Source organism: Burkholderia sp. IDO3 (assembly GCF_003366075.1).
Lineage (GTDB): Bacteria > Pseudomonadota > Gammaproteobacteria > Burkholderiales > Burkholderiaceae > Burkholderia > Burkholderia anthina.
Map to the genome: position 1 here is coordinate 1,595,722 of NZ_CP028962.1, position 922,746 is coordinate 2,518,467.

A 922,746-nucleotide genomic window follows, 5' to 3' on the forward strand; every position below is an offset into this window, starting at 1 on the left:
CGCGGCGATCGTCGAGGCGATGCCGATCACGCGCGGCTTCGACAAGCCGCGTCTCGGATTGCTGGTGCGCACGGTGCTGCTGTCCGACTGGTCCGAGGACAACCGGCGGCGGCCGGCCGTCACGCTGTTTCTGCGCGACCCCGATCGCAAGCCGCAAGGCGCGCAGGAAATCATCCGCAAGCTGTTCGACCTGACGCCCGCCGAGACGTCGCTCGCGCTGCTGCTGACCAACGGGCTCACGCTCGAGGAGGCGGCCGAGGAATCGGGAATCAGCAAGAACACCGCGCGCACGCATCTGCGTGCCATCTTCTCGAAGACGGGCGTGACGCGCCAGGCGACGCTCGTGCGGATCCTGCTCGGGAGCGTGGTGCCGCTCGGTTGAGCGCGGGCGGCGCGTCTTGCTCCGCCGCATCGGTATCGGGCGCATTCGTGCGCCGATACATCGACTGCGGTCGACGTGCATGCGGCGGCAGGGCGATCGCGGCATCGTGTCGGACAAGAGGCTCGCGCGGTGCGAGCCTCTTTCGCTTCAGACCTGATGCAACCGATGGCGGGTATCGGGTGTTTCGCGACGTCGCGCGCAGCGATGCCGCTTGTATCGTCACGACCCGCGCGTCGAACGATTCGCCCACGCCGACAATGCCGGCCATTGCGCGCAACCGCGCCGGATGAAGCCCGCGCCGGTGCGGATCACGATCGCGCCGATCGCGATCGCCGCGAGGTCGTCGAGACGGCCGAGGCCGACCCATGCGGCGCTCATCGCGAGCGCCGCGAGCAACGCCGACAGTGCATCAGTGCGCACATGCCAGCCGCTCGCTTCGAGCAGCGCGGAGCCGGTTTCGCGCGCCTTGCGCAGCATCCAGCGCGACAGCGCGGCCTTGCCGGTCAGCGTGAACACGATCAGCGCGAGCGTCATCGCGCCGGGTTGCACGACCGGCGGCGCGTCGAAGCGGTTCGACGCATGCCAGATCATCTGCACGCCTGTCGCGACGAGCAGTGCGCCGAGCCCCGCCAGCGCGAGCGGCTCGTACGTCGGGCGCCGCTCGGGCGGCAGCCGCGCGTCGAGCCGGCAGGCGACGAGGATCAGCGCGTCGGCCGCGAGATCGATCGCCGCGTGCGCGACGTCCGCGAGCAGGCCGGACGAATGCGCGGACCACGCCGCAGCAGCCTCGGCGGCGAGCAACAGCAGGTTGATCGCGAGACTGACGGCGAGGGCGCGGGACGTGGCCGCATAAACGTGGGGCGTGGCGCGCGACGTGCGCTGCATGGCGGATTCGTCTGTCGAAATCGTGGGACAGCCTCGAACGCTACCGGTCGACGATTGCAGGTACGTGACAGCGGCGGGATCGCCGGACCGGCCGGGACGCCACGATCGATCGAGGTCGCGCCGCGATACCGCCGATTGCGCGAACGCGAACGTGCCGTCGCATGGCATCGCGGTCGCAGCGCACGGGAACACACCGGGCGCGGCATTCCCGATGCGCGCATGCGCCGGCAACGAACACCCGGTTCGACCGGGCGCCCGTTGCCGCGCCGTTCATTTCAACAGCGCGAGCAGGTCGTCCAGCGATTGACGGCATGTCGCGGCGTCGGGCTTGTCGGCGCGCAGCGCGGCGAGTGCGCGGTCGATTGCCTTGTCGATCACGTGCCAGTCGGCCGCCGAACGCGGTTTCAGCGACGGCTCCGCATCGTCCCATTTCGTTTCGAGATCCTTGATGCGCGTTTTCGCGCCGGCCAGGTTGCCTGCATCGACGCGTTTCCTGGTGTCCGTCACGATGCTGCGGAACGCGGACAGGTCGCCGAGCTTCGAGGCGGTTGCCGCGGTTGCGGCATAGACGGACGGGGCGAAGAGCGTCGAAGCGGGGCCTGCGGCGAGTGCGGCGACGACGGCGACGAGCATCGGCTTTCGGGTGCGCATTTCAATTCCTTTGAGTAGTCGGACGGACGTGGACAACGGGGCAACGGAATACGGCGGTCATCGAACGCTCGCTTGCCGGTTGGCGAGCGTCGTGCAGGCGACCAGCAGCACGATCGACGTCAGGAACGCCGCGCTCGTCGTCGCGGTGCCGAGCCCGAGGCCGCCGTATTCGCGCGCCTGGGACAGGAAATCGCCGAGCGACGCGCCGAGCGGGCGCGTGAGGATGTAGGCGAGCCAGAACGCGAGCACGCGATTCGCGCCCATGCGCATCGCGACGGCTACCAGCGCGATCGCCGCGCCGAACGACACGATGCCGAGCCGGAATCCGAGGCCGAGCGCTTCGGTGGCGAGGTCGCCGGCGGCCGTGCCCAGCGCGAACGTCAGCAGGATCGCGGCCCAGTAGAACCCCTCGCGGCGCGTCGTCACGATGGTCTCGATCGACAACGTGTGCTCGCTGCGATACCAGAGCGCGAACAGCGCCGCGAGCGCGACGGCGAAGCACGCGGTGCTCGCGTACAGGCTGACGCCGAGCCCGTCGGTCAGTGCGTCGGTGATCTGCGTGCCGACGATGCTGACCAGCACCACGTTGAGCCAGTACAGCCACGGCACGCAGGCTTTCGCGCGGAACTGCAGCACGAGCGCGATGACGAGCAGCGACGCCATCAACGCGTCGGTGACCGGCACGCCGAGGCCGGCGCGCACGGCGAGATAGTCGGCGCCGGTTTCACCGACGGTCGTCGACAGGATCTTGATGATCCAGAAGACGGCAGTGACGGCAGGCACCTTGTTCAGCATGGACGTCGATACGGCGGGCGGGCGCGGATTCACGGATCGCTCCTTGAAGAGGCGCCGTCATCCGGGGCGGCGCGGGTCGAAGGCCTCGGTCGAGGACTGGGCGCCACTATGCGGGCTGGATTCTTAACGGATGCTTATCGGGGGCGGCGCGGGTCGGCGGCGAGTTGGAAGCGGGCGGAACGGCGGGGGCTGACCGGGAGCGGCTTGGGGTAGCCGGGGTGAGGAGACGGAATACGCCAACGGGGACAACGAAGGCGGCGAGCGACATTCGGAAGTCACGACGCTTACCTCAATAATCTCAACATTATAGAAATAATGTCAAAACCGAGAACCTGAATCATTGGATATTTGACGGTTTACGTTATATTATTTACGAAATCTCCACCGCAACCGACCATGTCCGACCTCGCCGCCGACGAATCCCGCCTGATCGCCGAAATCGACCGCCTCAAGGCCGCTTTCCCGAAAACCCGCGAGCTGTACCGCGAGGTCTGCGCATTGATGTTCTTCCGCTTCGGGATCACGCCCACCGCGAACCGCCTGTACCAGCTCGTGCGCAAGGGCAGCATGAGCACGCCGACAGCGGTGCTCGGCGAGTTTTGGGCCGAGTTGCGGGAAAAGAGCCGCGTTCGTATCGAGCATCCGGATTTGCCGGCCGACCTGCAGGCCGCCGCAGGCGAACTCGTCGCCGCGCTCTGGAATCGTTCGAGTGCCGACGCGGCCGCCGCGCTCGACGCATTGCGCGCCGAAGTCGAAGCCGAACGCGCCGCGGCAAAAGCGGAAGTCGCCGCATTGCAGGCCGAACTGGCGCGCACTGAAACCGCACTCGAACAGCGCACGTCCGCGCTGCTTGCCGCGCAGGTCAGGATTCAGGAGCTCGAGCAGGCGAGGGCCGCGGACGAAGTGTCACGCCGGGCGCAGCAGGCGGAAATCGAACGCCTGCAGGCCGACAACGCGGAAGGCGACCGCGCACTGGCCCAGGCGCGCGCGGATTTCAGCACGCAGCTCGATCGTCTTCGCGACGATGCGAACCGCGCCGAAGAGCGCCTGCGCGCATCGGAGCGGCGGGCGCTTCAGGAGATCGACCGCGAACGCGTCGCGGCGGCACGGCTGCAGAAGGAACTCGATGGCATGACCAGCCGCGCCGAACAGCGCGACCTCGCGTATCGAAACGATCTTGCCGCGCGCCAGGCGCAACTCGGCGACGCGCTGCACCGGTGCGGCGTGCTTCAGGGGCAGCTCGACGGCGCGCAGGCGACCAATGCGGTGTACGGCAAGGAACTCGACGCACTGCGGCGGGAAAGGGCGGCGCTGGCGCGACGCGCAGCGGTGCGCGGCACCCAGTCCAAGGCAGCCCCGACCGCACCCTGCGGCGACAAGCGCATGCGAGCGAAGAAGTCCACCGGCGAGACGTCGAACTGACGAACGCATCCACGAAGCGCGAGCCCGCGCTGACGCGCGCACGCCTTGGGCAGACAAGGCAGCCAGGGTGCGGGGCACCTGACTGCCGGCCCACTCTCTCAACTTGATCGGTACCGAGGCGGCAGCGGCGGCGCATCCGCCGGAATCGTCGCGCGCGGGATATCAGCCAACCCTGTGGCGAGCCGTTCGACTGCGCCTGCGCGCCGACGTCCGGCATCGTCCGCGTCGTGTGATGGATCTGCGGCGTCCCGCCCGGGAGGGGGCGCGATGAGGATCGACGTCAGGCGCTTCCCGTCGTACGCCGACGCGCCGTACGTCGAGCTGTTCCACAGCGTCCGCCGACGCGTGGCAGGGTCGTCGTTGCGACGCAAGCGGCCTGCCTGCCCGCTATCGAGCCGGATGAACGTGTCGTCCGTGCCGGTGCCGGCGACAGCCCGTTCGCACGGCTTCGCAACGATGGTAATCGTTTCGGATCGAGACTGGATTCGGTCCCACGATATGACATCGTGGAGCGGCTTGCATCGAATCTGCCCCTGCCTTCTGCCGCGAGACTCCCATGTTCAAGAAGCTCACCACCGTATTGCCCTCGTTGCGGCAATCGGAGCGCACGACAGCGACGCCGACCGCCGACCGCGCGCCGCCCAAGGTGGTCAGTCAGAAGACATCGCTGAACGTGCAGCCGTCGATTCCGCTCGTCGGGCTGCAAAAGCAAAAGCCTGCACCGGCGCTACGGCTTCCCGAGGCGACGGAGCCGGAAACCGACTGGAGCAAGGACGTGCACGCCGCGCTGGATGCGGTGATGCAACCCGACGTGACGCCTGTCACGTCGTCCGGTGGCTCGCGTCGCGCGGGATTCACCGTGCAGAAACAGCCGTCGACGCGCTCGAACGCGCCGCTCGATCCGGCGAAACCCAAGAGCCGCCCGATGAGCCGACCGCCGTCGATCGTCGACCTGGCGCGCAAGGACGACGCGTCCGGGACGTCGCACGTGCCGCCCGTCGTTGCTACGACGCTGCACGAAACGGAAACCGCGCCGACCACCAGGACGACGGAGGTTGTCGCAACCACCGACGCGGCCGAGACGGACCCGCACGCGGAACATACGGCGCGCCTTGCCCGCGTGTTCGACGAATTCTTCGGCGAGGCCGAGACACCGCCCGTCACATCCGCCCAATCGTCCTCCGAAGCGCCAGCGGGGAAGTCGTCCGCCAAGGACAAGCACGCGCCGTTGGTGGCGAACGTGTCGCACGAGAAGATCGCCGAACAACTCGCGGCGGTGCACGCGTCCAACAAGGACTTCCGGGCCATGCTGGCCAATCGCGACATGGAACCGATCCCCAACGGCGGAAAGGGCAACAACTGCTCGATCTACTCGCTGGTGCAGTGCGCGGCACCGGATCTCGACGATGCAGCGCTGCATCAGGTAGTGGGCGAGATTCGCGCCGAATTCGACGCGGCCCACACGGGCGAAGCGGGACAGATGCTGCTGCTCGACGCCAACGAGGGCGGGCACGGCAAGGCGCTCGTGTCGCTCGTGAACAAGAGATTCGGCGTCGACATGCAGGTGGGCGTGGTGCAGGCGGGCGTCAGTCCCGAGCATCCGGTCACGACGCTCGGTCAGTTCCACGGCGAGCGTCCGTCCGGGCAGGCGAGAGCGCTTCGGGTCGTCGTCTGGGATCAGCACCGGCATTTCGAAGCGGTCACCAGCACGGCCGGGCAGGCGGTCGTGACGGCGGAGCCGAAGCTCGCGACGTCGACGACCGGCAAGGGCACCGAGGTGTCGCCGGCGCGGAAGTCATCCACGCCGCCGCACGTGACGACCACACACTCGACGACGGTCGAATCGACGTCGCCGGTAACCGCCACCGTCACGAAACAGGCGTCGGGCGGCCTGGGCACGAGCAAAAGCGAAGGCAAAGTCAAAGGCAAAAGCGACGACGAGCCGCCCGGAAAAAGCCACGACGGAACGTCGCCCGCGTCAACGAAGACGACGACCGAGGCAGCGACGGCGCGCCCGCACGGCGTCGCGCTGACGAAGCTCGTGCCGAACCCGAGCTCGGGCGCGAAGATTTTTCGAAAGCTCGGCCGCTGGATGCGGGTCGACAACGAGAACGCCGTCCCGCAGTTGCTGAACCGGACCAAGCCGGAAGGCGGCATCGTGCAGGGCCTGTCGAAGGCGCACATGACGACCACGGCGCCGTCCGCGCTGCAACTGGCGCATGAAAGCGTGAACGCGGTCTATGCGGCGCAGGAGCTGGGTTCGTCCGCGATGCGCAAGAGCCGCTACCAGGCGATGCTGAAGCAGTGGCCGGCCACCGACGACGAACCGACAGTCAAGACGGGCGGCAGCGAAGTGCCGCTGTCGGAAATCGCCAGGCGCAAGGATTTCCAGTCGCGCTACGACCTGAAGGTCGCGATCCTGGGCCAACCCGAAGGCGCCGAGCGCGAGCAGATGCTCGACGTGCTGACGGGACGTTATATCGCCGAGGTACAGGGCAAGAACCGGGTGGTCCGGTCCGCGATCAAGACGACCATGTCCGTGGTGGGCGTCGGGGCCGGTGTCGGCCTGGCGGTCGGTACGCACGGTGTCGCGCCCGCGGCGCTGGCAGGCGGCGCGATCCTGTCGGGGCGCGACCTGCTCGACAATCGCAAGGCCGCACATTCGCTCAAGCAGCACTATCGCGACAAGAAGATGGATGCGATCGTCGATGGCGCGATGCAGCACCGGTTGAAGAACCAGCTCGAAGGCGAACCGGGCGACGATGAAAAGGCCAGTTGGGAAAACGTGCGCAAGGACGTCAGCCAGCAGCGCATCAAGCGTTTCCTGCCGATCAAGTACGACACGATCAACGAGAACAAGTCGACCGGCGAAAAGAAGCAGGAGGTCGACCTCGTGAAGAAGCACGCCGCCGCGCGCGTGGCCGGCGCGGTCGAGGAGAGCCACGGCCGGCACTCGCTGCAGGACGCCTACATGAAGAGCAGCGGCGTGAACAAGAAGGCGCTGAAGCAGTTCTACCGCGACGCGGTCGACGCCGACCGGCGGGAAGACGGCGGCAGCGACATCGCGGCGGCCTTGCAACTGATGCGCGACCTCGGGATGTCGAAGATGGAAGCGATTTCGCATCTGCGGACCGCGGCGGCCGGCAATCTGACGCGGCCGAAAATCGATGACGAGGATGAGAAGAAGCGGCTGAAGGAGCATCCGGATGCGATCGTGAGGGCGATGATGCAATCGCCGAGCGACCATCTCGAATCGGCGATCGGTTCGGCAATGGGCCGGCGCTAGTGAGTCGGCGCGCGAAAAGCGTTGTCAGGCAATTGACGACGATAGGTGAAGAAGCGCGCGATTATGGATGACTCGGTCATTATTTCCCTGTGCTGCGTATTAATCAGGTAATTATGACGAGCCATATTGCATTTCTAGCTTCGTATTTATGCGCGTCGATACGCACCGGTACGAATTTCGGATCGGACACTCCCCTATATTGGCCGCACGGGATGCAAGCCGGGTAAATACTTCCAATCCTAGACAGGAGTGTCTGACATGGCCTCGAATATCACCATCACCGTCAGTCCGTCGAATACCACGCCGACCGACTTCGGCAATTCCCAGGCCGGCGGCACATCGTCCGGCCAGCCTGCCAGCATCACGCTGGACGCCAGCTCGCTGGCCGCACTCCTGAAGCCTCAGGCCGGGGGCAACGGCGGGCTGGGCGGCGCCGGGCAGGGGCTGCACAACGTGAAGCTGAGCTCGGACAAGGGTACGGTGCAGGTGCAGATGGACAGCCAGGGCAACATCTACGACAAGAGCGGCAAGAGCATCGGCAAGCAGAATCAGGACGGTTCGATCACGTTCGACAGCGGCAAGAGCCCCGAGGCCGAGATCCTGGACACCGGCTCGACCAACGGCAAGCACCAGCCGCAAGGCCGCGACACGATCGACGCATCGGACGTGAGCGTGTCGGCGGGCGATCTGCGCGGCCCGAACGGCAACGGGAGCGGCGGCGATACCGGCGCGATTCCGGTGAATTACCAGCAGAACGGCAACCCGGACAGCGCGAACGGCGGCAACGGCACGCCCGGCGGCGAGAACCTCAACCTCGGGCTGGGCGCCTCGCCGACCGGCGGCCAGACCATCACGATCTCGCTGGGCGACGACGGCACGCCGCAGAACGGCGCTCTGCCGCAATCGAACGTCCCGGTGTCCACGGGCGGGGGCGTGAACGGGCTGGGCGGCGCCGGGCAGGGGCTTCACAACGTGAAGCTGAGCACGGACAAGGGCACGGTGCAGGTGCAGATGGACAGCCAGGGCAACATCTACGACAAGAGCGGCAAGAGCATCGGCAAGCAGAATCAGGACGGTTCGATCACGTTCGACAGCGGCAAGAGCACCGCAGCCGAGATCCTGAACACCGGGTCGACCAACGGCAAGCACCAGCCGGAAGGCCGCGACACGATCGACGCGTCGGACGTGAGCGTGTCGGCCGGCGACCTGCGCGGCAGCCAGGGCGAGGCGCAGGACGCGAAGAACGGCCGCGAGGTCGAGCAACTCAGCCAGCTCGGGCTCGGCCCGGTGGATCCGAACGGTCAGACGGTCACCGTCTGACGCAGGCTGGCGCGATCGGGCCGGCCGGGGAAGGGAGGCGGCCGGGCGGAACGTTCCTGGAGTCGCGGCGGGCGCGGTGCGCCCGGCCGCAGTGTATTCGCGAATGGCATGAGACGGCTCATACTGGATCGAAGCGAGGACGTGATGAAATTCGTCGCGTCCTTGACGGGGGAAGCGCGTTATCCCAATTACGACGATGCGATCGGCCTCGAGAAGGACGGCCGGCTCGTCGCCGGCGTGGTGTATCAGGCCTACAACGGCCCCAACGTGGCGATGCATTTCGCCGTCGCGGGCTCGCCGCACGTCATCACGCCCGGGTTCGTCTGCGCGGCGTTCCGCTTCCCGTTCATTCTGCTGCGCTGCAACCGGATCAGCGGCTATGTCCGCGCCGACAATCTCGCCGCGCAACAGCTCGACGAGAATCTCGGCTTTCGACGCGAAGGCGTGATTCGCGAAGGGGCGTCCGACCGCACCGACTTCATTCTCTACGGCATGCTGAAACACGAGTGTCGCTTTCTCGAAGGCCGTTACCTGAGAGCGATGAACCGCGACCTGGCGCAGCCGGAAATCGTGACGTCATGACGCGTGCAAACACTGCCTCGGCAGGTACACTTCATGAAAGAGTCAGCAGAATTCCATATAATCGAATTAATGAATTTTTATTGGGGCGGCATAAGAGGTTTAAATCGTGTTAATCCGTCCGGCGGTTATTTGTTTACGAATAAAGCTAAACGGATTCAATGCAGCTTTTCCGGAGGAAATGCGCGCCCTGGTATTTCATGCCGACGGGCCGATACGGGATTTTTCTGATGACGGGATTCGCCATATGCGCGAAGCATCGTCCTGACTTCACCTGATGTTTCTCACTCATGACCCGGGCAGGCCTGCCGGAGTTGTACGTTGCATCCATCGCATCCACCGTCGGCGACGCATCGTGTCCGTGTCGCGACAGTCGGGGCGTCCAGTTGCTGCAGTCGGAACCATGACATCGCTCCTCGCAAGACGCCGCCCGCCGGCCCGCATGGACGACGCATTTCCTGCCTGCTCATCCAGGAAGCGAGCTGATAATGAATCTTGCGGTTTTTTCCAAAGACATGGCGCGACGCGATGCAATTTGCAATCATCTCGCCGAAAACGGCATAGCCGTCGAACGGTTCGACGACGAAACGACCTTCGCCCGCGCGCTGACGCGCCGCGAATTCGATGCCATCCTCGTCAGCATGGAGCCCGGCATCGATCCGCAACATCCGGTGCTGGTTCATCGCGCATGCTATGGCGTGCAGCGCGCGCCGCTGATCGTGATCTGCTCGACGGCCGACAGCATGGACGCAGTGGACCTGCTGGACTACGAGTCGGACGAGATCGTGCTCGCGCCCGTCAACCTGCCGGAACTGCTGCTGCGCCTGCGGCTGACCAGCAAGCGCCTGCATTGCACGCGCAGCAGCGTGGACAAGGAGATCCTCGCGTGCGGCCCTTACCGGCTGGATCGTCATGCGTCGACGGTCAGCGTGGCGGGCGACGTGATCCGGCTCACGTCGCGCGAGTTCGCGATCGCGTGGATGCTGTTCTCGCAGCTCGACAAGTACGTCGGCCGGGCGGAGATCGCGCGGGCGGTGTGGGGCAGCCCGGAGGACATCGTCAGCCGTTCGCTCGAACAGCACATCTACAAACTGCGCAAGAAGCTGCACCTGAACGGCGTGCACGGCGCGTACCTGCGCACGATGTATGCCGTCGGGTATCGCATCTTCATCCAGCCTCCCGCACGCAGCGCCGCGCCGGTGCGGCAGCGCACGGCGATGCCCGTGCCCGCGTACGCCGATGACGGCGATGCGACGTTCGTCCGGCATGCGGCCGGCGGACGGTAACGCGCGATGCAACCACGTGCGACGACATCCCGATGCGGGGCCGGCCGTTTTTCGTGCCGCCAGTTCGTTGCGCGTACAACCATAGTCGCCGCGCCGCGGGCGAACACGGGCCGCCGTGGCGTCGCGGCCGCGCGCATTCGCCATCCTCGCGTGCTCGTCCTTTCCCATGTATTCGCACATTCCACCCGCTCGCTCAGGGGCTGAGGCCGCTCAGGCCGATGCCGCCGTCGGGCCCGACGGTGCGCCCGGGGCGGCCGCCGCGCGGGACGCGGCGCAGGCCGACGGCGGCGTCCTGCAGATCCTGCGCGCGCGCATCGGCGGCGGTGGCGCCGAGTTGAAGGGCGCCGCCGGCGGCGGGCCGCAACCGGGCAGGCCCGCGGGCACGGCGGCGGGCAGCGGTACGGCGCTGTCGCGCACCGTGTCGGGTGCGGCGAGCGGGCGCGGCGACGTGGCCGGGCTCTCGGCGTTCACCTCATCGGGCGCGGGGCCGGCTACGACGACGGGCCTGCTGCCGGGGCTCACCGGCAACGGGTCGACCGGCGACGACGCCACGTCGGGCATCCTGCGCGACGAGGGCGGGGCGACGGCCGAGCCGGAGCCGGCCGCGACTGCCGCAGCCGACGATGCGCTGCCGCTCGCGCCGGACCCGTTGCCCGGGGCGCTTCGTGCGCCCGGCGCCGGCAATGCGCCGGCATTGGCCGGGGCGCAGGAGAACCCGTTTGCGGCCAGCCCGGGAGAAGGCGTGCAGGGCGGCGACGTCGGTGCCGATGGCACGATGCGCGCGCCTTCGGACCCAGCACTGGCCGACACATGGGCCGATACACGGGCCGATACACGCGCCTTCGCCGGCATGACCGTGCCCGCGAATCCCCCCGCGGGTGCCGGAACCGCCGATGCCTCCGCGGCGAATGCCGCGCCCACGTCGCGCGATGCCGCATCGCCGGCTCCGACCGCCACGCCGGCAGTGACGACCACGACGATCGCCACCACGACGCGCCCGCCGAGCGCGTCGCCGATACCGGCCGGCCAGCGAGGGAGCGCCGTTGCGCCGCCGGCTCGCTCGACGCGGGACGTCATCGCCAATGCAGCGGGCACGGCCGGCCGCTACGCGAGCGCGACGGCCCGCCGTGCCGGCACGCTCGCGTCCGCCGCGGGACGCACGCTGGCCGAGCGCGGCGCCGCGCTCCCCGGCGTGCGCGCGCTCGAAGCCGGCCTCGCCGAACGCGGATGGATCGCCCGGCACGGCCGGTCGTCCGATGCGCCGGACGACATCGATACCGGCGTCGGCGCGGACACGAACGACCCGTCGTCGGTGGCATCGGGCAACGAAGCCGCGGGTGTGGTCAGCGTCGTGCGGTTCGCGGTGCAGGCGCGCGAATGGCTGGACGAGCGGCGCGCGCGCGCGCCGGCGCACGGCTGCCCGCATCGCCGCAGCCTGCGCTGCCGCTGGTATTGCCGAGCGGGATGCACGCGGCGCGGCGTTTGAGCGTGCACTGCTTTCTTCTTCCTCCACTTTCGAGACTTCCAGCTTCGACATGAGAATCGACACGATGCACGGCGCGGCGATCGCGCTGCTGGGCGGCATGCTGCTCGCGGGCTGCAGCGCGGCGTCGCAGTCCGCGGCGAACGGCGCGCCGGTGTTCCCCGATCCGGGCGCGGCCTGGGTGGCCGACGGCACCATCGTGAACCCGCGCGTGCTGCGGCAGATCGTGCCGGGGATCACCGAGAACCAGGTGTATCTACTGATCCACGAACCGCATTTCAGCGAGGGGACGTTCGGCGTACGTGCGTGGAACTACCTGATCCGGTTCCGGACCGGGCCCGGCAACGCCTTCGTGACGTGCCAGTACCAGGTGCAATTCGACGAACGCCGGTTGGTTCGGGCAACTTACTGGCGGAATCCGGGTTGCGCGGATTACGTCACGCCGGGCGCGCCGGCGGTGTCGACGTCGCCGGTCGAACTGCCGGCCCAGTAGTGCGCGGCGCCACCGGCCCGGCAGCGTGCGTCACAGCCACGCGTTGCCGCCGGTCGAATCGCGGAGCAGTTCGCGCAGCCAGGTGCCGGCGTCGGGCGCCGGCGCGGATGGAGAGGCGTACCGGGTCAGCACGTACAGGTGGCAATCGGCCATCGGCAGTTCGCGATTCGGCTGCGGTTCATGGCGCTTCAGCAGCGCCTCGCAACGAAAACCCAGACGTTCGATGCAGTCGCCGGCCGGGCCGCCGGTCACGCAATGCGCGTAGATCCGCTGCACGCCGCGCTGCGCGAGCAGCCAGCCGAGCAGTTCCTGCAGCGCCATCAGGCATGCGCGCCGCCGTCGCGTGCCGCCGCGCTTCGCGATCATGACCGACAGACGCACGCACGGCAGATCGGGCGTGAGTTCGATCACCGCCGCGAGTTGCCCGGTGGCGCGGCATTCGCATGCATAGCGGATCAGTGTCCCGTCGCGCCAGCCACGGCGCGCTTCGGCGATATACGCATGGGTTTGCGCGAGATCCCCGTGGCGCAGGATCGGCAGGTACTTCATCGTTTCCGCGTCGCCCAGCATCTGCTCGAAGAGCGCGGCGGCATCGTCGGGCACCAGCGGACGGAGAATCAGCCATTCGGTTTCGAAAGGAGTCAACGGAGGGAATCGCATGATGATCGCTCGTCATCGATCGGTCTTGTCAGTGTGCCTGACCGCGTGCGGCGCGGCGTGAATGCGCGAACCGGCAAACGCGTCACGGAATTTCTTCGCGCAGGCGTCGGCGGATTCGCCGCGCCGCGCGAGCGCGCGGGCGCGGCATGACATGCTGGCGGATGCGCGGCGCCGCGTGGCCGCCGTTCCCCGATGGAGAGATCGCATGCGCTTCGCTTTCGCAGGATTCGACCTGTTCCACGGCATGCTCGAGACGTTCGCGAGCGCCGGATGGAAGCCGGTGTCGCTGTTCAGCTTCGTCACCGACGGCCAGGTGAATTCGAATGCGGAGATCGTGTCGTACGCGACGCGTCACGGCCTGCCGCTGCAACTGTCGCGGATCGACGAGGCCGCGCTGCACGCGCTGCGCGCGCTCGACTGCGACGTGCTCGTCGTCGCCGGCTACGGCTGGCGGATACCGGACTGGACAACGTACGTGCGGCACGCGATCAATTTCCATCCGTCGCCGCTGCCCGACGCGCGCGGCCCGTATCCGCTGCTGCGCGCGATCCGCGACGGCCACCGCGAGTGGGGCGTGACCTGCCACCGGATCGCGCCCGCGTTCGACACCGGCGAGATCCTCGCGCAGGAGCGCTTCGCGCTCGCCGCCGACGAATGCCACGAAAGCCTGCAGCTCAAGGTGCAGATGGCCGGCTGCCGGCTCGCGCGGCAGGTCGCGCACGGCTTCGACGCGCTGTGGGCCGCGCGCACGCCGCAAACGGGCGGCAGCCACTGGCCGAAGCCGGCCGATGCCGACCGCACGCTCGATTTCACGCGGCCGGTGGACGACGTGATGACGTGCGTGCGGGCCAACGGGCTGCACGAGTGCATCGCCCACGTCGGCGGCAGCGTGCTCTACGTGCGGCGCGCGGTCGGCTGGCGCGAGCGGCATGCGTTCGCGCCGGGCGCGATCGCGCATGCGTATCGCCGCTGGACCGTCGTCGCGGTGCCGGACGGGTTCGTCGCGCTGCTCGAATGGAGCGCGCTGAGCCTGGCCCAGCGCGCCGATATCGGGCCATGATTCAAGCGGCGAGGGGTGGGACGCGGCGCGCGTGTGCGACGCGAATCGGCGCGTCACGGGGTCACGCCCGCAGCCAGAAGAATTCGCCGGACGCGATGCCTTCGAACATCTCGTCGCTCGACTCGATGATGTTCTGCCGCCAGTAGCGGCCGTGCTCGGCATAGTGCGCCAGCAGGTCCGCGAGATCCGCGCCGGTGAAGTCCGGCTCGAACGGCAGCCGCAGGATCAGGACGATGGAACCGGTGTCGGCGTCGATGCCGAGCTGGGCCTGGTCCTGCGCATAGATCAGCAGGTTGGCTTCCAGCATCAACCGGAAGATGTGCAGCGTGCGGCCCGCCGTGACGGTGCCGAAATGAAAGTTCGCGTAGAGCGCGTGTTCGTCTCGTTCGACGTGCTCGAGGCGCACCTCGAAGCCTTCGACCTCGACCGACCCCGTTTCCTGCACGTATTCGACATCGTGGAGGCCGACGACCGCACAGAACTGGGCGACGAGTTCGAGGTAGCGAGGATCGCTCATGAGCGTGAAGAAGGGCGGAAGCGGGGATGAGCGGAAGGGGCCGGCGCAACGGTGCCGGCAGGACGGAAACCCGCCCGGGCCGGCCCGTTGCGCCGACGAAGGAGCCGCAAGACGGCGTGCGGATCGCGTTACTGGTTCTTCGCGATGTCCTTGAGCGAACCCGTTGCCGAATTGGTGGCGTTGGCTGCCGCCGTCGCCGCATTCAGCTGTGCGTTGTTCGATGCCTGGGCGGTGGCTGCCGCCGAGCTCGCTTGCGTGATCGCGGTCTGTGCTGCCGTGGATTGTTCGATGCTGCTGACTGCTGCACCTGCACCTGCCAATGCGCCTGCCATGTTGTTTCTCCTTGAGAAATGACGAAAGGAACTGCGGTACTGCAATAAACCGTTCTCGCGCGACGATGGCCGCAACGGAACAGAACGGAAGCGAATGCCGTCAGGCTTGCCGGATCTGGTGGATCACGCGCGATGCCGCCAGCAGCCCGCGATACAGCGTCGCGCGGTTGCGGTTGTCGGTGTCGGAGCCGGGTGCGGCGTTGTTGATGTTTTCGGCGACCTCCACGAGCGCGCGCTGGATCTTCTCGATCGTCGGCGCGGCGGCCGGATCCCTGACGAGCGCGGAAAGGTTGTCGAACTGCTTGGCGTAAGGCGTGATGGGCTCGTACATGTCGCTGGTCCTGGTCGAGGTCGATGAAATTTCAGGAGTCCGGTGCAGCCGGACGGGGCGCCGCGTGCACCTGCTCGGCGCTGCGCGCGATCGTGCTGCCGTCGACGGAGGGCACGTCGGCGCCCGAAGCGACCGGCACGCCCGACGCCGGCGCCGGATCCGCCGGCGCCTCCGTCATGTAGATATGCTTGATGCCGTCGGGCGTCTGCGTGTACTGCACCGAGTCCGACGACACGATCTCCGAATACTGCCCGGCGGCCGGCGCTGCTGCCTGGCCGGGGTGCTCGTCCACCTGCACGTCGAACCGCCGGATGTTCGAATCGAGGTCCGCACGCACGCGCGTGACGGCCTTGTCGAGCGCGGCCTTGCTGTCGACGGTGCCCGTGATCGCGAACGCGCCGTTGCCGAGATACTTCACGCGCACGCCGGCGATGCCGAGCGAATCCTCGATGCTGTGGACCGCGTTCTGCGCGACGTCATAGCTCCGGACGATGTCCTTCGACGCGATCTTCGCCAGCGTCGAGCGCACCAGCTGATCGTCGGACAGGTTCGCGACCATGCCCGTCACGACGCTGGTGCCGCCGACCGTACGCACTTGCAGCTCGGTCATGTGGGCCGCCGCCAGTGCGTCCTGGATGCGCGTCGTCCGGTAGTCAGCGCCGTGCCGCAGCGCGGCCTCGCTGTCGGGCGCGGTGGTCAGCAGCACGACGGTGCCGGCGACGATGCCGACCGCGACGCATGCGACGAGCGCGCCGTAATAGCGGCGCCGCGTGCGCCGTTCGGCGTCGGCCTGCGCATCGGCCGGGCGGGTCAGCAACGTCGACAGCAGGTCGAGATCCGATGGCCATGGCGTATCGTCGGGGCCCACGCACAGGATCGTCTCGCCGAAGCGCATCGGCACGAAATCGACCAGGATCACCGTTTCGTCCTCGATCGCCGTCGCGGTTGCCGCGCCGTCGGCCTGCGCCGGCTCGCCGGCCGGCACGTCGACGCGCGTCGATGCGCGGACGACGCCCGACGGATCGACGTCGAGCGTCACGTCGGCGCCGGTCCAGTCGGTCAGCCGGATGTCCGCATCGGCGCCGCCATGAACCCGATGCTGACCCGGCGTGAGCTGCAACATCGCTCCCGCGTGGAATCCCGTCAGTATCCGTAGCTGTTTCATGAGCAAGGCGTTCAATCGATATCAGGTCCGTATGCCGAATTCGCGGTACGTGCGCGACGGGCGAAGATCGTCCGTCACGCTGTCAATGTAGAGGCTAAACCCGAGCGGCCGGCCCCGGATGCGAAGACTTCGCGTTTCGAACGAAGCATTCGCATGGCGACGCCGCGCTACGGCGTGCGGCGCAGCGCGCGCAGCGTATCCAGCGCGCACTCGCACTGGCGGGCGGTGCGCGGGCGGTCGAACTGGCGCAGCAACAGCCCGGCCAGCAGGTTGAAGTCGCGCGCCGCGTCCGGCAGCGGCGGGGCGCCGCCCGCCGCGTCGCGGCGCGGAGCCGGATGCGCGCGCAGCTTCTCGATATCGGCCTCGGGCAGCGCGACGCCGTCGCGCTGCATGCCCAGCCAGCGCGCCGACCACGCATGCACGCGCGCGGCGACGCCGGCGCCCGGCTGCGCGGCCAGCTCGCTTTGCAGCGCGAGCAGTTCGCGCGCGCATGCGTCGCGCAGCGCGTGCGGATCGAGGTCGCGATCGGGCGCGGGCAGCACCGGCGCCGGTGGCCGTGCGATCGCCGCCGCCGGCTGGCGGCGGCCACTCTTGAACGTGGCGGCGCGCGGCGGCGCGTCGTCCTGTTCGTCGTCCTGTTCGTCGCCCTGGCCGCCACGGCCGCCGCCGTGCCCGCCGTGGCGTTCGGGTTCGTCGCCTTGCACCTCGAATTCCGCCGGTTCCCCGGCCGCATCGGCGCCTTCCGCGCCGTCGGAGCCCACGGCGCCGCGCTTGCCGCGGGCCGGACGGCGCCGGCGCGCGAGCCGCGCGGCCATCTTCCTGGTGCGCTGCGCGTGCGCGGCGCTCTGCTGGCCCGGCGGGCCGCCGTGCGCGAAACGCGTGCCGCGATACAGCGTCGCGAATTGCCCGGCGGGCTTCGAACGCCGCGGTTTCGCCGATTTCTTGTGCGCGGCGACGGCCGCTTGCCGGGCGATCTCCGCGGCGTGCTGGGTAATCCGGGTCATGGCGGCCTCGCGTCAGGACGGAAATGCCGTGCGCATCATCTCGTTCGCGAAATGCAGGATCGCCGCGCACGACAGCGGCGCGGCGATCACCAGCACGATCGTCACGGCGATCAGCTTGATCGCGAACGGCAGCGCCTGATCCTGCAGCGACGTGATGGCCTGCACGAACGACACGGCGAGCCCGACCGCGGCGGCCGCGATCACGAACGGCAGCGACACGGTCAGGCACAGCAGCATGCCCTGGGTGGCGGCGTGAACCAGCGAATCGACGTCCATGATGGCGGCTCCGGTCCGGTTACTTGTAGGTCAGCACGAGCCCATGGACCAGCGCCGACCATCCATCCATCACGACGAACAGCAGCAGCTTGAACGGGATCGCGACGTTGGTCGGCGACACCTGGTTCAGCCCCATCGACAGCAGCACGTTGGCGATGATCAGGTCGATCACGATGAAGGTCACGTACAGCAGGAAGCCGATCTTGAACGCATCGGTGAGCTCGGTCAGCGTGAACGCCGGCGCGAGCACGATCAGGTCGGTTTCCTTCAGCGCCTGCGCTTCCTCCTTCGGCCACACGATCGACGCCGAGCGCATGAAGAAGCGCTTTTCGCGTTCCTGCGTGTGCTTGATGAGGAACTGGCGGAACGGCTCGCGCGCCGCGTCGGCCGCCTGGATCACGGCCTGCGACGATTGCGGCGAGATCGTCTGGCCGTTCAGCGTCTTCGCGGCCATCATGCCGATGGGCGCCATCACGTAGACCGACACCAGGATCGCGATGCCGTTCAGCACCATGTTGGGCGGCACCTGCTGCACGCCGAGCGCATTGCGCAGCAGGCCGAGCACGACGACCACCTTCGCATACGACGTCACGACCATCGCGACGAACGGCAACAGGCCGATCGCGACGACGATCAGCAGCAGGCCGGACAGGTCACTGTACTGAACCATGCTCGTGCGCCATGCGAAGAATGCGGATGCCCACGTGTTCGCCGATCCCCACCAGCTCGCCGTAGCCGATCACCTGGCCGTGCGCGACCAGCTTGAGCGTCAGGTCGGCGATCGCGGTCGGCAGCTCGATCACGTAGCCGGGCGCGAGCGACGACACCTCGTCGATCGTCAGCGCCACGGTATCGGCGACGAACTGCACGGGCAGCTCGAGTTCGCCCACTTCGACGGCACGTTCGGCTTCCGGCGCGTCCAGCCCGGCTTCCGCGGTGCCCAGGACGGTGCTTTCGGTCATCACGGGTTCCTTCAACAAAGTGATCGTTCGGGGTTGCAGCGCCACGGCGGCCTGGCAGTGCGCGAGGCCCGCGCTGCCCCAGGTCGCGAGCGCGACGGCTCGGGCAACGGCCGGCGAACCGTCGTCCGGCGCCGCGCTTGCGGCGTGCAGCCACGCGGCATCGAGCGACGGGGCGAGCGCGCGCATCAGGATGTCGCCGCCGCGCAGGCTCTGCAGCGTGTCGACCGACAGCGGTTTCGTACCGAGCACGAGGCTGCCGGGCACGCGCAGCGACGCGTCGAACCGCGCGAGCCTGGCCGTGCTGGCCAGGCAGCCGTCCAGCCACTCGATGCAGCGCCCGGGCAAGCGCACCCGCGCGTCGTGCCGCCGGTCGCGCAGCGTGAGCGACAGGGCGACGGTCACGCTGTCCGGACGCGGTGCGGGCCACGCGCCGCGCCTGACCGCGACGATCTGCACGTCTTTCAGGCCGAGCGTGTCGAGGCAGCGCAGCAGCGGCGTGCACAGCACGTTCGCCACGGCATTGCGCAGCGTGAGCTCCGGGCTCGTGCGGCGATCGGCGGCCTGCGCCTCGGACCACGCGCAGACCGCCAGCGCGGGGTAGCGTTCGAGATCGAGCAGCAGATGCGCGCTCACCGGGCCGGCCGGCGTGTCGACCCGCAATTCCGCGAACGCCGGATCGGCATAGTCCGGGGCGTGGGCCGCGAAGCCGCGGCGAAAATCGCGCACGCCGAGCGTGTCGCGCAGGAACACCGGCAAGCGTGCGTCGAACAGCCGGCGCGACGCGTGCGCGCTCGCCGCATCGAGCGGGGGCAGCGCGAACGGCGCGGCGACGGCGTCGCCGTCAGGCGTAATCGAATGACGAATCAGTTTCAACCCTTGCCAAGAAATGCCGCCGTTGGCCCGCGCAAGCGGCCCCTGCGCCGAGGCGATTCATGCGGGGCGCTCACCACACCGTGAGACGAACGGTTCGCGGCTGCCCCCATGCACGCAGCATCGCGTCGAGCTCGTGCTCGAGCGCGATGCTGTGGGCCAAGAGTAACTGCCGGGCTTCGCGATCCTGCGTATCGAACCGAAGCAGCAGGTCGAAATGCGAAAGCGACACCTGCAGTTCGGTGGCCGGCAGAATCCGGTCGTTCAGCACGACCTGCGCTTCCCACTGCCCGGCGGCCGCGACGGCGGGATCGCCGCAGAACGCCGCGACCTCGCGCGACAGCACGCCGAGCAGGCCGAGGTGATCGCGCCGCTCCTGTAGCGTGACCGATGCGATCGGCGTGGCGGCGCTCGCGATGCGCGCGGCGATCGCCTCGCATTCGGCGCGTTCGGCGGGGGTTGGCCACGTGTCCGGCGCGGGCGTGTCGCGCTCGTTCGAGATCAGCGGCACGTGCTCGTGCGGCGCGGGCGACGGATCGGGTTCGGCGCCGGCGTCGTCCGGCTCCCGCGACGCGGGCGGCGCATCGGATACCGGGCGCGCCACCGTGCGGCGCGCGGCCAGCAGCGCCGCGTAGTCGAAGCGGCGCGTGCCGCGCGCGGGCCCCGCGTCGTCCCGAGTCGGCAGCGGGGGCGCGTCGCGGCTGTCGATGCGGGTCACGGTGCGGCGTCAGATGGTGATGCGGCCGATCGGGCGCAGGTCGACGTGCTCGCCCAGCTCCTGGTACGAATACACGGCGAGCCAGCCGAGCTTCGCCTCGATCATCCGGCGCACGTAGCGGCGGATGTCCATCGACGTGACGAGCGCGACGCCGTCGGCCGGCTGCGGGCCGACGACGGCCTGGATCTTGTCGATCAGCAGGCCGATTTCGTCCGGCGCGAGCGCCAGGAAATTGCCGGTCGGGGTCTGCTTGATCGCCTGCCGGATGTGCTGCTCGATCGGCAGGTCGAGCAGCACGGCGGGCAGCGTGCGCTGGCCGCGCGTCGCGCGATGCGCGAGGAAGCGCGACAGGTCGCCCCGCACGTATTCCGTCAGCATCAGCATGTCCTTTTCCTTCGGCCCCCATGCGATGAGGCTTTCCATGATGGTCCGCACGTTGCGGATCGAGATCTGTTCCTCGAGCAGGCGCCGCAGCACGTCGGCGATCCGTTGCGGCGGCAGCACCTTCTGGACTTCCGCGACGAGCCCCGGGTGATCCTCGCCGAGCTGCTCCAGGATCCACTGCACCTCCTGGATGCCGAGGAACTGGGTCGCGTGGTGGCGCATCAGCGCGACCGACGCGTGCGCGATCACCTGCTCGGGGCCCCACGCCGGAATGCGCGGCGGCAGCTCGCGCGCATCGGCCCAGTGGGTCGGCCGGCCGCCGGGATCGATCGGCGGGCGCGGCTCGCTCTTCGCGATCAGCGCGTCGCGCTGCCGCGCGTCCTCGTCCGACAGCGGCGTGCCCGGCGCGACGCGTTCCGGTTCCGGCAGCATGACCCGGCCCGCCGGCAGCTCCGTCAGCAGATACGGCACGTCGTGAATCAGGATCTCCGCGTGCATTGCCGGCAGCGCCGCATGGGTCCACATCGTGATGCCGGGGAACGGCAGCCCCAGCTCCTCCTGCAGCCGCGCGCGCTCCGCGCCGAACGCATTGTCGAGGGTCGGCAAGGCCAGCCGCTGCATCAGGTCGGGTGCGACGCGCACGCCGATCGGGCACGCGAACTGCGGCGCGCGCGTCATGATCGCCGGCGTGTCGGCTTTCGCGCCGGAGCGCTGCATCGCCTGCAGCCCGTCTTGCGCGGGCCCCTGCTGCGGCTGCTTGCGATTCAGCTTGTACGCGATGAACGCGAGAAGCGCGGACAGCAGCAGGAACAGCGCGACCGGGAAGCCCGGCACCAGCGCGAAGCCGAGCAGCAGCAGCGCGGCGAAATACAGCGCGCGCGAACTCGAGCCGAGCTGGCGGCCGATTTCCTCGCCGAGCGAGCGGGGCTTGTGGTGCCGTTCGTCCGCCACCCGCGTGATCATCACGCCGGCCGCGACCGACAGCAGCAGCGACGGGATCTGCGACACCATCGCGTCGCCGACCGACAGCACCGAGAAGCGGTTCGCCGCCTCGCCGGCGGTCATCCCGTGATACGCGACGCCCACCGCGATGCCCGCGACGATGTTGATGGTCGTGATCAGCAGGCCGGCGATCGCGTCGCCTTTCACGAACTTCATCGCGCCGTCCATCCCGCCGTGCAGCTGGCTCTCGATCGCCAGCGTCGCGCGCCGGTGGCGGGCTTCCTCGGGGCTCAGCAGGTTCGCGCGCAGATCGGCGTCGATGCTCATCTGCTTGCCCGGCATCGCGTCGAGCGTGAAGCGCGCGCCGACCTCGGCCACCCGCTCCGAGCCTTTCGCGATCACGATGAACTGCACGGTCGTGATGATGATGAACACCACCAGCCCGACGACCAGGTTGCCGCCGACCACCAGCTTGCCGAAGCTGTCGATGATGTTGCCGGCCTCGGCGTGCAGCAGGATCGACTTGGTCGACGCGATGTTCAGCGACAGCCGGTAGAGCGTGGTGAACAGCAGCAGCGACGGGAACGCGGACAGCGACACGATGTCCGGCACGTACATCGTCACCATCAGCAGCGTGACGCTGATCGTGATGTTGATCGCGAGCAGGATGTCGATCAGCTCGGGCGGCAGCGGCAGGATCATCAGCGAGATGATCGCGGTGACCAGCAGCGCGATGCCGATTTCGCCGCCGGCCGGGATCTTGAGGGCCTTGAACATCGGAACGCTCAGAGATGGGGTGACGGGGAGGGCGACTCGGGCGGGCGGCTCGCGCCGATCGCGTCGACCCAGCGCAGGATCGCGGCGACCGTCTCGAACAGCGCTTCCGGCACCGGCTGGTCGAGCGTGACCTTGTACAGCGCCCGCGCGACGGGCGGGTTGCCGATGATCGGCACGCCGGCCTCGCGCGCGGCGCGGCGCAGCGACGCGGCGTCCGCGTCCATGCCCTTCGCGATCACGACGGGCAGCGGATGCTCGTCGGGCGCGTAGCGCACCGCGACCGCGAAGTGGGTCGGGTTGACCACCAGCACGTTGGCGAGGCCGATGCGCGGCTTCGGCGGCGTGGTCGCCAGCTCGCGCGCGAGGCGGCGGCGCTCGCCCTTGAGTTCGGGGCTGCCTTCCTGCTCCTTGTGCTCGCGCTTCACCTCGTCCTTGCTCATCTTCATCTTCTTGATGAACAGGAAGCCCTGCAGCCGGATGTCGATCGCGCCGACCAGCACGAAGATGCCCACCGAGATCGCGCCGAGCTTCGCCAGCATGTCCCAGAACATCAGCGACAGCCCGGCGAGCGGCTGGTAGATCGAACCGACCACCAGCGGGAACAGCCACTTGATCGACTGCCACATCACCCATGCGAGGATGATCGCCTTGACCACCATCTTCGCGCAGTCGATCAGGCTTTTCGCGGAAAAGATCCGCTTGATGCCGCTCGCCGGGTTGACCGTCTGCATGTTGGGCGTGACCGGCTTGGTGGCGATCCGGAAGCCCACTTGCGCGATCGAGCCGGCCGTGGACGCCAGCGCGGCCGCGAGCACGCACGGCACGACGAGCTTCAGCGCGGTGGCGCCGATCCTGAACAGGTCGGCGTGAATGTGCTCCAGCGAGTGATCCTGGCCGACGAACGACAGCGGGATCGACACGATCTCGTGCAGCCCGTCGCGAAACATCGGCACCGTCGCGACCAGCGCGATCAGCGCGCCGGCCATCGACAGCGCGTCGGAGAAGTCGCTGCTGCGCGCGGCCTCGCCGTCCTTGCGCGCGTCCTCGAGTTTCTTGTCGGTTGGCTGTTCGGTCTTTTCGTCGCTCATGGAAGGGCCCGCGGCGCAGTCTCGGCCGGATCGAATGGAAACTGGAAACGCACGCGCAGTCGCGCCGTTGCGACGACCTTAGCGCCCGCCGCACGCGGCCGGCGCGGGCGATGCGAAGTGGCGCGGCGCGGGCCGAAGCAAGCGGCCGGCGGCGATGCCGGGCGGGGCGCGCTTCGCCTCGTGCGCGCTGGCTTCGCATGGGCGGCAGGCGGGCGGGACGGAATTGCTATGGTCGAAGGCGTCGGGATGCATCCGGCAGCGCCGCCGTTCGCGGCGCGACCGGCCGGCCTGTTTCCACCCCATCGCAGGAGCGCGTTGCCATGACCGTAGACACGCCGGAGTACCTGAACTGCAGCCCGGAATTCATTGGCGGGCTCATCGAGACCGTCTCCGTGGCGCTGCTGGACAATTTCCCGAACACGCCCGTCGACCTGTTCGACATCGAACAGGCGATCGACGCGCTGCGGCTGCTGCGCCCGCGCGTGGTCGAGATCGACGCGCTGGACGGCCTGCTGCGCATGGCGAAGGGGCAGTGGCAGGAAGCGAACCAGATCCTGCTGCGGGTGATCGAGATGCGGCCGCAGTTCGGTTATGCGAAGGCGCTGCTCGCGTTCTCGCTGTCGTCGATGGGCGATCCGTCGTGGCGGCAGATCGCGACCGAGGCGCTCGCGGACGATCCGGACAACAAGGACACGCGCGCGCTGGTGCGGGCGCTCGAAGTGAAGGACGAGGTGGATCGCGCGATCCGCGAGCATCGTCCGGGCCAGCAGTTCGTTTCGCCCGCGTCGCTGGAAGAGGCCGGTGCGAGCGCCGACGAGCCGGCGAGCACCGTGCAGCACGACCCCGCGCAGGCGGCCGAGATATTCCAGGGCGGCGGCGCATTCCTGCGCGCGTAATTCAGGAGGAACCGACATGTCCATCGATCCCGTCAGCCAACTGGCGCCCGCAGCACTCGACGCCACGGCGGCGCCGGCCGCCGCGTCCGCCGATCACGCTCAGTTGGGCGACAAGTTCAAGGCCCTGATGGCGCGCGCGCCGATGGCGCCGCCCGAGCATGCGAACAGCCATCTGTCGTCCACGGTGTCGAAGGCCGTCGAGGCGCAGGACGCGCAGTTCCAGCGGACGATCGCCGATATCGGCAAGCTGTCCGACGACATCCCGGGGCTGTCGACGACGGAGATGACCAACCGCACCATCCACATGATGTTCGAGATGACCAGCATGCAGATGAACATGCAGGTCAAGATGAGTCTCGCGGAATCGTCGAAGTCGTCGGTCCAGACCCTGATGAAGAACCAATGAGCCCCGCGCTCCGCCGGCCGGCGGGGCGGGCGTCGCGAACGGCAGTGCTTGAAGGGCGGATGGCAACTCAATGAAGTCGAATCGTCGCTGGGCGCGCGTGGCGGTCGTCGCGCTTTGCATCGCCTTGCTCGGCGGATGCAAGAAGGAACTGTACGGCAGCCTCACCGAGCAGGATGCGAACGAGATGCTGGTCGCGCTGCTCGAACAGGGCGTGACCGCCAGCAAGGACAGCCCGGACGGCGGCAAGAACTGGACGCTCGACGTCGACGACGCACAGCTGGTGCGCGCGATGGAAGTGCTGCGCGCGCGCGGGCTGCCGCACAGCAAGTTCAACGATCTCGGCGAACTGTTCAAGAAGGACGGCCTCGTATCGACCCCGACCGAGGAGCGCGTGCGGTTCGTCTACGGCATCTCGCAGGAGCTGTCGTCCACCCTGTCGAAGATCGACGGCGTGCTGGTCGCGCGCGTGCAGATCGTGCTGCCGAACAACGATCCGCTCGCGCAGGACGTCAAGCCGTCGTCCGCCGCCGTGTTCATCAAGTACCGCCCCGACGCGGACATCAACACGCTGATCCCGCAGATCAAGACCCTCGTGATGCACAGCGTCGAAGGGCTGACCTACGACCACGTGAGCGTGACGACCGTCGCGGCCGATCCCGTCGAATTGTCGAAGCTCGCGCCGCCCGCGTCGAACCCGTGGTGGATGCTGGCGCTGGGCGTCGGCATCGTCGCCGTGCTGGCGGCCGCCGGCTTCGCCGCGTACCGGTTCGGCGCGAAGCGCGGCACGCCGGCGCTGCAGGGCTGGCTCGATGCGTTCGCCGGCCGGTTCCGGCCGGCCCGCAAGGAATCCTGAGCGATGACGGGGTTCGCCGCGCCTGCCGGGCTCGACGCCGGTGTGCCGGCCGTGCGTGTCGCCAGGGCGCTCGACTGTTACCGGAACAACGTGGATCGCGTCGCCGACTGGGTGCATCCGTCGTGGATCGCCGCGTCGCTCGGCGTGCCCGAGGCGCGGTTGAGCAACTGGCGCGCGCTGCTGGCGAACGTGCCGCCCGGCGTCGCCGCGCGCTGTTCGTGGGCGCTGGTGCGCACGCTCGGCGTGACGCCGCCGGGTTTCGCGGCATTGTCGCCGGGCGGTTTCACGCCGGTCGGCGCGATCGTCGCGTCGCAGCCGAACGCGTGCCTGCTCGACGTCGTGCCCGCCCCGCTGACGATGCGGATCTGGCGCATGCGCGCGCTGCTGCTGCGGCGCGGCGAGGTGCGGCGGTTGATCGATCGCCATGCGCAGAAGCGGCTCGCCGACTGGACCGGGCTCGACGTGGACGTGCTGATGAGCGGCCCCGGCACGGACAGCGCGAACGACGCGGCGCGGCTCGCCGCCGTCGCGATGCCGCCGCTCGCGTCGCTGGACGCGGACGCGCTCGCGATCGAAGGCATGCTGCTGGTGCTGCGCGACCTGAAGAGCGCGGACGGCCTGCCGTTTCCGTTGTCGCGGCTCGCGCTGCCCCGTTACGTCGAGGTGCCGGCATGGCTCAACGCATTGCCGACGCAGCATGACGAGGCGGGCACCGCCCGGCTGTTTCGTCGTCTGCCGGAATTGCTTCGGGAGTGGGCATGGTTATTTGGTTGAACAGCCGCCGGCTGAGCGCCGACGCGGGCGCTCGGGACGACCCCGACGGCCCGGCAGTGCGGTTCGGCGTGCACGGCGACGTGGTCCGGCGCGAGACGTTCGGCGATCTGCTGTCGATCGCGCACGCGTACGCGCAACTCGAAGCCGATCGGGCGCTCGTGCTGGCGCAGGCGCAGGACGAGGCCGCGGCGATCGTCGCGGCGGGCGAGGAGCAGGCCGAGCTGCTGCTGGACGCCGCGAGCGAAACCTACGAGACGGCCGCGAAGCGCGGCTACCGCGAAGGCTCGAACCGCGCGCTGACGGAATGGATGGAGCGGCTCGCCGATGCGACCGACGCGCAGAACCGCCTGCAGGTCCGCATGCGCGAGCGGCTGGCCGACATCATCGCGTCGGCGGTCGAGAGCATCGTGCACAGCATGGATCGCGAAGCGCTGTTCGCCCGCGCGCTGTCGACCGTCGACCGCATCATCGACAACTCCACCTACCTGCGCGTCGCGGTGAATCCGCAGGACTATGACGCGGCGCGCGCGGCGTTCGATCAGCTCGCGGCGAAATGGCGCGACCTCGGCCGGCCGATTCCGGTGTCGATCGTCGCCGACAAGCAGCTCGAGCCGGGCGCGTGTGTCTGCGAAACGGATTTCGGCTCGGTCGACGCGAGCCTGAAGACGCAGTTGCGCGCGATGCGCAGCGCCGTCGCGCGGGCGCTCAAGCGCTCGATATACCAGGATCAGGCCGATGCCGATGCCGACGCGGCGAGCGCGCCGGACGACGCGGACGACGACGCGGCTGAAAACGGCGACGCCGCCGCAGCCGAGGCATCGCGATGAAGGACGGCTGGTTCGACCGGACGCTCGGCTTCGAGCGCCTGACCGACGAGATCGAGCGCGAGATTCTCGCGCGGCCGGGCGTGCTGCGCACCGGCAAGGTGATCGAGGTGATCGGCACGCTCGTCAAGGTCGGTGGGCTCGACGTGTCGCTGGGCGAGCTGTGCGAGCTGCGCACGCCGGCCGGCGCGCTGCTGCAGCACGCGGAAGTGATCGGCTTCACGCGAGACTGCGCGCTGCTGTCGCCGTTCTCGCGGCTGACGGACATCTCGCGCTCGACCCAGGTGGTCGGGCTCGGCCGCTCGCTCGCCGTGAAGGTCGGCGACATGCTGCTCGGGCGCGTGATCGACAGCCTCGGCAACCCCGTCGACGGCGGCCCCGAGATCGAATCCGACACGCTGCAGCCGGTTTTCGCGTCGCCGCCGGAACCGATGAGCCGCCGCATGATCGACACGCCGATGGCAACCGGCGTGCGCGCGGTGGACGGCATGATGACGCTCGCGGAAGGGCAGCGGATGGGCATCTTCGCGCCGGCGGGCGTCGGCAAGAGCACGCTGCTCGGCATGTTCGCGCGCGGCACCGCTTGCGACATCAACGTGATCGCGCTGATCGGCGAACGCGGCCGCGAAGTGCGCGAGTTCGTCGAGCTGATCCTCGGGCCGGCCGGCATGGCGCGCTCGGTCGTCGTGTGCGCGACCTCCGACCGTTCGTCGATGGAGCGCGCGAAGGCCGCCTACGTGGCGACGGCGATCGCCGAGTATTTCCGCGATCGCGGCCTGCGCGTGCTGCTGATGATGGATTCGCTCACGCGCTTCGCGCGCGCCGGCCGGGAAATCGGCCTGGCCGCCGGCGAGCCGCCTGCGCGGCGCGGCTTCCCGCCGTCGATCTTCGCGGAGCTGCCGCGCCTGCTGGAGCGCGCGGGCATGGGCGCCACCGGCTCGATCACCGCGCTCTACACGGTGCTCGCCGAGGACGAGAGCGGCAACGACCCGATCGCGGAGGAAGTGCGCGGGATTCTCGACGGGCACATGATCCTGTCGCGCGAGATCGCCGCGCGCAACCAGTATCCGGCCATCGACGTGCTGGGCAGCCTGTCGCGCGTGATGTCGCAGGTGATGCCCGCGCGGTACGTCGACGCGGCCGCCCGCGTGCGGGCCTTGATGGCGAAGTACCGCGAGATCGAGATGCTGCTGCAGATCGGCGAATACAAGCCGGGGGCGAACGCCCTCGCCGACGAGGCGATCGCGCGGCACGACGCGATCAAGGCGTTCCTGTCGCAGCCCACCGACGAGATCGTCGCGCTGGCCGACACCGAGGCCGGGCTCCATGCGCTGACCGCCGGCTGATGGCGGACGCGAACCGCCAGCGGATCGCCGCGCTCGGGCATGCCAACGCGCGCCGCAAGCGCGCGATCGACGCGCTGCACGTCGAGCTGGCCGCGCGGCACGACGAACGCGCCGGGCTGCTTGCGCGCCGCGCGGCGAAGGTCGAGCAGATCGACGGCGAGACGCGGGTGATCGAAGGCTACCAGGCGCGCGTGTCGCGCATGACGGGCTGCAGCGACGGCTTCTCGATCGATGCGTTCAACCAGTGCGTGCGCTACATCGGCGTCGTGACCGACCGCAAGCGCGGGATGGTCGCGGAGCTGGCGCAGCTCGACGGCGAGATCGGCGGCGTCGAGCGCGAGATCGCGCGGCTCCAGCGCGAGATCGCCATCAATACGCAGCGCATCGACCAGTGCAGCGAACGGATCGCGGCGATCCGGCGGACGATCGAACTCGCCCGCGAGGACGCGCAGGACGAGGAAAACGAGGAAATCGCCACGTCCCGGTTCATCCGGGCGCGCGCGCGCCAGGGGTGATACCGGATGATCCAGACGCTTGAACCGATTGTCGATCTGCACGGCCTTTTCATCGGCTACCTGACGGTCACCTCCGTGTGCGCGCTGCGGCTGTTCGTGCTGATGTTCGTGTTTCCGCCGACCGCCGACGGCGTGATCCAGGGCACGGTGCGCAACGCGATCGCGATCGTGTTCAGCGCATACGTCGCCGTAGGCCAGCCGATCTCGTTCATCGAATCGCTGCACGGGTTGTTTCTCGCCGAAGTGGCGCTGCGCGAAGCCGCGATCGGGCTGGTGCTCGGCTACGCGGCGTCGACGGTGTTCTGGGTCGCGGAGAGCGTGGGCGTGTACATCGACGACCTGACCGGGCACAACAACATCCAGATCACCAACCCGGCCAGCCAGGAGCAGAGCACGCCGGTCGGCACGCTGCTGCAGCAGGTCGCGATCATGGCGTTCTGGGCGCTCGGCGGGATGACGTTCCTGCTCGGCACGCTGTACGAATCGTATAACTGGTGGCCGATCGCGAAAGGCGCGCCGATCGCCGGCGATATCGTGGAATCTTTCGTGCTCCAGCAGACGGACACGCTGATGCAATCGATCGCGAAGCTCGCCGCGCCGCTGCTGTTCATTCTGGTGCTGGTCGACGTCGCGTTCGGCTTCATCTCGAAATCGGCGTCGAAGCTGGACATCTCCAGCCTGAGCCAGCCGGTGAAGGCGGCGGTCGCGATCGCGATGCTGGCGATCTTCATCGGGCTGTTCGTCGACCAGGTGCACGGGCAGCTGGCACTGCATTCGCTCGAATCGCAATGGAATGGAATTTTCTCAAAGCACGGGAAAGCAAATTAATCCCCGGCTTACTAATTCATTTCAAACTCAAACTTTCTCAAAGATCCGGTAAAAATTAGATTAATTGAATTTCTGAATATTTCATTCCATTACCCTGTTCTCCAATGCGGCCCGACAAGCCCGTTCGCACTGGAGTCAGTCATGTTCTCGACACTGTATTTCCCGCTTGCCGCGTATTTGGGCACACCGGATTTCGCCTCGGGGCGGGAACGTTTTGGCGCAGTCCTTTTCAATGGCGACATCGGTGTCGCCCGACAGCTCGCCAGCCGCTGGGCCGACGAGGCCGATGCGCCGCGCAATACGCCGCACGCGCTGCAACTGCACGCCGACATGCAATTGCTGACCGGCGGCGACGTGGAAGCGGAGGAGGCCTATCGCGCCGCCCAGCGCCAGAGCAACGCGTCGCGCCAGGCGATGCGCGCGGAGTCCTGCCGCAACACCGCGTGGCAGGCGTTTTTCCGTTATCGCCTGAACACCGCGCTCGCCTGCTTCGGCCGTGCGGCGGACGAGGACGACATTCCGCTCGACCGCGTGATCGAGGTGCGGGTCGGCATCGTGTGCGTGCTCTACGAACTGGGGCGCGTAGCGGAGGCGATCGGCGAGCTGGACGAACTGCGCGCGCTGGCGCGCGACGCGTCGGCGCAGACGATGCCGGCCTGGCACGCGCTGCTCGCGGCGCTGAAGCTCGACATCGCGATGCAGTGCGCGCTGCGCTCGTCCGCGCCGCTGCAGGATCACGTCTACTGGCAGTCGGGCTCGATGCATGGCCGCTCCACGCGGGCGTCGCTGCACGCGTATCTGGACAGCGAAGAGAGCCGCGTCGACATCGCCTGCGTGCACATTCCGGTGCTGCGCGCCCGCATCGATTACCTGTGCCAGTTGCGCGAAGCAACCGGCGCCGACCGCAACGCGGTGGACGGGCTGCTGAAGCACGTGAACTGGGCGCGCGACCAGAACCTGCACGACTACCAGCGCACGCTGCGGCTCGAAATCGCGCTCGCGATGCTCGCGTGCGACGCCGCGCAGGCCGCGGACATGATCCTCGAGCCGCTGTACGGCGCCGCGCAGGCCGGCGTGGCCGGCCACCGGCAAATCGAATACCTGTATTGCGTGGCGAAAACCCGCCAGGCACAGGGGCGGCTGCAGGACGCGCAGCAGTTCTACAGCCGTTATGCGCTGACCTCGATGGAATGCCTGCGCGAAGCGCTGTCGGCGCGCGTGCCGTTTCTCGAACGCAAGATCCGCGAGACGTCGCAGCTCGACGACATCGGCGCGCGGCTGCCGGCCCGCTACCGGCGCGCGTACAGCTTCCTGCTCGAGAATCTCGAGCACGCCGACCTGTCGGTGCGCGACATCGCCGCGGAAGTCGGCGTGACCGAGCGGGCGCTGCAGAGCGCGTTCAAGAAATTCCTGAACATGTCCCCGACCGAGCTGATCCGCCGCCAGCGCATGGAGCGCATCCGCTCCGAGCTGGTGGACGGCTCGGCGTCCGACGGCGGGGTGCTCGCCACCGCGAGCCGCTGGGGCGTGCAAAACCGCTCGACGTTGATCAACGGCTATCGCAAGCAGTTCGACGAAGCGCCGTCGCACACGCTCGAACGATAACGAACCGATTTTTTTCTTCCGTGACGGGTGTGCGACAGCGATGAAATCGAAGGCGATATTTTGCACGGTGTGGGTGGCATGGGCGATCGGGATGAGCGCCGCGGGCGCCGCGCATGCGGACGTGGTGCGCTGGCGCAGCAGCGTCGCGCACGTGACGGCCGAAGGCAAGGACCTGAAGGACGTGCTGCGCGACCTGCTCGCGAGCCAGGGCGTGACCGCGTCGATTGCCGACAACGTCCAGGGCACCGTCACCGGTCGCTTCGACATGCCGCCGCAACGAATCCTGGACACGCTCGCCGCCACCTTCGGCTTCGTGTGGTTCTACGACGGCAGCGTGATGTCGATCAGCAATGCGAACGACGTCACGCGACAGATCGTCCGGCTCGACAACGCGTCGATCGGCGATCTCAACACGACGCTGCACGGCATGCGGCTCGACGACAAGCGCTATCCGCTCACCTACGACAGCAGTGCGCGCACGGTGATCATCAGCGGGCCGCCGCAGTACGTGCAGATGGTGGCCGGCGTGGCGAAGCATCTCGACGAGAACATGCAGCGCTCGAACGGCACGGTGGTGCGGGCGTTCAAGCTGAGCAGCGCATGGGCGGCCGACCACAAGGTCCAGCTCGACGGCAAGAACGTCGTCGTGCCGGGCGTGGCGACCGTCGTGTCGAATCTCTATCATCCGCAACAGGCCGGCGGGACGGGCGGCGGCGGCCCGACGCAGCCGGTCGGCGGCCTGCAGCGGCTGTCGCCGATGACCGATGCGAGCGGCGGCACCACGGGCGGCTCGCCGATCCCGCCGCTGCCGCCGGGCATGGCGGGCGGCGACGGCTCGACGCGTGGCCTGGTGAACAGCCTGCTCGGCGGCGGCCAGTCGGGCGGCGGCAAGAACGGCGCCCTGATGGATGCGACGCAGGGCGGCCCGGGCGGCGGCACGGCGGACCCGGGGGCGGGCGACCAGAGCCTGCCGGTCGTGGAAGCCGATCCGACGACCAACTCGGTGCTGATCCGCGACACGCCGCAGCGCATCGGGCTCTATGCGCCGCTGATCGAGAAGCTCGACGCGCGGCCCAACCTGATCGAGATCGAAGCGCACATCATCGAGATCGACGACGACCTGCTGCGGCAGATCGGCGTGGACTGGCGCGCGCACAACAGCCACGTCGACCTGCAGACCGGGGCCGGCACGCAACAGCAGAACGGCTACAACGGCAACATCAATCCGAACTTCGGCGTGACCACGCTGTCCGACGGCACCACGTCGGTCGCGGCCACGCCGGTCGGCGGGGCGATCACGGCGGTGCTCGGCAACGCGGGGCGCTATCTGCTCGCACGGATCACCGCGATGGAATCGACGTCGGAGGCGAAGATCGACTCCAGCCCGAAGGTGGCGACGCTCGACAACGTCGAGGCGGTGATGGACAACCGCACGCGCTTTTTCGTGCGCGTGCAGGGCTACACGTCGGGCGATCTCTATTCGGTGTCGACCGGCGTGTCGATGCGGGTGCTGCCGATGGTCGTGCAGGACACCAACGGCACGACCCGGATCAAGCTCGACGTGCACATCGAGGACGGCCAGCTGACCGGCGACCTGGTCGATACGCTGCCGGTGATCACGAGCAGCGAGATCAACACGCAGGCGTTCGTCGGGGAAGGGGAGAGCCTGCTGATCGCCGGCTACAGCACCGACAACGATTCGAACGGCGTCGCGCGCGTGCCGTGGGTGTCGAAGATCCCGGTGATCGGCGCACTGTTCAGGAATACCAACCGCTCGCACAAGCGCATGGAGCGCGTGTTCCTGCTGACGCCGCGCATCATTCATTTCTGACCGGCGCGCGGCGGCTCGACGCGCTGGCCGACGCGCGGCTCAGCGGCGAACCCTCGGCGCTTGCTTCGAGGGCGACGCGCCTATGAATCCGTATGCGGGCGAACGGCGGGCGGCGCCGTTCGCTCGCCGTCTTGCCGCGGCGCTTCGCGTCGCGTGCCGGCATTTCGTGTCGCGCGCCCCGTGCGCGGCGTCGCGGCATACAGTCGAAACGTGCCGGGGCCGGCCAGGTTCGGTCGGCGCACACGACGGCGACACGCGACGCGTCCGACCGCGTCGACTACCTGCGGACCACGGCAATCATGATCACCATCACGATTCAGGGCAGCGCTCCGACGACCCGGAGTGATCCGACCAGCGACGCGTCGTCGCCGGACAACCTGGGAACGCAACAGATCGCACAGATCATCCAGGCGCTGATGGCGGAGCTCAAGAACCTGCTGTCCGGGCAGGGCAACGACGATTCGTCGTCATCGCCGGTGGGCGGCGCCGGCAGTTCGCCTTCGCCGCTGGCCAACTACAATGCGCTGCCGCAGAACGATCCGTCGCAGTCGACCGGCCAGAACAACGGGCCTGCGTTGAACCTGCGGAGCGCGTCGCCGGCGAGCACCGGCAGCGGCGACCCGGGCAATCAGGTCAACCAGAACAACGGCCCGCAGTCGACCGGCCAAAGCACGTCGACGCTGCCCGCGAACACCGGCGGCAGCGCCGCGAACGCGATCGCGGACGATTTGCGCAGCCGCTACGGCCTGAACGACACGCAAATCGCGGGAGCGCTCGGCAACCTGAAACAGGAAAGCAACCTGGAGCCGGACGTCAACCAGGGCGGTGTCGAAGGCGGGCCGTCCGGCAATTTCGCGGACGACAACGCGAACGGCTGGGGGCTCGCGCAATGGGGCGGCTCACGCAAGCAGGGCGAGATCGCGTATGCGAACCAGCACCATCTCGACCCCGGCAGCCTCGACGCGAACATCGGCTTCATGAACCAGGAACTCGACGGCCCGTACAGCCAGACGATTTCGGACCTGAAGAACTCGACGAGCGTCGAACAGGCCACCCAGGTCTGGGACGCCGATTACGAGCAGGCGACCGATCCGCAGATGGGCAACCGGCTCCAGTACGCGCGGAACTTCGAAGACGAAGGGCTGTAAGGCCGCCAGCCGTGCGGCCGTGCGGCCGTGCGACCGGCGCGCCGGCCGCCGGTGTCGTGCGCCTCTCTCCCCGCCATTCCGGGCGGAATCTCCCGACACGATCGATGCAGCGCCGCCGGCGCCGCCGGGTCGCGGCGCGCGAGGCCGTGTGCGCAACCGCACGGGCCGATGCCGGACCATTGGGCGCGCGCCGGGGATCGGGTAAAGTGCCGCTCAATCCACCGGCTCGACGTTACTAGACGACCGGTCTAATCGTTGCTAAGATACGCCATCATGAATGCATCTTCAGGCGCGGAAGTTCGCCAGCACATCCTGAATATCGCGAAGCCGATCATGCTCCACAAGGGGTTTTCGGCCGTCGGTCTGAACGAGATTCTCGCTGCGGCGGGCATCCCGAAGGGCTCGTTCTACCATTACTTCGGCTCGAAAGAGGCGTTCGGCGAAGCGCTGCTCGAATCGTATTTCGAAGGCTATCTCGAGCATCTCGACAACCTGCTCCGGCATCAGGCCGGCACGGGCGCGCAGCGCCTGATGACGTACTGGGGCAACTGGCTGCACACGCAGTGCGCGGACGATCCGGAAGGCAAGTGCCTCGCGGTGAAGCTCGGCGCGGAGGTGTCGGATCTATCGGAAGCGATGCGCGCGGTCCTGCGGCGCGGCACCGGCCAGATCATCGAGCGGCTCGCGGGCGGGATCGAGGCCGGGCTGGCCGACGGTTCGCTGAGCGGCGTCGACGATCCGGCGCACACGGCCGCGATTCTTTACGAGCTGTGGCTCGGCGCAACGCTGCTGGAGAAGATTCACCGCAACCGCAAACCGCTCGAACGCGCGATGCGCGAAACGCGGCGGATGCTGAATCTGCCGCCGGTCGCGGATGACGAAGCACGGTCGTAACCCGGGCGCGCATTGCGCGCCTTGTTTTTGCCCGAAATCTAGACGACTGGTCTACTCAAATCGGGGTTTGACTGCTTTACCCGCGTGCCTGCGGCGGCGTCGGCGCGATTCACCGGCACTCCCGCAGGCATTTGCATCACGGTTGTCCAACGTTGATCCGATCGTGCACGTTGCACGTCCATTTCTTGACGAAGGTTCCCATGCCGCAAAGCAAGGCAGCAAACCGCAGAATCATCCTGAACGCGCGCCCGGTCGGTGCGCTCGCCACGAACGATTTCCGTACCGAAATGCGACCGGCTATGCGCCGTTCCTGAAAGCGAGGCGCGAGTGGGGCGCGCAGGGCAACGTGAAGGCGCTCGAGCACGTGATCCCCGATCTGGCCGATGCGCCGAATGCGCTGATCGGCTTGCTCGCCGGCAAGAATTTCGGCAAGGTCGTCGTGCGTGTGGGCCCGGACGAACTCGCCTGACACACACACCCGGCCGGCCATCGGCCCGCGTCACGTGGCGCGGGCCGATGGCGGCATTTCTGTATTTCCGCAGCATTTCCGTTTCGAAAAGGAGTGTAAACATGGCGCTTTACGTGATGGCCTCGATCTTCCCGAAACCCGAACATGCACCGGCCGTCGAGGCCGAATTGCGCAGCATGGTCCCGGCGTCCCGCGCCGAACCCGGCAACCGCCGCTACGACCTGTTCCGCGAACAGGACGGCTCGGCGGCGCTGCATCTGTTCGAGATCTACGACGACCAGGCGGCCTTCGACGCCCACCTCGCCAGCCCGTACTTCACCGCGTTTCGCATCAAGTCGGCCGACTGGTTCGCGGCGCCGCCCGTCATCAAGGTGCTGTCGGGCATCGACGCGGTCGAATGACCGACGCTGAACCATCGCCGCGGCTCGCTCCCACCCGGGCCGCGCGACAGTCGCCGCGCCATGCGCGGCGACGATGAACCCACGGCGCGCCGGCCGCGCCGCTTCCCCAATACACCGGCCCCGGAGGCTGAATGGTCACCCTCAACATCAACGGCGAAAACCGCACGGTCGACGCCCCCGACGACATGCCCCTGCTGTGGGTCCTGCGCGACGTCGTCGGCCTGACCGGCACGAAATTCGGCTGCGGGATCGCGCAATGCGGCGCGTGCACCGTGCATCTCGACGGCGTCGCCGCGCGCGCGTGCGTGCTGCCGGTCGCAGCCGTCGCAGGCCGCAGGATCACGACGATCGAGGCCGTCGGCGCGACGCCAGCCGGCCAGAAGGTGCAGGAGGCCTGGCGCGAGCTCGACGTCGTCCAGTGCGGTTACTGTCAGTCTGGGCAGGTGATGGCGGCCGCCGCGCTGATCGCATCGAACCCGAGCCCGAGCGACGCCGACATCGATGCGGCGATGGCCGGCAACATCTGCCGCTGCGGCACGTACAACCGGATTCGCGCGGCGGTCAAGCATGCCGCGAAGGGGGCGTGAGATGAAACAACCCTCACGTTCACTTTGTTCGCGCCGCCCCGAAGGGCCGGTCGGCGTCGTCGAGGCTGCGCTGCGGAGGCTGACATGTCACGTGGACTGATCGAAGCCGGCCGGGCCGGCGCAGGCCTGTCGCGCCGCGGGTTCCTCCGGTTCGGCGTATCGCTCGGCGCGGCCGCGGGCGGCGGCTTGCTGCTCGGCTTCAGCATGCCGGCAGCCGGCGATGACGCGCGGCGCTCGGTGATCGGCGGCGATGCCGACGAAAGCGCGCGCGCCGGCGTGTTCGCGCCGAACGCGTTCGTGCAGATCGACCGCGGCGGCAAGGTCACGCTGGTGATGCCGAAGGTGGAAATGGGCCAGGGCGTCTACACCGCGCTGCCGATGCTGATCGCCGAGGAACTCGAAGTGCCGCTGTCGAGCGTGACGCTCGACCACGCGCCGCCGAACGAGAAGCTGTTCCTCGATCCGCTGCTCGGCGGCCAGTTGACGGGCGGCTCGACGTCGGTGCGTTACGCGTGGGAACCGCTGCGCCGCGCAGGCGCGACCGCGCGCACGCTGCTGGTTGCGGCGGCGGCGAAGCAATGGCACGTCGATCCGGCCGCGTGCCGGGCCGAAAACGGCGAAGTGCGGCACCCGCCGAGCGGCCGGCGCGCGTCGTACGGCCAGCTCGCGGACGCCGCCGCGACGCTGCCGGTGCCGAAGGACGTCGCGCTGAAGAAGCCGGAAGACTTCACGCTGATCGGCAAGCCGGTGAAGCGGCTCGATTCGCCGGAGAAGGTCGACGGCACCGCGCAGTTCGGGCTCGACGTGCGCCTGCCCGGCATGCTGTACGCGGTGATCGTGAACAGCCCGGTGTTCGGCGGCACGGTCGCGAGCGTGGACGACACGGCCGCGAAGAAGATTCCCGGCGTGCGCCAGGTCGTGCGCGTCGACAACGCGGTCGCGGTGGTCGGCGATCACACGTGGGCCGCGAAGCGCGGCGCATCGGCGCTCGTCGTGAAGTGGAACGAGGGCGCGGGTGCGAAGGTGTCGACCCAGGATCTTTTCGCGGATCTCGCGCGGGCGGCGGCGAACGGCAAGGGCGCGGTCGCGCGCAAGGACGGCGACGTCGACCAGGCATTCGCGAACGCGAAGACGCGCGTCGACGCCGTCTACGAACAGCCGTTGCTCGCGCACGCGACGATGGAGCCGGTGAACTGCACGGTGCACGTGCGCGGCGACGGCTGCGAGGTCTGGCTCGGCACGCAGGTGCCGACACGTGTGCGCGATGTCGTACAGCGGCTCACGGGCCTCGCGCCGGAGCGGATCGTCGTGCACAACCACTTGCTCGGCGGCGGCTTCGGCCGTCGTCTCGAGACGGACATGGCTGCGCAGGCCGTGAAGGTCGGCAAGCAGGTCGATGCGCCCGTGAAGGTCGTGTGGACGCGCGAGGAAGACGTCCAGCACGACATGTACCGGCCGTGTTACTACGACAGGATCTCGGCGGGCCTCGACGCGAACGGCAAGCCGATCGCGTGGCAGCACCGGATCGTCGGCTCGTCGATCATGGCGCGTTTTGCGCCGCCGGCATTCCAGAACGGCATCGACCCCGATGCGGTCGAGGTGGCGGCCGAGCTGCCGTACGACCTGCCGAACCAGCTCGTCGACTACGTGCGCCAGGAGCCGCGCCACGTGCCGACCGCGTTCTGGCGCGGCGTCGGGCCGACGCGCGGCACGTTCGTCGTCGAAAGCTTCATCGACGAGCTGGCGGCACAGGCCAAGACCGACCCCGTCCAGTATCGCCGAGCGCTGCTCGACAAGACGCCGCGCGCGCGCAACGTGCTCGACGTCGCGACGAAGGCGGCCGGCTGGGGCACGCCGCTGCCGAAGGGGCAAGGGCGCGGGGTCTCCGTGATGCATGCGTTCGGCAGCTTCTTCTCGATCGTCATCGACGTCGCGGTGGAAGACGGCGAAGTGCAGGTCAAGCGTGCCGTGTGCGCGGTCGACTGCGGGATGGTCGTCAATCCGAACACGATCGAGGCGCAGGTGCAGGGCGGCATCATCTTCGGGATCACGGGCGCGCTGTATGGCGAGATCACGATCGAGGACGGCCGCGTCGTGCAGAGCAATTTCACCGACTACCGGATGATGCGCATCAACGAGACGCCGCCGATCGAGGTCCATCTCGTGAAGAGCGGCGAGGCGCCGGGCGGCATCGGCGAGCCGGGCACCGCCGCCACGGCGGCGGCATTGTCGAACGCGATCTTCGCGGCAACCGGCACGCGGCTGCGCAAGCTGCCGGTCGGCAGCCAGTTGAAGACGGCTTGAGGGGAGGACGAACCATGCTAAACCTCACCCTGAACCGTCCGAGCGGTTCGAATCGCCTGAATGGCGCCGCGCGCTCGCTCGGCGCATCGCTGCTCGCGCTGTCCGCGTTGACCACCGGCGCGGTGGCGCACGCCGCGCCAACGGCGCCGGCCGACAGCGCGCTCGTCGCGCGCGGCGCGTATCTCGCGAAAGCGGGCGATTGCGTCGCGTGCCACACCGCGCCGCGCGGCGTGCCGTTCGCCGGCGGGCTGAAGATGGTCACGCCGATGGGCGCGATCTACACGACCAACATCACGCCCGACCCGGACACGGGCATCGGCGGCTATACGGAGGCCGAGTTCGCGGGCGCGCTGCGCGCGGGCGTCGCGAAGGACGGCCATCGCCTGTATCCGGCGATGCCCTATCCGTCGTACGCGAAGCTGCGCGACGACGACGTGAAGGCGCTGTACGCGTACTTCATGCACGGCGTCGAGCCGGTGAAGCAGGCGAACCGGCCGTCCGACATTCCGTGGCCGCTGAACATGCGCTGGCCGCTCGCGCTGTGGAACGCGGTGTTCCTCGACACGACGCCATACGCCGACAAGCCGGCCAGGGACGCGATGTGGAACCGCGGCGCGTACCTGGTGCAGGGGCTCGGCCATTGCGGGTCGTGCCACACGCCGCGCGGCGTCGGCTTCCAGGAAAAGGCGCTCGACGAAGGCGGCGCGGCGTTCCTGTCGGGCGCGGCGATCGACGACTGGTTCGCGTCGAACCTGACCGGCGAGCACAATACGGGGCTCGGCCGCTGGAGCGACGCGGAGGTCGCGCAGTTCCTGAAGACCGGCGCGAACCGGCATGCGACGGCGTTCGGCTCGATGGTCGGCGTGATCAATCACAGCACGCAGGCGTTGACCGACGACGACCTGGCGGCGATTTCCCGGTATCTGAAATCGTTGCCGGCGGCCGGCGGCACGGGCGCGCCGCCTTACCGTTATGATCCGAAGGCGACGCAGGCCGCGCTGGTCCGGCCGGCGAACGATTCCGGCGCAAAGGTGTATAACGCTTACTGCCTGCATTGCCATGGCGCGGACGGCCGCGGCTACGCGCCGCTGCTCGCGCCGATTGCCGGCAATCCGAACGTGCTCGAGGCCGATGCGGCGTCGCTGATCAACGTGACGCTGAACGGCAGCGAGTCGCTCGTGATCGGTGGCGTACCGTCCGCGTACCCGATGCCGGCGTTCGCGAACGCGTTGAACGACCGGCAGATCGCCGACGTGCTGACGTTCATGCGCGCCGGCTGGAACAACGGCGCGCCGGCCGTGCAGGCGGCGGACGTCGCGAAACTCCGCAAGGCGACGGCGGCCACGCGTTAAGCGCGGCCGGACGTGGCGGATGACGACGGGCAGGCGTGCCGCGTGCCTGCCGTCGAACGTCGCCGGGTGCATCGCGCCCGGCGACGCAGCTCTTTCTGTCAACCCGCGCGCGGCCGTTCGCGGCAGCGCGCGTTTTATCGACGCAAAGTAGGGGTGTCTGGATGGCTAACGTGACTTATACCGATACGCAACTGTTGATCGACGGCGAGTGGGTCGACGCCGCGAGCGGCAAGACGATCGACGTCGTGAACCCGGCGACGGGCAAGGCGATCGGCAAGGTGGCCCACGCGGGCATCGCCGATCTCGATCGCGCGCTGGCTGCCGCGCAGCGCGGTTTCGAAGCATGGCGCAAGGTGCCGGCGCACGAGCGCGCGGCGACGATGCGCAAGGCGGCCGCACTGGTGCGCGAGCGCGCCGACGCGATCGCACAGCTGATGACGCAGGAGCAGGGCAAGCCGCTGACGGAAGCCCGTGTCGAAGTGCTGTCGGCCGCCGACATCATCGAATGGTTCGCGGACGAAGGCCGCCGCGTGTACGGCCGGATCGTGCCGCCGCGCAACCTCGGCGCGCAGCAGACCGTCGTGAAGGAGCCGGTCGGCCCGGTCGCGGCGTTCACGCCGTGGAATTTCCCGGTCAACCAGGTGGTGCGCAAGCTGAGCGCCGCGCTGGCGACCGGCTGTTCGTTCCTCGTGAAGGCGCCGGAAGAAACCCCGGCATCGCCGGCCGCGCTGCTGCGCGCATTCGTCGACGCGGGCGTGCCGGCGGGCGTGATCGGTCTCGTGTACGGCGACCCGGCTGAAATTTCGTCGTACCTGATTCCGCACCCGGTGATCCGCAAGGTGACGTTCACGGGTTCGACGCCGGTCGGCAAGCAGCTCGCCGCGCTCGCCGGTCAGCACATGAAGCGCGCGACGATGGAGCTGGGCGGCCACGCACCGGTGATCGTCGCCGAGGATGCGGATGTCGCGCTGGCGGTGAAGGCCGCCGGTGGCGCGAAGTTCCGCAACGCGGGCCAGGTGTGCATTTCGCCGACGCGTTTCCTCGTGCACAACAGCATCCGCGACGCGTTCACGCGCGCGCTGGTTCAGCATGCGGAGGGGCTGAAGGTCGGTAACGGTCTCGAGGAAGGCACGACGCTCGGCGCGCTGGCGAACCCGCGCCGACTGACTGCGATGGCGTCGGTCGTCGACAACGCGCGCAAGGTCGGCGCGAGCATCGAGACCGGCGGCGAACGGGTCGGCTCGGAAGGCAACTTCTTCGCACCGACCGTGATCTCGAACGTGCCGCTCGAAGCGGACGTGTTCAACAACGAGCCGTTCGGGCCGGTCGCCGCGATCCGCGGTTTCGACAAGCTCGAGGACGCGATCGCCGAAGCGAACCGTCTGCCGTTCGGGCTGGCCGGCTATGCGTTCACGCGTTCGTTCGCGAACGTGCATCTGCTCACGCAGCGTCTCGAAGTCGGAATGCTGTGGATCAACCAGCCCGCGACGCCGTGGCCGGAAATGCCGTTCGGCGGCGTGAAGGATTCGGGTTACGGATCGGAAGGCGGGCCGGAAGCGCTGGAGCCGTATCTCGTGACGAAGTCGGTGACGGTGATGGCGGTCTGACGATCGTTCGACCGCGTGCGTGCCGTAGCTAGCGCGGTGCGCGCGTCGCGTTGCCGGAGGCCGGGCGTTCTGCCCGGCCTTTTTTGCGTTCCGGACGGGATGGTTGCGTCCGCATCGTGCAGTGCCGTCGCGGCATCATCGCGGCTTGCGTTCGCACAGCGCGCGGGCGCAAGCCGCGTGATCCGGTGATGCCGTGATGCCCGGGTCGAGCGCGTCAACGATGCGCGGTCATGGCGGTCGTTCCAGTCGAGCACGGGACACACCGCACACGAAGGCGAATGCGCGACATATTGCCGTCCGTCGCGCCGCGGCACCGGCCGCGCCCGCCATTCAATGCCGGCTGCTGCCGCGATAGCTCTCCACTTCCGCGTCGTACGCCGCAAGAAACGCCTTGCCGAACACCGACGCGAAATCGTCTTCGATCGCGAACACCGTGTCGCGATGGGTCGCCGCGTAGCGATCCCACATCCTCGCCTTGTACAGCGCGGGCACGCGCTTCTCGTACCAGCGCATCGCATCGTCGCGCTCGCGCAGCCGTTGCGGCGAAAAGCGCGTCAGCAAGTCCATCAGCGCGGCGCGCATGCCCGCGACCATGCCGATCTGGTGCGCATGCAGATCCTGGAACGCATCGCTGACCGCACTCTGCGGCGACATGAAGCCCGGCAGCGGCAGGCCGAACATCTGGCGCAGCACGGCACCGCCGTCCGGCAGCAGCTTCAGCGGATTGTTCTCGCGATCGAGCAGCATCGTCATGTGCGCCTTCACCTCCCGCTTCAGGATGCTGCGCGACGACAGCAGCTCGACCGTGCCGTTCGCGAACAGCGCGAGCAACTGCCCCGCGATGTACAACTGCTCGGCCGACCACTGATGCGATTCGGCGGCCGTATCGAGCCCGGCGCCTTCGAAGAACGCGTTCAGCAGTTCATCGGGCGTCGGGATGCGGGGTGCCTGCGGCGCCGGCTCGTCGGCCGGCTGCGGCTCGGCGTGTGCCGCCGCCGGTTGCACGCGCACGTGCTGCGTCCACTCGGGCGCGTGGTCGGCCTGCGTCGCGGACGGCGCGTCGCGACCGGCATGGCCGCGTTCGGTCGATGACGCAGAATCCGGCGCACCGATCTCGGGCGACGACTGCGCGAACAGGTCGAGCGGGTCGATCGACAACTGATTCAGGTCGCGTTGCGATGGCGCCGCCGCTACAGCAGCGTGCGCGGCACGGCTTGCCGGTTGCGCCGCATCCCGGTGCGCCGTGCCGGACCGCGTGTCGGCGTCAACCGCCTTGCCGCGCGGAACCAGGCGTTCCTGCAACAGGCCCCACAGCCGGTTGCCGGCGCCTTTCTCGCCATGCGCGCGCGCGGCAGTCTCCGGCACCGCGCTCCGCAGGTCGCCGTTCGTACCGGAGGCGGCGGGCATGTCGACGACCGGCGCCGCGCGATCGTCGTCGCGCTCGGCTCTCAACACGTACGGCCCGATCCGGATGATGTCGCCGGTATTGAGCGCGCGCTCCTGCGCATAGCCGACCGGCTCGCGATTCACCTCGATCGTCGACACGCTGCTCAGGTTCTTCAGCAGGCACGCATCGTCGCCGACCTGCAGCAGCGCCTGCAGCCGGGAAATCTGCCGGGTGTCGTCGCGCAGCACGAGATGGTTGTCGGTCGCCCGGCCGATGGTGCCGCCGGGCGGGTGGAACACGACGGCGTCGTAGGAGTCGCTTTCGACCGGCTCGCCGGCATGTTCGATCACGATCAGTTGCATGTCATACGTCGCTCGATGAGGAAGCGCTCGCGGGGAAACCGGTTCGGTCAGGATGACGACGCATGTCTGCGGCGCGCGAATTCGAACGCGGGCCCCCAGATCGGATGCCCCTTCTCGGCGGGGGACAAGTCGAAGCGCGGGTTGAGGTCGAGAATCTTCGAGAACTCGGCGCGGCACTGCGTGATGCGGTTCGTCACGCAGTAGCTGAACGCGAGCAGTTTGTGCGCGGCGATCTGCGTGTCGGTGTCGGCCCCGTCGATCTCCTTCGCGCGGCTCAGGATCGCGATCGTGCGTCCGTAGTCGCCGGCGCCATAGGCGGCGCGCGCATTGTCGACCTCGGCGCGCGCCGCCGACTGCGTGGGGGACGTGCTGCACCCGCCGATTCCCAGCAACAAGGCGCCGAGAACAATCACGATCGATGAACGGCCTTTCATTTTGAAATGAAATATTTGCGTAATTGGAAGGTGACACACAAGCGCTGTTGGATTCTAGTGCCAATCATGCCACCGGTTTGCTTCGTTACTTTTTGTTTCATTTCGGGAATTGCGATGGAGTTAGCACTCAAATCGACTACGAATTTCTAGACTTGTTAATCCAGAAAATCGCTTCTATAGTTCGCTGTGCTTTTGGGATTCATCAGCTGTTTGCTCGGCGAGCGTCAATGACCGGAAAAACGGCCATCCGTTCGCGCAATGCAAACAGCCCGACACGACCCGCGAGGCGCTCGCCACCCGTCTCCGAAGGCCAGTGGGCTTGGGTTGCGCGCCCATACAGCAAGTATCCGTGCCATAGAACCGGGCCGCCGCGGCGAGCCGGTCGAATCAACACGTCTTCTAAAAATGACCGAAATCAATTCAATCCATCGTCATCTCCACAATTTCGACCCCGGCCCGTAATTGGAGATTTGACCCGGCTTTTTCAAGAATAAATTGCCGATTGCCATTTGAATGGAAGGATGTGCGAGTTACATAATTACCGGTCAATTAATTGTCCCCTTTTAGTCCCGATCTCCGATTTTGAACGCGAAAATCGGCGGGGGATTATTGGGCTGCGAGGGCGAGATATGCGATGGCGGTCGAGCGGGTTCATCGTATTGGGATGTGTATTGCTGTTGCCCGGGTGCGGCGCCACCGAGCGTGCCGCCGCGGTGCCGTATGCGATCACGGTCGACGTGGCGCCGGACGTCAATCCCGACCTCAACCGCAAGCCGTCGCCGATCGTGCTGAAGGTGTTCCAGCTGCGCGCGGTGTCGACGTTCAACGGCGCAGACTTCTTCTCGCTCCAGGACAAGCCCGAGAACATCCTCGGCGCGGACCTGCTCGGCACCGACCGCGTGATCCTGCGGCCGGGCGAGTCGCGCACGCTGCACTACCGCGGCAATGTCGAGGCCGGCGCGATCGGCGTGGTCGCCGAGTACCGCATGCTCGACAAGAACCGTTGGCGCCTGACGGTGCCGCTGCCGCGCGCGAAGCAGCTCAACGTATACAAGTTCTGGCAGACCTCGCCCGGCGAGTTGAAGCTGTCGATCGCGGTCAGGAACGGCGGTCTCGCGTTGAACGACGCGGGGGGGCGCCCATGACGGAACCGACGATGTCCGCGACGCCGGTCGCCGCACTGCGTCAGCGCGTGGTGTGGACCGAAGGGATGTTCCTGCGCCCGCAGCATTTCCAGCAGCTGGAGCGGCACTGGGAACGCTACGTCGCGCTGCGCTGCCTGCCGCTGCAGGGATTCTACTGGGGCTTCGACTCGCTCGAGATCGACCGTGAGCAGCTCGCGCTCGGCAAGGTCGCGCTGCGCGCGGCGGCCGGCGTGATGCGCGACGGGACGCCGTTCGACCTGTCGCATCCCGACGATCTCCCCGAACCGCTCGACGTGCCGGCCGATGTGAAGGACCAGCTGGTCGTGCTGGCGCTGCCGCTGTGGCGCGGCGGCGGCGAAGAGGTGTCGTTCGGCGCCGATCCGGGCAGCGGCGGCAACATGGACGCCGCGCGCTACGTCGTGCGCGAATACGAGGTGGCCGATGCGAACGCGGTCGCGCTCGGCCCCGCGCTGCTGCAGACGGGGCGCCTGAACGTCCGGCTGATGCTCGACACCGAGCTGACCGGCGACTGGCATGCGCTCGGCGTCGTGCGGATCGTCGAGCGGCGCACCGATGCGCGGCTGCTCGTCGACGACGGCTATATTCCGCCGCGCCTCGTCGCGCAGCGCGACGCCGCGTTGCTGGCGTACACGCGCGAACTGCACGGACTGCTCACGCAGCGCAGCGACGCGCTGGCCGAGCGCCTGTCGGAACCGGGGCGCGGCGGCGTGTCGGAAGTCGCGGATTTCCTGCTGCTGCAGCTCGTGAACCGCTATCTGGCGCTGACCTGGCATGCGCAGCAGGACGTCGCGACGCATCCGGAGGCGCTGTTCTGCGACTGGCTGAAGCTCGCCTGCGACCTCAGCACGTTCACGGCGGCCGGCCGGCGTCCGCAATCGCTCGCGGTCTACGTGCACGACGACCTGCGCACGAGCTTCGCCGAATTGATGACGGAGTTGCGCCGGTCGTTGTCGACGGTGCTGGAGCAAAACGCGATCCAGATCGAGCTGCGCGACGCGGGCAACGGCATCCGGGTCGCGACGCTCGCCGATCCCGCGCTGCGCGACACGGCCGGCTTCGTGCTCGCGGTGCGCGCGGACGTGCCGGCCGACAGCCTGCGTGCACGGTTCCCCGCGCAGGCGAAGCTCGGCCCGGTCGAACGGATCCGCGATCTGGTGCAGTTGCAGCTGCCGGGCATCGCGATGCGCCAGTTGCCTGTCGCGCCGCGGCAGATCCCGTACCACGCGGGTCATACCTATTTCGAGATCGACAAGGGCGGCGACCTGTGGAAGCAGCTGGCGCGCTCCGGCGGTCTTGCATTTCATTTCGCCGGCGAATTCCCGGGGCTCTCGATGGAGTTCTGGGCGATCCGCGGGTGAGGGCGGGGCAGCGCGATGAATTCTTCCTCCGATTCGATCTCCGCCGGCGCCGGCGGATTCGTGCCGCCGAATCCGGGCGGCACGCATCCGGCCGCCGCGGCCGGCGCGGCCGGGCCGACGGCGCAGCAGCCGCGGCCCGGCCGCTGGGCCGCGAGCGGCACGAATCCGCTCGTCGCGGCCGCGAACCCGCTGCTCAATCTCGTGCCGCAGATCCGTTCGACCGTCCATCATCCGAATCCGGCGTGGCTGCGCGAGCACCTCGTCGTCGAGATCCGCCAGTTCGAGGCGCGCGCGCAGGAAGCCGGCGTGCCGTCGGAGGCGATCATCGGCGCGCGCTATTGCCTGTGCACGGCGCTCGACGAAGCGGCCGCGCTGACGCCGTGGGGCGGCAGCGTGTGGTCGTCCCACAGCCTGCTCGTGTCGTTCCACAACGAAACCTGGGGCGGCGAGAAGTTCTTCCACCTGCTCGAACGCCTGTCCCAGCAGCCGCGCCAGCACCTCGACCTGCTGGAGCTGCTGTATTTCTGTCTCGCGCTCGGCTTCGAGGGCCGCTATCGGGTGCTCGACAACGGCCACGCGGAGCTCGACGCGCTGCGCCGCAAGCTGGCCCACACGATCCGGTCGGTTCGCGGCGAATTCGATCCCGCGCTGTCGCCGCACTGGCGCGACGTCGTCACGCGCGACGTGTCGCGCCGCTTCGTCGTGCCGCTGTGGGTGTGCGTGGCGCTCGCGCTGCTGATCGGGTTCGGCGTGTTCGTCGGGTTGCGCATCGCGCTGGCCGGACATTCGGATCAGTTGTTCGCGTCGATCGACGCGCTGCACGTGCCGAAGCTGCAGCCCGCGCAGGCGCCGCCGCGCCCGGCACCGGCGCCGCGCATCGCGAAATTCCTCGCGCCCGAGATCGCGGCCGGCCTCGTGTCGGTGCGCGACGGCGCCGATCGCAGCGTGATCGTGCTGCGCGGCGACGGGCTGTTCAAGTCCGGTTCGACGTCGGTGATCGATCGTTACGCGCCGGTGCTCGCGCGGGTCGCGGATGCGCTGAACCAGGTGCCCGGCAACGTGCGCGTGACCGGCTATACCGACGACACGCCGGTGCATACGGCACGCTTCGCGTCGAACTGGGATCTGTCGCGCGAACGCGCGGAGGCCGTGCGCAGCATGCTCGCCGCGCGCCTCGACCATCCGGAGCGGCTCGCGGCCGAGGGGCGCGGCACGCTCGATCCGGTCGCGCCGAACGATACGCCCGCGAACCGCGCGCTGAACCGGCGCGTCGAGATCACGCTGCTGCCGGCGCCCGGCAGCGCCGCCGTCGGCGCCACGCCGGGAGCGCATTGACATGAACCAGGCTGTCGCGCGTTTCGTCCGGCCGTTGCCGTCGCGGGAGATCTGGACCTTCGCCGGTCTCGTCGTGCTCGCCTGCTTCGTGTGGCTCGCCGGGCCGCTGTTCGCGTTCGCCGACGTCCGGCCGCTCGAGAGCGGCTGGGCGCGCGGCGTGACGATCGCGGCGCTGTTCGTCGCGTGGGGCGCACGCGTGGCGTGGCGAAGCTGGCGCGCGAGCCGCCTGAACGCCCAGTTGCTGAACCAGTTGCGCGAAGCCGCGCCCGGTCCGGCCATCGCCGACGATCCGGCGAAGGCGCAGCTCGACGAGTTGCGCAGCCGCTTCGACGAGGCCGCGACATTGCTGAAGAAAGTCCGCTTCGGGCAGGCCGATACCGCGCGCAAGGGGCTGGCGCACTGGTTCGACCGGATGTCGCGCCAGTATCTGTATCAGTTGCCGTGGTACGTGTTCATCGGTGCGCCGGGCTCGGGCAAGACGACCGCGCTGGTCAATTCGGGGCTCAGTTTTCCGCTCGCCGAGCAGTTCGGCCGGGCCGCAATTCGCGGCGTGGGCGGCACCCGGCACTGCGACTGGTGGTTCACGAACGACGCGGTGCTGATCGACACGGCCGGCCGCTATACGACGCACGAAGGCAACCGCGCGCTGGACGAAGCCGAGTGGAAGGGTTTCGTCGAGCTGCTGAAGAAGTACCGCACGCGCCAGCCGCTGAACGGCGCGATGCTGACGATCAGCGTCGCCGATCTGGTCGGCGCGTCGGAGGCCGAGCGTACGCAGCACGCGATGGTACTGCGCAAGCGGCTGCTCGAACTGCGCGCGCAGCTCGGCATCCGCTTCCCCGTCTACCTGCTCGTGACGAAGGCCGACCTGCTGGCCGGCTTCACCGAGTATTTCGGCGGCTTCGGCCGCGCGGAATGCGCGCAGGTGTGGGGCTTCACGTTCCCGCTCGCGCAGAGCGAGGCGCCAGGCTTCGACCTGCGCGCCGCGTTCGACCGCGAATACCGGCTGCTGCATCAGCGGCTGAACGACGGGCTGCCCGAGCTGCTCGCGACGCAGACCGATGCACGCCAGCGCGAGATGGCGTATCTGCTGCCGCAGCAGGTCGCCGATCTGCAGGACATGCTGGGCCAGTTCGTCGCCGAGGTGTTTTCCGTGTCGAGCTTCGAGCCGATGCCGATGCTGCGCGGCGTGTATCTGACGAGCGGCACGCAGGAAGGCACGGCGTTCGACCGCGTGATGAGCGGCATCAAGCGTTTCCTGAAGATCGAGGGCGTGCCGCCGGTCGCCCAGGTCGGCTCGACCGGGCGCAGCTTCTTCCTGAAGTCGCTGCTGCAGGAACACATCTTCCGCGAGGCCGCGCTCGCCGGCAGCGACCTGCGCTGGCATCAGAAACGGCGCGTGCTGCAGATCGCCGGCTACGCGCTGCTCGCGATCGTGTGCGTGGCGGTGCTGGCCGCGTGGCTGCGCAGCTACGCGAACAATCGCGCGTATCTCGACCGGATCGCGCAGCGCGTGCCGGCCGTCGATTCGCAGATCGCCGGCGCGACATTCTCCGATGCGTCCGATATCGCGCGGCTGCTGCCCGTGCTCGACGCGCTCGGCGGGCTCGCGAATGCCGGCGGCGTCGACCGCGCGCATCCGCCGCTCGCGTATCGCTGGGGGCTCTTTCAGGGCGAGAAGATCGACGAGGCCGTCGACGCCGTGTACCGGCGCGCGCTCGAGGACGTGCTGCTGCCGATCGCCGCGAGCCGGATGGAGGCCGCGCTGCGCGACGCGCGGCCGGACGAAACCGACTACGCGTATGCGGCGCTGAAGGCGTACCTGATGCTGTACGACAGCGCGCACTACGATCCCGCGTTCGTGCAGGCCGTCGTCGACCTGGAGATGGAGCGTTCGCTGCCGCCCGATTTCTCGCCGGCCGAACGCTCGGCGCTGCGCGCGCATCTCGCCGCGCTGTTCGGCAACCGGGTGGCGGTGTCGCCGTATCCGATGAACGAGCGGCTCGTGGCCGACGTGCGCGACCGGCTGCGGCAGGTGCCGTTTTCGCAGCGGCTGTACCGCCAGCTCACGCGCACGCTGCGGCCGGCAACGTCCGTGTTCGACTTCAGCGTCGCGCGCGCGGTCGGGCCGGATGCGTCGCTGGTGTTTCGCCGGCAGAGCGGCAAGCCGCTGTCGGAAGGCGTGCCGGGCCTGTATACGCGCAACGGCTATCGCAACGTATTCTCGCCGCGTCTCGCCAGCGAAGTCGACGCGTACGGGCGCGAAGAAGTGTGGGTGCTGAACCTCGGGCTGTCCGAGATTCCCGGGCCGAACGACGCCGGCGCGTGGGCGCGCGACATCCGCCAGCTGTACCTGAACGACTACCTGAAGATCTGGGACGACTATCTCGCCGACATCAAGCTGCAGCATACGGCGACGCTCGCGCAGAGCATCCAGGTCGCGCGTGCGCTGTCGGCGGCGGATTCGCCGCTCACACGGCTGATGGTTGCGCTCGCACGCGATACGGCGCTCGGCGATGCGCCGGGCGGTGCGCCCAATCTCGCGTCGCGCGCACAGGACAAGGTCGACGAGGCGCGCAACTCGTTGTCGCAGATCTTCGCCGGGCAGGGCGCGAGCGACGCGAATCCGTCCGCGGCGGCGCCCGCGAGCCCCGAGCAGGTGGTCGACAGTCACTTCGCCGGGCTGCGCGCGTTCGCGCCGGGCAGCGGCGACCAGGCGCAGGCGTTCGATGCGGTGCTGAAGTCGATCGACGCGCTCTATACGTACCTGACGGCCACCGATGACGCATTGCGCAGCGGCGCACAGCCGCCGCCGTCCGACGCGCCCGCGCGTCTGCGCGCCCAGGCCGGGCGGCTGCCCACGCCGTTCCGCGACGTGCTCGACGACCTGTCGAACGTCGCGAACGGCAGCGTCGCGACCGTCGAGCAGCGCAGCGTCGCCCAGCGGGCCGGCGCGAACGTCGGCGATTTCTGCCGGCAGGCGATCGCGGGCCGCTATCCGTTCGCGCGCGGCGCGTCGCGCGACGTCGCGCCGGCGGATTTTGCGCAGATGTTCGCGCCGGGCGGCCTGATGGACGATTTCTTCCAGAAGAACCTGCAGTCGATCGTCGATACGACGTCGCACCCGTGGCGTTTCGCGAACCGCAATGCGGATGCCGATCCGGCCGCGGCGGCGATGCTGTCGTCGTTCGAGAAGGCCGCGGTGATCCGCGACGTCTATTTCGGCGGCGGCGCGCGTACGGCGCAGCTGAAGGTGCAGATCCAGCCGCTCGAAATGGACCCGTCGATCACGGAGATGGTGCTCGACGTCGACGGCCAGATCGTCCGCTACGCGCACGGCCCGCTCGTGCAGAGCGCGGTGGACTGGCCGGGCCCGCGCGGCAGCAACCAGGTGCGGCTGCAGGTGTCGGGGCAAGCCGGCGCGAGCGACGGCTTCACCACCGACGGGCCGTGGGCGCTGCACCGGCTGTTCGACCGTGCGGCCGTGTCGGCCGGGCGCGGCTCGGACCAGATGATCGCCCGCTTCACGGTCGACGGCAAACCGCTCGTGCTGCAGGTGAATGCCGGCAGTGTCCGCAATCCGTTCAGGCTGCCCCAGATGGAGTCCTTTACATGCCCTCCGAAGCAATGAGCCGCATCCCGCCGCTCACGCGCGCCGACGGCGACGCCCCGGCCTGGTACGGAAAGATTCCCGGCGCCGGCGACTTCGTGAACAGCCGGCTGCCGCATGCGCTCGCGCTCTGGTGGGAACGCTGGCTTCAGCAGGGGATGGCCGCGATGCGCCAGCGCGGCCCGGACGAGATCGCGCGCCACTACACGGTCGCGCCGGTCTGGAATTTCCTGATCCCGGCGGGCGCCGGTGCGGCGTGCGTGCAGGCCGGCTGTCTCGCCCCGAGCTGCGATCGCGTCGGGCGCTACTACCCGGTGATCGTCACGCTGCCGATGCCGGCGGCCGACTACTGGAACGGGCTGCCGGATGCCGCCGACGCGTTCTACTGGCAGATCGGCCATGCACTGCTCGACGCGATCCGGCATGCGCGCGCGCCGGTCGATCTCGAGCAGACGCTCGATCGCGTGCGGCTCGCGGCGGGCGGCGCGCCGCCGGCGGAGCGCGTCGACGGCCTGCCGGCGCCGCTGCCGCAGCGGCCGGCGCTCGCCGCATGGCCCGGGCTGTCGGGCTATTTCGATCCGCACGGCGGGACGAGTTTCTGGTGGACCAATCGTGCCGACGGATCGCCGCTGCGCACGCATGCGCATACGGGCGCGCCCGACAACGCGCTGTTCCTGACGCTGTTCGGCGACGGCTGATGGCCGGCGCTCGACGGCAGGCAACGCGGGCAACACGGATGCGGTATCGCGAGGTAGACATGAAGGACCCTGTATCGAGAGACAACGAGCACGACACGGCGACCCGCGGCGACGCGCCGGAATTCACGGTGCGGCCGCTGCCGCTCGGTCATCGCCTGGGCGAGCTGCAGCTCGACGAGGTGCTGGGCATCGGCGGTTTCGGCATCGTCTATCGCGCTTTCGACCGCACGTTGCGGCGCGCGGTCGCGATCAAGGAGTACATGCCGTCGATGCTCGCGACGCGCGGCGGCGACTACACGGTGTCGCTGCGCTCCGAGCGGTTCGCGCAGGCGTTCGACGCGGGACGCGGCGCGTTCCTCAACGAGGCGCGCCTGCTGGCGCAATTCGACCACCCGGGGCTCGTCAAGGTGCTGCATTTCTGGGAGAGCCACGGCACCGCGTACATGGTGATGCCGTTCTACGAAGGGCGCACGCTCAAGCAACTGCTCGACAGCGGCATGCGGATGAGCGAGACGCAATTGCGCGGCATCGTCGGCGCGCTGCTCGGTGCGCTCGACACGCTGCATCGCGCGCAGTGCTTTCATCGCGACGTCGCGCTCGACAACGTGCTGATCCGCCCGAACGGCAGCGCGATCCTGCTCGACTTCGGCGCGGCGCGCAAACGGATCGGCGATCTCGTCGACGACGGCGCGATGATGATCAAGCCCGGCTACGCACCGATCGAGCAGTACACCGACGATCCCGCATTCAGCCAGGGGCCGTGGACGGATCTCTATGCACTCGGCGCGGTGATGCACGCGATGATCACCGGCGAACTGCCGCCGGCGGCCGTCGTGCGCAGCATCAAGGACACGTACCGGCCACTCGCGTCGCGCGAGTTGCCGGCCGGCGAGGTATACAGCCCGGCGTTTCTCGCGGCGATCGATCATGCGCTGCAGTTGCGGATCCCGGATCGGCCGGAGTCGGTCGCGGCGTTCGCGGCGGAACTCGGGTTGCGTGATCTCGACCGGACGGGCGGCGGGTATGGCGCGGCGGTTGTGACGCCGGCCGGGGATGCGGGGGACAGTGGGGAGGGGAAGGTGGCTGCCGGGGTTTCGGGGGCCGCTGCCGCTCTCACTCCCGCTGCCGCTGCCGCTGCCGCGACGAAGGCGTCGGCGTCGGTTGGTGAAGGCGGCACGGCGTCGGGCAACGCAACCGCTGATGTGCGAGGGGCGCAGCCTCAGCAGCCCGAAGGTCGGTCGAACACACCGGACACGCAGTCTGCCGCGGCCGATGCCGCTGGAGACAAGCCGGAAGACAGCGTGCCTTCGGCGGCGAAGACGGCTGCCGCTGTGGGAGCGGCAGCGGGCGCGCTATCCGCTTCGTCCGCTTCTTCGTCCGTAGCGCAAACGTCGCCGGCTTCCGCGAAAACAGCGCGCTCCGACGGACGTGAAGCCGAGGCGGAACGCGCACAGGACGCGCCGCGGGATGCACGGTCGGCTTCGAAGACCGAAGCGCACGACGACACCGGCATGCGATCGGCAAGCGCCGGGGCGGGCATCGGGCAGCGCGATGCAACGGATATCGGGAACCCGAGTGGAACGGTGGGGCCGATTGCTGGTGCTGCTGGTGCTGCTGGTGCTGCTGGTGCTGCTGGTGCTGCTGGTGCTGCTGGTGCATCCACGTCGACGTCCCCGGCGGGCGCATCGCTTCCGGCCGGCACGCCACGCCGCCCGTCGTTCACCCGGACGGGCAACCGGCGCATCCCGACCTACGTCGGTGGCGCGCTGGCGGTGCTGATCGTCGTCGGCATCGCCGCGACCTATCTGTCGCGCCCCGCGAAAGTCGAGAATGAACCGGAAGCCGGCGCAAGCCAGCCGCAAGCGGGCGCTGCGTCTTCGGCCGGTGCGTCGGACACGGCGCTCGCGCAGCACGGCCCGACGCCGATCGTCGTGCCGCCGTCGAGCCTGCCGGCCGGATCGTCCGCACAGGTGCCGCCGCCGTCGCTGGCCGCCACACCCGCCAGCACGCCCGCCGCCGTGGCGGCCGGCTCCGCGCCACAGGTTGCGACGACCGCCACGGACATCGCAGCCGCCACGCCACCGCAAGCCGGCTCCGGCTCGACGATTGCGCCGGCCGGCAGCCTCGATGCGTCCGAGCGCGTCGTCACTGTGCCGCCGTCGGAAGCCGCCGCGTCGCCGCCGACGGCACCGGTGCCAGCCCCGGCATCGCCATCGGACGCCGACACGGCGGTCGCCGCGGTCAACGCACAGGCCACCGAGCCGCGTCCCCCGAAACAGGAAACCGTCCAGGTGCGTTTCAACGTGCGTCCGTGGGGCGACGTGTACGTGAACGGCGCGCGGCGCGGCGCGAGCCCGCCGCTGCGCGCGGTGTCGCTGACGCCGGGCGTCTATCAGATCGAGATCCGCAACGGTTCCCTGCCGCCGTTGCACCGCACCGTGGCGATCGATTTCGGCAGCAAACCGATCAACATCGACTATGCATTCGAATGACGTCAGCCAGGCGGCGCTGGCCGCCGCCGTCGCGTCCTCGCCGTCGTCCGGCCTGTCGGCGACGCCGCGCGCCGACCTGATCGGCCGGCTGCTCGCGGAGGTCGCGCCCGATGCGCCGTGCGGGGCGAACCTCGAATACGACGCCGAGTTCATGCAGCTTCAGCAGCGGGCGACGCCGCGCGCCGAGCAGCAGTACGGCGACACCGTGATTCCGGCGGAAACGCCCGACTGGCGCGCGGTCGAGCGTCTCGCACTTGCGCTGAGCGAACGGACGAAGGACCTGCGCGTCGCCGCGTATCTCGCGCGCAGCTGGACCGAGCAGCACGGCATGCCCGGCTACGCGGACGGGCTCGCGGTCGTCGCGGGCTGGCTCGAGCGCTGGTGGGACGATCTTCATCCACGCCTCGACGCCGACGGCGAACCCGACCCGACACCGCGGATGACTGCGCTCGCCGATGTCGCCGGCGCGCACGAGTGCGCGCGCGCGGCACGGCGCCAGCCGCTGTTCGACGGCGGCCCGAGCGTGCGCGATGCCGAACGCGCGCTCGACGGCCGCGACGAAGCCGGCGGGCCGGCGGCAGGCGGCGTCGGCAGCCTGGTCGCCGCGCTGTCGACCGCGGGCGACGACGGCCGCGTGCCGGTCGATGTCGTGCGTGCCGCGCTGCGCGCACTGGACGCGATCCGCGCGCACGTGACCGACCGGCTCGGCAACGAATGGTCGCCGGATGCGAGCGATACGGAGAAGGCATTGCAACGGATCGCCCGTGAAGTGCCGGTGCACGAACCCGCGCCGGCGGCGCAGCAGCCGGCCGCACCGGACGGTTCGACGCCGGCGGCGCAGGCCGCATCGGCGCCGGCGGGGGTGCCGAACGGGCAGGCGTGGCGCGATGCCGAGGTCACGAGCCGAGACGACGTGCGCATCGGCCTCGACAAGATGTGCCGCTATTTCGAACTGCACGAGCCGAGCCACCCGGCGCCGCTGCTGCTGCGGCGCGCGCAGCGGCTGCTCGCGCTCGACTTCTACGAAATCATCCGGGATCTCGCTCCGGAGAGCCTGCCGAAGCTGGACCTGCTGAGCGGCGAGCGGAGCGAATGAGGCAGGCCGCCATGCGGCGGCGGCGTACACGCAATCTGATCGATGTGAAGGAGTGGACGATGACGGACAGAACCAGGGCGGCAGGCAGCGGACAGAAGTTCATCGCGCGCAATCGGGCGCCGCGCGTGCAGATCGAGTATGACGTCGAGACCTACGGCGCGGAGCGCAAGGTGCAGTTGCCGTTCGTGATGGGCGTCATCGCGGACCTGGCGGGCAAGCGCGCCGAACCGCTGCCGGACCTGCCGGAGCGCAAGTTCCTCGAGGTCGACATCGACAACTTCGACGAGCGGATGAAGTCGGTCGCGCCGCGCGTCGCGTTCCAGGTGCCGAACACGCTGACGGGCGAAGGGATGCTCAGCGTCGATCTGACGTTCGAGCAGATCGACGATTTCTCGCCGGCGGCGATCGCGCGCAACGTCGACGCGCTGCGCCGCCTCCTGGACGCGCGCACCGAGCTGTCGAACCTGCTGTCGTACATGGACGGCAAGCACGGCGCCGAGCAGCTGATCGAACGCGCGATCAACGACCCCGACCTGCTGAAGACGCTGGTGCGCGAGCCGCGCCCCGCCGCGCAGGGCGGCGACGCGACCCAACCGGAGGCCCGCGATGAATGATCCCGCCCAATCCCGTGCCGATGCACGCGACACGCTCGACACCCGCGGCGGTACAGCGTCGGCCACCGCGCCCGGCGAATTCGCCGCGCTGCTGCAGAAGGCGTTCAAGCCGAAGACGGCCGAGGCGCGCGAGTCGGTCGAGCGCGCGGTGAGCACGCTCGCGCAGCAGGCGCTCGAACACACGGTCGGCATGACGACCGACGCGTACGGCAGCGTGAAGCAGATCATCGCGGAGATCGACCGGAAGCTGTCCGAGCAGATCAACCAGATCCTGCATCACGACGAATTCCAGACGCTCGAAGGCGCGTGGCGTGGCCTGCATTACCTCGTTACGCATACCGAGACCGACGAACTGCTGAAGATCAAGGCGTTGCCGGCGTCGCGCAACGAGGTCGCGCGGATGCTCAAGCGCTACAAGGGTGTCGCGTGGGACCAGAGCCCGCTGTTCCGCAAGATTTACGAGGAGGAGTACGGGCAGTTCGGCGGCGAGCCGTTCGGCTGCCTCGTCGGCGACTTCTACTTCAATCACAGCCCGCCGGACGTCGAGATGCTCGGCGAGCTGTCGAAGATCGCGGCGGCCGCGCATGCGCCGTTCATCGCGGGCGCGTCGCCGGAGCTGATGCAGATGGATTCGTGGCAGGAGCTGTCGAATCCGCGCGATCTGACCAAGATCTTCCAGAACACCGAATACGCGGCCTGGCGCAGCCTGCGGCAGTCGGAGGATTCGCGCTACGTCGGCCTCGCGATGCCGCGCTTTCTCGCGCGGCTGCCGTATGGCGCACGCACCAATCCGGTCGACGAATTCGACTTCGAGGAAGACACCGACGCCGCGAACCACGACCGCTACACGTGGGCGAATTCCGCGTACGCGATGGCCGCGAACATCAATCGCTCGTTCAAGCTGTACGGCTGGTGTTCGTCGATTCGCGGCGTCGAATCGGGCGGGGCGGTCGAAGGGCTGCCGAGTCACACGTTCCCGACCGACGACGGCGGCGTCGACCAGAAATGCCCGACCGAGATCGCGATCAGCGACCGTCGCGAGGCCGAGCTCGCGAAGAACGGCTTCATGCCGTTCGTGCACCGGAAGAACTCGGATTTCGCGGCATTCATCGGCGCGCAGTCGCTGTACCAGCCGGCCGAGTATCACGACCCCGACGCGACCGCGAACGCGCGGCTGTCCGGCCGCCTGCCTTACCTGTTCGCGTGCTGCCGGTTCGCGCACTACCTGAAATGCATCGTGCGCGACAAGATCGGCTCGTTCCGCGAGCGCGACGACATGGAGCGCTGGCTGAACGACTGGATCATGAACTACGTCGATGGCGACCCCGTGAATTCGTCGCAGGAAACCAAGGCGCGCAAGCCGCTCGCGGCGGCACAGGTGGTCGTCGACGAGGTCGAGGACAACCCCGGCTACTACACGTCGAAATTTTTCCTGAGACCGCACTACCAACTCGAAGGGCTCACCGTGTCGCTGCGACTCATCTCGCGGCTGCCGTCCGCGAAGGCGGCGAACGAGTGAACGGCCATCGGCATTCGGGACCGCATTCAACCCGGCATTCAACCTGATTTCGCACCGAAACGGAGACGGCAATGGGCGTGGCAATGTTTATGAAGGTGGACGGCGTGACCGGCGAATCGGCGGACGCGCAGCACAAGGGCTGGACCGACATCGAATCGTTCACGTGGGGCGCGAGCCAGCCGGGCGCGATGGCGAGCGGCAGCGGCGGCAACGCGGGCAAGGCGAGCTTCAACGATCTCGTCGTGGCCGCATACATGGACAAGGGGGCGCCCGCGATCGTCAAGAACTGTGCGAGCGGCAAGCACTTGCCGAAGGTCGAGATCTCCGCGTGCAAGACCGGCGGCACCCAGGTCGAGTTCATGCGCGTGACGCTGCAGGAAGTGCTCGTCACGTCCGCGCAGGTCGCGGGCATCGATCCCGGCGACGCGGCCGACCGGCTGATGATGCACTACGGCTTTCAGGCCGCGAAGGTGAAGAAGCAGTACTGGCAGCAGAACGACAACGGCGGCAAGGGCGCCGAGGTGTCGGTCGGCTGGAACATCAAGGAAAACACCGAGATGTGACGGTGCATCGATGACGACGGACGACCCGCACACCCGCGACGGCCGGCACGGCGGCATGCGCGACCGGCTGCAGCCCGCGCTGCTCGACCGGCTGACCGACGACGCGCCGCAGCGCGTGACCGATCTGCCCGGCACGCAGTGGATCGACGCCGAGCGCCTGCGCGCGGCCGTGCTGCGCGATCTCGCGTGGCTGCTCAATACCCGCAACGCCGAGGACGGTTTCGTCGACTGGGCCGCGTTCGCGCACGCACAGGCGTCGGTGGTCAATTACGGGATGCGGCCGCTCGTCGGCAAGCCGATGTCGGGCGTCGAACGCATGTCGGTCGAGGCGTCGATCCGCGATGCGATCGTCCGCTTCGAGCCGCGCATCGCGCCCGACAGCGTCGAGGTGCACAGCATCGCCGATGCATCGGGCGCGCGCGCCGGCGAGCGGCGTCACAACGTGCTGCTGTTCGAGATTCGCGGCACGCTGTGGTCGATCCCGCATCCGGTCGAATTCGTGCTGCGCTCCGACCTCGATCTCGAGACGGGCGCGATGTCGCTGCAGTCGGCAACGGGAAGCTGACACGATGGATACACGCCTGCTCGACTACTACAACCGCGAACTCGCGTACCTGCGCGAACTCGGCGACGAATTCGCGCAGCAGTTCCCGAAGGTCGCCGCGCGGCTGCGGCTGCACGAATCGGGGCCGCCCGATCCGTACGTCGAACGCTTGCTCGAAGGCTTCAGCTTCCTCACCGCGCGCGTGCAGTTGAAGATGGACGCCGAGTTTCCGCGCTTCACGCAGGCATTGCTCGATGCGGTGTATCCCGGCTATCTCGCGCCGCTGCCGTCGATGGCGATCGTGCAGTTCGCGCCGATGCTCAACGAAGGCAGCCTCGCGCAAGGCTGGCGGCTGCCGGCCGGCACCGCGCTGCGCGCCCGCGCGGCCGCGTCCGAGCAGACCGCTTGCGAATTCCGCACCGCGCACGACCTGACGCTGTGGCCGCTCGAACTGACCGGCGCGACCGTGACCGGCGCGCCGTCGTGGCTGCCGCGCGGCGCCGTGCCGGCGCGCCAGGACGTGCGCGGCGCGCTGCGCATCCGGCTCAAGGCCCGCGGCGGCGCCAGGCTCTCGCAATTGCCGCTCGATCGGCTGACCTTTCATCTCGCGGGCCCCGAGCGCGACGCGCTGCATCTGCTGGAACTGATCGCCGCGCATGCGCTCGGCGTCGTCTGCCACGACCCGGGGCAGCCGCCGCGCTGGCTGCACACGCTCGATGCCGACGCGATCGTCCACGAGGGTTTCGATCCGGCGCAGGCCATCCTGCCCGACGACGGGCGCAGCTTTCACGGCTACCGGTTGCTGCGCGAGTATTTCGCGTTTCCGGCGCGCTTCCTGTTCTTCGGCATCGACGGGCTGCGTGCCGCACTCGCGCGCGCCACCGGCGACGAATGCGAGCTGACCGTGCTGCTCGACCGCCACGACGCGGCACTCGAGGCGGCCGTCGATGCGCGGCATCTGGCGCTGAACTGCACGCCGGCCGTGAACCTGTTCGCGCGTCGCGGCGACCGCATCCGGGTGCAGCCGGGCGCGCGCGAGCATCACGTCGTCGTCGACCGCAGCCGGCCGCTCGATCACGAGGTCTATGCGGTGCAGCGGCTCGCGAGCGAACAGCGCGACGACGGCCAGTCGCGCGAATTCCGGCCGTTTCATGCGTCGTTCGCGAGCGACGACGGCAACTACGGCGCGTACTACACGATGCGCCGCGAGCCTCGGCTGGTGTCCGCACAGGCGCGCGCGAACGGCACGCGCACCGGTTACGTCGGCAGCGAAACCTACGTGTCGCTCGTCGACAGCCAGTGCGCGCCGTACGACGAAACGATGCGCTACCTGGCCGTCGACACGCTGTGCACGAACCGCGACCTCGCGTTGCTGCTGCCGCCGGGCGACGCGAACGCGTTCACGCTGCGCATCTCCGCGCCCGTCGAGCGAGTCGTCGCGATTCGCGGCCCGTCGCGACCGCGCCCGCCCGTCGCCGATGCGCAGACGGCCTGGCGGCTCATTCGCCATCTCGGGCTCGCCCGGCAGACGCTGACCGATCTCGACGACGACGAGGGCGCGCATGCGCTGCGCGAACTGCTCGGCCTGCACGCCGACCCGGCCGACGCCGCGATGCGCCGGCAGATCGACGGCGTGCGACGCGTCGCGTTTTCGCCCGTGTTCCGGCGGCTGCCGGCGCTCGGGCCGCTGATGTTCGGGCGCGGCGTGCAGGTCGACGTGACCGTCGACGATCATGCGTTTTCCGGCGACAGTCCGTTCCTGCTCGGCGCGGTGCTCGAACAGTTCTTCGCGCGTCACGTGTCGATCAACGCGTTCGCCGAATGCGTGCTGACCAGCGCGCAGCGCGGCACGCTCGCGCACTGGCCGGCGCGGATCGGCAGGCGGCCGGCGATATGAAGCACGGCACGCCGCCCGGCGCGCAGCCGGTTACCGACACCGCACGCCGCGATGCGTGGTGGGCACGGCTGCGTGCCGCCCCGCATGGCTACGACTTGTTCGCGGCATTGCGCTGGCTCGACGCGCTGTCGCCTGGCCGCGTGCCGCTCGGCCATGCCGCGCGGCCGCGCGACGAACCGGTGCGGCTCGGTCAGCAGCCGTCGCTCGCGTTCGCGGCATCGATGCTGGCCGGCGTATCCGACGACGGCGACGGTGGCGTCGTGCGGCCGCGCATCGCGATCCACGGGTTCGGGTTGTTCGGACCGAACGGGCCGCTGCCGACCCACCTGACCGAATACGCGCACGAGCGCGCGGCCCAGCACGACGATCCGACCTTCGCCGCCTTCGCGGACCTGTTCCATCACCGGCTGATCCTGCTGTTCTACCGTGCGTGGGCCGACGCGCAGCCGACGGTGAGCCTCGATCGTCCGGGGCGCGCACGGTTCGACGCGTATGTCGCGAGCCTGATCGGGCGCGCGGCGCACGGCGACGAGCCGGCCGCGCCCGCCGCTGCCCGGCGCACGGCAGCCGACGCGCTCGCACCGCACGCGCTGTATTTCCATGCGAGCCATCTCGTGCGGCACACGCGCAACCCGGAAGGGCTCGTGCAGATCCTGCGCCAGCATTTCGGCGTCGACGCACGCATCGTCGAGCACGTGCCGCGCTGGGTCGCGATCGAACGGTCGCAACGCTGCACGATCCGTACGACGCGGCCGACCATGCGCGTCGGCGGCGTCGCGCTCGGCATCGCGGTGCGCGACGCGCAGTCGCATTTCCGGATCGTGCTCGGGCCGCTGTCGCTCGACGCGTACCGGCGCTTCCTGCCCGGCGGCCCGCACGCGCGTCAGCTCGCGCACTGGGTGCGCGAATACGTCGGCATCGAGTTCGACTGGGACGTGCAGCTCGAACTCGCGGCCGACGCGGTGCCGGCGATCGCGCTCGGCGCGGCGCAGGGCCTCGGCCGTACCGCGTGGCTCGGGCAGCGGCTGGATGCGGGGCCCGCGCGCGATCTCGTCGTCCGTTACGACGCACGCCGTGGCGACCTGCCGCGCACCGGCGCCGCCTTTCATCGCGAAACCGCCTAAACGGGAACCGTCATGTCCGATATCGGCCGCGTCAACCTGTTCGGAAAGCTCGATCCGCTTCTCTACGAGACGCTCGAGCAGGCCACCGGATTCTGCCGGCTGCGCGGCAATCCGTACGTGGAGCTCGCGCACTGGTTCAAGCAGCTCCTGCAGCGGCCCGACGGCGACCTGCAGCGCGTATTGCGCAGGTTCGAGATCGACGAGGCCGCCATCGACCGCGGGCTGGTGGCCGCGCTCGAGCGGCTGCCGCGCGGCGCGGGATCGGTGTCGGACCTGTCCGTGCACATCGACGACGCGGTCGAGCGCGCGTGGGTCTATGCCACGTTGAAATACGACGCGACGCGGATTCGCGGCGCGATCCTGCTGCTCGCGATCCTGAAGACGCCGCAGTTGCGCAACGTGTTGTATGCGATCGCGCGCGAGTTCGAACGCGTCGTGCCCGACTTGCTCGCCGACGAACTCGAATCGATCGTCGACGGCTCGCCGGAGGCGCCACCGGCCGCACATCCCGACGCGGGCTCGGGCGCGGGCGGCGGCGCCGCCGCAACGCGCGGCGTGCCGCCCGCGGAAGGTTCGGCCCTTGCGCGCTTCGCCGTCGACCTGACCGCGCGCGCGCGGGCCGGCGAGATCGACCCCGTCGTCGGGCGCGACGCCGAGATCCGCCAGATCGTCGACATCCTGCTGCGGCGCCGGCAGAACAACCCGCTGCTGGTCGGCGAGGCCGGCGTCGGCAAGACGGCCGTCGCGGAAGGCTTCGCGCTGCGGATCGCGGCCGGCGACGTGCCGCCGTCGCTGCGCGACGTTGCGCTGTATCTGCTCGATATCGGGCTGCTCCAGGCCGGCGCGAGCGTGAAGGGGGAATTCGAGAGCCGGCTGCGCGGCGTGATCGACGAAGCGATGTCGTCCGAGCAACCGGCGATCCTGTTCATCGACGAAGTCCATACGCTCGTCGGCGCAGGCGGGGCGGCCGGCACCGGCGACGCCGCGAACCTGCTGAAACCCGCGCTCGCGCGCGGCCTGCTGCGCACGATCGGCGCGACGACGTGGTCCGAGTACAAGCAGTACATCGAGAAGGACCCGGCGCTGACGCGGCGCTTCCAGCTCGTGCACGTGCTCGAACCCGAAGAGGCGGCCGCGGTGACGATGCTGCGCGGCCTCGCCGCGAAACTCGAAGCGCACCATCGCGTGCTCGTGCTCGACGACGCGCTGCAGGCCGCCGTGACGCTGTCGCACCGATATATTCCCGCGCGGCAGTTGCCGGACAAGGCGATCAGCCTGCTCGATACGGCTTGCGCGCGCGTCGCCGTCAGCCAGCACGCGGTGCCCGCGCCGATCGAGGACGCGCGGCGGCGCATCGACGGCCTGCGCGTCGAGCGCGAACGGGTCGGGCGCGAATGCGCGCTCGGCAGCGGCGACATCGCGCGGCGCGACGCGATCGATACCGGGCTTGCCGCCGTGCAGACGGAACTCGATCGGCTCGACATGCGCTGGCAGGCCGAGCGCGATGCGTTGACGGCGATCGTCGAATCTCGCGCGGCACTGCTCGACGACGATCCGTCGCACGAGCCTTCCGCCGCCGCACGCGCCGATGTTCAATCGCGCCTGGCCGCCGCGCAGCGGGCGCTGGCCGAGATACAGGGCGACGCACCGCTCGTGCTGCCCGCCGTCGACACGCATGCCGTTGCCGCCGTCGTCGCCGACTGGACCGGCATCCCGCTCGGCCGGATGGTGCGCGACGAGACACAGGCCGTGCTGAAGCTCGCCGAAACGCTCGGCGAACGCGTCGTCGGCCAGCGGCATGCGGTCGAACTGATCGCCGAACGGATCCAGACCGCGCGCGCGAAGCTCGACGACCCGACCAAGCCGCACGGCGTGTTCCTGCTGTGCGGGCCGTCCGGTGTCGGCAAAACCGAGACCGCGCTTGCGCTGGCCGACACGCTGTACGGCGGCGAGCGCAACGCGATCACGATCAACATGAGCGAGTTCCAGGAGGCGCACACGGTATCGACGCTGAAGGGCGCGCCGCCCGGCTACGTCGGCTACGGACAGGGCGGGGTGCTCACCGAGGCCGTGCGCCGGCGGCCGTACAGCGTCGTGCTGCTCGACGAGATCGAGAAGGCGCATCGCGACGTGCACGAGATTTTCTTCCAGGTGTTCGACAAGGGCTGGATGGAGGATGGCGAGGGGCGCGACATCGATTTCCGGCATACCGTGATCCTGCTGACCTCGAACGTCGGCGCCGATCGCGTGATGCAGCTGTGCCGCGATCCCGATCGCCTGCCCGACATGCAGACGCTCGCCGATGCGCTGCGCGCGCCGCTGCTCGACGTGTTCCCGGCCGCGCTGCTCGGCCGGCTGACCGTCGTGCCGTACTACCCGCTGACCGATGCGACGCTCGCGCGCATCGTCGAGCTGCAGTTGCGACGCTTCGAGAAGCGGATCGACCTGCATCACGGGATCCGGCTGCAGTGCTCCGACGCGGCGACCGCGCTGATCGTCGAGCGCTGCCGAACCATCGAATCCGGCGGCCGGATGGTCGACGCGATCCTCACGCATACCGTGATGCCGCGGATCGGCCGCGCGATCCTCGAGGCCACGCTCGAAGGGCGTGCGCTGACGTCGATCGAAGTGAATGCGGCCGACGGCGAATTCGCGTACCGGTTCGACGAGGAGGGAACAACGTGAATCGCGTATTCACACTCGACAGCCCGCACGGCGACGACCTGAAATTCCATACGCTCGACGGCAGCGACGAACTGGGCCGCCTGTTCGAATTCCGGATCGAGGCGCTGGCGGACAGCCATAGCCTGTCGCTGAAGGACATGCTCGGCAAGCCCGTGACCGTGCGGATCGAGCAGCAGGATCTGTCGACGCGCTACCTGAACGGGATCGTCGCGCGCGCGACGCTGGCCGGCCGGCGCGCCGAACGGCACTACGGCTACGAGCTGATCGTGCGGCCGTGGCTGTGGCTCGCGACGCGTCGCTCCGACTGCCGGATCTTCCAGAACCGCACCGTGCCCGACATCGTGCAGGAGGTGCTGGCGCCGTATGGCTTTCCGATCGAGAACAAGCTGACCGAATCCTATGTGCCGCGCCAGTACTGCGTGCAGTACAACGAAACCGATACGGCGTTCGTGTCGCGGCTGATGGAGTTCGAGGGCATCTATTTCTATTTCCGGCACGCGGCCGACAGTCACACGCTCGTGCTGTGCGATGCGATGTCGTCGCACGTCGCGTTGCCCGGCTACGAAACGATCCCGTACATCGCGCAGGATCGCACGGCAATCGCCGACGAGGAGCACATCGACGCGTGGCTGCCCGCGCAGGAGGTGAGCGTCGGCAAGCATCAGACCACCGACTACGACTACACGAAGCCGCGGGCCGATCTGTCGACGCAGAAGGTCGATCCGCGTGGCCACGATCACGACAGCTTCGCATCGTTCGAATGGCCCGGCGGGTATCGCGACGATGCGCCGGGTGCGCATTACAGCCGTGTGCGGCTCGAGGAACAGCAGGCCGAGCATGAGCGCGCGAGTGCCGAAACGGACGTGCGGGGGGCGGCGCCTGGATATCTGTTCACGCTCGAGCATTGTCCGCGCGCTGACCAGAATCGCGAGTATCTGATCGTGCGGTGCCAGTACCGGTTTCAGGAGAACGCGTATGCGAGCGATCAGGGCGCCGAGGCCGTCGTGCATCAGACGATGATGCTCGTGCAGCCGTCGAGTCTGCCTTACCGGTCGCTGCGAGAGACGCCGAGGCCGCGCACCAATGGGCCGCAGACGGCTACCGTGGTCGGGCCGCCGGGGGAGGAAATCTGGACCGACCAGTATGGGCGCGTGAAGCTGCAGTTTCGCTGGGACCGGTATGGGCAGAGCAACCAGGATTCGTCGTGCTGGGTGCGGGTGTCGAGTCCCTGGGCCGGCGGCGGGTTTGGGGGCGTGCAGATTCCACGGGTAGGCGACGAGGTCGTGGTCGATTTCCTCAATGGCGATCCGGACGAGCCGATCGTGACGGGGCGGGTTTTCAACGGCGAGAAGATGCCGCCGTGGGGGCTGCCGGGCAGTGCGACGCAGAGCGGGCTGTTGTCGCGATCGTCGCCGGGCGGAACGACCGAGCACGCGAACGCGTTCCGGTTCGAGGACAAGAAGGGCGCCGAGCAACTGTGGATGCATGCGGAAAGAAACTTCGATGCGGAGACGGAGGCCGATCACACGCTTTCTGTCGGGAACAATCACACGCATACGGTCGGGAACGACGAGACGATGCAGGTGAAGAACAACCGGCAACGCAGCGTCGGGCAGAACGAGACGGTGAATATCGGCAAGAGCCGGGTCGCGCAGATCGGGGTGGATGAGACGCATGCGGTTGGCGGGAACCGGACACGAACGGTCGGGAAGAAGGAGACCGTGACGATTGCGTCGGATCGTGAGGCGACGATCGGCGGCAGCCACACGGAGTCGGTCACGCATGCCAAGACCGAAACGATCGGCGAAGGCAAGACGCTGAATGTCGGACAGATGTATCAGACGACGTCGAAGGACATGAAGACGCTGGTGGCCTCGGCGCACACCGAAGAGATCGGCACGCGAACGTCGACGATCACGAATGCCCATACGCACACGGTCGGCGGCGAACACACCGTCAATGTCGGCGCGAACCATACGACGAACGTGCAGCATCAGGTGCTCGTCAACGCGGGCGACCAGCTTTCGCTCGTCTGCGGGATGTCCAGCATCGTGATGAAGAGCGACGGCACGATTGCGATCCAGGGCGTCAATGTCGCATCGATCGGCTCCGAGAGTCACAGCGTGCGCGGGACGAAGGTGACGTCATCGGCCACCGGCGAACACACCGTCGAAGGCACGATCCTGAAACTCAATCCGTGACGGAGGGCCGTACGAATGCAGCACTGGCAGCCGACCAATCCGGTGGAGCGCAGGTTCATGGATGCGCATTCGGACTGGATGAGTTTCGCGAAGAACAAGACCGCACGGTTGATGGTCTGGCATACCGATGAAGCGGACGCGCCGCTCGTGCGGCTGTACTTTCAGGCACAGGACGATACGTCGTGTGCGGTGAGAACGATGCGTGCGGCGTTCGCAAACCAGGCCGGCTATGCACAGGCGCTGACCGACGAACTGATTGCCTTTTACGATAGCCGCCGTGACGCATCTAGCACGCACGGGATACGCACCGACTGGCAGCCGCCGTTCTTCGAGGGTGGCGATCCGGTGCGATATATGCTGACGGTAGCAGCCAGTCTGATCGAGCATCACCCGGACGTGTTCCCCGCGCTGGTTTTCGTGCTCGAGCCAGCCCGCGTCGATGATGAAACCGCGTGGGTACGGTGGATCGATCGCCTGATGTCGACTCTCGTCGCGTCGCCGCGACTCGGCGAGCGTTTGCGCTTCGTCGTGCCCCGGACGAACATCGATCCGTTCGCACAATTGATTCAGCATCATCCGACTCTCGTCTGCATCGTGCATGGTCGATATTCGATGGCCAGCGTGCCGCGCGAACTGCTGGCCGAGTCGGGTGAGCGTGGCGCAAGCGGCGAATTCCGACGGCTTTTTGTCACGTTGAGCGAGACGATCGAAAACGGCAGTCCCGCCCGCCTCGAGGAACTCCGCGCCGCGGCGCTGAAGGTGGCCGAAGGCGAGAAGTGGTTCGACCAATGCGTCGTCGTGCACTTGATCGCAGGTGCGGCCTATTTGAAATGGCGTGATCGCGAGCATGCGATCGATGCGTACCGGCGTGCCGCCGGCAGCGGCATGCGCGCGGTCGAGGCAAGCCATCCAGCCGGACACAAGCTCGTCGCGAACGCCCTGTTTGGCGAGGCGAGCGTATATCTGACGCACAAGGATCATGCTCGAGCCGCCTATTGCTACGAGCAGGCGGCGGCTTCGACGACAGCCGCGCACGATGCACTGATGACCGTCGAGGCGTGGCGCATGAGCGCCGTGTGCTGGGAGCGGGCAGGGGAGCGGGAGCACGCGCTGGAAGCCGGCTTCAACGCGCTCGACGCCGGATTGATGCTCGATGACGCGACGCGCGTCAACAGCAACCTGCAGCTCGTCGTCGAATGGATGGTGTCGCAAGTCGGCGCGTTCGACCGGCACCGGGCCGCACTCAGCGAGAAAGTCGCCGCGTTGCGCGGCGGCCGGTGAACGGAGACGCCCATGGGATTGCCCGCGGTCAAACATCTGGATCCGGTCGTCGGCGTCGACTTGCATTCGGTATTGGTCGCACCCAGCCCGACACCCGTGTTTCTGCCGCATCCCCATGTCGGGTTCATGCTGGACTTGCGCGAGTACGTGAACGCCGCGCTGGGCGTCATCGGCGCAATCGCCTTCACGATCATCGAGGAAAAGGCGGTCGAGTATCTCCAGGATCATCCGGACGACGCGAAGAAACTCGACGACGCAGTCAACTCGGTCTCCAACGAAGCCAAAAAGCTGGCAAGCGATCCGACCGTCGCGCAGGCGCTGAAGGGTGCGGCAGTGGCCGCCGACATCGCGAATGCGGCAGGCGCCGGCGTCGGGATGGGCAGCATCGCAGGCAGGCCGATCTTCGTGAACGGAATGCTGCGCGCGACGGCCGGCACACACGCATTTCACGTGCCGTCGCTGCATTTTCCGCTGGGCGAATCGTTCGCGCCGCCCGACCCGGATCCGTCGAACGACGCGGAAGCGTACATGGGCAGCAAGACCGTGCTCGCGAACAACGATCCGATGGCCTTCCTGGCGCTGCCGGCGATGAGTTGCTGGGCGGTCGGGCTGGAGCCGCCGACGCACAACGGCGCACATACGAAGCGCGAGCATCTGTCGCTGCCGACGTCGTTCATGCTGCCGGTTCCGACCGGACGCCCCGTACTGGTGGGCGGGCCGCCGATCGTCAACATGGCTGCGCTGGCGAAGGGGTTGTTCAAGGCGTTTCGCGGATCGAAGTGGGCGAAGACGCTGGCGGACAAGCTGCATCTGAAGCCGGGGTTTCTCAAGTGCAAGGTGCTGGATGCAGAGCCTGTTGATTCGATTACCGGCGAGGTGATCGTCCAACAGCACGACTTCACGATCGCGGGACGGTTACCGCTTGTCTGGAACCGCTACTACGCCAGTCACGATATGCGGCAAGGGGTCATTGGCGTCGGCTGGCAAACACCCGCCGATATTCGACTCGAACTGATGCATCACATCGATGCGACCGGCGTTGCCGCATGCTTTCCGGATCGTGCGACGGCGTTCGATGCGCTGCCGGATGCCGCCGGTTGGCCTGCGCGCGTCTATGATTGGCAGTACGGATACGCGCTATATCAGCGAGACAGGTGGCTCGTCGTGAGAACGCGCGCAGGAATCGAATACGAGTTCGCATTGCCCGCGAACTGGCAGCGCACGATGGCGATGTCCGCGGGAGATGCCGTGTTGACGCTGCCCCTCGACAAGATGGCCGACCTCGACGGCAACGGCTGGGTGTTCGAACGTGGACCGGACGGCGCGCTCACGCGCTTGCTCGAGTGGATGCGTAACGGACCAAGTGGACGAGCGATCCGGTGTGAAGCGGCCATGGCAAGCAGCGTCCGGACGCACGCGAATTGGCTCACCGCGCTGATATTGATCGACGCCAACGGTAGCGCCCATCAGCTGGTCGGTTACGAACACGATCGCAACGGCAATATGGTCGCCGCGCTCGATGCCTTGGGCCAGCCGCATCGATTCGCTTACGCGGAAGGGCATCGGATGGTGTGCCACACGAGTGCCTCAGGCGTCTCGTTCTACTACGGTCATCGGCATCACGACGACGGAGTATGGCGTGTCGATCATGCGTGGGGCGACAAAGGGCTTTTCGATTACCGTTTCGACTACGATATCGCGCATCATGAGACGCGAATCACCGACTCCAGGGGACACGTAACCATCCTGCAGGCGAACGAGCGCGGCTTGCCCGTCGCGAGAATCGATTCTCTCGGAGGCGTAACGAGCTACGGGTACGATGGGCGACGGCGCACCAGCAAAAGCGTCGATCCCGCTGCACATGCCACCACATGGGAGTACGACACATGCGGCAATCTGCTGGCGAGTGCGCGGGCTGACGGGAGCATCGTGCGCGCGGCCTACGACAGGAATCAAAGGCCCGTGTCCATGACGCATTCGGGTGGACGGCAATGGCGGTACACATGGGATGAGTGCGGCAAGCTGATCGCCCAGACTTCACCTGCGGGGGCAAGCTCGCGATACGTTCATGATGCGCATGGGCAGTTGATATCGCATACGGATCCGCGTGGTGCGACGATGCACTTTTCCTACGACAACGACGGGAACCTGATCGAGGTCATCGATGCGCTTGGCCATCGCACGACGTATGCCTATGACGCACGAGCCAACCTCACGCGGAAAATCAACGCACTGAATCAGGTCAGCCGCTACGAATACGACCGTAACGGCAACCTGACGCGAGCGATCGAACCCGGGGAAAAGGAAATCCATTTCGGATATGACGCCGACGGCAACCTGACGCGCTATCGCGACCCCAACGGCCAGATTACGCAAATGGAATATTCCGCATTGGGCCAGATGTGCAAACGGCTTGCACCGGACGGGAGTCAAGTGGAGTATCGGTACGATACCGAGCAGCAGTTGATCGGGGTCGTCAATGAGCGCGGCGAACTGTATCAGCTCGTACGCGATCCTCTGGGACGCATAGTCGAAGAAACGGACTATTGGGGGCAAACGCGTCGTTACCGGTATGGCTCGGCGGGCGAGCTGCTTCACAGCATCGATCCGCTCGGGCAAACGATCGAATACGACTACGATCTATCCGGGCGCCTCGTCCACAAGCGAATGGCCGACTCGACGCGCGATAACAGCGTACGCATCGACCATTTTTCTTACAATCAGCATGGCGATCTGGTGCTCGCGCAAAATCCTTTCAGTCGGGTCGAATTCGAGTACGACGCAGACGGCAGGGTGATCGTGGAAAGCCAATTTGACGTAGAGCAGGGCAGCGCCTTCACGATTATCAGCGCATACGATATTTCAGGAAACCGAATCGAGCGCGCAACTCGGCTTGTTGCCGGCAGCGAGATCATCGAGCATGCCGTTCGCTATACGTACGACACGCTGAATGCGATGACGTCAGTCCAGATCGACGATGCCGCGCCGACCGTCATCGACCGGGATCCGCTCGGTCACGCTCGAACCGAGCACGTCGGGACCGGCTTGCAACGCGAACTGTCATATGAAGCCGACGGCCGCCTCGCCTCGCAGGCCCTGCTGATCTCGACCGGTAAGACCATGCTGTTCACAAGCGAGTACTTGTACGATTCGAACGGCGAACTGGTCGAAAAACGCGACGCGCGCGGCTATGCCGAGCACTTTCACTACGACCGGCTGGGCCGCCTTACCGGACATCTCGATCCTGCCGGACATCTCGGCCGTTTGATGCACGATCCCGCCGGCGATCTGCTGAAAACGCGAGTTCGCGAACGCCGCACCGTAGACGAAATGAATCCGGCGCTGACGGGGATCTGGGTGCGCGAGGGCACCTACGACGGACAGCACCACGAATACGACCGCGCAGGAAACCTGAGACGGCGGCACGACGCCAGGCAGGATTTGACACTGCGTTGGGATGCGACAGGACAACTGGAAGAGACGGTAGCCATACGACTCGACGTTCCGGGCGCTGCAGGCGGGCACGGCCGCATCCATACGCGCTACGAATACGATCCATTCGGACGACGCGTGCGCAAGATTGTGGATACGGAATCGGCGGGCGGCGAACATTCGATATCGCCGTCTCGCATCAGCCGTTTCTTCTGGGATCGCAATACGCTCGCGGGCGAATATGACTATACGACGGCCGTCGGAAGCGGCCGCAACCGTCAAACCGACAACGCGTCAATACCGATATTCGTGCCGGGATGCGCCCGTGAATGGGTGTATTACCCTGGAACATTCCGGCCGCATGCGACGATACATACCGAACTGGCGGAAAAAAAGGCATCGGAATCGGCCACACGTTCGCCGCCACGCCCCGGCGTACCGTATTTCTTCCAGAATGATCCGAACGGCGCGCCGGTGCGAATGCACGATTCCCAAGGCAACGTCGTTTGGGAGGCGTCTTATGGCCCGACAGGCGCCGCGACGGAAATCTCCGGGCTCCCGCAAGTCATGAAACAGCCCCTCAGGCTGCAGGGGCAATACTTCGACGATGAGTCGGGCCTGCATTACAACCGACATCGCTACTTTGATCCCGTAACCGGGAACTTCATCAGCCAGGATCCGATCGGCCTCAAAGGCGGGCGCAATCCGTACATGTACGCGCCCAATCCGTACTCGTGGATCGATCCGCACGGGACGGATTGCAAAAGCGAATTCAGAAAGTGGGCGCTGGACAAAATCTGGGCAGACGCCAACCATCCGTTGCGCTTTCTACTGGGAAAAGACGCCGCCGGAAACACCATCAAAGCCTTCACGCGTCCACCTTCGCGCAAGCATGAAGATCTCGTCGACTGGGCGCACGGGCCGACCATCGAAGCCGGGCACGTCACGAGCAAGCATTCCGGAGAGCCTGAACTCCTTGGCTTGCAGGACGCGTGGGAAAATCAGATGGACAATTGGTTCGGCGAACGGCACGGAGTCATCGTAACTCGCCACGGCCTTGTCGAAATTGGCGAAATCCCGGTCCATACGAGGACGGCGGAGGAATGGGAGCAATACGGATATTTGCCGTCGGGCACGGTAGCCAACGCACCCAAGAGCAATGGCTGGGCGCCGCCATGATTATCGCCATCCCTGTGGACTTCCTGATTTGATTTTACATAACGTGAATTATCAACCGAAACGTTTGTAGTGGCTAGATTGAAATGTCCGCTTTCGGGCCGCGTAAGCTGTTCGGCCGCCGGCGGGTGTCCGGCGCCGGAGGCTGCGATGGCTGCAACGGAGCGGATCACGATGACGATGCGCGAGCTGGACCGATTCAAGGTCATTCAGGACGTGGCGGACGGCAAGCTCAAGCCATGGCGTGCGGCCGAACGGCTGGAGTTGACGACCCGGCAGGTTCGCCGGCTGGTCGCTCAGCTGCGTGAGCACGGTCCGGCAGGTTTGGTGTCAGGACACCGAGCGAAGCCCGGCAACCGCCGCCTCGACCCGGGAGCCGCCGACCGGGCGCTGTCGATCATCCGGGATCGCTACGCCGATTTCGGGCCGACGCTGGCCTGCGAGAAGCTCTGGGAGTGCCACGGCATTCGGCTGGCCAAGGAAACGGTCAGGAAGCTGATGACGGACGCCGGGCTCTGGATTCCGCGCCGGCAACGACCGCCGAAAGTCTACCAGCCGCGAGCGCGCCGGGCCTGCCTGGGCGAACTGATCCAGATCGACGGCAGCGACCATCGATGGTTCGAGGACCGTGCGCCGGCCTGCACGCTGCTGGTGTATGTGGACGACGCGACGAGCCGGTTGATGATGCTGCACTTCACGCAGACCGAATCGACCTTCAGCTACTTCGAGGCAACGCGGACGTATATCGAACGCCATGGCAAGCCGGGAGCGTTCTACAGCGACAAGGCCAGCGTGTTCCGCAACGTGAAGCCGGGCAAGACTGGCAATCGCGTGACGCCGTTTGGCCGGGCGATGTACGAGCTGAACATCGACACGTTCTGCGCGAACAGCAGCTCGGCCAAGGGGCGCGTGGAGCGAGCGCACTTGACGTTGCAGGATCGATTGGTCAAGGAGATGCGATTGCGCGGCATCAACACGGTGGCCGACGCCAACGCTTACGCGCCCTCCTTCATGGCCACCTACAACACGCGCTTCGCGAAGCCGCCAAAGAGCGACTTCAATGCGCACCGGCCGTTGCGGGCCGACGAGAGTCTGGACCGGGCGCTGACGTGGCGCGAGCCGCGGAAAGTGACGAAGTCGCTCACGGTTCAGTACGACCGGGTGATGTATTTGCTGGACGACACGCCGGAGAACCGGAAGTTGATCGACCGTCAGATCGAGGTATGGGAGTACCCGGATGGGCGGATCGAGATTCGGGCTGACGATCGTGTGTTGCGCTGCAGGCAATACGACCGCCTGGCCGAAATCGATCAAGGTGCCGTCGTTGAGCACAAGCGTTTGAGCCATGTGCTACAGGTCGCCCAAGCGCTGCAGGCGCAACGCGATAACAGTCGAATCGGTAAAGCCCCGTCTCGAACGCATCGTGGCGACTCAACCCGGACCGACCGAAACGAACCCCAAGCGGGCAAAAAGAAGCAACGCGAGATCACGCAGGCCGACGTCGAGCATGTGATCGTGGAGCTGGCGCAACGTCGGCAAACCGCAAAGCCAGCGGGCAAACCTGGTCGTCGGTCTGCAAAAGCTGGAGAAACAAGCGTGAGCGCCCTGCCCGTTCAGGCGCCGACCTTCGACACTGCGTAACGGTCAAAACGAGGAAAAAGACGCAGCAAAACCAAGCTTAAAACCGGACATTTTTAAATGGCTGGAAGGTGGACATCTGAATCCGGGTATGACAACGGTTGTAGTAGCTTTTTAGAAATGTCGTGTCCTGGCTATTTACAGATGTCGTGTTTTTGACTGCTGGCACGCTGACCGATAGGCTCATCCAATTGATCAAAATTTATGCCTGACACCGATCATCGCCGCCGTCGTTTGGGCGCCCGGTTCGACCGGCTGCCCATACGCGACCGGCTGGTTCATCGCGCCTTTGTTGTTGACGTGCCCGACCTGCGCATAGATCTCAGTCCGGGCAGACAGACGATAGTCGGCGCCGACCGCGATTTCGGTCGAACTGCCCGCGTACGGCGCGGCATCGTTGCGGCTGCGCAAATAGTAAAGGCCGCTCGTGAGCGTGAGCGCCGCCGAGAGTCTATAGCCCAGCCCCGCGGAGAAAAGATCGTAGTTGGTTCGCTCCGCGTGGGCCGGATTCCTGGCATTCGCATAGGATGCCGACACGGATATGCCACCCAGCGTGGTATAGCGTGCGCCGACGTAGACAAATCGATTGTTGTCGACGCCGGTTTCCTGGGCGGGATTCACGCCAGGCACGACGCCATACGCAGCGGGATACGGATTCGTGTCGTGTCCGTTGTAATACGCAGCCGCGAACACCAGCCCGTAGCCTGCGTACTTCATCACGACCGATTCGCGCGTGCCGCCCTGAAAGTGGCCTGCAACACCGCCCGGCGCATACTCCGCCGCGAACGAAAACCCGCGATAAGCTGGCGACTGATATACCAGCGCATTGTCGTCGTAGACCGCCCCGATCTGCGCGTTCGTATTGGTGCCGGGCCAGCCCGCGGCCTGATTCAGTCCGAGCAGTGCCGTGAAGATGCTGCCGAAGTACTGCGCGCCGCGCACGTCGGTGGCTTCCATCGCCCTGAATAGCGGAACGATCTGGCGGCCGGCCGTCAGCGCGCCGAACGGCCCCGACAACCCAATGGCCGCGACCTGATTGAAGATCGCCGACTGCCCCGGCGTCGAGTTGATGCTCGATTTTCCCGTGCCGCTGCTAAACGACCCCTGTAGCTGGAACAGTGCGCGGTAGCCGCCACCCAGGTCCTCCGTTCCCTTGATCCCCCACCCGCTCGAATAGATGCCTGCATCCTGGAAGCGGAAGATCTTCCCGGTACCGCGCGCGTTCGTCGCGAGCGTCGCAGCGGAGGTGCTCTGATAGAGTATGCCGCTGTCAACGGCGCCATACAGCGTCACCGACGATTGCGCATGCGCCATACCGCCGAGCAGCGCCAGCGGCAGTGCCGCCATCGCGTACTTGTTCATCTCGTCTCCTCGTTCTGCGTTATCGGTCCGGTTCGTTGGCCGGCCATTTCTGATACGATTGCTTTATTGATTCGAATACCTAATCAATTGACGCGCGAGTGTCCGGCTCGCACTGGAACACCACCTTTTTATCAATGAGGCGCTGGATCTCGTCGGCGCGGAATCCGAAATCGCGCAGTACGGATTCCGTATCGGCGCCGACCCGAGGCGCTGCGCGCGACGCCACGTGCGAATGTCCGCCCAGCAGCACCGGCAAGCCGAGCGTGCGCGTCGTGCCGCCGCCCGGCGCGTCGACTTCCCGCACCATGCCGACCATGCGCGATTGTTCGTGCTCCAGCGCCTGCGCGATACTCTGAACCGGGCCGGCCGGTATGCCCATCCGATCGAACCGCGCGACCCAGTGATCGACGCTGGCGTCGGCGAGTACGGCGTTGATGAGGGTCTCCAACTCGCCGCGATGGCGGAGTCGTTGCTGGGGAGATTCGAAGCGGGAATCGGCCATCCACTCCGGATGCCCCAGCAGTTCCGTGATGCGCGCCCAGTTCGTCTGGTTGGCGCCGCCCACGGCGATGTCGCCGTCGGCGCATCGATATACCTGGTACGGCGCGATCAGCGGATGGGCCGTTCCCGATGGTTTGCCGACAGCGCCCGTCGCGAAGTACGCTGCCGCATACCAGTACAACTGCTGCAGCGACGCCTGCAGTAGCGAGGTGTCCACGCGCTGTCCGATGCCGGTCTTCAGCCGGTGCACATAGGCTGCCAGGATGCCGAAGGCGGCGAGAATGCCGGCGTTGACGTCCGCGATCGAGACACCTGGCTTGACGGGCGGGCGACCCGGCTCCCCGGTAACGCTGATCAACCCGCTGAACGCCTGCAGGATCAGATCGAAGCCGCCCCTGTCAGCAAGCGGACCTTGCCTGCCGTAGCCGGAGATCGCGCAGTAGATGAGCGCCGGATTGATTGCGCGCAACGTGTCATAGCCGAGATCGAGTCGCTCCATGACGCCGACCCGGAAGTTCTCGGTCACCACGTCGGCGCGCGCGATCAGCCGCAACAGAACGGCGCGACCATCGGTGCTCTTCAGATCGAGTCCGACCGAATGCTTCCCCCGGTTGAGCATCATGAACGACGGAGGTAGCCCGCCTTCGCTGCCGCGCCTATAGGAGCGCGCATCGTCGCCCGCGGGGAATTTCTCGATTTTGTAAACGTCGGCGCCCAGGTCGGCAAGCATCACGCCGCACGTGGGCCCGGCCATGATCTGCGCAAGCTCGATGACCTTCACGCCAGCAAGTGGCAAATGTCCGATCGGTTCCGTGTTTCGCATCATGATTACCCGTTACGCTCCCGTGAAAACCGGCGGCCGTTTGGCCGCCAGGGCCGCCAGACCTTCGGCGAAATCCGTCGACCGCATGCTGTCGAGACACTGCTCTCGTGCTGCCCGCTCGTCGTACTCGGCATTTGCCGCCGCGTTGATGATTCGCTTCATGCCTTGCACCGCCAGCGGTGCCAGCGCGCACAGCCGGTCGATGAGCGCCCTGCACTCGGCATCCAGTTCCGTTGCTTCGACGGCCTGCGTGAGGAAGCCGCAGGCGACGAGTTCGTGCGACGAAAACGTCTGCGCGGCGAGGAATGCACGCTTCGTTGCGTTCACGCCGACGCGGGACACCCAGCGCCGGATACCGCTTCCATAGAAATGCAGGCCCAGCCGCGCGGCCGGCACCGACATCCGGGTGTCGTGTGTGCCGATACGAAAATCGCATGCCAGCGCGAGATCGCTCGCCCCGCCGTACACTGCGCCGTTCACGCGCGCGATCGTCGCCGCGCGCATGCCTTCGATCGCATTCGCGACTTGCTCGAACGCGGTGTCGTCATCTGTGCGCGCAGCGTCGAACGCGCCAAGGTGGTAGCCGGACGAAAACGTGCTGGTTCCGCTGCCGGTCAGCATGACAACGCGCACTGCGCGATCGTCGTTCAGCATCGCAATGTGTTCGCGCAGCGTCGCGAGATCGCCGGGCTCCAGGCGGTTGTGAAAAGCGGGACGATTGAGCGTCAGCTCGGCCCGATCCGTGCCGTGATAGCTCAGGATCGGCGTCGTTCCGGCGTGGCGGATGCGTTCCGGGTCGTGTGTGTCGGTCATGATTCAGGTCCGGTCGATGGATGAAACGAAGCAGGCGTCATACGACGCAAGCTAGGCCAAGGTCTTCTTCACGCCGGCGAGCATCGCGCTGCCCGCGGCGCATGCGCATGCGGCCAGCACCAGCAGCCCGCCCGCCAGGCTGCCGGTCGCTTCGCGCATGAAGCCGAACATGACCGGCGCGACGAATCCGGAGCACACGCCGAGCGTGTTGATGAACGCGATGCCGCTGGCGGCAGCGCCCGCTCCCAGATACGACGTGGGAACCGGCCAGAACACCGGCACGACGCTCAACAGGCCGGCATACGCGACGGACAGCGCGCCCAGCGCGACGGGAATGGGCAGGCCGCGCGACGCCGCGACGACCAGCGCCGCTGCGCCGACGAACGCCGGGAGCGCGTAGTGCCAGCGTCGCTCCAGCTTCCGGTCGGAATGCCGCGACAGCAGGATCATGCTCACGAATGCCGCCGCCGATGGAATCGCCGCATACAGTCCGACGTGTAGCGCGCTCGTCACGCCGAAGGACTGAATGATCTGCGGCGTCCAGAAACCCAGCCCATACGCCGGCATCGTCGTCAGGAAATAGATGCCGGCCAGCCGGTACACGTAAGGGTCGCGCACTACCTCGCCGATGCCCCGGTGATGCCGTGCACCTTCGCTGCGATGCGCGGCAATCGCTTCTTCGAGTGTGGCCAGCTCCGCCCTGCTCAGCCATCCGGCGTCAGCCGGCTTGTCATCGATGCGCAGGAGTACGACGATGCCGAGCGCGATGCTCGGCACCCCCTCGACGATCAGCAGCCACTGCCAGCCTGCCAACCCCTGGGCGCCGTGCATGCCGTCCATCAGGAAACCCGCCAACGGACCTCCGAACACGCCCGCGAGCACGGCCGCCGACATGAAGATGCCGATCACGCGCCCGCGATATGCGACCGGCAGCCACGTGCTGAAGTAGTACACGACGCCGGGGAAGAAACCGGCCTCGCATGCGCCCAGCAGCAACCGCGCCAGGTAGAACTGGGCCGGCGTACGGACCAGCGCCGTGAGGACGGATACGAGCCCCCAGCCGACCATGATCCGGCACAGCGTTTTCCGTATGCCGATGCGCTGCAAGAGCAGCCCGCTGGGTACTTCGAAAATCATGTACGCAATGAAGAACAGCCCTGCGCCCAGCCCATAGACGGCATCGCCAAATCCGGGCATCGTCTTCATCTGGATTTGCGCGAAGCTGATGTTCAGCCGGTCGAGCTGGCAAAAGAGATACGCAACGAACAGCAGCGGGACGAGCCGGATCATCACCTTCCGGCACACGCGCGCCTCTTCGGCGCCGCCGTCGCGAGCTGATTGCTTGACGGCGGGCGATGCGTCCACCAGCGAACTATCCATCGATGTCTCCTTGTCTTGTGTTCTGCATCCTCAGGTCTGCCCGCAATGCACACGGCATCCATCCGGAGTTCGAAGCTTCATGTTGAAGCTGACAGGAGCGTAGTCGCGCTATACTCGGAACGACGAGAAATATCACATATGTGATTAGAAATCACACTCATGGAAAAGCAGGCATCAGTCAAATCCGCGCAGCGCGTGCTCGAATTGCTCGAGTACTTCGCCGATGTCCGGCGGCCGGCGAGCATCAAGGAAATCTGCCAGTCGCTCGGCTATCCTCAGTCGAGCACGTCGGTGCTGATGAAATCGCTCGTCGATCTGGGCTACTTCGACTACGAGCAGCGAACGCGCATGTACGTCCCGAACCTGAGGCTCGCTCTGTCGACGAGCTGGATCCAGGAGGAGATGTACAGCACGCAGAGTCTGTTGCGCCTGATGGGGGACGTGCAGCAACGCACCGGGCACGCCGTGATGATTGGCGCGCAAGACGGCGTGTTCGTGCGCTACCTGCACGTGCTGCAGGCCCATGACCGAAGCCGGTTCGCGCTCAAGTCCGGTGCATTGCGTCCGTTGTTCCGCAGCGCCGCCGGCAAGATGCTGCTGACGACGAAAACCGACCGCGAAATCGAGTTGCTGCTGCATCGGGCCAACGTCGTGGAGCAGGATGTGTCGCTACGGCTGGACCTCGCGACCGCGCGCGAGGAAATTGCGCGAGTTCGTCTGGATGGCTACTCGATGTCGCGAGGGACCGCCACGCCTGGTGGCGCTGCGCTGGCGGTGCTCCTGCCGGTGAGACGCGGCGCCCCGCAGATGACGCTGAGCATCGGCGGGCCCATTGCGGAGATTCGGCGCGACAAGGCATTCCTCCTGCGTACGCTCACCGAGCTTGTTTCCCCATTCCGGCAGGCGGTTGTTGCATAGTGCGAATGCACGATTTTCAGCAGGACGCAGACGTCCATCGATACGTTCTGCGCGAACGGCGGCACGGTGACCGACGCCAACGCTTACGCGCCCTCCTTCATCCCCATGTATAACGCGCGCTTCGCGAGGCCGCCGCGCATCGGCGTCAATGCGCACCGGCCACTACGAGACGACGCGAATCTGAACCAGGGCGATGGCCCGGCGTTAGCGAGGCGCCGCCATGGCAGGCGAGAACCCGCCACTCAACTCGCCCCGTAGATACTCCACCAGCGCGCGCACTGCGCTAGGCACGACCGGGCTGTAAGGGCGGATCGCGAAGATATGGTCTCCGAATGCGCCCGACGGACGCCACGCGCCGAGCAGCGGCACGAGATGGCCCGCGTCGATGTCGCGCTGTGCGCTGAAGTCCGGCAGCAACGCGATGCCGAGGCCGCCGAGCGCCGCCTCCCGCATCGCTTCGCTGTTGTTCGCCGCGAAACAGCCGCGCACGGGCACGCTCACGCGCGCGCGCCGCCGGTCGCGCGGCTCGAAGCTCCATGCGGTCGGTTCGTTGCCGCGCAAATAGCACAGGCAGTCGTGTTCGGCGAGCGCATTCGGATGCTCGGGCGTGCCGCGTCGCGCCAGATACTCGCGGCTCGCGACGAGCAGCGAGCGCGTCTCGCAAAGCTTCCACGCGACGTGCGTCTGCGGCGCGGTGGTCGTATGACGAATCGCGAGGTCGAAGCCTTCCTGCGACAGTGAAAACAGCCGGTCCGACAACTCCAGCTCGATGCGCACCCCCGGATACTGCTCGATGAAGGCCGGAAACAGCGGCACGATCTGCTGCCGGCCCAGCGCGACCGGCATGGTCACGCGCACGAGGCCGCGCGGCTCGCCGGCCAGATCCTTCACGCGCGCGAAGTTCATCTCGATGGTCTCGTAGGCCTCGCGCGTGCTGTCGACGAGCGTCTGCCCCGCTTCCGTGAGCCGCACGCTGCGCGTTGTCCGCCGTACGAGCGGCACGCCGGCGGCCCCCTCGAGATCGGCGATGCGCTGGCTCATGGCCGCCTTGCTGATGCCGAGCCGCTGCGCCGCGGCAGTAAAGCTCCCGGTCACGGCGAGCACCGTCAGGGAATGGATGTGCGGCCAAAGGGCTTGGGTATTTTGAGAATTCATCGTTCGATTATTCAGTATTCTGAACAGTGAATCAATTGTAGTGGGCTTCTCCCGCCGCCGTCATTTGCCTAGACTGGAGCCTTCTCAATCAGGACCACGGATCAGGAGACGACTTGATGACCACCGTTCCCGCCTTCACCTCGTCCGACGACGTCGGCCACTACATCAACGGCGCCCGGGTGCCGGGCGCAAGCGGCCGCTTCCAGGACGTATTCAATCCGGCAGCCGGCAAGGCCGCCCGCCGCGTCGCGCTCGCCGACGACAACGAGGTCGCCCAGGCGGTCGCTGCCGCACAAGCCGCCTTCCCGGCATGGTCCGAGACGCCGCCGATCCGTCGCGCGCGCGTCATGCACCGCTTCCTGCAACTGATGAACGAGCATCGCGACACGCTCGCCGCGATCATCACCGCCGAGCACGGCAAGGTGTTCTCCGACGCGCAGGGCGAAGTCGCGCGCGGCATCGACATCATCGAATTCGCCGCCGGCGTGCCGCAACTGCTCAAGGGCGACTTCACCGATCAGGTCAGCACCGGCATCGACAACTGGACGATGCGCCAGCCGCTGGGCGTCGTCGCGGGCATCACGCCGTTCAACTTCCCGTGCATGGTGCCGTGCTGGATGTTCCCGGTCGCACTCGCAACGGGCAACACGTTCGTGCTGAAGCCGAGCGAGCGCGATCCGTCGGCGGCACTGTTCATCGCCGATTTGCTGACCGAGGCGGGCCTGCCCAAAGGCGTCTTCAACGTCGTGCAGGGCGGCAAGAACGCGGTCGACGCGCTCATCGATCATCCGGACGTGCAAGCAGTCAGCTTCGTCGGCTCGACGCCGATCGCGCACTACGTACACCAGCGCGCATCGCAAAACGGCAAGCGCGCGCAGGCGCTCGGCGGTGCGAAGAACCATATGGTCGTGATGCCCGACGCGAACCTCGATCAAGCGGTCGACGGACTGATCGGCGCCGCCTACGGCTCGGCCGGCGAGCGCTGCATGGCGATCAGCGTCGCGGTGCTGGTCGGCGACATCGGCGATCGCATCGTCGAGAAGCTCGCAGAGCGCGCGAAATCGCTCGTCATCGGCGACGGCATGTCGCCGGAAGTCGAAATGGGCCCGATCGTCACGGGTGAGGCGCTGAAGCGGATCGAAGGCTACATCGATATCGGTGTGCAGGAAGGCGCGAAACTCGTCGTCGACGGCCGCGGCCTGAAGGTGCCCGGCCGCGAGGAAGGCTTCTTCACCGGCGGCACGCTGTTCGACAACGTGACGACCGATATGCGCATCTACAAGGAAGAAATCTTCGGGCCGGTGCTCGCATGCGTGCGCGTGAAGGATTTTGCCGAAGCCGTGAACCTGATCAATGCGCACGAGTTCGGCAACGGCGTCGCGTGCTATACGAGCGACGGCGGCATCGCGCGCGAATTTGCGCGCCGCATCCAGGTCGGCATGGTCGGCATCAACGTGCCGATTCCCGTTCCGATGGCGTGGCACGGGTTCGGCGGCTGGAAGAAGAGCCTGTTCGGCGACATGCATGCATACGGCGAAGAAGGCGTGCGCTTCTATACGAAGCAAAAGTCGATCATGCAGCGCTGGTCGTCGAGCATCGGCAAGGGGGCGGAATTCGCCATGCCGACCGCGAAATAAGCGCGGGGGCTTGGCGGGTTCTTCAACTGGCAATACCCGTGACGGGCCCTGCTCGTCGTCCTGAGCGGGCTCCGCCGCGAGCGTTTGAGTTCGGTGCGGCATCCGGATGGATGCCGCACTTTTTTGCGTGCCATCCGCCGCGGTAGAGCGCGACGGACTGCCGCAAACCATTTCGGCGCGACGGGCAGCACGCGCGCCGCTCCGCTGCTGGTTCGACTTACAGCGCCCGCACGATGCCGCCGTCGACGCGGATGTTCTGCCCGGTGATATAGCCGGCGCCTTCGGACAGCAGGAACGTCACCGTTTGCGCGATCTCCTGCGTCTTGCCGAAACGGCCCACCGGAATGCGGGCAACGATTTCGGGCGTTTCCGGCCAGCTGTCGATGAAGCCCGGCAGCACCGAATTGATGCGGATGTTGTCCTTCGCATAGCGATCCGCGTACAGGCGCGTGAAGGAGCTGAGCGCCGAGCGCAGCGCGGACGACACCGGCATGGCCTGCTCGGGCGCATCGGCCGCGAAGCTCGAAATATTGACCACCGCGCCGCCGCCCTGCTTCAGGAAAACCGGCGTCACGCGGCGCAGCACGCGCACGACGTTGAGCACGATCAGATCGAGCCCTTCGTGCCACTTGCTGTCTTCGAGTGAGAGCAAGTCGCCCTTCGGCGGATGCCCGGTGTTGTTGACGACCGCGTCGATGCGGCCGTACTTCGCGAGCGTCTCGTTGACGAAGCGCTCGATATCGGCGTCTTCGGTGACCGACCCCGCGATGCCCAACCCGCCGAGTTCCTTCGCCAGTTCGACGGCACTGCCGGACGGCGACATCAGCGCGACGCGATAGCCGTTGCTGGCGAGATCCCGCGCGATCGCGGCGCCCATGCCCTTGCCCGCCGCCGTCACTAAAGCCACTTTCTCTACAGTCATGCTGTTCTCCTGGATAGGTCGGCGATACGCCGTATTCGATCTCGATACATCAATCTATACGAGCACTCTAGGACTCTATAATGTAATTGTCGAACGATGATTTCTCCAGTCACCCTGTAGAATTTCTACTGCATGAAGGCTCTTTTGCGTACCCGCCGGTTTCCGCCGCTCAATGCGCTTCGCGCGTTCGAAGCGTCGGCGCGCCACCTCAATTTCCGGCTGGCCGCCGATGAACTCGGCGTGACCCAGGGCGCGGTCGCGCAGCAGGTCAGGCATCTGGAAGACGCCGTGGACGTTCAGCTCTTTCGGCGCTTGCCGCGAGGGCTCGCGCTGACCCGCGACGGGCTTGAGTATTTCTCGTCGGTTCAGCGCGCGCTGCAGATCATCTCCGACGCAACGGACGCGCTGGGCCGGCGCGCGACGATTCTTACCGTCAGCACGACGCCTTCGTTCGCGTCGAAGTGGTTGATTCCGAGATTGTCGGACTTCAGCCGGCTGCATCCCGACATCGAGGTGCGCGTCATCGCCGACGAACGGCTCGCGACGTTCAGGGCCGATGGCGTCGACATTGCGATTCGACTGTGCAAGCCGCCGTTCCCGCCCGGGTTGACCGGCGAGCTGCTGTTTCCGCTCGATATTTTCGCCGTCGGCAGCCCGAAATTGCTCGATGGCAATCCGCCGATCCGGAAGCCCGCCGACTTGTCGAAACACGCGCTGCTGCATGACGCCCACGATCTGTGGCCCGAATTCATCCGCAAGCTCGACGGAAACGTTCAGGCCGATCCGACCAAAGGGCCGCGGTTCAGCCAGACCCTGCTCGCCATCGACGCGGCAGTCGCGGGGCAAGGCATCGCGCTGACCAGCGAGCCGCTGGTCGAGCGCGATATCGCGGATGGCAGGCTGCGGCGCGTGTTCGATTTTTCTTTCCCGATGACGCTCGGGTTCTACGTTGTCTTTCCGCAGGCGAACGTGCATCCGGAAGCGCTCGAGGCCATGCGCGACTGGTTGTTTGCGCAGTATGGGGGCACCCGTTGATACGGCGGTTCAACGCGGGTAAAACGCTGCCGCGCAGGGGTTCCCTGCCCTGACTTTGATCGCCACTCGTTCGGCGATACGCTTGAGCCGTGCGGCAACAGGCGGCGACGCCACGGCCCCTGAGTGGCCCTGCGAACCAGTTGCCGAAAGCGTCATCTTGATCGATCCCGCCCGGTTCAGTGGGAAGCCCTTCCCGCGCTTGCCGGCAACATGCCTCGCGGCAATCCCCCGAAACGAAAGCACGCCACCATGCCTGCACCGCAGCGCCGCACGCCGATTCCGCGCGATTTTGCATAGGACCTTTCCTGTGCAGCGCCTTAATCGCCCGTCGCACGATCTCCAATAATGGCCGCTCGATCCGTCGGCCGAGCGCGCCGGCGCGACCCGTCGGCGATCGACGCCGGACCAACGATAAAAAATCCTATGCATTCCTATAAAACGAATCGACCCGCCCGCACCGCCGTGACGCACGCCGCCCGCCGCGGCCGGCTCGCATCGGGCAAGACCGCGGGGACGGTCATTGCCGCCTGCATCGTCCCGTTCATGCCCGGTATCGCACAGGCACAAAGCAGCGTCACGCTGTACGGCCTGATCGACACGTCGATCACCTACGCGACCAACCAGCGCACGCAAGGCGCCGGTTCGCCCGGCAGCGGCAGCGTCGCGATGACGAGCGGCGCATTGAACGCATCGCGCTGGGGGTTGCGCGGCCGCGAGGATCTCGGCGGCGGCACGGCCGCGGTCTTCGCGCTCGAAAGCGGTTTCTCGGGAACGACCGGCAAGCTGTCGCAGAAAGGCGTCGACCTGTTCGGCCGTCAGGCGTGGATCGGCGTCGGCTCGCGCGCGGCCGGCACGCTGACGTTCGGCCGCCAGTACGACGAGATCCTCGAGTTCGTGACGCCGCTCGGCGCGGCGGGCCCCGGCTGGGGCGGCAACCTCGCGGTGCACCCGTACGACAACGACGACTCGAACCGCAACCTGCGCATCAACAACGCGGTGAAGTACACGAGCCCGACCTATCGCGGGCTGACGTTCGGCGCGATGTTCGGGTTCTCGAACAAGGCCGGCGAGTTTTCGAACAACGCCGTCTGGAGCGCCGGGCTCGGCTATGCCAACGGGCCGGTGAAGCTCGGCGCCGGCTATCTGAAGATCAGCCGCGATCGCAACGCGCCGAACCCGGACGGTGCGCTCAGCACGGTCGACGGGTCCGCGACGATCACGGGCGGCAACCAGCAGATCTGGTCGGTTGCCGGGCGCTATATGTTCGGCCCGCACTCGGTCGGCGCCGCATGGTCGCACTCGACGACCGACGGCGTGACCGGCGTGCTGCAGGGCGGCGACATCACGCCGCTCAAGGGCGAATCGTTGGTTTTCGACAACTTCACGGTCGATGGCCGCTTCGTCGTTACGCCGGCGTTCAGCCTGGCCGCCGCGTACACGTACACGATGGGCCGTTTCGACAGCCGCGCGGGCCAGACGCGTCCGAAATGGAACCATGTCGTCGCGCAGGCCGACTACGCATTCTCGAAACGCACGGATGCGTATCTGGAAGGCGTCTATCAAAGCGTGAGCGGCGGCAACGGCAATCCGGCGTTCAACGCGACCGTCTGGACGATGACGCCTTCCGCCAACAGCAACCAGCTCGTCGTCGCGCTGGGATTGCGGCACAAGTTTTGACGGCGGCGTCGCTTCGCGCGCAAGGCCGTGTTTTAAGCCTCGCTTAATCGTCGCTGCCTACGCTGAAAGGGCCGCGCGCAGGCGCGGCCTTTTCGCTGCGATGCACGTTCGCCCCGAGCGCGAATCCGCATGCGCGAAGCCGGCAAGCCAACGTGACGCGCCCGCGATGCGGGCGCGGTGGCGCATGCTTGCCGTGCGCTGCGCGCACCCTGTGCGCGGCGCCTTTCGACGATGGCGGAGCCCGTCATGAACACGCCTTCCCTTCCGCTTGAACCCATCGACACGCATCGGCGCACGTTGCTCGTCGCGACGACCGTCACCGGCGGTATCGGCTGCATCGCGACCGCGATTCCGTTCATCGAGTCGATGTCGCCGCCGGCGAGCGCACTGGCGGCTGGCGCACCGGTCACGGTCGACATCGGCGGTCTGGCCGAAGGCGCGATGATGACGGTCGGCTGGCGCGGCAAACCGGTCTTCATCGTCAACCGGACGGCGGCGATGCTCGACGCCGTCACGAAAGCCACGCCGATGGTCGCGGATCCGGACACGCTGCATCCGTTCTCGATGCCGTTGCCCGACTACTGCCGCAACCCGTTCCGCGCGCGGGCCGACCGCCGTAATCTGCTGGTCGTTGTCGGCGTCTGCACGCATCTGGGCTGCACGCCGATTCCACGCTTCCAGCCGGGCGCGCAGCCGAACCTGCCCGACGACTGGCCCGGCGGGTTCCTGTGCCCGTGTCACGGCTCGACCTACGATCTCGCGGGGCGCGTGTTCCGCGACAAGCCCGCACCGCAGAACCTCGACGTACCGCGTTATCTGTTCACGTCGCACACCGGACTCGTGATCGGCCGGGACGAACACGGCGACGCGTAACGCGTAGCGAGCCCGGGCGCGGCCGCCGATCGTGCATCCGGCGCCGCTCGCGCGAGCAAGAACGCGTCCTGCGCGCCTCCGCTCGAAATAGACGGAGATACTGGTCACGCTGTGACATTTTTCCTAATCTAATTGCAGCGGCGCCGTCATTCGGCGTTCCGGCTACGACAATCTTTCATATGGCGCACCGTCGGCTTACGAAAGCGCTCGCGTCGCTGACGAAAAGCCGGCACTTTTGCGCCAGTCGCGGCCGGATACGTGACGTGGCCGTTTGCACGCACGACGCTTTCCACGCAGTCAACCGCAGGAGACGCACAATGAGCAAAACGAACCGATTTGCGGTCCTGGCAATCTTCGCACTGCTGGCAGGTTGCCACCACGCGGCGAAAACCCCCGAGAACGCCGGAATGACGCCCCCGCCTTCGAGCCAGGCGGTCGCCACGGTGACGGCCGACGATCTCGACAATCCGAACAGCCCGCTCGCGAAGCGCAGCGTCTATTTCGATTTCGACGACTACTCGGTGAAGCCGGAATACCAATCGCTGCTGCAGGCGCACGCGAACTACCTGCGCAGCCATCCGGCGCGCCACGTGCTGATCCAGGGCAACACCGACGAACGCGGCACGTCCGAATACAACCTCGCGCTCGGCGAACGCCGTTCGCAGGCCGTGATGAGCGCGCTCGAAACGCTGGGCGTGCCGGGCTCGCAGCTGGAGGCCGTCAGCCTCGGCAAGGAAAAGCCGGTCGCGCTCGGTCACGACGAAGCGTCGTGGGCGCAGAACCGCCGCGCCGATCTCGTCTATCGTTGACCGGATGCCGCCGCAACGGCGGCATCGTCGCAACGCGTCACCCGCAGCGCAGCGACATCGCCGGGGCGAACCGCCCGCCCCGGCCGTCTGCCGCTGCGCGATCCGGATGCGCGCGGGTTCGCGTCAGCTCGTCTGTTCCATGCGCGCCATCATCCCGGCCGTCTCGTCGCGGCCGAGCGCGCCGCGCAGCGCGAGCCCGTACACGATCACGCTCCACACCGATACGATCAGGATGTCCCAGCCGAAGTGCATGATGCCGAGGCCGCCGCCGATTCCGCCGAGCCACGACAGCAACCATAATCCGCCGAACCAGGGCAGCAGCCACGCAATGTGCTTCCAGCCGAAATCGTGCGCGCTGCGGCGCAGGATCGCGTGGTGGTAGATCGCATACGCGACGAAACCGATCGCGACGAGCGAGAACAGGAAGTTGTTGGTGCGAAAGCCGGTCCAGTAGATCACGAGATCGCTGCACACGAACGCGAGCGGCGCGAACAGGCCGGCACCGCGCATGCGGAACTGCCGCTCCATGTCGGGCAGGTTGCGGCGCAGGACCATCAGCGCGACGGGGCCGAGCCCGTAAGTGAGCACCGTGACCGACGTGATGTAGTTGACCATCTGCTGCCACGCCGGGAACGGCAGCAGGAACACGACGCCGAACGCCCACATCACGACCACCGACATCCACGGAATACGGTTGCCGTTCAGACGCGTCAGCGCGCGCGGGCCGGCTTCGAGCTCGCCCGCCGCGAACAGGATGCGCGAGCCGCCCGTCATGTACATCAGCCCGGTTCCGCCCGGCGACACGTACGCGTCGATGTAAAGCAGCGTCGCCATCCAGCCCAGCCCGAGCGTGGCGGCGAGGCCCGCGAACGGCCCGGTTTCGCCGGTGAAGCTCAGATGGTTCCAGCCGCGCGCGAGATCGGCCGGCGACAGCGCATAGATGAATGCGACCTGCAGCAGGATGTAAATCACGGCCGCGAGCAGCACCGCACCGATCACCGCGAGCGGGATGTTGCGGCGCGGATTGGCGCTCTCGCCGCCCAGATCGATCGCCGTGCGAAAGCCGAGATAGCTGAACACGATCCCGGCCGCCGGCAGCGCGGTGAACATGCCGGACAGGCTGTAGCTGTCGGGCGCGGCCTGCATCACGCCCCAGTGCGTGCTCGCGCCGAGCAGCCCGGCGATCGTGACGAGCGGCACGCCGATCTTCCACCACGTGATCGTCGAATTCACGTTCAGCAGCCAGCGCACGACCATCAGGTTCAGCAGCGCCATCACGCCGAGCAGCGCGGCGCACGTCGCGAAGCCGGTCGCGGTGAGCAGCCCTGCGCCGCCCGGGCGGATGAACCACGGCAGGTAGTTGTTCGCGTAGGTGACGATCGCTTCGGCTTCGACGGCCGGCACGGGCACGTATGCGAGAAACAGCAGCCAGCACCAGATGCGTCCCAGTCCTTCTCCGTGACTGGCGTGACTCATGTGAACGAGCGCGCCGCTACGTGGAAACAGCGCGGCCAGCTCGGCAAAACACAGTGCGATCAACAGGATGATGATCGCGCCGAGCACCCAGCTGCCGATGCTCAGCGGTCCGGCGATCCTCGATGCGTGATACGCGCCGAACAACCAGCCTGACCCGACCATGCTGGTCGTGCTGGCGAACAGCAAGCCGACGATGCCGGCATCGCGTCGTAGCTTGCCTTCGAGGTTGAGGCTTGAGGTCGTGCTCATGCGAGACTCCTTGCAAACGACCTCCCCCTGCATGATTGATTGATTTTTTGACCCGTTCGACGGCCGACGGACACGAGCCCCGCCGCGTGCGGGACCGGTTCGGAACAGGGCGGGAAGTGCCGCGGCCGGCGGCGAGATGCGGCGATCGATCCAGAACGGAGGCGTCGCGCGGGTATGGGCATTGCGGGGCGTCGGTCGCCGCACGTCGGATGGGACGGGCTGCGATCCGCTGGAGACGGGTCATCTCGTGATAGGACTATAGACCCGCGCCGCGCCGACTGCAAAAGTCGCGGATGCGATGCGGATCGCTATGCGGGGCCGTCATGCGCCGGCGCGCCGCTTTCCGCCCGCTTCGCGCGTTCGAGCCGCCGATGCAGCCAGTGCGACATCACCGCCGACGTGACGAACGAATCGAGTATGGCGACGCCGTCGATGCCGCCGATCTCGTCCATGCCCAGCAGGAAGGCCTTCAGCAGCGCATAGCCGGTCATCGCGCTCGCGCCGACGATCACCCCGAGCAGCACGAACCCGCGTCGCCGGATGCGCGTGCCGATCGCACCCATGATGCCGCCCGCAACGATCGCCGGCAGGACATAGCCGAACAGAAACGACGCGACGAAGATCAGCGGCACCATGCCCGCGCAGAGCGTCAGCGTGTCCCATTGCGGGCCATTGATCACGGACCACGCCACCAGCATCACGAGCGGCCATACGAGCGCGGCCACCAGCGGCGCACCGACGGCGAACGACACGCAGCCGAACACGACAGGCGCGGATGAACGTGACGATTTGCGCGGCGGGCGCTCGAACGTGGCACTCATGGTTTGTGTCGTCGGAATCTGAATGGCGGCGTGCCGGAGTGTACCAAGCCGGCACGGCGCGCATCAGATCCGGCCCCCGCGCGAGCCACGCGCGACGATAGGCAAAAAGCATGGAATAAACCGCCCGCCCGGAACGTCTCGTCATCGCGCGGTCGCACGACTCGAACGAACCCGCTCGTCTTGCGGCGTGCGCACTGCAAGGAGATTGAAATGAAATCGGCGAGATTGGCCGCGGTGGTGATTGCGGCGCTGGCGCTGCTGCTGTCGGCGGGATGTACGTCGCCGGGCGGCGGCGTTTCGCAAGGGCCCGGCATGAGCCGGTACGGCGGCGGCAGTTCGAGCGGCGGAGGTGGCGGCGGCTACTGAAGCGCCGCCGGGCAGGCGCGGACGGAGCGCCCCGCGCAAGCACGGCCGGCAACCGGCCGCATCGCGCGCGACGCCCCGCCCTTCGCGACGGCTCAACGCATGGCCTTCACGTCGGCCGGCGTGACGCTGGCGGGCTGGCCGCCCCACGTCGCGCGCAGGTAGTTCGCGAGCTGCGCGAGTTCGTCGTCGCTCAGCGTGTGCGCGAAACCCGGCATCGGCTGCAGGTTTTCGAGGCCGGCGAACTTCTGTTCGTCGATGCCGTCGAGCATCGCGACCAGCAGGTTGCGCGAGTCGGCCTGACGCAGCGTCGAATTGCCGTTCATCGGCACCGCGACGTGCGGCTTGCCTTCGCCGTTGAAGCCGTGACAGCCCGCGCACACCGCGAGATACACCGAGCGGCCGGCCGCGAGCTGCTGCGCGTCGGCCGACACCGGCTTCACCGGCTGCGGTGCCGGCGGCGTATCGCCGAGCAGGTACACGGACAGCGCGCGCAGGTCGCCTTGCGTCATGTACTGCGTGCTCAGGTGCACGACCGGATACATTTCGCCGAACGCCGAGCCTTGCGGCGCGATGCCGACGCCGAAGAACGTCTGCAGGTCGGTGCCCGTCCAGCCGCGCGCGGCAAGGCCGGCCGGTGTGATGTCCGGCGCGGCCACGCGGCCGAGCGCGGCGCCCGCGAACGGTTTCGCGCCGTCGAGCTGGCCCGTGAACGCGCGCGGCGTGTGGCATTCCGCGCAGTGGCCGAGCGCGCCCGCGAGATAGCGGCCGCGCTGCCAGTCGGCGGATTGCCCGCTCGACGCGTCGGGCAGGCTGTCTTTCAGGAACACCATGTCCCAGAACACCATGCCGAAGCGCAGGTTGTACGGGAACTTCAGATCGTGCTTGCGGTTTTCCTGCGCGACCGGCTTCACCGTCTGCAGGTACGCGTACATCGCGTCGGTATCGGCGCGCGTGAGCTGCCGGTACGACGTGTACGGCATCGACGGATACAGCCGCTTGCCCGGCGCCTTGCCGTCGTGCAGCGCGGCGTAGAACTCGTCCGCGCTCCAGTTGCCGATCCCGTGCGCCTTGTCGGGCGTGATGTTCGAGCCGTAGAACGTGCCGAACGGCGATTCGAGCGGTGCGCCGCCGGCGAACGGCGCGCCGTCCTTCGCGGTGTGGCACGCCGCGCAGTCGGCGGCTTTCACGAGATAGCGGCCGCGCGCGACCGGGTCGGCACCGGGCGCGCCGGACGCCGCGCTCGATACCGGTGCGTCATGGCCGCCGCAGGCGGCGAGCAGCAGCGCGCAGGCGGCCGCGATCGCGGGCAAGCCCGCGGCCCGCGCGACACGATGGGCGAATGTGCGTTTCATGCGGCGTCCTTCACGAGTCCCGGCGTCGTCAAAATCACGTCCTTCACGGCTTCGTAATAGCGGACGTAACCCGTGCAGCGGCAGAGGTGCGCGTTCAGCGCGTCGGTGATCGTGGGCTCGACGTCGGCCTTCGCGATCGGCTCGCGCTTCAGACGCTCGATCAGCACCGTCGCCGCGTTGACGAAGCCCGGCGTGCAATAGCCGCACTGGAAGCTGAAATGCTCGAGGAACTTCTGCTGGATCGGCGACAGCTCGACCACTTCACCGGCCTCGTTGCGCTTCGCGTGGCCTTCGATCGTGCGGATCGAGCGGCCGTGGAAGAAGTGCGCGCCGGTGATGCAGGTGCGCATTTCCTCGCTGGTGCCGTCCGGCTTGTCGACGATCACGACGCACGCGTGACAGATGCCCTGCCCGCAGCCGAGCCGCGAACCGGTGAGGCCCGCGTATTCGTGCAGGAACTCGATCATCATCAGCCCCTCGGGCACCTGCATCGGGCCGACGGACTTGCCGTTGATGTTCACCGACAGCGGCTTCTGCTGGAACCGGACGAGCGGACGCTCGACGGGTGCCGGCGCGGCAGCGGGTGCAGCGGGTGCGGATGCCGGAGCGGCCGAAGCCGCGTTCGGCGCGGCAGCGCCGGTCGCAGCCGCGCTGGCGCTCGCGGCCGACGCGGCGGTTTGGGCGGTCGTCATGCGAGCACCTCCTGAATCTTTTGCGGGGTCACCGGCAAATCGGTGAAACGATGGCCGATCGCGTGCGCGATGCCGTTCACGATCGCGCCGACGACGGGAATCATCACCACTTCGGCGACGCCCTTCGGCGGATCGGTCTCGGACAGCGGCGGCAGGATGTCGCCCGTCTGCGACCACACGGCGACGTCGGTCGCGCGCGGCAGCGGGTAGCGGTTGAAGTTCCACGTGCCGTTGCCGGGGCCGTCTTCGTAAAGCGGCAGGTACTCGTGCAGCGCGTGGCCGATGCCCATCGCGAGGCCGCCCTGCAACTGGCCCGACACGAGCTGCGGCGAAATCTGGTTGCCGCACTCCATGATCGAGTGATGCGTGAGCAGTTCGACCTTGCCGGTCGCTTCGTGCACGGCCAGCTCGACGAGCGTGCCGACCGCCGTGTAGTACGTGACGGCCGCGTTGTTGCGGCTCGTCGGCGGAATGAACACGCGCGTGCGGTCCAGCACGCGGTAACCGTTCGCGGTCGGCGCGAGCGTGCCGTGCATCGCGGTCGCGCCGGCCGGCGCGGCGGTGCCCGGGATCGGGCCAGCGTCGCCCGTCTTCGGCGCGCCGATGCGCAGCGACAGCGCGTCGATCGGCAGACGATCGACCGCGCCGCCCACGTCGAACTCGGCGTCGGTCCACTGCCAGCGGTTGAACACGTGCACGACGGCACCCGTCGGCAGGCCGAGCGCATGCGCCTGCTTCGCGAGCTGCTCGAACGTCAGCGGCTCGAGGCCGTCGGCGGTCAGCTTGCCGTCGACCCAGCGTGCGTCCTCGAAGCGGATCGTGTACGGCGCGGCCTGGCCGCCGCCGAGGCCGCGCGTCCAGATCGACATCGCGGCCGGCCACAGGCCGTAGCGGAACACCGCGCGTGCGGCTTCACGCGTGCTGTGCGTGAAGTAGTACGCGGAGTTCGTCGCGCTCGACGGCGACGCATAGCTCGGCGACCAGCGCGGATTCGCGCACAGGCGATCCTGGTCGGCCTGCGACATCAGGTACGGATCGCCGCTCGTCTCGACCGGCAGGTCCGGCCATTCGGTCACGGCGACGCGCACGTCCGTCGCCGGACGGCCGAGCCACTTCGCGACCGCGACGGCCTGCGACGTCGACATCCCGGTGCCGATCTCGGCAGCCGTGTGATGCAGCGACACCTTGCCGTTCTCGTCGAATTCGACCTTCGCGAACGACGCTTCCGCCCCCGTGCCGAAGTCCTTCTGCACGCACGCGAAACCGACGCCGTAGCGCTTGCCCGGGTTCGAGGCCTCGAACTCGGTCTTGCGCGCGACACGGTGCGTCCACAACGGATGCTGTTTCGCGCGCTCCAGCACTTCCGCGACGCGCAGCGCGCCGGCGGGAATCGCACCCTGGGTGTTCTTCATCCCCGAGCGCAGCGCGTTGCGCAGCCGGAAATCGATCGGGTCGAGATTCAGTTGCGCGGCGATTTCGTCGACCGCCATTTCGGTCGCGGCCATGCTCTGCAGCGTGCCGTAGCCGCGTGCCGAGCCGGCGTCGATCGCGCGCGACGCGATCGCGACCGATGCGAGGTCGCTCTTCGGGAAGTAGTAGATCGATTGCGCGGCCGTGGCGCCGACCATCGCCACCGACGGCGAGAAGTTCGAACGCCCGCCGCCGTTCGCCTCGAAGTCGCCCTTGAACGACTGCAGCAGGCCCGTGGTGCGATCGACCGCGATCCGGTAATGCATCTTGAACGCGTGACGCTTCAGCGACGTCTGGAACTGCTCGTAGCGGTCGTTCGCGAAACGCACCGGGCGGCCGTCCGCGTACAGCGCGCAGACGAGGCCGTAGAACGGCACGTTGCAGTGATCCTTCGAGCCGTAGCCGACCGTGTAGCACGGATGCACGAACAGCTTCTTCACCGGGAAGCGGCATGTCGCGACCATCGCGGCCGCGTTCTCCGCCACTTCGAGCGGCGACTGGGTCGGCACGACGAGGTGCATCGACTGCGTCGCGGCGTCGTACCAGCAGTTCGCGTTGTCGGGTTCGAGCGCGGCCGTATCGACCGACTGCGTGTTGTACTCGCGGTCGAACACGAGCCAGTCGGCCGACGGATGATCGAGTTCGGCGGCGATCCGGCCAGCGAGGAACATCCCCTGCTCGTCGAGCTTGCCGTGCTCCTTGCCGTCCGGCCAGACCGGCAGGTGCTTGCGCATCATGCTCGGGAAAATCGGCGCGTCCTTCAGGCTCGAATAGACATCGTCGTCGTAGGCCGTCTTGCCGCCGACCCGCACGTAGCGGAACGTGCCCCACGGATCGCGCTCGAGCGGGCCCGTGACCGCGCCGTAGCGGATCACGTCGTCGCGGAACTTGAGTGCGTTCTTCGCGAAACGGAAGCGCGCGAAGTCGTGGTAGATGAGGATCGCGACCGCATGGCCGAGATACGCGGGCGTCTTGCCGGCGGGCAACAGCATGTCGTCGCCGTAGAACGTCGGGAACGCGACGCCGTCGCGCGCGAGATCGTCGGCCGTGACCACGCGGTCGGGCTTGAGCGCGTCGCCGAGCAGCGACAGGTCGAAGCCTTCGTACGTGCGGTCCGCCTGCGCGACGCGCAGGATCAGCGCGTGCGACTGCTGCTGCGGCCAGTGCGGCATGTCGGCGGCGCGCACGTCGCGGGCGAACACTTTCGAGCCCGTAACCTTCGCGATGCCGTCGATGCGGAATTGGGGGACGCCGGTGACGCTATCCCATTTGACGGGGGTGAGGAGTTTTTCTTCGAAGAGCGCCGCGAATGCGCGGCTGCCGATGGGCGCGACGTAGACCGCGACGCCCGCCAGCACGCTGGCTTTCAGAAAACCCCGCCGTGACAGGCCGTGGTTTTTCATTGGGGGAACCTCCTGATGCGGCTCGGACGACGATCGGGTGTCGCGACGTTCGGAGCGGCGCGCATTCTGGCATTGTTTTAGATATATCGCCTATAGTATTTCTCGCATGAAATACTTATTGAATTTCTTATAACGGGATTCGGACGGGGCTGAGGCGCCCGGTCGCGGGGCGAAATTCGTGCGCGATTGCGTCGTGCCGGACGGGCCGCATCGATCGCGGCGGGTCATCGCGGACCATCGGCGCTCACGCGCGGCGCACGGGCAGGCCGGTCAGCGGCCGGCTACCCGATATCGTCCCGTTGGCAACGATCCTGCCCCCGCGCCGGCGAATGCGCAAGCCTTCCACGGGCGTGGTTTACGACTACTCGTCCAGGCTTGTGCAGGCACGCGCGGCTACGCCGCGCACCCCGTGTTTCATGATAATGTCGTGCGCATCCGGGGGGCCGGTCATCCCGCCACATACACGTGCGGGGCTGCCGGCCATGAATCGACATCGCGTCGAGGTCAAAATGCCATGGCAGTCAGGGCACGCATCCTGAACTCCGTTCTCGCCACGCCTCCCTGCGGCAACCACCGCGTGACGGCCGCGCTGCGTCCGTCGATGCTCGTGACGCTGTTCGAAGACGTCCGTCCGATGGCGCTGTCCGGCCTCGCGAGCGCATTCGTCGCGGCCATCGCACTGATCCGTCTGCATCAACTCTGGTGTTTCGTGTGGTTCGTCGTCGACGTCGGCCTGCTCGCCGCGCGGCTCGCGATCGCGCGTGCGTACGCGGCGCACCGCGACGCCGGCGACGATCGCGCCGAATACTGGGCGCGACGCTATGCGCCCGTGTCGCTCGCCGCCTGCTTCGTGCTCGGTCTCGGCGTGATGGGATGCGTGTCGGCGTCCGACCTGGAACTCGGCACGTTATCGGTGATGGTCGCCGGCGGCGTGTTCGGCGGAATCGCGTCGCGCAATTCGGCGCTGCCGCGGCTCGCGATGACGCAGGTGACGCTCGGCGTGGTGCCGATCGGCATCGGCGCGCTGCTGGTCACACGGCCCGGCGGGTGGCTGCTGCTGCCGCCGCTCGTGATCTATCTCGCGGCGATGCGCACGGTCGTCCAGCGCCATTACCGCGTGCTCGTTGCGCTGATCGCCGCGCGCCAGCGCAACGCGGAGCTCGTCGCCCGCTTCGACGCCGCGCTCACCTACATGCCGCACGGCCTGTGCATGATCGACGGAGAGCGCCGCGTGATCGTCGCCAACCGGCGTACCGCGCAGCTGTTCGGCTCGCCGCGCGAGATCATGCTCGACATGCCGCTGCCCGACGTCGTCGTGGCGCTCGGCACCAACGCCGTGACCGATCCGCGCGATGCCGGCCTCGCCGCGCGGTGCGCGATCTGGCTGGAGCGCGACGAACCCGCGCCGTTCGACATCGCGCTGGCCGACGGCCGCCAGCTCGAACTGACCCGCCACCGCGTGCCGGACGGCAATACGGTGATCATCGTCGAGGACGTCACCACGCGCCGCGAGACCGAGCAGCACATCCGGCACCTCGCGCGGCACGATGCGTTGACGGGGCTGCCGAACCGCCACGAGCTGCACGCCGAACTCAAACGGATGCTTGCACATCGGCCGCGCGGGCCGGGCCCCGTGCTCGCCGTCATGTATCTCGACCTCGACGGGTTCAAGGCGATCAACGACCGCTTCGGCCACCATGCCGGCGACGAGGTGCTCACGCAGGTCGCCGAGCGGCTCGGCAAGACGCTGCCGCCGGGCGACATCGCGGCGCGCGTCGGCGGCGACGAATTCATCGTCGCGCTCGACGACACGACGACGCACGCGTGTTCGCTTCTCGCCGCGCGCATCATCCGGCAGATCTCGGCGCCGTACGCGCTGTCGATCGGAGAGACGGTGAGCCTCGGGATCAGCATCGGCATCGCGCTCGACGACGACGGGCACGGATCTCCCGACGAACTGATCCGGCAAGCCGACAGCGCGCTGTACGACGCGAAGTCGGCCGGCAAGGGAATCTACCGTTTCTATTCGGCCGGCAGCCGGCGCGTCGCGCCCGTGGCGACGCGCTGAGCGCGTTCGTCCGCGGCGCTGCATCGCCGGTCCGCGCGTCAATTCAATTTCGAAACGCTTTGCGTGGTGCGACGCGTGCGCGCATGTTTCGCCGCAGCCTCGCGTGTCACGTGACGTGTTCCGTAACATCGCCGCGCGCCGTGCATCGCGTTCGCCGCAGAAGCCGGCACGATCGACGCGGCGGACGGAGTTTCATGGCTGGCACTTTTATTGCTCCTTCTCCTGGAAACAGGATGTCAGGGAGCCCGCACATGAATACCGTCGAAGTCCTCAGCCGCACCGAGCGTATCGATCAACTGGACGTGATCGACGGTGCATCGCTGATCCGGCGGCTCGTTTCGTCGCGCCGCCCGGCCGCTGCCCGCGAAACCGTTCGCGAAGCCGCGTGCGTCGACAACCCGCCGCTGACGCTATACGGTGCGTTTCGGCAGGGCGTTGCCGATTACGCGGCGCATCGCGCGAATCCGTATCGCGGCGGCAGTCGTTTCTGGGTGCTGTGGGAGGAAGGCCGTCTCGAAGCTGAAACGTCGGGCCGCTGACACGGCAACACGCGCCGGCCGCATGCCGGCAACGGGTTGCGCGAACCGGCGCGCGCCCTGGTCGCGATGCGCGCCGGCAGGCGTTTCAACGCTGCAACATCGCGTGCGACTGCCCGTGCCGCGTGCCGCGCGCTCACGCGCGGGCCGGCCGGCATCCGGTGCGCGCCAAGCGCCGCGCGGCGCTCTTTTCCCGATAAGATGGCAGCTTCCGTTCTTCGAACGACGCCGCCATGACCGCTTCCTCGCCACACCGAAATCCCATCCGCTGCGAAATCGACCTCGATGCACCGGGCAAGCATGCAGGCTATCTGCGGCTGCCGCACTCCGTGCATCGCTCCGCCTACGGCTGGCTGCCGATTCCGATCGCATCGATCCGCAACGGCGACGGCCCCGTCGCGCTCGTGATGGCCGGCAATCACGGCGACGAATACGAAGGCCAGATCATCGTGTCGCAACTGATGCGCGAGATCGACCCGGAGATGATCAGCGGGCAACTGATCCTGCTGCCGATGGCCAACTTCCCCGCGGCCGACGCGGGCCTGCGCGTGTCGCCGCTCGACGAGGGCAACCTGAACCGCAGCTTCCCCGGCGACCCGGCCGGCACGCCGACGCAGATGATCGCGCACTACATCGAGCATGCGCTGCTGTCGCGCGCGCAGTATCTGGTCGACCTGCATTCCGGCGGCAGCTCGCTGCTGTACCAGGGCGGCAACATGCTCGCGATCGACCCGCTCGACGACGACGAGGCGGCGAAGCTCAACGGGCTGCTCGTCGCCTTCGGGCTGCCGAACGCGCTGCTGCATGCGCCGAATCCCGTGCATTCGGCGTCGGCGGCGCGCCGGCAAGGCGCGATCTCGATCGTGACCGAACTGGGCGGCGCAGGCATGGCCGATCCGTCGCTGATCCGGCTCGGCCGCCACGGGCTGCTGCACTACCTCGGTTATATCGGCCTGCTGCACGGCGCGCTCGTGCCCGACGCGCCGCCGACCGTCACGCGCTTCCTGCGCGTCGACGGCGATCGTCACTTCGTCTACGCGTACGAACGCGGGCTGTATGAACCGCTCGTCGAACTCGGCGACCAGGTGAAGGCCGGACAGCCGGCCGCGTGGGTGCACTTCCCCGACACGCCGCTGCGTGAACCGGTGCTGCATCGCTTCAAGGGCGACGGCGAAGTGGTGTGCAAGCGCGTGCCCGCGCAGGTGCAGCGCGGGGATTGCCTGTTTCAGCTGGCGGAGGCGTCGACGCCGGCAAGGGTCATCCGGTAATGCATCCTGCAAGCGCCGTGCGCCGACGCCAGTGCGTATCGCAAGAACGCTGGCCGTCAGTCGGACGACCCCGGCGCCCGGATGCCGTCGACTGACCGCTCCTGGCCGCGAAGCGTCGCCGTCATATAGAATGGTGCGCTTTGCCCGTACTCCCATGTGGTTCAAGAATCTTCAGCTTCATCGTCTTCCCGCACCTTGGGCCGTCACCCCTGACCAGATGGAAAAATGGCTGGCGCCTCACGCGTTTCAGCCGGGCACCAGCATCGAAATGCAGCGCGCCGGATGGGCCTCGCCGCGTGACGACGGCGCGCTCGTGTATTCGATCAACCGGCAGATGCTGCTGCTGTTTCGTGCCGAAAAGAAGCTGCTGCCGGCGTCGGTCGTCAATCAGGTAACCAAAGCGCGCGCGCTTGAAGTCGAGGAGCAGCAAGGCTTCAAGGTCGGCCGAAAGCAACTGCGCGAACTCAAGGAGCAGGTCACCGACGAACTGCTGCCGCGCGCGTTCAGCATTCGCCGCGATACCCGCGTATGGATCGATACGGCAAACGGCTGGCTCGTCATCGATGCGGCTGCACAGGCGCTTGCCGACGACGTTCGCAGCCTCCTCGTCAAATCGATCGACGCGTTGCCGCTCGCCGGCGTTCACGTGGCCCGTTCGCCGGTGGCCGCGATGACGGACTGGCTGCTGTCCGGCGAGGCGCCGGGCGGCTTCACCGTGGACCAGGACGCCGAATTGCGCTCCACCGGCGAAGGCGGTGCCACGGTGCGATATGTCGGCCACGCGCTGGAAACGAACGACATGCGCCGGCACATCGAAGCCGGCAAACAATGCATGCGCCTCGCGATGACCTGGGATGACAGAATCTCGTTCGTGCTGACACCGTCGCTGACGATCAAGCGTGTCACGCCGCTCGACGTGATCAAGGAGGCCGCGGATCCCACCGCGCAAAACGACGATGAACGCTTCGATTCGGACGTCACGCTGATGACGGGGGAATTGGGGCGGATGCTGACCGATCTTGTCGATATCCTGGGTGGCGATCAGCACGACTCGACTCGTCAGGCAGCAGCCTGAACGCCGTCGTCGAGGATCATCGCCCCGCAACGGCGGGGCTTGACACCGACGCGACCATTCCCGAAGGTCCGCCGCCCCGGCGGCGGATCGCGGGCCACGCCCGTTCGCCGCACCCCACTCCCTCTGCAAGCCTTCTGACTCCCTTCGCGAAATCCTTATCGAAATTGCTTCGTTCGCCTTTGCCGGCCGCGCCGCTAACGTGTTCGAAACGGCGGCGGCCAGCCGAATGCATCGCGGGATGCGCAGCGGCCGCCGTCATCACGACAACCGCGTCGCGATAACGGAACAGACTGCCCGGGCCGTGTGCCCCGCGCCCGACAGGAACGTCCGCATCGCGCGCCCTTCGCGATGCCCATGGCCACGAACGACCGCATCATCGACACGACGCCGCTCGATGTCCGCGCCCAGCCGCTGATCGACGCGCTGATCGACGAATACGCGACCCGCTACGACGCCTACCGCCCCGACAGCCGCGCGTCCGCGCGCGACGAGCTGGCCCGCTATCCGGCCGAGCTGTTCGCGCCGCCCGAAGGCGCGTTCGTGCTGTTGCTGCGCGACGGCGAGACGATCGGCGGCGGCGCCTTCAAGCGCTACGACGCGCAGACCGCCGAACTCAAGCGCATCTGGACCCGCACGGACCTGCGCCGCCAGGGGCTCGCACGCGCGATCGTCGACGCGCTCGAGCTGCGCGCCGCGCAGCAGGGCTATCGGCGCGTGTACCTGACCACCGGCTTTCGCCAGCCCGAAGCGTGGGCGCTCTACGACCGCACCGGCTATACGCGGCTGTTCGATTCGTCGATCGACCCGGAAGCATATTTCCACCTGCGCTTCGGCAAGGATCTCGCCGATCCGTCCCGTACGTCGACGCTCGCCGACCTCTGGGCGCCGCTGCCCGAAGCGGCGCTGCCGCGCTGAGCGCATCGCGTCATCCCGCTCCGTACGACACGACAACACCAGGACGCCTTCATGCCACGAGCCGTACCTTTCATGCCGCGTGCGGTCCGCATGCTGGCCACTGCGCTGATCGGCCTGACCGCCATCGCCGCGGCCGCCGCCACGTTCGACCTGAGCCCCGAGCAACTCACCCGCCCGCGCGGCAAGGCCGATGCGGCCGTCGAGCGCGCGGTGCCGGCATCGTTCAAGTTCGCCGAAGCCGGCACGCTGACGATCGGCATCGCGCCGAGCCTGCCGCCGATCAGCACGTATGCGACCGACGCGCGCACCGTGGTCGGCTTCGACGCGGACGTCGGCCAGCTCGTATCCGACAGCCTCGGCCGCAAGCTGAAGATCGTGCCGCTCGCATGGGCCGACTGGCCGCTCGCGCTCGAGTCGGGAAAAGTCGACGCGGTGATCTCGAACGTCACCGTCACCGAGGAACGCAAGCAGAAGTTCGATTTCTCGACCTACCGCAAGGATCAGGTCGGCTTCTACGTGCGCAACGACAGCAAGATCCAGTCGATCCGCGAGCCGAAGGACGTCGCGGGGCTGCGCATCGTGACCGACGCCGGCACCAACCAGGAAAAGATCCTGCTCGCGTGGGACCGCGAGAACGTCGCGCGCGGCCTGAAGCCCGTGCAGATCCAGTACTACGACGATCAGGCGATGCGCATCGTCGCCGTGCAGTCGGGCCGCGCGGACGCGGTGTTCAGCGTGAATTCGGTGCTCGCGTACCAGAGCGCGCGGCAAGGCAAGACGCGGCTCGTCGGCGCGATCAGCGGCGGCTGGCCGCGCACGGCCGACATCGCGATCGCGACGCGCCGCGGCAGCGGGCTCGCCGATCCGCTGACCGTCGCGCTGAACGCGCAGATCAGGAGCGGCCGCTACCGGCAGGTGCTCGACCGCTGGAGCCTCGCGTCCGAAGCGATCGACCCGTCGCGCACGAACCCGCCGGGCTTGCCGAAGAGCTGAGCGCTTTCCCTTCCCGCTTGCTCAGGACCGTCGAACACCATGTCTGATTCGCTTTCATTGCTGGACAAGAGCCCGATCGCCTACGGCGCGAAGACCGCCGACGCGGCGCGGCTCGCGTCGGCCGAAGGGCTCGCCGGCGCGCCGCCGACCACCCCCGTGCAAACGGCCCTCGCGGCCGACCGTTCCCTTTCCCCCGACCATGACGCGTAACGCTCCCATGACAACCCGACGACCGATTCCCTTCGGCCTGATGCTGCAAGGCGCAGGCAGCCACATGAACGCGTGGCGGCACCCGAGCAACCCGCCGGACGCGAGCATCAATCTCGACTTCGCGATCGGCGTCGCGCGCAAGGCGGAAGCCGCCGGCATCGCGTTCGCGTTCGTCGCGGACGGCCTCTACATCAACGAGAAGTCGATCCCGCACTTCCTGAACCGCTTCGAGCCGCTGACCGTGCTGTCGGCGCTCGCGGTCGCGACGACGAAGATCGGCCTCGCCGGCACGATCTCGACGTCGTACAGCGAGCCGTTCACGGTCGCGCGCCAGCTCGCGTCGCTCGACACGATCAGCGGCGGGCGCGCGGGCTGGAACGTCGTGACGACGCCGCTCGAAGGCACCGCGAAGAATTTCGGCAAGGCGCATCCCGATCACGCGTTGCGCTACGAGATCGCCGACGAATACCTCGACGTCGTGCAGGGGCTGTGGGACAGCTGGGACGACGACGCATTCGTGCGCGATCGCGCGACCGGCCGCTTCTTCGATCGCGACAAGCTCCATACGCTCGACCATCAGGGCCGCTTCTTCCAGGTCGCGGGCCCGCTGAACATCCAGCGCTCGCCGCAGGGGCAGCCGGTGATCTTCCAGGCCGGCTCGTCCGACACCGGCATCGGGCTCGCGGGCAAATACGCGGACGCGGTGTTCACGCATTCGCCGTCGCTCGACGAAACGGCCGCGTTCACGCGGCGCGTGAAGCAAAGCGCGGTCGAGCACGGGCGGCAGCCCGGCGACGTGAAGATCTTCCCCGGCATCGGGCCGATCGTCGGCCGCACGGCGGCCGAAGCGGAGGACAAATACCAGGCGATCCGCAACCTGCTGACGATCGACGAGGCGCTCGCGTATCTGGGCCGCTATTTCGATCACCACGATTTCACGCAATACGCGCTCGATGCGCCGTTCCCGGCGCTCGGCGACATCGGCCGCAACAGCTTCCGCTCGACCACCGACCGGATCAAGGCCGACGCGAAGCGCCAGAACCTGACGCTGCGCGAGACGGCGCTCGCCGTCGCGACGCCGCGCCCGAACTTCATCGGCACGGCCGAGCACGTCGCCGACGCGCTGATCCGCTGGCACGATGCGGGCGCCGGCGACGGCTTCATCCTCGGCTTCGCGGTGCAGGCCCAGGGCGTCGACGATTTCATCGAACAGGTGATCCCGGTGCTCGAAGCGCGCGGCCGCTACAGCCGCGACTTGCCGGGCAGCACGCTGCGCGATCACCTCGGCCTGCCGCGCAAGGCGAGCCGTCATGCGGCGCGCAGCGCGGCGCAAAAACAGGACGACGCGGCCGAAACCCACGCCTGATGCCGCCGCGCCGCCTTGCGCGGCGCGCTCCCGACCGACTCGAGGACATTCACCGACATGAGCGACACGACCCACCTCGGCGGCGCAATGCCGCCGCTCTCCTCCCCCGGCGCGCGCGACGCCGGCACGCGCCTGCGCATCGTGCCGGCCCGCCACCGGTCCCGCACGGCCGGCACGGCGCTCGCGCTCGTGCTGATCGCGCTTGCGCTGTACTCGATCCTCGGCAATCCGCAATGGGGCTGGCCGGTGTTCGCCGAATGGTTCCTGTCGCCGCCGGTGCTGTCCGGGCTCGCGCGCACGCTGGTGCTGACGCTGCTCGGCGCGGTGTTCGGCTTCGCGCTCGGCGCGTTCGTCGCGCTGGCCCGGCTGTCGCGCTCGCGCCTGCTCGCCGCGAGCGCGTGGACCTTCGTCTGGCTGTTCCGGTCGATTCCGCTGATCGTGCTGCTGCTGATCCTGAACAACCTCGGCTACCTGTACGAACACGTGCGGCTCGGCGTGCCGTTCACCGACATCGTGTGGTTCGACACGCCGACCACCGACCTGATCAGCCCGTTTTTCGCGGCCGTGCTCGGCCTCACGCTGAACCACGCGGCGTTTTCCGCGGAAGTGATCCGCGGCGGCATTCTCGCGGTCGACCAGGGGCAGCTCGAAGCCGCGGCCGCACTCGGCCTGCCGCGCGGCCGCCAGACCTCGCGGATCGTGCTGCCGCAGGCGATGCGCGCGATCCTGCCGACCGCGTTCAACGACCTGATCACGCTCGCGAAAGGCACCTCGATGGTCTACGTGCTCGCGATGCCGGAGCTGTTCTACACGGTGCAGGTGATCTATCGCCGCAATCTCGACGTGATTCCGCTGCTGATGGTCGCGACCGTCTGGTATCTGATCATCCTGACCGTGCTGTCGGCGATCCAGGTGCAAGTCGAGCGCCACTATGCGCGCGGCGCGCTGCGCAACCCGCCGCCGTCGGCGCTGACGTTCGTGCTGGCGCGCGTCAGCGCGCTGTGGCGGCGTGCGTCGGCGGCCGTGCCGGCTCACGGCGATGCCGCCGACGCATCGGCGGCGCCGCCGTCGGCGCGCACTGGCGGCGAAGTCGCCGTGCACAACGTGTCGAAGCAGTTCGGCATGCAGCGCGTGCTCGACAACGTGTCGTTCGTCGCGCCGCGCGGCAGCGTCACGGTGATCGTCGGGCCGTCCGGCTCGGGCAAGTCGACGCTGCTGCGCACGATCAACCACCTCGAACGCGTCGACGACGGCTTCATCGACATCGACGGCGAGCTGATCGGCTATCGCCGCGACGGCGACGTGCTGCACGAGCTGAAGGAGCGCGACGTGCTGAAGCGGCGCACGGCGGTCGGCATGGTGTTCCAGAACTTCAACCTGTTCCCGCACCTGACGGTGCTCGAGAACCTGATCGAGGCGCCAATCGCGGTCGCCGGCGCGGCGCGCGATGCCGCCGAGCGCACCGCGCGCACGCTGCTCGCGCGCGTCGGGCTCGCGGACAAGGCCGATGCGTACCCGCGCCAGTTGTCCGGCGGCCAGCAACAGCGCGTCGCGATCGCGCGGGCGCTCGCGTTGCGGCCGAAGGTGCTGCTGTTCGACGAGCCGACGTCGGCGCTCGATCCGGAACTCGTGAACGAAGTGCTCGACGTGATCAAGGAACTCGCCCGCTCGGGCACCACGCTCGTGATCGTCACGCACGAGATCGGCTTCGCGCGCGAAGTCGCGGACAACGTGCTGTTCATGGAGCGCGGCCGCATCGTCGAGTCGGGGCCGCCCGCCATCGTGCTCGACGCCCCCGTCCATGCGCGCACGCGCGCATTCCTGTCGCGGGTGCTGTGATGCACGCCGCTCACGACTTCAGAGACCCCGCACGATGATCGACCGACGCCACTTCATGACCGCCGCGCTGGCCGCGGCTGCCGGCCTGCGCTGGCATGCGGCGGATGCCGCCGCCGCGACGGCGGACCTCGATCCGCGCCAGGCCGGCCGGATCCGCGCGTCCCGCGACGATGCGGCGATTCGCGCGGCCGGCGGCTACCGCTGGGTGCGCGACGGCGCGTTCACGGTCGCGATCGCACCGCATGCGCCGCCCGTATCGACTTACGCGACCGACGCGCGCACCGTGGTCGGCGCCGATCCCGACTATGCGCAACTGGTCGCCGATACCCTCGGCCGCACGCTCGTGCTGCTGCCGATCGCATGGGCCGACTGGCCGCTGGGCCTCACGTCAGGCAAGTACGACGCGGTGATCTCGAACGTCGGCGTGACCGAGAAGCGCAAGGAGAAATACGACTTCACGACCTACCGGCTCGGGCTGCATGGCTTCTACGTCCGAACGGCCAGCCCGATCGCGAAGATCGACGGGCCGAAGGACATCGCCGGCTTGCGCATCATCACGGGCGCCGGCACGAGCCAGGAGCACATCCTGCTCGAATGGAGCCGGCGCAACGTCGCGCAAGGGCTGAAGGCGACCGAACTGCTCTATTTCGACGACGATGCGGCGTCGCGCGTCGCGCTGCTGTCGGGCCGCGCCGATGCCGAGCTGAACCCGAACGCGTCGCTGGCGTACGAGGCCGCGCGCGACGGCAAGATCCGGCGGGTCGGCGTCGTCAACGCGGGCTGGCCGGCAACCGCGGATGTCGCGATCGCGACGCGCCGCGGCAGCGGGCTCGCGCCGGCGCTCACGCTCGCGACGAACGCGCTGATCGGCAACGGCCGCTACGGGCAGGCGCTCGCGCGCTGGGGGTTGCAGAGCGAGGCGATCGCGCGCGCGGAAACGAACCCGCCCGGGTTGCCGTCGTTCTGATGCGACGGGCCGAGTCACTGCCGTGACGACGCCCGAAACGACATCGCCCCGGCCCTCCGTCACGGAAATGCCGGGGCGAATCGCGGTAGCGGCTGCGTTCGTCTACGCAGTCACCGCCGCATCGTACCGGTCGAGCTCGGCAACGTGCGCGTGGATCGCCGGAATCAGCCTGCGCCCGTAATCGAGCGCATCGTCGAGCGGATCGAAGCCGCGAATCAGGAACGTCGACACGCCGAGCCGGTAGTACGCGCCGAGCGCCCGCGCGACCTGTTCGGGCGTGCCGACGAGCGCGGTCGAATTCCAGCGCGCGCCCGTCAGGTTCGCGACGCCCATCCATAACCGTTCGTCGAGCACGTCGCCCTGCGCGGCGGCGGCCATCAATCGCTGCGAACCCGCATTCTGCGGCGCATGGCCGTCGATCGGCTGGCCGTTCGCGAGCCGGGCCGCCCGCACGCGCTCGCGGATCGCCTCGGCCTTCTCCCATGCAGCGGCTTCGGTGTCCGCGACGATCGGGCGAAACGACACGCTGATGCGCGGCGCGCGTCCGAACGGCGCGGCAGCGGCACGCACGCGCGCGATCTGCTCGCGTACCGATGCGAGCGGTTCGCCCCACGTCATGTAGACGTCCGCGTGCTGCCCCGCGACGGCCAGCGCGGCCGGCGACGACCCGCCGAAGTAGATCGGCACGTGCGGACGCTGCGCGCCTTTCACGAGCGGCGACGCGCCGCGAATCCGGTAGAACTCGCCGTCGTGGTCGACCGGCGCGTCGGCCAACCAGATGCGTTTCAGCACGTCGAGATATTCGCCGGTACGGCGGTAGCGCGCGTCGTGCGGCACGAAGTCGCCGTCACGCTGCAGATCGGCGTCGTCGCCGCCCGATACGACGTTCAGCGCGAGCCGCCCGCCGCTGAATACGTCGAGCGTCGCGATCTGCCGCGCGGCGGCCGACGGCACGATCACGCCCGGCCGGTGCGCCAGCAGGATGCGGAGGCGTTCGGTCGCGGCGGCCGCGAACGATGCGACGACGAAGCCGTCCGCCGCGTTGCTGAAATGGCCGACCAGGATCTGGTCGAAGCCGGCCGTTTCGTGTGCGTGCGCGAAGCGCCGCACGTAGTCGGGCTGGACGGCAGCGCCGCCCGGTACGTCGACCTCCGCGCCGGGTGTCGCGGTGATCATGCCGATGATGTCGACGGGCATGTCGGAGTGTCCTTCTGGTTGTCGACCGGAAATGGCCGGAACAATGATCGGGATCGCGAACCCGCCGTGCGCCGCCTGCCGGCGCGGCACGGCGGCACGGTCACTGCGCGGCGGCCGTCTTTTGCGCCGGCGTCGCGAACGCGCCCGCATACGAGCGGTCGAGCAGCTTCGACGTGTCGTAAGCGGCCGGAATCACGCCGGCCTTGTGCAGGAAATCGGCTGTGTTCTGCGCGTCCTTCGCGGCCGTCTCGTCGACCGGGCCCACGCGCTGGTGCGCGTTGTCGAGCCAGCGGTACGCGACGTCGGGCTCGAGCTTCGCGCGCTTCGCCCACAGGTCCGCGTACTCGCGCGGGTGGCTGTCGACCCACTGACGCGCGGCAACCACGCGCTTCAGGAAATCCGTGATTTCCGCGCGCTTGCCCGTAGCCGCCTGCTCGTTCGCCGCGACGAAGCTCAGCGCGGGCATCAGCCCTTGCGCGGTCGTCACGGGCCGCGCGCCCTGCCGCAGCGCGAGCGTGCTGACGAACGGCTCCCACAGCGACACGGCATCGACCGAGCCGTTCGCGAGCGCATTGGTCGCGTCGATCGGCATCAGGTACGCGTACTTGACGGAATCCGCGCGCAGGCCCGCGTGTTCGAGCGCGCGCAGCACGAGCTGCTGGCTCCACGCGCCGCGCCAGACCGCGATGGTCTTGCCCTGCAGGTCGGCGACGGTGCGCACCGGCGAATGCTTCGGCACGAGGATCGCGACGCCGTCGAGGCTCTGCCGCGACACCGCGACGACCTTCACCGGCGCGCCGCGCGCGGCCAGCGTGAGCAGCGCGGAATCGCCGAGAAAGCCGAGGTCGATCGCGTTGCCGTTCAGGCTCTCGGCGACGGGCGCGGCGGCCTGGAAGTGTTTCCACTCGATCGTGTAAGGCAGGTCCTTCAGCACGCCGGACGCCTCCATCGACGCCTGGATGTTGAAGTAATTCTGTTCACCGACGCGCAGCGTGACGGTGTCTTTCGCGAGGCCCGGCTGCGCGGCAAGCGCGAGCAGGAGCGCCGTGACGATTCGGCTCAGCAACGTGATCTCCCCGGAGGTTGGCAGGCTGCCGCGCGACGGCGGCGCCCGGTTGTCCGCCGTGCACGATGGCCGGCGGACGGGATGGAACCGGTGAAGATACGTCGATCTTCATCATGAGACAAACGCAATATTCTGATATGCAAAGATGCAAATATTTTATGAAGTGCAGATCGCGGCAGAGGCCGTGAACTGCGCTTCGCGACGCGCCGCTCGAATGATTCCTCGATAGATATTTCGTACACGAAATAAATCCTGAACTATATTTCGCATACGAAATAACTGGCCGACCGAGGACCGTCATGACATCCGAACCCATCGAATTTGCCGCCGCCGACGGCTATCCGCTGCGCGGCACGCTGTGGTCGCCGGACGCCGCGCCGCGCGCGCTCGTGCTGATCCATCCGGCCACGGCCGTGCCGGAACGGTTGTACGCGGGCTTCGCGCGCTTCCTGACCGAGCGCGGGTTCGCGGCGCTGACCTACAACTATCGCGGCATCGGCGCATCGCGTCCCGCGCGCCTGAGCGCATTGCAGGCCCGGATGCGCGACTGGGTCGAGCTCGATGTCGGCGCCGCGATCGCATGGGCGCGGCAAGCGTACGACGGGCTGCCGCTCCTGGCCGTCGGCCATAGCGTCGGCGGGCATGCGATCGGGCTGTCGGCCGGCACCGCGCATCTGCGCGCGGCCGTGCTCGTCGCCGCGCACGCGGGCAGTACGCGGCTGATTTCGCGCGCGGCGGAGCGCCTGAAGGTGCGGCTGATCCTGCGCGTGCTCGGCCCGCTCGCGTCCGCGCTGCTCGGCTACGTGCCCGGCAAGCGGCTCGGGCTCGGCGAGGACTTGCCGGCCGGCGTGTTCCGCGAATGGAGCCGCTGGACCACGCTGCCGCGCTACTTCTTCGACGATCCGACGCTGGGCGCCGCGGAGCGTTTCGGGAAACAGCAGTTGCCGATCCTCGCGCTCGGCTTCGACGACGACCCGTGGGCGAACCCGCGCGCGATCGACCTGCTGGTAAGCTACCTGACCCGGGCGGCCGTCGAACGCCGCCAGATCGATCCGCACGCGGCAGGCAGCGGACCGGTCGGGCACATGGGTTTCTTCCGCAGCCGGCCCGGCACGGTGCTATGGCCCGGTGTCGCCGACTGGCTCGCGCAGGCGCTCGATGCGTCACGCGCCGCGGATCGCCCGCCCCTTTCCATTGCGACCGGGAACCGAGCTTGAGCGAAGACCGACGACTGTTTTTCCTGTTGAACATCGGCCAGCGGCGCGTGCAGCGCTGGGTCGACCGCCTGGCCGAGACCGATACGCGGGCGAGCGCCGCGCAGGCCGGCGTGCTGTTCTGTCTCGCGAAGCAGGACGGCGCGCTGATCGGCGAAGTCGGCGCGGCGCTGCAACTGGCGCCGTCCGCGATGACGGGGCTCGCGGACCGGATGGCGAAAGCCGGCTTGCTCGCGCGTCACGCGGATTCGGACGACGGGCGGGCAACGCGCCTGTTCCTGACCGACGCAGGCCACGCGGCGCTCAAGCGCGCCCGCGTGCTGCTGCGCGAACTCAACGGCAAGCTGTGCGACGGGTTTTCCGACGAGGAACTCGACGTCGTCGCGCGCTGGCTGCATGCGTTGCAGGACCGGTTTCCGGCGGAGCGCTGACGGACAATTCGTTGTGCGCGGTGCTGTCCGGCGGCGGTCGCGGCACATTGCGCCCCCGTCTGCATCCCGTTGATTTCCCGGGAAAAATGCAAAGCGCGGCGTCGCCCGATCCACGGCGTTCGCGTTACCCGGCAAGCCTCGCCGACACACGCTCCAGCACGCTCGCCCGCCGCCGCCCCGTCGTCCCGCCGGCATTGTCCGCCCCGGCCTCCATTTCACCGATCCGACAGAAACCCTACAGCGAGCCGCCGTTCTGCTTGGAATTTGAAATGATATAACATATCATTTCGCGTACTCGTCCGCCTCGAATGCCGTTCCTACCGGGTGGCCGGGCCTCGTCGAGTCATGTTCCAGCGGGTCATTGCGCGTCGCATACGCAACAATATATCGTATCCAGCGATGACCCGCATGCCTCGTTTTCCGATCCGATTCCAATCGATTCACCGACCATGCGCGACCTCCCTCGTCTACCGCTTCGCCCGCTCTCGCCCGTTTCGCTGATGCTCTTCGCCGCCGTCGCGCACGCGCAGACCGATACGACCACCCCGGCGAATCCGCCGGCGGCCACGACGCTCGCACCGATCTTCGTGACCGCGAACCCGCTCGGCGACACCGAACTGGTCGCGCCGACCACGCAACTGTCCGGCGACGCGCTCACGCGTCGCCAGGCCGACTCGCTCGGCGAAACGCTCAACGGCCTGCCCGGCGTGTCGACGACCACCTACGGGCCGATGGTCGGCCGCCCGATCATCCGCGGGATGGACGGCGACCGGATCCGGCTGCTGCAGAACGGCGTCGCGGCCTACGATGCGTCGTCGCTGTCGTACGACCATGCGGTGCCGCAGGATCCGCTGTCGATCGAGCGCGTCGAGATCGTGCGCGGGCCGGCCGCGCTGCTGTACGGCGGCAACGCGGTCGGCGGCGTCGTCAACACCATCGACAACCGGATTCCGCGCGAAGCGATCGAAGGCGTGACGGGTGCGCTCGACGCACGCTATGGCGGGGCGAATTCGGTTCGCGCAGGCGCCGCGCAGGTCGAGGGCGGCAGCGGCGGCTTCGCGTTCCACGTCGACGCGTTCGATCGCGAGGCGAGCAAGCTGCGGATTCCCGGCTATGCGCGCAGCAGCGGGCAGCGCGCGACCGACGGCCCCGACACGCCGCAGCCGTACGGCAACGTGCCGAACAGCGACGGCCGCGTGCACGGTGGCGCGGTCGGCGCGTCGTACACGTGGACGGACGGCTTCGCGGGCCTGTCGTACAGCGGCTACGAATCGAACTACGGTTCCGTCGCCGAGGACGACGTGCGGCTGCGGATGCGCCAGGAACGCCTCGCGTTCGCGTCCGAGGTGCGCAACCTGAGCGGGCCGTTCACGAAGCTGAAGTTCGACTTCGCGTACACCGACTACCGGCACAAGGAAGTCGACAACGGCGAGACGGCGACCACCTTCCGCAATCGCGGCTACGAGGCGCGCATCGAGGCGCAGCACCGCAAGATCGGCCCGTTCGAAGGCGCGATCGGCGTGCAGTTCGGCCAGAACACGTTCTCCGCGCTCGGCGACGAAATGCTCGTGCCGTCCACGCGCACCAGCAGCGTCGCGCTGTTCGGACTCGAGGAATGGCAGGTCAATTCGGCGCTGAAGCTGAGCTTCGGCGGACGCTTCGAGCACGTGACGGTCAACCCCGATCCGGCCGGCGTCGAGAAATTCGCGGGAGCGCAGCCGCGCGACTTCAATGCCGGCAGCGTATCGGCCGGCGCGCTGTTCTCGCTGACGCCGGTGTGGTCGGTCGCGGCGAACGTCGCGTACACGGAGCGCGCGCCAACCTTCTACGAGTTGTACTCGAACGGGCCGCACGACGCGACCGGCCAGTTCCTGATCGGCAACCCGAACGCATCGAAGGAAAAGGCCGTGTCGACCGACCTGTCGCTGCGCTATGCGAGCGGCCCGAACCGCGGCAGCGTCGGCGTGTTCTACAACCGCTTCTCGAACTACCTGACCGAGTACAACACGGGCCGCGTCGTCGACGACGACGGCGAACCGGTCGCACCCGGCACCGACGACGCGCTCAACGAAGCGATCTATCGCGGCGTGCGCGCCGAGTTCTACGGCGTCGAGCTGGACGGCAAATGGCGCGCGTTCTCGCGGCGCGGCCACACGGTCGACCTGGAACTCACCGCCGACTACACGCATGCGCGCAACGTCGATACCGGCCAGCCGCTGCCGCGCATCGCTCCGTTGCGCGCGACGCTCGCGGCCGACTACGGATACGGCCCGTTCGGCGCGCGCGCGCAGCTCACGCATGCGTGGTCGCAGCACCGGGTGCCCGATAACGACTTCTCGACGGACGGCTACACGTCGCTCGGCGTGATGCTGACGTACAAGTTCCGCATGCGCGCGACGCACTGGCTCGCGTACCTGCGCGGCGACAACCTGACGAACCAGGACATCCGCTACGCGACCTCGGTCGTGCGCGGCTTCGCGCCGGAAGGCGGCCGCAGCGTAATGGCCGGCCTGCGCACGACGTTCTGATCCGCCAAACCCTGCGGCGCGTGCCGCGGGCCTGTCCGGCGCCCGGGAAACCGGGCGCCGGTTTTCGTTTACCGGCATCGCCTGGTCCGCTGCCGCGCATCGACTCCGGCCCCGGCTTCTGCTCGAACGCGATTCGGCACCCGCAATACGAATCAGATAAATCGTCAATGCGGGTTATCGGCGTTCGGGAGTTCGCGCGAACTGGTCGGCGAAATCGTGGTGCCGAAACCAGCAACGGCCCCCTCACGCTGAACATCGCCGGACTCGCGCAGGCCGGCAAGCATGACGATGCGATCGCATAAATTGATTAGTAATGCAGTTGGATTCCCGCACAACTTGTTTAATCGATCGATGCGTACGCAACTTATATGCGCGAACGTGAAATCGCGATCGCACCGGCATTCGCCGATCGCGACACTGCCGCGCGCAAACAACTCTTGTCGGCGATCTGCCTGATCGTGATCGCGGTGGGTGGCGGCCCGTGTCTGACGCGCAAGATCACGGCACCGATCGGTACATCGCATTCGATCAAATCGACGCCATGCCGACGCGATTGCGCTCGACCCGACATGTGCACGAGCACGATCATTCACCCCGCCTGCAACGCCCCTGCCCCTTCGTCCGCGCCCTATGCACACGCTGCATTTGCAGCACTACGCAATTTCCGGTCCCGGCCGAAAAACGCGATGAGCAGCGACTGTCGCATCGCATTGGCCTGTCCGTTGATCCCGGTCATGCACTTTTAAATCAGCCGAATGACGAGTATGCTTAAAAAGCACCTCACGTTCGAACGGCGAATCGCATGCCCTGACTCCCGTCCGATCGTCTCGCGGCCCCGTCGCGCGTTTTGCGTCGATGGCGGCGTCCGCTTCGCGCCCTGGCCGCATGAATTCCCCAACCCTCGCAGGAGAACCGGTGAGCCGACTCGTCGTCGTATCCAATCGCATCGCAGATCCCCGTAAAGCCGCAGCCGGCGGGCTCGCCGTCGCCGTGAAGGACAGCCTGCAGGAATCGGGCGGCGTCTGGTTCGGATGGAGCGGCAGGCTACGTGGCGAAGGCGAGCATCCCGCGCACGGCGACGAGGTGCAGATCCAGAACGTCGGCGGCATTCACCTCGCGACGATCGATCTCGATCCGCAGGATTACGACGCGTATTACCTCGGCTACTCGAACAACGTGCTGTGGCCGGTGTTCCACTACCGGCTCGACCTCGCGCAGTTCGACCGGCGCTTCGCAGACGGCTACCGGCGCGTGAACCAGCTCTTCGCGCGCAAGCTGGGCACGCTGCTGCGCCCCGACGACACCATCTGGGTCCACGATTACCAGTTGATTCCGCTCGCGGCCGAACTGCGTGCGATGGGTTGCCGGAATCCGATCGGCTTCTTCCTGCACATTCCGATGCCGCCGCCGCCGATCATGGCCGCGATTCCGGAGCACGAATGGCTGATGCGTTCGCTGTTCGCGTACGACCTCGTCGGCTTCCAGACCGAATCCGACCTGCTGCACTTCGAGCACTACGTCGAAGCCGAAGCCGGCGCCGCACGATTGCCCGACGGCCGCCTGCGCGCGTTCGGCCGCACGCTGTCGGCCGGTGCGTTTCCGATCGGCATCAACGTCGACGAATTCGCGGCGCTCGCGGAGAATCGCGACGGCATCGACATGTTCGAGCGGATGCGCGACGAATACTCGCGACGCCAGTTGCTCGTCGGCGTGGACCGTCTCGACTACACGAAGGGGCTGCCGCAGCGCGTGCATGCGTTCCGCCAGTTGCTCGAGCAGTATCCGGAGAATCGCGATCGCGCAACGCTGATCCAGATCGCCGCGCCGAGCCGCGAGGATCTCGGCGCGTACGACGATCTGCGCCGCGAGATGGACAGCCTGTGCGGTGCGATCAACGGCGACTACGGCGAGCTCGAATGGATGCCGATGCGCTATATCCACCGCACGGTGGCGCGCAAGCGCCTGCCGGGTCTCTATCGCGCGAGCCGCGTCGCGCTCGTCACGCCGCTGCGCGACGGGATGAACCTGGTCGCGAAGGAATTTCTCGCCGCGCAGGACGAAACCGATCCGGGCGTGCTCGTGCTGTCGCGTTTCGCGGGCGCGGCCGAACAACTGAAGCCGGCGCTGCTCGTCAATCCGTACGACACGCAAGGCACCGCGCAGGCGATCCAGCGCGCGCTCACGATGCCGCTCGACGAGCGGCGCCAGCGTCATGACGCGCTGATGGCGATCGTGCGCAAGACCGACGTGCACTGGTGGCGCACCCGCTTTCTCGATGCACTCACGGAAGCGGCCGAAGTCGCCGCCGCGACCGAGTCCTGACGCGTCGCATCCTGCCGCACGGCTCACGCGCCGGTCGTCTCGCGGTCTAGGGCCCGTTCACGCTAATCGCGGGCCCCAGCACCGCGCCGTTCACGTCCTGCACCGTCACCGCGATCGGGATGCCGTCGCGCATGCTCTCGGTCACCGCGCAATACGCATCGAAGCGGTCGAGCACACGCGTTGCCGCCGCCAGATCGGCCCATGTCTTGCCGACCGACAACGTAACGGCCATCGCGCCGACGCGATGCGATCCTGACGGGCCGCGCGTCGCGCCGGGCGCGATCCGCGCTTCAGCGTTCGGGTTCGCGCGGCGTCCCGTACGCGACGAAATCGCGCTCGACTGCCGTTGCCTGATCCGGCGCATTTGCGTCGGTGGCTGACGCGCAATCGGCGGAAGCCGCGGAAGCCGCGGAAGCCGCGGAAGGTGCGGAAGGTGCGATACGTCCATCGATCAACGCCTGCAACGCGTCGCGTTCGAGCACTTCGCATTCGAGCAACCGTCGCGCGATCCGCTCCAGCGCATCGCGACGCGCGCCCAGCGTCGCCAGGACACGCGCATGCGCGTCGGTCAGCAGCGTATGCACTTCGTCGTCGATCATCCGTGCGGTGTGCTCGCTGCAGCGGCCGTCCCCCGCACGCCATCCGCCCGGCATGCCGGCGTGCCCGTCCCCGTCGTCGAACGTCGCGAGCCCGATCTTCTCGCTCATTCCGTACTGCATCACCATGTGACGCGCCATCGCGGTCGCCCGTTCGAGATCGTTCTGCGCGCCCGTCGACACGTCGCCGAACACGAGCTCTTCGGCCACACGCCCGCCGAGCAGCGCGTCGATGCGATCGAGCAGCTCGCTGCGGCGCAGGACGTAGCGATCCTCGGTCGGCACCTGCTGCGTGTAGCCGAGCGCCGCCACGCCGCGCGGAATGATCGACACCTTCTTCACCGGATCGCAATGCGCGCGGCTCTCCGCGACGAGCGCGTGACCGGCTTCGTGATACGCGATCGTCAGCTTCTCCTGCGCGTTCATCACGCGGCTCTTGCGCTCGAGCCCGGTGAGCGCGCGATCGATCGCCTCGTCGAAATCGTCCATCCCGATCGCCGGCTTGCCGAGTTCGGCCGCATGCAGTGCGGCCTCGTTGACGACGTTCGCGAGATCCGCGCCGACGAAACCCGGCGTACGCGACGCGAGCTCGCCGAGATCGACGTCGGTCGCGAGCTTCACGCGCTTCACGTGCACGCCGAGAATCTGGCGGCGGCCGTTCACGTCTGGCCGGTCGATCGCGATGTGCCGATCGAAGCGGCCCGGGCGCAAGAGCGCCGGATCGAGAATTTCCGGCCGGTTGGTCGCGGCCATGATGATCACGCCGGAGCCGGCCTGGAAGCCGTCCATCTCGACGAGCAACTGGTTGAGCGTCTGCTCGCGCTCGTCGTTGCCCGACATCGGCCCGACGCCGCGCACCTTGCCGAGCGCATCGAGCTCGTCGACGAACACGATGCACGGTGCCTTTTGCTGCGCCTGTTCGAACAAGTCGCGCACGCGAGCGGCGCCGACGCCGACGAACATCTCGACGAACGCGGAGCCGCTGATCGAGAAGAACGGTACGGCTGCCTCGCCGGCCACCGCGCGCGCGAGCAGCGTCTTGCCCGTGCCCGGCGCGCCGACGACGAGCACGCCCTTCGGGATCTTGCCGCCGAGCCGCTGGTAGCGATCGGGGTTGCGCAGGAACGCGACGAGCTGCTGCAACTCGGCCTTCGCTTCGTCGATACCGGCGATGTCGTCGAACGTGATGCCGGTTTCCTGCTGCACATACACGCGTGCGCGGCTCTTGCCCATCCCGGTGAAGTCCTGCAGCCCGCCGCGCTTGCGCAGCATCAGGTTCCAGATGAACACGAATGCGACGAGCGGCACCAGCCACGACGCGAGCGACGTGATCCAGCCGGTGTCGGACGCACCGTGATAACGGATGCCGGCGGCGGTCAGCGTATCGATCAGTTGCGGGTCGGTCACGCGATTGGTCGAGAAGCGCCACGGCGTGCCGGCGGATTTCACGGACTCGACCTCGGACGCCGGCAGCATCGGGCCGGCCTGCGGCATCTTCAACGTGCCCGAGATCGCGGTCGTGCCGATCTCGAGATCGTCGACGAGCCGTGCCGCGACGAGCCGGTGGAAATCGCTGTACGCGATCACCGTCGACGCCGGACGCAGCATCAGCAACTGCGCGGCGAACAGCACGAAGAAGCCTGCCGCGATCAGCAATCCTGCGTAGTCGAGTTTCCTGTCCATCGCATCGGGCCGGCTGCGTGCACCGTGCGGCGTGCTGGCGCGTGCTCGCGCGCCCGGCCGGCGCACGGCATCGGCAGCCCGGCGCGCACGGCATGCATCCGCGCCATCGTCGCCTCGTTTCGTCGCATGAATGACACCGCGGCGGCACCGTCGGCCGACGCCACCGGGCGACCTTCTCCAGGGCAACACCATGTGACGCGCCGCCCCTCATTCAAGTCTAGTTCGCGCACGCGCGTCGCGCAGCGTCCGACAAACACCTTTCATCGGCGCGGCCGGCCGCGTTATAGTCGCATTCGTGACATTTTTGTGACAACCGCATGGCGTGGCGCAATCGCCCATGCGGTTGTTGCGTCCCGTCTCGCGTCGCGGCAGGCTGTGCGACGCTGCCGCGCATCGAACGACAACCGCCCATTCGAGGAGCACACGACGTGAACGACACCCCCGATCGCCCCGACGACCTTCCCGTTGATCCCGAGCGCCGCCGCGTACTCGGCGGCCTCGCCGCGCTCGGCGCGGGCGTCGCGCTCGGCGGCTGCGAGACCGTGCCGGGCGGCGCGCCGCGCTCCGCCGCCGACCTGCGGCTCGACGAAGCGCTGCGCCGGCAGGTGCGCCACATCGTCGTGATCTATGCGGAGAATCGCAGTTTCGCGAACCTGTACGGCGATTTCCCGGGCGTGCGCTATCCGCTGAGCGACGTGCAGCCCGCGCATGCGCAGCAGCTCGATCGCGACGGCAAGACGCCGCTGCCGGTGCTGCCGAAGATCTGGGGCGGGCTCGTGCCGCAGGCGCAGGAAGTGGACGGCAAGCGCTACGCGATCGCCGAGCGCGACATCGACAAGCTGCCGAACGCGCCGTTCCGGCTCGCCGACACGCAAGGCCAGCCGCTGCCGAACGGCGTGATCACGCGCGACCTGTGGCACCGCTTCTACCAGAACCAGATGCAGATCGCGGGCGGGCGCAACGATCAGTTCGCCGCATGGGCCGATTCGGGCGGCCTCGTGATGGGCCACTACCGCAATTCGGCCGACACGCTGCGGCTGTGGAATCTCGCGCGGCAATACACGCTGTGCGACAACTTCTTCATGGCGGCCTTCGGCGGTTCGTGGCTCAACCACATGTTCCTGATTTCCGCGCAACCGCCGATCTATCCGGATGCGCACAAGCAACCGCATGCCGGGAAGCTGCTGTCGAAGGTCGACGGCGACGATCCGGCCGGCACGCGCCTGACGCTCGCCGCCGATTCGCCGGCGTCCGCGCTCGACGGTCCGCCGAAGTTCGCGGGCGACGGCCCGCTGACGCCCGACGGCTACGGCGTCAACACGATGGCGCCGCCGTACCAGCCGAGCTACGTGCCGCCGCCCGACCCGGGCAACGCCGCGTATGCGGACCCGTCGGATCACCGCGTGATCCCGCCGCAGGCCCATGCGACGATCGGCGATCGCCTGTCGGAAAAGAACGTCGACTGGGCGTGGTACAGCGGCGCGTGGCAGTACGCGCTCGACCACCGCGATACCGGCACCGTGCCTGATTTCCAGTACCACCATCAACCGTTCAACTACTTCGCGAACTACGCGCCGGGCACCGACGCGCGCCGCCGGTACCTGCGCGACGCGGGCCTCGGCGACGAACCGTCGACCAACCACTTCATCGCCGACATCGACGCGGGCCGCCTGCCGGCCGTCACGTTCTACAAGCCGCAGGGCAACCTGAACATGCACGCGGGCTACGCGGACGTCGAATCGGGCGATCGTCACATCGCGAACGTGATCGAGCACATCCGGCGCGGCCCGCAATGGGCGAACACCGTGATCGTGATGACGCACGACGAGAACGGCGGCTGGTGGGATCACGTCGCGCCGCCGGTCGGCGATCGCTGGGGCCCGGGCTCGCGGATTCCGGCGCTGGTGATCTCGCCGTTCGCGAAGAAGGGCCACGTCGATCACACGCTGTACGACACGAACTCGATCCTGCGCTTCATCAGCCGCGTGCACGGGCTCGCGCCGCTCGACGGCGTCGCCGCGCGCGACAAGGCGTTCGCGGCGCGCAACGCAACGCCGCCGGGCGACCTGACCAACGCGCTCGATCTCGCATGACGGCGCGATGACCGGCGGACGTCCGCGTGACGTCCGCATCGAACGACGACGCCCCGGCGCAACGCAATTGCCCGGGGCGTCGTTTTTTCCGGATGAACTACGCCGCGCTGCGCAACGCGTCGGTCAGCGCCTGCGCCGCGTGGCGGCCGGCCTGCCGTCCGAAGAACGTCGCGTCGGCCAGCGACAGCCCCGAGCTGTATCCGGCGCCCCAGCGCGGCAGCCCGCAGCTCGTGCGGCCGGCCGCATAGAGGCCCGCCACCGGCGTGCGCGTCGCGTCGAGCACCTGCCCGGTCGGCAGCGTATCGAGCCCGCCCAGCGTGAAATGCGGGTAGAACGCGTAGTCGATCCGGCAATCGAGCGCGACGAACGGCGGTTCGATCAGCGGCTTCAGCCATTTCTTCGCCTTGTGGAACAGCGGATCGACGCCTTCGGCCGCATGGCGGTTGTACACGTCGATGGTCGCCGTCAGCGTGCCGGCCGGCATCCGCAGATCGCGCTCGACTTCTTCCCAGGTCTCGCCCGCCGCCGCGATGCCGATCCGCGCGATGTCGGGCGGCGCCTGGTAGGTCGCCTGATCGACCAGCAGGTAGATCCGGTCGTCGGCCTGATGGAACGCATGATGACCGGTGCGGCCATGATAGCCGTCCTCGTTGATGAAACGCTGGCCGCGCGCGTTCACGAAGATCCCGTGGATCAGCGATTCGGGCGCGTAGAACGGCAGGCTGACGAAGCCCTGGTCCATGTGGATCGCCGCACCGCCCGCGCTCTGGCCGAGCAGGATGCCCGAACCGTCGTCGCCGGGGCTGCCGATCGGTTCGTTCGAGCGCAGCAGTTGCGGCGCGTGCCGGCGCACCATGTCGCGGTTCATCGCAAAGCCGCCGGCGCACAGGATCACCGCGCGGCGCGCGCGCACGAACGCCGTCTCGCCGTATGCGCGCAGTACGACGCCGCGCACCGCGCCGGCATCGTCGACGATCAGCGCGAGCGCCCGGGTGTCGTAGCGCGTCGCGACGCCGAGCGCCTGCACGCGCCCGGCCAGCACGCGCATCAGCATCTGGCCGCCGCCCCAGCCCGGCCATTGCGGCGTGTGGCCGCGCGGGCACGGCTTCGCGGCGTCGCAGAACGGCCACGCTTCCTCGCTGCCGGACCAGATCAGGCAGTCGTCGGTTTCCGGCTCGACGATCCGCTCGGGAATGAACGTGTTCTTGTACGTGAGGCCCTGTGCGACCAGCCAGTCGTGGTGCGCGAGGCTTTCATTCGCATAGACGCGCACCTTCGCTTCGTCGGCGTCGCGGCCGCCCGCGAGCATCAGGTAGCGATACAGGTCGTCGGTTTCGTCGACGAAGCCGGCCTGACGCTGCGCCGGCGTGCCGCCGCTGCCGCCGAGGTAGATCTCGCCGCCGGACAGCGCGCTCGTGCCGCCGTAGCTCGACGCGCGTTCGACGATCAGCGTGTCGGCGCCGGCGCTCGCGGCTTCGATCGCCGCGCATGCGCCGGCCGCGCCGAAGCCGACGATCACGACGTCGTGTTCGGCGTCCCAGCGATGCACGTCGCGGGCGTTCAGGGGGCGGGTCAGGGAATATTCGGATGACATGGGCGTGGATAGGCGTGAACGGAATGCGTGAAAGGCGATGGTCGGGGTGGCGGCTGGCCTGGCTGCGTCGCGGCCGGATGCGAACGTCACCGCGTCGTGGATGCCGATACGGGCGGTGCGGCGTCGTGAATGCGGGGCGGCGGCGCGACATCGCGCGGCGGCCGGGAATCGAATGACGAGAGACCGGATCGGCAATGCGATCCGGCCGATGCGCAACTCATGCCGCGATGGCCTTCGCGCAAGCCGTCCGCACGCCGCTGCACCGTGTCACAGCGGCGTCCTTCCGACACGGCGCACGGCCGCGCCGGCGTCACATGCCGCGCAATGCGGCGAAACCGAAGTGCGACGGCTCGATCGGCACGCAACCGGTCGGCAGGCCGTTCTGGTCGACCGAGCGGCATTGCAGGATGCCGGCCGCATACGGCGGCGACGGGACGCGATCGGCGCCGTATCGCGCCATCGCCATCGCAGCGAACGTGCCCATCGCCAATACGCACAGCTTGCGAGTCGTGAGTCTCATGATCGTCGTCCCCTTCGGTTGACCGCTCCCGCGGTTCGAATCCGGCTCGGTGGCAACCACACCGGATGACTGCACGGTAGCCAGCGCCGGGCCCGCAGCCATCGTCCGTTTCGACTAGGGGCAAACGCGAGGCAGGCGCCGGACGCGTTTTGCGGCGCAACATCGCGTGAGGTGGCTCGCCGAGTCGATTGGAAAAAGCATGAGCGACTGCCTTGCGTGACCGGCCGCGTCATCCTCCGGCGAATGCCGCATCACGCACGCCGCGCCGCAGCATCGGACGATGCGCGATCGCCGCTCCCGGTGTTTTCCCCGAGCCGCGCCCTGCTCCGTATGGACGATGAGGATCGATCGGTCCGATGCGAACCTGCGCATCGACGTCGCAATGCCGCCACGTCCGCATGCGCGGCGTGGCCGACTCTTTCCGTACATCCACGGGAGCACTGCATGACCGATTCGAATCCCCGCCACGCGCTGTACGAGCTGGCGTGCCGTTACGCGCAAGCCGTCGACCGGCGCGACTGGCCGCGCCTTGCCGCCCTCTTCACCGCCGACGCGCGGCTCGACGGCCCCGGTTTCCGCTTCGACGACCGCGATGTGATCGTCGCCGGCATGCGTGTGATCGAGCGTTACGAGACGACCCAGCATCACGTGCACAACCAGCTCGTCACGCTCGACGGCGGCGAGGCCGACGTCGAGACGTACGGCGTCGCGTGCCACGTCTATGTGCGCGACGGCGTGAAGCGCAAGCTCGACTGGGGGCTGCGCTATCGCGACCGCTGCGTGTTCGACGGCGCGGCGTGGCGCTTCGCCGCGCGCACGCTGCACGTCGACTGGTCGCAAGACCTGCCGCTGGAGGGCTGAACGATGCGCTCGTCACGCCCCCTCGCCGGCCGCACCGCGCTCGTCACGGGCGGCGCGGGCGGCATCGGCGCGGCCCGCGCGCAGGACGTGCGCCAGGCGCTCGAAGCAATGTCTGGGCGGCATCCGTTCATTTGATACGGCGCGCCTGCGCCGTCACCGGAGACACCATGAAAATCCTGATCATCGGCGGCACCGGCCTCATCGGCGGCCACGCGGCGCTGCACCTGCACGCGCAGGGCAACCACGTGACGCTCGCCGCGCGCAAACCGCCCGCACCGGGCAGCGCGCTCACGCAATTCGACGTGCTGCAGCGCGACTACGTGGCCGGCAACTTCACGCGCGACGATCTCGCGCCGTTCGATGCGATCGTGTTCGCGGCCGGCAACGACATTCGTCATCTGCCGCCGGGCACCGACGAAGCCGCGCACTGGGAACGCGCGAACGTCGAAGCGGTGCCGCGCTTCTTCGCGCTCGCGCGCGAGGCCGGCGTGAAGCGCGCGGTGCTGGTCGGCAGCTTCTATCCGCTGGTCGCGCCGGAGTTGGTCGACAGCGTGCCGTACGTGCGCTCGCGCCATCTCGCCGACGAACGCGTGCGCGCGCTCGGGTCGCCGTCGTTCGCGGTGTGCAGCGTCAATGCGCCGTTCGTGGTCGGGTCGGTGCCGGGGCTGCGCAACGAGATGTTCGCCGCATATACCCGCTACGCACAGGGCAAGATCGCCGGATTGCCGGTATACGGGCCAGCCGGCGGCAGCAACTTCATCTCGACGCAATCGCTGTCGGAAGCGATCCGGGGCGCGCTGCAACGCGGCGAAACCGGCAAGGCCTATCTCGTCGGCGACGAGAACCTGAGCTTCGCCGACTACTTCGCGGCGTTCTTCCGCGCGGCCGGCAATCCGCAGACGGTACCGTCGCTCGACCACGCGCATCCGCTGCTGCCGGACCTCGCGATCTATACGGGGCGCGGCAACGTCGTGTCGTACGAGCCCGATCCTGCCGATACCGCGCTGCTGCGCTACCGGCGCGGCGACGTGCAGCGCGCGGTGAACGAAGTGGTCGCGCATTGCGGCGCGTAGGCACACGGCGCGACACACGCGACACACGCGAAACGAAACAAGACGCGAAGCGTAAACGACGACGTCCCGCCGCCGGCGATGCATGCCGGCGGCGGGACGTTCGGGCGTTGACTGCGCGACCTCGTTGCGTCGATGCGGATCGTCAGCCGCCGATGCGCTGTTCGATCTTGTTCATCGTGTCGGTCAGCTCGGCGGGCAGACGCAGCTTCAGCGTGTCGAACAGCTTCGCGTGCAGCTTCAGCTCCTCGCGCCATTCGTCCGCGTTCATCGACGTCACCCAATCGAACTGCTCGCGCGTGAAGTCGAGCCCGTCCCAATGCAGGTCGTCATAGGCCGGCGACACGCCGAACGCATGCTCGCCGCCGCCGCCGTTGCCTTCGAGGCGATCGAGCATCCACTTCAGCACGCGCATGTTCTCGCCGAAGCCCGGCCACACGAACTTGCCGTTCGCGTCCTTGCGGAACCAGTTCACGCAGTAGATCTTCGGCAGCTTCGCGCCCGCGCCTTCGAGCTGCTTGCCGAGCTTCAGCCAGTGCGCGAAATAGTCGCTCACGTTGTAGCCGCAGAACGGCAGCATCGCGAACGGGTCGCGGCGCACGATGCCTTGCTGGCCGACGGCCGCGGCGGTCGTCTCCGAGCCCATCGTCGCGGCCATGTACACGCCTTCGACCCAGTCGCGCGCTTCGGTCACGAGCGGTACGGTCGTCGAGCGGCGGCCGCCGAAGATGAATGCATCGATCGGCACGCCGGCGGGGTTCTCCCATTCGCCGTCGATCGACGGGCATTGGGACGCCGGCGCGGTGAAGCGCGAGTTCGGATGCGCGGCCTTGCGGCCCGTCTCCTTGCCGATTTCAGGCGTCCACGGGTTGCCCTGCCAGTCGGTCAGCTTCGCGGGCGGCGTGTCGGTCAGCCCTTCCCACCACACGTCGCCGTCTTCCGTCAGCGCGACGTTCGTGAAGATCACGTTTTCCTTGAGCGTCGCGATCGCGTTCGGGTTGGTCTTCACACCGGTGCCCGGCGCGACGCCGAAGAAGCCGGCTTCCGGGTTGATCGCGTACAGGCGGCCGTCGCGGCCCGGCTTCAGCCACGCGATGTCGTCGCCGATCGTCGTGACCTTCCAGCCGTCGAAGCCCTGCGGCGGAATCAGCATCGCGAAGTTGGTCTTGCCGCACGCGGACGGGAATGCCGCCGCGACGTGATACTTCTTGCCGGCCGGCGACGTCACGCCGAGGATCAGCATGTGTTCGGCGAGCCAGCCCTGGTCGCGGCCCATCGTCGATGCGATGCGCAGCGCGAAGCACTTCTTGCCGAGCAGCGCGTTGCCGCCGTAGCCCGAGCCGAAGCTCCAGATCTCGCGCGTTTCGGGGAAGTGCACGATGTACTTCACCGGATTGCACGGCCACGGCACGTCCTTCTGCCCCGCTTCGAGCGGGTGGCCGACGCTGTGTACGCACGGCACGAACTCGCCGTCCTCGCCGAGCACGTCGTACACCTCGCGGCCCATGCGCGTCATGATCCGCATGTTCACCGCCACGTACGGACTGTCGGACAGCTCGACGCCGACGTGCGCGATCGGCGAGCCGAGCGGGCCCATCGAGAACGGCACGACGTACAGCGTGCGGCCGCGCATCGAGCCGCGGAACAGCCCGTTCAGCGTCTCGCGCATCTCGTCCGGCGCGATCCAGTTGTTGGTCGGGCCGACGTCGTCGGCCGACGGCGTGCAGATGAAGGTGCGGTCCTCGACACGCGCGACGTCCGACGGATCGGATTGCGCGAGATACGAGTTCGGGCGCTTCGCCGGGTTCAGGCGCGTGAGCGTGCCCTGATCGACCATCGCCTGGCAGAGTGCGTCGTTTTCTTCCTGCGAACCGTCGCACCACACGACGCGTTCGGGCTCCGTGAGCTCGGCGATGCGCGACACCCAGTCGATCAGCTTGCGATGTTTGACGAATGCCGGCGGAGCGATCAGCGGGCCGTGCGTTGCTTCGGCCGTAGTGTTTTGCGACATGGGAATGTCTCCAGATTATTGGGCGGGGATGGGGGGTGCGGGGCGAGCCCGCGAGATGAGGAATGCGATCGGAGCGCAGGATGCAGCGACGCGCAAGGCGGGACGCGCGAGCGGAGCGCGTGTCGATGCCGCGATGCGGGCGAGAGAATGTGATGTCTCGTATGAGCGTGCGAACGCGAGTTTCGCCATGCAAGCAACCTGCCGTACAACTCCATGCCGGCCAGCATACCATCGCCGTTATCGGGCGGGCGTTGCGTTGCAACAAGAAACAACCGTGACGCCCTGCCGGCATGACGCTTGCCGGCAGGTTCTTTTTACTGCGCGCACGCAGTCGCTTTGGGGACGAATCCGCCGGAACGTCCGCCCGGCAAGGGTTTCGCGAAGACGGAAAAAACCGCGCGACGCATTCGCGCGCGCGCACGCGAACCCGCTCGGCCCGAATTAGCGTTTTCGCTATTCAGGCAAACCCCGAATTAGGTTGCGTACACAAACATCCGGCATGAATGCGTTGTGTACGCTACCGCTCAAAACGGCGCGCCCGGCAATCCGGGGTAATACGCGCCCGCCGCCATCCCGCCGTCGACGGACAGTTCTGCGCCGTTGCAGTACGACGCCTCGTCGCTTGCGAGAAACAGCGTCGCGCGCGCGATTTCGTCAGGCAGGCCGACGCGCTGCAGCGGCACGTGCGTGTAGTGCTTGTTGACCTCGTCGAGCGGCGCGCCGGCCGGATTCGACATCGCGGTGTTCACGCCGCCCGGATGGATCGAACTCACGCGCACGCCCTGGTGCCCGAGTTCGAGCGCCGCAACCTTGGTGAGTCCGCGCACGCCCCACTTGCTCGATACGTACGCGGCCAGCGCGTTCACGCCGCGCAGCCCGTCCACCGACGAGATGTTGACGATCGACCCGCTCTTCTGCGCGATCATTCGCGGCGCGATCGTGCGGATGCCGACGAACGTGCCGACGAGATTGATCGACACCGCGCGCTCGAAATCGCGCTTCGACAACGCGGTGATCGCGCCGAACATCAGCACCGCCGCGTTGTTGACGAGCACGTCGATGCGGCCGAACTGCTCGACGGTCGCGTCGGCCACGCGTTGCCAGCCCGCTTCGTCGGCCACGTCGAGCCGCATGAAGCGCGCCGCGTCGCCGAGTTCGCGCGCGAGCGCTTCGCCTTGCGCGTCGAGCACGTCGCCGATCACGACGCGCGCGCCTTCCTCGACGAACAGCCGGCACGTCGCCGCCCCCATGCCGCGTGCGCCGCCCGTGACGATCGCCACCTTCCCTTCCAGTCGACCCATGTCGTCCTCTTCCCGATTGTTCCGATTGTTCCGATGCTTTCCGGTTCCGGCTTGCCGGCCGCGATGCCCGATGGCGCGCACGCGTGGCGGCCCGTGCCTGGCGATGCGCGCATCCCGCGCGCCGTCAGCCCCAGTACGCCTGCCCGCCGTCGAGCGGCAACGTCGCGCCCGTCAGATACGCGGCGTCGCGGCTCGCGAGCAACACGATCGCGCGCCCGATGTCCCGCTCGCAGTCGCCGACGCGGCCGAGCGGGATCGTGCGGAAGAACGCGGCGGCTTCGTCCGGGTTCGCATCGACCCAGCCCTTCAGCCCCGGCGACAGCGCATGCGGTGCGACCGCGTTCACGCGGATGCCGTCGGCGCCCCATTCGCAGGCGGCCGCCCGCGTGAGCGCGCGGATCGCTTCCTTGGTCGCCGCGTATGCGCCGTAACCGGACGTATCCCAGCGCACCGCGGCTGACGACGCGAAATTGACGATCACGCCATCGCCTTTCAGATGCGGATGACATGCGCGCATCATCCGCAGCGTCGCGATCGGCCCCGATTCGAGGCCCGCGAGAAAATCCGCGTCCGTCACGTCGAGCAGGCGGCCGAGCGGCACGATCTGCGCGTTGTTGATCAGGATCTGCACGCCGCGAAACCGCTCGACGACCGCATCGACGCACTGCGCGATTTGTTCGGCATCCATCACGTCGCAGACGAACGGCTCCGCAACGCCGCCGCGTGCGCGAATCGCCTCGCACGTCGCGACCAGCTTGTCGCGCGTGCGGCCGACCACGGCCACCGCCGCGCCTTCGGCCGCGAGCGCATGCGCGACGCCTTGTCCGACGCCTTGCCCCGCGCCCGTCACGAGCGCGACCTTGCCATCGAGATTGCCCATTGCGCGCGCCTTACGCCACGATCGCCGGATGCGCCTGCACGGGGCCGCCGAGCATGTCGCGATACGACGGCGGCTGCTTGCCGTCGAGATCCGCGATGCCGTACCGCAGCGCGGCTTCCGCGCCGACCAGCACCTGCCCCGACAGCGCCATGCGTTGCGGATCGGCGTGGATCGCCTGAATCACGCGGCCGGTGAATTCCGGGCTTTCGGCGACGAGCGAGAATTCCTTGTACAGATCGGGATGCTCGCGCCACACGCGCGTCGTGCGCTCGGTGCGCAGCGGGCCCATCCAGATCGACACGGCGGCCACGTCGAACGGTTTCAGGTCGACCGCCATGTCCTTCGCGAACTTGTCGACGCCGGACTTCTGCGCACCGTATGCCGCGCCGTGCATGTAGCAGCTCGCGCCGAACGACGACGTGAACGCGATCAGCCCGCTGCGGCGCTTCGCCATCAGCGGCGCCGCGTGCCAGCTCGCCACGTAGGCCGAGCGCAGCCCGACGTCGAGGATGTTCACGAGGTCAAGCGACTTCTCCCAGAACGGGCCGGGCAGGATCAGCTGATCGTGCAGATAGGTCGCGTTGTTGACGAGGATGTCGAGCTGCCCGCTTTCGCGTTCGACCCGTTCAAATAGCGCCTTCACCTGCGCGTCGTCCGCGTGGTCGCATGCGACCGCGATCCCGCGGCCGCCCAGCGCGTCGATCTCGCGCGCCGTCTCGTGGATCGTGCCGGGCAGCGGCGCATCGCCTTCGTGCTGCGAGCGGCCCGTCACGTAGACGGTCATGCCGGCCGCGCCGAGTGCGCGCGCGATGCCCTTGCCCGCGCCGCGCGACGCGCCCGTCACGACGGCGACCGGCGCCTCGTGGTTCTGTGTCATGTTCGATGTCTCCTGGGGAATGTTCTCAACCGACGCGAGCGGAGCGCGTCGTCACATCGCAGGCGGCTGCGCGCCGGCGAACAGCACGCCCGGCGCATCGCCTTCGTAGCGGGCGGACAGCGTCGACGTGACGACGCAGCGCGTGGCCGCGATCTTCCATTCGCCGTCGACCTTCCGGTATTCGTCGTCGTAGGTCGCGCCGAGCTGCGTGAGCGTGTGCGCGTGCGTATCGAGCATCTGGTAATGCAGCCCCCACGTGCCGCGTGCATGCGTGTCGTCGAGCACGGTGATGTCGGGGTTCACGCCGTGGTGCATCTCGACGATGTGCGGATGGCAGCCGAGCCGCTCGAACACGTCGACGAGCGCGTCGCGATGGTCGAACGTGCCGATCCGCCCGTAGTCGATGTGCACGGTGCCGGGCGCGAAACAGTCGCGCATGCCCCGCGGGTCCTTCCGGTCGCAGCACGTGAAGTAGCGGGCCTTCAGGCGGCGGATCGCATCGGCGTCCTCGAGCCTGCGCACGCGCGCTTCCATTCGTTCGATCGGGGTCATGCCGTCTCTCCTTGGTCTCGTGTGCGCGGATCGAAGCCGCGTCGACGCCACGTTACAGGCGCACGAAAGCGCGGCCATCACCTGTTTGGATGAATCCGGTGGTCTGTATCGGCATGCGCCGACGATGCCGTCGCCGCGTTCGTCCGAACAGACGATGTGACGCGGGCGGCTTCGTTCCTACCATCGAACGACACCACCACGAGATACGGCGATGGACGAGACAACCCGCACGCTCTTCGAATACGAGCAGATCCGGCAGTTGAAGTACCGGTATTTCCGCGCGATCGACACGCACGACTGGTCGCTGCTCGAACAATGCGTGACCGACGACTGCGAAGTGCGGCTGCAAGGCGGCCGCTATGCATACGACGGCCGCGACGCGTTCGTGTCGAGCCTGCGTGCGCTGATCGGCAAGCCGACCGTCCTGACGATGCATCACGGCCATCACCCCGAACTCACGCTGATATCGGCCGATCACGCATGCGGCGTGTGGTTTCTCGAGGATCACGCGATCAATCTAGAGGACAACTACCTGGTGCACGGCACCGCGTTCTACGACGACCAGTACGTGAAGCGCGACGGCATGTGGCGCATTCACGCGACGCGCCACGAGCGGCTGTTCGAAACCGTCACGTCGCCGATTCCGCCGTCGTTCACGTTGACCGAGAACCGCTTCGCACCGGGTGCGCGCGACGCGGCCGATTCCACCGTCAACGCGTCCTGAAACCCGGCGGCAGCGCCGCCGATCCCGTCATTCCCTCTGGAGCCGGAGCAATGGAGAAAGTCATTTACGTGTTGTGGCGCGATGCGCAGGTCGCGCCCGATCAGTGGAGCCGCAGCGTGCGCGCGCAACTCGCGGACACGCTGCTGTCGCTCGGCGCGCACGGCGTGCAGGCGAACGTCGCCGATGCCGACGTCGCGCCGGCCGCGGCGCTCAAGCAGACCAATACGCACCCGGGCATCGACGGCATCGTCGCGGTGTGGCTCGACAGCGCGAACCCGATGTTCCGCCAGCCGTTCGACGATGCGGTGCGCGCGGTCGTCCCGCACATGGCCGCGTATCTCGTCACCGAATCGCAGCCGATTCCGAACACGCGCTTTCCCGCGCGGCCCGGCGAACGCACGAGCGGCTTCTCGCAGCTTGCGTTCCTGAAGCGCCCGCCGCGACTCACGCACGAAGCGTGGCTCGACGTGTGGCATGGTCATCACACGCGCGTCGCGATCGATACGCAGGACAATTTCCAGTACGTGCAGAACGTGGTCGTGCGGGCGCTCACGCACGCGGCGCCCGGCTACGACGCGATCGTCGAGGAATGCTTCCCGGCCGCGGCGATGACCGATCCGCACGCGTTCTTCGATGCGGTCGGCGACGAGGAGAAATTCCAGCGCAACGTGGCGGAGATGATGGACAGCTGCGGACGCTTCATCGATTTCGACAAGATCGACGTGGTGCCGACGAGCCAGTATGTCGTGAAGGCGGTGCGCGGATAAAAAAAGCCAACCCGCAACGGGTTGGCTTTTCTGCTTCGGGTCCGACGGATATCAGAACTGGTTCATCGTGTTGTCCTTGCCCGCCGCCTTCAGCGCTGCTTCGCCGCTGAAGTATTCCTTGTGGTCGTCGCCGATATCCGAGCCGGACATGTTCTGGTGCTTGACGCACGCGATGCCCTGACGGATTTCCTTGCGCTGCACGCCGGCCACGTAGCCGAGCATGCCCTGGTCGCCGAAGTATTCCTTGGCCAGATTGTCGGTCGACAGCGCGGCCGTGTGGTACGTCGGCAGCGTGATCAGGTGGTGGAAGATGCCGGCTTCACGCGATGCGTCGGCCTGGAACGTGCGGATCTTGTCGTCGGCGATCTTCGCCAGCTCGGTTTCGTCGTACTCCACGCTCATCAGGCGTGCGCGGTCGTACGCCGACACGTCCTTGCCTTCGGCCTTCAGCGCATCGTAAGCCTGCTGACGGAAGTTCAGCGTCCAGTTGAACGACGGGCTGTTGTTGTACACCAGCTTCGCGTTCGGGATCACCTTGCGGATCTCGTTGACCATGCCGCCGATCTGCGCGATGTGCGGCTTTTCGGTTTCGATCCACAGCAGGTCGGCGCCGTTCTGCAGCGACGTGATGCAATCCAGCACGCAACGCGCTTCACCCGTGCCCGAGCGGAACTGGAACAGGTTGCTCGGCAGGCGCTTCGGACGCAGCAGCTTGCCGTCGCGCTTGATGACGACGTCACCGTTGCCGAGCTGGTCGGGCGACAGTTCTTCGCAGTCGAGGAACGCGTTGTACTGGTCGCCCAGGTCGCCCGGCGTGCTGGTCACGGCGATCTGCTTGGTCAGGCCGGCGCCGAGCGAATCGGTACGGGCGACGATGATGCCGTCGTCCACGCCCAGTTCGAGGAACGCGTAGCGGATCGCGCGGATCTTCGCGAGGAAGTCCTCGTGCGGCACCGTGACCTTGCCGTCCTGGTGGCCGCACTGCTTCTCGTCGGACACCTGGTTCTCGATCTGGATGCAGCATGCGCCTGCTTCGATGAACTGCTTGGCCAGCAGGTAGGTTGCTTCCGCGTTGCCGAAGCCGGCGTCGATGTCGGCGATGATCGGCACGACGTGCGTCACGTGGTTGTCGATCTTTTCCTGGATCGCGGCCCTGGCAGCGGCATCCTTGGCGGCGTCCAGCTCGCGGAACAGGCCGCCGAGCTCACGGGCGTCGGCCTGGCGCAGGAACGTGTACAGCTCGCGGATCAGCGCGCTGACCGAGGTCTTTTCGTGCATCGACTGATCCGGCAGCGGGCCGAACTCCGAGCGCAGCGCGGCGACCATCCAGCCCGACAGGTACAGGTAGCGGCGTTCGGTGCTGTTGAAGTGCTTCTTGATGGAGATCATCTTCTGCTGGCCGATGAAGCCGTGCCAGCAACCCAGCGACTGCGTGTACTTGGCCGGATCGGCATCGTACGCGGCCATGTCGGCGCGCATGATCTTCGCGGTGTACCTGGCAATGTCCAGGCCCGTCTTGAACTTGTTCTGGGCGCGCATGCGGGCAGCGGATTCCGGATTGATGGCATTCCACGCGCTGCCTTGCTTCTCCTTCAAACCAGCCACTGCCTTGATGTCGTCTTGATATTGGGACATGTCTATCTCCTGGGAACGAAGCGCATTTGAGTAAAGGGTTCAGCCTGCCCGCCCCGCGTGACGAAGCGAACTGCATGGACTTAATAGTAACGCCGCGCGGCGCGCTGTCCACCAACTCTTATATAAGACATAAGATATAAATTTCGCTTGTTTTTCAATGAGATAAGAACAGCATTTTGCGATGCAAAACAGGTTTTCAAGCGGCGGGAAGGCCGCGCGACGGGAATTCGACGCGCATTTCGCGATATGAAACGATCTTTCGGCAGTTGGTGGGAGGACACGTATCGCGATCCATGCTTGCGGCTTTTGCCATCGACATGACAAAACGTCTATACTTGGACAATCCATCGACAGCGCATTGCGATGCGCCGTCCCCCGCGTACCGCAATGCGCACCCGCCTGCCCGCAACGACATGAGCGACTACCCTGTTTTCGACGCGCTGTGCGCCCTGCTGAATACGTCCGGCGCGCGGTTCCGCGTGCTGGAACATCCGGCCGAAGGCAAATCCGACGTGATCGCCGCGATTCGCGGCACACGCCCCGAACAGGGCGCGAAGGCGATGCTCTGCACGTTCAAGGACGGCGGCGACGCCGCCGCGCTCGCGGTGATCCCCGGTCATCTGAAGATCGATTTCCGGAAAGTCGCCGGCGCGCTCGGCCGCCGCAAGGCGACGCTCGCGCCGCCCGAACTGGCGGCCGCCGTCACGCGCTGCGTGATGGGCGCGGTGCCGCCGTTCGTGTTCGACGCGAACGTGACGCTCGTCGTCGATCCCGCGCTGATCGAACACAACGACGAGATCGCATTCAACGCAGGCCGCCTCGACCGCTCCGTCGTGCTCGACGCGTCCGACTACGTGCGCATCGCCCGCCCGCTGCTGGCCGACATCACGCGGCCCGACGCCACCGACGCGCCCACGCGCCAGGCCAGCGCATGACCACGCCCCGCAAAACGTCGCAATCGGAACAGGCGTCGCTGATCGAACAGATGCAGCGCATCGCCGAAGGGCTCGGCGCGATGTTCGCGCCGTTCACCGAGGTCGTCGTGCACGACCTGCGCACGCCCGAGCACGCGATTCTCGCGATCCACAACAACCTGTCCGGCCGCGCGGTCGGCGATCCGGCGACCGAGCTCGGCCTGGCGCGCATCGCCGACGACGACTTCCCGCAGGTGCTCCCGAACTACGCAAACCGTTTCGCCGACGGCCGCACCGCGAAGAGCACGTCGATCGGGATCAAGGATTCGAACGGCCGCTACGTGGCCGCGCTGTGCCTGAACGCCGACGTCACGCTGTTCCGCGGCTTCCAGGGGATGCTGAACCAGTTCTGCAGCATGGAAGGCGAACCGGTCGCCGAGACGCTCGACCCGGCCGGCGCGGATGCGATCCGGCAGCGCATCGATGCGTTCGCGACGCGCCTCGCGACCACGCCGCGTGAACTGAAGACCGACCAGCGCCGCGAGCTGATGCAGATGCTGAAGACCGACGGCTTCCTCGAGGTGCGCCGCGCGATGGAAATCGTGTCGCAGCATCTCGGCGTCTCGCGCGCCACCGTCTACAACGATGCGAAATGATGCGAGGCGCATGCGCGCCCCGCTTACCTGTTGACCGACCCTTCCGACGAGCGACTCATGACCACTCCGACCCTCCCCACCTACGACGACGTCGCGGCCGCCGCGGCGCGGCTCGACGGCCACGCGCACCGCACGCCGGTGATGACGTCCCGCACGATCGACGAAGCGCTGGGCGCGCAGGTGTTCTTCAAGTGCGAGAACCTGCAGCGCATGGGCGCGTTCAAGTTCCGCGGCGCGTTCAACGCGCTGTCGCGCTTCGACGCGACGCAGCGCCGCAACGGCGTCGTCGCGTTCTCGTCGGGCAACCATGCGCAGGCGATTGCGCTGTCGGCGCGCATGCTCGGCATTCCGGCAACCATCGTGATGCCGCAGGACGCGCCGGCCGCGAAGATGGCCGCCACGCGCGGCTACGGCGGCAACGTGGTGACCTACGACCGCTATACCGAGGACCGCGAGCAGATCGGCCGCGCGCTCGCGGAGAAGCACGGGCTCACGCTGGTCCCGCCCTACGACCACGCGGACGTGATCGCGGGCCAGGGCACGGCGGCCAAGGAACTGTTCGACGAGGTCGGGCCGCTCGACGCGGTGTTCACGCCGCTCGGCGGCGGCGGCCTGCTGTCGGGCACGGCGCTCGCGACGCGCGCGCTGTCGCCGCATGCGAAGCTGTACGGCGTCGAGCCGGAAGCCGGCAACGACGGCCAGCAGTCGTTCCGCTCGGGGTCGATCGTGCATATCGACACGCCGCGCACGATCGCCGACGGCGCGCAGACGCAGCATCTCGGCAACCTGACGTTCCCGATCCTGCGGCGCGACGTCGACGACATCCTGACCGCGACCGATGCGGAACTGGTCGACTGCATGCGCTTTTTCGCGACCCGTATGAAGATTGTCGTGGAGCCGACCGGCTGCCTGTCGTTCGCGGCCGCACGCCGGATGAAGGACGAACTGCAAGGCAAGCGCGTGGGCATCGTGATCAGCGGCGGCAACGTCGATCTCGAGACATTCTGCGCGCTGGTATCCGCCGCCGCATGACCGCCGCGGCGCGCGGATGACGTCATGCAGCGTCCGTCATCCGTGCGACGGCGCCTTCACGTCGCGTTAAGTTTCGCGACCTAGACTCATTGCGTGATCCCGCAGTCAGTCGTGAAGAAGGAGTCGCCATGAACACGCACGCGATCGTCGCTGCCGCCCTCGCGGCCGCATCCCTCTCGGCGTTCGCTCAACCGGGCGTGACGTCATCCGGGTTTCCCGCTGTCTCGCCGCGCGACGACGTCGCGCGGCCCGCTCACCGTGCGCCCGCCGCGCTGCCGCACGCCGGCTTCGTGCTCGCGAAGATCGATCAGAACAATACGCCGCCCGATCGCGGCGGCGATCCGTCCGGCCGCACGCGCGGCAGCACGCATATGTAACGCCGTGTGGACCGGCCGCGTCGGCCGGCCTGCATCGCGACATCGCGACATCGCGGCATCGCCGCATCACAACGACGGCAGCGACGGATCGCGCGCGGCAAGGACGTCGGCGGTACGCCGCTGCAGCGCGCCGTCGATCGTCTCCGGCTGCGGAATCAGCCAATAGCGTCCGTCGCGAATGCCGTCGAACACCCGCGCGGCGAACGCGTCGGGCGTGAGTCCGTGCGCGTTCAGCATCGCGCGCATCGTGTCGACGAAGCCCTGCACTTCCGGCCGGTCGTGCGCGGCGCCGAACGGGTCGTTGAAGATGCCCGTCTGCACCGGCCCCGGCGCGAGCAGCGACACGCCGACCGGCGCGCCGAGCATCTTCAGCTCGCCGTACAGCGATTCGGTCAGCGCGACCACCGCGAACTTCGTCGCCGAATACGGCGACATCAGCGGGCTCGGCAGGAAGCCGCCCACCGACGCGGTATTCACGATGCGCGCCGGCACGTTGCGTTCCAGCATGCGCGGCACGAAGCTGCGGATGCCGTTCATCACGCCGTGCACGTTGATCGCGAAGCTGCGCTCGAACCGTTCCGGCGTGATTTCCCAACTGAAGCCGGTCGCCATCACGCCCGCGTTGTTGAACAGCAGGTCGACGCCGCCGAAGCGCCGCCACGCGGCGTCGGCCAGCGCGTCGACGGCTTGCGGCCGGCTGACGTCGGTCGGCACGCACAGCACGTCGGTATCGAGCGTCGCGGCAAAGGCGTCGAGCTTCTCCGGGTCGAGGTCGGCCAGCACGACGCGCATGCCGAGCGCGGCCGCGTGGCGCGCAAGCCCGCTGCCGATGCCGCTGGCCGCGCCGGTGATCACGGCGGTGCCGCCGTCGAAGCGAATCGGGTTCGTCATGTCAGCGTCCTGTCGGGTCGATGTGGGGATGGGCATACGCGGGAATCTCGGGCGGCGGCAACGGCGTGCGGCCGTCGAGCGAACGCACCGCGAGCCCCTGCGACAGCGGGAAATGCAGGCTGTGCGTGACGAGGCCCGTGCGCTCGCGCGCCGGCAGGCTGCACAGCGCCAGCGCGGTTTCCGCGAGGTACGCGACGTCCTCGGTCGGATAGCCTTCGGGGATATAGCGCGCCGCGCCCGGCGTGCGGATCGCGGTGCTCGGCGCGACCAGGTTCACCGCGATGCCGTCCGCTTCGAGTTCGGCCGCGAGCCCCTGCGTGAAGCGCGACAACGCGGCCTTGACCGCCGCATAGACGGTCGCGCCGCCCGCGCGCGCGAACTCGTCGAACGGCCGCAGCGGCGCGAGCGCGGTGACCGACCCGACGTTGACGATCCAGCCGGCGCCGCGTGCGCGCATCAGCGGAATCGCGGCCTGGGCCAGCGCGAACGGGATGCGCAGATAGTGTTCGATCGTCGTATCGAACATCGCCATCGGCATCGCGTCGACGCACGCGTAGTCGGCCACGCCCGCGTTGTTCACGAGGATGTCGAGGCCGCCGGCCGCCTGGGCCGCGCGCGCGACGAGCGCGTCGCGCTCGGCGGCATTCGACAGGTCGGCGGCCAGCGCGATCGCGCGGCCGCCCGCCTGCTCGATCAACGCGACCGTTTCGGTGAGCGTGCCGGCGGTCGTTGCCGATTGCGTGAGGCTGCGCGCCGTCACGACGACGGTCGCGCCTTCGGATGCGAGGCGCTGCGCGATCGCGCGGCCGATGCCGCGGCTCGCGCCCGTCACGAGCGCGCATTTGCCTGCGAGTCGTCCGGTTCTGGGGTCGGTCATGGTGTCTCCGGTGAAGGGGGGATTCGGTGCGAAGCGTTCGGTTTCAGTCCGCGATATCCGCAACATGCAGCACGAGCTTGGTTTTCGCGTCGCCCGTTTGAACGAGATCGAGCGCCCGCGCGGCCTGTTCGAGCGGAAAACGGTCGAAGCGCGGCACGCGCAACGCGCGCCGGCCGAGCCGTTCGGCGATCAGGCCGAGCGTCGCGCCGCTCGGCATCCGGCTGTAGGTCATCGCGGTGCGCAGGCCGCGCTGGCCGGCCTCGGCCGCCGTCGCGGCGAGCCGCTCCGCATCGCCGGGCGCGAGCGTCATGATGTTGACGAGCGTGCCGCCCGCCGCAAGCAGGTCGAGCGCGGCGGGCAGCGTGTCGCCGCCGACCGCGTCGAGCACGAGGTCGACGCCGCCCGGCGCCCATGCCCGCACGGCCGCGGCGATGTCCTGTTCGCGATAGTCGATGCCCTGCGCCGCGCCGAGCGATTCGACCGTCTCGCGATTGCGCGCCGAGCACGTCGCCGCGACGCGCGCGCCGGCCTGGGCGGCAAGCTGGATCGCAAACGTGCCGACCGCGCCCGCGCCGCCGTGAATGAGCACCGTCTGCCCGGCGCGCAGCCCGCCGTCGTCGAACAGGCCGGCCCATGCGGCCAGCGCGGGCGTCGGCGTGGCGGCCGCCTCCGCGAAGCCGACCGCGTCGGGCAGGCGCACGACCGAATCGTGGCGCACCGCGACGTATTCCGCATAGGCCCCCCAGCGCCCGGCGCCGACGTCGGTCTGCGCGAACACGCGCATCCCCGGCGCGAAGCCTTCGACACCGTCGCCGACCGCTTCGACCACGCCAGCGGCATCGAAGCCGATCACGAACGGGAACGCGATCCGCATGAACGCGCCGAGATAGCCTTCCCGGCATTTCCAGTCGGCGGGATTGACGCCCGCGTACGCGACGCGGATCAGCACGTCGCCGGGGCCCGGCTTCGGCACGGGAACGTCGGCCAGTCGCAGCGCGTCGGAATGGCCGACGCGGTCGATCAGCAAGGCTCGCATGGTGGTGTCTCCTGTATTGATAGGTCGCATGGATCGGGATCGGTCGCCGCGCGTCACGCCGCCGTCTCGGCCAGCAGGCTCGACGCGAGCGGACAGAACGCGTGCGAGATCGCATCGACGGTCCAGTCGGGGCTTTCCGCGTCGAACCGGCGATCGACCCAGCCCCAGTGATAGGGATGCAGCAGGTATTCGCCGAGCAGATCGCCGACGCGCGCGAATTCCTGTTGCCACACGTGCGTCCACGCGCCCGGCGTCACGATCCGGCTCAGCCGCCAGTTGCGGATGCCGGGCATGAACGCGGGCATGCGCAGCAGTTCGCGTTCGAGTGCGGCAACCTGCGTGTCGTCGGCCTGTGGCCGCACGCGCAGCATCAGCGTGCGCCAGACGCCGTCGCGCAGCGCCGGTTCGCGCAGGCCGCCGCCGATCGCCCGGCACGCGGCGCCGTCGATCCGCACGACGCCCGGCAGCCCGGCCAGCGCGGTGAAATCCGTCGCGCAATCGGTTGCCCGTTCGTCGCGCAGCACGTCGAGCGTGTAGTCGCCCGCGCCCCAGCATCCGTCGAGATTGCGCTCGAGCGACACGCGGGTGGCGCCGGGCAGCGCGTGCGCGGCATCGCGCAGCGCACGCTCGGTTGCGCCGGCATCGGCAGCGGCCGAAACGAATACCTGCGCCGTGTCATGCTGCATGGTCGACCTCCGTCAAGGCCGGCAGCGGCGCGTCGGCGTCCGTCATCACGTGGCGGCGGCGTGCGTCGCACAGCGCATCGACGGCCATCCAGAATGCGACCACGTCGGCATCGGTCAGCGCGCGCATCCGGTAGTACGCGGGCGCATCGGCAACCTGCCAGGTCAGCCACAGCGTGCTCGGCCGCCCCGGCACCGCGACGGGCGGCGACACCCAGCGCCCGGCCGCCGTCAGCCCGCGCGCCGCGTGGCCCGGCAAATAGCGGTCGCGCAGCAGGGCAAGCACGTCGGGAATGCGCTCGGGCGCGAGCGTGATTTCGTCTACGATCTGGATCATTCGCGGGTCGTCTCGGATGGTTCGTGGCGGGATGCGATGCCGGCCGCCTACGCCGTTCCGGCGAGGCCGGAAGCGGCCGGCGTGGGTAGCATTCTTGCGTGGCAACGTTGGATGAACCCCTACCGGGCCGATCACCGGCCCCTATCGTCGCGATCAGAACGGGAGACACATGAAACAGCGCGCATTGCCGGCACGCGGCCGCGTGCTGCCGGGCCTCGGCGCACGCCTGCTCGACGAACTGACGCGCAGCGGCGCGCCGTCGGCGCAACCGCACGCGATGCCCGCCGTCGGGGTTAGCGCGACGACGCCCGGCGGCTTCGTCGCGTTGTACCGCGACGCGATCGAACGGCTCGAGGCGCAGGTCGCGCGCGGCAACGGTCATCCGCCGATGCGCAAGCAGGAAGTCGACCTGATGTGCCGTTGCCTGCTCAGCTGTGCGACGCTCGCCGATGCGATCCGCTGCGCGGCCGAGTTCTGCGAGATGCTGACGCCGCGTGCCGGCATGCTGTCGCTCGCGGTGCGCGACGGCCGCGCGACGTTCCGGATGGATTCGCTGCGCCGCACCCGCAGCCCGGCCGCGTGTCTCGTCGACCTGACCGGCCTGTTCTGCTATCTGCAACTGTTCGGCTGGCTCATCGGGCAGCCGCTGCGGCCGGACGAAGTGTGGCTCGGCCATCCGCGCCGCGACGATGCGATGCCGCTGCTCGGGCTGTTCAATGCGCCGGTCGACGTCGGCCGCCAAACCTACGGCTTCGCGTTCGACGCGGCGCGGCTCGATGCGCGCGTGATCCGGCAGCCGGGCGAGCTCGACGCATTTCTCGTCGACTTTCCGTTTCGTCTGATCGATGCGGCACCGGCCGTCGTGTCATGGGCGCAGCAGGTGCGCGGCTTTCTCGACGCGGCGCTCGCGCGCGAGCAGGCGGTGCCGGCGCTCGCGGAACTGGCGACGTGGCTCGGCGTCAGCGACGCCACGCTACGGCGGCGGCTGGCGGCCGAAGGCAGCGGCTATCACGTGTTGCGCGAGCAATGCCTGGCCGACGTCGCGCGACGCTGCCTGCGCGAGTCGGACTGGCCGGTCGCGCGGATTGCCGCGCATCTCGGCTTCGGCGGCGAGGAAGCGTTCCGGCGGGCGTTCGTGCGCTGGACGGGTATGGCGCCGAGCCGGTTCCGGCGCACTTGCGCGGCTGCCGGCATGCCGTTTCATCAGACGTGAAGCCCGGTTCGAGTGCCTCAACAGAAAGGATTTCGAAAGAATCCGGCGAAGAGTGACGTTTTTTCGCATCCCCTTCGCACCGGCAATTGACGCGCCGGAGCGCTCGCCATTACGCTTGCGCGCTGATGGTTCCCGGGAACGGGATCAAAAGGGAACGCAGGAGAGGCAACGCCTCGAATCTGCGGCTGCCCCCGCAACTGTAAGCGGCGAATCCGCGCCACCGCATGCCACTGGGAAAACCGGGAAGGCCGGCGCGAATGACGACCCGCGAGCCAGGAGACCTGCCATCGACCCGAGGTCCAAGCAGCCGCACCGGGCGGGGTGTCCCGATGCGCCACGCGCCGCCTTTGGCGGTCGCTCGTTGCATGGACGGCCCGACCTCAGGACCCATCCGATGTCCCATCTTTCCGAATCCGCTTCCACGCCGGAAGCGTCGCGCCGACATGCCGCCGGCATGCGCGGCGTGTCCGCGCACGTCTGCCGCGTCGCCCTGCGCGACGCCCGGCCACGCTGTCCGGTCCCGCGATAAACCAACGAGAACGAGCGCGGTACTCGCCGCGCCCCGCTTACGCCCGCTGTACGCAACACCATCACGCTCGCTGCCTTATGAACCTCCGCCACCTCCTTGCCACGTCCGCCGCCACGGCGCTGCTCTCCCCGATCGCCCACGCCGCCGGCGACACGGCGATCACGCAGCCGCCGCAGACCACGGACGGCGCCGACCTGCCCACGATCAGCGTGACCGACACGCGCCATCTGCCCGAGTCGTTCGACCAGCGCTATGCCTCGACGCAGGTGCTCACGCGCACCGACCTCGACCGGCTGTCGCCGAGCGATCCGGGCATCACGCAGGCGCTCGCGACGCTGCCGGGCGTCACCGTCTCGCAGAACGGCGGCCCGGGCTCGTCCGCGTCGGTCAGCATCCGCGGCTCGTCGGCCAGCCAGGTCGCGGTGTTCATCGACGGCATCCGGATCGGCTCGCCGACCACCGGCATCGCGCCGTGGGCGGACCTGCCGACCGAGGCGTTCGAACGCGTCGAAGTGATTTCGGGGCCGGCCGCCGCGTCGTTCGGCGCGAACGCGATGGGTGGCGTCGTGCAGCTGTTCACGCGCCGCGCGGCCAACCAGCCGAACCAGACCACCGTGTCGTTCGGCGGCGGCTCGAACAAGACGTTCGACACCCAGCTGCGCACGTCGGGCACCGTGCCGTCGACCGGCCCGCTCGCGGCGCTCGGCGGCCTCACGTATTCGCTCGGGCTGCACGACTACAACACGGCCGGCATCGACGCGACGCGGCCCGTGTTGCCGTACCACGAGGACGGCCGCAATCCGTATCACGCGCAGGACCTCGATGCGCGCCTCGGCTACGCGCGCGATAACTGGTCGATCTCGACGTTCGCGCTGTATCACCGCTCCGACCTGTCCTATGACAACGCCGGCTATGCGGATCGCCAGCTCGATCACCAACTGACGACCGGCATCGCGTTCCATCTCGACCTCGCGCCCGACACCCAGTTCGACCAGTCGTTCGGTTATGCGAACGATCGCCAGTTCCTGTATGCGAGCGACCCGGCCATCCCGACCGACCAGATCAATTCGCAGCGCATCACCTCGTCGACGTCGCTGACCCATCAGGCGCGCGGCTTCCATCTGTTCGGCCTGCCGCTGTCGGGCGAGACGAAGCTCGCGTACGACTTCACGCGCGAACAGGCATTCCTGCCGATCGATATTCCGGACGGCGTACCAACGCGCAACGACTCCGCGTTCTCGCTGCATCAGTCGGCCACGCTCGGCAGCGTGACGATGTTCGTCGCGGGCCGTCATGAAATCATCGCCGGCCAGTCGGTGAACACCGGCAACGCGGCCCTGTCGTGGGCGATCACGCCGGTGTACACGGCGCGGGTGTCGTACGGCAACGCGTTCCGCCTGCCGGCCTTCAACGACCTGTACTACCCCGGCTACGGCAATCCGGACCTGAGCCCGGAGCGCAGCGATTCGATCGAGGCCGCGCTCGACGCGAACACGTCGTACGGCACGTTCACCGCCGCGATCTACGACACGCGGGTGCACAACCTGATCGCGTACAACCCCGCGACGTTCTCGCCGATGAACATCGGCCGCTCGCATATCCGCGGTATCGACCTGTCGTACAAGGGGACGATTGGCCGCTACACGCCGGTCAGCATCGCGATCGGCCTGCTGGACCCGCAGGACGAGACCAACGACAGCTGGCTCAACCGCCGGCCGCGCCAGACGGTCAGCGTGAGCGTCGACCACACGTGGGACGAACTGCACCTGCACGCGCTGAGCACGGGCGCGTCGCTGAACTACGGCGGCACGACGTTCGACGACCCGGTGAACACGACCTACCTGCCGTCGTACCTGACGGTGAACCTGCGCGCGTCGTACAGGATCAACGCGCACCTGACGGTATCGGCGACGCTGTCGAACCTGTTCGACCGCCAGTACATGACCGCGTACGGCTACAACACGCTCGGCCGCACCGCGTTCGGCAAGGTCAGCTACACGTTCTGACGCCCGGCTGCCCACGCATCGGCGTCCGCGATCGCGGGCGCCGATGCGGAGCCGTTCAGATGAATCGAATGCGTTCGCAGCGAACCGCAGTCGACCTTCACGCCCCCACGACACCGCGCACGCCCGCAATCAACTGGATCGCGCCGAACCCCGCGATCACGACGGCCGACACACGCGACAGCCCAAGCATGAACGCGCCGGACATCTTCGTGCGCAACGCGGCGGTCGCACCGCTCAGGCACAGCCACCACGCCGCGGAACCCGCGAACACGCCGGCGACCATCGGCGCGACGGTCATCCGCATCGCGCCTTCCCGCGCCGCCGACAGCGGCCCCAGCGCCGCGAAAATCCCGATGAACGACACGATCGTCATCGGGTTCGACAGCGTCAGGCCGAACGTCGTCAGGAAATCGCGCGGCACGGTAGCCGTGCGCGGCCCGTCGCGCTGCACGGCCGCCGCGGCCGGCGCCTGACGCGCGATCGACCACGCCAGCCACACGAGGAACGCGCCGCCGCCGATCTTCAGCGCGACGGTCAGCATCGGGAACGCCGTGGCGATGCCCGCGACACCGAGCGCGCCGAGCAGCCCGTAGATCGCATCTGCGCAGGCGGCCCCGATGCCGGTGGCGAATCCCGCGCGAAAACCGCGGGTCAGGCTGCGCTGGATGCACAGCATGCCGATCGGGCCGACCGGCACCGCGATCGACAAGCCGATCACGACGGACTTGATGAACAGCATGGCCGGCTCCTCGCGTCAGGCAATGGGATGTACCGGCATCGTAGGGAAAGTCCGATCGCCGCTGAAGACGGTTTTTAAGGAAAAATGGCTGTTCCACCTTAAAAACCCCGCCGCCATGGACGATCTGGACTGGAAGGTACTCGCGCTGCTGCAGGCCGACGGTCGCATCAGCTACACGGCGCTGGCACGCCAGGTTCACCTGTCGGTGCCGGCGGTGACGGAACGCGTGAAGCGCCTCGAATCGGCCGGCGTGATCGACGGCTACACGGCGCGGGTCGATCCGGCCGCGGCCGGCTACCCGGTGAGCGCGCTGATCGGCATCACGGTGCAGCAGCCCGCGAAGGCGAAATTCCTGAAGCTGCTGGAGACGATTCCCGAAGTGGTCGAGTGCCATCACGTGACCGGCGCGGATTCCTACGTGATGCGGTTCGTGGCCACGAGCATGGCGCACCTCGAACAGCTGATCGAACGCATCAACCTGTACGGCGAAACCCGCACGTCGATCGTGATGTCGACGCCGCTGCCGGCCCGCGGGCTCGCGCGCCCGGCGGCGGCGATCAAAGGCAGTCGGGGATGACAGGACACCCCGCGCTGCGCGATGCTGTGCAATGCCCCCTTGCACGAACCGGACAACCTGCCATGTCAGTCATCGGACTCGATCATTACAACCTGCGCGCCGATCGGGCGACGCTCGATACGCTGCGCGATTTCTACGTGAACGTCGTGGGCCTCGAACCCGGCTATCGGCCGCCGTTCCAGAGCAACGGCTACTGGCTCTACGCGGGGGCGCAAGCGATTCTCCACCTGTCGGAAGCGCGGCCCGGCGAAGTGCGGCCCGCGCACGTCGTCAATACGTTCGACCATATGGCGTTTTCCTGCGCGAACGCCGCCGACATGGAGCGGCGCCTCGGCGACGCGCAGGTCCGGTACGCGCGCCGGTACGTGCCGCTCACGCGCCAGCTTCAGATCTTTTTCAGCGATCCGGCCGGTAACGGCGTCGAATTGAATTTCGCCGAACCCGGCTGCGATGCCGGTGATGGACCGGATTAGCACGCATCGTTCGGACCGGCGATTCGTGCGCGCCGCAAGGGTATCGACGGCACGCCGCGCGCCGGCCGCGCGCGCTGACGATCAGTGCGGGTCCGTCACTTGCCGACCGCGCCGAGCAAGCCGCCGACGAGCGACGTGACCGGCGCGAGCGGATTGCTCGTGCCGCCCGACGTCGCCCCGCCGCCCGTACCGGCGCCGGGACCGTTGTGCACGGTTGCCGGTATCCCGCCGACCACGCTCGTCACCAGGCCCGAAATCGGCACGGCGCCGTTTGCGCCGTTCGGATTCACGAGACCGCCCACGTTGGTTACGGTATTGCCGACCGCCTGAACCAGTTGCCCGACATCGCCGACCACCGGCTGCGACGACGCGGCCGATACCTTCGTCCCGGCCGACGTAATCGCCCCGCCGACCTGCCCAAGCAGACCGGCGACCGGCTGGCCAAGGCCGCTCGCCGTGCCGACCTGTTGGGTCAGGCTGCCGGCCGTCGTCACGAGCGGCGTGATCGCCGACCCGGCCAACTGGGTCACCTGCCGCACCGGCCCCGACGACACGGCCGAGCTGACCGTCGCGCCCGCCGACTCCAGCCCGTGGGCTACCGTGTCGAGCAGGCCGCCAACCGGCGTCGTGATGGGCGCGAGCGGCGACAGCGGGCCCGCGCCGAGCGCTTTCACCGTCTCGCCAAGGCCCAGGACGGGATTGCTCGTCGCGCTGATGACGGTGCCGAGCCCGGTGACCGTCCTGCCAACCGGGTCCGGCGTGATGCCGATCTGGCTGATCCCCGAGCTCACCGCGTTCGCCGTGTCGCTGATGACCGAGCCCACGCCGGTGATCGTGGTGCCCGCCCCCCCGGTGACACTCTTGCCGACACCCGGCAGGCTCACCCCGCCGAGCGAGGTGCCGACGTCCATCACGGCCTGGCCGACCGTGCTGACGATGCCGTTCGTGCCGGGCGCGCCGCTTGTTCCGCTTGTTCCGCTTGTTCCGCTTGTTCCGCTTGTTCCGCTTGTTCCGCTTGTTCCGCTTGTTCCGCTTGTTCCGCTTGTTCCGCTTGTTCCGCTTGTTCCGCTTGTTCCGCTTGTTCCGCTTGTTCCGCTTGTTCCGCTTGTGCCACTCGTGCCGCTCGTGCCGCTCGTGCCGCTCGTGCCACTCGTCCCGCTCGTGCCGCTCGTGCCGCTCGTGCCACTCGTCCCGCTCGTGCCACTCGTGCCACTCGTGCCGCTCGTCCCACTCGTCCCGCTCGTCCCGCTCGTCCCGCTCGTCCCGCTCGTCCCGCTCGTCCCGCTCGTCCCGCTTGTGCCGCTTGTGCCGCTTGTGCCGCTTGTGCCGCTTGTGCCGCTTGTGCCGCTTGTGCCGCTTGTGCCGCTTGTGCCGCTTGTGCCGATGTTATTACCGGCCACGGCCGGCGCGGTGATGTCGCCGCCGCCGCACGCAGCCAGCGTACAAGCTACGGCGATCGCGGCAAGCGCAACGCCGGTTCTGGTGAAATGGTGGTGCATGGATGCCCCCGTCGGTTTTTCAGATCGATGCGTTCGACAAGCATCTCCCGTGCCACCCTGGCCGACATCGATGCAATCCCGCGATTGCGGTGCACGGGGCCCCGCCGGCGGCCGTCCTTGCGCGGGACGTGCGGCATGCGAGCCGAAATCCGCCGGTTCGGCCGGCCTCGCATCGCGCCCGACGTTCACGTAACACGAGGGCATGTTACGTAGCATCGGCACGAAACTCCGACGCCCCCTCCAATCGGGTCGAATCGAACGTCATAGGCCCGACGGTCATTCGCGTGACGAATCGGGGCAGCGCAATGTTCGCGCTCGCGAAAGCGTCGTCACGCCCGCGGCCTCCCCTGGCCACGTGACGGCCGCGTCGCCATCCCGTGCGCGGCGTCGATGCGTATCACTTCGGCATCGGTGCGGCATCCGGCCGCCGACATCTTCATGTCGCCCATGTGCATGTTCAACGTGCCGCCGGCCGCACAGGCCGGCATCGCAACGATCGTCATTGCACCGACGGCAGCGGCCGCAACGCACCGGATCTCCGTCGACAAGCTCCCGGACGAGCCGCGGATAAGTTCGTGACTCCCGGGGCCCGCACCTGCACCGCGGCATGAACGCCCCCGCTACACGAGCAGCGTCGCGACGGCCCACGTCATCAGCACGACACCCAGCGCGCGGCCGATACGCTCGCCGCCCGGCAGCACCTTTTCGGCGAGCACGAACAGCGACAACGCGACGATCCACACGACGTTCATCACGCCGCCGACGAACAGCAGCGCCATCAACAGCCAGCAACACCCGACGCAATACGCGCCGTGGCGCACGCCGAGCAGGAAACTGCCCGACACGCCGGGGCGCCAGTACGTAGTGAGAAAACGCACCGGCGACCGGCATTGCCGCAGGCATGCCTGTTTCAGCGGCGAGAACTGGTAGATGCCGGCCAGTGCGAGGACGAACGCCGACAGCGCGGCGCTCTTCGACCACAGCATCATCCCCGAGATCAGGCCGGCGGGCTGCAGCAGCATCTGAAGCACGGCCGCGCCGACCGAAAAAACGAGCCAGGCGGCCAGATAGCCGGCCAGCAAAAACGCCGACGTGAGCGCCAAACCGGCGCCCTGCGCACCGCGATGCCGCAGCACGCGCCGGTACAGCAGCACCAGCGGCGCGGCACCGGGCGTCATCATCGCGGTCATCATCACCCACCACATCAGGATCACGGTCGGCAGCGGCGGACCCATGGTGCCCATGGCGCCGGCGAGCCGATGCGGGAACAGCGCGACCGTCGTCATGTTCAGTGCCGACATGCCGGTTCCGGCGCCCGTCCACAGATAGGCCCAGCACGCGCCGACGAGCGCGGCCATGCCGAGCAGCATGACGACGCGCTCACGCCCGAGAAAATCGCCGACGAGGTTCATGCCATCGCGCGATGCCGGACGACCCCGTGATTGTTCAGGTGCAGTCGCGCGAACTGCGCATAGGTCCGCTCGAAGTCCAGTTCGATGTGGCCGTGCGAGTGGCCGGTGCCCGAGCCGATCTCGGCCAGCTCGTATTCGAAACCGCCCGGCAGGTCGATCCGCACGCGATGTTCGGCCCCCGTCACCGGATTGACGATCGGTTCGCCGACGACGTCGAGCACACCGTCCACGTGAATCTGGCCGCGCCGCGCATCGACATCGACGTCGAAATCGATCTTCGCGAAGATCGGATCGAATGCCTGTTCGAGCGTCGACGCAAACACCGAGAACATCGTCGCGAACGGATCGGTATCCTGACCGGTCATGATCTTCAGCACGGCATCGCACTGCGCCGGATCGGCGCGCTCGTCGACGATCGGCTGGCATTTGCCGTGGCCCTCGTGCACCGCGCCCGGCCACTTGAACACGACCGCGATCCTGACGCCGTCGAGCACCACGTCGCCGTAGTGGCCGCTGTCGATCGAAATCGCCCCCATCGCCTGGCAATGGCCGTTCGTCGGCAGCGCATTGAACTGGCACGGGCAACCATATGAGCAATTGCAGTTCATCAGCTCGGTTCCCTGAATCTCCCACGGCGTCATGGCGTCACCTCGCACGGTCGGCGATAGGTATCACGCTTCGAATCTAGTGCACCACACGGGGAAAGCAAGGCGCGCGCGTGGATGAGGGTACACGTGGGCAACGGTGTGCTTCGCTGCGCGCGATCTCGCGGCGCCGTCGCTCGCGATCGTGCAGGACAGGCCGGCGCCGGTGCGTACGCAGCAGGCGTGCCGTTATCCGGTTTTTTTCGGCGAACGCGCGACGGTGAACCATCCCATCACCGCACCCGCGACCCACGCGCAGGTCAGCATCAGGTCGAAGTCCATCATCCCTTCGAAATTCGCGCTGTTCTCGAAGCTGCAACGCTGACGGCCGAGGAATACGATGCAGCCGCTGACGACCCACTGGACATGCATGAATACGTGATAGACGGCGAAAGCCGACGTGATGATGGCGATGCGCAGGCGTATATTCGTTTTCATTCGGCGCCGGAGGCGGTAGGCTGGTCTGACGCCGATCTTATGACAACGATGCCGCATCAGGCAATCGATCGCACACGGATGCAACGAGCCCCATGTGCGGCATCGAATCGCCATCGGCATAAACCCCGAGAGAATCGATGACCGAACCTCACACGATCGCGCTGATCGTCGATCCGGAATGCGGCGAGCGGATTCGCGAAGTCGCCGCTGGCGTTCGGCACACGTGGGTCGTGACGAGCGACGTGAACGACGCGGTCGTCGAGCGGATCTGGCGCGAATCGCGCCTTGTACGCACGTTCGGCGCCGAAGGCGGTGTCACGAGGTTCGATCGCCACGGCGACGATCCGGCAAGCTGGTGCGATTCGATACTCGATGCGATCGAGGACCACCACGGCAGCCTTACCCGGCAGCACGGATACACGGCGCTCGATGTCCGTGGCGTCGCGCTTTCGGCCCGGCTTCGTTCGGCGCTCGTCGAATGCGGCTTTTCCGTCTTCACGCCGACGAACGAAGGCTTTGTCGCCGGCAAGTGACGACGTGCCCGCGCTTACGCTTCGTCGATCCGCGTGAGCGTCTTCAGACAATCCACCGCCAACTGCTGATACACCCGCGTACCGTTCGCCTTCGCGGCGATCTCCGCGTCGCTCAGCCGCCGCACCACGCGCCCCGGCACCCCCGCGAGCAGCACGCCCGCCGGCACGGCGTAGCCGGCCTTCACGAACGCACACGCTGCGACGATCGCCGTCGCGCCGATCGTCGCGCCGTCCATCACGACCGCGTTCATCCCGATCATCGTGTCCGGTTCGAGCGTCGCGCCGTGCACGATCGCGCCGTGGCCGACGTGGCTGTTCACGCCGAGCCGGCACGTCTCGCCGATGCCGACATGCAGCACGCAGCCGTCCTGCACGTTGCTGCCCGCCTCGACGACGATCGCGCCGAAATCGCCGCGCAGGCTCGCATGCGGGCCGATGTAGCAGCCCGCGCCGATCGTCACGTCGCCGATCACGACCGCGCTTGGATGCACGTACGCGGACGGATCGACGCGCGGACGCATCCCGTCGAAGTCGAACAGCGGCATCGTCAGAGCACCGCGGCCGCTTCGGGCACGAGCGCGAACAGGTCGCCGACGACACCGTAGTCGGCCACGCTGAAGATCGGCGCGTCCGGATCCTTGTTGATCGCGACGATCACCTTCGAATCCTTCATGCCGGCTAGGTGCTGAATCGCACCCGAGATGCCCACCGCGATGTACAACTGCGGCGCGACGATCTTGCCGGTCTGGCCCACCTGATAGTCGTTCGGCACGTAGCCCGCATCGACTGCCGCGCGCGAGGCGCCGAGTGCCGCCGACAGCTTGTCCGCCAGCGGCTCCAGCACCTTCGTGTAGTTCTCGCCGCTACCAAGGCCCCGGCCGCCCGACACGATGATGTTCGCGCTGGTGAGTTCCGGGCGGTCGAGCTTCGTCACTTCCCGGCTGATGAACTGCGATACGCGCGCATCGGCTGCCGCTTCGATCTTCTCGATGGCGGCGCTGCCGCCGTCCGCCGAAACCGGATCGAAACCCGTCGCGCGCACCGTGACGACCTTGACCGGATCGGTCGATTGCACCGTCGCGATCGCATTGCCCGCGTAAATCGGGCGCTCGAACGTATCGGCCGACACGACCGCCGTGATCTCGGAGATCTGCGCGACATCCAGCTTCGCGGCGATGCGCGGCGCGATGTTCTTGCCGTAGGCCGTCGCCGGCACAACGATGTGCGAATAGTTTGCCGCGATGGTCAGCACCGTCGCTTCGACGTTCTCGGCGAGGCCGTCCGCGAGCTGCGGCGCATCGGCGAGCAGCACCTTGGCGACACCCGTGATCTTCGCTGCCGCATCGGCTGCCGCCTGCGCGTGATGGCCGGCCACCAGCACGTGAATGTCGCCGCCGGCGAATTTGCCGACGTCGGCCGCCGCCGCCACCGTGTTCAGCGTCGCGGCCCTGATCGGCGAAGCGCCGCCCGCCGATGCCGCGTCGTGCTCGGCAATTACCAGAATCGTCATGTCCTTCCGCTCCCCTGTCACAGCACCTTGGCTTCGGTCTTCAGCTTCTCGACCAGCGTCTTCACGTCCGGCACCTTCACGCCGGCTGCGCGCTTCGGCGGCTCGTTCACCTTGAGCACCTTCAGACGCGGCGTCACGTCCACGCCGAGCGCATCGGGTTTGACGATTTCCAGCGGCTTCTTCTTCGCCTTCATGATGTTCGGCAGCGTGACATAGCGCGGCTCGTTCAGGCGCAGATCGGTGGTGACCACGGCCGGCAGCGTCAGCGACAGCGTTTCCGCACCCCCGTCGACTTCCCGTGCAACGGTTGCCTTACCGTCGGCAATCGTCACCTTCGATGCGAACGTCGCTTGCGGCAGGCCCGCCAGCGCGGCCAGCATCTGGCCGGTCTGGTTCGAATCGTCGTCGATCGCCTGCTTGCCGAGAATCACCAGTTGCGGCTGCTCCCTGTCGACCAGCGCCTTCAGCACCTTCGCGACGCCGAGCGGTTCCACGCCGTCGTTCGACTCGACGAGGATCGCGCGATCCGCACCGATCGCCAGCGCCGTGCGCAGCGTTTCCTGCGCCTGCGCGACACCGACCGACACGGCCACCACCTCCGTCACGACACCGGCCTCCTTCAGCCGCACGGCCTCTTCCACCGCGATTTCGTCGAACGGGTTCATCGACATCTTCACGTTCGCGATGTCGACGCCCGTGCGGTCGGACTTCACGCCGACCTTCACGTTGGCATCGACCACGCGCTTCACTGCCACGAGCACTTTCAACGGCCTGTCTCCTGTTTCGTTGCAACGGCCGCGGCGCGTCAGCGCGCGGTATACCCGCCGTCGATCACCAGCTCCGCACCCGTCACGTAGCGGCCCGCCGGCGACACGAGATACAGGATGCCGGCCGCGATGTCGCGCGGGCTGCCGATCTTCGCCATCGGCACGTGGGTCTGCATGTATTCGAACGCGCGGTCGGGGTCCTGGCCCATCTGGCGGAACGCGTCCTCGAGCATCGGCGTGCGGATGTAGCCGGGATGCACCGAGTTCGCGCGGATGTTCTTCGCCGCATACAGCATCGCGTCGACCTTCGCCATCATCCGCACGGCCGCTTTCGATGCGTGATACGCGGGCACGTCGGGGCCGCCGACGATCCCGTACATCGACGACAGGTTCACGATCGAGCCGCCGCCGGCCGCTTCGATGTGCGGAATCGCCGCGCGCGTGCACAGGAACACGCCGTTGACGTTCACGTCCTGCACGCGCTGCCATTGCGCGAGCGTGAGCTCGTGCGTCGGCACGTTGTGTCCTTCGATGCCCGCATTGTTCACGAGCACATCGAGGCGTCCGAAGCGCGCGACGATCTCGCCGAACACGCGCGACACGTCGGCCTCGTGCGTGACGTCGAGCGACCAGAACGCCGCCTGGCCGCCCTGTGCGCGAATCTCCCCGACGAGCGCTTCCGCCGGTTGCGACAGCACGTCGAGAATCGCGACGCTCGCGCCGGCCACGGCCAGCGTGCGGGCCGTTTCGGCACCGATGCCGCGCGCGCCGCCGGTGATCGCGGCCACCTTGCCGCGCAGGTCGAACAGTTCTTCGATGAGTTTCATCATGTCTCCGTGGATTCGGACGGGCCGGCCGCGTTCGGCGCCGTCCGTCAGGGGCAGCTCGTGTTATCGGACGTTTTTCGTCGCGAGGAAATCGATGCATTCCCGATTGAAATAGGCCGCGTGCTCCACCATGACCCAGTGGCCGCAGCGGTTCATCAGCACGACGCGCGCGTCGCGGCAGCGTTCGACGAACTTCAGCGCACCGCCGACCGGGTTGAAGCGGTCGTCCGTGCCCCAGAAGCCGAGCACCGGGCAGCGCAGGTCGGCGAGCGCGCCGGTCAGGTTCGGCACGCTCATCGTCGACAGCACTTCGGTCGGCTGCTCGACGCACACGTTCATCCGCTCGGCCACGAGCGCATCGGTGACGATCGCCGGATCGTGCACGAGCAGCGTCAGCAGTTCGCGCATGGTGTCGTCATTCATCTGGCGATTAGTGAAGAGCTTCACCATCCGCTGGATGCCTTCCATCCGGAAATACGTCTCGCGATCCTCGACGCCGCCCGGCGCCATCATGATCAGCCCGTCGACTGCGTCGGGATGGTCGAGTGCGTATTTCAGCGCGATCGCGCCGCCGAGCGAGTTGCCGAGCAGCACGGCCGGCCCGATGCCGAGCGCGGTGAGCTGCGCGTGCAGCGCGCCGACGAAGAAATCGAGCGTATAGGCGACGTCGGCCGGCTTCGACGACTGCCCGTAGCCCGGCAGGTCGACGACGATCGCGCGATGGCCGGCGGCCGCGAACGCGGCGTAGTTGTGCTTGAAATTGCTGAAACCGCTGGCGCCCGGGCCGCTGCCGTGGATGAACACCACCGGGCGGCCCTCGCCCGCCTCGAAATGGTGCAGGCGCAGGCCGCCCGGTACGTCGGTGAAGATGCCGGCCGGCGGCGTCGTGGGGGTCGTCATCGCGGGTTGTCTCCTTCGTCGGTCGATGGATGCCTGCCACGATGATTGCGCCGCCGGCGCCGGCCGGCATCATCCTTTCAGACTACGAAGCCGCGCGCGCTTCTTCCTATCATCGGCCCACCGAAACGGAGGCAGACGATGAACGGATTCGACTACAGCGGCAAGACGGTGCTCGTGACGGGCGGCACCAAGGGCATCGGGCGGCGCATCGCCGAGCGCTTTCTCATGGCGGGCGCGCGCGTGTTCGTCTGCGGGCGCGGCGCGCCCGCCACCCCGCCCGCGGCCGGCGGCCGCACGGCGACCTTCATCGCCGCCGACCTGCGCGACGTCGAACAGGTCGACGCGATGCTCGCCGCGATCCGCGCGGCGGCCGGCGGCCTCGACGTGCTCGTCAACAACGCGGGCGGCTCGCCGTTCGCACTCGCGGCCGATGCGTCGCCGCGCTTCACCGAATCGATCGTGCGGCTGAACCTGATCGCGCCGCTGCAGCTCGCGCAACGCGTGAACGCGATCATGCAGCCGCAGCCGCACGGCGGCGTGCTGCTGTTCATCGCCAGCGTCAGCGCCTCGCGGCCGTCGCCCGGCACCGCGGCCTACGGCGCCGCGAAGGCCGGCCTCGTCAATGCGGTCACGTCGCTCGCGGTCGAATGGGCGCCGCGCGTGCGCGTGTGCGCGATCAGCCCGAGTCTCGTGCAGACGGAATCCGCGACCGAAGGCCACTACGGCGACGACGATGCGCTGGATGCGATCCGCGCGACGATTCCGGCCGGGCGGCTCGCCACGCCCGACGACGTCGCGTCGGCGTGCCTGTTCCTCGCGTCGCCCGATGCGTCGTATGCATCCGGCGCGAACCTGCGGCTCGACGGCGGCGGCGAACGGCCGGCGTTTCTTTCGGCGGCGCGGACGGACGCGCGATAACACGCGCGGCGCGAGCGGCGCGAGTGGCATAAGCGTGCACCCGCGACATCATGCGAATCGTTTCCAGTCCTAGGGAAGTCATCTAGTTCATTTTGACGATTCCCTGCTACCGCGATCTCCCTACTCTGCCTCTCACGACAACCACAGTCGACCGTCGTCGATACCCCAGAGGAGACACCATGCATCAACGGATTTCGCGCCGTACCGACAAGCGGGCCACCGCCACGCTGTCGACGCTGGCCGCCGCGCTGCTGACGTGCGCCGTTCCCGACGCGCATGCCGGCAGCACGATCGACCTAGGCGCCGACACGACGCTGGACTACACGTTCACGCTCAGCTACGGGCTCGGCATGCGCACGCGTGCGCCGAGCGGCAATCTGCTGACGCCCGCGAACATCAACGGCGACGACGGCGACCGCAACTTCGCGAAGAACAAGCTGATCGAGAACCAGGTCAGCCTGCTCGGCGAAGTGAACCTGAAGCACGACGACTGGGGTGTGTTCGTCCGCGCGGACACGTTCTACGACCAGGCCTATCACCGCCCGAACTACAACGACGCGCCGGGCACAGTGAACCAGTCGGGGCAGTACAACAACTTCACGAGCGATGCGCGTTACTGGTCGGGCGGCCACACGACGCTGCTCGCCGCGTATGCGTACAACACCTTCCGCATCGGGCCGACGAGCCTGAACGTGAAGGTCGGCGACCAGGTGGTCGCATGGGGCGAAAGCCTGTTCTTCCCGAACATCGCGGGCGCGCAGGGGCCGTCCGACGCGACCAAGTCGTACATGGCGGGCGCCGAGGTGAAGGACATCCTGCTGCCGGTGCCGCAGATCTCGACGCAATGGCAGATCACGCCGAACTTCAGCGTGCTCGGCTACTACCAGTTCGCGTTCCAGCAGAACAGGCTGACCGCACCCGGCACGTACTGGAGCTATTCCGACGTCACGGGCCCCGGCGCGCAATTCATCATCGGCCCGGGCGGCATGCTGATTCCGCGCGGCCCCGACGAGAAGCCGAGCGCGAGCAACCAGTGGGGGATCGGCGCGCGCTTTCGCGTGCTCGGCGACACCGAGCTCGGCCTGTACTACCTGCACTACAACGACATGAACCCGAGCGTCGTCACGACCTACTTCCCGACGCTCCAGTACCAGCAAACCTATTTCAGCAACATCAAGCTGACCGGCGCGAGCTTCTCGACGCAGGTCGGCCCCGTGAACGTCGCGGGCGAAGTGTCGTACCGCCAGGGCGCGGCCGTGCTGGTCAACACGCCGACCGGCCCGCAGTCGACGCGCGCGAACGTGCTGCAGACCAACCTGTCCGGCATCTACTCGATCGGGCCGAGCTTCCTCGCGAACTCGCAGTCGCTGATCGGCGAACTGACGTACGTGCATGCGGGCAGCATCTCCGAGCTCGACGGCTCGACCACGCTCGCCAACTCGCGCAACGCGCTCGCGATGGAGATCGCGTGGACGCTCAGCTACAAGAACGTGTTCAACGGCTGGGATCTCGACGTGCCGCTGACCTACACGCACGACCTGACCGGCACGTCGCCGCTCGCGGGCGCGCTCGGCTCGCTGACGGGCCAGGGCGATCACCGCGTGACGGCCGGCGTGACCTTCACGCGGCTGAGCAACCTGCAGCTGTCGCTCGTCTACGCCAAGTTCCTCGGTTCGCCCAACCCGGTCACGCGTCCGCTGTCGGATCGCGACTACGTGCTCGCCACGGCGACCTACCACTTCTGAGCGGCCCGGCCGCTCGTCACTCAGCAAGAAGAGGATTTGTCATGAAACGAACTCGTCTCCCCCTCCTGCGCGCGACCGTGATGGCCGCGTGCGCGCTCGTCGCGACGGCATCGTTCCCGAAGGTCACGCCGGACGACCTGAAGGCGCTCGACGGCCCGCTCACGCCGATGGGCGCGGTACGCGCCGCGAGCAAGGACAGCGGCGTGCCGGAGTGGTCGGGCAAGTGGCTCGGCACGCCGCCCGACGTGCAGTACAAGCGCGGCGGCCGCTACCCCGATCCGTTCGCGAACGAGAAGCCGGTCGCGACGATCACCGCGGAGAACATGGCGCAGTATGCCGAGCACCTGACCGACGGCCAGAAGGCGATGTTCAAGCGCTATCCGGCGACGTTCAAGATCAACGTCTACCCGAGCCATCGCGACTTCCGCTACGCGGATTCGGTCTACAAGGACATCCGCGCGTATGCGCCCGACTCGACGATGACGGCCGACGCGAACGGGCTGACCAACGCGCCGCCGCAGGTGCCCTACCCGATTCCGAAGACGGCCGCCGAGCTGCTGTGGAACCAGCGCTTCTCGTCGGCGATCGGCACCGAGCAGGCGACCTACGACCAGGCGGTCGTGTATTCCGACGGCAACATCGCGTGGGGCAAGGTGCGCTACGACATCTACTCGCCGCGCAACGTCGGCAAGTACGACGTGAAGAGCGACCTGAACAACCGCACGTTCTACCGCAACGCGACGGAGCTGCCGCTGTCCGACCGCGGCTCGCTGATCGTCGGCTTCACGAACTGGGACAAGGCCGGCGCGGACAACTCGTCGCGCACGTGGATGTACAACCCCGGCACGCGGCGCGTGCGCCAGGCGCCGGAATACGGCTATGACCAGCCGCAGGGCCCGGGCGGCTTCCGCACCGTCGACGACGACCGCCTGTACAACGGCCCCGGCGACCGCTACGACTGGAAGATCGTCGGCAAGCGCGAGATCTACGTGCCGTACGACGACTACAAGGCCATGGACAGCGCGGTGAAGTACGCGGACCTGCTGACCAAGGGGCACGAGAATCCGGCGTACATCCGCTACGAGCTGCATCGCGTGTGGGTGCTGCAGGCGACGCTGAAGAGCGGCTATCGCCACCAGTATGCGAAGCGCGTGCTGTACATCGACGAGGATTCGTGGATGACGCTGCTCGCCGACAACTACGACGCGCGCGGCCAGCTGTGGCGCACCAACGTCGCGACGACGCTGTACGCGTATGACGCGAAGACGTTCTACCCGGGCGCCGTGTTCTTCCACGACCTGATCTCCGGCGCGTACATGGCCGACCGCCTGACCAACGAAGGGCCGATGCCGAAGCTCGACAGCAGCTCGCAGTTCACCGAGGCGTACTTCTCGCCGGACGCGATCCGCAGTTCGGGTAACTAAACGATCGGCGCGCCGGAGCCTCGCTCCGGCTCACAACGCCGCCCGATGCGGCGGCCTGTTCCATTCGAGGGCCCTACCATGTCCAACCGCTTGCACGCGACGCTCGGCGACGAGCTGTACGCCGCGTGGCATTCCCGCGCGCCGGTCGCGCCGCTGTCGGCGCGGCCACGCCGGCTGTCCCTCGACGATGCGTACCGGATCCAGCAACGCTTCATCGAACGCCGCGTCGAGCGCGGCGAATCGGTGGTCGGCAAGAAGATCGGCGTGACGAGCCAGGCCGTGCAGGACATGCTGAACGTGCGCCAGCCCGATTTCGGCATCCTGCTGTCCGGCATGCACTACGCGGCCGGCGAGGCGATCTCGATCGAATCTCTGATCGCGCCGCGCGCCGAAGGCGAGATCGCATTCATCCTGTCGCGCGACCTGCGCGGCCCCGGCATCGACCGCACCGACGTGATCGCCGCGACCGCCGCCGTCGCGCCCTGCTTCGAGATCGTCGATTCGCGCATCCGCGACTGGGCGATCCGCATCGAGGACACCGTCGCCGACAACGCATCGTGCGGCGTGTACGTGCTCGGCGACGCGCGCGTCGACCCGCGCACGCTCGACCTCGCCGCGTGCGAGATGACGATCGACAAGAACGGCGAGCGCGTCGCGCAAGGCCGCGGCGATGCCGCGCTCGGCCACCCCGCCGACGCGGTCGCGTGGCTCGCGAACACGTTAGCCGAATACGACGTGCCGCTGCTCGCCGGCGAGATCGTGCTGTCCGGCTCGCTCGCGAAACTGATTCCGGTCACGGCCGGCGACGCGCTGTCGATGCATATCGACGGCATCGGCGGCTGCGACGTCCGCTTTATCTAAAGGAACGAACCAGATGAAGAAAATCAAATGCGCACTGATCGGGCCGGGCAACATCGGCACCGACCTGCTGGTCAAGCTGCGCCGCTCGCCGGTGCTCGAACCCGTATGGATGGTCGGCGTCGATCCGGCGTCCGACGGCCTCGCGCGCGCGCGCGAATTCGGTCTGAAGACCACCGACCGCGGCGTCGACGGGCTGCTGCCGCACGTTGCCGACGACGAGATCCGCATCGCGTTCGACGCGACGTCGGCCTACGTGCATCGCGACAACTCCGACAAGCTCACCGCACTCGGCGTGAAGATGATCGACCTGACACCCGCGGCGATCGGGCCGTATTGCGTGCCGCCGGTGAACCTCGACGCGCACCTCGGCAGCGCGCAGATGAACGTGAACATGGTGACCTGCGGCGGCCAGGCGACGATCCCGATGGTGTATGCGGTGTCGCGCGTGCAGCCGGTCGCCTACGGCGAGATCGTCGCGACCGTGTCGTCGCGCTCGGTCGGCCCCGGCACGCGCAAGAACATCGACGAATTCACGCGCACGACGTCCGGCGCGATCGAACAGGTCGGCGGCGCGCGCAAGGGCAAGGCGATCATCGTGATCAACCCGGCCGAGCCGCCGCTGATCATGCGCGACACGATCCACTGCCTGACCGACGGCCCGCCCGACGTCGACGCGATCACCGCGTCGGTGCATGCGATGGTCAAGGAAGTGCAGCGCTACGTGCCGGGCTACACGCTGAAGAACGGCCCGGTGTTCGACGGCAATCGCGTGTCGGTCTTCATGGAAGTCGAGGGGCTCGGCGATTACCTGCCGAAATACGCGGGCAACCTCGACATCATGACCGCCGCCGCGGCCGCCACGGCCGAGCGTTTCGCCGAACAGATGCTGGCCGCGACGGCCGCCACCGCTTGAGTCGAGGAGTCACACGATGTCACTTGCAGGCAAGAAGATCACCGTCCACGACATGTCGTTGCGCGACGGCATGCATCCGAAGCGTCACCAGATCACGCTCGACCAGATGCGCGACATCGCGCGCGGGCTCGATGCGGCCGGCGTACCGCTGATCGAGGTCACGCACGGCGACGGGCTCGGCGGCGCTTCGGTCAACTACGGTTTTCCGGCGCATACCGACGAGGCGTACCTGAGCGCCGTGATTCCGGAGCTGAAGCAGGCGAAGGTGTCGGCACTGCTGCTGCCCGGCATCGGCACCGTCGAGCATCTGCGCATGGCGCACGCGCTCGGCGTCGGCACGATCCGCGTCGCAACGCACTGCACCGAGGCCGACGTGTCGGAACAGCACGTCGGTCTCGCGCGCACGCTCGGGCTCGATACGGTCGGCTTCCTGATGATGGCGCACATGTCGTCTCCCGAACAGCTCGTCGTGCAGGCGAAGCTGATGGAATCGTACGGCGCGAACTGCATCTACATCACCGACTCGGCCGGCCACATGCTGCCCGACGACGTGACCGCGCGAATCGGCCAGGTGCGCGCCGCGCTGAAGCCGGAGACGGAACTCGGCTTCCACGGCCACCACAACCTCGCGATGGGCGTGGCCAACTCGGTCGCGGCGGTCGCGGCCGGCGCGAACCGGATCGATGCGGCCGCGGCCGGCCTCGGCGCGGGCGCGGGCAATACGCCGATGGAAGTGTTCGTCGCGGTGTGCGACCGGATGGGGATCGAGACGGGCGTCGACGTGTTCGCGATCGCCGACGTCGCCGAGGATCTCGTCGTGCCAATCATGGACGCCCCGATCCGCCTCGACCGCGATGCGCTGACGCTCGGCTATGCGGGCGTCTACTCGTCGTTCCTGCTGTTCGCGAAGCGGGCCGAGGCGAAGTACGGGATTCCGGCGCGCGACATTCTCGTCGAACTGGGCCGGCAGCGGCTCGTCGGCGGGCAGGAGGACATGATCGAGGATGCGGCGCTGACGATGGTGCGCGCCCGGGAGGTGGCCGCCTGATCGTCCGGTCGATCGCCGGTCATGCGGGACGGGGCTCATGCCCCGTCTTTTTTATCGAAGAACGGTGATCGCACCGTACTGCGCTTGCGTCGCCGCCGGCTGGCGACGTGTGACTGGTGACGTGCGACTGGCGACACACCCTGCCGCGAGCCGTCGGCCGCTTACTTCCCGATCGTATTCACGGCACTCTTGAATGCGGTACCCGCGGTGAACTTGACGGTATTCACCGCCGCAATCCTGATTTCCTCTCCGGTCGACGGATTTCTGCCGATTCGGGCCGCGCGTTTCCCTTGCCTGAACGATCCGAAACCGACCAATTGAACGGCGTCGCCGGCCGCAACCGAGCCGACGATCGTATTGATGACCGCATCCACTGCCTCGGTGGCCGCGGCCCGGTTTAAACCGGTAGAAAAAACCACGGCGTCGACCAACCCTTGCTTGTTCATCAGTGTCTCCTGCGTCGAAGAAAAACCGGTATTCGCATTACCGGACTTGTTGTATTCGCGATGTCTTGCCGCACCTTGCACGGCGCGGCCCTGCAAGGCTGCCGCGCAATGGCGCGATGCGCGTCGTCCAGACGGACCGTGTGGCATCGATCGGGGCGGGTTTCTCAGGTATTGCTCGAGCGCGTCCAATCCGGAAAATGGTAAGTCTTCGCCCATACCGCAAACGCAAGAAATCCATCGCATAAACGATGTTGTATGAGCGTATACGCGGATATCGATCGGCATCACGACGCCCAATTCGAAGTTATACAACTTCGCGTATACGCATGATGCATTTCGTCCAATGGCTCATCAGAAACAACCTATTTACGATCCAGCATCGTTGTCATGAAACCATTCGAACGATGAAGTCGCGCGGTGCGATTCGACCGCAATCGCACGCGGCACCACCGCCCAATCGAGTCCCCCGTCTTACCCTCGGGCCATGCATCACGCGACGCCAGTCGGCCCGCCATCGATCAATACAGGAGACCCCATGAAGTCATTCGCTCGCCGTGCATCGCGCACGTCCGTCAAGCTGATCGCCGCAGCCGCCTGCGTGGCGGCCACCGCGCCCGTCTACGCGCAGTCGAGCGTGTCGCTCTACGGTCAGGTCGACGAATGGATCGGCGCGACCAAGTTTCCCGGCAGCGATCGCGCGTGGAACGTGGGCGGCGGCGGGATGTCGACGTCGTACTGGGGCATGCACGGCGCCGAGGATCTGGGCGGCGGCTACAAGGCGATCTTCACGCTGGAAAGCTTCTTCCGCGCGCAGAACGGCCAGTACGGCCGCTTCCAGGGCGACACGTTCTTCGCGCGCAACGCGTACGTCGGCATCGATTCGCCGTACGGCACGGTGACGGCGGGCCGTCTGACGACGCACCTGTTCCTGTCGACGATCCTGTTCAACCCGTTCTACGATTCGTACACCTTCTCGCCGATGGTGTATCACGTGTTCCTCGGTCTCGGCACGTATCCAACCTACCCGAGCGACCAGGGCGCGGTGGGCGATTCGGGCTGGAACAACGCGGTCGCGTATGCGTCGCCTTCGTTCGGTGGCCTGAACTTCGGCGCGATGTATGCGCTCGGCAACACCGCCGGCGACAACCGCTCGAAGAAATGGAGCGCGCAGTTCAACTACGCGAACGGCCCGTTCGCGGCAACGGCCGTCTACCAGTACGTGAACTTCAACAACGGCCCGCAGGATCTGAGCGCGCTGGTGGCCGGCATGAAGAGCCAGGGCATCGCGCTGGTCGGTGCAACCTACGACCTGAAGCTCGTGAAGCTGTTCGGCCAGTACATGTACACGAAGAACGACCAGGTCGCGGGCAGCTGGCACGTGAACACCGCGCAGGGCGGCGTGTCGGTGCCGCTCGGCGTCGGCAACGCGATGGCGTCGTACGCATACTCGCGCGACGCGGGCGGCCTCGACCAGACGCGCCAGACCTGGGCCGTCGGCTACGACTATCCGCTGTCCAAGCGCACGGACGTCTACGCGGCATACATGAACGACCACATCAGCGGCCTGTCGAGCGGCAACACGTTCGGCGCCGGCATCCGCGCGAAGTTCTGATCGCGGAAATGCCGTGTGCCGGCATCGCGGTTCCGGCAGCCGGATGACAAGATGCGGAGCATCGCGCTCCGCATTGTCATGTCGAAACGCCCGGAGGAAACGGCCGGACGCTTCGATGCACGCAGAACCGCCGCGACGGAATGTTGCCGCCGTCCACGACCCGCTCGGCGCCCGTTGCGTAGCTCGCGTCGTCGGACATCGGGAACTACGCCACGCGGCCGATTTTCACCGGATCGCCGAACCGGCCCGGCGTCGCCTGCACGGGCAACGCCAGCGCGCAGGTTCGCGTCGGGCACGGCGTCCCGGCGTGCTTCGGTCAGCGCGTCGATGCCGGTCCGGTCGGCAACGCGGCGCGCGTTGCGTCGGCAAGCGCGACGAATGCGTCGAGCCTGCCGCTCAGCACAACCATATGCCGCAGCAGTAACGCCGCCGCTACGCTGCGATGCCGTCCCTCGATCGAGGCGGCCCCGGCCGCTCCTTACGGCAAGCCTTCAGCAACGTCTGCGCAGGCGGGTCGAAGCCGATCTGAAACGCGCCCCGACGCATACGGGCATGCCGCTTGCGTGCCCGCTGCCCTCGCCCTGCTGACACCACGCTGGCAGCAGGCGGCGCTTAAGCTCGCAGGATCGCCCGTTCAGGAATGCCGCCCATGACCCCTACCGGAGCACTTTCCGCACTCGCCGGCCGTGTCGTCAAACGGCGCGGCGTGACCCTGCTGACGTTGTGCATCGCCGTGCTCGTCGCGCAGGTCGACACGGCCGTCGTCAATCTCGCGACGCGCGCGATCGGCACGTATTTCCATGCGGACGTCGGTGCGCTGCAATGGGTCGTCGACAGCTACAACCTCACGTACGCGGTGCTGCTGCTCACCGGCGGGCTGCTCGCCGATTTGCTGGGCCGGCGCCGCGTCTTCATGGCCGGCACGGCCGTGTTCACCGTCGCGTCGCTGCTGTGCGCGCTCGCGCCGTCGGTGTCCGTGCTGATCGGCGCACGCGCGCTGGCCGGCGTCGGCGCGGCGCTGCTGCTGCCGGCGTCGCTCGCGATCGTGCGGATCGTGTGGCGCGATCCGGTCGAGCGCGGCCGCGCGCTCGGCATCTGGGCCGCGTGCAACGGCGTCGCGATGGCGCTCGGGCCGACCCTCGGCGGCGTGCTGATCCGGCATTTCGGCTGGCGCAGCATCTTCTTCGTGGTCGTGCCGCTGAGCGTCGCGGCGATGCTGCTCGCGGTCCCGGCCGTGCCCGAGTCGTCCGATCCGCGCGGCCGGCATTTCGACGGCGGTGCACAGGTCACCGGCGCGCTCGCGCTCGGCACGCTCGCGTATGCGGCGATCGTGTTCCGCGATTCGCCGGTCACCAGTGCGGTCGCCGTCTGCGTCGCGATCGCGTCGTTCGCCGCCTTCATCACGATCGAACGGCGCCACGGCGACGCCGCGCTCGTGCCGCTCGACATCTTCCGGCTCGGCGCGTTTCGCGGCGCGATCGCGGCGACCACCGCCATGACGTTCGGGATGTACGGCGTGCTGTTCCTGCTGCCGCTGACGTGGCAGAGCACCGGCCGCCTCGATGCGACCGGCGCGGGCCTCGCGCTGCTGCCGATGGCGCTCGTGTTCGTCGCCGTGTCGCCGTGGTCGGGACGCTTGTCCGAGCGGGTCGGCACGCGCGTGACGACGGCCGGCGGTGTCGCCGTGATCGCGAGCGGGCTCGCGGTGATCGGTGCGTGGGCTGCGTCGCCGGGCCTGCTCGGCGCGGAAATCGGGCTTGCGTTGACGGGGCTCGGGATGGGAATCGCGACGGGGCCGCTGATGACGGTGGCCGTCGGCGCGGTGGACGCCGCACGCTCGGGCACTGCGAGCGCGCTCGTCAACGTCGCACGGATGACCGGCGCGACGCTCGGGATCGCGGTGCTCGGCACGCTGTTCGCGGCGATGCATGGCGGTGCGGCGGGGTTGCGCGCGGCGATGTTCGCCGGTGCGGCGGTGCAACTGGCGGGGGCAGCCGGAGCAGCGGTCAGCGCGCAGCACGCGCGGCAGCCGGTGTAAGGATGCGTTGCCCGCCACGCGAGGGGGTGGCGCGAACCATGTGCGTCAGTAGCGGTCGGCGATTTGCCGATTTGCCGATTTGCCGATTTGCCGATTTGCCGATTTGCCGATTTGCCGATTTGCCGATTTGCCGATTTGCCGTTTGCCGTTTGCCGATAGCCATCAAGCGTCACGCGCTAACCGCCATCCACCCGCCGCGTCAGCGATGCTTCCCGTGATGTCTGCGCCGCCGATGCACTTCCCGCGCCTGCAGCAGCGCCGGCATCAGTTCCTCGATGTACTGCCGCGCCTGCCCGCGCGTGACGACCTCGCTGAAACGCTGGTGGGCCTTGTCGTGGCCGACCAGCGCCGCATGCGCCTTCTTCAGGATGTGCAGGTACGCGATCAGGCTCGTGCCGTCGCGCACGGGCAGCGCATCGCGCGGATCCATCGCCGGCGTCGTGTTCATGATCCGATCCTCGCCGGGCAGTCGGTGCGGCAGGTAGCGGTGACGAGCGGCAACAGGTCGTTCGCGAGGCGATCGCGGTCGGTCAGCGGCGCGAGGCCGAACAGCCTGCCGAGCGTCGCGACCACCGAGCTGTGATCGTACGGCGTGTGATCGACCTGTCCGGCCGCGACCCACGGCGAAACGACGATCGCCGGCACGCGCACGCCGTACACGTCGAACCCGAAGCCGCTCGCGTTCAGCGTCGCGGCCGCGCCGTCGTTCGGCGGCGGCGCCGCGCCGGGCCTGACCGAATCGTAGAAGCCGCCGTGTTCGTCGTAGACGATCACGAGCAGGCTGCTGTCCCAGACCGGCGAATTGCGGATCGCGTCGTACACGCGTGCGGCGAGCCGGTCGCCGCCGGGCAAGCCGTCCATCGGATGATGCGAACTGCCGTTTTCATAGGTGCCGTGCACGATGTCGCCGTAGCCCGGTTCGATGAGCGTGTAGCGCGCGGTGTAGCCGGCCGCGAGATCGGCTTCGAAGTGCGCGAGATCGTCGACGTCGAAGAAGCTCACGCCCTTCAGCGATGCGACCTGCGGCACGTGGCCGAGCGGGTCGCCCGACTGGTCCTGGTAGATGCGCCAGTTGTCGTCGCCAAGCGCATCGAAGATCGAGCCCTTCGGATAGTGGAAGCCGTCGAGCGTATCCCATCCGGCCATTTCCTCCCTGGTCGGCGAATGGTCGAGCCCGACCGACGACGCACCGTGCAGGAAAAAGCGGTTCGGCCAGGTCGGCCCCGGCATCGACGCGTGCCAGCGGTCGCACAGCACGAACGCGTTCGCAAGCGCATACAGCGACGGCGCATGCGCGCGGATATCGGCGCCCTGCATGATCGTGCCCGCGTTGCCGGCCTGCGGCGGCGAGCCTTCGGAATGCGACGTCGCGTAGTTCGACACGAAGCCCGAGTTGTCGACGTCCGGATAGGGCTGCCCTTTGACGAACGGTACGCCCGCGCCGCAGAGCTGTTCGAGCACGTCCGTGAATTCATGGCACGGATCGGTCGGCATCTGGTCCGGCGCGCCGCCGCCGAACGGATAGACGATGCCGCCGTACGCATTGCTGTCGGCCGGCGACGCGGCCGTGATGCCGGCGATGCCCGACAGCGCGAACAGATGGTCGAACGAACGGTTCTCGAGCATCAGCACGAACACGTGCCGGATGCGGTCCCGAACCGCTGGTGCGGCGGAAACGGAAGAAGATGCGGGGGCTGCGTCTGCACTCATGGCGCCTCCTGGCGTCGCGCGACGAATGTCCGGCTCGGCACGATCGTCGGCCCGCTGAAAGCAACTGAACGGCTCGAAAGCCAGGCGCGCGGGCCGCGAATTGCCGACGAGTGTACGACCGCGCCGGCTCGCGCGTAAAGACGCGTGCGGTGCACCGTGAATGCATCGCGCCAGCCGTTGACTTTCGCCGGACGGCCCGATACGATCGAGCCACTTTCAAGACGCCCTCCCGGTCCGCCGGGAGGGCGTTTCGTTTTGGTTCCGCCAACCAAAAGGAAACCGCTTGAAATGCCGCTGATCACCCCCCTCGTCTCCCGCCCCGGCCTCGGCTACCTGCAACACGGCACGGGCCCCGAATGCGTGCTGGTCCTGCACGACTGGCTCGGCGACCATACGAACTACGCGGCGCTACTGCCGTATCTGGACGAAACGGCCTTCACGTACGTGTTCGCCGATCTGCGCGGCTACGGACGATCGATCCATCTGAGCGGCACCTGCACCATCGACGAAATCGCGACGGACTGCCTCGCACTCGCCGACCAGCTCGGCTGGCAACGTTTTCACGTCGTCGGCCATTCGATGACGGGCATGGCGACGCAACGCATCGCCGCCGACGCGCCGTCACGCATCAAGAGCGCGATCGCCGTGTGCCCGGTGTCGGCGGCCGGCAATCGCCTGAGCGACGACGCGCGCGCGTGCTTCGCGAGCACGACCGTCGACGACGATGCATTGCGCCGGCTCGTGCGGTTCGTGACGGGCGGGTTGTCGGCGCGCTGGGCCGAGCTGAAGCTGCGACAGAATCGCGAACGCGTGGCACCCGCGTGCCGGCTCGCGTATCTGGACATGCTGACCGGAACGGATTTCGTCGACGACATTCGCGGCCTCGACACACGCTATCTGGTGATCGTCGGCGACAAGGATCCGGGGCTCGACGAAGCGGCGATGCATGCGACGTTTCTCGCGTGGCACCCGAACGCAAGGCTGCTGACGATTCCGAATTGCGGGCACTACCCGATGCAGGAATGTCCGCCTTATTTCGCGACGATCGTGGAAGATTTCCTGCGGGACGCGGCCGCTTGAGCGTTGCACACGCACGGCAGCCGGAGAAGATGACCTTGGCCGCCGCGGCGTAACGACGCCGCCGGCGACCGACGAACGGTGCGAATCGCGCCGTGCGTCCGGTGTGTCCGGCCGCATGACGGGGCCGGACGGGTTGCGATCGGAGCCGCGTTGCGCGCCCGATCGTGACTGCTTAGCGACGCGGTTGCCCGGTGCGCGGCGGACGCGGCGAATTCGCGTCCTTGTGACGGAAGTTGATGCGGCCCTTCGTCAGGTCGTACACCGACAGTTCGAGCGTCACACGGTCACCCGCGAGAATGCGGATGTGGTTCTTGCGCATGCGGCCCGACGCATACGCGCCGACCACGACGCCGTTTTCCAGCGTGACACGGTATTTGCTGTCCGGCAGCACTTCGTCGACGATTCCGTCCAGTTCCAGCAGTTCTTCTTTTGCCAAACCAATTCCTCCAGACAAGGTGAATGACCGCGGCCGCGGCGAACTCACCGGCGCCGTGCCCGCAACGGGGTCGGCGGCCGGCAGGATGCCGGGTATCAATTCGTTCAGACGGGCGACAGGCCTGTCTTGCAATCGGAGCCCGGCGCGTTGCGGCGTTCGGGCGGTCAGTGGCGGCGGCGCGATGAGCACCGCGCATAGTCGGGACCGCGCCGCGTACGGCATGGCGACGGTCTACTCGGGTTGCAGCACGAGCCGCTGGCGATGCGGCGAGCGCATCGCGAGGGCGTTGAATCGCACGTCGTACGGACCTGCGATGGATGAGGGAAGCACACGACCGATGCATCGTGAATACCGCGATGCATCGGTCGTGTGCGTCGAAACGCGCAGGACACGGGCCAGGGCCGGTGCCCGCGCGACATCCGTCCGGCAGCGGCCGCCGATTGGCGACCGATGCCGATGCGGCTTACTGCGGCGTGATGTTCGACGCTTGCAGGCCCTTCGGGCCACGCTTCACTTCGTAGCTGACCTTCTGGCCTTCGGCCAGGGTCTTGAAACCCGTGCCACGGATTTCGGAGAAATGGGCGAACAGATCGTCGCCGCCGTTGTCCGGGGAGATGAAACCAAAGCCCTTGGTTTCGTTGAACCACTTGACGGTACCGGTATCCACAAATACTTCCTTAATACGAATGAATGAACTTGCGCCCACGACGGGCACAGAAAGAATCAAAGAGGGAGAGACCAACGACTGCCGCACGCCGTGCGGCCAATGATGAGCAATCGAGCTTCTTGAAGACTTCGGTCTAGGACACTACGCTGCGCCGGCCGATTCGTCAAGCCCTTTCGGTGCGGCGTTCGCGCACGGTATCGCGCGACGCCTTGCCTGGCGGGCGTTGGCGGCAATGGGGGGGCGTAACGTTACGCCCCCCTTTTTGCCCCGCCGCCGTTATTGCGGCTCGAACACGTGATGCAGCGGCGGCGGCGTCTCGCCGTCGCGAATCGTCATGTCGAACGCCTTGCGCGCGACGCTCGACGGCCGCACGTCGGCCGCGTCGAGGTAGAACTGCGAATACCAGTCGCGCATCTGGTACAGCGGCCCGTCGCCTTCGCACAGCAGCGGGTTGTCGATCCGCGTCTTGCTGTGCCAGATGTCGACGTCCTCGTAGAACGCGCGCTGCGCCTCCTTCACGTACGCGTTCGCGATCTCCAGGTTCTGCGCGTCGCTGAGCCCGGCGACCTTCTTCACGATCACCCCGTAGCGCAGCTCGAAGCTGTTCATGTCGATCGGCACGTGGCAGTTCAGCAGCACCGAATGGATCGGCTGCCCGTTGCTCTGCCCGGTCATCTGCGTGATGTGCACGGCCGGCCCGAAATACGTCGACAGCGCGGTCAGGCTGTCGCCGCCGAGCTTCTCGCTGCGGCCGACTATCAGCTGCGTCGCCTTGTGATCCTCGAACAGGTTCGCGAAATAGTCGATCGGCGCGTGGTGCACGGTCGCGAAGTGCGCGACATCCGAGATGTTGTCGACCAGTTCGCGGCAGTTGGCCTGGATCACCATCTTGTCGACGACCCAGTCCGACCATTCGTCGGAGAAGCACACGTCCAGGCGCGGAATCGCGACTTCCGGCGGCGGCGCATTGCCCTCGGGGTCGTTCCACACGAACAGCAGGTTGTTCTCCTCGCAGGTCGGCCATGCGCCGATGCGCGCCTTCGGCGGAATCCGCTTGCAGTACGGGATCGACGCGCACTGCCCTACGCCGCTCCATGCCCAGCCGTGGAACGGGCACACGAGGTTGTCGCCGTCGACCGTGCCGAGGCTCAGGTCGGCGCCCATGTGCGGACAATACGCGTCGACGACGCTGACCTTGCCGGTCGAATCGGCGAACGCGGCGAGCTTGCGGCCGAAGATGTTCAGCGTATGCGGCTTGCCGTCCTTGTAGTCGCGGGCGAGGCCGAGGCAGTGCCAGCCGCGCGCATAGCGCTGCGCGAGCGGCTGGGCTTCGATCTTGTAGGGGCGTGCGGACATTTCAGTTGACTCCTTTTGGGGGGACGCGCGGCGGCCCGCCGCGCACCGGGGGAACGGGGTAACGGGGATGGCGTCGCTCAGCGCACCGGATTGCCGGATTCGAGCGCGCGCGCCGGCTCGAGCGCGGACGCCGGCGCGGCCTGCTGCGGCATCGACTGAGGCTGCGACTGAGGCTGCGACACGCGGCACTCGGCACGCTCGACGCCGAGCCATGCGGCGAGCGCCGGCAGCAGGAACACCGCGCCGAACAGGTTCACGAGGAACATGAACGCGAGCAGCACGCCCATGTCGACCTGGAACTTCAGCGCGGAGAACGCCCACGTGCCGACGCCGATGAACATCGTGACGGCCGTGAACAGCGCCGCGGTGCCGCGCTGGCGCATCGCATCGGCGAACGCGTCGGGCAGCGTCGCGCCGTGGCGGATGTCGTGCTGCAGCCGCTCGTACAGGTAGATCCCGTAGTCGACGCCGACCCCGACGCCGAGCGTGATCACCGGCAGCGTCGCGACCTTCAGCCCGATGCCGAGCCGCGCCATCACCGCGTTGCACAGGATCGACACCAGCGTGAGCGGCACAATGATGCACAGCACCGCGCGCCACGAGCGGAACGTGAGCGCGCAGAGCAGCGCGATCGCGCCGAAGATCGACAGCAGCATCGCGATCTCCGCGTCGCCGACCGCCTCGTTGGTCGCGGCCATCACGCCGACGTTGCCGCCGGCGAGCCGGAACGCGACGTTCGGCGCCGGGTTCCCGGCCGCGTAGCGCCTGATCTCGTCGACGATGTGCGCGATGGTCGTGCCTTCGTGGTTCTGCGTGTAGATCAGCACCTGGATCGCCTTGCAGTTCGCGGTGTTCATCCCGTTGTCGGGGTCGAACGCGTTGGCGCCCTGCGTGAGCCCGTCGCTGGAGCGCGGCAGCGCGGCCCAGCGCGGATTGCCTTCGTTGAACGCGGCGATGAACACCTTGCCCTGCGACGCGACGCTCGTCACCGACTGCACGCCGGCCACGCCGCGCATGTTCATCTCGAACTTCTCGATCGCGCTCATCACCGGGTAATGCAGGCACGCATCGTCGAAGCCGGTCGTCTCGACGATCACCGACAGCACGTCGACGCCGATGTTGTACTGGTGCGTGATTGCCGCGTTGTCGACGTTGTAGCGCGAGTTCGCGCGCAGCTCCGGCGCGCCGGTACCGATGTCGCCGATCTCCAGCTTGCGCGATTCGAGCGCGCCGCAGGCCAGCAGCGCGAGCGCCACCGCGAACACGCCGAGCGCCGGCCCCGGCCGCGCGAACAGCGCGAAGCGCGACCACATCCGGCTGCCGCCGGCCGCCGCCGTGCGCTGCGCACGGGCCAGCGTGCCGCGCTCGAGGCGCGTGTACGACAGCAGGATCGGCAGGAACACCTTGTTGGTGACGATCATCAGCAGCACGCCGAGACACGCGGTGATGCCGAGCTCGCGCACGATGTCGATCCTGATCCGCATGATCACCATGAAGCCGAGCGCGTTGGTCAGCAGCGCGACCGTGCCCGGCACGAACAGCTTGCGGAACGCGTCGCGCGCGGCCTCGACCGACGTTGCGCCGCGCACCAGCGCCTGCTTCCACGCATTGGTCATCTGCACCGCGTGCGACACGCCGATCGAGAAGATCAGGAACGGCACCAGGATCGACATCGGATCGATGCCGAGCCCGAGCAGCGGCAGCGCGCCGAGCAGCCAGACGACCGGCAGCAGCGCGACGACGAGCGCCAGCACGGTGGTCTTGAGCGAGCGCGTATAGGCGAACAGCAGCGCGGCCGTCACGAGGAACGCGAGCGCGAAGAACGCCATCACGCCGGCGATGCCCGCCTCGACGTCGCCGACCAGCTTCGCGAAGCCGATGATGTTCACGTCGATGCCCTGCTTCGCGTACTTCGCGCGGATGTCCTCGAGCTGGCGCGCGACCGCGCTGTAGTCGAGCCGCTTGCCGGTGGCGGGATCGGTCTCGCGCAGCTCCGCGCGAATCAGCGCCGACTTCAGGTCGTTGCCGACGAGGCGGCCGATCTGCCCGGAACGCGCGACGTTGCGGCGCACCTTCGCGAGATCGTCCGGGTTCGCGCTGGAGAACTGGCCGGGCACGACCACGTCGCCGCGAAAGCCAGCCTCGGTCACCTCGGTGTAGTGGACGTTCGGCGTGAACAGCGAGAACACGCGCGAGCGGTTCACGCCGGGGATGAAGAACACGTCGTCGGTCGCATGACGCAGCGCGTCCATGAACGTCTGGTTGTAGATGTCGCCGCCGCCCTTCCAGCGCAGGCTGACGAGGATCGTGTTGGCGCCCGGAAACGCGCCCGCATAGCGCTCGAACACCTGCATGTACGGGTGCTGCATCGGGATCATCTTGTTGAAGCCCGGATCGAGCTTCAGGCGCGTCGCGGACAGGCCGAGCGCGAGCGTCGCCGCGACGCACAGCAGCATCAGCAGCCGGCGCCGCCGGATGATCGTGTCGGCGCAGCGCTCGACGAACGCGGCAAGGCGCGAGGCGGGCGCGGCTTCAGTGGGACGTGACAGGTCGTTCATGGCGTTCTCGAATCTGGGCTGACGATGCGGTCGATGCGAACCGGCGAAGCAATGCGAACGGAAACGGGCGGCCGCAAGCGCCGCCGCGTCCGGGCATCAGGACGGCGACGCGGCGAGCGGCGCGACGCCGGCCTCGCCGCCGAGCAGCAGCGCGCCGCGGCCCATGTCGAGCACGGCCGCGAGGCTCTGCACGCCGCCGAGCTTGCGCACGTCGAAGGTCAGGCCGCCGTCGCGCGACGCGACGATCGCGCCGCCCTGCCCGACCAGCACGAGTTCGCCGCTGGAAAGCTGGGTCGCGCCGAAGTACGACACCGGGACATGGCTGTCGACGTGCGTCCAGGTCGCGCCGCGATCGGTGCTGCGCAGCACGTTGCCGCGCATCCCGTACGCGACCCAGTCGCCGTTCGCGAGCATCAGCGCGCCGAACAGCGAACCGGCGTACGGCGACGGCAGCTTGTCCCAGGTGGCGCCGTTGTCGGTCGAGCGCAGCAGCGTGCCGCTCTCGCCGGCGATCAGCAGGTTGCCGTGGCCGTCGCCGACGACCGCATTCAGATGGCGGTCGCCCGCCGGCGTCTTCACCGTCTGCCACGTGAGCCCGGCATCGTCCGAACGCAGCAGCTGGCCGAAGCTGCCGGCCGCGAACAGCGGGCCGCCGGCTGTGCCCCACACGGACAGCAGCGGATCGGAATGCGCGGGGTCCAGGTGGACTTCGCGCCAGTGCAGGCCCGCGTCGTCGCTGCGCATGATCCGGCCGTCGTGGCCCACCGCGATCCCGAGCGTCGGCGTGATGAAGCTCACCTGCGTGAGCGTCGAGCCCTGGTCGGGCGTGACCGACGCCGGCCGCCACCGGCGGCCCGCATCGTCGCTGAGCAGGATCACGCCGCGCTCGCCGACCGCGACGATGCGCGTGCCGGCCCGCGCGAGCCCGTTGATCTGCAGCCGGTCCGCATGGATCGCGGTGACCGGGAACGCCGGCAGCGGCCGCGGCGAAAACGCGAACACCGCGGCGCCGAGCACGAGCGCCGACATCGCGAGTCCTGGCAAAGTACGTTTCATCGGTTGTCTCCTGTCTTCGCGCCGGCCCGGGCCGCGCCGACGCGCTCGCCCTGCCCGCTGCAAGTCTCCGGGCCGTCGGTCGTTGCCGCGGCCTCGAAGGGTCCCGAATGGAGGGCGGCCGAACCGGGTATTCGGCCCGGCCGCCGTCACCACTGTCGTTACGCGCCGACTTCGAACAGCGCGGCCGCGCCCATGCCGCCGCCGATGCACATCGTCACGACCGCATGCCGCACGCCGCGGCGCGCGCCTTCGAGCAGCGCGTGCATCGTCATCCGCGTGCCGGACATGCCGAACGGATGGCCGAGCGCGATCGCGCCGCCGTCGACGTTCAGCCGCGCGTCGGGAATGCCGAGCGTGTCGCGGCAATAGAGCGCCTGGCACGCGAACGCCTCGTTCAGCTCCCACAGCCCGACGTCGCGCACGGTCATCCCGAAACGCTCCAGCAGCTTCGGGATCGCGAACACCGGGCCGATGCCCATCTCGTCCGGCTCGCAGCCGGCCACGGCCAGGCCGCGGAACGTGCCGAGCGGCGTGAGCCCGCGGCGCACCGCCTCGGTGCGCGACATCACGACCACGGCCGCCGCGCCGTCCGACAGTTGCGACGCGTTGCCGGCCGTCACGAACTCGCCCTGCTCGACCACCTTGCCGCCGCTCCACGACGGCTTGAGCCCCGCGAGCCGCTCGGCCGTCGTATCGGCGCGCACGCCTTCGTCGCGGGCTGCGCGCACGTCCTCGTGGCCAGCCGGATTGCCTTCCTTGTCGAACAGCGCGCGGCGCACGTCGAGCGGCGCGATTTCCGCGTCGAAGCGGCCGGCCGCCTGTGCATCGGCCGTCCGCTGGTGGCTCTGCAGCGCGAACGCGTCCTGCGCCGCGCGCGAGATGCCGTAGCGGCGCGACACGATCTCGGCCGTTTCCATCATCGCCATGTAGGCCGCCGGCTGGTGATCGAGCACCGCCTGCGAACGCGCGCGATAGCCGTTCTTGTGCTTGTTCTGCGTGAGCGAGATCGATTCGACGCCGCCCGCGACGACGATCCGCGCGTCGCCCGCGCCGATGCCGCGCGCGGCGCTCGCGATCGACATCAGGCCCGACGAGCACATCCGGTCGATCGCCATGCCGGGCACCGATGCCGGCAGCCCCGCCGCGGCAGCCGACAGGCGGCCGATGTTGTAGCCCTGCGTGCCCTGCTGCGCGGCGCAGCCGATCAGCACGTCGTCGACGTCGGCCGGTGCGACGCCCGCGCGTTCGAGCGCGGTGCGCACGACGTGGCCGCCCAGCGCGGGCGCCTCGGTGTCGTTGAACATGCCGCGAAACGCCTTGCCGATCGGCGTGCGTGCGACGGAAACGATGACTGCGTCTTCCATGAGCTGACTCTCTGAATCGGAAACTAGAAGGTGTAGCGGCTGATCGTGTCGGCGACGCAGCCGGGTTTGGCCTCGCCTTCGATCTCGACGGTCACGCGGACCCACGCCTGCACGCCGCCGTCGAACGGCTCGACGCGCAGCAGCTCGCCGACGCCGCGCACGCGTGCGCCGACCTTCACCGGCGCCGGGAAGCGGATCCTGTCGCAGCCGTAGTTCACGCCGAGCCGCGCGCCGTCGATGCGCACGATCTGCGGCAGGAAATGGTTGACGAGCGACAGCGTCAGGTAGCCGTGCGCGATGCACGCGCCGAACGGGCCGTCCTTCGCGCGCACCGGGTCGACGTGCACCCACTGGTGATCGCCCGTCGCGTCGGCGAAGCCGTCGATGCGGATCTGGTCGATCGCGAGCCATGCGCTCGCGCCGAGCGTGTCGCCGACGGCCGCCGCGAGTTCGCCGGGATGCGCGAACACGCGGGGCGTCGCGCGCACGGGGTCGAGGGTCGTCGCCATCATGCGTGCTGGCTGCTGACCGACAGCACTTCGCCCGTCATGTACGACGCGTAATCGCTTGCAAGAAACACCATCACGTTCGCGACCTCCCAGACTTCGGCGGCGCGCCCGAAGGCTTCGCGCGACGCCAGTTGATTCAGCAAGTCGGCCGACGCCGACTTCTTCAGAAAATCGTGCATCGCGATGCTCGGCGCGACCGCATTGATGCGCACGCCGTACGGCGACGCTTCGAGCGCCGCGCAACGCGTGAGCGCCATCACGCCCGCCTTCGCCGCCGCGTAGTGCGCCTGTTCCGCCTGCGCGCGCCAGCCGAGCACCGATGCGTTGTTGACGATCGCGCCGTGGCCACGGGCCTGCATGTGCGGCAGCATCGCGCGCGTCATCCGGAACGTCCCGGTCAGGCTAATGTCGATCACCCGCGACCATTCGGCATCGTCCATTTCGACGATGCGCTTCGCCCCGCCGAGCCCGGCGTTGTTGATCAATACGTCGACGCCGTCGAGCTTGTGCTGCGCGTCGGCCACGAGCGCCTGCACGTCGTCCTCCACCGCGACGTTGCACAGGCGGCCGTAGATCTGCCGCAGCCCCGTTTCGGCGCGCAGCGTCGCCACCGCCTGTTCGAGACGCTTCTCGTGGATGTCGGAGATGAACAGCGCGCGGCAGCCTTCCTCCGCGCAACGGCGCGCGGCCGCGAAGCCGATGCCGGCGCCGGCGGCGGCCGTGATCAGCACCGATTTGCCGGCGAGCAGCTGGTGGCCCGGAACGTAGGCCGGGGCGTTCTGGATCTGGGGTTCGGTCATGCGTGTTGTCCTCGCGGTTCTCTCGGCATGCCGAGCCCGCGCTCGGCCATGATGTTGAGCTGGATTTCGTTGGTGCCGGCGTAGATCGTGTCCGCACGGGAGAACAGGAATACGCGCTGCAGATGGGTGAGCTTCTCGTCGGCCGGGTCGATCACGTTCGCGCGGGCCCCGAGCGCGTCCATCGCGAGCTGGCCGAGGTCGCGGTGCCAGTTCGACCAGAAGTACTTGTAGATCAGCGCCTCGCGGCGCAGCGGTGCGGTGGCGCCGCCGTTCGCGTCGCCCGCGCCCGACAGCATCCGCAGCGCGTTGTAGCGCATCACGCGCAGCCCGGCCCACGCGCGGCCGATCCGCTGGCGCAGCACCGGGTCGCGATCGGCGCCCGATTCGCGCGCGGCGTCGATCACCCATTCGAGTTCGCGCACGAACTGCATCTGCTGGCCGAGCGTCGACATGCCGCGCTCGAAACCGAGCAGCGTCATCGCGATCCGCCAGCCGTCGCCGGGTGCGCCAACCAGATCGCATGCTTGCGCGCGCGCGCCGTCGAAGAACACTTCGTTGAATTCGGCGCCGCCGTTGAGCTGCCTGATCGGGCGGATCTCGATGCCCGGCTGGTCGAGCGGCATCAGCAGGAACGACAGCCCCTTGTTGCCCTTTGACGCCGGATCGGTACGCGCCAGCACGAAGATCCAGTCGGAATCGTGCGCGAGCGACGTCCAGACCTTCTGGCCATGCACGCGCCACGCGCCGTCGGCATCCTGCCCGGCGCGCGTGCGCACGTTCGCGAGATCCGAACCCGCGCCCGGCTCCGAGTAGCCCTGGCACCAGAACTGCGTGCCCGCGAGAATCCCCGGCAGGAAGCGCGCGCGCTGATCGTCGGTGCCGCACGCGACGAGCGTCGGCCCGAGCAGCCCTTCGCCGATATGGCCCATCCGGCCGGGGCCGCCGGCGCGCGCGTATTCCTCGTGGAAAATCACTTGCTCGGCAACGGTGAAGCCGCGGCCGCCCGCGTCGGTCGGCCAGCCGAGGCCGGTCCAGCCGCCTTCGGCCAGCTCCCGCTCCCATGCCTTGCGCAGCGCGGGAAACGCTTCCTCGTCGCCGGGGCCGCCGCGGTACTTCAGGCACGCGAATTCGCCGGTCAGGTGCGATTGCACCCAGTCGGCGACTTCGTGCCGCAATTGCTGTTCGCGCGTTTCGCTGTTCATTGGCGTGCTCCGGTGCGCGCGGCGGACGGACGCGTGGCGATCGAAACCGACGGCGACGCCGACGCGGGCACCGCGTCGTGTTGCGACGTGCCGCCGTCGATCGCATGGCGTGCGATCCATTCGAGCAGTTGCGGCGTGCTGCCGAACTGCGCACCCGACGCCTGCGCGCGCTTGAAATAGAGATGCGGGTCGTATTCCCATGTGAAGCCGACGCCGCCGTGCAACTGGATCGCCTCCTGCGCGCAAAACGCATACGCGTCGTTGGCGGCGGCCTTCGCGGCCGCGACGTCGGCGCGCAGTGCGGCGCCGGGCGTGCTGCTGCCCGCTTCCGCGTCCCACGCATGCGCCGCGCCGAGCACGGCCGAACGTGCGGATTCGATCAGCACCATCATCTGTGCGCAGCGATGCTTGACCGCCTGGAACGACGCGATCGCGCGACCGAACTGCACGCGCTGGCCGGTGTAGTCGAGCGTCAGGTCGAGGCAGTGCTGTGCGCCGCCGATTTGTTCGGCGGCCAGCGCGAGCGCCGCGAACCAGGCAGCGCGATCGAGCAGCTGGGCGGCAGCGGCGCCGCTGGCGAACAACGCGTCGCGGCTCACGCGGGTTTCGTCGAACGCGACCCGCGCGATCGGCCGCGTCGCGTCGAGCGTGTCGAGCGGCGTGACGCTCAGGCCGGCCGCCGTCGCGACGTCGATCGCGAACAGCCCGATCGCCTGCCCTTCGTTCGCGATCCACGCCGGGATCAGCAGCAGGTCGGCGCGCGCGCCGTCGATCACCTGTTCGATCGCGCCCGACAGCGCGTAGCCGCCCGCCGCTTCTTCGGCAACGACCGGCAACTGCCCGGTGCCGGCCGGCAGCTCGAACGGCAATGCCAGCGTCGCGCTGCACGCGCCTTCGGCGATCTTCGCGAGCCAGGCGGTCGCAAGCGGCGTGTCGGCGCAGACCGCCAGCGCGGTCGCCGCGAGACACGCGGTCGACAAGTACGGCACGCACGCGATGCGCCGGCCGAGCTGCTCCATCAGCAGCGTCTGTTCAAGCGCGCCGAGCCCCATCCCGCCCGCTGCTTCGGGCAGCGACAGCGCATTCCAGCCGAGCTCGCCGGCCAGTGCGCGCCACAGCGCGTCGTCGCGACCGGCCGATTGCTCGATTGCGCGGCGCACGTCGGCGGACGCGCTGCGTTCGGCGAGCACGTCGGCCGCCGCGTCGCGGATCATCGCCTGTTCGTCGGTGAGCGCCAGATCCATGACTCAGCTCCCGTACACGCGCTGCGCGGGCCGCGCGTCGGCGAGCAGCCGCGCGACCGCCGGGCCGACGTCGGCCGGCGCCCAGCGCGCGCCGCGATCGACGCTCGGGCCGGTGCGCCAGCCTTCGGCCACCGCGATCATCCCGCCCGCGACCTCGAACACCTGGCCCGTCACGTCGGCCGACGCCGCGCTGCCGAGCCACACGACGAGCGGCGCGACGTTGGCCGGATCGAAATAGTCGAAGCCGCCGTTCTCGGGCTTCTTCATCATGTCGGCGAACACGCCTTCGGTCATCGACGTGCGCGCGGCCGGCGCGAGCGCGTTCACGCGCACGCCGTAGCGCTGCAGCTCAACCGCCTGCATCAGCGTGAGCGCGGCGATGCCGGCCTTCGCCGCGCCGTAGTTCGACTGGCCGATCGAGCCTTGCAGCCCGGCGCCGGAACTCGTGTTGACGATGCGCGCGTCGACCGGCTTGCCGGCCTTCGCCGCGTCGCGCCACACGCGCGCCAGCACGTTCGACAGGCAGAAGTGACCGCGCAGGTGCACGCGCATCACGTCGTCCCAGTCGGTCTCGCTCATGCTGGTGAACATCTTGTCGCGGCAGATGCCCGCGTTGTTCACGAGCACGTGGACGTCGCCGAATGCCGCGCGCGCCGCGTCGACGATCCGCTGCGCCGTTTCGACTCGCGTGATGTCGTCCGCATTGGCAAGCGCGCGGCCGCCGCGCCGCGCGATCTCGTCGCACACGGCCTGCGCGGCGTCGCGCCGGATGTCGTTGACGACGACCGACGCGCCTTCGGCCGCGAACGCGAGCGCATATTCGCGCCCGAGCCCGCCGCCCGCGCCGGTGATGATGACGGTGCGTTCGTGACAGATTCCCATGCTTGGCCTCCTGGATCGAGAGATCGTGAAAGTGACGCGCTCACAGGCGCTCGATGATCGTGACGTTCGCGAGACCGCCGCCTTCGCACATCGTCTGCAGTCCGTAGCGGCCGCCGGTACGCTCGAGTTCATGCAGCAGCGTCGTCATCAGCCGCGCGCCGGTCGCGCCGAGCGGATGGCCGAGCGCGATGCCGCCGCCGTTCGGATTGGTCTTCTCGTGCGGGAAGCGCGTGTCGGCGAGCCACGCCTGCGCGACCGACGCGAATGCCTCGTTCATCTCGACGACGTCGATCTGCGACCAGTCGAGGCCGGCCTTCTCGAGCGCGGCCTTGGTCGCCGGAATCGGTGCGGTCAGCATCCACAGCGGATCGTCGCCCAGCACGCTCAGGTGATGGATACGCGCGCGCGGCGTGAGGCCGTAGCGCTTCAATGCATCCTCCGACACGATCAGCAGCGCGGCGGCCGCATCGCAGGTCTGGCTCGCGACGGCAGCGGTCAGCGAGCCCCCCGGCGTCAGCGGTTCGAGCGTCGCCATCTTTTCCAGCGACGTGCCGGGGCGCGGCGTTTCATCGTGCAGCACGCCTTCGAGCGGCACGATTTCCCGCTTGAAATGCCCGGCCTCAATCGCCGCGAGCGCGCGGCGGTGGCTCTCCAGCGCATAGCGCTCCATCGCGTCGCGCGACAGGTTCCAGTGATCGGCAATGCGCTGCGCGGCGACGAACTGCGACACCGGCGCGTCGCCGAAGCGCGCGCGCCAGCCGGCGCTGCCCGAGAACGGGTCGGTGAAGCCGAGCGGCGCCGCGCAGGTCATCGCCGACGAGATCGGGATCTGCGTCATCGTCTGCACGCCGCCCGCGACGACGACGTCCTGCACGCCGCTCATCACGGCCTGCGCGGCGAAGTGCACCGCCTGCTGCGACGAGCCGCACTGGCGGTCGACCGTCACGCCCGGCACCTGCAGCGGCAGCCCCGCGGCAAGCCAGCAGGTGCGCGCGATGTTGCCCGCGAGCGGGCCGATCGTGTCGACGCAGCCGAACACCACGTCGTCGTAGTCATCGGCCGGGATCGCGTTGCGTTCGACGAGCGTCTTCAGCACGAAGCCGCCGAGGTCCGCCGCATGCACGTGCGCGAGCCCGCCCTTGCGGCGGCCTGTCGGCGTGCGCAGCGCGTCGACGATATAGGCTTGTTTCATCAGTTGGTTTCCTCGAAATCGAAGGTCTGCGCGGGGCCGATCGGCAACGCGTCGCCGAGGATCGCGTCGGCCACGCGGGCCCTGTGGAATGCGGTGTCGCCCCAGCTGCCGGACAGCGCCCAGATCCGCTTCATGAAGATCTGCAGATCGAGCTCCCACGTGTAGCCGATCGCGCCGTGCACCTGCATCGTGTGACGCGCGGCCAGTTGCGCGGCCGAGGTCGCCGCGAGTTTCGCGTGCGACACCAGCACGGCACGCTGCGGGTGATCGTCGGCGATCGCCTGCGCGGCGCGTGCCACCACCGGCCGCGCGAACTCGTAGCGGATCGCGACGTCGGCGAGCAGGTGCTTGAGCGCCTGGTACGAGCCGATCGCCTTGCCGAACTGCTTGCGCTGCGCGCTGTAGTCGATCGCGACGTCGAGCACGCGCTGCGTGAGACCGAGCAGCTGCGCCGCAACCTCGAACGCGCCGTGGTCGAGCGCGCGATCGAGCAGCGGCGCGGCTTCGTCGGCGCTCGCGATGCGGGTGGCCGCCGACGCTTCCCAGTCGAGCGTGAACAGGCGCCGCGACGGGTCGACGCTGTCGACCGCGCGCCACGCGCATTGCGCGGGATCGACGCGGTGCAGCTCGCCGCGGTGCTCGCACAGCAGCGTTTGCGCGACGTGCACGTCGGCCGCATACGGGTTCACCGGATGCACGAGCGCGACGCGCGCGCGCCCTTCGGCGATGTCGCGCAGCAGCGCGTCGCGCCAGCCGCTCGCAGGCAGCCGCGCGAGCACGCCGGCCGACACGAGCGCCGTTTCCAGCAACGGCTCGGGGCTGCCGAAGTAGCCGTAGGTCTGCGCGAGCAGCGCCCATTCGACTTCGGTCAGACCGAGGCCGCCGTGCGCTTCGGGCACCGACACGGCGGTCAGCCCCTGCGACGCGAACAGCGACCACAGCGCGTCGGAGCGGCCCGTCGGCGTGGCCCACAGCTCGCGGATCAGCTCGGGCGTCATCTCGGTCATCAGCAGGCGCTTCACGCTGTCCGCGAGCGCTTCCTGGTCTTCATCGAATACGAAATCCATACGATGTCCGTTCAGTGAGTGTCGCCGGCGCGCTTACGCGCGCGGCATGCCGAGCATCCGTTCGGCGACGATGTTGCGCTGGATCTCGTTGGTGCCCGCGTAGATCGGGCCGGCCTGCGCGAACAGGAAACCGTCGAGCCAGTGGCCGAGCGTGGCGTGCTGCGCGGCCGTCCGCGGGACGACCTCGCCGTGCGCGCCGAGGATGTCGAGCGCGGTCTGGTGCATCCGCAGGTCGAGTTCCGACCAGAACACCTTGTTGGTGCTCGACTCCGCGCCGATATGGCCGCCCTTGAGCAGCCGGCTCGCGGTCGCGTAGGTCGACAGCGCGTAGGCCTGTGCGTCCATCCACGCGGACACCACGCGCTCGCGCAGCGTCGGGTCGCGATCCGCGCTGTCGCGGTGCGCGAGATACAGGTCGCGCAGCGCCTGCGCGGTGCGCTGGAAGCGCGCGGGCGAACGCAGCATCAGCCCGCGCTCGAAGCCGGCCGTCGCCATCGCGACCTGCCAGCCCGCGCCTTCGGCCGCGAGGCGGTTCTCGACCGGCACGCGCACGTCGTCGAAGAAGATTTCCGCGAAACCCGTCTGCCCGTTCAACTGGCGGATCGGCCGCACCGTGATGCCCGGCGTCGACAGCGGCACCATCAGGAACGTGAGGCCGTGGTGACGCGACGATTCGGGGTCGCTCCTGAACAGCCCGAACAGCCAGTCGGCCCACACCGCGCGGGTCGACCAGATCTTCTGGCCGTTGAGCACGTATTCGTCGCCGATACGGATCGCGGTGGTGCGGATCGCGGCCATGTCCGAGCCCGCGTTCGGCTCCGACCAGCCCTGCGCCCACACGTGCTCGCCCGCCGCCATCGCGGGCAGGAAGCGCGCCTTCTGCGCATCGGTGCCGAAATCCATCAGCGTCGGCCCGAGCAGGAAGATGCCGTTCTGGTTCACGCGCATCGGTGCGTCCGCGCGCCAGTACTCTTCCTCGAAGATCAGCCACTCGATCAGGTCGCAGCCGCGCCCGCCCAGCTCGCGCGGCCACGTGACCATGCTCCAGCGGCCCGAGTGCAGCGTGCGCTCCCATTCGCGGTGCGCGGCGAAACCTTCTTCCGTATCGAAGCTCGGCAGCCGCTCGCGCGGCACGTGCGCGGCGAGCCATGCGCGGATTTCCGCGCGGAACGCCTGTTGCTGCGGTGTATAGGCGAGTTTCATTCGCGTGCCTCCTCGGCCTGCGCGTCGAACTGCGCGTCGCGCTTCTCGACGAACGCGGCACGCGCCTCCGTCGAGTCGTTCGTCATGTACGCCTGCAGCGTGAAACCCTGCTCCCAGCGGTACTTGTCCTCGAGATCGCCGTCCTCGACGCCGTTGAGCGCCTCCTTCGCGAGCCGCACCATCGCCGGGCTCTTCGCCGCGATCCTGCGGGCGATCGCGAGCGCCGCGTCGCGCAGCGCGTCGCGCGTCACGACCTGCTCGAGCGCGCCGAGCCGGTACGCTTCGGCCGCGTCGATCATCTCGCCGGTGAAGTACATCGCGCGCACCTTCTGCACGCCGAACAGCCGCTGCAGATGCGCGCCGCCGCCCATCGCGCCGCGGTCGATCTCGGGCACGCCGAAGCGCGCGCAATCGGCCGCGACGACGATGTCCGCCGCACCGCAGATGCCGATCCCGCCGCCGAGCACGAAACCGTGCACGGCCGCGATCACCGGCTTCGGGTTGCGGTGCACCGCGCGGAACGTCTCGTGGTTGCCGGCGTTGACCGGCACGATCCGCTCCGGATGCGCGGCCAGCTCCTTGATGTCGACGCCCGCGCAGAAACCGCGGCCTTCTCCGCGCACGACGATCACGCGCACGTCGTCATCGCTGCCGAGCGCGTCGAGCGCACGCGCGAGCGCATGCCAGCCTTGCGCGTCGAGCGCGTTCACGGGCGGATGGGCGATCACCAGTTCGGCGATGCCGTCGGCGCGCTCGATCCGGAACGGCATCGCGCCGCCCGGTTGATTGGATGCTGTCATCTCCAAAGCCTCCCTGTGATGTTTTTTACGCAGCCTGTGCCGCTGCCGCGCCGCGCAATGCGGCCAGCGCATCGAGCCGTTCGCCGGCTTCCGCGACGATCCGCGCGATCAGCGCGTCGCACGATTCGATCGCGCCGATCATCGCGGCCGCCTGGCCGCTCGGCAGCACGCCTTCGTCCGGACGCCCGTCGACGATCGCGCGCTGGATCAGGAACGGCGCGTTCGCGGCCATCAGCGTCTGGCTCGCCGTGTAGTCGTGCGAGCGCAGCGCCTTGATCGCGAGGCCGAGCATGTCCGTCGTGCCCAGCCCGTTCTGGCGGCGCCACGCGTCGGCAGTTTTCAGCGCGAACCACGTGCGACGCAGCGGGCCGAAGCGTTCGAGCTTCAGCAGATACGGGTTGTCGATCATCCGTTGCGGCAGCCCGTCGAGCGCGTCTGACACGCGGATGCGTGCCGGATCGCCAACCGCGACGTAGCGTTCGAGCGTCGCTCGCGGCACCGGCGATTCGGCGCTCATCAGGAAACGCGTGCCCATCGCGATGCCGGCCGCGCCGTAGGCCAGCGCGGCAGCCAGCCCGCGCCCGTCGAAGAAGCCGCCGGCCGCGACCACCGGCACCCGTACCGCGTCGAGCACCTTCGGCAGCAGCAGCGTGGTCGGCACCGAGCCCGTGTGGCCGCCGCCTTCCGCGCCCTGCACCGTCACGATGTCCGCGCCGAGCTCGACCGCCTTCGCCGCATGCTTCGGCGCGCCGACGGTCGGCATGCAGACGATGCCGGCGTCCTTGAAGCGGCGGATCGTCTTCGCGTCCGGCCCGCGGCCGTAGCTCACTGCACGCAGCTTGTGCTTGATCGCCAGTTCGACGACCTGCTGCGCGTTCTTCTGAAACATGTGGAAATTGATGCCGAACGGCTGGTCCGTCAGCGCCTTCACCTTCAGGATCTCGGCCTCGACCTGCTCGGGTTCGAGCGTCGCGCCCGCGAGGAAGCCGAAGCCGCCCGCGTTCGCGGTCGCCGCGACGAGCCGCGCGTCGGCCACCCAGCCCATCGCGGTCTGCACGATCGGGTAGCGGCAGCCGAGCAGGTCACACAGCGGCGTATGCAGCGGGCTGTGGAGCGGGCTTCGAAGCGTCGTGCTCATGCGGCGGCTCCGTTGACGGCGGCCGGTGCGGCTTCGCCCTGATTCTCGTCACCCGTCTTGCGCTGCGAGCTGGCCATCTTGCGCGCGTCGTACCCGCCGAGGCGGTCGCCGCTCACCAGTTCGTTGTGCGCATGCGCGAAGTGATGCCACGCGAATGCCGCGTCCATCGCCGCGCGCTTGCCCTGCAGTTCCTCGACGTGGTTCAACGCCTGCTTGGTCAGCGTGAGGCCGAGGCGCGGCATCGTCGCGATCTTCGCGGCGATCGCGTAGGTCGCGTCGCGCAGCCGCTCGCGCGGCACCACGCGGTTGACCATCCCCATTTGGTACGCGCGCTCGGCCGGCATCCGCTCGCCGAGAAACAGGAATTCCTTCGCGATGCGCGGGTTCAGCTCGTACGCATGCGCGAAATACTCGACGCCCGGAATCCCCATCCGCACGACCGGGTCGGCGAAGAACGCATCCTCCGACGCGACGATCAGGTCGCACACCCACGCGAGCATCAACCCGCCCGCGATGCACGCGCCATGCACCATCGCGATGGTCGGCTTCGGCAGATCGCGCCAGCGCCGGCACATCCCGAGATACACCTCCTGCTCGCGTGCGTAGAGGAATTCGCCGCCTTCCTTGTCGACGTGGTCGTACCACAGCGACGCGCGGTCGAACGACTCGTGGATGTCGCGGCCCGGCGTGCCGATGTCGTGGCCCGCCGAGAAATGCTTGCCGGCGCCCGCGAGCACGATCGCCTTCACCGCGTCGTCGTGCGCCGCGCGCCGGAACGCCGCGTCGAGCGCATAGGTCATCTTCGAGTTCTGCGCGTTGTGATACTCGGGACGGTTCATCGTGATCGTCGCGATGCCGTCCTCGACCGCGTAGTCGACGACACCGTCGCCGAACGTCATCTGGGTCGCTTCCATGTCGGACCTCATCCGCGGCGCGGCGCCGGGTTGTTGCGCACGATCGTCGCGCGCAGGTTGTGAGGGTCGAGCGCACGCACGATGCGCAGGTCTTCCGCGCCCGGTGCAGCCGTCGTGCCGAGTGCCGGATGCGCGACCAGCGGGAAGCCCGTCGCGTCCTGCACCTCGTCGAAGCTCACGCCCGGATGCAGCGAGCGCACGCGGATCGCGTGGTCCGGCCCGCCGAAATCCATCACGCACAGGTCGGTGACGATGCTGCGCAGGTCGACGAAGGTCTTCATCCCCGGCAGCCGGCGCGCCGGGTTGTAGCCGACCGTGCACACCATGTCGACTTCGCCTTCGACGAACGTGCGCTTGCCGTGACCGCTGACGAAGAACGAGTTCGCGTGGTTCGTCGAGTTGCCGGGAAAGCCGCGTGCGCCGAGCAGTTGGGTTTTCGGGCGCGCATAGTCGTCGCCGAGCCACGAGATGTTCGCCTGGCCGAAGCGGTCGATCTGCGTCGGCATCACGAGCGCATGGCGGCGGCCGTGCCACAGGCAGTCGAACACGCGTTCGTAGGTCATCCAGCCGCTCGCCTTCACGCGATAGCCGTCTGGACGGGCCCCAAGCGGAACCGGCTCCTCGACGAGATACGCTTCGCCGTCGGTCAGCATCAGCCCGTTGTTGTACGCGAGCCGCGCGAGGCCGGCCGCGAGCCGCGGGCCCGTGCCGATGCCGGTCGCCAGCACTTCGCCGTCGTCGCGCCAGAGTCGCGCGGACGCGACGATCATCAGTTCCGCGAGGGAATGGTCGAGAGATTCGCTCACAGGCGCTCCTTTACAGAATCGGCAACGGCAACGTCGTCACATGCGACAGCCCGCCGACGCCTTCGAGGTACCGGCGTTCGTCCTGGCCGACCACGTCGCGCAGGTACGCCGCCGTCTTCGCATCGTCTTCCGCGCTCGCGCAGTACGCGCGCAGGTGCGGCAGGTCCCAGCCGTAGGCCGGCCCGCACGAGGTCGGGTGCGCGCCGCCCGGCGCGTGCACCACGCCCGTGACGAGCGAGCGCTCGAACGGGTTGCGGCGCGCGGCGTCGAGGTCGTCGCTCGCGAGCGATGCGTCGACCGTTTCCGCGGACACGTAGCAGCGCTTCGCCGCGCGTGCCATCCACGCGTCGAAGAACGGATCGGGGCCGTCGATGCGCGTGTTGCCCATCCGGTCGGCCGCGTTCGCGTGCAGCAGCGCAACGTCGAGTTCGATCGCCGGCATCGCGAGCAGCGTCTCGCCGTCGTCGTACGGCGATTGCACCGTGCGCAATTGCGGCGCGTGATCGAGCAGCGCGGTGCCGAGCCCGGCGCGCGTCGGCAGGAACGGCAGGCGTGCGGCGGCCGCGCGCAGGCCAAGCTGGAGCATCCCTTCGTCGAGTTCCAGCACGTCGACGCGCCCCTGTTCGCGAGCCCGGCGGAAATGCGGTTCGAGCGGGATCACGTCGAGCGACACGAAGCCGAACACCGCCTTGCGTACCTTGCCGGCCGCGCACAGCAGGCCGATGTCGGCGCCGCCGTACGCGACGATCGTCAGGTCCGTCAGGTTCGAGCGCGCGATCTCGCGCACCAATGCCATCGGCTTGCGCCGCGGCCCCCATCCGCCGATGCCGATCGTCATGCCGTCGGCGAGTTGCGCGACCACGTCGCGCGCGGACATCGTCTTGTCGAGAGGTTTCATCGTCATCGTGCTGGCTTACCGGTATCCGATGCTGAAGTCGTGGCCCCACTGGCTCACCTGGGTGGCCTCGAACACGGCGTGCTTCGACCAGTCGACCGTGAGGCCGCCGAAGCCGTATTCGAGATCGAAGCCGCCGGGGGTCTTCATGTAGAACGAGATCATCTGGTCGTTGCAGTGCCGGCCGAGCGTCGCCGACAGCTTCACGTCGTGCGCGGCAACCCGGTCGAGCGCGCGGCCGACTTCGTCCATCGAGTCGACTTCGGCCATCACGTGCACGCAGCCCGACGGCACCGCCATCTCGAACAGCGCGAGGCTGTGATGGCGCGCGTTGCGGCAGTGCATGAAGTGGATGCGCTTTTCGGGTTCGGCGGGATCGGGCGTGAACTTCACGCGGTAGATGTCGGACAGATCGAAGCCCAGCACGCCGCGCACGAACGCGTCGGTCGCGTCGAACTGCGGCGCGGGCAGCACCGCGTGGCCCAGGCCCATGTCGCCGGTGACGAAACGCGCGACGCCCAGCGGCGACGCGAAGCGGCGAAAGTCGCAGCGCGGGCCCCAGTACAGCTCGTGCCGGTTGCCCGACGGGTCGGTGCACCACGCCATCGCCTGCACGCGGCGCAGCGCGGCTTCGTTGCGCGTGGCGCGCACCGCTTCGACGCCCGCCCGCTGCAGCGCAGCCAGCGCGGCGTCGAACGCGGCGCCGTCGGGCAATTCCCAGCCCGATGCGAAATAGCGGTCGGTCGCGCCGGGGACGATCACGTAGCGGAAATCGCGCTCGTCCATCTTCAGGTACAGCGCGCCGTCGGGCGCGTCGAGCGCCTGCATGCCCAGCACGTCTTCGGCGTAGCGGCGCCACGCATCGACGCGGGTCGCCTCGACGACGACGTAGCCGAGTGCACGGACATCGATCATGTCGGCCTCCTCCAGGTTCAGAATCCGTTGTTCGTGAAAGGATTCTGGCCGCTCGGGGATGGCGTCACATCGTCTGTTGGGACGAGAGGCGGAGGGGAATCGGCGCGGTGCCGGCGCGCGCGAAAGCCCGGCTGAGCGGGCTACGCGCGACGAAGAAAGCGGAAGGCGGCGGGAGGTTGCCGCGCCGCGGCAACCCGGATCAGTCGAAAGGGTTCAGCAGCCGGACGCCGGTGCGGGCGAAATCGTCGACATTACGCGTGACGACCGTGAGATCGTTGATCAGCGCGGTGGCCGCGATCAGTTTGTCGAGTTCGTGGGTCGGATCGGGCACGCGCAGATGGCCCCACGTCTGGCTGGTCTCGATATCGACCGGCAGGATGTTCGACGCATAGCCGGACAGGATCATCGCCATCCAGGCCTCGAGCGCCGACGCCTGCTGGTGATCGCCGCGATGACGGATCAGATCGACGCCGCGCCGAAGTTCGGCCACCGTGACGACCGACAGGTAAAGCGGGCTCGCGTCGGCCTCGGCCTGCCGGAAGAATGCGCGCACGCCGCGGTTGGTTCGCTTGCCCTTTCTGATCTCGCTGATGACGTTCGTATCAATCAAAAACACGCCTGACCTCGCCGGAATCCTGAACACGTTGGAAATCCGCGTCTTCGCCGACGTCCGGCATGCTCATCAGCACCTGCGCGAATGTCCGTCGCTTCGGCCGGCCGAGCGCATCGGCCAGGATGGCCCGATGTTCGGCCTCGGCGCTCCTGCCGTTGGCCGCAGCCTGCTCGCGCAGGCTCTGAACGATACTGTCATCCACGTTACGCACCAGAAGATTTGCCATGGGTCCCTCCCTCCAGATTGCTATCAATGATAGCGTTTCGACGGTGAATTGCAAGCATTGCTATCATCGTCGCGACCGGAAGGAAGACGGTGGTCGGCGTTGGCCGGCGGCAGCGGACGGCATGAATCCGCCACCCTTCCGCCGCCGGCCCGACGCATCGAACTGCTGTGACACAAGGTAAGCGGAATCGACGCGGCAAAAAAGACGGCCGAATGGCCATTCACTGGCGGGGGCGGCCGAGACACGCGCATAACGTCCGGCGCGCAGCGCAACCCCACCCGCGCAGCCCGTCCGACGGCCGAGCCCGCACCCGACCGTCGCACGGCTACGCCGTAACAGCACGCACGGCTCAGAACCGGTACGAGATCCCGATCTGCAGGACCGGATACCACCGATAGCGCGACATCATATGGTTCAGGTCGTCGAGACCGCTGGCGACCAGGACCTGGCTCTTCTGTGGGCCGGCCGCGGCAGCGAGCGCCGGCGACAGCGTGTACGAACATCGCGGGATCCCGTATGCGACGCCCAGGTCGGCGACGAACCCCAACCCTTTCGATGCCGGCCGGTGCCCGTAGCCGATCCCGAAGTACGGCATCACGTCCGGATAGCGCGCCTGCGCGACGGCGTACATGCCGGGCAGTGCCGGATACCTCTTGCCGGCGAACACGTAGGTGCCGTTGGTCGGCACCGATACGCCGGTGATTTCGTCGTTGTTGAAGCGCAATCCGAGCGTCGCGCGAAAGCCGCTGCCGCGCCACGGAAAGATATCCGCGTACAGGCCGCCTTGCCGCAGCTTGAGATCGTCCTGATAGCGGTTGCCGGCCACCGAAAAATCACGCGACAGGGTGATCGCATTGAAATCCGCGTGTGCACCCAGCATCGAATTGAAGCTCACGGCCGCGCCGACCCCCACCCCTTGCGTGCCGCCCTGCAGGTAGATTTCCTGCGCGTGTGCGCTGGCCGCGAACAATACCGCCAGCGCTGCCCATTGGTTCACTGTCATTTTCACGAGCGTCTCCCCGACTCGCGCCGGGCGCGTCGCCCCGCCGCGTGCGGTCCTTTCCCGTCACGCGTGACGCGTCCCCCGGCACGACACCTCGCAAGCAAGCTTGCTGTTTGACGGATCGAACGCACACTGCCCTTCGTGTCGCCGATACGACGCATCACGCGTCCGACGCGACGGGCGTCACCCCGCGGCCCGATCCGATCCCCGTAGTTTCGATGTCGTTGCGTGCCGCTCCCGCGATACGTTCTTCTGGCCAGTCGCGGGTGGTACGAGCGGCACCGACCTCATCGCAATGCCTGTGCCATGCGGCACGAACCCGTGCGGGGCGGGCCTCTGCGTCAAACATCTGCACTTATGCGTAATCGAACTGGAGGAAATGTTTCAGGCGCGCATCGTTTTTTCGGCGCTTCGTCGCCGCACACGTGATTGGGGACATCCCGCAGCGAACGCCGCAACGCACGCCAGGCAAGCATGCGAGGTCGTCAACAGCTCCGCATCGCGGCGGTGTGCGGACGGGCGAGATGGCATGCATCGGGCGAAACGTTTCATCGACGTGACGTTGCGCAGGGTCGCGCGCGAGCGGGATGTGTGATTGCCTCGCGCGGATCAGGGGGAATACGGAGGGCGATGGACGGGCGTCACGCGATATCGGTAAAGACCCGACATGGATGTGTTCGCAACGATCGCCGAGATCGCTAAGATCCGGTCGGTACGTCGCGGAGCGTGTCCGCCGATGCTGGCGGGAGCGTTGTGGCTGATTGCGTGGGCGGTCAAGTGTGGCGCAGGCACCCGGCGACCGGGTCGGCTGCCGGGTGCGTTTTCCTGGCTGGATTCACGCCATGACGACGCCACTCACCCCCGCCCCCCAACCACCACCCCGCCCACGATGATCGCCAGCACGAGCATCGACAGCACCGCATAAATCCAGTCGCGCTCGCGCAGAAAAATCCCCGTCAGCAACGCGACGCGCATCACCGGCAGCAGAATAAACAACGCGACGCCGGCTTTCGCGAGCGCATAGCCGTCACGGCCGAGCACGCCGGCATCCGCCACCGGCCACCCCGCACCGAGCAGCATCCCGGCCGCAATCAGCCCGCACGCGCACACCGTGCCGTACCGGAGCAGCATCGCAACCGCCCGGTCGCGACGCTCGACATCATTGACGGCGCGCGTCATGCGGCACCTCCCGGTGCGTGAACGCCGAGCGCGCTCACGCACATCTCGACCGCGAGCAGCAACAGCACGACGACGAAAAAGACGCGCAGCTTGTCGGCCGGCAAACGGATCAGCATCCGCGCGCCGACGATCGCGCCGATCACCGAGCCGAGCGCAATCGGCCCGGCAAGACGGATATCGATGTCGCCGCGCGTGAAATAGGCGCCCGCGCTCGCGGCGGCCGTCACGCCGATCATGAAATTCGACGTGGCCGACGACACCTTGATGGGCAGCCGCAGCACCGTGTCCATCGCCGGAATCTTCAGCACGCCGGAGCCGATCCCGAGCAACGCGGAAATCAGCCCCGCGCCGTACATCAGCGCCATGCCGAACGGCACGCGTCCGACCTGGTAGCCGATATCTCGGCCGGACACGGGATCGGGAAAGCTCGCATGCAGACGCAACGCGCTGGCCCAGCTCGCGGCATCGGGCGGCCCGTCGACGACCGCGTCGTGCCGCCGCGCCAGCATCTGCTTCGCGGACACCACGAGAATGATCGCGAACAGCGCATACAGGAACGAAGCCGGCACGCGGCCGATCAGCAGCACGCCGGTGAGCGCGCCGAGCGTCGTCGCGGTTTCGAGCACGACCGCGAGCCGGACGTTGATCAGCCGCTCCGACAGGAACGACGCGGCGCCGCTGCACGAGCACGCGATCACCGACACGATGCTCGCGCCGATCGCGGTCTGGATATCGACGCCGAACAGCAGCGTGAGCAACGGCACGACGAAGATGCCGCTCGCCATCCCGAGCACGCCGCCGAGCGCACTGGCGCCGAACGCGGCAACGAACAACCACCACGCGTGCATGACGGCGCGCCCGTTACGATCGCTCGCCCGCGCGGCGGCTCAGCCGCGTGACGAAACGGATGAGGTCGCCGCGGTAATAGAGCCTCTCGAAGTCGACCGGCCGGTGCGCGTGCGTATGCGACGTCCGTTCGATCAGGAAGACGGGACTGCCGGGCGCGATCGACAGCGCCTGCGCGACGTCCGCCGGTGCGGCGACGGCTTCGAGCCGGTATTCGGCGTCGACGAGCGGCACGTCGTAGCGCTCCTCGAGCAACGAGAAGATCGGCTCGGCTTCCAGATCGTGCGCGACGATCTTCTCGCCGAGCGCGCGCGGCAGGTAGGTTTCGTCGAACGAGACGGCGACGCCGTCGGCCAGGCGCACGCGCCGGATCCGCATCACGTCGGTGCCGGGCGGCAACGCGAGCTGCCGCGCGACGGCGGCATCGGCTTCGACGATGTGCCGATCGACGAGCCGCGCGCTCGGCGTGCGGCCTAGCGCGTGCATGTCCTCGACGAAGCCGGTCAGTTCGGTCAATTCCTGCGTGATCTTCGGCTCGGCGACGAACGTGCCCTTGCCGCGCCGGATTTCGACGAGACCGCGCGCGACGAGGTTTTCGATCGCCTTGCGCACGGTCGTGCGGCTGACGCCGAACCGCTCGATCAGCCGCTCCTCGGGCGGAAGCTGGCTGCCCGGCGCCAGCGTGCTGGCCGAGATTTCCGAGGCCAGTGCGGCCTCGACCTGCGTATAAAGCGGCGCATTGCCGAAATCGGAGTTCATGGAAGACATCATGACGTCATGATGTCGTGATGTCAACCGCCGATCGGGCCTCGATAGACGGGCTATAACCCGTACCCACCGGAGACATTCAACTGCTGCCCGGTGACGTAATTCGCGCGATCCGACGCGAGAAACACCGCCGCGCGCCCGATGTCGTGCGCCTTCCCCCAGCGCTTGAGCGCGAGCATCTTCTGCGTCTCGTCGATCCACGTCTGGTCGAACTGCCCCTGTTCCATCAACACCGGAAACATCCCGGCCTCGATCACACCAACCAGGATCGAGTTCGCGCGAATCTCGTAGCGGCCCTCCTCGCGCGCGAGCCCTTTCACGAGCGCCTCGTTCGCGGCCTTCGGCGCGACCGACAGCCCGTCGCGATCGGGCCAGCGCAGATGGCCGGCCGAGCCGAGCGTGACGAACGACCCGCCGCCCGATGCGCGCAGATGCGGCAGCGCCGCCTTCGCCGCATTGAAGAAACCGACCGTCTCGACCTCGATCGCACGGCGCCAGTCGTCGTGCGTCATGTCGCCGATATGGCGCTGGTTCACGAACGGGCCGGCCGCCCACACGATCGTGTGCACGCGGCGATGCGCTTCGATTGCGGCGGCGAGCGCCGCCTCGACCTGCGCGGGGTCGGTCACGTCCGCACGATGCGTGCTGACCGCGACGCCCTCGCCGCGAATGTCGCGCGCGACGCGCTCGGCGACGTCGGCCTTGCTGCGATAGCCGAGCGCGACCGGCACGCCGGCGCGCGCGAACTCGAGCGCCACACCCTGCCCGATCCCGCCGCTGCCGCCGAACACCAGCACCGCGCCCCGCGGAAATCCGTTGTCGTTCATCCGTTCCCCCCGTTGATGTGTCGCGGCGCCGTTCAGGCCGCCGCTTCGGTAATCGCACGCAGCCGGTACTTCAGCACCTTCCCGGCCGCGCTCGTCGGCAGTTGTTCGACGAACGTGAAGCGCCGCGGCACCTTGTAGTTCGCCATGTTGCGGCGTGCCCAGTCGTTCAGTTGCTCCGCGTCGGCATGCGCGCCGGGACGCAGCACGACGTACGCATGGCCGACCTCGCCGAGCCGCGTGTCGGGCACGCCGACCAGCGCGACCTGCGCGATCGCCGGATGCGCGGCGAGCAGCCGCTCGATCTCGGCCGGATAGCAGTTGAAGCCGCCGACGATGAACATGTCCTTGATCCGGTCGGTGATCTTCAGGTTGCCATGCGCGTCCACGCAGCCGAGGTCGCCGGTGTGCAGCCAGCCGTCCGCGTCGACAGTTTCGCGCGTCGCGTCGGGCTGGTTGAAGTAGCCGCGCATCACGTTGTAGCCGCGCACCCAGATCTCGCCGGTCTCGTCCGGGCCGAGCGCCGTGCCGCCGGGCCCGGCGATGCGCAGTTCGACGTCCGGCATCGGCCGGCCCGACGTATGGGCAACCGTCGCCGCATCGTCGCCATGACGGCACAGCGTCGCGAAGCCGCACGACTCGGTGAGCCCGTAGCCGGTCAGCACCGTCTCGAAGCCGAGCTCCGCGCGCATCCGCTCGATCAGGCTCGGCGCGATCGCGGCCGCGCCCGTCACCGCAATGCGCAGCGACGACAGGTCGCGCGTCGCACGATCGGGCGCATCGAGCAGCGCGTAGTACAGCGTCGGCGGCCCGGGCAGCACGGACACGCGCTCGTCGGCCACGCGCCGCAACACGTCGGCCGGCTCGAACACCAGATGCGGCAGCACGGTCGCGCCGCTCGACAGCGCGGCGAGCCAGCCGGCCTTGTAGCCGAACGTATGGAAGAACGGATTGACGATCAGGTAGCGGTCGTCGTGACGCACGCCGGCGATCGTCGCCCACGCCTGCGCGGCGCGCAGGTTCTGCCCGTGCGCGGTCATCACGCCTTTCGGGCGGCCGGTCGTGCCGGACGTGAACATCAGATCCATCACGGTGTCGGGCGTCACCCGCGCCTCGCGCTCGCGCACCGCGGCGATCGATATCGCCGCGCCGCGCGCGAGGAACGCGTTCCAGGTTTCGTCGTGCGTGCCGGACGGCGGCTCGCCGTCGAACACGACGACGCGCTCGAGCGTCGCGGGCCGATGCGGCGCGAGCATCGCCGGATAGGATTCGCCGAGGAACGTGCCGCAGCAGAACAGGAGCCGCGCACCGCCATCGTGCAGGATGCCGCCGACCTCCATGCCCTTCATCCGCGTGTTGACCGGCACGAGGATCGCGCCGACGGTATGGATCGCCAGCGCCGCGACGATCCATTCCGGCAGGTTCGGCGCCCACACCGCGACCCGGTCGCCGGCATCGATGCCGCTCGCGAGCAGCGCGCGCGCCGCTTCGAGGCGGGCGGCGTCGAGCTCCGCATAGGTGAGCCGGCCGTGCGCCGATTCGATCGCCGGATGCGCGCCGTGGCGCGCGGCAGCCCGTGCGATCAGCGCGGGCGTCGTCAGGATTTCGTTGTCCATCGTCATCAGAATCGCAACAGGGTTGCCGGGCACGCCGTCGGCATGCCGCGGCTCAATCGGGGAACACCACGCGCAGCGCGTCGCTCGCGGGCCGTGCGCAGCAGGCAAGCGTCCAGCCGGCCGCGATCTCGTCGTCGTCGAGCACGTGGTTGCCGTCGAGCGCCACCTCGCCGCGCTCGATTCGGCACATGCACGCGCCGCACTGCCCCATCCGGCAGGAATTCGGTGCGGGCACGCCGGCGCGCAGCATCGCGTCGAGCAGCGTTTCGCCGGGCGCGCTGTCGAACGTGAACGCGTCGCCGTCGAGCACCGTCTCGATCGCCGCGCCGTCACCGGGCTCGGCGGCCGCGGCCGACGAAGCCGACGCCGGCGCATCGGGCAGCGACGCGAAGCGCTCGACATGCACGCGCGAGCGCGGCAGCCCGAGGCCGAGCATCGCGGCAAGCGCGTTCTCCATGAACAGCGCGGGCCCGCAGATGAACGTCTCCTGCTGGCTGAACGGCCGCGCGAGCTCTTCGAGATGCCGCTGCTGCGGCACGCCCTGCACGCTGTCGAGCCAGTGGATCACGCGCAGCCGGCCCGGATGGCGATGCGCGAGCTGCTGCAGCTCGTCGCGGAAAATCACCGAGCGCTCGTCGCGGTTCGCATAGATCAGCGTCAGCATCCCGCGCCCGTGCACGAGCGCCGATTTCAGGATCGACAGCACCGGCGTGATGCCGCTGCCGCCCGCGAACAGCAGCAGGTCGCCGTCGAGCGTGCGCGGCGTGAATACGCCCGCCGGCGGCAGCACGTCGAGCACATCGCCCGCACGGATGCGGTCGCACAGCCAGTTCGACGCACGGCCGTCGCGCACGCGCTTGACGGTGATCTTCGGCGCGGCGTCGATGCCCGGCGCGCTCGACAACGAGTAACAGCGTGCGACGGCCGCATCCGCGCACGGCACGTTCAGCGTCAGGAACTGGCCGGGCCGGTACGCGAACGCGTCGCGCAACGCGGCAGGCACGTCGAACACGAACGAGCACGCGTCGTCGCTTTCGGCAATCACGTCGGCAACGGTCAGCCGGTGGAAACGGGAATCGATCGGGGTAGTGCTCATCGCCGGTTCCTCATGCCACGCCGGTATCGTGCCGGCCCGCTTCGCGCGCGGCGGCCTGCGCCGGATTCGACGCGAGCGCCGGCGCGATGCACGCGAATGCGTTCAGCACGTGCGCTGCCGCGCCGCCGATCCGCTGCACAAGCTCGCGCACGATCGTTGTGTCCGCATCGTTCTCGATGCCACGCTTCATGGTGCATGTCATGGGTCGCCTCTTTCCGGTGCGGTTAAACACGCGCCGCCGTCACGCGGCCACGCGGCTCGCGGGCGCGCCGGGCGTCGTGTACGCACCGTCGAGATAGACGAGCGGATCGACGTCGCCGGTCATCAGCACCTCGCGGATCCGGCCGATGAACACCGTATGCGTGCCGTATTCGAAGCGGCCGTCCTGCTCGCACACGAGGCTCGCCTGTGAGTCGTGCAGATACGGGACGCCGAGCGGCGACGTATGCCAATCGCCGGTCGTGAAGCGCGCCTCGCCCTTCAGGCGACCGCTGCAGTCGATCGCGATGCCTTCATGACGCGCGGACAGCACGTTCACGCAGAACGGCGCGCCCGCATCGAGCGGCGGATACAGCGACGCGCTGCGGTTGATGCAGATCAGCAGCGACGGCGGATCGGTCGACAGCGAATCGACCGCCGTCGCGGACATCGAGTAGCGCCGGCCGGCGTGCGCGCTGCTGATGACCGTGACGGAGCGCGCGAGGCGGCGCATCGCGAGCAGCATGTCGGTGCGCAGCGGATGGGTAGTGAGATCGCTCATCATTGGACTCCGTCAAGTTCAGTCGTGGACGGCCGGGCTGTCTGGCCGCCGGCGTCGGCCGCTTGCGCGGCCAGGTGGTCGGCGGCGATGAACCCGAAGGTCATCGCCGGACCGAGCGTCGAGCCCGCGCCGGGGTAGCTCGCGCCCATCACCGAGGCACTGGTGTTGCCGATCGCGTAGAGGCCGTCGATCGGCGCACCGTCGGCGCGCAGCACGCGCGCATGCGCGTCGGTGACCAGCCCGCCTTTCGTGCCGATGTCGCCCGCGTCGATCCGCACCGCGTAGAACGGCGCTTCGTCGACCGGCCCGAGGCACGGATTCGGCTGGTTTTTCGGATCGCCGTAGTACGTGTCGAACAGGTTGTCGCCCTTGCCGAACGCTTCGTCGATGCCGGTGGCCGCATAGCGCGCCATGTCGCGCAGCGTGTCATGCAGCCCCGCCGCATCGACGCCGATCCGCGCGGCGAGCGCGTCGATCGTGTCGGCCTTCACGAGCACGTCGCGGAAGGCGTCCGGAATGCGCGCGTCGGGCATCATCGACGCCGGCATGATCGGCCCGCACGGATACTTGCGGCGAAAGCGCGCGTCGAACACCATCCACGCCGGCACGCATGCGCCGGTGCGCGCATGGTCGCGATACATCGCCGGCACGAATTCCGAATACGGCGCGGCTTCGTTGACGAAGCGCTTGCCGAGGCCGTTGACGATCACGCAGCCCGGCAGGTTGCGTTCGACGAACAGCGCGCGCTGCTTCTCCTCGCCCGCGACGCCGACCGTCGGCGCGCCCCACACGTGCGCCATCAGCGCGAGCGCGCCGCCGAGCCGGTGGCCTTCGGCGATCGCGTCGCCGGTGTTGGCCGGCGGCGTCGCGCTCCACTGCATCCGGGTCGGTTGCGGCAGGTAGCGTTCGCGCATCGGCTGGTTGCGCTCGAAGCCGCCCGCGCCGAGGATCACGCCACGGCGCGCCGCGATCGTCACCGGCTGGCCGAAGCGCTGTACGCGCACGCCCGTCACGCGGCCGTCGGCGTCGAGCAGGTCGCGCATCGGCGTGTCGAGCCACACCGGCACGTTGCGTTCGAGCAGCGCGCGGCGCAGCCCGCCGATCAGCGCGTTGCCGAGCGTGAGGCGCCGGTCGCGCCGCGTGCGGCGGCGCACGCCGACATCGAGCCAGTAGCGGCCGAACTGCGCGATCGCGAGCTTCATGAAGCCCGGCCCGCGCGAGAACAGCGTATGCGCCTCCTTCGACGTCACCGCGACGCGGCCGCCGATCAGCGTGCCGGGCGACGGCGGCCGCAGCCGGTCGAGCTCGTCGCCGAGCAGCGCGCCGTCGAACGGCAGCGGATCGAGCGCGCGATAGCCGGGCATCGCCCCCGGCAGCTTCTGGAAATAATCCGCGTACTTCGGCAGCGCCTGGTAGCGCACCGGCGTCTTCGCTTCCAGGTAGCGCAGCATCTCGGGCGCCTGGTCGAGATAGGCATCGAGCCTGTCGGGCGACGACGCGCCGGCCGTGCATGCGTCGAGATAGCGGCGCGCGGCCTCGCGCGTATCGGTCGCGCCGAGTTCGGCGATATGGTGGTTGCACGGTATCCAGATGCCGCCGCCCGACACCGCCGACGTGCCGCCGTATAGCGCCGTCTTCTCGATCACGACGACGGACAGCCCGCGGTCGGCCGCGCGGCATGCCGCGAGCAGCGCGCCCGCGCCGGAGCCGACGACCACGACGTCGAACACGTATTGCTGCGCTTGCGTGTCGTTCATCGCCGCCTCGTCAGATGAAGTAGTCGGTGTTCTCGCGGCCGAGCATCACGGCGCCGAGGTTCTGGCCGAAACGGTCCACGTTGTTCGCGTAGTGCGCACGGGCCGCATGCAGGTCGAGGAAACGGCGCACCAGCGGATTGCGGTGATAGATGCCGTTGCCCCCCGCATAGCGCAGCAGCGCGTTCGCGGCCTGCGCGCAGCGCTCGGCGACCTGCGCGGACTGATAGCGGAAATGCACGCGGCGCTCGATCGATACGGCCGGCCCGCCCGTCACCGACGCCATCAGTTCCGCGAAATTGCGCTTGAGCAGCACCTTCATCTCGTCGATCGCGACGGCCGCGTTCGCGCATGCGTGCTGCGCGCCCGGATCGTCGGTCGTCTTCGCGCCGCTGTTGGCGGACACGCGCGTGGCCGCATAGCCGGTGAAATCGTCGAGCGCGCCCTGCAGCGCGCCGATGCACGACGTGCACACCGCCCGCACGAAGATCTGCGCGAACGGCAGCCTGAACAGCGGCGCGTCGTTGACGGCAAGGCCCGGGCTGGTGCCCATCATCCCGTCGATCGCCTTGTGCGTGCGGTAGGCGGGCACGAACACGTCGTCGACGACGATGTCGTGGCTGCCGGTCGCCCGCAGGCCGAGCACGTCCCAGTCCTGCTGGATCCGGTAGTCGGCTTTCGGCAGCAGGAACGTGCGGTACTCCGGCGGCTGGCCGGCAACGGCCGGCGGCACCAGCGCGCCGAGGAACACCCATTCGCACAGTTCGCTGCCGCTCGAGAACTTCCAGTGGCCGGACAGCCGGAAGCCGCCTTCGACCGGGGCCACGCGGCCGACCGGCATGTAGGTCGACGCGATCAGCGTCGCCGGATCCTTGCCCCACACGTCCTGCTGCGCGCGTTCGTCGAACAGCGCGAGCTGCCAGTTGTGCACGCCGACGACGCCGTACACCCATGCCGTCGACATGCAGCCGCGCGCGAGCGCCATCTGGATGTCGAAGAAGGTCTGCGGATCGAGCTCGTGGCCGCCGTAGCGCTTCGGCTGCAGCACCTTGAAGAAGCCGGCGGCCTGCATGTCGGCGATCGTCTCGGCCGGGATGCGGCCCTGCGCTTCGGCTTGCGCGGCGCGGCCGGCGAGCGTCGGCGCAAGCGCCTCGGCCCGGGCGATCAGCGTGGCGGCCAGTGCGTTCGAATCGTTGTCGCGATGCACGAATGTCTCCTGTGATGCGGAGCGCGCTGGCGCGCCGCCCCGGTCTTTTTCACCTGGTTCGCCGCGGCGGGCGCCGCGAGCGTAAGTTCCTGCTGCCGATGGTCGGCCTCGCGCGGCCGCGCCGCATCGTCCGAAGGGACGACCGGCGCGGTCCGGCCCGCATTACGCGCAGGCGCGCGCCTTCTCCTGGTTGAAGAACGGGATCACGTGCTCGCCGATATTGCGGATGGTTTCCATCTGCGCGTCGTGCGGTACCGTACCCATCTGGCACAGGAACAGCACTTCGTCGACGCCCGCTTCCTGCAGGCGGCCGACGTAGCCGATACAGTCGTCGACCGTGCCGTACGCGTGGTTCGGGTTCATCATCGCGAGCGCCGGATCGGCGAAGTTCACGACGACTTCCTCGGACGCGAAGCGCGACCGGATCACCATCTCGCCGGTGTCGGCCTGCACGAGGTCGTCGCCCCACTTTGCCGGGTCCGGACGCTCGCCGCCCGTGTACCAGTACGCGAGCGATTCCATGAAATAGCGCTGGCCGCGGATGCCGATCTTGCGGGCCTTCTGGCCGTCGGCCATCACGACCGTCGGGCACAGCGCGGCGAGGTGCCGGGTCGGGCGGAAGCCGACCTGGTCTTCCGGCTTGCGGTTCGCCCACGCTTCGCGATACACCGCGTTCTTCTTCGCGACTTCATCGGGGCCGCCGAAGCCGAGCACCAGCGCGCCCATTCCGCGCTGGCCGGCGCGCAGCAGCGCATCGGTGTTGGTGCACGCGAGGTACATCGGCGGATGCGGATCCTGTATCGGCTTCGGGTGGATCGGACGCTTCGGAATCTTGATGTATTTGCCGTCGTGCTCGATCTCGTCCTGCACGAACATCTTCGGCACGAGGTACATCGACTCGTCGATCATCGGCTGCAGCTCGTTGAGGTCGTAGCCGAACGCGCCCGCTTCCTGCTGGCTGCCGCCCTTGCCGACGCCGAAATGCACGCGGCCGCCCGACAGGATGTCGAGCAGCGCGACACGCTCGGCCACCTTGATCGGATGGTTCATCGCCGGCGGCAGGCACACGACGCCGTGACCGAGCCCGATGCGCGTCGTGCGGCCGGCCAGGTACGCAAGGAAGGTTTCCGGCGCGCTCATGTGCGCATAGTTGGTCAGCGACGTGTGCTCCACGCACCAGATCGTGTCGAAGCCGACCTGCTCGGCCAGCAGCGCCTGTTCGACCGTCTCCTTGAACACCCGATGGTCGCCCTCGCGCGATGCGTCGGTCGTCTGGGCTTCGTAGATAAGGGAAAACTTCATTGCGTGCGTCTCCATGGTTGTTGGACGAGTCGGGGTCGTGCAGCCGCCCGCACGATACGGACGAATAGCGACGGTCCACGAATGGGAGTGTCGGCGCGCGGGCCCGCACGGGCATCGTCTGTTTGGAGTAACGGCGCGCATGCGCGGACAGAGGGGTTTCACCGTCATCCGATCGGACTGCGTCGCGGCTGGCGCCGCGCGCTAGGATCGAGCGACGATGCCGTGCGCGCCGCACACATCACGACACGGGAGAGAGGAAATGAAGGTATCGATGCTGCTGTATCCGGTCGACGACATCGACACGGCCTTGCCGCTGTTCGTCGACGGACTGGGCCTGAACGTGAAGTTCCGCGACGGCGACCGCTATTGCGCGCTCGACGGCGGCCCGCTGACGATCGCGCTGGTGGCCGGCGACGAGCAGATCGTCGAACGCGCGGCGCTCACGCTGTGGGTGGACGAGGACGACGATCTCTATGCGGCGATGGCGCGGGTCGTGAAGGCCGGCGCATCGGTGCGCGTGCCGGTGCAGGCGGGGCCGCACGAATTCCGCGCGGTGCTGGAGGACAAGAACGGCGCGCTGCTGGTGATTTCGCAGAAACGCGCCGCGTGACGCGGCAACGCATGGCGCACGGCACGGCCGGCGGGACGCCGGCCGCACACCGCGCGGACGCCGTGCATCAGGTATCGACGGACATCGCGCTCACGACCCGCATGACACCTCCTCCCATTACGCGGCCGCGCCCGGTGCGCGCAGGTCGCTGGTTTCCAGCAGCTCGAGCAGCGTGCCGGCCGGCTGGCTGAGCCGCTTCGCGGCGAGCGCGATGAATTCGACGTCGGGCAGCGCGGGCAGCCCGTCGCCGTTGACGGGCGGCGCCAGCCCGCGCGCCGACAGGTACTGCGACGTCGCGGTGAGCCCGAGCCCGGCCCGCGCGGCCGCGATGCAGCCCGGCTGGCTGCTGCTCGAACACACGACTTCCCAGCCGATCCCCTTCTCCGCGAGCGCGTTCAGCACCACCGCGCGCGTGACGCTCGGCTCGGCCACCAGCACGAGCGGCAGCGGCCGCTCCAGGTCGACCACCGTGCCCGGCCGCGCGACCCATTCGAGCCGCGCGCGCAGCAGCGGCGTGCCGCGCCGCTCGCCGAGCCGCCGCTTGCCGACCATCAGGTCGAGCGCGCCCGCATCCAACAGTTCGTAGAGCCGGCTCGTCATGCCGGTGGTGATCTCCAGCGCGACGTCCGGGTGCGCGGCGCGGAACGCCGCGAGCACGTCGGGCAGCGCGACCAGCGCGAGATCGTCCGACGCGCCGAGCCGCACGCGCCCTTGCAGCCGCGGCTTGCGGAACTGCGATTCCGCGCGGTTCAGCGCCTGCAGGATCACGTTCGCATGCACGAGCAGCGCTTCTCCGTCGGCCGTCATCGCGATCGAATGGGTGTCGCGCACGAACAGCCGCCGCCCGACGCTCTCTTCGAGACGGCGGACGTGTTCGCTGACGCTCGACTGGTTGAGCCCGAGCTGCCGCCCCGCTTCGGTGAAGCTGCGGCAGTTCGTGACGGTGGCGAAGGTCTTGAGCCAGACGGGATTGAGCATGGCGCATTGTCATTGGTAAATCCGATGACAGTCAATGCCTTGAGGCGGCTTCCCGATAACCACCGGAATCGGTACCATCGAGCGCTTGTAGACCGGCCGTGCGCCGGCGCGGGCCCGCCGCGCCGCCCCGGCCACGGTCGCCGCACCTCGAATTACGTCATGCCCCGGGAACCCTCACACGCCGCGCTGCTGTGGATCGTCGCCGCCGCGTTCTTCATGCAGTCGCTCGACACGACGATCGTCAACACCGCGCTGCCGTCGATCGCGCAGAGCCTGCACGCGTCGCCGCTCGCGATGCAGCCGATCGTGGTCGTCTACACGCTGACGATGGCCATGCTCACGCCGGCGTCCGGCTGGCTCGCCGACCGGTTCGGCACGCGCCGCGTGTTTTCGCTGGCGATCCTCGTGTTTTCGCTCGCATCGATCGGCTGTGCCGCCTCGCACACGCTCGGCCAGCTCGTCGTCGCGCGCGCCCTGCAGGGCATCGGCGGCTCGATGCTGCTGCCGATCGGCCGGCTCGCCGTGTTGCGCCGCGTGCCGGGCGAACAGTACGTCGCGGCGATCGCGTTCGTGTCGATCGCCGGGCAGCTCGGGCCGATCGTCGGACCGACGCTCGGCGGCTGGCTCACGCAGGCGATTTCCTGGCACTGGGTGTTCATCGTCAACGTGCCGGTCGGCGTGGTCGGGTTCATCGCGGTGCAGCGCTACCTGCCGCACGATCAGGCGACGCAGCCGCCGCCGTTCGATTTCGTCGGCTGTGCGCTGCTGTCCGTCGCGATGATCGCGCTGTCGCTCGCGACCGATCCGCCGATGCCCGCGCATCGCACCGGCTGGGCGATCGCGCTGGCCGTGCTCGGCGTCGCGAGCGCGCTCGCCTACCTGCCCCATGCACGCCGCCGCGCGCAGCCGCTGTTCCGGCTCGGGTTGTTCCGCGAGCCGAACTTCGGTTCGGGACTGCTCGGCAACCTGCTGTGCCGGATCGGCACGAGCGCGGTGCCGTTCATGCTGCCGCTGCTGATGCAGGTACAGCTCGGCTATACGCCGCTGCAGTCGGGGATGATGATGTTGCCGGCCGCGATCGCCGGCGTGCTCGCGAAGCGCTGGATCGCGCCGCTCGCCAGACGCTTCGGCTATGCGGCGTTTCTGGTCGTGAATACGGGGATCGTCGGCTGCGCGATCGCCGGGTTCGCGCTGATTTCGACGCGGCCCGCGCCGGTGCTGGAGATCGTGCTGCTGATCGTGTTCGGCGCGGCGAACTCGATGCAGTTCGCCGCGATGAACGCCGTGACGCTCAAGGGGCTGTCGCACGCCGACGCCGGCAGCGGCAACAGCCTGTTCACGATGATGCAGATGCTCGCGATGGGGCTCGGCGTGTCGATCGGCGGCGGGCTCGTGAACCTGTTCGCCGCGCATTGGGGTTCGATGGCGAACGGCTTCATGCTGTCGTTCGCGTGCATGGGCTCGGTCACGCTGCTGTCGTCGCTCGTGTTCCGGCGCATCGACACGGCCGCGCCGCCGCGCCCGATCGCGCCGCGCCCTTCGGCGTAGGCGGCGCCGCGAGCAAGCGGGCGCGCCGCGCCGTCAGTTCACCTGGCGGCGCTCGACGACGCGCTTGAGCACCCAGCGGATCGACGAGCCGTCGGCCGGCGACTGCGCCACGCGATATTCGTCGACTTCCAGCACATATTGATAACCGGGCTGGTACGCAAAGCCCTCGATGCCCGCGTACCACCGGCTCCACGGCTCGGCCGGGCTGCTGCGCACCTGCAGGCAGTCCATCGGCGCGACACCCGTGCAGCGCACCGGCTGCGGTGCGACATACACGGTTTTCGTCACGGGGCGGCCATCGGTCGGACGGGCCGCGCGCGCGGCCGCCGCTTCCGTCGCTTCCGTCGCGGTCGCGCCGGTCTGGCAGCCGGCGAGCAGCGCGCTGCCGGCAATCACGGCCGCGCCGAGCAGCGTTCTGGTCTTGCGATTCATCTGATGTTCCTGTGGAATCGTGGGCGGGGCGATTAGACGAACGCCGTATCTCGAAAGTTCACAAATAGCTTACAAACAGCGCGCCGCCGCCCTCATTCGCAGGACGTCGCCCGTCCGCCGACGCGCGACCTGGTGCAGATCCGCGCGAACTACGTGACGTTGATCCTGCGCTGGCCCTCAAGCGGTCACGCGGGGCTGATGTTGACATCCTCCGCCGGCTGAAGGTCGCGGATTCCTGCCGCGTCCGAGACGATGATGCTCGTCTCAGATCGCCTCGGCGGTTTCCTGCTTGCCGGAACGGACGATGTAGACGGTATTGTGGGCACGGCATTCCCGATCGCCGCCGACGGCGGCTTCACCGTGTGGTGATCGTGTATTACCATCGGCGCTTCCTCGACCGCTTCGTCGCGCCGCCCGCGCCCGCCCGGCCACTGGCGGGCGACACGGCACGCCTCGCCTCGCTTCGCATGACCTCACCCGTTCCGTCCGGCGCCTCCCTGCGGCCGCTGCCCATCGATATGCTGACCGTGCCGGCCGCGCTCGACGGACGCGCGGGCACGAACCGCTCGACGCGCGCGCATCCGCAGATCGCGGCGACCCACGATCTCGACGCGGTGCGCGCGTGGCTCGCGCGCTTCGTCGATACGCCCGCCACGTTCCAGAACTATCGGAAGGAAGCCGAGCGCCTGCTGCTGTGGGCCGTGATCGCGTGCAGCAAGCCGCTGTCGTCGCTCACGCACGAGGATCTCGTCGTGTACCGCCAGTTCCTGCTCGCGCCGGCGCCCGCCGACGTGTGGTGCGCGAACGGCGGCCGCAAGCATCCGCGCGGCGACCCGCGCTGGCGGCCGTTCTACGGGCCGCTGTCGGCGGCCAGCCAGCGGCAGGCGATGGTGATCCTCAACGTGATGTTCTCGTGGCTCGTGCAGGCCGGCTACCTGGCCGGCAATCCGCTCGCGCTGTCGCGGCAGCGGCAACGACGGCCGGCGCCGCGCGTCACGCGCCATCTCGGCGCGCCGCTGTGGCAGGCGGTCAAGGATGCGATCGCCGCGATGCCGCGCGGCGATGCGCGCGCCGCCTTCCATGCGGATCGCGCACGCTGGGTGTTCACGCTGCTGTATCTCGGCGGGCTGCGCATCACCGAAGCCGCCGACACGACGATGGGGCATTTCTTCGCGCGGCGCGACGCGAACGGGCGCGATCGCTGGTGGCTCGACGTGACCGGCAAAGGCGGCCGGCAGCGGCTCGTGCCGGCCACGGCCGAGATGATGGCCGAGCTCGCGCGCTACCGGCGCGCGCACGGCCTGCCGGCGCTGCCCGCGGACGGCGAGCCCACGCCGCTCGTGCTGCCGGTTGGCCGCACGCGCAAGCCGCTCACGCGCGCGGCGCTGCACCGGATCGTGAAGCAGGTGTTCCGGTTCGCCGCCGACCGGCTGCGTGCGCAGGGGGAAGCCGGCGAAGAACAGGCGCGCGTGCTCGAACAGGCGTCCGCGCACTGGCTGCGCCACAGCGCGGGCTCGCACATGGCCGACGGCCGCGTCGACCTGCGGCTCGTGCGCGACAACCTCGGGCACGTGTCGCTGACGACGACCAGCCAGTATCTGCATGCCGACGACGACTGGCGGCACAGCGAAACCGAGGGGAAGCACCGGATCGATTGGTAGCCGGTCATTGGCCGTGCGCGGTGCGTCGATACGCGGGCCCGCTTCCGTTCTCCCGTGCCGTCACCCGCGCGGCAGGTTGCATGCGCTCAATACACGCCCACCCAATGCCCCGGCACCCACGCCCAGTGGTTGCCGGCCCAGCGGTAATGCCCCTTCGCCCAGCGATAGCCGGGCGCCGGCGGCGGCGGCGCCACCTCGGCGACCGGCGCGGGCTGCGGCGGCCGCGCGGGTTCGACCACGCATGCGGACATCAGCGTCGCGCTCGCGGTCACCAGGACGGCGAGCGATATGGATCGGATCTTCATCGTCGATTCTCCCTGTCGTGTAATCGGTTGGCGGATGCCAGCACCGGCATCCCGGATGCCGCGCGTCACACCGTGGCATGAACGAGCCCCGTCATCGGCCGCGTCGTGCCGCTTTCGGCGAACAAGGCAGCGGCGGTACGGTCGGGGTCGAGCCGCAGGCTTTCGGCCGCCGCACCGGCGATCAGTGCGTCGAGCGACGCGGTCGGCTTCAGGTCGCGCCCTTCGTACAGGTCGGCCGGCCGCAAGCCGGGCCAGTCGGCGATCACGCGGCCGCCCGCGACCACCCCGCCCGCCAGCATCGCGACCGACGCCTGCCCGTGATCGGTGCCGTCCGTACCGTTCACGGCGGCCGTGCGGCCGAACTCGGTTGCCACCAGCACCGTGGTCTGCTGCCACGCCGGGCCGAGGCCGTCGCGCAACGCGGCGAGCATCGTGTCGAGCGCCTTCAATTGATTCGCGAGCCGCGCGTTCTGCGCGCTGTGCGTGTCCCACCCGCCCGTCTCGATCATCGCGATCCGCGGGCCGTCGTCGCGTGCGAGGAACGTCGCCGCGAGCTTGCCGACGCCGGCCGGATCCTGACGCGCATGCGCATCGCCCGCGAGGCCGCGCGCGGCCATCGCCGATTGCCACAGCGGCCCGAGCTGCGCGTCGGCCGCGTAGAGCGCCGACACGCGCGCGAGCAGATCGTCCGGCGCGGCCGGCAGGCCGGACGCCGCATACGACGCGGCCTGCACACTGCCGCGCAACGCGAGCGGCACGGTCGGCGCGAACGCGATCGCGCTGTCGCGCGTCCTCGGCAACATCGCGGCCAGCCGGTTCAGCCAGCCGTCTTTCACTTGATACGGCGCGCGCCCGCCCGTCTCGAGCACGTTCTGTCCGTCGAAATGCGAGCGGTCGCGATACGGCGATGCGATCGCGTGGACGAACAGCGCCTGCCTGTCGCGCACCAGCTCCGCGGTTCGAACCAGCGACGGATGCAGCGCGAACGTGCCGTCGACGCGTATCGCGGCCGACGCGTCGATCGCGAGCGGGCCGCGCAGCGACGCATACGCGGGTTCCGCATACGGCACGACGATGTTCAGCCCGTCGGCCGCGCCGCGCTGGATCACGAACACGAAGCGCCGGTCGGTTTCGACGTTCGCGAACACGATGCGCGGCGCGACGAGGAACGCGCCTGCGCCGGCGGCGGCCACGCTCAGGAAATGACGACGGGTAAAAGATCGGGCGGATCGGGCCATGTTCATCTCCGTTGAAAGTCGGGCGACACGAGCAGCAGCGCGAGCGATGTTGTCGCGCTTTCGGCGCGCGACAACGCGGTCGCCGTCGGTGCGCTCAGCGAGCCGGCCAGCAGCGTATTGCCGAGCGTGCGCGGATCGAGCCGGTCGCCGGTGCGCGCGGCGAGCCGCTGCGCGATTTCGACACGGCGCACCAGCGCATCGGGCGCGGCCCAGCTCGCGGCGACGTCGTCGTAGCCGGCCGGCGATCCGGGCCGCCACACGGGCTGGCCGAGTTGCGCGAGCAGCGGCGCGGCCTTCAGGTCGCCCGTGTCGCGCCAGCCGAGCCCGCGCAGCGACGACACGGCCCACTCCCACGGCGTCTTGAACTTGCGGTTCACCGGCGCCCACGCGTCCGGCGCATCGACGAGCGCGCGATAGACGGTCGGCAGGTCGCCGCCGCTCGCGTCGAATGCACGGGCGAGCCGGTCGGTCAGCGCGGGCGGCGGATCGTCGGCGACGAAATGACGGGCGAGCTGGAACGCGATATGCCGGCCCGTCGCGGGCGCATGCGCAAGGTCGGCCAGAATCGCGCGGCCCTGCGCTTCGCCCGGCTGGTCGTAGCTGCGCCCCGTCACCATGCGTGCGCCCGGCTCGTGCAGCTTCGGGCGGAATACGAACGCGCCGGGCGCCGCATCGCCGGGCCGCGGCCCGCGTCCGCCCGCGATGCTCCAGCCTGTCAGCGCGCGTGCGAATTCCGTCACGTCCGCCTGCGTATAGCCGGTGCGTACGCCGAGCGTATGCAGCTCCATGATTTCGCGCGCGAGGTTTTCGTTCAGGCCGCGCCGCGCCGCGGGATTACGGGCGTCGGCGCGCAGCGCGGCCGGGCTGTCGGGGCCGACCGAGCGCGCCTGGTCGAGGAACAGCTGCATCGCGGGATGCTGCTCGACGGCGACGAGCATGTCCTCGAAGCGGCCGAGCACGTGCGGACGGATCGCATCGCGCTCGAATGCGCCCGCGTATGCGGCGACCTGCCCCTTGTCGACCGACACCGCGAAATGGTTCGCCCAGAAATGCACGAGACGCTCGACGAACGGCGCCGGCGTGTTCAGCGCACTGTTCAGCCGCGCGGCGACGGCGCTGCGATACGCGTCGTAGCCGTCGCGACGGATCGACTGCGCGGTCGCGCGCCTGGCCGCCGCGTCGTCGCCCGTCATCGCGTTGCGTGCATCCGCGAAGCGCGTCGCGAGCGCCACCGCGTCCGGCTCGCCGGCCCACGCGGCGGGCCGTGCGTCGTAACGGTCGAATTGGGCGACCAGCGCCGCCTTCGGATCCGCGGGCGGCGCTTCGTCGGCCCGCGCGCCGAGACCGAAGCGGTTCAGCGCGATGGCGGCCGGTGAGATGTCGTTCGGGTGGTCCATGACGGGGTTCTCGCGATGCGTACCCGTGTTTAACGGACAGTGGCGGGAAATCCGTCGCCGGGCGGCTGAATTTTTTTCTGCGTTGCGCGGCGCGGTGCCGCGAGCGTATGCGCTGCCGTTTGCTTTCAAACGATGACGAAAATCCGCCGGACCATGCACGGCCGGCAATTCGGCTGATGGATACGCCGCAATCGACGGCCCCCGAAACGCCGCCCTTCATCCGCTTGCCCTTCCCGCAAAGCCGTCTAGACTCAAAGGAATGTGCCGCCCGCGCGTCACGGGAGTGTCGGCAAGGGCCGCAGGATCCCGTACTCGTGCAACGCCTCGCGCGCGAAAGGCGACGATCTCTCCCTGAAGCGCGACAACGCGAAATCATTCAGTTCGTCGAATCGCATTGAACGCCGCGCATCGCGTTGAAGTCGCGACATACCCCTGACGAGGAGACGTCGCCGCACGCCGTCCAGCGACGGCGCAATGCGGCAGCCGCCACGACGATGACTCATCCTTCCCCGCCAATTCATGCCTCGACGTGCCGGCGCGCACCGTCGTTCCGGGCGTGCGCGTGGCTGCTCGCCATCGCGTTGATGCTGCACGGTCATGCGGCTCACACGCAAAACGCGCCCAGGGTCGTCGACATTCCGACGCGCCCCGGCGTCACGCAACGGTTTCTCTTCATCGCACCGCAAGCACCGAAAATAGCGGCGATTCTCTATGCCGGCGGACACGGTGGACTGCAGTTGGACCCGTCGGGAAGATTCGGATGGGGAGAAGGCAATTTCCTGGTGCGCACCAGAACGATGTTCGTCGATAACGGCATTGCCGTGGCGGTCATCGACGCACCGAGCGACCGTCAATCCGCGCCCTACCTCAACAGCTTTCGTCTCTCGCGCGAACACGCCGACGATGCGCGCGCCGTGATCGCATGGTTGAAGGCGCAGTTGCACGTACCGGTCTGGCTCGTGGGAACGAGCCGCGGCACGCAATCCGTCGCGGCCATTGCGATCGCGCTGGCCGGCGGCGGCGGGCCCGACGGCATCGTGCTGACGTCCACGATTCTCCGCGACAACAGAGGCGGCGACCCGGTCACGAACATGGATGTCGCGAGCCTCAGGATTCCGGTGCTCGTCGTGCACCATGAAAAGGACGCCTGCAAGTTGTGCCCGGTGTCCGAGACGGATGCGCTGATGAAGAAACTGAACGCGTCGCCGAAAGCCGATTTGATGATCGTGTCGGGCGGCACGTCGCGCGGCGATCCGTGCGAGGCGTTCGCCTATCACGGCTTCAATGGCGTGGAGGGTAGCGTCGTCGATGCGATCTCGACGTGGATGCTTGCGCGTTGAGCGTGCCGCAGGCGTAACGCGATTGCGCGTTCGTTGCGACGCTTCGCGGAAGTTCGCCGCTGAACGTTTGCCGTCATTGAGCTGCGCATGCGATCTCGGGAATCGACGACGCGAGCCGAACCCGATCGCATGTCGTCCTGCTTACGGGCTCCCCGCTTCGCCCGGCTTCTTCTGCAATTTCGCCGGCAGCCGCCAGTTCCCGCTACGTCGCAGCCCGTCGACGAACTTCGCGCGCTCGTCCGGCGTCAGCGTCGCCGCGAAATCGACGACACTGCGCTCGACCTGCCCGCGCAACGCGGTGTCGGCCGCCCGCGTACGATCGAGCGCGGCATCGATCGCCGCGCGATCGAGCTGCGGCGCGGCCAGCAGATCCAGCACGGTGATCCGGCCGTCGCGCCCCTCGCGCGCGAAATCCCGACCGTCCTTGCGCGCTGCCTTCAGCGCCGCGGCAAATTCCCGCTGGCGCGCGTCGGTCAATTCGTCCGCGGCGAAACGCAGCGCGGTGTGCTGCGCAGGCATGCCGGCCACGTGCAGGCCGCGATGCGTCGAGAACCACTGATACGCGCCGCCGCCGATCGCGCCGAGCACGAACACGTTCAGCACGACGGAACCGACGAGGATGTATTTCCAGCCGCGCTCGCTCACTCGTCGCCTCCGTCGATGCTCGGGCCGCCGAACGTCGTCGTCAGGTAGCCGGGTTCGTGCTGCGCGACCGGCGCGCTGCCGAGCATCAGCATCGACACGGCCACCGCGCCCGCCAGCGCACCGGCCAGCCCGACGCCCGCGAACGCCGCGCCCGACCACCACACATTGCCTCGGCGCCGCGCGCGTTGCGGTGCGGGCGCCGTCGCGACGATGCGTTCGACGAGTGCCGGCGCGGGCGGCACAACGGTGTCCTGCGCGAGCCACGCATCGAGGTCGGCCGCATCGTCGAGCGCCTCCAGCGCGTCGCGCGGATGCGCGTGGGCCCACGCTTCGGCCGCCGCACGTTCGTCCTGCGGCCAGCGCCGCGCATCCGAACCATACGCGGCGACGATGGTACGGAATCGTTCGGGTGTCATCGCTTTTCCTCGCTAGGTGGATCGCCGGCCAGTTGCGCGCGCAGGTTGCGCCTCGCGCGCGCGAGCAGGCTTTCCAGCGCATCGACGGTGATGCCCATCAGGTTGGCCGCTTCGATGTTCGACATGTCCTGATAGTACTGGAGCACGAGCGCTTCCCGCTGCCTCGGCGGCAACGCGGCGAGCGCGTCACGCACGCGCGCGTCGCGCGAGCGCAGCTCCGCGTGCGCGGCAGGCCCGGGTTGCGTGTCGGGCACCTCGGGCAGCGTGTCGACCGGCTCCTCGCGCCGCCCGCGCAAGCGGTCGTAGCAGAGGTTCAGCACGACGCGATGCAGCCACGTGTCGAAGCGCGCGTCGCCTTCCCGCCAGCGCGGCGCGTGATTCCAGATCCGCAGGAAGGTTTCCTGCGCAACGTCCTCGGCTTCGGTGCGGTCGCCGAGCATGCGCGTCGCCAGCGCGAGCAGCCGCGGCAGCTTGCGGGCGACGAGCACGCGCACGGCCGACGCGTCGCGCGCGCCGACCCGTGCGACGAGTTCCGCGTCCGGATCGCCGTCGCTCAACGCGGGCTGCTCCGCGGCGTGCCGCGCATACGCCGCACTGTGCCGGCGGGTGCGCCCGCCGTCCGGATGAAGCTCATCGTCGTGCTCTCCTTGCATGCGTCGGGCCGGCACCGCGGGGCGCCACGCCGACGGTTCGGCCGCGCGTGATGCGCCGCGGCCGATGTCGGCGCTGTCGGCTTCATCGACATCCGGCTCGAACCGCATACCGATCCGGTCGATCGCTCGCCGGACGCCGCGACCCGCGGCAGCCGGCCGGCGCGATCAATATACGACGACCGGCGCGGGCCGGTAATAGGCCGGACGCGCCGGCACCACGACGCAGCCGGCCAGCACGATGGCCGCGGCCGCCAGTATCACGATGGTTCGGAAAGGCATGGTTCGACTCATGGCGTCTGGATGAAATCCCGCCGCGCCGGCGCCGCACGCCGCGCGACACCGTGGGCATCACGCCCAGTGGCCCGGCACCCAGCGCCAGCCCGGGCCGCGCGGAGCCCAGTGTCCGGGCACCCAGCGATAGCCCGCGCGAACCGTCCGCCAGTGTCCGGGGACCCACACGTAGCGGCCCTGCCGCCAGCGCCAGTGACCTTGATCCCACGCATAGCCCGCACGCGGCGCCGGCACGACTTCGACGCGCGCCGGCGGCGGTGCGACCGGCGCGACGATGACGGCCTGCGCGAATCCGGCGGACGTCGCCAGCGCCGCTGCGCAGCCGGCAGCGAATCGCAATGAAATGGAAAGTTTCATGAAAGACTCCGAAGCATCGGGCTCGGCCGGAAGCAGCCGTTCATGTCCTTGAACGACGCGTGCGGACGAAATCCGTCGCGCCATCGGCAAATAAATGTCCGCCGCGCCGAAAGCACCGATGGAGGCGCGCGATGCGTTGTTTACCGTCTGTCACAACCCGGCAAAACTGCCCTTCGACAATGCGTACCACCGGGATCCCGCTCGTTTCCGGCCCACGCCCCGGCCGCGCACGCGCCGGCCGGGCGGTTCCTCATCTCGCGTCCCAATCAACGAGAATACGATCATGTCGAACCCGGACAACTTCTCCGCCGAGCCGAACGAGCCGGCCGCTTCCGTGTCGCGTCGCGGCTTCCTGAAACTGGCCGGCGTATCGAGCCTCGCCACCGCCACGGGCGGGCTTGCGGCCGCCCGTGCCGCCGCGTCGAACCCGGACGGCACGCCCGAGCAGGTTCACCTGACGTGGGGCAGCGACCCGACGTCCGAAGTCGCGATCTCGTGGGTGTCGCTCGCGCCGGCCGTCAATCCGCGCGCGCGCATCGTCGCCGACGGCGAAGCGGCACACACCGTGCACGGCGTGCAGCGTCTCTACACCGACGGCCTGAACGGCGAGACCGTGTTCACGTATCACGCCCGCGTGCACGGGTTGACGCCGAACACGCGCTACCGCTACGAGCTGACGGCCGACAACGACAGCAACGGCGCGCAGCCGTTCTCCGCGACCTTCACGACCGCGCCGCGCGGCCGCGCGCCGTTCCGCTTCACGAGCTACGGCGACCTCGCGACGCCGAATGGCGCGTGGGTGCTGTCGTCGCCGCAAAGCCGCTTCGCGGTGCAGGCCGTCGAGCAGTTCCAGCCGCTGTTCCACCTGCTGAACGGCGATCTCTGCTACGCGAACCTGAACCCCGCGCATCAGCCCGAGGTGTGGCGCGACTTCGGCAACAACAACCAGACCTCGGCCGCGAATCGTCCGTGGATGCCCTGCCCGGGCAATCACGAGATCGAATTCAACAACGGCCCGCAAGGCCTCGACTCGTATCTCGCGCGCTACACGCTGCCGGAGAACGGCACGCGCTTCCCGGGCCGCTGGTACAGCTTCCGCGTGAGCTCGGTGCTGTTCGTCTCGCTCGACGCCGACGACGTCGTGTATCAGGACGCGGCCGCGTTCGTCGGCGGCCCCGATCCGCTCGTGCCGGCCGCGAGCACCGGCCGCCCGCCGATCGCGCCGGGCACGTCGTTCTACGTGCGCGGCTACAGCAACGGCGAACAGACACGCTGGCTCGAACACACGCTGCGTCACGCGTCGCACGACGACGACATCGACTGGATCGTCGTGCAGATGCACCAGGACGCGCTGAGTTCGTCGAAGACGGGCAACGGATCGGACAAGGGCATCCGCGAGGCATGGCTGCCGCTGTTCGATCGCTATGGCGTCGATCTCGTGCTGTGCGGCCACGATCACGACTACGAGCGCAGCTACCCGGTGCGCGGCTGCAATCACCGCGCGGGCGTCGATGCGTCGACCGGCGAAGTCGTCGAGACGCTGCAGCCGCGCCCGGTCGGTACGGCCGATCCGGCGCGCACGACGTTCGACACGAGCCACGGCACGATCCACCTGATCCTCGGCGGCGGCGGCACCAGTGCGCCGCTCGACGTGTACGGCGAGAATCCGGCGACGGGTTACGCACAGGCGAAGATCTTCACGAAGCCGAACCGGCCGGTGCCGGGCGCCACTGCAAACACGTTCGTGCGCCAGGGCGCCGATGCGTTGGAGGACGCGATCTGGTCCGCGCGCCGCGATACCGGCACGGGGTACGGCATTGCCGTGTTCGACCACGATCCGGGCAAGCCGGGCGGCCAGACGACGATCACGATGCGCTACTACCACGCGCCGGGCGCGGATCAGCAACCGACCGCGCAATACGAGCTGTTCGAGACGATCGAACTGAGCAAGAAACGGCACGGGCATTGATGCGCCGGTCGCCCGCCGCGCGTGAGGGCGTGGCGGGCGGCGACCGGCTCCCTCGGCCCCCTAGCGCCCTCGTCTAGCTTCGCGATTCCAGCGCGATACGCACGGCCAGTCCGGCCAGCACCGTCCCCATCAGCCAGCGCTGAACCAGCGCCCACACCGGCCGGCCGGCAAGAAACCCCGCGATCGCACCGGCCATGCACGCGATCAACGCGTTGACGCAGAGGCTGACCGCGATCTGCACGCAGCCCAGCGCGAGCGATTGCGTCAGCACGCTGCCGTGCCCCGGTGAAATGAACTGCGGCAGCAGCGACAGATACATCACCGCGATCTTCGGGTTCGCGAGGTTCGTCACGAAGCCCATCGCGAAGAGTTTCGCACCGCTGTCGTGCGTCAATTGCCGGACCTGGAACGCCGAGCGGCCACCCGGCTTGAGCGCATTCCACGCGAGATACGACAGGTACAGCGCACCGCCAACGCGCAACGCGTCGTACGCATACGGCACGGTCAGCACCAGCGCGGTAATGCCGAACGCTGCGCAGAACATGTAGAACACGAACCCCAACGCCACGCCGCCGAGCGACACCAGCCCCGCGCGGCGGCCCTGGCAGATCGAGCGCGAGATCAGGTAGATCATGTTCGGGCCGGGCGTCAGCACCATGCCGAGCGATACGAGTCCGAATGCAATCAGGGTGGGCAAGGCCGGCACGGCGATCTCCTTCGAGGCAATGGAAGCAGCGGCGAATATCCAGCAATGTATTGCATGTCGATACGCGTCGGCATGAATAAACTGCAAGCACCTCATGAGCGCGTTTCATCGCGTCGTGCCACCCGTTATTTGCTTTTTTCTGCCCGCGCCCGGCTCGCCTTGCCTGCCTTGCCTGTCTTGGCGCGCTGCGCGTCGACCAGTTTCACGAATTCATCGGCGACCGCGTTGCCGGCCGCATTCCACGCGAGGCGCACCGAACGACGCAGCCTGGGCGACAGCTCCAGCACGCGCCCGCCGAATCGCGTATAGGTGAGCGTGATGCGCGGGACGATCGACACGCCCATTCCCGCCTCCGCCATCGACAGGATCGTGCGCATCTCGACCACGTTGAACGCGGCTCGCAGCGCCGCGCCGTTGCGCGCGAAGTAATCCGCGATGACCGGCCCGCACCCGGCTTTCGAGAAGATGAACGGCGCCGCCGACAACACTTTGGCCGACACGCTCCTGCGGCCGGCGAACGTGTCGTGCGCGGCCACCGCGACGAAATCCTCGTCGAGCAGCGGCAGATTGTGCGCGAACGTCTTGATGCCCGCCACCACGCCGATGTCGGCCGTGCCGTCGTCGATCCACCCTTCGACTTCCGCGTCCGTGCCTTCGAGCAGCACCGCCGTCACGCCCGGATGCCGCTCTTTCAGCGTCTCCAGCGCAGGCACGACGAACGCCAGCGATACGCTCGGCAGCGACGCGACCACCAGCCGCCCTTCGAGCTTGCCGCGCGACAGGCTGAACTGCTGGCGCAGCGTCTGCGCGTCGCGCACGACGTTCTGCACGTACGGCCACAGGCGTTCGCCCGCGGCGGTCAATACGACCGGCTGCCGGTCGCGCAACAGCAGCTTGACCTCGGTGAGTTCTTCCAGTTCGGTCAGCGCGTGGCTGATCGCGGACTGGCTGCGGCTGAGCCGTTCGGCCGCCGCCGTCAGCGAGCCGAGCTCGACCACGGCCGCCAGTGCCTGCAACTGCGCAAGCGTCATCTCGCCTCCTCGTTTCGATGCATGTATTTTTCACATGCCAGGGTCGCACATCATGAATCGAATTGTAGCGACCGTCGGCAACGACAGGCCGCGGTCGCCGATGCCCCGCGCCGTGCTCGGGTAAGATTCAGCCTCGAACCGTGTTCCGTGCTGTCGAAGGGGTGTTCGTCCGCTGCGATCCAGCCGGCGTAGACCGACGGCCGGACCGCAACAATCGGGCGACCGGTTCGATTCCAGACCAAACAACAACTGCGTGCCGAGCCGCACGCGCCGGCAGCGGACGCGCTCGATCGCGCCGCCGCCGGTTATGTCTCGACCTGCTTCCGATGACTCATTTCGATCTCACTGAAGGTGTGCTGGTTTCCAGCCTGCATGGGCTTGCGCTGCTCGATCTCGTCGGCATCGCCGTCGCGCTGCTGCTCGGCGGCATGGTCAAGGGGATCACCGGCATCGGCGTGCCGCTCGTCGCGATGCCGATCCTCAGCCAGTTCCTGCCGATCCGGCATGCGGTGCTGCTGCTGTCCATGCCGATCATTCTCGGCAACATCCCGCAAGCGCTCGAAGGCGGCGAAGTGCTGGCCACCGCCCGCAAGATCGCCGCGCCGATCGTGGGTACGGTGATCGGCAACGTCGTCGGGGTCGCCATTCTCCTTTCGCTGAACGCCGGGCACGCGCAGGCCGCGTCGGGCGCGCTGCTGATCGTCGCCGCGACGCTGATGCTGAGCGCGCCGAAACTCAACCTGCCGTCCGCATGGCAGCAGCCCGTCGGATTCGCGCTCGGGTTCGGCGCGGCGCTGATGGAGAGCATCGCGTCGGTGCCGGGCCCGCTGCTCGCCACCTACCTGATTTCGTCCGGCGCGACCGGCCGGGCCTTCACGAAGCAGATCGCGATCATCCTCGTGGTGTCGATCGTCACGCTGATCACGACGTTCGGCGGCGCCACGCACGCGAGCGCCGCCGACCTCGCGGTTTCCGCGATGGCCAGCCTGCCGGCCATCGCCGGCATGTGGCTCGTTCGCCCGCTGCGGGACCGGATGTCGCCGCGCATCTTCCGGACCGTCGTGCTGCTGTTCGTGCTCGTCGCCGCGTCGCAGATGATCTGGAAGTCCGGCATCTTCCGGCACGCGGCACCGCCCGCCGCGCAGATGGACAACGGGCACGCCGGCAAGAAATGACGCCGGCGACGCCGGCCCGGCTCCCCGGCTGCAAGCAATCGCGCATGCGTTCTGAAAGCTGCGAAGCGTAGTATTCGCGAACCTGGCGCACCGCGCCCGACTCCACGAGAACGGGCCGGCGTCCGGTATCGACATTGCTGCTTGCCGGCCGACAGCCCGTCGGCGACGGCACGTTCTTCAAAGGCGCGAAATGGAAACATGGGTGTTGCTGGGCTGCGGGTTCGGTGTCGGTTTGCTGATTGCCGTCTGGGGGATCTGGTCGCTCAAGTAACGTGAGCATGACGAAGTTTTCGCCCTGACGCCCGCATCGGCGCGACGCTCGCCGGCGCGCCTCCCTTGCGCGCGGCCCCTGTCATTCCTTCCCCTCCGCCGTCGCGCGCCGCCCCATTCCTCAAGACGCGTTAGACTGTCCGGATGGAACAATGCCGTTATTGCCAGAGAATCCGCGATGAATGGGATTGCCACGGGGACGAATGCCGCCGTGCGATCGCGAAGGCACTGCGCCGGCAGCGTGCGGGCCTGCCGATGGTGCCCGATCGCATCCGCAACGAATTGCCGTCCGGCGCGCCGACCCAGCAGGTGATCGCGGTCCTGTCGCGCCAGCGCCTGCGCGCGCGCCGCGGTAACGAGGAACGCCGCGAGCGCAAGGAAATCGACGACGCCGACGGCGTCTGATCCCGCGCCCGGCCCCCGGTCCCGCGCCGTCTACCGGCGCCCCGCCGCCGGGCGCCCGCCCGTGCACCGCGGATCGCCGTCTTCCCGCCCTTCACTTGCAGATCCCGCAATATCGATTGGGGCCAGACCGGCCTTATCCCGATATTATTGCCTCGCCTGCAATGATCTTTCGCTGGAATACACGTTTACCCTAGATCCACCGAAGCCTACGATGTAATCAATCGCTTACGACATGGTGTCGACGGCGAAGTCAATAAAACATCGGAGGTCATCATGAAATCGCTCGTTTCCGCAGTCGTCGCCGCTGTCGCCCTGTCCGCCTCGTTCGGCGCATTCGCTCAAAGCACCGTGACCCGCGCCCAGGTGCGCAACGAACTCGTCCAGCTCGAAAACGCCGGCTACAAGCCGAGCCAGTCGAGCCCGTACTACCCGGCCGACATCCAGGCCGCGCAAGACCGCGTGCATGGCGTGGACGCCACCGGCTACGGCGCACAAGCGGCCCCGGTCGTCCAGGGCGGCGCACCTGCCGTCAAGGTGCAGAACGCACGCGACTCGGTCTACTTCGGCCACTAAGCCTGCCGCCGCCGCGCGGTTCGCGCCAAGCCGCTACAACGAGCCCGTCCCGCGACGGGCTCGTTGCGTTTACACCGCGAGCCAGCGCACCCGCAAACCGTCAGCCGTCAGCCATCAACCGGTGCCGCCCGACGCAATGCGGCCGTCCGGTTCGGTGCCGAGCGCGCCGCTCAACAGTTCCTGATAGCGCACGCACGCGCGCTGCGCGGATGCCTTCGCCGCGTACATCGCCGCGTCGGCCTTGACGAGCAGTTCCTCGGCCGACGCGCCGTCGGCCGGATACTCGCTGACGCCGATGCTCGCGCCGACGGCCACGCGCCTGTCGCCGAACTCGAACTCCTCGGCCATCACGAACTGGATGCGCGACGCGATATCGCCGATCGACGCCGACGAGCGCAAGTCGGAAATCAGCACGATGAACTCGTCGCCGCCAAGCCGCGCGGCCATGTCGCCGCTGCGCAGCACCTGGCTCAGCCGCTTCGCGACGGCGACGAGCGTCCGGTCGCCGGCCGCGTGTCCGTGCTGATCGTTGATCTGCTTGAAGCGGTCGAGGTCGACGAACATCACGGCCAGCCCTTGCCGCACCGCGGCCGCATGCCGGATCGCCGCGTCGAGATGCGTCATGAAGAGCAGGCGATTGGGCAGCGCCGTCAGCGGATCGTGGCCGGCGAGGTGCGTGAGTTCCTGCTGCTTCGCGCGCAGCATCGCGACCTGCGTGCGGATCTCGACGCGCATGCTGTCGAAGCAGCGCGCGAGCACGCCGATCTCGTCCGAACGCGCAACGGGCAACCGTTCGGCGGCCGGATCGTCGAACACGTGCGTCGCGGCGCGCGCGAGCATCTGCAGCGGCCGCGTGATCGCGCGCGCGAACAGGATCGCGAGAATCACCGCCATCACGCTGGAGATGAGCACCATCCGGATGATCCGGTCGCCGAGGATCCCGGCCGGCGCCAGCACGTCGGCGAGCGGACGCGCCATCCCGAGCACGACGAAGCGGTTGCCCTCGTTTTTGCCGAACGGCGTGCGCACGAACGCGAACATCTGGCCCGGCGCCTCGGCGGGCTGCCGGAGGCCGTTGAGCGTCACCTGCGTATCCGGGCCGGTAAACAGCGTGCGCGTGACGGCAAAGCTGTCCTGCATCAGCACGCGCCGCCCGCGATCGAAGCCGAACGCCTGCGACGGATCGGGATGCACGAGGAAATCGCCCCATTCGTTCGCGAGATACACCACGTAGTCGTGCGGCAGATCGCGTTCGAGCCGATCGAACATGCGCGACAACGCGACGTCGACGATCAGTGCTCCGACGATCCGGCCGGACGTATCGACGACCGGCGTTCCCACGCGCAGGATCGGCAGCCCTTCGGCCGCATGCGAACCGGTCTCGTGATTGATGACGATCGGTGACAGGTAGATGTGACCGGGTGCGGTCGCGAGCGTATCGAACACGTAGGAAAACTGCCCCTTCTCCTGGAACGCGCTGTCGGGCAACACGACGACCCCGTGCGTGTCGCGATCGACGCGGATGCGCTCCAGCCCGAAATGTTCGCTCGCGATCAGGCGGATCTGCAGGTATTCGGGGTGATTCCGCATGAAGCTGTAATACACCTGCTCGAGCCGCGTGCGCGGCCCGCGACCCGCGTTTTCGTCGCGCGCGACGATCGGCGACGACGGCAACTGCGCGAGCACGAGCGCATCGTCGGCGACGTCGGCCAGTGCCGTCGTGAAGCGCTGTCCGAGCAGTTGCGTCGACATCAGCAGGCTGTGCTGCGCTTCGTCCACGAGCATCGTCCGGTTCGCGCGATACGCGTAGTAGCCGGTCGTGCCGGACGCGATCACGCCGATGCACGCGAACAGCACGGACAGTTTCGACGTGAGCCCGAGCCGGATCATTTTTCGAAGCGCTCCGGACGATCGCCCGACACGATGCGGCTCCACAGCGACTCGCGCCGCGCGATGTCCTCGACCGGCTGAATCCACACGAGATGCGGATGCCCGATCGCGAGACCGGGCGGCGGGTCGAGCGTGTTCGCGAGCCCCTGGCGCTCGGTCAGCAACGCGCCGATCGCCGGTTCGAGCATGTAGTTGATCCACGCGAACGCGAGTTCGCGACGCGCCGCACCGCGCGTGACGGCCCAGCAGTCGAGCCATGCGAGCGCGCCCTCGTCCGGAACCACGTAGCCGACGTCCACGCCGGCGCGGCGCAGCAGTTCGACCTGCTGCGTGCCGTAGTTGCCGAACATCAATGCCGCGTGATGCTGGACGAACAGCTCGGTCGCTTCTTCAGGAAGCGTGTAATACGTGAGCAGGTTGCGTCGCAGGTCGATGAGCTTGTGCGTGACGGCCAGCGTCTGCGCGTGCGACAGGTGAAACGGGTCGGGATAGCCGAGCGCGAGCGCGGTAAACGAGAAGTTGTGCTGCGCGCTGTTGAAGTCGAGCACCCTGCCGCGGTAGCGGGGATTCCACAATTCAAGCATCGAGCGCGGCGTGGCCGCCACCTGCCTGCGATCGTAGATGAGGCCCATCGACGAATACGTGAACGGAATCCCGTACGTCGCGCCGCCGTGCACGAGGCCGCCGATCGCCGCGACGTGCTGAAAATTCGGCAGTTGCCGCCGGCGGTTCGGGATACGCGACAGGTCGATCGGCGCGAGCAGGCCTTCGCGCGCATAACGCTGGATCTCCGCCGTGTTGGCGGCGAGCACGTCGTACGGCGGCGGAGACGCGCTGTGCATGCGGGTCCAGAGCGCTTCGTCGGAATCGACGAAGGTCACTTCCACCTGTACATGAAATTGCGCCTCGAATGCATCGACCACATCCTGGTCCGCATAGCCGGGCCATGCAAGCACGCGCAGCAAGCTGTCGGCGGCCATGCCGGCCGACGCCGCGGACGCGGCCGCCGCCGGCACGCAGAACGCGCCGAGCACCGCGACGACGAGCAGCCGACGCAACCCGCGACGCACACGCCGACGCGCGCCGCCCCCCCTGCCCAATGGCTCTTCGTCCGTATTCCCCGGCTGCATTCGACTGTCCTTTTTCGAGCCGATGCGGATCGTGCAACGAGACCATAAAAAGCCCGCGTACGCAATCGGCACAAGCCGCACGAACGCACGCCCCGAGCAACTGTGACCGGTTGCGCGAATTGAATCGATTCGAATTGAATCGAATTGAATCGAATCGAATCGAATCGAATCGATTCGATTCGTCAGCGGAAAGCCTCCGTTGCGCAGCCGGGCCGCGGATGCATGCCGCGCGACCGGCAACGCATGCCGGTCATGCCCGCACGCCGAGCCTCCCGTCGATGCTCCGCGGCACGTTCAGCGGATTGCCGTCGCGCAGCGCGTCGGGCAACAACCCGTCGGGAACGTCCTGGTAGCAGACCGGCCGCAGGAAACGGCCGATCGCGGCGCTGCCCACCGACGTGGAGCGGCCGTCCGACGTCGCCGGATACGGCCCGCCATGCACCATCGCATGCGCGACCTCTACGCCCGTCCCGAAGCCGTTCACGAGGATCCGCCCGGCGCGACGCTCGAGCAGCGGCATGAATGCGCGTGCCGCATCGCGATCGCGCTCGTCCAGATGCAGGGCGGCCGTCAGTTGCCCGTCGAGCCGTTCGACGAGTGCGTGCATCGCGTCGAGACTCGGGCAGCGCACGATGAGCGACGCGGGGCCGAACACCTCGTCGTGCAATGCCGCGTGCCGCGCGAAATCCTCCGCCCGCGTCGCGAACAGCGCCGCGCGGCCCGCGTGACGGATCTCGCCGCACGCCGCGCCACACGCCAGCCGTTCGACGGCGGCATGGGTCGCGAGCCGCTCGACCGCCGAATCGTATGCGGCATGGATGCCCGGCGTCAGCATCGCGGTCGCGGGAAGGTCGGCCAGCGCGGCGGCGGCCGCCGCCTCGAAGCGCCGCAGCGCCGGGCCGTCGACGCCCAGAATCAGCCCCGGATTCGTGCAGAACTGGCCGGTGCCGAGCGTCAGCGACGCGGCGAACGCGCGGCCGATCGCTTCCGCGCGCGCGTCGAGCGCATGCGGAAACAGCAGCACCGGATTCACGCTGCTCATCTCCGCGTACACGGGAATCGGCTGCGGGCGCGCGGCGGCCAGCGTCATCAGCGCGACACCGCCCGCACGCGACCCCGTGAACCCCACCGCCTGGATCCGCGGATGACGCACGAGCGCCGTGCCGACGTCGTGACCATCGTCGAACAGCAGCGAGAACGTACCGTCCGGCATCCCGCATGCGTCGACCGCCTCCCGGATCGCGTGCCCCGCCAGCGCCGACGTGCCGGGATGCGCGGGATGCGCCTTCACCACCACGGGGCAGCCGGCCGCGAGCGCCGACGCGGTGTCGCCGCCCGCCACCGAAAAAGCCAGCGGGAAATTGCTCGCGCCGAACACGGCGACCGGGCCGAGCGCAACGTTCTGCAGACGCAGATCCGCGCGCGGCGACGGCTGACGTCCGGGTTGCGCGGGATCGATGCGCGCGCCGAGAAACGCGCCGTCCCGCACGACCTGCGCGAACATCCGCAGTTGCGCGACCGTGCGCGCGCGCTCGCCTTCGACCCGCGCGCGCGGCAAGCCGCTTTCCGTGACACAGCGCGCGATCAGCGTGTCGCCGAGCGCCAGCAGCCGATCGGCGATGGTGTCGAGCAAGGTTGCGCGCGCATCGAGCGGCCGGTTGCGATAGTCGTCGAACGCTTGCGCCGCCAGCGTGCACGCCGCGTCGACGTCCTGCGCCGACGCGCGGCCGAACACGGGATCGAGCGCGGCGCCGGTGGCCGGATCGATCGCCTGGAACCCGGCCGCGCCGGCAACGTCGCGCCGGCCGATCAGGGAAGCGCCGGAAATATGCATGAATCGTCCTCGGTGAATCATTGAATCGTTGAATCGATCAAGCGTGCCGCGCCGGCATGCCGGCCGTCGGGCAGCGTCGGTATGCGCGGCTGCCTCAACGGCCCCAGCGCAGCACGAGCGGGTCGAGCGGCCGCGCGATCCGCAACAGGCTGTCGCGCGTGGCCGGATGCATCGCCGGCAGCGGATGACGCACGGCGTCCGACGCGATCACGCCGCCCGCCTTCATCAGCGCCTTCGCGGTCGCGATGCCGCCCTGCCGGTTCTCGTGATTGATCAGCGGCAGCCAGCGCTGGTACCGCCGCTCCGCTTCGGCGGCGTCGCCGGCCATCCATGCGTCGAGGATCGCGCGAATGCCGTCGGGATAGGCGCCGCCCGTCATCGCCCCCGTCGCGCCGGCCTCCAGATCGGCCATCAGCGTGATCGCCTCTTCGCCGTCCCAGGGCCCCACGATCGCGTCGCCGCCGAGCGCGATCAGTTCGCGCAGCTTCGCGGCCGCCTGCGGCACCTCGATCTTGAAGTACGACACGTTCGGAATCTCGATGGCCATCCGCGCGAGCAACGCGGCGGACAAGTGCGTGCCGCTCGCCGGCGCGTCCTGGATCATGATCGGGATGTCGATCGCATCGGACACGGCGCGGAAGAACTCGACGATCGCCGTCTCGCTCGCGCGGAACGTCGCACCGTGATAAGGCGGCATCACCATCACCATCGCGGCTCCGGCGTCCTGCGCGCGGCGGCTGCGCTGCGCGCAGACGGTCGTGCCGAAATGCGACGTCGTGACGATCACGGGCACCCGGCCCGCCACGTGCTCCAGCACGCAGTGCATCACCGCGTCGCGCTCGTCGTCGGCCAGCGAGAACTGCTCGGAGAAATTCGCGAGCACGCACAGGCCGTCCGAGCCCGCGTCGATCATGAAATCGACGCAGCGGCGCTGCCCGTCGAGGTCGAGGCGGCCGTCGTCCGCGAAGATCGTCGGGACGACCGGAAACACGCCGCGATAGCCGGCGGCTGAAAGACTCGATTGCATGGGTGAAACTCCTTGCTGCGAAAGGTGAGGTCAGGTAATGGCGCCGATTTGCCAAGGCACGAACTCGTTCTGTCCGTAGCCGTGCAGTTCGCTGCGCGTCGGGCGGCCCGAGGCCGCGTCGAGCATCATCCGGAACAGCGTCGCGCCGAGCGCGTCGATGCGCACGCCGCCGTCGAGCACGTCGCCGCAGTTCAGGTCGATGTCGTCGGCCTGCCTGCGCCACAGCGCGCTGTTGGTGGCGAGCTTCAGCGACGGCGTCGGCGCGCATCCGTACGCGGAGCCGCGCCCCGTCGTGAAGCAGATCAGGTTCGCGCCGCCCGCGACCTGGCCGGTCGCGGAGATCGGGTCGTAGCCGGGCGTGTCCATGAACACGAGCCCTTTCGCGCGCACCGGCATCGCATACTCGTAGACGTCGACGAGATTCGTGCTGCCGGCCTTCGCGATGCCGCCGAGCGATTTCTCCAGCACGGTCGTGAGCCCGCCCGCCTTGTTGCCGGCCGACGGATTGTTGTTCATCGATGCGTGATGGCGCGCGCAGTAGTCCTCCCACCAGCGGATGCGCGCGACGAGCTTCTCGCCCACGTCGCGCGACACCGCCCGGCGCGTGAGCAGATGCTCGGCGCCGTAGATCTCCGGCGTCTCGGACAGGATCGCCGTGCCGCCGTGCCGCACCAGCAGGTCGACCGCCGCGCCGAGCACCGGATTCGCGGTAATGCCCGAATAGCCGTCGGAGCCGCCGCACTGCAGGCCGACCGTCAGGTGGCTCGCGCTCACCGGCTCGCGCCGCACGTCGTTGGCGGCGGCGAGCATCGACTCGACGAGCGCGATGCCCTTCTCGATCGTCTTGCGGGTGCCGCCGCTGTCCTGGATCGTGAAGGTGCGCAGCCGCGCGTGTTCGGCCAGCCCTTGCGTCTCGAGCAGCCGCGGGATCTGGTTGGTTTCGCAACCGAGACCGATCATGAGCACCGCCGCGAAATTCGGGTGGCACGCATAGCCGCCGAGCGTGCGCTGCAGGATCGCGAGCGCGTCGCCGTCCGGGTCGACCGCGCAGCCGACGCCATGCGTCAGCGCGACGACGCCGTCGACGTTCGGATACGCGGCGAGCGCCTCCGGATGGATGTCCCGGCGGAAATGATCGGCGATCGCGCGCGCCACCGTCGCCGAGCAGTTCACGGAAGTCAGGATACCGATGTAATTGCGCGTCCCGACGCGGCCGTCCTCGCGCACGATGCCGTCGAAGGTCGCGCGCTGCGCGTCCGGCACGAAATCGGTTGCGCCCGCACCTGCGCCGAACGCGTAGTCCCGCGCGAACTCGCCCATGTCGAGGTTGTGGGTATGGACGTGCTGGCCGGGCCGGATCGGCTGGCTCGCGAAGCCGATGATCTGGCCGTAGCGATGCACGGGCGCGCCGGCCGCGATCGCGCGCGTCGCGATCTTGTGGCCGGCCGGGACCAGCCCGGCGACGGTCACGCCTTCGTCGTCGATGAGCGTGCCGCCGACGAGTTGCTCGACGGCGACGACGACGTCGTCGGCGGGATGGAGCCGGATCGTGCGCGCGCGCGGCGCGGCGGACGCCGGCTGGGTTTCGATGGAAAGGGACGACATGGTGGTTTCCGGTTGAATCAGGCGACGGGCATCAGTCGAGGCCGCGGTCGCGATAGTCGATGAGGCTCGCGCAGACGGCCAGGCCGAACGCGGCCACGACGAAGAACATCAGCGCGAGGAAATAGGTGCCGGTGAATTGCACGATGAGACCGATCAGGATCGGCACGATGACGCCGACGATGTTGCCGCTGAAGTTCATCGCACCGGCCAGCAGGCCCGCGCGGGACTGGCCGCCGAGCGTCGCCGGCACGCCCCAGAACATCCCGCACCAGCGGATGAAGAACAGCGCGATCGACAACAGCACGACGACGCTGACGAGCCCCGTCGCGAAGCTCACCGCGAGAATCGCCGCGGCGGACGCGAAGCCCGCGACCGAGAACATCGAGCGCATCACGCGGTTCGGTGCGCCGCCGGCCGCGCGCCACTTGTCGGCAACCCAGCCGCCGAACAACTCGCCGACGAAGCCGCACATGAAGATGATGAAGGTCGCGCCGCCCATCTGCTTCAGGTCGAAGCCGTGCGCCTTGTGCAGGTAGCTCGGCATCCACGTCATCAACCCGTAGAACACGCTGTTGTAGCAGGCCCAGCTCGCGAACATGAACAGCACGGAACGGTCGCGCAGCAGTTCGCGGAACGGCACGCTCGCTTTCGGCTCGCCCGTGCGCGCCTTCGCCGCGTACGACGTCACGTGCTCCAGTTCGGCCGCATTCACGCCCGCATGCTCGGACGGATGATTGCGGATGTACCACCACGCGCCGATGCCGACCACGATCGTGCCCACGCCCGCGACGACGAACGCCAGCCGCCACGAACCGAGGCCCGCGATCAGCGCGGTGATGATGATCGCGCCGCAGGCCGAGCCGAGCGGCGCGCCGCCGTCGAGCAGCGCCGCGCCGCGGCCGCGTTCGGACGGCGTGAGCCACGTGCCCGCGAGCTTCGCGCCGGCCGGCATGATCGGCGACTCGGCGATGCCGAGCCCGAGCCGCGTCAGCAGCAGCGGCACCCAGCTGAAACACACGGCCGCGACGGCCTGGCACGCCCCCCACGCGATCGTGGCAAGGCCGACGATCGTGCGCGCCTTGAAGCGGTCGACCAGCAGCCCGCTCGGAATCTGCATCAGCGCGTAGGTCCAGAAGAACGCGCTCAGCAACACGCCCTCCATCGCCGGCGACAGGCTGAATTCGGTCGAGATGATCGGCAGCGCGACCGACAGCGACGCGCGATCGATGTAATTGATCGACGACAGCAACAGCAGCAGCCAGAAAATCCGCCAGCGCACGGCAGTCGGCGCGGCGGCCGGGGCATGGACCGTCTGGCGCGGTCCGGCTGAGTCTTCGATATGCATGCCTGTCTCCTGTGGGGATGATCGTCGGCCCGCCTTTTTCGTTGAGACGGCCAACTAATATATTAGTTGGCAATTATAGAGATGCAGACTGGCAGCGTCACCGGGGTAAACCCGCTGCCCCGGGGTCGAGCCGATCGGCCGAATTGCCGCGACATCCCGGAAATGATGCGTGCACTAATATACTGATCGACCGGCGCGCGCCGGCCCGCACCGGAGTGCGATGCGAACGCGTGCCGGCTACCTGCCACCCTCTTGCCGATTTATGAAGTCAGAACCCACCGTCCAGGACACTTTCATCGCCCGCCTGATCCCCGCGGACTTCGCGCTGGACCGCTCGCAGGCGCTGTCCGTGCAGATTCACGCGCTGTTGCGCGACGCGATCGTGACGATGACGCTGCACCCGAACGACGTGATCTATGAACGCGCGATCGCCGACGCGCTCGGCGTGTCGCGCACGCCCGTGCGCGAGGCGCTGCTGCAGCTTGCGCGCGAGGAGCTCGTATTGATTGCCGCGCAGTCGGGCACCTTCGTCGCGCCGGTGAAGCGCGAACAGTTCGCCGAGAGCGCCTTGATCCGCAAGGTGCTGGAAACCGCCGCGATCCGCCGCGCGGCCGAGGTCATCAGCGCGCGCGAGCTCGAGCAACTGCACGACATCCAGGACGCCCACCGGCGCGCAATCGCGCGCGGCAACGCGGTCGCGGCGATCGCCTGCGACAACGCGTTCCATGCGACCGTCAGCGCGGCCGCGCGGCTGCCGCGCGTGCAGCAGCTCGTCGAATTCGTGCGCGCACCGATCGATCGCGTGCGGCACGTGACCGTGCGCGACCCGGTCGTCGGCGAAGTCACGCTCGCGCAACACCAGAAGCTGCTCGACGCGCTCGAATGTCACGATGCCGACGCGGCCGAGCGCGCGCTGCACGAGCACCTCGACGACGCGTACGCGCGGCAGCAGCGTGCGTACGACGATCATGTCGCGCTGTTCGAGGGGACCTGACACGCGCCGGGCGCGACGCGGCGGCCTGCCCGCGCAGCCCGGCCGCACCCATGAAACGCCCGCCTCCCGGGATGCCATATCCAGGCGGCAAACGGCTTTCCGGGACGGCGCAACCCCCGGTTAGCGCCAGGCCTGCGTGAATTCCGCGATCACGCGCGACAGGTGCGCGCGCATCGCGTCGCGCGCACCGTTCGCATCGCGCGCCATGATCGCCGCGAAGATGCGCTGGTGATCTTCCTGCGACGCTTCGCGCAGCGCGGTCGAGTGAAAGTGTTCCTCGATCTTGTCCCACAGCGGATCGCTGCGCGCGCAGTCCCACATCGCCGTGACCATGTGCAGCAACACGGTGTTGCCGGTCGATTCCGCGATTCTCAAATGGAACTGGCGATCGGCCGTGTCGTACGCGGCCTTGTCGTTCATCTGCTCGCGCATCGTCGTCAGCGAGAAAAACAGCCGGTCGAGATCGGCGTCCTTGCGCTCGGTCGCCGCGAGCGCCGCGACTTCCGCCTCGATCAGCCCGCGCGCGCGCAACGTCTCGATCGGGCCGGGGCCGCGCGGCACTTCGAACGTCACCGGGCGCGCGGCGTCGGCCGCCGACACGTAGATGCCCGAGCCGACCCGAACCTCGACGACCCCCTGCACCTCGAGCGCGATGATCGCCTCGCGCACCTGCGTGCGGCTCACGCCGAACTGGTCGGCCAGGCTGCGCTCGGAGGGCAGCCGCGCGCCGGCTTCGAACGCCCCGGCCGCCACCATCGCGTGAATCTCGCGCGCAAGGCCGATATAGGAGCGATCCGCGGCTTCGGCGTCGCGGCTGGCGGGCAGGCTGGAAAGATCGGTCATCGAATGGGCTCGCAACGGGCTTGCCGGCGCGCGCGCGGCGCCGGAACCACAAAATGGTACACCAATTCTGGCCACCGCCTGCCAGCCAGCACCGCCAGGGCTTCGGTACGGGCCCGACGAGCCGCAAAAATTGGCAAACAACTGGTAAACCACTATCCCGCCAAACTGGCATACCAATCATAATCCGCTCACACCGACGACGGGGCCGGCATGTTGCCGCCCGGTCGTCCGCTGCATGAACCGCCAGTCAGGAGCTGCTCCAGTGAAGATGTCCTTCCGTTGGTACGGCGAGTCCGATCCGGTCTCGCTGCAATACATCCGTCAGATCCCCGGCGTCACGCAGATCGTGTCCGCGATCTATGACGAACCCGTGGGCGAAGTGTGGCCCGCCGACAAGATCGCCGCGCTCAAGGCGACGATCGAGCAGGCCGGCCTGCGCTTCGAGGTCGTCGAATCGGTGCCCGTCCACGAGGACATCAAGCTCGGCAAGCCGAGCCGCGACCGCCTGATCGACAACTACCGGCAGACGATCCGCCATCTCGGCGCGGCCGGCATCCGTGTGATCTGCTACAACTTCATGCCCGTGTTCGACTGGACGCGCACCGAGCTGTCGAAGACGCTCGACGACGGTTCGACCTGTCTCGCGTTCAGCACCGACGCGGTCGACCGGATCGACCCGAACGACGGGATCGCGCTGCCGGGCTGGGATTCGAGCTACCGGGCCGACGAACTGCAGGCGCTGCTCGCCGACTATCGCAACGTCGACGAAGCCGCGCTGTGGGCGAACCTCGAGTACTTCCTGAACGCGATCATCCCGGTGGCCGAGGAAGCCGGCGTGAAGATGGCGATCCACCCGGACGACCCGCCGCGCCCGATCTTCGGGCTGCCGCGCATCGTGAAGAACCGCGACGATCTCGCGCGGATCCTCGGCATCGTCGACACGCCCGCGAACGGGCTGACACTGTGCTCGGGCTCGCTCGGCGCGGGGCCGCAGAACGACGTCGAGGCGCTCGTGCGCGAATTCGGCGCACGAGGCCGCATCCATTTCGCGCACATCCGCAACGTGAAGGTCGACGCGAACGGCGACTTCGAGGAAACCGCGCACCTGTCGAGCTGCGGTTCGCTCGACATCGCCGCGATCGTCAAGGCGTATCACGACACGGGCTTCACCGGCTACGTGCGTCCCGATCACGGCCGCATGATCTGGGGCGAAACGGGCAAGCCCGGTTACGGCCTCTACGACCGCGCGCTCGGCGCGGTCTACCTGAACGGCCTGTGGGAAGCGCTAGCGAAGTTCGACGCCACGCCGCACGTGCAAGCGCAAACACAAACGCAAGCGTCGCGATAAACCGCCCCTCCCGAGGCGGCCGGCGCAGCGGATCGCCGGCCGCCCGTCACGACATTCCGCGCGGAGACTTCCATGCCACGCATCCGATGGACCATGATCCTGATGTGCTTCCTGGCCAACGTCATCAACTTCATCGATCGCGCGAACCTCGCGATCGCCGCACCCAGCATCCGCGCCGATCTCGGGCTCGACGCGGTCGGCATGGGGCTCGTGCTGAGCGCGTTCTTCTGGACCTATGCGTTCCTGCAACTGCCGGCCGGCTGGTTCATCGACAAGGTCGGCGTGCGTGTGAGCCTCGCGCTCGCGGTCGGCTGGTGGTCGGTGTTTACCGTCGCAACCGGCGCCGCGCGCGGGCTCGCGCAGCTCGTCGGCGTGCGGTTGATGCTGGGCGTCGGCGAAGCGGCCGCAATCCCGTCGTTCGCCAAGGTCGCGTTCAACTGGTTCCCGCGCAGCGAACGCGGGCTCGCGAGCAGCATCTTCGACAGCGGTTCGCGCGTCGGCTCCGCGCTGTCGCTGCCGCTCGTCGCGTGGCTGATCTCGATCGTCGGCTGGCGCGGCTCGTTCGCGATCACCGGCGCGATCGGCATCGTGTGGGCGCTCGCGTGGTGGTTCATCTACCGCGACCCGGAACGCTACCGCGCGATCGCGCCGGACGCCGTCGATGCGCTGCTCGCGCAGCGCGGTGCGCCGACCGTTGCGCACGCAACCGACGCCCCGAAAGTGTCGTGGCTCGACCTGTTCCGCTACCGCACCGTGTGGGGCATGATGATCGGCCTGTTCTGCCTGAACTTCGCGATCTACTTCTTCATCACGTGGTTCCCGAGCTACCTGCTGCAGTCGCGCGGCTTCTCGCTCGCGTCGCTCGGCACGTGGGGCATGCTGCCCGCGCTGCTCGCGATTCCCGGCGGCTGGCTCGGCGGCTACGTGTCGGACAGCCTGTTCCGGCGCGGCTGGAGCGCCACCGCCGCGCGCAAGACCTGCCTCGTGCTCGGCATGCTGCTGTCGTCGTCGATCGCGCTGTCGGCGTTCGTCGAGAGCGTGTGGGCCTGCCTCGCGCTGTTCGCGCTCGCTTATGCCAGCCTGTCGTTCGCCGGCGCGAACGTGTGGACGCTGGTCGGCGAAGTCGCACCGACGCCCGCGCACGTCGCGTCGCTCGGCGGCATCCAGAACTTCGCGGGCAATCTCGCCGGCATCTTCATCACGACGTTCACGGGCGTGATGCTGTCGATCACGAAGGGCTCGTTCGTCGTGCCGCTCGCGGTGGCCGGCGCACTGTGCGTGGTCGGCGCGCTGTCGTACCTGTTCGTCGTCGGCAAGGTCGAACCGCTGCCGCCGCTGCGTAACGGCGCGAACGGACGCAACGCGGAGCCGAACGCGGCCTGATGCCGCGCAAGCGTCGAAAGCGCCGGAAGTACCTGGCGTACCGCGCAAGCGCGACTGGCCTCGGCCGTCGCGCTTTCCTTTTCGGGCCGCTCGTCGGACAATGACCCGCGCCCGCCGGCGCGGCGCCGCACCGGCCCGCGCGCGGCGGCGACGTGTTCCCGCCCGCGCCGATGAAACGCTACGAAACCCTCGCCCATACGATCGCCGACGAAATCCGCAACGGCAACCTCGCGGTCGGCACGCGCCTGCCGTCGCTGCGGCAGATCATCGCGCAGCATGGCGTGAGCCAGTCGACCGTGTTCCGCGCGTACTACCTGCTCGAGCAGTGGGGGCTGATCCGCGCACGGGAACGCTCCGGCTACTACGTCGCGCCGGGCGCCGGTGCCGGCGCAGGCCCCGGCGCGGCCCCGCCCGCGAAACGCCGCGCGACCCGCGCCGGCGCCACGCGCAAGGTCGACATCAGCGATCTCGTGTTCTCGGTGCTCGATGCCGCGACGCAGCCCGGCATCGTGCCGCTCGGTTCCGCGTTCCCGTCGCCGCAGCTGTTTCCGCTGCCGCGCCTCGCGAAATCGCTCGCACAGGCGACGCGGCTCGTGAGCCCGTGGAGCACCGTCGTCGACCTGCCGCCCGGCAATGAGGCGCTGCGCCAGCAGATCGCGCGACGCTATCTCGCAACCGGCGTCGCGCAGCCCGTCGACGAGATCGTCGTCACGAACGGCGCGCTCGAAGCGCTGAACCTGTGCCTGATGGCCGTCACGCGGCCGGGCGACGTCGTGGCCGTCGAATCGCCGGGCTTCTACGCGGCGCTGCAGGCGATCGAGCGGCTCGACCTGCGCGCGGTCGAGATTCCCGTCGATCCGCGCACGGGCCTCGATCTCGACGCGCTCGCAAACGCCCTCGAACGGCACGACATCCGCGCGTGCTGGTTCATGACCAATTTCCAGAATCCGACCGGCGTCACGCTCTCCGTCGACAAGAAGCGCGCGCTGGTGGACATGCTGGCTGCACGCAACGTGCCGCTGATCGAGGACGACGTGTATGGCGAACTCCATTACGGCCCCGACTACCCGCTGCCCGCGCGCGCATTCGACCGCCACGGGCTCGTGATGCACTGCAGTTCGTTCTCGAAGACGCTCGCGCCGGGCTACCGGATCGGCTGGGCCGCCGCCGGCCGTTTCGCGGAAAAGGTGCAGCGGCTCAAGCTGATGACGACGCTGTCGGCGAGCATTCCCGCGCAGGCCGGTATCGCGAACTACCTGGAGCACGGCGGCTACGACCGCCACCTGCGCAAGCTGCGCGGCGCGCTGCAAACGCAGCTCGCGCGCATGGACGACGCGCTGCGGCGCTGGCTGCCGCCGGGCGTCGAATGGGTGCGGCCGGACGGCGGGTATTTCCTGTGGCTGTCGTTTCCCGACGCGATCGACGCGATGGCGCTGCACCGCGAGGCGATCGCGCGCGGCATCAGCTTCGCCCCGGGGCCGCTCTTCTCCGCCGCGCACGGGTTCGAGCGCTGCGTACGCGTGAACTTCGGCCATCCGTGGAGCCGCGACATCGAACGCGCGATCCGCGTGCTCGGCGAGCTGGTCGCCGAACCGACGGTGCGCAAGCCGGGCTGATCGCGCATCGTGCGCAAGCTGCGCGCCGCCGGCATCACGTCCCTGCAGCGAAGCCGCGCGCGGGTTACATTGCGGATCCCGCCGCTCCTTCACGATTTCCCATGAGCCAACTGCCCTACCTCGATCGCGACGCGCTGCTGAAACTGGCGGCCGAAGCGGCACACGTCACGCAGCCGTGCACGTGCACGAAAACATCGCTCGCCGGCTGGACGACCCTGCCGCTGTCGCTGCCGGACACGCAACTGGCCGAAGTGGCCACGCTCGCGCCGCCCGGCGAGGCCGAGCCGGCCTACGACGAATATCATCCGGCCGGCACGCGCTATGCGTCGGACGATGCGCCGATCGCGCCGCGTCATTTCCCGTACAACCGCTGCAACGTCAGCCGCTGCGTATCGTGCGGCCGGCTGTACCTGCGTTATCAGGAAGGCGGCGGCTACTTCATCGACCAGCGCATCCGCGCGCTCGATCCGGCGCTCGTCGTCGACGCCTGAACCCGCCACGGGCATGCGCGCATGCCCGCCCGTTTGCGCCAGCGCCGGCGTCCTGCCGGCCAATCTGCTGCGCCCTTTTCGTCCCGATCTGCTGCTTGTCCCGCCGCCCGGCGTTCCCTACGCTGTCTCCGGTTGCCCGACACCCGTCGCAACCTTCCCTGTCGAGCGGCGCACGCCCCGTGCGCCGCCGCTCATCTCGCGTATCACGTCATGTACCGATATACCGATTTCGACCGGGCGCTCGTGCACAGCCGCGCCGCCCAGTTCCGCGACCAGCTCGAACGCTGGCAGCACGGCACGCTGAGCGAGGACGCGTTCCGGCCGTTGCGCCTGCAGAACGGCTGGTACGTGCAGCGCCATGCGCCGATGCTGCGCGTCGCCGTGCCGTACGGCGAACTGTCGAGCGCGCAGCTGCGCGTGCTCGCGCGGATCGCACGCGACTACGACGTGCCCGACGACGCCACCTATCGCGCCGCCTGCGACGCGCAGGCGCTGCTCGGCACGCTGCGCCTGCCGACCCGCAACGCCCATTTCACGACCCGCACCAACGTGCAGTTCAACTGGATTCCGCTCGCGAAGGCCGCCGACGTGATGGACCTGCTCGCGACCGTCGACATGCACGGGATCCAGACGAGCGGCAACTGCATCCGCAATATCTCGTGCGACGAACGCGCGGGCGTCGCGCCGGACGAGATCGCCGATCCGCGGCCGTTCGCCGAGGTGATGCGCCAGTGGACGACGCTGCATCCGGAATTCGCGTTCCTGCCGCGCAAGTTCAAGATCGCGATCACCGGCGCGGCCGAAGACCGCGCGGCCACCGACTGGCACGACGTCGGGCTGAAGCTCGTGCGCAACGACACGGGCGAACTCGGTTTCCGCGTGAGCGTCGGCGGCGGCATGGGACGCACGCCGATGATCGCGACGCTGCTGCGCACGTTCCTGCCGTGGCGGCACGTGATGAATTACATCGAGGCGATCGTGCGCGTGTACAACCGCTACGGACGCCGCGACAACAAGTACAAGGCGCGCATCAAGATCCTCGTGAAGACCGAGGGACAGCGCTATATCGACGACGTCGAGGAAGAGTTCCGCCAGATCGTCGAGCTCGACGGCGGCCCGCACACGATCCCGCAGGCCGAGTTCGAGCGGATCGCGGCGTCGTTCGTGCCGCCGCGTCTCAAGCCGCGCACGCTCGACCTGCAGGACGCCGGCACGCGTATGGCCGCACACGCCACGCGTCATCCGGCGTTCGCGCGCTGGCTCGCGCGCAATGTGGCCGCGCACCGCGACCCGGCGCTGCGCATCGTCACGCTGTCGTTCAAGCGCCGCGTGCAGGCGCCCGGCGACGCGTCGCCGGAGCAGCTCGACGCGCTCGCCGACCTCGCCGAGCGCTTCTCGGCCGGCGAGGCGCGCGTCACGCATGCGCAGAACGCGGTGCTGCCGTGGGTGCACGTCGACGACCTGTTCCTGCTGTGGGAAAACGCGCGCGCCGTCGGGCTGGCGAGTGCGAACGTCGGACTGCTGACCGACATGATCGCGTGCCCCGGCGGCGACTTCTGCGCGCTCGCGAACGCCCGCTCGATCCCGATCGCCGACGCGATCGCCGAACGGTTCCAGGATCTCGACATGCTGCATGACGTCGGCGACATCGACCTGCACATCAGCGGCTGCATCAACTCGTGCGGCCACCATCACAGCGGGCACATCGGCATTCTCGGCGTCGACAAGGACGGCGCCGAGTGGTACCAGGTGACGCTCGGCGGCTCGGACGGCGCGAGCGCGAGCGGCCCCGCGCGGCCGGGCAAGGTGATCGGCCCGTCGTTCTCGGCGGAAGAAATCGTCGACGTCGTGGATGCGCTCGTCAACGCGTATCTCGACGCGCGGCTCGACGCCGACGGCCACGCGGAGCGATTCATCGACACGGTGCACCGCATCGGCGCGGAACCCTTCAAGGCGGCCGCGAACGACGCGCGTCACCACGCGGAGCACGCATGAAACCGACCGACGACAACGACGCGAACGCCCGCATCCGGCTGCTGACGCCTGCCGAGCACGCCGGCGACACGGGCGCACCCGACACCGCGACGCCGGACATCCTGACGATCGGCAACGACGAGGAACTGCCGCCGCTCGCCGCACGAATCGCGCAGGCCGCGCGCATCGACCTGCATTTCCCGTCCTTCACCGACGGCCGCGCATACAGCCAGGCGTACCTGCTGCGCAAGCGCTTCGGCTTCACCGGCGACCTGCGTGCGACGGGCGACGTGCTGATCGACCAGTTGCTGCTGATGGAGCGCACCGGGTTTTCGAGCGCGGTGCTCGGCGGCAACACCGACATCGCGGCCGCGCGCCGGCAACTCGACCGGTTTCCGGGCTTCTATCAGCGCGACGCGAGAGGAACGGTGCCGCGGCAGGACGCCACGACCTAGGGCCTGTTCACGCTAATAACGGGCTTGCGAACGTGCCTTTCCGCCCGTCCCCCAGGGGGACTTCCTCCGGGCGCAGGCAAGGAGAGAGGAGGCGCAATAGCCCTAGCTATTGCAACGACGAACGACGCCGCCATGCGGGCGGAAAGGCACGTTCCCCTGTTTTGGAAAATTCTTTCGTGGGGCTGGCCCCCAGAAGGGCCGATCGCCGCGTCATGCTCCTCACGAATACGTCAAGTATTCGCTTCGTCGCATTCCTTGCGCTCGGCCCTTCTGGGGGCCAGCGCAAGCCCGTTATTAGCGTGAACAGGCCCTAGGCGAAGAAGCGACGACGGGCGGCCCGCAGGCCGCCCGTCCGATGAACCTCATGCACCGCGCCCGCCGCGAAGCGGGCGCCGGCGTTCAGCGCGCCGCCACCGGCTTGCCGAACGCGCCGAGAATCTTCTTCTCGAGCGCGATGTAGTCGTGGCCGAAGTGGTGGTCGCCCCCCGTCTTGATCACGTCGACGCCGGTGTTCACGAGCGCCGGGCACATCGTGTCCTTCTCTTCCGCGCCGTAGAAGCACTGCACGCGCTGCGGCGGCACCTTCGCCATTTCCGGCGCGACCTTCAGCGCCTTGTCGCTCGCGGGCATGCCGAGCCAGCCCGTCACGCGGATCTGGAAATCGGCCGCCGGCGCGAAGCCGAGCAGCGACATCACCGAGACTTTGTCGCGCAGGTCGGCCGGCAGCCGGTTGTACGCGAACGGCATCACGTCGGCGCCGAACGAGTAGCCGACCAGCGCCACCCGGTCCGCACGCCAGCGCGCCATGTAGGTGCGCATCACGCGCGCCAGGTCGCGGCTCACCTGTGCAGGCGGCCGCTCGCTCCAGAAGTAGCGCAGGCTGTCGATGCCGACCACCGACACGCCGTCGCGCTGCAGCGCCTCGGCGATCGTCTTGTCGAGATCGCGCCAGCCGCCGTCGCCCGAGATCACGATCGCGAGCCGGTCGCTACCGCCCTTGGCCGGCAGCTCGACGAGCGGCAGATCCGACACGTCGAGCTCGTCGCTCGCGCTGGTATCGTGCAGGTGCGCGGTGACGAGCGACACGAGCTTCGTGGTGTCGCCGGCCGCGGCCGTTTCGACGAAGCCCGGCATCGCGCGGCGCACGATCGTCGCATCGGGCGGGCACGGCTTGAAGCGCGCATCGAGCTTCACGGACGGGTCGACCGACACGACGCCGGCAATCGTGTTTTCCGGCGCCATCGACAGGATCTGCTTCGCGATCGCGCCGCCCTGGCCCACGCCCGCCACGATCGGCGCGTAGTAACGCGACGACTGCGCGAGACGTTCGAGCTGGTGGCTGACCGCTTCGGCGTCGCCGTCGAGGTGATGACAGGTTTCCTGCTTGGCGGCCAGGGCGAGGTTCGCCGCATAGCGCGCCGAATCCACGCCGACCGTCATCGCCCCCGCTTTCGCGAGCGCGTCGGCGGCCTGCTGATCGGCCGCATTCCAGCCGGCTTCACGCGAGAACAGCACGACGAAGCCGCGCAGCGGCCCGTTCGGCTTCGTCACGGTCACGGGCCCGTAGCGGCCGCCCGACACGGTTTGCGCCTTCATGGCAACCGGCTGCGTGGCGCACGCGGCGCCGGCCAGCATCATTCCCGCGCAGGCGAGTGCCGCCTGCGCGATAACCTTCTTCAACATCATGAACGCCGACCTCCAGCCAGCAGGGACAGATCCGCGAGCGTGACGAACACGCCGACCGAGCCCGAGGCCGCCAGATAGCGCGGCTCCCAGTGCGGCTCGAACTTGCTCTTGAATGCACGCAAGCCGCGGAAGTTGTAGAAGCGGCCGCCGAAGCGCCAGACCATCAGGCCGAGCCGGTGGAACGGCGACGGCATCTTCGCCGCCCCCATCCCCGAGAACGGCGCGATGCCCAGGCTCAGCTTGCGGAACCCCGCTTCCTTCAGATGCAGCGCGAGCTGCGTGAACAGATACTCCATCGCATACGGCGACGCTTCCGGCAGATGACGCATCACGCCGACGGTGGCCTCGGTGTTCAGGTCGGTCGTCATGAACGTGACGAACGCGATCGGCGTGTCGGCCTGGCGCACGAGCATCACCGACTGCGTCGCGAGATAGCCGTCGTGGAACGCGGCCACCGAGAAGCTCTTCTCGCGCGCGTCTCGGCTGTCGAGCCAGCCGTCGGAGATGTCCCGCAGCGCCGGCAGCGCGGCCGGCACGTCGCACGGCGCGATCACCTCGACGGTCAGCGCGTCCTTGTCGCCGCGGCGCAGCGCATAGCGCAGGTGCGAACGGTTCGAACCCTTCAGGTCGAACTGGTCGAGCGCGATGTGCGCTTCCTCGCCGAGCTTCATCAGCGTGAGCCCGGCATCGAGATACAGCGGCAGTGCATTCGCGCGCACCTGGTAGAACGCCGCGCGGCCGCTGTGCGCGTGCGCCAGCGCGATGAACTTGCTGATCAGCGCCGGCCATTCTTCGCGCGGCCCGACCGGGTCGTGCAGCGCGGCCCACGTGCGGCCGTTTTTCGCGTACATCAGGAACGCGCGGCGCGACTCGGAGAACAGGAACGACTTGTCGCCCATCAGCGCGAGGCCCGCATCGCTGCACTCCTGCGCGCGGATGATCTGTTCCGCGTCGAGCAGGTCCTGCTCGACGGGCTTCACGAACCGCCCCGGCGCCGGGCGCAGCAGTTGCCACAGCGCGAACATCGCGACGAACACGCCGGCGGCGAGCGTCGCGCGCAGTGCGCGCGGCGCGCGGGCGTCGAACGAGAAATGCGACCAGAGATCGCGCGTGTACGGCACGTCGCGGAACGCGAAGCACAGCACCCACACCGCGAGGATCAGCACCATCGTCACCGACACGAACCAGCTCACCGTGAAACGCTCGGCGAGCAGCGACGAATGACGGTTGAAGCGGCGGCGGCTGACGAGCAGCAGCACCAGCAGCGTGCCGAGCACGCCGGCTTCGACGAACGCGAGGCCCTTCGCCAGCGACAGCGCGAGGCTCGCGAGCGTCAGCGCGAAGGTCATCCACCATGCGCCGTCCAGGCGGCGCAGCAGCCCGCGCGCGACGAACAGCAGTGCGACGCCCAGCACGCTGCAGATCACCTGCGAGCCTTCGAGCACCCACAGCGGCACGATGTTGCGCAGGATCGCGATCCGGTGCCAGAACGCGGGCGTCGCGCTCGAAATCACGAGCATCCCGCCGACCGCGAACGTGACGAGGCTCAGGAACAGCGGCGCCAGTTGCGACACGCGCGCAGCTTGCCGCGATACGAGCCGGCGCCGCAGCGCGCGCCCTTCGAACGCGGCCAGCAGGCCGGCCGACAGCACGAGCGGCACGCCGAAGTAGATCGCGCGATACGCGATCAGCGCGGCGACCATCTCATGCGCGGGCACTTCGCGGCCCAGCGTGAAGACCATCGCGGCTTCGAACACGCCGATCCCGCCCGGCGTATGGCCGATCATCCCGAGCAGCAGCGCGGCCGCATAGACGGTAATGAAGGTCGGGAAGCCGACCGGCGCCGCGGGCAGCAACACCCACAGCGTGAGGCCGGCGGCCACGACGTCCATCACCGCATAGACCACCTGCGCGACGAGGTCGCGCCGCGCGGGCACGTCGAACGCCAGCCATTTGAAGCGCGTGACGACCGGACGCGCGGTGTTGCCGCACATCGCGACCATCCCCGCCAGCACGATCAGCAGCGCGGCGCCGCCCCACGCGAGCACGCCCGGCGCGACGTGCAGCATCGCGGCGAGCGTCTGCGGCACGCAGACCATGCCGACTGCCGTCATCAGCACCAGCGCGAGCGCGAGCGTGCCGCTGGTGAACACGGTCATCCGGCCGATCTGGGCGGGCGTGACGCCCGACACGCCGTACACGCGGGCGCGAACCGCGCCGCCCGTGAGCGCGCCGAAGCCGGTCGCGTTACCGAGCGCGGAGCCGGCGATCGCGCCGATCCACAGCGCGGCGCGCGGCACTTTCGCGGCGACGTAGCGCAGGCCGACCGCATCGCGGGCGACGAGCGCGAGATAGCTGAGCGCCGTCGCGGCGAGCGACGCGCCCCATTCGCCGATCGCCATGTGGCGCAGCTGGCGGATCACCGAGCGGTAATCGACGGATTCGGACAGGTGCTGGAAAACCACGATCAGCAACAGCCCGATGCCGAGCGCGAGCAGCGGCGACAGCACGCGCTCGTTGCGGATCAGCGCCGAGACACGCGCGATCGCCGCCGCGGCACGGCCGGGCGAACCAGGGTGGCGGGAAGACATAGATTGTTCAGTGGTGGTGCATAGCTTGTCGCGGCGCGGGGGGGCCGGGCGGCGACGAATCTGGTTGTTCTGCGTGGGCGGTCGGCCTGGGACGGAGGCAGGCAGCGCCTGGATCAGAAATTACGAGTATACGGAATTCATCTTACAGAATCTTTCGATCTCGCACCGGGCCGTTCGGGCGCGTCGGGTGCATCGACGGCGCATCAGAATCATGCGCAAGGTGCGCATCATACCGGGAACCGGCAGGGATTTTTCATCGGATGAATGACGGATTCCGGATTCGGGAGAAATTCTCCGCGAAACGCCGCGCGCGCGAGCGCAAAACCGCGAGCGCACGCGGGTTTCAGGAACGGGGCAGGATCGCGCTCCCCGTCATTTCGCCTGCTCGTGCTCCGCCAGCCCGATCGCCTTGTAGTCGTAAGTCGGATAGAACTCCGTACGGTATGCGCCCCACGCCGTATCCTCGAGCACGCGATTGACCTCCCGCAGCCGCGACACCGGCAGCCGCAGCACGACGACCTGCCCGATCCCCATCGCCACGGTCCAGCTCACCACCTCGACGCCCGGCGGCGGGAACGCCTTGTAGAACCCCTGCCGCGCGAGCTGCGCATTCAGCTCGGCGAGCGGGCGCGACTGGTCGTGCTTGAGGAAGACGGTCAGCAGTACCGCGTTGTCGGGTGTCGCGGAAGCCGACCCGGCCGGCACGGTCGACGTCTGGCCGCACGCCGGTGCGCTGCCTATCGCGGCGGCGGCGGCGGCGGCGGCCAGCACCGCGGCAATCGCCAGGGTTCGAAGCGGGAAATGCGGGATGGCCGTCATGACGCGACTCCGTGACTGCGTGAAAGGAGCCGTCATCATGCGCCGCCCGGCGACGCGCTGCAGCGGGCCTTGCGCGCGCCCTACCCGGCGCTCGCCGCACGCTCGCGCAGCACGTCGATGAGCGCGCGCAGCTTCGCCGGCACGTGCTTGCGATTCACGTAATAGAGCCACATCGGCGGCAGCGTGCGGCACGCGCCGGGCAGCACCTCGACGAGCGTGCCGTCGCGCAGGTCCTGCCCGATGCGCTCGCGCATGAACGCGAACGCGATGCCGACGCCCTCGCGCGCCGCGTCGATCACCGCATCCGCATCGTTCGTCACGAACACGCCGTCGGGATCGAGATCGACGTCGCGGCGGCCGTCGTGCAGCAGCCATTTGTGCAGGCGGCCGCTTTCCGAGAAGCGGAAACGGATGCAGGCATGCCGTTCGAGTTCCGCGAGCGACGCGGGCGTGCCGTGCCGCGCCAGATAACCGGGCGACGCAACCAGCGCGCACGACAGCGCGGGCGCGATCCGCACGCCGATCATCCCCGGCTGCAGCCGGTCGGCCAGACGAATCCCCGCATCGAAGCCGTCCTTCGCGATATCGACCAGCTCGTTGTCGTAGCGGATCTCGAGCCGGACTTTCGGATAGCGCTCGCGGAACGCCGCGAGGATCGGCGCGATCACGAGCGTGCGCGCCAGCGGCAGCGCGGTGATGCGCAACAGCCCGCCCGGCTCGCTGCGCACCTCCTTCAGTTCGTCGCGCGCCTGCATGACCTGCCGGTACGCCGGCTCGGTCTGCCGGCGGTATTGCTGGCCGGCTTCGGTCAGGCTCACGCCGCGCGTGCTGCGGTTGAACAGTTTCACGTTCAGCTCGCCCTCGAGCTGCCCGATCGCGAGGCTGACGGCGGCGGGCGTCAGCCCCAGCGCGGCGGCCGCGCGCGTGAAGTTGCCGGCGGTGGCGACGCTCATGAACACGTGCAGCCCGGCCATCGGATCGCGTCTGCTCATCATTAAAAAAACTTGAAACTCCTTCGAGCGGAATGCGGATTCTCCCATATACCGGAACTGCCTACACTGGCCCCGTCGCCTTCACCGGAGCACCCGATGCAACCCCATGGCACCACCCTGCCGCTGGCAGCCGTTCAACATACGATCGACGCGGCGCTCGCGCACGCCGCGTCGCTGCAGGTCGACGGCGTGTCGATCGCGATCGTCGACGCCGGCGCGAACCTGGTCGCGTTCCTGCGCACCGACGACTGCTTTCTCGGCGCGATCGACCTCGCGCAACGCAAGGCGCTGACGGCGGTGCGCTTTCGCGCATCGAGCGGCGCGATCGGCGCGATGTCCGGCGACGGGCCGCTGCGCGGCATCGAGCACAGCCACGGCGGGCTCGTCACGTTCGGCGGCGGCGAGCCGCTCGTCGACGGCAACGGGCGCTGCGTCGGCGCGATCGGCGTCTCCGGCGGCAGCGTCGAACAGGACGACGCGATCGCATGTCACTGCCGCGATCGCTTTCACGCAACCTTCCACACCTCGAGGTAAGTACATGGCAACGAAACGCATCCTCATCACCGGTGCAGGCACCGGTTTCGGCCACGAAGTCGCGCTGCGGCTCGCGCGACACGGTCACGACGTGACGGCCGGCGTCCGCACGACCGCCGAGATCGACGCGCTGACGGACGCCGCCGCGCAGCGCGACACCGTGTTGCGCGCGGTGAAGCTCGACGTCACGTCGGCCGACGATCGCGCCCGCGCCGCCGAATTCGACATCGACGTGCTCGTGCACAACGCGGGCGTCGGCGAAGCGGGCGCGCTGGTCGACCTGCCGATCGGGATCGTGCGCGACCTGTTCGACGTCAACGTGTTCGGCCCGCTCGAACTCACGCAGCAGATCGCACGCGGGATGCTCGCGCGCAAGCACGGCAAGATCGTGTTCGTGTCGTCGATCGCCGGGCTCATCACCGGGCCGTTCACGGGCGCCTATTGCGCGTCCAAGCATGCGATCGAGGCGGTGGCCGAGGCGATGCACGCGGAACTGGCGCCGCACGGCATCCGCGTCGCGGTCGTGAACCCGGGCCCGTACCGCACCGGCTTCAACGACCGGATGATGGAAACGCCGCGGCGCTGGCACGACCCGGCCGTCCACACCGTGACGCCCGAGCAGTTGACCTTCCCACTCGAACAGCACGATCCGGAGGAAATGATCGCGAAGATGGTCGACGTGATCGAAGGCGACGGCGGCGCGTTCCGCAACCTGCTGCCGCAAGCGTCGGAAGCGTTCGTGCGCGCCGAGCAGGCGCACGCGTGGGAGCGGCGGCAATAAACGCCGGCGCAACGGCGCGGGGCGAGCGCCGGATGGCGCCCGCCCCGCACGGTCAGTACACGTCCCGCATGTAGCGGCGCGCCTTCGCGAGCCGCGCGACGTAGTCGTTCGCGGCTTCGTCCGACATCCCGCCGTGCTCGGCCACGACCGCCTTCAGCGCGGTATCGACGTCCTTCGCCATGCGCGCGGCGTCGCCGCACACGTAGAAGTGCGCGCCCTCCTCCAGCCACGCGTACAGCTCGGCGCCCTGCTCGCGCATCCGGTCCTGCACGTAGATCTTGTCGGCCTGGTCGCGCGAGAACGCGAGATCGAGCCGCGTCAGGAAGCCGCTGTCGCGCATCGCGCCCAGCTCGTCGCCGTAGTAGAAGTCGGTCTGCGCATGCTGCTCGCCGAAGAACAGCCAGTTGCGGCCGCGCGCGCCGCGCGCCTGCCGCTCGTGCAGGAAGCCGCGGAACGGCGCGACGCCGGTGCCCGGCCCCACCATCACGACCGGCACGTCGCCGTTCACCGGCGGCCGGAAATGCGCGGACTTCTGCACGAACACCGGCACGCGGCCGTCGTCCGCGCGATCGGCGAGGAACGTCGACGCGACGCCTTTGCGTGCGCGGCGGCCGTTGTGATAACGCACGGCCGACACGGTCAGGTGAATCTCGCCCTGGTGCGCGCTCGGGCTCGACGCGATCGAATACAGGCGCGGCTGCATGCGCTTGAGCATCGAGACCAGCTCCGTGCCCGACAGCTCGACCGGAAACTCGTGCAGCACGTCCGCAAGCTGTTGCCCCCACAACCATTGCTTCAGATCGGCCTTGCGCTCGTCGCCGAGCAGCGCCTTCAACGCGCCGTTCGTGCTGCGCGACGCGATGAACGCCAGCGTGTCCGGATGCGGGCGCGTGATGTCGAAGTGGCGCGCGAGCGCATCGCCGAGCCGCACGTCGCCGACGCCCGCGACCGACACCGGCGCATCGGCCTTCAGCGCGGTGACGGCCAGCAGCTCGTCGACCAGCTCCGGGCAATTGGTCGGCCACACGCCGAGCGCGTCGCCGGCTTCGTATTCGAGGTTCGCGCCGTCGGTCGACAGCGACACGTAGCGCGTGTCCTTCGCCGCGCCCGGACGGTTGAGCCGCAGGTTCGCGACGAGCTTCGACGGCGCCGGATGCGCCTTGCTCGGCAGCAGCCCCGACGGGCTCATCCCGGCGGACGGCACCGCGTGCAGCGCCGCATCGGCCTCCTTGATCCGCGCGACCACGCGTTCGAGCCACTGGTCGGCATCGCGCTGGAATTCGACATCGCAGTCGACGCGCGCGCACAGGCGTGCCGCGCCGAGTTCCGCGAGCCGTGCGTCGAGCCGGCGGCCGTGTCCGCAGAACTGGTCGTAGTTGCGATCGCCGAATGCCAGTACCGCGAAGTGCACGCCGTCGAGCCGCGCGACGCCGCCGGCCTGCAGCGCGTCCCAGAACTCGCTGCCGTTGTCGGGCGCGTCGCCGTCGCCGAACGTGCTCGTCATCAGCAGCACGTATTGCGCGCCGGCCAGCGACGCGACCGGGTAGTCGGACATGCATGCGGTGCGGATCTCGAAGCCCGCGTTCATCAGCTGCGTCGCGTAATCCTCGGTCAGCGATTCGATGTTGCCCGTCTGCGACGCCCACAGCAGCACGACCTTCGGGCGCGTGCGCACGATCCGCACGCCGCCGGGCGCGGCGGCTTCCGCCGGCAGCGCGGGCGCCGCCGCAGCGGGCGCGCCGGCGGGCAAGGTACGGCTGAACAGCCCGGCGAGCATCCCGTCGAGCCAGAACCGCACCGGCGGCGCGAGCGGCGCGCCGGCCGGCAGCACCGGCACGCTGCCTTCGCGCCGGCCGGCGCTCGCCTTCAGTCCGCTGACGAGGCCGGCCACGTACAGGCGCTCCGCATCGGTCAGCGGCGGCGGCGCGAGATCGGCCACGCCGAGCGCGGCCGCAAAAGTGTCGAGGTCTGCCATGTCGGATTCCTGTGAAGCCGTGATCGGCGGCGCGATGGCGATCGCGGGCGTGGGTCGCGCATCGTCCGCGCCTGCGTCGTTGCGCGCCGTGTCGTCGTCGGCCGACGCGAATGCGTCGGTGTCGACGCGCGTCAGCGCGACCGCGCAATATTTCAGTTCGGGTTGCTGCGATTCCGGATCGATCGCGTCGTTCGTCACCGCATTGATGCACAGATCGTCGCCGTACACGTCGTTCCAGTGCATCGGCGCGAAGCAGTTGCCGCGCCGCACGCGCTCGGTCACGACGGCCGGCAGCACCGCGCGGCCGCGCGCCGAGCGGATCTCGATGCTGTCCTTCGCGGCGATGCCGAGCGCGCGCGCGTCGTCCGGATGCAGTTCGACGAACGGGCGCGGGTTCAGCTTGTTGAGCATCGCGACCTTGCCCGTCTTCGTCATCGTGTGCCATTGGTGCTGCAGCCGGCCGGTGTTCAGCACGATCGGGAACGTGTCGTCGGGCAGCTCGGCCGGCGCGACGTGCGGCCGCGCGAAGAAGCGCGCCTTGCCGGACGGTGTCGGGAACGCGAGGCGCGGCGCCTCGTGCCCGTCGGCGGCGGCGCGCAGCGTCTGGCTCACGCCGTCGTTCAGGTAGCGGACCGGGTGCCGCTCGCGCGCGGTGCCCGGCGCGACCGGCCATTGCACCGGGCCGTCGCGCAGCGCCGCATGGCTCGCGCCGCGCAGGTCGTAGCCCGTCGCCGGATTCGAGAAGCGCACGATCTCGTCGAACACGTCGGCCGCCGACGCATAGTCGAACGCATCGCCGAAGCCCATCGCGCGCGCGACTTCCGCGACGATGCGCCAGTCCGGCAGCGCGTCGCCGGGCGGCGCGATCGCGGCGCGCATCAACGTCATGTTGCGCTCGGAGTTGATCATCACGCCGTCGCCCTCGGCCCACAGCGCGCCCGGCAGCAGGATGTCCGCGTAGCGGTTGGTCTCGGTGTCGAGGAACGCGTCCTGCGCGATCACGAGCTCGGCGGCCTGCAGCCCCGCGATCACGTTCTGCCGGTTCGGCACGGTCGCGACCGGATTCGTGCAGACGATCCAGCACGCCTTGATGTCGCCGGCCGCCATCCGCTCGAACAGGTCGACGGTGCCCTTGCCGGCGTCCTTGCGCAGCGTGCCGGCCGGCACGCGCCACAGGTTCTCGACGAAGCGCCGGTCGTCGTCGGACAGCACCGAGCGCTGGCCCGGCAGCCCCGGGCCCATGTAGCCCATCTCGCGCCCGCCCATCGCGTTCGGCTGGCCGGTCAGCGAGAACGGCCCGCTCCCGGTGCGGCAGATCGTGCCCGTCGCGAGATGCAGGTTGCAGATCGCGTTGGTGTTCCACACGCCGTGCGTGCTCTGGTTGAGCCCCATCGTCCAGCAGCTCATCCAGTCCTGCGCGTCGCCGATCCATTGCGCGGCCGTGCGGATATCGGCTTCCGCGAGCCCCGTGATTTCAGCGACGCGCTCGGGCGTGTAGTCGGCGAGGAACGCGGGCATCGCGTCCCAGCCTTCGGTGTATGCGTCGATGAACGCGGCGTCGGTGCGGCCGTTCGCGTGCAGCAGATGCAGCAGCCCGTTGGTCAGCGCGAGATCGGTGCCCGGCCGGATCTGCAGGAACAGGTCGGCCTTGTCGGCGGTGCCGGTGCGGCGCGGATCGACGACGATCAGCTTCGCGCCGGCCTTCACGCGATCCATCATCCGCAGGAACAGGATCGGGTGGCAGTCGGCCATGTTCGCGCCGATCACGAAGAACAGGTTCGCGCGATCGAAGTCCTGGTACGACCCGGGCGGGCCGTCCGCGCCGAGCGACTGCTTGTAGCCGGTGCTCGCGCTCGCCATGCACAGCCGCGAATTCGACTCGATGTTGTTGGTGCCGACGAAGCCCTTCGCGAGCTTGTTCACGAGGTATTGCGCCTCGACCGACATCTGCCCCGACACGTAGAACGACAGCGCATCGGGCCCGTGCGTGTCGAGCACCGCGCGCAGCCGCCGCGCGGTCTCGGCGATCGCGTCGCGCGCCGGCAGCGGCACGAGGTCGTCCTCGCGCGCGCGGCGCACGAACGCGCGATCGAGCCGCCCCGAGCGGCGCAGCGCGACGTGCGCGGACGAGCCCTTCGTGCACAGCCGCCCGAAGTTGGTCGGATGGTCGGAGTCGCCGGACACCTTGACGACTTCGCCATCCTCGACGTGCAGCACCATCCCGCAGCCGACGCCGCAGTACGGGCACACGCTCTTGACGGGGGTGGCGCTCATGCGTGCTCCGGGGTGCTCAGGCGGCGATCCACACGAAGCCGTCCTCGACCCGCGACGGATACGCGCTCACCGATTGCTCGGGCGCTTCCAGGCATTCGCCGGTGCGCAGGTCGAAATGCTGCTTGTACAGCGGCGAGGCAACCACGACGCGCTCGCCGAGGCTGCCGATCAGCCCGCGCGACATCACGGCCGCGTGCGACACCGGGTCGACGTTGTCGATCGCGAACACACCGCCTTCGGCATGCGCGACATGAAACACCGCGACCTGCTCGCCGTTGACGAGCGCGCACACGCCGGTGTTCGGCACGATGTCGTCGAGCGGGCACACGCGGGTCCAGGACAGGGGAAGACGATCGTTCATGATGGGCTCCTTGGAAAAGACGCTGGTGTCGGTCAGGGTCAGACGGTTGCGGATTCGATCGCGGATTCGGCGACGACGGGAATCGACACGGGCTTGCCGCCCACGCGCTCGTCGGGCGTCGCGGGACGGATCTGGCCGCGCGTCTCGACGAATGCGATGGTGGTGTCCGGCGCGTCGCTGTTCACGAAATGGCGGAAGCGCTTGCGCGTGTCCGGATCGGTGACGGCCTTCTTCCATTCGCATTCGTACGTGTCGACCACGTGCTGCATGTCGGCCTCGAGTTCGGCCGCGATCCCGAGCTTGTCGTGCACGACGACGTCGGTCAGGTAGTCGAGCCCGCCTTCGAGGTTGTCGCGCCATACGCTGGTGCGCTGCAGCCGGTCGGCCGTGCGCACGTAGAACATCAGGAAGCGGTCGATGTAGCGGATCAGCGTCGCGCGGTCGAGGTCGGACGCGAGCAGTTCGGCGTGGCGCGGCTTCATCCCGCCGTTGCCGCACACGTACAGGTTCCAGCCCTTCTCGGTCGCGATGATCCCGATGTCCTTGCCCTGCGCTTCCGCGCACTCGCGCGTGCAGCCCGACACGCCGAACTTGATCTTGTGCGGCGCGCGCAAGCCCTTGTAGCGGTTCTCGATGTCGATCGCGAGGCCGACCGAATCGTCGACGCCGTAGCGGCACCACGTCGAGCCGACGCACGACTTCACGGTGCGCACCGACTTGCCGTACGCATGCCCCGATTCGAAGCCGGCCGCGATCAGCTCTTCCCAGATCGACGGCAATTGCTCGACGCGCGCGCCGAACAGGTCGACGCGCTGGCCGCCGGTGATCTTCGTGTAGAGGCCGTACTTGCGCGCGACCTGGCCGACCGCGATCAGCCCTTCCGGCGTCACCTCGCCGCCCGGCATGCGCGGCACGACCGAATACGTGCCGTCGCGCTGGATGTTCGCGAGGTAGTAGTCGTTCGAGTCCTGCAGCCCCGCGTGCTCCTTCTTCAGCACGAACTCGTTGAAGCACGACGCGAGGATGCCCGCGACGGCCGGCTTGCACACGTCGCAGCCGAGGCCGTGGCCGTGCTTTGCCAGCAGTTCGTCGAACGTCGTGATGCGCTCCACGCGGATCAGGTGGAACAGCTCCTGGCGCGAATGCGGAAAGTGCTCGCACAGATGGTTGTTGACCGCGAGACCCTGCTTCTTCATCTCGGCCTTCATGATCTGCGTGACGAGCGGCACGCAGCCGCCGCACGACGTGCCGGCGCCCGTGCACGACTTCAACGCGCCGAGGCTGGTCGCGCCGCCGGCCACCGCCGTGCAGATCTGCGACTTCGACACGTTGTTGCACGAGCAGATCTGCGCGCCTTCCGGCAATGCGTCGACGCCGATCGCGGGCTTCGCCGCGCCGTCCGACGACGGCAGAATCAGGAATTCCGGCGACTCGGGCAGCTCGATGCGGTTCAGCATCATCTGCAGCAGCGTGCCGTATTCGGCCGCGTCGCCGACCATCACCGCGCCGTGCAGGAACTTGCCGCAGTCCGACACCACCAGCTTCTTGTAGACCTGGCGGCGCTCGTCCGCGTACTGGTAGGTGCGGCTGCCGGCGGTGGCGCCGTGCGCGTCGCCGATGCTCGCGACGTCGACGCCCATCAGCTTCAGCTTGGTGCTCATGTCGGCGCCGGCGAACGCGGCTTCGGCCGCTTCGTCGACGTCGCCGCCGAGCTGCTTCGCGACCACGCGCGCCATGTCGTAACCCGGCGCGACGAGGCCGTACACCATCCCGTTCCAGGCCGCGCATTCGCCGATCGCGTAGATGTCGGCGTCGCTCGTGCGGCACGCGTCGTCGATCGCGACGCCGCCGCGCGGGCCGATGTCCAGCCCGCAGGCGCGCGCCAGTTCGTCGCGGGCGCGGATGCCGGCCGAGAACACGATCATGTCGGCGTCGAGATGCGAGCCGTCGGCGAACGCCATCCGGTGCGTGCCGTCCTCGCCGTCGACGATTTCCCGCGTGTTCTTGCCCGTATGCACGGTCACGCCGAGCGCCTCGATCTTCGCGCGCAGCATCCGGCCGCCGCCGTCGTCGACCTGTACGGCCATCAGCCGCGGCGCGAATTCGACGACGTGCGTATCGAGCCCCATGTCGCGCAGTGCCTTCGCGCATTCGAGGCCGAGCAGCCCGCCGCCGACCACCACGCCGCGCTTCGCGTGCGTGCCGCACGCCTGCATCGCTTCGAGATCCTCGATCGTGCGGTACACGAAGCAGCCCGCGCGATCGTGGCCGGGCATCGGCGGCACGAACGGGCGCGAGCCCGTCGCGAGCACCAGCTTGTCGTACGCGAGCGTTTCGCCCGACGCGAGCGTGACCGTGTGCGCATCGCGATCGATCGACGCGACGCACGCGTTCAGGCGCAGATCGAACTGCGGATGACGCGCGAAGAAGCCCGGCTCGACGAGCGACAGGTCGTCCGCCGACTTGCCCGCGAAGAATTCCGACAGGTGCACGCGGTCGTATGCCGGGCGCGGTTCCTCGCCGAGCACCGTGACCTGCAGCGCGTGCGCCGTGCCGGCTTGTGCCGCGATGCATTCGAGGAGCTTGTGGCCGACCATGCCGTGGCCGATGACGATGAGTTTCATGATGACGTTTCCTTCGGTCGGTCAGTTCGCGGCGTTGGCGGCGGCCAGCGCGCGATCGCGCAGCTCGGCCTCGCGTGCCTTGTGTTCTTCGCTGAAGCGCACGGCCATCGCGCACAGCGCGGTCGCGGTGACGGCGAGGCCGAGCATGCTCAGCGACTGCTGCACGTCGCCGACGCCCTTCAGCAGGAAGGCCGCGGCCACCGCGCCGACGTTGCCGCCCGCACCGACGATCCCCGCGACGCCGCCGAGCGCCTTGCGGTCGATGAACGGCACGAGCGCGTAGGTCGCGCCGCAGGCCATGTGCGTGAAGAGACCGAAGGTCAGCATCGCGACGAGCGCCGTGCCGATGCCTTGCGCATGCGAGAACCAGATCAGCCCGAGCCCTTCGCCGACGATCAGCGCGCATAGCAGCATCGCGCGCACGTCGAGGCTGCGGCGCGCGGCGATCCTGTCCGACAGCCAGCCGCCGAGCGCGCGGGCGAACAGCGCGAGCAGCCCGAACAGGCCGACCGCGAAGCCGGCATCCTTCAGCGACAGGTTGAAGTGATCGACGTAGTACAGCGCGGCGATGTTGTGGATGAACACCTCGACGCCGAAGCACGCGCCGTACGTGACGAACAGCATCCACACGCGATAGTTGCCGCACGCGGCGAAGAAGCTCGCCCAGCCGCCCTTCTTGCCGCTGTCGACCGTCACGCCCTGCTTGCGCAGCGCGACGAAGTCGCCTTGCGGGCAGTCCTGCGTGAAGCGCCAGTACGCCCACGCCATCACGAGCATCGCCGCGCCCGGCACGACCAGCGCGATACGCCACGACGCGTCGTCGCCGAAGCCGAGCATCAGGCCGGCCGCGACGAGCAGCGGCATCATCGCCTGCGTCGCGCCCGCGCCGGCGTTGCCCCAGCCGGCCGTCGTCGCGTTCGCGGTGCCGACCACGTTCGGCGCGAACATCACCGACGTGTGGTACTGCGTGATCACGAAGCCCGCGCCGATCGCGCCGATGCCGAGCCGGCAGATCAGGAACGACAGATAGTCGTGCGTGAACGACACCGCGAACACGGGGATCGCGCCGAGCACCAGCAGGCCGACGTACACGCGGCGCGGGCCGAAACGGTCGCACATCGGGCCGACCAGCAGCCGCACGGCGATCGTCGCGGCCACCGCCGCGATGTTGATGTTCGCGACCTGCGCCGCGGTGAAATGGAATTCGCGCGCGATCAGCGGCATCAGCGGCGCGCACGCGAACCACGCGAAGAAGCACACGAAGAACGCCATCCACGTGAGATGGAACGCGCGCATCGGCGCGGTGCGGAAGCTGAAGAGATCGATACGGGTAGCTTTGTCGGTCATGTCATCCGCCAAACGAAAAACGGCGTCCTGCGCACCCGGTCTCGTCGAGAGACCCGATGCGTAGGACGCCGTTGCCCATGAAGCCCGTTGCCGGGCACGTCGGTAATCGGTACTGCGGACGGATCGCCGTTGATCCGCCCGGACGAGCTTACGCAAACGCCGTGCCATGTCGGATCGAATCGCGCTGCAAGGCCCGCCGCGCAAGGCTCGCCGGTCGATACGGGCGTCGCCGCGATGCGCCGTTCAGGATGCATCGGCATGCAGCGAGGCACAGATGTGGTGCGCTGCAGCACTGTCGCCGTGCGACATCGCGGTGCGCGCCGGTGCGGCACGATGCACGCCGATGCGGCATCGCATGCGCCGCGGCCCCGCGGCTGCATGCGTCTCTGCGGCCGATGCAGCCGCCGCTGCGGTGCATGCCGCCACGCGCGCCGCGTTGCGCGCGCAAGTTGGCCCGGATATTGCTGAATCTGCTGCACACCGGCAACGGCGCCGGTGGGCAGTCTCCGCAAAGCAGGCCCGCCATGAACGGCGGGCACGACAGACCTGGACAACGACGTCCCCCGTGCGCGGCACGGCCGGATGCCGTGGTCGCTTCGGCCGCCCGCCGCCGCGCAACGACACGCACTCGACCGCCGCACCCACGCGGTACTGGAACACGACATGACGACAGGCAAAGTCACGCTGCTGGGCGCCGGCCCCGGCGATCCCGATCTCCTCACGCTGAAGGCCGCGAAGGCGCTGGCGGCCGCCGACGTGCTGCTGCTCGACGATCTCGTCGCGCCCGGCATCGTCGAACTCGCGCCGCACGCGCGCGTGATCCGCGTCGGCAAGCGCGGCGGCTGCCGCTCCACGCCGCAGGCATTCATCGAACGGCTGATGCGCCGCTATGCGCTGCGCGGCGCGCACGTCGTGCGCGTCAAGGGCGGCGATGCGCTGCTGTTCGGCCGCGCCGGCGAAGAACTCGCGACGCTGCGCGCCGCCGCGATTCCGGTCGACATCGTCAATGGCATCTCGTCGGGCTTCGCGGCCGCCGCGAGCCTCGGCATCTCGCTCACGCACCGCGAGCATTGCCAGGGCGTCACGTTCGTCACCGCGCATCGCCAGGATCACGGCGAGCCCGACTGGCGCGCGCTCGCCGCGACCGGCACGACGCTCGCGATCTACATGGGGATGAGCCGCGTCGACAGCATCGCGGCCGGCCTGCTCGGCGCGTTGCCCGCGTCGACGCCGACCGCCGCCGTGCAGTGGGCCGGCACGCCGCACGAACGCCGCTGGACCGGCACGCTCGGCGGCCTCGCGCACGGCGTGGCCGCAGCCGGGCTCGGCAGCCCGGCCGTGATGCTCGTCGGGGCGGCGATCGGCGAAGCGTTCGTGCAGTGCACGGATGCCGCCGATTCCGTCGGTCACGCGATGTTGCCCCGGGCCGCGTAATGCGTCGCATCGCGCGGCGCCGTCCGCACGCCTTTTCCGTCGACCGCAGCCGCGTTCGCGCCGGCTGCCGGGGACGCGAACGCGCAGCCCCGAATCCGTCGCCGTCCGTCCGCGCCCCGCAACCTCCATTCACGCATTGCACCGCAGCCTGTCCGCCCCCGTTCACGTCATGAGTTCGTCCGCCCCGCCCGCACGCCTGCGCGTGCTGCTCGTCACCGATACCGACAAGCCGATCGGCGAACTCGGCGACGCGCTCGCGCGCCTCGGCTACGAAATGCTGAACGACGTCGCGACGCCCGCGCGCCTGCCCGCCGCCGTCGAGGAGCAACGCCCCGACGTCGTGATCATCGATACCGATTCGCCGTCGCGCGACACGCTCGAACAGCTTGCCGTGATGCACGCGACCGCGCCGCGCCCCGTGCTGATGTTCAGCCACGACGCCGACCAGGCGCTGATTCACGCGGCAGTCGGCGCGGGCGTCAGCGCGTATCTCGTCGAAGGGCTGTCGGCCGAGCGTCTCGCGCCCATTCTCGAAGTTGCGCTCGCGCGCTTCTCGCACGACGATGCGCTGCGCCGCCGGCTCGCCGACGTCGAACGCGAGCTTGCCGAGCGCAAGCTGATCGACCGCGCGAAGCGTCTGCTGATGGATCAGCGCAGACTGTCCGAACACGATGCGTATGCGCAATTGCGCAAGCGCGCGATGGATCAGGGGCTGCGCATCGTCGACGTCGCGCGGCAACTACTCGACGCGCCACCTCAATGACTGCCATGAACACTTCGTCTCCCGTCGCGCCGGAACGCGCGCATCTTCGTCTCGGGTTCGTCGCGCTGAGCGACGCGGCCCCGCTGATCGTCGCGCAACGGCTCGGGCTCGGCGCGCGCCACGGCCTCACGCTCGAACTGAGCCGCCAGCCTTCGTGGGCCGCCGTGCGCGACAAGCTGCTGACCGGCGAGCTCGACGCCGCGCACGCGCTGTACGGGCTCGTGTGCGGGCTGCAGCTCGGCATCGGCGGCCCGCAGGCCGACATGGCCGCGCTGATGGTGCTCAACCGCAACGGCCAGGCGATCACGTTCGCCCGCGGCCTCGCCGACGCGTACCGCGCAAGCGGCGACGTGCGCGCCGCCTTCGCGACGCTCGGCCGCAAGCCGTTGCTCGCGCAGACCTTCCCGACCGGCACGCACGCGATGTGGCTGAACCACTGGCTCGCGTCGCACGGCGTCGATCCGCTGCGCGACGTGCGCAGCGTCGTGATCCCGCCGCCCGAGATGGTCGCGGCGCTCGCCGGCGGCGAGCTCGACGGCTTCTGCGCGGGCGAGCCGTGGCACGCGGTGGCCGATGCGTGCGGCGCGGGCCGCACCGTCGCCGTCACCAGCGAAATCTGGCCCGATCATCCGGAGAAGGTGCTCGCGACCCGGCGCGAGTTCGTCGCGCTGTATCCGGCCACCGCGCGCGCGCTGATCCGCACGCTCGTCGATGCGTGCGCATGGCTCGACGACGCCGCGCACCGCCGCGACGCGGCCGGCTGGCTCGCATCGCCCGACGCGCTCGGCGTGCCGGCCCGGCTGATCGCGCCGCGCCTGCTCGGCGACTACGGCACGGGGCCGTTCGCGCAGCCGCCGCTGCCGATCCGCTTTCACGACGGCGGCACCGTGAACCGGCCGGATCCGCACGACGGCCAGTGGTTCCTGTCGCAATACCGGCGCTGGGGCATGCTCGGCGGCACGCACGACGACGCGGGCATCGCCGCGGCGATCGCGCAAACCGCGTTGTATGATGCTGCGGTCGCCGAAGGCGGTGCAGCGGGCATGTGACGCCCGGATACGGGGCGGCCTTAAAAGGCGCAGTGCCATGCCGAACCCCCGAAGCGATGCACCGGCCCCGGCGCGCTGCCCGGACGCTCCGGTCCGTGTCGCCACGCCGTCCCCATTCCGAATCGATGCCGAAACGAACGCGCGCGCCGCTCGACGTGCTGCTCACCGAAATCCGCGCGTGCCGCGCATGCGAAGCCGATCTGCCGCTCGGCCCGCGCCCCGTCGTGCGCGCCCATCGCGACGCCCGCATCCTGATCGTCGGGCAGGCGCCCGGCGCACGCGTCCATGCGAGCGGCATCCCGTGGGACGACGCGAGCGGCAAGCGGCTGCGCGACTGGCTCGGCGTCGATGCCGACACGTTCTACGACGAGACGCGCTTCGCGATCGTGCCGATGGGCTTCTGCTACCCGGGCCGCGGCGCGAGCGGCGACAACCCGCCGCGCCCCGAATGCGCGCAATTGTGGATCGACCGGCTGCTCGCCGAACTGCCGTCGATCCGGCTCACGCTGCTGATCGGCCAGTACGCGCAGCGGCATTTCCTGCGCGACACGCGCAAGGCCACGCTGACCGACACCGTCGAAGCGTGGCGCGACTACAGCCCCGACGTACTGCCGCTGCCGCATCCGTCGCCGCGCAACCAGGCGTGGTTCAAGCACCACCCGTGGTTCGACGCCGAGGTCGTGCCCGAGGTGCGGCGCCGGGTCGCGCCGCTGATCGACCGGTAGCCGGGACGGGAACGGCGCTCGAGGGCGCCGGCACGATTCGGCGTCCCGCCCCGTCGTCCACCCGTTCACCCGCCCGCCGGCGCCGCAACGGCCCCCGATTTCGGACGATGCCTGGGGCAGACCGATTTCGCTGTACCATCGCGGCTCAACCGCGCCACGAACAGCAGAATCCTCCATGCCCTCCACCGCCCCGCCGCGCCTGTACGGGATGCCCGAACGCAGCGACCGGCTCGACTTCTACATCCGCGACCAGACGTCGCGCCAGGCGATCACCGAGCCGCACCGGCACGCGTATTTCCAGATCCAGTTCAACCTCGGCGGCGACACCGAGCAGCGGATCGGCGGCGTCACGCGGCCGTTTCCGCGCGGCGCGCTCGCGTTCGTGCTGCCGCACCGCGAGCACCTGATTCCGCATCCGGAAGGCGCGCACTTCGTCGTGATCAACTTCAGCCAGGCGTTCCTGCGCGCCGATCTCGACGTCGATCCGCTCGATCTCGAGGACGTGCCCGCGCACCGCTTTCCCGAGCTGACGCCGTTCCGCTTCCAGGAGCATCTCGACTTCATCCTGACCGGCGACGCATTCGACGAGGCGCGCCGCCTCGCGCTGTGCATGCTCGACACCGATCGCGTGCGCACGTTCGGCTCGACCACGCTGCTGCGCGGCTACCTGCTGCAGTTGATCGGGCTCGTCTGCACGCAGTACGCCGGTGCGCTCGACAAGCTCGCGCAGCGCGGCGCGCAACGGGCCGGCCGGCGCGACGCGCTCGCGCGCGTGCTGCGCCATGTGCGTGCGAACCTGACCCGCGAGGACCTGACGCTCGCCGCGACCGCCGAGGCCGCGTTCCTGTCGCCGAACTACCTCGCGCATCTGGTGCGCAAGGAAACCGGCAGCACCTTCACCGATCTCGTGACCGAGCGCCGGATCGCGCTCGCCCAATCGTTGCTCGCGCATACGAGCCGGCGCATCGCGGACATCGCGCGCTCGGTCGGCTTCCGCGACGAAGGGTATTTCGCCCGGCGCTTTCGCGCGCGGGTCGGCGTGTCGCCGAAGGCGTACCGGGACGCGAACGCCGCGCTGCCCGGCGCCGACGACACACCCGCAGCCGGCGACGCGTAGTTTTGTCCGGTTAAAACGCAGTTGCGTCGCATCCGGGAGCACATGCGTCGGGTATCGTTTCATGCATGCCGGCCCGTGCCGCGTTGCGCGGGCGTCGGCATCCGTCTATCCATCGAACGAGGCCATCCGATGTCCGCATACGTCATCGACGCTTCCGAGCGTCCTTCCGTCGAAGTCGAACAATCGTCCGCGCGCTTTCCGGTGCGCCGCGTGTTCTGTGTCGGCCGCAACTACGCCGACCACGCACGCGAAATGGGTGCCGATCCCGATCGCGAACCGCCGTTCTTCTTCACGAAGCCGGCCGACGCGATCGTCCCGGCCCGCGGCACCGTCCCGTATCCGCCGCTGACGAACGATCTCCATCATGAAATCGAACTGGTCGTCGCGATCGGCAAGGACGGCCGGTCGATCGACCCGGCCGACGCGCTGTCGCACGTGTGGGGCTACGGCGTGGGCGTCGACCTCACGCGCCGCGACCTGCAGGCCGAAGCGAAGAAGCTGAGCCGTCCGTGGGACTGGGCGAAGGGTTTCGACGCGTCGGGCCCCGTGACCGCGCTGCGTCCGGCCACCGCGACCGGCCACCCGGCGAGCGGCCGGATCTGGCTCGACGTCAACGGCGAAACACGCCAGCAAGGCGATCTCGCGGACATGATCTGGGCCGTGCCCGACGTGATCGCATACGTGTCGCGCTCGGTCGAACTGAAGGCCGGCGACCTGATCTTCACCGGCACGCCGGCCGGCGTCGGCGCGCTGCAGCCGGGCGACCGCGTGACGGGCGGCGTCGATGGCGTGGCCGCGTTCGAGTTCGTGGTCGGCGCGAAGCCGTAACGCATCCGCAGGGCACACGCGACGGGCCGCCATTCGAGGGCCGTCGCGTTGCGCCGCCGGCCGCCGATCGCTGCGATGCGGGCATTGCTCCGGGCCGGCACGCCCTTCGCATGCCGTCGTCGGTTACACGTCGCCTTCGCGTGCATCGAACCGGTGCACGCACACGGCGGCCGCGAGCGCGAGCGCGGCGGACAACAGCATCATGACCAGCGGCGCATAACCCGCGTTGCCGGTCGTCAACACCGCGCCCGTCAACGACGACAACGCGGCCCCGCCCGCGATCGTCATCGCGCCGGCCAGCCCTGACGCACTCCCGGCCAGTTCCGGCCGCACCGACATCGCGCCGGCATGCGCGCCCGGATTCGACAGCCCGTTGCCGACGCCGATCAGCACGCACGGCCCGAACCACGCGATCGCATGCGTCGCCCCGCCGAACCACAGCGCGAGCGCGATCGCCGGCCCCAGGCACGCGACGGCCCGCCCGCACAGAATCGTCGTGGCGAGCGGATAACCGCGCGCACGCCGCGCGGCGACGAAGCTGCCGCACACGAACCCTGCCGTGACCGCCCCCATGCAGACACCGATCTCCGCCGGCGGAATACCGAACACCGTTTTCGCGGCGAGCGGCGCGCCGGCCAGGAACGCGTAGAACGTCCCCGTCGAAAACGCCATGCAGAGCGCATAGGCCCAGAAGCGGCGCGCATGCAGCAACGCCGGATACGCGCGAAGCTGACGCGCGAGCGACGACGACCGGTTCGTATGGGTTTCGACGAGATCGAACGCGCACCAGCCGAGCAACATCATCCCGGCCGCGCCGAGCAGCCAGAAGCTCGCGCGCCAGCCGGCCGTCTGATCGAGCGCGCCGCCGAGCGTCGGGCCAAACATCGGCGCGAACGCGGCCGCCATCGCCGCATAGCCGATCCGGCTCGCCGCGCGCGCACCGCCGCCGGTATCGCGAATCGTCGCCATCGACACCGGGTAGACCGACGTGATCGCCGCCTGCATCAGCCGGCAGCCGAGAAACACGCGGATATCGGTCGCCATCGCGCAACCGAGCGAGCCGAGCGTAAACACGCCGACGCTCGTCAGCACGATCGGCCGCCGCCCGAACCGGTCCGACAGCGGCCCCATCACGCACTCCAGCGACGCGGCCACCGCCGCGTAACCGCCGAGCGACAGCGCGACCATCGCGTAGCCGGCGCGCAGGTCGCGCGCGATCGCGGGCAGCGACGGCAGGAACAAGCTCAACGGCAGCACCGAGAACGCGCACAAGAGGAGCAGCGTCGCGTGTCGCGGCGCAGCCGGTTCGGAAGCGATCGGCAGGTTCGATTGCAAGCGGATGCCCTCCGCGCACGCGCCGCATGGCCGTGCGCAACGCAAAAAAAAGCCCCCGAACCAGTCGGGGGCGCATGGGTGCCGGCGCGGTGCCGCTACCGGACCCTGCGCCTGTGTACTACTACGATGAAGCTTGCCGTTTTCATGCCCGTTTTCATGCCGGATAGCGCCTGAATGCCCGAGTCGCGGGCAGCGATGTCGAACGATGGTAGGCGCACGACGCGGCCCGCGTCAACGCCCTATCTCGCATGCACCGACACGAACCTGCGTGCGTTGTCGCGCTGGATCAGCACCGCGATCACGCTGCCGCCGGTCGCTTCGAGCGTCTGCACGTCGTCCGGCGTTTCGAGCAGCGTGTCGTTGAGTTCGAGGACGACGTCTCCCGGCCGGATCCCCGCACTCGCCGCCGGCCCGTGCACCGCGTCGACCATCATCCCGACCGCGAGCCCCGTCGAGCGCCGTTCGTCGTCGCTCAGCGGGTGCATCGTCAACCCGAGGCGATCGCCGCCGTCGGCCGGCCGTGCGGCGGCTGCGGCTACACCGGCCACGCCGGCAGCACCCGCGGCGCCCGCCGCGCCAGCGCTGCCCGCGGCGGCGGCGTTGCCGATCGCGTCGTCCGCTCCCGTGACCGTCAGCACCATCGGCACGCGGTTGCGGATCAGCCGCAGCGGCGCCTTCCCGCCGGGCGGCAACGCGGCGGCCAGGTCGTTCAGCTCGGCCGACCGGCCGATCGGCTTGTCGCCGAACTGCACGATCACGTCGCCGGGCCTCACGCCGGCCGCGGCGGCCGGCGAGCCGGAATCGACGCCGTTGACGAGCGCGCCCGCCGGACGCGGCAAGCCGAACGCGGCGGCCAGCCCGATGCCGACGTCCTGCACGTCGACGCCCAGCGCATTGCCGGACGACGCACGCTGCGCCTGCGCGTTGGCCCGCATCTGCGCCTGAACCTGCGCACGCACCTTCGCCGCGAGCGCGATCGGAATCGCGAACGTCATGCTCGCGTAGCGGTTCGCGCCCGTGTACACCTGCACCGCGATGCCGATCACGTCGCCTGCCCGGTTGAACACGGGGCCGCCGGAATTGTCGGGGTTCACCGCGATGTCGGTCTCGAAGAACGGAAACACGCCGCCGTCGGGCAGCGCATGCGACGTCGCGCTGACGATGCCGGCCGTCACCGTGTTGCCCGAGCCGTCCGGCGCGCCGATCGTCATCACCGGCTCGCCCGCGCGCACCCGCGACGAATCGCCGATGCGCACGAAAGGCAGCTTCGTCGCGTCGGCGTGCAGCACCGCGACGTCGCTCTGCGGATCGACGGCCAGCACCGTCGCCTTGAATTCGCGGCGATCGGCGAGCCGCACCGTCACGTCGCTCGCATCGCCGACGACATGCGCGGACGTCAGGATCAGCCCGTCGGCGCTGACGATGAAGCCCGAGCCGCTGCCGGACACCGCGCGCGGCGACGTGTCGGGCGCCGGCGCCTGCGGCCCCTGCGTCGACGGCGGCGGCGCGCCGCGCCGGAAGAACGCGGCGATCGGATCGTCAGGATCGAGAATCGTGAACGACGGGCCTGCCGCCTGCTGGTCGGGCGCGGCCGTCATGATGGTCACGACCGCCGGGCCGTAGCGGTCGACGATCGCGGGGAAGTCGACCGGCATCGAGTAAGGCGGTGCCACCGGGCGATCCTTCACGACGGGCGGGGTGGCGGGCGGTGCGGCAGGTGGCGCGACGGTCGCGGCAAAGGTGGGCGGCAGGGACGACAAAAAGCAGGCGAACACGCCCCCGGTCAACGCGGTGCGAAGCACGGCGCGAACAAGCGTCTGGCGAACCACGGTGCACCTCCCCCGGCAGTCGCGCGACGCCCGGCGCGAGACGCGCGGACGCCCGACAAGCACCGGTACACGCTCCATTTATAGTCCACGCCGCATCGCGCAACATACGCATCGAAACCCGCATGCCGGGTGGCCGCGCGACCGCAGAGCCGCGACAGCGGGCATTCCGGACAAAGTGGGCGATTCGTCAATCCGAATATTCACCGCGGATCGCATCCGGCCCATCGACGAAACGGGCAACGTGCGGCCAGCCAGATTCGGCGTTCACGCGAGTCGATGGAAATCGCCAAGCCGCACGCTCACGCCAGCGTCAGAAAATTACGCACCACCGCCGACGGATCATCGCGTCGCGACGCAATCGCCAGCCGCGCGCGCAGGCCGTTACCCGCGACCGGCCGATACACGACGCCCGCGACCTGCACCTGCGTGATCGCCTTCGGCACGATCGACACGCCGAGCCCGGCCGCGACGAGCGTCACCGCCGAGGCGATTTGCGGCGCCGGCTGCGCCATGCGCGGCTGGAAGCCGGCGGCATTGCAGGCGGCGACGATGTCGTCGAACAGCGCGCTGCCCGCTTCGCGCGGCACCTGGACGAACGCCTCGTCGGCCAGCGCCGCCAGATCGATCCGGCGCCGCTGCGCCAGCCGATGCGCGACGGGCAGCGCGACGAACATCGGCTCCTCGTCCCAGTTCGCCGCCAGCAACGTGTCGGCGATGCGACGCTCCGGACGCACGATCGCGACGTCGAGCCGCCCGGCTGCCAGCGCCTCCAGCAGCACGCCGGAAGTCGCTTCCTGCAACGTCAGCTCCGTGTCCGGAAACGCTTCGCGGAAACGGCGAATCAGGTCGGCCACTTTCGAATTGAACGCCGCCGTGCCGGTGAAGCCGACCCGCAGCTGCCCGATTTCGCCGCGTGCGGCCCGCCGGGCCGCCCGCGCCGCGCGCTCCGCATCGTCGAGCACGCGCCGCGCCTCTTCCGCGAACACCTCTCCCGCGACGGTCAGCTCGGCACCGCGCGCGGTCCGCCTGAACAGCTCGACGCCCAGCTCGCTCTCGAGCGCCTTGATCTGCTGGCTCAACGGCGGCTGCCCCATGCCGAGCGCTTCCGCGGCCTTGGTGAAGTTCGACGCGGCGGCCACGGCCAGAAAGTAGCGGAGATGTCGGAGTTCCATGCGCGATGTGATCCCGGGATAAACGGAGGCGGCTTCTCGGCCAGATGAGAAACGTATCGCTACGGTTCATTTCATATATTGGACATATGTTTGACCATGCGCAAGAATTCGGGTATTCCCTAGCACATCGGGTGCATACCATGTCCTCTCCCGCGATTCCGCCTGCCGCCGCGCGCGTCCCGAACGCCGCGGCCGATGCGCTGCCTGCCGGCGTGTCGCCGCGCTCGGCGGCTTACAAGCGCATCGCGCTGGCGCTGTTCCTTGCCGGCTTCTCCACCTTCTCGCTGCTGTACTGCGTCCAGCCGTTGCTGCCCGCGTTCGCGCGCGAATTCAACATCGGCGCGGCGTCGAGTTCGCTGTCCCTGTCGCTGTCGACCGGGATGCTGGCCCTCTCGATCCTGTGCGCCGGCGCGCTGTCCGAGCGCGTCGGGCGACGCGGGCTGATGTTCGCGTCGATGACGCTCGCCGCGCTGTTCAACCTGCTCGCGGCGATTTCGCCGAGCTGGAACCTGCTGCTGGTCTGGCGCGCGCTCGAAGGCTTCGCGCTCGGCGGCGTGCCGGCGGTGGCGATGGCCTATCTTGCGGAAGAAATCGCGCCCGACGGGCTGGGGCTATCGATGGGGCTGTACGTCGGCGGGACCGCATTCGGCGGCATGATCGGGCGAATCGGGATGAGCGCGCTCGAAGAGTATTTCTCGTGGCGGACCGCGATGCTGTCGATCGGCGTCGTCGATCTGCTCGCCGCGATCGCATTCGTGATGCTGCTGCCGCAGTCGCGACGCTTCGTGAAGCGCACCGACCTGACGCTGCGTCACCACTTGCGGCTGTGGCGCGCGCAACTGCATCACGCGCGGCTGCCGTTCGTGTTCGCGATCGGCTTCCTCGTGATGGGCTCGTTCGTGACCGTATACAACTATGCGGGGTTCCGGCTCATGGCGGCGCCGTTCAACCTGAGCGCAACGGCATGCGGGCTGATCTTCGGCGCATACCTGTTCGGGATGGTTTCGTCGTCGAGCGCGGGCGCGCTCGCCGATCGCCTCGGGCGGGCACCCGTGCTCGTGAGCGGCATTCTCGTGTTCGCGGCGGGCCTCGCGCTGACGCTGTCGCATTCGCTCGTCGCGATCATCGTCGGGATCGTGCTGATCACGATCGGCTTCTTCGTCGCCCATGCGGTCGCGAGCGGCTGGGTCGGGCATCTCGCCGGTTCCGCGAAGGGGCACGCCGCGTCGCTCTACCTGCTCGCGTATTACCTTGGGTCGAGCGTGCTCGGCTCGGCCGGCGGCACGTTCTGGCAACACGGTGCGTGGCGCGCCGTCGTCGCATTCGTCGCGGTGCTGCTCGTGCTCAGCCTGGTGGCCGCGCATCGGATCATTTGGGCCGAACGCGTGCGGTGAACGGCATCGACGCACACGCGCCCGTCTCAATCTCCCGCGACCCGATGCGCGATCGTCGACAACGTCCGCAGCATCGGCGCGAACGCATCGGCCGACGTATTGCCGAACCCGAGCACGAGCCCGTTGGCCGCCGACGTCGCATGGATCGAAAACCCCGACAGCGGAAACGGCCCGATGCCGTGCGTGCGCGCCGTCTCGACGATCGCCCGGTCGCGATAGCGCGCCGGCAACCGCAGCGCCAGATGGAGGCCGCACGGCCCGCCCTCGACCTGATGCGGCACGCTGAATGCGTCGTCGAGCGCGGCGAGCAGCGACCGCCGCCGGTCGCGATACAGCCGGCGCATCCGCCCGAGATGCCGCCCGTACTCCCCCGTCTCGATGAAATCGGCAAGCGCGAGCTGCACGTGGCGCGTGCCGCCGCGCAGCATCTCCGGCAGCGCCGGCCGCACCGCGGCCAGCAACGCGTCGGGCAGCACCAGAAAACCGATCCGCAGCGCCGGGAACATCGTCTTGCTGAACGAGCCGAGATAGACGACCGGCGAATCGGCCGCGAGCCCGTGCAGCGCGCCGATCGGCTCGCCGGTGTGGCGGAACTCGCTGTCGTAATCGTCCTCGATGATCCAGGCGCGATGCCGGCGCGCGGCGTCGATCAGCGCGAGACGGCGCGAGATCGACAGCACCGCGCCGGTCGGGAACTGGTTCGACGGCGTCGTATAGACGAGCCGCGGCGTTCGTTCGCGCCAGTCGGCGTCTTCCGCGCGCAGCCCCTCCGCGTCGACCGGCATCGGCACGACGTCGAGGTCGGCCGCCTGCATCGCGCTGCGCGCGCCGCGATAGCCGGGTTCCTCGACCCAGACCGTGTCGCCCGGGTTCGTCAGCAACTGCGCGCACAGCGCGATCGCGCCCTGCGCGCCTTCCGTGATCGCGATCTGCTCGGGATCGCAGCGCACGCCGCGCGTCACCGCCAGATGGCGCGCGATCGATTCGCGCAGCGCGCGCTCGCCGAGCGGGTCGCCATACGCCAGCAGGTCGCGGCCCTCGCGGCGCAGCGCGCGGTCGATCGCGTGCCGCCATGCGTCCACCGGGAAATGCGACAGCGCGGGCACGCCCGGCCGGAAACCCTCCGACTCGCCGGTGCCGATCAGGCTCGGACGGATCCGCCCGAGCCGCTGCGCGACAACCGGCGCCGCCGCCCGGCGACGCGGCGCGGCCGGCCGCGACAACCCGACCACCCGCGTGCCGCGACGATCGGATTGCAGGAAGCCTTCGGCGACGAGCTGCTCGTAGACGGCCGCCGTCGTGTTGCGCGACACACCGAGCGTCTCGGCCAGCGCGCGCGTGCCGGGCAATCGCGTGCCGGCCGGCATCGCGCCGCCGAGAATCGCGTCGCGCACGCGGCGCAGCAACTGGCGCTGCAGCGAAGGCGCGCCGGCCGTGCGCGCGAGCGGCGCGTCGAGCGGCAACAGCGGCGCATTGCCGGGAGGAATAGCAGTCGTCATCGGGATATCGCGGCGTGGAAGTCTCGGGCATGGCGCCATCATGGCTTCATCGTGGCACCATAAATTCAGCATAGTCTGGCGCTTCTCATGGTACCTCGCCGGGACTACGATCGTCTGCATGCCGGCATGTCGCCGGCCGCCAACCGAAGCGAGATCGACCTTGTCCACGCTCACCAACGCCTTCCAGCAGCCCATCGGCCACCCCGTTCCGGACTGGTCCGCCCGCCCGCGCCCCGAGCGCATCGTGATCGAAGGCCGCTACTGCCGGCTCGAACCGCTCGACGCCGACCGCCACGCGTCCGACCTGTATGCCGCGTACGCGCAGGCGCCCGACGGCGCCGACTGGACCTATCTCGCGCACGGCCCGTACGCCGACGAGTCGGGCTACCGCGACTACGCGCGCGGCGCGGCGACGAGCGCCGATCCGCTGCACTACACGGTGATCGACCGTGCGACGAACCGCGCGGTCGGCACGCTCGCGCTGATGCGCATCGATCCGGCCAACGGCGTGATCGAGGTCGGCTCCGTCACGTTCTCGCCGCTGCTCAAGCGCACGCCGATCTCGACCGAAGCGCAGTACCTGCTGATGAAGTACGCGTTCGACACGCTCGGCTACCGGCGCTACGAATGGAAGTGCGACGACCTCAACGAGCCGTCGCGCAAGGCGGCCGCGCGGCTCGGTTTCCGTTACGAAGGCACGTTCCGGCAGGCGATCATCTACAAGGGCCGCAACCGCGACACCGCGTGGTTCTCGATCATCGACGGCGAATGGCCGGCCGTGCGGGCCGCGTTCGAAGCCTGGCTCGCACCGGAGAACTTCGACGCGCAAGGCGCGCAGCGCGAATCGCTCACCGCGATCCGCCACGCCCAGGCGCAGGCCCGCGATGCGGCCGGCCGCGCGAACGACGCGACGCGCGTCACGGTCCGCCCGCTCGTCGCCGCCGACGAAGCCGCATGGCGCCCGCTGTGGCAGGGTTATCAGAAGTTCTACGAGACCGCGCTGAGCGACGCCGTGTTCGCGACCACGTGGGCACGGCTGATGGATCCCGACGAGCCGATGTTCGTGCTCGGCGCATTCGATGCGTCGGGGGCGCTAGTGGGAATCGTGCACGCGCTCTACCACCGCTCGTGCTGGACGGAAGGGCCGTACTGCTACCTGCAGGACCTGTTCACGGCGGCTGACGCACGCGGACAGGGCGCGGGCGGCGCACTGATCGAGGCCGTATACGAGCGGGCCCGCGAAGCCGGCGCGAGCCGCGTGTACTGGCTCACGCACGAGACCAACACGACCGCCCGCGCGCTGTACGACAAGCTCGCGAACAACGCGGGGTTCATCCAGTACCGGAAGGATCTCAAGTAACGCGCAACCACGGCCGGCCGGCGTTCAGCCTGCCACGCCGGCCGGATCCGTCGCGTCGTGGTCCGGCGCCGGCACGCCGGCCCGCGCGGCGGCGCCCATGCCCGGCACCGACGCCGGGCGGATCATCTCGTCGCCGTTGACGGGCACCGGCCGCCGCACCGGCCGGTACACCGGTTCGCCCGGCTCGATCGCCCGCCCCGAGATCGCGCAGCGGCCCGCCTGCAACGCGACGCGCAAGCGCCAGCGTTGCTCGCCGTAATGGCAGCGCCCGCTTTCGCTCCAGCGCACCAGCAGGCCGTCGTCGCCGGCCTCCAGAACCGTCACGAACAATTGCGGGCGCAACGGTGAAGCGCCCGGCGCGACCGACTCCGGAACCGGCGCGCGACAGGCACTCGCCGACGGCCGCTCCATTCCAGCCTCTGCCGGCAATGGCATCGCGCCCCGCTCGTCGGCGACCAGCATGTGATACGACACGTATTCGCAGATCAGGCTTTCGATGAAGTTCGGCATGCTTGACGACATTCCGTGAAGATTGAAACGGGCCGGCGCAGCGCGGGCGATCGGACTACCGCAGATGATACAAATTGAAGTTAACTTCAAGTAAAGAGCGCGCGTGCGCAATGTTGCGTTTCACCAATCGGAACAATGGGCGGTCACGGCGGCGACACCGACCGGGCCGCGTGTCTCGCGTTTCGTCTCAAACGGCTGAGACGAATGTCCCGGCGTCTCATGCGAGCGGCGGCATCGCGGTTGCAACAAATTTCGCGCGCGCTTCACGCGGAGCCGCCGGCGGTAGCCGCGAAGCGCCCTGCCGCACCGCACACCGCGCGCCCCGCATTCAGGCTGGCCCCGTTCCTGCATCTCGGTCGTTCGCGCAATCGCGCGACGGACGCAGCGGCCCCCTTGCCCCGCGCCCGACGACAACCCGACGGAGACAGCAACGTGAGTACACCGGCACCGAACACCGCACCGAGCATGAAGGCCGCCGTCTGGCGCGGCCGCCGCGACATCCGCGTCGAAGAGGTTCCCGTTCCGGCGCACCCGCCGGCCGGCTGGGTCCAGATCCGCGTGCACTGGTGCGGAATTTGCGGCTCGGATCTGCACGAATACGTCGCGGGGCCCGTGTTCATTCCCGTCGACGCCCCGCATCCGCTGACGGGCCTGAAGGGCCAGTGCATCCTCGGCCACGAATTCAGCGGCGAAATCGCGGCGCTCGGCGCGGGCGTGACCGGCTTCGCGCCCGGCGACCGCGTGACGGCCGACGCCTGCCAGCATTGCGGCAAATGCTGGTATTGCACGCACGGGCTGTACAACATCTGCGAGAACCTGGCGTTCACCGGCCTGATGAACAACGGCGCATTCGCCGAATACGTGAACGTGCCGGCCGAACTGCTGTACCGGCTGCCGGAGCACTTCCCGACCGAAGCCGGCGCGCTGATCGAGCCGCTCGCGGTCGGGCTGCATGCGGTGAAGAAAGCCGGCAACATCGTCGGGCAGACGGTCGTCGTGGTCGGCGCCGGCACGATCGGCCTCTGCACGATCATGTGCGCGAAGGCCGCGGGCGCCGGGCGCGTGATCGCGCTGGAAATGTCGGCCGCGCGCAAGCAGAAGGCGCTCGAAGTCGGCGCAACGGTCGTGATCGACCCGAAATCGTCCGACGCGATCGCGGAGGTCAAGGCGCTGACGGGCGGCTACGGCGCCGACGTGTCGTTCGAGTGCATCGGGCACACGACCACCGCGAAGCTCGCGATCGACGTGATCCGCAAGGCGGGCAAGTCGGTGATGGTCGGCATCTTCGAGGAGCCGACGCCGTTCAACTTCTTCGACATCGTGTCGACCGAGAAGGAAGTGATCGGCTCGCTCGCGTACAACGGCGAATTCGCGGACGTGATCCGCTTCATCGCGGACGGCCGCATCGACGTGCAGCCGCTGATCACCGGACGCATCGCGCTCGGCGACATCGTCACGCACGGCTTCGAGGAGCTGGTCAACCACAAGGACCGGAACGTGAAGATCATCGTCCAGCCGGCAACCGCATGATGCGTGCATGACGAACACGCCGGCCGCCCGGCCGGCGTGCGTTCGCGCCCGTTGTCGAGTCGATGCGCGCGCAACGGCGGGCGCCGCCACACACGGGGTCCGACTTCGATATACTCGAAGCGACCTCACCGCTCCGCGCGCTACCCGCGCGCCCGCTCCCGTGAAACCACGAGCCGGCCTGATTCTCGAACTCGTCGTCAACCTGCTGCTGCCCTGGGTCGCCTACCGGGTCGCGCATCCGTATGTCGGCGAAACCGGCGCGCTGTACGCGTCGGCGGTCCCGCCGATCGTCTGGTCCATCGTCGAATTCATCCGCTCGCGCCGCATCGACGCGGTCGCCGCCATCGTGCTGCTCGGCATCGCGCTGTCGATCGCCGGAATGGCGCTCGGCGGCAGCGCGCGCACGCTGCTGATGCGCGAATCGCTCGCGTCCGGCTCGATCGGCGTCGTCTTCCTGCTGTCGCTGTTCCGCGACCGTCCGCTGATCTTCTATCTCGCACGCGCGACGGTGGCCCGCGAGATGGCCGGCGGCGCCGCGCGTTTCGAGACGGTCTGGGCCGAGCAGCCCCGGCTGCGCCGGATGCTCCGGCTGATGACGTTCGTCTGGGGCGCGTGCATGACGCTGGAAATGCTGCTGCGCCTGTGGATGGTCGTCACGTGGCCCGTCGAGCGCGTGCTCGTCGTGTCGCCGATCATCGGCTACACGGTGTTCGGCGCCCTGCTGCTGTGGACCTTCTGGTATCGGCGGCGGGTGCGCGAGCGCAATCGCGTCGACATCCCGACCCGCGACAGCGTGACCGAAATCGCCAGCCGCTGAGTGCTCTCCGCGTGTGCGGCCGGGCGGGGTGTCACGGTCGCTGCGGTATGATGCGCGGCGTCTCGTCCGACGCATGCCCCGCTCCATGTCCCTTTCGCTTCTCCCGAGCGCCACGATCTGGCTCGCCCTGTTCGCGGCCGCCGCGCTCGCGTGGCATCGCCCGCTGCACGGGCCGAGCCTCGCGCTCGCCGCGCTCGGCTATGCCGGTGCGCTGGCATTCGGCACGCTGTCGCCCGTCGTGCTGGCGCCGCTCGCGCTGCTCGCGGCCGCCGCCTGGGGCGTCGCGCCCGGCCGCCCGCTCGCGGTCCGCATCGCCGCCCACCTCGGGTTTGCCGCGCTCGCGATCGCGCTGAGCCTGCACCTGATCCCCGGCTTCCACAATCCGCGCGTGATCGAACCGACGCGGTTCACGCCGGATGCCGTGCCGTTCACGATGTACCTGAATTTCGACAAGCCGCTCGTCGGCCTGTGGCTGCTGTGGGTGCTGCCGTGGATCGCGCCCGACGTCCCGCTGTCGCGCGTGCTGCGCACCGGCGCCGTGGCGGCCGCAGGAACCGCGGCGGCCTGCCTGGCCGGCGCGCTTCTGTTCGGGATGGTCGGCTGGGCGCCGAAATGGCCGGCGTCGGGCTGGATATGGCTCGTCAACAATGTGCTGCTCGTGACGCTCGCCGAAGAAGCGCTGTTCCGCGGCTACGTGCAAGGCGGGCTGACGCGCCTCCTCGGCCGTTTCGCGTGGGGGCCGTGGGCCGCGCTGGCGATCGGCGCGGTGCTGTTCGGCGCCGCGCACGCGGCCGGCGGCTGGCCGTGGATCGTGCTCGGCACGGTGGCCGGCGTCGGCTACGGCCTCGCGTGGCGGCGCGGCGGCCTGCTCGCGGCCGCGCTCGCGCATGCGGGGCTGAACGTCATCCACTTCGGGCTGTTCACCTACCCGATGCTCGCCGCCGCGCGCTGAACGCCGCGCGCGGCGGCCGTCTCCCGCCGGTGTCGCTCAGTTGAACCCCGCCACCGCGTGCGGCACGTACGGGCCTTCGAGCGCCGCGATTTCGTCGTCCGTCAGCGTCAACTGCAGCGCGCCGAGCGCATCGTCCAGATGATGCGGCTTCGAGATGCCGACGATCGGCGCGGTCACGCCGCGCTTGTGCGCGACCCACGCGAGCGCGACCTGCGCACGCGGCACGTTGCGCGCGGCGGCGATCGCCGCGACCGCCTCGACGACCGCCCGGTCGGCATCGGCCGTCGCGCCGTACAGCCGCTGGCCGACGTCGTCGCTCTGCTGCCGGCCCGTCGATTCGTCCCAGTTGCGCGTGAGCCGGCCGCGCGCGAGCGGGCTCCACGGAATCACCGCGACGCCCTCGGCTTCGCACAGCGGCAGCATTTCCCGTTCCTCCTCGCGATACAGCAGGTTCAGGTGGTTCTGCATGCTGACGAAGCGGGTCCAGCCGTTCTGCTTCGACGTATACAGCGCCTTCGCGAACTGCCACGCGAACATCGACGACGCGCCGATATAGCGCGCCTTGCCGGCCTTCACGACGTCGTGCAGCGCCTCGAGCGTCTCCTCGATCGGCGTGCCGTCATCCCAGCGGTGAATCTGGTACAGGTCGACGTAGTCGGTGCCGAGCCGCTTCAGGCTCTGGTCGATGTCGGTCATGATCGCCTTGCGCGACAGCCCCGCGCCGTTCGGCCCCGGGCGCATCCGGTAGAACACCTTGGTCGCGATCACCACCTCGTCGCGCTTCGCGAAGTCGCGCAGCGCGCGGCCGACGATCTCTTCGGACGTGCCGTCCGAATACATGTTCGCGGTGTCGAAGAAGTTGATGCCGGCCTCGATCGCGCGCTGGATGATCGGGCGGCTTTCCGCTTCCGGCAGCGTCCACGGATGCGTACCGCGCGTCGGCTCGCCGAACGTCATGCAACCCAGCACCAGCTTCGACACGTCCATCCCGGTCGACCCGAATTTCACGTATTCCATTGCACGCCTCGTCATTGAAGTGGGGTTTGCGGCCGGATGCGCGCCGCGCTTCGGCACACCGGGCACGAACGGTGCGGCGCATCCGCCAGACGTCGCATGGTATCCCGCGGCGCGCAAACGCGTATCGGTGCGCCCGCTGCACGCCGCGCGCATCGGGCGCACAATCGGCGCTTCGGAAGGTTCGCCCCTGCGGCGCCCGCCGCCGCGCCACAGCACCTGTTCACCTCATGAAAGGAGCTTCCATGACCACCACCACCCACGACAAGCCGGTCTGGTTCATCACGGGCTGTTCGACCGGCTTCGGCCACGAGATCGCGCGCAAGACGCTCGGCCTCGGCTACCCGACCGTCGTCACCGCGCGCAATCCGGATTCGCTCGCCGGGCTTGCCCGCGAATTCGGCGAGCTCGCGCTCGTGCTGCCGCTCGACGTGACGCAACCCGCGCAGATCGACGCGGCGACGCGCGCCGCGCTCGCCCGCTTCGGCCGCGTCGACGTGCTCGTGAACAACGCGGGGATCGGCTATTTCGGTTCGTTCGAGGAAAGCGAACGCGACGAAGTGCGGAAAATGTTCGACATCAACGTCTGGGGCCTGGCCGACATGACGCGCGCGCTGCTGCCGACGCTGCGCAAGCAGCGTGCCGGCACGATCGTGAACATCTCGTCGGTGGGCGGCATCGTCGCGTCGCCGGGCGTCGGCTTCTACAACGCGACGAAGTTCGCGGTCGAGGCGCTGTCCGAATCGCTCGCGCAGGAACTGGCGCCGCTCGGCGTGAAGGTGCTGATCGTCGAACCGGGGCCGTTTCGCACCGACTGGGCCGGCCGCTCCGCGAACCAGGCGCCGCAGACGCTCGACGACTACGCGGCGACCGCGAAGCTGCGCACCGACACGATCCGCGGCTACAGCGGCAAGCAGCCGGGCGACCCGGCGCGCGCGGCCGACGCGATCGTGAAGATGGTGGAAAGCGACGACGCGCCGCTGCGCCTGCTGCTCGGCAAGGTTGCGCTGACCAACGCGAACCGCAAGCTCGACGCGCTCAGGCACGACTTCGACGGCTGGGCCGACGTGTCGCGCGGCGCCGACTATCCGGACGCGTAGCGCCGCGCCGGGCCGCGCGTCGCAGGACGAACCGGTTACCTGGTTACTTGATCTGGTCGGCGAGCGGCTGCAGGAATTCGGAGAAGCCGGTCAGCATGATCTGCACGCCGATGCACAGCAGCAGGAACGCCGACACGCGCTTCGCGACCTTGGTGCCTTCGCTGCCGAGGTAGCGCGACAGCAGCGCGGAGCGGCTGTAGACCTGCCAGATCACGATCGCAACCAGTATGGAGACGGTGATCGACACGATGCTCGACAGCATGAACTCCGACAGCTTGTGCGTGCGGTTCGCGTTCAGCGCGATCGCGGTCGCGATCGAGCCGGGGCCGACCGTCAGCGGCATGGTCAGCGGGAAGAACGCGCGCGTCATGATCGCGTTCGCGTCGATCGGCTTCACGGGCGTGTCGCCGCCGCCCGGGCCGTCCGGCTCGTTGAGCATCTGCCAGCCGGCCACGGCGACCGCGAAACCGCCGCCGATCCGCAGCGCTTCCATCGAGATCCCGAAGAAATGCAGCACCGGCGTGCCGGCGAAGAACGCGACCAGCAGCACGATGAACGCGTTGAACGCCACCTTCTTCGCGAGCAGGTTCCGCTCGTGCTCGGTCAACGCCTCGGTGCGTTCGAGAAACAGGAACGCAATGCCGATCGGGTTGATGATGCCGATCAGGCCGGTGAAGCCGAACAGGATCTCGGAGATAAGGCGGTTGACGATCATCGGAGCGAAGCAACGGTCAGGGCTGGGCCGGCGGTGCGCCGGGAGTCACGCATTGTAGAGCAAGCGCCGGCGCCCGAGACGCAAATCGCGGCCCGCGCGCAACATGCCTGCCGCCGCCCCGCCGCACGCCGCTGCCGCGCGTTATTCCGCGCCCGGCTCCCAGGCCGGCGGCCGCTTCGCGAAGAACGCGGCGAAGCCCTCCTTCGCCTCCGGCGTCGCCCGCACGCGGGAGATCGTCTGCGCGGTAAAGGCCGCGCGTTCGTCCGACGGCGGATACTCGCCGATCGCGTCGAAAAAGCGCTTGATTTCCATCAGCGCGTTCGGGCCGTTGCGGCTCAGCTCGGCGAGCGTCTTGTCGAGCGCTTCGTCGAGTGCGTCGGGCGGCACGGCCTGATGAATCAGCCCGATCGCGACGGCTTCGCCGGCCGCGAGCTGCGTCGCGGTCAGCGCGAGCCGGCGCGCCTGGCGCTGGCCGACCGCCTCGACCAGATACGGGCCGATCACCGACGGCAGAATTCCGAAACGCGCCTCGCTCACCGAAAAGCGCGCGTGATCGCTCGCGATCACGATGTCGCAGGCCGCGCACAGGCCGACGCCGCCGCCGAACGCGTGGCCCTGCACGCGCGCGACCGTCGGCTTCGGGCATTGCCGGATCGCGCGCATCATCGCGGCGAACCGCTCCGCGTCGCGCAGGTTCGCGGCCACATCGTTCGCGCTCGCGCGCTGCATCCACTGCAGGTCGGCGCCCGCGCAGAACGCGCGGCCGTCCGAGCGCAGCACGATCGCGCGCACATCGTCGCGCCGGCCGAGCGTCGTGAACGCGTCGGTCAGCTCGGCGATCATCGTCTCGTCGAACGCGTTGAGCACGTCGCCGCGCTGCAGCGCGACGGTCGCGATGCCGCGCGCATCGACGGCGACGGCCAGGGTCTTCAATCCATCCATCGAACAGGTTTCCTCGGGGTAGAACAGGGAACGGACACGCTCAGGCCACATGCCGGCGGTCGATCACGCGGCGCGCCTTGCCGGTCGCGCTGGCCGGGATGCCGCCCGCCGCGAGCACCGTCACGCCGGCCGACACGCCGATCATCGTCTTGATCCGGTGCTGCAACTCGCGCGCGATGGCCGCACGCTCGCCGTCGGTCACGCATGCGACGGCCTCGGAGCGCAGTTCGACCGCGAGGTCGAGCCGGTCCATGTGGCCGTCGCGCGAGATCGTGATCTGGAACTGCCCCGACAGCTTCGGCTGCGCGACCACGATCTCCTCGACCTGGCTCGGGAACACGTTCACGCCGCGTACGATCAGCATGTCGTCGGAGCGGCCCGTGATCTTCGCGAGCCGGCGCATCGCGCGCGCGGTCGGCGGCAGCAGCGCGGTGAGGTCGCGCGTGCGGTAGCGGATCACCGGCATCGCTTCCTTCGTCAGCGACGTAAACACCAGCTCGCCTTCGCTGCCGTCGGGCAGCACTTCGCCGGTCACCGGATCGATGATCTCCGGATAGAAGTGGTCTTCCCAGATCACCGGGCCGTCCTTCGTCTCGACGCATTCGCACGCGACGCCCGGGCCCATCACTTCCGACAGCCCGTAGATGTCGAGCGCGTCGATGCCCACGCGCGTCTCCACTTCCTCGCGCAGCGCCTGCGTCCACGGCTCGGCGCCGAAGATGCCGATCTTCAGCGACGACGCGGCCGGGTCCATCCCCTGCCGCACCATCTCGTCGATCAGGTTCAGCATGTACGACGGCGTGACGAGGATGATCTTCGGTTCGAAATCGCGGATCAGCTGCACCTGCTTCTCGGTCTGGCCGCCCGACATCGGCACGACCATGCAGCCGAGCCGTTCCGCGCCGTAGTGAATCCCGAGGCCGCCCGTGAAGAGCCCGTAGCCGAACGCGTTGTGCAGCGTGTCGCCCGGGCGGCCGCCGGCCGCGCGGATCGAACGCGCGGTCACGTTCGCCCACGTGTCGATGTCGCGCGCCGTGTAGCCGACCACCGTCGGCTTGCCCGTCGTGCCGCTCGACGCATGCACGCGCACGACCTGCTCGCGCGGCACCGCGAAGAGCCCGAACGGGTAGTTGTCGCGCAGGTCGTTCTTGGTCGAGAACGGGAATTTCGCGAGATCGGCGAGCGTCTTCAGATCGTCGGGATGCACGCCCGCCGCGTCGAACGTCCGGCGATAGTGCGCAACGTTGTCGTACGCGTGGCGCAGCGACCATTTGAGGCGCTCGATCTGCAGCGCCTGCAGTTCGTCGCGGCTGGCGGTCTCGATCGGGTCGAGCGCGGCGGCAGGATGCGTCGGGTGAGTCATCGGGGTGCTCCTCCAGTGGAGTGATGTCGTTGTCGTAATCGGGGTGGCGCGCCGGCGGCTAGCGGAAGGTGCGGCCGGCAGCGTGCAGCGCGGCGAGGCGCGGCGACACGCGATAGCGGTCCTCGCCGTAGCTCGCCGCAAGGTTCGACAGCACGCGATGCACGCGGCCGATGCCGATCGCATCGGCCCACGCGAGCGGGCCGCACGGGTAGTTCACGCCTTTCTCCATCGCGAGATCGAGATCGGCGGGCGAGCACACGCCCTGGTTGACCGTGTCGGCCGCTTCGTTCGCGAGCATCGCGACGGTGCGCATCGCGACCATGCCCGGCACGTCGGCGATGCCGACGACACGGAAACCCGCTTGCTGGAACAGGCCGACCGCATCCGCATAGGCCGCGTCGCTGCACTGCAGCGCGCGCGTGAGCGCGACGAGCCCGGCCTGGGCGTAATCGCGCGCGAGATCGACGAGCACGAGATCGGCCACGCCGGTTTGCGCGGCGCGCACCGTCGCGGTGCGACCGTCGGTCAGCGCGATCGATGCGCGGCCGGCCACGGCGAGCAGTTCGTCGGCGTGCGCGCCGTCCTGCCGCGCGCCGGCGAACTGCCCGGCGAAGCGTGCCCGTAGCGCGGCGGCCGGGCCGTCCTGCGCGAACAGCGCGACGTCGGCCGGCGCGTCGCGCGGCGGTTCGAGATCGGGCGCGGGCGGCGTCGCGCCGTCCGCATACGAATAGAAGCCGCGCCCCGACTTGCGCCCGAGGAAGCCGGCGTTCACGAGTTCCTGCTGGATCAGCGACGGCGTGTAGCGCGGGTCGTTGAAATACGCGCGGAACACCGACTCGGTCACCGCGAAGTTCACGTCGTGGCCGATCAGGTCCATCAGCTCGAACGGCCCCATCCGGAAGCCGCCCGCGTCGCGCATCACCGCGTCGATCGATGCCGGCGTGCCGCCCTGTTCGTTCAGCACGCGCAGCGCCTCCGCGTAATACGGGCGCGCGACGCGGTTCACGATGAAGCCCGGCGTCGACTTCGCCAGCACCGGCTTCTTGCCCCACGCGGCGGCGGTGTCGTACAGCACCCGGGCAACCTCGGGCGCCGTGGCGAGCCCGCTGACCACCTCGACGAGCGCCATCAGCGGCGCCGGATTGAAGAAATGCAGGCCGGCCACGCGCTGCGGCGCGCGCAGCCCGGCGGCAATCGACGTGATCGAGATCGACGACGTGTTGGTCGTCAGCACGCAGGTGTCGTCGACGTGGCGTTCGAGCGTCGCGAAGATCTCGCGCTTCACATCGAGCCGCTCGGCCGCCGCCTCGACGATCAGCGCGGCGCCCGCGAAATCGGCCAGCGCGCGCACCGCGCGGATCCGGCTCCCGGCCGCCCCGGCCTGCGCCGGCGTCATCCGGCCCTTCTCCGCAAGCCGCGCGAACTGTGCGCGGATTCCGGCGAGCGCCTTGTCGCAGGCGGCTTCGTTCAGGTCGTACAGCAACACCGTATGGCCTGCGGCCGCCGCGACCTGTGCGATGCCCGCGCCCATCGCGCCCGCGCCGATCACGCCGACGACCGCCGACGGCGCCAGCGCGCCCGAATTCACCGAATGTGCAGAAGAAACAGCCATCGCTTGCGATCCGTCATGAAGTGGAAGTGCGAGCGATTATAAACCGACCGGTCGGTAGATTTATGTCAGGGCGAGCCCGAATTTATCGTGCAATAGACCGTTACGGAAACTGCAAAAACAAAAAAATCGAACGATCGGGGCACTTTTTGTAAACCGAAAGGTCAATGAAAGCAATCTAATGTGAGATAGTAGCCCCCGAACGCCTGATAAAATTCGACAAACCGCCGGATTTCAGGGGGAAACCGCGTGTCACGCCACCGCTGTCGACCATCGCTCGCCGCCCGTCCGGGGTCGGATCCAGGCTTTCGGCCTGCAGGTCGTCACGTGCCCGCACCCCGCCACCGGCGGCCGACCGCATCGAACCGTTTCAGTTTCATCCAGCGACGGGCTTCGGCCCGCCCGCGCCCCTCGCCGCCTCATCGCGGCGAACCCCGGGCAGCATCTGCTCATCCGTTTCATCGTCCTCGTTCGGCGGATCATCCGGCCGGGCTTCGTCAACCCGTGACGGCGCGTCGCGCGCCGCCACCCGCATAGGAAACCGCCCATGCCGCTCTCGTCCAACCAGCTTCCGCGCTGGACCCTCTGGGCCCCGCTTGCCGCCTGGCTGGTACTCGCGCTGTCGCGCGTCGTGCCGGCCGAAGGCCTCGTCATCGCGCTGTTCGCCGCCGCCCTCGCCGGCGCCGTGTTCGCCGCGGTCCATCACGCCGAAGTCGTCGCGCACCGCGTCGGCGAGCCGTTCGGCACGCTCGTGCTCGCGGTGGCCGTCACCATCATCGAAGTCGCGCTGATCGTGTCGGTCATGCTCGGCGCCGGCCCCGAGAAGTCGGGCCTCGCGCGCGACACCGTGTTCGCCGCCGTGATGATCATCTGCAACGGGATCGTCGGCCTCTGCCTGCTGGTCGGCGCGTGGAAGCACGGCGAACAGGACTTCCAGGGGCGCGGCGCGAGCAAGGCGCTCGCGGTGCTCGCGTCGCTGTCGGTGCTGTCGCTCGTGATGCCGAACTATCTGAGCGCCGCGCCGGGCCCGCAGTTCTCCAGCTCGCAGCTTGCGTTCGCGGGCATATCGTCGCTCGTGCTGTACGGGGTGTTCGTGTTCGTGCAGACCGTCCGCCATCGCGACTACTTCCTCGCCGCGCACGACAGCGCGAACGAGTCCGTGCATGCCGCGCCGCCCACCACGCGCATGGCGATCATCAGCATGGTGCTGCTGTTCGCGAGCCTCGTCGCGGTCGTGCTGCTCGCGAAGCTGCTGTCGCCGGCCGTCGAGCACGCGGTGATGAAGCTCGGCGCGCCCGAAGCCGCGGTCGGCATCGTGATCGCCGCGCTCGTGCTGCTGCCCGAAGGGCTGGCGGCCGTGACCGCCGCGCGCGCGAACCGTCTGCAGACCAGCATGAACCTCGCGCTCGGCTCGGCGCTCGCGAGCATCGGGCTCACGATCCCGACCGTCGCTGCCGTGTTCATCTGGGTCGGCCAGCCGCTCACGCTCGGCATCGGCGCGATGGAAACCGTGCTGCTGTCGCTGACGCTGCTGGTCAGCACGCTGACGCTCAGCCAGGGACGCACGACGGTGCTGCACGGCGTCGTGCACCTGTCGCTGTTCGCGGCCTATCTGTTCCTGTCGATCACGCACTGATCCACAATGGCGCGGGGGCCCGGCGGATATGCTCCGCCGGCCCCCCCGCATCGCTTCATCTTCCCCGCTCGATCGAATTGCTTCGGACGCCTGTGCCGCCGCGCGTGCCGGACGGTCGGCGGCACATTGCGTGGACGCGCGCCGGCGGCGTCGCTGGGCGACGGCGTAGGCGTCGTACGCAATACGGTGTCGGAGGCAGCAGGCTGTGGCGACACGCGACGGCGCCGTTGGGCGGCGCGCGTCGCCGCAGCCTGCATGCGGACGGGAAAGCGTACCGATTGACGGTACGAAACGGGACATCGAAACGGCGCCGGCGGTCGGCCAACCGGGCGTTACGTCACGAAGCCGTCGCGGCGTTCGTATCGAATCCGTACAGCACCGCCGGATTGTCGACGAGAATCGCGCGGCCCGCCGCATCGTCCGCCGCACATGCGTGCAGCCAGCCGAGCAGGCACGCATCGTCGGGCACCGGCGATGCGTTCGGGTGCGGCCAGTTGCTGCCCCACACGCAGCGCGCCGAATGCGCGTGCGCGAGCACGGTCGCGAGGCGTGCGACGTCGTCATAACCCGGCGCACCGGATCGCGACGTCTCGTAAGGCGCGGACAGCTTCACCCACACGTGGCCGCGATCGAGCAGGCGCCGCAGCGCAACGAACGCGGCGGCATCCGGCGCAACCGGCGTCAGGAACTTGCCCGTGTGATCGATCACGACGCGCGCGGGCAGCGACGCCAGCGTTGGCTCGACGTCCGGCAGCGTGCGGCCGTCGAGCTGCAGGTCGATGTGCCAGCCGAGCGGCGCGATCCGCGTGGCCATCCGTTCCAGTTCGTCCCATCGCGACGTGCCGCCCGACAGCATCATGAACCGCACGCCGCGGATGCCCGCCGCGTGCAGCCGCTCGAGTTCGGCATCCGGCACGTCGACCGGCACCGTCGCCACGCCCCGCGCCTGCGGGCCGAGCGCGGCCAGCGCAGCGAGCGTGCAGCGGTTGTCGAAGCCATAGCCGGTCGGCTGCACGACGACGACGCGCGCAAGACCAAGCGCCCGTTGCACGCGCCGATACGCATCCGCCGGTGCGTGCGGCGGCCGGAACGTCGCCGTCGGCGCGAGCGGATACGCATCGTCGTAGATGTGGATATGGCAATCGCACGCGTGCATGCCGCCGTCGTCGCGCGTCATCGTGCGGCGCCCTGCACGGCGGACGTGTCGGTCGAACGCCAGCGTTCGAGCCGCGTCGCGTGTGCCGCGTTGACCGCGCCGTTCGGCACGCGCCCGTCGAGCAGCGCGGCGAGTTGCTCGACCGTCTCCAGCGCCTGATGCTCGACCGCCGGCCGCGTCAGCCCGCCGATATGCGGGGTGGCGATCACGCGCGGATGCGCGGCAAGCCCGGGGGTCGGCATCTGGTCCGCGGCACGGCCGACATCGAGCGCGCAACCGGCCAGCCGGCCGCCGTCGAGCGCCTCGGCGAGCGCCTGCTCGTCGACGAGCTCGCCGCGCGACGCATTGACGAAGCACGCACCGGGTTTCATCGCGGCGAACGCACGCGCATCGAACAGGTTCGCGGTCGCCGGCGTCGCCGGCGCAAGGCATACGACGTAATCGGCATCGCGCAGCAAGGTCGCCCAATCGACCTGTTCGAGCGGCGGCGCATCGACCCGCACGTACGGATCACTCACCAGCACGCGCATTCCGAATGCGGTCGCGATCGGCGCGAGACCGCGCGCGATCTGTCCGTAGCCGACCACGCCCAGCGTGCTGCCGCGCAATTCGCGGCCCATCAGCGGCACCGGCGGTGCGCCGCGGCGGTACGCGTTCGCATAGGCGCCGATGCCGCGCGCGAGGTCGATCATCGCGCCGATCACCCATTCGGCAACCGCCGGCCCGAAGCCGGGGCTCGCCTGCGTGACCAGCACGCCGGATGCGCTCGCCGCACCGACGTCGACGGTGCGGATGTCGACGGCGCAGCGCAGGAACGCGGCAAGCGCGGGCAGCCCGTCGAACAGCGCGCGCGGCGCCGGCGTCTGCCGGTACGCGATGATTGCGTCGCATCCGTGCGCGGCGGCGATCAGCTCGTCCGTGCCGAGTTCGCGGTCCAGCGGATTGCACGTGACGTCCGCGATCGCCCGCAGCGCGCGCAGCGCCTTCGCGCCGAAGTAGTGATCGAGCATCCCCGACGGATGAGTGACGTAGACGTGCGTCATGCCAGGCCTCCGTCAGCGTCGGGCGCATACGGCGGCGGCGCAACCGACGCGCGCGCCACGAGCGTGACGCCCGGAAACACGCACTGCCCGGGCCCCGACGACGCATCGCCGTCGTGCCGCATCACGCGTCGCACCATCTCCGCGGCCATGTCGGGGACGGGCAACTGCACCGTGGTCAGCGCCGGCGACGAAATCGCCGACAGGAAATGACCGTCCATCCCCACGACCGACACATCGTCGGGCACCCGCAATCCGCCGTCGCGCAGCCCGGCCATCAGGCCGAGCGCGAACAGGTCGTTGACCGCGACGATGCCGGTCGGCCGCGCCGGATCGGCCGCGAGCGCGGCGCCGAGCGCGCGCCCGACGTCGACGATCACCGCGTCGCCGTATTCGTTCGCCGGGCCGCCGTCGAGCACCTGCGCGTCGACGCCCGCATCGCGCGCCACCGAGAGAAAGCCGCGAATCTTGTCGCTGCGGCTCACGGTGATGCCGGCCACCGTCGCGAACGCGAGCCGCGTATGGCCGGCGGCCACGAGGCAGCCGGTCGCGAGCCGCGCGGCCGCCTCGTTGTCGGCCGTCACGTGATCGACCTGCGATTGCTCGCCGGGCGTCGCGCGGCGGTCGTAGCTGACGACCGTCATCCCGCGTGCGGCCGCGCGCTCGAGGTGGCTTTCGTCGGCGAGCGACGAGATCACGATCACGCGCCGCACGCCGTGCGCGAACAGGTCTTCGAAGAACGACGCCTCCTTGCCGGCATCGCGATACGTGTTGCCGATCAGCACGCGATGACCGTACTGCTCCTGCGCGCAGGCCTCGATCTCGCGCGCGATGTAGCCGTACATCGGGTTGGCCATCGACGGCACCAGCAGCCCGACGAGCGGCGTCTGCCCCGTCTTGAGCTGGCGTGCGAGCGTGCTCGGCCGGTAGTGCAGCGCGTCCATCGACGCCTTCACGCGTTCGAGCGTCTCCGGCTTCATCTGATCGGTGCGGCCGTTGAGCACGTTCGAAACCGTGCTGACCGAAACGGCCGCATGACGGGCCACGTCCTGAATCGTACTCATGTCGTCTTGCATTGAACGGGCTACAGGCCGAAATGGGCCGGCAGCCACAACGAAAACGCCGGTGCGAAGATCAGCGCCACCAGGGCGGCGAACAGCACCAGCAGGTATTTCACCATCGGCCGCGCCACGCGCCCGACCTCGGTTCCCGTGATCGCGCAGGTCGTGAACAGGCCGAGCCCGACCGGCGGCGCGAACAGTCCGAGCCCCATCGCCACTACCACGACCGTGCCGAAATGCAGCGGGTTGATGCCGAGCTGCAATGCGATCGGCGCGAGCAGCGGCCCGAAGATGATCAGCGCGGGCGCGCCTTCGAGTACCGCGCCGAACACGATCATCAGCAGCGCCGCCAGCAACAGGAATGCCGTCGAGCCGTACTGATGGGCGAACGCGGTCATTGTGCCCGAGACGAGCGCCGGAATCTGCTCGATGGACAGCGCGAACGACACGCTCGACGCCGCCGCGACGATGAACAGGATACCGCTCGCCATCGACGCCGCACGCACGAACACGCGGCCGACCGAACGCCAGGTCAGTTCGCGGAACGCCGCCCAGCCGACCACGAGCGCATAGACCACCGCGAACGCGGACACTTCCGTCGACGTCGCGATGCCCGACGTCACGCCCTTGCCGATCATCGCGACCATGATCAGCGCGACGAGCGCGCCGCCCGCGAGCGGCAGCCATGCGCGACGCTCGGTGAACACCGCGTCGATGTCGATCCGGCGTCCGCAGATCACGGTCACGACGGCCAGCGACGCAGCCAGCACGGCCGCCGGCACGATCCCCGCGAGAAACAGCCCCGCGATCGAGATGTTCGCGACGAAGCCCATGATGATCATGTTCACGCACGGCGGAATCGTCTCGGCCATCACCGCGCTGCACGCGAGCAGCGCCGCGGTTTCGTCGGGGTCCTGGCGTGCGCGGCGCACGGCCGGCATCACGACGCCGCCTACCGCCGCGATGTCGGCCAGCTTCGACCCCGATACGCCGGAAAAACACGCGGTCGCGAAGATCACGATCAGCCCGAGCCCGCCGCGCACGCGCCCGAACATTCGCAGCAGCAATTCGACGAGCCGCGCGGACATCCCGTTCGACTCCATCAGCAAGCCGGCGAGAACGAAGAACGGCACCGCGAGCAGCACGAAGTGATCGGCGCCGGCCATCACCTGCTGCGAGTACACGAGCAGCGGCAACGTCGGATCGGCGAGGAAATACAGCAGCGCCGAGAAGGCGAGCACGAAGCCGATCGGCACGCCCAGCACGAGCCCGCCGACGAAGCCGGCGATCAGCAGCGCGCCCGGTGCGATCGCATGCTCGGGCTGCAACGCATTCCAGCCGTATACAGCGCCCGCGAGCATCGCGCAGCACGCGAGCGTGCCGATCACGCGGCGGCGCGGCGCGTTCAGTGCGTTCGCCAGCGCGAACACGCTCATGAACAGCGCGCCGAACATCATCGGATACACGTTGATCCAGCCCGGCAGGCCGCCGGTGGTCAACTGGTCGTACGAGTCGCCGAGCAGTTGCCACGACGACACCAGCAGGTTCAGCGAAACCGCCGCGACGATCCAGTGCCCGATCTGCACGAGCGCGCCCTGCCAGCTTGCCGGCAGCCAGCCGCGGAACAGGTCGATGCCGACGTGCTGGCTGCGCCCCAGCACCGTCGCCGCGCCGAAGAACACCAGCACGATCATCAGCGCGCTCGCGACCTCCTCGGCCCAGTCGACCGGATCGTGAAGGAAATAGCGGAAGATGACCGACACGAACACGACCAGCACGTCGGCGGCCAGCACCGCCGCCGATACGTATTCGATCCAGCGCATCGCCGCGTCCAGCGTGCGCGACGCGATACGGGCCGGACGGCTTGCGTCGGCCGCCGGCATGGCGCTCGAGACGGAACCGGTATCCATCGCTCAACCCCGCGCGGCGGCGATCGCCGGAAACAGCGGAGCGGTCGCCGGATACTGCTTCGCGAACGCGACGTAGAGCCGGTCATGCATCGCCTGCCGCAGCGCCGTGCGCTCGGCGTCGGCCATCGGATGGAACGTCATGCCGTGCTGCTTCAACGCCTGCTCCGCCTGCGCGGCCTTCTGCGTGGCAATCGCGCGCTGCTGCACGGTCGCATCGGCCACCGCGCGGTCGAACGCCGGGCGCAGGTTCGCGGGAATCCGGTCGAGCGCGCGCCGTCCCATCACCACGGTCATCGCCGCGAACACGTGGTGCGATTGCCAGCACGATTTGACGATCTCGTCGAAGCGGCTCGCGAGCACCGTGGCCGGATCGTGCTCGAGCCCGTCGACGACACCCGTCTGCACGGCCATGTACAGCTCGCCGAACGGAATCGGCGTCGGCACCGCGCCCATCACCTTGAAGGTGTCCATGAACGCCGGCGTCGGCAGCACGCGCAGCTTCGTGCCCTTCACGCCCTGCAGCGCCGTCACCGGCTGCTTCGTGAACACGCAGCGCCCGCCGAAGTGCGAGCCCCACGTCAGCACCGAACAGCCCGAGCGCTTTTGCAGCAGCGCGTTCAGGCTGGTGCCGACCGGACCGTCGAGCACCTTCGCGACGTGCGCATAGCTGTCGAACAGGTAGCCGAGATCGAGCATGCCGAGCTCCGGCGCGACCGTCGCCCAGATCGACGACCCCGCGATCATCATGTCGATCGCCCCGATCTTCACCTGCTGCGCGACGTCGCTCTCCTTGCCGAGCTGGCTGTTCGGAAAGTAGTCGACCCGGATCGCATCGCCGACGCTCGCCTTCAGGTTCGCGGCGAGGCGCTCGTACCACACGTAGTGCGCGGCGTTCTGGTCGGCCGGCATCGACGACGAGCAGCGCAGCGTCACGGTCGGCTGCGCCGCGCGGGCGAGATCCGGCACACCGCCCGCGACCGCGAGCGTGGCTGCGGACGCCGTTTGCAGAAAGCGCCGCCGGGTGAAGGTAGTCATGGACGTCTCCTTTGCGATTGCGCCTCCCGGCGCACTGTATCGATTTAGTGTATCGATACAGTAATACGACGACCGATGAGAACAAAATGAGGGTTTCCCCCTGTTTTCGGGTGAAAAGTCGATGGATGCGGGAGCGATTTCCGGCCCGGATTCGGGATGGAATGCGGGATTTCCTGACTTCCGGGACCGCTGGCGCGGCGTCAGGCCTAAGCGCCGCCGATATCGTCAGACAACTGACTTTCGTTCGAGACTCGGGCGTTACACGGCTCCGCCGTCAGAAACTGCTCGACCATCGCGTTGAACACCGGCAGCGCCGGATTGTCGTTGTCCGCGCGCCAGGCGAGATACAGTTCGGCCGCCACGTCGACGCCCGCGAGCGGCCGGAACACCACGCCGTCGACATGCAGCTCGCGCGCCGATGCAGGCACGAGCGCGGCGCCGAGCCCGGCGCGCACGAGGCCGAGGATCGTATGCGTCTGCCCGACGTAATGCAGGTAGTTCGGCAAGCGCCCGGCGCCGGCGAACATCCCCGAGATCATGTCGTGGAAGTACTTCCCCTCGTTCGGCGAATACGCGATGAACGGCTGCCGGTCGAGTTCGTCGGGGCCGATCCGCTCGTACGCGGCGAGCGGCGCGCCCTGCGCGACGGCGACGAGCATCGGCTCGCGCTGCACGAGCCGGTATTCGAGCGGGTGACGCGCGGCACGCTGGCGCACGAAGCCCGCATCGAGCATGCGCGACGCGAGCGCGTCGATCTGCACGGTCGACACCATCTCGCGCAGTTCGACATCGACGTCCGGCAGCGCGTGCGCCGCATGCGCGAGCAGCACCGGAATCATCCGGTATGCGCTGACGGCCGTGAAGCCGAGCGTAATGCGCCCGGCGCCGCCGTGCGCGACGCGCTGCGCGGCCTGCTCCGCCCGCGCGGAAAATTCGAGGATGTGCCGCGCATCGCGCAGGAAGCGCTCGCCGGCCGCGGTCAGCCTGACCTGCCGGCTGCTGCGTTCGAGCAGCGCGATGCCGAGCGCATGTTCGAGCAACTGGATCTGCCGGCTGAGCGGCGGCTGCGTCATGAAAAGCCGCCTGGCCGCGCGGCCGAAATGCAGTTCCTCGGCCACTGCGACGAAACAGCGAAGCTGGTTCAGTTCAATCATTCAATTCTTGAATCAATCGATAGTCTTTTGATGTTAGACCGATATCGATACGATTTCTATACTCGGTTGCACCTGATGCGCGGCCCGCGCCGCGCACGACGACCGAGACCTTCATGACCATCGATATCCTGCTCACCCAGCCGCTTCCCGACGTCATCGACGCCGAACTGTCCGCCCGTTACGCAGTGCATCGCCTGTATGCGGCCGACCAGCCGGACGCACTGCTCGAGCGCGTCGCGCCGCGCATCCGCGGCGTCGTCACCGGCGGCGCGAACGGGCTGTCCGCCGCGCTGATGGACCGGCTGAGCGCACTCGAAATCGTCGCGATCAGCGGGATCGGCACCGATGCCGTCGACCTCGCGCGCGCCCGTGCACGGGGCATCCACGTCACGACGACGCCTGACGTGCTGACCGACGACGTCGCCGACATGGCGATGGGGCTGATCCTGATGACGCTGCGCGACCTCGGCGCCGGCGAGCGCATCGTGCGCGCCGGCCGCTGGGGCAAGGCCGCGCAGCCGCTCGCGACGCAGGTGACGGGCAAGCGGCTCGGCATCGTCGGCCTCGGCCGCGTCGGGCGCGCGATCGCGCAACGCGCGCAGGCGTTCCGGATGCCCGTCAGCTATTTCGGCCCGCGCGAGCATCGCGACAGCGGCTATCGCTACGCGCCCGACCTGATCGCGCTCGCACGGGACAGCGACGTGCTGGTGCTCGCGGCTTCCGCCGATCACGGCAACGTGCTGGTGACGGCCGAGGTGCTCGCCGCGCTCGGCAGCAAAGGATTCCTGATCAATGTCGCGCGCGGCAAGCTCGTCGACGAAGCCGCGCTCGTGCGCGCGCTCGCCGACGGCACGATCGCCGGCGCCGGCCTCGACGTGTTCGCCAACGAACCGCGCGTGCCCGCCGCGCTGCTCGAACTCGAGCGCGTCGTCGTGCAGCCGCACCGCGCGAGCGCCACGCACGAGACGCGCGAAGCGATGGGCCGCATCGTGCTCGCCAACCTCGCCGCCTGCTTCGCGGGCCAACGGCCGCCGACCAGCGTCACGCGCTGATCGCGACTCGCCCGCCTTCACGGCTACACGAAACCAGATGCCTCCGCACGACGGAGGCCAGGAGACACGCATGTCCAGTCGATCCAGCGGGGGCGCAGCCGCCACCGCATCGCCCGCCTCACCCGCCGCATCGCGCACGATCGGTCGCGTCCGCTACACGGTGCTCGCGCTGATCTTCGCGGTCACGGTCGTCAACTATGCGGACCGCGCGACGATGTCGATCGCCGGCACCGGCGTCGCGCACGATCTCGGGCTGACACCCGTGCAGCTCGGCATCGTCTTCTCGGCATTCGCATGGGCCTATGCGATCGGCCAGATCCCGGGCGGCTGGCTGCTCGACCGCTTCGGCGCGCGTCGCGTGTACGGCCTGAGCCTGCTGCTGTGGTCGGTCTTCACGATGCTGCAGGGCACGGTCGGCGGGTTCGCCCTGCAGGGCGTGGCGGCGACGCTCGCGCTGTTCGCGATGCGCTTCATGCTCGGCCTCGTCGAATCGCCGGCGTTCCCGGCCAATTCGCGCATCGTCGCGTGCTGGTTCCCGACGGCCGAGCGCGGCACCGCGTCGGCACTGTTCAATTCCGCGCAATACATGGCCGTGGTGCTGTTCACGCCCGCGATGGCGTGGCTTACGCACGCGCTCGGCTGGGAGCACGTGTTTCTGTGGATGGGGCTGCTCGGCGTCGCGTTGGCCGCGCTGTGGTTTGCGTGGTATCTCGAGCCGCACGGCCATCCGCGCGTGAGCGACGCCGAGCGCGACTATCTGCGTGCGCACGGCGCGCTCGTCGATCTGGAGGCGAATCGCGTCCGCCACCGCGCACGCGTGTCGTGGCGCGATGCATCGCAACTGTTCCGCCACCGCAACCTGTGGGCGATCTATATCGGTCAGTACTGCATCACGGCGCTCACCTACTTCTTCATCACCTGGTTCCCGATCTACCTGATCAAGGGGCGCGGGATGACGATCATGGAAGCGGGCTGGGTCGCCGCGCTCCCCGCGCTCTGCGGGTTCACCGGCGGCGTGCTCGGCGGCGTGCTGTCGGACTGGCTGATCCGGCGCGGCGTGCATCCGTCGCAGGCGCGCAAGACGCCGTTCGTCATGGGGATGGCAATGGCGACGCTGCTCGTGCTCGCGAACGGCGCCGCGTCGAACGCGGTCGTGATCGCGCTGATGACGATCGCGTTCTTCGGCAAGGGGCTTGCGGCGGTCGGCTGGGCGGTGCTCGCCGATACCGCGCCGGAAGGCATGGTCGGCCTGAGCGGCGGCGTGTTCAACGGCCTCGGCAACATCGCGGGGATCGTCACGCCGCTCGTGATCGGCTACTTCGTCGCGCACACCGGCTCGTTCGCGGGCGCACTGTGGTTCGTCGCCGCGCACGGGCTGATCGGCATCGCCGCGTACGTGTGGCTCGCGGGCCGCTTCGAGCGGATTCGCGTGACGCCGGACGCATGAACGTCGGCACGCCGCGCGAGCCCGTTCGCGCGGCGAGCGCGCGCCGTGTTACGCGTGGGGCACGGCCGGCGCCTCCTCGACCGCGAGCCGGTCGAGTTCGCGCAGATCGTTTTCCAGCGCCGGCGTGAGCGTCGTGCGCAGGTGATCGAGGAACGTGCGGATCTTCGCGTCGAGATAGCGGCGCGTCGCATAGACGGCATATACGCTGACCGTCTGCAGCCGGTACTCGGGCAGCACGCGAATCAGCCGCCCTTCGCGGATGTCGTCGAGCACGGTGTACAGCGCGACGCACGCGATCCCGCGCCCGGCCCGCACCGCGACGCACAGCGCGTCCGGCACGTTGACCTGGAACGGCGCCGGCTGCAGTTCATATACCGCCTCCTCGCCGTCGTTGCGCTCGAGCCGCCACTCGCTGGCCGGCGACGCGGGCGTATCGAGGCGCAGGCATACGTGGTTCGGCAGGTCGTCCGGCGTCTTCGGCGTGCCGTGGCGCGCCAGATAGTCGTGCGATGCGACCAGCACGCTGCAGCTCGTGCCGCAGGTCTGCGCGACGTAGCCCGAATCGGGCAGTTGCGACGCGGTCACGATCGACACGTCGTAGCCTTCCTCGACGAGATTCGGCATCCGTTGCGCGAGCGTCAGCTCCACCGACACATCCGGGTTGTCTTCCTGGTAACGCACGATCGACGACACGACGTGACTCTGCCCGAGCCCCGTCATCGCATGGATGCGCATCTTGCCGCTCGGCCTCAGCAGCGCATTGCGCGCCTCCGCGTTCGCGTAGTCGATTTCGGCGAGAATCGATTTCGCGCGCTCGAAATAGCGTTCGCCGCTTTCGGTGAGGCCGAGATGGCGCGTCGTGCGATGCAACAGACGCGTCTGTACGTGTGCTTCGAGATTCGATACCGCGCGCGACACCTGCGCGGTGGTCGCGTCGATTTCCTTGGCGACCGCGGTAAAACTGCCGGCTTCGACAACGCGCACGAACAGGCGCATGTTTTCGAGCATGTCCATTGAATTGGCTTGGGGAGTGTCGGTGGAGAAAAGGCGGCGGCGTTCGCGTCAGAGCAGAAACGGGACGCGCGCGCGAACCACGCCAAAGCGATCGCCGTGCCGGGAAACAGGCGTGAGAGCGGGCATCGCGTACGTGGTTCTGACATATCGGGGGATTCGGTGGGCCGAATTGTACGCCGCTGCAGACAAATTTGCGCATCTACGCGGCCCCCGGGCTTTCATCCGACGAAAGGTTTTTGCAAGACACGTGCGTCGCGCGCATGCAACGTCTTGATGCGGTGCGACAATTTGTATCACGACGCGATATAATTTCGTTTTTGTCCGCGTTGCGTCAGCTCGCGCCGCCATTCTTACCGCTTCCCGTCCATGTCGTCAGGCTCTTCCCCGTCGCGCCGCACGTTCCGGCAGTGGCTGCACAGCTTCATTCCCCATCCGATGACGCTCGGCTGGCGCGAACGCATGCGTTCGTGCACGGGGGCGCTCGTCGGCATCGCGACGGTCGGCATCACGATGCGGCTGATGCCCGGCGTGCCGGGCCTCGTGCCGCTGCTCGTCGCACCGATGGGCGCGTCGGCCGTGCTGCTGTTCGCTGTGCCCGCGAGTCCGCTCGCGCAGCCGTGGTCGATCATCGGCGGCAATCTCGTCGCGGCGACGGTCGGCGTTGCGTGTGCGCAGTGGATCGCGGATCCGATCACGGCCGCCGCGGTCGCGATCGCATTCGCGATCGGCGGCATGTTCGCGCTGCGCTGCGTGCACCCGCCATCGGGCGCGGTTGCGTTGACGGCCGTGCTCGGCGGCCCGGCGATCCACTCGCTCGGCTTCGGCTTCGTGGTCGAGCCGATCGCGCTGCAGTCCGCGATCCTGCTGTCGGCCGCGCTCCTGTACCACGCGCTGACGGGCCACCGTTACCCGCACGGCGGCGTGCGTCCCGACGCGAAACCGCAGGCGGGCACGGCCGCGCCGGCCCGCGGCGGCTTCACGCGCGGCGACCTCGACGCGGTGCTGAAGCGTCGCGGCGAATGGCTCGACATCGATCCGGACGATCTCGAAATGCTGCTGCGCGAAACCGAGATGCAGGCGTATACGCGCACGTTCGGCCAGCTCACATGTGCCGACCTGATGACGAAGAACGCGATCGAAGTCGCACCGTCGACGTCGGTGCTGGCCGCGCTCACGCTGCTCGACCGCCATCGCGTAAAAGCGCTGCCGGTGGTCGATGGCGAGGATCGCCTGATCGGCATCGTCACGCGCGCCGACCTCACGCGCCAGATGCGTCGCCCGGCGCCGCTGTGGCAGCGGCTGTCCGCGCGGCTGCCGCAGTCGTTCGGCGGCCAGCCCGCCAGCGTCGCCACCGTGATGACGCGCGACGTCGCATACGTGCCGCAAACCATGCCGATCACCGCGCTGGTGCCGCTGTTCACGCATTCGGGCCACCACCACATCCCGGTCGTCGACGCATCGCGCCGGCTGGTCGGAATCATTACGCAGACGGATCTCGTCACCGGCCTGTACCAGCAGGCGCAGATGCTCGAGGCCGCGTAACACCGGCGCAACGCAAAATGCAGGTCATTCCGCGAAAACCCGGCCATTTATATCATATTGTGATATATTCCGCGCTACCGAAACCGCCTGCCCGACCGACCGCCATGTCCGACACCCGACGCGCACTGACCAAAAGCGATTTTCAGCAACTGTCCGAGTTCCGCTACCAGATGCGCCGTTTCGAGCGCTTCTCCGAACGCGCCGCGCAAAGCGAAGGCGTGACGCCGCTGCAATACCTGCTGCTGTTGCACATCAAGGGCTACCCGCACCGCGAATGGGCAACCATCGGAGAACTCGCGGAACGCCTGCAGGCGCAGCATCACGGCGTCGTCGCGCTGGTGACGCGCTGCGAGGCGCTCGGCCTCGTGAAGCGCAAGACGAGCGAAGCCGACCGCCGGCAGGTCGAGGTTCATCTCGAACAGGCCGGCGAAACGTTGCTGGCGCGTCTCGCGGCGATGCATCGCGCCGAGCTGACGTCGCTCAAGGGCACATTCCAGGTTCCGCAGATCGATTTTTGACCCAAGCTTTACCGACCTTTTCAACTCCGATGAACGCACCACATAAACGCGATTTCTCGACCAACGAACGCCTGCCCAGGATCGCGTTGCTAGCTGCCGTGATCGGCTTGCTCAGCACGCTGGCGGCGTTCGTGCTGTTGAGCCTGATTCACCTGTTCACGAACCTGTTCTTCTTCCAGCAGTTCTCGTTCGCCGACCACTCGCCTGCCAATAATACGCTCGGCGCATGGGTGATCGTCGTGCCGGTGATCGGCGGGCTGATCGTCGGCCTGATGGCGCGCTTCGGTTCGGAGAAGATCCGCGGCCATGGCATTCCGGAAGCGATCGAGGCGATCCTGTTCGGCAAGAGCCGCATGTCGCCGAAGGTCGCCGTGCTCAAGCCGCTGTCGTCCGGCATCGTGATCGGCAGCGGCGGCCCGTTCGGTGCCGAAGGCCCGATCATCATGACGGGCGGCGCGCTGGGCTCGCTGATCGCGCAATGCGTGCACGTGACCGCCGCCGAGCGCAAGACGCTGCTCGTCGCGGGCGCGGCCGCCGGCATGACGGCCGTGTTCGGCACGCCGGTCGCCGCCGTGCTGCTCGCGGTCGAGCTGCTGCTGTTCGAATGGCGTCCGCGCAGTTTCCTGCCGGTCGCGCTCGCGTGCGCGGTGGCCGGTTTTGCGCGCGCCGTGTTCTTCGGCGTCGGTCCGCTGTTTCCGCTGACGACATCCGCGCCGACGCCCGTCGCGCTGCTGTCGTGCATCGTCGCCGGCTTGCTGTCGGGCATGCTCGCATGCGGCCTGTCGGCTGCGCTGTACCGCATCGAAGACGGCTTCGCGAAACTGCCGGTGCACTGGATGTGGTGGCCGGCGCTCGGCGCGATCGTGATCGGCATCGGCGGCTGGCTCGAGCCGCGCGCGCTCGGCGTCGGCTATGACGTGATCGGCGACCTGCTGCACCAGCACATCGCGCTGAAGATCGCGCTCGCACTGCTGATCGTGAAGGCCGTGATGTGGGTGGTCGCGCTCGGCTCGGGTACGTCGGGCGGTGTGCTGGCCCCGCTGCTGATGCTCGGCGCGGGCCTCGGCACCGTGCTGTCGCCGGTGCTGCCCGGCGGCGATCCGGCGCTGTGGCCGCTCGTCTGCATGGCCGCGACGCTCGGTGCAACGCTCGGCGCGCCGCTGACCGCGATCGTGTTCGCGTTCGGCCTCACGCACGACGCGAACGCGCTGCTGCCGCTGCTCGCGGCGACGCTCGTCGCGCACGGCTTCGCGACCGTCGTGATGAAGCGTTCGATCATGACCGAAAAGATCGCGCGTCGCGGCTATCACATCTACCGCGAATACGGCGTCGATCCGCTCGAGCGCCATGACGTGGGTGAAGTGATGACATCCGCCGATGCGCTCGTCGCGATCGACGGCGCAACGACGCTCGACGCGGTCGAGTCGCAGTACTTCGGCGCGAAGCAGACGCACCGTGCCTACCCGGTCGTGCAGAACGGCCGCCTGCTCGGCCTCGTCGATCGTGCGACGCTCGATGCGCAGCGCGCGCAAGCCGGTGCCGGCGCGACGCTCGCGAGCGCGTTCGCCGATCGCGCACCTGCCGTCGCGCTCGCACACGAAACGTGCCGCGTCGTCGCGTCGCGCCTCGCGATGCTCGGCCTCGAACGCCTGCCGGTCGTCGACGATCCGCAATCGCTGCGCATCACCGGCATCGTGTCGCGCAGCGACCTCATCAAGCCCGCGCTCCAGCACTTCGACGACGAGCAGAAGCGCGAACGCTTCCGTCCGGTCGTGCCGGCCAACCTGCGCGACAGCGGCACCCGCAAGCCCGTCTGACGCCGGCAGCGTGCGCGGCGCAGCGCCGCGCTTCCCCCGCTTCACTCCGCCTCGCGAAACGGCGCGCACCGCGCGCCGTTTTTGCATTCCGCGCGCCCGTGTTTAAACTTCGTTGACAATTCAACAGGCGAAAGTTTGTCATCATGGCATGCATGCGACGGGGCCACCCTTCAGCCATTCCACTTCGTCAGCCAATAAAGAAGCGTCGCGGCGCAACATGCGAAGACATGCAGCACGCCGCGATCGTCCATTCGCCACATCGCCGGACAACGAGCAGACCACACGGCGCATGACGTCGTTCCCGCGTTTCCCCGCTCGTTCGGGCCGCGCACGACAGCATGTCGCACCGCCACAAAACGCACAGCACTCGGGTTGTCGTCCGGCAAGCGCATTAACAACTTGTTTCCGATTCACCGGAACCGCGCTCGCTCGATGCAATCTCACAGGCACGCAGTTTTGCTGCGCATCCCACTCAATCAATCACGACTCGAGGGAGATAAAACGTGAACGTGAAATACTTACCGCTCATCGCATTGACCGTGGCAATTTCTGCTCATGCGGCCGATCCGGCCGTGCAGAATGTGGGACAAAGCCAGAAGCCCGCCCAGGACGTCTCCGCATGTATCGCGAAGACCTGGGCCGACAAGTCGCAGCAACAGGTGATCTCGCAGAACGTGCTCGCCAACGGCCTCGCGACCGACGTCTACGCACCGGGCCAGCAGCCGCCGAACGGCGCCGCCGCGATGGTCCGCCCGTCGTGGAAGCCGGACGCGAAGACGTGGGTCGGCGTTCGCGGCGACGCCGCTTCCGCGGGCGACATCAGCGCCTGCCTGTAAGCGCCGTGCCGGGCGGCATCGCGCCGCCCGCATGCGACAAGCCCCGCTTCGGCGGGGCTTTTTGTTTTCCGCGCACCGGCCGCGCGGCCGATGCGTGCGCGTGCCGCGCGTGGGCATCCCTGCGTGAAGGTGCTTACAGGTAGCTGCAGACGTAGTCGAGCGTCTCGAGCACTTCGATGTCGAAGCGGCTCTTGCCCGGCACCGAGAACGATTCGCCGGCGCCGTAGGTTTGCCATTCGCTGCTGCCGTCGAGCTTCACGCGGCACTTGCCGGCCTGCACTTCCATCAATTCAGCCGCGTCCGTGCCGAAGTTGAGCGCGCACGGCAGGATCACGCCGAGCGTCTTGCGCGTGCCGTCCGGGAAGAGCACGGTATGCGACACGCACTTGCCGTCGAAATAGACGTTCGCGCGCTTGACGACCGATACGTTGTCGAATTGGGTTGCACTGGTCATGTGATGCCTCTGATTGCTGGATGCCGGATGGCGTGTGGTTGGAAGCCGGCCGGGTCGACAGGCCGGCCGATATGATACCGGCTCGCGGCGCACATGCCGCAAGCCTGCAATCGCGCACGGGAAGCGACGAAGGCGCACGACCGATAATCAGGATCACTATGTTGTGTGATTGCCCGAATCCGCATGCGCTCCGCTCACCGCAATCCCTTGCGCCGCGCGGAATCGCGCAGGCAGTCGAGCAGCATCGCCGCGGCGGGCGTGAGCGGGCTGTCGCGGCGCGTAACGACCTGCACGGACACGCCCGGCAGCCGCTCGCGGATCGGCAACACCACGAGCTGGTCGCGCGCCCACTCCCCTTGCAGCAGTTGCTCGGGCATCGACGCGATCAGGTCGCAACCCGTCATCAGGCTGTGCGCAAGCCCGAAGCTCGGGCATTCGACGACCCGCTGCGGCACCGGCAGCCCGTATGCGACGAATGAATTGAACAACACCTGGGTCGAGCTTTCCGGCGACGGATTCATCAGCCAGTCGGCTTCGACGAGATCGGCGAGCGACGTGGCCGACGCCAGCGGATGCCCCTTGCGCGCGACGATCAGCGATCGGCTCGCATAGAGTTCCGCGTGATCGAACTCGGCCGCGAGCAGTTCGGGCACGACGACGGCCACCGCGAAATCGAGCGAGCCGTCGTGCAGCCGCGGCAGCGCGACGCCCGGAAACCCTTCGACGAGGTTGACGCGCGCAACCGGAAAGCGCCGCCGGAACGCGCGGAATGCGTCGGGCAGAATCGTCACGGCGGCGGCCGGCGTAATCGCCGCCGCAACCGAGCCCGTCATCGCGCCCTGGGCCTGCTCGATGTCGTCGCGCGCGCGCTGCATTTCGGCGACGATCAGCCGCGCGCGCACCTGCAACTGCTGGCCGAACGCGGTGAGCTGCACGCCGCGCGCGGTGCGCACGACGAGCGATACGCCGAGCGCGATCTCCAGCTCCTTCACCGCCTTCGTCAACGCTGCCGGCGACACGTTCAGGCGCCGCGCGGCCGCACGGATACTCCCTTCTTCCGCGACGGTGACGAACGCTTTCAGCTGATGGTATTTCATGGCGGCATGCGTGATTCGTGGAAACCCTGTTGTGCCGCGCCGCATGCCGGCTCAGGGTATTCCCGAGCGGCAACCAGTGGTGTGCACCAAAGCAATTTAGCAGCTTCTGGTACGCAAAAGAAATTTATATGCTTGCACGTCATATGCGCGTCAAACGCCCACCGTCCCCCACAGGAGACACCATGCTGCAAGCCGTGAACCCCGTCATCCCCGGCATCGCCGCGATCGCCCCCGATCTGATCGAGGTGCGCCGCCGCATCCATGCTCATCCGGAACTCGCATTCGAGGAAACGCTGACCAGCGACCTCGTCGCCGAACTGCTCACGGGCTGGGGCTATGAAGTGCATCGCGGCATCGGCAAGACGGGTGTCGTCGGCGTGCTGCGCGAAGGACAAGGCACGCGCACCGTCGGCCTGCGCGCCGACATGGATGCGCTGCCGCTCGCGGAAGCTACCGGCCTGCCGTACGCGAGCCGTCACGCGAACAAGATGCATGCATGCGGCCACGACGGCCATACGGCGATGCTGCTGTGCGCGGCGCGCCACCTCGCGGCCACGCGCCAGTTCTCCGGCACACTGAACCTGATCTTCCAGCCGGCCGAGGAAAACTTCGGCGGCGCGAAGTCGATGATGGACGACGGCCTGTTCGATCGTTTCCCGTGCGATGCGATCTTCGCGATCCACAACATGCCGGGCCGTGCGGCCGGCGACATGGCGTTCCGCACCGGCGCCGCGATGGCGTCGGCCGACCGCGTGACGATCACGCTGCGCGGCGTCGGCGGCCACGGCGCGATGCCGCACTTCGCGCGCGATCCGATGTCGGCCGCGGGCAGCATCATGGTCGCGCTGCAGACGATCGTCGCGCGCGAGGTCGACGCGCAGCATGCGGCCGTGATCACGGTCGGCAGCGTGCAGGCCGGCGAGACCTTCAACATCATTCCGGAAACCGTCGTGATGAAGCTGTCGGTGCGCGCGTTGAACGCCGACGTGCGCGCGCTGCTCGCGCGCCGCATCGAAGCACTTGCCAAAGGTCAGGCGGAAAGCTTCGGCATCACCGCGGAAGTCGATTACGACTACGGCTACCCGGTGCTCGTCAACCATCCGGAGCCGACCGCCTTCGCGGCCGACATCGCGCGCCAGATGCTCGGCGCCGAGCGCGTCGAAACCGAGGCCGCGCCGCTGATGGGCAGCGAAGACTTCGCGTTCATGCTCGAAGCGCGCCCCGGCTGCTATGCGTTCATCGGCAACGGGATCGGCAGCAAGGGTGGCTGCATGGTGCACAACCCCGGCTACGACTTCAACGACGACATCCTCGCGATCGGCGCGAGCTACTGGGTGCGCGTCGCCGAAGCGTGGCTCGCGGCCTGACGGCCGTTCCTCACGGCTCTTCATCACGCAGTTCCGCGCTTACCGGGGGAACCCCATGGAAACGTCCGCTCTTTCGTTCGCCGGCTCGCCGGCCGATGCCCGCACCGCCGCGAAGAAACGCCGCCTGATCGCGGCCGCCGCCGTCGGCAACGCGCTCGAGTTCTACGACTTCACGGTCTACAGCTTCTTTGCGATCCTGATCGGCAAGCTGTTCTTTCCCGTGCATTCGTCGTTCGGGCAGTTGATGCTCGCGGTCGCGAGCTTCGGTGTCGGCTTCGTCACGCGTCCGCTCGGCGGTCTCGTGATCGGCATGTACGCCGATCGCGCCGGCCGCAAGAAAGCGATGATCCTGACGCTGCTGCTGATGGCGCTCGGCACCCTGACGATCGCGGTCGCGCCGACCTTCGCGCAGGTCGGCATCGCCGCACCGCTGCTGCTCGTGCTCGCGCGCCTGTTGCAGGGGTTCGCATCGGGCGGCGAAGTCGGCGCGTCGACGACGCTGCTGCTCGAACAGGCGCCGCAGCACCGCCGCGGCTTCTACGCGTCGTTCCAGTTCTCGAGCCAGGGGCTCGCCGCGCTCGCGGGCGCGCTGACCGGCGTCGCGCTGACGTCGACGCTCAACGCCGCGCAGCTCGAAAGCTGGGGCTGGCGCATCCCGTTCGTGATCGGCACGCTGTTCGTGCCGATCGGCTACTGGCTGCGCCGCACCGTCGAGGAAGTGCCGGCCGCCACGCCTGCCGCCGCGCATGAAGAACCGGTCGCGTCGCTGCCGCTCGCCGACGTGCTGCGCCATCACGGCAAGGCCGTGTTCGCGGGGCTCGGCGTGACGATCGGCGGCACGTCGATCCACTACATCATCGTGTTCTACATGGCGATCTACGGCGTGCAGGTGCTGCACCTGCCGACCTGGCTGTCGATGACGGCTGGCTGCATCGCCGGCGCGATCCTGATGCTCGTGACGCCGATCGGCGGCCACCTGTCGGACGTCTACGGGCGCAACCGGATCGTCTGGTGGACCCGCATCGCGCTGATGCTCGCGATCTATCCCGCGTTCATCGCGTTGAACCGCTGGCCGGGCGCCACCTCGCTGCTGTCGATCATCGCCGCGCTGTCGATCGTGCACGCGATCAACATCGGCGCGACGGGCGCCATGCTCGGCGAGCTGTTCCCGCGTGCGGTGCGGGCGACCGGCGGCGCGCTCGTCTACAGCGTGGGCGTCGCGATCTTCGGCGGCTTCGCGCAGTTCTTCGTCACGTGGCTGATCGCCGCGACCGGCAATCCGAATGCGCCCGCGTGGTATGCGATCGGGTGCGGCGTGTTCACGCTGCTTGCCATTCACTGCATGGACGAGAAGGCAGGGAAAGCGCTCGACTGACTGGTGGGCGGTGCGTTGTGCATGGTGCTTGACGCGTGCCATTGACGCGGCCCTCGCGCATCGTGCATGATCGTTTCATGCACAACGCCACGACCACGCTTTCGACGACCACGCGCACGACCGCCTCCGGCGGGCCCGTGCGGCGAGTGCGCGCAAAGTCGTAGCGTCACCGATTCCCGCAGGCCCCGCCGGTTCCGGACGGGGTCTCTTCGTTTCTCCGTCCGCACCGGTCATTCAGGAGAAACGCAATGTCCGAAGTCCGTTCGCCCAAACGTGCGCTGCTCGTCGTCGACATGCAGGTCGGGTTGTTTCACGGCCCCGATCGTCCGCATGACGGCGAACGCGTGCTGGCCAACATCAACCGGCTGATTCATCGCGCACATGAAGCGGGCGCGCCCGTGTACGCGGTGCGTCACACCGGCCCGGCCGGCTCGCCGATCGCGCCCGACGCGCCGCTCGCCGCGCTGCTGCCGGCGCTCGCGATCGATGCACAACGCGATACCGTGTTCGACAAGACGCGGCCCAGTTGCTTCGCCGGCACGCGACTCGCGGGGTGGCTGCACGCAGCCGGGATCGGCGAAATCGTGATTGCGGGGATGAAGACGCAGTACTGCATCGATACGACCTGCCGCGCGGCCGGCGATCTCGGCTTGCGTGCGGTGCTCGTTGCAGATGCGCATACCTGCATGGACACGCTGGAGTTGCCGGCCGAGCGGATCGTCGCGCATCACAATGCGACGCTTGGCGGGCCGTTTGCGACACTGACGACGACCGAGGCGTGCGGGTTCTGAGCCGGCTGTGCAACCTGTAAACGCAACAAGGCACGGACCCACCCTCACCCGTGCCTTGCCCGTGCTACACCCCGCTCAGAACGTATGCATCATCCCCACATACGCGCCCGTCTGCGACTCGCCGGTCATCGGGCTCGTGCCCGACGTCGCATCGCGCGGCGTCGCGAGCAGCGAGAAATTCGAATTCCCGCCATTACGCACATACGCCACCGTGCCATACAGGAACGTGCGCTTCGACAGGTTGTACGTAGTGCCGAGCACGTACATGATCGCGTGGCCCGACGGATCGTGCGACGCATCGCCGCCGCCGTCGCCCACCTTCACGTAGTACCCGCCCCCCGTCACGGCCCACTGCGGATTGGCCGCATAGGTCGCACCGAGCCAGTAGTGATCGGCACGATCGGCGACGCCCGCCGGGCTGTCCGGCGCCTGGTAGTGCGTATAGGCGCCCTGGATCTTGAACTTCGCGACCTTCACATTCGCGCCGACGAAATACTCGCGCGACGCGGTGAAGATGTTGCTGAACTTGCCGTTGTTGTCGCGCAGTTCGTCGTAGATGCCGCGCACGTCGAGCAGCGCCGAGTGATACGACAGCATGATCCCGTCCGAGCGGCCGAAGTCGTCGGCCGCGCCGTAGTTGAAACCGCGCGACTGATTGCCGAACGCGTATTGCGCCTGCACGTCGAAGCCGCCGATCACCGGGCTGTGATACTCGATGTTGTTGCTGCTCTGCTGCCAGTTCCGGCCGCGCACGAGCGATGCCGACGAAAACGCCTGCTGGACGAACGGATCGAATTCCCACACGCCGTCGCTGTCGATGAAGAGGTTGCGGCCGGCCTGCAACTGGCCCCACGTGTCACTCTTCAACCCGACATACGCGCGGCGCGACCACATGCGCCCGCCGCCCGTCTGGCCGTTCATCACCTGGAAGGCGGTTTCGAGGTTGAAGACGGTCGACATGCCGCCGCCGAGATCCTCGACACCCTTCAGGCCGAACATGCTGGTGCCCCAGTCGCCGCTTTCGGCGCTCCAGCGTGTCGCGCTACCGCCGTTCGGCTGAGCGATGTGGTTCAGGTATTCGACGCCGCCGTCGATCCGGCCGTACAGCGTCACGCTCGTCTGTGCGAATGCGGCTGCGGGGGCAGCCGCAATCAGCCATGCGAAATGTTTGAGTCGCAAAATGATGCCCCCTCGGAGTCTCGACCTTCCGGCGCGCACCCCATGCGCACGCCGGCAGCCCGTTCACCCGCGATCGATCGAAAAACGTCCGGGGCCGGCCGCGCAAAGCGCGAGCAAGCCGCCCGAGATCGCGATGTTCTTGTAGAAATGAATCATGTTGTTGATCTGCTCGCCGCCCGTCATCGTCCAGTAGCGGTGGCCGATGAGCGCGGTGCCGATCGTGTACAGCGCAAGCAGCAGCGCGAGCGGCCGCGTCTGGAAGCCGACGAGGAGCGCGATGCCGACGAACAGCTCCATCACGACGGCGATCGCCGCCGAAATGATCGGCGCCGGCGCGCCCTCGGTTCCCATGAACGCGATCGTGCCGGAGAAGTCGACGATCTTCTTCCAGCCGAACATCACGAACAGGATCACGAGCAGGATTCGGGACAGCAGCAGCAGCACATCGCGCTGGGACGCGAGAAACGGTTGATTCGGTGTCATGGTGTGATCAACGAAAACGATGCGCGAAGCGCGCGCACCGGATTGCCAACGAACCAGGACGGGCAGCCGCCTGCGCCGCCCGCCCTCCTCTGCAACAACCGGCATCGGGGCCCGCCCGATGTGCTGTGCTCCTCCTCTTGTCAGTGTTGCCCTGCTTCGTGCCGCGTGCTGCCGGCGTCAACGTGCCTTCGCGACGTCCTGCTCGGTCACCTTCGCGGCCGGATTGCCGAACTGCGCGGTCAGGTAGTTCGTCAGCGCGGCGATCTGTGCATCCGACAACTCGTTGCGGAATGCAGGCATCGCGACATCCTCGCTGCCGGCCTTGCGCTGCACGCCGTTCAGGATCACCTGAACCAGGTTGGCCGGGTTCGACGCACCCACCGTCGAGTTGTGGAACAGCGACGGATAGTAACCGTCCGGCGTGCCCTTGCCCTGCATCTGGTGACACGTCGCACAGTTGCCGAGATACAGCCGCGCCGGATCGATGCCCGACGACGCGAGCGCCACGCCGCGCAGCTTCAGCCCGTCCTCGGCCGGCTTGCCCCACGACGAACGCGACTGCTTCGCGCTGCCGTCGGCCACGGCCGGCACCGTGCGGATGTACGTCGCGATCGCGCCGATGTCGGCGTCGGTCATCTTCGAGAAGCTGTGCTCGACCGCCTCGGCCATCGGGCCGGCCGCCTGCGCGACACCCGGCACGCTGCCGGTACGCAGGTACTGGACGAGCTGCTGCTGCGTCCAGCCGCCGATCCCCGCGTTCGGGTCCGACGTGATGTTGTAGCCGTCCCAGCCCGCGAGCACCGAACCCGACAGGAAGCTGCCGCCCGTCTCGTCGAGCGACTTCTCCTGCATCGCGACGCCGCGCGGCGTGTGGCACGTGCTGCAGTGCGCGAGGCCCTGCACCAGGTACGCACCGCGGTTCCACTCGGCGCTTTGCGCCGGCTTCGGCTCGTATACGCCGTCCTTCAGGAACAGCCAGTTCCAGATCTTCAGCGGCCAGCGCATGCTCAGCAGCGCGGGGATCTCGTTCTTCGGCGGCGTCTGCTTGACCGGCTCGACGCCGTGCATGAAGTACGCGTACAACGCCTGCACATCGTCGTCGTTGACCTTCGCGTACGACACGTACGGCATTGCCGGATACAGGTTGTCGCCGTTCTTCGCGACGCCGTGGCGCACCGCTCGCTCGAAGTCCTCGAACGTCCAGTTGCCGATGCCGGTGTCCGGGTCCGGCGTGATGTTGCTCGAATAGATCTTGCCGAGCATCGGCACCGGCATCCCGAGACCGCCCGCGAACGGCTTGCCGCCCTTCGCGGTGTGGCAGGCCATGCAGTCGCCCGCGATCGCCAGGTATTCGCCGCGCTTGATCTGCGCGGGATCGGCCGAGTCGGCCGCGCGCACGAGACCGGGCAGCGCGAGGCACCCGGCGAGGAGGAAGGTGAGAGTAGATTTCCGCACGGTCAGACTTCCTTCTTCAGCGTGTCCGACATCCGCAGCGCAAGCGCCGCGATCGTCAGCGTCACGTTCACCGTACCGACGGTCGGCATCGTCGAGCTGCTCGAGATGAACAGGTTCGGATGGTCGAACGTGCGGCAGTCCTTGTCGACGACCGAGTCGCGCGCGTCCGCGCCCATGATCGTCGCACCCGTGATGTGGTTGTTCGGCGCGAACTCGTCGTTGAACACGACTTCCGTGCCGCCCAGCACCTTCGCGGCCGTCGCATAGACTTCACGCGTATGCGCGGCGCCGCGTCTCACGTAGTCGTCGATCGCGTACGTGATTTCCGGGCGCGGAATGCCGATCGCGTCGGTGGCCGTCTTACTCGGCACGATGCGGTTCTCGGGCTGCGGCAGGATTTCGTGGAAGCAGTCGAACTGCACGTAGCGCGCGGAGCGGTCGCGGATCTGCGCGTCGAGCTCGTCGGGCTTCATCAGCTTGCCCGCCTTGAAGATCTTCTGCGTCTCCTGGTTGATGCGCGACATGTTCGACAGGTGGATCTTCTTCGCGGCTTCCGTCGCCCGGAACGGGCCGTCGCGGAAACCGATCAGCGACGTCATTTCCTGCGGGCCGCGGCCCGGCCACAGCTTGTCGTTCGCGTAGAACGACACGCCCGTGCCCGGGTGGTCCATCAGGTTGCGCCCGACCATGTCGGAGCTGTTCGCGACGCCGTTCGGGAAATCGCGGTTCGCCGACATCAGCAGGATCTTCGGCGTCTCGATGCCGTTCGCGGCCACGACGAAATACTTGCCTTCGACGCGATGGTCGGCGCCCGTCTTGTCCTTGTAGATCGCGGCGACGATGCGCTTGTCCGGGCCCGTCTCGAGCTTGTAGACGACCGCGCTGTCGATCAGCTTCGCGCCGGCCTGCTCGGCCTTCTCGACGTGCACGATGCCGTTGTACATTGCGCCGATCGGGCAGATCGGCATGCAATTGTTGTTCCCGCAACAAGTCGGCCGGCCGTCGTACGGACGGCTGTTGCGCGCGACCGGCTCGGTCACCACGTGGAACTTCGGATCGTAGCCGTTCAGCGCGCTCTTGATCGTCTGCTCGTTGAACGACAACGGCAGCGGCGGCATCGGGTACGGCTCCTTGCGCGGCGAGTACAGGTCTTCCTCGGGCCCGGGGCCCCACACGCCGAGTTCTTCCTCGGCGCGCTGATAGTAATGCTCGAGATCGTCGTACTGGATCGGCCAGTCGCGCGCGACGCCGTACACTGTCTTCATCTTGAAGTCGTTCGGGATGAAGCGCCACGCCGACGCGGCCCAGTGCCACGTCGTGCCGCCCACCGCGCGGATGTACTGCGAGTTGAACTTGTGCTCGCCCTTCAGGATCAGGTAGTCGTTCGGCGGGCCGTATTCCGGATGCGGTGCCCACGGGCTCGACGGGTACGGGGCCATGAAATCCGTCTTGTCGGGCTGGTTCCGGAAGCGCTCGACGATATCGCCGCGCGGCATGCGCGGGCCCGCTTCGAGCAGGATCACCGACTTGCCCGCCATCGCGAGCTGGTGCGCGACGATCGCGCCTGCGACACCGGACCCGACGACGACGACGTCGGCTTTTTGCGTATCGGTATCGGCCATCAGGCTTGCCTCTCGATCGGTTTTTCGGCCCAGAAGCCGGGTTTGTTGGGGCAATACGAAGGGATCACGAGCGTATCGGACACGACGCTGAACATTAATGCTTCTTCGTACGTAATCACGACGTTGTCGATGATGCCGAGATACCACGCTTCGAGGATCGTCAGCGCGGAGGCTTCCTGATCGGGGCTCAGCGAACCGGACGCGAGTGCGCCGGCGAGTTGCGACAGGCCGTCGGTCGTCTTGAACGAGCCCTTCTGCAACGCCTGCAGGAAGCGTTCGCCGAGCACGCGGCTCAGCCCTTTCTTGCCTGTCAGCGCTTCGGAGAGCGCCATGAACGTATCGAGCGGCGCGGTGCCGGGATTGTCGGCCAGGGCCCGCAACGCCAGTGAGCCGGTGAGGCCCGCCGCCGTCAGCGCCAGTGCGCCCTGCAGCCATTGACGCCGCGTGATGCCGCTTGCGGCTGCGTCGTCATCGCGACGCGAGTGGGGAGTGTTGTCGTTGTGCATGTTTCCTTCTCTCGAACACCGGATTCGGGAAAACCACGCTTGATAATTCTCAAACATTGGCGCGGCCCTGAAATGTACGCGCACAAATCGGATCGGACAATGGTTTTATAGTCCATTAAATGTTCCGCATTCCGAGACAATCGACATTTCGCTGCATCTTTGTGTCGTCGACGCGACAATTCTGCATCGTGATGCCGTGTGTCGCAAGCCGACGACACGCAGCATTCCGTCATCCGCTCACATGCGCGTCGGTTAGAATCGCCTGCAATCAAACAGAAAGCTTCCCTCCGAGGGCATCGAGCGATGAAGCAGCACGACAAACACAACAACACGAATCAATCCAACGCCAATCACACCACACGGCTGTTCTTGCGCATCGGCGCGGTTGCGGCGCTCGGCGCCGCGGCCGCACTGTCGCTGCATGCGCTCGCCGCACGCACTGTGAGCGTCTCGCCGCAAGGCACCGTCACTGAGGTCCGGCAAAGCGTCGTCAAGTTCGACGAAGCGATGGTCGCGTTCGGTTCGGCGTCCGCGCCGAGTCCCGCGCGCATGACCTGCAACGATGCCGCTGCCGCGCGCGGCCAGGGTCACTGGCTCGACGACAAGACCTGGGTCTACGATTTCGAGAACGACCTGCCACCGGGCGTACGCTGCTCGGTCGCGCTCAACGACACGCTGCGCTCGGTCGCCGGCAATGCGGTGAGCGGCCCGCGCCGCTTCACGTTTCAAACGGGCGGCCCGTTCCCGGTGACGGTGCGCCCCGGCTCGCGCGAGATCGAGGAACGCCAGGTCTTCGTGCTGAAGCTGAACGGCCCGGCCGAGCCGCGCTCGGCGCTCGCGAACATCTGGTGCGAAGCGGCCGGCATCGGCAACCGCATCCCCGTCACGGCCGCCGACGACGACACGCGCAACGCGCTGCTCGACCACTTCGGGCTCAAGAAGGACGCCGCGCGCGTGCTCACGCTGTCGTGCGCGCAGGCGCTGCCGGCCAGCGCGAAGATGCAGCTCGTCTACGGCAAGGGCGTGGCAAGCCCGAGCGGCATCGCGAACGAAACCGAGCGGCGTTTCGACTTCACCGTGCGCGCGCCGTTCGCCGCGAGCTTCTCGTGCGAGCGCGAGAACGCGAAGGCGCCCTGCACGCCGCTGCGTCCGCTGACACTGTCGTTCAACGCGCCGATCTCGCGCAAGAACGCCGACGCGATCAAGCTGCGCGGCCCCGACGGTTCGTTATCGCCGACCTTCGCCGCGGACGACCACAGCGACGAAGTGACGACCGTCACGTTCAACCCGCCGCTGCCCGCGCAGGCGAGCCTGACGATCGAGCTGCCGTCCGGGCTGCGCGACGTGACCGACCGCTCGCTCGCGAACGCCGACCTGTTCCCGCTCGCGACGCGCACCGCACCGATGCCGCCGCTCGCGAAATTCTCGTCGGGCACCTTCGGCATCGTCGAGCGCTTTGCCGAACCCGATACGCCTGCGCTCGTGCCGGTCACGCTGCGCAACGTCGAAGCCGATCTCCATATCGCCGGCCTCAACGCGGGCGGCGCGCAATTCGCGAACCTGAAGGTCGAGAACGACACCGCGATTCGTCAATGGATGCGAACCGTCGACCGCTTCGACAACTGGTCGATGACGGCCGGCACGATCGACGAGCGCGTGCCGGGCTTGCTGCAACGCAAGGGCCAGCATCCCGTCTACGTGCCGCTCGAAGCCGGCGAAAAGATGCCTGCGCCGCAGAACCGCCGCATCGACGTGCGCTCGCTGTCGCTGCTCGACGGCGAACCGGGCGCGCAGGCGCTGACGCTGCCGAAGGCCGATCCGAAGACGCTGCGCCCGTTCGAGATCGTCGGCGTGCCGATCGACAAGCCCGGCTTCTACGTGCTGGAACTCGCGTCGCCCGCGCTCGGCCGCTCGTTGCTCGCGAAACCGTCGAGCATGTACGTGCGCACCACGGTGCTCGTCACGAACCTCGGCGTGCATCTGAAACAGGGCCGCGAGAACAACCTCGTGTGGGTCACGACGCTCGACAAGGGCAAGCCCGTGCCGAACGCGCACATTCGCGTATCGGATTGCAACGGCGACGAGATCGCGGCCGGCACGACCGACGCGCAGGGCCTGCTGAAGATCGACGGCCCGTTCGAGCCGAAGCACGAATGCCGTTCGTCGGAACAGCGCTTCGACGATTACTTCGTGTCCGCACGCGTCGACGATCCGAAGACCGGCCCCGACATGGCGTTCGTCAGCTCGAACTGGAATCGCGGGATCGAATCGTGGCGCTTCAACGTGCCGACCGACAACGACAGCGCACCGACGGTGCGCGCGCATACCGTGTTCGACCGCACGCTGCTGCGCGCCGGCGAAACCGTGTCGATGAAGCATTTCCTGCGTACCGAGACACTGCAGAGCCTCGCGTTCCCGTCGCAATACCCGACGCGCGTGACGATCCGCCATCTCGGCTCGGACCAGACGTACAAGCTGCCGCTCACGTGGACGGCCGACCATAGCGCCGACACGCAGTTCACGCTGCCGCCGGCCGCGAAGCTCGGCGAATACAGCGTGTCGCTCGAAGGCGGCCCGGACGATGCGCCGACCACCAGCTACTACAGCGGCAGCTTCCGCGTGGAGGCATTCCGCCTGCCGGTGCTGAAAGGGTCGATCAGCGCGCGCGACGCGCAGAAGAGCCCGCTCGTCGCCGTGAAGGAAGCGCCGCTCGCCGTGCAGATCGACTACGTGTCGGGCGGCGGCGCATCGAACCTGCCCGTGCAGGTGTCGGCGCTGATGAAGTGGGCATCGCCGCCGTTCGCGGATCGCTTCGAGGACTTCAGTTTCTCGCCGTATCGCCCCGACACGAGCGACGGCAACGCCGACGACGATTCGCAGGACGGCGACAACGCGTCGTCGTCGAACAGCGATCCCGATGCGACGAAGCTGATCGCGGACAAGCTGCCGCTGACGCTCGATCGCAATGGCGCGGGCTCCGTCATGCTCAAGGGGCTGCCCGACGTCGACGCGCCGAAGCGCATCGCGCTCGAAGCGACGTTCGCGGATCCGAACGGCGAAGTGCAGACGATCCGCGGCGACACGATCCTGTGGCCGGCCGCGGTGGCGGTCGGCATCAAGGCCGGCCATTGGGTGTCGGTCGGCCAGCGCGTGCCCGTGCAGGCGCTCGCGGTCGATCTGCAGGGCAAGCCGCGTGCGTCGGTGTCGATCGAGATCAAGGGCGTCGCGCACGTCACGACGTCGTCGCGCAAGCGGATGGTCGGCGGCTTCTACGCATACGACAACAAGAGCGACACGCGCGACCTCGGCGTGCTGTGCTCGGGCAAGACCGACGACAAGGGCCGCATGGCCTGCGACGCCACGCTCGAGCAGGCCGGCAACGTGCAACTGATCGCGGTCGCGAAGGACGGCGACGGCCGCGCGTCGAACGCGTCGACGTCGGTGTGGGTCACGCGCGAGGACGAACTCTGGTTCGGCGGCGACAACACCGACCGGATCGACGTGATTCCGGAGAAGACTTCGTACGAGCCGGGCGAAACCGCGCGCTTCCAGGTCCGCATGCCATTCCGCTACGCCACCGCCCTCGTCGCGGTCGAGCGCGGCGGCGTGATGGAAACGCACGTCGTGCAGCTGAACGGCAAGAACCCGACCGTCGACCTGAAGGTCGGCGAATCGTGGGGGCCGAACGTGTACGTATCGGTGCTCGCATTGCGCGGCCGGATTCGCGAAGTGCCGTGGTACTCGTTCTTCACGTGGGGCTGGAAGGCGCCGGTCGAATGGGCGCGCGCCTTCTGGCGCGAAGGCCGTCACTATGAAGCGCCGACCGCGTTCGTCGACCTGTCGAAGCCCGCGTTCCGCTATGGCCTCGGCGAGATCAAGGTCGGCACGGGCGTGCATCGTCTCGGCGTGACCGTGACGACCGACGCCACGCGCTACACGGTGCGCAGCAAGGCGCAGGCGCATGTGAAGGTGACGCTGCCGAACGGCCAGCCCGCACCGGCCGGTACGCAGATCGCGGTCGCGGCCGTCGACGAGGCGCTGCTCGAACTGATGCCGAACAACAGCTGGGACCTGCTCGACGCGATGTTGCAGCGTCGCGCATACGGCGTTGAAACGGCCACCGCGCAGATGGAAATCGTCGGCCGCCGCCACTTCGGCCGCAAGGCCGTGCCGGCCGGCGGCGGGGGCGGCAGCGCGCCGACGCGCGAGCTGTTCGACACGCTGCTGCTGTGGAACCCGCGCGTGACGCTCGACGCGAACGGCAGCGCGACCGTCGACGTGCCGCTGAACGATGCGCTGACGCGTTTCCGGATCGTCGCGATCGCGGCGGTCGGCGCCGATCGCTTCGGCACCGGCAGCACGTCGATCCGCAGCACGCAGGATCTGCAGCTGATCTCCGGCCTGCCGCCGCTCGTGCGCGAAGGCGATGCGTTCCGCGCGCAGGTCACGCTGCGCAACACGACCGACCGCGCGATGCAGGTCGTCGTGACGCCGCGCGTGACGGGCCTCGACGTCGCGCCGCAAACCGTATCGCTCGCGGCCAACGCGGCGACCGAGGTGGCGTGGACGATCACCGTGCCCGAGCAGGCGCTCGACGCGGCCGGCGCGCTGAACTGGCGCATCGAGGCGGCCGAGCAAGGCGGCAAGCGCGCGTCCGATGCGCTGGCCGTCGCGCAGAAGGTCGTGCCCGCGCTGCCGGTGACCGTGCAGCAGGCCACGCTCGCGCAGGTCGACGGCACGCTGACGGTGCCCGTGTCGGCGCCGGCCGGCGCGGCCGACAACGCACAGGGCACGCCGCGCGGCGGTATCGCTGTGTCACTGCAGTCGAAGCTCGCGGACGGCCTGCCCGGCGTGCAGCGCTGGTTCGAACGCTACCCGTACCGCTGCCTGGAACAGCAGGCGTCGCGCGCGATCGGCCTGCACGACCCCGCGCAATGGCAGGCGCTGGTGGCGCGCATGCCCGTCTACCTCGACAGCGACGGGCTCGCGAGCTACTTCCCGCCGTCGTCCGACGATTCGCACTCGGGCAGCCCGACGCTGTCGTCGTACCTGCTCGTCGTAGCCGACGAAGCCGGCCGCCTCGACCCGCGCTTCGCGCTGCCGGAAGACATGCGCACGCAGCTGGAAGCCGGGCTCGCGCGCTTCGTCGACGGCCGCATCGAACGCAACACATGGGCGCCGCGCCAGGATCGCGACCTGCGCAAGCTCGCCGCGGTCGAGGCGCTGTCGCGTTACGGCGCCGCCCAGGGTCGCATGCTCGGCTCGATCGAGATCGCGCCGAACCAGTGGCCGACGTCGGCGCTGATCGACTATCACGCGATCCTCACGCGCGTGAAGGACATCCCGCAACGCGACGAGAAACGCGCGCAGGTCGAACAGATCCTGCGGGCGCGCCTCACGTACCAGGGCACGCAGCTCGTGTTCTCGACCGCGCGCGACGACGACCTGTGGTGGCTGATGACGAGCAACGAGACCAACGCCGCACGTCTCGCGCTCGAATTCGCGGGCGACCCGGCGTGGAAGGACGAGATGCCGCGCGTGACGGCCGGCCTGCTCGCGCTGCAACGCCAGGGCGCATGGCAGACGACGACGTCGAACGCACTCGGCCTGCTCGCGGTCGAGCGCTTCTCGCGCACCTACGAAAGCACGCCCGTCACCGGCACGACGAAGGTCGCGCTCGGCGGCAACGAGCGCGCGATCTCGTGGTCGCAGGCGCCCGCCCCCGCCGATACCCCAGCGTCGGCTACCGCCGCGACGCGGGCCGCCACGGCACGCAGCGTGCTGATGTCGTGGCCGCGCGCGTCGCAGGCGCCGGCCACGCTGTCCGTCACGCAGGACGGCACGGGCCGCCCGTGGGCGACCGTCGAGAGCCTCGCGGCCGTGCCGCTGCGCTCGCCGTTCGCGGCCGGCTACCGGATCACGAAGACGATCACGCCGGTGTCGCCCGCCGTCAAGGGCGTGCTCACGCGCGGCGACGTCGTGCGCGTGCATCTCGACATCGATGCGCAAAGCGACATGACGTGGGTCGTCGTCAACGATCCGATTCCGTCCGGCGCGACGATCCTCGGCTCGGGCCTCGGCCGCGATTCGGAAGCCGCGACCCAGGGCGAGAAAACGCCGGACGGCGCGTGGCCGTCGTTCATCGAACGCGACTTCGACGGCTACCGCGCGTATTACGACTATTTGCCGAAGGGCAAATTCTCGGTCGAATACACGGTGCGGCTGAACAACGTCGGTACGTTCGGATTGCCGCCGACGCGTGTCGAAGCGCTGTATGCGCCGTCCGTGTACGGCCTGTGGCCGAACCCGCCGATGACCGTGAAGCCGGCCGACACGAACCAGTCGTGAGCAAGCGATGATCGATCAGGTATGGCCGCGGCCGGCGCGTTTCGCCGGCCGCGTATTCGTCGCCGTCGTGCTCGCCGCGCCGCTCGTCGCGCATGCGCTGCCCGGCTACGACGACGTACGCCGCAACTGGCGCAGTTCCGACTGGGTGCTGCTCGCGCGCGACGGCACGCCGCTGCAGCGCACGCGTGTCGACCTCACCGAACGCCGCGGCGACTGGGTGTCGCTCGCCGACGTGTCGCCCGCGTTTCGCGAAGCGATCGTCGTGTCGGAAGACAAGCGCTTCTACGAGCACAGCGGCGTCGACTGGCGCGGGATTGCCGGCGCGGCCTGGGGCAACCTGTGGAACGAGCGCACGCGCGGCGCGTCGACCGTGACGATGCAGCTCGCCGGCCTGCTCAGCGATTCGCCGCGCCGCTCGGGCCAGCGCTCGCTGCCGCAGAAGGCCAGCCAGGCAATGAACGCGCTGCTGCTCGAACGCGGCTGGCGCAAGGACCAGATTCTCGAGGCGTACCTGAATCTCGTGCCGTTTCGCGGCGAGACGGTCGGGCTCGCCGCGCTGTCGCAGGTGCTGTTCGGCAAGGCGCCGTCCGGCCTCGACGCACGCGAGGCCGCGATCGCCGCCGCACTGGTGCGCGCGCCCAACGCGGCACCCGCGAAGGTCGCCGAGCGCGCGTGCCGGATCCTGCGCGACATGCACGCGGAGCAGGCGTGCGCGTCGCTCGACGGCTACGTGCAGCTCGTGACCGCGCGCCCGGCCAACGCCGTGCGCGACGACGGCGCCGCGCTCGCCCCGCATTTCGCGCGGCGCATCGCGGCCGAGGTCAGGCCGAAGGCCGGCGCGCAGGTACGCACGACGCTCGATGCGCCGCTGCAGCGCTTTGCGCGCGACACGCTGACACGCGCGCTGACCGAGCTCAACGCGCCCGCGCACCGGCGCAACGTGCAGGATGGCGCGGTCGTCGTGATCGACAACGCGACCGGCGAGATCCGCGCGTGGGTCGGCTCGTCGGGGGCGCTGTCGAACGCGCGCGATGTCGACGCCGTGCTCGCGCCGCGCCAGGCCGGCTCGACACTCAAGCCGTTCCTGTATGCGCAGGCGATCGACGAGAAACGGCTGACCGCCGCGTCGCTGCTCGACGACGCGCCGATCAACCTCGCCGCCGGCGGCGGCCTGTACATTCCGCAGAACTACGACAAGGACTTCAAGGGCTGGGTGAGCGTGCGCAGTGCGCTCGGCGGTTCGCTGAACGTGCCGGCCGTGCGCACGCTCGTGCTCGTCACGCCGCATCGCTTCGCGCGCACGCTGACCGCGCTCGGCCTGCCGCTCGCGCAGGAAGGCGACTATTACGGCTTCAGCCTCGCGCTCGGCAGCGCGGACGTCACGCTGCTGTCGCTGACCAATGCGTATCGCGCGCTCGCGAACGGCGGCGTCGCGCGCAAGACCGTCGACCTGCCCACGGCAGCGCCCGCCGCCGGCGCATCGGCCCCGAACCCGGTCCCGGCCCCGGTCGCAACGACGACACGCGCGAACGACGGCACGCGCGTGTTCAGCGAAGCGGCCACCTTCATCGTCACCGACATCATCTCGGACAACAACGCGCGCGTGCGCACGTTCGGCTTCGACAACCCGCTCGCGACGCGCTTCTTCTCGGCGGTCAAGACCGGCACGAGCAAGGACATGCGCGACAACTGGACCGTCGGCTTCACGTCGCGCTATACGGTCGGCGTGTGGGTCGGCAATGCGGACGGCTCGCCGATGTGGGACGTGTCGGGCGTGACGGGCGCGTCGCCGGTCTGGTCGGCCGTCGTCGGGTATCTGCACCGCGACCTGCCGAGCCGCGCGCCGCGCCCGCCTGCCGGTGTCGAAACGCGCCGAATCACGTTCGAGCGCGACGTCGAGCCGTCGCGCAACGAGTGGTTCCTCGCGGGGACGGCGCTCGACACGATCCGGCTCGCCGCGCCCGTCACGCCGGGCAAGGACGGCGCACGCGCGCCGCTGACGATCGGCACGCCGACCGACGGCACGATCTTCGCGATCGACCCGGACATTCCGCCGAAGAACCAGCGGATCTGGTTCGAGCGCTCGTCCGGGCACGCCGGCCGGTTTGCATGGCGGCTCGACGACAAGGTGATCGGCCATGCCGACCGCGTCGCATGGATGCCGTGGCCGGGCCGGCACCGGCTCGAACTCGTCGATGCGCGCGGCAACGTCGCGGATGCGATCGGCTTCGAGGTGCGCGGCGCGTTCGCGAAATCGGCCGCGCGCAAACCCTGAGCAAGTGAGCCGGCCGCTTACCAGCCTTTACCGGCCTTACTGGCCGGCTGTGCTCGCCTTCGGCTTTAATCGTCCCGCAGCATAACCAATTGCGAAGGAAATCGAAAGGTTCCGGCGCCGGGCGGTTGCCGCGTTGTTGCGGTGCGGCGGCGCCGTTCGTGTGAGTAAACAGGGCAAAACGTGTCCGCCGGAAGCGCACCCTGCCCGCGCTCCGCCAGGAAAACAGGCAAGCACCGCCCGGATCCGGGACATAGAATATGAACGGCGCCGCGCCTGCGACGCCCAACGGTTGCCCCTTCCTGCGATTGCCCGCGACCATGAACCTTCGTCATCCGCGCTTCATCCGCCCTGCGCTGGGCACTGTCTGCGCCGCAACCCTCGTCACCGTTGCGGCCTGCAACGGCGACGCGTGCTTCGGCGTGGACGTCTGCTTCAACGACAACACGCAGACCGTCGCGCTGTCCGGCACGGCCGCCACCGGCGGCGCGCTCGCGAGCGCATCGGTGACGGTCAGTTGCGCGCAAGGCTCGGCGACGACGCTGACCGACGGCGGCGGCAACTACCGCGTCACCGTCAACGCCGCGCTTCCATGCGTGATTACCGTCGCATCGGGCGGCACGAGCCTGCACTCGCTCGCGTATGCGGGGGGCACCTTCAACACGACGCCCGAGACCGAGCTGCTGCTCGCCTATCTCGCCGCGCAGCTCGGCACGAACACGGCCGGGTTGATCGGCAACTTCCAGGGCAATGCGCACTTCCAGCAGGTGATGGGCAACGCGAGCACGGTGCAGGCCGCACAATCGGCGGTGGTGACGAATCTGCAGCAGCGCTATGCGGTCACGCTGTCGACGCCGGCGTTCCTGACGACGCCGTTCGTGGTCGGGCAACCGGGCGTCGACGGCGATCTCGACGCGCTGGCGAAGGCCGGCGCAATCGATTCGAACGGGATGCCGGATGCAGCCGCGGTTTCGCTGTTGACTCAGGCGGGCGCGGCGCAGCCGCTATAGGCGGCACTGCCGCGAGACAAGGATCGGACGTCAGCCGCCCGCCTCGATCGCCGTGTGGGCGTCGGCCTCCGTATCGGCCGGCAACGCCCATCGCTCGCGATCGCGCCATGCATGCGCGATGCGCTTATGCGGCCTCGCCGCTGCCGCACGCGACGGTCGCGGCCTGCTGCTGCGTCAGGTAGCGCAGCAGCTTCGTCACCATCCACACGACGATGAACGACAGCGCGACGAAGAACACCGCGAGCGGCGTCAGCACCTGGATCGACACGAAGCCGGCGAGGCCCATCATCGCGGACGACACGAGCAGCAGCGCGCAGCCGAGGATCGCGCTGGTCAGCCCCGCGATATGCGGGAACAGCGAGTTGCCCTTGGCCATCAGCGTCGGATACATCGCGCCCGCGCAGAAGCCCATCACGAGCACCGGCGTCGCGAGCGTCCACACGCGCAGGCCGACGATCAGCGCCAGCACGAGCATCGCGACGGCGGCGCCCGCCATCACGCGCGCGCCGATGCGCAGCCGCTGCTCGGCGCTCGGCAGCCCGTGCCCGTGAATCCGGTTCGACAGCCCGCCGAGGAAATACATCAGGCCGATCCCGAGCGCGAGATAGCCGAAGAAGGTCGGCGGCTTGTGCAGCGTCGTCTGCACCATGAACGGCCCGACGATGTTGAACACCAGCAGGATGCTGTAGCACAGCCCCTGCGCGAGGAAGCAGCTCTGGAACACCGGGCTCGCGAGCACCTTACCCGCGTTCGTCATCAGCGTGCGCGGCTCGAGATGCACCGGCTTCGGCAAGGTTTCGCGGTAGTGCCACAACAGCGCCCACATCACGAGCGAATACACGAGCAGGAACACGAGGCACGCGCGCCAGCCGAACCATTCCTGCAGGTGCGCGCCGATCACCGGCGCGATGATCGGCGCGAGGCCCCACGCGATCGACATGTACGTGAACGCATGCATCAGCGCCTGGCCGGAGAACGAATCGGTGATGATCGCCTTCGCGAGCAGGTTCGTGGTCGCGATCCCGAAGCCCTGCAGGCAGCGCGCCAGCACGAACGTCTCGAGGTTCGGCGCGGCGAGCGACAGCAGGCAGCCGATCGTGTAGATCACGAGCCCGAACGCGAGCACGCGCTTGCGCCCGTACGCATCGGCGATCGGGCCGAAGATCAGCTGGCCGAGCGCATAGGCAGCCATGTAGCCGGACACGCTCGACTGGATCGCCTGCGGCGTCGTCGCGAACGAGCGCGCCATGTCGGGCAGCGCGGGCACGTAGATGTCGATCGCGAGCTGGCCGGCGGAGGCGAACAGGCAGATCAGGAACAGCAGGAAGCGCGGCGAGTTCGATTCGCGCGCGGAAGTGAGCGAGGCGTTCATGACAACCGGGAAGGATTCGGACGGCGGCAACACGCGCCAATTTGTTCGAATCACGAACAGCGGTGCGCGGCGAATCGCATATTGTGCCTGTTGTTGCGCGACGCGACAGGAATCCCATGGCGCGGGCGAGGTTGAATGCCGATTGCGGCACAGCCGGAAACCGGCTAGGCGCCCCGTTTGCGCGGTGCGCAAAGACTCCGCGACTGCGGCGGATCGGTCGCGGCTGCACGGGACAGGTGCTTGCCGCAGGCCTGCGCCGCTTTTAATCCTGACTTAAGCCAGCGCCCGCATATTCATCCATGGCTCCATCCGTGAGCCGCACGATTCGTTCGTTGTTGATTCGATCAGTTTCGTTTGACGGAGATACGATCTATGCGATTCCGTTCGTATATGGCGCTGGGCGCGCTGGCGCTGATGCCCGTGCTCGCCCTGGCCGGACAGGCCGCCACCGCCCCGGCCGCGCAACCGGTGTTCGTCGATGTCGACGGGCACGCCGTGCCCGTGAAAGCCGAAACGCACGTCGTCCGCACGGCGTTCGGCCCGATGAAGGTCAGCTCGTGGAGCTGGCACAGCCCGCATGGCGGCGCGAGCTTCGAGATGCAGACGTCGTCGTCGGGCGGCATGCCGCCGGCGGCCGCGCTGCGGCAAATGCAGGCGGCCCACGCGCAGATGGCCGCGATGCAGCAGCAGATGATGGTGCTGCAGCACGTGGCGCTCGCCAACGCGCTCGCAATGCCGATGCCGCAACCGGTCGGCTTCGCGATGCCGATGTGGGCAATGCCGGAACCGGTCGTCGTGATCGTGCCGGCGCAGCCGCCCACGCGATCGATCGCGCCGGCACCGGCGGCGCCGGTGCGACCGACCGCACGCGGGCCGGAAATCAAGGCCTGACGGCAGGCTCCGTCGCGCGAGCGACCGGGCCGAAAACCGAAACCGCCGGCATGTGCCGGCGGTTTTTTATTGCCTGTCTCACGCGTGCCCCGCGCCGGCCAACCGGAGCGCTGCCCGCGTCGTCGCGCCGGCCCGCGAGCCCGCCGCCTCCGCCCGCCCTCGGTACTTTCCACCCATTGACACACCTCCCCGCCCTCATCCTATACTCCCCGAAGCGCCAATAAATTGTTGAACAATCCAGCACCGAAATTGACGCCTGACCGGCCTCCGCAAAGGACTTCAGCCGGATTGCCGCATCTGCCAACTTTCCCCGAGAGCACCGCGTCATGTCGAACTATCCAGCCGCGTACCAGGTCACCAAGGGCTCCGTCCTGAACGTCGACAAGGTCTTTTATTCCGCGATTGCCCAGCGCCAGGACGCGCGCGAGCGCATCGCATCGCACATCGTGCCGATTCGCAGCGGCTTCGCGTGGACAGTGCCGGCCGGTCACGTATTCCGGATCGTCACGCTGGAAGGCCCGCAAGTCGCCGATTTCAACATGTGGAACCTGCACAATCCGCGCGAGCGCATGTGGGCATCGCGCACGCGCCAGCTGCAGGCCGCGCACGTGACGACGTTCGACCGGCTCTGGTCGACGCTGCCGTACCTGCGCCCGATGGTCACGATCACCGACGACACGCTCGCCGGCTACGGCGTCGACGGTGACGGCGGCCGCGTGCACGATCTGCTCGGCACGCGCTGCGATCCTTACGTGAACAAGCTGCTGACCGGCGAGGATTTTCATTTCCATTGCCACTCGAACCTCGTGCGCGCGGTCGCGCCGTACGGGCTGACCGAATTCGACGTGCACGACGTGCTCAACGTGTTCCAGTGCACGGGCCTGAACGACGACGACAAATACTTCATGAAGGCCTGCCCCGCGAAGCCCGGCGACTATCTCGAGTTCTTCGCGGAAATCGACGTGCTGTGCGCGATGTCCACCTGCCCGGGCGGCGATCTGTCGGTGCCGATGTGGGGTCCCGACGCGCGCGACCCGATCGACGTGTGCCGGCCGCTCGGCGTCGAGGTGTACCGGCTCGACCCGAGCCTGCTCGAAGGCTGGGCGTCGCCTTCCGTCGCACCGTACCGCGGCATGCACGGCATGCAGTCGCCGCAGGCTGACTGGCAGTCCGGCAAAACGGCTTGACCGGCCCCGCAGCCCGTAGAATGGCGAAACGCCGCCGGCCGGTCACGCCGGCGGCGCACGATCGGGAGAGGAGTGAACGAACGGAATGGCAAGCGAAAAAACGAGAGGACAATCGGTCGCCGACCGGATCAGCCATCAATTGCGCGAGCACATCATCAGCGGCAAGCTGCCGCCGGGCACGGCACTGATCGAGATGGACCTCGCCGCCGAGTACGACACGTCGCGCAACTCGCTTCGCGAAGTCCTGCATCAGCTCGGCCGTGAAGGGCTCGTCACGTTCGTGCGGCACAAGGGCGTCGTCGTGCGCACGCTCAACCGCCAGGACGTGCGAGATCTCTACGTTGCACGCCGCACGCTCGAACTGCATGCGCTGAACACGGCCGAACTCGCGCAGCCAGCACTGCTCGAAAAGATGCAGACCGCCATTCGGGCGGCCGAGCGCGAACTCGCCAAGGAAAACTGGCAGGCCGTCGGCACGCACAGCCTGCGGTTTCACCAGCACATCGTCGCGCTGCAGAAGTCGGCGCTGCTCGACGAATTCTTCCGGACCATCTCGGCGCAGTTGCGCCTCGTCTTCGCCGCCGATCCCGACGAGAAGCGCGTGCAGACGCCCGACTGGATCCAGCGCGAATACCAGATCTACGACCTGCTTACGCAAAACCGCCGCAGCGAAGCCGTCACCACGCTCACGCGCTATCTCGACGACTCCGAGCGCATGCTCGTCGAGGCCACCAGGCGCAGCCATCGCGAGGCGGCCTGAATCCGGACGCCGCGCCGCCGTTGCGCGCCGCACGGCACGGCGCGGCACGCAACGGTACGGCATCGCGCATCGTCAGGCTTGCTCCCCCGCCGGCAGCGCATAGCTGCCGTCTTCCCGATGCGTCTCGCGCCCCGTGAGCGGCGGATTGAATACGCACACCAGATGCAGATCGCCGCGCGTCGCGCGCAGGATATGCGGATCGTTGAGGTTCAGCGCGTAGATCGTTCCGGGCGCGATCCGGTGTACGTCGCCGGTCGCCGTATCGACGACTTCCCCTTCTCCCGCCACGCAGTAGTTGGTTTCGAAGTGGTTCTTGTAATGCAGATGCAGTTCCGCGCCTTCCTGCACGCGCGTCTCGTGGACGGAATAGCCGACGCCGTCCTGCTGGACGATCATGCGCTTGCTGTCCCAGCCCGGGCCGCGTGCGTGACGTTCGGTATTGGCAATATCGGCCGATTTTACGACGATCATAAGTACCTCTGAATAGTAACGGTGAAAAATGGCAAGGCGGGCCTTGCCGCGGAAATCGGGTCATGCCGGGTCGGTCAGTGCGCGTTCGACCAGCGCGGCGACATCGAGCAACCGCGCGTCACCGCCGCGCCGCCCCGTGATCAGCAAGCCGACGGGCTGCCGGTGCCGCAGGTCGCCCGGCACGCTGATGCTCGGCAGATCGAGCCGGTTCGCGAACTCGGTCAGGCGGAATGCACGCGCGTTCTGTGCGAGGTACACGGTTTCGTCCGCCAGATCGGCCGCGCGCGGCGGCAGCATCGGCACCGTCGGCGTCAGCACCGCATCCGCGTCGCCGAGCCCGGTGTGGTACGCGTCGGCCAGCGCCGCCAGGCGCAGCAGCGCCGCCGCATAGTCGTGCGCACGCACCTGCTCGCCCGCGGCGATGCGCCGGCCGACGAGCGGATCGTAGCGGTCGGCCGACGTTGCCAGTCGCGCACGATGCAGCATGAACGCTTCCGCCGCGATGATGCCGCCCGCGCGCGCGACCGCACCGGCCTCCGCCACGCAATCGAGCCGCTGGCGCCGGATGCGGGCGCCATGCGCAGAGAGCCGCGACAGCCATGCGTCGAACGCGCGTCCGACGTCCGGGTCCAGGTCGTCGGTCGCGAACGGCTCGGGCACGACGAAATCGAGGTCACGCAGGGTCGCGGGCCGCGGCCGTTGCTCGTCGCAGCCGTGCAGCACGGCGTCCGCGCGCCGGCACAGGTCGACCGTCGCGGCCAGCAAGCCCGGTACGTCGAAGCTGGGCGACAGGAACTGCATGCCGTCGGTTGCGTAGCGCCCACGTGACGGCTTGAATCCGGTCACGCCGCAGAGTGCCGCCGGAATGCGCGCGGAACCGCTCGTATCGGAGCCGAGCGACAGATCCGCCGCGCCGAGCGCCACCGACACCGCCGCGCCCGAACTCGATCCGCCTGCCACCCGCTCGCGCCGTGCATCGAGCGGCGTCGCCGGCGTGCCGTAAGCGTGGTTCACGCCGAGCGCGCCGTACGCGAACTCGGTCATCGCCGTCTGCGCGATCAGCACCGCACCGGCGCGACGCAGCGCCGACACCGGTGCGGCGTCGGCGCTCGCCGGCGGCTCTTCCGCCAGCACGCGCGAACCGGCGTGCGTGACCCAGCCTTCGCAATCGAAACAGGCCTTCACCGTCAGCACGGTGCCGGCCAGCGGCGCAGCGGCGCAGCCGCCGCGCAACGACGCATCCCGTGCCCGCGCTTCCGCGGCCGCCGCTGCGTCGCGACGCGCGAGCCACGCCGTACCAATGTCGCCGGGATACGCGCCGGCGCGTTCAAGACATGCACGCAGCCGCTCGGCGCACGCGGGCGCGTCCCCGTCGCCCAGCCGGAAAACCATCGGATCCATTCCCGCTCCCATCCCGTGATTCGTCATGCGAAGTGAACGTGCTTCAGGAAATCCTTCACGCGCGCGTCCGCGCTGCCGCGAATCCGGTCTGGCGGCACGTCGTACAGGATGCGTCCGTTCTCCATGAACACGATCCGGTCGGACACCTTGAACGCGAAATTCATCTCGTGCGTCACGATGATCATCGTCATCCCTTCCCTGGCCAGCGTTTCGACGACCTTCAGCACTTCGCCGACCAGCTCCGGATCGAGCGCCGACGTCGGTTCGTCGAACAGCATGATCGACGGCCGCGTCGCGAGCGCGCGCGCAATCGCGACACGCTGCTGCTGACCACCCGACAATTGATGCGGATACTTGTTCGCATGCTCGAGCATGCCGACCTTCGACAACAGCGACAACGCCTGCAGCCGGATCGCAGCCGCATCGGCCTGCCGGTGATAGCACGGCGCCATCATCACGTTCTGCAGCGCGGTGCGGTGCGGGAACAGGTTGAAGCTCTGGAACACCATGCCGATATCCAGGATTCGCTCGTTCGACACGCGCGGCGGGTGCGCACCGGACGCACGGATGAACGACTCGCCGTACAGGTCGATCTCGCCCGCGTTCACCGGTGCGAGGCCGTTGATGGTGCGGATCAGCGAGGTCTTGCCGGAGCCGGACGGGCCGATGATCGACACGACCTGCCCTGGCGCGACGTCGAGGCGAATGTCCTTCAGCACCTCGTGGCGGCCGTAGCGTTGCTGCAGCCCTTTCAGGCGCAGCGCGAACTCGGCGTTCGCCCGCGGCCTCGGCGCGACGGCGGGCACCGACAACGGCAGCTCGAGAGCCGCGTGACCGGCCTGCGCTGGCGTGCGGCGACTGACGTCGAGATGCCGCTCGAGATAGCCGAGCAGCCGGCTGAACACCGTGACGATCAGCACGTAATAGAACGCGACGGCCAGCATCGTTTCGAACACGAGGAAGTTCTGCGTATACAACCGCTGTCCGACGAGCAGGATCTCGGCAAGCGAAATCACCGACACCAGCGACGTGAGCTTCACGATCGTGATGAACTCGTTGGCGAGCGCCGGCAGCGCAATGCGGATTGCCTGCGGCATCACGATCAGCCGCTGGATGCCCGTGAAACGGATGCCGAGCGCGCGGCCGGCCTCGAGCTGGCCGCGCGGCACCGACAGGATCCCGCCGCGATGGATTTCCGCGAAATACGCGGTTTCGCTCAGCACCATTGCGATGAGGCCGGCGGTGAACGGATCCGACAGCACCACGCTGGTCGCGGGAAAGACCTGCGGCAGGTTGTAGATGAATACCAGCAGCACGAGCAGCGGCAGGCTGCGGAAAAACCAGATGTACACGGCCGCCGCCCGCTTCAGCAGCGGCTGGTGCGACTGCCTCGCGAGCGCGACCGGAAACCCGAGCACCACCCCGAGCACCCACGCGGCGACGCTGAGTTCGACGACCACGACACAGGCGCGCCAGAAATCCTTGTCCCACAACAGCTGAAATGCATAGTGCCAATCGAACTGCATCGAAGACTCCTCAACCCCGGAGGGCGATGCGGCCGCCCTGCGCGGCACGCGGTGGTCGGATCGTGCCTGCTCCGGGCTTACTTCGCGGTACCCAGTGCGCCGGCAACGTCGGCCGGCGTGGGCGCCTGCAGGCCGTATTTCTTCACGAGGCTGCCGTATTCGCCGCTGCGCTTCGCGTCGTTCAGCGCGCCCTCGAGCGCGCCCTGCAGCCCGCTGTCGCCTTTCGTCACGCCGAGGCCGATCACGATCGGATACAGCAGCGTCGTCGAACTGATCTCGACACGCCCGTTCGTCTGCTTCGGAATCCCCTGCGCGACGGCCGCATCCTCGATCTGGACGTCGACCGCTTTCGACATCAGCGCGGACGTCGCTTCCGGCGAGGTCGGGAACTCGAGGATCGCGATCTCTCCGCGTCCGGCCGCCTTGCACGTGTCCTGCGACACCGTGCGCAACTTCGGCGTCCACGAGGCCCCCTTGATCGAGCCGACCCGCTTGCCGCACAGGTCCTGCGGCGTCTTCGGCAGGAACGCGCTGCCCTTCGCGACGAGCAGCGCTGCGCCCGTCTTCAGGTACGGCACGAAATCGACCTGCTTCTCGCGATCGGGCGTCACGTAGAGCGCGGACGCGACGACATCGAAGCGGCGCGCCTTCATTCCCAGGATCAGGTCCGGGAAGCGGGTATCGAGGAACACCGGCTCGAGCTTCAGGTGGCGCGCCAGCATCCGCGAGAATTCGGCGTCGAAGCCGGCGGGCTTGCCTGCTTCCAGGTACGCGTAGGGCGGATACGTGAGGTCGGAGCCCACCAGCAGCGTGCCGGGCCGCACGGTCTGCAGCGGAGCCGCCGATGCGAGCGAGCATGCGAAGGTCAGCGGCACAAGCGCGCTGCGGAGGAAATGCCGAAGCGAAAAACGAGCGGACATGGCGAAGCTCCCGAGTGATTCGGCGCCGCGCTGAAACATCACAACGCCTCCCGCACGCCGCCCTGCGCGGCTCTCCGGGATTTTTCGCCGAAAATTGTTGAACAATTTCGGCCGATTCTGACCAGTTCAAATTGAAATCTGAATTCGGGTTTACGCGGCAAGCGGCGTCACCGGACGCGAACCGGGCGCGCATGCGCGACCCGCACTTCGATGCGCGGGCGGATCAGGCAAACAAGGGGACGGAATGGCGGAAACGGGGCCCCGGCCGGGGCCCGTCGAGATGCGGCGCGGCCGCAGGGAGATCAGGAAGCGGGTTTCAACATCCCGCGCGAAAGGCGCGGCGGACCTTCATGGCAGCCGGCTGCGCGCCGCGTAGCAGACAGGAGCGGCGGCCCCGCTCACGGGATTCAGTCGTACCGGCCGGCGCATTCAACGTGCCGGCCTGTACGCGGGCACGATGCCGCGATCAGTACTGCGCCTGATCCGTGGGATTCCTGAACAGCTGCTTCATCTCCGGCGACAGCGGATAGTTCAGGCTCACGCCCTTCGGCGGAATCGGCTGCGTGAACCACTGGTCGTAGAGCTTCTCGGCCGCGCCCGACGTCTGCATCTTCGCGATCACGTCGTCGACCACGCGCTTGAACGCCGGATCGTCCTTGCGCATCATGCACGCGTAGTTTTCGTGAACGAGCGGCGTGCCCGTCACCGTGTAGGCGCCCGGGTTGCGATCCTTCGCGATCTCGCCGTACAGCAGCGGCTCGTCCATCACGAACGCCACCGCGCGCCCGGTCGTGACGTTCATGAACGCTTCGGCGTGGTCCTTCGCGCTGATGATCGTCATGTTCATCCCCTTCTCCTCGTTGAGCTTGCGCAGCAGACGCTCGTCCGACGTGCCGGCCGTCGTCGCGACCGTCTTGCCCGCCAGGTCCGGGAAATCCTTCACGCCCGAATCCTTGCGCGTGCTGAAGCGGATGCCATACAGAAAGATGCTGTCCGAGAACGCGGCCTGCTTCTGTCGCTCGAGCGTGTTGGTCGTCGACCCGCACTCGAAATCGATCGTGCCGTTCTGCACCAGCGGAATCCGGTTCTGCGACGTGATCGGGATTTCCTTCACCGTGAGGTTCGGCAGCTTCAGATCCGTCCTGATCCGGTCGATGATGCGCGCCGCGATGTCCCGCGAATAGCCGATGTTCTTCTGCTCATTGTCCGAATACGAGAACGGCACCGACGACTCGCGGATCCCCAGCGACACGATGCCCGTGTCCTTGATCTTCTTCAGCGTGCCGGTGAGCGCCTGCGCATGCGCGGTGCCGGCCAGCGCGCAGGTCAACGCGACGGCCAGCCAACGGAAGCGACGATCCATGCTTTTCTCCTGACGAAACGGTGATCGAACCGCGATCGTACGCCCGACAAAATTCGCGTCGCATCAGGGAAAGCGTAAGGAACCTTCCAGCGCGAACGCGCGCAGGCGGCCCTTTTTCCGTGCCGCGCAAACGCGTGTCCGTCGCGCATGCGCCGCGCGTCGCGCCCGGCCGGCCGTATTCGCTCGCGCCCCGCCGTCCCGGCAGCCGATGCCGGATGCCGCACGCATGCTGCATCGCAGCAACGTAATCGTTTGCGCCCGTTTGTTTTTTTCTGCCGAAACCCACTCAAGAAGCCGCCGTGGCAGCCGTTACCCATTGCATGGCGCGTCGCAGCAACCTGCTTCGATCGTCAGACAAAAACCACAAGGTCCGGCCTTCACCGGATCGAGCGTTACCGCCGGCACGACGGTTATCTACGAGGATCGAGTTTCACCATGAGAGCCAAACGTTTCAATTCCGCGCTGGTCCGCTCCACTCATACGCGCGTACTCGCCGGCATGCTGTCCGCCGCCGTACTCGTTCCCCTCGCCGGTTGCGGCGGCGGCGGTGGCGACGGCAGTAATCCGTCGTCTTCCAATGCCGCACCGGCGCCCGCGCCTAGCCCAACCCCGAACCCCAGCCCCAGCCCGACGACACCGCCCGCCACCAGCGGCAGCAACGCGTGCGCGACGCAGCAGGCCGCCGTGCAGATGGCGGCCCAGACCGCCGCACCAGCCGAGCCGCCGGTCGATCACCTGATCGTCAAACTGAAGACGCTGACGGCCGCCCGCGCGATGGCGGCCGTCGACACCGGCACGCGGCTCGACGCCGTGATCCAGCGTTCGATGACGCGCTGGAACGCGCCGACGGCGAGCGGCGCCGCACGCGCCTATGCCGCCGCGACGACGTCGCAGGCGCCGCTCGACGTCCAGGTCGAGCGAACCCTGTCGAACGGCGCGGCCGTGCTGTCGATCGGCCAGCGCATCGCGGCCGGCGATGCCGCGGCGCTCGCGCAGGCGTTCGCCGCCGACAGCGACGTCGACTACGCGGAACCGGATCACCCGATGCAGATCCGCGACACGCCGAGCGATCCCAACTACGGCCAGCAGTGGAACCTGTTCGATCCGACCGCCGGCATCGACGTGCCGACCGCATGGACGCGCACCAAGGGCTCGCCAACCGTCGTCACGGCCGTGCTCGACACCGGCTACCGGCCGCACCCCGACCTCGTCGGCAACCTGCTGCCCGGCTACAACTTCATCTCGAACGTCAACACCGGCAATAACGGCCAGACCCGCAGCGGCGACGCAACCGATCCGGGCGACTGGGTCACGCAGCAGGAACTCGACGACGCGAGCGGCCCGTACTATCACTGCGCGAGCGAACCGAGCACCAGCAGCTGGCACGGCACGCGCGTGATGGGCGTGATCGGCGCGACGGCCAACAACGGCATCGGCATCGCCGGTATGTCGTGGCTCGGCCGGATCCTGCCGGTGCGCGTGCTCGGCAAGTGTGGCGGCGTGACGAGCGACATCGCCGACGCGATGCGCTGGGCGGCCGGCATTCCGGTCAACGGCGTCCCGGCGAACCCGACGCCCGCGAAGATCATCAACCTGAGCCTCGGCGGCGTCGGCGCATGCAGCGCGACGTTCCAGCAGGCGATCGACGACGTGAACGCGAAGGGCGTGACCGTCGTGGTCGCCGCCGGCAACGACGGCCTGTCGACCGGGCTCGACCAGCCCGCGAACTGCCGCGGCGTGATCAGCGTCGGTGCGACCGATGCAACCGGCCGGCGTGCATCGTTCAGCAACTTCGGCACCGACGTCGCACTGAGCGCACCGGGCGTCAACATCGTGTCGACGGCCAACGGCGGCACGACGACGCCGGGCGCGGACACGTACGGCACCGCGAGCGGCACGAGCTTCGCGACGCCGCAGGTGGCCGGCGCCGCCGCGCTGATGCTGTCGGTGAACGGCAACCTCACGCCCGCGCAGATCCAGCAGAAGCTGCAAGGCGGCGCGCGCGCCGCGATACTGCCGACGAGCACGTCGTGCACGGCACTGCCGGCCGGCTCCGGCATTCTCGACGCAGGCGCGGCCATCACGGCATCGTCGCAGTAACGCGTCGCTGCCTCGCCCCGACCGCGCGCATGCGTGCCTCGCATGCGCGCGGTTTTGCTTGCTCACCGTCAGAAAATCGTCGCGTTAACGTTCTGCAAGAGTTCTGCAAGAAATGCCGGAAAAAAGGGCATAAAAAGGGTTGACGCTTCGCACGACGACCCATTACCATCGCCCCCGTCTAATTACATGGAGTGTTCTGTGAACACCGATGCGAGTTGTAGTTGGTCCTCGACCAACTTGACTGCTGCCTGAGGAAACCGCGCAGAGCCTCGTCTTCTGCCGCATCCCGGGAAGCAGGATGCGGCGCCCTTCCGGCCTGACCGGCCAGAATCCCCGCCCGTATTTTTTCGATATTGCCGAATGCCCGCGCTGCGCAACCGTGCGTCATGCGCATGTGCGTTCGTGCTGCGCGCAGCGCGAGCTGCGCGCGTTTTCCGTTCGCGTGCCGTCCGGCCGCACACCCTCGTGCGTGCGCAGCCGCCGATCGCCCGTGCCGACTATCCGCAACCGACAGGAGTGCAGATGAACTCAGACGACAGTAGTCGATTACCGCTCGCCGGTGCGACGCTGCGCATCGTCCATCCGATCGCATTCCGTGCGCCGGCGAGCGTTCCTCCCTTCACCGATCCACAGCCGATCGCGCCTGACGCGACGCGGCGGGAAGCGCTCGTGCGTCGATAACGTCACGGTCGCTCCCCGCCCGCCGCCTCGTGCGCAAGGAGCGACTCATGACACAACGCAATACATCGCAAAAGAACCAGCGCGGCTTCATCAACGCAGGCGCCGGCCAGCAGAACGCACCGCACATCATGCGCGCCGCGCAGGAAGCGGCCCGCCCGCTCGAGGAAACCTTCAAGTCGCTGCGCACCAGTTCGCGCGGCCTCACCTACGACCAGGCCGCCGACCGGCTGCAGCACTACGGTCCGAACGAAATCGCGCACGACAAGCCGCCGCACTGGACGCGCCAGTTGCTGCACGCGTTCCACAATCCGTTCGTCTACGTGCTGCTGGTGCTGGCCGCGATCAGCTTCTTCACCGACGTCTACTTCGCGGCGCCCGACGATCGCGACTACGTCGGCATGACGATCCTGCTGTCGATGGTCACGATCAGCGCGCTGCTGCGCTTCGTGCAGGAATTCCGTTCGCTGCGCGCGGCCGAGAAGCTCAAGGCGATGGTCCGCACCACGGCCACCGTGCAGCGCGCGGTGACCGACACGTCCGAGCCCGCACGCCGCGAAGTGCCGATGCGCGAAGTGGTGACCGGCGACATCGTGCACCTGTCGGCCGGCGACATGATCCCCGCCGACGTGCGCCTGCTCGCGTCGCGCGACCTGTTCATCAGCCAGGCGGTGCTGACCGGCGAAGCGCTGCCGGTCGAGAAGTACGACACGCTCGGCGCGGTCGCCGGCAAGTCCGCGAACACGGACACGGGCGGCGCGGCCAACGATGCGCCGGGGTCGCTGCTCGACCTCGAGAACGTGTGCTTCATGGGCACCAACGTCGTCAGCGGCACCGCGACGGCCGTCGTCGTCGCGACCGGCGAGGACACCTACTTCGGTTCGCTCGCCCGCAACGTCGTGAGCCACAAGCGCATCGAGACGAGCTTCGATCGCGGCGTCGCGAGCGTGAGCTGGCTGCTGATCAAGTTCATGTTCGTGATGGTGCCGATCGTGTTCATGATCAACGGCCTGACCAAGGGCGACTGGCTAAGCGCGCTCACGTTCGCGCTCGCGGTGGCCGTCGGCCTCACGCCCGAAATGCTGCCGATGATCGTCAGCGCGAACCTCGCGCGCGGCGCGATCGCGATGGCGCGCCGCAAGGTCGTCGTGAAGCGGCTGAACTCGGTGCAGAACTTCGGCGCGATGGACGTGCTGTGCACCGACAAGACCGGCACGCTCACGCAGGACAAGATCATCCTCGAACACCATCTCGACCTGTCCGGTCACAAGAACGAGGACATCCTGCGGCTCGGCTGGCTGAACAGCTTCCACCAGAGCGGCCAGAAGAACCTGATCGACATCGCGGTCGTCGCACGCGCCGACGAGATCGGCGAGCGCGTGAAGCCGCAGGGCTACCGGAAGATCGACGAGCTGCCGTTCGATTTCGTGCGCCGGCGCCTGTCGGTCGTCGTCGAGGATGCTCACGGCACGCACATGCTGATCTGCAAGGGCGCGGTCGAGGAAATGCTCGCGGTGTCGACCCACGTGCAGGACGAGGACGGCGTGCGCCCGCTCGATTACGTGGCGCGCAAGCGGCTGCTCGAACAGGCCAATGCCTACAACGAGGACGGCTTCCGCGTGCTGGTGCTCGCGACGCGCATGATCCCGCGCGGCGACGAACGCGAACAGTACCGCACCGCCGACGAGCGCGACCTCGTCGTGCGCGGCTTCCTGACTTTCCTCGATCCGCCGAAGGAATCGGCCGCGCCGGCGCTCGCCGCGCTGCGCGAGAACGGCGTCGCCGTGAAGGTGCTGACGGGCGACAACCCGACCGTGACGATCAAGGTCTGCCGGCAAGTCGGCCTCAAGCCGGGCAAGCCGGTGCTCGGCGCGGAAATCGATGCGCTCGACGATGCGACGCTCGCACAGGTCGTCGAACGCACGACCGTGTTCGCGAAGCTCACGCCGCTGCAGAAGGCGCGCATCGTCAAGGCGCTGCAGGCGAACGGCCACACCGTCGGCTTCCTCGGCGACGGCATCAACGACGCGCCCGCGCTGCGCGACGCCGACGTCGGCATCTCGGTCGACAGCGGCGCCGACATCGCGAAGGAAACCGCCGACATCATCCTGCTCGAAAAGAGCCTGATGGTGCTGGAAGAAGGCGTGATCAAGGGCCGCGAGACGTTCGGCAACATCCTGAAGTACCTGAACATGACCGCCAGCTCGAACTTCGGCAACGTGTTCTCGGTGCTCGTCGCCAGTGCGTTCCTGCCGTGGGAGCCGATGCTCGCGACCCAGCTGCTCGTGCTGAACCTGATCTACGACACGTCGCAGATGCTGCTGCCGTGGGACAGGATGGATCCCGAGTTCCTGAAGAAGCCGCGCAAGTGGGAAGCCGGCAACATCAGCCGCTTCATGCTGTGGGTCGGGCCGACCTCGTCGGTGTTCGACATCACGACGTACGTGCTGATGTGGACGGTGTTCGGCGCGGGCGCGATGTATCACCTGCACGGCGGTTCGGGCGGCCAGATCGTGATGAACTCGGGCTGGTTCATCGAGAGCCTCGTGTCGCAGACGCTCGTCGTACACCTGCTGCGCACGCAGAAGATCCCGTTCCTGCAGAGCACGGCCGCGCTGCCGGTGCTGCTGTCGACGTTCACCGCGATCGCGATCGGCTGCTGGCTGCCGTTCTCGCCGTTCGCGGATTCGCTCGGCTTCATGCACCTGCCGGGCACCTACTGGCTGTGGCTCGCGGCAACGATGGTCGGCTACATCCTGCTCGCGCAGATCGTGAAGACGATCTACGTCCGCCGCTACAAGCAGTGGTTCTGATTCCCCTCCGACGATGGCGTGCCGGCCCGACCGGGCCGGCCGCCCACGACGCACGACAGGTGACGTGATGAAAAGAATGCTCCCGCTCGCGGCCGCGAGCGCCCTGCTCGCACCGCTGAACGCCTACGCGGCCCATCCGCTCGTCAGCGACGACACGGGCACGCAGGGCAACGCGAACTGGCAGTTCGAGCTCAATGCCGAGGAAACCTCGAAACAGGACGAGAACGGCCGCCATCAATACTGGAACGCGACGCTCACGCGCGGATTCGGCGAACGCGTCGATCTCTACGTGAACGCGCCCTATACGCATCTGCAGACGCGCACCGACGACAACGGCACCGGGATCGGCGATGTCGAGATCGGCATGAAATGGCGCTTCGTCGAGCGCGGGCCGCTGTCGCTCGCGCTGAAACCGCAGCTGACGATGCCCACCGGCAACGACGGTCGCGGGCTCGGCACGGGCCGCGTCGGCACCGGCGCGACGCTGCTCGCGCAGGCCGACGTCGGGCGCGTGTCGCTGCTCGCGAATGCGGGCCTGGCTTACCAGCCGAATCGCCAGGGCGACCTGAGTTCAGCCTGGGCCGTGTCGGCCGCGGCGCTCGTCAAGGCGACCGACACGCTGCAGCTCGTGGCCGACATCGGCATGTCGCGCAATACGGAAAGCACAGCCGCCGCGAACCCGGCGTTCGTGATCGCCGGGGCGATCTATTCGCCAAAGAGCTGGCTCGATCTCGACGTCGGCTACCGGCATGGGCTGAACGATCAAACCTATCGTCACTCGATCATGGGCGGGGTAACGGCGCGATGGTGATGCGCGGCGATGGGTGATGATGCGCCGACGCCGCATGTCGAACCGCACTACGCAGGGCCGCTTTCGAGCGGCCTTTCTTATTTCGCGTCGTTCGCCCCGAACAGTTGCGCGCACACCGCACGCCCTTCGCCGGTCAACGCGGCACTGCCGGTGCCGTCTTCGTTCAGCGTCGTCGCGCTGAGGCCCGCGGCATCGAGCTGCGTCAGCACGCGGCGCAGCGTGCTCATCGGCAACTGCGTGCGCTTCGCGATCTTCGGCAGCGACCACGTTTTGCCGGCCGGATCGGCCGCGGCCTCGTTCAAGGTCGCGAGCGTCGCGACGAGTGCGGGATCGAGCGGGGAGTCGTCGGATTCTGAGGTCATCGGTTCGGGTTCGTGAGCCGGCGCAAGGCCGGCGTTCGGGAAAGACGCCATCGCGGACACTATACGCGCGCTTGCGCGCCCTTGATCGCGCTGCGCATGAACGACACGAAGCGCGTGGTGACGGGATCGTCGCGGCCGGACAACCATGCAAGCCCGACGCGCCACTTCGCATCCCGGCCGTCGAGCGGCAGCACGGCCGCGTCGCGCAGCAGGTATTGCGCATGCGACGGAATGAACGCGACACCGACGCCGGCCGCGACCGACGTCAGCACCGACTGCACATCCTCCGCCTGCTGCGTCACATGCGGCACGAAGCGCCGCTCGACGCACCATCGGTCGATCTGTGCGGCAAGCCCGGGGCCGCGCGCACGCTGCAGCGCGATGAAGCCGATCTCGTTGAGCACGTCGAGCTCGGCCGGCACGCGCTTGAAACCAAGATGCGGTGGCACCGCGAGCGCAAGCGCCTCGTCGATCACCTTGAACGACGACAGCCCTTCATCGGACGGCAGCCGCAGGAAACCGGCATCGAGCTTGCCCGCGCGCAGCCGGCGCGTCTGCTCGGACGACGACAGGTCGCTCAGCGTGACGGCAATGCCCGGATTGCGGCGACGGAATTCCGCGACGAGCTTCGGCACGAGCGTCAGCACCGACAGACAGATGCCGAGCCGCAGATGCCCGCGCTGCCCGCTGGTCGCTTCCCTCGCCCGCGCAAGGATCTCGTCGGCATCGCGTACGAGCGCCTGCGCGTCGGGCAGGAAGCGTTCGCCGAACGGCGTCAGCTCCGCGCCATGCCGCCCGCGCTCGAACAGCTTGCCGCCAAGGCTCGCTTCGAGTGCGCCGATCTGCTTGCTCAGCGCCGGCTGGCTCATGTGCAGCGTATCGGCCGCGCGGCTGAAATGACTGAGCTCGGTGACCGTCAGGAACGTGCGCAGCAGTTTCAGTTCCATTCTTCAAAGGAATCGTAACGATCAAAACATTCATTTTACTGATCGAACGGCGTGACGTTCAATACGGACATCCCCCTCCCGGAATTCACTGCCATGTGCATCGATCACGCGTCCGAGTGCCTGTCCGACATGTCGTGCGACACGATCGTCGCCGACGAATGCGTTGCCGTGCCCGAAACACCGACGCCCGCGCGCCGTGCCGCGCGCGCCGACGGACGCAGCCGCCGCCCGCGCTTCGGCGATGCGCTGAACGACACACCGCCGCGCCCGATGACGGGATCGATCGCGATCAGTTTCGCGGTCGTATCGCGACGAAACTGGCCGCGCTGAGCGGCGGCGCAGCACGCCCTCGGCCGACCGCGCGCGTCCGATCCTCAGCAAAAACCGCAGGAATCCGGCCATATCACGCGCGATTTCATCCGCATCCATCGTCATCGCCGCGCGATCGACCTTATAATTTCCCGCACCCGCTGACCGCCCACGCATTTCGCGCCGCCGCAACGCGCGTGAAAAGGAGACTTTCGCTTGACCGGCCTCATCGCGCGCCTGCCTCGCGCCCGGACGACCCTCATCATCGCCCTCTCGTTCCTGACACTCGCGTTCGCGGCGAACGCGTCCGCGCAGCGCGCGCAACCGAATCGCACCGCGTCACCCCATGCGCATGCGCAAGTCGTCAAGAAGAAACCCGCCCACCGCAAGCACAAGACCGTCAAGCATCGCCGCCCGCGCGCGAAGCATCATGCGGTCAAGCATCACGCCGCACCCGCGCCGCAACACCGGCGCGCGAAGCGCACGAGCGCGGTTCGTGCGCGCCCGGCCGCAAAACCGAACCTGCTCGCGAGTTGCGGCTACAGTCCACGCGCGGTGCGCTCGCTGCACTCACGCGCAGCCTACGTGCTCGACGTCGACTCCGGCACACCGCTGCTGGCGCGCAACGCACGCACCGTGCGGCCGATCGCATCGATCTCGAAGCTGATGACCGCCGTCGTCGCGCGCGACGCCGATCGTCCGTTGAACGGCGTGCTGCGCGTCACCGCACGCGACCGCGACACGATCAAGTTCACGGGTTCCCGGTTGCCGATCGGCGCCGAACTGTCGCGCCGCGAGATGTTCCATATCGCGCTGATGTCGTCGGAAAACCGCGCGGCGGCCGCGCTGAGCCGCGACTATCCGGGCGGACGCGCCGCGTTCGTGAAGGCGATGAACCGCGAAGCGCGCCGGCTCGGAATGCGCCATACGCACTTCCGCGAGCCGACCGGCCTGTCGCCGCACAACGTGTCGACGGCCGAGGATCTCGCGCGACTCGTCGGCGCCGCCGCACAGGATCCGCTGATCCGCTATTTTTCGACGGACACGTCGACGACCGTGCGGCCCGGCGACGGCGAACTGCTGTACGTGAATTCCGATCCGCTCGTCCGCTACGGCCGCCTGCCGATCCGGCTGCAGAAAACCGGCTTCATCAACGAATCGGGGCACGGCGTCGTGATGCGCATGCGCGTGAAGGGCCGCCGCGAAACGATCGTGCTGCTCGGCGCGCCGACGCGCGCCGGCGTGTCGAGCGATGCGCTGAAGATTCATCGCTGGCTGACCTGCTCGATCCGGTAAAGCCGCGCACGCAGCCGGCGCATTCGTCACGAAGGAGCGCTACGATGCAGCAGGAGTACCGTTTCAACGCGTTCGGGCGCCATCTCGCCGTGGTGCGTACGAACGACCGCTGGGCCGTGTTCGATCTCGGCGCCGAGGGCAAGCGGCGGCCGGCCAACCTGCAGATTCCGTCCGCGATCGCCGCGGACGAGCTCGCGCAATATCTCGGCGATCTGCTGCACGAGAACGCGTCGCCGCGCGACAACGACGTCGTGCCGATCGCGCCGCCGCGCCCCGCATAGCGCCCCGCCGTTCGCCACCGGCAGCCCGCCAGTCCGCCAGTCCGCGGCGATACGCGGTTCCGCCCGCCCGATCGCCGACGCATCGCGATCCACCTTTCAATTCGACAGTTAAACTTGCAAGTTTAACTGTCGTATTCTATGATCCGCCGCATGAACCCTCCCCGCACGTCCGGCGTTTCCGCCGAAGCCGTCGCCGCCGATCTGACCCTTGCAGTCGGTCAGCTCATTCGCCGGCTGCGCTCCGAGATCGAGTCCGAAGGGCTCGGCATGTCGCAGACGAGCGCGCTCGCGCGACTCGAGCGACAGGGCCCGATGACGACCGCCGATCTCGCCCGCGCCGAAGCAATGAAGCCGCAGTCGATGAAGGCGATTCTCGCGAGCCTCGAGGAAGACGGGCTCGTCGAACGCGAGCCGCATCCCACCGACGGCCGCCAGATCCTGTTCCTGCTGACCGCGGCCGGCGTCGCGGCGCGGCGCAAGCGCGATACCGCGAAGCACAAGTGGCTCGGCGCCGCGATCGAGAAGCTCGACCCCGAAGACATCCGTACGCTCGCCGCCGCGATCCCGCTGATCCGGCGCATCGGCGAGCAGTAATTCCCGCCGGCGTGCGGCGCGGCATCCGCGTGCACGCTTTCCTTCGCCCCATTCACGGAGCATCCGTCTCATGAGCACAACCCGTCTCGACACGAACACGGCGCTCGTCGTCATCGACCTGCAAAAAGGCATCGTGACGCTGCCGACCTCCCATCCGGTCGCCCCGGTGATCGAACGCACGCGCACGTTGCTCGACGCATTCCGCCGCCGCGGCCTGCCGGTCGTACTCGTCAACGTCGCCGGCGGCGCACCGGGCCGCACGCAGCAACCGCCGCGCAAGGACCCGTTCCCGGCCGACTGGGCCGACCTGATCCCCGAACTGGACCGCCAGCCCGGCGACCACGTCGTCACGAAGAAAACCTGGGGCGCGTTTACCGGCACCGATCTCGACGCGCACCTGAAGGCGGCCGGCGTCACGCAGATCGTGCTGACCGGGATCGCGACCAGCATCGGCGTCGAATCGACCGCGCGCCAGGCGCACGAACTCGGCTACAACGTGACGCTCGCCGTCGACGCGATGACCGACCTGAACGCGGATGCGCACACGAACAGCATCGAACGCCTGTTCCCGCGCCTCGGCGAAACGGGCTCGACGCAAGACATCCTTGCGCTGCTCGACCAGCGCGGCGCGTGAGCGACCCGCACGCGCAGCCGTCGCCGGGCCGCGCGACCGGCCGGCTCGCCCCGTCGATCTGGAAGGTCAGCGCGGTCGCGACGCTCGGTTCGCTGCTGTCGCAGCTCGACGCGACGATCGTCAACGTGTCGTTGTCGAGCCTCGCGACCGACCTGCACGCAAGCCTGTCGACGATCCAGTGGGTGACGAGCGGCTACCTGCTCGCGCTCACGCTGGTGTTGCCGCTGAACGGCTGGCTGGTCGATCGCATCGGCGCGAAAGCGTTGTACCTGTGGTGTTTCTCCGCGTTCACGCTGACGTCGGCGCTGTGCGGGCTCGCGTGGTCCGCGCCGTCGCTGATCGCGTTTCGCGTGCTGCAAGGCGTCAGCGGCGGGCTGCTCGCGCCGATGGCGCAGATGATGATCGCGCGCGTGGCCGGCCAGCAGATGGCGCGCGTGATCGGCTATGCGGCGGTGCCCGTCCTGATCGCGCCGATCCTGGGCCCCGTCGTCGCCGGTGCGATTCTGCAGCACACGTCGTGGCGCTGGCTCTTTCTCGTGAATCTGCCCGTCGGCGCGCTGGCGCTCGCACTGGCCGTGTGGTTCCTGCCCGGCGACCGCGAGGAAACGCAACGGCGAGCGCTCGACTGGGTCGGCCTTGCGCTGCTGTCGCCGGCGCTCGTGCTGTTCCTGTACGGCGCCGAGCGGATCGACGCCGCACTCGGCATCGCGGCGATCGCATGCTCGGCGCTGCTGCTCGCGGCGTTCCTGCGCGTCGAACGGCGCAAGGGCGAGCACGCGCTGATCGATCTCGCGCTGTTTCGCTCGCGCGTGTTCGGCGCGGCGGCCGGCACGCAGTTTCTGTCGAACGGCACGATCTACGCGGGCCAGATGCTGATTCCGGTGTTCCTGATCGACGCATGCGGCCGCTCGCCCGGCGAGATGGGGTGGCTGCTGGCGCCGCTCGGGCTCGGGATGCTCGTCACCTATCCGTCGATGGGCGCGCTGACGAGCCGGTTCGGCGTGCGCCGGCTCGCCGCCGCCGGCGCGATGCTTGCGCTCTTCGCCACGCTGCCGTTCGTGTATCTCGCGCTGACCGGCTACGATCCTTACGTGCTCGTGCCCGCGCTGTTTCTGCGCGGGATGGGCCAGAGCGCGATCGGCGCGCCGTCGATTTCCGCCGCGTATGCGTCGGTCGACCGGCGCAACCTGCCGATGGCGACGACGTCGCTCAATATCGTCCAGCGGCTCGGCGGCCCGACGTTCACGACGATATGCACGCTGTTTCTCGCGTGGCGGCTGCACGTGGAATCGGCGTCGACCGGCGGCACGCCTGGCGCCGCGTACGCGTGGGCGTTCGGCCTGCTTTGCGCGCTGCATGCGGCGAGCTTCGTCACGACGCTCCGGTTGCCGCTGTGGTCGAGCGGCGCAGGCGGAGCGCGTACAAGCCATGCGCGGGCCGGTTCGCGCTGAGCGGCGGGGCTGCGCGTTGCGCGCGCCCCGCTACGGCAGCCACATCGGCACGATCGACGCCGCGAGCAACAGCCCCAGCCCGGCATTCACGCAACGCCACTGCCGCTCGGTGCGCAGCACGCGTGCGAACAGCAACCCGGCGCAACACCAGAGCGACAGCGACGCCATCGCGGCGACGCCGAACGCGACGCCGAGCAATGCGCCGAGCGTCACCGGGCCGGAAGCAAGCGCGGCGAACGACGCGGCCGCGCCGAGCGTCATCGCCCAGCCTTTCGGGTTGTGCCACAGCATCCACACGCCGCTGACGAATCGCTGCGGCCGCTGCACGGCGGTGTCGAAGCCGGGCTTACCGCCGCGCCCGATGCGCACGGCCAGCCACAGCAGATACAACGAGCCGAGCACCTTCATCGCGAGCTGCAGCGCGGGCAGCGCCAGCAATACGCTGCCGAGCCCGGCCGCCGCCGCGGCCGCCATCGACGCAAGGCCGGCCGCGATGCCCGCCATCATCGGCAACGAACGCCGGTAACCGAAATGCGCGCCCGACGCGGTCGCAAGCGTCGTCGCGCCGCCGGGCGTCCCGGTGGATACGATCACGAAAAGCATCAGCGGCAGGTAGTCGCGAAGCAGCACGAGGGCTCCCGGTCATCGTCGTCGAAACCCCGTTTTTACCCGCGCCCGAAGCATTACGACAGCGAAAGCTTTTTATCCCTGTCATTAGCATCCATAATGCGATGCATGGTACGCAACCTCGACATCGCCCTGCTTCGCGCCTTCGTCACCGTCGCCGATCACGGCAGCATGACGGCGGCGAGTCGCGCGCTGCACCTGACGCAAGGCGCGGTCAGCCAGCAGGTCGCGCGGCTCGAAACGCTGTCCGGCCCGCTGTTCGTGCGCGAGCATCGCAACCTGCTGCTCACGGCGGATGGCGAGCGGCTGCTCGGGCAGGCGCGCCGGCTGCTCGCCGCGCACGATGCGCTGCTGGCCGACATGACGGCCGGCGCGATGGAAGGATCGGTGCGCGTCGGCGCACCGCAGGATCTCGTCGGCAGCTGCCTCGCGCCGATTCTGAAAGGCTATGCGCAAGCGCATCCGCAAGTCGCGCTGTCGCTCGTGTGCGCGGCGTCGCCGGAACTGCGCCGCGCGCTCAGGCAGGGCGAGATCGACGTCGCGCTGATCGAGGCGCCGGTCGGGCAACCGGGCGGCGAATGTGTCGCCGTCGATCGTCTGGTGTGGGTCGGTGCGAAAGGCGGCGCCGCGTATCGGCGCACGCCGCTGCCGGTGTCGATGGTCGCACAAACCTGCGCGTTCCGCCCGACCGTGCTCGACACGCTGCGGGAATGCGATCGCGCATGGCGCACGCTGTTCGAGAACGGCAGCCTCGACGCGACGGCCGCAACCGTGCGCGCCGATCTCGCGGTGACCGTCTGGCTCGCATCCACCGTGCCGGCCGATCTCGACATCCTGCCGGCCGACAGCGGCCTGCCCGCGCTGCCGAACTTCGCGATCAACCTCCATCTGCCGCGCGGCCAGCACACGCCGGCCGCCGCCGAGCTGGCCCGCCACTTGCGCAACGGCTTCACGCGCCTGCGCGCAGCCGCCTAGGCTTCGCACTGCGCGCTACACCACGCCCGGCTCCTGCGGCGTCGCCGCCATGCCCGCGGCCTCCAGCGCCTGGTGCAGCGTCGGGAAAATGCACGACGCCCCGACGATCGCCGTGATCCGGTGACGTTCCATGTCCGCGTGCAGATAGCGGTTCACGCGCCCGAACAGCACGCCGATCCGGCGGTCGTGCAGCGCGTTGACGAGATCGGTCACCGTGCGCGCGGCCGAGTAGTCGAGATCGGTGATCGCCCCCGCATCGACGATGAACCAGCGCAGCGGCGCGGGCGCCGCGTCGACGAGCGCGGTCACTTCGGCGGCGAACCGATGGTCGTTCGCGAAGAACAGGTCGGAGCCGAACCGGTAGACGATCAGCCCGGGCGCCGTCATCGCGCCGGGCCGCGACGGCACCGGCTGCCAGCGCCCGTTGCCTTCCACGGCCTCGAGCACCATCGTATGCGGCTGGTAGCTGTGCCGTACGTGCCGCATCAGCGACAACGCGACGGCCAGCAGGATGCCGTGCTCGACGCCGACCGTCACGACGGCCACGGCGGTGATGAGCGCGAGCGTAAATTCGCCGGGGCTTTCCTTGCGGATCGCCGCGAGGCTGCGCACGTTGATCAGCCCGAGCGCGATCGTGAACACGATGCCGGCCAGCACCGCATGCGGCAGGTACTGCAGATACGCGCTCAGGAACAGCAGCACGACCGCGACGACCGCGGCGAACGTCAGGTGCCCGATCTGGCTGCGCACGCCCGCGCCGTCGGCCATCGCGGTCTGCGTCGGACTGCCGTTCACGACGAACGCGCCGCCCACCGCCGCCGCCGCGTTCGCGGCCGCGAGCCCGAGGATGTCGGCGTTGGTGTCGACGTCCTCGCCATACTCTTGCGCAAACACGCGCGCCGCCGCCGCGCTCTGCGCGACGATCATCACGAAGCACGACGCGGCAACCGGCACGAGATCGAGGAACTGCTGCCACGTGACGGACGGCCAGCGCAGCGGCGGCAAACCGCCCGCGACCGGCCCGAGCACCTCGATGCCGCGCGTGGAAAAGCCGAATGCATAGCTCGCGGCGATGCTGCCCGCAACCGCGATCATCGGCATCGGCACGCGCGGCAGGCACCGCTTGCACGCGAGAATCGCGACGACGACGAGCACGGCCAGCGCGAGCGTCGGCCGATGCGCATGCGCCGCATGCGTGATCACGTAGTCGAGCTGGGCGACGCTGCGCGACGCCGGATACGGCACGGCCAGGCCGAGCATGTCGCCGAGCATCGCGATCGACACCTGCACGCCGACGCCCGCGAGAAAACCGACCAGCACCGTGCGCGACAGGAAATCGGCGAGAAAGCCGAGCTTGAAGATACGCGCGAGCAGCAGCATCGCGGCCGTCAGCAGCGCGACCATGCCGGCCAGCGCCACATAGTCGGCGCTGCCGGCGGGCGCCATCGACGACAGGCGGCTCGCGAAGATCGTCGCGGTCGCGGAGTCGGCGGCAACCACCAGATGGCGCGATGCGCCGAAGCAAGCGAACGCGATGAGCGGCAGGAACACCGTATAGAGGCCCGTCACGGCCGGCATGCCGGCGATGCGCGCATAGCCGAGCACCTGCGGAATATCCATCGACGCGAGCGACATGCCCGCGAAGACGTCGCGGATCGCCGTCGCACGGTGGACCGGAAGAATGCCCTTCAGCAGCCGCAGCCCAGGCGGCCGGCTTTCGTTGGAATCTTGCATGCGTGAAATGCGTGAAATACGAGGATTGTGTGGGTTGCGTGAGCGCCGTGAACGACGTGAAAACGCGGTTCGCGAAGTCGTTCGCGCATCGTGCCCCGAGCGGGCATCCCGTGGCAAGTACACAGTATGTTGCGCGGCGCGCGCCCGAAAGATGCCCGCGCAACGGTGAGGATCTTCGGGAGCCGTGCGGCGCATTCGCGGCACGCGTCCGGAACCCGATGGCACAATCACGGTCCCTTTCATGTGCCCTTCACCGGGCACACGCCGCGTCGCGGCGCCGATTCAATGCACGAGAAGGACCCAAGCTGCCCCTATGACCCTGAACGAACCCTGGTTTGCGCCGCTCGTCGGCGCCCTCATCCTCATCGCCGCCGCCGGCGTGATCACCGCCGCCGTTCATTTCCTGCTGTTTCGCGTGGTCGCGCGCATCGCACGGCTGTCGGCCACCCGCATCGACGACGCGCTGTTCCAGTTCGGCGCGTTCAAGTGGCTGAACCGCATCGTCCCGTTCGTCGTGATCAAGCTCGGGCTCGGCACGGTGCCCGGCATCCCGGCCACGGCCGTGCAGGCCGCCGACAAGGTGCTGTTCGCACTGATCGCGTTCCTCGTGTCGATGACGATCAGCGCGACGCTGTCCGCGCTCGAACACGCGCATCGCACGAGCCAGCGCGACCAGCCGCGGCTGTCGCTGAAAGGCGCGATGCAGCTCGTCAAGCTCGTGATGTTCATCACGGCCGCGCTCGTCGTGATCGGCGACGCGACCGGCAAGCAGATCGGCCTGCTGCTGTCGGGCATCGGCGCGATGTCGGCCGTGCTGATGCTGATCTTCAAGGACACGCTGCTCGGCCTCGTCGCGGGCGTGCAGCTGTCGTCGAACGACATGCTGCGGATCGGCGACTGGATCACGATGCCGTCGGCGGGCGCGGACGGCACCGTCATCGACATCACGCTGAACACCGTCAAGGTCGCGAACTTCGATCACACGATCATCACGGTGCCGACGTGGAAGCTGATCACCGAGAGCTACCAGAACTGGCGCGGGATGACCGAAGCCGGCGGACGCCGCATCAAGCGCGCGCTGTTCGTCGACGCGACGAGCGTGCGCTTTCTCGACAACGACGAGATCGAGCGGCTCGAACGCCTGACGCTGCTGAAGGACTATCTGGAAGACAAGGTCGACGCGATCTCGCAATGGAACGGCACGCTCGGCGCGGCCGGCGAATGCCCGGCGAATCGCCGCCAGTTGACGAATCTCGGCACGTTCCGCGCGTATGTCGCGAACTACCTGAAGGGGCATCCGCGGATCCGCCGCGACATGACGTGCATGGCGCGGCAACTGCCGCTGACGGCCGAAGGCATTCCGCTCGAACTGTACTGCTTCACCGACACGACGACATGGGTCGACTACGAGGCGATCCAGTCCGACCTGTTCGATCACCTGATCGCGGTGCTGCCGGAATTCGGGCTGCGCGTGTACCAGCACCCGTCGGGCTTCGACATGCGCAGCATGGCCGGCGCCGCGCAGCGCGAACTGCAGCGCGCAGCGTGATGCGTGCCGGCGGCGGCCTGCAGCGGGCCGCCGCCGGCTACCGTCGCGCCGCTCACCGCCCCGCGCACTCCGACGCGAGCCGCCCGAGCACCTTCAACGCATCCTCGATCTGCCGCGACCACGGATAGCTGTAGTTGAGGCGGATGAAATGCCGGTAATCGTTCGTCGCCGAGAACATGTGGCCGGGCCCGACCGTGATCCGCTGCGCGAGCGCGAGCGCATATAGCTTCATCGCGTCGACCTGCGGCGGCAGCTCGACCCACAGCACGTAGCCGCCCTGCGGCTGCGACAGCCGCGTGCCTTCCGGGAAGAAACGCCGCACCATCGCGCTCATCAGGCTCGCCTGCTGCGCATACTGCTTGCGCATCCGGCGCAGGTGGAAATCGTAGCCGTCGTATTTCAGGTATTCGGCGATCGCGAGCTGCTCGATCGCCGGCGTCGCGAGCGTGTTCAGGAATTTCAGCTTCTCGACCTGGTCGCGATAGCGCCCGGGCATCGCCCAGCCGATCCGGTAGCGCGGCGACAGGCTCTTCGTGAACGACGCGCAATGCAGCACGAGCCCGTCGCGGTCGTACGACTTCAGCGCGCTCGGCGTCGTGTCGCCGAAATGCAGCTCGTGATAGACGTCGCTCTCGATCGCGGGCACGCCGTGCTTCGCGAGCAGCTCGACGAGCGCGCGCTTGCGTTCGTCGGGCATCTGGAAGCCGAGCGGGTTCTGGAAATTGGGCATCACCATGCACGCGGCGATGCGCTCGCGCTCGAGAATCCGTTCGAGCGCGTCGAGATCGATGCCGTCGCCCGGGTGCGTCGCCACTTCCAGCGCGCGCATGCCCATCCGCTCGATCGCGTGCAGCATCGCGTAGAACGTCGGCGACTCGACGGCGATCGTGTCGCCCGGCCGCGCGACGGCCTGCAGGCACAGGTTGATCGCCTCGGTCGCGCCGATCGTCATCACGATCTCGCCCGGCTCGATCGCGATCCCGCGCTCCGCGTAGCGCCGCGCGATCTGGCGGATCAGTTCCTGGTTTCCCGGCGGCAGGTCGTCGATCACGCCCCAGCGCGTGCGGCGGCGCCCGATCGCCTGCGCGTAGCGCGCGAGACGCTGCACCGGGAACTGCGACGCATCGGGATACGGCGAGCCGAGCGGCACCGCGTCGTCGCGCGCGATCGAGCGCAGCGTCGACAGCACGAGCCGGCTCACGTCCACCGCCGACGGCTCCGCGGCCGGCGCGGACGTGTGCAGCTCGGCCTCGGCCGGCGCCGCGACGCGCGCCCGCACGAAATAACCCGACTGCGGCCGGCTCTCGATCAGCCCGCGGCTCTCCAGCACGAGGTACGCACGCAGCACGGTCGTGACGCTGAGCTGCTGCTGCCGGCCCGCCTGCCGCACCGACGGAATCCGCTCGCCGGGCCGGTACACGCCGCGTTCGATCTGCGCCTGCAGCTCGTCGGCCAGTTGTTCGTAACGCTTCACGCGCCTCCCTTTCAACTTCCCTTCAACAACACAGTTGCGCTCCGCACTGCCTGAATCGTCGCAACTGTACTCTTTTTTGAAGCGAAGAGGTGTACACACAGCGGCCGCAGCGCCGCGCGTACTCTCCATGCATCGACCCTGACACACGCATCATGAAAAAGAAATCCGCCGCCGCGCGCATCGAACCGTATCACCACCCGGCTGCCGGCTGGGGCGCGCTGAAAGCCGTCGCGATCAACCTGATCAAGGAAAAGGTCACCGGCGGCAACTACCGCACGCTGCTGCGCCAGAACCAGCCCGACGGCTTCGACTGCCCGGGCTGCGCATGGCCCGACCGCCAGCACGCGTCGACGTTCGAATTCTGCGAGAACGGCGTGAAGGCCGTGGCCGCCGAGGCGACGAGCAAGCGCGTGACGCCCGAATTCTTTGCCGCGCACACGGTCACCGAGCTGCTCGAACAGACGGATTTCGAGCTTGAACAGCATGGCCGCCTGACCGACCCGATGGTGTACGACGCACAGACCGACCGCTACGTGCCGATCGCATGGGACGACGCGTTCGAGCTGATCGCGCGCCACCTGCGCGCGCTGCCGGACCCGAACCAGGCCGCGTTCTACACGTCCGGCCGCGCGAGCAACGAAGCCGCGTTCCTGTACCAGCTGCTGGTGCGCCTGTACGGCACGAACAACTTCCCCGACTGCTCGAACATGTGCCACGAGGCGACGAGCCGCGGGCTGCCGGCATCGGTCGGCGTCGGCAAGGGCACCGTCACGCTCGACGATTTCGAGCACGCGGACACGCTGCTGATCTTCGGCCAGAACCCGGCCACCAACCATCCGCGGATGATGGGCGAACTGCGCGAATGCGCGAAACGCGGCGCGACGATCGTGTCGATCAACCCGCTGAAGGAACGCGGGCTGGAGCGCTTCGCCGATCCGCAAAGCCCGCTCGAAATGCTGACGATGTCCGGCACGCAGATCGCGTCGAGATTCATCCAGCCGACGATCGGCGGCGATTTCGCGCTGATCAAGGGGATGGCCAAGCGCGTGCTCGAACTCGACGATGCCGCGCGCGCCGCCGGTGCGCCGCGCGTGCTCGACACCGCGTTCATCGGCGAGCACACGGCCGGTTTCGATGCGTTCGCCGACGATCTGCGCAACGAAAGCTGGTCCGCGCTGACCGCCGAAAGCGGCGTGCCGTACGAGCAGATCGACGGCCTCGCGCAGCTCTATGCGCGCAGCGAGCGCGTGATCGCGACGTGGGGCATGGGCATCACGCAGCACAAGCATTCGGTCGCGACCGTGCAGATGCTGACCAACCTGATGCTGATGCGCGGCAACATCGGCCGCCCCGGTGCCGGCCTGTGCCCGGTGCGCGGCCACTCGAACGTGCAGGGCAACCGCACGGTCGGCATCGAGGAAAAGCCGTCGCAGGCGTTCCTCGACCGGCTCGGCCAGGTGTTCGACTTCGAACCGCCCCGCCACCACGGCTACGACGTCGTCGAGACGATCGAAGGGATGCTCGACGGCCACGTGAAGGTGCTGATCGGCCTCGGCGGCAACTTCGCGATGGCGACGCCGGACACGCCGCGCACGTGGGAAGGCATGCGCCGCTGCGATCTTTCGGTGCACATCACGACGAAGCTGAACCGCAGCCACCTGATCCACGGCCACGACGCGCTGATCCTGCCGACGCTCGGCCGCACCGAGATCGACCTGCAGGACAACGTGCCGCAAGGCGTGACGGTCGAGGACTCGATGAGCATGGTCCACGTGTCGTACGGGATGAACAAGCCCGCTTCCGCGAACCTGATGTCGGAACCGGCGATCGTCGCGCACATGGGCCACGCGCTGTTCGGCAGCGGCAAGATCGACTGGCTTGCGTACAAGGACGACTACGCGAAGATCCGCGACGCGATCGAAGCGACCTTCGACGGCTTCTACGACTACAACACGCGCATCGCGCGGCCCGGCGGCTTCCACCTGCGCGTCGCGTCGCGCGACCGCGAATGGCTGACGCCGACGGGCAAGGCGAACTTCATCGCGCATGCGCTGCCGACCGACACGCCGATCCAGCGCGCCCGCGCGCTGCACGGCGAGCGTCTGATGACGCTGATGACGACGCGCTCGCACGACCAGTACAACACGACCGTCTACGGGCTCGACGACCGCTATCGCGGCGTGTACGGCCAGCGCCGCGTGGTGTTCGTCAACCGCGACGATCTCGCGATGCTCGGCCTGCAGGCCGGCGAATGGGTCGACATGGAAACCGTGTGGCACGACGGCATCGAACGGCGCGCGGACGGCTTCCTGCTCGTCGAATACGACATCCCGCGCGGCTGCATCGGCGCGTACTACCCGGAAACCAATCCGCTGGTGCCGCTCGACAGCGTCGGCGACGTGTGCAACACGCCGACGTCGAAGTCGGTGCCCGTGCTGCTGCATCGCGCGGCCGCGCCGGTGCCGGCCGCCGCGTGACGGAGCGCCGCGATGATCGTTCGGCCTCGCGAGCACTGGCTGCGCATGCTGCTCGTCTGGAACGGTTCGGTGCTGCCGACCATCCTGCCGCAGCTCGTGCTGACGCTCGCGATCAGTCTCGTCGCGGTCTGGGGCGGCGGCCGCGTGCTCGGCGAGAAGGTGCCGCTGAACCCGACGCCGTTCACGCTGATCGGCCTCACGCTCGCGATCTTCGCGGGGTTTCGCAACAACGCGAGCTACGAACGCTACCGCGAGGGGCGGCAACTGTGGGGCGGCGTGCTGACCGCCTCGCGCACGCTGGTGTCGCAGGCGCTCTGCTATGGCGCGGTCGATGACGACGACGCGTCGCGGCAGGCGTTCGTGCGCAAGGTCGTCGCGTTCGTCTATGCGCTGAAGCACCAGTTGCGCGGCACCGATCCGCTCAACGACCTGCGTGCGCTGCTCGACGGCGATACCTGCGCACGCATCGCCGCCGCGCGGTTCGCGCCGGTCGCGATCGTGCACGAACTGCGCGAGGCGTTCGCCGCGCGCGCCGACGCGGGCCGGCTCGCCGATACGCGGCTGTGGATGCTCGACGCGCGCCTCGAAGACCTCGTGTCGATGGTGAGCGGCTGCGAGCGCATCGCGTCGACGCCGATCCCGTTTTCGTACGACGTGCTGCTGCACCGGACCATCTACGCATACTGCGTGCTGCTGCCGTTCGGCCTCGTCGATTCGATCGGTGCGGCCACGCCGTTCGTCACCGTGTTCGTCGCGTATACGCTGATCGCGCTCGACGCCATTGCGCATGCGATCGCCGAGCCGTTCGGCGACGGCCCCAACCATCTCGCGCTCGACGCAATGACGCGAACGATCGAGCGCACGCTGCTCGAACTGAACCGCGAGCCGCTGCCGGCGGAAGTGACGCCGGGCCCGGCGTATCGGCTCACCTGACCGGGCCGGCGGCCCGCCCGAGCCGCGGCGTTCAGTCGTCGTGTCCGCGCAGGAAATGGCCGTGCGCGGCGGCGGCATCCGCGATCCGTCGCAGCAGCACGATGCCGCGCAGCAATGCGCGGCCGCCGTCGCTGTCGATATCGGCCACGCGTCGCTGCAGTACACGCGCCGCGGCGTCGCAGGTCCGTTCGAGCCGCGCGAAATCCGCCCGCGCGACACGGCCGCGCACCGCGGCCGCCGCACGGCGCACCGCCGGCTCCCGCGCCGCCAGTTCCGCGAGCGACAACAGGCTGTCGCCGATTCCCCAGGTCGCGAGCAGCTCGCGCATGTCGCGCTCGATCCGCGTCTGCGGCACGCTGCCCGCGAACCCGAGCTCGCGTCCGAGCCGGTCGGCGGTGCGGCTCAGCCACGCGCTTGCCGACCAGTTGCGCGGGTTGCGGGCGATATCGGTCAGATCGCGGCGCACCGCGCGATGCAGACGCCGCCGGCTCGTGCCCGGATCGCCGGGAAACACCAGTGCGAACACCAGCACGCCGAACGCGATGCCGAGCAGCGTCGAGAGTGCGCTGTTCAGGAACGCCGCATCGCCGATGCGGGCGGTATTGTCCGGCGACGTGAAATTCCAGAAGAAGATCGAGAACGCGCTGCCGAGCGCGGCCGTGCGCGGATGGCGCAGCGCGAGGCCCGTGCCGATCATGAACACGCCGATGATGTACGCGAGCATCTCGAAGCCCGACACCGCGGGCAGCAGGACGAAGTTGCAGACCACGCCCGCCACCGCCGCGCAGGCCGCGCCTTTCAGGAAGCCCATGGCGGCCCGGGCCGAATTCGGGCGGGTCGAGAACAGCGCGCCGACCACGGCCGTGATCGCGACGAAGCCGGCGCCCGACGGCCACGCGGTGACGATCCAGATCGCCGAGGCGACCAGCACCGCGATGAATGCGCGCATGCCGTTGTGAACCGCGAGCACCCCGTCGCGATGAAACGCGTAGCGGACCCGCGACGGCGGCGGAACCGGCAGGTCGATCCGCGCCTTGCTCGCGTACGCACGGTCGAACCCCGCGAGCAGGGCATCGAGCCGGTCGAGCGTAAGCAGGCGCGAGGCGTCCGAGCCGGCCGGCTCGGCGGCCTCGGCGCGCAGTGCGTCGTCCACGCGCGCACGCAGCGCCGCCATGTCGGACCCCGCCTCACCGGACGCGGCCACACCGTCGAGCACGCGCGCGGCATCGGCGACGAGCGGATCGGGCACGGCGCCGCTGCGCGCCGCGTGCGCGTCGAGCGCCTGCCCCGCCGCATGGGCCGCCAGCACGCCCAGCACCGCCGCGCGCAAGTGGCCGATCGCGTTGCGCACCGGCGGCGCGCCGGCGGCGGCGTATTCGGCCGCGGTGTCGAGGTCGAGCGCTTCGGCGAAGAGCCGGTGAACGGCCGCGCCGTTCGGCTCGCGACGCAACGCTTCCGCGCCGACGGCCACCGCACGCGCGAGATAGCGGGCGAGCCGCGCACGAACATCGCGCAGCGGCGACCCCGGCGCGAACACGGTTTCGAACGCCGCGCCGCACAGGATGCCGACCACCACGTACAGGAACCGCGCGGTCGCGATATCGAACGCGTGCTGCGGCGCGGACGCCGCATCCATCGAGATGATCGCGGCCGTGTAGCCGGCAAGCACCGCCGCGTACGCACGGAAATTCCGCAGAAACGTCGCGACGCCCGCGCACAGGCCGATCCACGCGGCCAGCGCCAGCAGGAACAGCTCGGGGGTCTGCGCGAACGCGCCCGTCAGCGCGAGCGCGACGGCCGCGCCGATCGCGGTGCCGAGAATCCGGTACTGGCTCTTCGACAGCCCCATTCCGCGACTGCCCTGCGCGACGATCCATACGGTCGACGCGGCCCATTTCGGGTCGTCGAGATTCATCCGGAACGCGATGTACAGCGCGAGCAGCGACGCGGCCGTGTTGCGCAGCGCGAAGCCGAGCGCGCCGGGCGGCAACGCAGGCCATGCGTCGCGCAACGCGGTGCGCACCGCCGCGAACGGCGGCAGGCTGGGGAGAGCGAATTTCATCCGGCGAGCATACGGTCGCGCGGCGGCGGCCACTACGGCCTGCACGGGATGCGTTATTGCAGCGGGCGGGATAATCACGCGGTCGACATGAAACGATTCGGCCGGCGACGGTAAGATGCGCGCAAGCCGAACACGGAAACAACCTGTATGGACTTCGAGAGCATCCGGATATTCTTGCGCGTGGTGGAACGCGGCAGCTTTACCGCCGCGTCGGTGCAACTCGACCTGGCGCTCAGCCGCGTCAGCCGCAAGGTCAAGCAGCTGGAGGACGATCTCGGCGTGCAACTGCTGTACCGGACCACGCGCCGCGTGTCCGTCACCGAGGCCGGACGCGACTATTACGAGCGCTGCCTGCGCGCCGAGGAGATCCTGCTCGACGCGGACCGCCAGGCGCGCGCGCTGCGCACCGATCCCGAGGGGACGCTGCGCGTGCTGGTGCCCTACTCGATCGGCCTGTTCGAGCTGGAGCCGGCGCTCGCCGAGTTTCACCGGCGCTATTCGCGCGTCCAGCTCGTACTGATCTACGACAACAGCCCGCTCGACCTCGTCGAGCACGGTTTCGACGTCGCGCTGCGCGCGGGCACGCTGACCGATTCCGGCTACGTCGCGCGCTCGCTCGGCTGGTCGCACGCGAAGCTCGCCGCGAGCCCGGCCTATCTCGACCGTGCCGGGCGGCCGCAAACGCCGCAGGAGCTCGCGCAGCACGACATCCTGTACGTCGGCCGCGACGCGCCGGGCCTGACGCTGCGGCTCACCAACGCGGCCGGCGACGTCGCCGACGTACCGGTGCGGCCCGTGCTGATCTCGAACGAGTCGGTCACCGTGCTGCGCCAGGCCGCGAGCGGCGGCGGCATCGCGCTGATCTCCACGCACTACACCGCGCACCGGCTCGAAAAGAACGAACTCGAGATCGTACTGCCCGACTGGCACCGCACCGACGACGTCGAGCTGCATGCGCTCTATCCGCGCCGCGCGACGCTCGACAGCAAGGTGCGCGCGTTCGTCGAGTTCCTGACGGAAGTCTTCACCGGCTGGCGAAGCGCGCCGTAACCGCCATCGCACGGCCAGCATTCGGCCCGTGCCGGCCGGATTGTTGCGGGCGACGAAAGGAATTAATGAGCGGGCAGGCGTTGATCGCCGTTCGCCGCATCGTTAGCCTGTGCCGATGAAAAACGACACCACACGCTACGGCAGCCACGTGCCCGCTGCCCGCCGACGCGTCACGCGCGTCGCGCCTTCCTGACCGGCGCTGGCCCGCCTGCCGGAGCCCGTCACGGCTTCGCACCGCCGACTCGACTCTTGAACTGAACCGCACGCTGCCGCACGACGACGCCGCCTGAGCGCGCCGCCCGCGGGCAGCGTGCGTCCGTCCGCTTCGCGGTTCGTGCGCGCCGGGCAGCGCACCGCGCGGACCACCTTCCATCACGCAGGAACGCCATGTCCTCTCCGTCCAATCCCGGCCCGCTGACGGGCGGCCGGCTCGCGATCGGCACGATCGCGGTATCGCTCGCGATGTTCATGAACGTGCTCGACTCGTCGATCGCGAACGTCGCCATTCCGACGATTTCGGGCGACCTCGGCGTGTCGGTCGACGAAGGCACGTGGGTGATCACGATTTTCGCGGCCGCGAACGCGGTGTCGATTCCGTTGACGGGCTGGCTCACGCAGCGCTTCGGCCAGGTGCGCCTGTTCGTCACGTCGATCCTGCTGTTCGTGTTCGCGTCGTGGCTGTGCGGGATCGCGCCGAACCTGCCGACGCTGCTCGCCGCGCGGATCCTGCAGGGCGCGGTCGCCGGGCCGCTCGCGCCGCTGTCGCAGGCGCTGCTGCTCGGCGCATGGCCGCGACAGAAATCGGCGACGGCCCTCGCGCTGTGGTCGATGACGGCGCTCGTCGGCCCGATCGCGGGACCGTCGCTCGGCGGCTGGATCACGTACGACTACAACTGGTCGTGGATCTTCTACATCAACATTCCGGTCGGCTTCTTCGCGGCGGCGGTCACGTGGCTCGTGTTCCGCGATCGCGAATCGGCCACGCGCCGCATGCCGATCGACTCGGTCGGCCTCGTGCTGCTCGTGCTGTGGGTCGCGTCGCTGCAGATCATGCTCGACAAGGGCAAGGATCTCGACTGGTTCAATTCGCCCGTCGTCGTCGCGCTCGGCATCGTCGCGCTGGTCGGCTTCGCGTTCTTCCTCGTGTGGGAGCTCACCGCGGCCAATCCGATCGTCGACCTGCGGCTCTTCACGCAGCGCAATTTCGCGGGCGGCACGATCGCGATTTCGGTTGCATACGGGATGTTCTTCGGCACGCTCGTGCTGCTGCCGCAGTGGATGCAGGGCTATCTCGGCTATCGCGCGATCGACTCGGGGCTCGCCACCGCGCCGCTCGGGATCTTCGCGATCGTGCTGACGCCGGTGATGGGACGCATCCTGCCGCGCACCGATCCGCGCTACCTCGCGACGCTCGCGTTCATCGGCTTCGCCGTCGTCTTCATGATGCGCACGATGTTCTATTCGGATGTGTCGCACTGGGACCTCGTACTGCCGACGCTGCTGCAGGGCATTCCGATGGCGATGTTCTTCGTGCCGCTCACCGCGATCATCCTGTCGGGGCTGCCGCCGGACAAGATCCCGGCCGCCGCCGGCCTGTCGAACTTCGGCCGCACGTTCTGCGGCGCGGTCGGCACGTCGCTGATCAGCAACGCGTGGAACGACCGGACGATCCTGCATCACGTCCGGCTCACCGAACAGGCGAGCCCCGGCAACCCGATCTTCGCGCAGCAGATCGACGCGGCCCGCTCGCTGCTGCACCTGAGCCCCGATGCGGCGCTCGCGTTCTTCAACGCGTCGGTCGATTCGCAGGCGGCGGTGATGGGGTTGAACGACATCTTCTACGTGTCGGCGATCATCTTCGTCGCGATCATTCCGCTGATCTGGATCACGAAGCCGTCGCGCGCGGGCGGTGGCGATACGGATGCGGCGGCAGCGGGCGCGCATTGAGCGCGCGCCGATCCCGCAGGAAAATCCGGTCAGCCACCGGCCCGGCCCGTCACGCCGCCGGGCGTCGATTCGCCACCGCCCGAAGCGCCCGCTGCCGCCGCGCGACAGCGGGCGCTTGTTGTATCGAATCGTTTCAGCCAGGCGCTCGCGTCAAGTGCCGCGGGTATACTCCGACGTCAGCCGCCGCCCGCATCGGCCGTCAAAAACGGCACGATTCCGGCGGTTTCGTCGCGAAGCTCAGCGTTTCGCGTACCCCGCGCCCCCGCCTCGACACGAGACACACGACGATTCCGATCATGAAACGATTCCTGCTGCTCCTGCCCGCCGCCCTGCTCGCCGCCTGCGGCTCCGCGCCCTCGTCCAACTCGGCCGCATCCGGTTCGGCGCCGATGATCTACGTGTCGTCGGCCCGTCCAGCCTACGCGATCGCCAACTGCCTCGACAGCCGCCTGTCGGGCACCGAGCAGTCGCAGCACAACGGCGTCACCGACATTACCGTCGGCTCGCGCTCGTATTTCGTCACGCTGACGCCGTCGGCCAACGGCTCGGTCGTCAAGGTCGTGCGCGGCTCCGGCAGCGAGCCGGCCGAGGAAGCGATGCGCTTCGCGATCGCGCGCTGCGTGATCTGAGCGCCGCCGGCGCCGGGCGCCCGCCCGGCCTGCCCGCGCCCCTTTGCGCGCCGTCGTGCGCGCGTTGTCGAATATTTTCATCCGGGCGGCCGTCGATGAGAGAATCGCACCACGATTCCTTTTCGATGGAGCCCGCATGAAGCATCTGCTGTCCCGGCTGTTCGTCAGCGCCGCGCTCGTCGCGCTTGCCCCGGCGCTGCCGGCGCAGGCCGCGACGCCGTCCGGCATTTTCGTCGTCGCCACCCAGCTCGGTGAATTCACGACCCTCGATCCGAGCGAAATCTACGAGCTCGTGCCGTCCGAGTACGTCGCGAACACCTACGAACGCCTCGTGCGGGTCGACCTGAAGGATCCGACGCGCTTCAACGGACAGATCGCGCAATCGTGGACAGTCGGCGCCGACGGCGTCACCTACACGTTCAAGCTGCGCCCCGGCGTCACGTTCCACTCCGGCAACCCGGTGACCGCCGACGACGTCGCATGGTCGCTGCAGCGCACCATCCTGCTCGACAAGGGCCCGGCCGGCGTGCTCGCCGATCTCGGTCTCACGAAGGCGAACGTGATGCAGAAGGTCCGCGCGGTCGATCCGCAGACCTTCGTGCTCGAAACCGACCGCAAATACGCGCCGAGCTTCGTGCTGAACGTGCTGAGCGCGTGCCCGGCGTCGGTCCTCGACAAGAAGCTGCTGATGTCGCACCAGCAGGGCAACGATTTCGGCAGCGGCTGGCTGAAGACCAACGATGCGGGCTCGGGCCCGTACCAGCTCGTCAAGTGGATGCCGAACGAGAGCATCGTGCTCCAGCGTTTCGACAAGTACCGCACGCCGTACCCGATGAAGCGCGTCGTGCTGCGCCACGTGCCCGAAGCGTCCGCGCAGCGGCTGCTGCTGGAGAACGGCGATGTGGACGCCGCGCGCAACCTGAGCCCGGACAGCCTCGCCGCGCTGACGAAGGCCGGCAAGATCAAGGTCGCGTCGTGGCCGGTCTCCGCGCTGCTGTACCTGAGCCTGAACACGAAGAACCCGAACCTCGCGAAGCCCGACGTGCAGCAGGCGATGAAGTGGCTCGTCGACTACGACGGCATCCAGCGCAACATCGTCGGCACGACCTACAAGGTGCACGAAACCTTCCTGCCCGAAGGCTTCCTCGGCACGCTGAATTCGAACCCGTACAAGCTCAACGTCGCGAAGGCGAAGGCGCTGCTCGCGAAGGCCGGCTTGCCGAACGGTTTCGACGTGACGATGGACATGCCGAACGACTATCCGTACATCGAGATCGCGCAGGCGCTGCAGGCCAACTTCGCGCAGGGCGGCATCCGCGTGAAGCTGATCCCGGGCGATGCGAAGCAGGCGATCGGCAAGTACCGCGCGCGCCAGCACGACATCTTCATCGGCGAATGGTCGCCCGACTACATGGACCCGAACAGCAATGCGCGCGGCTTCGCATGGAATCCGGACAATTCCGACCAGTCGACCACCAAGATGCTCGCGTGGCGCAACAGCTGGGACATCCCGCAACTGACGAAGGACACCGAGGCCGCGCTCGTCGAGCCGTCGCCCGCGAAGCGCGCGCAGCGCTATGAAGCGCTGCAGAAATCCGTGCTCGCGAACTCGCCGTTCGTCATCATGTTCGAGAAGGTCGTGCAGGTCGCGACGCGCCCCGGCGCGACGGGGCCGGAGATCGGGCCGATCAACGACCTCGTGTCGTACCGGACGCTGGCCAAGTAACATCCGCTGCCCGCGCTGCCGGCCAACCCGGCGCGCGGGCGCGTCACATTTCCAAACCGCTTCGCTCGGGGACCACACAATGCGCTCGCTACAGGAACTGCGGCTGGAGTTTCTCCAGTACAAGATCGAACCGATCGGCTGGCTCGGCGACAGCCCGTCGCGCTTCGACTTCTATACCGACACGGCCGCCGGATGCGACAGCATCCTCGAGCTGGGCGTCTTCACCGGGCTGACCACGACCGCCTTCATGCTCGCGCAGCCGAAGCGGCTCGTGTCGGTCGACATCACCGACCAGTATTTCCACATCCAGGACGAGCTGAAGCACGCGGCGAAGCACCTGTCGATCGACTTCGAATTCAGGATCGCCGACGATCTCGCGATGGAGCCGCTGGCATCCGACCTGCTGTTCATCGACACCACGCATACGTACGAGCAGACGCTCGCCGAGCTGAACCGGTTCGGCCCGCTCGCGCGCAAGAAGATCGTGCTGCACGACATGACCACGTCCGGCGTGTACCAGGCCGTATTCCAGTGGCTGTGGGACAACAAGCAGTTTCACATCACGTATCACGACAGCCGCGGTTGCGGCGCGGTCGTCTGCGAACGCCACGTCGGCTACTGAGCCGGCGCGCACGACGGGGAGGCACCATGCATTCGAACGGACACGCGGTCTGCGTGGCGATCAACGACAACAACCGCGCATGGTACGAAATGCTCGTGCCGTTCCTGCTGTCGCTGCGGCAAACCGGCTACGACGGGACGGTGGCGGTCATCGGCTACGGGCTGTCGGAACACAAGCGGCGCATCCTCGAAAGCCAGTCGGTCGACGTGATCGAAGCATCGAGCGCGCATGCGCTGCCGGTCGGCCGCTTCATCGAGGCCGCCGACTATTGCGCGCGCAATCCGCGGATCACCCGACTCGCGCTGTACGACGCGGACATCTGGTTCTGCGCGCCGTCGTTCGACCTGTTCTCGCAGATCGGAGACGATCGCCTGTACGCGTGCCCCGATCCGCTCTTCTGCACGTTCGTCGTCACGCCGCTGATCGGCGAGCGGCGCGACCATCACTGGCGTCTCGTCGTCGACGAAGTCACGGCGCGCCACGACGGTGCGCTGCAGGCCGGGCTCGTGGCCGGCACGGCCGCGGCATGGACGCGCTACGCGGCGCACCTGCGCGACTGCGTCGCGCGCATCGGCACCGACTTCCAGGAATGCTTCGGGATCGATACGACGTTCCTGCACCTGTGGGGCGCACGCGGCGAAACCGCGCTGCTCGACCCGGTGCAGAACTTCGTCAGCAAGAACGGCATTCACGAATCGTTCGACGCGCACGACGGCATCATGACGCTGCGGTATCAGGGCGAACCGATCCGTGCGCTGCACATGACCGGCGACATTCGCTTCTTCGACCGCTGGCGCTACTACGCGAACCATGTCGACTCGGCGTTGCGCGACGGCGTGCCGTTCGCGCTGTCGGACGGCGCGACGGCGCCGTCCGATACGATCGTTGCCCGCATCGCGGCAACCGAGTACGTGCGCGCGGCCGGGCTGACCGTCACCGCCGCCGCGCTCGAGGCAAGCGCGGGCGCCTACCTGCAGGCGATCGACGAGCCGGGCGGCACGATGCTGGTCGGCAGCGGCAATCACGAGATCGTGTTCACGGCGACGCGCGACATCGAGCGTCTGAACGTGTACATCACGCATCCGTCCGGCTCGCCGTCGCCGCTGCGGTGCGAAGTGCTGATCGACGGGCACGCGCAACGCAAAGGCACCGAACTGATGGCGCATTTCTGGTATCGGATCGTGGCCGGCACCGTCATCACGCTGCGCTCGACGAGCCTCGGCGGCCAGCAGTGCAATGCGATCTGGCGGCTGCGCGAAGCGCCGGACATGCAGCAGTGAAAGACGGGCGTGGTGTCGGGCGCGCGCGCCGGACATCACGTGCGCGGCATGTCGTCGAGACGCTGCGCGGCGAAGCGCAATCCGCCCAGAATGCGCTCGGCGATCCGCGCCGGAAACCCGGCGGGCAACGTCGCGCCGACCGACTCGATCACCTGCGGCGTCGCCTCGACCAGCCGGTCGACGATCGGCGTCGCGATATCGCCGAGCAGGCATTGTTCAGCCATCGCGGTAAAGTGCCGACGCGTGATGTCGCGCATCGCATAGTGCTTGCGCCTGCCGTGCACGGCCATCGCGAGCTTCGCCTTGTGCCACGACCACTGATTCGCACCGTCGCCTTCGACCGGCCAGATCGACATCACGTCGTAGAGCGGCGTGAGGCGGAAACGTCCGCCCGGCAGCAGGCGCAGGCTGAAGTTCTTCGCATGCCCGTCCGGCGCGGCGAGCATCCAGAACACGACGAGCGCGCTGAACAATGTATCGAGATCCGGCTGCGCAGCCTCGGATCGACGCAGGATGGCGGCCAGATCCGGCACGCCCGGGCCGCCCTGCGATTCGTATTTCAAATGCGGCGGCACGCCGAGCGCCTGACAGAAGTCCTCTTGCGGCAAGCGCAACAACCAGCCGCCGTCACGATGCGGCACGCGATCGAAACGCTCGACCGACAGCACCTTGTGTTCGCCGAAATGCACGATTTCGGCACGAGCCGTCGGCAAACCGTACGCGCGCAGGATCGCCAGACACAGCCATTCATTCTCGACGGATGCCGTAAGATCTGCGCGCTTGTTGCCAACCAGCCCGAGCGGTAGCTTGAGAATATGCGTCGTCGGCGTCGCGCCATGCGGGCGCATCCATCGTCCCGCGTGAAACAGCAGCGCGGTCTTTTCCTGCGCGCCGGCCAGCGACAGGCGGAAATCGTCGTCGTCCTCGGCACCTGCCGCCACCCCGCTCGCCTGATCGAGCGCGCGCGCCACCTCGTCGTCGGACAACGGCGTACCGTCGATCCGGTCATGGCCGGCCGGTGTTTCATCCTCGCCGAGCAACTGCACCGCGCCGACGCAATCCCGTCCGAGCGCGGCGAGCAGATCGAACGGCTCGATCGTCGCCGTGCCGAACCGGGACGCAAGCCGGCGACGGATGGCATCGCTGTCGGGCAGCAGATTGTCGAAGTAGTGATTCACGCGCGCGCCGCGCAACGGCGCGTCGCCGACCCCGAACGGTAGCGACAGCGACAGCGGACGCCCGACATCGGACTGCTTCCAGCCGGTGTCGTACAACAGTTCCATGTCGCCGCGCGCGGGAATCCGCCATGTTCCAACCCGCCGGCCGTTGGCCCAGATCGACAGTGCGCGGGTGTGCGATTTACGTCCCACCGCTCACCACTCGACGTCGGCAGCGTCGCGCCCGTCCTTCGTTCGGATGCTGAGTTCGAGGCCGTACAGCGCGGTCAATTCGAGCAGTTGACGAAGCGACAGGCTTTCGGTGCGCATGCTCTCGAGCGACGACAGGCGCGACTGGCCGACGCCGATGCGCGTCGCCGCCTCGGCTTGCGTCAGCCCCTTGGCCTGACGCGCGGACGACAGGATTTCACCCAGTTGCCCGGGGGTATTGACGATAAGATTCACGGTGTGGGCCCAGTAGGCAATCAATGCAGTATATCTCTGACAGACATAAACGCAAATTATTCCTGTCAGAGATAAACGCAAAATATGCCTGACAGACATAATTATCGCTGCCGCACTTCACGATCCTGTCGTTGAACACGTCCGCCAACCTATCACCCTCCGTTAAACCATAGTTTTTATCTGCTGGCGCAGATGATTTTGGCTTTGTTAGATGGATGACACCGATTCATCCGATGACAACGATCTAACAGCCCGATGACCTGCGCGTTCGCCCATACCGTCGAATCCCGCTTTGCCGAGCTGACGCCGACCGCGAAGCGCATCGCGAGCTACATGCTCGCGAACCTCGACCGGCTCGGGCTCGAAACGGCCGACCAGATCGCGCAACAGACCGGCACCAGCGGCATCTCGGTCGGACGCTTCCTGCGCAGCGTCGGCTACCGGAACCTCGACGACCTGAAACGCGAACTGCGCGGCGGCAGCGACCGTCCGTGGATGATCACCGATCGTCTCGACGAATATCGGCGCACGACCGGCACGCTCGCGAGCGCCGCCGACAACATCCACGGCGACGGCACGCTCGCGTCGTCGCTCGAGCGCGAACTCGAGGCGATCCGTCACGTGTACCGGCTCGCCGAAGAACCGGTGTTCGCGCAGGTCGCGGACCGGATCGCGCAGGCCGACGCGGTGTTCATCCTCGGCATCCAGTCGACCCGCGGTATCAGCAATGCGTTCAGCAGTTATCTCGAATATCTGCGCCCGCGCGTGTTCTATTCCGACGGGCAGTCGGGCTCGTACGTCGATTCGCTGAATTCCGAGTTCGAGCGTCCGTACTGCATCGTCACCGATACGCGCGCGTATTCGCGCAGCGCGCGCCGCTATTGCCAGGCGGCTGCGGAGCGCGGCCAGCCGTTCGCGCTGGTCACCGACCTCTACTGCCCGTGGGCGCGCGAATGGCCGGCCGACCTGTTGCAGGTGAAAACCGACGTCGGCCAGTTCTGGGATTCGCTCGCGCCGCTCACCTGCCTGTTCAACCTGCTGATCACCGCCGTGGTCGACCGCCTCGGCCCCGCGATCGACCGCCGTGTCGCGCGCAACCGCGAACTGCAGCACACGTTCGACCAATTCGAATCCTGAGCGAACCCGGACCGCCGATGACCCATCCCCGCCTCGTCGAAATCACGCCCGCGACGCATCGCGTCGACATCGACCTCGTCTACGCGACCGACCGCAACCTGACCGGCAAGCCGATCTACCGCCACGCGCATTGCCTGCTGCTCGAACCGGCCGAAGCCGCGCTGCGCCGCGCGGTCGGCGTCGCCGCGCAGGCCGGCTTCACGCTGCGCATCTACGACGCATACCGGCCGCCGCAGGCGCAGCAGATGCTGTGGGATTTCCTGCCCGATCCGAACTTCGTCGCCGATCTCGGCCGCGGCTCGAATCACAGCCGCGGCACCGCGCTCGACCTGACGCTGGTGGGCGCCGACGGCGAACCGCTCGACATGGGCACCGGTTTCGACGAGATGGTGGCCGCATCGGGCCATTTCCACGCGGGGCTGCCCGACGCCGTGCAACGCAACCGCCTGCTGCTGCTCGGCGTGATGCACGCGGCCGGCTTCGCGCATATCGACAGCGAGTGGTGGCACTACGAGCTGCCCGGCTCGCGCGCGCTGCCGCAGATCGACAACGCGGCGAGCGGCCCGTGGCGCCTGATGTAACGACGATGCACGCCCCCTTCACCGTTCACGTACAACGACTTCAACGACCACTGGAGAAGCGCACATGAAACCCCTGACCTCCCGGCTCGTCGCGGCGCTGGCCGCCGCGTCCGTTCTCGCCGCCGCCCCGCTTTCCGCCGCGCACGCGGAAACGCCGAAGGACATGTTCGTGATGGCCACGCTGCTCGACGAGTTCACGACGCTCGATCCGGGCGAGATCTACGAACTGGTGCCGGAGGAATACGTCGCGAACACGTACGACCGGCTCGTGCGCGTCGACCTGCGCGATCCGTCGAAATTCAACGGCGACGTCGCGCAGTCGTGGACGGTGAGCCCCGACGGGCTGACGTACACGTTCAAGCTGCGCCCGGGCCTGAAGTTTCACTCGGGCAATCCGCTGACGGCCGACGACGTCGCATGGTCGATCCAGCGCGCGGTGCTGCTCGACAAGGGGCCGGCTGCCGTGCTGACCGGCATCGGCCTCACGAAGGCGAACGTCGCCGCGAACGTGAAGAAGCTCGACGACCTGACGGTGTCAGTCACGACCGACCACAAATACGCGCCGACCTTCGTGCTGAACGTGCTCGGCTCGTGGCCCGCGTCGGTGGTCGACAGGAAGCTGCTGCTGTCGCACCAGCAGGGCAACGACTTCGGCAACGCATGGCTGAAGACCAACGAGGCCGGCTCCGGCGCGTACAAGCTCGTCAAGTGGACCGCCGGCGACAGCATCGTGCTGCAACGCTTCGACGGCTACCGGCTGCCGCTCGCGATGAAGCGCATCGTGCTGCGTCATGTGCCAGAAGCGGCCAGCCAGCGCCTGCTGCTGGAAAACGGCGACGTCGACGCCGCGCGCGACCTGAGCCCCGACGATCTCGCCTCGGTCGTGAAATCCGGCAAGGCGAAGGTCACGGCCTCGCCGCAGGCGACGCTGCTGTACCTCGGGCTGAACACGAAGAACCCGACGCTCGCGAAGCCCGACGTGCAGGAAGCGCTGAAGTGGCTGGTCGACTATTCGGGCATCCAGGCCAACGTCGTGAAGACGACCTACAAGGTGCACCAGACTTTCCTGCCCGAAGGCTTCCTCGGCACGCTGAATGCGAATCCGTACAAGCTCGACGTCGCGAAGGCGAAGGCGCTGCTCGCGAAGGCCGGCGTGCCCAACGGCTTCTCGGTGACGATGGACGTGCGCAACGACTATCCGTACACGGAGATCGCGCAGGCCGTGCAGGCGAACTTCGCGCAAGCCGGCGTCAAGGTGCAGCTGATTCCGGGCGACAACAAGCAGACGCTCGCGAAATACCGCGCGCGCCAGCACGACATCTATATCGGCGAATGGTCGGCCGACTACATCGACCCGCACAGCAACGCGCAGGGTTTTGCCTGGAACCCCGACAACTCCGACAAGTCGAGCTATAAAATGCTGGCCTGGCGCAACAGCTGGGACATCCCGCAACTGACGAAGGAAACCGACACCGCGCTCGCCGAACCGACGGCCGCGAAGCGCGTGCAGCTGTATCAGGCGATGCAGAAGGAAATGCTCGCGCGCTCGCCGTTCGTGATCATGTTCGAGAAAGTCGCGCAGGTCGCGACGCGGCCCGGCGTGAGCGGGCTCGAAGTCGGACCGATCAACGATCTCGTGTCGTACCGCAACCTGAAGAAGCAATAAGATTCACCGCATGTCGACTCCCGCCTCCTCCCTCGAAGCGCTGCGCACGCTGCCCGCGCGGCGCCCGGCCGTACGCTGGGCGCTGCGCGTGCTGCGCTGGGCGCTCACGCTCGCCGTCACGTTCGCGGGCCTGCTCGCGCTGACGTTCGTGATCGGCCGCAAGGTGCCGATCGATCCCGTGCTCGCGATCCTCGGCGATCGTGCGTCGGCCGAGGCGTACGCGGCCGAACGCATCGCGCTCGGCCTCGACAAGCCGCTCGTCACGCAATTCCTGATCTACGCGCGCGACGTGCTGCACGGCAATCTCGGCATGTCGCTGCTGACGTCGAACCCGGTGCTCGACGACATCAGGCGCGTGTTCCCGGCCACGCTCGAACTCGCGTCGATCGCGACCCTGATCGGCATCGCGATCGGCGTGCCGCTCGGCGTCGTGGCCGCGGTCAAGCACAACCGGCCGATCGACCACGTCGCGCGCTTCGTCGGACTGATCGGCAATTCCGTGCCGGTGTTCTGGCTCGGGCTGATGGGGCTGCTGCTGTTCTATGCGCGGCTGCACTGGGTCGCCGGCCCCGGCCGGCTTGACCCCGCGTACGACGGGATGGTCGACACGCACACCGGCAGCCTGCTGATCGACTCGGCGCTCGCCGGCGAGTGGGACGTGTTCCGCAACGCGGTGTCGCACATCGCGCTACCGGCCGCGATCCTCGGCTACTACTCGGTGGCCTACCTGAGCCGGATGACCCGCTCGTTCATGCTCGATCAGCTGAGCCAGGAATACATCGTCACCGCGCGCGCGAAGGGCATGTCCGAGCGCCGCGTGATCTGGCGGCACGCGTTCGGCAACATCGCGGTGCCGCTGCTGACCGTGATCGCCCTCACCTACAGCAACCTGCTCGAAGGGTCGGTGCTGACCGAGATCGTGTTCGCCTGGCCGGGGATCGGCTCGTACCTGACGGGCGCGCTGCTGAACGCCGACATGAACGCGGTGCTCGGCGCGACGCTCGTGATCGGCGCGATGTTCATCACCGTCAACCTGCTGACCGACGCGCTGTACCGCGTGTTCGATCCGCGCGCACGCTGAGGGGCCCTTCGACATGACCGTTTCCATCGTTCTTCTTTCATCGTCCATGCCGAAGGTCGCCCAATCGTGAATGCCGAGCGTCTCACGCTGCGTGCGTGGCTTCTCTCCGATGCACCCGCATCGCGCTCGCAGGCCGCGTTCGGCCTCGCGTATCGCCGCTGGCGCCGTTTCGCCGTCAATCCGCTCAACCTGTTCGGGCTCGCGATCCTGGTCGCGCTGATCGTCGTCGCGATCGTCGGCCCGCTGATCATGCCGCACGATCCGCTGCACCAGGTGCTGCCCGACCGCCTGCTGCCGCCCGGCTCGCCGTCGCACTGGCTCGGTACCGACCAGCTCGGCCGCGACATCCTCTCCCGGATGATCGCCGGCTCGCGGCTCACGCTCGGCATCGCGCTGCTCGTCGTCGTGATCGTCGTGCCGATCGGCCTGCTGATCGGCACCACGGCCGGCTATTGCGGCGGCTTCGTCGACAGCGTGCTGATGCGCTTCACCGACATCGCGCTCGCGTTCCCGAAGATCGTGCTCGCGCTCGCGTTCGCCGCCGCGCTCGGGCCGGGCGTGATCAACGCGGTCGTCGCGATCTCGATCACCGCGTGGCCCGCGTATGCGCGGCTCGCACGCGCGGAGACGATCCGCATCGCGCAGGCCGACTACATTCACGCGGCGCGGCTGCAAGGCGCGTCGGGCCCGCGCATCCTGCTGCGCTACATCATGCCGCTCTGCATGTCGTCGGTGATCGTGCGCGCGACGCTCGACATGGCCGGCATCATCCTGACCGTCGCGGGCCTGGGTTTCCTCGGCCTCGGCGCGCAGCCGCCGAGCCCCGAATGGGGCTTCATGGTCGCGTCGGGCCGCAACGTGCTGCTCGACGCGTGGTGGGTCGCGACGCTGCCCGGCGTGGCGATCCTGCTCGTCAGCCTCGCGTTCAACCTGCTCGGCGACGGGCTGCGCGACGTCTTCGATCCCCGCCATGGAGCGTGACATGCCCGTGAATTCCGTCCATGCATCCGCGCCGCTTTGCGAGATCGACGGCCTGAAGATCGGCTTTCGCGGGCACGACGGCGTCGTCACCGACGCGGTGCGCGACCTGTCGCTGACGCTCGCGCCCGGCGAACGGCTCGGCATCGTCGGCGAATCGGGCTCCGGCAAATCGCTGACGGGCCGCGCGCTGCTCGGGCTGCTGCCCGAAGCCGCGCGCTGGTCGGCGCGCACGATGCGCTTCGCGGGCCACGACCTGCTCGCGCTGTCGCCGCGCGAGCGCCGCCGCCTGTGCGGCAGCCAGATGGGCATGATCCTGCAGGACCCGAAGTATTCGCTGAACCCCGTCATGAGCGTCGCGAAGCAGATGGGCGAAGCGTTCCGCCTGCACGAGCCGGGGCTGCGCGGCCGCGCGTTGCGCGAGCGGATCGTCGATGCGCTCGCGGCCGTGCAGATTCGCGATCCGGCGCGTGTCGCCGATGCGTACCCGCACGAACTGTCCGGCGGCATGGGCCAGCGCGTGATGATCGCGATGATGGTGTCGACCGGCCCGCGCCTCCTGATCGCGGACGAACCGACGTCCGCGCTCGACGTCGCGGTATCGATGCAGGTGCTCGCGGTGCTCGACGCGATGATCGCGCGGCACGGCACGGGCCTGATGTTCATCAGCCACGACCTGCCGCTCGTGATGTCGTTCTGCGATCGCGTCGCGGTGATGTATGCGGGCCGCGTGGTCGAGACCTGCGCCGCGCGCGACCTGCGCCACGCGACGCATCCCTATACGCGCGGGCTGCTCGCGGCGAATCCGCCGCTCGCGAACCCGCCCGACGAATTGCCGGTGCTGCGGCGCGATCCGGCGTGGCTCGACGCCGCGCCGCCCGCAGCCGCGCCGGCCAAACCGCAGGAGGCCGCACGATGATCGACGTCGATCACGTCTCGATCCGTTTTCCGACCCGCACGGGCCATGTCGACGCCGTGCGCGATGCGAGCTTCGCGGTGCGCGACGGTGAAGTGTTCGGGCTCGTCGGCGAGTCGGGCTCGGGCAAGTCGACGCTGCTGCGCGCGCTGACGGGCCTCGTGCCGCTCGCGGGCGGCAGCCTGTCGATCGACGGCCGGCCGGTCGGCGGCACGCTCGAGCGCGCGTTCCGCCGCCACGTGCAGATGGTGTTCCAGGATCCGTACGCGTCGCTGCATCCACGCTTCACGGTCGACCAGACGCTGCGCGAGCCGCTGTCGATCCACAGGATCGACGACGCCGACGCGCGCATCGCCCGCGCGCTGTCCGAAGTCGGGCTCGGCCCGACGTTCCGCTTCCGCTACCCGCACCAGTTGTCGGGCGGCCAGCGCCAGCGTGTCGCGATCGCACGCGCGCTGATCGTCGAGCCGCGCGTGCTGCTGCTCGACGAGCCGACCTCCGCGCTCGACGTGTCGGTGCAGGCGGAGATCCTGAACCTGCTGCGCCGCCTGCATCGCGAACGCAACCTGACGATGATCCTCGTCAGCCACAACCTCGCGGTGATCGGCTTCCTGTGCCAGCGCGTCGCGGTGATGCAGCACGGCGAGATCGTCGAGCAACTGCGCATCGAAGACGTGCGCGCCGGACGGGTCGCACGCGACTACACGCGCACGCTGCTGCGCGCGACCGAAGGCTACCGCCGGCTCGATCCGGCCGTCGACGCGCCGGCTGCCTGACCCGCGCCGCCCGACGGCAATCCCGACCGTTCGCACGCGCGAACGTCGCATGACGCGCCGCGCCGGCAACGCGCCCGGCCGGCCCCCCTGCGCCGGCCGGGCGTTCCCGCGCCAGTCCGCTTCGAATAGCCCGTGACGCATCGCGCGACCGCCGAAATCGGCGCTCCCCGGCCGATTTCGGCGTCGGGGTAAAGGCGCTCGCCTCCCCGGGCCACGCCTGCCTGCTCCCGCCCCCTCCGCCTGAATTCCCATCCCGCCCTCAAAACTTAGTACGCGTACTAATAGAAATACGCATTGATTCGTACCAGTCACATTACAAAATTCTTACATGATTGGCACAATTCAATCCGAAACGCGCCCTACAGAGAATTAAATTCACCGCGTGCTTTCGAAATTCGAACTTTATTAGGAGTTTTCTTATGCGAATCATCAAGCGCAGCGCCATTCCGTTCCTCCTGATCGCCGCCGGCGCCGCCTTTTCGTCCGCGGCCCACGCGGCGGACGGCACCGTCAACTTCTACGGCAAGGTCATCGCGTCGACGTGCAGCGTCGAAGGCGGATCGGATCTCACCGTCCCGCTGCCGCCGGTCAGCACCTCCGCGCTCGTCGATGTCGGCTCCGTCGCCGGCCGCAGCGCGTTCTCGCTGGCGCTCAAGGGCTGCACGGTCGGCGACGACAACCCGGTGAAGGTCGGCGTCGTGTTCGAGAACGGTACGAACGTCGATCAGTCGAGCGGCCGCTTGACGATCGACGAGGGCGACAAGGCCGCGCAAGGCGTCCAGATCAACGTGCTGGATGCTCAACAGAAGCCGATTCCCATCGGCGCCCAGACCGGTGCCAGCACGCAACTCGTCGATATCGACGCCGACGGCAACGCGAAGCTGAACTACTTCGCCGAGTACTACGCGTCCGGCGCCGTGAAGGCTGGCGACGTCGCCTCGCGTGTCGAGTACTCGCTGATCTACCAGTAAGGACGAGCGTGTGGAGATCGCCGCTGCGGCGATCTCCGCCACCTCACGCCGCCCGGTGCGGAAACCGCCGTCTCCGCCCGCTTCCTGCCCAACGACCCGACTCTCCACGCCCATGAAACTGTTGAAGCTCTTCCGTACGCTGACCCTCGCCGTCACCGCATTCGCGTCGCAGGCCGACGCGAGCGTCGTGATCGCCGGCACGCGCGTGATCTTCCCGTCCAGCGAGCGCGAGGTCACGATCCAGCTCACCAACGACAGCAAGCGTCCGGCACTGGTGCAGGCGTGGCTCGACGATGGCAACAGCGGCGCGTTGCCCGAGAACATCGACGTGCCGTTCACGCTGACGCCGTCGATCTTCCGGATGGAATCCGGCCATGGCCAGACGCTGCGCCTCGTGCACACCGGCGAGCCGCTTCCTGCCGACAGGGAATCGCTGTTCTGGCTGAACGTGCTCGAAGTGCCGCCGAAAGCGTCCGCCACCGACAACCGGAACCGCATCCAGCTCGCGTTCCGCTCCCGCATCAAGATCATGTATCGCCCCGACGGGCTGGCCGGCAACGCGGACGATGCGCCCGGGCAGCTCGACTGGCGCGTGGTTCGCGTCGATAGCGGCTACGCGCTCGAGGCCAGCAATCCGACGCCGTTCGTCGTCAATTTCGGCAACGTGCTGCTGAAATCCGCCGGCCGCAAGCATGACGCCGGCATGGGCTACGTACTGCCTCGCAGCACGCAACGATTCCCGATCAAGGATCTCGCCGGCCCGCCCGCGGCAGACGCAACGGTCGGTTTCGGCAGCATCAACGACTGGGGCCGGTCAACCGACATCGAACGCCCCGTCGGCGTCGCCCCGTAACGCGACGGAGGCAGGCAGCGCGCGACACCGACGCGCAGCCTCGCTCTCCCTTTTCGCCCGTCGTCACTTCCGCCGTCCCGACCGGACGGTCCGGAATCCCCTGGATTCGCCATTCGCCGCGCAGCGACGCACACATCCGCGTCTGCGCCGGCGAAGCGCATCCGCTCGATCCACACTCTGGAGCACTGCGCATGACCACGACGCGACCGCCGCGCCCCGATGCGGCCGACCTGCCCCGCATCAAACCGATCCATCTGCTGGTGGCGGCCTGCGTCGGCGCGTGGGCGGGCGACGGTCGCGCGACGACGGCAACGGCCACCGAAGCCACGCTCGCGCAAGTCGAGTTCGACGGCGCATTCCTGCAGAACCGTCTGGGCAAGCATTTCGACGTCTCGCGCTTTGCCCAGCGCAACGTGACGGCGCCGGGCGTATATACGGCCGACATCCATGTCGGCGCCGACTGGATCGGCCGCTACGACGTGCGCTTCGCGGCCTCGCCGGATTCGGGCGACGCGCGGCCGTGCTTCGACCGCACGCTGCTCGAACGGGCCGGCGTCGATTTCGGCAAGCTCGCGCCAGAGGTGGTCGCCAAGCTCGACGGCGACCGCGCATGCCTGCGGCTCGAGCAAGCCGTGCCGGGGGCCAGTGCGGCGTTCGACTTCACGCGCCAGACACTGCAGCTCTCGATCCCGCAGGCGTTGCTCGCGCGCAAGGCGCGCGGCTACGTGAGCCCCGATCAATGGACCGCCGGCGAAACCGTCGGCCTGCTCGGTTACAACTTCAACCTCTACACGTCGAAGGCCAGCGGCCACACCGCCCAAACGCAGGGCTACCTCGGCCTGAACGGCGGCGTGAATCTCGGCAGCTGGCGCTTCCGTCACGAAGGCGCCTATTCCTGGTCGTCGCGCGGCCAGAGCCGATACCAGGGCATCGCGTCCTATCTCCAGCGCGACCTGCCGTCGCTGTCGTCGCAACTCGTCATCGGCGAAAGCTACACGTCGGGGGAACTGTTCGATTCGACGCAGTTCCGCGGCGTACGCCTGTCGACGGACGATCGGATGCTGCCCGACTCGCTGCGCGGCTATGCACCCGTGGTGCGCGGCATCGCGAACAGCAATGCGAAGGTGACGATCCGCCAGAACGACGTGACGATCTACGAGACGACCGTCGCGCCCGGCAATTTCGAAATCGACGACCTGTACCCGACCGGGTATGGCGGCGACCTGCAGGTGTCGGTCTCCGAGGCCGACGGCTCCGTGCACACCTTCTCCGTGCCCTACGCCGCCGTGCCGATGTCGCTGCGGCCCGGCATCGGCCGCTACAGCTTCGTCGCGGGCACGCTGCGCAATCCGCTCGGATCGAGCCAGCCGCTGTTTGCCCAGGCCACGTACCAGCGCGGCCTGACCAACCTGCTGACGGCCTACGGCGGCGCCACGCTTGCTGCCGGCTACGTGTCCGCGATGCTGGGCGGCGCCTTCAATACGCCGTTCGGCGCGTTCGGCGCGGACTTCACGCATGCGGTGACCTCGATCCCCGGCGCGAAGCGCTACAGCGGCTCGAGCATGCGCGTCAGCTATGCGAAGTCCGTCGAGGCGACCGGCACCGACATCGCCCTTGCCGCCTACCGCTATTCGACGGACGGCTATTTCGGCCTCAACGACGCCGTGCAGGCGCGCGATGCCGCACGGGACGGCCATTCGGCCAGTTCGGTCTGGCGTCAGCGCCATCGCGCATCGCTGACGCTCGCGCAGCGCTTCGGCACGACCGGCGGCCGCATCAACGCCACGGCATCGGCCGTGAGCTACTGGAACCGCTCCGGCTCGGACGTCAACTATTCGATTGGCTATACGAACCAGTTCCGCAACGTGTCCTATAGCCTGACGGCCACGCGGCAGCGCAACGCCGGCGGCGACATGGGCACGCTCTATTACGCCAGCGTCACGATTCCGTTCGGCCGCGAGCATCCGATGACCGTCACCGGCAACGTGTCGCGCGATACGCTCGGCCGCACCCGGCTGCAGTCGACGCTGTCCGGTTCGCTCGGCGACGATCACGCGCTGTCGTACAGCGTCAGCGCGAACCACACGTCCGGGCCGGACTCGATCACCGACGGCAGCACCAACGTCACCTACCGCGCGCGCATGGCCGAAGTCAATGTCAGCGCGGGCGCGAGCACGGACTTCCAGCAAGGCTCGCTCGGCGTGCGCGGCGCACTGGTCGCACACCGCGGCGGCATCACGTTCTCGCAGCCGGTATCCGAGACGTTCGCGATCGTCGAGGCGCCGGGCGCGGCCGGCGCGCGCATCACGAATGCGGCCGGCGTCAAGATCGACGGCAATGGTTACGCGGTCGTGCCGTACCTGACGCCATACAGCCTCAATACGGTCGCGCTCGATCCGAAGGGGATCTCGATGGACGTCGAACTGAAGGAAACCAGCCGGCAGATCGCACCGCGCGCCGGGGCGGTGCCGCTCATCCGCTTCGCAACCGACACCGGCCGTGCGGCGCTCGTTCGCGCACCGCAGGCCGATGGCACACCACTGCCGTTCGGTGCCGTCGTGCGCGACGAGACCGGCAAGGAAGTCGGCGTCGTCGCCCAGGCGAGCAAGGTCTTCGCGCGCGGACTCAACGAGCGCGGCGCGCTGACGGTTCACTGGGGCGCGGACGGCCGCTCGGTCTGCCGCATCGCCTACGCGCTGCCCGTCGCCGAACATCGCCGGCGCTCGCCGGGCATCCAGACCGCCGAGAGCGTCTGCCAGGCCGATTCGTCGCAGGCCGGCATTCAATAAGGAATCGAAATGACCCACCTTCACCCCTCGTCCGCATCGACCCGGGCCGCGCGCCGGGCACGCGCGATCGCGGCCGCGTCGACCTTTCTGCTCGCATGGGCCGCATGGACGACCGACGCGGCCGCAGCCTCGCTCTACGCATTCGGGCAGGCAACGGTTTCGAGCCCGGCAAGCGCGACGCCCGGAACGGTCGTCGCCCGTCATTACTTCACGCCGCAGGACGTGTGCGGCGCGAGCACCTGCCAGATCACGAGCATCAAGATGTATCCCAAGGGCGGGGTGTGGGTCGCCGACGGCCCCGATCTGGAAACCAACGTGTCCGGCCTGTCCACGCGCATGATCGTCGACGGCAACGTGGCCGTTGCGTCGACGAAGACGACCCTGCGCAACACGCTGGAAGTCACGCTGTTTCGCGACAGCCGGCAGGCGCAGGACGGGTCGCTCAATTCCGGCATGATCAGCGCCTATTACACGATCAATTACAAATCGGGCATCCTGGGTGCGTCGTCGCCGGTTCTCCTTGCCGCGAAGGTCGCCTTCATCAACGGAACGTGCTCGATTCCCGACCAGACCGTCACGCTGCCGCCCGTGCAGCAGCGCGTGTTCAACGGCGTGGGCTCGACCGCCGGCGCGACCGATTTCCAGGTTCAGTTGAACAACTGCCCGGCCGGCTACAACCGAATCGGATACCAGTTGTCCCCGCTGGACGACGTGGTCGCCGGCACGCCGGGCACCATGCAGTTGCGCCCGGACGCCACGGCCAGCGGCATCGGCATCCATATCGCCGACGCCGCGACCGGCCAGCCGCTGACGCTGCAAAAATCGCACACGGTGACGAGCTACAATCCGGCCACCGGCGGATCGCCGTCGATTCGACTCCGGGCGTCCTACCTGCAAACGGCCGCGAAGATCGGCGGCGGTTCCGTTCATGCCGCGGCGCAGGTCCTGCTCGACTATCAATGAACGGCATGCGCCCCCGGACAATGCGGACATCCGCACGACACGGCGCAATGCGATACTCGCGCTGCCGCACGCCAGATTGCCGACGCCGGGAACCCCGGCGTGCCGCACCGGTCCACTTCTTTTCGTCAACAGCTACAGGGAGGCATTCATGCTGCAATTCATCGAAACCCTGGTGGTCGGGCTCATCGTCGGCCTCCTCGCACGCGCGCTCAAGCCCGGCGACGACAAGATGGGCATTCTGATGACCATCGTGCTCGGCGTCGTCGGCTCGCTCGTCGCGGGCTACGTCGGCCGTGCCGCCGGCTGGTACGCACCGGGCCAGGGCGCCGGCTGGATCGCGTCGATCATCGGCGCGATCGTGCTGCTCGTGATCGTCGGCGCGATACGCAAGCGCGCAGGCTGACCGCCGCACCGCACCGCATCCCCCCCGGACGGCCGCTCATTCGAGCGGCCGTTTCCTTTCGGGTCGTCGCGATTCGCCGGATCGCGGACTCGTTGAGTTCTCAACGATCGACCTGCGCGCGCCGTATCCAGCGACGCCCGTTCCGCGAGCCTACGCCACCGGCAATACCCTGACTTGCGGGCGCACAAATTTGGGATAAATTGATTGGAGGCATGCGGCGTCATTGGCTTATTGCCGTTATTTCAGGTTTTTCATTCAAGAGGTTCGATGAAGTTGCCGTTTACGCACTCAGCATCGCAGCGTTGACGGACTGCCATTCGAGCGGCCCCGCTGCGACGCGCTTCCTCTCTGGAGCCCGTCATGAAGCATCGCCTGTTTGCCGCCTCGTTCGCCCTGGCTGCCGCGCTTCTGGCCTCGTCCCCTTCATTTGCCGCCGGCACGTCCGGCATCATTCACTTCACCGGCATGATCGTCGAGCCGCCGTGCGCGTTCGCGCTCGATACGGCCGACGCCGCGCAGGCGCGCGTGCGCCCCGACTGCCCGCGCCCGGCGAGCGGGCAAGTTGCGTTCGTCGACGCGGCGAGCCTGCGTACGATCAAGACCACGACCTTTACGCAGGCCTCGCGCGCAATCGTTTTACCTGACCGCCCGGGCAACCTTCATGCACCGATGATCGCCGTCGTGACTTACCAGTGAAACGCGCCGGCGATGCCGCACGTCAGTCGCGATGGGCGGCGATCCAGTCGCTGAACGCGCGGATCTTCTGCTGGCTGGCGATGTTCTCGGGATAGACGAAGAAGTAGCGTGCGCCCGTTTCGAGCACGATGTCGAAGGGCCGCTCGAGCCGGCGTGCGCTGACATCGTCGTCGACCAGCGTCACGTCGCCGATCGCCACGCCGAAGCCCTGCATCGCCGCGTTGGTCGCGAGATCGAGCGTGTCGAAGGTCGGCCCGCGCTCCGCATCGACCGCGCGCTCGCCCGCGTGTTCGAGCCACGCGCGCCAGTCGCGATGGTCGCGCGTCGGATGCAGCAGCGTATGGCGCGCGAGATCGCCGACCGCATCGAGCGGCGACGCTTGCCGCAGTTCGGGCGCGCATACCGGCGTCAGCCGTTCGCCGAACAGCGGCAGCGCGAATACGCCCGCGCCCGGCGACATGCCGTAGACGATCGCCGCATCGAACGGCTCGGTCGAGAAATCGACGACGTGCTGCCACGCGGTCGTGATCTGCACGTGGAGATCGGGATGTTCGCCCTGGAAGCGCATGATGCGCGGCAGCATCCAGCGCATCACGCAGGTCGGCACCTTCAACGCGAGATCGGTGCGCTGCCGCGTGAGCTTCATCGAGATGTCCTCGATCCGCGCGAAGCTTTCGTCGACCACCGGCAGCAATTGCTCGCCCTCCGCCGTCAGCGTGAGGCCCTTCGCATGGCGCTTGAACAGCGGGAAACCGTAATGCGCCTCGAGCGTCTGGATCTGCCGGCTCACCGCGCCCTGCGTGAGGCACAGCTGCTCGGCCGCACGCGTGAAGCTGCGGTGGCGGGCCACCGTCGAGAAGATCTGCAACGCGTGCAGGGGCGGAAGTCGGCGCATGACGAAGCGGGTAAACGGAGAGCCGCGCGAAAAACCGCGCGCCGGCACCGGCGCGCGCTGTCCGACACGATAAGCCAAACGCCGGCTTTGCGCGAGGTGTGCCGCGCGCTCAGGCCGCCGGGATGAGCGCGCGCGATGCGATGCGCGCGGCCGACGCGACGACGTCGGCACGCGCGGCCGCATCGGCACGCGGCTGCGTGAACGAGATGGCCATCACGATCGGCGCGCGCGACGGCGGCCAGACCACCGCCACGTCGGTCGTCGTGCCGTAGCCGCCGCTGCCGGCCTTGTCCGCGATGCGCCAGCCGGACGGCACGCCGGCCGCGATCCCGGTCGCGCCGCGCGCGCCGCCGGCCAGCCACTCCGTCAATTGCGCGCGCTGCGGCTCGCCCAGCGTGTCGCCGAGCAGCAGGCGCTTCATCATGTCGACCATCGCGACCGGCGTCGACGTATCGCGCACGTCGTGCGGCGCGGCCTCGTTCAGCTCGGGTTCCCAGCGGTCGAGGCGGAACGTGGTGTCGCCGCTCTCGTGCGCGAACGCGGTCACGGACTGCGGGCCGCCGAGCACGTTCATCAGCAGGTTGCCCGCGCCCTTGTCGCCCGACTGCAGCATCGCGACGCACAGCTGCGCGATCGTCATCCCTGTGTCGACGTGGCTTTCCGTCACCGGCGAGCCGGCCACGACGTCGTAGCGGCGATACAGGATGCGGCGCGGCAGCAGCGATGCGTCGAGCGCGCCGCGCGCGAGTATCGCGGCGGCGGCGGAAACCGCATAGGTACCGCACAGCGGGAAGCGCTCGCGTGCGTGATATGCGATGCGCGTGCCGTTCGACGTATCGAGCACGGCGACGCCGAGCCGGCCGTTCGAGGCTTTTTCGAGCGTGGCGAGATCGGCTTGCGCGGCGTGGGCGCGCCCCTGGTCGGCCACGGGCGCCGACGAGCACGCGGCGACGAACGGTGCGGCGACGGCGGCGAGCAACAGCGAGCGGCGTGTCGGAGAGTGTTCCATGAATGTGTGGTGTTCTGTCGGAAACGGTGGCACGAAGCAACGCAGGCGCGCAACACGACAACACACCGATGCGCGCCGGTTCACGCCGACGGCCGGCTCGCGGCGGCATTGGCCGCGCATCCCCGAAAGACGTCCGCCTGCCCCCGATGAACGGGGTCGCATGAACAGGTTCTAGCGTAGCAGCGAGTGCGCCCGCGTTCCAGCGGTGCGACGCACGTCAGCCTTGCGACGACGGCAGGTACGACATCGGATTGACCGGCTTGCCGTCACGCCGCACCTCGAACAGCAGCGCGACGCGCGAGTTGTCGAGGTCGCCCATCTCGGCGATCTCGTCGCCCTGGTGCACGATGTCGCCGGTCTTCACCAGCAGCTTGCGGTTGTGCGCATACGCCGTCAGAAAATCCGCGTTGTGCTGGACGATGATCAGGCTGCCGTAATCGTTCAGGCCCGTGCCGGCATACATCACGCGTCCGTCGGCCGCCGCCCGAACCGGGTCGCCGGACCGCCCGGCGATCTGGATGCCACGGTTCTGCCCGGGCCGGAACGCGTCGACGATCCGCCCTTGCGCGGGCCACGTGAGCGCAACCGCCCCCGCGTGCCGCTTCGTTTCCTTCACGACCTGCCGGTCGCTCGCGGCCGACGCATCGCCGGCGGCAGCGGCCTGCTGCGTGCTGTCGGTCGAACCCGGCGCCTGCAACGGTTGCGGCCGGACGATACGCAGCACCTGCCCCGTGCGCAGCGTGCTGCGCGCGTCGAGCTTGTTCCAGGTGCGCAACTCCGCCACGCTGCAGTCGTTCGACGACGCGATGCCCGACAGCGTGTCGCCGCGCTTCACGACGTACTTCTGCGCGACGAGGATCGGCGCCTGCGCTGGCGCGGCCGGTGCGGCCGGTACGACAACCGACGGCGTCGCGGCGGACGGGCTCGGCGGCGCCGAACCCGCCAGCGTGTCGCTCGGCGGAACGGACTGCGTGCTTGCACAACCGGCCATGACGAGCACGGCGGCCAGGCCCGACAACCACGCCGCCTTGCGGTAAATCTCGTGCTGTTTCATGGACGATCGACTCCGGTTTGACAATCTTTCAAGCATCTCAAAAACGGACCGACCGACGTGTAACCGGATGCAAACAATGATGACAAACGATCACGAACCCGGCACCGGCGCAGATTTATTGCCGGAAATACGATTCGATTTGGAATAATTTCTCTGCCTTCGCGCTACCACGCGAAGGAAATTTCCCGATGCGCAATTATTTCGAATGGCTTTCAACAAACGATCGAGCGCGCGGGTCGGCGGAACAGCCAACGCCGCCCGCCCGGCTCAGCGCAGCCAGTCCACCAGTTCGGCGCACGCCCACGCGACGCCGATGCACAGGAACAGCAGGTGCAACGCGATCTTGAACGACACCACCCACGACGAATCGCCCCGCATGACAGTCTCCCCCGGTTGATATGCGGCCATGATCCGGGATCGATCGTGCCCCGAAAATGCGGAACCGGCGAACGGGGCCTCAAGCGCAGCCTGAGACCGCGGCTGCGGTTCCTGCTAACTTATCGGCCATTCCAATCCTTACGCGCCCCCACCCGACCATGCGCTTCAACCTGACCGACCTGCGGCTCTTCCTGAACATCTGCGAGGCCGGCACGATCACGAGCGGCGCCGAGCGCACCCACATCACGCTGCAGGCCGCGAGCGAGCGCATTCGCGGGATGGAGGACGAGCTCGGCGTGCCGCTGCTGCACCGGACCAAGTCGGGCGCTCAGCCGACCGACGCCGGCCTCGCGCTCGAACACCACGCGCGCACCGTGCTGCAGCAGATTGACCACATGCGCGGCGAACTGCAGCAATACGGCCAGGGGCTGCGCGGGCACATCCGGCTGCTGTGCAACACGGCATCGCTCAGCGAGTACCTGCCCGACGCGCTCGCCGCGTATCTGCCGCATCACCCGAAACTGTCGATCAGCGTCGAGGAGCGCTCGAGCCAGGAGATCGTGCATGCGATCCGCAACAAGACGGCCGAAATCGGGATCGTCGCGGATTCGGTCGGGCTCGGCGGGCTGGAACAGAAGCCGTTCCGCGAGGACTGGCTGATCGTCGTCGTGCCGGCCGCGCACGCGCTCGCCACGCGCGACGAGGTCGCGTTCGACGAGATCGCCGATGCGGATTTCATCGGGCTGACCGACGGCAGCGCGCTGCAGGTCCATCTCGCGGATCAGGCACGCGCGCTCGGCAAGCGGATCCGCTACCGTGTGCAGTTGAAGAGTTTCGACGCGATCTGCCGCGTGATCGAAAGCGGCGTGGGAATCGGCATCGTGTCGCGCCATGCGGCCGAGCGGGCGATGCAGACGATGGACGTGCGGCTCGTCGAGCTGTCCGACTCGTGGGGCCACCGCAAGCTGACGCTCTGCGCGCGATCGTTCGACGCCCTGCCGAAATACACGCAGGCGTTCGTCGCGTTCCTGTCGGGCGAGACCGCGTCGCGGTAACGCGCACCGGATCCGGCGCCCCCATCGATACCTACGGAGGCATGACCATGGCAGCAACCGATCTCGCTACCCGCTACCGTGCGTATATCGACTGCCTGAACCGGCAGGACTGGGCGGCGCTCGGCGAGCACGTCGCCGACAACGTGATCCACAACGACCGGCCGCTCGGGCTATCCGGTTATCGCGCGCTGCTGGAGCAGGATTTTCGCGACATCCCGGATCTGCACTTCGACATCCGGCTGCTGGTATGCGAACCGCCGCGCGTCGCGTGCCGGCTTCGCTTCGCGTGTTCGCCGAAGGGGACGTTCATGGGGCTCGCCGTCGACGGCACGCGCGTCACGTTCGCCGAGAACGTGATCTACGAGTTTCACGACGGCAAGATCCGGCAGGTGTGGTCGGTGATCGACAAGGCGGAGATCGAAGCGCAACTGTGACGACGCCGGCCGGCGCGACGCTCAGCGCAGCCCCGACGCGGCCATGTATGCGCCGAGCGCGATCATCCCGGCGAAGAAACAGCGCTTGAACGCCTTCTCGCTCATCACGCGGCGTGCATACTGGCCGCCGATCATCCCCGCGAGCGCCGGCACGAGCGCCAGCGCCGATACGCCGAGATCGACCGTCTGCAGTGCGCCCGTCACGCGCAGCTGCAGGCCGAGCGCGATCGTCGACGCGGTAAACGACAGCCCGAGCGCCTGGATCAGGTCGTCCTTCGACAGGCGCAGCGCCTGCAGGTACGGCACGGCCGGCACGACGAACACGCCGGTCGCGGCCGTCACGACGCCGGTCAGGTAGCCGACCACCGCCGACAGCCATTTTTCGTGACGCCCCGGCGCGGGCAGCCGCGCGGCGGCGAGCCCCCAGCAGCCGTACGCGACCAGCACGACGCCGAGCGCCGCGTGCGTCCACGCGTTGCCGGCCGCGAGCGCGGGCAGGCCGCCCGTCAGCGTGCCGATCGTCAGCCCGACGAGCAGCGGCCACAGACGACGCAGCAGCGGCCCGAACGACGGCCCGAGCCACAGCTGCCACACGTTGGTGATGAACGACGGCACGAGCAGCAGGCTCGCGGCCGCCGACGGCGGCATCGCGAGCGTGAGCAGCCCCATCGCGATCGTCGGCAGCCCGAGGCCGATCATCCCCTTGACCGCGCCGGCCAGGAGAAAGACCAGCACGATGATCGTCAGCGTATGAATGTGCATGAATGGCATTCCGTCCGGTTGAATACGGCGCCGATGGTGAACCACCGTCGCGCCGCCGGCCATCTGGTTTTGCCTGAGGCTGGCTCGGGCCCGTCAGGCGAGCCCCGTCATCCGGCCAGCCGCGTCGTTCATGCGCCGTGCGCCGGCCCCCGGCCCTGCTCGCTGTCGAGGTGCGCCATCTGCGCGGCCGGATAACGCTCGCCGGCAGCCGCCCCGGCGGGAACCGCCGCTTCGATGCGGGCGAGATCATTGACCGTTAGTTGCAATTTAGACGCCTGCAGCGCGTCCTGCAGTTGGGTGCGCTTGCGTGCGCCGATCAGCGGCACGATGTCGTCGCCGCGCGACAGCGCCCAGGCGATCGCGATCTGCGCGGGATTGCCGCCCTTCTCGCCGGCGATCGCGCGCAGCGCGTCGACCAGCGCGAGGTTGTGCGCGAGATTCTCGCCCTGGAAGCGCGGGCTGGCCGCGCGGAAATCGCGCTCGCCCTGCCGTGCCGCGCTCCAGCCGCCGCCGAGCAGCCCGCGCGACAGCACGCCGTACGCGGTCACGCCGATCCCCAGTTCGCGACAGGTCGGCAGGATGTCCGCCTCGATCCCGCGCGACAGCAGCGAATACTCGATCTGCAGGTCGGCGATCGGCGCGACGGCCGCCGCGCGGCGGATCGTGTCGGCGCCGAGTTCCGACAGACCGATATGGCGCACGTAGCCGGCCTTCACGAGATCGGCGATCGCGCCGACCGTCTCCTCGATCGGCACGGCCGGATCGACGCGCGCGGGCCGGTAGATGTCGATATGGTCGGTGCCGAGGCGCTTCAGCGAATACGCGACGAAATTCCGGATCGCCGCGGGCCGCGCGTCGTAGCCGGTGAACGCGCCGGCCGGGTCGCGCAGCGCGCCGAACTTCACGCTGATCAGCACCTGGTCGCGGGTCCGGCCGCGCAGCGCATCGCGAATCAGCATTTCGTTGTCGCCCATCCCGTAGAAGTCGCCCGTATCGAGCAACGTGATCCCGTTGTCGAGCGCCGCGTGCAGCGTCGCGATGCTTTCGTCGCGATCCGCCGGCCCGTAGAAATCCGACATCCCCATGCAGCCGAGTGCAATCGCCGAAACCTGCGGGCCCGTGCGGCCCAGTTGACGCTTGTCCATGTCCGTTTCCTTGCAGTGGTGAGTGAATGAACCGGATTCTGGGCGCATTGCCGCGCGCGATAAACACGAAACGCCCAACCAAATCATTCGACGCTGATTAACAATGGAGCCTCTGCCCATTTCCCAACGCCCCGCATGGATCATCTGCAAGCAATGCGCATCTTTGCGCGCGTCGCCCACCTCGGCAGCTTCACGAAAGCGGCCGAGCAGTTGCAATTGCCGCGCCCGACGGTGAGCAATGCCGTCCAGTATCTGGAAAAACACCTGAGGGTGCGCCTGCTGCAGCGGACCACCCGGCGCGTCGCGCTGACCGTCGAAGGTGCGACCTACTACGAGCGCTGCACGCGGTTGCTCGCCGATCTCGACGATGCCGAGACGCTATTCGACGAAGCCGGCGCGGCGCAGCGCGGCCTGATCCGCGTCGACCTGCCCGAGCGCTTCGCACTGAACGAAGTAATCCCGGCGCTGCCGGATTTCCACGCGCGCTATCCCGACCTGCGCGTCGTGCTGAGCACGTCCGACCGCTTCGTCGATCTCGTCGCCGACGGGATCGACTGCGCGGTGCGGGTCGGCGTGCTGTCCGACACGTCGCTCGTCGCGCGGCGCATCGGCGAGATGGCGCAGATCAATTGCGCGTCGCCCGGCTATCTCGCGCAATACGGCACGCCGCGCTCGCCGGACGATTTGCCCGACCACGTCGCGGTCGGCTATTTCTCGAACCGCACGGGCCGCGAGCTGGACTGGGAATATGCGGATATGGATTCGGGCGAGCTGCATACGGTGAAGATGCGCAGCGTCGTCGCGGTCAACAGCTCGCAAGCGTATCTCGCGTGCTGCGTCGCGGGCCTCGGGCTGATCCAGGCGCCGCGCGACGGGCTCGCGCCGCTCATCGAAGACGGTTCGCTGGTCGAGGTGCTGCCGGAATGGCATGCCGCGCCGCTGCCGGTGTCGGTCGTGTTTCCGCACGGCCGCCATCTGGCGCCGCGCGTGCGGATCTTCGTCGACTGGCTCGCGCAAACGCTCGGCGACACGCACCGGGCGTCATGACGGCATCGCACGCTCAGAACTTGTGGCGGATCGCGGCGCGCACCGCGAACTGGTTCGACGACGACGACGGCCCGTCGGTGCCGACGACGTAGCCGCCGTCGGCCGCCGTGCCCGTCTTGTCGCCGGCGACCTTCTGCCATGCGCCCTGCAGGTAGACGTCGGTGCGCTTGGACAGGCTGTAGTCGGCCATCAGGCCGACCGTGTGGTATTTCGGCTTGAACGAGCCGCCCGCGCCGTCGAACTTGCCGTCCGTGTACACGTACTGCGCACCGAGATAGAAATCGGGCGTGAGCTGGTACTTGCCGTTGATCTCGAAATTCTGGAACTTCGTCGCGGTCAGCCCGAGCCCGTCGAACGCCGTCGCCGGCAGGTAGATGGTCGACACCGGGTTCTTCATGTCGGTCTTCGTATAGACGAAGCCGACCGTCGCCGGGCCGAACGTATAGTTGATACCGCCGCCGAAGATGCGCAGGCGCTCGGCGACGAAATTCGCATCGTCGGACGCGATCGCGCCCGCGCTGCCGACGCCGGGGCTGTTCGCCTGCAGGTACGCGGCCGCGACCTGCAGCCCGGCCAGCGAATACTGCGCGCCGACGCTGTACTGGCGATTGGTCGAGAAGCCCGTGCTGTTGCTGAAGCTGTAGGTGCCGCCGAAGGTCAGCCCGTTCCAGTCGGCGCTCGCGTACTTGACCGTGTTGTTGACGCGGAATGAGTTGTCCGTGTTGTCGTTGTCGAACGGATGCGAGAACAGCGTGCCGCCCCAGTTGCCGTTCGCGGTCAGCGGCGCGAGGTAGTCGACGACGGAATCGTACTGGCGACCGAACGTCAGCGTGCCGAAGCGCGACGCGCTCAACCCGACGAACGCCTGACGGCCGAACATCCGGCCGCCCTGGTTGAGCCTGCCGTTGTTCACGTCGAAGCCGTTTTCCAGCGTGAAGATCGCCTTCAGCCCGCCGCCGAGATCCTCGCTGCCCTTCAGGCCCCAGCGGCTGCCCTGCGCATAGCCGCTCGCGAGCTGGTAATCCGCTTTTCCGACCCCGTTCACGTTCACGTTGTTCGTGTAGTTGAAGCCTTCGTCGATCAGGCCGTACAGCGTGACGCTGTCCTGCGCGAAGGCCGGCGCGGCGAACGCTGCCAGCGCGGCGGCAAAAATGACGTGCTTCCTCATGACGGATCTCCGGAGCCGGGTGCCGGGCAGACTTTGCGCCCGGCGAATTTGTTTGTCTGTTTTTGTCTGTTTATAGGTCAGTGGCCCGCAGGGCGGACAACGCGGTGTGCGGCCGCGCGGACAAAATGGTGTCACGTCGCAAACCGGCCGTCCATCGGGGCCGTAGCGCCGGCATGCCAAGCGTTGCGCTGATCCAACTGCCGGGCTCGCCCGCCTGCCCGACCGGGCTTGCCGGCCGCGGCTGACCGGCCCGCCATCCGCATAAACCCGGGCGATGTCGCATCGGTGGCACAATGCGCATCCGTTCGTCATTTCTTCGCGAAGTCATGCTTCACCCCGATTCATGCGCGGCGGCTGCCAGCCGCGCACGCGGCGCGCGCCGGGCGGCGGCTCGATGACCGCCGCCGCCCGGCCCGGCCGCTACGCCGAGCTCGATTTCTTCCGCGGCCTCGTGCTGCTCGTGATCGTCGTCGACCACATCGGCGGCAGCATCCTGTCGCGCGTGACGCTGCATGCGTACGCGCTGTGCGATGCGGCCGAAGTGTTCGTATTCCTCGGCGGCTTCGCCACCGCCATCGCGTACAACACGCTCGCCGAGCGCCACGACGAGGCCGCCGCGCGCCAGCGCTTCATCCGCCGCGCGTTCGAGATCTACCGCGCGTTTCTGGTGACGGCCGGCCTGATGCTGCTGATCACCGCCGTGCTGAACGCATTCTCGATCGACGGCCCGAACATGCCGACCAACGATCTCGACGGCCTGCTCCACAAGCCGCTCGCGGCGCTGCGCGACATCCTGCTGTTCCGCCGCCAGCCGTATCTCGCATCGGTGCTGCCGATGTACGCGTTCTTCGCGCTGCTCGTCCCGCTCGCGCTGCCGCTCGCGCGCACGCAGCCGTGGTTGCTGCTCGCGTTCAGCGGATCGCTGTGGTACGCGGCGCCGCATGCCGCGCGCTTCCTGCCGACCGTCGAAGGCATGCCGTGGGACTTCAATCCGTTCGCGTGGCAGTTCCTGTTCGTATTCGGCGTGATCGCGCGCTGCCAGCCCGTCTACCAGACGCTCGCGCCGAAGCCGCAGGGCTGGCTGCTCACGGCCGCGGCGCTCGCGATCGTCGCGGCCGGCGCGTACTACCGGCTGCGCGTCGAGCCGTTTCCGACCGATCCGTCGATCAAGCAGAACCTCGGCGCGCTGCGGCTCGGAAACTTCCTCGCGATCGCATGGCTCGCGGCCAAGCTCGTGCACCTCGGGTGGATGAAGAAGGTCGCGCACGCGATGCCGTGGATCGGCACGATCGGCCGGCAGGGGCTGCTGTGCTTCGTCGCCGGCACCTGCATCTCGCTCGCGGTCGATTCGCTGCTGTACCAGGCGACCGAAGGCTACCTCGACGTGCCGCTCGGCCTGACCGCCGACGTCGTCGCGATCGGTTTGCTGTATCTCGTCGCGAAGCTCTATGCGCCGTTCGTGTCGCGACTGCCGTTCCCGTTCCGTTCGCGGCGGTGACGCGCCGCGCCATCACGCGCCGCTGCTACGATAGCGGGCGCCCTTCCTGAAACGATTCGCCATGCGCCGACTTGCCCTACCGTTCGCCGTCGCCCTGCTCGCCGGCTCCGTCGCCACCGCCCATGCCACCCAGGGCGCGACCGCGGCATCGCCGGCCTTGCCGTCGATGGTCCAGGCCGCCCCGTCGACGCCGGCCGCGCAGGAGGCACCGGTCAATCCCGGCAGCAGTATCATGCTGCGCTCGTTTCGTTCGGCGTCGCTGAAGCGCGACTGGTCCTATACGGTCTACCTGCCGCCCGGCTACAACCCGGAAGGCGCACGCTATCCGGTGATGTACCTGCTGCACGGCAATGCCGGCAACGCGAACGACTGGATCACGCAGGGCCGGCTGCAGGCCACGACCGACACGCTGATCGAACGCCACGAGATTCCGCCCGTCGTGATCGTGATGCCGCAAGGCGGCACCGACTGGTACGTCGACCGCAAGGAGAAAATGCAGAGCGCGTTCCTCAACGACCTGCTGCCGGAAGTCGAAGCGCACTTCGCGGTATCGAACCAGCGCGCGGGCCGCGCGATCGGCGGCGTGTCGATGGGCGGCTTCGGCGCGCTGCGTTTCCTGCTGCTCGAGCCGGGCCTGTTCTGCGGCGCGATGCTGCTGAGCCCCGCGATCTACGCGAACGAGCCGCCGCTCAATTCCGCCGCGCGCTACGTCGGCGTATTCGGCGACCGGCAGTTCGATCCGCGCGTGTGGCACGAGCTCAACTACCCGACGCTGATGCGCGGCTATTTCGCGCGCAACTGGCGCGTGCCGATGTTCATCGCGGCCGGCGACGACGACCTGACGATCCAGGCGGAATCGAGCATGCTGTACACGCACCTGCGGCGCGCGCAGAACGCGGCCGAGCTGCGCATCGTCGGCGGCGGGCATACGTGGGAAGTGTGGCGCGGATTGCTCGGCCAGGGCCTGAAGTACGCGCTCGAATGCGTGAAGTGACGAAGCCTGGTTCCGCGCCAGGCGCGTATGCAACGCGTGCCTGACGCATCCCCCCTTCACGTCATCCCGAGCTGCACCGCGCCGCATCCTCCGGCGCAATGCGTGTCGGCGATCGCGCCGGATCGGCGCGCGGTCTGGCTCGACGTTCAGTTCCACGCATGGCGCGCCGGACGCACGCCATTCAGATAGTAGTTGCCGACGAGGTGATATTTCCAGCGCACCGGATCGTGCAGCGTATGCGTGCGCGCGTTGCGCCAGTGGCGATCGAGATTGTGTTCGGCGAGCGTCGACTGCGTGCCGGCCAGCTCGAACAGCTTCTCGCCCGCGAGCAGCGCGATTTCCGTCGTCAGCACCTTCGCTTCGCCGACCGCGACCGATGCGCGCGCAACGTCGTCGTCCGTCACCGTGCCGCGCGCGCCGATCTCGTCCAGCGTGCGCGCCGCGCGTTCGAGCAGCGCTTCCGCCGCATGAAGCCGGATGTGCAGCCTGCCGATTTCGCGCACGATCAGCGGATCGTCGGTAGCCCGCTCCACGCCGCTGTCGACCCACGGACGCGTGCGGGTGCGCACGAACGCCTCGGTATCGGCGATGGCCGCCTTCGCGATGCCCGCATCGATCGCCGCCTGGATGATCTGCGACAGCGGGCCGTTGAGCGTCGGCTCGTCCGACACACGCTGAGCGGGCAGCACGTGCGACGCCGGCACGCGCACGCGATCGAGCACGACCGTGCCGCTCGCGGTCGTGCGCTGGCCGAAGCCCGACCAGTCGTCGATCACGGTGAGCCCCGGTGTCGGCTGCGGCACGTAGGCGAGCCATGCCTGCTGTGCATCGTCGAGGCCGAGCACCGGCACGTAGTGCGCGAACAGCGCGCCCGTCGAATAGAACTTCGTGCCGTCGACGACGTGGTCGTCGCCGTCGCGGCGCACGCGCGTCTTCAGGTCGAGCACGTGCTTCGTGCCCTTCTCCGAGAAGCCGTTGCCGAACCGCTTGCCGCTCAGGATCTCCGCGAAGAAATGACGCTTCTGCGCGTCGGTGCCGACCAGCGCGATCACGTCGACCAGCCCGAAATGATTCTGCGGCAACTGCCCGAGCGACCCGTCGGCCGCCGCGACGATCTTGATCACCTCGGTGAGCGTCACATGCGACACGCCCGCGCCGCCATAGGCCTTCGGCACCGTGATCGCCCACAACCCCGACTGCGAGAACCATTCGATCTCGTCGCGCGGCAACCGGCGCTCGCGATCGCGCTCGGCCGCGCCTTGCGCGAGCCGCTGCGCCAGCGCATGCGCGGCCGCGATCGCCTGTGCGTCGTCGGCAATCACGCGGGCAACCTGCGGTTTCGCGTCGGCCGGCTGCTCGTGAATCGTGGCGCTCGTATCGGACATCGGGCTCTCCTGATGGATGACGAAAGCACTGAATCTAGCAGTGCATCGCGGGCCGGCAAACCGAGCGATTCTCGTAACGTTATTCCTTCGGATAACAAACGACACGATGCGGCACGGCGCCCGATTCCACGCTTCGACGTCGCAATCGACGCGTTGACGTCGAAACTTCCGCGCAGCCGCGCACATAATGCGTATCGACGATAACGATCTGCGAATCCGTTATTGGAACGCTCGCGTCACGCTTCCTATACTGGGCCTCCCGGTGCAAACGGCCCCGCCCTTCGAGGAACACGCATGACTTCGTCGCACGCAGACACCGATCTTTCCACGGGCACCGATTACGACGCACTGGCGAGCCGCTTCAGGCGGGTCGTCGGCGACTGGATCGTCAACGGACGCACGCCGCCGTTCGGCTGGCGCGTCGGCAACGGTGCAGGCGCCGGCACCGAAACGGGAGCCGCCCGATGAGCAAGACCATTCGCTTCAACGCATTCGAGATGAACTGCGTCGGCCATCAGTCGCCGGGGTTGTGGGCGCATCCGCGCGACCGCTCGTGGCAGTACAAGGACCTCGACTACTGGACCGATCTCGCCCGCGTGCTCGAGCGCGGCATCTTCGACGCGATCTTCATCGCGGACGTGATCGGCTATTACGACGTCTACCACGGCAGCAACTATCACGCGCTGCATCAGGCCGCGCAGATTCCGGTCAACGATCCGCTGCAACTCGCCGCGCCGATCGCGATGGCGACCGAACATCTCGGCATCGGCATTACCGCGTCGACGACGTTCGAGCATCCGTACACGTTCGCACGCCGCCTGTCGACGGCCGACCATCACACCAAGGGCCGGCTCGCATGGAACATCGTCACGTCGTACCTGGAAAGCGGCGCGAAGAACGTCGGCGACAACGGGCTGCGCACGCATGACGATCGCTATGCGGTCGCGGCCGAATATGTCGAGGTGCTGTACAAGCTGTTCGAAGGAAGCTGGGAAGACGGCGCGGTCGTGCGCGATCGCGACGGCCGCGTGTTCACGCACCCCGAGAAGGTGCACGAGATCGGCCACAAGGGGCGGTTCTTCGACGTGCCCGGCTATCACCTGTGCGAGCCGTCGCCGCAGCGCACGCCGGTGCTGTTCCAGGCCGGCGCGTCCGGCCCCGGCAAGGCGTTCGCCGCACGGCACGCCGAATGCGTGTTCGTCGCCGCGCCTACCCGCCCGCAGCTCGCGCGCTATGTCGCCGACGTGCGCGCACAGGCCGCAGCCGCGGGGCGCGACCCGCGCGACGTGCTGATCTACAACCTCGTCACGGTGATCGTCGACGAAACCGACGAGAAGGCACAGGCGAAGTTCGACGAATATCGCCGTTACGTGTCGTACGACGGTTCGCTCGTGTTCATGTCCGGCTGGACCGGCATCGACTTCGGCCAGTACGCGCCGACCGATCCCGTCAGGCGAGTCGAAACGAATGCGATCGTGTCGGCCGTCGAGCACCTGGCCGGCGGCGACACCGCGTGGACAATCGAGGCACTGGCCGCGTGGGGTGGCATCGGCGGGATGGGCCCCGTGTTCGTCGGCTCCGCGCAGACGGTCGCGGACATCCTGCAGGAATGGGTCGCCGCAACCGACGTCGACGGTTTCAATCTCGCGTACGCCGTGGCGCACGAAACGTTCGAGGACATCGTCCGCTACCTCGTGCCGGAGTTGCAGCGGCGCGGCGTCTACCCGACCGGATACACGCCCGGCACGCTGCGCGAGAAGCTGTTCGGCGGCGCCGCGCGGTTGCCGGACGCCCATCCGGCTGCGCGGTTTCGCGACATCGAGCAGGTCAAGCGCGACGCCGAACAGGTGGCCGACTACGCGTGAGGGCCATGCGGCCGGCCCGCGCGCGGGTCAGCCGGGCCTGGCGACAACCGCCCGCGTGCGCGCCGGGCCGGTCGCGCCATGCGCGGCCGATCAAAGCCACGTCCCGCCCTGGCGCTCGTTCGGCTCGTCGGCGAGCGCGTCGAAATCGTGAATCCAGTCCAGGTGATGCAGCACGCTGTCGCGTTCGCCGAGCCGGACATTGCGCGCCCGCGCGGCCGGCCCGTCGGGCAGATGCAGCACGTCGGCGGCCGTGATCGATGCGTACTGCACCTTGCGCGTGCGACCGCGCCGCAGCCGCTCGTACGCTTCCTGCGCTTCGCGCCAGTTGCCCGGCCCGGCCTTCGCCAGTTGCCCGGCCAGCACCACCGCATCCTCGATCGACTGGTTCGCGCCCTGCCCATGATGCGGCACCAGCGCGTGCGCGGCGTCGCCGATCAGCGTCACGCGCCCACGGCTCCAGCGGCCGAGCGGCGGCCGGTGGAACAGCCCCCAGCGCTGGCTGACCGGCACCGCGGTGATCATCTGCACCACCGCCGGGTGCCAGTCCTTGAACAGGCGCGATTGCTCGCCCTCCTCGGCCGGCATGACCCACTCGCGCGACGGCCACGGCGACGGATGACGTTCGACCAGCAGGAAGTTCTGGTCGCCGTTGTCGCCGATCGGATAGTGCAGCAGGTGGCCGTGCGGCCCGACCCAGAACTGGATGGCTTCCGGATCGGGCAGCAGGTCCATCCGCTCGGCCGGCACCACGCCGCGAAAGCCCGAGCAGCCCGAATACAGCACGTCGTCGTAGCCGAGCATCCAGCGCCGCGTGATCGAACGCGCGCCATCCGCGCCGATCACGAGATCGGCATCGACACGCTTGCCGTTGTCGAACGTCAGCGTCACGCGGTCCGGATGCTGCGCGAGATCGACCAGTCGATGGCCGAGATGGATCTGCTCGACACCGACCGCCTTCGACAGGATCGCCTGCAGGTCCGCGCGATGCACGCCCCAGTACGACCCGCCGAATTGCCGGCGATAGTCGGGTTCGCCGCGATGATGGCCGATGACCGCCCCGCTGCGCCCGTCGCGATAGACGAGCGCCGGGATTTCCGCGCATACCGCGTCGAAAGCGGAACGTAATCCCATCCGTTCGTAGAAGCGCGTCGCATTCGCCGACAGCGCGACGGCCGCCCCGACCTCGCGCAGCACGTCGGTCTGCTCGTACAGTTGCGCGTCGATGCCGCGCTCGCGCAACGCGAGCGCCAGCGTCAGGCCGCCGATACCGGCGCCGACGATCGCGATGTTCAGATGGGTCTGCATGATGAAGGTGTCTCCGGGATTCAGATAGTCAGTTATCGAGGCCGCGGCGCGCGTGACCTGCTCGGCGCGCCTGTCGAATGCATGCGCCGTGTCGGTATTTTCAGCAGCGGATCCTTATCCCACAATAAAATGCATGGAATCTGCTTCATCACTGAACGGAATGATCGGGAGCGCTGCGACACCATGGAACTGAGCGAGATCGACCTCAATCTGCTGCTGCTTTTTCAGCGGCTCATGCAGGAGCGGCGCGTGTCGAGCGTCGCCGAGCAGATGAACATGAGCCAGCCCGGCGTAAGCAACGCGCTCGCGAAACTGCGCCGCCGGCTCGGCGATCCGCTGTTCGTGCGCGGGCCCGGCGGCGTGGTTCCGACGCCGTTCGCGTTGCGTCTGGCCGGGCCGGTTGCGCAGGCGCTGTCGACGCTGCATGCGGCGCTCAATCCGGAGACGGGTTTCGATCCGCTGCGCGCGTCGCGCACGATGACGATCGGGATGACCGATATCGGCGAAGTCGTGTTCCTGCCCGCGTTGCTCGAACATCTGTCGAAAACGGCGCCGGGCATCGCGCTCAATACGGTGCGCAACACGAGCGTGAACCTCAGCGACGAAATGGCCGACGGTCGCGTCGATCTCGCGATCGGGCTGCTGCCGCAACTGCAAGGCGGGTTCTATCAGCGCCGGTTGTTCGATCAGCGGTACGTGTGCCTGTTCCGCCGCGGGCATCCGCTCGAGGACGCGCCATTGACGGTCGACGCATGGCGGGGCGCCGAGCATCTGGTCGTGGTATCGGCCGGCACCGGCCACGGGCAGGTCGACGAATGGCTGAAGCGGCGACGCGTCAAGCGCCGCGTGCGGCTCACGGTCCCGCATTTCATGAGCGTCGGCTATATCCTGCAACGCACCGACCTGATCGCGACCGTGCCCGAGCATCTCGCGCTGCAGCTCGCCGCGCCGTTTTCGCTGAGCTGGCGGGCGTTACCCGTCACGCTGCCGGGTGCGCCGATTCATATGCTGTGGCATACGCGCGTGAATCAGGACGAAGGCAACCGGTGGTTGCGCGATGTCGTGGTCAGCCTGTTCTCGGAAGCCGAAACACGCGGACGAAAGACGGCGCCGGCGCGCAAGCTATAGCGGCCCGCGCCGCGAAACCCGCGGTGCGCGGTACGATGACGCTTCAACCGGCGCGCGTCGATGCCATCGCACCCTTGCCGCCTCTCTTTCGTCACCCAACCCGCAGGGAATCAAGTCATGTCTGTCTCGCAGAAATTCGCAGCCGTCACGGGCGCCGGCTCCGGCATCGGTCGTGCCGCGGCGATCGCACTCGCCGGCGCGGGATTTACCGTCGCGCTGATCGGACGCCGCGAAGAATCGTTGCGTGAAACGAAAGAGGCGATCGTCGCCGCTCACGGCGATGCGCACGTGTTTCCGGCCGACGTCACCGACGAAGCGTCGGTCGATCATGCGTTCGCGCAGATCGCGCAGCAGTTCGGCCGGCTCGACGTGCTCTTCAACAACGCCGGGCGCAATGCGCCGGCCGTTGCACTCGACGAATATGCATTCGACGTGTGGAACGCCGTCGTCGCGACGAACCTGACGGGCGTCTTCCTGTGCGCACGGGCAGCGTGGCGCGTGATGAAAGCGCAAACGCCGCAGGGTGGCCGGATCATCAACAACGGTTCGATCTCGGCCTATACGCCGCGCCCGAACACGATCGCGTACACGGCCACCAAGCATGCGGTGGCCGGCATCACCAAGTCGCTCGCACTCGACGGCCGCGCGTACAACATCGCGTGCGGCCAGATCGACATCGGCAACGCGGCGACGTCGCTGACGGACCGGATGACGGACGGCGTGCTGCAGGCCGACGGACGCATGGCGCCCGAAGCGCGGATGGACGTCACGCACGTGGCGAACGCGGTCGTTCAGATGGCGAATCTTCCGCTGGACACGAACATCCTGAACATGACGATCATGGCGACGACGATGCCGTTCGTCGGGCGTGGATAAGCGGGATCGCTGGGATTCGACCGGGCGGCGGTACCGGGTGCCGCGCACCGCATGTTCCGTCATCCCCTCTTCGTCTTCTTGCCCATCGACGGCGGCTTGACGATGACGAACCGGCGGCGATCCTTGCCCCGGATCCGGAGCGGCGCGTCACCGCGCCCGCTCCACGCCCTGCCGCTCGCCGGATCGCGATAGCGCGCCGGCAGGACTTTCACGACAACCTTGCCGGTTGCATCGAACCGATTTTCGCCGGATTCAGAAAAGTGCCGCCCGGAAGACACGCGGCCTCGATGGCCGCTGCTCAGCGTTCGTGATAGATCGCGAGCCACACGGTCGGCTCTTCCGGATGCGTCCACGCGACGCGATGCCGGCAATGCGGCGCGATCAGCACGTAGTCGCCGGGGCGCATGTCGTGAAGCGCAGGATCGCCTTCGAATTCGAGCGCGGCCGCACCGGACAGCAGCGCAACCCATTCCGCGCGCGGATCGTCGTACCAGAACCCGTCGGGACTCGCATGCCCCATCGACACGATCCGCTCGACGTTCAGGCGCGCGCCGGCCATGAGTACGTCGACCTGCTCGTCGTCGCTTCGGGTCCGTTCGATGTCGAACAGGTTGCCGGTTTGAAGCTGCATGATTCGATCTCCCGTCGCCCTCCGCGTGAAGGCGGTTGGCGTCCACTCTAGCGCGGAGGCCACCGCCGGGGCGAGCTTGTTTTGCGGGCATCGGCTCGACGCGCGCGCAAAAACAGCCATCGAAACGCCCGACGCAACGTGGCCGGCGACAAAACCGCCTTGACAAGTTGCGCATCGCAACTAATATTGCTTGCGGATCGCAACTTTTCCGGGCTGATCATGGATCTCATCGATATTCCCGCCAAGACCCGCGACGCGACAATCCTGGAGCTTCGCGATTTTTCCCGAAAACTGGTCCGTGAACTAGGCTTCATGCGCACGACATTGGCCGACAGCGACCTCGCGCCATCGGCCGTTCACGCCGTGCTCGAAATCGGAATGGCGCCCGGCATCAGCGCAAAGGATCTCGGCAATATCCTGCGGCTCGACAAATCGAATACGAGCCGACAGCTTGCCCGGCTGGAAGCGGCCGGCTTCGTGACGCGCCGCATCTCGCCCGACGATGCGCGCGCGACCGAGTTGTATTTGAGCGCCGACGGGCAAAAGCTCCGGAAGAAGATCGACCAGTTCGCGACCCGTCAGGTGTCGAATGCGCTGCGCCGCATGGTGCCGGCGGACCAGCAAAACCTGATCCGTTCGCTCGCGCTTTATAGCGACGCGCTGGCGCAGGACAACGTCGCAAAGCCGCTCGCCGCGAAACAGAACGCGCCGCAGATCCTCGACGGCTACCAGCCCGGCTGCATCGGCGACATAGCAAGCCTTCACGCGCGGTTCTATTCGGAGCACTGGGGATTCGGCGCGTTCTTCGAGAAGAAGGTTGCGACCGAACTCGCGGCATTTGCGGGCGCGCTCCCGGCCGATGGCAAGGCGCTGTGGCTCTGCGCGGAAAACGGCCGCACGCTCGCCTCTCTCGCCATCGACGGAGACAAGGTATCGGGCGTCGCGCACTTGCGCTGGTTCATCGTCGACGATGCGTTGCGCGGCTCCGGCATCGGGCGGCAGCTCATGACGCTTGCCATGCAGTTCGTCGACGCGCAGCCGTTCGACGAAACGTATCTCTGGACATTCAAGGGGCTCGATTCGGCACGTCATCTGTACGAATCGTTCGGCTTTGCGCTGACCGGCGAATCGGCAGGCTCGCAATGGGGAACCGAGGTCGTCGAGCAGCGCTTCAGCCGGCGAAAATCCGGCGGCTAGCCGATGGCCCCGCACCGCCTCTCACCGGCAAACCACCCACCTCGAATGAACCCGCCTGCCACGATGCCGCTGCCGATCGTCTTCCTGCCGGCCATGCCATGCGACGCACGAATGTATGCCGCGCAGGTCGACGGGCTGAGCGATCTGGTGTTGCCGTCGGTGCACGTGCTTTCGTACCCGACCTTCGCGGAAAGCGCCGAGCACCTGCTGTCCGTCATTGAAGGGCCGTTCATCCTCGCAGGCACCGCGTATGGCGGCTGCCTGGCACTCGAAGTGCTCGCCAGGATGCCCGATCGCGTTCGCGGCCTCTGGCTGATGAACTGTCAGCCCGGCGCCCATCCGGATCCGGCGTCGGCGCGCGCCACGAGTCGCAGAATCCGCTCCGGCGAGCATGAACGCGTGATCGCCGAATTCGCCGGGAACGCCATCCCCGCCGACGACATCGCGGCGAGAGCGACATTCGTGCAGATGGCGCGCGACGCCGGCGCCGACATGTTCGCTCGGCAATCCGATGCGACGGCGACGCGGATGGATCGCTGGTCTGCGCTCGCATCGACGCGGATCCCGACGTTACTCGTCTGGGGCAACGCCGACCGCTTCGTTCCCGCCGACGTGGGCCGCCGCATCGCCGCATCGATGCCGCATGCCCGTTTCGAATCGATCGACGGGTGCGGCCATTTTCCGACCCTGGAGCGCCCGTCGCCATGCACGGCGATCGCGCGCCAATGGTTGATCGAGTCCGGCCTGACGCCCTTCTCCACGCGTTGACCCGTCAATCCACGCACGCCGCCGATCCGCTCGCGAACCCGGCGACGCGCCGACCACGCATGTCGCCTGCCGCGCTCACGCCGCCTTTCACGCGGCCGCCTCGTCGTCGATATCGCGCGCCGTCGGTTCATGACGCACGATCAGCAGAAACACGATCGGCGTGACCGCGCTGACCGCCACGACCCAGAACATGTCCGTGCCGAGCCGGGCCTGCAGGATCGGCAGCACGAACAGCGCAAGCGCCTGCCCGATGCCGCACAGCGAACGCCCGAAGCCGACCCCGGTGCCGCGGATCGCCGCCGGGTAAGACAGCGTCGGATAGATCATCATCTGCGCGCCCGGCCCGAAGCCTTCGGCGAACAGCCACGTGCCGAGCATCAGCAGCACGACGCCGATCGCGACCGCGCCGTGCGGATGTCCGGCCAGCGCGAGTGCAACGAGCGCGACGAACTGCAGCGCGAAGCCCGCGATCGCGACGTGGCGCGACGGATATCGATACGCGAGGCGCATGCCGAGCAAGCCGCCGGTCAACGCGAACAGGACATTCAGCGCGAGCGACGCGGCGATCGTCTCGAACACGCCCGCGCCGAGAAACTGCGACAGGATCGACGGCAGGAAGAACGCGATCGCCGTGTATTCGAACGGAATGCACAGGTTCATCACGCTGGCGACGATCGTGCGGCCCAGATACGGGCGCTGGAACAGCACGCGAATCCGCACGGGCGGCTGGCTCGGCGCGCGCGGCGCATCGTCCGCTTCGTGCGCGTGAATCCCGTACGACTCGCGAAGAATGCGCGCGGCATTGGCGAGGTCGCCCTGATTCGCCGCCCACAGCGGCGATTCGTTCATGAAGCGGTTGCGCACCAGGATGATGACGAGCGCGGGCACCGCGCCAAAGATCAGCGACGCGCGCCACAGCCAGCCCGCATGCTCGGCCGGCAGCAGGAAATACAGCCCGAAGATCAACAGGAAACAGACCGACGACGCCACGTACCACATCGGGCACCACGCGGCGAGCCGAGACGCCTTGTTGCCGCGGCCGTTGAACTTCGAGAATTCCGCGAGAAACGCCATCGCAACCGGCAGGTCGATGCCGACGCCGAGCCCCATCACGAAGCGCGCGCCGATCAGCACCCACACGTTCGGCGCGAGCCCGGCCGCGATCGCCGCGATCACGAAGAACAGCATGTCGGCCATGAACACCTGATAGCGGCCGATCTTGTCGGTAAGCCAGCCGCCGATCAGGCTGCCGAAGATCGTGCCGATCATGATCGCCGACCCGACCAGCCCGGTCAGCGCGGGCGTCAGGCCGAACTCGCGCGCGACGTCGTCGATGCCGTAGGACAACGTCGTCAGGTCGTATGCATCGAGAAACACGCCGCCGAGCGCGAGCAGCACGATCATCCGCGCATGGCTGACGGAGCTGTCCGTCGTATTGATCAGGCGCGCCACGTCGCTCGCGGAGCGGATGGGCGCGGAAACCGGCGTGATAGCGGCATTCAGATCGATCGAACTCATCGCATTCCCTTGTTTCGCCGGATACCCGGCGATGTCCACATGGAGACCGGAACCCGGCACGCACGTGCCGCCGGGTTCCGGAAGCGAAGATTCTGTTCTTGCGATCCGGTTATCCCAACCGATATAAATCGATAAATTATTCGGTGTACGTCATAACGTTGCCGCCCGCGCGCGTCGACCGGTCATGCACATGTGCGCTGCGACCTGCGTCACGCCGCTGTGCGAAAGGCGGCCACCCCGTTTCGACCGTTCGCCTTCGCGTAGTACAGCGCCTCGTCGGCGGCCTTGATCACGGCTTCGGCTTGCGCATCGTGCTCGGGCGTCCAGCTCGCGAGGCCGATACTGGCGGTGACGTGCCCGTATTCGCTGCCGGCGTGCTCGAGCGGCAGCCCGTCGATCGCCGCGCGAATGCGTTCGGCAATCCGGGTGGCGCCCGTCTCGCAGGTATCGGGGAGCAGCACGACGAATTCCTCGCCGCCGTAACGGGCCGCGGTATCGGCCGGCCGGCGGATGTTGTCGCCGATACAGCGCGCGACCGCTGCCAGCGCGTCGTCGCCCGCCTGGTGGCCGTAGGTGTCGTTATAGGCCTTGAAGCGGTCGACATCGACGAACAGCAACGAGAAAACCGATCGCGATCGCCGTGCGCGACGCCATTCGCGATCGAGCACTTCCGCGAAACTGCGGCGATTGTTCAGGCCGGTGAGGCCGTCGGTGCGCGCCAGCAGCACGAGTTCCGACTCGGCGCGCATGCGACGCCGCAGTTGCGTGCCGAGCATGACGGACACCGCGATGAACGCGGCGCCGAACACCGCCACCAGCGCGCCGATCGTCACGGCCCGGTGCCGCCACGCCGCATAGATATCCGGCTCCGCTTCCGCGACCATGATCATCAGCGGCAGCTTCGGCAGGTGCCTGAAGTAGTAGAGACGGCGCATGCCGTCGAGCGACGACGTTTCCGAGAACACGCCCTCCTGCGCGGCCCGGAACCGCTGGAAGGCCGCGGCATGGCTGATGTCGCGACCGATGGTGCGGGCGTCGTACGGGTGGCGCATCACCATCACGCCGTCGTTGCCGATCAGCGAGATCGCACCGTGCTGCCCGAGCGACAGGCCGGCAAACAGTTGATGAAAATATTCGAGGTTGACCGCGATGAGCACGACGCCGGCAAACGAGCCGTCCGGGGTCGAGATCCGCCGGGTGAGCCCGATGCTGGGCGTGCCCCCGCGCAGGCGCGACGGAAACGGATCGCTGACGTAGAGCCCGACATTCGGATCGGCGCGATGGACGGTAAAGTACTTGCGATCGGCAAAATTGCCGTGACGCGGCACGTCGTTGGCCGAATCGAGGACGATGTTGCCGCCGGCATCGAGTACCAGCACCGAGCCGAGAAATCGTGCGGTCATCGCGTTGTCGAACAGCACGGCGCGCCGCAAGCCCGGCGGCGCATTCATCACGTCGGGGCGGCGAAGCCCCTGGATGACCGCCTGCAACGACAGGTCGTAGAGTTCGAAGTTGCGCTGGATGTCTCGCTCGGCAACCAGGCCGAGATTGCGGGAGGTTTCGCTCGCCCGCTCGAGCGCGTCGTTGCGGCTCTGGAACAGTTGCAGCACGCACAGACCCATCAATGCACAAGCCACCACGATGCCGATCACGACGATGGTATAGGGAGCCGCCGACCTGGATTGCATGTGTCTCCTCGGTGACCAAGCTAAAAAACAGAGGGTGGCATATCAAGCGGGGGCTGCCTGGTCATGGCGCGCCATCGAGATGCGATACCGGATCGTTCGCGCCCGACCGGATCGAGTCGGTCAAGTCCGTGCAGCGGCCAGCGCGTTGCCGAAATGCTCCACGGCGCCGTCGAAGCGTGCCGCGCCCACGTCGAAAACCCAGCGGCGCAGTGACGGCGGCGCAGCAAGCCCGCGCTCCGCGAGCCGATACCGGGTGTCGATCGCGGCCACCACGGCGCTCACCATGGCTTGCGGCATGCCTGCGGTGGCCGCGGTCGTCAGCCCGCCGTCGAGTACGCTCGGCGCAAAGGCTGCGCTTTCGACGCCGTGATGCATCGCCGTCCGCGCGGCCGTGGCGGCAGCATCCGCGGTTCTTTCGATCGTCCAGCTTGCCGGATCACCGAGTCCGACCAGCAGTATGATGCGCGCGGCAATGCCGGCGGGCGGGAGATCGATCAACAGCGTTTCCATCGGCGCGGCAAGAAAATGACCTTCGCGCCGCAGGTCGGTGAGTGCACCCAGGAGGGCAACGTCGAGATGGTGGAGTCCGCCCGTCGGGCCGTCGGCCGTCGCCTCGTGGGCGAACATGCAGCCGCAGGAGAGATCGACTTGTGCACCGACGCCATCCCATGCCGCGACCTCGAAGGACACATCCCGCCAACTACCGATGATCTGTCGAGGATCCATATCGTCTCTCCCGTAAGGTCAGCCTGCTCGGTCCAAATATCTCGCAACCCGCGCCAATCTGCGGCCGCGATGCATATGCCGAACGCCCACAATCTACGCGTCATCGCGAGCCCGTCGCGACATCGCCCATCGCACTGGCAACGCGTTTTCCGAATCCGGGTTTGCGGACGTGTCGCCGACCCACTGGTCGAGTCAAGCGTAGCGGCAAGAATCATTCTTGCACATGCCGGCGGGCCTTTGGGACTGAACACCCGATCGACGCGTCACGACATGATTTCGCAGTCCGCATCCAGCGACAGAACCGCACGCCGAGCATGATGGGAAACGCGATCGATGCGGCGCCGAACGTCGCCCCCATCCGCTCAGGGTCGCGGCCCGGTGCCGCGCCCAACACCATCGATATCCGGATCGGGAATCCTCGCCGACTGAATCACGACCAGCGTATCCCCCGCCTCGATCCGGCACGGCGGATCCTCGTAAAACGAAAGGATCTTCCCGCAGCGATCGAGCCCGACGACGATCGCGCCGGGCACGACGTTCGTCATGCAGCCGATCTCGTGCGGCAGCGCCTCGCGCTCCAGCAGCGTCGCCCGCCCGCGCGTCGACAGCATGTCGTTCACGAACGGCACGATGTAGCGGCTATGCACCGCGTCCGCGAGCAGCAACGCGCCGATCTTCGTCGACGACACGATCACGTCGGCGCCGGCCTGCCGCAGTTGCCGCTGATACAGGTTCTCCTGGATGCGCACGACGATCTTCGTCTCGGGCGCGATGCTGCGCACCGACAGCGTCAGCAGGATCGCGGTCGGATCGTCGGTCACCGAGATGATCACGGCCTTCGCCGCGCGCACCTGCGCCTGCTGCAGCAGATCCTCGTGCGCGGGGTCTCCGAGCAGCCCGGTCACGCCGAGCGACGTCGCGGCCTCGAGCGCCTGCTGCTGCGCATCGATCACGATGATCGTCGACGGATCGACGCCGCTTTCGAGCAGTTCGCGCACGGCGATCGATCCCGACAGGCCGTAACCGCACACGACGATGTGATCGGACAGTTGCTTCTGCAGGCGTTTCATGCGGAATTCCTCGATGACACGCTGGATCACGAACTGATATGCCGTGCCCAGGAAGATGAACCAGATGCCGATGCGGATCGGCACGATGAAGAACGCGTCGAGCAGACGCGCGCGCGCCGTGACCGGCACGATGTCGCCGTAACCGACCGTCGCGACCGTGACCATCGTGAAGTACACGAGATCGGCGACGTTCATCGGCGTGCTCTTGGTGGAATCGCGCAACCCGTCGCGGTCGAGATACAGCACGAGGAACGCGAGCATGCACAACAGCACGACCGCGCCGAGACGGAACAGCAGCGTACGGCGCGGCGACGTCGCGGGACGGGTGAACAGCGTGCGCGTGCGCGGCGCCTGCCACGGATCACGGGCGCGACGCAGACGCAAGCGCAACGAACGGCGCTGGGAAGGCGTTGCCAACGAGGATTCTCCTGAACGATGCGGGCTCGATTCTACGACGGGAACCTGCGGGTGCAGGCGTTACAGCATGCTGCGCGGCCGCACCATCGTGCCGTCGACGAAACGCTGCGCACGGAACGCCGACAGGTCGAGCGACGGTGCGCCGGTATCGACCCATTCGGCCAGCAGCCGGCCGACGATCGGCCCCATCGCGAAGCCGTGTCCGCAAAACCCGGTCGCGATCGCGAGCCCGGACGGCGTGCCGGGCGCATCGATCACCGGAATGCCGTCGGGCAGCACGTCGATCAGGCCGGCCCACGCCTCGACGATCTGCGCGTCCTTCAGCGCGGGGAAGATCGCCTTGAGCTTCGCGAGCGCGCGCGGCGCATGCGCGCGATTCGGCTGCGGCTGCGGATCGCGCGGCTCGATCGGGTCGACCCGGCCGCCGATGCGCGCGCAGGCATCGCGCCATGCCGCCGTATTCAGATGCAGCCGGAATTTCTCGCGCTGCGACCAGAACTCCGGCCAGAACAGGCTCAATCCGCGCAGGTGGCCGAGCGTCAGGTCGACGTCGACCTGCATGTCGTCGGCGAGATTGATCGCGCCGTTCTTGCGTTGCCGGATGCCGAGCCCATGCCCCCAGATCGTCGACGCGGACACCTCGGGCAGCACGTTGGTACGCATGCAGGTGCCGCGCACGGCCTGCTGCGGCAGCCGGATGCCGACGCCGTCGAGCAGCCGGAAGCTGGTCGCGCCGGCCGCGCAGATCACGCGCCGCGTGCGGATCGTGCCGCGCTCGGTCACGACGCCGGCGACCGCGCCGCCGGCCGTCTCGATCGCGGTCACGCCGCAGCCTTCGAAGAAACGCGCGCCGGCTTCGGCCGCGCGCGCCGCGAACGCGGCGGCCACACGGCGCGGCTCGGCTTGCCCGTCGGTCGCGGTGTACAACCCGCCGAGCGTGCGCGCCTGCGTCGACAGGCCGCTCACGCGCGCGTCGATTTCCGCACGCGTGAGCGTGCGCGTGTCGAGCCCGTGCTCGCGCGCGACGGCGAGCCATGCCTGGAACGATGACCAGTCGTCGTCGTTGTCGGTCATATACAGACAGCCGCCCTGCCGCCATTCGAGGTCGAAGCCGAGCGCCTGCTCGAGCCCTTCCCAGATCCGCATGCCGGCCATCATCAGCGGCACTTCGGCGGACTCGCGGCCCTGCTGGCGCACGAAACCCCATGCGCGGGTCGATTGCTGGCCGGCAATGCGCGACTTGTCGAGCACGACGGCCTTCAGGCCACGCAGCCCGAGATAGTACGCGGCCGCGCAGCCCATGATGCCGGCCCCGGCGATCACGATGTCGGCCTCGGCCGGAAACGCCGTATCGGCACAGCTCAATGCATCATGCAGCGGATAAGTTGTCGTCATTGTTTTCTGTTGGCGTCGATACGCCCGGCGCAGGCATCGACATACGCGATGACGGGCGCCGGGCGATACTGTCCTGCACCGGATTTTCGCGGAAAACGTCCGAACGGGTCGGCGAGCGATCGAGCGTGCCTGTCGCGGCCCCGGCACGGGCATGCGACGGCGTCATTTTTGCCGGCCGGTCGTCCTCGTTTTTCGCCTTGACGGGGCTATCTTACCGCGCGACAAACCGTCTATTCAGCACGCGAGGAAACTGGCCGACGCCGCGATAGCCGAAGCGGCAGCGGAAGGTGCGCAACCGTGCGCGCTCGACCGGCACAAGCGGCACCGGTCCGTCGAGCGCGAAGACGGCGAGCCGTTCACGGACATGCCGGCGTAAGCCGACCCGTGACTTGCGCGCATTCGCGACACACGTGCCGGTCTCGAACGGAATCGTCCGATGCCCGCCGCAATGTCGCGCGTTTCCCCTCACACGCTTTCGCGGCCGTCGTGATGCTTACGAGACGATTCCGGAATCGCGCCCTGCTTCGACGGCTCGCATCGACACCCGAACCGGCACACACGTCGGTTCGTTATCCGACGCATCCGAGCGTCATCGGAACGTCACTCTCACCGACATACCATCGCTGTCGATTCGAGCGATGCATGCGATTTCCTTCGTCACGCTCGGGAACGGATCATGCTCGTCGCACGAAGAATTGGAACCCATTTATTTTCTTTGACGGATGGCGTATTACCGGCGAATATTCGCGTCGATCGATCGGTTAGTACTTCTCAAAAAATTCGTTGTTCGCCATGTAACGATGACCTTACTTTGCTTCGCCAACTGATATTTGATCGAAGGGGTGGAAATGATGCCGTTGTCCCAGGATGTGAGCATCAAAAAGACCGTCACCGTATCGAAAGCATCCACGCCATCACCCGTTTTCTGGAAGTCGGATCCGCTGGTCGCGACACCGCCGCCGGAACCGAATTCCGCAACGCCCGACCTGCGCGACTTCTTCGCCGCGGCCGCGCTGCAAGGGTTGCTGTCACGCGACGCCGGCCGCAACGTGTCGACGATCGCCGACTACGAATCCAAACGCGCGGTCAGCGCCTATCGATTCGCCGACGAAATGTTGAAGGCGCGATGAACCGGCACGCCCGCCGGACCGGACCGGCCCGCGCGCGCTCGTCGTCCTCCGGCCTTCGTCATCGCAAACACCGCCCGTAGCCGCCCGAACGACGCGGAGAGCCTGGTTCAATTCCCGGCATGAATGGCCTGCTCGATGTTCATCGTGCGGGGCGGATAGTTGCCCGCTTCATCGTCGGCGACGTGAATCCTGGCCGGTCGACTCTCGAACGACAACACGATCCGGACAGTTTCATCGCGAACGACGGTCCGCATGCACAAGGTGGGCATTCGAAGTCGCCAATCGCGTTATCTTGAAATTGAAACGATCGGTCCCTCACAACGTGAGGCATCACGCCACGAAATTCCCTCGTCATTGACAACGGCTGCGCATGAATTCGGATCGGTCGGCCGCCATTGCCGGCTGGACGCGCGATCCTTCACGCCGCAATCCATCTCGCTGCGCCGCGCAGGCACGAACGCGCGCGCCGCGCCATGCGTTGGCGCGGCGCGCGCTTCGGATGAATGGGGACGCCAGCGGATCAACGTAGGCCGTCTTGCCGGTCAATCCGGCACCCGCCTCGCGCGGGTATGCCGCGCACTACGCGTAGCGGCTCAGCCACTCTTCGGAGAATTTTTGCGCATAGGTGACGGCTTCGACTTCGGTATCGAATTCGCCCAGGTTGCGGAACGCTGCTTCGCGGCTGAAACCCAACTTCGTAACCTCGACCTGGGCGGCGTACTTGCCGTCCGCCGTCACGCGCGGTTCGCAGTTCATCTCGTAGCCGCGCATCACAAATTTCTTCTGCATCGGTTCAAAGCATTTTTTTGAGACGGGGAATCGTAGCATGTGAGCGCCGTGCGTTCGGGCTCGCCAATAAATGTATCTACCTCGGTTTCACTAGAGGAAACCATCCACTCCCGTCGGATATCCTGTACAGAATTGTCGACTGCGGGGGAGCCGCGATGCCGGCGTCGTGCCGCGATGGCACGCCCACATCTGGTGCATTGCGTCCCCGCCGCGGTGCATTCCATGCCGAGCCGCGTGGAATACGCTCGCGGTATGCCGCGATCCGCGCCTGAGGGTTTTCAACGCATCTTTCGCACTCGCGCAACAACCACGATCAGACGTAACGTCAAGACACACCTTTCACACAAACGCACTTTTCGCTGCATGGAATGACGGCCGTTTTGCGGTAAAGTTATCTTTTCCGCGCGTGGCCGGTCGGCTCGCCACTGGACGTCGTCAAGACTGTCCGCCGAGACTGCCGCAAGGCGTCATTCTGAACGTCACGATCCGTTCCCGTAGCATGACCACTGAAGCAATCACCACGGATTCCCTCGCGGTTGCCGAGCGCGTGCGCGAGCTGATGAGCCGTAACGGCATCGGCAAGCGCCAGCAGACAACCGAGCTGTGCCGTATCCTCGACCTGAGTTTTTCGCAGGGCCATCGCAAGCTGCGTGGCAGCAGCCCCTGGACCCTCGCGCAAATCAAGAAAGTCGCCGAAGCTTACGGCGAGCCCGCCGCCCAGCTGTTCGGCGCGCAGGCGCTCGACCCCGGCATGGTCGGCGCCTATTCGCAGGAGGCCGTCCTGTATGCCGGCGTTGCCGAAATTCCGTGCACCGCATGGATCGGCGCGCCGCTCGAAGCCGGTGCACGCCCCGAATTCGTCGCGTACGAACAGAACGGCCGCTGGCGCGTGCTGCGCCATACCGGCGTGCTGTACCAGAACGCGTACGACGTGCACAAGATCGAGATCTATCCGCGCCGCGCCGAGAGCGACAAGCTCGTCGTCGCGGTGATCGATCCCGATCGCGTCAGCGCGACCGAGCTGTGCCGTTATCTCGAACGGCAGGGTTTCGCGACCGCCGCGTTCGACGGCCTCGCGCCGTTCGTCGACGCACTGCAGGGCCAGGCGTTCGACGCCGTCGTCACCGAATGGCTGTTCGACGACAGCACCGCCGCGACCGCGATCAAGGCCGTGCGCACGTCCGACAATCCGGGCGCGCCGATCTTCGTACTGACGGGCGACCTGCTGACAGGCCGCGCAAGCGAAGCCGACATCAGCGAAGTGATTCGCGCGTTCGACGTCGTCTGCTACGAAAAACCCGCACGCATGGCGATCCTCAGCGCCGATCTCGCGAAACGGCTCGCGCGCGGGTAGCGCGGGCAATTCGCGGCCTTCGGCCGCGACCGTCCATCTTCCGAATGGCCAACGTCCGTGCTGCACGGCGGTCGTGAACAGGTTCCTCAGTACAATAGCCGAACCTGTTCACGCCCTTATCGGCATCCGCCGCCCGAGCTCATGGCCCGCCTCATTCCCGACGACTGGAAAAGCCTCGCCGCCACCGGCGCGGCCGAACGCGAGCGCGAGACGCTCGCGGCCCTCGAACACACGCTGCCGGACAGCTACACCGTCTATCACGGCGTGCACTGGACGCGTGCCGATCAGGGGTTCTCGGTGTTCGGCGAAGCGGCGTTCGTCGTCGTGAGCCCGGCCGGCCGCGTGCTGCTGATCGAGCAGAAGGCCGGTTTCCTGCGCGAAACGCCGAAGGGGCTCGTGAAGGTCTATCTGCAGAAGGAACGCAATGTCCCGATCCAGCTCGCGCGTACCCAGGAGACGCTGCACCGGCGCCTGACCGCCGCGCTCGGCGCGGGCGTCTACGGCGTCGAGGCGCTGCTGTACTGCCCCGACTATTCGATCCGCGAAACGGCGATCGCCGGCGTCGCGGCCGACCGCATCGTCGACGCGTCGCGCAAGGCGCAACTCGCGCAGGTGATCCTGCAGATCCTGCCGGAACACGACGAGCCGTTGCCGAACGCCTCGAAGCTGCATCATTTCCTCGCGGACGAGCTGGCGCTCACGCCCGACACGAGCGCGCTCGTCGGGCAGGCCGGCACGCTCGTCACGCGGCTGTCCGGCGGGCTTGCCGCGTGGGCGCGCCAGCTCGAATTCACGCCGTTCCGGCTGCGTGTGACGGGCACCGCGGGTTCGGGCAAGACGCAGCTTGCGGTGCAGGCGATGCGCGACGCGGTCGCGGCCGGCAAGCGGGTGCTCTACGTATGTTTCAACCGGCCGCTCGCCGACTACATCGCACGCATCGCGCCGGCCGGCGCGAAGATCGCGAACTACCATCAACTGTGCGACTGGGTCGCGCGCGACGGCGGCTATACGCCCGACTTCACCGTGCCCGGCGCGTTCGAGCGGCTCGAGGCGCGCTTCGCGGAAGCACCGGTTCCGGAACACTGGCGCTTCGACGTCCTGATCGTCGACGAGGGGCAGGATTTCCATGCGCCGTGGGCTGCCGCACTGGAGCGCCTGCTCGCGCCGGACGGCGCATGGTGGTGGCTCGAAGATCCGCTGCAGAACCTCTACCTGCGCGAGCCCGTCGCGCTGCCCGGCTGGGTCACGCTGAAGGCGCTGACGAACTATCGCAGCCCGCGCGATCTGCTCGAATTCGTGCGCGACGTCGTCGGCCGCGTCGAGCCGCTTGCGGCCGAACTGCGCTCGGGCAGCCCGTTCGACGGTTCCGATCCGTCGGTGTCGTCATACGGGGAAGATGGCGCATCGGGCGACGCACTCGCCGAAGCCTGCATCGACGCGACCAAGCGCGCGATCACGCATGCGCTGTCGCTCGGTTTTCGCAAGCAGGACATCGCAGTGCTGTCGTATCGCGGCCGCGAAAGCTCGGTGCTCGCGTCGCTCGACCAGCTCGGCCCGCACCGGATCAAGCATTTCACGGGCAAGTACGACCTGTTCGGCAACCCCGAATATCGCGAAGGCGACGTGCTGCTCGATTCGATCTACCGCTTCAAGGGACAGTCCGCGCCGTGCGTGATCCTCACCGAGATCGACTTCGAGACGCTCGATGCGCGTGCGGCTCGCAAGCTGTTCGTCGGTGCGACGCGCGCGACGATGAAGCTGCTGCTCGTCGCGTCGTCGCGGGCGGCCGCGCAGCTCGCTGGCAATTGACGTGGCAGGACGACTCGCCCGCCACGAGGGCGATCCTCCACATGATGCTCGTTGAAACAATCCGGCACATTTCCTTCTGCCCGCGCCCCTTATCCACTCGCCTTTCGGCCTGTTCCGGCAACACCTGATGGTTCATCCGCTTGCAGCCTGCCATTACGATGGCCGGCCATTCGTTGCACGCGGAATATTCGATGGCCGACGTCAAGAAGGTGCCTTACTACAAGCCGCAGAAGGGGTTGTTCGGATCGGAGTTGAAGGAATACAAGGGAGTCCAGGGATGCATTCCGCTTGATACTCAAAAAAGCGTGTCATTCGACCGGCCCGCTCCGGGGGCGAAGCCGCCACCCGCTCCTGCCGAACCGGTTTCTCGCGCACAGAAGACCACGCCGCACCCGCCGCAACGTGCGGTTCCTCGGCCGCCACCGGAAACCGATCCGGCAATAGCGAAAGAATCGTCAAGGCAACCGGAATCGGAAGCATGCGAAAACCCGCCGCCTTTCGACCTCCAGGACGTTCCGGTTGCGATGGACAATCTAGGCTGGAAGGTTTCCGCCAGACTCGCGCGAATCTGGTTTGCGGGTGCGGCACATACGTACGATGACGACCCAACGTCACTCCAGCCATTGAATGACGACAGCCTCACACTCGACTGGACGTTAAAGTTCGGCAGCATCCGGAGGAAATTCGAACATCTCCTCGCAAACGGAATTTATAGCAAGCGATCCGTAGAAACAGCGACAAACATCATCAGGCCTTTCGTCAAAAACCTCTTTCTCGAAAGAAGTTCGACATTGAATTTCAATACCTCACGACTAACCCGTGACTTGCTCAAATTTCATAACGATTGGCAATTTCAGCTGCTACCAATAAGAAACTGGGAAACCTTGGAAAATTTCACTCCAACGGATCTCACAGGGGCACTAGCCAACTTTAACATCTACATTGCCATAGGGAATGTTGAAATTTCCAATGAAAAATACTTCAAGTACGAAAAATCAGGAAACTTCTACTGCATCAATGCTTCCGGCAAGATCACGCACGTCTATGCTTACGTGAAAGACAACTACTCATTCAACGGAAAACAGTACTTGGGACATTGGAACAGGCATGGAGTCATCATTGCACCCGGCTCGCTGCTCGCCGGTTCCAGCTCGTCCAAGAGGGACTCCGATATCGACATTTGGTCGAAAAACATCAGCAAACCCGTAGATACCCGAAAGGGTTTGTTTAGAAAGCTCAGAGAATCCGATGTTTACTTTCCAGTCTACAACGCCGACTATATCCGTTGGCGAGAGAAACATCAACGCGGCAAGGATTTCATGATATATTCAAAGCCCTCCTATCTAAAACTAAAGAAACCGATCGAGATCAATCTTGGCGAGATATGCAGACTAGAATCATCAGATACATTGGCCTAGCCATTGTTGCTTATATCGGCATAGGCTTGATCATCCACCTTAATCGGCCCACCTACGGACGCTGCGATTTTTATGACCGCCCTGACACGCTGGACGGCGGCATAAAAAACATGAATGGGATTTCATACAGGTTCGCGATGTGCGGCACCGGCGGAAATGATCAGGACGGGACGAATGACAAAATAGAACTGAGGGTTTTCAGTGACAAAGGCGAACTCCTGGCCAGGCGATACTTCTCCGTGAACTGGTATCACGGAAAGAGTTTTCACCAGCCCTTGAATTATGAAGGCAACGTGGTTCGCTACATCGACTTGACCGATGACTCAAACTACGAAAAATACCTGACAATTCCACCAAGCAAATGGGATTGGCTTCGTGCCAGGTTGCCTCTGTTTTGAGCGTATCGAGGTTAACGTACTCCGGGACCAGTTGGTCGATGCAGGTACATCGACCAACTCGAGAAGCGCTGCGGACAATGCCAGTCTTCTCGACCGAATCATCGCGGCAGCATGAACCAAGCCCACGGTAAAGTACATCGCAGGCGGCACGCACAGACAACCACGCTGCCGCCCCTCCCCACCATCACTCAAGCCACCTGAAACGCCCCCACCGCCCGACGCAGCCCGTCCGCCTGCTCCTCGAGCGACGCCGCAGCCGCTGCCGCCTGCTCGACCAGCGCCGCGTTCTGCTGCGACACCTGATCCATCTGCGACACCGCGCGGTTCACCTGTTCGATCCCGTCGCGCTGCTCGTTCGACGCTGCGGCGATCTCGGTCATGATGCCCGTCACGCGGCCGATCGCCTGCTGGATGTCCTGCATCGTGTCACCGGCCACGCCGACGAGCCGCGAGCCCGTCGCAACGCGCTCCACCGATTCGCCGATCAACGTGCGGATTTCCTTCGCGGCGGATGCCGAACGCTGCGCGAGCGTGCGCACCTCGCCCGCGACCACCGCGAAACCGCGGCCCTGCTCGCCGGCGCGCGCGGCTTCAACCGCCGCGTTCAGCGCGAGGATGTTGGTCTGGAATGCGATGCCCTCGATCGTGCCGATGATGTCGGCAACCTTCTGCGAACTCTGGTCGATCTCGTTCATCGTGCCGATCACTTCGCCGACGACCGTCGCGCCGCGCGTCGCGATCTCGCTCGCGTCGTCCGCGCAGGCCTGCGCTTCGACCGCATGATCGGCGTTCTGCTTCACGGTCGCCGTCAGTTGCTCCATGCTCGCGGCCGTTTCCTGCAATGCCGCGGCCTGTTCCTCGGTGCGCTGCGACAGATCGGTGTTGCCCGCCGCGATCTGGTGCGTCGCGGTCGAAATGGCCTCGGAGCCCTGCGTCACCTGACGCACGGTATCGGCGAGGCTGCGCTGCATGCCGGTCACGCCCCTGACCAGCTCGGCCATTTCGTCGCGCGACGACCAGCGCACTTCCGACGTCAGATCGCCTTCCGACAGGCGGCGGAAATGCGACAGCAGCCGGTTCACCGGCTGCGTGATCGCGAAATGCAGGCCGACCGCGCAACCCAGGCACGCGGCCAGGCCGAACGCGATGCCGGCGATCGCACCCGCGCGCATCCAGCCGTAATACATCTGCGCGGTGTCGTAGACCGCCTTGCCGCGCTCGGCCTGGTACGTATCGAGCGCATCGGTTGCCTGCGTGAGCGCGACCGACAGCGGCGGCGCGACCGTCATCAGCAAACGGTCTGCCTCGTCACGGCGCCCGTCGCGGATCGCGTCGATCAGCGGCTTCAACCCCTGCCCGATCAGCGCCTGGCGCGCGGTATCGAGCCGGCCGGCAAGCGCGCCCTCGTCACTCTCGTGCGGCAGCGCCGCATACGTGCGCCACGCGGCGTCGGCCTTCGCGAGATAGCTCTCGGCCTTCTTGACGAGATCCGGCACTTCCGGCGCGTCCGGATGCAACAGCACGCGATCGAGCGTCGTACGCACGATCGTCAGGTTCAGGCTCGCGGCCGACAGCGCGGTCTTCGCGGCCAGTTGCTGCGTATAGGCCTTGTCGAGCGCGCGGTTCGAACTCTGCATGCCGACGAGGCCGATCAGCCCCGACACGACGAGCAGCACGGCGACGAGACCGAGCGTGGAGAAAATCCGCGTACGGATGGAGAAACGGGAAAACAGGGCGTTCAGGTTCATGACGGCACGTGAGCGATAAAAAAATATGGCGGCAATCGGTCCGCGGCACTCTGGATTACGGTTTGCCTGCAAAAAACTTGAGTCCGGCCCCCTCTCGTCGTGATCCCGATCAAATTTCCTCGCGGCAACCTTCTGTTACCGATGCAACAAATCGAGCTCCGGCAGAAATTGACCAGTCAATGAATTGCCTCTATATTTCGATCAATTCCCTGCCATGGCAGATATCTCAATGAGAACCCATACCCTTGTTGCTCCGCCGGCCGCCGAGGCGGCCCGCCGCGACGCGCCGACCGGGCTGATCATCGCCGCGCTGCTGCTCGTGATGCTGCTGTCCGCGCTCGACCAGACGATCGTGTCGACCGCGCTGCCGACGATCGTCGGCGAGCTCGGCGGCCTCGACCAGTTGTCGTGGGTCGTCACCGCCTACCTGCTTTCGTCGACGATCGTGCTGCCGCTGTACGGCAAGCTCGGCGACCTGTACGGCCGCAAGATCGTCCTGCAGGCCGCCATCGTCCTGTTTCTCGCCGGCTCCGCGCTGTGCGGCGTCGCGCAGGACATGACGCAGCTGATCGTGCTGCGCGCGCTGCAGGGGCTCGGCGGCGGCGGGCTGATGGTGGTCACGATGGCCGCGATCGGCGACCTGGTGCCGCCCGATCGCCGCGCGCGCTATCAGGGGATGTTCGGCGGCGTGTACGGCCTCGCGACGATCATCGGGCCGCTGCTCGGCGGCTTCCTGGTCGAACACCTGTCGTGGCGCTGGATCTTCACGATCAATCTGCCGCTCGGCTTTCTCGCGCTTGCGGTGATCGGCCTCGCATTCCGGCCGCACACGGCGCACGTGAAGCACCGGATCGACTACATGGGCGCCGCGTTCCTCGCCACCGCGCTCACCTGCGTGATCCTGTTCACGAGCGAAGGCGGTTCGCTGCTGCCGTGGTCGTCGCCGCAGCTGTGGATGACGCTGGTGCTCGGCCTGGTCGCGGTCGGCGGCTTCATCTACGAGGAACGCCTCGCGGCCGAGCCGATCATGCCGCTCGAGCTGTTCCGTCAGCGCACGTTCGTGCTGATGGGCCTGATCGGTTTCGTGGTCGGCATCGCGCTGTTCGGCTCGGTCACGTTCATTCCGCTGTATCTGCAGGTCGTGAAGGGCTCGACGCCGTCGCAGGCCGGGATGCAGTTGCTGCCGATGATGGGCGGGATGCTCGCGATGTCGGTGATCAGCGGCCGGCTGATCTCGCGGCTCGGCACGTATCGCCCGTTTCCGATCGCGGGGACGCTGATCGGCGGCATCGCGATGGCGCTGCTGTCGACGCTGTCGCTCAACACGCCGCTGCACACGATGTACGCGTACATGGCGCTGCTCGGCATCGGGCTCGGCATGGTGATGCCGGTGCTGACGCTCGCCGTGCAGAACACGGTCGAATTCCGCCACATGGGCGTCGCGACGTCGGGCGTCACGCTGTTCCGCTCGATCGGCGGCTCGATCGGCGTCGCCGCATTCGGCGCGCTGTTCTCGCACGGGCTCGAATCGCGGGTGATGCAGGCGCTGCCGGCCGGCACGGCGCTGCCGCCCGCGCTCGGCCCGGCCGCCGTGCATCAGTTGCCGGATGCCGTGCGCGACGCGTACCTGCATGCGTTCGCCGGATCGCTGCACGTGGTGTATCTCGCGGCGGCGGCCGTGATCGCGATCGCGTTCGTGCTCGCGTGGTTCGTCGAAAGCGCGCCGCTGCGCACGCATCATTGAGCGGTACGGAGGCCGCGTCGCCGCGGTCTCCATCGAAGCCGCGACGCGCGGCGCCCGCCGCGCCACCCGCCGTCACGGCACCAGCACCACCGCCCCCGTCGTCTTGCGCGACTCCAGCATCCGGTGCGCATCGGCCGCCTGCTCCAGCGGCAGCCGCGCGCCGACCTCCACGTGCATCCCGCCCGCGAGCCGTTCGAGCGTCGCGCGCGCCGCTGCCCGATACCCGGCGACGTCGCGCGCGATGAAGCCGAGCACGCTCGGCCGCGCGAGCGCGATCGAGCGCGCCGGCCCGAGTTCGTCGAGATCGATCGTGTGCCGCGCGCCGATCGCGGCGACCTGCCCGATGCTCGCGACCATTCCGAACGGCCGCACCGCGCCGAGCGTGCGCGTCAGTACGTCGCCGCCGATCCCGTCGATCGCATAGTCGACGCCCGCGCCGCCGCCGAACGCGCGCGCCGCCGCGACGAAATCCTCCTCGCGATAATCGATCACCGCATCGGCGCCATGCGCGCGCACCAGCGCCGCCTTCGCGGCCGAGCCGACCGTGCCGATCACCCGCGCGCCGAGCGAGCGCGCCCACTGCGTCGCCAGCAGCCCGACGCCGCCGGCCGCCGCATGCACGAGCACGGTATCGCCGGCGCCGACCTGCCGCACACGGTACAGCAGCATGTAGACGGTGATCCCTTTCAGCAGCGCGGCGGCGGCCGCATCGTCGCTCACGCCGTCGGGCACGGGCACCACGCGCTCGGCAGGCAGCGTGCGCACGCTCGCGTAGCTGCCGGTCGGCAATCCCGCATATGCAACTCGCTGCCCCGCGACGAGATCCGTCACGCCGGGCCCGACCGCGTCGACCACGCCGGCCGCTTCGACGCCGAGCGCCTCCGGCAGCGCCGGCAACGGATGCGCGCCCGTCCGGAAATAGATGTCGACGAAATTCACGCCGACGGCGGTCTGGCGAATCCGGACCTCGCCGGCGCCCGGCAGCCCCACGGGCGCATCGACGCGGCGCAGCACGCCGGCGTCGCCATAACGGTCGATCCCGATCCGGGTGGCAGTCACAGTCTGGGTCATGACGTCCTCGCAATCGAATGAAGTGACACGATCATCCCATCGTGCATAATCAATCGGAATTCCCGCTACGCGCCCATCTACTGTGCAAAATTCGACCGATCCAGATCCCGTTGCGGCATCCCCATTGCCGATGAGCTGGGACGACTTGCGCTATTTCCTCGCGGTAATGCGCGGCGGCAGCCTGTCGGCCGCCGCCCGGGCGCTGCAGGTCCAGCATTCGACCGTCGCGCGGCGCGTCGACGCGCTGGAGTCCGCGCTCGGCATCCGGCTGTTCGACCGATTGCCGCGCGGCTGGCCGCCGACCGACGAAGGGCTGCAGCTTGCCGAGCATGCGGCGCGCGTCGAAGCCGACGTGCATGCGTTCGCGCGCGCCGCCCAGGGCGCGGCGACGCTCGACGGCGTCGTGCGCGTATCGGCGTCGCCGGTGTTCGCGAGTCACTTCCTCGCCCCGCGGCTCGCCCGTGCGCAGCGTGCATGGCCGGCGCTGCGGATCGACCTGATGGGCGAGATGCACGCGGCGAACCTGTACGCGCGCGAAGCGGACCTCGCGGTGCGTCTGTCGCGGCCGAGCGAGCCGGGGCTGGCCGCTCGCCGGCTCGGCACGATGCGCTTCGCGCTGTGCGCATCGCCTGAATGGGCCGCCGCATCGCCCGACACGTGGGCGTTTCTCGGCTACGACGATGCGCTCGCGCAAATGCCGCAGCAGCAGTGGCTCGAACGCTTTGCGGCCGGCCGCCGCTTCGCGTTCATCGCGAACGATCTGGCCGCGCTGCATCGCGCATGCGTGGCCGGCGCGGGCATCGCGTTGCTGCCGCGCTTTCTCGTCGACGATCCCGCGTCGGACACGGATGCGGACGCGAATACGGGCGCGCCCCACACAGTCGCTGCGTCGTTGTCGGCGCCCGCTCCGCTCGTCGAATTGACCGCCGCGCCGCGCTGCGACGTCGAGCGCGAGATCTGGCTGGTCGTCCACCCGGACGTACGCCGGTCGCCGCGCGTGCAACGCGTCGCCGACGCGATCGCGGACGCGGTTCGCGCGGCGAACGGCCATCTGTAGGCGGGCCGCCACCGCACGAGCCCACGCTCGTTCAGGCATGCGTCGCGGAACCGCCCGTTGAAGCGCTCGATGGAGACGCTCTCCACCGGCTTGCCGGGCCGAATGAACGACAGCACGACGCCTGCTTCGTAGCGCCATACATCCGGACCAACGAACCCCGGCCCGCCGACCATGGTGATGGATGCGGGTACGCCTCGCATCTCTTCCGAACACTCAACCCCGCGTTGCTGTACAGACACCGGATGCGCGTGTGGTTGGCGAAGCAGCCCTCCCGCCGCAACAGCACGTGAGTCCTGCGATAGCCGTAGCCACGGCGATTTTGATTGACACCCCACACGCGCGACACTACTGTCGACACTTTACCACCCCCCCTGTTTTCACAGGGGCCGATTATTGACGAGGATTGAAATGGCAGCCGACGATATTTTTGCGGTCAAGGACCAGGTGGTTTGCATCAGCGGAGCGAGCCGCGGGCTCGGCAAAGGACTCGCACGAATGTTCGCGGAACGCGGGGCACACGTCGTCATCGGCTCGTACGACGCACGGGAGCTCTCGGCCGCGCAGGCTGAATTGGCGGCGGACGGTCTTGACATCTCGACCGTCGTCGCCGATGTATCGGACCCGAATGCGTGTGCCGCGCTCGTAGAGCAGACCGTTCAGAAGTTCGGTCGCATTGATACGATGATCTGCAATGCGGGAGTAGACAAAATCAAACCCGCCGAAGACTACGAAAGCCACGAATGGGACCGGATTCTTGATGTGAACCTCAAGGGCGCCTACTTCTGCGCGAAGTACGCTGCCAAGGCGATGCTTTCCGCCGGCAGAGGAAGCATCGTCATGACGTCGTCGATTGCGGGCAGCTCGGGTATCTCCGGGCTCACGCCCTATGCCGCATCGAAAGGCGGTATCGACCAGCTCGTCAGAACCATGGCGGTGGAATGGGCGCCGCGCGGGGTTCGCGTGAATGCAGTCGCACCGGGCTACATCAACAACTTCATGGACGGCGTCGACAACAGTTCCTCGTCGCCTTATCAGCAGCGTGCGATGGCGCGCACTCCGATGGCCCGCCGTGGCGAAATTGGGGAATTCGGCGGTGCGTATATTTATCTCGCCAGCGACGCGTCTTCCTATGTAACCGGCACGGTTCTCTTCGTGGACGGCGGGTATAACGCCGCGTAAATAGCCCGGCCGAAGCGGAAGGCCGGACGCCCCGGCTAGGTCCGGCCTTCCGTCTTTTGCCCCGGCCCAGTGGCAATACACGGCCAGCCGTCCATCCAACACAACTCAGCAAACCGCGGGCGCCGTACGGTTGCGATGCATCGCAAATTGCGCCCCCGATCTCAGATCGGCAACCATCGGCCGGCACCACGCGAGCAGCGTGTGCGTTCGACGGGGATTGGAGAAGCCGCGAATCAACAGCGAAGCGGGCGCAACGCAAGTGTAGCTGTCCTGCGAGAGACGGCCGCACTTGCGTTGCGGATCAGGTCTTTACTGCGCGTTCTGAATGGCGAAAAGCCGGCCAAACTGCGGCAGCTCGTCTTTGACGCCCGCGAGGCGTAGCGCATGCCATGCCATTGCGTGATTGCTGGAGGTCACCGGCTTGCCAAGCTCGCCCTCGATGAGCGCCGCCTGGTCGGCCAAGCGCAACGACGTACAAGAGACGAAGACCGCATCCACGTCCTCGTGTCGGCCCAGTGCCAGGATGGCGTTGCGAACTGACTGCGCGTCGATGCGCGCCACTTCGTTATCGTCCGAATGCTCGAATGACCCCATCCGGACGACGTTGATGCCGCGATTCACCAGGTAGTCGCGCATCGATTCGTTGATCGTCCGCATGTACGGCGTCAGCAGCGCGACACGCTTCGCTCCCAGCGAGTTCAACGCGACCCGGGCGGCGGTGATAGGTGTGGTGCACGCTGCGTTGGGCCGGGATTCCCTGATGCGGGCAATGACCCGGTCCTCCCCGAGAACCATCGATGCGGACGTACAACCGAACGCCACCACATCGAGCCGCTCGCCAGGCCGAATCACTGCAACCCCCGGCGCAATCCGGTCGTCCATTTCCCTCAACGTCTCCGGCGTGATTTCCGCCGAATTCACGATTCGGCTTTCGTAGAATCCGACCCCGTCGATCGACAGGAGCTTGCGCCATTCATACTCGATCGTATGGTCAGTCGCGAGGACGACCAGGCCGATTGCGGCCCGGTCGGAGATACCGGCATCAAGGGCGAAATCGAGCTTCGCATAGCGCTCCACATCTTCGAGAGTTTCCATGTCTTTGCCTCTTTATGTCGACGGCTGGTTGTGCTTGAAGGGTTCAGGCCGTTCCTTGAGTCCAGCAATCAGACCGCGGAGATGACGCCGATTTCAACCGTGTACTGAGGAAAAGCGAGCTTCGATTCGACACAGGCACGGGCCGGAGCGTCGCCCTCGGGAACCCAGGCATCCCACACTTCGTTCATCTCGTTGAATGTCGTGTAGTCGGCGAGCCAGATGCTTGCGGAGAGGATCTTCGTCTTGTCGGCCCCGACTTGCTCAAGCAACTTGTCGATCTTCGCGAGGATCTGCGTAGTCTGCCCCTTCACGTCCTGACTCGGATCGTCAGCGACCTGACCGGCCACAAAAACGAAGCCGTTGTACACGACCGCCATGCTCATCCGCTTGCCGCTCTCGTATCGACTGATTTGCATAAATCCTCCTTCAGTTGGTGTCAAAGTGCGATTAGACTAGCGCACATCACACACAATTGTCGACACTTTTATCGACACATCCAAGGAAAGCCCCAACGGAAAAATTTCACCTCGCGCCACAGCTTTTTTTGCAATTAATATACAGTAGTGTCTACACTTATGGCGCGCGCAGCCCTCGGGACGATACGGTGGTCCCGTCAAAGGCGGTCGCCGTGGTATGAAGTCATTCCACGATTCACATTGAGGACGTCATGAAGGTCATTGTGCTCGGCGGCGGTGTGGTTGGCGTCACGACCGCCTATCAGCTTCAGAAAGATGGTCACGATGTCACGGTCGTTGACCGGCAACCCGTTGTTGCCGGGGAAACGAGTTGGGGAAACGCGGGCATGGTCGCCCCGGGGCACTCCTTCGTTTGGTCGTCGCCAAAGGCGCCGATGATTCTGGCGAAGTCGTTGTTACTGAAGGACCAGGCCCTTCGGTTCAAATTCTCGGCGGACCCCAGGCTTTATTCGTGGTCGTGGCTTTTTCTGATGGAATGCAGCGCGGAAAAGGCGCGCCGCAACACCCTGCTCAAGCATCGACTGGCGGCATATTCGCAATCCGTGTTACAGAGCGTCATCGCGACGGAGAACGTCTCCTACGACCGCAACGACCGCGGCATCGTCTACTTCCATCGCAGCCAGGAAGCATTGGACCGAGGTGTCGCCCAGATGAAACTTCTCGAGTCGGACGGCCAGGTCATCAAAGTGCTGAACCGGGAAGAGGTCGTGTCGCTCGACCCCTCGCTCCGCGCCGCCAAAGACGAGATTGCGGGTGCGATTTACTGTCCGACGGACGAAACGGGCGACCCGGCTAAGTTCACGCGCTCGCTTGCCGACATCATTGTCTCCCGCGGCGCGACCCTCCTGACTGGAACGAACATTCGCGGCCTGGAGGTTGCCGGCGAGCAAATTGCCGGCGTCAGAACAGACAAGGGGGTGCTCAAAGGCGACGTATACGTGCTGGCCCTCGGTAGCTACAGCCCCATCCTGGGCCGGCAAGTTGGCGTCCACTTGCCGATCTATCCCGTGAAGGGCTATTCGTTGACGATCCCTATCGAAGAACATGCTCATGCGCCGAATGTCGCTGTCGTTGACGAACACAATCTGGTTGCCATTTCGCGCTTCGGCGACAGGATTCGAGTAACGGCGACGGCAGAGTTTGCCGGGTACGATACGTCGCACAAGCCTTCGGACTTCGCATTCATGAAGCGGGTCACGCAAGAACTCTATCCGGACGGCGGCAACTACGACCGCGCGGAGATGTGGGCGGGGTTACGGCCCATGACGCCGAACAATCTGCCGTTCTTCGGACAGAAGAAATACGCGAACCTGTTCCTGAACACGGGCCACGGACATATCGGCTGGACCATGTCCCATGGGTCCGCGCGCATTACGGCTGACCTGATAGCACGGCGGACGCCGGAAATTCCCATGGACGGGCTGCTCGCCTAGCCGCTATGGCGTCGCAAAGAGTCCGGCCGCCGCCGGAAACAGCCCTGCCGTCGACGGGACACCGGCGTTCGGCAGTTCCACCGGTCACCACGAGAAGTTCCAGCGAGAAGGCCCCAATCATCCGCGGTCGGCAGCGAGGGCGGCGGATGTCATCAGGCATGATGCGAACACGGCTCGAACCTGGCCGCGAAGCCGGTATCCGCAGGCCGTTTGATGGACGGAAGCGTATCCGCGGCACCCCGGGTGCCTGGTATAGAATACAGCATTGCCGACACTTTCCGGCTGCCATGGATACCCTCCAGAAGGGAGCGGCACGGGAAGCGCGCCCGACCGTCGAGGCGGCGCCCCTCGACGAAGCGACCCGTCCCGAACAGTCGCTGTCGAGAGCATGGCAGGTCTTCGGAATAACCCAAGGTGCCGCGTGCATCAGGAAGGAAACCCACAATGGCAGGCTACTCTTCCCTCATCAGGGATTCGAAACCGCGTGTCCGGGAAACCAACGCTCCAAAGCGGGCGGGACTTACCGTCAACGACTTGTACGAGCAACTCAAGGAGATGGCGGTTCTATACACCATTCGGCCGGGCGAGCGCGTAAACGAGCTGGAACTGTCGGAGAAATTTGATGTAAGCCGAACGCCGCTTCGCGAAGCGCTGAATCGACTCGTCGCCGAAAACCTCCTGACGTTCGTCCCCAATCGGGGATTCTTCGTCCGGGAATTGAACCGCCAGGACATCTTCGACCTTTTCGAGCTTCGCCGGAGCATTGAAGCCTCTGCCGTGCAACTCGCCGTCGAACGCGCGGACCTCAAGGACGTGAAGGCACTGCGGAAGTTCTGGAAAGACACGATGAAGAACAAGACGCAGGCCCCCGCCGCTCAGCTGGTCTCGCGCGACGAAGAATTCCACGTCCGTCTGGTCGCCCTGTCGGGCAATAACGAGATGGTCCGTACCATGTATGGCATTAACGCGCGCATCCACTTCGTCCGCTGGATCGATCTTGAACAACGCGGACACGATGCCTTCGCCGAGCATCTCGAAATTCTTGACGCGATCGAGGCGCGTGATGCGAAGCGGTGCCGGGAACTGACCGAGACGCACATTACGTGGCGGATGGAAGAGATTGCCAAAGTGGTGGACGCCGGCGTCGTCAGGCTCTTCTCGCAATAACCCGCCCGGTTGCTCAAGAACGGGCACGCTTGCGCGTGCCCGTCCAGAGACATCAGCCCCGCTCGAAATCCGAATCGCATCGCTGTTCCTCATCGCCGTGAATCAGGCAACCTGCTTCAGTTCGATGACGGACGGTTTCGACAACTGAGCAACGGCACTCGCCCATTCGGCGTCGATAGCCTTCAGATTGCGCTCCTTGACGTGCCCGTAGCCACGAAGCTTCTCGACCATCGTCGCGGCCCGAAGCGCGAATCGATAGTTGCGTGAGCTGCCGTGACGAAGAATCTCGTCGACGGTTTGCTCGTAGCGCGCAATCAGCCCGCGCTCCATCTTGCGCTCCGCCGTGTAGCCGAAGGGGTCGAACGGCGTGCCGCGCAGGATCTTGAGCTTCGCGAGCAACCGGAATGCAGGCAGCATCCACGCGCCGTACTCCTTTTTGCGCGGCTCCCCCGTCACGTCATCCCGCCTGGCAAGCAGTGGCGGCGCCAGATTGAACGCAATGCGAAAGTCGCCTTCGAACTGTTGCCTGAGGCTTTCAACGAACTCCGGCGACGCATGCAAACGCGCGACCTCGTATTCGTCCTTGTAGGCAAGGACCTTGAAGTAGCCATCGGCGACCGCGCGCGTGACGGACTCTTCATGCGGCATGGCGCCGCGTTCCCAGTCGCGAACACGGTTCACCAACTTTCGGAAACGGTCGCCATATGCCGCGTTTTGGTAATCCGTCAGGAATCTCGCCTTGCGCTCGACAAGCTCGTCGAGCGACGTCGACAGGCGAAGCGACTCGCGAACCGGTTTGGCAGCCGCCCATGCCCGCTCCGCCGAACCGGGAGACAGCGCGGCACGCCGCCCCCAGAGGAACGCCGCCTTGTTCATCTTCACGCCTGCGCCGTTCAACTCGATGGCTGCATCGATCGCCTCCGAGTGAATAGGGATGAGGCCACGCTGATAGGCGTAGCCCAGCATGAACATGTTTCCGGCAATCGTGTCGCCGAAAATGTTCATTGCGTATTTCGTCGCGTCCACGAATTCGACGCCGTCGCTGCCGACGGCTTGCGTCATTCCATCGCGCAACGCCGAGGCCGGAAACTTCAGGTCAGGATGACGCGTGAACTCGCCGGTCATGACTTCATGCGTGTTCACGAGCATGCGCGTCGAACCCTTGCGCGTCGTGGCCAGCGTCTTGCGGCTCGCCGCCACGACCATGTCGCAGCCGAGAACCGCATCGGCTCCGCCTGCTGCAATCCGGATGGCTTTGATATCCGCGGGACGCTTGCCGAATCGAAGATGCGACCACACCGAACCGCCCTTCTGGGCAAGACCTGCCATGTCCAGAATCCCGCAAGCCTTGCCCTCGAGGTGCGCGGCCATGCCCAGGATCGCGCCGATCGTCACGACGCCCGTGCCGCCCACGCCCGTCACGATGATGGAATACACGCCATTGTCGAGAGACGGAAGTTGCGGCTCGACGAGAGCCGGGAACAGGTCGACGTGCGGTTCGACGGCTCCGGTCTTGCGCAAGCTGCCCCCATGCACGGTGACGAAGCTCGGACAGAAGCCGTTGTTGCATGAGTAGTCCTTATTGCAGGCAGACTGGTCGATTTCGCGCTTGCGGCCGAATTCTGTCTCGAGCGGCAAAAGGGAGACGCAGTTGGACTTGATCCCGCAGTCGCCGCAGCCCTCGCAGACGAGATCATTGATGACAAGACGCTTGGGCGGGTCGGGGAACTGTTTCCGCTTGCGACGCCGGCGCTTCTCCGCGGCGCAGGTCTGGTCATAGACGAGCACCGTCACGCCCGGGATGTCCCGAAGTTCTTCCTGCACCTTCTGCAACTCGGCACGGTGATGAATCGTGACGCCCCTGGCCCAGCCGGCATCGGCCGGGTACTTGCCGGGGTCATCGGTCACGACGGCAATCCGATTCACGCCTTCCGCATGAACCTGGGTCGTGATGGTCATCGGATCGAGGGTACCGTCGTGGCGCTGACCGCCGGTCATTGCCACTGCATCGTTGTAGAGAATCTTGAACGTAATATTGGTTTTTGCCGCCACGGCGGCACGGACGGCCAGCAGCCCCGAGTGAAAATACGTCCCGTCGCCCATGTTCTGGAACATGTGCCGCCGCTTGGAGAACGGTGCCTCGCCGACCCATGCCATGCCCTCGGCGCCCATCTGGGTGTAACCCAGCGTGTTGCGATCCATCGTCTGCGCCATCCAGCTGCACCCGATACCGGCGTAAGCCTTGCTGCCTTCCGGGATGACGGTCGACGAATTGTGGGGACAACCGCTGCAGAAGTAGAAGCTGCGCAGCATGGCCTCGGGGGCGAATTCGACTTTGCTCAACGCCGTGAGAAAGGCAACGCGTTCCGCGATGCGCATGTTGCCCGTACGCTGCGCGAGCCGTTGCCCCAGCGCGATCGCAACCTGCAGGGAGTTCAGTGACATCTCGACGGGGAACAGCTTCTTGCCGTGCTCGTCCTGCTTGCCGATGACGACCGGAGCGTTGGGCTCCCGGTACAGGCAGTCCTTGATCTGAAATTCCAGCAGGCTCCGCTTTTCCTCGACGACCATGAGCAAGTCGAGGCCGGCGGCAAACTCGCGCAGCCCTTCGGGTTCGAGTGGCCACGTACAGGCGACCTTGTAAATGGCCACGCCCATCGACTCGAGTTCGGCCTCGGCAATCTCGAGGTCGTCGATGGCCTGCAAGAGATCCAGATAGCTTTTACCGTGGGTCACGATACCGATACGCGCCCCCGGCTTACCCAGGGTCACCCGGTCGAGACCGTTGGCGCGAACGAAAGCGCGAACCGCGTCGAGCTTGTAGTTGTACAGACGGAATTCCTGTTCTTGCGGCGTGTCCGGCTGACGGACATTGAGCCCCCCCGCAGGCATCGGCACGCCCTCGGGAACCACCGGCGTCACGCGATCGAGGTCGACGTCGATTACCGCCGACGCGTCTGCCGTGTCCTTGACGCATTTGAGCCCGACCCAGCACCCGGAATACCGGGACAACGCCCATCCATACAGGCCGTAGTCCAGGATTTCCTGCACGCCGCCAGGGCTTAGAACGGGAATGGACGCATCGACCAGCGCGAATTCGGACTGGTGGCAAGTGGTCGACGACTCGCAGGTGTGGTCGTCGCCCATCAACAGCAGCACGCCGCCGTGCTTCGAGCTACCCGCCAGGTTGGCGTGGCGGAAGGCGTCACCGCTTCGGTCAACGCCCGGCCCTTTGCCGTACCAGATTCCGAAAACGCCATCGTATTTGCCTTCACCGGCCAGTTCGGCCTGCTGACTGCCCCAGACCGCCGAAGCCGCAAGGTCCTCGTTCACCCCGGGAACGAACACGACGTTGGCTTCGGCGAGAAACTTCTTCGCTTTGCCCAGTTCAGCGTCGTAGGTGCCGAGCGGCGAGCCGCGGTATCCCGAGATGTATCCGGCGGTGTTCAAGCCGCTAGCCTTGTCACGGCGGTGCTGCATCATGGGCAGCCTGACGAGTGCCTGAACGCCTGTCAGGAAAATACGCCCCTCGTCGAGCGTGAACTTGTCGTCGAGCGTTACTTTACGTAGTGTCACGATTGCTCCTTCCAGGCAAAACCTTCGCTCATTTGCGCTTTCCAGTTCCATTTGCCGTGTTCGTCGAACGGGAGTCCGACATATCCAGCTTCCAGGATGTGTTCCTCGGTGAAGAGCACGTGCCGCTCAGAAAGCGCTCTGGGTAGCCACGCGAACCTGCCCAGGCCCGGCATCACGCGTGCCCCAAAGCGGTCGGGCATCGTGCCGACGGGAAGCTGTGAAAACGCGTACGCAAGCGATGCGGAAAGAAGCAGCCCCATCCGGGTCGCGGAAAGATTCAGCTCGTGCGCGATGGACCGGTTCGCGATCGAAAGCGTTCTTCGGTCGAGATCGTTCACGAGACCTGCCATCACGAGGAAGGCGACAGCAAGTGTCTGAATTCGCTGCAAGCGGCGTGTTTTGGGGGGGCATCAACTTGTCTCCGGTGCGGCTCCGACAGTCGTTGCTGACGGATACCAGGGCTATCTCCGCGGCTTGTCGCGCAGTGTCCCGGTGTGTCGATTCGGTTCGTCCGGCCTCAAAATATCGTCAGAGTGTGTACACTTATGAATGCACCCACTCAGTATAAGAAGACCGTTAGCCCCTGAACAATGAAACTTCGGGATAGCGGTATAGCTGCAAGGCAACCCAGATGATTCCCTCGCTCAATTCGATAGTCGGACGCCTGCATGCAAGGCAACTTCGATTGCTTGCAGCCCTGGGCGACCACGGCTCGCTGCTGAATGCGGCACGCGAGGTGTCCATGTCTCAGCCGGGTGCGAGCAAGGCGCTGCGCGAAATCGAATCCATCTTCGGCGTCGAGTTGTTCGTCCGCACCAATCGTGGCCTGGAACCCAATGCCGCCGGTCATTGTCTTGTTCGCTACGCGCGCCTGTTCCAGTCGGATATGGCGCATCTGCGCGACGAGCTTCTCGACGTTCTCCGCGGCTACGGCGGCCGCGTGTCGGCCGGAACCATCATGGGTGCGGTTCCATTTCTCACCGATGCCGTCAACTGCCTCCTCGCCGAGCAACCTCAGATGTCCATCGAGGTGCTCGAAGACACCAGCGCGACGCTGTTGGGTCTGCTGGACGAGGGCAGAATCGACCTGGCGCTTTGTCGAACGAGCGTCAGCCGCTCTCCGGAGCTGTACGCGACTACGGTGGTTCAAGAGGAAACGTTGGCCGTCATCGCGAGCGTGGCGCATCGCCTTGCGCGAGCGGAACAGTTGACGCTGGCCGACCTCGAAGGCGCTCACTGGATCGCCTACCGCGCCAACATGCCAATTCGCCGGCTGCTCGAGCGGGAGTTCCACGACGCGGGACTGCGGATGCCGGTCCATCTCGTCGAGACCACGTCTGCATTCACGACGATGTCGCTCCTGCAAACCAATCCGGCATGCGTCGCGATGCTGCCGGTCACCGTGGCGAACTTCTGTACTGGACAAGGATGGGCCTGCAAGCTTGCACTACCCGTGACATCCCGCAGCGAACCCTACGAGCTCGTGACACGACAGGGTGCGCCCCTTTCACCCGGCGCGCGATTGCTCATCAAGGCGCTAACGACAAAGTCGCCGAACATCGCGGCACCCGAATGAAGACGGTGGCGCCGCATCGGATCCGAAGCGACACCACCGGATATACGGCAACGTCAATGCGAACGGCCGCCGAGGTAGAGCCGGCGCATCTCGTCGCTCTCGAGCAGCGCCGACGCCTTGCCCTCGAGCGCGACCTGCCCCATGGAAAGCACATAGGTCCGGTCGGAGATGCGGAGCGCCTCCGTCGCGTTCTGCTCCACCATCAACACGCCGATGCGCTCGGCGTCCCGCAATTTGACGATGGCGTCGAAGACCTCGACGAGCATCTTCGGAGACAGGCCGGCCGACGGTTCGTCGAGGAGCAGAAAGCGCGGACGCGGCATGAGGGCACGGGCAAGCGAAAGGATTTGGCACTCGCCGCCCGACAGGCTGGATGCGCGTGCGCGGAGCTTACGCCTGAGGACGGGATACGCGTCACATAACGCCTCGAGGCGCTGCTTCTTGTCATGATCGGGCATGAACTGACCGCCGAGCATCAAGTTCTCCCAGACCGAAAGCGCCCCGAAGACGTTATCGGTTTGAGGAACGAAGCCAATGTCGTGCTTTCTGACCTTCTTGAACACCGGAACCTGGCCGATGTTCCGCTCGTCCAGCGTGACAGTGCCCTCGCGCGGAAGCAGGAAGCCGGCAACGGTCTTGAGCAGCGTCGATTTTCCGCAGCCGTTCGGGCCGAGGATGGTGACAATTTCCAGTTCCTTCGCGGTGATTGAAATACCGCGAAGAATGTCGACGTCGCGCGTGTAGCCGGCGACCACGTTGTTGACGGCGATCATGCGGCCACCCCCGCAATCCGATACTGGCCGCTCGGCTTCTTGCCGAGATACGCCTCGACAACGCTCTCGTGACGCTCAAGCTCGGACGGCAGACAATCCGCCACCGTCTTGCCCTTGTCCAGCACGACGCAACGGCTGCACGTCTGCGCGATAAAGTGCATGTCATGCTCGATGACGACGAGCGTGATGCCTTGCCCGTTGATTCGCTTGAGCGTCGATACGAGCTCGGCACGCAAATTGGGATGAACGCCGGCCATTGGCTCGTCGAGCAAAAGCAGGGCTGGCTGCTCCATCATCGCGCAGGCGATGCCGAGCAACTTCTTCTGACCGCCGGAGATAGACGCCGCCGGAAGATCCGCGACCTTCACGAGCAAGAGTTCTTCGAGAAGATGTCGTGCTCGCTCGCGGGTTTCGCGCTCGAGTCTGCGCGTCGCGCCCGACCGTAACAGCGTGCTGAGCAGTCCGTGCTTCTGAATCGACGCAGCCATCACGACTTCTTCGACCGTCATGCGGGTGGGCATCGACGGCAACTGGAACGTTCGGCGCACGCCCTTGGCGGCAATGCGATGCGAAGACATGCCGTTGACGGGTTCCCCCCGGACTTCGACAATGCCCTTATCGACGGGACAGTACCCGGTGATGATGTTGAGCACCGTGCTCTTGCCGCACCCGTTCGGACCGAGCAGCCCTACGATTTCCCCCGCTTGAACATTGAAATTGAGTCCTGTCAGCACGGTGTTGCCGCCAAAGGACTTGTGAACGTCGTGCAGACGAAGCATCGTGTTCATGTAGCGCTCCGGATTCTTTCGGGAAGCAGGCCGCCTGGCCGAACCAGGAGACAGGCAAGCAGGATGAAGCCAATCGTTCCGAGCCGTACGGCGCCGGCAATGTCGCTGCCGATGTCGAGGTAGTCTTTTGCGAACGGAACAGCGCTATAGATTACTTCGACCAGGAACGCCCCGAGGATCACGCCAAGGTTGTTGCCGAGGCCGCCAATCATGACCATCGTCCAGATGACGAACGTCTCTGAAGCGAGCATGTAGTCCGGCCCGACGAAGCTCATGTAATGCGCCAGTAATGAGCCGCCTACCGACGCTATCACCGCGCTTGTCATTGTCGCCTTGACCTTGAGCGGTACAAGTTGATAACCGAGACTGGTCGCGAGCGCGGGTTCTTCCCGCATCAGCCTGATGGCCCGACCGAAGCGGCCGCGCGTGAGTCGAACACAGGCAAGAAGCGCGACTGCGACCGTTGCAAGCGCAAACAGGAGGAACCCGACGTCGCTCTGGACGCCGGACGCACTTTTGAAGAGCGCCGGTACGCCGCTGATACCTTGCGCGCCGCCGGTCAGCCAGTTCTCGTTGAGCGCGACTGTGCGAATCAGTTCCGCAACGGCAAGCGTGGCGATGGCCCAGTAGTCCGACGCGAGATTTCGCCCCAGCCGCGCCATCGCGAACCCGACGACCATCGCAACGGCCGCGCCGACGAGCATGCCTGCCGGCACGGGATAACCGAACGACGACACGATGGCCGACGCATAGGCGCCCACGCCTGCGAAAGCCACGAAGCCGAAGTTCAGGAGTCCGGCGAATCCGGCCTGGAGATTGAGCGCCAACGCGAGCAACCCGTAGATGCAGCCAAGCGTTGCGACGTGAAGAATGAAACTAGACACGGCGCACCTCCCTGTCGAAGATTCCGTACGGCTTGAACATCAGCGCCACGAGCAAAATCAGGAATGAAGCCGCGCTAATGTATGTCACGGGCACGTATACGTCCGACGTTCCGAACATCCAGCCGAAGTCGAGGTTGGTGACGAGCGTCTCGGCGACGGAAATCAGCAGCGCACCGGCTGCCGCTCCGAGCGGATTACCCAGGCCGCCGAGGATGGCTGCGGCGAACACCGGGAGCAGCAGGTTCGTCCCCAGTCCGACGTGCACTGTCTCCGTCAGCCCCAACATCGTTCCCCCCAAGGCCGCCAAAGCACCGCTCAGGAAAGTGATGCCATTGACAACCCGCGCGCCGTCAACGCCGGTGGCTGCCGCAAGTGCCGGATTCGACGACATGGCACGCATGGAACGCCCGACACCGGTTTTGAAAAGCAGCATGGCGAGCAACGCGACGCAGCCGAAGCCGCACGCAATCGACGTTATCTGGTCGACCGAGACGACCGTCGAGCCGAGCGTGACGGGACTCGACAGTCCCATGGAGTACCGGAAAGGACGCGAGCCGGCGACACCCAGGACGACTGCGATGCCGATCATTGAAATGGCGAGCGAGCCAATCATGGCGATGGAGCTGCCGGAGCGTAGAAGGCGCCGAAACACGAGAACGTTCAGCAAAACCGCGACAACACCGGTTGCGATACACGCGCCGACGAGTGCAATCGGGAACGGCAGCCCGGTGCGCGTGAGACCTAGCGTGGCGAACGCTCCCACCATTGCATATTGAACGTGCGCGACGTTCGGAAACTTGACCAGCGAGTACACGACACTAAGGCCCACCGCGACCAGCATGATGTCCGACGTTCGTATGAGGACGTCGACGATGAATTGAAGCATGGCGAATCTCCTGAGACGGCCGCGCTGCCGGACAGCGCGGCGGAGCTTAGCGGGAAACGACCTTGGTATCGAATTTCACCTTGTCGTACGGTTGCTCTTTTCTTTGCCCCGCATCGTCGAATGCAATCGTGCCGGTCACGCCGCTGTACGGCACAACAGCTTTCATGGACGCTCTAATCCTGGCCGGTTCAGCCGAACCCGCCTTGTTGATTGCCGCCGCGGCAAGCATCACACCGTCGTAGGCATAGCTGCCGAACGATGACTTGGGCGCTTCCTTGTACTTCTCGCGATAAGCCTGCTCATAGGCCTTTCCGCCTTCGCCGATCGAGGCGACTTCGAGCCCTTCTTGCCCTTGCGCAGCTTGCGATACGGTGTCGCTCGTACACATCGTGAGGTAGATGCCGTACCACGTCTTCTTGCCGAGCCCGAGCTCGTAGGCTTCGCGATTGATGGTCGCGGCTTCTTGTCCGTAGGCGCTGTAAACGTAAGCCTGCGGCGACGAACGCGACATCTGCTGCAGTTCGCGCCGATAGGTGGATTGCCCTTCGCTGTAGAGCACGACCGACGACACCTTGCCGCCGAGCGACTCGAAGCGCTTCTTGAACTCCGAGGCCACACCCTGCCCATATGAATTGTTCGGCGCAATGAATGCGACGTTCTTGAGGTTCTGCGCGAATACGTCACCGGCCGCGAACTTTGCGGAAAGATCGTCGAGTCCGATGACGCTGAATGAGCCCTCGCCGATTTTCCGGATGCCCGGGCTCGATGAGCCGATATTGATATGCACGTCACCTTGCTGGACCACGTATTCCCCCACCGGAATCGTGATACCCGACGAGAACTCGCCCAGCACGACCGGGACTTTGTTCACCGAGACCAGCTTGCGCGCCGAACTCAGCGCCGTTGCGGCGGTACCGCCCGAGTCTTCGACAATGACCTGAAGCTTTTTGCCCAGTACGCCTTTCCTCGCGTTGATCTGCTCGACGGCCAACTCGATTCCCCGTCGCTGGTCGTCGCCCACGGACGCGCTCGCCCCCGTGAGCGGCAGCACCGCGCCCAGCGAGACCGTTTGCGCGACTGACGCAGTCGCAATAGAAAGCAACGCGCTCGCAGCAGCGCTCATGCACAACTCCTTTGCAAACTTCATGGTGACGCCCCTTTTAACGGTGGAATTCAAACTACACAAGTGTCGACAATTTAGACCAAAAAAATTCGTGTCAATAAAAACGTCGATATGCCGGATTGCAGCCGGAGCCGGAACGGGCGCCGAAATCCCGGCGTGGCGGGCTCCCCGATGCTTACAACGACTCCGGGCACGCGCCCGTCGCTGCACACGTCCCCTCGCCACCCCGGAGCGGCGTCGGCAAGCGTCTTCAGGCTACTATAGTGTCGACACTTTTGTATTCTGATTTTCCCCGATTTGGCATTGCCGGCCGCACGACGCGAAGCGGTCGACACGGATGCTCGTTCGAGCAATTCGGCGATGAAGTGCGTTGATGCGCAACGCCCGAGCGGGGCGACGACATCAGCCGGCAACTCCGCGAAAAGCGTTGGCAAATTACGCGGGCGATAGGCCGATGCCTGTCGCCGCATCGCATTGCAGCATGCGGTCACAGACAATGAATGGCTTCGCCGCACATGCAGCCTCGAGTCAAACTGGGCCGGCCTCGCGGCATGTATCGCCACCTGGATGTCCGAATGCGGCGGCCGCATGGCCGGCTACGCGCAGCCTCGCGCGAGCCTGTCGCGTCGCGCTAGAATGGCCGCATGTCCAAACAGACTCCAACCCCTACCGACGAGGCCGCTGCGGATGCCCGCAACGAGTACACGGTCGACGAGCTCGCGCGCGTGTCCGACACGACCGTACGCAACGTCCGTGCCTACCAGGATCGCGGGCTGCTCGCGCCGCCCGAAAAGCGCGGGCGCGTCGGCATCTACGACGACACGCACGTCGCGCGGCTGAAGCTGATCAACCATCTGCTCGCGCGCGGCTACACGCTGTCGAACATCCAGGATCTGATCATGGCGATCGACGAAGGTCACGACCTGCGCTCGATCCTCGGCCTGGAAAACGCGATCGGCGGCCGCTGGTCGCACGAGCGGCCGAAAACCTATTCGCTCGCCGCGCTCGCGCAGATGTTCGGCCCGCAGACGGCGTCGCAACTGTCGCGCGTGACCGAGCTCGGGCTGCTCGAACGCCGCGGCCTGTCGTTCGTCGCGAAGAGCCCCGCGCTGCTCGAAGCGGCGGCCGCGATGACGAAGGAAGGCATCCCGCCGCGCGAACTGCTCGACGTGATCAGCCTCGCGCGGCCGCATTTCGACGCGATCGCGCGGCTGCTCGTCGATCTGGTCGTGAAGCGGCTCGACCGTTACGACGAAGGCACGCTGCCGCCGGTCAACGACGTGCCCGCGCTCGTCGATGCGATCTGGCGGCTGCGCCCGCTCGCGGCCGTGTTCGTCGAAGGCGAGACGAACCGCGCGCTCGAGACCGCGGCCAGCGCCTATCTCGGCGGCCGCGTCGCGACGATTCTCGACAAGAAGCTGAGCGACGAGGCCGCGCGGCAGTCGGGCACGCAAGACGACGGCGACAAAGCATAGGCCCGCGGCGATCACCCATGCGACGACTCCGCCAGCCGAGCAGCGCGACAATCCCGGCCGTTCCCCGGAAAGCGTTTCGCATGCGGTGCGTTCGATGATTCGTTTCACCCGCCGGATTCCCTGCGCCGCCGCGGCCTCGTCGGCTTTCGCGCAGGGGGCGCCGACCAGATCGTGCGCATCGGCTGCCAAAAGGCCCGCCTGCCATCGATCCTCAAGCGCAACGCGCGCACACGCGTCAAGCCGCTTGGCTACGACGTCCAGTGGTTCGGATTCCCGGCCGGCGCATCAGCCCTGACACCTTGCCGACGGCGCGCATCCCGCTAGACGATCCTTGTTCAGATGACGCCGCAATGTCCTCACATGAACGCGCAGAAGATCGGCCACTTCCGCCTCCGAATGCGTGGCGAGCAGCGAACGCGCCCGTTCGCGTTCGGCCGACGACAACGCGTACGGACGGCCGGGTTTGCTGCCGCGCTGTCGAGCGCTCGCGAGACCGGCCCGGGTTCGCTCGCTGATCAGCGAGCGTTCGAATTCCGCCAGCGCGGCAATCATGTGAAAGGTGAAACGGCCAACCGGCGAATGCGTATCGATGCTTTCCGTGAGCGAAACGAACTCGACGCCCGTTTCGCCCAATTGACCGACCACGGCCAGGAGATGGCTCAGCGACCGCCCCAGCCGATCCAGCCGCCAGACGACCAGCGTATTGCCGGTCGTCGCGACATCCAGCGCCTCGCGCAGGCCCGGCCGGTCGAAACTGGCGCCCGAGATGCCCTGATCGGAAAAAATTTCGACGCAACCGTAATTCCTCAATGCCGACAACTGCAAATCCAGGTGCTGCTCATCCGTTGATACGCGTGCATAACCGATCTTCATGGCCTCTCCGGTCGAATGACATCACTGTCTCTCAGGCTCTTGTACGACGGTGCATGGCAACGGCATGCGGGACACATGGCGGACGCGGCCGACGCCCGACGCGATCGAATATTCCAGGTCCGCAATGATCCACACGATCAGCATATGGGGTGCTAAAAATACCAATAATCAACAACCCGAATTAAATAAGTGCTTTTTATAAAAAAATCTTAAAGTTTTTCAACCTTTCCTCACAATCTGGAGAATGCCTTTCAGCGCAGCATGCCGGAACTCACCGTTTCAATCCCATTGCGGCCGACATCGCCCTGCCGACGTTGAGCGACACCCATTTTCCGAGCAGCGACTGATCGACGCTCAGGAACAACGGTCGCTCGACCCACCGGATTACCCGGCTGCTTCGTCGAGACATTTCGAAGATGCGCAGGTCGGGATCCTCGCTCACGCCAGCGGCCACCAATTCCTCGTAGGAATAAACCGAAGCGATATCGAGACTTTCGGTCGAATGATTCAGAATGCAGTCGGAAAGAATCGCCAGTTTCCGGCACGCAGAACCTCTGTTTTCCGCATGCAGATAAACACCGATATAATCCTCTGGAAACAACCAGATAGTGCGATAGATTGTTTTTCTACAGTACTGGCTCAATTTTATTGTCATTTTTATTTCGTATTTTCAGTGAATTCACGACTTCGACTCGATGCGTTCGTCGAGCGGGTGGATCAGGTAGCGCTCGAGGTTGTCTCCGACCAGCCACAGCGGTCTGCGGCCGCGCCCCGCCCAGGTCGCACCGGTTTCCGGATTCCAGTATTTCGGTTCTGGCCTCGCCACCCGCCGCCCGCTACGCAACGGCGGCGAAGCCAGTTCCCGGACATTCACGCCGTTTTCCGCGAGCACTTCGAGCACCCTTTGCGCAATGCGCCGAGCCTCGTATTCGCGCGCGATATCGATCTCCCTCCTCAACAGGTCCAATTGCTCCAGCAATTCGCTATAGGACTTCATGGCACGTTCCTCGATACGATTCTTTTCCGTCGGATAGCGCGCTCGCGCAGCGAAGGCGCACGCATGCACCGCTCCCGCGATCACTGGCCGGCGCCCCACCGGAACCGCACCTGACGCCGGATGATCAGGCACGCTGGCGGCGCATCCACCAGTGTCACCGTTTCCCGCGGCCGGCCGGGATTGACGTAGACGGTGACTGCCCTCACCAGCGGCGTCCCCTTGTAGTCGCGCAATTCCGCCGCAGCCACCGCCTTGCATGGCAACGACGCGCTCGACACGCGTTCGACGAGAATCGTGCAGCCACCCGCGGGCGCCGGCACCGTCGTCAACGACAGCACGGCGGATGTGTCCGCATAGCCGAGGCCCGCGAGCGCGAAGAAAGCTTCGCCGTCCGGGTCCTGCCGGTCCCAGTCCAGCGCGACATCGGCGTGCTGCGTGCCCGCGAGCATCCGGGCCGATACCTGGTCCACCGCCGGATAGCAGCGGCGGATGCCCACCGCCTGCGCCGCGCGGGCCAGCACGGTGGCACCCGTCGCGGGCACCGGGGCGCCGGGAACCACCGCCGCCGACCCGCGCGGCGGCAGCGATTCAAGCCCCTGGGCCCGCGCCAGCAGCGCCGTCGCGCATCCGGCCAGCACCGCCGCCAGCAGCGCTGCCCGCAGCGGCGCCCGATACGCGGCCCGCGCGGCCGTCCCGTTGATCGTCATGTTCCTTTCCGTTCTGCCCGCAGCTCCCGACGCCTGACTCGGCACATGCGGGCCGCATTGCGCCGCTCCGGTGCCGGCCGGGATACCTCGCATGAAAAAGAGCCGCCACGCTCACGTGGCGGCCTGCCACGGCCGCCCGTCCCGCGCGATGCGCAACGGGGGAAAGCGCACCGGCGCGATAGCCGACGAGCGGCCTGGAAACACTAGGGCCGGTCGGCGTCCAGCCGCACCTCGACGCGCCGGTTGCGCGCGCGACCGGCCGCCGTCTCGTTCGAATCGACCGGATCGGCCTTGCCGTAACCGCGGCTGACGAACCGCCCCGCATTCAGCCCGTGCGCCTGCAGATACGCGCCGACCGCGCGGGCGCGCCGCTCGGAAAGACCGACGTTGTAGTCGTCCGATCCGACCGAATCCGTATAGCCGCCGACCGTCACGGTGCGGATCGTCGCGCCGCGAGACGCCTCGATCAATCGATCGAGGCGCGCCCGCGCCGCAGGCTTCAGGTCCGCGCGACCGGTATCGAAGTTCGCATCGGCGTCGAGCACTGTCACGGCCGGCGGCTCGGGAAGCGGCGCCGGCTCGGCCGGTGCCGCCGCGACCGCCGGCGCGCCGCAGCGGAACAGCACGGAACGGTCGTCGGGCTTGCCGCCGGATGTCGCCCCGAGCCCCGACTGCGTTTCGAGCATCGTGACGGGTTGATCCTTGCAGATCGACGCCGCCTCCTTTCGGCAGGCGCCCGGCCCTTCCAGCAGGCCGTGGCAAGTCACGCGATAGGCCTGCGCTCCGCCGGGCAGCGCCACCGAGTACGCGTTGTACGTCGGTCCCGACGCGGCCGTGCATCCCGCCAGCAGCATGGCGGCGAACAGCAATCCAGTTCTTCCTGTAGTCATGATCGAACCTTTCAAACTTAATGCCCTTTCGGAGAGGCGATACGCGCCTCGATCGGCAGCGCGCCCGGACCGCTCGAGCCCGGACGCGCCGCATCGCGCGTTACCACTGATAGCCGATCCCGGCTCCGTACGTGTACCCCGCGCTGCCGCCGCTCACCCCGCCCTTCAGCTTGAGGTTCTCCGACAGCCGTGCCGTGAAGCCGAACGCGACCGCGCTATAGCCCTGGTAGCTCGCCCCGCCGATCCCGACCGCCAGCGTCTTGCCGGCATCGACTTCCGGAATCATCGTCAACGCCGTGGCCGCCGCGACACCCGCGTAGGCCTTGCGCGCCACGTTATTGACGTCCTGCTGCACCGCGCCCAGTTGCGACACGTTCACCGCATCGGTCGGATTGACGCCCGCCGCGACGTTGGTGATGCGCCGCTCGCTACCCGGCGCACCGACCGACACCGTGTTCGCCTCGCTCGCCACCGAGTTCGCCCCCAGCGCGACCGAACCGGCCGCCGCCGCCGTGGCGCCCGTGCCGAGCGCCGTTCCGTTGCTGCCCGACACCAGTGCGTTCGCGCCGATCACCGTGCCGCCGTCCGCGCCGGCGTTCGCCCCGTTACCGAGCGCCAGCCCGTTCGCGCCGGACGCCGTCGCGTTCGGGCCGAGCGCCATCGCGTTCGAACCGGTCGCGCCGCTGTTGTCGTAGTTGCCTTGCTGCGCGCTGCCGTCGTTCACGCTGTAGTAGTGCGAGCCGTTCGCGATAGCCGTGGTCGACAGCCGGCTGATGGTCGTCGACAGCGACGTGATCAGCGAGCTATTCCCGCCCTCGCTGGTCGACAGCGACGCGATGTTCGACAGCGTCGACGTCGACAGGCTGTTGATCGCCTGGAACGCCGTGTTCAGTTGCGAACCGTTCACCGCGTCGGTGCTCGTCGACGACACCTGACCCGCTGCCACGTTGGTGATCTGCCGCTCTGCGCCCGGCGCACCGATGCTCACCACGCTCGTCGGATTCGCGCCGGCGTAGCTGTACGTCACGCCACCGATCGTGCCCGACGCGGTCGGATTCGCCGCCGCCGTCACCGAGCCCGCGCCGAGCGCCACGTCGCCCGCGTTGGCGGCGATCGCGTTCGGCCCGATCGCCACGCTGTCCGCGCCGAGCGCCTGGCTGTCCGGCAACGTCGAGTTCGCGTGGAAGTACTTGATCCCGCCGCCGTTCTCGATGTTGTCGACCGTATTGCCCAGGTTGTCGACCGCCTGATTGGTCGCATACAACTGTGACCCGTTCACCGCGTCGGTGCTCGTCGCCGACACGCGGCCCGCAGCGACGTTGGTGATCTGGCGCTCCGCGCCCGGCGCACCCACGCTCACCACGCTTGTCGGCGTCACGCCGGCGTAGGCGTAGCTCGCGCCGTTGACCGTGCCCGATGCGGTCGGATTCGCCGCCGCCGTTACCGAGTTCGCGCCCAGCGCGACGTCGCCGGCGTTGCTCGCCACCGCGTTCTGACCCACGGCCACCGCACCGGCCGCACTGGCGTTCGCGCCGTCGCCGACCGCCACCGCGCTCGCACCCGCCGCCGTTGCGTTGGTGCCGGCCGCCAGCGCATTGATGCCGGTCGCGCCGTCGTTGTTGTAGTTGCCTTGCTGCGTGCCGTTGTCATTCACGCTGTAGTAGTGCGTCTTCGCTCCGTTGATCGCGGTCGAGGTCGACGTCGACAGCGAACTGATGCTCGACGAAGTCGACGTGGACAACGACGTGATCGTGCTCGTCGCGCTTGACAGGCCCGTCGACGTCGAGGTCGACAGCGAGGCCACGTTGCTGTTCGTCGTCGACAGGCCGGTCGACAGCGAGCCGATGCCAGTCGACGTCGACGTGGACAGCGACGCGATCGAGCTGGTGGCACTCGACAGGCCCGTCGACATCGAGGTCGACAGCGAACCGATGCCGGTCGAGGTCGACGTGGACAGCGACGCGATCGAACTCGTCGCGCTCGACAGGCCGGTCGACGAGGAGGTCGACAGGCTGTCGATGGCCGTGTTCGTCGCGAACAGTTGCGAGCCGTTGATCGCGTCCGTGCTCGTCGCCGTCACCTGACCCGCCGCCACGTTCGTGACCTGGCGTTCCGCGCCCGGCGCGCCCACGCTCACCACGCTCGTCGGCGTGCCGCCGGCAAACGTGTAGGTCGTGCCACCGATCGTGCTCGACGATGTCGGGTTCGGCGCCGCCGTCATCGAATTCGAACCCAGTGCCACATCGTTCGCGTTGTTCGCCACCGCGTTCGAACCGAGCGCGATCGAACCCGCTGCGTTCGCCGACGACGTGTTGCCCAACGCGACAGAACCCTGGCCCGTCGCGACGTTCGCGTTGCCCAGCGACACCGCGCCTTGACCGTTCGCCGTGTTGTTCGCGCCCATCGCCACCGCACCCGTGCCCGTCGCGACGTTCGGATCGCCGATCGCCACCGCGCCGTCACCGCTCGCCGTGTTGCCCACGCCGATCGATACGGCCTGACCGCCCGTGGCCATCGCGTTCTGGCCGATTGCCACCGCGCCGTCAGAGTTCGCGTTCGCGCCGTCGCCCACCGCCACCGCACTCGCACCTGCCGCCGTGGCGTTGGTCCCGGCCGCCAGAGCGTTGATGCCGGTCGCGCCGTCGTTATCGTAGTTGCCCTGCTGCGTGCCGTTGTCGTTCACGCTGTAATAGTGCGTCTTCGCCGCGTTGACCGCGGTCGACGTGGAAGTCGACAGCGAGGCGACACTGCTGTTGGTCGTCGACAACCCGGTCGACAACGAACCGATGCCGGTCGACGTCGACGTGGACAGCGATGCAACGTTACTGTCGGTCGTCGACAGACCCGTCGACAGCGAGCCGATACCCGTCGAGGTCGAGGTCGACAGCGACGCTATCGAACTCGTTGTACTCGACAGACCCGTGGACGTCGACGTCGACAGACTGTCGATCGCCGTGTTCGTCGCGAACAGTTGCGAACCGTTGATCGCATCCGTACTGGTTGCCGTCACCTGACCCGCTGCCACGTTCGTGATCTGGCGTTCCGCGCCCGGTGCGCCCACGCTCACCACGCTCGTCGGCGTGGTACCCGCGTAGTTGTAGGTCGTGCCGCCCACCGTGCCCGAGGCCGTCGGATTCGCCGCCGCCGTCACCGAGTTCGAACCCAACGCCACGTCACCGGCGTTGTTCGCTACTGCGTTCTGACCCGCTGCTACCGTACCGGCCGCGCTGCCGGTCGCGCCGTCACCGATCGCGACTGCGCTGGCGCCCGCCGCCGTGGCATTCGTGCCGGCTGCCAGTGCGTTGATGCCGGTCGCGCCGTCGTTGTTGTAGTTGCCTTGCTGCGTGCCGTTGTCGTTCACGCTGTAATAGTGCGTCTTCGCCGCGCTGATCGCGGTCGACGTGGAAGTCGACAACGACGCGACGCTGCTGTTCGTCGTCGACAATCCGGTCGACGTCGAAGTCGACAGGGACGAGACGGTGCTGTCCGTTGACGACAGACCCGTCGACAGCGACGCGATGCCCGTCGAGGTCGAGGTGGACAAGGAGGTAATCGAACTCGCCGCGCTCGACAAGCCCGTGGATGTCGAGGTCGACAACGACGCCACGTTGCTGTCCGTCGACGACAGACCCGTCGACAACGACGTGATGCCGGTCGAAGTCGAGGTGGACAAGGACGTGATCGAACTCGTCGCGCTCGACAGACCCGTGGACGCGGACGTCGACAGGCTGTCGATGGCCGTGTTCGTCGCGAACAGTTGCGAACCGTTGATTGCATCCGTGCTGGTTGCCGTCACCTGACCCGCTGCCACGTTCGTGACCTGACGTTCAGCACCTGGTGCGCCCACGCTCACCACGCTCGTCGGCGTCGCACCCGCGTAGTTGTAGGTCGTGCCGCCCACCGTGCCCGAGGCCGTCGGATTCGCCGCCGCCGTCACCGAGTTCGAACCCAACGCCACGTCACCGGCATTGTTCGCCACTGCATTCTGACCCACTGCTACCGCGCCCGTCGCGCTGCCGGTCGCGCCGTCGCCCACCGCCACCGCGCTTGCACCTGCCGCCGTGGCATTCGTCCCCGCCGCCAGCGCGTTGATGCCGGTCGCGCCGTCGTTGTTGTAGTTGCCCTGCTGCGTGCCGTTGTCGTTCACGCTGAAGTAATGAGTCTTCGCCGCATTGATCGCCGTCGAAGTCGAGGTCGACAGTGACGTGATCGAACTTGTCGCGCTCGACAAGCCTGTGGACGTCGAGGTCGACAGCGATGTCACGTTGCTGTCCGTCGACGACAGCCCCGTCGACAGCGACGTAATGCCCGTCGAAGTCGAGGTGGACAAGGAGGTAATCGAACTCGCCGCGCTCGACAAGCCCGTGGACGTCGACGTCGACAGCGACGCCACATTGCTGTCCGTCGACGACAGCCCCGTCGACAGCGACGTAATGCCTGTTGAGGTCGAGGTGGACAAGGAGGTAATCGAACTCGCCGCGCTCGACAAGCCCGTGGATGTCGAGGTCGACAACGACGCCACGTTGCTGTCCGTCGACGACAGACCCGTCGACAGCGACGTAATGCCGGTCGAAGTCGAGGTGGACAAGGACGTGATCGAACTCGTCGCGCTCGACAGACCCGTGGACGCGGACGTCGACAGGCTGTCGATGGCCGTGTTCGTCGCGAACAGTTGCGAACCGTTGATTGCATCCGTGCTGGTTGCCGTCACCTGACCCGCTGCCACGTTCGTGACCTGACGTTCAGCACCTGGTGCGCCCACGCTCACCACGCTCGTCGGCGTCGCACCCGCGTAGTTGTAGGTCGTGCCGCCCACCGTGCCCGAGGCCGTCGGATTCGCCGCCGCCGTCACCGAGTTCGAACCCAACGCCACGTCACCGGCGTTGTTCGCCACTGCGTTCTGACCCACTGCTACCGTACCGGCCGCGCTGCCAGTCGCACCGTCGCCGACCGCCACCGCGCTTGCGCCTGCCGCCGTGGCATTCGTCCCCGCCGCCAGCGCGTTGATGCCGGTCGCGCCGTCGTTGTTGTAGTTGCCCTGCTGCGTGCCGTTGTCGTTCACGCTGAAGTAATGAGTCTTCGCCGCATTGATCGCCGTCGAAGTCGAGGTCGACAGTGACGTGATCGAACTTGTCGCGCTCGACAAGCCTGTGGACGTCGAGGTCGACAGCGATGTCACGTTGCTGTCCGTCGACGACAGCCCCGTCGACAGCGACGTAATGCCCGTCGAAGTCGAGGTGGACAAGGAGGTAATCGAACTCGCCGCGCTCGACAAGCCCGTGGACGTCGACGTCGACAGCGACGCCACATTGCTGTCCGTCGACGACAGCCCCGTCGACAGCGACGTGATGCCCGTCGAGGTCGAGGTGGACAAGGAGGTAATCGAACTCGCCGCGCTCGACAAGCCCGTGGATGTCGAGGTCGACAACGACGCCACGTTGCTGTCCGTCGACGACAGCCCCGTCGACAGCGACGTGATGCCCGTCGAGGTCGAGGTCGACAAGGACGTGATCGAACTCGTCGTGCTCGACAGGCCTGTGGACGTCGACGTCGACAGACTGTCGATCGCCGTGTTCGTCGCGAACAGTTGCGAACCGTTGATCGCATCCGTGCTCGTCGCCGTCACCTGACCGGCTGCGACGTTCGTGATCTGACGTTCAGCGCCTGGTGCGCCCACGCTCACCACGCTCGTCGGCGTCGCACCCGCGTAGTTGTAGGTCGTGCCGCCCACCGTGCCCGAGGCCGTCGGATTCGCCGCCGCCGTCACCGAGTTCGCGCCCAGCGCCACATCACCGGCGTGGTTCGCCACTGCGTTCTGACCCACTGCAACCGTACCGGCCGCGCTGCCAGTCGCACCGTCGCCGACCGCCACCGCGCTCGCACCTGCCGCCGTGGCATTCGTACCCGCCGCCAGCGCATTGATGCCGGTCGCGCCGTCGTTGTTGTAGTTGCCCTGCTGCGTGCCGTTGTCGTTCACGCTGAAGTAATGAGTCTTCGCCGCATTGATCGCCGTCGAAGTCGAGGTAGACAGTGACGTGATCGAACTTGTCGCGCTCGACAAGCCTGTGGACGTCGAGGTCGACAGCGATGTCACGTTGCTGTCCGTCGACGACAGACCCGTCGACAACGACGTAATGCCCGTCGAAGTCGAGGTGGACAAGGACGTAATCGAACTCGTCGCGCTCGACAGACCCGTGGACGTCGAGGTCGACAGCGATGTCACGTTGCTGTCCGTCGACGACAGACCCGTCGACAACGACGTAATGCCCGTCGAAGTCGAGGTGGACAAGGACGTAATCGAACTCGTCGCGCTCGACAGACCCGTGGACGTCGACGTCGACAGCGACGCCACATTGCTGTCCGTCGACGACAGCCCCGTCGACAGCGATGTAATGCCTGTTGAGGTCGAGGTCGACAAAGACATGATTGAACTCGTCGTGCTCGACAAACCGGTTGATGTCGAGGTCGACAGACTGTCGATGGCCGTGTTCGTCGCGAACAGTTGCGAACCGTTGATCGCATCCGTGCTCGTCGCCGTCACCTGACCCGCAGCCACGTTCGTGATCTGACGTTCAGCACCTGGTGCGCCCACGCTCACCACGCTCGTCGGCGTCGCACCCGCGTAGTTGTAGGTCGTGCCGCCCACCGTGCCCGAGGCCGTCGGATTCGCCGCCGCCGTCACCGAGTTCGAACCCAGCGCCACGTCGCCAGCGTTGTTCGCTACTGCATTCTGACCCACTGCAACCGTACCGGCCGCGCTGCCGGTCGCACCGTCGCCGACCGCCACCGCGCTTGCACCTGCCGCCGTGGCATTCGTACCCGCCGCCAGCGCGTTGATGCCGGTCGCGCCGTCGTTGTTGTAGTTGCCTTGCTGCGTGCCGTTGTCGTTCACGCTGAAGTAATGTGTCTTCGCCGCCTCGATCGCTGTCGAAGTCGAGGTAGACAGTGACGTGATCGAACTTGTCGCGCTCGACAGACCCGTGGATGTCGACGTCGACAGCGACGTAATGCCGGTCGAGGTCGAGGTGGACAAGGACGTAATCGAACTCGTCGCGCTCGACAGACCCGTGGACGTCGACGTCGACAACGACGTCACGTTGCTGTCTGTCGACGACAGACCCGTCGACAGCGACGTAATGCCTGTTGAGGTCGAGGTCGACAAAGACATGATTGAACTCGTCGTGCTCGACAAACCGGTTGATGTCGAGGTCGACAGACTGTCGATGGCCGTGTTCGTCGCGAACAGTTGCGAACCGTTGATCGCATCCGTGCTCGTCGCCGTCACCTGACCGGCTGCGACGTTCGTGATCTGACGTTCAGCACCTGGTGCGCCCACGCTCACCACGCTCGTCGGCGTCGCACCCGCGTAGTTGTAGGTCGTGCCGCCCACCGTGCCCGAGGCCGTCGGATTCGCCGCCGCCGTCACCGAGTTCGAACCCAGCGCCACATCGTTCGCGTTGTTCGCCACCGCGTTCGAACCGAGCGCGATCGAACCCGCTGCGTTCGCCGACGACGTGTTGCCCAACGCGACAGAACCCTGGCCCGTCGCGACGTTCGCGTTGCCCAGCGACACCGCGCCCTGACCGTTCGCCGTGTTGTTCGCGCCCATCGCCACCGCACCCGTGCCCGTCGCGACGTTCGGATCGCCGATCGCCACCGCGCCGTCACCGCTCGCCGTGTTGCCCACGCCGATCGATACGGCCTGACCGCCCGTGGCCATCGCGTTCTGGCCGATTGCCACCGCGCCATCAGAATTCGCGTTCGCGCCGTCGCCCACCGCCACCGCACTCGCACCTGCCGCCGTGGCGTTGGTCCCGGCCGCCAGAGCGTTGATGCCGGTCGCGCCGTCGTTATCGTAGTTGCCCTGCTGCGTGCCGTTGTCGTTCACGCTGTAATAGTGCGTCTTCGCCGCGTTGACCGCGGTCGACGTCGAGGTCGACAAGGACGTAATCGAACTCGTCGCGCTCGACAGGCCCGTGGACGTCGACGTCGACAGCGACGCCACATTGCTGTCCGTCGACGACAGACCCGTCGACAGCGACGTAATGCCTGTTGAGGTCGAGGTCGACAAGGACGTGATCGAACTCGTCGTGCTCGACAGGCCTGTGGACGTCGACGTCGACAGACTGTCGATCGCCGTGTTCGTCGCGAACAGTTGCGAACCGTTGATCGCATCCGTGCTCGTCGCCGTCACCTGACCCGCCGCCACGTTCGTGACCTGGCGTTCCGCGCCCGGCGCGCCCACGCTCACCACGCTCGTCGGCGTCGTGCCCGCGTAGTTGTAGGTCGTGCCGCCCACCGTGCCCGAGGCCGTCGGATTCGCCGCCGCCGTCACCGAGTTCGAACCCAACGCCACGTCACCGGCGTTGTTCGCCACTGCGTTCTGACCCACTGCAACCGTACCGGCCGCGCTGCCAGTCGCACCGTCGCCGACCGCCACCGCGCTTACGCCTGCCGCCGTGGCATTCGTACCCGCCGCCAGCGCATTGATGCCGGTCGCGCCGTCGTTGTTGTAGTTGCCCTGCTGCGTGCCGTTGTCGTTCACGCTGTAGTAGTGCGTTTTCGCGGCGTTGACCGCGGTCGACGTCGAGGTCGACAAGGACGTAATCGAACTCGTCGCGCTCGACAGACCCGTGGACGTCGACGTCGACAGCGACGCCACATTGCTGTCCGTCGACGACAGCCCCGTCGACAACGAGCCGATACCCGTCGAGGTCGAGGTCGACAGCGACGCGATCGAACTCGTTGTACTCGACAGACCGGTTGACGTCGACGTCGACAGGCTGTCGATCGCCGTGTTCGTCGCGAACAGTTGCGAACCGTTGATCGCATCCGTACTGGTTGCCGTCACCTGACCCGCCGCCACGTTCGTGATCTGACGTTCAGCACCTGGTGCGCCCACGCTCACCACGCTCGTCGGCGTCGCACCCGCGTAGTTGTAGGTCGTGCCGCCCACCGTGCCCGAGGCCGTCGGATTCGCCGCCGCCGTCACCGAGTTCGCGCCCAGCGCCACGTCACCGGCGTTGTTCGCCACTGCGTTCTGACCCACTGCTACCGTACCGGCCGCGCTGCCAGTCGCACCGTCGCCGACCGCCACCGCGCTTGCACCTGCCGCCGTGGCGTTGGTCCCGGCCGCCAGCGCGTTGATGCCGGTCGCGCCGTCGTTGTTGTAGTTGCCTTGCTGCGTGCCGTTGTCGTTCACGCTGTAGTAGTGCGTCTTCGCCGCCTCGATCGCCGTCGAAGTCGAGGTAGACAGTGACGTGATCGAACTTGTCGCGCTCGACAAGCCTGTGGACGTCGAGGTCGACAAGGACGTAATCGAACTCGTCGCGCTCGACAACCCTGTCGACGTCGACGTCGACAACGACGTCACGCTGCTGTTCGTCGACGACAAACCCGTCGACAGCGATGTGATCGAACTCGTCGCACTCGACAACCCCGTCGACGTCGAGGTGGACAAACTGTTGATCGCCGTGTTCGTCGCGAACAACTGCGACCCGTTGATCGCATCCGTACTCGTCGCCGTGACCCGACCGGCCGCCACGTTCGTGATCTGACGCTCCGCGCCCGGCGCGCCCACGCTCACCACGCTAGCCGGCGTCGTACCGGCATAGTTATATGTCACGCCGCCGACCGTACCCGTCGCCGTCGGATTCGCCGCCGCCGTCACCGACCGCGAGCCCAGCGCGACATCGTTCGCATTGTTGGCCGCCGCGTTTTGGCCGAGCGCCACCCCCCCCCGCGGCAACCGCGCTCGCGCTATTGCCGATCGAAACACCTGAACCAGCCAGAGCCTTCGAGGCCACCCCAAGCGAAACGGAAGATCCTCCGCTCGCCGTCGAATTCTTCCCGATCGACACGTCGTCGACGAGCGTCGTCGAACCCGATGCGCCCGCCTGACTGTTCACGCCCAGCGCGACGCTGCTATCACCGAATGCATTCGCGCCTTGCATCGCGGCAAGAGAAAGCGAACCGGTCGCGATCGAACCTTGCCCGAGCGCGGCGGAATTGCCACCGATCGCTTTCGTGTTGATGCCCGCCGCCAGGCTCGAAACGCCTGACGCCGTTGCACTCGACCCCAGTGCGTAGGCCCCATTTGCAATCGCCTGCGCGCCGGTCCCCATCGCCACGCTTCCCTGGCCCGATGCGGTCGATGTATTCCCGATTACCATGGACGAATAGCCCGATGCCACCGTCCCGAAGCCCAGCGCCAAACCGCCGGTGCCGGAAGCGGTGGCGGAGTCGCCGAGCGCGGAGGCACTCTGATTCGATGCCAGCGCGCCCTTGCCGATCGCGATACTGCTTACCCCCGACGCCGACGCCGCCACCCCGGCCGCGAGCGAGTTGGCACCCGTGGCGCCGTCATTGTTGTAGTTGCCCTGCTGCGTGCCGTTGTCATTCACGCTGTAGTAATGCGTCTTCGCTGCAACGATCGCCGTCGATGCCGACGTCGACAGCGACGTGATCGAGCTCGTCGCCGTTGAAAGACCCGTCGACGTCGACGTCGACAGGCTGTTAATCGCCGTGTTGGTCGCGAACAATTGCGACCCGTTGATCGCGTCGGTACTGGTCGCCGTCACGCGCCCCGCCGCCACGTTGGTAATCTGGCGCTCCGCACCGGCGGCGCCCACGCTCACGACGCTCGTCGGCGCCGCGCCCGCGTAGTTGTACGTCACGCCGCCGATCGTGCCCGTCGCCGTCGGGTTCGACGCGGCCGTCACCGAATTGGCGCCGAGCGCAACATCGTTCGCATTGTTGGCCGCCGCCCCCGCGCCGAGCGCGACGCCTTTTGTGGCCGCGGCGGCCACGCTCGCCGTGTCGCCCAGCGCCAGCGCGCCCGCGCTGCCGGCGGTCGACGTATTGCCGAGCGCGATGGATCCCTGGCCGGTCGCCGTGTTGCTGTTGCCCTGCGCGAGCGCGCCTTGCCCGTTCGCGGTATTGTTCGCGCCGACGGCAACGGCGCCCGTGCCGGTCGCGCTGTTCGGATCGCCGATGGCGACGGCACCGTTACCGCTGGCCGTCTGCTGGCTGCCGATGGCCACGGCGCCGGTACCGCCCGTGACGCTCGATTTGTAGCCGATCGCCGTCGAGCCCGTGCCTGCGGTGGCGGCCACGACGTTCGTGTCGCCGAGCACCACCGCCGAAGCTGCCGCCGCCGTGGATGTATTTCCGATGGCAACGGAATTGGCTCCCGACGCAGTTGCCTTGGTGCCGGCCGCCACCGAAGCCGACCCGGACGCCACTGCCTGCGTGCCCAGTGCCGACGCATTCACGTTACTTGCGACCGCACCGTTCCCCAACGCGGATGCATTGTTTCCCGTGGCAGTCGCCAGATTGCCGACCGCCATCGAATTCCCGGCGCCTCCGCCGTTCGCAAAGGCATTCGTGCCAATCGCGATACTGTTCGATCCCCCCGTCGCAACGGCGGCATTACCGACCGCGATACTCCCGGACCCCGTTCCGGCGGCGGTGGCATTGAAACCGATCGCGACCGACGATACGCCGGATGCAGTGGTTTGCAAGCCGAGCGACGTCGCCCATTTCCCGGCACTCGCCCCCATGCCCAACGCGACCGCACCGTCGCCCGTTGCAGCCGCATACGCGCCAAAAAGCGTGACCCCGAGAAGATTGGCGCCATTCGCGCTGCAACCTGCGACGGTCGTATAGGTGCCGCTGCCATCGACCGGAAGCGAGCCGGCAGCATAGGATCTCGTCCCGTCCGGCCCCACTCCGCCACTGTTTCCACAAGCCTGCGCACCAGAAAACGCAATCGTGTTCCCTTGCGCCAGCTGTACCGCGCCGATCAGCAGCAACCCTGCCGCAGTCTGAATCTTCGACGAGCGACTGCGCTTTCCTCTTGCGGTTGCAAGCTCCGACGCCGCAACCCACGCCCCAAGCGACTCATTCCAAATGGTCCGGTATGACTTGTTCATCTTCATCACCTTTTCGGCTCACGCGCCGTCTCACGACGTTGTTCCTCGCACGGCCCTTGAGTTTATAAATAGGAATACTTATTTATTTTCATGATCCTGAACGCATGGAAACACGATGCGCTACTCGATCCCGCCTACGGTCCGCCCAGCCCCGTGCACGTCGTCAGTCACCGTGAGCCATCGCCCTCCCTCGAGCAATCTCGAGCCGAATCGCCCGGCCATGCTCTTCGCCCGCCTGTCTTATCGCCGTCAATTGCGGCGATACCTGCCGTTGCGAATGCCTCGACGCGCCCGGCAGCGCGTCATGCGACACGCGCTGCGCCGAATCACGAAATCCCGTCGCGATACCCTGCCTGTATGCCGCCCGTGCCGCGCATCGTGATGCCCTGTCGACGCGCCGTGCTATGAGTTCGAACACGACGGCCTCCAGCGAGCCGACATACGCGTCCACATCCTCGATGTGCTCGAGAGAAGACACGCTCAACAAAGCGGCAATCATCTGGCTTGCCTGCGCGAATATGCCGCCGCAATCCGGTCGATCCATCTCTTCAGCGGGTTTGCCCATTTGATGCCGCCTGTCAATCCATAAAACAGAAATTCAATCGATCAGCTCAATAATTCGCCAGGGATCCACAAATTAAATATCAGTTAATTCGAATCGAAAAATACCCGTTCCCTGGAAAATCGCTTCGACGAAGCGGCACGCGTTGCCGGCAACGCGTACGACTCGACCTCGCAGGCATCGCATTCGCTGGTGACTTGTTGCTGATTGACAACACATCCACTCCACTGTCTTTCAGTGATTATCCGCACTCAACGATCAGCAATAATTACCGACTCAGAGGTACTCCGAAACGGATGACGAGCAGGGCAAAAGCCGGACCAAACGTGAATCCTTGGAATTTTTTGCATTTCGCCGCCAACTCGGGGCCTGAACAAAACCGGTCCCTTGTATCAAATTCCTAGAAAAGCTCTTCGGTACCGGCGAAGGTCCGTCGTATCAGGGGGTGCCCGGCTTGCTGATGGGCCGGACAAAACCGACCCTTTTTGTCCAGTAGAATTTACACGGGCGTCCTGAAGTTAACCATTCTTAACGATTGGAATGGTGGGACGAATATATCTCCTCGCATTTAAACGTTTTCGTGCTTTTTGATAGCCCGCGACTCCGGCACCGGGTTAATTCCCAATTGCAAAATTCCGTGCGTCGCCGATCGCCGAATAGCGTTGCCGTTCAAATTTAAAAGCGGCATATACCGTCTCATTTCAGCAATCGGGACTCAAAAGCGCCGAACCTCGCCCCGTCCGAGGCAGCGGCCGCTCGCCGGTTGTCAGCTGCCCGGTCCGGCGGGATAGCCACCCTTATTAAGAGGTTAAATTGAAGGTATTGAAGCAAATACAAGAACGTCGCCATCGAATGACGCGACATCGATACGAGAGGATCACACAACCCTGCATGCACGCCTGTCTTGCCTTCGGCCTAGAACGAAAGCGGAGGACGACATGATCATCGGATATGCACGGGTGTCGACGGACGAACAGAATCTGCAATTGCAGATCGATGCGTTGACCCAGGCCGGCTGCAACAGGATCTTCAGCGATCAGGGCATCTCCGGCGCCGACTTCTGCCGCCCCGGCCTCGATGCCGCGCTGGAAAAGCTCGCATCCGGTGATTTGCTGATGGTCTGGCGTCTCGATCGCCTTGGCCGCTCGCTCGGCAAACTGGTGGACCTCGTCACGCATCTCGAGGGCCGCGGCGTTCAGTTCGGTTCGATCATGGAATCGATCAATACGAAATCCTCGGGCGGCATCCTGATCTTTCACATGATGGCCGCCCTCGCCCAGTTCGAGCGAAGCCTGATCAGCGAACGAACGCGCGCCGGCATGGCCGCAGCACGGGCGCGCGGGAAGGCACTCGGTCGCAAGCGCGCGCTCGACGCGCAGCAACGCGCACAGGCGCTGGAGATGCTGAAGACCCAGTCGATGACCGACGTCGCGCAGTATTTCAGCGTTCATCCACGAACGCTGAAACGGATGCTCGCCGACCAGACGGCCGAATAATCGGCCACGCCGCACCGGGCACGACAACACGGCGCGACAGATGCACGATCGTTCGCGCGCATGCCGCGCCGCTCCGATGGCGTCGCGAAATCCGGTCAGCGCCGCGTGACGCAGCCCTCGAGGCAGCCGGTCCGGTTGTCCGATCGGTTCGACGGCGAGCAACCGGCCGGCCGGCACCTTCAAAAAGGCGCCACATGGTTGCGCAAGCAACTTTACGGCGCCAGCCGGTGGCCCCCCTGCGCGGGGCGTCCGTCTCGCCCGGCGCGACGAAATGACACCACGCCGCCACTGCCGTCGTCACGACCGATCTAGAAGGATTCGCCGGTTCCCGCGCCACCGTTCTTCCGGATAATGGCCGGCAGTCACGGCCGCGAAGGCACCGCCATCGGCCGCAGGCAACGAGAACCCGGAGACCCCCGCCTTGATCGCCACGCTTCCCGCCACCTATCGCCGGCTCTGGCCGCTCGCCGTCGCCGCCGCGTTGCTGTACGGACTGTCGCTCGCGGCCGCCCCCTATCCCGGCCAGGCGGCCGCGAAAGCGGCAATGGGCATCCTGCTGCTCGCGGCCGGCAGCACCTGCGCCGCGCCGCGCGAACGCACGTGGCTGTGCGCGGCGCTCGCGACAGCCGTGCTCGGCGACGTGCTGCTCGCGCTGCCCGACTGGCCGCTGTCGTTCGTGCTCGGCCTCGGCGCCTTCCTGCTCACGCATCTGTGCTACTGCGCGATCTTCCTGCGCTGGCGCGCGCGGCCGCACGGCTGGCGCATCGTCGCGCTGATCGCGCTGTGGATCGCCGCGCCGGCGTTCTACACCGCGTTCCTGCCGCACCTGGGCGAGCTGCTCGCGCCGGTGGCCGTCTACATGCTCGTGCTGTGCGCGATGGCGAGCTTCGCGCTGGCGGCCCGCACGCGCGGCCCGCTGGTCGCCGTCGGCAGCCTGATCTTCGTCGGCTCCGACACGCTGATCGGCGTCGGCCGCTTCCTCGGCGGCTTTCCCGGCATCGACTACCTGATCTGGGGGCTCTACGCGCTCGCGCAGGTCACGATCGTGGCCGGGGTTTTCCATGAGACGACCGCCCGCTCGATCCGTCCCTGATTGTGTTTCAAACAGGCCGCCGCATGCCGGCGGCCTCGCCCGCTGCCTCCCACGCCCCGCCGACGGCCGTTTCCGCGCCTCCCGCGATGCGGAAACCGAACCGTTCCAAACCCCGCTCAGCCTTTTCCCGCGTGGCTTCCGGCCCTTAGAGCGCCGCTTCTAGCCTCTTGCGGTTTCCGGGCTCACCCACTATCGTTACATCAAACAATGTAACATTCGAAAATGAGCCAAATCGGAGACACCCGGATGAATGCTCGCACGTTGCCTTTCGGCCCGCCCGGCCACGACGGCCTGGACGAAACCATCGACATCGCCATCATCGGCACCGGCTTCGCCGGTCTCGGGATGGCCATTCGCCTGCGGCAAACAGGCGTCACCGACTTCGTCGTCCTCGAAAAGGCGGCGTCGGTCGGCGGCACGTGGCGCGACAATCATTACCCCGGGTGTGCATGCGACGTGCAATCGCACGTCTATTCGTTCTCGTTCGCGCCGAACCCGCGCTGGACGCGCATGTTCGCGCCGCAGCCGGAAATCCGCGCGTATCTGGAAGACTGCGTGCAGCGCTTCGGCGTCGGCCCGCACCTGCGCCTGAACCACGAGTTGCGGCGCGCCGAGTACGACGAAGCCGCGCAGCGCTGGCGCCTCACGTTCGCGAACGGCAAGCGGCTGTCGGCGCGCGTGCTGGTGTCGGGAATGGGCGGCCTGTCGCGCGCCGCGCTGCCGGCGATTCCCGGCGTCGAAACCTTCCAGGGCCGCGCGTTCCATTCGCAGCAGTGGGATCACGACTACGCGCTCGAAGGCAAGCGCGTCGCGGTGATCGGCACCGGCGCGAGCGCGATCCAGTTCGTGCCGCAGATCGCGCCGCGCGTGAAGGCGCTCGCGCTGTTCCAGCGCACGCCGCCGTGGATCATGCCGAAACCCGACCGCAACCTGAGCGGCGTGGAGAAGTGGCTGTTCCGTACGCTGCCGTTCACGCAGAAGGCCGTGCGCAGCGGCATCTACTGGATGCTCGAATCGCGCGTGCTCGGCTTCGCGATCCATCCGGGGCTGATGAAGAACGTGCAGAAGCTCGCGCTGCGCCACATCCGCAAGCAGATTCCCGATCCGGCGCTGCGCCAGGCCGTCACGCCGGACTACACGCTCGGCTGCAAGCGCGTGCTGATCTCGAACGACTACTACCCGGCGCTGTCGCGCAAGAACGTCGACGTGATCACGACCGGCATCGACCACATCGAAGCCGATGCGGTCGTGACGACCGACGGCAAGCGCCATGAAGTCGACTGCCTGATCTACGGCACGGGCTTCCAGGTCGCCGACCCGTATCCGCGCGGCGCGATCATCGGCCGCGGCGGCCTCGACATCGTCGATGCGTGGCGCGACGGCGCGCACGCGTATCTCGGCACGACGCTGCCGGGCTACCCGAACTTCTTCATGATCGTCGGCCCGAACACGGGCCTCGGCCACAACTCGATGGTGTTCATGATCGAGTCGCAGATCGAATACATCCTCGGCGCGCTGCAGGCAATGCACCGCGAACGCGCGGATGCGATCGAGGTGCGCCCGCTCGTCGAGGCGCAGTTCAACAGCGCGCTGCAAGGCAAGCTGAAGAAGGCGATCTGGTCGACCGGCGGCTGCAAGAGCTGGTATCTCGATCCGCGCACCGGCAAGAACACGACGCTGTGGCCGGGCTTCACCTGGCGCTTCCGCCAGGCGACCGCGCACTTCTCGATCGCCGATTACCACGCGTATCGCGCGCCGCAATACGACACCAGCGCGCGGCCCGTCGCCGCGCCCGCCGCTTCCGCTTCCATCGAAGCGGCCTGAGTCAGACAAGGAGCCACCGACATGAGAGATTTCGCCAACAAGGTCGCCGCGATCACGGGCGCAGGCTCGGGCATGGGCCGCTCGCTCGCGGTCCAGCTCGCGCAGGCCGGCTGCCACGTGTCGCTCGCCGACAAGAACGGCGTCGGCCTCGCCGAAACCGAGCGGATCGTCCGCGCGATCGCGCCGAAGGTGCGCGTCTCGACGCGCGTGCTCGACGTCGGCGACCGCGACGCGATGTTCGCGTGGGCCGACGAAACCGCGCGGGAACACGGCAAGGTCAACCTCGTGTTCAACAACGCGGGCGTCGCGCTGTCGAGCACGATCGACGGCATGGAATACAGCGATCTCGAGTGGATCATGAACATCAACTTCTGGGGCGTCGTGCACGGCACGAAAGCATTCCTGCCGCACCTGAAGGCGACCGGCGACGGCCACGTGATCAACACGTCGAGCATCTTCGGGATCTTCGCGCAGCCGGGGATGAGCGGCTACAACGCGACCAAGTACGCGGTGCGCGGCTTCACCGAATCGCTGCGCCAGGAGCTCGACATGCAGCGCTGCGGCGTGTCGGCCACCTGCGTGCATCCGGGCGGCATCCGCACCAACATCGCGCAGTCGAGCCGCATCGCGAAGAACATGATCGGCTTCATGATCGAGAGCGAGCAGCAAGGCAAGGACGACTTCGAGAAGTTCTTCATCACGACGCCGGACGACGCGGCGCGCACGATCCTCGCCGGCGTGCGCAGGAACAAGCGCCGCGTGCTGATCGGCCGCGACGCGAAGGCCGCCGACTGGATGGTGCGCGTGCTGCCGGCCGCGTATCAGGCGCTCGTCGTGCTGAAGTCGCGCCGCGAGGCCGCGAAGGCCCGCCGCACGGCGGCCCGCTACGGCGTGCCGACGGCCGCCCCGCTTCACGCCACCTACAACAACGCAGGCAATCAGGGAGGAGAACAATCATGACGACACCGAACATGATGCCCGTGCGGCGCGACATCCGGTTCGCGCTGCCGCCCGAACACGCGAAGGACTGGCACGTCCAGGGCGTGCCGGTCACGCACTTCATGAACGCGCTGTCGCTGCTGTTCCCGGCCGGCGAGCGCTTCTTCATGGACTCGGTGCGCAACTATCGCGACCGCATCGAGGATCCGGAGCTGAAGAAGCAGGTGCTCGGCTTCATCGGCCAGGAAGCGATGCACACGCGCGAGCACATCGAGTACAACGACCTGCTGCAATCGTCCGGCCTGCCCGCGCACAAGCTCGACAAGCGGCTGTGGACGATCCTCGGCTTCTTCAGGAAAGTGCTGCCGCACTCGATGCAGCTCGCGATCACGATCGCCCTCGAGCACTACACCGCGATCCTCGCGAACCAGCTGCTGTCGGGCCACGAGCACCGGATCGACGGGTCGGTCGAAGGCTATCAGCAGATGTGGATGTGGCACGCGATGGAGGAAACGGAGCACAAGGCCGTGTCGTACGACGTATGGAACGCCGTGATGAAGCCGGGCATCGGCCGCTACCTGCTGCGCACCACCACGATGCTGCTGACCACCGCGATGTTCTGGACGATCGTGTTCGACTTCCACGTGCGGCTGATGCTGTCGCATCGTCGCAGGCACGGCGGGTTCGGCGGCATGTGGCGTCTCGTGAAGTATCTGTACAGCCCGAAGACCGGCGTGTTCCCGAGCATCGCGGGCGAATGGCTCGACTATTTCCGTCCGGGCTTCCATCCGTGGGACCACGACAACCACCAGTATCTGCAGGGGCTCGACACGCTGCTCGCGAACATCGATGCGACCAACGCGCGCTATGCGGCACAGGCCGCGCCGCGCCGCGTGCCGCTGCATCCGGTTCCGCAGGCATGACGCCATGGCGCGCGCACACGAGATGCTGACCGTCCGCTCCGGCGACGTGAAACTCGCCGTCTACGTCAGCGGCCCGCGTCGCGCGCCGCCGCTGATCCTGGTGCACGGCTACCCCGATTCGGCGGCCGTATGGGCGCCGATCCGCGCACGGCTCGCGAAGCGCTATCGCGTGATCGCGTACGACGTGCGCGGCGCCGGCGCATCCGATGCGCCGCGCCGTCGTGCGGACTACGCGCTCGCGCGGCTCGCGGACGACCTGAAGGCCGTCGCCGACGCGACCTGCGGCGGCCGGCCGTTCCATCTGGTCGGCCACGACTGGGGCTCGATCCAGTGCTGGGAGGCCGTGACCGACCCGGCGTTTCGCGGCCGGATCGCGTCGTACACGTCGATCTCCGGCCCGTGCCTCGATCACGTGTTCCGCGCGAAGATGCGGCTCAGGCAAAGCCTGAAGTCGTGGTACATCGCGTTCTTCCATCTGCCGGTCGTGCCGTCGCTGGTCTGGCGGCTCGGCGCCGCCGCGCTGTGGCCGCGCTGGCTGCAGCTCACCGAACGCGTGCGGCCGGAACGCGATCCTTCCCAGCTGAAGAATGCGCTGAACGGGCTGAAACTCTATCGCGCGAATTTCCTCGCGCGGGCCAGCAAGCCGCGCGAACGGCATGCGCAGGCGCCGGTGCAGATTCTCGTGCCGGTGCGCGATCGCTATGTGACGCCGGAGATGTCGATCGATCTCGACCGCTGGCTCGGTGAGCACGTGCGCGAGGAAATCGACGGCGCACACTGGATCGTGCTGCGCGATCCCGATCTGATCGCATCGCGGATCGATCGGTTCGCGACGGCGCAGGAAAGGCCGGCGGTCGCGACGACAGCGCCCGCAGCGATTCAGCGCACCGTCGGCAGGCGCTTGAACAGCGTTTCGTAGTCGATCACGAGCCCGTCGGCGTCGATGTTCATTTCCGCGGTGAAATCCCGGAAGATCCCTTCGTAGCGATAGCGCCGGCCGGGCTCGATGCACGCATAGGCCTGCTTGACCGGCTTCACGGTCAGGTCCGGCGTCGAGATGTAGGCGACGTCGATCGGCCGCCGTTCGCCGCGCGCGAGGCCGAGGCGGCCGATCGGCAGCGCATTCGTGAACGGCGTGGCCGCGATGTCGATGTCGACGCAGCCGTCCAGCTCCGGCAGCGCACGGCCTGCGCCGTCGCGCCAGTGCCCCGCCCCGTCGCCGCGCAGTTCGAGCGTGCCGCCGCCCATCACCCGGAGCACCGCGTACGTCACCCGCCACTGCGGATCGCACTCGACCCGGTACGCCAGCCCGTACGCGCGGCCGTACCGCTGGCCGACCACCGCGCTTTCGACGACGATGCCGCCGTCGCTCCGCTCGAACGTCAGGTGTTCGATCCCGTCGCCCTCGAGCGACGCCCAGCGTACTTCCCGCATCGTTCCGTCTCCTTGCATGCACGAAAACAATAGCAACGATCCGAACCTGCTATCCGGTCTTACAAATCCGGCGAAAACGCTGATCCGCGCTCCGGAATAGCACCGACCGCCGCTCCTTGCCCCACTTCAGGGCACCCGCCACAAATTCCGACTATCCAGAATTCCCTATTCCGGTGCATGACATTGTGTCCTATGCTCGCGGCTCGTCCTGTTCCGCCGTCACCATGCCTACCGCCCGCTCCGCTTCGCCGTCGATCGACCTGCGCATCCTGCTGCGCAGTATCGGACAGATCGTGCTGCAGGCGAACGCGTTCACGGGCGCGATGCTGGTCGCCGCCCTTGCGCTGACCGACCTGCGGCTCGCGTGCGCGGCGCTCGTCGGCGCGGCGGGCGCGAACCTGACCGCGGTGCTGACCGGCGCACCGCGCCGCGACGTCGAACAGGGGCTGCACGGCTTCAACGGCGCGCTGGCCGCGCTGGTGGTCGTGCTGTTCGCCCCGAGCGCGCTCGCGACACTCGCGCTGGTGCCGCTCGCCGCGACCGGCGCCGGGCTCGTGCAGCGCGCGATCCGCACGCCGCTCGCGAAATGGCGGCAATGTCCGTATTCGAGCCCGTGCCTCGTCGCCACCGTGCTGTGGCTGCCGTTTGTCGCGGCGCAGCATGCAGGCGCGATGTCTGCCGCGACCGCTCCGACGCTCGAATCGTTCGCCCCCGCGCTGCTGTCGGGCGTCGCACAAACCACGTTCGCGCAAGGCGCGTGGGCCGGCGCGCTGATCGTCGCCGGCATCGCCGCCGCATCGCGACGCGCGGCCGCGCTCGCGCTGGCCGGCGCGCTCGTGTCGACCGTGCTGCTGGTCGCGCTCGGCGCGAGCGGCGCCACGTTCGCCGACGGCCTGCTAGGCTTCAACGGCGCGCTCGCCGCACTCGCGCTGATGTCGCGCGGCACCCGCGCGGCGCTGGCCGCCGCCGCGCTGGCCGCGCTGATCCAGTGGTTTGCGATGCAGGCGGGCATCGTCGCGCTCACCGCGCCGTTCGCGCTCGCGTCGTGGATCACGGTGGCCGTCGCGCGCCGCTTTACCCTCGGAGAACCCGATGTCGTCATTCGCACACCGTCCTGATGCCGTGAAACCCGGCGGTCCGATCTCGGACGCCGAGCGCCGGCTGCGCATCGATCTCGCCGCCGCCTATCGCCTCGTCGCGCTGAACGGCTGGGACGACCTGATCTACACGCACCTTTCCGCGACGGTGCCGGGCGAGCCCGGCCATTTCCTGATCAACCCGTTCGGTCTCACGTTCGACGAAGTGTGTGCGTCGAACCTCGTGAAGATCGACCTGGCGGGCAACCGGATCGGCGACAGCGAACACGCGGTCAACGTGACGGGCTTCGCGCTGCACGCGGCCGTGCACGCCGCGCGGCCGGACGCCGTCTGCGTGATGCATCTGCACAATACCGCCGGCATCGCGGTGTCGATCCAGCGCGACGGGCTGCTGCCCGCGTCGCAGCACGCGCTGCGGTTTCATGGCGACCTCGCGTACCACGACTACGAAGCGCTCGCGTTCTCACCGGCCGAAGGCGCGCGGCTGACCGCGAGCCTCGGCGCGAAAGCCGCGATGCTGCTGCGCAACCACGGTACGCTGACGGTCGGCCGCACGGTCGCCGAGGCTTACGTGCTGATGGATACGCTGATCAAGGCCTGCGACATCCAGGTGCGTGCGCAGGCAGGCGGCGGGCCGCTGGTGCTGCCCGAACCCGCTGTCGCCGACCGCACGGCCGAGCAGTTGCGCGACGGCGGCGCGATCGAAGGCGCACTGGAATGGCCGGCGCTGCTGCGCCGTCTCGACCGGATCGACCGGTCGTATCGCGACTGACCGGCCGCCGTCGCCACTATCCCGACGAATCGTTCACCCCCAACCATCGGAGCATTCAGTCATGCCGACTTTCAATATCCAGTTGTTCGAAGGCCGCACGGTCGAGCAGAAGCGCGCATTCGTCGAAGCGATCACGCGCGTCACGTGCGAGACGCTCGGCTGCGACCCGGGCTCGGTCGACATCATCCTTGCCGACGTGAAGAAGGAGAACTGGGCGACGGCCGGGAAGCTGTGGAGCGACGAGCGCTGACGCCGGCAGCGGGCGGATGACGGGCGGGGGTGTCCCGCTCGGCGTCGTCAAACAGTGTGCGCTCGACCGTCCGGCTGTGGTGAGTACGCCGGCGCTCCAGCCCTCATCCTCTCGCGACACATACTGCAACGGCTTGATATCTCAATATATTGGCGTTGACAGCTACCCTCTTATCAATTAGTTTTCCTGATCTAAAAAAAACAACCCCGCGTAACGAAAACGGCGGCATCAGTTTCCGACCAGATCCAGCCAGCCGGTCGCCTTCTTTTGGCGTCAATGCCAGCGATGAAACCCAGCAAGAACTCGTCATCATCGCAGGCGAAAACCATGACACTCAAAAGCTGTTTTTCCGCTCCGTTGCTTTCGTTGATATCCTTCTCGTACGCCAGTTTCGGCGGCCCGTCAGGCGGTTCGAACCCATGATCTCCGACAAACAAATCGCAAGTGCCTTGAACGACATGGTCTTGCAAATGGGAGCCGAACTGGATCGCTCCCTGCTGACCGTCAAGGCGTCGTGTCCGGATTCGGAATTCGTCGCCTATCGCGAATTCGTGTCGCAGGTGTTGGCCACGATGCTGATCGACTTTATGAACCCGCTCTATGCGCGGCACCCCGACCTGAAGCCGCCGGGTCTGGCTTGATGTCCTCCCGCGCAACGCCGCGAACAGGCGTTGCGCCCAGCGCTTCCCTCTACTCCATTGTGCGCCCGCACGTCTCGCCGTCGCGCCGTCGCGTGCATGGCGCCGAACAGACGCAACGCCAGGCTCGACGCAGCTTCGCCCGGCTATCGCCCGCGCCTGACGACCAACCCGACCGACGTGCCCACGTACTTCTCGTACGCCAGCTTCAGATGCGGGATGTTCTTGTAAGGCGGCGCGTCGACGTGAAAATCGAGCGGGTGCGCGTCCGGCGCGACAACGAACGGCTGGACCTCGTGCCCGCGGCTTCTCAGCCGCTCGACCAGCTCCACCATGTCGCGACGGCGGTACAGCACGGTTTGTCCGCTGTCGAGCGTGTCGTCGTCGGAGGTCAGGTTGAATTCCGTCGTATGGACCGCGACACCGCCCACGCGCAGGCACTTTTCCACCGCATTGACGACGAACTGCTTGCCGGCCTCGAGATCGCCGAGATGCTCGAAGCAGCACGACGACCAGTTGAAGTCGAAATCGCGCAGATGGTCCGGAATGTGATTCATGTCGCACGCCTCGTAAGACACGCGCTCGTCGAACAGGCGTCCGTCGACGATGTCCTCGTAGCGAATCTGCGACGACGCCGCGCTGTGCTGGCCGGTGGCTTTCCAGCCGTTCGCTTCGCCGATTTCCTCCGGCGCGTCGGTCGCGACGATCTGCGCGCCCAGCTTCGCGAACAGCGCCGGTAATCGCTCGCTGCCGACGCCGAATACCAGCCCGCGCGCGCCCGGTTTCACCTCGCCCGACTGCAGCAAATGGTGGATCACGAAAACCCATTCCCACAATTTGCGGTGAAACACGAAGTGGTGATTCAGCATCCCGCAGATTTCGAGGAAGCGCGGATGGTAGAAATCCGCGACGCTGCAGGTTGAATACCGCGCGAACTCCCCGGGTTGCGAGGTGGCGGTGAACGGCGGAGACGGCACGAACGGCCGTTCGACGACGCGCGGCGGCTGCCTGACCATGTCGGTCAATTCCCTGCACGTGGATTCCAACTGCGCAATTCGCGCGTTGAGCGCTTCGATATCGCCGAGGTGACGATCGCTTTTGGTTTGCGCGGACACGGCGAACTGCGACAGCGAATTCTGAATATCCAGCACCGCGTGATACATGCGGGTCATTTGACGAAACGGGGTCATGCGCGTGATGTTCATCTATCAAATTTCTCCGAAGATGGCTTACCGCGTACTTACTGTCAGATACCGTCGAATGTGGGCTCGCACCCTGGGAACCGGCCGAAACGGGTACGACATCATGCAGTAAATCGTAACCCACCGCCATCATGCGGGCTTGCACTGGCGCGTCGGCTCGCCCATGCATGCCCGTTCGTTGTGCGCCCGCACATCGTCCCGTCACGCAATCGGCGCATAATGCCGGACAGACGCAGCAGCCAATGGCCACCCGACAGGAGACCGCCATGGAAGCGAAGAACGAGGAAGTCGTCGCACACCTGCTCTCCGACGTCGTCGAGTTCGCGCGCGGGCGGCTGCCCGAAGCGACGTTCCGGATCGTCGAACCGTTCTTGCGTCACTACTACGATTTCGTCGACGCCGACGATCTGCAGAATCGCAGCATCGCCGACCTGTATGGCGCCGCCATGGCGCACTGGCAGACCGCCCAGAAATTCGTGCCCGGCAGCGAGCGGCTGCGCGTGTACAACCCGATCCTCGAACAGCACGGCTGGCACTCGGATCACACGGTGATCGAGATCGTCAACGACGACATGCCGTTTCTCGTCGACTCGGTGACGATGGCCGTCAACCGCCTGGGGCTCGCGCTGCACTCCGCGCTGCATCCGGTGTTCCGCATCTGGCGCGGCAGCAACGGCGGCATCGAGCGCGTCGACGCCGGCGGCGCAACGTCCGACGACAACCGGTCGCAACTCGCATCGTTCATCCATTTCGAAGTCGACCGCTGCGGCGACGCCGCCCTGCTCGACACGCTGCGCGACGACATCGCGCGCGTGCTCGGCGACGTGCGCGCGTCGGTCGAGGACTGGCCGAAGATCGTCGACATCGCGCGCGCGACGATCAAGGACATGAAAGCCCGCGAATCGACCGCGGAAGACATCGAAGCGCGCGCGTTCCTCGAATGGATGGTGGCCGACCACTTCACCTTCCTCGGCCAGCGCGATTACGCGCTGGTGTCCGACGGCCCGGGCTTCGGCCTGCGCGGGATGGAAAGTCCGGGCCTCGGCCTGCTGCGCGACGCGCTGCGTCCGTCCGGCGCGCCGGACGTGACGCCGCTGCCGCCGGCCGCCGCCGAGATCATCACCGGCCCCTGGCCGATCTTCGTGACCAAGGCGAATTCGCGCGCGACCGTGCACCGGCCCGGCTATCTCGACTACGTCGGCGTGAAGCTCGTCGGCCCCGACGGGAAAGTGGCGGGCGAGCGACGCTTCATCGGGCTCTATACGTCGACCGCCTATTTCGGCTCGTACACCGAGATTCCGATCGTGCGCCGCAAATGCGCAAACATCGTGCAGCGCGCGGGCTTCTTGCCGAAAGGACATCTCGGCAAGTCGCTGGTGACGGTGCTCGAAACCTATCCGCGCGACGAACTGTTCCAGGCCGACGAAGACCAGCTCTACGACATCGCGCTCGGCATCCTGCGGCTGCAGGAACATCAGCGCACGCGCCTGTTCGTGCGGCGCGACCGCTTCGACCGCTTCGTGTCGTGCCTCGCGTTCGTGCCGCGCGACAAGTACAACACCGACCTGCGCCGGCGCATCGCGAAGCTGCTCGTCGACGCGTACAACGGCGTGAACGTCGAATTCACGCCGCTGCTGTCGGAATCGGCGATCGCCCGCATTCACTTCGTCGTCCATGCGGAACCGGGCACGATGCCCGACGTCGACACGCGCGAGCTCGAAACGCGGCTCGTGCAGGTCGCGCGCCGCTGGCAGGACGATCTGGCCGACGCGCTGCTCGACGCATTCGGCGAGGAGCAAGGCAACCGCCTGCTGCAGCGCTATGCGGATTCGTTCCCGGCCGGCTATCGCGACGACTATCCGGCGCGCACGGCCGTGCGCGACATCGAGCTGATCGAACGCGTGAAGGCATCCGGCCAGCTCGCGATGAACCTGTACCGCCCGATCGAGGCGGAGCCGCGCGCGTTCCGCTTCAAGGTGTATCGCGCCGGCGACCCGATCGCGCTGTCGCGCAGCCTGCCGATGCTCGAACATCTCGGCGTGCGCGTCGACGAGGAACGGCCGTACCGGATCCAGACGCAGGATACCGCGCACGCATGGGTGCACGACTTCGGGCTCGAACTTGCCGACGATACCGAGTTCGACATCGAGCGCGTGAAGGGCCTGTTCGAAGACGCGTTCGATCGCATCTGGAGCGGCCGGATCGAGAACGACGATTTCAACCGCCTCGTGCTGCGCGCCCATCTGAGCGCGCGCGAGGTCACGATTCTGCGCGCGTATGCGAAATACCTGCGGCAGGTCGGCTCGACGTTCAGCGACGCATACATCGAGCGCGCGCTGACCGGCAATCCGGCGATCGCGCGACAGCTCGTCGAACTGTTCCTGCTGCGCTTCGATCCGGCCACCGGCGACACGGGCGGCACGCGCGACGTGCAGGCCGAACGCTTGCTGAAGGCGATCGAGACGGCCCTCGACCAGGTGCCGAACCTCGACGAGGACCGGATCCTGCGCCAGTTCCTCGGCGTGATCAACGCGACCGAACGCACCAACTATTTCCTGCGCGACGCGAACGGCGAACCAAAGCCGTACCTGTCGTTCAAGTTCAACCCGGCGAAGGTGCCGGGCCTGCCCGAACCGAAACCGATGTTCGAGATCTGGGTGTATTCGCCGCGCGTCGAGGGCGTGCACCTGCGCGGCGGGCGCGTCGCGCGCGGCGGCCTGCGCTGGTCCGACCGCCGAGAGGATTTCCGCACCGAAGTGCTCGGGCTGATGAAGGCGCAGATGGTGAAGAACGTCGTGATCGTGCCGGTCGGCTCGAAAGGCGGCTTCGTCGTGAAGAACCCGCCATCGCCGAGCGATCGCGAAGCGTGGATGCGCGAAGGCGTCGCGTGCTATCAAACGTTCCTGCGCGGGCTGCTCGACCTGACCGACAACCTCGCCGGCAACGCGATCGTGCCGCCGCCCGACGTGGTGCGGCACGATCCCGACGATCCGTATCTGGTCGTCGCCGCCGACAAGGGCACGGCCACCTTCTCCGACTACGCGAACGCGATCTCGCACGAATACGGCTTCTGGCTCGACGACGCGTTCGCGTCCGGCGGCTCGGTCGGCTACGACCACAAGAAGATGGCGATCACCGCGCGCGGTGCTTGGGAATCGGTGAAGCGGCACTTCCGCGAGATGGGCGTCGATACGCAGACGACCGACTTCACCGTGGTCGGCGTCGGCGACATGTCGGGCGACGTGTTCGGCAACGGGATGCTGCTGTCGCCGCATATCCGGCTCGTCGCGGCCTTCGATCACCGGCACGTGTTCCTCGACCCGAACCCCGATCCGGCGACGAGCTTCGCGGAGCGCCAGCGGATGTTCGCGCTCGAGCGCTCGAGCTGGGCCGACTACGATACGGCCGCGATCTCGTCGGGCGGCGGCGTCTATCCGCGCACCGCGAAGACGATCCCGCTGTCGCCGGCCGTGCAGGCCGCGCTCGGCATCGACGCGCACGCGCTGCCGCCGACCGAGCTGATCCGCGCGATCCTGCAGGCGCCGGTCGACCTGCTGTACAACGGCGGCATCGGCACCTACGTGAAGGCCGCGCACGAAACCCATCAGCAGGTCGGCGATCGCGCGAACGACGCGGTGCGCGTGAACGGCGCGGACCTGCGCTGCAAGGTCGTCGGCGAAGGCGGCAACCTGGGCTGCACGCAGTTCGGCCGCATCGAGTTCGCGCAGCGCGGCGGGCGCATCAACACCGACGCGATCGACAACTCGGCCGGCGTCGATTGTTCGGATCACGAAGTCAACATCAAGATTCTGCTCGGGCTCGTCGTCACCGACGGCGAGATGACCGAGAAGCAGCGCAACGCCCTGCTCGCGGAAATGACCGACGAAGTCGGCCTGCTCGTGCTGCACGACAACTACTACCAGACGCAGGCGCTGTCGATCGCGGGCCGCTACAGCGTCGAGCTGCTCGACGCCGAGGCGCGCCTGATGCGCTGGCTCGAACGCGCGGGCCGCCTGAACCGCGTGATCGAATTCCTGCCGACCGACGACGAGATCGCCGAACGGCAAGCCGCGAAACAGGGCCTCACGTCGCCGGAGCGCGCGGTGCTGCTCGCGTACAGCAAGATGTGGCTCTACGACGCGCTGCTCGAAACCGACGTGCCCGAGGATCCGCTCGTCGCCGCAATGCTCGTCGACTACTTCCCGAAGCCGCTGCAACAGCGCTTCGGCGAACCGATGCACCGCCATCCGCTGCGCCGCGAGATTCTGGCGACGCACCTGACCAACGCGCTCGTCAACCGCGTCGGCTGCACGTTCGTGCACCGGCTGATGGAGGAAACCGACGCGAAGCCGGGCGACATCGTGCGCGCGTGCATCATGGCGCGCGACGTGTTCGATCTCGATGCGGTGTGGCGCGACATCGACGCGCTCGACAACCGGGTCGCCGACGACGTGCAGGCGCGCATGTTCGTCGACGTCGCGCGGCTGCTGGAGCGCGCGGCGCTGTGGTTCCTGCGGCATCTGCAGTCGGGCGCGGTGGCCGACGGCGGCGTCGCCGGGCTGATCGCGCGCTGCCGCGACGCGGTACAGCGCATCGCGCCGCAGTTGCCGTCGCTGCTGCCGGCCGACGTGCTCGACGCGCTGTCCGAGCGGCAGCGCGTGCTGGTCGACGCCGGTGTCGACAGTGCGCTGGCGGTGCGCGTCGCGAGCGGCGACATCTCGGCCGCGCTGCTCGACATCGCCGAAGTGGCGGCCACCTGCGACCGCAGCCTCGAACTCGTCGCGGGCGTCTACTTCTCGCTCGGCACACTGCTCAACTACGGATGGATCGGCGAGCGCGCGGCGGCACTCCCGACTCCGACGCACTGGGACATGCTGGCGCGCGCGGCGGCGCTCGCGGAAGTCGCGCGGCTCAAGCGCGCGCTGGCGAGCAGCGCACTCTCGGAATCGTCGGATTCGACGGCGCCCGAAACGATCGTCCACGCGTGGCGCGAACGCCGCGAGGCCGCGCTGCAGCGCTACGAGCACCTGCTCGCCGACCTGCGCGCGTCGGGCGGCGCAAGCCTCGCGGTGCTGCTCGTGGTGGTGCGCGAGATGGCCGTGCTCGAACGCGCGTGACCGGCGGTCTCGGCGCTACACCGTCGCGACGAGCAGCGCTTCCGCGTTGCTCGGCGGGTGCAGGCCGTCGGTGCGATCGGCGAAGTAGCGGCGCGTGAGCGCCGCGGCCGACACGTGTTCGGCCTGCGCGAAACCGGCTTGCATCGCGAGCGCGCGGATTTCCTCGGGCATGAAGAAGCTGATGAACGGCGTGCCGCTGGCGCGCGCGCCCTTCGCGGCCGTTTCGAGGCCCGGGCGCACGTCCGGATCGGCATGCTCGAGCGGCAGCAGGAACGTCATCGCGAACGTCGAGCCCGGCGCGAGCGACGCGACTTCGCGCATCGCGGCCGCGTTCGCTTCGCGCGTCAGGTACATGCTCACGCCGGTGGACACCACGACCGCCGGCTTGCCCGCATCGAAGCCGGCGCGCACGAGCGCGTCGCGCCACGATTGCCTCGCTTCGAAATCGACCGGCACGAACCGCAGCCAGTCCGGCACGCCGAAACCGGCCTCGGTCAGGCGGCGGCGCTTCCATGCCTGCGGCGCCGGCGGATCGACCTCGAATACGGTGACGCGCGACGCCATCTCGGGCCGGCGCTGCACGAAACTGTCAAGGCCCGCGCCGAGGATCACGTACTGGCTCACGCCCCGCGCGGCCTGCTCGACGACGAGATCCTCGATGAAGCGCGCCCGCGCGACGATCGACGCGCGAAACGGCCGCGTGAACTGCGGGTCCATGTCGCCGCGCTGCTGCCAGCCCGGCGCCGGCGCGAGCAGGCGCAGGCCGACTTCGTCGGCGAGCACGTGCGGCGGCGCATCGAGTTCGACGTGCAGCGCACGCCACAGCGCGACGCGCGCGGCGGTGCTGTCGGGGGCGTCCGGCGCGTCGCGGTGCGTGTCGGTCATCGCCATGACCTCACGCGTTCGGCTTGCCCGGCGCCTGCAGGCGCCAGACGCGGCCGTCCGGATCGCGCACGGTCATGTCGCGCGTGCCCCAGTGCGTGTCCTCGAACGGCGTGACCACGTCGACGATCGGCTGCGGGCGAACCGCCTGCTCGTCGGGCACCTTCAGCACGACCTGCATGTCGGGGGTCTCGCTCGGCGGCACTTCGGCGATGAACAGATACGGGCCGTCGCCGCTTCTCAACTGGCCCGAATGGTGATCGGTTTCGAATTCCAGCGTAAAGCCCAGCGCCTGGAAGAACTTCGCCGATTTGCCCCAGTTGTGCGTCGTCAGGAACACGGCTTCGATTCGCTCGGATGACATGTCAATTCTCCTTGGTGGACGGGCCGGCCGGCGGCAGTGCCGCGGCCAGATACGCGCGCAAAGCGTCGGCCACCAGCGCGGACAGCGACTGCTCCGTTTCGATGGCGCGATGCTTGACCTGCCGGATCAGGCTCAGCGGCAGGTACACGTTGAATTGCTTCACTTCTTCGTCGGTCATGGGAACTAGTATGCTAGCAATCTAGCAAATGTCAAACACGGCATCCGGAACCCGCCACCGCAGCGGCACGACGGACGACGCGCATTCCCGCGCCGGCGCCGCACCGCCGGGCGCTCACATGCCGGTCGCGCGCGCCGCCACCCGTGCGAACAGCGCGTCGAGATCGAAGCCGGCCGTATCGATGCCGATCGTGTCGCGCAGGCACGCGCCCCACCCGGCCGCATCGTCGAACGTCGTCGTGCGTCCCGCGCCCGCCGCGTCGCGCACCGTCAGCGCGGTGTTGAACAGCGCCGCGCGGCCGTCCGGCAGCACGCGGCACGCGATCAGGTCGTTCACGAAGATGGATTCGGGATACGTCGACGTGAACCAGTTCGCGGCTTCGTAATCGATCCACTCGGCCGGCTTCAGCGAAAAGCGGTAGGTGGTCTGCCAGCCGTCGGGAATCTCGAACTGCATGTCGAACTCGCCGTCGACCGGCGCATCGACGACGCGAAACGCACCGTGCGGCGTCGACTGCCGCTCGCCCGGCACGAAGCGCAGCGGCGCGGTCAGCGTCGCGCTGCCGAAGCCGATGTCCGCGAGCCAGGTCGCGCCGTCGAGATCGATGCGCAGCAGCATGTGCGTTTGCGCGGTGACGGCCTCCGGCGACCGCATCCAGCGCACGCGCGCGATCAGCGGCGTCACACGAAAGCCGATCGTCGTGAGCGCGGTATGGAACAGCTTGTTGAGTTCGAAGCAGTAGCCGCCGCGGCGGTGCCCGACCACCTTGTCGACGATCGCGGGCAGGTCCAGCACGACGCGCGCACCCGTCAGCGGATTGAGGTTTTCGAACGGGATCGCCTGCGGGTGCAGCAAATGCAGTCGGCGCAGCACGTCGAGCGTCGGCTCGGCCGGGCCGTCGTAGCCGATGCGGGCGAAGTAGCGCGGGAGGTCGAACGAGTCAGTCATGAACCGGCACCGATAACAGGGGACACGCCACGATAGCATCGAGCGAAACCCCCATGTTACGCGGGGCCATCCTGGCGCGCCGCGCGACGCCGGCACCGCGTCGCGCACGGCATGCGGTTTCGTTACGGCAGCAGCTTCAGCGCGGACGATGCGACCGACGGCACCGAAATGCCCTGGCTCGTCGCGAACTGCACGGCCTGGCTGAGCGTCGACGTGAGCGACTGCAGCTGGCCCGGCGCGCTTTGCGCGATATACGAAGCGGCCTGCATGTTCTGCGGGTTCAGGCCCGACTGCAGCAGCGACGCGGCGCTCGTCGAACCGAGATTGCCGAGCCCGGACTGCAGTTGCGAATACTGCGTGAGGCCCTGGCCGAGCGACGCGAGGCCGCTGCTGAATGCCTGCTTGTCGACCGGGCCTTGCGTCGCGCCGCCGCTCGCGAAGGCCTGGCCGAGCGCCTGCGACACCGACTGCTGCGCGCCGCCCATCTGCGACAGCGCGGCCGGCGTCAATGCGTTGCCGTCGCCCAGCAGGCCGGCAGCCTGCTGCGCCTGCCCGGCCGCGCCGGTCATGCCCATCGCCGATGCGAGCGACGACTGGCCGGCCAGCACCTGCCGGTTCGCGCCGACGTACGCCTGCATCAATTGCGCGACGCCGCCCTGCGCGGGCGCGGCCTGTTGCTGCCCGCCGCCGAGCAGCGACGATCCGATCGACTGCAGGTCGAGTTGCGCATGCGCGGTGCCGTTCAGGCCAAGCAGGATGCCGAATGCGATGCCCGCCGCTGCCAGGCGCTTGGCCGTCGCGCGAATGTGCTCCATGTGTTTCCCTCGTGCCGGAATGATTGAGGCCGACATTTTCGAAGCGCGTCGCACACCGCCGCAACGTCTGAAACACATCGAAACGAAATCGCCTGTCAGGGCCGCTTGCAATTCCGCCGCCGCATTACTTCGCGGCGCGCATTCATCCGGACCGGCTGCGCGATATCAAGCACGCCGCGCGATTCGTTCCTTTGCCGCATCAATATGGCGTGTTTCGGGTTTCGGCAATTGACGGCGCGATGCGCGTTCGCCGCCTTTTGTCGACCGGCCCGTCGCGTCGCGCGTCAGGCGGCCATCCAGCCCGGCACGCGCTGGCCGACCCAGTCGGCCGCCCGCTCGTAGCCGCGCGCGAGCTGCAGCACCGCGAGATCCGCGCGCGGCCGGCCGATCAGCTGCATCCCCATCGGCAGCCCCGCGTCGTTGAAACCGACCGGCACGCTGATCACCGGGCAGCCGGCCAGCGTCCACGGCACGACCGTTTCCATCCAGCGGTGGTACGTATCCATCGCGCGGCCCGCGATCTCCGTCGGCCAGCGCTGCTCGACGTCGAACGGGAACACCTGCGCGGTCGGCGCGGCGATGAAGTCGTAGCGGTCGAAGAAACTCAGCACGGCCTGATGCCACGCGGTGCGCTCGATGCTCGCGTCGAACACCGCCGCGCCCTGCATCGCGAGCAGCCCTTCGACCTCGTAGATCGCCTCGGGCTTCAACAGCGCGCGCCGCGCCGGATCGCGATAGTGCGCGAGCAGCCCGCCGCCGGACAGCAGGTGCCGATGCGCGAGCCACAGGCGCCAGATCCGGTCGGGCGCGAACGCCGGCAGCGCGGCATCGACGTCGCAGCCGATCTCGCGCAGCGTCGCCAGGCCCTTTTCGCACTGCGCGAGCACGCCGGGTTCGGTCGCCAGATAGCCGTTCCAGTCGCCGACCCATGCGATGCGCTCGCCGCGCAGATCCTTGTCGAGCGGCTTCGCGAACACGGCCGGATCCTCCGCGAGCGACAGCGGATCGTTCGGATCGTAGCCGGCCTGGATCGACAGCAGTTGCGCGACGTCGCCGACCGTGCGGCCCATCGGCCCTTCGATGCCAAGCTGCTGCATGTACACGTCGACGCCCGGCCAGCGCGGCACGCGGCCCTGCGACGGGCGGAAACCGTAGATGTTGCAGAACGCGGCCGGATTGCGCAGCGAGCCGCCGAAGTCGCTGCCGTCCGCGACCGGCAGCATCCGCGCTGCCAGCGCCGCCGCCGTGCCGCCGCTGCTGCCGCCGGCGCTCTTCGTCAGGTCGTACGGATTGCGCGTCGCGCCGTGGATTTCGTTGAACGTATGCGAGCCGAGACCGAACTCCGGCGTATTGGTCTTGCCGATGAAGATCGCGCCGGCCGCGCGCATCCGTCCGACGCCGACCGAATCGACCTGCGGCACGTTATCGCGAAAGATCGGCGAACCGTAGGTCGTACGCAGCCCCTTCGTCATCGCGAGATCCTTCGGCGCCTGCGGCATCCCGTGCAGCCAGCCGTGATATTCGCCACGTGCGAGCGCGGCGTCCTTTTCGGCGGCTTCGGCGAGCAACGTGTCGCGATCGCGCAGCGAAATCAGCGCATTCACCGCGCCGTTCACGCGCTCGACGTGATCGAGATACGCGCGCATCGTCTCGACGCAGGACACCGCCTTGCTGCGGATCGCCGACGCGAGTTCGCCGGCCGACAGGCGCACGATCGGATCGACGGTGATGGAGGCGGGGGCGAGAAGCTGCGGGGCGCCGTGCGGCATGCGGGGTCTCCTGAAATCGGAATGGTAGGCGGGCCGCGTGACGGCGGCAGTCCGCCCCGGTGGCCGGAACGGGCCGCGCCGCGGCCGATGATGCTCTACTCTACGCGACGCCGGACGGGCGACCTCCGATATTTTCCGTCGCGATTCATTGAGGATCCGACTAAATCGATGCGGCACGCCGCTGGGTCGGATGACCCCGTCGCGCGGCCGTTCGCGCCGGCCTGCCGATAAAAACGTTTATGCGCATAAACTTAAATTTCTTATATTTCTAATAGGCGCCGCCCAACGCGGCGGGACGTTGACGACATTTTTACGCGGCCGCCCGATCTCTTTAGATGGCGCGATCCGGCGCCCCGCTACGCTGGAAACATCTCGATTCCGGGGCATTCTCCATGCTCAAGCTGCTGGTTCCCGTCGGTCACTCGCCCCGCTCGCTTCAGGCGGTCCGTCACGCGACGTTCCTGTACCGCGAACGCTGCGCGTCGGAGATCGTGCTGATCAACGTACAGGCGCCGCTCGAGGCGACGCGGCTCGAGGCCTTTCACCCGCTGTCGCGGCTGCGCTCGATCGAGGAGAAATTCGCGTGTGACGATCTGGCGATGGCCGAGCAGATCCTGCGGGAAGCCGGCGTGCGCTACAGCGTCGTGAAGAAGGTCGGGCCGGTGGCCGACACGATCGCGACCGTTGCGGCCGCAACCGGATGCGACGAAATCGTCGTCGTCGCGCCGCGGCACGATCCGTTTCACACGCTGCTGTCGATGTTCCGGCGCAGCATGATGGCGCGGCTCGTGCGGATCTCGAATGTGCCGGTGACGGCGGTGCAATGAACGGCGCGCCCGCCTTGCGTCGCGGTTTCGTCGCGACGCGCGTTGCGCGGCATCGCGGCTGAAGCGACGTTGAAACGCCGTTGAAACGCCGATTTTCCGGCCTGAACGGACGCGAAATCGAAGCGCGCAACAGCAGCGCGATTCGTTTCGCTCTGCGCTTACTTGATCGCCTTGCGCCAGAACACCAGATAGGTCGCCGCGGACGACGCCACCAGCAGGATTGCCCACAGCGGCGCCAGGCTGATCAGCACGGAAGACACGTCAAGCATTTGGATTCCTCACTATTTCGATAGCGATGTTCAATACGTAGCGGCTTCGCCAGGAACCGATGCGCTCATCGCTCGCCGCTCATCGCATTCCGTTAAAACATGCATTCATGCTATCGCTTTGACCGGCGGCTCGACCGTCGCGCCCCGTCCGTACTCTGATATTCGTCAAATTCGCGTCAATCGCGCGCCTGTCGCGTCGCCACCCCCCTGTTTTTCCCGCGCGGAACGCCACAAAATGGGACGCGATCCCTCGCTGCTGGTGAGCGTTTCAGCAGACGTTTACCGGGGGAACCCCCAAGTGTTTCTTCGAACCGGTCCGCGTTACGCTTGAGCCACTAGGAGACGAACCATGAGACGAACCGTACACGTCGTTTTTTTCGCGCTGCTGGTTTATCTGATCGGCGACCGTGCAATGCTGCACGCGCAAGGCCGCGACGCGAGCCCGCTGGCGTGCTCGCAGGCTGCGGAACAGGTCAAGTACGACGCGCTTAGCCGGGGCTTCGGCAACGCGGCGGCCGGCAGCCAGAGCGAGGCCTTCATGTCCGGCTGCCTGGTGACCGGGCGCGGTGCGCCGGATGTCGCGATGGCGTCCCGCTGACGCAAAACGACAGCCGAGCCGGTTGCGTTCGCATCGAACCGGATAACCGAAGCCCGTCGCAGTCAGCCCGCGTCGTCGTTTTCCCGTTGTGCACCGCCGCAACCGCCGCCGGGCGGGGTGCGCCAGCGCGCCGTCGAATGGGCGCGCACCGCGGCACGTGAGCAGCGACGGCAACACGTCAGGCACGCGCCGGTCATAGCCATATCGGCAGATACGTGTCGCCCGGCATCCGGGCCGCCGTCGTTTTTGTGCGCGCGGCGCACACCCCCTCTCCTTCCGCACGCGCTGAACAAGTCTGCTTCCTGACAGTTCGCGCCCGCTCAGCCCGCCTCCGGACGAATCACCAGCTCGTTGAACCCGGTGCCGGCATCGGGCTCGCGGGAAAAACGATGCGCGGGCAACAATACGAGCAGTATCTCGGCAGTCGTGCGGACCACGCAGCCGCTCGCGACATGCCCGCCCGATACGCGACCTTGCGCATCCGACACCGACATATGCAGGTGTGCGCCATCCGGCGATACCGAACCGGCGAGCGTCAGGATCTCGAGATCACCGCGCAGTTCGGCCGGCGCGTCCACGCCGGCAAAACGCAACTGCGCGACGTTCAGGCTGCCGATGCCCTGGATGACGAAGGCCGCGTGCGCGTCGAGCCCGCGCAACGCATGCTCGATCGACGCGCGCAGATCGTCGCCGGGAGAAAGACGCAGAGGATGGGCTTGCATGGTCGATAACCTGCTGGCGGGCCGGGGTTTCGACAAAGAGTACGTTCGGCCAGACGATCCGGCAAGCCGCCCTTCGGATCCGGCGCCGCGCCCGCGCCATCGCAAGGCGCGACACGCGGCTTACACGGTGAACCGCTCGCTCGCGAACTGCGCATCCGGCACGCCGGCCGCGACAGCGACTTCCCGCGCGCCCTCCACCAGCGGCGGCGGCCCGCACACGTAGAGATCCGGCAGCACCGGATCCTGCGCGAGCGCCGCGCGCAACGCCTCGACCGGCGTGCCGCGAAAACCGGCCCAATCCGCCCTCGGCCGCCATACGCACAGATCGACCCGCAACGACGGCAACGCCTGCCGCAATCGCTCCAGTTCGTCGAGCATGAACAGTTCGCTTTCGTCGTTGACGCCGAAGAACAGCCGCGCATCGCCCATCTCCTGATACTCGGCCATGCGTCGCAGCATCGACAGGACCGGCGCGAGCCCCGTGCCGCCCGCGACGAACCAGCGCGGCCGCAGGCTATCCGCGAACAGCCCGAATCCGCCCATCGGCACGCGCACGGTCAGCGGATCGCCGGGCCGCGCGCGCTCGCGCAAGTAGGTCGAGAACCAGCCGTCCGGCCGCAGCCGGATCAGGAATTCGAGGCACCCGTCCCAATTGCTCGTGTTGGCGAGCGAATACGGCCGGCGCACGTCGCTGCCCGGCACCTCCAGCTCCGCGAACTGGCCGGCTTCGAACTCGGCCGCCGAACCGAACGCGTCGTCGGGTTCGATCAGCAGTTCGACGCGCATCGTGTCGTGCGCAACCGGATCGAGCGCCGCGATCCGCGCGGTACGCACGGGCACCGGATGCAGCAGCACCTTGGTCCGGTCGTACGGCGCGGCGACCCGCAGATCGCCGAGCGGCGTCGTCCGGCACAACAGCACCGCACCGGGCTGGCCGGCCGGCAACGCATCGGCGCTGTGCGACTGCATCTCGTACGAGCCGTCGACGACGCTGGCCCGGCACGCGCCGCAACTGCCGCGCCGGCACTGCGACGGCAACGTGATGTCGGCCTGCGCCGCCGCCGTGAGCAGATCCTCGCCGGGTTCGCAGCCGAAATCGAACGATTCGCCGTCGCGCGTGGTGATCTCGATCCGGTAACTCATCGCACGATCCCGCTCACGCAGCGTGGCGCGCCAGCGCCGCGGCAAGATCGGCGCCGGGCTCGCCGATCGGCTGGATTCCGAACTGCTCGACCAGCACCGCGAGCACGCCCGGCGTGATGAACGCCGGCAGCGTCGGCCCGAGGCGGACGTTGCGAATCCCGAGCGCGAGCAGCGTCAGCAACACGGCCGCCGCCTTCTGTTCGAACCACGAGATGACGAGCGACAGCGGCAGGTCGTTCACCCCGCACTCGAATGCGTCGGCGAGCGCCGTCGCGATCCGGATCGCCGAATAGCTGTCGTTGCACTGCCCGACGTCGAGCAGGCGCGGAATGCCGCCGATATCGCCGAACGCGTGCCGGTTGAAGCGGTACTTGTTGCAACCGAGCGTCATCACGACCGTATCGTCGGGCACCTGTTCGGCGAACTCGGTGTAGTAGTTGCGCCCCGGCGCCGCGCCGTCGCAGCCGCCGATCAGGAAGAAATGGCGGATCTGCCCGGCCTTCACCGCATCGATCACCTGGTCCGCGACGCCCAGCACCGCATGCCGGCCGAACCCGACGGTGATCGTCTCCTCGGGCGCCGTGGCCGGGAACCCGGGCAACGCCTGCGCGGCTCGGATCAGCATCGAGAAATCCTGATGTTCGAGATGCCGTACGCCCGGCCATCCGACCGGCCCGGTCGTGAAGATCCGCTGCCGGTATTGCGGCATCGGCTCGATGATGCAGTTGGACGTCATCAGGATCGGCCCGGGGAAATGCGCGAAGTCGCTCTGCTGGTCCTGCCACGCGCCGCCGTAGTTGCCGGCAAGATGCGTAAAGGCCTTGAGCGTCGGATAGGCGTGGGCCGGCAACATTTCGCCGTGCGTATAGATCTGGATGCCGGTGCCGGCCGTCTGTTCGAGCAATGCGTGCAGATCGCCCAGATCGTGGCCCGACACGAGGATCGCCTTGCCCGCCACCGGCGTCACGCGCACGGCGCTCGGCTGCTGCGCGCCGAAGCGGCCGGTGTTCGCGCTGTCGAGCAGTTCCATCACCGTCAGGTTCAATCGGCCGAGATCGAGCGCCTGCGCGAGCAGCGCGTTGACGTCGTCGGGTCCGGCGGCGAGAAACGCCAGCGCCGCCTCGACGCCTTCGTAGATGTCGTCGCGCTCGTAGCCGAGCACGCGCGCATGATGCGCATACGCGCACACGCCCTTCAACCCGTACAGCACCAGTGCGCGCAGCCCGACGATGTCCGCGCCCACCGTGTCGAGGCCCGCTTCGATGCCGACGGTCGCCGCCTGCTTCAGCAGGCCGGCGAGATCGTCCGCCGGCTGCCATTCGGCCGGACCGTGCTGAACCGGCACGATCGAACCCGCGGCGCGTGCGTGCGCTTCGCAGGCGGCCTTCACGCGATCGCGCGTCTGCGCCGCTTCACGCAGCAGCGCAACGAAGCGCGCCGCGTGGAAATTCACGTTGGTCAGCGTGGTGAACATCGCGTACAGCACGAACCGGTCGGCTTCGCGATCGGGCTCGCCGAGCGTGCGCGCGATCGCGCCGTACTGCGCAATGCCCTTCACCGCATGGATCAGCAGATCCTGCAGATCGGCCGTCGTCTCGTCCTTGCCGCAGTTGCCCTTCGCCGATGCGCAGCCGGGCCGCGTGCCGGTCCGGTCGGTCTGTTCGCATTGATAGCAAAACACGGTGCTCTCCTTTCTCGATCATGGGGGCGCGGGTCGGCGCGAACGGCGGCGGAATGCCTGTTCCCCGCCGCCGGGCATCCCGCCCGCTTCAAGATGCGTATCTCATGCATCTTTTTCATGATGTTTCGGCACGCATTCGGCCACCGTGACGCAGATCAAGAAACGCGACGCGAGCGGTGGGACAACTTGTCGCTACGACTGTCCGCCGGCCGCGGCGGCATCCTTTCCGGTTTCGTCGCCCGTGCATTCGATGCCCCAGTCGCCGTATCGATACCAGTCGTCGCCGAGCAGTTCGCACGGGTGCTGGGTGCGGCTGGAGCCGTTGCCGCAACGCATCGCGTGCGTCGGGCAGTAGTTGTCGCATCCCCAGCAGATCCGTTCCGGATGTACGGGATGCAGCGGAAATTTCTTGGCCATCGTTCGTCGTCTTCCCGGTATCGTCATGCACGCTACCGTTCGACTCTAGTCCACCGCGCAACGGCGCCGATGCGACATTCGTTCGCACCGCACGCGTTGCGCTGGCTAGGCATGCGGACGCGATTCGTCTAGTCTGCACAGGCTACGAAGACTGCGTGAAGCACGCGATCGCACTCGGCAACGACACGGACACGACCGCGGCGATCGCGGGCAGCCTCGCCGGCGCGCTGTATGGCGAGCAGGCGCTGCCGGACCGATGGGTCGCGATGCTGCGCGGAAAAGGCATGGTCGAGGGCTGGCTCACGCAAGCATGAGCGTGTCGCACGCACGGCGGCCGTGCATCGAATCGAACCCGGCGGCCTCACCCCGACTGGCCGACACCCCACGAGAGGACTATTCCATGTTGCAAGCCATCAATCCCCCCGGCGCGACGATTCCCGGTATTTCGCAGGCGATCCGGGTAGAAAGCGGGCAGCCGCTGTATCTGTCCGGTCACGTACCGTTCGATGCCCACGGCAACGTCGTCGGCACCGATCACGCGATGCAGCTCGACCAGGTATTCCGGAACATCGCAGCCACGCTCTACGCAGCGGGCGTCGGCTTCGAATCGGTCGCTCGGCTGACGCTCTACGTCCGCGATTTCGATGCGAGCCTGCTGCCGCAGATTCGCGAAGTCCGCGATCGCTGGATCAATACCGCGTGTCCGCCCGCGAGCGCGCTGGTCGGCGTCGCGTCGCTGTTCCGGCCGGACGTGCTGGTCGAAGTGGATGCCTTCGCCGTCGTTCCCGCCGCGACCTGACCGGCCCGGCCGGATTAGCCGCGCGGATCGCTCGCGAGCAACCCGTACAGCGCGCTGTCCGACACTTCGTCGCCGACGATCCAGCGTTCGCGCAGCACGCCTTCCCTGACGAACCCGAGCTTTTCGAGCAACGCGGCCGACGCGACGTTGCGCGGATCGATGTCGGCTTCGATGCGATTCAGGCGCAGCGTGCCGAACGCGTGCTCGAGCACGGCCGCTGCCGCCTCGCGCATATATCCGCCGCGCCAGTACCGGCGCCGCAGGCTGAAGCCGATCTCGGCGCGCCGGCATTGCGCGTGCGCGTGAAACAGCACGCATTCGCCGAGCACATCACCGGTGTCGCGCGCTTCGAGCACGCAAACCAGATCCTGGCCGCTGGCGGTCGTGGTCAGATTGCGCGCGACGCGCTCGGCAGCCTGTGCCGGATCGGTGAGCGGTGCAAACGAGAAATAGCGCATGGCTTCCCCATCCGACCAGATGTCGAAGAATGCGTGCGCATCCGTTTCGCGAAGCGGGCGCAGGACGAGGCGCGGCGTATGCAGCGTGACGGGCTGGAACAAGGGCATGGCGATGGCCGGAGAAAAAACGGGACCGTGAATTAGAACACGCAAGCCGCGCATGCGCGCCGCCCCCGCGCTCGATCCGCGCCAATGCAAAAAGGCCCGGACATCGTCCGGGCCTTCCCTGTCGACCGTTGCTGCCAGCCGCGCTTACGCTTCCAGCGCTTCGAGCACCTTGCCCTTCGTCTCGATCCCGACGAAGTGCACGGTCACCGCCGCGATCAGCGGGACGATGCCGATCAGGTAGAACGCCGGCGCGAGATTGCCGCCGATGATCGCGTGCGGCACGATCATCGGCGCCGCGAACGAAGCGACCTTCAGCCACGCGCTGCCGAGCCCGCAGCCCGACGCGCGGATGCTCGTCGGATATTGTTCCGGCGTATAGACGTACGCGGTGATGAAACCCGACGCCATCAGCCCGAGCGACAGCGAGCAGAAGATCGCGACGACGTACACCGACGATGCGTGATAGATGCCCGCCAACGCCAGCGACAGCGCACACAGCACGAACGACCACACGATCACCGGCTTGCGGCCGAGCTTGTCGACCAGCAGCGCGGATGCGAGCGAACCGAACACGCCCATCACCGAGCCGATCACCGCGAGGTTCAGCGCGAGTTGCAGCGGCGCGTGATAGAAGTTCTTGTAGATCGTCGGCAGCCACGTGGACAGCCCGTACTGGATGAACCCGCAGGTCGCCCACAGCGTCGCCACCGCGAGCGTGCGCTTGCGATACGCGGCGCTGAACAGGTCGGTCATGCGGCGCTTCGGGTGCTGGCGCACCATCTCGTCGAACGCGGCCGCCTGCGTGACGGGCGGCAGTTCGCCGCGCACCGCCGATTCGAACACGCCCACCGCACGCCCGGCTTCCGCGAGCCGCCCGCGCGATGCGAGCCAGCGCGGCGATTCCGGCACGAGATGCGTGAGCACCAGCGCGAGGAGCAGCGGCAGCCCGCCGACGAAGTACATGATCTCCCAGCCGAACCGCGGCACGAGCCATGCGCCGAGCGCCATCGATACCAGCAGGCCGATCGGGAACACGATTTCGTACAGCAGCACGAAACGGCCGCGGCCGTGCGCGCGCGTGATTTCGTTGATGTACGTTGCCGCCACCGGCAACTCGCCGCCGAGACCGAGCCCCTGCAGGATCCGCAGCAGCACGAATATCTCGAACGTCGGCGCGAAGCCGCACGCGATGCTGGTGACGCCGATCACGGCCGAGCTCCATGCGATCGCCTTCACGCGGCCGTGCTTCTCCGCGAGCGCCGGAAACAGGAAGGCGCCGATCAGTTGACCGATCGCGCCGGACGCGATCAACAGGCCGATCTGCGTCGGCGACAGCCCCCACTTGTGAATCAGCAGCGGCAGCGTCGCCGCGATCGTGATCACGTCGAAGCCGTCGAAGAACGTCGCGGTGCCGATCAGCACGCGCGCGCGGATCTGCATCGAGTTGGCCGGAAGCCGCTCGAGCCGCGCGATGATCGCGCCGGGCGTGGAGGCGGCAGCTTCCATCGTGGCGCTGCCGGCCACGACGTTGTCGAAAGTGCTCATGCGGGGTGTCTCCTGGATCTTTTCACCGGGTTGGCCGATCAGGCCAGCGCTTGGGTCGTGTCTGCCAGGGCTTCCGTATCCACTGCCCGGCCCTGGTTCATCCACTTGCGCGCGAGTTTCAGCTCGCGTGCGTTGTTGACGGCGATGACACCTCTCACGTGCCCTTCACCCACGAAAAACAGCGTCGCGCGTCGTGCGCCGAGATCGCCGCGCACGACGATCTGCGCGTCGGCCGGCAGATCGCCGAGGATCTGCAGGTTCACGTCGTACTGATCGGACCAGAACCACGGAATCTCCGCATACGGCGCACGCACGCCAAGCACGGCCTTTGCCGCCGCGATCGCCTGGTTCTGCGCGTTCGCCCACGATTCGAGCCGCACGCGCCGCTTCAGCCAGCCGTTGTGATGGTTCGCCACGTCGCCACACGCGAAGATCGCCGGGTCGCTGGTCGCACCGAATTCGTCGACGACGATGCCGTCGTCGATCGCCAGGCCGGCGTCGCTCGCGAGCGTCGCGTTCAGCGCGAGGCCGATGCCGGCCACCGCGAAATCGGCGTCGATCGTCGTGCCGTCGGCGAGCGTCGCGCGCACCTTCGATGCGTCGTCCGGCTGCGCGTCGAGCGACGCGAGCGCCGCGCCGACCCGCACGTCGACGCCGTTCGCGCGATGCAGGTCGAGCAGGAAGTCCGACACGATCTGCGGCACCGAACGCCCGCACAGACGCGGCGCGCCTTCGACGACGACCGCGTCGACGCCGAGCTTGCGCGCGGTCGCCGCGACTTCGAGGCCGATCCAGCCGCCGCCGATCACCAGCACGCGCCGGCTCGCGCGCAGCTTCTCGCCGAGTGCGGCCGCTTCGTCGAGCGTGCGCAGGTAATGCAGGTTCGGCGTGTTGACGATCGCATCGGGCAAGCGGCGCGACGTGCCGCCGGTCGCGATCACGAGCCGGTCGTATTCGATTTCGCGGCCGCTTTCGGTCTTCACCACACGGCGCGCGCGGTCGATCGACGCCGCACGCTCCGGCTGCCATGCCTCGACGTTCAGCGCGTCGAATTCGTCCGGACGCACGACGCGCACCGTTTCGATGTCGGCGTCGCCGGCCAGCACGGCCTTCGACAGCGGCGGACGCTCGTACGGCAGATGCGGCTCGTCGGCGATCATCACGAGACGGCCCGTGAAGCCTTCCGCGCGCAGCGTCTTCAGCACCCAGCCGGCGGCCTGGCCGCCGCCGATCACGACGACCGTGCCGGGCACGGCCGGTTCCTGCGTGTTTGCCTCGCTCACGATTTGCGCTCCGTCATGAACTTGCCTTCCGGCGCCTTCGCGTTCTTCTGCCGGCGCGTGTTGCCGTCGAGGCCGCCGTCGACGGCCCATTCGGCGAACACGGTCGGGCCCGGCTCGAATTCGCGCGGCTGCCATTCGGGCGTCAGCACGTCTTCGTCCGCGTAGTACTCGATCAACGCGCCGGCCGGATTCTGGAAGTACCAGAAGTACGCGGACGACACCGGATGACGACCCGGGCCGAGCTGCGTTTCCCAACCGCAGCGGTCGATGTGCATGCCGCCACCGAACACTTCGTGGATGTCGCGCACGGTGAACGCGACATGGTTCAGGCCGCGCTTGCCATTGGGCAGCGCGAGCAGGAACAGGTCGTGGTGGCCGCCGTGCGGCGCGCAGCGCATGAACGCGCCGCGGCCCGGGTAACGATCCGACGTCTCGAAGCCGAGCAGCTCGTGATAGAACTTTTCCTGCGCGTCGAGGCAGTTCGTGAAGAACACCACGTGCCCGACCTCGACCGGCTCGGCGCGTGCATAGATCGGGCTCGGCTGGTCGACCCGCGCCGTCTGGCCCCACACGTTCGACGGCGAACCCGTGATGTCGAGTGCGCGCTTGCGCGTCACTTCGATGCGGATCGCCATGCCGTTCGGATCGATGCAGCCGACCGCATCGTCCTGCGCGTAATAGCCCGGCTGGCCGGCCAGCTTCGTGCGCAGCGCGTCGACTTCCTGCTGCGTCGCGACGCCCCACGTGACTTCACGCAGCGTCGGGCCCGCCTCGAACGCGGGTGGCAGCGACGGATCGTCTGCCTTGACGACCAGCACGGTGCAGCCGTTCATCGTCTCGAAACGGGCGCGCGTGTCGTCGTGCGCGACTTCCTTCAGGCCCCAGTCGGCGAAAAAGCGCCGGCACGTCGCGAGGTCGTCGACACCGTACGTGATCTGCTCGATACCCAAGATGCTCATTGCGTCATTCCCCTTCGCTCAGTTTGCCCACGGCAGCGGCGCGTCGTTCAAGCCCCAGTAGAGGCTCTTCTGCTGCATGTACTCGCGGATGCCGAGACGCCCTTTCTCGCGGCCCATCCCGCTCTCCTTCCAGCCCGAGAACGGCGTGGAGATCGAGAACAGCTTGTACGTGTTGATCCAGACGGTGCCTGTCTCCAGCGCCCGCGCGGTGCGCCATGCGCGCTTGTAGTCGCGTGTCCAGATGCCGGCGGCCAGACCGAACACGCTGTCGTTCGCCTGCGCGATCAGCGAGGCTTCGTCGTCGAACGGCATCGCGACCAGCACCGGCCCGAAGATTTCTTCCTGGCAGATGCGCGCGCTGTTCGGCAAGCCTTCGAGAATCGTCGGCTGATAGAAGAAACCGTCCTCGCGCCCGTCGCCCGACGGCCGCTCGCCGCCGCACAGCAGGCGGCCGCCCTCTTCCAGCCCGAGCGCGACGTAGCGCTCCACCGATTCGCGATGCTTCGCGGTGATCAGCGGGCCCATCTGCGTGTCGGGACGCGTCGGGTCGCCCACGCGCAGCTTGCGCGCGCCGGCCACCAGCCGCTCCATGAAGGTGTCGTACACCGCGCGGTGCACGAACAGGCGCGAACCGGCGATGCACGCCTCGCCCGACGAGCTGAAAATGCCGTACAGCACGCCGTTGACCGCGTGATCGAGATCCGCGTCGTCGAACACGATCGTCGGCGACTTGCCGCCGAGTTCCAGCGACACGGGCATCAGCTTTTCCGCCGCGATGCGCGCGATGCCGCGGCCCACTTCGGTGCCGCCGGTAAACGACACCTTCTTCACGAGCGGATGGCGCACCAGCACGTCGCCGATCACCGAACCCTTGCCGGGCAGCACGCTCAGCACGCCCTTCGGCACGCCGGCTTCCTCGCAGATGCGGGCCAGCGCGAGCGACACGAGCGGCGTGACTTCGGCCGGCTTGAGCACCACCGCGTTGCCGCCGGCGAGCGCCGGCGCGAGCTTCTGCGCGTCGGAGGCGATCGGCGAGTTCCACGGCGTGATCGCCGCGATCACGCCGATCGGCTCGTGCACGCTCATCGTCAGGTAATCGCCGCGCGACGGCGTCAGTTCTTCGTCGAGTGTTTCCAGGCACGCCGCGAAATAACGGAACGTGTTCGCCGCGCTCGCGACCAGTACGCGCGTCTCGCCGATCGGCTTGCCGTTGTCGCGGCGCTGCAGGTTCGCGAGCGCCTCGTGACGCTGCATGATCAGGTCGGCGATCCGGTACAGCACCAGTGCGCGCTGATGCGGCTTGAGGCCGGCCCAGTCGGCGCGACGCCACGCGGCGTCGGCGGCCACGACGGCGTCGGCCGCGTCTTCCGCGTTCGCCGTCGACACTTCCATGTTCAGCGACTGGTCGGCCGGATAGATGCTCGCGTACGGCGCGCCACGGCCGCGCCGCCACTCGCCGCCGATCAGGATGTCGCCGTTGGGTACGAGGCTCGTATCGAAAGGAGTCATGTCACAAGTCCCACAAATCTGTCTCTGCGCTGCCGCCCGCGCCGTGGCGCAGGCGGGCGCTCAATGGCCCGAAGGTCCGCTCAGATCACGCAGCGGGCCGCGCGATTGCGCAGCGCGCGGATCGCGCTGTACGCGGTCAACGCGGATGTCTTCGGGTTGTCGGGCAACGGCTTGCCGCTCATTTCGAGCGACATCTCGCCGAACGCGCCGCGCGCGGTGATGCGGTGCACGTTGCGCGCGACCGCCGGATCGGCGATCAGGCGCACGCGCGTCGCATCGAGGCCGAGGCCCGCGAGCGCGACGGTCGCCGCGACGTTCGCATTCTTCGGATACAGCCGCGCGGCATCGCGCGCGGTGCCTTCGAAGATCACCTTCTCTTCGGTCATCGCGCGCAGGTCGCACAGCGCTTCGGCCGGCGTGCCGAGCCAGCCGAGCGGCGGCTTGCGGCCGACGTACAGCACCTCGTCGAGGCCGCCCTGCTTCGCCGACGCCAGCGCGTCGATCCCGCCGATCGCGCCGGACAGCAGCGTGAGCGTCGCGTCGCCCTCGTCGGCGGCCTGCGACAGCACGTCGAGCAGCGCGAGATCGGACAACGCGCCGATCGAAGCGACCGCGCAGTCGGTGCCGGCCTTCAGCAGCGGCACGACGTGATCGACGAGCGCGCTGTGACCCGCGCATTCGAGCGCGAACTCGGGGCGGCGGGCCAGCGCGTCGACCGACGACACGACCTCCACCGCACCGCCGAGTTCGTCCTGCACCGCGGCGCGCTGGTGCTCGGGCACGATCACGTGCGCGACCCGCAGCGACGCATCGTGCTCGACCGCGTGATACACCGCGGCACCGATCGCGCCGAAGCCGATCATCGCGACGTCGACGGGCGCATGCCCGTGTCCGTGGCCCGGATGGCGTCCGTTAAGCATATTGCCGCTCCGACGGCGTTTCGTCCTTCTTGACCGGCGGGCCCGCGAAGTTCGATGCGAACGAGCCGACCGACAGCATGTCGACCTCGACCATCACCGGCCCTTCCTTCGCGATCCCTTCGCGCACGATCGCTTCCGCCTGGTCGAGCGACGTGATCCGGTAGTGCGTGAGGCCGAAGCTCGCGCAGAACTGTGCGAAATCCGGCTGGTGCAGCTGTACGAAGCAGCGGCGGCCGCCATACTGCGCGTCCTGGATGTTGCGGATCACGCCGTAGCACTGGTCGTTCATCAGCACGATCATCACGTTCGCGTTTTCCTGCACGGCCGTCACCAGTTCGCCGACGTTGACCATCAGGCCGCCGTCGCCGACGAGGCACACCGTCTTCGCCGCCGAACCGGCCAGCGCCGCGCCGATACCCATCTGGATGCCCTGGCCGATGCCGCCGCCCAGCGCATGCACGCCGGCGCGCGGTTCGAAGATCTTCAGCAGGCGGTTGCCCCACGTGCTGTTCGAGATCGTCACGTCGCGCACCCAGTTGTAGTCGCGGCCCACCGCGCCCTGCAGCGTGTCGACGAGCGTCTTGTACGGGCCGAGGCCCTCCGCCACGCTGGCGACGGCCTGCTCGCGCGCAGCGGCAAGATCGGCGGCGAATTCCGGATCGACGGACAGGCGGCCTTCGAGGCGGTCGGCCAGCTCGGCCAGCACGCGCTTCGAATCGCCGTGCACGAACAGCTCGTTGCGATAGCCGCGGTTGTCGGCGAGCGCGTCGGCGTCGACGCGGAACAGCGGCTGCGGCAGCGCGAGCTTGTACTTCAGCGTCTCGTTGCCGCGCAGGCGCGAGCCGACCACGACGAGTGCGTCGCAGGTCTTGTAGAACGCTTCGACCGACGCATGCACGTTGAACGCGCCGAGCGTCGCCGGGTGATCTTCCGGCAGCACGCCGCGGCCCTGCACGCTAGTCACGACGCCGAAGCCGAGCTTCACCAGGCGTTCGACTTCCGCACGCGCATGACGCGCGCCGCCGCCGAGCCACAGCAGCGGACGGCGCTTGGCCGCCAGTGCGTCGGCGAGCTTCGCGACGCGTGCGTCGTCGTGCTCGCGCACCGCGACGTGCGCCGGTGCGAGGTCTTCCGGCCATTCGATTTCGGCAGCCTGGATGTCGATCGGAATCTCGACCGACACGGGCCCCGTCGGCGCGGTCTGCGCGATGCGCACCGCTTCGCGGATCGTCGGCAGCACGGTTTCGACCGTGCGCACGCGGAACGCGGCCTTCGAGATCGCGTCGAGCATCGTCAGTTGATCGGGCGCTTCGTGGATGTATGCCAGGTCCTGGTCGAGGTACGGCGTCTCGATCTGCCCCGTGATGTGCAGCAGCGCGGTGCCGGCCGTCAGCGCCTCGACCATCGCGCCGGCTGCATTGCCCGCCGCCGTGCCCGTGCTCGTGAACGCGACGCCCAGGCCGCCCGACACGCGGGCCAGGCCGTCGGCCATGTTCACCGCGCCCGCTTCACCGCGCGCGCCGACATACCGGATGTTGCCGCGCGAGTTGATCGCGTCGAGGATCGGCATGTTGTGGATCGAGATGACACCGAATGCGGTTTTGACGTCGCACTGCTCGAGAAAGGCGGCAATCAGCTCGCCAACCGTGGTTTTTTTAGACATGGCGTGCAAAACCTCCAGAAACGTCGATATGGCTGCCCGTCGTATAGGACGACAGATGCGTTGCAAGATAAAAAAGGGCCCAGGCAGCCTCGTCGGGCTTGCCGAAGCGGTTCAGCGGAATGTTCTTCTTGCGGGCGAGCGCGCCCGTCCAGTCTTCCCAGCTTTCGCCGGCCTGCGCCTGCGCTTCGTAGCGGCGGCGCCACTGACCCGACTCGACGATGCCGATCAGGATCGAGTTCACGCGGATGCGTTGCGGCGCCAGTTCCGTCGCGAGCGACTTCACGAGGCTCAGCACGCCCGCGCGCGCCGACGACGTCGCGACCATGTGCGGCTCGGGCTGCAGCGCGAGCAGCGAGTTCACGCAGGTGATCGACGGTGCGGCCGCATCGCGCAGCAGCGGCAGGAACGCACGCGTCGGGCGGATGATGCTGAAGTACTTCAGTTCGAGCTCTTCGCGCCACGCGTCGTCGGTCGTGTCGGCGAAGGTCGACACGCGGCCCTGGCCGGCGTTGTTGACCAGCATGTCGGCGCGGCCGAAGCGGTCGGACACGGCCTGCGCGAACGCGGCCACGTCGGCTTCGTCGAGCACGTTGCAGCGCACGGCAAGCAGTGGCGCGCCCGGATATTTTTCGCCGAGCAGCGCTTGCGCGCGTGCGAGGCGTTCGCCGTCGCGGCCGCAAATCGCGACCGATGCGCCGGCCTGCAGGAACCGTTCGGCAGTCGCGAGGCCGATGCCGGACGAACCGCCCGTCACCACCGCCACCTGCCCGGTCAGATCGATCTGAATCATCGGAGTCCTAAAGCCTTCAGAAACGTGTGCTCGTCATCCGAGCGGTAATTGAGCCGCCGCGACAATTCCGCCGCCGCGCGCTGCACCTTGTCGATCAGCCCGTCGGCGATCAGCGACGCGTCGATCTCCGGGCGCGGCACCGTCACCGTGATGCACGCGACGATCCTCTGCGTGTCGTTGCGCACGGGCGCCGTGACCACCGAGATCCCGCGCTCGAACGACGAATTGCTGACGCCGTAGCCGCGCAGCGCATCCTCGCGGATCACTTCGTACAGCGCGTCGACCGTTTCCGGCGTCGCGCTCGTCATCCGGTTCAGCGCGCCTTCCGGATACAGCGCACGCAGCTCCGTCAGCGACAGGTCGCCCATCAGCACGTGGCCGTGGGTCGTCGCATGCGCGGGCAGCCGCGTGCCGACGTTCACGCGAATCGAGCTGAACACCGGCGACTGGCTCTGCGCCTTCGCGACGAACACCACGTCGCGGCCGTCGCGGATCACGATGTGCGTCGTGAAGCCGGTTGCGTCGCGCAGGCTCTCGATCACCGGCAGGCCGAGATCGGTCAGCTCCAGCGAGCTCAGGTATTCGAAGCCGAGCCGCAGCACGGCGATCCCGAGCTTGTAATTGCGATCCTTGTCCGCGCGCTCGAGGAAGCCGAGCGATTCGAGCGTCTGCAGCAGACGGAACACCGTCGTGCGCGGAATGCCGAGGCGCTTCGACAGCTCCGGCGCGCCGAGCACCGGCTCGCGCGGCGAGAATTCGGCGAGGATCCGCAGCCCGCGTTCGAGGCCCGGCACCACGTAGTTGGCCTCGGCCTTCGCGTTTTCCGCGTCCTGTCGTTGCAACGGTTCGCTCATTCCAGCCCCCGTTGACGATCGCATTGGCGGCAGAAGCCGTCGATCAGCGACGAATACACTGCCGGCGCTTCCACGTAACCGGCATGACCGGCCTGCGGAATCACCTGCAGCCCGACGTGCGCGGCCGCGGCGATGCGCTCGCAGGCAGCCGGCGGCGTGATCGCGTCGTTCGCGCCGACCGCCACCGCCGTGCGGCCGCGAAAGCCGGCGAGATCGGACGCGAGATCGGCGTTCGCGAGCAGATGCGTGGCCTGCGCATAGCCGGCCGGCACGATGCGCGCCATGTTCCAGCGCACCCATGCCCGCGCTTCGTCGCTCGCGAAACCGGACAGCATGTTGCCGCTGCGCTGCTCGGCGAGCCCGGCCGGGCCGAGCTCCTCGAGCATCGCGAGGCGCGCGTCGCGGCGCGTGTCGCGCGTCTCGGCGGGCGCGCTGCCGTAGCCGCCGGCAGGCGAAATCAGCAGCAGGCCGGCGATCCGCGCGGGCACCACGCGGGACAAGCCGCCCGCGATGATCGCGCCGAGCGAATGCCCGACCAGCACGCAGCGTTCGATGCCGAGTGCCTCGAGCCACGCGTTCAGCGACGCCGCGTAATCGGCGGCCGCCGGCGATGCGCCGTGCACGGGCGTCGATACGCCGTAGCCCGGCGCATCCCACGCAAGCGCGCGCCGCGACGCGCCGAGCGTGTCGAGCTGGCGCACCCACGATGCGGCGCCCGAGCCGATCCCGTGCAGCAGCACGACGGGCAGCGCGCGGCCCGCATGCTGCGCGCCGGCCTCACGGTAGCCGATCGTGCCCGCCGCGCCGGCCTCGCAGCGCTGCTCGGGAAACTGCCCGAGCAGCGTGGCGAACGCCGCGGTGCGGTCGCGTTCACGTTTGTCGATGACACTCATTACTGGCTCCGCTCCGTCTCAGCGCTTGATCTTCGCGAGCGGCGAATCCGGCGGATACGTCGGCGTGATGGGCTTCGGCGCACCGAGCATCACGCACATCAGCGCATCTTCCTCGCCGATGTTGATTTCCGTGCGATACACGCCCGGCGGCACCGAGATCAGGTCGCGCTCGCCGAGGATCGCTTCCCAGGTCTCGCCGTCGCGCTCGCAGATCACCTTCATCTTGCCGCGCAGCACGAAGAAGATTTCCTCGACGTCGATGTGGATGTGGCTCGGGCCGATGTTGCCGGCCGGGATGACCATCGTCGAGAACGTGAAGTTGCCGGCCGGCACCGTGTTGACGTCCTTCGCGACGCCCGTGCCGCCCGTGCCGACGTAGCGCATCTGCGCGCGACGGTACTTCGGGTCGTAGTCGGCCTGGAACTTCAGTGCGTCCCAGTCGTAGCGCCGCGTTGCGTAGCGCGCGACGCGCCCTTCCATCCAGTCGCCGAAACTCGCTTCTTCCGGCTGGTCCCACGACTTGCGTTCGAGATCTGCGTCCGCCATCGTCCTCTCCTTCATTCCGAGTGAAAACTTCAATTCAGTTCATTACGAAGCCGCCGTTCACCGGCAGCAGCTGGCCCGTCACGAAGCGCGCGCCGTCCGACAGCAGGAACAGCACCGGGCCCGTCACGTCCTCCGGCACCTGCGCACGCGCGAGCGCGCGGCCCTGCATGTAGAACGCGTGGCGTTCGGCCGGCACGTAGGCCGTCGCCTCGACTTCGGTGAGCCCCGGCGCGATCGCGTTGACCGTCACGCCGTGCGCACCGAACTCGCGCGCCTGCGCATGCGTCATCGCGATCACGGCGCCCTTGCTGGCGACGTACGCGAGCAGCTTCGGCGCGCCCCACAGCGCGGTATCCGATGCGAGGTTCACGATCGCGCCGCGGCCCGACTTCGCGAGGTGCGGCAGCGCCGCATTGCTGACGAGCCACACGCCGCGCACGTTCACGTTCATCACGGCATCCCAGGTCGACACGTCGAGTTCCGTCGACAGCTTGCCGCCCGAATTCGTGATCGCCGCGTTGTTGATCAGTGCGTCGATGCCGCCGAGCGCCGCGGCGCCCTGCGCGACGAACGCATCGACGCTCGCCGGATCGGCCAGGTCGAGCGCGAAGAAATGCGCGGCGTGGCCGGCTTGCGTGAGCTGCGCGGCCAGCGCGCGGCCTTCTTCGACGAGCACGTCGCCGAACGCGACCTGCGCGCCCGCTTCGACCAGCGCCTTCACGAACGCGGCGCCGAGACCGCGTGCGCCGCCCGTCACGAGCACGCGGCGCCCCGGCAGCGGCACGACCGGTGCGAACTCAGCCATGTGCCGGCTCCGCCGCGGCGTGCGCCGCGCGGTGCGCGTCGAGCGCGGCCAGGTGTTCCTGCGCGCGCTGGCGCAGCATCCGGCGCACGCGCGTGATGCCGACGTCGTGCTGGTACAGGTATTCGTGATCGCGTGCGTGCGGCGCGAGGCTTTCGAGAACGTAGCGGTCCTGCTCGAGCACGTCCCAGTGCAGGCCCTCGAGGCGGTTGCGGTACATGAAGCGCCACACGTCGCGCTGCCAGCCGCTGACCTTGCGGGTACGCCAGAAGTAGACCTGGCAGTTGTCACCGTCGACCGGCGTCGCGAAGCCGATGATCCCGAAGTTGCCGCCCGGGCCGAACTTCTGCTTGTATGGAATCGCGAGGCGCATCCACAGGCAGCCGGTTTCGCCGAGCTCGACCCAGTCGAAGTTCACGTCGCGCTGGCCGATCTTCTCGAACATCAGGCCCGTTTCCGTCTTGCGCACGCGCATGTCGGCCTGCTTGTCGCCTTCGGCCATCGAATGCGACGTCGCGTGCAGATACGCGCCGTGCATCGGGTCCATCACGTTGTCGATCGCGTACTGGTAATTGCACTTCCAGTTCGACACGCACAGGAAGTGGCCGTACTCGTCGGCGACCAGTTCTTCCGGCAGGTTCAGCGGCGCCGGCTCGCCGTGCGCTTCGTCGCCGAACCACAGGAAGATCGCGCCGGCCTTCTCTTCGACCGGATACGACTTCACGCACTTCGTGCCTTCGAGCGGACAGTTCGACACGGCCGGCACACGGTTGACCGTGCCGCCGCCGTCGACTTCGATGCCGTGATACCAGCACGCGATGTTGCCGCCGAGGTTCCAGCCGAGCGACAGGCGCGCGCCGCGGTGCGGGCAGCGATCTTCCAGCGCGTGGACTTTGCCTTCGTGATCGCGCCACAGCACGATCTGCTCGGACAGGCGCGTGAGGCCGACGGGCGCGTTCGACACCTGCCAGCTCGGGGCGACGGGATACCAGTAGTTCTTGATGCCGCGATCGAGGTAGTCGCGGACCGGGTCGTGTTGGACTTCGTGTTGTGCGGGGGACGTCATCAGTGTGCTCCGGATGCGGTTGTCGTCGGGTCGGCGGTCACGCGGCAAGCGCGCTCATTCCGCCAGCGAGGCCATTTCGGCGCGGAAACGCTCGGGCGTCCAGACCGTGCCGTCCGGCGCGCGGAAGCCGATGCGGTTCAGGCCCGCGACGACATCGTCCAGCTCGGTCGCGCCGCTCTCGAACACGCGTTCGAGCGCATCGCCGAGATCGTTCTCGTACTGCGTCGGCTCGGCCTTGCGGTTCTGCCACACGCGGTTCTCGACCTGCCCCGGGATTTCGATCTGCCCCTTGCCCGCGACGTTGTTCGGCTGCGGCGCCACCCACGGCTTCAGGAAAGGATTGAAGTTGACGGTCGCTTCTTTCATGTCATTCCACCTTGATCTGGATTTCCTCACCGGCCAGGCGCACCGCGTACTGCTTCAGCGCGCGCCCGCCCGGGCCCTTCAGGCATTCGCCCGTCTTGATGTCGAACACGGCTTCGTGCAGCGGGCATTCGACGGTGCCTTCGTCGACGAAGCCCTGCGTCAGCAGCGCGTATGCATGCGGGCACACGTTCTCGAGCGCATACACCGCGTCGCCTACGCGGTAGATCCCGATTTCGACGCCGTCGGTCCGCTTGAACTCGATCGGCGTGTCTTCCGACAGCGCGCCGGCGTGCCCGGCACAAATCCATTGTTCAGACATCTCACACCCTTCCTTCTGATCGACTCTGGGTTCGCTCCGGATTTGTTCCATATCCGGAACAGCAGTTTATGGATGGTGATTATAGGAGCGACTTTCCACGAGTAAAACAAAAAGCTGCATGTCCTAGGGAAAACACCGACCGCAGGATCGGCGAGCGTCGTCGCAGCCCTGATCTGATGAATATTTTTGTTTTGTGGCAGGGATTTAAGTGGCTTTTTCGAGATGCCCGCCCCCGTGTTGCGCGATGACGTCGGACGCATCCGTCCCGATAAATTTATTTTTGACCACATGCGCGGCGCCCCTATACTCCATTCCATCAGAGGCACGTTGTTCCTTATATGGAACATTAAAATGCCCGCCCGGTGGTGAAGAACGCGTGATGGCCGGCCGTCCCCGCGTCTGCCGTCGCGGCATCTTTCATCAGGTTCGGAGAGTCAGGAGATCAAATGGTCAAGCATGCGGTAGCAGCAGCAGTCATCGGAATGGGCGTCATGTCGGGCGCATGGGCGCAGAGCAGCGTGGTGCTGTACGGCAGCCTGGATGCCGGCGTCGCGTACGTGAACAACGTCGGCGGTCACGCGAAATGGGCGATGATCCAGGGCAACACGCAGCCCGACCGGTGGGGCCTGAAAGGCAAGGAAGACCTCGGCGGCGGCCTGTCGGCGATCTTCCAGCTCGAAAACGGCTTCTATACGAACAACGGCCAGCTCGCGACCGCGAACACGATCTGGAACCGCGCGGCGTTCGTCGGTCTCAGCTCGGATCGCTACGGCACGCTGACGCTCGGCCGCCAGACGCCGCTGACGTTCGACTATCTCGATCCGCTCAGCACGGCCTACCTCGCGATGAGCTGGTATGCGTTCCACCCGGGCAACATCGACGGGCTCGCCGCGACCGGCAACGTGCCGTACAACAACTCGGTCAAGTACCGTTCGCCGGATTTCGCGGGCTTCTCGGCCGCCGCGACGATGGCGCTCGGCAACACGACGAACTTCTCGACCGGCAAGTCGGTCGGCGTCGCGCTGAACTACGCGAACGGGCCGTTCAAGGCGTCGGCCGTCTACTCGAACGAGCACGACCGCTCGATCCTGATCAGCCAGACGGGCATCGCATCGTTCCAGGGGCAGAACACCGCGAACGGCTACATCGCGAACAAGGTGGAGAACATCGGCGCGGGCGCGTCGTACCGGTTCGGCAGCTTCCTGGTGCACGGCCTGTACACGCGCGTGAAGATGCAGTCGAACGGCTACTCCGACACGTTCCAGAGCTACGACGCGGGCGTGAACTACCAGAGCAGCGCGTTCAACACGATCGCGGGCGGCGCGGCAACGACGACGCTGGCCGGCCGCCGCTGGACCCAGGTCGAGCTCGGCGACATCTACGCGCTGTCCAAGCGCACGCAGCTCTACGCGAACGTGCTATACGAACACGGCTCGGGCGGTGCGAATGCGTCGTTCTTCACGGCCGGCGTATCGAGCACCGCGAACCAGGTGATCGTGCTGACCGGGATTCACCACTCGTTCTGAACGAACGGTGCCGGATGCCAGGCTCCGCGCCTGGCGCCGGAAGCGAAAAGAGCAGCCCGCGGGCTGCTCTTTTTCATGGGCTGTCGACGAAGCCGCGCGACGCGCGCGCGCTCGACCGGTCAGAACATCGCGACGCGGTGGCGCGCATGCGCGAACGTCGGATCGCTTTCGAGCGGCCGGTAGTTCAGCCGCTGCGACAGGTCGACCGCGGCGCCGCACACCGCTTCGACGAGCCGTTCCTTCTCGCCGGCCTCGCCGATTTCCGAGCGCGGCACCGTCGCCGTGATCGCCGCAACGATCCCGCCCGAATGGTCGCGCACGGGCGCGGTCACGGCCGAGATCCCGCTTTCGAACGCGGCCTCGCTGACCGCGTAGCCGAGCCGCGCGTAATGACGCACACGCTCGTACAGCTCGTCGACGGTGCCCGGCGTGCGCTCGGTGAACTGTTCGAGACGCTTTTCCGGGTAGAGCTGGCGCAGCGCGTCGCGCGTGAGGTCGCCCATCAGCACGTGGCCGTGCACGGTCGCATGCGCGGGCAGCCGCGTGCCGACGTGCACCTTCACCGAACCGAACATCGACGTGTTGCTCTGCGCCTTCGCGACGAACACGACATCGCGCTGGTCGCGGATCAGCAGGTGCGTCGACAGGCCCGTCGCATCGCGCAGCCGTTCGAGCACGGGGGCGCCGAGATCGGTCAGTTCGAGCGAATTCAGGTATTCGAAGCCGAGCCGCAGCACGCCGACGCCGAGCCGGAAGTAGCGATCGCCGTTCACGCGCTCGAGAAAGCCGAGCGCTTCGAGCGTCTGCAGCAGGCGGAAGGTGGTCGTGCGCGGGATGCCGATGCGCTTCGACAGTTCGGGCGCGCCGAGCACCGGCTCGCGCGCGGAGAATTCGGCGAGGATCCGCAACCCGCGTTCGAGCCCCGGCACGAGATAGGACGACGCGCCGCCGGACGATTCGTCGTCGCCGGTCGCGCCGGAGTCGGGTGCGCCGCTCATCGTTGTCTTGGCCATGGGTACACGGACGGAAGGAAATCAATCACAAAACGGGTCGTGGATCGCCGCGGATATTCAGTCATGCTACTCCAGCGCGCGCCCTGCTTCGCAGCCTTGGGCATCGCCGGAACGCCGCACGCGCCGATCCAGTGAATAGTCATCCACGATCGAGAGGATACCAGCGATAGACGGCGCGACGCCATGCGGAAATCGCCGGATGCGCGGCGCCGGCTCGAGTCGGGCCGGCCGCGGATCATGTCCGGCGGCGCAGCATGGCGGCGACGCGTGCGCCGTTACAAGCGAGACAGGTGGACCTGGATGCTCGTCCGGTCGTACGAGAAGGTGCCGTCGTCGTTGCGCGGCAACGCGCGCGCGAGATCGACCGCATACATCCAGCCGCTCCCCAGGCGCCCGCCGTTGATGCCCCGGATCCGGCTGCCGCCGACCGAGATCGCCGCATGAAAGACCGAGCCGCCGCGCGAGAAGCCGACCGCGGTGCCGGCCGGAATGCTGCTCTGCCCGTCCCACGGCGTGCCGGCCGCGAAGTTGAAGCGCGGCCGCCAGTTCTGGCCGATCGTGTCGAGCAGCATGGCAGGCGTGATGATCGTGTGCCCGGCCAGCAGGTATCTGACGAAGGCCGCGGCATCGTAGCAGACGCCGCCGGACACGTATTCCAGGATGTCGGCCATCCCGTACATCAATCCCTGCGCGTGCTTCTGCCGTTCGCCAATGCCGGACTGCGCGACATGCGCGCCCAGTTGGGTGAGTTCCATGAGGTGGTCCTTTTGAGGGAAAGGAGCGTCATCGTCCCGCCAACGCACGAACGTCATATCTTATGACGACAGCCCGTCACTCGCCGCACAGAATCCCCACCTCGAGCGTCGCCGCGCGCGCCGCATGCGGCTGCAGCGGCTCGAGCTGCGGCGCATCGGTTTCGTCGTAGCGCACGCCGTTCGCCGCGAGGAACGCCTTGACCGGTTCGACGGGCACCGCGATCACGTAGCGCGCGGCATCGGTACGCGTCGCGACCGCGCGCGAGTCACCGGTCGCGACCTCCGCGCGATCGGTGACGACGCCGATCACGCGCCCCGCCTGGTCGAGCACGGCCGCGCCGCTCGCGCCGTTCGTCGCGGCCAGCATCAGCGTGAGTGCATCGGCGCGTGCGCCGGGACGCGTCAGCCCGTTGACAACCGCGGTCGCGCGATCGGGCATCTTGCGCAGCGCGTCGTAGCCGGCCGCGAATACGGGTTGCGCGCCGCCGCCGGGCGGCGTGCGGGCGAACGCGGCGACGAGCAACGGGCGAAGCGTGCTGCCGACGACCGCGAGATCGCGCTCCGGGCTGACGACCCGCACCCGCGCCCGCGCGACGCGTGCATCCTTGATCACGAACAGGCTGCCGCATCCGGCGACCGCGTGACGCGCGGTCAGCACGTCGCCGGCATCGTTGATGAAGATGCCGGTGGCGTTCACGTCGAGGGTGCGGGCGTCGGGTTGCGGACGGATCGCGAGCGGGGTGGGTTGCGCGGCGGGGTCTGCCTGTGCGGTTGGCGCGAGCAGCAACGCAATGGTCAATCCGAGTACGGCCGCGACGCACTGCACGCATACCGGTAATCGGGATGCGGCGAAAGCAGCGATTCGTCCCGCAGCCGGCGGGCGAACCGGCAATCGCCTCGCGGCGCAGGTAGCGATCCGCATCGTCACCCGCATGCGAACCGGCGAACGACGCGCATCTTCGTCGCATGCAGATGCTTGCGCCGCGCCGGCAACCTCACGGCGCGCGCGCCGCCGATCCTGCCGACGCGGGCGCAGCCGCCGCCGCGTCGGGGTTCGGCGTCAACCGCAAACGCACCCGCAACGGCTGCAGCATGTCCGGCGGCGGCGGCTCGGTCAGCGGGTTCGCGGTCAGCAGTTGCCGCAGCGTCGCATCCGCGTCGGGCGCGCCGAGCGACGCGAACTCGACGCGCGTGACGGCGCCGTTCGGACCGATCCACGCCCGCACGACGATCGCGGGCGGCGGCGCCTCGGCGCTCGCCTTCAGCACGCGTTCCTCGAGATACCGGTGCAGCCGGTCGGGCGCTTCGCCGTCGGCTTCGAGCCATGCCTGGAACTGGCGGCCGACGAGCTGCGCATAGCTGATCCACGGCTGCGGCACGTCGGCCGTCTGCGCCACGGCCGGCGCGCACGCGGCCAGCACGCACACGAACGCGAGCGTCCGCAGCCATCCGGAAACCGTCCATTCCAGCCTTCGCTTCATCACGTCTCCCTTTGCCTGCTCGCCCGCGCGCACCATGCGTCCGGCTCCACTCATCCGATCTCGATCGGCACATACAGCCGCGTGCCGCCGCGCTGCACGAGCAGCGCGACGTTGCCGCGCGCGGCTTCGATCCCCGTCATCAGCGCGCCGATGCTCGCGACCGGCGTGCCGTTGACCGACAGCACGACGTCGCCGGGCTGCAAGCCCGCGCGCGCCGCCTGGCCGCTCACCTGTTCGACGACGAGCGCCTGGCTCACGCCGAGCTTCTGCCGCTCCTGCTCGGTCGCCGCGCGCAACGCAAGCCCGAAGCGCGCGGCCGCCTGCGCGCCGCCGCTCGACGCCGACCCGCTGTCGAACGCGCCGACCGTCGCGCTCAGGTGCGTCGCTCGGCCCGCGCGCCACACGAGCAGATCGGCCTGCCGCCCGGGACGCATGCCGGCGATCGTGCCGAGCAGGTCGGACGATTCGGCGACCGGCTTGCCGTCGACCGCGAGCACGACGTCGCCGGCCCGCAGCCCGGCCTTCGCGGCCGGGCCGTCCGGCTCGATCATCGTGATCAGCGCGCCATCCGGGTTCGCGAGGCCGAACGAGCGCGCGAGCGCCTGGCTGACCTCCTGCACCGCGACGCCGAGCCGGCCGCGCGTGACCTTGCCGGTGCGCAGCAGTTGGTCCTTCACGTCGAGCGCGATGTCGATCGGAATCGCGAACGCGAGCCCCTGGTAGCCGCCCGTCTTCGAGAAGATCATCGAGTTGATCGCGATCACGCGGCCGTTCAGGTCGAACAGCGGGCCGCCCGAATTGCCGGGATTGATCGGGACGTCGGTCTGGATGAACGGAATCGCCTGCTCGCCCGGCAGCGAGCGCGACTTCGCGCTGACGATGCCCTGCGTGACCGTGTTCGCGAACCCGTACGGCGAGCCGATCGCCATCACCCAGTCGCCCACTTCCGTGCGCGCCGGATCGCCGGTCGCGACGACCGGCAGGTTGCGCGCGTCGATGCGGATCACCGCGACGTCCGACACCGGATCGCTGCCGATCACGCGGCCCTTGAACTGCCGCTTGTCGGTCAGCTTCACGTCGACGGTGGCCGCATCGCCAACCACGTGCCGGTTGGTGAGAATCTCGCCGTCTTCGCTGACGATGAAGCCCGAGCCGAGGCTCACCTCCTCGCGGTTGCCGATCACGCGGCGCGCAAGGAACGGCGCGAGCGGATGGTCGGGCCCGATGCCGGGCGGCAGCTGGATGCCCATCTGCGTGACTTCGCGCGTGACGCTGATGTTGACGACGGCCGGCCCGACGCGCCTGACGAGCGCGGCGAAATTCGGCAGCGCGATCGTCGGCGCGCCGTCGGCCTGCGTCGCGCGATCGGCGGCCCGCGCCGCGCCGCATGCGCCGCCGAGCGTCAGTGCGAACCCGACCGCGAGCGCCGCCACGCGGCCGGTGTGCTTGCCCGATTTCACGTTGCTGCTCCTCGTCGGTTCGCGCCGGTGCGCCACCGGCTCATGCCTGCCCTCAACCGGTCGTCAACCGCGGACGTGCGTCACTTCGGCGGCACGGCCACCGGCGCATTGGGACGCTGCGGCGTCACGGACTTGCCCCAGTTCGTGCCGAAGCGGTTCTGCTCGGTCGACAGGTTGAACGTGCCGAGACGGTTCGACGGCTGCTTCGACAGTCGCTCCGAATCGGTCTGCGACGCGCCCGTCTGCGGGTCGGCCTTCGGCTGCAACTGGTCGCTCAGGCAGTCGTACGACAGCGCGCGCTTGCCGTCGACCTCCGCGTCGACGCACACCGGCTTCGTGCCCGAGCCCGGCTGCGCCGGTGCCGCGCGATTGCCCTGCGCGTGCGCACCGACCGCCAGCAGCAAGCAGGCGAGCACCGCGATCCCGTTTGATCGCCACATCATTCGCGCCTCCTTCGGCGCAGCGCCCGTCGCCGTGCCGGGTTCACCCGCGTACCGCGGTTCATGCGCCGGCCCCGCGTGCCGACGGCCGCGCCAGGAAACGCACGAACGCCCCGCGATCGGCCGCGTCGACCACCGGCTCGTTCGCGTCGGCCTGCCGCGCCCATGCGTCGCGCATCCCGTCGACCGGCTGCCACGCATGCACCTGCGTGCCGGTCGGATACGGCGTGACGAGCGGTTCGCGATAGTCGACGCGAAACAGCCGCGGCGCCTCGGCGCCGGCTGCCCACAGATCGCCGACGTCGCGCACGCTCGCATCGAACCAGAAGCGGACCCAGCGCACCGTCGGCGCGAGCGCGTCGGACGGCGCGTCGGACGGCGCGTCGGGCACGCGCAGGAAGCCGGCCAGCACGAGCAGCACGGCCGCCAGATCGTCGTCGCGCAGCATCCGGTACGACCAGAGATCCGCGACGTCCACGCACGCGATCACCGCGATGAAGCGTTCGATCGTGAGCGCGGGCCATGTGCGCCGCATCAGCATGTAATGACGCGGCCACTGCGCGACGAAGCGCTCGCGATGGCGCGCCGCGACCCGCGCGTCGCGCGAGCCGCGGATCGCCAGCTCGTCCGGCTGGTACTGGCGCGTGGTCAGCACGCACTGCGCCGAGCAGCGCGCGCTGCGGTGCCGCGCATAGCCGCCCGTGCCGGGCAGCGGCTCCAGTGCGCCGAAACACAGTGGGCAGTGCGTCGGCCACTCGCCGGGCCGGCCCGGCCACGGGTTCGCCTTCGGCATGCGCGGGCGATCGGCGGCGGCGGATGCGCGCCGCCGCCCCGGCGTGCGCGCATCGGGCGCATCGACGCGCGGCGTCGAACGGACAGAGGCCATGGGCGCGCCTATCGGGCGGATGCGAGCGCTTTCTTCAGCGCGTCTTCGTTGATCGGCGCGTTCGCGGCCAGCTTCGCGAGATACGCCTGCGCATTCTGCTGCGTGCGCTGCGCACGCAGCGTCGCACGCACCTGGTCCTTCACGTCGGCCAGCGGTCGCGGCGCGGCCGCGCGCACGTCGATCAGCTTCACGACGTGGAAGCCCGTCGGCGTCTGGACCGGCGCGGACACCTGGCCGGGCTTCAGCGCGTCGGCCGCCTGGCGCACGGCCGGCAGCATCAGCGCATCGGGCACGTAGCCGAGATCGCCGCCGTTCGCGGCGCTGGCCTTGTCCTGCGAGTTCGCCTTCGCGAGCGCCGCGAAATCGCCGCCGCGCGCGCGGTTCGCGAGATCGGCCGCCTGCTTGCGCGCCTTGTCGACGGTGGCCGCATCCGCATTCGGCGGCACCGCGAGGTAGATCTGCGCGACGTGCAGCGCGCGCGGCGCAGTGAACGCGGCGCGATTCCTGTCGTACGTGGACTGGATCTCGGCGTCCGACGGATAGTCGGCCGGCGGCGCGCTCACCGACGCGAGGTAGCTGCGCGCGACGATGTCGCGCTGCGCCTGCTCGATCGCCTGCTGTACCTGCGCCTGCTTGTCCCAGCCCTTCGATTTTGCTTCGGCGAGCACGGCCTTCTGCGCGAGCGTCGAGCGCACGACCTGGTCGAGCGCGGCCGGATCGGCCGCGAGCCGCTCGCGCCCTTCGGGGCTCACCGCTTTCAGCAGCCCCGCGATATCGGCCTGCATGACCGACGCCTGCGCGGCGTTCGCGATCACGTCGTCCTGCGCGCGCGCGACGAGCGGCGTACCCAGCACGAGACTGGCCGCCACCATCGCCAGCAAGTTCATCTTCGTCATCATGATTCGATTGCCCTCTCGATTGCTGTTGATTCGCGCACGCCGTCCATCGTGCGACGCGCGCGTCATTCGTTCGTGGTGCACCGCCGCGCCGCGCTAGCGTGCGCTCGACAGCGCCACGCGCATCACGATCGGCTGCGTCATGCCGCGCGGCGGCGGCGCGCCGACCGCGTGGCCGACCAGCGCGTCGCGCAGCGCGGCGTCGACCGCCGGATCGCTCGCCGGCGCGCTGTCGATCCGCGTCACGTGCCCGCGCCGGTCGAGCCACGCGCGCACCGGCAGCACCGGCACGTCGTCGCCCGTATCGGCGAGCCGGTCGGCCCAGCGCCCGACGTGCGCGCGCAGCCGGCACGCGGCGGCGTCCTCGCCGTCGAACGCCGCCTGCAGCCGCCGTGCCACGCCTTCCGCATACGCAAACCACGCGCCCGGCGCCGCCTCCGCGGACAGCGGGCCTGCAGCGGGCCGCCAGCTGCCCGGCAGCAGCGCGCGCAGCGCGGCGCCGATCCGGCGGCCGGCGTTCCGGCGGCCGGCGCTCCGGCGGCCGGCGATCATGACTGCGCGGCAGTCTCGCGGGCGGCCTCGATGGTCGCCGGGTCACCGGCCGCCGCACGCGCCGCCGCTTCCTGCTCGGCCATCGCGGGACGGTTGCGCAGGTGCAGCAGGAATTCCTGGATCAGCCGATCCCACAGCTCGATCGTCGAACGCAGGTGACGCTCCGACACGCCACCGGCAACGACCCCATCCATCTCCAGCGCGAGAAACTGCCCGTGGCTTGCGAGCCGTGCGAACCGCTTCGTGCGATTCCAGTTCGCGACCAGCTCGGCAGGCAGGTCGCCCTGCACCTGCAGCACGCACGACAGCGTGTAGTCGATGTATGGCAGCGCGCCAGGCTCGGTACCCTGCGGCACAAGCCCGGCGGCCGGATTGCCGAAGCGCACCGCGAAGCCGATCCCCTGGCTCGCGCTCATCAGCTGCACCGCGCCGTTCTGCTCGGCGGCCGTCACGCGATAGCCGGCGGCACGCAGCACGTCGGTGAGCCGGTCGGCGCTGATCGTCTCGAGCAATGCGTCGTGTGCCGTGCGCTCGTCGCCGGCGTTCTTCAGATGGCTGTCCTGCATGTCCGTATTCCTTGTATTCAACGAATCGATCGGTTCAACCCGGCGCGCGTGATCCGCGCGCACCCTGCGCTCACTGCGCCGCGGCCGCGGCGCCCGCCGAAGCCGCGGACGCCGGCGACGCGACAGCCGGACGCGCGGTCCGGTCGTACTTGCCTGCATACAGCGCGTCGCCGTAGCGCTGCGCGAGATCGTCGTACTTCACGCGCGCCGACTGCGCGAACGGCTGTCGCGACGAGAAAAACGTGCCGAGCCCGACGTGCTCGTACGCGTCGAGGATCTCGTGGCCCACGCGATACAGCTCCGCATTGTGTGCCTCGCAGGTTTTCAGTTGCGTGTCACGCGCGACGGCATCCTTCTGCAATTGCGTGTACTGCGCATCGCGCGAACGCGACACCGCGAGCAGGTCCTCGTAGGACGACTTGACCTTCGCGAGCGATTGCGCATCCTGCTCATGGCTGGCCTTCTCCTGCGCGAGCGCGCGCTTCGCGGCCGCCCCGGCGCCCGAATCGCCGCGGGCCGCCGCAAGCTGCCCCTGCAGCGTCTTCAACTGCGCGAGCGCATCGTCGCGCTGCTTCTCGGCGGCCGACTTGTCGGCCTGCAGCTGCGCCTGGCCGTCCTGCAACTGGCGCAGCTCCTGCACGGTCGAGCGCAACTGGCTGCGCAGCTTGTCCTCGATGCTCTGCGCGCGCGCGCCGCCGGCGGCCAGCAGCAGCGCGCCGGCCAGGCCGGCCGCAAACATCGTGCGAGTGATCGTGTTCATTCGCGACTCCGGTCAGAAGCGTGCATTGAGCTCGAGCTGCAGCACGTCGATCGACACCGGCGGCCCGTACACTTCCTTCGAGCTCAGGTAGCGCGCCGACACCCACGTGTCGCGCGCGACCGCATACGCGGCGCCGAGCACGTAGCCGCGCGCGTTGGTGCCGCCAAGATGGAAGTCCGGATCGTTGAACGCGTCGAGCACGGCGTCCGGCTGCAGGTACTTGTATGCAACCGAGAAATTCCACTGGCCCTTCTCGCGCAGCTCCGGCTCGCCGATCGTCGCCTTCGCGAGGAAACCGTTCGGGCCGCTGCGATAATCGGCGCGCGTCACGTTCAACGACGTCGACTCGTAGTTGTTGACCGGCAGCGACGCCGCCGCGAACGCCTTGTTGTCGTTGTACGCGAGGTTGCGCACGTACTCGCCGTCCAGGCGCAGCTTGATGCGGTCGGCGACGACGGTGTCCCACTGCGCCTTCAGGTCGAGCAGCCGGTAGTTGTACGCGAGCCCGAACAGTTGCGGCTGCGGTGTCATCCCCGGCGCGAGTTGCGGGTTCTGCACGATGTTGCGCAGCGCGATCAGCGTGTTGCCGCCCTGCATGAAGGTGGGCGCCTCGTTGTCGGTGCTGCAGCTCGTCGGGCCTTGCCCCAGCGCGCACGGTGACGACAGCGTGCCGCGCATGTTCTGGAAGTCGTAATAAGCGACGGCACCCTTCAGGCGGTTCTTCGCGTCGATCTTCCATTCCGCGCCGAACTGCGCGCCGAACATCCACTTCGTGTCGCTGCCGGCCTTGTCGGTGCTGTCGGACGGGAAGTTCTCGCTCGTGTACTGGATCGGGAACACGCCGAGCGTGCCGAACAGCGTGACGTCCGGATTCCACGGCAGTGCATGCCGCAGGTTCGCGGCGAACCCGTCCATCATCAGGTCGTCGGCGAACACCAGGTCCGACTTGAAGAACGGGTTGTCGAAACGGCCGGCCGTCAGGTTCAGCCACGGCGCCGCCCGGTACGCGAAGAACGCCTTGTTCAGCCAGATGTTCTTCTTCCCCCAGCCGCCGCCGGCCGTCCCCGTGGTGGAAACCGGGCCGTTGTCATTGCCGCTCGCGAGCTGGAGGCCGGCGATCATGTCGTCGGACAGCGTCGCCGTCACGCCGAGCCGCGCGCGGTAGCGCAGCAGGTTGTTGCGGTTCTGCGTGGTGTTCTGGGTCGGGATCTGCGTCAGGTTGGTGTTCGAGTTCACGTCGAACCCGCCGCCCTGGTTGATCGCCGCGAAGTTCGTCACGCCATTCGTGTTGCGACTGCCGTAGAAGTGATATTCGTCACGCACGCGCATGTCGCCGTCGATCTTGATGCGCGACACCCAGTCGGGGAACGTGTTCGGCTGCGCCCAGTTCTCGGACTTCGCCTGCGCGATCACTTCCTGCTTCACCTGGTCGCGGATCTGGTCGCGCACCACCTGCGGCACGTACGGCACGGCGACGTCGCCCGGCTGCGTCGTCGGGTTGACCATGCCGCCCGCCGCCACCACCGGCGCGCCCGATGCACGCGCGGCACGGGCCTGCGTGGCCTCGGTGCGCGCCTCGCTGATCAGCTCGCTCGCGTTCTGCTGCGTGAGCACGCCGCGCTTCACGAGCAGGTTGATCAGGTTGATCACCACGCTCTCGGTCGGCGCGGCCTTGCCCGTCGCCGCCTGCGTCTCGAGCGATTGCCCGTGAGCGGCCGACGCGCACGTCAGCCCGAGCGTCAGCACCGCCGCGCCGACGCGCGACAGACGCGCGGGCAGCGCGCCGTTGCGGGGCACCCCGCCCCGTCCGTTCATCTTCTGCATCATCGAAGGACTCCGAACACTTTCCGTTTCTTTTTCGGCGACATCCGTGCGACGGATGCCGCCCCATGATTGATTCGCTTTTCACGCGCGCCCGTCATGCCGGCTTGCGCCCCTGCAACCTGACAAGCACCGGATACGCGGTCGCGGGCGGCGGCGCCTCGTCGACCTTGCCGAGCGATTCCACCGCCGTGACGACCGCCGCGTCGAGCTTCGCGTCGCCCGTCGACTGCGCGACCGTCACCTTCGTGATGCGCCCGGACGCGTCCATCCACAGGTTCAGGCTGCCCGTGAAGCGCGCGCCGCCCGCCTCCTGAACGCCCTTGTCCTGCTCGATCGCGCGCTGCAGCACGTACACCATGTATTGCGCGTAGCTCGCGTTGCCGAACTTGCCGCCGCCACCGCTGCCGACCATCCCCGAGCCGTCGCCCGCGCCGATGTTGAAGCTGTCGGTGCCGGCCTGCGCGGGCGCGTTCATCGTCATCTGCTTCGGCTGGTTGTCCGACGGCTTCGGCGCCTCGGACGGCTTCGGCGCGATCGTCGGCCTGTCGACCGGCGTCTTGACCTCTTCCTTCACCTTCTCGGGCGGCGGCTTCTGCGGAGGGGGCGGCGGGGGCGGCGGCAGCGGAATCACCGTCGTCACCTGCGGCGCGCTCGCGCGCTTCACGCCGGCCGTGTCGCCCGCGTAATGCCAGATCAGCGCGGCGAGCCCCACGAGCGCCAGCGCGATCGCGACCGGCTTCACGTAGCGGCGGGGGCCCTTCTGCGGCGGGCCGCCGTTGTAGGTCATTTCCATCGCGTCAGCCGCCCTGCTTCGCCTTGCCGGTCACCAGGCCGACCTGCGACAGGTCGAGGCGCCGCAGCAGGTCGAGCACGTCCATGACCCTCTGGTACTGCACGGCCGCATCGCCCTTCAGCACGATCGGGAATTCCGGATTGGTCGCCTTCTCGGTACGCAGCCGGCTTTCGAGCTCGTCCATCGTCACCGGATACGCGTCGAGGAAGATCTGCCCCGAATCGGCCACCGTGATCGCCTTCGTCTTCGGCTTCGCGAGGCTCGCGGACGAGCTCGCCTTCGGCAGATCGACCTTGATGCCCTGCACCGACGCGGTCGTCATGATGATGAAGATGATCAGCAGCACGTACGCGAGGTCGAGCATCGGCGTGATGTTGATGTCGTCGTACGGCTTGTCGTCGTCCTGAACCTGCATGGTGATCTCCTGCGTGCGTTCAGTCGGCCAGCACCGCGTGATCCGGCGCGCGGTGCGCTTCGGCGAGGCGGGTGACGAATTCGTCGACGAACACCTGCATGTTCGCGGTCACGTTCTTGTTGCGGATCAGCAGGTAGTTGTAGCCGAACAGCGCGGGAATCGCGACGAACAGGCCCGTGACGGTCGCCAGCAGCGCGGCCGCGATACCCGGCGCGATCGCGTTCACGTTCACGTCGCCGGCCGCGGCGATCGCCGCGAACGTGATCATCACGCCGACCACCGTGCCGAGCAGGCCGAGGAACGGTCCGCCCGAGATCGCGATCGTCAGCAGTACCATCGACTTCGACAGCCGCTGGTTCTCGCGCACGAGCGTCGCGTCCATCGACGCGCGGATCGCCTCGATCGACTCGCTCGTGATCACCGTGCGGCCATTGCCGTCCACGCGGCTGTGGATTTCGTGCACGCCGGCCTTGTACAACCGGTACAGCGACGACTGGTAGAGGCGCCGCCCTTCGGCGCTGCCTTCATCGACATGCGCGAGGCCGACCAGGTGACGCCCGGCCACTTCGCGAAAACGCTGCACGAAATACTGGTTCGCCTTGTCGACGGTGCCGACGTAGCGCGCCTTCGTCCACATCACGATCCATGACACGACCGCCATCGCGAGCAGGATCGTGATCACGACCCACGCATCGACCGTTACCGACTGCACGATCACGCCGAAGTAGCCGAAGCCGAAGCCCGACTGCTTCTCGTCGGCGCCGTATGCGACGAGCTTCGATTCCGAACCCTGTGCGAGCGCATCGACCGCGATCACGGCCGGCGAACGCGCGATCTTCGACAGGCGCAACTCGTCGAGCGCGCCCGTGTAGCCGGCCAGCGCCGCCGGCGCGCCGGCGGCATCCGCGCCGACCGTCGCAACGCCATTCAGCGCGGGCAGCGTCGCCGCGACCTGCGCGGCCTGCTTGCCGTTCACGTAGACGGTCAGGTTCTTGCCGTCGGCCGTCACCGCGAGATACGTCCACTGGTTCGCGGCGAGCGGCGACGCGGCCGGCGTGCGGACCGGCGCAGCGCCGCCCTGCACTTCGGCGAACGGCACGCCGTTGTCGAGGCCGATCAGCAACGCGTTCGTGCCGTCGCGGCGGCCGTAGAGCAGCGTATTCGGCGCAAGCGCCGCCGGCTTTACCCACGCACTGAACGTGAAGCTGCCGCCGGCCGGCACATTCAGCGACGGGCTCGCCGGCAGCGTCAGCGACGCATTGCCGTCGAAGCGCGCGCCCTTGCCGACGATGCCGTCCTCGATCGTGCGGAACGTCGCGTTCTGCGCGTTGTTGCCGTACGCGGTCATGTCCTTCGGCGGTGCGCCGGCCGCGCCGTTGAAGTGATAGACAAGCGTATAGTCCGCATCGAAGGTTTCAGCCGGCTTGCCGCCGTCGGGCGCCTTCTTGTTGCCGTAGTACATCCAGATCGATTCGGCCCCGCCCGCCGGCAGCTTCGGCACGTCGACCCAGACCAGCGCGACGCCGAGCACCGGATCGTATTGCTCGATGTGGTAATTCAGCGGCGTCTTGTCGTCCGCTGCGACGAAGCGGATGTCCGCGCCGTTGTCGGCCAGCCCGTCGAACTGGAAGTTGCCCGAGTGCAGGCGGATCAGCAGCGGCACGCGGCCGGCCGACTCCGCGAGGTTCGCGCCTTTCGGGCTCGTGTCGATCGTGATCGACTTCCGGTATGACCAGTCGTTCTGCCACCACGCGTTCGCGATGCCGGGCAACACGCCGAGCATCACCGCCAACAGGAAAAACAAGACTCGCTTCACGATCCACTCCCCGAATGTGCAGGCGCTTCGCACGTCGCATCGCCCCCGCACGATCAAAAAAATCCGTCAGAACCCCAGCCGCACATAGAAATCGAAACGCGGGCTGTACTGCCGCGTATAGACGCCCGCCTTCAGCGGCCAGCCGGCCTCGAAATCCGCGCTGGCGTACTTCATGATCTGCAACCGCGTACCGAAGCCGACGCTCATCAGGTTGAAGCGCGACGTCTGCTCCGCCAGCGGGCTCAGCAGCCACAGGTGCGCCGCGTCGAAGAACGCATGGAAGCGCCATTCGTTCACGCCGCTGCCCACCGCGCCGCCCAGCCACTTCGACAACGACGGGCTGCGCAGCTCGAGCGATGCGATCACGCCGCTGTCGGCCGTGTCCTCCGCCTGCATGTAGCCGCGCACGCTGTTCATCCCGCCCGCCGCGAACTGCTCGCTCGACACCAGCGGCGAATTCGAGATCTGCGCGCTCACGTGGCCGTTGGCCTGCATGTCGTTGGCGAAGCGCTGCGTGTGATTGACGTCGAACTTGCCGTACACGAAATCGGGCGTCGCGTCGTAGCGCTTGCTGTCCCATGCGCCCCAGTCGCTGCCGAGGCCGCGGATGTTGGTGGTCAGCGACGCGGAGAACGACGTCTGCGAGTTCTTCAGGCTCAACTGGCCGTTGTACGAGAACGTCACCGGCACATAGGTCAGCGGTGCGGTGGACGTCTGGCCCACCATGCTCACGTTCTCGTCGTAGTGCTTGCGGTCGATCTCGATGCTGACCGAGTGCGCATAGGTATCCGACGCCGGCAGCGCATAGATCGCGGTGAAGCCGTAGGTCGTGCCCTTGCCGAGCACGTTGGTGCCGCCGACCGACGCGACGTTGCTGTCCGAATGCACGACCGTCGCGAGGAAGCTCCAGCGCGAATCCTTGATCGGCGCGAGATACGAGAACGCGTAGACCCGCGCATCGTTCGGATGCTGCGGCGCGATCACGTAGGTGCCGGAAATCACGTGGCCGAGCTGCCAGAGGTTCGAATAGCTGAGGCTCGCGCTCGTGCGCAGCGTCGACGTGCCGGGGCTGTTGTCGTTGTTCAGCTCGAGCGTGCCGTGCAGCGGGCTGTGATCGTCGACCTTGAGATCCACATCGACCGTCTGCGGCATCGCGCCGGGCTTGAGCACCGGAATCACCTGGCGATCGGCCGAACGGTTCAGGTCGGCGAGCTGCTGCTGCGCCTGGTTGAAATCGGGCACCTTGCCTTCGGCGAGCGCGGGCACCGCGTCGCGGATATTCTGCGGCGAGTTGTATTGCGCGCCGTCGACGCGCAACCGGCCGACTTTCGCCTCGGTCACCTGCAGCAGGATCACGCCGTTCTTCACCTGCTGCTGCGGCAGTTCGACGACGACCGATTGATAGCCGCGATCCTGGTACGCCTTCTGCAATGCATCACGCGCGGCGTTGACGTCGGCGAGCGTACGGCCGGGGCCTTCGAACGGATACACCGCCTTCTCGATCTCGAGCGTCGGCAGCATGGTGTTGCCGCGCACCACGAAGGCATTCAAGTCGAACGTCTGCGGCGCCGCCGGGGCCGCCTTCGCGGCCGGTGCCGCGGCGGCCTCCTGCGCACGGACGCCCGGCGCGAGGCTCAGCCCTCCGACCAGCGCGGCGCCGGCCAGGCATCGGCATTTCAGCCGCCACGGTTCGCGTGACTTGCGGTCTACTCTCGGCGGCATGCGCCATTCCCCTTTGTTGTTCCGGATCGCAGCGTCGCCGAACAGCCTCCGCTGCCGGCTCCGCTATCAAATGCCTGTTTCACTTTTATGACGATTAATTCGCCATCCTTATCATGTTCCGCGCGATGCTTTTCTCTTTCCGTCTCTTCCCGCTCAGTCGTAGCGCACCGTCGCCGGCCACACGTCGGCCGCACATCCGAACTGCACGCACGCGTATCGCAGCAGCGTATCGACGCACGACTCGATCGATACGCGGCCGGTATCGATCGCGAGATCCGCATCGACCGGCGGCTCATACGGCGCCGACACGCCGGTGAACTCTTTCAGCACGCCACGCCGCGCCTTTTCGTACAGCCCTTTCGGGTCGCGCGCCTCGCAGCAGGCCAGCGACGTGCTCACATATATTTCCCGAAACGCGGCGCCGACGATCGCCCGCGCTTCATCGCGCATCGCCGCGAGCGGCGAAATGACCGCGACGATCGCAACCGCCCCGGCTTCGCTCGTCAGCGCCGCGACTTCCGCGATGCGACGCACGTTCTCGAAGCGGTCGCGCACCGTGAAGCCGAGATCGCGGTTCAGCCCTGCACGCAACCGGTCGCCGTCGAGCACCATCGCATGCGTCCGCCGCTGGTGCAGCCGTATCGCGAGCGCATCGGCCAGCGTCGTCTTGCCTGCTCCCGACAATCCCGTGAGCCACAGCACGCCGCCCGGGCGCTTCGTCGACGCGCCGCGCGCCCCATGCGTCGTGTCTACCGATAAGGACGTAACGACATCGGAAAACCCGCAACGATCGATGCTCATTGTTTCGATCCGCTCGTGTTCGCGGGCTCGTCGTCCTCGCGCGGCCGCGTCTGCCAGAAGCCGCCCTGCATCGTCACGATCGACGGCGTCTCGGCCCACTGGTGCGGGCTGAGGATTTCGGCACGCCGCACGTTCGGCAGCACCTGCACGTCGAAAATCTCGTCGACCCCGTTGAAGAACTGCAGGATGCCGAGCACGTCGCCGCTGTTCGCGTCGAGCGCGGCGACGCCGGCGATCAGCGCATCGGCCTCGCGTTCGATCGGCAGCCCCTGCGGCCCGCGCTTGTCGCGCAGCTTCGACAGTCCGACGAACAGCACGCCGCCGTATTCCGCGAGGCCGTGCGTGAAGCCCGGCAGCGTCGCGAGCACGCGCCGCGCGCCCGATTGCGGATCGATCTGCAGCACGTGACCACGGCCGCCTTCGAGCACGTGCAGGCGGCCGCCGATCACGCGTGGCGAATGCGGCATCGACAGGCCCGATGCGACAATGCGGCCGGACGGCACTTCCATCACGATGCCGCCGTCGGCCATCCCGCCCCGCCAGCCGAACGGCGCATCGCTCATCCCGAGCGCGGTCGCGAAGCGCACCTTGCCGTCGCTGAACGCCATGCCGTTCAGGTGACAGCGATCGTCCGGCCGCGTCTCGGTCACGAACGGCGGCTGCCAGATCGGCGTGAAGTTGAAATAGCCGTCGATCACGCTGATGCACGAATAGCGCGTGTTGACCGCGAGCACGACGTGCTTGTCGAACGCCATGTCGTGCAGGTCGAGATCGCCGGTGTAGTAGGAAAGACGCGGCACGAACATCGCGTCGTAATGATCGGGGCGGCCCGGATAGAGCGGCGCGAGCGTCGACACGTTCGCGAACACCATCAGCTCGTGCATCGTCGCGACCGCGAGCCGGTTGCCCGACACGGCCATCCCCATCGAGCGCGGCAACAGGCACGCGGACAGCGTGGGCACGCCGCCGTCGACGCCGATCACGGCCACGCCGGACGGGCGACGGCTGACGGCCAGCGAGCACTTGAGCGCGTCGAGCACCTGCAGAAAGCGCCCCGTATCGCGCAGATTGATGACGGGCGCCAGCGCTTCCGCTTCGCGTGCCGACGCGTCGTGCTGCGCCGCTCCGCCGTCGGCGGCCGGCCGGGTCTTCTCGAACTGTTCCACTGTCATGCACCTGTCGGCTTCACGCCGCCTGATGAGAAAAATGCGTATCTCCGCGTTCGCCCTCCCGCCGACCCGACGCCTGCGCGTCGGTCGCGAACGGGGCCGCGTGCGGCGCACCAAGTCGCAGCTCCCACCTACCTAGACGGAACGAAGCACGCATTGCCGCAAGAATTTTTTGCGACACGTCGACCGATCTGCCGCCACGGGCAAACGATCGACGCAAACGGCCCGCGGGTTGCCTCGCCGGTGCACCGGCATCGTGCGACCGGTGGAATGCGGGCTGCAATGCGTGCGCAATCGACGGCCCGCGCGATTCGCGCGAGCACTGCGCATGACCCAGTGTGGCCCCCGTTTCGTGTGCGTGTCGTCGCCCGGCCGAGTTGCGGCTCTTCAGCACCCCGTACTTGCGCGCGGGCCGCCGGCAAACGTGTCGCCGCGTCGCGAGGCCGGCGTGCGCAAACCGCGCCCTGCCCGCGTACGGCCCGACAATCGTCGGGTTTCAACCGGGAAGTTTTCGTGACATTCCGCTGAAGATATTCACGAAACACACGCATAACCGGCACGAGACCGTTTACGTGTGCCGGTTGTGCGCCGCGGCAGCGCGGCAACGCACCGGCCGCGCGAAATCCTGCGGCTTGCGGCGCGCCGATTCGTCCTAGCTAGTGAGAAGAGAAGAAACGTCAACGACAGGACAACCCATGTCATTCGCCACGATGCTCGTACGGTGGCTCGCCGGGCGGCTGTCCGGCACCTCCGCCGCCCCGCAGCGGCTGCTGCCGCCCGTCGCCTATGCCGCGCCGAATCGCCCGCTGCGCTGGCGCGCGCCCTGGCTCGCGTGGCAGTTGCTGTCGTGGGCCGTGCTCACGCTGGTCGCGCCGCCGATCTGGACGATCGGCACGCTGCTGCTGATCAATTCGTCGAGCGACCAGCCGCTGTTCTGGGGACTCGTGATGGCGATCGTGCCCATCGCCAACGGCGCCGCGATCGTCGCGACGAACCAGCGGCACCACCGCACGCCGTTCACGCGACGCTCGACGGTTGCGCTGCACATGTTCGCGATCGCGATGGCCGTCGACTGCGCGCTGTTCGTCCTGCTGCTGTGGCGCTCGCACGCGATCGCCGGCCTCGTCGGCCCGCTCGCGGCCGACGGCATGCGGCCCGCATCGCTCGCATTCTGGGTCGCGGGGCTCGCCGCGATGTTCGGCGTCACGTCATCCGCGCATGCGAGCATCGCGCATGCGTGGCTGGCGTTCGAAACCTGAGCGCGCCGCGCCGACACTGCGGGGGCACGCGGATGCATCGACACGGAAGCGGATGGACGGCACGCGCGCGGCACGAACGCGGAATCGCGATCGTGACGGTGCTGCTCGTCGTCGCGCTGGCGGCCACGCTCGCGGCCAGCGTGCTGTGGCGCCAGCAGATCGCGACGCGCGACGTCGAGAACCAGCGGCTCGCGACGCAAACGATGTGGGTCGAGCGCGCCGCGGTCGAATGGGCACGCGCGACGCTGCGCGCGCAGGCCGCGACGTCGAACGTCACGTTCGTCGGCCAGACCTGGTCGGCGCCGATCGCCGACGTGCAGCTCTCCGACCTGCTGCCGCCCGAAGCCGCTGCGGTCAACGCCGAGCTGTCGCGTGCGTGGATCTCGGGCAGCGTCGAGGATGCGCAGGCGCGCTTCAACCTGATGAACCTCGTGTCACGCATCGCGCCCGGCAAGCCGTACCAGGCCAACGGCGAAGGCGTGCGCGCGTACCGGCGGCTGCTCGGCGAACTGTCGCTCGCCCCCGCGCTCGCGCAGCAGACGGCCGACTACATGCTGAACTCGCTGCGCGATGCGAACGGCCCGGGCGGCTGGCCGCTGCAGCTCGTGTCCGTCGACGATCTCGCGCGCATTCCCGGCTACGACGCGCATGCGATCGACGCGCTCGCGCCGTTCGTGACGGTACTGCCCGACCTCACGGTCGTCAACGCGAACACGGCGGCCGAACCCGTGCTCATGGCCGCGATTCCGACGCTGTCGCAGAGCCAGGCGAAACGGCTCGTCGACCGGCGCGCCACCGCGTATTTCGTCAGCACCGGCGACATCGCCGAATACCTTCTGCCCGCGCAGGGCGGCAGCCCGACGCTGCCCGACGGGTCGGCGGTCGGCGTCAGCAGCGGCTATTTCATCGTGCACTGCCGCGTGCATTCGGCACGAATCAACGCACGCGTCGACACGCTGATCGCGCGCTACGGCAGCGGAAATTTCGCATGGACGTCGGTGATCTGGGTGCGGCGGCTGACGAGTTGAGGCGGGAGGCGGCAGGTGCATGAGCCGGCAACACGGTTGCCGGCCCGCCACCTTGAATCACCAATTCAGCGACGTTTCACTCAACCCGACCGACCGCGCGCCCTGCGACGCCGCCGCATCGAACGACAGCCGCGTGAGGCTCGTCTCGCGTACTTCGCCGAGCAGCCGGTTCCAGTCGTCGATCGACACGAGCAGCGCGATCGGCCGGTTGTACTTGGTGACCATCACGAGCGCCTCGCCCGCGTGCCGCAGCGCCTTCGACGGATTGCTGCTGAAGTCGCGCGTCGCCATCGCGATCGTGCGCAGGCTGAACACGTTCGCGGCCGGATCGTCGCCGTCGTCGTGCAGCAGGCGTTCGAGCGTCGCCGCGCGCAGCAGCGCCTGCGACTTCGTCGACAGCCGGTTGTCGCGCCGCCGGCGCCGCTCGCTGCGCGGATCGACGTGCACCGCGAGCATCCGCACGATCTGGCCGAGCGTCGTCGCGGGCAGCTGGTCGTAGCGTTGCCACCAGTCGGGCGGCAGCGCGATCATCATCCCCGCATAAGTGGCCTCGACGCCGTCGGCGATCAGCGCCGGCAGGCGCTCGGCGTCGCGCGCGTCGAGATCGAGCGCACCGCCGACGACATGCGTCATCACGCTGAACACGTTGTACGCGAACGCCTCGATCCCGCTCGCCAGCAGCGCCGCGCGCGCGGGCACGCCGCCGAACGGCGCGCCGCCCGGCCCGGGCTCGAGCGGCAACGGCAGCGCGTCGCGCCAGCGCCGGCACGACAGCTGCACGACCTGCGGCGCGTCGAACTGCGCGGCCGGCAGGTCGGTGAGCAGCGTGACCGGTTCGCCCGGTTCGCCATCCGCAGAGATGCGACGCCATTCGATCCGCCGGAACGCGCCCGACACGCCGCCGTCGCCCACCATGCCGACCGGTTGCTCGAACACCTGCCCTTCGCCGAGCATGCCTGCGCCCAGCCAGTCGCCGAGCGGCCGGCACGCGGCCGAGCGACCGTATTCGCGCATCACGAACGCGCCGCCGCGACGCGGCCAGCCCGACAGGATCGCGTCCGTATCGAAGCGGCCGTCGACGATCCACAGCTCGCCCGGCCGGACCGTTTCGAGCAGCGCACCGACGAACGCGCGCTCGTGCGAACGGCCGCGCTCGTACGGCAGCAGGTCGACGATCATCCCGAGATCCGGATCGTAGACCGGCAATACGCGCGCGCCGCCGCCCGTCGCATTGCGCGCGGGTTCGTCGCACGCGCGTCCGCAGCCGCAACCGCCGGCCCGCGGCGCACATGCATCGTCCGCGCCGTCCAGCACGCGCAGCCGCATTCCGTCGAACGCGCGGGCACGCCCGTCGGTACGCACCATCGCGACGGGCAGCAGCAGCTCCACGCTGTCCTTCACGAGCGCGCGCCCCCAGCCGGCCCGCCAGCGGCTCATGCCGTCGTGCAGCGCCGTCACGGCCGCGCCGGCGCCCGGCGGGGCCCCACCGATCGCCTCCGGCCTCCGCTGCCGCACGGCAATCGCCGCGATCGCGTCGACGGCAAGCGCGAACAGCGCCTCGCGGATCGATTCGCCGTCGGGCTCGTCGTCGATGTCCGTGGCGGCTTCGATCCAGTCGTCATGCAGCGCGCACTGCAGCACGAGCCGCGTCATGATCGTCATCGGGCTTTGCTCGACAAAGCGTTCCACGATCGTGCGCATCATCGGGTCACCCCACACTGTCTGGTTGAGCATGCGCCGCGCCGTGCGCGCACTTGACGGAGCGCTTTCGACGCCGCAGCATCGTGAGCGACCGGATGCGCCCGACGACGCGCCGTCGCGGCGGTCCGCCCGCAATCGATGCACGAGGCACCGGCATGTACGTAGATCCACGCGTGGCGCACGGCCGCGCCCGTTTCGACCTGAGCCGCTCGCCGCGCCTGCTCGCCGACGCGCGCCGCTGGGAGATCAGCGACGTCGTCACGCGCGGCATCGACGATTTCGCCGGCGTGCGCAACCGCCGCAACCTGCTGCGGCTGTTCGAGCGCCAGATCGCGCCGAAGCTCGCGCGCCTCGGGCTCGATCCGTACGTCGGCACGCTCGGCCAGGCCGAAGGATTGTTCGTCAACTTCGCGACGATGAGCGCCGAGCACGGCCTGCGCGAATTCCAGCTGCAGCTGACGGTGCCCGATCTCGTGCTGCGCAGCTTCGCGTCGAACGTGATCCGGCCGCACGCGGTCGCGCGCTGCATGCAGCGCAACGGCGTGATGTCGCTGACGGAAATCGAGCACGAAACGAATGTCGCGTTCGTCGTGGCGCGCGTGATGCGCTCGCTCGCGCTGGCCGAGCACTGGCAGCAGATCGGCGTGCCGACGCCGCACGGGCTGTTCGTCGGCACGCTGACCGACGCACGCGACGTCGCGATGAATACCTACTTCCGCCCCGGCGACAACGATCGGCCGTCGCGCTGGAGCGGCTTCGCGGAATGCTTCTCCGCGATGCCCGACTGGCGCCCGGAACAGGTCAGGCACGGCGGCGATCTGCTGCAATGGATGGTCAACCATATCGTGGCCCTGCAAGAATCCGCACCGTTCTTCGAACGCTTTCCCTTTCTGCGCGAACCGCTGCGCGACAGCGGCGATCCGCTCGACGCCGCATGGCGCAGCGCGCGCGCCGGCATGCGGGACGAATCGTCGCCCTGACAAACGGGGCGCGTTCGATACACGTGCGGCACACCCTGCCCCGCGGCAATCCGGAAGGCGGTTGCTCCCGCCCCCCGGTTCCGCCCCACGGCCCCCTCGCTCTCTCATATACAAGGTCGAAGCAGGCCCGGTTAACCCGCAGACTTTCTTGCGACGCTCACCGCACCCGCACATGTAAACGATTCCGGCGCGCCCCGGTTCCAGGCGCTCCGGCCCGCGGCGCGACGCATCAATGCGTGCGCGGCGGCCCGCCCGGCTCCTGGCGCCCGACCGTCTCCAGCACCGCCCACATCCAGATCAGTTCGCGGACGGTGCGCGCATGCTCGTCGCTTTGCGCGCGCCAGCGCCGGAACGCGTCGAATTCGCGCGCCGTCGTGTCGCCCGTGCGCAGCCATAGCAGCCAGCGCACCGCGCCTTCACGGATCGTGTCGGCGCGCGCGTTCGCGTCGCCGGAATCCGCATTCCATTGCGATTCGTTCATGATCACGCCACCGCCCGAAGCTCCCTCGACACCCATCCCCCGCACCGCGCGTCGCCGCGCGGCCGGGGCGCTTGCCACCCACGCCTCGGGCCCGACGACGCTCCACCCGGCGGTCGCGAACGACTGCCCGGCGTTTGCCGGCCCTCATTGATCAGGTCGTAACGAAGGGCCTTAACCCGCAGTGCACGGGCGGCCCGAGGCGACGCGAACGGGTCGCCTGCCGGAGGAGGATGAGGGAGAGCGGGGAAAGCCGGTCAGCTCAGCAATACGATATTGCCGGGCAGACGTGTGATGTGCGCGCCATACAGGCGGCCGACCATGTCGATCACGTCGTCGAGCCGCGTGATCGGAAACTGTGCCTGCATCCGGTTCGTGCCGAGCGCGGCACGCCGCAGGATGACCCTGCCCGGGCGATAGCGGTTGATTTCGTCGATGACGTCCGACAGCGGCACGCCGTTGAACACCAGCATCCCGCGCCGCCATGCGCTGATCGCGCCCGGATCGACGCGCGACACGGGCTGCACGCCGCGATCGTCGTAGATCACCTGATCGTCGGCCTTCAGCGTGCGCGCGCCGCGCGGATGCGTGAGCGCGACCGTGCCCGACAGGCAGGTCACGCACACCTGCGACCCGGTACGCCGCACGTTGAAGCGCGCGACCGTCGCCTGCATGCGGCCGTCGCCCGCGACCACGGTCACGGGCTGGATCGGCGTCGCGCGGCCGGCGGGCGGCGTGGCCGCATCGATCTCCGCCTCGCCGGCGACGACTTCGACACCGTGCGCGGCATCGCTCGCCGGCAACATGTCGACGCGTGTCTGTGTGTTCATCGCCACCGTCACGCGCGACGACAGCGCGACGCTGCGCTGCTCGCCGGTGCCCGTGCGGTAATCGGCGGCCAGATCGCCGAGCGACGGCCACAACTGCAGCGGCGGCCGCACCGCGAGCCACGACGCGCCCGCCGCCACCGCAAAGCCGATGAACGCGCGCCGGCCCGTGCGCATCGAGCGCTCGCGCCTCGCAACGTCCGCCCAGGCCGCGGCCGTGCGTTCTTCATGCGCGAGTTCGGCCGCCGCCGCGCGCAGCGAGCCCCAGGTGTCGCGCAGCAGCGCGGCCGCCTGCGGACGATCGGCGCACCAGCGCTCGAACGCGTCGGCCTCCGCCTGGCTCGCGTCGCCCGAGCGCAGACGCAGCAGCCACGCGCTCGCTTCGTCGAGTGCGTCGTGGGCGGGTTCGGCCTGGGCTTTCGTCATCGTCCGAGTACTCAAAATTTACGCGGCCCGCCTCGCGAGCCCGTGTACGCATCGCCGTCTTCCTGCATGCGCTGCAGGCAGTACTTCATCGCCGCGCTCAGTTCGCTTTCGACGAGCCGCAGCGAAATGCCGAACTGCTCGGCGATCTCGCGGTTCAGCAGACCGTCCACGCGGGCGGCCAGCAGGATCGCGCGGCGCCGCGGCGGCAGGCCGCGCAGCACGTCCTTCAGCGTATCGACCTTGCGGCGCGCCGCGACGATACGCTCGGGGTCGGCCAGTTCATCGGGCGTATCGAGCAGCGTCTCGACATCGTCGTCGTGCAGATGGCGGCGCTCCCGGCGATGCTGGTCGATCGCGACATTGTTCGCCATCCCGAGTATATAGGCGTCGGCGTTCGTCACCTGCGTGGATACGTTCGCGTTCTCGAGGCGCAGCCAGGTCTCGTGCAGCGCGTCGGCCGCGCCGTCCTTCGAGCCCGTCACGCGTTCGAGACGCCTGACCAGATACGCGTAGCGCGTCGCCAGCAGCTTCCTGAGCCCGATGCGAGTGGTGTCGGACACGGTCTAGCCTCGCGACGCTGTCGGCGGGCAGCGGAAATGCACGCCGTTACCGGCCGGCCGCAACAGGATCGTGACCGGCTGCGGCAGGTCCGCCGGCGGTGCATCGTCCAGCTTCAGCGCGCGCAGCGCGTGCATCACCGCCGCGTCGCGGGCGGCCGAACCGCTCGATGCCACCATGTTGACCGCCACCACCGCCCCCCTGTTGTCGATGCGCACCTGCGCGACGAGTCGATAGCTGCCCGGCACCGCCGCCGGCTGCGCGCACAGCGCCTCGATCAGATGCGCCTGCAGCAAGCCCGCGAACGCGCGCCGCTCGCCGGAATCGCCGATCCCGTCGATCGGCAGCGCGGCGTCCGCCGGCGTGTCGGCCGGATCGGGCGCCGTCTCGGCCTCCGGCTGCGCGACGATGATCGCTTCGTCCGGCCCCGAGAATTCCGCACGCAACCCCGTTCCGGCCAACATCCGCCCGAGCGCGTCGCGCGGGACGTAGTCGCCCTGTACCGGCGCACTCGTGCGCCCGTCGAGCAACGGCGCCGGCGCCAGCACGATCAGCTCGGTCAGCCGCGCAAAATCCTGCAACGCCCTCGCGAGCGGCTGCGCGGGCAGATCGAAATGCGCGATGCTGCCCGGCGGGCGGCCTGTGGAACCGGTCTCCTGCGCCTGCAGGCCGCGCATGCACGGCACGACGAACACGAGCCACGCGACGAGCGCCAGGACACCGCTCGGCGCCCGTGAACGAGTCATGAATCCCTGGTCGGAAGTGGAGTTGCACGCTGCATGCCGGAACGCGCTCCCCCGTGAGCGGTTCCGTCGCAAGCGAACGTCAAATTGTGAACGGGCACTGTGACAGTCAGGTGAAGCGTGCAGCGGATCGAATCAATGCGGTGTGCCGCGTTCGTGCGCCGCACGCTCACGGCCGGCGCACGACGAAGTTGCCGATCCCCGTGCCGACGACCGCCATTCGCACGTCGCCCGACCACAGCGTGATCGTCACCGGCACGTCGATGCTTTCGTTGCCGAGCACGATGCGCGACGGCGCGTCGCCGCCGCCGGTGTAGCGCACCGACACGGCCGTCACCTCGGCGCCCCAGCGGCGCGCACGATACATATCGTCGGCCATCGGCGCCCACCCGCCGTTCTCCGTGCGCTGCACGAACCGGTAACCGCCGCCGACCGGCTGCCATGCGATCGGCATCGAGCGCACCTGCGCTTCGTCGCCGGCCGATTCGAGCAGGTTCGCCAGGCGCTGCGCCTCCTCGGCCAGATCCGTGCGGCGATTGCGCGACGGCGCGAGCGTCACGACCGCGACCAGCAGCCCCGCGATCACGAGCACGACGAGCATCTCGAGCAGCGTGAAGCCTGCCGCCGCGCGACGCGCCGTGCGCGGGTGGCGGATGTTTCCGTTCGGGTACGTCATGCCGTCACTGCCACGAGCCGATGTCCGCATCGTTCCCCTCGCCGCCCGGCTTGCCGTCCGCGCCGTAGCTGAACACGTCGATCGCGCCGTGCGCGCCGGGGTTCAAGTATTGATAGGGATTGCCCCATGGATCCTTCGGCAACCGCTCGAGATAGCCGCCGTCCTTCCAGTTGTTCGGCACCGGATCGGTGGCCGGCTTCTCGACCAGCGCGGTCAGCCCCTGTTCCTGAGACGGATAGCGGCCGTTATCCAGGCGATACAGGTTCAGCGACTGCATCATCGTGCCGATATCCTGCTTCGCGGCGATGCGGCGCGCTTCGTCCGGGCGGCTCATGATCTTCGGCACGATCAGGGCCGCGAGAATCCCGAGGATCGCGACCACCACCATGATCTCGATCAGCGTGAAGCCGCGTTGTGTGCGGCGATGCGCTCCCGTTCCGTCACGCGGATGACCGTCATACGACGTTCGGGTTTCGTTGGAGCCCGTCATCATGCATTCACCCTTGCATCAAAGAATGGAAAACCTCTTCTGCTCATCGCACCGGCCCGTCGCCATGAAATCGTTCGACCTGCTTCGCATCGTTCCGTCCCGCGCCGATCTCGTGCCGCTCGTCGCGACGCTCGTTTCGGGCGCTGCGCTCGTCGCCGTCTCGCTGTGGGCCGTGCGCGTGCTGAGCGCGCCCGACGCGCCGGTGCGGACCAACATCGCGCCGCGCGCACCGTTCGACGTCAGCGCCGGCGCGCAGCTGTTCGGCGCGAAACCCGACGACAGCCGTGACACGATCCAGCTGCTCGGCGTGCTCGCGCTCGATGCGCATCGCGCGGCAGCGATCGTCAGCATCGGCGGCGAGGCTTCGCGCGTCGTGTCGCTGGGCGCGGCGATCGGCGAGGCCGCGACACTCGCCGAAGTGCGCGCACGCTCGATCGTCGTCGACCGCCGCGGCCTGCAACGCGAGATCGCGCTGCCCGCCACGGATAAGGCCAACGCCTACGTGCGCTGAACCGCGCATCACTGCACCATGTTGTTCAGCTCGATGATCGGCATCATCACCGCCAGCACGATCACGAGCACCACGCCGCCCATCGCGAGGATCAGCAGCGGTTCGAGCAGGCTCGTCAGGAACATCGTGCGACGCTCCAGTTCGCGCGATTCGCCTTCGGATGCGCGGTCGAGCATCGTCGTCACGTCGCCGGTCGCCTCGCCCGAGCGAATCAGGTGCACCAGCACCGGCGGAAACGTCTTCGTATGGGCCAGCGCGCGTGACAACGCCGAGCCTTCGCGCACGCGCACGATCGCATCGTCGACGTTGTCGCGCATCGCGCGGTTCGACAGCGTTTCGCCGGCCGCCTGCAACGCGCGCAGGATCGGCACGCCGGCCGCGGTGAGGATGCCGAGCGTGCTCGCGAAGCGCACCGTGTTGTAGCCGCGCACGAGCTTGCCCGCGAGCGGCGCGGTGAGCAGCCACCTGTCGAACCTGAGCCGCGGCGCATCGCGCGACAGCACCTTGCGGATCGTATAGACGATCGCAGCCATCGCCGCGAGCGACGCCCACCACCAGTGCCGTACGAACTCCGACAGCGCGAGCATCACGACCGTCAACGTCGGCAGTTGCTGCTTCGTGCTGGTGAACACGTTCGCCACTTGCGGCACCACGTAGCTCAACAGGAACGTGACGATGCCGAACGCGATCAGCGTGACGATGCCCGGATAGGTGAACGCGAGCAGAATCTTCTGTTTCAGCGCGTTGCTTTGTTCGATGTAGTCGGCCAGGCGCGACAGCACGATGCCGAGCTTGCCCGTGTGTTCGCCGGCCGCGACGAGCGCGCGATAGATCTCCGGGAAATCGCGCGGATGCTGGCTCAGCGCGTTCGCAAGCGAATGGCCGCCGACCACTTCCGCGCGAATCGATGCCATCAGCTCGCGCAGGTAGTCGCGCTCGGCCTGCTCGCTCAGCACCGACAGCGATTCGTCGAGCGGCAGCCCCGCGACCAGCAGGCTCGCGAGCTGGCGCGTGATGATCGCCTGCTCGCGCTGCGACAGCTTGCGGCCGAGCGACAGGCGCTGGTGACGCTCGCCGTGCAGACGCTGCGCGGCCAGCTCGACGACGAGCGGCGTCAGGCCCTGCGTGCGCAACTGGCTGCGCCCCGAACGCGCACTGTCTGCTTCGAGCACGCCCTTCAGCGTGCGGCCGGTGGGATCGATCGCTTCGTAGCGGAATGCCGACATGCCGGTGTTCTCCTGTCACGGGTGCGACTGCTTTCCATGACGTCGCGCAGCATGCCGGACGGAGTCGCCGGGGAAGACTACGGAGCGAACCGGCGCAAATTTGTGACGGATGTTGGGCTACCTTTTTGGCGGGTCTTATTACTGGGCCGTGGTTTCTTTATATCTTAAAAACGATTTCATCTTTATCGACAGTTATTAATCCCTCGCACATTAACAACAAGAGGCAACGCCACCCTCATCCATTTAAACCATTTCCTGCTCGATGGCGGAAATACATCGCATGAGGGAATATTCATCGGCGCCCGGAATGTTCCGTAACATTCGCCACGAAACCGTCTTGAAACTACGATACCCCCACTCGGGCTCGCTGGCGGCGTTGATGGCCCGCACCAAGTCTCGTGCACGCTTCAGCTCTCGGCCCGTCGGCGCTTCCCTCACCCGAATCACAATATCCGAACTTCCTGCCTGCGCGGAATAACACGCCAATCCACGCTTTATCAATCCGGATAACGCAATGGCTTATTCAATAAAAATGTTCCGTACCATTCGTTATGAAAAATTCACACGCATCATTCGGATTTCCCCCTACATTTATCCGGCGGTCCATAAGTATTCCAACCGCAGTAGCAGGGGTTCCCGTTTATCTTCGTCCAAGGAAATTTCTCATGAAATCCAGCAAGCGCAAGATCTGTCAAGTCCTCGCTCTCGTTGTTTCCGGTCTGGGCGCCACGGCCGCAATGGCCGCGGACATCCACGGCGGCGGTTCGTCGCTCGTTGCTCCGACCATCGGCGCGATCGGCAACACCGCGACCGAAATCGGCCTGTTCGGCACCGCCGAAGGCTCGTTCACGTACTACTCGGTTGGCTCGGGTGCCGGCCAGAACGCGTTCCTGGGCAACCAGCCGACGTACTTCGGCGCAGGTGTCACCGGCACGGTCCACTTCGCGAACAGCGATGCGGCTCTGCTGGCTCCGCAAATCACTTCGTACAAGGCCGGCCTCGGCGCGACCAACGGCCCGCTGATCCAGATCCCGTACGTCGTGACGCCGATCACGGTGCCGGTCGTCAACGGCCCGGCCGTGACGAGCACGACGACCCCGCAAACGACGCCGGGGCAAGCGCATAGCATCGCGCTGAACGACAACGACCTGTGCGGCGTGTTCTCGGGCAAGCTGACGAACTGGAACCAGGTCACCAACCCGGAAACGAGTTCGGCTTACGCACTGAGCGCGCCGATCAAGGTCATCTATCGCTCGGACGGCAGCGGCACGACCGAACTGCTGACCCGCCACCTGGCCGCCGTCTGCTCGACCGCCAATACGGCTTCGGGCGTGACGTTCGTCGATTCGCTGACGTTCACGGATTCGTTCCCGGGCGGCGTGCCCGCGAACTTCACCGCAGCCTCGGGTAGCGGCGGTGTGCGTAACCAGCTGGTGACCTACGCTTCGGCCGGCACGGCTGCCGTTGCTTACCTGAGCCCGGACTACACGAACACGTTCCTGGCGCCGAAGAGCACGGTCGTGACGTCGGCCGGCGCGCTGCAACTGCCGATCGCCAGCCTCCAGAACGGCACGCTGTACTACGCTCCGACGTATGCGAACGCTTCGGCAGCCATCTCGAGCACGTCGACGGCTCAAGCGCCGGGCACGAAGGCCGCCGCGTCGAACCAGTTGAACTGGGTGCCGAACGTCGGCAAGCCGACGTCGGGCTATCCGGTCACGGGCACGAGCCAGATCATCCTGAGCCAGTGCTACGCGGACGCGACGGTCAAGACGGCCGTGCACGACTTCCTGAACGCGCACTTCACGAACGCCAGCTTCGCATCGATCGTTCACGGCAACGGCTTCGACACGGTGCCGTCGGGCTATCAGACCGCCATCTCGAACGACTTCCTGAGCAACGCGAACGGTTTCAACCTCGACATCGGCAACGCGAGCGTCTGCACGGGTACGGTGGTCGGCCGCTAAGCGGTCGGCAAACTTCCCGACTGACGTCCAAACGACTGCGCCCTTGGGACGCCAAGGGCGCAGTTTTTATTGATGCGGCTCGATGAATGAGCGGTATGACGCCCCGGCGTACACGCATGCGTCGACCACACTCAGTACGATTGCGCCGCCGGCTGTCAGCAGCCTGGCAGCCAGCCCCGCGAGACGTCTACGGGTAGCAATTCAGGCCGGCAAGCAATCGATAGCCAGGTTTTCGACGCTCAAGCGGCTGCGCCCCAGCGTCAGGGACGCAGTTCCTTTTGCCGCCATTCGGGCGCGTGCGTCATGCAACCGCGACCCTTCGCGATCCGCTTTCGGCATGCGGCTCACATCGAGCCAGCATGCGTAAATGCCGCGTAGGGCACTGGCCCCCTACCTGGCACTGCGATTCACGCGGATCAGATCTTGCCAAGCCTCGCACGCTCCCCCTCCGTCAACGCAGCACGTTGCGTGGCCCCCGCTTGTCCAAAGCCGATAATCGACACGGAACTCGACGGGTCATAGCCAACCTGCTGCCGGTGTTTCTTTGACCCGTCACCGCCTGCATCGCCAAAACCCTCGACCTGCACCGAAATCGTCCAGCGTCGTACGGCCCCTCCGGACGCGTTGTTCTTCGCGATATCCTGCGCGACTTGGGTCGCGGCCGATGCAGCCGCGCTCGCAGCCGTCAATGCACCGGTATTCACCGCTTGCACCAACGGAATGCCCGACGCCTTGCCCGTCACCTGTATGTTGTCCGCGTTCACCACGCGCAGCGCCGCGACGTTGAGGTTGCCGGCGCGGATACCTGCATCGCCGGCATCGACGGTGCCGCGAGGCGCGATCAGGTTGATCGTGCCCAACGGAATGCCTGGCACGCTCTGCAGCGTCGCAATACCTGCACCCGTGACTTGCCCGCGCGCATCGACCGTACAGTAGTGGTTCGGATCACAAACATACTGAGGTGCCGGGGTATCGGCCGACGATTTCGCCCCCTTGCCGGCGTTGATATCGCCGTTCGAGCTCCAGATCGTCATGTCGCCGCCCTGCTCGGTGAAGATCCGGCTTTGCGCAAGCAACACGCTGCGATCCGTGAAAATATTCACGTCCCCCTTCTCGAGTGTCAGGATGCCCATTGCGCCGGGACCCACGATCACGTTGCCGCGTGTATCCGTAATCTGTGGCGGTGCCGACGCGCTGCCGACCAGCGCCTGTCCGCCCGGGCCCAGAATCGAGATATTTCCGCCTTGTTGCGTCTGGATCGTCGTGTTCCGGATATCGAGATCACCCGTATCGATCGAACCGTTCGTACCATTTCCACCGCCCCCGAGATTGTTCGCCGTATAGCCGAACGACGCAGGGAACAATGTATTGATCGCCTCGTAGCCGCGCGCGTACTTCTGGAAATAGGGACTCGCGGCATTGTTGTAATCTTCGCCGACCCGAGTCAGCACGTTGAACAACACCTGTTCCGCAAAGATCTGCTGAACGTACGAAGGCAGGTTCTTGAATTTCGACCATGCCTGTGTCGCATCCAGCGGTTCGATCGCACGTTGGTCCTTGACTAGTCCCGTATCTACCACGCTGCCTGCTTCGTACTGCTGTACGAAGGCAATGAGATCGGACGCCGTGCTCGGCACACCCGCGATCGACCCGGCCGGATCAATGTACTTCGAGATAAACGTACCGGTATCGACTCCCGGACTGACGCCGAACAGGATATTTACGTCCGCGCTGTCGTGTGGCAGGTTCGGGTTCAATGCATTTCCGGTCGCATTAACGCCCGTCAACAATCCGGTCTTTGGATACGTACTGCTCAATGCCGCGTAGGCCTCGGACTGGCTAGTCAGCGGACCGATATTTCGGCCGGCCTCGATATCGAAGTACCCCGGCCCGCCCAGCGTCAACGCAGGCACCACGGCCGAGCCGTAAACCAACGGCGTATCGTAGATGTCGCGTCCCGCCACGATGCGGGTGACATCCGATTTGCGCAGATTCTGTCCCTGGAACGACAAGTTCACGATGTCCTGCCCCGCCTGGATCATCGCCGGCTTGTCGATTACGAGCTGCATGAGCTTGTCGTAGAACCCCGCACTCACGCCGCCAGACTGCAGCGGCAGTGTGCCGTTGACGATGTCGCCGTTCAGACTATAGATGTGCGCGGGGACCGGGTCGTCGGCATGCAATGCGCTGACGGCATGAGCCGCGGCTGTCAAATCGGCAAGCCCGGGCACCACAGCCGACGGATTCGCCGCGGATGGCATGGAGGAGGGATCCGTATCAAGCATGCCGAATCCTACTCGGCCCGGCACGCTCCCGTAGAGATTCGAGAAATTGATCGACTGATCTGCGATGAGATTCAAATTGCCTGACGGTGAAGGGAAAAGCGCACTGCTCGACAAAACGTCAATACCGCCAGAAAACGCGGTTACATTCACCGTGGCCGGCAGAACATACGACAAGTCGTTCGTCGTATTCGAATCGATGTCCGCCCCACCAATGATCTTTTTCGCCGGTAACGAGCCGAACAAGACGTCCCCCGTCGTGGTTTGGACATTCACGGCGGAATTCGCCGAATAGGCCTGCGAATCCGCATGCTGGCTGTAATTGATCTGCAGCATGTCGCCCTGGACGTACGATGGATCGAATACGCCGCCGATATCCGCCCCTTGACGCGCACTGACATCGAGCACGCCATCCTGCGTCGCCAGCAAGGTCGAAAGCGACATCGGAGACTGTCCCGGCAACCACGGCTGCACGACGATGTCCGAACCGATACGCCCCCCTGCAACGATCGACCCTGTCCCCTTCGCGACGAAATAGTTCCCGCTGAGAATATCGCCTCCCGCCCGCACCGTCAGGTTGCCGCCGCCGACCGTGACCGGCGTGCCGGTAGCGTCCTTGAACCACGTGGTCGGCAACGACACACCAAGATCGGCAATATTTCCACCTGCGCTGATCGCGACGTTGCCGCCCACACTCATCACGCCCTGATCGAATGCACCAAAGTTTATTGAAATGCGATCGAGCGGGACATCGCCGCTACTGCCGGAGGCAATCGTCGGCTTCCCCGTCACCTGCATCCACTGCCACCAGAACTGCCCGATCGGTGCGCCTGCCTGTCCGGAAATCGTGCCCGTCGTGTCGACGACGTTCTCGAGACCGGTGATATCGCCCTGGGCACGAATCGAGATATCGCCGGCGGCTTCGGGATTAACCGCCGACGTCACAAGAATGTTGGTCGTCGGGGTTCTGTTACCCTGCACGACCGTGGTCGACCCCGCCGGTGCGGCAGGCGCATTCGGGGACGGTGTCCCGGCCGTATAGATCACGCCGGGAATAATGGTCGCGCCGGACTCTCGCGCGGCGGCCGGATCGAACAGCGAGACGTCGTTCGCAGCCGCGACATCGATCGATCCCGTGCCCGTTCGAATCATCGTCGGCACGACCACGGCACGGTTGTTCGGATTGCCAATGTTCGGGTTGGTCGAGTTGTCGTACTCGAAGTGTCCGTCAAGCATCACGTTGCCGCCTGCCGCCGACGAGAATCCGCCGACCGGCTTCAATGCGAGCGGATCGGTACTCGACAGATCGGCGCCGGCGACCAGGCGGTACGACGAGCCGCTCCCGGCGTTCAAGCTCGCGGAAAGCAGGGGCAACGCATTCGCCGCGACGGCAACCGGCGCCGGCGTGTTGTCGGTTTGCGGCGGCTGAATCGTGATATCTCCGGCGATGACCGGAACCAGCGCCGTCGGCGGCGCCTGCACTTGATCGACATGCGGGGTCACGCCGGGATTGGCGGCCTGCCACTTGATCAAATCCTTGACGTAGGACTGGTACTGCGCGAGATAGCGCGGGTACCACGTCGGATCGGCGGCTTCCTGAGCGGCCGTCGGCGCCTGGAGCGCCAGCTCGGGCTGCCCCGCCACGGTCGGAGCGTTCTGATGCCGGGTATCGGCATACATGAAGGCCCACGAGCCGTCGGACAGCTTGGACGTCAAATACTGCGCATACTCGTTGTACATGCCGTAGTACTGGGCGATTTCGTCGCTATTCCCCGTCGTCCAGTTGTGCGGTGCGTACAATCCCAGATAATCGTAGTTCGACAGAACGTAGCCGAACGGACCGAACGGCATCGCCGACCATGTGTAGTTCGTGGCGCTGTACGTCGATGGCGTCGGCTTCGGCGCAACGATACTGCTCCCGATCGGGTTGTCGATCTGGAAAAATCCATCCGACAGGCTCGCCCTGACATCGACGTCGTTCTCGGCCCGCAGCGTCACGACCGGCGCCTGCCCATTGAACCGGAACGCCTGATTCGTTGCCGACGTCCCCGCCCCGAGGTTCCAGTTCGTCAGTATCCCGATGTTGCCGCCGTTGATCGACGGGCTCGGATTGTCCAGCTCGATGCCCGGCACGATGCGCGCGTTCGCGATTCCCGTGCCGTCGAACGGATTCTTCAACGCGTCCAGCCCATGCTGCACGAAACCCATCAACGTGCCGGGCACGGCCGTCGTCGCGTTGCCGTCCTGGTATCCGTAGAACGTCTGGTGATCCTGGTTCGAACCATTCGACACCGGTGCGAAGAACATGCTCTGCAGCCCGCCGAAACCGATCGCGCTGTTTCCGTCCTGTAGCTGCGCCTGCGTCACCGCCGCCGTCGCTCCCGTCGCATCGTTCGTCACGGTGCCGCCGCCGCTTCCGTCCGGCGTGAACGTAAAGGTCGTCGGCGAGCTGGACGTGCTCTGCGCGGTAAAGATGCCGGCCAGCAAGTGACCGCCGGCATCGTACCAGCCAGCCGGGTCGACGATGCCGTCGAAATGCTTCGCGCCCGTCGTCGCATCCGTGGTACGCCACGTCGCATACGCCTCGAGCGTCGTCGCGCGTGAACCCGCAATGCCCTTGCCCGCGGCAAATCCCGAAGACGGCAACGACACGTTCACGGTGCCGTCCGACAACAGCGGCGCGCGGAAATTCACCGTGCCGCCCGACAGCCCGCCCGCCGTTCCCCCCGATACGTCGATCAGCGCATTCGCGCCGACCCGGATCAGCCCGGCGCGCGACGGATCGATGTTCTCGTAGCCGTAGGTCGCGTTGTACGGATCGGCCACGCCCGGATCGAATACGCCGCTCGTGCCGATGTCGACCCTGCCGCCGCGCTGGTTCGAATCCGAGCCGCGCGCGAGCAGCGTGCCTTCGACGTCGACGCCGCTGTGCCCGTACAGCGCAATCGTCCCGCCGGCCCTGCCCGACGCGTCGATCGTGCCCGACACATCGACATTGCCGTTTGCAGTGTCCGACGCATTGCCCGCGCCCCCGTCCGCCGTCAGCGACACCGCATGCGCGGTGAGCGTGTTACCGGCCGACAGCGCGAGATTGCCCGATCGGGTATGGACCGCGATGGTCTGGTTCACGCCACTCGATGCGAGCGTTTTCGCAAGGGCGTCGAGATCGGCAATGCCCCCCGTATCGAGCGACAGCGACCCACCCGCGAAACCACTCGCCGCGCTGCCCTTGATCGTCCCGTTCAGGTTCACGACCTGCTCCGGCGCCGACAGCGTCAGGCTGCCCGCCGCGCCGCCGCCCTCCGCCCCCGAGAAATCGAGTACCGAGCCTGCCTGCACGTCGACCGTGCCGGAGTCGGCCGTCAACGTGATCGCACCGGCCGGCGCGTACTGCACGACGTCGAAGAACTGCTTCGACACGCCGGCTGCGCTCACCGTCGAGCCGCCACCGACCGTCAGATTGCCGCTTGTCGCCTCGAGGCTCACGTTCCCCGCGGGGGCCGCGATCGTCGCGCCGTTGTCGGCGATCGTCCCGCCGATGAAGTGCCATGCTCCGCCTACCGGTGTCCTGGCCAACGCGGTGCCCGACGCGCCGTTCAACGTCAGCGCCCCGGTCGTCTTCACGGTCGACGCCGAACTCGTATCGGCGAGATAGACCGGCGCATTCAGCACGACCGGCAGTGCGCCGAAGTCGAACGTGCCGGTTCCCTGCCCGACGATACCGCCCGTCGCGACCATGCTCGCGGAGCCGAAACCGCTCGTCGTCTTCGTTCCCGAGCCAAAGTCGATTTCCTTGGCGTTGACCGTCAGCGTGCCGCTGCCGGAGGCAGCCGTACCGTTCTGCGCGCCCGTTTCATTCGTGAACGCGATCTGCTGCGCATTGAGCGTCACGTTGCCGCCGTCGCTTGTGAAGGTCCCCGCGCTCAGGTTCACGCTGTTGCCGAAGGTCGCATTCACGTCGCCGACAAAACCGATCGCACCATAGCTGCGCAGCGTCACTTGTTGCGCGTTGCCGAATTGCGCAAGCCCGGCCGGATCGATCACGAAACCCGGCAGCGCGGCAGCCGCCGCACCGTTCGCGCCGGTAAACGTAATCGCCGAACCGTCTGCCGTCATCGCCGTCGCAGACAGGACGGCGCTCGGATCGACCTTCAGGTTTCCCGACGAATCGAGCGTCAGCGCCTGCCCGCCCGCGAGCGTTGCGCCCGCGCCAACTGTCAGCAGACCGCTACCGGTCGATCCCGTACGGGTGAGCGGCGCCATCGCGCCATTCGACACGCGCAGCAGCGCACCATCGCCCGCGATCGTGATCGGCTGGTCCTTCGCCGCCGGATAGTCGCCGGCGGCCGCGATCGACGCGCCTGCATCGATGCGCAGGCCGTTCGCGGCATTCGGATCCGTGCCGCTCGCGTCGGTCTTCGTGACGAGCAGGATTTCCGGGCCCTTGAGCGCGGTGTTGCCGTCGTTCGACACGATCACGCTGTTCGCGATCGGCGTGATTGCCACGCCGTTTGTCGTCGCCGTCCGCGTACCGCCGATCAACAGGCTGCCCGCATTCAGCGAATCGAGCGCATCGCTGCCGACCTGCAGATAGCCCGACAACGCGGCGCCGCCATCGCCGGTGATCTGAATGTCCTGGGAGGCAATGTCGACTTCGGCGGGTGCGCCCCCGGTTCCGGCAGCCGTATTCAGCGTGGCACCGAGCGTCAGTGCCCTGGTCGCAGCCAGTACGAGCTGGCCACCGTCCACCGGCAAAGGAGGCGTCACGTTGCCTTGCTTCGCCGCCTGCTCGGCAAAGAAGGCGTTGGCGCCCTTCAGCGTGTACTGCGAGTACTGCTGCCACACCGGCCCCGACTGCACGCTGAACAGCGTCGGCGTCGCGCCGCGGCCGCCCGTCAGCGCATCGGCGAAATAACCGGCCGTCGTCACGGTGCCGTCCGGCAACACCTGGCTCGCCCCCGGCACGACACCACCCGGCACGTTCGCGAGCGTCACGCGATACGAGCCCGGCAGCGTTGCGTACTTGCCCGGGAGCAGCGTGTAATAGCCTGCCGCTAGTCCGGGCACCCCGGAAAGGTAGACGGCCTTGCCGACCGGATCTTTCAGGCCGGCCTGGCCGACGCCAAGCGTCATCGTCGTGCTGACGGTCGTGCCGTCCGCCGAAGGCTGCATGGATTGCGCGAACACCGGATCGTAGGCGGCCACCGGCGACTGCGTTCCCGGCACGATCGCATAAACGTTCGTTGCGCCCGGATTGACCGGCACGGTTGCACCGGCAGGGTTGTTCGCATAGCTGACGTTGTATTGCGACAGCACGTCGCGCGTCCCCCCCGTGCCCGGCACCCACTCGACCGCCTGCAGGTCGCCGCCGCCGGACAGATCGATCTTCGCGCCCGTGTCGAGCGCCACACGGTTGCCGTTGACGCCGATGTACTTCGCGGGTGGAGCGGTCAGATCCGGCATCGTCACGACCGTAGCCGGATTGAACTGCCACTCGACGCCATCGACCGTCGTGCCATACGGGATCACGAGATTGCCGTTCGATACCGATGTCGTGCTGCCGTTCGCGAACACGACCGAATCGGTTGCCACGAGCGGCAGGCCGGCGAATTGTGCCTGGGTCGATGCGTTCGACGGATCGCCGACGCCGAACATGATCGTGCCCGAGGGTGCACGCACCGTGCCGCCCTGAACGATGTCGGTTGCGTCGACCAGCAGCGTGCCGCCCGCGGACAGCGGCGTGCCCGATGCGCCATTCGACGCAAATGCGACCGTCGTCGGCGTCGGCTTTCCCGTCGCCTGATCGTTCGGTCCGACGGCATCGACAATGAACGTGCTGCCCGTGGCCGGATACAGGTCCGCAGCCTTGAACGACACGTTGCCGGGTGTATAGAGCACGCCGGGCATCTGAGCCGTTCCCGCTGCATTCACATTGTTCGAACTCAGGCGAATGTCGCCCGAACTGACGAAATTTGCCTGTCCGATATTGTTCAGCTGGAACTGATTGTGCAGATCGATGAACGATGCGTTCACGTTCAACGTCGCATCGGACACGGTCATGACTGGCGCAAATGCCGGCGATTGCGACGTCAGGGTCGGTCCGACCAGCGCGACATACGGTGCAGCGATCTCGATCGTCGTCCCGGACGGCAGTTGCGGCGGCTCGGCGAGCAACGCCTGGAGAACCGAGGTCGGGTTCGTGCTGCCGTCCGATTGCGATGCAGGCTTCGACAGCAGCGTCGTCAATTGATCCATGCCAAGCGCTGCGACGCGCCCGGTATTTAACGTCACCGATTCGGGCAGCGCCAGTTTGACATCGCCCGCGAACGCAATCGGCGGCACTTCCATGGCTGCCGTCAAGGGTGTCGCGTCGCCGAGCACGAGATTCGCGATCCCCGATCCGTCAAGGCGGTCTGCCGAGAACTGAATCACGCCGGTCGGTTGACCGATCGGCAAGCCGGTCGTCGTGTCGATCGCCGTTGCGAAACTTTGGCCGGCCTCGAGACCCGCCGGCGTCAGTTCGCCACTTTGCCGGACGACCAGCGCGGTCGCGCCGGCGGCGGCATTATTCTGATGCGGCAGGATCGCCAGCGTGCCGCCGCGCGCCTGCGGCGCGCCCGCATGCGCCGCGAGCGTCGCATCGGCAAAGAGTCCGTACGCGGCGGACAGCGTGATCGAGCCGGCATCGCTCCAGACCGGCTGCGATGCATAAGCGCCGTTCGCCTGCAATTGATCGAAGTTCGCCGACGCACCGGATACATCGATCCGCGACCCGGGCTGCGCAACCACGTAGCCCGCATCGCTCGACAGCGTGACCGAACCGCCCGACAGGACCTTGCCGGTGTTCGGCACGACAGTCGCCGTCCCGATCTTGACCGGCGCAGCGAGCGGATTCGCGAGCGCGGTGCCCGACACATCGAGCGTCGCGTCCGCGCCGAGCCAGACCGATCGGCTGTCGCTCGGCGCGAATATGCCGTACTGGCCCATCTGCCCGAACGTACCGCCCGAATCCGCACTGAGCACGATCGCCCCACCCGGCGCGACGATCGAGCCGAGCACCGTCACCTGCGTAGGCGAACCCAAGCCGACGCTCGCACCGGCATCCGTACGAATGGATGCGCCCGACGACAACACAACCGCGCCGGTCACGCCCGGATACGACGGTATCGTATCCCCCGCCGCCAGCCATGACACATAGTTGCCGCCTGTCAGCACAAGACTCGTCGGCTGCCGGTGGTAGTCGTCGAGACGGCCTGATGCCGTCAGCCCCGCCGTCGACAGATTGGCGCCCGTGGTCGCCTGCTGCAGCGCAAGTACGTCCGGAATCAGATTGCGCTGCGTCAGCGCGACCGTAGCACCGGGCGCGACGATCGCGTCGTAGTAGGCATTCAGGACATACTTGCCGAAACCTTGCTGTGCAAAGAAGTTCTCCGGCAAATAGACGTCCCATGGCGCCGCGGTCTTCCGATCGCCGCCGATCTGGAAACCGAGCGCTTGCAACGTCAGCGTGCCACCGCCCGAGAATCCGTCACTGAGGATCGTGCCGCCAAGCTCGATCGTGCCGTTTGCAGGCTGCGTGGTCGGTATGTCCGGACCACCATCGCCAATGTGGCCGAACTGTCTTTCTTTAGGCGCGACATAAGTCTGCAACGACACGTTGCCGCCACGTCCCACCGGCGTGCCGTTCTGCATCAGCAGTTGACCATTCCACTGCAGTTCGCCGCCGCTCGATACGTCAAGCACGCTGCCGGGACGCAGCAGAATCGATCCCGAGATGTCCGCAAAGCTACCGCCCGCATGTCCGACAGACTGCTCGGTGGTCGACAGCGAAATCGTGCCGCCATTGATGAACTGGGTATTACCCGGCGTCGTACCCGGCGCCGCCTGCACGTCGTTGTTGACCCATTGACCCGCCACACCGAGCACCGCTTGCGGACCGACGAGGATATTGCCGCCGCTCGCAATGGAAATCGAGCCGCCCGGCGCAGACAAACTGCCGAGCACGTTGACGTCCGCGCCGCCAGTCGCGCTGTTGAGCGCAATGGACCCGCCCGGTTGCACGTCAAGGTGAGTATCCTGCGCGACGACGATCCCCTTCCCGGCGCGCTTATCCTGCGTCACGTTCACGTTCGAGAAGCCGGCGGCGTTCAGTGCATCCACCGGCACCACCATCGTGGTCAGCACGTTGTGCGGATCGGTCGCGGCGACATCCTGCAGCGCTGCCTCGTCGATCGGCGTGTTGCTCGAGAAACCCGGCGCGACCTCGTCGAGCTGCGTCGCCTGGCCCTGCAGAATCGTCAGCCCGGTGACCCCGGTCGGCGTCGCCACACGCGAGTTCCACGTCAGGCCGGCAAGCGTGCCGTTGGTGAGCTTCGTATCTGCACCGAGATTGAACGTCCCGCCCGACGGCAGGCTGTTGCCCTGCATCTGCTTCGCACCGCCGAACGACTGCGCGCTGATGTCGCCATCGAGCACGAGCGCCGAGGTCGCGAACAGGTCGAGCGTGCCTGCGTTGCCGCCGACGATAGCGTCGCCCTGATACGTGCCGCCCGTCAGCATCGGGTTGTACCACGTCTTCGTCACGCCCCAGCGCGGATGGTTTTCGACGAACTCACCGGCAATGCCGACGTAGGTCTCGTACGGGCTCGCCTGCCCGATCGGCACGATCGCGCCATTCGCGTCGACGAGCCGCGTCGTATTGACAATCCCGCCGTCGACATGCACGTACCCGCCGTTCAGGTTCAGTGACGAACCGCGCGCAGTCATCACCTCGTTACCCGACAGCGTGATCGTTCCGCCGTTGGTCAACAGCTGATCGACGGTGCGGGGAATCAGGTTCACATAGCCTGACAGATTCAGGATCGGGCTGCCGACCCATGACACGCCATCGCTGCGCGTACCGGTCAGCGTGCTGTCCACGACGACGTTCTTCAGCCCCGCGAGAAAGCTGTCACGCAGCAGCGGCGAATCGGACAGTTCGTTCTGGCCGATCCGGTCGACCGTCACGAGCGTCTGCGCGATCGGAATTTCGACGTTCGCAAGCCCGGACACGTCGATCGTCGATCCCGCATCCTGATAAATGCGACCGGGCGCCGCGCTCTGCTTGACGTCAGGCGTATAGGCCGTCACCGAAGGCGAAAGCGCCGTCACCGACACGTTCGAACCCGGCGCCTCGATCAGCGAACCACCCTGGAGCCACACCGCACCAGCCGTCATCGCGATGCCGCCCGGTGTAAACGCCGTACCTGGCGTCGATGTCGCCGTCTGCCCGTTGTTGTCCGGCAACACGGTCGTCACGGAGCCCGGACCGAACGTGAGCAGGCCCGCTCGCCCGGTTTCGTCGGCATTGCCGCTAGCCCCGGTCGTTGCAAGCGGCATCCCCGGATACGCGTTACCGAGCGGATCGTTCGACGCGTATTCGTCGACCGTCGAGATCGTGATCCGGCCCGGCGTGTTGACGCTCGTCGTCACGCCGACCACGCCATCCTGCGCGACGCGGCTGCCGAGCAGGTTCACGCTGCCGCGCGAGGCTTGTACGATGCCCGTATTCGTCAACGTACCTACAGGCGTAAGATCGACCGTCGTACCGTTCTGCGTCGTGACGATCTGGCCGCTGAGCTCCGGCAGCAGCACTTGCGGATTGCCTTTCGAGATACCGTTCGGCCGCAGGCTCACACCGACGCCCGCCGCCAGCACGACCTGACCGTCGGTTGCCGTGATGCTGCCGCCGTTCGTCACGTTCGGTGCGGCAACGAGCACGAATCCGCCGTCGCTGACCGTGCCGTTCGTATGCGTCGCAATCGACGCACCCTGTTCGATCGTGATGTCGCCCGGCGCCTGATAGCTCCCGTTCGTCTTCGCGACATTGCCGAGCCCCAGTATCTCGTTGGGGCGGCTCGACGACCCCGCCACGCCGGTCGAATTCCCCGACTCCGGATACGCGAGCCCGCCGGTCGTGCCGGCAGGCAGGCTCAGGAACTGCTGGTTGCTCGCCACGATGCCGTCGGGCGTCGGTACGATCTGGTTCTTCATGTCCAGCAGGTTCAGCGACGACGCCACCAGCGAATGCACGTTCACCTGCGACCCTGCCCCGAACAGCACCCCGTTCCGGTTGATCACATACACCGCCCCTTGCGCGGTAATGTTCCCCAGAACCTGACTCGGCCTGCCGCTCGGATCGTTGATCCGGTTCAGCACGGCCCAGTTGTTCGCCCCATTCGTCTGCGTGCCGCCCGACTGGTCGAAGTTCAGCGTCGTCTGCCGCCCGACGTTCATCGTCTCCCACGTCAGCACCGCGTTCTGCCCGGTCTGCTTGACGTCGACGTTCACGTGCCCGCTCGCATCCACGCTCTGCTGCGGCGCATTCGCGTTGAACCACAGCACCGGATTATTCGTATCGCCCGACGCGCCGTTCGCCACCTGCAACCCGCCCGGCGCCAGCCCGTTCGGCACCGTCGACGGCAGCTTCACCGCCGCGGCGGCCGCATTCTGCTGCGCCGCGATCTGCGCGGCGATCGCATGCGCCGCATTCCCGAGGTTACGGATCGACGGCTGGCTCGCCTGCAGCGCCTGCTGCGGCGACACGCCGAGATTCGCCACGCCCGGCATGCCGCCGGCACCGCCCGCGCCGCCACCCGACGGGCTCGCGGCCACGTGGCCGAGGTTCATGATGCCCGCCGCGTGCGCATGCGCGGACACGCCCGCCGCGAGCATCAGCACAACCGCCCGGTAGAGCGGGCTCAGCTCCGACTTCAGGACCGACCGCGAGGCCGTGGCGCGAGGAGGTTGCCGATCCGTACGTGCGCGTGCTGCCATTCTTTCCACCCCGAATGCTAGGAAATTGCGCGCGGCGCCGATCCGGCACCGTGCATGTCGTTGCGCCTGAAACAGGCCGCTGGAATCCAGAAACCATACGAAGCGCGAATGGCAGCGACATGGCGACTGTTACGGACCATTCCGGCCGCCGCGAAAAGGTCCGTAGCTTTTGTCATGGAAGGCCGGTCACGCCGGTTCGACCCGCGCGCGCCATCGCGCGCAGCGCGTCGGCCACCCGGCCGGCCACCGCCGGCCAGTCGCCCGGCCGCGCCTGCCGGAACAGCCGCGCGGCCGGATACCACGGACAGTCGTCGCGCTCGAGCAGCCAGCGCCAGTCCGGCACGCGCGGCAGCAGCACCCATACGGGCCGCCCGAGCGCACCGGCCAGGTGCGCGACCGACGTGTCGACGCTGATCACGAGATCCAGCGTGTCGACGAGCGCGGCCGTCTCGGCAAAATCCGTCAGCGCATCGGCAAACGACAGCACGCCGCTTGCGGCGAATGCTTCCGCATCGCGCGCCCGCACCTGCGGCTGCAGGCTCACGAACGTCGTATCGGGCGCCCCGGGCCCGACCAGCGGCGCGAGCGCGGCGAACGGCATCGAGCGGTTCTCGTCGTTCGCGTGACGCGGATTGCCGGACCACGCGAGCCCGACCCGCAGCCGGCCCGGCGGCGAAATCTCATCGAGGCGCCGCACCCACGCATCGCGCCGCCGCGCATCGGCGCGCAGGTAGGGCACGTCGGCCGGTACCGTGTCGAGCGTCGTGCGGAACGCATGCGGCAAGCTCATCAGCGGACACTGCAGATCGAACGCCGGCGTCGGCTGGCCCTCGGTGACGATCCGGCTCACGCCGCGCAGCGTGCCGAGCAGTTCGCCGAGCGCGGCCGGCGCCTCGACGATCACGGTCGCGCCGCGGTCGTGCGCGAGGCTCGCGTAGCGGCAGAACTGCAGCGTGTCGCCGTAGCCCTGTTCCGCGTGCAACAGCAGCGTGCGCCCCGCGAGCGGCTCGTCGCCAGTCCACCGCGGCCGGTCCGCATGACGCCGGTGCAGCATCGAGTCGGCCGCATCCCAGCGCGCCTCGTGCTGCCGCCAGCCCGCGTCGAAATCGCCCATCAACAGCCGGCAGAACGCTTCCGAACGGCGCGCGGCGCCATGATGCGGATCGAGCCGGCACGCCTCGGCGAAATCCGCCAGCGCCGCGTCGTAGTCGCCGAGATGCTGGCGCGCGACCGCCCGCGTGAACCGCGCCTGCGCCACTTTCGCGGGTGCGGCGGCAGCGGCCGCGTGGCTCGCGAGCGCGTCGTCGTAACGCTGCAGTTGCTGCAGCGCCAGCGCGCGGTTGTAATGCAGCTCCGCATGCGGCCCCGTCAGCGCGAGCGCCGCGTCGTAATCGGCGAGCGCTTCGTCGTAGCGGCCCAGCGCGCGCAGCGCGGCCGCGCTGTTTCTCCGCGCGTCGATGTCGTCGGGCTTGCGCGCCAGCGCTTCGCGGTACGCGTGCGCGGCCTCCTCGTGACGTTCGAGCCCGAGCAGCGCGTTGCCGCGCCCGACCCACGCGGCGACGTTGCCGCGATTCAGCGCGAGCAGCCGGTCGCAGCGCCTCAGCAGTTCGTCGCGCGCATGCAGCAGATCGAGCGCGACGCAGCTCGCGTAAAGCAGCTGTTCGTCGTTCGGCAGCCGCGCGAGCCCTTCGTCGAGACACGCGAGCGCGTCGGCCGGGCGGCCGAGTTCGGTCATCGTCACGCCGCAGGCGTAGACAAGCTCGGGCGTCTTGCCGCGCACGACCATCGCAAGCTGATAGCTGTGCAGCGCCTGCTCGCGATGGCCGAGCGCACGCAGCGCATGGCCGCGCTCGAGGTTCGCGGCCGCATCGCTCGTATCGATCCGCAACGCGCGTTCGACGCTGATCAGCGCGTCGGCGGGCCGTTCGAGCCGCCGCAGCGTCTCGCCGCGCTTGCACCACGCGGCCGCATGCGCCGGTTCGCGCACGAGCGCACGGTCGTAGGCCGCGAGCGCCGCGTCGTATTGATCGAGCGCGAGCCACGCGTCGCCGCGCGCGGCATGCGACGGCGCATGCTCCGGATCGACCGCGAGCGCGCGATCGGCCACGGCGATCGCGTCGCGATGGCGGCCGACGCCGGTCAACGCCGCCGCATGGTTCGCGAGATTCCACGGCTGGTTCAGCCCGAACGCCATCGACCGCGCGATCAGCGGCTCCGCGCGCACGGGGTCGCCGAGCCGCAGATGCACGAGGCCGAGCAGGTGCAGCGCCTCGACGTTGTCGGGCGCCATCGTCAGCACGCCCTCGTAGAGCCGCCCGGCGCCGACGAAGTCGCGCTGCTCGAGCCGCGCGCGCGCATTGCGCAGCGCACCGTCGAGCACCGCGCGCAGCGGCGCGGCAGCAGCACCGAGCGCGGCACCCGCGATCGGCGCCGCGTCGTGGCGCGCACTCATCGCGCGCCTCCGCCGACGAACGCCGGCAGGTCGGCCGCGATCCGCTCGACGACCGGCGCCCACTGCCCGCCTTCGGGCTGGCGGAACAGCCGCGCGGACGGATACCACGGGCTGTCGTCCCGTTCGAGCAGCCAGCGGAAATCAGGCGTATGCGGAATCATCAGCGCAAGCGGCCGGCCAAGCGCACCGGCGAGGTGCGCCACCGACGTATCGACGCTGACGATGCCGTCCATCAGCGCGGTCAGCGCCGCCGTGTCCGCGAAATCCTCCAGCTCGTCGCCGACGAAGCGCACCGCGCTCGCCTCGAGCAGCGGGCGATCCTCGTCGCGTACCACCTTCTGCAGGCTGATCCACTCGTACCGGTCGTCGAACAGCGGCAGCAGATCCGCGAGCGTCATCGAACGGTTGCGGTCGTTCAGGTGCAGCGGGTTGCCCGACCACACGAGGCCGATGCGCGGCCGCGCCGATGCGCCGAGCCGGTCGCGCCAGCGCGCGATGCGGGCGGGATCGGCGGCGAGATACGGCACGCTCGCCGGAATCGACGTCAGGTCGGTGCGGAACTCGAGCGGCAGACTCAGCAGCGGGCAATGCAGGTCGAACGGCGGCAGCGGCTCGCCGCGCGCGACGAGCGTATCGACGCCGTCGAGCGTCGCGAACAACGTCTTCAGCTCGACCGGCGCTTCGAGCACGACGCGTGCGCCGAGCGCCTTCACGAGCGGCACGTAGCGGCAGAACTGCAGCGTGTCGCCGAGCCCCTGCTCCGCGACCAGCAGGATCGTCTGCCCGTCGAGCGGCATCCCGTGCGTCCAGCGCGGCTGCGCGAAGGTGCGCCGGCTCGCGTCGAGCTGCGTATCGCGCCAGCGCCATTCGTACTCGGCCCATCCCGCTTCGAAATCGCCGATCGACAGGCACAGGAACGCGCGCATGCAGTGCGCGAGCACGTAGTCGGGATCGATCCCGATCGCATCCGCATACGCCTGCCGCGCATCGTCGTGCCGCCGCAGCGCACGCAGCGCGTTGCCCTTGTGGAAGTGCGCGAGCTTGTCGCGCGGCGTCGCGGCGATCACGCGCGCGAAATCGTCGAGCGCCGCGTCGTAGCGGTGCGTCTCGAGCTGCACGCGGCCGCGCGTGAACCACGCCGGCACATAGCCGCCGTCGAGCGCGAGCGCGCGGTCGCACAGATCCCGCGCATCGTCGTGGCGCTCGATGCGCATCAGCGCGCTCGCGTAGTTGCACAGCACGCCGGTGCTGGCCGGTTCCGCGTCGAGTGCGCGTGCGTAGCTGTCGGCCGCCTCGCGGTAGCGCTCCAGGTGGCTTGCCGCGTTGCCTCGGTTCGCCAGCGCCCGTGCATGGCGCGGATCGATCGCGAGCACGCGGTCGCAACGCACGAGCGCCTCGTCGTGCCGGCCGAGCTGCTCGAGCGCGATCGAGCTGTTGAAGATCGCATCGACGAAGGTCGGGCTCGCCGCGATCGCCGCGTTGAAATCCGCGAGCGCGCGTTCGGGTTCGTGCAGGTCCAGGTACACGACGCCGCGCAGGAACAGCACTTCGGCACTGCCCGGCGTCTGCGCGAGTGCGTGCCCGTAGCTGTCCGCCGCATCGCGGAAGCGGCCGAGTTCGCGCAGCGCGAGGCCACGCCCGCGCATCGCGTCGAACGAACGCCCGGCCAGCGAAATCGCGCGGTCGCAATCGGCGAGCGCATCGTCGTGACGGCCGAGCGCGCGCAGCATGTCGCCGCGCTTCACGTAGCCGTCGGCGAAGCCCGGCGTCAGTTCGAGCAGCCGGTCGTAGGCCGCGCGCGCCTCGTCGTGCCGCGTGAGCTGCGCGAGCAGCCCGGCCCGCTGGAACAGCGCACGCTGATGCGCGGGATTGATCGCGAGCGCTTCGTCGAGCCGCGCGAGCGCATCGTGGTCGCGCCCGAGCCCGGCGAGCACGGCCGAGTAGTTCGCGAGCGCGAGCGGCACCGGCTGGCGTTCGACCGAGCGCCGCATCAGCGGCTCGGCATCGTCGAGCCGGCCCTGCTGGAAGCGCACCGCGCCGAGCAGGTGCAGTGCTTCCGGATGCTCCGGATCGAGCGCGAGCAATTCGGCGTACGCCTTCTCCGCATGCTGCAGCGCGCCCTCGTGATGCGCCTTGCGCGCACGGACGAGCAGCCGTTCGAGCTGCGCGGCGTCGGGCGGACGGCGATCCGGCGCGACCGGCGCGCTCGCGAAGGTCGTCCCTTCCCCGTTTGGTGTCATCGTGTGGCCCCCACTGGTCACGGTTCGTTGCGCGTGTCGTGTCTAACGTGTCATCGGCTCGATCGCGGCGCGCACCGCGTCGATCGTGTCGGCCCAGTTGCCGGGCGCCGCCTGGCGGAACAGCCGCGCGGACGGATACCACGGGCTGTCGTCGCGCGTGCGCATCCAGCGCCACTCCGCCGGATCGGGCAGCAGCACCCAGACCGGGCGGCCGAGCGCGCCCGCGAGATGGGCAACCGCGGAATCGACCGCGATCACGAGATCCAGCGCGCCGATCAGCGCGGCCGTATCGGCGAAGTCGCCGAGTTCGTCGTCGACGCGCCGCACCGGCGCCGGCGCGAGCCGCGCCACGTCGCGTTCGCGCACCGGCTTCTGCAGGCTGATCCAGTCGACGTCGAGATCGAACAGCGGCGCGAAGCACGCGAAATCGATCGACCGGTTGTGATCGTTCCGGTGTTCCGGATTGCCGGCCCACGCGAGGCCGATGCGCGGCCGGCGCCGCGCGCCGAGCAGCGCGTCCCACTCGCGCGTGCGCTGCGGGTCCGCTTGCAGATATGCGCCGGCCCGCGGAATCGTCGCTTCGTCGGTGCGAAACGCGTGCGGCAGGCTCAGCAGCGGCGCCTGGCAGTCGAACGCCGGCAGCGGCGCGCCGCGCGCGATCACGTCGGCCGCGCCGTGCAGCGACGCCATCAGCGCGCGCAGCGGCGGCTGCACCTCGAACACCACGCGCGCGCCGCGGGCGGCCACGAGCGGCACGTAGCGGCAGAACTGCAGCGTGTCGCCGAAGCCCTGCTCCGCGTGGATCAGCACGGTCCGGCCGTCGAGCGGCGTGTCGCCGCGCCACGCCGGCTGCGTGAACGGCCGGTAGTGCCGCGCGAGCTGCGCGTCGCGCAGCCGCCATTCGTACTCGGGCCAGCCGCGCGCGAAATCGCCTTCGATCAGATACAGCGACGCGCGCGCGAAATGCGCTTCGGCGTAGTCGGGATGCAACGCGATTGCGCGGTCGTACGCGGCGAGCGCGTCGTCCGTGCGCGCCGTTTCGAAATGCAGGTTGCCGCGGTTGAGCCAGTTCGTCGCGTGCTCGGGGCGCAGCGCGATCGCGCGATCGAGCGACGCCATCGCGTCGTCGTAGCGGTGCAGATCCTGCAGCACGCTGCTGCGGTTGGTCCATGCTTCGGCGAACCGCGCGTCGCGCGCGAGCGCGGCGTCGTAACTGGCCAGCGCTTCGTCGTACCGCTTCAGGTAACGCAACGCGGTCCCGCGATTGCACAGTGTCTCCGCCGAGTGCGGATCGATTTCCAGTGCCCGCGTATAGCCGGCCAGCGCGTCGTCGTAGCGCTTGAGCTGCAGCAGCGCATTGCCGCGGCTCGCGTGCGCGCGCACGTTGCCCGGATCGAGCGCCAGCACGCGCTCGCAGCGGGCCAGCGCTTCGTCGGCGCGGCCGAGCCGTTCGAGCGCGACCGCGCTGTTGTAGAGCACGTCGATCCGCGCGGGATCGGCCGCGATCGCTTCGTTGAACGCGGCGAGCGCCTCGCTCGGCCGGTCGAGGTCGATCAGCGTGCGGCCGCGCTCGGCCATGATTGCGGCCACGCCGGGCCGGATCGCGTTCGCGCGGTCGAAGCACTGCAGCGCATCGGCCGGCCGCTGCAGCGCGCGCAGCACGAGCCCGCGGTTGAACCACGATTCGAACGAGCGCGGGTCGACCATCAGCGCCCGATCGTAGGTATCGAGCGCTTCGTCGAAGCGGCCGAGCGCACGCAGCGCGCTGCCGCGATTGCAGAGCGCATCGAGCACGAGCGGCGACGCGGCGAGCGCGCGGTCGAACGACGCCAGCGCGTCGTCGTAGCGGCGCAGCCCGATCAGCGTGTTGCCGCGCCGCACGAGCGTCTGAACGTCGTCGGGCGTCGCGCGCAGCGCGGCGGCGAAATGCTCGAGCGCCTCGTCGATGCGGCCGCGCTCGCCGGCGATCGCGCCGAGATCCGACAGCGCGCGCGTGCCGGGCTCGATCGCGATCGACTGGCGCAGCAGTGCCTCGGCGTCGTCGGCCGCACCGCGCTGGAATTGCAGCACGCCGTACAGGTGCAGCGCCTGAGGATTGTCCGGTTCCTTCGCGAGCACCGCGAGGTATTCGCGCGCCGCGTCGTCGAAGCGACCCGCGCCGTGCCAGTTCCGTGCGCGGCTCAGGATCGCCCCCGATTGCCGTGGCCCGGACGCGTCGTTGCCCGACGCGCCCGCGTGTGCATCATGCCGGTGCTCGACCGTCACGTTCGCCCCCTTCCCGTTTGCCGATGCCGCCGCTGAACGGGCCGAAGCGGCCGGTCGCGGCGGTCATGCTCATCACGAGACTAACGGACGGCCAATAACAGACGTATGACGAAAGTTACGGACCTTTTTGCCCGGGGGACGGAACACGTTTCAGGCCGGGCCGTCGCGGGCCGCTCGCCCGCGCTGCCCGCCATGCCGCCGTCACTGGCCGATCGGAATGGTCCGCACGTACTCGACGGCAGGCGCCCCGATTCTGACCGCGAAGCGCACCCCGCGCGGCAACGGCATCCCGAGCGACGTGATGTTGCTGACGCCGTGCTGCGCGAGGAACTGTGCATAGGTCTGCTCGACGGCCGCCTGGCTCGTCGTCCATCCGCTCGGCGGAATCCACACGGCAAGCTGCATCGACCGCGCATCGTTGCTGACGACCACGCGCGCGAACCCGTCCATGTGCCGCAGCGCGTCCTCGACCTCGGCCAGCGACGCGAGCGGCTGCGACGCACTGCGCACGAGGTCGCGCCCCTTGAGCTGGTAGCGCACGACCTGCACGTGCGTCGGCCCGCTGCCGACGCCGAGATGACGCACCATCACGAGTTCGTTCGGCCGGATGCGCAGCGGCGGCCCGAACACCTCGTCGGCCGTCACGAGGTTCATCAGGTCGAACTGCAACTGGGAAAAATAGCGGCCGAGCAGCCGCGTTTGCGCCAGATTCGACGCGATATCGTCGCGGCCGCGGATCGTCGCGTCGAGGCCGCGCCACGACAGCAGCGCGATCACCGCCAGCAGCGCGATCGCGACCAGCATCTCGATCAGCGTGAAACCCCGTGCGCGCGCCGCCGCGCGCCGTTCAGCGCCGCGCTTCATCCTGCACGACCGTGACGACTTCGGCGAGCACGTTGCGGCTCGACGCCGACGGATAGACGCTCACCGTCACGCGCCGCACGAGCGGGCTCGGCATCGCCGCGACCGACTGCCGGCACACGAACCGGTAACGCCCCTGCGGGCAGTCGAACGTATGGGTGCCCACCGACGGCCAGGTCGACGCGATGCGGATCTCGCCGAGCGCGTTGTCCGCGCTCCATAGCGCGAGCAGGCGCATGCGGGCCGTATCGGTGTCCGACGCGAGCGCGCCGATCGCGCGCATCACCGCGCCGAGCGCGACCGCCACGATCGCGAGCGCGATCAGCACCTCGATCAGCGTGAATCCCCGTTCCGGCGCCCGCGCCGCGCGCCGTCCGCCGCACATGGGGCGGTCGTCGTAGTCGGTTCTGTCGTCGCACATGACCTGCGTTCTTGTCGATGGGTCGCCGTCCTGCGTCCGGCGCGCATGCACGTTAAGCGCGGCGCATGGCACACGCGTGTCGAAAGGTACGGACCATTTGGGGCAGGCAGGACGACGCCGCGCGCCGGCATGGCGCGTGCGGCGCGCGAAGCGCGGCAGCGGACAGACGAAGGGGCAATGGAGGGAACGATCGAAGCAAAGCCACGCGCGGCGCGCGCGGCCCGGCCGGCGCACGATCGAACGCGGGCGTCAGGCCGTCACGGCGCTGTCATACTCGGCACGGGCCATCCGGCCGGCCGCATACGCGTCGGCCTCGCCGCGAAAACCTTCGCGGCTGAATGCGACGACCTTCACGCCAACGCCGGACGCACGCGCCACCGTCAGCGCCCATTGCCATCCACCGTCTTGTTCGAAGACGTGCAGCGAGGGTTCGAGGGATGAGTCAAGTACGGTCACGGGTTACGCTCCTGCCCGGCGCGCCGCATCGGCGACGCCTCGGACATATCGAAAAAATGCGCCGGTTTGCGGCGCGTTTCAGCCATTCGATAGTCTAGTCAATGAATGTTGCGACGCACCATCAGGGCTTACACCTGCCTATCGGAACCGGGCGGTCGATGAAATCCACCTGAAGCCTATATAGGACAAGCCTCACGAGCCCATCGCCGGCGCATGACGCGTCGGTCATGCGGCAACGTGCCGCATGGGCGGGCCGCAGCCTCGATGAGCATGAAATAGGGGCGGAGCCGACAGAAGCCCGACGCCCGGCACGGATCGCGATTCACCCCGCCGACATCACGCGCCGGAACGTCAGGTTGACGCGCTCGCCCTGCACGGCCGGCGCCTTCGGCACGCGATGCTGCCATTCGGCCTGCGTGCGGCCGCGCATCACCAGCAGGCTGCCGTGCGTCAGCCGATACGCATGCACGGCGCCGGTCGCGCGATGGCGCAAATCGAACACGCGCATCGCGCCGAGGCTCACCGATGCGATCACCGGCGTGTCGCCGAGTTCAGGCTCGTTGTCCGCATGCCAGCCGAGGCTGTCCTGCCCGTTGCGGTAGCGATTGAGCAATACGCTGTTGAAGCGCGCGCCGCAGATCGTCTCGACCGCCCGCTTCAGATCGAGCACGGCCGGCGTCCACGGCGCAGGCACGTTGCGGATCCCCGAATACACGTAGACGGCATCGGGCTCGCCCTGCCACGCGGTGAGCCGAGGCAGCGGAATGCGACCGCGCGGCGTGCGGATCGTATCCTGCCGCCACGCGACCTCGTCGAGCAGCGCGGCCAGCACGCGATCGGCGCCGGCCGGCGCGAGCCAGTCGGGGTACCAGTCCACGTCGGGCACGGGCGTATCGGCGAAAAGATCGGGCGTCGACATCTCGGGATCGGACAGAAAATGAGCGGTACAAACGAACCATGTCTGCATGGTAGCCAACGGCGACGCGCGCCGCCATGCGCTGTCATTCCGGTGCATGGCGCGCCCGCGCGCGTACCGTCCGACGTGCGCTACCGGCCGCGTGCCAGACGGATCAGCGTGATCTCGGACGGCACGCCGAAGCGGTTCGGCGGCCCCCAGTAACCGGTGCCGCGGCTGGTATAGAGCCACATCGCGCCGAACCGGTTCAGCCCGCCGATCACGGGCTGCTGCATGCGCACGAACGGCGGCCACGGCAGGAACTGGCCGCCGTGCGTATGGCCCGACAGCTGGATCGTGAAGCCGGCCCGGCTCGCCGCTTCCGCGCTGCGCGGCTGGTGCGCAAGCAGGATCTTCGTGGCGACGTCGTGCGGCGCGCCCGCGAGCGCCTGCTCGGGGTCGCTGCGATGCGCGGGATCGAACCCGCCCGCCGTGAAATCGGTGACGCCCGCGAGCACCGCGCGCGCACCGTCGTGCTCGATCAGCACGTGCTCGTTGAGCAGCACCTTCAAGCCGATGCGCCGGAACTCGTCGATCCACGCGTGTGCGCCGGCGTAGTACTCGTGGTTGCCCGTCACGAGAAAGCTGCCGTGGCGCGACTGCATGCGGCCGAGCGGCGCCGTGTGTTCGCGCAGGCGCTTGACCGAACCGTCGACCACGTCGCCCGTCACGACGACGAGATCCGCATTCAGCGCATTGACCGCCCGCACGATCCGCTCGATATAAGGCCGCTTGATCGTCGGCCCGACGTGAATGTCCGACAGCTGCACGATCGTCATCCCGTCGAGCGCGGCCGGCAGCCCGTCGACCGGAATCGACACGCGCTTGACCGCCGCGGTGCGGCGCGCACCGACGAAGCCGATCGCGCTGACCAGCACCGCGCCCGCCAGCACGGCGAGCGCCGTGTCGGATGCCGCGCCGCTCCACGCGCCGTCATGCCCGAGATACCGCCAGGCGACCACGCCGAGCAGCACCGGTTCGCGCAGGAAGGTCAGCACGAGCAGCGACGAGAAGAACCCCATCACGAGCGAGCCGGCCCAGCCGGCCAGCGTCGCGGCCCAGCCTTCGTCGAAGCGGCGCGAGAACATCCCGACCGGGATCAGCACGACGAAGCTCGCCAGCACCAGCGCCGCGACCGTGCGCGCGAGCGGCGACGCAAACGCGTCGGGAATGATCCGCAGCCCGACATATAGATGGAACAGCACGCCGATTGCAATGAACCGGACAAAGAAACTTCGCATGGAACGCTCATCCTCGTGGCGATACCGCTTCCGCGCCGCGCGGCGAGCGGGGCCGCGACATCGCGTGTCGACGGGCCCCGTGCCGCGCGGCACACCTACGCAGGATGGTACACAGATACCGGCCGGCACGATGGGTGGCGCCGCCAGCGGCGCCGGGAGGCTTCGCGCGGTTCCGCACAGTGGCGAGCATCGACGCGTCGGCCGGCAGCACCATCCCGGTGCGATGCCGCCGCAAGACGACAGCGCTGCGCCGGACGCAGCGCGTTGATCGCCTCGCCCGGCCCTCCCGACCGGATTCACTGGCGTTGATGCAACAATCCGGCATTCGCGTATCGATTTCGCCGCATTGGCAAGCGAAAGCCGCTGCCCCGGTTTCGTCTGACGATCCTTTACAGTCCGTTAGCAACCCTACACGAGCATGCGCCGGCAAAATCCCGGGCCCGCCGCGACGGCGGCTGCCGGCCCCGCACGGCTGGCGGTCTGCATCGTGCTGATTTATCATCGGCTCCGTATCACGGCATCGTCGTCGCGGCGACGATGCGCATTGCGCCGCGCCCGGCATCCACCCCAAACGTCGAGCTCGCCACACCATGAGAAAAACAACGCCGCGCGCGCCCCTGCGCGTTGCCGCCGCTCTGGCGCCCGCCCTGCCGCTCGCGGGCTGCACATCGCGCGGCGCACCGTCGTACGTGCTGTTCGGCGCGTATTTCCCGCTCTGGCTCGTCAGTGCGATCGTCGGCATCGTCGGCGCGATCGTCGCGCACCGCGTGTTCGTCGCGACCGGCTGGGCCGCCACGGTGCCCTACCAGCTCGCCGTATGCACCGCGATCGGCCTCGTGGTCGCGGTCATCGTATGGCTCGCCGGCACGGGGCCGTTCGCATGAAGGCCGCCGGCGTTACCCGCCCGTCGACGAAAGGCCGCGTGATCGCGCTCGCGATCGTCGCGCTCGGCATCGCGGCGCTCGCGTATGCGTACCACCGCACGACGGCCTACCCGTCCACCGACGACGCGTCGATCGACGCGGACGTCGTACACGTCGCGTCGCCAGTCGGCGGGCGTATCGTGCAGCTCGCGGTACACGAGAACCAGCGCGTCGCGAAAGGCGATCTGCTCTACGAAATCGATCCCGTGCCGTATCGCTTGACGGTCGCGCAGGCGCAGGCCGATCTCGAACTCGCGCGCGCGTCGCTCGACACGCGCCGCCGGTCGCTGATCGGCGAACGTTCGAACGCGGCGGTCACCGCCGAGCAGGTCAAGCGCGCCACGCAAAACCACGATCTCGCGACACGCGACGTGAACCGGCTCGCGCCGCTCGCCGCGCAAGGCTACGTCAGCGCGCAGCAATTCGACCAGGCGAAGGTCCGCCAGCGCGACGCGGCCGTATCGCTCGCGCAGGCACAGGAACAGCAGCACGCATCCGCCCGGACGATCGGCGACGACGCCGACGCGATCGCGACGCTCCATGCGCGCGAAGCCGCACTCGCCCGCGCGCAGCACGCGCTCGACGATACGGTCGTGCGCGCGCCGCACGACGGGCTCGTGACGGGGCTGACCGTGCTCGCCGGCGAAACCCTCGCGCCGAACCAGTCGATCTTCACGCTGATCGACGCGAGCGAATGGTTCGCCGTCGGCAATTTCCGCGAAACGTCGCTGAACCGCATCGCAGTCGGCGATTGCGCGACCGTCTATTCGATGATCGACCGCAGCCGCCCGCTGACGGGCAAGGTCGTCGGCATCGGCGCGGGCATCTCGGACAGCGATCGCATCAACCTGCCGCGCGCGCTGCCGATCGTGCAGCGCTCGGTGAACTGGGTGCACGTCGCGCAGCGCTTTCCGGTGCGCGTGAAGCTCGACGAACCCGACGGCAAGCTCGTGCGTGTCGGCGCGAGCGCGATCGTCGAGGTCCGGCATGGCTCGGCCTGCCGCTGAGGTTCGGTCGCCGGGCCCGCGCGAAGTCCTGCGACTGCTCGCGCCGTTTCCGGGACGCACGTCGATCGCCGTCCGGGTAGCCCTGATTTGCGCGCTGACCGTGCTCGTGACGAGCGCGTACGGTACGCCCGAAGCCGCGCTGTCCGCCTACGTCGTGTTCTTCATGATCCGCGCCGACCGCGTGACGAGCGTCGTGCTCGCGGCCGCGCTGCTCCTGATCGTTACGATCGTGATCGGGCTCGTGCTCGGCATCGCGATCTTCAGCATCGACTATTCGATCCTGCGGGTCGCGTGCATGGCCGTGCTGTCGGTCGGGCTGCTGTACCTGACGTCGGCCAGCAAGCTGCGCCCCGTGGGCGCGATCCTCGCGATGATCGTCGGCTTCGGGCTCGACCAGCTCGGCCTCGCGCCGTTCGGCGAAGCCGCGACGCGCGCGCTGCTCTATATCTGGCTGACGATCGCGATTCCGGTCGGCGTCGCGATCGTCGTCAACCTGCTGATCGCGCCGTCGCCGCGCAAGCTCGCGCTCGCGCAGCTCGCGAAGCGGCTGCGGCTCGCCGCGCTCCGGCTGCGCGGCGACGACACCACGCGCGCCGCATTCGACGCGAGCCTGCGCGAAGGCGACAAGCAACTCCTCACGTGGCTCAAGCTGTCGAAACTCGAAGGCTCGTCGAGCGCCGCGGACGTCGCCGCGCTGCGGCAGGCCATTGCGTCGAGCACGGCGCTGCTGGTCGGCGTCGCGCTGGCCGATCGCGAACCCGACGCGCGGCTGCCCGCCGCGTTTTCCACGCCGATCGCGGCCACGCTCGACGAGATGGCGGCGATTCTCGAACGCGGCGGCTATCCGGTCGACGTGACGCTCGCGCTGCCGCCGGCCGATGCGCTGCCGCCACTCGCGCGCATCGCCGCGACGGATCTCCATGCGGCGCTCACGCGTTTCGCGGAACCGGGCGCAGCGGCAGACACAGCGGCACACGCGCCGGCCGCCTCTCGCAGCACGTCCGCAGCCGCCCGCCCCGACCCTGCCGCATCGCCCGCCAAGGCTCCGGGCGGCGGCTTCTTCCTGCCGGATGCGCGCAGCAACCCCGATCACATCCGCTATGCGCTGAAGACGACCGCCGCGGCGATCTTCTGCTATCTGCTGTATTCGCAGCTCGACTGGTCTGGCATCCATACGTGTGTCGTCACCTGCTACATCGTGTCGCTCGGTTCGACGGCCGAGACGGTCGAAAAGCTCACGTTGCGGATCGTCGGCTGCATCGTCGGCGCGCTGCTCGGCACCGCGGCGCTCGTGTTCGTCGTGCCGGCGCTATCGTCGGTCGGTCAATTGATGGCGCTGGTGTTCGCTGGCGCATGGCTGTCCGCGTGGGTCGCGTTCGGCTCGCCGCGCATCGCGTACGCAGGCTTTCAGATCGCGTTCGCGCTTTTCCTGTGCGTGATCCAGGGCGCCGGCCCCGGCTTCGACCTGACGATCGCGCGCGATCGCACGATCGGCATCCTGCTCGGCAACGTCGTCGTGTATCTCGTATTCACGCGCATCTGGCCCGTGAGCATCGGCAAGCAGATCGACGTCGCGCTCGCCACGCTGCTCGAGCAGTGGCGCCGCGTCGTGCGGATCGCGCAGCCGGCCGAACGCCGCACGCTCGCCGCCGAAGCCTTCGCACGGCACGGCGCGATCGCGCAGGAGCTCGGCCTCGTCCACTACGAGCCGTCGTGGGTTCGGCCGGCCGCCACGTGGCTCGCCACCCGGCGACGCGCACTTGCAGAACTCGGCGCGCTCGAAGGCCCGCTGTTCCTGCTCGCCGAACGCGCGCCGGGCGACGCGGCGCTCGACGCGCGGCTCGCACGCGTGGTCGAACTGCGCGACGATGCCCCGGCCGCCGACGCTGCTACCCCGGCACCGTCGTCATCGACCGCGGAAGCGGCAGCCGTGCCGGCCCCGCCGCCGGCCGCCGCTCCCGCCGACCCGGCACGCGCCGCGCTGCTGAACCTGATCGACACGCGGCTCGCACACATTGCCGATGCCGCCCGTCAAGCCACCTCGAAGGAGCCCGCCCCTCATGCGCGTACCTGAACCGCCGGCCGCGTCGCTCGCCGCAGCCGCGCTCGCGACCGCCGTCGCGCTGACCGGTTGCGCGACATCGTCGATCGACCTGGCGCCGGAAGCGCCCGACCGTCCGTGGCAGCCGCACACGTCGGCCGCCGGCGACATCGTGCCGGCGCCGCCGCTGGCGTCCGCGCAACGCGCGCCGCACGACTACACGCTGCCAGCCTCGCCCGCGCTCGCGTCGGTCCCGCCGCCCGCCGCGCTCGATTCGACGCATCCGTACACGCTGCCCGAGCTGATCGATCTCGCGGAATCCACGAACCCGCTGACCCGCATCGCCTGGAACGACGCACGCAACGCGGCGCTCGCGGTCGGCATCGCGAAGGCCGCATACCTGCCGAACCTGTCCGCGACGGCAATGGGCGCGTACCAGACGAGCCACGGCTCGACCTCGACGATCCTCGGCGACGCGTCGAGCAACTCGACCGTGCACGGCACGATTTCGGCATTGTCGCTGCAATGGCTGCTGTTCGATTTCGGCGGCCGCGCGGCGCGCGTCGAGGCGGCCGAGCAGGCGTCGGTTGCGTCGAACGTCGCGTTCACGGCCGTGCACCAGCAGGTGATCCACGACGTGACCGTCGCGTACTACCGCTACGAAGCCGCCCACTCGCGCGCGGCCAGCGCGCAGCAGGGCCTCGCAAACGCCGACGCGATCCTCGCGGCGTCCCGCGCGCGGCTCAAGCATGGTGTCGGCACGGTCGTCGAGCTCGCGCAGGCAACGCAGAACCGCGCGCAGGCGAATCTCGCGCTCGTGCAGGCGAACGGGACGGAGAGCGACAGCTACCTCGCGCTGGTTTCCGCGCTCGGCATCTCGCCGCTGTCGAAGCCGTCGATCGCCGCGCTACCGAAGCGGCCGCTGCCGCCCGCGCTCGCTTCGTCAGTCGACGCGATCGTGTCGGACGCGATCGCGCGCCGCCCCGACCTGCAGGGCGCATATGCGCTCGAGCAGGCCAATCGCGCGAAGATCAAGGCCGCGGAAGCCGCATTCATGCCGAAGATCTTCCTGTCCGCGTCGACGTCGTATGCAAGCGGCGGCACGGCCATCTCCGCGCTGCCGGCAATCGGCGACCAGGCGCCGACCGTCAACCTGAACGGCAGCCGCTACGGCGGCGGCGTGTTCCTCGGCGTAACGATCCCGCTGTACGACGGCGGCCTGCGCTCCGCCGTGCTGATGCAGGCGCGCAACGACGCGCAGAGCGCATCCGCGCGGCTCACGCGAACCAAGGAGGAAGCCGTCCGCCAGGTCGTCGCCGCGCAGAACGCGGTGCAGACGAGCCTCGCGTCGCACGACGCGGCCAAGGCGCTCGTCGACGCTGCGCAGACCAGCTACGACGCGGCGCTGACCGCGTACCGCAACGGCGTCGGCTCGATCACCGATGCGACGATCGCGCAAAGCCAGCTGCTCGCGGCGCGCAACGCGGAAGTCGACAGCTACGCCGGCGCGCTGTCCGCCGCCGCCGCGCTCGCGCTCGCGACGGGCACGATCGGTTCGTCGCAATGACGCGCCGGCCGTGCCCGGCCCGCAGCCAAACTCGTTGACGCCGGCGCGCGCGGCCCACTAGAATGCCGCCCATTCTCCCTTCAGGAACCATCGTGGACAGTTGCAGCACTCCGTTGCGTGCGCCGCTTGCCGCCTGAACGCCTGTCCGACGCAGTTCTCCTGCCCGGCTCGCGTTCCGCGAGCCCGCACGCCACCCGTTTCACACTGAATGACGCACTCGCACGCTACAGTAGCGCGCGATGACGGCCATCGTGTCGCCTTCGGCATCGCGCCGTCGCGACCCGGGCCGGCATGCGCTCCTTGCACGGCAGGACAACCATGACTCTCGATTTCGCACTTCGTCTTTTCACCGCGTTCGCCTGCGGCGTCGCAATCGGCCTCGAACGCCAGATGCGGCAACGCACGGCGGGCCTGCGCACGATCACGCTCGTTGCGAGCGGCGCGTGCCTGTTCGTCACGCTCGGCGTGCTGACCGGCAACGGCGTGGCCGGCGTCACGCAGATTGCCGCGTACGTCGTGTCCGGCGTCGGCTTTCTCGGCGGCGGCGTAATCATGCGCGACAAGGGCTCGATCCAGGGCATCAATACGGCCGCGACGCTGTGGTGCTCGGCCGCCGTCGGCGTACTGTCGGGTTCCGGGCATTACGTGCCGGCGCTCGCCGGCACCGGCGTCGTGCTGCTCACCAATACGGTGCTGCGCGGCGTCAGCCAGGCGATCAACGCGACGCCCGTGTCGAACGCCGATCTCGTGCGCGAGTATCAGATCACCGTGATCTGCCTGGCCGCCGACGAAGTGCATATCCGCACGCTGCTGTCGAATTCGATGTACGCGAAGCCGCTGTCGTTCCAGAGCCTGACGAGCGAGGACGTGCCCGACCAGCCGGACCGGCTGAAGGTGACCGCGACGCTGAAGCTGCATCCGAAGGATCAGCAGAAGCTCGAACAGATCGCGAGCCGGATGAGCATGGAGAAGAGCATTTCCAGCGTGAGCTGGACCGCGAAGGAAGCAGAACCGCTGATGGAATGAGCGGCGGCGGGCGGCTCGGCATGACCGCCCCGCCGCCGGTGCCGGGTCAGGGCGTATCGATGAGCCCGGCCGAAATCGCCTTGACCACCGCCTGCACCTTGTTGGTCGCGCCCAGCTTCTCGAGGATGTTGTTGACGTGGAAGTTGACCGTGCGCTCCGAGATGCCGAGGATCTGGCCGATCTCGCACGCGGTCTTGCCTTCGGCCGTCCAGCACAGCACCTCGCGCTCGCGCGCGGTCAGCGTGACGCCCGCCTCGGGCGACAGCTTCGGCACCATGAAACGGCTCATCAGCGAATGCGACAGGTTCGCGAGCCAGTTCGTCTGCAGCGTCAGCATGTTGATCTCGGCAGGCGTGAGCCGGTCGGCATGACGCGCGATGCTCAGCAGTCCGAACGCGCCGCGCGCCGCCCAGCTCGACTGCGCGACGCCCACCGACAACCCGAACTCGCGCGCGTCCTGCCATAGCGGACACGGATCGATCCGGTCGACGTCCGGCCAGACGATCATGTTGGTGCTCTGCGCGCCGTCACGAACCGTCGAGTCGATCTCGATGTAGTTCCGCGCGTGGTAGTGCTCCATCCATCCGTCGGGATAAGTGTTAAAGATTGCCACCGCCGGCTTCGATACGGGCAGCGGCACGCGAATGCCGTAACAGCAATATTCGAAGCCCAGACGTTTAGAATAAGCGGCGATCCGCTGGAAGAGCTGCTGCTCGTCTTCCGCGGCGCTAAATTGTTGGTAGGCATCCTGCCAGCGCAATTCCATTCTTTCTCCGACAACGTCACGCTGTCATACCTGTCAGGTGCCAGCGCCGGTTGGGGGCTGATACATTCCGCGCATGACTTCACCTTTGTTGCATCCGGTCCGCGGCCCGTCCCCGGACGGTTACGTGCGCCTGTGCGAAACCGCACTGGCCACGCTCGTGCTCGACCATGTCGCGAGCGGCCTCGATGCATCGCTGCTCGCCGAACTGCGCGACAGCGCGATCGATGCGCGCCTGGCCGGCTACACCGAATGGCATCGCCCGGCCGGTGCCGGCGTCGCATACCTGACGGTCGGCTGGGACTGGTATCTCGAACGCGCGACGGGCACGTTCGAGATCGCGGGCGGCGACGTCCGCAGCAACATCATGGTCGTCGACGCCGCGGGCGCCGACATCGGCATGGCCTGCACCGCCACCGCGCTGGTCGCGCGGCTCGCCGGCGTCGACTGGGCCGCCGCGGTCGCCTCGGCGTTGCTCGGCCGCAACGATGCCTATCATGCCGGTCCGACGCTCCAGTGACAACCGGCCGCGCATTCCTCTGACGTTTCTGCACGACTGGCGCTCTTTATAAGCAAAAGCGGCCGGCATTTCAATCCCGTCGATCAAGAAACCGGTGCCACCGGAAAAACCGTGTCGGCCCACCCTCACCCTGTAAGAGTTACCAGTTACCGCCCCCTCGGGACGCGCGCTGTAATGCGGGCATACCAAAGTACAGATCCGAGGACACCCATGCGGACCTTCGTTCACGATGAAGGGCGGTTGCCACACGAACTTGCAGCGGATCTAGGGCGCTATCGGCGCCATGTGTTCGTCGAACAGCTCGGTTGGGCGCTCCCGTCGGCGAACGAAAGCTTCGAGCGCGACCAGTTCGATCGCGACGATACCGTCTACGTGTTCGCGAGGAATGCCGGCGGCGAGATGTGCGGATGTGCCCGCCTGTTGCCGACCACCCGCCCGTATCTGCTGAAGTCGCTGTTTGCCGACCTGATCGCCGAGGACGTCCCGCTGCCGCAATCGGCTGCCGTCTGGGAGCTGTCGCGGTTTGCGGCGACGAACGACGAAGGCGGCCCGGGCAACGCCGAGTGGGCCGTGCGCCCGATGCTCGCCGCGGTCGTCGAATGCGCGGCGCAGCTGGGCGCGCGGCAGCTGATCGGCGTGACGTTCGCAAGCATGGAGCGGCTGTTCCGCCGGATCGGCGTGCACGCGCACCGCGCAGGCCCGCCGAAACAGGTGGACGGTCGTCTGGTCGTCGCGTGCTGGATCGACATTGATCCGCAAACGTTTGCTGCACTTGGGATCGAGCCGGGGCAAGCTGCCCGGCAAGCCATCGCCGCCTGAACCGGAACGCGCGTAGTCCGTCCGGGCGGCATCGTAACGAAGGAGAACCACCGTGGACCAGTCTCAGGTCTTTCGCGCGATGATGCCCGGGTTGACGAGCGCCACCGGCGCCCGCATCGCGGTTGCCTACCCGTCGTTTCCGCGGCCGCTGCCGCTCGTGCGGCTCGATCGCCGCGGACTCGTGTTTCGTGCGGCCGGCGCCGCGCCGCTCGTCTGCGGACTGCCGCGCGCCGCCACGCTGCTGGCCGCCGACGCACCGCTCTGCTCGCTGCGCCTCGTGATTCGCGACGTCGCCGCTGTCGGCGACGGCCGGCACGACCTGACGATGCAGCCGTCCGGCGCCGCCGGCGACGAGCTGCTGTGGCACGCGCTGCGCGAGCGCGAGCCGTACCGGCAGATCCGGCAGCCGCTCGCGCCCGTCGATGCGGCCATCGCGCCGAACGGCGAGCAGCAGGCTGGCGGCGATGCCGCCGCGCGTCCGTCACGCAGCGCGGCATTCCGGCTGCGATGCCGCAGCGATGCGCTGTTCTTCGCCGACTGGCTCGAATATCACTTCGACGAGCTGCGCGCGCTGTCGCAGCGGCACGGGCCGCAACTGCAGCTCAGCCAGCTTCAGCGAAAGGTGTCCGACGACGAGGTCGGCGTGCGCTTCGTCTATGACATCGACGGACATGCGACGCGGCACGTCCTGACCGACTGCGCGCGCGACGCCTGTGCGTGGATCGAGACCGAGATGCGCAACAAGTACGCAGTGCCGGTCGCGCAGGAACGTTTTGGCGCGTTTCCCGCGCATGCTTGGGCGAGTGGTATGTGAGGTGCGACGGCGGCAGTGCCGCCGGATGACAGCCGCCGCGCAGGAGGATAACCGGCCCTTGCCGGCCTCCTGCCGACCGCCGGCAAGGGCCGCGCGACGAGCCGGTTCGCCGTTCTCGGGAAGGCGTGTTGGCGCTGCGTTGCACAATTACAACTAGGGCTTGCCATCCCTCGGGTTTTCCCTTAAAGTTGCGTCTGTCTCCTCCATGTCTCCAAACATGGATTCAGCCCGCTCCAGTAGCGGGCTTTTTCTTGCCCGCGATAATTTATCGGGGCCGCATCGCTGCTCTATCCGCCTGCGGTGGACACTGCGGTAGACACCTTGGCCGGCGCTGGCCAGTAGTAGAGGAAGGCAAACAGCAGCGCGAGAACCACGATCGACACGAGCAGCAGGTACAACCAGCCTTTTCGAGTACCCGGAAGGTCCGACACGCCGCTCGCATCGCCCGTCAGCACCATCAGCGCCACGACTGCCAGCCCCGCTAGCACCATCGTCCCCTTCGCGACCCAACCGAACGCGACTTCCAGCGCAGCCGTCCAGCGAGACTGGCGATCAGGCCCGGCAACCGGCCGGCGCAAGTCGGGCTTACGCATCGTGTTCGCAGCGGATCCGGCATGCGTGGGAAGCCGCATACGCAGCGTTACGCGCGAACGCCGTCATCGGGACGAACGCACGCCGCGCGTGCGGCAAACACGACATGCCGTCGTCACGCATGGTGACCTTCAATGGTGGATTCACGCGAGATCGGAATCGGGGCACGCAGCAAATGCAGACGAACCACGCGCGATTCCCGTGGCGTTTGACGGATGTGCGCGCGACGCCCGGGCCGGCGTCCGCGCGTCGATCGTGCTTACTCGTTCTCTTCGAAGTAGTGACCGAACTTGACCTGCTTGGTCCGGATATAACGCTCGTTTTCCTCGCGCACCGGCACCGCAAGCGCCACGCGCTCGCACACGGGAATGCCGTGCTTGGCAAGCGTGTCGAACTTCTTCGGATTGTTGCTCATCAGTCGCACCGACGTCACGCCGAGGATCCGCAAAATCGCGGCGGCGGAGTCGTATTCACGCGCGTCGTCGGGCAGGCCGAGATCGAGATTGGCCTCGACGGTGTCGCGCCCCTGCTCCTGCAGCGCATACGCCCGAATCTTGTTGCTCAGGCCGATGCCGCGCCCTTCGTGGCCGCGCAGATACAGCAGCACGCCACGGTCTTCCGCGGCGATGTAGCGCAGCGCAAGATCGAGCTGCTCGCCGCAATCGCAGCGGTAGGAGCCGAACACGTCGCCGGTCAGGCACTCGGAATGCAGCCGCGTCAGCACGGACTGCTCACCGGTCACGTCGCCCATCACGAGCGCGAGGTGTTCGGCATCGCTGCCCGATACGCGGAAAGCGTACGACGTGAACGTACCGTAGCGCGTGGGCAGCGACGCGGTGGCGACGAGCGTCACGCACTCGTCGGCCTGGCCATTGCCCGGCGTGGGCGATTGGGGACGCGAAGACATCATGAATTCAATCGAACGATCAGGAATATAGGAGTTGTGTGGATAGTGCGTGACCGGAGTTTACCGCTAATCTGGAAACGTCACGCGACTGCCGCCGCAGGCCCGGCTATACTGGCCCCATCGGGTGACGCGCATCACGCCCTGCCTTCCCTGCATCGTTCTGCACACGGAGAAAGCGAATGAGCACGACTGTCGCGCAGATTCTCAAAGCCAAGCCTGATTCGGGCCGCACGATCTACACCGTCACGAAAGCCGATTTCGTCTACGACGCCATCAAGCTGATGGCGGAAAAGGGCATCGGCGCATTGCTGGTCATGGACGGCGACGACATCGCGGGCATCGTTACCGAACGAGACTACGCGCGCAAGATCGTGCTGCAGGATCGTTCGTCGAAGGCCACCCGCGTCGACGAAATCATGACGACCAAGGTGCGCTACGTCGAACCGGCGCAATCGACCGACGAGTGCATGGCGCTGATGACCGAGCACCGGATGCGCCACCTGCCCGTCCTCGACGGCGGCAAGCTGATCGGCCTGATCTCGATCGGCGACCTCGTGAAGAGCGTGATTGCCGATCAGCAGTTCACGATCAGCCAGCTCGAACACTACATCCACGGCACGCCCACGGTCACGTCCGCCTGACCCACCCCAGCAAAAAAGGCCCAAACGCGCGAGCGTCTGGGCGGAAAAGCCGCCGGAATGCGGCGACGGAGGTTCTGCTCGCTGACGCGGACGCGCGCGGATGGCGCGCGTCCCGTCGGTCATATGCCGTGCTCGGGCAGACCCAGGGTGTTCAGTTGCCGAAGTAAACCGAATTTACGGGGTTCGGGGCTTCGTGCGTCATGCGGCGGCCCGACTGGCCGGCGGCGGTCGCCACCGCACCGTAGCCACTCGTATCGGCATGCGCGAGCATCGGCTGGTTCGGCTGGATGCGTTGTTCTGCGGCCTGGACGTTCTGCGGATATTGCGCATCGCTCGCGAGCGGCTTGTAGCCGTTCTGTTCGAGTTGCACGAGATCGGCCCGGACCTGTGCGCGGGTCAAGCCCTGGTCGGACTGTGCGAACGATGCAATCGGGGCGGCAAGGACGGATGCAGCGATCGCTGCGTAGATGATCGACTTCATGGTGGACCTCCGAAATATGTTCTCTTTTGACCTCGCTTCCGGCAGAACTGTCTGAAGCGATGGAAGAAGTGTAGTTCTCGCAATACCAAGGGGAAACCCTTGGTTTGGACATACAGCGTTGCATTTTTGACAAATATTGACCGCTTCTCGTCCACGAGATCGCTATCACTTAAACCATTTCCACAACAATGGCTGACGAAAGGCCAACACCCGAATCACTGCCCCGGAAGGTTATGTTGTAGAATCGTAAGGTTTTATTCACCCTTCGATATTCGATCCGTCATGTACGCGCTCACGCCCCTTTCCGTTTCGCCGTCCGGTCCGGCCGGCGTGCGTGCGCGCGTCGGCCATCCGGCGCACCCCTACGCTCGACGCACGGCCCAGGCGCCGCTCGCCGCCGCCCGGCGCCTGATCTGACGGACTGGTCTCCTCCCCGGAGCCACGTCAGACGGGCTCCGGGCGATCCTCATAGGCACGCCACGCCTGCCCCATGCCGATCATTTGGAGAACTTCCATGAAACAACGCCTTTACCAGCTGACCGAGCTCGACGTCGCCCGCCTCGAGAAGCACGCCGAAAACAATCCCCGATTCCAGACGATGCTCGACACGCTGCTCGAGCGCGCCGACATCGTTCAGCCCGACGCCGTGAAGGCCAACGTCGTCACGATGAACTCGCAGATCACGCTGCTCGACGAAGCGTCGCAGGAACAGGCCACGTGGACGATTGTTTATCCCGATGCCGCCAATCTCGAACTGGGGCGCCTGAACGTGTTCTCGCCGGTCGGCATGGCATTGCTGGGTACCCAACGCGGCCAGCTCGTCAAAGTCATGCAGCCAAGCGGCGCCGAGAAGCTGATGAAAGTCTCCGCCATCGTGTTCCAGCCGGAAGCCAACGGCGAATACACGCGCTGACGCGACCGCGCCAGCGCACCCTGTCACGGCGCAAAACGCAAAAAGCGAGGCACGAGGCCTCGCTTTTTGCGTCCTGACGCCATGCCCCTCCGGCACCCCCATCGCTTTAGCCGTTTCGGCCGTCGATAGACGAAAAAAAGGCGCCCGAAGGCGCCTTTTTTGATGCTGCGAAGCTGGTTACCCAGCCGTCACGCTTAGAAGCGGTGACGCAGACCAACCGTTGCTGCGGTTTGGTTGATCGACGAGCTTGCTGCCGTCGTCGGGTCGCCGTTGTAGATCGACGCGCCGCCTGCGTTCTTCGATGCGCGTTGGTACACAGCTTGTGCGTACACGTCCGTGCGCTTCGACAGCGAGTAGTCAGCTTGCAGACCGAACTGGTTCCAGTGCGCGCTGCTGCCGTCAACCTTCGCGCTCGTGTACGTGTAAGCAGCACCCAGGCCGAGAGCCGGCGTCAGGTTGTACTTTGCGTTGACTTCGTAGTTGTCAGCGTGGAACGTGCCGCCGCCGTTAGCTTGGTTGTCGACACGCGATTGCGTCCATGCTGCGCCAACTTGCGCCGGGCCGAATGCGTATGCAGCTGCCGCGCCGTACGTGCGCAGGCGGCCTTGGCCGTTGAACAGTGCGTTATCCGACACGACTGCGCCCGACGACGTTGCGTTCGGGTTGTTCGCTTGCGAGTACGCTGCACCCAGCTTCAGGCCTTGGAACTGGTACGACACGCCGCCGCTGTATGCACGGTTGTTGCCGAAGTTCGTGTCGTTCGAGAACGAGTACGTGCCGCCGAATTGCAGGCCAGCGTAGTTAGCGCTCGTGAACTTGATCGAGTTGTTGTTCGAGTAGCCGCCGTTCGTGCTCAGGTTGTCGTTGTTGCCGACGTGAGCGAAGTACGTACCACCCCACGAACCCGTTGCGGTCAGCGGAGCCAGGTAGTCTTGAACGGAGTCATACTGCTTGCCCAGCGTAACCGTGCCGTACTGGCTCGACAGACCGACGAATGCCTGACGGTTGAAAATGGTGTTGTTGCCACCGTTCGCGAACTTGCCGTTACCGATGCCGAAGCCGCTTTCCAACGTGAAGATTGCCTTCAGGCCGCCACCGAGGTCTTCCGAACCACGCAGGCCGAAGCGGCTCTGGTCAATGCCCGAACCCATCGACCACAGCGACTTGCCTTGGCCGGCTGCGTTCTGGACGTTGCTTTGGTAGGTGATGCCTGCGTCCAGCACGCCGTACAGCGTGACGCTGCTTTGCGCGTGAGCGACGGTAGCGAACGATGCTGCAGCTGCTGCAACGATCAGAGTCTTGTTCATTCGTGGAGCTCCCTTCTAAAAAGAGGCAGGTCTCGCGACCTTGTTCATAAACGGTCTGCAACCGCCCGGAAACGCCATCGGTACTGCTGGCTGCGCCCGGATAGTTGCCCGTTTGGGAACCGTGAGTTTAGGGGTGTACCCTAGGGGAGCGATCCGCAAATAAAGAAATAAGCTTTTCCAGAACTAGAAATAATAGAAATGGGGCCGCGTTATAAGTATTTGTTTTAGCTTATTTTTTTGGCTTCTTGACGCGTGCTTTTTGGAGGCTTTCATCCCACCATTCTTTCATGTCACCCGCTTGACGGTTGCATAGAAACAACAAGCGGGATGGGGCGCCACCACAAAATCGGCAATTTTTACCCGATTTCATCGCGAATACCGGGTTTGACCGACTAAAAATGCAACGCCCGCTCGGTAAACAACAGTAAACGAAGGGTGACACCGCTGCTGCAGCCGCCATTCGCCTGCGCAAGCGCCTGCAACGGGCGGCTTGCCGCAAAAAGGCAGCGCGGGCGACGGCCGCCGTCGTGACATGCAGTAACAGCCTTAACGCCCGCCGTAACGCGGCCGCGAGACTGGCAGATTAATGTAAGGCAACCCCTATTACAGAAGAGGTTCCGCCATGAATCGACGCTCATTGTTGCGCGCCATCGGACTGACCGCCGCCCTCGCCGCCACCGGCGGCTGGTTGCGTACCGCCTCGGCTCAGCCCGCGCCGCCGCCGGGATACCGGCCGCCGGGTCCGAACCACGGGCCCGGCAGGCCGCCTTATCCGGCTCGCCCGGGCTTTGCGCCGCCCGCGCCGCGACACGACCGCCGCCCGCCGCCACCGAGGTCGCACGGCTACGTGTGGACCGACGGCTACTGGCGCTGGCAGCGCGGCCGCTATATATGGGTGCCAGGCCGGTGGGTCGCCCGTCGTCCGGGGCATCGATGGGTCCCCGGCTACTGGCGGCGCCAGGGTCAGGTATGGATCTACGTCGACGGCGCCTGGCGATAGACAGCAGACGCGTCGGCGATGGCCCTGCGCTACGCAGCCGGACGGCGGGCCGTTCCGCGCCGTCCGGCTGCCGGACGATCCTGCCCGGCGGCAAGTACCGGCATCGGCCGATATCCCCCGAGCACGAACGCCCATCCGAACCGGAACGGCGATCGGTCATACGTCCCGCGGCACAACGCATGTATTGGGCTTTCGCGACATCCCGGCCACGTCGATCCGAAACGATCGACGCTCACGGGCCTCCCCCTCCGCGCATCGCACCGCGACACGAAATCGCCGCCTCAGCGCGCGTCGCAATCAATGCATCGCGGGCAGCCCGCTCACCACGTGAACGATCCGGCGGATGCCATTCCGGTCCCGCCACGATCGCGGCGAACCAACACCTTGGCCGCCGCTCGGTTCGCCGGCGCGTACGCACGCCTTCGCAATAGCACACGTGCGGCCTATCCGTTTCACCGGAAAAATTCGGATGACGAAATCATCCGATATCAAAGCAAGCGCATACGCGCCGGTTCGCCACGCATCGGGATGGCGCCCCGGCGTGCCGCGCTCCGCTCAATGCCCACTACCCTCCAGCTCCCGTGCACGACGACGCGCAGCGCAAATCGCACGGTGATGTTCATCGGCCCAGCGGATCATCGCGTGCATCGGCGTCAGGAACGACCGACCGAGCTCGGTCAGCGCATATTCGACGCGCGGCGGCACTTCGGCGTACAGCGTGCGGCTGACGAAGCCGTCCTGCTCGAGCCGCTTGAGCGTGCGTGACAGCATCTGCTTCGACACGTCGCCGATCGCGCGGCCGAGTTCGTTGAAGCGCAACGTGCCGCCGGACAGCGCTTCGAGCACGAGCAGGCTCCACTGATCGCCGATACGGTCGAGCACATCGCGAATCGGACACGGCTGATCGAGTTCGACGGAGTCGTCGGCGGACGGAGACGGGAACGGGGACGGCATGGCGGGATTCTCTTTCACGGGCAATACGAGGTCACTGCGGTGTGACCTGTTCACACCGCAGTGACTTCTTGTGACGGGTTCGCGGCAACTGTACCATTCGAGCGACCCGACGGGCCGCACGGTTTCGCCAGTTCTCCGAAGCATGCGGCTGCACGCCGGCGCCGCGCGCCAGCGGCACCCAGCGGTACCCATCCGCACGCCGATCCTCGCGATCGGCGGCACCCGCAGTCGCGCACCGCGCGCCATCCACGAATCGCCAGACAAGGAACCCCGACATGTCATCGCTCCGCTTCCCCGTTCGCACCATCGCCGCGTTCGTGCTGCTCGCCGCGTCGACGGCCGCGCAGGCCGCCGGCCCCGCCACGCGCGACGTGGCCGCCGAGGAAGCCAACCGCCAGCTCGTGCTGACGTTCTACGACCGCTTCTTCAACAAGCACGAAGCAGTCGCAGCCGCGGCTGTCGTCGCGGACGACTACAAGCAGCACAACCCGCACGTACCCGACGGCAAGAAGCCGTTCGTGTCGTACTTCGTCGGCGCATTTCAGAAGAACCCGGCATCGCGCGCACGCATCGTCCGCAGTGCGGCCGACGGCGGTCTCGTCTATCTGCACGTGCATGCGACCGAACATCCGGGCGATCGCGGCGAGGCGGTCGTCGACATCTTCCGCGTGAAGGACGGCCGGATCGTCGAACACTGGGACGTGATCCAGCCGGTACCGGAAAAGTCCGCGAACGCGAACACGATGTTCTGACCGGCCGCGGCCGCGCATCGGCGCGCGGCCGGCACCTCGCGAAACGGCATGATCGCCGGGCGCCGGCGAAGTCACCTACAATCGTGCATCGCCGCCGCGCCGCCCCGGCTCGCATCACCGGATCGGGGCCGTCATCCGTCCGCGCGCCACTGTGCGCGCAGCACGGCCGGCGCGGGCGGCCGTTCGCGAAGATGGTGTCAACGATGAGCCCCGCCCACATTTCCCTGAATAGCGCCGGCGACCTGGTCGCCAGCCTCGGCAGCCCGCAGTTCCCCGCCCGGCTCTGGGCATGGCTGCGCGAAACGGTCGATCCGCAGTCCCACTACAGCGTCGCGACCCGTTACCGGCGCGGCGCGGGATCGCAGGCGGTCGACGGCGTCGACGTGCTGTTCTTCGCGGGCGGCGACGATCCCGGCGGCACGCGCCATGCGCTCGATCTGTATACACAGGGCGACTGGCGCAACGACACGTTGCTCCCGCACATCGAACGCGTCACCGATTCGCAGCTCGTGTTCTCGTGCAACGAGGAAATCGACACGGCGACCGAGTACGGGCGCCAGTTCGCGCTGGGCGATCTCGGCGAGGACTGCACGCTGCTCGGCAGCGAGCGCGACTATGTCTATGCGTTCTCGCTGTTCCGGCGGCGCGGCCAGCCGTCCTATACGCTGGCCGAGCTGAGCCTGCTGCGGCAGCTCGGCGATTTCGTGCTGCCGCTGCTGATCCAGCACGCGCGCCTGGCGCGCCTCACGCCACGCCAGGACGACGGCGCGTTGCTGCAGCGGTTCGAGCAACGGCTGACGGCCAGCGGCGCGGCGCTGTCGCAGCGCGAGCGGCTCGTGTGCCGCGCCGTGCTGCAAGGCCGGCCCGTTCCGCAGATCGCCGACACGCTCGCGCTCAAGCCGAGCAGCGTGCGCACCTACCTCGGCCGCGCGCTCGCGAAGCTCGGCATCGCGAACCGGGCCGGGCTCTTCGCGTGGTGTGTAACGGACGAAGACGCGCCGGCCACCGGCGAGCGTTAGAGCATCGTTCCCGTCCGCACCTTCCTGCCCTGTCGCCTTTGTCGCGCTTGTCCTTAAAACGATGACAGACAGCCGGCCGGCCCGCTCCTAGTATCTGACTCACCCGACGACAGCGGCGCGTCGGATGCAACGGAGACACGCCATGCCAAACCACGGACGGACGCCCGCCCGCGCGGCCGGGCATGCGTCCCGCGGCGACGGGGTGACGCATATCGGTCGGCAAAACCGGCATCGCGCACCGCGCCGCACTCGGGCATAACGCCCTTCATTCCATTCCAACCCGACCGGGTCCACGCGACCGGACGCGCCCGACGGCCCGTCCGCTGGCCGCGTACGCCCGTCGATTCCCCGATCCGGAGGAGACACATGCAACATGCCGACACCGTCTATCTGAACGGCCTGCTCTACACCGGCGACGCACAGCGCCGCTTCGCGCAGGCGCTCGCCACGAAGGACGGCAAGATCGTCGCCGTCGGTCGCGACGACGACATCCGCCCGCTCGCCGGCCCCGCGACGCGCATGGTCGATCTGGCCGGCAGGCTGATGCTGCCGGGCCTGATCGACGGCCATGTGCACCCGCTCGAAGGTCATCAGATTCTCGGCGACTTCGATCTGTCCGGGATCAACGACCCGGATGCGATCCTGCAGCGCATCCGCGCGTGCGCCGACGCGACGCCGAACGAGCCGTGGGTTTATCTCGGCGGCGCGAACCTCGCCGCGTTCGGCGCATATCCGGGCCGCGAACTGCTCGACCGGATCGTGCCCGACCGGCCGCTGCTCGTGGTCGGCTTCGACGTGCACAGCGGCTGTCTCAATACGAAGGGGCTGGAAGCGGCCGGCATTACGGCCGATACGCCCGATCCGGCCGGCGGCGTGTACGAGCGCGATGCGTCGGGCGCGCCGAACGGCGTCGTGCACGAAGCGGCGTTCTACCGCGTCTGTCCGATCATTCCGCAACTGAGTCCGGCCGGCTATCCGAAGTCGCTCGCGAAAGCGCATGCGATGGCGCACGGCTACGGAATCACCGGCTGGTTCGACGCGCGCGTCGAGGAGGCCGAGCTCAAGGCCTATGCCGCCGCGCAACGTGCCGGCCAGTTGAAGACGTACATGAGCGCGGGCCTCTACGCGAACCCGCGCCGCGATCCGCGCGAACAGATCGAGCGCTTCGTCGCGTGGCGGCGCGAGTACGAGCGCGACAACCTGCGCCTGCATACGGTGAAGATCTTCGTCGACGGCGTGCCCGAATCGAAAACCGCCGCGCTGCTCGAACCGTACGCCGGCACCGACGACTGCGGCCTCGCGCTGTGGCGCCAGGACGCACTCGACGAAATCTGCCTGCTCGCCGATACGGCCGGCTTCGACCTGCACTTCCATACGCTGGCGGATCGCGCGGTGCGCATGACGCTCGACGCGCTCGAATACGTGCAGATCCGCAACGGCGTGCGCGATCGCCGCGCGCAGCTCGCGCACCTGCAGCTCGTCGATCCGGCCGACATGGGCCGCTTCAACCGGCTCGGCGCAATCGCGAGCGTCCAGACTCTGTGGACGGCCGCGCGCGAGGAGCAGCAGCAGCTCTACCGCGACCTGCTCGGCGCCGAGCGCACCGCCCGCAACTATCCGTTCCGCAGCCTGCGCAACGCGGGCGCGATGCTCGCGGCCGGTTCCGACTGGTCGGTCAGCACGATGGACCCGATGCAGATCATCCAGACCGGCGTCACGCACCGGCTGATCGACCAGCCCGACAGCCCGCCGTGGAATCCGCACGAGCGTCTCGACCTGCTCACGATGCTCGAGGCCTATACGGTGAACACTGCGTATGCGCTGCGCTTCGACGATTGCACGGGTTCGCTCGAAGCGGGCAAGGACGCGAGCCTCGCGATCCTCGATCGCAATCCGTTCGACCACCCGGTCGGCGCGTTCGCGCAAACGCGCGTGCTCGAGACCTGCTTCCGCGGCGAAGTCGTGTATGCCGCGCCGGGCTGGGCCGATTGAGCACCGGCCCAGCGCCTGCCGGACACAGGCCAGGCGCGCGTCAGGCGACGTCGAGCGCGAGTACCTGATCGGTCGTCAGCAAGTCGCCGAACGTGTCCGACAGCGCGGCCAGCGTCGCGCGATGGAGGTCACGGTGCGGCACCGTGCTGCCGTCCGCGACATCGAGGTCGCGCGTCGCGCATGCGTCGTCGACGACGATCACCGCATAGCCGAGCGGCACCGCATCGCGCGCCGCGCCGGCAACGCATGCATGCGTCATCAGCCCGGTGACGATCAGCGTGTCGATCCCGGCCGCCTTCAGGCGCGCGTCGATGTCGGTCGTCGGAAACACGCTGACCGACGTCTTCTTCACGACCGTGTGCTGCGGCGCGGGTTGCAGGTCGGCATGAAAGCGGAAGCCGTCGCTGCCGTCCGCGAAGATCGGGCCGCCGGCCGCGCCGACGTGCTGCACGTGGAACACCGGAATGCCCGCGCGATCGGCGAATGCGATCACGCGCTGCGCATTGCCCAGCGCGCGCGGCCCTTCCGGAATCGGCAGGCGGCCGCTGAAATACTCGTTCTGGAAATCGATCACCAGCAGCGCGGTGCGGGCAGCGTCGATCGACGCCGGCGCGCTCGCGCCGGCCAGGGTGCGGATGGTCGGATGTTGCATGGGTCGCTCTCTACTCCAGGTTGGCACATCGAACGGAACGGCGGTACGGTCGAGCCAGCGCCCGCCGAACGCGGTCCTGCGGCCGGTTTGCCGCCGGTTTGCCGCCGGTGGCGGGCGCTGCCGTGACCGCGAAGCGCCAGTGTCGGGCCGCACGGCCGCGTGCGACAGCAGCCCGCGGGACAACGTCCGACAGGATCGGGCCAACCTGTGCGCGACCGCCTACGACAGTGCCGCGCGCCCCCCGGCCTGCTTGCGTCCGTAGAACGCCATCATCACGAAGCTGAGCAGGAAGCCGGCGCCGCCGATCAGCAGCAGCCCGATCTCGCCGAACACCGGCAACAGGTTCGTGAGCGCGCCCGTCACGACCCACGCGACGGCCATCACCGAGCCCGCGACGCCGAGCGCCCAGCCCTGCCGGTCCTCGCTGACGGCGTCGGAGAACGCGGTGTACATGGTCGTGTACGCGACCATGTCGAAGCAGCCGACCACCATCGCGAGCGCCCACAGCACCGGCTCGTGCGGGAACAGCGCCGACAGGATCTGGCCGAGGCCGGCGACGAGCAGCCCCGTCTTCGCGATGTCGACCACGCGCCAGACGCGCAACATCAGCCGCACGACGAACAGCAGGCCGAATACGAAGCAGACGCCGATCACGCCGCTGAACAGCCCGAGCCGCGCACTCGTATAGCCGAACTTCGTCTGCAGCAACAGCATGATGGTCTGCAGGTAGAGCCCGTAGCCGACCTGCATCAGGAAGAACACCACCGACAGGAACGCGACGTTGCGCTGGCTCACGGCTTCCCGGACGATCCGCAGCGGCAGCAGCAAATCGATGCGCGTGTCGCCGCGCGGCACGGCCGTATTGCGATACGACGCCCAGGTCCAGCCCGCGCAGATCAGCGACAGTACCGCAACCAGCACGAACGGCGTGCCGTAGTCGAACAGCGGCGAGATCGTCCGGTCGGACGTGACGCCGCCGAGCACCGGGCCGACGATCACGCCGGCGCTGAACGCGAGCGACATGATGCTCATGTTGTACGCCTTGTTCTCGGGCGTGCTCAAGTCGGTGATGGCCGCTTGCGCGATGCCCTGGCAGCCGGCCGTAAGGCCGGTGAGCCCGCGTCCGGCCAGCAGCAGCGCGACGCACGCGTGCCAGGCGCCGGCCGCCATCAGCGCATAGCCCGTCGCGAGACCGAGCAGGCACAGCAGCAGGATCCGGCGGCGGCCGTAGCGGTCCGACAGCTCGCCCATCAGCGACGAGCCGAAGAACATGCACAACGGATAGATCCCGTAGCCGAGACCGAGGTAGAAATTGCGCGCGTGCTCGCCGGCGTCGGCCGGCAGGATGCCCGCATGCGGATCGCTGAAGATCGCGGACATCATCGGGTAGACGAGACCGAAGCCCATCGCGTCGATCGCGATGGCGAGCAGGCAGGGGCCGAGCAGCGTGTAATCGAGCCGGGACATGGCGATCTTCCGGACGGAGTGGATGATCGCCCAAGCGTAATGGGCGAGCAGCGGCGCCGGTAGGCCGCCGCCCGCGATACTGACCATCGGCAACGCCGATGCCCTGCCCGGCGCGCGCGCCGATGGCCGACCGGCCCGGACCGGACCGCGAGCCGCTGGTCGGCGCTCGGCGGCTCGGCCCGAAACTGCCGGCGGGCGAGCACGCACGGCGCGCCGTCGTGCATGAATACGGTCGCGGCGCGCCCGAACGACGCCGCGAACAGCACGTACCACGCGGGCGCGCCGGGCGACCCGCTCGCGCGCGTGAGCCACGTGACGATGAACGGCACGCCACCTCGCCATGACACTGACACGCCGCAGCTAGTCCGTTTGGGTGGCACGAAACGCGGGCTTTGTTGCGATCATGGCCGTCATTCAGCGCGCGCCGCGATCCGCATCGAGCGGCGCGGCGCCCGCTCGCGCGCCCTCGCCACGGAGACACCATGCACGACCCCGTCCTCGGCCCCATCGACCAGATCGGCTATGTGGTCGCCGATCTCGACCACAGCATCGCGCGCTGGCGCGCCCGCCACGACGCGGGCCCGTGGACCGTGTTTCGCAACGTGCGCCTCGACGGCCGCTATCTCGGCGAGCCGGTGACGGTCACGATGGACGTCGGGCTCGCGTATCGCGGCGACCTGCAGATCGAACTGATCCACGTGACGAACGACACGCCGTCGCCCTACCGCGGCGCGCACGGGCAACCGCTCGCGGGCCTGCATCACGTCGCATGGGTGGTCGACGATCTCGACGCCGCGGTGGCGAGGCTCACGGCGCGCGGCCTGCGTGTCGTGTTCGAAGCCGCCAACCCGGCCACACGCGTCGCCTATCTCGACGACGCCGACGATCCCGGCGTGCGCATCGAAGCGATCGAAGGCGCCGGGATGCGCGACATGATCGCGCACGGCATCGCCGAAGCGCGCGCATGGGACGGCGCCGCTCCGGGCCGCATCATCGACGCGTCGGCCGCCGCATGAGCGGGCCCGCACGCGTCCCACTTCACTCACAGGAGCAATCACGATGAAACGACTCGAAGGCAAAGTGGCCCTGATCACGGGCGGCGCCCGCGGCCAGGGCGAGGCGGAAGCGCGACGGTTCGTCGCCGAAGGCGCGCGCGTGGTGATCGCCGACGTGCTCGACGACGCGGGCCGGCGCGTCGCGGCCGAACTCGGCGACGCCGCGCGTTTCCAGCATCTCGACGTGACGAACGAAGACGACTGGCACACCGCCGTGCATGCGACGCTCGCACATTTCGGCCGGCTCGACATCCTCGTGAACAACGCGGCGATCCTGAAGCTCGTGCCGATCGAATCGTGTTCGCTCGACGACTATCGGAAGGTGATCGACGTGAACCAGGTCGGCTGCTGGCTCGGCATGAAATCGGCGCTTGCCGCGCTGAAGGATGCCGGTGGAGGCGCGATCGTCAACGTGTCGTCGACGGCCGGGATGGAGGGCGTGGCGGGCGGCAGCGCATACGTGTCGAGCAAATTCGCGGTGCGCGGGATGACCAAGGCCGCCGCGCTCGAGTTCGGCCGCTACGGGATCCGCGTGAACTCGGTGCACCCAGGCGGGATCGACACCGTGATGGCGCGCCCGCCGGAATACGCTGATTTCGACCCGTCGTCGATCTATGGCGGGCTGCCGATCGCGCGCATCGGCAAGCCGGATGAAGTGGCGAACCTCGTGCTGTTCCTCGCCTCCGACGAATCCGCGTATTGCACGGGTTCGGAATTCATCGTCGACGGCGGGCTGCTCGCGGGCAGCACGTTCCACTGATTCGCGCGTCGGTCGACATGCACCCGCCTGCTCGGCGGGTGTTTTCATTTTCGGCCGGGCGAAGTGGACAGTCAGGGCGCGCCTGTCATATGCATCACTAATAAATCATCGAAAAACGACAATGCCGCCGGCGATTCTCCCGCGCGGCGGCATCGTGTCTTCCGAAGCGAAACGGCGCTCAGTACCCCTTCGGCTGGATCGCCGGTGCGCCGACACCGCGCGCGCCGTGCTTGCCGCCGCGCGCGAGGCAGCGCCCGTGCGGGCCGTACACGCCGTCGGCCTCCGGATACAGCGTCAGCAGCACGGAATACAACAGCCCGCCAACCGCCAGCGATACCGGCACGCTGAGATCGAGTCCGCCCGCGAGATTGCCGAGCGGCCCGACGAACTGCCCCGGCAGGTTCACGAACGACAGACCGATGAACGCCGCCGGCAGCCATGCGCCCATCGCGCGCAGGTTCCAGCCGTGCGTGAACCAGTAGTGGCCGCCGCGCAGCCCGCGGTTGAACACCTGCAGGTCGTCGGCGAGATAGAAGCCGCGGCGCGTCACGTAGCCGATCACCATGATCGCCATCCACGGGCAGCTGAACGTGTCGATCAGCGTCGAGAACGTCGCGACGCTTTCGACGAGGTTGAACCAGAAGCGGCCGACGAAGATGAACGCGATCGCGATCGTGCCGATCAGCAGCGTCGCGCGCACGCGGTTCAGGAAGCGCGGGAACATGCTCGACACGTCGAGGCCCGTGCCGTACAGCGCGGTCGTGCCGGTCGACATCCCGCCGATGATCGCGATCAGGCACATCGGCAGCAGGAACCAGCGCGGCGACACGGCGAGCAGCCCGCCGACGTAGTCGTTCGATGCAATGAACGCGGGCGCCTTCGACGCGATGATCGTCGCGGTCGCGAGGCCGAAGAAGAACGGCACGAAGGTCGCGATCTGCGCGGCGAACACGGCGCCCATCACGCGCCGCTTCGGCGTGTGCTGCGGAATGTAGCGCGCCCAGTCGCCGAGCGTCGACGCGAACGACACCGGGTTGCTCAGCGCGACCAGCACCGCGCCGACGAACGCGGCCCAGAAGCCTGCGCTCCCCTGGTTCAGCGTGCCCGCGTAGTTCACGTCGAACATCCCGGCGAACGCAAACAGGCCGGCGACGAACAGCAGGCTCGCGGCCCACACGGCGATCTTGTTGACCCACAGCATGAAGCGGAAGCCGTAGATGCAGACGATCAGCACCAGCACCGCGAACACCAGGTATGCAGCGCCGAGCGTGAAGCCGTTGACCGGCACGCCGACCATGTTGTGCGCACCGCCGACGAGCGCGTCGCCCGAGCTCCACACCGCGAGCGAGAAGAACGCGATCGACGTGAGCAGTGCGAGGAACGAACCGACGATCCGGCCGTGGATGCCGAAATGCGCGCCGGACGAGACCGGATCGCTCGTGCCGTTGCGCGGGCCGAACAGGCTCATCGGCGCGAGGATGCACGTGCCGACCAGGACGCCGAGCACGATCGCGGCAACACCCGCCTTGAACGACAGCCCGACCAGCACGGGGAAGCTGCCGAGCACCGATGTGGAAAACGTATTGCAGCCGCCGAACAGCAGCCGGAACAGATCGATCGGACGCGCATAGCGCGATACGTCGGGAATGCGTTCGAAACCGAACGATTCGACTTGCGTAATCCTGCCTTCACTCATTTGTCTCCAGCTCCTCTGGTGCGTCGGCACGGCCCGCGACTGCGGCCATACGACACATCGTCATCAATTCGCGGCCACTCTAAACCGGATCAGGCGGCGCAAATATCACGCATTCGAGACGTTTACGACGAAGGAGAACAATGTTTTGCGGCAGGGCATCCGCCGGATCCCGCGCCGTCGTCGCGGCGCGGGCGATGCGACGTCAGTGCGCGGGCATGGCCGCCGGCGCGCGGCAGGCGATCAGGCCCCGTTGAACCGCCGGCCGACTCTCGATGTCGGCGAGCCAGCGCTCGACGTGCGGATAGCCGGCGACGTCGATATCGAGTTCGGCCGCCGTGCGCAGCCACGGGAATGCGGCGATGTCGGCGATCGAATACCGCGACGACGCGAGATACGGCGATTCCGACAATCGCCCGTTCGCGACGCCATAGAGGCGCCGCGCCTCGTTCCGATAGCGGTCGATCGCCTCCGCATTGACCGTCTTCGATGCATGCAGGAACCACCAGAGCTGGCCGAGCATCGGCCCGATGCCGCCGATCTGGACATGCAGCCATTGCTGGACCGCCGTGCGCTCGGCCAGCGTTTCCGGGTGCAGGCAGCCCGTTTTCTCGGCGAGATAGCCGAGGATCGCGCCGGATTCGAACACGGCCAGGCCGGTGTCGTGATCGACGATGGCCGGGATCTTGCCGTTCGGGCTGATCGCGAGGAACGCCGGGCTGCGCTGCTCGCCGGCGGACAGGTTCACGTGCACGCGCGCGTACGTCAGCCCGGCCTCCTCCAGGTAGATGGCGATCTTGTGCCCGTTCGGCGTGTCGGCCGTATGGAACGTGAGTGTGTGCGTCGATGTCATGTCGGTCCTTGTCATCCGGTTATCGTTGCAACTACAATCGTTGCAATTGCAATCCTATGCCGGGATCGACACCCCGGCAACATGCCAGTACTCGAAGGAGGGACATGCAGACTGCGCGATCCGGTCCGCCCGTGCGGACGCCCGACACCCGCCGCGCCGCGGCGGCCTGCGTCGAACGGCTGACGGCCCGGCGGCTCTCGCCCCGGCGCGATGCGATGACTCCGCTCGACGCGATCCGCGCGGCCGCCGACTGCCTCGAACGCGATGCGGCGACCGCGGGCCGCGTCTGGATCGTCCGCCCCGACGTACCCGCGGCGACGGCGCGCGCTGCCGAACCTCGCCGCATCAGCGCGTGGCCGCTGCGCTTTCTCGACCCGGCCGGACAGTTCGAACGGCCGCTGCTGTACCTGCTGCAAGCGCATGCGACGGACCGGCTGCGGCTGGCGTCGGCCGAAACGGTCGGCCGCGGGATCTTCGTGAACGACGCGGAAACGTTCCGCTCGTCATGGCCCAAGGGCGTGATGCCCGACGTCCCGCACTGGCTGGCCGCGAACCCCGCGTGCACGCCATACGATCCCGCGTCGGGCGACGAGGCGCTCGCGATCCTGCGCGGCGCGCTGCGCGCGCTCTATGTCGCCGGCCAGCCCGGATTTTGTTATCTCGCGAGCCACGACGGCTGCGTGCCCGGCGTACGCCCCCTTTCCGCCACGGCGGCCCGCGACGCGTTCAACGGCATGGTGCGGGCCGGCCGGCGCGCGGCGGCCGGCTCCGCCGCAAAGATTCGTCTGTGCGGCGCGGGCAGCACGCTCGCGCAGGTGATGGAAGCCGCCGACCTGCTGCATGACGAATGGCGCATCGATTCGACGATCTGGAGCTGTCCGAGCTACACGCGGCTTGCGCGCGATGCGCGCGCCGCCGAACGCTGGAACCTGCTGCACCCGCACGCCGCGCCGCGCATCGCGCACGTCAGCGCGTGCCTCGGCGAAGGCAGCACGCCCGTGCTCGCGGTCACGGGCTATGCACGGCACGTCGCCGCGCAGATCGGCGCGTTCGTCCCTGCCCGCTTCACGGCGCTCGGCGCGGATCTGGCAGGCCCCGGCGCGCGGGCGCCGGATGCGCGCTGGATCGCCGCGGTCGCGATCCGCGTGCTGGCCGACGACGGTCGCGTGCCGGCCGACTGGGCCGCACGGGCCATGCAGCGGTATGCGCGCGGCTGAAACCCGCGACAGCGGCCGCTACTTCGCGCCGGCCGTCGCGTCGCGCGCAGCGGCCGTCGCACGATCGAGCGCGGCGGCCATCGTCGCCTGCTCTTTCGCGCCGAACTGGTCGAGGAAAAGCTCCGCGACCGTCGACTGGTACACCTTCCACATCTTTTTACGCAGCGTGCGCCCCTTGTCGGTGATGCTCGCGAACGCCGCGCGGCCGTCGTCGGCCGAACGGGCGCGCGTGACGAGCCCTTCCTGTTCGAGCCGGTCGACGAGCCGCGTGAGGTTGTAGCGCTCGATCGCGAGCACGTCGGCCAGTTCGTGCATGCGACGCGTGCCGTCGGGCCCGCTTTCCAGCCCCCACAACGCGTCGTACCACGCATACGCGGGCAGGCCGGCGTCCGCGAGACGCCGCTCGATCTCGCGAATCATCGTGCGGTGCGCGCGGACAAACGAGAACCACAGATCCGGTTCGGGTGCGCTCATGTCAGGTCGTTCCTCTCTTTGAATTGCAGTTGCAATTAAATTTTACCTCGATACAATGGGCTTCGATACGATTGCAATTGCAACTATCTGGCCGCCCATCGGCGGCCCTTCCGTCGCGCGCGGCGGCGCCACGACCGTCGCCCCGCGCAGCCTGATGCTTCTGGAGACACTGCATGACCGCACCTCTCGCGCTACCCGACATCGATCCGCAGGAAACCCGTGAATGGCTCGATGCGCTTGAATCCGTCATCGCGCTCGAAGGCCGTCCGCGCGCGCACTACCTGCTCGACCGGCTGGCCGACCTCGATGCGGCCCGCCACGGCGACCTGCACGGCCGCGTGACGACCGCCTATGTGAACACCGTGCCGCGCGCGCGGCAGCCGGCCTACCCGGGCGATCTCGCGCTCGAGCGGCGGCTCAACGCGATGATCCGGTGGAACGCGATGGTCATGGTGCTGCGCGCCGGCCGGCATTCGAACGTCGGCGGCCACATCGCGACCTACCAGTCCGCCGCGGTGCTGTACGACGTCGGCTTCGACCACTTCTTCCGCGGCCGCACCGGCACGTTCGACGGCGACATGGTCTACATCCAGGGGCATTCGGCGCCCGGCATCTATGGCCGCGCATATCTCGAGGGCCGCATCACGGATGCGCAGCTCGACAACTTCCGCCGCGAGACCGGCCGCGAAGCGGGACGCGACGGTCTGTCGTCCTATCCGCATCCGCGCCTGATGCCCGATTTCTGGCAGTTCCCGACCGTCTCGATGGGGCTCGGCCCGCTCACGGCCGCGTATCAGGCGCGCTTCATGCGCTACCTCGAATATCGCGGGCTGAAAGCGCATCAGGGCCGCAAGGTCTGGGCGTTTCTCGGCGACGGCGAAATGGATCAGCCCGAATCGCTCGCCGCGATCTCGCTCGCCGGGCGCGAGCGGCTCGACAACCTGATCTTCGTCGTGAACTGCAACCTGCAGCGCCTCGACGGCCCGGTGCGCGGCAACGGCAAGGTCATCCAGGAACTCGAAGGCACGTTCCGCGCGGCCGGCTGGAACGTCGTCAAGGTGATCTGGGGCGGCGGCTGGGACCGGCTGCTCGAACGCGACACGACCGGCCTGCTGCGCCAGCGGATGATGGAATGCGTCGACGGCGACTACCAGACCTTCAAGTCGCAGAGCGGCGCATACGTGCGCGAGCACTTCTTCGGCAAGTATCCCGAACTGCTCGAACTCGTCGCCGACCTGTCCGACGACGACATCTGGAAACTGGCGCGCGGCGGCCACGATCCGGAGAAGGTGCATGCGGCCTATGCGCAGGCGATGCGCGCGGACGGACGACCGACCGTGGTGCTCGCGAAGACGGTCAAGGGTTTCGGCATGGGCGAAGCCGGCGAAGGCCAGAACATGAACCATCAACTGAAAAAGATGAGCGCGGATGCCGTGCGGGCATTCCGCGACCGCTTCGCGCTGCCGGTCAGCGACGCGCAGCTCGACGAACTGCCCTACCTGAAGCCGGAACCCGGCAGCGCTGAAGCGCGCTATTTCGCGGAACGCCGCGCGGCGCTCGGCGGCCACGTGCCGGCCCGCTTCAGCGACGTCGCGCCGCTGCCGGTGCCGCCGCTCGCCGCGTTCGACGGCCAGCTCAAGGACAGCGGCGAGCGCGGGCTGTCGACCACGATGGCCTTCGTGCGCATCCTCGGCACGCTGCTGAAGGACCCGAATGTCGGCAAGCTCGTCGTGCCGATCGTGCCGGACGAATCGCGCACGTTCGGGATGGAAGGCCTGTTCCGCCAGATCGGCATCCATTCGCATCTCGGCCAGCTCTATACGCCGCAGGACGCCGGCCAGCTCAGCTATTACAAGGAAGCGAAGGACGGGCAGATCCTGCAGGAAGGCATCAACGAGTCGGGCGCGATCGCGTCGTGGATCGCGGCCGGCACCGCGTACAGCAACCACGGGCTGCCGACGATTCCGTTCTACATCTTCTATTCGATGTTCGGGCTGCAGCGGGTCGGCGATCTCGCGTGGGCGGCCGGCGACGCACGCACGCGCGGCTTCCTGCTCGGCGCGACGTCGGGACGCACGACGCTGATGGGCGAAGGGCTGCAGCACGACGACGGGCACAGCCACGTGCTGTCGTCGGTGATTCCGAACTGCGTGTCGTACGACCCGACCTACGCGTACGAACTCGCGGTGATCGTGCGCGACGGGTTGCGACGGATGTATGCGGAGCACGAAGACGTGTACTACTACATCACGCTGCTCAACGAGAACTACCCGCATCCGGCGCTGCCCGACGGCGCGGAAACCGGCATCCTCAAGGGCCTCTATCTGCTGCGGGACGGCGCGGCGCGCACGGGTACGCCGCATGTGCAGCTGATGGGCAGCGGTTCGATCCTGCGCGAGGTGCTCGCCGCGAGCGACCTGCTGGCGCAGGACTTCGGCGTGACGACCGATGTGTGGAGCGCGACGAGCCTGACCGAGCTGCGTCGCGACGGGCTCGCCGCGGAGCGCTGGAACCTGCTGCATCCGGACGCGCCGGCGCGCGTGCCCTACGTGCAGCAATGCCTCGACGGTCGCGCCGGGCCCGTGGTCGTCACGACCGACTACATGAAGATCGTCGGCGACCAGATCCGCGGCTTCGTCGACGGCCGGCGCTTCGTGTCGCTCGGCACCGACGGCTTCGGCCGCTCGGATACGCGCGAAGCGCTGCGCACGTTCTTCGAGGTCGACCGGCACTTCATCGCGATCGCGACACTGAAGGCGCTCGCCGACGACGGCACGATCGCGCGCGCGCAGGTTGGCGAGGCGATCCGGCGTTACGGGATCGACATCGACAAGGTCGACCCGGCAACGGTGTAAGCGCGTGCGCGCACGTCGCAAGCTTCGTGCGCGCCGGGCCGCGCGGCGGGCGAAAACGAAGGTGCCTGCCGCGCGGCCCCTGCTCCGCGTTACGGCCGCGACTGCGCAAGCGAGCCAGGTACCTGCTGCGCCGTTCCCGCCGGCCAGCCGCCCGCGAGCGCCTTGTACAGCGCGACCGTCGACGCCGCGCTGCGCATCTGCCCGTCGGCGGCCGCGTCCTGCGCCTGCAGCAACGTCCGCTGCGCGTCGAGCACTTCGTAGTAGTCGATCGCGCCGGCCGAGAAACGCGTCTGCGCGAGCTGCGTCGCGCGTGCGCTGTCGTCCGCGGCACGCACCAGATGCGTGGTCTCGTCGCGCGTGCGCGCGACGCGCAGCAGCGCGTTCTCGGTTTCCTCCAGCGCGCCGAGCACGGTCTGCCGATACTGCGCGAGCTGGCCGGCCGCTTCCGCATCGCTCGCGGCGATTCGTGCCCGCACGCGGCCGACGTCGAGGAACGACCAGTCGATGCCGAGCGCGATCAGGTTCGTGTCGCTGCCCGCGCGGAAGAACCCGTAACTGCTCGTCGCGCTGCCGAGCAACCCCGACAGCGTGAAGCGCGGAAATAGGTCGGCCGTCGCGACGCCGACCCGCGCGGTCGCCGCATGCAGCCGCGCTTCGGCCGCAGCCACATCCGGGCGCCGGCGCAGCAGATCGCCAGGCGTGCCCGGATCGAGGTCGGCGGCGAGCGCCGGCAACGGCACCGTCGCGCCCTTCGGCACGTCGAACCGGCCGATCAGCGCGTCTGGCGTCTGCCCGGTCAGCACCGCGAGCCGGTGCTCGTCGACGCCGATCGCCGCTTCGTATACGGCGACCCGCGACGTCGTCGACTCGTACTGCGCACGCGCGCGTGCCGCATCGAGTTCGGAGCCGCGCCCCGCGCCGACGCGCGCATTGATCAGCGCGAGCGTCTGCTTCTGGTTGTCGGCGTTCTCGCGCGCGATCCGCAGCCGCTCCTGCGAACCGCGCAGATCGACGTAGGTGCTCGCGACCTCGCCCGCGATCGCGACTCGCACCGCGCGCACGTCGGCCGCGCTGGCCGCCGTTTCCGCGCGTTGCGACTCGATCGAACGGCGCACCCGCCCGAACAGGTCCAGCTCCCATGCGGCGTTGATCCCGACGCTCGAAACCGGCGTATCGCGCTGGCTGCGCGGCGCGCCGAACGCCTGATCCTTGCTCATCAGCTGATGGCCGATCTGCCCGCTCGCGGTGAGCGTCGGATAGCGATCGAACGTCGCCTGCGACAGCAGCGCATTCGACGCGTCGTAGCGCGACACCGCGACTTGCAGATCCTGGTTCGCCGCGAGCGCCGCATCGATCAGCTGCGTGAGCGCCGGATCGCCGAAGCCGCGCCAGAACGTGGCGTCGGCAGCGGCCGACGCATCCGGCGGCGACGTATCCTGCGTGGCCGGATGCGCGTCGCGCGCGAAGCGCGCCGCGGTCGCCGTGTCGGGCCGTTTGAAATCGGGGCCGACCGCGCAGGCGGCGAGCGTCACCGACATCGCGAGCGCGGAAAGACGGAAAGCGGCGCTCATCGGTTTTCTCCTTCGAGGGTGCCGTGCTGTTCGCTCCAGACGGCCGGCGTGCCGCCCGCGAGCTTGCGGATCGCCACATAGAACACGGGCGTGAGGAACAGCCCGAACAGCGTGACGCCGAGCATCCCCGCGAACACGGTGACGCCCGTTGCGGCGCGCACTTCGCTGCCCGCGCCGCTGCCGATCAGCAGCGGCACCGAACCGGCAATGAACGCGACCGACGTCATCACGATCGGGCGCAGCCGCAGCCGGCACGCTTCGAGCGCCGCTTCGATCGCGCCCTTGCCCTGGATTTCGAGCTCGCGCGCGAATTCGACGATCAGGATCGCGTTCTTGCATGCGAGCCCCATCAGCACGACCAGACCGACCTGCACGAACACGTTGTTGTCGCCACCCGACAGCCATACGCCGAACAGCGCCGCGCACATGCACACCGGCACGATCAGGATCACCGCGAGCGGCAGCGTCCAGCTCTCGTACAGCGATGCGAGCACGAGGAACACGAGCATCACCGCGAGCGGGAACACGACGATCGCCGCGTTGCTCTGCGTGACCTGCTGGTAGCTGAGGTCGGTCCATTCGAGCGTGATGCCGGGCGGCAGCACGTCCTTCGCGATCTGCTGCAGCTTCGCGATCGTCTGCGACGACGACATCGCCTTCGGGTCCGCATCGCCGATCAGATCGGCGGCCGGATAGCCGTTGTAGCGCACGACCGGGTCCGGCCCGTACGCGGGCGCGACCGTCACCATCGAGCCGATCGGCACCATCTCGCCCTTCGCGTTGCGCGTGCGCAGGTTCGCGATGTCGGCGGCGGTCTGCCGGTGCCCGGCATCGGCCTGCGCCATCACGCGGTACACGCGCCCGAATGCGTTGAAGTCGTTCACGTACATCGAGCCGAGATAGACCTGCAGCGTATTGAACAGGTCGGTCAGCGCGACGCCCTGCGCCTTCGCCTTGAGCCGGTCGACCTTCACCTCGAGCTGCGGAATGTTCGCCTGGTACGAGCTGACCGGATAGCTCATCCCGGGCGTCTTCGCGACCGCCGCCTGGAATGCGCTCAACGCGTTCTGCAGCTCACCGTAGCCGAGCCCGCCGCGATCCTCGAGATACAACGAATAGCCGGAACCGTTGCCGAGGCCCTGGATCGGCGGCGGCATCAGCGCATAGGTGATGCCGCCGCCGATCGCCGCGAAGCGCGCGTTCAGGTCCGCGTTGATCTGCGCGGCGCTGCGGTGGCGCTGGTCGAACGGCTTCAGGATCACGTACGAATTCGTGATGTTCGGCGTGTTCACGCCCTGCAGCGCGTTCAGTCCGGCAAACGCCGGCACCATCTCGACGCCGTCGGTGCCGAGCGCGATCTTCGTCATCTGCTCGGTCACCGCGCTGGTGCGCGCAAGCGACGCGCCTTCCGGCAGCTTCGCGCCGGCGAACAGGTACAGCTTGTCCTGCACGGGGATGAAGCCACCCGGCACCGCGTTGAACAGCAGCGCGGTGGCCGCGAGCAAGGCCGAGTAGACGACGAACACCGCGCCGCGCCGCTTCAGCGTGCGCGCGACGACGCCGTGATAGCGATCGGCGCTGCGCTCGAAGAACCGGTTGAACGGATGGAACAGCCAGCCGAACGCACGGTCGAGCCCACGCGTAAGCGCATCCTTCGGCGCGCCGTGCGGGCGCAGCAGCTTCGCGGCGAGCGCGGGCGACAGCGTCAGCGAGTTGATCGCGGAGATCACCGTCGAGATCGCGATCGTCACCGCGAACTGCTTGTAGAACTGGCCGGTGACGCCCGACATGAACGCCATCGGCACGAACACCGCGCACAGCACGAGCGCGATCGCGACGATCGGCCCCGACACCTCGCGCATCGCCTGGTGCGCGGCGTCGCGCGGGCTCAGGCCCTGCGCGATGTTGCGCTCCACGTTCTCGACGACGACGATCGCATCGTCGACGACGATCCCGATCGCCAGCACGAGCCCGAACAGCGTCAGCGTGTTGATCGAATAGCCGAGCAGATAGAGCCACGCGAACGTGCCGACCACCGACACCGGCACCGCGACGAGCGGGATGATCGACGCGCGCCAGGTCTGCAGGAACAGGATCACGACGAGCACGACCAGCACGACGGCCTCGATCAGCGTGTGCTGCACCGCGCGGATCGACTCGCGCACGAACACGGTCGGGTCCCACACCGGTCGATACGCGACGCCCGGCGGGAAGCGCTTCGACAGTTCGTCGAGCTTCGCATACACGGCCTTCGCGACGTCGAGCGCATTCGCGCCCGGCGACAGGAAGATGCCGACCACCGCCGAATGCTTGTCGTTGAAATACGAGCGCAACGTGTAGTCGCCCGCGCCGAGTTCGATGCGCGCGACGTCGGACAGCTTCACGACCTGGCCGTCGTCGCCGTTGCGCAGCACGATGTCGCCGAACTCCTGCACGGTACGCAGCCGGCCGCGCACGTTGATCGATACCAGGAAGTCGTTTTTCTTCGCCGACGGCTCCGCGCCGAGCTGGCCGGCCGACACCTGCACGTTCTGCTCGCGCACGGCGGCGATCACGTCGCTCGCGGTCAGCCCGCGCGACGCGAGCCGGTTCGGGTCGAGCCAGAGCCGCATCGCGTAGTCGCCGGAGCCGTACACGCCGACGTCGCCGATGCCGGTCAGGCGCGACAGCTCGTCCTTCACGTGCAGCGTCAGGTAGTTGCGCAGGTACAGCGAATCGCGGCTGTTGTCCGGCGAATAGAGGCTCACGTACATCAGCGGCGTCGGCGACTGCTTCTGCGTGGTCACGCCGTACTGGCGCACCTCGTCGGGCAGGCGCGACAGCGCCTGGCTCACGCGGTTCTGCACGCGCACCGCGGCGGTGTCGGGATCGACGCCCTGCAGGAACGTGACGACGACCTGCAGGCTGCCGTCCGAACCGGCAACCGACTTCATGTACATGATCCCTTCGACGCCGTTGATCGCCTCTTCCAGCGGTTCGGCGACCGATTCGGCGATTTCCTTCGGGTTCGCGCCCGGATACGTCGCACGCACGACGACGCTCGGCGGCACGACTTCCGGATATTCGCCGGCGGGCAGCATCGGGATCGAGATCAGGCCGAGCGCGAAGATCACGATCGACAGCACGACCGCGAAGATCGGACGGTCGATGAAGAATCGGGAGAAATCCATCGTCAGTCTCCCGTTATTGCACGGCCGGCGCGGCCGGCGCGCCGGCGTCCGCGTTGGCGACGGCCTGCGTGCCGCTGCCCGGGCCGGTGCCGGCGCCCGCCTCCGCGCGCGCGGGTAGCGCCTTCGGCTTGACCTGCGCACCCGGATAGTAGATCCGCTGCACGCCATCGACGACCACGCGGTCGCCCGACTGCAGCCCCTTCTCGACGATCCGCTCGCCGTCGAGCTCGCGCCCGATCGTCACGTCGCGACGCAGCGCCTTGTCGCCGGCGCCGATCACATACACGTACTTGCGATCCTGGTCGGTGAGCACGGCCTTGTCGTCGACGAGCAGCGCATCCTGGTCGCGGCCGCTGACGAGCTGCACGCGCGCATAGAGGCCCGGCGTGAACGTATGTTCGGCATTCGACAGCCGCACGCGTGCGCGGATCGTGCCGGTTTGCGGATCGAGCCGGTTGTCGAGGAAATCCACGGTGCCCGCGTGCGGAAAGCCCGTCTCGTTCGCGAGGCCCACGCGTACCGGATCGGCGCCGATCGCGCGATGCGTCGGATCGGCACGCCGCGCGTTGTAGCGCAGATAGCTCTGCTCGTCGCAGTCGAAATACACGTAGACGGGATCCTGCGACACGACGGTGGTCAGCAGCGTGTCGTCCGCACGCGCGAGATTGCCCGCCGTTGCGATCGCGCGGCCGACACGGCCCGCGATCGGCGCGCGCACGTCGGTAAAGCCGAGATTGAGCTTCGCATCGGCGACGGCCGCGTCGGCCGCCTGCAGGTCCGCGCGCGCCTGCTCGGCGGTCGCGCGCGCGTTGTCGAGTTCTTCCTGCGACGTTGCATGCGCATCGATCAGCGTCTGCACGCGCTTGAGCTGCACGTTCGCGAGGCTCGCGGCCGCGCGTGCGCGCTGCTGCTGCGCGTTCGCTCGGTCGAGCGCGATCCGGTACGGACGCGGGTCGATCTCGAACAGCACGGTGCCCTGCGCCACGAGGTCGCCCTCCTTGTACGCGACGCGTTGCAGATAGCCGCTCACGCGCGGCCGCAATTCGACGGCGTCGACGGCCTCGACGCGTCCGTTGAATTCGTCCGCGAGGCGGATCGTGCGCGGGGCGACGGTCGTCACCCCGACTTCGGGAAGGGGATGGGCCGACGATGCGTCTTTGCCGTCGTGACAGCCCGACAACGCCAGCAGCAGAGCGCAGGCCGCGCCCAAAGGCGACGTCCTGCGTAGGGATAAGGAGAGCATGGTGCCTCGCGACGGGTTAAACTGCCGCGTAGCATAAAAGTTGAAGTTAACTTCAAGTCAAGCTTTCCCGGAGGGCGTCATGGGTATCGACGAAACACCGCAATGGCCGCTGATGTCGATCCGCGAAGTGGCCGCGCGCAGCGGCGTACCGGCGTCGACGCTGCGCTTCTACGAGACGCGCGGGCTCATCAAGTCGCATCGCAACGGTTCGAGCCATCGCCACTATTCGCGCGCGGTGCTGCGGCTGATCGCATTCATCGTGTTCGCGCAGAAGATCGGCTATTCGCTCGACGAGATCGCCGAACAGCTCGTGAGCCTGCCGGAAGACGCCGCGCCGACCAACAAGGACTGGCAGCGGCTGTCGCGCGGCTGGAAGCAGCGCGTCGCAAGCCGGATCGAGGAGCTGCAGCGGCTCTACATCAATCTCGACGAATGCATCGGGTGCGGCTGCCTGTCGCTGAAACGCTGCAAGCTGACCAACCCCGAGGACCGCGCGGGCCGCAACGGGCCCGGCGCGCGGCGCTGGCTCGGCGATACGCCGCCCGATCTCGACTGACGCAGGCGGCCGGCGCCGCGCCGGCGTTCGTTGTCACCCCACCCGCCAGCCGCCGTTCACCGCGATCGTCGCGCCGGTGACGAACGCCGCGCGCGGCCCGGCGAGCCACGCAACGGCATCCGCGACATCGTCCGGATGCCCGGCGCGGCCGACCGGCGTCTGCTCGCGGATCGTCGCCGCGATGGCCGGCGCGACGCCGCCGTCGCCAAACAAGCGCGTGTCGGCGATATAGCCGGGCGCGACCGTATTGACCGTGACGCCGCGCGGCCCGAGCTCGCGCGCGAGCGCGACGGTGAACCCTTCGATGCCCGCCTTCGCCGCCGCATACGCGAGGCCGCCCGGCAGCAGGCTGCCGGCGCGCGCCGCGATCGATCCGATGTTGACGATCCGCGCGGCGCGGTCGGCCAGGTGCGGCAACACGGCCATCGTCGCGACGAACGCGCTTTTCAGGTTCGCATCGAGCACGGCGTCCCACACGGTTTCCGCATCGGCTGCCTCCGTGTCCGCGCCGACGCGCCCCGTCAGCCCCGCGTTGTTGACCAGCACGTCGATGCGCGACGATCGCGCCGACGGCCGCCGTCGCGTCCGGCCGCCGGCTCAGGTCGGCCGCGTGCCCGATCGCCGCGTCGCCGAGCCGCGCGACGGCGGCGTCCAGCCTTCGTGCGTCGCGCCCGACGATCGCGACGCGATATCCGCTTTCCACCAGCCTGCTCGCGATCGCAAAGCCGATCCCGCTCGACCCGCCCGTGACGATCGCCGTTCGCCGCCGTTCGCTGCCCGTCATGTCCTGCCCTCCTTTCCTCGATGTTGACGATTGGTGACACTGGCAGTCTGGACAACGCATGGCGATAGGTAAAATACGAATTCGATGACCTACTGATACGAAAAAGGTATCGCATGATCGATCTGCGCCAGTTCAGGCAATTCATTGCCGTCGCCGAAACGCTGAGCTTCCGGCGCGCCGCCGAGCGCCTGCATATGGCTCAGCCGCCGCTGAGCGCCGCGATCCGCAAGCTCGAGGACGCGCTCGGCGTCGCGCTGTTCGAACGCGACAACCGCGGCTCGACGCTCACGCCGGCCGGCGACGCGTTCCTGCTCGAAGCGCGACGCGCGATCGAGCAGGCCGAGCGCGCGGTAGCCGTCGCGCGGCGCGCGGGCGCCGGCCTCGGCGGCACGCTGCGGCTGCGGTTCGTCGACAGCACGGTCAACGCGCTGCTGCCGCTGATCCTCCGCGCGTTCCAGGAGCGGCATCCGGACGTCGCTTTCCAGCTGGAAGAAGGCACGACCGCCGAGCAGGTGCTCGCGCTGCGGCAGGACCGCACGGACGTCGGCCTCGTCGTGCTGCCGGTTGCCGATGCCGCCGACGTGCACGTCGAGCCGCTGCTGCGCGACCGGATGGTCGCCGCGCTGCCCGACGGCCACCGGCTCGCGCGCCGCCGGCGCATCGCGCTGGCCGAGCTGGCGGACGAACCCTGGGTGCTGTTCGCCCCGCATCACGGGCCCGGCATGCATGCGCTGATCGTGACCGCCTGCGCGCAGGCCGGCTTCGCGCCGCGCGTGGTTCAGCAGCCGCGCCAGATGCAGACGACGGCCGGGCTCGTCGCGGGCGGCATCGGCGTCGCGCTGATGCCGCGGCTGTTCGTGCCGATGCGGCCGCAAGGCATTACGTTCTGCGAACTGACGGGTGCGGGCAGCCCGCTCGCGTACGAACTGGCGATCGCGTACCGGACGCCGTCGCCGCTCGTCGATGCGTTACGCGAGACCGCGCGGCGGGCGGTCGACACGCTGGGGCTCGTCGCGGCGACGTGACTGTGCACATGACGTGCGCACGACGCGCTCAACGCTCAGACGCGCAGGATGCTGAGCGCGACGTCGAGCACCGCCTGGCGGAACGCATCCCGCCGCGTGGGCAGCGACGTGAACTCCAGCATCATGTGGCTGTACGACACCGTCGTGCCGACCGCGCTCGCGATCATGAAGAACAGCACGTTCGGATCGACCGGGCGGATCTCGCCGGCCTCGACCGCCTCCGCCAGCAGCGGAAACATCGCGTCGTGATACGGGCGCACGATCCGCTGCTGCAGGCAGTCGAGCCGGGCGCCCTCCTCGGTCGCCGCCGTCGAGAAGAACATGCCGATGTCCGGCTCGTCGAATTCGTGATCGACGCACAGCTCGATCGCGCGCCGCACGCGCTCGCGATGCGGCAATGACGACTCGCGCAGCGCGCGCAACGCGTCGAACTGCGGTTGCGCGAGATCGACGATCTGCTCGACGACGGCCAGCCACAACGTTTCCTTCGTGCCGAAATGATGGGCGATCAGCGCCGCGTCGATGCCCAGCTCGCGCGCGACTTCGCGCACGCTCGTCGCATCGTAGCCGCGCTTCGCGAACGTGCGGCGCGCGGCCCGCAATATCACGTCCGGACCGACGGACGCGTCCGCCAGCGGCCGCCCGCGCGTACGCCGCTTCGACGGCGCGCGCTCAGTGACTTCAGCCACGTTTTCCTGCTCCCGTTGAATGAATCGAATGCCCGTGTTCGGGCCCCGGTTTCGCATGCTCGCCACCGGGCTGCCTGCCACGCTCCGTTGACACGCGAAGTCGAGAGGCGCTACGATCATACCTTATTCATCACGTGATGATTTATTCATGACAACCCCTACTCGCATCGTGATCGTGGGCGGCGGGATCGCCGGATTGCAGCTCGCGACCCGCCTGGGCGAGCGCCTCGGCCGTTCCGGGCGCGCGCAAGTCACCGTCGTCGACCGCAGCCCGACCCACGTATGGAAGCCGATGCTGCATACGATCGCGGCCGGCACGCGCGACGTGCAGCAACAGCAGGTCATCTTCCTCGCGCACGCACGCGATCACGGCTACACGTACCAGCCCGGCGAGCTGAAGGGGCTCGATCGCGCGCGCCGCCGCGTGCAGCTCGGCGAGATTCGCTCGCAGAACGGCGAGCGCGTGATCGACGCGCGCGAGATCGAATACGACGTGCTGATCCTCGCGCTCGGCAGCCAGGCCAACGATTTCGGCGTGCCGGGCGTGCGCGAGCACTGCTACTTCATCGACAGCCAGCAGCAGGCCGAAACCTTCAACGAAGCGCTGCGCATGCGGGTGTTCCGCAGCATCGCGCGCGACGAGCCGTTTCGCGTCGCGATCGTCGGCGCTGGAGCAACGGGCGTGGAACTGGCGGCGGAACTGAGCCGCCTGCTCGAAGTGGCCCAGGCCTATGGCGATGCGACGGTGCGCGAGCGGCTGCGGCTTACGCTGCTCGAAAGCGGCCCGCGCATCCTTGCCGCGTTTCCGCCGAAGATTTCCGCGTCCGCGCAGCGGCGGCTCGAGCAGATCGGTTTTCATGTGCTGACGTCGACGCGCGTGACGGCCGCCGACGCGAACGGGTTCCACTATGGCGACGGTTCGTTCGCCGAAGCGGATCTGATGGTGTGGGCGGCCGGCGTGAAGGCGCCCGATTTCATGCAGGCGCTCGGCGGGCTCGACACGAACCGCGCGAACCAGATCCTGGTGCGGCCCACGCTGCAGGCCACGGCCGACGAGCACGTGTTCGCGATCGGCGATTGCGCGAGCCTGCAGCCCGACGGCCAGGAACGGCCGCTGCCGCCGACCGCGCAGGTCGCGACGCAGCAGGCCGAGCATCTCGCGAAGCACCTGCCCGCGTGGCTCGACGGCAAGCCGATGCCGCCGTTCGCGTTCCACGATTTCGGCGCGCTCGTGTCGATCAGCGACTACGACGCGTTCGGCACGCTCGGGCAGTTCGGGTTCTTTCGCGGCGGATTCATCCAGGGGCGATTCGCGCAATTCAGCCACCTGATGCTGTACCGGCGGCACCAGCAGGCGCTGCACGGATTCTCCAAGGCGACCTTGCTGTGGATCGCCGAACGGATCAACGGCTGCGTGCAGCCGCGCATCCGCCTGTCGTGATGCCACGCGTCGCGGCATCGCGTAACGTTTCGAGGAAAACAGACATGAACGACCGTGCAGCGCCCTGGCTCATGACCGTTGCCGCGATCGGCAGCTTCGACATGCCACCCGTCTCGTGGGGCGGCCCGCGGCGGCGCAGCATCACGCGCGACCGGTTGCCGTCGTGGGACCCGGCAAGCAAGCCGACCATCAGCGTGCTCGAACGGCCCACGGCCGACACAGTGATGATTTCGTGGTGCGATGCGTGCACCGGACATTACGGCTATCAGAAGTGGCGGCTGTTCACGACGCGCAAGCGCGGCGTCTGTGCGCTGTCGGGGCGGCCGATCCTGGCCGGCGACAGCGTCTACGCACCGCAATTGCTCGGCTCGGCGCCGGGCAATGCCGCCGCGATGGTGCTCGCGGCGTGCATCGATACCGCAGTTTCCGCGACGGCCGATGCGTGACGCACAGGCCGGCGAGCACCTGAACGACCGATTCGTCGTTGCCGGCGACGATCGGCCACGACCCGTCATGCACGCGATGGCGTGACCGGGCATGGCGCGTATCGATACCGCCGCCCATCTCGCGTCGCTGCAAACCGGCCGGGAATGCAATATATTTCCGTCGCAACCGCCGAGGGTGCCTGCCATCGAGCCCGGCATCCCTTCAATTGCGAAAGCGTCGCGCCTTCGCCACCGACCGACGCCTGAAATAAACCCGGCCTAACCGTATCAGCGACGTATGCTTGCAAAGAAATCCCGAATCCTCATTGCGGCTGCCGCCATTTTCGCGGCTCATGCCCAAGCCCAATCCACCTCGCCGACACCGGTTCCCGAACGGCTCCCGTACGACATTCCGTACGGCCCGCCCATTACGCTCGCGCAAGCGCGTACCGTCATTGCGGCGGCCGAAGCCGAGGCGCGGCACCGAAACTGGAAATACGCGGTCGTCGTCGTCGATAGCGGCGGAAATCTGATTTCGTGCGACAAAATGGACGGCACGCAACTCGCGTCCGTCGAGATCGCCGAAGCCAAGGCGCGTGCGTCGGTGCGTTTTCGCAGGCCGACCAAGGATATGCAGAACGCGATCAACAATGGCGGCGCGACCGGCAACCTCAGCATTCCGGGTATTCTCGCCGGCGAAGGCGGCATTCCGATCGTGATCGGCGGGCAATTGATCGGCGCGATCGGCACCAGCGGCGGCGCGGGCGTGCAGGACAGCGTGATCGCGGCTGCCGGTGCGGCGGCAATCAGGTAAATCGCGCACAACAGGCAGGCTCTCGACGAATCGATTATTCCTTCAACTGAATAATCTTTTCTGACATTTCAATTACAGCCGGTTTTCACGTATCCGCGGTCAATTGCGGCCCGGCGGATTCACAGCGTGCCGGCCGGAATTCGACGCCCGATTCCGTCGCGAAAATACGCGATCCCGGCAATATCGATACACTCCCCCTCACGATGAAAATTTGAACGGGGTTATTGGACGCGAAAATGGAACCGGTTCCATTTTCGCGTCCCCGGATGATGCCCCGCCTTAACAGATAAAAAGCTGATTCTCACGGCATGTGGCATTCTCCGTTCAGCCGGTCATGATCGTTTGCCGGTGTGTTCGGATGCGTGACGCAATGCCGTGAAGGAAGACATTCCGGTCGTTGCGACCGGGAGCGACTCCCCTCGCGGAATCTTCTAAGAAAGAAAATATCTCTCGCAAAAAGACGAAAACGACATGGCCCCACACGATCATGAAAGGCGCGTCACAGCGCGCGCCGGCGTTACCCGGAGAACGGCGCTGAAAGTGATGGCGGCGGCGCTGACGCAAGTCGGGCTGTTGACCGCCGCCCCCGGATCCGCCTTCGCACAGCAGCCGTCGCTCGACGGCAAAACCTTTCTCGCGCTGTCGAAAGCGCTGACAGGCCATCCGGATCTCGACCCGACGACGGCCTCGCGCCTCGTCGACGCATTCGGTCGCACCGATGCCGGGTTTGCCGCGCGTGCGACCGCGCTGGCGCAACGCGTCCGCCCCGGCCAGACGCCCGCGCAACTGCTGGCCGATGCCGACGGCGCCGGCCTGCACGACACGGCACTCGCGATCGTCGCCGCGTGGTACACGGGCACCGTCGGACATGGCCAGAAGGCCGTGATGGTCGCCTATGCCGATGCGCTGATGTACGACACCGTCCACGACGGGATGAGCGCGCCGACCTATTGTTCGAACGGCCCGCTGTGGTGGACCGCCGAACCGCCGCCGGCCGATGTCGCGCCGCCCCGCAAAACGGTTGCGCCAGCAACTACCCCGCTCCAGCAAAAGCACGCCTGAATCCCATGAGAACTCCTGAATTTGAATCGAACGGCGACGTGTCGGCCGACGTCGTGATCGTGGGATCCGGCGTGGTGGGCGGCCTGATCGCCGACCAGTTGGTCAGCCAGGGCCATTCGGTGCTGATCATCGAATCCGGCCTGCGCATCGAACGCGCGCAGGCGGTCGAGAACTGGCGCAACATGCCCTTCGACAATCGCGTGGGCTCCGACTTCCAGGGGCTCTACCCGCAGGCGCCGAACGCGCCGGCCCCGCTGTATTTTCCGAAGAACAACTACGTCGGCCTGAGCGGCCGCGACGGCCAGAGTTTCCAGCAGGGTTATCTGCGCACGGTCGGCGGCACGACGTGGCACTGGGCCGCGTCGAGCTGGCGGCACCTGCCGGTCGATTTCCGGATGAAGTCGACGTATGGCGTCGGCCGCGACTGGCCGATCTCCTATGACGATCTCGAACCGTATTACTGCCGCGCGGAAGAGCAGATGGGCGTCGCCGGGCCGAGCGATCCGGCCATGCAGTCGCCGTCGCAGCGCAGCCGCCCGTATCCGATGGACATGGTGCCGTGGGGCCATGGCGACCGGCGCTTCGCCGAAGTCGTCAACGCGCACGGCTATCGATCGATCCCGATTCCGCAGGCGCGCAGCACGCGGCCGTGGCAAGGCCGCCCGGTCTGCTGCGGCAACAACAACTGCCAGCCGATCTGCCCGATCGGCGCGATGTACAACGGCATCCATCACATCGAGCGCGCGGAGCGCAAGGGTGCTAAGGTGCTCGCCGAATCGGTCGTCTACAAGATCGACACCGATGTGAACAATCGCGTGACGGCCGTGCACTGGTACGACACGTCGCGCAAGTCTCACAAGGCGAGCGGCAAGATGTTCGTGCTCGCCTGCAACGGCATCGAGACGCCGCGCCTGCTGCTGCTCGCCGCGAACGAACGCAATCCGCGCGGCATCGCGAACGGCTCGGACCAGGTCGGCCGCAACATGATGGATCACTCGGGCTTCCACTGCACGTTCCTCGCGAACGAGCCGATGTGGCTCGGCCGCGGCCCCGCGCAGAGCAGCTGCATCGTCGGCCCGCGCGACGGCGATTTCCGCGGGCAGTATTCGGCGAACAAGATGATCCTGAACAACATCTCGCGCGTCGGGCCGGCCACGCAGCAGGCGCTGAAGCTCGGCCTGGTCGGCAAGGCGCTCGACGAGGAAATCCGGCGTCGCGCGATCTACGGCGTCGACCTGTCGATCAGCCTGGAGCCGCTGCCGGATCCGAACAACCGCCTGACGCTCAGCAAGACGCGCGTCGATCCGCTCGGCCTCGCGTGCCCCGACATCCACTACGACGTCGGCGACTACGTGCGACGCGGCTACGACGCGGCATGCAAGCAGCTCACGCATATCGGCAGCCTGTTCGACGCGGTCGAGTTCAACATCACGACGTCGCTGAACGCGAACAATCACATCATGGGCGGCACCATCATGGGCGCCGATCCGAAGAACTCGGTCGTCGACGGCGACTGCCGCGCGCACGACCATGCGAACCTGTGGCTGCCGGGCGGCGGCGCGATGCCGTCGGCGTCCGTCGTCAACACGACGCTGTCAATGGCGGCCCTCGGCCTGAAAGCCGCGGATTCGATTTCCGCCAGCCTCGCGAAGGGTTGATCCGATGAAACACACGATCCAACGACAACTTCGCACGCTGCGCGCCGCCGGCTACGGCGCTGCCATCGCACTCGGACTGTTCGGCATCGCCGGCAGCATGCCCGCGTTCGCGCAAACGGCATCGACATCGGCATCGGCCGATGCCGCGCTGATCGAAAAAGGCCATCAGCTCGCGATCGCGGCGGACTGCATGGCCTGCCATACCGCGCTCGACGGCGGCAAACCATTCGCGGGCGGATACGGCATCGCGTCGCCGATGGGGCAGATCTATTCGAGCAACATCACGCCATCGAAAACGGCCGGCATCGGCAACTACACCGAGGCGCAGTTCGCACGCGCGCTGCGCGAAGGCGTGCGCGCGGACGGCGCACGCCTGTATCCGGCGATGCCGTATACGTCGTACAGCGGCCTCAGCGACGACGACGTGCTCGCGCTTTACAGCTACTTCATGCACGCCGTGAAGCCGGTCGACGATCCCGCACCCGCGACGAACCTGCCGTTCCCGTTCGGCATGCGCATCGCGATGGCGGGCTGGAACATGCTGTTCCTGACGAACAAGCGTTTCGAGGCCGATCCGGCGCACGATGCGCAGTGGAATCGCGGTGCGTACCTGACCAACGTGCTCGCGCACTGCAGCGCGTGCCACACGCCGCGCAACGCGTTGATGGCCGAAGACTTCGGCCGCAACCTGGGTGGCGCACAGCTCGGCGCGTGGTATGCGCCGAACATCACGTCGGATCCGGTGAGCGGGATCGGCGCGTGGACCGACGACGAGCTGGTGTCGTACCTGAAGACCGGCCGCGCCCCCGGGAAGAACCAGGCGGCCGGCCCGATGGCGGAAGCCGTGCAGAACAGCCTGCAGTATCTGTCGGACGCGGATCTGCAATCGATCGTCACGTATCTGCGCAGCACGAAGCCGATCCGCGACGCGCATGAGTCTGCCCCGGCATTCACGCACGGTCGCGTGGTCAGCAGCGAAGCAACGTTGCGCGGCATGTCCGCGTTGAATGCGAACGGCTCGCTGACGACGGGCGCGGCGCTGTTCAGCGGCTACTGCGCGAGCTGTCACCAGGCCAACGGCAAGGGCAGCCCGAGTCAGGCGTATCCGTCGCTGTCGAACAACACCGCCACAGGCTCGCGCAATCCGTCGAACCTGATTGCCGCGATCCTGTACGGCGTCGACCGCGACGCAGGCGGCCAGCACGTGCTGATGCCGTCGTTCGGCGAGGATTCGTACGTCCAGCCGCTGAAGGATGATCAGATCGCCGCGATCGCGAACTACGTGCTCGCGCAATACGGCAATGCCGACGTGACCGTGACGCCGGACGATGTGGCCGTCGTGCGCAGCGGCGGCCCGGTTCCGCTGCTCGTGCGGGCCCGGCCGCTGATGCTGGCGGCGCCGGTGGTTGTCGTGCTGCTGATCGTATTCGGGATCATGGTCCGGCGCCGCCGCGCGCGTCGCGTGGCGCCCGGCCAGAGCGCGGTCTGATCGGCTGCGGCCTTGTCGCGATGCCGCCGAACGTTCGCCGCGGCAGCCGTGACTGACGGCATGAACGCGATGTAGCCGCCAGAGGTTGCCGCGATGCGCGGCAACCTCGCGAACCGCCGGCTCTCCGGGCGCGTGATGCGCCGTCGCCGGCACACGCTCAGGTCAGGCTTGCCTGACCGGCCTCAGGCGCCGGCCCGTCGATCTGCCGTTCCAGTTCGGCGTCGAGATGCGCGGCATGCGCCGCGGCCTCCGACTCCGACATCAGCGCCCCCTCCCACTTCGCGACCACCGCGCTGGCGATCGAATTGCCCACCGCATTGGTGGCCGAGCGCCCCATGTCGAGGAAGGTATCGACGCCGAGAATCAGCAGCAGCCCGGCTTCGGGAATGTCGAACTGGTGCAGCGTCGCCGCGATCACGACGAGCGATGCGCGCGGCACGCCGGCCATCCCCTTCGACGTCAGCATCAGGATCAGCAGCATCGTGATCTGCGTGCCGAGCGACAGGTGGATGTCGTACGCCTGCGCGATGAACAGCGACGCGAACGTGCAGTACATCATCGAGCCGTCGAGGTTGAACGAATAGCCCATCGGCATCACGAAGCTCGAGATCTTGCGCCGCACGCCGAAGCGGTCGAGCGCATCGAGGATCTTCGGGTACGCGGCTTCGGAGCTGGCCGTCGCGAACGACAGCATGAACGCTTCCTTGATCAGCACGAGCAGCTTGAACACGCGGCGGCCGAGGAACAGCAGGCCGGCGGCGACGAGCGTGCTCCACAGCAGGAACAGGCTCACGTAGAAGTCGCCCATGAACACCGCGAACTTCAGCAGGATCGACAGCCCGTTGATCGCAACCGTCGACGCCATCGCCGCCAGCACCGCGAGCGGCGCGAGCTTCATCACGTAGCCGGTGATCTTCAGCATCACGTGCGCCAGCTGGTCGATCGCGACGACGAGAATCTTGCCGCGCTCGCCGAGCGCCGACAGCGCGACGCCGAAGAACATCGAGAACACGACGATCTGCAGGATCTCGTTGTTGGCCATCGCCTCGGCGAACGATTTCGGCACCATGTGGCCGACGAAATCCTTCAGCGTGAACTTCGACGTCGCGAGATGCGCGGACGCGCCGATGTCCGGCAGCGGCAGGCCGAGATTCTCGCCGGGCCGCAGCAGGTTCGCCATCAGCAGCCCGAGCAGCAGCGAGATCAGCGACGCGGTGACGAACCAGCCGAGCGCCTTCACGAACACGCGCCCCACCGACGACGCATCGCCCATGTGCGCGATGCCGACGACGAGCGTCGAGAACACCAGCGGGCCGATCACCATCTTGATCAGCCGCAGGAACACGTCGGACACGAGCGAGATGTAGCCGGCGATCTCGACGGCCGACTGCTTGTTCGGAAACTGCGTGTAGATCAGGTAGCCGATGAGGATGCCGGCCGCCATCGCGAGCAGGATCCAGACTGCTGCGGACATTCGTTTGTTCATAGCGGAATTCGATGCACGGGGCAGGAATTGAAGGGCGAAAAGCGCGCGCCGGTGCCGTGCCGCGGCGCGCGTGTTGCGGGTCGGTCGTGCCCGGCATGCCGGGCCGCCGCCGCGCTTGCTGCTGCGAAAGGGACTGCGAAAGTCCGCGAACGGATGCGCTGCCGCCGCCCCGGCGTTCGCGCGCGGGGCGAACGCCGGTTGCAGCCGTTCAGCGTGCTGGAGCGCGCCCGGGATCAGTACCCGATCGCCGAACCGGCCGGGCGGCGCGGATCGTTGAAGCCGTACACGAAACCGACGCGCACGTTGCCGGAGACCGACGAGTCGTTGCCGGAGCTCTGGCGGCTCGCCGCTTCGGTGCCGGGCAGGCCGACCAGGATCAGCTCGGCGGCGCCCCACGGCGTCTGCTCGACCATCTTGTAGCCCATGTTGCGCAGGATCGCGAGCGTGTCGGGCGACAGGCCGTAGGTTTCGTAATAGACCTCGTCGGGCAGCCATTGATGATGGATGCGCGGCGCGTCGACCGCGTCCTGCGGCGCCATCCCGTAGTCGATCACGTTCAGCACGGTCTGCAGCGTGATCGTGATGATCCGAGAGCCGCCCGGCGAGCCGACCACCATGAACACCTTGCCGTCCTTCTTCACGATGGTCGGCGCCATCGACGACAGCGGACGCTTGCCCGGCGCGATCGAGTTGCGCATGCCCTGCACGAGGCCGAACAGGTTCTGCGCGCCGACCTTGACCGTGAAGTCGTCCATCTCGTCGTTCAGGAAGAAGCCCGTGCCCGGCGCAATGACCACGGCGCCGAAGCGGCCGTTGACCGTATACGTCGTCGACACCGCGTTGCCGTCGTGGTCGATGATCGAGTAATGCGTCGTTTCCGGCTTCTCGTGCACGCCGACGCCCGGCTGCACGTCGACCGACGGCGTCGCCGTGTCGGCGTGGATGCTCTGGCGGATCTGCGCCGCGTATTCCTTGCTCGTGAGCTTCGCGATCGGGTTGTCGATGAAGTTCGGATCGCCCAGCAGCGTGTTGCGATCCTCGTACGCGTGGCGCATCGCTTCGGTCATGTAGTGGATCGACGCGGCCGAATGGTAGCCAAGCTTGCGCATGTCATACCCTTCGAGGATGTTCAACGTCTCGCACATCGTCACGCCGCCCGAGCTCGGCGGCGGCGCCGACACGAACTCGTAGCCGCGATACGTGCAGGTCAGCGGCGCCATGTCCTGCGCGCGATACGACGCGAAATCCGCCGCCGTGATCAGCCCGCCGCCGCGCCTGGCCGCCGCTTCGACGATCTTCGGGATTTCGCCGTGATAGAACGCGTCGGGGCCCTGCTCTGCAATGCGCTCGAGCGTACGCGCGAGATCCTTCTGCACCAGGCGGTCGCCCGGCTGCAGCGGCGTGCCGTCCGGACGCAGGAAGATGCGCGCGGCGTCCGGGTCCTTCTTGAAGCGGTCGATCGTCGTGTCGAGGATGTCCGTATCGGCACGCGTCAGCACGAACCCGTCGCGCGCGAGCCGGATCGCCGGCTCCATCACCTGCTTGCGCGTCAGCTTCCCGTACTTGCGCTGCGCGAGATCGAGGCCCGCGACCGTGCCCGGCACGCCGACCGCGCGATAGCCGTACAGGCTGTCGTCCGGAATGACGTTGCCCTTCGCATCGAGGTACATGTTCGCCGAAGCCGCCGCCGGCGCCGTTTCGCGGAAGTTGATGAAACGGTCGCGGCCGTCGGCCAGGTGAACGGTCATGAAACCGCCGCCGCCGATGTTGCCGCAGCACGGGTTGGTCACGGCCTGCGCGTAGCCGACCGCCACCGCCGCGTCCACCGCGTTGCCGCCTTCCTTCAGGATGTCGACGCCGATCTGCGACGCGAAATGCTGCGACGACACGACCATGCCGTTCTTCGCTTCGACCGCGGGTTCCGACGCCGCGAACGCGCACACGCTCATGGCCGACAACAGGGTGAGTACTACGAGCCGCCTCATGACGGAATCCTCCAGACAATTCAGATAACCGGGCCACGCCGGGGATGCGCGCCCAGTCAACGGACTGGGCGTCGCTGCTGATTCGACATGTAATGAACGATACATTTCAGCAAGGCCGCGATCATAGCATTGGCATTTTCATGTCAAAACCTAGGGTATTCACTGAATTTTTGCGCGAGCGCTTGTACTGCCAGGTGGCTCGTTATGTTTGTTTTATTACAAATCAGGCGAAATGAGGCGCCGAATGATGCGTCCCTCCAATCGGCAGCCGCGCGCGGCCCGCGGCGCGCCGATCGGCTAACATGCATGGAGTCGCCGGCAGACGCATGTCTGCCGTTTGTCATTCAGATACGAGAAAGCCGGAGTGCCCGATGGGGACAAGCATCAGGGCGTTGCTGCTATCCCAGATGGATAGCTTTACGCCGTCGGAACAGAAGGTCGCGCAAGCGTTGCTGGATCGGTACCCGAGCCTCGGGCTCGGGCCGATCGCGAGCGTCGCGAAGCAAGCCGAAGTCAGCGACCCGACCGTGTTCCGCTTTGTCGTGCGGATCGGCTTCCCGAACTACTCGTCGTTCCAGCAGGCGTTGCACGACGAGATCGACACGGCGATGAACTCGCCGCTCGCGCGCATGGATGCGTTCCATTCGGAATCCGGGATGCGCGACAGCCATGCGGCGATCTTCCAGCGGCTTTCGCAATCGCTCGCGACGACGATCGAAGGACTCGACGCGGCCGCCTTCGACCAGGCCGTAACGCTGCTGGCCGATCCGGATGTGCGCGTCTTCTGTGGCGGCGGGCGATATACGGCACCGCTCGCTTCGCTGTTTTCGTTCACGCTCGCATATGCGCGGCCGCAGGTTCAATACGTCGAGCCGAACGTGAATCTCGCGTCCGTCTCGCTGGCCGACATGGGGCCCGGCGACGTGCTGGTCATTTTCGATTTTCGCCGCTACCAGAAGGACAGCATCCGGTTCGCGCAGGCCGCGCACCGGCTCGGCGCGCGGGTGCTGCTGATCACCGACGAATGGCGCTCGCCGATCAGCGCGTTCGCGGAGATCGTGCTGCGGATCCTCGGGCGTCCGTTCGCGATGCTGCAGACCAACGTGCCTGCGCTGGCGCTCGCCGAAGCGCTCGTGATCGGCGTGACAAACCAGCTTCCGGAACTCGCGCGGCAGCGGATGGAGAAGATCGAGCGGCTCAATAACGGCGGCATCGAGCAGGATACGAACCTGCGGGATTTGCCCGAATGACGGTCGGCAGTCGCCATCCGGGCGTGGGGGTCAGCTTTCGACGTCCTCGAGACTGAACACCTCCGTCTTGTCGTTATACGAAAAGACTTCGCCGTAACGCCCCCAGTCGATCACCGCATCCAGCGTTTCCTCGGCCGCTTCATCCGACAGGAAATCCTCCAGCTCCTGCTCGAAACGCACGCGCGGCGCGCGGTGGCCCGGGCGCTCGTTGAGCACCTTCCTGATCCGCGCCGCCAGCGGCACATGCTTGAGCAGATGATCCGCGAACATCAGCTTGCGCTCCTGCGTGCCGAACTCGGCAAACACGCGCGCCGGCGGCGTCAGGAACACGTCGCCTTCGCGCACGTCCGCGAAACCGAGGTACTGCAGCACTTCTGCGATCGGGAACAGTTCGTCCACTTCGAGATGCAGCGTGCGCGCGATTTCCGGCATGTCCGCGCGGCCATGGTACGGCGCCATCGCGAGCGTCTCGATCAGGCCGGCCATCAGGTTGGTCGACACCTGCGGCAGCCAGCTGCCGAGTTCGAGCCCCTTCTTCGTCGCCTCGTTGGTCTGGCGCGCGGTCATCTTCGCGTAGATGTCGTCGACCAGCTTGCGGAAATCGGGATCCAGCCGGTTGCGCGGATGCTTGAACGGCACCTTGATCTCCGCGATCACGCGGCCCGGGTTCGACGACAGCACCAGAATCCGGTCGCACATGAACACCGCTTCCTCGATGTTGTGCGTGACGATCAGCACCGACTTGATCGGCATCCGGCCTTGCGTCCACAGGTCCAGCAGGTCGGTACGCAGCGTTTCCGCGGTCAGCACGTCGAGCGCCGAGAACGGCTCGTCCATCAGCAGAATCGTCGGATCGACGACGAGCGCGCGCGCAAAACCCACGCGCTGGCGCATCCCGCCCGACAACTCGCGCGGATACGCGTTCTCGAAACCGTCGAGACCGATCAGGTCGATCGCCGCGAGCGCGCGTTCGCGCCGCTCGCGCGCGCCGACGCCCAGTGCTTCGAGGCCGGCTTCCACGTTCTGCAGCACGGTCAGCCACGGAAACAGCGCGAAGGTCTGGAACACCATCGCGACGCCTTCGGCCGGGCCGTTCAGCGGCTTGCCGAGATAGGTCACTTCACCGCCGGTCGGCTCGATCAGGCCGGCGATGATGCGCAACAGCGTGGATTTGCCCGACCCGGAACGGCCGAGCAGCCCGACGATCTCGCCTTCGCGCAGCGACAGGTTCGCATCGTCGAGCACGAGCAATTCGCCCTGCGTCTTGTTGAAGCCACGGTTCACGTGGTCGACGCGCAGGATTTCCTCGCCGAGGCGCGGCGGCTGGAGCGGCGCCTGGGCAGGGGCGTTGATGACGGTCGAATTTTGCATCGTGCTTACTCTCAATCGAGACGGAGCCGGGATTCCGCATAGGCGTACATCGGACGCCACAGCAGGCGGTTGAACAAGGTAACGAACAGGGACATCACGGCGATGCCCAGGATGATCTTCGGGAAATCGCCAGCGATGGTGGTCTGCGCGATATATGCGCCCAGGCCGTGCGCGACGACCTTCGTGTCGCCCCATTGCACGAACTCGGACACGATGCTCGCGTTCCACGCGCCGCCCGACGCGGTGATCGCACCGGTCACGTAGTACGGGAAGATGCCGGGCAGGATCGCTTGCCGCCACCACTGCCAGCCGCGAATGCGGAAGTTCTTCGTCGCTTCCTTGTAGTCGTTCGGGTAGGACATCGCGCCGGCGATCACGTTGAACAGGATGTACCACTGCGTGCCGAGCACGATCAGCGGCGACAGCCAGATGTCCGCGTTCAGGTGGAAGTGAACGATCACGATCACGAACACCGGGAACAGCAGGTTCGCGGGGAATGCGGCGAGGAACTGCGCGAGCGGCTGGATCTTCTCGGCCAGCTTCGGGCGCAGTCCGATCAGCACGCCGAGCGGCACCCAGATCAACGATGCGATCGCGATCAGCACCAGCACGCGCAGCAGCGTGACGAGCCCGAGCACGAGCACGTGACCGACTTCGGCCATCGTCACGCCGGTCGCGACGAAACTGACGACGCGCCATACGACGTACACCGTCAGCAAGATCACGCACGCGCCCCACACGATGTCGCCGATGCGCGACGAGCGGCGGCTCGATGCGACGCGCGCACCGACACCCTTGAACGACGGCACGCGCAGCGGCACGCGAGCCGCCTGCGACAGCAGCCAGCCGGCCGGCACCAGCAACTGATGGATCAGGTGCGTACGGCGCAGCATGTCGAGCAGCCACGACTGCGGCGCATCGCCCGACGCGGTGTTCTCCATCCGGAACTTGTCGGCCCACGCGACGAGCGGACGGAACAGGAACTGGTCGTACGCGAGGATCACGACCGACATCGCGACGATCACCCAGCCCACCGCACCGAGGTTCTTGTCCGAGATGGCCTGCGCGAGATACGCGCCGATACCCGGCAGCGTGATGGTCTGGTTGCCGACGGTGATGGCCTCCGATGCGACGACGAAGAACCAGCCGCCCGACATCGACATCATCATGTTCCAGATCAGGCCCGGCATCGAGAACGGCACCTCGAGCTTCCAGAAGCGCTGCCACGACGTCAGGTGGAAACCGCGCGACACTTCGCTCAGATCGCGCGGCACCGTGCGCAGCGACTGGTAGAAGCTGAACGTCATGTTCCACGCCTGGCTCGTGAAGATCGCGAAGATCGCCGCGAGTTCGGCGCCGAGCACGCGCCCCGGAAACAGCGCGAGAAAGAACGTGACCGTAAACGAGATATAGCCGAGCACCGGCACCGACTGCAGGATGTCGAGGATCGGGATCAGCACCATACCCGCGCGGCGGCTTTTCGCGGCGAGCGTGCCGTACACGAGCGTAAACACGAGCGACGCGATCATCGCGGCGAGCATCCGCAGCGTGGTGCGCAACGCGTATTCGGGCAGGTTCGACGGATCGAGCGAAATCTTCTGCGTCTGCAGCACGCCGATCGGCGCCATCGTCTGATGGAAACCGACGATCGCCATCGCGAGCAGGCAGATGATCAGCGGAAACGCGACGGCATCCCAGCGGTTGGGGAGCACGCGCCACGCCGAGGCGTTCGCGGTGCGGTTCGGATCGAAACTGATATCCATCGGTAGCGTCTTGGTCGAATTGAAAATCGATGGGGCCGGCCGCATGACGCGCGGCCGGGCGCGGCATCAGCCGACGCGGTTCAGAACAGGCCGTGCAGCGCCCAGTACAGGACGGCGGACAGCGCGATGGACGCGGGCAACGTGAGCACCCACGCGAGCACGAGGTTGCGCACCGTGTCCCAGCGCAGCCCCGCGCCGCTCGCGGTCATCGTGCCGGCCACGCCGGACGCGAGCACGTGCGTCGTCGACACCGGCAACCCGTATGCGTCGGCCATCCCGATCGTCAGCATCGCGACGGCTTCGGCGGACGCGCCCTGCCCGTACGTGAGGTGCGACTTGCCGATCTTCTCGCCGACCGTCACGACGATCCGCTTCCAGCCGACCATCGTGCCGAGACCGAGCGCGATCGCGACGGCGACCTTCACCCACGTGGGGATGAACTTCGTCGCGCGGTCCATCTGCTGCTTGAACGCGTCGAGCGCGCTCGCATCCTCGGCGGAGAACGCCGGCGCCTTCGCCTTTTCCATCAGCCGGATCGCCTCGGACGCGACGTACATGTTGTTGCGCACGTTGTCGACGAGGTTCTGCGGCACGCTCGCAATGCCGCCGGCCTGCGCGACCTGGTCGGCGATCGTGTCGGTGAGCTTGCGCAGCGCGGGAATCGTCGCGGGTGCCAGCTTGTGGGTGCGCACGTAGGCCTCGACGTCGGCGCGCGCGTCGCCCGACTGCGCGGCGGGGTCCGCGTACTTCACGAGCGTCGTCGATGCATGGCGCGCGACCGCGACGAACGTGCTCGTCTGGTCGGGCGTCACGGCCTTGTTCAGCGCATAGGCGGTCGGCATCACGCCGATCAGGATCAGCATGATAAGACCCATGCCCTTCTGCCCGTCGTTCGACCCGTGCGCGAACGACACGCCGGTGCAGGTGAGGATCAGCAGCAGGCGGATCCAGAACGGCGGCGGCTTGTTGCCCTTCGGCTCCTGATACAGCGCCGGCACGCGCACGAGCGCCTTCAGCAGCAGCAACACGAGCGCGGACAGCACGAAGCCGACCAGCGGCGAAAACAGCAGCGCCTTGCCGACGCCGAGCGCCTGGTTCCAGTCGACGCCGCTCGTGCCCGACGGGCCGCTGACGATCTGGTTCATCAGCCCGACGCCGATGATCGAGCCGACGAGCGTATGCGAGCTCGACGACGGCAGGCCGAAATACCAGGTCGCGAGGTTCCACGTGACGGCCGCGATCAGCAACGCGAACACCATCGCGAAGCCCGACCCGCTGCCGACCTGCAGGATCAGTTCGACCGGCAGCAACTGCAGGATGCCGAACGCGACGGCGCCGCTCGAGACGAGCACGCCGCACAGGTTCCACAGCCCCGACCACACCACCGCCAGGTGCGGATCGAGCGAATGCGTATAGATGACGGTCGCGACCGCGTTCGCGGTGTCGTGAAAACCGTTCACGAATTCGAAGCCGAGCGCGATCAGCAGCGCGACGATGAGCAGCAGGAACGGCAGGATCGAGCTTTCCTTGACCGGGCCGAGATCCGCGCTCAGGTGAACGCCCACGTAGACGATGCCGCAGGCAATGATCAGAAAAAACAGCGCGAGGCTGATGGTGCGTGTGCGATGGCTGGCGGCACCGCTGGTTTCCGTTGCCGCGAGATTCGGCATGAGGGGCTCCGGAGAGGTGATTCGGTGTCGCAGGCTATCGGGCGGCCATGACGCAAATGTGACGTGTCACTTACAGGACATTGACAGGTCATCCTGCTATGACCCCGTCTCGGCTCGCAAGCCGCGAGCACCGGGGTTCCGCCTCGTAACACGCGGGAATAAATCCGCCGCCGCATCGGTATCGCAAGCGAACGACGCCGGTTTATTTCCGGACGATCCGGCCGTCCGGTTCCGTCATACGATTGCGAGGCTCACATGTCTTCATCGACTCCCACCCGCCCGTCGCGCCGCAAAGCCCTGCAATGCATGGCGTTCGGCGGCCTCGGTACGCTGTTTACGCTGTCGGGCGGCATCCTGACGCCGTTCGACCTCGCGCTCGCGCAAAACGGCGAGCGCCCCTCCGCCGATGCGGGCCGGCCGTTGTTCGTGCAGATCAGCGACACGCACATCGGCTTCAACAAGGACGCGAATCCCGACGTCGCGGCGACGCTGCGGCAGACCATCGATCTCGTCAACGGCATGTCCGCCGCGCCCGCGCTGGCCATCCACACCGGCGACATCACGCACCTGTCCAAACCGGAGGAATTCGACCGCGCGTCGCAACTGCTGTCCGCGCTGCGCGTGCCGGAGCTGCACACGGTGCCCGGCGAACACGACGTCACCGACGGGTCGGGCGCCGAGTACTTCAGCCGGTTCGGCCGCGCGTCGAACAACCGCGGCTACTACAGCTTCGATCACGCGGGCGTGCACTTCGTCGCGCTCGTCAACGTGATGCACTTCAAACCGAACGGGCTCGGCAGCTTCGGCGACGATCAGCTTGCATGGCTCGCGCAAGACCTGAAGGGACAGTCGTCGAGCACGCCGATCGTCGTGCTCTCGCACATGCCGATGTGGACCATCTACGAACCGTGGGGCTGGGGCACCGGCGACGCGCCGCAGACGATGGCGCTGCTGCGCCGCTTCGGTTCCGTCACCGTGCTGAACGGACACATCCACCAGATCGTGTCGAAGGTCGAGGGCAACGTGACGTTCCATACCGCGCGCTCCACCGCGTTCCCGCAGCCGACGGCCGGCAACGGGCCGGGCCCGGTGCCGCTCATGGTGCCGCGCGACCGGCTGCCCGCGATGCTCGGCGTCACGACGGTCGACTTCTCGGGCCATCCGCTCGCATCGTCGCTGCATGACGCGACGCTCGCATGACGCACCGGGAGACCGACATGAACCGCTTCGGGAAACCGGCGCTGCCGGCCGCGCTGTTCCTGTGTGCGGCGATCGGCGGCACACCGCTCGCCGCGTTCGCGCAGGGCCCGGCCGACTCGCTCGTGACGATCCGCAATTTCATGTTTTCGCCGATGTCGACCACGATCAAGGCCGGCACGACGATCACGTGGAAGAATCTCGACGCCGAACCGCATACCGTCGTCAACGACGCGGGGATCTTTCATTCGAAGGCGCTCGACCAGGACGAAACCTATTCGTTCCGCTTCGACAAGCCGGGCGTATACAAGGTGTTCTGCGGGATCCATCCTTATATGAAGGAGACGATCACCGTCGAATGAGCGTGCGGCACATGCCGATACGCGGCGCGCGGGCTGTGCGCCTGGTCGCAACGCCGGCCGCGAACGCGGCCGGATCGGCACGCTGTGCCGCACCCGAATCCGCGCCGGCTCGCGCTCGATAACCGATAACCGGCATGGATGCACGCGGCCCGCAACGCCCGATTCCCGCACGAGAACCGTCCGCCGATCGCCTACACTGATTCCATCCGGCCGGCGCCTCCGGCCGTCACCGACCACGAGGCCAGCGATGACGGCGAATCAACCCGCACCTCCGAAACTGCCCGGGCAAGTCGTGCTCGTCCTCCAGGGCGGCGGCGCGCTGGGCGCGTACCAGCTCGGCGTCTACGAGGCGCTCGATGCGGCCGGCATCCAGCCCGACTGGATCATCGGCACGTCGATCGGCGCGATCAACGCGGCGCTGATCGCCGGCAATGCGCCGGGACATCGCGCACAACGGATGGCCGAGTTCTGGGGCCGCGTCACCGAACGGCCCGCGCTCGACGTGCCGGGCTTCCCGACGAGCTGGGACAAGATCGGCGCCGAGCTCGGCGTCATCGGCGCAGGCATCCCGGGATTTTTCCGGCCGAACCCGGCCGCGTGGCTCGGGCCGCTCGCGCACGTCGGCGTCGAGCACGCGTCGTACTACGTGGTCGATCCGCTGCGCGCCACGCTCGCCTCGCTCGTCGATTTCGACCGGCTGAACGCGGGCCCGCCGCGCGTGACCGTCGGCGCGGTCGATGCGTGCACCGGCGCGATGCGCTATTTCGATTCGCGCGACCTGCCGCTCGGCATCGAGCACGTGATGAGTTCGGGCGCGCTGCCGCCCGCGTTTCCGGCCGTGCGGATCGACGGCGCGCCGTACTGGGACGGCGGCATCTATTCGAATACGCCGGTCGAGGTCGTGCTGGACGACGCGCCGCGCCGCAGCTCGATCATCTTCTCGGTGCAGATGTGGAATCCGGTCGGGCCCGAGCCGAAAAGCATCTGGCAGGTGTCGGAGCGGCAGAAGGACATCCAGTACGCGAGCCGCACCGACAGCCATATCGCGCGGCAACAGCAGATTCACCGGCTGCGGCACGTGATCCAGGAACTGGTCACGCGGCTGCCGGAAGCGGAGCGTACGTCGGCCGACGTGCAGGCGCTCGCCGCGTGGGGCTGCCAGACGACGATGCGCGTGATCAAGCTCGCGGCGCCGCGGCTCGACGGCGACGACCAGTGGAAGGACATCGATTTCACGCCGGCCGGGATTGCGGCGCGCCGGCAGGCGGGGTTCGAGGCGACGATGCAGACGATCGCCGCGCGGCCGTGGGAGATTCCGATGGCGCCGACGGAAGGATTGAGCGTGTGGAGCCCGGACGAGAACCGGATCGGAGAGCGGCATGGCTGATGCCGATGCGGCGCGCGGTATCGCCGCGCGGATCGCCCGTCGCGCAGCATCGAAGGCACACGCGTACACGCACACGCACTCGCACTCACGCCGCCATAACATGGCGGTGGCCCGCCCCGACTCGACCAGCCGCGCCGATCGGCACCCGCGTCGACAGCGATCCACGCGCCGAATGGCCGGAGCCGGCTAATGCAACGGCCGTTCGAGCTTGATGTTGTATCGCTTCACCTTTGCATACAACGCCGGCTTCGAGATTTCGAGCAGGGCCGCGCAACGCGTCACGTTGAATCGGCACGCGGCCAGCGCGTGATGGATCGCGTCGCGCTCGACGTCCCTCAGCGATTGAATCGCCTGATCGCCCCGCGTGCCGGGCTTTCGCTGCATGCCGGGTGCCGGTATCGGATCGGACATGCCGCCCGTGCCGCGCGGCGGCCGCAACAAAGCCGACACGTCGTCGATGATGCCTTCGTCGCTCAGGTTCACGGTGCGCTCGACGAGATTCTCCAGCTCCCGGACATTGCCCGGCCATGCGTAGGCATGCATCTGATCGAGCGCCCGTTTGCTGAACCCGAATATCTTCTTGTTCAGCAGCGTCGCGTACTTGCTCAGAAAAAAGTTCGCGGTCGCCGTGATGTCGGCCTTGCGCGATCGCAACGGCGGAATCGAGATCTCGATGACGTTGCAGCGATAGTACAGATCCTCCCTGAACTCCTTCGCCGCCACCATCGCTTCCAGATCGCGGTTGCTCGCACAGATGATGCGCACGTCGATCGGGATCCCCTTGGTATCTCCGAGCCGGGTCACTTCGCGTTCCTGGAGTACGCGCAGAAGCTTCGCCTGCACGTCGATCGGAAGCTCCGAAATTTCATCGAGAAAGACGGTGCCCCCGTCGGCGGACTCGAATTTCCCCGGCCGCCCTTCCTTGGTCGCCCCGGTGAAACTGCCCGGCGCGTGCCCGAACAGTTCGCTTTCGATCAGGTCGTGCGGCAGCGCGGCGCAGTTGATCGCAATGAACGGCTGGGCCTGGCGTGCGCTCGCGTTGTGGATCGACTGCGCGAAAACCTCCTTGCCGACGCCGCTTTCGCCGCTGAGCAGCAGATTCGCCGAACCGTGCGCCGCCTTGCGGGCGGCGCCGATCGCGTCGAGCAGGCTGTCGCTCTGCCCGACGATGTTCTCGAACGTATAGCGCGCGTAGTTGCCCGCATACTTGCCGGCGATGCTGCGCACGCGCTTGATCTCGCGGAACGTGTTGACGACGGAAACCACCTGCCCGCAGCTGTTCTTGACGGGAATCGCCGTGTCGATCAGGTGCAGGTGACGGGCGGGCGAGTCGATGATGAGTTCGCGATCGACGTAGCCCACGCCGGTCGTGAAGATCGGCGCAATGATCGGCTCGAAGTCGATCAGCGCCTCGAGCGGCCGCCCGATGCTGGCCACCGGATCGATCCCGAGAATCCGTCCCGCGACGGTACTCGCATGACGCACGATGCCGCCGCGACCGAGCACCATCAGCCCGTCGCCGATGTGGTCGATGATCGCCTTCTGCTCCTCCACCAGCGTCTGGTGCGCGACGAGATCGAAATGACTTTTCAGCGAGACGCCCAGCGTGATGTCGAGCAGCGCGAGCATGTCGTGCAGCGATCGCGCGTCGCGTTCCGCTCGCCGCAATGCGAGCAGGTAGACCCTGGCGGATCCGGCCGGCACGCAGGTCGCGGCGCAGTGCAGGCCGTCCACGGCGGCGAGCGGCACATCGACCGTTGCGCCGCCTTCCCGCAACGCATCGCGGACGTCGCGCAGCAGCCGGTCGAGCGCCAGCGCGCCGACGTCGATGCCGCACTGCGCGGCCAGCGCGCGCGCAGCGTCGTCCGCCGCTTCGAGCGGAACCGCGTCGTCGTCCAACGTCAGCACGTATGCGCCGAACCGCTGCGCCGCAACACGTCTTGCATTGCGCCAGCAAGCCGTATCGATCGCCGACCGGAGATCGCCGGATCGGTCGGCAGCGCCCAGACTTCGCTCGTCCATTATCGTTCGCAGCACGGTGGCAGATCCGCCCAGCTTACCAGCGCAAAAACCGTTCATGTTGAACCCCGCTGCCGCCCGTGCGACGAACGCTCGCGCCACGGCCGGCCATTGCCGCGATCAACGGCGCGACGCGGCCTTCTTCTCGATGGCGGCGCGATCGACGATCGCGCGCGCATGCGTTCCGCTGCCGACTTGCCCTTTGGGATCGTGCACGACGACATCGAATACGAACAGGCTGCCTTCCCGCCCGCGGAAGCTGGCCGTGGCGCTCACTTGCGCATCGACCGGCGTGGGCGCCGAGTGCGTCAGCTGCGTCGTGACGCCGACCGACAACTGCCCGTTCTCCAGTTCGCCGCGCATGATTTCCGCACATGCCCGCTCCATGAGACCGAGCATCGCGGGCGTCGACATCACGTCCGGATACGCTTCATCCGAATCGTTGCCGAAGGCGGAAGCCAGGTCCTGCACGGCGACCCGACGCGTCAGGGTCGCCGTCGCTCCAGAATGGATCATGAAATCTCCTTGTCGGTCAAATCATTGCCGCGATGCCGATGCCGCGCGGCTGAATCGCAACGGCGTCGGGCCGTTCATCCAGGCATCGACGCCCGGCCCGGCGCGACCACGGCGCCGCCTCGAACCGGGCTTCGACGCCGCGTTCGCTACTGCGCGCCGACCGGCGTCAGGGTGCCGCCCGACAGCTTGTAGACGGTCACCGGCGCATCGACCCAGTCGCCCTGCGCGTCGAACTTCACCGGCCCGAGCATGCTGGTGAACGATTGCTCGCGCATCACCTTCGAATACACCTCGGGCGACGTCGAATTGGCCTTTTGCATCGCATCGGCCACGACGAGCGTCGCCGCATAGAAGCTCGGCGCATAGGTATCCACGTCGGCGCCGAACGTGCTCTTGAACCGGCTCCTGAAACGCTTGCCGTCGGGCAGGCTGTCGAGCGGCGCGCCGCCCTGCGCGCAGAACATCTTGTTGTCGAGAACGTTGTTCGACAGCTTGCTGAACTCCGGCGAACAGATACCGTCGCCGCCGACCAGCACCGCGTTGATGCCGAGATCGACCATCTGGCGCGCAAGCAGCGCCGCCTGCGCGTAATAGCCGCCGTAGAACACGACCTGCGGATTGGTCGCCTTGATGTGCGTGAGGATGCCCTTGAAATCCGTCGTCTTGTCCGTGCTGTATTCACGCGCGACGACGGTCATGCCGTCCTTCTCCGCGGTTTTCACGAACACGTCCGCCACGCCGGTGCCGTACGCGGTCCGGTCGTCGACCACGGCCGCGCGCTTGAGCTTCAGCACGTTGGCCGAGTAATCGGCCATGCGCCGGCCCATCACGTTGTCATTCGTCGCGAGACGATACACGTACGGAAATCCCAGCCGGGTCAGCTCCGGGTTCGACGATGCGCCCGTGATCATCACGACATGCGCATCGTTGTATATCCGCGCGGCCGGAATGCTCACGCCGGAGTTGTAGTGTCCGATCACGGCCGCCACGCCGCCGTCGACCAGCTTCTGCGCGACGTTCACGCCCACCTTCGGGTCGCCCTGATCGTCGACCGACACCAGTTGAAACTTGACCGGCTGTCCGCCGATCACCAGCTTGCGGGCATTCAGCTCGTTGATGGCCAGTTGCACGCCGCGTTCGTCGTCCTTGCCGCTCTGGGCCGAGCTGCCCGTCAGCGGGCCGGCCGCGCCGATCTTGACGACGGTATCGGCGCTCGCACCGGACGAAAATCCGGTCACGCCGGCACCGACGACGGTGACGGCAAACATCAGGATCGTGCGTTTCATTTCAATTCCCCCGAAGTGGCGGACTGCGACTGGGTCAGGACATCGCGAACGGGCGACAGCGTCTCGAATTCGAAATCGGGACGCGGCTGCCACGGGCCGAGCGTGTCCGCGGCGCGGTTGATCCACGCCACGTGCATGCCGAGCGGCTTCGCGCCGTCGATATCCGCCCAGCTGGCGAGCGAACAGTGCAGCACGTCGTGCGCGTCCAGCCCGAGGCGATCCAGCGCGAGGCTGAATATCAGATGCGAAGGCTTGTAGGCTTTGGCCATCTCGGCCGTCGTGACATGCTCGAAATAGCGCGTCAGCTGGCTTCTGCGCCAGAGGTCGCTGTCCATGTTCGTGATCGGCATCAGCGGATAGCGCGACCCGGCCCAGTCGAGAAACTCGAGCGCATCCGCGTGCGGCGGCGACGACTCGACGAGGTGCGTGAGCAGCACGTCGGTGAGCGCCTCGACGTCGTGGCCGTCGAGCGCGTTCGGGAACAACGCGTCGAGGCAGCCGGTCAGGGCGTCCTGCGCGACCGCGCGATAGCTGCGGTACGCGCCGCCGCGATAGGTCTGCACGTTGCGCATGTCCCAGTCGAGGTACACGTCGAATACCGGGCGCGAAGAAGCGACGCCGAGAATGCGCATGACTTCGGCAATCCCCGCCATGCCTCCCTTGTCGACATCCACCAGCGTGCCGAAATAGTCGAACGTCAGTGCTTTGATATTCATGGTCATTTCCTCGCGGCAAAGGCCTGGACACGGCGGGCGGCATCGGGTGTCGCAAATGCCGCCACGGTTGCGGACTGCTCGAGCTCGAGACTGCGGGTCAACTCGGTCGACAGCTCCATCGTCAGCAGACGCTTCAGTCTCGATACGGAGAAGACCGAACGTTCGGCGACACGCGCGGCGAGCTCCAGCGCGGTTTCGACGACCTTCCCCGGTTCGACGACGCGATTGACGAGGCCCAGCGCATGCAGTTGCCGGGCCGACTGGCGCTCGCCCAGCAGCCACAGCTCCATCGCGCGCTGATGGCCGACGCTCTGCGGCAGGAGCTGCGTCACGCCCCCGGTGACGAACTGCCCCCACTCCATTTCCGGGAAAAAGCACACCAGGTCGTCCGACGCCACGACCAGATCGCAGTTGAGCAGCCACTCGAATCCGCCGCCGACGGCAAACCCGTGCACCGCGCCGATGACCGGCTTGCCGTTGAACATCAGGTCGCGCGTGATCTGCTGGATGCGTTCGACGTGACTGCGGATGCTGGCATCGCTCTCGGTCTGCTTGCCGAACTCCTTCAGATCGTCGCCCGCGCAGAAGGCCCGTCCCGCGCCCGTGAATACGATCGCATTGCAGCCGTCATCGGCATTGACCTCCACCAGCGCCCGATGAAGATCGTCCAGCAGGTCGCCGCTGATCGCGTTCAGCCGCTCCGGGCGATTGAGGATCACCGTCGACACGGCCCCCGATTTCTCGATTCTTGCGTAGCTCATCACGCCTCCTTTTCGACCCAGCGGGTTTTTCCTTCGGTGCGCGGGAAATGCTCGAACGGCACCATCGTCACGTCTGCCGTCGAACCGACCCGCGTGCGGATCGCCGCCTCGACCTGCTCCCTGGCCTTCGGCCAGTCGGCGGCCGGCAATCCCTGCGCGGCTTCGACCGTCATCGTGATCCGGTCGTACGGCCCGTCCCCCTTCAGCACGATCCGGAAGATTCCCGACGCCCATTGCGGCAGCGATTCGACGGCCACGCGAACGGCGCTCGGGAACACGTTGATGCCGCGCACGTTGAACATGTCGTCGGTGCGGCCGGTGACACGGAATCGCCACGCCGTGCGGCCGTCCGGCCCGCGATCAACGCCGGTCACGGTGACGACGTCTCGCGTGCGGTAGCGCACGAGCGGCTGGCATTCCTTCTGCAAGTGCGTACAGACGAGTTCGCCGACGGTCCCCGCCTCGATCGGCAGGCGTTGCAACGTGGCGGGATCGACGATTTCGGCAAAGACGACGTCGCTCGCGTGATACAGCAAATCGTTGGTCCAGTCGGTTTGTCCGCCGAGAATGCTCAGTACTTCCGACAGACCGAAGTTGGCGTTGCGGATCTTGAAACCCCACTTCTCTTCCATCGCGTTGCGCAGATCCAGGTTGTCGAGCCCGGCCTCGCCGCCGAACAGGCCCAACGTCAGCTTCAGGTCGCGGGGGCGAAGATCGGTCGATTCACGCAGGATCTGCTCGATGAGCCCCGGATACGACGGCGTGCACGAAATCGCGTTGATGCCGAGATTGACGATCGAATCGATCAGCAGACGCGTATTGCCCACGCCGAACGGCACGACCGTCGCGCCGGTCGCCTCGAGAATCGTGTGATCGGTGAAGCCGCCGGTCCACATGCAGTAGTTCAGGCAGTGAACCACGCGATCCGTCGGCCGCAACCCGGCGGCCCACATCGACCGCGCGCCGACCCGGGCGACCCGGTACGCATCGGCCGCGCTGTTCGCCAGAATCAACGGGCGCCCGGTCGTCCCGGAGGTGCGATGAAGGCGGGACACGCCCGCCTCGCCGCAAGCCACGTAGTCGCCGAATGGAGAAGCCGCCTCCTGGCTGATCCGGAGCTCGTCCTTCTCGGTGAAAGGCAGCTCCTGCAGCGAATCCAGCGTCACTTCCCGGTCGATCCAGCGCGACAGTTTCCCGCGATAGAACGTCGACATCGAACGGATGTAGTCCCACTGGGGCGACCATAGCCCGTCCTGATGCCGGCGCACCTGCCCGGGCGGCAGGGTTTCGAATGCCTCGTCGAAAAGCGCGTTGTTTGCGTTGATTGACGACTCCACTTTCATGTTCTCGTTTCCTTTAGCATGACGAATCCATATCGCCGGCACGGCCGCGACGGCTTGCACACTGAAACTCGAGTGCGGAACGCTCCACGATCGAGCGCGCGTGGCTCGCGCTCGCCACCGGACCGGCCGCATCGGTCGCCACGACATCGAACCAGTACCGTTCGCCGTCGAACGTCCGGAACGTCGCGGTGACGAAAACCGGGACGTCCGATCGCGTCGGCACCAGATGCGTGAAATGCGTCATGCGGCCGATCGACCACTCATCGCTCCGCACTCGGTCGCACATCGCGTCGACGCATGCGGCTTCCACGAGGCCCATCAAGGCGGACATGGACAGCACGTCGGGATCGCACGGCGCTGCGCCGCGGCGACAACGCTCGCGTGGCTGCGGCGTCTCCATCGCTTTCGAGACCGTCGCACGTTTCGCTGGCATCGGGCGGACTCCTCCGGTTCATTTGCGCTCTAGTACTGCAAAGCCCGTGCCAAGCTTCAACTAACCCGCGAACCCTTGTCCGGCGGGCATGCGCGGTCAGCACGGCAGAACGCCGTATTCGATTTGAACGGAAAGATTACTTACGGTCGGAAGATAAATTGACTGTGACGGGCGAGCATGCCGGAAGCGCTCCGGAAACCATCCGGCCCCGAAATACTGCCTTCCCTTCCATAAGGCAGCGCCTATCAACCCCATTGGCGTCAGTGCCTTCCATGAATATCGTCAATTTCCGATATATGATTCGACCATCGACGATACCTCGTCAGCACCGGCTCACCTGACCGAATGCCCGACCACCCGCCCTTTCCATGCCGACCGAACTCGACATCGACGCGATCCTGAAAGCGCTCTCGAACCCCGTGCGCCGGGAAATCCTCGTCTGGCTGAAAACGCCCGACGCGCATTTCCCGGCGCAGACGCTGCCGTACGACCACGGCGTCTGCGCGGGCCAGATCGACGCGCGCTGCGGGCTGTCGCAGTCGACCGTCTCCGCGCACCTCGCGACGCTGCAGCGCGCGGGGCTCGTGACGTCGACGCGGATCGGGCAGTGGGCGTTCTTCCGGCGCAACGAGGCCGTCATCGACGCATTTCACGACGCGCTGCGCCGCGAACTCTAGCCACCGGCCGAATCGGCCATACGGGTATCGGCCGTGTGCCCGGCACCGGCTCTCCCGTTTTTCGTGAAGAGGTTATCTGCCATGCCCACCCTGTTCGATCCCGTTACCCTCGGCGACCTGAACCTGCCGAACCGCGTCGTGATGGCGCCGCTCACCCGTGCCCGCGCAAGCGCCGGGCGCGTCCCGAACGACCTGATGGCCCGCTATTACGCCGAACGCGCGTCGGCCGGCCTCATCATCAGCGAAGCGACGTCGGTCACGCCGCAGGGCGTCGGCTACGCGGACACGCCGGGCATCTGGTCCGACGAGCAGGTCGAAGGCTGGAAGCGCGTGACCCAAGCCGTGCACGCGGCCGGCGGCCGCATCGTGCTGCAGCTCTGGCACGTCGGCCGGATTTCCGACCCGGTGTTCCTGGACGGCGACCTGCCGGTCGCGCCGAGTGCGATCGCCGCGGGCGGCAACGTGAGCCTCGTGCGCCCGCCGCGTCCGTTCGTGACGCCGCGCGCGCTCGAACTCGATGAAATTCCGGGCATCGTCGCCGCATACCGCAAGGGCGCGGAGAACGCCAAGCAGGCCGGCTTCGACGGCGTCGAGATCCACGGCGCGAACGGCTACCTGCTCGACCAGTTCCTGCAGGACAGCACCAACCACCGCACCGATGCATACGGCGGCCCGATCGAAAATCGCGCGCGCCTGCTGCTCGAAGTGGTCGACGCGGCCATCGACGTGTGGGGCGCGGGCCGTGTCGGCGTGCACCTCGCACCGCGCGGCGACGCACACACGATGGGCGATTCCGATCCGGCCGCGACGTTCGGTTATGTCGCGCGCGAGCTCGGCCGCCGCAAGATCGCGTTCATCTTCACGCGCGAATCGTATTCGGGCGACCATCTGAGCCCGCGTCTGAAGGAAGCGTTCGGCGGCCCGCTGATCGCGAACGAGCAGTTCACGCTGGAATCCGCGCAGGCAACGCTCGCGAGCGGCAACGCCGACGCGATCGCATGGGGCAAGCTGTTCATCGCGAACCCCGACCTGCCGCGCCGCCTCGAACTCGACGCCCCGTTGAACAAGCCGGTGCCGGAGACGTTCTACGCGGAAGGCGAAACGGGCTACACCGACTACCCGGCGCTCAGCGACGCGGCCTGACGGCCGGCTCCCCGTTCATGCGCGCACGTCCGCGCGCATGAACACGCGCTGCGTCTCGTCGAGCCCGCGGGCAACGTGGTGCGCGCGGATCGCGCGCAGCGTGTCGTCGAGCGATGCATCGTCGACGATGCGAAAGCCGAGGCGCGCGTAGTACGGCGCATTCCACGGTGCGTCGCGAAACGTCGACAGCACGATCTGCGCGATGCCGTCCTGCGCCGCGCACGCGACGATCTGCTCGATCAGGCGTGCGCCGATCCGCTGCCCGGCATGCGACGGCGCGACATCCAGTTCCTCGAGATACAGCCGCTGCGCATCGAGCAGCCGGTAGAACGCGAAGCCGACGCACACGCCCGCTTCATCGGTTGCGACATACGCGCGGCCGCCGTCGATGCGCACGAGCACGTCGGCCGCATCGGTCGGCTCGCCGTCGGCGATGTCGGCCATGCCGATGTCGCGAAAGCGCTGTGCGGCGGCGACTTCCACTGCGGCCATGGCGGCCGCGTCTTCGCGCGTGGCGCGGCGAATCCGGATCGATGCTGTCATCACGACGAGGTAGAGGTAGGCAGGCGGGAACGGCCGTCACTATAATCGAAACTTCATATCTTTCGAACGCCCCTTCCACGAGGTTCGCCATGACGCTGTCCGCGCTCGCCGTGTTCGCCATCGCCCTGCTCGTCACCGCCGGCACGCCCGGCCCGAGCGTCGCCGCGCTCGTCGCGCGCGTGCTGACGAACGGCGTGCGAGACGTGCTGCCGTTCCTCGCCGCGATGTGGATCGGCGAAGCGCTGTGGCTCACGCTCGCGGTGGCCGGACTGTCCGCGTTTGCGCGCACGTTCGAGACGGGCTTGCTCGTGCTGAAGCTGCTCGGCGTCGCGTACCTGCTGTTCCTCGCGTGGAAGATGTGGACCGCGCCGACCGACACGCAGGCCGACGACCTGCCGCGCGGCCAGTCGCCGTGGCGCATGTTCGTCGCGGGTACGCTGGTCACGCTCGGCAACCCGAAGATCATGCTGTTCTATCTGGCGCTGCTGCCGACGATCGTCGATCTGACGCATGTCGGCGTGCTCGCATGGGCCGAGCTGGTCGGCACGATGCTCGCCGTTCTGATTCTCGCCGACTGCTTCTGGTCGCTGCTCGCCGTGCGCGCGCGGGCTTTTCTGACGTCGGCGCGTGCGAAACGGATCGCGAACCGCACGAGCGCGACCGCGATGGCCGGTGCGGCGGTGGCGATCGCGACGCGGTGAGTCGGTTGAGGCGCCGTTTCTCGGGCACAAGCCGAAAGAAAGCCTTGTGGCGGAAGGCAGCCAACTCCAACCACCGCTCGCGGAGACGCGCCAGGCAAGACTCCCTCGATCGTAGATGGCTTCCGACCCACGATCCTACCCATACTTGTCCGGCTGCAATCCAATATTGGCCTCAATGCCTTGCCGGCAAAGCGACCTCCGGGCAAATTCCCGGCAACGTGCGTCCAAAGTTGCCCTCGCGATCACCTGGGTGACGGTTCCGGCCCGTGCAGCGCCCTTCAGGGCGGAGCATGCGACCCGGAGGAAGATCGAGAAGACGAGGGATCAGATCGAACAATCGACTCTTGCTTCGAGTCGAAAGACCGACACTGCCACTTTCAGATTTGACGCCTGCTCATCGAGCGACTGCGCCGCTGCGGCCGCCTGCTCGACGAGCGCCGCGTTATGCTGCGTTACCTCGTCCAGTTGCGAGACCGCCTGATGAACTTGCTCGATACCACGGCTTTGCTCGTCAGACGCAGCGGATATTTCGCCGACGATATCCGACACCCGCTTGATGGCCGTGCCCACATCGCTCATCGTCCCCCCGACATCGCCGGCCTGCTTTACGCCGTCCTGAACCATCGCAACGGACGACAGGATCAGTGCCTTGATTTCCTTCGCGGCAGTCGCAGCGCGTTGTGCCAGGCCGCGCACTTCGCTCGCTACGACAGCGAAACCGCGACCTTGGCTACCCGCTCGCGCTGCCTCTACTGCCGCGTTGAGCGCAAGGAGATTGGTCTGAAACGCGACGCCTTCAATCAAGCTGGTTATCTCCGACATCTGCACCGATTGCTTATTTATCTCCTTGATGATACGGATCATTTCCGCTACCGCCTCGTTACCCGAATCGGCCAGCCCGGACGCGTGGAGCGCGAGCGAATTGGCCTGCCGTGCGTTGTCCGCATTCTGCTTCACGGTCTCCGTGAGTTGAGCCATGCTCGCGGCCGTCTCTTCGAGAGACGCAGCCTGCTCCTCGGTGCGGGCCGATAATTCGTTGTTGCCCAGGGCGATCTCGCGACTGGTAAAGGTCACGCTTTCGGCATGGTGGCGAACGCTTTCAATCACGCGCCGCAAGCCCGCCTGCATTTCGCCCATCGAGACAATGAGGCTGCCGGCGGGCGCACCTCGAACCGGCACCGGGCACGACAAATCGCCTTGCGCGACCGCACTTGTAACATCACGGGCCTCCGACGGCTCCACGCCCAACTCACGCCGCAAACTACGCGTCAACACAACGCCGATCCCCGCGATGGCGATGAGGCACATCATCAGAACCGCCGCCAACACGAGCTTCGATCGCTCGAAGTCTGCTGCGCTGCTCGACTTCAGCTCAGCATTGCGTGCGCGCTGGAACTCGATGAAACGCGAGATCGTGTCCTGCAGTGCCTGCATGGATGGGGCCGCCCGGCTGACCAGCCACTGCCCCGCGGCTTCGTGCTGCCCCTGCTTCGCGAGCGTAACGAACTGGTCGAAGTCGGCGACGGTGCGTTTGTCGTTCGTCTCGAATATGGCGTCGACCAGCTTACTCGCTTCGGCCGAACCTCGATTCAGCACGCGCAGCGTTTCGCGATCGCGCATGAATTGCTGTTTTGCCGCATAACCGCGCTTGACCAACGCCTCTATCGCATCGCCATCCGTCACCAGCAATACCGTCTTTATGGAATCCACGCCGATATAGACCTGACGTGACAGATTCTCAGCCAACGCGAGCTTGACGTCTCCGTCATCCACGAGCTCGCTGATCCTGGCGTTCGCTTCTCTGAGCTGGCTCAAGGATACGAGTCCTCCTGTCACAAACAACATCATCAGCGCACCAAACGCCAATGTCAGGCGCGTACGCATCTTCAACCTGCCGATTTTCATGAGCTTGCCTCGGTCGATATATTCCATTGTTTCCATGAGACGGCCCGGACCAACGGACAAGTCCGGTCGCAGTCGTTGCACCGGCCTCGCTCGATGAGGCGCCGCCGGCACATCCGCCCTTGCAGATCGTTCAAAAGGTTCACCGCAAGTCACCATGCTTAACGGGTTGCCGTGACCGCTTCTGCAGCCGGTTCCTGCATTCGTCGTCCGGTTACTGCAACTACGGTCGAAGTCCGCGCCGCTCGCATTGTCGGCAAGTCATTCGCTCCCGATCTTCGCCGAGCCAGCCACACTATCCGGTTCCTGCGTATGGCATCCGGCAAGCGCCAGAAATTGAGGGGGCGGGATTCCAGGTACCGACTGCCGGCGGTAATCTCGTTTCAGTCACTAAAACCACGCTTCGATGACGACGATGATCCCGGACAACATTCATAGTTATCGGCAGACCGACGGCCATGGCCTGCCGCACGATCCCATTCCCGCCATTCTCGGGCCTCGTCCGATCGGCTGGATCTCCACTCAGGACGCGCATGACAAGCTGAATCTCGCGCCATACAGCTTCTTCAATATCTTCAACTATCGACCGCCGCTGGTGGCGTTTTCGAGTGTCGGCAAGAAAGACACGGTCAGAAATGCGGAAACAATGGGGGAATTCGTCTATAACCTGGCTACGCGCAAATTGGCGGAGAAAGTCAATCACACGAGCATCGAAGCGTTGCCGCATATCGACGAATTCGAACTGGCGGGTCTCACGCCTGCGCCATCAATGATCGTGGCGGCCCCGCGCGTGGCCGAAAGCCCGGTCGCACTCGAATGTGTGGTCACGCACGTGCAGCAACTCTCGTCCATCGACTCCGGGCTTCTGGACACGTGGATGGTAATAGGAGAAGTCGTCGCCGTTCATATCGATCGCGCGTTGCTGCGCGACGGCATCTACGATACCGCGCTCGCGCAACCGATCTTGCGCGGCGGCGGGCCGGCGGACTATTTCGAAGTCCTTCCCGCCGGGAAATTTTCGATGTATCGCCCTAAATGAGCGTGTCGACAGGGATCAGACCGGCGGACGATGCCGGTCGATCAGCTCGCGGAGGATTTCCTTGAGGGAATCGATCTTCTGCACACTGAAGGGCTTCAGCAACGCGCGCTCATGCGCTTCGGCCTGAGCGATCAGACCCGTCACGAGCCGCCGCCCATTGCGGGTGACCTTGACGAGGGTATATCGCCGGTCGTCACGGCTGGTCGAACGCTCCACGTGCCCTTGCGCCTCGAGGCGCAGCAACAGCCGCGTTACCGTAGGCTGCTTGCTGACCGTCGTTTGCGCCAAGGCCGAGATGGTCATCGGACCGTTGCTCGCGAGCGTGGACAACACCCGCCATTCGAGTACGGAAAGGCCATGCCGTTCCACCACGGCATGGAACTCCGTCGAGACAAGGTGCCACGCCTGGCCCAACAGGGCCGGCAAGTAGTTGTCGACAAACGCTTTGGTCTTCGTCATTCCCCTTGCCGCCTCTTCGTCTTCAAGAAACAGCAAGGATTCTACCTCGCTCTCCGAAGGCGAAGAGGGATCGCCGGCCCAGCCCCGCACGATCAGAACTTGCCCGAAAGTAACGAACCGAAGCCCGGCACCGCGGTATTCAGCCGGAGGCGCTTCAGCATCATGAACGTGGTTGCCACCGATGAGGATACGACCGGCAGACCGACCCGGTCCTCGATGAGCTGAATGGATCCCAGCGACGGCATCTGCACGCATGCCGATGCCACGACAGCGTCGACTCCCGTCGTCTTCAACCGCTTCGTGATTTCGACGGGGGCCAGCGGATCCTGGCGTCCGACCTCCAGATTGTCGGGAATCTCCAACGAGATGCTGTCGACGACTTCAATGCCCTCGCTCTCGATGTAGTCGATCACCAGTCGCGTCAACGGCTTCATGTACGGCGCAAGAATCGAAACCTTCTTCGCACCGATCGCGTGCAGGCCGTCCACCAGGGCGCCGGCACTCGTCACGACCGGTGCCGGCGCGCCGTTCTCGACGGTACGTCCATGCAAGCGGTGCTCCGATACCCGGTGGTATCCATGCCCCATGCTCATGATCGCGACGAGGCAGGCATAACCCAGGACATCGACCTGCGCGTCCGACAGTTCCAGCGCGCAGCGGTCGCTGTCCGCATCCATGGCGGCCAGTTCCTCCTTGGTCACGTGCTTCATCCGCATCCGGCTGGAATGGAACGTGAACCGCTCCGGCTGAAATGCCTCGCGTGCGCGCAGAATCGCAGGAATCTCCGTTTCCATCGTCGTGTTCGACGACGGCACGATCTGGCCAACGCGATATGGTCGATTGTTACTCAAGACTGTGTCTCCTGATTCAGTTCGATTGCCGTTTCAACGGGAACCGCGGTCGGGTCCGTCGCCGGCAGATCGTCGAAGCGCGCGGCCTGCAATGGACGACGATTGACGTGCAGGTCAAATACGTCGAACCGGTTGTAGTGGCCGGTAATGTCGTGCATCTGGCGCGGTTGAATGCAGCGTGACAGATCGATATCCGCGTACACGATGCCCTCGTCGTCGATGAGCGGCTCGCCGATCACGCGACCGTCCGGTCCGAGAACGCCCGAGAACGCGCTGTTCCGGCGCGACAGCATCTCGCGCGCCTGCGGACGAGACGCAGCCATCGCTTCGATGATCTCCTCCGAAATCGTCGAGCACGAGACGATCGTGAACAGTTTGCCCTCGAAGCAATGCGCCGCGGAACGGACCTTGATCGCTTCGGCCATGTCGTAATCGGCCGGTGCAACCGGTAGCGAAATGTAGCTCGCGACATGCACGAGTTCGCCTTGCGCCAGCAACGCGAAACGTGCGAGCGTGTTCGTGTTCTCGCCGCATGCGAGCGCGCCGAGCGGGCCGATACTTGTCTCGTGCACGCGGAGCCCGGCGCCGTCGCCCGGCGCCCAGGTCAGCTTCTCGGCCCAGGTGGGTACGAGCTTGCGATGGCGACCGAGAATGCGGCCATCATCGCCAATGGTCACGACCGTGTTGTACAGCGTCCCGATGCCGTACCGGTTGCGCTCGTTGACGCCAATCACGACGTTGATGCGATGCCGTGCCGCGGTCTGCGAGATTTTCGCGATCTCGGGCCCCGGCAATTCGATCGCCGAGCGCGCCAGTTTCTCGAACCACGGACTGCCCTCGACCGGATTCATGATCCAGCTCCAGTAAGGGTAGCCCGCGACGAAAACCTCCGGAAAGGCCACCAGGCGCGCGCCATTGTCGGCCACTTCCTCGATCAGCCGACATACTTTTGCAACGGTTGCATCCGTTTCCAGAAAGACCGGTGCCGCTTGCACCGCGGCGACCTTGAATTTAGGAAGTTCAAGCATTTTCGAATCCCTCCGATTTCCGTCTTCCGTCGACTCACTCGCCCTGAACCTTGCGGGCCCGCGGTACACCGCCGACTGCCACCACCGGGTGCCGCAGCTCGCCGATTTTCTCCAGGCGGGCTTCGATGATGTCGCCAGGCCAGACCCATTCCTGCGGATTGCGGCCTGCACCCACGCCTTCCGGCGTGCCGGTCGCGATGATGTCGCCCGGTTCCAGCGTAATGCCTGCGCTGATGTCCGCGATCAACGCAGGCACCTTGAACAGCATGTGGCGGGTATTCGAGCTCTGTTTGGTCACCCCGTTGACCGTCAGGCCGAGATCGAGCACGTGCGGATCCGGAATTTCGTCCGCCGTGACGATGACCGGCCCGAAAGGCGCGTAGGTGTCCTGCCCCTTCGAGTAGATCCACTGCCCCGCACGACGGCAATCGCGCGCGCTCATGTCGATCAGCAGGCTGTAGCCGAACACGTAGTCCAACGCGTCACCTTCATCGACACGCTTTGCGCGAGTACCGATAATCACCGCGAGTTCGACTTCCCAGTCGAGTTGCTTCGTAATGGCCTCGTTATGCTCGATCGCATCGTCCGGCCCGATCACCGTGGTCGGCGGCTTGCTGAAGATGACCGGTTGCTTCGGCAATTCCTTGGAGGTGTCCAGCGTGCGGCTCGATTCCGCGACATGCTCGACGTAGTTCAGACCGATGCCGAAGATGTTTTTCCGCGGGCGCGGAATCGGCGCGAGCAGCTTGACGTTCGCGAGCGGCGCGGCACTGCCGAGCGGCCAATTGCCTTCGAATTCGTCAAGCAGCGAAGTCGTCAGCGTCACGGCATGCGGCCCGAGGTCGATGAAATCGAGCATGTTGTCCGGCAGCGCATGGCCGACATGTGCGCCAAAATGCGCCAGATCAATCACGGTATCGCCGACGATGGCCCCGAGACGGGATGCCGCATTCACGTTTGCACGATAGGTAACGAGTTTCATAATCCAGATTCCAGAAAGATGTAAGGTCGTTGCGAGTTGCCGCAGTGATATCCGCTCAGTTCACCGGTTGGTGACCGCCGTTCTCGGCCAGCGCCTCCTCTCGATACAGTCCGAGTTTCTCCATCACCGGCAGATCGCTGAAGCAGAACAGACACGTGTCTTCGGTCGTGCTGGTATTGACGTGCTCGTGCCACGACCACGACGGCACGCAGAAAATATCGCGCTCGTTCCAGTCGAACCGGTGTCCATTGATGATCGAGTACCCCTGGCCCTTGGCAACCTGATAGAGAAAGCTGCCGGTGTGTCGATGTGCTTTACCGACGAATCCCGGACGCAATAGCTGCATGCTCGCGCCGATCGTCGACATGACATGACCGCCGGTCACCGGATTGGTGTAGTGCATCAGCAGCCCGTCGAACGGACTCCCGTCGCTGACCTTCGCATAGCGCTGCAATGCCTCGTAGGTCGGTTCCCACTGATACTTGAAAAGCGGCGAGTAGGGTTTGCGCCAGCCAGCGTCCTGGGGACGCAAGCCGGGTGCGCCCCACAGGGCGACGGAGTCGTCGACGGGATAGGTAATCGCCTGGTGGAGGTCCGGATGGACGGCATAAAAGCCCGCTTCGAGTGCATTGACGAGCGGAATATCGAGACCGTCCTGCCAGATGCAAGGCAGCCCGTCCGACTCCACGCCGTGTTCGTGCCACGTGCCGTTCGGTGTCAGCACGAAATCGTTGGCTCCGAGGGTCATCTTGTGGCCGTCGACGATCGTGTAAGCGCCGGCGCCTTCCATGATGAAACGAAGCGCGGACGAAGAATGGGCGTGCGCGGACGCAATTTCGCCCGGATGCATCACCTGCAACCCCGAATACAGCCAGCCCACGGCCGCCGAGACATCCTGGCGTCCCGGGTTATCGAGGTAAATGACACGTCGCCCCGCCTTTTCCGGCGTCACGAGTTCCACCGAGCGAAGCACATGTTCCCGCAAGTCGCGGTAGCGCCAGAGCACCGGCAGCGACTCCGACTTCGGCTGCCACGGCTCGATCTTGTTGGCCACGGTCCACAACGCGCCCGTTTTCATGCTGGCCAGTTGCTGGTAGTAGGCGACAAGCTCCGGCGTGTCCTCGACGTCGGCGCGTCCGGCGGTATGTTCGCGATGCTGGTCATATACGGTCTTTGTCACGACATGATCTCCTTGTCTCGATCGGATGGGCGTCCGATATCAGGTCCGGTTGCGCGCATGACTGCGCTCGAGCTGGTCCTTGCCTGTCAGATAGGCGGCCGGCCAGTCAACGTTGCTCCATCCTTGCTTCGCACATTCATGCAGCAGCCAGGCCGGGTTCGCCAGGTAGGCGCGCGACAGCGCACAGAGATCCGCGCGCCCGGACGCGACGATTCCGTTGATCTGGTCCGCCTCGGTGATCGCACCCACCGCGATCGTCGGCACACCGGCTTCGTTGCGGATACGATCGGCCATCGGTGTCTGATACATCCGCCCATACACCGGCTTCTGATCCGGCGTGACTTCACCCGACGACACATCGATCAGATCCGCACCGCCAAGATGCAGGCGCTTCGCGATTTCCACGGCCTCGTCGACCGTCGTTCCGCCTTCCGCCCAATCGGTGCTAGAAATGCGCACGGAAATCGGCAGATCCGCCGGCCATGCGTCGCGCACCGCAGCCAGGACTTCCAGCGGAAAGCGCAGGCGATTGTCGAGTGAGCCGCCATATTCGTCGTCGCGGCGATTCGTCAGCGGCGAGATGAAGCTGGACAGCAAACAGCCATGAGCCGCCTGGATCTCGATCCAGTCAAAGCCGGCCACCGCGGCGCGGCGCGCCGCATCCGCGAACTGATCCCGAATTCGAATCAGATCGTCGCGGCTGGCCTCACTCGGAACGTGCGATATGCCAGGCAAGTACGGAAGCGCGCTTGCGGAAACGAGCGGCCAGTTGCCTGCGACGAGCGGACGGTCCGGCTCTTCCCAACCCAGTTGAGTCGAGCCTCGCCGGCCCGCGTGATTCAACTGGACACCGATTCGCGCATCGCTGTGCGCATGCACGAATTCGGTAATGCGCTTCCATGCCTGAACCTGCCCGTCATTCCACAAGCCCGGGCATCCCGGCGTCATGCGCCCGTCCGCCGACACCGCGGTGGCCTCCGTGAACAGCAGCCCCGCGCCGCCGAGTGCGCGGCTGCCGAGGTGAACCATGTGAAACGCGTCGGGGATGCCATCGCGGCTCATATACAGCAGCGTCGGCGACACGACGACACGATTCTTCAACGTCACCCCGCGCACGGCATACGGCGCAAGCAACGGCGGGCGCGGCAGGTTGCCTGGCGCGGTCGGTGCACCCGCGCGCGCCGCGAGCCAGTTCTCGTATTGGGCAAGCCACTCCGGATCGCGCAACCGCAGGTTTTCGTGAGAAATGCGCTGCGAACGGGTAAGCAGCGAATAGGCGAACTGCTCGGGCTCGAGCGCCGCGTAGCGCGCCACGTTCTCGAACCATTCCGTCGAATTGCGCGCTGCGTTCTGGATCTTCAGCACTTCGACGCCGCGCACATCCTCATAGTGCGCCAGCCCCTCGCGAAGATCGCCATACCTGCCCTTCAGCGTGTTGCACAATTCGATGGCGTCTTCGAGCGCGAGTTTCGTGCCGGAGCCAATCGAAAAGTGCGCGGTATGCGCGGCATCGCCCATCAGCACGACCGGGACGTCACGCCCTGCTTCGCCGTCCGGTTTGCTCCACTGAACCCACCTTTCGCAGATCACACGCGGGAATCGAATCCAGATCGCCGAGCCGCGCAGGTGCGACGCATTCGAAATCAACCGCTCTCCCTGCAGCCACGGTGCAAAAATCCGTTCGCAGAACGCAATCCCCTCTACCTGGGACATCTCGTCGATGCCGGCCGCATGCCATGCCTCGTCGGTCGTCTCGACGATGAACGTCGAGCGGCCTTCCTCGAAACGGTATGCATGTGCCTGAAACCATCCGTATTCGGTCTGAACGAAGATGAACGTGAACGCGTCGAAGATCTTGCTCGTTCCGAGCCAGACGAAGCGGCAGCGACGTTGGTCGATGTCGGGCCGATACGTGTCCGCATAGCGTGTTCGGATCGGGCTGTTGATCCCGTCCGACGCAATCACGAGATCCGCGCCGTACTCCTTCGCGACGGCTTGATCATCCTTGATCTCGGTTTCGAAGACCAGCCGTACGCCCACCTCCTCGCACCGGGCTTGCAGGATGTTGAGGAGCTTCTTGCGGCCGATCCCGATGAAGCCGTGCCCGCCGCTACGGACCACCTGGTCCTTGACGTGGATATCGATGTCGTCCCAGCGACTGAACTCGTCGGCGATTTTCTGCGCGGATACCGGATCGGCTTCGCGAAGATTGTCCAGCGTCGCATCCGAGAAAACGACACCCCATCCGAACGTGTCGTACGGACGGTTCCGTTCGATCACGACGACTTCGTTGTCCGGATCCTGCAATTTCATAAGTAGACCAAAATACAATCCAGCGGGTCCCCCGCCGATACAGACGATTTTCACAATTGTCTCCTTTACTCGTTGACGGGCTCCGAGCTCAGTGCCCGACGCAGCATGTCTGGAATGTCGATCGCCTGATGCGTGTCGAGCGAGGTCGAAACCAGCACCTGCGTCACGCTCATTCGAATTTCGCCTTCGCTGCCGATACAAGCGAGCGACAACGTCAGCGACTTTCCGCCAAGCCGCAGCACTTCGAGGCTTAGCTCGACATCGTCTCCCATGCGGCTGATCGCGCGAAAATCTGCTTCGAGACGAACGGTGGGCAAACCGAAACGCTGCTTGCCGATATATCCCGCGAACCCCTCCGGCAGCAGACCATCGATCCACGCCTCAAGCAAGTTGTTGAACATCACGAAATACTGCGGATAGAACACGATGCCGGCCGGATCGCATTCGGCAAAGCGGATTCGATGCTTTTGTGTCAGCTTGCGTGGATTCATCGTGTCTGTCCTCCGGTAGAAAGTGCGTGACGCTCGATGCACGCGCGCAGCGCGTTGCCGTGTTCGTCTGCCAGTGCCGCGTCGCGGAGTTCGCGCAACGTGGCCGGCTTCATCGAAGCCGAATGACGATCGACGACCGCCATCAAGGTCTCGTAGTTGCGCAGCCCCCTTGCATGCGTATCGCCATACCCCTTCACCAACCGCTGGCACTGCGCCGTTTCGAGCGCGAGCGCCGGGTCGGTTGCCGCCAACGCGCGAACGCGCGCGAGCCACGTCTCGATACGCTGGTTCTCGAGTGCGAAGCGCAGCGTGACGCGACGCCAGCGACGCCAGCGCGCCAGCAGATACAACATCAGGAACCCGCCGAGCGAACTCGTGCTGACCACACGCCCTTCCCGGGCGAACCGCCCGACGAAACGGTGCATCGCGTGCGGGCGCAACAACCATCGACCCAGCGCGGCCGGCAGTGTCTCGGCGATTTCCTCGACGCGCGGGTGCATGAACTCGTTGATTTGCAGAATCTGATCCGTCTTCGCCCGCACTTCGCCGCGTACACGCTCGAAACGACTGGCACGCGTCTTCAGGTCGGCCACGCGAATCGTGTCCTCGTATGACATCCAGAGCGCCAGATGCCGCGCCGCTTCTCCCAACAGCTTGGTATCGCTTCCGCCAGACGTTGCGCGCAGCGTATCGAGACGATCCAGGTACAACCCGGCGTACGCGACATCCTGATAGTCGATCAGGCGGCGAACGCCTTCGATCGCGAGCGTCGATGCATCGCAGGGGTAACGGCGCGCCCGTTCGACCAGCGCCGCAACCGCCTGGTGACGGGGAGTTGCGAGTTCGGCTGCCGCCAAGGAGACGGCCGGCGGCGCCTCCGCGTGGTCCTGCCGAGCCCGCTTGAAACCGGCATCGAATGCCTTGAGGCTGGGCTTGACGCCCACCCCGCCACGCTCAATGGTCGCCTCGAACTGTTCGCGCGAAAACGGCAGCACGTCGGCAGCACACAGCGCACCGAACAGCACGGCGCTAATGACGCTGCCGGTTCGCTCGGCCACGTCGGCCATGTTGAAATGCACGAATCGCTTCGCCGCGCGCCGGGATTGACGCACGAGAGTATCGCTGTCGACGCGACCGTCTCCCATCGCAGCCTTCTCCCCGATCGAGTAGACGCGATGGCTCGATGCAACGAGCGTCGTCCGGTCCGCCGTCACGATGCCGCGCTGCACCGCACGCCCCGCTTCCATCAGTTCCGAGGCCAGCACGATGTCGACGTCACCCGGCATCGGCATCAGCGCAAGGACCGGCGTACGCGGCACCGCAGCGTCTGCACCCGGAAACATCTCGACGTAGTAGATCGTCGCGCCGGTGCGCTGCGCCACGCCGGGCACCGACGTTGTCTGGGCGAAATAGCCATTTGCCTCTCCCAGATCGACGATCCAGTCGGCAAGCACGCCGCCGCCCTCACCGCCCATGGCGAGAATGGCGATCTTGATCGGCTCAGCATTCATTCCTGATTTCCTCTTGAAGCAACGACGGGTGCCGGCACCCGCCTGACTCGTGTGTAGCCCGGCTTGCAGGGCCATTGCACTGACGGCGACGGGTCAGAACGCATATCGGGCACGACGCCGTGCGTCGCCGTTCTGCAGCCAGCCGATCACCGTTCCGCGCACCCGTTGACGCAAGCGATCCATACGGGTCGGATTACTGACGATCTCCGCTCGGTAGAACGACGGGCAAAGCACTGCCGCATGCGAAACCTCGCCGCACAGACCGCATCCGACGCAGCTGTCCATCACGGTCGCGACAGGATCGCGTCGCAACGGGTCCGGATTCTCGCGGATCGACAGCGACGGGCAGCCCGACAGGCGAATACACGAATGGTCGCCGGTGCAGGTATCAGGATCGACACCAAACCGCTCCCGCACCACGCGCTCGCCGGCCGCGATGGCCTTGCGCACTTTCGGCTTCTCGCGGCGCTGCTTGTTGAGCATGCATTCGCTTTGCGCGATCAGCACCTTCGGCCCCTTGACCGTTGTGGTGAGCGCCTCCCGCAACGTCGCGGTCATCGTTTTCAGGTCATAAGTGCGCTTGATGGTGCGAACCCACTCGACCCCGACGCCTTTGACGGCCTTCTCGATCGCATGCCCGGTGCTTCGGGTCGGATTGAGCGCGGCTGACGACAGGATGTCCTGTCCGCCGGTCGCAGACGTGTAGCTGTTGTCGATGATGACGGTCAGGTTGTCGCTGCGGTTGAAAACCGAATTCGCGACGCCGCTGGTGAGGCCGTTGTGCCAGAAGCCGCCATCGCCCATCACCGAAATCGCGCGCTTGCCGGACGGCGCGTTCAGCGCGGCGGCGCCCGCACCGCCCAGGCCATATCCCATCGTCGTATTGCCGAGGTTGAACGGTGGCAAGATCGAAAAGAGATGGCATCCGATATCGGCGCTGACGTGGTGCGGGCCCAATTCGCGCTCGACGAGCTTCATCGCGGTAAAGATCGGCCGCTCGGGACAACCGGTACAAAACCCCGGGGGACGAGCGTGAACCTCGCGATCCAGCGCACCCGGCTCGTCGACGTCGCTTCCGTCGGCCGTGTCCGCAAGCGCAACCGCCTTCGCATCGGACGGTGAATCCACCAGCGCCGGCACAAGCGGGATGACACGCCGCACCGGTACCTGAACCGGCTTCGGCTCGACGACCCCGTATCGCTCGAGGAACGCACGCACACCCGCGAGCACCGTCGCCGTGTTGTATTCGCCGGCCATCGGCAGCAGGTCCTTGCCGTGCAGCGCGGTATCGACGCCAAGTTGACGCAGGATGTTCGCCACGTTCTGCTCGACGAAGTTCGGCTGCCCTTCCTCAAGCACCAGAATGGCGCGCTTGCCTTGGCAGAACCGCTCGAATTCCGCGTCGACGAGCGGATAAGCGACATTCATCACGTACAGCGGGATCTTCGATTCGCCATAGACGTCGGCCAGGCCGAGCTTCTCGAGCGCACGGATCAGCGTGTTGTAGTTGCCGCCTTGCAGCGCGATCCCGACGTCGGCCGCGCCATCAGCGAAAAATTCGTTGAGCTGACGCTCCTGGATGAAACGGATCGCGGCGGGCCAGCGTGCCTCCACTTTTTCCTTTTCGTGCAAAAAGCTGGCCGGCGGCAGGACGATACGGCTGAGATCGCGTGTGGGATTGTCGAGTGCATCCTTGACCGTAAATGCGGGGCGGCGATTTTCCGATGTGACGAACTGACCATGCACGTGACACGAGCGGATCCGCATCTGCAACATGACCGGCGTGCTACTCGCTTCCGACAGATCGAATCCGTCCTTGACCGCCTGCACGATGCACGGCAGGTTCGGGCGCGGATCGAGCAACCACATTTGCGACTTCATCGCAAATGCATGGCTGCGCTCCTGCATGATCGACGAACCTTCGCCATAGTCTTCGCCGACGATGATGAGCGCACCGCCCAGCACGCCGCCGGACGCCAGGTTGGCGAGCGCATCCGACGCGACGTTGGTACCGACCGTCGCCTTGAACGTAACGGCGCCGCGCAGCGGGTAGTTGACGGACGCAGCCAGCGTCGCGGCGGCCGTGGCTTCGCTCGCGCTGTTCTCGAAGCGGATCCCGTACTCACCGAGAATATCCTGCGCATCGGCAAGGACGTCCATCAGATGCGAGATCGGCGCTCCCTGGTAGCCCGCCACGTACCCGACACCCGATTCCAGCAGCGCCTTGGTCACGGCGAGAATCCCCTCGCCGCTGAACAGCTCGCCCGCACCCAGACGCAACTTCTTCACCTCTTGCACAAACGATCGCTCGGCCATTGCCTTCCTCAATGTGGTTCGTACGGCACGCAGTGCCCATGGACCTCACTTTCGTTCGCCACACCCCCTCCGTCAATACATGAATAATCATGTACTTTCACTTTCCGCAGGCCCCGGATATCCATTGCAGAAACGGGATATCCGACGCATTTCAGGGCGGGGTTTTCCTGCGTTTCGGCAGCGTATAGGTGGAAGTACTATTCTTCTGACAACCCATTCCCGATGGCGTCACGCGATCGTGACGCGCCCGTTCCGGACTTCGATCTTCGGGTGCAACGAACGGCCGCCGCGGCGCTTGCAACATCGGGATGGGAAGCGGTTCTTGCATGACATTTCATGCGAGTCGGCAAGCATATTCCGGTCCGCCCCCGACAAGATCACGGTTCAGCGAAACGACCTGCGCTTGTCGACATGCCGGCTCTCGAAAAGGTATCCGTTATGTTGCACGTCACGTCCACCTCGTCCCCTTCCCGGCCGGGCGCGCCGCTGGAACGCGGCCTGAATGACCCAGGCCGGTTGCTGTTCGCGTCCGGAGACATCGACGAGGTTCGGTCGATGGTGGGGCGCGTCATGAAACCGCACAGCCTCAAGATCACCGGCGGCAGCGAGCGGCTGGATGCGCGTATGCATTTCATGCCGTTGGGCGACGTATCCGTGAGCCGGCTGCGATACGGCTCTGCCGTGGAGATCGACCCCGGTCCGCTCGAAGATTTCTTTTTGGTGCAGATGCCCCTGATCGGAAGTGCGGCGATCGACAGCGGAGCGCAGCATATCGACTCGTTCCCGGAGCTAGCGTCCGTCCTCAGTCCCGACGATGAAACGGTCATGAGATGGGCTACCGGAAACGACCAGCTCATGCTGCGTATTTCGCGGTCGTTGCTGGAACGGACACTGGTAGGCCAGCTGAATCATCCCCTTGAAAGTCCGTTGCACTTCGAGCTCGGTTTCCGCTGGCGAGACACCCCGCTCTGGCAATGCCTGCTGAATTATCTGATGGATTGCTCAGTGCAGTGCCCAGCTCTGGGCGAACACAAGCTCGTTGTCAACCACATCGAGCAACTGGTCGCGTCCACGCTGCTTTCCACGCAACGACACAACTACAGTGATGCCCCGCCCGCGCGCCGCGGCACGATCCTGCCGCGCCACATCCGGCGCGCGAAGGACTACGTGAAGGCCCACGCGCACGAACCCATTTCGGCAGATCAGCTCGCGCAGGTTGCCGGCGTCAGCATGCGCAGCCTTTACGCCGGCTTCAAGGAGTATCTGGGCGTCAGCCCGATGCAGTATCTGCGCGATCTGCGCATGGAGTGTGCGCGCACCGAGTTGATGACCGGCGAGGCCAGCAACGTTGCCGGCGTCGCGCTACGCTGGGGTTTCGCGCATATGGGTCGTTTCAGCAACGACTACAAGCAGCGCTACGGCGAGTCGCCGAGCCAGACGTTGCGGCGACGCTGACGGCCATCACGACGGCATCGAACGAAAAGCGTCCGTTCGCCTTCTCATACCGGCACACGAAAGTCGCCGGCCGAAGCATGAAGCTTCGATACCGGCGGCGTTCAAACGGCTTGCTCCGCTCACCTCGCGGCCGAATCACTCCACCAATGCGAGCACGCGCAGCGGGCTTCCGGATCCCCCCTCGATCTTCAAAGGTGCCGACAGGATCAGCGCGCCCTGGGCAGGCAACTGGTCCAGGTTCTTCAGACACTGCAATCCGTAGCGGTTCGCACCGTGCATCAGGGTATGGCATGGGTATGGAAGCGGCCATGCATAGGACTGCCCAGCATCGGTATTGATCGTTTCCACACCGAAGCCATGCACCGCGCGTTGATGGATCAGCCACTCGACCGCTTCCCGAGTCGGGCCCGGCGTGTGCGCCCCGTCATCCCGCAAGTTGAGAAACGCGTTCGCATCGTTCACGCGCAACGACCAGTCCGTGCGAAGCAGCACCCACGCACCCGCTGGAATGCGGCCATGCCGCTGCTCCCACGCTTCCAGAAAATCCACCGTCAACAGCCAGTCGTCGTTACGAGCCACCTCGGCGCTCGCGTCCAGCACGACGGCCGGGGCAACGAAGTGCTCCGGTTCGATCGTGTCGACACTGTTACGCGGATAATCGCGGCCCGTCACCCAATGGACCGGTGCATCGAAATGCGTGCCCGTATGCTCGCCGCAGGTGAAGTTGTTCCAGTACCAGGCAGGGCCGGCCTCGTCATAGTGGGAAATGCGCTCGACGGTGAACGGCTTGACCTGGCCGAACTGCGGCGGCAGCTGCAGTGCCGGGAATGACGGCGACAGCGTCTGTGTGAGATCGACGACGCGAATGGTTCCGTGCGCCAGCCGCTCGACCAGAGTCGGCAGCAATGATGGATTCGTATGTGCCATGAAAAGGCTCCTCAGCGATTTGATTGGAAGCGACGACGGGCTACGAGGTCGCGTGCACGGACGTGAATCGCCCGGCGTGGAACACCAGCGGGGTACCCGGTCGGCTCGCGGTTCGTACCACGCGCCCGATCAACAACAGATGGTCGCCTGCGTGTCGACTGTGATCATGGGCGCAAATCAGCGTCGTCATCGCGCCGTCGAGTGCCGGCACGCCTTCAGGCGTGTCCTGGCATGCGACATCCGCGAACTTGTCGGGCATCCCGGACGTGGCGAAACGACGTGCCAGTTCCTCGTGCTGGCTGGCCAGAATATTGATCGCGAAGTGGCTGCTGTCACGGAAGGCGGCCAGGTTGGGCGAATGGTCGACCAGGCTCCACAAGATCAGCGGAGGGTCCAGCGAAAGCGCCGCGAAGGAATTGATCGTCAATCCGACCGGCCGGCCGCCCGGCGCGCGCGTCGTGACGATCGCGACGCCGGTCGGATAGCTGCCGAGCAGATTACGCAGCGTCCGGGGCTGCAGATCGAGGCTTCCCCATACGGGAGCCTCGGCGGAACCGGCGCCCGGGGACGCAATACACTGAGACATATCGTTCTCCTTACGACATCGCCGAGACTGCTTCGTGGCGCGACAGGAAGTGCTCGCACGCTTGCGCGTCCGCCCACCACGGGAAATAGGACGGCGGATGGTTGAAACCGTCGGCAATGACACTTGCCAGCGACGGCAAACCGGCCGCTGCGCCGATCAGCTTCAATACGTGCGGCGGCGGCGGCGTAAGCAACGAATTCGTCCACCGGACGACCCATTGCGCGTAATCCCAGAATTGCTCGAAGGTTTGCTCCATCCACTTGCGTGTATAGGGCTGCTCACCGTGGGCCAGAATCGCATCGAGATAAACCTTGCAGGCCTTGGTCGCATTGTTGGCGCCTTGCCCCGTAATCGGGTCGTTAGTCACGACTGCATCGCCGAGCCCGAACACGAGCCGGCCGGACGGCAGCGTCATCACCGGCTTGCGGACCGTCGGCGCGAACGCGCCGGCCAGGATGCCGTTACCGTCGGTCAGTTCGACATGCCGCGCGCGGTCGGCTTCCCACGGCAGGTACGACGCGAGGAATCCCTTGCTTACCGCCAGGTGCTCGGCCGGAGTACGAATGTCTCGCCAGAAATCCAGCGGGCCGCCCGGCACCCCCTCGAACACCATGATGTCGCATGGACCGGAGAGCGTCAGCGCCGGGAACACGAAATACTCGCCTACGCCGGGAATCAGGTTGAACGACACGCGCGAATAGTCAGACGTTTTTTCGAGGCCATGCACGTAGGTCAGTGCAAGCGCGCGCTGCGGCTTGTCGAACGGCGAGCGCGCAGCGTCGCGCTCGAACAGGCGGACGACTTCGCCCTTGCCCGCAGCCAGGACGACGAGGTCGTGATCGTCTGCAAGCGCTTCCAGCTCGGCAATGCCCGCATCCTGAATCAGTACCCGCCCGCCGCGCGACTCGAACAGCTCGAGCCAGACAGGCATCTTGACACGCTGATCGACCGACTGTGCCGGAAGGTCCAGTCGTGCGCGCCAGTCGACGACCTTCGCCCCCGCCGGTTCCGGATGACACACCGCGAAGCCGATACCTTCGACGGGCGGGCACGCGTCTGCCCATTGATCGAGGCCGAGGTCCCGCTCGATCTGAAGCGCCGGATCGAACATGCATTGGCTCGACATCACCTTGCCGCGACGAATATCGTCCGGCGTACGGTTGGTGACGACGGTGACTTCATAACCCTTGTCCAGCAGTGCGATTGCCAACGGCAAACCTGCCTGGCCTCCACCCACGATTGCGATTCGACGCATCGAAGTTCTCCTTGATGAATATTGGACTGGTTCCGGGATGCCGCTTATTCCTCGAGCCGCGGAATGGCAGGCCGTGCCTGCTCCGGACCCATCGTCGAATAGCCGCCATCGACCGCATAGTCGGCACCGGTGACGAACGACGCATGACCCGACAACAGGAACGCGACGACATCGGCTACCTCGGACGGGTCGGCGACGCGCCCGAGCAGGTGATAATCCGCGGCCACCCGATCCGTCTTCTCGCGATCGCCATGGGTCAACTCGTCCATGACGCGCGACCAGGTCCAGCCCGGCGATACCGAGTTCACGCGAATGCCGTCCGTCGCGAAATCCATGGCCATGTTCCGCGTAAGCTGGACGAGCGCAGCCTTCGACACCGGATACAGCCAACGTCCCGTCTGGGCGACCTTGGACGAAATACTCGTGAAATTGACGATCGCGCCGCCGCCGGCCTGCACCATGTACGGCTTGACCGCGCGCGCCGCCATCACCGCACTGACCACGTTCACGTCGAGCGCCGTCAGCCAGTCGCGGCGTCCCGATTGCACGCCGTCGTCGAGGTAGGTTGCCGCCAGGTTGACGAGAAAATCCACGCGGCCGAAATGCTCCGCCACGGCGGCGATCCCCTGTTCGAGTTGCTCGTCATTGACGATGTCGACCTGCCAGAAGCGCGTGTGCAGCGGATCGGTCGACGTCACGCGCGCGCCTCCCGCCGCATCGATGTCGAACACCGCTACCTTGACGCCGTAGCTGCGGAGCACGTCGACCACGGCCGCCCCGATAATCGTCGCGCCACCCGTGACGATGGCTACCTTGCCTTCAAGATCTTTCATGTGAGTCCACCTTGCTCGAGGAAATGACACTTTTTTTGCAACGGACACGAGAATCGCTCGACGGTTCAGACGTCGCGGGCTGCAGGACATCAAGTCAGCGCCGCCGTCGGATCGAGCATGAAACAGCCTCCATGAACATCCGTATGCTTGATTCGATAATGGCTCGCCAAATCGACCTGGGTGTATCCGCATCGCGCAATGGTTATCCGCAGTCTGCGGGTATTGAGCGACGCCGATCGCCACGTGGTCAGGCGCGATCCCGGATCAGAAAAACGGCCAGTGCGGCGATGACTCCCGCCGCTGCGAACACGTGAAAGCAGGACGCCACGCTGACGTGATGGCTGACCAGGACGCCGCCGAGCAGCGGTCCGGCAATCGCGCCCAGCCGGCCGAATCCGAGCGCGAGGCCAAGCGCCGTGGCACGCACTCCCGGAGGGAAATACTTCGCCACGTAAGCGTTCATCACCAGCGTGGTCGAAATGGAACCGACGCCCGCCATTCCGACCAGGGCATAGGTGAAAAGCGTGCCCGGGCGGGTCGCGAGCAGCGCGATGCTGCACGCCGCGATCAGATACGAGATTCCGATCACGCGCCGCGATCCCCAGCGGTCGGCAGCGGCACCCGATACCAGCGAGCCGATCGCCGCGGCCAGGTTGAGCGCGAGAAGCAGCGCCAGGCTCGAACCGAGTGGATAGCCCGCGCTGCGCATCATCTGCGGCAGCCAGGTATTGAGCCCATAGATCAGCAGCAAACCCATGAAGAACGCAATCCAGAACAACAGCGTGGCGCGGATGCTGAACGGCCCGAACAGACTGCCGATCCTTTCAATCAGCCGCGGCGCTCTCGACACCGAAGCGCGGGAATCCTGATCAAGCACGACAATGCCGAGACGCGCCGCAAGTTCATCGGCTTCCCGCGTTCGTCCCCGGCTGCGCAGAAAGGTGATCGACTCGGGCAAGCCCCACACCATCACGGGTATCGCGAGAAGCGGGAACGCCCCAATCCGGAACAGCGCGCGCCAGCCGGATTCCTGCACAAACCAGAGCGAGAGCAACGCGATGAGGACCCCTCCCAACGCATAGCCCGAATACATCAGCGCGTAGTTGAACGACCGACGACGAACGGGCGAATACTCGATCGTGAGCGCCGAAGCCGTCGGTATCACCCCGCCCAGCCCCAGGCCGCCAATGAATCGGCACCACCCGAACTCGGCTGGCGTCCGCGCCAAGGACGCCCAGGCCATCGTGATGGAAAAAACCCCGATACATGCAATCAGCGTCTTCTTTCGGCCACTCACATCGGATAAGGCGCCGACCAGCACGGCGCCTACCAGCATTCCGATCAACGCATAGCTACCCAGCACACCAAACTGCGTGGGTGTGAGCCCCCATGCCCGCTCGTCGACCAGGGCCGGCAACACGGCACCGTAGATGCCGACGTCGTACCCTTCGGCAAGAATGGCGAAGAAACATAGGGCAATCACGCGCACCGTCACCCAATGCGGCATTTCCGGTGCATCCGACCGTGTATGCCCGCGTACGGCGGCAAACCCCGTTCCTCGTATCTCACTCATGCGCGGTGGTCTCCTTGCGGTTGCCGGAAGCCGGGCTTCCGGCTCGTCCGATCAGGCTCGACGTCTGGCGTCGACGTTCGTTTTTCTCATACGACACTCGCCAGACGGGACGCGCTTCGCAATCCGCGCGCTTCCAGCAACGGCAGCACTTCATCGCGGAAATACGGAAACTCCTTGAGGTAGTCCACGAACGACAGCGTCGTGCCCTTGAAACCGGCCTCGGCCAAAGCCTGGATGCCATCGGCCACTTGCTGCGGCGTACCGACGAGCGGGAATCCACCGTGACCGGCGGCCATGCGGTCGCGGATCATCGACAGCAAATCGTGCGGGAACGACTGGGCATTGGCGAATTGCAGCGCGACAAGGTTGTCGACCGCCTCCCAGTCCGCATTCGTCTGTGCGAAATGCCGCAGGTAATCGCGCGCTTCCTGTTCGGTAGGTCGGCAAACGACGTGCGAAAACGTCAACACCTGCACATCTCGCCCGCTCTGTCGACCGCGCGCCTTGATCTCGGCCACTTCGGTGCGAGAACGCTCCAGATCGATCGCAGGCGTAAAGAGGAAATCCGCGTTGCGGACGGCGAATTCGCGCCCCTCTCCCGAACCCGCCGCGTTCAGGATCGGCGGACGGTCGCCGCCCCATGGCGCCGGCAGGCCATATGCGCCTTTCAACGAGAATGCGTCGCCTCGCCAATCGAACGCACCGTCGCTGCTCCAAAGCTTGCCGACGATGTCGAACCATTCCTGCGCGTACGCATAGCGCGTGTCGTGACGATCGGACAGTGCAAGACCGAGTGCCTCGTACTCCGGCCGGTTCCATCCGGCGACGATATTCAGTCCGGCCCGACCGCGGCCGATCTGATCGAGCGTGGCAATCTGCTTCGCGACAACGACAGGGTTGTTTGCGGCGGTGTGCACTGTGGCGAAGACGGTCAGGTGCTGCGTCTTCGCGAGGATACCGGCGGCCCAGGTTGTCGTTTCGAGCACGGAACCGTGAAAGTCCGTCTCGCCGCCATAACCGATCCATCGTGCAATCGGCAGCATGAAGTCGATGCCCGCCTCGTCGAGCATAATGGCGAGTTTCTCGTTGTTCTCCCACGAATTGTTCCAGCGCTCCGGAATTTTCGTGACCGACATGCCGCCCGAGCAGTTCGTCGCGAATGTGCCGAGAATAAAGTCGCTTGAGGACAGGATTCGTCTCATCGTTTCACCTTCAGTTAACGCATTGCATACATGACCGTGCGCGTCGGAGCATGAACCCGCTCGCGTTCAAACGCTCGCCGGGCCAATTCCGCGGCGCGCCGGGAGAATCCGGAGCCGCGCGTCCACCGCGGCCCGAAGTGCGCGGCATGCGCCCCATCGGAGCGGCGCATGCCGAGATCGCTGCGGGGTTCAGAAGAGATGTCGGAGACCGGCGCGCAATACCATCTGATTCCGGCCGTTCGACGGCTCGAACAAGACAACCTGAGCCTGCGCGCCGTTGCCGCTCGTGCGCTGGTACGTGACGCTCGTATAGACGTCCGTACGCTTCGACAGCGAGTAATCGAGCGTCAGGTTGACCTGGTGCGCCTTGTTACCGTCGAGCGCTGCATTGCCGTCCATGAACTGATAGGCGGCGGCGGCACGGAACGCGGGGTTGAATCGATACATGCCACCCACTTCATAGACGTCCACTCGCCCGCCCGTGAAGGTGTTTCTCGTGGAGGTATAAAGTGCGTCGACATACGCCGGGCCGAGAAACACGCCGCCACCGATGCCAAAGTTGCGGATCCCGGCATTCCCGCCGTTGATGCCCGGATAGCGCACGTAGGTATACGCAGCGTCGATATTGAACAGCTGGTTGCCGTAATCGATCGCAAAACTCTGGGCGCTGTTCTGCGAAATAGCGCCCGCCACGCCACCAAACCCATACATCCCGCCGAAGCTCAAGCCGTTGAAGTTCGGGCTCTCGTATTTGACCGAATTCGAAATGTGCTCCCCTGCAACACGGTCGAAATCGAACCCGCCACTCGGTTGATTCGGAATGCCGAGCGCATTGAACGGGCCTTGCCTCAGGTTCTGGAGTGAAATGAACGGGAACTCGGGTCCATAACGCTTGACGGCCAGCGACGTGAACATGAAGTCATACTGATTTCCGGCGGTCAGCGTTCCCCACTTGCTGTCGGACAATCCGACATATGCCTGGCGACCGAAAAGATTGCCGATCGACGCACCGTTGCCGGCGTTGAACTGCCCTTCGAGCACGAAGATGGCGGCAAGACCCGCACCCAGATCTTCCTTTCCTCGAAAGCCGAAAAGGTTCGGCGCCAGAACGCCGGTTCCGAGCGACACCTGACTCTTCCCGCCTACATTCGTCACATAGTCGATGCCCGAGTCGATCACCCCATACATCGTGACACTGCTTTGCGCATGCGCGGCAACCGCGCAACACGCCAACGATACGGCCGCGCATACAATCGGCACAGCCGACCGGCGCTTTACGTTCCCCCCCTTCATACCTGATCTCCTCACGCTGAATTGAACCGCTTTCACCTTGCGTCCGACATCCTCGCGAATGTCAGTCAGCACGACTGGATCATCGAAGTCCAAAAGTCGTCCGGCTATCCGATTCCTGCAGTGCTCGTCCGATTGACGAAGAGGAGTACGTTCTAGTTCTTACGCGGCTACATCGAGGCCATCAGGCGCACGACGCATTCAGCGTGTCTTGCGGTCGCACGCCGAACCGGCGCCGGTAATGGGATGCAAAATGGCCGTAATGCGCGAATCCCCAGCGCATCGCGACATCCGTCAGGCGCATCGTCGGATCGCCGGTCTTGAGTTCGGCATGTACCGCCTTGAGACGCAACTCCCGCAGGTACGCCATCGGCGTCTGGTCGTAGGTCTGCCGGAATGCGTAGAACAACGCTCGCGGGCTGACGCCGACCGTGCGGGCAATCTCCTCGACCGACGTGACATCGGGAAGATGTGCACGCATGTAGTCCTCGGCCCGCTTCACATAGGCCGGCCTGACCGCCTTGCGCATCGGCATCGCCGCGAGCGCTTCGGAGCAGTTGCTGGCGTGCGAAAAAAGGAGGGTATCGATCAGCATGCGCTCGCAATGCTCCGCGTATGCACGCGTGCGAAGCAGCTCGGAGAACGCGACGCTGCCCTCGAGAATATAGGTCAATGCGCCGCACCATGCACGTCCCGCAGGACTGTTGAGATCCAGTTCGGGTTGAAAGCGCAGGCCTTTTTCCGGAAGCAGCTCGATATGTTCGACACAGGCGCGGTCGATGGCCGCCTGTTCGATGCGAACGATGATCTGCCGGAGTTCGTTCGAGAACGCCATTTGGGTCGATTCTTGCGGCGACAGCACTGCGGCCACCCCTCGCCCCCCCGACACATGATGTGCGCCGCAGGTGTAGTGTCCCGCACCGCGAATCGGCATCTGGACGAGCGTGAAGTCACCCAGCTCGCCAGGATCGACGCGGACTTCCGCGCCATATTGCAGGTAAAAGATCTGCAGATTCCCGATCTTCAACGAACGGAATGCAGCGTCGAGCGACTGATCCGCGCCGGTCACCGACATTCGGTGCGGCTTGAATGCTCGCCCTACCCCGTCGATGACATGGTCGGGATCCATCCGGCTGCCCTGGAATTCGACATGGAAATGACGGAACGCATCCGGCGTGCCGTCGAAGAACTGGGGATGAGTGTTCATATCTTCACGCCTTCACGCGACGCAGTACTAATGGCACGATGCAGTGTAACGACAGGGGATCGATTATCCGAATCGATCAATATCCTGCGACCGAATAAAATGGCTTATCGTGGCGGATGGCGTCGCAATGACCGGCCATTGCAACCCGACACGCCCAACCTACACGTGCTTTCCATGGACACCGCCCGCATCGACCTGAACCTCCTGCGCGTCTTCCATGCCATTCTGGAAGAGCGGAACCTGACACTCGCCGCCGGCCGGCTCTGCCTGTCCCAGCCCGCGGTCAGCTATTCCCTGGGTCGACTGCGCGCACTGCTCGACGATCCGCTGTTTGTCCGTGCCGGCAACGAAATGCAACCCACGTCAGCGGCACTGGAACTGCGCGAACCGCTGCAGCAGGCGATGGCGGCGGCCGAACACGCAATCCAGATGATGGCGCCCTTCGATCCGTCGACCAGCACGCGGGTCTTCCGCATCTCCATGTCCGACATCGGTGAGCTGGCATTCCTGCCCCCGCTGTGTGCCGCACTGGAGCAATGTGCGCCGCACGTGCGGCTGGACATTCAATCGGTGCTTGTCACGCACATCGAGGACGCGCTCCGGGTAGGCAAGCTGGATCTTGCAATCGGCAATCTACCGTCGTTGATCGGCCGTACTCGCTATCAGCCGCTGTTTCACGAGGACTACGTCTGCATGACCCGGCGGCGCGATACCTTGCCGGGAGCCGAACTGACGCTCGCTCAATACCTTGCACTGCCCCATATCCTGGTCGGCTCGCTCGAGAGCGCGCATCATCAGATCGAGACGCAATTCCGGGAAAAGAGCATCCACCGGCAGATCGCATTGCGTGTCCCGCACTTCACGGTCGTGCCGCACATTCTGGCGAGAACGGACTGGATCGTGACGGTACCACGGCGCACCGTCCAATGGCTCAATCCGGACGGCGCATTCGCCGTCTACGACTTGCCGATCGACATTCCGGACGTTACCGTGACCGTGCACTGGCATGCCGACGCCGACGACCGCGCGGCCAATCGATGGCTCAGAAACCTCGTCGTACACACGCTCAGCGATCCGTCGGCTTGAGCCCTGCCCGTCTCGTCGGAATCGCGACTCAGCTTAGCCGGTTGGCCATCATCCAGCCGGATGCGCCGCCAAGCCCCGGCCCGGGATGCGTCGATGCACCGATCTGGTACAGGTTGCGAAATGGGGTTTCGTGACCTCGGCGCCCCTTGGACCCCGCGATCGGCCGCAGCCAGAAAAACTGATCGGGCGAGCAAACGCCGGAATAGGGATCCCCGCCGACCAGGTTGCAGTTGAGCGCCTCCAGATCGGCCGGCGAGTAGGCTCGACGCCCGACCACTTTGTTCGACAGGCCCGGCATCGCCGTTTCCAGGCGACGTTGCACCCGATCGGCAACCTTTTCGCGCACGGCGTCGGTCCACCGGCCATCGGCCGGTACGGCGATCTCGCCAAGCGCATCGCCGCGCAATCTCGACGGCATCTCCTGCATCTGGAGCCAAAGTATCGCGCCACCCGCAGGTGCGCGGCTCGGATCGACAACTGTCGGCTGGCCGATGGCGATCGTCGGCTGCGCCGGAATCAGGCCATTGTTGGCTTGCGTAACGGACAGGCAAACCGTCTCCATGCTCTCCGTCAAATGCACGAGCGGGACACGTCCAAGCTCAGCATCGCACCAGTCGGGAGGCGACGAAAGTGCGAAGTGGATCTGCATATCGCCACGGCCGAAGAAATAGCCGTCGGCGCGCTCGCGCCACGGCTCGGGTGCGTCAGGCAACAAACGGCCGTACAGCTGTTTCGGCGTGACGTTGCACACCACTGCCTCCCGGGCATGCCACGTTCGGCCGCCGGCGCTCACGCCGACGGCTCGCCCCCGCTCCAGGACGATCCGCTCGACATCCACGCCGGTCACGAACGTCCCGCCTCTGCGCTCGATGATCGTCCTGAATGCCTTGACGATGTTGCCGCTGCCACCCTTCACGACCGGCATGCCACCGGCGATCACGGCCGCGAACGTAAGCTTGCCGATCAACGCGGAGCAGGCATCGTCCGGCCCAAGCCCGGTATGCAACGCCCATGGAGCGATCGCCGCGCGCGCCAGATCGGAGCCGAGCGTGCGGTTGCCCCAGCGTCGGAAGTTTTCAAGCGCTCCGCCGACGAACGCGACAAGCCCGTCCGTCCCCCGCCGGCGCCATTCGCGCCACATCAGCTTGACCATGTTCCAGCCATACGGATTCTCCCCGAGCAAGCCGAAGGTGAGGCCGGCATCCTCGCCGAACAGGCGCTGCGCCATGGCGCCGAACGCCGCGCCGTCTCCCGCACAGGCCGCATCCAGACGGCGCACCGTATCTTCCAGATCCTGCCGGAACGCCATCGCGCGCCCATCCGGCGTCACGACGCCGGTGGCGTAGTCGCACTGCGCGAACGCGAGTCCCGCCGCTTCGAGATCGCTCTTGAGTTCCGCGTATGCAGGACTCCCGATGAAGAGCGGATACCACGAAGAAAGCACATCGTGCGTATAGCCCGGAAACAGCTCCTGGCTGCGAATACATCCGCCCAGTTCGGTATTGCGCTCGATCACCGTGACGTGCTTCCCGCGCTTCGACAATATTGCGGCGCAGACCAACGAATTCATCCCGCTCCCAACGATGACGACGTCGGTATCTTCTCGCATCTGATAGCTCTCTCTGTTGCACTACGATCGACGGGCGTACAACGGCGCGTCGGTCTCATCCATGAACGGCAGGTGCTTGTACTCGACCAGTTCCAGCTGATTCCCGAACGGATCGAGGAAGTAATTCACCCGCAGCCCGGCACACGGGCCACTGTCGATCACAATCGGTCCCGCCATCACCTTCACGCCACGCTCCCGAAGAAAGGCGAGCGCGTCGTCGAGATTCTCGACCTTCAACGCGATGTGGCTCGCGCCGATGTCACAATTGCGAGGCGGTATCTGTCTTGCGTCGTCCGGCCGCTCATAGCGGAACAGTTCCAGCATCAGGTTCCTGCCGAGCGCCATCATCACGAAATTCAGTCGTGCCCCGGCGATGTTCAAATGCGCTGCGGTCCAGTCAGTGCCGTCCGGCATCGCAGGCAACGCCTCGGCATCGAACGGGCCCATCCGGTAAAGTTCGATCGCACCCAGCACCTCGCCATAGAAGTGAACCGCGGCATCCAGGTTCGGTACGGTCAATGCGACATGGTCGACGTGCATCACGCCCGGCAAACTCTTGCGTGTCATTCTCGATTCTCCGATCCGATGTGGTTCATGCCGAAGGGGCACGCCGCATTCGCCCCTTCGTCCGTGTCGTGCAGACAACCGCCTCACAGGCCTGCGGAAACCGCTCGCCCGGTTCGGGCGGGTCTGAACACCGTGAGACGCAGCGCCGGATACAGCACGACACAGATTCCCATCGTGGCGATCGCTTCCACCGGCACGAAGCGGCCGAGGAAGTAGTGGGAAGCAACCACCGCCGCGATCGACGTGATGACACCCGCCCAGTTGACCGCTTCCGCGGGTTCGTCCAGATTCGTATCGAGTTCGCGCGAGAAGCGGCGGACGATGAAGAAATCCGCGACGATAATGCCTGCGAATGCCGTCGTCAGAACGCCGAGAATCGTGATCCATGAATTGACCAGCGCGAGGATCTTCCCGTAGAGCATCAGCAGGCCGATGACGTTGGCCACGATGACGAATGTCAGGCGCCCCGGCCGCACGTTGATCGCATCGAAAAGATTGGACAGGGACAGCGACGCGCTATAAGTATTGATGACCTGTGCCTTGCTTTGCGCAAGGACCATCAGCAAAGCGCCGAGCGCACCGCCAAACACGACGAATGCAGCGGTGACGCTGTCGGGACTCTGCAGGGACGCATGCATGGCCGCTTCATGCGTCATGCCGGCGGTGTGCATATAGAATTGCACGAGCGCCGGGATCCCCGCATACATGATGATGCCGCCGAGCCCCAGCATCAGGACATCCATCATCAGGTTGCCAATCAGCGCCGCATACCCGATATCGCGCGATCTGCGCGCATAGCGGCCGAGATCGGCATCCACGAGCGCGAGCGCACCGGCCGACCCGACGAGCACGTTGACGGCAAAGATGAATTTTTGCAGATCGCTTTCCACGCCCATCGACTGAAGAACGCTCGCCGGAAACTGCGAGCCGAACGAGAAGAGATCCGTGGCGGCAAGGCCCGTACCCGAAATGACGTCGTGTGCGATGTAAGCAAGTACGGCCAGAAACAGGACCAGCGTGATCGACGATACCCGTGCGACCAACGCGAATCCGTAAGCGGTCAACAGCACCCATGCCGCGCTGAGCAGGCCGTAGATGACGATTCGGGCAAGCGTCGTGTCGGCGATGCCGAAATAGAAGATGAAACCGCGATACAGCAACGCGTTTTCCAGCGCGAGAAAGCCGATAATCATGAAAGCGAAGATCAACGACGAAATGATCGATCCTTTCTGCCCGAAGCCGAAGTAACGGGACATGACGGTACTGGACAGCCCGGACCGGTATGCAACGTGACCGCACGCCCAGCCGAGCAGTCCGCCGGCGATCGTGACGGTCGCTCCCGCGAGAATCGCGATCTTGAATCCCGCGACGAAAGTGACCAGCGCGCCGAGGAATAGCTGAACGAGGGTCGTCACGATCCCCGCCGTGTTCCACGACAACGCAAGCCACCCCTTTCGTTCGCTGTCCGGTACACGCTCAAGCGCATGGTCCTCGATCGCCACACTCCGGCTGTTGCCCTTCATAGCATCGCTCCTCTTCGGTACGTCCGTATGCAGCAGCATCGGTCATCGTGACGCGTGGCTGCCGCCCCCTTGTTTGTCCATATCGTCGGGGGTCACAATTTCATTGGAAATCCGGTTCAGGCAATCGACATCCCGGAAACGAAGAAAGTGACGCGGCAACGGTTACGCGCTGCGGGTGTGTGGCGCTCCACGCTCGGCCAGTCCGGCACGTCCCGGTTCGCCGTAGCCGAGCGAGGCGACGAGTGCTTCGGCAAATCGCTCGAGCGCTTCCACCGAGCCGTGCGCGCTTCGATACTCTTCTCGGCCTATTCGCGCATCAAGCGTCAATTGCATTCCGCAGTGCTGGACGATACTCAGGACGTCCATGGCTCATGCTCCAGGCATTTCAATCGATTCACGCAGCGAACAAGTGCGTCGACATCGCGGCTCCGTCATTTCGGCACGGTGATTCGATGCGGACATACCGTCCCGGATACCTTCCGGTTCCGCCGCCGCCCGTGATTTGCATATCTGCAGCGCCACTCGCGCCAAGCCACTTTTCCACGACGGATCGCAGCGCACCTGTCGCGCCACCGAGATCGTCCATACCGCTCTTGACCATGCTCATCGCCAACTCCGCCGCAACCCGGGAATGAAAACGTGAATGGCTTCATCGTTTGGTCGGGCCGCTGAAATCCTCGATGTCATCGAGGTAATTCAAAGATAGATCGGTGGCGAAGGAAGCGTTATCCAGCCAAGGCAAACGCTATCCACGGGCCGCAACAACGCGCTGTCGCCGGATTTTCGTCTGATGAATTTCGGATGCGCGGGTGGATAAGGCCGGCCTGCTTCAACCCACGTGCGATCTGCTCATCGGTGAACGTGCTCTTCTTCACGGCATGACCTCCTGGTCTCGATGACAACGTCATGCCGGAATTTTCCACTTCCAAGTGGGCCAGCGGGCTAGCCTGTCGTGCCTGCGGTACGGCGGTACGGAAGGGATCGCCAAAATGAAACAGGAGATCATTCGCCTCATGGCCTCTCGAGGCGTCGCATCCGGGCGAAACTCAACGGCGATCTCACAGCGGCTGAACTGCTGAAGGCATCCATCGCGCACAAGGTGACTTTCGTACCGGGCGCGGGGTTTCGCGCGGATGATCCCGACACAAGGACACTGCATCTTTCGTTCGCAGCGCCGCCTGTCGCGAACATGAAAGAAGGCGTCAAACGGCTTCGTGATGCGTACGAGACTGTCCGCGCACGAGCGTGACGTCGCTCCGCTGCGTCAGGAAGCAGTCGACGTGACGAACGGCGAGCCGGTGTTGGCGCCATGCTTGACCTGCCCTTGCACTAGCACCCCGTCGGTCTGCGCCAGCCACCCGCCCCCGGCGCATGCTCATTACACCCCACCAACGCCCGCACCAGCGCCCAGTCATCGTCATCGCAGAAATCGAGCAGCATCGCGCCGCACGGCCCGGGCTGCTCGCGCAACCGTTCCGCGAGCCGCGCGTGAATCCCCTCCACCCTGCCGTCGCCGTGCGCGACCACCGACGGATTCGCGCCCATCCCCGTGCCGCTGCAGAAATTGATCGCCCAGCGGCCGCTGGGCGGCGACGGCATGGCGCTCAGCAGCGCATCGATCACCCGCCACTTGTACGCAATCGACCCGGCCACCGGCACCCGGTATTCATCCTGGATCACGAACGCCGCATCGGGATGATCGATCGCGAACGTCGCGTTGTCGGGCCACGCGGTCAAATCGATGCCGAGCGGCCGGCTGCTGCGAAACCGCCGCAGCAACACCACCGCGCCGCGCACGTCGCCGAGCGCCGGCAGCGCGCCGCCCGCATGCCAGCGCAGCCGCGGATGCCGCGCACGATGCGCGTCGAACGTCGCATCGAAGCTGCGCGTGCACGCGTGCGCGGGCCACTCGTCCTTCACCGACATCACGATGCATTCGCGCGGATGCGCATCGAGAAAGCGCGTACAGTCTGCAAGCACGTCGTCGAACGTCATCCCGAGCGCGATCCCGCCGTGGTGGATGTCGAACGTATCGCGCCGGTGCCGGCAGCGGATGTCGAGCAGCCGCACGCCGTGCTCGAGCTGCGCGGCGAGCGGCGCACGCTGGGTGCGCACGAGCGTATCGTCGATGGTATACGCACAGGTGTCATGGCTGCCCGGTAGGGTCAGCGTATGCAGCGGCCGCGTGTCGTCGAGCGCCGACATCCAGTCGGCCAGCGGCGTGTGTGCTTCGTGTCGCGAAGGAATCATGAGTCGATGACGGACAAGGAAAGAAAAACGTGGGTGACCGCGTCGGATGTCGCGGTGCGGGCCGGCGTGTCGCGCTCCGCGGTGTCGCGCGCATTCTCGCCGACGGCGAGCATCGCCCCTGAAACGCGCGAACGCGTGATGGTGGCCGCGCGTGCGCTGGGCTATCAGGTCAACCTGATCGCACGCGACATGATCACGCAGCGCAGCAGCATGATCGGCGTCGTGACGGCGGGCTTCGAGAATCCGTTCCGCGCGCGGCTGCTGTCGGATCTGATGGCCGCGCTCGGGCAGCGCGCGTTCACGCCGCTCGTGACCAATGCGGAAGATCCGCGCCAGGTCCGGCAATCGCTCGAACGGCTGCTGAGCTACCGGATCGCGGGGCTCGTGATGACGTCCGCGTCGCCGCCGCTGTCGGTTGCGCGGCAGTATCTGGAACACCGGATTCCCGTCGTGATGATCAACCGCGCGGCGAACCTGCCGGGCGCGGATGTCGTGGTCAGCGACAACGCGGCGGGCGCGGCCCACGCCGCGCAGCGGCTGGTGCGGGCCGGCGCGCGCCGGCTCGCGTTCGTCGGGCCGCGCACGGCGAGCTACAGCGCACGCTCGCGCGCGCAAGCGTTCGCACACGCGCTGAAGCAAGGCGACGCGTTCGATGCCACGCTCGTGCGCGTGCTCGACACGCCATCCGACACCCACGCATGCGGGCTCGATGCCGCACGGCAACTGTTCGCGTCCGGCGACCGCCCGGACGGCGTGTTCTGCTCGTCCGACCTGCTCGCGCTCGGCGTGATCGACGCCGCGCGCAACGCCTTCGGCTTGCGCGTGCCCGACGACCTGCGCGTGATCGGCTTCGACGACATTCCCGCCGCCGAATACGACGCGTACCGCCTCACGACGCTGCGCCAGGACACGCAGGGCCTCGCGCACGCGGCCGTCGACATGCTCGCCGAGCGGATCCAGACGTTCGACGGCGCGTCGCGCACGCGCGTGGTGCCGGTTACGCACGTGGTGCGGCATAGCTGCGCATGACGCGCCGCATCACTTGAGTCCGCCCGCGAATCCGCGCAACAGGTAGCGCTGCACGTAGCCGGCCACCGCGAGCGTCGGCAGCGACGCCAGCAGCCCCGCGCTCATCAGGTCGCCCCAGTCGATGCCGTTCTCCGTCACGTAGCCGGCAATCGCGAGCGGCAGCGTGAAGCGGCTCGGCGTCGACACGAACAGCAGCGCGATCAGGAATTCGTTCCATGCGGCGATGAACACGAAGATCGCGGTCGCGATCAGCCCCGGCGCGCACAGCGGCAGCACGATCTGCACGAGCCGCCGGGCGAGCCCCGCGCCGTCGATGCACGCGGCCTCTTCATATTCGACCGGCACGTCGCGCACGAATGCGAGCAGCATCCAGATCGCCATCGGGAGCGCGTAGATCTGGTAGGCGAGCATCAGGCCGAACGTCGAATCGAGCAGATGCAGCCGCTTCGCGAGCGCGAACAGCGGCACCGCGATCGTGATCGGCGGCATCAGCTTCAATGCCAGCACGAGCATCAGGAACAGCAGGTCGAGCCGCGCCGGAAAGCGCAGCCGCACGAGCGCATACGCGGCCGGAAACGCGAGCGCCAGCGCGAGCAGCGTCGTGCCGAACCCGACCAGCAGCGAATTGGCGAGCGGCGCGCCGATGCCGTTCGACCACACCGACGCGAAATGCTCGAACGTCGGCGCGGCCGGCCAGAGCCGCAGCGGATGATCGAGGCGTTCGAGCGTCGGCATGAAGGCCGCGCCGGCCATCCACAGGCACGGCAGCAGCAACAGCGCGAGCGCGACGACGCGCAGCGCCCACGGCACCGTGCGACCGAATGCGGCGCCCGTCATGCGCGCCGCTTGCGAACCGTCTGCCATACGTATCCCGAAACCAGCAGCGCGGACGCCGCGAGCATCAGCACCGACGCGGCGCTCGCCGGCCCGACGTTGAAGAAGCGGAAGCCCGTGTCGTAGATATAGGTCGACAGCGTCTGCGTCGCGTTGCCGGGGCCGCCGCCCGTCAGCGCATAGACCTTGTCGAACAGCTTGAAGGTGTCGATCGAACGCAGCAGCATCGCGAGGCCGATCTGCGGCGCCGCGAGCGGCAACGTGATGTCGCGCAGGCACTGCCACTCGCTCGCGCCGTCGGTGCGCGCGGCTTCGTACAGCTCCTGCGGGATCGACTGCAGCCCGGCGAGCACGATCAGGAACGCCATCGGCGCCCACTGCCACACGTCGACGAGCGCGAGCGACCACAGCGCGAGATGCGGATCGGACAGCCAGCGCACGCCTTCGATGCCGAAGGTCGCCAGCAGCGCGTTCAGGAAGCCGTCGAAGTTCAGCCAGTTGCGCCAGATCGCCGAGCACACGAGCGTGGACAGCATCATCGGCAGGATCGCGAGCGGCAGCGCGATGCGCCGCCCCGGGAATGCGCGCACGAACAGCAGCGCGAGGCCGAAGCCGAGCGCGACCTCGACGAGCGACGCGACGATCGTGAAGCGCAGCGTGTTGCCGAAGCCGGCCGTGAACGCGTCGTCGCCGAGCACCGCGCGATAGTTCGCGAGCCCGGCAAACGCACGATGACCGGCCGCATAGTCGACCCGGCAGAACGAATCGATCAGCACCTGCGCGACCGGATACAGCGCGAGCGCGGCCAGCACCAGCAGCGCGGGGCCGAGCAATGCGACGAACGGCAGGCCGCGGCCGAGCGATTTCATGCGCGGATTCCGGACGATGCGTGACGGCGGGCCGTCACTTGCCGGCCGCGGCCATCGCCTGCGTGATCTTCTGTTGCGCCTGACGCAGCGCGGCGTCGGGCGCGGCCTGCCCGGTCAGCGCGAGCTGCAGCTGGTCGCCGAGAATGCTCTCGACCTGCTGCCAGTCCTTCACGCGCGGCCGCGCACGGCCGGCCTCGAGCGCCTTCAACTGATCGGGATACCAGCGGTACTGGCGGACCAGCGCAGGATCGGCAAACACGCTGCGGCGCGTCGGCGGAATGCCGATGCCGGCCAGGCGCGTTTGCGTATCGCGCGCGGTCAGGTACGCGAGGAAGTCCTGCGCGAGCTTCGCGTGCGGCGCGTCCTTCGGGATGCCCATCTGCCAGATGCCGAGCATCGGCGCCGGGCCGGCGGTCTGCCCGGGCGGCGGCTGCAGCGCGATCTGCCCGACCACGCGCGACTGCTTCGGATCGTCGAGCGCCGGAATCCACGCAGGCCACACCTCGATCGATTGCGCGGCCGTGCCGCGCTGCAGCGCATCGCGCACTTCGGCCGCGCCGTATACGTCGACGTCCTTCGGCGCGGACGCCTTCAGCGCCAGGAAAGTCTTCAGCGCGCCCTGCGACTCGCGCGAGTCGATCGTCACGTTGCCGGCACGGTCGAACACGTCGCCGCCGTATGCCCACAGGATCGGCAGGAAGCCGGTCACGATCGGGTTGCCCTTCGTGCCGCGGAACACCACGCCCGACATGCCCTTGTCCGCCCCGCCGACGGTCTGCGCGATCTTCAGCACGTCGTCCCAGTTGCGCGGCGGCTGCAGCTTGTATTTCGCGAGCAGGTCCTTGCGGTACGCGAACATCTCGACGTTGCCGACGATCGGCAGCGCGTACAGCGCGCCCGCCGCGTTGCGGCCGAGCGCGACCGTGGACGGCACGAGATCGGCGTCCGCCAGCGACGCCGGCAGCGGCTTCAGCCAGCCGTTGCCGATGAATTCGGGCGCCCACGTGTCGTCCATCATCACGAGGTCGTATGTGCCGGTGCTTTCGCGCATCGACAGCTTCAGCTTCTGGTACAGGTTCGCGTTCGGCAACTTGAGCAGCTCGATGTCAGTGCCCGGATGCAGCTTGTTGAAACCGGCGACGGCGTCGGCCAGCCCCTTGCCGTAGATGTCGTCGCGGCCAGCGATGACGAGATCCGCCGCGCAGGCGTGCGAGGCGGCGAAGGACAGCGCAACGGCGGCGGACAGCACGCGCAGGCGGCTCAGCAGGGTCATGAGGTCTCTCTCGATCGACGGATGTAGCGGGACGGCCATGCGTTGCACACGTGTGCAACGCCGGCCACACTTCGGGTCGCCTGAAGCGTCGCCATTGTTCACGCAGACCGTGAAGGTATTGTGGCAAGCGGCAAGCCGGATGCCACAAGGCACGCGTCCCTTGCGCCCGATACCGCATCGGGCGCAACGATCCGGTTCCTGATGAAAATGGCGGAAAGACCGTCCCCGATCCTTCGCGCCATTGCCTGCCATATTCAGTTTCTGTCCATCCAGCCCGTTCAGTTAAGCATACGGACGATTTTTTTCAAGCATGGCTTTCCATCAATTGACCGGTGCCGCCCCCTGTACATGAGACGTCGACGGCGACACGCGACCGGCATGCCGCCGCCCCGTCGTTCCTGGTCAGAAATTCACGCGAATGCCAGCCATCACCGCGAGCTGGCGGCTCGAATTGCTGTTCGCGAGCACCGGAATCTGCGCGTAGTTCACCGCATTGCCGTCCGCATCGGTGCCGAGCCCCGTGCCGCTCGCGATCTGGCCGATCGCGACCGCATACAGCGCGGTGCGCTTCGACAGGCTGTAGTTCGTGCCGATGTTCACCTGGTGGAAACGCGTCGTGCCGCGCCCGTCGGTGTGCGCGGCGTTGAAGATGTACGCGACGCCGCCCTGCAGCGCCGGCGTGAACATGTACGTGACGTTCAGCTCGCCGATGTCGAACGTGAACGCCTGCGTGCGCGGCTGCGCGTCGGTCGAGAAGTAGCGGCTGTCGCCGAGACGCGTGTGCGTATAGGTCAGTGCGACCGTCGCCGCGCCGAGCGTCACCGAGCCGCCCGCGCCGAACGCGCGCATCGAGCCGGCGTCCTGTAGCAGGCAGTACATCGCACCGGGGTTGCTGCACGCGAAGTCGCCGATATAGCCGCTCGCGCCGCCGAGCGCCGCGTCGAGCGGCTGGTGCAGGTCGAGATAGCCGACCGAGAACGCGACCGGCGCGCGGTTGTAGGTCGCCGCGACCGAATAGCCGCGCTTCGCGGAAAAGTCGCCGGCCTGCCCGCCGAAGCTGAACGTGCCGCCGACCGTCAGGCCGTTGAAGTCGGCGCTGGTGAACTTCACCGCGTTGTTGAAGTTGAACGCGGCATTCAGGTTGTCGACGTCGCCGAGATGCGAGCCGTACGGCGTCGCCCAGTTGTTGCTCGATGCATACGCGCCGAGCATGTCGGTGTACGAGTCGTATTGCCGGCCGAGGCCGAGCGTGCCGATCGTGTCCTTGCGCAGCCCGACCCACGCCTGCCGGCTGAACGCGGTGCCGCCCTGCAGCGCCTGCCCGTTCCCCGACAGGAACTGCTGCTCGAGCGAGAACACCGCGCTGAGGCCGCCGCCGAGCGGCTCGTCACCCTGGAAGCCGAAGCGCGACGGCACGAGGTTGCCGCCGCCCATCTGCCACGCATGCCCGCCGCTCGTGCTGCCGTCGGCGCGCGTGAACTGCTGGTTCGTCGAATAGATGATGCCGGTGTCCACCGTGCCGTACAGCGTGACGCTGCCGGCGGTCTGTGCGTGTGCGTGCATGCAACCCAGCGTAGCCGCCGCCGCGGCCAGTCGTCGTCCGATCTTCATGTCCCGCCCTCTGTTGTCATCGATTCGCAGTGCAGACCGATGGAGTTGTCGATATGGGTGACAGGACTCTATCCAGCGAAAATTCGGGACCTCTATCCCAAATCAGCAAATGGTGAAGCAGACGGGTCGCGACGGCGCTCGACGACGCCGTCGCGACGGTTCGTACATCACTCGGGCCGCAAGGTTTGCGACGGCAACTCGCCGAACAGGTCGCGATACTCGCGGGCGAAATAACCGAGATGCGTGAAGCCCCAGCTCGCGGCGGCCTCGCCGACGCCGAGCTGCTGCGCGGACGTCGTGCGCAGCAGGCGCCGCACCGCGTTCAGCCGGATGGTGCGCAGATAGCCGACGGGCGTGACGTCGGCGACGCGCTGGAAGCTCGTCTGCAGCGTGCGGCGGCTGCAGCGCAGCGCGCGGCACAGCTCGAGCACGGTGACGGGCTCCTCGGGCCGCTCGCGCAGATGCTTCTCGCAGCGGCTGACGATATCGCTGTAAGTGGCATGCGTGATGTCGCGCCGCTCGACGCCGATGCCCTGGTCGAGCGCATCGAGGAACATGCCGAGCATCGCGTCGCGGAACATCTTGCGGGTGGCCGCGTATTCGAGGCAGGCCGGATTGCGCTGCGCGTCGTCGATCAGCGCCGACAACCGCGCGCCGAGCGCGACGCCCTGCGCGTCGGACAGCCGCGTGACATGGCGCAGCTTGCGCGCGCCGGCCGCGCCGAACTCCGCTTCGCACAACTCATCGACCATGTCGGATGCGGCGCTGATCCCGACGAGCCCCATCCCTTCCGGCGTATGGAATTCGAAATCTTCACCGGCGCGCAGTGCGAGCAGCGCATAGCCGTCGATCGGCTGGCCCTGGAACGTGCCGGCGAGCGGCACCGACAGCGGCACCGCGAGCGACGTGCGCCCGCCCGGCGCGAGGCCGGTTTGCGCGACGCGGCGGTTGGTCGTCTCGCGGAAGAAATGGAAGTCGTCGTACAGCACCTGGGTGACGGTGCCCTTGAACCGGCCCGGCGTCATCTGGCGGTAGACCTGATGCCAGCCCGCGATCGCGAGCCCGTGGTCGTGCACGTCTTCGTGTGAGCGTGACTGGAACAGCATCGGCATCTCCGGTAAAACCCTGACTCTTCATCGCGCCCGCCGGGTTCGCACGGCGCGCGACGTCACAGCTTACCCCCGCAAAATTCCGCGTAGTGCGGTTTCGAATGCAAGACAGGCCGCCGACAGCGCGGCGGCCTGCTCGCCGGTCAGCCGGACGTAGCGGCGAAACGACGGCATCCGGTTCACGACTTCGCTGCCACCGAACGGCACGATGGCGAGCGTCCAGCGCCCGTCGCGCGCGGCGATCGTGCAGTCGGTCAGGTGCAGCGGGCGCAGCGCGTCGGCGAGCGACGGTTCCGCGACGAGCGCGGCCACCGTCCGCACGAATTCGGGGGCACATCCCGGCGCGGGTTCGGCCGCGACGCCGGTGCGCCGCAGCCAGCCGGTCTGCAGCACGCGGGCGCTGCCCTCGGCGGCCGGCCCGCGCGCGGCCACCGCGACCGCCACGCTGACCGTATGCATCAGGAATTGCCGGTCGACCCGCTCGTCGACGCGCACGCGCACGCCGTTCGGCAGCCGCGCCGTCGTGTCGCCGGCCGTGCCGTGCGCATCGCGCGCGGCGCCCAGGTCGGCGAGCACGCGGGCGGCGATCGCACCGGGCCGATGGCCGGGCGGCGGCGTATCGGGCGCCGCGCGCCAGCGGGCGAGCGCGGCCCTCACGATGCGACATGCTCGTTGCGCAGCACTTCTTCCACCGGCACCGGCTTGAACGGATGCCGGCGCTGCACGACGACCGTCCAGAACAGCGCGTACAGCGCGGTGAGCCCGAGCATCGCGCCGAACGGCACGTAGATGTCGCGTGCGTTCATGCCGGGCGGCGTGATGTACCAGATCGCGAGCACGATGCCGGCGCTCGACACGATCTGCGGCAGCGGGAACAGCGGCGAGCGGTACGGGCGCGGCAGGTCCGGGCGGCGGATGCGCAGCATCACGACCGACGCGGTGACGAGCAGATATGCGGTGCCCCACGCGCAGGTCGCGGCGAGCACGAGGTGCAGGATGCTGTCGAGATTGCCGTTGATCAGCCACGCATGGAAGATCGGCACGATCGCCGCCGCGACGATGCCGACCACCGGCGTCTTGAAGCGCGGATGCAGATACCCGAAGCAGCGCGGCAGCGCGCCGTCGATCGCCATCCCGTACAGGATGCGCGGCAGCCCGGCCATCAGCGTGTTGATGGTCGCGGCGCCCGCGCACAGGAATGCGACGCCGAACCATACGCGCCCGAACGGCCCCAGCACCTGCAGCGCGAACGCGGGGATTGCGCCCGGCGTGTCGAGCAGATGCGTGAGGCCGTCCGGGCTCACCGGCACGTTCGCGACCTGGCGGCGGATCGCCGCGCCGTACAGGAACATGCAGATCGCGACGCCGACGAGGCCGAGCGCCATCGCGCGCGGAATCGTGCGGCCCGGCGCCTTCATTTCCGGCGCGAGCGGCGTGACGAACTCGCAGCCGACGAACATGAACATCGCCATCCCGACCAGCGACAGCACGGCCGACACCGACGTGCCGACTTCCGAGCCGCCGAACCAGCCGTCGAGGTGCACGGCCGGCGCGGCCGCGAGCCCGAGGATCCCGAAGATCATCAGCGACAGCCACATGCCGGCCGTCAGCACGATCTCCAGCTTGCTGAACACCTTGATGCCGATGATGTTGGTGATCGCGAACGTGACCACGAGACCGACGCCGACGAGCCACGAGCTGTTGTGCTTCTCGAACGCGGCGTTCAGCGACTCGAAGTTCACGAGCGCCATGATGCCGCTCAGGATCGTCTCCGCCGTGCCGGCGAACACGTGCACGAGGAAATACGCGGAAATCGTGCCGGTGATCGCCCAGAAGCGGCCGAGCCCGCACGACAGGTAATCGTAAACCGAGCCCGCCGTCGGCAGCATCGCCGCGGCTTCGGAGAAGGTGGTCGCCTGCGCCTGCATCATCACGAACGCGATGATCATCGCGACCGCGAACGCCCAGCCGCCCATCCCGAAACCCGACGTCGCGGTGAGGATCACCGGGCTCGCCATGATGAGGCCGACGGCGCTCGCCAGCGCGGTCGGAAAGCCGACCGCGCCTGCCGTCAGCACCGTGCCGCCGCCCGCCTCCACCGGCGTGCCGGCGGGCGTATCGCCCGCGGCGCCGGTCACTCCAGACCATCCGGACATCGTCGTCTCCTTCCTTTGTCGACCGGCGGCGGCGCTTCGGCGCCCGCTCCGGTTCGTTGCTTCGCGGTCGCGCCCGGGCCGGCGCTTCAGCGCTTCGGCACCCCGGCCCCTGTCCATTCAAACTCGATCCGATGTCGAAAAAATACGCAGGCAAAATAATCCGGTCATAGCCCAAATCGGCAAACCGGCGGCGGCAGCCTCGCTGCCCGCCGCCGGTTCGTCGTCACGCGAGCGTGCCGTCAGGCGCTCACGCGAACGGCACGGCCTCGAAGCCCGCCGCGAGCGCGTCGACGATCCGGTCGAGCTGCTCGCGCTGGATCACGAGCGGCGGCGACAGGATGATCTTCGTGCCGACCGGACGCACCAGCACGCCGTGCTCGCGCGCGACTTCCGCGACCGCGTTCGCGTAGCCGGACAGCGGATCGATCGGCTCGCGCGTCGTCTTGTTCGCGACGAGATCCAGCGCGAGCATCAGCCCCTTGCCGCGCACCTCGCCGACCGCCGCGAAGCGCTCCGGGAACGACTGCAGCGCTTCGAGCAGATACGCGCCCTGCTTCGCCGCATTCGCCGGCAGGTCTTCCTTCACGACGATGTCGAGGCTCGCGATCGCGGCCGCGCAGGCGACCGGGTGCCCCGCGTACGTGTAGCCGTGCATGATCGCGCCGCCGAAATCCGCGTTCGCGGCGAACGCGTCCTCGATGCGCGCATTCACGGCCGTCGCGCCGAGCGGCACGTAGCCGGACGAGATGCCCTTCGCGAGACACATGATGTCCGGGCGCACGCCCCAGCCGCGGCTGCCGAACAGGCTGCCGCTGCGGCCGAAACCGGTCACGACTTCGTCGGCGATCAGCAGCACGCCGTAGCGGTCGCACACCTCGCGCACGAGCGGCCAGTAGTTGGCCGGCGGCACGATCACGCCGCCCGCGCCCTGCACCGGTTCCGCGATGAACGCGGCGACCGTGTCGGGGCTCTGGAACTGGATCTCGCGCTCGAGCATTTCCGCGCAGATGCGGCCGAGTTCCTCCGGATCCTGCGTGAACGGGTTGCGGTACAGCCACGGCGTCTCGACGTGGAAGCAGCCGGGCAGGTTCGGCTCGTAGTTGCGGCGGAACACCGTGTTGCCGTTCACCGACGCGCCGCCGAAGTGCGTGCCGTGATAGCCCTGCTTCAGCGAGATGAACTTCGTGCGATCGGCCTGGCCGCGCACCTTCCAGTACTGGCGCGCGATCTTCAGCGCGGTCTCGATCGAATCGGAGCCGCCCGAGCTGTACAGCACACGGCGCATGCCTTCCGGCTCCATCATGTCGATCAGCTTCTTCGACAGTTCTTCCGCGCGCGGATGCGAGATGCCGTCGAACAGCTGGAAGTATTCGAGCTCGTCGAGCTGGCGCACGATCGCGTCCTTCACTTCCTGGCGGTTGTGCCCGACGTTCACGTTCCACAGGCCCGCGACGCCGTCGACGAGCTGCTTGCCCGCTTCGTCGAACACGTAGCAGCCGTCGCCGCGCACGATGCGGATCGGCTTGCGCTGTTTCATTTCGTTCGGGTGCAGCATCGGGTGCCAGAACTTCGCTTCGTTGTAGCTCATTGCAGTCTCCACTTTCGGATCGTTTGAACCTCGATCGCTCCGGGTCGAGGTCTTGAGGGTGTTCAGGTGTTCGGAATGGGCGCCGCGCGTCAGTGCGCGATGCAAACGGATTTGGTTTCGGTGAAGCCTTCGATCGCGTACTGGCCGAACTCGCGGCCGATGCCCGATTGCTTGTAGCCGCCGAACGGCATCGACGGATCGAGCGGGATATGGCAGTTCACCCAGACGGTGCCGGCCTCGATCTGCGGGACGAGATTCATCACGCGTTTCAGGTCGTTGCTCCAGATGCTCGCCGCAAGGCCGTACGGCGACGCGTTCGCGAGACGGACCGCGTCGGCCGCATCGTCGAACGGCACGACGACGATCACCGGGCCGAACACTTCGTCGTGCACGATCGCGCTGTCCGGATGCGGATCGGCGATCACCGCCGGCTTCACGTAGTAGCCGGGCAAGTCGTCGGCCGGCGTGCCGCCCGCGAGGAACGTGAGGCCCGCGCGGCGCGCGCCTTCGATGTGCTCGACGACCTTGTCGCGATGGTGCGCGGAGACGAGCGGGTTGATCTGCGCGGTCGTGTCGAGGCCCGCGCCGAGCTTCATCGACTGCGCGACGCCCGCGAGGCCGTCGGCGAGCTGCGCGAACTTGCTGCGGTGCACGTAGATGCGCGATGCGGCCGCGCACACCTGCCCCTGGTTGAAGAACGCGCCGGCGGCGACGCCGTCGAGCGCCTGCGCGACGTCGACGTCGTCGAGCATCACGATCGGGTTCTTGCCGCCGAGCTCGAGCGAGAAGCGCGTCATGTTCTGCACGGCCGCCGCGCCGACCAGCTTGCCGGTCGCGGTCGAGCCGGTAAACGAGATCTTCGCGATCGACGGGTGGCCCGACAGCGCGGCGCCGCAGGCGCGGCCGCCGGTGACGACGTTGAACACGCCCGGCGGCACGCCGGCGTCGCAGGCCAGTTCGGCCAGGCGCAGCGCGGTGAGCGGCGTTTCCGGCGACGGCTTCAGCACGATCGTGCAGCCGGCCGCGAGCGCGGGAATCAGCTTCCACACGGCGATCATCAGCGGGAAATTCCACGGCACGATCGCGGCAACGACGCCGACCGGCTCCTTGCGCGTATAGGCCGTATAGCGCGCGCCGGGCGGAAACGGAATCGACACGTCGAGCGTCTGGCCGGTGATCTTGGTCGCCCAGCCGGCCATGTAGCGCACGTATTCGACGCTCGCGCCCACTTCGACCGCGCGCGACACGTGGATCGACTTGCCCTGGTTCAGCGTTTCGAGCTGCGCGAGCGTTTCGGCGTCGGCTTCGACCAGGTCGGCGAGCTTCAGCAGGATGCGCTCGCGGTCGGCCGGGCGCAGCCCGCGCCAGACGCGCGAATCGAATGCGTGCTTCGCGCTGGCGACCGCGCGGTCGACGTCGTGCGCGTCGGCATCGGCGACCGTCGCGAGCCGTTCGCCCGTCGCCGGGTCGTACACGTCGAGCCGGGCCGGCGAGTGCGCGGGCTGCATGCCACCGTCGATGAAAAGGCCGAAGTCGCGCGCGACGAAAGTGCGCACGGTGTCGCTGACGGCGACGAAGTTCGTGTTGCTCATGGGCGTCTCGATAGTTGTCGTGGCTGACCGCATGCGCTCGGGCATGCGGGCTTCAGGCCACTGTATCGACGGGGGAACGCGCCGGGTGAGCGCAAATTGGCAGCGCGTGGGGCATCGAAATGCGGGGGGTGCCGGAGCGTGCGAGGGCGACGGACGAACGCCGCCCTATCGTCAGACCAATCACGCGGCGCGCATGCGAATACGGAAAAATTACAGGAACAGCGCGCCGACCAGCTCGGTGCGATTCGACACGCCGAGCTTGCGATACATGCGCATCAGATGGGTCTTGATGGTCGGCTGGCCGAGCGCGAGATCGCGCGCGATCTCCTTGTTCGAACAGCCGTCGCGCACGAGCCGCGCGATCTGCTCCTCGCGGTAGGTCAGCCGCGCCTCGCAGCCGATCCGGTGAATCCCGCGCCGCGCGCGCAGCAGCGGGCCCAGCGCGGCCTCGGCAACCGGCTGCAGCCGCGCCAGCGCATCGATCTCGCCCGGCGCGAACCGTCCGGCCATGCCGTTGCCGTGGGCATCGCCGTTCCCGAAGCGCAGCAGCGAAAACGCGCCGACCGTCCGCCCCGCTTCGTCGCGCAGCCAGATTTCAACGACATCGGCCACATCGTGCCGCCGCAGAAAGCGGGTCCAGTACGCGGACGCCTCGCGTCTTTCGTCAGGCAATTGGGAGGCGAGCGTCACGACCGCGCGAACGCCCGCCGCGCAGCGCGACGGATGCAGCGGATCGAGCATCCGGTAGCGCGCGATATAGGTGCGATGCATCGATTCCGGCATGCCGAACAGCTCGAAATCGGCCGGCTCGCCGCTCTGGTCGAGCCGATAGAACACGATCGCGGACGGGCTCGCGAATGCGTCGAACGCGTCGACGCACGCGCGCAGTGCGCGTTGCCAGTCGGCGGCTTCGTGATCGGCGGGAACGGATGAGGTCGGCATGGAGGAATCGGCGGGCGGCCGGACGCGTCGAAGTTCGGGCCAGCCTACCGGCGCCGAAATGCGCCGGTGAGCGCAAATCGGCAAATCGGCTTCGGGCGGCGGAGGGAAAAGCCGCCTGCCGTGTCGCGACGAGGGAATCTGCGGCGGAAACCGCGCGTGCGGCATCGCGCCATCGACGACGAACGCCGAATGGGGCGCAAACCGTCGCATGCACCGATGGCACCCGATCGGAACGATCGGGCCGGCCTCGATCGAAACGCGCGCGCCGGCTTGCAACACCGGCGCGGCGCTACATCAGTGCGCGTTCGCGGCGAACGTATCGCAGGCGCTCACCTCGCCCGACTCCATCCCGCGCCGCAGCCAGTACACGCGCTGCTCGCTGGTGCCGTGCGTGAAGCTCTCCGGCACGACGTAGCCCTGCCCTTGCTGCTGCAGCCGATCGTCGCCGATCGCGGCGGCCGCCTTCAGCCCCTGTTCGAAATCGCCCGGCTCCATGAGCTGCTGGTTCGCGCGCTGCGCATTGTTCGCCCACACGCCGGCGAAGCAGTCGGCCTGCAGTTCCATCCGCACCGACAGCGCGTTCGAGCGCGCCTCGCTCGAACGCCGGCGCGCGGCGTCGACCTTGTCGGAAATGCCGAGCAGGTTCTGCACGTGGTGGCCGACTTCGTGCGCGATCACATAGGCCTGCGCGAAATCGCCGCCCGCGCCGAACCGCTTGCGCAGCTCGTCGTAGAAACCGAGATCGATATACACCTTGCGGTCGGCCGGACAGTAGAACGGCCCCATCGCGGTCTGCCCGGTGCCGCACGCGGTCGGCGTCGAGTTCGTGAACATCACGAGCTTCGGCGGCTCGTATTGCGCGTGCAACTGGCTATTGAAGACGCTCGTCCACGTGCGCTCGATATTGCCGAGCACCTTGCGCGTGAACACCGCGCCGGGATCGTTCGCCGGCGCGCCCTGGCGCTGCGCGGGCTGCGCCTGCTGCTGCCCACCTTGCAGCGCCGACGCGCCCTCCAGAATCACGCGCGGGTCGATCCCGAAGAAATACGAGGCGGCAAACGCGACCACGATCGTACCGATGCCGATCGTCGCGCCGCGCCCGCCCACGAAACCGCCGCCGCCGCGGCGATCCTCCACGTTCACGCTTTCTCTTTCGTCGTCCAGCCTCATTGCCGGCCCCTCCCTTTCTTGTCGTTGCGCCGACGGGACAGCCCCCGCCAGGCGATTGATTCCGGTCCGCCGGCTCGCGCTCGCACGGCGCGGCCCGGTCGGCCCCACGCTACCGCGCGGGCCTGTCGACACATGACGGACGCGGCACCCGGATGACAGGCTGGCACACGCGCTGCTTTGCCGGCGCCAACGTCTTATCGTAAAAATTATGAAGCATGGAGCGGGCAATCAGGCCGGCGACATCGTCATTCTTTGCAAAATGACGATTCGTGCGGCCCGGGAGGACGGGAAATCCGGGCGAGGAACCTGGTTTATCCGCGCGGTCAGCGGTCAGCGGCCTGTCGCGACCGACTTCGCGCGACTCCGGCGGACGTCGCTCACCGCGTCGAGCAGGCGATACTTGCGGATCTTTTCGTAGAGCGTGCTCTTCGCGATGCCGAGCTGACTCGCCGCCTTCGTCAGATTGCCGGCATGACGCGCGAGCGCGCGCCGGATGGATTCCGCCTCGGCCTTCCTCAACGACTCGCCGGGGTCCGGCACGAGCGCATCGACGGGCCGCGCGGCGTACGCATCGACATCGATCGAGGCCGCCATGCCGATCTCGGCGGGCAGCTTGTCGGCCGTGATCACGGGGCAGTCCGACAGCAGCAGCGCCCCCTCGATCGCGTTCCGCAGTTCACGCACGTTGCCGGGCCACGCGTAGCGCAGCAGCCGCTCGTACGCGTCGTCGTCGAACGCGCGCGGGGACAGGCCATAGGACTCGCACAGATGTCCGAGCCAATGCGCGATCAGCGCCGGCAGATCCTCGCCGCGCTCGCGCAAGCTCGGGATCGACACGGTCGTGACCGCGATCCGGTAGTACAGATCCATCCGGAACCGGCCTTTCGCGACGGCATCCTTCAGATCGCGGTGCGTCGCCGCGACCAGCCGGAAATTCACCCTGCGCGGCGTGTTCTCGCCGAGGCGGTAGATTTCGCTCTCCTCCAGCACCCGCAGCAGATGCGGCTGGATGTCGAGCGGCATTTCCCCGATCTCGTCGAGAAACAGCGTGCCGCCGTCGGCCGCTTCGATCTTGCCCGCGGCGCCGGACTTGCGCGCGCCGGTAAAGGCCCCTTCCGCGTAGCCGAACAACTCGCTGGCGAGGAGGTCTCTCGACAACCCGCCGCAGTTGAGCGCGACGAACGGCGCGTCGGCGCGATCGCTCGCCCGGTGGATACCCTGCGCGAACAGTTCCTTGCCGACGCCGGTGTCGCCGAGCAGCAGCACCGGCACCCGGGACGGCGCGAGCTGGCGCGCGCGATTCACGGCCTCCCGCAGCGCGGCGCTATCGCCGACGATGCGCTCGAACCCGCGCGGCTCGCCGCCATGCCGTTCCCGTCCGCGCGCGATCGGCACGGCGCCGCGAGGATTCGCGATACCCGGCGTCACGATCATGTAGCCCAGCACGTCCGCGCCGTCGCGCACGGTTTCGACGTGGCTGCTCGACAGCCAGGCCGGCGCGCTCGCCGGCAGCCGGCCGTCGTCCGCGTAGCGCTCGAGTTCCGGCACCGCGAACGCCGCATCGCACCGGATGTCGAATCCGAGCCGGCGCAGCACCGCGACGACCTGCGCATTGGCCTTGACGAGGCGGCCGCGTTCGTCGACGACGATCACCGCATCGGCGGACGACGCGCCGAAGCGGGACGCGCAGCGGTCCAGCAGGCTCAGGCGGCGCGCCATGCCCTCCTTCGCGAGCCGGCTTTCGATCCGGCCCGCGAGCGATACCGCGAGCGCAAGGCTGTAAGGGTTGTAGGTCTGCGCGAGCCCCGAAATGTCGATCACGCCCAGGACGTGCCCGTCGCGGGGATCCTGGATGACGGTCGCCGAGCAGGTCCAGCGCTTGATGCCCGCGCAGAAATGCTCCGCGCCATGGATCTGGACCGGCTCCCGGAGCGCGAGCGCGGTGCCGATCGCATTGGTGCCGCAATTCAGCTCGGTCCACTCGCAGCCGGGAATGAGGCCGACCTCGCGCGCTGGCTCGACGATCCGCATGTCGCCTTCGTGCTGGAGGATCATTCCGCTCGGATCGGCCAGCAGCATCACCGTGCCCGTCTGCGCCAGAAAATCCCGGGTCTGCTGCATCAGCGGCAGGCTGGCGTCGACGAGGCGGCCGTTCGACCTGCGCCGCTGCACGAGCCCGTCTTCGTCGAGCGGCGGCGGCGCGCGATCGACGCCGGGATCGACATGGCTGACGAGACAGCGCTGCCACGAATCGTCGACCACGCCGCGTACGTCGGGCGAACGCCATTCGCTGCCGGTCAGCAGATGCTCCCATGCGGCCATGATGCTCGCGTCGTGGTGTGGACTGGGAAACCAGTCCATCGGCGTGCCTCTCTGTTGCATGTCTGTCTCCTGGCGGTTTCGTCATGACACGAACCGCAAGGCCGTCGTAGCGGCCCTTTTTGTCGACTTTGCGGGGTGCCCGACCGCAACCGGCGGTGGGCGTGGGGACTATCGTACTCCGTTACGGCGCTTGGGCGGCCGTCCGGATACACGCCACTGCAAGCAATGCGCGCGCCAGCCGGCGGTGGCCCGCAGGCCGTCATATGGCGCGGTGCGCCGCCGGAAACCGGCGACCGAAAAGAAACCGGCCGTTCGAAAATCGAACGGCCGGAAATCGAACGCCTGGCGCGAGCCGGGCCGACAGGGCCGGCGCATGCCGGGCCCTGCGAACGGACTCGCCTGTCAGATCATTGCGCACGCTCCGGAACCGGCAGATGCACCCATTCCGCGTAGAACGCATCGATGTCGGGTTCGAAGTCGTGAATGACCGGGTACCACGGCGTGGGCGCCTCGACGTCGTGCATCGCCGCGCAGGTCGGACAGTAGTATTCGCGATAGACCTGCCATTGCGTATCGGGCGCCATCAGGCGGGGATAGACCTCGTCCATCGCCTCGTCGGATTCGCGCACGAAGACGTTCGCGTGCAGCTTCCAGTTTTCGCGGTAATCGCAGAACACGTGGCCGCAGTCGCACTGCGTGACCCAGTGCTTGGTCGCCCATTGCTGCACGATGTACAGGTGCGGGCCGAGCGGCAACACGATGCGGTCCTTCCAGCCGAGCTTCTGCTGCAGCGCCTCGACATACATCCGGAAGCGCTCGCCGTCCTTCGGCATCGACAGCATGCGCAACGTCGTGTCCCAGTCGAGCTTGCCGTCGACCATGTTCCTGATCTGTTCCTTGGTGTAGGTAGACATCCTCGGTTCTCCATGTGGATGATAGTGCTTGGGGGCGCCTGGTTCACTCCTCGACCAGCACCACCGTATTGACGTCGGGCATCTTCGACAGGTCCATGCGGAATTTCGAACCGTAGGTCGGCACGTCGAGTTCGTCCTCGGTGAGCGTCCACGTGTCCGGCAGCTCCCAGAACGTGCGGAACTGCTGCTCGAATTTCTCCGACAGGCCGAAGCTCGTCGCGAACATATGCTGCACCTGCGTCGACGCGTGCTTGAGCAGGATCCGTTCGCGCTCGCCCTTCATCCATTCGCGGGTCGGTTGCGAGCGCGCGAGACGCGCGTTGCGGATCTCGATGCGCTGCAGCGCGCTCGCCTGCGGGTCGACCGTCCAGATGCCGTTGGCATCCCGTGTCGCGACCGCCCCGTAGACCTTCTGCGCGTATTCGGGCAGCAGCACCGCATTGTTGAGATCGCGTTCGATCGCGTCGATTTCCCGGTCGAGCGGATCGCCGAAGCCGGGGCCGCCGCGCAGGTAGTTCAGGTAGAGATCGTAGTTGCTGTAGCAGTCCTCCGTGGTCATGCACTGCTGGTCGCGCTTGACGAGCGCGCCGGCGTTCAGGTGGCTTTCGTAGTCCGGCAGGTCCGGATTCGTATCGCCGCCGAGCGGCAGGCTCTCGCCCCGCGCGATGCGTTCCTCGAGGCCCGTGCGATGCGCTTCGAAGCGATAGCCGGTGGCGGGCGGGTAGCCGCCCATCAGCCCCCAGTCGCTGTTCATGTAGCCGTTGCCCATGAAGAACATCGTCCAGTCCTGCGCCTTCCAGACCATGCGCAGCGTCTCGAATCCGCAGCCGCCGCGGTACTTGCCGTAGCCGCCGGAATTCGACTTCACGTTGCGGCCGAGGTACAGCAGCGGCTCGGCCATCTCCCAGATCTCGATGTCGCCCATGTCGCCTTCGGGGTTCCAGATCGCGGCCGCGTGATTCAGGCCGTCCTTGATCGCGCACGCGCCGGTGCCGCACGACGAGGCCTCGAAGCTGTTCACCGCATGGATGTCGCCGTCCTGGTTGATCCCGCCGCCCTGCAGCCAGTTCGACGTGTTGGCGTTCCCCGCGTTGACTTCCTCCAGATAGCCGCGGCTGAAGTACGCCTGCGACAGGCCGCGCCACATCGCGCTCCAGCCCGACACCAGGAAGTGCCACGCGTAGGCGTGCCCGGTGCGGCGGTCGTCCGGGTTCATCCACGCGCCCTTGGGCAGATGGAATTCGGTGCCGAAATACGCGCCGTCGTTGATGCGCTGCGTCGGCACCAGCGTCTGCGTCATCATCACCCAGATGCCGCTCGTGAACGCGACCTGATGCGCGTTGTACGAGTGCCAGCCCCAACGGCTCGCGCCCTCGAAATCGAGCCGCCACGAACCGTCCTTGCGGATCTCCATCTCGACCGGCGAATGCATGATCGAGTCGAGCTTCGCGAATGCCGACGACGTCTGCACGTCCGGATGGTTGTACGGCACGTCGACGAACGCGACCTTGCGATACTTGCCCGGCAGCGTCATCGCCTTGATGCGCGTCTGCAGGCCGCGGCGCCCTTCCTCGATCACCTCGTAGCTGAATTCCTCGTATGCGTCGAGGCCTTCCTCGGCGATCACTTCCTCGATCAGGTCGCGGATCATGTGGCAACCGGCGATGCGCGTGCGCTCGTCGAGAATCCAGTACTTCGGCGTGCGAACCGAGCGCTGGCTCTCGTGCAGCCAGTCGCGCAGCGGCGTATCGTTCACGCCCGTCTTGCGGCACGTGATCATGTAGCCGTCGCCGAAGCGCTGCACCTGGCCCGTCGACATCGAGCCCGGCGTCACCGCGCCGGTATCGATCACGTGCGTGACGCCGCCGACCCAGCCGACCAGCTTGCCGTGCGCGAAAATCGGCACGATCGTCGCGATGTCGCACGGGTGGACGTTGCCGATCGAGCAGTCGTTGTTGGTGAACATGTCGCCGGGCTGAATGCCCGGGTTGGCTTCCCAGTTGTTCTCGATCATGTACTTGATCGCCGCGCCCATCGTGCCGACGTGGATGATGATCCCGGTCGACGTGAGCACGCAGTCGCCCGCCGCGTTGTAAAGCGTGAAGCACAGCTCGCCTTCCTGCTCGACGATCGGGCTCGCGGCGATCTTCTTGGCCGTTTCGCGCGCATGCACGAGGCCGCCGCGCAGCTTCGAGAACATCTTCTCGTAGCGGATCGGATCGCGCTCGCGCAGCTCGAGCCGCTCGAGCCCGTTGTAGTGGCCGGTTCGCTCGGTGCGCTCGAGAATGCCGTCGCGGAACTGCTTGAGCGTCTGGCCGTTCTTCAGCAGATCGGCGAAACCGACTTCCTGGCTGGACATCATGTTCATCGCATGTCTCCTTACTTGACTTCCCTGAGGTGGAAGAGGCGGTGCTTGTCGAGCGTGGTGGCGAAGCCCTCGGGGACGACGAACGTCGTCGCGTCGGATTCGATGATCGCGGGGCCGGTAATCTCGTTGCCCGGCTTGAGCGACTCCATCCGCCAGATCACCGCGTCGTGCCACCGCTTGTTGCGATACAGACGCCGCGTGCCGCCGCGGGCGTCCGCCGGCGGCGTCGGCCCGGCAACGGGGTCTTCCGGCAAGACCGGCTTCTGCGTGATGACCATCCCGCGCATGATCGCGCCCGTGACCGAGAAGCCCAGCTCCGGCGAGCGCGCGGAACTCGCATACACGCGGCCGTAGGTGTCTTCGAAGGCGGTCACGATCTTGTCCCAGTCGTCCGCACCGGACGCGCTCGCGATCGGCGATTCGATCTCGAGATCGTTGAGCTGGCCCATGTACTGCATCCGGAAGCCCGGCCGCAGGATCACGTCCCGTTCGCTGAAGCCGTTGATGCGAAACTCGTCGATCACCTTGGCCGTCAGTTCGGACCAGGCCTTCTGGATCGTCTGCGCGGCCCCCGCCTTTTCGTCGTCGGATGCGAGCTGCGGCACCGCGAGATCGACGCTCTTGTCGTAGCGATACTCGAAATCCGCGCACGCGCAGCCGAATGCCGAGAAGCCTGCCGCCCATGCCGGCACGACGACGTCCTTGAAGCCGAGCCCTTCGGTGTAGCCATAGGTATGAACCGGCCCCGCGCCGCCGTACGAGAAGCACACGAATTCGGTCGGGCTGTAGCCTTTCGCGCTGACGTTCGAGCGCAGGTATTCGCGCAACTGCAGGTCGAGCAGTTCGATCACGCCGGCCGCCGCATCCTCCACGGAGAGTCCGAGCGGCTCGGCGATCTGCACGCGGATGTGCTCGCGGGCGCGATTCACGTCGAGCTTGATCTGGCCGCCGAGGAAGTTGTCGGGATTCAGGTAGCCGAGCACGACGTGGCAATCGGATACGGACACCGTCGTCAGGCCGCTGTCGGGCCAGCATGTGCCGACGCGATAGCCGGCGCTGTCCGGCCCGAGCTTGATGGCGCCGCTGTACGGATCGAGCCGCACGAAGCTGCCGGCGCCCGCGCCGACCGAGTCCATCGTGACGAGCGGCAGCGACAGCACGAGGCGCGCCATGTCCGGGTCGGACGCGATCGCGAATTTGCCCTTCGTGATGAGCGCCATGTCGAACGACGTGCCGCCGATGTCCGAGCACGCGATGTTGTCGTAGCCGAGCGCTTCGCCGAGCAGCTTCGAGCCGATCACGCCGCCGATCGGCCCCGACACGATGGTGCGCGCCAGTTCCTTCGCTTTCCAACTGATCGTGCCGCCGTGCGTCGCCATCACCCGCAGGTCGAATTTCGCGCCGTGCTTGCGGAAGCGGTCGCTCACCTTCTTGAGCGTCTGCCGCGACGGTTCGGCCGCATACGCCTCGAGCACCGTCGTGTTCATCCGGTGGCTTTCCTTGCGCTGCGGGTAGTAGTCGACCGACGCGAAAACCGGGAGATCGACGCCGTGCCCGGCCAGCTCGTCGCGCACGATGTCGCGTGCCTGACGCTCGCTCGTCGCGTTCTTGTGCGACTGGAGGAAGCAGATGACGATCGCCTTGGCACCGGCGGCGACCAGTTCCCGCGTGGCCTGCCGCACTTCGTTTTCCCGCAGCGGAATGACGATTTCACCCTGGACGTCCGTACGCTCGGTGACGCCGCGCGTGCGCGACAACGGCACGAGCGGCTCGTCGTAGCGGTGCGTATTCAGATGGATGCGCTCTTCGAGCGCGTACCCGAGGTAGCTCTGGATCGCGCGCCCCATCAGGTGCACGTGCTCGAAGCCCTTGTTGACGAGCAGCCCGACTTCGAGCCCCTTGCGTTGCACGACGCGGTTGAGCATCGCCGTGCCGGAATACACGCAGGTGACGAGTTCCGGATAGACGTCGTCGACGTCGCGCTGCCAGTGTGCGAGCGCATCCTGCGACGAGTTGAAGATCGCCAGCGACTCGTCCTCCGGATTGCTTTGCGCCTTGCCGACGACGAACCGTCCGTCCTCGCGCACGAAGAAGGTGTCGGTCATCGTGCCGCCCGCGTCGATGCCCAAGACCTGGACTTGCGAAAGTCCTTCCATGGTTGATGTCTCCAATGATTGAAGTCGTGATGAGCCGTGTCCCGGTTCGAGCGAGGCCATCGTGCGATCCCGGGCGCCGGCTCGTCTGCAAAGAGGCAACAACCGTGCCATTCGGCGGATCGGGCCGCTCGAAGCGCGCCGGGCCATGCCTGGCGCGGGGTCGTCGAATCGGGCGCATTCGCGCGGGCCGGCGACGTCGCGACGGACGTCCGGATTCCGGACTGGCCCGGCGTCCGGATATCAGTCGGCGTCGACGGCGGACAGCTATCCACGCCGTCGTGCGGCGTCCCTGGCTGCGCGCCGTCGTTCGCGTTCAGCCATTCGGCTGATAGCCGCGCGGCCGGCCGGCCTCTAAAGTGACCGGAATCGACATCTTTCCGGAGAACGACATGACGCACCCGCAACCCCGTACGATCGCGATCACCGGCGCAGGCACCGGCATCGGCGCTGCGTGCGCGCGCCGCTTCGCGGCCCGCGGCGACCGCGTCGTGCTGATCGGGCGGCGGCGCGCACCGCTCGACGCGCTGGCCGCCGAAACGGGCGGCCTCGCGCTCGCGGGCGACGCGGCGAGCACGGCCGACTGGGCCGGCTTCCTGCCGGCAATCGCCGCACGGTTCGGCCGCGTCGACACGCTCGTCGCCTGCGCGGGCGGCCACGGTCTCGGCCGCGCGGACGAAACCGACGACGCCCGGTGGCGCGACGCGATGCACGCGAACCTCGACACCGCGTTCGTCAGCGCCCGCGCGTGCCTGCCCGACCTGATCGCGCAGCGCGGCAGCATCGTGCTGGTCGCGTCGATCGCCGCGCTCGCGGCCGGCCCCGGCGTGTGCGGCTACACGGTCGGCAAGCATGCGCTGCTCGGGCTCGCGCGGTCGCTCGCCCGCGACTACGGGCCGCACGGCGTGCGCGCGAATGCGGTATGCCCGGGCTGGGTCCGCACGCCGATGGCCGATGCGGAGATGGAACCGCTGATGTCCGCCTACGGCGACACGCTCGACGGCGCGTATGGGCGCGTGAGCGCCGACGTGCCGCTGCGGCGCGCGGCCGATCCGGACGAAATCGCGGCCGTGTGCGCGTTCCTCGCGTCGCCGGACGCGTCGTTCGTGACCGGCGCGACGCTCGTCGCGGACGGCGGCGCGATGGTCGTCGACGTACCGACGCTCGCATTCGACAAGCTGTGACGACGGGGCTCGCCGCCCCGCGCGGGCGCGTCGCCGAAGGCTGCCGCGCGGGGTTTCGCGCGCGTCTTCCGGCATGCCGCACGGCCGGCGCGTTTGCCCGCCCGAAAATCCGCTAACATCGACCGATCCGCCGCCGCACGCGGCACCGCCTCACCGTTCGGGATTCGATGAACATCCGGTTTCTTGAAACCTTCGTCTGGCTCGCGAAGCTGGAAAACTTCCGGCTCACGGCCGAGAAGCTGCATACGACGCAGGCCGCCGTGTCGAGCCGCATCGCGTCGCTGGAAGAGGCGTTCGACGTGCGGCTGTTCGACCGCAACACGCGTTCGGCCACGCTCACGCCCGCGGGCCGGCGCATGCTCGCGTATGCCGAGCGGATCGTGCGGCTCGACAGCGAGATGCGGCGCGACATCGATGCGGCGAGCGACGCCGGCCTGATCCGGATCGGCGTGATCGAGTCGATCGTGCACAGCTGGTTTCCGGCGCTGATGGCGCAACTGCGCGAGCGCTATCCGCGCCTCGACGTCGAGATCACGAGCGACACGACGCTGCACCTGATCCGGCTGCTGAGCACCGACGGCGTCGACCTGATCCTGCAGACCGACCCGGTGCCCGGCCCCGACTTCACGAACCTGCCGCTGTGCGAATTCCCGGTGCACTGGGCGGCCAGCCCGCGCCTCGGGCTCGGCGGCGAACGGCTCGACGTCGCGCGGCTCGCCGCGTATCCGATCATCAGCTTCTCGCGCCACTCGGGCCCGCACGCGACGATCGAGCGGCTGTTCGCGGCCGTCGAACGGCCGGCCAGCATCAACTGCATCACGTCGGTCGCCGCGATGATCCGGCTCGTCGCCGACGGCTTCGGCGTGGCCGCGCTGCCGCCCGCGATCATCGGCCGCGAACTGCAGGAAGGTGCGCTCGAACTGCTCGACGTCGAACCCGAATTCCCGGCGCTGCCGCTGGTCGCGTCGTATCGCGCGCAGGGCCTGCCCGTGGCCGCGCGCATCGCGGAACTGGCGAGCGAAGTCGCGCGTGCGATGCCGGCGGCCGCAAGTCATGCGAAGCCGGGCGCGCCGGCAAGGGCCGACGCGGATACCGGCCCCCTCGACAACGCGCCTGCCCGGGCGCCGGCCAGGACCAGAACCGCGGCGGCAAAACGCACGCCGAAATCCGCCCCGCCTGCGAAGCGCCGGCCGCGCCGCTCATAAGAAAACCTGTTCACCGCGAATTTGTTTTCTTGTTGGACGGGCGCGGCCCGTCTTCGGGACACTGCAGTTCCTGACACACCCCGTCTCAAGGAACCTCGCGATGACCCGCCTTTCCCTTCCTCACGGCCAGCTCTGCGTCTGGACGGATATCGACCCGACGTACGAAGCCGATTTCAACGCGTGGTACGACCGCGAGCACATGCAGGAGCGCGTCGCGATTCCGGGCTTCACGCATGCGCGGCGGTTTCGCGCGACCGATAACGGCCCGCGCAAATACCTCGCGCTGTACGTGACCGATACGCTCGACGTATTCCGCAGCGACGCGTACCGGCGCGCGTTCACGGATCAAACGGCCTGGTCGCTCGCGAATTTCGAGCGGATGACGGGCACGCAGCGACGGGTCGGCGACCTGACGATCGAAGCCGGCGACGGCGAAGGCGTGCATCTCGCGCTGTTCGTGCTGCCGCCGGAGCGCATCGACGTGCCGGGCCTGCGCGAACGCTTCGACGAAGCGCTGCGCGAACCCGGCATCCATGCGGCCCGGCTGTTCCGCACCGCGCCCGATCTTTCCGCGCCGATCGGTGCCGATGCGGCCGCGCGTCCGGCCGCCGACGCGCTCGTGCTGATCGAAGGCAGCGACGCAGCCGCCACGCGCCGTGTCGCCGCCGCGCTCGCCGGGCACGACGCGGTGCGCACGTTCGACCTGCTGTGGCGCGCGGCCACGCCGCTCGCGCTCGCCCGCCGCGATGCCGAAACGAAGCCTGTCGCCGCCGCATTGTCCGCCTGAACCCCGACGCCGCGACGGCCGCGCCGCACGCTCGCAGCGCGCGGCCGGCCCGTCGGCCACGCTCGCCCTCCCGTCATCCGTCACGACATGCCCGACACCATGAGCACGCTCGCCCAGCCCGCCACCCACGCGCCACGCCGCGTCCGCAACAGCCGACTCGCGACCGCGAGCATGATCGGCACGTCGCTCGAGTGGTACGACTTCACGATCTACAACACGCTCGCCGCGCTCGTCTTCAATCACCTGTTCTTTCCGTCGGTCGATCCGCTGGCCGGCACGATCCTCGCGTTCTCGACCTATGCGGTCGGCTACGTGTCGCGTCCGCTCGGCGGCTTCGTGTTCGGCAACCTCGGCGACCGGATCGGCCGCCGCGCGGTGCTGATGCTCACGCTCGTGCTGATGGGGCTGACGACCGCGTTGATGGGCGCCCTGCCGACCTACGCGCAGGCGGGCATCCTGAGCCCGATCCTGCTCGTCGCGCTGCGCTTCGTGCAGGGCGTCGCGCTCGGCGGCGAATGGGCCGGCGCGGTGCTGCTGTCGGTCGAGCACGGCGACCAGAAACGCCGCGGGCTGTCCGCGTCGTGGACGCAGATCGGCCCGTCGTTCGGCACGCTGCTCGGCACCGGCTGCATCGCGCTCGTCACGCTGTCGACCACGTCCGGCGACTTCCTGTCGTGGGGCTGGCGCGTGCCGTTCGCGGCCAGTGCGCTGCTCGTCGTGTTCGGTTTCTGGCTGCGCCGCGGCGTCGACGAAACGCCGCAGTTCGAGCAGCTCGCCGAATCGCACGCGACCGCGGAAGTGCCCGTCGCCGAGGTGCTGAAGTGCCACTGGCGGCGCCTGCTGATCGCCGGCGGTTCGCGGATCGGCTCGGACGTGCTGTACGCGCTGATCGTCGTGTTCACGCTGACCTACGTGACGACCGTGCTGCACCTGTCGCGCCCGGTCGCGCTGACGGCCGTGATGGTCGGCACGGCCTGCAACGCGCTCGCGGTGCCGTTCTTCGGCGCGCTGTCGGACCGCTTCGGACGCCGTCCGGTGTATCTCGCCGGCGCGATCGCCGGCATCGTGTGGGCGTTCGTGTTCTTCACGATGCTCGATTCGGCACGGCCCGCCGCGATCGTCGCGGCCGTCGCGATCGGCCTCGTGATCCATGCGGTGATGTACGGCCCGCAAGGCGCATTCGTCACCGAGCAGTTTCCGACCCGCGTGCGTTACGCCGGCTCGTCGCTGGCGTACACGCTCGCGGGCATCGTCGGCGGCGGCTTCGCGCCGCTCGTGATCGCCGCGCTGTTCCGCGAGACGGGCACGACGACAGCCGTGTCGCTGTACGTCGCCGCGGCGCTCGTCGTCACGTCGGTCGCGCTGCTCGCCGCGCGCGAAACCGCGCATCGGCCGCTCGCCGATTGAGCGTCGCCCGTCGATCGTTTCATTCATTCGCACTTCAAACGGATATCCGCATGCCAGCCCTGTCGTTCAACGTGATTCCCCTGCAAGGCGCGCCGGCCGCCGTCGACGTCCAGATCGAGCGCGTCGTGATCGCCGGCTGGGCCGGACGCGATCCCGCCGCGATCCGCGCGCACATCGACGAACTCGCGGCCCTCGGCGTCGCGCCGCCGTCGACCACGCCGTGCTTCTATCGCGTGGCATCCGCGCTGCTCACCCAGGCGCCGTCGATCGGCGTGCTCGGCGCGCGCTCGGGCGGCGAGATCGAGTGCGTACTGATCGACAGCCCGGCCGGCACGCTGGTCACGCTCGGGTCGGATCACACCGATCGGGAAGTCGAGGCGTATGGCGTCGCGGTGTCGAAGCAGGTATGCGCGAAGCCGCTCGGCCGCGACGCGTGGCGCTACGCGGACGTCGCCGGTCACTGGGATGCGATCGGGATGCGTTCGTGGTGGATCAAACGCGACGGCGAACGCGTCGCGTATCAGCATGGCGCGGTCAGCGGGCTGCTCGCGCCCGATGCGCTGTGGCAGCGCTTCGACGACCGTCGCACGATGCCCGCGCGCTGCGCGATGTTCGGCGGCACCGTCGTCGTGCATGGGGCCATCGCGGCGATGGACGACGGCGATGCGTTCGAGATGGAACTGCACGATCCGGTGCTCGGGCGCAGCCTGCGGCACCGGTATGCGGTCGAAGTGTTGCCGGTCGTGGCATAACGGCGGGCGGTGGCAATAAACATCCGCCGGATACCGGCTCACCCCGCGGCTCACCCCGCGGCTTACCCCGCCGCGCCCGCTCGCGGCAAGCACCCCAACCCCGCCAGCGCTTCCTCCACCGCCGTGTCGAGCGGCGTCACCGGCTCGCGGCCGAGCGCCGCCGTCACGCGCGCGTTGTCCATCCGCAGCGGCTCGCGCCACAGATAGCGCATCTCGAGCATCTCGCGCATCGTCGTGACGAACGGCGCGGCCACCCACACGAGCCACCACGGGAAACGCCGCACCGTCGGCCGCATCCCGTGCCGTTGCGCGACGCGGCGCACGGCCTGCGCCATCTGCGTGCCATCCGCGTCCCAGTGACCGCCGAGATGAAAGCGCGCGAACGGCTCCAGCGTATCGCGCCGCTCGATCAGTTCGACCATCGTGCGCGCGACGTCCGGCAGGTATGCCCATTGATGGCCGACGCCCGGCCGGCCCGGCACGCTGATGGCGGCCACGGGCCGCCCGGCCTTGACGAGCCCCTGTCCGAACCAGTTGTTGCCCGCGTGCGCGCCGAAAAAATCGCCGGCCCGCACGATGATCGTCCGCACGCCCTGCGCGGTCGCCGCCTGCAGCCGCCGCTCCAGCTCGACGCGAATCGCGCCCTTGCGGGTCGTCGGATGCTGCGGCGCCTCTTCGCGCAACACCGGAAACGCGTCGGGGCCGTAGTTGTATACCGTCCCGGGCAGCACGACGGTCGCCTGCGCCACCGTCGCCGCCGCGATCGTGTTGTCGATCATCGGCAGCACCTGCTCGTTCCAGTTCCGGTAGCCGGGCGGGTTCACCGCGTGCACGATCACGCTGCAGCCGCGCGCCGCGCGGACCACCGCTTCGCGGTCGAGCGCGTCGCCGCGCATCCACGCGATGCCGTCGCGCTCCACCGTCTCGGCGTCGAGCCCGCGCTTGAGCGCGCGCACCTGCCAGCCGGCATCGCGCAACTGACGTGCGACCTCGCCGCCGATGCCTCCGCTCGCGCCGAGCACGAGTGCCAGTGGTTGCGTCCCGCCTGCGTTCGTCGTCATTACCGCTCTCCCTGAATGAACCGTCGATGAGCGCATTCTGGCGCGCGGCCGGCTAACAAGGAATTGCCGAACCCAATGGATCGGCTATACATTTATGCATGACCACCGATCTGAACTGGGAACGCTACCGGACCTTCCTCGCCGTGCTGACGGAGGGCTCGCTGTCGGGCGCCGCGCGTGCGCTCGGCATCACGCAGCCGACGGCCGGCCGCCACGTCGCGGCGCTCGAAAGCGCGTTCGGTCAGACCCTGTTCACACGCTCGCCGTCGGGGCTGCTGCCGACCGAGGCCGCCCTCGCGCTGCGCGGCCATGCGGAAGCGCTGCGCAGCGCGGCAGCCGCGTTCGAGCGCGCCGCCGCGAGCCATGGCGCGGGCGTGCGCGGCACGGTCCGCATTTCGGCCAGCGACGTGATCGCGGTCGAGGTACTGCCGCCGATGCTCGCGCAGTTGCGGCGCGAGCATCCGGGGCTCGTGATCGAACTGGTGCCGACCGACCGCATCCAGGACGTGCTGAACCGCGAAGCGGACATTGCGGTGCGCATGACGCCGCCCGCGCAGGACGCGCTCGTCGCGCGGCGCGTCGGCGATCTCGAAGTGGGGCTGTATGCACGCGACGACTATCTGGCGCGCAACGGCACGCCGTCGACGCTCGACGCGCTCGCGCACCACGCGCTGATCGGCTTCGATACGGTCACGCCGTTCATCCGCTCGGCGAGCCGCGGGATGCCGATGTGGAAGCGCGATGCGTTCGCGTTGCGCACCGACAGCAATCTCGCGCAGCTCGCGATGATCCGCGCCGGCTACGGGATCGGCTTCTGCCAGAGCGGGCTCGCGACACGCGATGCGCGGCTCGCCCGCGTGCTGCCGGACAGGCTCGCGATGACGCTGGAAACCTGGGTGGTCATGCACGAGGATCTGCGTACGAGCCCGCGTTGCCGGGCCGTGTTCGATGCGCTGGCGAACGGGCTGCGCGCGTATGCCGAAGGGACGGCCGACTAGGCCGCACGCCCCTGCCGCCCCTGCCGCATCGGCACTGCGCCGCGCCGCGCGCTACTCGTAGATCTTGCCGGCGAACAGGATGTCGGCGATACGCCGCCACGGATTGTCGGGCAGCTCGTAGCAACGCAGCCCCTCCTCCGATGCCTCGGCCCAGTCGACCATCGCCTCGAGGTATTCGCCGATCGAGCGGTTCTCCCAGCCGAGCACCGCGGCCGCATACGGCGCCGGCGGCACGTCGGCCTCGAGCTGGCGCTCCGTGTGCCAGTCATGGCCGAGCACGCGCAGGAAATGGATCAACGAGCGCTCGTCCACCACCCGCTCCAGCGCGTGCTGCAACCGCTCGGCCATCTGGCTCTTCAGTTCGTCGTTCATGCGTGGCCCCCTGCCGGTCCCCCGAATACATGCCGACACCCCGCGCGCGGCACGATTTCACATCAGCAACTGCCGCGACAGCACCTCGCGCGCCTGCGTGACGGTCTCGCGTTCGCCGGGCATCGGCGGCGTCAGCGAGAACACCGCATCGGGCAGCACCGGCAGCCGGTATTTCGGGCCGAGGCGCACGAGCCCTTCACCGATCGCCGACGCGCACAGGCAACCGACGCCCAGCCCTGCCGCCAGCATCGACTGCAACCCCGCGACGCCCGATGCGCTGTGCACGAGCACGTACGGCGCGTGCTGCTCGTCGAGCGAGCGCACCGCGATCTGATGCATCATGCAGTCGTCCGGCAGCAGCACGAGCGGCAACGGCTCGGGCAACTGCTCGGCCAGCGCCGGCGACGTGACCCACGACAACGGCTCGCGCCGCAGCACCCAGCGCGTATCGGCCGACGCGGGCCGGAACGGGCCGCTCGACAGGTTCATCACGACGCCGAGATCGATCTGCCCGCGCGCATGCGCGGTTTCGATCTCGGCACTCTTCATCGCGCTCACGTGCAGGCTCAACTGCGGGTAGCACTCCCGCAGCCGCGCGAGCAGCCCCGCGACTTCATGCGTCCGGTAGTAATCGGTGATCGCGACGCGCAATTCGCCCTTGATCGCCTGCCCGCGCAGCTCGTCGAACGCCGCCTCGTTCAGCGCGACGATGCGCCGTGCGTGCTGCAGCAAGCGCGCGCCGGCCGGGGTCGGCTCGACGCCGCGCTTGCTGCGCACGAACAGCGGCACACCGGCGCGCGCTTCGAGCTTGCGTACCTGCTCGCTGACCGTCGACTGTGACAAATGCAGCCGCGGCGCGGCCGCCGTCAGGCTGCCCGCATCCGCCACCGCCGCGAAAGTGCGCAACTGATCCAGATCGAAACCGCGCATCGCCTTCTCCATCCATCGAATAACCCGATGGATACTACCACCCATTCCCGCTTTTCCGAATCATCGGCGATCCGCAGAATGTCGCTTCAACGGCACGCTGCCGAACCCGGCTCGCCCGGCCCGGCATGCGGCCCTCATTCTTTCGGACCTCCGTACATGACCGACAACACCCTCGCCCGTTGCGCGCCGGCCGGCACGGCCGCCGCGGCACCGGCGCGCAGCCATCATGGCTGGGCGCTCGTGGTCCTGCTGGTCGGCGCCATTCTGCCGCCGCTCGACTACTTCATCGTGAATCTCGCGTTGCCCGCCATCCGCGACGGCATCGGCGCCCGCCCGGCCCAGCTGGAGCTCGTCGTGTCGGCCTATGCGTGCGCGAACGCGGTCGTGCAGATCACCGGCGGCCGCCTCGGCGACCTGTACGGCCGCAAGCGCATGTTCATGATCGGCATGGCCGGCTTCGTGGTCGCGTCGACCCTGTGCGGGCTCGCCGGCAGCGGCGCGGTGCTCGTCGGCGGCCGCGTGCTGCAGGGGCTGTTCGCGGCGATCCTCGCGCCCCAGGTGCTCGCGACGATCCGCAGCGTGTTCAGTCCGCAGGAGCAGGTGCGCGTGATGGGCTTCTACGGTTTCGTGTTCGGGCTTGCCGCCGTGATCGGCCAGCTCGGCGGCGGCGCGCTGATCAGCCTGCATCCGTTCGGGCTCGGCTGGCGCGCGATCTTTCTCGTCAACCTGCCGATCGGCATCCTCGCGCTGATCGGCAGCTGGCGCTTCATCCCGGAAAGCCGGCCGCCGCGCGGCCAGCGCATCGACGTGCCCGGCACGGTGCTGCTGTCGCTGTTCCTGCTAATGCTCGTCTATCCGCTCACGCACGGGCGCGAAGCCGGCTGGCCGCTGTGGATGGTCGCGTGCCTCGTCGGCGCGCTGCCGATGCTCGGTGCGCTGCTGACGGTCGAAGCGCGCCGGCTCGCCGGCGGCCGCGATCCGCTACTGGACGTGCGCCTGCTGCGCAACCCCGTCGTCGCGCTCGGGCTCACGCTCGCGTTCCTGTTCTACATGCTGAGCGTGTTCTTCCTGAGCTACGGGATCTATCTGCAGGGCTGCCTGAACTGGTCGCCGCTCGCGTCCGGGCTCGCGATCCTGCCGCTCGGCATCGGCTTCCTGGCAAGCCCGCTGCTGATGCCGCGCCTCGTCGACCGGTTCGGCGGCTATCGCGTGCTCACGCTCGGCTTCGCGATACTGGCGGCCGGTGTCGCGACCGCGGCCGCACTGGCCGGCGACCATGCGCCCGGCGCCGGTTTCTATGCCGGCATCGCGGCGATCGGGATCGGACAAGGGCTCGTGCTGCCGTCGGTCGTGCGGATCGTGCTCGCGGAAGTCGACGCGGCCCGTGCGGGAGTCGCATCCGGCATGGTCACGGCGATGTTGCAGATCGGCGCGGCCGTCGGCGCGGCGACGCTCGGCGGGCTGTTCTTCTCGCGGCTCGGCGCGCATCCGGCCGCAGCCGATTACGTCGCGGGTTTCCGGACGGCGATGTGGGCGCTGACGGCCCTGCTGCTCGTGTGCATCGCACTGTCGGCCGCGTTGGGGCCGATGCATCGGCGGGCGCGGGCCGACGCGTGACGCTGCCGGGCCGGGAACGCATCGGCGGCGGCGGCGAAGCGGGAGCGGGAGCGGCGCATGCGCGGCCGTTCGCCGGCACCGGCATCACGTCACTGCTGATGCTTTCGTTGCGGATGCCGCGCTTCCCATTCGGCCAGCTCGACGCGATAGCGCGCGAGCGCTTCGTCGTACAGGTCGAAAACGCACGGCGAACAACCGCTGTTGCAGCAGTCTTCCAGTTCGGGTTGTACGGGCGGGGTCGGACGCGGATCGTCCGCGGGGGATTCGGAAGCGGGAAACTTGGGCACGGCGAAAATCGGATGAAAAGACGTGTTCAGTATACGCGGATGCTGCGTCACATCCGTTCGTGATCGCGGCGCCGCTCGTTCGTCCATAATGCCCGGATTATCGGCGACCCGGACAGCCATGCCGACGACACGCTCCCGCTGCGCGCATGACCCGCGCCCGGGCGGGTCGCGACGCACGCCGTCGCTGTCCGGACCGCCCAACCCTCTGCCCTCGGGAGTCGCGTCATGGCCGAAGCCGTGAATCCGCCGGAAGTCTGGGCGCCGTTCGGCGCGTTCTCGATGGCCGTGATTCAGGGCGACGGCCGGATCGTGCATCTGAAGGGACAGGTCGCGCTCGACCGGGACGGGCACGTCGTCGGTGCCGGCGACATGCGTGTGCAAGTCCGGCAGACGCTCGGCAACATTCGGGACGTGCTCGCCGCGCTCGGCGGGCAGATGCAGGACGTGATCTCGCTGGTTCACTACGCGACCGACATCGACGCGTTCATGCAGGCCGGCGACGTTCGCAAGGCGTTCTTCGCCGAACCCTATCCCGTGACGACGACCGTCCAGGTCGAACGTCTGTACCGTCCCGATCTGCTGATCGAAATCGCGGCGGTCGCGGAAATTCCGCTGACGCGGTTCCGCAGGCCGTCCCCCCAGGCATGAATCGCCGGCCCGGTGGCGGCCGACGCGACGGCCGGGATGCTGCCGGCCGACCGCGTTGCCACCGCCATCGCGCCTATTTCGCCGGCGCCTCCGGCTTCGCCTTGTCGGCGAGCGGTTGCCACGCGGCACCCAGCGCGTACCAGTCGATGCGGCGCGTGAGCGTCATGATCCCGGCGAGGATCGCGAACAGCAGCAGCGAACCGAGCATCAGCGCGTTGTCCTCCGACAGCAGCAAGCCGTAGAGCGCCGCGTACAGGATCGCGAGCAGCCCGGCGAATGCGGCGCCGCGCTTCACGCTGTGCAGCACGAACGACAGATAGAAGCCGAGCAGCCCGATGCATGCGCCGCTTGCCGCGAGATACGCGTAACCGAACGCGACGTGCTCGGACAGGCTCAGCAACAACAGGAAGAACAGCGCGAGCGACAGGCCGACCAGCAGGTACTGGATCGGGTGAATGCGCAACCGCTTCACGAGTTCGTACATGAAGAAACTCGCGAACGTCAGGATCACGAACAGTGCGCCATACTTCGTCGCGCGTTCGGTCTGCAGATAGACGTTCACCGGTTCGATCACCGACACCGACGCCGTCTCCAGCGCGCCCTCCCCGTTGCCGGCCGCGATCTGCTCGCGCACCTTCGTATTGAACGACGTCACGCGCCAGTTGCCGGTGAACCCGTGCGCGTCGACGGTGCGGCGATGCGGCAGGAACGTGCCGTCGAAGCTCGGATGCGGCCACGTCGACTTCAGCGAAAAATCGTTCTGGTCGGCCACCGGCGCGAACGAAACGGATTCCGCGCCGCGCAGCGGCAACGCGATGCTGAACGGGACGACCGCCCCCGGATTCGCGTCCGCCAGCGTCGCGAGATCGAGGTTCGCGTGCACGCCCTGGCGCAGGCCGTCGAGCCCCGTGCCCTGCTCCAGGCCGAGCGCCCGGCCGCCGAGGTTCAACACCGGCTGCGACGTCAGCCCGCGAATATCGCCGATGCCGATCGCGACGTATGCGCCGTCGATCGTGAAACTCACGTGAGCGTCGGCCTGCGGCAGCTTCTTCAGGTCCGGCAGCGCCAGCGTGCCCGACAGCCGGCTCTGCAGGTCGTACACCAGCACCTTGTGGATGCCGCGATAGCGCACGCTCGTCTCCAGCGTGCCGTCGACGTTCAGCGTCTTCGGAAACACGAACAGGCGCCGGCTCTCGCGATGCAGGCTCGTCTTCGTCGCGCCGCCGGCCGGCGTGTCGTCGCGCACGCGCGTGACTTCCGTGTACCGCACGACCAGCACCGGGCCCGTCACCGTCTGCGGCCCCGCATAGCTGGACCAGACGCTCTGCCGCGCGCTGTCGCGATATGCGGCGCGTTCCTGCACGATGCCGCCGACCATCCGTAACGGGATCAGGATCAGCAGCGCGAGGAGCGCGGTGATCAGGGATTTGAACAACAGGACTCGATTCATGCTGACGGATACCGGAGTGAAGGTGCGCTCAGCATGAGCCGGCCCGGTGAAGGCCGATTGAAGCAGGTGTGAAGCGAAGGTGTGGCGAGCGTGTGGCGGGCGTGAAGCGCTCAGCCCGGCGACGGCAGCGTGAGCGTCGCGCACGCGCCGCCTTCGTTGCGGTTCGCGAGCGCGATCTGGCCGCGATGCAGCATCGCGACTTCGCGGACGAAGCACAGGCCGAGCCCCGTGCTGCGGTCCTGCCCGTCGGGACGCGGCAGCGAATAGAAACGCTCGAACACCCGCGCCAGCGCGTAGTCGGGCACGCCGGGGCCGTCGTCGACGACGCGCACGACCGCGACCTGCCCGCGCCCCGCCGCGTGCCGTTCAAGTGCGACCCGGATCGCGCTGCCGCGCGGCGCGAAATCCAGCGCGTTGTCGAGCAGGTTGCCGAGCGCCTGGCGCAGCAGGAACGGATCGCCGTCGACGATCGCCGCGCCGGCCGTCCGGTCGGCATCGATTCGCACGCTCACGCCGCGCTGACGCGCACGCGGCTCGAGATCGTCGACAAGCTGCTCCAGCACCGGCAGCAGCGCGACCGGCTCGTGTACCGACAGCCGCTGCTTCTGCTCCACTTCGGCGAGCGCGAGCAGCTTGCGGATCATCTGCTCGAGACGGCCGGCCTGGCGGCGGATGTTCTCGGTGAAACGCCGGCGGTTCGCGACCGGCATCTCTTCGTGCAGCAATTCGGCCGCGCCGCTGATCGCCGCGAGCGGGCTCTTCATTTCGTGCGTGAGCGTGTGGATGTAGGTTTCGACATATTGCCGGTCCTCCAGACGCTGGTGCATGGTTTCCACCGCGCGGCCGAGCTCGGCCAGTTCGTTCGCGCCCTGCAGCGGCATCGTCGCGCGCTCGCCGGCCGCGATCGCGCGCGCATAGCGCTGCAGGCGCCGCAGCCCGAGCACGAGCCACCACGTGCACGCGACGCCGATCAGGATCGCGCCGCCCATCAACAGCGCGCCATACAGCATGATCTTGCGCTGGCTGCGCGCGATGAACGGCGCGACAGTCTGGTTCGGCTTCGCGATCGTCAGCACGCCGATGATCGCGTCGCCGTGCCGGATCGGCGCCGCGACGTGCATCACGGTGCTGCTGTCGTCGTTCGGATCGGCGCGCGTGCTGCGCGCGCCATACTCGCCGCGCAACGTCCGGTACACGTCGTTCCAGCGCGAATAGTCCTGACCAACCGCGACGCCGGCCGAGTCGTAGCGGACGATGCCGCGCGCATCGGTGACGTAGATCCGGTAGCTGATCGCGTCCTTGTGCATGCCCCAGACGTTCGCGCTGACCGGACGCGCGTGCAGCGTGTCGAGCTGGCGCGCGAACGCGCCGTCGGCGATGTGTCCGCTCGCCATGTCGTCGGATGCGAGCGTCGCGAGCGCCTGGGCGGTGTCGACCAGCGTGTCCTCCATCGCTTCGCGTACGCCGGGCTTCACCTCCTGCACGAACACCCGCAGCGTGATCAGCGCGGCGAGGCCGACGATCAGGAAGAAGCCGAAGAAGATGCGCAGGCCGATATGCATGGTGCGGTGCCGGTCGTCACGGTTGCAGCGAATAACCCATGCCGCGATGCGTGCGGATCGGGTCGCGTTCGGGGGCGATCGCGCGCAGTTTCGCGCGCAGCGTCTTGATGTGCGTGTCGACCGTGCGGTCGGCCGAGTCGAATGCCTCGTGCCACACGAGGTCCATCAGCTGCTCGCGCGAGTAGATGCGCCCCGGATGCCGGACGAGCAGCGCGAGCAGGCCGAATTCGTAGCGCGTCAGGTTCAACGGGTGGCCGAGCCATGCCACGCGCGCGCCGTCGATGTCGAGTTCGAAGCCCGGCGCGATGGACGCAACGGGCGCGGCTGGCGCGGGTGTCGCCGTTGCCGGCTGTGGCTGTGGCTGTGGCTGCGGATGCGGATGCGGATGCGGATGCGGATGCGGATGCGGCATGGCCGGCCGGTAGAAGCGCCGCAGGATCACGCGCACCCGCGCGGCCAGTTCGCGCGGCGAGAACGGCTTGACCACGTAATCGTCCGCGCCGATTTCGAGGCCGACGATCCGGTCGATCTCGTCGTGCCGCGCGGTGAGGAAGATCACCGGCACGTCCGAGAACGTCCGCAGCCGGCGGCACACCTCGAAGCCGCTCAGGTCCGGCAGGCCGACGTCGAGCACCACGAGGTCGAAGCGCGTGTCGCTCAAGCGGTCGAGCGCCGCCTGCCCGAGCGTGCAGTGCACGGTCTGCATGCCCTCCGTGCCGAGGGCGTAGACGATCGTGTCCGCGATCGCCAGTTCATCTTCGACGATCAGGATATGTGGCTGATTCATGGTCTCGGGTTCTGTCGCGCAATCCGGTGCGACATTGTACGCACGGCCGGATGCGGCACACGCCGCGCCGCCGCGAGCCCCCCCATCCGTTACGCCACGCGACCGCTCACCGGAATCGATGCGCCGGTGATCGCCTGCGCGTCGGCCGACAGCAGGAACCCGATCGTCGCCGCGAGCTGTTCGGGCCGGACCCAGCGCGAGAAGTCCGCGTCGGGCATGTCCTTGCGGTTCGGCGGCGTGTCGATGATGCTCGGCAACAGCGCGTTCACGGTCACGCCGCGATCGAGCAGTTCCGCCGCCAGCGCCTCGGTGAGCCGCGCGACGCCCGCCTTCGCGGCCGCATACGCGCCCATCCCCGCGCCGGCCTTGAACGCCGCGCCCGCGCCGATGTTGACGATGCGGCCGGCCTGGCTCGCCACCAGATACGGCAGCGCGGCCTTCGACGCATTCAGCGCCGTCTTCACGTTCAGTTCGTACATGCGATCCCACGTGGCCGCATCGCCATCGGCGATCGTCTGCCACACGAATGCACCGGCGATGTTCAGCAGCGCGTCGACCCGGCCGAATTCGCGATTCACGGTGTCGAGCGCCTGCACGGCCGCCTGCGGATCGACGAGATCGATCCCGCCGATGCGCAGTGCGTCGGCCGGCACGCCGGGTAGCGCCTGCGCGTCCGGCGCCGCGCCGCGGCCGATCAGCGCGACGCGCGCGCCGCGCTGGCCGAGCCACGCTGCCGTGGCGACGCCGAGATGGCCGAATCCGCCGGTGATCGCGACTGCCTTGCCTTTCAGGTCGTGTTCCATCGGTGTGTTCTCCAGTGTCGAGGGTGTTCGATTATGCGCGCTGCGAGGCCGATACCGGCCGCAGCCCGAGTGTGCCGCGCCGGCGTTTCGACAGCGTAGCGCCGTTCATGCCGCCGTGCGCACGGCGACGAGGTTGCGGCCGCGCAGTGCCTCCGTCGTCTCGCCCCGGTTGTCCGGGCGCCAGCCCGGCGGCGGCATCACGAAGCGCGGCGCGGTCCGGACGTCGCGGGCAGTGGCGACATCGCGGGCCAGGCTTGCCCAGTGCTCGAAGCACGACACCGTCGCATCGGATACGGATCGTCTCGCTCGATCGCCAGGCAGTTCGCGACGAAGTACACGGCAAATGCGTGGGTGCCGACGACATCGGCAAGCTGATACGCCGGCGCTACACCTGTGCGGCACGACTGCACGCGCCGGCAGGCGGCCGGGCATAATGCGCGATCACGATGCGCCGCGCGGTGCGTCGTGATCGTGCCGGGCCCTTGAGCGGCCCGCGCCGCTTCCGTACCGAAACCCGAACCGCAACCCGTCAATCCCATGCAAGTACTCGTCGTTGGCGCCGGCAAGCTGGCAACCGAACTGCTCCGCTCGCATCAGCTCGATCCCGCAATCTGTCACGTGATGCCCTGGTCGGATGGCGCGCGAGCCGATGCCGAACGTAGCGATGCAAGCCATAGCGACGCCCGACGTGACGACACCCGATCGATCGTCGTCCATGCCGGTTCCGGCCGCGAGCTGCCCGACGCAATCGCGTTCTGCCGCGCCACGGGTTCGACGCTCATCGAGTTGTCGACCGGCTCCGGCCTCGAAACCGGATCACACGATTTCCCCGTCGTGCTCTGTCCGAACACGAACATCCTGATGCTCAAGTTCATGAGCATGCTGGAAACCAGCGGCCATCTGTTTCGCGACTGCAACATCAGCGTGACCGAGTCGCATCAGGCCAGCAAGACGTCCGTGCCCGGCACCGCGGTCGACATCGGTCAGTCGCTCGGCGTGCCGGCGCACGATATCCGCTCCGTGCGCAACCCCGCCGAGCAGCGCGATGCCTTGCAGATTCCCGACGACCAGCTCGGCCGCCACGCATTCCACCGGATCCGCATCGAGGACGGCGCGTGCAGCCTGCAGTTCGAATCCCGCGTGTATGGCGCATCGCCCTACGCAGACGGTGTGTCGCGCATCGTCGACGCCGTGCGCCAGCGGGATCTCGAGCGGCGCCGTTATTCGATCGTCGAGTTCATTCGCAACGGCTGGCTGTAATCGCGCGTACGCACGCCCCGACCGTCGACAGCGCTGACGACGCGCCCGCCGGCCGCCACCGCGCAGCCCTCCTCGCCCGCGTCATCCGTCGCCCAGCACGGCCCCGCTCTCCGGCAACGTCGCGCCGCCGTCGACGACGATCGTCTGCCCGGTGATGTACGCCGCATCGGCCGACGCGAGAAACAGCATCGCGTTCGCGATGTCCTCCGGCTCGCCCATCCGCGCGAGCGGAATGTCGCGCGCGATCTGCGCGGCGACCGACGCGTCGCCGAGATTGCCGGCGGCAGGCGTGCGAATCATCCCCGGCTCGACGCCATTGACCGTCACGTTGCGGCGCGCGAGTTCGAGCGCCGCCGCGCGGATGAAACCGTTCACGCCGGCCTTCGATGCCGCGTAATGCGCGAGCCCCGGATACACGACGCGCGGCCCCGTCACCGACGACGTGACGAGCAGCCGCCCGGCCCCCGCGCGCTCGAATGCGGGCAACGCGGCCTGCGCGAGCCAGAACAGCGCCGACAGGTTGACCGACAACGTCCGCTCGAGCACCGGCACATCGATCTGCGCAAACGGGGTCAGCGGGAAATACGCAGCGTTGTGCACGACGACGTCGAGCCGCCCGCCGTCGCGCTCGACCGCCGCGACGAGCGCGCAGAGTTCTTCGCGGCTCGCGGCGTCGACGCGATAGGCGCGCGCATCGGCACCCGCGCTGGCAAGCGCCTCGGCCTGCGCGGCGGCCGCGTCGCCGTTGAGATCGGCGAGCGCGACGAACGCATCGGATTCCGCGAAACGGCGCGCGATCGCCGCGCCGATCCCCTGCGCGGCGCCCGTCACGAGCACGACCCGCCCGCTGAAATCCGCACGCAGGCGGCCGCTGCCCGGCGTGGCGTTCATTGCGCCGCCTCGCCGCCGAGCGGATGCACGGTTTCGTTCAGCACCTGCGCATGCGCGCCGATCGGGAAATTCGACAGCGAGCCGAAATCGCCGCCCTGATAACCGAAGATCTTGCCGTCGGTCTTGCGCTGCGCGAGATCGATCAGCACGACGCCGAGCGTCGGCACCACTTTCTCGCGCCAGACGAACAGATACAGTTGCGCCGCGATCTTGAAGTAATGGCAGCGGTCGACGTCGGCCAGCCCGCCTTCGACGCCCAGCAGGCACTGCCATGCATAGAAGTTCTCGTTCAGGTAGATGTGCTCGTAGCATTCGGTCGGGCTGTAGCGGTACATCGTCCGCTTGCCGATCAGCTCGCGCGTGGGCCCGTGCAGCGGGCCCGGCTCCGCATGGCCGCCGAGCGTGCCGTGCCGGAACGCGGCGTCGACGCCCGTCAGCGGCAACCCGCGCGCGACGCGCGTGAACGCGTCGATGTGCGTGTCCGCCTCGGTCGGCAGCGTGCCGATCACCGACGTCCACACGCCGTTGCCGATGTCGATCACGAGGCTGACCGACGTCGCGCGCGCCGCCGGGTCGATGTAGTCGACGAAGTACAGTTCGTCGCGCAGCCGCGTGACCCGGCACGGCGCATGCCCGCCCGTGTCGGTCGCCGCATCGCGCCATTGCAGCGCACCCGCCTCGAACGTATAGACGCGCCACGCGCCCGATGCGTCGCCGAGGACGAGCGCCCGCCCCGCGAGTGCGTTCACGGGCGTGAGGATGTTCGCGTCCGGCGCAAAACCGTCCGCCAGTGCGCCCACCTGAATGAATACCGGATCCTGTTGTTCCACCTGCCGCCTCCTGCGCAACTTCAGGCCCGGCGGGCCGTGTACGCTGCTCATGTGCACATGGTGGCGGCTGCGCGCGCGGCGCGGTATCGGCCAAAAGGATGAAGGGCGCGCGCGGCCGGAACGCGCTAAAGTGCACGGAATCCGCGTCGCCGACGCGCCAGGATCACCCATGCACAGTGTCACCCACTACCGACGGACCGACGAAGGCATCGAGGCGATCAGCCTCGAGTCCGATCGCGCGTTTCCGCGGCATGCGCACGATGAATTCGGGGTCGGCGTGATCGTCAGCGGCGCGCATCGATCATGGAGCGGCCGCGGGCAGGTCGACGCGCTGGCCGGCGACGCGATCATGGTCAATCCCGGCGAAATGCACGACGGCATGCCGATCGACGCGGGCACGGGCCGGCGCTGGCGGATGCTGTACCTCGCGCCCGCGCTGGTTGCGGGCGTCGCGGCGGAAGAAGGCCTCGGCGGCGTCGAACTCGCGCATCCGGCCGTGCGCGACGCGCGGCTCGCCGCCGCGTTCGGCCGGCTGCATGCGCGGATCGTCGAAGGCGAAACGCCGGCGCTCGCGCGCGACGAAGCGCTCGTGATGCTGGTCGCCGGGCTGCTTGCCCGGCATGCGAACCGCGCACTGCCGGCCGCGCGCGTCGCGCCGGCGATCCGCGTTGCCCGCGAACGGCTCGATGCCGCGCCCGCCGCACCCGTTTCGCTTGCGGAACTGGCCGGCTTGAGCGGCGTGAGCCGCTTCCAGTTGCTGCGCGGGTTCGCACGCGAACTCGGCATCACGCCGCATGCGTATCTGGTGCAGTCGCGCACGCGGCTCGCGCGTGCGCTGCTCGCGAGCGGCACGCCGATCGCGGATGCGGCGGCCGAAGCCGGTTTTGCCGACCAGAGCCACCTGACGCGTGCCTTCGCGCGCCAGTTCGGGATCACGCCGGGAAGGTTCACGCAGGCCGGGTAACGGGCTTCGTTGCGCGACGCGCCTCTATCGCAACGACACGGGCCGTTGCCGTGACGTAGCGATGCCGATCGATCAGACAGACGCTGTGCCCCATGCGGAAACACCGGGCGCCGCCACGCACATCGCTGCAATTTCGTTCAAGACGCCCTCGCCGCCGCACGCGATGATGCGGCGCATGAAAACACGACTGATCGGCTATCTCTACCTCGCCGCCGCGATGACCGGCGTCGGCAGCACCGTCATCGCGAGCCGCTTCGCGGCCGGCGGCCTGCCGCCGTTCACGGCCACCGCGCTGCGCTTCCTGATCGCGACCCCGCTGCTGTTCGCGCTGATGCGTGCGCAACGCATGCGCTGGCCGCGCATCGGCACGCGCGACGCCGTGCTGCTCGTCGTCCAGGCGGCCGCGGGCGGCGTCGGCTATACGGTGCTGCTGATCAGCGGCACGAAGCTGTCGTCGCCGGTCGATGCGGGCGTGATGCTCGGCACGCTGCCGGCGATGTCGACGCTGATCGCGGCCATCGTGCTGCGTGAGCGGCAGACGCTTCGCGACTGGGGCGCGGCCGCGCTCGCCACCGCCGGCGTCCTGTTCGTCACGTTCGCGCCCGGTCAGGCCATGCCGTCGCTGCAGACGCTCGCCGGCGATGCGCTGGTGCTCGCCGCCGTCGCATGCGAGGCCGTGTTCATCCTGCTGAACCGGCGGCTGTCGGCGCCGTTGCCGCCGCTCGCGCTGTCGACGGCGATGTCGGGCCTCGGCTTCGTGCTCGCGCTGGTGCCGGCCGCATTCGAATGGCACACGGCGGCGGCCGGCTGGACGATCGGCGCCGTTTCTGCGATCGCGTACTACGCGCTGGTGCCGACCGTGCTCGGTTATGTGTGCTGGTATGCGGGTTCCGCGCGTACGAGCGGCACCGAAGCCGCGCTGTTCACGGCGGTCGCGCCCGTCTCGGCCGTGCTGTTCGCCGTCGCGCTGTTCGGCGAGACACTGGGCGGCACGCGGCTTCTGGGTATCGCGCTCGTCGTCGCCGGGATGCTGGCAGGCGCAACCCGGCGACGTGAACCGCCGGCGCGCGAAACGAAAGCACCGTCGGCGCTGCCGGCCCGCCCGGCGGCGTCCTCGCCGACCGCCGACTGATCCGCGTCCGGCGCGCCGCATGCGCGGCGCCGGTTTTCCCGGTCCGCCCGGCGTCAGCCCGAGCCGTGCCGGGCGATGGATGCGGTGCACGACATCACGCGACCGCGATCGCCGCGGCGCGGGCCGGCCGGGTCGCCACACTCCGACGCACGCGTCGCGTCCGACAGCCTGTCCGGCAGCGACGCCGCCCCACCATCGACCGATGCCCCGCCACCGCCCCCATCGGCGGCGATTGTAGGAATGTGTCCATCCGCGGCAAAACCGTTGCGCCCCATCGCACAAGATGCAATATTCGCGTGGCCGGGCCTTTTGACAACCATCGAACGACAATTCGCCACGTCATGAACAAGAAGGAAGCCAAAACAAGAATCGCGGCGCTGCTGTCCGCGGGTGCGAGGAAAGCCGACGTACTGGCCGAACTGGCCGGACACGGCCTCAAGGATCGCGTGCTCGCGCGCCTGATCGCATCGCGCCCCGACCCGGAGCTGTGCAGAAAGAACAAGGTGCACACGTGGATCCTGGTCGGCCTCGGCATCGCGCAACTCGTGATCAGCCTCGCGCTCGCCTACCTGTTCTCCGCCGCCGCGGACCACCTCGGCACGGCGGGCGTACTCGGCAAAGGCCTCGCGGTGCTGTTCGTCGTGCTGACCGTGCCGCTGTCGCTGCTGTTCATCTGGGGCTTCGCAACCCATCGCGTCGGCGCATATCACGCGTTCATCATCCTGTCGCTGCTGCAACTGCCGAAGACCATCGCCGATCTCGGACAGGATCCGTCGAGCGCACTGCCGAGCCTCGCGGTGACGGTCGTGCTGGTGGGTTACGTCTGGTTCGTCCGCAACCGGATGTTCCCGGACTTCGGCTGGTTCACGCCGCGCAAGGTCGAAGGCCGTTACGCGTTCGTGGAAACCGCCTGACGCGGGCTGCAGCCGCATCGCGAACGATAAAAAAAGGCGCCGGGCCGCCCCGCACTCGCGGGACGGCCCGGCGCCTTCCGCATTCCGGAACCCGGCAGCTTACTTGGCCTTGTCGGCCGTATCGCTGATCGCCTGGCCACCCTTCGAAATATCCTGACCCATGCCTGCGACGGTATTGCAACCGGCGAGCGCGGCGGTCACCACCAGCAGCATTGCAGCAATCGTACGCGTCATTCTCATTCTCCTTCGAATCAACAAGCCCGACCGGGCGAATCGTCACGGCGTCGCGCCCTGCCACATGCAGGACACGGGGCCTGACCTGATTATACGGAGACGGTTGCCGCGCGCCAGTGCGAGCCGGCAGGTGTGACACCGATCACACAGGCGGTTTGCGCAGATTTTCCTTGACTTCGCCACCCTTCGAACTAATATACGCACCGCGTATATTTTCCACGAGGTGCCGCCGATGACCGTTCCCCAGCAAGCCTTCCTGCGCGACGCGATGCGCCGCCTCAACATGACCCGCGAAGCATTCGCGAACCGCATCGGCGTTAGCCGCCGCGCGCTGGATACGTGGCTGTTGCCCGACGATTCGCAGGAATCGCGCGGCATGCCCGAGATCGTCGAGCGCTTCGTGTCGGAAATCGTCGAGCGCTCGGAACCCGACGGCGCGAATCATACGCAAAGCGTAGATAAACAGGGGTTCGCGAATCAGTTCCTGTTCGAAGGCAAGCCGCAACTGATTTCGGTGGACCAGTTCTCGCGGGATTCGGTCGAGGCGCTGTTCCGCGTCGCCGACGTGATGCAGCCGATCGCGCGCCGCCACAAGATTTCGCGCGTGCTCGAAGGCGCCGTGCTCGGCAACCTGTTCTTCGAAGCCAGCACGCGCACGCGCGTGTCGTTCGGCGCGGCGTTCTGCCGGCTCGGCGGCTCGGTGTGCGACACGACCGGCTTCACGTTCTCGTCGATGGCCAAGGGCGAATCGATCTACGACACGAGCCGCGTGATGGCCGGCTACGTCGACGCGCTCGTGATCCGCCATCCGGAGAAGGGCTCGGTCGCCGAGTTCGCGCGCGCGACCAACCTGCCGGTCATCAACGGCGGCGACGGCCCCGGCGAACACCCGAGCCAGGCGCTGCTCGATCTCTATACGATCCAGCGCGAGTTCTCGCGGCTCGGCAAGATCGTCGACGGCGCGCATATCGCGCTCGTCGGCGACCTGAAATACGGCCGCACCGTGCATTCGCTCGTCAAGCTGCTCGCGCTGTACCGCGGGCTCAAGTTCACGCTCGTGTCGCCGCCGACGCTCGAAATGCCGGCCTACATCATCGACCAGATCGCGACGAACGGCCACGTGATCGAGCAGACGAACGACCTCGCGGCCGGGCTGCGCGGCGCGGACGTCGTCTATGCGACGCGGATCCAGAAGGAGCGCTTCACCGACGAATCGTTCGAAGGCTACACGCCGGATTTCCAGATCAACCAAGCGCTCGTCGATTCCGTCTGCAAACCCGACACGCTGATCATGCACCCGCTGCCGCGCGACAGCCGGCCCGGCGCGAACGACCTGTCGGTCGACCTGAACCGCGATCCGCGCCTTGCGATCTTCCGCCAGACCGACAACGGCATTCCGGTGCGCATGGCGATCTTCGCGGTGCTGCTCGGCGTCGAGAACCTCGTCCAGCATTCGATGCGCGACGCGACGTGGCGCCCGCCGGCCTACCTCGGGCCCGAGGACGCGGTGTTTCACGGGATCGACTGATCCGCATCCGGTGCGGCGCGGCCGGGCTTGAGACTGTTTCGTCTCAAGGGCCGCGCGCCGACGTAACGCACACGACGCGCCGCCTTGCACGGCGCGTTTTTCATTTTCGACGCGGGCCGTGCGGGACCGCCCCGCCCTGCGTCAGCCAGCCCACGGATCGATCACGCGCAGGCCCGCCGCTTCGAACGGCGCGACGTCGCGCGTAGCCACGATCAGGCCGTTCGCCGCGGCGGTCGCGGCGATGAAACCGTCGGCAGACGCCATCGCGCTGCCCATGGCGCGAGCCTGCGCGCGAAGGCTCGCATACGCGTGACTGGCCGCCTCATCGAACGGCAGGATCCGGCCGCGAAACAACGGCACCACGCGTTGCTCGATGCTTTGCTGCAGCCAGTCTCGCCTGCGCCCTTCCGGCAACGCGGCCACACCGAACCGCATCTCCGCCAGGCTGATCGCGGCAAGAAACAGCGTCTCGACGTTCTGCGCGTCGAGCCATGCGATCACGGCCGCACTCGGCTCGCGTCGCAGCGGCTCGGCAATGACGTTGGTATCGACCAGAATCATTCGAAGCTCATCGGATCGGTTGGCGCTGTGCCGCGCTGAATCTCTAAATCGATGCCGCCGGCCTCCCTCCCGATTTCCACCAGCAGCGTTCCCAGCCTGGGGCGCCCGCCGGGCCGAACAGCTTGCTCGAGGATGTCGCGAACCTCGGCCTCAGTACTGCGGCCATGTTGCGCGGCACGAATCCGAAGCGCGCGATGCACCTCGTCGGGCAGATTTCGAACAGTGATCACGGGCATGATGCACCTCACTACATTTGCTTGCAATGCAGTCATGTTATCACCTTGCTGTCATTTTTGGACGAGTAAAGACACAGCCACTGTAAGCTGTCAGCCGCGCCTTTCATACTCGGCCGTTCGGCCATCCCCCCGCCCCGCAAGCCTTCGCGCCCTCCACCACATTCGTCAACAATTTCCTTACAAATGCGAACAGGAACGCTTCTCATTTAACAAGAAATTACATAGAATGCCGCCTGAAAACAAATCGTAATAATTCCCGGCGGCATGCACCTTTCCGTACCACGCCGTTTCCGGGCCACACCGCGAGGTCGAAGCGCACCATGAAGTCCCGTCCTGAAGAACTGAAGCTCGGCAAATTCACCACCCTGTGCAGCGTGCTCGCCGCGAGCCCTGCGTTCGCCGACGGCACGCCGTCGCCCGCCCCGGTCGGCACCGAAGGCCATCTCGCGCCGATCGAGGTCCAGGGCAAGACCGAGCACAGCTACAAGGCCGACTTTTCCGCGTCCGTGAAATTCACCGCGCCGCTCGTCGACACGCCGAAGTCGGTCACCGTGATTCCGCAGGCGCTGATCCAGAGCAGCGGCGCGGCCACCCTGACCGAAGCGCTGCGCACCGTGCCCGGCATCACGTTCGGCGCCGGCGAGGGCGGCAATCCGCTCGGCGATCGCCCGTTCATTCGCGGCTACGACACGCAGGGCAGCATGTTCGTCGACGGGATGCGCGACACGGGCGCGACCACGCGCGAGATCTTCAACACCGAGCGCGTCGAGATCACCAAGGGTTCCGACGGCGCGTACGGCGGCCGCGGCGGCGCGGGCGGCAGCATCAACCTGATCACGAAGGCGCCGCACCTCGGCACGACCGCCGCCGCGAGCGCGGGCCTCGGCACCGACCGCTACCGCCGCTTCACCGCCGACGGCAACTGGCAGTTCGCCGATCACGCCGCGTTCCGCCTGAACCTGATGAGCCACAACAACGACGTCGCCGGCCGCGACGCCGTCAACAACGAGCGCTGGGGCGTCGCGCCGTCGATCGCGTTCGGTCTCGGCACGCCGACGCGCGTGACCGCCAGCTACTACCACCTGTCGACCGACGACCTGCCCGACAGCGGCATTCCGTACTTCTACACGACGTCGAACAAGCCCGCGAACGTCGACACGATCTATCCGGCGCCCGTCGACCGCCACAACTTCTACGGGCTGATCGACCGCGACTTCCGCAAGACCACGTCCGACATCAGCACGATCAAGATCGAGCACGACATCACGCCGGGGCTGACGGTGCGCAACACCACGCGCTACACGGAATCGACGCAGGACTACATCTGGACGCAGCCCGACGACAGCCAGGGCAACGTGGTGAACGGCAAGGTCTGGCGCCGCAACAACAACCGCAACAGCTCGATCAACAGCCTCGCCAACCTGACCGAGCTGTTCGGCGAATTCCGCACCGGCCCGTTCAAGCACAGCTTCACGACCGGCATCGAACTGTCGCGCGAATGGGGCAAGCGCGACGCGTACACCGTCGCGACGGATACCGGCAAGATCTGCCAGCAAGGCATCGGCGCGGCGTCGGGCTACAACTGCACGAGCCTCTGGTCGCCGAATCCGAGCGATCCGTGGGCCGGCTCGATCACGCGCAACAACGATTACGCGCACGCGCGCACCACGACGAAGTCGATCTACGGCTTCGACACGATCGAGCTCACGCCGCGCTGGCAGGTCAACGCCGGCGTGCGCGTCGACGACTACTCGACCCGCTTCACCGACACCAGGGCGAACGGCGGCAAGACCTACACCCGCGACGACACGCTCTTCAACTGGCAGCTCGGTGCCGTGTTCAAGCCCGCGCAGAACGGCAGCATCTACGCGTCGTATGCAACGTCGTCGACGCCGGCCGGCATGCTGCTCGGCGAAGGCAGCGAGACGCAGTCGCTCACGCCGGGCCGCGGCGGCGTCGGCCCGAACGCCGATCAGCTTGCGCCGGAAAAGAACCGCAGCATCGAACTCGGCACGAAGTGGAACGTGCTCAACGACAAGCTGTCGCTGACCGCCGCGCTGTTCCAGATCGACACGACGAATGCGCGCGTGACGCTGCCGAACAACGAATACGCGATGGTCGGCAACAAGCGCGTGCAGGGTCTCGAACTCGGCGTCGCCGGCCAGATCACGAAGCAGTGGCAGGTGTTCGGCGGCTACACGTACATGAAGAGCGAACTGCGCGACAACGGCAAGGATGCCGTGAACGACGGCCACCGCTTCCCGAACACGCCGAAGCACAGCTTCACGATGTGGTCGAACTACGACGTGACGCCGAAGTTCACCGTCGGCGGCGGCGCGTTCTACATGTCGGAAGTGTTCGGCGATCCCGCGAACCTGCGCGCCGTGCCGTCGTACTGGCGCTTCGATGCGATGGCGCAGTACCGGATCAACAAGAAGCTCGACCTGCAGCTGAACGTGAACAACCTGTTCAACCGCACGTACTTCGATCAGGCGTATCCGGCGCACTACGCGTCGATCGCACCGGGCCGCTCGGCGTTCGTCACGCTGAACGCGCGCTACTGATCGATGGAAGCCGTATCGCTGAAGGCGCTCGCGTCGGTGTCGCCGGGCGCGTTCGCCGAGATCCTCGCCGGGCCGCCCGAGCGCGCCGCCGCGTGGGTGGCGGCGGCCGCCGACAACGGCATCGTCGACGCGCAGGCCGTCTACGGACAGTATCTGCTCGACGGGCACGGCGTCCCGCGCGATCCGGCCGCCGCGTTCGGCTGGTTCCGGCATGCGGCGCGCGCCGGTCATTCGATGGCGATGAACATGCTCGGCCGCTGCTACGAGTTCGGCTGGGGCACGGCCGCCTGCGCGCCGGTGGCCGTGTACTGGTATCGGCTCGCCGCGCAGGCCGGGCTCGACTGGGGGATGTACAACTACGCGACGGCGCTCGCGCTCGGCAACGGCGTCGACGAGAACCGCGCCGACGCGCTCGACTGGTTTCGCCGCGCGGCCGCGCTCGGTCATGCGAAATCGATCAACCTGATCGGCGGTTTCTACGAAGACGGCTGGGTCGTGCCCGTCGACGCCGAAGCCGCGTTCGACCACTATCGCCGCGCGGCGGAGGCCGGCGACTTCCGCGGCCAGTTCAACTACGCACGACTGCTCGCGGCGCGCGGGCGCATCGATGAAGCGCTCGGGTGGCTCGCGCGCGTACCGGCCACCGCGACCCCGGCATTCGTCGCGAAGATGCGTGCGTATCTCGCGTCGTCGCCGCTCGATGCGTTTCGCGCGGCCGCGATGCGGCTGCCGTCTCACGAGAAGGAATTCGAATCATGATGCTTCATATCCCTGGCGTGCTGACGCACGCGCAGGTCGCGCAATGCCGCGAATTGCTCGATGCCGCCGACTGGGTCGACGGCAACGCGACGTCCGGCGCGCAATCGGCGCTGGCGAAACGAAACCGGCAGTTGCCGGAAGATTCGCCCGTCGCGCGCGCGGTCGGCGATGCGATCCAGGATGCGCTGGCGCGTCATGCGCTGTTCTTTTCGGCGGCGCTGCCGCTGAAGGTGTTTCCGCCGCTGTTCAATCGCTACGAAGGCGGCGAGACGTTCGGCACGCACGTCGACAACGCGATCCGGCTGCTGCGCGGCACGGATTTTCGCGTGCGCAGCGATCTGTCGGCGACGCTGTTTCTCGAGGAACCGGATGCGTACGACGGTGGCGAGCTGTGTGTGGAAGATACCTACGGCGTGCATCGTGCGAAGCTGCCGGCGGGTGATCTCGTGCTGTATCCGGCGTCGAGCCTGCATCACGTGACGCCCGTCACGCGCGGCGAGCGCGTCGCGTCGTTCTTCTGGATCCAGAGCATGGTGCGCGATGACGGAGACCGCACGCTGTTGTTCCAACTCGATATGCAGATTCAGGCGCTTTCCGCCGAGAAAGGCGCGAAGGATCCGATGGTCATTGCGTTGACGGGGATTTATCACAACCTGTTGAGGAAGTGGGCGGATGCGTGATGCGCCTGGTGAAAAAACGCCGTCCCGCCCGGCCCGCTGAAGTCACACCATCTCCCGCCATTCCGGCCGCCGCTCCCGTGACATTGCACGAACCCCACGGCAAACCGCGCGACGTCGAATGCGTCGCCCACACCTCGTGCGTGTCACTTCGCCGGTGCTAACATGCGTCGATCAAAAGCGACTTCGCGCCAATCACGCATGAGCAAAACGACACCCCCGGCCAAATCGCGCCCTACCCGCAGCGACGCACAGCGACAGGCGATCCTCGACGCAGCCTCGCTGCTGTTCATCGAGAAAGGATTCGCCGGCACCAACATCAACGACATCGCCGACGCGGTCGGCATGACGCGCACGGCGCTGTACTACTACTTCCCCAGCAAGGAATCCATGCTGGAAGTATTGACGCGGGAAGTCACCGAACGCGCCAGCGATCTGACCAAGGCGGTCGCGCAGCGCGCCGAGCTGCCGCCCGACGAAGGGCTGCGGCAACTGATCCTGCATCACGCCGGACTGATCCTCGCGCATCCGCTGCAGTTCCGTGTCGTCGAGCGCAGCGAGAGCAGCCTGCCGGATGCGCAGCGCCAGGCGGCTCAGGCCGCACGGCGCGCGGTACGCAACGACTTCGTGAACGTGATCCGGCGCGGCATCGAACACGGTGTGTTCCATGCGATCGACGCCGATATCGCGGCGTTCTCGATCATCGGCATGTGCAACTGGTGCGCGTGGTGGTTCGACAGCCGCCGCGGCGAATCCATCGATGCCGTGGCCGAACTGATCGCGTCGCTAGGACTGCGCATGCTCTGCGTGGAACCCGCCGCCGGCCAACCACCGCCTGCCGCCGGCTCCGCCGACGTCCGCCATGCACTGACGCGCATGCGCGAAGCACTGACGACCCTCGAAAACAGCCTGAACAGCAAGGACTGACTGCGACCGGCCGGCCGGTCGCCCGTCGTCGCCCGTCGTCGCCCGTCGTCGCCCGTCGTCGCCCGTCGTCGCCCGTCGTCGCCCGTCGTCGCCCGTCGTCGCCCGTCGTCGCCCGTCGTCGCCCGGATCAGAGTTTACACTAACGTCAAATATTTGACGTTAGTGTCGAATCAACCTAGCATTGGCACATGCCCAATGTCAGGAGCGCGTCCGCGCGATTCGTCCGATGAACAGCTTGCATTCCTCCAGCACGACGGCCGCCCAGGCCACGGCGGGTTTTCTCAATACCGACTGGAACCCGCGTGACGTTCCGCCGGGTACGGTCACGTCCAATGTCGTGTTGCGCACGGCCGATCAGGCGGCAACCGGCGGCTCGCTGTACCGCCCCGCGACGGCGACCGACACGGTCGTCTGCATCATGCACCCGCGCGAGTTCATGGCCTGCCACTATCTGATCCCGGATATCGTGGGCACCGGCTATGCAGCGTGGTCGCAATCGCCGCGCTCGGTGGGCAACGACCTGCGGCTCGAACACGAATTTGCGCTGCACGACGTGGCCGCGGGTCTGCAGTACCTGCGGGCGGCCGGCTTCCGGCGCATCGTACTGCTCGGCAATTCGGGCGGTGCGGGGCTGTACGCGCTATACGTCCAGCAGTCGGCGTTACCCGGCGCGCAACGCATTGCACGCACGCCGGGCGGACGCCCGACGCAACTGGCGGAGCTTGACATGCCCGCCGTGGACGGCTTCGTGCTGGTCGGCCCGCATCCCGGACAGGGCGCGCTGCTGCTCAACTGCATCGATCCGAGCGTCATCGACGAAAACGATCCGCTGTCCGTCGATCCGTCGCTCGATCCGCTGTCGCCGGCCAACGGATACGGCGGCAAAGGCGACACCCGCTACAGCGCCGAATTCATCGAACGCTATCGAGCTGCACAACGCGCGCGCGTGGAACGCATCGACACGCGCGCCCGGGCGCTGATCGCGCGCCGCCAGGACGCGCGCCGACGCGTAAAGGAGCATGGCGCGAGCGGCCTCGCGATCGCACCGGAAGACCGACGCGTCGCCGGGCACACGCCGATCTTCAATGTCTGGCGCACGGACGCCGACCTGCGCTGCTTCGATCTGGCGCTCGACGGATCCGACCGGCACTTCGGCTCGCTCTGGGGCGCCGATCCCTACGCGTCGAACTACGGTGCCGTCGGATTCGCGCGCCAGTGCACGCCGGAGAGCTGGCTGTCGACCTGGTCGGCCCTGTCGTCGAATGCATCGCTCGCCAAAACGGCGCCATCGATCGTCCAGCCGACCCTCATCATCGAATACACCGGCGACCAGGCGTGCTTCCCGGGCGACGTGCACCGCATCGTCGATGCCATCGCGTCACGGGACACGCTCCACCAGCGCGTGCGCGGCGATCACCACGGCCGCGCGCTGACCGCCCGGGAAGCGCCCGGACGGCTCGAAGCCGGCCGCCTGCTCGCGCAGTGGCTCAACACGCGCTTTCCACGCTGACCGGACGCCGTCGCCCGCTGCATCCCGGTTCCATTCATCGTCATCCCGACCACTCACGGAAGTCACCCGTCATGTCCGTACACAACCTTCCTTCGTTGACGCTGCGCGGCGTCGACCATACCGCCCGGCCCACGTGGCAATTACGCGAAACCATCGAGTTCTATCGCGACACACTCGGCCTGCCGCTCGTGCACGTGATCTCCGCGCGCGGCTGGGGACCGGCCACGCACCCGGACTTCCTGCATTTCTTCTTCGACAGCGGCAACGGCAGCACCATCGCGTTCTTCTACTACCTCGGCAGCGAAGAGCCGGCCGGCATGCGCGATCGCGCGGCCTCGCGCCCGCTGCCGGACGATCATGTCGCCGACGCGACGCATACCGCATGGCTCGTGGACGGCGCCGACGCATTGCGCGCTTGGAAACAGCACCTGGACGCACAAGGGCTGGACGTGTCGGTCGAGACCCGGCACGAAGTCATCGAATCGGTCTACGTGCGCGATCCGAACGGCTATTTCGTCGAGTTCACGCACAAACTGCGCCCGCTGACGCCCCTCGATGCCACCGATGCCCGACTGACGCTCGAAGCGGCCGTGGCGCTCGAGGATGCGGCGCGCGCTGGCGGCCGTCCGTTCGATACGATCGACGCGGTCTGGCGCCGCAAGGGCGAACTGGTGGCCGAACGCGACGGCAACCCGGACGCGCCGGTGCGCATTTCGGTTCCGCGCGTGGCGGAATTCGCCCCGCTGGTGCAGGCGGCAAAGGACCATCCGGATTGCCGCGTTCACGAAGGTGAGGAATACGATTCAATCGAGTCGGATGGTCCGGTCGAATTCGCACGCAAGACGCTCGGCTTCAAGCCGGCCCTGTGGTACGGCATGCTCACCGGCGGGCTGCGCGGGCGCATCGAGCGCTTCGACCGTGACGTGCTGCGCATCGTACCGGCACAATCCTGATCAGAAAGCGAAGGAGACAGACATGGAGACCCAAGTCGCACATCCGATTGCGGGTGTCGTCTACCCCGACCGGGCCCGCGCGGAAGCCGCCATTTCGAGCGGCGCCTGGATCGCGAGCACCGTCGGCGACGCGCTGCGCGCGACGGCGCGGCGCCATCCGGAACGCACGGCCTTCATCGGCCATGACCTCACCATCGGTTTCGCCGAGCTCGACGAGATCACCGAGCGCCTCGGTGCCGCGCTGCTCGCACTCGGCCTCGAACCCGGCGATCGCGCGATCTTCCAGCTCGGCACCACGGTGGAAACCGCGATCGCGCTGCTGGGCTGCTTCAAGGCCGGCATCGTGCCGGTATGTTCGCTGCCGCAGCATCGTGAAATCGAGATCGGTCAGCTCGCGCGGCAATCCGGTGCGCGCGGCTATTTCGTGCAGGCGGATTTCAGCGCCCGCTTCGATCTGCCGGCCTTCGCCGACGCAATGACGGCATCCCATCCGTCGCTCGAGCATCTCGTGGTCGTGCGCGGCGAACGCGCCGGCGCCCACGGCATGCAGGCGCTGATCGACGGCATGCCGCTCGCGCAGGCACGCGAACGCCTCGCCCGCGTATCGATCGGGCTGGCGGACGTACTCAGCTTCCAGCTATCCGGCGGCACCACCGGCGTACCGAAGATCATTCCACGGTTCCATGCCGAGTATCTGGGCCACTCGGCGGGCTGGATGCGACGCTATCGGATCGATGCCGACAGCCGGTTGCTCTGGTCGCTGCCGCTCATGCACAACGCCGGCCAGCTCTACGCGCTGATTCCGACGGTGCTGAGCGGCGTGCCGGTCGTGCTGATGCCCAAGGTCGACATTCAACTGATGCTCGACCTGATCGGCCAGCATCGCGTGACGCACGCGCTGTCGATCGGCCCCATCGCGCCGCAACTGATGGCCTACCCGGACATCGCACGCCACGATCTGTCGTCGCTGCAGTTGTTTTCGACCATGAGCCGCGCGGATTCGCTCGAAGCACATCTCGGCGTGCCCTGCTCGAATCTGTACGGCATCACCGAGGGCCTGCTGCTCGGCTCGCCCGCGAACGCGCCGGTCGACGCACGTCACCAGACGCAGGGGTGCTCGGGCTGCGCCGACGACGAGATTCGCCTGCTGGAGCCCGGCACGGAGCATCCGGTGCCGCATGGGCAAGCCGGCGAACTGTGTTTCCGCGGGCCGTCCACGCTGACCGGCTATTTCGCCAATCCCGAAGCCAACGCGCAGTCGTTCACGAGCGACGGGTTCTATCGCACCGGCGACATGGCCACGGCGCGCATCGTGGACGGCGCCCTGTACTACACGTTCGAAGGCCGTCTGCGCGACAACGTGAACCGCGGTGGAGAAAAAATCGGCTGCGAGGAAGTGGAAAGCCACGTCAGCCAGCATCCCGCCGTTGCCGACGCGAAGCTGGTTCCGATGCCCGATCCGTTCTACGGCGAAAAAGGCTGCATCTTCATCATCCCGCGTCCCGGCATGGCGGCACCGGACGTGCAGGCACTCGGCGATTTCCTCGCCGCGCGCGGCCTCGCCAGATACAAATTCCCCGAGCGGGTCGTCGTGATCGACGAATTTCCGCTCACGCGTGTCGGCAAGGTCGACAAGCCCGCGATGAAGCGGCGCATCGCCGACATCCTTGCGCTGGAGACCGGTCAATGAGCACGCCGACACCGATCGAGTATCTGCTCCGCGAGCGGCCGCTCACCGTGCGCCGCCGGGTGAAATGGGGAGAATGCGACCCCGCAGGCGTGGTCTATACGGCAACCTTCGCCGATTACGTCATTTGCGCGGCCGAACTGTTCTACGGCGCGCTGCTGGGCGGCACGCCGCAACGCATGAAGAACGAACTGGGATTCGGTACGCCGAGCCGCGCGCTATCGTTCGACTTCATCGGCTCGCTACGTCCCGACGACGAATTCGACATGACCGTGCAGGTCGTCGACGTCCGCAATCGCTCGTACGTACTGGACATCGTCGCGCGCACCCCGCACGGTGCCGCGGTCTTCAGCGCACGCCTGACACCCGTTTGCGTCGCCCGGTCCGAACGCCGCTCGATCGACATCCCGCCCGTCTTTCGCCAGGCACTGCTGGACTACCAGCGCGATTGCGCCGGTGCAGCTTCGAATCCCGTCATCGAGGACAACGCATCATGAAAATCGACATCGTCGGCGCCGGCCCGGCTGGCATGTACTTCGCACTGCTTGCGAAGAAACACGATCGCGCTCACCGGATCACGATCCACGAACAAAACCCGGAAGGCGCGACCTACGGCTGGGGCGTGGTGTTCTCGGACATCGGCCTGTCGTTCCTCAAGGAGGCCGACCCGACGTTTTTCGACGAGTTCATCGCGCATCACGAGCGCTGCGACTATATGGAAATCGTGCACCGGGGCACCCGCGTGCAGGTGCACGGCAATCATTTTTCGCGCACCTCGCGCATCGACATGCTGCGCGTGCTGCAGCACGCATGCGAACGGGAAGGCATCCGGATCGAATACGGACGGCGTGTCGACGATGCGCGTGCGCTTGCCGCGTCGTGCGACCTGCTGGTCGCCGCCGACGGCGGCAACAGCGCGATACGCACCCAGCTGGCCGACCATTTCCGGCCGCAATTCGCGCCGCGCCGCAACAAATTCGCATGGTATGGCACGCGCCAGCGCTTCCACCCGGTGTCGCTGATTTTCCGCGACACGCCGCACGGGGTTTTCATCGCGCACGCGTACCAGTACAGCCCGGAGCTGTCGACGTTCCTGATCGAAACCGATCCGGAAACGTGGCAGCGTGCCGGGCTCGATCACGCAAGCGAGGACGAAAGCCGGCGCCTGTGCGCCGAGATCTTCCGCGCCGAACTCGGCAGCAACGAACTGCTGACCAATCGCTCGCTCTGGTTCGAAGCCAACATCGTCAGCAACGCGTGCTGGAGCCACGACAACATCGTGCTGCTCGGCGATGCGCTGCGCACGGTGCACTTCTCGCTCGGCTCGGGAACGCGCATGGCGATGCAGGACGCGATCGCGCTTCATCGCGGCCTCGCGGAGCACCCGACGAATCTGCGCGACGCGTTTGCGGCATTCGAAACCGCGCGCAGGCCGGCGTCGTCGAATTTCCAGAGCGCGGCGGCCAAGAGCCTCGACTGGTACGAGGGCGTGGCCGAAAAGCTCCATCTCGACCCGGTCGGCTTCGCGTACGACTACATGCGGCGCACCGGGCAGGTCAGCCACGACGACCTGAAACAGCGGGACCCGAATTTCGCGGCGGCATACGAAGCACTGCACGGCTGCTGCGCATGATCGGAGGCCCGGCCGCCTTCGCCTCCTGAAGCATCACATCAAATCATCATCATCGAGAGACACGCGTCATGAGTAAAACCTTTCGCATCGGACAGATCGTACCGAGCTCGAACATCACCATGGAAACCGAAGTGCCCGCGATGTTCCGCGCCCGCGAGGCCGCCTTTCCGGAACGCTTCACCTTCCATTCGAGCCGCATGCGCATGCACAAGGTGACCATGGAAGAGCTCGAGGCGATGAACAAGGAGGGCCTGCGCTGCGCCGCGGAGCTTGCCGATGCCCGCGTGGACGTCATGAGCACGGCCTGCCTCGTCGCAATCATGGCAATGGGCGCAGGCCACCATCGCCAAACCGAACGCGAGCTGACGGCCGTCGCACGCGCGAACCATTCGCTCGCGCCTGTCATGACGTCGGCCGGCGCGCTCGTCGACGGCCTGAAGACGCTCGGCGCCCGCCGCATTTCGTTGATGGCGCCGTACATGCGCCCGCTGACCGATCTGGTCGTCGCCTACATCGAACACGAAGGCATCGAAGTGATCGATTCGCTTTGCTTCGAGATCGCCGACAACCTCGAAGTCGGCAATCGCGACCCGATGCGTTTGCTCGACGACGTACGACGGTTGAACACCGACGGCGCGGACGTCGTCGTCGCATCGGCCTGCGTGCAGATGCCGTCGTTGGCGGCGATCCAGCCGATCGAGGATCGGCTCGGCATCCGTACGGTATCGACCGCAGTCTGCACCGTCAGGCGCATGCTCGATCATCTCGGGCTCGAGCCGGTCGTGCCCGATGCCGGTTCGCTCCTGCGCGCCGACGCGCTCCGCTGAGCGGGCCCGGCCCGGGGCATCGCGCGCGGCCGCGCCCCGATCCCCGCAGCAAGTACGCCCCTCCCGTTCAGGACGGCGGACGACACGTCGCCGTCCCGCCTCCATTCCCTTTCGTTGAACGTCGCGCACGGGTATAGCCCGCGGCGCTCACCGGCGTTCCCGCATCGATTCGATTCCACCTGCACGCCGTGTTCGACCGGTCGCCTCATCGGCCGAGCGTATCGCATCCGACCGATCGCCATGCTTCGCGCACTTTTGGCAAGAAAGCGTCATCGATGGCCAGCGGATGGTAGCGGCCGGGGCCGGCAAAAACTAATTTAACGTCAGGTTCTCGAAACGGCCCTGCCGACGCAGGCGCATCACGCCGAAAGCCTCGATCCCAACACGAACGATATCCAGGAGACACATCAATGCCCCCGACCGAAGCACTCCACTCTCACGCCGGCACGGACTTTCTTCAGGAGTACGGCCAATTCATCGGCGGTACGTGGACCGCAGGCGACAGCGGCAAGACGATCGACCTGAACAACCCGACCACCGGCGCGGTCCTCGCGCGCATTTCCGCCGGCAACGACAAGGACGCGCGGCGCGCCATCGACACAGCGGCCAAGGCGTTCCCGGCCTGGTCGCGCACGCCGCCCGCGGCACGCCAGGAGATCCTGTACGAGATCATGCGGCGCCTCAAGGCGCGGCAGCACCACTACGCGCTGATGGACACGCTGAACAACGGCAAGCCGATCAGCGAGTCGATGCACTTCGACATGCCGATGGCGATCGAGCAATTCGCGATCTTCTCCGGCACGCCGTGGCAACTGCACGGCGAATCCGTGCATCACACGTCGTCGCTCGGCACGGATTCCATCGGCATCGTTCATCGCGAACCGCTCGGCGTGGTCGTACAGATCATTCCGTGGAACGTGCCGATGATCATGCTCGCCTGCAAGATCGCGCCCGCCCTCGCTGCCGGCAATACGATCGTGCTGAAGCCGTCCGAGATCGTGTGCCTGTCGGTGCTCGAATTCGCGCGCGAGATGGCGGATCTGCTGCCGCCCGGCGTCCTGAACATCGTGACGGGCTACGGGCCCGACCTCGGCGAGACGCTGGTGACCGACACACGCGTGCGCAAGATAGGCTTCACCGGCTCGCGGCCGACCGCGCGCAAGCTCGTCCAGTACGCGGCGACCAACATCATTCCGCAGACGATGGAGCTGGGCGGAAAATCGGCGAACATCGTTTGCGAGGACGCCGACCTCGACGCCGCAGCCGAGGGCGCGGCCATGTCGACGGTCTTGAACAAGGGCGAAGTGTGCCTCGCGGGCTCGCGCCTGTTCGTCCACGAAAAGGTTCGCGATGCGTTCCTCGACAAGCTGCAGCGCATTCTCTCCGGCATCCGGATCGGCGATCCGACCTCGCCCGACACGCAGCTCGGCCCCCAGGCATCGCGGATGCAGATGGACAAGATCCTCGGCTATCTGGAAGACGGCCCGCGCGAAGGCGCCAGGGTGCTGATGGGCGGCGGCCGCGCCAGCGTGCCGGGTTACGAAAACGGACTCTTCATTCAGCCGACCGTATTCGTCGACGTGAAGAACACGATGAAGATCGCCCAGGAAGAGATTTTCGGCCCAGTCACCAGCGTGCTGACCTGGAAGGACGACGACGAAGTCATCCGGCTCGCCAACGAGTCCGTCTACGGCCTCGGCGGCGGCATCTGGACCTCGAACCTGGGTCGTGCGCACCGCATGGCCTGTGCGCTCGAAACCGGCACGGTCTGGATCAACCGCTACTACAACTTCCTCGGCGGCATGCCGATCGGCGGCTACAAACAGAGCGGCTTCGGCCGCGAGTTCGCGCACGAGGTGCTGAACCACTACACGTTGACGAAGAGCGTGATCGTCGACCTCCAGCCCGGCGCACTGGGCATCTTCGGCACGCAGCGATAGCCGGCGCGCGAGGAGATTCCCATGTCCTTTTCAATCGGCCGCACGGCGGCCGGCCTCGCCGCGCTGGCTGTCGCGCTCTGCGCGCGGCCAGCCGTTGCGACGGAGGGCGGCGGCTCGGTCTATCCGTTCGGCGCGGAGAACTACCTGACCGGCGCACTGCCGCCGCCGGGCTTCTACGCGCTGTTCTATGGCGAAGCGTACTTCGCGCGCAAACTGGTCGGCAACGACGGGCAGGACGTGACGCCGCCGGGCTTCAGGCTCAATGCCAACGCCCTCGTCAGCCGCCTCGTGTGGGTCACGCCGCAGAAAGTGCTGGGCGGCGACTTCCTGCTGAGCCTGATCGTGCCGATGGTCAACCTGCATGTGGAAGCCGCCGGCCGCAGCCAGACCAAGACCGGGTTGGGCGACATCACGCTGTCGCCCGGCATCGGCTGGCATTTCGGCCCGAACCTGCACGTCATCGGCGCGTTCGACTTCTTCGCGCCGACGGGCAGCTACAACAAGAACGATCTCGCCAACATCGGCCGCAATTACTGGGCCTTCGGCCCGGTCTACGCGGCGAGCTGGGTCGATCCGCACGGCATAAATGCGGACGTGAAGCTCGGCTACCTGTTCAACCAGATCAACCACGCGACCGGCTATACCTCCGGCAACGAGCTCTATGCCGACTATTCACTCGGCTGGGCGGCCACGCCGCAGTGGGTGCTCGGGGTCGGCGGCTATGTCACCGTGCAGACCACCGACGACAAGGACGACCGGCAGACCGTCTCCGGCAATCGTCACCGGGCGTTCGCGATCGGACCCAGCATCAAGTATGCGAGCAGCAAGGGCTGGTTCGTGACCGCGAAATGGCAACACGAAATGGCCGTGCGCAACGGCGCGCAGGGCCATGCTTTCTGGATCAGGGCGGTATTCCCGCTCTGAATTGTCTGCGGTACCTCATTCATCCATATCGAAGGAGACGTCATGAACAACACGCACGCAGGACGGGTAGCCGTCGTCACCGGCGCCGGCCGCGGCATCGGTCGGGAAGTCGCCGTCCGGCTGGCCGCGCGCGGCGCGCAACTGGTATTGATCGACCTCGACGTACCGTCCGAGACGCGTGCGCTGATCGACGGCGACCCGCTCGTTCTGACCGGCGACGTCAGCGATCCGCACGCGTGGGCTGGTTTCGCGCAGGCCGTCGATGCGCGTTACGGGCGCGCGGACATCGTCGTGAACAACGCCGGCATCTATCCGTTCGCCGCGTTCGACGATCTCGATTTCGACCTCTGGTCGCGCACGCTGCGGGTGAATCTCGACTCGCATTTCCATTCGGCGAAGGCATTCGTCCCGCTGATGCGCGCGAACAAGTGGGGCCGCTTCGTGAATTTCTCGTCGAATTCGATCGGCACGCCGCTCGCCGGGCTCAGTCACTACATGGCGGCCAAGATGGGCGTGATCGGTTTCGTCCGCGGGCTGGCCAACGAACTCGCCGACGACAACATCACCGTCAACGCGATTCTGCCGGCGCTCACGCGCACGCCGGGTACGAGCGGCATTCCCGACGAACTCGCCCGCAGCGTGTGGCAGCAGCAGGCCATCAAGCGTTTCGCGACGCCGGAAGACATCGTCGGGCCGATCCTGTTCCTCACGAGCGACGACGGCGCGTTCGTGACCGGCCAGGCGCTGGCGGTCGACGGCGGGATGTACAAGATCTCGTAACGAGGCAGCTAGAACGCGCCATCGCGAACCCGCTTGCGGGTTTGCGATGGCGTTTCGCCGTATCGGCGCCGGTACTGCTGGTTGAAGGCGCCCAGATGATCGAATCCGTAGCGCAGTGCGATCGTCGAGATCGTCGTCGCTGCATCGGCGCTCGACAGCAGTTCGGTCCGCACTTTTTCCAGACGCAGATGGTTCAGATGCCGCATCGGCGTCGTCTGCCGGAATTCGCTGAACGCGCGCGACAGCGACCGGATACTGCAATCCGCGGCGTCCGCGATTTCCGCGAGTGTCAGCGCCTGACCGAGCCGTGCCTCCATGAATTCGACCGCGCGGCGTAACTGCTTCGGCGCAACCGCGCCCTGCGACATGCGCAACGCGTCCGAATAGTTGTGCGGCTGCGTATCGAGCAGCGTGATGGTCAGCATTTCCTCGAGGCTCGGTGCCAGATGATCGATCAGCGCGGCGGCGCTGTCGTTCAGGGTCGCCACCACGAATTCCAGCAGCATGGACCACCGCCGCAGCGCGTTCGGATCACGCATCCCGGTGTCGAAGCGAAGCGGCGCACGCCCCTGCCGCTGCATCATGCGCCAGCATGCAGCCGAAACGCGCCGGTGATCGAGTTGTACCTTGAGAACTTCGCCGTCCGGATCGTAATGAAAGCGCGGGCGGTCCGACGCGACGCTCAGCACGGTCGCGCCCGGCCCGCCGCCATGGCATGCGTGGTCGGTGACCAGTGCCGCGCGCCCCTTCGTCGTGGTCGTAACGAGCAGACACGAACCCAGATCGTCGGGCTCGATCTCGATGTCGCGCCCGAACGTCAGCGTCGATACGGCAACCGACCCGCAAACCGCGCTGTGCAGGACGATCGGTGCAATCGCATCGGCCGTCGGACCGCGTTCGCGATACGTGCAATATCGATTCGCGATGACGGAACGGGCCGCCGCGGGCTCGTCGACGGAAAGCTCGAGAAACCGCGCGTCGAGACGCGGCGAGGAGAGAGTCTGCATGCCGAACGTGCGTGGACGCGACTGGAGATCGGGAACCGGCACCCGCCCTCGATGCAAGCCGCGGCACATCGGGATGGCGTTGCGACAAGCCGGCCGCGCGGATCATTCGCCGGGCAACTGCGCCGCGCATCGGCAATCGTCGCCGGCCACCTGAATTCGACTCGAGTATAGTTTTTTTGACACTTCCGTCAAATAGTTGAAAACCCGGTTTCGCGCAGGAGTCAAGCCGTGGCCGTCCGCAGGGGTATTCGTCCACTGCCTTGACCGATAAGGACCGCAGTTGCGCGCCGTCAGGCGGACAAAAAGCAAGGATCGACGAAAGCATCCTCGACGAAACGCCCCCCCGACATTCTTTCCGACGCCCCCCGCATCGGTAACATCCGCACTTGCCGATCCCCGCCTGCTCCCGCACAATCGGGCCACCTGCCTCCCTCCCCCCCGCGCCGATGTCCTATGCGTCACTCGCCACCGGCGTCCTGCTCGCCGGCGGCCTCGGTCAACGCTTCGACCCGAGCGGTCAGCAAAGCAAGCTGCTTGCGCGGCTCCCCGACGGCACGCCAGTCGCGGTGGCGGCCGCCCGTCATCTCGCGGCGGCCACGGCCGACGTGATCGCCGTCGTGCGTCCCGGCGCCGAAAAACTCGCGATTCTGCTGAACGAAGCCGGCTGCCAGGTCATCTATGCACCCGACGCGACGCGCGGGATGGGCGCGAGCCTTGCAGCGGGCGTGCGCACGACGCCGGAAGCAACCGGCTGGCTGGTCGCGCTCGCCGACATGCCGTGGATCGCGGCATCCACCTACGAAGTGCTCACGCGCGCGCTCGATGCCGACGACGCATCGATCGTCGCCCCCGTGTACCAGGGCGTGCGCGGTCATCCGGTCGGCTTCGCCGCCCGCCATTACGACGCGCTGGCCGCGCTCGATGGCGACACGGGCGCCCGCTCGCTGTTTGCCAGCGCCCCGGTGAACCTGATCGACGTCGACGACCCCGGCATCCTGCGCGACGTCGATACGCCGGCGGATCTGCGCTGATATCACCCACCCCGGTCGCCCGACGCGGCAGCATGCCCGTCAATGCGATCCGGTGCGCGACCCGCCGACACCGGATTATCGTCGGCCATCCGCACGCCACCGCACGAATCCCGCTGCAAACACTCGTCCGATTGCCTATAACGGAGACGAGGCGCGAACGCCGCGCCGCCACCGCCACGCATGCGCGAGTTCCCCATGACCGATCACACGACCCCGACGCCGGAACCCCCGGCCGATCCGAACCGCGATCCGGAAGACGATCCGCTGTCGCCGCCCGCGCCGGGGCATCCTCACGACAATCCGCAGCAACCCGACGGGCCGCCGAGCAAGGACCCGGTTTGACCGGCATCGCCCGCCCCCGCAACGCCCGACGGGCTCCGGCGTGCGCCTTTGCCGAACCTCCGCAGGCCGCCGGCCAGCGCCGAACGGGCGCGCCCGCTACCGCGCCGTATAACCGCCGTCGATCGCCAGCGACACGCCGCTGATCATCGACGCGGCATCGCTGAGCAGAAACAACACCGGCCCGACCACCTCGTCCGGCTCCGCGAAGCGCCCGAGCGGAATCGCGGCGAGCATCGGCGCGCGCTTCTCCGGCTCGCTCCACGCGCGTTGCGCCATCGGCGTCAGCGTGACGGTCGGGTTCACGCTGTTGATGCGAATCCCGTGCGGCCCGAGCTCGATGCAGAGCACACGCGTGATCGCGTCGAGCGCCGCCTTGGACGCGCAATAGCTCAGATGCGCGGGCAACCCGACGAGCGCGGCCTGGCTCGATACGTTGACGATGCTGCCGCGCGCGCGCACGGCGCCGCGACCGTCGGACGCGATCATCTTGCGGGCCACGGCGCGCGCGACGAGCGCCGCGCCGCGCGCGTTGACGGCCATCACGCGATCGAAGTTGTCCGCGCCGACCTCGAGCGCCGGTTCGAGCGACGCGATCCCCGCGCAATTGACGAGCCCGTCGAATGTGTCGTACCGGGCCAGTGCCGCATCGATCGCACGTTCGTCGCCGCCGACGTCGACGCGCAAGGTATCGCACGCGACCTCGCCGGCCAGCGTATCGAGCGCGGCCGCATCGCGCCCCGCCGCGACGACCCGCGCCCCCGCGTGCGCCAGCGCGGCCGCACATGCGCGCCCGATCCCGCTCGACGCACCGGTGACGAGCACCCGTGAGCCGCTGAAATCGAATCGGGTCTTCATGATGTCGCGCGTAGCGCGTGCATGACCGGCTTGAGCGCTGGATACAACGCCGTGTAAAGCGCGAAGCGTGCGGCATACGCGTTCGCGCGCGCCGGGTCGGGCCGTGCGCGTTCGGCGAGCGTGACCCAGCCGCCCTGCGCGTCATCGTGCGACACGAGCCCCACGCCGACGCCCGCGAGCAGCGCCGCCCCCATCGCCGCTTCGACATCCTGCTCGATCGTCCACACCGGAAAACCCGTGACGTCCGCGACGATCTGCATCCACAGTGCCGAATGCGCGGCGCCGCCGACGACGATCAGCCGGTCATCCAGCACCGCCGCACCGCGCCGTCCCGCGTCGATGTTGTGCCGCAGCGCGAACGCAACGCCTTCGAGCACAGCGCGATACAGGTGCGCGCGCGTATGCGCAAGGCTCAGTCCGACGAACGCGCCGCTCGCCTTCGCATCCCACACCGGGCTGCGCTCGCCCATCAGGTACGGCAGGAACAGCACGCCGTCCGCACCGGGCGGCACGCTCTCGGCCGCCTCCTCGAGCAGCACGTGCGGATCGCCGTGCGGCAGCAGCCTCGCCGCATCGATTTCCGCATGACAGAACTGGTCGCGAAACCACGCGACCGATGCGCCTGCCGTGATCGCGCCGCCGAATACATACAGGTCGCGCTGCCCGTCGAACACGTGCGGCATGCTGACGAGCCCGTGCCGCGCATCGACGTGCCGGGTCACATAGCCCCAGCACATGCTGGTGCCGATCATCGCGACATGCTGTCCGGCGCGCGTCGCGCCGGCGGCGAAGGTCGCGACGGCCGCGTCGACACCGCCCGCCACGACGGGCGTGCCGGCCGGCAGCCCGAGCCGCGCCGTCCACTGCGACAGCAGCCCGCCGACGATGTCGGTCGATTCGACGAGCCGCTCGGGCATCATCGTCGCCGGAATGCCGAGCATGTCGAGTGCGTCGTCGGACCACTCCCGCCGCGCGACGTCGTACACGCCGCCTATGTTGCCCGCCGAACTGTGATCCACCGCGACTTCGCCCGTCAGCAGGTAGATCACATACGCGTTCGGCGGCAGGAAATAGCGCACGTTCGCCCATACGTCGGGGCGTTGATCGCGCAGCCACAACATCTTCGTGAACCCGTAATAGCTGTCGACCCCGTTGCCGGTAATCGCGCGCAGCCGCTCGACGTTCACGTTTTCGTTTACCCGGTCGACCTCTCCGGTCGCGCGCCGGTCCATCCAGATCAGGCACGGATGCAGCGGCCGCATGTCGGCGTCGACGGGAATGCCGGAGCCGCCGTACAGGCTGCTCACGCACACGGCGCGGATCGCGTCGGCCGGCACGCCCTGCGCGTGCGCGTCGCTCACGCAGCCGGCGATGCATTCGAGCACCGCGTCGAACCATACCTGCGGCCATTGTTCGGCCCACAGCGGACGCGGCGTGTCGGGCTGGTAGCCGGCCGAGCGCCGCGCGACGATCGTGCCGTGCCGGTCGACGAGCAGCGCCTTGGTGCTCTGCGTGCCGATGTCGACGCCTATGACGTAGTCCATGATGTCTCCAGTAAGGCGTACGCCGGCCGTCAGCGGGCCGGCTTCAGCAGCACCTTGATCGATTCGGGCGATTTCGCGACGCGGATCGCGTCGTTCCAGTCCTCGAGCGCGAAATCGTGGGTGACGATGCCCTTGGACGTGACGAGCCCGCGCGCGAGCAGGTCGATCGCAACGGGGTAACAGTATGGCCCGAGATGCGCGCCGCGCACGTCGAGCTCCTTGCGATCGCCGATGATCGACCAGTCGACGGTCGCATCCTCGCCGAACACGCTGAATTCGACGAAGCGACCGAGCTTGCGGATCAGTTCGAGCCCCTGATTCACGCCGACAGGCGCGCCGGTCGTCTCGATGTAGACGTCGCACCCGTAGCCGTCGGTCAGCGCGCGGACGATCTCGCGCGCATCGTCGCGCTTCGGATTGATCGTCACGTCGGCGCCGTACTGCCGCGCGAGTTCGAGCCGCTCGTCGATCAGGTCGATCACGACGAGCCGCTTCGGCGTCTTCAGGTGCGCGACCTGCGTCATCATCAGCCCGAGCGGGCCCGCGCCGGCGATCACGACGACGTCGTCGAGCTGGACGTCGCCACGGTTCACCGTATGGATCGCGCACGACAGCGGCTCGATGATCGCGGCATCCTCGAGCGACACGCCGAGCGGGATCCGGTGGACGATCGCGGTCGGCGGAATCCGCATGTATTCGGCCATCCCGCCGTCCGCGACCTCCCGCTGAAAGCCGAAGATGTTGTGCACCTCGCACATCCAGTACTGCCCCGACCTGCAGTAGCGGCACTTGCCGCACGGCACGATCTGCTCGGCGATCACGCGATCGCCCAGCGCGACGCCGAAATGCCCGGCCGCGCCCTCGCCGAGCGCTTCCACGTAGCCGAAGAATTCGTGGCCGGGAATCACGGGCGCCTTCACCCACGGGCTCGGGCCGCCCCAGAACATCTTCGCGCCCGTATAGCACTTGCAATCGCTCGCGCAGATGCCGCACGCCGCGATGCGGATCACGAGCTCGTTCGCGCCGGCGCACGGCTTCGCGACCTGTTCGACGCGGTAATCCTCGGGGCCGTGGCAAACCACCGCGGTCATGTGCGGCCGGGCTTCGGGTGTCGTCATGAGTTGTCTCGCTCGTTGATGATTCGGATATCCGACGAATCAAGTGTCACCGCGATCGCTCGCGGCTGATGTAGATCGCGAGCAGGATGATTCCGCCCTTGATCACGTTCTGCACATACGGGTTCACGCCGATCATGTTCAGCCCGTTGTTGAGCACGCCGAGCAGCAGCGCACCGACGAGCGTGCCGAGGATCGCGCCGCGCCCGCCGGAGATCGACGTGCCGCCCATCACGACGGCCGCGATCGCGTCGAGCTCGAAACCCACGCCCGCGTTCGGCTGACCGCTCATCAGGCGCCCGGTCAGCACGATCGCGGCGATCGCCGACGTGAGCCCGGCCAGCGTATAGACGATCAGCTTCACGCGCGCGACACGCACGCCGGTGAGCCGCGTCGCCTGCTCGTTGCCGCCGATCGCATAGACGTAGCGGCCGAACGGCATCCGGTCGAGCAGCAGCCACGCGATCGCATAGACGGCCAGCATGATCAGCACCGGCGCCTGGATTCCGAACACCTTGCCGCTGCCGAAGAACGCGACCCAGTCGGGCAGCCCGTCGATCGGATAGCCGCCGGTGTAGATCAGCGCGAGCCCGCGCGCGATGCCCATCGTCGCGAGCGTGACGATGATCGGCGGCATGCCCGCGAACGCGACGAACACGCCGTTCAGGAACCCGAAGCCGAGGCCCACCGCGATGCCGATCGCGAGCGCGGCGACGGCGTTGACGCCCGCGACCATCAGCCCGGCCGCGAGCGTGCCCGACAGCGCCATCACGGCGCCGACCGACAGGTCGATCCCGCCGGTCAGGATCACGCAGGTCATGCCGACCGCGATGATCGCGTTGATCGACACCTGGCGCAGCACGTTCTCGAGGTTCGCGGCGGACAGGAAGCTCGGGCTCGCGAGCATCATCGCGATGCACACGGCGATCAGGCCGACGAGCGGATAGAACAGCGTCGAGCGCCGCAGCTGCGTCCACATCGCGCGCGGCGGCGGTGCATCGCCGGTGACGCCCGGGAGCGGCGTGGTTGGCGTGGAGGAAGAATCAGGCAGGTTCATGGGTTGCTCCTCGCGTGCCGGCCGTGGCATGGATCATGACCGTATCGGGATCGATCTCGTCGCCTTCCAGCGTCGCTTCGATGCGGCCCTGCCGAAACACGGCGACGCGATCGCACATGCCGACGATCTCCGGCAGCTCGGACGAGATCATGATGATGGCGTAGCCGCGCGCGGTGAGTTCGCGCATCAGCCCGTAGATTTCGGCTTTCGCGCCGACGTCGATGCCGCGCGTCGGCTCGTCGAAGATCAGCACGGTGGCGTGATGGTTCAGCCAGCGCGCGATCACGACCTTCTGCTGGTTGCCGCCGGACAGCGTCGCGACCTCGGTGTGGATCGACGGCGCCTTCACGCCGACGCGCCGCATCACGTCGTGCGTCGTGCGCGCCTCGCCGCGCCGGTCGATCAGCCAGCGCATCGACCGGTACTTGCCGAGGTTGTTCAGCGAAATGTTGTCGCGGATCGAGAACGACGTGACGAGCCCTTCCGTCTTGCGGCTTTCCGGCAGGATGCCGATGCCCGCACGCAGCGCATCGGCGGGATCGGCGAGCTTCGCCACCAGGCCGCGCACCCGCACGTCCTTGCGATGCGCGCGGGTCGCGCCGATCACGGCGAGCGCCGTCTCGGTGCGGCCCGAGCCGACCAGGCCGGCGAAGCCGAGGATCTCGCCCGCATGCAGCGCGAAGCGGTTCACCGGGCCATCGCGCTCGATCTGCAGCGCATCGACTTCGAGCACGGCAGGCGCGTCGGCGGCGCGCGCAGGCTTTGGCGGAAAGCTGCTCTCGATCCGGCGGCCGACCATCATCCGCACCAGTTGCTCGACGTCGGTACGCGCCACGTCGGTGGTCGCGACGTACTGGCCGTCGCGCAGCACCGTGATGCGATCGCACACCGCGAAGATTTCGTCGAGATGATGGGAGATGAAGATCATCGCGACGCCCTGCCGCTTCAGCTCGCGCATGATCGCGAACAGGCGTTCGGCCTCGGCCGGCGTGAGCGTGGCGGTGGGTTCGTCGAGGATCAGGATGCGCGCATCGAGCGACAGCGCCTTGCCGATCTCGACGAACTGCTGCTGGGCGACCGACAGCGTGCGCAGCGGCGCATCGAGATCGATCGACACGCCGAGCCGCGCGAAGATGCCGGCCGCCGTGCGCCGCATCCGCGACCGGTCGCGCACGCCCCAGCGCGTGCGCAGCTCGCGGCCGAGAAACAGGTTGTCGACGGCATCGAGATGCGGGATCAGGCTGAACTCCTGAAACACGATGCCGATACCGGCCGCGACCGCGTCGTGATAGCTCGCGAAGTGCCGCGCGGCGCCGTCGATTTCGATCGTGCCGGTATCCGGCCGATGAATGCCGCACAGAATCTTCATCAGCGTCGACTTGCCGGCGCCGTTCTCGCCGAGCAGCGCGTGAATCTCGCCGCGCGCGATCTCGAGATGGATGTCCGACAACGCCTTCACGCCCGGAAAGCTTTTCGTGATGTGGCCGAGCCTGAGTATCGTGTCCATCGGCTGCTCCGTGCGCGGGGCCGCGGCCGCGCGGCCGCCCCGCGCGTCAGGTCGCGCGTCGCTCACCAGCTGAACCCCTTCGCATTGCCGCGATCGACGACCTTCACGTCAACCGGAATCGCTTTCGGCACCGTCGCGCCCCACTTGCGCGCGAGCGCGATGCCGAGCGCGATGCGAACCTGGTCGGCCGGAAACTGCGCGGTCGTCTCGATGAACTTCGAATTGGGCTTCTGGATCGCCGCCACCGCCTCGGGCGCGCCGTCGACGCTCGTCAGCTTGATGTCCTTGCCCGATCCCTCGATCGCCGAGAGCGCGCCCATTGCGCCGCCGTCGTTCACGCTGAACAGGCCCTTCAGGTTCGGGTGCGCGGAAATCATGTTCTCCGTCACCGACAGCGCGGCCGCGCGCTCCTGCTTGCCGTTCTGCGTATCGACCAGCTTCACGTTCGGGAACTTCGCGAGCCCGGCCTTGCAGCCGCGCACGCGTTCGAGAATCGGCACGACGGGAATGCCGTCGAGGATCGCCACCTCGCCGCTGCCGCCGATCGCCTTCGCGAGGTATTCGCACGACATCACGCCCGCGTCGTAGTTCTTCGAGCCGACGAACGAATCGACCGGGCCGTTCGCGTTCGCGTCGACGGCCACGACCACCGCGCCGGCCTTCTTCGCCTGCGTGATCGCCGACTGGATGCCGGTCGAGTCGGTCGGGTTCACGAGCAGGATGTCGATCTTCTTCTGCAGCATGTCCTCGACGTCGCTGACCTGCTTGCTGACGTCGTGATGCGCGTCGGTGACGATGACCTGCGCACCGATCGATGCGGCCGCATCGTTCAGCGCCTTCTGCATCGTCACGAAATACGGGTTGTTCAGTTCCTGGAACGTCATGCCGATACGCAGCGGCGCGGCATGCGCGGCGACGGGCAGCACGGCCGCGACGGCGAGCGTGGCAAGGGCCGCCATGCGGATGGCGCGGCGAGGCAATGAAGCGGGCGATGCATGCATCATGACGGTGTCTCCGATTTATGTACGGCTTTTCGTGGGTAAGCGCGCCCCTCGCGATGCGAACGTCGCGATTAGGCAGGTGAAACGCAATGGCGAGGAAAACTCAGGTGGGCGAGCGCCCCGCGCTCATCCTGACTGCGGCGCAAGCTCGGGCATGCCGGGCGTGACCACGCGCGGCGGAAACGGGTTGCCGGTGGGCGCCGCATGCAGCGCGAGCTCGCGGCTGCGCGCATTCAGGCGCTGCAGCGCGCGAAATTCGGACGGCGCCATTCCCTTCACCGCGCGGAACTGGCGGTTGAAGTTGGACACGTTGTTGAAGCCGGCCTGGAAGCAGATGTCGGTGATGCTCGTGTCGTCGACGAGCAGCATCTGGCACGCGGATTCGATCCGCAGCCGGTTCACGTACTGGACGAACGGCATGCCCGTATGGCGGTGGAACGCGCGCGAGAACGCGCTGACGCTCTGTCCGGTGAGTTGCGCGAGATCGGATTCGCGCAGCTCGGACGCCAGGTTCTTGCCGATGTACGACAACGCATGGCCGAGCCGCGTCGGCGTGACGTGCGCGTGATCGTATGCGGGGCTCGCGAGCAGCGTACGTTCGGCCGCGCCGCACAGCCGCTCGAGCATCGTCATGAACAGCACGATGCGGCGCATGCCGCGCGCCGCCAGCAGTGCGTCGAACAACGGCGCGATCGCCGCGCTCGTGTCGTCGTCGAAACCCACGCCGCGCCGCGCGTCGTCGAGCAGCGCCTGTGCATCGCGGCATTCGGGAAACGCGTCCATGCAGCGGCGCACGAACGCAGGATCGAACTGGATCACGAGATTGCGGCGCTCGACGGTCTCGCCTTCGGCCATGTCGCTGACCCAGTTGTGCGGCAGGTTCGGACCGAGCAGCACGAGATGGCCCGGGCCGAACGAACCGACGTGATCGCCGACGAAATACTTGCCGCGCGTCGCAACGATCAGGTGCAGTTCGAATTCGGGATGGAAGTGCCAGCGGATCGTGCGATACGGATAGCCATGCGACCAGACCTTGAACGACTCATCGCGTCGCACTTCGACCACTTCCAGATCGGGATGCATCATCCTGGCGTCTCCATTCCCATGTCTCGCCGGCCGGGCCGTTCCGCCGTTTACGCGTTCGCCGCCGGTTTCGTGCGGCGACGCGACCGGTCGCATGGGAAGCAATGTAGATCGATCAAACGTGCGGCTCCACCAACTTTACGCCAGATTTCCGATACTTTTTTGCGGATAACGAGCCAAAACGGCGTCCGGCAGCAAATTTGTGCAGCGCGGAACACGCTGCGCGCCGGCAGGGGCGCTTGCCCGACGGCGGCCATGCGCCGCCGGGCAAAGCACAGATATGCGAGGGCGACGCAGCCCGTCGCCGCGCTTACGCGGGCGCGCCTTCCCGTGCGGCGCGCACCTCGTACGTCTTCAGATGGTTGTACGCGATCCGCAGCAGCGACAGCGCATCCGTCGCCTGCGGATCGCGACGCGCGAGCAGGTCGCCGATCACGTGATCGGCCTCGACCCGCGCATGGTTCTCGACGTCGCGCAGCATCGATGCGGTCAGCGGCGACGGCGTCAGCACCATCCGCTGCATCCGCCCGATTGCCGCCGGATCGGGCCGCTGCCCGTTGTGCGCGGCAATCGCGCTGCATTCGTCGAGCATCGTCTCGAGCAAACGACGGCCGTCCGGCGCCGCGAGAATGTCGCCGATCGAGCCGCGAAACAGCGACGTGCTCGCCGCGAGCGTCGCGAGGAACACCCATTTCTCCCACATGCGCGCAGCGATGTTGTCGCTGAGCGTCGCGTCGAAACCCGCGCCGCCGAGCACGTCGGCCAGCGCGCGCACGCGCGCCGATTCGCCACCGGCGAGTTCGCCGAACGACAATCCGTGCGTGTCGTTCAGGTGCACGATCCGCTGCTCGTGATCGAGCGTGGCCGCGATCACGCACAGGCCGCCCAGCACCTGCGCAGTGCCGAACCGGTCGCGCAGCACGTCGAGATGGCGCATTCCGTTGAGCATCGGCAGAATCAGCGTCGACGGCCCGACGAACGGCGCGAACGACGTGATCGCATCGTCGAGGCTGTACGCCTTGCAGCTCAACAGCACGAGGTCGAACGGCGCGGCCGTATCGGTCGCGCGCACGGTCTGCACGTTCGCAAGCGTCAGGTCGCCGCGCGGGCTGCGAATCAGCAGCCCGTCGCGCGCGAGCGCGGCCGCGCGGCCATCGCGCACCAGGAATGTCACGTCGCGCCCCGCCGCCGCGAGCCGGCCGCCGAAATATCCGCCGACCGCGCCGGCCCCTACCACCAGAATCCGCATCGTTGCCTCCTTTCGGTTTCGTGCGGCGTCGCCACCCGCGCCCGGCCTCCCGGACGAACAGCGCGACCGCCATCGTCCGACAGTATAGCGACGCCGAATATGTATATGCATAGATGACCGTACCGCGCTCGATGGCATTGGCGGCGGTACGGTGTCTAAGGGATTTCCCGCCTACGGCAACGTTCGTCGCGCGCCGTCAAAGACTTATCTCGTCACGCCGTTCCGGCGCGCTCGTTTGACCGACCGACCTCATTCACCATGCGCACACTCTCCCTGAACCAGAAACTTGCTTCGATGATCGTCATTCTGTGGCTCGGCCTGCTCGTGATCGCCGGGATCGGCGCGTGGCAGACCCGCGCATCGATGATCGCCGACCGCCGCGACCAGCTTGCGACGCTGGTGGCGCAGGCGACGAGCGTCGCCGACCACTACTACAAGCTGTCGCAGCAGAACGCGCTGCCGGAAGCCGAGGCGAAGCAGAAGGCGCTCGAGGCAATCGCCGCGATGCGCTACGGCACCGACGGCTACATCTCGATCAACGACTCGAAGCCGGTGATCGTAATGCATCCGATCAAGACCGACCTCGACGGCAAGGACGTATCGAATTTCGCGGATCCGAACGGCAAGCATCTGTTCGTCGAAATCGTGAAGGCCGGCAACGCGGAAGGCGGCAAGGGCTTCGTCGAGTATCTGTGGCCGAAGCCGGGCGCCGACAAGCCGCAGGACAAGACCAGCGCGGTGCAACGCTTCGCCCCGTGGGACTGGTATCTCGTGACGGGCATGTACATGAACGACGTGCGCTCGGCCGTGCTCGCGAGCATCGGCCACTGGCTCGCGATGACCGCCGTGCTCGGCGCGATCGCGACCGCCGTGATGGTGCTCGTGCTGAGAAGCGTGCGCGCGAACCTCGGCGGCGCGCTCGAAGTCGCGCTCGACACCGCGCAACGCATCGCGCAGGGCGACCTGACCGCGCGCGTGAACGTGAAGCACGACGATCGCGGCAGCCTGCTGCATGCGTTGCACGTGATGCAGGGCGGACTGATCGACATGGTGTCGCGCGTCCGGATGGGCACCGAGAACATCAACGTCGGCGCGAGCGAGATCGCGTCGGGCAACACGGACCTGTCGCAGCGCACCGAGGAACAGGCGGCCGCGCTCGTACAGACCGCGTCGAGCATGGACCAGATGACCGCGAACGTGAAGCAGAACGCGGAAAGCGCCGCGCAGGCCGCGACCCTCGCCGACCAGGCGGCGCAAGTCGCGACGCGCGGCAGCGCGGTGGTCGACGATGTCGTGCGCACGATGAACGAAATCACCGACCGCTCGCACAAGATCGGCGACATCATCGGCGTGATCGACGGCATCGCGTTCCAGACCAACATCCTCGCGCTGAACGCGGCGGTCGAGGCCGCGCGCGCGGGCGAACAGGGCCGCGGCTTCGCGGTGGTCGCGGCCGAAGTGCGCTCGCTCGCGCAACGCTCGGCGACGGCTGCGAAGGAAATCAAGTCGTTGATCGTGTCGTCGAACGAGACGGTCGAGCACGGTGCGACGCTCGTCACGCATGCAGGCGAGACGATGGCCGAGATCGTGCAGTCGGTACGGCGTGTCAACGAGATCCTCGACGAGATCAGCCACGCGTCGCGCGAGCAGAGCTCCGGAATCGAGCAGGTCAATCGCGCGGTGGGCGAGATGGATCAGGTCACGCAGCAGAACGCGGCGCTCGTCGAGGAAGCCGCCGCCGCCGCGCATTCGCTGCGCGATCAGGCCGAAGCGTTGCGGGAAGCCGTCACGCGGTTCGCGTTGCCGGCCTGACGGGGGCGGCCCGGCATCGTCAGGCGTGCCTCACGCCGTGTGCCGGGTCTCCGATGCCCGGCACACGGCCCGGCCGGTTGCGTTCAGATACGTCCGGAATCGACAACCGAAGAAGTCAACGCCGCACCGCAGGAAGTCTTGTGTCCGTCGAACGCGGCGGCCCGGCCTTCGACGTTGAAGTCCGGATCGCCTTCGACGATGGTGCACGTGCCGTGAACCAGGCATGAACACGTGTCGCCGACGCGGGCAACCGCGTGGCCCATCACCTTGCTTGTTGCCGCGCCGGACTCGACCCGGCCACCGTGGGTATGGGTATCGCCTACCCGGATAATTCCACGCATATATCCTCCTTTGAATGATTTGCGCGACGGTTGCGTGCGCATGCAACGTGCCGTCGCGCTGACTTGCGTTACCACGAATAACCCTGCATACCGTAATCGGTATCGTGTCGGCGGCCCCACCACGGCAGGTACGCATTGTTTCCGCCGCGTGCGCGGAACCAGTCTTTGGTCGGATCGATCGGCGTGAGCTTCGACGGTGGCCTGACGATAACCGCGACGGGATGTTCGGGATCGGTTGTCCCGGCAACCAGTGCGTTGCCGCCGTAGTGATTGATTCGCCCGATCGCGAGCGCCACGTTGGTCAATGCGCTGCCGGTTCCCATGTCGCCGAGCAAACCGGCCGCGTTGAAGGTTTGCTTCATGTAGTCGTATTCCGGAAGCGTTTCGGTCAACGTTTGCGAGAGCGCGGCAAGACGGGACGACGATGCGTCGCTGCCTTTGCCTGCGTCGTGAAAGATGTATTCGAGGTCCGGAACCGCCACACCGGCATTGCGTGCCGCTTCATCGATGGTTGCCTTCCATGCCTGTACGACGCGCGTCGTGCCGACCTTCCGCTCAAACGCCTGTGTATTGCCGGTTGCGGCCTTGCCGATCCACGCGAGCGGTTCGCGCTCGGTGTTGAAGTTCGGGCCGGCGAGGAACAGCACGACGAGGTTCTCGTTGATCTGGGCATCGGTGGGCGGGAAGCTCGGTGCGTCCCAATTGATCGCCCATACGGTCTTGTCGGGGTTTGCCTGCAAGTAGTCCAGCGCGTTGTTCAATGACGTGAAACCTGTGTTCGCACCGCCTTGGGTGATTTGCACATCGGGGGGCGTAGGGTTGCTCCACATCTTCGGGAAGTACGTGTTTCCGATCGAAAACGTTTTTCGAATCGAATCGCTCAAGTAGCTTCGCGAGTCGTCGGGTTCGAGTCGATCCGGAATCGCAACCTCGACACGAATGCCCGCCAGTTCGCGCCAGTCTTTCTTGTCGGCGGGGGCCACCGTGTAGAAGTATTTAGGATTGGCGGAATAGCGCGAGCTAAGCAGCAGGGGGAACTTGAACATGTACTTGTGGTAGAAGCCCTTGAAGGTTTCTGCACCACGGTTGCCGTAGACGAGTGCACCGATCGATCGAAGGGAAGAGAACTTTTCCGGCTTGGTTCGGACCATGTCATCATCCTTGTTCGGCGCGACAAGTCCTTGCGTCCACAACAATTGCCATTCGGTCGGGTAGTCCATACGTTGCAACGGATTCAACCACATCAGACCGACAACCTGAGCGACGAACGGCTTCGCCGGTTCGTCTACTGCTCGCACGGCGTCCGCTGCAGGCTCCTGGGGAGATGCGGCTTGTGCGGGGCGCATCATGGCCGTGGTGAACATAAACACCGCAAGGGCGGCCAAGGCAGGCAAGACAACGAATCGTTTCATCCAATCTCCTCTTTCCAAATGTACCGGATCGGGTTGTTCTACATGTGCCATCAGTGTGGCCATGAGCACGGTGACAAGCATCCATGTCGACGCGGCGACGGCTGCACGTCGCGGCCACGTAGCGATCAGCGTTTTCAAATCACACCCCCGACCTTCAGATAGAGTTCGCCTTCACGTTCGTCCTTGATCGCATCGGGAATCGTGCCTTCGCTGTTCTTGACGTGTACCCATTCGTGCATCGGGAGATCGTCAAATTTCCCGCGCGCGAAATACTCGAAGTACTTCTTGTTCGGATTGTCATCAGGAATACCGTCCCCCATCCTCCAATCCGCCTCAATCCGCAAGTCGTAAAGTTGGTCGGGCGTTAAATAGCACCGACCGATCGCCAAGTCGTATGCAAGCGCCTTCTCTGCATGCTCGGGATTGGTCATCGTCGTTGAATGGTTGGTCGGGCTATTGGTCGCACCGCGATCGAGCCAGTCGACAATCTGCTGGTCGCGCCATTCCTTGTAGCCTTCGGGTATCGCGCTCTTGCCGTCCTCGCCAATGACGTGGCCGTCACGATCGAGCCATTCGGTGTTCAGCGTGCGACGCGCCTCCATCCGCATCAACGCGCGATCCTCGTAGCGCTGCCCGGCTTCGGTTGCTGCCGTGCCTTGCGCAACGTTGTCCTCGTTCTTTGCCTTGTATTGATCGTAGGGATCATCAGCCCGCTTGTCCGCATCGGCCTTGCTCGCGTCACGCCATGCAGCCGGTGGATCGTTGCCTTCATTGAAGTCGCTTACTGCGTCGCCGTCCTTCGTTTCGACGGGCTTGCCGAACCGCAATGCCTTCGGTGGGAATGGATCATCCAGCGCCGGAGCGTCCGCTACCACCGTCCAGCCCTTTGGCGGATCGGCGTTCACACGGAGCATGTTCAATGCCGAACTGATGCCGGTCACAACGAACATGAGCGGCGCGGTTGCCAGCGTCGCCGCTATCCCCCAAACACTCTCATTGCCTTTAACTGCACCGATCAAATTGAATTTGGCCGGTGGCGAGGGCGGATACCAGAAGCCCGACTTCGTTCCTGGCTTGCCATGCCGCCAATCGTCTTCCCAATAGCGGTAGGGTTTCTGTACGCCGACCGGAAAGCCCGATGCGAATACCCGCTGCGTCAGGATGCTGGCCGCGCCGATGTCATCGAGTTCGTGTTTGCTGATCCCGCGCCAGCCGATGCCCTGAACCGTCACTGCTGAAATCACCTGATCGTGCGGACAGCAATACGCGGTGACGCGGCCATACGTCGATCCATTCAAGCCGTGTCGATCGCGATCCTGTTGTGCGGCATACGACCGGTTGCTTGTCGGCGAGACCCGCTTGTTTTTCATGTCTTCATCAACCTTGTCCACCGGTTGTTCGAAGGCCTTGCGGTTGCCGATAATCGACAGGAATTTGCCGAAGGTCTTGGTGCGCGCGGCGTAGGTCTGACGACCGCGATGACCGCTCGCGTCTTTCGTTGCGCGTTGCGACCACGTATCCATGAACGTGTCGGATTTGTACGGACCGTCTGCATTCGCGAGGCTGTACGGCGCGTTTGCCAGTACATAGGCGTCTGCCACGCAGTGGCCCGTGCCTCCCCACGGATCTTCGACATCGGGGAATGCGTCGCCGAAGAACGCCGCCGTAAGGCCCACGATGTTGCCCTGGCTGTGGCATACGACGGTAATCGGTACGTCGGCCTGCATCTGACGGATCGACTCGATCAATTTGGCCAATCGCAAGGCCGCGAGCACGCCATACGCGCGGGGCGGCGCACGATACAGCGGCCGGTTGGTCGGATTGATGCCTTGCACCGTCATCCATCCCATCGTTCGATCGTCCAGACCGCCGTGCCAAAGGTCGGGCAGGCTCGCACAGCCGTTCGTGAACGGACCACCGCCCCAGTAGTCCTTCTCGTTCAAGAAAATCTTGTCGCCGTACTCCTTCAATTCCTCGGCGCTCGCCCGATAGCCCCACCGGAAGTGAATGACTGGCGAAAACGACGGATCCGGTTTGATGTAGTTGTCTGCCAGCAAATCGGGGTTCAAGAACCCATCCGGCGTCACGCTCTCCGTGTACTTCGCCGGCGTCAATTGCCCGGCTTCGATGCCGTGATACATCATTTGATCGTCGAGTCGCCCGAGCCGGCGATTGAGACCCTTGCACAGTCCTTCCTCCGTCGCATCGAACCATTCGCCCTCCGAGTTCACGCCATGCACGAAGATCACGACACCGGGCAAGGGCATTTGCAAGATGCAGATAAGCGGTGTGCCTTTCACGAACCTCGTCACTCCTTCGACGCGACCGACGATGATCGGCGGCGGTTCGGGGCGTGACGCAGGTGCGTCGGGTGTATCGACCTGAGTAACAGGTTCGTCAGTAGGCGCGTCCGCTACCGGTCGCGGATCGAGAAATGAATCGGTCATTCAGACTCCTGCACGTGCTTATATGTTTTTCTTGAGGAACTGCACCGCCAGCCTCTCGAACTCGTCGGTATCGACCGCCGGCAGTTCACCCGCCGAGTCGGTCGTCAAGTTCGACAATGCGCTGGAAGCTGTTTGAATCCGTCCATCGAATCCCGGCGCTGCGTCGCCGTCCGAAGCACGGATCAGCTTCGGCACGCGATCAAGTGATGCCTGACCGAAGTCAGGCATATCCGTATCCATACTGGCCGCCCCACCCCACGAATGCCCCGCCGACTTCACCGTAAAAGTCCCCGGACACCCCAACTCGATATCGCCCCCGCGCAGCTTCAGATACGCGCCACCGGACGTCACGAACACGACTTCATCGCTCGCCGTACCCGTCAGCGTTCCTCCCGCCGCGGTCAATTGAATGTTCTTCGCCGAATCGACTTGCGTATCGTCGTTCTGCGACTGAATCGTCACCTTCCCGCGATTCGCGATCGCCGACACGCCGTCGCTGTGCGCGAACATCGCGACACCGCGGCCGGCATGCAGATTGATGCGCTCGCCGCTCGCGACCTGTACATGCCGCTGCGCGATCTGATCGATGTTCTCTCCCGCATACACGACATGCGTTTTCGGCGTGACGTTGAGCGACCCCGATTGCGCGCCGAATGCCATCAACGCGGACGCGTCGTCGCCCTCACCGCGCTGCGCGCCGCCGGGCGTCCAGTTTCGAAACGCATCGGCGATGCCGTCCTGGCCCGCGGCGTCGACAGCCCGCCCGCCATGCTGGCCGGCATGGTCGCCGAGCGACTTGAAAAGTTCGGTGCACTGATCGAGCAGGCGAATCAGCTCCTCGCGGTCAAGCTGACCGCCGGTCGCCCGTGCCCGCGCATAGGTCGACAGCAAAATGCCGCGGGCCGCGCGCAACGCCGCAGCGGCATCGGTGCGCAGTTCCGCCCCGTCGCCCCGGTCGCTCCCGTGCCCGCCGTCGCGCGGCTGCGTCAGATAGCCCAGGTTCAATTGGGTATGCGCGTGTTCGCTCGCCAACTGCGCGGAGATTTGCGACGGGGTATCGTCCAGACGAAGCTGGTTATGGCGCCGGCCCTTGATTTCCCTGGTCTTGATGCCGGACAGGTAGCGATTGCCGGGCAGCGCGCCGGTATCGCTGAAATTCGCGGGCGGGTTCGCACCGTTGCTCAACACGCCGATGATGACCAGCCGGTCGGGGTCGCCCGACAGACACCCCAACAGGACTTCCATCCCGACCCGCGGCAGGAACAGCGCCCCGAACCCGCTGCCCGCGAGGCTGGCGCCGACGCGAACGGGCGCACTGTCGCCGGCCGAATCGTTCGTTCCGGCGCCTTGCGCGTGCGCGTGGTCTGCCGGATCGAAGCCGTGTATGCGCACGCGCACACGGCCGGCCGCATCGCAAAACACTTCCTCGCCCTCGGTGCCGACGATCGTGCCGGTCAGCAGGTGAGCCGGCGGCACATCGATGTTCGGATCGTAGGCAGGCTTGAGCGGCACGCCGCGCCGCACGCACGTGAAGCGGTTCTCGTAGCGCGTGTCGGTGTGCGCCGATCCGTCGGCAGGCGCCGGGGAAGCGGTTTGCGCGAGGTTCAGGCTCGCCGCGAAGAGTTCGCTCACGCGCCCCGTCAGAGGCTTCGGCAGGTTGTTCAGGATCTCGTGCCGCACCGACGTGACCACGAACTGACGGCGATCGACCGGCTTCATGTCGAGCTCGGGGTCGCCCGTCAGCGTGAACCAGTGACCGACCGGCAAATCGCGCACGCTGCCGATCCCGTCGTAGCGTTCGGCTTCGAACTGGTGCGCCAGTATCCGGTCGCGCGTAATGCGATCGTGATCGCGCCACGAATCGCCGACGTGCGGAATGTCGATCGCAACGTCGGTCAGGAGTTGCGCAAGGTCGTTCCCCGCGTCACCCTGGTCGATGCCGGTGACGGCCATGGAATCGTCCGCGCGAGCCGTCTTGTAATCCCAGGACGGACGGCGCACCTTGCCGGACGACACGCTTTGGCGATGCGCGAACAGCGTCACGGTGTCGCGTTGTCCGGCCCGGGCGTCGCGCGGCTGAAGGCGCAGCGTGCCGGCCGGTGCTTCCGTCACGCGATACGGGTCGTCGCAGAATATGAGCGTATGCGTCGGCCGCTCGCCACCCGGGCCGGCCTTCGCGAAGACCGTGATGCCTTCCCGGCGCAGCAGACGCCGGATGAAACGCGCGTCGGACTCGTTGACCTGCCGCGTCAGTTCGCGCACCGGATAGCGTTCGGCCTGCAATCCCGACAGATCGAAATCGAACGCACGCGCGAGCGCGACGCTGCGCAGCTTCCATTCGTTCATCAGCGTCGCCAGGATTTCCGTCACGCTGCGCGACCGGAACACGCGGGCGTTGGTGCGGCGATCCATCAACGACAGCGCGTCGCACACGTGCAATTGATACACGGTCAGTTCGCCGTCGGATTGACCGGTCCGCACTTCGCGCACGATCGCGTTGATCGCCCGCACGCCGCCCCGATCGGTCGTCAGCCGGACCGACACGGGCAGGCCGAGAAACAGCGCAGGCGACAAATGATCGTGGGTGGACACGCAGGTCAGCGTGCCGTCGATGCCCGACATCAGCCCTTCGCGGATATCCGCGTGGTGAAGCGCCAGCAGATGGCCGACCGCGCGTTGCGCCTGCCCGAAATGAAGGGCGACCGGCCGCCGGTTCAAGTCGCCCGGACCGGACGCAAAATGCCGGAATGCGGTTGCGGTCGACATCGCCATGCCCTCGTCATGCTTGCTTCCGGCCACGTCTATTGCACCCCGCCCGACCGGATCGCCGCCCTGTTGCCGGCGAATCCGAGCCCGGCCGCCCGCTGGACCAGCTCGATATCGTTGGTCACGCCGAGCTTCTTCATCGCGCTGATCTTCTGCGCGCTGACCGTCTGCTTGCCCTTGTTCAGCCGCTGCGCGATCGTCTTGATCGGCACGCCGGCCAGATACATGCGAATCACCTCGATCTCGCGCGCCGACAGCTTCACCGGCTGATGGTCGGGTTCGGCGAGTGAGTCGAGCGCGCGCCGCACGAGCGGCGACAGATAGCGCCCGCCGCTGTAGCTCGAATGGATCGCGGTCACGATGTGGCCGACTTCGTCGAACTTGCTGACGAGGCTGGCGCCGCCGTGCGCGAGGATCGAGCGGAAGATCACCGGATTCTCGTTGCCGACCAGTGCGACGATGCCGACGTTCGGGCGCATGCGCCGCAGCCACTCGAACAGCGCGAGGCCATCCATTTGCCTGTCGGCGCGGATCGAATAGTCGACCAGTGCGATGTCGCATTCGATGCTGCCGAGCGCCGCGGCGAGTTCGCCCGGGGACCGGTAGACGCCGACGAGATCGATCGCGCACGTGTCGACGGCAATGTGCTCCATGCCCGCCAGCGTCAACGGCCAGTCGTACGCGAAAACGGTGCGAATACTGAATTTCCCCATGCGCAGTTCCAGAAGGTTCGCCGGGCCGCGCGGCGCGGAATGCGCGCGCGGCCGGATCGGTGTTGAATCGGCAAGCGAGATATTTTTATCCCGATCGTTATTCTATGAAGCCATGCGCGGCAGGGATATCGGACGACGTATAGGACAGCCCTCAGGAACGTAAGACGAGTTTGATATTTGCGCCGATTCGCTCGTTCGGCGGCAACCGGAGCCGGCCGGACGGCCAACGTTGCAGGCCGCGCGGGCCGCATGGCCGGCCCGCGGGGTAAAATTGCGCCCTTTGCATGCCATTCCGGGCGACCGGCCGGCGGCAGCGCGCCGATCGCGGCCGCGCGCCGCGCCCGTTCGCCGGCAGCTCGAACGCCCGCTTCTCCCATGACCGAATCCGACCTGCAATCCGACGACACCTCCATCCACGAAAACGGCCTCTGGCGCGACAGCGGCTGGACGGCACGCATCATCAAGAACGAAGACGACGACGGCTGGGCCGTCGAGATGATCAAGGACGGCGAGGCCGAGCCCGCGCTCGTCGGCCCGTGGACGATGGGCCGCGACAAGAAGAATCCAAAGCCGATGGACGCGAACGCGTTCCGCACGCTCGTGAAAACCGCGACCGAGGTGCTGATGCGGCATGCGCAGCAGCGCCGCGCGATGCTGCACAAGGAAGTGACGGTTCAGGGCGAAGACGGGCAGGATGTGTCGGTCACGCTCGACATCGTGCCGGACGAGTTCGAGCCGTACGCGGAGCTGAAGGCGTTCGACCCGTACGGCGAGCTGCTGGCCGACGCGAAAGTGTCCCCGGGGTTCAAGCTCAACAAGGCCAGCGCCCAGCGCTGGGTCGAATCGGGCTTCGAACGTCCGGCCTGACGCCCGCGCCGGCGGCCCGACGCCGCCGGGCCCGCGCCGCGGGCGGCACACCCGGCGCGATCGGCGTCAGCCGTGCAGCCCGTGCGCGATCATCAGGCGGTACAGCGTCGCGCGCGACACGCCCAGTTCCGCCGCGACGTCCGCATGCTGGTGCCGGTGGCGCAGCAGCGTTTCCTCGATCGTGCGCCGCTCCGCCTGCCGGCGCACTTCCGCGAGCGTCGGCGGCTGATACGACGTGTACCGGTTCAGTTCGAGATCGGCCGCCGAGATCAGCGGGCCGTTCGTCATCACGACCGCGAACCGGATCCGGTTGATCAGCTCGCGCACGTTGCCGGGCCACGCATAGTTGTGGATCGCCTCGATCGCGCCGGGCATGAAGCCGCGGATCCGGTGCGAGCTGTCGCCGCGATAGCGCGTCAGCACGTGCTCGGCGAGCAGCATGATGTCGCGGCCGCGCGCGCGCAGCGGCGGCTCGTCGATGCGCAGCACGCACAGGCGGTAATACAGATCCGGGCGAAAGCGCCCTGCCTGCATCGCGGCCTCGAGATCGACGTGGGTCGCGGATACGATCCGCACGTCCACCGGAATCGACGCATGGCCGCCCAGCCGCTCGATCTTGCCTTCCTGCAGAAAACGCAGCAGGCTCGCCTGGCTCTCGAACGGCATGTCGCCGATCTCGTCGAGAAACAGCGTGCCGCCGTGCGCGGCCTCGATGCGCCCGATCTTGCGCTGATGCGCGCCGGTAAATGCGCCGCGCTCGTGACCGAACAGCTCGGCCTGCAGCAGCGTCGACGGAATCGCCGCGCAATTCACCGCGACGAACGGTGCATCGACGCGCGACGACTGCTGATGGATCGCGGCGGCGGTCAGTTCCTTGCCGGTGCCGGATTCGCCGGCGATGAAGACGGTCGCTTCGGTGTTGGCGACCTTGCGGATCGTCGCGAACAGGCGGCGCATCGCGTCGCACGCGCCGATCATCGTGCCGCCGGGCGGCGCGGCATCCGCGGTCGGGTCGCCTTCCGACAGTTTCACCATCCCGTATGCGTGGCCGACGAGATAACCGATGGTCGCGTCCGCGCTCCCGTCGTGCACGTAGTCGAAGCAGCACTGGCGGATCAGGCGTGCAACCGTCGTATCGCGCAGCCCGTCGTCGTCGGTGAGCGCGACCCAGCCGACGCGCGGATCTCGCAGCAGCGTCTCGAACGATCCGACGTCGGGCGACGCGAAGTCGCCGAAATCGACGATGCCCGCATGCAGGCGGTTCGCCTTGACGAGATTGAGTGCGTCCGCAACGGTTTTCGCGCGCCAGACCTCCCAGCCGCGCGACGCGAGACAGTCGATCAGCGCGGCGTCGGGATGCTGCGACAGATAGATGAGCGGACGCGACGGCGCGCTGTGGTGGCGCCGGTCCGGCGCGAACGGCGGCATGCATGCGTCCCGTTCGTCCTCCTCCGGGCCTGACAGTCTGATCGGGCAGCAATAGTTCACGATAGCCTCGCCGCGTGGGATGGTCCGTCGGGCCGCCCGGCCTGCGACGATGCGCAACGGGTCTCCCTGCCCGCGCGCGGCGCTGCCGGCGTGTCCGCACGGTAGTGTTTCGTTATCGGCAGAACACGACCCGCTGCGTATAGATTTGCGGTTCTGCGACGGGCCCCGCGGGATGGTTGAGTTCATGGTTGTAGGGCCGGTAGACCTTGCCGTTCACTGTCACGTCCGTCGCACGCGCCGTCTCGATCGTGTTCAGGCCGTTGCGCTGCCAGTCGCTGACGCGGTCCGACGCCGATACGCTCGACTCGCCGGCGATCTTCTGCGTGATCGCGCTGCTGTCGCTCCACGGTTGCGTCTGCATGTCCTCCGCGTGCTGCATCGCGCCGACCGTCTTGCCGGTCGATGCCGGCCCGTTCTGCGCTTCGAACGGCGTGCCGCGACCGTATGCCGGCGATTGCCACGAAGGCGCATGGCCTTCCTCCGGCATCATGTAAATCATCTGCGGATCGCCGACCATCATCATCGGCACGCATGCCGTGTTGTCCGGGCGGCCGAGCGTCGTCAGCGCCTGCTGCACGCTCGCTGCGTTCGCAAGGGTCTGCTCGCTCAGGATGACGAAGACCGCAGGGTTCTGGAAAACCGACTGTGCGGCAGCTTGTGTGCCGTACAGCAACAGAGCGACCAAAAAGATCCTCATGATTGAGGCCTCCTTGTACCCTCGACAGGCAAAAAGAGGTGTTGACCTCGGGGATGGGACCAACACCCGTCAAACCTGCAACGCGCATCGCGCAGCGGGTTCCGGCGGCTCCCGCGCGGCCGGTACGCGGTCGCGCGGAAGCCGGACCCGCGTGCCTACGACGACGTGCTCGTCGAGATGACGGCCGGAGCCGGCATGGCCGGAGCGGCCGGTGCAGCCTGCTGGTCGACTGCCGGCGCGAGATCCTTCGCCTGGTCGGTCACGGCCGGCGAGTCGGCGGCCGGTGCCGGTGCGGCAGCGGATTCAACCGCGTCCGTCGCCTTCGCATCGACAGCCGGCGTGTCGGCAACAGCGGCCGCCGCGGCGGGCTGCGCGGCTTCGGGGGCCGGCGCTTCGGCGGCCGCCTGCGGTACCGCATCGGCAGCCTTCGCATCGACAGCGGGCGCGGGCATGACGGCAGCGTCGGCCTGCGGCGCGGCGTCGGTCGTGGCCGGAGCGGCTTGCGCGGCATCCTGCGCCTTCGTGTCGACGGCCGGCTGTGCCGCGGCTTGCGCAGCGTTGTCGGTCGCGGCCGGCACGGGTTCCGGTGCCGGTGCCGTGTCGGCAACCGCAGGTGCGGGCTCCGGTGCCTTGTCGGCAACCGCAGGTGCAGGTTCCGCTGCCTTGTCGGCGACGGCCGGCGCGGCGACGACGGCGGCCGCAGGGACCGCAGCCATCGCGGCCGGGACGACGGCCGGTGCAGCCGCAACCGCGGGCGCTGCCGCGGGTGCTGCTGCGGCAACCGGCGCGGCGGCGGCAGCCGGCACGACCGCGGCGGCCTGGGACGCCTTCGCGGCAGCCGCCTGTGCGGCGGCCGGCACTGCGCTGACGGCCGGCGCGGCGATCGACGGTGCGGGCATCGGTGCCGCGATCGGCGCGGACTGGACGGCGGTCGTCGCCACCGGGCGCGTCTGCGCGGGCGCCGGCGCGGCTGCGTCGAGCGGCGGCAGACCCATGCGGTTGCGCACCAGCGGATCGCGATACTTCACATCGTCGGCGACGGTCGCTTCGGCGGACGGCGCCACGTTCGAGCGCGCCAGCGGCGCGGTCGTGCCCGGGCACAGGTGGCCGGTCGCTTCCACCGCGCGCCGGTTCGCATCGCTCTGGCAGAGCAGCGCGAGCGCCACGTCGGTCAACCCCATCGCACGGAATTCACGCGCGTCGAGGCGACGCACGCAAGCCTGGTCGACGAGCGTCGTGCCGCCGGTCGCGCCGAATCCCGGGAACGACACGCCGACGCTCACCGAGCCCATGCAGGTATCGGACAGCGTGGTCGTGAGGCCCGGCGCCTGAATCGACGGGTTCGTCTTGATCGTCTGGGTACCCGAGTAGTTGACGTTTTCCGCTGACTGGGTGTTGTACGGGTTGGTGCCGGGTGAGCCGGCCGACGCGAGCGAGCTAAAGCCCTGCGGTGTCACGTTCGAACCGCCGCTCGTGCTGGACGGCATCGTCACGTTCACGTTCACGTTCGAATTGCCGCTCCCGCGCACGCCGCTGCTGCTGTTGGCGCTGCCGCCGGTCGTGGTGTTCGTGTTCATGCTCGAGCCGCCGCCCTGGCTGATCGCCGTCGACGACGTCGACGACTGCGAGCTCGAGTCGGCGGTTTGCGCTTGGGCACCGATCGTGGTCATCGCGAACATTGCCGCACATGCCACCTTGATCTTGTTGCTGTTCATTTCAATCTCCGGACGAGGTTTGACCTCCCACCCAGGCAACCGTACTAATTCCCCTGAATTCCTTCAGCTTTGCCTGCTTCCCCGAACTGCTTCCAGCCACTCCCCAGCTGGGACCACGAGCCGCCCGACATTCCCGGCCATGGCTGAGAGTCCGGTGTCCCGATGGCATTGCCCGACGAAAGCGATTGTTGTTCTGACGGGTTGGTTGTAGGGTTTGACGTCTGCATATTTGATTGCACGTCCTCGGCAGCACGGTCAGCGCCATATGCCGTCAGAGACGCGAGCATCAGAGCGGCGGCAATCAGTTTCTGCTTCATGCCAACTCCTTACTTGAACAACAGCGCGGCGAAAGAGACCAGCGTCGCTGGGAAACTGGTCCCCCCGCACTCGCCTAATGACTGCTCCCGGTCGCGCCCGAACTTGCCTGGCTGCCGCCCGATGCGGACGGTGACCCGGCCGGGCCGGTACTCCACGCGGTCGACGAGTTGTAGTGGTTCGAACCCGCGATCGTGCCCGACCCGCCAAAGCCCGTCATGCCAGCGGCGCCCGCGTTGGCGACACCGTTATCATTCCCGCCCGTTGCGGTGTAGCGGGTCGCGCCGAGTACGATCGTGGCGGTCACCCCTCCCGATAGCGCATTCGCGTTCTCGCTCGTGCTACTGTTCCCGCCGTTCGACCCCGCGGCACCGATAGCGCCGCCCGCCGCGTACGCGCCCCCGTTCGTGCCCCAACCGCTGGCCGTCGAAGTCGAGTTGTGGAAAGCGGATGCCGTTCCGGTCGAACCGCTGGGCGTCACGGTACCTCCAGCACTTGCGCCTGCTACCGACGTCGAATTGCTCGTATAGCTGCCTGATCCGACGAGCACCGAACCGGACACACCCGACGCCACCGATTGCGTCTGGTTGACCGTCGACGGACCGGCCGCGAGTACGGCCGACGATAGAGCGGTGAGCGCTGTCGCTAAAAAAACGTTGGCTTTCATAGCAATTCCTTGCTGTGAGGAAGTTTGACAGTCGCGGTGCCGGGCCCGCCCTTGCGGAACGAGGCCCGGCATCCGTACCGCCAGCCAATGACGAACGCTACGCGTCGCGGCTTAGTGGTGATACGACGTCCAGCCCACCGAACCGGCATTCGCGCCGCTGGAGCCGCTAGCCTGCGAGCCGCCGAGGCCGAAGCCGCCAACGGTCGACGTTTGGGTGTGGTTCGTGTACGAGATCGAACCGCTGCCCGGGCCGCCGGCAACTGCGCCGGCTGCGCCGAGTGCCGAGCCCGAATCGGTCGCGGAGAAGTGGCCGAACCCGACGACACCGGCCGACGTCGCACCGCCGCTCGACGAGCTGCTGCTCGACACCGTGCCGCCACCTGCGAACGCTGCACCCGAAACGGCCAGAACTGCTGCTGCAATCAGAAGCTTCTTCATGGTCGACTCCAAAACGGCGTGAACGGAATAAGCGAGGAAGGTTGCACGCCTTCAACCCCCCTGCCTCGAGCAATCCCGATAAATAAGGATCACTATCTAATTACGAAGCATCGATTCGAATTCTCCGCCTCATAATTTTGGTCAAGCGAAGTGTAGTTCGTATTTCTTGTTTTTTCGAAATTTCTTTTAGGTGTTTTCGATAACACCGGCAATACACCGCGATTACCAAAAAGCAAAGAATTCACCCAATCCGAATTAAATCATTCGATATACCGGATTATTTTTTCCGATACGCCCTCGCGGCATGCCGGCACATGGCATTCCGTTTCGGCGATCGAAAATACGTGAATATAATTGCCTACCGCAAATACAGGCCCGTCAAAAAATATCCGCCTTATTACAGCGATAACGGGGCTGCTTCACGGTCAGATGGCATCGCATCTCCCTGAGATACCGATCAAAAGTCTTCCTGGCAATCCGGCCGAGGGCGTTCGAGCTAATCCAGCCAGCGCCGGTATTGGCCCGGCGTAATCGAAACGGCCCTGCATGGTCGAAGACGAATCGGCGTCAAGCTGTCCGGCACGAACAGCGTGGCCCAACCGGGTGAGCTGAATGAAGGCGAGCGTCGCTGTCGACCGGTCGTCGTCCAAAGCGACAGGCGCTCCAGCGCGTGCACCGCGCGGAGACCGTGAAACCGGCAAGGAGCAACCCGCGAAGCTGGCACTGCGTCGCGAGCGATACCCCTATCTGTCCGACTACCCCTCTGTTGCGCCAAGAACGCGCGGATCAAGCTGCTGCTTATGGTCTTCATCGCCGTTTCCCCGACTGGCTTATTGACGAGTTGGCCGCCCCACATCTTTGTTATGCGATGTCGACCGCCCGCCGATGCCCCGAATATCGCAAGCAACATGCCATGCGTTATGCCACCGACCGTTGCGCACGGCGCGCTACAGCAGCCCCGGAACGCAGCGTCATAAATCGCGCTTTTTGTTTCAGGAATGTATCGCGACAACCGTCCGGAACGCCCCGCGATCATTGAACGCCACGAAGCAATCCCGGCAATAGACGGACGAATGCGGCGTGCCGCAGGGTCTGGAGCGGGTCCGCGAACACGTGTTTCAAACTTGAGAAACGCCCCGCCGCGCAGGCGGGGCGGCGCCCGGCACGGTAGTCGCGAAACGGCCTCGGCGGCCCGTCCGGCGGCTCGGGGCCGTCCGGGGTGCAGGGAATCGGAGCACGCAACCCCCGGTTCCGGAGGCCCGGCGCGACGGGCATCGATACGTTTACACGATGCCTGCTGCGTCAAAACCCGAACGCAATTGATTCATTCGTGAAAATATCGCCAGACTCACCCGCACGCGGCCGATCGAACGGAAGACGAAACCGGCGAAAAACCAATCCATTCGCACCGCGCCAACACGATCGCCATCCCGATCAGGCATTCGCGATAAACCGCCAACGCGCCCGCCTTGCGATCCATTGCAATTGCCTTATCGATCTTTCCTCTTCCATTCAATCCACTTCCTTTCCTGAAAACGCGCCTTTTCGATGATTCTTTTTATGCCGAATCGGTTGGGATCCCGGTTCACGAACGAAACACTTTTGAATCGGCGACCGTCGCCGATCTCGGCGCTGCAACATGTGCATTGCACGTTCGATCGACCGCCGAGCATCCGTCGCAGCAGGATCGACCATGCACTTCGTGTAACCGGTCCGTGTCGCGGCGATCATTCCCGCGCGCGTCGAACTGCCTCGACGATTCATGCCTGAAACAGAAATGCGCGTGTCGCTCGCCCGCGCGGATGCGATGCCCGGACGACGCGTTCACCCAGCGTCCCTGGCATGCCGATTGCCTGATATCCGGTCCTAACGAGCGGCACGTCACGCCCCGGAAGAAGGCGGGCGGCGGCGGCATCGTCAATAAGCCAGCCGGGGTAAGGCAATGAAGCTCACCAGCGATCGAGCGGCGTTCGCGTCGTTCAGGCATCAGCGTGGCAATCCGCGAAACCGGAGCGCCGGTCACGGCACTTCGTCGAACTCCGCATACACGGACCGGCGTACGCCGGCTCAATGTCCGCACAACGCGATGGCGCCCGTTCGCGCGCTCTTCGCGCACCTCGATCTCGCGCTGCCGACGATGCTCGACGACGGAGAAGACCATGAATGACCGGGTTTCGATCGAAACGCGCGTCGGTCAGCGCGTGCTCGTAACGGGCGGCGCCGGCTTTCTCGGCAGCTACGTGTGCGAACGCCTCGTGATGGAAGGCGCAAGCGTCACATGCGTCGACAACCTGCTGACCGGGCGCAAGCTCAACATCGCCGACCTGAAGGCGTCGGGCCGCTTCGAGTTCGTGAAGGGCGACGTGTCGCTCGGCCTGCCGCAACTGCAGGTGGACGAGATCTGGAATCTCGCGTGCGCCGCGTCGCCGCCGACGTATCAGATCGATCCCGTCCATACGATGATGACCAACGTGCTCGGCATGAACCACTGTCTCGCGCTCGCGCGCAAGACGGGCGCACGGGTGTTCCAGGCGTCGACGAGCGAGATCTACGGCGACCCGGGCGTGCATCCGCAGATCGAGACCTATCGCGGCAACGTGAACACGATCGGCCCGCGCGCGTGCTACGACGAAGGCAAGCGCGCCGCCGAGGCACTGTGCTACGACTACTATCGCGCGCACGGCATCGACGTGCGCGTCGCACGCATCTTCAATACGTACGGCCCGCGGATGTCGCCGCGCGACGGCCGCGTCGTGTCGAACTTCATCGTCGGCGCGCTGAACGGCGAACCGCTCGAGATCTACGGCGACGGCAAGCAGACGCGCTCGTTCTGCTTCGTCAGCGACCTGATCGACGGCTTCTTCGCGCTGATGGACGCCGCGCGCAACGTCGGCACGCCGGTCAACATCGGCAACCCCGGCGAATTCACGATGATCGAGCTCGCGGAAAAAGTGCTCGAAATGACCGGCTCGTCGGCCGAAATCGTGTTCCGTCCGCTGCCGATCGACGATCCGCACCAGCGCAAGCCCGACATCTCCGTCGCCGCCACCGAGCTCGACTGGCACCCGGATATCGATCTCGACGAGGGGCTGCGTCGCACCGTCGACTACTTCAGCCGCGAACTGTGGCTCGAGCCGGTGCTGCGCATGACCGGAGCCGCCGCATGAAAGTGCTCGTGACAGGCGGTGCGGGCTATATCGGCAGCCATACGTGCAAGGCGCTCGCACAGGCGGGGCACGAGCCGGTCGCCTACGACAACCTGTCGACCGGCCATCGCGACGCGGTCAAATGGGGGCCCCTCGTCGTGGCCGACATCCTCGACCGCGACGCGCTCTCGATCGCGATGGCCGCGCACCGGCCCGACGTCGTGATCCATTTCGCCGCGCTCGCCTACGTCGGCGAATCGGTGCTGCTTCCCGAGCGCTACTACACGGTGAACGTGACGGGCACCTGCACGCTGCTCGGCGCGATGCGCGAGGCCGGCGTGAACCGGATCGTGATGTCGTCGTCGTGCGCGACCTACGGCATCCCGGACACGCTGCCGATCTCGGAGCGCACGCCGCAGCAGCCGATCAACCCGTACGGCTTCAGCAAGTACGCGATGGAACGCATGGCCGCGGATTTCGAGCGCGCGTACGGGCTGAAGTGGATCGCGCTGCGCTACTTCAACGCGGCGGGCGCGGACCCGGACGGCGCGATCGGCGAGAACCACGACCCGGAAACGCATGCGCTGCCGCTCGCGATCCGCGCGGCGCTCGGCACCGGCAGCGTGTTTCGCGTGATGGGCACCGACTACCCGACGCCCGACGGTTCGGCGATTCGCGACTACATCCACGTGAGCGACCTGGCGGACGCGCACGTAAAGGCCACCGCGCACCTGTTCTGCGGCGGCGACAGCGTCGCACTGAATCTCGGCACCGGCACCGGCACCTCGGTGCTCGAAGCGGTTCGCGCCGTCGAAGCCGCAACCGGACGCGCGGTGCCGACGGTGATCGCCGCGCGCCGCCCGGGCGACCCGCCCGCGCTGTACGCGGACGCGACGAAGGCCGGGCTCGTGCTCTGCTGGCGGCCGCGCTTCACCGCGATCGAACAGATGGTCGAACACGCAGCACGGTGGTTTCAGAAGGAACGGCATCCCGAAACCACCCGGTAGTCACGCAGGCATCAGACAAACCCATGCAGGGGAATCACCATGAATGTGCGGATTGCCATCGTCGGCACCGGCTACGTCGGACTCGTCAGCGGCGCCTGCTTCGCGGATCTCGGGCATGACGTCGTATGCATCGACAACAATCGCGGCAAGATCGACGCGCTCAACGACGGCTGCATGCCGATCTACGAACCGGGCCTCGACGCCGTGGTCGCGCGCAACGTCGAACGCGGCACGCTGCGCTTCAGCAGCGACCTGGCGGCGAGCGTGCGCGACCGCGACGCGGTGTTCATCGCGGTCGGCACGCCGACGCTGCCGGGCACCGAGCGCGCGGACCTGCGGTACGTCGAGGCAGCCGCGCGGGAAATCGCATCGAGCCTGAACGGGTTCACGGTCGTCGTCACGAAGTCGACGGTCCCCGTCGGCACCAATCGGGCCGTCGCACACATCGTCGAGCATCACACTCCCGCCGGCATCGAAGCGGCGATCGCGTCGAACCCGGAATTCCTTCGCGAAGGATCGGCGATCGACGATTTCATGCATCCGGATCGCGTCGTGTTCGGCGCCGAGCATCCGCGCGCGATCGAGATCATGAAGGCGATCTATGCGCCGCTCGAGGCGATGGGCCATCTCGTGCTCGCCACCGAGATCGAGACGGCCGAGCTGGTCAAATACGCGGCGAATGCGTTCCTCGCGGTGAAGATCAGCTACATCAACGAAATCTCCGACCTGTGCGAAGCGGTCGGCGCGGACGTCGAACTGGTCGCGAACGGCATGGGCCTCGACCGGCGCATCGGCGCGTCGTTCCTGAAGGCCGGCCCCGGCTGGGGCGGCTCGTGCTTCCCGAAGGACACGCGCGCGCTGAAGGCGACGGCGTCCGAATACGCGGTGCCGCTGCGCATCGTCAGCGCGGCGATCGAATCGAACGCGCTGCGCAAGGAGCAGATCCTCCACCGCATCGAGAAGGCGTGCGGCGGCTCGATCAAGGGCAAGCGCATCGCCGTGCTCGGCCTGACCTTCAAAGGCCAGACCGACGACGTGCGCGAAAGCCCGAGCATCGACGTGATCCAGTTGCTGGTCGGCGCCGGCGCGCATATCCGCGCTTACGACCCGGCGCGCCCGCACGAGGCGTCGCGGCTGCTGCCGCAGGTGTTCATGGAAGGCTCGGCGGTCGACGCGGTGCGCAGTGCGGACGCGGTCGTCGTGATGACCGAATGGAAGGCATTCGAGGCGCTCGATCTCGCGGATCTCGCGGACCACATGGCCGACCCCGTGATGCTCGACATGCGCAACCTGTTCAACGAGCAGCTCGCGGTCGACAGCGGCTTTCGCCGCTACGAACGCGTGGGCCGCTCGTGCGGCGAACATCCGAGCGCGGACCGTGCGAACGCGCCGCGCACCCCGTCCGCGGACGCACCCGCGGCGCCCCTTGCTTCAACCCGGGTGGTCGACTCGAAGTAACCGTTACCCAACCGTTGCGGGAGAACGCCATGAAGAATCTGGTTGCGTCGCTTGCCGGCGGCCCTGCCCGGGAAACATCGGATACCGAAGCAGAGCGCGTCGACAGCCCGCACACGGAAGTCCCCCTCCTCGTCCCGCTGATGGACCCCGAGACGAAGACGGTGTTCCAGCTCCTCGCGCTGTGCTGGTTCGTCACGCTGGGGATCTTCTGGCAATGGTGGCTGCGCGACGAGCACTACGTCGATGCGTTCCGCTTCGGCGTCAACTGCTTCGTACTGTTCTGGACCACCTTCATTCCCGGTTACTTCATCTTCATCATCCGCTCGGCGGTCGTGCCGAACCCGGCGCTCGCGGTGCCGCGCGACTGGCGTGTCGCGATGGTGGTCACCAAGGCGCCGTCCGAGCCGTTCGACATCGTGCGCACGACGCTGCTCGCGATGCTCGACCAGAGCTACCCGCACGACACGTGGCTCGCCGACGAGGACCCGACGCCGGAAACGCTCGAATGGTGCGCCCTGCACGGCGTGCGCGTGTCGACGCGGCGCGGCATCGCCGAGTACCACCGCACGAGCTGGCCGCGCCGCACGAAATGCAAGGAAGGCAATCTCGCGTACTTCTACGATACGTACGGCTACGACAACTACGATTTCGTGTCGCAGCTCGATGCGGACCACGTGCCGACCCATACGTATCTCGAGGAAATGCTGCGGCCGTTTCTCGATCCGAAGGTCGGCTACGTGTCGGCGCCGAGCATCTGCGACAGCAACGCGGCCACCAGCTGGAGCGCGCGCGGGCGCGTCAACGTCGAAGGGCCGCTGCACGGCACGATGCAGGCCGGCTACGCGGCCGGGCTCGCGCCGCTTTGCATCGGCTCGCATTACGCGGTGCGCTGCCGCGCGCTGCGCGAGATCGGCGGGATCGGGCCCGAGCTCGCCGAGGATCACTCGACGACGATGATCTTCAACGCGAATGGCTGGCGCGGCATGCATGCGCTGAACGCGATCGCGAACGGCGAAGGGCCGCGCACCTTCGCCGATCTCGCGACGCAGGAATTCCAGTGGTCGAAGAGCGTGATGATCATCATGCTGCGCTACACGCGCCACTATTTCATGGGCCTGCCGCTGAAGCTGAAGACGCAGTTCCTGTTCTGCCAGCTCTGGTATCCGCTGTGCGCGCTCGCGATGGCCGGCAGCGTCGTGATTCCGGTCGTCGCGCTCCTCACCGGGCGCGTGTGGGCGCACGTCGACTACCTCACGTACCTGACCTATGCGCTGCCGCTCACCGTGCTGATCCTCTGCGTCGTCACGTGGGTCACGCGCACGACCCGGTCGTGCCGGCCGCTCAATACGAAGCTGCTGTCGTGGGAAGGCCTGTCGTTCGTGTTCGCGCGCTGGCCGTGGGTCGTGCTCGGTTGCGGGTCGGCGGTGCTCGACTGCCTGCGCGGCAAGGAATTCGCGTTCAAGGTCACGCCCAAGGGCGGCACGATCGAACAGGACGCGCCGCTGCGCGTCGTGTCGCCGTATCTGCTGATCTCGCTGTTCTGCAGCATGCCCGTCGTCGCGGTCGACAATCCGCACAACGCGGCCGGCTTCTACCTGTTCTCGACGCTCACGAGCATCCTGTATCTCGTGATCGCGGGCGTCGTCACCGTCAACCACGGCAGGGAACAGGGGCTCACCGCATCGGCGCTCCGGCAGATGTTCTTCAGCCGCCTGCCCGTGCGCAACGCGCTGTTCGTGTTCGCACTCGCGATGCTGCTGACGGGCATCGGGCTGCGCGCGCCGAAGGGCTGGCAGGCGATGATGTGGCGTTCGGGGCTGCCCGCGGTGGTCGCGCCCGCGCCGGGGCAGCTGGTTAAGCAGCCCGCGTTCGGCGCGTACGACCCGGGCCACGCGTTCGCGGACAATCCGGCTCTCGCGTTCGATCATGTGTTCGTGTCGTGGAACGCGCCCGACCTCGGCGCGGAAATCGATAGCGCGTACCGCACCGCGCAGGCCCGCAATCGATCGCTGATGCTGACCGTCGAGCCGTGGGCGGCCGGCGACACGCGGCGCGGCGCACTGCTCGCGGACATCGCGCACGGCCGCTACGACACGCTCATCGCGACGACCTGCGCGGCGCTCGCCGCGCTGAAGGGCCCCGTGTTCGTGCGCTGGGGCCACGAGATGGAAGTCGACACCGGACGCTACCCATGGGCGACCGGCGACGCGTCCGCGTACGTCGACGCCTATCGGCGCGTCGTGACCGCATGCCGGATGGTGACCAACCAGATCCGCTTCGTGTGGTCGCCGGCCGGCAACCGCAACCTCGACGACTATTTCCCCGGCCGCGCCTACGTGGACGACGTCGGACTGTCCGTCTTCGACTGCCGGCGCTGCGCGGTGTGGCCGCCCGGCGGCCAGTTCTCCGCCGCGAGCATCCTGAAGACCAAGTACGCGCGAGTGACCGACTACGGGCTGCCGGTGATGGTCACGGAGCTGGGCGTCGACGGGTCGGACGCGCGCAAGCGCGCGGAGCTCGACGAATTCCAGCGGTCGCTGTGGCGCTATCCGCTGCTCACGGCCGTGTTCTATTTCAACGCGGTCGATACGCCCGGCGCGTGGCCGGCGAACTATGTGCCCGACTGGCGGATCACGCCGTCGTTCCTGCAGACGAACGTCGTCGCGAAATGAGCGGCCGCGCCGCTACGTGCCGAGCAGTTCCTTCCGGCGCAGGTGCACGACGTCGCGCATCGGCGGCGCGCCGAACAGCCGGCTGTATTCGCGGCTGAACTGCGACGCGCTTTCGTAGCCGACGGTCGCAGCCACCGACCCGACGTCGCCGCCCTGGTGCAGCAACAGCCGCCGCGCCTCGTGCAGCCGCAACTGCTTCTGGTACTGCAACGGGCTCAGCGTCGTCACGTGCTTGAAGTGATGGTGCAGCGACGACACGCTCATGTTGACCGCCTGCGCGAGCGTGTCGACGCGCATCGGTTCCGCGTAGTGATCGCGGATCCATTCGATCGCGCGCGCGATCCGGTGCGTCTGGCTGCCCGCGACGGCCATGTGCCGCAACCGCGTGCCCTGCCCGCTCGTCATCAGCCGGTACAGCAGCTCCTTTTCGATCAGCGGCGCGACCACCGGAATGTCGGCCGGCGTGTCGAGCAGCCGCAACAGCCGCAGCGCGGCATCGAGCAGCGGCGGCGTGAGTTCGGCGAGCGCGATGCCTTCGCCCTCGGGGCCCGCGTCGGGCTCCGGCAGCCGCATCTCGGCCGCGAGCTCGACGATGCGCTGCGGATCGAGCGTCAGCGACAGGCAAAGGTAAGGCGCATCGGGCGAAGCCTGCGTCACGCGCGAGAGGATCGGCAAGTCGATCGACGTAATCAGGCAGTTCTGCGTATCGTATTCGTAAGCCTGGCCGGCGACGATGACGCGCTTCGCGCCCTGCGCGGCGATCACGAGCGCGGCGCGCGACACGCCGCAGCCGAGATCGACCGGATGCGCGTGCCGGTGCAGCAGCAGCGCCGGCACGGCCGTCGAGTGCGAGCCGTCCGTCGGCGCGAAGCGGCCGATCAGCGAGGCCAGCTCGCGCCGCCCGGATTCGCGCGACGCCGCGATATCGGTCATGTCCATGACGCCATCCTCGATTCATTTCCCAGTGTCGCGGGAGCATAGCGAAACGGCTCGCGACGCGCCGGGGATTTGCAGGATTGTTCAATAAATTTGCAGGATTGGGTAGCCGGAAAAATCGGGCGCTCGCGCACACTGCCACCTGATCCGGCGTACGCCGGGTTTTCCCCACGGAGACAAAAAATGCCCACCACGTTTGTCCTGAACGGCAAGAGCGTCACGCTCGACGCCGATCCGTCGATGCCCGTCCTCTGGGCGATCCGCGAACACGCGGGGCTGACCGGCACGAAATTCGGCTGCGGCATGGCGCAGTGCGGCGCGTGCACCGTCCATCTCGAAGGCCAGCCCGTGCGCTCGTGCGTGCTGCCGCTCGCCGGCATCGCGGGCAAGCACGTCACGACGATCGAAGGGCTGCAGAGCAAGCCCGCGCACGCCGTGCAGGCCGCCTGGGTCAAGCTGCAGGTGCCGCAGTGCGGCTACTGCCAGTCCGGCCAGATCATGTCGGCCACCGCGCTGCTCGAACAAAACCCGAAGCCGACCGACGCGGACATCGATGCCGCGATGAACGGCAATATCTGCCGCTGTGCGACCTACGCCCGCATCCGGGCCGCGATCCACGACGCGGCCGCGACGCTGGGAGCCTGACCATGACGATCGAACTCGACAATCCCGGTTCGGTGCGACCGTCGCGCCGCACGTTCCTGAAAGCCGCGGGCGCCGCGGCCGCGGTCAGCCTGACGATCGGCTTCGAATGGGCCGGCCTCGGCCGCCGCGCGCTCGCCGCGACGCCGCCGGCCGCCGACTTCGCGCCGAACGCGTTCCTGCGCATCACGCCCGACGGCGCCGTGACCGTGATCGCCAAACACGTCGAACTCGGCCAGGGCGCGTACACGGGCATCGCGACGATCGTCGCCGAGGAGCTCGACGCCGACTGGTCGAACGTGCGCGTCGAAAGCGCGCCGGCCGATGCGAAGCGCTACGCGAACCTCGCGTTCGGCACGATGCAGGGCACGGGCGGCAGTTCGGCCATGTCGAACTCGTGGCAGCAGCTGCGCGAAGCGGGCGGCAAGGCGCGCGCGATGCTGGTATCGGCCGCCGCCGCGCGCTGGAAAGTGCCGGCGAGCGAGCTGAGCACCGCCGACGGCGTCGTCACGCACGCGAAAAGCGGCAAGACGGCCGCGTACGGCACGCTGGTGGCCGACGCGTCGAAACTGCCGGTGCCCGACAAGGTCGTGCTGAAGCAGCCGGCCGATTTCAGGCTGATCGGCCATCGCATTCCGCGCGTCGACGCATCGGCGAAATCGAACGGCACCGCGCACTTCACGCTCGACACCACCTTCCCCGGCATGCGCGTCGCGCTGCTGCAGCGCCCGCCGCGCTTCGGCGCGACGGTCAAGTCGTTCGACGCGACGGCTGCGAAGGCCGTGCCGGGCGTGGTGTCGGTCGTGCAGGTGCCGCACGGCGTCGCGGTCGTCGCGACCGGCTTCTGGGCCGCGAAACAGGGGCGCGACGCGCTGAAGGTCGAATGGGACGACGCGCACGCCGAAAAGCGCGGCTCGGACGAGATCATGCGCGAATACCGGCAGCTCGCCGACAAGCCCGGCGCGTCGGCGCGCAAGGACGGCGATGCCGACGCGGCGATCGCCGGCGCCGCGCGCAAGGTCAGCGCGACGTACGAATTCCCGTATCTCGCGCACGCGCCGATGGAGCCGCTCGACGCCGTCGTCAAGCTGAGCGCCGACAGTTGCGAGATCTGGGCCGGCGACCAGTTCCAGACGGTCGACCAGGGCAACGCGGCCAAGGTCGCGGGCCTGAAGCCCGAGCAGGTGCGGATCCACACGCTGTATGCGGGCGGCAGCTTCGGCCGGCGCGCGAACGCGTGGTCGGACTACGTGGTCGAGGCCGTGTCGATCGCGAAGGCGCTCGGCGCGGACGGCAAGCCGGTCAAGCTGCAGTGGACGCGCGAGGACGACATCCAGGGCGGCTTCTATCGCCCGATGTACTTCCACAAGATGGACGCCGGGCTGACCGCGGACGGACGGCTGGTCGGCTGGCGTCACCGGATCGTCGGCCAGTCGATCCTTGCCGGCACGCCGTTCGAGGCGTTCATGGTCAAGAACGGGATCGACGCGACGTCGGTCGAGGGCGCGGCGAACCTGCCGTATGCGGTGCCGAACGTGTCGGTCGAGCTCACCACCACCAAGGTCGGCCTGCCCGTGCTGTGGTGGCGCGTGGTCGGCAGTTCGCACACGGCCTACGCGGTCGAGGCGTTCGTCGACGAGGCCGCGCACGCGGCCGGCAAGGATCCGTACCTGTTCCGCCGCGACCTGCTCGCGAAGGAGCCGCGCATGCGCGCCGTGCTGGATCTGGCCGCGCAGAAGGCCGGCTGGGATCCGGCAACGCCGCTGCCGAAGGGCCGCGGGCGCGGCATCGCGGTCGCCGAGGCGTTCAAGAGCTACGTCGCGCAGGTAGCCGAGGTGTCGGTCGACGCCGACGGCAAGGTGAAGGTCGAGCGCGTGGTATGCGCGGTCGACTGCGGGATCGCGATCAATCCCGACATCGTCGCCGCGCAGATGGAAGGCGGGATCGGCTTCGGCCTCGGCGCGGTGCTGCACAGCGCGATCACGCTGAAGGACGGCCAGGTCGAGCAGCGCAACTTCGACGGCTACCATGTGCTGCGGATGGCGGAGATGCCGAAGGTCGAGGTGCACATCGTGCCGTCGGCCGAGGCGCCGACCGGCGTCGGCGAGCCTGGGGTCGCGCCGGTCGGACCGGCGGTGGCCAACGCGATCTTCGCGGCGACGGGCAAGCGGCATTACGTGCTGCCGTTCGATTCGGCGGATACCGCGAAGGCTTGATGGCGGGTGGAAGGCCGGCCGCGGGGCGGGGACGTCGCGCGGCCGGCTTTCGGTACCGGGTACGGTCAAGCCGCGACCGGCGACGATGCGCCGCGGCCGCTCACCCCTGTTCAACCTCCGGCCAGAGCCTCGGGAAACAATGGCTCGAAAGTAGCGACAGTCGTCATGCTTCGATGTCGGGTTCAATGTAGGGTTTCACGGAGGGTTTTTCCCCATGTTCTTCCCCCACGACCGCCCCCCGTCCGATCCGCTTCATCACCCGCCCGTTCCGACGTTACGCCGCCCGTAACGCACGTAACGTTCCCGCTTCACGCTACGTAACAATCCTTCAATGTAGCTCCGACCCTTCCACTACCGCCACGCCTCCCGCGTTAAAAATTCTTTTAAATTCAAGGCCGGCAGGCCGATCGCACCGCCGCCGGCGACCGTCGCTTCCCGGCAGGCCACCCCTGGCCCGAAAGTTGCAGCACATGTTCCCGCAAACACTCCTTTACGGACATGCGAGGGCCAACATGGATTGCAAATACCTGTACATCGACAACATAAAAATCAACTTCGTGCGCCGCACGATCGAAATCGACAACACAGTCATCGACGTAACCCCGCGCGAATTCGACGTCGTCGAATTCCTGCTCGACAACATGAACAAGATCGTGCCGCGGCAAGCGATCCAGGAAGCGGTCTGGGGCCGCGAGCTCAGCGTGTCGTCGCGCACGCTCGACACCCATATCTCGCGCATCCGTTCGAAGCTGCAGCTCGATCACGACAAGAACCTGCGGATCATCCCGATCTACGCGGTCGGCTATCGGCTGGTGCTGTTCGGTGCGGCCATGACGCACGTCGAACGCCACGACGCGGCGCCGATCCTGCGCGCCGCGCCGCAGCTGGCGATGGCCGCCGACTACGCGTAACGCGTAGCGGCCAACCCGCACGCCGCCGCTGCGCGGCGCGCCGGCAAGGCTCCCCCCGACGCGCTGCGCCCCCGCCGTGCAGCGCATCGCGACCCGGCACGCCTGCCGCGCCGCGACACGACCGCCGCGTCCGGGCGGCGGTCGCCTTTGTCGGCGCCCCGCTTCACCCGGCGCGCTGCGCGTCGAGCCACGCCTGGAACATCAGCACCGTCCACAACGGGTGCTGCCAGTTCATCCGGCCCGTCTGGTGCTGCCGCCACAGCCGCTCGACCGCCTGCGCGTCGAAAAACCCCTCGTCGCGCAGCCGCGACGGCTGCAGCAGCGCCTCGGCCCAGTCGCGCAACGCACCGCGCAGCCAGTGATCGACGGGCGCGCAGAATCCCTGCTTCGGCCGGTCGATCAGCGCCGACGGCACGTACCGGTCCAGCAACCGGCGCAGCAGCGCCTTCGACTGCCCTTCCGGCAAGCGCACGGACGCCGGCAGCCGCCACGCGAATTCGACGACGTGATGGTCGAGGAACGGCATGCGCGTCTCGAGGCTCACCGCCATCGCCGCGCGATCGACCTTCGCGAGAATGTCGGTCGGCAGATACGTGAGCGTGTCGATCGCCATCGCCTGTTCGGCGAAGCTCAGGTGCGCGGGCCACGCGGACACCGTATCGAGCGGCGTCGGCGGCTCCTGGCCGGCGAGCGCGAGACGCTCCGGATGGTGCACCGACGACATCAGCAGCCGGTACAGGCCGATCCGGCTCTCGGCCGTCATCACGTGGCCGAGCTTGTGCAGCCGGTCGCCGATGCGCGCCGCCGATTCGCGTGCCTCCACGCCGCCCCACGCGCCCTGCGCGACCGCCGCGAGCTGATCCGCGTGATCGGGGCGCAACGCATGCAGCGCGGCGGCGATCCGCGCACGCACCGCCGCCGGCACGCGATGCAGCTTGCGCCACAGGCGCGGCGTCAGGAAGTAGCGCGTATAGCCGCCGAACAGTTCGTCGCCGCCGTCGCCGGACAGGCTCACCTTCACGTGCCGGCGCGTCAGCTCCGACACGAGGAAGGTCGGGATCTGCGACGCGTCGGCGAACGGCTCGTCGTAGATCGCCGGCAGCTTCGGCACGACGCCGAGCGCGTGATCGGCCGTCACGTAGAGTTCGGTGTGCCGCGTGCCGAGATGGCGCGCCACCGCCTTCGCATAACCGGCCTCGTCGTAGCCGGCCTCGTGAAAACCGATCGTGAACGTATCGACGGGATGCGCCGATTGCGCCTGCATCAGCGCGACGATCGCCGACGAATCGACGCCGCCCGACAGGAACGCGCCGAGCGGCACGTCGGCTTCCATCTGCCGCGCAACCGCCTGGCGCAAGATCGCGTCGAGCTGCCCGACGGCATCGTCGGCGCTGCCGTCGAACGGTGCCTCGCGCCCCGCTTCGATCGCCTGCTCGAGCGTCCAGTACGCGCGCACGCGCGGCATGTCGCGCGCATGCTCGAACTGGATGTAGGTGCCCGGCGGCAGCTTGCTGATGCCGCGATAGATCGTATGCGGCGCGGGCACGCTCGACTGGCGCAGATACAGGCACAGCGCATCGCGATCGATCGCGCCGTCGAAACCCGGATAGCCGCGCAGCGCCTTGAGCTCCGACGCGAACACCAGCGCGTCGCCGATCCGGCCGTAATAGAGCGGCTTCTCGCCGATCCGGTCGCGTGCGAACGTAAGCACCCGCGACGCACGATTCCACAGCGCGAACGCGAACATGCCGGTCGCGCGCCGCAGCGTCGCCTCGACGCCCCATGCGGCGATCGCCGCGATCAGTACCTCGCTGTCGGAGTGGCCGCGCCACGCCGGTGCGCGACCCGCGCGCTCGAGCTCCGCGCGCAACTCGCGATGGTTGTAGATTTCGCCGTTGAAGACCATGACGTAACGGCCGCACGCGGAAGCCATCGGCTGCCGGCCGTGCACCGACAGATCGACGATCGCGAGCCGCCGGTGGCCGAGCGCAATGCCGGCTTCCGGGTCGACCCAGATGCCTTGCCCGTCGGGCCCGCGATGCGCGAGGCTCGTCGTCATCCGCGCGAGCGTGCCGCGCGCTGTCTCCTCATCGAAGGCGACGCTATTCAGAAAGCCGTCGATTCCGCACATTGATTTGTCCGCCCCTGTTGACCTGTTCCGTCACGCGCGGCACGACCTTGCGGCCGACCGTCCGCCTCACGGTCGAGCCATATTACGAAGAAATAAATCAGCAATAATTCATGGATGAATGCCGCCCACGACCGGAAAAAAACCGGCGTCAAGCACCGCGACGCGGCCCGCTGCAGGCGCCGCGGGTGCAACCGGATCGGAGCGACGCATGACGGGGTTCAAGTGGAAGAAACGAACGTACGTGCCAGCGCCGGCTGCGCAAAGCGCAGCATCTCGCTGCCGGGCCAATCCGGCCGCAGCACGAGCGCGACCATCACGCGATCGGCCGCATCGCGATGCCGATGCCCTGCCCGACCGTGCTCCACAGCCGTCGACGGCGCGAGATTGCCCCGCACCGCGTTCCCGATCTTCTCCTGCGAGCTCCGCCCGCACGGCACGACGCGTAGTGGCCGCAGCACATCCGCGGATGAATTCAGGACTCCAGACGTCGTGCGGCGAGATACGCGAGCTGCGCGCGGTTCTGGACGTTGAAGAGTTTTTCGAGCGAGCGGATATGGTGACCGACCTTGTGCAGCGACGTGCGCAGCGCGCTGGCGATCTCCTGGTCGGACAGCCCGTGCACGAGACGCTCGAGCACCTGCTGCTGTTCGTCGCCGAGCGCGAAGCCGCGCATGCGCGCGATGCGCGCTTCGAGAAACGGCAGCGCGACGCGATGCACCGCGAGACACACCGACAGCGCACCGCCGATCACGCGATCGTCGATCCATTCGGTGCCGTCGGTTTCCGACGTCACGTTCACCGCGACGCGCAGGTCGAGCCGCGGCGCGGACAAACCGAAGATCACGCCGCTGTTCATCGCGTGCGCACGCAGATGGCCGGCCAGCGCGAGCACCTTGCGATCGCCGCTGCCGTGCGCGGCCGCCTCGATCTCGTCGAGCCGCCACGCGACCGGCAAGCCGCTCTGGCGCACCTGTGCGAAGCGCGGGTCGCTCTCGTACAGCATTGCGTCGATATACGGCTGCATGAACGTCGCGGGCGCGAGGTCGCGCAGCAGATGCGCGCACAGAATGCGCCGCCCGATCATCTCGTATGCGCCGTAACCGAGCGTGCTGAAACCGATTTGCCGCAAGCGCTCACGGCATTGTGCGAAATCGACTGAAGCAAGGTCGGATTTACCGGACACCAATTGCGCGCCGGTAAAAACGTCGCGATCGACTGATTGAATTTCTTTCGAATAAGCGGCAGTGGCCGCGATCTCGGCTTGCGAGAACCACTCGACGCGTGGCGCGTCGTCAGCGTACGTCATGAGGAGCCCACCCTTTCCCAATATGTGAACCTGCCCCGTCACGATCTGGTCTTTTCTTTATGAATAACTTCGGGTCGTCTCTGTATGGACGCGAATATGAATCTTTCGCCGCAATGAATATTACGGCATATTACGTGCACACTGGCATTTTTGTACAATGTCCCCGCGTTTCGTCAGGGATGACGATCGGCGCATACCACAACGATGCTCGATCGCACCGCCGCGAACGCCGTACACGATACGGCCGCCGTCAGGCGATGCGCGTCGATTCCGAGGATGGCTCATGTCCGACATTGCAGTGCATGAAGAAGCGGTCGCCCCAACCTTGTCCCGTACGCCGCGTTGCACGGCCGCGTGCCCCGACGCATCGAGCGCGCGCCCGGTGCAGGTCGTCTGGTGCGACGACGTGAAGCACGGCGGCGTCGCGCAACCGAATGCGCCGAAGCTCGGCGTCGCCGAGACGCTCGCCCATGCGCAGAGCACCGCGGAGCGCAGCCGGATCGTCGCGAGCCTGCTGCATCTGACGGGCTTCTCGACGTTTGCGTACTTCGCGCTCGAATTCGCGCGCGAGCGCGTCGAAAGTCTGTATCTTCACGAGGCATTCACGCCCGCCACCTATCGCGGCGACTACGTGCGCCACAACCATCACGACATCGATCCGCGCACGCTCGACGCGCGCGTGTGCAACATGCCGATCGTGTGGGACCTGCAGCAACTGCGCCGCGAACATCGCGAGCGCGAACGCGACGCCGGCCCGCGCGTCGCGCCGGCCGCGCTCGACGGCTTCCTGCAGACGATGCAGGACGACGGCATGTGCAGCGGCATCATGTATTCGATGGCCGTGCCCGGCACGCGGCTGCATGCGTTCATGAGCTTCACCGCGCCGCGCCGCACGCGCGAATGGATCACGCCGGCGACGATCGAGCAGGCGCTGTCGATCGGGCTGTCGGTGCACAAGTTCGCATCGCCGCAACTGATCGCGACGTCGCGCGAGCGCGCGGTCAACGGGCTCACGCCGTTCGAGCAGGAGCTGCTGCTCGGCATCGCGGAAGGCGCGTCCGACAAGGAAATCGGGCGGCGCCTCGACACCAGCGCGCACAACGTCGACTATCACCTGCGCAAGCTGCGCAAACGCTTCGGCGTCGCGAACCGGATCCAGCTCACGTACCTGACGTCGAAGCTCGAACTGATCTGACGCGCGCGCACCGTCCCGCGCAACCCGCATATGCCGGCCTCGCGGGCCGGCATATGCGGGTTGCGGTGCGGCGCCGCTTCCAGACAGACGATCGCCGTTACTTCAGCAGCGTCATCTGCACGACCTTGACGATCACCAGACCGACCGCGATCACCAGATAGCCGCGCAGCACGGCCATCCAGACGCGCGTCGCGACCGTCATCTTCTGCGGCTCGAGCGTGTCGAGCGGCGGCATGCGCCACGTGCTGCGCAGCGACCGGTCGATGCCCGGCTCGACGACGCGCTTGTTGCGACGGATCAGCACCGTCGCGAGATACCCCGCGATCGCGAACACCGTGCCGCCGACCAGCACGTCGACGATCGCTTCGCCGCTGATGTCCGGATACATCACCGATGCGGTCAGGATGATCGACAGCAGCACCAGCACCCAGATCACCGCGCCCGTGAACACGTTGAGCTTCGTCGAGTTGACCCACGGGCCGAGCACCTGGCGGTCGTTGCAGAGCACGAGCAGGAACACCGTCGCGCTCGGCAGCAGCACGCCCGCGAGCGTCTGCACCGCTTCGGTCAGCAGGCCGAGCGGGCTGCCCGGAATCAGCACCAGCGCAGCGGCCGCCGCGACGATGCCGAAGTAGACGAGATAGAAGCCCTTCGCATCCGACACGCCGCGATGCAGCGAATGACGGATCTTGAACACGTCGCCGATCGCGTAGGCGGTCGACAGCGACACCGCCGCCGCGCCGATGATGCACGCGTCGAGCAGCGCGATCGCGAACAGCGTCGCGCTCGTGCGGCCCGCATACTTCTCGAGGCCCGCGATCACGCCGCCGGCGTCGGTGAAGTTACCCGCTTCCGGATGACCGCCGAACAGCGCGGCGCTGAAGCCGATCATCGCGACCGCGCCGATCAGCACGAACGCGATACCGATCCACAGGTCGACCTTCTCGTACTTCATGAAGCGCGGCGTGATGCGCTTGTCGATCACGTAGCTCTGCTGGAAGAACAACTGCCACGGCGCGACCGTCGTGCCGACGATACCGATCACGAGCAGCATCACGTCGGACAACTTTGCGTGCGCGGGCCAGTTCGGCATGAAGAAATCGCGCGACATCTGCGCGACCGGCGGGTGGATCGTCACCAGCACCGGCACGAGGATCAGGCTCAGCACGCACAGCACGATCGCGAACCGTTCGAAGCGCCTGAAGTCGCCGGTACTCACCGCGGCCATCGTCAATGCCGCGGCCACGCACACACCGGCTACCTTCGGCAATCCGAAGAAAGCGAGCACGAACGTGATGCCGATGAACTCGGTGACGATCGTCAGCGCGTTGAGCAGGAACAGGTCGATCACGCTGAACGCGCCCCAGAACCTGCCGAAGCGCTCGAAGATCAGGCGCGCATGACCGACGCCGGTGACCGCGCCCAGGCGCAGCACCATTTCCTGGTTCACGTACAGCACCGGCACGAGCAGCAGCAGCGTCCACAGCAGCGTCGTGCCGTAGTTCTGGCCGGCCTGCGTATAGGTGCCGAACGCGCCGGCATCGTTGTCGCCGACCATCACGATGAGGCCGGGGCCGATGATCGCGAGCAGCGTGCGCAGGCGCGCCCACCACGTGCCACGCGCGGCGGTGTCGTGGTGCGAGATCGTGCCGAGCGCACCGCGGATGTCGCCCAGGTGGGCTTCGTCGAGCACGGCGCTGCGTTCGACGGCGATCGGTGGAGAAACGTTGGATGGCGTGGACATGATGAATTCCGTACGGCTGATTTTTATCGGGCAAGCGTCCGACCTTGGAATACGCGCGCGGACGGCGTCCGCGTGCGCATGCCGAGGCGCGCTCGGCGCGGCTTCAGCGGATCAACGCTTTCAGGCGGTTCAGCAGACGGGAGAACACCCGCGGACGGGCGTCGAGCGTCAGCATCGTGTCGTAGTGCAGGCGCGATTCCGTGACGTGCGGAAGATTCGACAGCAGAAGGCCGAAGTTCATGGTCTGGCTCCTGGCGGCGACGGCGTGCGTGCCGGCCGCGTGGTGGGCGCGGGGCCAGTCCGGGGCCTGAACGTCGTGTCAGGCTAGTGAGCCGGCGTGTCCCCGCGACCCGGGTTCAAAAGGGTCTGTTGGTGCAACGGGCATAAGGGACAACTGTCACTGTCGTTCATGGCGGCTCCTGTGCGGTGTTCCAGCGAACACGGTTGACCGCCGCACGGCGTGCGGGCCGGCATTCGCGGGCCCGGAAGCGGGATGCGCGAATACGGCCGCCTGCCAGGCGGCGGCAAAACCGGACGGCGCATGCGAAAACGCATCACGCTAACCGGCGCGAATCAGGGTGCACGTAGGGAGTTACTGCGGCGTACTGCTGCGCGCACCGTTTGCCTGGGTGACAAACGGCGGCTTCGATGAGGCGCGGACGTCGGTCGCTCAGGCGGAAACTTCGTTCGAAGATCGACTACTGCAGGCGTCCAAGGCGGCGGCCCCAAGAGTGAAGATGGCGGATTCTATGGACGCCCCGAAAGTGAAGTCAACCCCTTGAAACCCCATTTCGCGAAATAAATTTCGCACATTGCCGCACTGAAAGATTGCCCCTCGAAAACACGCGCCGCAACCTTTCAGTCTGCGTCGTGCGCAACGCGAGCGACGCGTACGAACAACGGGGCGCCGCCCCGCGTCGTACCCATCGTCGCGGCCCGCCCGTGCCGGAGCGATCGGCTGCGGCGCCCTCGCCACGCGCCCTGGTTTTATGCGTTTTTTACTTGCACCGCAGCAAAACTCGCGACTACAATCCGCCCCAATTCATCAAGGGAGTCCCTCCGTGGACACATGCTCTAGTTGCAGTTCGATGCCGGTCCAGGCCGGCCAAGCCATCGCGAGATAGCAGCCAGACGCATGTCTTACGCCGCTGGCTCGCATTCGCCGGGTTAGCGCGCGTCCTCCCGGGCCGGCCTCGCCGGTTCGCCCGTCGCACGCTCCGTTACGTTCCACCCTCCGATCGCAGGTCGCGTCATGCGCCCGCGCTCGTTCACGTCGTCCGGCATGCGCCGGACCGGACGGAGGCAGCGTCATGTCCTTTCAATCGTTCGCGCTCAGACTCAAGCGGCTCGTCCACATCGCATGCGACCGCTCGTTCGTTTCGGCCCTCTCACCGCTCGCCCACGCATTCGGCAACTGGCGCGGCACGGCGCTCGCGCACCTGCCGGCAGCGCCCCGCCCGCTCGATTGCGCATTGCTCGGCGCGATGGCCGCCGCCGTCGCGCTCGTCGCGCTGCTCTGCTCGGTCGCATCGCGGGTCGGCTTCGCGCAGGTGTGGCGTATCGGCGGCTGGCTGCCGTAAGCGCATCCGCAACCGGGCGGCCGCGTGCCACGCGCCACGCGCCGTCCGCGCACACCGGATCGTCCGATTTTTCCAACTCATCAGTTTAACTAATCAATTAACCCATGGAGCCCGCATGAAGAATCGCGTCGAGCCCGCACTGTGCGCATCGCGCATCGACGCACTGGCCGCGCGGCTGTTGTCGCTCGCCGCCGCGCCGGCGTTCGCGCAATCGGCGCCCACAAGCCGCTGCTGCTGCCGTCGAACCGGGCAGCGGCACCAGTGACGCCGCCGCCCCCGCGCAGGCCGCCGATGCTGCCGCGCCGGCCCCACCGGTCTGCGCGCGTTCGAACCTGCTCGGCGACATGGGCGGCCTGCGCGACGTGCTCGGCGGTCACGTTCTGACGCATCGCGGACGCGACACGGGCCGGACACCGCTTGCGCCGTGATCCGGCCCGTGCGCCCGGTCGCGCCCGGTCCCGCCTATTCGTGCCGGCGACTTGTCCGCTGCTGCCCGCTACTGTCCATCGTCGCCGTACAGCCCGAGCAGCTTCAGCGTGACGCCGTTGGTCCAGCCGAAGCCGTCCTGCAGCGGATATTCGCCGCCACCGCCGCCGCCCTCGCCGGCACCTTCGACCACGTACTTCTCGACGAGCTTGCCTTCGGTCGCGTATACGTGCCGCACGTCGGCCAGGAAGCGCGTGCCGATGTCCTTCGCGAGCGCCGGTTCGCCGTAGCGGCGCAGCCCTTCGATCGCGATCCACTGCAGCGGCGCCCAGCCGTTCGGCGCGTCCCACTGCTGGCCCGTGTTCCCGGTCGTCGTCGCAAGGCCGCCCGGCTGCAGCAACGTCTTGCGCACCTCGCGCGCGGTCGCCTTCGCGCGCTCGGGCCATGCGACGCCCGTGAACAGCGGATACAGCGCGGCGGCCGACACCGCGTCGCGCGGCTTGCGCAGTTGCCAGTCGTAGTCGCCGTAATAGCCGTGACGGTTCCACAGATAGCGGTTGATCGCGGCCGCGCGGCGCGCCGCCCGCCCGGAGAAGTCCGTCACGCACGCGACGTCGTGCGATACCGTGCAGCCCTTCACGATCGTGCGTTCGAGGTGGAACATCAGGCTGTTCAGGTCGACCGGCACGATCGACGTCGTGCGGATCGTCGCGAGCGTCTTGCCGTCGCCGAACCAGCGCGAGCTGTAGTCCCAGCCGCTTTCGGCACCCGCGCGCAGGTCGCGGTACACCGCGTTGGCCGGACGGTTCGGCACGGCCTTCGCCGTCGTGACGTCCTCCAGATACGATTCGTCGCGCGGCGTGTCGCTCGCGTCCCAGTAGCGGTTCAGCACCGCGCCGTCGGGCATCGCGACCACGTGGCGCGCGGCCTGCCCGCGCGGCGTCGTGGTTTCGCCCTGCATCCAGTACCCATACTCCTTGCGCAGCTCCGGCAGGTATTTCTGGTAGACCTGGTCGCCCTCGGCCTGCGCGGCGAGCGTGACCATGTACGCGAAGAACGGCGGCTGCGAGCGGCTCGCATAGTACGTGCGGTTGCCGTTCGGGATGTGGCCGACCGTGTCGATCAGGTGCGCGAAGTTGTCGAGCATGTCGTCGACGAGATCCTCGCGGCCCGACACCTGCAGCCCGAGCATCGTGAAATAGGTATCCCAGTAGTAGCCTTCGCGGAAGCGGCCGCCGGGCACCACGTACGGCTTCGGCATCGGGATCAGCGAACTGTACGGCGGTACCGTCGCGCTCGCGCGCGTGAGTTGCGGCCACAACCAGTCGATGTGCTGGCGCAGCGTCTGGTTCGCCGGCGGCGTGACCCCGCCGTCGGGCGGCGGCGTGAAGTGCTGGTCGACGAACGCCTTCAGCGAAAAGCCCGGCTGCGATTTTTGTTGCTGATACAACTGCACGATCGTCGCGGGATCGGTATCGGGCGTCGCATCGACGAAGGTCTTCTGGTCGGAATAGAGCTGGGCCGTCTGCACCGCGACGAACAGGTCGCCGTAAAGCTGGCTCGGCGGCGGCAGCAGCGTGCCGGATGCGGGGCTCGTGAACGCCGCCGTGGCGGGCGCGGAAGCCTGCGCTGCCGGTCGTGCGGCGGCCCGGTTCGCGCTGTCGGCCTGTGCAGCGCAGCCGGCAACGGCCAGGTACGCGACGGCCATGACGGCCGCCCAGCGCAGACGCGGCGCGGGCAGGAACGGATGCGAGTGCGAGTCGGGTTGCGATGCGCGATGCGATTCGGTCGATGCGGCACGACGTGACGTCATGACGTGTCCCCTCCTTTCGATGGTGAGTGGATCGGCAGGGTCTCGTTCGCGCGTGCGCCCGTCTCGATGGCCGTCGATCGATGCGCGTGGTTGTATTCCGCAGATGAGCGTCGACTGTCGCACGAAACGCGCAGCGCATGCAAGCTTCGCTGCCGTGCCCGCCCGTCGCCGTCATGTGTCGTGTCATGTTCCGCGCCGCGGCGGCGGTCGTCTCTTTTCCGAAACGCCGTAGCAGGAACGACTGTTGCAACATGCGGAACAAGCGTTGTCTCGCGTGACGCAACGACCACATTGTGGGCATAATGGCGTCTTTACCGCGCGCCCTGCCCATGTCGCCCGTCTTTCTAGCACCGCTCATCGTTGCCTGTGCGTTGTTCATGGAAAGCGTCGACGCGAACATCATCGTCACCGCGCTGCCCGCGATGGCGAGGGACTTCGGGCACAGCCCCGTCACCCTGAACATTGCGATCACGGCCTACGTGGTCGGCCTCGGCGTGTTCATTCCGATTTGCGGATGGCTCGCCGACCGCTTCGGCGCACGCTCCGTATTCCGCACCGCGATCGGCATCTTCGTCGCCGGCTCGCTGATGTGCGCGGCATCCAATTCCCTCGGTCTGCTCACGTTCGCGCGCTTCGTGCAAGGCGTCGGCGGCGCGATGATGGTGCCGGTCGGCCGGATCATCATCTTCCGCGCGGTGTCGCGCGCCGATCTCGTGCGCGCGATGAACTACCTCGCGATTCCCGCGCTGTTCGGGCCCACGTTCGGGCCGCTCGTCGGCGGCTTCATCACGACCTATCTGCACTGGCGGATGATTTTCTTCATCAACGTGCCGATCGGGATCTACGGGATCTACCTCGCGAGCAAGCACATCGCGAACACGCACGAGCCCGATCCCGGCCCGCTCGACTGGTTCGGCTTCCTGCTGTCAGCGAGCGGCGCGGCGCTGCTGCTGATGGGGCTGACGCTGATCGACGGTTCGCTCACGTCGCGCGGCAACGCGATCATGATGTGCGTGGCGGGTGCCGCGATGCTCGCGCTCTACGTGCCGTATGCGCGCCGCAAGGAGCGCCCGGTGCTCGACCTCAGCTTCCTGAAAATTCCGACGTACCACGCGAGCGTGGTCGGCGGGTCGCTGTTCCGGATCGGCCTCGGCGCGGTGCCGTTCCTGTTGCCGCTCGCACTGCAGGAAGGGCTCGGGATGAGCGCGTTCCATTCCGGCCTGATCACGTGCGCGTCCGCGCTCGGCGGCGCGGTGAGCCGCTCGACAGCCACGCATACGCTGCGCCGCTTCGGCTTTCGCACGGTGCTGATCTACAACGCGGCGTTCGCCGGGCTCGCGATCGCCGCCTACGGCCTGTTCCATCCGGGCATGTCGACCTGGGCGATCTGGACGATCGTGCTGGTCGGCGGCATTTTCCCCGCGCTGCAGTTCACCAGCCTGAATTCGATGATCTACGCGGACATCTCGCAAAGCGACGCGGGCCGCGCCACCAGCCTCGGCAGCGTCGTGCAGCAGATGTCGCTCGGGCTCGGTGTGACGGTCGCGGGCCTCGTGCTGCACATCTCGCACTGGTTGCAAGGACACCAGACGATGGTGTGGTCGGATTTCTGGCCGGCGTTCGTCGTGGTCGGGCTGTGCTCGTTCGCATCGATTCCGATCACGCGGCGGCTGCCGCCCGGCGCCGGCGACGAAGTCGCGCGCGGCAAGCGGCAATAAACGGGCGGGCGGGAGAAAGGTCGGAGAAGTCGGCGGGGAAAACCGGACAAACAAAAAAATCAGCGGACATCCACTCGGGGCCGGTGCACAGCCGCATGGATGTCCGCTCAGGGCTCCGGGTCTCTCGTTGGGGGTTGAGAATCCCGGATTCGCTTCCTGCGTGCCATTGACATATGTGCGTCGGAAGCGGAATCGTTGCGCGCACATTTCGTCGCGCCATGACTGCACTATAGGGAAACTCGCGCCGCGCATCTGTCAACCATTGTCAGACGCCGGCACGCGCCCGCGCCGCACACGCGTGCCGCTTTCGCGCTAAAGTGGTGCCCGACCGCCACCCTCAGCCGCCGTTCCGATGCTTATGCTCTCGCCCGCCGCCGCCCGCGCGCTGCATCTCGCCGCGCAGGGCCTGCTGACTCCGCCGCGCCGCAAGGCGACCAAGGCCGACGTGCTCGACACGATCCGCCGGATGGCGCAGTTACAGATCGATACCATTCACGTCGTCGCGCGCAGCCCGTATCTCGTGCTGTTCAGCCGCCTCGGCAACTTCACCCCGCAGTGGCTCGACGAACATCTCGCCGAGGCGCGCCTGTTCGAATACTGGTCGCATGAGGCGTGCTTCCTGCCCGTCGAGCAGTTCGGACTGATGCGCTACAAGATGCTCGATCCGTCGGGGATGGGCTGGAAATACGCAGCGGAATGGCACGCGCAGAATCGCCCCGACATCGAACGGCTGCTCGCGCGGATTCGCGACGAAGGCCCGGTGCGCTCGGCGGACTTCATCCGTGAAGACGGCGCGAAGGGCAACGGCTGGTGGGACCGCAAGCCGGAGAAGAAACACCTCGAAGTGCTGTTCACGACCGGCGACCTGATGGTGTCCGAGCGCCGCAACTTCCAGCGTGTGTACGACGTGCGCGAGCGCGTGCTGCCCGGCTGGGACGATGCGCGCGACCTGCCGCCGCGCGAAGCCGTGCTGCCCGCGCTGCTCGACCACACGTGTCGCGCGCTCGGCGTCGTGCGGGCGGACTGGGTGGCCGACTACTATCGGCTGCCGCGCCGTTCATACCGCGCGGAGCTCGATCGGCTCGCCGACGCGGGCGACCTGATTCCGGTGGAGATCGCCGGCTGGAAAGAGCCGGCCTACGTGCATCGCTCGCTCGAATCGCTGCTGCCGGCCGCCGCGGCCGACACGCTGCGCTCGACGGTCACGACGCTGCTGTCGCCGTTCGATCCGGTGGTGTGGGACCGGCGGCGCGCCTCGACGCTGTTCGGGTTCGACTACACGATCGAGTGCTATACGCCCGCGCACAAGCGGCGCTACGGCTATTTCTGCCTGCCGGTGCTGCATCGCGGCCGGCTGATCGGGCGCGTCGACGCAAAGGCGCATCGCGTGCTCGGCACGTTCGAGCTGAAGGCGTTCCATGTCGAGCCCGGCGTGCGGTTCGGCGCGGGGCTCGCGGCCGATGTCGCGAAGGCCGTGAAAAAGCTTGCGGCATGGCACGGGACGCCCGCGGTGACGGTCGCGCACGCGCCGCCGGAGCTGGAGAAGGCGCTGGCAGGCGCGTGACGCCCGCGTCGTTGCGTTGGCAGGCGACGATGCACGCTGCGCTTGCGCGAACGTCGCCTGCTGCCGCTCAGTCGCGCAGCTTGCGAAAACGCGGCGTGCCGTCCGGCAGGTTCTCGTTGAACATCGCTTCCGGCCGCACCCACAGACCGCGCGCATGCGGCCACAGATGCTCGTACACGACCACCGATTCCTCGGTTTCGGAATGACGGGCGACGCCGATGTAGCGATACAGCCCGCCCTTGTAGTGGCGATGCGTGGCGAGCTGTTCGGCTTCCTGTTCGGTCATGATCTGCTTTCCTTCGGCAAAAACGAAAGCGCGTATTGTATGCGCTCGTATGCGCTCGCCGCGCATCAGCGTTTCGCGTAGATGTCGGGGCGGCGGATCTCCATCAGCCGTTCGGGATTCGCGGACGGCCCGAAGCCGACCGGACGGTACAACGCGTGCGCATCGGTCGTCACCAGCATGATGCGGCGCAGGCCCTGCACCATCGGCTGTGCGAAGACGTGGTCGATCAGCGCGCGGCCGTAGCCGTTGCCGCGCTCGGCCGGCAACACGAACACGTCGCACAGGTACGCGAACGTCGCGTGATCGGTGACGAGCCGCGCAAACCCGACGAGCCGGTCGCCGACATACGCGCCGAAGCACAGCGACCCTTCGATCGCGCGCTCGACGACGTCGCGCGGAATGCCCTGCGACCAGTATGCGTCGCGATGCAGGAAATCGAAGATCGCGTCGATGTCGAGTTCGCGCTTGTCGGTGGAAAATCTCAGCGTGGCAGGGGTGGCAGCGGGCACGTCGGCTCTCCGGTCGGATCGGGGCGGAGCAGCCACGATAGCGCGGTGCGGGGCGGGCGACAAGCGGCGTGCGATTCGACATGTACAACAATCCGTACAATAATTCCGCCCGTGTTATACTTGTACAGTTTTAAGTACAAGTGAGGCAGACCATGCGCACGATTCACTTTTCGGATGCTCGCGGCAATCTGAAGACGGTCATCGATCAGGTCGTCGACGATGCGGATGTGACGCTCATCACGCGTCGCGACGCGCCAAACGCAGTCATCATGTCGCAGGAATACTATGACAGCCTGATGGAGACGGTTCACCTGCTTCGTTCGCCGGCCAATGTCGCCCACCTCGAACGCTCGATCGCGCAATTGCGCAAGGGCAAGGCGAAAGAGCACAAGCTCGCGGAGGACGATGAATGAGCGTCCGCCGTGTGCTCTTTACATCCGACGCGTGGGACGACTACGTTTATTGGCAGGGGCAAGACCGCAAGACGCTCAAGCGCATCAACCAGCTCATTCGCGAAGCCCAACGGACGCCGTTCGAAGGTATCGGCAAACCCGAACCGCTGAAGGCGAATCTGTCCGGATTCCGGTCGCGCCGCATCGACGATACGAACCGTCTGGTCTATGAAGCGGACGATCTTCAGATCAGCATCGTGTCCTGCCGCTATCACTACGCGTAGCGCCAACCCCGCCGCCTCCCCCCTTCCCCGCTCACGGCGCGGGCAGCGCGCGGTCGGCCTTGCAACGCTTCAACGGCAGCGGCCGGGCCGCGACGATCCGCGTCACCTCGCGGGTGCGTGGGTCGATTTCCAGGTCGAGGCATGCGCAGCCGTAGCCATGCATCCCGGCGTTGGTGACAACCCAGCCATGCGTCGACATGTCGGGCATCTCGTCGAGGCCCGGCACCGGCGGACTGCCCTGCGTCGACAGCGTCCAGCTGTCGTCCTTGTCGACCAGCCACCAGTTGGCCGGCGTCGGATTCTCGAGCCATCCGCAGCGCTTTTCCGGAGCGGCGACGGCGTGCGTCGCGACGGCCAGTGCGAAGACCGTACCGAGAACCCGAGTCGCCAGGCGAATACGAGCGATTTTCATATCGATGAATACGGACGAAAGGAAGCAGCGGGAAACGGCAGCGTCGACAGCATACCCGCCTTTCGCGCCCCCTTTATGCATCCTTTGCGCGCCGGTCTCCCCACGCACGGATTCCGGCGAATCAGGTAGCCTGTGCGCAGCCCTTTTGCGGCGTCGCCCGCCAACAACGACAGACTGGAAGGAGACACTTCAATGCGCGACCGAGCCTCGTTCACTACGTCCACCCGCCACCGCCCGTTCGCATGCCGTGCGGCATGCTGGCTCGCCGCCGCCGCGCTTGCGTCCGCGATGCTGCCGGCCGACGCGGCCGAACTGCGCGTGATGATCTCCGGCGGCTTCACTGCCGCGTACAAGCAACTCGGCCCGCGCTTCAGCGCGTCGTCCGGCAACACGCTCGACACGATCTCCGGCCCGTCGATGGGCGAATCGAAGGAAGCGATTCCGAACCGCCTCGCGCGCGGCGAACAGGCCGACGCGCTGATCATGGTCGGCTACGCGCTCGACCGGCTGATCAAGGAAGGCAAGGTGATCCCCGCGTCGCGCGTGGAGCTCGCCGATTCGCGGATCGGCATGGTCGTGCGCGCCGGCGCGCCGACGCCCGACATCAGCACCGTCGACAAGCTGAAGGACGTGCTGCTGCACGCGAAATCGGTCGCGTATTCGGACAGCGCGAGCGGCGTCTACATCGAGAAGGAAATGTTCAGGAAGCTCGGCGTCGAGGACCAGGTGAAACCGAAGGCGTCGATGGTGCCGCGCATTCCGGTGGCGTCCGTCGTCGCGAACGGCGACTACGAACTCGGCTTCCAGCAGGTCAGCGAGCTGCTGCCGGTTGCCGGCATCACGTATGCGGGCAAGGTGCCCGAATCGGTGCAGTCCGTCACGCGTTTCGCGGGCGGCATTCCGGTGGGCGCCGCGCATCCGGACGACGCGAGGAAGCTGCTCGACTATCTCGCATCGCCGCAGGCACAACCGGTTGTGCACGCAACGGGGCTCGATTCGGTCGCCTCGTCGCCTGCGCAATAACGTTACCGCATCGCTTCATGTCCTACCGGCTCATCGCGTTCGACTTCGACGGCACGCTCGCCGATTCGCTCGACTGCTTTCTCGCGGCGCTGACGCAGGCGTCGCGCCTGCACGGCTTTCGCGACGCCACGCCCGAACTGCGCCCCGCGCTGCGCGGGATGTCGGCGCGCGAGATCATCCGCGCGCTCGACGTGCCGATATGGAAAGTGCCGCGCGTGACGGTCGACATGCGGCGCCTGATGCGGCCGCACATTGCGCAGGTGAAGCTGTTCCCCGGCGTCGACGACACATTCGATGCGCTCGCCGCGCGCGGGATCCGCATCGCGATCGCGACGTCGAACACCGAGGACATCGTGCGCGACCGGCTCGGGCCGCGCGCAAGCCGTCACGTCGATCTCTTCGCGTGCGGCATTCCGTTGTTCGGCAAGGCGCACCGGCTGCGCGCGCTCGTGCGCGAAGCGGGCATGCAACCCGCCGACGTGCTGTACGTCGGCGACGAAATCCGCGATGCCGATGCGGCGCGCCGCGCACGCATCGCGTTCCTGGGTGTCGCATGGGGCTACACGGCACCCGACGCATTGCAGCAGCATTGCGCGACGCCGCTGCTGCCGCGCCTCGACGCGTTGCTCGATCGCATGTGACCGACGCCGCGCATACGGTACTCCTGCGCTATGCATCCACTGCGCGCTCTACCCGCACGACGATGAAACGGCAATGACACGCATGCATGCCGCCGCCATTTCAAGCACGCGACGCACGCAAAAATTGCCGCCGCAATACGCGCGACAGGTACCCGCTACCGGCCCGTTCGCGCGCCCATCGATTCGTCTTACCAACCGTTACACAAAGCACAGCGCGGTTGCACCTGCTACCCGAACGCTCTCCTAGAATCAGTCGGGCCGAGCAACACTTCGACCGCCACCGCGGCAGAGCGGCGGTCGGTTCCGGCCCGGGCGCGCCCGGTCTCTCGCACAGCTGCGGATCACGCGATCCGTCCGTTAATCAGAGCCCCGATCGAAAGGAGGTCCCATGAACCGCTTTCCCACCCTCTCGCGCCTTGCATTGTCTGCCGCTGGCCTGCTGCTCGTCGCCGTGACGGCGAACGCGCAAACCGCGCAACCGTCGCCGTCCGCACCGGCCGCCGCGGAGGCACGCATCCACGAAGCCGACCAGACCTTCATCACGGACGGCACGAAGACCGTGTCGACGCAGCACGACGCCGCGCGCATCGCCGATTCGCGCACGTCGGACAGCCAGGTGAAGGCATTCGCGCAACGCGTGTCGACCGACGATGAGAAGATCATCCAGGCGATGCGCGCAGCGAGCCCGCGCGGCGTCGACGTGCCGGCCAACAATCCCGACACCACCGTGCTGGACAGCATCAAGAACTTGCGCGGCGCGGATTTCGACAAGGCGTATATCGAGCAGGTCGCGCTCGCCGGCGAGCAAAAGACGATCTCGGCGTTCCAGGCCGAAATCGCGTCGGGCCGCGACACGAAGCTGAAGGAAGTCGCACGCCAGTCGCTGCCGATCCTGCAGGCGCACTACGCGGACGCGCAGAAGCTCGCGCAGCGTCACCACCTCGCATCGGCGCAGTAACGCGATGCATGGCCGCGCATCGCGCGCGGCACCCTGCTTCCCCCCATCGTCGCGCCGCCGCGCCCCTTCCGGCGGCGCGATGCATGCAGCACCCGATACGCGTTACGTCGCGAGCTTCGCCTTCAACCGCTCGCGAACTGCCGGCCATTCGTCGTCGATGATGCTGAAGCGCACCGAATTGCGCTTGCGGCCGTCGGGCATGATCCGTTCGTGACGCACGATCCCTTCCTGCTTCGCACCGAGCCGCAGAATCGCCGCGCGGGACTGCTCGTTCAGCTCGTCGGTCGTGAACTGCACGCGCACGCAATGCAGCGTGTCGAACGCGTACGCGAGCAGCAGCCATTTCGCTTCGGTATTCGCGCGCGTGCGCTGCGCCGATTCGCCGAGCCACGTATGGCCGATCTCGAGCTTGCGATTCCGGTGGTCGATCTTCCAGAAGCGCGTGCTGCCGATCACGCGGCCCGACGCGCGACCGACGATCACGAACGGCATCACGGTGCCGCTCGTGCGCCCTTGCAGCGCCGTGTCGATATACGCGTCGACCGTCTCTTCGCCCGGCACGACGGTGACCTTCAGGTTCCACAGTCGACCGTCCGCGGCGGCATCCAGCAGCGCCTGCCGGTCGGATGCTTCGAGCGGCCGCAGTACGATGCGCTCGCCGGCGAGCGTCGGTTGTGCGAGGGAAGATGAAGCGTCGGTCATGACGGGTTCCGTTTCCGTGAAAGTGAGGACGAGGATGGCAACGACTGCGGCGAAACGTTCATCATACGGCCGCCGCTAACCGGGCAGCGCCGCGAGCCGGCGCCGGATCGCTTTCGCTTCGCCGCGCAGCGCGTCGGCGAAGGCGTCGACGAGCAGGCTCTTCGGCCGGTGCTCCGGCACGATCACGCTGACGCGATACGGAAACGAACGCGTGAGCGGCCGCACGTGCAGATCGCGCCCGACGAAATCGAGCGCGGTCAGCGGATTGACGATCGCGGCGCCGAGCCCCTGCCGCACGAACGCGCACACCGACACCGCCGACGGCGTTTCGATCACCGAGCGCGGCGCGACACCGAGCTGCGCGAACGCCTCGTCGATCATGATCCGGTACGGGTCGTTCAGCGACAGGCTCACGAACGGGCGATCGGCGAGATCCGCGAGATCGATCGCGTCCTTCGCCAGCAGCGGATGACCGTCGGGCAGCACGCACACCTCGTCGACTTCGAGCAGCGGCGTGAGCACGGTGCCGGCCGGCGCGACGTCGTGCTCGGTCAGCCCGAGGTCGTAGCGTTGCGCGGTCAGCCACTCCTCGAGCACCGGCGACTCCTGCGTCGCGACCGACACGCTGACGCCCGCATGCGCGTCGTGAAAACGCCGGCACGCCCCGGGTAGGATCGCGTGCGAAAACGCCGGCAGCGCGATTACCGACAACTGTCCGTCGCGAAACTCGCGCAGCCGCGCGGCCGTCGCCGCGACCCGCTCGAGCCCCACATAGGCGAGCCGCACGTCGTCGAACAGCGTGAGCGCGGCCATCGTCGGCCGCAGCCGGCCATGCGAGCGCTCGAACAGTGCAAAGCCGACCACCTGCTCCATGCGCGCGAGCTCGCGGCTGATCGTCGGCTGCGACGTATAGAGCATCTCGGCCGCACGCGTCGTGCTGCCGGTGACCATCAGCGCGCGAAAAACCTCGATATGCCGGTGTGTAAGCATGTCACCCTATATCCAGAATGAATCGAATATCGATAAACAGGCATTTTACTGTATAGCCTTTCAGGCGCATCATTCACGCTATCCGTTCATTCGATCCGATTCATCCGCCATGTCTCTCGATTCCCGCCAGCTCGCGACGCTCGCGCAGCAATACGGCACACCGCTGTGGGTGTACGACGCCGACGTCATCCGCGACCGCATCGCCCAACTGCGCCAGTTCGACGTGATCCGCTATGCGCAGAAGGCGAACTCGAACCTGCATATCCTGAAGCTGATGCGCGAAGAAGGCGCGTGCGTCGATGCCGTGTCGCTCGGCGAGATCGAACGCAGCCTCGCGGCCGGGTTCAGCCCGGCGGGCGAACCGGAAGGCGTCGTGTTCACGGCCGACCTGATCGACCGCCCGACGCTCGCGGCCGTGCTCAAGCATGGCGTGACCGTGAATGCCGGCTCGCTCGACATGCTCGCGCGCGTCGGCGAGCACGCGCCCGGCCATCGCGTCTGGCTGCGCGTGAATCCGGGTTTCGGCCACGGCCACAGCAACAAGACCAACACCGGCGGCCCGCAGAGCAAGCACGGAATCTGGATCGACGACGTGCCGCGCGCGATCGAGATCGTGCGCCAGTACGGGCTGAAGCTGGTCGGCATTCACATGCACATCGGCTCGGGCGTCGACTACGGCCACCTGTCGCAGGTGTGCGATGCGATGGTCGACCTCGTCACGTCGCTCGGCCACGACATCGAAGCAATCTCCGCGGGCGGCGGGCTGTCGATCCCGTATCGCGACGGCGAGCCGCGCGTCGACGTCGGCCACTACTTCAGCCAGTGGGATGCCGCGCGCAAGCGGATCGAACGGCATCTCGGCCACGCGGTGCGCATCGAGATCGAACCGGGCCGCTTCCTCGTGGCGGAAGCCGGCACGCTCGTCACCGAAGTGCAGGGCGTGAACCGCCGGCCGAAGCACGACTTCGTGCTGATCGATGCGGGCTTCAACGACCTGATGCGTCCGTCGATGTACGGCAGCTATCACGCGGTGTCCGTGCATGCGCACGACGGCGCGCTGCCCGCCGGCCGGCCGCTCGTCGACATCGCGATCGCCGGGCCGCTGTGCGAATCCGGCGACGTGTTCACGCAGGACGCAGGCGGCGTGGTCACGCACCGCAAGCTCGCGCAGCCGCAGATCGGCGACCTGCTGTTCCTGCACGACGCGGGCGCGTACGGCGCGTCGATGTCCTCGAACTACAACAGCCGGCCGCTCGCACCGGAAGTGCTCGTCGATCGCGGCACGCCGCGGCTGATCCGCCGCCGGCAGACGATCGACGAACTGCTCGCGCTCGAAACGTTCGAGTAACCGCGCCTTCACGCCGCGTTCGACACCGCTCGAACGCCCACGGCCAGGCTTGCCGCTTCCGGCATGCCTGGCCGTTTTGCTTTTGACGCGCGCCGCTCGCGCAGGGCAACCGCTCACGCACGCCGTAGCACCTCATGCTGCGCACCCCGTGCAACCGCAGCAGATCGCTTGCATCGCGTTCCACGCAGAGAGAAAAACATTCCACGGCACGTGGAAAGTGCGCGCATTTTTGGAAGCACTTTCCTTTTTGACAAAACTAAGATTGCCCTCAGTCGTTCAGCATTTGCGTCGCCGGATACGCATCGACGATGCAGCCGGTCACCCTCACTCGCAAGCCGCACGGGCAATCATGAACACGATGCTTGAACTCCTCGCCGCGCACCGGAACCCGTTCGATACGAACGCCGTGCGGTCCGCCTGCGTGCGCGAACGCATGCCGTAACGCATCGCGGCGAACGGCGCGCGCCGCACTCGCCGCCACGCTGCCCCGCGCCGCGCCCCCTTCTATCCGATTCCCGCCCACGGCGACGCCGCCCGTCGCCGCGGACACGCACATCCTGAATTTTCGACAACGACCACGGAGACGACCATGAAACACTTCACCCCGACGCTCAAGCAAGGCCTCGCCGCCGCCCTCCTCTGCGTGGCGGCCACAGCCTCGCATGCGGCTGACCTGCTCGACACCGTCAAGCAGGCCGGCGTGCTGAAGATCGCACTCGAAGGCACCTATCCGCCGTTCGACTACCGCAATGCCGACGGGCAGCTCGAAGGGTTCGACGTCGACGTCGCGAAGGCAGTCGCCGCCCGGCTCGGCGTGAAGCCGCAGTTCGTCACGACCGAATGGAGCGGGATTCTCGCCGGGCTGCAGGCCGGCAAGTTCGACGTGATCGTGAACCAGGTGGCGATCACGCCGTCGCGCCAGCAGGCGCTCGATTTCAGTACACCTTACGTGTATTCGTCCGCGCAACTGCTGCAACGCCAGAACGACACGCGTGCGTTCAAGTCGCTCGACGAACTGAAGGGCAAAAAAGTCGGCGTGACGATGGGCAGCAACTACGTCGATCTCGTGAAGACCGTGTCCGCGATCGATCTGCAGGTGTATCCGGGTACGCCGGAAAACCTGCGCGACCTCGCGGCGGGCCGTATCGATGCGGCGGTCAACGACCGCCTGATGCTGAGCTACCTGATCAAGAACTCGCACCTGCCGCTGCGCCCCGGCTCCGTGCTCCCGGGCGGCGAAGACCGGATGGGCATCCCGTTCCGCAAGGGCAATCCGAAATTCGCGAAGGCGATCGACGACGCGGTCGCATCGCTGCAGCAGGACGGCACGCTGAAGAAGATCTCGATGCAGTGGTTCGGCGCGGACACCTCCCGGCCGGTCACGCAATAACGCAGCGCTGCACGAGCCCGCGCGCCCCAATGCGCGGGCCGTCGAAAACACAATCAGGAGACACGCGATGGAAGCACTCGATCTGATCATTCATACGCTGCCCGTCATGGTGAAGGGCGCGCTGCTCACGCTGAAATTCGCGGTGGCGTCGATGGCGCTCGGCCTCGTCGTCGGGCTCGTGGTCGCCATCATGCGCATCGGCAGCAACCGGCTCGCGTCCGGCCTCGCGCAAGGCTACGTGAGCCTGATGCGCGGCACGCCGCTGCTCGTGCAGATGTTCGTCGTCTACTACGGGCTGCCCGATCTCGGCATCACGCTCGACCCGACGACGGCCGGCATCTTCACGCTGACGCTCAATGCCGGCGCGTACCTGTCCGAAAGCATGCGCGGCGCGATCCTCGGCATCGGCCGCGGGCAATGGGCGGCGGCGCACAGCCTCGGCCTCACGCACGTGCAGACCCTGCGCTACATCGTCTGCCCGCAGGCGCTGCGCCTGGCCGTGCCGAGCCTCGGCAACACGCTGATCAGCCTGATCAAGGACACGTCGCTCGTGTCGGTGATCACCGTCACCGAGTTGCTGCGCTCGACGCAGGAAGTGATCGCCGCGACCTTCCAGCCGCTGCCGCTCTACCTCGCCGCCGCCGCGATCTACTGGGTGCTCAGCACGCTGCTCACGCGCCTGCAGGGCCGCGTCGAAACGCGCCTCTCGCTGCCGTCCACGCATTGAGCAGGCACGCGCCCATCAACATGAACCTCAACCACGGACACAACATGATCACGCTCGACAACGTATCGAAGTGGTATGGCAAGCATCAGGTCCTTTCCGCATGCAGCGCGGCGGTATCGAAAGGCGAAGTGGTCGTCGTGTGCGGGCCGTCGGGCTCCGGCAAGTCGACGCTGATCAAGACGATCAACGGCCTCGAGCCGTTCCAGAAAGGCAGCATCGTCGTCGACGGCATGCGGCTCGGCGATCCCGCCGCGAAACTCGCGCAACTGCGTGCGCGGGTCGGCATGGTGTTTCAGCATTTCGAGCTGTTTCCGCACCTTTCGATCACCGGCAACCTGACGCTCGCGCAGGTCAAGGTGCTCGGCCGCCGCAAGGACGAGGCGATCGAGAACGCGATGAAGCTGCTCGATCGCGTCGGCCTGAAGGCCCATGCGCACAAGTATCCGGGGCAGTTGTCCGGCGGGCAGCAGCAACGCGTCGCGATCGCGCGCGCACTGTCGATGAACCCGGTCGCGATGCTGTTCGACGAGCCGACCTCCGCGCTCGACCCCGAGATGATCAACGAAGTGCTCGACGTGATGGTCGAGCTCGCGCGCGACGGGATGACGATGGTGTGCGTCACGCACGAGATGGGCTTCGCGCGGAAGGTCGCGCATCGCGTGATCTTCATGGACCAGGGCGCGGTGGTCGAGGATGCGGCAAGCGATGCATTCTTCGCCGCGCCGCGCTCCGACCGCGCGCGCGACTTCCTCGACAAGATCCTGCACTGAGCGCACAACGGCCGCACCGCTTCGATTGACCGACTTTCAAAGGACGACATCTTGAACCACCTGCACTCGACCGACACCCTCCTCGCTCACGAAGGCCGCGCGCACGGCCAGCCCGGCTCGCCGGTGAATCCGCCCGTGTATCGCCAGTCGACGCTGCTCTTTCACGGCACCGACGCGCTCGACGCGGTGCGCGGCACGCCGCTCGCGTACGGACGGCACGGCAGCCCGACCACGCGCGCGCTCGAAAAGGCGCTCGCGCGTCTCGAAGGCGCGCACGCCGCGCTGCTGACGCCGAGCGGACTCAGCGCGATCACGACCGCGCTGCTCGCGGTGCTCGATCCCGGCGACCATCTGCTGATGGTCGACTCCGCGTACGATCCGACGCGCTCGTTCTGCGACGAAACGCTCGCGCGCCTCGGCATCGAAACGACATACTACGATCCGTCGATCGGCGCCGGCATCGCGTCGCTGATGCGGCCCAACACGCGCGCGATATTCGCCGAGTCGCCCGGCTCGCTGACCTTCGAAGTGCAGGACATCCCCGCGATCTGCCGCGTCGCACACGAGCACGGCGCGGTCGTGCTGCTCGACAACACGTGGGGCACGCCGCTGAATTTCCGTTCGTTCTCGCATGGCGTCGACGTGTCGATCCATGCGGCGACGAAATACATCGCCGGCCACTCCGACGTGCTGATGGGCGTGATCCTGACCACCGAGGCGCTCGCGCCGAAAGTCACGCGCTGCTACCGGCAGCTCGGGATGACGGTCAGCGGCGACGATGCGTATCTCGCGCTGCGCGGCCTGCGCACGCTGTCGGTCCGTCTCGAGCGCCACCAGCGCAACGCGCACGTGCTGACCGAATGGCTCGCGCGGCAGCCGGAAGTCGCACAGATCCTGTATCCGGCGCGGCCGGGCGATGCCGGCCACGCGCTGTGGCAACGCGACTTCACGGGCGCGTGCGGGCTGTTCGGCCTGGTGCTGCATCCGCAGCCCGACAAGGCCGTGCGTGCGCTGCTCGACGGGATGACGTGCTTCGGCATGGGCTACAGCTGGGGCGGCTTCGAAAGCCTGATCATCCCGTCGAACCCGTCGCGCCATCGCACCGCGACGCAATGGGCGGCCGCCGGCCCGCTGCTGCGCATTCACGCGGGGCTCGAACATCCGGACGACATGATCGCGGACCTCGACGCCGGTTTCGCGAGAATGCGCGCCGCCGCCGCCGCATTCGCGGAAGCCTGATATCGGGCAATGCAGCGCGCCGGTTCGTATCACGACGCATCACGCTTTTTTCAACGTTCGACCACTACTGATAGCGAGGCCATCATGAAAGACACGCTGTTCATTCTCCGCCCGGGTTTCTTCAAGGACGCCGAAGGTCCGTTCTACTGCGGCGACTCGGTTGCCGTCGAAGGGCTGCTCAGTTTCTATCCGCAATTGCGCGACGCGGTCGCGGTCGAGTACGTCGATGCGCCGCGGCCGCGCCAGCCGATCGTCGCGCTGATCGGCGAGGACAACCAGTCGGCACCCGTGCTCGTGCTGGGCAACGGGCAGACGCCGAAGGACGATGCGATCGGGATTCGCGAGCACAACGGCCGGCGCTTCATCGATTCGCCCGCCGATATCCGGCGCTATCTGTCGTCGCAATACGGCGTTGCGCACGTTGCGTAAGCCCGCGGGCGCCTGATGTCGACGGGTGCCGGCGAACGGGCCGTGCGGTATGCACGGCCCGTCTTTCGCGACGCTCGGCACGCGGCAGATCCGCTTGTTCGACCGGGCCCGTCACGTCGCCATGCGCCGCGCGTCAGCCCGCGCGCTGCACCGGCGCCATTTTCGAAAAGTACTTCGCGCCCGCGACGCAGCCGACGACCACGACCGTCACGACGAGCATCGACGGCGGCACCGTCTCGTGCAGCAGCCCGGCCGCGAGCAGGAAGCCGAAGAACGGCTGCAGCAGCTGCAGCTGCCCGACGCCCGCGATCCCGCCGAGCGCGAGCCCGCGATACCAGAACACGAAGCCGATCAGCATGCTGAACAGCGACACATAGGCGAGCCCCCACAGCGCGGCGGCGTCGACGCCGTCGAACGTGGCCGGCCACGTGAACCACGCGAGCGGCAGCATCACCGGCAGCGACAGCACCAGCGCCCACGAGATCACCTGCCAGCCGCCGAGCTGGCGCGACAGGCGCGCGCCTTCCGCGTAGCCGAGCCCGCAGGCGACGATCGCGGCCAGCATCAGCGCATCGCCGACCACCGACGCACTGCCGCCGTTGCGCAGCGCAAACGCGGCCACCGCGCCGCTGCCGAGCAGCGAGAAGATCCAGAACGGCAGCCTCGGCCGTTCGCCGCCGCGCCACACGCCGAACAGCGCCGTCGCCAGCGGCAGCAGCCCGACGAACACGATCGCGTGCGCGGACGTCACGTGCTTCAGCGCAAGCGCGGTCAGCAACGGAAAACCGACCACGACCCCGAGCGCGACGATGACGAGCGACGCGGTCTCGGCACGCGTGGGGCGCTTCTGCTTCAGCGCGACGAGCAACCCGAGGCCGAGCACCCCGGCGATCGTCGCACGCGCGAACGTGAGGAACAGCGGGTCGAGCCCCTGCACCGCGACACGCGTCGCAGGCAGCGAGCCACTGAAAATGATCACGCCCAGCAGGCCGCTGAGCCATCCGTCGGTCGTCTTTTGCACGGCACATCCTGATCGGAAAAAGGGGGATGTCCGATGATCCGCCGCCCGCGAAATGCGCGTAAGCTACAGCCCAATACAATTCGGACAAACTGTACTGAACAACCGACCGTACAGTTCACCTTTCGCCATGAGCCAATCCGCCCCGCACCCCGCCCCGCCCGCGGCATCGCGCACGCGTGTGGAAACCGTGATGGACACGCTGCGCGCGCGGATCGCGAGCCGCACGCTGATGCCCGGCGCGCGCGTGCCGTCGATCCGGATGATGGCCGACGCGCTGCACGTGTCGAAATCGACCGTCGTCGACGCATACGAACGGCTCGCGAGCGAAGGCGTGCTCGTCGCGCGGCGCGGCTCCGGCTTCTACGTGTCGGGCCATGCGCCGCCGCTCGCGCTCGCCGAACTCGGGCCCCGCCTCGATCGCGAGCTCGATCCGCTGTGGCTGTCGCGCCAGGCACTCGAAGCGGCCCCCGGCTCGGTGAAACCCGGCTGCGGCTGGCTGCCGTCGTCGTGGCTGCCCGACGAGAGCCTGCGCCGCGCGCTGCGCGCCGTATCGCGCGACGAACCCGACGCGCTGACCGACTATGCGACGCCGCTCGGGCTGCCCGCCCTGCGCCAGCAGCTCGCGTGGCGCCTCGCGCAGCACGGCATCCATGCGGAGCCCACGCAGATCATGCTGACCGACGGCGGCACGCATGCGCTCGATCTCGTGTGCCGGCTGCTGCTGGAACCCGGCGACACCGTCGTGCTCGACGACCCGTGCTACTTCAACTTCCAGGCGCTGCTGCGCGCGCATCGCGCGCGGATCGTCAGCGTCCCGTACACGCCGAACGGCCCCGATCTCGAACGCTTCGAGCAGGTGCTCGTCGAGCATCGTCCGCGGCTCTACATCACGAACGCGGCACTGCACAACCCAACGGGCGCGACACTCGCGCCGCCGGTCGCGCACCGGCTGCTGACGCTCGCGGCCGAGCATGGGCTGCTGATCGTCGAGGACGACATCTTCGCGGACTTCGAGAGCACGCCCGCGCCGCGCCTCGCGGCGTTCGACGGGCTGTCGCGCGTCGTGTCGATCGGCAGCTTCTCGAAGACGCTGTCGGCCGCGATCCGCTGCGGCTATGTCGCCGCGCGTCCCGAATGGATCGACGCGCTCGTCGACCTGAAGCTCGCGACGTCGTTCGGCAATGCGCAGATCGGGGCGAACGTCGTGCACCGGCTGCTCGTCGACGGCACGTACCGCCGCCATCTCGACAGCCTGCGTGCGCATCTCGCGGATGCGATGGGCGAGACGATCCGGCGGCTCGCGCGCGCCGGTCTCGGAATCTGGACGGAACCGCGCGGTGGACTATTCGTATGGGCGGAATTGCCCGACGGGCTCGACGCCGCGCACGTCGCGCGCCACGCGCTCGATCACGACGTGGTGCTCGCACCGGGGAACGTGTTCAGTGCGGCACACAGCGCGACGTCGTTCATGCGTTTCAACGTGTCGCGCTGCAAGGGGCCAGCGGTGTTCGATGCGCTGGCGCGGGCGATGGAGGCGGCGCGGGCGGACGCACGGAGGGATGCTGGAGAACGTTCATTGACCAGGGGTCCGTAACGTTCATAATCCCCCCGTTCGCAAAATCATACTCGTCTCATAGACGCATACTCGTTGATTCATCGATAGTTCTGGTCAAATTCATCAAGAGACCTATCGAATCAATGAGCGAATCACTGAATCCCGACAGCCCGGTCAACGACGACGATGAAGAATGGGTGTGTGTCGGCAGCGCCTGCACCAACACAATCCCGGGATCCACGCATGTCATCGAACTCGATATGGCTCGGATTTGCGAAAACATGTCGAATAATGCATTCCGCAAGCTGATCGTGAGATTGCGTGACGCTGCGGTTACGTTGATTCAGGAACGGATTCGTGGTGTGGAGGGCTGGGCACCCGAAGAGCAACAACGCATCCAGACCTGGTTCGGACGATCCGATGAAGCAGTTCGGACTCGCCTGAGAAGCGGGTTACCGAAACTCCTGCGCGTCATGCAGGAATTGAAGCCGGAGAATGTGATCCGGTGGGACGAGCAGAAACAGCGAAACATCACATGTACGGTTTTTCCGGACAATGGAATCACGGATGCAGCGATATGCAAGCCCGATTCGGACAGGCGAATCATCGCAATCTACCCTCATTTTTGCTCACTGCCCGACGTTCGCCTCTCCACCAACTGCAAGCTCAAGGTCCTGATCCACGAATGCACGCACTACGTCGATACCTTCGACTCGAACGATGAAGTCTACGGATTTGGAACGGGTTTGAAATACTGGGCCCAAGAGAATGGAGACATCTCGATCCACAACGCAGACAGCCTCGCTTGCTACATTGCATTCTTTGACGACAGGATCCTGTGGTGAAACTGCTTCCCCGCCCGACAGGCATGGCACTCTGGCTGTGCCTGCTATTTTCGTCGCCGCTCCTGGCATGTACCGTGTCCGAAGACATGCTCGACAGCGTCCCGCTCAACTCGGCCGGCATTCCGAACGCGGATCGCGTCGAGATCGCGGCGATGGTGATACGCGCCCGCCAATGGCCGGATGTCGAAATCCGCGGCATCATCGCGGCCGGCGCGTACGTCGGGGAAAATGATCCGCAAGCGCTCGCGCTGCAACGCGCGGCAAACCTGAAGGCGTATCTGGTTCAATTGGGTATCAAGGCCGAAAACATATGGTCGGATACGCACATTATTTCGAAACCATACCCGAAAGACAGTACCTGCCGCGAAGGCTATCTCCAGATTGGTGTGACACTGGTTCCGATATGCAAGAACGGATGCCGGCATCTTTGCGATGATCCTCGCATCACGCCGACATCCGGAGTCCTCCGTTGAAAGCCGTTTCGATTCACCACCACCGGACATCGTCAGCGACGAGGTGACGCCTTCTCTCACGCCCCCCACCGTCGAGCCTCCGCCGCGTGCGCCCTCGTCCGCACCTCGGCGAACGTTGTATCGACCAGCATCCGCTCCATGACGGATACCGTTTCGAGCGCGTCGTCCCACGCGACCGGCAACGCCACGGTCCGGTACACGCCTGTACGGCGATGGCGCGGCAACGTGAGCCGCCCATCCCGAACACGACCCGCCGCGTTCGAATCGAAAGATCAAGCGTAGGTACAGCCGCGTGCTGTATCGAACTCGGAATATCGTCGAACGCATCTTCCATCGCATCAAACATTTTTGTCGAGTCCCCACTCGTTACGACAAACTCGTGGGCAACTATCTCGCCTTCGCGGTGCTTGCCTGCGCCTTTGGGCCGCTCGTGAGAATGTGAACAGGCTCTAGTCGGCATCGCGGGCCGAGTCGGACAGGATCAGGCGATCCGGCACGCTCGCCAGGGCACCGCGCGACGCGACGTAGTACAACAGGCCCGGCACGACGATGCCGACGATCCACGACACGTCGACGCCGCCCAGCGCATCGACCCACGGCCCGGTGTAAAACCCCGTCGCGACGAACGGCATCTGCACGAGCACGCCGACCGCGTAGACCGCGATGCCGACGATGTTCCAGCGGCCGTACCGGCCGTCCGGGTCGAACAATGCCGGCACGTCGTAACGTTCCCGCGTGACGCAGTAATAGTCGACGAGGTTGATCGCGCTCCACGGCGTGAAGAACACCAGCAGAAACAGCAGGAACGACGAGAACGCCTTCAGGAAATCGTGCTGTCCGGCCAGGGCGATCCCGCTCGATGCGGCAACGGTCAGCAGTACGAACGCGATGCGCGTGCGCGGCGAGATCTCGCGCCGCCCGCCGAAGCCGGTCAGGATCGCCGCAACCGACATCACGCTGCCGTACGCGTTGAGCGTCGTGATCGTCAGCTTGCCCAGCGCGATCGTGAAATAGAGCACGGCGGCGATCGCGCCGGTCGCGCCGAGGCCGACGATGAACGCAACCTCGTGCCCCGAGAAGCGATCGCCGGCGAGCGCGGCGGCGAGCACGCCGAACGTCATCGATACCTGTGCGCCGATCACGGTGCCGCAGAACACCGCGGCAAAGGTCTTGACGGGCGACGTCGCTCTGGGCAGGTACCGGGAATAGTCGGCGACGTACGGCCCGTATGCGATCTGCCACGACGCGGACAACGACACCGCGAGCAGGAACGATGCGGGCGTGAAGTGGCGATTCGCGAGCAATGCACCGAACGCGTGCCCGTGCAGCAGGCTCGCAAACAGATACAGGAATGCGAGCGTGCCGACGATGCTCGATACGCGCCCCATCGCATGAATCGTCCGGTAGCCGAGGCCGGTGAGCAGCACGACGAGCGCGGAGAAGATCAGGATCGCGGCGGTATGGCCGACGTGCAGCAATTCGGCGATCGCCTGCCCGGCGAGCACCGTTCCGCCGGCCGAGAATCCGACATACATCACACAGACGAGCGCGAGCGGCACGATCGCGCCGTACACGCCGAACTGCACGCGGCTCGACACCATCTGCGGCAGCCCGAGCTGCGGCCCTTGCGCCCCGTGCAGCGCCATCACCGCGCCGCCGAGTACCTGGCCTGCCAGCAAACCGATCAGCGACCAGAACACGTCGCCGCCGAGCACCACCGCCAGCGCGCCGACGACGACTGCCGTAACCTGCAGGTTCGCGCCGAACCACAGGGTAAATTGACTGAACAGGTTGCCGTGGCGCTCGGCATCGGGAATATGGTCGATCGAGCGACGCTCGATCAGCGACGGATTGGCGACAGGTGAAGCGGTACGTTCCATGCTCGGCTCCTGACCGGTGGAAAACTGCGCTTGGGGGTTCGCTCGGACCGGCGCATCAGGCTATGGTCCTTCGCGTGAATCGCACGCCGGCCGCGACGACACGGCATGCGGGCAGGATCGATCGATCCTGACGGGTTGCAGGGATCAGAGCGACGCGGTCAGTTGCGGAACGAGTTCGTACAGATCGCCGACGAGGCCGTAATCGGCCACGCTGAAGATCGGCGCCTCTTCGTCCTTGTTGATCGCGACGATCACCTTCGAATCCTTCATGCCGGCCAGATGCTGGATCGCACCCGAGATACCGACCGCGATATACAACTGCGGTGCGACGATCTTGCCGGTCTGGCCGACCTGATAGTCGTTCGGTACGTAGCCAGCGTCGACTGCGGCACGTGACGCGCCGAGTGCTGCCTGGAGCTTGTCCGCCAGCGGCTCCAGGAACTTCGTGTAGTTTTCGCCGCTACCCAGACCGCGGCCGCCCGACACGATGATGCTTGCGCTGGTGAGCTCCGGACGATCGAGCTTCGTCACCTCACGGCTCACGAATTGCGACTTGCCTGCGTCCGCTGCCGCTTCGATCTTCTCGATCGATGCGCTGCCGCCTTCCGCGGCAACCGGATCGAAACCCGTTGCACGCACCGTGATCACCTTGATCGAGTCGCTCGACTGCACCGTCGCGATCGCGTTGCCTGCGTAGATCGGACGCTCGAATGTGTCGGCCGACACAACCGCCGTGATGTCCGAGATCTGCGCGACGTCCAGCTTCGCGGCGATACGCGGGGCGATGTTCTTGCCGTAGGCGGTCGCCGGCGCGAGGATGTGCGAGTAGTCCTTCGCGATGTTCAGCGCCGTCGCCTCGACGTTTTCCGCCAGGCCTGCGGCCAGTTGCGGCGCGTCGGCCAGCAGCACCTTCGATACGCCTGCGATCTTCGCTGCCGCATCGGCCGCCGCTTGCGCGTTGTGGCCTGCGACCAGCACGTGAATCTCGCCGCCAATCTTCGCTGCCGCCGCCACCGTGTTCAGCGTCGCGGCCTTGATCGACGCGTTGCCCCCCAAGGGGGCTTCCTTCGGGGCGTCGCACTCTGCAATCACCAGAATCGTCATTTCTTTCCGCTCCCTCTTACAGCACCTTGGCTTCGGTCTTCAGCTTCTCGACCAGCGTCTTCACGTCCGGCACCTTCACGCCGGCCGCCCGCTTCGGCGGCTCGACCACCTTCAGCGTCTTCAGACGCGGCGCGACGTCCACGCCCAGGTCTTCCGGCTTCACCGTTTCCAGCGGCTTCTTCTTCGCCTTCATGATGTTCGGCAGCGTCACGTAGCGCGGCTCGTTCAGGCGAAGGTCGGTGGTCACGACCGCGGGCAGTTGAAGCGAAAGCGTTTCCGCACCACCGTCGACTTCGCGTGCAACAGTCGCCTTGCCGTCGGCGATCGTCACCTTCGACGCGAACGTCGCTTGCGGCAGGCCAGCCAGCGCGGCCAGCATCTGGCCCGTCTGGTTCGAATCGTCGTCGATCGCCTGCTTGCCGAGGATCACCAGCTGCGGCTGTTCCTTGTCGACCAGCGCCTTCAGAATCTTCGCGACGGCCAGCGGCTCGACGCTGTCGTTCGACTCGACCAGGATCGCGCGATCCGCGCCGATCGCCAGCGCCGTGCGCAGCGTTTCCTGCGCTTGCGCGACACCGACCGACACCGCGATCACTTCCGTTGCCACGCCCGCTTCCTTCAGGCGCACGGCTTCTTCCACCGCGATCTCGTCGAACGGATTCATCGACATCTTCACGTTCGCGATGTCCACACCCGTGTTGTCCGACTTCACGCGGACCTTCACGTTGTAATCGACCACTCTTTTCACAGCCACCAATACTTTCACCACGCGTCTCCTTGTTCGATTTCACGAGCCGTCATGCGAGCATCGTGCGTGCAATCACCGTGCGCTGGATCTCCGACGATCCTTCGTAGATCCTCAGAATGCGAGCGTCCCGGACGAGCCGTTCGATCCGCATTTCGCGTGTGAACCCGTAGCCGCCATGGATCTGCAAAGCCGCATCGGTCACGAATGCCACCATCTCCGACGCATACAGCTTCGCCATCGACGCCATGTCGGTAAACGGCTCGCCGGCAGCGCGCCGCGCCGCGGCCTGCAGCGTCAGCAGCCACGCGGCTTCGAGCTGCGTCTTCATGTCGGCGAATCGCCATTGCAGCCCCTGCTTGTTCGCGAGCGCCTCGCCGCCGACGTGACGCTGCTTCGCCCAGTCGATCGCGTCGCCGAGCGCGGCTTCCGCGATCCCGAGGCTCGTCGCCGCGACGTCGAGCCGGCTGTTGTCGAGCACCTTCATCGCGGTGCGAAAGCCGCTCCCTTCGTCGCCGAGCCGGTTCGATGCCGGCACCACGCAATCGAATGCGACTTCGTGCGCGGGCGCGCCGTGGATGCCCATCAGCTTCTCCGGCGACGACACCGACACGCCGGGCGTATCGCGATCGACGACGAACGCGCTGATGCCGCGCGTCCCGAGCTCGGGCGAGGTTTTCGCATAGACGACGATGAACTGCGCGGCATCGGCGTTCGAGATGAAGTGCTTGACGCCGCGAATCCGGTAGTTGTCGCCGTCGCGCACGGCCTGCGTCGTCATGCCGGCCGGATTGGAGCCGGCCTGCGGCTCGGTCAGCGCGAATGCGCCCAGCTTCGCGCCGCTTGCGGCGTCCGGCAGATAGCGCGCGCGCAATGCGTCGTCGCCGCCGATCAGCACCGAATCGGTCGCCAGATAGTGCGCGCCGATCATCGACGACGTCGCCGCGCATGCGCTCGCGATCTCGGCCAGCGACAGGATGATCGCGGCCGGCGATGCGCCGATTCCGCCCCAGCGCTCCGGCAGGTTCATCCCCATCACGCCGAGTTCGGCCAGCGCGGGCACGTAACGCGTGGTCGACGTCTCGTCGCGATCGACCTGCGCCGCGTGCGGTGCGAGTTCGGCTCGTGCGAAGCGGCGGATCGCGTCGGCCATTTCGAGGTCGGCGTCGCCGACGCCCAGTCGTTTAAGCATCGTTCATCTCCTGATGGGTTTCGGTCTGTTGCGACGGTTCGGCAGCGTCGCCGTCGGTCAGGTCGGGCGCTGCGTGAATCACGCCGGCCTTCGCCAGTGCGGCGATCGTTGCGTCGTCGAGGCCGAGCACGCTCGCAAGCACGGCGTGCGTGTGTTCGCCGAGCTGCGGTGCGCGGGTGGTGCGCGTGTCGGGATATGCGGAAAACTTCAGCGGTTGCGCGGGCAACCGGATCGGCGAGCCGTCGGCCGCGGTGGTATCGACGAGCAGGCGCCGTGTCCGTGCCTGCTCGCTTTCGAGCGCTTGCCGGATATTCCGGATCGGCGCGACCGGAATCCCCGCCGCGGCCAGCGTCGCGTTAACCTCGTCGACCGAGCGCGCTGCGGCCCACTGCTCGATATACGCGCGCAACGCCGCTTCGTGCTCGCAGCGCGACGTGTCGGACGCGAAACGCGCATCGTCGGCCAGCGCCGGCTGGCCGATCGTGTCGGCCAGCAAACCGAACAGCTTGTTGTTGAGTACCGCGACGACGAAATGGCCGTCCGCGGCACGATATGCGCCGAACGGCGCGGACGTCGGATGGCGGTTGCCGACACGCCGCGGCGCAATGCCGGTGGTCGCGTAACGCGCGACGAGGGCCGCGGTCAGGCTCATCGTCGCATCGAACATCGCTACGTCGACGTGCGTGCCCTGTCCGGTGCGATCGCGCGCGACCAGCGCCGCGAGCACGCCCCATGACGCAAAAATCCCGCTGACCACATCGGACACCGAATCGCCGACGAGCGTCGGCTCGCCGTCGGGCGCGCCGGTCGCATCCATCAGCCCGCACATCGCCTGCAGGATGATGTCGTACGCCGGCCGGCGCGATTCCGGGCCGGTCTGCCCGAATCCGGACACGCTCGCGTACACCAGAGCCGGGTTGAGGGCCGACAGCGTCGCATAACCGATCCCGAGCCGGTCGGCCACGCCGGGGCGAAAGTTCTCGACGACGACATCCGCACCGGCGCACAGCGACTGCGCAAGCGCCTGGCCGTCGGACGTCTTCATGTCGATCACGACACTGCGCTTGTTCCGGTTCATCGCGCCGAACAACCCGCTCTCGCCGTTCGCGAACGGGCCGATCGCCCGGTAGTCGTCGCCCGCGGGCGGCTCGATCTTGATCACGTCGGCGCCGAGGTCGCCGAGCAGCGCCGAACACAGCGGCCCCGCCAGCACCCGGGAAAAATCGATCACGCGTATGCCGTCGAGCGGCAGCCTGGACACAGTCACGGCATCTTTCTCCTGAAGGTCGGGCCGGGTCGGCCGATGCAGTGATTCTGTTCGAGCAGGGCAATCAGATAAAATATCGGAATAAATTAACGCCTATAAGATTTTCATATGGGTTCGTCATGGCTCTGTCCCTGAGACTGCTTCGTTATTTCGTTGCCGCCGCCGAATCGGGCAGCACGACCGCCGCCGCGGTCCAGCTCAACGTGTCGCAACCCTCGATCTCGGTGGCGATCCGCGAGCTCGAAGCGCTGTTCGACGACCGGCTGTTCACGCGCGGCGCGGGCACGCGGATGACGCTCACGCATTTCGGCGAACGCAAGCTCGCCGAGGCGCGCCAGTTGCTGGCGTCGGCGTCCGCATTCGCGACCGACGACATCGGCGACGAGCCAGGCGGCATCGTCCATATCGGCGTATTCAGCACGATCGCGCCGGTCTATTTGCCGCGCGTGCTGGAACTCGCGCAGCAGCGCCACCCTCGCCTCGACATCCGTTTCGTGGAAGGCGATCTGGCGCAGCTCGACATGGCACTGCACAAGCAGCAGATCGATTTCGCGTTGATGTACGACGTCGGCCTGCCCGAAGATATCGAGCGCGAGTGCCTCGCCGAATTGCGGCCCTATGCGCTCGTACCGGCCGGGTCCGCGCTCGCGAAACGCAAGCGCGCGATTTCGCTGCGCGATCTCGCCGCGTATCCGGTCATCCTGATCGACCTGCCGCATAGCCGCGACTTCCTGATGGCGCCGTTCTGGCAATGCGGCCTGTCACCGAACGTCCGCTATCGCGCGGTCTCGATCGAACTGGTTCGGGCAATGGTCGCAAGCGGGCTCGGCGTGTCGCTGCTGATCACGCAAAGCCCGGCGGTCACGCGCTCGCCGCTCGTCGTCGAATGTGCGATTCGGGAATCGACCGTGATCCAGCCGCTGGTGATCGCGCGTCTGGCGCGTGCGGCACGCACGCGTGCGTCGGAAATCGCCGCGAGTTGTGTGCGCGACGCAGTCACCGATGCGATGCGCACGCGAACCGGGCCGTGAAACGGCGGACTACCCGCAGTGCGCGGTGTACCGGGTGCGCGACACGCCCCAGCATCGCCGGGGTGACGCGCGCCGCCGCATCACCCCGACGCGTGTGTCACCGTTCGCCCGCGTGCGCCCTCGCCCGCACCTCGGCGAACGTCGTATCGACCAGCATCCGCCCCGTGTCGAACACCGTTTCGAGCGCATCGTCCCACTCGCCTTCCAGCGCGCGATCGTCCCACGCGACCGGCAGCGCCACGGTCCGGTACTCGCCCGTGCGTCGATTGCGCAGCAACGTGAGCCGCCCCTTCTTCGAGCGCTTGCCCTGGTCGGTGACCGGATCCTTGCATACGTCATGCCACACGCCGTCGCGCCGGATCGCCGAGCACTTCATCGCAAAGCGCTGCGTATCGCGATTCACCTGCTGCAGCAGCGCGCCGCCCATCCCGAACACGACGTTGCCGGCCGCATAACCCGCATCGTCGAGCGCGGCGAGGATCGCTTCGATCGATTGCTCGTCGACACCGTCGCCCTGAATCACGCGCACGCGATTGAGCACGCGCCGCCCCTTGCCGTTCACGGTCGAACCGAACGACGCGTCGAGCGCGCGCACGGTCTGCAGCACGATCGTCACCGGGTCGCCCGAATCGGGACGCACGACGAGCGTCGCGCCCGAGTCGATCACCGCCTGACGCAGCGGGCCGCCCCACATTTCCAGCGCGGCGAACAGATCGTAGGAGTCCGATACGACCGACACGATCGCGCCGGGCAATCCGAAGCGGCCGATCATGTTGCGGTACGCATCGGCCTCGCCGTCGCGCCCCCACGACGTGATCGTGCTGTGCTCGGCCGCCGGCACCGAGTATGCAGCCATCGGCTCGCGATAAAAGCGGTTCGCGGCCAGCACGCCGAGCACCGTGTCCGAGCCCATGAAGCTCACGAGGTGCGCCGCGCCGCCGATCGCGGCCGACTCCGCGCTCGACACGCCGCGCGCGCCGAAGTCGTGCAGCTTGAACGGCAATTGCGCGAGATCGTCGTCGGTCTTCTCGAGAAAGCGGCGGATCGTCTGGCGCAGGTGCCAGCTGCGCGTGGCGACCGTCACCGGATACCACACGCGCAACAGCATCGTCTCGAGATACGACGCGAGCCAGAACACCTTCGGATCGTCGCATTCGACGGTCATCAGCACGTTGTGCACCGGAACGATCGAACCTTCGGGCACGGCGCGGATCTTCACGGGCAGGTAGCCGTCGTAGCGCTCGACGACATGACGCCAGCCGTCCTCGTTGAACGGCTCGCCGTGCACCGCGAAGAAATCGCGCGCGTCGTCGATCATCGCGTGCGTGACGGGCCGGCACAGATATTCCTTCAGCAGCATCTGCAGACCGAAGAACAGCGTGCGGTCGTAGCGGCCGCCGCGCGATTCGACGTACGAGAACATCGCCTGCGCGTCGGGCGGGTATTGCAGGAAGTGGGAAGCCTTGTACGAATCCGTGTTGAGGATCGGATTGGCGAGAACCGCGGCAAAGCCGCCGGGAACGTTTTGCATGGCTAGAGCTCCTCTAGGCCGTTGAAGTGCCGCCGCGTCTGTCGCAGCGGACCGGTGCCGGGGAATCAGCGGATCACAGCTTCCCCAGGAAGTGATACGCGATCTCGAAGTGATCCTCGAACATCACGTTGCGCATCTGCGCGAATTCGTTGAGCGGCACCCAGCGTGCCTTGTCCGCGTCGTCGCTGCCCTTCACGCGCGGCAGCTCGCCAGTCGGGAAGTTGAACAGGCACGCGTGCGTGATCGTGCGGCCGCGCAGCGAGCGGGCCGGGTGATCGAATACCTGGCGATCCTTGATCGAGCCGCGCAGCACGGGCTCCGGCAGCTTCACGCCGGTCTCCTCGCGCAGTTCGCGAATGCAGGCCGCATCGAGCCGCTCGTCCTGGTTCACGAATCCGCCCGGCAACGCCCACAGGCCGCGGCCCGGTTCGCTGCGCCGGCGCACGAGCAGGATATGCCCCGAGTGCACGACCACCGCATCGACCGTCACGAACGTGACCGGATACGGCGCGGCCGACCACGCCTTGCGATACGCGGCAATGAATTCGGCCTCGGCCTTCAGTTGTGCGAAGGTCGGCTGCGTGCGAAAGCGCTCGAGCCAGCCGAACACGGGTTCCGGCACGGCCCACTGCACGAAGCTGTTGGTGCGTTCGGCAAAATACTGGTCGCGGATTTCGGTCGCGGAAATGTCTTCGGTCGCATCGACGTCGACGAGCTCCCATTGCGGGAACATCCGCAGGTAATAGGACGTGGCGTCCTTCTCGTGACCGATCAATCCGACCTTGCGCTGCGCGACGTCGCCGAGCGCGGACGCCACGGCATCCTGCACCCAGCGCACCCAGTCGCCGTCGTTGTACGTCGAATCCTGCACGGGTGCGATCGTCACGCGCTCGCGCTCGGACGGGTCGAGCAGCGAAACCAGCATCTGGCAGCGCTCGTCGAACGAAAACGGATCCTTGATGGTGCGGGGCTTGTCGGTCGATCCGATCAGCACGCACACGCGCTCGGCCCGGCTCAATGCCGACTTCAGCACATTCTGGTGACCACGATGCGGGGGCTGGAAACGACCGATGAAAACGAGCGCGTCGAAGCGCCGGTTCTGTTGCGTACTCATGAGGCTCCCTCAAGAGATTGAAACGCTTCGGGTCTTTCCCGAAGGCGTGGATTCGATCCTAGGGGAATTTCCGGAGAACGTCAATCGAATCGCTGCTCGACTTGACGAAGTCTAAACAAGTGCGGGGCGCAGGCGGGTTACACTCGATTTCATCCCAATCCGCACCGTTTCGCCCGCCATCATGAGGATCTCAGTCAGCCGGATCGTCGGCGTCGATCGCAGACGCCTCTTCACGTGGTCGCAGGACTACGCGCGGCGGCTCGTCTGGGACAGTTTCCTCTCCGACGCCTATCTGCTCGACGGGATGACGGCCGACGTCGGCGTCGACGCGTTCTGCCGCAGCCAGTCCGGCGCGACGATGGTGTCGCGCTACATCTCGTACCGTCCGCCGCAGGTCGCGGCCATCGAAATGGTCGACGGGCCGAAGGTGCTCGAACGCTTCAGCGGCAGCTGGAATTTCACCGAACGCTCGGCCGGCTCGACGGAGGTGAAGTTCACGTATCACTTCCGCGTGCAGCCGGCGTGGCTGCGCTGGCTGCTCGAACCGCTGATCGGCGCGTTCTATCTCGTGCAGACGCGCCGACGCCTCGACTCGTTCAAGCGCTGGGCCGAAGCCGAAGCATTGCCGCACTGAGCGTCGCTCACGCGACGCCGCGTGCCATCTGCTGCCGAACCTGTGCGTGCGTGCCGAGCGCGGCGGCGATCGCATCGACCGCATCGGCCGCCCGCGCGGCGCCGCACATGAACGCATCGACGGCCGCGAAGCCGTGCTCGGGCCACGTATGAATCGTGATGTGCGATTCGGCAAGCAGCACGACGCCCGTCACGCCGCACTCGCCGCCGAAATGATGGAAATGCGCGCCGATCACGCGCGCACCGGCCTGCCGCGCGGCGTCGGTGAGCATCGTCTCGAGCCGTCCTGCATCGCGCAGCAGCGCCGCATCGATGCCGGCCAGGTCGGCCAGCACGTGCGAGCCGAGCGTGGCGCGCGGCGGAGCGATACGGTCGCGCGCCGTCATTTGTGCGACCCGTACGACGAGTAGCCGCTGCGCGCGGACGAACTCCCCCACCCGCTGCCGCCCGAGCCGCTGCCGCCGATCGACGCGCAGCTGAACAACGTGACGACGATCAGCCCGTAGATGCCGTAGAGGATGTAACGCATCAGGAATCGCCTCCGTCCGTTGCGAAACCCTTCCACAGCCATTCAGGCAGCCACAGCACGAGCAGGCCGATCAGCACGTAGACGGAGCGGCCGCTGAACGAGAACAGCGAACCCGTGTTGAAGAACACGAGCAGCGCGCTGAATATGAGCGGCAGCGGCGCGAAGCTGTGCGGATGCTTCGTGCCGAACAGGCCCGTCGACTTCGTCGCGGAACCGGTTGCGGACGCAACCGCCACGGTCGCGAGCGCCGGCGTCGCGAAGCGTTCGGCAAGCGCGCTGCCCGACAGCGGCCGCGCACGCGACCAGACGATTTCCGCCGTGCTGCGCTCGCGCGTGAGCTTGTCCTTCTGCCAGCCGTAGTCGACGATCGACGTGCGGTCGCCCACCTGCACGCGCCAGTTGAATGCGCCGACCACGTACACCACTTCCGAGTCGTACGTCTCGCGCAGCCGGTAAGTCTTGCCGCCTTCGGTCACGTCGGATTCGCCGCCGATCGTCGGCCAGTGATCGAGCACCTGCACGCGCTCCCAGCGTCCTTCGCTCTGCACGAGCCACAGGAAGCCGCGTTTCGGGTTCAGCAACAGGTATTCGTCCCACGTCTCGTCGTCGCCCGGCACGCGGCAGCGCATCATGCCGATCACCGTGTACTTCACGCCGTCGAACGTGCCGGTCGCCCCGAGTTCCAGCGCGCCCTTCACCGCATCGAGCTTGCGCTGCGCGGCGAATACCGTCTGTTGCTCGGCCGTGCACTGCACGCCCGCGTGGCAACTGCCGCACACGACATAATCGGCCACGTTCGGCGCATACGACAGCGGCGCGCCGCAGCTCGGGCATGCAAACGGCACCATCGCCGCGCCGCGTTTCTCGCGCGTATCGGTTTCGCTATCGCGCAGCCCCGTGAACGCCAGCGCGTCGAATGCCAGCGCCTCGCCCGTATAGACGGCCGGGCTTCCGCCATTCGCATCCGCGTCGGAATAGTCGTAGGTCGCGAACGCGTTGCCGGTGCGCAGGTCGACGACACGCGCCTCCCAGCCTGCATCGACCCGGAACGGCAACTCGCCGTCCCCGCCCGTGCAGCGTGCGGTACGCACGTCGGACACGAGATACGCACGGCCGCCGTGGTCGATCCGCATGCCGGGCTCGAGCGTGTCGAACGACGGCCACGCACCGCCGGACGTATCGTCCGGCTCGCGCACCGTGACCGCATACTGGCCCGACGCATCGGACAGCCAACCGAATGCCCCGTCGTCGAAGACGACGTACCACTCGCTCCACGCGCCGGCGTCGTACGTCATCTGGATGCGCCCGAGCACCGTGAACGTGCGCTTGCCGTAGCGTCCGGCCGTGCCGAGCTGGATCGGCGACGCGTCGTCGAGCACGGCGGCCAGCTCGCCGATGCGTTCGACGTCGGCGCCGCGCTTGAGCAGCGTGCTGCGGCAGAACGCGCAGACGGCCATCACCGCCGCCGCCGAGCGAAACTCGACCGGCGCGCCGCACTGGGGGCACGAGGTACTGAACATGCGCGACGCTTACCGGGTGAGCTTCGCGAGGATTTCCGCCTTCGCGCGCGAATAGTCTTCTTCGGTCACGAGGCCCTTGTCGAGCAGCGCCTTCAGTTGCTCCAGCCGCTGCACGTAGTCCGTCGCCTCGGCCGGCGCGGCTGGCTGGGCAGCGGCAACCGGTGCCGCAACCGGCGCGGGCGGGGCGGCCGGCGCCGGTTGCGCGGCTCCCGCGATCTGGCCTGCCATCGCCTGCCCGATCGCCGCGCCGGCCGCGAGCCCCGCGCCGACGCCCGCGATACCGCCCGGGTTCTGCGCGGCAAGCGGGATCGCCTGCGCGGTCTGGTATTGCGTCGCGCGGGCGAGATCGCCGGCCATCCCCGCGCCGATCCGCAGGTCGAGCGCCTTCTGCAGCTCCGCGGGCAGCGACACGCTCTCGACCGCGAACGCGTCGAGCGCGAGACCGTAGCGCGTGAACACCGGCACCAGCGCATCGGCGACGCGCTGCGACAGCAGCGACTGGTTCGCGGCCATGTCGACGAACGGCACGTCGGCCGAGCCGAACGTCGTGCTCATCGCGGTGACGACCAGGTTGCGCAGTTGCTGTTCGAGATCGTCGACCGTGTACTGCGCGCGCGTACCGCTGACCTCGCGATGAAACGCGGCCGCATCGACGATCCGGTACGAATAGATGCCGAAGGCGCGCAACTGCACGAAACCGAACTCGCGATCGCGGATCGTCACCGGCTGCGCGGTGCCCCAGCGCCGGCCGAGCTGCAGCCGCGTGCTGAAGAAATAGACATCCGACTTGAAAGGCGACTGAAAGAATTTGTCCCAGTTCTTCAGGTACGTGAGCACCGGCAGCGTGCGCGTTTCCAGCTTGTACAGCCCGGGCTGGAACACGTCGGCGACCTTGCCTTCGTTGACGAAGATCGCGACCTGCGTTTCGCGCACGGTCAACTGGCCGCCGTACTGGATCTCCTGGTCTTCCATCGGATAGCGCCAGGCCAGCACGCCGTCGGTGTCTTCCGTCCATTGCAGGACGTCGATGAACTGCTTGCGGATAAACGATCCCAGACTCATGTCGGTCTCCTCGAGCGCGTGGCGCGTCAGGTCAGGCAGGCGGCATTGATGATGCCGACGACGAGCGACGCGGTGCCCATCAGGCCGCCCATCGCGACGTTGCGATCCTCGATCGCATGGTTCATGCCAGGAATCAGGCGCGTCAGCACCGCATAGGTGACGAGCTGCACGGCCATCGCGCCGACGGCCCACAGCACGACTTCGCCGAACGTCGAATTGTGCGCGATGCTGGACGCGAGCGTGAGGCAGAAGCCGACGAGCGCACCGCCGAACGACAGCGTCGCGGCCGCGTTGCCGCCGCGGATCAGCGCCAGTTCGTCGAACGGGGTGACCTTCAGGTACACTGCCGCGAACACGAAAAGCAGCACGAACGCCGACAGCAAATGAACCGCATAAAGATAGGCACTATTCATTCTTTTCCTCGGATTTTGTGCTCGGTTCGCTGCCCCGTCGCCGGTCGGCCCATGCAGCGCCGCCCCACGGATGGCCGCCCCATGAAAATCCGCGCCAGTATATCCACACTGACGAACACTGCACAACGGATGCGCCATGCTGCATAAGCGTGCGCTCGTCCTGTCGATTCTCGTGCTCGCATCGTGCGGGCTCGGCTACGAACTGATCAGCAGCGCACTGTCGAGCTACCTGCTCGGCGACTCGATCCTGCAGTTCTCGTCGGTGATCGGCTGCTACCTGTTCGCGATGGGAATCGGCTCGTGGCTCGCGAAGTTCGTCGAGGACGACGACGTGCTCGACCGCTTCGTCGACATCGAACTGCTCGTCGGCCTGCTCGGCGGCGTATCGGCCGCGCTGCTGTTCGCGGTGTTCGCGTGGCTGGCCGCGCCGTTCCGCGCGGCGCTCTACGCGCTCGTGCTCGCGCTCGGCCTGCTGATCGGGATGGAGATCCCGCTCGTGATGCGCGCGTTCCAGCAGCGCCGCCAGGCCTTCCGCCATACCGTCAGCGAAGTGCTGACCTTCGACTATCTCGGCTCGCTCGCCGTGTCGCTGATCTTCCCGATCGTGCTCGCGCCGCGTCTCGGCCTGCTGCGCACGAGCTTCCTGTTCGGGCTGCTGAACGCTTTCGTCGCGCTGTGGACCACGCATCTGTTCCGCGACGAGATCCGCAACGTGCGCGGCAAGCTGATGCGCGCGTCGCTCGTGATCGGGCTGCTCGTCGCCGGCTTCGCGCTGTCCGACCGCATCACGCACTGGGCCGAGCACGGCGTGTACGGCGACGAGACGATCTATTCGGAAACGACGCCCTATCAGCGCATCGTGCTCACGCAGTGGCACGACGACATGCGGCTGTACCTGAACGGCAACCTGCAGTTCTCGTCGCGCGACGAGCATCGCTATCACGAGGCGCTGATTCACCCGGCGATCGAGGCGCTGCCGTGGGCGAAGCACGTGCTCGTGCTCGGCGGCGGCGACGGCCTCGCGGTGCGCGAACTGCTCAAGCACCGCAATCTCGAACAGATCACGCTCGTCGATCTCGATCCCGCGATGACGAAGCTGTTCTCGACCTCCGCGCCGCTCGTGAAGCTGAACCAGGGTTCGCTGAAGGACCCGCGCGTGCACGTGATCAACGACGACGCGGTGCGCTGGCTCGAATCGAACGCCGACGTGTACGACGCGATCGTCGTCGACTTCCCCGATCCGACCAACTTCGGGCTCGGCCGCCTGTATTCGGTGCCGGTGTTCCGGCTGCTCGCGCGCCATCTGTCGGAGAACGGCTATGCGGTGATCCAGTCGACGTCGCCGTATTTCGCGCCGCATGCGTACTGGACCATCATCGCGACGCTGCGCGAAGCCGGCTTCAACACCTGGCCGTACCACTGCTATGTGCCGTCGTTCGGCGACTGGGGCTTCGTGATCGCGGGCAAGCGCCGCGACTTCACCGTACCGACGCATTACTCGGTGCCCACGCGCTGGCTCGACGCGCAGACGGCCGTCGAGATGTTCCACTTCCCGGCCGACATGCCGGCGCTGTCGATGTCGCCGAACGAACTCAACGACCAGCCGCTCGTGCGCCGCTTCGACGACGACTGGAAGCACGTGCTGCGCTGATGGACCGCCGCACGTTCCTCGTCGCGTCCGCGGCCGCGTCGCTCGCCGCGTGCGGCCGCACCGGCTGGATCGAAACGACGCCGCGCGTCGGCTATCCCGGCATGCGCGAAGGCCATGCGTTGCGCGATCATGCCGCGCTGCCGCCGCCGTCCGGCACGATCGAGACCGACGTCGCGATCCTCGGCGCCGGCGCGGCGGGCCTGTCGTGCGCGTGGCAGCTCGCGCGTGCCGGCCACCGGCGCTTCGTCGTGCTCGCCGGCCCGGAATTCGGCGGCAATGCGGCCGGCGGCCGCTTCGGCGATCTCGGCTATCCGAAGGGCGCGCACTATCTGCCGCTGCCGTCGCTCGAATCCGCGCATCTGCGCGACATGCTCGCCGACCTCGGCGTGATCGAATCCGCGCCGTTCTCCGCACGCCCCGTGTACGACGAACGCGTGCTCGTGCACGCCCCCGACGAGCGGCTGTTCATCAACGGACAGTGGCAGGACGGCATCGTGCCGACGGCCGGCCTCGGCGCCGACGCGCTCGCGCAGCAAACGCGCTTCTTCGCGTACACGGACAGCCTGCGCACCGCGCGCGGCGCGGACGGCCGCAAGGTGTTCTGCATTCCGGTCGCGGAATCGTCGCACGACCCGCAGTGGCGCGCGCTCGACCGGCGCTCGTTCCGGCAGTGGCTGCTCGACGAGGGCTACACCGCGACCGCGTTGCACTGGTATCTGAACTACTGCTGCCGCGACGACTACGGCGCGGGCTACGAGCACGTGTCCGCCTGGGCCGGCCTCCACTACTTCTCGTCGCGCGGCGGCCATGCGCGCAATGCGAGCGACGGCGCGGTGCTGACCTGGCCCGACGGACTGCATACGATGGTGACGAAGCTGAGCGATTCGATCGCCGCGCGTACCGGTTCGAACGCGTGGTCGCGCGACGGTTTCGCGGTTCATGCAACCGAACGCGCGGGCGGCGTCGACGTGCTGTGCGCGCGCGTCGGCGACGACGGCACGCTGTCCACCTTTACGCTGAAGGCGCGGCGCGTCGTCAGCGCGATGCCGCTGTTCGTCGCCGCGCGCGTGTTTCCGCAGCTTCGGGCCTCCGGCTTCGATCCCGCACGCGACCTGCCGCCGCGCGCACCGTGGCTCGTGTCCAACTTCCTGCTCGACGGGATACCGGCCGAGGAAGCCGGCGTGCCGCTCGCGTGGGACAACGTCGTCTACGACGGCGCGGGGCTCGGCTATGTCGTGTCGACGCATCAGCTGATCCGCATGTCGCCGCCCACGCGTTCGGTGTTCTCCGCGTATCAGGCGTTGAGCACCCGCGCGCCCGACGACACGCGCCGCTGGCTCGCGCAGGCGAAGCCCGATGCGCTGCGCGAGCAGGCGGCGATCGACCTGCAGGCCGTGTATGGACGCGAGCTGTGGAAGCATGCGAGCGCGCTCGAGATCACCGTGCGCGGCCACGCGATGGCGACGCCCGACGTCGGCTTCCTGAGCCGGCCGGGGCTGCTCGCGCTGCGCGATGCCGACGGCCCCGTCGTGTTCGCGCATGCGGACTTGTCGGGACTGTCGCTGTTCGAGGAGGCGTCGTACTGGGGCATGCTCGCGGCCCGGCGCGTGCTCGCCTGAGCACCGGCTCGCGCCCGCGCGGCGGCAGCCGTGCCGTCATTGCGCCGCCGCTGCCACCCGCTATAATCGCGCCACATTCCGACTGCATCGAGCAGGCCGACGGTGCCGCGCCGTTCGACGCGCCGCAGCCCTCCTCGACGACAACAATGACAAACCGAACCCTCCGACGCCTGCGCCCGCTCGTGCGTGCCGCCGCGCGCCTGCTCGCATGCGCGCCGTTGCTCGGCGCGCCGCTGGCGCTGCACGCGGCCAACGACGCAAGCGCCGGCGCTCAGCCCGCATCGGGCCGCTACATCGTCGTCGATACCGGTCATACGCCGGCCCATCCGGGCGCCACCGGCGCAAGCGGCCGCGTCGAATACCGGTACAACCTCGACCTGTCCGCCGCCGTCGCCGAAAAGCTCGCGGCGCACGGCGATCGCGTGCTGCGCACGTCGGCCGACGGCCGCGAGATCGCGCTCGACCAGCGTTCGACGCAGGCGCCCGACGCGAACCTGTTCGTATCGATCCATCACGATTCGATGCAGCAGCAGTTCATCGACGCGGGCCGTCAACGCGAATTCCGCGGGTTCGCGGTGTTCGTATCCGAGCGCAATCCCCATTACGCGGCAAGCCTGCGTTGCGCGAAAGCGATCGCCGAACGGCTGGTCGCGGCCGGCGAACGGCCGTCGCTATACCACGCGCAGCCGATCAAGGGCGAAAACCGCCCGCTCGTCGATCCGCAACTCGGCATCCACCGCTTCGACGATCTGGTCGTGCTGCGTACCGCACCGATTCCGGCCGTGCTGGTCGAGGCCGGCGTGATCGTCAATCCCGACGAGGAAAAACGGCTCGCGCAGCGCGAGACGATCCAGCGTCTGGCCACCGCGATCGCGGGCGGCGCCGACGCATGCACGGCCGCCCGGTAACCGACGACGTCGACCGGTTTCAACGGTTTTCACCCACCGAGGAGCATCACCATGAAAAAGAAGAATCTGCTCGCATCCTGCGCGCTGCTCGCGCTTGCCGTTCCGTTCGCCGCGCACGCGGCCGGCTGTGCGAAGCCGCACAGCGCGTTCGATCAGGTGTATTGCAGCAGCACGCAATTTTCCCAGACCGACCGCGACCTCAACGACGAGTACGGCCGCCTGCGCAAGCAACTGAGCGGCGACCAGCAGGCCGCGCTGAAGGCCGGCCAGCTCGCATGGCTGAAACAGCGCGACGCGCAATGCAGCGAGACGCGCAACAACGGCTACCTCGTCGATCTGCAGTGCGCGACCGACATGACGCAGTCGCGGCTGTCGTTCCTGCGCGAACGCGAGCGCGAATGTTCGAGCACGGGATGCGTGACGTCGAAGCTCGGCGAGTAACGGGTTCAGAGACGGGTTGCAGAGACACATTATGCGGCGCTCGCGACCAAAGAGCGTCGCATACACGATAAAAACAGTCATCGATTCCCACTCATACGATGAAAAGTGACTTCATTGAGAGCGAACTGGAACTTTACGTTCAACGCCTTCTCGTCCACGAGTTCTACTCGTCCGGCAACGCGTACAAGATGCTGAAGATATCTCCGGGAAAAGAGAAATACCTCGGTTACGACGCAGAAATCGTCGGGCTCACTTCGTTCTACTGTCAGTTCAAGACCAGCGACTTTCTGACGAAAGGAACGCTTTACGACCAGCGAAACAAGTTCTGTGCGACGAAGGGCTGGCCGCTGGCGCCGTTTTACTCCTTCGCGCTCAGGGCGCCGAACGATCCAGCCGACAAGGAGGATCCGACGGTCTGGCAGCACAACATCCTTCACGCGATGTGGAAAAAGAATCCGACCGGCGTCGCTTACGTCGCGCCGATCTTTCACACCCGCCTGGAAATGGAGCTGCATGAGCCATCGCTCTCTCGGGGAGGATGCGTGCTCACATACAACCCTTCCTCCATCGCCATCGAAGTCGCATGTATCGGTGGTCACGAATGGTGCAGGTTGCCGGCGTTCGACGGACTGGTCTCGATCCCCCCTCACACGCAGGTCAAGGTGCTGAAGCACAACTATTGCTTCACCGACCATTCGGACATCACCTTCCATAGTGATCCTGAACCCGTCGACTCGGGCAATACGCTGCACGAGCAACTGACTGCCTTCATTCGTCGCTCGACCGCCCCTGACAATCAGGCGAACGAGACCGCTCGCATGTCGCTGTCCGAAGTCAGGAATCTGCTCGGCTTCGACGAAGACCGTGCCGACTTCCTGGAACGATTCCTCGCGTTCGGCTTGCTGCGCGCAGGGGTCGAACGCCAGCAGCTGCAGCAAGGCGCGGCTCGATTCTTCGACCATAAAGCGGAATGGCTGGAACAACGCCTTGCACTTGCCGCCGCATTGAAAGCTTTTTTCGGTATTTCGACGTTGGGCCTTTTCAGATTCGCCAACGACTGACCGACGGACCTCGCCCGGCCACCGACCGAAATGCGGGAGACGAACGGGGGAGCGGACTCCCCCGCCCCTTTCGTCACAGAAACCACCGATACTCCCGCGCACCGATCTCGTTGCGGAAATCCAGCTCCTCCTGCCGCTTGTTCTCGCAATACACCATCACGAATTCGCTGCCGAGCCCGTCGCGCACGGCCGCGTGATCCTGCATCGCCGCGACGGCCGACAGCATCTCCTTCGGGAAATCGATCCCGCTGCCGCGATCGTCGTTGAGCGGGGCGATCGGCTCCTTCCGCGCGTCGAGCCCGTGCTCCATGCCGGTGAGGATCGCCGCGAGCACCAGGTACGGATTCGCGTCCGCGCTCGCGAGCCGATGCTCGATCCGCAGGTTGCGCGCATCCGACTCCGGAATCCGGATGCACGCGTCGCGATCCTCGAAACCCCAGCTCGCGCGGCTCGCCGCGTTCACCATCGATCCGTAGCGCCGGAACGCATTGTGATTCGGCGCGAACACCGGCATGCAATGCGGCAGCAGCGCGAGACAGCCGGCCACCGCATGCCGCAACGGCCGCTGCCCGTCCGCGGCGAGCAGGTTGCGACCGGCTTCGTCGTACAGGCTCACGTGCACGTGCATCCCGCTGCCCGGCGCGTGCAGATACGGCTTGCCCATGAAGCTCGCGCGATAGCCGTGCCGCAGCGCGACGCCGCGCGTGCTGCGGCAGAACAGCGCCGACCAGTCGGCCGCGCGCAACCCATCGTCGGTGTGGCCGAAATTGATCTCGAACTGCCCGGGGCCGAGCTCGGCCGTGATCACCGTCGCGTCGACGCCCTGCTCGCACGCGGCCTCGACCATCTCGTGCAGCACGTCGGAGAAGCGCGACAGGCGCTCGATGTGCATGTTCGGCTGATCGTCGCGGTCGTCGCTCAGGCGGTCGCGCGGATACTGCGGCATCCCGTCCGCGAGCTGCGCGGCGAACAGGTAGAACTCCAGCTCGAACGCGACGACCGGCCGGATCCCGCGCGCCGCGAACCGCCGCAGCACGCGCGCGAGCACTTCGCGCGGCTCGAACTCGATCGGCGCGTCCGTGCCGTCGGAACTGATCAGCATCTGTGCGAGCGGCTGACGCTCCCAGCGCACCGGCTTCAGCGTGCCCGGAATCAGCCGGCGCGGCGCGTCGGGGTCGCCGTCGTTGAAGCAGTAATCGCCGATCTTGTAGAGGCCGCCCTGCGTGCCGAGCAGCACGCAGTTCTGCGGCAGCTTCAGCAGCGAGCCCGCCGCGACCTTCTCGAGCGCATCGATCGGATAGCGCTTGCCGTAGAAGTGCCCGGGCAGGTCGAGACAGATCAGGTCGACATAACGGATCTCGGGGTGCGCCTGCCGAAAGGCGCGCACTTCATCGACCAGCACGGTAACGACGTCAGCCATGTCTCATCCTTTCCATGTTCTGTATGGCGGTGCCGCCTTGCGGCGACCCGGATTCATCGGCATGCATCAATGCCCCATGCCCGATGTCAATCAGTACTGCAAACCAGCACGCCGGCAACACGGCGACCCGTCGGGCCGCCCTGCCGACAACTCAGGTGAAAACCCAGATCACGCGCGCCGGCGCATCGCTCAGGTTCGCGTACCGGAAGCGCTTGTGCGCAGGCAACTGGAACGCGTCGTTCGGCCCGAGCGTGACGGGCGTGTCATCGCCGTCGACCCAGATCGTCAGTTCGCCTTCGAGCACGAAGCCGCCCTGCTCGTCGCTGTCGTCGACCGGCCGCTCGCCGCTGCTCGCGCCGGGCGCGAGATGGCTTTCGAGGATCGAGAAGCGCGAGCGCATGTTCGGCGACACGAGGATGTCGGTGATGCCGGCCGCGTAATACACGGTGCGCCGCTCGTCGGGCCGCGTGACCCACGGCACGCTGCGCGGCTTGCTCAGGCTGTAGAAATACGTGGTCGGCACGCCGAGCGCCTCGCCGATCGCGGTGAGATCGGCCACCGTCGGGCGCGACAACCCGCGTTCGACCTGCGACAGAAACCCGACCGAGCGGCCGATCCGTTCGGCGAGATCGTTGAGCGTGACCTTGCGATGCTTGCGCAGATCGCGGATCAGGATCGCCAGACTTTCTATTTCTTCCTGTTCGTTCATGTTGGAATCCGGTGCGTCAGACGGTATCGCGCAAACGGTACCAGGCCTTGCCGATCGCTTCCAGCGGCGCGGCGAGGCGGTCGCCGCCGGGGAAGCGCGGGTTGCGAATGCGCTGGTACTGCGCGAGCAGGCGATCGTCGCCGAGCACGGCGTCGGCGACCGCGCGCGCGCCGGCGAGCGTCGGCAGCACGCCATGCCCCGAAAAGCCCTGCAGCCAGAAGCGCTGGCCGCGGCGGCCGATGTCCGGCGTGCGCCGCATGCTGATGTCGATGTGGCCGCCCCACACGTAATCGAGCGGCACGCCGCTCAGTTGCGGGAACACGCGTTCGAGGTGCGGACGCGTCGCCGCCGCGATGTCGGCCGGTATGCCGCCGAGATAGGTGCAGCCGCCGCCGAACAGCAGCCGGTTGTCGGGGCTCAGGCGGAAGTAGTCGGGCACGAACTGGTTGTCGATCACGCAACTGTTCCGCGGCAGCAGCGCGCGTGCGACGTCCGGGGCAAGCGGTGCGGTCGCGACCTGGTACGTGCCGACCGGCAGCAGCCGGCGCGACAGCTCGGGATCGAGCCGGTCGACGTAGGCGTTGCACGCGAGCACGAGCACGTCGGCGCGCACTTCGCCGTGCGCGGTGCGCGCAACATGGCCGCCCGCCGTCTCGCGACACTCGAGCACGCGGCTCTGTTCGAAGATGCGGCCGCCCGCGCGTTCGATCGTCTGCGCGAGGCCGAGCGCGAGCTTCAGCGGATTCAGGTGCCCGGCCTCGGGATCGTAAAGCGCGGCCAGATAGCGCGCGCTGCCGATCCATTCGGGCATCTCGCCCTGCTCGATCACGCGCAGCCGGTCGTAGCCCCACCGCTCGGCCGCTTCGTCGCGGGCCTGCGCGAGCATCGCCACGCGGCGTGGCCTTACCGCCGCCCACAGGCTGCCGGGCCGGTAGTCGATGTCGAAACCGTTTCGTGCGGGCAGCTCGCGCACTTCGGCCGCGGCCCAGCGCATGCTGTCCCACAGCACGCGCGCGCCGTCGCGGCCGAGCGAAGCCTCGAGCGGCTGCATGTCGCACGACCAGCCGAGCAGCGCCTGCCCGCCGTTGCGGCCCGACGCCGCCCACGCGACGCGGCTCGCTTCCAGCACGACCACGCGCTTGCCCGCGAGCGCGAGGCGCAACGCCGTATGCAGCCCGCTGAACCCCGCGCCGACAACCAGCACGTCGGCGTCGATGCGTTCATCCAGTGCGGGACGATGCGGAATCGGCGCCGGGTAGGTGCCGGCGTAGTAGCTTGCGACGTGACGGTCGGACTGCACGAACATGCGGACTCCCGTGAAATTTTCGTCAATTAATTTCATGAAAAATTAGCACGGCAATTTCACGAGAGCAAGAGGGGAAAATGGGGGACGGCGTGGTGATTGCGCACGGCGCTACCCTGCCCGCTGTATCTTTCTCCGCGCCCCGACAGCGCCGATAATGACCACCGTGCAACCCGCGCACGCACCGATGCAAGGAGGCTCCCCGCATGACGATGCGATTCAGGGTGGGCGACCACGTCCGCTGGAATTCCGAAGCCGGTTACGTGACCGGCACGATCATCGCGATCCACACGCAGGATTTCGACTACAAGGGCCATCGGCACCGCGCGTCGTCCGACGATCCGCAATACGAGATCAAGAGCGACCGCACCGACCACATCGCCGCGCATCGCGGCCGCGTGCTCGAACGCATCGACGGCAAGGACAGCGTGTGACGCGCCCGTTCTACACGATCGGTCATTCGAACCGCACGCTCGACGAGTTCGTCGAGATGCTCGACGCGGTCGACATCGCGCTGCTCGCCGACATCCGCAAGATGACGCGCTCGCGCACGAATCCGCAATTCAACGAAGCGACGCTGCCCGATGCGCTGGCCGCGGTCGACATCGCGTACGAGCACATCGCGGAACTCGGCGGCCTGCGCGGCAAGTCGCGCGGCGTGCCCGACGAGGTCAACGACTTCTGGACGAACCGCAGCTTCCATCGCTACGCCGACTACGCGCTGTCGCCCGAGTTTCGAACGGGTCTCGACCAGCTGATCGCGCAGGGGCACGCGCAGCGCTGCGCGATCATGTGCTCGGAAGCCGTGTGGTGGCGCTGTCACCGGCGCATCGTGTCCGACTATCTGATCGCACGCGGCGAAACGGTGCTGCACATCATGGGCAAGCACCGCGTGGAACCCGCACGCCTCACGGCCGGCGCGGTGATCCGGGCGGACGGTTCGATCGTCTATCCGGACATCGAAGGCGATGCGGCAGCGCAAGAACCCGCCGCGCAGCCGGACGAATGACGCGGCACCTGGCGCTCGCCCAACCGACGTTGGCGCGATAACGACACGACGGCACAACGGCATGGCGGCATGATCGCGTGACACGACACGCCCCCTTCGCCCCCCGGCCCCTCACGTCCGAAGCCCCGCGCCTGCCCCCATTTGCGCGCCGGCCATCCTGCATTACCATCGAGCGACCACCGCGCGTGCCCGCCTCCGGCATGCGAGCCCGCCACCTCTGCGCCCCCGCACCGATGCTCGCTCTCATCATCCTCGCCGGCCTGTGGGCCGGCCTGCAGAACGCCCTCGCGGGCGGCGGCTCGTTCGTCACGCTGCCCGCGCTGATCGTGTCGGGCATGTCGCCGCTCGCGGCGAACATCACGTCGACGGTCGCGCTGTTCCCCGGCCAGGTCACCACCGGGTGGGCCAGCCGGAGCATGGTGCAAGGCGCGGGCAAGCTGTCGTTTCGCGCGCTGTTCGCGATCAGCGTGGTCGGCGGCGCGCTCGGCGGGCTGCTGCTGCTGAAAACCCCGTCGTCGATCTTCTCGCACCTCGTGCCGTGGCTCGTGCTGTTCGCGACGGTCGTGTTCGCGTGGGGCAGCTTCTTCCGCAAGCCCGGGGCGGGCGCACGGCATCTCGGCCCGGTCACGGCCGCGATCTCGCAGTTCCTGATCGCGATCTACGGCGGCTACTTCGGCGGCGGAATCGGCTTCCTGATGATGGCCGCGCTGACGATGGCCGGCCTGTCGCCGCGTCACGCGATGTCGACCAAGAACGCGCTCGCCGGCGTGATGAACGCGTCGGCGGTCGTGCTGTTCGTGACCTCGCCCGACCTGCACTGGCGCGCGGCGATCGCGCTCGGCGGCGGCGCGATCGTGGGCGGCCTGCTCGGCGCGTGGGCACTGCATCGCGTCAACGAGCGCGTGCTGCGGATCGGCATCGTCTGCATCGGCGTCGCGCTCACGGTCGGGTTGTTCGTCAAGCCGATCTGACGCACGCGCAGGAACGGCCGGCGCCGGCGCACCGGCAATCGCCCGGCGGCCATGGCCGCACGAACATAGACGCGATATCCGCACCGTTATGAAGTCCGCCCCGCAAGGGCTGCCGGACACCGCCGGCGTCGCGCTCGATTGACGCCCGAAATATCGCTACGTATACATCGAGCTACCCTTCACCCCATCGGCAGCCGGTATGTCCCGACACGTCATCGACGCGCATCTTCTGAAGATTCTTCATACGCTCATCACCGAATCGAGCGTGTCGCGAACCGCGGCGCTGCTCGGGCAATCGCAGCCGACCATCAGCGTCGCATTGCGCCGGCTGCGCGCGATCACCGGCGATCCGTTGCTCGTCCGCAGCGGCAGCCGGATGGTGCCGACCAGCCACGCGATGACGCTGGTCGAGCCGCTCGACCAGGCGCTCGCGGGCATCGCGGCCGTGCTGAATCCCGCCAGCACGTTCGACCCCGCCACGACGCGCCGCACGTTCCGGATCGGCTCGCCCGACTATCTCGACGTGTTCTTTCTTCCCGCGATCGTCGACGCATTCAAGCACGAGGCGCCAGGCGCGCGCATCGAGTTCCAGCACCTGATGACCGTCGACGGCGGATACGAACACGCGCTCGAAAGCGGCACGCTCGATCTCGCGGTCGGCAACTGGGGCACGCCACCGCAGCAACTGCATCTGCAGCCGCTGTGTCGAGACGATCTCGTGTGCCTGATGCGCAACGATCATCCGATCAGGCCCGGCCGGCTCACCGCCAGCCTCTATCGCGAAGCCGACCATCTCGGCGTGACCACGCATCACGCAACGGGGCTCGGCACCATCGACCGCGAACTCGCGCGCGGCGGCCTGTCGAGAAACGTCACGACGACGATGCCGTATTTCGGCATGGCGCCGTATGTACTGATGCGTTCCAACCTGCTGTTCACCACGACGCGCGCGCTGGCGACGCATTTCTGCACGCTGCTGCCGCTGCGCATCGAACCGATTCCGTGCGAGCCGCAGGCGCTGACCTACTACCAGCTCTGGCACGACCGCACGCATCGCAGCGCCGCCGCCGTCTGGTTGCGGCGCCTCGTGTCGGGCGTTGCGAAGACGCTGGTGCCGGACGGCGTGCGCCCGCTCCACTGAAAGGCAAAAAAGCCGCGAGCGAGTGCTCGCGGCAACGAACGGACGGATCCGCGCAGATCGCGCGGGCCACGTCCGCGACAGGGGTCGGTCAGCGAAGGGGCTGCCTGTCGAAGGCGCTCCTGGAAAAGCGCCGGTTCGGGATCGATGCGGCCCGCGCTATGACGGCGCGTCGCCGGCCATCGTCTTCAGCAACGCAGCCTTTTCCGCCGTCGCGGCATCGAGCAGTGCAAAGCCCGTGATGCGCCCGGAATCGGCATCCGCGTAGAGCGCACGCGTCGCACGCGGCGCGTTCCCCACGCCGACGTCGGTGGTCCAGCGCCCGCCGCCGTCCGCCGCGACCACCACGGCGGGAATCGCCGGCGTCTTCACGACGATCGGCATCACGGGAAACGCCACCCGCGTCGGCGTGCCCCGCAGGCACTGTGCGAGCGCGCGTGCCGCGTGCATGATGGGCAACACGTACGGCCGGACACGTCCTTCGATCGCCGCGCAGTCGCCGAGCGCGAAGATGTCCGGCACGCTGGTGCGGCACCAGGCGTCGGTCACGATCCCGTCCGCGACGTCGAGCCCCGCTTCCCGCGCGAGCGCGGTTCTCGGCACGAGGCCGATCGCCGACACCACGAGGTCGGCCTCGAGCGGCTCGCCGCTCGTCAGGACGAGCCGGTACCCGCGTGCGAGCCGCGCAACCGACTGCACGCCCGCGCCGAGCCGCAGGCGCACGCCCGCGTCGCTCAGCGCGCGTCCGAACACGTCGCCGGCCTCCGGCGGCAGCAGCCGCGACAGCGGCGCGTCGGCGGGATCGATCACGGTGACGGGCAGCCCCGCCGCGACCAGATCGTTCGCGAACTCGCAACCGATGAGCCCCGCGCCGAGCAGCGCGACCGAGCGGCAATCGCGCAGCCCGTCGCGAAAGCGCGCGTAGTCGCCCAGATCGTTGATCGACAGGATGTCGGCCGCGCCGTCCCCTTCGCAGTGCACACGCCGCGCATCCGCGCCGGTTGCAAGAACGAGCGCGCGATAGCGCTGCACGCAGCCGTCGTCGAGCACGATCTCGCGCGTCGCCGCGCGAATCTGCCGCACCGCGCAGTGCGTCAGGATGGTCGCGCGCAACTGCGCCGCCATCGCCTGCGCGTCGGACATCGCGAGCTGCTCGAGCGTCTTGCGCTGCGCGAGCGCATTCGACAGTGCCGGCTTCGAATAGAAACTGCCGTCGTCACGGCTGATCATCACGAGCGGCGTCTCGCCGTCGAGCTTGCGCCACTCGCGCGCCGTCGTATAACCGGCGAGGCCCGTGCCGACGATGACGACCGGATCGCTCCGGTTCCCCGACGTTTCGGATGTGCTCATGCCGGCACCACCTGCATGTCGAAGTCGTGCTTGCCGGTCGCGCAGTCCGGACACATCCAGTCGTCGGGCACATCCTCCCAGCGGGTGCCGGCCGCGATCCCGTGCTCCGGCATGCCTTCGGCCTCGTCGTATCGAAACCCGCAGATCACGCATTCCCAGATCTTCATCGCTTCTCCCGTGCGCCGCTCAGCGCGCATAAGACTGGCCGAGACCGAGCTCGCCGAGTGCGCGCCGGTACGCGCCCGACGAACGATCGGCCAGGATCGGCGCTTCATGTGAACGGTCGATCGGCAGATCCTCCGGGCACTGCTGCTCGACGATCGCGCGATCTTCCTCGAAGACCTGGCGATTGAACGCATACACGTCGTCGAGCGGCAAGTCGTGATCGAAATTGCGCGCGATCGGCACGAACAGACGCGTCAGGCGCGCGGAAACCGGGCTGGCCGCATTCAGGATCGCGAGCCGGCCGCCTTCCGGAAAATGCACGGTGAGACGCGCGAAAAACGGTACGTCGACCTCGAACACGCGCCGCCACGGGAAACCCTCCGGCGCGCGATGCTGCATCGCGCGCGGAAAGTTGCTGACGGTGCTCACGTATTCCGCGCGCAGGCCGTTCTCGCGCCGCTCGACCGCGTACTGCGGCACCACCGGATTGCGCCGGTCGGCGAAGCTCTCGTGATGAATCCACGCGAAGTGCGCGACGTCGATGAAGCCTTCCGTCTGCCGGCCGGCCGACGCGCGGATGTCGATCGACGGCGGCAGGATCTGCTGGAAGCCCTCGGCATTCCACGCGGGGAAATCCGGCAGCGGCACTTCGCCGCCGCCCAGCGACACCCACACGAGCCCGTATGCCTGCTGCACCGCATAGGTCGTCAGGCACAGGCGGTCGGGAATCGGGCCGTCGGGCTGCGACGGAATGTGCGCGCATTTGCCGTCTGCCGCATATTCGAGGCCGTGATACGGACAGACGAGCCGGTCGCCCGCCACCCAGCCGAGGCTCAGCGGCGCGCCCCGGTGCGGGCATACGTCGCGCGCCGCGACGATGGCGTCGCCGGATCGGAACAGCACGAGGCGCTCGTCGAGCAGCGTCACGCCGAGCGGGCGCGCGCCCACGTCGGCCGCGAACGCCACCGGATGCCAGTAGCGGCTCAGGATTTCCCAATCGCGCGTGTCGAACGTGCAATTGCGGGGCGGAAGCGGCGCGCGTGACCGAGTCAACGGCACGACCTGGGTATGCGTCATTCGAGTCTCCATACAGTGGTTGTCGTCGGCGCGACGCCTGCCGGATATCCGGACGTTGCCGCGCGGAAACCACGATATACGGAGCGCCGCGCCGCGCCCATCGATGCACCGCCATGTACTTCATGTCGACGTCGGCATGGACGACCGACGTGCCACCGGTCGCGACGCACCGCCAATTGATGAGCAAACCGCAAGACGTCTTTCGGATATCTCGTTTGCGGTCGTGCCCGCGTCCGTCGACAATCCGGGGCTGCCATCGTCATCGCCTGCTCGCGGGCAACGCTCGGCAATCCGCGGCCGGCGCCCCCCCCTTCATCATCCGCCGCCGGCCCGGCACATCGCGTCACACACGCTCCCGACATCGGCGCTTCGCGCGGCGGCGGAACGCTAGCCGCCGCCCCCGCCCGATACCTTCCCGGCCAACAATAAATAGAGGTAGGAGATGCAGGACAACTCATTGAGGCAGAGCCTCAAACAACGACACATCACGATGATCGCGCTGGGCGGCGTGATCGGCGCGGGCCTGTTCGTCGGCTCCGGCGCGATCATCGCGACCGCCGGCCCCGCGGCGATCCTGTCGTACCTGATCGGCGGAGTGATCGTCACGCTGGTGATGTTCATGCTCGGCGAAATGGCGTCGCGCAATCCGGACAGCGGGTCGTTCTCGACGTATGCGAGCGCGTATCTCGGCGAATGGGCCGGTTACGCGGTCGGCTGGCTGTACTGGTTCAAGTCGATGATGACGATCACGGTCGAGGCGATCCTGCTCGGCGCGATCCTCCACGATTTCCTGCCGTGGCTGCCGATATGGGGCGGCGCGCTGTTCATGCTGGTCACGCTGATCGCGAGCAACGCGTACTCGGTGCGCGCGTTCGGCGAGGCCGAATACTGGCTGTCGTTCGCGAAGGTGACGACGATCATCATCTTCATGGGGCTCGGCCTGTCGATCCTGCTCGGCTTCCAGCCGCGCATTCCCGCGCCCGGCCTCGTGAACCTGACGGATCACGGCGGCTTCATGCCGAACGGCATCTCGCCCGTGCTCGCGGGCGTGATGGTCGTGATCTTCTCGCTGGGCGGCAGCGAAATCGCGGCGGTCGCCGCCGGCGAATCGGAGAACCCGGGCAAGAACGTGATCCGCGCGATCAAGAGCGTGATCGTGCGCGTGATGCTGTTCTACGTCGGCTCGGTGTCGATCCTGATCCTGTGCATGCCGTGGACCGACAAGGCCAACCTGAAATCGCCGTACGTGTCGCTGTTCGCCATGGCGGGTTTCACCGGCGCGGCCATCGCGATGAAGCTCGTGCTGTTCGTGTCGTTCATGTCGGTGATGAACTCGTTCCTGTTCTCGAACTCGCGCATGCTGTTCTCGCTGAGCCAGCGCGGCCACGCGCCCGCGATGTTCGGCCGCACCAACGCAAAAGGCGTGCCGATGAACGCGCTCCTGCTGTGTCTCGGGCTCTGCGTGTCGATCCTCGCGATTCACTTCGTCAGCGGCGGCGACCTGTTCCAGATGCTCGCGAAAAGCAGCGGCGCGTTCGTGATGATCGTGTGGATCTTCATCATCGTCGCGCACTTCGCGATGCGCCGGCAGACGAAACACGCACAGCGCGATCCGTCGGCGTTCCGCGCGTGGTTCTATCCGGTATCGAACTGGATCGCGCTGCTCGCGCTGGTCGCCGTGCTCGGCTCGCAGGCGTTCAACCCGGATTCGCAGTTCCAGTTCTGGTTCACGGTGTCGACGGCGCTGGCGATCGTCGCGTCGTACTTCATGCGACGCAAGTCGTCGTCGCTCGGACAGGCATCGGTGCGCTGAGCGGTCGGGCAGCCGCGCGGCGGCCTCGACCCGCGACACACGCGGGTGCGGCGGCCGGTTCGTGCGCGCCCGCCGGTCAACCCTGGCAGGCGCGGCCGTTCAACCGAACGGCCGCACGCCGATCAGCAGGCCATGCAGGAACAGCGCGAACCCGGCCCACACGATGAGCCCCGCCACGACGGCGACGATGTCGCCCGACAGCCGGCCCGGCGGATAGCGGACGCCATCGCGGCGATCGCGAGTGCGCGACACGACGAAATCGATCAGCGACCACACGAAGAACGCGCCGAACAGCACGACCGCATGCAGCGTGCCGTTCACGAGCAGGTGCGCGACCGCCCACACCATCACGCCGGCCAGCATCGGATGATGGACGAGCGGCTTGATCCGGTTGCGCGGCACGTACGCGGCGGCGATCAGCACGAACGCAACGGCGGTCAGCACGCCGGTCAGGTGACGCACGCCGACGGGCGACACCCACAGCAGCGTCACGTTCTCGCGCGCCAGCCCGTAGCCGCGCACGATCAGCACGAAGCCGACGATCGACGCAATCGCATATCCGGCCTTCCAGCCCTTCTCGCCGATCCGCCCGATCATCGCGGTACGCCAGCCGTCGGCCACGATCCGGATCGAGTGCACACCGAGGAAGATCGCTAAACCGAGAATCAGGACGCGCATCGGCTGTCTCCGTGTGGAGTGATGAGTGGGGAAGGCATGCCGCGCGGCGTTCGATGCGCCGTTCGCGGCGCCGGCGTCGGAGCCGGCACGGGGAACGCGAGACGCGAATGCGACCCGCGCCGATCATAAACGCCGCAACCGCCGTTGTGAAGCATCGGGAATGTGCGGTGCGGCAAGCCCGGTGCTTTCGTGTACCTCGTGCGCGATGTGTCGTCCGGCTCGCCCGGCAAGAACAAAACGGAAAGAAAGGACAACGGACATCCCGCCGCCGTAACGGTGTGCGGCGGATGCTACGGTTGCTTGCGCTTCGACACGGGTTTCGGGGCGGACTGTGCGGCGGGTTTCGTGGCCGGCTTCGCGCCCGCTTTCGCGGCGGGTTTCGCAGCCGCTTTCGCGGCCGGCTTCGGCGACGGCTTCGCACTCCGTTTCGCGGCCGGTTTCGACGCTCCCGCCGATTCCGGCCCCTTCGCCGGTTTCGGCCCGGCCACCTTCTTCGCCTTGCGCTTCGGCGCACCCGCCAACAGCGCCGCGCGATACGCGCTGCGGCACCAGTCGAACAGCGCGCCGGCATCCTCGAGCACGTCGGCCGGCGTTTCGTAATAGCCTTCGAGCGCGACGGTGCGCGTGCGCCCCGTGTACGAGAACGGTCCCATCCCCGCCGCGACGAACGCCGGCCGGTTCACGTCGTCGACCCGCAGGAACAGCGACCCGCGCGCGAGAAACCCGAACATCACGCCATCGAGCCGCATCGCCGCGCCGCTGAAGAACCGCGTGACGCCGACACGGCCGAGGCTCGCGATCCGATACGCGATCTCTTCGCCATGCGCCTTGTCCGCCTGCCAGCTCATCGGCCGCTCGCTCGGGCTAGCCGGTCACGCAGCGCCGGTACAGCGCTGCGTCCACGCGTCGAGCCGGGCATCGTCGAAGCCGACGAGCGCCGCGCTTTCGCGAATCTGCCGCCACGTCGCGCGATCGACCGGAATGCCGTCGGCGCCACGCTCGGCGCGACTCGCCTCCTCCGGCTCGCCGGGCATCCGCACCGGCGCATCGCCCGCCTGCGGCGACGCCTTCGCCCACGCGACGAACGCATCGGCCTCGCGCTGTGCATCGGCCGCATCGAACGCGTTCGGGTCGATCAGCACCGACAGCATCCCGTTCACGATCGCGCTCGTCTTCTGCAGCGTGTCGCCGTACGTCGTATGGCCGCCGACCAGCGCGCCGCCGAAGATCTCGCACATCGCGGCCAGCGCATAGCCCTTGTGCAGCCCGAACGGCAGCAGCGAGCCGAACGGCTGCGCGTGCATGACGGCCGGATCGTCGGTCGGCCGGCCGAGATGATCGATCAGCGCCCCGGCCGGCACGCGCTTGCCCTGGTTATGGGCGACGCGCGTCTTGCCGTATGCGATCGCGCTCGTCGCGAAGTCGAGCAGCAGCGGCGGCCGACCCGCGCGCGGATACGCGGCGCAGAACGGATTCGTGCCGAAACGCGGATCGGTGCCGTGCAGCGGCGCGACCAGCAGGTCGCCCGGCACGTTGACGAAGTGAAACGACACGAGCCCCGAGCGCGCGCATTGCTCGGCCCAGTGCCCGATGCGGCCGAGGTGATGCACGTCGCGCAGCCCGATCGCGCAGATGCCCATGCGGCGCGCGCGCTCGATGCCTTCGACCATCGCCTCGAACGCGATCACCTGGCCGAAGCCGCGTCCGCCGTCGACCGTGAGCACCGCGCCGCCGTCGCGGACGATCGACGCGTGCCCGTTCAACTGCAACTGCCCTTCCCGCCACGACGCGACGTAGTTCGGGATCATCCCGATCCCGTGCGAATCGTGACCCGCGAGATTCGCGCCGACCAGATGATCGGCGACGAGCCGCGCCTCGCGCTCGCTGCTGCCGGCCCGCTCCCACAGTGCCGCGACGAAGGCATGCAGCGGTTCGGCGCGCATGCGCAGCGGTTCGGTATCGGGTGTCGACAGCGCGGTCATCGGCAAGGCTCCGTCGGATCGGGTCGAGGCGGGATGGGCAGCAACGGCGCTCAGCGCGCGGACGCGATCACGTCCGCTACCGCCGCGGTGAGCTTCTTCGCGTACAGCACGTGCAGGAACTCGTTCGGGCCGTGCGCGTTCGACTTCGGCCCGAGCACGCCGCACACCATGAACTGCGCGGACGGGAAACCGGCCTGCAGCACGTTCATCAGCGGGATCGTGCCACCGAGGCCCATGTATGCGCAGTCCGCACCGAAGTGGCGGCGCGATGCGGCATCGAGCGACGACGCGAGCCACGGTGCGAGATCCGGCGCGCTCCAGCCGGTCGCGGCGCCCGCGTCCGGCTTGAACGTGACCTTTGCGTTGTACGGCGGATCGAGTTCGAGCAGCGCCTTCAGCTGCTGCACGGCCTGCGCGGCATCGACGAGCGGCGGCAGGCGCAGCGACAGCTTGAACGCGGTGCGCGGACGCAGCACGTTGCCCGCATCGGCGAGCGCCGGCATGCCGGCCGCGCCCGTCACCGACAGCGACGGACGCCACGTCGAATTCAGCAGCGCCTCGCGCGGGTCGGTCGTGGTCGGCAGCACCGGCTTGCCGTCATTCCCGCAGGCCCACGGCAGCCCCTTCCACACGGTGTCGCCGAGAATCGCGGCGGCCGCGTCGGCTTCGCGCACGCGGCTGTCCGGAATCTCGCAATGGAACACGCCCGGCAGCAGGTTGCCGTTCTTCGCATCTTCCAGGCGGTCGAACAATTGGCGCATCACGCGGAAGCTCGACGGCGCGATGCCGCCGTACACGCCCGAATGGATGCCTTCCTCGAGCACCTCGACCTGCAGGTCGCCGGACACGAGCCCGCGCAGCGACGTGGTGAGCCACATCTGGTCGTAGTTGCCGGCGCCCGAATCGAGGCACACGACGAGCGACACCTGGCCGAGCCGATCGCGCAGCGCGTCGACGTACGGCAGCAGGTCGTAGCTGCCCGATTCCTCGCAGGTCTCGATCAGGCCGACGCAGCGCGGCCGCTCGATGCCCTGCTCGTCGAGCGCGCCGAGCGCCGCGAGGCTTGCGTAGATCGCGTAGCCGTCGTCCGCGCCGCCGCGGCCGTACAGCTTGCCGTTCTCGAACTTAGGCGTCCACGGGCCGAGGTCCGCGCGCCAGCCGTCGAATTCGGGCTGCTTGTCGAGGTGGCCGTACAGCAGGATCGTGTCGGTGCTGCCCGAGCGCGTGGCGGGCGTTTCGAAGAAGATCACCGGCGTGCGGCCGGGCAGACGCACGATCTCGAGCTTCAGGCCTTTCACCGGCTGGCGCTCGGCCCACTGCGCGGCATCGGTCACGACCCGTTCGAGATACCCGCGCTTCGCCCAGTCGGGGTCGAATGCGGGACTCTTCGCGGGGATCGCGATGTAGTCGGTCAGTGCGTGGAGGATTTCATCGTTCCACTTGCGCTCGACGAAGGTAACGAGCTTGTCATGGTCGAGGACGGGGGTAGTGTCGACGGAGGTCATGATGGGGGTGCCTGGATCGGGCTGACGAAAACCCGGATGATACGCCGATGGCCCCCGCCCGGGGCCGTTTCGGCGGCCTTTTCCGCAGCCTTTTCAGGGTCGCGTTCGGGTCGGCTTTCCGTGTCCGTTTTCGCCCCCCTTTCCACGCGCCGTGCCGGTGCCGCCTGCCGCGCCCGCTCAGCCGCCCGGCGGAAATGCGTCGCGCAGCCCGCCGCACATGCCAGCGCGTCGCCCCACAGGCGCTGCGTCAGCACCCCCGCGTCCTCCTCGCGTGCAAGCGCCGCGGCCTCGCCCGACCACAGCAGCGAGAAATCGGCCCGCCCGTCGCGTTCGTACGCACCGCGCAGCGGATCGACGAGGGCCGTCGCGAGCGGGAACGCGGGCGCAAGCGCGCTCAGCGAACCGACCATCGGGGCCTGGTTGACATCCTCCGCCGCCTGAAGGCGGCGGATTCCTGCCGCGTCTGAGACGATGATGCTTATCTCAGAGCACCTCGGCGGGTTCCTGCTTCACGGAGCGGCCTGACTGCACCGGCTCTCCACAGGCTGCAACGCGGTGTCCCCGCGCCAGTATGTTGATCGCACCGACCACATCGGCATGCTCCTCATGACCGCACGCGACGCAGCGGAATGCGGCCTGCGTCTGCCGGTTTTCCGCGCTCGCGTATTCGCAGACCGGGCACGTGCGACTCGTATTCGCCGGCGGCACGGCAATGAGCCAGCCGCCGTTCCACGCCAGCTTGTAGTCCAGCTGACGACGAAATTCGAACCAGCCCTGATCGAGGATGGCTTTGTTCAGGCCGGACTTGGCCCGAACGTTTTTGCCCGGCGCATCGGGGCTGCCAGCCACCGTCTTCGACATGTTTCGTACCTGCAAGTCCTCGATGCACACCATCGCGTGGTTTTGGCTGATCGTGGTCGTGGCTTTGTGCAGGTAGTCACGGCGGGCATTGCCGATGCCGGCATGGATTCGCTGGATGCGCGCCTTTGCCTTCTTCCAGTTGTTGCTGAACTTGACCTTTCGGCTCATCGCCCGCTGCGCACAACGCAGCCTGGCCTCATGCCGCTTGAAGCTGTTGAGCGGCGCGAGAAAGCTGCCGTCGCTCAGGGTGGCAAACCGTGCAATGCCCAGGTCGATGCCGATCGCACTGGTGGCCTGCGGCACCGGCTGCGCGACTTCACGCCCGGTCTGGATCGACACGAACCATTTGCCCGCGTTTCGCGACACGGTGGCATTACGCACTTCGCCCAACACATCCCGGCTGTTGCGATAACGAAGCCAGCCGAGCTTGGGCAGAAAGACGCGGTTGTTGACCTGATCGAGCTTGATCTGCTTCGAGTCCGGATAGCGAAAGCTGTCGCTGTGCCCCTTCTTCTTGAAGCACGGGAACGCCGCACGCTTGGCGAAGAAGTTCTTGTACGCTCGCTCCAGATCCTTGAGTGCGTGTTGGAGCGGATGCACCGGAGCATCTTTGAGCCAGGGCGTTTCCGTGCCGTTGCGCCACGCCGTCAAGTGCTTTGCCATTGCCACATACCCGATGAACTTGCCGCCCGCCTCGTGGTTCTCCTTCTGCAACGCCAGCGCCTTGTTGAAAACGAACCGGCATGCCCCAGCGAAGCGGCGCATCTTGCGCTGCTGCTCGCCATTAGGCGTCAGTTCGAACTTGAAAGCCTGGAGTCGTTGCATCGGGCCATTGTATGCGTGGCCCACAAGCGAGAGTCAAGCCATTCGACGTGGTCGCCATTGCGTCTTTCTGATCCGTGTGCATGTGGTCTTCCTGACCACAAGCACCGGCGCAATGTGCTTACCACGGAGATGCTGAACGACATGCGCAGCATCTTCGCCAGTGTCTGTCTGGACTTCGAATCCGAACGGGTGAAGTTCGACGGTGCGGACGGCCATGTACACCTGCTGGTGCACTACCCGCCCAAGGATTCCGTGCCGTCGCTGGTGAACAGCTTCAACGGCGTCTCAAGTCGCATGAACCGGCAGAATGCGCCCGCATTCGGAAAAAGTCGTGGGGCGGGGCGCTGTGGTCTCCGTCTTGCTTTGCGGGAAATTGTGGCGGAGCGCCTATCGAAATCGTCCGCCAATACATCGAACCGCATTAGCAGCCACAAAGGACGCCTACGGCGTCCGCGCTATCCTTCCTCGTCCTGAAGAATGAGGTTTGACGCGCATTCAGATCAACGGCAAACGGGAAGGCAGCATCGGCATCACCTTTCGGAAGGAGCAATCATCAGGTGCGGCGACGCACTGACAGGTTTAATGCGCCAGATAATACCCGGCGAATTCGAAAACGAATCGCCCCATTATTTACATCACGAGATGATTTAACCAATTCGTCAAAAATAAATTATTCACCAAAAACCGGCCGATTCGAATTTCGATTTACCGGCACCATCGCCGCAAACCCCCGCCAGTCTTGACGAACGCCCCACCGCACCACCCATCGCCGAATTTCAATGACATCCATCAACATTTGGCGAATTAAATCTCGGCGTTTTCCATTACACGATCCGATTAACGAGATAACATGGCGTCGCTTAATAAAACGACGATCCATTCCGGAATCGTCGCTCGGCGCCGGGCCGCGCCACCTCAACCGCATCACGTCTTTTCCAGGAGCCTCGCATGTCCGATGCCAGCTCGTCCTCCTCCCGTTCCACCGCCGCGCCGGCCGCGGCTTCCGCGCCGAAAATCGGCGTCATTCCCGCCACGCTGATGGTCGCGGGCAACATGATGGGCTCCGGCGTCTTCATGCTGCCCGCGAACCTCGCCGCCACCGGCGGCATCGCGATCTTCGGCTGGCTGATCACCGTGGTCGGCGCCGTGTCGCTCGCGCTGGTGTTCGCGAAGCTCGCGGCAATCGACCCGGCCGCCGGCGGCCCGTATGCGTATGCACGCAAGTCGTTCGGCCCGTACATCGGCTACCAGACCAACCTGATCTACTGGCTCGCGAACGTGCTCGGCAACGTCGGCCTCGCGGTCGCCGGCCTCGGCTACCTGACGCACTTCTTCCCGGTCCTGCACGACCCGCTCGTGTTCGCGCTCGCGCAGATCTTCGTGATCTGGCTGTTCACCTACGCGAACATCCTCGGGCCGAACGTGGTCGGCCGCGTGCAGTCGGTCACGACGATCTTCGCGCTCGTGCCGATCCTCGGAATGGCCGTGTTCGGCTGGTTCTGGTTCAGCAAGGACGTGTACTTCGCCGGCTGGAACGTGTCGGGCGCGAGCAGCTTCAGCGCGATCGGCGCGACGCTGAACTTCACGCTGTGGGCGTTCATCGGTGTCGAAAGCGCATCGGTGTCGGCCGGCGTCGTCGAGAACCCGTCGCGCAACGTGCCGATCGCGACCGTCGGCGGCGTCGTGCTCGCGGCCGTCTGCTACGTGCTCAGCTCGACCGTGATCATGGGGATGATCCCGAACAAGGCGCTGCTCGCGTCGAGCGCGCCGTTCGCGGATGCCGCACGCCTCGCGCTCGGCAACACCGCCGCCAACGCGGTGGCCATCTGCGCGGCGCTCGGCTGCCTCGGCTCGCTCGCGGGCTGGACGCTGCTGGTCGGCCAGACCGCGAAGGCCGCGGCCGACGACGGCCTGTTCGCCGGCGTGTTCGCGCGCGTCAACTCGAAGAACGTGCCGTCGGCCGGCCTCGCGATCGTCGCGGTGATCATGTCGGTGCAGGTGCTCGCGACGATGTCGCCGAGCGCGAGCGAGCAGTTCGGCAAGATCGCGTCGATCGCCGTGATCATGACGCTGCTGCCGTACATCTATTCGTGCATCGCGATCAAGGTGCTCGGCTACGGCAAGATGCCGTCGCACCAGTTCACCTTCTACACGATCGTCGGCCTGATCGGCGCCGTCTATTCGCTGTGGGCGATGGTCGGCTCCGACGGCCAGCAGACGCGCTGGTCGCTGATCTTCGTGATCGCGACGATCGTGTTCTACGAGCTGTCGATCAACCGTCAGCGCGAAATCGAGGAAACCCACGTCCATCCGGGCGGCCGCTCGCCGCGCTGGGTGCGCTACCTCGCGCTCGGCGTGACCATCGTCGCGCTCGTCGCGACCTTCTGGATCTCCGTGGGCCAGCACAAGGCCGACTTCCTTCACGCACGCTCGCCGGCCGCGGGCGCCGCAAGCATCCCGGCCACTCAACCAACGGGGGAATAACAGATGACCGCTTCCTTGACCCAACCGGCGTTCCGCCGCCTCGGCATGAAGGCGCTGCTCGTGCAGCACGACATCGACGAGCGCACCGCCACCGGTCGCGCCGCCACCGCGCTCGCCGAGGAATTGCGCACGCGGCTCGTCGACGTCGTGATCGCGACGTCCGCCGACGACGCATGCGCCGTCGTCAATGCCGATCCCGCAATCCAGTGCCTGCTGCTGAACTGGGAGCTCGGCAACGATCCCGCGCATGCGCCCGCGCAGGCCGTGCTCGACGCGATGCGCGCGCGCAATGCGACGGTGCCGGTGTTCCTGCTCGCGAGCCGCGCGAGCGCGGCCGCGATTCCGGTCGATGCGATGCGCAAGGCCGACGACTTCATCTGGATGCTGGAAGACACCACCGCGTTCATCGGCGGGCGGATCGTCGCCGCGATCGAACGCTACCGCGAAACCGTGCTGCCGCCGATGTTCCGCGCGCTTGCGCAGTTCTCGCGCGTGTACGAATACTCGTGGCACACGCCGGGCCACACGGGCGGCACCGCGTTCCTGAAATCGCCGGTCGGCCGCGCGTATTTCGAATTCTTCGGCGAAGCGCTGTTCCGCTCGGACCTGTCGATCTCGGTCGGCGAACTCGGCTCGCTGCTCGATCACTCGGGCCCGATCGGCGAAAGCGAACGCTACGCGGCGCGCGTGTTCGGCGCGCACCGCACGTATCACGTGACGAACGGCTCGTCGATGTCGAACCGCGTGATCCTGATGGCGAGCGTCACGCGCAACCAGGTCGCGCTGTGCGACCGCAACTGCCACAAATCGGCCGAGCACGCGATGACGATGTCCGGCGCGATTCCGACCTACCTGATCCCGTCGCGCAACCATTACGGAATCATCGGGCCGATCATGCCGGAACGGCTCACGGCCGCCGCCGTGCGCCTCGCGATCGACGCGAACCCGCTGGTGCGCGGCCGCGACGGCATCGATCCGACGCCGGTACACGCGCTGATCACGAACTCGACTTACGACGGCCTCTGCTACAACGTCGCGCGCGTCGAGGAACTGCTCGGCCAGAGCGTCGACCGGCTGCATTTCGACGAAGCCTGGTACGGCTATGCGCGCTTCAACCCGATCTACCGCGACCGTCACGCGATGCACGGCGATCCGTCGCAGCACGACGCGAGCAAGCCGACCGTGTTCGCGACGCAGTCGACGCACAAGCTGCTCGCCGCGCTGTCGCAGGCGTCGTTCATCCATATCCGCGACGGCCGCAATCCGATCGAGCATGCGCGCTTCAACGAGGCGTACATGATGCATGCGTCGACGTCGCCGAACTACGCGATCATCGCGTCCAACGACGTGAGCGCCGCGATGATGGACGGCCCCGGCGGCGAGGCGCTGACGACCGACGCGATCCGCGAAGCCGTGTCGTTCCGCCGGATGCTCGCGCGGCTGCATGCGGAATGCGAGGAGAACGACGACTGGTTCTTCAACGGCTGGCAGCCGGACATCGTCGCCGATCGCAAGACGGGCCGGCGCGTGCGCTTCCATGAAGCGGACGAAACGCTGCTCGCCACCGATCCGTCATGCTGGGTGCTGCATCCGGGCGATACGTGGCACGGCTTCGGCAACATCGAGGACGACTACTGCATGCTCGATCCGATCAAGGTGTCGATCGTCACGCCTGGCGTCGCGCCGAACGGCGGGCTGATGCCGATCGGCATTCCGGCGTCGGTCGTCACCGCGTATCTGGACCGGCACGGCATCGTCGTCGAGAAGACGACCGACTTCACGATCCTGTTCCTGTTCTCGCTCGGCGTGACGAAGGGCAAGTGGGGCACGCTCGTCAACACGCTGCTCGACTTCAAGCGCGACTACGACACGAACGCGCCGCTCGAACAGGCGCTGCCGGAACTCGTCGCGCGCTATCCGGAGCGCTACGGCAAGCTCGGGCTGCGCGAGCTGTGCGACCTGATGTTCAGCGCGATGAGCGACCTGAAGACGACCGAGATGATGTCGCGCGGCTTCTCGACGCTGCCGCAGCCGGACTTCAGCCCCGCCGAAGCGTTCGAGCATCTGGTGCACAACGACATCGAGATGCTGGAGCTGTCGGAAATGGCGGGCCGCACCGTCGCGACGGGCGTCGTGCCCTATCCGCCGGGCATTCCGCTGCTGATGCCGGGCGAGAACGCGGGGCCGGCCGACGGCCCGCTGCTCGGCTACCTGAAAGCGCTCGAACAGTACGACCTGCGCTTCCCGGGCTTCACGCACGATACGCACGGCGTCGAAGTCGAGGACGGCGTGTACCGGATCGCGTGCATCCGGCAGGCCGACCACGACACCGCCACGCGGTGAGCGAATGCGTTGCGACGCCGGCTTGACGCGGCCGGCGTCGCAACGCGCGACAGCCCGCCGCTCAGGCGGGCAACCGACCGACCCACGCGGCAAGCTGCGCTTCGCCTTCCTCGTCTAGCTTGCCCTTCAGTTCTCCGTACCACGGCGCGATCGCATCGGCCGGCTGCGTGGCCTTCAGGATCTCGAAACTGTTCTCGAGGAATGACGAAAAGAACGGGATGCCACGCATGTACAGGAAGGTCGAGTCGGTAATGCGCACGTGGCCGTACACGTCGCGCACCCATGCAAGATGCGGCAGCGCTTCGCGCATGTGGCCGCTTTGCATCAGCGCCGAAATGAAGTTCACGCGCGCGGCGACGTCCGACTGCTCGTTCGTGTCGTGATTGACCTCGGCCGCCTTCTCCATCCACGCTTCGCCGCGCGCCACTTCGTCGCACATCACGGACGTCGTCGCGAGCTGCACCGCGTTGTGCGCGCTTGGCTCGTGCTGGAACAGCGCGAGCCAGCAAGGAAACGCTTCAGGGTAACGCTTCATCGCCGAGTACGACAGCGCGCACAGGCGCGCCGCATCGGCCAGCCGTTCCACGTGCGGGGCGGCGGCCGCGATCGCGGCCTCGTGCCGGCCGGCCTGGAATGCCGTCAGCGCGGGTGCGAGTTCCGGCGCGATGTCGAGCGCGCTCGGCTCGTTCGCGTTGCCTGCTTCGCCTGCTTCGTTCGCGTCGTGGCGTGGCGTGGGCGTTGCCGCTTCATCACGCGGCTTCTTTCCGAACAGCTTTCCCAGCAGGCCCATGGTGATTTTCCTTGTCGTTGTGGTGAATGAACGGCGCATGCTGCCGTCCGGCCGCGACCGCCGATGCCGGCGATCTTGCGCCTGCATGAAGTCACGCGCGAGAAACATCGTCGCCACGCGCAGCGGGCCGTCGTGGCAATACACGTGCGCGTCATCGCGCATGAAGCCGAATCCGGGGTTCTCTCCGGGCATCATGTAGGTTCCGCTTTCGTCCGGAATACCCCGGTCAGGCGGTGCGCCGCCGCGTACGAAAGCCATCGCCGCGCGACAACGCGGCGCTCAAGCGTCCTGCGATCTTACGCCGCGTCCATCCCGCGCCGATACGCGGCGGGGCTCGTCGCCGCGACGCGCCGGAAATGCCGGCGCAGCGACTCCTCAGAGCCGAAGCCCGCGCGCTCGGCGACCTGCGCGAGCGACAGCGCGGGATGCGTTTCGAGCATGTCCTTCGCGACGTTCACGCGTTCCCGGATCAGCCACGTGAGCGGCGACATCCCCGTCGCATCGACGAACTGGCGCTGCAGCGTGCGCGTGCTCATCGCGGCCTGCGCGGCCAGCGACGCAAGCGTGTGCGGCTCGGCCGCATGCGCGCGCATCCAGTCGATCAGCTTCGCGATCCGGTCGCTGCCGCCGGGGGCGACCGGGCGCGGCACGAACTGCGCCTGCCCGCCGTCGCGATGCGGCGGCAGCACGAGGCGCTGCGCGACGCGATTCGCGATCGCGCCGCCGTGATCGCGGCGCACGAGATGCAGCAGCATGTCGAGCCCCGCCGCCGAGCCGGCCGACGTGATCACCTGCCCTTCGTCGACGTACAGCGCGTCGGGGTTCACGCGCAGCGCCGGATAGCGCGCCTGCAGGCGCTCCGCATAGCGCCAGTGCGTCGTGACGGTCAGCCCGTCGAGCACGCCGGCCGCCGCGAGCACGAACACGCCCGAGCAGATCGAACCAAGCCGCGCGCCGCGACGATGCGCGGCCCGCAGCTTCCTGAGCAACGGCTCCGGCGGCAATTCGTCCGGATCGCGCCAGCCGGGAATCACGATGGTATCCGCGCGATCGAGCATCGCGAGACGGTACGGCGCGGCGACCGTGATGCCGCCCGCCGCGCGCACCGGCCCCGGCTCGCTCGCGCAGACCGCGAAGCGATACCAGTCGACGCCCAGTTCCGGGCGCTCGAGCGCGAACAGTTCGACCACGCAGCCGAATTCGAACGTGCAGAGGCGATCGTAGGCGAGCGCGACGACGAGATGATTGTGCATGGCGCGATGTTACCGGAACTTGTCGATCGCGCCACTGCCGCGACGGCCGCCGAACCGCGATACTGCCCTGTATTCCGGTGCACTTCGCACCGTCCTTCAGGAGCGTGTTCCATGTCCTACGTCACCGACGTCCCCGCCGCCGACAGCGCCGCCGCCCTCGCCCATTTCGACGCGTCGCTGCATTTCGAGACCGATTGCTGGGACGTGCACGACGCGCTTGCATCGGGCGCGCCCGACTTCGTGCTGCTCGACGTTCGCGGTCCGGACCTGTTTGCGCGCGGCCACGTGCCCGGCGCCCGCAATCTGCCGCACCGCAAGATCGTCGCCGGCAAGCTCGCCGGCTACCCGGCCGGCACGCTGTTCGTCGTCTATTGCGCGGGCCCGCACTGCAACGGCGCCGCACGCGCGGCGATCCGGCTCGCGCGCCTGGGCCGTCCGGTGAAGCTGATGATCGGCGGCGTCACGGGCTGGCTGGACGAAGGTTTCGCGTTGAGCAACGATGGGCAGCCGGAAGGCGCCGACGCGCGCTGATCGTCACTAAAAACGCAACAATCAATTGTCTGCACGCAAATGGAAAAAGCGCGACAATCGGTCTCATTGCAGTTCGGTTGGAGCAGCAACATGCATGACGCAGTCTTGATTGATATTGCCGGTTCGGTCGCCGCGGTCGCACTCTATTTCTTTCCGGCCATCGTCGCGGACCGGCGCGGCCGGCGCGACAAGCTGATGATCGCGATGTTCAACGCGCTGTTCGCGTGGACGGGCATCGGCTGGCTGATGACGCTGTACTGGGCGTTTCAGCCGAACCCGCAAGCCGATGTCGCGCAAACCATCCTCGCGAAGCGCCACGGCATCAGCATGCGCACCTTCTCGACCGGTCTCGTCGAACGCGTGCAGCGCCGCGTCGCCGCCCAGGAGCAATGGGCGGAGAAGCAAGGCTGCCGCTGAGCCCCGTTTTCCCGCTTATCGGGCCGTGCCGAATTTCGGCATCCTGACGTTGGTCGACGCCTGGTAGTCCCACACCAGCCTGTCGCGCGGCGCCCCGTCGCCCGCACGCAACCACGCGTCGAACGCCCCCGCCGTCACGGCCCGCGCGATCCGCTCGCCCGGGCAGCCGTGCGGCCCCGTGCCAAACCCGAAATTCGGCCCCGGCGCGCGGCCGGGCAGCAGCCGATGCGGGTCGCGATGCACGGCCGGATCGCGATTCGCCGCCGCGAGCACGACGAGAATCGCCGCGCCCGCGTCGATGGTCACGCCTTCGATCGTCGTGCGCGATGCGACGAAGCGGCGCGTGTTCTGCACCGGCGAATCGAATCGTCCGACTTCGGCGACGAATGCATCCAGCACGGCGGCGTCCGGCATCGCGCATCCGCGCGCCGTCCGGTGAGCCGCCGTCGCATCCCACGCCGCCAGTACGTTGCCGAGCCACGCGGCCGTCGCCTCGCACGTTTGCGACAACAATCCGACGAGATTCGCGACCCGTGCGCCGCTCGCCTGCCAGCCCGCGTCGCGCGCCGCCTGCTGAACCGCCGCGACGAGCGAGCCGTCCTGCGCACGCGCGTGCGCGACGCGCTCGGTCATCCGGTCCAGCAATTCCCGCGCGGCCTCGCTCGCGCGGGCCAGCGCCGCGTCGTCCGACAGCGGCGACAACGCAGCGACGAAATCGACGACCCGCGCGGCGATCGCGTCGAGCTGCGTATCGTCGAAACCGAGCAGGTCCGCGACCGCACAAACGGGCACCGTCAGGCACCACGCGTTCAGCGCGTCGGCATCGTAAGGCGCGCGCAGCCGGCTGCCGGCAAGCCGCGCGGCCCGCTCGCGCAGCGCGTGTGCATCGATCGGCGCGAACGCGGTGCGCAACGCGTGCTTCGGCACGTCGTGCCGCAGCGCACCGTCGTTCATGCGCACCAGTTCGCCGAACAGCGCGCCGGCCGTCGTGCCGCGCAATGCAGGCGGCACGGGCGCGTCGAGCGGCCTGACGCGACACGCGGGATGGCCGAGCACGGCCATCACGCTCGCCGCGCGGCTCGCGACCCACAGGCCGAGCGTGGCATCGAACGCGAGCGGCGGCCCGTCGACGAGCGTCGCGTAGTACGGATAGGGATCGCGGTGCGTCACCGCGGCAATCGGATCGGTCGGGTTCATACGTGCAGTATCGGCGCACTGCGCGGCCGCACGTTTCGGACTGGCGTGAAATGTCGAAGTGAGGGCAGCGTGGGCTGCGGCAGTGCAGCACGGCCCGGGCGGCAGACGCCACGCGGCGCGGCGCCGTAACGAAACGACCGGCGTCAGGCCGCCGACCGGTAGCGGTGCGCCTGCATGCGCATGCGAACGCGCCCGGCCGAAATCGCGCGCGGCTCGGCCACCACCGCCTCGTGGTGGAACATTTCCTGCCGGAAGTGGCCGCTGTCGTCGAACCACTGGCAGATCAGCCAGTCGGCATCGTCGAACACGACCGGCCCGGCATAGGTGACGGTCATGCGCGGGCCGCCGGCTTTCAGCGTCACGACATCGCCGACGCGAAAGCTACTGCCGGGATTCTCTCGAATCGTCATCGCTTTCTCGACTTTCTATATATTCATTTTCCGGCGGCCTGCCTGCCGGCACATTTGACTGTATCGCAGACTACCCATCCGAAAAATAAACGGCAACTCATAAAACCGAAAGAAACCGGTCGGGAAATCGCAACAATAGGTACGATCAATACACTTGGCGGATCGCCGATCACCAGAACCGGCATGGCTTGCGCGCCGGCTCCGGATAACCGGCTGGAGTGCGGAGAATAAACGAAGTAAATTCCGCCGTCATCGAACTTTAAATCGACGGCGATTTCGCTTGATTACTGTCAATTCCTTTTCAACGTGAAAACGTTCCCGGGTTTTACCGAATGCTCATTGCGCAAACGGAACGCGGGAATTGTCCGGCGCGGCAAACCAGCGATCGAGGTCGCGCCCCGGCACCGCCGCCTGCGCGAACGTGAACGTGCCGTCGCGCGCCATTTCCGTCGCACCGCGCAGGAACGCGCCAAGCGCCGCGCGGGCGAGCGCGCCGCCGACGCTGATGCGCTTCACGCCGAGCGCCGCGAGCGCATCGCGGCTCAGCAACCCGCCTTGCAGCCCCATCACGACGTTGACCGGCGCGCTCACCGCACGCGTGACCGCCGCGATGTCGTCGGGATCGGTCAGGCCCGGCGCGTACAGCACGTCGGCGCCCGCGTCGCGATACGCGACCAGCCGCGCGATCGTATCGGCCAGATCGCGGCGGCCATGCAGGTAGTTTTCGCAACGCGCGGTCAGCGTGAACGGGAATGGCAGCGCGCGCGCCGCCGCAACGGCGGCGGCGATCCGCTCCACCGCCGCGTCGTGCGGATAGATCGGCGCGTCGGTGCGACCGGTCGCGTCCTCGATCGAGCCGCCCACCGCGCCGGCTTGCGCGGCGAGCCGGATCGTGTCGGCCACCGTCTCGGGCGCGTCGTCGAAGCCGTTCTCGAGATCGGCGCTCACCGGCAGGCCGCCCGCCGCCGCGATCTCGGCGATGTGCGCGAGCATCGCGTCACGGCCGATCGCGTTGTCGGGCAGCCCTCTCGAATACGCGAAGCCGGCGCTCGTCGTGGCGAGCGCTTCGAAGCCGGCCATCGCGAGCAGCCGGGCGGTGCCGGCGTCCCACGGGTTCGGGATGATGAATGCGCCGGGGCGGGCGTGCAGTGCGCGGAAGGCTTCGGCGTGGCGGACTTGAAGGTCTGAACGGGTCATCACGGACTCCCGAATGAGGTTGACGAGTCAGCTTACGCGCATCGTGCACGCGACGTTTCAGCATCAGCCGAAGTGTCGCCGCGTCGCATGCGATGCGGCGCAGGCGCGGCTCGCGGCCGCGTCGGTCACCGCGTATCCGAGCGTCGTCGGTTGCATCGGGAGGATTCGGGAAAACGGGAGATCGAAGCCGCGGGTGCGGTCATACGACGTACGCGCCCTTCGCATGCAGTTCGGCTTCGGTGCGCTCGAGCGCTGCGATCGCGTCGCTGCCTTCGAGCGCCAGCAACTGCGCGACCAGCGCCTCGGCCATCGCGTGCGCGGCGACCAGCGACGGAAAGAACGACGGGCTGTCGTGCGTGAAGATCAGTTGCGCGTCCGCATGCAGCGCGATCGGCGACACCGCGCTGTCGGTGATCGCGACGATCTTGCTGCCCTGCGCTTTCGCGGCCTGCGCGACGCGCGTCGCTTCCGCCGAATACGGCGCGAAGCTGACGACCACGGTCACGCTGTGCTTCGCGATCGTGCGCAGCTCCATCTCGAGCGAGCCGGCGACGCCGTTGAGCAGCGACACGGTCGGCCGGAACAGCCGGTAGCCGTACACGAATCCGAACGCGACCGGATAGCACGACCGGAACCCCGCGACGTGCACGTGCGACGCCTTGCGGATCAGCTTCGCGGCGTCCGCGAGCGCGTGCTCGTTCTGCGCGGCGGTTGCCGCCAGATTGTGCTGCTGCGCGGCGAGCAGGTCGTGCGCGAGCGACGCCTTCGCGTCGGGGCGCACCAGCGAACGCGCGCGCTGCGTGAGCGGCTCCGGACGCGTACGCACGCGCGCGACGCACAGGTCGCGCAGCTCGTTCCAGCCGGGAAAACCGAATTGCTGCGCGAGCCGCACGAGCGACGCAGGCTGTACCTGCGCGCGCTGTGCGACCTTGCGCATCGACGAAGTGGCGACTTCGTCGGGATGATCGAGCAGAAATGCAGCACCCGCCTGGAATTGCGGGCTCAGTTCGGAAAATTGCGCCCGGATCCGGGACGCGAGTTCATCGAAAGTGGCGGCCATCTTGGTGGGAACGGGAACCGGTCGCTCATGGTATCACCGGCCCCGCGCGCACCGTTCAGCGCAGCACTTCGACGTGGTCGGCGTCGACCTTCACGCGGCCCGACCACTTGCGCTCGAATTCGCCTGTCACCTTCACTTCGCTCTTGTCGCTGACGGGCTGGCCGGCAGCCCACAGCTTGTCGTCGATCTCGACGCGGATCGTGCCGGTCGCATCGGTGAACTCGTAATCCTCGCCGCCGACGTGCTTGACGATGCGCCCCTGCAACTGCACGTGCTGGTCGTCCTTGCCGTTCGCGAGCAGTTCCTTCACGGTGGTGGTGGTCAGCGTGGACGGCCCCGTGTATTGCGCGTAGACGGCGGCGGGCAGCGTGGCGAGCGCGACGGTCAGGATGCGGGCCAGGTGTTTCATGATCGGATTCTCCTTCTTCGGTATGGTGCCGCGCCTCGATGAGCGCGACGGCCTGAGATTACGGACCGTAAGATTAAGCAAACCTGAAGGGGATGCAGAAGCGACACGGTGCCGCATTGGACAAGTACGAAATACCGGCCGGCTGCCGCCTTTAAGCTGGGGCTAAGACACCTGCGCTTATCATGGGAACCCCGGGCGCTCACGCCCACGAAGAGACACGAATCCATGCGCGTACTGCTCGTCGAGGACGATCCGCTGATCGGCAGCGGGCTCGAACAGGGCCTCCGGCAAGAGGGCTTCGCGGTCGACTGGGTGAAGGACGGCGATGCCGCGTCGCTCGCGCTGCGCTCGACCGGCTACGGCCTGCTGCTGCTCGACCTCGGGCTGCCGAACCGCGACGGCCTGTCGGTGCTCGCGTCGCTGCGCCGCCGCGACGAAACGCTGCCCGCCATCATCATCACCGCGCGCGACGGCATCCCGGACCGCATCGCCGGCCTCGACAGCGGCGCCGACGACTATCTCGTCAAGCCGTTCGTGCTCGAGGAACTGCTCGCCCGCATTCGCGCGGTCAACCGCCGCCACGCGGGGCGCGCGCAAACGACGCTCGCGATCGGCCCGCTGCGCCTCGATCCGATCAAGCACCTGGTATGGCTCAACGACGACGAAGTCACGCTGTCGCCGAAGGAATTCGTTTTGCTGCACGAACTGATGCGCGACCCGGGCGCGGTGATTTCGCGCGAACAGTTCGAGGAACGGCTCTATAGCTGGGGCGAAGAAATCGAGAGCAACGCGGTGCAGGTGCACATCCACAACCTGCGCAAGAAACTCGGCCACGACATGATCCGCACGGTGCGCGGCGTCGGCTACCGGATCGGTGACGGCACATGACGCGGCTGCAGCAGGCGATCGTGCGCTGGCGCAGCGCGTCGCTGCGGCGGCGCCTGCTGATGTGGCTGCTGCCCGCGGCCTGCGTAATCGGGCTGGCCGCGAGCGCGGGCACCTACTGGGGCGCGCTGCGCGAGCTCGACGACCTGCTCGACGACCAGATGCGCAGCATGTCGAAGCAGATCGTCGTCGGCCCGAACGGCGAGCTGTCGTTCCGCAACCAAGGCGACGGCAAGCACGATTTCGAGGCAAACGACCCCGACGCGGTGCTGCTGCAGGTATGGCGCAACGGCACGCTCGTCTATTCGACCGATCGCGACTCGCCACTGCCGCCGCCCGCGCAGACGGGCATCGCGAGCGTCGACGTCGACGGCCAGCCGTGGCGCACCTACGTCACCGAGCGCGGCGGCACGACGATCCGGCTCGCGCAGGCGCGCCACGCACGCTGGGAAGCGATCGCGGGCATCGCCGTGCATCTGCTGTGGCCGGTGTTCTCGATGCTGCCGGTGCTCGCGATCGGGCTGTGGTTCGGCATCGGCGCGGGGCTGCGGCCGCTGCGCACGATCGCGGCCGGGTTGAAGCGCAGGAATGCAAACAATCTCGAACCGGTCGACGTCGCGTCGATGCCGAACGAGGTCCGCCCGCTCGCGGAAGCGATCAACGACCTGCTCGCGCGGCTCGACCGCTCGTTCACGCTGCAGCGGCATTTCATCGCCGATGCCGCGCACGAGCTGCGCACGCCGATCATGGGGCTGTCGATCCAGTCGCAATTGCTGCGGCGCGCGGCGAGCCCCGACGAGCGCGAGCAGATTCTCACGCAGATCCACGCCGGCACGACGCGCCTCGGCCACCTCGCCGAACAGTTGCTGACGCTCGCGCGTCTCGAGCCCGATATGCAGGCCGCCGCGTCCGCGCCCGTCGATCTCGCCACACTGTGCCGGTCGGTGGTCTCCGACCGTGCGCGCGTCGCCGACGCACACCGCATCGATCTCGGCGCGATCGTGTCGTCGCCGGTGATGGCCGCGGGCAATGCGGACACGCTGCGCGTGCTGCTGAACAACCTCGTCGACAACGCGATCCGCTACGCGGGCGACGGTGCGCGGATCGACGTGTCCGCGCGCATCGATGGCGCAACGCCCGTGCTCGAAGTCGCCGACGACGGCCCCGGCATCCCCGAAGCCGAGCGCACCGACGTGTGGGAACGCTTCTATCGCGGCGAAGGCGCGCAGGCGGTCACGTCGTCGGGCAGCGGACTCGGGTTGTCGATCGTCAAGCGGATCGCCGAACAGCATCGCGCGACGGTCGCGCTCGGCACGACGCAAGGCGGACGCGGCCTGACCGTGACGGTGCGGTTCCCCGTGCCGGCCTGACGCGCGTCAACCCGATGCGCGTCGGCGCACACCAGGCGCGCGGCTTGTCCACAGATTGTGTTGGCAAGCTTGTGGACAACCCGCCGCTAACGACGACAAGCCATTGATCGGAAAGGATTTGGCGGCCGTGCGCAGTGAATGCGCCAGGCCGCGTCACACCGCGGCACGCGTCGACGCGACAATCGCCCTTTTCTCCCGTACCCCCGTACTCCCGTCCGCGATCGGCGCCATGCGGCTCAATTCGACAACCAGTTGTCTATTTAGTAAACGGGTTGTCAAATCATCCCGCATATTCAAACTCAAACAGATCGGCATCGACGCGCAACCCGTCGTGCTCGTCAACGTCTTCACGCTCGATCCGGCCGACGAAGCGGATTTCCTCGCCGTGTGGAAGGACGACGCCGGGTTCATGAAACGGCAGCCGGGATTCATGTCGACCCAGTTGCATCGCGCGCTCAGCGACAGTCCGACCGACTTCAACTACGCGATCCGGGAATCGACGGACGCGTTTCGGGCCGCGTTCACGCGTCCCGAGTTCGTCGCGAAACGCTCGGCCTGTCCGTCGTCGGCCGTCGCGAGCCCGCACTTGTTCCGGAAGGTCGCGGTCGCCGGCATCTGTACCGCGTGAGCGCACGCGCGAGCCGGCGCGCACCGCGCGTTGCATCCCGTGTCATGCCGGCCGATCGCACCCCCGGACTTCTCCACAGAAAATGTTGGCAAGCTTGTGGATATCCTGCGCACCGCAGCGCTAAACCCTTGATCCGATGGACTTTGGCACGGGTGATGCAGACGCGGCGCGGGCCGGCCCGTCATACGCGCCGCTTCGCCGCACTTCGCGTCACGATGCCACGCCGGCACCGCGGCGACGCACGATTCGACTGCCGCAATACTTACCCACAGATTGTGTTGGCAAGCTTGTGGATATCGTGCGCACGCATGCGCTAACCCGTTGATCGGCCAACGATTCGTGCGCCGCGTCACAGTTTCGGCAGGGCGCGGCTGCCGCACGCGCGCAAACGGACGATCCGGCGCGGTAGCGGCGCACCGCTCGCACGCCGCCCGCGCCTTGACGCCTCCGCATCCCGCGCGTCAAGATCACGCGAGCCGCGCACGGCCCTGCGTCACCGGCTTCGCGCGTCTGCACAACGGGCCGGCCGTTCCGCCGGCACCGCACAACGACACATCATTCCGAGGAAGATCATGGAACACTTCACCGCGTGGCAGTTGCTCGTTTCCCTCGTGCTCGTCGCCGTCGTCATCTATCCGTACGTGCGCATCGTTCGGCGTACCGGACATTCGGGCTGGTGGGTCCTGACGATGTTCGTCCCGATCCTGAACTTCATCATGCTGTGGGTGTTCGCGTTCGCGCGCTGGCCCAACGTCGACGATCGGCAGAGCTGAACGTCTTGCGGGCAACGGCGCGGGCTTGTCCACAGATTGTGTTGGCAAGCATGTGGATAGCCTGCGCATACAGCACCCAAGCGCTTGATCCGAAAGACTTTGTCCGCGCTGCTTCGAATGCGGCACACGGCGGGCAACGCAGTGCGCGCGCATCGTCATGCGGCATCACGGCCCGCATGCCGTGCGGGCCGCCCAGCTTGTCCACAGATTGTGTTGGCAAGCGTGTGGATAGCCTGCGCATACAGCACCCAAGCGCTTGATCCGAAAGACTTTGTTCGCGCCGCTTCGAACCGGGCACGCAGCTTCGTCCAACGACTGCCGCGCGTGCTCGCGGGCTTGTCCACAATTTTTGTTGGCAAGGATGTGGATATCCTGAGCACGCTTAACCTAAGTCGTTGATCGCACAACGTTTCGATGAGCCGGTCACGATAGCGGCACGGCATGCATCGACCGCTCGATCACGCACGCCGCGCCACGCCGCCCGCTCAGCCGAACGTCGCGACCGCGATGCGCGCGGCCGCGGCGATCACGTCGTCCTTCGCCTTCGCATCGGCACGCGCCTGCGTGTAGTACACCACCAGCACGACCGGCGCACCCGACGGCGGCCACATCACGCCCGCGTCGTTGGTCGTCCCGTAGTCGCCCGTGCCGGTCTTGTCGGCCACCTGCCAGCCGGCCGGCACGCCCGCGCGAATCCGCTTGTCGCCGACCTTGTTGCCGCGCAGCCATGCGACGAGTTGCGCGCGCTGCGCGGCAGGCAGCGCGTCGCCGAGCGTGAGCACGCGCAGGCTCGCGGCCATCGCGGCCGGCGTCGTCGTGTCGCGCAGGTCGCCCGGCAACGCGGTATTCAGTTCGGTCTCCCAGCGATCGAGCCGGAACGTGTCGTCGCCGATCGAGCGCGCATACGCCGTCACCGCCGACGGTCCGCCGATCATCTTCATCAGCAGGTTCGCGGCCGAGTTGTCGCTGTATTGAATCGCCGCCTCGCACAGCGCCGCGACGGTCATGCCGGTGCCGACGTGCTTGCTCGACACCGGCGAGTAGTTGACGAGATCGCCCTGCCCGATCATCACGCGCTGCTGCAGCAGCCCCGGACGCTCGACGCTTTGCGCGAGCACCGCCGCACTCAGCATCGTCTTGAACGTGCTGCAGAACGGGAAGCGCGCGTCGGCGCGATGCTGCGCGCGCCGGCCGCTCGCGGTATCGATCGCGCACACGCCGAGGCGGCCGCCCGCCGCGCGTTCGAGCGCGGCGAACGTCGTCGTCGACGACACGTCCTGCGCGGCGGCGGGCGGCGGCGACGCGCACGCGGCGACAGTCAGGACGAGCGGCGCCGTCGCCGCGGCCAGCAACAGGGTTCGACGTTGCGATGAGTAGGTCATGTCAGGTCTCTCGTGGTGGAATGGATGCAAAACGGCCGGCCGGCGAGACAGCACTATCGTGACTTTACGGTTGCCTGACAAGCAACGATAATTGAGCGCTGACAAAAGAATTTCTTATGACCAAGCTCCGACCTCATCTTCCGCTGAATGCCTTGCGCGCGTTCGAATCGTCGGCGCGCCACCTGAACTTCACGCGCGCCGGCCTCGAGCTGAGCGTGACCCAGGCCGCGGTCAGCCAGCAGGTGCGCTCGCTCGAGGAGCGGCTGGGCTGCACGCTGTTCACTCGCCTGCCGCGCGGCCTCGGGCTGACCGACGAAGGACGCGCGCTGCTGCCGGTGCTCAGCGACGCGTTCAGCCGGATCGAGACCGTGCTCAAGCAGTTCGAGGGCGGACGCTTCCACGAGGTGCTGACGCTCGGCGCGGTCGGCACCTTTGCCCTAGGCTGGCTAATGCCACGACTGAAACGGTTCGGCGATACGCACCCGTTCGTCGAGCTGCGGCTGCGGACCAACAACAACGTCGTCGACCTCGCGGCCGAAGGGCTCGATTTCGCGATCCGCTTCGGCGAGGGCAACTGGCCCGCGACGCGCAACGAGCGCCTGCTCGACGCGCCGCTCACCGCGCTGTGCGCGCCCGAAATCGCGCGGCGTCTCGCGCAGCCGGCCGATCTCGCGAACGAAACGCTGCTGCGCTCGTACCGCACCGACGAATGGCTCGGCTGGTTCGACGCCGCGCGGCTCGAACCGTGGCCGGTCAACGGGCCGGTGTTCGATTCATCGCGGCTGATGGTCGAGGCCGCGATGCAGGGTGCGGGCATCGCGCTCGCGCCGGCCTGCATGTTCGCGCGCGAACTGCAGCTCGGCCTGCTCGCGCGCCCGCTCGACATCGACGTGCGCGCGGGCGGCTACTGGCTCACGTCGTTGAAGTCGAAGCCGCTCTCGCCCGCGATGACGCTGTTTCGCGACTGGATCACGGCGGAAGCGGCCGAAGCCGACGCGACACCGGCCGAATGACCGGCGCCGCTTGTCCACAGAAAATGTTGGCAAGGATGTGGATATCCTGGGTACCCGGGGCCTAACTCGTTGATCGCGCACGAATCAACGTGCCGACGCACGCATCGGGCAGCCCCGCCATGCGGGCGTCCGGGCGGCTTCCCTCGCACGCACGATCATCAACCATCGAGAAGCAATCACGTCAGACTTATCCACAGATTTTGTTGGCAAGCCTGTGGATATTCCACCCGATCAATGCGTAACATCTTGAAACAAAAGGGGATTTGGTAGATCGCGGCCGGCAGGTCAACGATGCGGCACCGATTGACACCCTCACGGCACGCATTGCACGGCCGGTTCGGGCAGGCAGGTTCTCCACAGATTGTGTTGGCAAGCTTGTGGATATCCTGCGCACCACCCGTCTAAGTCATTGAGCGCACGGGGTTTTGTGCGCGGCATGCAGGATCGGGCAGCGCCGGCGCGGGCCATGCGGCCGACGCCGGCGCTGCCGGTTCGTCAGTGCCGGTCGAGCGCGCCGCGCAATTCGCTCGCCTTGTCGCGCAGCGCCTCGTAGCCAGAGCGTGCATGTTCGGGGAGATCGGGATCGCCGATCAGCGCGCCGAGCGTTTCGATCAGGCTGAACAGGATGCCTTTCGCCGCGCCCGCCGCGATGCTCTGCGACTCGATCGACTTGTGCAGGTGGTCGACTGCCGCTTCGAGATTCTCGAGGTTCTGCTCGCGGTCGTCGGGCCGATTGTCGGTCGTCATCGTATGTGCCTCCGCCATCGTTCAAGGGTCATGTCACGATTCTATGCTGCCGCGCACGGGCGTGGCGCGACATTGCGCAACGTCCGCGCGAGCGCCCGCGCTACAGCACCGCGACCACCTTCACGCGCCCCGGCTGCTCAGCCGCCGCAACCACCTGGCCGTCGACACGGCGGAACGTCAGCGACACGGTTTCGTCGCCCACACGCAGCGCGTCGATCCGCAGCCAGTCGACGCCTTCCGGCAGCGCCGGACGCTCGACGCGCACCTCGTGACGCGCCGCATCGACGCTCACGCCGAGACACGCCTGCAGCATCATGAACGGCGCACCGGCCGCCCACGCCTGCGGCAGGCAAGCCACCGGATAGGCGGTCGGCGGTTCGCCGCGCCGGCGCGGGAACCCGCAGAACAGCTCCGGCAGGCGCATCTCGAAGCTCACCGCGGCTTCGAACAGCGCGCGCAGCAGGTTCACCGCGGCCGTCTTGTCGCCGTAGCGCGCGAGACCGCGGGCGATCAGCGCATTGTCGTGCGGCCACACCGAACCGTTGTGATACGCCATCGGGTTGAAGCGCGGCTGGCCGGCCGCGAGCGTGCGGATGCCCCAGCCCGTCTGGAACAGCGTCGAGCCGAGCACGCCGGCGACTTCCGCGCCGCGCTCGGCATCGGGCAACCCGAACGCGAGCAGATGGCCCGCGTTCGACGCGAACACGCGGCACAGATCGCCGTGACCGTCGAGCGCGATCCCGTAGAACTTGCCTTCCGGCATCCAGAACAACGCGTCGACCTGGTCGCGCAGCGTCTTCGCGCGCAGCGCATAACGCGTCGCATCGGCCGCGTGGCCGCGCCGGTGCGAGCACGTCGCCATCGCGTCGAGCGCCGCGCACGCATACGCCTGCACTTCGACGAGCGCGATCGGCCCGTCGGGGAAGCGGCCGTCCGCGTGAAACACCGAATCGTGACTGTCCTTCCAGCCCTGGTTCGCGAGCCCGCGCTCCGACGTGCGCTGGTAATCGAGCAGCCCGTACGGGTTGCGATCGCACTTGTCGGTCACCCACTGCGCGGCGCGCTCGAGCGCGGGCCACAGCTCGTCGATCAGCGCATCGTCGCCAGTGTGTTCGACATAGGCGCCCGCGAGCACGATGAACAACGGGGTCGTGTCGACGCCGCCGTAATACAGCGCGAACGGCACCTCGCCCGTCGCGGCCATCTCGCTACGGCGGAACTCGTGCATGATCTTGCCGGGCTCCGCATCGCGGAACGCGGACGTCTCGCGCGCCTGGTGCTCCGCGAGAAACCGCAGCACGCCGCGCGCGAGCGACGGCTGCAGCCACAGCATCTGCAGCGACGTGATCACCGCGTCGCGGCCGAACGGCGTCGAGAACCACGGAATGCCCGCATACGGATACGGGCCGGTGTCGAGCTGGGTCGTCAGCAGCCCGAGATCCGCGAGCGAGCGGTCGAGCCACGCGTCGAACAGCGGATTGCCGGTGTTCACGCGCGCCATCGTCTCGCGGCGCGAGCGCATCTCGCGATGCACGCCGACGAGCGCGGTGCGCAGCGCGACGCGGCCGCATCCCGGGCCTGCGCCGTCGTGCGCCGAGCCGAGCGTCGCGTCGACGGTCAGGTAGATCGAGATGCACGCCTGCGCGGCGATCGTCAGCGTGTAGTCGGCGCGGTCGACCGACAGCGCGTCGGGCGCCGGCGAGAAATGCACCGTCACGTTGCGCTCGACGCCGTCGAGGCCGTCGTAGCGCAGCCGCGCCGCGCCTTCGTCGACGCGCGGCGCGGCTACGGTGCCGCGCTTCGGGCGCTGCGTGCCGCGCACTTCGAACATGTCCTTGAAATCCGCCGCGAACGACAGCGACAGCGGCACCTCGGCCTCGCTCGCGCCGTAGTTCGTCAGCGTCAGCGCTTCGTAAAGCACGTCGCCCGCAAGCACGCGCATCCGTTCGATATGGATCACGCCCTCGGGCGTTTCGTGACCGCCGAGCGGCGGCAGCGGACGGTTCGTCAGGTGCGCGGTGAACGACGCGTTGTCGGCGCTCGTCGCGCCCGACAGCAGCGACGGCGCGCGGCCGCCGAAGGTCAGGCGCCATTTCGACAGCACGCGCATGTCGTCGACGAACAGGCCGTCGTCGTGACCGCCGATGTCGCCGAGCGCATCGCTGACCACGAATGCGTCGCCGGATTTCAATACGTACTGGTTATTGCGCGCGAGCGCCTGCGGGTCGGCTTCGGGCGCGATGAAGGCGGGACCCGACGCCTGGGTCGGGGGGACCGGCACGCCTTGCGGCGCCTGCGTCGTGGTGGCTTCGGCGTGATTCGGCATCGATGCTCCTGTGTCGAGGCGCAACGCGCGTCGCGCGTCGCGTGTTTCGCACAGGATAGGCCAGAACGGGGGGCGCGCGCAGCGACGAACCGCGTGTCGCGGGGCGCCGCATGCGCGCGCGGGTTACGCGCCGGTCAGAACTTCCGCAGAATGAAAAGTCACGGCGGAATCGACGCAGAAAAGGCGAAAAGACGCGAAACAGAAGCGCAATAGTCGACGCACCCCGAATCCCGGCAGGCACCGCCTCATGAAAACAGGCGCATCAGGTAAAGCATCGGCCGGAACGATATCGGCCGCGCGTCGGGGTTCAGCCACAGGCGCAGCGCATAGATCGCATACGCCGGCACTTCCCGCCAGCTCGAATAGACATCGCGCAACTGGAAGCGGCGCGGATACGCGGCCGAGATGTCCGCGCGCGCGATGCCGACCCGCTCGAACGCGAGGCGCGCCCGTGCGAGGTGGTAGTACTGGCTGACGATCAGCACGCGCGACAGGCCATGCGCTTGCAGATAGGCGCGCGTGTGCTGCGCGGTCGCGAGCGTGTTGTCGCCCTGGTCGTCGACGGCGATCCGCCCGGCCGGCACGCCGCGCGCGACCAGGTAGTCGCGCATCGCGGTCGCCTCGTTCAGCCCGGGGCCGTCGATCGCGCCGCTGACGAGAAACGCCGGACACTGCCCGGTGCGATAGCACTGCACGCCGACGTCGAGCCGTGCCGCGAGCACGGGTTTCGGCGCGCCGCTGTCGTCGAGCGCGTTGCCGAAGATCACGGCGACGTCGCACGGCGCGCTCGGCATCCGCATCCCGTATCCGACGAGCGCGACGGCCGCGACCACCCACAGGCACGCGCAAACGGCCAGCGCACGGCCGATGCGGGCTATGCGGCCCCGCCCGGGACGCTCGTTCAACATGGTCGGACTCCTGGAAAGGTGCGCGCCCGGCTCGTCCGGCGCGCGGCCCGGCATGCTGCCACGGCGCGCTCGCGCGTGTCCAGGTATCGATGTCAGCGGGAAGCCGCGATGCCGGACGAAGCCCGTGCCGTTCGGGCGCCCGGATGTACGGTGTTCGAAAGACTTTGAACGAATGTTGCCGGGCGTGCGGAGTGTGCGATGGGCGGCGCCCGCCTCAATCCACCGGGCATATCGCGAGCCGCCCCATCGCCTCGCCGGCACCGCGCACCGCGCAAGTGGCCGGCTCGTCCGCGATCCGCGCGGTCAGGCCGGTCTCGTCGTACAGCAGGCGTTCGAGATCCGCGAGCAGCGCGCCGCCGCCCGTCAGCACCACGCCGCGATGCGCGATGTCGGTCACGAGTTCGGCCGGCGCGTTTTCCAGCACCGATTTCACCGCGCGGATCACCTGCTTGAGCGGCGCGGCGAGCGCCTCCGCCACATCGTGATTGGACAGCTCGACGGAGCGCGGCAAGCCGTCCTCGACGCCGCGTCCGACCGCGCGCGTCGACGTGCGCGGCACCGTGCGGGTGGCCGAGCCGATCGTCTTCTTCACGTGCTCGGCGGTTTGTTCGCCGAGCAGCACGCCGTACAGGTTGCGCACATGGTTGACGATCGCCGCATCGAACTGGTTGCCGCCGACGCGAATCGCCTCGCGGTATACGATGCCGCCGAGCGCGATCACCGCGACTTCGGTCGTCCCGCCGCCGATGTCGACGACCATCGAGCCGACCGGCTCGGTTACCGGCAGGCCCGCGCCGAGCCCCGCGGCCAGCGATTCCTCGATCAGTTCGACATCCGATACACCGGCCGCGAACGCGGCTTCGCGGATCGCGCGACGCTCGACGGCCGTCGCGTCCGACGGCACGCACAACGTGACCTCGACGCGGCGGCCGAAGCGCGAGCGCGTGCGCGACATGTCGATGAAGCGGCGGATCATCTGCTCGGCGGCGTGCGCGTCGGCGATCACGCCGTGCTGCATGGGCCGCACGGCCTCCAGATGACCCGGCTCGCGGCCGAGCAGCGCCTTCGCGAGTTCGCCGACCGCTTCGAGCGTCGGCCGCGCGTCGGACGCGCCGGCCTTGCGAAAGCACACGACCGACGGCTGGTTCAGCACCACGCCGCGCTCGTGCGTATAGATCCGCGTACTTGCCGTTCCAGGGTCGATCGCAACGGGTTGCGCAAACAACTTTCCGAACAGCGGTGTCGACATATCAAGCCTTTTTTTGGACAAACGGGCCGCAACGGCCAGGCCGCATCCCCGCGGCGCGCCTTTGCCGCCCATCCCGCTTAGCGGCAAATCGTTCCGATACTTTAGGCAATTCCGATGATTTTTTCGCGACGAAATTGCCGAAATCGCGTTTTACGGCATGCCCGACTACGCATCGCGCCCCTCGCGTTGCGTCCGTAAAACACGGTAATCTCTCGGTCTTGCCTGCTCCCCGGCAGGCGTCCCATGCCGATCACGCCAGATACTCCACCATGACAGCGACCGCTTCTCTCCGCTGGCCGGGGGTGCGCCAGCTCGGCGCGACACTCGTCGCGCTCTGGTGCTGCACCGTCGCCGCGCAGCCCTCGCCGGCCGCCGACACTGCCACCCGCACCGCCACCGCCGCCACTGCGCCGGCAACCGCACCCGGCGCCGCCGCGCCCGCGCCGACCTGCACGGCCGACGGCGGCCCGGCCGGACGTCCGTCGATCGGCCTCGTGCTGTCCGGCGGCGGTGCACGCGGCTATGCGCACCTCGGCGTGCTGAAGGTGCTGGAAGAGAACCGCATTCCGATCGACTGCATCGCGGGCACCAGCATGGGTGCCGTGGTCGGCGGGCTGTATGCGAGCGGGATGGCCGCCGACGAGATGCAGAAGCAGCTGTCGGAGGTGAACCTCGCGGATATCGCGTTCGACGTGACCGATCGCGCGGACCTGCCGCAAAGCAGCCGCGAGGACGAGCGCCTTTACATCAACGGGCTCACGCTCGGTTTCGGCAGGAAAGGCGTGAAGGCGCCGGTCGGCCTCGTGCAGGGCAACCGGCTGCAGGCGCTGCTCGCGAACTGGACGGCCGCCGTGCCGACTAACCAGCCGTTCGACCAGCTGCCGATTCCGTATCGCGCGGTCGCGACCGACCTGCAGACCGGCCAGATGGTCGTGCTCGACCACGGCTCGCTGCCGCTCGCGATCCGCGCGAGCATGGCGATGCCCGGCCTGTTCGCGCCGGCCGAGATCAACGGCCGCGCGCTCGTCGACGGCGGCCTCGTCAGCAACCTGCCGGTCGACACCGCGCGGCAGATGGGCGCGAAGGTCGTGATCGCCGTCGACATCGGCTCGCAGCTGCGCCCGCTCGACGCGCTCGCGTCGCCGGCCGACGTGATGCAGCAGATGGTCGGCATCCTGATCCGCCAGAACGTGACGTCGCAGCGCAAGCAACTCGACGCGCAGGACATCCTGCTCACGCCCGACCTCGGTTCGCTCGCCTTCACCGACTTCCAGAACGCGCGCCAGGCGATCGCCGCCGGCGCGGCCGCCGCGACCGCGGCGCTGCCGCGGCTCAAGCGCTTCGCGCTCACGCCGGCACAATACGCGGTGTACCGCTCCGCGCATGCGCAGCCGCTGCCGCCGCCGATCCGCATCACGCGCATCGACATCAAGACGACCGGCGACGTGCCGAAGCGCGTCGTCGCCGACGCGCTGCACGTGAAGCCGGGCGACACCTACGATCCGGCAACCGTCAGCCAGGATCTGCTCGGGCTGACGACCGGCGGCAATTTCGAGAGCGTGACGCAGCAGATCGTGAGCCACGGCGACGACAACGTGCTCGAAATCAACGCGCGCGAGAAATACTGGGGGCCGAATTTCCTGCTGTTCGGCGTCGGGATGTCGAGCAGTTCGACCGACGAAGGCGGCTTCCGCCTGCACGTCGGCTACCGGCGGCCGTGGCTCACCGAATCGGGCCTCGAATTCCGCGCGGATACGACGATCGGCAGCGACCTGCAGTCGGCGCGCGTCGAGTTGCGCCAGCCGTTGTCGTCGACGTACGGCTATTACCTCTCGCCGTACGCCGAATATCAGCGCCGCTACGCGAACCTGTACGACGACAGCGGCGACGTGAAACTGAACCAGTACCTGATGCAGACGGCGCGCGCCGGGATCGACTTCGGCCTGCCGCTCGCCCGTCTCGGCGACTTCCGGATCGGCCTCGGCTACGCGACCGGCCACGGCTCGCCGAACTACAACCTGCCGTTCTCCACCGACGAAGTCAGCGGCGGCCCGACGCTGCTGTGGCCGAGCTTCACGTCGCAGGCGCTGACCGCCCGCGCGCGGCTCGTCATCGACCAGCTCGACGATCCGATGTTCCCGCGCCGCGGGTACTACACGGAGCTCCGCGCCGAGCGCTCGCTGCTGTCGCACAACAGCGAGTCGGCGATGCTGTTCGGCGGCGACAACCGGCCCTACACCGAGCTCTACGGCAAGGCGATGATCGCGCAGAAGTTCGGCCGGCACAGCATCAGCGCGACGATCGAGGGCGGCAAGAGCATCGGCGGCACCAACCTGATCAATGCGTTCAACTTCACGCTCGGCGGTTTCCAGCATCTGGCCGCCTATGCCGCCGACCAGTTGAACGGCAACGCGCTCGCCTACGGCAACGTGACCTACATGAATCAGTTGATGACCTTCAACGCGTCGCCGGTCAAGGCGCTGTCGATCGGCGCCAGCGCGGAAGTCGGCAACGTGTGGTCGAGCGGCGAGCAGATCGGCGGCGGCACGCTCAAGCAGAGCTATACGTTCTTCACGAGCCTGTCGACCGCGTTCGGCCCCGTGTACATGGGCGTCGCGCTCGCACCGGGCGGGCGGCGCAACATCTACCTGCAGCTCGGCCGCACGTATTGAGCGATCGCGGATGCCGCCGCCGCGGCATCCGCGCGTGCGGCGCGCCGGCGCATGCCTCGATCAGAAATCCGCGGCCATCGCCACCGCGCGCGCTTGCGCGCGTTCGATGCTGTCTTGCGCCCGGGCATTCCACGTGTGTTCGACGCTCAGGCTGCTGACCTCGCGCACACCGATGAACTTCAGCCAGAATTCGATGTAGTCCGCCTGATGCCGGAATCCGGGATTGCCGGCATCCGCGCCGGTTTCCTGGCTCTGTCCGCGAACATGGATGACCAGCGCGCGCGCAATCTTCAGCAGCGGGCCGTACGCGTTGCCGTCGAACGTGAAGAGCAGGTTCCGCTGACTGACGAGATCGATCAGTTGCTTGAGCTTGTACGGATAGCCGAAATTCCACATCGGCACGCCAACGACGATCCGGTCGGCCGCCTGAAACCGCTTCACGAGCGCCTGGATCCGCTGCCATGTCGCCTGCTCGGTCGCATCCATCGGCGCGTTCGCGACGCCTTTGTACTTGGCGCCGATCGCGTCGCTGCCGAAATCCGGCAAGTCTTCTTCCCACACGTTCAGCGTATCGACGTCGACCGACGCGTGCGTGTTGCGGCACGCGTCGACGAATGCGTTGGCGACCGCGATCGAAGCCGACCTTGCGCCGCGGGGAGAGGAAACGATATTCAGTAGCCGCATGATGCGTGGTCCCGACAGAAATGCATGAACGAAGGACGGCCAGCGCGGCCGCCCCGGCCTCACCGCTTGCTGCTGCGCAGGCCGCCGGCTTCCTGCTTTAAGAAGGCTGCCCGTATGAATAGTTGCAAATGCAATCGTATAGCAAAGCGCGCATGAGTTGCAAATGCAACTTCATGCGGTCACGGGATGAGGAAGGTCTTGCGGGGAAAGTCGGCGACGCGCCGCGACACCGATGCGGATGATTGTCGTGATGATCGTTGCCGCCGCGGGTCGACCCGTGCGCGCGGCGTATCGCTAGATCGGCCAGCTGATCTCGAACCGCGCGCCGCTGAGCTCGACCGGATCGACGACCGCGATCCGGCCGTTGTGTGCATGGAGCACCTGCCGCGTGATCGCGAGGCCGAGCCCGTAGCCGCCGGTGCGGCGGTCCAGCCGCACGAATGCGTCGAAGATCCGCTCGCGTTCGCTCTCCGGCACGCCGGGGCCGTCGTCCTCGACGAAGATCGCGATGTTGCCGTGGTCGATCGAGATCCCGACGACGATCCGCGACGCCGCATACTTGCTCGCATTGCGCAGCAGGTTGCGCATCGCGTACGACATCAGCCGCCGGTCCATCTTCACGCGCAGGTCGGATTCGAGCGCGATGCGCGACTCGATCGCGCGCTCCGGATACAGCAGTCGCGCGTCGTTGACCTGATGCTCGAACCAGGCGACGGGGCCGGTCAGTTCGAGGTTCGACTGCAGCGAGCTGTATTCGAGACGCGCATACGTGAGGCTCATGTCGATCAGTTCTTCGAGCTCGGTCACGTCCTGCGCGATGCTCTCCAGCGCACCGTGGTATTCCGCCGCGGAGCCCGGTTCGCGCAGCAATTCGAGCGCGAAACGCACGCGCGCGAGCGGCGTGCGCAGCTCGTGCGAGATCCCGTTGGTCAAATCGCGTTGCGCGGCGATCAGTCGTTCCATGCGCATTGCGAGCGCATTGAGCGTGCGGGCGAGCGGCCCGATGATCACGCTGTGCGATTCCCGCGCGCGCGTGTTGAAGCGCCCGCCCGTGAAGTCGATCGCGCGCTCGCGCACCATCACGAGATCCGACCACACCGGCCGCATCCACCGATACGCGGCCAGCGCGGGCGCGGTGAACACGAACGCGAGCACGATCCAGATGTCGCCCGGCAGCGCGTCGAATGCGTGCCATACGACCTCCGGCGACAGCACGACGCACAGCGCGAGCGCCGGCACGAGCGCGGTCAGCAGCACGAGGCCGAGCAGATGCAGGTAGGTGCGCACGTACAGGCGCGACCAGCTCGGAATGCGGTCGGCGCGGGTGTCCGTCCACGCGCGGCGGAAATGCAGCCAGCGCCATTTCACATAGCGTAGCGTCGAAAGCGGCGGTGCGTCGGGGTGCGAACGGGTGCGTCGGATCATCGCGGCTTCCGGTCAGGGGGGGCGGGCAACGCAGGGCCGATGGCGCCGCGAACGGATGGCGTCATTCCCGTGCGTGCTTGCTTCATGAAATTCACAGCGGAATCCAATTGGTTGGAGTGACAGCGGCGCACTTTTGCGCACCCACTCGAAAGCGTGAGTTTACCCGCATCGAAGCACCGTTTTTCTGCTCCACCTGCGAGAACTGGCAGCTTGTGCCGCGATCTCTCGGCAAAGTACTGTCGCCCGACAGTAACGGCGGAGTGTTGAATGACTTCAGTCACGATCGAGCTGGGTTCGGGGAAGCGCGCAACGCTGCTGATACGTGCCGGAAGTGCTCCCCTGTCGGCCGATCAACGCTCAGCCGTCTCCGAACTGATGCTGCACTGGCCGAAGTACGCGGGCCTGACGACGAACGCCCTCACCTATCTTCGGCAATTGGGCCAAAACACGCTCCGTGGCCCCCCGCTCGATGTGCTCAGGTCAGCGATCGAGGATGGGCGTGTGACGGTCAAGATCGAGCGTCCAGCGGCCGGTGGCGGCACTGCTGGCGGTCAGCCATCGGCGCGCCCGTTTCCGCTCGCCAATCGGCTCCCTAATGTCCCGCCGGTAGCATCCCTGCCGATCGACAAACCGCTACCGTTCTGGGCTACGCCTAGCGACGTGTCAGCAAGCGAGCTTATGAGCTATCTCGAGAGTGTCGTCGGCACGGGAGGCGCTACCGAGATGGTGGGGGGCGCATCTACCTTGCTCGGTGACGCGCAACCATTTGAGTTGCCGGAAGATGCTAGCCTGAAGGACCGTGTTCAGCTCGCGGTACGTAGCGCCGCCGGTGAGGAAGAATGCTTCGCTCAATACGAGCGCGAACTGGAGGAGTGCAAGGCATATGGCGCGATGACAAAAGACCCGTATACATTCGTCGCTTGTAAAGCGCAGGCGTTTATGAACTACAACCAGTGCAGAGGTTTCTGATGGCAAATCCTCCCCCGAAACGGTCGTTCGTTGTGTCCTATGATGAAGACAACGATAAGCTAACCGTGTGCTCGATAAGCAATGATGCCATTGCGGAGCCGCTTGCTCGTGCGCTTAAAGCAGATTGGCCGCTGGACAGCATCAATCATGAGCTAACGGACGACGTTGCCCAAAGGTTGGGGGCTACAGCATTGACCATCCTTGCAATCTACAATCCGGCATTGAAGCCTATGTTGAAAATAACGCTGGATCAACCCGACGGCTGATCCCGGTAAGTCGCACTTGGTCTAGTGCACGAACCGCAGGATTACCACGACGATCGGACCTGTCAGAGATTTCGTATGCTGAGGTCGGTTAAAAATCTCGGATCATGGCCGAGGTGAGTCGTTCGCCGAACGAAATAGCAAACCGGTTTATCGCTGATGTCCAGTCGAAAACGGTCCGCATGGTCTTGGTCAGTATGTTGCGCAGCGCCAGCCAGAGCAACTTGGTTGCGGAACACGTAAATTCATTGCAAGTCAACACGCTCCGTCCCGTTAATCGGTTTTTTCCCACGCGTGCTTGCTGAACTGGTAACCCTTGCTACGGATCGTCTTGATCCGCTGCGGGTTGCTCGCATCGTCGCGCAACTTGCGGCGCAGCTTCGAGATGCGGCCGTCGATCGTGCGGTCGAGGCCGTCGAATTCGACCCCGCGCAACTGCAGCATCAGGTCGTCGCGGCTGACGACTTCGCCCGCATGACAGACCAGCACCCAAAGCAGATCGAACTCGGCCGACGTGAGGTCCGGCGAGTCGCCGCCGGGCAGCACGACCGAGCGGTCGGTGCGGTCGATCGAGAACTGGCCGAACGTGTAGCGCTCCGGTTGCGGCGCCGCCCCTTCCGCCGCGCGGGCCGGTGCGCGGCGCAGCTGCGCCTTGATCCGCGCGAGCAGGATGCGCGGCTCGACCGGCTTGTGCACGTAGTCGTCCGCGCCGAATTCGAGGCCGAGCAGTTCGTCGAACGGCTCGTCGCGGGCCGTCACCATGATGATCACGCCGTCGTACTGCTTGCGCGCCTCGCGGCAGATCTCGAAGCCGTCCTTGCCCGGCAGGTTCACGTCGAGAATGACGAGATCCGGGCGCGTGGACAGGATCGCCGGCACGGCGGCGTCACCATGCAGCACAGTGTCGACTTCATAGTCGTTCTTGCGCAGGTAGCCGGCGATCAGCGTGGACAAGCGGGTGTCGTCTTCGACGAGCAGGATGCGAAAAGACATGGGCAGCGATCGGATCATACGGGGAGACCGCGGCGGCGGCGACGGCTTGCACCGGCTGCCGGCCAACGGCCGAAACGTACCGCATGATACTGCGCCCGCCGTTCGCCCGTTCGGAGATCTGAAAAATTAGGGCGCGATTACCACCGCATTCGACCGCGCTTGACGAATCGGCGCCGAAACGGTTCCATACGGGCTCCCCGGAATCCGGGCCGCGCGCCCCCCCCTGTCTCACGTGATGAACTACCAGCCGATCCTCGAACGCATCCACACCGAACTTGCCCCCTGGATCGGCCAGGGGCGCGTCGCCGACTACATTCCCGAACTCGCGAAAGTGCCCGCCGACAAGTTCGGAATGGCTGTCGTGACGCTCGACGGAAACGTTTACACGGTCGGCGACGCGCGCGAGCGTTTCTCGATCCAGAGCATCTCGAAGCTGTTCGCATGCACGCTCGCGTTCCAGATGCTCGGCGACGCGCTGTGGGAACGGGTCGGCCGCGAGCCGTCGGGCAACGCGTTCAACTCGCTGGTGCAGCTCGAAAGCGAGCGCGGCAAGCCGCGCAATCCGTTCATCAATGCCGGCGCGCTGGTCGTCACCGACGTGCTGTGCCGCCGGTTCGTGAAAGCCGAGACGGCGCTCGTCGAATTCGTGCGGCGCCTGATCGGCGCGGTCGACATCGACTACGATTCGCGCGTCGCGCTGTCGGAGCTCCAGCACGCGGAACGCAACCGCGCGATGGCGCATTTCATGGCGAGTTTCGGCAACATGCAGATGCCGCCCGATACGGTGGTCGATGCGTACTGCCGGCAATGCGCGATCACGATGAACTGCGTCGAGCTCGCGCAGGCTGCGCTGTTTCTCGCGAACGGCGGTGTCGCGCCGGTTACCGGCGAGCGGATCGTGGACGCGAGTTCGGCAAAGCGGCTGTCGGCGCTGATGCTGACTTGCGGCACTTACGATGCGGCGGGCGACTTCGTTTATCGCGTTGGCTTGCCCGCGAAAAGCGGCGTCGGCGGCGGGATCGTCGCGGTGCTGCCGGGGGACATGGCCGTGTGCGTGTGGGCGCCGGGGCTCGATGCGAACGGGAACTCGCTGGCGGGGACGTTGGCGCTGGAATGGTTAACGACGTATACGGGGCGGTCGATTTTCTGAAAACACCGAAGTGACTCATGGGAGAGCATCAGTCATGCAACCGGAACACGCTTCAGATTTCGCAACGAACGACCACGCCGGCCCGGGCAGCCGTACAACACCCGCGCCGCTTCCCCCGATCGTGTCGGCCCAAACCGCACTGATCGTGATGCACTACCAGACCGACATCCTCGGCCTCTTCCCGTCAGTCGCCCCCACCCTGCTCGCCAACACACGCGAGCTGTGCGACGCGGCGCGCGCCGCCGGCGTCCACGTCTGTTTCGCGAATCTCCACTTCAGCCCTGGCTATCCGGAAGTCAGTCCGCGCAACAAGAACGGCCAGGGGATCAAGCAGCTCGGCCTGTTCGTCGACGACGGCCCGTGCCCGGCGCTCGGGCGTCTCGACAGCGAGCCGCTGATCGCCGCGCATCGCGCGAGCGTGTTCTTCCGCACCGACCTGCAGCCGCGGCTCATTGCGCAGGGTATCGACACGCTGATCCTGGTCGGGATCGCATCGACGGGCGTCGTGCTGTCGTCGGTTGCGCACGCAAGCGATGCGGATTTCCGGCTCTATACGGTGAAGGACTGCTGCTACGACCCGGACGAGGTCGTGCACGAGCATCTGTTCGCTACCGCGTTCGAGACACGCACGACAGTGCTGTCACTCGCGGACGCACTTCGGCTGCTCGCATAGCCACAGAACGCCCGCGCTGCGCCGACCGGAACCCCTCCGCCCGGCGCATTCCGCATCGCATCACTTCGCGATATACACGCCCGACGTCGGGCACGTGCCCTGCGTATTGCCGTCCGTCACGAGCGATGCCGCGCCCGGAAACTGCGCGATCGCGTTCGTCTTCACCGCGATCCACGCTTCGGTCAAGTAACTGACGCCGCTGATCTTCGTGCACTTCAGCGACACCGCGCTGCGCGTATTGCTGCCGAACGCGCCTTCGAACGCGGACAGCAGTTGATTACGCGTCACGGTCTTGCCCGCGTTCGCCTGCAGGTAAGCGTTGAACGACGTGTTGCCGAGCCGGCTGATCATGCCGGTCGCCTGGTTCCAGTACGTATCGGGCGATGCCGAATTCGAGCAGGTGCCGTGCTTGAACCATTCGTGCTTGTCGAGACACGACGCAACGCCCGGCATGTACGTCGACAGCGTGTTGCGGGTCGCGGCGCTGACCGGATACGCGTCCATGCTGCACCACTGGTGCCCGTTGTCGAGATCGACGTCGCTCTGCGGCACGCCGCAGTAGAACGGCTGGTTGCCGTCGTACTTGTTCGGCCACAGGCCATGCAGCGACAGGCTCGTCGCCGCATACGAGCCGGCGAGGTTCGCGCACTCCGGCGTGTCGTGCGACGCGCAGAAACCGGGCTCCCACGATGCCGCGAGCAGCAGGTAGTCGTAGCTGGTTTGAGCGGCGGCATGGAGCGAGGCGGATGCGACGGCGAGTGCGGCCGCGGCGCGGGCGAGCGTCTTGAGCATGGCGTTTCCTCGGAAAAGGCTTGCGGTCGCAGGATGCGCCGCAAGATTGTCGAATGTCTGCCCGCGATTGTGGCCGGCGCCACATGGCATGAATATGAAGGGAAACGAAATGTTTTCGTCAGCTCGACGCTCACCGGCGCGGAGCACCGACACCGCGCCCCGTTCCCCGCATCACCGAACGCGGCACGCTACTCACGCGTGCCGCCACGTCACGACCTGCTGCCGAGCTGCGTGCACGCACGCGCGGCCGACTCGGGGCCTTCGAGCGCGAGGATCTGCCACACGCCGAGGCTCACGCGCTGGCGCGCCGCCGTCGACGAATCGGCCAGCAACGCCTCGACGCGCGGCGCCGCATCCGGCGCCTGCTGCTTGAGCGCGGCGTGATGCCGCGCGCGCGACGCCGGTTCGGATTCGTACACGTCGCACAGCCGCACCATGCCGGCCAGCCCGGCCAGGTCGTCGTCCTTGTCGATCGCGCCGGACTCGACGGGCGCGAGCCCCTTGCGCTCCGCGGCCGGCAGCTTGCCGCGCGCGGCCTCGTCGATCGTGACGGCGGACGACGGCGGCAAACCGCCGATCACCGCGACGATCCGGCTGCCCGCGGCGATCATGTCGCCCTGGCACTCGATCTTCTGGTCGGCCGCGACGTTCGAGCAGAACGACACCGACGTGCGGTAGACGTCATCGCTCATGCGCGGCACCTCGTCGGCATCCGCATGCGCGCGACCGGCGCCCGCCAGCGCCAGGGAAACGGGAATCAGGATGCGGAATGCGCGCGTCGTGTTCATTGTTGTTCGTCATGCAGGTTCGGATGGCGGGCCGCAACGCCGAATCGCCCGGCAGCGGCCCCTGTCGCGCCGGGCCCTCGTCCGGCGCCACGTGATTATTTCATCGACGCGGCTTCCGATCCACCCGGCGACAACGCCGCACTGTCCTGCTCGCGCCACGCGCGACGCGACGCCATGATCGCCTTCACGGCCGAGCGCGCGACCTTCCACCACGCGAACGGCCGCGGATCGGCCAGCATGCTGAGCGCGCGCGCATAGTCGAGCGTGAGCCCGGGCGTCCATGCCATCGTCACCGCGCGCTTGCGGATCTGCGCGGCCACCCACAACTCGGGCGTGAGCAGCAGCCGCACGAACGCGCCCCACCCGGCCCGCGTGCCCTTGAGCCGCCACACCGCGCCATCCAGCGCGGCTTCGAGCGCGTTCGACACGGTGCTCGAGCAGTTCCGGTGCGTGAGGTTGTACATCTCCGTCTGCCGATACGACGACCAGAATGCGTCGAGCTTCGCCGGATCGTAGTTGCGAATCCGCACGCGCACGGTCGACGGGCACCACGCCTTCGACTCGGTCGCGTAGTCGGGCTGGAACAGGCCGGGCACGTCGTTCTCGCGCGTCGCGCGCAGGATCCGCGTGAACTCGTCCGGAGAACGATCGATTTCGACGGCCGGATACAGGCTGATGTAGATGCCCTCGGGCGACTCGAGCGCCGCATGGCCGGTCGAGATCACGCCGTTGACGTCCACCGCCGCGATGTAGCGGTCGATCACCGGATAGCGCTGCGCTTCGGCCTTCGACGTGCCGGTCGGCGTCCACACGTGCACGGTGAGCGCGCGCTCGTGATCGGCCGGCGGGCCGTCCCATTCGGATTGCGTGAAGCGCGGGATGTCGGGGGCGGCGTCGATGTCGGGCACGATCGACGGCGCGGGCGACGTGACGAACGCCGGGTTGCGCGTCAGCCGCCGCACGCGTGCGGCGAGGCTCAGCATGTGCATCCCGCCGAACATCAGCAGCAAGCCAAGGCAATACGGCACGGTGCCCGCATAGTGCGTCGGGTACGGCTGGTAGAAGAAGATCGCGAGCAGGATCTCGACGACGCCCCATGCGAATGCGACGTTCCAGCGCCGGTAACGCACCATCCATGCGGAAGTGCATTGCAGCACCCCGTCGACGAGGAACAGCGTGCCGAAGATCATCGAAAGCAGGAATTGGCCGTGATGATGCCCCGCGAACACGAGCCCGGCCGCCGCCACCACGACGATGCCCTTCACGTAGCGCAGGATGCGCTGGCCGCCCACGCCGCTGCCGGCCACCGCGAGCGTCGCGAGCCCCTCGATCAGGAACAGCCACGCAAACAGCTCGATCGGAAAATACAGCGCGCCGTCGAGCGCATCGACGAAGATACCCACGCCAGCGGCAACCCACAGCCAGCCCAGCACGGTCAGCCCGCGCCAGCGCGTTCGCAGATATTCGATGCCCAGCAGCAGCAAGACCAGTCGTACCATCGCGCCCTCGCATGTTTTTTCGGGATACTCGCTGGTCACGCGTTCCCTGTCTTGTCGACCGCGCATCGTACGGCGCGGCAATCGAAAAGCGGCAATGCTTGCCGGCGCGTCACGCGTCGACATGACCGATCGCGGCCGGCACGCGCCGCTCTGGCCGAATAATAAGATATGGAGGCGCCGGTTGAAAGCCTGCCGAAAACAATGCCGGTGCTGCGCGGGCGCCCCTCCGATCGTCCGCGCACGCGGCCGAACCCGTGGTTCGCGCCACGCGCCGTTCGCTGCCGCGGCAGATTTCCCGTTCGACAACGCGCGCCGGATACGCGAGAATCGCGGCTCCGAGGGCGAAAGCCGCTCCAAACCGCAAAGACGGGACAACAAGAAATGCGCATATCGATCACACGCCGGCGCCTGCTGGCCGCCGGCATGGCCACGGCTTGCCTCCCGCTGTCCGGCTGTTTCACGCCGAAGCTGTACAAGGACAGCCAGTACCACGAACAGGTCTCCGGGTTCATGATCACCGAAGACGGCAAGAAGCTCGTCGTTCTCGGCACGGATTACCACTACATCTTCGATCTTCCGGCGTCGCTGCGGCCCGTGCTGATGTCCGGCTACCGGAAGGCGCTGCACACCGCGTTCGCCGGTTTCCACGCGAGCGGCAGCAGCGTGACCGGCCACTACCGGATCGTGTTGCCGAAGGAAGCATCGGCGGACGATCAACAGGCCGCGACCGCGGACGGCTTCACCGTCGCGCAAGCCGGTCTCGTGCTCGAAGGCGACATCAGCGGCAAGCGCTACTCGACCGACGGCTTCGCCGCCAAGGACAAGGTCAACGACAAGACGGCGCAGGCCTTCAATCAGCGCTATGTCGTGTACATCACCGAATCGCCGTCCGCGGTCGGCATGGGCTTGCGAATCCTCGCGACGCCGGTGACGGTCGCCGCCGACGGCGTGCTCGTGCTGGGCGGTATCGTCCTCGTGCCGATCGCGTTCGTCGCGATCCAGGCGAACGGCGGCCTGCGGATCATGTAACGGCCACCGTCGACGGCCGCCATGCCCGCACGCGCACCACGCACGCACACCGGAGCATCGCCATGACGCCCTCGCCGCTTCACACCCCGCCGCTCGGCCCGCAGCTGAAGCGCTGGCGCGCGCTGCGCCGCGTGAAGCAGAGCCATGCGGCCGAACTGTTCGGCGTCGCGCAATCGACGATCTCGCGCTGGGAAGCCGGTATCCAGCAGATGTCGCCCGACGAGCGCGCGACCGCCGAGCGGCTGCTTGCCGCGCGGCTCGATTCGGCGGGTGACCAGGCGCTCGCGCGGCTCATCGCGGGCAGCGCTGGGCGCATGCACCTCGTCTGCGATCTCACGCATCGCCTGCTCGCGTGCTCGCCGTCGCGCGCGGCCGAGTTCTCGCAGCCGCTGCCGATGCTGCTCGGCACGTCGCTGTGGCGCTACGCGTCGCCGGAGATCGTCCGCATGGAGGCCACGCTCGATCCGCTCGGCTGGCACGATCGCGCCGGGCCGCCGAGCGTCGAATTCGCGACCGGCGCCAATGCGTCGCGCGTCGTGCCGATCCGCGGCAGCACCTGCCGGTGGACGCGGATGATGCTGTCGGACGGTTCGGCCGCGCGGCTCGTCGAAACGCTGTAGCGCTCACGCCAGCCGCGGCACTCGGCACGCCGCACGCATATTTCATGCGTGGACGCATCGCGTCCGCGCGGCGTACGCTTGGCGGCTCGATTCAAGCAATCCATCGGCCATGACCCTCGACACCCTCCACGCGCGGCTCGATTTCCTGCGCGAAACCGAACGCCTGAAAGACGTGCTGCGCAGCGGCCACACATCGTCCGGCCGTCCCGAAAGCACGGCCGAGCACAGCTGGCGGCTGTGCCTGATGGCGCTCGTGTTCGCCGATGCACTGCCGGGCGTCGACACGCTGAGACTGCTGAAGCTGTGCGTCGTGCACGACCTCGGCGAAGCGCTGCACGGCGACATCCCGGCGATCGAGCAGACCGCGCATCCGGACAAGAGCACGCAGGAACGCGACGACCTGCTGACGCTGACGGCCGGCCTCGATCGCGCGCCGCGCGACGAGATCGTCGCGCTGTGGGACGAATACGAGGCCGCCGCGTCGCCGGAAGCGCGTGCCGCAAAGGCGCTCGACAAGCTCGAGACGATTCTGCAGCACAACCAGGGCAGCAACCCGCCCGACTTCGACTACGCGTTCAATCTCGGCTACGGCCGGCGCTACACCGACGCCGCGCCGCTGTTCGCGGCGATCCGCTCGATCATCGATGCGGACACCCGAAGCAGGATCGACGCACGCAACGCCGACGCGTAAGCTCGCGCGCATGACGCGGAACATCCATGTTTAGAAATGACAGTCCGCAACAATTCTCTTTTTTGAAAAATTCCCCAGCAACGGCATTGGGCACAACATGAAACGTTGATGAAAAAAATTGACCTTTATAGTCAGTCTGAGAAATCTGTTCCGGGCAGCGCCATTAAAAAATAGCGGACGGCAGCATCGCACGATACCTGCTACGGACATTGAGCCGATAACACCCCGCCCCCTTGCCCCGGATGGCATCTTGCATGCGCCATTCCGAGCAATCCGTAGGCAGTCGAGATCACCAGGCATCACCAAAATTTCGCGAAATCCCCGATTTCCAGAATTGCTCGTTGCATTTCGCACTCAGGCTTATCTCCCGCATCCTTCGGCCCCATTGGATACGTCTTCGCAATTTCCCGGATCGCCCTGCTGAGGCCGAATGAAAATACAAAAAAAGCGCTGACGGAAATTCCATGCCGTCCCGGTCTCGCTTGTTACACACGTTGACGCCGCCCCGACCGGTCGTTAGGGTCGACCCGCATATTTCCGCGGGAAGGGGGCGACAACATCGATCGACCATTCGAACAGAGCGCGCCCCGATCACTCCAAGAACGTGAGGGCCAGCCATGTCGTTGTCCGACAAAATTCGCGCCGTCGCCGAAGGCATGCCCGGCTTTGGTGAACGTCCGATCCGTACCAATTGGGGGTGCGATCACCAGAAGCGGTTCGACCGCATGCTCGCCCTGCTGTACGCCGAAACTCATGAAGGGCTGATGACCGGTGTGACGGGCCGGTTCGTGTATGTGTCAACCAGCCCCGACCTGCCGCCGTCGATGTTCAAGGGTCTGCCGGTGGGGCTCGAACTGCACACAGCCAACGCAAGCCCGCCGCGTGTGATCAGTGGCATCGTCTCGCACGTCGATGTTGGCGCGTCCGACGGCGAGCTGACCTGTTATCGACTCACGATCGTCGACGCCATACAGTTGCTGCACGGCAAGTTCAATTCCCGCATCTTCAAAAGTCAGCGGCTGCCCGATATCTTCCACACCCTGTTCGCTCAATACCGCCGCAATTCGGCATTCGCGGCCGCCGCTGATCTCGATCTATCGCCGCTCAACGTCGAGCACTATCCCGCGCGGGCGTTCGTAAGGCAAGCCGACGAACCAGACGGCAAATTCATCGACCGACTCGCGCGCCGGGATGGCATCACGTACTACGCGCGGCCGGGCGACGGTAAGGGCAAGGCCCGCGACACGCCAATGCATACGATCGTGATGATTGACAGTGCGAGTCACATTCGGCGCACGCGCGCGCAAACGCTACGCTACGGCGGACACACAGGCACGCACACCGGCGACACGATCGTGTCGATTGCCTGGTCGCACACCGTCACCGCGCGCCGCGCCACCATCCAGTCTCCCGACTACAAGACTGCGCGTGTCGCAACCGGGGCTCGCACGAGCGACCTCGATCACGGTGCCGCCGGGAACGGTCTGGCAGACATGCTCGCCGACTATCGCATCTACGGTCCGCATGCGGGCGACTCGGCCGTCGACCTGGACCGGCTCGCACGCGCGCGCATGCTGTCGCATGATCGCCGCGCAGACCAGGTCGATTTCTTCGGCACCGTGCGCGACATCGGTTTGGCTGAGTGGTTCGACCTGACGGGCTACGTGCACCTCGATATGCAGCCCGAAAAAGATCGCCAGTTCGTACCCGTCGACATCCATCGTCACATGTGGAACAACATGCCGAAGGAACTGGACGAACGCGCCCGTGCCCTGTTCCAGGCGAGCCAGCGCCGGTTCGGCACGTCGGAGCGTCACCCGGCCTTTCGCGATGATCTGCCGGCGACGACTGGCGACCGTTACGAAATCGCGCTTACGTGCGTGCGGCGCGGCGTGCCGCTCGCACCGAGCTACGATCCGCGTATCGATCTGCCACCGACACCGCCGATTCTCGGGCGTGTCGTCGCGCCGGAAGGGATCACCGTGCACACCAACGCGTACGGTTGCGCATGGGTCCGGTTGCTCGGGCTGAACCCCGGCGACCACGAGAACTCGGGCGGCACGACCGGCACGCCGGCCGACAGTGCGCCGCTGTTGGTGATGAATCCGTGGGCAGGCGACCGCTACGGATTCTCGTTCCCACTGCGCGCCGGAATGTATGTGGTTCTCGACAGTCTCTACGGCGACCCGGATCGCCTGTACATCAGCGGCACGCTCAACGATGCGCGACATATGCCGACCGCATTCTCGAACGTGACGAAACTGCCGGGCAATCCACACGTGCTCGGCCTACGCAGCCGCGAAATCGGCAGCGGCCGCGGCAACCAGCTCGTGATGAGCGACTGGAACGGCCTCATCAGCGCGCAACTCGCGAGCGACGAATCGCACTCGCAGGTCAACGTCGGTCATCTCGCGCATCCAAGCGACAGCGGCCCCGGAAAATCGCGCGGCTACGGCGTGGAAGCACGCACCGACGCGTCGCTCGTGGCACGCGCCGCGCGCGGGTTGATGCTTACGACCTACGCGCGTGCAGCCGCGAGCGGGGACCTGCTCGATCGGCAGGAACTGCTCGAGCTGTTGGGCCAGTTCGCCGAGCTGTTCGAATCGATGGGCGACTTCGCCCATCAACATGGTTTGCACGGGCCCGACGCGAGCGGGCTCGCTCGGCTCGCGCAGAAGCTGCGTGAGTGGCGTTCGGAACCCGGTGCGAACGACGGCGACATGATGGCATTCGCTGCAAAAGGTGGTATCGGCCATTTCACGCCAAAGACCTACGGCGTGTTCGCGGCCGAGAACATCGACCATGCGGCCGCGCAGAACGTCCAGACGACAGCGGGCAAGAACGTACACACATCGGCGCGCGACAGGATGGAAATGCACGCCGGCACGGGTATGAAAGCAACGACGGCACATGGACCGATGCAGTTCGAATCTCACGACGACCTGATTCGCCTCGCCGCGCATAAGGCGCTGGAGCTGATGTCCACGACCGACGTCATTCGTCTCACGGCCAGCAAGGGTATCGAGTTGCGATGTGGCAGCGGCTTGTTTCAGATGGACGCGAACGGCAACGCAAACCTTCATATGCCGGGGAAAATTTCGATCAAGGGGAGCGGTCACGACTGGAGCGGGCCGACAAGCTCGGCGACCGACTTGAGGCCGTTCAGGCCGTCGTATCAAGCGCAATACGTACTGAGGGATGCGACGAACGGCGCTCCGCTGATTCGATGCCCGTACGCCATCAAGACACCCGCCGGTCGCACGATTCAGAGCTTCACGAATGAACGCGGCGAGACCGCGCCCGTCTTTACGGCGGTCGCGCAGGACGTACCGCTACAGACCGTGAAGTCCGGGCCAGCACCGGTCGAGTCGTGGCAGTGCGCAGGCTCGGACAGGCTGCAGATTCAACGCGACTATCTGGAGGATTGACGCATGGCCAGTACGATGGAAACAGTCGCAACTTGCACGACGGTCAAGGAAGACACGATCACATACGCTGAACTGCCACCGGGCACGAAAGGCTATTTGCAGGAGAAAATCGAAGATGCGTTGAAAGCCCCGGATATAGTCAAAATCCGGCTGCCTGACGGTTCGAACACGATTTCTGCACTCAAACAGATCGTAATGAGCTGGGCGATCCGCATCGATGAGACGATCCATGATTTCCGCTGGCAGTACAAAGCGGAAGTCAGCTTCGATATGACTGAAGCTGTACTGTCCAGTGGACAACGAGCACCGATTCCGTTCCTGAGCAGCGCGATCGAAGATGGGCCTGGACGTCGCCACGGCCAGAGCCCCTTTCCGTTTGGAGCGAAGCTCGGGCGATTACGTCGTCCTGACGTGATCATCGTCAAAAATCCCGGCGACCGCTGGCCGGGACGCGGTCTGATTGACCGCGAAGGCCATCCCCATGTCGACAACTTGCTACGGCTGGTTGAAGTGAAGTTCCCCGGCGACACATGGGGACGGGGGCAAGAAGCCGCGTACCAGCAAATAGCCGGCGCCCCCGGCGAATTCAAAAAGCGCATGTCGGTCATCGACGTTAGTGACTGCAACGGTGCACTGGAAAAGGCACGTGAACACGCACTCGCGATGTCACCGGAAGAACGTGAAGCAGAACTTCGTCGCCGCCGCCGCGAACGGCAACTGCGTGCACCGATTCGCTCCGTCGAGCCGATTCCCGATCCCGCGTGGTACGAAGCATGGATTCGAAAAGCGGAAGAAGTGGGCGACGTTGCCGTCGCTGCGGTCTGGGATGCGCTCAACGAAGGAGGACAACACCTGTCGGCCGAAATGGAGCGATGGCTAAAGCAGCATGCGCCCTGGACGCTGATCGCTGGCAAGTGGGTCGTTGATACAGCGACGGCAACATGGCGACGGGTCGACGAAAAGGGTCAAGAAATCTACCGCTACACGACCGCACAATTGAAGACAGGCTGGGACGCACTGGTGCGCACAACCGATATGACGTGGGATCTGCTGAAGCAAATCAATTGGTCGCAGATTGGCACCTCGATCATCAAGGGGCTGGTCGCAGTCGCCGCTGTTGTTGCCGGTATCGCCGTGATTATCGTGCTGTCCGAGGCTCTGCTAGCGATCCTCCTCGCGCTTGCCGCGATTGTTGCTGCTGCCACGGCCGAAACATTAGCGGCACTTGCCATTGCGCTGGGTGTTACCGGCGCCGCAGCGTAATGACGCGTTCCGAATCAACTCATTCAGAAGGGAATCAACCAAACATGAGCAACACGGAAGCGACGAAACCGATTGTGTTGACACCGTTCGCGGCTTACGCACGTTATTTCGAAGACTTGAGCGTGCGTCAGCGAGACAACAGTTTTTCGATAAAGCCGGGAGTGATCGGGACTGTATTTTTCGCGCATGGCGCGAAGCCAGATGGTCGACGCGGCCTACTCGCCTGTTTCGATCGTTTCGATGAGCTGTTCGGCTCACACCTCATTTCGGGAAAGGATGAAGACCTCGCACACTTGAGCAAGAAAAATGCAAAGGGCGTCGAAAAAATCCGGAGGGCAATTGTCGATACGCCAGAATTTCTTCAGGTCAGCGTGACGCGGTCCAGTGCACCGAACGCGACATCGGCTCCAGACTACGAAATTTCGACATTGACCGACATCGAAAATCCAGAAGATTATGTCTCTCCCGAAGGCTGGACTGCTCCGAAAGGGCAGGAGGCCGGCTATTCGTATTTGAAGTTCAGCGTCCCAATGGAGTTGGTCACGCGTCCGGAAGGACAAGAACAATACGAGCAGTTTCTGCGATACGTCTGCGAACAACTCGACGTACGCGGTGGCTATGGCGGCTTGTCCGCCGTAACCGCCTACAACTACCACAACTGGCAAGCTCAGGAATGGGCAATCGCGAGTCGGTTCAGCGGCATCGAAATCGACGCATGTGCGCACTTGTCGAAACACGAGTGGAATACCAGTTCGTATGATGGCACTCAGGTGCGCATGACGGCGATCTATCCCTATCTGCGTCCCGGCTCAAAGGTCGGCTCGTGGGGTTTTATCAAGAGCGTGAACTGGTACACCCTGCTCGGCGACCTGTTCGTCGAACGTCTCGGCGGCGACGCCGCACTCCGTGCCGCGCTCGATCGCGGCGACATCCTCGTCGAGCGGATCAATCACTGCGTGCTCGTGCGCGCCGGCCCGTTCCCGCGCCTCGGCGCCCCCGAGGAAGGTTTGCCCGAGCCTTACGTGTTCGTCAACAAGGTGCTGCGTGTGTTGCGTAACCCGAAGCCGGACGGCCTGCATCTCTACGAACCTGACCTGCCGAACGCCGACGCCAGGAATGCGCGTGCGTGGCAAGCACGCTTCGACTTATGGGATGCGCCACCGATTCCCGAACCGCCGACCATCGTGCCAGAGCCACGCGGAAAGCGCCGCTCGAGCATCCCCGGCGGCGAGCCCTGCCCCGAAGCCGGCTATTGGCGCACGCCGGCCAAGGCCGGCAGCGAACAGTATTTCAACGTGGGCGATGTAATGCCGGTGGTCAAAGGAAGCCAGTGGGGAACGACGCATTGGTCATGGGCGCGCGGTTCGGACGATGACAGGCAGTCCTAATTCCGGCGTGACGACGCCATGGAAGAAACCGAGTGTCGATTCCCCAACGGCGAAGTCGCTCCTATCTTCACGACGCCGTGAACGACGTACCGCTACAGACCGTGAAGTCCGGGCCAGCACCGGTCGAGTCGTGGCAGTTCGCAGGCTCGGACAGGCTGCAGATTCAACGCGACTATCTGGAGGATTGACGCATGGCCAGTACGATGGAAACAGTCGCAACTTGCACGACGGTCAAGGAAGACAGAAAGACGTATGCCGAATTGCCGCCGGGCACGAAAGGCTATCTGCAAGAGAAAATCGAATACGCGCTCAAAGCACCGGACATCGTCAACATCAAGTTGCCGGATGGCTCGCATACGATTTCGATGCTCAAGCAAATCGTGATGACGGCGGCGATCCGGATTGACGAGACGTTGCATGATTTCCGATGGCAGTACAAATCGGAGGTCAGTTTCGACATGTGGCCCGACTTTACCTCGCGAGGCACCGAAGCGCCGATTCCCTTTCTTAGCACTGCAACTGAGGATGGTTCCGGTCGCCGCCATAGTCTGAATCCATTTCCCAAGGGATTCAGGCCTGGGCTTCTTCGGCGTCCCGACGTCATCGTCGTGCGAAATTCTGCCGATCGCTGGTCTGGTCGAAGCCGCATTGACCATTACGGCAACGCGCATGTTGATAATTCGCTGCGTCTGGTCGAAGTCAAGTTTCCCGGAGATGCCTGGGGTTCGGGACAAGAGAGGGCTTACCAAAAAATCTCTGGCGCACCTGGCGAGTACAAATACCGCATGACCGTGATCGATGTCAGCGACTGTAACGGCGACTTGGAAAAAGCCCGTCAACAAACGCTCGCTATTTCGCCAGACGAACGCCAGGCGGAATTGCGCTACAAGCGGCGCGAACGGCAGCTACGCGCACCGATTCGTACGATCGAGCCCATTCCCGAACCGGCTTGGTACGAAGCCTGGATTCGCACGGCTGAAGAAGCCGGCGAAGCAACGGTTGCGGCCGTATGGGATGCAGTCAATACAGGGGCACACTATCTGTCGACCGAGATGGAAGCGTGGCTCCAGCAACATGCGTCGTGGGCGCTAACTACTGGCAAATGGGTCGCCGATAAGGCGACCGCCACATGGCAATGGGTGGATGAGTCTGGTCGCGAGATTTTCCGTTATACGACGGCACAACTGAAAGCGGGCTGGGATGCGATCGTGCGCACCACTGACATGACATGGGAATTGATGAAGCAAATCAACTGGTCGCAGATCGGCACGTCGATTATCAAGGGGCTCGTGTTCGTCGCCGCTGTTGTCGCCGGTACCGTCATCGTCATTGTGCTTGCCGAAACCCTGATTGCTGTCTTACTCGCAATCGCGGCAATTGTTGCAACAGCTGCCACCGAAACCGTAGCCGCACTGGCAATAGCGCTCGGCGCGACCGCTGCCGCTGCGTGATCGTTACCGCCTGACACTGTCAACGTAGAAGGGAATCATCTACTAATGAGCGACATCGAAACAAAGGGACCTGTTGTGCTGACACCGTTCGCGGCCTACGCGCGCTACTTCGAAGATCTGAGCGTTCGTCTGGCTGACAACAGTTTTGCTGTCAAACCGGGGGGCATCGGGACCGTGTACTTTGCCAGCGGCTCGAAACCCGAAGGGCGACGTGGCCTGCTCGCCTGCTTCGATCGCTTCGACGAACTGTTCGGAGCGCACCTCGTTTCGGGAAAGGATGAAGACCTCGCCAAATTCAGCAAGAAAGCGGCGAAAGGCGTAGAGAAAATCCGCAAAGCGATCGCGGACTCCCCCGAATACGAGCAGGTCAGCGTTATGCGCTCAAGCGCACCGATACCCACCGTCGCACCCGACTATCAAATTCAGACGCTTACAGGGCGGGCCAGCCCTATCGATTACGAATCCCCGACCGGCTACAAGGTGTCGAAAGGGGAGGAAATGGAACTCTCTTTTCTGAAGTTCAGCGTGCCGATGGAGTTGATTACCCGCCCGGAAGGCCAAGCCCAGTATGAGCAATTTTTGCGCTGCGTCTGCGAACAACTCGATGTGCGGGGCGGCTATGGAGGATTGTCCGCGGTCACTGCGTACAACTATCACAACTGGCAGGCTCAGGAATGGGCTATTGCAGAACGCTTCAGCGGTATCGAGATTGACGCCTGCGCTCACTTGGGCATTGACGAATACGATCCCACTTCCCACTACGGCGAGCCTTATGCGCTAACGGCCGTATTCGGTTATCTACATCCGGGTGCAACTGTCGGGCGTTGGGGATTCGTTAAAGGGGTGAATTGGTACACGATTCTCGGCGACCTGTTCGTCGAACGTCTCGGCGGCGATGCCGCACTCCGTACTGCCCTCGATCGCGACGACATCCTCGTCGAGCGTATCAATGACTGCGTGCTCGTGCGCGCCGGTCCGTTCCCGCGCCTCGGCGCTCCCGAAGAGGGTCTGCCCGAGCCATACGTGTTCGTCAACAAGGTGCTGCGCGTGTTGCGCAACCCGAAGCCGGATGGCCTGCATCTCCACGACCCTAACTTGCCTAACGCCAATGCCCTTAATGCGCGCGCATGGCAAGCGCGCTTCGATCCATGGGATGCGCCGCCAATCCCCGAGCCGCCCACGATCGTGCCGGAACCCCGCGGGCCGCGACGCCGCAGCGTTCGCGGCGGCGAGCCCTGCCCCGAAGCCGGCTATTGGCACACGCCGGCCAAGGCTGGCAGCGAGCAGTACTTCGACCTCGGCGACGTCATGCCGGTGATCAAAGGCAGCTCGTGGGGCACGACGCATTGGTCATGGGTGCGCGGCTCGAACGATGGCGGTCGTAATTCGAGCACATCAACGGCATAGAAGAAACCCGGCGCCCAGAGCCGAACGGGCCGGGACATCTACACGACCTGATCGCGCCCGGTCGTACGATCGTCATCGTCACACATGACAAGAGCAACCGGACACCGGCACGCCCCGATCCTGACCGCGAGCGTCCCACACAGCCGCCACGCCCCATCACTCACACACCGTCGCCCCACGCCGCGCCGGCGCAAACGCCACCGCACTCGCGGTCGCAAGCAACGCCACGCCGGCCGCGCCATACACCATCACCCAACCAAACCCGTGCACGAGCGCCGCGTGCAGCGCCACGCCGCCCGGATCGGCCTTTGCAAGCGCCGGCGCGATCGCCTGCAGCCCGTCGGTGCGCCCCGATGCGATCTCCTGCGCGAGCGTGCGCAGCGCCGCCGCATCGACCGCCCCCGCGACGCCGGCCTTCAGGCTCGCGACGATCCCCGCGACCAGCACGAAGCCCATCGCCGCGATGTTCAGCGCGAGCGAGATCATCCGCGCGCTCATGTCGATGCCGGACGCCATCCCGGCCCGCGTGCTCGGCACCGCGCCCGTCGTCGTGTTCGTGACCGGCGTGTTGGTGAGCCCGAGCCCGATGCCGGCGACCACGCAGCCCGGCAGCATCGTGAGCCAGCTCGCGTGATCGACGCCGCTGCCGATCCGCATCAGCGCGAAGCCGGCCGCGATCGTGAACAAGCCGCCCGGAATCACGACGCCCGGCCCGTAGCGCAGCGCGAGCCGTTCGCCGAACGGCGGCGCGACGAGCGTCGGCAGCGTATACGCGAGCAGCGCGAGGCCAGCCGTCACGCTGTCGTAGCCGAGCGCGACCTGGAACCAGATCGGCAGGTAGATCATGAACGGCCAGAAACTGAAGTTCATCCCCATCGAACCGAAAATCGCGCCGGTGAACGCGCGGATCCGGAACACGGAGAAGTCGAACATCGGCCGCGCGCTCACGCGCTCCGCGACGACGAAGCCGGCCGCCGCAAGCACGGTCGCGCCGAGCACGCCAAGGCCGGCCGCGCTCGTGAGCCCCAACTCCGCGCTTTGCGTGATGTAAAACGCGAGCCCGAGCACGGCGAGCGACAGCGTAACGATGCCGGCGACGTCGAGCGTGCCCGCATGCGGATCGCGCGACTCCTGCACGGCGCCACCGATCAGCACGAGCGCGACGGCCGCGAGCGGCGCATGAACGAGGAACACCCACGGCCAGCTCGCCAGCGCGACGATCGCGCCGCCGACGATCGGCCCGAAACCGAGGCCGATCCCGAACACGATCCCCCAGATCCCGAATGCACGGCCACGCTCGCGTCCTTCGCGAAACTGGTGCGACAGCACCGCGATCTGGCAGATCAGCATCGCGCCGCCGCTCGCACCCTGCAGCAGCCGGCCGGCGACGAGCACCGGCACGTTCGGCGCGAGCCCGCACAGCAGCGACGTCGCGCCGAACAGCACTGTGCCGATCACATACACGCGCTTGCGGCCGAACCGGTCGGCGAGCGTGCCGGCCGCCATCAGCACCGTCGTACACGCGATCGTGTACGCGTTCATGATCCACTGCATGCCGTTGAAGTCGCCGTGCAGCACGTGTTCGAGCGTCGGCAGGATCACCGGCACGCTCGAGATCTCGAGGCCGAACATCAGCGACGTGAGACAAACGGCCGCGAGCGCGACCGCATTCCTGCGGGAGTCGGATAGCGTCATGCGTCTTGCGCGACGGCCCGCAACAGGCCGCGCGCCTCCAGATAAGAAGGGTTCGCCGCGCGCGGCCGGCAACGCACACGGCACGGGAATCGGTACTATAGTGAGAATTCCTCTCCCCATTGACGCCTGTATTTCTCGAAACTGGGGAATCACAGGACGCAATCAACCCAACCATCATGACCGACAGACTCGACGGCGTGACGACCTTCGTCCAGGTCGTGGAATCCGGCAGCTTCGCGCTTGCCGCCGAACGGCTCGACATGACGCGCTCGGCGGTCGGCAAGGCGATCGCGCGGCTCGAAAAGCGGCTGGGCGCGCGGCTGCTGCAGCGCACGACGCGCAGCCAGAGCCTGACCGACGACGGTCAGGCGTACTACGACCGCTGCGTGCGCGCGCTGGCGGAGCTCGAAGCGGCCGAGGCCGATCTCGATTGCGGCCGCAACGAAGCGCGCGGCAAGCTGCGGCTGAGCGTGCCGCTCGCGTTCGGGCACCACTGCGTGACGCCGATCGTGCTCGACCTCGCACGCACCTATCCGCATCTGCGGATCGACGTGTCGATCACGGATCGTTTCGTGGATCTCGTCGAGGAAGGGATCGATCTCGCGGTGCGCATCGGCACGCTCACGGACAGCACGAGCCTCGCGGTGCGGCGGCTCGGCACGCAATACGGCAGCCTCGGCGCGGCGCCGTCGTATCTCGCGCGCTACGGCATGCCGCGAACGCTCGACGACCTGAAGCATCACCGGACGATCGCGTATTCACGCTCGGGCGTCGCGCAGCCGTGGGATCTGCGCGCGCCGGACGGCTCGACGGTGCGCGTCGACATGCCGCATCAACTGAGTTTCGACGACGTGCAGGCGATCGCGGCGGCCGGCGCGTCGGGGTTCGGGATCGCGTGGCTGCCGAGCTGGCTGCTCGACCATTACGTGAAGCGCGGCGAGATGGTCGTCGTGCTCGATCGCTGCTTCGTCTGCGAAGGCGACATTCACGCGATCTGGCCGAAGACGCGCTATCTGCCGCGCAAGACGCGCTGCGTGATCGATGCGCTCGTGCAGGCGGTGCCGCCGATGATCGAGCGCTGACCGGCAACGCGAAGAAAGAAAACGGGTTGAAACCGACGCGCCGCGCGGGCGCGTCGGATCATCACGCCGCGCCGAGATCGGCGAGCGGATGCGTGAACACCTTCCACGGCGACGTCAGGAAATGCCGCACGCGCTCGGCGCGCAGCTCGACGAGCGACGCGGGCGCCCAGCGCGGCTTGCGATCCTTGTCGACGAGATGCGCACGCACGCCTTCGCGGAAGTCGCCTTCCTCGATGGCGCGCGCAACGATGCCGAGCTCCATCCGGAACGACTCGGCGAGCGTCATCTGCCGGCCGCGCAGCAGCGCTTCACGCGTCACGCACAGCATCGTCGGCGAATGGCCGGCGAGCGCATCGAGCGTCGCCTGCAGCCATTGACGATGCTCGCGCGACAGCTCGTCGCGCGCGAGATCCTGCTTCAGCGTCGCAACGATCCGCTCGACGGTCGAGCGCTTGTCGAAGTGACGGACGATCCACGGCATCTGGCTGTCGAGCGCCGCATGCGGCACGACGTTGCACGGCGGCTCGAACACCTTGCGCAGCGCCGCCAACGCGTCGCCGTCCCATTTGATGCTTTCGATGCGCGTCTCGAACGTATCGAGCCACGACGACGGCACGCACAGGTCCGCGAGCTTCGCGCTCAGCGCGTCGGCGCCCGACAGCATCGCCCCCGTCAGCCCCACGTACAGTTCGAGCTCGGCCGGCATGCGCGACAGGAAATGCGTCGCGCCGACGTCGGGCACGAGGCCAATGCGTGTCTCGGGCATCGCGATCTTGCTGCGCTCGGTCGCGACGCGCAGCGCCGCGCCCTGCGCGAGCCCCATCCCGCCGCCCATCGTCACGCCGTCCATCAGCGCGACGACCGGCTTCGGGAACGCATGGATCGCGTAGTCGAGCCGGTATTCGTCGACGAAGAACGGCAGCCAGGTCTCGCGCTGCGTGACCATCCGGTACAGCGCACGCACGTCGCCGCCCGCGCAGAAGCCCTTCTCGCCCGCGCCGCGCAGCACCACCGCGACGATCTGGTCGTCGGTGCGGCAGCGTTCGAGCAGCGCGGCCAGCTCGCCGATCATCGGATACGACAACGCGTTGAGCGCGGCCGGCCGGTTCAGCGTGATCAGCGCCACGCGGTTCACCACGCGAAACAGCACCTCCGGTGCCGGTTGCGCGACGCTGTCATGAGTCGTGGCTGACGCGCTCATCGTTGCGCCTCTCCATCGGGATGCCATTGCGGCGCGCGCTTGCCGAGAAACGCGGCCACGCCTTCGCGCGGATCGTTCGTATCGAACAGGTCGACGAAGCGTTCGCGCTCGACGGCAAGCGCCGCGCTGCGCGGCACGCCGCGGCGCGCGAGGCCGATCAGCTCCTTGCTGTATGCCACCGCGTGCGGGCTCTGTCGCGCGACGCTGCGCGCAAGCGCCAGCGCCGCATCGCGCGCCGCGCCGCTCTCGACCACGTCCTCGACGAGGCCGATCCGCAGTGCGGTGGCCGCATCGACGCGCGTGCCGGCCAGGATGATCTTCTTCGCCCAGCCTTCGCCGACGAGCCAGGGCAGCGTCTGCGTGCCGAGCCCGCACGGCAGCAGGCCGACCGACGGCTCGGGCAGCGCCATCTGCGCATGCGTCTCGGCGATGCGCAGGTCGCACGCGAGCGCGCATTCGAGACCGCCGCCCATCGCATAGCCGTTGATCGCCGCGATGGTCACGACGCGCGCGTCATGCAGCGCCTCGAACGCCGCGCCGAAACGCGCGGCCATCGCACGCGCGACGCCACGGTCGCCGTCGGCGAACGTGTTCAGGTCGGCGCCGGCGCTGAAGAACTTCGGGCCGTCGCCGGTGATCACCAGCGCGCGCACGCGCGGGTTCGCGTTCAGTTCGGCGACGGTTTGCTGCAGCTGCCGCAGACCGTCGGCGGTAAAGGCGTTCGCGGGCGGACGCTTGAGCGTCGCGCACGCGATCGCGCCGTCGTCGACGTAGTCCAGTTCGATCATGAGGCGTCCTTCTTCGTGGGCGGTTGATACAGGCGGATCACCGCCGAGAAATCGAGTTGTCCGTCGCCGCGGCTGCTCATCGTCTGGTACAGCTGCTGCGCGAGCGCGCCGAGATACACGGGCTGGCGGGCCTGCTTCGCGGCATCGTTCGCGAGGCCGAGATCCTTCAGCATCAGGTCGGTGCCGAAGCCGCCGCTGTAGCCGCGCGACGACGGCGCCGTGGCGATCACGCCCGGATACGGGTTGTAGGTGTCCGAGCTCCAGCAGCGGCCCGTCGACGTATTGACGATGCCGGCCAGCACCTTCGGGTCGATGCCGAGCGCGACGCCGAGCGACATCGCCTCCGACACGGCCGCCATCGAGATGCCGAGCACGAGGTTGTTGCAGACCTTCGCGACCTGCCCCATCCCCGTCGCGCCGCAATGGACGATGTTCTTGCCCATCCCGGCGAGCACCGGCTTCACGCGCTCGAAGTCGACGTCGCTGCCGCCGACCATGAAGGTCAGCGTGCCGGCCGCCGCCCCGCCGGTGCCGCCCGACACGGGTGCATCGACGAACGCGCCGCCGTGCTCGCGCACGAGCGCGCCGAACGCCTGCGCGCTCGCCGGATCGATCGTGCTCGAATCGATCACGGTCGCGCCGGCGCCGAGGCCGGCCAGCACGCCGTTCTCGCCGGCGAGCACCGAGCGCACGTGCGGTGCGGCCGGCAGCATCGTGATCACGAACGCCGCGCCCGACGCGGCGTCGCGCGGCGACGCGGCAACCTGCGCGCCGGCGTCCTGCAGCGCGCGCAACGCGTCGGCGCTCAGGTCGAACGCGTGCACGTCATGACCGGCCTTCAACAGGTTCAGCGCCATCGGCGCGCCCATGTGGCCCAGACCGATAAAACCGATTTTCATTGCGTGTCTCCCATCCCATGCTTCGCTCGCGATCGGCGCGGCGCGCCGATCGCGAACGTCGTCGTCAATGCAGCCGGATCGTCGTATTCACCGGAGCAGCCGTCGTGTCGTCGTCGAACCAGCGTGCGGTGACCGTCTTCGTCTGCGTGTAGAACTGCACGACCTGCTTGCCGTACGGCCCGAGATCGCCGAGCTTCGAGCCGCGCGAACCGGTGAAGCTGAAGTACGGCACCGGCACCGGAATCGGGATGTTGATGCCGACCTGGCCGACGTCGATCTCGCTCTGGAACTTGCGCGCGGCCGCGCCGCTCTGCGTGAAGATGCCCACGCCGTTGCCCATCGGGTTCGCGTTGACGAGCGCGATCGCTTCGTCGAGCGTGTCGACTTCCATCACGACCAGCACCGGCCCGAAAATTTCATGCGTGTAGATCGACATGTCGGTTTTCACGCCCGAGAAGATCGTCGGGCCGACGAAGTTGCCTTCCTCGAAGCCGGCGACCTTCACGCCGCGGCCGTCGAGTTCGAGCGTCGCGCCTTCCTTGATGCCCGCGTCGATCAGCGAGAGAACCCGCGCCTTCGCGCCGCGCGACACGAGCGGCCCGACATCGGTGCCCGCTTCCGAGCCCGCGTTGACCTTCAGCGCCTTCGCCTTCGCGACGATGTCCGGCAGCCAGTCGCGCGCGTTGCCCACCAGCACCGCGACCGAGGTCGCCATGCAGCGCTGGCCGGCCGCACCGAAACCGGCGCCGACCAGCGCGTTGATCGCCTGCTCGCGGTTGGCATCGGGCAGCAGGATCGCGTGGTTCTTCGCGCCCATCATCGACTGCACACGCTTGCCGTGCTGGCTGCCGAGGTTGTACACGTGCGTGCCGACGTTGGTCGAACCGACGAACGAGATCGCCTTCACGAGCGGATGCGTGCAGATCGCATCGACGACTTCCTTGCCGCCGTGCACGACGTTCAGCACGCCCTTCGGCACGCCGGCTTCGACGGCGAGCTCGACGAGCTGCATCGTCGACAGCGGGTCCTGCTCGGACGGCTTCAGCACGAACGTGTTGCCGCACACGATCGCCATCGGGAACATCCACAGCGGAATCATCGCGGGAAAGTTGAACGGCGTGATGCCCGCGCACACGCCGAGCGGCTGGCGCAGCGTGTAGGTGTCGACGCCGCCCGCGACGTTCTCCGCGAATTCGCCGAGCTGCAGCGTGCCGACCGAGCATGCATGCTCGACCACTTCGAGACCGCGGAAGATGTCGCCTTCGGCGTCGGGCAGCGTCTTGCCCTGCTCGGCCGTCAGCGTCTTCGCGATGCGCTGCTGGTTCGCGCGCACGAGATCCTGGAACTTCAGCATGATGCGCATGCGCGCGGCGATCGGCGTGTTCTTCCACGTCGCATACGCGGCGTGCGCGGCCTGCACGGCCGCGTCGACTTCGGCCACCGTCGCGAACGGCACGCGCGCGAGCACGGCCTGCGTCGCCGGATTGACGATGTCGCGCCACTCGCTCGTGGTGGACTCGACGAAAGCGCCGTCGATCAGCAGCTTGACCGTCGGCACGTCTTGCCCCGTGCGGGGCGTCGGATTCGCGTTCATCGATGCACTCTCCTTGCAGTAGGCCGCGCAGCGCCATCGCACCGCGCGGCCGGTTCAATCCGGGGGCGGGCGGCGGCCGCGGAATGCGGCGCGCGCGGCCCGCGGCCGGTCATTTCAGTTCGGCGGCGAAATCTTCTTCCCAGTATTCGCCGGGCATCCGCGCGCTCGCGTCGTCGCCGCGCTCGATCTCGCGGCGGCGCAGCTCGACGCGGCGGATCTTCCCCGAGATGGTCTTCGGCAGCTCCGCGAATTGCAGCCGGCGGATGCGCTTGTACGGGGCGAGCTTCTCGCGCGAGAAGCGGAAGATCTCCAGCGCGAGCGCCGGGCTTTCCTCGTAGCCCTGCCGCAGCGTGATGAACGTCTTCGGCACCGCCAGCCGCACCGGGTCCGGGCTCGGCACGACGGCCGCTTCCGCGATCGCCGGGTGCTCGATCAGCACGCTCTCGAGTTCGAACGGGCTCAGCCGGTAGTCGGACGACTTGAACACGTCGTCCGCGCGGCCGACGTACACGTAGTAGCCGTCGTCGCCGCGCATCGCGATGTCCGACGTGCGGTAATGGCCGTCGCGCATCGCATGCGCGGTTGCGTCGGGGTTGTTCGCGTAGCCGTTCATCAGCCCGACCGGGCGCGTCACGTCGGGGCCGATCGGCAGCGCGATCTCGCCTTCGCCGACGGGCACGCCGTCCGGGTCGAGCAGCGCGATCCGGTAGCCGGGCAGCGGCCGGCCCATCGAGCCCAAGACGACCGGCTGGCCCGGCGAGTTGCCGATCAGGCAGGTCGTCTCGGTCTGGCCGTAGCCGTCGCGAATCGTGATGCCCCACGCCTTCTTCACGCGCTCGATGATCTCGGGATTCAGCGGTTCGCCCGCGCCGACGATCTCGCGCAGCTTCACGTCGAACGACGCGAGCGGCTGCTGCACGAGCATGCGCCACACGGTCGGCGGCGCGCACAGCGTGGTCACCTGGTATTTGACGAGTGCATCGAGCACGACCTTCGGCTCGAAGCGCGCGTAGTTGAATGCGAACACGCACGCCTGCGCATTCCACGGCGCGAAGAAGCAGCTCCACGCGTGCTTCGCCCAGCCCGGCGAGCTGATGTTCCAGTGGATGTCGCCGGGTTGCAGACCGACCCAGTACATCGTCGACAGGTGCCCGACCGGGTAGGTGCGATGCGTATGCTCGACGAGCTTCGGCTTCGACGTCGTGCCCGACGTGAAATACAGCAGCATCGGATCGTTCGCGCGCGTGACGGCGTCCGGCTCGAACGCGGCGCTCGCCGCATAGCCGTCGTTCATCGCGAGCCAGCCCGCGCGCGGCGCGCCGGTGACGATCTTCTGCGCGAGGCCGAGATCGGCCTGTTCGAACTTCGCGGTTTCGTTCTCGTCGACGATCGCGTATTTCGCGCCGCCGATCTGCACGCGATCGCGCACGTCGTCGGCCGACAGCTGCGTGGTCGCCGGCAGCACGATCGCGCCGAGCTTCATCGCGGCGAGCATCGCGTCCCACAGCTCGACACGATTGGGCAGCATCAGCAGGATCCGGTCGCCGCGCACGACGCCGATCCCGCGCAGCCAGTTCGCGATGCGCGACGAGCGCTCGGACATCTGCGCGAACGAATACGGGTCGCCCGTACCGGTTGCCGCGTCGACGATCCATAGCGCGGGCTTGTCGTTGCCGCGCGCCATCGGGTCGAAATAGTCGAGCGCCCAGTTGAACGCGTCGAGCACCGGCCATTCGAAATCGCGGTAAGCGGTTTCGTAGTCGGTGCGATGGCGCAGCAGGAAGTCGCGTGCGTCCAGGAATGCCTGTACCGTCATCGTGTCGTCTCCGTCTCCAGTCTCCAAACCCGGCGGTCAACCGGCGCATGCGCTGCAGCCCATGCCCGGTTCCCTGTCGCGCGGCGCACGGTCACGTCGTTGCGTGCCGCGTTTACCACGCTACCCTCGTGCGCTGCTCGCCCATATCGTTGCTTTCGCAACGAATTCGGCGACTCAAAGCTGTCGCGCGATCACCATCCGTTGCACTTCGCTGGTGCCTTCGTAAATCTGCGTGATGCGTGCGTCGCGATAATGACGCTCGACTTCGTAATCGGCCAGGTAGCCGTAGCCACCGTGAATCTGGATCGCATCCGAACACACGCGCTCGGCCATCTCGGACGCGAACAGCTTTGCCTGCGACGCTTCCGACAGGCACGGCAGCCCGGCCGTGCGCAGCTTCGCCGCGTGATGCACGAGCAGGCGCGCCGCGTTGATCTGCGTGGCCATGTCGGCAAGCTTCTGCTGGATCGCCTGATGCTCGGCGATCGGCTTGCCGAACTGCACGCGCTCGCCCGCGTAGCGGCGCGCCTTGTCGAACGCGGCGCGTGCGATGCCGAGCGCCTGCGCGGCAATGCCGATGCGCCCGCCTTCCAGGTTCGACAGCGCAATCTTCAGCCCTTCGCCGCGATTGCCGAGCAGGTTTTCCTCGGGGATCGCGCAGTTCTCGAGCGTGATCGGGCACGTGTCCGATGCGCGAATGCCCATCTTCTTCTCCGGCTTGCCGACGATGAAGCCCGGCGTGTCGGTCGGCACCAGGAACGCGGATATGCCGCGCTTGCCGGCTTCCGGGTCGGTCATGGCAAAAACGATCGCGACCCCGGCACGCTGGCCGTTGGTCACGAACTGCTTCGCGCCGTTCAGCACCCATTTGCCGTCGCGCAGTTCCGCACGCGTGCGCAGGTTGTTCGCTTCGGAGCCGGCCTGCGGCTCGGTCAGGCAGAACGCGCCGATGATGCGGCCCGCCGCCATCTCGGCGAGCCAGCGATCCTTCTGCGCGGGCGTGCCGAAACCGAGGATCGGCCCGCAGCCGACCGAGTTGTGCACGCTCATCATCGTCGCGCACGCGGCGTCGCCGGCGGCGATCTCCTCCATCGCCAGCGCATACGCGACGTAGTCCGTATAGGCGCCGCCCAGCTCCTGCGGCACGATCATCCCGAGCAGGCCGAGTTCGCCGAGCTGCGCGACGACGGCGTCGGGCAGTTTCGCGTCGTGGTCCCACTGCGCGGCGTTCGGCGCCAGCACTTCGGTGGCAAAGGCGCGCGCGGCGTCGCGAATCATCCGCTGGTCTTCGGTATAAAGCTCGTCCATGGCGCTGCTGTCTCCCGCGGCCGCATGCCGCGACCGACCTTCCGTTTCGATGCAACAAGTGTAGGCAAGCACGCGCGACTGTTCGATGCTCGCGCCGCTCATTTACACTGAGCGTTTTTGCCATACCGGCGGCGTCGATGAAGCAGGAAGACAAGGGAACCGTCGCGATCAGCCTCGTCGCGTACAGCCTCGCGCTCGCCACCCGGCGCGGCGTTGCGGCCGAGCCGCTGCTCGCGCAGGCCGGCATCGCGCCCGCGCTGCTGGCGCAGCCGCGTGCGCGGGTGTCCGCGCAGCAATACGGCGCGTTGTGGAACGCCATCGCGCGCGCGCTCGACGACGAATTTTTCGGGCAGGATCGCCACCCGATGCGCAGCGGCAGCTTCATCGCGATGAGCCAGGCCGCGCTGTCCGCGCAGGACGGCGCGCACGCGATGGCGCGCGCGGTGAACTTCATGCACTGCGTGCTCGACGACCTGCACGCGGAGCTGGACGCCAATCCGCAGCGCGTGCGGCTGCGTTTCGTGCACCGCAACAGCGCCGCGGCGCCCGCGATGTTCACGTACGCGACCTATTTCATCATCGTCTACGGGCTCACCTGCTGGCTGATCGGGCGGCGGATCCCGGTGCTGCACGCGAGCTTCCGCTGCGACACGCCGCCCACCGATCACGAATACCCGTCGATGCTGTGCGACGACATGCGGTTCAACCAGCCCGATTCGTATGTCGATTTCGATCCCGAATTCGCGACGCTGCCGATCGTGCAGAACGCAAAGACGCTGAAGGCGTTCCTGCGCAACGCGCCGGCCAGCTTCATCGTCAAGTACCGCAACCCGAACGCGCTCGCGCAGCGCGTACGCACCGTGCTGCGCGGGATGCCGCCCGCGTCGTGGCCCGGCGCGGGCGGAATGGCTGCGCGGCTGCACGTGGCCGAAGCGACGCTGCGCCGCAAGCTGCACCAGGAGGGCCATGCGTACCAGTCGATCAAGGACACGCTGCGGCGCGATCTCGCGTTCGAGGCGCTGGCCGATCCGTCGCGGACCATCGCCGACGTCGCCGCCGCCACCGGTTTCGCGGAGCCGAGCGCGTTCTATCGCGCGTTTCGCAAGTGGAGCGGGCGCAGCCCGGCCGAGTATCGCGAGGAAGCGCTCGCGCGCGGGAGCGGCAGCGCGGGCTGAACATGCGACCGGCGGCCCCGCCTTCGCGCTTTCCGCCGAAACCGCCTAAGCTTCAAGCATCGGGCCAACGCCCTTTCCGCAAGCCGGACGGCGTGCGGCCGCGCGCCGCCCGGACGCCCCGATGCGCATTCACCGTCATGGGCCGCCGCCCGCTTCCCCCGACGGCCGCCTCCGTCACCCGCTGTCCGCGCGGGTCGCGCGCGCCGCGCTGTTCGCGGCGCTGCTCGTCGTCTGCGCGGCGGTCGCCGCACCGCCTGCCTCGGCCCCCGCTGCTGCGCCCGCCGCCGCGCCGCCCGTCGTCGTGATTCCGGTCAACGGCGCGATCGGGCCGGCCAGCGCCGACTTCATCGTCCGCTCGCTCGAGCGCGCCGCGCGCGAACACGCGCCGCTCGCGATCCTGCAGCTCGATACGCCCGGCGGCCTCGACACGTCGATGCGGCAGATCATCAAGGCGATCCTGGCCTCGCCGGTGCCGGTCGCGGCGTTCGTCGCGCCGGGCGGCGCACGGGCCGCCAGCGCGGGCACCTATATCGTCTACGCGAGCCACGTCGCCGCGATGGCGCCCGGCACCAACCTCGGCGCGGCATCGCCCGTGCAGTTCGGGATCGGCGGCGGCGCGCCGGGTGCGACGCCGCCGACACCCTCCGCGACGCCGGGTACCGCGGGCGCCTCCGGCGCGGCCGCGAAGCCGGCCGAGCTGCCGAACGACACGCAATCCACCGAGATCCGCAAAGCGACGCAGGACGCCGCCGCGTACATCCGCGGCCTCGCGCAGTTGCGCGGCCGCAATGCCGCGTGGGCCGAGCGCGCGGTGCGCGAAGCCGTGAGCCTGTCGGCGAGCGAAGCGCGCGCGCAGCATGTGGTCGACCTGATCGCGCAGGATCCCGCCGATCTCGCGCGCCAGCTCGACGGCCGTGCCGTGACGACCACCGCCGGCACGCTGCACCTTGCGACCGCGCATGCACCGCTCGTCGTGCTCGCACCCGACTGGCGCAGCCGCTTCCTGTCGATCATCGCCGATCCGAACGTCGCGCTGATCCTGCTGACGATCGGCATCTACGGCCTGTTCTTCGAATTCGCGAACCCGGGCTTCGTGCTGCCGGGCGTCGCCGGCACGATCTGTCTGCTGGTCGGGCTGTTCGCGATGCAATTGCTGCCGATCAGCTATGCGGGCCTCGGGCTCGTACTGCTCGGTCTGGGCTGCCTCGTCGCCGAGGCGTTCCTGCCGACCTTCGGCGTGCTCGGCTTCGGCGGGATCGTGTCGTTCACGATCGGCGCGCTGATGCTGATCGACACCGACGTGCCCGGCTACGGGATTCCGTGGCCGGTGATCGCGGGCCTCGCGGTCGGCGGCGGGTTGCTGGTTGCCGGCGTGTCGAGCGTCGCGCTGCGCGCGCGGCGGCGGCCGGTCGTGACCGGCGCCGAGGCCATGCTCGGCAGCATCGGCGAAGTGCTCGACGACGGCCTCCATCCGGATCAGCCGCATGGCGCCGCCGGCCCCGCGCCGTCGGCCGCGGGCTGGGCGCTCGTGCACGGCGAACGCTGGCGCGTCGCGAGCAGCGAACCGCTCGCCGCCGGCTGCCGCGTGCGCGTCACCGGCCGGCACGGGCTGATGCTCACCGTCGCGCCGCTGTACGACGCGCGACCGCAGAACCCACGTCAGGGAGAACCTTCATGATCGGTTACACGTTCGGCTTCAGCAGCGTCCTGATCGTCTTCATCGTCGTGCTCGCCGCGTCGTCGATCCGCATCTTCCGCGAGTACGAGCGCGGCGTCGTGTTCATGCTCGGCCGGTTCTGGAAGGTAAAGGGGCCGGGGCTCGTGCTGATCATCCCGATCGTCCAGCAGGTCGTGCGGATCGACCTGCGCACCGTCGTGTTCGACGTGCCGTCGCAGGACGTGATCACGCGCGACAACGTGTCGGTGAAGGTCAATGCAGTGGTGTATTTCCGCGTCGTCGATCCGGAGAAGGCCGTGATCCAGGTCGCGCGCTACGTCGAGGCGACCAGCCAGCTCGCGCAGACGACGCTGCGCGCGGTGCTCGGCAAGCACGAACTCGACGCGCTGCTCGCCGAGCGCGAGCAGTTGAACGCGGATATCCAGAAGACGCTGGACGCGCAGACCGACGCGTGGGGGATCAAGGTGTCGACGGTCGAGATCAAGCACGTCGACCTGAACGAAACGATGGTGCGCGCGATCGCGCGGCAGGCCGAAGCCGAGCGCGAGCGGCGCGCGAAGGTGATTCATGCGGAAGGCGAGCTGCAGGCGTCGGAGAAGCTGCTGCAGGCCGCGCAGCGGCTCGCGCAGCAGCCGCAGGCGATGCAGTTGCGCTACCTGCAGACGCTGACGACGATCGCGGCGGACAAGAATTCGACGATCGTGTTTCCGCTGCCGGTCGATCTGCTGGGGGCGTTGCTGGATCGGCTGGGGTCGAAACCGGAACGGTGACGGCGGCATCTGCCCGATGTCATCCGTTCGCCAGTCGGGATTTCCGGATCATCGACTCGGGAATCCGGCACGCATGCCAGCCGAAGACATTCCGGCCCGGTACGCCAAGGCAACTGCGGCGTATCGGTCCCCCGACTTGCATGCCCCGCCCCGCTAGAGCCCTCCCTCCATTTCCCCCTTCCATTAGGACAAATCCTCACTTCCCGGCACGCGGAACCGTCTATGATCTTTACATCAATCAATGACACATTAAATGCTGACTGAATAACCCGCGACGGCGACATCGGCGGGCGCGTTCCGGATCAGCGCCCCACCTGGAGACGGAGACGCATCATGGCCGACCACCCGCTGCCGGAAGTCCACCTCGACGAGCTGCCGCAATTCCGCGCGGTTCAGCAGCTTGCCTACCGCTGTGTCGAAACGGTCGGCGCGATGCTCTATCCCGGCATCACCGAGAAGGCAGCCGCGCGCCTGCTGACCGAATGGCTGCAGGACAACGGCGTGCACGACTGGCTGCACAAGCCGTTCGCGTGGTTCGGCGACCGCACCGCGTTCGAAGGCTTCTCCGGCCTGAAACACATGGGGGGCTTCAATCTCGCGTTCTTCCCGAGCAGCCGTCAGCTCGAGACCGACATGCCCGTGATCCTCGACGTCGCGCCCGTGCTCGACGGCGTCGTCGCCGATGTCGGCTATGCGCACTGTCTCGGCCACAACCCGATCCTCGAACAACTGCAGGACGACCTGATGGACCATCGCGACATGATCGTGCGCCTCGTGAAGGAGCGCCGCCCGATGGCCGAGGTCGCGCAGGCGGTCGACGCGCTGTGCCGCCGCCAGGGGGTCGAGCCGCGCCACAAGGCCTATCCGTTCAAGGTGCTCGCGCATCGCGTCGCGAAGATCCACAAGCTGTCGAAGCCGCGCTTCGTCGCGCGCTTCGGGCTGAACGCGACGCGCAACCTGCTGCTCGACCAGGGCCGTGCGGCCAGGCAGCAGGGCTGGTCGCCGCTGTGGTCGATCGACCGCCGCTCCGAACATGCGCCCGTGCCGGGCCTGTGGGCCGTCGAACCGCATCTCGGCTTCTCCGGCGTCGGCGCGAAATTCGAGGAACTGCTGGTGATCACCGACGACGACGCGTACTGGCTCGACGACGACCTGCCGCACGTGCGCCGCTGGCAGCGCCGCCAGGCCGAACGCGCGCAGGCCATCGCGAGCGTGCCGGCCGCCGCCTGACGCCTGCGCGCCCTTCCCCGAACCCTGAACGACGGACTCACGATGCAGCCTCTTTCCGACGAAGCGCCGCTGGCCCTGTTCGAATCGGTCCACAGCGAGATGGCCGTCGCCTCCGGCGACCTGACGCTCGCCGTCAGGACCTGGGGCGACCCGTCCCGCTCGCCGGTCGTGCTCGTGCACGGCTATCCCGACGACAGCAGCGTGTGGCGGCAGGTCGCCCCGCTGCTCGCGCGCAAGCACTACGTGATCGCGTACGACGTGCGCGGCGCGGGCCTGTCCGGCGCGCCGAAACGCACGGCCGACTACCACCTCGCCAAGCTGACCGACGACTTCGTCACGGTGATCGATGCGCTCTGCCCGGGGCGCGCGGTGCACCTGGTCGCGCACGACTGGGGCTCGATCCAGGGCTGGGAATTCGTCACCGATCCGCGGCTCGCCGGCCGCATCGCGTCGTACACGTCGTGCTCGGGGCCGTGTCTCGACCACGTCGGCTTCTGGCTGCGCGAACGCGTGCTGCATCCGACGCCCGCATCGCTGGCCAAGCTCGGCGGCCAGCTCGTGCGCTCGTGGTACGTGTACCTGTTCCACCTGCCGTTCATCCCCGAGCTCGGCTGGCGGCTGTGGCTCGGCCGGGCATGGCCGGGCCTGCTGCGCCGGGTCGAGAAGACGCCGGCCGCCGCGCGCGCGACGCAGGCCGACGACGGCGCGCGCGGCGTGCGCCTGTATCGCGCGAACTTCATCCGCTGCCTCTTCACGCCGCGCGAACGCTACGCGCATGCGCCGGTGCAGACACTCGTGCCGCTCGGCGACAAGTACGTGAGCCCCGCGCTGTCCGAGAACCTGTCGCGCTGGGTGCCGCAGTACTACCGGCGCGAAGTCGCGGCCGGCCACTGGCTGCCGCTCGCCGACCCGGAACGCTTCGCCGGCCTCGCCGAGCAACTGATCGATACGGTCGAATCGGGCAACGAGCCGCCCGCGCTCGCGAATGCACGCCGCCGCGCAACCAGCGGCCGCTTCAGCGGCAAGGTCGCGGTCGTCACGGGTGCGGGCAGCGGCATCGGCCGCTGCGCGGCCCTCGCGTTCGCCCGCGAAGGCGCGACGGTCGTCGCGTGCGACATCGATCTCGCGAGCGCCGAACGCACCGCGCTGCTGCTCGGGCTGACCGGTGCGCAAGCCCACGCGAAACGCGTGGACGTCGGGTCCGCCGACGACATGGAAGCGCTCGCGACGTGGGTCGGCAGCGCACTCGGCGGCGCGGACGTCGTGATCAACAACGCGGGCATCGGCATGGCCGGCGGCATGCTCGATACGAGCGCCGCGCACTGGGAGCGCATCCTGCACGTGAACCTGTGGGGCGTGATTCACGGCTCGCGGCTGTTCGCGCAGCAGATGGCCGCGCGCGGCACCGGCGGGCACATCGTCAATACCGCATCGGCCGCCGCGTTCGGGCCGTCGCGCGACCTGCCCGCCTATGCGACGACGAAAGCCGCCGTGCTGATGCTCAGCGAATGCATGCGGGCCGAGCTCGCGGACAAAGGCATCGGCGTGACGGCCGTGTGCCCGGGTTTCGCGGAAACCGGAATCATGGCGTCGACGCAATACGCGGGCGCCAACGCACAGGACGAGGCACGGCTGCGCAAACGCGCGACGAAGCTGTACCAGATGCGCGGCCTGAAGCCCGAGACCGTCGCGCAGGCGATGGTCGACGGCGTGCTGCGCAACCGGCCGGTGGTCGCGGTGGGCACCGAAGCGCATGCGCTGCGCTTCGTCGGCCGCTTCATGCCGTGGCTTGGACGGATGCTCGCCCGCATCAGCATGGCATCGCATTGACGGCGCAGGCCGCCGCACAGTAACGGAGACACAGATGACCGCTACCGCCGACTATCACAGGATCAAGGCCCGGCACGTGAAGTTCGACTTCAGCGACACGCCGGTCACATGGGTGCCGAACGACCCGGGCAGCACGCACATCATCAACACGCTGAACCTGCTGTTCCCGGAAGGCGAGCTGTGGTTCTGCCGCGTGTACAACAAGGCGCTGCCGCATATCACCGATGCGCGCCTGCGCGACGAAGCCGAAGGGTTCCTGCGCCAGGAAGCCGTGCATTCGCGCTCGCACGGCGGCGTGCTCAAGCACTACTACGACCGGCACGGGATCGACACGAAGCCGTTCACGCAGAAGCTGAACTGGCTGTTCACGCGCGTGCTCGGCGAAGCGCCGTTCGGGCTGAAGATCGGCCACACGCGCTTCTGGCTGCGACAGCAGCTTGCGGTGATCGCATCGCTCGAACATTTCTTCGGCTATCTCGGCAACTGGGTGCTGAATGCGCACGGTCTCGACGAAGGCCGCGCGGATCCGACAATGGTCGACCTGCTGCGCTGGCACGGCGCGGAGGAAGTCGAACACCGGACCGTCGCGTTCGACATCTACAACCACATGGGCGGCACCTACCTGGAGCGCTGCGTGCACATGGCGTTCGTGATCGTGCTGCTGCTCTACTTCATCACGAGCGGCGCGCGGTTCATGTACCGGCGCGATCCCGCCGCCGGCCGCTATCCCGGCTTCGTGCTGTCGTGGTGGAAAGGTTCGCGGCGCGGGCACCTGCCGTCGTTCTGGAAAGTGATCGGCGCGGCGCTGCGCTATTTCAAGCCCGGCTATACGCCGCACCACGAAGGCTCGACCGAGCAGGCGCTCGCGTATCTCGCACGCTCGCCGGCCGCGCAGGCGGCCGCGCACGGCGGCAACTGGGGCACGGCGAAGAACACGGAATCGGCTGCGTAGCGGGTGCCTGATCGGCTGCGTCATCGCCTTCGTGACGGTTCCGGCGGGCGGCGCCCGCCGAAATGCGTACAATCGCGGCTTCATTTCCCGGAGGTGCCGCGATGGCCATGAAGAAAACCGATCTAGAAAAGAACAAGGCGCTCAAGCTGACGCACTCGATGAAGCAGTCGAGCTCCGCGCGCTTCGGCAAGGGTGCCGACGAAGCGGCGAAGCTCGATCGCCGCGCGCAGCGCAAGCTCGACCAGGAACAGGGCCTCGTGCCGTTCGCGTGCAAGCTGAACGCCGAGCTCGTCGAACAACTGAAGGCACACGCCGCCACGCATCCGAACGGGATGACGGGCCTGCTGTCCGAACTGCTCGTCAACGGGCTCGCCCAGCGCGACGCGTGATCGCCGCCTGTCTCGAAAATAGTCGTTGACAACGCCGTACGACATCGACACACTCGTTCGCATGCCTACGTTCAAGCACTTCGCCATCGCGAATCATTGCCCGATGAACATTCGAAAGAATGGTTCACGGGAGGCGCTTGTGCGTTAGCATCCGAGCAGTACCGCATGTCACACAAGGCCTCACCGGAAACGGATGAGGCCTTTTTGTTCTGGTGCACGTCATCCGTCCGGCTCAATGAATGGAGAAGACGATGGACCAGGCAAGCCCGTTGTTCGACCGTCCCGATCTGCGCCGCACCGGCACGATCGCATTACCGACCGTCGTGATCCGTTTCGCGGTCGCGCCGCGCACGACACTCGCCTGGCGTGCGCCGGGCGATGCGGAAATCCGCGCGCACGGCGCGCCGCTGTGGATCACGCGTCCGCCGCGCATCGACGACTACTGGGTGCAACCCGGCGACGTGCTGCGCATCGCGCGCGGCGATCGCATCTGGCTCGGCACCGACGACGCGCGATCGGCCGAAGCGTCGATCACGCTCGCCTACGTGCGGCGCGGCGAACGGCTCAAGCGCGCGCTCGCGCACGTGCAACGTTTGCTCGTCGGACGATGGCGAAGAACGGAATGACGATGTGCGCTCGCGCGCAGAACGGGTGTCACGCCATGCGCGTGCACATCCCGCCGAAACGGACGCACCCGCGGCGCAACGCGTCGCAGGTGCGTATCGAATGACGCGGCACGCGAGTGCGTGCCGCGAGCGATCGCGCGCCGTGCGCAACCCTCGGATGCATCGAGGGCATCAGGTGCTGGCGGCGAGACGCGGGCCCGTGCTGCGGGGAGTGGAATCGAGGTCGGGGCGTTGCGCAGCCTGCGAAGTCACCCACGGGTCGATGCCTTGCTTCTGCACCTCCTCGAGAAATGACACGCGTGCGCGCCAGTAATCCGCCTGTAATTTCGCATCGATGACGCGCTGTTCGGCTGCGAACAGTTCCATACGCGCCGTCACGAGCATCGACGCAGCGGTTTTTTCCGGCGTGGGGGCGTGCCGCATCGCCCAACGGCTGATCCAGTTCAACATGCTGACCTCCGTGATTACGGACGAACCCGCATCGGGCAATCGCAATCGGTCGCGCCTGCCCGAACGCGCAACGACCGTCACCGCACTTCACCGCCTGACCCGCACGGACTGCGACTCCCCCGCGTCGGCAACAACCGGCCGGCGTGTGTGCGCGGTGTATCTATCCTAGAAAGAGTTGCCGGTTTACGCGATGGGGTCTTGCAATCTTTTACACAGAAACCACAGTCGAACCCGCATCGCGAAATGACAGTTGCGCACGGCACGGCTTCGGCGCACGATAACCCGATCGCTGCAACCGCCTGGACTGACGAATGGCCGATGCACGCCGCTGCGCATTCGCCGCGGCCACGCTCGCGCGTTCACGCGTACCTCGCATGCGCACCGCGTCCGCCAAGCATGCGGGCGCTCCGTTTCAGTCGCATGTCATCACGTGGCAGCCGCGCCACACCCACGCTCCATTCCGTTGCGCCCGCATCGGCCGGCGCCGGCCACCCGCTTTCGAACCCCGCTTTCGAACCGTTTCCATCGTTTCCGCCCGTCCGCTTCGCGCGAACCGGTAAAATGCGCGCCTTCCTCGCGCGGCAGGGCTGCCAGACCGTCCGCGCGAGCGCGGCCGATCGAGCCCCACGACTATATCGTCCGAGCTATCCGCGCTATTACAATCCGCCGATAGCCCGGCAATAGTGGCTGGTTACAGTAAGCCGGCCGCACTGCCTTTACAACAATTCGGCACAACAAGCAACACGACAACCCGACCGGAGAAACGCCTTCATGGAATCCATCAAGCGGTATTTCGGCTTCGCTGAAGCCGGCACCGACTTCCGCACCGAAATACTCGCGGGCGTCACCACGTTCCTGACGATGGCCTACATCATCTTCGTCAACCCCGCGATCCTCGGCGACGCCGGCATGCCGAAGGAATCCGTGTTCGTCGCGACCTGCCTCGTCGCGGCGCTGGCGTCGATCATCATGGGGCTGTATGCGAACTACCCGATCGCGTGCGCGCCCGGCATGGGCCTGAACGCGTATTTCGCCTACACGGTCGTCAAGGGGATGGGCTTCACGTGGCAGGCCGCGCTCGGTGCGGTGTTCATCTCCGGCTGCCTGTTCCTGCTCGTCACGCTGTTCCGCGTGCGCGAGGCGATCGTCAACGGCATTCCGAGATCGCTGCGCATCTCGATCACGGCCGGCATCGGGCTGTTCCTCGGCATCATCTCGCTGAAGACGTCGGGCGTGATCGTCGGCAACCCGGCCACGCTCGTCGCGCTCGGCGACCTGCACAAGCACGACACGGTCCTCGCGATCATCGGCTTCTTCACGATCGTCACGCTCGACCACCTGCGCGTGCGCGGCGCGATCCTGATCGGCATCATCGGCGTCACGATCCTGTCGTTCTTCTTCGGCGACAACCAGTTCCACGGCGTGTTCTCCGCGCCGCCGTCGATCGACGCGACGCTGTTCAAGCTCGACATCCACGCGGCGCTGTCGACCGGCATCATCAACGTGATTCTCGTGTTCTTCCTCGTCGAACTGTTCGATGCGACCGGCACGCTGATGGGCGTCGCGAACCGCGCGGGCCTGCTCGTCGAAGGCAAGATGAACCGCCTGAACAAGGCGCTGCTCGCCGACAGCACCGCGATCGTCGCGGGCTCGATACTCGGCACGTCGTCGACCACCGCATATATCGAAAGCGCGTCGGGCGTGCAGGCCGGCGGCCGTACGGGCGTGACCGCGCTCACCGTCGCGGTGCTGTTCCTCGCATGCCTGTTCATCGCGCCGCTCGCCGGCGTCGTGCCGGCCTACGCGACCGCGCCCGCGCTGCTGTACGTGTCGTGCCTGATGCTGCGCGAGATGGTCGACGTGCCGTGGGACGACGCGACCGAAGCCGTGCCGGCCGCGCTGACCGCGCTGCTGATGCCGTTCACGTACTCGATCGCGAACGGCGTCGCCTTCGGCTTCATCGCATACGGCGGCCTCAAGCTGCTGACGGGCCAGGTCCGCTCGGTCAAGCCGATCGTGTGGATCATCGCGGCCGTGTTCCTGTTCCGCTTCTTCTATCTCGGCAGCGAGTGATGCGCGCGCCCCGGCGCGATGCACGATGAAACAACGCCACCTCCGGGTGGCGTTTTCGTTGGGATACGCGCGCGGCGCCGACGATGCCCGGTCACGAGTCCGCCTCGCCGAGCACCCAGCGCGCGAAGGTCTGCAGCGGCCCTTCACCGAGTTCCAGCGCATCCGGCAGCACGAGACAGAAACGCTTGACCACGTCCCGCCCGTCCGGCCAGGGCGCCGCGAGCAAGCCTTGCGCAATCTCGGTGTCGACGTACAGCCGTGGCACCAGCGCGACGCCGAGCCCGGCCACGGCCGCCGCGATCAGCATCGAGTAAAGATCGTAGCGCGCGCCGGCGGCCGGGTTGCTCACCGGCAACCCCGTTTCGTGGACGTATGCCGACCACGCATCGGGCGTCTGGCGCTTGTGAAGGCGCGGCAGCGTGCCGAGCAGCGCGTCCGGATCCCCGCCGGCGAGCAGCGACGGGTGGCAGACCGGCACGAGCACCTCCTCGCATAACCGGTACGTATGCATGCCGGCCCATGCCGGATGCTCGAAATGAATCGCCGCATCGAAACCGCTGCCGGCCAGCACGAACGGCTCGGCGCGATCGGCGAAATGCACCGTGATGTTCGGATGCCGCGCCTGAAACCGCTTGAGCCGGGGAATCAGCCAGCGCGTCGCGAATGTCGGCGTCACGGCGATGTCGATGCTGCCGCCGTCGCCGGGCTGCCCCATCATGTACTGGCTGTCGCGCTCGAGCCGGTCCAGCACTTCGCGAACCTGCGCCGCGTAGCGCACGCCGTTCGGCGCCACCCGCACGCGGTTGCCGATGCGCTCGAACAGCGCGACGCCCAGGAACGTCTCGAGCCGGCCGATCTGGCGGCTGATCGCGCCTTCCGTCAACGCCAGTTCGTCGGCGGCGCGCGCGAAACTGCCGTGCCGCGCCGCGGCCTCGAATGCCATCAATGCCGAATTGCTCGGAATCCTGCGTCGCGTCACGATTGCTCCCGGTTCTGCAGTGGTTGGCCGAAGCTTGATCAAAGATCAATGAACGGTGACGAATCATCGTTTTTCACCCGTTCCCCGGCTAATTATCATGACAAAAACTCAACCCGTCGAGCGGCGATCGATGCCGAAGGCCGCTCGCTACCCCGTTGGAGATGTCATGATCTATGCCGTTGAATGCAGCTTCGCCGATCCCGCGACCGAAGCCGAATGGAACGACTTCTACAGCCGGATCAAGCTTCCCGCGCTGATCTCGGTGCCGGGCTTTCGCACGTCGCAACGCTTGCGCGCCGTCGGCGGCGACGGCCCCGTCTACCTCGCGCTGCACACGATCGACAGCGCCGACGTGCTGGCGTCGGCCGCGTATCGCGACAACGGCGGCGGCAACTTCGCGCGCTGGCAGCCGCACATCGTCGAGTGGCGACGCAACGTGTACGACAGCGCGGCATCCGCGCCGGTCGTCGCCGATCATCAATGGCTGGCCGTTTGCGAAGACGCGGCCCCGTTCGCGCAAGCGGGAATCGCCGCCACGGCCATTCACGCAGTCGCGCTGGACCGCCAGCCGGCATCCCGCTGGCTGGCCGTTCTCGATCGCGATCAGGCGCCGCATGCGTCCGAGGCGGCCGACGCGTGCGGCGCCGCGATCCGGCTCTATGCGCCGATGGGCGAACAGCTCGTCAGCGCGGCCGCGCGCTGAGGGGGCCGGCCATGCCCAGCGTCACGATTTTCATCGCGGAGGCGAACATGCCGTCGAACGCCGCGCTCGACGCACTGTCGTCGGCCTGCGCGACGCTCTGCACCGACGTGTTGCAGGCCGCGCCCGGCACGATCCACGTCATCCACGTTCCGGTCCGGCACGGCCACGGGCATCCCGTCAGCGCCGAAATCCGCTATCGCATCCAACCGTTTCGTACCCCTGAATTGATGGATCGCTTCATGGTCTCGCTGGATCGCGAGATGCTTCGCCACACCGGATGCGTCGCGCGCATCCGCTGCTTCGGCTACGACGCCGCCCACCTTCACGCCCGACATTGAGCCATGAGCGAACTCCTTCCCCGCCCCCCGTTTCCGTGCCGCCGGGTCGGCGATTTCTCGGTCGTCGCGATCAGCGACGGCGCACTGACCGCCGGCCTCGACCTGCTGTCGAACATCGAGACCGACGACGCGACCGGCATCATGCACCGCGCGGGCATCGCCGCGCCGTCGAGCGTCAATATCAACTGCTACGTGATCCGCGGGCATGGCCGCACCGTGCTCGTCGACACCGGTGCCGGCGGCATCCGCAACTGGGGCGGCCGGCTGATGCCGTCGCTGGCGCAAGCCGGCATCGACGCGCGCGACATCGACACGATCCTGCTGACGCACGCGCACCCCGACCACATCGGCGGCTTGCTCGACCCGGACGGGCAACCGGCCTTCGCGCACGCGGAGGTGCGCATTCACGAACGGGAACGGGCGTTCTGGCTGGACGACGCGGCGTTCGAGCAGGCCAACGAACGGGCCCGCGGCAATTTCCGGATCGCGCGGCGCGCGTTCGATGCCTGTCGCGCCCGGCTGCGCACCATCGAAGCGGGCGACGTGCTGCCCGGCATCGTCGCGGTGCCGCTACCGGGACATACGCCCGGTCACACGGGGTATCGCGTCGAATCGCATGACGAGCGTCTGTTGATCTGGGGCGATCTCGTGCATTTCGCGCCGATTCAGGTCGCGCGTCCGGACGTGTCGATCGCGTTCGATCACGATCCGGCGCTGGCCGTCGCGACGCGCGCGGCCACGCTCGCCGAAGCGGCTTCGGACGACCTGCTGATTGCGGGAATGCATCTCGCCGAAACGGGCTTCGCGCGCATCGCGCGAGCGCACGGCGAAACCGGTGGCGCGTATGCGCTCACCGGTGCGGACTGACAGAGAAAGAGGGAAACGACGCGCGCATCGTCGCGCGCGCGTCCGGCCCGGCACGCATGCGCCGATACGACACGGGCGCCGGTAACCGGCGCCCGCTCAGTCGCTGCCCGGTCGTCCGGTTCAGCGCCAGTTCGCCTCATAGAAGCGCACGTAGCCGCTACGCAGCGTCACGCATTGCGCACGCGTTTCGGACAGCAGCCGCCGTGCGGCCGCCTCGATACGTTCGCGATGCTGATCGTACGCACCGACCATGTCCTCGAAGCGCGGCGATGCCGCACCGAAATGGTCCTCCAGCGCCTCGGCTGTAATCTGACATTGGACACGCTCGCCATTGACCAACGCCATGAACCCGAGCATCAAGTCGCGCCCCGAATATTCGGGCTTCTCGTTCGTGAAATGGATCTGCATGGGAGCCGCCTATCGCCGGTAGAAAGCGAATGACCGCGTCCATCGTCCGCTACCGGCCGGACGAGAATGTACGCGGGCTCGCCGACAGAGACACCGTTCGCGGGGGTATGGCGCGAACAATGCATGCCGGTTGCATTCCACTTTAGACGGTTTCGCGCAGGAGGCAAAATTTGCGATGTGCGTCGTTCCGACGCGCATTTCGTCTGACCTGCGCGGCATCCGGCACCCTGGGCCAAACGGCGTCAGTGAGGGTCGGTCGGCCAGATGTTCAGCGAGATCGCCGCGGTCGTGGCGCCCACCGCGATGGCGGCGGCCCCGTATCGCACCGCGGTGCCCAGATCGAACAGCAGGCCGTGGATCGCCACGGCGATGCCGCCCAGCATGATGAAGGTGGCGATGGCCGCCAGCACGACTCTCAGTTCCGTTCGAACCATGATGCGTCTCCCGAACGGATGCATGTCACGTCGCATGCATGTTGCGATGCGGAACACGGCGCGTGCGTGCTCCACTTCAATCATTGCAGGCATACGCTTAAAAGCAAGGGGATTTTGTTCGCGGTCGCGCAACGCACGCGGCGCTTGTATGATGGTGCGATATCAAGGCGGCGGCCGGGGTTTGGGTTGTTGCGGTGCGTAAGCGCTGGCCGGGACCGAGTGCGAAGCATGGGGGCCAAGCAAGCGCTGAAGCATCCATTCCAGCCGACCGCGAAGCATGGGACCAGAGCAAGCGCTAAAGCACTAACTCCGGCCGACCGCGAAGCATGGGACCAGGGTAAGCGCTAAAGCGCTAACTCTGGTCGACCGCGAAGCATGGGACCAGAGTAAGCGCTAAAGCGCTAACTCTGGTCGACAGGAGACAAGACATGCCTCAATCTTTCGTGCTGCCCGCCACCACGGGCCGCATCGACCTGCTCGCGCAGGCGCATGCGCGTTCGACCGCGGTCGGCCTGCGCGCGAACGAGCACCCCGATTTCTCGCCGCTGTCGCGGCTCGCACTGCGCGAACTGCTCGACACGAACCACGCACTGTTCGCACATGCGCGCCCGGTGATGGAAGACCTCCACGCACAGATCGCCGACACGCAAAGCCTCGTGCTGCTCACCGATGCCGACGGCGTGATCCTGCACAGCATCGGCGACGCGGACTTCATCGAGAAAGCAAACCGCGTCGCACTGTGCAACGGCGTGTCGTGGGCCGAAGGCGCACGCGGCACCAATGCGATCGGCACCGCGCTCGCGTCCGGCCAGGCCGTCGCGGTACACGGCCCCGAACACTTCCTGCGCGCCAACCACATCCTCACCTGCTCGTGCGCGCCGATCATCGATCCGTTCGGCCGCACGCTCGGCGCGCTCGACGTCAGCGGCGACCCGCGCGGGTTCAGCTCGCATACGCTCGCGCTGGTGCGGATGTCCGCGCAGCTGATCGAGAACCATCTGTTCGCGAACCAGTGCGCGCAGGCGCTGCGGCTGCGCTTTCACGCCCACGAGGATTGCGTCGACTCGCTGTTCGCCGGGCTCGTCGCGTTCGGCCCCGACGGCGGGCTGATCGCCGCGAATCGCAGCGCACAATTCCAGCTCGGCGCAACGTTCGATGCCTTGCAGCATCGCGGCTGCGATGCGCTGTTCGGCATGCAGTTCGGCCAGCTCGCCCAGCAGGCGGCGCGCGCGCCCGGCGCATCGTTCCGCCTGACGCTGCCGACCGGCGTGCGCGTGCTCGCGCGCTGCGAATTCGCGGAAGCGCACAAGACGACGGTTGCCGTCACGCCGCCCGCCCCTGCCGTGCGCGTGCCCGCACAGGACCCCGACGCGATCACGTTCGCGACGCTCGACACCGGCGACGCGCGCATGGCCGCCGTGCTCGAACGCGTCGCGAAGATCCGCGGACGCGACCTGCCGCTGCTGATCCTCGGCCAGACGGGCACCGGCAAGGAATGGCTCGCCCGCGCGCTGCACCAGGCGTCGCCGCGCTCGGACGGCCCGTTCGTCGCGGTGAACTGCGCGGCGCTGCCGGATTCGCTGATCGAGGCCGAACTGTTCGGCTATGAGGACGGCGCCTTCACCGGCGCACGCAAGCGCGGCAGCCCCGGCAAGATCGCGCAGGCCGACGGCGGCACGCTGTTTCTCGACGAAATCGGCGACATGCCGCTCGCGCAGCAGGTCCGGCTGATGCGCGTGCTGCAGGAGCGCGCGGTGATGCCGCTCGGCGGCGCGCGCGCGGTGCCGGTCGACGTGCGCGTGGTCTGCGCGACTCACCGCGACCTGCGCGCGATGATCGCCGAAGGCACGTTCCGCGAAGACCTGTTCTACCGGATCAACGGCCTCGCGGTCACGCTGCCGGCACTGGCCGACCGCACCGACCTGCCGGCGCTGGTCGAGCGCATCCTCGCGCGGCTCGCGCGCAGCGAGCCGATGCCGTGCCGTCTCGCGCCCGACGTGCTCGACGCGTTCATGCGCCACCGCTGGCCCGGCAACCTGCGGCAAATGACCAACGTGCTGCGCACCGCGGGCATGCTCGCCGAAGACGAAGCCGAGATCGCGCTCGCGCATCTGCCCGACGATTTCTGGCTCGACTGCGACGATGCATCGGCGTCGCCCGCCGCGCCGGCCGACGCAAGCGAAACGACGACGCTGCAAAGCCACCAGGCCGCGGTGATCGATGCGGTGCTCGCGCGGCACGGCGGCAACGTGTCGGCGGCCGCGCGGGAACTCGGGCTCGCCCGCAACACCGTGTACCGCTACCTGCGCCGCCATTGACGCGCCGGCCAGCGGGCGCCGGCCGCATGCGGCTTCGGGTATGCTTGGCGCTTGCCTCGCCGCCGCCCGCTTCGCCCCATGACCGACCCCGACCATCCGCCTCTCGTGCGCATCGAGCCGCTCGGCGCGACGTTCGACGCACCCGATTCGCTGACCCTGCTCGAAGCCGCCGCGTTCGCGCACGTCAGGCTGCCGCGTTCGTGCCGCAACGGTACGTGCCGAAGCTGCCTGTGCAGGATCGTCAGCGGCAGCGTACGCTACACGATCGAATGGCCCGGGCTGAGCCGCGAGGAAAAGGCCGACGGCTATACGCTGCCGTGCGTGGCCGTCGCGACGTCGGATGTCGTGCTCGACGTGCCCGACGCGGAGATGATCGACTGAACGCGACGCGCCGTTGCGCGCCGTCCCGCAACCGTGACGGGCAAGCCCGTCGGGAGAATGTGATGACCCAGTCAACCGATCGCATCGAGAAACAGGCCGTGCTCGCCGCGCCGCCGGCGCGCGTGTGGGAAGCCATCAGCAATTCCGGGGAATTCGGCACGTGGTTCGGTGTCACCTTCGACGGGCCGTTCACGGAAGACCAGCCGCTGTTCGGCCGCATCACGCCGACGCGCGTCGACGACGACGTCGCCAAGGCCCAGGAGCCCTACGCGGGCGCCGTATTCGAAATCGTCGTCGAGCGCGTCGAACCGAAGCAACTGTTCTCGTTCCGCTGGCATCCGTTCGCGATCGATCCGAACTTCGATTACTCGGCCGAGCCGATGACGCTCGTCACGTTCGCGATCGCCGAGCAAAACGGCGGCACCCGGCTCACGGTCACTGAAACGGGGTTCGACCAGCTGATCGAAGCGCGTCGCGCGAAGGCACGCGAAATGAACGATCACGGCTGGGCCGCGCAGATGACGCTGATCACGAAATATCTGGCAACGCACGCGTAACCGGCGCTTGCCCGCCATCCCCGGCATGCGGACGCACGCATGCCGGCCTCGCGGGGTGCATGGCATAATCCGCCCCATCGCAGTCCTCACGCCGCTGTTCGTCGCATGCTCAGTCGTCGCCTCCGGAAGATCGGCAGTCTGATCGGGATGCTCGCCATCCTGATGACGGCGCTCGCGCCGACGATCTCGCAGGCGCTGACGACGCAAGGCCGCGTCGATGCACTGCTCGCCGGTTACTGTACGACCGGCCCGGTTGCCGGCGACCATCAAACCCGTTCGTCGTCGAAGAGCCTGCAAGCCCATTTGCAGGCGTGCGGCTATTGCAGCCTGCTCGCCCATACGCCCGCGCTGCCCGCGCCCGAACTGACGTTCGCGGCCCATGTGCGCGTCATCCAGCATCGCGAAGCAACCCGCTTCGAAAGCCTGCGCCGCGCGTTGCCGCTCACGGCCGCGCAGCCGCGCGCCCCACCCGCCTCCGCCTGAACCGCAGCCACAGCGCGCGATGCCCGAACGCATCGCGCCGTTCGCGCGCCCTGCCGGCGCCCGTGCCGTGTCACGTTCACGAGGACGATCATGTCGACCCTTATTGCCGCGCGCCGCATGGCACCGTGCGCGTGCGTCGCCGTCGCCGTCGCCGCGCATGAGCATGCGTGCGCGAGCGCGGGAAATCGCGCGCGCCCCGTCACGATGACCATCGACGACCCGAGTGTCGGCGATGCGTTCGACCTCCAGTACGGTCACATCGCGCCCCTGCTGCGGGCTCGTGTGCATCTCGACGGCATTTTCCCCAACCCGATCCACAACGCATTTCCCAAGCCATGAAAACATCCACGCTTTTCCGCGGCGCCATCGCCGCCCTGACCTTCGTCATCGTCCAGGCCGCCCACGCGCACGCGTTTCCGAAAACGCAGCAGCCGGCCGCCGGCGCAACGCTCACTGCCGCACCGCAAGCCGTCACGATCGATTTCGACGAGGCGCTCGAACCCGCATTCAGCTCGATCGCCGTGACCGACAGCCACGGCCAGCCGGTCGCGACCGGCAAGGCCGTCGTCGACGACGGCAACCGCAAGCGGATGCACGTCGCGCTGACGAGCCTGACGGCCGGCACCTACACGGTCGCATGGGTCGCCGTGGCCAGCGACGGCCACCGGACCCAGGGGCACTACGCGTTCACGCTGAAGTGACACGCGCATGCCCGCATCGCCAGGGGCGCATCGCCGCGCCATCCGCATCCCGTACTTTCGATAAGGAGAACACATGATGAAACGCTCGATTCCGGCCGCCCTGCTGTCCGCACTGTTCGCGCTGCACGCTCCCGCCACGTTCGCCGCGCCGGCCGTACAGGCCGATGCCTGCTGGATCCGCGCGATGCCCGCGACGGTGCCGTCGTCCGGCTACTTCACGCTGAAGAACGACGGCGACACCCCCGCGACGCTCACGGGCATCGACACGCCGGCATTCGGGATGGCCATGCTGCACGAAACGCAGACGGCCGGCAGCACCACGAAGATGGTCCACGTCGACACGGTCGAGGTGCCCGCGCACGGCACGGTGATGTTCAAGCCGAAGAGCTATCACGTGATGCTCGAACAACCGCGCCAGAGCGTCACGCCCGGCGCGAAGATCCCGTTCCGGCTGCATTTCGCCGACGGCTCGACGGTGTCCGTGACCTGCGACGCGAAGGCGCCGTCGTACACCGGACAGTAGCGCCGCCTGCGCCACCACCGATGGAGACGAACATGAAAGAACGCCTGCCGCTGGCCGACCTGATCGTCCGTTACCGGACGCCGCTGAACGTCGCCGTACTGATCGTCTGCGGGTTGTGGGCGGCGTGGATCGCGTGGATGACGCGGCCCGCCGCGATCGATGCGCCGTCGTCGATCGCCGCCTACTGCGTGCGCGACGCGCGTTGACGCTGCGATCGGGGTGATTCGCGCCGTGGCATCATGCACGGCGTCACCCCGATCGCAGAAACCGTCTCCCGGAGCACCGCATGTCCATTCAGACCTGGATGCTGTTTGCCGCCGCCTATCTCGCGACGACGCTGTCGCCGGGCCCCAACGTGCTGCTCGTGATCCGCAACACGGTGCGCTACGGCACGCGCGGCACCGCCGCGACGATCGCCGGCAACCTCGTCGCGCAGGGCGTGGTGGTCATGCTGGTCGCGCTCGGCGTCGGCGCGGTGCTCGCCGCCATGCCGCCGCTGTTCGTCGCGATGAAGATCGTCGGCGCGGCGTATCTGATCGTGCTCGGCATCCGGCAACTGCGCGGCAGCCGCCGTCGACGTTCGCCGGACGGCAACGCGACACTCGTCGAGCCCGACCGCCGGAAGCTGTTCCGTGAAGCGCTGTTCGTGTCGGGCAGCAATCCGAAGACGATGATCTTCCTGTCGGCGTTCATGCCGCAGTTCATCGCGCACGATCGTCCGCTCGCGATGCAGTTCATCGTGATGTACGCGACGATCGCCCGCACCGTCATCGTCGTTCACAGCGTCTATTCGTTCGGCGTGCGCCGGCTCCATCGCGGCTTCGGCGTCAGCCCGTGGGTACGCGCGGCGAAGCGCGCGAGCGGGCTGCTGTTCGTCGGACTGGGAATCAAGCTGCTGACCGCGCGGCAGGCGTAAGCGCCGGCACGCGTCGACGCACCCCTCCGGCGCGCAAACGTCAGCAACGTCAGCGCGTCGATGCAGCCAGTGAAGCAGCAATCGCGTCGAACGACGGACGCGCATCGACGTCCTCGTTCAGACACGCGGCCGCAAGCGCTTCAAGTTCGTGCGCCCCTTCCCGCGTGCGTGGCTCGCATCGCGCCAGCAACTCGTCGAGCAGATAGCCGAACGCCCTGACTTCCAGCCGTTCGAGCCGCGCCGCGTGCGCGCGGTCATTCACGTCATAGACCGACGCCGCGCCGAAATCGCCGAGCAGCGCGCCGCCCTCGCCGTCGTGCAGGATGTTGTGCGCATACAGATCGCCGTGCATGATGCCGCGCGCATGCAGATGCGCGGCGACCGACGCGATGCCGTGCGCGATCCGCGCCGCGGCTGCCGGTGCGAACCGCGCATCGTCGGTATAGACATCGCGTGTGCAGGTCGCGAAACTCGGCGGCCCCGCGAGGTTCGTCAGTGCCGGATCGACCAGTTCCATCACGAGGCCGTGCGTGCCGTCCGGATGACCGCGCACCTTGCCGATCACCGGGATCATGTTCGGGTGGCGTCCCGCGTGCAGGCAGGCGGCCATTTCGCAATCGGGCAGACCGTCGCTCGTCACCGCGCCCTTGAACAGCTTGACCGCGACCGCGCGCGGCGCGTGACCGTTAGCCTGCCATTGCGCGCGGTAGATGACGCCCGATGCGCCTTCGCCGAGTTGCTGGTCGCAGGAGAGCGACGCCCAGTCGATATCCGCAACGCCCGGCTCGGCGGAAGCGGCTGCCTCCGGCACGGCGCCGAGCGGATTGCCGGCGGCCGCGAGCCACGCGAGACGCGGCAAACGCAGCAGCCAGTCCGGCAGCGCGTCGAGCCGGTTCGCCGACAGACGCACCAGTTCGAGCGCACGGCATGCGGCCATTTCAGCGGGCAGCGCGCGCAGCCGGTTGCCGGCGAGCATCAGCTTCTGCAAGCGCGAGCAGTCGCCGATTTCGGCGGGCAGTGCTTCGATTTCGTTGTCGGTCAGGATCAGCCAGCGCAACGCGCGCGGCAGCGAATGGCGCGGCACCGTGCGAATCCGGTTCGCCTTGAAGCCGATCATGTCGAGTTGCGCGCACGTGCCGAGCACGGCCGGGAATGCCGTGAAGCGGTTGGACGACGCGAACAGGATGCGCAGGCGATGCAACCGCGACAGGTCGTCCGGCAGCGCGGACAGCGCATTGCCGGACAGGTCGAGCACTTCGAGCGTGTCCGCCAGCTCGAAGATTTCGCGCGGAAATTCGGTGAGCCCGCACGCGAGCTTGAGTTGCCGGGTGCCCGTCAGCCGGCCGGTCTGCAATTGTTCGAGAGTGGTCGTCACGGAGAGAAAGCGGTTGCGGTTGCGATGATCGTCGGATCGATCGAACGAATTTTACCGGGATCGCTTTCGCGTGCCGCGCGAGCGTGTCATATCCTCTTCACAAACGCAAAAAGTGACGCTAGAATAGCGCCCCTTGCAGTACTGAAGTGCCGACGTGGTGAAATTGGTAGACACGCTATCTTGAGGGGGTAGTGGCGAAAGCTGTGCGAGTTCGAGTCTCGCCGTCGGCACCAGACACGAGATATCCGTGCTTCCGGAATGCTCAAGAAAAACCGCGACAGCGTCAGGCTTCGCGGTTTTTTTGTTTCCGCGGCAAATGCCGTTGCGATCCACCGAAGGCGACATCGCCGCCGCATCACGCGCGCGTCCCGCCCCCCACTTCTTCAGCCGTCCAGCCCGCGATGCGATCGCGGAGCATCGACCCCGGACGCGTCGGCACGAAGTTGAAGACCGCCGTCTTGTCTTGTGCCCTCGCATCATTCCCGCGTGCCCTCCCCGTCAGAAAACAGCTCATCGTGAATGCGGTCCATTCGATGAGTCGAATCGCCCTTTCCTGCACCAACCGGAACAGCCCGCCCCCGTCACAGCAGCGGCAACACCGCCCGAATATGCTCGGCAAACGCGACCGTCAGATGCGACGGCCGCTTCCGGTCGAATTTCAGCGTGATCCCCACCGCCGGCAGCGGCGGCAACCCGCGATCGCCGGCGAGAATCGCCAGATCCGCGGGCACCGCCGTTTGCGTCATCACCGCGAACGCCTGCCCCGAGCGCACCAGCGCGGTCAGCCCCGCGAGGCTGCTGCTCGCATACGCGACGCGATAATCGCGCCCCGCTCGATCCAGCGCCTCGCAGGCCGCGATGTGATCGAGCGTATCGGGATCGGACAGCGCGAGCGGCAACGGATCGAACCGCGCGGCATCCAGCCCCGGGGAACCGATCCAGACCAGTTGCTCGCGACGGATGAAATCCGCCGTCGCCCCGTCGTCGTCCGGCAACGAGATCATCGCCAGATCGACCGCCCGCTTGTCGAGCTGCTCGAGCAAGCGCGGCGTCGGCCCGCACACGACTTCGACGATCGCCTGCGGATGCTGGTTCGAGAACTGCCGCAACAGCGACGGCAGGAACACGGCCGCGTAATCGTCCGGGCACCCGAAGCGGATGCTGCCCGACAACCCCGTGCCGCACAGGTCGGCCATCGCCTCGTCGTGCTGCCGCAGGATACGCTGCGCATGCGCGAGCAGCCGCTCGCCGGGATGCGTCAGCAGCACGCCGCGGCCGGTGCGCTGGAACAGCGGCTGATCGACGACCTCCTCGAGCCGCCGCATCTGCTGGCTCAGCGCGGACTGCGTGCGGCCGACCCGCGCCGCCGCGCGGCTGAGCGAGCGCACTTCGGCGATCACGACGAACGAGCGCAGCAGGTCGATGTCGAGCGAGCGTCCCAAGGTATTAGCTCCTTTTCTACCTTGCATAAGCACTATTCGTTTCCATAAAACCAGACCGGCGCCTAGACTGCAAGCGATCCCTGCCCTTGCCCGGAGAAACCCGATGTCCCTGAACGACGACGCAACCTTCTGGCGCAACGCCAGACAGCACCTGATCCGCTACGGCGGCACGTTCGAGCCGATGATCATCGAGCGTGCGCAAGGCAGCTTCGTCTACGACGCGGACGGCCGCGCGATCCTCGACTTCACGTCGGGCCAGATGAGCGCGGTGCTCGGGCACAGCCACCCGGAGATCGTCGCCGTGATCGGCGAATACGCGGGCAAGCTCGACCACCTGTTCAGCGGCATGCTGTCGCGGCCGGTCGTCGATCTCGCGACGCGCCTCGCCGACGTCACGCCGCCGGGGCTCGACCGCGCGCTGCTGCTGAGCACCGGCGCGGAATCGAACGAAGCGGCGATCCGGATGGCGAAGCTCGTCACCGGCAAGTACGAGATCGTCGGTTTCGCACAGTCGTGGCACGGGATGACGGGCGCGGCTGCGTCCGCCACGTACAGCGCCGGGCGCAAAGGCGTCGGCCCGGCCGCCGTCGGCTCGTTCGCGATTCCGGCGCCGTTCACGTACCGGCCGCGCTTCGAGCACAACGGCACGTACGACTACCTCGCCGAGCTCGACTATGCGTTCGACCTGATCGACCGCCAGTCGAGCGGCAACCTCGCCGCGTTCATCGCGGAGCCGATCCTCAGCTCGGGCGGCATCATCGAATTGCCGGAAGGCTACATGGCGGCGCTCAAGCGCAAGTGCGAAGCGCGCGGGATGCTGCTGATCCTCGACGAAGCGCAGACGGGCGTCGGCCGCACCGGCACGATGTTCGCGTGCCAGCGCGACGGCGTGACGCCCGACATCCTGACGCTGTCGAAGACGCTCGGCGCCGGGCTGCCGCTCGCGGCCATCGTGACGTCCGCCGCGATCGAGGAACGCGCGCACGAGCTCGGCTACCTGTTCTATACGACGCACGTATCGGATCCGCTGCCCGCCGCGGTCGGCCTGCGCGTGCTCGACGTGGTGCAGCGCGACGGCCTCGTCGAGCGCGCGAACGTGATGGGCGACCGGCTGCGGCGCGGCCTGCTCGACCTGATGGAACGCTTCGACTGCATCGGCGACGTGCGCGGCCGCGGCTTGCTGCTCGGCGTCGAGATCGTCAAGGATCGCCGGACGAAGGAACCGGCGGACGGCCTCGGCGCGAAGATCACGCGCGAGTGCATGAACCTCGGGCTCAGCATGAACATCGTGCAGTTGCCCGGCATGGGCGGCGTGTTCCGGATCGCACCGCCGCTGACCGTCAGCGAGGAAGAGATCGACCTCGGCTTGTCGCTGCTCGAACAGGCGATCGCACGCGCGCTGTAACGCCCTTCCCCGCGCCATGCGATCCGTCACGCCGGTTCGACCGACCGGCGCGACGCATTCCCGATCGATCAGCCGGCTTCCGCCGCCCACGCCAGCGCATCGGCGCCGGCCGGAATGCGCATCGGGCTCGACGGGTCGGTCGCCGCGCGCCATACCGCATCGGCAACGTCCTGGGCATGGGTAATCGGCGACGACGCATCGAGCATCCGCGCAACGGCCTTCCCGACAAATTCCGCATACGCTTCGTGCTCGAAGCCGTGCATGTTCGCGCGCGCGTTGTCGCCGAAACGCGTATCGGGCGCGCGGCCCGGCAACACCAGGTGCGTACGCACGCCGAACGGTTCGAGTTCGATCGCCATCGATTCGGTATACGCATTGACTGCCGCCTTGCTGGCGCGATATGCACTGAGCAGCGGCAGCACCTTCAGCGTGACGCTCGACGTGACGTTCACGACCACGCCGGCCCCGCGCTCGCGAAACTGCGGCAACACGGCTTGTGTGACCGCGATCGTCCCGATCGTATTGGTCTCGAACAGCGCGCGCACCGTGTCGAGCGGCGTAAGCTCGGCCGGCGCGGCCGCGCCGAAGCCTGCGTTGTTGACGAGCGCGTCGATCGGGCCGGCCGCGGCGAGCGCGTCGCGGATGCTGTCGGGGTTCGTGACATCGAGCTGCAGTACGCGCAGGTGCGGCGACGGCGGCAGCACGTCCTCGCGCGGTGTGCGCATCGTCGCGACGACCTGCCAGTCATGCGCCAGAAAATGACGCGCGATCTCGAGGCCGAAGCCGGAGGAACAGCCGGTGATCAATACGGTCTTCATGCGGACTCCTGTCAGTGTGTTGGGCATGTGTCCGTACGATAGATGGCCGGGACCGTATTCGCTACAATCGAAAATCCGCTTTTCTTTTGCGAGAGTCCGGCGATGATCGATCCGCTGACCGAAGTCGTCACGCTGTTGCAACCGAGCGCGCAGTACTCGAAATACGTGCGCGGCGCGAGCCCGTGGGCGATCAGCCGCACGGTCGCCGGCGAGCCCTTCTACTGCGCGATCCTCGACGGCGGGTGCCGGATCGCGATCGACGGGCATGCTCCGATCGCGCTGCTACCCGGCGATTTCATGCTGATTCCGGCCGCATACGGCGTCGCGATGTCGAGCCTCGAACCGCCCGCACCGGGTATCGAAACCGCGCCGCCGGTCGCGCTCGACCACGGCGAATACCGGATCGGCGATCCCGCCAACCCGGTCGACACCCGGATGATGGCCGGCAACTGCAGCTTCGGTTCGCCCGACGCATCGCTGCTGGTGTCGCTGCTGCCCCGATACGTGCACGTGCGCGGCGAACCGCGACTGACCACGCTCGTGCAACTGGTGCGCGACGAATCTCGCGCGCAGCGGCCTGCGCGCGAGATCGTGCTGGCGCGCCTGCTGGAAGTATTGCTGATCGAGGCGCTGCGCTTCACGGCCGGCACGAACGCATCGCCCGGCCTCGTGCGCGGGCTGGCCGACAGCCGCCTCGCCGCCGCGATCCGCCGGATGCACGAGCGCCCCGCGCATCCGTGGACGATCGTCGAGCTGGCGAAGGAAGCCGCGCTGTCGCGCTCGACCTTCTTCGAACGCTTCAGCCGCGCGGTCGGCGTCGCGCCGATGGAATACCTGCTCACGTGGCGCATGGCGCTCGCGAAGGATCTGCTCCGCCGCAACGAAGGGCGCATCGCGGAGATCGCGGGGCGCGTCGGCTACAGTTCCGCCAGCACCTTCAGCGTCGCGTTCACGCGGCACGTCGGCCGTCCGCCGGCGCAATACGCGCGTGAAGAACAGGCGGTGGAAAGCGACGAATGAAGAAAGCGTCCAACACGGCCGACCACTGGCTCGTCGCGCGGCGCGATGCGGAAACCGGCATCGAAAGCCTGCATGCGCATTTCGACGGCCATGCGTACGATGCGCACGATCACGACGACATGCTGGTCGGCTTCACCGAACAGGGCGTGCAGCGTTTCCAGTGCCACCGGTCGCTGCATACGAGCGTGCCGGGCCGCGCGATCCTGATCGAGCCGGGCGCGCTGCACGACGGCCATGCGCCCGAAGCGGGCGGCTTCACGTACGGGATGCTGTATCTGCCGCAAGCGTGGGTCGAGCATGCGGCGCGACGTCTGGACCTGCCGGGCCTGGGTGGCGTCGAGGCGTCCTTCGGCCATACGCTCGTCGACGATCGCAGCCTGGTCGACGCGATCCGCCAGGCGTTTCTCGCGATCCACGGCAACGAAGGCAAACTCGCGCGCGACCAGACACTCGACCGGCTGCTGATGCGGCTCGGCGGCGAACTGCGTGGCCCGCGCGTGCCGGAAAGCGGCGCCGTGCCGCCCGCGATCGCACGGGTGCGCGATCTGCTGCATGCGCAGATGGACGGCAATCCCGGCCTCGACGAGCTGGCCGGCTTCGCCGGGATCGACCGGTTCCGGCTGACGCGTCTGTTCCAGCGCGCGTTCGGCACGTCGCCGCATGCATACCTGGTGCGATTGCGGCTGCGCGCCGCGCGCCGGCTGCTCGCGGCCGGCCGCACGCCCGCGCAGGCGGCCGCGGACGTCGGCTTCGCCGACCAGAGCCACCTGGGCCGCTGGTTCCGTCGCGCATACCGGATCACGCCGGCCGCGTACCGGCAACTCTGCACAAACGTTCCAGACTGATCGCGCACGGCATCCGATCATGCCTGCTTCAACGAGGAGCAATCATGTTCGATACCAAGGTGGCGCTGATCGTGCGCGACGATCTCGCGGCGTGGCAGAAACTCAATGTCGTCGCGTTTCTCGCGACGGGCGTCGCGGCCGAAGCGCCGGAAGCGCTCGGCGAGCCTTACGAGGATGCGGCAGGCCGCCGCTACGGCCGCATGCTCGGCCAGCCGATGCTGGTGTTCGCAGCCGATCTGGACGGGTTGCAGGCCGCGCATCGACAGGCGCTATCGCGCGAACTCACGATCGTGCCCTACGTGCATGCGATGTTTTCGACCGGGCACGACGCGGCCAATCGTGCCGTGTTTCGTGCCGGGGACGCGGAGCATCTGGATCTGGTCGGCCTGGCGTTGCACGGGCCGAAGAAGGCCGTCGACAAGGCCGTGAAAGGACTGGCGCTGCACGCGTGAGGCGCGGGCTACGCAGTTGCTTCGGGTCAGCGGTGAGCGGGCACGTTGACGAATTTGACGGGAATGGCTACCGGGCGTCCAATTCGCTACAAGACATGGCCTTATCGGGTCGATTTTGGGTTGATCCCGATGCTTCGCATGGCGTAGCCGAATTTGCGGCGATCGGAGCCGAACCGGCCCAAAATTACCGTCGGCCGCCGGCCCGTTGCAGGCCGGCGGTTTCCCACGTCAACCGCCGAGATACGCCTGCTTGATCCGGTCGTTCGCGAGCAGGTTCGCGCCCGTGTCCGCCAGCACCACGCGCCCCGTTTCGAGCACGTAGCCGCGATCGGCCACACCCAGCGCCTTGTTCGCGTTCTGTTCGACCAGGAACACCGTGACGCCTTCGTCGCGAATCGCGCGGATGATGTCGAAGATCTGCGCGATCACGAGCGGCGCGAGACCGAGCGTCGGCTCGTCGAGCAGCAGCAGGCGCGGCTTGCTCATCAGCGCGCGGCCGATCGCCAGCATCTGCTGCTCGCCGCCCGACATCGTGCCGGCCCGCTGCGTCGCGCGCTCCTTCAACCGCGGAAACAGCTTGAACACGTGCTCGATGCCGTCGTCGATCTCGTGACGGCTCGCGAAGAAGCCGCCCATCTTCAGGTTCTCGAGCACCGTCAGGCTCGGGAACACGCGCCGCCCTTCCGGCGAGATCGCCATCCCCTGCCGCATGATCTGGTGCGTCGACATCCCGGTGATGTCGTTGCCCTCGAACAGCACGCGGCCCGACGACGCGCGCGGCGTGCCGCATACCGTCATCATCAGCGTCGTCTTGCCGGCGCCGTTGCTGCCGATCAGCGTGACGATCTCGCCCTTGTTCACCTCGATCGACACGCCCGCGAGCGCCTCGACCGCGCCGTAGTGCGTATGGACCTGTTCCAGCTTCAGCATCACTCTTCCCCCAGATACGCCTTGATCACGCGCGGGTCGTTGCGGACCGCTTCCGGCGTGCCGATCACGATCGGCCGGCCGTGCTCCATCACGAGGATGCGGTCCGACACGCCCATCACGAGGCTCATGTCGTGCTCGATCAGCAGCACCGATACGCCGAACTCGTGGCGCAGCTTGTCGATCAGGTGCTGCAGCTCGATCTTTTCCTGCGGGTTGAGACCGGCCGCCGGCTCGTCCAGCATCAAGAGACGCGGCTCGGTGATCATGCAGCGCGCGATCTCCAGGCGCCGCTGGTGCCCGTACGACAGCGTGCCCGCCTGCCGGTTGGCCACCGACTTCAATCCCATCCGGTCGAGCCACACCGCCGCGCGTTCGAGCGCTTCCTTCTCGGCGCGACGATACGCGGGCGTCGAGAACAGGCCCGGCAGCAGCCCCGCCTTCACCTTGCGATGCTGCGCGACGAGCAGGTTCTCGACCACCGTCAGCGACTTGAACAGACGGATGTTCTGGAACGTGCGCACCAGCCCCTTCAACGCGATCTTGTGGCTCGGCAGCCCGCCAATCGCATGGCCGTCGAGCACGACGTCGCCGCCGGTCGGCTTGTAGAAGCCGCCGACGCAGTTGAACACCGTGGTCTTGCCCGCGCCGTTCGGCCCGATGATCGCGAACACCTCGTTGCGGCGCACGTCGAAATCGATGCCGTCCACCGCGAGCAACCCGCCGAAGCGCATCTGCAGCCCGGCGACCTTCAACAGTTCTGCATTCGCGCTCATTGCGGCAGCTCCACGTGGGGACGGCTCGCGGGCAACAGGCCCTGCGGACGCCACATCATCATCAACACCATCACCAGACCGAAGATCAGCATCCGGTACTCGGCGAACCCGCGCGCGACTTCCGGCAGCACGGTCAGCAGGATCGCCGCGAGAATCACGCCGAGCTGCGACCCCATCCCGCCGAGCACGACGATCGCGAGGATCAGCGCCGATTCGATGAAGGTGAACGATTCAGGATTCACGAGGCCCTGACGCGCCGCGAAGAACGCGCCGCCGATGCCCGCGAACGCAGCACCCAGCGTGAACGCCGACAGCTTGATGCGCGTCGGGTTCAGGCCGAGCGAACGGCACGCGATCTCGTCGTCGCGCAGCGCTTCCCACGCGCGCCCCATCGGCATGCGGATCAGGCGGCTCGTCACGAACAGCGTGAAGCCGACCAGCACCAGCGCGATCAGGTACAGGAAGATCACCATGTGCTCGCCGCTGTATTCCAGCCCGATCAGTTCATGGAAGGTCTTCGCGCCTTCGACGCTCGCCGAGCGCGCCATCTCGAAGCCGAACACCGTCGGCTTCGGAATGCTCGAGATGCCGTCCGGGCCGCCCGTCAGGTCGGTCAGGTTGTTCGCGAGCAGGCGGATGATTTCGCCGAAGCCGAGCGTGACGATCGCCAGATAGTCGCCGCGCAGGCGCAGCACCGGGAACCCGAGCAGGAAGCCGAACGTCGCCGCCGCGATCGCCGCGATCGGCAGGCACTCCCAGAACGACAGCCCGAAATACTGGTTCAGCATCGCGTACGTATAGCCGCCGACCGCGTAGAACCCGACATAGCCGAGATCCAGCAGCCCCGCGAAGCCGACCACGATGTTCAGCCCGAGGCCGAGGATCACGTAGATCAGCGCGAGCGTCGCGACGTCCACCGCGCCGCGCGAGCCGAAGAACGGCCACACGAACCCGACCGCGAGCATCACCCAGATGATCACGCGCTGCTGCTGCGCGCCCATCGCGGGCATCGCCGGCAGCTTCACCGCCGATTTCGCGCGCATGAGCCACGGCTTGAACAGCTGGAACAGGAACACCGCCGTGACCGCGATCCACACCGGACGCCAATGCGGCGTCAGCACCACCTGGTAGCCGTCCAGCTTCAGCTGCAGGCCCAGCACCGGAATCGTGAGGATCGCCGTCAGGAACGCGGCGGCCACGGCATGCTTCAGCGCCTGGCCGACCGACGCGTCGGCGGCCGGGCGGCGAACGGAAATGACTTGACTCATCTGCGTCTCCCTCAAACCTTTTCGATGTCCGACTTGCCGAGCAGGCCGGTCGGGCGGAAGAGCAGGATCAGCACGAGCAGGCCGAACGCGACGACGTCCTTGTACTCGGCCGGCATGTAGCCTGCGGCGAAGGTTTCGGCCAGGCCCAGCAGCACGCCGCCGAGCATCGCGCCCGGGATGCTGCCGATCCCGCCCAGCACCGCGGCGGTGAACGCCTTGATGCCCGCGACGAAGCCGATATACGGGTTCAGCTTGCCGATCGTCAGGCCGATCAGCACGCCGCCGACGGCCGCCAGCATCGCGCCGAGCACGAACGTGAACGAGATCACGCGGTTCGTGTCGATGCCGAGCAAGTTCGCCATCTTCATGTCCTCCGCGCACGCGCGGCACGCACGGCCCATACGCGAATGCGAGATGAACAGCGTGAGCGCGATCATCAGCACGATCGTCACGCAGACGATCAGGAGACGCGCATACGGGATCGTCACGTCGAAGTCGCCGCCGAGATGGATGTCGAACGCGCCGGAGATCAGGATCGGCACGGACACGTCGCGCGCGCCCTGGCCGATCTGCACGTAGTTCTGCAGGAAGATCGACATGCCGATCGCGGAGATCAGCGGCACGAGGCGCGGGCCGCCGCGCAGCGGGCGATACGCGACGCGTTCGACCGCAAAGCCGTACAGCCCCGTGACGATCACCGACACGATCAGTGCGGCGCCGAGCACGAGCGGCAGCGGATAGCCGGCGGAGATGCCGATGGCCGTGAGGGTCACGAGGCCCACGTACGCGCCGATCATGTAGATCTCGCCGTGGGCGAAGTTGATCATGCCGATGATGCCGTAGACCATCGAATAGCCGATGGCGATCAGCGCATAGATCGCACCCAGCGTCAGGCCGTTGACCAGCTGCTGGGCGAATTGCGGAAAGAAGTCAGTCATGTGCGGGAAGCTCCCGTTGGCGCTGTGTCGCATGCCGTCGCCGGATCACGGCGGCCGGCCGCGCGCAACGCACGGTGTCGTCTCGGGCCGCCCCTTGGCCGCGCAACGGCCAAATGCGCACGCGCCCTGCCCGGGTGACGGGCAGAGCGGGTGCGCGGGGCGGGTACTCCGTATTACTTGGCGGCGGTCTTCGTCGCGTCCTTGTGCCACGTGTAGACGACGAACTTGAACGCCTTCAGGTCGCCCTGTGCGTCATACGCGACCTTGCCGATCGGCGTGTCGAACGTCGTCTTGTGCATGTACGCGGCGACCTTGGTCGGGTCCGTCGTCTTCGCGCCCGCGATCGAGTCGGCGATGATCTTCACCGCTGCGTACGCCGGCATCTGGAACGGGCCGTTCGGATCGCGCTTCTTGTCCGCGAACGCCTTCACCAGCGCCGCGTTGGCCGGATCGGCCGAGAAGTCGGCCGGCAGCGTGACCAGCATGCCTTCCGAAGCCGGGCCGGCGATGGCCGTCACGTCCTTGTTGCCCACACCTTCAGGCCCCATGAACGTGGCCTTCACGCCCTGCTCGCGCGCCTGGCGCATCAGCAGGCCCATTTCCGGGTGGTAGCCGCCGAAGTAGACGAAGTCGACGCCTTGCGACTTCAGCTTCGTGATGACCGCCGAGTAGTCCGAATCGCCGGCGTTGATGCCTTCGAACAGGACGACCGGGATCTTCGCGGCTTCGAGGTCCTTCTTCACCGACGTCGCGATGCCCTGGCCGTACGACTGCTTGTCGTGCAGGACCGCGACCTTCTTCGGCTTCACGTGGTTGATGATGTACTGCGCGGCGGCCGGGCCTTGCTGGTCGTCACGGCCGATCGTGCGGAAGATGAAGTGGCGCTTCTTGCCTTCGGTCAGCTGCGGCGCGGTGGCCGACGGCGTGACCATCACGATGCCTTCGTTTTCGTAGATGTCGGAGGCGGGAATCGTCGAACCCGAGCACACGTGACCGATCACGAACTTGATCTTCTGGCTGACGATCTTGTTGGCGACGGCGACGGCCTGCTTCGGTTCGCACGCGTCGTCCATCATCACGGGTTCAAGCTTGTTGCCACCCGCACCGCCTGCCGCGTTGATCTGCTCGATCGCGGTCAGCGCGCCGGCCTTCACCATGTCGCCGTACTGGGCGACCGAACCGCTCATCGGACCAGCGATGGCGATCTTCACGGTTTCCGCTTGCGCGGCGGCGGCGCCGGCGGCGAACAGCACGGCGGCGACGGAAATGGACGTAAGACGGGACAGCGTCATCAGGAGCTCCTCGATGTTGTTAGTCATACGGGCAAAGGCGGCATGACTTGCGCAATCGAACAGCACCCGGGGCGAGGACATGGGACACGCCCGAGACACATGAAGACGGACCTCCAGCGGAGTGATGCGTAGCGGGGCCCGGCTCTTGCAGTCCCCAAAGGGGACGTCTGGTTCGGAAAGACATCGTGATGCGTCTTGCATTGCGCAAGCGTTTCGCCTGCCCCGCTTGCCAACTGCTCGTTCGGAGGGATGGTCCGACAGCCGTTGGCAAGGCAGTCGAAATTATATGAGCGTTTTTAAATCGTCTGTCAAAAATGCCGCCCCTCTTGGGGAAAACACGGAGAAACTTGCCGACTTCCTGGTGGCGATTCGGGAGCAACTGGACGGGGTGCTAACGTTTGCGGGGGAGTGCAATTGGGTTGCGATTTCGGGTGGGTTGGTGAGGTTTGGCCTTGCCGGGATTGGGTTTCGAGGATTCGGTGTTTCGTGGGGCGTCGTTTTTTGATTGTCTGGGGTTCGATCGCCGAAAATCAATCGACTGATGATTGTGAAGGCGTGCACCGACTCGGGGCGGTAGTTCATGGCCGCCAATCCTTCCGATTGCTGACGTATATGGATACACAGAAAGCAGTTTGTGATTTTTGTGAAATAATTCGGGCTCGCTTCTGCAATCCAGCCAGCCCTCCTGCGGGTCGCCCCCTCCGTGCCTCGCAGTCGCGTCAGGGTCGCTCGACGCCCATCCGTCGCCGAGCCGCCAGCCAGTGATCTGCCGTTTTTTCTCATTGCTTATCACGTGGTTCGGAGCCCCGATGAATCCTCCTCTTCGCTTTTCTTCTGCCGCCGCGCTTGCTTGTGCGCTTTCCGTTTCTACTGTCGACGCTTCGGGCCGCGATTCGCTGATCGATCGTTCGGACGAGGCCAATGTGTTTCGTTCGGAACGTCGGGCTGTGGCTCCGGACGTTGAGCGTTCAGTGCCGACGACGCAGCGCGTGAAGTACGCGGCGCCGGTTGAACGTAGTCCGTTCGATACGCCGGATACGCGGCCGTTGAGGGTTTCGGGCGATTCGCTTAAACCGCAGCCTTCGGCGGAACATGGATCTCGCGATTCTGTTTGGCCCTCGAATCGCGTCGAGCTCGGTGCGGGCGGGAACGATAGCTTCGGTCGCGCGCTGCCGAAACACGAACAGCGCGAGCTGAACTGGAATGAATATCTGCGAGCCAATGGGTCACATGCGCGTGGCGGCGAGAATGCGTATGCGCCTACGCGGCCCTTCGATGCTGCGCGAGGTCCGCACGCTGTGCCGAATCCGTACGATCCGTCAGTGCCGCAACCTGAAACGCGGACGTTTTATGACGGCGGCGCGGGTTCGCGTTGCACGGCGACGGGTGGTGCGGGGACGGCACGGTCGTCTTGCAATATCGCTTGGTGATGTTTCGTCGTGGCCGGTGGCGGCTGTCCTGCCCGGCTTGATGTACGGCTTTGTGCTCCGCGGATGCGTGCTTGCTGCACTGAGGCGCGCATTTGCGCGAGTTGAAGTTCGATCAGGCCGCGCGGTGCTGTCTGCGCGGCCTTTCGTATCGCCGGTTCATCGGCGATCACGGTCTGGATTTGGTGGTTCGCGCCACACTAGCCGATCGGCCGATTCGCATCGAGACGAATCGGGCCGATGTACAGCGCCGCTGTCGCATCTCACATCGTGGTGATGACCAGCCTTCCCGGCTCGACCGCTATCCGCACCTTTTTGCCTGGCTCAAAACCCACATCATTGATCAGCCACATTCCGCCGATCTTCATATATGGAAAGAACGTCTTCGGCCTCGGGCCGAATCTTTTCGGAACACCCCATATTTCCTGGACCGTCACGTAGCGTTCCGAAATCGGGGGACGTGCTTTATCATTCGCCTTAGCCATGGGCAACTCCTGGTAAGTTGGCTGTGGTCAGCGGGTCGTGAGTGTTGGTAGCACTTGCGGCCCGCGCTCGTTTACTGCAGTGTTTTTGATATTTCGGATTCCTCCCTTTCCATCTCCTCGATGAAATAGTGCTTGGAGCGGATCTACAGGCTGCTTAGCGCTCGTTCGCGCGCGATCAGCATTGAATACTTCTATTAGACCATCGCTAACACCATATATTTTCCGCTTGCGCGAGCGTTAGCCATTAGGCATAGGCACGTAATTTCGTCAGCACCCACCGGGCTATTGCATGCGCCGATGCGAACGGAAAAAGTGAGCTGAAACAGACGTCGGTCGGCCTCGGAACGCAACGATTCGAAACAGTTCGAATGAATCGGCTTCACTCAGCGCAAGAACGCGTTTCGGGACAAAAGCGCCTGTTGCTTCCCTTCGGACGCCCGGATCCGCTCACCCTGCCAGCGGGCGACTTCAGCGCACTGATGCGTCCAGCGTGCTCATGAAGCGCACGCTCAACCCCGGCGCGATGAAATAGTCGAGCGTACCTTTTGCGCCAAGGAAGTATCCGTGCCCGACCTCGTCGGGCACCGCATTCTTCTGCAGAAACAGCGTGCCGGCAGCGGTCCGGCTGTCGCCAGGATTGGTCTGCGTGATGCCACCGCTCCAGTCAAAAGAAAGCTCGAGAGTCGCCATTACGTCTGACGAGAAACGCCTCAAACCGACGTGCTTCCAGCCCAAAGTGCGCACGCATATTGAACCCGGCGCGAGAATGAGTAAGATGCGCGAAAGGCGATCGACAAGAATATGTAGCGCGGGGGTGACCAGATGCAACGGAACGAGTTGATTCCATCGGCATTAGTCGACGACATCTACGCCGCAGCACTGGGCGATCAGAGATGGGAAACCGTGCTCGACGGCTTGAGATCGTCGGTGGGCGTGCGCATGGCCACGCTGCTGTCGTTCGACGAGGCGGCGAGAATACCGGCCATCGAGCTCGCCGCGGGCGACGACGAGCCGTGGGTCGCCGAATGCCACCACGCATACAACACCGAATTCTATTTGTATGACCCAGTCGTGCCGGTTGCCGGCAACTGGCCTGCTGGGCGCTGGTTCGAGGACGTCAATCAACTGTCCCGCCCGCAACGCGCGCATAGCGTGTTCTACCAGGAATTCCTGAAGCCATACGGGATCGGCAGCATCTCCGGGCTGTATATCCATCGCGGCGAGGGCACCGGCGCATTCCTCAGTGTACAGAGCGGCCCCGAATCGCAGGGCCTGTCGGACGCGCAGCGTGACGCGATCGAAAGCATGGGCGCGCACATCAGCCGCGCGTTGCGGATTCAGGCACGCATCGGCGAACTCGAAGCACGCGTGGCCGCCGCGGAATCGGCGCTCGATGCGATTCCGGTGCCGGTGTTCTTGCTCGGCGCGCAGCGCGAACTCCGCTATACGAATCGCGCGGCCGATCAACTGATCGCGGCGGAACCGGCGCTGCGTATCGTGAACGGGCGCTTCGCGCCGGAAGGCTGCGTCGACGATGCGCAATGGCGGCATGCATTCGCGCGCGGTGGGCTGTTGCTGCGCCGTACGACGGGCGAACCGCTGCCGCTTGCGCTGATGCCCGTGCCCGAACAGTCGCGCCTCGTGCGCGAACGGCCCGGTGTGGCGGCACTGATTACCGCGGCCGACCTGCGTTCGCCGTCGGCGCGCGCGCAGCGGTTACGCGTGTTCTATGGGTTGTCGTCGGCCGAAGCCGATCTCGCGGTACTGCTGTGCTGCGACGGGAACTCGCCGCAGGAATGCGCCGAGCTGCGCGGCGTGTCGATCGGCACGATTCGGTCGCAGATCAAGTCGATCTATGCGAAGACGGAAGTGGCGCGGGCGGCGCAGTTGACGTCGTTGGTTATGCAGACGTGATCAGGTTGGGTTTAGATTGATGACGTGGCCGATGTCTGAGCCATAGAACTGCACGCCGTCGTCGATGGCTTCGTCCATGCCGCTCGCTTCCATCAGTGCCCCCGAACCGACACCGATCGCGGTCACGAGCGGCGTCGCCAACCCGACTGTGGCCGACAAGCTCCCCCCTGAACGACGTGTGCTGGATCGGGTCTGCGAAGCGCGCGGCTGCGAGGTGCTCCGCGCTCACGACGTGATCCAGTCATGCTATCCGTAGGCGTAGCGAAACTCGCCGAACTAGAAACCCGCCACGCGGGTGCGCATGCCGTCCCGATCAGATCGAAACGCGGCAACGGCCGGACAGTGTATGTCGGGACTATTTACGATAGTCGAAGGTCCCCACAAACGCCACACGACTACGCAGCCGTTGCCCGCCAACGTTCGGATAGTCAAAATCGTACAAGAGGATCAGCCCGTCCATCCCGGGCTGGCGCATCTGAGTGAGTCGGCGAAACAGCTCGTCGGCAAAAGTCTCACCATAGGAGAACTCTTGCAGTTCATCCGCCAGTGTGTCGTTTCCCGATGAAAGTATTGACGCCTCTCTAAAGTCGTCGTCGAACCAAGAGATGCCGATTTCACTCCAGAACTGGTTCGTCGAATTTCCGCTAGGGTCGTAGCCGGTTTCAACGTAATGTATAAGGTCATGTGCGCCAGAGAACTTTCCAATCCACGCTGAAACCTTTAGGTCCTTGTGCATGTGTCCTATCTCCCCTTCGGGCGCAGACCGCAGGTAAATCGTCAGTACCATTCGTGAGGCTGTAGCTTGCCCAATTTTGCAAATGCCTCACAAACGTCCCATAGTCGTTCGACGAATCGGTGAACCCGAGAAGCTCGTTGTACGCAGCCTTTGACCCCGTCATTCCGCGTCGCCACGTAAGGTTAATACCACCAGAGGAAGGCGATGCGCGACTCACGCGCGAGCCGCTCGAGATCGTCGGCGGTCAGGTAGCCGTGCCGGAGCGGCCGGGGCTTGGGATCGAACTCGACATAGCACAGGTCGAGGCCGCGCATACACTGTATCGGGAAGTCGGCGGCACGGCGCGCGACGATGCGGCTGCGACGCGCTATCTGGTGCCGGGGTGGACGTACGATCCGAAGCGGCCGAGTTTCGAGCGGGGATGATGGCGGGTGCCGTGGGCCTCGCGCGAAAACGGCGCAGGCCCGCCGGCCGGACGCGTTTCTTTTTGTCGCTGTCCCGGCCGGCTCGGCCAACTTGCGTTATCGACTTCAGCCCCGTCAGGATGGGGTTCCACGATCTGCTCCAGGTTTGATAATCAAACTATCATCCATAAGTCGATTTCTGCATTTATCCGCAAACTCATTAGCCAGCGCTTTGTTTTCTGAAAACCCCTTCGCCTGGGATTCGGTTATTTCGTAATACTCCTCGTAATCCACCATGCCATTGACAAAGGGAATCGACAGGTAGTAAGTGCCTGAGTCCAGCTCAACCCCTATCGCGTACCTATCTTCCCTGGAGAAAAAAATATCCTTGAATTTCACGCACCCCCTCGATTGATGTCAATCGGAGTTACTGTATATTGCGATGGAGATATGTTGCCCATATCTATAACCGCTTCCAAATTTCCGGTTGGCAGTTTGTGGCCGGGAATCCAAACTCGATCCAGCGCTCAGCCAGCGTCGCCCCATCCCACATGAACTTCACGGTTTCGCGACCGCCGAGTTGCAGCTTTTCGATCCGGCGATTGAAGGTATCGTAGCGGTACAGCCAGACGCCGCGTTCAGGCGTCACTTCCGACGGCAACCCAGGCCCCGCCGCCTGTTCGATACGCCCCGTCGGGTCAAACCGATAACTCGTCGTGCCATAACGCTGATCACGCTTCTGGACCACGTCGCCCGATGCATCGTATTGCCACTGCTTCGCAAGCAACTCGTCGCCCGCCCGGCCTCGCTGCGCAGCGTGCCGCGCACGACGACCTACTGCGTCATACCCGAAATGACTCGTCAGCTTGCCCTGCGTCCGCAGAACCTCGCGATGCAGATCATCCCGTTCGATGTCCGCAACTGCCGCACCATCGAAACGAATCTGGTGCACGTGTCCCGAACCGTAATGCAGCCAATCGATCGTCCGCTCACCGGAAATCGTCGTGCTGACGCGATTCCCAAGCTCATCGTAGGTGTGTGCGAGCCAGCCCGTCGGCGTGTACTCCTCGACGACCTCACCACGCGCGTCGTATTTCAAGCTGACCCGATTCTTCAGCGACGACCCACGCGCGGCAAGCGCATACAGCTCGGCCGATGTGATTCGGCTTGCCTTGTCATACAGATATTCGCAACGCTCATGCATTACATACGATATCGCCTCGCGCCAATTAGCGACTTCCCTTTGGCGGTTCCCAATATTTTGCCCCCTGAGAATTCGTCAAATTCTCCAAAAAATCCTCAAGCGAATCCGCCACTCGCGGCCAGTCACCCCTACAATCCAAAGGCAAAGCAACGTAAACAGCTCCAACGGAATCCATCAAAAGCAAATCTGAATCCCCACAAAATCGAGCAAACACAACATCGCCATCGAGAAAATCTCGATTCCTGATCTGCCTTTGCCTTGCCGTTTCTTCAATCGCCTCTTGAGGTGACAATACCTCAACCCCCCATTGCCCGCACTCATCATCCTTGAATAAATCTGCTCGCTCGGATATTCCCCAAAACTGCATGAGCTCATACGCGGAATCAGAAATACCCTCGACCATCACACCACTGGCAATTCCGTCAGCAAAATTGGATCTCAGCAAAAATGGACATTCCTGACCAAAATGAATAGCCTTTCTCGCAAAAGACCAATCCGATTTCATTTTCTCAACGAGAACATTCAATTTATTCATAATCCGCCACCGACACTTCACCCCAGGCAGCTGTCAACCTCTGCTGCGCCCGCGCGATCCACTCCTCCTGCACTGGTTTCCCCACACCTTGTAGTGAGCCTGCCAGAGCAGTTCGCCATCGTCGTCAGTCAGTTCCTCCGGGAACCCGAAAACGTCGTTGTGGAAGTAGTAAACCGTATCCCGTACATCCGCATCGTTAGCCGCCGCCTTCCCTTCATCAATCCGAGCAAGCTCAAGGAATTCCGGGACTGAATAGCCACTCGTGATATTTCATTTTATCTTGATCAGATACCCCACCGACAACAAGATCTTGTGCAAAAATTTTCTGCGAATTCATTTCGCCATCAACCGGATTCGCGGTATACCTTCCAATCAGCTCGAAACTTTCCAAATAGTCAATCCGATTTATCAAAACTTCGGCACATGCAACCAATCGCGCCACGTTGTGTTCAGCACACCATTTGATCAAGAAAGATAGCCCTGCCAGCAAATCGGTCGCCCCTTGGGCGGCAGCATCGTCATCCATTTCAACTGCATCAGGGTCCCAGTCCACTTGCTCCAGATCATTTAATGGATTGGCGCTTTCATTTCCATTCCATACTTGATCCAGGTAGTCTCTGACTCGTTGTTTGATCTGTGTACTCGTACTCCCCATATGCATGGCAAGGAACTCGAATATTGAGTCATCGTGTGCAAGTCCAATACAACACCAAACACCAAAGCGAGCAAGGTTTTCGCGCTTCCCTGCAGCAAGAATTGATTCGAGATATTGTTTATGCGTCTCGATATCGAACATAATTATCTCCTAATCAAAAATCCCACCAGCTTGCTCCACGTGGGGCTGGCATGACGGACACGATGCATTCCTTTGCAATCCGCCCCAAGAGATACCCCAGCGACTAACCTCAGCACCTTCGGGAAGATTGCGCAAAATAATTCGCTCTGCATGGTTTTCGAGCTTATCAAAACCATCGATAGAATTTTTACCATAAAAGATATTCTCTTCTGGTACTCCCATCTTCATAAGTGCCTGTCGTTGTGCTGGACTTAGTCGCCCCCCGCTTCCCGCTGCAAACAGCTGTGGCTTGCCATTCACCTTGGCTTCGACGATCGAGACCGTTGAATTTCGTATTGAGCGCGCATCCCCACCACCGGCCAAGTTATGGACCTCCTGAGCTTTACCGCTAAGCTCCCCACATGCCCAGCCCCACGGATCGATCCACACCAACGGGTTGGCAGCGTACCGGTAGAGGTTCGTTCCACCCAGCAGACCGATCGGATCCGGGTTGATGAACCGCCCGATATCAGGATCATAGAACCGGAAAGTGTTGTAGTGCAGCCCCGTCTCGCGATCCAGATACTGCCCCTGGAACCGCAGGTTCTGTGACCGCGGCGCACGAGTCTGCGCTGGTGCGGCCGCGGACACTTCGTTCCAAGACGGTGTCGCCCGCTTCGGCACCCGCGCGATCCACTCCTCCTGCACCGCATTGCCCCACACCTTGTAGCGTGCCTGCCAAACCAACTCGCCACCGGCGTCAGTCAGTTCCTCCGGCAACCCCGAAACATCGTTGTGGAAGTAGTAAACCGCATCCCCTGCATCCGCATCGTTCGCCGCCGCCTTCCCTTGATCGATCCGAGCAAGCGGCACATAACTATTGGACTCGTACAAATACGTCAGCGCTTCCTCGCCCTGACGATCGTGATACGTCTCCTGCACCAACCGCATGCCGTCCCACAGGAAATCCGTACTCGCATAACTGCCATTGAGCTTCCGAACCCGTCGGCCAAACGCGTCGTATTCGAAATGTGTGGTCGATATACCAAGCCGGTCCTTCGTTACGACGGTCTTGAGCTGATTCCAGTCGTCATACTCAAGCACCAGTTCTTTAGCAGGCCCATGCCCGCTCAGCTTGCGAACCAGCCGCCCATACGCGTCGTACTCGAAGCGCTTGTCCTCGAACATCTTGAGCCGGTTGTGCTCGACATAGCCACCGGGGTGATCGCTCGACACCAGATTCGCCGCCGCATCCCAGCGAAACACTTCCGACGGCAACCCGGGCCCCGCCGCCTGTTCGATACGCCCCGTCGGGTCATACCGATAACTCGTCGTGCCATAGCGCTGATCACGCTTCTGGACCACGTCGCCCGCTGCATCGTATTGCCACTGCTTCGCAAGCAACTCGTCACCCGCCCGGCCTCCCTGCGCAGCGTGCCGTGCACGCCGCCCTATCGCGTCATATCCTAAAAATACTCTTTCAAAACATCTCCGTCGAACGACTTATTCCCCGACACCTTTCTACCCAGCAAATAATCAACATCCAGCCCATCCAAGCCAATACCATTTCTCTTCGCCGCAAAAGCAATAGTCAGAAACGGGTATGAATAGTAGCTTGGGTTTTCCATTACATCCCGAACCAACCCAGAATCAATCTCTATCACATTGATCACCCTCGGCAAATAGATTCCCATCACTTTTTCACATATCCATCGACATGCCGATTCAATTTCCACCTCATCCCGCGGCAGATCAATGGCCCCACCAATATTCGGCGAAAACGACTTTACCGTTTCCATAGAGGTATTCATCGCCATAACCAGACCAGTCGGTATCTTCGGCTTATATGGAGGTTTTTTTATTGCATAGAAATCCTGAAGGATAAAGGAATCAGCCGCAGCAGAAAGAATATATCCGTTTGCATTTCTCAGAAACCTGAATCCAATTCGCCCATTACCCGCACCCTCCCGGTCTACTACAATTTCACCCCTCAATACCTTGACACCTCTTTCACTTATATTTTCCTTGAGAATTTCCTGCAACCTCTTTTCAAATACCCTTTTCAATTCCGCGTCCATCTACACACCTCAGTATTTCAGAACATGAAATGTTGCATCATATGAAGTACCACGCTCGCCAAGCACTTCGCCTATGTCTCTGTTGCCAGTCGCGATTTCGAACTGCCCAGTTTTTCCCGCTGAGGGCGTAATTACCCCACCACCAATACCGTCGACGGTATTCGATGGACTCGCCATATCAAATACGCCAGAAGCGCTTTGATTTTTGGTCAGACGCCCAGTCCCATGCTTAGCTTCGAAGACGTGATAGTTGCCGTGGCTGTCCGTCGCAACGAAGTCGGCCCGAATACGCTTGCCGTTCACCTTCATTGTCACCTCTTCAGCAACGACATTGAAGCCGTTTCGCTCCAAGTCATACATCGATTTTTCGCGACCGCGCTTCCCACTCCATTGACTCAGGCAAGTCAAGCCCCACGGGTCAATCCATGTCAGCGGATTCGGCCCATACCGATACTGATTCAACCCACCTGCCAACCCGATCGGGTCCGGGTTGATGAATCGACCTATGTCCGGATCGTAGAACCGGAAAGTGTTGTAGTGCAACCCGGTTTCACGGTCCAGATACTGTCCTTGGAACCGCAAGTTTTGCGGCCGTGGCACATTTGCAGGCGCCCGTGTAGCTGACTGAACCTCACCCCATTTCGGTATCGACGACTGCGGCACCCGCGCGATCCACTCCTCCTGCACCGCGTTGCCCCACACCTTGTAGCGAGCCTGCCAAACCAACTCGCCACCGGCGTCAGTCAGTTCCTCCGGCAACCCCGAAACATCGTTGTGGAAGTAGTAAACCGCATCCCGTACATCCGCATCGTTCGCCGCCGCCTTCCCTTGATCAATCCGAGCAAGCGGCACATAACTATTGGACTCGTACAAGTACGTCAGCGCCTCTTCGCCACTCCGGTCGTGATACGTCTCCTGCACCAACCGCATGCCGTCCCACAGGAAATCCGTGCTCGCATAACTGCCATTGAGCTTCCGAATCCGCCGGCCAAACGCGTCGTATTCGAAATGTGTGGTCGATATACCAAGCCGATCCTTCGTCACGACGGTCTTGAGTTGATTCCAGTCGTCATACTCAAGCACCAGCTCTTTAGCAGGCCCGTGCCCGCTCAGCTTGCGAACCAGCCGCCCATTCGCGTCGTACTCGAAGCGCTTATCCTCGAACATCTTGAGCCGGTTGTGCTCGACATAGCCACCGGGGTGATCGCTCGACACCAGATTCGCCGCCGCATCCCAGCGAAACACTTCCGACGGCAACCCGGGCCCCACCGCCTGTTCGATACGCCCTGTAGGGTCATACCGATAACTCGTCGTGCCATAGCGCTGATCACGCTTCTGGATCACGTCACCTACTGCATCGTATTGCCACTGCTTCGCAAGCAACTCGTCGCCCGCCCGGCCTCGCTGCGCAGCGTGCCGTGCACGCCGCCCCACCGCGTCATACCCGAAATGACTCGTCAGTTTGCCCTGCGTCCGCAGCACCTCGCGATGCAGATCATCCCGTTCGATGTCCGCAACTGCCGCACCATCGAAACGAATCTGGTGCACATGCCCCGACCCGTAATGCAGCCAATCGATTGTCCGCTCACCGGAGATCGTCGTGCTGACGCGATTCCCAAGCTCATCGTAGGTATGCGCGAGCCAGCCGGTCGGCGTGTACTCCTCGACGACCTCACCACGCGCGTCGTATTTCAAGCTGACCCGATTCCTCAGCGACGGCCCACGCACGGCAAGCGCATACAGCTCAGCCGAGGTGATTCGGCCTGCCTTGTCATACAGATATTCACAACGCTCGTGCGAAGCTTGCTTCGCCGTCAGTTGCCCGATCGCATCGCGCTCGTATCGCGTCTCGATCTGCCCGTCGCGTACGATCGTGCCTTGACCGCACACGTCGTACTCGTACATACGCTTGTGGCCATCGAGACCGATCTGTACGGAAACCAGATCGCGACGGTCATACTGAAAGCGATACGTCTCACGGTTCTCGTTGGTCAAGCTCGCCAACCGGAACGCATCGTCATAACCGAACCGCACGACACGATCCGCCGCATCCGTGCGTGCCAGCAACAATCCACGCGGATTGAGCTCATAACGCGTGCTGCGCTGATTCGCATCGACGGCCTCGACGAGACGTCCCGCCGCGTCGTACCGAAACGTCTGCCGCGCACCATCAGCCGTCCCGATCCCCGTGACCCGCCCCATCGCATCCGTTTCGTACACGGTGGCGTGGCCGGCGGCATCCGTCACCCGCGCAAGCGCCCCACGTGCGTCATACGCAAACCGAGTGGCGTTGCCGGAACAATCGGTATACGAAATCAACTGCGCCCGGCCATTCCACTCAAGGAACTTGTACCCGCCGCGCGCATCGCGAATCGTGTGCACGAGCCCGCGATCGTCGCGGTAATACTCGGTCGCGAACCCCGCCGGATCGCGCGTCATCGTCAGGTTGCCGCGATCGTCGTAGCGATAGATCCAGCGCGCATTGGCCGCATCGGTTTCGGCAACGGGCAGATCGTAGTGCCCGTTCCACTCGGTGCGCTCGACCTGGCCAAGCGCGTCGATGCGCTGCGTCTGCCGTCCGCGCTCGTCATATTCGAAGCGCGTCGTGTTTCCAGCCGGATCGGTCGTACTGACCAGTTGCCGCATCGCGTTCCACTCGAGCGACCATACATGGCCCTCGGCGTCGGTATGACTCGTCGGCTGCTGATCCTCGTTCCACGTCCAATGCGTCACGCGCCCGATCTGGTCGGTGATGGTCACCGAACGCTGAACCAGATCCGCGTCGAACGTGTACGCTTCGCCGTCGTCGGTCCAGTGGCGCACGACACGCGCATCGCGGCCGACGCCCTGCCACGCATAAAAGCACATCAAGCCGCCACGCAGCGTGTGCTGGACCATCAGTCCACGCTCATATGCAAACCGTCGCCCGGTGTGACCGCTCCGATCGGTCACAGCCACCAGCTCGCCCGCAGCGTTGTACGCATAACGCACCAGCGTGTCAGGTTGCTCACCGTCCACACCACGCGTCAGTTCAATGGTGGCAATGCGTCGAGGATGCGGCGCCTCGTAGCCCAGCGTCAGCACGCGCCCCGCGCTGTCACGCAGCCGCACAGGCCGCACGACCTCATCGGCCGTTTCCTGCTCGACTTCAATCCAGTTGCCGTTGCGATCCTCGAGCCGCCACAGTTTGAGCGTCTCGCTGTCCGCATCGCTGCGAGCGCGGCCGAAATCGCGATACACCCCATCGACCGTTTCGACCACGTAGTGGCCGCCTTCAGTGCAAATCAGGTAAATGCCTTCCGGCACGCTGAAATGACTTTCGCCGGGCGGCACGGCCGGAAACACGATGTCGCGCCCCTGCTCGTCCCAATACGTGATCGACGTGACCTCGCCATGCTCACGCGCCAGCCGAAGCTCAACGCTGATCGGCACGCTCCACCCTGCCCCGAACAGGCTGTCGGCCCGATCATCATGGCTGCTGTAAAAACGCCGCCACACGATCGGCAGCGGCCCGGGCAAAGCGAAGTCGGTGTCGTCCGTGCCGTCGAGAATCTTGCCGCCGGTAATGACGTTGACCGGGTGGCCGGCTGAAGGCCTCGCCAGACTACCGAGCCACGTACCGAAAGCACCGGCCGCAAAATTAATCGCAAGACACGGCACCTTGCTCTTCAGGAACTGCCCCCAGCTCATCTTGCCGCGGCCGCACACCGCCAGCGCAATCCCAAGCGCGGCGCCCAACCACCCGAGCCGCGTGGCCGACTTCACATCCCTTACCCGCTGCGTGCCGCCGCCGATGAAAACGTTATCGGAGCCTTCGGCAATCGTCCCGTCACACGTCGTCTTGTCGCCAACCCGCGAAGCCGGTTGATTGTTGATATAAACGTTCCCCGATCCGTCGGCGATCATCTGCGGCCCGGGATGATCAGTACACGCGACGGTATCGAGGTCCCCCGGCTGCGCCGCCCGCGCCGCCGGCTTGTCGTTGACGTAAACGTTCCCTGAACCGCTCGCGATCTTGCCTTTGATCACCGGCGGCGCAATCGCATCGCCCACGGCCTTCGCGCCGTCGTCGATGGCTTCGTTCATGCCGCTCGCTTCCATCAGCGCGCCCGAGCCGACCGCGACGCCGACACCGATCGCGATCACGAGCGGCGTCGCCAAACCCGCCGTACCGATTTCGAGCGCGGCGAGGCCGGCGAACACGAGCCCCTCCATCGCCTCGGCCACCAGCGCGCCGACGACGGCACCGCCGATCACCGACCCGACCGTGCCGACAAGCTCACCCCAGAACGACGTGTGCTGGATCGGGTCTTCGAAGCGCGCGGCCGCGAAGTGTTCCGCGCTCACGACGCGTCACCCGGCCCGAGCAGGGTCGGTCGCGCCGCGCGCGGCTGGAAACTGGCGAGCATCCGGTCGGCGATCGCCTGCTGTTCGTCGGTCAGCGGCGCCGCGCTGGTCAATGTCATCACGAGCACACGGCCGGCATCGTCCGACGGGAACATGGTCTGCATCTGATGCCACAGCCGGCCGTCGCGCTCGTGCGTGGAATCGATCTGGATACCCGCACGCCCGCTGACCGTGACCGGCCGGCGCGCCTTCTCGGTAAGCATCCTGGCGTCGCGCGACGCCACTTCCCATTCGCGCGCGACGAACGCAGCGATATCTTCTCCGTCGCGAAACCGCCCGCGGGCGATCACGAGGTTGAGGCCGCCGGGGCCGACGTTCATCATCAGGATGTTGACGGTGCGGTCGAGCGCCGCGTCCGGCAGCTCGAAAGTGCCTTCGTGGATTGCGTAGTGCATGGCTGGTTTTGTTCGAGTTATTTGTTGAGATCGATGCGCTTGCCGTTGACCATCACGCCGTCGTCGGTCATCAGGATCACGGAGCCCTTGTGCTCGAGGCGAATGCCTTCCGGCGCGAGCGAGATCGAGCTGTCCTGCACCTTCAGCAGGATGCCGCGCTCGGCCACGTGAACCTGCGTACCGCCGCCCCCGTCCTTGGCCGGCGTCGTCACCTCGACGGTGGTCGCCGTGGTGCTGCGCTTCTCGGCGATCGTCTCGGTCAGGTTGCCCTGCGGAATCTGCTTTTCTTCGCTGCCGGTCGCCACGAGGACGGTACGCATCGGCCCCATCACCTTGTGCGTCTCGTTGTTCTCGACGACGGTGTTCATGTCCTTCTGCGCATGCATGAAGAATTCCTGCATGCCGTTCGTGTCGGTCATGCGAATCTCGTTCGAACCCTGCCCCTTGTGCGTCTGGCTCTTGATCCCCATCGTCTGGCCGGCCGCGCCGTGGTACGGGTTGCCTTGTTCGCCGTTGAACACGCGCCCCACGATCACGGGGTTGTCCGGATCGCCCTGGTTGAACGCCACGAGCACTTCCTGCTTGATCCGCGGAATCGCGGCCGCGCCCCAGCCGTCGCCCGCCCAAGGTTGCGACACGCGCACCCACATCGAGTCGGATCCGTCCTTCTTGCCGCGCCGATCCCACGGGAAGTGCAGCTTCACCGCGCTTCCGTTCGTGTAGATTTCCTCGCCCTTCGGGCCGACGACGATCGCCGACTGCGTGCCGTGAATCACCGGCTTCGGCGTCGCGCGCGGCGCACGGTACGGAATCTTCTTCGGCAACAGCGCGAAGCTGTTGCGATACGGCAGCTTGGCGTTGTGCTGCGTGTAATCGTTCACCGCCTCGTGACGCACGTGCAGGATCACGTATTCCTGGTTGTTCGCGAGGACGGGGTGATTCGCGACGGTCACGGCACCGGCCGTCGTCATGCGCCATGCATAGCCGCTGCCGGTATAACGATGAGCCTGCGCCTCCTCGGCCTCCATCGCGAAACGCGCATAGCGGTTGCCGTCGTCGCCGTGGTCGTACAGCGACTGATGCTCGAACCGTTCGGTCGCGTCGAGCCGCGCATGCTTGAGGTTCTGCGGCGCAGCCTCCACCAGCATCAGCGGCGACGACGGGTTCTGGTAATTGAAATCGCGAAACGTGACCTTGCCGACCCCGAAGCGCCGGCCTTCGTGCAACTGATCGATACCGCTGTCTTCACTGGCCTCGGTCGCGGCGAACGGCACGGTGGCGAGCCCGTCGATCGGACGAAACAGCAGGTTCGTGTCGCCGATCACGAGAAAGTGCTTGTCCTTCTCGTAGCGATGCGTCCAGACGAGCCCCTCCTGCTCCATCAGCCGCGCGCAGAAGTTGTAGTAGGACTCCTGGTACATCACGACGTATTCGAGCGGCTTCTGGCTCGTGCGGATATCGAACACGAAGTCGGAAAACTCGTGCTCCTGGAAGATCTCGGTGAGGATGTCCTGCGCGGTCTTGTTCTGGAAAATCCGGCAGTCGGTCGAGCGCGTGAGGAACCAGAACCACGGCACGGCCGTCAGGTGATACTGCGTGACGTTGCCGGGGTTGCCGGCGCGGTCGAACGACGCAACGTAGCCGTCGAAGTAACGGTCGTTGTCGCCGGTGCCCGCTGCCACGACGCGTTCGAGCGTCGACAAGCGCGCCTGCTGGTCGAGCCGGATCTTGACCTGCTGGCCGATCAGGTCCTCCGGGCGCAAGTCATGGCGATGCGACAGCAGGTCGAGGTGGATTTCCGGCAACCGGTTCACGTGCTCGTCGACGACGGCCGCGCTCACCAGCAGCACGTCCGGCCCGAGCGGCGTATCGAGCGTCACGTAGCGATTGAGCTGGGTCAGGCGCGCGGGGTTGGCGGCGCCGTTGATCGCGTCGGCAATCGCACCGGGCGTCTTGTCCATCAGCGAGAAGCCGGTTTGCGCGAGCTGCATCGCGCGCTGGACGGTGTCGACGTGGCCGGCCAGGCCGGCGAGCGGCCCGAGACTGCCGGCAATACTCGACGCGGCAGGACCGGCAAGGCCGCCGAGCGCACTCAAGGAACCGAGCGCACTACCGCCAAAACCGCCGGGAATACCCCCATTCGGAGCGAAACTCATTCTTTTTCCTTGCTTGTGTTCTCAGGTTCCATCGGCCAGTTCCCCGGCCCGAGGCTTCGATAATGTAGGTCAAAACCCTGCCATGCGAAAGGCACGCCGCAAACGTTTGACTCGCGCCCCGATAACCGGAAACTAGATCAAAGGCTGGGTGCCGGGACAAGGTTGCCCGCGCCGAAGCAGCGCACCGGTCTGCGCCGAAAACAGCACGACCTGCACGAAACTGGTGACCGGCACGTACGGCGCGAAAAACCGGTCCATCACGTGCGCGAACGCGCCCAGGCTGAACCCGGCGAAACGCTGCTCGTCCACGACCAGTCGCACTTCCAGCCCTTGCACGAACGCCGACGCCGGCTTGCCCGGCAGCCAGCACCGCACGCGCGCGGTGGACAACGAGACGAGCGCATCGAAACGCCGCCCGGCGTCGACGGAGCCTTCCGCCCAGCGCGCGCAAAGCCGCCTGAGCTGGGTCAGGCCGCCCTTGTCCAGCCGGATCGCCTGCGGCACGAGAAGCGACAGCAGATCCCACAGCTCCCCGTAGCGGAACGTCCGCACCTGGCTCCGGGTCGGCCGGTTCAGCAGCATGATCGCGCCCACCGGGTCGCCTTTCGCCAACGCCAGCTCGCGCGTCTGCATCCCGGACAGGTCGCCCTGCGTACAGGAAAGCCGGATCGCCAGCTTGCGCTTGCCCGGATCGGCAGGTCGGCCGTCGCGATCGGTCAGCTGAAGTTCGACGCCGTGGAGCGGTTCGGGCGTGTCGTCCAGGGCCGGCGTCGGCGCCTTGTCCGCCTGTTTTGACTCGGAATCGGCGGACGGCTTCTTCGGTGCCCGCCTGGCCTCGTCGCGCAATACCGTCCAGAACAACCCCGGGCGAGCGTCCATGCCGTGCCGTAGCGACTGGAACGGCGCCAGCATCGACGTACCGGCGTCGGAAGTCTGACGAACGGTGTCGATCGACCAGATGTCCGTCTGCGACGTGCCTGCCTGGGCAAGCGCCTTCACCGGGTAATACGCGCAACCGGCATACGTCTCGATCGGCTCGGCATCGTCCGGAAACAGGTTGATCACGGGCGTACAGAACAAGCGCACATGGTCAACCGTCGCGGCGGCCAGACGCTGGGCGCGCTGCGAGTCGGGATGCACGCCGGCGATCGCGAGGTGCAGCGCGACGCGCCGACTGTCGCCGGCGGCCCGCTTGAGCGGCCGCATGTCGACGTCGACGAAGTCGAAGCGCTCCGGAACGGCGCAGTACGTCATCAGCAGGTGAAACGGCCCGAGGGTGTCGTCAGGCGGCAGGTCGAGCAGCGCATCGGTCGGCTCGAGGCCGACGGCCGTCATCGCCGCGCCCGGCAGACGCTGCCAGCAACCGGAGTCGCCCGCTTCGGCGAAACTGCGTACGGCAAGCAGCAGGGCTGCGTCCGCGAGTGCCGCGACCACCTCGCGCGCGCCGGTGAAATGCAGGCGCAACCTGTCCGGCACGATCGCGAACGTGGCATCCGACGCGGTCAGCTCGAACGTGATGGTCAGCAAACCGGTCGTTTCCGGTGGCAACGACGCGTCTCGCGGTGCGATCGCCGACGTCGTGTAACGAACGGCCGCGACGGTCAGCGGCGCGGTCGTGACGTCGTCCGCCATACGAAATACCGCCCGGCCGACGGGTGCGATCAATCGATCGCCGCGACGGATGACGCGGGGTGAGGTCTGCTTGTCGGTGGCGTTGCAATGAAATTGCGCGATCGCACAGGAGGGAAACGCGCGCAGGAACGCGCCGTGCAGCGATTCGAGAAGATCGCGCGTAAACGGCGGCACGTCGTCTTCGAGACGGATGTCGTGAGATGCCGCCATCAACGCGAACGACTGCAGCAGACGCTCGACATGCGGGTCGTCCGATCGCTCGCCGTTGATCGCGAGGCGAGCGGCGATTTTGGGGAAACGCTGCGCAAACGTCTGCATCGAACGGCGCAGCAGCGCGATCTCGCGTTCGAAGTGCGGCAGCAGATCGTTGGGTTCGAGGGCCATACACGTTCCGGTCGTCGCCGCGCTGGCCGCATGGCCATGCAGCGTTCAAAAAAACTGGCGGAACGATTTTATTCAGGCAATTGAAATCCTCGTTTCGAATGTGCCGAACGGCTTGCGGCCGGGCATGACGGTTTCATGACGCCGATGCGTCCCGGATGCCCTGTACGTCAAGGTCCGCTGCGCGCGAACGAACGCGCGCGCATGTGCCCGGTAATGATGGCAAACAGTTACAACGGACTGCCCTGACGCAGGCCGGTAGCCGTGTATTCACGAGCAACCACCGCGATCGGGGCACGCCGGTGCGCGACGCGCCCTTCACCTCGGCGAAATCACGATCGCCGCCCGCCGGTTCTGCGCCCGCCCGGCCGCTGTGCGGTTATCCCCTATCGGATCGCTTTTCCCCTTCCCGACGATCACGATCCGCTTTCCGTCCAACCCGACATCCACCAGCTCGATGGCAACGACCTCCGCCCGCCTTCTCGACAACTCGAGATCGTAAGCCGCCGCCCCCTCCTCATCCGAGTACCCGTAGACCCGGACCCCATTGATCCCGGCCGACTTCAACGTCCTGCCGATCCGCTCGACGATCCGCCGCACATCCGGCCGGAGGTTATACCGATCGAAGTCGAACAAAATCGGCCCGGTCGACCCGAACTCGAACCCCTGCCCGGTCTCCTGAAAGCCGGCCGACTTCAGCGCCGTGACCTGCGTCTGCGTGAGCCCCCGATGCAGCGGCGCCGTCTTGCATCCGCCCAGCAGCAGGCACAGCAGCACCGCGCTCCCGATACACATCCGCCCCATGCTCACTGGCAACGAGTTTTCCATCATCGACCCCTATGTACGCGCCCGCGCCGCGTGCGCTTTTTATCCCGCTGCCGCGGCCTCGCCCGCAGCGCGAAACGATGGACCTCAAACCGGCCCGGCAACGCCTTCCGCCAGCTGCCACGACCCCGGCCGCGTGCGCTTGGCGCGGTACATCGCGGCATCGGCCGCGCGCAGCAAGCCGCTGGCGTCGGACGCGTGGTCGGGATACAGCGCAACGCCGGCACTCATCATGGTGGCCACCATGCGTCCGTCGGACAGCTCGATCGACGGCACCATGCCGGACAGAA

814 protein-coding genes, 1 tRNA gene, 14 pseudogenes and 1 riboswitch (2 of these 830 cut by a window edge) are annotated in these 922,746 nt (G+C 67.2%); of the genes and pseudogenes, 377 read left to right on the forward strand and 452 right to left on the reverse strand.

Going from position 1 to position 922,746, the window contains the following annotated elements:
• Positions 1-382: the end of a helix-turn-helix transcriptional regulator gene (locus tag DCN14_RS07370; protein ID WP_096498638.1), read on the forward strand. It extends 809 nt beyond the left edge of the window; 382 of the gene's 1,191 nt are visible here — the last part of the coding sequence; the start codon falls outside the window, past its left edge; its stop codon occupies positions 380-382.
• A 219-nt stretch (positions 383-601) separates the two neighbouring features.
• Here DCN14_RS07370 and DCN14_RS07375 read toward each other — a convergent pair whose 3' ends face one another.
• From DCN14_RS07375 to DCN14_RS07385, 3 genes are all read right to left on the reverse strand, one after another.
• On the reverse strand, positions 602-1,267 hold the full coding sequence (locus tag DCN14_RS07375; RefSeq protein ID WP_096499305.1) for a cation diffusion facilitator family transporter: 666 nt from the start codon (positions 1,265-1,267) through the stop codon (positions 602-604).
• Positions 1,268-1,537: 270 nt separating this feature from the next.
• The gene (locus tag DCN14_RS07380; protein WP_162826207.1) at positions 1,538-1,900 is read right to left on the reverse strand and encodes a histidine kinase; all 363 of its coding nucleotides are present in this window, start codon (positions 1,898-1,900) and stop codon (positions 1,538-1,540) included.
• Positions 1,901-1,975: 75 nt separating this feature from the next.
• Entirely contained in the window at positions 1,976-2,713 is a 738-nt protein-coding gene (locus DCN14_RS07385; RefSeq protein WP_096499303.1) for a hypothetical protein, read from the reverse strand.
• Between the two features lie 396 nt (positions 2,714-3,109).
• On the opposite strand from DCN14_RS07385, the gene DCN14_RS07390 reads away from it, so the two are divergent.
• The 4 genes from DCN14_RS07390 to DCN14_RS07405 all read left to right on the forward strand — a co-directional run bounded on the left by DCN14_RS07390 (position 3,110) and on the right by DCN14_RS07405 (position 9,323).
• Entirely contained in the window at positions 3,110-4,135 is a 1,026-nt protein-coding gene (locus tag DCN14_RS07390; RefSeq protein WP_096498634.1) for a DNA-binding protein, read from the forward strand.
• 556 nt (positions 4,136-4,691) lie between these two features.
• Entirely contained in the window at positions 4,692-7,421 is a 2,730-nt protein-coding gene (locus DCN14_RS07395; protein ID WP_096498632.1) for a hypothetical protein, read from the forward strand.
• Between the two features lie 258 nt (positions 7,422-7,679).
• Positions 7,680-8,741 carry a hypothetical protein gene (locus DCN14_RS07400; RefSeq protein WP_096498630.1) on the forward strand — a complete coding sequence of 354 codons (1,062 nt, stop codon included), beginning with the start codon at positions 7,680-7,682 and terminating at the stop codon, positions 8,739-8,741.
• A gap of 108 nt (positions 8,742-8,849) precedes the next feature.
• Complete coding sequence (locus DCN14_RS07405; RefSeq protein WP_096498628.1) at positions 8,850-9,323, forward strand: GNAT family protein; 474 nt, start codon at positions 8,850-8,852, stop codon at positions 9,321-9,323.
• Between the two features lie 281 nt (positions 9,324-9,604).
• On the opposite strand, the gene DCN14_RS37880 is transcribed toward DCN14_RS07405, so the two are convergent.
• Positions 9,605-10,003: a hypothetical protein gene (locus tag DCN14_RS37880; protein ID WP_162826178.1), complete on the reverse strand. Its 399-nt coding sequence runs from the start codon at positions 10,001-10,003 to the stop codon at positions 9,605-9,607.
• Here DCN14_RS37880 and DCN14_RS07410 point away from each other — a divergent pair.
• The 3 genes from DCN14_RS07410 (at position 9,992) to DCN14_RS37890 (ending at position 12,582) form a co-directional block, all read left to right on the forward strand.
• Entirely contained in the window at positions 9,992-10,606 is a 615-nt protein-coding gene (locus tag DCN14_RS07410; RefSeq protein WP_162826179.1) for a winged helix-turn-helix domain-containing protein, read from the forward strand. The genes DCN14_RS37880 and DCN14_RS07410 overlap by 12 nt on opposite strands.
• 115 nt (positions 10,607-10,721) lie before the next feature.
• The gene (locus tag DCN14_RS37885; RefSeq protein WP_162826180.1) at positions 10,722-12,092 is read left to right on the forward strand and encodes a hypothetical protein; all 1,371 of its coding nucleotides are present in this window, start codon (positions 10,722-10,724) and stop codon (positions 12,090-12,092) included.
• Between the two features lie 49 nt (positions 12,093-12,141).
• Positions 12,142-12,582, forward strand: a complete 441-nt coding sequence (locus tag DCN14_RS37890) for an outer membrane protein assembly factor BamE (RefSeq protein WP_162826181.1) — start codon at positions 12,142-12,144, stop codon at positions 12,580-12,582.
• 30 nt (positions 12,583-12,612) lie between these two features.
• Here DCN14_RS37890 and DCN14_RS07420 read toward each other — a convergent pair whose 3' ends face one another.
• Complete coding sequence (locus tag DCN14_RS07420; RefSeq protein WP_096498622.1) at positions 12,613-13,242, reverse strand: GNAT family N-acetyltransferase; 630 nt, start codon at positions 13,240-13,242, stop codon at positions 12,613-12,615.
• A 205-nt stretch (positions 13,243-13,447) separates the two neighbouring features.
• Here DCN14_RS07420 and DCN14_RS07425 point away from each other — a divergent pair, with 205 nt between their 5' ends.
• Positions 13,448-14,302, forward strand: coding sequence for a formyltransferase family protein (locus tag DCN14_RS07425; protein ID WP_096498620.1), 855 nt, complete (start codon positions 13,448-13,450; stop codon positions 14,300-14,302).
• Positions 14,303-14,363: 61 nt separating this feature from the next.
• Here DCN14_RS07425 and DCN14_RS07430 read toward each other — a convergent pair whose 3' ends face one another.
• The 11 genes from DCN14_RS07430 to sctU form a co-directional block, all read right to left on the reverse strand.
• Positions 14,364-14,819 (reverse strand): CesT family type III secretion system chaperone, encoded by a 456-nt coding sequence (locus tag DCN14_RS07430; protein ID WP_096498618.1) that lies wholly within the window; start codon positions 14,817-14,819, stop codon positions 14,364-14,366.
• Positions 14,820-14,947: 128 nt separating this feature from the next.
• A complete protein-coding gene (locus DCN14_RS07435; RefSeq protein WP_096498616.1) occupies positions 14,948-15,151 on the reverse strand; it encodes a hypothetical protein in 204 nt (67 codons plus the stop codon).
• 100 nt (positions 15,152-15,251) lie between these two features.
• Positions 15,252-15,482 (reverse strand): type III secretion protein, encoded by a 231-nt coding sequence (locus tag DCN14_RS07440; RefSeq protein ID WP_096498614.1) that lies wholly within the window; start codon positions 15,480-15,482, stop codon positions 15,252-15,254.
• Positions 15,483-15,513: 31 nt separating this feature from the next.
• Positions 15,514-16,647: a secretion protein gene (locus DCN14_RS07445; protein WP_143331619.1), complete on the reverse strand. Its 1,134-nt coding sequence runs from the start codon at positions 16,645-16,647 to the stop codon at positions 15,514-15,516.
• 167 nt (positions 16,648-16,814) lie between these two features.
• On the reverse strand, positions 16,815-17,651 hold the full coding sequence (locus DCN14_RS07450) for a hypothetical protein (RefSeq protein WP_096498610.1): 837 nt from the start codon (positions 17,649-17,651) through the stop codon (positions 16,815-16,817).
• A 12-nt stretch (positions 17,652-17,663) separates the two neighbouring features.
• Complete coding sequence (gene sctS / locus DCN14_RS07455) at positions 17,664-17,927, reverse strand: type III secretion system export apparatus subunit SctS (protein ID WP_096498608.1); 264 nt, start codon at positions 17,925-17,927, stop codon at positions 17,664-17,666.
• Positions 17,928-17,946: 19 nt separating this feature from the next.
• Positions 17,947-18,597, reverse strand: a complete 651-nt coding sequence (gene sctR, locus DCN14_RS07460) for a type III secretion system export apparatus subunit SctR (RefSeq protein ID WP_096498606.1) — start codon at positions 18,595-18,597, stop codon at positions 17,947-17,949.
• Positions 18,581-19,762 (reverse strand): type III secretion system cytoplasmic ring protein SctQ, encoded by a 1,182-nt coding sequence (gene sctQ, locus DCN14_RS07465; RefSeq protein ID WP_162826182.1) that lies wholly within the window; start codon positions 19,760-19,762, stop codon positions 18,581-18,583. Before sctQ ends, sctR begins: the two co-directional genes overlap by 17 nt.
• A 70-nt stretch (positions 19,763-19,832) precedes the next feature.
• Complete coding sequence (sctP, locus tag DCN14_RS07470) at positions 19,833-20,477, reverse strand: type III secretion system protein SctP (RefSeq protein WP_096498602.1); 645 nt, start codon at positions 20,475-20,477, stop codon at positions 19,833-19,835.
• Positions 20,478-20,486: 9 nt separating this feature from the next.
• Positions 20,487-22,580, reverse strand: coding sequence for a type III secretion system export apparatus subunit SctV (gene sctV / locus DCN14_RS07475; protein ID WP_096498600.1), 2,094 nt, complete (start codon positions 22,578-22,580; stop codon positions 20,487-20,489).
• Between the two features lie 8 nt (positions 22,581-22,588).
• A complete protein-coding gene (gene sctU, locus DCN14_RS07480) occupies positions 22,589-23,668 on the reverse strand; it encodes a type III secretion system export apparatus subunit SctU (protein WP_096498598.1) in 1,080 nt (359 codons plus the stop codon).
• 320 nt (positions 23,669-23,988) lie between these two features.
• Here sctU and DCN14_RS07485 point away from each other — a divergent pair, with 320 nt between their 5' ends.
• The 18 genes and pseudogenes from DCN14_RS07485 (at position 23,989) to DCN14_RS07570 (ending at position 42,308) form a co-directional block, all read left to right on the forward strand.
• On the forward strand, positions 23,989-24,564 hold the full coding sequence (locus DCN14_RS07485) for an HrpB1 family type III secretion system apparatus protein (RefSeq protein ID WP_162826183.1): 576 nt from the start codon (positions 23,989-23,991) through the stop codon (positions 24,562-24,564).
• Positions 24,565-24,580: 16 nt separating this feature from the next.
• Positions 24,581-24,970 carry a type III secretion protein HrpB2 gene (locus DCN14_RS07490; protein WP_096498594.1) on the forward strand — a complete coding sequence of 130 codons (390 nt, stop codon included), beginning with the start codon at positions 24,581-24,583 and terminating at the stop codon, positions 24,968-24,970.
• Between the two features lie 70 nt (positions 24,971-25,040).
• Positions 25,041-25,823: a type III secretion inner membrane ring lipoprotein SctJ gene (gene sctJ, locus DCN14_RS07495; RefSeq protein ID WP_096498592.1), complete on the forward strand. Its 783-nt coding sequence runs from the start codon at positions 25,041-25,043 to the stop codon at positions 25,821-25,823.
• A 3-nt stretch (positions 25,824-25,826) separates the two neighbouring features.
• Positions 25,827-26,597, forward strand: coding sequence for a type III secretion protein HrpB4 (locus DCN14_RS07500; protein WP_096498590.1), 771 nt, complete (start codon positions 25,827-25,829; stop codon positions 26,595-26,597).
• Complete coding sequence (sctL, locus tag DCN14_RS07505) at positions 26,582-27,424, forward strand: type III secretion system stator protein SctL (protein ID WP_096498588.1); 843 nt, start codon at positions 26,582-26,584, stop codon at positions 27,422-27,424. Before DCN14_RS07500 ends, sctL begins: the two co-directional genes overlap by 16 nt.
• Entirely contained in the window at positions 27,421-28,767 is a 1,347-nt protein-coding gene (sctN, locus tag DCN14_RS07510) for a type III secretion system ATPase SctN (protein ID WP_096498586.1), read from the forward strand. Before sctL ends, sctN begins: the two co-directional genes overlap by 4 nt.
• The gene (locus DCN14_RS07515) at positions 28,767-29,282 is read left to right on the forward strand and encodes a hypothetical protein (protein WP_096498584.1); all 516 of its coding nucleotides are present in this window, start codon (positions 28,767-28,769) and stop codon (positions 29,280-29,282) included. Before sctN ends, DCN14_RS07515 begins: the two co-directional genes overlap by 1 nt.
• A 6-nt stretch (positions 29,283-29,288) precedes the next feature.
• The gene (gene sctT, locus DCN14_RS07520; protein WP_096498582.1) at positions 29,289-30,110 is read left to right on the forward strand and encodes a type III secretion system export apparatus subunit SctT; all 822 of its coding nucleotides are present in this window, start codon (positions 29,289-29,291) and stop codon (positions 30,108-30,110) included.
• 141 nt (positions 30,111-30,251) lie between these two features.
• Positions 30,252-31,715: a helix-turn-helix transcriptional regulator gene (locus DCN14_RS07525; RefSeq protein ID WP_096498580.1), complete on the forward strand. Its 1,464-nt coding sequence runs from the start codon at positions 30,252-30,254 to the stop codon at positions 31,713-31,715.
• A 40-nt stretch (positions 31,716-31,755) separates the two neighbouring features.
• A complete protein-coding gene (sctC, locus tag DCN14_RS07530) occupies positions 31,756-33,546 on the forward strand; it encodes a type III secretion system outer membrane ring subunit SctC (protein ID WP_096498578.1) in 1,791 nt (596 codons plus the stop codon).
• 299 nt (positions 33,547-33,845) lie between these two features.
• Positions 33,846-34,694: a phage tail tip lysozyme gene (locus DCN14_RS07535; RefSeq protein ID WP_096499301.1), complete on the forward strand. Its 849-nt coding sequence runs from the start codon at positions 33,846-33,848 to the stop codon at positions 34,692-34,694.
• Positions 34,695-34,967: 273 nt separating this feature from the next.
• On the forward strand, positions 34,968-35,588 hold the full coding sequence (locus tag DCN14_RS07540) for a TetR/AcrR family transcriptional regulator (RefSeq protein ID WP_096498576.1): 621 nt from the start codon (positions 34,968-34,970) through the stop codon (positions 35,586-35,588).
• 289 nt (positions 35,589-35,877) lie between these two features.
• A pseudogene (locus DCN14_RS07545) lies at positions 35,878-36,057 on the forward strand (NADP-dependent oxidoreductase); the annotation flags it as partial.
• Between the two features lie 101 nt (positions 36,058-36,158).
• Positions 36,159-36,458: a putative quinol monooxygenase gene (locus DCN14_RS07550; protein WP_096498574.1), complete on the forward strand. Its 300-nt coding sequence runs from the start codon at positions 36,159-36,161 to the stop codon at positions 36,456-36,458.
• A 131-nt stretch (positions 36,459-36,589) separates the two neighbouring features.
• Positions 36,590-37,045, forward strand: a complete 456-nt coding sequence (locus DCN14_RS07555) for a (2Fe-2S)-binding protein (RefSeq protein ID WP_096498572.1) — start codon at positions 36,590-36,592, stop codon at positions 37,043-37,045.
• Between the two features lie 84 nt (positions 37,046-37,129).
• Complete coding sequence (locus tag DCN14_RS07560; RefSeq protein WP_096498570.1) at positions 37,130-39,349, forward strand: xanthine dehydrogenase family protein molybdopterin-binding subunit; 2,220 nt, start codon at positions 37,130-37,132, stop codon at positions 39,347-39,349.
• Positions 39,350-39,363: 14 nt separating this feature from the next.
• Positions 39,364-40,701, forward strand: coding sequence for a cytochrome c (locus tag DCN14_RS07565; RefSeq protein WP_096498568.1), 1,338 nt, complete (start codon positions 39,364-39,366; stop codon positions 40,699-40,701).
• A 161-nt stretch (positions 40,702-40,862) separates the two neighbouring features.
• On the forward strand, positions 40,863-42,308 hold the full coding sequence (locus tag DCN14_RS07570) for an NAD-dependent succinate-semialdehyde dehydrogenase (protein WP_096498566.1): 1,446 nt from the start codon (positions 40,863-40,865) through the stop codon (positions 42,306-42,308).
• A gap of 330 nt (positions 42,309-42,638) precedes the next feature.
• Here the strand turns inward: DCN14_RS07570 and tagH are convergent, their stop codons facing one another.
• Entirely contained in the window at positions 42,639-44,057 is a 1,419-nt protein-coding gene (gene tagH, locus DCN14_RS07575; protein WP_096498564.1) for a type VI secretion system-associated FHA domain protein TagH, read from the reverse strand.
• Between the two features lie 47 nt (positions 44,058-44,104).
• On the reverse strand, positions 44,105-44,491 hold the full coding sequence (locus DCN14_RS07580; RefSeq protein ID WP_096498562.1) for a TssQ family T6SS-associated lipoprotein: 387 nt from the start codon (positions 44,489-44,491) through the stop codon (positions 44,105-44,107).
• A gap of 629 nt (positions 44,492-45,120) precedes the next feature.
• Here DCN14_RS07580 and tssJ point away from each other — a divergent pair.
• From tssJ to DCN14_RS07670, 18 genes are all read left to right on the forward strand, one after another.
• Positions 45,121-45,636, forward strand: a complete 516-nt coding sequence (gene tssJ, locus DCN14_RS07585; protein WP_096498560.1) for a type VI secretion system lipoprotein TssJ — start codon at positions 45,121-45,123, stop codon at positions 45,634-45,636.
• Positions 45,633-47,015 carry a type VI secretion system baseplate subunit TssK gene (gene tssK / locus DCN14_RS07590; RefSeq protein ID WP_096498558.1) on the forward strand — a complete coding sequence of 461 codons (1,383 nt, stop codon included), beginning with the start codon at positions 45,633-45,635 and terminating at the stop codon, positions 47,013-47,015. The genes tssJ and tssK overlap by 4 nt, the downstream gene beginning before the upstream one ends.
• A gap of 15 nt (positions 47,016-47,030) precedes the next feature.
• Positions 47,031-48,350 carry a DotU family type VI secretion system protein gene (locus DCN14_RS07595; protein WP_115531372.1) on the forward strand — a complete coding sequence of 440 codons (1,320 nt, stop codon included), beginning with the start codon at positions 47,031-47,033 and terminating at the stop codon, positions 48,348-48,350.
• Between the two features lies 1 nt (position 48,351).
• Entirely contained in the window at positions 48,352-51,981 is a 3,630-nt protein-coding gene (gene tssM / locus DCN14_RS07600) for a type VI secretion system membrane subunit TssM (RefSeq protein WP_096499358.1), read from the forward strand.
• Positions 51,963-52,658: a type VI secretion system-associated protein TagF gene (tagF, locus tag DCN14_RS07605; protein WP_172441855.1), complete on the forward strand. Its 696-nt coding sequence runs from the start codon at positions 51,963-51,965 to the stop codon at positions 52,656-52,658. The genes tssM and tagF overlap by 19 nt, the downstream gene beginning before the upstream one ends.
• 59 nt (positions 52,659-52,717) lie before the next feature.
• On the forward strand, positions 52,718-55,150 hold the full coding sequence (locus tag DCN14_RS07610; protein ID WP_096499362.1) for a serine/threonine-protein kinase: 2,433 nt from the start codon (positions 52,718-52,720) through the stop codon (positions 55,148-55,150).
• Positions 55,137-56,246: a type VI secretion system protein TssA gene (gene tssA / locus DCN14_RS07615; protein ID WP_096499364.1), complete on the forward strand. Its 1,110-nt coding sequence runs from the start codon at positions 55,137-55,139 to the stop codon at positions 56,244-56,246. Before DCN14_RS07610 ends, tssA begins: the two co-directional genes overlap by 14 nt.
• 59 nt (positions 56,247-56,305) lie before the next feature.
• A complete protein-coding gene (gene tssB, locus DCN14_RS07620; protein WP_096499967.1) occupies positions 56,306-56,860 on the forward strand; it encodes a type VI secretion system contractile sheath small subunit in 555 nt (184 codons plus the stop codon).
• Positions 56,853-58,379 carry a type VI secretion system contractile sheath large subunit gene (gene tssC, locus DCN14_RS07625; protein ID WP_096499366.1) on the forward strand — a complete coding sequence of 509 codons (1,527 nt, stop codon included), beginning with the start codon at positions 56,853-56,855 and terminating at the stop codon, positions 58,377-58,379. The genes tssB and tssC overlap by 8 nt, the downstream gene beginning before the upstream one ends.
• 71 nt (positions 58,380-58,450) lie before the next feature.
• Positions 58,451-58,942 carry a type VI secretion system tube protein Hcp gene (locus DCN14_RS07630; RefSeq protein ID WP_059525502.1) on the forward strand — a complete coding sequence of 164 codons (492 nt, stop codon included), beginning with the start codon at positions 58,451-58,453 and terminating at the stop codon, positions 58,940-58,942.
• 10 nt (positions 58,943-58,952) lie between these two features.
• Positions 58,953-59,507, forward strand: a complete 555-nt coding sequence (tssE, locus tag DCN14_RS07635) for a type VI secretion system baseplate subunit TssE (RefSeq protein WP_096499368.1) — start codon at positions 58,953-58,955, stop codon at positions 59,505-59,507.
• A gap of 4 nt (positions 59,508-59,511) precedes the next feature.
• Positions 59,512-61,383, forward strand: a complete 1,872-nt coding sequence (gene tssF / locus DCN14_RS07640; RefSeq protein WP_096499370.1) for a type VI secretion system baseplate subunit TssF — start codon at positions 59,512-59,514, stop codon at positions 61,381-61,383.
• The gene (tssG, locus tag DCN14_RS07645) at positions 61,380-62,507 is read left to right on the forward strand and encodes a type VI secretion system baseplate subunit TssG (protein ID WP_115531373.1); all 1,128 of its coding nucleotides are present in this window, start codon (positions 61,380-61,382) and stop codon (positions 62,505-62,507) included. Before tssF (DCN14_RS07640) ends, tssG begins: the two co-directional genes overlap by 4 nt.
• 12 nt (positions 62,508-62,519) lie before the next feature.
• Positions 62,520-65,192 (forward strand): type VI secretion system ATPase TssH, encoded by a 2,673-nt coding sequence (gene tssH, locus DCN14_RS07650; protein ID WP_096499372.1) that lies wholly within the window; start codon positions 62,520-62,522, stop codon positions 65,190-65,192.
• Positions 65,189-67,393: a type VI secretion system tip protein VgrG gene (tssI, locus tag DCN14_RS07655; protein WP_096499374.1), complete on the forward strand. Its 2,205-nt coding sequence runs from the start codon at positions 65,189-65,191 to the stop codon at positions 67,391-67,393. Before tssH ends, tssI (DCN14_RS07655) begins: the two co-directional genes overlap by 4 nt.
• 15 nt (positions 67,394-67,408) lie before the next feature.
• Entirely contained in the window at positions 67,409-68,674 is a 1,266-nt protein-coding gene (locus DCN14_RS07660; protein WP_096499376.1) for a hypothetical protein, read from the forward strand.
• Positions 68,675-68,686: 12 nt separating this feature from the next.
• Entirely contained in the window at positions 68,687-73,285 is a 4,599-nt protein-coding gene (locus tag DCN14_RS07665; protein ID WP_096499378.1) for an RHS repeat-associated core domain-containing protein, read from the forward strand.
• A 147-nt stretch (positions 73,286-73,432) separates the two neighbouring features.
• Positions 73,433-74,923: an ISNCY family transposase gene (locus DCN14_RS07670; protein WP_096499380.1), complete on the forward strand. Its 1,491-nt coding sequence runs from the start codon at positions 73,433-73,435 to the stop codon at positions 74,921-74,923.
• A gap of 192 nt (positions 74,924-75,115) precedes the next feature.
• Here the strand turns inward: DCN14_RS07670 and DCN14_RS07675 are convergent, their stop codons facing one another.
• From DCN14_RS07675 to DCN14_RS07690, 4 genes are all read right to left on the reverse strand, one after another.
• Positions 75,116-76,282, reverse strand: a complete 1,167-nt coding sequence (locus DCN14_RS07675) for a porin (RefSeq protein ID WP_096499382.1) — start codon at positions 76,280-76,282, stop codon at positions 75,116-75,118.
• Positions 76,283-76,361: 79 nt separating this feature from the next.
• Positions 76,362-77,609: a CoA transferase gene (locus tag DCN14_RS07680; RefSeq protein WP_096499384.1), complete on the reverse strand. Its 1,248-nt coding sequence runs from the start codon at positions 77,607-77,609 to the stop codon at positions 76,362-76,364.
• A 9-nt stretch (positions 77,610-77,618) separates the two neighbouring features.
• Complete coding sequence (locus tag DCN14_RS07685; protein ID WP_096499386.1) at positions 77,619-78,419, reverse strand: enoyl-CoA hydratase/isomerase family protein; 801 nt, start codon at positions 78,417-78,419, stop codon at positions 77,619-77,621.
• Positions 78,420-78,470: 51 nt separating this feature from the next.
• Entirely contained in the window at positions 78,471-79,799 is a 1,329-nt protein-coding gene (locus DCN14_RS07690; RefSeq protein WP_096499388.1) for an MFS transporter, read from the reverse strand.
• 159 nt (positions 79,800-79,958) lie between these two features.
• Here DCN14_RS07690 and DCN14_RS07695 point away from each other — a divergent pair, with 159 nt between their 5' ends.
• The gene (locus DCN14_RS07695; protein WP_096499390.1) at positions 79,959-80,717 is read left to right on the forward strand and encodes an IclR family transcriptional regulator C-terminal domain-containing protein; all 759 of its coding nucleotides are present in this window, start codon (positions 79,959-79,961) and stop codon (positions 80,715-80,717) included.
• Positions 80,718-80,921: 204 nt separating this feature from the next.
• Here the strand turns inward: DCN14_RS07695 and DCN14_RS07700 are convergent, their stop codons facing one another.
• Positions 80,922-81,872, reverse strand: coding sequence for a LysR family transcriptional regulator (locus tag DCN14_RS07700; protein ID WP_096499394.1), 951 nt, complete (start codon positions 81,870-81,872; stop codon positions 80,922-80,924).
• 116 nt (positions 81,873-81,988) lie between these two features.
• Between DCN14_RS07700 and DCN14_RS07705 the strand changes: the two genes are divergently transcribed.
• Positions 81,989-83,509 carry a CoA-acylating methylmalonate-semialdehyde dehydrogenase gene (locus tag DCN14_RS07705; RefSeq protein ID WP_096499396.1) on the forward strand — a complete coding sequence of 507 codons (1,521 nt, stop codon included), beginning with the start codon at positions 81,989-81,991 and terminating at the stop codon, positions 83,507-83,509.
• Between the two features lie 217 nt (positions 83,510-83,726).
• Here the strand turns inward: DCN14_RS07705 and DCN14_RS07710 are convergent, their stop codons facing one another.
• Positions 83,727-84,431, reverse strand: a complete 705-nt coding sequence (locus DCN14_RS07710; RefSeq protein WP_096499398.1) for an SDR family oxidoreductase — start codon at positions 84,429-84,431, stop codon at positions 83,727-83,729.
• Positions 84,432-84,563: 132 nt separating this feature from the next.
• Here DCN14_RS07710 and gcvA point away from each other — a divergent pair, with 132 nt between their 5' ends.
• The 4 genes from gcvA (at position 84,564) to pal (ending at position 88,825) form a co-directional block, all read left to right on the forward strand.
• Entirely contained in the window at positions 84,564-85,466 is a 903-nt protein-coding gene (gene gcvA, locus DCN14_RS07715; RefSeq protein ID WP_096499400.1) for a transcriptional regulator GcvA, read from the forward strand.
• A 423-nt stretch (positions 85,467-85,889) separates the two neighbouring features.
• Positions 85,890-87,143 (forward strand): porin, encoded by a 1,254-nt coding sequence (locus tag DCN14_RS07720; RefSeq protein WP_096499402.1) that lies wholly within the window; start codon positions 85,890-85,892, stop codon positions 87,141-87,143.
• A gap of 246 nt (positions 87,144-87,389) precedes the next feature.
• The gene (petA, locus tag DCN14_RS07725) at positions 87,390-88,016 is read left to right on the forward strand and encodes a ubiquinol-cytochrome c reductase iron-sulfur subunit (RefSeq protein ID WP_096499404.1); all 627 of its coding nucleotides are present in this window, start codon (positions 87,390-87,392) and stop codon (positions 88,014-88,016) included.
• Between the two features lie 317 nt (positions 88,017-88,333).
• The gene (gene pal, locus DCN14_RS07730; protein WP_096499406.1) at positions 88,334-88,825 is read left to right on the forward strand and encodes a peptidoglycan-associated lipoprotein Pal; all 492 of its coding nucleotides are present in this window, start codon (positions 88,334-88,336) and stop codon (positions 88,823-88,825) included.
• A 123-nt stretch (positions 88,826-88,948) separates the two neighbouring features.
• Here the strand turns inward: pal and DCN14_RS07735 are convergent, their stop codons facing one another.
• Positions 88,949-90,550: an APC family permease gene (locus tag DCN14_RS07735; protein ID WP_096499408.1), complete on the reverse strand. Its 1,602-nt coding sequence runs from the start codon at positions 90,548-90,550 to the stop codon at positions 88,949-88,951.
• A 308-nt stretch (positions 90,551-90,858) separates the two neighbouring features.
• Positions 90,859-91,371: a hypothetical protein gene (locus DCN14_RS07740; RefSeq protein WP_096499410.1), complete on the reverse strand. Its 513-nt coding sequence runs from the start codon at positions 91,369-91,371 to the stop codon at positions 90,859-90,861.
• A 210-nt stretch (positions 91,372-91,581) separates the two neighbouring features.
• On the opposite strand from DCN14_RS07740, the gene DCN14_RS38385 reads away from it, so the two are divergent.
• Positions 91,582-91,737: a hypothetical protein gene (locus DCN14_RS38385; RefSeq protein WP_172441856.1), complete on the forward strand. Its 156-nt coding sequence runs from the start codon at positions 91,582-91,584 to the stop codon at positions 91,735-91,737.
• Positions 91,738-91,829: 92 nt separating this feature from the next.
• Here the strand turns inward: DCN14_RS38385 and DCN14_RS07745 are convergent, their stop codons facing one another.
• The 3 genes from DCN14_RS07745 to DCN14_RS07755 are packed head-to-tail and all read right to left on the reverse strand — an operon-like array spanning position 91,830 to position 96,654.
• Positions 91,830-93,089, reverse strand: coding sequence for a cytochrome c (locus DCN14_RS07745; RefSeq protein WP_096499412.1), 1,260 nt, complete (start codon positions 93,087-93,089; stop codon positions 91,830-91,832).
• On the reverse strand, positions 93,086-93,781 hold the full coding sequence (locus tag DCN14_RS07750) for a (2Fe-2S)-binding protein (protein WP_096499414.1): 696 nt from the start codon (positions 93,779-93,781) through the stop codon (positions 93,086-93,088). The genes DCN14_RS07745 and DCN14_RS07750 overlap by 4 nt, the downstream gene beginning before the upstream one ends.
• The gene (locus DCN14_RS07755; RefSeq protein ID WP_096499416.1) at positions 93,778-96,654 is read right to left on the reverse strand and encodes a molybdopterin cofactor-binding domain-containing protein; all 2,877 of its coding nucleotides are present in this window, start codon (positions 96,652-96,654) and stop codon (positions 93,778-93,780) included. The genes DCN14_RS07750 and DCN14_RS07755 overlap by 4 nt, the downstream gene beginning before the upstream one ends.
• A 514-nt stretch (positions 96,655-97,168) precedes the next feature.
• Here DCN14_RS07755 and DCN14_RS07760 point away from each other — a divergent pair.
• From DCN14_RS07760 to DCN14_RS07805, 10 genes are all read left to right on the forward strand, one after another.
• On the forward strand, positions 97,169-98,722 hold the full coding sequence (locus tag DCN14_RS07760; protein ID WP_096499418.1) for a sensor domain-containing diguanylate cyclase: 1,554 nt from the start codon (positions 97,169-97,171) through the stop codon (positions 98,720-98,722).
• A 251-nt stretch (positions 98,723-98,973) separates the two neighbouring features.
• Positions 98,974-99,261, forward strand: coding sequence for a hypothetical protein (locus tag DCN14_RS07765; protein ID WP_096499420.1), 288 nt, complete (start codon positions 98,974-98,976; stop codon positions 99,259-99,261).
• Between the two features lie 230 nt (positions 99,262-99,491).
• Positions 99,492-100,526, forward strand: coding sequence for a succinylglutamate desuccinylase/aspartoacylase family protein (locus tag DCN14_RS07770; RefSeq protein ID WP_096499422.1), 1,035 nt, complete (start codon positions 99,492-99,494; stop codon positions 100,524-100,526).
• Positions 100,527-100,680: 154 nt separating this feature from the next.
• The gene (locus DCN14_RS07775) at positions 100,681-101,601 is read left to right on the forward strand and encodes a recombination-associated protein RdgC (protein ID WP_096499424.1); all 921 of its coding nucleotides are present in this window, start codon (positions 100,681-100,683) and stop codon (positions 101,599-101,601) included.
• A gap of 354 nt (positions 101,602-101,955) precedes the next feature.
• The gene (locus DCN14_RS07780) at positions 101,956-102,516 is read left to right on the forward strand and encodes a GNAT family N-acetyltransferase (RefSeq protein WP_096499426.1); all 561 of its coding nucleotides are present in this window, start codon (positions 101,956-101,958) and stop codon (positions 102,514-102,516) included.
• 51 nt (positions 102,517-102,567) lie between these two features.
• A complete protein-coding gene (locus DCN14_RS07785; protein ID WP_096499428.1) occupies positions 102,568-103,509 on the forward strand; it encodes an ABC transporter substrate-binding protein in 942 nt (313 codons plus the stop codon).
• A 39-nt stretch (positions 103,510-103,548) separates the two neighbouring features.
• The gene (locus DCN14_RS07790; protein WP_240327187.1) at positions 103,549-103,719 is read left to right on the forward strand and encodes a hypothetical protein; all 171 of its coding nucleotides are present in this window, start codon (positions 103,549-103,551) and stop codon (positions 103,717-103,719) included.
• A gap of 7 nt (positions 103,720-103,726) precedes the next feature.
• Positions 103,727-105,085, forward strand: a complete 1,359-nt coding sequence (locus tag DCN14_RS07795; RefSeq protein WP_096499430.1) for an LLM class flavin-dependent oxidoreductase — start codon at positions 103,727-103,729, stop codon at positions 105,083-105,085.
• A 57-nt stretch (positions 105,086-105,142) separates the two neighbouring features.
• The gene (locus DCN14_RS38985; RefSeq protein ID WP_096499431.1) at positions 105,143-106,924 is read left to right on the forward strand and encodes an amino acid ABC transporter permease/ATP-binding protein; all 1,782 of its coding nucleotides are present in this window, start codon (positions 105,143-105,145) and stop codon (positions 106,922-106,924) included.
• A gap of 34 nt (positions 106,925-106,958) precedes the next feature.
• Positions 106,959-107,891: an ABC transporter substrate-binding protein gene (locus tag DCN14_RS07805; RefSeq protein ID WP_096499433.1), complete on the forward strand. Its 933-nt coding sequence runs from the start codon at positions 106,959-106,961 to the stop codon at positions 107,889-107,891.
• A gap of 102 nt (positions 107,892-107,993) precedes the next feature.
• On the opposite strand, the gene DCN14_RS07810 is transcribed toward DCN14_RS07805, so the two are convergent.
• Complete coding sequence (locus tag DCN14_RS07810) at positions 107,994-109,088, reverse strand: LLM class flavin-dependent oxidoreductase (RefSeq protein WP_096499435.1); 1,095 nt, start codon at positions 109,086-109,088, stop codon at positions 107,994-107,996.
• 100 nt (positions 109,089-109,188) lie between these two features.
• Positions 109,189-110,154, reverse strand: a complete 966-nt coding sequence (locus tag DCN14_RS07815) for an ABC transporter substrate-binding protein (RefSeq protein WP_096499437.1) — start codon at positions 110,152-110,154, stop codon at positions 109,189-109,191.
• 299 nt (positions 110,155-110,453) lie between these two features.
• On the opposite strand from DCN14_RS07815, the gene DCN14_RS07820 reads away from it, so the two are divergent.
• The 5 genes from DCN14_RS07820 (at position 110,454) to otsA (ending at position 116,649) form a co-directional block, all read left to right on the forward strand.
• The gene (locus DCN14_RS07820; protein WP_096499439.1) at positions 110,454-111,371 is read left to right on the forward strand and encodes an alpha/beta hydrolase; all 918 of its coding nucleotides are present in this window, start codon (positions 110,454-110,456) and stop codon (positions 111,369-111,371) included.
• Positions 111,368-111,799: a MarR family transcriptional regulator gene (locus tag DCN14_RS07825; protein ID WP_096499441.1), complete on the forward strand. Its 432-nt coding sequence runs from the start codon at positions 111,368-111,370 to the stop codon at positions 111,797-111,799. Before DCN14_RS07820 ends, DCN14_RS07825 begins: the two co-directional genes overlap by 4 nt.
• 500 nt (positions 111,800-112,299) lie before the next feature.
• A complete protein-coding gene (locus DCN14_RS07830) occupies positions 112,300-114,327 on the forward strand; it encodes a TonB-dependent receptor (RefSeq protein ID WP_096499443.1) in 2,028 nt (675 codons plus the stop codon).
• A gap of 368 nt (positions 114,328-114,695) precedes the next feature.
• A complete protein-coding gene (locus DCN14_RS07835) occupies positions 114,696-115,073 on the forward strand; it encodes a hypothetical protein (protein WP_115531374.1) in 378 nt (125 codons plus the stop codon).
• A 169-nt stretch (positions 115,074-115,242) separates the two neighbouring features.
• A complete protein-coding gene (gene otsA, locus DCN14_RS07840) occupies positions 115,243-116,649 on the forward strand; it encodes an alpha,alpha-trehalose-phosphate synthase (UDP-forming) (protein WP_096499447.1) in 1,407 nt (468 codons plus the stop codon).
• 46 nt (positions 116,650-116,695) lie between these two features.
• On the opposite strand, the gene DCN14_RS07845 is transcribed toward otsA, so the two are convergent.
• Positions 116,696-116,881: a hypothetical protein gene (locus DCN14_RS07845; RefSeq protein WP_240327188.1), complete on the reverse strand. Its 186-nt coding sequence runs from the start codon at positions 116,879-116,881 to the stop codon at positions 116,696-116,698.
• A 58-nt stretch (positions 116,882-116,939) separates the two neighbouring features.
• The gene (gene ftsH / locus DCN14_RS07850) at positions 116,940-118,928 is read right to left on the reverse strand and encodes an ATP-dependent zinc metalloprotease FtsH (protein WP_096499449.1); all 1,989 of its coding nucleotides are present in this window, start codon (positions 118,926-118,928) and stop codon (positions 116,940-116,942) included.
• 428 nt (positions 118,929-119,356) lie between these two features.
• On the opposite strand from ftsH, the gene DCN14_RS07860 reads away from it, so the two are divergent.
• On the forward strand, positions 119,357-121,021 hold the full coding sequence (locus DCN14_RS07860; protein ID WP_096499451.1) for an acid phosphatase: 1,665 nt from the start codon (positions 119,357-119,359) through the stop codon (positions 121,019-121,021).
• Between the two features lie 97 nt (positions 121,022-121,118).
• Here the strand turns inward: DCN14_RS07860 and DCN14_RS07865 are convergent, their stop codons facing one another.
• Complete coding sequence (locus DCN14_RS07865; protein ID WP_096499453.1) at positions 121,119-122,615, reverse strand: FAD-dependent oxidoreductase; 1,497 nt, start codon at positions 122,613-122,615, stop codon at positions 121,119-121,121.
• Between the two features lie 310 nt (positions 122,616-122,925).
• Positions 122,926-123,135: a hypothetical protein gene (locus DCN14_RS07870; protein WP_096499455.1), complete on the reverse strand. Its 210-nt coding sequence runs from the start codon at positions 123,133-123,135 to the stop codon at positions 122,926-122,928.
• Between the two features lie 444 nt (positions 123,136-123,579).
• Here DCN14_RS07870 and DCN14_RS07875 point away from each other — a divergent pair, with 444 nt between their 5' ends.
• Genes DCN14_RS07875 through DCN14_RS07880 form a run of 3 tightly spaced genes read left to right on the forward strand, consistent with a single transcriptional unit; the run spans position 123,580 to position 125,069 of the window.
• Positions 123,580-123,996, forward strand: coding sequence for a nuclear transport factor 2 family protein (locus DCN14_RS07875; RefSeq protein WP_096499457.1), 417 nt, complete (start codon positions 123,580-123,582; stop codon positions 123,994-123,996).
• Between the two features lie 3 nt (positions 123,997-123,999).
• Positions 124,000-124,131, forward strand: a complete 132-nt coding sequence (locus DCN14_RS38990; protein WP_275896808.1) for a hypothetical protein — start codon at positions 124,000-124,002, stop codon at positions 124,129-124,131.
• A 32-nt stretch (positions 124,132-124,163) separates the two neighbouring features.
• A complete protein-coding gene (locus tag DCN14_RS07880; protein ID WP_096499459.1) occupies positions 124,164-125,069 on the forward strand; it encodes an NAD-dependent epimerase/dehydratase family protein in 906 nt (301 codons plus the stop codon).
• A gap of 142 nt (positions 125,070-125,211) precedes the next feature.
• Here DCN14_RS07880 and DCN14_RS07885 read toward each other — a convergent pair whose 3' ends face one another.
• From DCN14_RS07885 to DCN14_RS07910, 5 genes are all read right to left on the reverse strand, one after another.
• Positions 125,212-127,077 (reverse strand): phosphoenolpyruvate carboxykinase (GTP), encoded by a 1,866-nt coding sequence (locus tag DCN14_RS07885; RefSeq protein WP_096499461.1) that lies wholly within the window; start codon positions 127,075-127,077, stop codon positions 125,212-125,214.
• A gap of 524 nt (positions 127,078-127,601) precedes the next feature.
• On the reverse strand, positions 127,602-128,378 hold the full coding sequence (locus DCN14_RS07895) for a glucose 1-dehydrogenase (RefSeq protein WP_096499463.1): 777 nt from the start codon (positions 128,376-128,378) through the stop codon (positions 127,602-127,604).
• A 124-nt stretch (positions 128,379-128,502) separates the two neighbouring features.
• Positions 128,503-129,258 (reverse strand): SDR family oxidoreductase, encoded by a 756-nt coding sequence (locus DCN14_RS07900; RefSeq protein ID WP_096499465.1) that lies wholly within the window; start codon positions 129,256-129,258, stop codon positions 128,503-128,505.
• 10 nt (positions 129,259-129,268) lie between these two features.
• On the reverse strand, positions 129,269-130,135 hold the full coding sequence (locus DCN14_RS07905; protein ID WP_096499467.1) for an SDR family NAD(P)-dependent oxidoreductase: 867 nt from the start codon (positions 130,133-130,135) through the stop codon (positions 129,269-129,271).
• A 51-nt stretch (positions 130,136-130,186) separates the two neighbouring features.
• Positions 130,187-130,687 (reverse strand): nuclear transport factor 2 family protein, encoded by a 501-nt coding sequence (locus tag DCN14_RS07910; RefSeq protein ID WP_096499469.1) that lies wholly within the window; start codon positions 130,685-130,687, stop codon positions 130,187-130,189.
• Positions 130,688-130,898: 211 nt separating this feature from the next.
• Here DCN14_RS07910 and DCN14_RS07915 point away from each other — a divergent pair, with 211 nt between their 5' ends.
• Positions 130,899-131,411 (forward strand): nuclear transport factor 2 family protein, encoded by a 513-nt coding sequence (locus DCN14_RS07915; RefSeq protein WP_096499471.1) that lies wholly within the window; start codon positions 130,899-130,901, stop codon positions 131,409-131,411.
• Positions 131,412-131,461: 50 nt separating this feature from the next.
• Positions 131,462-132,178: an EthD domain-containing protein gene (locus DCN14_RS07920; protein ID WP_096499473.1), complete on the forward strand. Its 717-nt coding sequence runs from the start codon at positions 131,462-131,464 to the stop codon at positions 132,176-132,178.
• Positions 132,179-132,229: 51 nt separating this feature from the next.
• Here DCN14_RS07920 and DCN14_RS07925 read toward each other — a convergent pair whose 3' ends face one another.
• On the reverse strand, positions 132,230-133,813 hold the full coding sequence (locus tag DCN14_RS07925) for an isocitrate lyase (protein WP_096499475.1): 1,584 nt from the start codon (positions 133,811-133,813) through the stop codon (positions 132,230-132,232).
• 413 nt (positions 133,814-134,226) lie between these two features.
• Here DCN14_RS07925 and DCN14_RS07930 point away from each other — a divergent pair, with 413 nt between their 5' ends.
• The 4 genes from DCN14_RS07930 (at position 134,227) to DCN14_RS07945 (ending at position 136,792) form a co-directional block, all read left to right on the forward strand.
• A complete protein-coding gene (locus DCN14_RS07930) occupies positions 134,227-134,748 on the forward strand; it encodes a YbaK/prolyl-tRNA synthetase associated domain-containing protein (protein WP_096499477.1) in 522 nt (173 codons plus the stop codon).
• A complete protein-coding gene (locus DCN14_RS07935; protein WP_096499479.1) occupies positions 134,745-135,383 on the forward strand; it encodes a helix-turn-helix transcriptional regulator in 639 nt (212 codons plus the stop codon). Before DCN14_RS07930 ends, DCN14_RS07935 begins: the two co-directional genes overlap by 4 nt.
• 57 nt (positions 135,384-135,440) lie before the next feature.
• Positions 135,441-136,415, forward strand: coding sequence for a threo-3-hydroxy-L-aspartate ammonia-lyase (locus tag DCN14_RS07940; protein WP_096499481.1), 975 nt, complete (start codon positions 135,441-135,443; stop codon positions 136,413-136,415).
• A gap of 128 nt (positions 136,416-136,543) precedes the next feature.
• Positions 136,544-136,792, forward strand: coding sequence for a hypothetical protein (locus DCN14_RS07945; protein ID WP_096499484.1), 249 nt, complete (start codon positions 136,544-136,546; stop codon positions 136,790-136,792).
• A gap of 66 nt (positions 136,793-136,858) precedes the next feature.
• Here the strand turns inward: DCN14_RS07945 and DCN14_RS07950 are convergent, their stop codons facing one another.
• Genes DCN14_RS07950 through DCN14_RS07970 form a run of 5 tightly spaced genes read right to left on the reverse strand, consistent with a single transcriptional unit; the run spans position 136,859 to position 140,616 of the window.
• Positions 136,859-137,683 (reverse strand): SDR family NAD(P)-dependent oxidoreductase, encoded by an 825-nt coding sequence (locus DCN14_RS07950; protein ID WP_096499486.1) that lies wholly within the window; start codon positions 137,681-137,683, stop codon positions 136,859-136,861.
• Between the two features lies 1 nt (position 137,684).
• The gene (locus DCN14_RS07955) at positions 137,685-138,560 is read right to left on the reverse strand and encodes an SDR family NAD(P)-dependent oxidoreductase (protein ID WP_096499488.1); all 876 of its coding nucleotides are present in this window, start codon (positions 138,558-138,560) and stop codon (positions 137,685-137,687) included.
• A gap of 43 nt (positions 138,561-138,603) precedes the next feature.
• Positions 138,604-139,596: an NADP-dependent oxidoreductase gene (locus tag DCN14_RS07960; protein WP_096499490.1), complete on the reverse strand. Its 993-nt coding sequence runs from the start codon at positions 139,594-139,596 to the stop codon at positions 138,604-138,606.
• A gap of 53 nt (positions 139,597-139,649) precedes the next feature.
• The gene (locus tag DCN14_RS07965; protein ID WP_096499492.1) at positions 139,650-140,282 is read right to left on the reverse strand and encodes a Dabb family protein; all 633 of its coding nucleotides are present in this window, start codon (positions 140,280-140,282) and stop codon (positions 139,650-139,652) included.
• The gene (locus tag DCN14_RS07970) at positions 140,272-140,616 is read right to left on the reverse strand and encodes a hypothetical protein (protein WP_096499494.1); all 345 of its coding nucleotides are present in this window, start codon (positions 140,614-140,616) and stop codon (positions 140,272-140,274) included. Before DCN14_RS07970 ends, DCN14_RS07965 begins: the two co-directional genes overlap by 11 nt.
• Before the next feature lie 169 nt (positions 140,617-140,785).
• Here DCN14_RS07970 and DCN14_RS07975 point away from each other — a divergent pair, with 169 nt between their 5' ends.
• Together DCN14_RS07975 and DCN14_RS07980 are read left to right on the forward strand one after the other, a co-directional pair.
• On the forward strand, positions 140,786-141,829 hold the full coding sequence (locus DCN14_RS07975; RefSeq protein WP_096499496.1) for an AraC family transcriptional regulator: 1,044 nt from the start codon (positions 140,786-140,788) through the stop codon (positions 141,827-141,829).
• A 109-nt stretch (positions 141,830-141,938) separates the two neighbouring features.
• A riboswitch (cobalamin riboswitch) is annotated at positions 141,939-142,133 on the forward strand.
• Between the two features lie 302 nt (positions 142,134-142,435).
• Positions 142,436-144,364: a TonB-dependent receptor gene (locus tag DCN14_RS07980; protein ID WP_096499498.1), complete on the forward strand. Its 1,929-nt coding sequence runs from the start codon at positions 142,436-142,438 to the stop codon at positions 144,362-144,364.
• Between the two features lie 97 nt (positions 144,365-144,461).
• Here DCN14_RS07980 and DCN14_RS07985 read toward each other — a convergent pair whose 3' ends face one another.
• The gene (locus tag DCN14_RS07985; protein WP_096499500.1) at positions 144,462-145,103 is read right to left on the reverse strand and encodes a LysE family transporter; all 642 of its coding nucleotides are present in this window, start codon (positions 145,101-145,103) and stop codon (positions 144,462-144,464) included.
• 115 nt (positions 145,104-145,218) lie between these two features.
• Here DCN14_RS07985 and DCN14_RS07990 point away from each other — a divergent pair, with 115 nt between their 5' ends.
• Positions 145,219-145,680, forward strand: a complete 462-nt coding sequence (locus DCN14_RS07990) for an Lrp/AsnC family transcriptional regulator (protein ID WP_096499502.1) — start codon at positions 145,219-145,221, stop codon at positions 145,678-145,680.
• Positions 145,681-145,742: 62 nt separating this feature from the next.
• Positions 145,743-146,153: a VOC family protein gene (locus tag DCN14_RS07995; RefSeq protein ID WP_096499504.1), complete on the forward strand. Its 411-nt coding sequence runs from the start codon at positions 145,743-145,745 to the stop codon at positions 146,151-146,153.
• 95 nt (positions 146,154-146,248) lie between these two features.
• On the opposite strand, the gene DCN14_RS08000 is transcribed toward DCN14_RS07995, so the two are convergent.
• Positions 146,249-147,652, reverse strand: coding sequence for a collagen-like triple helix repeat-containing protein (locus tag DCN14_RS08000; RefSeq protein WP_096499506.1), 1,404 nt, complete (start codon positions 147,650-147,652; stop codon positions 146,249-146,251).
• Between the two features lie 390 nt (positions 147,653-148,042).
• Here DCN14_RS08000 and DCN14_RS08005 point away from each other — a divergent pair, with 390 nt between their 5' ends.
• Positions 148,043-148,231, forward strand: coding sequence for a hypothetical protein (locus tag DCN14_RS08005; protein ID WP_096499508.1), 189 nt, complete (start codon positions 148,043-148,045; stop codon positions 148,229-148,231).
• Positions 148,232-148,272: 41 nt separating this feature from the next.
• Here the strand turns inward: DCN14_RS08005 and DCN14_RS08010 are convergent, their stop codons facing one another.
• From DCN14_RS08010 to DCN14_RS08020, 3 genes are all read right to left on the reverse strand, one after another.
• Positions 148,273-149,064 (reverse strand): DUF2182 domain-containing protein, encoded by a 792-nt coding sequence (locus DCN14_RS08010; protein ID WP_096499510.1) that lies wholly within the window; start codon positions 149,062-149,064, stop codon positions 148,273-148,275.
• On the reverse strand, positions 149,061-149,705 hold the full coding sequence (locus DCN14_RS08015) for a DUF1326 domain-containing protein (protein ID WP_096499512.1): 645 nt from the start codon (positions 149,703-149,705) through the stop codon (positions 149,061-149,063). Before DCN14_RS08015 ends, DCN14_RS08010 begins: the two co-directional genes overlap by 4 nt.
• 192 nt (positions 149,706-149,897) lie before the next feature.
• The gene (locus DCN14_RS08020) at positions 149,898-150,146 is read right to left on the reverse strand and encodes a hypothetical protein (protein ID WP_096499514.1); all 249 of its coding nucleotides are present in this window, start codon (positions 150,144-150,146) and stop codon (positions 149,898-149,900) included.
• Between the two features lie 137 nt (positions 150,147-150,283).
• Between DCN14_RS08020 and DCN14_RS08025 the strand changes: the two genes are divergently transcribed.
• Entirely contained in the window at positions 150,284-150,679 is a 396-nt protein-coding gene (locus DCN14_RS08025; protein ID WP_096499516.1) for a hypothetical protein, read from the forward strand.
• A 14-nt stretch (positions 150,680-150,693) separates the two neighbouring features.
• Here DCN14_RS08025 and DCN14_RS08030 read toward each other — a convergent pair whose 3' ends face one another.
• The 5 genes from DCN14_RS08030 to DCN14_RS08050 all read right to left on the reverse strand — a co-directional run bounded on the left by DCN14_RS08030 (position 150,694) and on the right by DCN14_RS08050 (position 154,683).
• Positions 150,694-151,224 (reverse strand): transferase hexapeptide repeat family protein, encoded by a 531-nt coding sequence (locus DCN14_RS08030; protein ID WP_096499518.1) that lies wholly within the window; start codon positions 151,222-151,224, stop codon positions 150,694-150,696.
• A gap of 2 nt (positions 151,225-151,226) precedes the next feature.
• Entirely contained in the window at positions 151,227-152,189 is a 963-nt protein-coding gene (locus tag DCN14_RS08035; RefSeq protein ID WP_096499520.1) for an FAD-binding protein, read from the reverse strand.
• 17 nt (positions 152,190-152,206) lie between these two features.
• Positions 152,207-152,956 (reverse strand): electron transfer flavoprotein subunit beta/FixA family protein, encoded by a 750-nt coding sequence (locus tag DCN14_RS08040; RefSeq protein ID WP_096499522.1) that lies wholly within the window; start codon positions 152,954-152,956, stop codon positions 152,207-152,209.
• 38 nt (positions 152,957-152,994) lie between these two features.
• Entirely contained in the window at positions 152,995-153,783 is a 789-nt protein-coding gene (locus DCN14_RS08045) for an SDR family NAD(P)-dependent oxidoreductase (RefSeq protein WP_096499972.1), read from the reverse strand.
• 63 nt (positions 153,784-153,846) lie between these two features.
• Positions 153,847-154,683: an alpha/beta hydrolase gene (locus DCN14_RS08050; RefSeq protein WP_096499524.1), complete on the reverse strand. Its 837-nt coding sequence runs from the start codon at positions 154,681-154,683 to the stop codon at positions 153,847-153,849.
• Between the two features lie 138 nt (positions 154,684-154,821).
• Here DCN14_RS08050 and DCN14_RS08055 point away from each other — a divergent pair, with 138 nt between their 5' ends.
• From DCN14_RS08055 to dmpG, 6 genes are all read left to right on the forward strand, one after another.
• Positions 154,822-155,601, forward strand: a complete 780-nt coding sequence (locus DCN14_RS08055; protein WP_096499526.1) for an SDR family oxidoreductase — start codon at positions 154,822-154,824, stop codon at positions 155,599-155,601.
• A gap of 179 nt (positions 155,602-155,780) precedes the next feature.
• Positions 155,781-157,346: a DUF1302 family protein gene (locus tag DCN14_RS08060; protein WP_096499528.1), complete on the forward strand. Its 1,566-nt coding sequence runs from the start codon at positions 155,781-155,783 to the stop codon at positions 157,344-157,346.
• A 41-nt stretch (positions 157,347-157,387) separates the two neighbouring features.
• The gene (locus tag DCN14_RS08065) at positions 157,388-158,770 is read left to right on the forward strand and encodes a DUF1329 domain-containing protein (RefSeq protein WP_096499530.1); all 1,383 of its coding nucleotides are present in this window, start codon (positions 157,388-157,390) and stop codon (positions 158,768-158,770) included.
• Positions 158,771-158,848: 78 nt separating this feature from the next.
• The gene (gene dmpE / locus DCN14_RS08070; protein ID WP_096499532.1) at positions 158,849-159,631 is read left to right on the forward strand and encodes a 2-oxopent-4-enoate hydratase; all 783 of its coding nucleotides are present in this window, start codon (positions 158,849-158,851) and stop codon (positions 159,629-159,631) included.
• A 13-nt stretch (positions 159,632-159,644) separates the two neighbouring features.
• Positions 159,645-160,544, forward strand: a complete 900-nt coding sequence (locus DCN14_RS08075; protein ID WP_096499534.1) for an acetaldehyde dehydrogenase (acetylating) — start codon at positions 159,645-159,647, stop codon at positions 160,542-160,544.
• Between the two features lie 16 nt (positions 160,545-160,560).
• Positions 160,561-161,592 (forward strand): 4-hydroxy-2-oxovalerate aldolase, encoded by a 1,032-nt coding sequence (gene dmpG / locus DCN14_RS08080; protein ID WP_096499536.1) that lies wholly within the window; start codon positions 160,561-160,563, stop codon positions 161,590-161,592.
• 161 nt (positions 161,593-161,753) lie between these two features.
• Here dmpG and DCN14_RS08085 read toward each other — a convergent pair whose 3' ends face one another.
• Positions 161,754-162,038, reverse strand: coding sequence for an HU family DNA-binding protein (locus DCN14_RS08085; RefSeq protein ID WP_096499538.1), 285 nt, complete (start codon positions 162,036-162,038; stop codon positions 161,754-161,756).
• A 535-nt stretch (positions 162,039-162,573) separates the two neighbouring features.
• Here DCN14_RS08085 and DCN14_RS08090 point away from each other — a divergent pair.
• Positions 162,574-163,650 (forward strand): porin, encoded by a 1,077-nt coding sequence (locus tag DCN14_RS08090; RefSeq protein WP_096499540.1) that lies wholly within the window; start codon positions 162,574-162,576, stop codon positions 163,648-163,650.
• A 649-nt stretch (positions 163,651-164,299) separates the two neighbouring features.
• Complete coding sequence (locus DCN14_RS08095; RefSeq protein ID WP_096499542.1) at positions 164,300-165,688, forward strand: MFS transporter; 1,389 nt, start codon at positions 164,300-164,302, stop codon at positions 165,686-165,688.
• Positions 165,689-165,887: 199 nt separating this feature from the next.
• Here DCN14_RS08095 and DCN14_RS08100 read toward each other — a convergent pair whose 3' ends face one another.
• Together DCN14_RS08100 and DCN14_RS08105 are read right to left on the reverse strand one after the other, a co-directional pair.
• Positions 165,888-166,136: a hypothetical protein gene (locus tag DCN14_RS08100; RefSeq protein ID WP_096499544.1), complete on the reverse strand. Its 249-nt coding sequence runs from the start codon at positions 166,134-166,136 to the stop codon at positions 165,888-165,890.
• Positions 166,133-167,398 (reverse strand): alkaline phosphatase family protein, encoded by a 1,266-nt coding sequence (locus DCN14_RS08105; protein WP_096499546.1) that lies wholly within the window; start codon positions 167,396-167,398, stop codon positions 166,133-166,135. The genes DCN14_RS08100 and DCN14_RS08105 overlap by 4 nt, the downstream gene beginning before the upstream one ends.
• Before the next feature lie 288 nt (positions 167,399-167,686).
• Here DCN14_RS08105 and DCN14_RS08110 point away from each other — a divergent pair, with 288 nt between their 5' ends.
• Positions 167,687-168,478, forward strand: a complete 792-nt coding sequence (locus DCN14_RS08110) for an alpha/beta hydrolase (RefSeq protein WP_096499548.1) — start codon at positions 167,687-167,689, stop codon at positions 168,476-168,478.
• Between the two features lie 172 nt (positions 168,479-168,650).
• On the opposite strand, the gene infA is transcribed toward DCN14_RS08110, so the two are convergent.
• From infA to DCN14_RS08285, 34 genes are all read right to left on the reverse strand, one after another.
• Positions 168,651-168,914, reverse strand: a complete 264-nt coding sequence (gene infA / locus DCN14_RS08115) for a translation initiation factor IF-1 (RefSeq protein WP_011355053.1) — start codon at positions 168,912-168,914, stop codon at positions 168,651-168,653.
• 463 nt (positions 168,915-169,377) lie between these two features.
• Entirely contained in the window at positions 169,378-169,581 is a 204-nt protein-coding gene (locus tag DCN14_RS08125; RefSeq protein ID WP_006751843.1) for a cold-shock protein, read from the reverse strand.
• A 276-nt stretch (positions 169,582-169,857) separates the two neighbouring features.
• On the reverse strand, positions 169,858-170,937 hold the full coding sequence (locus tag DCN14_RS08130; RefSeq protein ID WP_096499550.1) for a Rieske 2Fe-2S domain-containing protein: 1,080 nt from the start codon (positions 170,935-170,937) through the stop codon (positions 169,858-169,860).
• Between the two features lie 77 nt (positions 170,938-171,014).
• A complete protein-coding gene (locus tag DCN14_RS08135) occupies positions 171,015-173,495 on the reverse strand; it encodes an MMPL family transporter (protein WP_096499552.1) in 2,481 nt (826 codons plus the stop codon).
• Between the two features lie 96 nt (positions 173,496-173,591).
• Positions 173,592-174,551, reverse strand: coding sequence for a YCF48-related protein (locus DCN14_RS08140; protein WP_096499555.1), 960 nt, complete (start codon positions 174,549-174,551; stop codon positions 173,592-173,594).
• Positions 174,552-174,709: 158 nt separating this feature from the next.
• On the reverse strand, positions 174,710-175,915 hold the full coding sequence (locus tag DCN14_RS08145; protein WP_096499557.1) for an acetyl-CoA C-acyltransferase: 1,206 nt from the start codon (positions 175,913-175,915) through the stop codon (positions 174,710-174,712).
• A 23-nt stretch (positions 175,916-175,938) separates the two neighbouring features.
• On the reverse strand, positions 175,939-176,424 hold the full coding sequence (locus tag DCN14_RS08150) for a MaoC family dehydratase (protein WP_096499559.1): 486 nt from the start codon (positions 176,422-176,424) through the stop codon (positions 175,939-175,941).
• Entirely contained in the window at positions 176,424-177,224 is an 801-nt protein-coding gene (locus tag DCN14_RS08155; protein ID WP_096499561.1) for an SDR family oxidoreductase, read from the reverse strand. Before DCN14_RS08155 ends, DCN14_RS08150 begins: the two co-directional genes overlap by 1 nt.
• A complete protein-coding gene (locus DCN14_RS08160) occupies positions 177,221-178,426 on the reverse strand; it encodes an acyl-CoA dehydrogenase family protein (RefSeq protein ID WP_096499563.1) in 1,206 nt (401 codons plus the stop codon). The genes DCN14_RS08155 and DCN14_RS08160 overlap by 4 nt, the downstream gene beginning before the upstream one ends.
• Positions 178,423-179,670 carry an acyl-CoA dehydrogenase family protein gene (locus tag DCN14_RS08165; RefSeq protein WP_096499565.1) on the reverse strand — a complete coding sequence of 416 codons (1,248 nt, stop codon included), beginning with the start codon at positions 179,668-179,670 and terminating at the stop codon, positions 178,423-178,425. The genes DCN14_RS08160 and DCN14_RS08165 overlap by 4 nt, the downstream gene beginning before the upstream one ends.
• A 3-nt stretch (positions 179,671-179,673) precedes the next feature.
• Positions 179,674-180,552: an SDR family oxidoreductase gene (locus DCN14_RS08170; protein ID WP_096499567.1), complete on the reverse strand. Its 879-nt coding sequence runs from the start codon at positions 180,550-180,552 to the stop codon at positions 179,674-179,676.
• Positions 180,553-180,592: 40 nt separating this feature from the next.
• Positions 180,593-181,744 (reverse strand): acetyl-CoA C-acetyltransferase, encoded by a 1,152-nt coding sequence (locus DCN14_RS08175; RefSeq protein WP_096499569.1) that lies wholly within the window; start codon positions 181,742-181,744, stop codon positions 180,593-180,595.
• Entirely contained in the window at positions 181,744-182,811 is a 1,068-nt protein-coding gene (locus tag DCN14_RS08180) for an acyl-CoA dehydrogenase (protein ID WP_096499571.1), read from the reverse strand. The genes DCN14_RS08175 and DCN14_RS08180 overlap by 1 nt, the downstream gene beginning before the upstream one ends.
• Before the next feature lie 33 nt (positions 182,812-182,844).
• On the reverse strand, positions 182,845-184,014 hold the full coding sequence (locus tag DCN14_RS08185) for an acyl-CoA dehydrogenase family protein (RefSeq protein WP_096499573.1): 1,170 nt from the start codon (positions 184,012-184,014) through the stop codon (positions 182,845-182,847).
• The gene (locus DCN14_RS08190; protein WP_096499575.1) at positions 184,011-184,814 is read right to left on the reverse strand and encodes an enoyl-CoA hydratase family protein; all 804 of its coding nucleotides are present in this window, start codon (positions 184,812-184,814) and stop codon (positions 184,011-184,013) included. Before DCN14_RS08190 ends, DCN14_RS08185 begins: the two co-directional genes overlap by 4 nt.
• 25 nt (positions 184,815-184,839) lie before the next feature.
• Positions 184,840-185,952 carry a nitronate monooxygenase gene (locus DCN14_RS08195; protein WP_096499577.1) on the reverse strand — a complete coding sequence of 371 codons (1,113 nt, stop codon included), beginning with the start codon at positions 185,950-185,952 and terminating at the stop codon, positions 184,840-184,842.
• Positions 185,949-186,866, reverse strand: a complete 918-nt coding sequence (locus DCN14_RS08200) for an enoyl-CoA hydratase (RefSeq protein WP_096499579.1) — start codon at positions 186,864-186,866, stop codon at positions 185,949-185,951. The genes DCN14_RS08195 and DCN14_RS08200 overlap by 4 nt, the downstream gene beginning before the upstream one ends.
• Before the next feature lie 8 nt (positions 186,867-186,874).
• The gene (locus DCN14_RS08205; protein WP_096499581.1) at positions 186,875-187,672 is read right to left on the reverse strand and encodes a ketoacid CoA transferase; all 798 of its coding nucleotides are present in this window, start codon (positions 187,670-187,672) and stop codon (positions 186,875-186,877) included.
• A 10-nt stretch (positions 187,673-187,682) separates the two neighbouring features.
• Positions 187,683-188,576, reverse strand: a complete 894-nt coding sequence (locus DCN14_RS08210; protein ID WP_096499583.1) for a CoA-transferase — start codon at positions 188,574-188,576, stop codon at positions 187,683-187,685.
• 9 nt (positions 188,577-188,585) lie between these two features.
• Positions 188,586-189,482, reverse strand: coding sequence for a VOC family protein (locus DCN14_RS08215; protein ID WP_096499585.1), 897 nt, complete (start codon positions 189,480-189,482; stop codon positions 188,586-188,588).
• A gap of 199 nt (positions 189,483-189,681) precedes the next feature.
• Complete coding sequence (locus DCN14_RS08220; protein ID WP_172441857.1) at positions 189,682-190,098, reverse strand: type II toxin-antitoxin system VapC family toxin; 417 nt, start codon at positions 190,096-190,098, stop codon at positions 189,682-189,684.
• Entirely contained in the window at positions 190,085-190,321 is a 237-nt protein-coding gene (locus tag DCN14_RS08225; protein ID WP_014899176.1) for a DNA-binding protein, read from the reverse strand. Before DCN14_RS08225 ends, DCN14_RS08220 begins: the two co-directional genes overlap by 14 nt.
• A 349-nt stretch (positions 190,322-190,670) precedes the next feature.
• A complete protein-coding gene (locus DCN14_RS08230; RefSeq protein WP_096499589.1) occupies positions 190,671-191,324 on the reverse strand; it encodes a hypothetical protein in 654 nt (217 codons plus the stop codon).
• An 855-nt stretch (positions 191,325-192,179) separates the two neighbouring features.
• The gene (locus DCN14_RS08235; RefSeq protein ID WP_096499591.1) at positions 192,180-192,503 is read right to left on the reverse strand and encodes a DUF1634 domain-containing protein; all 324 of its coding nucleotides are present in this window, start codon (positions 192,501-192,503) and stop codon (positions 192,180-192,182) included.
• The gene (locus DCN14_RS08240) at positions 192,500-193,351 is read right to left on the reverse strand and encodes a sulfite exporter TauE/SafE family protein (RefSeq protein ID WP_096499593.1); all 852 of its coding nucleotides are present in this window, start codon (positions 193,349-193,351) and stop codon (positions 192,500-192,502) included. The genes DCN14_RS08235 and DCN14_RS08240 overlap by 4 nt, the downstream gene beginning before the upstream one ends.
• 13 nt (positions 193,352-193,364) lie before the next feature.
• Entirely contained in the window at positions 193,365-194,108 is a 744-nt protein-coding gene (locus tag DCN14_RS08245) for a GntR family transcriptional regulator (protein ID WP_096499595.1), read from the reverse strand.
• Between the two features lie 62 nt (positions 194,109-194,170).
• Positions 194,171-194,944, reverse strand: a complete 774-nt coding sequence (locus DCN14_RS08250) for an SDR family oxidoreductase (protein WP_096499597.1) — start codon at positions 194,942-194,944, stop codon at positions 194,171-194,173.
• Positions 194,945-194,976: 32 nt separating this feature from the next.
• Positions 194,977-196,563 carry a FadD3 family acyl-CoA ligase gene (locus DCN14_RS08255; protein ID WP_096499599.1) on the reverse strand — a complete coding sequence of 529 codons (1,587 nt, stop codon included), beginning with the start codon at positions 196,561-196,563 and terminating at the stop codon, positions 194,977-194,979.
• A 46-nt stretch (positions 196,564-196,609) separates the two neighbouring features.
• Positions 196,610-197,653, reverse strand: coding sequence for a ferredoxin--NADP reductase (locus DCN14_RS08260; RefSeq protein WP_096499601.1), 1,044 nt, complete (start codon positions 197,651-197,653; stop codon positions 196,610-196,612).
• Positions 197,654-197,663: 10 nt separating this feature from the next.
• Entirely contained in the window at positions 197,664-197,843 is a 180-nt protein-coding gene (locus tag DCN14_RS08265; protein WP_096499603.1) for a hypothetical protein, read from the reverse strand.
• Positions 197,844-197,894: 51 nt separating this feature from the next.
• On the reverse strand, positions 197,895-198,413 hold the full coding sequence (locus DCN14_RS08270; RefSeq protein ID WP_096499605.1) for a flavin reductase family protein: 519 nt from the start codon (positions 198,411-198,413) through the stop codon (positions 197,895-197,897).
• Positions 198,413-200,170, reverse strand: coding sequence for an FAD-dependent oxidoreductase (locus tag DCN14_RS08275; protein ID WP_096499607.1), 1,758 nt, complete (start codon positions 200,168-200,170; stop codon positions 198,413-198,415). Before DCN14_RS08275 ends, DCN14_RS08270 begins: the two co-directional genes overlap by 1 nt.
• Before the next feature lie 10 nt (positions 200,171-200,180).
• The gene (locus tag DCN14_RS08280; RefSeq protein ID WP_096499609.1) at positions 200,181-201,374 is read right to left on the reverse strand and encodes an acyl-CoA dehydrogenase family protein; all 1,194 of its coding nucleotides are present in this window, start codon (positions 201,372-201,374) and stop codon (positions 200,181-200,183) included.
• 162 nt (positions 201,375-201,536) lie between these two features.
• Positions 201,537-202,676: an LLM class flavin-dependent oxidoreductase gene (locus DCN14_RS08285; protein ID WP_096499611.1), complete on the reverse strand. Its 1,140-nt coding sequence runs from the start codon at positions 202,674-202,676 to the stop codon at positions 201,537-201,539.
• Positions 202,677-202,935: 259 nt separating this feature from the next.
• Here DCN14_RS08285 and DCN14_RS08290 point away from each other — a divergent pair, with 259 nt between their 5' ends.
• Positions 202,936-203,286, forward strand: coding sequence for a VOC family protein (locus tag DCN14_RS08290; RefSeq protein WP_096499613.1), 351 nt, complete (start codon positions 202,936-202,938; stop codon positions 203,284-203,286).
• Between the two features lie 117 nt (positions 203,287-203,403).
• Here DCN14_RS08290 and DCN14_RS08295 read toward each other — a convergent pair whose 3' ends face one another.
• A complete protein-coding gene (locus DCN14_RS08295; RefSeq protein WP_096499615.1) occupies positions 203,404-204,264 on the reverse strand; it encodes a LysR substrate-binding domain-containing protein in 861 nt (286 codons plus the stop codon).
• A gap of 159 nt (positions 204,265-204,423) precedes the next feature.
• Here DCN14_RS08295 and DCN14_RS08300 point away from each other — a divergent pair, with 159 nt between their 5' ends.
• Complete coding sequence (locus tag DCN14_RS08300) at positions 204,424-205,812, forward strand: DHA2 family efflux MFS transporter permease subunit (RefSeq protein WP_096499617.1); 1,389 nt, start codon at positions 204,424-204,426, stop codon at positions 205,810-205,812.
• Between the two features lie 33 nt (positions 205,813-205,845).
• Here the strand turns inward: DCN14_RS08300 and DCN14_RS08305 are convergent, their stop codons facing one another.
• Positions 205,846-206,244 carry a DUF4377 domain-containing protein gene (locus DCN14_RS08305; protein ID WP_096499619.1) on the reverse strand — a complete coding sequence of 133 codons (399 nt, stop codon included), beginning with the start codon at positions 206,242-206,244 and terminating at the stop codon, positions 205,846-205,848.
• Between the two features lie 467 nt (positions 206,245-206,711).
• On the opposite strand from DCN14_RS08305, the gene DCN14_RS08310 reads away from it, so the two are divergent.
• Positions 206,712-207,905: a tyrosine-type recombinase/integrase gene (locus tag DCN14_RS08310; protein WP_096499974.1), complete on the forward strand. Its 1,194-nt coding sequence runs from the start codon at positions 206,712-206,714 to the stop codon at positions 207,903-207,905.
• Between the two features lie 86 nt (positions 207,906-207,991).
• On the opposite strand, the gene DCN14_RS08315 is transcribed toward DCN14_RS08310, so the two are convergent.
• The 3 genes from DCN14_RS08315 to DCN14_RS08325 form a co-directional block, all read right to left on the reverse strand.
• Complete coding sequence (locus tag DCN14_RS08315; protein WP_096499621.1) at positions 207,992-208,210, reverse strand: YXWGXW repeat-containing protein; 219 nt, start codon at positions 208,208-208,210, stop codon at positions 207,992-207,994.
• A gap of 65 nt (positions 208,211-208,275) precedes the next feature.
• A complete protein-coding gene (locus DCN14_RS08320) occupies positions 208,276-209,454 on the reverse strand; it encodes a DUF1501 domain-containing protein (RefSeq protein ID WP_096499623.1) in 1,179 nt (392 codons plus the stop codon).
• Complete coding sequence (locus tag DCN14_RS08325; RefSeq protein ID WP_096499625.1) at positions 209,451-210,845, reverse strand: DUF1800 domain-containing protein; 1,395 nt, start codon at positions 210,843-210,845, stop codon at positions 209,451-209,453. Before DCN14_RS08325 ends, DCN14_RS08320 begins: the two co-directional genes overlap by 4 nt.
• Positions 210,846-211,429: 584 nt before the next feature.
• Here DCN14_RS08325 and DCN14_RS08330 point away from each other — a divergent pair.
• Positions 211,430-212,185, forward strand: coding sequence for a hypothetical protein (locus tag DCN14_RS08330; RefSeq protein ID WP_096499627.1), 756 nt, complete (start codon positions 211,430-211,432; stop codon positions 212,183-212,185).
• A 141-nt stretch (positions 212,186-212,326) separates the two neighbouring features.
• On the opposite strand, the gene DCN14_RS08335 is transcribed toward DCN14_RS08330, so the two are convergent.
• The 4 genes from DCN14_RS08335 to DCN14_RS08350 all read right to left on the reverse strand — a co-directional run bounded on the left by DCN14_RS08335 (position 212,327) and on the right by DCN14_RS08350 (position 214,547).
• Positions 212,327-212,830 carry a periplasmic heavy metal sensor gene (locus tag DCN14_RS08335; RefSeq protein WP_096499629.1) on the reverse strand — a complete coding sequence of 168 codons (504 nt, stop codon included), beginning with the start codon at positions 212,828-212,830 and terminating at the stop codon, positions 212,327-212,329.
• Entirely contained in the window at positions 212,827-213,246 is a 420-nt protein-coding gene (locus DCN14_RS08340) for a hypothetical protein (RefSeq protein WP_096499631.1), read from the reverse strand. Before DCN14_RS08340 ends, DCN14_RS08335 begins: the two co-directional genes overlap by 4 nt.
• Entirely contained in the window at positions 213,243-214,007 is a 765-nt protein-coding gene (locus tag DCN14_RS08345) for an RNA polymerase sigma factor (protein ID WP_096499633.1), read from the reverse strand. The genes DCN14_RS08340 and DCN14_RS08345 overlap by 4 nt, the downstream gene beginning before the upstream one ends.
• A gap of 240 nt (positions 214,008-214,247) precedes the next feature.
• A complete protein-coding gene (locus tag DCN14_RS08350; RefSeq protein WP_096499635.1) occupies positions 214,248-214,547 on the reverse strand; it encodes a YXWGXW repeat-containing protein in 300 nt (99 codons plus the stop codon).
• 283 nt (positions 214,548-214,830) lie between these two features.
• Between DCN14_RS08350 and DCN14_RS08360 the strand changes: the two genes are divergently transcribed.
• Positions 214,831-216,516, forward strand: a complete 1,686-nt coding sequence (locus DCN14_RS08360) for a metallophosphoesterase family protein (RefSeq protein ID WP_096499637.1) — start codon at positions 214,831-214,833, stop codon at positions 216,514-216,516.
• 73 nt (positions 216,517-216,589) lie between these two features.
• On the opposite strand, the gene DCN14_RS08365 is transcribed toward DCN14_RS08360, so the two are convergent.
• Positions 216,590-217,222 carry a LysE family translocator gene (locus DCN14_RS08365; protein ID WP_096499639.1) on the reverse strand — a complete coding sequence of 211 codons (633 nt, stop codon included), beginning with the start codon at positions 217,220-217,222 and terminating at the stop codon, positions 216,590-216,592.
• A gap of 125 nt (positions 217,223-217,347) precedes the next feature.
• Positions 217,348-218,253: a LysR family transcriptional regulator gene (locus DCN14_RS08370; protein WP_096499641.1), complete on the reverse strand. Its 906-nt coding sequence runs from the start codon at positions 218,251-218,253 to the stop codon at positions 217,348-217,350.
• A gap of 326 nt (positions 218,254-218,579) precedes the next feature.
• On the opposite strand from DCN14_RS08370, the gene DCN14_RS08375 reads away from it, so the two are divergent.
• The 3 genes from DCN14_RS08375 (at position 218,580) to DCN14_RS08385 (ending at position 220,676) form a co-directional block, all read left to right on the forward strand.
• Positions 218,580-219,428 (forward strand): sulfite exporter TauE/SafE family protein, encoded by an 849-nt coding sequence (locus tag DCN14_RS08375; RefSeq protein WP_096499642.1) that lies wholly within the window; start codon positions 218,580-218,582, stop codon positions 219,426-219,428.
• A 414-nt stretch (positions 219,429-219,842) separates the two neighbouring features.
• Positions 219,843-220,103: a hypothetical protein gene (locus DCN14_RS08380; RefSeq protein ID WP_006760082.1), complete on the forward strand. Its 261-nt coding sequence runs from the start codon at positions 219,843-219,845 to the stop codon at positions 220,101-220,103.
• A gap of 273 nt (positions 220,104-220,376) precedes the next feature.
• Positions 220,377-220,676, forward strand: a complete 300-nt coding sequence (locus DCN14_RS08385) for a DUF4148 domain-containing protein (protein ID WP_096499644.1) — start codon at positions 220,377-220,379, stop codon at positions 220,674-220,676.
• Between the two features lie 114 nt (positions 220,677-220,790).
• Here DCN14_RS08385 and DCN14_RS08390 read toward each other — a convergent pair whose 3' ends face one another.
• The 6 genes from DCN14_RS08390 to DCN14_RS08415 all read right to left on the reverse strand — a co-directional run bounded on the left by DCN14_RS08390 (position 220,791) and on the right by DCN14_RS08415 (position 229,507).
• Positions 220,791-222,566, reverse strand: coding sequence for a diguanylate cyclase (locus DCN14_RS08390; protein WP_096499646.1), 1,776 nt, complete (start codon positions 222,564-222,566; stop codon positions 220,791-220,793).
• Complete coding sequence (locus DCN14_RS08395) at positions 222,563-223,696, reverse strand: extracellular solute-binding protein (RefSeq protein WP_096499648.1); 1,134 nt, start codon at positions 223,694-223,696, stop codon at positions 222,563-222,565. Before DCN14_RS08395 ends, DCN14_RS08390 begins: the two co-directional genes overlap by 4 nt.
• A 250-nt stretch (positions 223,697-223,946) precedes the next feature.
• Positions 223,947-225,530 carry an aldehyde dehydrogenase (NADP(+)) gene (locus DCN14_RS08400; RefSeq protein WP_096499650.1) on the reverse strand — a complete coding sequence of 528 codons (1,584 nt, stop codon included), beginning with the start codon at positions 225,528-225,530 and terminating at the stop codon, positions 223,947-223,949.
• Between the two features lie 94 nt (positions 225,531-225,624).
• Positions 225,625-226,557, reverse strand: coding sequence for a dihydrodipicolinate synthase family protein (locus DCN14_RS08405; RefSeq protein WP_096499652.1), 933 nt, complete (start codon positions 226,555-226,557; stop codon positions 225,625-225,627).
• A gap of 30 nt (positions 226,558-226,587) precedes the next feature.
• Positions 226,588-228,162 carry an altronate dehydratase family protein gene (locus DCN14_RS08410; protein ID WP_096499654.1) on the reverse strand — a complete coding sequence of 525 codons (1,575 nt, stop codon included), beginning with the start codon at positions 228,160-228,162 and terminating at the stop codon, positions 226,588-226,590.
• A gap of 31 nt (positions 228,163-228,193) precedes the next feature.
• Entirely contained in the window at positions 228,194-229,507 is a 1,314-nt protein-coding gene (locus tag DCN14_RS08415; RefSeq protein WP_096499656.1) for an MFS transporter, read from the reverse strand.
• A gap of 262 nt (positions 229,508-229,769) precedes the next feature.
• Here DCN14_RS08415 and DCN14_RS08420 point away from each other — a divergent pair, with 262 nt between their 5' ends.
• Complete coding sequence (locus DCN14_RS08420) at positions 229,770-230,501, forward strand: GntR family transcriptional regulator (RefSeq protein ID WP_096499658.1); 732 nt, start codon at positions 229,770-229,772, stop codon at positions 230,499-230,501.
• A gap of 120 nt (positions 230,502-230,621) precedes the next feature.
• On the opposite strand, the gene DCN14_RS08425 is transcribed toward DCN14_RS08420, so the two are convergent.
• Positions 230,622-231,344, reverse strand: a complete 723-nt coding sequence (locus DCN14_RS08425) for a FadR/GntR family transcriptional regulator (protein WP_096499660.1) — start codon at positions 231,342-231,344, stop codon at positions 230,622-230,624.
• Positions 231,345-231,606: 262 nt separating this feature from the next.
• Between DCN14_RS08425 and uxuA the strand changes: the two genes are divergently transcribed.
• The 6 genes from uxuA to DCN14_RS08455 all read left to right on the forward strand — a co-directional run bounded on the left by uxuA (position 231,607) and on the right by DCN14_RS08455 (position 238,611).
• Complete coding sequence (gene uxuA, locus DCN14_RS08430) at positions 231,607-232,692, forward strand: mannonate dehydratase (RefSeq protein WP_172441858.1); 1,086 nt, start codon at positions 231,607-231,609, stop codon at positions 232,690-232,692.
• A gap of 72 nt (positions 232,693-232,764) precedes the next feature.
• Positions 232,765-234,075, forward strand: a complete 1,311-nt coding sequence (locus DCN14_RS08435; RefSeq protein WP_096499662.1) for an MFS transporter — start codon at positions 232,765-232,767, stop codon at positions 234,073-234,075.
• A gap of 170 nt (positions 234,076-234,245) precedes the next feature.
• On the forward strand, positions 234,246-235,691 hold the full coding sequence (locus DCN14_RS08440) for a PLP-dependent aminotransferase family protein (RefSeq protein WP_096499664.1): 1,446 nt from the start codon (positions 234,246-234,248) through the stop codon (positions 235,689-235,691).
• A gap of 101 nt (positions 235,692-235,792) precedes the next feature.
• Positions 235,793-236,182, forward strand: a complete 390-nt coding sequence (locus DCN14_RS08445; protein WP_096499666.1) for a hypothetical protein — start codon at positions 235,793-235,795, stop codon at positions 236,180-236,182.
• 210 nt (positions 236,183-236,392) lie between these two features.
• Positions 236,393-238,177 carry a nitrite/sulfite reductase gene (locus DCN14_RS08450; protein WP_096499668.1) on the forward strand — a complete coding sequence of 595 codons (1,785 nt, stop codon included), beginning with the start codon at positions 236,393-236,395 and terminating at the stop codon, positions 238,175-238,177.
• Positions 238,174-238,611, forward strand: coding sequence for a DUF934 domain-containing protein (locus DCN14_RS08455; RefSeq protein ID WP_096499670.1), 438 nt, complete (start codon positions 238,174-238,176; stop codon positions 238,609-238,611). The genes DCN14_RS08450 and DCN14_RS08455 overlap by 4 nt, the downstream gene beginning before the upstream one ends.
• Before the next feature lie 399 nt (positions 238,612-239,010).
• Here the strand turns inward: DCN14_RS08455 and DCN14_RS08460 are convergent, their stop codons facing one another.
• The 4 genes from DCN14_RS08460 to DCN14_RS08480 all read right to left on the reverse strand — a co-directional run bounded on the left by DCN14_RS08460 (position 239,011) and on the right by DCN14_RS08480 (position 244,699).
• Positions 239,011-240,297, reverse strand: coding sequence for an AcvB/VirJ family lysyl-phosphatidylglycerol hydrolase (locus DCN14_RS08460; protein ID WP_096499672.1), 1,287 nt, complete (start codon positions 240,295-240,297; stop codon positions 239,011-239,013).
• Positions 240,294-242,888: a bifunctional lysylphosphatidylglycerol flippase/synthetase MprF gene (gene mprF, locus DCN14_RS08465; protein ID WP_096499674.1), complete on the reverse strand. Its 2,595-nt coding sequence runs from the start codon at positions 242,886-242,888 to the stop codon at positions 240,294-240,296. Before mprF ends, DCN14_RS08460 begins: the two co-directional genes overlap by 4 nt.
• 372 nt (positions 242,889-243,260) lie before the next feature.
• The gene (locus DCN14_RS08475; RefSeq protein WP_096499676.1) at positions 243,261-243,707 is read right to left on the reverse strand and encodes a hypothetical protein; all 447 of its coding nucleotides are present in this window, start codon (positions 243,705-243,707) and stop codon (positions 243,261-243,263) included.
• Positions 243,708-243,787: 80 nt separating this feature from the next.
• Positions 243,788-244,699 carry a LysR family transcriptional regulator gene (locus DCN14_RS08480; protein ID WP_096499978.1) on the reverse strand — a complete coding sequence of 304 codons (912 nt, stop codon included), beginning with the start codon at positions 244,697-244,699 and terminating at the stop codon, positions 243,788-243,790.
• Between the two features lie 96 nt (positions 244,700-244,795).
• Here DCN14_RS08480 and DCN14_RS08485 point away from each other — a divergent pair, with 96 nt between their 5' ends.
• Positions 244,796-245,233: a heme-binding protein gene (locus DCN14_RS08485; protein WP_096499678.1), complete on the forward strand. Its 438-nt coding sequence runs from the start codon at positions 244,796-244,798 to the stop codon at positions 245,231-245,233.
• Between the two features lie 4 nt (positions 245,234-245,237).
• Entirely contained in the window at positions 245,238-246,014 is a 777-nt protein-coding gene (locus tag DCN14_RS08490) for an SDR family oxidoreductase (RefSeq protein ID WP_096499680.1), read from the forward strand.
• A gap of 52 nt (positions 246,015-246,066) precedes the next feature.
• Here DCN14_RS08490 and DCN14_RS08495 read toward each other — a convergent pair whose 3' ends face one another.
• The 4 genes from DCN14_RS08495 to DCN14_RS08510 are packed head-to-tail and all read right to left on the reverse strand — an operon-like array spanning position 246,067 to position 254,595.
• Positions 246,067-250,263 (reverse strand): bifunctional nitrate reductase/sulfite reductase flavoprotein subunit alpha, encoded by a 4,197-nt coding sequence (locus tag DCN14_RS08495; RefSeq protein WP_096499682.1) that lies wholly within the window; start codon positions 250,261-250,263, stop codon positions 246,067-246,069.
• A gap of 16 nt (positions 250,264-250,279) precedes the next feature.
• A complete protein-coding gene (gene nirD, locus DCN14_RS08500; RefSeq protein ID WP_096499684.1) occupies positions 250,280-250,624 on the reverse strand; it encodes a nitrite reductase small subunit NirD in 345 nt (114 codons plus the stop codon).
• Between the two features lie 38 nt (positions 250,625-250,662).
• Complete coding sequence (gene nirB, locus DCN14_RS08505) at positions 250,663-253,248, reverse strand: nitrite reductase large subunit NirB (RefSeq protein ID WP_096499686.1); 2,586 nt, start codon at positions 253,246-253,248, stop codon at positions 250,663-250,665.
• Positions 253,249-253,269: 21 nt separating this feature from the next.
• Entirely contained in the window at positions 253,270-254,595 is a 1,326-nt protein-coding gene (locus DCN14_RS08510; RefSeq protein WP_096499688.1) for an MFS transporter, read from the reverse strand.
• Between the two features lie 663 nt (positions 254,596-255,258).
• Here DCN14_RS08510 and cobA point away from each other — a divergent pair.
• The 6 genes from cobA (at position 255,259) to DCN14_RS08545 (ending at position 260,511) form a co-directional block, all read left to right on the forward strand.
• Entirely contained in the window at positions 255,259-256,029 is a 771-nt protein-coding gene (gene cobA / locus DCN14_RS08520) for a uroporphyrinogen-III C-methyltransferase (RefSeq protein ID WP_096499692.1), read from the forward strand.
• Between the two features lie 169 nt (positions 256,030-256,198).
• Positions 256,199-256,792, forward strand: a complete 594-nt coding sequence (locus DCN14_RS08525) for an ANTAR domain-containing protein (protein WP_096499694.1) — start codon at positions 256,199-256,201, stop codon at positions 256,790-256,792.
• A 5-nt stretch (positions 256,793-256,797) separates the two neighbouring features.
• Positions 256,798-257,841, forward strand: a complete 1,044-nt coding sequence (locus DCN14_RS08530) for a CmpA/NrtA family ABC transporter substrate-binding protein (protein ID WP_096499696.1) — start codon at positions 256,798-256,800, stop codon at positions 257,839-257,841.
• A gap of 125 nt (positions 257,842-257,966) precedes the next feature.
• Positions 257,967-258,566, forward strand: coding sequence for a uracil-DNA glycosylase family protein (locus DCN14_RS08535; RefSeq protein ID WP_096499698.1), 600 nt, complete (start codon positions 257,967-257,969; stop codon positions 258,564-258,566).
• A 175-nt stretch (positions 258,567-258,741) separates the two neighbouring features.
• On the forward strand, positions 258,742-259,683 hold the full coding sequence (locus DCN14_RS08540; protein ID WP_096499700.1) for an AraC family transcriptional regulator: 942 nt from the start codon (positions 258,742-258,744) through the stop codon (positions 259,681-259,683).
• A gap of 129 nt (positions 259,684-259,812) precedes the next feature.
• Positions 259,813-260,511, forward strand: coding sequence for a fumarylacetoacetate hydrolase family protein (locus DCN14_RS08545; protein ID WP_096499702.1), 699 nt, complete (start codon positions 259,813-259,815; stop codon positions 260,509-260,511).
• 123 nt (positions 260,512-260,634) lie between these two features.
• Here DCN14_RS08545 and DCN14_RS08550 read toward each other — a convergent pair whose 3' ends face one another.
• From DCN14_RS08550 to DCN14_RS08560, 3 genes are all read right to left on the reverse strand, one after another.
• Positions 260,635-261,846 carry an MFS transporter gene (locus DCN14_RS08550; protein WP_096499704.1) on the reverse strand — a complete coding sequence of 404 codons (1,212 nt, stop codon included), beginning with the start codon at positions 261,844-261,846 and terminating at the stop codon, positions 260,635-260,637.
• 239 nt (positions 261,847-262,085) lie between these two features.
• Positions 262,086-263,675: a trypsin-like peptidase domain-containing protein gene (locus DCN14_RS08555; protein WP_096499706.1), complete on the reverse strand. Its 1,590-nt coding sequence runs from the start codon at positions 263,673-263,675 to the stop codon at positions 262,086-262,088.
• Positions 263,676-263,974: 299 nt separating this feature from the next.
• On the reverse strand, positions 263,975-264,847 hold the full coding sequence (locus DCN14_RS08560) for a LysR family transcriptional regulator (RefSeq protein WP_096499708.1): 873 nt from the start codon (positions 264,845-264,847) through the stop codon (positions 263,975-263,977).
• A gap of 140 nt (positions 264,848-264,987) precedes the next feature.
• On the opposite strand from DCN14_RS08560, the gene DCN14_RS08565 reads away from it, so the two are divergent.
• Positions 264,988-266,241, forward strand: coding sequence for an MFS transporter (locus DCN14_RS08565; RefSeq protein ID WP_096499710.1), 1,254 nt, complete (start codon positions 264,988-264,990; stop codon positions 266,239-266,241).
• 26 nt (positions 266,242-266,267) lie between these two features.
• Here the strand turns inward: DCN14_RS08565 and DCN14_RS08570 are convergent, their stop codons facing one another.
• Positions 266,268-267,740: a PLP-dependent aminotransferase family protein gene (locus DCN14_RS08570; protein WP_096499712.1), complete on the reverse strand. Its 1,473-nt coding sequence runs from the start codon at positions 267,738-267,740 to the stop codon at positions 266,268-266,270.
• Positions 267,741-267,900: 160 nt separating this feature from the next.
• Between DCN14_RS08570 and DCN14_RS08575 the strand changes: the two genes are divergently transcribed.
• Complete coding sequence (locus DCN14_RS08575) at positions 267,901-269,100, forward strand: GNAT family N-acetyltransferase (RefSeq protein WP_096499714.1); 1,200 nt, start codon at positions 267,901-267,903, stop codon at positions 269,098-269,100.
• A 24-nt stretch (positions 269,101-269,124) separates the two neighbouring features.
• On the opposite strand, the gene DCN14_RS08580 is transcribed toward DCN14_RS08575, so the two are convergent.
• A complete protein-coding gene (locus DCN14_RS08580) occupies positions 269,125-269,610 on the reverse strand; it encodes a DUF3331 domain-containing protein (protein WP_096499716.1) in 486 nt (161 codons plus the stop codon).
• Between the two features lie 465 nt (positions 269,611-270,075).
• Here DCN14_RS08580 and DCN14_RS08585 point away from each other — a divergent pair, with 465 nt between their 5' ends.
• From DCN14_RS08585 to DCN14_RS08595, 3 genes are all read left to right on the forward strand, one after another.
• Positions 270,076-271,140: a 2,3-butanediol dehydrogenase gene (locus DCN14_RS08585; RefSeq protein ID WP_096499718.1), complete on the forward strand. Its 1,065-nt coding sequence runs from the start codon at positions 270,076-270,078 to the stop codon at positions 271,138-271,140.
• Positions 271,141-271,300: 160 nt separating this feature from the next.
• Positions 271,301-271,957: a VC0807 family protein gene (locus DCN14_RS08590; RefSeq protein WP_096499720.1), complete on the forward strand. Its 657-nt coding sequence runs from the start codon at positions 271,301-271,303 to the stop codon at positions 271,955-271,957.
• Positions 271,958-272,042: 85 nt separating this feature from the next.
• Entirely contained in the window at positions 272,043-272,909 is an 867-nt protein-coding gene (locus DCN14_RS08595) for a CPBP family intramembrane glutamic endopeptidase (protein ID WP_096499722.1), read from the forward strand.
• Positions 272,910-272,945: 36 nt separating this feature from the next.
• Here the strand turns inward: DCN14_RS08595 and DCN14_RS08600 are convergent, their stop codons facing one another.
• Entirely contained in the window at positions 272,946-273,926 is a 981-nt protein-coding gene (locus DCN14_RS08600) for an aldo/keto reductase (protein WP_096499724.1), read from the reverse strand.
• 242 nt (positions 273,927-274,168) lie between these two features.
• Here DCN14_RS08600 and DCN14_RS08605 point away from each other — a divergent pair, with 242 nt between their 5' ends.
• The gene (locus DCN14_RS08605) at positions 274,169-275,023 is read left to right on the forward strand and encodes an oxidoreductase (protein ID WP_096499726.1); all 855 of its coding nucleotides are present in this window, start codon (positions 274,169-274,171) and stop codon (positions 275,021-275,023) included.
• Between the two features lie 43 nt (positions 275,024-275,066).
• Here DCN14_RS08605 and DCN14_RS08610 read toward each other — a convergent pair whose 3' ends face one another.
• The 4 genes from DCN14_RS08610 to DCN14_RS08625 all read right to left on the reverse strand — a co-directional run bounded on the left by DCN14_RS08610 (position 275,067) and on the right by DCN14_RS08625 (position 279,655).
• A complete protein-coding gene (locus tag DCN14_RS08610; protein ID WP_096499728.1) occupies positions 275,067-275,738 on the reverse strand; it encodes a MarC family protein in 672 nt (223 codons plus the stop codon).
• A gap of 141 nt (positions 275,739-275,879) precedes the next feature.
• Positions 275,880-276,680, reverse strand: coding sequence for an enoyl-CoA hydratase-related protein (locus DCN14_RS08615; RefSeq protein WP_096499730.1), 801 nt, complete (start codon positions 276,678-276,680; stop codon positions 275,880-275,882).
• A gap of 40 nt (positions 276,681-276,720) precedes the next feature.
• Entirely contained in the window at positions 276,721-278,043 is a 1,323-nt protein-coding gene (paaK, locus tag DCN14_RS08620; protein WP_096499732.1) for a phenylacetate--CoA ligase PaaK, read from the reverse strand.
• 58 nt (positions 278,044-278,101) lie between these two features.
• On the reverse strand, positions 278,102-279,655 hold the full coding sequence (locus tag DCN14_RS08625) for a 3-hydroxyacyl-CoA dehydrogenase (RefSeq protein WP_096499734.1): 1,554 nt from the start codon (positions 279,653-279,655) through the stop codon (positions 278,102-278,104).
• A gap of 544 nt (positions 279,656-280,199) precedes the next feature.
• On the opposite strand from DCN14_RS08625, the gene DCN14_RS08630 reads away from it, so the two are divergent.
• Positions 280,200-281,288, forward strand: coding sequence for an ionic transporter y4hA (locus tag DCN14_RS08630; protein WP_096499736.1), 1,089 nt, complete (start codon positions 280,200-280,202; stop codon positions 281,286-281,288).
• A gap of 337 nt (positions 281,289-281,625) precedes the next feature.
• On the opposite strand, the gene DCN14_RS08635 is transcribed toward DCN14_RS08630, so the two are convergent.
• The 7 genes from DCN14_RS08635 to DCN14_RS38995 all read right to left on the reverse strand — a co-directional run bounded on the left by DCN14_RS08635 (position 281,626) and on the right by DCN14_RS38995 (position 288,759).
• Positions 281,626-282,465, reverse strand: coding sequence for an amidohydrolase family protein (locus DCN14_RS08635; RefSeq protein ID WP_096499738.1), 840 nt, complete (start codon positions 282,463-282,465; stop codon positions 281,626-281,628).
• Positions 282,462-283,487, reverse strand: a complete 1,026-nt coding sequence (locus DCN14_RS08640) for an NAD(P)-dependent oxidoreductase (RefSeq protein WP_096499740.1) — start codon at positions 283,485-283,487, stop codon at positions 282,462-282,464. The genes DCN14_RS08635 and DCN14_RS08640 overlap by 4 nt, the downstream gene beginning before the upstream one ends.
• Positions 283,484-284,560 carry a LacI family DNA-binding transcriptional regulator gene (locus tag DCN14_RS08645; protein ID WP_096499742.1) on the reverse strand — a complete coding sequence of 359 codons (1,077 nt, stop codon included), beginning with the start codon at positions 284,558-284,560 and terminating at the stop codon, positions 283,484-283,486. The genes DCN14_RS08640 and DCN14_RS08645 overlap by 4 nt, the downstream gene beginning before the upstream one ends.
• 8 nt (positions 284,561-284,568) lie before the next feature.
• Complete coding sequence (locus DCN14_RS08650) at positions 284,569-286,455, reverse strand: TRAP transporter large permease subunit (protein WP_096499744.1); 1,887 nt, start codon at positions 286,453-286,455, stop codon at positions 284,569-284,571.
• Positions 286,456-286,458: 3 nt separating this feature from the next.
• Positions 286,459-287,490: a TRAP transporter substrate-binding protein gene (locus DCN14_RS08655; RefSeq protein WP_096499746.1), complete on the reverse strand. Its 1,032-nt coding sequence runs from the start codon at positions 287,488-287,490 to the stop codon at positions 286,459-286,461.
• 206 nt (positions 287,491-287,696) lie between these two features.
• Entirely contained in the window at positions 287,697-288,644 is a 948-nt protein-coding gene (locus DCN14_RS08660; protein WP_240327189.1) for a LysR substrate-binding domain-containing protein, read from the reverse strand.
• Positions 288,637-288,759, reverse strand: a complete 123-nt coding sequence (locus DCN14_RS38995; RefSeq protein ID WP_275896809.1) for a hypothetical protein — start codon at positions 288,757-288,759, stop codon at positions 288,637-288,639. The genes DCN14_RS08660 and DCN14_RS38995 overlap by 8 nt, the downstream gene beginning before the upstream one ends.
• Between DCN14_RS38995 and DCN14_RS08665 the strand changes: the two genes are divergently transcribed.
• Together DCN14_RS08665 and DCN14_RS08670 are read left to right on the forward strand one after the other, a co-directional pair.
• Positions 288,758-289,696: a 2-hydroxyacid dehydrogenase gene (locus DCN14_RS08665; RefSeq protein WP_096499748.1), complete on the forward strand. Its 939-nt coding sequence runs from the start codon at positions 288,758-288,760 to the stop codon at positions 289,694-289,696. The two genes, DCN14_RS38995 and DCN14_RS08665, sit on opposite strands and share 2 nt — an antisense overlap.
• Positions 289,697-289,766: 70 nt before the next feature.
• Complete coding sequence (locus tag DCN14_RS08670) at positions 289,767-291,143, forward strand: MFS transporter (RefSeq protein ID WP_096499750.1); 1,377 nt, start codon at positions 289,767-289,769, stop codon at positions 291,141-291,143.
• A gap of 48 nt (positions 291,144-291,191) precedes the next feature.
• On the opposite strand, the gene DCN14_RS08675 is transcribed toward DCN14_RS08670, so the two are convergent.
• Positions 291,192-292,157: a LysR family transcriptional regulator gene (locus tag DCN14_RS08675; protein WP_096499752.1), complete on the reverse strand. Its 966-nt coding sequence runs from the start codon at positions 292,155-292,157 to the stop codon at positions 291,192-291,194.
• A 366-nt stretch (positions 292,158-292,523) separates the two neighbouring features.
• On the opposite strand from DCN14_RS08675, the gene DCN14_RS08685 reads away from it, so the two are divergent.
• From DCN14_RS08685 to DCN14_RS08700, 4 genes are all read left to right on the forward strand, one after another.
• The gene (locus tag DCN14_RS08685; RefSeq protein WP_096499754.1) at positions 292,524-293,699 is read left to right on the forward strand and encodes an HPP family protein; all 1,176 of its coding nucleotides are present in this window, start codon (positions 292,524-292,526) and stop codon (positions 293,697-293,699) included.
• Positions 293,700-293,803: 104 nt separating this feature from the next.
• Complete coding sequence (locus DCN14_RS08690) at positions 293,804-294,217, forward strand: helix-turn-helix domain-containing protein (protein ID WP_096499756.1); 414 nt, start codon at positions 293,804-293,806, stop codon at positions 294,215-294,217.
• Between the two features lie 29 nt (positions 294,218-294,246).
• On the forward strand, positions 294,247-296,034 hold the full coding sequence (locus DCN14_RS08695) for a chloride channel protein (protein WP_096499758.1): 1,788 nt from the start codon (positions 294,247-294,249) through the stop codon (positions 296,032-296,034).
• A gap of 503 nt (positions 296,035-296,537) precedes the next feature.
• Positions 296,538-296,870, forward strand: coding sequence for a hypothetical protein (locus DCN14_RS08700; RefSeq protein ID WP_172441859.1), 333 nt, complete (start codon positions 296,538-296,540; stop codon positions 296,868-296,870).
• Between the two features lie 133 nt (positions 296,871-297,003).
• Here DCN14_RS08700 and DCN14_RS08705 read toward each other — a convergent pair whose 3' ends face one another.
• Complete coding sequence (locus DCN14_RS08705) at positions 297,004-297,324, reverse strand: pyrimidine/purine nucleoside phosphorylase (protein ID WP_012366195.1); 321 nt, start codon at positions 297,322-297,324, stop codon at positions 297,004-297,006.
• A 194-nt stretch (positions 297,325-297,518) separates the two neighbouring features.
• Positions 297,519-298,421: a LysR substrate-binding domain-containing protein gene (locus DCN14_RS08710; RefSeq protein ID WP_096499760.1), complete on the reverse strand. Its 903-nt coding sequence runs from the start codon at positions 298,419-298,421 to the stop codon at positions 297,519-297,521.
• A gap of 182 nt (positions 298,422-298,603) precedes the next feature.
• On the opposite strand from DCN14_RS08710, the gene DCN14_RS08715 reads away from it, so the two are divergent.
• The 3 genes from DCN14_RS08715 to DCN14_RS08725 all read left to right on the forward strand — a co-directional run bounded on the left by DCN14_RS08715 (position 298,604) and on the right by DCN14_RS08725 (position 301,954).
• Complete coding sequence (locus DCN14_RS08715) at positions 298,604-299,788, forward strand: M20 aminoacylase family protein (protein ID WP_096499762.1); 1,185 nt, start codon at positions 298,604-298,606, stop codon at positions 299,786-299,788.
• A gap of 55 nt (positions 299,789-299,843) precedes the next feature.
• Positions 299,844-301,163, forward strand: coding sequence for an MFS transporter (locus DCN14_RS08720; protein WP_096499764.1), 1,320 nt, complete (start codon positions 299,844-299,846; stop codon positions 301,161-301,163).
• Between the two features lie 248 nt (positions 301,164-301,411).
• The gene (locus tag DCN14_RS08725) at positions 301,412-301,954 is read left to right on the forward strand and encodes an isochorismatase family protein (RefSeq protein WP_096499766.1); all 543 of its coding nucleotides are present in this window, start codon (positions 301,412-301,414) and stop codon (positions 301,952-301,954) included.
• 75 nt (positions 301,955-302,029) lie between these two features.
• Here DCN14_RS08725 and DCN14_RS08730 read toward each other — a convergent pair whose 3' ends face one another.
• The 5 genes from DCN14_RS08730 to DCN14_RS08750 all read right to left on the reverse strand — a co-directional run bounded on the left by DCN14_RS08730 (position 302,030) and on the right by DCN14_RS08750 (position 307,199).
• Entirely contained in the window at positions 302,030-303,133 is a 1,104-nt protein-coding gene (locus DCN14_RS08730) for a porin (RefSeq protein WP_096499768.1), read from the reverse strand.
• A gap of 63 nt (positions 303,134-303,196) precedes the next feature.
• Positions 303,197-303,616 (reverse strand): DoxX family protein, encoded by a 420-nt coding sequence (locus tag DCN14_RS08735; protein ID WP_096499770.1) that lies wholly within the window; start codon positions 303,614-303,616, stop codon positions 303,197-303,199.
• Positions 303,617-303,793: 177 nt separating this feature from the next.
• Positions 303,794-305,071, reverse strand: coding sequence for a cytochrome c (locus DCN14_RS08740; RefSeq protein WP_096499772.1), 1,278 nt, complete (start codon positions 305,069-305,071; stop codon positions 303,794-303,796).
• A gap of 2 nt (positions 305,072-305,073) precedes the next feature.
• A complete protein-coding gene (locus DCN14_RS08745; RefSeq protein WP_096499774.1) occupies positions 305,074-306,693 on the reverse strand; it encodes a GMC family oxidoreductase in 1,620 nt (539 codons plus the stop codon).
• Positions 306,693-307,199: a sugar dehydrogenase complex small subunit gene (locus DCN14_RS08750; RefSeq protein ID WP_096499776.1), complete on the reverse strand. Its 507-nt coding sequence runs from the start codon at positions 307,197-307,199 to the stop codon at positions 306,693-306,695. The genes DCN14_RS08745 and DCN14_RS08750 overlap by 1 nt, the downstream gene beginning before the upstream one ends.
• Before the next feature lie 303 nt (positions 307,200-307,502).
• On the opposite strand from DCN14_RS08750, the gene DCN14_RS08760 reads away from it, so the two are divergent.
• From DCN14_RS08760 to DCN14_RS08770, 3 genes are all read left to right on the forward strand, one after another.
• Positions 307,503-313,547 (forward strand): MG2 domain-containing protein, encoded by a 6,045-nt coding sequence (locus DCN14_RS08760; RefSeq protein ID WP_096499778.1) that lies wholly within the window; start codon positions 307,503-307,505, stop codon positions 313,545-313,547.
• A 7-nt stretch (positions 313,548-313,554) separates the two neighbouring features.
• Positions 313,555-315,822 carry a penicillin-binding protein 1C gene (gene pbpC, locus DCN14_RS08765; protein ID WP_096499780.1) on the forward strand — a complete coding sequence of 756 codons (2,268 nt, stop codon included), beginning with the start codon at positions 313,555-313,557 and terminating at the stop codon, positions 315,820-315,822.
• Between the two features lie 317 nt (positions 315,823-316,139).
• Complete coding sequence (locus DCN14_RS08770; RefSeq protein ID WP_096499782.1) at positions 316,140-316,829, forward strand: hypothetical protein; 690 nt, start codon at positions 316,140-316,142, stop codon at positions 316,827-316,829.
• A 124-nt stretch (positions 316,830-316,953) separates the two neighbouring features.
• Here DCN14_RS08770 and DCN14_RS08775 read toward each other — a convergent pair whose 3' ends face one another.
• The gene (locus DCN14_RS08775; protein WP_096499784.1) at positions 316,954-318,201 is read right to left on the reverse strand and encodes a multidrug effflux MFS transporter; all 1,248 of its coding nucleotides are present in this window, start codon (positions 318,199-318,201) and stop codon (positions 316,954-316,956) included.
• A 372-nt stretch (positions 318,202-318,573) separates the two neighbouring features.
• Between DCN14_RS08775 and DCN14_RS08780 the strand changes: the two genes are divergently transcribed.
• The 3 genes from DCN14_RS08780 (at position 318,574) to DCN14_RS08790 (ending at position 321,039) form a co-directional block, all read left to right on the forward strand.
• Entirely contained in the window at positions 318,574-319,092 is a 519-nt protein-coding gene (locus tag DCN14_RS08780) for a hypothetical protein (RefSeq protein ID WP_096499786.1), read from the forward strand.
• Between the two features lie 326 nt (positions 319,093-319,418).
• Positions 319,419-320,279 carry a DUF1989 domain-containing protein gene (locus DCN14_RS08785; RefSeq protein WP_096499788.1) on the forward strand — a complete coding sequence of 287 codons (861 nt, stop codon included), beginning with the start codon at positions 319,419-319,421 and terminating at the stop codon, positions 320,277-320,279.
• 85 nt (positions 320,280-320,364) lie between these two features.
• Positions 320,365-321,039 (forward strand): GntR family transcriptional regulator, encoded by a 675-nt coding sequence (locus DCN14_RS08790; protein ID WP_096499790.1) that lies wholly within the window; start codon positions 320,365-320,367, stop codon positions 321,037-321,039.
• A 72-nt stretch (positions 321,040-321,111) separates the two neighbouring features.
• Here the strand turns inward: DCN14_RS08790 and DCN14_RS08795 are convergent, their stop codons facing one another.
• The 5 genes from DCN14_RS08795 to DCN14_RS08815 form a co-directional block, all read right to left on the reverse strand.
• Positions 321,112-321,510, reverse strand: coding sequence for an ectoine synthase (locus DCN14_RS08795; protein ID WP_096499792.1), 399 nt, complete (start codon positions 321,508-321,510; stop codon positions 321,112-321,114).
• Positions 321,511-321,570: 60 nt separating this feature from the next.
• Positions 321,571-322,911: an amidase family protein gene (locus DCN14_RS08800; protein WP_096499794.1), complete on the reverse strand. Its 1,341-nt coding sequence runs from the start codon at positions 322,909-322,911 to the stop codon at positions 321,571-321,573.
• 23 nt (positions 322,912-322,934) lie between these two features.
• A complete protein-coding gene (locus DCN14_RS08805; protein ID WP_096499796.1) occupies positions 322,935-324,437 on the reverse strand; it encodes an amino acid ABC transporter permease/ATP-binding protein in 1,503 nt (500 codons plus the stop codon).
• A 77-nt stretch (positions 324,438-324,514) separates the two neighbouring features.
• A complete protein-coding gene (locus DCN14_RS08810) occupies positions 324,515-325,357 on the reverse strand; it encodes an ABC transporter substrate-binding protein (RefSeq protein WP_096499982.1) in 843 nt (280 codons plus the stop codon).
• A 466-nt stretch (positions 325,358-325,823) separates the two neighbouring features.
• The gene (locus tag DCN14_RS08815) at positions 325,824-326,720 is read right to left on the reverse strand and encodes a glutamate/aspartate ABC transporter substrate-binding protein (RefSeq protein WP_096499798.1); all 897 of its coding nucleotides are present in this window, start codon (positions 326,718-326,720) and stop codon (positions 325,824-325,826) included.
• Between the two features lie 226 nt (positions 326,721-326,946).
• Between DCN14_RS08815 and DCN14_RS37895 the strand changes: the two genes are divergently transcribed.
• The 5 genes from DCN14_RS37895 to DCN14_RS08840 all read left to right on the forward strand — a co-directional run bounded on the left by DCN14_RS37895 (position 326,947) and on the right by DCN14_RS08840 (position 333,122).
• Complete coding sequence (locus tag DCN14_RS37895) at positions 326,947-327,159, forward strand: hypothetical protein (protein WP_143331625.1); 213 nt, start codon at positions 326,947-326,949, stop codon at positions 327,157-327,159.
• Positions 327,156-328,820, forward strand: a complete 1,665-nt coding sequence (locus tag DCN14_RS08820; RefSeq protein WP_096499800.1) for a S8 family peptidase — start codon at positions 327,156-327,158, stop codon at positions 328,818-328,820. The genes DCN14_RS37895 and DCN14_RS08820 overlap by 4 nt, the downstream gene beginning before the upstream one ends.
• Positions 328,821-329,180: 360 nt before the next feature.
• Positions 329,181-329,501 carry a hypothetical protein gene (locus tag DCN14_RS08830; protein ID WP_096499804.1) on the forward strand — a complete coding sequence of 107 codons (321 nt, stop codon included), beginning with the start codon at positions 329,181-329,183 and terminating at the stop codon, positions 329,499-329,501.
• Positions 329,502-329,548: 47 nt separating this feature from the next.
• The gene (gene mgtA / locus DCN14_RS08835) at positions 329,549-332,311 is read left to right on the forward strand and encodes a magnesium-translocating P-type ATPase (protein ID WP_096499806.1); all 2,763 of its coding nucleotides are present in this window, start codon (positions 329,549-329,551) and stop codon (positions 332,309-332,311) included.
• A 67-nt stretch (positions 332,312-332,378) separates the two neighbouring features.
• On the forward strand, positions 332,379-333,122 hold the full coding sequence (locus DCN14_RS08840) for a transporter (RefSeq protein ID WP_096499808.1): 744 nt from the start codon (positions 332,379-332,381) through the stop codon (positions 333,120-333,122).
• Positions 333,123-333,199: 77 nt separating this feature from the next.
• On the opposite strand, the gene DCN14_RS08845 is transcribed toward DCN14_RS08840, so the two are convergent.
• Positions 333,200-333,484: a transcriptional regulator gene (locus tag DCN14_RS08845; RefSeq protein WP_096499810.1), complete on the reverse strand. Its 285-nt coding sequence runs from the start codon at positions 333,482-333,484 to the stop codon at positions 333,200-333,202.
• A gap of 59 nt (positions 333,485-333,543) precedes the next feature.
• Positions 333,544-334,431, reverse strand: coding sequence for a LysR substrate-binding domain-containing protein (locus tag DCN14_RS08850; RefSeq protein ID WP_096499812.1), 888 nt, complete (start codon positions 334,429-334,431; stop codon positions 333,544-333,546).
• A 93-nt stretch (positions 334,432-334,524) separates the two neighbouring features.
• Between DCN14_RS08850 and DCN14_RS08855 the strand changes: the two genes are divergently transcribed.
• The 6 genes from DCN14_RS08855 to DCN14_RS08880 all read left to right on the forward strand — a co-directional run bounded on the left by DCN14_RS08855 (position 334,525) and on the right by DCN14_RS08880 (position 338,996).
• Positions 334,525-334,761, forward strand: a complete 237-nt coding sequence (locus DCN14_RS08855; protein WP_096499814.1) for a hypothetical protein — start codon at positions 334,525-334,527, stop codon at positions 334,759-334,761.
• A 195-nt stretch (positions 334,762-334,956) separates the two neighbouring features.
• Positions 334,957-336,036, forward strand: coding sequence for a serine hydrolase (locus tag DCN14_RS08860; RefSeq protein ID WP_096499816.1), 1,080 nt, complete (start codon positions 334,957-334,959; stop codon positions 336,034-336,036).
• 44 nt (positions 336,037-336,080) lie between these two features.
• Positions 336,081-336,317, forward strand: coding sequence for a hypothetical protein (locus DCN14_RS08865; protein ID WP_096499818.1), 237 nt, complete (start codon positions 336,081-336,083; stop codon positions 336,315-336,317).
• A gap of 138 nt (positions 336,318-336,455) precedes the next feature.
• On the forward strand, positions 336,456-336,911 hold the full coding sequence (locus DCN14_RS08870; protein ID WP_096499820.1) for a MarR family transcriptional regulator: 456 nt from the start codon (positions 336,456-336,458) through the stop codon (positions 336,909-336,911).
• Positions 336,912-336,981: 70 nt separating this feature from the next.
• Positions 336,982-337,545 carry a cysteine hydrolase gene (locus tag DCN14_RS08875; protein WP_096499821.1) on the forward strand — a complete coding sequence of 188 codons (564 nt, stop codon included), beginning with the start codon at positions 336,982-336,984 and terminating at the stop codon, positions 337,543-337,545.
• Positions 337,542-338,996, forward strand: coding sequence for a DHA2 family efflux MFS transporter permease subunit (locus DCN14_RS08880; RefSeq protein WP_096499823.1), 1,455 nt, complete (start codon positions 337,542-337,544; stop codon positions 338,994-338,996). Before DCN14_RS08875 ends, DCN14_RS08880 begins: the two co-directional genes overlap by 4 nt.
• A gap of 30 nt (positions 338,997-339,026) precedes the next feature.
• Here the strand turns inward: DCN14_RS08880 and DCN14_RS08885 are convergent, their stop codons facing one another.
• The gene (locus DCN14_RS08885; protein ID WP_096499825.1) at positions 339,027-339,626 is read right to left on the reverse strand and encodes a LysE family transporter; all 600 of its coding nucleotides are present in this window, start codon (positions 339,624-339,626) and stop codon (positions 339,027-339,029) included.
• Between the two features lie 96 nt (positions 339,627-339,722).
• Between DCN14_RS08885 and DCN14_RS08890 the strand changes: the two genes are divergently transcribed.
• The gene (locus DCN14_RS08890) at positions 339,723-340,598 is read left to right on the forward strand and encodes a LysR substrate-binding domain-containing protein (protein WP_096499827.1); all 876 of its coding nucleotides are present in this window, start codon (positions 339,723-339,725) and stop codon (positions 340,596-340,598) included.
• A 15-nt stretch (positions 340,599-340,613) separates the two neighbouring features.
• Here DCN14_RS08890 and DCN14_RS08895 read toward each other — a convergent pair whose 3' ends face one another.
• Positions 340,614-342,332 carry a SulP family inorganic anion transporter gene (locus DCN14_RS08895; protein WP_096499829.1) on the reverse strand — a complete coding sequence of 573 codons (1,719 nt, stop codon included), beginning with the start codon at positions 342,330-342,332 and terminating at the stop codon, positions 340,614-340,616.
• Between the two features lie 313 nt (positions 342,333-342,645).
• Here DCN14_RS08895 and DCN14_RS08900 point away from each other — a divergent pair, with 313 nt between their 5' ends.
• Entirely contained in the window at positions 342,646-343,881 is a 1,236-nt protein-coding gene (locus tag DCN14_RS08900; RefSeq protein ID WP_096499831.1) for a mechanosensitive ion channel family protein, read from the forward strand.
• Between the two features lie 52 nt (positions 343,882-343,933).
• Here DCN14_RS08900 and DCN14_RS08905 read toward each other — a convergent pair whose 3' ends face one another.
• Positions 343,934-345,355 (reverse strand): PLP-dependent aminotransferase family protein, encoded by a 1,422-nt coding sequence (locus DCN14_RS08905; protein ID WP_096499833.1) that lies wholly within the window; start codon positions 345,353-345,355, stop codon positions 343,934-343,936.
• Positions 345,356-345,507: 152 nt separating this feature from the next.
• Between DCN14_RS08905 and DCN14_RS08915 the strand changes: the two genes are divergently transcribed.
• Both DCN14_RS08915 and DCN14_RS08920 read left to right on the forward strand, forming a co-directional pair.
• Positions 345,508-347,832 (forward strand): FdhF/YdeP family oxidoreductase, encoded by a 2,325-nt coding sequence (locus DCN14_RS08915; RefSeq protein WP_096499835.1) that lies wholly within the window; start codon positions 345,508-345,510, stop codon positions 347,830-347,832.
• A 12-nt stretch (positions 347,833-347,844) separates the two neighbouring features.
• The gene (locus DCN14_RS08920) at positions 347,845-348,765 is read left to right on the forward strand and encodes a bestrophin family ion channel (protein ID WP_096499837.1); all 921 of its coding nucleotides are present in this window, start codon (positions 347,845-347,847) and stop codon (positions 348,763-348,765) included.
• A gap of 31 nt (positions 348,766-348,796) precedes the next feature.
• Here DCN14_RS08920 and DCN14_RS08925 read toward each other — a convergent pair whose 3' ends face one another.
• Positions 348,797-350,827 carry an FUSC family protein gene (locus DCN14_RS08925; protein ID WP_096499839.1) on the reverse strand — a complete coding sequence of 677 codons (2,031 nt, stop codon included), beginning with the start codon at positions 350,825-350,827 and terminating at the stop codon, positions 348,797-348,799.
• A 147-nt stretch (positions 350,828-350,974) separates the two neighbouring features.
• On the opposite strand from DCN14_RS08925, the gene DCN14_RS08930 reads away from it, so the two are divergent.
• From DCN14_RS08930 to DCN14_RS08955, 6 genes are all read left to right on the forward strand, one after another.
• Positions 350,975-351,877 carry a LysR family transcriptional regulator gene (locus DCN14_RS08930; protein WP_096499841.1) on the forward strand — a complete coding sequence of 301 codons (903 nt, stop codon included), beginning with the start codon at positions 350,975-350,977 and terminating at the stop codon, positions 351,875-351,877.
• A gap of 387 nt (positions 351,878-352,264) precedes the next feature.
• Entirely contained in the window at positions 352,265-353,824 is a 1,560-nt protein-coding gene (locus DCN14_RS08935; RefSeq protein ID WP_096499843.1) for a DHA2 family efflux MFS transporter permease subunit, read from the forward strand.
• Positions 353,825-354,120: 296 nt separating this feature from the next.
• Positions 354,121-354,453 (forward strand): sugar ABC transporter ATPase, encoded by a 333-nt coding sequence (locus DCN14_RS08940; RefSeq protein WP_096499845.1) that lies wholly within the window; start codon positions 354,121-354,123, stop codon positions 354,451-354,453.
• Positions 354,454-354,589: 136 nt separating this feature from the next.
• Positions 354,590-356,179 carry an ABC transporter substrate-binding protein gene (locus tag DCN14_RS08945; protein ID WP_096499847.1) on the forward strand — a complete coding sequence of 530 codons (1,590 nt, stop codon included), beginning with the start codon at positions 354,590-354,592 and terminating at the stop codon, positions 356,177-356,179.
• A gap of 79 nt (positions 356,180-356,258) precedes the next feature.
• A complete protein-coding gene (locus DCN14_RS08950) occupies positions 356,259-356,801 on the forward strand; it encodes a class I SAM-dependent methyltransferase (protein WP_096499849.1) in 543 nt (180 codons plus the stop codon).
• A 26-nt stretch (positions 356,802-356,827) separates the two neighbouring features.
• Positions 356,828-358,081: a hypothetical protein gene (locus DCN14_RS08955; RefSeq protein ID WP_096499851.1), complete on the forward strand. Its 1,254-nt coding sequence runs from the start codon at positions 356,828-356,830 to the stop codon at positions 358,079-358,081.
• A 35-nt stretch (positions 358,082-358,116) separates the two neighbouring features.
• Here the strand turns inward: DCN14_RS08955 and DCN14_RS08960 are convergent, their stop codons facing one another.
• Positions 358,117-359,451 (reverse strand): type II toxin-antitoxin system HipA family toxin, encoded by a 1,335-nt coding sequence (locus DCN14_RS08960; RefSeq protein WP_096499853.1) that lies wholly within the window; start codon positions 359,449-359,451, stop codon positions 358,117-358,119.
• Positions 359,452-359,454: 3 nt separating this feature from the next.
• The gene (locus tag DCN14_RS08965; protein ID WP_096499855.1) at positions 359,455-359,703 is read right to left on the reverse strand and encodes a helix-turn-helix transcriptional regulator; all 249 of its coding nucleotides are present in this window, start codon (positions 359,701-359,703) and stop codon (positions 359,455-359,457) included.
• Positions 359,704-359,958: 255 nt separating this feature from the next.
• On the opposite strand from DCN14_RS08965, the gene DCN14_RS08970 reads away from it, so the two are divergent.
• The 13 genes from DCN14_RS08970 (at position 359,959) to DCN14_RS09030 (ending at position 373,513) form a co-directional block, all read left to right on the forward strand.
• A complete protein-coding gene (locus DCN14_RS08970; protein ID WP_096499857.1) occupies positions 359,959-360,840 on the forward strand; it encodes a MurR/RpiR family transcriptional regulator in 882 nt (293 codons plus the stop codon).
• Between the two features lie 17 nt (positions 360,841-360,857).
• Positions 360,858-361,421, forward strand: coding sequence for a D-alanyl-D-alanine dipeptidase (ddpX, locus tag DCN14_RS08975; protein ID WP_096499859.1), 564 nt, complete (start codon positions 360,858-360,860; stop codon positions 361,419-361,421).
• 64 nt (positions 361,422-361,485) lie between these two features.
• Positions 361,486-363,087, forward strand: a complete 1,602-nt coding sequence (locus tag DCN14_RS08980; protein WP_096499861.1) for an ABC transporter substrate-binding protein — start codon at positions 361,486-361,488, stop codon at positions 363,085-363,087.
• Between the two features lie 10 nt (positions 363,088-363,097).
• Entirely contained in the window at positions 363,098-364,168 is a 1,071-nt protein-coding gene (locus DCN14_RS08985; protein WP_096499863.1) for an ABC transporter permease, read from the forward strand.
• Between the two features lie 66 nt (positions 364,169-364,234).
• Positions 364,235-365,149, forward strand: a complete 915-nt coding sequence (gene nikC / locus DCN14_RS08990; RefSeq protein ID WP_162826184.1) for a nickel transporter permease — start codon at positions 364,235-364,237, stop codon at positions 365,147-365,149.
• A 1-nt stretch (position 365,150) separates the two neighbouring features.
• Positions 365,151-366,065 carry an ABC transporter ATP-binding protein gene (locus DCN14_RS08995; protein WP_096499867.1) on the forward strand — a complete coding sequence of 305 codons (915 nt, stop codon included), beginning with the start codon at positions 365,151-365,153 and terminating at the stop codon, positions 366,063-366,065.
• On the forward strand, positions 366,062-366,838 hold the full coding sequence (locus DCN14_RS09000) for an ABC transporter ATP-binding protein (RefSeq protein WP_096499869.1): 777 nt from the start codon (positions 366,062-366,064) through the stop codon (positions 366,836-366,838). Before DCN14_RS08995 ends, DCN14_RS09000 begins: the two co-directional genes overlap by 4 nt.
• A 419-nt stretch (positions 366,839-367,257) precedes the next feature.
• Complete coding sequence (locus DCN14_RS09005) at positions 367,258-367,809, forward strand: fimbrial protein (RefSeq protein ID WP_096499870.1); 552 nt, start codon at positions 367,258-367,260, stop codon at positions 367,807-367,809.
• A 112-nt stretch (positions 367,810-367,921) separates the two neighbouring features.
• Positions 367,922-368,662 carry a fimbria/pilus periplasmic chaperone gene (locus DCN14_RS09010; protein ID WP_096499872.1) on the forward strand — a complete coding sequence of 247 codons (741 nt, stop codon included), beginning with the start codon at positions 367,922-367,924 and terminating at the stop codon, positions 368,660-368,662.
• 191 nt (positions 368,663-368,853) lie between these two features.
• On the forward strand, positions 368,854-371,451 hold the full coding sequence (locus tag DCN14_RS09015) for a fimbria/pilus outer membrane usher protein (RefSeq protein ID WP_096499874.1): 2,598 nt from the start codon (positions 368,854-368,856) through the stop codon (positions 371,449-371,451).
• 9 nt (positions 371,452-371,460) lie between these two features.
• Positions 371,461-372,414: a fimbrial protein gene (locus DCN14_RS09020; protein ID WP_096499876.1), complete on the forward strand. Its 954-nt coding sequence runs from the start codon at positions 371,461-371,463 to the stop codon at positions 372,412-372,414.
• Between the two features lie 148 nt (positions 372,415-372,562).
• Positions 372,563-372,817 (forward strand): GlsB/YeaQ/YmgE family stress response membrane protein, encoded by a 255-nt coding sequence (locus tag DCN14_RS09025; protein ID WP_096499878.1) that lies wholly within the window; start codon positions 372,563-372,565, stop codon positions 372,815-372,817.
• A gap of 360 nt (positions 372,818-373,177) precedes the next feature.
• The gene (locus tag DCN14_RS09030) at positions 373,178-373,513 is read left to right on the forward strand and encodes a hypothetical protein (RefSeq protein WP_096499880.1); all 336 of its coding nucleotides are present in this window, start codon (positions 373,178-373,180) and stop codon (positions 373,511-373,513) included.
• Positions 373,514-373,535: 22 nt separating this feature from the next.
• Here the strand turns inward: DCN14_RS09030 and DCN14_RS09035 are convergent, their stop codons facing one another.
• From DCN14_RS09035 to DCN14_RS09045, 3 genes are all read right to left on the reverse strand, one after another.
• Positions 373,536-374,408 (reverse strand): LysR substrate-binding domain-containing protein, encoded by an 873-nt coding sequence (locus DCN14_RS09035; protein WP_096499986.1) that lies wholly within the window; start codon positions 374,406-374,408, stop codon positions 373,536-373,538.
• 109 nt (positions 374,409-374,517) lie between these two features.
• Positions 374,518-375,417: a class A beta-lactamase gene (bla, locus tag DCN14_RS09040; protein ID WP_096499882.1), complete on the reverse strand. Its 900-nt coding sequence runs from the start codon at positions 375,415-375,417 to the stop codon at positions 374,518-374,520.
• 217 nt (positions 375,418-375,634) lie between these two features.
• Positions 375,635-376,471, reverse strand: a complete 837-nt coding sequence (locus tag DCN14_RS09045; RefSeq protein ID WP_096499884.1) for a peptidoglycan DD-metalloendopeptidase family protein — start codon at positions 376,469-376,471, stop codon at positions 375,635-375,637.
• 536 nt (positions 376,472-377,007) lie between these two features.
• Between DCN14_RS09045 and DCN14_RS09050 the strand changes: the two genes are divergently transcribed.
• Both DCN14_RS09050 and DCN14_RS09055 read left to right on the forward strand, forming a co-directional pair.
• On the forward strand, positions 377,008-377,904 hold the full coding sequence (locus tag DCN14_RS09050; protein WP_096499886.1) for a LysR substrate-binding domain-containing protein: 897 nt from the start codon (positions 377,008-377,010) through the stop codon (positions 377,902-377,904).
• A gap of 47 nt (positions 377,905-377,951) precedes the next feature.
• Positions 377,952-378,338 (forward strand): ester cyclase, encoded by a 387-nt coding sequence (locus DCN14_RS09055; protein ID WP_096499988.1) that lies wholly within the window; start codon positions 377,952-377,954, stop codon positions 378,336-378,338.
• 21 nt (positions 378,339-378,359) lie between these two features.
• On the opposite strand, the gene DCN14_RS09060 is transcribed toward DCN14_RS09055, so the two are convergent.
• Entirely contained in the window at positions 378,360-379,100 is a 741-nt protein-coding gene (locus DCN14_RS09060; RefSeq protein ID WP_172441861.1) for a sulfite exporter TauE/SafE family protein, read from the reverse strand.
• A gap of 128 nt (positions 379,101-379,228) precedes the next feature.
• A complete protein-coding gene (locus DCN14_RS09065) occupies positions 379,229-380,245 on the reverse strand; it encodes an aldo/keto reductase (RefSeq protein WP_096499888.1) in 1,017 nt (338 codons plus the stop codon).
• 135 nt (positions 380,246-380,380) lie between these two features.
• Here DCN14_RS09065 and DCN14_RS09070 point away from each other — a divergent pair, with 135 nt between their 5' ends.
• Positions 380,381-381,292 (forward strand): LysR family transcriptional regulator, encoded by a 912-nt coding sequence (locus DCN14_RS09070; protein ID WP_096499890.1) that lies wholly within the window; start codon positions 380,381-380,383, stop codon positions 381,290-381,292.
• Positions 381,293-381,305: 13 nt separating this feature from the next.
• Here DCN14_RS09070 and DCN14_RS09075 read toward each other — a convergent pair whose 3' ends face one another.
• On the reverse strand, positions 381,306-382,460 hold the full coding sequence (locus tag DCN14_RS09075) for a porin (RefSeq protein ID WP_096499892.1): 1,155 nt from the start codon (positions 382,458-382,460) through the stop codon (positions 381,306-381,308).
• A gap of 394 nt (positions 382,461-382,854) precedes the next feature.
• Between DCN14_RS09075 and DCN14_RS09080 the strand changes: the two genes are divergently transcribed.
• On the forward strand, positions 382,855-383,958 hold the full coding sequence (locus DCN14_RS09080; protein WP_096499992.1) for an OpgC domain-containing protein: 1,104 nt from the start codon (positions 382,855-382,857) through the stop codon (positions 383,956-383,958).
• A 61-nt stretch (positions 383,959-384,019) separates the two neighbouring features.
• Positions 384,020-384,952, forward strand: coding sequence for an alpha/beta hydrolase-fold protein (locus DCN14_RS09085; RefSeq protein WP_096499894.1), 933 nt, complete (start codon positions 384,020-384,022; stop codon positions 384,950-384,952).
• 146 nt (positions 384,953-385,098) lie between these two features.
• Here the strand turns inward: DCN14_RS09085 and DCN14_RS09090 are convergent, their stop codons facing one another.
• The gene (locus DCN14_RS09090; RefSeq protein WP_096499895.1) at positions 385,099-386,337 is read right to left on the reverse strand and encodes an SfnB family sulfur acquisition oxidoreductase; all 1,239 of its coding nucleotides are present in this window, start codon (positions 386,335-386,337) and stop codon (positions 385,099-385,101) included.
• A 294-nt stretch (positions 386,338-386,631) separates the two neighbouring features.
• On the opposite strand from DCN14_RS09090, the gene DCN14_RS37900 reads away from it, so the two are divergent.
• Both DCN14_RS37900 and DCN14_RS09095 read left to right on the forward strand, forming a co-directional pair.
• On the forward strand, positions 386,632-386,805 hold the full coding sequence (locus tag DCN14_RS37900) for a hypothetical protein (protein WP_162826147.1): 174 nt from the start codon (positions 386,632-386,634) through the stop codon (positions 386,803-386,805).
• Positions 386,802-388,202, forward strand: a complete 1,401-nt coding sequence (locus tag DCN14_RS09095) for an LLM class flavin-dependent oxidoreductase (protein WP_096499897.1) — start codon at positions 386,802-386,804, stop codon at positions 388,200-388,202. Before DCN14_RS37900 ends, DCN14_RS09095 begins: the two co-directional genes overlap by 4 nt.
• Positions 388,203-388,292: 90 nt before the next feature.
• On the opposite strand, the gene DCN14_RS09100 is transcribed toward DCN14_RS09095, so the two are convergent.
• A complete protein-coding gene (locus DCN14_RS09100) occupies positions 388,293-389,507 on the reverse strand; it encodes an FAD-dependent monooxygenase (RefSeq protein WP_096499899.1) in 1,215 nt (404 codons plus the stop codon).
• 183 nt (positions 389,508-389,690) lie between these two features.
• On the opposite strand from DCN14_RS09100, the gene DCN14_RS09105 reads away from it, so the two are divergent.
• Both DCN14_RS09105 and DCN14_RS09110 read left to right on the forward strand, forming a co-directional pair.
• Positions 389,691-390,635: a LysR family transcriptional regulator gene (locus tag DCN14_RS09105; RefSeq protein WP_096499901.1), complete on the forward strand. Its 945-nt coding sequence runs from the start codon at positions 389,691-389,693 to the stop codon at positions 390,633-390,635.
• 117 nt (positions 390,636-390,752) lie between these two features.
• A complete protein-coding gene (locus DCN14_RS09110) occupies positions 390,753-391,511 on the forward strand; it encodes an SDR family oxidoreductase (RefSeq protein WP_096499903.1) in 759 nt (252 codons plus the stop codon).
• A 59-nt stretch (positions 391,512-391,570) separates the two neighbouring features.
• Here the strand turns inward: DCN14_RS09110 and DCN14_RS38620 are convergent.
• Both DCN14_RS38620 and DCN14_RS09120 read right to left on the reverse strand, forming a co-directional pair.
• A pseudogene (locus DCN14_RS38620) lies at positions 391,571-391,714 on the reverse strand (H-NS histone family protein); the annotation flags it as partial.
• A 95-nt stretch (positions 391,715-391,809) separates the two neighbouring features.
• On the reverse strand, positions 391,810-392,142 hold the full coding sequence (locus DCN14_RS09120) for a cupin domain-containing protein (RefSeq protein WP_096499905.1): 333 nt from the start codon (positions 392,140-392,142) through the stop codon (positions 391,810-391,812).
• 219 nt (positions 392,143-392,361) lie between these two features.
• Between DCN14_RS09120 and DCN14_RS09125 the strand changes: the two genes are divergently transcribed.
• A complete protein-coding gene (locus tag DCN14_RS09125; RefSeq protein ID WP_096499994.1) occupies positions 392,362-393,339 on the forward strand; it encodes a helix-turn-helix domain-containing GNAT family N-acetyltransferase in 978 nt (325 codons plus the stop codon).
• 45 nt (positions 393,340-393,384) lie between these two features.
• Positions 393,385-394,107 (forward strand): alpha/beta hydrolase, encoded by a 723-nt coding sequence (locus tag DCN14_RS09130; RefSeq protein WP_240327190.1) that lies wholly within the window; start codon positions 393,385-393,387, stop codon positions 394,105-394,107.
• A gap of 87 nt (positions 394,108-394,194) precedes the next feature.
• Here DCN14_RS09130 and DCN14_RS09135 read toward each other — a convergent pair whose 3' ends face one another.
• The 5 genes from DCN14_RS09135 to DCN14_RS09155 form a co-directional block, all read right to left on the reverse strand.
• Complete coding sequence (locus DCN14_RS09135) at positions 394,195-395,625, reverse strand: MFS transporter (RefSeq protein ID WP_096499996.1); 1,431 nt, start codon at positions 395,623-395,625, stop codon at positions 394,195-394,197.
• A 209-nt stretch (positions 395,626-395,834) separates the two neighbouring features.
• Complete coding sequence (locus DCN14_RS09140) at positions 395,835-397,313, reverse strand: sensor domain-containing diguanylate cyclase (protein ID WP_096499909.1); 1,479 nt, start codon at positions 397,311-397,313, stop codon at positions 395,835-395,837.
• Between the two features lie 120 nt (positions 397,314-397,433).
• Positions 397,434-398,039: a M17 family peptidase N-terminal domain-containing protein gene (locus tag DCN14_RS09145; protein WP_096499911.1), complete on the reverse strand. Its 606-nt coding sequence runs from the start codon at positions 398,037-398,039 to the stop codon at positions 397,434-397,436.
• Between the two features lie 362 nt (positions 398,040-398,401).
• Positions 398,402-399,526 carry a potassium channel family protein gene (locus DCN14_RS09150; RefSeq protein WP_096499913.1) on the reverse strand — a complete coding sequence of 375 codons (1,125 nt, stop codon included), beginning with the start codon at positions 399,524-399,526 and terminating at the stop codon, positions 398,402-398,404.
• Between the two features lie 60 nt (positions 399,527-399,586).
• Positions 399,587-400,921 carry an FAD-binding oxidoreductase gene (locus DCN14_RS09155; protein ID WP_096499915.1) on the reverse strand — a complete coding sequence of 445 codons (1,335 nt, stop codon included), beginning with the start codon at positions 400,919-400,921 and terminating at the stop codon, positions 399,587-399,589.
• An 848-nt stretch (positions 400,922-401,769) separates the two neighbouring features.
• On the opposite strand from DCN14_RS09155, the gene DCN14_RS09165 reads away from it, so the two are divergent.
• The gene (locus tag DCN14_RS09165; protein ID WP_096499919.1) at positions 401,770-402,051 is read left to right on the forward strand and encodes a hypothetical protein; all 282 of its coding nucleotides are present in this window, start codon (positions 401,770-401,772) and stop codon (positions 402,049-402,051) included.
• 579 nt (positions 402,052-402,630) lie between these two features.
• On the opposite strand, the gene DCN14_RS09170 is transcribed toward DCN14_RS09165, so the two are convergent.
• Positions 402,631-402,840, reverse strand: coding sequence for a hypothetical protein (locus DCN14_RS09170; protein ID WP_096499921.1), 210 nt, complete (start codon positions 402,838-402,840; stop codon positions 402,631-402,633).
• Positions 402,841-403,339: 499 nt separating this feature from the next.
• Between DCN14_RS09170 and DCN14_RS09175 the strand changes: the two genes are divergently transcribed.
• The 4 genes from DCN14_RS09175 (at position 403,340) to DCN14_RS38625 (ending at position 407,819) form a co-directional block, all read left to right on the forward strand.
• Entirely contained in the window at positions 403,340-404,194 is an 855-nt protein-coding gene (locus tag DCN14_RS09175; protein WP_096499923.1) for a helix-turn-helix domain-containing protein, read from the forward strand.
• Positions 404,195-404,335: 141 nt separating this feature from the next.
• On the forward strand, positions 404,336-406,003 hold the full coding sequence (locus tag DCN14_RS09180; protein WP_096499925.1) for an ATP-dependent helicase: 1,668 nt from the start codon (positions 404,336-404,338) through the stop codon (positions 406,001-406,003).
• Between the two features lie 191 nt (positions 406,004-406,194).
• On the forward strand, positions 406,195-407,421 hold the full coding sequence (locus tag DCN14_RS09185) for a DUF6402 family protein (RefSeq protein ID WP_172441862.1): 1,227 nt from the start codon (positions 406,195-406,197) through the stop codon (positions 407,419-407,421).
• Entirely contained in the window at positions 407,388-407,819 is a 432-nt protein-coding gene (locus DCN14_RS38625; RefSeq protein WP_240327191.1) for a hypothetical protein, read from the forward strand. Before DCN14_RS09185 ends, DCN14_RS38625 begins: the two co-directional genes overlap by 34 nt.
• 188 nt (positions 407,820-408,007) lie before the next feature.
• On the opposite strand, the gene DCN14_RS09195 is transcribed toward DCN14_RS38625, so the two are convergent.
• Positions 408,008-409,567 carry a methyl-accepting chemotaxis protein gene (locus tag DCN14_RS09195; RefSeq protein WP_162826185.1) on the reverse strand — a complete coding sequence of 520 codons (1,560 nt, stop codon included), beginning with the start codon at positions 409,565-409,567 and terminating at the stop codon, positions 408,008-408,010.
• Between the two features lie 229 nt (positions 409,568-409,796).
• Here DCN14_RS09195 and DCN14_RS09200 point away from each other — a divergent pair, with 229 nt between their 5' ends.
• The gene (locus DCN14_RS09200) at positions 409,797-411,311 is read left to right on the forward strand and encodes an MDR family MFS transporter (RefSeq protein ID WP_096499927.1); all 1,515 of its coding nucleotides are present in this window, start codon (positions 409,797-409,799) and stop codon (positions 411,309-411,311) included.
• A gap of 72 nt (positions 411,312-411,383) precedes the next feature.
• On the opposite strand, the gene DCN14_RS09205 is transcribed toward DCN14_RS09200, so the two are convergent.
• Complete coding sequence (locus DCN14_RS09205; RefSeq protein WP_096499929.1) at positions 411,384-412,382, reverse strand: quinone oxidoreductase; 999 nt, start codon at positions 412,380-412,382, stop codon at positions 411,384-411,386.
• 130 nt (positions 412,383-412,512) lie between these two features.
• On the opposite strand from DCN14_RS09205, the gene DCN14_RS09210 reads away from it, so the two are divergent.
• Positions 412,513-413,439, forward strand: coding sequence for a LysR family transcriptional regulator (locus DCN14_RS09210; RefSeq protein WP_096499931.1), 927 nt, complete (start codon positions 412,513-412,515; stop codon positions 413,437-413,439).
• 26 nt (positions 413,440-413,465) lie between these two features.
• On the opposite strand, the pseudogene DCN14_RS09215 reads toward DCN14_RS09210, so the two are convergent.
• Positions 413,466-413,582 (reverse strand): annotated as a pseudogene (locus DCN14_RS09215) (integrase core domain-containing protein); the annotation flags it as partial.
• A gap of 265 nt (positions 413,583-413,847) precedes the next feature.
• Between DCN14_RS09215 and DCN14_RS09220 the strand changes: the two are divergent.
• Positions 413,848-414,618: an SDR family NAD(P)-dependent oxidoreductase gene (locus DCN14_RS09220; protein ID WP_096499933.1), complete on the forward strand. Its 771-nt coding sequence runs from the start codon at positions 413,848-413,850 to the stop codon at positions 414,616-414,618.
• A 309-nt stretch (positions 414,619-414,927) separates the two neighbouring features.
• On the opposite strand, the gene DCN14_RS09225 is transcribed toward DCN14_RS09220, so the two are convergent.
• Entirely contained in the window at positions 414,928-415,713 is a 786-nt protein-coding gene (locus tag DCN14_RS09225; protein WP_096499935.1) for an aspartate/glutamate racemase family protein, read from the reverse strand.
• Positions 415,714-415,781: 68 nt separating this feature from the next.
• On the reverse strand, positions 415,782-416,129 hold the full coding sequence (locus DCN14_RS09230) for a RidA family protein (protein ID WP_096499937.1): 348 nt from the start codon (positions 416,127-416,129) through the stop codon (positions 415,782-415,784).
• Between the two features lie 251 nt (positions 416,130-416,380).
• Here DCN14_RS09230 and DCN14_RS09235 point away from each other — a divergent pair, with 251 nt between their 5' ends.
• Both DCN14_RS09235 and DCN14_RS09240 read left to right on the forward strand, forming a co-directional pair.
• Entirely contained in the window at positions 416,381-417,622 is a 1,242-nt protein-coding gene (locus tag DCN14_RS09235) for a D-amino acid dehydrogenase (protein ID WP_096499939.1), read from the forward strand.
• A 444-nt stretch (positions 417,623-418,066) separates the two neighbouring features.
• The gene (locus tag DCN14_RS09240) at positions 418,067-418,789 is read left to right on the forward strand and encodes a GntR family transcriptional regulator (protein WP_096499941.1); all 723 of its coding nucleotides are present in this window, start codon (positions 418,067-418,069) and stop codon (positions 418,787-418,789) included.
• A gap of 102 nt (positions 418,790-418,891) precedes the next feature.
• Here the strand turns inward: DCN14_RS09240 and DCN14_RS09245 are convergent, their stop codons facing one another.
• A complete protein-coding gene (locus DCN14_RS09245) occupies positions 418,892-422,416 on the reverse strand; it encodes an indolepyruvate ferredoxin oxidoreductase family protein (RefSeq protein ID WP_096499943.1) in 3,525 nt (1,174 codons plus the stop codon).
• Between the two features lie 107 nt (positions 422,417-422,523).
• Positions 422,524-422,715: pseudogene (locus DCN14_RS09250) on the reverse strand (MFS transporter); the annotation flags it as partial.
• A 281-nt stretch (positions 422,716-422,996) separates the two neighbouring features.
• Between DCN14_RS09250 and DCN14_RS09255 the strand changes: the two are divergent.
• Positions 422,997-423,941 carry a LysR family transcriptional regulator gene (locus DCN14_RS09255; protein WP_096499945.1) on the forward strand — a complete coding sequence of 315 codons (945 nt, stop codon included), beginning with the start codon at positions 422,997-422,999 and terminating at the stop codon, positions 423,939-423,941.
• 53 nt (positions 423,942-423,994) lie between these two features.
• Here DCN14_RS09255 and DCN14_RS09260 read toward each other — a convergent pair whose 3' ends face one another.
• From DCN14_RS09260 to DCN14_RS09280, 5 genes are read right to left on the reverse strand one after another with little or no spacing between them, the layout of a single operon-like run.
• Positions 423,995-424,714, reverse strand: a complete 720-nt coding sequence (locus DCN14_RS09260) for an ABC transporter ATP-binding protein (RefSeq protein WP_096499947.1) — start codon at positions 424,712-424,714, stop codon at positions 423,995-423,997.
• Positions 424,711-425,502 carry an ATP-binding cassette domain-containing protein gene (locus DCN14_RS09265; RefSeq protein WP_096499949.1) on the reverse strand — a complete coding sequence of 264 codons (792 nt, stop codon included), beginning with the start codon at positions 425,500-425,502 and terminating at the stop codon, positions 424,711-424,713. The genes DCN14_RS09260 and DCN14_RS09265 overlap by 4 nt, the downstream gene beginning before the upstream one ends.
• Positions 425,499-426,386 (reverse strand): branched-chain amino acid ABC transporter permease, encoded by an 888-nt coding sequence (locus tag DCN14_RS09270; RefSeq protein ID WP_096499951.1) that lies wholly within the window; start codon positions 426,384-426,386, stop codon positions 425,499-425,501. Before DCN14_RS09270 ends, DCN14_RS09265 begins: the two co-directional genes overlap by 4 nt.
• On the reverse strand, positions 426,379-427,272 hold the full coding sequence (locus tag DCN14_RS09275; protein WP_096499953.1) for a branched-chain amino acid ABC transporter permease: 894 nt from the start codon (positions 427,270-427,272) through the stop codon (positions 426,379-426,381). Before DCN14_RS09275 ends, DCN14_RS09270 begins: the two co-directional genes overlap by 8 nt.
• Positions 427,273-427,318: 46 nt before the next feature.
• Positions 427,319-428,395 carry an ABC transporter substrate-binding protein gene (locus DCN14_RS09280; RefSeq protein ID WP_096499955.1) on the reverse strand — a complete coding sequence of 359 codons (1,077 nt, stop codon included), beginning with the start codon at positions 428,393-428,395 and terminating at the stop codon, positions 427,319-427,321.
• Between the two features lie 644 nt (positions 428,396-429,039).
• On the opposite strand from DCN14_RS09280, the gene DCN14_RS09285 reads away from it, so the two are divergent.
• Positions 429,040-429,870 (forward strand): MerR family transcriptional regulator, encoded by an 831-nt coding sequence (locus tag DCN14_RS09285; protein ID WP_096499957.1) that lies wholly within the window; start codon positions 429,040-429,042, stop codon positions 429,868-429,870.
• 94 nt (positions 429,871-429,964) lie between these two features.
• Positions 429,965-430,152 (forward strand): annotated as a pseudogene (locus tag DCN14_RS39120) (aliphatic sulfonate ABC transporter substrate-binding protein); the annotation flags it as partial.
• 3 nt (positions 430,153-430,155) lie between these two features.
• Here the strand turns inward: DCN14_RS39120 and DCN14_RS09290 are convergent.
• The 6 genes from DCN14_RS09290 to DCN14_RS09315 form a co-directional block, all read right to left on the reverse strand.
• Positions 430,156-430,743 (reverse strand): recombinase family protein, encoded by a 588-nt coding sequence (locus DCN14_RS09290; protein ID WP_096499959.1) that lies wholly within the window; start codon positions 430,741-430,743, stop codon positions 430,156-430,158.
• Positions 430,744-431,014: 271 nt separating this feature from the next.
• Entirely contained in the window at positions 431,015-431,398 is a 384-nt protein-coding gene (locus DCN14_RS09295; RefSeq protein ID WP_096499961.1) for a hypothetical protein, read from the reverse strand.
• A gap of 24 nt (positions 431,399-431,422) precedes the next feature.
• Entirely contained in the window at positions 431,423-431,740 is a 318-nt protein-coding gene (locus tag DCN14_RS09300) for an H-NS histone family protein (protein WP_096499963.1), read from the reverse strand.
• Positions 431,741-431,820: 80 nt separating this feature from the next.
• Entirely contained in the window at positions 431,821-432,447 is a 627-nt protein-coding gene (locus tag DCN14_RS09305) for a hypothetical protein (protein WP_096499965.1), read from the reverse strand.
• A 203-nt stretch (positions 432,448-432,650) separates the two neighbouring features.
• A complete protein-coding gene (locus DCN14_RS09310) occupies positions 432,651-433,337 on the reverse strand; it encodes an OmpA family protein (protein ID WP_096500003.1) in 687 nt (228 codons plus the stop codon).
• Positions 433,338-433,437: 100 nt separating this feature from the next.
• Positions 433,438-442,623, reverse strand: a complete 9,186-nt coding sequence (locus DCN14_RS09315) for a hemagglutinin (protein WP_275896825.1) — start codon at positions 442,621-442,623, stop codon at positions 433,438-433,440.
• Here DCN14_RS09315 and DCN14_RS39125 point away from each other — a divergent pair.
• A complete protein-coding gene (locus DCN14_RS39125; protein ID WP_172441874.1) occupies positions 442,598-442,894 on the forward strand; it encodes a hypothetical protein in 297 nt (98 codons plus the stop codon). The genes DCN14_RS09315 and DCN14_RS39125 overlap by 26 nt on opposite strands.
• On the opposite strand, the pseudogene DCN14_RS39130 reads toward DCN14_RS39125, so the two are convergent.
• The 3 genes and pseudogenes from DCN14_RS39130 to DCN14_RS09345 form a co-directional block, all read right to left on the reverse strand.
• A pseudogene (locus DCN14_RS39130) lies at positions 442,820-443,070 on the reverse strand (hypothetical protein); the annotation flags it as partial. The gene DCN14_RS39125 and the pseudogene DCN14_RS39130 sit on opposite strands and share 75 nt — an antisense overlap.
• Positions 442,952-445,276 carry an ESPR-type extended signal peptide-containing protein gene (locus tag DCN14_RS37905; RefSeq protein ID WP_096501069.1) on the reverse strand — a complete coding sequence of 775 codons (2,325 nt, stop codon included), beginning with the start codon at positions 445,274-445,276 and terminating at the stop codon, positions 442,952-442,954. The gene DCN14_RS37905 and the pseudogene DCN14_RS39130, both read right to left, overlap by 119 nt.
• A gap of 157 nt (positions 445,277-445,433) precedes the next feature.
• Complete coding sequence (locus tag DCN14_RS09345; RefSeq protein ID WP_096501071.1) at positions 445,434-445,835, reverse strand: hypothetical protein; 402 nt, start codon at positions 445,833-445,835, stop codon at positions 445,434-445,436.
• Between the two features lie 935 nt (positions 445,836-446,770).
• On the opposite strand from DCN14_RS09345, the gene DCN14_RS09350 reads away from it, so the two are divergent.
• The 6 genes from DCN14_RS09350 (at position 446,771) to DCN14_RS09375 (ending at position 453,026) form a co-directional block, all read left to right on the forward strand.
• Positions 446,771-447,328, forward strand: a complete 558-nt coding sequence (locus DCN14_RS09350) for a recombinase family protein (protein ID WP_096501073.1) — start codon at positions 446,771-446,773, stop codon at positions 447,326-447,328.
• A gap of 421 nt (positions 447,329-447,749) precedes the next feature.
• On the forward strand, positions 447,750-448,421 hold the full coding sequence (locus DCN14_RS09355; RefSeq protein WP_096501075.1) for a lysoplasmalogenase: 672 nt from the start codon (positions 447,750-447,752) through the stop codon (positions 448,419-448,421).
• 246 nt (positions 448,422-448,667) lie between these two features.
• Positions 448,668-450,245, forward strand: a complete 1,578-nt coding sequence (locus DCN14_RS09360) for an NAD(P)/FAD-dependent oxidoreductase (protein WP_096501077.1) — start codon at positions 448,668-448,670, stop codon at positions 450,243-450,245.
• A gap of 21 nt (positions 450,246-450,266) precedes the next feature.
• A complete protein-coding gene (locus DCN14_RS09365; protein WP_096501079.1) occupies positions 450,267-451,205 on the forward strand; it encodes an SDR family NAD(P)-dependent oxidoreductase in 939 nt (312 codons plus the stop codon).
• Positions 451,202-452,107 (forward strand): metal-dependent hydrolase, encoded by a 906-nt coding sequence (locus DCN14_RS09370; RefSeq protein ID WP_096501081.1) that lies wholly within the window; start codon positions 451,202-451,204, stop codon positions 452,105-452,107. The genes DCN14_RS09365 and DCN14_RS09370 overlap by 4 nt, the downstream gene beginning before the upstream one ends.
• A 4-nt stretch (positions 452,108-452,111) precedes the next feature.
• On the forward strand, positions 452,112-453,026 hold the full coding sequence (locus DCN14_RS09375) for an alpha/beta fold hydrolase (protein ID WP_096501083.1): 915 nt from the start codon (positions 452,112-452,114) through the stop codon (positions 453,024-453,026).
• On the opposite strand, the gene DCN14_RS09380 is transcribed toward DCN14_RS09375, so the two are convergent.
• Positions 452,987-453,541: a putative glycolipid-binding domain-containing protein gene (locus tag DCN14_RS09380; protein ID WP_096501085.1), complete on the reverse strand. Its 555-nt coding sequence runs from the start codon at positions 453,539-453,541 to the stop codon at positions 452,987-452,989. The genes DCN14_RS09375 and DCN14_RS09380 overlap by 40 nt on opposite strands.
• A gap of 224 nt (positions 453,542-453,765) precedes the next feature.
• Here DCN14_RS09380 and DCN14_RS09385 point away from each other — a divergent pair, with 224 nt between their 5' ends.
• The 4 genes from DCN14_RS09385 to DCN14_RS39135 all read left to right on the forward strand — a co-directional run bounded on the left by DCN14_RS09385 (position 453,766) and on the right by DCN14_RS39135 (position 456,301).
• Positions 453,766-454,659: an urea transporter gene (locus DCN14_RS09385; RefSeq protein ID WP_096501087.1), complete on the forward strand. Its 894-nt coding sequence runs from the start codon at positions 453,766-453,768 to the stop codon at positions 454,657-454,659.
• A complete protein-coding gene (locus DCN14_RS09390) occupies positions 454,634-455,410 on the forward strand; it encodes a class II aldolase/adducin family protein (RefSeq protein ID WP_096501089.1) in 777 nt (258 codons plus the stop codon). The genes DCN14_RS09385 and DCN14_RS09390 overlap by 26 nt, the downstream gene beginning before the upstream one ends.
• Positions 455,411-455,471: 61 nt before the next feature.
• A complete protein-coding gene (locus DCN14_RS09395; RefSeq protein ID WP_014898956.1) occupies positions 455,472-455,660 on the forward strand; it encodes a 4-oxalocrotonate tautomerase in 189 nt (62 codons plus the stop codon).
• 419 nt (positions 455,661-456,079) lie between these two features.
• Positions 456,080-456,301 carry a hypothetical protein gene (locus tag DCN14_RS39135; protein ID WP_096501091.1) on the forward strand — a complete coding sequence of 74 codons (222 nt, stop codon included), beginning with the start codon at positions 456,080-456,082 and terminating at the stop codon, positions 456,299-456,301.
• 143 nt (positions 456,302-456,444) lie between these two features.
• Here DCN14_RS39135 and DCN14_RS38655 read toward each other — a convergent pair whose 3' ends face one another.
• On the reverse strand, positions 456,445-457,488 hold the full coding sequence (locus DCN14_RS38655; protein WP_240327193.1) for a class I SAM-dependent methyltransferase: 1,044 nt from the start codon (positions 457,486-457,488) through the stop codon (positions 456,445-456,447).
• 278 nt (positions 457,489-457,766) lie between these two features.
• Here DCN14_RS38655 and DCN14_RS09410 point away from each other — a divergent pair, with 278 nt between their 5' ends.
• Positions 457,767-462,617 carry an NAD-glutamate dehydrogenase gene (locus DCN14_RS09410; protein ID WP_096501093.1) on the forward strand — a complete coding sequence of 1,617 codons (4,851 nt, stop codon included), beginning with the start codon at positions 457,767-457,769 and terminating at the stop codon, positions 462,615-462,617.
• 15 nt (positions 462,618-462,632) lie between these two features.
• Here DCN14_RS09410 and DCN14_RS09415 read toward each other — a convergent pair whose 3' ends face one another.
• The 6 genes from DCN14_RS09415 to DCN14_RS09440 all read right to left on the reverse strand — a co-directional run bounded on the left by DCN14_RS09415 (position 462,633) and on the right by DCN14_RS09440 (position 467,573).
• Positions 462,633-463,502 (reverse strand): class I SAM-dependent methyltransferase, encoded by an 870-nt coding sequence (locus DCN14_RS09415; RefSeq protein ID WP_096501507.1) that lies wholly within the window; start codon positions 463,500-463,502, stop codon positions 462,633-462,635.
• A 10-nt stretch (positions 463,503-463,512) separates the two neighbouring features.
• Positions 463,513-463,863 (reverse strand): glyoxalase, encoded by a 351-nt coding sequence (locus tag DCN14_RS09420; protein WP_096501095.1) that lies wholly within the window; start codon positions 463,861-463,863, stop codon positions 463,513-463,515.
• Between the two features lies 1 nt (position 463,864).
• The gene (locus DCN14_RS09425; RefSeq protein ID WP_096501097.1) at positions 463,865-464,041 is read right to left on the reverse strand and encodes a ribbon-helix-helix protein, CopG family; all 177 of its coding nucleotides are present in this window, start codon (positions 464,039-464,041) and stop codon (positions 463,865-463,867) included.
• 114 nt (positions 464,042-464,155) lie between these two features.
• A complete protein-coding gene (locus DCN14_RS09430) occupies positions 464,156-464,989 on the reverse strand; it encodes an arylamine N-acetyltransferase (RefSeq protein WP_096501099.1) in 834 nt (277 codons plus the stop codon).
• A 122-nt stretch (positions 464,990-465,111) separates the two neighbouring features.
• On the reverse strand, positions 465,112-465,804 hold the full coding sequence (locus tag DCN14_RS09435; protein WP_096501101.1) for a hypothetical protein: 693 nt from the start codon (positions 465,802-465,804) through the stop codon (positions 465,112-465,114).
• Between the two features lie 284 nt (positions 465,805-466,088).
• Positions 466,089-467,573 (reverse strand): amidase, encoded by a 1,485-nt coding sequence (locus tag DCN14_RS09440; RefSeq protein ID WP_096501103.1) that lies wholly within the window; start codon positions 467,571-467,573, stop codon positions 466,089-466,091.
• 392 nt (positions 467,574-467,965) lie between these two features.
• Between DCN14_RS09440 and DCN14_RS09445 the strand changes: the two genes are divergently transcribed.
• A complete protein-coding gene (locus DCN14_RS09445) occupies positions 467,966-468,400 on the forward strand; it encodes a universal stress protein (protein WP_096501105.1) in 435 nt (144 codons plus the stop codon).
• 618 nt (positions 468,401-469,018) lie between these two features.
• Positions 469,019-469,267 (forward strand): adhesin, encoded by a 249-nt coding sequence (locus DCN14_RS09450; protein WP_096501107.1) that lies wholly within the window; start codon positions 469,019-469,021, stop codon positions 469,265-469,267.
• Between the two features lie 320 nt (positions 469,268-469,587).
• Here the strand turns inward: DCN14_RS09450 and DCN14_RS09455 are convergent, their stop codons facing one another.
• The 4 genes from DCN14_RS09455 to DCN14_RS09470 form a co-directional block, all read right to left on the reverse strand.
• Positions 469,588-469,989, reverse strand: coding sequence for a PPC domain-containing DNA-binding protein (locus tag DCN14_RS09455; protein ID WP_096501109.1), 402 nt, complete (start codon positions 469,987-469,989; stop codon positions 469,588-469,590).
• A gap of 120 nt (positions 469,990-470,109) precedes the next feature.
• Complete coding sequence (locus tag DCN14_RS09460; RefSeq protein ID WP_096501509.1) at positions 470,110-471,132, reverse strand: 2Fe-2S iron-sulfur cluster-binding protein; 1,023 nt, start codon at positions 471,130-471,132, stop codon at positions 470,110-470,112.
• 13 nt (positions 471,133-471,145) lie between these two features.
• Positions 471,146-472,813, reverse strand: a complete 1,668-nt coding sequence (gene hcp / locus DCN14_RS09465; RefSeq protein ID WP_096501111.1) for a hydroxylamine reductase — start codon at positions 472,811-472,813, stop codon at positions 471,146-471,148.
• Between the two features lie 192 nt (positions 472,814-473,005).
• Positions 473,006-473,230: a DUF3079 domain-containing protein gene (locus DCN14_RS09470; RefSeq protein WP_096501112.1), complete on the reverse strand. Its 225-nt coding sequence runs from the start codon at positions 473,228-473,230 to the stop codon at positions 473,006-473,008.
• Positions 473,231-473,352: 122 nt separating this feature from the next.
• Here DCN14_RS09470 and DCN14_RS09475 point away from each other — a divergent pair, with 122 nt between their 5' ends.
• On the forward strand, positions 473,353-473,544 hold the full coding sequence (locus tag DCN14_RS09475; RefSeq protein ID WP_346265272.1) for an ADP-ribosylglycohydrolase family protein: 192 nt from the start codon (positions 473,353-473,355) through the stop codon (positions 473,542-473,544).
• Between the two features lie 86 nt (positions 473,545-473,630).
• Positions 473,631-474,029, forward strand: coding sequence for a RidA family protein (locus tag DCN14_RS09480; RefSeq protein ID WP_096501114.1), 399 nt, complete (start codon positions 473,631-473,633; stop codon positions 474,027-474,029).
• A 14-nt stretch (positions 474,030-474,043) separates the two neighbouring features.
• Here the strand turns inward: DCN14_RS09480 and DCN14_RS09485 are convergent, their stop codons facing one another.
• The 15 genes from DCN14_RS09485 to DCN14_RS09555 all read right to left on the reverse strand — a co-directional run bounded on the left by DCN14_RS09485 (position 474,044) and on the right by DCN14_RS09555 (position 488,110).
• Entirely contained in the window at positions 474,044-474,595 is a 552-nt protein-coding gene (locus DCN14_RS09485) for a GNAT family N-acetyltransferase (RefSeq protein ID WP_096501116.1), read from the reverse strand.
• Positions 474,596-474,739: 144 nt separating this feature from the next.
• Complete coding sequence (locus tag DCN14_RS09490; RefSeq protein ID WP_096501118.1) at positions 474,740-476,140, reverse strand: MFS transporter; 1,401 nt, start codon at positions 476,138-476,140, stop codon at positions 474,740-474,742.
• Between the two features lie 38 nt (positions 476,141-476,178).
• Complete coding sequence (locus tag DCN14_RS09495; protein WP_096501120.1) at positions 476,179-477,423, reverse strand: FAD-dependent oxidoreductase; 1,245 nt, start codon at positions 477,421-477,423, stop codon at positions 476,179-476,181.
• Positions 477,420-478,382 carry a VOC family protein gene (locus DCN14_RS09500; protein WP_096501122.1) on the reverse strand — a complete coding sequence of 321 codons (963 nt, stop codon included), beginning with the start codon at positions 478,380-478,382 and terminating at the stop codon, positions 477,420-477,422. Before DCN14_RS09500 ends, DCN14_RS09495 begins: the two co-directional genes overlap by 4 nt.
• A gap of 18 nt (positions 478,383-478,400) precedes the next feature.
• Positions 478,401-479,891: an aldehyde dehydrogenase gene (locus DCN14_RS09505; RefSeq protein ID WP_096501124.1), complete on the reverse strand. Its 1,491-nt coding sequence runs from the start codon at positions 479,889-479,891 to the stop codon at positions 478,401-478,403.
• An 80-nt stretch (positions 479,892-479,971) separates the two neighbouring features.
• Entirely contained in the window at positions 479,972-480,811 is an 840-nt protein-coding gene (locus DCN14_RS09510) for an aspartate dehydrogenase (RefSeq protein ID WP_096501126.1), read from the reverse strand.
• Positions 480,804-482,474, reverse strand: coding sequence for a thiamine pyrophosphate-binding protein (locus tag DCN14_RS09515; RefSeq protein ID WP_096501128.1), 1,671 nt, complete (start codon positions 482,472-482,474; stop codon positions 480,804-480,806). The genes DCN14_RS09510 and DCN14_RS09515 overlap by 8 nt, the downstream gene beginning before the upstream one ends.
• Positions 482,467-483,264 (reverse strand): SDR family oxidoreductase, encoded by a 798-nt coding sequence (locus DCN14_RS09520; RefSeq protein ID WP_096501130.1) that lies wholly within the window; start codon positions 483,262-483,264, stop codon positions 482,467-482,469. The genes DCN14_RS09515 and DCN14_RS09520 overlap by 8 nt, the downstream gene beginning before the upstream one ends.
• On the reverse strand, positions 483,261-484,118 hold the full coding sequence (locus tag DCN14_RS09525) for an IclR family transcriptional regulator (protein WP_096501132.1): 858 nt from the start codon (positions 484,116-484,118) through the stop codon (positions 483,261-483,263). Before DCN14_RS09525 ends, DCN14_RS09520 begins: the two co-directional genes overlap by 4 nt.
• Positions 484,115-485,011, reverse strand: a complete 897-nt coding sequence (locus DCN14_RS09530) for an alpha/beta fold hydrolase (protein WP_096501134.1) — start codon at positions 485,009-485,011, stop codon at positions 484,115-484,117. The genes DCN14_RS09525 and DCN14_RS09530 overlap by 4 nt, the downstream gene beginning before the upstream one ends.
• Positions 485,012-485,029: 18 nt before the next feature.
• The gene (locus DCN14_RS09535) at positions 485,030-485,557 is read right to left on the reverse strand and encodes a cupin domain-containing protein (RefSeq protein WP_096501136.1); all 528 of its coding nucleotides are present in this window, start codon (positions 485,555-485,557) and stop codon (positions 485,030-485,032) included.
• A 34-nt stretch (positions 485,558-485,591) separates the two neighbouring features.
• The gene (locus DCN14_RS09540; RefSeq protein WP_096501138.1) at positions 485,592-486,362 is read right to left on the reverse strand and encodes an SDR family oxidoreductase; all 771 of its coding nucleotides are present in this window, start codon (positions 486,360-486,362) and stop codon (positions 485,592-485,594) included.
• Entirely contained in the window at positions 486,355-487,425 is a 1,071-nt protein-coding gene (locus DCN14_RS09545) for an aromatic ring-hydroxylating dioxygenase subunit alpha (RefSeq protein WP_096501140.1), read from the reverse strand. Before DCN14_RS09545 ends, DCN14_RS09540 begins: the two co-directional genes overlap by 8 nt.
• Before the next feature lie 54 nt (positions 487,426-487,479).
• Positions 487,480-487,791: a recombinase-like helix-turn-helix domain-containing protein gene (locus DCN14_RS09550; protein WP_096501142.1), complete on the reverse strand. Its 312-nt coding sequence runs from the start codon at positions 487,789-487,791 to the stop codon at positions 487,480-487,482.
• Position 487,792: 1 nt separating this feature from the next.
• A complete protein-coding gene (locus DCN14_RS09555; RefSeq protein WP_089492513.1) occupies positions 487,793-488,110 on the reverse strand; it encodes a non-heme iron oxygenase ferredoxin subunit in 318 nt (105 codons plus the stop codon).
• Between the two features lie 446 nt (positions 488,111-488,556).
• Between DCN14_RS09555 and DCN14_RS09560 the strand changes: the two genes are divergently transcribed.
• Positions 488,557-489,636, forward strand: a complete 1,080-nt coding sequence (locus DCN14_RS09560) for a porin (protein ID WP_096501144.1) — start codon at positions 488,557-488,559, stop codon at positions 489,634-489,636.
• A gap of 119 nt (positions 489,637-489,755) precedes the next feature.
• On the opposite strand, the gene DCN14_RS09565 is transcribed toward DCN14_RS09560, so the two are convergent.
• The 18 genes from DCN14_RS09565 to DCN14_RS09650 form a co-directional block, all read right to left on the reverse strand.
• On the reverse strand, positions 489,756-490,649 hold the full coding sequence (locus tag DCN14_RS09565; RefSeq protein WP_096501146.1) for an IclR family transcriptional regulator: 894 nt from the start codon (positions 490,647-490,649) through the stop codon (positions 489,756-489,758).
• Positions 490,650-490,924: 275 nt separating this feature from the next.
• Positions 490,925-491,404, reverse strand: a complete 480-nt coding sequence (gene tecA, locus DCN14_RS09570) for a type 6 secretion system effector deamidase TecA (RefSeq protein ID WP_096501148.1) — start codon at positions 491,402-491,404, stop codon at positions 490,925-490,927.
• A gap of 76 nt (positions 491,405-491,480) precedes the next feature.
• On the reverse strand, positions 491,481-492,203 hold the full coding sequence (locus DCN14_RS09575) for a serine protease (protein WP_162826186.1): 723 nt from the start codon (positions 492,201-492,203) through the stop codon (positions 491,481-491,483).
• A gap of 196 nt (positions 492,204-492,399) precedes the next feature.
• Positions 492,400-492,885, reverse strand: a complete 486-nt coding sequence (locus tag DCN14_RS09580; protein ID WP_096501511.1) for a hypothetical protein — start codon at positions 492,883-492,885, stop codon at positions 492,400-492,402.
• 50 nt (positions 492,886-492,935) lie between these two features.
• A complete protein-coding gene (locus tag DCN14_RS09585; protein WP_096501513.1) occupies positions 492,936-494,345 on the reverse strand; it encodes a Do family serine endopeptidase in 1,410 nt (469 codons plus the stop codon).
• Positions 494,346-494,425: 80 nt separating this feature from the next.
• Positions 494,426-494,788, reverse strand: a complete 363-nt coding sequence (locus DCN14_RS09590) for a hypothetical protein (RefSeq protein WP_239008108.1) — start codon at positions 494,786-494,788, stop codon at positions 494,426-494,428.
• A gap of 58 nt (positions 494,789-494,846) precedes the next feature.
• A complete protein-coding gene (locus DCN14_RS09595; protein WP_096501152.1) occupies positions 494,847-495,671 on the reverse strand; it encodes a hypothetical protein in 825 nt (274 codons plus the stop codon).
• Positions 495,672-495,679: 8 nt separating this feature from the next.
• Positions 495,680-496,570, reverse strand: a complete 891-nt coding sequence (locus DCN14_RS09600; RefSeq protein WP_096501154.1) for a peptidylprolyl isomerase — start codon at positions 496,568-496,570, stop codon at positions 495,680-495,682.
• A gap of 93 nt (positions 496,571-496,663) precedes the next feature.
• Positions 496,664-497,119, reverse strand: coding sequence for a hypothetical protein (locus tag DCN14_RS09605; protein ID WP_096501156.1), 456 nt, complete (start codon positions 497,117-497,119; stop codon positions 496,664-496,666).
• A complete protein-coding gene (locus tag DCN14_RS09610; RefSeq protein WP_096501158.1) occupies positions 497,116-497,685 on the reverse strand; it encodes a YbjN domain-containing protein in 570 nt (189 codons plus the stop codon). Before DCN14_RS09610 ends, DCN14_RS09605 begins: the two co-directional genes overlap by 4 nt.
• Before the next feature lie 70 nt (positions 497,686-497,755).
• Positions 497,756-498,445 carry a hypothetical protein gene (locus DCN14_RS09615; protein ID WP_096501160.1) on the reverse strand — a complete coding sequence of 230 codons (690 nt, stop codon included), beginning with the start codon at positions 498,443-498,445 and terminating at the stop codon, positions 497,756-497,758.
• 12 nt (positions 498,446-498,457) lie between these two features.
• The gene (locus DCN14_RS09620) at positions 498,458-500,272 is read right to left on the reverse strand and encodes a putative porin (RefSeq protein ID WP_096501162.1); all 1,815 of its coding nucleotides are present in this window, start codon (positions 500,270-500,272) and stop codon (positions 498,458-498,460) included.
• A gap of 91 nt (positions 500,273-500,363) precedes the next feature.
• Positions 500,364-501,062, reverse strand: a complete 699-nt coding sequence (locus DCN14_RS09625; RefSeq protein ID WP_096501164.1) for an energy transducer TonB — start codon at positions 501,060-501,062, stop codon at positions 500,364-500,366.
• A 4-nt stretch (positions 501,063-501,066) separates the two neighbouring features.
• Positions 501,067-501,477 carry a biopolymer transporter ExbD gene (locus tag DCN14_RS09630; protein ID WP_017329012.1) on the reverse strand — a complete coding sequence of 137 codons (411 nt, stop codon included), beginning with the start codon at positions 501,475-501,477 and terminating at the stop codon, positions 501,067-501,069.
• 19 nt (positions 501,478-501,496) lie between these two features.
• On the reverse strand, positions 501,497-503,293 hold the full coding sequence (locus tag DCN14_RS09635; RefSeq protein WP_096501517.1) for a MotA/TolQ/ExbB proton channel family protein: 1,797 nt from the start codon (positions 503,291-503,293) through the stop codon (positions 501,497-501,499).
• Positions 503,294-503,359: 66 nt separating this feature from the next.
• Positions 503,360-505,015: a ShlB/FhaC/HecB family hemolysin secretion/activation protein gene (locus DCN14_RS09640; RefSeq protein ID WP_239008106.1), complete on the reverse strand. Its 1,656-nt coding sequence runs from the start codon at positions 505,013-505,015 to the stop codon at positions 503,360-503,362.
• Between the two features lie 153 nt (positions 505,016-505,168).
• Complete coding sequence (gene cysC, locus DCN14_RS09645) at positions 505,169-505,816, reverse strand: adenylyl-sulfate kinase (protein WP_096501166.1); 648 nt, start codon at positions 505,814-505,816, stop codon at positions 505,169-505,171.
• Entirely contained in the window at positions 505,813-506,988 is a 1,176-nt protein-coding gene (locus tag DCN14_RS09650; protein ID WP_096501168.1) for a TIGR03032 family protein, read from the reverse strand. Before DCN14_RS09650 ends, cysC begins: the two co-directional genes overlap by 4 nt.
• A 692-nt stretch (positions 506,989-507,680) precedes the next feature.
• Here DCN14_RS09650 and DCN14_RS09655 point away from each other — a divergent pair.
• Complete coding sequence (locus DCN14_RS09655; RefSeq protein ID WP_096501170.1) at positions 507,681-508,244, forward strand: hypothetical protein; 564 nt, start codon at positions 507,681-507,683, stop codon at positions 508,242-508,244.
• 32 nt (positions 508,245-508,276) lie between these two features.
• Positions 508,277-509,272: a type II secretion system minor pseudopilin GspK gene (gene gspK, locus DCN14_RS09660; protein WP_096501172.1), complete on the forward strand. Its 996-nt coding sequence runs from the start codon at positions 508,277-508,279 to the stop codon at positions 509,270-509,272.
• A gap of 57 nt (positions 509,273-509,329) precedes the next feature.
• On the opposite strand, the gene DCN14_RS09665 is transcribed toward gspK, so the two are convergent.
• The gene (locus DCN14_RS09665; RefSeq protein ID WP_240327195.1) at positions 509,330-511,006 is read right to left on the reverse strand and encodes a type II toxin-antitoxin system Phd/YefM family antitoxin; all 1,677 of its coding nucleotides are present in this window, start codon (positions 511,004-511,006) and stop codon (positions 509,330-509,332) included.
• A 122-nt stretch (positions 511,007-511,128) separates the two neighbouring features.
• Here DCN14_RS09665 and DCN14_RS09670 point away from each other — a divergent pair, with 122 nt between their 5' ends.
• Positions 511,129-511,953, forward strand: a complete 825-nt coding sequence (locus DCN14_RS09670) for a hypothetical protein (protein ID WP_096501523.1) — start codon at positions 511,129-511,131, stop codon at positions 511,951-511,953.
• 229 nt (positions 511,954-512,182) lie between these two features.
• Here the strand turns inward: DCN14_RS09670 and DCN14_RS09675 are convergent, their stop codons facing one another.
• From DCN14_RS09675 to gspG, 6 genes are all read right to left on the reverse strand, one after another.
• Positions 512,183-512,434, reverse strand: coding sequence for a DUF4880 domain-containing protein (locus DCN14_RS09675; RefSeq protein WP_240327196.1), 252 nt, complete (start codon positions 512,432-512,434; stop codon positions 512,183-512,185).
• A gap of 254 nt (positions 512,435-512,688) precedes the next feature.
• Entirely contained in the window at positions 512,689-513,684 is a 996-nt protein-coding gene (locus tag DCN14_RS09680; RefSeq protein WP_096501176.1) for a FecR domain-containing protein, read from the reverse strand.
• A gap of 11 nt (positions 513,685-513,695) precedes the next feature.
• Complete coding sequence (locus DCN14_RS09690) at positions 513,696-514,244, reverse strand: RNA polymerase sigma factor (RefSeq protein WP_096501178.1); 549 nt, start codon at positions 514,242-514,244, stop codon at positions 513,696-513,698.
• Between the two features lie 3 nt (positions 514,245-514,247).
• A complete protein-coding gene (locus tag DCN14_RS09695) occupies positions 514,248-514,988 on the reverse strand; it encodes a secretin and TonB N-terminal domain-containing protein (RefSeq protein WP_096501180.1) in 741 nt (246 codons plus the stop codon).
• 166 nt (positions 514,989-515,154) lie between these two features.
• Positions 515,155-515,661 carry a GspH/FimT family pseudopilin gene (locus DCN14_RS09700; protein ID WP_239007793.1) on the reverse strand — a complete coding sequence of 169 codons (507 nt, stop codon included), beginning with the start codon at positions 515,659-515,661 and terminating at the stop codon, positions 515,155-515,157.
• 4 nt (positions 515,662-515,665) lie between these two features.
• Entirely contained in the window at positions 515,666-516,049 is a 384-nt protein-coding gene (gspG, locus tag DCN14_RS09705) for a type II secretion system major pseudopilin GspG (RefSeq protein ID WP_239007801.1), read from the reverse strand.
• A gap of 166 nt (positions 516,050-516,215) precedes the next feature.
• Here gspG and DCN14_RS09710 point away from each other — a divergent pair, with 166 nt between their 5' ends.
• Positions 516,216-516,662, forward strand: coding sequence for a general secretion pathway protein GspC (locus DCN14_RS09710; protein ID WP_096501184.1), 447 nt, complete (start codon positions 516,216-516,218; stop codon positions 516,660-516,662).
• Positions 516,663-516,670: 8 nt separating this feature from the next.
• On the opposite strand, the gene gspF is transcribed toward DCN14_RS09710, so the two are convergent.
• Positions 516,671-517,888 carry a type II secretion system inner membrane protein GspF gene (gene gspF / locus DCN14_RS09715; RefSeq protein WP_096501186.1) on the reverse strand — a complete coding sequence of 406 codons (1,218 nt, stop codon included), beginning with the start codon at positions 517,886-517,888 and terminating at the stop codon, positions 516,671-516,673.
• Between the two features lie 665 nt (positions 517,889-518,553).
• On the opposite strand from gspF, the gene DCN14_RS09720 reads away from it, so the two are divergent.
• Positions 518,554-519,855 (forward strand): substrate-binding domain-containing protein, encoded by a 1,302-nt coding sequence (locus tag DCN14_RS09720; RefSeq protein WP_096501190.1) that lies wholly within the window; start codon positions 518,554-518,556, stop codon positions 519,853-519,855.
• Positions 519,856-520,271: 416 nt separating this feature from the next.
• On the opposite strand, the gene DCN14_RS09725 is transcribed toward DCN14_RS09720, so the two are convergent.
• The 9 genes from DCN14_RS09725 to DCN14_RS09765 form a co-directional block, all read right to left on the reverse strand.
• Entirely contained in the window at positions 520,272-532,952 is a 12,681-nt protein-coding gene (locus DCN14_RS09725) for a filamentous haemagglutinin family protein (RefSeq protein ID WP_172441875.1), read from the reverse strand.
• Between the two features lie 172 nt (positions 532,953-533,124).
• Positions 533,125-535,404, reverse strand: coding sequence for a tetratricopeptide repeat protein (locus tag DCN14_RS09730; RefSeq protein ID WP_096501192.1), 2,280 nt, complete (start codon positions 535,402-535,404; stop codon positions 533,125-533,127).
• Positions 535,401-537,644: a tetratricopeptide repeat protein gene (locus DCN14_RS09735; protein ID WP_096501194.1), complete on the reverse strand. Its 2,244-nt coding sequence runs from the start codon at positions 537,642-537,644 to the stop codon at positions 535,401-535,403. The genes DCN14_RS09730 and DCN14_RS09735 overlap by 4 nt, the downstream gene beginning before the upstream one ends.
• 42 nt (positions 537,645-537,686) lie before the next feature.
• Complete coding sequence (locus tag DCN14_RS09740; RefSeq protein ID WP_096501196.1) at positions 537,687-539,909, reverse strand: tetratricopeptide repeat protein; 2,223 nt, start codon at positions 539,907-539,909, stop codon at positions 537,687-537,689.
• 201 nt (positions 539,910-540,110) lie between these two features.
• Positions 540,111-540,773, reverse strand: a complete 663-nt coding sequence (locus DCN14_RS09745; protein WP_096501198.1) for a prepilin-type N-terminal cleavage/methylation domain-containing protein — start codon at positions 540,771-540,773, stop codon at positions 540,111-540,113.
• Entirely contained in the window at positions 540,757-541,191 is a 435-nt protein-coding gene (gene gspI / locus DCN14_RS09750; RefSeq protein ID WP_172441876.1) for a type II secretion system minor pseudopilin GspI, read from the reverse strand. The genes DCN14_RS09745 and gspI overlap by 17 nt, the downstream gene beginning before the upstream one ends.
• A gap of 249 nt (positions 541,192-541,440) precedes the next feature.
• Complete coding sequence (locus tag DCN14_RS09755) at positions 541,441-541,647, reverse strand: hypothetical protein (protein WP_096501202.1); 207 nt, start codon at positions 541,645-541,647, stop codon at positions 541,441-541,443.
• 322 nt (positions 541,648-541,969) lie between these two features.
• The gene (locus tag DCN14_RS09760) at positions 541,970-542,566 is read right to left on the reverse strand and encodes an alpha-ketoglutarate-dependent dioxygenase AlkB (RefSeq protein ID WP_096501204.1); all 597 of its coding nucleotides are present in this window, start codon (positions 542,564-542,566) and stop codon (positions 541,970-541,972) included.
• Positions 542,567-542,694: 128 nt separating this feature from the next.
• A complete protein-coding gene (locus tag DCN14_RS09765) occupies positions 542,695-543,843 on the reverse strand; it encodes a metallophosphoesterase (protein ID WP_096501206.1) in 1,149 nt (382 codons plus the stop codon).
• Between the two features lie 590 nt (positions 543,844-544,433).
• On the opposite strand from DCN14_RS09765, the gene DCN14_RS09775 reads away from it, so the two are divergent.
• The 5 genes from DCN14_RS09775 to DCN14_RS09800 all read left to right on the forward strand — a co-directional run bounded on the left by DCN14_RS09775 (position 544,434) and on the right by DCN14_RS09800 (position 550,407).
• Positions 544,434-544,727 (forward strand): hypothetical protein, encoded by a 294-nt coding sequence (locus DCN14_RS09775; RefSeq protein WP_096501208.1) that lies wholly within the window; start codon positions 544,434-544,436, stop codon positions 544,725-544,727.
• A complete protein-coding gene (gene mdtN / locus DCN14_RS09780) occupies positions 544,724-545,773 on the forward strand; it encodes a multidrug transporter subunit MdtN (RefSeq protein WP_096501210.1) in 1,050 nt (349 codons plus the stop codon). Before DCN14_RS09775 ends, mdtN begins: the two co-directional genes overlap by 4 nt.
• Positions 545,754-547,847 (forward strand): FUSC family protein, encoded by a 2,094-nt coding sequence (locus tag DCN14_RS09785; protein ID WP_096501212.1) that lies wholly within the window; start codon positions 545,754-545,756, stop codon positions 547,845-547,847. The genes mdtN and DCN14_RS09785 overlap by 20 nt, the downstream gene beginning before the upstream one ends.
• Positions 547,834-549,381 (forward strand): TolC family protein, encoded by a 1,548-nt coding sequence (locus DCN14_RS09790; protein WP_096501214.1) that lies wholly within the window; start codon positions 547,834-547,836, stop codon positions 549,379-549,381. The genes DCN14_RS09785 and DCN14_RS09790 overlap by 14 nt, the downstream gene beginning before the upstream one ends.
• Positions 549,382-549,699: 318 nt before the next feature.
• Positions 549,700-550,407 carry an MgtC/SapB family protein gene (locus DCN14_RS09800; protein WP_076478711.1) on the forward strand — a complete coding sequence of 236 codons (708 nt, stop codon included), beginning with the start codon at positions 549,700-549,702 and terminating at the stop codon, positions 550,405-550,407.
• A 46-nt stretch (positions 550,408-550,453) separates the two neighbouring features.
• On the opposite strand, the gene DCN14_RS09805 is transcribed toward DCN14_RS09800, so the two are convergent.
• A complete protein-coding gene (locus DCN14_RS09805; protein ID WP_096501216.1) occupies positions 550,454-551,173 on the reverse strand; it encodes an autoinducer binding domain-containing protein in 720 nt (239 codons plus the stop codon).
• A gap of 73 nt (positions 551,174-551,246) precedes the next feature.
• Between DCN14_RS09805 and DCN14_RS09810 the strand changes: the two genes are divergently transcribed.
• The 3 genes from DCN14_RS09810 to DCN14_RS09820 all read left to right on the forward strand — a co-directional run bounded on the left by DCN14_RS09810 (position 551,247) and on the right by DCN14_RS09820 (position 553,323).
• Entirely contained in the window at positions 551,247-551,690 is a 444-nt protein-coding gene (locus DCN14_RS09810; protein WP_096501218.1) for a DUF4902 domain-containing protein, read from the forward strand.
• A 210-nt stretch (positions 551,691-551,900) separates the two neighbouring features.
• A complete protein-coding gene (locus tag DCN14_RS09815) occupies positions 551,901-552,509 on the forward strand; it encodes an acyl-homoserine-lactone synthase (protein WP_096501220.1) in 609 nt (202 codons plus the stop codon).
• A gap of 52 nt (positions 552,510-552,561) precedes the next feature.
• Positions 552,562-553,323, forward strand: a complete 762-nt coding sequence (locus tag DCN14_RS09820) for a hypothetical protein (protein ID WP_172441877.1) — start codon at positions 552,562-552,564, stop codon at positions 553,321-553,323.
• Between the two features lie 287 nt (positions 553,324-553,610).
• On the opposite strand, the gene DCN14_RS09825 is transcribed toward DCN14_RS09820, so the two are convergent.
• On the reverse strand, positions 553,611-553,916 hold the full coding sequence (locus DCN14_RS09825; RefSeq protein WP_096501224.1) for a hypothetical protein: 306 nt from the start codon (positions 553,914-553,916) through the stop codon (positions 553,611-553,613).
• Between the two features lie 257 nt (positions 553,917-554,173).
• On the reverse strand, positions 554,174-554,824 hold the full coding sequence (gene ribA / locus DCN14_RS09830; protein WP_096501226.1) for a GTP cyclohydrolase II: 651 nt from the start codon (positions 554,822-554,824) through the stop codon (positions 554,174-554,176).
• Between the two features lie 176 nt (positions 554,825-555,000).
• Between ribA and DCN14_RS09835 the strand changes: the two genes are divergently transcribed.
• The gene (locus DCN14_RS09835; RefSeq protein ID WP_096501228.1) at positions 555,001-555,462 is read left to right on the forward strand and encodes a CBS domain-containing protein; all 462 of its coding nucleotides are present in this window, start codon (positions 555,001-555,003) and stop codon (positions 555,460-555,462) included.
• A 151-nt stretch (positions 555,463-555,613) separates the two neighbouring features.
• Here DCN14_RS09835 and DCN14_RS09840 read toward each other — a convergent pair whose 3' ends face one another.
• A complete protein-coding gene (locus tag DCN14_RS09840; RefSeq protein WP_096501230.1) occupies positions 555,614-555,943 on the reverse strand; it encodes a DUF4148 domain-containing protein in 330 nt (109 codons plus the stop codon).
• Between the two features lie 514 nt (positions 555,944-556,457).
• Here DCN14_RS09840 and DCN14_RS09845 point away from each other — a divergent pair.
• Positions 556,458-556,856 carry a GreA/GreB family elongation factor gene (locus tag DCN14_RS09845; RefSeq protein WP_096501232.1) on the forward strand — a complete coding sequence of 133 codons (399 nt, stop codon included), beginning with the start codon at positions 556,458-556,460 and terminating at the stop codon, positions 556,854-556,856.
• Between the two features lie 194 nt (positions 556,857-557,050).
• On the opposite strand, the gene DCN14_RS09850 is transcribed toward DCN14_RS09845, so the two are convergent.
• The gene (locus DCN14_RS09850; RefSeq protein ID WP_096501234.1) at positions 557,051-558,163 is read right to left on the reverse strand and encodes a porin; all 1,113 of its coding nucleotides are present in this window, start codon (positions 558,161-558,163) and stop codon (positions 557,051-557,053) included.
• A 622-nt stretch (positions 558,164-558,785) separates the two neighbouring features.
• Here DCN14_RS09850 and DCN14_RS09855 point away from each other — a divergent pair.
• A complete protein-coding gene (locus DCN14_RS09855; RefSeq protein WP_096501236.1) occupies positions 558,786-559,163 on the forward strand; it encodes a YXWGXW repeat-containing protein in 378 nt (125 codons plus the stop codon).
• A gap of 555 nt (positions 559,164-559,718) precedes the next feature.
• Here DCN14_RS09855 and DCN14_RS09860 read toward each other — a convergent pair.
• Complete coding sequence (locus DCN14_RS09860; protein WP_096501238.1) at positions 559,719-560,117, reverse strand: helix-turn-helix domain-containing protein; 399 nt, start codon at positions 560,115-560,117, stop codon at positions 559,719-559,721.
• 275 nt (positions 560,118-560,392) lie between these two features.
• On the opposite strand from DCN14_RS09860, the gene DCN14_RS09870 reads away from it, so the two are divergent.
• From DCN14_RS09870 to DCN14_RS09880, 3 genes are all read left to right on the forward strand, one after another.
• Positions 560,393-560,869 (forward strand): nuclear transport factor 2 family protein, encoded by a 477-nt coding sequence (locus DCN14_RS09870; protein WP_096501242.1) that lies wholly within the window; start codon positions 560,393-560,395, stop codon positions 560,867-560,869.
• 203 nt (positions 560,870-561,072) lie between these two features.
• The gene (locus tag DCN14_RS09875) at positions 561,073-561,888 is read left to right on the forward strand and encodes a helix-turn-helix transcriptional regulator (RefSeq protein WP_240327197.1); all 816 of its coding nucleotides are present in this window, start codon (positions 561,073-561,075) and stop codon (positions 561,886-561,888) included.
• A gap of 366 nt (positions 561,889-562,254) precedes the next feature.
• Entirely contained in the window at positions 562,255-563,880 is a 1,626-nt protein-coding gene (locus tag DCN14_RS09880; protein ID WP_096501246.1) for an amidohydrolase, read from the forward strand.
• Between the two features lie 40 nt (positions 563,881-563,920).
• Here the strand turns inward: DCN14_RS09880 and DCN14_RS09885 are convergent, their stop codons facing one another.
• The 3 genes and pseudogenes from DCN14_RS09885 to DCN14_RS38660 all read right to left on the reverse strand — a co-directional run.
• Positions 563,921-564,532 (reverse strand): cysteine hydrolase family protein, encoded by a 612-nt coding sequence (locus DCN14_RS09885; protein ID WP_096501248.1) that lies wholly within the window; start codon positions 564,530-564,532, stop codon positions 563,921-563,923.
• A 219-nt stretch (positions 564,533-564,751) separates the two neighbouring features.
• On the reverse strand, positions 564,752-565,999 hold the full coding sequence (locus DCN14_RS09890) for an MFS transporter (RefSeq protein ID WP_096501250.1): 1,248 nt from the start codon (positions 565,997-565,999) through the stop codon (positions 564,752-564,754).
• 155 nt (positions 566,000-566,154) lie between these two features.
• Positions 566,155-566,325 (reverse strand): annotated as a pseudogene (locus DCN14_RS38660) (MFS transporter); the annotation flags it as partial.
• Between the two features lie 156 nt (positions 566,326-566,481).
• Here DCN14_RS38660 and DCN14_RS09900 point away from each other — a divergent pair.
• Both DCN14_RS09900 and DCN14_RS09905 read left to right on the forward strand, forming a co-directional pair.
• On the forward strand, positions 566,482-567,015 hold the full coding sequence (locus DCN14_RS09900) for a VOC family protein (RefSeq protein ID WP_096501252.1): 534 nt from the start codon (positions 566,482-566,484) through the stop codon (positions 567,013-567,015).
• 43 nt (positions 567,016-567,058) lie between these two features.
• Entirely contained in the window at positions 567,059-567,814 is a 756-nt protein-coding gene (locus DCN14_RS09905) for a glucose 1-dehydrogenase (RefSeq protein ID WP_096501254.1), read from the forward strand.
• A 178-nt stretch (positions 567,815-567,992) separates the two neighbouring features.
• Here DCN14_RS09905 and DCN14_RS09910 read toward each other — a convergent pair whose 3' ends face one another.
• Together DCN14_RS09910 and DCN14_RS09915 are read right to left on the reverse strand one after the other, a co-directional pair.
• The gene (locus tag DCN14_RS09910) at positions 567,993-569,510 is read right to left on the reverse strand and encodes a cytosine permease (RefSeq protein ID WP_096501256.1); all 1,518 of its coding nucleotides are present in this window, start codon (positions 569,508-569,510) and stop codon (positions 567,993-567,995) included.
• 202 nt (positions 569,511-569,712) lie between these two features.
• Positions 569,713-570,360, reverse strand: a complete 648-nt coding sequence (locus DCN14_RS09915) for a glutathione binding-like protein (RefSeq protein WP_096501258.1) — start codon at positions 570,358-570,360, stop codon at positions 569,713-569,715.
• Positions 570,361-570,575: 215 nt separating this feature from the next.
• On the opposite strand from DCN14_RS09915, the gene DCN14_RS09920 reads away from it, so the two are divergent.
• The gene (locus DCN14_RS09920; protein WP_240327198.1) at positions 570,576-571,577 is read left to right on the forward strand and encodes a pyruvate dehydrogenase; all 1,002 of its coding nucleotides are present in this window, start codon (positions 570,576-570,578) and stop codon (positions 571,575-571,577) included.
• An 18-nt stretch (positions 571,578-571,595) separates the two neighbouring features.
• On the opposite strand, the gene DCN14_RS09925 is transcribed toward DCN14_RS09920, so the two are convergent.
• Positions 571,596-572,051, reverse strand: coding sequence for a MarR family transcriptional regulator (locus DCN14_RS09925; protein WP_096501262.1), 456 nt, complete (start codon positions 572,049-572,051; stop codon positions 571,596-571,598).
• Positions 572,052-572,224: 173 nt separating this feature from the next.
• Between DCN14_RS09925 and aceE the strand changes: the two genes are divergently transcribed.
• Positions 572,225-574,906 (forward strand): pyruvate dehydrogenase (acetyl-transferring), homodimeric type, encoded by a 2,682-nt coding sequence (aceE, locus tag DCN14_RS09930; protein ID WP_096501264.1) that lies wholly within the window; start codon positions 572,225-572,227, stop codon positions 574,904-574,906.
• Positions 574,907-574,995: 89 nt separating this feature from the next.
• Here the strand turns inward: aceE and DCN14_RS09935 are convergent, their stop codons facing one another.
• From DCN14_RS09935 to DCN14_RS09945, 3 genes are read right to left on the reverse strand one after another with little or no spacing between them, the layout of a single operon-like run.
• Positions 574,996-576,477 (reverse strand): efflux transporter outer membrane subunit, encoded by a 1,482-nt coding sequence (locus DCN14_RS09935; protein ID WP_096501266.1) that lies wholly within the window; start codon positions 576,475-576,477, stop codon positions 574,996-574,998.
• Positions 576,474-579,647: a multidrug efflux RND transporter permease subunit gene (locus tag DCN14_RS09940; protein ID WP_096501268.1), complete on the reverse strand. Its 3,174-nt coding sequence runs from the start codon at positions 579,645-579,647 to the stop codon at positions 576,474-576,476. The genes DCN14_RS09935 and DCN14_RS09940 overlap by 4 nt, the downstream gene beginning before the upstream one ends.
• Before the next feature lie 13 nt (positions 579,648-579,660).
• Positions 579,661-580,890: an efflux RND transporter periplasmic adaptor subunit gene (locus DCN14_RS09945; RefSeq protein WP_096501270.1), complete on the reverse strand. Its 1,230-nt coding sequence runs from the start codon at positions 580,888-580,890 to the stop codon at positions 579,661-579,663.
• A 79-nt stretch (positions 580,891-580,969) separates the two neighbouring features.
• Between DCN14_RS09945 and soxR the strand changes: the two genes are divergently transcribed.
• Positions 580,970-581,446, forward strand: coding sequence for a redox-sensitive transcriptional activator SoxR (soxR, locus tag DCN14_RS09950; RefSeq protein ID WP_096501272.1), 477 nt, complete (start codon positions 580,970-580,972; stop codon positions 581,444-581,446).
• Positions 581,447-581,479: 33 nt separating this feature from the next.
• On the opposite strand, the pseudogene DCN14_RS09955 reads toward soxR, so the two are convergent.
• Positions 581,480-582,230: pseudogene (locus DCN14_RS09955) on the reverse strand (SDR family oxidoreductase).
• A 113-nt stretch (positions 582,231-582,343) separates the two neighbouring features.
• On the opposite strand from DCN14_RS09955, the gene DCN14_RS09960 reads away from it, so the two are divergent.
• Positions 582,344-583,255: a LysR family transcriptional regulator gene (locus DCN14_RS09960; RefSeq protein WP_096501274.1), complete on the forward strand. Its 912-nt coding sequence runs from the start codon at positions 582,344-582,346 to the stop codon at positions 583,253-583,255.
• Between the two features lie 35 nt (positions 583,256-583,290).
• Here the strand turns inward: DCN14_RS09960 and DCN14_RS09965 are convergent, their stop codons facing one another.
• Positions 583,291-583,944 carry a TetR/AcrR family transcriptional regulator gene (locus DCN14_RS09965; protein ID WP_096501276.1) on the reverse strand — a complete coding sequence of 218 codons (654 nt, stop codon included), beginning with the start codon at positions 583,942-583,944 and terminating at the stop codon, positions 583,291-583,293.
• Between the two features lie 148 nt (positions 583,945-584,092).
• Here DCN14_RS09965 and DCN14_RS09970 point away from each other — a divergent pair, with 148 nt between their 5' ends.
• The 6 genes from DCN14_RS09970 to DCN14_RS09995 all read left to right on the forward strand — a co-directional run bounded on the left by DCN14_RS09970 (position 584,093) and on the right by DCN14_RS09995 (position 590,833).
• Positions 584,093-585,385, forward strand: a complete 1,293-nt coding sequence (locus DCN14_RS09970; protein ID WP_096501278.1) for an NAD(P)/FAD-dependent oxidoreductase — start codon at positions 584,093-584,095, stop codon at positions 585,383-585,385.
• Positions 585,386-585,429: 44 nt separating this feature from the next.
• The gene (locus DCN14_RS09975) at positions 585,430-585,831 is read left to right on the forward strand and encodes a DUF3331 domain-containing protein (RefSeq protein WP_096501280.1); all 402 of its coding nucleotides are present in this window, start codon (positions 585,430-585,432) and stop codon (positions 585,829-585,831) included.
• Between the two features lie 277 nt (positions 585,832-586,108).
• On the forward strand, positions 586,109-586,624 hold the full coding sequence (locus tag DCN14_RS09980) for a heme-binding protein (RefSeq protein WP_096501286.1): 516 nt from the start codon (positions 586,109-586,111) through the stop codon (positions 586,622-586,624).
• Between the two features lie 543 nt (positions 586,625-587,167).
• Entirely contained in the window at positions 587,168-587,686 is a 519-nt protein-coding gene (locus DCN14_RS09985; protein WP_240327200.1) for a sorbitol dehydrogenase family protein, read from the forward strand.
• Positions 587,687-587,691: 5 nt separating this feature from the next.
• Entirely contained in the window at positions 587,692-589,344 is a 1,653-nt protein-coding gene (locus tag DCN14_RS09990; protein ID WP_096501291.1) for a GMC family oxidoreductase, read from the forward strand.
• A gap of 4 nt (positions 589,345-589,348) precedes the next feature.
• Positions 589,349-590,833, forward strand: a complete 1,485-nt coding sequence (locus DCN14_RS09995) for a cytochrome c (protein WP_096501293.1) — start codon at positions 589,349-589,351, stop codon at positions 590,831-590,833.
• A 157-nt stretch (positions 590,834-590,990) separates the two neighbouring features.
• Here DCN14_RS09995 and DCN14_RS10000 read toward each other — a convergent pair whose 3' ends face one another.
• On the reverse strand, positions 590,991-592,319 hold the full coding sequence (locus tag DCN14_RS10000) for a dicarboxylate/amino acid:cation symporter (protein WP_096501296.1): 1,329 nt from the start codon (positions 592,317-592,319) through the stop codon (positions 590,991-590,993).
• A 233-nt stretch (positions 592,320-592,552) separates the two neighbouring features.
• On the reverse strand, positions 592,553-594,304 hold the full coding sequence (gene ggt / locus DCN14_RS10005) for a gamma-glutamyltransferase (protein ID WP_096501298.1): 1,752 nt from the start codon (positions 594,302-594,304) through the stop codon (positions 592,553-592,555).
• Between the two features lie 371 nt (positions 594,305-594,675).
• Between ggt and DCN14_RS10010 the strand changes: the two genes are divergently transcribed.
• Positions 594,676-595,554 (forward strand): MurR/RpiR family transcriptional regulator, encoded by an 879-nt coding sequence (locus DCN14_RS10010; RefSeq protein ID WP_096501300.1) that lies wholly within the window; start codon positions 594,676-594,678, stop codon positions 595,552-595,554.
• Between the two features lie 30 nt (positions 595,555-595,584).
• Here the strand turns inward: DCN14_RS10010 and DCN14_RS10015 are convergent, their stop codons facing one another.
• The 3 genes from DCN14_RS10015 to DCN14_RS10025 all read right to left on the reverse strand — a co-directional run bounded on the left by DCN14_RS10015 (position 595,585) and on the right by DCN14_RS10025 (position 600,358).
• Positions 595,585-596,925 carry a nitrate/sulfonate/bicarbonate ABC transporter ATP-binding protein gene (locus tag DCN14_RS10015; protein ID WP_096501302.1) on the reverse strand — a complete coding sequence of 447 codons (1,341 nt, stop codon included), beginning with the start codon at positions 596,923-596,925 and terminating at the stop codon, positions 595,585-595,587.
• An 11-nt stretch (positions 596,926-596,936) separates the two neighbouring features.
• Positions 596,937-598,688: an ABC transporter permease subunit gene (locus tag DCN14_RS10020; protein ID WP_096501304.1), complete on the reverse strand. Its 1,752-nt coding sequence runs from the start codon at positions 598,686-598,688 to the stop codon at positions 596,937-596,939.
• 80 nt (positions 598,689-598,768) lie between these two features.
• Positions 598,769-600,358, reverse strand: coding sequence for an inorganic phosphate transporter (locus DCN14_RS10025; RefSeq protein WP_096501306.1), 1,590 nt, complete (start codon positions 600,356-600,358; stop codon positions 598,769-598,771).
• A 255-nt stretch (positions 600,359-600,613) separates the two neighbouring features.
• Here DCN14_RS10025 and DCN14_RS10030 point away from each other — a divergent pair, with 255 nt between their 5' ends.
• The 3 genes from DCN14_RS10030 to DCN14_RS10040 all read left to right on the forward strand — a co-directional run bounded on the left by DCN14_RS10030 (position 600,614) and on the right by DCN14_RS10040 (position 603,304).
• Positions 600,614-601,558 (forward strand): metallophosphoesterase, encoded by a 945-nt coding sequence (locus DCN14_RS10030; protein WP_096501308.1) that lies wholly within the window; start codon positions 600,614-600,616, stop codon positions 601,556-601,558.
• A gap of 17 nt (positions 601,559-601,575) precedes the next feature.
• Entirely contained in the window at positions 601,576-601,917 is a 342-nt protein-coding gene (locus DCN14_RS10035) for a cupredoxin family copper-binding protein (protein WP_096501529.1), read from the forward strand.
• Between the two features lie 247 nt (positions 601,918-602,164).
• On the forward strand, positions 602,165-603,304 hold the full coding sequence (locus DCN14_RS10040; RefSeq protein ID WP_096501310.1) for a patatin-like phospholipase family protein: 1,140 nt from the start codon (positions 602,165-602,167) through the stop codon (positions 603,302-603,304).
• Between the two features lie 186 nt (positions 603,305-603,490).
• Here the strand turns inward: DCN14_RS10040 and DCN14_RS10045 are convergent, their stop codons facing one another.
• The 7 genes from DCN14_RS10045 to DCN14_RS10075 form a co-directional block, all read right to left on the reverse strand.
• The gene (locus DCN14_RS10045; RefSeq protein WP_346265262.1) at positions 603,491-605,212 is read right to left on the reverse strand and encodes a sigma 54-interacting transcriptional regulator; all 1,722 of its coding nucleotides are present in this window, start codon (positions 605,210-605,212) and stop codon (positions 603,491-603,493) included.
• A 231-nt stretch (positions 605,213-605,443) separates the two neighbouring features.
• Positions 605,444-605,839 carry a hotdog domain-containing protein gene (locus DCN14_RS10050; RefSeq protein ID WP_096501312.1) on the reverse strand — a complete coding sequence of 132 codons (396 nt, stop codon included), beginning with the start codon at positions 605,837-605,839 and terminating at the stop codon, positions 605,444-605,446.
• Between the two features lie 146 nt (positions 605,840-605,985).
• Positions 605,986-607,125, reverse strand: a complete 1,140-nt coding sequence (locus DCN14_RS10055; protein ID WP_096501314.1) for a branched-chain amino acid ABC transporter substrate-binding protein — start codon at positions 607,123-607,125, stop codon at positions 605,986-605,988.
• The gene (locus DCN14_RS10060; RefSeq protein ID WP_096501316.1) at positions 607,122-607,841 is read right to left on the reverse strand and encodes an HAD family hydrolase; all 720 of its coding nucleotides are present in this window, start codon (positions 607,839-607,841) and stop codon (positions 607,122-607,124) included. The genes DCN14_RS10055 and DCN14_RS10060 overlap by 4 nt, the downstream gene beginning before the upstream one ends.
• Positions 607,842-607,843: 2 nt before the next feature.
• Positions 607,844-608,602, reverse strand: a complete 759-nt coding sequence (locus DCN14_RS10065; RefSeq protein ID WP_096501318.1) for an enoyl-CoA hydratase/isomerase family protein — start codon at positions 608,600-608,602, stop codon at positions 607,844-607,846.
• A complete protein-coding gene (locus DCN14_RS10070) occupies positions 608,602-609,945 on the reverse strand; it encodes an AMP-binding protein (protein WP_096501320.1) in 1,344 nt (447 codons plus the stop codon). The genes DCN14_RS10065 and DCN14_RS10070 overlap by 1 nt, the downstream gene beginning before the upstream one ends.
• A 13-nt stretch (positions 609,946-609,958) precedes the next feature.
• Positions 609,959-610,345, reverse strand: coding sequence for a thioesterase (locus DCN14_RS10075; protein WP_239007789.1), 387 nt, complete (start codon positions 610,343-610,345; stop codon positions 609,959-609,961).
• Positions 610,346-610,746: 401 nt separating this feature from the next.
• Between DCN14_RS10075 and DCN14_RS10080 the strand changes: the two genes are divergently transcribed.
• Both DCN14_RS10080 and DCN14_RS10085 read left to right on the forward strand, forming a co-directional pair.
• Complete coding sequence (locus DCN14_RS10080; RefSeq protein ID WP_096501324.1) at positions 610,747-611,055, forward strand: helix-turn-helix transcriptional regulator; 309 nt, start codon at positions 610,747-610,749, stop codon at positions 611,053-611,055.
• Between the two features lie 81 nt (positions 611,056-611,136).
• Positions 611,137-612,198 carry an alkene reductase gene (locus DCN14_RS10085; protein ID WP_096501326.1) on the forward strand — a complete coding sequence of 354 codons (1,062 nt, stop codon included), beginning with the start codon at positions 611,137-611,139 and terminating at the stop codon, positions 612,196-612,198.
• 15 nt (positions 612,199-612,213) lie between these two features.
• Here the strand turns inward: DCN14_RS10085 and DCN14_RS10090 are convergent, their stop codons facing one another.
• A complete protein-coding gene (locus DCN14_RS10090) occupies positions 612,214-612,741 on the reverse strand; it encodes a GNAT family N-acetyltransferase (protein WP_096501328.1) in 528 nt (175 codons plus the stop codon).
• An 89-nt stretch (positions 612,742-612,830) separates the two neighbouring features.
• Between DCN14_RS10090 and DCN14_RS10095 the strand changes: the two genes are divergently transcribed.
• The gene (locus DCN14_RS10095) at positions 612,831-613,442 is read left to right on the forward strand and encodes a LysE family translocator (RefSeq protein WP_096501330.1); all 612 of its coding nucleotides are present in this window, start codon (positions 612,831-612,833) and stop codon (positions 613,440-613,442) included.
• A gap of 324 nt (positions 613,443-613,766) precedes the next feature.
• On the opposite strand, the gene DCN14_RS10100 is transcribed toward DCN14_RS10095, so the two are convergent.
• Positions 613,767-615,374 (reverse strand): methyl-accepting chemotaxis protein, encoded by a 1,608-nt coding sequence (locus tag DCN14_RS10100; RefSeq protein WP_162826187.1) that lies wholly within the window; start codon positions 615,372-615,374, stop codon positions 613,767-613,769.
• A gap of 385 nt (positions 615,375-615,759) precedes the next feature.
• On the opposite strand from DCN14_RS10100, the gene DCN14_RS10105 reads away from it, so the two are divergent.
• Positions 615,760-616,383: a flavin reductase family protein gene (locus tag DCN14_RS10105; RefSeq protein WP_096501533.1), complete on the forward strand. Its 624-nt coding sequence runs from the start codon at positions 615,760-615,762 to the stop codon at positions 616,381-616,383.
• A gap of 15 nt (positions 616,384-616,398) precedes the next feature.
• On the opposite strand, the gene DCN14_RS10110 is transcribed toward DCN14_RS10105, so the two are convergent.
• The 9 genes from DCN14_RS10110 to DCN14_RS10150 form a co-directional block, all read right to left on the reverse strand.
• Positions 616,399-616,842, reverse strand: a complete 444-nt coding sequence (locus DCN14_RS10110; protein ID WP_096501334.1) for a MarR family transcriptional regulator — start codon at positions 616,840-616,842, stop codon at positions 616,399-616,401.
• A 92-nt stretch (positions 616,843-616,934) separates the two neighbouring features.
• Complete coding sequence (locus tag DCN14_RS10115; protein ID WP_275896811.1) at positions 616,935-617,693, reverse strand: Asp/Glu racemase; 759 nt, start codon at positions 617,691-617,693, stop codon at positions 616,935-616,937.
• A complete protein-coding gene (locus DCN14_RS10120; RefSeq protein ID WP_096501336.1) occupies positions 617,690-618,721 on the reverse strand; it encodes a carbon-nitrogen hydrolase family protein in 1,032 nt (343 codons plus the stop codon). The genes DCN14_RS10115 and DCN14_RS10120 overlap by 4 nt, the downstream gene beginning before the upstream one ends.
• Before the next feature lie 34 nt (positions 618,722-618,755).
• Complete coding sequence (locus DCN14_RS10125) at positions 618,756-619,703, reverse strand: fumarylacetoacetate hydrolase family protein (RefSeq protein ID WP_096501338.1); 948 nt, start codon at positions 619,701-619,703, stop codon at positions 618,756-618,758.
• Positions 619,704-619,758: 55 nt separating this feature from the next.
• Positions 619,759-620,883 (reverse strand): cupin domain-containing protein, encoded by a 1,125-nt coding sequence (locus DCN14_RS10130; RefSeq protein ID WP_096501340.1) that lies wholly within the window; start codon positions 620,881-620,883, stop codon positions 619,759-619,761.
• 39 nt (positions 620,884-620,922) lie between these two features.
• Entirely contained in the window at positions 620,923-623,250 is a 2,328-nt protein-coding gene (locus DCN14_RS10135) for a bifunctional salicylyl-CoA 5-hydroxylase/oxidoreductase (RefSeq protein WP_096501342.1), read from the reverse strand.
• An 11-nt stretch (positions 623,251-623,261) separates the two neighbouring features.
• Complete coding sequence (locus tag DCN14_RS10140) at positions 623,262-623,687, reverse strand: thioesterase family protein (protein ID WP_096501344.1); 426 nt, start codon at positions 623,685-623,687, stop codon at positions 623,262-623,264.
• Entirely contained in the window at positions 623,684-625,198 is a 1,515-nt protein-coding gene (locus DCN14_RS10145) for an indolepyruvate oxidoreductase subunit beta family protein (protein ID WP_096501346.1), read from the reverse strand. Before DCN14_RS10145 ends, DCN14_RS10140 begins: the two co-directional genes overlap by 4 nt.
• A 93-nt stretch (positions 625,199-625,291) precedes the next feature.
• Complete coding sequence (locus tag DCN14_RS10150; RefSeq protein ID WP_096501348.1) at positions 625,292-627,514, reverse strand: indolepyruvate ferredoxin oxidoreductase subunit alpha; 2,223 nt, start codon at positions 627,512-627,514, stop codon at positions 625,292-625,294.
• A gap of 438 nt (positions 627,515-627,952) precedes the next feature.
• Here DCN14_RS10150 and DCN14_RS10155 point away from each other — a divergent pair, with 438 nt between their 5' ends.
• Entirely contained in the window at positions 627,953-628,969 is a 1,017-nt protein-coding gene (locus DCN14_RS10155) for an AraC family transcriptional regulator (RefSeq protein ID WP_096501350.1), read from the forward strand.
• Between the two features lie 135 nt (positions 628,970-629,104).
• Here DCN14_RS10155 and DCN14_RS10160 read toward each other — a convergent pair whose 3' ends face one another.
• From DCN14_RS10160 to DCN14_RS10195, 8 genes are all read right to left on the reverse strand, one after another.
• A complete protein-coding gene (locus DCN14_RS10160) occupies positions 629,105-629,896 on the reverse strand; it encodes a cyclase family protein (protein WP_096501352.1) in 792 nt (263 codons plus the stop codon).
• A gap of 40 nt (positions 629,897-629,936) precedes the next feature.
• On the reverse strand, positions 629,937-630,482 hold the full coding sequence (locus DCN14_RS10165; RefSeq protein ID WP_096501354.1) for a flavin reductase family protein: 546 nt from the start codon (positions 630,480-630,482) through the stop codon (positions 629,937-629,939).
• 10 nt (positions 630,483-630,492) lie between these two features.
• Positions 630,493-631,737 carry a styrene monooxygenase/indole monooxygenase family protein gene (locus DCN14_RS10170; protein WP_096501356.1) on the reverse strand — a complete coding sequence of 415 codons (1,245 nt, stop codon included), beginning with the start codon at positions 631,735-631,737 and terminating at the stop codon, positions 630,493-630,495.
• Positions 631,738-631,781: 44 nt separating this feature from the next.
• Positions 631,782-632,570, reverse strand: a complete 789-nt coding sequence (locus tag DCN14_RS10175; protein ID WP_096501358.1) for an SDR family oxidoreductase — start codon at positions 632,568-632,570, stop codon at positions 631,782-631,784.
• 247 nt (positions 632,571-632,817) lie between these two features.
• Positions 632,818-634,143: an aromatic acid/H+ symport family MFS transporter gene (locus DCN14_RS10180; RefSeq protein WP_240327201.1), complete on the reverse strand. Its 1,326-nt coding sequence runs from the start codon at positions 634,141-634,143 to the stop codon at positions 632,818-632,820.
• A gap of 86 nt (positions 634,144-634,229) precedes the next feature.
• Positions 634,230-635,345 (reverse strand): LLM class flavin-dependent oxidoreductase, encoded by a 1,116-nt coding sequence (locus DCN14_RS10185; protein ID WP_096501362.1) that lies wholly within the window; start codon positions 635,343-635,345, stop codon positions 634,230-634,232.
• A 189-nt stretch (positions 635,346-635,534) separates the two neighbouring features.
• On the reverse strand, positions 635,535-636,731 hold the full coding sequence (locus tag DCN14_RS10190; RefSeq protein WP_240327202.1) for a porin: 1,197 nt from the start codon (positions 636,729-636,731) through the stop codon (positions 635,535-635,537).
• A gap of 88 nt (positions 636,732-636,819) precedes the next feature.
• Entirely contained in the window at positions 636,820-637,764 is a 945-nt protein-coding gene (locus DCN14_RS10195) for an AraC family transcriptional regulator (RefSeq protein ID WP_162826188.1), read from the reverse strand.
• Between the two features lie 21 nt (positions 637,765-637,785).
• Between DCN14_RS10195 and DCN14_RS10200 the strand changes: the two genes are divergently transcribed.
• A complete protein-coding gene (locus tag DCN14_RS10200) occupies positions 637,786-638,928 on the forward strand; it encodes a LysR family transcriptional regulator (RefSeq protein WP_346265263.1) in 1,143 nt (380 codons plus the stop codon).
• A 28-nt stretch (positions 638,929-638,956) separates the two neighbouring features.
• On the opposite strand, the gene DCN14_RS10205 is transcribed toward DCN14_RS10200, so the two are convergent.
• The 6 genes from DCN14_RS10205 to DCN14_RS10225 form a co-directional block, all read right to left on the reverse strand.
• Positions 638,957-640,537, reverse strand: a complete 1,581-nt coding sequence (locus tag DCN14_RS10205) for an NAD(P)/FAD-dependent oxidoreductase (protein ID WP_096501370.1) — start codon at positions 640,535-640,537, stop codon at positions 638,957-638,959.
• Positions 640,538-640,558: 21 nt separating this feature from the next.
• Positions 640,559-641,104: a VOC family protein gene (locus tag DCN14_RS10210; RefSeq protein ID WP_096501372.1), complete on the reverse strand. Its 546-nt coding sequence runs from the start codon at positions 641,102-641,104 to the stop codon at positions 640,559-640,561.
• Positions 641,105-641,187: 83 nt separating this feature from the next.
• Complete coding sequence (locus tag DCN14_RS10215; protein WP_240327203.1) at positions 641,188-642,666, reverse strand: cytosine permease; 1,479 nt, start codon at positions 642,664-642,666, stop codon at positions 641,188-641,190.
• 123 nt (positions 642,667-642,789) lie between these two features.
• Entirely contained in the window at positions 642,790-642,993 is a 204-nt protein-coding gene (locus DCN14_RS10220; protein ID WP_096501376.1) for a hypothetical protein, read from the reverse strand.
• 28 nt (positions 642,994-643,021) lie between these two features.
• Positions 643,022-643,234, reverse strand: a complete 213-nt coding sequence (locus tag DCN14_RS37910) for a hypothetical protein (protein WP_143331639.1) — start codon at positions 643,232-643,234, stop codon at positions 643,022-643,024.
• 722 nt (positions 643,235-643,956) lie between these two features.
• The gene (locus DCN14_RS10225; protein ID WP_162826189.1) at positions 643,957-644,877 is read right to left on the reverse strand and encodes a phosphatidylinositol-specific phospholipase C; all 921 of its coding nucleotides are present in this window, start codon (positions 644,875-644,877) and stop codon (positions 643,957-643,959) included.
• A gap of 6 nt (positions 644,878-644,883) precedes the next feature.
• Between DCN14_RS10225 and DCN14_RS10230 the strand changes: the two genes are divergently transcribed.
• Positions 644,884-645,906 carry a LacI family DNA-binding transcriptional regulator gene (locus DCN14_RS10230; protein ID WP_096501378.1) on the forward strand — a complete coding sequence of 341 codons (1,023 nt, stop codon included), beginning with the start codon at positions 644,884-644,886 and terminating at the stop codon, positions 645,904-645,906.
• Positions 645,907-645,915: 9 nt separating this feature from the next.
• Here the strand turns inward: DCN14_RS10230 and DCN14_RS10235 are convergent, their stop codons facing one another.
• The 15 genes from DCN14_RS10235 to DCN14_RS10305 all read right to left on the reverse strand — a co-directional run bounded on the left by DCN14_RS10235 (position 645,916) and on the right by DCN14_RS10305 (position 666,810).
• Entirely contained in the window at positions 645,916-646,770 is an 855-nt protein-coding gene (locus DCN14_RS10235; RefSeq protein WP_096501380.1) for a carbohydrate ABC transporter permease, read from the reverse strand.
• Positions 646,740-647,609: a sugar ABC transporter permease gene (locus DCN14_RS10240; RefSeq protein WP_096501382.1), complete on the reverse strand. Its 870-nt coding sequence runs from the start codon at positions 647,607-647,609 to the stop codon at positions 646,740-646,742. Before DCN14_RS10240 ends, DCN14_RS10235 begins: the two co-directional genes overlap by 31 nt.
• A gap of 34 nt (positions 647,610-647,643) precedes the next feature.
• On the reverse strand, positions 647,644-648,882 hold the full coding sequence (locus tag DCN14_RS10245; protein ID WP_096501384.1) for an ABC transporter substrate-binding protein: 1,239 nt from the start codon (positions 648,880-648,882) through the stop codon (positions 647,644-647,646).
• Positions 648,883-649,284: 402 nt separating this feature from the next.
• Positions 649,285-650,493 carry a porin gene (locus DCN14_RS10250; protein WP_096501386.1) on the reverse strand — a complete coding sequence of 403 codons (1,209 nt, stop codon included), beginning with the start codon at positions 650,491-650,493 and terminating at the stop codon, positions 649,285-649,287.
• Positions 650,494-650,660: 167 nt separating this feature from the next.
• Positions 650,661-651,599, reverse strand: coding sequence for a helix-turn-helix domain-containing protein (locus DCN14_RS10255; RefSeq protein WP_096501538.1), 939 nt, complete (start codon positions 651,597-651,599; stop codon positions 650,661-650,663).
• Positions 651,600-651,668: 69 nt separating this feature from the next.
• The gene (locus DCN14_RS10260; protein WP_096501388.1) at positions 651,669-652,259 is read right to left on the reverse strand and encodes a DUF3156 family protein; all 591 of its coding nucleotides are present in this window, start codon (positions 652,257-652,259) and stop codon (positions 651,669-651,671) included.
• Positions 652,256-653,758, reverse strand: a complete 1,503-nt coding sequence (locus DCN14_RS10265; RefSeq protein ID WP_096501390.1) for an APC family permease — start codon at positions 653,756-653,758, stop codon at positions 652,256-652,258. The genes DCN14_RS10260 and DCN14_RS10265 overlap by 4 nt, the downstream gene beginning before the upstream one ends.
• Before the next feature lie 247 nt (positions 653,759-654,005).
• A complete protein-coding gene (locus DCN14_RS10270; RefSeq protein WP_096501392.1) occupies positions 654,006-655,346 on the reverse strand; it encodes an aspartate aminotransferase family protein in 1,341 nt (446 codons plus the stop codon).
• 89 nt (positions 655,347-655,435) lie between these two features.
• Positions 655,436-656,938 (reverse strand): aldehyde dehydrogenase family protein, encoded by a 1,503-nt coding sequence (locus DCN14_RS10275; protein WP_096501394.1) that lies wholly within the window; start codon positions 656,936-656,938, stop codon positions 655,436-655,438.
• A 210-nt stretch (positions 656,939-657,148) separates the two neighbouring features.
• Complete coding sequence (locus tag DCN14_RS10280) at positions 657,149-657,880, reverse strand: helix-turn-helix transcriptional regulator (RefSeq protein ID WP_096501396.1); 732 nt, start codon at positions 657,878-657,880, stop codon at positions 657,149-657,151.
• A gap of 294 nt (positions 657,881-658,174) precedes the next feature.
• Positions 658,175-659,050 (reverse strand): neutral zinc metallopeptidase, encoded by an 876-nt coding sequence (locus DCN14_RS10285; RefSeq protein WP_096501398.1) that lies wholly within the window; start codon positions 659,048-659,050, stop codon positions 658,175-658,177.
• Between the two features lie 330 nt (positions 659,051-659,380).
• Positions 659,381-661,432, reverse strand: coding sequence for a sigma 54-interacting transcriptional regulator (locus tag DCN14_RS10290; RefSeq protein WP_346265264.1), 2,052 nt, complete (start codon positions 661,430-661,432; stop codon positions 659,381-659,383).
• A gap of 347 nt (positions 661,433-661,779) precedes the next feature.
• Complete coding sequence (locus DCN14_RS10295; protein WP_096501402.1) at positions 661,780-662,286, reverse strand: acetone carboxylase subunit gamma; 507 nt, start codon at positions 662,284-662,286, stop codon at positions 661,780-661,782.
• Positions 662,287-662,329: 43 nt separating this feature from the next.
• A complete protein-coding gene (locus tag DCN14_RS10300; protein ID WP_096501404.1) occupies positions 662,330-664,654 on the reverse strand; it encodes a hydantoinase B/oxoprolinase family protein in 2,325 nt (774 codons plus the stop codon).
• An 11-nt stretch (positions 664,655-664,665) separates the two neighbouring features.
• Positions 664,666-666,810 carry a hydantoinase/oxoprolinase family protein gene (locus tag DCN14_RS10305; protein WP_096501406.1) on the reverse strand — a complete coding sequence of 715 codons (2,145 nt, stop codon included), beginning with the start codon at positions 666,808-666,810 and terminating at the stop codon, positions 664,666-664,668.
• Between the two features lie 389 nt (positions 666,811-667,199).
• Here DCN14_RS10305 and DCN14_RS10310 point away from each other — a divergent pair, with 389 nt between their 5' ends.
• The 5 genes from DCN14_RS10310 to DCN14_RS10330 all read left to right on the forward strand — a co-directional run bounded on the left by DCN14_RS10310 (position 667,200) and on the right by DCN14_RS10330 (position 672,142).
• Positions 667,200-667,991: an SDR family oxidoreductase gene (locus DCN14_RS10310; RefSeq protein WP_096501408.1), complete on the forward strand. Its 792-nt coding sequence runs from the start codon at positions 667,200-667,202 to the stop codon at positions 667,989-667,991.
• Positions 667,992-668,158: 167 nt separating this feature from the next.
• Positions 668,159-669,196: a LysR family transcriptional regulator gene (locus DCN14_RS10315; RefSeq protein ID WP_096501410.1), complete on the forward strand. Its 1,038-nt coding sequence runs from the start codon at positions 668,159-668,161 to the stop codon at positions 669,194-669,196.
• A 100-nt stretch (positions 669,197-669,296) separates the two neighbouring features.
• A complete protein-coding gene (locus DCN14_RS10320) occupies positions 669,297-669,983 on the forward strand; it encodes a DUF4286 family protein (protein WP_096501412.1) in 687 nt (228 codons plus the stop codon).
• A gap of 87 nt (positions 669,984-670,070) precedes the next feature.
• Positions 670,071-671,390 (forward strand): MFS transporter, encoded by a 1,320-nt coding sequence (locus DCN14_RS10325; RefSeq protein WP_096501414.1) that lies wholly within the window; start codon positions 670,071-670,073, stop codon positions 671,388-671,390.
• Positions 671,391-671,440: 50 nt separating this feature from the next.
• Entirely contained in the window at positions 671,441-672,142 is a 702-nt protein-coding gene (locus DCN14_RS10330; protein ID WP_096501416.1) for a DUF2848 domain-containing protein, read from the forward strand.
• 62 nt (positions 672,143-672,204) lie between these two features.
• On the opposite strand, the gene DCN14_RS10335 is transcribed toward DCN14_RS10330, so the two are convergent.
• A complete protein-coding gene (locus DCN14_RS10335; protein WP_096501418.1) occupies positions 672,205-673,203 on the reverse strand; it encodes an NAD-dependent epimerase/dehydratase family protein in 999 nt (332 codons plus the stop codon).
• A gap of 98 nt (positions 673,204-673,301) precedes the next feature.
• Here DCN14_RS10335 and DCN14_RS10340 point away from each other — a divergent pair, with 98 nt between their 5' ends.
• On the forward strand, positions 673,302-674,201 hold the full coding sequence (locus DCN14_RS10340; protein ID WP_096501420.1) for a LysR family transcriptional regulator: 900 nt from the start codon (positions 673,302-673,304) through the stop codon (positions 674,199-674,201).
• A 51-nt stretch (positions 674,202-674,252) separates the two neighbouring features.
• On the opposite strand, the gene DCN14_RS10345 is transcribed toward DCN14_RS10340, so the two are convergent.
• Both DCN14_RS10345 and DCN14_RS10350 read right to left on the reverse strand, forming a co-directional pair.
• Positions 674,253-674,573, reverse strand: coding sequence for a hypothetical protein (locus tag DCN14_RS10345; protein WP_096501422.1), 321 nt, complete (start codon positions 674,571-674,573; stop codon positions 674,253-674,255).
• Between the two features lie 57 nt (positions 674,574-674,630).
• Positions 674,631-675,503 carry a LysR family transcriptional regulator gene (locus DCN14_RS10350; RefSeq protein WP_096501540.1) on the reverse strand — a complete coding sequence of 291 codons (873 nt, stop codon included), beginning with the start codon at positions 675,501-675,503 and terminating at the stop codon, positions 674,631-674,633.
• A 156-nt stretch (positions 675,504-675,659) separates the two neighbouring features.
• Here DCN14_RS10350 and DCN14_RS10355 point away from each other — a divergent pair, with 156 nt between their 5' ends.
• Positions 675,660-677,120, forward strand: a complete 1,461-nt coding sequence (locus DCN14_RS10355) for an MFS transporter (protein WP_096501424.1) — start codon at positions 675,660-675,662, stop codon at positions 677,118-677,120.
• Between the two features lie 89 nt (positions 677,121-677,209).
• Here DCN14_RS10355 and DCN14_RS10360 read toward each other — a convergent pair whose 3' ends face one another.
• Positions 677,210-677,407, reverse strand: a complete 198-nt coding sequence (locus DCN14_RS10360) for an oxidoreductase-like domain-containing protein (protein WP_096501542.1) — start codon at positions 677,405-677,407, stop codon at positions 677,210-677,212.
• Positions 677,408-677,632: 225 nt separating this feature from the next.
• Here DCN14_RS10360 and DCN14_RS10365 point away from each other — a divergent pair, with 225 nt between their 5' ends.
• On the forward strand, positions 677,633-678,055 hold the full coding sequence (locus DCN14_RS10365; protein WP_096501426.1) for a RidA family protein: 423 nt from the start codon (positions 677,633-677,635) through the stop codon (positions 678,053-678,055).
• Between the two features lie 73 nt (positions 678,056-678,128).
• On the opposite strand, the gene creD is transcribed toward DCN14_RS10365, so the two are convergent.
• The 4 genes from creD to DCN14_RS10385 all read right to left on the reverse strand — a co-directional run bounded on the left by creD (position 678,129) and on the right by DCN14_RS10385 (position 682,657).
• Positions 678,129-679,505: a cell envelope integrity protein CreD gene (creD, locus tag DCN14_RS10370; RefSeq protein WP_096501428.1), complete on the reverse strand. Its 1,377-nt coding sequence runs from the start codon at positions 679,503-679,505 to the stop codon at positions 678,129-678,131.
• A 110-nt stretch (positions 679,506-679,615) separates the two neighbouring features.
• Positions 679,616-681,067 carry a two-component system sensor histidine kinase CreC gene (gene creC / locus DCN14_RS10375; RefSeq protein ID WP_096501430.1) on the reverse strand — a complete coding sequence of 484 codons (1,452 nt, stop codon included), beginning with the start codon at positions 681,065-681,067 and terminating at the stop codon, positions 679,616-679,618.
• A 16-nt stretch (positions 681,068-681,083) separates the two neighbouring features.
• Positions 681,084-681,854, reverse strand: coding sequence for a two-component system response regulator CreB (locus DCN14_RS10380; protein WP_096501432.1), 771 nt, complete (start codon positions 681,852-681,854; stop codon positions 681,084-681,086).
• 89 nt (positions 681,855-681,943) lie between these two features.
• Entirely contained in the window at positions 681,944-682,657 is a 714-nt protein-coding gene (locus DCN14_RS10385) for an SDR family NAD(P)-dependent oxidoreductase (protein WP_096501434.1), read from the reverse strand.
• Between the two features lie 537 nt (positions 682,658-683,194).
• On the opposite strand from DCN14_RS10385, the gene DCN14_RS10395 reads away from it, so the two are divergent.
• On the forward strand, positions 683,195-683,917 hold the full coding sequence (locus tag DCN14_RS10395) for a dihydrodipicolinate reductase C-terminal domain-containing protein (protein WP_096501436.1): 723 nt from the start codon (positions 683,195-683,197) through the stop codon (positions 683,915-683,917).
• An 81-nt stretch (positions 683,918-683,998) separates the two neighbouring features.
• Here the strand turns inward: DCN14_RS10395 and DCN14_RS10400 are convergent, their stop codons facing one another.
• Both DCN14_RS10400 and DCN14_RS10405 read right to left on the reverse strand, forming a co-directional pair.
• Positions 683,999-684,808, reverse strand: a complete 810-nt coding sequence (locus tag DCN14_RS10400) for an SDR family oxidoreductase (RefSeq protein ID WP_096501438.1) — start codon at positions 684,806-684,808, stop codon at positions 683,999-684,001.
• On the reverse strand, positions 684,805-685,638 hold the full coding sequence (locus tag DCN14_RS10405) for a molybdenum cofactor biosynthesis F family protein (protein ID WP_096501440.1): 834 nt from the start codon (positions 685,636-685,638) through the stop codon (positions 684,805-684,807). Before DCN14_RS10405 ends, DCN14_RS10400 begins: the two co-directional genes overlap by 4 nt.
• Before the next feature lie 169 nt (positions 685,639-685,807).
• Between DCN14_RS10405 and DCN14_RS10410 the strand changes: the two genes are divergently transcribed.
• The 3 genes from DCN14_RS10410 (at position 685,808) to DCN14_RS10420 (ending at position 688,648) form a co-directional block, all read left to right on the forward strand.
• A complete protein-coding gene (locus DCN14_RS10410) occupies positions 685,808-686,602 on the forward strand; it encodes an AraC family transcriptional regulator (RefSeq protein ID WP_096501442.1) in 795 nt (264 codons plus the stop codon).
• A gap of 175 nt (positions 686,603-686,777) precedes the next feature.
• Positions 686,778-687,734 (forward strand): DMT family transporter, encoded by a 957-nt coding sequence (locus DCN14_RS10415; RefSeq protein WP_096501544.1) that lies wholly within the window; start codon positions 686,778-686,780, stop codon positions 687,732-687,734.
• A gap of 341 nt (positions 687,735-688,075) precedes the next feature.
• Positions 688,076-688,648, forward strand: coding sequence for a permease (locus DCN14_RS10420; RefSeq protein ID WP_096501444.1), 573 nt, complete (start codon positions 688,076-688,078; stop codon positions 688,646-688,648).
• 99 nt (positions 688,649-688,747) lie between these two features.
• On the opposite strand, the gene DCN14_RS10425 is transcribed toward DCN14_RS10420, so the two are convergent.
• Positions 688,748-688,882 (reverse strand): entericidin A/B family lipoprotein, encoded by a 135-nt coding sequence (locus tag DCN14_RS10425; RefSeq protein WP_096501446.1) that lies wholly within the window; start codon positions 688,880-688,882, stop codon positions 688,748-688,750.
• Between the two features lie 232 nt (positions 688,883-689,114).
• Between DCN14_RS10425 and DCN14_RS10430 the strand changes: the two genes are divergently transcribed.
• On the forward strand, positions 689,115-690,410 hold the full coding sequence (locus DCN14_RS10430; protein WP_096501448.1) for an aspartate carbamoyltransferase: 1,296 nt from the start codon (positions 689,115-689,117) through the stop codon (positions 690,408-690,410).
• Between the two features lie 141 nt (positions 690,411-690,551).
• Here the strand turns inward: DCN14_RS10430 and DCN14_RS10435 are convergent, their stop codons facing one another.
• Positions 690,552-690,971 carry a type II toxin-antitoxin system VapC family toxin gene (locus tag DCN14_RS10435; RefSeq protein ID WP_096501450.1) on the reverse strand — a complete coding sequence of 140 codons (420 nt, stop codon included), beginning with the start codon at positions 690,969-690,971 and terminating at the stop codon, positions 690,552-690,554.
• Positions 690,968-691,207: an Arc family DNA-binding protein gene (locus tag DCN14_RS10440; RefSeq protein ID WP_096501452.1), complete on the reverse strand. Its 240-nt coding sequence runs from the start codon at positions 691,205-691,207 to the stop codon at positions 690,968-690,970. Before DCN14_RS10440 ends, DCN14_RS10435 begins: the two co-directional genes overlap by 4 nt.
• 320 nt (positions 691,208-691,527) lie before the next feature.
• On the opposite strand from DCN14_RS10440, the gene DCN14_RS10445 reads away from it, so the two are divergent.
• The 13 genes from DCN14_RS10445 (at position 691,528) to DCN14_RS10505 (ending at position 706,388) form a co-directional block, all read left to right on the forward strand.
• Positions 691,528-693,771, forward strand: coding sequence for a TonB-dependent siderophore receptor (locus DCN14_RS10445; protein ID WP_096501454.1), 2,244 nt, complete (start codon positions 691,528-691,530; stop codon positions 693,769-693,771).
• Positions 693,772-693,774: 3 nt separating this feature from the next.
• The gene (locus tag DCN14_RS10450; RefSeq protein ID WP_096501456.1) at positions 693,775-694,530 is read left to right on the forward strand and encodes a tetratricopeptide repeat protein; all 756 of its coding nucleotides are present in this window, start codon (positions 693,775-693,777) and stop codon (positions 694,528-694,530) included.
• Positions 694,527-695,210, forward strand: a complete 684-nt coding sequence (locus tag DCN14_RS10455; protein ID WP_096501458.1) for a Fe2+-dependent dioxygenase — start codon at positions 694,527-694,529, stop codon at positions 695,208-695,210. Before DCN14_RS10450 ends, DCN14_RS10455 begins: the two co-directional genes overlap by 4 nt.
• 198 nt (positions 695,211-695,408) lie before the next feature.
• Positions 695,409-696,134: a TetR/AcrR family transcriptional regulator gene (locus DCN14_RS10460; protein WP_096501460.1), complete on the forward strand. Its 726-nt coding sequence runs from the start codon at positions 695,409-695,411 to the stop codon at positions 696,132-696,134.
• Between the two features lie 226 nt (positions 696,135-696,360).
• Positions 696,361-697,644 (forward strand): alpha/beta hydrolase, encoded by a 1,284-nt coding sequence (locus tag DCN14_RS10465; RefSeq protein WP_096501462.1) that lies wholly within the window; start codon positions 696,361-696,363, stop codon positions 697,642-697,644.
• A gap of 71 nt (positions 697,645-697,715) precedes the next feature.
• Complete coding sequence (locus DCN14_RS10470; protein ID WP_096501464.1) at positions 697,716-698,597, forward strand: VOC family protein; 882 nt, start codon at positions 697,716-697,718, stop codon at positions 698,595-698,597.
• Between the two features lie 22 nt (positions 698,598-698,619).
• Positions 698,620-700,287: an AMP-binding protein gene (locus DCN14_RS10475; protein WP_096501466.1), complete on the forward strand. Its 1,668-nt coding sequence runs from the start codon at positions 698,620-698,622 to the stop codon at positions 700,285-700,287.
• A complete protein-coding gene (locus DCN14_RS10480) occupies positions 700,284-700,781 on the forward strand; it encodes a thioesterase family protein (RefSeq protein WP_096501468.1) in 498 nt (165 codons plus the stop codon). Before DCN14_RS10475 ends, DCN14_RS10480 begins: the two co-directional genes overlap by 4 nt.
• Positions 700,778-701,917, forward strand: a complete 1,140-nt coding sequence (locus tag DCN14_RS10485) for an FAD-dependent monooxygenase (RefSeq protein ID WP_096501470.1) — start codon at positions 700,778-700,780, stop codon at positions 701,915-701,917. Before DCN14_RS10480 ends, DCN14_RS10485 begins: the two co-directional genes overlap by 4 nt.
• Positions 701,918-701,985: 68 nt before the next feature.
• Positions 701,986-702,744: an aspartate/glutamate racemase family protein gene (locus DCN14_RS10490; protein WP_096501472.1), complete on the forward strand. Its 759-nt coding sequence runs from the start codon at positions 701,986-701,988 to the stop codon at positions 702,742-702,744.
• A 410-nt stretch (positions 702,745-703,154) separates the two neighbouring features.
• Positions 703,155-704,684 carry an aldehyde dehydrogenase family protein gene (locus tag DCN14_RS10495; RefSeq protein WP_096501474.1) on the forward strand — a complete coding sequence of 510 codons (1,530 nt, stop codon included), beginning with the start codon at positions 703,155-703,157 and terminating at the stop codon, positions 704,682-704,684.
• A 21-nt stretch (positions 704,685-704,705) separates the two neighbouring features.
• Positions 704,706-705,608, forward strand: a complete 903-nt coding sequence (locus DCN14_RS10500) for a transporter (protein WP_096501476.1) — start codon at positions 704,706-704,708, stop codon at positions 705,606-705,608.
• Between the two features lie 42 nt (positions 705,609-705,650).
• Positions 705,651-706,388 (forward strand): SDR family NAD(P)-dependent oxidoreductase, encoded by a 738-nt coding sequence (locus tag DCN14_RS10505; RefSeq protein WP_096501478.1) that lies wholly within the window; start codon positions 705,651-705,653, stop codon positions 706,386-706,388.
• Positions 706,389-706,396: 8 nt separating this feature from the next.
• Here the strand turns inward: DCN14_RS10505 and DCN14_RS10510 are convergent, their stop codons facing one another.
• Positions 706,397-707,395, reverse strand: a complete 999-nt coding sequence (locus DCN14_RS10510) for an AraC family transcriptional regulator (protein WP_096501546.1) — start codon at positions 707,393-707,395, stop codon at positions 706,397-706,399.
• 446 nt (positions 707,396-707,841) lie between these two features.
• On the opposite strand from DCN14_RS10510, the gene DCN14_RS10515 reads away from it, so the two are divergent.
• Complete coding sequence (locus DCN14_RS10515; protein ID WP_096501480.1) at positions 707,842-708,426, forward strand: nucleotidyltransferase family protein; 585 nt, start codon at positions 707,842-707,844, stop codon at positions 708,424-708,426.
• Positions 708,427-708,621: 195 nt separating this feature from the next.
• Positions 708,622-708,768 (forward strand): hypothetical protein, encoded by a 147-nt coding sequence (locus DCN14_RS38390; RefSeq protein WP_172441878.1) that lies wholly within the window; start codon positions 708,622-708,624, stop codon positions 708,766-708,768.
• A gap of 96 nt (positions 708,769-708,864) precedes the next feature.
• On the opposite strand, the gene DCN14_RS10520 is transcribed toward DCN14_RS38390, so the two are convergent.
• The 8 genes from DCN14_RS10520 to panE all read right to left on the reverse strand — a co-directional run bounded on the left by DCN14_RS10520 (position 708,865) and on the right by panE (position 718,179).
• A complete protein-coding gene (locus tag DCN14_RS10520; RefSeq protein WP_096501482.1) occupies positions 708,865-709,623 on the reverse strand; it encodes an SDR family oxidoreductase in 759 nt (252 codons plus the stop codon).
• Positions 709,620-711,167, reverse strand: coding sequence for an FGGY-family carbohydrate kinase (locus tag DCN14_RS10525; RefSeq protein WP_096501484.1), 1,548 nt, complete (start codon positions 711,165-711,167; stop codon positions 709,620-709,622). Before DCN14_RS10525 ends, DCN14_RS10520 begins: the two co-directional genes overlap by 4 nt.
• Positions 711,168-711,196: 29 nt before the next feature.
• Positions 711,197-712,285, reverse strand: coding sequence for an alcohol dehydrogenase catalytic domain-containing protein (locus DCN14_RS10530; protein ID WP_096501486.1), 1,089 nt, complete (start codon positions 712,283-712,285; stop codon positions 711,197-711,199).
• Between the two features lie 46 nt (positions 712,286-712,331).
• Positions 712,332-713,339: an ABC transporter permease gene (locus tag DCN14_RS10535; protein ID WP_096501488.1), complete on the reverse strand. Its 1,008-nt coding sequence runs from the start codon at positions 713,337-713,339 to the stop codon at positions 712,332-712,334.
• Complete coding sequence (locus DCN14_RS10540; RefSeq protein ID WP_096501491.1) at positions 713,326-714,846, reverse strand: sugar ABC transporter ATP-binding protein; 1,521 nt, start codon at positions 714,844-714,846, stop codon at positions 713,326-713,328. Before DCN14_RS10540 ends, DCN14_RS10535 begins: the two co-directional genes overlap by 14 nt.
• Before the next feature lie 62 nt (positions 714,847-714,908).
• Complete coding sequence (locus DCN14_RS10545; protein WP_096501493.1) at positions 714,909-715,850, reverse strand: ABC transporter substrate-binding protein; 942 nt, start codon at positions 715,848-715,850, stop codon at positions 714,909-714,911.
• 123 nt (positions 715,851-715,973) lie between these two features.
• Complete coding sequence (locus DCN14_RS10550; RefSeq protein ID WP_096501495.1) at positions 715,974-716,933, reverse strand: AraC family transcriptional regulator; 960 nt, start codon at positions 716,931-716,933, stop codon at positions 715,974-715,976.
• Between the two features lie 307 nt (positions 716,934-717,240).
• Positions 717,241-718,179 (reverse strand): 2-dehydropantoate 2-reductase, encoded by a 939-nt coding sequence (gene panE, locus DCN14_RS10555; protein ID WP_096501497.1) that lies wholly within the window; start codon positions 718,177-718,179, stop codon positions 717,241-717,243.
• Positions 718,180-718,437: 258 nt separating this feature from the next.
• Here panE and DCN14_RS10560 point away from each other — a divergent pair, with 258 nt between their 5' ends.
• Positions 718,438-719,991 carry a methyl-accepting chemotaxis protein gene (locus tag DCN14_RS10560; RefSeq protein WP_096501499.1) on the forward strand — a complete coding sequence of 518 codons (1,554 nt, stop codon included), beginning with the start codon at positions 718,438-718,440 and terminating at the stop codon, positions 719,989-719,991.
• A gap of 83 nt (positions 719,992-720,074) precedes the next feature.
• On the opposite strand, the gene DCN14_RS10565 is transcribed toward DCN14_RS10560, so the two are convergent.
• The 5 genes from DCN14_RS10565 to DCN14_RS10585 form a co-directional block, all read right to left on the reverse strand.
• The gene (locus DCN14_RS10565; RefSeq protein ID WP_096501501.1) at positions 720,075-720,332 is read right to left on the reverse strand and encodes a PAAR domain-containing protein; all 258 of its coding nucleotides are present in this window, start codon (positions 720,330-720,332) and stop codon (positions 720,075-720,077) included.
• Positions 720,333-720,400: 68 nt separating this feature from the next.
• On the reverse strand, positions 720,401-721,744 hold the full coding sequence (locus DCN14_RS10570; RefSeq protein ID WP_096501503.1) for a virulence factor: 1,344 nt from the start codon (positions 721,742-721,744) through the stop codon (positions 720,401-720,403).
• Between the two features lie 134 nt (positions 721,745-721,878).
• The gene (locus DCN14_RS10575) at positions 721,879-724,191 is read right to left on the reverse strand and encodes a hypothetical protein (protein ID WP_115531380.1); all 2,313 of its coding nucleotides are present in this window, start codon (positions 724,189-724,191) and stop codon (positions 721,879-721,881) included.
• An 18-nt stretch (positions 724,192-724,209) separates the two neighbouring features.
• The gene (locus DCN14_RS10580; RefSeq protein WP_096509035.1) at positions 724,210-726,957 is read right to left on the reverse strand and encodes a type VI secretion system Vgr family protein; all 2,748 of its coding nucleotides are present in this window, start codon (positions 726,955-726,957) and stop codon (positions 724,210-724,212) included.
• 35 nt (positions 726,958-726,992) lie between these two features.
• Positions 726,993-727,670, reverse strand: coding sequence for a response regulator transcription factor (locus DCN14_RS10585; protein ID WP_096509034.1), 678 nt, complete (start codon positions 727,668-727,670; stop codon positions 726,993-726,995).
• A gap of 375 nt (positions 727,671-728,045) precedes the next feature.
• Between DCN14_RS10585 and DCN14_RS10595 the strand changes: the two genes are divergently transcribed.
• Positions 728,046-728,537 carry a hypothetical protein gene (locus DCN14_RS10595; protein ID WP_096509033.1) on the forward strand — a complete coding sequence of 164 codons (492 nt, stop codon included), beginning with the start codon at positions 728,046-728,048 and terminating at the stop codon, positions 728,535-728,537.
• 66 nt (positions 728,538-728,603) lie between these two features.
• Here DCN14_RS10595 and DCN14_RS10600 read toward each other — a convergent pair whose 3' ends face one another.
• From DCN14_RS10600 to DCN14_RS39005, 7 genes are all read right to left on the reverse strand, one after another.
• Entirely contained in the window at positions 728,604-729,965 is a 1,362-nt protein-coding gene (locus DCN14_RS10600) for a sigma-54 dependent transcriptional regulator (RefSeq protein ID WP_096509032.1), read from the reverse strand.
• 172 nt (positions 729,966-730,137) lie between these two features.
• Entirely contained in the window at positions 730,138-730,722 is a 585-nt protein-coding gene (locus tag DCN14_RS10605) for a hypothetical protein (RefSeq protein ID WP_096509031.1), read from the reverse strand.
• Positions 730,723-730,877: 155 nt separating this feature from the next.
• A complete protein-coding gene (locus DCN14_RS10610; RefSeq protein ID WP_115531382.1) occupies positions 730,878-732,437 on the reverse strand; it encodes a chemotaxis protein CheA in 1,560 nt (519 codons plus the stop codon).
• Between the two features lie 44 nt (positions 732,438-732,481).
• On the reverse strand, positions 732,482-732,754 hold the full coding sequence (locus tag DCN14_RS10615; RefSeq protein WP_096508095.1) for a hypothetical protein: 273 nt from the start codon (positions 732,752-732,754) through the stop codon (positions 732,482-732,484).
• 74 nt (positions 732,755-732,828) lie between these two features.
• Positions 732,829-733,419, reverse strand: a complete 591-nt coding sequence (locus tag DCN14_RS10620) for a hypothetical protein (protein ID WP_096508096.1) — start codon at positions 733,417-733,419, stop codon at positions 732,829-732,831.
• A gap of 111 nt (positions 733,420-733,530) precedes the next feature.
• Positions 733,531-733,857 (reverse strand): hypothetical protein, encoded by a 327-nt coding sequence (locus tag DCN14_RS10625; protein WP_096508097.1) that lies wholly within the window; start codon positions 733,855-733,857, stop codon positions 733,531-733,533.
• Positions 733,858-735,205: 1,348 nt separating this feature from the next.
• A complete protein-coding gene (locus tag DCN14_RS39005) occupies positions 735,206-735,337 on the reverse strand; it encodes a hypothetical protein (RefSeq protein WP_275896813.1) in 132 nt (43 codons plus the stop codon).
• 679 nt (positions 735,338-736,016) lie between these two features.
• Here DCN14_RS39005 and DCN14_RS10640 point away from each other — a divergent pair.
• Genes DCN14_RS10640 through DCN14_RS10655 form a run of 4 tightly spaced genes read left to right on the forward strand, consistent with a single transcriptional unit; the run spans position 736,017 to position 742,140 of the window.
• Positions 736,017-737,024 carry a UDP-glucuronic acid decarboxylase family protein gene (locus DCN14_RS10640; RefSeq protein ID WP_096508099.1) on the forward strand — a complete coding sequence of 336 codons (1,008 nt, stop codon included), beginning with the start codon at positions 736,017-736,019 and terminating at the stop codon, positions 737,022-737,024.
• The gene (gene galE, locus DCN14_RS10645) at positions 737,021-738,010 is read left to right on the forward strand and encodes a UDP-glucose 4-epimerase GalE (protein ID WP_096508100.1); all 990 of its coding nucleotides are present in this window, start codon (positions 737,021-737,023) and stop codon (positions 738,008-738,010) included. Before DCN14_RS10640 ends, galE begins: the two co-directional genes overlap by 4 nt.
• Positions 738,011-738,049: 39 nt before the next feature.
• Positions 738,050-739,468, forward strand: coding sequence for a UDP-glucose/GDP-mannose dehydrogenase family protein (locus tag DCN14_RS10650; protein ID WP_240327205.1), 1,419 nt, complete (start codon positions 738,050-738,052; stop codon positions 739,466-739,468).
• A gap of 29 nt (positions 739,469-739,497) precedes the next feature.
• The gene (locus DCN14_RS10655) at positions 739,498-742,140 is read left to right on the forward strand and encodes a glycosyltransferase (protein ID WP_096508101.1); all 2,643 of its coding nucleotides are present in this window, start codon (positions 739,498-739,500) and stop codon (positions 742,138-742,140) included.
• A gap of 12 nt (positions 742,141-742,152) precedes the next feature.
• Here DCN14_RS10655 and DCN14_RS10660 read toward each other — a convergent pair whose 3' ends face one another.
• Positions 742,153-743,079: an AraC family transcriptional regulator gene (locus DCN14_RS10660; protein ID WP_096508102.1), complete on the reverse strand. Its 927-nt coding sequence runs from the start codon at positions 743,077-743,079 to the stop codon at positions 742,153-742,155.
• A gap of 180 nt (positions 743,080-743,259) precedes the next feature.
• On the opposite strand from DCN14_RS10660, the gene DCN14_RS10665 reads away from it, so the two are divergent.
• From DCN14_RS10665 to DCN14_RS10675, 3 genes are all read left to right on the forward strand, one after another.
• A complete protein-coding gene (locus tag DCN14_RS10665; RefSeq protein ID WP_096508103.1) occupies positions 743,260-743,721 on the forward strand; it encodes a (2Fe-2S)-binding protein in 462 nt (153 codons plus the stop codon).
• Positions 743,722-743,723: 2 nt separating this feature from the next.
• Entirely contained in the window at positions 743,724-745,934 is a 2,211-nt protein-coding gene (locus tag DCN14_RS10670) for a xanthine dehydrogenase family protein molybdopterin-binding subunit (RefSeq protein ID WP_096508104.1), read from the forward strand.
• A gap of 512 nt (positions 745,935-746,446) precedes the next feature.
• Complete coding sequence (locus DCN14_RS10675) at positions 746,447-746,845, forward strand: winged helix-turn-helix domain-containing protein (protein ID WP_096508105.1); 399 nt, start codon at positions 746,447-746,449, stop codon at positions 746,843-746,845.
• Between the two features lie 163 nt (positions 746,846-747,008).
• Here DCN14_RS10675 and asnB read toward each other — a convergent pair whose 3' ends face one another.
• The 3 genes and pseudogenes from asnB to DCN14_RS10695 all read right to left on the reverse strand — a co-directional run bounded on the left by asnB (position 747,009) and on the right by DCN14_RS10695 (position 750,282).
• A complete protein-coding gene (gene asnB, locus DCN14_RS10680; RefSeq protein ID WP_096508106.1) occupies positions 747,009-748,976 on the reverse strand; it encodes an asparagine synthase (glutamine-hydrolyzing) in 1,968 nt (655 codons plus the stop codon).
• Between the two features lie 218 nt (positions 748,977-749,194).
• Positions 749,195-749,293 (reverse strand): annotated as a pseudogene (locus tag DCN14_RS39140) (EscS/YscS/HrcS family type III secretion system export apparatus protein); the annotation flags it as partial.
• 155 nt (positions 749,294-749,448) lie between these two features.
• Complete coding sequence (locus DCN14_RS10695) at positions 749,449-750,282, reverse strand: autoinducer binding domain-containing protein (protein ID WP_096508108.1); 834 nt, start codon at positions 750,280-750,282, stop codon at positions 749,449-749,451.
• Positions 750,283-750,565: 283 nt separating this feature from the next.
• Between DCN14_RS10695 and DCN14_RS10700 the strand changes: the two genes are divergently transcribed.
• Positions 750,566-751,477: a LuxR family transcriptional regulator gene (locus DCN14_RS10700; protein WP_096508109.1), complete on the forward strand. Its 912-nt coding sequence runs from the start codon at positions 750,566-750,568 to the stop codon at positions 751,475-751,477.
• Between the two features lie 97 nt (positions 751,478-751,574).
• On the opposite strand, the gene DCN14_RS10705 is transcribed toward DCN14_RS10700, so the two are convergent.
• The gene (locus DCN14_RS10705) at positions 751,575-753,221 is read right to left on the reverse strand and encodes an Nramp family divalent metal transporter (protein ID WP_096508110.1); all 1,647 of its coding nucleotides are present in this window, start codon (positions 753,219-753,221) and stop codon (positions 751,575-751,577) included.
• 103 nt (positions 753,222-753,324) lie between these two features.
• Complete coding sequence (locus DCN14_RS38395) at positions 753,325-753,462, reverse strand: hypothetical protein (protein WP_172441946.1); 138 nt, start codon at positions 753,460-753,462, stop codon at positions 753,325-753,327.
• 1,069 nt (positions 753,463-754,531) lie between these two features.
• Between DCN14_RS38395 and DCN14_RS10710 the strand changes: the two genes are divergently transcribed.
• Both DCN14_RS10710 and DCN14_RS39010 read left to right on the forward strand, forming a co-directional pair.
• A complete protein-coding gene (locus tag DCN14_RS10710; protein WP_096508111.1) occupies positions 754,532-754,801 on the forward strand; it encodes a hypothetical protein in 270 nt (89 codons plus the stop codon).
• A 115-nt stretch (positions 754,802-754,916) separates the two neighbouring features.
• Positions 754,917-755,066 (forward strand): hypothetical protein, encoded by a 150-nt coding sequence (locus DCN14_RS39010; protein ID WP_162826190.1) that lies wholly within the window; start codon positions 754,917-754,919, stop codon positions 755,064-755,066.
• 231 nt (positions 755,067-755,297) lie between these two features.
• On the opposite strand, the gene treA is transcribed toward DCN14_RS39010, so the two are convergent.
• A complete protein-coding gene (gene treA, locus DCN14_RS10715) occupies positions 755,298-757,040 on the reverse strand; it encodes an alpha,alpha-trehalase TreA (RefSeq protein ID WP_096508112.1) in 1,743 nt (580 codons plus the stop codon).
• A gap of 329 nt (positions 757,041-757,369) precedes the next feature.
• Between treA and DCN14_RS10720 the strand changes: the two genes are divergently transcribed.
• Complete coding sequence (locus DCN14_RS10720; protein WP_096508113.1) at positions 757,370-758,758, forward strand: MFS transporter; 1,389 nt, start codon at positions 757,370-757,372, stop codon at positions 758,756-758,758.
• A gap of 352 nt (positions 758,759-759,110) precedes the next feature.
• Complete coding sequence (locus tag DCN14_RS10725; protein ID WP_096508114.1) at positions 759,111-760,322, forward strand: crosslink repair DNA glycosylase YcaQ family protein; 1,212 nt, start codon at positions 759,111-759,113, stop codon at positions 760,320-760,322.
• A gap of 67 nt (positions 760,323-760,389) precedes the next feature.
• Here the strand turns inward: DCN14_RS10725 and DCN14_RS10730 are convergent, their stop codons facing one another.
• Positions 760,390-760,608: a DUF1653 domain-containing protein gene (locus DCN14_RS10730; protein ID WP_006751720.1), complete on the reverse strand. Its 219-nt coding sequence runs from the start codon at positions 760,606-760,608 to the stop codon at positions 760,390-760,392.
• A gap of 65 nt (positions 760,609-760,673) precedes the next feature.
• Positions 760,674-761,117, reverse strand: a complete 444-nt coding sequence (locus tag DCN14_RS10735; RefSeq protein ID WP_096508115.1) for a GNAT family N-acetyltransferase — start codon at positions 761,115-761,117, stop codon at positions 760,674-760,676.
• Between the two features lie 152 nt (positions 761,118-761,269).
• Here DCN14_RS10735 and DCN14_RS10740 point away from each other — a divergent pair, with 152 nt between their 5' ends.
• Both DCN14_RS10740 and DCN14_RS10745 read left to right on the forward strand, forming a co-directional pair.
• Entirely contained in the window at positions 761,270-761,530 is a 261-nt protein-coding gene (locus DCN14_RS10740; RefSeq protein WP_012366507.1) for a type II toxin-antitoxin system prevent-host-death family antitoxin, read from the forward strand.
• Positions 761,527-761,793, forward strand: coding sequence for a Txe/YoeB family addiction module toxin (locus DCN14_RS10745; RefSeq protein ID WP_096508116.1), 267 nt, complete (start codon positions 761,527-761,529; stop codon positions 761,791-761,793). Before DCN14_RS10740 ends, DCN14_RS10745 begins: the two co-directional genes overlap by 4 nt.
• Positions 761,794-761,824: 31 nt before the next feature.
• On the opposite strand, the gene DCN14_RS10750 is transcribed toward DCN14_RS10745, so the two are convergent.
• A complete protein-coding gene (locus DCN14_RS10750) occupies positions 761,825-762,286 on the reverse strand; it encodes a DUF4087 domain-containing protein (protein ID WP_205212583.1) in 462 nt (153 codons plus the stop codon).
• A 207-nt stretch (positions 762,287-762,493) separates the two neighbouring features.
• On the opposite strand from DCN14_RS10750, the gene DCN14_RS10755 reads away from it, so the two are divergent.
• From DCN14_RS10755 to DCN14_RS10765, 3 genes are all read left to right on the forward strand, one after another.
• Positions 762,494-763,228, forward strand: coding sequence for a substrate-binding domain-containing protein (locus tag DCN14_RS10755; protein WP_240327298.1), 735 nt, complete (start codon positions 762,494-762,496; stop codon positions 763,226-763,228).
• A 17-nt stretch (positions 763,229-763,245) separates the two neighbouring features.
• Positions 763,246-763,869, forward strand: coding sequence for an HAD hydrolase-like protein (locus DCN14_RS10760; protein ID WP_096508119.1), 624 nt, complete (start codon positions 763,246-763,248; stop codon positions 763,867-763,869).
• A gap of 388 nt (positions 763,870-764,257) precedes the next feature.
• Positions 764,258-764,827 carry a DUF4142 domain-containing protein gene (locus DCN14_RS10765; RefSeq protein ID WP_096508120.1) on the forward strand — a complete coding sequence of 190 codons (570 nt, stop codon included), beginning with the start codon at positions 764,258-764,260 and terminating at the stop codon, positions 764,825-764,827.
• A 102-nt stretch (positions 764,828-764,929) separates the two neighbouring features.
• On the opposite strand, the gene DCN14_RS10770 is transcribed toward DCN14_RS10765, so the two are convergent.
• Both DCN14_RS10770 and DCN14_RS10775 read right to left on the reverse strand, forming a co-directional pair.
• Positions 764,930-765,529 carry a GNAT family protein gene (locus tag DCN14_RS10770; protein WP_096508121.1) on the reverse strand — a complete coding sequence of 200 codons (600 nt, stop codon included), beginning with the start codon at positions 765,527-765,529 and terminating at the stop codon, positions 764,930-764,932.
• Between the two features lie 75 nt (positions 765,530-765,604).
• Complete coding sequence (locus DCN14_RS10775; protein ID WP_096508122.1) at positions 765,605-766,519, reverse strand: LysR family transcriptional regulator; 915 nt, start codon at positions 766,517-766,519, stop codon at positions 765,605-765,607.
• 109 nt (positions 766,520-766,628) lie between these two features.
• Here DCN14_RS10775 and lysA point away from each other — a divergent pair, with 109 nt between their 5' ends.
• The 7 genes from lysA (at position 766,629) to DCN14_RS10810 (ending at position 772,422) form a co-directional block, all read left to right on the forward strand.
• Complete coding sequence (lysA, locus tag DCN14_RS10780) at positions 766,629-767,867, forward strand: diaminopimelate decarboxylase (RefSeq protein WP_096508123.1); 1,239 nt, start codon at positions 766,629-766,631, stop codon at positions 767,865-767,867.
• 148 nt (positions 767,868-768,015) lie between these two features.
• Positions 768,016-768,309, forward strand: coding sequence for a hypothetical protein (locus DCN14_RS37920; protein ID WP_143331730.1), 294 nt, complete (start codon positions 768,016-768,018; stop codon positions 768,307-768,309).
• A 147-nt stretch (positions 768,310-768,456) separates the two neighbouring features.
• Positions 768,457-769,257 carry a transporter substrate-binding domain-containing protein gene (locus DCN14_RS10790; RefSeq protein WP_096508125.1) on the forward strand — a complete coding sequence of 267 codons (801 nt, stop codon included), beginning with the start codon at positions 768,457-768,459 and terminating at the stop codon, positions 769,255-769,257.
• A gap of 67 nt (positions 769,258-769,324) precedes the next feature.
• Complete coding sequence (locus DCN14_RS10795) at positions 769,325-769,984, forward strand: amino acid ABC transporter permease (RefSeq protein WP_096508126.1); 660 nt, start codon at positions 769,325-769,327, stop codon at positions 769,982-769,984.
• Positions 769,985-770,028: 44 nt separating this feature from the next.
• Positions 770,029-770,754: an amino acid ABC transporter ATP-binding protein gene (locus DCN14_RS10800; RefSeq protein WP_096508165.1), complete on the forward strand. Its 726-nt coding sequence runs from the start codon at positions 770,029-770,031 to the stop codon at positions 770,752-770,754.
• A 51-nt stretch (positions 770,755-770,805) separates the two neighbouring features.
• Positions 770,806-771,993: a cystathionine beta-lyase gene (gene metC / locus DCN14_RS10805; protein ID WP_096508127.1), complete on the forward strand. Its 1,188-nt coding sequence runs from the start codon at positions 770,806-770,808 to the stop codon at positions 771,991-771,993.
• An 84-nt stretch (positions 771,994-772,077) separates the two neighbouring features.
• The gene (locus DCN14_RS10810) at positions 772,078-772,422 is read left to right on the forward strand and encodes a DUF3088 domain-containing protein (protein WP_096508128.1); all 345 of its coding nucleotides are present in this window, start codon (positions 772,078-772,080) and stop codon (positions 772,420-772,422) included.
• Between the two features lie 133 nt (positions 772,423-772,555).
• Here DCN14_RS10810 and DCN14_RS10815 read toward each other — a convergent pair whose 3' ends face one another.
• The gene (locus tag DCN14_RS10815; protein WP_096508129.1) at positions 772,556-773,443 is read right to left on the reverse strand and encodes a DMT family transporter; all 888 of its coding nucleotides are present in this window, start codon (positions 773,441-773,443) and stop codon (positions 772,556-772,558) included.
• A 127-nt stretch (positions 773,444-773,570) separates the two neighbouring features.
• On the opposite strand from DCN14_RS10815, the gene DCN14_RS10820 reads away from it, so the two are divergent.
• The 3 genes from DCN14_RS10820 (at position 773,571) to DCN14_RS10830 (ending at position 776,316) form a co-directional block, all read left to right on the forward strand.
• Positions 773,571-775,037: a PLP-dependent aminotransferase family protein gene (locus DCN14_RS10820; RefSeq protein ID WP_096508130.1), complete on the forward strand. Its 1,467-nt coding sequence runs from the start codon at positions 773,571-773,573 to the stop codon at positions 775,035-775,037.
• A gap of 104 nt (positions 775,038-775,141) precedes the next feature.
• Complete coding sequence (locus tag DCN14_RS10825; protein ID WP_096508131.1) at positions 775,142-775,843, forward strand: M35 family metallo-endopeptidase; 702 nt, start codon at positions 775,142-775,144, stop codon at positions 775,841-775,843.
• A complete protein-coding gene (locus DCN14_RS10830; RefSeq protein ID WP_143331731.1) occupies positions 775,840-776,316 on the forward strand; it encodes a hypothetical protein in 477 nt (158 codons plus the stop codon). Before DCN14_RS10825 ends, DCN14_RS10830 begins: the two co-directional genes overlap by 4 nt.
• Before the next feature lie 56 nt (positions 776,317-776,372).
• Here the strand turns inward: DCN14_RS10830 and DCN14_RS38680 are convergent.
• Positions 776,373-776,564, reverse strand: a pseudogene (locus tag DCN14_RS38680) (nicotinate phosphoribosyltransferase); the annotation flags it as partial.
• A 2-nt stretch (positions 776,565-776,566) separates the two neighbouring features.
• On the opposite strand from DCN14_RS38680, the pseudogene DCN14_RS10840 reads away from it, so the two are divergent.
• Positions 776,567-776,758, forward strand: a pseudogene (locus DCN14_RS10840) (transposase); the annotation flags it as partial.
• Positions 776,759-776,765: 7 nt separating this feature from the next.
• Here the strand turns inward: DCN14_RS10840 and DCN14_RS10845 are convergent.
• The 5 genes from DCN14_RS10845 to DCN14_RS10865 form a co-directional block, all read right to left on the reverse strand.
• The gene (locus tag DCN14_RS10845; RefSeq protein WP_096508133.1) at positions 776,766-778,196 is read right to left on the reverse strand and encodes a cytosine permease; all 1,431 of its coding nucleotides are present in this window, start codon (positions 778,194-778,196) and stop codon (positions 776,766-776,768) included.
• A 144-nt stretch (positions 778,197-778,340) separates the two neighbouring features.
• Positions 778,341-779,300, reverse strand: coding sequence for an electron transfer flavoprotein subunit alpha/FixB family protein (locus DCN14_RS10850; protein WP_096508134.1), 960 nt, complete (start codon positions 779,298-779,300; stop codon positions 778,341-778,343).
• A 16-nt stretch (positions 779,301-779,316) separates the two neighbouring features.
• Positions 779,317-780,066, reverse strand: a complete 750-nt coding sequence (locus DCN14_RS10855) for an electron transfer flavoprotein subunit beta/FixA family protein (protein ID WP_096508166.1) — start codon at positions 780,064-780,066, stop codon at positions 779,317-779,319.
• Between the two features lie 31 nt (positions 780,067-780,097).
• Entirely contained in the window at positions 780,098-781,237 is a 1,140-nt protein-coding gene (locus DCN14_RS10860; RefSeq protein ID WP_096508135.1) for an acyl-CoA dehydrogenase family protein, read from the reverse strand.
• Positions 781,230-782,504, reverse strand: a complete 1,275-nt coding sequence (locus DCN14_RS10865; protein ID WP_096508136.1) for a CoA transferase — start codon at positions 782,502-782,504, stop codon at positions 781,230-781,232. Before DCN14_RS10865 ends, DCN14_RS10860 begins: the two co-directional genes overlap by 8 nt.
• A 119-nt stretch (positions 782,505-782,623) precedes the next feature.
• On the opposite strand from DCN14_RS10865, the gene DCN14_RS10870 reads away from it, so the two are divergent.
• The gene (locus DCN14_RS10870) at positions 782,624-783,535 is read left to right on the forward strand and encodes a LysR family transcriptional regulator (protein ID WP_096508137.1); all 912 of its coding nucleotides are present in this window, start codon (positions 782,624-782,626) and stop codon (positions 783,533-783,535) included.
• Positions 783,536-783,632: 97 nt separating this feature from the next.
• Here DCN14_RS10870 and DCN14_RS10875 read toward each other — a convergent pair whose 3' ends face one another.
• On the reverse strand, positions 783,633-785,066 hold the full coding sequence (locus DCN14_RS10875; protein ID WP_096508138.1) for a nicotinate phosphoribosyltransferase: 1,434 nt from the start codon (positions 785,064-785,066) through the stop codon (positions 783,633-783,635).
• A gap of 73 nt (positions 785,067-785,139) precedes the next feature.
• On the reverse strand, positions 785,140-786,180 hold the full coding sequence (locus DCN14_RS10880) for a bifunctional nicotinamide-nucleotide adenylyltransferase/Nudix hydroxylase (protein WP_096508139.1): 1,041 nt from the start codon (positions 786,178-786,180) through the stop codon (positions 785,140-785,142).
• A 181-nt stretch (positions 786,181-786,361) separates the two neighbouring features.
• On the opposite strand from DCN14_RS10880, the gene DCN14_RS10885 reads away from it, so the two are divergent.
• Positions 786,362-786,814: an SRPBCC family protein gene (locus DCN14_RS10885; RefSeq protein WP_096508140.1), complete on the forward strand. Its 453-nt coding sequence runs from the start codon at positions 786,362-786,364 to the stop codon at positions 786,812-786,814.
• Between the two features lie 7 nt (positions 786,815-786,821).
• Here the strand turns inward: DCN14_RS10885 and speD are convergent, their stop codons facing one another.
• The 5 genes from speD to DCN14_RS10905 are packed head-to-tail and all read right to left on the reverse strand — an operon-like array spanning position 786,822 to position 790,337.
• Positions 786,822-787,199: an adenosylmethionine decarboxylase gene (gene speD, locus DCN14_RS10890; RefSeq protein ID WP_096508141.1), complete on the reverse strand. Its 378-nt coding sequence runs from the start codon at positions 787,197-787,199 to the stop codon at positions 786,822-786,824.
• A complete protein-coding gene (locus tag DCN14_RS38400; protein WP_162840577.1) occupies positions 787,196-787,342 on the reverse strand; it encodes a hypothetical protein in 147 nt (48 codons plus the stop codon). The genes speD and DCN14_RS38400 overlap by 4 nt, the downstream gene beginning before the upstream one ends.
• Positions 787,342-788,862 carry a DUF4178 domain-containing protein gene (locus tag DCN14_RS10895; RefSeq protein WP_096508142.1) on the reverse strand — a complete coding sequence of 507 codons (1,521 nt, stop codon included), beginning with the start codon at positions 788,860-788,862 and terminating at the stop codon, positions 787,342-787,344. Before DCN14_RS10895 ends, DCN14_RS38400 begins: the two co-directional genes overlap by 1 nt.
• A gap of 9 nt (positions 788,863-788,871) precedes the next feature.
• Positions 788,872-789,924 (reverse strand): SPFH domain-containing protein, encoded by a 1,053-nt coding sequence (locus DCN14_RS10900; RefSeq protein ID WP_096508143.1) that lies wholly within the window; start codon positions 789,922-789,924, stop codon positions 788,872-788,874.
• A 26-nt stretch (positions 789,925-789,950) separates the two neighbouring features.
• Positions 789,951-790,337: a DUF350 domain-containing protein gene (locus tag DCN14_RS10905; protein WP_096508144.1), complete on the reverse strand. Its 387-nt coding sequence runs from the start codon at positions 790,335-790,337 to the stop codon at positions 789,951-789,953.
• A gap of 136 nt (positions 790,338-790,473) precedes the next feature.
• Between DCN14_RS10905 and DCN14_RS10910 the strand changes: the two genes are divergently transcribed.
• The 5 genes from DCN14_RS10910 to DCN14_RS10930 all read left to right on the forward strand — a co-directional run bounded on the left by DCN14_RS10910 (position 790,474) and on the right by DCN14_RS10930 (position 796,017).
• A complete protein-coding gene (locus DCN14_RS10910) occupies positions 790,474-791,988 on the forward strand; it encodes a polyamine aminopropyltransferase (protein WP_096508145.1) in 1,515 nt (504 codons plus the stop codon).
• Positions 791,988-793,607: an NAD(P)-binding protein gene (locus DCN14_RS10915; RefSeq protein ID WP_096508146.1), complete on the forward strand. Its 1,620-nt coding sequence runs from the start codon at positions 791,988-791,990 to the stop codon at positions 793,605-793,607. Before DCN14_RS10910 ends, DCN14_RS10915 begins: the two co-directional genes overlap by 1 nt.
• A gap of 146 nt (positions 793,608-793,753) precedes the next feature.
• Positions 793,754-794,515, forward strand: coding sequence for an N-acetylmuramoyl-L-alanine amidase (locus DCN14_RS10920; protein ID WP_096508147.1), 762 nt, complete (start codon positions 793,754-793,756; stop codon positions 794,513-794,515).
• Positions 794,516-794,566: 51 nt separating this feature from the next.
• Positions 794,567-794,956 carry a lysozyme inhibitor LprI family protein gene (locus DCN14_RS10925; RefSeq protein WP_096508148.1) on the forward strand — a complete coding sequence of 130 codons (390 nt, stop codon included), beginning with the start codon at positions 794,567-794,569 and terminating at the stop codon, positions 794,954-794,956.
• Positions 794,957-795,054: 98 nt separating this feature from the next.
• On the forward strand, positions 795,055-796,017 hold the full coding sequence (locus DCN14_RS10930) for a hypothetical protein (RefSeq protein WP_096508149.1): 963 nt from the start codon (positions 795,055-795,057) through the stop codon (positions 796,015-796,017).
• Positions 796,018-796,090: 73 nt separating this feature from the next.
• On the opposite strand, the gene DCN14_RS10935 is transcribed toward DCN14_RS10930, so the two are convergent.
• From DCN14_RS10935 to DCN14_RS10945, 3 genes are all read right to left on the reverse strand, one after another.
• Positions 796,091-797,437, reverse strand: coding sequence for a glutamine synthetase family protein (locus tag DCN14_RS10935; RefSeq protein ID WP_096508150.1), 1,347 nt, complete (start codon positions 797,435-797,437; stop codon positions 796,091-796,093).
• Between the two features lie 151 nt (positions 797,438-797,588).
• Entirely contained in the window at positions 797,589-798,146 is a 558-nt protein-coding gene (locus DCN14_RS10940; protein ID WP_096508151.1) for an XRE family transcriptional regulator, read from the reverse strand.
• A 16-nt stretch (positions 798,147-798,162) separates the two neighbouring features.
• Complete coding sequence (locus DCN14_RS10945; protein ID WP_096508152.1) at positions 798,163-799,452, reverse strand: FAD-binding oxidoreductase; 1,290 nt, start codon at positions 799,450-799,452, stop codon at positions 798,163-798,165.
• A 203-nt stretch (positions 799,453-799,655) separates the two neighbouring features.
• Here DCN14_RS10945 and DCN14_RS10950 point away from each other — a divergent pair, with 203 nt between their 5' ends.
• From DCN14_RS10950 to DCN14_RS10965, 4 genes are all read left to right on the forward strand, one after another.
• Positions 799,656-799,883 (forward strand): DUF2945 domain-containing protein, encoded by a 228-nt coding sequence (locus DCN14_RS10950; RefSeq protein WP_096508153.1) that lies wholly within the window; start codon positions 799,656-799,658, stop codon positions 799,881-799,883.
• Positions 799,880-800,458: a DUF488 domain-containing protein gene (locus DCN14_RS10955; protein WP_096508154.1), complete on the forward strand. Its 579-nt coding sequence runs from the start codon at positions 799,880-799,882 to the stop codon at positions 800,456-800,458. Before DCN14_RS10950 ends, DCN14_RS10955 begins: the two co-directional genes overlap by 4 nt.
• Positions 800,459-800,691: 233 nt before the next feature.
• The gene (locus DCN14_RS10960) at positions 800,692-801,429 is read left to right on the forward strand and encodes a sulfite exporter TauE/SafE family protein (RefSeq protein ID WP_096508155.1); all 738 of its coding nucleotides are present in this window, start codon (positions 800,692-800,694) and stop codon (positions 801,427-801,429) included.
• Between the two features lie 199 nt (positions 801,430-801,628).
• On the forward strand, positions 801,629-802,570 hold the full coding sequence (locus DCN14_RS10965) for a LysR substrate-binding domain-containing protein (protein ID WP_096508156.1): 942 nt from the start codon (positions 801,629-801,631) through the stop codon (positions 802,568-802,570).
• Positions 802,571-802,726: 156 nt separating this feature from the next.
• On the opposite strand, the gene DCN14_RS10970 is transcribed toward DCN14_RS10965, so the two are convergent.
• Genes DCN14_RS10970 through DCN14_RS10980 form a run of 3 tightly spaced genes read right to left on the reverse strand, consistent with a single transcriptional unit; the run spans position 802,727 to position 805,159 of the window.
• Positions 802,727-803,917: an FAD-dependent oxidoreductase gene (locus DCN14_RS10970; RefSeq protein ID WP_096508157.1), complete on the reverse strand. Its 1,191-nt coding sequence runs from the start codon at positions 803,915-803,917 to the stop codon at positions 802,727-802,729.
• On the reverse strand, positions 803,914-804,084 hold the full coding sequence (locus DCN14_RS10975) for a rubredoxin (RefSeq protein ID WP_096508158.1): 171 nt from the start codon (positions 804,082-804,084) through the stop codon (positions 803,914-803,916). Before DCN14_RS10975 ends, DCN14_RS10970 begins: the two co-directional genes overlap by 4 nt.
• Before the next feature lie 19 nt (positions 804,085-804,103).
• Positions 804,104-805,159: an aromatic ring-hydroxylating dioxygenase subunit alpha gene (locus DCN14_RS10980; protein WP_096508159.1), complete on the reverse strand. Its 1,056-nt coding sequence runs from the start codon at positions 805,157-805,159 to the stop codon at positions 804,104-804,106.
• Between the two features lie 442 nt (positions 805,160-805,601).
• On the opposite strand from DCN14_RS10980, the gene DCN14_RS10985 reads away from it, so the two are divergent.
• Positions 805,602-806,972: an amino acid permease gene (locus tag DCN14_RS10985; RefSeq protein ID WP_096508160.1), complete on the forward strand. Its 1,371-nt coding sequence runs from the start codon at positions 805,602-805,604 to the stop codon at positions 806,970-806,972.
• A gap of 99 nt (positions 806,973-807,071) precedes the next feature.
• Here the strand turns inward: DCN14_RS10985 and DCN14_RS10990 are convergent, their stop codons facing one another.
• The 6 genes from DCN14_RS10990 to DCN14_RS11015 form a co-directional block, all read right to left on the reverse strand.
• A complete protein-coding gene (locus DCN14_RS10990) occupies positions 807,072-807,650 on the reverse strand; it encodes an NnrU family protein (RefSeq protein ID WP_096508161.1) in 579 nt (192 codons plus the stop codon).
• Between the two features lie 290 nt (positions 807,651-807,940).
• The gene (locus DCN14_RS10995; RefSeq protein ID WP_096508162.1) at positions 807,941-808,498 is read right to left on the reverse strand and encodes a TfoX/Sxy family protein; all 558 of its coding nucleotides are present in this window, start codon (positions 808,496-808,498) and stop codon (positions 807,941-807,943) included.
• Positions 808,499-808,522: 24 nt separating this feature from the next.
• Positions 808,523-809,632 (reverse strand): malate/lactate/ureidoglycolate dehydrogenase, encoded by a 1,110-nt coding sequence (locus DCN14_RS11000; protein ID WP_096508163.1) that lies wholly within the window; start codon positions 809,630-809,632, stop codon positions 808,523-808,525.
• Between the two features lie 50 nt (positions 809,633-809,682).
• Positions 809,683-811,137 (reverse strand): M20 family metallopeptidase, encoded by a 1,455-nt coding sequence (locus DCN14_RS11005; protein WP_096508164.1) that lies wholly within the window; start codon positions 811,135-811,137, stop codon positions 809,683-809,685.
• Positions 811,134-811,547: a hypothetical protein gene (locus tag DCN14_RS38685; RefSeq protein WP_240327207.1), complete on the reverse strand. Its 414-nt coding sequence runs from the start codon at positions 811,545-811,547 to the stop codon at positions 811,134-811,136. Before DCN14_RS38685 ends, DCN14_RS11005 begins: the two co-directional genes overlap by 4 nt.
• Before the next feature lie 73 nt (positions 811,548-811,620).
• Positions 811,621-812,823, reverse strand: a complete 1,203-nt coding sequence (locus DCN14_RS11015) for an RNA-guided endonuclease TnpB family protein (protein ID WP_096509063.1) — start codon at positions 812,821-812,823, stop codon at positions 811,621-811,623.
• A 40-nt stretch (positions 812,824-812,863) separates the two neighbouring features.
• Between DCN14_RS11015 and tnpA the strand changes: the two are divergent.
• From tnpA to DCN14_RS11030, 3 genes and pseudogenes are all read left to right on the forward strand, one after another.
• Positions 812,864-813,248 (forward strand): annotated as a pseudogene (gene tnpA / locus DCN14_RS11020) (IS200/IS605 family transposase).
• A 523-nt stretch (positions 813,249-813,771) separates the two neighbouring features.
• Positions 813,772-815,307, forward strand: coding sequence for an arginine/agmatine antiporter (gene adiC / locus DCN14_RS11025; protein ID WP_096501552.1), 1,536 nt, complete (start codon positions 813,772-813,774; stop codon positions 815,305-815,307).
• 3 nt (positions 815,308-815,310) lie between these two features.
• The gene (locus DCN14_RS11030) at positions 815,311-817,650 is read left to right on the forward strand and encodes an Orn/Lys/Arg decarboxylase N-terminal domain-containing protein (RefSeq protein ID WP_096501554.1); all 2,340 of its coding nucleotides are present in this window, start codon (positions 815,311-815,313) and stop codon (positions 817,648-817,650) included.
• Positions 817,651-817,711: 61 nt separating this feature from the next.
• Here the strand turns inward: DCN14_RS11030 and DCN14_RS11035 are convergent, their stop codons facing one another.
• Both DCN14_RS11035 and ftrA read right to left on the reverse strand, forming a co-directional pair.
• Positions 817,712-818,440 carry a hypothetical protein gene (locus tag DCN14_RS11035; protein WP_096502011.1) on the reverse strand — a complete coding sequence of 243 codons (729 nt, stop codon included), beginning with the start codon at positions 818,438-818,440 and terminating at the stop codon, positions 817,712-817,714.
• Between the two features lie 296 nt (positions 818,441-818,736).
• A complete protein-coding gene (gene ftrA / locus DCN14_RS11040; protein ID WP_096501556.1) occupies positions 818,737-819,693 on the reverse strand; it encodes a transcriptional regulator FtrA in 957 nt (318 codons plus the stop codon).
• Between the two features lie 111 nt (positions 819,694-819,804).
• Between ftrA and DCN14_RS11045 the strand changes: the two genes are divergently transcribed.
• Both DCN14_RS11045 and DCN14_RS11050 read left to right on the forward strand, forming a co-directional pair.
• On the forward strand, positions 819,805-820,224 hold the full coding sequence (locus DCN14_RS11045; RefSeq protein ID WP_096501558.1) for a rhodanese-like domain-containing protein: 420 nt from the start codon (positions 819,805-819,807) through the stop codon (positions 820,222-820,224).
• A gap of 90 nt (positions 820,225-820,314) precedes the next feature.
• Positions 820,315-820,641, forward strand: a complete 327-nt coding sequence (locus tag DCN14_RS11050; protein WP_096502013.1) for a superinfection immunity protein — start codon at positions 820,315-820,317, stop codon at positions 820,639-820,641.
• Positions 820,642-820,656: 15 nt separating this feature from the next.
• Here the strand turns inward: DCN14_RS11050 and DCN14_RS11055 are convergent, their stop codons facing one another.
• From DCN14_RS11055 to DCN14_RS11075, 5 genes are all read right to left on the reverse strand, one after another.
• Positions 820,657-821,838, reverse strand: coding sequence for a cytochrome P450 (locus DCN14_RS11055; protein ID WP_096501560.1), 1,182 nt, complete (start codon positions 821,836-821,838; stop codon positions 820,657-820,659).
• A gap of 143 nt (positions 821,839-821,981) precedes the next feature.
• Positions 821,982-822,248, reverse strand: a complete 267-nt coding sequence (locus DCN14_RS11060) for a YodC family protein (protein ID WP_096501562.1) — start codon at positions 822,246-822,248, stop codon at positions 821,982-821,984.
• A gap of 336 nt (positions 822,249-822,584) precedes the next feature.
• A complete protein-coding gene (locus DCN14_RS11065; protein WP_096501564.1) occupies positions 822,585-823,445 on the reverse strand; it encodes an isocitrate lyase/phosphoenolpyruvate mutase family protein in 861 nt (286 codons plus the stop codon).
• A 199-nt stretch (positions 823,446-823,644) separates the two neighbouring features.
• On the reverse strand, positions 823,645-824,505 hold the full coding sequence (locus DCN14_RS11070; protein WP_096501566.1) for a MurR/RpiR family transcriptional regulator: 861 nt from the start codon (positions 824,503-824,505) through the stop codon (positions 823,645-823,647).
• 55 nt (positions 824,506-824,560) lie between these two features.
• Positions 824,561-824,914, reverse strand: coding sequence for a NirD/YgiW/YdeI family stress tolerance protein (locus tag DCN14_RS11075; protein ID WP_096501568.1), 354 nt, complete (start codon positions 824,912-824,914; stop codon positions 824,561-824,563).
• A gap of 225 nt (positions 824,915-825,139) precedes the next feature.
• Between DCN14_RS11075 and DCN14_RS11080 the strand changes: the two genes are divergently transcribed.
• The 4 genes from DCN14_RS11080 to DCN14_RS11095 all read left to right on the forward strand — a co-directional run bounded on the left by DCN14_RS11080 (position 825,140) and on the right by DCN14_RS11095 (position 828,570).
• Positions 825,140-825,802 carry a response regulator gene (locus tag DCN14_RS11080; protein ID WP_096501570.1) on the forward strand — a complete coding sequence of 221 codons (663 nt, stop codon included), beginning with the start codon at positions 825,140-825,142 and terminating at the stop codon, positions 825,800-825,802.
• Positions 825,799-827,169 carry an ATP-binding protein gene (locus tag DCN14_RS11085; protein WP_096501572.1) on the forward strand — a complete coding sequence of 457 codons (1,371 nt, stop codon included), beginning with the start codon at positions 825,799-825,801 and terminating at the stop codon, positions 827,167-827,169. Before DCN14_RS11080 ends, DCN14_RS11085 begins: the two co-directional genes overlap by 4 nt.
• A gap of 229 nt (positions 827,170-827,398) precedes the next feature.
• Positions 827,399-827,797 carry an antibiotic biosynthesis monooxygenase family protein gene (locus DCN14_RS11090; RefSeq protein ID WP_096501574.1) on the forward strand — a complete coding sequence of 133 codons (399 nt, stop codon included), beginning with the start codon at positions 827,399-827,401 and terminating at the stop codon, positions 827,795-827,797.
• A gap of 572 nt (positions 827,798-828,369) precedes the next feature.
• A complete protein-coding gene (locus DCN14_RS11095) occupies positions 828,370-828,570 on the forward strand; it encodes a hypothetical protein (RefSeq protein WP_096501576.1) in 201 nt (66 codons plus the stop codon).
• Positions 828,571-829,055: 485 nt separating this feature from the next.
• On the opposite strand, the gene blaPEN-bcc is transcribed toward DCN14_RS11095, so the two are convergent.
• Positions 829,056-829,952 carry a PEN family class A beta-lactamase, Bcc-type gene (gene blaPEN-bcc / locus DCN14_RS11105; RefSeq protein WP_096501580.1) on the reverse strand — a complete coding sequence of 299 codons (897 nt, stop codon included), beginning with the start codon at positions 829,950-829,952 and terminating at the stop codon, positions 829,056-829,058.
• Between the two features lie 116 nt (positions 829,953-830,068).
• On the opposite strand from blaPEN-bcc, the gene penR reads away from it, so the two are divergent.
• Positions 830,069-830,965: a beta-lactamase transcriptional regulator PenR gene (penR, locus tag DCN14_RS11110; protein ID WP_096501582.1), complete on the forward strand. Its 897-nt coding sequence runs from the start codon at positions 830,069-830,071 to the stop codon at positions 830,963-830,965.
• A 495-nt stretch (positions 830,966-831,460) separates the two neighbouring features.
• Here penR and DCN14_RS11115 read toward each other — a convergent pair whose 3' ends face one another.
• The 4 genes from DCN14_RS11115 to DCN14_RS11130 form a co-directional block, all read right to left on the reverse strand.
• Positions 831,461-831,712 carry a hypothetical protein gene (locus DCN14_RS11115; RefSeq protein WP_096502015.1) on the reverse strand — a complete coding sequence of 84 codons (252 nt, stop codon included), beginning with the start codon at positions 831,710-831,712 and terminating at the stop codon, positions 831,461-831,463.
• A gap of 100 nt (positions 831,713-831,812) precedes the next feature.
• Positions 831,813-834,038, reverse strand: coding sequence for an amylo-alpha-1,6-glucosidase (locus tag DCN14_RS11120; protein WP_096501584.1), 2,226 nt, complete (start codon positions 834,036-834,038; stop codon positions 831,813-831,815).
• Positions 834,039-834,283: 245 nt separating this feature from the next.
• Positions 834,284-834,946, reverse strand: a complete 663-nt coding sequence (locus tag DCN14_RS11125) for a YdcF family protein (RefSeq protein WP_172441880.1) — start codon at positions 834,944-834,946, stop codon at positions 834,284-834,286.
• A gap of 214 nt (positions 834,947-835,160) precedes the next feature.
• The gene (locus DCN14_RS11130; RefSeq protein ID WP_096501586.1) at positions 835,161-836,195 is read right to left on the reverse strand and encodes a rod shape-determining protein; all 1,035 of its coding nucleotides are present in this window, start codon (positions 836,193-836,195) and stop codon (positions 835,161-835,163) included.
• A gap of 269 nt (positions 836,196-836,464) precedes the next feature.
• On the opposite strand from DCN14_RS11130, the gene DCN14_RS11135 reads away from it, so the two are divergent.
• Positions 836,465-838,867 carry a patatin-like phospholipase family protein gene (locus DCN14_RS11135; protein ID WP_096501588.1) on the forward strand — a complete coding sequence of 801 codons (2,403 nt, stop codon included), beginning with the start codon at positions 836,465-836,467 and terminating at the stop codon, positions 838,865-838,867.
• Positions 838,868-838,927: 60 nt separating this feature from the next.
• On the opposite strand, the gene DCN14_RS11140 is transcribed toward DCN14_RS11135, so the two are convergent.
• Complete coding sequence (locus DCN14_RS11140; RefSeq protein ID WP_096501590.1) at positions 838,928-839,551, reverse strand: NAD(P)H-dependent oxidoreductase; 624 nt, start codon at positions 839,549-839,551, stop codon at positions 838,928-838,930.
• Positions 839,552-839,845: 294 nt separating this feature from the next.
• Entirely contained in the window at positions 839,846-840,976 is a 1,131-nt protein-coding gene (locus DCN14_RS11145) for an ATP-binding protein (RefSeq protein WP_096501592.1), read from the reverse strand.
• 267 nt (positions 840,977-841,243) lie between these two features.
• Here DCN14_RS11145 and DCN14_RS11150 point away from each other — a divergent pair, with 267 nt between their 5' ends.
• Both DCN14_RS11150 and DCN14_RS11155 read left to right on the forward strand, forming a co-directional pair.
• Positions 841,244-841,945, forward strand: coding sequence for a hypothetical protein (locus tag DCN14_RS11150; RefSeq protein ID WP_096501594.1), 702 nt, complete (start codon positions 841,244-841,246; stop codon positions 841,943-841,945).
• Positions 841,945-842,211 carry a hypothetical protein gene (locus DCN14_RS11155; protein ID WP_143331640.1) on the forward strand — a complete coding sequence of 89 codons (267 nt, stop codon included), beginning with the start codon at positions 841,945-841,947 and terminating at the stop codon, positions 842,209-842,211. The genes DCN14_RS11150 and DCN14_RS11155 overlap by 1 nt, the downstream gene beginning before the upstream one ends.
• Positions 842,212-842,299: 88 nt before the next feature.
• Here the strand turns inward: DCN14_RS11155 and DCN14_RS11160 are convergent.
• Positions 842,300-842,443: pseudogene (locus tag DCN14_RS11160) on the reverse strand (IS256 family transposase); the annotation flags it as partial.
• Positions 842,444-842,481: 38 nt separating this feature from the next.
• A complete protein-coding gene (locus DCN14_RS11165) occupies positions 842,482-843,201 on the reverse strand; it encodes a response regulator (protein ID WP_096501596.1) in 720 nt (239 codons plus the stop codon).
• Positions 843,202-843,436: 235 nt separating this feature from the next.
• Between DCN14_RS11165 and DCN14_RS11170 the strand changes: the two genes are divergently transcribed.
• The gene (locus DCN14_RS11170; RefSeq protein WP_096501598.1) at positions 843,437-844,351 is read left to right on the forward strand and encodes a glutaminase; all 915 of its coding nucleotides are present in this window, start codon (positions 843,437-843,439) and stop codon (positions 844,349-844,351) included.
• 34 nt (positions 844,352-844,385) lie between these two features.
• Positions 844,386-845,024, forward strand: coding sequence for an isochorismatase family cysteine hydrolase (locus tag DCN14_RS11175; RefSeq protein WP_096501600.1), 639 nt, complete (start codon positions 844,386-844,388; stop codon positions 845,022-845,024).
• A 60-nt stretch (positions 845,025-845,084) separates the two neighbouring features.
• Here DCN14_RS11175 and DCN14_RS11180 read toward each other — a convergent pair whose 3' ends face one another.
• The 3 genes from DCN14_RS11180 to DCN14_RS11190 form a co-directional block, all read right to left on the reverse strand.
• Positions 845,085-845,816, reverse strand: a complete 732-nt coding sequence (locus DCN14_RS11180) for a ribonuclease T2 (protein ID WP_096501602.1) — start codon at positions 845,814-845,816, stop codon at positions 845,085-845,087.
• Positions 845,817-846,025: 209 nt separating this feature from the next.
• Complete coding sequence (locus tag DCN14_RS11185; protein ID WP_096501604.1) at positions 846,026-846,604, reverse strand: hypothetical protein; 579 nt, start codon at positions 846,602-846,604, stop codon at positions 846,026-846,028.
• A 95-nt stretch (positions 846,605-846,699) separates the two neighbouring features.
• The gene (locus tag DCN14_RS11190) at positions 846,700-848,103 is read right to left on the reverse strand and encodes a hypothetical protein (protein WP_096501606.1); all 1,404 of its coding nucleotides are present in this window, start codon (positions 848,101-848,103) and stop codon (positions 846,700-846,702) included.
• A gap of 381 nt (positions 848,104-848,484) precedes the next feature.
• Here DCN14_RS11190 and DCN14_RS11195 point away from each other — a divergent pair, with 381 nt between their 5' ends.
• From DCN14_RS11195 to DCN14_RS11230, 8 genes are all read left to right on the forward strand, one after another.
• Positions 848,485-849,132 (forward strand): hypothetical protein, encoded by a 648-nt coding sequence (locus tag DCN14_RS11195; protein ID WP_096501608.1) that lies wholly within the window; start codon positions 848,485-848,487, stop codon positions 849,130-849,132.
• Between the two features lie 62 nt (positions 849,133-849,194).
• Positions 849,195-849,752, forward strand: a complete 558-nt coding sequence (locus DCN14_RS11200) for a helix-turn-helix transcriptional regulator (RefSeq protein ID WP_096501610.1) — start codon at positions 849,195-849,197, stop codon at positions 849,750-849,752.
• A gap of 109 nt (positions 849,753-849,861) precedes the next feature.
• Positions 849,862-850,443: an HD domain-containing protein gene (locus tag DCN14_RS11205; RefSeq protein ID WP_096501612.1), complete on the forward strand. Its 582-nt coding sequence runs from the start codon at positions 849,862-849,864 to the stop codon at positions 850,441-850,443.
• 725 nt (positions 850,444-851,168) lie between these two features.
• The gene (locus DCN14_RS11210) at positions 851,169-853,871 is read left to right on the forward strand and encodes a type VI secretion system Vgr family protein (protein WP_143331641.1); all 2,703 of its coding nucleotides are present in this window, start codon (positions 851,169-851,171) and stop codon (positions 853,869-853,871) included.
• Positions 853,872-853,874: 3 nt separating this feature from the next.
• Positions 853,875-855,134, forward strand: coding sequence for a VRR-NUC domain-containing protein (locus tag DCN14_RS11215; RefSeq protein WP_096501614.1), 1,260 nt, complete (start codon positions 853,875-853,877; stop codon positions 855,132-855,134).
• 44 nt (positions 855,135-855,178) lie between these two features.
• Entirely contained in the window at positions 855,179-856,522 is a 1,344-nt protein-coding gene (locus DCN14_RS11220; protein WP_096501616.1) for a type VI immunity family protein, read from the forward strand.
• Between the two features lie 191 nt (positions 856,523-856,713).
• Positions 856,714-857,973, forward strand: coding sequence for a VRR-NUC domain-containing protein (locus tag DCN14_RS11225; protein ID WP_096501618.1), 1,260 nt, complete (start codon positions 856,714-856,716; stop codon positions 857,971-857,973).
• Between the two features lie 45 nt (positions 857,974-858,018).
• Entirely contained in the window at positions 858,019-859,380 is a 1,362-nt protein-coding gene (locus DCN14_RS11230; protein ID WP_096501620.1) for a type VI immunity family protein, read from the forward strand.
• A 156-nt stretch (positions 859,381-859,536) separates the two neighbouring features.
• Here DCN14_RS11230 and DCN14_RS11235 read toward each other — a convergent pair whose 3' ends face one another.
• On the reverse strand, positions 859,537-861,075 hold the full coding sequence (locus DCN14_RS11235; RefSeq protein ID WP_096501622.1) for an MFS transporter: 1,539 nt from the start codon (positions 861,073-861,075) through the stop codon (positions 859,537-859,539).
• Positions 861,076-861,251: 176 nt separating this feature from the next.
• On the opposite strand from DCN14_RS11235, the gene DCN14_RS11240 reads away from it, so the two are divergent.
• On the forward strand, positions 861,252-862,157 hold the full coding sequence (locus DCN14_RS11240; RefSeq protein ID WP_096501624.1) for a LysR family transcriptional regulator: 906 nt from the start codon (positions 861,252-861,254) through the stop codon (positions 862,155-862,157).
• Positions 862,158-862,218: 61 nt separating this feature from the next.
• Here DCN14_RS11240 and DCN14_RS11245 read toward each other — a convergent pair whose 3' ends face one another.
• From DCN14_RS11245 to DCN14_RS11275, 6 genes are all read right to left on the reverse strand, one after another.
• A complete protein-coding gene (locus DCN14_RS11245; RefSeq protein ID WP_096501626.1) occupies positions 862,219-863,358 on the reverse strand; it encodes an enoyl-CoA hydratase/isomerase family protein in 1,140 nt (379 codons plus the stop codon).
• A complete protein-coding gene (locus DCN14_RS11250; RefSeq protein WP_096501628.1) occupies positions 863,355-864,146 on the reverse strand; it encodes an enoyl-CoA hydratase in 792 nt (263 codons plus the stop codon). Before DCN14_RS11250 ends, DCN14_RS11245 begins: the two co-directional genes overlap by 4 nt.
• On the reverse strand, positions 864,143-865,045 hold the full coding sequence (gene mmsB / locus DCN14_RS11255) for a 3-hydroxyisobutyrate dehydrogenase (protein WP_096501630.1): 903 nt from the start codon (positions 865,043-865,045) through the stop codon (positions 864,143-864,145). Before mmsB ends, DCN14_RS11250 begins: the two co-directional genes overlap by 4 nt.
• Positions 865,046-865,109: 64 nt before the next feature.
• A complete protein-coding gene (locus DCN14_RS11260; protein ID WP_096501632.1) occupies positions 865,110-866,639 on the reverse strand; it encodes a CoA-acylating methylmalonate-semialdehyde dehydrogenase in 1,530 nt (509 codons plus the stop codon).
• Positions 866,640-866,748: 109 nt separating this feature from the next.
• Complete coding sequence (locus tag DCN14_RS11265; RefSeq protein ID WP_096501634.1) at positions 866,749-868,455, reverse strand: AMP-binding protein; 1,707 nt, start codon at positions 868,453-868,455, stop codon at positions 866,749-866,751.
• A gap of 174 nt (positions 868,456-868,629) precedes the next feature.
• The gene (locus DCN14_RS11275) at positions 868,630-869,763 is read right to left on the reverse strand and encodes an acyl-CoA dehydrogenase family protein (protein WP_096502021.1); all 1,134 of its coding nucleotides are present in this window, start codon (positions 869,761-869,763) and stop codon (positions 868,630-868,632) included.
• A gap of 137 nt (positions 869,764-869,900) precedes the next feature.
• On the opposite strand from DCN14_RS11275, the gene DCN14_RS11280 reads away from it, so the two are divergent.
• The 8 genes from DCN14_RS11280 to DCN14_RS11315 all read left to right on the forward strand — a co-directional run bounded on the left by DCN14_RS11280 (position 869,901) and on the right by DCN14_RS11315 (position 878,413).
• Entirely contained in the window at positions 869,901-870,938 is a 1,038-nt protein-coding gene (locus DCN14_RS11280) for an AraC family transcriptional regulator (protein WP_096501636.1), read from the forward strand.
• Between the two features lie 121 nt (positions 870,939-871,059).
• Entirely contained in the window at positions 871,060-872,616 is a 1,557-nt protein-coding gene (locus tag DCN14_RS11285; protein WP_096501638.1) for a nodulation protein NfeD, read from the forward strand.
• Complete coding sequence (locus tag DCN14_RS11290) at positions 872,613-873,386, forward strand: slipin family protein (RefSeq protein ID WP_096501640.1); 774 nt, start codon at positions 872,613-872,615, stop codon at positions 873,384-873,386. The genes DCN14_RS11285 and DCN14_RS11290 overlap by 4 nt, the downstream gene beginning before the upstream one ends.
• Positions 873,387-873,719: 333 nt before the next feature.
• On the forward strand, positions 873,720-874,616 hold the full coding sequence (locus DCN14_RS11295) for a M24 family metallopeptidase (RefSeq protein ID WP_096501642.1): 897 nt from the start codon (positions 873,720-873,722) through the stop codon (positions 874,614-874,616).
• Positions 874,617-874,658: 42 nt separating this feature from the next.
• Entirely contained in the window at positions 874,659-876,446 is a 1,788-nt protein-coding gene (locus DCN14_RS11300; protein ID WP_096501644.1) for an SDR family oxidoreductase, read from the forward strand.
• Positions 876,447-876,480: 34 nt separating this feature from the next.
• Positions 876,481-877,398, forward strand: a complete 918-nt coding sequence (locus DCN14_RS11305) for a metal-dependent hydrolase (RefSeq protein ID WP_096501646.1) — start codon at positions 876,481-876,483, stop codon at positions 877,396-877,398.
• 101 nt (positions 877,399-877,499) lie between these two features.
• On the forward strand, positions 877,500-877,787 hold the full coding sequence (locus DCN14_RS11310; RefSeq protein WP_096501648.1) for a hypothetical protein: 288 nt from the start codon (positions 877,500-877,502) through the stop codon (positions 877,785-877,787).
• Between the two features lie 251 nt (positions 877,788-878,038).
• Positions 878,039-878,413 carry a DUF2917 domain-containing protein gene (locus DCN14_RS11315; protein ID WP_096501650.1) on the forward strand — a complete coding sequence of 125 codons (375 nt, stop codon included), beginning with the start codon at positions 878,039-878,041 and terminating at the stop codon, positions 878,411-878,413.
• A gap of 171 nt (positions 878,414-878,584) precedes the next feature.
• Here DCN14_RS11315 and DCN14_RS11320 read toward each other — a convergent pair whose 3' ends face one another.
• Positions 878,585-878,863, reverse strand: coding sequence for a hypothetical protein (locus DCN14_RS11320; RefSeq protein ID WP_096501652.1), 279 nt, complete (start codon positions 878,861-878,863; stop codon positions 878,585-878,587).
• Positions 878,864-879,634: 771 nt separating this feature from the next.
• Here DCN14_RS11320 and DCN14_RS11330 point away from each other — a divergent pair.
• Positions 879,635-880,936, forward strand: coding sequence for an NCS2 family permease (locus tag DCN14_RS11330; RefSeq protein ID WP_096501656.1), 1,302 nt, complete (start codon positions 879,635-879,637; stop codon positions 880,934-880,936).
• A gap of 91 nt (positions 880,937-881,027) precedes the next feature.
• Here the strand turns inward: DCN14_RS11330 and DCN14_RS11335 are convergent, their stop codons facing one another.
• Complete coding sequence (locus DCN14_RS11335; protein WP_096501658.1) at positions 881,028-881,879, reverse strand: LysR substrate-binding domain-containing protein; 852 nt, start codon at positions 881,877-881,879, stop codon at positions 881,028-881,030.
• Positions 881,880-882,081: 202 nt separating this feature from the next.
• Here DCN14_RS11335 and DCN14_RS11340 point away from each other — a divergent pair, with 202 nt between their 5' ends.
• From DCN14_RS11340 to DCN14_RS11350, 3 genes are read left to right on the forward strand one after another with little or no spacing between them, the layout of a single operon-like run.
• Positions 882,082-882,618: a sugar ABC transporter gene (locus tag DCN14_RS11340; RefSeq protein WP_096501660.1), complete on the forward strand. Its 537-nt coding sequence runs from the start codon at positions 882,082-882,084 to the stop codon at positions 882,616-882,618.
• 11 nt (positions 882,619-882,629) lie between these two features.
• Positions 882,630-882,956 (forward strand): hypothetical protein, encoded by a 327-nt coding sequence (locus DCN14_RS11345; protein ID WP_096501662.1) that lies wholly within the window; start codon positions 882,630-882,632, stop codon positions 882,954-882,956.
• Positions 882,957-882,959: 3 nt separating this feature from the next.
• Positions 882,960-883,823 (forward strand): MBL fold metallo-hydrolase, encoded by an 864-nt coding sequence (locus DCN14_RS11350; RefSeq protein ID WP_096501664.1) that lies wholly within the window; start codon positions 882,960-882,962, stop codon positions 883,821-883,823.
• 120 nt (positions 883,824-883,943) lie between these two features.
• Here DCN14_RS11350 and DCN14_RS11355 read toward each other — a convergent pair whose 3' ends face one another.
• Entirely contained in the window at positions 883,944-884,231 is a 288-nt protein-coding gene (locus tag DCN14_RS11355; RefSeq protein ID WP_096501666.1) for a DUF1488 domain-containing protein, read from the reverse strand.
• A 242-nt stretch (positions 884,232-884,473) separates the two neighbouring features.
• On the reverse strand, positions 884,474-884,665 hold the full coding sequence (locus DCN14_RS11360) for a DUF2964 family protein (protein ID WP_096502023.1): 192 nt from the start codon (positions 884,663-884,665) through the stop codon (positions 884,474-884,476).
• Between the two features lie 428 nt (positions 884,666-885,093).
• Here DCN14_RS11360 and DCN14_RS11370 point away from each other — a divergent pair, with 428 nt between their 5' ends.
• The 9 genes from DCN14_RS11370 (at position 885,094) to DCN14_RS11415 (ending at position 890,544) form a co-directional block, all read left to right on the forward strand.
• Positions 885,094-886,983, forward strand: a complete 1,890-nt coding sequence (locus tag DCN14_RS11370; protein WP_096501668.1) for a sigma-54-dependent Fis family transcriptional regulator — start codon at positions 885,094-885,096, stop codon at positions 886,981-886,983.
• Between the two features lie 78 nt (positions 886,984-887,061).
• Positions 887,062-887,364, forward strand: coding sequence for a 2Fe-2S iron-sulfur cluster-binding protein (locus DCN14_RS11375; protein ID WP_011659384.1), 303 nt, complete (start codon positions 887,062-887,064; stop codon positions 887,362-887,364).
• Between the two features lie 62 nt (positions 887,365-887,426).
• Positions 887,427-887,921 (forward strand): SRPBCC family protein, encoded by a 495-nt coding sequence (locus tag DCN14_RS11380; RefSeq protein WP_096501670.1) that lies wholly within the window; start codon positions 887,427-887,429, stop codon positions 887,919-887,921.
• Between the two features lie 105 nt (positions 887,922-888,026).
• Complete coding sequence (locus DCN14_RS11385; RefSeq protein WP_096501672.1) at positions 888,027-888,404, forward strand: DUF2946 domain-containing protein; 378 nt, start codon at positions 888,027-888,029, stop codon at positions 888,402-888,404.
• Between the two features lie 90 nt (positions 888,405-888,494).
• Positions 888,495-888,743 (forward strand): hypothetical protein, encoded by a 249-nt coding sequence (locus DCN14_RS11395; RefSeq protein ID WP_143331642.1) that lies wholly within the window; start codon positions 888,495-888,497, stop codon positions 888,741-888,743.
• Positions 888,740-889,105, forward strand: coding sequence for a copper homeostasis periplasmic binding protein CopC (gene copC / locus DCN14_RS11400; protein WP_096501676.1), 366 nt, complete (start codon positions 888,740-888,742; stop codon positions 889,103-889,105). The genes DCN14_RS11395 and copC overlap by 4 nt, the downstream gene beginning before the upstream one ends.
• A 76-nt stretch (positions 889,106-889,181) precedes the next feature.
• Positions 889,182-889,628, forward strand: a complete 447-nt coding sequence (locus tag DCN14_RS11405; protein ID WP_096502025.1) for a copper chaperone PCu(A)C — start codon at positions 889,182-889,184, stop codon at positions 889,626-889,628.
• 32 nt (positions 889,629-889,660) lie between these two features.
• Complete coding sequence (locus tag DCN14_RS38405) at positions 889,661-889,834, forward strand: hypothetical protein (protein WP_172441881.1); 174 nt, start codon at positions 889,661-889,663, stop codon at positions 889,832-889,834.
• Between the two features lie 80 nt (positions 889,835-889,914).
• Positions 889,915-890,544, forward strand: a complete 630-nt coding sequence (locus DCN14_RS11415; RefSeq protein ID WP_096501678.1) for a LysE family translocator — start codon at positions 889,915-889,917, stop codon at positions 890,542-890,544.
• A 49-nt stretch (positions 890,545-890,593) separates the two neighbouring features.
• On the opposite strand, the gene DCN14_RS11420 is transcribed toward DCN14_RS11415, so the two are convergent.
• Positions 890,594-891,919: a leucine-rich repeat-containing protein kinase family protein gene (locus DCN14_RS11420; protein WP_096501680.1), complete on the reverse strand. Its 1,326-nt coding sequence runs from the start codon at positions 891,917-891,919 to the stop codon at positions 890,594-890,596.
• A gap of 148 nt (positions 891,920-892,067) precedes the next feature.
• Between DCN14_RS11420 and DCN14_RS11425 the strand changes: the two genes are divergently transcribed.
• Positions 892,068-892,152: transfer RNA gene (locus tag DCN14_RS11425), tRNA-Leu, on the forward strand.
• 348 nt (positions 892,153-892,500) lie between these two features.
• Here DCN14_RS11425 and DCN14_RS11430 read toward each other — a convergent pair.
• Entirely contained in the window at positions 892,501-893,388 is an 888-nt protein-coding gene (locus DCN14_RS11430) for a LysR family transcriptional regulator (protein ID WP_172441882.1), read from the reverse strand.
• Positions 893,389-893,464: 76 nt separating this feature from the next.
• Here DCN14_RS11430 and DCN14_RS11435 point away from each other — a divergent pair, with 76 nt between their 5' ends.
• Positions 893,465-894,766, forward strand: coding sequence for an aspartate aminotransferase family protein (locus DCN14_RS11435; protein WP_096501684.1), 1,302 nt, complete (start codon positions 893,465-893,467; stop codon positions 894,764-894,766).
• A 68-nt stretch (positions 894,767-894,834) separates the two neighbouring features.
• Here the strand turns inward: DCN14_RS11435 and DCN14_RS11440 are convergent, their stop codons facing one another.
• Entirely contained in the window at positions 894,835-895,584 is a 750-nt protein-coding gene (locus tag DCN14_RS11440) for an SDR family oxidoreductase (protein WP_096501686.1), read from the reverse strand.
• 42 nt (positions 895,585-895,626) lie between these two features.
• Here DCN14_RS11440 and DCN14_RS11445 point away from each other — a divergent pair, with 42 nt between their 5' ends.
• The 3 genes from DCN14_RS11445 to DCN14_RS11455 are packed head-to-tail and all read left to right on the forward strand — an operon-like array spanning position 895,627 to position 897,901.
• Complete coding sequence (locus DCN14_RS11445) at positions 895,627-896,604, forward strand: AraC family transcriptional regulator (protein WP_096501688.1); 978 nt, start codon at positions 895,627-895,629, stop codon at positions 896,602-896,604.
• Positions 896,601-897,449, forward strand: a complete 849-nt coding sequence (locus DCN14_RS11450) for an AraC family transcriptional regulator (RefSeq protein WP_096501690.1) — start codon at positions 896,601-896,603, stop codon at positions 897,447-897,449. The genes DCN14_RS11445 and DCN14_RS11450 overlap by 4 nt, the downstream gene beginning before the upstream one ends.
• A gap of 44 nt (positions 897,450-897,493) precedes the next feature.
• Positions 897,494-897,901 (forward strand): DUF2000 domain-containing protein, encoded by a 408-nt coding sequence (locus tag DCN14_RS11455; RefSeq protein ID WP_096501692.1) that lies wholly within the window; start codon positions 897,494-897,496, stop codon positions 897,899-897,901.
• A 228-nt stretch (positions 897,902-898,129) separates the two neighbouring features.
• On the opposite strand, the gene DCN14_RS11460 is transcribed toward DCN14_RS11455, so the two are convergent.
• The 5 genes from DCN14_RS11460 to DCN14_RS11480 all read right to left on the reverse strand — a co-directional run bounded on the left by DCN14_RS11460 (position 898,130) and on the right by DCN14_RS11480 (position 903,102).
• On the reverse strand, positions 898,130-898,831 hold the full coding sequence (locus DCN14_RS11460; RefSeq protein ID WP_096501694.1) for an ABC transporter ATP-binding protein: 702 nt from the start codon (positions 898,829-898,831) through the stop codon (positions 898,130-898,132).
• Positions 898,831-899,604 (reverse strand): high-affinity branched-chain amino acid ABC transporter ATP-binding protein LivG, encoded by a 774-nt coding sequence (livG, locus tag DCN14_RS11465; RefSeq protein ID WP_096501696.1) that lies wholly within the window; start codon positions 899,602-899,604, stop codon positions 898,831-898,833. The genes DCN14_RS11460 and livG overlap by 1 nt, the downstream gene beginning before the upstream one ends.
• Positions 899,601-900,872, reverse strand: a complete 1,272-nt coding sequence (locus DCN14_RS11470) for a high-affinity branched-chain amino acid ABC transporter permease LivM (RefSeq protein ID WP_096501698.1) — start codon at positions 900,870-900,872, stop codon at positions 899,601-899,603. The genes livG and DCN14_RS11470 overlap by 4 nt, the downstream gene beginning before the upstream one ends.
• A gap of 11 nt (positions 900,873-900,883) precedes the next feature.
• Positions 900,884-901,810, reverse strand: coding sequence for a high-affinity branched-chain amino acid ABC transporter permease LivH (livH, locus tag DCN14_RS11475; RefSeq protein WP_096501700.1), 927 nt, complete (start codon positions 901,808-901,810; stop codon positions 900,884-900,886).
• 173 nt (positions 901,811-901,983) lie between these two features.
• Positions 901,984-903,102, reverse strand: coding sequence for a branched-chain amino acid ABC transporter substrate-binding protein (locus DCN14_RS11480; RefSeq protein ID WP_096501702.1), 1,119 nt, complete (start codon positions 903,100-903,102; stop codon positions 901,984-901,986).
• Between the two features lie 809 nt (positions 903,103-903,911).
• Here DCN14_RS11480 and DCN14_RS11485 point away from each other — a divergent pair.
• Positions 903,912-904,532 (forward strand): hypothetical protein, encoded by a 621-nt coding sequence (locus tag DCN14_RS11485; RefSeq protein ID WP_096501706.1) that lies wholly within the window; start codon positions 903,912-903,914, stop codon positions 904,530-904,532.
• 260 nt (positions 904,533-904,792) lie between these two features.
• On the opposite strand, the gene DCN14_RS11490 is transcribed toward DCN14_RS11485, so the two are convergent.
• Entirely contained in the window at positions 904,793-905,014 is a 222-nt protein-coding gene (locus DCN14_RS11490) for a SymE family type I addiction module toxin (protein WP_172441883.1), read from the reverse strand.
• A 468-nt stretch (positions 905,015-905,482) separates the two neighbouring features.
• Positions 905,483-905,842 (reverse strand): hypothetical protein, encoded by a 360-nt coding sequence (locus DCN14_RS37925; RefSeq protein WP_162826191.1) that lies wholly within the window; start codon positions 905,840-905,842, stop codon positions 905,483-905,485.
• On the opposite strand from DCN14_RS37925, the gene DCN14_RS11500 reads away from it, so the two are divergent.
• Positions 905,837-906,928, forward strand: a complete 1,092-nt coding sequence (locus DCN14_RS11500; RefSeq protein ID WP_096501710.1) for a helix-turn-helix transcriptional regulator — start codon at positions 905,837-905,839, stop codon at positions 906,926-906,928. The genes DCN14_RS37925 and DCN14_RS11500 overlap by 6 nt on opposite strands.
• Here DCN14_RS11500 and DCN14_RS39015 read toward each other — a convergent pair whose 3' ends face one another.
• Together DCN14_RS39015 and DCN14_RS11505 are read right to left on the reverse strand one after the other, a co-directional pair.
• On the reverse strand, positions 906,929-907,054 hold the full coding sequence (locus tag DCN14_RS39015; RefSeq protein WP_275404984.1) for a hypothetical protein: 126 nt from the start codon (positions 907,052-907,054) through the stop codon (positions 906,929-906,931).
• Between the two features lie 229 nt (positions 907,055-907,283).
• Entirely contained in the window at positions 907,284-907,664 is a 381-nt protein-coding gene (locus tag DCN14_RS11505; protein ID WP_239007803.1) for an immunity 22 family protein, read from the reverse strand.
• A gap of 194 nt (positions 907,665-907,858) precedes the next feature.
• Here DCN14_RS11505 and DCN14_RS11510 point away from each other — a divergent pair.
• A pseudogene (locus DCN14_RS11510) lies at positions 907,859-908,089 on the forward strand (glucarate dehydratase); the annotation flags it as partial.
• Between the two features lie 114 nt (positions 908,090-908,203).
• Here the strand turns inward: DCN14_RS11510 and DCN14_RS11515 are convergent.
• From DCN14_RS11515 to DCN14_RS11565, 12 genes are all read right to left on the reverse strand, one after another.
• Positions 908,204-908,467: a hypothetical protein gene (locus tag DCN14_RS11515; RefSeq protein ID WP_096501712.1), complete on the reverse strand. Its 264-nt coding sequence runs from the start codon at positions 908,465-908,467 to the stop codon at positions 908,204-908,206.
• 64 nt (positions 908,468-908,531) lie between these two features.
• Positions 908,532-909,272: a hypothetical protein gene (locus tag DCN14_RS11520; protein WP_239007804.1), complete on the reverse strand. Its 741-nt coding sequence runs from the start codon at positions 909,270-909,272 to the stop codon at positions 908,532-908,534.
• A gap of 25 nt (positions 909,273-909,297) precedes the next feature.
• A complete protein-coding gene (locus DCN14_RS37930; protein WP_143331643.1) occupies positions 909,298-909,807 on the reverse strand; it encodes an SMI1/KNR4 family protein in 510 nt (169 codons plus the stop codon).
• Positions 909,808-910,039: 232 nt separating this feature from the next.
• Positions 910,040-910,603, reverse strand: a complete 564-nt coding sequence (locus tag DCN14_RS37935; RefSeq protein ID WP_143331644.1) for a hypothetical protein — start codon at positions 910,601-910,603, stop codon at positions 910,040-910,042.
• 9 nt (positions 910,604-910,612) lie between these two features.
• Positions 910,613-911,986 (reverse strand): RHS repeat-associated core domain-containing protein, encoded by a 1,374-nt coding sequence (locus tag DCN14_RS11530; protein ID WP_239007805.1) that lies wholly within the window; start codon positions 911,984-911,986, stop codon positions 910,613-910,615.
• A gap of 62 nt (positions 911,987-912,048) precedes the next feature.
• On the reverse strand, positions 912,049-912,660 hold the full coding sequence (locus DCN14_RS37940) for a hypothetical protein (RefSeq protein WP_143331645.1): 612 nt from the start codon (positions 912,658-912,660) through the stop codon (positions 912,049-912,051).
• 9 nt (positions 912,661-912,669) lie between these two features.
• The gene (locus DCN14_RS11540; RefSeq protein WP_240327208.1) at positions 912,670-917,007 is read right to left on the reverse strand and encodes an RHS repeat-associated core domain-containing protein; all 4,338 of its coding nucleotides are present in this window, start codon (positions 917,005-917,007) and stop codon (positions 912,670-912,672) included.
• Entirely contained in the window at positions 917,004-917,462 is a 459-nt protein-coding gene (locus DCN14_RS11545) for a DUF1795 domain-containing protein (RefSeq protein ID WP_096501718.1), read from the reverse strand. Before DCN14_RS11545 ends, DCN14_RS11540 begins: the two co-directional genes overlap by 4 nt.
• 17 nt (positions 917,463-917,479) lie before the next feature.
• Complete coding sequence (gene tssI, locus DCN14_RS11550) at positions 917,480-919,618, reverse strand: type VI secretion system tip protein TssI/VgrG (protein WP_096501720.1); 2,139 nt, start codon at positions 919,616-919,618, stop codon at positions 917,480-917,482.
• Between the two features lie 132 nt (positions 919,619-919,750).
• Entirely contained in the window at positions 919,751-921,634 is a 1,884-nt protein-coding gene (tssF, locus tag DCN14_RS11555; protein ID WP_096501722.1) for a type VI secretion system baseplate subunit TssF, read from the reverse strand.
• Positions 921,635-921,949: 315 nt separating this feature from the next.
• Entirely contained in the window at positions 921,950-922,459 is a 510-nt protein-coding gene (locus tag DCN14_RS11560; protein WP_096502033.1) for an OmpA family protein, read from the reverse strand.
• A gap of 84 nt (positions 922,460-922,543) precedes the next feature.
• On the reverse strand, positions 922,544-922,746 hold the 3' end of the coding sequence (locus DCN14_RS11565) for a diguanylate cyclase (RefSeq protein WP_096501724.1). It continues 1,066 nt past the right edge of the window; only the last 203 of its 1,269 coding nucleotides appear in the window; its start codon lies off the right edge, out of view — the gene reads right to left on this strand; the stop codon is at positions 922,544-922,546.

Excerpts from the sequence above, each read along its gene's own strand:
- DCN14_RS07375 (WP_096499305.1), bottom strand. The coding sequence starts at position 1,267 with ATGCAGCGCACGTCGCGCGCCACGCCCCACGTTTATGCGGCCACGTCC.
- DCN14_RS07380 (WP_162826207.1), bottom strand. The coding sequence starts at position 1,900 with ATGCTCGTCGCCGTCGTCGCCGCACTCGCCGCAGGCCCCGCTTCGACG.
- DCN14_RS07385 (WP_096499303.1), bottom strand. The coding sequence starts at position 2,713 with ATGCTGAACAAGGTGCCTGCCGTCACTGCCGTCTTCTGGATCATCAAG.
- DCN14_RS07390 (WP_096498634.1), top strand. The coding sequence starts at position 3,110 with ATGTCCGACCTCGCCGCCGACGAATCCCGCCTGATCGCCGAAATCGAC.
- DCN14_RS07395 (WP_096498632.1), top strand. The coding sequence starts at position 4,692 with ATGTTCAAGAAGCTCACCACCGTATTGCCCTCGTTGCGGCAATCGGAG.
- DCN14_RS07400 (WP_096498630.1), top strand. The coding sequence starts at position 7,680 with ATGGCCTCGAATATCACCATCACCGTCAGTCCGTCGAATACCACGCCG.
- DCN14_RS07405 (WP_096498628.1), top strand. The coding sequence starts at position 8,850 with ATGAGACGGCTCATACTGGATCGAAGCGAGGACGTGATGAAATTCGTC.
- DCN14_RS37880 (WP_162826178.1), bottom strand. The coding sequence starts at position 10,003 with ATGAACCAGCACCGGATGTTGCGGATCGATGCCGGGCTCCATGCTGAC.
- DCN14_RS37890 (WP_162826181.1), top strand. The coding sequence starts at position 12,142 with ATGAGAATCGACACGATGCACGGCGCGGCGATCGCGCTGCTGGGCGGC.
- DCN14_RS07420 (WP_096498622.1), bottom strand. The coding sequence starts at position 13,242 with ATGCGATTCCCTCCGTTGACTCCTTTCGAAACCGAATGGCTGATTCTC.
- DCN14_RS07425 (WP_096498620.1), top strand. The coding sequence starts at position 13,448 with ATGCGCTTCGCTTTCGCAGGATTCGACCTGTTCCACGGCATGCTCGAG.
- DCN14_RS07430 (WP_096498618.1), bottom strand. The coding sequence starts at position 14,819 with ATGAGCGATCCTCGCTACCTCGAACTCGTCGCCCAGTTCTGTGCGGTC.
- DCN14_RS07435 (WP_096498616.1), bottom strand. The coding sequence starts at position 15,151 with ATGGCAGGCGCATTGGCAGGTGCAGGTGCAGCAGTCAGCAGCATCGAA.
- DCN14_RS07440 (WP_096498614.1), bottom strand. The coding sequence starts at position 15,482 with ATGTACGAGCCCATCACGCCTTACGCCAAGCAGTTCGACAACCTTTCC.
- DCN14_RS07445 (WP_143331619.1), bottom strand. The coding sequence starts at position 16,647 with ATGAAACAGCTACGGATACTGACGGGATTCCACGCGGGAGCGATGTTG.
- DCN14_RS07450 (WP_096498610.1), bottom strand. The coding sequence starts at position 17,651 with ATGACCCGGATTACCCAGCACGCCGCGGAGATCGCCCGGCAAGCGGCC.
- sctS (WP_096498608.1), bottom strand. The coding sequence starts at position 17,927 with ATGGACGTCGATTCGCTGGTTCACGCCGCCACCCAGGGCATGCTGCTG.
- sctR (WP_096498606.1), bottom strand. The coding sequence starts at position 18,597 with ATGGTTCAGTACAGTGACCTGTCCGGCCTGCTGCTGATCGTCGTCGCG.
- sctV (WP_096498600.1), bottom strand. The coding sequence starts at position 22,580 with ATGTTCAAGGCCCTCAAGATCCCGGCCGGCGGCGAAATCGGCATCGCG.
- sctU (WP_096498598.1), bottom strand. The coding sequence starts at position 23,668 with ATGAGCGACGAAAAGACCGAACAGCCAACCGACAAGAAACTCGAGGAC.
- DCN14_RS07485 (WP_162826183.1), top strand. The coding sequence starts at position 23,989 with ATGACCGTAGACACGCCGGAGTACCTGAACTGCAGCCCGGAATTCATT.
- DCN14_RS07490 (WP_096498594.1), top strand. The coding sequence starts at position 24,581 with ATGTCCATCGATCCCGTCAGCCAACTGGCGCCCGCAGCACTCGACGCC.
- sctJ (WP_096498592.1), top strand. The coding sequence starts at position 25,041 with ATGAAGTCGAATCGTCGCTGGGCGCGCGTGGCGGTCGTCGCGCTTTGC.
- DCN14_RS07500 (WP_096498590.1), top strand. The coding sequence starts at position 25,827 with ATGACGGGGTTCGCCGCGCCTGCCGGGCTCGACGCCGGTGTGCCGGCC.
- sctL (WP_096498588.1), top strand. The coding sequence starts at position 26,582 with ATGGTTATTTGGTTGAACAGCCGCCGGCTGAGCGCCGACGCGGGCGCT.
- sctN (WP_096498586.1), top strand. The coding sequence starts at position 27,421 with ATGAAGGACGGCTGGTTCGACCGGACGCTCGGCTTCGAGCGCCTGACC.
- DCN14_RS07515 (WP_096498584.1), top strand. The coding sequence starts at position 28,767 with ATGGCGGACGCGAACCGCCAGCGGATCGCCGCGCTCGGGCATGCCAAC.
- sctT (WP_096498582.1), top strand. The coding sequence starts at position 29,289 with ATGATCCAGACGCTTGAACCGATTGTCGATCTGCACGGCCTTTTCATC.
- DCN14_RS07525 (WP_096498580.1), top strand. The coding sequence starts at position 30,252 with ATGTTCTCGACACTGTATTTCCCGCTTGCCGCGTATTTGGGCACACCG.
- sctC (WP_096498578.1), top strand. The coding sequence starts at position 31,756 with ATGAAATCGAAGGCGATATTTTGCACGGTGTGGGTGGCATGGGCGATC.
- DCN14_RS07535 (WP_096499301.1), top strand. The coding sequence starts at position 33,846 with ATGATCACCATCACGATTCAGGGCAGCGCTCCGACGACCCGGAGTGAT.
- DCN14_RS07540 (WP_096498576.1), top strand. The coding sequence starts at position 34,968 with ATGAATGCATCTTCAGGCGCGGAAGTTCGCCAGCACATCCTGAATATC.
- DCN14_RS07550 (WP_096498574.1), top strand. The coding sequence starts at position 36,159 with ATGGCGCTTTACGTGATGGCCTCGATCTTCCCGAAACCCGAACATGCA.
- DCN14_RS07555 (WP_096498572.1), top strand. The coding sequence starts at position 36,590 with ATGGTCACCCTCAACATCAACGGCGAAAACCGCACGGTCGACGCCCCC.
- DCN14_RS07560 (WP_096498570.1), top strand. The coding sequence starts at position 37,130 with ATGTCACGTGGACTGATCGAAGCCGGCCGGGCCGGCGCAGGCCTGTCG.
- DCN14_RS07565 (WP_096498568.1), top strand. The coding sequence starts at position 39,364 with ATGCTAAACCTCACCCTGAACCGTCCGAGCGGTTCGAATCGCCTGAAT.
- DCN14_RS07570 (WP_096498566.1), top strand. The coding sequence starts at position 40,863 with ATGGCTAACGTGACTTATACCGATACGCAACTGTTGATCGACGGCGAG.
- tagH (WP_096498564.1), bottom strand. The coding sequence starts at position 44,057 with ATGCAACTGATCGTGATCGAACATGCCGGCGAGCCGGTCGAAAGCGAC.
- DCN14_RS07580 (WP_096498562.1), bottom strand. The coding sequence starts at position 44,491 with ATGAAAGGCCGTTCATCGATCGTGATTGTTCTCGGCGCCTTGTTGCTG.
- tssJ (WP_096498560.1), top strand. The coding sequence starts at position 45,121 with ATGCGATGGCGGTCGAGCGGGTTCATCGTATTGGGATGTGTATTGCTG.
- tssK (WP_096498558.1), top strand. The coding sequence starts at position 45,633 with ATGACGGAACCGACGATGTCCGCGACGCCGGTCGCCGCACTGCGTCAG.
- DCN14_RS07595 (WP_115531372.1), top strand. The coding sequence starts at position 47,031 with ATGAATTCTTCCTCCGATTCGATCTCCGCCGGCGCCGGCGGATTCGTG.
- tssM (WP_096499358.1), top strand. The coding sequence starts at position 48,352 with ATGAACCAGGCTGTCGCGCGTTTCGTCCGGCCGTTGCCGTCGCGGGAG.
- tagF (WP_172441855.1), top strand. The coding sequence starts at position 51,963 with ATGCCCTCCGAAGCAATGAGCCGCATCCCGCCGCTCACGCGCGCCGAC.
- DCN14_RS07610 (WP_096499362.1), top strand. The coding sequence starts at position 52,718 with ATGAAGGACCCTGTATCGAGAGACAACGAGCACGACACGGCGACCCGC.
- tssA (WP_096499364.1), top strand. The coding sequence starts at position 55,137 with ATGCATTCGAATGACGTCAGCCAGGCGGCGCTGGCCGCCGCCGTCGCG.
- tssB (WP_096499967.1), top strand. The coding sequence starts at position 56,306 with ATGACGGACAGAACCAGGGCGGCAGGCAGCGGACAGAAGTTCATCGCG.
- tssC (WP_096499366.1), top strand. The coding sequence starts at position 56,853 with ATGAATGATCCCGCCCAATCCCGTGCCGATGCACGCGACACGCTCGAC.
- DCN14_RS07630 (WP_059525502.1), top strand. The coding sequence starts at position 58,451 with ATGGGCGTGGCAATGTTTATGAAGGTGGACGGCGTGACCGGCGAATCG.
- tssE (WP_096499368.1), top strand. The coding sequence starts at position 58,953 with ATGACGACGGACGACCCGCACACCCGCGACGGCCGGCACGGCGGCATG.
- tssF (WP_096499370.1), top strand. The coding sequence starts at position 59,512 with ATGGATACACGCCTGCTCGACTACTACAACCGCGAACTCGCGTACCTG.
- tssG (WP_115531373.1), top strand. The coding sequence starts at position 61,380 with ATGAAGCACGGCACGCCGCCCGGCGCGCAGCCGGTTACCGACACCGCA.
- tssH (WP_096499372.1), top strand. The coding sequence starts at position 62,520 with ATGTCCGATATCGGCCGCGTCAACCTGTTCGGAAAGCTCGATCCGCTT.
- DCN14_RS07660 (WP_096499376.1), top strand. The coding sequence starts at position 67,409 with ATGCAGCACTGGCAGCCGACCAATCCGGTGGAGCGCAGGTTCATGGAT.
- DCN14_RS07665 (WP_096499378.1), top strand. The coding sequence starts at position 68,687 with ATGGGATTGCCCGCGGTCAAACATCTGGATCCGGTCGTCGGCGTCGAC.
- DCN14_RS07670 (WP_096499380.1), top strand. The coding sequence starts at position 73,433 with ATGGCTGCAACGGAGCGGATCACGATGACGATGCGCGAGCTGGACCGA.
- DCN14_RS07675 (WP_096499382.1), bottom strand. The coding sequence starts at position 76,282 with ATGAACAAGTACGCGATGGCGGCACTGCCGCTGGCGCTGCTCGGCGGT.
- DCN14_RS07680 (WP_096499384.1), bottom strand. The coding sequence starts at position 77,609 with ATGATGCGAAACACGGAACCGATCGGACATTTGCCACTTGCTGGCGTG.
- DCN14_RS07685 (WP_096499386.1), bottom strand. The coding sequence starts at position 78,419 with ATGACCGACACACACGACCCGGAACGCATCCGCCACGCCGGAACGACG.
- DCN14_RS07690 (WP_096499388.1), bottom strand. The coding sequence starts at position 79,799 with ATGGATAGTTCGCTGGTGGACGCATCGCCCGCCGTCAAGCAATCAGCT.
- DCN14_RS07695 (WP_096499390.1), top strand. The coding sequence starts at position 79,959 with ATGGAAAAGCAGGCATCAGTCAAATCCGCGCAGCGCGTGCTCGAATTG.
- DCN14_RS07700 (WP_096499394.1), bottom strand. The coding sequence starts at position 81,872 with ATGAATTCTCAAAATACCCAAGCCCTTTGGCCGCACATCCATTCCCTG.
- DCN14_RS07705 (WP_096499396.1), top strand. The coding sequence starts at position 81,989 with ATGACCACCGTTCCCGCCTTCACCTCGTCCGACGACGTCGGCCACTAC.
- DCN14_RS07710 (WP_096499398.1), bottom strand. The coding sequence starts at position 84,431 with ATGACTGTAGAGAAAGTGGCTTTAGTGACGGCGGCGGGCAAGGGCATG.
- gcvA (WP_096499400.1), top strand. The coding sequence starts at position 84,564 with ATGAAGGCTCTTTTGCGTACCCGCCGGTTTCCGCCGCTCAATGCGCTT.
- DCN14_RS07720 (WP_096499402.1), top strand. The coding sequence starts at position 85,890 with ATGCATTCCTATAAAACGAATCGACCCGCCCGCACCGCCGTGACGCAC.
- petA (WP_096499404.1), top strand. The coding sequence starts at position 87,390 with ATGAACACGCCTTCCCTTCCGCTTGAACCCATCGACACGCATCGGCGC.
- pal (WP_096499406.1), top strand. The coding sequence starts at position 88,334 with ATGAGCAAAACGAACCGATTTGCGGTCCTGGCAATCTTCGCACTGCTG.
- DCN14_RS07735 (WP_096499408.1), bottom strand. The coding sequence starts at position 90,550 with ATGAGCACGACCTCAAGCCTCAACCTCGAAGGCAAGCTACGACGCGAT.
- DCN14_RS07740 (WP_096499410.1), bottom strand. The coding sequence starts at position 91,371 with ATGAGTGCCACGTTCGAGCGCCCGCCGCGCAAATCGTCACGTTCATCC.
- DCN14_RS38385 (WP_172441856.1), top strand. The coding sequence starts at position 91,582 with ATGAAATCGGCGAGATTGGCCGCGGTGGTGATTGCGGCGCTGGCGCTG.
- DCN14_RS07745 (WP_096499412.1), bottom strand. The coding sequence starts at position 93,089 with ATGAAACGCACATTCGCCCATCGTGTCGCGCGGGCCGCGGGCTTGCCC.
- DCN14_RS07750 (WP_096499414.1), bottom strand. The coding sequence starts at position 93,781 with ATGACGACCGCCCAAACCGCCGCGTCGGCCGCGAGCGCCAGCGCGGCT.
- DCN14_RS07755 (WP_096499416.1), bottom strand. The coding sequence starts at position 96,654 with ATGAAAAACCACGGCCTGTCACGGCGGGGTTTTCTGAAAGCCAGCGTG.
- DCN14_RS07760 (WP_096499418.1), top strand. The coding sequence starts at position 97,169 with ATGGCAGTCAGGGCACGCATCCTGAACTCCGTTCTCGCCACGCCTCCC.
- DCN14_RS07765 (WP_096499420.1), top strand. The coding sequence starts at position 98,974 with ATGAATACCGTCGAAGTCCTCAGCCGCACCGAGCGTATCGATCAACTG.
- DCN14_RS07770 (WP_096499422.1), top strand. The coding sequence starts at position 99,492 with ATGACCGCTTCCTCGCCACACCGAAATCCCATCCGCTGCGAAATCGAC.
- DCN14_RS07775 (WP_096499424.1), top strand. The coding sequence starts at position 100,681 with ATGTGGTTCAAGAATCTTCAGCTTCATCGTCTTCCCGCACCTTGGGCC.
- DCN14_RS07780 (WP_096499426.1), top strand. The coding sequence starts at position 101,956 with ATGGCCACGAACGACCGCATCATCGACACGACGCCGCTCGATGTCCGC.
- DCN14_RS07785 (WP_096499428.1), top strand. The coding sequence starts at position 102,568 with ATGCCACGAGCCGTACCTTTCATGCCGCGTGCGGTCCGCATGCTGGCC.
- DCN14_RS07790 (WP_240327187.1), top strand. The coding sequence starts at position 103,549 with ATGTCTGATTCGCTTTCATTGCTGGACAAGAGCCCGATCGCCTACGGC.
- DCN14_RS07795 (WP_096499430.1), top strand. The coding sequence starts at position 103,727 with ATGACAACCCGACGACCGATTCCCTTCGGCCTGATGCTGCAAGGCGCA.
- DCN14_RS38985 (WP_096499431.1), top strand. The coding sequence starts at position 105,143 with ATGAGCGACACGACCCACCTCGGCGGCGCAATGCCGCCGCTCTCCTCC.
- DCN14_RS07805 (WP_096499433.1), top strand. The coding sequence starts at position 106,959 with ATGATCGACCGACGCCACTTCATGACCGCCGCGCTGGCCGCGGCTGCC.
- DCN14_RS07810 (WP_096499435.1), bottom strand. The coding sequence starts at position 109,088 with ATGCCCGTCGACATCATCGGCATGATCACCGCGACACCCGGCGCGGAG.
- DCN14_RS07820 (WP_096499439.1), top strand. The coding sequence starts at position 110,454 with ATGACATCCGAACCCATCGAATTTGCCGCCGCCGACGGCTATCCGCTG.
- DCN14_RS07830 (WP_096499443.1), top strand. The coding sequence starts at position 112,300 with ATGCTCTTCGCCGCCGTCGCGCACGCGCAGACCGATACGACCACCCCG.
- DCN14_RS07835 (WP_115531374.1), top strand. The coding sequence starts at position 114,696 with ATGCGCGAACGTGAAATCGCGATCGCACCGGCATTCGCCGATCGCGAC.
- DCN14_RS07845 (WP_240327188.1), bottom strand. The coding sequence starts at position 116,881 with ATGGCCGTTACGTTGTCGGTCGGCAAGACATGGGCCGATCTGGCGGCG.
- ftsH (WP_096499449.1), bottom strand. The coding sequence starts at position 118,928 with ATGGACAGGAAACTCGACTACGCAGGATTGCTGATCGCGGCAGGCTTC.
- DCN14_RS07865 (WP_096499453.1), bottom strand. The coding sequence starts at position 122,615 with ATGTCATCCGAATATTCCCTGACCCGCCCCCTGAACGCCCGCGACGTG.
- DCN14_RS07870 (WP_096499455.1), bottom strand. The coding sequence starts at position 123,135 with ATGAGACTCACGACTCGCAAGCTGTGCGTATTGGCGATGGGCACGTTC.
- DCN14_RS07875 (WP_096499457.1), top strand. The coding sequence starts at position 123,580 with ATGACCGATTCGAATCCCCGCCACGCGCTGTACGAGCTGGCGTGCCGT.
- DCN14_RS38990 (WP_275896808.1), top strand. The coding sequence starts at position 124,000 with ATGCGCTCGTCACGCCCCCTCGCCGGCCGCACCGCGCTCGTCACGGGC.
- DCN14_RS07880 (WP_096499459.1), top strand. The coding sequence starts at position 124,164 with ATGAAAATCCTGATCATCGGCGGCACCGGCCTCATCGGCGGCCACGCG.
- DCN14_RS07885 (WP_096499461.1), bottom strand. The coding sequence starts at position 127,077 with ATGTCGCAAAACACTACGGCCGAAGCAACGCACGGCCCGCTGATCGCT.
- DCN14_RS07895 (WP_096499463.1), bottom strand. The coding sequence starts at position 128,378 with ATGGGTCGACTGGAAGGGAAGGTGGCGATCGTCACGGGCGGCGCACGC.
- DCN14_RS07900 (WP_096499465.1), bottom strand. The coding sequence starts at position 129,258 with ATGGGCAATCTCGATGGCAAGGTCGCGCTCGTGACGGGCGCGGGGCAA.
- DCN14_RS07905 (WP_096499467.1), bottom strand. The coding sequence starts at position 130,135 with ATGACACAGAACCACGAGGCGCCGGTCGCCGTCGTGACGGGCGCGTCG.
- DCN14_RS07910 (WP_096499469.1), bottom strand. The coding sequence starts at position 130,687 with ATGACCCCGATCGAACGAATGGAAGCGCGCGTGCGCAGGCTCGAGGAC.
- DCN14_RS07915 (WP_096499471.1), top strand. The coding sequence starts at position 130,899 with ATGGACGAGACAACCCGCACGCTCTTCGAATACGAGCAGATCCGGCAG.
- DCN14_RS07920 (WP_096499473.1), top strand. The coding sequence starts at position 131,462 with ATGGAGAAAGTCATTTACGTGTTGTGGCGCGATGCGCAGGTCGCGCCC.
- DCN14_RS07925 (WP_096499475.1), bottom strand. The coding sequence starts at position 133,813 with ATGTCCCAATATCAAGACGACATCAAGGCAGTGGCTGGTTTGAAGGAG.
- DCN14_RS07930 (WP_096499477.1), top strand. The coding sequence starts at position 134,227 with ATGAGCGACTACCCTGTTTTCGACGCGCTGTGCGCCCTGCTGAATACG.
- DCN14_RS07935 (WP_096499479.1), top strand. The coding sequence starts at position 134,745 with ATGACCACGCCCCGCAAAACGTCGCAATCGGAACAGGCGTCGCTGATC.
- DCN14_RS07940 (WP_096499481.1), top strand. The coding sequence starts at position 135,441 with ATGACCACTCCGACCCTCCCCACCTACGACGACGTCGCGGCCGCCGCG.
- DCN14_RS07945 (WP_096499484.1), top strand. The coding sequence starts at position 136,544 with ATGAACACGCACGCGATCGTCGCTGCCGCCCTCGCGGCCGCATCCCTC.
- DCN14_RS07950 (WP_096499486.1), bottom strand. The coding sequence starts at position 137,683 with ATGACGAACCCGATTCGCTTCGACGGCGGCACCGCCGTGATCACCGGC.
- DCN14_RS07955 (WP_096499488.1), bottom strand. The coding sequence starts at position 138,560 with ATGACCGACCCCAGAACCGGACGACTCGCAGGCAAATGCGCGCTCGTG.
- DCN14_RS07960 (WP_096499490.1), bottom strand. The coding sequence starts at position 139,596 with ATGCGAGCCTTGCTGATCGACCGCGTCGGCCATTCCGACGCGCTGCGA.
- DCN14_RS07965 (WP_096499492.1), bottom strand. The coding sequence starts at position 140,282 with ATGCAGCATGACACGGCGCAGGTATTCGTTTCGGCCGCTGCCGATGCC.
- DCN14_RS07970 (WP_096499494.1), bottom strand. The coding sequence starts at position 140,616 with ATGATCCAGATCGTAGACGAAATCACGCTCGCGCCCGAGCGCATTCCC.
- DCN14_RS07975 (WP_096499496.1), top strand. The coding sequence starts at position 140,786 with ATGAAACAGCGCGCATTGCCGGCACGCGGCCGCGTGCTGCCGGGCCTC.
- DCN14_RS07980 (WP_096499498.1), top strand. The coding sequence starts at position 142,436 with ATGAACCTCCGCCACCTCCTTGCCACGTCCGCCGCCACGGCGCTGCTC.
- DCN14_RS07985 (WP_096499500.1), bottom strand. The coding sequence starts at position 145,103 with ATGCTGTTCATCAAGTCCGTCGTGATCGGCTTGTCGATCGCGGTGCCG.
- DCN14_RS07990 (WP_096499502.1), top strand. The coding sequence starts at position 145,219 with ATGGACGATCTGGACTGGAAGGTACTCGCGCTGCTGCAGGCCGACGGT.
- DCN14_RS07995 (WP_096499504.1), top strand. The coding sequence starts at position 145,743 with ATGTCAGTCATCGGACTCGATCATTACAACCTGCGCGCCGATCGGGCG.
- DCN14_RS08000 (WP_096499506.1), bottom strand. The coding sequence starts at position 147,652 with ATGCACCACCATTTCACCAGAACCGGCGTTGCGCTTGCCGCGATCGCC.
- DCN14_RS08005 (WP_096499508.1), top strand. The coding sequence starts at position 148,043 with ATGCGTATCACTTCGGCATCGGTGCGGCATCCGGCCGCCGACATCTTC.
- DCN14_RS08010 (WP_096499510.1), bottom strand. The coding sequence starts at position 149,064 with ATGAACCTCGTCGGCGATTTTCTCGGGCGTGAGCGCGTCGTCATGCTG.
- DCN14_RS08015 (WP_096499512.1), bottom strand. The coding sequence starts at position 149,705 with ATGACGCCGTGGGAGATTCAGGGAACCGAGCTGATGAACTGCAATTGC.
- DCN14_RS08020 (WP_096499514.1), bottom strand. The coding sequence starts at position 150,146 with ATGAAAACGAATATACGCCTGCGCATCGCCATCATCACGTCGGCTTTC.
- DCN14_RS08025 (WP_096499516.1), top strand. The coding sequence starts at position 150,284 with ATGACCGAACCTCACACGATCGCGCTGATCGTCGATCCGGAATGCGGC.
- DCN14_RS08030 (WP_096499518.1), bottom strand. The coding sequence starts at position 151,224 with ATGCCGCTGTTCGACTTCGACGGGATGCGTCCGCGCGTCGATCCGTCC.
- DCN14_RS08035 (WP_096499520.1), bottom strand. The coding sequence starts at position 152,189 with ATGACGATTCTGGTAATTGCCGAGCACGACGCGGCATCGGCGGGCGGC.
- DCN14_RS08045 (WP_096499972.1), bottom strand. The coding sequence starts at position 153,783 with ATGAAACTCATCGAAGAACTGTTCGACCTGCGCGGCAAGGTGGCCGCG.
- DCN14_RS08050 (WP_096499524.1), bottom strand. The coding sequence starts at position 154,683 with ATGACGACCCCCACGACGCCGCCGGCCGGCATCTTCACCGACGTACCG.
- DCN14_RS08055 (WP_096499526.1), top strand. The coding sequence starts at position 154,822 with ATGAACGGATTCGACTACAGCGGCAAGACGGTGCTCGTGACGGGCGGC.
- DCN14_RS08060 (WP_096499528.1), top strand. The coding sequence starts at position 155,781 with ATGCATCAACGGATTTCGCGCCGTACCGACAAGCGGGCCACCGCCACG.
- DCN14_RS08065 (WP_096499530.1), top strand. The coding sequence starts at position 157,388 with ATGAAACGAACTCGTCTCCCCCTCCTGCGCGCGACCGTGATGGCCGCG.
- dmpE (WP_096499532.1), top strand. The coding sequence starts at position 158,849 with ATGTCCAACCGCTTGCACGCGACGCTCGGCGACGAGCTGTACGCCGCG.
- DCN14_RS08075 (WP_096499534.1), top strand. The coding sequence starts at position 159,645 with ATGAAGAAAATCAAATGCGCACTGATCGGGCCGGGCAACATCGGCACC.
- dmpG (WP_096499536.1), top strand. The coding sequence starts at position 160,561 with ATGTCACTTGCAGGCAAGAAGATCACCGTCCACGACATGTCGTTGCGC.
- DCN14_RS08085 (WP_096499538.1), bottom strand. The coding sequence starts at position 162,038 with ATGAACAAGCAAGGGTTGGTCGACGCCGTGGTTTTTTCTACCGGTTTA.
- DCN14_RS08090 (WP_096499540.1), top strand. The coding sequence starts at position 162,574 with ATGAAGTCATTCGCTCGCCGTGCATCGCGCACGTCCGTCAAGCTGATC.
- DCN14_RS08095 (WP_096499542.1), top strand. The coding sequence starts at position 164,300 with ATGACCCCTACCGGAGCACTTTCCGCACTCGCCGGCCGTGTCGTCAAA.
- DCN14_RS08100 (WP_096499544.1), bottom strand. The coding sequence starts at position 166,136 with ATGAACACGACGCCGGCGATGGATCCGCGCGATGCGCTGCCCGTGCGC.
- DCN14_RS08105 (WP_096499546.1), bottom strand. The coding sequence starts at position 167,398 with ATGAGTGCAGACGCAGCCCCCGCATCTTCTTCCGTTTCCGCCGCACCA.
- DCN14_RS08110 (WP_096499548.1), top strand. The coding sequence starts at position 167,687 with ATGCCGCTGATCACCCCCCTCGTCTCCCGCCCCGGCCTCGGCTACCTG.
- DCN14_RS08130 (WP_096499550.1), bottom strand. The coding sequence starts at position 170,937 with ATGTCCGCACGCCCCTACAAGATCGAAGCCCAGCCGCTCGCGCAGCGC.
- DCN14_RS08135 (WP_096499552.1), bottom strand. The coding sequence starts at position 173,495 with ATGAACGACCTGTCACGTCCCACTGAAGCCGCGCCCGCCTCGCGCCTT.
- DCN14_RS08140 (WP_096499555.1), bottom strand. The coding sequence starts at position 174,551 with ATGAAACGTACTTTGCCAGGACTCGCGATGTCGGCGCTCGTGCTCGGC.
- DCN14_RS08145 (WP_096499557.1), bottom strand. The coding sequence starts at position 175,915 with ATGGAAGACGCAGTCATCGTTTCCGTCGCACGCACGCCGATCGGCAAG.
- DCN14_RS08150 (WP_096499559.1), bottom strand. The coding sequence starts at position 176,424 with ATGGCGACGACCCTCGACCCCGTGCGCGCGACGCCCCGCGTGTTCGCG.
- DCN14_RS08155 (WP_096499561.1), bottom strand. The coding sequence starts at position 177,224 with ATGACCGAACCCCAGATCCAGAACGCCCCGGCCTACGTTCCGGGCCAC.
- DCN14_RS08160 (WP_096499563.1), bottom strand. The coding sequence starts at position 178,426 with ATGAACAGCGAAACGCGCGAACAGCAATTGCGGCACGAAGTCGCCGAC.
- DCN14_RS08165 (WP_096499565.1), bottom strand. The coding sequence starts at position 179,670 with ATGGATCTGGCGCTCACCGACGAACAGGCGATGATCCGCGACGCGGCG.
- DCN14_RS08170 (WP_096499567.1), bottom strand. The coding sequence starts at position 180,552 with ATGGGAATCTGTCACGAACGCACCGTCATCATCACCGGCGCGGGCGGC.
- DCN14_RS08175 (WP_096499569.1), bottom strand. The coding sequence starts at position 181,744 with ATGAAACAAGCCTATATCGTCGACGCGCTGCGCACGCCGACAGGCCGC.
- DCN14_RS08180 (WP_096499571.1), bottom strand. The coding sequence starts at position 182,811 with ATGGATTTCGTATTCGATGAAGACCAGGAAGCGCTCGCGGACAGCGTG.
- DCN14_RS08185 (WP_096499573.1), bottom strand. The coding sequence starts at position 184,014 with ATGAAACTCGCCTATACACCGCAGCAACAGGCGTTCCGCGCGGAAATC.
- DCN14_RS08190 (WP_096499575.1), bottom strand. The coding sequence starts at position 184,814 with ATGACAGCATCCAATCAACCGGGCGGCGCGATGCCGTTCCGGATCGAG.
- DCN14_RS08195 (WP_096499577.1), bottom strand. The coding sequence starts at position 185,952 with ATGAGCACGACGCTTCGAAGCCCGCTCCACAGCCCGCTGCATACGCCG.
- DCN14_RS08200 (WP_096499579.1), bottom strand. The coding sequence starts at position 186,866 with ATGGAAGCGACCCAGATGACGTTCGGCGACGGTGTCGTCGACTACGCG.
- DCN14_RS08210 (WP_096499583.1), bottom strand. The coding sequence starts at position 188,576 with ATGACGATGAAACCTCTCGACAAGACGATGTCCGCGCGCGACGTGGTC.
- DCN14_RS08215 (WP_096499585.1), bottom strand. The coding sequence starts at position 189,482 with ATGATCGATGTCCGTGCACTCGGCTACGTCGTCGTCGAGGCGACCCGC.
- DCN14_RS08225 (WP_014899176.1), bottom strand. The coding sequence starts at position 190,321 with ATGGCAAATCTTCTGGTGCGTAACGTGGATGACAGTATCGTTCAGAGC.
- DCN14_RS08230 (WP_096499589.1), bottom strand. The coding sequence starts at position 191,324 with ATGACAGTGAACCAATGGGCAGCGCTGGCGGTATTGTTCGCGGCCAGC.
- DCN14_RS08235 (WP_096499591.1), bottom strand. The coding sequence starts at position 192,503 with ATGACGCGCGCCGTCAATGATGTCGAGCGTCGCGACCGGGCGGTTGCG.
- DCN14_RS08240 (WP_096499593.1), bottom strand. The coding sequence starts at position 193,351 with ATGCACGCGTGGTGGTTGTTCGTTGCCGCGTTCGGCGCCAGTGCGCTC.
- DCN14_RS08245 (WP_096499595.1), bottom strand. The coding sequence starts at position 194,108 with ATGAACTCCGATTTCGGCAATGCGCCGCTTTATACGCAGGTCGAGGCC.
- DCN14_RS08250 (WP_096499597.1), bottom strand. The coding sequence starts at position 194,944 with ATGAACGACAACGGATTTCCGCGGGGCGCGGTGCTGGTGTTCGGCGGC.
- DCN14_RS08255 (WP_096499599.1), bottom strand. The coding sequence starts at position 196,563 with ATGACGATGGACAACGAAATCCTGACGACGCCCGCGCTGATCGCACGG.
- DCN14_RS08260 (WP_096499601.1), bottom strand. The coding sequence starts at position 197,653 with ATGAGCACTACCCCGATCGATTCCCGTTTCCACCGGCTGACCGTTGCC.
- DCN14_RS08265 (WP_096499603.1), bottom strand. The coding sequence starts at position 197,843 with ATGAAGCGTGGCATCGAGAACGATGCGGACACAACGATCGTGCGCGAG.
- DCN14_RS08270 (WP_096499605.1), bottom strand. The coding sequence starts at position 198,413 with ATGAGCGATCTCACTACCCATCCGCTGCGCACCGACATGCTGCTCGCG.
- DCN14_RS08275 (WP_096499607.1), bottom strand. The coding sequence starts at position 200,170 with ATGAACGACACGCAAGCGCAGCAATACGTGTTCGACGTCGTGGTCGTC.
- DCN14_RS08285 (WP_096499611.1), bottom strand. The coding sequence starts at position 202,676 with ATGAAGTTTTCCCTTATCTACGAAGCCCAGACGACCGACGCATCGCGC.
- DCN14_RS08290 (WP_096499613.1), top strand. The coding sequence starts at position 202,936 with ATGAAGGTATCGATGCTGCTGTATCCGGTCGACGACATCGACACGGCC.
- DCN14_RS08295 (WP_096499615.1), bottom strand. The coding sequence starts at position 204,264 with ATGCTCAATCCCGTCTGGCTCAAGACCTTCGCCACCGTCACGAACTGC.
- DCN14_RS08300 (WP_096499617.1), top strand. The coding sequence starts at position 204,424 with ATGCCCCGGGAACCCTCACACGCCGCGCTGCTGTGGATCGTCGCCGCC.
- DCN14_RS08305 (WP_096499619.1), bottom strand. The coding sequence starts at position 206,244 with ATGAATCGCAAGACCAGAACGCTGCTCGGCGCGGCCGTGATTGCCGGC.
- DCN14_RS08310 (WP_096499974.1), top strand. The coding sequence starts at position 206,712 with ATGACCTCACCCGTTCCGTCCGGCGCCTCCCTGCGGCCGCTGCCCATC.
- DCN14_RS08315 (WP_096499621.1), bottom strand. The coding sequence starts at position 208,210 with ATGAAGATCCGATCCATATCGCTCGCCGTCCTGGTGACCGCGAGCGCG.
- DCN14_RS08320 (WP_096499623.1), bottom strand. The coding sequence starts at position 209,454 with ATGAACATGGCCCGATCCGCCCGATCTTTTACCCGTCGTCATTTCCTG.
- DCN14_RS08325 (WP_096499625.1), bottom strand. The coding sequence starts at position 210,845 with ATGGACCACCCGAACGACATCTCACCGGCCGCCATCGCGCTGAACCGC.
- DCN14_RS08330 (WP_096499627.1), top strand. The coding sequence starts at position 211,430 with ATGCTGCACGGTCATGCGGCTCACACGCAAAACGCGCCCAGGGTCGTC.
- DCN14_RS08340 (WP_096499631.1), bottom strand. The coding sequence starts at position 213,246 with ATGACACCCGAACGATTCCGTACCATCGTCGCCGCGTATGGTTCGGAT.
- DCN14_RS08345 (WP_096499633.1), bottom strand. The coding sequence starts at position 214,007 with ATGCGGTTCGAGCCGGATGTCGATGAAGCCGACAGCGCCGACATCGGC.
- DCN14_RS08350 (WP_096499635.1), bottom strand. The coding sequence starts at position 214,547 with ATGAAACTTTCCATTTCATTGCGATTCGCTGCCGGCTGCGCAGCGGCG.
- DCN14_RS08360 (WP_096499637.1), top strand. The coding sequence starts at position 214,831 with ATGTCGAACCCGGACAACTTCTCCGCCGAGCCGAACGAGCCGGCCGCT.
- DCN14_RS08370 (WP_096499641.1), bottom strand. The coding sequence starts at position 218,253 with ATGACGCTTGCGCAGTTGCAGGCACTGGCGGCCGTGGTCGAGCTCGGC.
- DCN14_RS08375 (WP_096499642.1), top strand. The coding sequence starts at position 218,580 with ATGACTCATTTCGATCTCACTGAAGGTGTGCTGGTTTCCAGCCTGCAT.
- DCN14_RS08380 (WP_006760082.1), top strand. The coding sequence starts at position 219,843 with ATGGAACAATGCCGTTATTGCCAGAGAATCCGCGATGAATGGGATTGC.
- DCN14_RS08385 (WP_096499644.1), top strand. The coding sequence starts at position 220,377 with ATGAAATCGCTCGTTTCCGCAGTCGTCGCCGCTGTCGCCCTGTCCGCC.
- DCN14_RS08390 (WP_096499646.1), bottom strand. The coding sequence starts at position 222,566 with ATGATCCGGCTCGGGCTCACGTCGAAACTGTCCGTGCTGTTCGCGTGC.
- DCN14_RS08395 (WP_096499648.1), bottom strand. The coding sequence starts at position 223,696 with ATGCAGCCGGGGAATACGGACGAAGAGCCATTGGGCAGGGGGGGCGGC.
- DCN14_RS08400 (WP_096499650.1), bottom strand. The coding sequence starts at position 225,530 with ATGCATATTTCCGGCGCTTCCCTGATCGGCCGGCGCGACGTTGCCGGC.
- DCN14_RS08405 (WP_096499652.1), bottom strand. The coding sequence starts at position 226,557 with ATGCAATCGAGTCTTTCAGCCGCCGGCTATCGCGGCGTGTTTCCGGTC.
- DCN14_RS08410 (WP_096499654.1), bottom strand. The coding sequence starts at position 228,162 with ATGTCGTCCCTTTCCATCGAAACCCAGCCGGCGTCCGCCGCGCCGCGC.
- DCN14_RS08415 (WP_096499656.1), bottom strand. The coding sequence starts at position 229,507 with ATGCATATCGAAGACTCAGCCGGACCGCGCCAGACGGTCCATGCCCCG.
- DCN14_RS08420 (WP_096499658.1), top strand. The coding sequence starts at position 229,770 with ATGAAGTCAGAACCCACCGTCCAGGACACTTTCATCGCCCGCCTGATC.
- DCN14_RS08425 (WP_096499660.1), bottom strand. The coding sequence starts at position 231,344 with ATGACCGATCTTTCCAGCCTGCCCGCCAGCCGCGACGCCGAAGCCGCG.
- DCN14_RS08435 (WP_096499662.1), top strand. The coding sequence starts at position 232,765 with ATGCCACGCATCCGATGGACCATGATCCTGATGTGCTTCCTGGCCAAC.
- DCN14_RS08440 (WP_096499664.1), top strand. The coding sequence starts at position 234,246 with ATGAAACGCTACGAAACCCTCGCCCATACGATCGCCGACGAAATCCGC.
- DCN14_RS08445 (WP_096499666.1), top strand. The coding sequence starts at position 235,793 with ATGAGCCAACTGCCCTACCTCGATCGCGACGCGCTGCTGAAACTGGCG.
- DCN14_RS08450 (WP_096499668.1), top strand. The coding sequence starts at position 236,393 with ATGTACCGATATACCGATTTCGACCGGGCGCTCGTGCACAGCCGCGCC.
- DCN14_RS08455 (WP_096499670.1), top strand. The coding sequence starts at position 238,174 with ATGAAACCGACCGACGACAACGACGCGAACGCCCGCATCCGGCTGCTG.
- DCN14_RS08460 (WP_096499672.1), bottom strand. The coding sequence starts at position 240,297 with ATGATGTTGAAGAAGGTTATCGCGCAGGCGGCACTCGCCTGCGCGGGA.
- mprF (WP_096499674.1), bottom strand. The coding sequence starts at position 242,888 with ATGTCTTCCCGCCACCCTGGTTCGCCCGGCCGTGCCGCGGCGGCGATC.
- DCN14_RS08475 (WP_096499676.1), bottom strand. The coding sequence starts at position 243,707 with ATGACGGCCATCCCGCATTTCCCGCTTCGAACCCTGGCGATTGCCGCG.
- DCN14_RS08480 (WP_096499978.1), bottom strand. The coding sequence starts at position 244,699 with ATGAGCAGACGCGATCCGATGGCCGGGCTGCACGTGTTCATGAGCGTC.
- DCN14_RS08485 (WP_096499678.1), top strand. The coding sequence starts at position 244,796 with ATGCAACCCCATGGCACCACCCTGCCGCTGGCAGCCGTTCAACATACG.
- DCN14_RS08490 (WP_096499680.1), top strand. The coding sequence starts at position 245,238 with ATGGCAACGAAACGCATCCTCATCACCGGTGCAGGCACCGGTTTCGGC.
- DCN14_RS08495 (WP_096499682.1), bottom strand. The coding sequence starts at position 250,263 with ATGAGCGCCACCCCCGTCAAGAGCGTGTGCCCGTACTGCGGCGTCGGC.
- nirD (WP_096499684.1), bottom strand. The coding sequence starts at position 250,624 with ATGAACGATCGTCTTCCCCTGTCCTGGACCCGCGTGTGCCCGCTCGAC.
- nirB (WP_096499686.1), bottom strand. The coding sequence starts at position 253,248 with ATGAAACTCATCGTCATCGGCCACGGCATGGTCGGCCACAAGCTCCTC.
- DCN14_RS08510 (WP_096499688.1), bottom strand. The coding sequence starts at position 254,595 with ATGACCGACAAAGCTACCCGTATCGATCTCTTCAGCTTCCGCACCGCG.
- cobA (WP_096499692.1), top strand. The coding sequence starts at position 255,259 with ATGACGACAGGCAAAGTCACGCTGCTGGGCGCCGGCCCCGGCGATCCC.
- DCN14_RS08525 (WP_096499694.1), top strand. The coding sequence starts at position 256,199 with ATGAGTTCGTCCGCCCCGCCCGCACGCCTGCGCGTGCTGCTCGTCACC.
- DCN14_RS08530 (WP_096499696.1), top strand. The coding sequence starts at position 256,798 with ATGAACACTTCGTCTCCCGTCGCGCCGGAACGCGCGCATCTTCGTCTC.
- DCN14_RS08535 (WP_096499698.1), top strand. The coding sequence starts at position 257,967 with ATGCCGAAACGAACGCGCGCGCCGCTCGACGTGCTGCTCACCGAAATC.
- DCN14_RS08540 (WP_096499700.1), top strand. The coding sequence starts at position 258,742 with ATGCCCTCCACCGCCCCGCCGCGCCTGTACGGGATGCCCGAACGCAGC.
- DCN14_RS08545 (WP_096499702.1), top strand. The coding sequence starts at position 259,813 with ATGTCCGCATACGTCATCGACGCTTCCGAGCGTCCTTCCGTCGAAGTC.
- DCN14_RS08560 (WP_096499708.1), bottom strand. The coding sequence starts at position 264,847 with ATGGAACTCCGACATCTCCGCTACTTTCTGGCCGTGGCCGCCGCGTCG.
- DCN14_RS08565 (WP_096499710.1), top strand. The coding sequence starts at position 264,988 with ATGTCCTCTCCCGCGATTCCGCCTGCCGCCGCGCGCGTCCCGAACGCC.
- DCN14_RS08570 (WP_096499712.1), bottom strand. The coding sequence starts at position 267,740 with ATGACGACTGCTATTCCTCCCGGCAATGCGCCGCTGTTGCCGCTCGAC.
- DCN14_RS08580 (WP_096499716.1), bottom strand. The coding sequence starts at position 269,610 with ATGCCGAACTTCATCGAAAGCCTGATCTGCGAATACGTGTCGTATCAC.
- DCN14_RS08585 (WP_096499718.1), top strand. The coding sequence starts at position 270,076 with ATGAAGGCCGCCGTCTGGCGCGGCCGCCGCGACATCCGCGTCGAAGAG.
- DCN14_RS08595 (WP_096499722.1), top strand. The coding sequence starts at position 272,043 with ATGTCCCTTTCGCTTCTCCCGAGCGCCACGATCTGGCTCGCCCTGTTC.
- DCN14_RS08600 (WP_096499724.1), bottom strand. The coding sequence starts at position 273,926 with ATGGAATACGTGAAATTCGGGTCGACCGGGATGGACGTGTCGAAGCTG.
- DCN14_RS08605 (WP_096499726.1), top strand. The coding sequence starts at position 274,169 with ATGACCACCACCACCCACGACAAGCCGGTCTGGTTCATCACGGGCTGT.
- DCN14_RS08610 (WP_096499728.1), bottom strand. The coding sequence starts at position 275,738 with ATGATCGTCAACCGCCTTATCTCCGAGATCCTGTTCGGCTTCACCGGC.
- DCN14_RS08615 (WP_096499730.1), bottom strand. The coding sequence starts at position 276,680 with ATGGATGGATTGAAGACCCTGGCCGTCGCCGTCGATGCGCGCGGCATC.
- paaK (WP_096499732.1), bottom strand. The coding sequence starts at position 278,043 with ATGACTCACCCGACGCATCCTGCCGCCGCGCTCGACCCGATCGAGACC.
- DCN14_RS08625 (WP_096499734.1), bottom strand. The coding sequence starts at position 279,655 with ATGGCTGTTTCTTCTGCACATTCGGTGAATTCGGGCGCGCTGGCGCCG.
- DCN14_RS08630 (WP_096499736.1), top strand. The coding sequence starts at position 280,200 with ATGCCGCTCTCGTCCAACCAGCTTCCGCGCTGGACCCTCTGGGCCCCG.
- DCN14_RS08635 (WP_096499738.1), bottom strand. The coding sequence starts at position 282,465 with ATGACGCGCGACGACGGCGGCATGCACGCGTGCGATTGCCATATCCAC.
- DCN14_RS08640 (WP_096499740.1), bottom strand. The coding sequence starts at position 283,487 with ATGACGCACGTCTACGTCACTCATCCGTCGGGGATGCTCGATCACTAC.
- DCN14_RS08645 (WP_096499742.1), bottom strand. The coding sequence starts at position 284,560 with ATGCAAGACGACATGAGTACGATTCAGGACGTGGCCCGTCATGCGGCC.
- DCN14_RS08650 (WP_096499744.1), bottom strand. The coding sequence starts at position 286,455 with ATGGATACCGGTTCCGTCTCGAGCGCCATGCCGGCGGCCGACGCAAGC.
- DCN14_RS08655 (WP_096499746.1), bottom strand. The coding sequence starts at position 287,490 with ATGACTACCTTCACCCGGCGGCGCTTTCTGCAAACGGCGTCCGCAGCC.
- DCN14_RS08660 (WP_240327189.1), bottom strand. The coding sequence starts at position 288,644 with ATGATTGAACTGAACCAGCTTCGCTGTTTCGTCGCAGTGGCCGAGGAA.
- DCN14_RS08665 (WP_096499748.1), top strand. The coding sequence starts at position 288,758 with ATGACCATCGATATCCTGCTCACCCAGCCGCTTCCCGACGTCATCGAC.
- DCN14_RS38995 (WP_275896809.1), bottom strand. The coding sequence starts at position 288,759 with ATGAAGGTCTCGGTCGTCGTGCGCGGCGCGGGCCGCGCATCAGGTGCA.
- DCN14_RS08670 (WP_096499750.1), top strand. The coding sequence starts at position 289,767 with ATGTCCAGTCGATCCAGCGGGGGCGCAGCCGCCACCGCATCGCCCGCC.
- DCN14_RS08675 (WP_096499752.1), bottom strand. The coding sequence starts at position 292,157 with ATGGACATGCTCGAAAACATGCGCCTGTTCGTGCGCGTTGTCGAAGCC.
- DCN14_RS08685 (WP_096499754.1), top strand. The coding sequence starts at position 292,524 with ATGTCGTCAGGCTCTTCCCCGTCGCGCCGCACGTTCCGGCAGTGGCTG.
- DCN14_RS08690 (WP_096499756.1), top strand. The coding sequence starts at position 293,804 with ATGTCCGACACCCGACGCGCACTGACCAAAAGCGATTTTCAGCAACTG.
- DCN14_RS08695 (WP_096499758.1), top strand. The coding sequence starts at position 294,247 with ATGAACGCACCACATAAACGCGATTTCTCGACCAACGAACGCCTGCCC.
- DCN14_RS08705 (WP_012366195.1), bottom strand. The coding sequence starts at position 297,324 with ATGACCAGTGCAACCCAATTCGACAACGTATCGGTCGTCAAGCGCGCG.
- DCN14_RS08710 (WP_096499760.1), bottom strand. The coding sequence starts at position 298,421 with ATGAAATACCATCAGCTGAAAGCGTTCGTCACCGTCGCGGAAGAAGGG.
- DCN14_RS08715 (WP_096499762.1), top strand. The coding sequence starts at position 298,604 with ATGCTGCAAGCCGTGAACCCCGTCATCCCCGGCATCGCCGCGATCGCC.
- DCN14_RS08720 (WP_096499764.1), top strand. The coding sequence starts at position 299,844 with ATGGAAACGTCCGCTCTTTCGTTCGCCGGCTCGCCGGCCGATGCCCGC.
- DCN14_RS08725 (WP_096499766.1), top strand. The coding sequence starts at position 301,412 with ATGTCCGAAGTCCGTTCGCCCAAACGTGCGCTGCTCGTCGTCGACATG.
- DCN14_RS08735 (WP_096499770.1), bottom strand. The coding sequence starts at position 303,616 with ATGACACCGAATCAACCGTTTCTCGCGTCCCAGCGCGATGTGCTGCTG.
- DCN14_RS08745 (WP_096499774.1), bottom strand. The coding sequence starts at position 306,693 with ATGGCCGATACCGATACGCAAAAAGCCGACGTCGTCGTCGTCGGGTCC.
- DCN14_RS08750 (WP_096499776.1), bottom strand. The coding sequence starts at position 307,199 with ATGCACAACGACAACACTCCCCACTCGCGTCGCGATGACGACGCAGCC.
- DCN14_RS08760 (WP_096499778.1), top strand. The coding sequence starts at position 307,503 with ATGAAGCAGCACGACAAACACAACAACACGAATCAATCCAACGCCAAT.
- pbpC (WP_096499780.1), top strand. The coding sequence starts at position 313,555 with ATGATCGATCAGGTATGGCCGCGGCCGGCGCGTTTCGCCGGCCGCGTA.
- DCN14_RS08770 (WP_096499782.1), top strand. The coding sequence starts at position 316,140 with ATGAACCTTCGTCATCCGCGCTTCATCCGCCCTGCGCTGGGCACTGTC.
- DCN14_RS08775 (WP_096499784.1), bottom strand. The coding sequence starts at position 318,201 with ATGAACGCCTCGCTCACTTCCGCGCGCGAATCGAACTCGCCGCGCTTC.
- DCN14_RS08780 (WP_096499786.1), top strand. The coding sequence starts at position 318,574 with ATGCGATTCCGTTCGTATATGGCGCTGGGCGCGCTGGCGCTGATGCCC.
- DCN14_RS08785 (WP_096499788.1), top strand. The coding sequence starts at position 319,419 with ATGTCGAACTATCCAGCCGCGTACCAGGTCACCAAGGGCTCCGTCCTG.
- DCN14_RS08790 (WP_096499790.1), top strand. The coding sequence starts at position 320,365 with ATGGCAAGCGAAAAAACGAGAGGACAATCGGTCGCCGACCGGATCAGC.
- DCN14_RS08795 (WP_096499792.1), bottom strand. The coding sequence starts at position 321,510 with ATGATCGTCGTAAAATCGGCCGATATTGCCAATACCGAACGTCACGCA.
- DCN14_RS08800 (WP_096499794.1), bottom strand. The coding sequence starts at position 322,911 with ATGGATCCGATGGTTTTCCGGCTGGGCGACGGGGACGCGCCCGCGTGC.
- DCN14_RS08805 (WP_096499796.1), bottom strand. The coding sequence starts at position 324,437 with ATGCAGTTCGATTGGCACTATGCATTTCAGCTGTTGTGGGACAAGGAT.
- DCN14_RS08810 (WP_096499982.1), bottom strand. The coding sequence starts at position 325,357 with ATGTCCGCTCGTTTTTCGCTTCGGCATTTCCTCCGCAGCGCGCTTGTG.
- DCN14_RS08815 (WP_096499798.1), bottom strand. The coding sequence starts at position 326,720 with ATGGATCGTCGCTTCCGTTGGCTGGCCGTCGCGTTGACCTGCGCGCTG.
- DCN14_RS37895 (WP_143331625.1), top strand. The coding sequence starts at position 326,947 with ATGCTGCATCGCAGCAACGTAATCGTTTGCGCCCGTTTGTTTTTTTCT.
- DCN14_RS08820 (WP_096499800.1), top strand. The coding sequence starts at position 327,156 with ATGAGAGCCAAACGTTTCAATTCCGCGCTGGTCCGCTCCACTCATACG.
- DCN14_RS08830 (WP_096499804.1), top strand. The coding sequence starts at position 329,181 with ATGCCCGCGCTGCGCAACCGTGCGTCATGCGCATGTGCGTTCGTGCTG.
- mgtA (WP_096499806.1), top strand. The coding sequence starts at position 329,549 with ATGACACAACGCAATACATCGCAAAAGAACCAGCGCGGCTTCATCAAC.
- DCN14_RS08840 (WP_096499808.1), top strand. The coding sequence starts at position 332,379 with ATGAAAAGAATGCTCCCGCTCGCGGCCGCGAGCGCCCTGCTCGCACCG.
- DCN14_RS08845 (WP_096499810.1), bottom strand. The coding sequence starts at position 333,484 with ATGACCTCAGAATCCGACGACTCCCCGCTCGATCCCGCACTCGTCGCG.
- DCN14_RS08850 (WP_096499812.1), bottom strand. The coding sequence starts at position 334,431 with ATGGAACTGAAACTGCTGCGCACGTTCCTGACGGTCACCGAGCTCAGT.
- DCN14_RS08855 (WP_096499814.1), top strand. The coding sequence starts at position 334,525 with ATGTGCATCGATCACGCGTCCGAGTGCCTGTCCGACATGTCGTGCGAC.
- DCN14_RS08865 (WP_096499818.1), top strand. The coding sequence starts at position 336,081 with ATGCAGCAGGAGTACCGTTTCAACGCGTTCGGGCGCCATCTCGCCGTG.
- DCN14_RS08870 (WP_096499820.1), top strand. The coding sequence starts at position 336,456 with ATGATCCGCCGCATGAACCCTCCCCGCACGTCCGGCGTTTCCGCCGAA.
- DCN14_RS08875 (WP_096499821.1), top strand. The coding sequence starts at position 336,982 with ATGAGCACAACCCGTCTCGACACGAACACGGCGCTCGTCGTCATCGAC.
- DCN14_RS08890 (WP_096499827.1), top strand. The coding sequence starts at position 339,723 with ATGCGATGCATGGTACGCAACCTCGACATCGCCCTGCTTCGCGCCTTC.
- DCN14_RS08895 (WP_096499829.1), bottom strand. The coding sequence starts at position 342,332 with ATGCAAGATTCCAACGAAAGCCGGCCGCCTGGGCTGCGGCTGCTGAAG.
- DCN14_RS08900 (WP_096499831.1), top strand. The coding sequence starts at position 342,646 with ATGACCCTGAACGAACCCTGGTTTGCGCCGCTCGTCGGCGCCCTCATC.
- DCN14_RS08915 (WP_096499835.1), top strand. The coding sequence starts at position 345,508 with ATGAAAAAGAAATCCGCCGCCGCGCGCATCGAACCGTATCACCACCCG.
- DCN14_RS08920 (WP_096499837.1), top strand. The coding sequence starts at position 347,845 with ATGATCGTTCGGCCTCGCGAGCACTGGCTGCGCATGCTGCTCGTCTGG.
- DCN14_RS08925 (WP_096499839.1), bottom strand. The coding sequence starts at position 350,827 with ATGAAATTCGCTCTCCCCAGCCTGCCGCCGTTCGCGGCGGTGCGCACC.
- DCN14_RS08930 (WP_096499841.1), top strand. The coding sequence starts at position 350,975 with ATGGACTTCGAGAGCATCCGGATATTCTTGCGCGTGGTGGAACGCGGC.
- DCN14_RS08935 (WP_096499843.1), top strand. The coding sequence starts at position 352,265 with ATGTCCTCTCCGTCCAATCCCGGCCCGCTGACGGGCGGCCGGCTCGCG.
- DCN14_RS08940 (WP_096499845.1), top strand. The coding sequence starts at position 354,121 with ATGAAACGATTCCTGCTGCTCCTGCCCGCCGCCCTGCTCGCCGCCTGC.
- DCN14_RS08945 (WP_096499847.1), top strand. The coding sequence starts at position 354,590 with ATGAAGCATCTGCTGTCCCGGCTGTTCGTCAGCGCCGCGCTCGTCGCG.
- DCN14_RS08950 (WP_096499849.1), top strand. The coding sequence starts at position 356,259 with ATGCGCTCGCTACAGGAACTGCGGCTGGAGTTTCTCCAGTACAAGATC.
- DCN14_RS08955 (WP_096499851.1), top strand. The coding sequence starts at position 356,828 with ATGCATTCGAACGGACACGCGGTCTGCGTGGCGATCAACGACAACAAC.
- DCN14_RS08970 (WP_096499857.1), top strand. The coding sequence starts at position 359,959 with ATGACCTGCGCGTTCGCCCATACCGTCGAATCCCGCTTTGCCGAGCTG.
- ddpX (WP_096499859.1), top strand. The coding sequence starts at position 360,858 with ATGACCCATCCCCGCCTCGTCGAAATCACGCCCGCGACGCATCGCGTC.
- DCN14_RS08980 (WP_096499861.1), top strand. The coding sequence starts at position 361,486 with ATGAAACCCCTGACCTCCCGGCTCGTCGCGGCGCTGGCCGCCGCGTCC.
- DCN14_RS08985 (WP_096499863.1), top strand. The coding sequence starts at position 363,098 with ATGTCGACTCCCGCCTCCTCCCTCGAAGCGCTGCGCACGCTGCCCGCG.
- DCN14_RS08995 (WP_096499867.1), top strand. The coding sequence starts at position 365,151 with ATGCCCGTGAATTCCGTCCATGCATCCGCGCCGCTTTGCGAGATCGAC.
- DCN14_RS09000 (WP_096499869.1), top strand. The coding sequence starts at position 366,062 with ATGATCGACGTCGATCACGTCTCGATCCGTTTTCCGACCCGCACGGGC.
- DCN14_RS09005 (WP_096499870.1), top strand. The coding sequence starts at position 367,258 with ATGCGAATCATCAAGCGCAGCGCCATTCCGTTCCTCCTGATCGCCGCC.
- DCN14_RS09010 (WP_096499872.1), top strand. The coding sequence starts at position 367,922 with ATGAAACTGTTGAAGCTCTTCCGTACGCTGACCCTCGCCGTCACCGCA.
- DCN14_RS09015 (WP_096499874.1), top strand. The coding sequence starts at position 368,854 with ATGACCACGACGCGACCGCCGCGCCCCGATGCGGCCGACCTGCCCCGC.
- DCN14_RS09020 (WP_096499876.1), top strand. The coding sequence starts at position 371,461 with ATGACCCACCTTCACCCCTCGTCCGCATCGACCCGGGCCGCGCGCCGG.
- DCN14_RS09025 (WP_096499878.1), top strand. The coding sequence starts at position 372,563 with ATGCTGCAATTCATCGAAACCCTGGTGGTCGGGCTCATCGTCGGCCTC.
- DCN14_RS09030 (WP_096499880.1), top strand. The coding sequence starts at position 373,178 with ATGAAGCATCGCCTGTTTGCCGCCTCGTTCGCCCTGGCTGCCGCGCTT.
- DCN14_RS09035 (WP_096499986.1), bottom strand. The coding sequence starts at position 374,408 with ATGCGCCGACTTCCGCCCCTGCACGCGTTGCAGATCTTCTCGACGGTG.
- bla (WP_096499882.1), bottom strand. The coding sequence starts at position 375,417 with ATGGAACACTCTCCGACACGCCGCTCGCTGTTGCTCGCCGCCGTCGCC.
- DCN14_RS09045 (WP_096499884.1), bottom strand. The coding sequence starts at position 376,471 with ATGAAACAGCACGAGATTTACCGCAAGGCGGCGTGGTTGTCGGGCCTG.
- DCN14_RS09050 (WP_096499886.1), top strand. The coding sequence starts at position 377,008 with ATGCGCTTCAACCTGACCGACCTGCGGCTCTTCCTGAACATCTGCGAG.
- DCN14_RS09055 (WP_096499988.1), top strand. The coding sequence starts at position 377,952 with ATGGCAGCAACCGATCTCGCTACCCGCTACCGTGCGTATATCGACTGC.
- DCN14_RS09060 (WP_172441861.1), bottom strand. The coding sequence starts at position 379,100 with ATGCACATTCATACGCTGACGATCATCGTGCTGGTCTTTCTCCTGGCC.
- DCN14_RS09065 (WP_096499888.1), bottom strand. The coding sequence starts at position 380,245 with ATGGACAAGCGTCAACTGGGCCGCACGGGCCCGCAGGTTTCGGCGATT.
- DCN14_RS09070 (WP_096499890.1), top strand. The coding sequence starts at position 380,381 with ATGGATCATCTGCAAGCAATGCGCATCTTTGCGCGCGTCGCCCACCTC.
- DCN14_RS09075 (WP_096499892.1), bottom strand. The coding sequence starts at position 382,460 with ATGAGGAAGCACGTCATTTTTGCCGCCGCGCTGGCAGCGTTCGCCGCG.
- DCN14_RS09080 (WP_096499992.1), top strand. The coding sequence starts at position 382,855 with ATGACCGCCGCCGCCCGGCCCGGCCGCTACGCCGAGCTCGATTTCTTC.
- DCN14_RS09085 (WP_096499894.1), top strand. The coding sequence starts at position 384,020 with ATGCGCCGACTTGCCCTACCGTTCGCCGTCGCCCTGCTCGCCGGCTCC.
- DCN14_RS09090 (WP_096499895.1), bottom strand. The coding sequence starts at position 386,337 with ATGTCCGATACGAGCGCCACGATTCACGAGCAGCCGGCCGACGCGAAA.
- DCN14_RS37900 (WP_162826147.1), top strand. The coding sequence starts at position 386,632 with ATGACTTCGTCGCACGCAGACACCGATCTTTCCACGGGCACCGATTAC.
- DCN14_RS09095 (WP_096499897.1), top strand. The coding sequence starts at position 386,802 with ATGAGCAAGACCATTCGCTTCAACGCATTCGAGATGAACTGCGTCGGC.
- DCN14_RS09100 (WP_096499899.1), bottom strand. The coding sequence starts at position 389,507 with ATGCAGACCCATCTGAACATCGCGATCGTCGGCGCCGGTATCGGCGGC.
- DCN14_RS09105 (WP_096499901.1), top strand. The coding sequence starts at position 389,691 with ATGGAACTGAGCGAGATCGACCTCAATCTGCTGCTGCTTTTTCAGCGG.
- DCN14_RS09110 (WP_096499903.1), top strand. The coding sequence starts at position 390,753 with ATGTCTGTCTCGCAGAAATTCGCAGCCGTCACGGGCGCCGGCTCCGGC.
- DCN14_RS09120 (WP_096499905.1), bottom strand. The coding sequence starts at position 392,142 with ATGCAGCTTCAAACCGGCAACCTGTTCGACATCGAACGGACCCGAAGC.
- DCN14_RS09125 (WP_096499994.1), top strand. The coding sequence starts at position 392,362 with ATGGATCTCATCGATATTCCCGCCAAGACCCGCGACGCGACAATCCTG.
- DCN14_RS09130 (WP_240327190.1), top strand. The coding sequence starts at position 393,385 with ATGAACCCGCCTGCCACGATGCCGCTGCCGATCGTCTTCCTGCCGGCC.
- DCN14_RS09135 (WP_096499996.1), bottom strand. The coding sequence starts at position 395,625 with ATGAGTTCGATCGATCTGAATGCCGCTATCACGCCGGTTTCCGCGCCC.
- DCN14_RS09140 (WP_096499909.1), bottom strand. The coding sequence starts at position 397,313 with ATGCAATCCAGGTCGGCGGCTCCCTATACCATCGTCGTGATCGGCATC.
- DCN14_RS09145 (WP_096499911.1), bottom strand. The coding sequence starts at position 398,039 with ATGGATCCTCGACAGATCATCGGTAGTTGGCGGGATGTGTCCTTCGAG.
- DCN14_RS09155 (WP_096499915.1), bottom strand. The coding sequence starts at position 400,921 with ATGACGACAACTTATCCGCTGCATGATGCATTGAGCTGTGCCGATACG.
- DCN14_RS09165 (WP_096499919.1), top strand. The coding sequence starts at position 401,770 with ATGATGCCGTTGTCCCAGGATGTGAGCATCAAAAAGACCGTCACCGTA.
- DCN14_RS09170 (WP_096499921.1), bottom strand. The coding sequence starts at position 402,840 with ATGCAGAAGAAATTTGTGATGCGCGGCTACGAGATGAACTGCGAACCG.
- DCN14_RS09175 (WP_096499923.1), top strand. The coding sequence starts at position 403,340 with ATGACCACTGAAGCAATCACCACGGATTCCCTCGCGGTTGCCGAGCGC.
- DCN14_RS09180 (WP_096499925.1), top strand. The coding sequence starts at position 404,336 with ATGGCCCGCCTCATTCCCGACGACTGGAAAAGCCTCGCCGCCACCGGC.
- DCN14_RS09185 (WP_172441862.1), top strand. The coding sequence starts at position 406,195 with ATGGCCGACGTCAAGAAGGTGCCTTACTACAAGCCGCAGAAGGGGTTG.
- DCN14_RS38625 (WP_240327191.1), top strand. The coding sequence starts at position 407,388 with ATGCAGACTAGAATCATCAGATACATTGGCCTAGCCATTGTTGCTTAT.
- DCN14_RS09195 (WP_162826185.1), bottom strand. The coding sequence starts at position 409,567 with ATGAACCTGAACGCCCTGTTTTCCCGTTTCTCCATCCGTACGCGGATT.
- DCN14_RS09200 (WP_096499927.1), top strand. The coding sequence starts at position 409,797 with ATGAGAACCCATACCCTTGTTGCTCCGCCGGCCGCCGAGGCGGCCCGC.
- DCN14_RS09205 (WP_096499929.1), bottom strand. The coding sequence starts at position 412,382 with ATGACCCAGACTGTGACTGCCACCCGGATCGGGATCGACCGTTATGGC.
- DCN14_RS09210 (WP_096499931.1), top strand. The coding sequence starts at position 412,513 with ATGAGCTGGGACGACTTGCGCTATTTCCTCGCGGTAATGCGCGGCGGC.
- DCN14_RS09220 (WP_096499933.1), top strand. The coding sequence starts at position 413,848 with ATGGCAGCCGACGATATTTTTGCGGTCAAGGACCAGGTGGTTTGCATC.
- DCN14_RS09225 (WP_096499935.1), bottom strand. The coding sequence starts at position 415,713 with ATGGAAACTCTCGAAGATGTGGAGCGCTATGCGAAGCTCGATTTCGCC.
- DCN14_RS09230 (WP_096499937.1), bottom strand. The coding sequence starts at position 416,129 with ATGCAAATCAGTCGATACGAGAGCGGCAAGCGGATGAGCATGGCGGTC.
- DCN14_RS09235 (WP_096499939.1), top strand. The coding sequence starts at position 416,381 with ATGAAGGTCATTGTGCTCGGCGGCGGTGTGGTTGGCGTCACGACCGCC.
- DCN14_RS09240 (WP_096499941.1), top strand. The coding sequence starts at position 418,067 with ATGGCAGGCTACTCTTCCCTCATCAGGGATTCGAAACCGCGTGTCCGG.
- DCN14_RS09245 (WP_096499943.1), bottom strand. The coding sequence starts at position 422,416 with ATGGAACTGGAAAGCGCAAATGAGCGAAGGTTTTGCCTGGAAGGAGCA.
- DCN14_RS09255 (WP_096499945.1), top strand. The coding sequence starts at position 422,997 with ATGATTCCCTCGCTCAATTCGATAGTCGGACGCCTGCATGCAAGGCAA.
- DCN14_RS09260 (WP_096499947.1), bottom strand. The coding sequence starts at position 424,714 with ATGATCGCCGTCAACAACGTGGTCGCCGGCTACACGCGCGACGTCGAC.
- DCN14_RS09265 (WP_096499949.1), bottom strand. The coding sequence starts at position 425,502 with ATGAACACGATGCTTCGTCTGCACGACGTTCACAAGTCCTTTGGCGGC.
- DCN14_RS09275 (WP_096499953.1), bottom strand. The coding sequence starts at position 427,272 with ATGCTTCAATTCATCGTCGACGTCCTCATACGAACGTCGGACATCATG.
- DCN14_RS09280 (WP_096499955.1), bottom strand. The coding sequence starts at position 428,395 with ATGAGCGCTGCTGCGAGCGCGTTGCTTTCTATTGCGACTGCGTCAGTC.
- DCN14_RS09285 (WP_096499957.1), top strand. The coding sequence starts at position 429,040 with ATGTCCAAACAGACTCCAACCCCTACCGACGAGGCCGCTGCGGATGCC.
- DCN14_RS09290 (WP_096499959.1), bottom strand. The coding sequence starts at position 430,743 with ATGAAGATCGGTTATGCACGCGTATCAACGGATGAGCAGCACCTGGAT.
- DCN14_RS09295 (WP_096499961.1), bottom strand. The coding sequence starts at position 431,398 with ATGACAATAAAATTGAGCCAGTACTGTAGAAAAACAATCTATCGCACT.
- DCN14_RS09300 (WP_096499963.1), bottom strand. The coding sequence starts at position 431,740 with ATGAAGTCCTATAGCGAATTGCTGGAGCAATTGGACCTGTTGAGGAGG.
- DCN14_RS09305 (WP_096499965.1), bottom strand. The coding sequence starts at position 432,447 with ATGACGATCAACGGGACGGCCGCGCGGGCCGCGTATCGGGCGCCGCTG.
- DCN14_RS09310 (WP_096500003.1), bottom strand. The coding sequence starts at position 433,337 with ATGACTACAGGAAGAACTGGATTGCTGTTCGCCGCCATGCTGCTGGCG.
- DCN14_RS37905 (WP_096501069.1), bottom strand. The coding sequence starts at position 445,276 with ATGAAGATGAACAAGTCATACCGGACCATTTGGAATGAGTCGCTTGGG.
- DCN14_RS09345 (WP_096501071.1), bottom strand. The coding sequence starts at position 445,835 with ATGGGCAAACCCGCTGAAGAGATGGATCGACCGGATTGCGGCGGCATA.
- DCN14_RS09350 (WP_096501073.1), top strand. The coding sequence starts at position 446,771 with ATGATCATCGGATATGCACGGGTGTCGACGGACGAACAGAATCTGCAA.
- DCN14_RS09360 (WP_096501077.1), top strand. The coding sequence starts at position 448,668 with ATGAATGCTCGCACGTTGCCTTTCGGCCCGCCCGGCCACGACGGCCTG.
- DCN14_RS09365 (WP_096501079.1), top strand. The coding sequence starts at position 450,267 with ATGAGAGATTTCGCCAACAAGGTCGCCGCGATCACGGGCGCAGGCTCG.
- DCN14_RS09370 (WP_096501081.1), top strand. The coding sequence starts at position 451,202 with ATGACGACACCGAACATGATGCCCGTGCGGCGCGACATCCGGTTCGCG.
- DCN14_RS09375 (WP_096501083.1), top strand. The coding sequence starts at position 452,112 with ATGGCGCGCGCACACGAGATGCTGACCGTCCGCTCCGGCGACGTGAAA.
- DCN14_RS09380 (WP_096501085.1), bottom strand. The coding sequence starts at position 453,541 with ATGCGGGAAGTACGCTGGGCGTCGCTCGAGGGCGACGGGATCGAACAC.
- DCN14_RS09385 (WP_096501087.1), top strand. The coding sequence starts at position 453,766 with ATGCCTACCGCCCGCTCCGCTTCGCCGTCGATCGACCTGCGCATCCTG.
- DCN14_RS09390 (WP_096501089.1), top strand. The coding sequence starts at position 454,634 with ATGTCGTCATTCGCACACCGTCCTGATGCCGTGAAACCCGGCGGTCCG.
- DCN14_RS09395 (WP_014898956.1), top strand. The coding sequence starts at position 455,472 with ATGCCGACTTTCAATATCCAGTTGTTCGAAGGCCGCACGGTCGAGCAG.
- DCN14_RS39135 (WP_096501091.1), top strand. The coding sequence starts at position 456,080 with ATGATCTCCGACAAACAAATCGCAAGTGCCTTGAACGACATGGTCTTG.
- DCN14_RS38655 (WP_240327193.1), bottom strand. The coding sequence starts at position 457,488 with ATGACCCCGTTTCGTCAAATGACCCGCATGTATCACGCGGTGCTGGAT.
- DCN14_RS09410 (WP_096501093.1), top strand. The coding sequence starts at position 457,767 with ATGGAAGCGAAGAACGAGGAAGTCGTCGCACACCTGCTCTCCGACGTC.
- DCN14_RS09415 (WP_096501507.1), bottom strand. The coding sequence starts at position 463,502 with ATGACCGACACGCACCGCGACGCGCCGGACGCCCCCGACAGCACCGCC.
- DCN14_RS09420 (WP_096501095.1), bottom strand. The coding sequence starts at position 463,863 with ATGTCATCCGAGCGAATCGAAGCCGTGTTCCTGACGACGCACAACTGG.
- DCN14_RS09425 (WP_096501097.1), bottom strand. The coding sequence starts at position 464,041 with ATGACCGACGAAGAAGTGAAGCAATTCAACGTGTACCTGCCGCTGAGC.
- DCN14_RS09430 (WP_096501099.1), bottom strand. The coding sequence starts at position 464,989 with ATGACTGACTCGTTCGACCTCCCGCGCTACTTCGCCCGCATCGGCTAC.
- DCN14_RS09435 (WP_096501101.1), bottom strand. The coding sequence starts at position 465,804 with ATGGAGCACATTCGCGCGACGGCCAAGCGCCTGGCAGCGGCGGGCATC.
- DCN14_RS09440 (WP_096501103.1), bottom strand. The coding sequence starts at position 467,573 with ATGCCGCACGGCGCCCCGCAGCTTCTCGCCCCCGCCTCCATCACCGTC.
- DCN14_RS09445 (WP_096501105.1), top strand. The coding sequence starts at position 467,966 with ATGCTCAAGCTGCTGGTTCCCGTCGGTCACTCGCCCCGCTCGCTTCAG.
- DCN14_RS09450 (WP_096501107.1), top strand. The coding sequence starts at position 469,019 with ATGAGACGAACCGTACACGTCGTTTTTTTCGCGCTGCTGGTTTATCTG.
- DCN14_RS09455 (WP_096501109.1), bottom strand. The coding sequence starts at position 469,989 with ATGCAAGCCCATCCTCTGCGTCTTTCTCCCGGCGACGATCTGCGCGCG.
- DCN14_RS09460 (WP_096501509.1), bottom strand. The coding sequence starts at position 471,132 with ATGAGTTACCGGATCGAGATCACCACGCGCGACGGCGAATCGTTCGAT.
- DCN14_RS09470 (WP_096501112.1), bottom strand. The coding sequence starts at position 473,230 with ATGGCCAAGAAATTTCCGCTGCATCCCGTACATCCGGAACGGATCTGC.
- DCN14_RS09480 (WP_096501114.1), top strand. The coding sequence starts at position 473,631 with ATGTTGCAAGCCATCAATCCCCCCGGCGCGACGATTCCCGGTATTTCG.
- DCN14_RS09485 (WP_096501116.1), bottom strand. The coding sequence starts at position 474,595 with ATGCCCTTGTTCCAGCCCGTCACGCTGCATACGCCGCGCCTCGTCCTG.
- DCN14_RS09490 (WP_096501118.1), bottom strand. The coding sequence starts at position 476,140 with ATGAGCACTTTCGACAACGTCGTGGCCGGCAGCGCCACGATGGAAGCT.
- DCN14_RS09500 (WP_096501122.1), bottom strand. The coding sequence starts at position 478,382 with ATGAGCATCTTGGGTATCGAGCAGATCACGTACGGTGTCGACGACCTC.
- DCN14_RS09505 (WP_096501124.1), bottom strand. The coding sequence starts at position 479,891 with ATGACTCCTTTCGATACGAGCCTCGTACCCAACGGCGACATCCTGATC.
- DCN14_RS09510 (WP_096501126.1), bottom strand. The coding sequence starts at position 480,811 with ATGCTTAACGGACGCCATCCGGGCCACGGACACGGGCATGCGCCCGTC.
- DCN14_RS09515 (WP_096501128.1), bottom strand. The coding sequence starts at position 482,474 with ATGTCTAAAAAAACCACGGTTGGCGAGCTGATTGCCGCCTTTCTCGAG.
- DCN14_RS09520 (WP_096501130.1), bottom strand. The coding sequence starts at position 483,264 with ATGATTCAGATCGATCTGACCGGGCAGGTGGCGGTGGTGACGGGCGGT.
- DCN14_RS09525 (WP_096501132.1), bottom strand. The coding sequence starts at position 484,118 with ATGAGCGAACCGTTGCAACGACAGGACGCGGAAAACGCGAAGGCCGAG.
- DCN14_RS09530 (WP_096501134.1), bottom strand. The coding sequence starts at position 485,011 with ATGAGTGTCATCGACAAACGTGAACGCGACCGCACCGCGGCGTTCGCC.
- DCN14_RS09535 (WP_096501136.1), bottom strand. The coding sequence starts at position 485,557 with ATGGCGGACGCAGATCTCGAACGCAAGTCGTGGGACCAGCCGGAAGAA.
- DCN14_RS09540 (WP_096501138.1), bottom strand. The coding sequence starts at position 486,362 with ATGGCTGAGTTCGCACCGGTCGTGCCGCTGCCGGGGCGCCGCGTGCTC.
- DCN14_RS09545 (WP_096501140.1), bottom strand. The coding sequence starts at position 487,425 with ATGACGTCCCCCGCACAACACGAAGTCCAACACGACCCGGTCCGCGAC.
- DCN14_RS09550 (WP_096501142.1), bottom strand. The coding sequence starts at position 487,791 with ATGAAAGAAGCGACCGTCAACTTCAATCCTTTCCTGAAGCCGTGGGTG.
- DCN14_RS09555 (WP_089492513.1), bottom strand. The coding sequence starts at position 488,110 with ATGTCTGAACAATGGATTTGTGCCGGGCACGCCGGCGCGCTGTCGGAA.
- DCN14_RS09560 (WP_096501144.1), top strand. The coding sequence starts at position 488,557 with ATGGTCAAGCATGCGGTAGCAGCAGCAGTCATCGGAATGGGCGTCATG.
- DCN14_RS09565 (WP_096501146.1), bottom strand. The coding sequence starts at position 490,649 with ATGGCCAAGACAACGATGAGCGGCGCACCCGACTCCGGCGCGACCGGC.
- tecA (WP_096501148.1), bottom strand. The coding sequence starts at position 491,404 with ATGGAACTCACCCAACTGGGCGCGCATGTCGCGCAGTCCGGCATTGGC.
- DCN14_RS09580 (WP_096501511.1), bottom strand. The coding sequence starts at position 492,885 with ATGAAGCGAAGGCTGGAATGGACGGTTTCCGGATGGCTGCGGACGCTC.
- DCN14_RS09590 (WP_239008108.1), bottom strand. The coding sequence starts at position 494,788 with ATGATGTGGCGATCAAACGGGATCGCGGTGCTCGCCTGCTTGCTGCTG.
- DCN14_RS09595 (WP_096501152.1), bottom strand. The coding sequence starts at position 495,671 with ATGGCCTCTGTCCGTTCGACGCCGCGCGTCGATGCGCCCGATGCGCGC.
- DCN14_RS09600 (WP_096501154.1), bottom strand. The coding sequence starts at position 496,570 with ATGATGACGAAGATGAACTTGCTGGCGATGGTGGCGGCCAGTCTCGTG.
- DCN14_RS09605 (WP_096501156.1), bottom strand. The coding sequence starts at position 497,119 with ATGATCGCCGGCCGCCGGAGCGCCGGCCGCCGGAACGCCGGCCGCCGG.
- DCN14_RS09610 (WP_096501158.1), bottom strand. The coding sequence starts at position 497,685 with ATGCAGGACAGCCATCTGAAGAACGCCGGCGACGAGCGCACGGCACAC.
- DCN14_RS09615 (WP_096501160.1), bottom strand. The coding sequence starts at position 498,445 with ATGAACACGATCACTCGCACGATGTTTGCGGCCGGCCTGGCCGGCGCG.
- DCN14_RS09620 (WP_096501162.1), bottom strand. The coding sequence starts at position 500,272 with ATGATGCAGAAGATGAACGGACGGGGCGGGGTGCCCCGCAACGGCGCG.
- DCN14_RS09625 (WP_096501164.1), bottom strand. The coding sequence starts at position 501,062 with ATGGAAATGACCTACAACGGCGGCCCGCCGCAGAAGGGCCCCCGCCGC.
- DCN14_RS09630 (WP_017329012.1), bottom strand. The coding sequence starts at position 501,477 with ATGCAGGTTCAGGACGACGACAAGCCGTACGACGACATCAACATCACG.
- DCN14_RS09640 (WP_239008106.1), bottom strand. The coding sequence starts at position 505,015 with ATGCCGCCGAGAGTAGACCGCAAGTCACGCGAACCGTGGCGGCTGAAA.
- cysC (WP_096501166.1), bottom strand. The coding sequence starts at position 505,816 with ATGAGCATCGATCGTTGCGGGTTTTCCGATGTCGTTACGTCCTTATCG.
- DCN14_RS09650 (WP_096501168.1), bottom strand. The coding sequence starts at position 506,988 with ATGACAGTGGAACAGTTCGAGAAGACCCGGCCGGCCGCCGACGGCGGA.
- DCN14_RS09655 (WP_096501170.1), top strand. The coding sequence starts at position 507,681 with ATGTCATTCGCCACGATGCTCGTACGGTGGCTCGCCGGGCGGCTGTCC.
- gspK (WP_096501172.1), top strand. The coding sequence starts at position 508,277 with ATGCATCGACACGGAAGCGGATGGACGGCACGCGCGCGGCACGAACGC.
- DCN14_RS09665 (WP_240327195.1), bottom strand. The coding sequence starts at position 511,006 with ATGCTCAACCAGACAGTGTGGGGTGACCCGATGATGCGCACGATCGTG.
- DCN14_RS09670 (WP_096501523.1), top strand. The coding sequence starts at position 511,129 with ATGTACGTAGATCCACGCGTGGCGCACGGCCGCGCCCGTTTCGACCTG.
- DCN14_RS09675 (WP_240327196.1), bottom strand. The coding sequence starts at position 512,434 with ATGAACGAATCGCAATGGAATGCGGATTCCGGCGACGCGAACGCGCGC.
- DCN14_RS09680 (WP_096501176.1), bottom strand. The coding sequence starts at position 513,684 with ATGACGAAAGCCCAGGCCGAACCCGCCCACGACGCACTCGACGAAGCG.
- DCN14_RS09695 (WP_096501180.1), bottom strand. The coding sequence starts at position 514,988 with ATGACTCGTTCACGGGCGCCGAGCGGTGTCCTGGCGCTCGTCGCGTGG.
- DCN14_RS09700 (WP_239007793.1), bottom strand. The coding sequence starts at position 515,661 with ATGACGTACCCGAACGGAAACATCCGCCACCCGCGCACGGCGCGTCGC.
- gspG (WP_239007801.1), bottom strand. The coding sequence starts at position 516,049 with ATGGTGGTGGTCGCGATCCTCGGGATTCTCGCGGCCCTGATCGTGCCG.
- DCN14_RS09710 (WP_096501184.1), top strand. The coding sequence starts at position 516,216 with ATGAAATCGTTCGACCTGCTTCGCATCGTTCCGTCCCGCGCCGATCTC.
- gspF (WP_096501186.1), bottom strand. The coding sequence starts at position 517,888 with ATGTCGGCATTCCGCTACGAAGCGATCGATCCCACCGGCCGCACGCTG.
- DCN14_RS09720 (WP_096501190.1), top strand. The coding sequence starts at position 518,554 with ATGAAATCCAGCAAGCGCAAGATCTGTCAAGTCCTCGCTCTCGTTGTT.
- DCN14_RS09725 (WP_172441875.1), bottom strand. The coding sequence starts at position 532,952 with ATGGCAGCACGCGCACGTACGGATCGGCAACCTCCTCGCGCCACGGCC.
- DCN14_RS09730 (WP_096501192.1), bottom strand. The coding sequence starts at position 535,404 with ATGAGTGCGCGCCACGACGCGGCGCCGATCGCGGGTGCCGCGCTCGGT.
- DCN14_RS09735 (WP_096501194.1), bottom strand. The coding sequence starts at position 537,644 with ATGACACCAAACGGGGAAGGGACGACCTTCGCGAGCGCGCCGGTCGCG.
- DCN14_RS09745 (WP_096501198.1), bottom strand. The coding sequence starts at position 540,773 with ATGAAGCGCGGCGCTGAACGGCGCGCGGCGGCGCGCGCACGGGGTTTC.
- gspI (WP_172441876.1), bottom strand. The coding sequence starts at position 541,191 with ATGTGCGACGACAGAACCGACTACGACGACCGCCCCATGTGCGGCGGA.
- DCN14_RS09760 (WP_096501204.1), bottom strand. The coding sequence starts at position 542,566 with ATGTCGACGCCCGATCTTTTCGCCGATACGCCCGTGCCCGACGTGGAC.
- DCN14_RS09765 (WP_096501206.1), bottom strand. The coding sequence starts at position 543,843 with ATGCGAAGTTTCTTTGTCCGGTTCATTGCAATCGGCGTGCTGTTCCAT.
- DCN14_RS09775 (WP_096501208.1), top strand. The coding sequence starts at position 544,434 with ATGAGAAAAACAACGCCGCGCGCGCCCCTGCGCGTTGCCGCCGCTCTG.
- mdtN (WP_096501210.1), top strand. The coding sequence starts at position 544,724 with ATGAAGGCCGCCGGCGTTACCCGCCCGTCGACGAAAGGCCGCGTGATC.
- DCN14_RS09785 (WP_096501212.1), top strand. The coding sequence starts at position 545,754 with ATGGCTCGGCCTGCCGCTGAGGTTCGGTCGCCGGGCCCGCGCGAAGTC.
- DCN14_RS09790 (WP_096501214.1), top strand. The coding sequence starts at position 547,834 with ATGCGCGTACCTGAACCGCCGGCCGCGTCGCTCGCCGCAGCCGCGCTC.
- DCN14_RS09800 (WP_076478711.1), top strand. The coding sequence starts at position 549,700 with ATGACTCTCGATTTCGCACTTCGTCTTTTCACCGCGTTCGCCTGCGGC.
- DCN14_RS09805 (WP_096501216.1), bottom strand. The coding sequence starts at position 551,173 with ATGGAATTGCGCTGGCAGGATGCCTACCAACAATTTAGCGCCGCGGAA.
- DCN14_RS09810 (WP_096501218.1), top strand. The coding sequence starts at position 551,247 with ATGACTTCACCTTTGTTGCATCCGGTCCGCGGCCCGTCCCCGGACGGT.
- DCN14_RS09815 (WP_096501220.1), top strand. The coding sequence starts at position 551,901 with ATGCGGACCTTCGTTCACGATGAAGGGCGGTTGCCACACGAACTTGCA.
- DCN14_RS09825 (WP_096501224.1), bottom strand. The coding sequence starts at position 553,916 with ATGCGTAAGCCCGACTTGCGCCGGCCGGTTGCCGGGCCTGATCGCCAG.
- ribA (WP_096501226.1), bottom strand. The coding sequence starts at position 554,824 with ATGATGTCTTCGCGTCCCCAATCGCCCACGCCGGGCAATGGCCAGGCC.
- DCN14_RS09835 (WP_096501228.1), top strand. The coding sequence starts at position 555,001 with ATGAGCACGACTGTCGCGCAGATTCTCAAAGCCAAGCCTGATTCGGGC.
- DCN14_RS09840 (WP_096501230.1), bottom strand. The coding sequence starts at position 555,943 with ATGAAGTCGATCATCTACGCAGCGATCGCTGCATCCGTCCTTGCCGCC.
- DCN14_RS09845 (WP_096501232.1), top strand. The coding sequence starts at position 556,458 with ATGAAACAACGCCTTTACCAGCTGACCGAGCTCGACGTCGCCCGCCTC.
- DCN14_RS09850 (WP_096501234.1), bottom strand. The coding sequence starts at position 558,163 with ATGAACAAGACTCTGATCGTTGCAGCAGCTGCAGCATCGTTCGCTACC.
- DCN14_RS09855 (WP_096501236.1), top strand. The coding sequence starts at position 558,786 with ATGAATCGACGCTCATTGTTGCGCGCCATCGGACTGACCGCCGCCCTC.
- DCN14_RS09860 (WP_096501238.1), bottom strand. The coding sequence starts at position 560,117 with ATGCCGTCCCCGTTCCCGTCTCCGTCCGCCGACGACTCCGTCGAACTC.
- DCN14_RS09870 (WP_096501242.1), top strand. The coding sequence starts at position 560,393 with ATGTCATCGCTCCGCTTCCCCGTTCGCACCATCGCCGCGTTCGTGCTG.
- DCN14_RS09875 (WP_240327197.1), top strand. The coding sequence starts at position 561,073 with ATGAGCCCCGCCCACATTTCCCTGAATAGCGCCGGCGACCTGGTCGCC.
- DCN14_RS09880 (WP_096501246.1), top strand. The coding sequence starts at position 562,255 with ATGCAACATGCCGACACCGTCTATCTGAACGGCCTGCTCTACACCGGC.
- DCN14_RS09885 (WP_096501248.1), bottom strand. The coding sequence starts at position 564,532 with ATGCAACATCCGACCATCCGCACCCTGGCCGGCGCGAGCGCGCCGGCG.
- DCN14_RS09890 (WP_096501250.1), bottom strand. The coding sequence starts at position 565,999 with ATGTCCCGGCTCGATTACACGCTGCTCGGCCCCTGCCTGCTCGCCATC.
- DCN14_RS09900 (WP_096501252.1), top strand. The coding sequence starts at position 566,482 with ATGCACGACCCCGTCCTCGGCCCCATCGACCAGATCGGCTATGTGGTC.
- DCN14_RS09905 (WP_096501254.1), top strand. The coding sequence starts at position 567,059 with ATGAAACGACTCGAAGGCAAAGTGGCCCTGATCACGGGCGGCGCCCGC.
- DCN14_RS09910 (WP_096501256.1), bottom strand. The coding sequence starts at position 569,510 with ATGAGTGAAGGCAGGATTACGCAAGTCGAATCGTTCGGTTTCGAACGC.
- DCN14_RS09915 (WP_096501258.1), bottom strand. The coding sequence starts at position 570,360 with ATGACATCGACGCACACACTCACGTTCCATACGGCCGACACGCCGAAC.
- DCN14_RS09920 (WP_240327198.1), top strand. The coding sequence starts at position 570,576 with ATGACTCCGCTCGACGCGATCCGCGCGGCCGCCGACTGCCTCGAACGC.
- DCN14_RS09925 (WP_096501262.1), bottom strand. The coding sequence starts at position 572,051 with ATGAGCGCACCCGAACCGGATCTGTGGTTCTCGTTTGTCCGCGCGCAC.
- aceE (WP_096501264.1), top strand. The coding sequence starts at position 572,225 with ATGACCGCACCTCTCGCGCTACCCGACATCGATCCGCAGGAAACCCGT.
- DCN14_RS09935 (WP_096501266.1), bottom strand. The coding sequence starts at position 576,477 with ATGAGCGCCGCTTTCCGTCTTTCCGCGCTCGCGATGTCGGTGACGCTC.
- DCN14_RS09940 (WP_096501268.1), bottom strand. The coding sequence starts at position 579,647 with ATGGATTTCTCCCGATTCTTCATCGACCGTCCGATCTTCGCGGTCGTG.
- DCN14_RS09945 (WP_096501270.1), bottom strand. The coding sequence starts at position 580,890 with ATGCTCTCCTTATCCCTACGCAGGACGTCGCCTTTGGGCGCGGCCTGC.
- soxR (WP_096501272.1), top strand. The coding sequence starts at position 580,970 with ATGGGTATCGACGAAACACCGCAATGGCCGCTGATGTCGATCCGCGAA.
- DCN14_RS09960 (WP_096501274.1), top strand. The coding sequence starts at position 582,344 with ATGATCGATCTGCGCCAGTTCAGGCAATTCATTGCCGTCGCCGAAACG.
- DCN14_RS09970 (WP_096501278.1), top strand. The coding sequence starts at position 584,093 with ATGACAACCCCTACTCGCATCGTGATCGTGGGCGGCGGGATCGCCGGA.
- DCN14_RS09975 (WP_096501280.1), top strand. The coding sequence starts at position 585,430 with ATGAACGACCGTGCAGCGCCCTGGCTCATGACCGTTGCCGCGATCGGC.
- DCN14_RS09980 (WP_096501286.1), top strand. The coding sequence starts at position 586,109 with ATGCTTGCAAAGAAATCCCGAATCCTCATTGCGGCTGCCGCCATTTTC.
- DCN14_RS09985 (WP_240327200.1), top strand. The coding sequence starts at position 587,168 with ATGGCGGCGGCGCTGACGCAAGTCGGGCTGTTGACCGCCGCCCCCGGA.
- DCN14_RS09990 (WP_096501291.1), top strand. The coding sequence starts at position 587,692 with ATGAGAACTCCTGAATTTGAATCGAACGGCGACGTGTCGGCCGACGTC.
- DCN14_RS09995 (WP_096501293.1), top strand. The coding sequence starts at position 589,349 with ATGAAACACACGATCCAACGACAACTTCGCACGCTGCGCGCCGCCGGC.
- DCN14_RS10000 (WP_096501296.1), bottom strand. The coding sequence starts at position 592,319 with ATGAACAAACGAATGTCCGCAGCAGTCTGGATCCTGCTCGCGATGGCG.
- ggt (WP_096501298.1), bottom strand. The coding sequence starts at position 594,304 with ATGAGGCGGCTCGTAGTACTCACCCTGTTGTCGGCCATGAGCGTGTGC.
- DCN14_RS10010 (WP_096501300.1), top strand. The coding sequence starts at position 594,676 with ATGGGGACAAGCATCAGGGCGTTGCTGCTATCCCAGATGGATAGCTTT.
- DCN14_RS10015 (WP_096501302.1), bottom strand. The coding sequence starts at position 596,925 with ATGCAAAATTCGACCGTCATCAACGCCCCTGCCCAGGCGCCGCTCCAG.
- DCN14_RS10020 (WP_096501304.1), bottom strand. The coding sequence starts at position 598,688 with ATGGATATCAGTTTCGATCCGAACCGCACCGCGAACGCCTCGGCGTGG.
- DCN14_RS10025 (WP_096501306.1), bottom strand. The coding sequence starts at position 600,358 with ATGCCGAATCTCGCGGCAACGGAAACCAGCGGTGCCGCCAGCCATCGC.
- DCN14_RS10030 (WP_096501308.1), top strand. The coding sequence starts at position 600,614 with ATGTCTTCATCGACTCCCACCCGCCCGTCGCGCCGCAAAGCCCTGCAA.
- DCN14_RS10035 (WP_096501529.1), top strand. The coding sequence starts at position 601,576 with ATGAACCGCTTCGGGAAACCGGCGCTGCCGGCCGCGCTGTTCCTGTGT.
- DCN14_RS10040 (WP_096501310.1), top strand. The coding sequence starts at position 602,165 with ATGACGGCGAATCAACCCGCACCTCCGAAACTGCCCGGGCAAGTCGTG.
- DCN14_RS10050 (WP_096501312.1), bottom strand. The coding sequence starts at position 605,839 with ATGATCCATTCTGGAGCGACGGCGACCCTGACGCGTCGGGTCGCCGTG.
- DCN14_RS10055 (WP_096501314.1), bottom strand. The coding sequence starts at position 607,125 with ATGAAACGCACGATCCTGATGTTTGCCGTCACCGTCGTCGGTGCCGGC.
- DCN14_RS10060 (WP_096501316.1), bottom strand. The coding sequence starts at position 607,841 with ATGAATATCAAAGCACTGACGTTCGACTATTTCGGCACGCTGGTGGAT.
- DCN14_RS10065 (WP_096501318.1), bottom strand. The coding sequence starts at position 608,602 with ATGAGCTACGCAAGAATCGAGAAATCGGGGGCCGTGTCGACGGTGATC.
- DCN14_RS10070 (WP_096501320.1), bottom strand. The coding sequence starts at position 609,945 with ATGAAAGTGGAGTCGTCAATCAACGCAAACAACGCGCTTTTCGACGAG.
- DCN14_RS10075 (WP_239007789.1), bottom strand. The coding sequence starts at position 610,345 with ATGGAGACGCCGCAGCCACGCGAGCGTTGTCGCCGCGGCGCAGCGCCG.
- DCN14_RS10080 (WP_096501324.1), top strand. The coding sequence starts at position 610,747 with ATGCCGACCGAACTCGACATCGACGCGATCCTGAAAGCGCTCTCGAAC.
- DCN14_RS10085 (WP_096501326.1), top strand. The coding sequence starts at position 611,137 with ATGCCCACCCTGTTCGATCCCGTTACCCTCGGCGACCTGAACCTGCCG.
- DCN14_RS10090 (WP_096501328.1), bottom strand. The coding sequence starts at position 612,741 with ATGACAGCATCGATCCGGATTCGCCGCGCCACGCGCGAAGACGCGGCC.
- DCN14_RS10095 (WP_096501330.1), top strand. The coding sequence starts at position 612,831 with ATGACGCTGTCCGCGCTCGCCGTGTTCGCCATCGCCCTGCTCGTCACC.
- DCN14_RS10100 (WP_162826187.1), bottom strand. The coding sequence starts at position 615,374 with ATGGAATATATCGACCGAGGCAAGCTCATGAAAATCGGCAGGTTGAAG.
- DCN14_RS10105 (WP_096501533.1), top strand. The coding sequence starts at position 615,760 with ATGATCCCGGACAACATTCATAGTTATCGGCAGACCGACGGCCATGGC.
- DCN14_RS10110 (WP_096501334.1), bottom strand. The coding sequence starts at position 616,842 with ATGACGAAGACCAAAGCGTTTGTCGACAACTACTTGCCGGCCCTGTTG.
- DCN14_RS10120 (WP_096501336.1), bottom strand. The coding sequence starts at position 618,721 with ATGCTTGAACTTCCTAAATTCAAGGTCGCCGCGGTGCAAGCGGCACCG.
- DCN14_RS10125 (WP_096501338.1), bottom strand. The coding sequence starts at position 619,703 with ATGAAACTCGTTACCTATCGTGCAAACGTGAATGCGGCATCCCGTCTC.
- DCN14_RS10140 (WP_096501344.1), bottom strand. The coding sequence starts at position 623,687 with ATGAATCCACGCAAGCTGACACAAAAGCATCGAATCCGCTTTGCCGAA.
- DCN14_RS10145 (WP_096501346.1), bottom strand. The coding sequence starts at position 625,198 with ATGAATGCTGAGCCGATCAAGATCGCCATTCTCGCCATGGGCGGTGAG.
- DCN14_RS10150 (WP_096501348.1), bottom strand. The coding sequence starts at position 627,514 with ATGGCCGAGCGATCGTTTGTGCAAGAGGTGAAGAAGTTGCGTCTGGGT.
- DCN14_RS10155 (WP_096501350.1), top strand. The coding sequence starts at position 627,953 with ATGTTGCACGTCACGTCCACCTCGTCCCCTTCCCGGCCGGGCGCGCCG.
- DCN14_RS10160 (WP_096501352.1), bottom strand. The coding sequence starts at position 629,896 with ATGGCACATACGAATCCATCATTGCTGCCGACTCTGGTCGAGCGGCTG.
- DCN14_RS10165 (WP_096501354.1), bottom strand. The coding sequence starts at position 630,482 with ATGTCTCAGTGTATTGCGTCCCCGGGCGCCGGTTCCGCCGAGGCTCCC.
- DCN14_RS10170 (WP_096501356.1), bottom strand. The coding sequence starts at position 631,737 with ATGCGTCGAATCGCAATCGTGGGTGGAGGCCAGGCAGGTTTGCCGTTG.
- DCN14_RS10175 (WP_096501358.1), bottom strand. The coding sequence starts at position 632,570 with ATGAAAGATCTTGAAGGCAAGGTAGCCATCGTCACGGGTGGCGCGACG.
- DCN14_RS10180 (WP_240327201.1), bottom strand. The coding sequence starts at position 634,143 with ATGAGTGAGATACGAGGAACGGGGTTTGCCGCCGTACGCGGGCATACA.
- DCN14_RS10185 (WP_096501362.1), bottom strand. The coding sequence starts at position 635,345 with ATGAGACGAATCCTGTCCTCAAGCGACTTTATTCTCGGCACATTCGCG.
- DCN14_RS10195 (WP_162826188.1), bottom strand. The coding sequence starts at position 637,764 with ATGGATCCCGACCATGTCATCGACGGGGTAGGGCGAGCATTCAAGCCG.
- DCN14_RS10200 (WP_346265263.1), top strand. The coding sequence starts at position 637,786 with ATGGAAATGACGGAACGCATCCGGCGTGCCGTCGAAGAACTGGGGATG.
- DCN14_RS10205 (WP_096501370.1), bottom strand. The coding sequence starts at position 640,537 with ATGCGAGAAGATACCGACGTCGTCATCGTTGGGAGCGGGATGAATTCG.
- DCN14_RS10210 (WP_096501372.1), bottom strand. The coding sequence starts at position 641,104 with ATGACACGCAAGAGTTTGCCGGGCGTGATGCACGTCGACCATGTCGCA.
- DCN14_RS10215 (WP_240327203.1), bottom strand. The coding sequence starts at position 642,666 with ATGCTGCTGCATACGGACGTACCGAAGAGGAGCGATGCTATGAAGGGC.
- DCN14_RS10220 (WP_096501376.1), bottom strand. The coding sequence starts at position 642,993 with ATGGACGTCCTGAGTATCGTCCAGCACTGCGGAATGCAATTGACGCTT.
- DCN14_RS37910 (WP_143331639.1), bottom strand. The coding sequence starts at position 643,234 with ATGAGCATGGTCAAGAGCGGTATGGACGATCTCGGTGGCGCGACAGGT.
- DCN14_RS10225 (WP_162826189.1), bottom strand. The coding sequence starts at position 644,877 with ATGATTCCTTCGCGACACGAAGCACACACGCCGCTGGCCGACTGGATG.
- DCN14_RS10230 (WP_096501378.1), top strand. The coding sequence starts at position 644,884 with ATGACGGACAAGGAAAGAAAAACGTGGGTGACCGCGTCGGATGTCGCG.
- DCN14_RS10235 (WP_096501380.1), bottom strand. The coding sequence starts at position 646,770 with ATGGCAGACGGTTCGCAAGCGGCGCGCATGACGGGCGCCGCATTCGGT.
- DCN14_RS10240 (WP_096501382.1), bottom strand. The coding sequence starts at position 647,609 with ATGAAATCGCTCGGCCGCGGCCTGCCGTTCGTCGCATTGCTCGGCCCC.
- DCN14_RS10245 (WP_096501384.1), bottom strand. The coding sequence starts at position 648,882 with ATGACCCTGCTGAGCCGCCTGCGCGTGCTGTCCGCCGCCGTTGCGCTG.
- DCN14_RS10250 (WP_096501386.1), bottom strand. The coding sequence starts at position 650,493 with ATGAAGATCGGACGACGACTGGCCGCGGCGGCGGCTACGCTGGGTTGC.
- DCN14_RS10255 (WP_096501538.1), bottom strand. The coding sequence starts at position 651,599 with ATGCTGTTCCAGTCACGCTCACACGAAGACGTGCACGACCACGGGCTC.
- DCN14_RS10265 (WP_096501390.1), bottom strand. The coding sequence starts at position 653,758 with ATGTCCGGATGGTCTGGAGTGACCGGCGCCGCGGGCGATACGCCCGCC.
- DCN14_RS10270 (WP_096501392.1), bottom strand. The coding sequence starts at position 655,346 with ATGAGCTACAACGAAGCGAAGTTCTGGCACCCGATGCTGCACCCGAAC.
- DCN14_RS10275 (WP_096501394.1), bottom strand. The coding sequence starts at position 656,938 with ATGAGCAACACGAACTTCGTCGCCGTCAGCGACACCGTGCGCACTTTC.
- DCN14_RS10280 (WP_096501396.1), bottom strand. The coding sequence starts at position 657,880 with ATGCCGACCTCATCCGTTCCCGCCGATCACGAAGCCGCCGACTGGCAA.
- DCN14_RS10285 (WP_096501398.1), bottom strand. The coding sequence starts at position 659,050 with ATGAGGCTGGACGACGAAAGAGAAAGCGTGAACGTGGAGGATCGCCGC.
- DCN14_RS10290 (WP_346265264.1), bottom strand. The coding sequence starts at position 661,432 with ATGCAACAGAGAGGCACGCCGATGGACTGGTTTCCCAGTCCACACCAC.
- DCN14_RS10295 (WP_096501402.1), bottom strand. The coding sequence starts at position 662,286 with ATGTCTACCTACACCAAGGAACAGATCAGGAACATGGTCGACGGCAAG.
- DCN14_RS10300 (WP_096501404.1), bottom strand. The coding sequence starts at position 664,654 with ATGAACATGATGTCCAGCCAGGAAGTCGGTTTCGCCGATCTGCTGAAG.
- DCN14_RS10305 (WP_096501406.1), bottom strand. The coding sequence starts at position 666,810 with ATGGAAGGACTTTCGCAAGTCCAGGTCTTGGGCATCGACGCGGGCGGC.
- DCN14_RS10310 (WP_096501408.1), top strand. The coding sequence starts at position 667,200 with ATGACGCACCCGCAACCCCGTACGATCGCGATCACCGGCGCAGGCACC.
- DCN14_RS10315 (WP_096501410.1), top strand. The coding sequence starts at position 668,159 with ATGAACATCCGGTTTCTTGAAACCTTCGTCTGGCTCGCGAAGCTGGAA.
- DCN14_RS10320 (WP_096501412.1), top strand. The coding sequence starts at position 669,297 with ATGACCCGCCTTTCCCTTCCTCACGGCCAGCTCTGCGTCTGGACGGAT.
- DCN14_RS10325 (WP_096501414.1), top strand. The coding sequence starts at position 670,071 with ATGCCCGACACCATGAGCACGCTCGCCCAGCCCGCCACCCACGCGCCA.
- DCN14_RS10330 (WP_096501416.1), top strand. The coding sequence starts at position 671,441 with ATGCCAGCCCTGTCGTTCAACGTGATTCCCCTGCAAGGCGCGCCGGCC.
- DCN14_RS10335 (WP_096501418.1), bottom strand. The coding sequence starts at position 673,203 with ATGACGACGAACGCAGGCGGGACGCAACCACTGGCACTCGTGCTCGGC.
- DCN14_RS10340 (WP_096501420.1), top strand. The coding sequence starts at position 673,302 with ATGACCACCGATCTGAACTGGGAACGCTACCGGACCTTCCTCGCCGTG.
- DCN14_RS10345 (WP_096501422.1), bottom strand. The coding sequence starts at position 674,573 with ATGAACGACGAACTGAAGAGCCAGATGGCCGAGCGGTTGCAGCACGCG.
- DCN14_RS10350 (WP_096501540.1), bottom strand. The coding sequence starts at position 675,503 with ATGCGCGGTTTCGATCTGGATCAGTTGCGCACTTTCGCGGCGGTGGCG.
- DCN14_RS10355 (WP_096501424.1), top strand. The coding sequence starts at position 675,660 with ATGACCGACAACACCCTCGCCCGTTGCGCGCCGGCCGGCACGGCCGCC.
- DCN14_RS10365 (WP_096501426.1), top strand. The coding sequence starts at position 677,633 with ATGGCCGAAGCCGTGAATCCGCCGGAAGTCTGGGCGCCGTTCGGCGCG.
- creD (WP_096501428.1), bottom strand. The coding sequence starts at position 679,505 with ATGAATCGAGTCCTGTTGTTCAAATCCCTGATCACCGCGCTCCTCGCG.
- creC (WP_096501430.1), bottom strand. The coding sequence starts at position 681,067 with ATGCATATCGGCCTGCGCATCTTCTTCGGCTTCTTCCTGATCGTCGGC.
- DCN14_RS10380 (WP_096501432.1), bottom strand. The coding sequence starts at position 681,854 with ATGAATCAGCCACATATCCTGATCGTCGAAGATGAACTGGCGATCGCG.
- DCN14_RS10385 (WP_096501434.1), bottom strand. The coding sequence starts at position 682,657 with ATGGAACACGACCTGAAAGGCAAGGCAGTCGCGATCACCGGCGGATTC.
- DCN14_RS10395 (WP_096501436.1), top strand. The coding sequence starts at position 683,195 with ATGCAAGTACTCGTCGTTGGCGCCGGCAAGCTGGCAACCGAACTGCTC.
- DCN14_RS10400 (WP_096501438.1), bottom strand. The coding sequence starts at position 684,808 with ATGAACGCCACGCCGGGCAGCGGCCGCCTGCGTGCGGATTTCAGCGGG.
- DCN14_RS10410 (WP_096501442.1), top strand. The coding sequence starts at position 685,808 with ATGCACAGTGTCACCCACTACCGACGGACCGACGAAGGCATCGAGGCG.
- DCN14_RS10415 (WP_096501544.1), top strand. The coding sequence starts at position 686,778 with ATGAAAACACGACTGATCGGCTATCTCTACCTCGCCGCCGCGATGACC.
- DCN14_RS10420 (WP_096501444.1), top strand. The coding sequence starts at position 688,076 with ATGAACAAGAAGGAAGCCAAAACAAGAATCGCGGCGCTGCTGTCCGCG.
- DCN14_RS10425 (WP_096501446.1), bottom strand. The coding sequence starts at position 688,882 with ATGACGCGTACGATTGCTGCAATGCTGCTGGTGGTGACCGCCGCGCTC.
- DCN14_RS10430 (WP_096501448.1), top strand. The coding sequence starts at position 689,115 with ATGACCGTTCCCCAGCAAGCCTTCCTGCGCGACGCGATGCGCCGCCTC.
- DCN14_RS10435 (WP_096501450.1), bottom strand. The coding sequence starts at position 690,971 with ATGATTCTGGTCGATACCAACGTCATTGCCGAGCCGCTGCGACGCGAG.
- DCN14_RS10440 (WP_096501452.1), bottom strand. The coding sequence starts at position 691,207 with ATGCCCGTGATCACTGTTCGAAATCTGCCCGACGAGGTGCATCGCGCG.
- DCN14_RS10445 (WP_096501454.1), top strand. The coding sequence starts at position 691,528 with ATGAAGTCCCGTCCTGAAGAACTGAAGCTCGGCAAATTCACCACCCTG.
- DCN14_RS10450 (WP_096501456.1), top strand. The coding sequence starts at position 693,775 with ATGGAAGCCGTATCGCTGAAGGCGCTCGCGTCGGTGTCGCCGGGCGCG.
- DCN14_RS10455 (WP_096501458.1), top strand. The coding sequence starts at position 694,527 with ATGATGCTTCATATCCCTGGCGTGCTGACGCACGCGCAGGTCGCGCAA.
- DCN14_RS10460 (WP_096501460.1), top strand. The coding sequence starts at position 695,409 with ATGAGCAAAACGACACCCCCGGCCAAATCGCGCCCTACCCGCAGCGAC.
- DCN14_RS10465 (WP_096501462.1), top strand. The coding sequence starts at position 696,361 with ATGAACAGCTTGCATTCCTCCAGCACGACGGCCGCCCAGGCCACGGCG.
- DCN14_RS10470 (WP_096501464.1), top strand. The coding sequence starts at position 697,716 with ATGTCCGTACACAACCTTCCTTCGTTGACGCTGCGCGGCGTCGACCAT.
- DCN14_RS10475 (WP_096501466.1), top strand. The coding sequence starts at position 698,620 with ATGGAGACCCAAGTCGCACATCCGATTGCGGGTGTCGTCTACCCCGAC.
- DCN14_RS10480 (WP_096501468.1), top strand. The coding sequence starts at position 700,284 with ATGAGCACGCCGACACCGATCGAGTATCTGCTCCGCGAGCGGCCGCTC.
- DCN14_RS10485 (WP_096501470.1), top strand. The coding sequence starts at position 700,778 with ATGAAAATCGACATCGTCGGCGCCGGCCCGGCTGGCATGTACTTCGCA.
- DCN14_RS10490 (WP_096501472.1), top strand. The coding sequence starts at position 701,986 with ATGAGTAAAACCTTTCGCATCGGACAGATCGTACCGAGCTCGAACATC.
- DCN14_RS10495 (WP_096501474.1), top strand. The coding sequence starts at position 703,155 with ATGCCCCCGACCGAAGCACTCCACTCTCACGCCGGCACGGACTTTCTT.
- DCN14_RS10500 (WP_096501476.1), top strand. The coding sequence starts at position 704,706 with ATGTCCTTTTCAATCGGCCGCACGGCGGCCGGCCTCGCCGCGCTGGCT.
- DCN14_RS10505 (WP_096501478.1), top strand. The coding sequence starts at position 705,651 with ATGAACAACACGCACGCAGGACGGGTAGCCGTCGTCACCGGCGCCGGC.
- DCN14_RS10510 (WP_096501546.1), bottom strand. The coding sequence starts at position 707,395 with ATGCAGACTCTCTCCTCGCCGCGTCTCGACGCGCGGTTTCTCGAGCTT.
- DCN14_RS10515 (WP_096501480.1), top strand. The coding sequence starts at position 707,842 with ATGTCCTATGCGTCACTCGCCACCGGCGTCCTGCTCGCCGGCGGCCTC.
- DCN14_RS38390 (WP_172441878.1), top strand. The coding sequence starts at position 708,622 with ATGACCGATCACACGACCCCGACGCCGGAACCCCCGGCCGATCCGAAC.
- DCN14_RS10520 (WP_096501482.1), bottom strand. The coding sequence starts at position 709,623 with ATGAAGACCCGATTCGATTTCAGCGGCTCACGGGTGCTCGTCACCGGT.
- DCN14_RS10525 (WP_096501484.1), bottom strand. The coding sequence starts at position 711,167 with ATGGACTACGTCATAGGCGTCGACATCGGCACGCAGAGCACCAAGGCG.
- DCN14_RS10530 (WP_096501486.1), bottom strand. The coding sequence starts at position 712,285 with ATGACGACACCCGAAGCCCGGCCGCACATGACCGCGGTGGTTTGCCAC.
- DCN14_RS10535 (WP_096501488.1), bottom strand. The coding sequence starts at position 713,339 with ATGAACCTGCCTGATTCTTCCTCCACGCCAACCACGCCGCTCCCGGGC.
- DCN14_RS10540 (WP_096501491.1), bottom strand. The coding sequence starts at position 714,846 with ATGGACACGATACTCAGGCTCGGCCACATCACGAAAAGCTTTCCGGGC.
- DCN14_RS10545 (WP_096501493.1), bottom strand. The coding sequence starts at position 715,850 with ATGATGCATGCATCGCCCGCTTCATTGCCTCGCCGCGCCATCCGCATG.
- DCN14_RS10550 (WP_096501495.1), bottom strand. The coding sequence starts at position 716,933 with ATGATGCATCCCGATCTGGAAGTGGTCGAAGTGCGACGCGATGAGTCG.
- panE (WP_096501497.1), bottom strand. The coding sequence starts at position 718,179 with ATGCGGATTCTGGTGGTAGGGGCCGGCGCGGTCGGCGGATATTTCGGC.
- DCN14_RS10560 (WP_096501499.1), top strand. The coding sequence starts at position 718,438 with ATGCGCACACTCTCCCTGAACCAGAAACTTGCTTCGATGATCGTCATT.
- DCN14_RS10565 (WP_096501501.1), bottom strand. The coding sequence starts at position 720,332 with ATGCGTGGAATTATCCGGGTAGGCGATACCCATACCCACGGTGGCCGG.
- DCN14_RS10570 (WP_096501503.1), bottom strand. The coding sequence starts at position 721,744 with ATGAAACGATTCGTTGTCTTGCCTGCCTTGGCCGCCCTTGCGGTGTTT.
- DCN14_RS10575 (WP_115531380.1), bottom strand. The coding sequence starts at position 724,191 with ATGACCGATTCATTTCTCGATCCGCGACCGGTAGCGGACGCGCCTACT.
- DCN14_RS10580 (WP_096509035.1), bottom strand. The coding sequence starts at position 726,957 with ATGTCGACCGCAACCGCATTCCGGCATTTTGCGTCCGGTCCGGGCGAC.
- DCN14_RS10585 (WP_096509034.1), bottom strand. The coding sequence starts at position 727,670 with ATGGGGAAATTCAGTATTCGCACCGTTTTCGCGTACGACTGGCCGTTG.
- DCN14_RS10595 (WP_096509033.1), top strand. The coding sequence starts at position 728,046 with ATGACCGAATCCGACCTGCAATCCGACGACACCTCCATCCACGAAAAC.
- DCN14_RS10600 (WP_096509032.1), bottom strand. The coding sequence starts at position 729,965 with ATGCCGCCGTTCGCGCCGGACCGGCGCCACCACAGCGCGCCGTCGCGT.
- DCN14_RS10605 (WP_096509031.1), bottom strand. The coding sequence starts at position 730,722 with ATGAGGATCTTTTTGGTCGCTCTGTTGCTGTACGGCACACAAGCTGCC.
- DCN14_RS10610 (WP_115531382.1), bottom strand. The coding sequence starts at position 732,437 with ATGAACAGCAACAAGATCAAGGTGGCATGTGCGGCAATGTTCGCGATG.
- DCN14_RS10615 (WP_096508095.1), bottom strand. The coding sequence starts at position 732,754 with ATGAAGCAGAAACTGATTGCCGCCGCTCTGATGCTCGCGTCTCTGACG.
- DCN14_RS10620 (WP_096508096.1), bottom strand. The coding sequence starts at position 733,419 with ATGAAAGCCAACGTTTTTTTAGCGACAGCGCTCACCGCTCTATCGTCG.
- DCN14_RS10625 (WP_096508097.1), bottom strand. The coding sequence starts at position 733,857 with ATGAAGAAGCTTCTGATTGCAGCAGCAGTTCTGGCCGTTTCGGGTGCA.
- DCN14_RS39005 (WP_275896813.1), bottom strand. The coding sequence starts at position 735,337 with ATGGATCGCAAGGCGGGCGCGTTGGCGGTTTATCGCGAATGCCTGATC.
- DCN14_RS10640 (WP_096508099.1), top strand. The coding sequence starts at position 736,017 with ATGAATGACCGGGTTTCGATCGAAACGCGCGTCGGTCAGCGCGTGCTC.
- galE (WP_096508100.1), top strand. The coding sequence starts at position 737,021 with ATGAAAGTGCTCGTGACAGGCGGTGCGGGCTATATCGGCAGCCATACG.
- DCN14_RS10650 (WP_240327205.1), top strand. The coding sequence starts at position 738,050 with ATGAATGTGCGGATTGCCATCGTCGGCACCGGCTACGTCGGACTCGTC.
- DCN14_RS10655 (WP_096508101.1), top strand. The coding sequence starts at position 739,498 with ATGAAGAATCTGGTTGCGTCGCTTGCCGGCGGCCCTGCCCGGGAAACA.
- DCN14_RS10660 (WP_096508102.1), bottom strand. The coding sequence starts at position 743,079 with ATGGACATGACCGATATCGCGGCGTCGCGCGAATCCGGGCGGCGCGAG.
- DCN14_RS10665 (WP_096508103.1), top strand. The coding sequence starts at position 743,260 with ATGCCCACCACGTTTGTCCTGAACGGCAAGAGCGTCACGCTCGACGCC.
- DCN14_RS10670 (WP_096508104.1), top strand. The coding sequence starts at position 743,724 with ATGACGATCGAACTCGACAATCCCGGTTCGGTGCGACCGTCGCGCCGC.
- DCN14_RS10675 (WP_096508105.1), top strand. The coding sequence starts at position 746,447 with ATGGATTGCAAATACCTGTACATCGACAACATAAAAATCAACTTCGTG.
- asnB (WP_096508106.1), bottom strand. The coding sequence starts at position 748,976 with ATGTGCGGAATCGACGGCTTTCTGAATAGCGTCGCCTTCGATGAGGAG.
- DCN14_RS10695 (WP_096508108.1), bottom strand. The coding sequence starts at position 750,282 with ATGACGTACGCTGACGACGCGCCACGCGTCGAGTGGTTCTCGCAAGCC.
- DCN14_RS10700 (WP_096508109.1), top strand. The coding sequence starts at position 750,566 with ATGTCCGACATTGCAGTGCATGAAGAAGCGGTCGCCCCAACCTTGTCC.
- DCN14_RS10705 (WP_096508110.1), bottom strand. The coding sequence starts at position 753,221 with ATGTCCACGCCATCCAACGTTTCTCCACCGATCGCCGTCGAACGCAGC.
- DCN14_RS38395 (WP_172441946.1), bottom strand. The coding sequence starts at position 753,462 with ATGAACTTCGGCCTTCTGCTGTCGAATCTTCCGCACGTCACGGAATCG.
- DCN14_RS10710 (WP_096508111.1), top strand. The coding sequence starts at position 754,532 with ATGTCCTTTCAATCGTTCGCGCTCAGACTCAAGCGGCTCGTCCACATC.
- DCN14_RS39010 (WP_162826190.1), top strand. The coding sequence starts at position 754,917 with ATGAAGAATCGCGTCGAGCCCGCACTGTGCGCATCGCGCATCGACGCA.
- treA (WP_096508112.1), bottom strand. The coding sequence starts at position 757,040 with ATGACGTCACGTCGTGCCGCATCGACCGAATCGCATCGCGCATCGCAA.
- DCN14_RS10720 (WP_096508113.1), top strand. The coding sequence starts at position 757,370 with ATGTCGCCCGTCTTTCTAGCACCGCTCATCGTTGCCTGTGCGTTGTTC.
- DCN14_RS10725 (WP_096508114.1), top strand. The coding sequence starts at position 759,111 with ATGCTTATGCTCTCGCCCGCCGCCGCCCGCGCGCTGCATCTCGCCGCG.
- DCN14_RS10730 (WP_006751720.1), bottom strand. The coding sequence starts at position 760,608 with ATGACCGAACAGGAAGCCGAACAGCTCGCCACGCATCGCCACTACAAG.
- DCN14_RS10740 (WP_012366507.1), top strand. The coding sequence starts at position 761,270 with ATGCGCACGATTCACTTTTCGGATGCTCGCGGCAATCTGAAGACGGTC.
- DCN14_RS10745 (WP_096508116.1), top strand. The coding sequence starts at position 761,527 with ATGAGCGTCCGCCGTGTGCTCTTTACATCCGACGCGTGGGACGACTAC.
- DCN14_RS10750 (WP_205212583.1), bottom strand. The coding sequence starts at position 762,286 with ATGCATAAAGGGGGCGCGAAAGGCGGGTATGCTGTCGACGCTGCCGTT.
- DCN14_RS10755 (WP_240327298.1), top strand. The coding sequence starts at position 762,494 with ATGCTGCCGGCCGACGCGGCCGAACTGCGCGTGATGATCTCCGGCGGC.
- DCN14_RS10760 (WP_096508119.1), top strand. The coding sequence starts at position 763,246 with ATGTCCTACCGGCTCATCGCGTTCGACTTCGACGGCACGCTCGCCGAT.
- DCN14_RS10765 (WP_096508120.1), top strand. The coding sequence starts at position 764,258 with ATGAACCGCTTTCCCACCCTCTCGCGCCTTGCATTGTCTGCCGCTGGC.
- DCN14_RS10770 (WP_096508121.1), bottom strand. The coding sequence starts at position 765,529 with ATGACCGACGCTTCATCTTCCCTCGCACAACCGACGCTCGCCGGCGAG.
- DCN14_RS10775 (WP_096508122.1), bottom strand. The coding sequence starts at position 766,519 with ATGCTTACACACCGGCATATCGAGGTTTTTCGCGCGCTGATGGTCACC.
- lysA (WP_096508123.1), top strand. The coding sequence starts at position 766,629 with ATGTCTCTCGATTCCCGCCAGCTCGCGACGCTCGCGCAGCAATACGGC.
- DCN14_RS10790 (WP_096508125.1), top strand. The coding sequence starts at position 768,457 with ATGAAACACTTCACCCCGACGCTCAAGCAAGGCCTCGCCGCCGCCCTC.
- DCN14_RS10795 (WP_096508126.1), top strand. The coding sequence starts at position 769,325 with ATGGAAGCACTCGATCTGATCATTCATACGCTGCCCGTCATGGTGAAG.
- DCN14_RS10800 (WP_096508165.1), top strand. The coding sequence starts at position 770,029 with ATGATCACGCTCGACAACGTATCGAAGTGGTATGGCAAGCATCAGGTC.
- DCN14_RS10810 (WP_096508128.1), top strand. The coding sequence starts at position 772,078 with ATGAAAGACACGCTGTTCATTCTCCGCCCGGGTTTCTTCAAGGACGCC.
- DCN14_RS10820 (WP_096508130.1), top strand. The coding sequence starts at position 773,571 with ATGAGCCAATCCGCCCCGCACCCCGCCCCGCCCGCGGCATCGCGCACG.
- DCN14_RS10825 (WP_096508131.1), top strand. The coding sequence starts at position 775,142 with ATGAGCGAATCACTGAATCCCGACAGCCCGGTCAACGACGACGATGAA.
- DCN14_RS10845 (WP_096508133.1), bottom strand. The coding sequence starts at position 778,196 with ATGGAACGTACCGCTTCACCTGTCGCCAATCCGTCGCTGATCGAGCGT.
- DCN14_RS10850 (WP_096508134.1), bottom strand. The coding sequence starts at position 779,300 with ATGACGATTCTGGTGATTGCAGAGTGCGACGCCCCGAAGGAAGCCCCC.
- DCN14_RS10860 (WP_096508135.1), bottom strand. The coding sequence starts at position 781,237 with ATGCTTAAACGACTGGGCGTCGGCGACGCCGACCTCGAAATGGCCGAC.
- DCN14_RS10870 (WP_096508137.1), top strand. The coding sequence starts at position 782,624 with ATGGCTCTGTCCCTGAGACTGCTTCGTTATTTCGTTGCCGCCGCCGAA.
- DCN14_RS10875 (WP_096508138.1), bottom strand. The coding sequence starts at position 785,066 with ATGCAAAACGTTCCCGGCGGCTTTGCCGCGGTTCTCGCCAATCCGATC.
- DCN14_RS10880 (WP_096508139.1), bottom strand. The coding sequence starts at position 786,180 with ATGAGTACGCAACAGAACCGGCGCTTCGACGCGCTCGTTTTCATCGGT.
- DCN14_RS10885 (WP_096508140.1), top strand. The coding sequence starts at position 786,362 with ATGAGGATCTCAGTCAGCCGGATCGTCGGCGTCGATCGCAGACGCCTC.
- speD (WP_096508141.1), bottom strand. The coding sequence starts at position 787,199 with ATGACGGCGCGCGACCGTATCGCTCCGCCGCGCGCCACGCTCGGCTCG.
- DCN14_RS38400 (WP_162840577.1), bottom strand. The coding sequence starts at position 787,342 with ATGCGTTACATCCTCTACGGCATCTACGGGCTGATCGTCGTCACGTTG.
- DCN14_RS10895 (WP_096508142.1), bottom strand. The coding sequence starts at position 788,862 with ATGTTCAGTACCTCGTGCCCCCAGTGCGGCGCGCCGGTCGAGTTTCGC.
- DCN14_RS10900 (WP_096508143.1), bottom strand. The coding sequence starts at position 789,924 with ATGAGTCTGGGATCGTTTATCCGCAAGCAGTTCATCGACGTCCTGCAA.
- DCN14_RS10905 (WP_096508144.1), bottom strand. The coding sequence starts at position 790,337 with ATGAATAGTGCCTATCTTTATGCGGTTCATTTGCTGTCGGCGTTCGTG.
- DCN14_RS10910 (WP_096508145.1), top strand. The coding sequence starts at position 790,474 with ATGCTGCATAAGCGTGCGCTCGTCCTGTCGATTCTCGTGCTCGCATCG.
- DCN14_RS10915 (WP_096508146.1), top strand. The coding sequence starts at position 791,988 with ATGGACCGCCGCACGTTCCTCGTCGCGTCCGCGGCCGCGTCGCTCGCC.
- DCN14_RS10920 (WP_096508147.1), top strand. The coding sequence starts at position 793,754 with ATGACAAACCGAACCCTCCGACGCCTGCGCCCGCTCGTGCGTGCCGCC.
- DCN14_RS10925 (WP_096508148.1), top strand. The coding sequence starts at position 794,567 with ATGAAAAAGAAGAATCTGCTCGCATCCTGCGCGCTGCTCGCGCTTGCC.
- DCN14_RS10930 (WP_096508149.1), top strand. The coding sequence starts at position 795,055 with ATGAAAAGTGACTTCATTGAGAGCGAACTGGAACTTTACGTTCAACGC.
- DCN14_RS10935 (WP_096508150.1), bottom strand. The coding sequence starts at position 797,437 with ATGGCTGACGTCGTTACCGTGCTGGTCGATGAAGTGCGCGCCTTTCGG.
- DCN14_RS10940 (WP_096508151.1), bottom strand. The coding sequence starts at position 798,146 with ATGAACGAACAGGAAGAAATAGAAAGTCTGGCGATCCTGATCCGCGAT.
- DCN14_RS10945 (WP_096508152.1), bottom strand. The coding sequence starts at position 799,452 with ATGTTCGTGCAGTCCGACCGTCACGTCGCAAGCTACTACGCCGGCACC.
- DCN14_RS10950 (WP_096508153.1), top strand. The coding sequence starts at position 799,656 with ATGACGATGCGATTCAGGGTGGGCGACCACGTCCGCTGGAATTCCGAA.
- DCN14_RS10960 (WP_096508155.1), top strand. The coding sequence starts at position 800,692 with ATGCTCGCTCTCATCATCCTCGCCGGCCTGTGGGCCGGCCTGCAGAAC.
- DCN14_RS10965 (WP_096508156.1), top strand. The coding sequence starts at position 801,629 with ATGTCCCGACACGTCATCGACGCGCATCTTCTGAAGATTCTTCATACG.
- DCN14_RS10970 (WP_096508157.1), bottom strand. The coding sequence starts at position 803,917 with ATGAGCACATCCGAAACGTCGGGGAACCGGAGCGATCCGGTCGTCATC.
- DCN14_RS10975 (WP_096508158.1), bottom strand. The coding sequence starts at position 804,084 with ATGAAGATCTGGGAATGCGTGATCTGCGGGTTTCGATACGACGAGGCC.
- DCN14_RS10980 (WP_096508159.1), bottom strand. The coding sequence starts at position 805,159 with ATGACGCATACCCAGGTCGTGCCGTTGACTCGGTCACGCGCGCCGCTT.
- DCN14_RS10985 (WP_096508160.1), top strand. The coding sequence starts at position 805,602 with ATGCAGGACAACTCATTGAGGCAGAGCCTCAAACAACGACACATCACG.
- DCN14_RS10990 (WP_096508161.1), bottom strand. The coding sequence starts at position 807,650 with ATGCGCGTCCTGATTCTCGGTTTAGCGATCTTCCTCGGTGTGCACTCG.
- DCN14_RS10995 (WP_096508162.1), bottom strand. The coding sequence starts at position 808,498 with ATGAGCTGGCAGGCGGACAAGGCGCATGGCGAAGAGATCGCGTATCGG.
- DCN14_RS11000 (WP_096508163.1), bottom strand. The coding sequence starts at position 809,632 with ATGACCGCGCTGTCGACACCCGATACCGAACCGCTGCGCATGCGCGCC.
- DCN14_RS11005 (WP_096508164.1), bottom strand. The coding sequence starts at position 811,137 with ATGACCTCCGTCGACACTACCCCCGTCCTCGACCATGACAAGCTCGTT.
- DCN14_RS38685 (WP_240327207.1), bottom strand. The coding sequence starts at position 811,547 with ATGGTCGGTTCGCTGAGCGCGCTTGCGCCCGCGTTCCCGCTCGCGACG.
- DCN14_RS11015 (WP_096509063.1), bottom strand. The coding sequence starts at position 812,823 with ATGCAACGACTCCAGGCTTTCAAGTTCGAACTGACGCCTAATGGCGAG.
- adiC (WP_096501552.1), top strand. The coding sequence starts at position 813,772 with ATGTCCGATGCCAGCTCGTCCTCCTCCCGTTCCACCGCCGCGCCGGCC.
- DCN14_RS11030 (WP_096501554.1), top strand. The coding sequence starts at position 815,311 with ATGACCGCTTCCTTGACCCAACCGGCGTTCCGCCGCCTCGGCATGAAG.
- DCN14_RS11035 (WP_096502011.1), bottom strand. The coding sequence starts at position 818,440 with ATGGGCCTGCTGGGAAAGCTGTTCGGAAAGAAGCCGCGTGATGAAGCG.
- ftrA (WP_096501556.1), bottom strand. The coding sequence starts at position 819,693 with ATGCACAATCATCTCGTCGTCGCGCTCGCCTACGATCGCCTCTGCACG.
- DCN14_RS11045 (WP_096501558.1), top strand. The coding sequence starts at position 819,805 with ATGTCCTACGTCACCGACGTCCCCGCCGCCGACAGCGCCGCCGCCCTC.
- DCN14_RS11050 (WP_096502013.1), top strand. The coding sequence starts at position 820,315 with ATGCATGACGCAGTCTTGATTGATATTGCCGGTTCGGTCGCCGCGGTC.
- DCN14_RS11055 (WP_096501560.1), bottom strand. The coding sequence starts at position 821,838 with ATGAACCCGACCGATCCGATTGCCGCGGTGACGCACCGCGATCCCTAT.
- DCN14_RS11060 (WP_096501562.1), bottom strand. The coding sequence starts at position 822,248 with ATGACGATTCGAGAGAATCCCGGCAGTAGCTTTCGCGTCGGCGATGTC.
- DCN14_RS11065 (WP_096501564.1), bottom strand. The coding sequence starts at position 823,445 with ATGACCCGTTCAGACCTTCAAGTCCGCCACGCCGAAGCCTTCCGCGCA.
- DCN14_RS11070 (WP_096501566.1), bottom strand. The coding sequence starts at position 824,505 with ATGGCCGCCACTTTCGATGAACTCGCGTCCCGGATCCGGGCGCAATTT.
- DCN14_RS11075 (WP_096501568.1), bottom strand. The coding sequence starts at position 824,914 with ATGAAACACCTGGCCCGCATCCTGACCGTCGCGCTCGCCACGCTGCCC.
- DCN14_RS11080 (WP_096501570.1), top strand. The coding sequence starts at position 825,140 with ATGCGCGTACTGCTCGTCGAGGACGATCCGCTGATCGGCAGCGGGCTC.
- DCN14_RS11085 (WP_096501572.1), top strand. The coding sequence starts at position 825,799 with ATGACGCGGCTGCAGCAGGCGATCGTGCGCTGGCGCAGCGCGTCGCTG.
- DCN14_RS11090 (WP_096501574.1), top strand. The coding sequence starts at position 827,399 with ATGCGGCTCAATTCGACAACCAGTTGTCTATTTAGTAAACGGGTTGTC.
- DCN14_RS11095 (WP_096501576.1), top strand. The coding sequence starts at position 828,370 with ATGGAACACTTCACCGCGTGGCAGTTGCTCGTTTCCCTCGTGCTCGTC.
- blaPEN-bcc (WP_096501580.1), bottom strand. The coding sequence starts at position 829,952 with ATGACCTACTCATCGCAACGTCGAACCCTGTTGCTGGCCGCGGCGACG.
- penR (WP_096501582.1), top strand. The coding sequence starts at position 830,069 with ATGACCAAGCTCCGACCTCATCTTCCGCTGAATGCCTTGCGCGCGTTC.
- DCN14_RS11115 (WP_096502015.1), bottom strand. The coding sequence starts at position 831,712 with ATGACGACCGACAATCGGCCCGACGACCGCGAGCAGAACCTCGAGAAT.
- DCN14_RS11120 (WP_096501584.1), bottom strand. The coding sequence starts at position 834,038 with ATGCCGAATCACGCCGAAGCCACCACGACGCAGGCGCCGCAAGGCGTG.
- DCN14_RS11125 (WP_172441880.1), bottom strand. The coding sequence starts at position 834,946 with ATGTTGAACGAGCGTCCCGGGCGGGGCCGCATAGCCCGCATCGGCCGT.
- DCN14_RS11130 (WP_096501586.1), bottom strand. The coding sequence starts at position 836,195 with ATGTCGACACCGCTGTTCGGAAAGTTGTTTGCGCAACCCGTTGCGATC.
- DCN14_RS11135 (WP_096501588.1), top strand. The coding sequence starts at position 836,465 with ATGACAGCGACCGCTTCTCTCCGCTGGCCGGGGGTGCGCCAGCTCGGC.
- DCN14_RS11140 (WP_096501590.1), bottom strand. The coding sequence starts at position 839,551 with ATGCGGCTACTGAATATCGTTTCCTCTCCCCGCGGCGCAAGGTCGGCT.
- DCN14_RS11145 (WP_096501592.1), bottom strand. The coding sequence starts at position 840,976 with ATGATCCGACGCACCCGTTCGCACCCCGACGCACCGCCGCTTTCGACG.
- DCN14_RS11150 (WP_096501594.1), top strand. The coding sequence starts at position 841,244 with ATGACTTCAGTCACGATCGAGCTGGGTTCGGGGAAGCGCGCAACGCTG.
- DCN14_RS11155 (WP_143331640.1), top strand. The coding sequence starts at position 841,945 with ATGGCAAATCCTCCCCCGAAACGGTCGTTCGTTGTGTCCTATGATGAA.
- DCN14_RS11165 (WP_096501596.1), bottom strand. The coding sequence starts at position 843,201 with ATGTCTTTTCGCATCCTGCTCGTCGAAGACGACACCCGCTTGTCCACG.
- DCN14_RS11170 (WP_096501598.1), top strand. The coding sequence starts at position 843,437 with ATGAACTACCAGCCGATCCTCGAACGCATCCACACCGAACTTGCCCCC.
- DCN14_RS11175 (WP_096501600.1), top strand. The coding sequence starts at position 844,386 with ATGCAACCGGAACACGCTTCAGATTTCGCAACGAACGACCACGCCGGC.
- DCN14_RS11180 (WP_096501602.1), bottom strand. The coding sequence starts at position 845,816 with ATGCTCAAGACGCTCGCCCGCGCCGCGGCCGCACTCGCCGTCGCATCC.
- DCN14_RS11185 (WP_096501604.1), bottom strand. The coding sequence starts at position 846,604 with ATGAACACGACGCGCGCATTCCGCATCCTGATTCCCGTTTCCCTGGCG.
- DCN14_RS11190 (WP_096501606.1), bottom strand. The coding sequence starts at position 848,103 with ATGGTACGACTGGTCTTGCTGCTGCTGGGCATCGAATATCTGCGAACG.
- DCN14_RS11195 (WP_096501608.1), top strand. The coding sequence starts at position 848,485 with ATGCGCATATCGATCACACGCCGGCGCCTGCTGGCCGCCGGCATGGCC.
- DCN14_RS11200 (WP_096501610.1), top strand. The coding sequence starts at position 849,195 with ATGACGCCCTCGCCGCTTCACACCCCGCCGCTCGGCCCGCAGCTGAAG.
- DCN14_RS11205 (WP_096501612.1), top strand. The coding sequence starts at position 849,862 with ATGACCCTCGACACCCTCCACGCGCGGCTCGATTTCCTGCGCGAAACC.
- DCN14_RS11210 (WP_143331641.1), top strand. The coding sequence starts at position 851,169 with ATGCTCGCCCTGCTGTACGCCGAAACTCATGAAGGGCTGATGACCGGT.
- DCN14_RS11215 (WP_096501614.1), top strand. The coding sequence starts at position 853,875 with ATGGCCAGTACGATGGAAACAGTCGCAACTTGCACGACGGTCAAGGAA.
- DCN14_RS11220 (WP_096501616.1), top strand. The coding sequence starts at position 855,179 with ATGAGCAACACGGAAGCGACGAAACCGATTGTGTTGACACCGTTCGCG.
- DCN14_RS11225 (WP_096501618.1), top strand. The coding sequence starts at position 856,714 with ATGGCCAGTACGATGGAAACAGTCGCAACTTGCACGACGGTCAAGGAA.
- DCN14_RS11230 (WP_096501620.1), top strand. The coding sequence starts at position 858,019 with ATGAGCGACATCGAAACAAAGGGACCTGTTGTGCTGACACCGTTCGCG.
- DCN14_RS11235 (WP_096501622.1), bottom strand. The coding sequence starts at position 861,075 with ATGACGCTATCCGACTCCCGCAGGAATGCGGTCGCGCTCGCGGCCGTT.
- DCN14_RS11240 (WP_096501624.1), top strand. The coding sequence starts at position 861,252 with ATGACCGACAGACTCGACGGCGTGACGACCTTCGTCCAGGTCGTGGAA.
- DCN14_RS11245 (WP_096501626.1), bottom strand. The coding sequence starts at position 863,358 with ATGAGCGCGTCAGCCACGACTCATGACAGCGTCGCGCAACCGGCACCG.
- DCN14_RS11250 (WP_096501628.1), bottom strand. The coding sequence starts at position 864,146 with ATGATCGAACTGGACTACGTCGACGACGGCGCGATCGCGTGCGCGACG.
- mmsB (WP_096501630.1), bottom strand. The coding sequence starts at position 865,045 with ATGAAAATCGGTTTTATCGGTCTGGGCCACATGGGCGCGCCGATGGCG.
- DCN14_RS11260 (WP_096501632.1), bottom strand. The coding sequence starts at position 866,639 with ATGAACGCGAATCCGACGCCCCGCACGGGGCAAGACGTGCCGACGGTC.
- DCN14_RS11265 (WP_096501634.1), bottom strand. The coding sequence starts at position 868,455 with ATGACGGTACAGGCATTCCTGGACGCACGCGACTTCCTGCTGCGCCAT.
- DCN14_RS11275 (WP_096502021.1), bottom strand. The coding sequence starts at position 869,763 with ATGGACGAGCTTTATACCGAAGACCAGCGGATGATTCGCGACGCCGCG.
- DCN14_RS11280 (WP_096501636.1), top strand. The coding sequence starts at position 869,901 with ATGAAGCAGGAAGACAAGGGAACCGTCGCGATCAGCCTCGTCGCGTAC.
- DCN14_RS11285 (WP_096501638.1), top strand. The coding sequence starts at position 871,060 with ATGCGCATTCACCGTCATGGGCCGCCGCCCGCTTCCCCCGACGGCCGC.
- DCN14_RS11290 (WP_096501640.1), top strand. The coding sequence starts at position 872,613 with ATGATCGGTTACACGTTCGGCTTCAGCAGCGTCCTGATCGTCTTCATC.
- DCN14_RS11295 (WP_096501642.1), top strand. The coding sequence starts at position 873,720 with ATGGCCGACCACCCGCTGCCGGAAGTCCACCTCGACGAGCTGCCGCAA.
- DCN14_RS11300 (WP_096501644.1), top strand. The coding sequence starts at position 874,659 with ATGCAGCCTCTTTCCGACGAAGCGCCGCTGGCCCTGTTCGAATCGGTC.
- DCN14_RS11305 (WP_096501646.1), top strand. The coding sequence starts at position 876,481 with ATGACCGCTACCGCCGACTATCACAGGATCAAGGCCCGGCACGTGAAG.
- DCN14_RS11310 (WP_096501648.1), top strand. The coding sequence starts at position 877,500 with ATGGCCATGAAGAAAACCGATCTAGAAAAGAACAAGGCGCTCAAGCTG.
- DCN14_RS11315 (WP_096501650.1), top strand. The coding sequence starts at position 878,039 with ATGGACCAGGCAAGCCCGTTGTTCGACCGTCCCGATCTGCGCCGCACC.
- DCN14_RS11320 (WP_096501652.1), bottom strand. The coding sequence starts at position 878,863 with ATGTTGAACTGGATCAGCCGTTGGGCGATGCGGCACGCCCCCACGCCG.
- DCN14_RS11330 (WP_096501656.1), top strand. The coding sequence starts at position 879,635 with ATGGAATCCATCAAGCGGTATTTCGGCTTCGCTGAAGCCGGCACCGAC.
- DCN14_RS11335 (WP_096501658.1), bottom strand. The coding sequence starts at position 881,879 with ATGGCATTCGAGGCCGCGGCGCGGCACGGCAGTTTCGCGCGCGCCGCC.
- DCN14_RS11340 (WP_096501660.1), top strand. The coding sequence starts at position 882,082 with ATGATCTATGCCGTTGAATGCAGCTTCGCCGATCCCGCGACCGAAGCC.
- DCN14_RS11345 (WP_096501662.1), top strand. The coding sequence starts at position 882,630 with ATGCCCAGCGTCACGATTTTCATCGCGGAGGCGAACATGCCGTCGAAC.
- DCN14_RS11350 (WP_096501664.1), top strand. The coding sequence starts at position 882,960 with ATGAGCGAACTCCTTCCCCGCCCCCCGTTTCCGTGCCGCCGGGTCGGC.
- DCN14_RS11355 (WP_096501666.1), bottom strand. The coding sequence starts at position 884,231 with ATGCAGATCCATTTCACGAACGAGAAGCCCGAATATTCGGGGCGCGAC.
- DCN14_RS11360 (WP_096502023.1), bottom strand. The coding sequence starts at position 884,665 with ATGGTTCGAACGGAACTGAGAGTCGTGCTGGCGGCCATCGCCACCTTC.
- DCN14_RS11370 (WP_096501668.1), top strand. The coding sequence starts at position 885,094 with ATGCCTCAATCTTTCGTGCTGCCCGCCACCACGGGCCGCATCGACCTG.
- DCN14_RS11375 (WP_011659384.1), top strand. The coding sequence starts at position 887,062 with ATGACCGACCCCGACCATCCGCCTCTCGTGCGCATCGAGCCGCTCGGC.
- DCN14_RS11380 (WP_096501670.1), top strand. The coding sequence starts at position 887,427 with ATGACCCAGTCAACCGATCGCATCGAGAAACAGGCCGTGCTCGCCGCG.
- DCN14_RS11385 (WP_096501672.1), top strand. The coding sequence starts at position 888,027 with ATGCTCAGTCGTCGCCTCCGGAAGATCGGCAGTCTGATCGGGATGCTC.
- DCN14_RS11395 (WP_143331642.1), top strand. The coding sequence starts at position 888,495 with ATGTCGACCCTTATTGCCGCGCGCCGCATGGCACCGTGCGCGTGCGTC.
- copC (WP_096501676.1), top strand. The coding sequence starts at position 888,740 with ATGAAAACATCCACGCTTTTCCGCGGCGCCATCGCCGCCCTGACCTTC.
- DCN14_RS11405 (WP_096502025.1), top strand. The coding sequence starts at position 889,182 with ATGAAACGCTCGATTCCGGCCGCCCTGCTGTCCGCACTGTTCGCGCTG.
- DCN14_RS38405 (WP_172441881.1), top strand. The coding sequence starts at position 889,661 with ATGAAAGAACGCCTGCCGCTGGCCGACCTGATCGTCCGTTACCGGACG.
- DCN14_RS11415 (WP_096501678.1), top strand. The coding sequence starts at position 889,915 with ATGTCCATTCAGACCTGGATGCTGTTTGCCGCCGCCTATCTCGCGACG.
- DCN14_RS11430 (WP_172441882.1), bottom strand. The coding sequence starts at position 893,388 with ATGCAAGGTAGAAAAGGAGCTAATACCTTGGGACGCTCGCTCGACATC.
- DCN14_RS11435 (WP_096501684.1), top strand. The coding sequence starts at position 893,465 with ATGTCCCTGAACGACGACGCAACCTTCTGGCGCAACGCCAGACAGCAC.
- DCN14_RS11440 (WP_096501686.1), bottom strand. The coding sequence starts at position 895,584 with ATGAAGACCGTATTGATCACCGGCTGTTCCTCCGGCTTCGGCCTCGAG.
- DCN14_RS11445 (WP_096501688.1), top strand. The coding sequence starts at position 895,627 with ATGGCCGGGACCGTATTCGCTACAATCGAAAATCCGCTTTTCTTTTGC.
- DCN14_RS11450 (WP_096501690.1), top strand. The coding sequence starts at position 896,601 with ATGAAGAAAGCGTCCAACACGGCCGACCACTGGCTCGTCGCGCGGCGC.
- DCN14_RS11455 (WP_096501692.1), top strand. The coding sequence starts at position 897,494 with ATGTTCGATACCAAGGTGGCGCTGATCGTGCGCGACGATCTCGCGGCG.
- DCN14_RS11460 (WP_096501694.1), bottom strand. The coding sequence starts at position 898,831 with ATGCTGAAGCTGGAACAGGTCCATACGCACTACGGCGCGGTCGAGGCG.
- livG (WP_096501696.1), bottom strand. The coding sequence starts at position 899,604 with ATGAGCGCGAATGCAGAACTGTTGAAGGTCGCCGGGCTGCAGATGCGC.
- DCN14_RS11470 (WP_096501698.1), bottom strand. The coding sequence starts at position 900,872 with ATGAGTCAAGTCATTTCCGTTCGCCGCCCGGCCGCCGACGCGTCGGTC.
- livH (WP_096501700.1), bottom strand. The coding sequence starts at position 901,810 with ATGACTGACTTCTTTCCGCAATTCGCCCAGCAGCTGGTCAACGGCCTG.
- DCN14_RS11480 (WP_096501702.1), bottom strand. The coding sequence starts at position 903,102 with ATGACGCTGTCCCGTCTTACGTCCATTTCCGTCGCCGCCGTGCTGTTC.
- DCN14_RS11485 (WP_096501706.1), top strand. The coding sequence starts at position 903,912 with ATGAATCCTCCTCTTCGCTTTTCTTCTGCCGCCGCGCTTGCTTGTGCG.
- DCN14_RS11490 (WP_172441883.1), bottom strand. The coding sequence starts at position 905,014 with ATGGCTAAGGCGAATGATAAAGCACGTCCCCCGATTTCGGAACGCTAC.
- DCN14_RS11500 (WP_096501710.1), top strand. The coding sequence starts at position 905,837 with ATGCAACGGAACGAGTTGATTCCATCGGCATTAGTCGACGACATCTAC.
- DCN14_RS11505 (WP_239007803.1), bottom strand. The coding sequence starts at position 907,664 with ATGCACAAGGACCTAAAGGTTTCAGCGTGGATTGGAAAGTTCTCTGGC.
- DCN14_RS11520 (WP_239007804.1), bottom strand. The coding sequence starts at position 909,272 with ATGCATGAGCGTTGCGAATATCTGTATGACAAGGCAAGCCGAATCACA.
- DCN14_RS37930 (WP_143331643.1), bottom strand. The coding sequence starts at position 909,807 with ATGAATAAATTGAATGTTCTCGTTGAGAAAATGAAATCGGATTGGTCT.
- DCN14_RS37935 (WP_143331644.1), bottom strand. The coding sequence starts at position 910,603 with ATGTTCGATATCGAGACGCATAAACAATATCTCGAATCAATTCTTGCT.
- DCN14_RS37940 (WP_143331645.1), bottom strand. The coding sequence starts at position 912,660 with ATGGACGCGGAATTGAAAAGGGTATTTGAAAAGAGGTTGCAGGAAATT.
- DCN14_RS11545 (WP_096501718.1), bottom strand. The coding sequence starts at position 917,462 with ATGCACTACGCAATCCACGAAGGCACTTTCGAGCTGCCGGACGCGGCG.
- tssI (WP_096501720.1), bottom strand. The coding sequence starts at position 919,618 with ATGAGTTTCGCTCCGAATGGGGGTATTCCCGGCGGTTTTGGCGGTAGT.
- tssF (WP_096501722.1), bottom strand. The coding sequence starts at position 921,634 with ATGGCCCTCGAACCCAACGATCTGCTGCCGCACTTCGAACGCGAGATC.
- DCN14_RS11560 (WP_096502033.1), bottom strand. The coding sequence starts at position 922,459 with ATGGAAAACTCGTTGCCAGTGAGCATGGGGCGGATGTGTATCGGGAGC.